This window comes from Paracoccus aminophilus JCM 7686, from assembly GCF_000444995.1.
Classification (GTDB): domain Bacteria; phylum Pseudomonadota; class Alphaproteobacteria; order Rhodobacterales; family Rhodobacteraceae; genus Paracoccus; species Paracoccus aminophilus.
Map to the genome: position 1 here is coordinate 1485835 of NC_022041.1, position 914042 is coordinate 2399876.

858 protein-coding genes, 11 tRNA genes, 2 other RNA genes and 7 pseudogenes (2 of these 878 only partly in view) are annotated in these 914042 nt (G+C 62.6%); 419 read left to right on the plus strand and 459 right to left on the minus strand.

What is annotated here, in order from left to right:
- Positions 1-1095, minus strand: the 5' portion of a protein-coding gene (locus JCM7686_RS07385; RefSeq protein ID WP_020950226.1) for a capsule polysaccharide export inner-membrane protein. Its footprint begins 639 nt before the window's first position; the window shows 1095 of its 1734 coding nt (coding positions 1-1095); it begins with the start codon at positions 1093-1095; its stop codon lies beyond the left edge, outside the window.
- A complete protein-coding gene (locus JCM7686_RS07390) occupies positions 1079-1732 on the minus strand; it encodes an ABC transporter ATP-binding protein (protein WP_020950227.1) in 654 nt (217 codons plus the stop codon). The genes JCM7686_RS07385 and JCM7686_RS07390 overlap by 17 nt, the downstream gene beginning before the upstream one ends.
- A gap of 214 nt (positions 1733-1946) precedes the next feature.
- Between JCM7686_RS07390 and JCM7686_RS07395 the strand changes: the two genes are divergently transcribed.
- On the plus strand, positions 1947-2519 hold the full coding sequence (locus tag JCM7686_RS07395; RefSeq protein WP_020950228.1) for a uracil-DNA glycosylase family protein: 573 nt from the start codon (positions 1947-1949) through the stop codon (positions 2517-2519).
- Positions 2519-3271 carry an SseB family protein gene (locus JCM7686_RS07400; RefSeq protein ID WP_041527694.1) on the plus strand — a complete coding sequence of 251 codons (753 nt, stop codon included), beginning with the start codon at positions 2519-2521 and terminating at the stop codon, positions 3269-3271. The genes JCM7686_RS07395 and JCM7686_RS07400 overlap by 1 nt, the downstream gene beginning before the upstream one ends.
- A gap of 81 nt (positions 3272-3352) precedes the next feature.
- Here the strand turns inward: JCM7686_RS07400 and JCM7686_RS07405 are convergent, their stop codons facing one another.
- Positions 3353-3913, minus strand: coding sequence for a YcbK family protein (locus JCM7686_RS07405; protein WP_020950230.1), 561 nt, complete (start codon positions 3911-3913; stop codon positions 3353-3355).
- 337 nt (positions 3914-4250) lie between these two features.
- On the opposite strand from JCM7686_RS07405, the gene JCM7686_RS07410 reads away from it, so the two are divergent.
- The 5 genes from JCM7686_RS07410 (at position 4251) to JCM7686_RS07430 (ending at position 9012) form a co-directional block, all read left to right on the plus strand.
- Positions 4251-5870 (plus strand): L,D-transpeptidase family protein, encoded by a 1620-nt coding sequence (locus tag JCM7686_RS07410; protein ID WP_020950231.1) that lies wholly within the window; start codon positions 4251-4253, stop codon positions 5868-5870.
- Positions 5871-5907: 37 nt separating this feature from the next.
- Positions 5908-6993: a UDP-3-O-(3-hydroxymyristoyl)glucosamine N-acyltransferase gene (locus JCM7686_RS07415; protein ID WP_020950232.1), complete on the plus strand. Its 1086-nt coding sequence runs from the start codon at positions 5908-5910 to the stop codon at positions 6991-6993.
- Positions 6994-7007: 14 nt separating this feature from the next.
- Positions 7008-7271, plus strand: a complete 264-nt coding sequence (locus JCM7686_RS07420) for an acyl carrier protein (protein WP_020950233.1) — start codon at positions 7008-7010, stop codon at positions 7269-7271.
- 74 nt (positions 7272-7345) lie between these two features.
- Entirely contained in the window at positions 7346-8593 is a 1248-nt protein-coding gene (locus JCM7686_RS07425; RefSeq protein WP_407946436.1) for a beta-ketoacyl-[acyl-carrier-protein] synthase family protein, read from the plus strand.
- A 95-nt stretch (positions 8594-8688) separates the two neighbouring features.
- Entirely contained in the window at positions 8689-9012 is a 324-nt protein-coding gene (locus tag JCM7686_RS07430) for a 2Fe-2S iron-sulfur cluster-binding protein (protein ID WP_020950235.1), read from the plus strand.
- Between the two features lie 71 nt (positions 9013-9083).
- Here the strand turns inward: JCM7686_RS07430 and JCM7686_RS07435 are convergent, their stop codons facing one another.
- The 7 genes from JCM7686_RS07435 to JCM7686_RS07465 form a co-directional block, all read right to left on the minus strand.
- Positions 9084-9674 (minus strand): TetR/AcrR family transcriptional regulator, encoded by a 591-nt coding sequence (locus tag JCM7686_RS07435; protein ID WP_148292587.1) that lies wholly within the window; start codon positions 9672-9674, stop codon positions 9084-9086.
- A 115-nt stretch (positions 9675-9789) separates the two neighbouring features.
- Positions 9790-11610, minus strand: a complete 1821-nt coding sequence (gene typA / locus JCM7686_RS07440; protein WP_020950237.1) for a translational GTPase TypA — start codon at positions 11608-11610, stop codon at positions 9790-9792.
- Between the two features lie 248 nt (positions 11611-11858).
- The gene (locus tag JCM7686_RS07445; RefSeq protein ID WP_020950238.1) at positions 11859-13667 is read right to left on the minus strand and encodes a SulP family inorganic anion transporter; all 1809 of its coding nucleotides are present in this window, start codon (positions 13665-13667) and stop codon (positions 11859-11861) included.
- A gap of 6 nt (positions 13668-13673) precedes the next feature.
- On the minus strand, positions 13674-14096 hold the full coding sequence (locus tag JCM7686_RS07450) for a TIGR01244 family sulfur transferase (RefSeq protein WP_020950239.1): 423 nt from the start codon (positions 14094-14096) through the stop codon (positions 13674-13676).
- A 79-nt stretch (positions 14097-14175) separates the two neighbouring features.
- A complete protein-coding gene (locus tag JCM7686_RS07455) occupies positions 14176-15042 on the minus strand; it encodes an MBL fold metallo-hydrolase (RefSeq protein WP_020950240.1) in 867 nt (288 codons plus the stop codon).
- Between the two features lie 96 nt (positions 15043-15138).
- Positions 15139-15816, minus strand: coding sequence for a phosphoglycolate phosphatase (gene gph, locus JCM7686_RS07460; protein WP_041527206.1), 678 nt, complete (start codon positions 15814-15816; stop codon positions 15139-15141).
- Entirely contained in the window at positions 15813-16367 is a 555-nt protein-coding gene (locus JCM7686_RS07465) for a thioredoxin family protein (protein WP_020950242.1), read from the minus strand. The genes gph and JCM7686_RS07465 overlap by 4 nt, the downstream gene beginning before the upstream one ends.
- 258 nt (positions 16368-16625) lie before the next feature.
- On the opposite strand from JCM7686_RS07465, the gene JCM7686_RS07470 reads away from it, so the two are divergent.
- Positions 16626-17063, plus strand: a complete 438-nt coding sequence (locus JCM7686_RS07470; protein WP_020950243.1) for an EamA family transporter — start codon at positions 16626-16628, stop codon at positions 17061-17063.
- A gap of 241 nt (positions 17064-17304) precedes the next feature.
- Here JCM7686_RS07470 and JCM7686_RS07475 read toward each other — a convergent pair whose 3' ends face one another.
- The gene (locus JCM7686_RS07475) at positions 17305-17712 is read right to left on the minus strand and encodes an ArsR/SmtB family transcription factor (RefSeq protein WP_020950244.1); all 408 of its coding nucleotides are present in this window, start codon (positions 17710-17712) and stop codon (positions 17305-17307) included.
- Positions 17713-17797: 85 nt separating this feature from the next.
- Here JCM7686_RS07475 and JCM7686_RS07480 point away from each other — a divergent pair, with 85 nt between their 5' ends.
- On the plus strand, positions 17798-18991 hold the full coding sequence (locus JCM7686_RS07480; protein ID WP_041527207.1) for an MFS transporter: 1194 nt from the start codon (positions 17798-17800) through the stop codon (positions 18989-18991).
- Positions 18992-19054: 63 nt separating this feature from the next.
- Here the strand turns inward: JCM7686_RS07480 and JCM7686_RS24670 are convergent, their stop codons facing one another.
- The gene (locus tag JCM7686_RS24670; protein WP_020950246.1) at positions 19055-19222 is read right to left on the minus strand and encodes a hypothetical protein; all 168 of its coding nucleotides are present in this window, start codon (positions 19220-19222) and stop codon (positions 19055-19057) included.
- Between the two features lie 592 nt (positions 19223-19814).
- Between JCM7686_RS24670 and JCM7686_RS07485 the strand changes: the two genes are divergently transcribed.
- The 10 genes from JCM7686_RS07485 to JCM7686_RS07530 all read left to right on the plus strand — a co-directional run bounded on the left by JCM7686_RS07485 (position 19815) and on the right by JCM7686_RS07530 (position 29248).
- Positions 19815-22028 (plus strand): TonB-dependent siderophore receptor, encoded by a 2214-nt coding sequence (locus tag JCM7686_RS07485; protein WP_020950247.1) that lies wholly within the window; start codon positions 19815-19817, stop codon positions 22026-22028.
- Between the two features lie 186 nt (positions 22029-22214).
- A complete protein-coding gene (locus JCM7686_RS07490) occupies positions 22215-23450 on the plus strand; it encodes a PepSY-associated TM helix domain-containing protein (protein ID WP_020950248.1) in 1236 nt (411 codons plus the stop codon).
- The gene (locus JCM7686_RS07495; protein WP_020950249.1) at positions 23447-23995 is read left to right on the plus strand and encodes a hypothetical protein; all 549 of its coding nucleotides are present in this window, start codon (positions 23447-23449) and stop codon (positions 23993-23995) included. The genes JCM7686_RS07490 and JCM7686_RS07495 overlap by 4 nt, the downstream gene beginning before the upstream one ends.
- Positions 23992-24312 carry a hypothetical protein gene (locus tag JCM7686_RS07500; RefSeq protein WP_020950250.1) on the plus strand — a complete coding sequence of 107 codons (321 nt, stop codon included), beginning with the start codon at positions 23992-23994 and terminating at the stop codon, positions 24310-24312. The genes JCM7686_RS07495 and JCM7686_RS07500 overlap by 4 nt, the downstream gene beginning before the upstream one ends.
- Positions 24309-24890: a DUF6162 family protein gene (locus JCM7686_RS07505; protein ID WP_020950251.1), complete on the plus strand. Its 582-nt coding sequence runs from the start codon at positions 24309-24311 to the stop codon at positions 24888-24890. Before JCM7686_RS07500 ends, JCM7686_RS07505 begins: the two co-directional genes overlap by 4 nt.
- Positions 24887-25831, plus strand: coding sequence for a metal ABC transporter solute-binding protein, Zn/Mn family (locus tag JCM7686_RS07510; RefSeq protein WP_020950252.1), 945 nt, complete (start codon positions 24887-24889; stop codon positions 25829-25831). Before JCM7686_RS07505 ends, JCM7686_RS07510 begins: the two co-directional genes overlap by 4 nt.
- Positions 25828-26559, plus strand: a complete 732-nt coding sequence (locus tag JCM7686_RS07515; RefSeq protein ID WP_020950253.1) for a metal ABC transporter ATP-binding protein — start codon at positions 25828-25830, stop codon at positions 26557-26559. Before JCM7686_RS07510 ends, JCM7686_RS07515 begins: the two co-directional genes overlap by 4 nt.
- Positions 26556-27455: a metal ABC transporter permease gene (locus JCM7686_RS07520; protein ID WP_020950254.1), complete on the plus strand. Its 900-nt coding sequence runs from the start codon at positions 26556-26558 to the stop codon at positions 27453-27455. Before JCM7686_RS07515 ends, JCM7686_RS07520 begins: the two co-directional genes overlap by 4 nt.
- Positions 27452-28351 carry a metal ABC transporter solute-binding protein, Zn/Mn family gene (locus JCM7686_RS07525; protein ID WP_020950255.1) on the plus strand — a complete coding sequence of 300 codons (900 nt, stop codon included), beginning with the start codon at positions 27452-27454 and terminating at the stop codon, positions 28349-28351. The genes JCM7686_RS07520 and JCM7686_RS07525 overlap by 4 nt, the downstream gene beginning before the upstream one ends.
- A 141-nt stretch (positions 28352-28492) precedes the next feature.
- On the plus strand, positions 28493-29248 hold the full coding sequence (locus JCM7686_RS07530; protein WP_041527702.1) for a sulfotransferase domain-containing protein: 756 nt from the start codon (positions 28493-28495) through the stop codon (positions 29246-29248).
- A 148-nt stretch (positions 29249-29396) separates the two neighbouring features.
- Here the strand turns inward: JCM7686_RS07530 and soxR are convergent, their stop codons facing one another.
- A complete protein-coding gene (gene soxR / locus JCM7686_RS07535; RefSeq protein WP_020950257.1) occupies positions 29397-29861 on the minus strand; it encodes a redox-sensitive transcriptional activator SoxR in 465 nt (154 codons plus the stop codon).
- Between the two features lie 329 nt (positions 29862-30190).
- On the opposite strand from soxR, the gene JCM7686_RS07540 reads away from it, so the two are divergent.
- Positions 30191-31384, plus strand: coding sequence for an MFS transporter (locus JCM7686_RS07540; RefSeq protein ID WP_020950258.1), 1194 nt, complete (start codon positions 30191-30193; stop codon positions 31382-31384).
- 63 nt (positions 31385-31447) lie between these two features.
- On the opposite strand, the gene JCM7686_RS07545 is transcribed toward JCM7686_RS07540, so the two are convergent.
- Complete coding sequence (locus JCM7686_RS07545; protein WP_236635878.1) at positions 31448-32344, minus strand: LysR family transcriptional regulator; 897 nt, start codon at positions 32342-32344, stop codon at positions 31448-31450.
- 118 nt (positions 32345-32462) lie between these two features.
- Here JCM7686_RS07545 and JCM7686_RS07550 point away from each other — a divergent pair, with 118 nt between their 5' ends.
- Complete coding sequence (locus tag JCM7686_RS07550; RefSeq protein ID WP_020950260.1) at positions 32463-33224, plus strand: SDR family NAD(P)-dependent oxidoreductase; 762 nt, start codon at positions 32463-32465, stop codon at positions 33222-33224.
- 1086 nt (positions 33225-34310) lie between these two features.
- Positions 34311-34589: an SH3 domain-containing protein gene (locus JCM7686_RS07555; protein ID WP_041527703.1), complete on the plus strand. Its 279-nt coding sequence runs from the start codon at positions 34311-34313 to the stop codon at positions 34587-34589.
- Positions 34590-34767: 178 nt separating this feature from the next.
- On the opposite strand, the gene JCM7686_RS07560 is transcribed toward JCM7686_RS07555, so the two are convergent.
- Complete coding sequence (locus JCM7686_RS07560) at positions 34768-35214, minus strand: GNAT family N-acetyltransferase (protein WP_020950263.1); 447 nt, start codon at positions 35212-35214, stop codon at positions 34768-34770.
- 168 nt (positions 35215-35382) lie between these two features.
- Here JCM7686_RS07560 and JCM7686_RS07565 point away from each other — a divergent pair, with 168 nt between their 5' ends.
- The 3 genes from JCM7686_RS07565 (at position 35383) to JCM7686_RS07570 (ending at position 36504) form a co-directional block, all read left to right on the plus strand.
- Positions 35383-35700 (plus strand): DUF2834 domain-containing protein, encoded by a 318-nt coding sequence (locus JCM7686_RS07565; protein WP_148292588.1) that lies wholly within the window; start codon positions 35383-35385, stop codon positions 35698-35700.
- Between the two features lie 11 nt (positions 35701-35711).
- Complete coding sequence (locus tag JCM7686_RS24330; protein WP_020950265.1) at positions 35712-35990, plus strand: hypothetical protein; 279 nt, start codon at positions 35712-35714, stop codon at positions 35988-35990.
- 175 nt (positions 35991-36165) lie between these two features.
- Positions 36166-36504 carry a zinc ribbon domain-containing protein YjdM gene (locus JCM7686_RS07570; RefSeq protein ID WP_020950266.1) on the plus strand — a complete coding sequence of 113 codons (339 nt, stop codon included), beginning with the start codon at positions 36166-36168 and terminating at the stop codon, positions 36502-36504.
- 76 nt (positions 36505-36580) lie between these two features.
- On the opposite strand, the gene JCM7686_RS25160 is transcribed toward JCM7686_RS07570, so the two are convergent.
- The 4 genes from JCM7686_RS25160 to JCM7686_RS07590 all read right to left on the minus strand — a co-directional run bounded on the left by JCM7686_RS25160 (position 36581) and on the right by JCM7686_RS07590 (position 39604).
- Positions 36581-37234 (minus strand): excalibur calcium-binding domain-containing protein, encoded by a 654-nt coding sequence (locus JCM7686_RS25160; RefSeq protein ID WP_084621045.1) that lies wholly within the window; start codon positions 37232-37234, stop codon positions 36581-36583.
- 249 nt (positions 37235-37483) lie between these two features.
- Positions 37484-37560 (minus strand) — tRNA-Arg (locus JCM7686_RS07580).
- Between the two features lie 50 nt (positions 37561-37610).
- A complete protein-coding gene (locus JCM7686_RS07585) occupies positions 37611-38093 on the minus strand; it encodes a GNAT family N-acetyltransferase (protein WP_020950268.1) in 483 nt (160 codons plus the stop codon).
- Complete coding sequence (locus JCM7686_RS07590) at positions 38090-39604, minus strand: hypothetical protein (RefSeq protein ID WP_020950269.1); 1515 nt, start codon at positions 39602-39604, stop codon at positions 38090-38092. The genes JCM7686_RS07585 and JCM7686_RS07590 overlap by 4 nt, the downstream gene beginning before the upstream one ends.
- 538 nt (positions 39605-40142) lie before the next feature.
- Between JCM7686_RS07590 and JCM7686_RS07595 the strand changes: the two genes are divergently transcribed.
- Positions 40143-40385 (plus strand): BolA/IbaG family iron-sulfur metabolism protein, encoded by a 243-nt coding sequence (locus tag JCM7686_RS07595; RefSeq protein WP_020950270.1) that lies wholly within the window; start codon positions 40143-40145, stop codon positions 40383-40385.
- Positions 40386-40407: 22 nt separating this feature from the next.
- Positions 40408-40770 carry a Grx4 family monothiol glutaredoxin gene (gene grxD, locus JCM7686_RS07600; RefSeq protein WP_020950271.1) on the plus strand — a complete coding sequence of 121 codons (363 nt, stop codon included), beginning with the start codon at positions 40408-40410 and terminating at the stop codon, positions 40768-40770.
- A 96-nt stretch (positions 40771-40866) separates the two neighbouring features.
- On the opposite strand, the gene JCM7686_RS07605 is transcribed toward grxD, so the two are convergent.
- The 4 genes from JCM7686_RS07605 to JCM7686_RS07620 form a co-directional block, all read right to left on the minus strand.
- Positions 40867-41616: a phage holin family protein gene (locus JCM7686_RS07605; RefSeq protein ID WP_020950272.1), complete on the minus strand. Its 750-nt coding sequence runs from the start codon at positions 41614-41616 to the stop codon at positions 40867-40869.
- An 8-nt stretch (positions 41617-41624) separates the two neighbouring features.
- On the minus strand, positions 41625-42026 hold the full coding sequence (locus JCM7686_RS07610) for a DUF883 family protein (RefSeq protein ID WP_051201533.1): 402 nt from the start codon (positions 42024-42026) through the stop codon (positions 41625-41627).
- 134 nt (positions 42027-42160) lie between these two features.
- On the minus strand, positions 42161-42964 hold the full coding sequence (locus tag JCM7686_RS07615; protein ID WP_158442345.1) for a GSCFA domain-containing protein: 804 nt from the start codon (positions 42962-42964) through the stop codon (positions 42161-42163).
- Positions 42965-43278: 314 nt separating this feature from the next.
- Positions 43279-43355: transfer RNA gene (locus JCM7686_RS07620), tRNA-His, on the minus strand.
- A gap of 103 nt (positions 43356-43458) precedes the next feature.
- On the opposite strand from JCM7686_RS07620, the gene JCM7686_RS07625 reads away from it, so the two are divergent.
- Positions 43459-43698 (plus strand): DUF6324 family protein, encoded by a 240-nt coding sequence (locus tag JCM7686_RS07625; RefSeq protein WP_020950275.1) that lies wholly within the window; start codon positions 43459-43461, stop codon positions 43696-43698.
- Here JCM7686_RS07625 and JCM7686_RS07630 read toward each other — a convergent pair.
- Complete coding sequence (locus tag JCM7686_RS07630) at positions 43679-44134, minus strand: MmcB family DNA repair protein (protein WP_020950276.1); 456 nt, start codon at positions 44132-44134, stop codon at positions 43679-43681. The genes JCM7686_RS07625 and JCM7686_RS07630 overlap by 20 nt on opposite strands.
- Before the next feature lie 99 nt (positions 44135-44233).
- Here JCM7686_RS07630 and ssrS point away from each other — a divergent pair.
- Positions 44234-44392, plus strand: a non-coding RNA gene (ssrS, locus tag JCM7686_RS25225) — 6S RNA.
- A gap of 17 nt (positions 44393-44409) precedes the next feature.
- Here the strand turns inward: ssrS and JCM7686_RS07635 are convergent.
- From JCM7686_RS07635 to JCM7686_RS07655, 5 genes are all read right to left on the minus strand, one after another.
- A complete protein-coding gene (locus JCM7686_RS07635; protein WP_020950277.1) occupies positions 44410-44715 on the minus strand; it encodes a hypothetical protein in 306 nt (101 codons plus the stop codon).
- Positions 44716-44765: 50 nt separating this feature from the next.
- Positions 44766-45257 carry a transcription antitermination factor NusB gene (gene nusB, locus JCM7686_RS07640; RefSeq protein WP_020950278.1) on the minus strand — a complete coding sequence of 164 codons (492 nt, stop codon included), beginning with the start codon at positions 45255-45257 and terminating at the stop codon, positions 44766-44768.
- Entirely contained in the window at positions 45254-45805 is a 552-nt protein-coding gene (locus JCM7686_RS07645) for a 6,7-dimethyl-8-ribityllumazine synthase (protein ID WP_020950279.1), read from the minus strand. Before JCM7686_RS07645 ends, nusB begins: the two co-directional genes overlap by 4 nt.
- Positions 45806-45808: 3 nt before the next feature.
- A complete protein-coding gene (gene ribB / locus JCM7686_RS07650) occupies positions 45809-46927 on the minus strand; it encodes a 3,4-dihydroxy-2-butanone-4-phosphate synthase (RefSeq protein WP_041527705.1) in 1119 nt (372 codons plus the stop codon).
- A 205-nt stretch (positions 46928-47132) separates the two neighbouring features.
- A complete protein-coding gene (locus JCM7686_RS07655) occupies positions 47133-47726 on the minus strand; it encodes a riboflavin synthase (protein ID WP_041527208.1) in 594 nt (197 codons plus the stop codon).
- Between the two features lie 214 nt (positions 47727-47940).
- On the opposite strand from JCM7686_RS07655, the gene JCM7686_RS07660 reads away from it, so the two are divergent.
- The 3 genes from JCM7686_RS07660 to JCM7686_RS07670 all read left to right on the plus strand — a co-directional run bounded on the left by JCM7686_RS07660 (position 47941) and on the right by JCM7686_RS07670 (position 52581).
- Positions 47941-49296, plus strand: a complete 1356-nt coding sequence (locus JCM7686_RS07660) for a capsule biosynthesis protein (RefSeq protein WP_084621046.1) — start codon at positions 47941-47943, stop codon at positions 49294-49296.
- 179 nt (positions 49297-49475) lie between these two features.
- On the plus strand, positions 49476-50582 hold the full coding sequence (locus JCM7686_RS07665; protein ID WP_236635891.1) for a polysaccharide biosynthesis/export family protein: 1107 nt from the start codon (positions 49476-49478) through the stop codon (positions 50580-50582).
- A gap of 4 nt (positions 50583-50586) precedes the next feature.
- Complete coding sequence (locus tag JCM7686_RS07670) at positions 50587-52581, plus strand: capsular polysaccharide biosynthesis protein (protein WP_041527209.1); 1995 nt, start codon at positions 50587-50589, stop codon at positions 52579-52581.
- 25 nt (positions 52582-52606) lie between these two features.
- Here the strand turns inward: JCM7686_RS07670 and ribD are convergent, their stop codons facing one another.
- Entirely contained in the window at positions 52607-53617 is a 1011-nt protein-coding gene (gene ribD, locus JCM7686_RS07675) for a bifunctional diaminohydroxyphosphoribosylaminopyrimidine deaminase/5-amino-6-(5-phosphoribosylamino)uracil reductase RibD (protein WP_268935166.1), read from the minus strand.
- Positions 53614-54078, minus strand: a complete 465-nt coding sequence (nrdR, locus tag JCM7686_RS07680) for a transcriptional regulator NrdR (protein ID WP_020950286.1) — start codon at positions 54076-54078, stop codon at positions 53614-53616. Before nrdR ends, ribD begins: the two co-directional genes overlap by 4 nt.
- Before the next feature lie 265 nt (positions 54079-54343).
- Here nrdR and JCM7686_RS07685 point away from each other — a divergent pair, with 265 nt between their 5' ends.
- Entirely contained in the window at positions 54344-55468 is a 1125-nt protein-coding gene (locus JCM7686_RS07685; protein WP_020950287.1) for a TRAP transporter substrate-binding protein DctP, read from the plus strand.
- A gap of 77 nt (positions 55469-55545) precedes the next feature.
- Here the strand turns inward: JCM7686_RS07685 and JCM7686_RS07690 are convergent, their stop codons facing one another.
- The 5 genes from JCM7686_RS07690 to cobU all read right to left on the minus strand — a co-directional run bounded on the left by JCM7686_RS07690 (position 55546) and on the right by cobU (position 60590).
- Positions 55546-57516 carry a TRAP transporter large permease gene (locus JCM7686_RS07690; protein ID WP_084621144.1) on the minus strand — a complete coding sequence of 657 codons (1971 nt, stop codon included), beginning with the start codon at positions 57514-57516 and terminating at the stop codon, positions 55546-55548.
- On the minus strand, positions 57516-58226 hold the full coding sequence (locus JCM7686_RS07695; RefSeq protein ID WP_020950289.1) for a TRAP transporter small permease subunit: 711 nt from the start codon (positions 58224-58226) through the stop codon (positions 57516-57518). Before JCM7686_RS07695 ends, JCM7686_RS07690 begins: the two co-directional genes overlap by 1 nt.
- Before the next feature lie 121 nt (positions 58227-58347).
- Entirely contained in the window at positions 58348-59124 is a 777-nt protein-coding gene (cobS, locus tag JCM7686_RS07700; RefSeq protein ID WP_020950290.1) for an adenosylcobinamide-GDP ribazoletransferase, read from the minus strand.
- Positions 59117-60076, minus strand: a complete 960-nt coding sequence (gene cobT, locus JCM7686_RS07705; protein ID WP_041527710.1) for a nicotinate-nucleotide--dimethylbenzimidazole phosphoribosyltransferase — start codon at positions 60074-60076, stop codon at positions 59117-59119. Before cobT ends, cobS begins: the two co-directional genes overlap by 8 nt.
- Positions 60063-60590 carry a bifunctional adenosylcobinamide kinase/adenosylcobinamide-phosphate guanylyltransferase gene (cobU, locus tag JCM7686_RS07710; protein ID WP_020950292.1) on the minus strand — a complete coding sequence of 176 codons (528 nt, stop codon included), beginning with the start codon at positions 60588-60590 and terminating at the stop codon, positions 60063-60065. The genes cobT and cobU overlap by 14 nt, the downstream gene beginning before the upstream one ends.
- 121 nt (positions 60591-60711) lie before the next feature.
- On the opposite strand from cobU, the gene JCM7686_RS07715 reads away from it, so the two are divergent.
- The 11 genes from JCM7686_RS07715 (at position 60712) to mnhG (ending at position 72503) form a co-directional block, all read left to right on the plus strand.
- Positions 60712-62316: a peptide ABC transporter substrate-binding protein gene (locus tag JCM7686_RS07715; protein WP_020950293.1), complete on the plus strand. Its 1605-nt coding sequence runs from the start codon at positions 60712-60714 to the stop codon at positions 62314-62316.
- A 72-nt stretch (positions 62317-62388) separates the two neighbouring features.
- Entirely contained in the window at positions 62389-63306 is a 918-nt protein-coding gene (gene oppB / locus JCM7686_RS07720) for an oligopeptide ABC transporter permease OppB (protein WP_020950294.1), read from the plus strand.
- A gap of 10 nt (positions 63307-63316) precedes the next feature.
- Positions 63317-64240 carry an ABC transporter permease subunit gene (locus JCM7686_RS07725; RefSeq protein WP_041527711.1) on the plus strand — a complete coding sequence of 308 codons (924 nt, stop codon included), beginning with the start codon at positions 63317-63319 and terminating at the stop codon, positions 64238-64240.
- Between the two features lies 1 nt (position 64241).
- Positions 64242-65267, plus strand: coding sequence for an oligopeptide/dipeptide ABC transporter ATP-binding protein (locus JCM7686_RS07730; RefSeq protein WP_020950296.1), 1026 nt, complete (start codon positions 64242-64244; stop codon positions 65265-65267).
- Positions 65257-66327: an oligopeptide/dipeptide ABC transporter ATP-binding protein gene (locus tag JCM7686_RS07735; RefSeq protein WP_020950297.1), complete on the plus strand. Its 1071-nt coding sequence runs from the start codon at positions 65257-65259 to the stop codon at positions 66325-66327. Before JCM7686_RS07730 ends, JCM7686_RS07735 begins: the two co-directional genes overlap by 11 nt.
- Positions 66328-66442: 115 nt before the next feature.
- Positions 66443-69355 (plus strand): monovalent cation/H+ antiporter subunit A, encoded by a 2913-nt coding sequence (locus JCM7686_RS07740; protein ID WP_020950298.1) that lies wholly within the window; start codon positions 66443-66445, stop codon positions 69353-69355.
- Positions 69355-69699 carry a Na+/H+ antiporter subunit C gene (locus tag JCM7686_RS07745; protein WP_020950299.1) on the plus strand — a complete coding sequence of 115 codons (345 nt, stop codon included), beginning with the start codon at positions 69355-69357 and terminating at the stop codon, positions 69697-69699. The genes JCM7686_RS07740 and JCM7686_RS07745 overlap by 1 nt, the downstream gene beginning before the upstream one ends.
- Complete coding sequence (locus JCM7686_RS07750) at positions 69696-71363, plus strand: monovalent cation/H+ antiporter subunit D (protein WP_020950300.1); 1668 nt, start codon at positions 69696-69698, stop codon at positions 71361-71363. Before JCM7686_RS07745 ends, JCM7686_RS07750 begins: the two co-directional genes overlap by 4 nt.
- Entirely contained in the window at positions 71363-71851 is a 489-nt protein-coding gene (locus tag JCM7686_RS07755; RefSeq protein ID WP_020950301.1) for a Na+/H+ antiporter subunit E, read from the plus strand. Before JCM7686_RS07750 ends, JCM7686_RS07755 begins: the two co-directional genes overlap by 1 nt.
- Positions 71848-72132, plus strand: a complete 285-nt coding sequence (locus JCM7686_RS07760) for a K+/H+ antiporter subunit F (protein ID WP_020950302.1) — start codon at positions 71848-71850, stop codon at positions 72130-72132. The genes JCM7686_RS07755 and JCM7686_RS07760 overlap by 4 nt, the downstream gene beginning before the upstream one ends.
- Complete coding sequence (gene mnhG, locus JCM7686_RS07765; RefSeq protein ID WP_020950303.1) at positions 72129-72503, plus strand: monovalent cation/H(+) antiporter subunit G; 375 nt, start codon at positions 72129-72131, stop codon at positions 72501-72503. Before JCM7686_RS07760 ends, mnhG begins: the two co-directional genes overlap by 4 nt.
- Before the next feature lie 70 nt (positions 72504-72573).
- Here mnhG and aroB read toward each other — a convergent pair whose 3' ends face one another.
- Together aroB and JCM7686_RS07775 are read right to left on the minus strand one after the other, a co-directional pair.
- Positions 72574-73725 carry a 3-dehydroquinate synthase gene (gene aroB, locus JCM7686_RS07770; RefSeq protein WP_020950304.1) on the minus strand — a complete coding sequence of 384 codons (1152 nt, stop codon included), beginning with the start codon at positions 73723-73725 and terminating at the stop codon, positions 72574-72576.
- On the minus strand, positions 73722-74258 hold the full coding sequence (locus JCM7686_RS07775; RefSeq protein ID WP_020950305.1) for a shikimate kinase: 537 nt from the start codon (positions 74256-74258) through the stop codon (positions 73722-73724). The genes aroB and JCM7686_RS07775 overlap by 4 nt, the downstream gene beginning before the upstream one ends.
- A 131-nt stretch (positions 74259-74389) precedes the next feature.
- Here JCM7686_RS07775 and JCM7686_RS07780 point away from each other — a divergent pair, with 131 nt between their 5' ends.
- From JCM7686_RS07780 to aat, 9 genes are all read left to right on the plus strand, one after another.
- Positions 74390-74650, plus strand: coding sequence for a hypothetical protein (locus JCM7686_RS07780; RefSeq protein ID WP_020950306.1), 261 nt, complete (start codon positions 74390-74392; stop codon positions 74648-74650).
- Complete coding sequence (locus tag JCM7686_RS07785) at positions 74637-76241, plus strand: coiled-coil domain-containing protein (RefSeq protein ID WP_051201634.1); 1605 nt, start codon at positions 74637-74639, stop codon at positions 76239-76241. Before JCM7686_RS07780 ends, JCM7686_RS07785 begins: the two co-directional genes overlap by 14 nt.
- Before the next feature lie 24 nt (positions 76242-76265).
- Positions 76266-77333: a tyrosine recombinase gene (locus JCM7686_RS07790; protein ID WP_020950308.1), complete on the plus strand. Its 1068-nt coding sequence runs from the start codon at positions 76266-76268 to the stop codon at positions 77331-77333.
- A 72-nt stretch (positions 77334-77405) separates the two neighbouring features.
- Positions 77406-79433 carry a transketolase gene (gene tkt, locus JCM7686_RS07795; RefSeq protein WP_020950309.1) on the plus strand — a complete coding sequence of 676 codons (2028 nt, stop codon included), beginning with the start codon at positions 77406-77408 and terminating at the stop codon, positions 79431-79433.
- 111 nt (positions 79434-79544) lie between these two features.
- On the plus strand, positions 79545-80471 hold the full coding sequence (locus tag JCM7686_RS07800) for a DMT family transporter (protein ID WP_020950310.1): 927 nt from the start codon (positions 79545-79547) through the stop codon (positions 80469-80471).
- Complete coding sequence (locus tag JCM7686_RS07805; protein WP_020950311.1) at positions 80468-81364, plus strand: lysophospholipid acyltransferase family protein; 897 nt, start codon at positions 80468-80470, stop codon at positions 81362-81364. The genes JCM7686_RS07800 and JCM7686_RS07805 overlap by 4 nt, the downstream gene beginning before the upstream one ends.
- Positions 81365-81459: 95 nt before the next feature.
- Entirely contained in the window at positions 81460-81975 is a 516-nt protein-coding gene (gene accB / locus JCM7686_RS07810) for an acetyl-CoA carboxylase biotin carboxyl carrier protein (protein WP_020950312.1), read from the plus strand.
- 6 nt (positions 81976-81981) lie between these two features.
- Positions 81982-83334 carry an acetyl-CoA carboxylase biotin carboxylase subunit gene (accC, locus tag JCM7686_RS07815; RefSeq protein ID WP_020950313.1) on the plus strand — a complete coding sequence of 451 codons (1353 nt, stop codon included), beginning with the start codon at positions 81982-81984 and terminating at the stop codon, positions 83332-83334.
- Between the two features lie 66 nt (positions 83335-83400).
- Positions 83401-84033, plus strand: coding sequence for a leucyl/phenylalanyl-tRNA--protein transferase (aat, locus tag JCM7686_RS07820; RefSeq protein WP_020950314.1), 633 nt, complete (start codon positions 83401-83403; stop codon positions 84031-84033).
- Here the strand turns inward: aat and JCM7686_RS07825 are convergent.
- The 5 genes from JCM7686_RS07825 to JCM7686_RS07845 all read right to left on the minus strand — a co-directional run bounded on the left by JCM7686_RS07825 (position 83997) and on the right by JCM7686_RS07845 (position 87604).
- Positions 83997-84482, minus strand: a complete 486-nt coding sequence (locus JCM7686_RS07825; RefSeq protein WP_020950315.1) for a DUF2155 domain-containing protein — start codon at positions 84480-84482, stop codon at positions 83997-83999. The genes aat and JCM7686_RS07825 overlap by 37 nt on opposite strands.
- Positions 84479-84982, minus strand: a complete 504-nt coding sequence (gene mlaD, locus JCM7686_RS07830; protein WP_020950316.1) for an outer membrane lipid asymmetry maintenance protein MlaD — start codon at positions 84980-84982, stop codon at positions 84479-84481. The genes JCM7686_RS07825 and mlaD overlap by 4 nt, the downstream gene beginning before the upstream one ends.
- 3 nt (positions 84983-84985) lie before the next feature.
- Positions 84986-85372 (minus strand): NADH:ubiquinone oxidoreductase subunit NDUFA12, encoded by a 387-nt coding sequence (locus tag JCM7686_RS07835; protein WP_020950317.1) that lies wholly within the window; start codon positions 85370-85372, stop codon positions 84986-84988.
- Between the two features lie 160 nt (positions 85373-85532).
- The gene (gene clpX / locus JCM7686_RS07840) at positions 85533-86801 is read right to left on the minus strand and encodes an ATP-dependent Clp protease ATP-binding subunit ClpX (protein ID WP_020950318.1); all 1269 of its coding nucleotides are present in this window, start codon (positions 86799-86801) and stop codon (positions 85533-85535) included.
- A 173-nt stretch (positions 86802-86974) separates the two neighbouring features.
- Entirely contained in the window at positions 86975-87604 is a 630-nt protein-coding gene (locus tag JCM7686_RS07845) for an ATP-dependent Clp protease proteolytic subunit (protein ID WP_020950319.1), read from the minus strand.
- A gap of 195 nt (positions 87605-87799) precedes the next feature.
- Here JCM7686_RS07845 and pth point away from each other — a divergent pair, with 195 nt between their 5' ends.
- From pth to JCM7686_RS23385, 3 genes are read left to right on the plus strand one after another with little or no spacing between them, the layout of a single operon-like run.
- Positions 87800-88540, plus strand: coding sequence for an aminoacyl-tRNA hydrolase (gene pth, locus JCM7686_RS07850; RefSeq protein WP_020950320.1), 741 nt, complete (start codon positions 87800-87802; stop codon positions 88538-88540).
- A gap of 48 nt (positions 88541-88588) precedes the next feature.
- Positions 88589-88963: a DUF2237 family protein gene (locus JCM7686_RS07855; protein WP_020950321.1), complete on the plus strand. Its 375-nt coding sequence runs from the start codon at positions 88589-88591 to the stop codon at positions 88961-88963.
- A gap of 19 nt (positions 88964-88982) precedes the next feature.
- On the plus strand, positions 88983-89639 hold the full coding sequence (locus JCM7686_RS23385) for a DUF4893 domain-containing protein (RefSeq protein ID WP_020950322.1): 657 nt from the start codon (positions 88983-88985) through the stop codon (positions 89637-89639).
- Between the two features lie 24 nt (positions 89640-89663).
- On the opposite strand, the gene JCM7686_RS07865 is transcribed toward JCM7686_RS23385, so the two are convergent.
- The gene (locus JCM7686_RS07865; protein WP_020950323.1) at positions 89664-90017 is read right to left on the minus strand and encodes a YigZ family protein; all 354 of its coding nucleotides are present in this window, start codon (positions 90015-90017) and stop codon (positions 89664-89666) included.
- On the minus strand, positions 90014-90436 hold the full coding sequence (locus JCM7686_RS07870; protein WP_020950324.1) for a Fur family transcriptional regulator: 423 nt from the start codon (positions 90434-90436) through the stop codon (positions 90014-90016). Before JCM7686_RS07870 ends, JCM7686_RS07865 begins: the two co-directional genes overlap by 4 nt.
- A gap of 100 nt (positions 90437-90536) precedes the next feature.
- On the opposite strand from JCM7686_RS07870, the gene JCM7686_RS07875 reads away from it, so the two are divergent.
- The 5 genes from JCM7686_RS07875 (at position 90537) to JCM7686_RS07895 (ending at position 94826) form a co-directional block, all read left to right on the plus strand.
- The gene (locus JCM7686_RS07875; protein ID WP_041527719.1) at positions 90537-91448 is read left to right on the plus strand and encodes a metal ABC transporter substrate-binding protein; all 912 of its coding nucleotides are present in this window, start codon (positions 90537-90539) and stop codon (positions 91446-91448) included.
- Entirely contained in the window at positions 91435-92346 is a 912-nt protein-coding gene (locus JCM7686_RS07880) for a manganese/iron ABC transporter ATP-binding protein (RefSeq protein WP_020950326.1), read from the plus strand. The genes JCM7686_RS07875 and JCM7686_RS07880 overlap by 14 nt, the downstream gene beginning before the upstream one ends.
- Positions 92339-93199: a metal ABC transporter permease gene (locus JCM7686_RS07885; RefSeq protein WP_041527211.1), complete on the plus strand. Its 861-nt coding sequence runs from the start codon at positions 92339-92341 to the stop codon at positions 93197-93199. The genes JCM7686_RS07880 and JCM7686_RS07885 overlap by 8 nt, the downstream gene beginning before the upstream one ends.
- Positions 93199-94026: a metal ABC transporter permease gene (locus tag JCM7686_RS07890; RefSeq protein WP_020950328.1), complete on the plus strand. Its 828-nt coding sequence runs from the start codon at positions 93199-93201 to the stop codon at positions 94024-94026. The genes JCM7686_RS07885 and JCM7686_RS07890 overlap by 1 nt, the downstream gene beginning before the upstream one ends.
- A gap of 77 nt (positions 94027-94103) precedes the next feature.
- A complete protein-coding gene (locus JCM7686_RS07895) occupies positions 94104-94826 on the plus strand; it encodes a VIT1/CCC1 transporter family protein (RefSeq protein ID WP_020950329.1) in 723 nt (240 codons plus the stop codon).
- Here JCM7686_RS07895 and JCM7686_RS07900 read toward each other — a convergent pair.
- The 6 genes from JCM7686_RS07900 to JCM7686_RS07925 form a co-directional block, all read right to left on the minus strand.
- Positions 94823-95578 (minus strand): ABC transporter ATP-binding protein, encoded by a 756-nt coding sequence (locus JCM7686_RS07900; RefSeq protein WP_020950330.1) that lies wholly within the window; start codon positions 95576-95578, stop codon positions 94823-94825. The two genes, JCM7686_RS07895 and JCM7686_RS07900, sit on opposite strands and share 4 nt — an antisense overlap.
- Entirely contained in the window at positions 95578-96447 is an 870-nt protein-coding gene (locus JCM7686_RS07905; RefSeq protein WP_020950331.1) for an ABC transporter ATP-binding protein, read from the minus strand. The genes JCM7686_RS07900 and JCM7686_RS07905 overlap by 1 nt, the downstream gene beginning before the upstream one ends.
- The gene (nikC, locus tag JCM7686_RS07910; RefSeq protein ID WP_020950332.1) at positions 96444-97352 is read right to left on the minus strand and encodes a nickel transporter permease; all 909 of its coding nucleotides are present in this window, start codon (positions 97350-97352) and stop codon (positions 96444-96446) included. The genes JCM7686_RS07905 and nikC overlap by 4 nt, the downstream gene beginning before the upstream one ends.
- Positions 97353-97379: 27 nt before the next feature.
- Positions 97380-98381, minus strand: a complete 1002-nt coding sequence (locus JCM7686_RS07915) for an ABC transporter permease (protein ID WP_051201635.1) — start codon at positions 98379-98381, stop codon at positions 97380-97382.
- 120 nt (positions 98382-98501) lie between these two features.
- On the minus strand, positions 98502-100097 hold the full coding sequence (locus JCM7686_RS07920) for an ABC transporter substrate-binding protein (protein ID WP_020950334.1): 1596 nt from the start codon (positions 100095-100097) through the stop codon (positions 98502-98504).
- A 158-nt stretch (positions 100098-100255) separates the two neighbouring features.
- Entirely contained in the window at positions 100256-100762 is a 507-nt protein-coding gene (locus JCM7686_RS07925) for an Lrp/AsnC family transcriptional regulator (RefSeq protein ID WP_020950335.1), read from the minus strand.
- Positions 100763-100834: 72 nt separating this feature from the next.
- On the opposite strand from JCM7686_RS07925, the gene putA reads away from it, so the two are divergent.
- The 5 genes from putA to JCM7686_RS07950 all read left to right on the plus strand — a co-directional run bounded on the left by putA (position 100835) and on the right by JCM7686_RS07950 (position 108195).
- Entirely contained in the window at positions 100835-104278 is a 3444-nt protein-coding gene (putA, locus tag JCM7686_RS07930) for a bifunctional proline dehydrogenase/L-glutamate gamma-semialdehyde dehydrogenase PutA (RefSeq protein WP_020950336.1), read from the plus strand.
- Positions 104279-104389: 111 nt separating this feature from the next.
- Positions 104390-105616 (plus strand): glutathionylspermidine synthase family protein, encoded by a 1227-nt coding sequence (locus JCM7686_RS07935; protein ID WP_020950337.1) that lies wholly within the window; start codon positions 104390-104392, stop codon positions 105614-105616.
- 2 nt (positions 105617-105618) lie between these two features.
- Complete coding sequence (locus tag JCM7686_RS07940) at positions 105619-106236, plus strand: DUF1190 domain-containing protein (protein ID WP_020950338.1); 618 nt, start codon at positions 105619-105621, stop codon at positions 106234-106236.
- A 74-nt stretch (positions 106237-106310) separates the two neighbouring features.
- Positions 106311-106955, plus strand: coding sequence for a bifunctional 4-hydroxy-2-oxoglutarate aldolase/2-dehydro-3-deoxy-phosphogluconate aldolase (gene eda, locus JCM7686_RS07945; RefSeq protein ID WP_041527724.1), 645 nt, complete (start codon positions 106311-106313; stop codon positions 106953-106955).
- Positions 106956-106965: 10 nt separating this feature from the next.
- Positions 106966-108195, plus strand: a complete 1230-nt coding sequence (locus tag JCM7686_RS07950; protein WP_407946437.1) for an MFS transporter — start codon at positions 106966-106968, stop codon at positions 108193-108195.
- Between the two features lie 64 nt (positions 108196-108259).
- On the opposite strand, the gene xseA is transcribed toward JCM7686_RS07950, so the two are convergent.
- Positions 108260-109840, minus strand: a complete 1581-nt coding sequence (gene xseA, locus JCM7686_RS07955) for an exodeoxyribonuclease VII large subunit (protein ID WP_020950342.1) — start codon at positions 109838-109840, stop codon at positions 108260-108262.
- A 73-nt stretch (positions 109841-109913) separates the two neighbouring features.
- On the opposite strand from xseA, the gene purD reads away from it, so the two are divergent.
- The 9 genes from purD (at position 109914) to JCM7686_RS08000 (ending at position 121071) form a co-directional block, all read left to right on the plus strand.
- Complete coding sequence (gene purD, locus JCM7686_RS07960; protein ID WP_041527212.1) at positions 109914-111176, plus strand: phosphoribosylamine--glycine ligase; 1263 nt, start codon at positions 109914-109916, stop codon at positions 111174-111176.
- Between the two features lie 213 nt (positions 111177-111389).
- Positions 111390-112952, plus strand: coding sequence for a 2-isopropylmalate synthase (locus JCM7686_RS07965; protein ID WP_041527213.1), 1563 nt, complete (start codon positions 111390-111392; stop codon positions 112950-112952).
- Between the two features lie 248 nt (positions 112953-113200).
- Positions 113201-114235: a rod shape-determining protein gene (locus JCM7686_RS07970; RefSeq protein WP_041527214.1), complete on the plus strand. Its 1035-nt coding sequence runs from the start codon at positions 113201-113203 to the stop codon at positions 114233-114235.
- Between the two features lie 9 nt (positions 114236-114244).
- Positions 114245-115171 carry a rod shape-determining protein MreC gene (gene mreC, locus JCM7686_RS07975; RefSeq protein WP_020950345.1) on the plus strand — a complete coding sequence of 309 codons (927 nt, stop codon included), beginning with the start codon at positions 114245-114247 and terminating at the stop codon, positions 115169-115171.
- On the plus strand, positions 115164-115700 hold the full coding sequence (locus JCM7686_RS07980; RefSeq protein ID WP_020950346.1) for a hypothetical protein: 537 nt from the start codon (positions 115164-115166) through the stop codon (positions 115698-115700). Before mreC ends, JCM7686_RS07980 begins: the two co-directional genes overlap by 8 nt.
- A gap of 3 nt (positions 115701-115703) precedes the next feature.
- Positions 115704-117647 (plus strand): penicillin-binding protein 2, encoded by a 1944-nt coding sequence (gene mrdA / locus JCM7686_RS07985; protein WP_020950347.1) that lies wholly within the window; start codon positions 115704-115706, stop codon positions 117645-117647.
- A 1-nt stretch (position 117648) separates the two neighbouring features.
- Positions 117649-118788 carry a rod shape-determining protein RodA gene (gene rodA, locus JCM7686_RS07990; protein ID WP_020950348.1) on the plus strand — a complete coding sequence of 380 codons (1140 nt, stop codon included), beginning with the start codon at positions 117649-117651 and terminating at the stop codon, positions 118786-118788.
- Positions 118789-118803: 15 nt separating this feature from the next.
- Complete coding sequence (locus tag JCM7686_RS07995; RefSeq protein WP_020950349.1) at positions 118804-119724, plus strand: 2-hydroxyacid dehydrogenase; 921 nt, start codon at positions 118804-118806, stop codon at positions 119722-119724.
- 150 nt (positions 119725-119874) lie between these two features.
- Positions 119875-121071, plus strand: a complete 1197-nt coding sequence (locus JCM7686_RS08000) for a multidrug effflux MFS transporter (protein ID WP_020950350.1) — start codon at positions 119875-119877, stop codon at positions 121069-121071.
- Positions 121072-121098: 27 nt separating this feature from the next.
- On the opposite strand, the gene JCM7686_RS08005 is transcribed toward JCM7686_RS08000, so the two are convergent.
- Both JCM7686_RS08005 and JCM7686_RS08010 read right to left on the minus strand, forming a co-directional pair.
- Positions 121099-123021, minus strand: a complete 1923-nt coding sequence (locus JCM7686_RS08005) for a potassium transporter Kup (RefSeq protein WP_041527215.1) — start codon at positions 123019-123021, stop codon at positions 121099-121101.
- Between the two features lie 187 nt (positions 123022-123208).
- Positions 123209-123823: a TetR family transcriptional regulator C-terminal domain-containing protein gene (locus JCM7686_RS08010; protein WP_020950352.1), complete on the minus strand. Its 615-nt coding sequence runs from the start codon at positions 123821-123823 to the stop codon at positions 123209-123211.
- A 353-nt stretch (positions 123824-124176) separates the two neighbouring features.
- Here JCM7686_RS08010 and JCM7686_RS08015 point away from each other — a divergent pair, with 353 nt between their 5' ends.
- From JCM7686_RS08015 to JCM7686_RS08045, 7 genes are all read left to right on the plus strand, one after another.
- A complete protein-coding gene (locus JCM7686_RS08015) occupies positions 124177-125475 on the plus strand; it encodes a Zn-dependent hydrolase (protein WP_020950353.1) in 1299 nt (432 codons plus the stop codon).
- Between the two features lie 74 nt (positions 125476-125549).
- Complete coding sequence (gene hydA, locus JCM7686_RS08020) at positions 125550-127001, plus strand: dihydropyrimidinase (RefSeq protein ID WP_020950354.1); 1452 nt, start codon at positions 125550-125552, stop codon at positions 126999-127001.
- Between the two features lie 117 nt (positions 127002-127118).
- Positions 127119-127901 carry an ABC transporter ATP-binding protein gene (locus tag JCM7686_RS08025; protein ID WP_020950355.1) on the plus strand — a complete coding sequence of 261 codons (783 nt, stop codon included), beginning with the start codon at positions 127119-127121 and terminating at the stop codon, positions 127899-127901.
- Entirely contained in the window at positions 127894-128820 is a 927-nt protein-coding gene (locus tag JCM7686_RS08030; protein ID WP_020950356.1) for an ABC transporter permease, read from the plus strand. Before JCM7686_RS08025 ends, JCM7686_RS08030 begins: the two co-directional genes overlap by 8 nt.
- 8 nt (positions 128821-128828) lie before the next feature.
- A complete protein-coding gene (locus tag JCM7686_RS08035) occupies positions 128829-129665 on the plus strand; it encodes an ABC transporter permease (protein WP_041527729.1) in 837 nt (278 codons plus the stop codon).
- A gap of 35 nt (positions 129666-129700) precedes the next feature.
- Entirely contained in the window at positions 129701-130690 is a 990-nt protein-coding gene (locus JCM7686_RS08040) for an ABC transporter substrate-binding protein (RefSeq protein WP_020950358.1), read from the plus strand.
- A gap of 100 nt (positions 130691-130790) precedes the next feature.
- Entirely contained in the window at positions 130791-131399 is a 609-nt protein-coding gene (locus JCM7686_RS08045; RefSeq protein ID WP_020950359.1) for a YitT family protein, read from the plus strand.
- Here the strand turns inward: JCM7686_RS08045 and JCM7686_RS08050 are convergent.
- On the minus strand, positions 131396-131740 hold the full coding sequence (locus JCM7686_RS08050) for an arsenate reductase family protein (protein WP_020950360.1): 345 nt from the start codon (positions 131738-131740) through the stop codon (positions 131396-131398). The genes JCM7686_RS08045 and JCM7686_RS08050 overlap by 4 nt on opposite strands.
- A 58-nt stretch (positions 131741-131798) precedes the next feature.
- Positions 131799-133109 (minus strand): DUF3422 family protein, encoded by a 1311-nt coding sequence (locus tag JCM7686_RS08055; RefSeq protein ID WP_020950361.1) that lies wholly within the window; start codon positions 133107-133109, stop codon positions 131799-131801.
- Positions 133110-133273: 164 nt separating this feature from the next.
- On the opposite strand from JCM7686_RS08055, the gene JCM7686_RS08060 reads away from it, so the two are divergent.
- Positions 133274-133786: a L,D-transpeptidase family protein gene (locus JCM7686_RS08060; protein ID WP_020950362.1), complete on the plus strand. Its 513-nt coding sequence runs from the start codon at positions 133274-133276 to the stop codon at positions 133784-133786.
- A gap of 80 nt (positions 133787-133866) precedes the next feature.
- Here the strand turns inward: JCM7686_RS08060 and JCM7686_RS08065 are convergent, their stop codons facing one another.
- The 5 genes from JCM7686_RS08065 to JCM7686_RS08085 all read right to left on the minus strand — a co-directional run bounded on the left by JCM7686_RS08065 (position 133867) and on the right by JCM7686_RS08085 (position 140268).
- Positions 133867-135399 (minus strand): NAD(P)(+) transhydrogenase (Re/Si-specific) subunit beta, encoded by a 1533-nt coding sequence (locus JCM7686_RS08065; protein WP_020950363.1) that lies wholly within the window; start codon positions 135397-135399, stop codon positions 133867-133869.
- A gap of 19 nt (positions 135400-135418) precedes the next feature.
- On the minus strand, positions 135419-136993 hold the full coding sequence (locus JCM7686_RS08070) for a Re/Si-specific NAD(P)(+) transhydrogenase subunit alpha (RefSeq protein ID WP_020950364.1): 1575 nt from the start codon (positions 136991-136993) through the stop codon (positions 135419-135421).
- A gap of 184 nt (positions 136994-137177) precedes the next feature.
- A complete protein-coding gene (locus JCM7686_RS08075; RefSeq protein ID WP_041527216.1) occupies positions 137178-137624 on the minus strand; it encodes a methyltransferase family protein in 447 nt (148 codons plus the stop codon).
- A complete protein-coding gene (locus tag JCM7686_RS08080; protein ID WP_020950366.1) occupies positions 137621-139762 on the minus strand; it encodes a malate synthase G in 2142 nt (713 codons plus the stop codon). Before JCM7686_RS08080 ends, JCM7686_RS08075 begins: the two co-directional genes overlap by 4 nt.
- A 152-nt stretch (positions 139763-139914) precedes the next feature.
- The gene (locus tag JCM7686_RS08085) at positions 139915-140268 is read right to left on the minus strand and encodes a hypothetical protein (protein WP_020950367.1); all 354 of its coding nucleotides are present in this window, start codon (positions 140266-140268) and stop codon (positions 139915-139917) included.
- A 236-nt stretch (positions 140269-140504) separates the two neighbouring features.
- Between JCM7686_RS08085 and pepN the strand changes: the two genes are divergently transcribed.
- Together pepN and JCM7686_RS08095 are read left to right on the plus strand one after the other, a co-directional pair.
- A complete protein-coding gene (pepN, locus tag JCM7686_RS08090) occupies positions 140505-143057 on the plus strand; it encodes an aminopeptidase N (RefSeq protein WP_020950368.1) in 2553 nt (850 codons plus the stop codon).
- Between the two features lie 71 nt (positions 143058-143128).
- On the plus strand, positions 143129-144004 hold the full coding sequence (locus JCM7686_RS08095; protein WP_020950369.1) for a 1-acyl-sn-glycerol-3-phosphate acyltransferase: 876 nt from the start codon (positions 143129-143131) through the stop codon (positions 144002-144004).
- Between the two features lie 48 nt (positions 144005-144052).
- On the opposite strand, the gene proB is transcribed toward JCM7686_RS08095, so the two are convergent.
- Complete coding sequence (gene proB, locus JCM7686_RS08100) at positions 144053-145165, minus strand: glutamate 5-kinase (protein WP_020950370.1); 1113 nt, start codon at positions 145163-145165, stop codon at positions 144053-144055.
- Complete coding sequence (gene obgE / locus JCM7686_RS08105) at positions 145153-146187, minus strand: GTPase ObgE (protein ID WP_020950371.1); 1035 nt, start codon at positions 146185-146187, stop codon at positions 145153-145155. The genes proB and obgE overlap by 13 nt, the downstream gene beginning before the upstream one ends.
- A 188-nt stretch (positions 146188-146375) precedes the next feature.
- Between obgE and JCM7686_RS08110 the strand changes: the two genes are divergently transcribed.
- The 4 genes from JCM7686_RS08110 (at position 146376) to eno (ending at position 150271) form a co-directional block, all read left to right on the plus strand.
- Positions 146376-146702: a DMT family transporter gene (locus JCM7686_RS08110; RefSeq protein ID WP_020950372.1), complete on the plus strand. Its 327-nt coding sequence runs from the start codon at positions 146376-146378 to the stop codon at positions 146700-146702.
- 54 nt (positions 146703-146756) lie between these two features.
- Entirely contained in the window at positions 146757-148175 is a 1419-nt protein-coding gene (locus tag JCM7686_RS08115) for a protein adenylyltransferase SelO (protein ID WP_020950373.1), read from the plus strand.
- Positions 148176-148185: 10 nt separating this feature from the next.
- Positions 148186-148887, plus strand: a complete 702-nt coding sequence (locus tag JCM7686_RS08120) for an endonuclease/exonuclease/phosphatase family protein (RefSeq protein WP_020950374.1) — start codon at positions 148186-148188, stop codon at positions 148885-148887.
- Between the two features lie 106 nt (positions 148888-148993).
- Positions 148994-150271, plus strand: a complete 1278-nt coding sequence (gene eno / locus JCM7686_RS08125; RefSeq protein WP_020950375.1) for a phosphopyruvate hydratase — start codon at positions 148994-148996, stop codon at positions 150269-150271.
- 84 nt (positions 150272-150355) lie between these two features.
- Here the strand turns inward: eno and JCM7686_RS08130 are convergent, their stop codons facing one another.
- From JCM7686_RS08130 to cysS, 4 genes are all read right to left on the minus strand, one after another.
- Entirely contained in the window at positions 150356-151402 is a 1047-nt protein-coding gene (locus tag JCM7686_RS08130) for a protein-glutamate methylesterase/protein-glutamine glutaminase (protein WP_020950376.1), read from the minus strand.
- Positions 151403-151513: 111 nt separating this feature from the next.
- Positions 151514-152272, minus strand: a complete 759-nt coding sequence (locus JCM7686_RS08135; RefSeq protein WP_020950377.1) for a squalene/phytoene synthase family protein — start codon at positions 152270-152272, stop codon at positions 151514-151516.
- Complete coding sequence (gene cimA, locus JCM7686_RS08140) at positions 152269-153885, minus strand: citramalate synthase (protein ID WP_020950378.1); 1617 nt, start codon at positions 153883-153885, stop codon at positions 152269-152271. Before cimA ends, JCM7686_RS08135 begins: the two co-directional genes overlap by 4 nt.
- Positions 153885-155297, minus strand: coding sequence for a cysteine--tRNA ligase (cysS, locus tag JCM7686_RS08145; protein WP_020950379.1), 1413 nt, complete (start codon positions 155295-155297; stop codon positions 153885-153887). Before cysS ends, cimA begins: the two co-directional genes overlap by 1 nt.
- 155 nt (positions 155298-155452) lie before the next feature.
- Between cysS and JCM7686_RS08150 the strand changes: the two genes are divergently transcribed.
- Positions 155453-155794, plus strand: a complete 342-nt coding sequence (locus JCM7686_RS08150; RefSeq protein WP_041527218.1) for an MmcQ/YjbR family DNA-binding protein — start codon at positions 155453-155455, stop codon at positions 155792-155794.
- Between the two features lie 39 nt (positions 155795-155833).
- Here JCM7686_RS08150 and JCM7686_RS08155 read toward each other — a convergent pair whose 3' ends face one another.
- From JCM7686_RS08155 to bhcR, 5 genes are all read right to left on the minus strand, one after another.
- Positions 155834-156238, minus strand: coding sequence for a pore-forming ESAT-6 family protein (locus JCM7686_RS08155; protein ID WP_020950381.1), 405 nt, complete (start codon positions 156236-156238; stop codon positions 155834-155836).
- 94 nt (positions 156239-156332) lie between these two features.
- A complete protein-coding gene (locus JCM7686_RS08160; protein ID WP_041527734.1) occupies positions 156333-157430 on the minus strand; it encodes an ABC transporter ATP-binding protein in 1098 nt (365 codons plus the stop codon).
- A 29-nt stretch (positions 157431-157459) separates the two neighbouring features.
- Positions 157460-158266 carry an ABC transporter permease gene (locus JCM7686_RS08165; protein ID WP_020950383.1) on the minus strand — a complete coding sequence of 269 codons (807 nt, stop codon included), beginning with the start codon at positions 158264-158266 and terminating at the stop codon, positions 157460-157462.
- Positions 158263-159132 carry an ABC transporter permease gene (locus tag JCM7686_RS08170; protein ID WP_020950384.1) on the minus strand — a complete coding sequence of 290 codons (870 nt, stop codon included), beginning with the start codon at positions 159130-159132 and terminating at the stop codon, positions 158263-158265. The genes JCM7686_RS08165 and JCM7686_RS08170 overlap by 4 nt, the downstream gene beginning before the upstream one ends.
- A 304-nt stretch (positions 159133-159436) precedes the next feature.
- Positions 159437-160273, minus strand: coding sequence for an HTH-type transcriptional regulator BhcR (gene bhcR, locus JCM7686_RS08175; protein ID WP_020950385.1), 837 nt, complete (start codon positions 160271-160273; stop codon positions 159437-159439).
- 170 nt (positions 160274-160443) lie between these two features.
- Here bhcR and bhcA point away from each other — a divergent pair, with 170 nt between their 5' ends.
- From bhcA to uraH, 7 genes are read left to right on the plus strand one after another with little or no spacing between them, the layout of a single operon-like run.
- Positions 160444-161634: an L-aspartate--glyoxylate aminotransferase BhcA gene (gene bhcA, locus JCM7686_RS08180; RefSeq protein ID WP_020950386.1), complete on the plus strand. Its 1191-nt coding sequence runs from the start codon at positions 160444-160446 to the stop codon at positions 161632-161634.
- Entirely contained in the window at positions 161634-162599 is a 966-nt protein-coding gene (bhcB, locus tag JCM7686_RS08185; RefSeq protein ID WP_020950387.1) for a beta-hydroxyaspartate dehydratase BhcB, read from the plus strand. The genes bhcA and bhcB overlap by 1 nt, the downstream gene beginning before the upstream one ends.
- A gap of 10 nt (positions 162600-162609) precedes the next feature.
- Positions 162610-163773, plus strand: coding sequence for a 3-hydroxy-D-aspartate aldolase BhcC (bhcC, locus tag JCM7686_RS08190; RefSeq protein WP_020950388.1), 1164 nt, complete (start codon positions 162610-162612; stop codon positions 163771-163773).
- The gene (gene bhcD, locus JCM7686_RS08195; RefSeq protein ID WP_041527219.1) at positions 163773-164735 is read left to right on the plus strand and encodes an iminosuccinate reductase BhcD; all 963 of its coding nucleotides are present in this window, start codon (positions 163773-163775) and stop codon (positions 164733-164735) included. The genes bhcC (JCM7686_RS08190) and bhcD overlap by 1 nt, the downstream gene beginning before the upstream one ends.
- Before the next feature lie 59 nt (positions 164736-164794).
- Entirely contained in the window at positions 164795-166276 is a 1482-nt protein-coding gene (locus JCM7686_RS08200; RefSeq protein ID WP_020950390.1) for a nucleobase:cation symporter-2 family protein, read from the plus strand.
- Positions 166277-166289: 13 nt separating this feature from the next.
- On the plus strand, positions 166290-167633 hold the full coding sequence (locus tag JCM7686_RS08205; RefSeq protein WP_020950391.1) for an 8-oxoguanine deaminase: 1344 nt from the start codon (positions 166290-166292) through the stop codon (positions 167631-167633).
- Between the two features lie 24 nt (positions 167634-167657).
- On the plus strand, positions 167658-168011 hold the full coding sequence (gene uraH, locus JCM7686_RS08210; RefSeq protein ID WP_020950392.1) for a hydroxyisourate hydrolase: 354 nt from the start codon (positions 167658-167660) through the stop codon (positions 168009-168011).
- Between the two features lie 75 nt (positions 168012-168086).
- On the opposite strand, the gene JCM7686_RS08215 is transcribed toward uraH, so the two are convergent.
- On the minus strand, positions 168087-168992 hold the full coding sequence (locus tag JCM7686_RS08215; protein WP_020950393.1) for a LysR family transcriptional regulator: 906 nt from the start codon (positions 168990-168992) through the stop codon (positions 168087-168089).
- Between the two features lie 114 nt (positions 168993-169106).
- On the opposite strand from JCM7686_RS08215, the gene xdhA reads away from it, so the two are divergent.
- From xdhA to guaD, 4 genes are read left to right on the plus strand one after another with little or no spacing between them, the layout of a single operon-like run.
- Positions 169107-170552: a xanthine dehydrogenase small subunit gene (gene xdhA, locus JCM7686_RS08220; RefSeq protein ID WP_020950394.1), complete on the plus strand. Its 1446-nt coding sequence runs from the start codon at positions 169107-169109 to the stop codon at positions 170550-170552.
- 10 nt (positions 170553-170562) lie between these two features.
- A complete protein-coding gene (gene xdhB, locus JCM7686_RS08225; protein WP_041527220.1) occupies positions 170563-172866 on the plus strand; it encodes a xanthine dehydrogenase molybdopterin binding subunit in 2304 nt (767 codons plus the stop codon).
- A complete protein-coding gene (gene xdhC / locus JCM7686_RS08230) occupies positions 172863-173600 on the plus strand; it encodes a xanthine dehydrogenase accessory protein XdhC (RefSeq protein ID WP_020950396.1) in 738 nt (245 codons plus the stop codon). Before xdhB ends, xdhC begins: the two co-directional genes overlap by 4 nt.
- Positions 173597-174880, plus strand: a complete 1284-nt coding sequence (gene guaD, locus JCM7686_RS08235) for a guanine deaminase (RefSeq protein WP_020950397.1) — start codon at positions 173597-173599, stop codon at positions 174878-174880. The genes xdhC and guaD overlap by 4 nt, the downstream gene beginning before the upstream one ends.
- A 91-nt stretch (positions 174881-174971) precedes the next feature.
- Here guaD and JCM7686_RS08240 read toward each other — a convergent pair whose 3' ends face one another.
- The 4 genes from JCM7686_RS08240 to JCM7686_RS08255 all read right to left on the minus strand — a co-directional run bounded on the left by JCM7686_RS08240 (position 174972) and on the right by JCM7686_RS08255 (position 179608).
- On the minus strand, positions 174972-175403 hold the full coding sequence (locus JCM7686_RS08240) for a hypothetical protein (RefSeq protein WP_041527221.1): 432 nt from the start codon (positions 175401-175403) through the stop codon (positions 174972-174974).
- A 111-nt stretch (positions 175404-175514) separates the two neighbouring features.
- The gene (locus JCM7686_RS08245; RefSeq protein WP_236635879.1) at positions 175515-176675 is read right to left on the minus strand and encodes a hydantoinase B/oxoprolinase family protein; all 1161 of its coding nucleotides are present in this window, start codon (positions 176673-176675) and stop codon (positions 175515-175517) included.
- 1 nt (position 176676) lies between these two features.
- Positions 176677-178755, minus strand: coding sequence for a hydantoinase/oxoprolinase family protein (locus JCM7686_RS08250; protein ID WP_020950399.1), 2079 nt, complete (start codon positions 178753-178755; stop codon positions 176677-176679).
- Between the two features lie 130 nt (positions 178756-178885).
- On the minus strand, positions 178886-179608 hold the full coding sequence (locus tag JCM7686_RS08255; RefSeq protein WP_041527736.1) for an isochorismatase family protein: 723 nt from the start codon (positions 179606-179608) through the stop codon (positions 178886-178888).
- A gap of 156 nt (positions 179609-179764) precedes the next feature.
- Here JCM7686_RS08255 and JCM7686_RS25015 point away from each other — a divergent pair, with 156 nt between their 5' ends.
- Entirely contained in the window at positions 179765-180340 is a 576-nt protein-coding gene (locus JCM7686_RS25015; protein ID WP_020950401.1) for a LysR family transcriptional regulator, read from the plus strand.
- A gap of 7 nt (positions 180341-180347) precedes the next feature.
- Entirely contained in the window at positions 180348-180671 is a 324-nt protein-coding gene (locus tag JCM7686_RS25020) for a LysR substrate-binding domain-containing protein (protein WP_020950402.1), read from the plus strand.
- A 757-nt stretch (positions 180672-181428) separates the two neighbouring features.
- On the opposite strand, the gene JCM7686_RS08265 is transcribed toward JCM7686_RS25020, so the two are convergent.
- Entirely contained in the window at positions 181429-181881 is a 453-nt protein-coding gene (locus JCM7686_RS08265) for a winged helix-turn-helix transcriptional regulator (RefSeq protein WP_020950403.1), read from the minus strand.
- A 107-nt stretch (positions 181882-181988) separates the two neighbouring features.
- Between JCM7686_RS08265 and JCM7686_RS08270 the strand changes: the two genes are divergently transcribed.
- Positions 181989-183230, plus strand: a complete 1242-nt coding sequence (locus JCM7686_RS08270) for an MFS transporter (RefSeq protein ID WP_020950404.1) — start codon at positions 181989-181991, stop codon at positions 183228-183230.
- A gap of 53 nt (positions 183231-183283) precedes the next feature.
- Here the strand turns inward: JCM7686_RS08270 and JCM7686_RS24925 are convergent, their stop codons facing one another.
- From JCM7686_RS24925 to JCM7686_RS08285, 4 genes and pseudogenes are all read right to left on the minus strand, one after another.
- A complete protein-coding gene (locus JCM7686_RS24925) occupies positions 183284-183505 on the minus strand; it encodes a hypothetical protein (RefSeq protein ID WP_236635893.1) in 222 nt (73 codons plus the stop codon).
- 68 nt (positions 183506-183573) lie between these two features.
- Positions 183574-184569 carry a serine hydroxymethyltransferase gene (locus JCM7686_RS08275; RefSeq protein ID WP_020950405.1) on the minus strand — a complete coding sequence of 332 codons (996 nt, stop codon included), beginning with the start codon at positions 184567-184569 and terminating at the stop codon, positions 183574-183576.
- An 18-nt stretch (positions 184570-184587) separates the two neighbouring features.
- Positions 184588-184998: pseudogene (locus JCM7686_RS08280) on the minus strand (amino acid ABC transporter ATP-binding protein); the annotation flags it as partial.
- A gap of 275 nt (positions 184999-185273) precedes the next feature.
- Positions 185274-186242: a GlxA family transcriptional regulator gene (locus tag JCM7686_RS08285; protein WP_020950407.1), complete on the minus strand. Its 969-nt coding sequence runs from the start codon at positions 186240-186242 to the stop codon at positions 185274-185276.
- A gap of 110 nt (positions 186243-186352) precedes the next feature.
- Between JCM7686_RS08285 and JCM7686_RS08290 the strand changes: the two genes are divergently transcribed.
- Positions 186353-186637: a hypothetical protein gene (locus tag JCM7686_RS08290; protein ID WP_041527740.1), complete on the plus strand. Its 285-nt coding sequence runs from the start codon at positions 186353-186355 to the stop codon at positions 186635-186637.
- Between the two features lie 70 nt (positions 186638-186707).
- Complete coding sequence (locus JCM7686_RS08295; RefSeq protein ID WP_020950409.1) at positions 186708-187397, plus strand: GNAT family N-acetyltransferase; 690 nt, start codon at positions 186708-186710, stop codon at positions 187395-187397.
- A gap of 155 nt (positions 187398-187552) precedes the next feature.
- Here the strand turns inward: JCM7686_RS08295 and JCM7686_RS08300 are convergent, their stop codons facing one another.
- The 3 genes from JCM7686_RS08300 to JCM7686_RS08310 all read right to left on the minus strand — a co-directional run bounded on the left by JCM7686_RS08300 (position 187553) and on the right by JCM7686_RS08310 (position 192466).
- On the minus strand, positions 187553-188929 hold the full coding sequence (locus JCM7686_RS08300; RefSeq protein ID WP_020950410.1) for a sulfotransferase family protein: 1377 nt from the start codon (positions 188927-188929) through the stop codon (positions 187553-187555).
- 114 nt (positions 188930-189043) lie between these two features.
- Positions 189044-189910 (minus strand): Stf0 family sulfotransferase, encoded by an 867-nt coding sequence (locus JCM7686_RS23925; protein ID WP_020950411.1) that lies wholly within the window; start codon positions 189908-189910, stop codon positions 189044-189046.
- Positions 189911-189925: 15 nt separating this feature from the next.
- Positions 189926-192466, minus strand: coding sequence for a glycosyltransferase (locus JCM7686_RS08310; RefSeq protein WP_020950412.1), 2541 nt, complete (start codon positions 192464-192466; stop codon positions 189926-189928).
- 268 nt (positions 192467-192734) lie between these two features.
- Here JCM7686_RS08310 and JCM7686_RS08315 point away from each other — a divergent pair, with 268 nt between their 5' ends.
- Together JCM7686_RS08315 and JCM7686_RS23390 are read left to right on the plus strand one after the other, a co-directional pair.
- On the plus strand, positions 192735-194264 hold the full coding sequence (locus JCM7686_RS08315) for a tetratricopeptide repeat protein (protein ID WP_148292591.1): 1530 nt from the start codon (positions 192735-192737) through the stop codon (positions 194262-194264).
- Position 194265: 1 nt separating this feature from the next.
- Positions 194266-195252 carry a radical SAM protein gene (locus JCM7686_RS23390; protein WP_020950414.1) on the plus strand — a complete coding sequence of 329 codons (987 nt, stop codon included), beginning with the start codon at positions 194266-194268 and terminating at the stop codon, positions 195250-195252.
- A 793-nt stretch (positions 195253-196045) separates the two neighbouring features.
- Here the strand turns inward: JCM7686_RS23390 and JCM7686_RS08325 are convergent.
- The 6 genes from JCM7686_RS08325 to JCM7686_RS08345 form a co-directional block, all read right to left on the minus strand.
- Positions 196046-197368 (minus strand): type II toxin-antitoxin system HipA family toxin, encoded by a 1323-nt coding sequence (locus tag JCM7686_RS08325; protein WP_020950415.1) that lies wholly within the window; start codon positions 197366-197368, stop codon positions 196046-196048.
- The gene (locus tag JCM7686_RS08330) at positions 197368-197634 is read right to left on the minus strand and encodes a helix-turn-helix domain-containing protein (RefSeq protein WP_041527225.1); all 267 of its coding nucleotides are present in this window, start codon (positions 197632-197634) and stop codon (positions 197368-197370) included. The genes JCM7686_RS08325 and JCM7686_RS08330 overlap by 1 nt, the downstream gene beginning before the upstream one ends.
- A gap of 140 nt (positions 197635-197774) precedes the next feature.
- Positions 197775-197987: a hypothetical protein gene (locus JCM7686_RS08335; RefSeq protein WP_148292592.1), complete on the minus strand. Its 213-nt coding sequence runs from the start codon at positions 197985-197987 to the stop codon at positions 197775-197777.
- The gene (locus tag JCM7686_RS24340; protein WP_148292593.1) at positions 197974-198321 is read right to left on the minus strand and encodes a hypothetical protein; all 348 of its coding nucleotides are present in this window, start codon (positions 198319-198321) and stop codon (positions 197974-197976) included. Before JCM7686_RS24340 ends, JCM7686_RS08335 begins: the two co-directional genes overlap by 14 nt.
- Positions 198322-198431: 110 nt before the next feature.
- Complete coding sequence (gene tnpB, locus JCM7686_RS08340) at positions 198432-198701, minus strand: IS66 family insertion sequence element accessory protein TnpB (protein ID WP_084621049.1); 270 nt, start codon at positions 198699-198701, stop codon at positions 198432-198434.
- An 84-nt stretch (positions 198702-198785) separates the two neighbouring features.
- Positions 198786-199766, minus strand: coding sequence for a GlxA family transcriptional regulator (locus JCM7686_RS08345; protein WP_041527226.1), 981 nt, complete (start codon positions 199764-199766; stop codon positions 198786-198788).
- A gap of 96 nt (positions 199767-199862) precedes the next feature.
- Here JCM7686_RS08345 and JCM7686_RS08350 point away from each other — a divergent pair, with 96 nt between their 5' ends.
- Positions 199863-200600 carry an SDR family NAD(P)-dependent oxidoreductase gene (locus tag JCM7686_RS08350; protein WP_020950420.1) on the plus strand — a complete coding sequence of 246 codons (738 nt, stop codon included), beginning with the start codon at positions 199863-199865 and terminating at the stop codon, positions 200598-200600.
- Between the two features lie 70 nt (positions 200601-200670).
- Positions 200671-201465 (plus strand): SDR family NAD(P)-dependent oxidoreductase, encoded by a 795-nt coding sequence (locus tag JCM7686_RS08355; protein ID WP_020950421.1) that lies wholly within the window; start codon positions 200671-200673, stop codon positions 201463-201465.
- A gap of 206 nt (positions 201466-201671) precedes the next feature.
- Here the strand turns inward: JCM7686_RS08355 and JCM7686_RS08360 are convergent, their stop codons facing one another.
- From JCM7686_RS08360 to JCM7686_RS08380, 5 genes are all read right to left on the minus strand, one after another.
- Positions 201672-202229: an alpha/beta hydrolase gene (locus JCM7686_RS08360; RefSeq protein WP_020950422.1), complete on the minus strand. Its 558-nt coding sequence runs from the start codon at positions 202227-202229 to the stop codon at positions 201672-201674.
- Between the two features lie 336 nt (positions 202230-202565).
- Entirely contained in the window at positions 202566-203333 is a 768-nt protein-coding gene (gene blaOXA / locus JCM7686_RS08365; RefSeq protein ID WP_020950423.1) for a class D beta-lactamase, read from the minus strand.
- A 344-nt stretch (positions 203334-203677) separates the two neighbouring features.
- Entirely contained in the window at positions 203678-204181 is a 504-nt protein-coding gene (locus JCM7686_RS08370) for an SRPBCC family protein (protein WP_020950424.1), read from the minus strand.
- A gap of 1 nt (position 204182) precedes the next feature.
- The gene (locus JCM7686_RS08375; protein ID WP_041527227.1) at positions 204183-204521 is read right to left on the minus strand and encodes an ArsR/SmtB family transcription factor; all 339 of its coding nucleotides are present in this window, start codon (positions 204519-204521) and stop codon (positions 204183-204185) included.
- A gap of 363 nt (positions 204522-204884) precedes the next feature.
- The gene (locus JCM7686_RS08380; RefSeq protein WP_020950426.1) at positions 204885-205775 is read right to left on the minus strand and encodes a LysR substrate-binding domain-containing protein; all 891 of its coding nucleotides are present in this window, start codon (positions 205773-205775) and stop codon (positions 204885-204887) included.
- Positions 205776-205873: 98 nt separating this feature from the next.
- Here JCM7686_RS08380 and JCM7686_RS08385 point away from each other — a divergent pair, with 98 nt between their 5' ends.
- Complete coding sequence (locus JCM7686_RS08385; RefSeq protein ID WP_020950427.1) at positions 205874-206194, plus strand: nuclear transport factor 2 family protein; 321 nt, start codon at positions 205874-205876, stop codon at positions 206192-206194.
- Positions 206195-206835: 641 nt separating this feature from the next.
- Here JCM7686_RS08385 and JCM7686_RS24350 read toward each other — a convergent pair.
- Positions 206836-208044, minus strand: a complete 1209-nt coding sequence (locus JCM7686_RS24350; RefSeq protein ID WP_158442346.1) for a glycosyl transferase family 90 — start codon at positions 208042-208044, stop codon at positions 206836-206838.
- A 270-nt stretch (positions 208045-208314) separates the two neighbouring features.
- Positions 208315-208719, minus strand: a complete 405-nt coding sequence (locus JCM7686_RS08395; protein ID WP_041527229.1) for a sulfotransferase — start codon at positions 208717-208719, stop codon at positions 208315-208317.
- A gap of 357 nt (positions 208720-209076) precedes the next feature.
- Here JCM7686_RS08395 and JCM7686_RS08400 point away from each other — a divergent pair, with 357 nt between their 5' ends.
- The 3 genes from JCM7686_RS08400 to JCM7686_RS08410 all read left to right on the plus strand — a co-directional run bounded on the left by JCM7686_RS08400 (position 209077) and on the right by JCM7686_RS08410 (position 213242).
- Positions 209077-209580, plus strand: coding sequence for an RNA polymerase sigma factor (locus JCM7686_RS08400; protein ID WP_020950429.1), 504 nt, complete (start codon positions 209077-209079; stop codon positions 209578-209580).
- Positions 209580-210527, plus strand: coding sequence for a FecR family protein (locus JCM7686_RS08405; protein WP_020950430.1), 948 nt, complete (start codon positions 209580-209582; stop codon positions 210525-210527). The genes JCM7686_RS08400 and JCM7686_RS08405 overlap by 1 nt, the downstream gene beginning before the upstream one ends.
- Positions 210528-210674: 147 nt before the next feature.
- The gene (locus JCM7686_RS08410) at positions 210675-213242 is read left to right on the plus strand and encodes a TonB-dependent receptor (RefSeq protein WP_158442347.1); all 2568 of its coding nucleotides are present in this window, start codon (positions 210675-210677) and stop codon (positions 213240-213242) included.
- A gap of 209 nt (positions 213243-213451) precedes the next feature.
- Here the strand turns inward: JCM7686_RS08410 and JCM7686_RS08415 are convergent, their stop codons facing one another.
- The 4 genes from JCM7686_RS08415 to JCM7686_RS08430 all read right to left on the minus strand — a co-directional run bounded on the left by JCM7686_RS08415 (position 213452) and on the right by JCM7686_RS08430 (position 216968).
- Complete coding sequence (locus JCM7686_RS08415) at positions 213452-214801, minus strand: esterase-like activity of phytase family protein (protein WP_020950432.1); 1350 nt, start codon at positions 214799-214801, stop codon at positions 213452-213454.
- A 110-nt stretch (positions 214802-214911) separates the two neighbouring features.
- On the minus strand, positions 214912-215556 hold the full coding sequence (locus tag JCM7686_RS08420) for a TetR/AcrR family transcriptional regulator (protein ID WP_020950433.1): 645 nt from the start codon (positions 215554-215556) through the stop codon (positions 214912-214914).
- Between the two features lie 17 nt (positions 215557-215573).
- The gene (locus tag JCM7686_RS08425) at positions 215574-215978 is read right to left on the minus strand and encodes a DoxX family protein (RefSeq protein WP_020950434.1); all 405 of its coding nucleotides are present in this window, start codon (positions 215976-215978) and stop codon (positions 215574-215576) included.
- 102 nt (positions 215979-216080) lie between these two features.
- The gene (locus JCM7686_RS08430; RefSeq protein ID WP_020950435.1) at positions 216081-216968 is read right to left on the minus strand and encodes a LysR substrate-binding domain-containing protein; all 888 of its coding nucleotides are present in this window, start codon (positions 216966-216968) and stop codon (positions 216081-216083) included.
- A gap of 93 nt (positions 216969-217061) precedes the next feature.
- Here JCM7686_RS08430 and JCM7686_RS08435 point away from each other — a divergent pair, with 93 nt between their 5' ends.
- From JCM7686_RS08435 to argE (JCM7686_RS08470), 8 genes are all read left to right on the plus strand, one after another.
- The gene (locus JCM7686_RS08435; protein ID WP_020950436.1) at positions 217062-217682 is read left to right on the plus strand and encodes a LysE family translocator; all 621 of its coding nucleotides are present in this window, start codon (positions 217062-217064) and stop codon (positions 217680-217682) included.
- Between the two features lie 148 nt (positions 217683-217830).
- Complete coding sequence (locus JCM7686_RS08440) at positions 217831-218241, plus strand: ester cyclase (protein ID WP_020950437.1); 411 nt, start codon at positions 217831-217833, stop codon at positions 218239-218241.
- Between the two features lie 373 nt (positions 218242-218614).
- Entirely contained in the window at positions 218615-219688 is a 1074-nt protein-coding gene (locus JCM7686_RS08445; RefSeq protein ID WP_020950438.1) for an Ldh family oxidoreductase, read from the plus strand.
- 47 nt (positions 219689-219735) lie between these two features.
- On the plus strand, positions 219736-221298 hold the full coding sequence (locus JCM7686_RS08450) for an ABC transporter substrate-binding protein (protein WP_020950439.1): 1563 nt from the start codon (positions 219736-219738) through the stop codon (positions 221296-221298).
- A 59-nt stretch (positions 221299-221357) separates the two neighbouring features.
- The gene (locus tag JCM7686_RS08455) at positions 221358-222299 is read left to right on the plus strand and encodes an ABC transporter permease (protein ID WP_020950440.1); all 942 of its coding nucleotides are present in this window, start codon (positions 221358-221360) and stop codon (positions 222297-222299) included.
- Complete coding sequence (locus tag JCM7686_RS08460) at positions 222299-223174, plus strand: ABC transporter permease (RefSeq protein WP_020950441.1); 876 nt, start codon at positions 222299-222301, stop codon at positions 223172-223174. The genes JCM7686_RS08455 and JCM7686_RS08460 overlap by 1 nt, the downstream gene beginning before the upstream one ends.
- A 3-nt stretch (positions 223175-223177) precedes the next feature.
- Complete coding sequence (locus JCM7686_RS08465; RefSeq protein ID WP_020950442.1) at positions 223178-224848, plus strand: ABC transporter ATP-binding protein; 1671 nt, start codon at positions 223178-223180, stop codon at positions 224846-224848.
- Complete coding sequence (gene argE / locus JCM7686_RS08470; protein ID WP_020950443.1) at positions 224838-225992, plus strand: acetylornithine deacetylase; 1155 nt, start codon at positions 224838-224840, stop codon at positions 225990-225992. Before JCM7686_RS08465 ends, argE (JCM7686_RS08470) begins: the two co-directional genes overlap by 11 nt.
- 266 nt (positions 225993-226258) lie before the next feature.
- Here argE (JCM7686_RS08470) and JCM7686_RS08475 read toward each other — a convergent pair whose 3' ends face one another.
- The gene (locus JCM7686_RS08475) at positions 226259-226681 is read right to left on the minus strand and encodes a cupin domain-containing protein (protein ID WP_041527232.1); all 423 of its coding nucleotides are present in this window, start codon (positions 226679-226681) and stop codon (positions 226259-226261) included.
- A gap of 170 nt (positions 226682-226851) precedes the next feature.
- Between JCM7686_RS08475 and JCM7686_RS23395 the strand changes: the two genes are divergently transcribed.
- Positions 226852-227742 carry an AraC family transcriptional regulator gene (locus JCM7686_RS23395; RefSeq protein WP_020950445.1) on the plus strand — a complete coding sequence of 297 codons (891 nt, stop codon included), beginning with the start codon at positions 226852-226854 and terminating at the stop codon, positions 227740-227742.
- Between the two features lie 174 nt (positions 227743-227916).
- Here JCM7686_RS23395 and JCM7686_RS08485 read toward each other — a convergent pair whose 3' ends face one another.
- The 3 genes from JCM7686_RS08485 to JCM7686_RS08495 all read right to left on the minus strand — a co-directional run bounded on the left by JCM7686_RS08485 (position 227917) and on the right by JCM7686_RS08495 (position 231637).
- Positions 227917-229323 carry an RtcB family protein gene (locus JCM7686_RS08485; protein WP_236635880.1) on the minus strand — a complete coding sequence of 469 codons (1407 nt, stop codon included), beginning with the start codon at positions 229321-229323 and terminating at the stop codon, positions 227917-227919.
- A gap of 461 nt (positions 229324-229784) precedes the next feature.
- Positions 229785-230012, minus strand: coding sequence for a hypothetical protein (locus JCM7686_RS08490; protein ID WP_020950447.1), 228 nt, complete (start codon positions 230010-230012; stop codon positions 229785-229787).
- Positions 230013-230080: 68 nt separating this feature from the next.
- Positions 230081-231637, minus strand: a complete 1557-nt coding sequence (locus JCM7686_RS08495; RefSeq protein WP_020950448.1) for a vWA domain-containing protein — start codon at positions 231635-231637, stop codon at positions 230081-230083.
- Positions 231638-231815: 178 nt separating this feature from the next.
- Between JCM7686_RS08495 and JCM7686_RS08500 the strand changes: the two genes are divergently transcribed.
- Together JCM7686_RS08500 and JCM7686_RS08505 are read left to right on the plus strand one after the other, a co-directional pair.
- Positions 231816-233393, plus strand: coding sequence for an RNA repair transcriptional activator RtcR family protein (locus tag JCM7686_RS08500; protein WP_020950449.1), 1578 nt, complete (start codon positions 231816-231818; stop codon positions 233391-233393).
- Between the two features lie 108 nt (positions 233394-233501).
- Positions 233502-234080 (plus strand): hypothetical protein, encoded by a 579-nt coding sequence (locus JCM7686_RS08505; RefSeq protein WP_148292595.1) that lies wholly within the window; start codon positions 233502-233504, stop codon positions 234078-234080.
- 878 nt (positions 234081-234958) lie between these two features.
- Here JCM7686_RS08505 and JCM7686_RS08510 read toward each other — a convergent pair.
- A complete protein-coding gene (locus tag JCM7686_RS08510; RefSeq protein WP_020950451.1) occupies positions 234959-235831 on the minus strand; it encodes a DUF2189 domain-containing protein in 873 nt (290 codons plus the stop codon).
- 149 nt (positions 235832-235980) lie between these two features.
- Positions 235981-236649, minus strand: coding sequence for a DsbA family protein (locus JCM7686_RS08515; RefSeq protein WP_020950452.1), 669 nt, complete (start codon positions 236647-236649; stop codon positions 235981-235983).
- Positions 236650-237373: 724 nt separating this feature from the next.
- Between JCM7686_RS08515 and JCM7686_RS24360 the strand changes: the two are divergent.
- A pseudogene (locus tag JCM7686_RS24360) lies at positions 237374-237511 on the plus strand (IS5/IS1182 family transposase); the annotation flags it as partial.
- A 366-nt stretch (positions 237512-237877) separates the two neighbouring features.
- Here the strand turns inward: JCM7686_RS24360 and JCM7686_RS08520 are convergent.
- From JCM7686_RS08520 to JCM7686_RS08535, 4 genes are read right to left on the minus strand one after another with little or no spacing between them, the layout of a single operon-like run.
- Positions 237878-238681, minus strand: a complete 804-nt coding sequence (locus JCM7686_RS08520) for an ABC transporter permease (protein ID WP_020950453.1) — start codon at positions 238679-238681, stop codon at positions 237878-237880.
- Complete coding sequence (locus tag JCM7686_RS08525; protein ID WP_020950454.1) at positions 238678-239556, minus strand: ABC transporter permease; 879 nt, start codon at positions 239554-239556, stop codon at positions 238678-238680. The genes JCM7686_RS08520 and JCM7686_RS08525 overlap by 4 nt, the downstream gene beginning before the upstream one ends.
- Complete coding sequence (locus tag JCM7686_RS08530) at positions 239553-240596, minus strand: ABC transporter ATP-binding protein (RefSeq protein WP_020950455.1); 1044 nt, start codon at positions 240594-240596, stop codon at positions 239553-239555. Before JCM7686_RS08530 ends, JCM7686_RS08525 begins: the two co-directional genes overlap by 4 nt.
- A gap of 35 nt (positions 240597-240631) precedes the next feature.
- A complete protein-coding gene (locus tag JCM7686_RS08535; protein WP_020950456.1) occupies positions 240632-241666 on the minus strand; it encodes an ABC transporter substrate-binding protein in 1035 nt (344 codons plus the stop codon).
- 196 nt (positions 241667-241862) lie between these two features.
- Here JCM7686_RS08535 and JCM7686_RS08540 point away from each other — a divergent pair, with 196 nt between their 5' ends.
- A complete protein-coding gene (locus JCM7686_RS08540; protein WP_236635881.1) occupies positions 241863-242582 on the plus strand; it encodes a FadR/GntR family transcriptional regulator in 720 nt (239 codons plus the stop codon).
- A 14-nt stretch (positions 242583-242596) separates the two neighbouring features.
- The gene (locus tag JCM7686_RS08545; RefSeq protein ID WP_020950458.1) at positions 242597-244240 is read left to right on the plus strand and encodes an AMP-binding protein; all 1644 of its coding nucleotides are present in this window, start codon (positions 242597-242599) and stop codon (positions 244238-244240) included.
- Positions 244241-244269: 29 nt separating this feature from the next.
- Here the strand turns inward: JCM7686_RS08545 and JCM7686_RS08550 are convergent, their stop codons facing one another.
- Complete coding sequence (locus JCM7686_RS08550; protein WP_084621051.1) at positions 244270-245079, minus strand: enoyl-CoA hydratase/isomerase family protein; 810 nt, start codon at positions 245077-245079, stop codon at positions 244270-244272.
- Positions 245080-245089: 10 nt separating this feature from the next.
- Positions 245090-246085: an MDR family oxidoreductase gene (locus tag JCM7686_RS08555; RefSeq protein ID WP_020950460.1), complete on the minus strand. Its 996-nt coding sequence runs from the start codon at positions 246083-246085 to the stop codon at positions 245090-245092.
- Positions 246086-246301: 216 nt separating this feature from the next.
- Here JCM7686_RS08555 and JCM7686_RS08560 point away from each other — a divergent pair, with 216 nt between their 5' ends.
- Positions 246302-249676 carry an indolepyruvate ferredoxin oxidoreductase family protein gene (locus tag JCM7686_RS08560; RefSeq protein ID WP_041527747.1) on the plus strand — a complete coding sequence of 1125 codons (3375 nt, stop codon included), beginning with the start codon at positions 246302-246304 and terminating at the stop codon, positions 249674-249676.
- A 197-nt stretch (positions 249677-249873) separates the two neighbouring features.
- Here JCM7686_RS08560 and JCM7686_RS08565 read toward each other — a convergent pair whose 3' ends face one another.
- The 5 genes from JCM7686_RS08565 to JCM7686_RS08590 form a co-directional block, all read right to left on the minus strand.
- Positions 249874-250617 carry an SDR family NAD(P)-dependent oxidoreductase gene (locus JCM7686_RS08565; protein WP_020950462.1) on the minus strand — a complete coding sequence of 248 codons (744 nt, stop codon included), beginning with the start codon at positions 250615-250617 and terminating at the stop codon, positions 249874-249876.
- Between the two features lie 14 nt (positions 250618-250631).
- Positions 250632-251399 (minus strand): SDR family NAD(P)-dependent oxidoreductase, encoded by a 768-nt coding sequence (locus JCM7686_RS08570; RefSeq protein WP_020950463.1) that lies wholly within the window; start codon positions 251397-251399, stop codon positions 250632-250634.
- Positions 251396-252592: an oxidoreductase gene (locus JCM7686_RS08575; protein ID WP_020950464.1), complete on the minus strand. Its 1197-nt coding sequence runs from the start codon at positions 252590-252592 to the stop codon at positions 251396-251398. Before JCM7686_RS08575 ends, JCM7686_RS08570 begins: the two co-directional genes overlap by 4 nt.
- Positions 252592-253782 carry an AfsA-related hotdog domain-containing protein gene (locus tag JCM7686_RS23400; RefSeq protein WP_020950465.1) on the minus strand — a complete coding sequence of 397 codons (1191 nt, stop codon included), beginning with the start codon at positions 253780-253782 and terminating at the stop codon, positions 252592-252594. The genes JCM7686_RS08575 and JCM7686_RS23400 overlap by 1 nt, the downstream gene beginning before the upstream one ends.
- 883 nt (positions 253783-254665) lie before the next feature.
- Positions 254666-255631: a LysR substrate-binding domain-containing protein gene (locus JCM7686_RS08590; protein WP_020950466.1), complete on the minus strand. Its 966-nt coding sequence runs from the start codon at positions 255629-255631 to the stop codon at positions 254666-254668.
- Between the two features lie 330 nt (positions 255632-255961).
- On the opposite strand from JCM7686_RS08590, the gene JCM7686_RS08595 reads away from it, so the two are divergent.
- From JCM7686_RS08595 to bhcC (JCM7686_RS08620), 6 genes are all read left to right on the plus strand, one after another.
- Positions 255962-257509, plus strand: coding sequence for a M81 family metallopeptidase (locus tag JCM7686_RS08595; RefSeq protein ID WP_020950467.1), 1548 nt, complete (start codon positions 255962-255964; stop codon positions 257507-257509).
- Positions 257510-257560: 51 nt separating this feature from the next.
- Entirely contained in the window at positions 257561-259156 is a 1596-nt protein-coding gene (locus JCM7686_RS08600; protein ID WP_020950468.1) for an ABC transporter substrate-binding protein, read from the plus strand.
- A gap of 20 nt (positions 259157-259176) precedes the next feature.
- Positions 259177-260115 carry an ABC transporter permease gene (locus JCM7686_RS08605; protein WP_020950469.1) on the plus strand — a complete coding sequence of 313 codons (939 nt, stop codon included), beginning with the start codon at positions 259177-259179 and terminating at the stop codon, positions 260113-260115.
- The gene (locus tag JCM7686_RS08610; RefSeq protein WP_020950470.1) at positions 260112-260957 is read left to right on the plus strand and encodes an ABC transporter permease; all 846 of its coding nucleotides are present in this window, start codon (positions 260112-260114) and stop codon (positions 260955-260957) included. Before JCM7686_RS08605 ends, JCM7686_RS08610 begins: the two co-directional genes overlap by 4 nt.
- Before the next feature lie 5 nt (positions 260958-260962).
- The gene (locus JCM7686_RS08615; RefSeq protein WP_041527751.1) at positions 260963-262576 is read left to right on the plus strand and encodes a dipeptide ABC transporter ATP-binding protein; all 1614 of its coding nucleotides are present in this window, start codon (positions 260963-260965) and stop codon (positions 262574-262576) included.
- A gap of 186 nt (positions 262577-262762) precedes the next feature.
- Positions 262763-263926 (plus strand): 3-hydroxy-D-aspartate aldolase BhcC, encoded by a 1164-nt coding sequence (gene bhcC, locus JCM7686_RS08620; RefSeq protein ID WP_020950472.1) that lies wholly within the window; start codon positions 262763-262765, stop codon positions 263924-263926.
- Positions 263927-263955: 29 nt separating this feature from the next.
- On the opposite strand, the gene JCM7686_RS08625 is transcribed toward bhcC (JCM7686_RS08620), so the two are convergent.
- Positions 263956-264864 (minus strand): LysR family transcriptional regulator, encoded by a 909-nt coding sequence (locus JCM7686_RS08625; RefSeq protein ID WP_020950473.1) that lies wholly within the window; start codon positions 264862-264864, stop codon positions 263956-263958.
- Positions 264865-265214: 350 nt separating this feature from the next.
- Between JCM7686_RS08625 and JCM7686_RS08630 the strand changes: the two genes are divergently transcribed.
- From JCM7686_RS08630 to JCM7686_RS08655, 6 genes are all read left to right on the plus strand, one after another.
- Complete coding sequence (locus tag JCM7686_RS08630) at positions 265215-266573, plus strand: MFS transporter (RefSeq protein ID WP_020950474.1); 1359 nt, start codon at positions 265215-265217, stop codon at positions 266571-266573.
- Positions 266574-266655: 82 nt separating this feature from the next.
- The gene (locus tag JCM7686_RS08635; protein WP_020950475.1) at positions 266656-267189 is read left to right on the plus strand and encodes a 4-vinyl reductase; all 534 of its coding nucleotides are present in this window, start codon (positions 266656-266658) and stop codon (positions 267187-267189) included.
- A gap of 102 nt (positions 267190-267291) precedes the next feature.
- Entirely contained in the window at positions 267292-268275 is a 984-nt protein-coding gene (locus JCM7686_RS08640; RefSeq protein WP_020950476.1) for a dipeptidase, read from the plus strand.
- Between the two features lie 422 nt (positions 268276-268697).
- On the plus strand, positions 268698-269957 hold the full coding sequence (locus JCM7686_RS08645; RefSeq protein ID WP_020950477.1) for a metallophosphoesterase family protein: 1260 nt from the start codon (positions 268698-268700) through the stop codon (positions 269955-269957).
- Positions 269957-273382 carry an ATP-binding protein gene (locus JCM7686_RS08650; RefSeq protein ID WP_020950478.1) on the plus strand — a complete coding sequence of 1142 codons (3426 nt, stop codon included), beginning with the start codon at positions 269957-269959 and terminating at the stop codon, positions 273380-273382. Before JCM7686_RS08645 ends, JCM7686_RS08650 begins: the two co-directional genes overlap by 1 nt.
- A gap of 13 nt (positions 273383-273395) precedes the next feature.
- A complete protein-coding gene (locus tag JCM7686_RS08655; RefSeq protein WP_020950479.1) occupies positions 273396-279368 on the plus strand; it encodes a DUF3320 domain-containing protein in 5973 nt (1990 codons plus the stop codon).
- A gap of 159 nt (positions 279369-279527) precedes the next feature.
- Here JCM7686_RS08655 and JCM7686_RS08660 read toward each other — a convergent pair whose 3' ends face one another.
- On the minus strand, positions 279528-280427 hold the full coding sequence (locus JCM7686_RS08660; protein WP_020950480.1) for a LysR family transcriptional regulator: 900 nt from the start codon (positions 280425-280427) through the stop codon (positions 279528-279530).
- 107 nt (positions 280428-280534) lie between these two features.
- Here JCM7686_RS08660 and JCM7686_RS08665 point away from each other — a divergent pair, with 107 nt between their 5' ends.
- The 6 genes from JCM7686_RS08665 to JCM7686_RS08690 are packed head-to-tail and all read left to right on the plus strand — an operon-like array spanning position 280535 to position 287912.
- Complete coding sequence (locus JCM7686_RS08665; RefSeq protein ID WP_328286681.1) at positions 280535-281530, plus strand: ABC transporter permease; 996 nt, start codon at positions 280535-280537, stop codon at positions 281528-281530.
- The gene (locus tag JCM7686_RS08670; RefSeq protein ID WP_020950482.1) at positions 281530-282435 is read left to right on the plus strand and encodes an ABC transporter permease; all 906 of its coding nucleotides are present in this window, start codon (positions 281530-281532) and stop codon (positions 282433-282435) included. The genes JCM7686_RS08665 and JCM7686_RS08670 overlap by 1 nt, the downstream gene beginning before the upstream one ends.
- Positions 282432-283406: an ABC transporter ATP-binding protein gene (locus JCM7686_RS08675; RefSeq protein WP_020950483.1), complete on the plus strand. Its 975-nt coding sequence runs from the start codon at positions 282432-282434 to the stop codon at positions 283404-283406. The genes JCM7686_RS08670 and JCM7686_RS08675 overlap by 4 nt, the downstream gene beginning before the upstream one ends.
- On the plus strand, positions 283403-284473 hold the full coding sequence (locus JCM7686_RS08680) for an ABC transporter ATP-binding protein (protein ID WP_020950484.1): 1071 nt from the start codon (positions 283403-283405) through the stop codon (positions 284471-284473). Before JCM7686_RS08675 ends, JCM7686_RS08680 begins: the two co-directional genes overlap by 4 nt.
- Positions 284470-286044: an ABC transporter substrate-binding protein gene (locus JCM7686_RS08685; RefSeq protein WP_020950485.1), complete on the plus strand. Its 1575-nt coding sequence runs from the start codon at positions 284470-284472 to the stop codon at positions 286042-286044. The genes JCM7686_RS08680 and JCM7686_RS08685 overlap by 4 nt, the downstream gene beginning before the upstream one ends.
- Entirely contained in the window at positions 286041-287912 is a 1872-nt protein-coding gene (locus JCM7686_RS08690) for a CocE/NonD family hydrolase (protein WP_020950486.1), read from the plus strand. Before JCM7686_RS08685 ends, JCM7686_RS08690 begins: the two co-directional genes overlap by 4 nt.
- Before the next feature lie 83 nt (positions 287913-287995).
- Here the strand turns inward: JCM7686_RS08690 and JCM7686_RS08695 are convergent, their stop codons facing one another.
- On the minus strand, positions 287996-288907 hold the full coding sequence (locus JCM7686_RS08695; protein WP_020950487.1) for a LysR family transcriptional regulator: 912 nt from the start codon (positions 288905-288907) through the stop codon (positions 287996-287998).
- A gap of 133 nt (positions 288908-289040) precedes the next feature.
- On the opposite strand from JCM7686_RS08695, the gene JCM7686_RS08700 reads away from it, so the two are divergent.
- The 5 genes from JCM7686_RS08700 to JCM7686_RS08720 all read left to right on the plus strand — a co-directional run bounded on the left by JCM7686_RS08700 (position 289041) and on the right by JCM7686_RS08720 (position 294261).
- Complete coding sequence (locus tag JCM7686_RS08700) at positions 289041-290246, plus strand: M24 family metallopeptidase (RefSeq protein WP_020950488.1); 1206 nt, start codon at positions 289041-289043, stop codon at positions 290244-290246.
- A gap of 96 nt (positions 290247-290342) precedes the next feature.
- Positions 290343-291257, plus strand: a complete 915-nt coding sequence (osmF, locus tag JCM7686_RS08705) for a glycine betaine ABC transporter substrate-binding protein OsmF (protein ID WP_020950489.1) — start codon at positions 290343-290345, stop codon at positions 291255-291257.
- Between the two features lie 84 nt (positions 291258-291341).
- Positions 291342-292562, plus strand: a complete 1221-nt coding sequence (locus tag JCM7686_RS08710; protein WP_020950490.1) for an ABC transporter permease — start codon at positions 291342-291344, stop codon at positions 292560-292562.
- Complete coding sequence (locus JCM7686_RS08715; protein WP_020950491.1) at positions 292559-293512, plus strand: ABC transporter ATP-binding protein; 954 nt, start codon at positions 292559-292561, stop codon at positions 293510-293512. The genes JCM7686_RS08710 and JCM7686_RS08715 overlap by 4 nt, the downstream gene beginning before the upstream one ends.
- Complete coding sequence (locus tag JCM7686_RS08720; RefSeq protein ID WP_020950492.1) at positions 293509-294261, plus strand: ABC transporter permease; 753 nt, start codon at positions 293509-293511, stop codon at positions 294259-294261. The genes JCM7686_RS08715 and JCM7686_RS08720 overlap by 4 nt, the downstream gene beginning before the upstream one ends.
- Before the next feature lie 67 nt (positions 294262-294328).
- On the opposite strand, the gene JCM7686_RS08725 is transcribed toward JCM7686_RS08720, so the two are convergent.
- Entirely contained in the window at positions 294329-295219 is an 891-nt protein-coding gene (locus JCM7686_RS08725) for a LysR family transcriptional regulator (protein WP_020950493.1), read from the minus strand.
- 111 nt (positions 295220-295330) lie between these two features.
- Here JCM7686_RS08725 and JCM7686_RS08730 point away from each other — a divergent pair, with 111 nt between their 5' ends.
- From JCM7686_RS08730 to JCM7686_RS08770, 9 genes are all read left to right on the plus strand, one after another.
- On the plus strand, positions 295331-296665 hold the full coding sequence (locus JCM7686_RS08730; RefSeq protein ID WP_020950494.1) for an acyclic terpene utilization AtuA family protein: 1335 nt from the start codon (positions 295331-295333) through the stop codon (positions 296663-296665).
- On the plus strand, positions 296665-297021 hold the full coding sequence (locus tag JCM7686_RS08735; RefSeq protein WP_020950495.1) for an AtuA-related protein: 357 nt from the start codon (positions 296665-296667) through the stop codon (positions 297019-297021). The genes JCM7686_RS08730 and JCM7686_RS08735 overlap by 1 nt, the downstream gene beginning before the upstream one ends.
- Positions 297018-298385 carry an aspartate aminotransferase family protein gene (locus tag JCM7686_RS08740; RefSeq protein WP_020950496.1) on the plus strand — a complete coding sequence of 456 codons (1368 nt, stop codon included), beginning with the start codon at positions 297018-297020 and terminating at the stop codon, positions 298383-298385. Before JCM7686_RS08735 ends, JCM7686_RS08740 begins: the two co-directional genes overlap by 4 nt.
- A 60-nt stretch (positions 298386-298445) precedes the next feature.
- The gene (locus tag JCM7686_RS08745; RefSeq protein ID WP_020950497.1) at positions 298446-299489 is read left to right on the plus strand and encodes an ABC transporter substrate-binding protein; all 1044 of its coding nucleotides are present in this window, start codon (positions 298446-298448) and stop codon (positions 299487-299489) included.
- A gap of 69 nt (positions 299490-299558) precedes the next feature.
- Positions 299559-300623, plus strand: coding sequence for an ABC transporter ATP-binding protein (locus JCM7686_RS08750; RefSeq protein ID WP_020950498.1), 1065 nt, complete (start codon positions 299559-299561; stop codon positions 300621-300623).
- The gene (locus tag JCM7686_RS08755; RefSeq protein ID WP_020950499.1) at positions 300620-301798 is read left to right on the plus strand and encodes an ABC transporter permease; all 1179 of its coding nucleotides are present in this window, start codon (positions 300620-300622) and stop codon (positions 301796-301798) included. Before JCM7686_RS08750 ends, JCM7686_RS08755 begins: the two co-directional genes overlap by 4 nt.
- A complete protein-coding gene (locus JCM7686_RS08760) occupies positions 301798-302583 on the plus strand; it encodes an ABC transporter permease (protein WP_020950500.1) in 786 nt (261 codons plus the stop codon). Before JCM7686_RS08755 ends, JCM7686_RS08760 begins: the two co-directional genes overlap by 1 nt.
- Before the next feature lie 3 nt (positions 302584-302586).
- Positions 302587-304077 carry an aldehyde dehydrogenase family protein gene (locus JCM7686_RS08765; RefSeq protein ID WP_020950501.1) on the plus strand — a complete coding sequence of 497 codons (1491 nt, stop codon included), beginning with the start codon at positions 302587-302589 and terminating at the stop codon, positions 304075-304077.
- A 155-nt stretch (positions 304078-304232) separates the two neighbouring features.
- A complete protein-coding gene (locus JCM7686_RS08770) occupies positions 304233-304973 on the plus strand; it encodes a hypothetical protein (RefSeq protein ID WP_020950502.1) in 741 nt (246 codons plus the stop codon).
- A gap of 64 nt (positions 304974-305037) precedes the next feature.
- Here JCM7686_RS08770 and JCM7686_RS08775 read toward each other — a convergent pair whose 3' ends face one another.
- The 8 genes from JCM7686_RS08775 to JCM7686_RS08805 all read right to left on the minus strand — a co-directional run bounded on the left by JCM7686_RS08775 (position 305038) and on the right by JCM7686_RS08805 (position 311145).
- Positions 305038-305460, minus strand: a complete 423-nt coding sequence (locus JCM7686_RS08775) for a hypothetical protein (protein ID WP_020950503.1) — start codon at positions 305458-305460, stop codon at positions 305038-305040.
- Positions 305457-306749 (minus strand): type II and III secretion system protein family protein, encoded by a 1293-nt coding sequence (locus JCM7686_RS08780; RefSeq protein ID WP_020950504.1) that lies wholly within the window; start codon positions 306747-306749, stop codon positions 305457-305459. The genes JCM7686_RS08775 and JCM7686_RS08780 overlap by 4 nt, the downstream gene beginning before the upstream one ends.
- Positions 306746-308803, minus strand: a complete 2058-nt coding sequence (sctV, locus tag JCM7686_RS08785) for a type III secretion system export apparatus subunit SctV (RefSeq protein WP_020950505.1) — start codon at positions 308801-308803, stop codon at positions 306746-306748. The genes JCM7686_RS08780 and sctV overlap by 4 nt, the downstream gene beginning before the upstream one ends.
- On the minus strand, positions 308800-309282 hold the full coding sequence (locus JCM7686_RS08790) for a tetratricopeptide repeat protein (RefSeq protein WP_020950506.1): 483 nt from the start codon (positions 309280-309282) through the stop codon (positions 308800-308802). Before JCM7686_RS08790 ends, sctV begins: the two co-directional genes overlap by 4 nt.
- A gap of 8 nt (positions 309283-309290) precedes the next feature.
- Positions 309291-309638 (minus strand): hypothetical protein, encoded by a 348-nt coding sequence (locus JCM7686_RS08795; RefSeq protein ID WP_020950507.1) that lies wholly within the window; start codon positions 309636-309638, stop codon positions 309291-309293.
- 3 nt (positions 309639-309641) lie between these two features.
- Positions 309642-310619 (minus strand): SctD/MshK family protein, encoded by a 978-nt coding sequence (locus JCM7686_RS08800; protein ID WP_020950508.1) that lies wholly within the window; start codon positions 310617-310619, stop codon positions 309642-309644.
- Positions 310620-310721: 102 nt separating this feature from the next.
- Positions 310722-310883, minus strand: a complete 162-nt coding sequence (locus JCM7686_RS24675) for a hypothetical protein (RefSeq protein ID WP_158442348.1) — start codon at positions 310881-310883, stop codon at positions 310722-310724.
- A 16-nt stretch (positions 310884-310899) separates the two neighbouring features.
- Positions 310900-311145, minus strand: a complete 246-nt coding sequence (locus JCM7686_RS08805) for an EscE/YscE/SsaE family type III secretion system needle protein co-chaperone (RefSeq protein WP_041527237.1) — start codon at positions 311143-311145, stop codon at positions 310900-310902.
- A gap of 276 nt (positions 311146-311421) precedes the next feature.
- Here JCM7686_RS08805 and JCM7686_RS08810 point away from each other — a divergent pair, with 276 nt between their 5' ends.
- Complete coding sequence (locus JCM7686_RS08810; protein WP_020950510.1) at positions 311422-312441, plus strand: VWD domain-containing protein; 1020 nt, start codon at positions 311422-311424, stop codon at positions 312439-312441.
- A gap of 51 nt (positions 312442-312492) precedes the next feature.
- On the opposite strand, the gene JCM7686_RS08815 is transcribed toward JCM7686_RS08810, so the two are convergent.
- From JCM7686_RS08815 to JCM7686_RS08880, 14 genes are all read right to left on the minus strand, one after another.
- Positions 312493-313518 (minus strand): EscU/YscU/HrcU family type III secretion system export apparatus switch protein, encoded by a 1026-nt coding sequence (locus JCM7686_RS08815; protein ID WP_020950511.1) that lies wholly within the window; start codon positions 313516-313518, stop codon positions 312493-312495.
- Complete coding sequence (locus JCM7686_RS08820; RefSeq protein WP_020950512.1) at positions 313515-314339, minus strand: EscT/YscT/HrcT family type III secretion system export apparatus protein; 825 nt, start codon at positions 314337-314339, stop codon at positions 313515-313517. The genes JCM7686_RS08815 and JCM7686_RS08820 overlap by 4 nt, the downstream gene beginning before the upstream one ends.
- Positions 314336-314590: a type III secretion system export apparatus subunit SctS gene (gene sctS, locus JCM7686_RS08825; RefSeq protein WP_020950513.1), complete on the minus strand. Its 255-nt coding sequence runs from the start codon at positions 314588-314590 to the stop codon at positions 314336-314338. Before sctS ends, JCM7686_RS08820 begins: the two co-directional genes overlap by 4 nt.
- Before the next feature lie 3 nt (positions 314591-314593).
- Positions 314594-315247 (minus strand): type III secretion system export apparatus subunit SctR, encoded by a 654-nt coding sequence (gene sctR, locus JCM7686_RS08830; protein WP_020950514.1) that lies wholly within the window; start codon positions 315245-315247, stop codon positions 314594-314596.
- Between the two features lie 6 nt (positions 315248-315253).
- A complete protein-coding gene (locus JCM7686_RS08835; RefSeq protein ID WP_020950515.1) occupies positions 315254-316465 on the minus strand; it encodes a FliM/FliN family flagellar motor switch protein in 1212 nt (403 codons plus the stop codon).
- Positions 316462-316971, minus strand: coding sequence for a type III secretion system stalk subunit SctO (sctO, locus tag JCM7686_RS08840; protein WP_020950516.1), 510 nt, complete (start codon positions 316969-316971; stop codon positions 316462-316464). The genes JCM7686_RS08835 and sctO overlap by 4 nt, the downstream gene beginning before the upstream one ends.
- On the minus strand, positions 316968-318296 hold the full coding sequence (locus JCM7686_RS08845) for a FliI/YscN family ATPase (protein WP_020950517.1): 1329 nt from the start codon (positions 318294-318296) through the stop codon (positions 316968-316970). Before JCM7686_RS08845 ends, sctO begins: the two co-directional genes overlap by 4 nt.
- On the minus strand, positions 318293-318862 hold the full coding sequence (locus JCM7686_RS08850; RefSeq protein WP_020950518.1) for a type III secretion system protein: 570 nt from the start codon (positions 318860-318862) through the stop codon (positions 318293-318295). The genes JCM7686_RS08845 and JCM7686_RS08850 overlap by 4 nt, the downstream gene beginning before the upstream one ends.
- Positions 318859-319476, minus strand: coding sequence for a hypothetical protein (locus tag JCM7686_RS08855; RefSeq protein ID WP_020950519.1), 618 nt, complete (start codon positions 319474-319476; stop codon positions 318859-318861). The genes JCM7686_RS08850 and JCM7686_RS08855 overlap by 4 nt, the downstream gene beginning before the upstream one ends.
- Positions 319473-320264, minus strand: coding sequence for a type III secretion system inner membrane ring lipoprotein SctJ (gene sctJ, locus JCM7686_RS08860; RefSeq protein WP_020950520.1), 792 nt, complete (start codon positions 320262-320264; stop codon positions 319473-319475). The genes JCM7686_RS08855 and sctJ overlap by 4 nt, the downstream gene beginning before the upstream one ends.
- 23 nt (positions 320265-320287) lie before the next feature.
- The gene (locus tag JCM7686_RS08865) at positions 320288-320617 is read right to left on the minus strand and encodes a BAR domain-containing protein (protein ID WP_020950521.1); all 330 of its coding nucleotides are present in this window, start codon (positions 320615-320617) and stop codon (positions 320288-320290) included.
- Between the two features lie 49 nt (positions 320618-320666).
- Positions 320667-320987, minus strand: a complete 321-nt coding sequence (locus JCM7686_RS08870; protein ID WP_020950522.1) for a hypothetical protein — start codon at positions 320985-320987, stop codon at positions 320667-320669.
- A 9-nt stretch (positions 320988-320996) separates the two neighbouring features.
- The gene (locus tag JCM7686_RS08875; RefSeq protein WP_020950523.1) at positions 320997-321302 is read right to left on the minus strand and encodes a hypothetical protein; all 306 of its coding nucleotides are present in this window, start codon (positions 321300-321302) and stop codon (positions 320997-320999) included.
- A gap of 73 nt (positions 321303-321375) precedes the next feature.
- The gene (locus JCM7686_RS08880; protein WP_020950524.1) at positions 321376-321996 is read right to left on the minus strand and encodes a hypothetical protein; all 621 of its coding nucleotides are present in this window, start codon (positions 321994-321996) and stop codon (positions 321376-321378) included.
- Between the two features lie 182 nt (positions 321997-322178).
- Between JCM7686_RS08880 and JCM7686_RS08885 the strand changes: the two genes are divergently transcribed.
- Entirely contained in the window at positions 322179-323183 is a 1005-nt protein-coding gene (locus JCM7686_RS08885) for a hypothetical protein (protein WP_148292597.1), read from the plus strand.
- Between the two features lie 173 nt (positions 323184-323356).
- Here JCM7686_RS08885 and JCM7686_RS08890 read toward each other — a convergent pair whose 3' ends face one another.
- Both JCM7686_RS08890 and JCM7686_RS23405 read right to left on the minus strand, forming a co-directional pair.
- Positions 323357-323842, minus strand: a complete 486-nt coding sequence (locus JCM7686_RS08890) for a hypothetical protein (RefSeq protein WP_020950526.1) — start codon at positions 323840-323842, stop codon at positions 323357-323359.
- A gap of 15 nt (positions 323843-323857) precedes the next feature.
- On the minus strand, positions 323858-327061 hold the full coding sequence (locus JCM7686_RS23405; protein ID WP_020950527.1) for a LysM peptidoglycan-binding domain-containing protein: 3204 nt from the start codon (positions 327059-327061) through the stop codon (positions 323858-323860).
- Here JCM7686_RS23405 and JCM7686_RS24680 point away from each other — a divergent pair.
- The 7 genes and pseudogenes from JCM7686_RS24680 (at position 327023) to JCM7686_RS08925 (ending at position 333946) form a co-directional block, all read left to right on the plus strand.
- Positions 327023-327364, plus strand: coding sequence for a hypothetical protein (locus JCM7686_RS24680; protein WP_158442349.1), 342 nt, complete (start codon positions 327023-327025; stop codon positions 327362-327364). The genes JCM7686_RS23405 and JCM7686_RS24680 overlap by 39 nt on opposite strands.
- 206 nt (positions 327365-327570) lie before the next feature.
- Complete coding sequence (locus JCM7686_RS08905) at positions 327571-330381, plus strand: hypothetical protein (protein WP_020950528.1); 2811 nt, start codon at positions 327571-327573, stop codon at positions 330379-330381.
- A gap of 32 nt (positions 330382-330413) precedes the next feature.
- Positions 330414-331019 (plus strand): proline racemase family protein, encoded by a 606-nt coding sequence (locus JCM7686_RS08910; RefSeq protein WP_268935169.1) that lies wholly within the window; start codon positions 330414-330416, stop codon positions 331017-331019.
- A pseudogene (locus tag JCM7686_RS25165) lies at positions 330986-331090 on the plus strand (hypothetical protein); the annotation flags it as partial. The gene JCM7686_RS08910 and the pseudogene JCM7686_RS25165, both read left to right, overlap by 34 nt.
- Before the next feature lie 55 nt (positions 331091-331145).
- Complete coding sequence (locus tag JCM7686_RS08915; protein ID WP_020950530.1) at positions 331146-332108, plus strand: aldehyde dehydrogenase family protein; 963 nt, start codon at positions 331146-331148, stop codon at positions 332106-332108.
- A 92-nt stretch (positions 332109-332200) separates the two neighbouring features.
- A complete protein-coding gene (locus JCM7686_RS08920) occupies positions 332201-333208 on the plus strand; it encodes a Gfo/Idh/MocA family protein (RefSeq protein ID WP_020950531.1) in 1008 nt (335 codons plus the stop codon).
- A 159-nt stretch (positions 333209-333367) separates the two neighbouring features.
- Positions 333368-333946 carry a DUF1349 domain-containing protein gene (locus JCM7686_RS08925; RefSeq protein WP_020950532.1) on the plus strand — a complete coding sequence of 193 codons (579 nt, stop codon included), beginning with the start codon at positions 333368-333370 and terminating at the stop codon, positions 333944-333946.
- Between the two features lie 159 nt (positions 333947-334105).
- Here JCM7686_RS08925 and JCM7686_RS08930 read toward each other — a convergent pair whose 3' ends face one another.
- From JCM7686_RS08930 to JCM7686_RS08995, 14 genes are all read right to left on the minus strand, one after another.
- Positions 334106-334708 carry a DUF1349 domain-containing protein gene (locus JCM7686_RS08930; protein WP_020950533.1) on the minus strand — a complete coding sequence of 201 codons (603 nt, stop codon included), beginning with the start codon at positions 334706-334708 and terminating at the stop codon, positions 334106-334108.
- Positions 334709-334884: 176 nt separating this feature from the next.
- A complete protein-coding gene (locus JCM7686_RS08935; protein WP_020950534.1) occupies positions 334885-335673 on the minus strand; it encodes an IclR family transcriptional regulator in 789 nt (262 codons plus the stop codon).
- Positions 335666-337336 carry an ABC transporter ATP-binding protein gene (locus JCM7686_RS08940; RefSeq protein ID WP_020950535.1) on the minus strand — a complete coding sequence of 557 codons (1671 nt, stop codon included), beginning with the start codon at positions 337334-337336 and terminating at the stop codon, positions 335666-335668. The genes JCM7686_RS08935 and JCM7686_RS08940 overlap by 8 nt, the downstream gene beginning before the upstream one ends.
- Positions 337337-337339: 3 nt before the next feature.
- The gene (locus tag JCM7686_RS08945; RefSeq protein ID WP_020950536.1) at positions 337340-338164 is read right to left on the minus strand and encodes an ABC transporter permease; all 825 of its coding nucleotides are present in this window, start codon (positions 338162-338164) and stop codon (positions 337340-337342) included.
- 18 nt (positions 338165-338182) lie between these two features.
- Positions 338183-339151, minus strand: coding sequence for an ABC transporter permease (locus JCM7686_RS08950; protein ID WP_020950537.1), 969 nt, complete (start codon positions 339149-339151; stop codon positions 338183-338185).
- Positions 339152-339241: 90 nt separating this feature from the next.
- Positions 339242-340840 carry an ABC transporter substrate-binding protein gene (locus JCM7686_RS08955; RefSeq protein ID WP_020950538.1) on the minus strand — a complete coding sequence of 533 codons (1599 nt, stop codon included), beginning with the start codon at positions 340838-340840 and terminating at the stop codon, positions 339242-339244.
- Between the two features lie 84 nt (positions 340841-340924).
- Positions 340925-341812: a dihydrodipicolinate synthase family protein gene (locus JCM7686_RS08960; protein ID WP_020950539.1), complete on the minus strand. Its 888-nt coding sequence runs from the start codon at positions 341810-341812 to the stop codon at positions 340925-340927.
- A 394-nt stretch (positions 341813-342206) separates the two neighbouring features.
- Positions 342207-343226 carry an aldo/keto reductase gene (locus JCM7686_RS08965; protein ID WP_020950540.1) on the minus strand — a complete coding sequence of 340 codons (1020 nt, stop codon included), beginning with the start codon at positions 343224-343226 and terminating at the stop codon, positions 342207-342209.
- A gap of 296 nt (positions 343227-343522) precedes the next feature.
- Positions 343523-344386 (minus strand): ABC transporter permease, encoded by an 864-nt coding sequence (locus tag JCM7686_RS08970; protein ID WP_020950541.1) that lies wholly within the window; start codon positions 344384-344386, stop codon positions 343523-343525.
- Positions 344387-344389: 3 nt separating this feature from the next.
- On the minus strand, positions 344390-345259 hold the full coding sequence (locus tag JCM7686_RS08975) for an ABC transporter permease (RefSeq protein ID WP_020950542.1): 870 nt from the start codon (positions 345257-345259) through the stop codon (positions 344390-344392).
- A gap of 5 nt (positions 345260-345264) precedes the next feature.
- Positions 345265-346341, minus strand: coding sequence for an ABC transporter ATP-binding protein (locus tag JCM7686_RS08980; RefSeq protein ID WP_020950543.1), 1077 nt, complete (start codon positions 346339-346341; stop codon positions 345265-345267).
- 99 nt (positions 346342-346440) lie between these two features.
- A complete protein-coding gene (locus JCM7686_RS08985; RefSeq protein WP_020950544.1) occupies positions 346441-347520 on the minus strand; it encodes an extracellular solute-binding protein in 1080 nt (359 codons plus the stop codon).
- A gap of 135 nt (positions 347521-347655) precedes the next feature.
- Entirely contained in the window at positions 347656-349110 is a 1455-nt protein-coding gene (locus JCM7686_RS08990) for an aldehyde dehydrogenase family protein (RefSeq protein ID WP_020950545.1), read from the minus strand.
- A 4-nt stretch (positions 349111-349114) separates the two neighbouring features.
- Entirely contained in the window at positions 349115-350218 is a 1104-nt protein-coding gene (locus JCM7686_RS08995; protein WP_041527241.1) for a mandelate racemase/muconate lactonizing enzyme family protein, read from the minus strand.
- Positions 350219-350400: 182 nt separating this feature from the next.
- Here JCM7686_RS08995 and pdxR point away from each other — a divergent pair, with 182 nt between their 5' ends.
- Positions 350401-351900 carry a MocR-like pyridoxine biosynthesis transcription factor PdxR gene (pdxR, locus tag JCM7686_RS09000; RefSeq protein ID WP_020950547.1) on the plus strand — a complete coding sequence of 500 codons (1500 nt, stop codon included), beginning with the start codon at positions 350401-350403 and terminating at the stop codon, positions 351898-351900.
- 30 nt (positions 351901-351930) lie between these two features.
- Here pdxR and JCM7686_RS09005 read toward each other — a convergent pair whose 3' ends face one another.
- Both JCM7686_RS09005 and JCM7686_RS09010 read right to left on the minus strand, forming a co-directional pair.
- Positions 351931-353547: a GMC family oxidoreductase gene (locus JCM7686_RS09005; protein WP_020950548.1), complete on the minus strand. Its 1617-nt coding sequence runs from the start codon at positions 353545-353547 to the stop codon at positions 351931-351933.
- Positions 353548-353696: 149 nt separating this feature from the next.
- Positions 353697-354113 carry a BLUF domain-containing protein gene (locus tag JCM7686_RS09010; protein ID WP_041527242.1) on the minus strand — a complete coding sequence of 139 codons (417 nt, stop codon included), beginning with the start codon at positions 354111-354113 and terminating at the stop codon, positions 353697-353699.
- 362 nt (positions 354114-354475) lie between these two features.
- Between JCM7686_RS09010 and JCM7686_RS09020 the strand changes: the two genes are divergently transcribed.
- The 4 genes from JCM7686_RS09020 to JCM7686_RS09035 all read left to right on the plus strand — a co-directional run bounded on the left by JCM7686_RS09020 (position 354476) and on the right by JCM7686_RS09035 (position 359412).
- Entirely contained in the window at positions 354476-354904 is a 429-nt protein-coding gene (locus JCM7686_RS09020) for a VOC family protein (RefSeq protein ID WP_020950550.1), read from the plus strand.
- Between the two features lie 155 nt (positions 354905-355059).
- The gene (locus JCM7686_RS09025; RefSeq protein WP_020950551.1) at positions 355060-355560 is read left to right on the plus strand and encodes an RNA polymerase sigma factor; all 501 of its coding nucleotides are present in this window, start codon (positions 355060-355062) and stop codon (positions 355558-355560) included.
- An 18-nt stretch (positions 355561-355578) separates the two neighbouring features.
- Positions 355579-356637 carry a FecR family protein gene (locus JCM7686_RS09030; protein WP_020950552.1) on the plus strand — a complete coding sequence of 353 codons (1059 nt, stop codon included), beginning with the start codon at positions 355579-355581 and terminating at the stop codon, positions 356635-356637.
- Positions 356638-356769: 132 nt separating this feature from the next.
- Entirely contained in the window at positions 356770-359412 is a 2643-nt protein-coding gene (locus JCM7686_RS09035) for a TonB-dependent receptor (RefSeq protein ID WP_041527245.1), read from the plus strand.
- 39 nt (positions 359413-359451) lie between these two features.
- Here JCM7686_RS09035 and JCM7686_RS09040 read toward each other — a convergent pair whose 3' ends face one another.
- Positions 359452-361221: an SLC13 family permease gene (locus JCM7686_RS09040; protein WP_020950554.1), complete on the minus strand. Its 1770-nt coding sequence runs from the start codon at positions 361219-361221 to the stop codon at positions 359452-359454.
- A 199-nt stretch (positions 361222-361420) separates the two neighbouring features.
- Positions 361421-362215: a COG4705 family protein gene (locus JCM7686_RS09045; protein WP_020950555.1), complete on the minus strand. Its 795-nt coding sequence runs from the start codon at positions 362213-362215 to the stop codon at positions 361421-361423.
- Between the two features lie 243 nt (positions 362216-362458).
- Between JCM7686_RS09045 and JCM7686_RS09050 the strand changes: the two genes are divergently transcribed.
- The 3 genes from JCM7686_RS09050 (at position 362459) to JCM7686_RS09060 (ending at position 365129) form a co-directional block, all read left to right on the plus strand.
- Entirely contained in the window at positions 362459-363040 is a 582-nt protein-coding gene (locus JCM7686_RS09050; RefSeq protein WP_041527246.1) for a PepSY domain-containing protein, read from the plus strand.
- A gap of 68 nt (positions 363041-363108) precedes the next feature.
- A complete protein-coding gene (locus tag JCM7686_RS09055; RefSeq protein ID WP_020950557.1) occupies positions 363109-363780 on the plus strand; it encodes a winged helix-turn-helix domain-containing protein in 672 nt (223 codons plus the stop codon).
- Entirely contained in the window at positions 363777-365129 is a 1353-nt protein-coding gene (locus tag JCM7686_RS09060) for a sensor histidine kinase (RefSeq protein WP_020950558.1), read from the plus strand. Before JCM7686_RS09055 ends, JCM7686_RS09060 begins: the two co-directional genes overlap by 4 nt.
- A gap of 73 nt (positions 365130-365202) precedes the next feature.
- Here JCM7686_RS09060 and JCM7686_RS09065 read toward each other — a convergent pair whose 3' ends face one another.
- Positions 365203-366042 (minus strand): helix-turn-helix domain-containing protein, encoded by an 840-nt coding sequence (locus JCM7686_RS09065; RefSeq protein ID WP_020950559.1) that lies wholly within the window; start codon positions 366040-366042, stop codon positions 365203-365205.
- A 355-nt stretch (positions 366043-366397) separates the two neighbouring features.
- Here JCM7686_RS09065 and JCM7686_RS09070 point away from each other — a divergent pair, with 355 nt between their 5' ends.
- The 8 genes from JCM7686_RS09070 to JCM7686_RS09105 all read left to right on the plus strand — a co-directional run bounded on the left by JCM7686_RS09070 (position 366398) and on the right by JCM7686_RS09105 (position 374963).
- The gene (locus tag JCM7686_RS09070; RefSeq protein ID WP_020950560.1) at positions 366398-367936 is read left to right on the plus strand and encodes an HAL/PAL/TAL family ammonia-lyase; all 1539 of its coding nucleotides are present in this window, start codon (positions 366398-366400) and stop codon (positions 367934-367936) included.
- A gap of 61 nt (positions 367937-367997) precedes the next feature.
- Positions 367998-369182 (plus strand): LysR family transcriptional regulator, encoded by a 1185-nt coding sequence (locus JCM7686_RS09075; protein WP_020950561.1) that lies wholly within the window; start codon positions 367998-368000, stop codon positions 369180-369182.
- A 622-nt stretch (positions 369183-369804) separates the two neighbouring features.
- Positions 369805-370692, plus strand: coding sequence for a glycine betaine ABC transporter substrate-binding protein (locus tag JCM7686_RS09080; RefSeq protein WP_020950562.1), 888 nt, complete (start codon positions 369805-369807; stop codon positions 370690-370692).
- 160 nt (positions 370693-370852) lie between these two features.
- Complete coding sequence (locus JCM7686_RS09085; protein ID WP_020950563.1) at positions 370853-371857, plus strand: ornithine cyclodeaminase family protein; 1005 nt, start codon at positions 370853-370855, stop codon at positions 371855-371857.
- A 4-nt stretch (positions 371858-371861) separates the two neighbouring features.
- The gene (locus tag JCM7686_RS09090; RefSeq protein WP_020950564.1) at positions 371862-372674 is read left to right on the plus strand and encodes a phosphate/phosphite/phosphonate ABC transporter substrate-binding protein; all 813 of its coding nucleotides are present in this window, start codon (positions 371862-371864) and stop codon (positions 372672-372674) included.
- A 61-nt stretch (positions 372675-372735) separates the two neighbouring features.
- A complete protein-coding gene (locus JCM7686_RS09095) occupies positions 372736-373365 on the plus strand; it encodes an ABC transporter permease (protein ID WP_020950565.1) in 630 nt (209 codons plus the stop codon).
- On the plus strand, positions 373365-374000 hold the full coding sequence (locus JCM7686_RS09100) for an ABC transporter permease (RefSeq protein WP_020950566.1): 636 nt from the start codon (positions 373365-373367) through the stop codon (positions 373998-374000). The genes JCM7686_RS09095 and JCM7686_RS09100 overlap by 1 nt, the downstream gene beginning before the upstream one ends.
- A 21-nt stretch (positions 374001-374021) precedes the next feature.
- Positions 374022-374963 (plus strand): ABC transporter ATP-binding protein, encoded by a 942-nt coding sequence (locus JCM7686_RS09105; protein ID WP_020950567.1) that lies wholly within the window; start codon positions 374022-374024, stop codon positions 374961-374963.
- 93 nt (positions 374964-375056) lie between these two features.
- Here the strand turns inward: JCM7686_RS09105 and JCM7686_RS09110 are convergent, their stop codons facing one another.
- From JCM7686_RS09110 to JCM7686_RS09145, 8 genes are all read right to left on the minus strand, one after another.
- Positions 375057-375977: a nucleoside hydrolase gene (locus JCM7686_RS09110; RefSeq protein WP_020950568.1), complete on the minus strand. Its 921-nt coding sequence runs from the start codon at positions 375975-375977 to the stop codon at positions 375057-375059.
- Between the two features lie 2 nt (positions 375978-375979).
- Positions 375980-377032 (minus strand): ABC transporter ATP-binding protein, encoded by a 1053-nt coding sequence (locus tag JCM7686_RS09115; RefSeq protein WP_020950569.1) that lies wholly within the window; start codon positions 377030-377032, stop codon positions 375980-375982.
- A 49-nt stretch (positions 377033-377081) separates the two neighbouring features.
- A complete protein-coding gene (locus tag JCM7686_RS09120) occupies positions 377082-378818 on the minus strand; it encodes an ABC transporter permease subunit (RefSeq protein ID WP_020950570.1) in 1737 nt (578 codons plus the stop codon).
- Between the two features lie 124 nt (positions 378819-378942).
- Positions 378943-380013 carry an ABC transporter substrate-binding protein gene (locus JCM7686_RS09125; RefSeq protein ID WP_020950571.1) on the minus strand — a complete coding sequence of 357 codons (1071 nt, stop codon included), beginning with the start codon at positions 380011-380013 and terminating at the stop codon, positions 378943-378945.
- Positions 380014-380131: 118 nt separating this feature from the next.
- On the minus strand, positions 380132-381298 hold the full coding sequence (argE, locus tag JCM7686_RS09130) for an acetylornithine deacetylase (RefSeq protein ID WP_020950572.1): 1167 nt from the start codon (positions 381296-381298) through the stop codon (positions 380132-380134).
- 90 nt (positions 381299-381388) lie between these two features.
- A complete protein-coding gene (locus JCM7686_RS09135) occupies positions 381389-382066 on the minus strand; it encodes a DUF1028 domain-containing protein (RefSeq protein WP_020950573.1) in 678 nt (225 codons plus the stop codon).
- 70 nt (positions 382067-382136) lie between these two features.
- Positions 382137-382550: a RidA family protein gene (locus JCM7686_RS09140; protein ID WP_020950574.1), complete on the minus strand. Its 414-nt coding sequence runs from the start codon at positions 382548-382550 to the stop codon at positions 382137-382139.
- 45 nt (positions 382551-382595) lie between these two features.
- Complete coding sequence (locus JCM7686_RS09145; protein ID WP_020950575.1) at positions 382596-383852, minus strand: flavin-containing monooxygenase; 1257 nt, start codon at positions 383850-383852, stop codon at positions 382596-382598.
- Between the two features lie 147 nt (positions 383853-383999).
- Between JCM7686_RS09145 and JCM7686_RS09150 the strand changes: the two genes are divergently transcribed.
- Positions 384000-384947 carry a LysR family transcriptional regulator gene (locus JCM7686_RS09150; RefSeq protein WP_020950576.1) on the plus strand — a complete coding sequence of 316 codons (948 nt, stop codon included), beginning with the start codon at positions 384000-384002 and terminating at the stop codon, positions 384945-384947.
- A gap of 12 nt (positions 384948-384959) precedes the next feature.
- Here JCM7686_RS09150 and JCM7686_RS09155 read toward each other — a convergent pair whose 3' ends face one another.
- The gene (locus tag JCM7686_RS09155) at positions 384960-385826 is read right to left on the minus strand and encodes a LysR substrate-binding domain-containing protein (protein WP_020950577.1); all 867 of its coding nucleotides are present in this window, start codon (positions 385824-385826) and stop codon (positions 384960-384962) included.
- 131 nt (positions 385827-385957) lie between these two features.
- On the opposite strand from JCM7686_RS09155, the gene JCM7686_RS09160 reads away from it, so the two are divergent.
- The 3 genes from JCM7686_RS09160 (at position 385958) to JCM7686_RS09170 (ending at position 388131) form a co-directional block, all read left to right on the plus strand.
- Positions 385958-386503: an amino acid synthesis family protein gene (locus tag JCM7686_RS09160; protein WP_041527767.1), complete on the plus strand. Its 546-nt coding sequence runs from the start codon at positions 385958-385960 to the stop codon at positions 386501-386503.
- A complete protein-coding gene (locus JCM7686_RS09165; RefSeq protein ID WP_020950579.1) occupies positions 386503-386805 on the plus strand; it encodes an EthD family reductase in 303 nt (100 codons plus the stop codon). Before JCM7686_RS09160 ends, JCM7686_RS09165 begins: the two co-directional genes overlap by 1 nt.
- Before the next feature lie 258 nt (positions 386806-387063).
- On the plus strand, positions 387064-388131 hold the full coding sequence (locus JCM7686_RS09170; protein WP_020950580.1) for a polyamine ABC transporter substrate-binding protein: 1068 nt from the start codon (positions 387064-387066) through the stop codon (positions 388129-388131).
- Positions 388132-388242: 111 nt separating this feature from the next.
- On the opposite strand, the gene JCM7686_RS09175 is transcribed toward JCM7686_RS09170, so the two are convergent.
- Positions 388243-389169 carry a sugar phosphate isomerase/epimerase family protein gene (locus JCM7686_RS09175; RefSeq protein WP_020950581.1) on the minus strand — a complete coding sequence of 309 codons (927 nt, stop codon included), beginning with the start codon at positions 389167-389169 and terminating at the stop codon, positions 388243-388245.
- A gap of 190 nt (positions 389170-389359) precedes the next feature.
- On the opposite strand from JCM7686_RS09175, the gene JCM7686_RS09180 reads away from it, so the two are divergent.
- Together JCM7686_RS09180 and JCM7686_RS09185 are read left to right on the plus strand one after the other, a co-directional pair.
- On the plus strand, positions 389360-390946 hold the full coding sequence (locus tag JCM7686_RS09180) for a GMC family oxidoreductase (RefSeq protein ID WP_020950582.1): 1587 nt from the start codon (positions 389360-389362) through the stop codon (positions 390944-390946).
- A gap of 121 nt (positions 390947-391067) precedes the next feature.
- On the plus strand, positions 391068-391946 hold the full coding sequence (locus JCM7686_RS09185; RefSeq protein ID WP_020950583.1) for an alpha/beta hydrolase family protein: 879 nt from the start codon (positions 391068-391070) through the stop codon (positions 391944-391946).
- A 40-nt stretch (positions 391947-391986) separates the two neighbouring features.
- Here the strand turns inward: JCM7686_RS09185 and JCM7686_RS09190 are convergent, their stop codons facing one another.
- The 4 genes from JCM7686_RS09190 to JCM7686_RS09205 form a co-directional block, all read right to left on the minus strand.
- A complete protein-coding gene (locus JCM7686_RS09190; RefSeq protein ID WP_020950584.1) occupies positions 391987-392979 on the minus strand; it encodes a glycoside hydrolase family 3 N-terminal domain-containing protein in 993 nt (330 codons plus the stop codon).
- Positions 392976-394355 carry an aspartate ammonia-lyase gene (locus JCM7686_RS09195; RefSeq protein WP_020950585.1) on the minus strand — a complete coding sequence of 460 codons (1380 nt, stop codon included), beginning with the start codon at positions 394353-394355 and terminating at the stop codon, positions 392976-392978. Before JCM7686_RS09195 ends, JCM7686_RS09190 begins: the two co-directional genes overlap by 4 nt.
- Before the next feature lie 6 nt (positions 394356-394361).
- Complete coding sequence (locus JCM7686_RS09200; protein WP_041527247.1) at positions 394362-395057, minus strand: hypothetical protein; 696 nt, start codon at positions 395055-395057, stop codon at positions 394362-394364.
- A 122-nt stretch (positions 395058-395179) separates the two neighbouring features.
- Positions 395180-396013, minus strand: a complete 834-nt coding sequence (locus JCM7686_RS09205) for a helix-turn-helix domain-containing protein (RefSeq protein WP_020950587.1) — start codon at positions 396011-396013, stop codon at positions 395180-395182.
- A 141-nt stretch (positions 396014-396154) separates the two neighbouring features.
- Here JCM7686_RS09205 and JCM7686_RS09210 point away from each other — a divergent pair, with 141 nt between their 5' ends.
- From JCM7686_RS09210 to JCM7686_RS09240, 7 genes are all read left to right on the plus strand, one after another.
- The gene (locus JCM7686_RS09210) at positions 396155-397957 is read left to right on the plus strand and encodes a thiamine pyrophosphate-binding protein (protein WP_020950588.1); all 1803 of its coding nucleotides are present in this window, start codon (positions 396155-396157) and stop codon (positions 397955-397957) included.
- A 100-nt stretch (positions 397958-398057) separates the two neighbouring features.
- Positions 398058-399374, plus strand: coding sequence for a histidinol dehydrogenase (gene hisD / locus JCM7686_RS09215; RefSeq protein WP_020950589.1), 1317 nt, complete (start codon positions 398058-398060; stop codon positions 399372-399374).
- Positions 399375-399441: 67 nt separating this feature from the next.
- Entirely contained in the window at positions 399442-400695 is a 1254-nt protein-coding gene (locus JCM7686_RS09220; RefSeq protein ID WP_020950590.1) for an ABC transporter substrate-binding protein, read from the plus strand.
- Positions 400696-400758: 63 nt separating this feature from the next.
- Positions 400759-401655 (plus strand): carbohydrate ABC transporter permease, encoded by an 897-nt coding sequence (locus JCM7686_RS09225; protein ID WP_020950591.1) that lies wholly within the window; start codon positions 400759-400761, stop codon positions 401653-401655.
- Positions 401645-402523, plus strand: a complete 879-nt coding sequence (locus JCM7686_RS09230; protein WP_020950592.1) for a carbohydrate ABC transporter permease — start codon at positions 401645-401647, stop codon at positions 402521-402523. The genes JCM7686_RS09225 and JCM7686_RS09230 overlap by 11 nt, the downstream gene beginning before the upstream one ends.
- A 6-nt stretch (positions 402524-402529) precedes the next feature.
- On the plus strand, positions 402530-403627 hold the full coding sequence (locus JCM7686_RS09235) for an ABC transporter ATP-binding protein (RefSeq protein WP_020950593.1): 1098 nt from the start codon (positions 402530-402532) through the stop codon (positions 403625-403627).
- 7 nt (positions 403628-403634) lie between these two features.
- Complete coding sequence (locus JCM7686_RS09240; protein WP_020950594.1) at positions 403635-405173, plus strand: FAD-dependent oxidoreductase; 1539 nt, start codon at positions 403635-403637, stop codon at positions 405171-405173.
- 913 nt (positions 405174-406086) lie between these two features.
- Here JCM7686_RS09240 and JCM7686_RS09245 read toward each other — a convergent pair.
- From JCM7686_RS09245 to JCM7686_RS09300, 12 genes are all read right to left on the minus strand, one after another.
- The gene (locus JCM7686_RS09245; RefSeq protein WP_020950595.1) at positions 406087-406614 is read right to left on the minus strand and encodes a thioredoxin-like domain-containing protein; all 528 of its coding nucleotides are present in this window, start codon (positions 406612-406614) and stop codon (positions 406087-406089) included.
- Positions 406615-406632: 18 nt separating this feature from the next.
- Positions 406633-407328, minus strand: coding sequence for a cytochrome c biogenesis CcdA family protein (locus JCM7686_RS09250; protein ID WP_020950596.1), 696 nt, complete (start codon positions 407326-407328; stop codon positions 406633-406635).
- Between the two features lie 33 nt (positions 407329-407361).
- Positions 407362-407961 (minus strand): hypothetical protein, encoded by a 600-nt coding sequence (locus JCM7686_RS09255; protein ID WP_020950597.1) that lies wholly within the window; start codon positions 407959-407961, stop codon positions 407362-407364.
- A gap of 140 nt (positions 407962-408101) precedes the next feature.
- On the minus strand, positions 408102-409832 hold the full coding sequence (locus JCM7686_RS09260; RefSeq protein WP_020950598.1) for an AMP-binding protein: 1731 nt from the start codon (positions 409830-409832) through the stop codon (positions 408102-408104).
- Positions 409825-411108, minus strand: coding sequence for a serine hydrolase domain-containing protein (locus JCM7686_RS09265; protein WP_020950599.1), 1284 nt, complete (start codon positions 411106-411108; stop codon positions 409825-409827). The genes JCM7686_RS09260 and JCM7686_RS09265 overlap by 8 nt, the downstream gene beginning before the upstream one ends.
- Positions 411105-411926, minus strand: a complete 822-nt coding sequence (locus tag JCM7686_RS09270) for an MBL fold metallo-hydrolase (RefSeq protein ID WP_020950600.1) — start codon at positions 411924-411926, stop codon at positions 411105-411107. Before JCM7686_RS09270 ends, JCM7686_RS09265 begins: the two co-directional genes overlap by 4 nt.
- Before the next feature lie 12 nt (positions 411927-411938).
- Positions 411939-412652: an outer membrane protein gene (locus JCM7686_RS09275; RefSeq protein WP_020950601.1), complete on the minus strand. Its 714-nt coding sequence runs from the start codon at positions 412650-412652 to the stop codon at positions 411939-411941.
- A 1-nt stretch (position 412653) separates the two neighbouring features.
- Positions 412654-413565, minus strand: coding sequence for an SGNH/GDSL hydrolase family protein (locus JCM7686_RS09280; protein ID WP_020950602.1), 912 nt, complete (start codon positions 413563-413565; stop codon positions 412654-412656).
- A 32-nt stretch (positions 413566-413597) separates the two neighbouring features.
- Positions 413598-417614, minus strand: coding sequence for a non-ribosomal peptide synthetase (locus JCM7686_RS09285; RefSeq protein ID WP_158442350.1), 4017 nt, complete (start codon positions 417612-417614; stop codon positions 413598-413600).
- Between the two features lie 85 nt (positions 417615-417699).
- Positions 417700-423759: a type I polyketide synthase gene (locus JCM7686_RS09290; protein ID WP_158442351.1), complete on the minus strand. Its 6060-nt coding sequence runs from the start codon at positions 423757-423759 to the stop codon at positions 417700-417702.
- Positions 423760-424005: 246 nt separating this feature from the next.
- On the minus strand, positions 424006-424641 hold the full coding sequence (locus JCM7686_RS09295) for a hypothetical protein (RefSeq protein ID WP_020950605.1): 636 nt from the start codon (positions 424639-424641) through the stop codon (positions 424006-424008).
- 50 nt (positions 424642-424691) lie between these two features.
- Positions 424692-425030 carry a PadR family transcriptional regulator gene (locus JCM7686_RS09300; RefSeq protein ID WP_020950606.1) on the minus strand — a complete coding sequence of 113 codons (339 nt, stop codon included), beginning with the start codon at positions 425028-425030 and terminating at the stop codon, positions 424692-424694.
- Between the two features lie 606 nt (positions 425031-425636).
- Between JCM7686_RS09300 and JCM7686_RS23930 the strand changes: the two are divergent.
- Together JCM7686_RS23930 and JCM7686_RS24790 are read left to right on the plus strand one after the other, a co-directional pair.
- Positions 425637-426803: pseudogene (locus tag JCM7686_RS23930) on the plus strand (IS3 family transposase).
- The gene (locus JCM7686_RS24790; RefSeq protein ID WP_162471791.1) at positions 426698-427210 is read left to right on the plus strand and encodes a hypothetical protein; all 513 of its coding nucleotides are present in this window, start codon (positions 426698-426700) and stop codon (positions 427208-427210) included. The pseudogene JCM7686_RS23930 and the gene JCM7686_RS24790 overlap by 106 nt, the downstream one beginning before the upstream one ends.
- 101 nt (positions 427211-427311) lie before the next feature.
- Here JCM7686_RS24790 and JCM7686_RS09320 read toward each other — a convergent pair.
- The 3 genes from JCM7686_RS09320 to JCM7686_RS09330 form a co-directional block, all read right to left on the minus strand.
- Positions 427312-427387, minus strand: a tRNA-Val gene (locus JCM7686_RS09320).
- Positions 427388-427517: 130 nt separating this feature from the next.
- Positions 427518-427937 carry a cupin domain-containing protein gene (locus JCM7686_RS09325; RefSeq protein ID WP_020950609.1) on the minus strand — a complete coding sequence of 140 codons (420 nt, stop codon included), beginning with the start codon at positions 427935-427937 and terminating at the stop codon, positions 427518-427520.
- Between the two features lies 1 nt (position 427938).
- Positions 427939-428805, minus strand: coding sequence for an NAD(P)-dependent oxidoreductase (locus tag JCM7686_RS09330; RefSeq protein WP_020950610.1), 867 nt, complete (start codon positions 428803-428805; stop codon positions 427939-427941).
- Positions 428806-428945: 140 nt separating this feature from the next.
- Here JCM7686_RS09330 and JCM7686_RS09335 point away from each other — a divergent pair, with 140 nt between their 5' ends.
- Positions 428946-431408 (plus strand): penicillin acylase family protein, encoded by a 2463-nt coding sequence (locus JCM7686_RS09335; RefSeq protein ID WP_020950611.1) that lies wholly within the window; start codon positions 428946-428948, stop codon positions 431406-431408.
- A 73-nt stretch (positions 431409-431481) separates the two neighbouring features.
- A complete protein-coding gene (locus JCM7686_RS09340) occupies positions 431482-432429 on the plus strand; it encodes a nucleoside hydrolase (protein WP_041527252.1) in 948 nt (315 codons plus the stop codon).
- A gap of 12 nt (positions 432430-432441) precedes the next feature.
- On the opposite strand, the gene JCM7686_RS09345 is transcribed toward JCM7686_RS09340, so the two are convergent.
- From JCM7686_RS09345 to pyrH, 8 genes are all read right to left on the minus strand, one after another.
- Positions 432442-433296 (minus strand): OmpH family outer membrane protein, encoded by an 855-nt coding sequence (locus JCM7686_RS09345; protein ID WP_020950613.1) that lies wholly within the window; start codon positions 433294-433296, stop codon positions 432442-432444.
- On the minus strand, positions 433296-435632 hold the full coding sequence (bamA, locus tag JCM7686_RS09350; protein WP_020950614.1) for an outer membrane protein assembly factor BamA: 2337 nt from the start codon (positions 435630-435632) through the stop codon (positions 433296-433298). The genes JCM7686_RS09345 and bamA overlap by 1 nt, the downstream gene beginning before the upstream one ends.
- A gap of 93 nt (positions 435633-435725) precedes the next feature.
- Positions 435726-437048 (minus strand): RIP metalloprotease RseP, encoded by a 1323-nt coding sequence (rseP, locus tag JCM7686_RS09355; RefSeq protein ID WP_020950615.1) that lies wholly within the window; start codon positions 437046-437048, stop codon positions 435726-435728.
- Positions 437049-437051: 3 nt separating this feature from the next.
- Positions 437052-438221 (minus strand): 1-deoxy-D-xylulose-5-phosphate reductoisomerase, encoded by a 1170-nt coding sequence (gene dxr, locus JCM7686_RS24860; RefSeq protein ID WP_020950616.1) that lies wholly within the window; start codon positions 438219-438221, stop codon positions 437052-437054.
- Positions 438222-438224: 3 nt separating this feature from the next.
- Entirely contained in the window at positions 438225-439097 is an 873-nt protein-coding gene (locus tag JCM7686_RS24865) for a phosphatidate cytidylyltransferase (RefSeq protein WP_020950617.1), read from the minus strand.
- Positions 439094-439804, minus strand: coding sequence for a polyprenyl diphosphate synthase (uppS, locus tag JCM7686_RS09370; protein ID WP_020950618.1), 711 nt, complete (start codon positions 439802-439804; stop codon positions 439094-439096). Before uppS ends, JCM7686_RS24865 begins: the two co-directional genes overlap by 4 nt.
- A gap of 27 nt (positions 439805-439831) precedes the next feature.
- Positions 439832-440395, minus strand: a complete 564-nt coding sequence (frr, locus tag JCM7686_RS09375) for a ribosome recycling factor (protein ID WP_020950619.1) — start codon at positions 440393-440395, stop codon at positions 439832-439834.
- 79 nt (positions 440396-440474) lie between these two features.
- A complete protein-coding gene (gene pyrH, locus JCM7686_RS09380; protein WP_020950620.1) occupies positions 440475-441209 on the minus strand; it encodes a UMP kinase in 735 nt (244 codons plus the stop codon).
- A 77-nt stretch (positions 441210-441286) separates the two neighbouring features.
- Between pyrH and miaA the strand changes: the two genes are divergently transcribed.
- Together miaA and JCM7686_RS09390 are read left to right on the plus strand one after the other, a co-directional pair.
- Entirely contained in the window at positions 441287-442171 is an 885-nt protein-coding gene (gene miaA, locus JCM7686_RS09385; protein WP_020950621.1) for a tRNA (adenosine(37)-N6)-dimethylallyltransferase MiaA, read from the plus strand.
- Positions 442172-442346: 175 nt separating this feature from the next.
- Positions 442347-443324, plus strand: coding sequence for a helix-turn-helix domain-containing protein (locus JCM7686_RS09390; RefSeq protein ID WP_020950622.1), 978 nt, complete (start codon positions 442347-442349; stop codon positions 443322-443324).
- A 46-nt stretch (positions 443325-443370) separates the two neighbouring features.
- Here the strand turns inward: JCM7686_RS09390 and JCM7686_RS09395 are convergent, their stop codons facing one another.
- Together JCM7686_RS09395 and JCM7686_RS09400 are read right to left on the minus strand one after the other, a co-directional pair.
- Entirely contained in the window at positions 443371-444210 is an 840-nt protein-coding gene (locus tag JCM7686_RS09395) for an RlmE family RNA methyltransferase (RefSeq protein ID WP_020950623.1), read from the minus strand.
- The gene (locus tag JCM7686_RS09400; protein ID WP_020950624.1) at positions 444210-445334 is read right to left on the minus strand and encodes a Ppx/GppA phosphatase family protein; all 1125 of its coding nucleotides are present in this window, start codon (positions 445332-445334) and stop codon (positions 444210-444212) included. The genes JCM7686_RS09395 and JCM7686_RS09400 overlap by 1 nt, the downstream gene beginning before the upstream one ends.
- A gap of 142 nt (positions 445335-445476) precedes the next feature.
- On the opposite strand from JCM7686_RS09400, the gene JCM7686_RS24815 reads away from it, so the two are divergent.
- The 5 genes from JCM7686_RS24815 (at position 445477) to JCM7686_RS09420 (ending at position 450265) form a co-directional block, all read left to right on the plus strand.
- Positions 445477-445641, plus strand: coding sequence for a hypothetical protein (locus JCM7686_RS24815; RefSeq protein WP_020950625.1), 165 nt, complete (start codon positions 445477-445479; stop codon positions 445639-445641).
- Positions 445641-446822 carry a vWA domain-containing protein gene (locus JCM7686_RS09405; RefSeq protein WP_020950626.1) on the plus strand — a complete coding sequence of 394 codons (1182 nt, stop codon included), beginning with the start codon at positions 445641-445643 and terminating at the stop codon, positions 446820-446822. The genes JCM7686_RS24815 and JCM7686_RS09405 overlap by 1 nt, the downstream gene beginning before the upstream one ends.
- A gap of 103 nt (positions 446823-446925) precedes the next feature.
- On the plus strand, positions 446926-447609 hold the full coding sequence (locus tag JCM7686_RS09410; protein WP_020950627.1) for a M48 family metallopeptidase: 684 nt from the start codon (positions 446926-446928) through the stop codon (positions 447607-447609).
- 59 nt (positions 447610-447668) lie between these two features.
- Positions 447669-448925 (plus strand): hypothetical protein, encoded by a 1257-nt coding sequence (locus tag JCM7686_RS09415; protein ID WP_020950628.1) that lies wholly within the window; start codon positions 447669-447671, stop codon positions 448923-448925.
- The gene (locus JCM7686_RS09420; RefSeq protein ID WP_020950629.1) at positions 448922-450265 is read left to right on the plus strand and encodes a cytochrome P450; all 1344 of its coding nucleotides are present in this window, start codon (positions 448922-448924) and stop codon (positions 450263-450265) included. The genes JCM7686_RS09415 and JCM7686_RS09420 overlap by 4 nt, the downstream gene beginning before the upstream one ends.
- On the opposite strand, the gene JCM7686_RS09425 is transcribed toward JCM7686_RS09420, so the two are convergent.
- From JCM7686_RS09425 to JCM7686_RS09435, 3 genes are read right to left on the minus strand one after another with little or no spacing between them, the layout of a single operon-like run.
- On the minus strand, positions 450262-451734 hold the full coding sequence (locus tag JCM7686_RS09425; RefSeq protein ID WP_020950630.1) for a carboxypeptidase M32: 1473 nt from the start codon (positions 451732-451734) through the stop codon (positions 450262-450264). The two genes, JCM7686_RS09420 and JCM7686_RS09425, sit on opposite strands and share 4 nt — an antisense overlap.
- Positions 451731-452879, minus strand: a complete 1149-nt coding sequence (gene ctaA / locus JCM7686_RS09430; protein ID WP_020950631.1) for a heme A synthase — start codon at positions 452877-452879, stop codon at positions 451731-451733. Before ctaA ends, JCM7686_RS09425 begins: the two co-directional genes overlap by 4 nt.
- Before the next feature lie 54 nt (positions 452880-452933).
- A complete protein-coding gene (locus tag JCM7686_RS09435; protein ID WP_041527255.1) occupies positions 452934-453674 on the minus strand; it encodes an RNA methyltransferase in 741 nt (246 codons plus the stop codon).
- A gap of 80 nt (positions 453675-453754) precedes the next feature.
- On the opposite strand from JCM7686_RS09435, the gene JCM7686_RS09440 reads away from it, so the two are divergent.
- From JCM7686_RS09440 to JCM7686_RS24685, 3 genes are all read left to right on the plus strand, one after another.
- Positions 453755-454366, plus strand: coding sequence for a thiamine phosphate synthase (locus tag JCM7686_RS09440; protein WP_020950633.1), 612 nt, complete (start codon positions 453755-453757; stop codon positions 454364-454366).
- Between the two features lie 100 nt (positions 454367-454466).
- The gene (gene guaA / locus JCM7686_RS09445) at positions 454467-456026 is read left to right on the plus strand and encodes a glutamine-hydrolyzing GMP synthase (RefSeq protein WP_020950634.1); all 1560 of its coding nucleotides are present in this window, start codon (positions 454467-454469) and stop codon (positions 456024-456026) included.
- Between the two features lie 257 nt (positions 456027-456283).
- Positions 456284-457072 (plus strand): GNAT family N-acetyltransferase, encoded by a 789-nt coding sequence (locus JCM7686_RS24685; RefSeq protein WP_020950635.1) that lies wholly within the window; start codon positions 456284-456286, stop codon positions 457070-457072.
- A gap of 42 nt (positions 457073-457114) precedes the next feature.
- Here the strand turns inward: JCM7686_RS24685 and JCM7686_RS23410 are convergent, their stop codons facing one another.
- The 8 genes from JCM7686_RS23410 to alr all read right to left on the minus strand — a co-directional run bounded on the left by JCM7686_RS23410 (position 457115) and on the right by alr (position 463715).
- Positions 457115-457963: an OmpA family protein gene (locus JCM7686_RS23410; protein ID WP_020950636.1), complete on the minus strand. Its 849-nt coding sequence runs from the start codon at positions 457961-457963 to the stop codon at positions 457115-457117.
- On the minus strand, positions 457960-458403 hold the full coding sequence (locus tag JCM7686_RS09465; protein WP_020950637.1) for a hypothetical protein: 444 nt from the start codon (positions 458401-458403) through the stop codon (positions 457960-457962). The genes JCM7686_RS23410 and JCM7686_RS09465 overlap by 4 nt, the downstream gene beginning before the upstream one ends.
- A 133-nt stretch (positions 458404-458536) precedes the next feature.
- Positions 458537-459466, minus strand: coding sequence for a transporter associated domain-containing protein (locus tag JCM7686_RS09470; RefSeq protein ID WP_020950638.1), 930 nt, complete (start codon positions 459464-459466; stop codon positions 458537-458539).
- A complete protein-coding gene (ybeY, locus tag JCM7686_RS09475) occupies positions 459463-459990 on the minus strand; it encodes an rRNA maturation RNase YbeY (protein WP_020950639.1) in 528 nt (175 codons plus the stop codon). The genes JCM7686_RS09470 and ybeY overlap by 4 nt, the downstream gene beginning before the upstream one ends.
- Positions 459990-461075 carry a PhoH family protein gene (locus tag JCM7686_RS09480; protein WP_020950640.1) on the minus strand — a complete coding sequence of 362 codons (1086 nt, stop codon included), beginning with the start codon at positions 461073-461075 and terminating at the stop codon, positions 459990-459992. Before JCM7686_RS09480 ends, ybeY begins: the two co-directional genes overlap by 1 nt.
- Positions 461076-461212: 137 nt before the next feature.
- Positions 461213-461941 carry an ABC transporter ATP-binding protein gene (locus JCM7686_RS09485; protein WP_020950641.1) on the minus strand — a complete coding sequence of 243 codons (729 nt, stop codon included), beginning with the start codon at positions 461939-461941 and terminating at the stop codon, positions 461213-461215.
- Positions 461941-462702 (minus strand): MlaE family ABC transporter permease, encoded by a 762-nt coding sequence (locus JCM7686_RS09490; RefSeq protein WP_020950642.1) that lies wholly within the window; start codon positions 462700-462702, stop codon positions 461941-461943. Before JCM7686_RS09490 ends, JCM7686_RS09485 begins: the two co-directional genes overlap by 1 nt.
- Complete coding sequence (alr, locus tag JCM7686_RS09495; protein WP_020950643.1) at positions 462699-463715, minus strand: alanine racemase; 1017 nt, start codon at positions 463713-463715, stop codon at positions 462699-462701. The genes JCM7686_RS09490 and alr overlap by 4 nt, the downstream gene beginning before the upstream one ends.
- 217 nt (positions 463716-463932) lie before the next feature.
- Here alr and JCM7686_RS09500 point away from each other — a divergent pair, with 217 nt between their 5' ends.
- The 7 genes from JCM7686_RS09500 to JCM7686_RS09525 all read left to right on the plus strand — a co-directional run bounded on the left by JCM7686_RS09500 (position 463933) and on the right by JCM7686_RS09525 (position 470377).
- Entirely contained in the window at positions 463933-465465 is a 1533-nt protein-coding gene (locus JCM7686_RS09500; protein WP_020950644.1) for an acyl-CoA carboxylase subunit beta, read from the plus strand.
- A gap of 10 nt (positions 465466-465475) precedes the next feature.
- Positions 465476-466189 (plus strand): DUF6497 family protein, encoded by a 714-nt coding sequence (locus tag JCM7686_RS09505; protein WP_020950645.1) that lies wholly within the window; start codon positions 465476-465478, stop codon positions 466187-466189.
- A 184-nt stretch (positions 466190-466373) separates the two neighbouring features.
- Entirely contained in the window at positions 466374-466508 is a 135-nt protein-coding gene (locus JCM7686_RS25025) for a hypothetical protein (RefSeq protein ID WP_268935160.1), read from the plus strand.
- A gap of 120 nt (positions 466509-466628) precedes the next feature.
- On the plus strand, positions 466629-467066 hold the full coding sequence (locus JCM7686_RS09510) for a hypothetical protein (protein WP_020950647.1): 438 nt from the start codon (positions 466629-466631) through the stop codon (positions 467064-467066).
- Between the two features lie 166 nt (positions 467067-467232).
- A complete protein-coding gene (locus JCM7686_RS09515) occupies positions 467233-467463 on the plus strand; it encodes a hypothetical protein (RefSeq protein WP_041527256.1) in 231 nt (76 codons plus the stop codon).
- A gap of 106 nt (positions 467464-467569) precedes the next feature.
- Positions 467570-469618 carry an acetyl-CoA carboxylase biotin carboxylase subunit gene (locus JCM7686_RS09520; RefSeq protein ID WP_020950648.1) on the plus strand — a complete coding sequence of 683 codons (2049 nt, stop codon included), beginning with the start codon at positions 467570-467572 and terminating at the stop codon, positions 469616-469618.
- Between the two features lie 93 nt (positions 469619-469711).
- Complete coding sequence (locus tag JCM7686_RS09525; RefSeq protein WP_020950649.1) at positions 469712-470377, plus strand: hypothetical protein; 666 nt, start codon at positions 469712-469714, stop codon at positions 470375-470377.
- Here the strand turns inward: JCM7686_RS09525 and JCM7686_RS09530 are convergent.
- Both JCM7686_RS09530 and JCM7686_RS09535 read right to left on the minus strand, forming a co-directional pair.
- A complete protein-coding gene (locus JCM7686_RS09530) occupies positions 470343-470555 on the minus strand; it encodes a hypothetical protein (protein ID WP_148292599.1) in 213 nt (70 codons plus the stop codon). The two genes, JCM7686_RS09525 and JCM7686_RS09530, sit on opposite strands and share 35 nt — an antisense overlap.
- Positions 470556-470663: 108 nt before the next feature.
- Positions 470664-471191, minus strand: a complete 528-nt coding sequence (locus tag JCM7686_RS09535) for a DUF4174 domain-containing protein (RefSeq protein ID WP_041527258.1) — start codon at positions 471189-471191, stop codon at positions 470664-470666.
- A 57-nt stretch (positions 471192-471248) separates the two neighbouring features.
- Here JCM7686_RS09535 and scpA point away from each other — a divergent pair, with 57 nt between their 5' ends.
- From scpA to JCM7686_RS09555, 4 genes are all read left to right on the plus strand, one after another.
- The gene (scpA, locus tag JCM7686_RS09540; protein WP_020950651.1) at positions 471249-473390 is read left to right on the plus strand and encodes a methylmalonyl-CoA mutase; all 2142 of its coding nucleotides are present in this window, start codon (positions 471249-471251) and stop codon (positions 473388-473390) included.
- A 167-nt stretch (positions 473391-473557) separates the two neighbouring features.
- Complete coding sequence (locus JCM7686_RS09545) at positions 473558-474406, plus strand: hypothetical protein (protein WP_020950652.1); 849 nt, start codon at positions 473558-473560, stop codon at positions 474404-474406.
- Positions 474403-474921, plus strand: a complete 519-nt coding sequence (locus JCM7686_RS09550; protein ID WP_236635804.1) for a hypothetical protein — start codon at positions 474403-474405, stop codon at positions 474919-474921. The genes JCM7686_RS09545 and JCM7686_RS09550 overlap by 4 nt, the downstream gene beginning before the upstream one ends.
- A gap of 109 nt (positions 474922-475030) precedes the next feature.
- The gene (locus tag JCM7686_RS09555; protein WP_020950654.1) at positions 475031-476356 is read left to right on the plus strand and encodes a homoserine dehydrogenase; all 1326 of its coding nucleotides are present in this window, start codon (positions 475031-475033) and stop codon (positions 476354-476356) included.
- 92 nt (positions 476357-476448) lie between these two features.
- Here the strand turns inward: JCM7686_RS09555 and JCM7686_RS09560 are convergent, their stop codons facing one another.
- Together JCM7686_RS09560 and JCM7686_RS09565 are read right to left on the minus strand one after the other, a co-directional pair.
- Positions 476449-477102, minus strand: coding sequence for a GntR family transcriptional regulator (locus JCM7686_RS09560; protein ID WP_041527259.1), 654 nt, complete (start codon positions 477100-477102; stop codon positions 476449-476451).
- Positions 477103-477133: 31 nt separating this feature from the next.
- Positions 477134-477844, minus strand: coding sequence for a M48 family metallopeptidase (locus JCM7686_RS09565; RefSeq protein ID WP_020950656.1), 711 nt, complete (start codon positions 477842-477844; stop codon positions 477134-477136).
- An 89-nt stretch (positions 477845-477933) separates the two neighbouring features.
- On the opposite strand from JCM7686_RS09565, the gene JCM7686_RS09570 reads away from it, so the two are divergent.
- The 3 genes from JCM7686_RS09570 (at position 477934) to JCM7686_RS09580 (ending at position 478634) form a co-directional block, all read left to right on the plus strand.
- Positions 477934-478257, plus strand: a complete 324-nt coding sequence (locus tag JCM7686_RS09570) for an FYDLN acid domain-containing protein (protein WP_020950657.1) — start codon at positions 477934-477936, stop codon at positions 478255-478257.
- Between the two features lie 188 nt (positions 478258-478445).
- Positions 478446-478521 (plus strand) — tRNA-Ala (locus JCM7686_RS09575).
- Between the two features lie 37 nt (positions 478522-478558).
- Positions 478559-478634: transfer RNA gene (locus JCM7686_RS09580), tRNA-Ala, on the plus strand.
- A gap of 92 nt (positions 478635-478726) precedes the next feature.
- Here JCM7686_RS09580 and JCM7686_RS09585 read toward each other — a convergent pair.
- Positions 478727-479614: a LysR family transcriptional regulator gene (locus tag JCM7686_RS09585; RefSeq protein WP_020950658.1), complete on the minus strand. Its 888-nt coding sequence runs from the start codon at positions 479612-479614 to the stop codon at positions 478727-478729.
- Positions 479615-479736: 122 nt separating this feature from the next.
- Between JCM7686_RS09585 and JCM7686_RS09590 the strand changes: the two genes are divergently transcribed.
- The 3 genes from JCM7686_RS09590 (at position 479737) to JCM7686_RS09600 (ending at position 484003) form a co-directional block, all read left to right on the plus strand.
- Entirely contained in the window at positions 479737-481179 is a 1443-nt protein-coding gene (locus JCM7686_RS09590) for an MFS transporter (RefSeq protein WP_020950659.1), read from the plus strand.
- 182 nt (positions 481180-481361) lie between these two features.
- Positions 481362-483410 (plus strand): DEAD/DEAH box helicase, encoded by a 2049-nt coding sequence (locus JCM7686_RS09595; protein WP_020950660.1) that lies wholly within the window; start codon positions 481362-481364, stop codon positions 483408-483410.
- 116 nt (positions 483411-483526) lie between these two features.
- Positions 483527-484003 (plus strand): aminoacyl-tRNA deacylase, encoded by a 477-nt coding sequence (locus tag JCM7686_RS09600; protein WP_020950661.1) that lies wholly within the window; start codon positions 483527-483529, stop codon positions 484001-484003.
- Here JCM7686_RS09600 and JCM7686_RS09605 read toward each other — a convergent pair.
- The 3 genes from JCM7686_RS09605 to JCM7686_RS09615 form a co-directional block, all read right to left on the minus strand.
- Positions 484000-485964, minus strand: a complete 1965-nt coding sequence (locus JCM7686_RS09605; protein WP_020950662.1) for a MacB family efflux pump subunit — start codon at positions 485962-485964, stop codon at positions 484000-484002. The two genes, JCM7686_RS09600 and JCM7686_RS09605, sit on opposite strands and share 4 nt — an antisense overlap.
- Before the next feature lies 1 nt (position 485965).
- Positions 485966-487222: an efflux RND transporter periplasmic adaptor subunit gene (locus JCM7686_RS09610; RefSeq protein ID WP_051201543.1), complete on the minus strand. Its 1257-nt coding sequence runs from the start codon at positions 487220-487222 to the stop codon at positions 485966-485968.
- Positions 487223-487385: 163 nt separating this feature from the next.
- Entirely contained in the window at positions 487386-487841 is a 456-nt protein-coding gene (locus tag JCM7686_RS09615; protein WP_020950664.1) for an RcnB family protein, read from the minus strand.
- A gap of 233 nt (positions 487842-488074) precedes the next feature.
- On the opposite strand from JCM7686_RS09615, the gene JCM7686_RS09620 reads away from it, so the two are divergent.
- The 4 genes from JCM7686_RS09620 (at position 488075) to JCM7686_RS09635 (ending at position 493729) form a co-directional block, all read left to right on the plus strand.
- On the plus strand, positions 488075-488803 hold the full coding sequence (locus JCM7686_RS09620; RefSeq protein WP_020950665.1) for a response regulator: 729 nt from the start codon (positions 488075-488077) through the stop codon (positions 488801-488803).
- A complete protein-coding gene (locus JCM7686_RS09625) occupies positions 488800-490050 on the plus strand; it encodes an ATP-binding protein (protein ID WP_020950666.1) in 1251 nt (416 codons plus the stop codon). The genes JCM7686_RS09620 and JCM7686_RS09625 overlap by 4 nt, the downstream gene beginning before the upstream one ends.
- Before the next feature lie 61 nt (positions 490051-490111).
- A complete protein-coding gene (locus tag JCM7686_RS09630; RefSeq protein WP_020950667.1) occupies positions 490112-491890 on the plus strand; it encodes a hypothetical protein in 1779 nt (592 codons plus the stop codon).
- A gap of 351 nt (positions 491891-492241) precedes the next feature.
- Positions 492242-493729 (plus strand): MATE family efflux transporter, encoded by a 1488-nt coding sequence (locus tag JCM7686_RS09635; RefSeq protein WP_020950668.1) that lies wholly within the window; start codon positions 492242-492244, stop codon positions 493727-493729.
- A 28-nt stretch (positions 493730-493757) separates the two neighbouring features.
- Here the strand turns inward: JCM7686_RS09635 and JCM7686_RS09640 are convergent, their stop codons facing one another.
- The 5 genes from JCM7686_RS09640 to JCM7686_RS09665 all read right to left on the minus strand — a co-directional run bounded on the left by JCM7686_RS09640 (position 493758) and on the right by JCM7686_RS09665 (position 498878).
- Entirely contained in the window at positions 493758-494627 is an 870-nt protein-coding gene (locus tag JCM7686_RS09640; protein WP_020950669.1) for a TIGR01459 family HAD-type hydrolase, read from the minus strand.
- Between the two features lie 19 nt (positions 494628-494646).
- On the minus strand, positions 494647-495567 hold the full coding sequence (locus tag JCM7686_RS09645; RefSeq protein WP_020950670.1) for a manganese-dependent inorganic pyrophosphatase: 921 nt from the start codon (positions 495565-495567) through the stop codon (positions 494647-494649).
- A 63-nt stretch (positions 495568-495630) separates the two neighbouring features.
- Positions 495631-496272, minus strand: a complete 642-nt coding sequence (locus tag JCM7686_RS09650) for a DUF1345 domain-containing protein (protein WP_020950671.1) — start codon at positions 496270-496272, stop codon at positions 495631-495633.
- 212 nt (positions 496273-496484) lie between these two features.
- Positions 496485-497513: a TraB/GumN family protein gene (locus JCM7686_RS09660; RefSeq protein ID WP_020950672.1), complete on the minus strand. Its 1029-nt coding sequence runs from the start codon at positions 497511-497513 to the stop codon at positions 496485-496487.
- A gap of 36 nt (positions 497514-497549) precedes the next feature.
- Positions 497550-498878: a glycosyltransferase family 4 protein gene (locus JCM7686_RS09665; RefSeq protein ID WP_020950673.1), complete on the minus strand. Its 1329-nt coding sequence runs from the start codon at positions 498876-498878 to the stop codon at positions 497550-497552.
- A 239-nt stretch (positions 498879-499117) separates the two neighbouring features.
- On the opposite strand from JCM7686_RS09665, the gene JCM7686_RS09670 reads away from it, so the two are divergent.
- The 3 genes from JCM7686_RS09670 to JCM7686_RS09680 all read left to right on the plus strand — a co-directional run bounded on the left by JCM7686_RS09670 (position 499118) and on the right by JCM7686_RS09680 (position 502634).
- Entirely contained in the window at positions 499118-499405 is a 288-nt protein-coding gene (locus tag JCM7686_RS09670; protein WP_020950674.1) for a co-chaperone GroES, read from the plus strand.
- A 45-nt stretch (positions 499406-499450) separates the two neighbouring features.
- Positions 499451-501085 (plus strand): chaperonin GroEL, encoded by a 1635-nt coding sequence (groL, locus tag JCM7686_RS09675; RefSeq protein WP_020950675.1) that lies wholly within the window; start codon positions 499451-499453, stop codon positions 501083-501085.
- 208 nt (positions 501086-501293) lie between these two features.
- Positions 501294-502634 carry a Hint domain-containing protein gene (locus tag JCM7686_RS09680; RefSeq protein ID WP_020950676.1) on the plus strand — a complete coding sequence of 447 codons (1341 nt, stop codon included), beginning with the start codon at positions 501294-501296 and terminating at the stop codon, positions 502632-502634.
- 69 nt (positions 502635-502703) lie between these two features.
- Here JCM7686_RS09680 and JCM7686_RS09685 read toward each other — a convergent pair whose 3' ends face one another.
- Positions 502704-504542 (minus strand): ABC-F family ATP-binding cassette domain-containing protein, encoded by a 1839-nt coding sequence (locus JCM7686_RS09685; protein ID WP_041527261.1) that lies wholly within the window; start codon positions 504540-504542, stop codon positions 502704-502706.
- 37 nt (positions 504543-504579) lie between these two features.
- Positions 504580-505587: a serine hydrolase domain-containing protein gene (locus tag JCM7686_RS09690; RefSeq protein WP_236635805.1), complete on the minus strand. Its 1008-nt coding sequence runs from the start codon at positions 505585-505587 to the stop codon at positions 504580-504582.
- Positions 505588-505725: 138 nt separating this feature from the next.
- Between JCM7686_RS09690 and JCM7686_RS09695 the strand changes: the two genes are divergently transcribed.
- The 4 genes from JCM7686_RS09695 (at position 505726) to JCM7686_RS23415 (ending at position 509387) form a co-directional block, all read left to right on the plus strand.
- On the plus strand, positions 505726-507507 hold the full coding sequence (locus JCM7686_RS09695) for a DNA polymerase III subunit gamma/tau (protein ID WP_020950679.1): 1782 nt from the start codon (positions 505726-505728) through the stop codon (positions 507505-507507).
- A 3-nt stretch (positions 507508-507510) separates the two neighbouring features.
- On the plus strand, positions 507511-507855 hold the full coding sequence (locus JCM7686_RS09700) for a YbaB/EbfC family nucleoid-associated protein (protein ID WP_020950680.1): 345 nt from the start codon (positions 507511-507513) through the stop codon (positions 507853-507855).
- Positions 507856-507870: 15 nt separating this feature from the next.
- Complete coding sequence (gene recR, locus JCM7686_RS09705; RefSeq protein ID WP_020950681.1) at positions 507871-508470, plus strand: recombination mediator RecR; 600 nt, start codon at positions 507871-507873, stop codon at positions 508468-508470.
- Positions 508471-508721: 251 nt separating this feature from the next.
- Complete coding sequence (locus JCM7686_RS23415; protein WP_051201544.1) at positions 508722-509387, plus strand: lipopolysaccharide kinase InaA family protein; 666 nt, start codon at positions 508722-508724, stop codon at positions 509385-509387.
- A gap of 78 nt (positions 509388-509465) precedes the next feature.
- Here JCM7686_RS23415 and JCM7686_RS09715 read toward each other — a convergent pair whose 3' ends face one another.
- The gene (locus tag JCM7686_RS09715; RefSeq protein ID WP_020950683.1) at positions 509466-510593 is read right to left on the minus strand and encodes an aminotransferase class V-fold PLP-dependent enzyme; all 1128 of its coding nucleotides are present in this window, start codon (positions 510591-510593) and stop codon (positions 509466-509468) included.
- 260 nt (positions 510594-510853) lie between these two features.
- On the opposite strand from JCM7686_RS09715, the gene JCM7686_RS09720 reads away from it, so the two are divergent.
- From JCM7686_RS09720 to JCM7686_RS09730, 3 genes are read left to right on the plus strand one after another with little or no spacing between them, the layout of a single operon-like run.
- Positions 510854-511561, plus strand: coding sequence for a type 1 glutamine amidotransferase (locus JCM7686_RS09720; protein WP_020950684.1), 708 nt, complete (start codon positions 510854-510856; stop codon positions 511559-511561).
- Complete coding sequence (locus tag JCM7686_RS09725; RefSeq protein ID WP_020950685.1) at positions 511558-512916, plus strand: glutamine synthetase family protein; 1359 nt, start codon at positions 511558-511560, stop codon at positions 512914-512916. The genes JCM7686_RS09720 and JCM7686_RS09725 overlap by 4 nt, the downstream gene beginning before the upstream one ends.
- Positions 512913-514223, plus strand: coding sequence for an NAD(P)/FAD-dependent oxidoreductase (locus JCM7686_RS09730; RefSeq protein WP_020950686.1), 1311 nt, complete (start codon positions 512913-512915; stop codon positions 514221-514223). Before JCM7686_RS09725 ends, JCM7686_RS09730 begins: the two co-directional genes overlap by 4 nt.
- Positions 514224-514290: 67 nt before the next feature.
- On the opposite strand, the gene JCM7686_RS09735 is transcribed toward JCM7686_RS09730, so the two are convergent.
- The 3 genes from JCM7686_RS09735 to folK form a co-directional block, all read right to left on the minus strand.
- Positions 514291-516417: a RelA/SpoT family protein gene (locus JCM7686_RS09735; RefSeq protein WP_020950687.1), complete on the minus strand. Its 2127-nt coding sequence runs from the start codon at positions 516415-516417 to the stop codon at positions 514291-514293.
- A gap of 22 nt (positions 516418-516439) precedes the next feature.
- Positions 516440-516796, minus strand: a complete 357-nt coding sequence (gene rpoZ, locus JCM7686_RS09740) for a DNA-directed RNA polymerase subunit omega (RefSeq protein ID WP_020950688.1) — start codon at positions 516794-516796, stop codon at positions 516440-516442.
- A 68-nt stretch (positions 516797-516864) separates the two neighbouring features.
- The gene (gene folK / locus JCM7686_RS09745; RefSeq protein ID WP_020950689.1) at positions 516865-517446 is read right to left on the minus strand and encodes a 2-amino-4-hydroxy-6-hydroxymethyldihydropteridine diphosphokinase; all 582 of its coding nucleotides are present in this window, start codon (positions 517444-517446) and stop codon (positions 516865-516867) included.
- 23 nt (positions 517447-517469) lie between these two features.
- Between folK and JCM7686_RS09750 the strand changes: the two genes are divergently transcribed.
- Entirely contained in the window at positions 517470-518027 is a 558-nt protein-coding gene (locus JCM7686_RS09750; RefSeq protein WP_020950690.1) for a LabA-like NYN domain-containing protein, read from the plus strand.
- A gap of 141 nt (positions 518028-518168) precedes the next feature.
- Here JCM7686_RS09750 and JCM7686_RS09755 read toward each other — a convergent pair whose 3' ends face one another.
- Together JCM7686_RS09755 and JCM7686_RS09760 are read right to left on the minus strand one after the other, a co-directional pair.
- Positions 518169-519272 carry an FAD-binding oxidoreductase gene (locus JCM7686_RS09755; protein ID WP_020950691.1) on the minus strand — a complete coding sequence of 368 codons (1104 nt, stop codon included), beginning with the start codon at positions 519270-519272 and terminating at the stop codon, positions 518169-518171.
- Positions 519273-519281: 9 nt separating this feature from the next.
- Positions 519282-520325 (minus strand): aromatic ring-hydroxylating dioxygenase subunit alpha, encoded by a 1044-nt coding sequence (locus tag JCM7686_RS09760; RefSeq protein ID WP_020950692.1) that lies wholly within the window; start codon positions 520323-520325, stop codon positions 519282-519284.
- A gap of 122 nt (positions 520326-520447) precedes the next feature.
- Between JCM7686_RS09760 and JCM7686_RS09765 the strand changes: the two genes are divergently transcribed.
- Entirely contained in the window at positions 520448-521371 is a 924-nt protein-coding gene (locus tag JCM7686_RS09765) for a LysR substrate-binding domain-containing protein (RefSeq protein ID WP_020950693.1), read from the plus strand.
- Here JCM7686_RS09765 and JCM7686_RS09770 read toward each other — a convergent pair.
- The 4 genes from JCM7686_RS09770 to JCM7686_RS25230 form a co-directional block, all read right to left on the minus strand.
- On the minus strand, positions 521368-522060 hold the full coding sequence (locus JCM7686_RS09770; RefSeq protein ID WP_020950694.1) for an ABC transporter permease: 693 nt from the start codon (positions 522058-522060) through the stop codon (positions 521368-521370). The two genes, JCM7686_RS09765 and JCM7686_RS09770, sit on opposite strands and share 4 nt — an antisense overlap.
- 1 nt (position 522061) lies before the next feature.
- Entirely contained in the window at positions 522062-522769 is a 708-nt protein-coding gene (locus JCM7686_RS09775; RefSeq protein WP_020950695.1) for an ABC transporter permease, read from the minus strand.
- 100 nt (positions 522770-522869) lie between these two features.
- Positions 522870-523667: a transporter substrate-binding domain-containing protein gene (locus JCM7686_RS09780; protein ID WP_020950696.1), complete on the minus strand. Its 798-nt coding sequence runs from the start codon at positions 523665-523667 to the stop codon at positions 522870-522872.
- 76 nt (positions 523668-523743) lie between these two features.
- On the minus strand, positions 523744-525699 hold the full coding sequence (locus JCM7686_RS25230) for a DUF2817 domain-containing protein (RefSeq protein ID WP_020950697.1): 1956 nt from the start codon (positions 525697-525699) through the stop codon (positions 523744-523746).
- Between the two features lie 707 nt (positions 525700-526406).
- On the opposite strand from JCM7686_RS25230, the gene JCM7686_RS09795 reads away from it, so the two are divergent.
- From JCM7686_RS09795 to JCM7686_RS09830, 8 genes are all read left to right on the plus strand, one after another.
- Positions 526407-528461 carry a type VI secretion system Vgr family protein gene (locus JCM7686_RS09795; protein WP_020950698.1) on the plus strand — a complete coding sequence of 685 codons (2055 nt, stop codon included), beginning with the start codon at positions 526407-526409 and terminating at the stop codon, positions 528459-528461.
- 5 nt (positions 528462-528466) lie between these two features.
- Positions 528467-529699 (plus strand): hypothetical protein, encoded by a 1233-nt coding sequence (locus JCM7686_RS09800; protein ID WP_020950699.1) that lies wholly within the window; start codon positions 528467-528469, stop codon positions 529697-529699.
- A gap of 110 nt (positions 529700-529809) precedes the next feature.
- Positions 529810-530919 (plus strand): hypothetical protein, encoded by a 1110-nt coding sequence (locus tag JCM7686_RS09805; protein ID WP_148292600.1) that lies wholly within the window; start codon positions 529810-529812, stop codon positions 530917-530919.
- Positions 530920-530974: 55 nt separating this feature from the next.
- On the plus strand, positions 530975-531217 hold the full coding sequence (locus tag JCM7686_RS09810) for a hypothetical protein (protein ID WP_020950701.1): 243 nt from the start codon (positions 530975-530977) through the stop codon (positions 531215-531217).
- Positions 531218-531268: 51 nt separating this feature from the next.
- The gene (locus JCM7686_RS09815; protein ID WP_158442352.1) at positions 531269-532249 is read left to right on the plus strand and encodes a DUF2169 family type VI secretion system accessory protein; all 981 of its coding nucleotides are present in this window, start codon (positions 531269-531271) and stop codon (positions 532247-532249) included.
- Positions 532246-533289, plus strand: a complete 1044-nt coding sequence (locus tag JCM7686_RS23420; protein ID WP_020950703.1) for a hypothetical protein — start codon at positions 532246-532248, stop codon at positions 533287-533289. Before JCM7686_RS09815 ends, JCM7686_RS23420 begins: the two co-directional genes overlap by 4 nt.
- Positions 533286-534413 carry a DUF4150 domain-containing protein gene (locus tag JCM7686_RS09825; RefSeq protein ID WP_020950704.1) on the plus strand — a complete coding sequence of 376 codons (1128 nt, stop codon included), beginning with the start codon at positions 533286-533288 and terminating at the stop codon, positions 534411-534413. The genes JCM7686_RS23420 and JCM7686_RS09825 overlap by 4 nt, the downstream gene beginning before the upstream one ends.
- An 18-nt stretch (positions 534414-534431) precedes the next feature.
- On the plus strand, positions 534432-535421 hold the full coding sequence (locus JCM7686_RS09830) for a type VI immunity family protein (protein WP_020950705.1): 990 nt from the start codon (positions 534432-534434) through the stop codon (positions 535419-535421).
- A 338-nt stretch (positions 535422-535759) separates the two neighbouring features.
- Here the strand turns inward: JCM7686_RS09830 and JCM7686_RS09835 are convergent, their stop codons facing one another.
- The 3 genes from JCM7686_RS09835 to JCM7686_RS23425 all read right to left on the minus strand — a co-directional run bounded on the left by JCM7686_RS09835 (position 535760) and on the right by JCM7686_RS23425 (position 538226).
- Positions 535760-536173, minus strand: a complete 414-nt coding sequence (locus JCM7686_RS09835) for a universal stress protein (RefSeq protein ID WP_020950706.1) — start codon at positions 536171-536173, stop codon at positions 535760-535762.
- Positions 536174-536431: 258 nt separating this feature from the next.
- Positions 536432-536521: transfer RNA gene (locus JCM7686_RS09840), tRNA-Ser, on the minus strand.
- A 490-nt stretch (positions 536522-537011) separates the two neighbouring features.
- Positions 537012-538226, minus strand: coding sequence for a hypothetical protein (locus JCM7686_RS23425; protein WP_051201545.1), 1215 nt, complete (start codon positions 538224-538226; stop codon positions 537012-537014).
- A gap of 561 nt (positions 538227-538787) precedes the next feature.
- On the opposite strand from JCM7686_RS23425, the gene JCM7686_RS09850 reads away from it, so the two are divergent.
- From JCM7686_RS09850 to JCM7686_RS09860, 3 genes are all read left to right on the plus strand, one after another.
- A complete protein-coding gene (locus JCM7686_RS09850) occupies positions 538788-539870 on the plus strand; it encodes a GSCFA domain-containing protein (protein WP_020950708.1) in 1083 nt (360 codons plus the stop codon).
- Positions 539854-540552, plus strand: a complete 699-nt coding sequence (locus JCM7686_RS09855) for a hypothetical protein (RefSeq protein WP_020950709.1) — start codon at positions 539854-539856, stop codon at positions 540550-540552. Before JCM7686_RS09850 ends, JCM7686_RS09855 begins: the two co-directional genes overlap by 17 nt.
- A gap of 80 nt (positions 540553-540632) precedes the next feature.
- Entirely contained in the window at positions 540633-542306 is a 1674-nt protein-coding gene (locus JCM7686_RS09860) for a glycosyltransferase family 61 protein (protein WP_020950710.1), read from the plus strand.
- Between the two features lie 15 nt (positions 542307-542321).
- Here the strand turns inward: JCM7686_RS09860 and JCM7686_RS09865 are convergent, their stop codons facing one another.
- From JCM7686_RS09865 to ychF, 5 genes are all read right to left on the minus strand, one after another.
- On the minus strand, positions 542322-545726 hold the full coding sequence (locus JCM7686_RS09865; RefSeq protein ID WP_020950711.1) for an error-prone DNA polymerase: 3405 nt from the start codon (positions 545724-545726) through the stop codon (positions 542322-542324).
- Positions 545723-547198, minus strand: a complete 1476-nt coding sequence (locus JCM7686_RS09870) for a Y-family DNA polymerase (RefSeq protein WP_020950712.1) — start codon at positions 547196-547198, stop codon at positions 545723-545725. The genes JCM7686_RS09865 and JCM7686_RS09870 overlap by 4 nt, the downstream gene beginning before the upstream one ends.
- Positions 547113-547706 (minus strand): ImuA family protein, encoded by a 594-nt coding sequence (locus tag JCM7686_RS09875; protein ID WP_041527263.1) that lies wholly within the window; start codon positions 547704-547706, stop codon positions 547113-547115. The genes JCM7686_RS09870 and JCM7686_RS09875 overlap by 86 nt, the downstream gene beginning before the upstream one ends.
- Before the next feature lie 145 nt (positions 547707-547851).
- Entirely contained in the window at positions 547852-548568 is a 717-nt protein-coding gene (locus JCM7686_RS23430; protein ID WP_158442353.1) for a phosphatase PAP2 family protein, read from the minus strand.
- Between the two features lie 189 nt (positions 548569-548757).
- Positions 548758-549855, minus strand: a complete 1098-nt coding sequence (gene ychF, locus JCM7686_RS09885) for a redox-regulated ATPase YchF (RefSeq protein ID WP_020950714.1) — start codon at positions 549853-549855, stop codon at positions 548758-548760.
- Between the two features lie 138 nt (positions 549856-549993).
- Here ychF and JCM7686_RS09890 point away from each other — a divergent pair, with 138 nt between their 5' ends.
- From JCM7686_RS09890 to JCM7686_RS23435, 6 genes are all read left to right on the plus strand, one after another.
- Complete coding sequence (locus JCM7686_RS09890; protein WP_020950715.1) at positions 549994-550425, plus strand: VOC family protein; 432 nt, start codon at positions 549994-549996, stop codon at positions 550423-550425.
- Positions 550426-550566: 141 nt separating this feature from the next.
- Positions 550567-551043 (plus strand): hypothetical protein, encoded by a 477-nt coding sequence (locus JCM7686_RS09895; RefSeq protein WP_020950716.1) that lies wholly within the window; start codon positions 550567-550569, stop codon positions 551041-551043.
- A gap of 187 nt (positions 551044-551230) precedes the next feature.
- The gene (gene trpA, locus JCM7686_RS09900; RefSeq protein ID WP_020950717.1) at positions 551231-552025 is read left to right on the plus strand and encodes a tryptophan synthase subunit alpha; all 795 of its coding nucleotides are present in this window, start codon (positions 551231-551233) and stop codon (positions 552023-552025) included.
- A gap of 21 nt (positions 552026-552046) precedes the next feature.
- Positions 552047-552649, plus strand: a complete 603-nt coding sequence (locus JCM7686_RS09905) for a VOC family protein (RefSeq protein WP_020950718.1) — start codon at positions 552047-552049, stop codon at positions 552647-552649.
- A 106-nt stretch (positions 552650-552755) separates the two neighbouring features.
- Positions 552756-553493 carry a molecular chaperone DjiA gene (locus JCM7686_RS09910; protein ID WP_020950719.1) on the plus strand — a complete coding sequence of 246 codons (738 nt, stop codon included), beginning with the start codon at positions 552756-552758 and terminating at the stop codon, positions 553491-553493.
- 93 nt (positions 553494-553586) lie between these two features.
- On the plus strand, positions 553587-554177 hold the full coding sequence (locus JCM7686_RS23435) for a hypothetical protein (RefSeq protein ID WP_020950720.1): 591 nt from the start codon (positions 553587-553589) through the stop codon (positions 554175-554177).
- 66 nt (positions 554178-554243) lie between these two features.
- On the opposite strand, the gene acs is transcribed toward JCM7686_RS23435, so the two are convergent.
- The gene (acs, locus tag JCM7686_RS09920; protein WP_020950721.1) at positions 554244-556199 is read right to left on the minus strand and encodes an acetate--CoA ligase; all 1956 of its coding nucleotides are present in this window, start codon (positions 556197-556199) and stop codon (positions 554244-554246) included.
- A gap of 268 nt (positions 556200-556467) precedes the next feature.
- Between acs and JCM7686_RS09925 the strand changes: the two genes are divergently transcribed.
- Entirely contained in the window at positions 556468-556956 is a 489-nt protein-coding gene (locus JCM7686_RS09925; RefSeq protein WP_020950722.1) for a HugZ family pyridoxamine 5'-phosphate oxidase, read from the plus strand.
- Between the two features lie 43 nt (positions 556957-556999).
- Here the strand turns inward: JCM7686_RS09925 and JCM7686_RS09930 are convergent, their stop codons facing one another.
- The gene (locus JCM7686_RS09930) at positions 557000-557950 is read right to left on the minus strand and encodes a hypothetical protein (RefSeq protein ID WP_020950723.1); all 951 of its coding nucleotides are present in this window, start codon (positions 557948-557950) and stop codon (positions 557000-557002) included.
- A 134-nt stretch (positions 557951-558084) separates the two neighbouring features.
- Here JCM7686_RS09930 and JCM7686_RS09935 point away from each other — a divergent pair, with 134 nt between their 5' ends.
- The 3 genes from JCM7686_RS09935 (at position 558085) to JCM7686_RS09945 (ending at position 559140) form a co-directional block, all read left to right on the plus strand.
- Complete coding sequence (locus JCM7686_RS09935; protein ID WP_148292601.1) at positions 558085-558291, plus strand: hypothetical protein; 207 nt, start codon at positions 558085-558087, stop codon at positions 558289-558291.
- Between the two features lie 166 nt (positions 558292-558457).
- Positions 558458-558766, plus strand: coding sequence for a hypothetical protein (locus JCM7686_RS09940; protein WP_020950725.1), 309 nt, complete (start codon positions 558458-558460; stop codon positions 558764-558766).
- Positions 558766-559140 carry a DUF4326 domain-containing protein gene (locus JCM7686_RS09945; protein ID WP_020950726.1) on the plus strand — a complete coding sequence of 125 codons (375 nt, stop codon included), beginning with the start codon at positions 558766-558768 and terminating at the stop codon, positions 559138-559140. Before JCM7686_RS09940 ends, JCM7686_RS09945 begins: the two co-directional genes overlap by 1 nt.
- A 233-nt stretch (positions 559141-559373) precedes the next feature.
- Here the strand turns inward: JCM7686_RS09945 and JCM7686_RS09950 are convergent, their stop codons facing one another.
- The 3 genes from JCM7686_RS09950 to JCM7686_RS09960 all read right to left on the minus strand — a co-directional run bounded on the left by JCM7686_RS09950 (position 559374) and on the right by JCM7686_RS09960 (position 561523).
- The gene (locus tag JCM7686_RS09950) at positions 559374-559883 is read right to left on the minus strand and encodes a hypothetical protein (protein WP_020950727.1); all 510 of its coding nucleotides are present in this window, start codon (positions 559881-559883) and stop codon (positions 559374-559376) included.
- 1 nt (position 559884) lies between these two features.
- On the minus strand, positions 559885-560715 hold the full coding sequence (locus JCM7686_RS09955) for a hypothetical protein (protein WP_148292602.1): 831 nt from the start codon (positions 560713-560715) through the stop codon (positions 559885-559887).
- 493 nt (positions 560716-561208) lie between these two features.
- Entirely contained in the window at positions 561209-561523 is a 315-nt protein-coding gene (locus JCM7686_RS09960) for a hypothetical protein (RefSeq protein ID WP_020952159.1), read from the minus strand.
- 71 nt (positions 561524-561594) lie between these two features.
- On the opposite strand from JCM7686_RS09960, the gene JCM7686_RS09965 reads away from it, so the two are divergent.
- Complete coding sequence (locus JCM7686_RS09965; protein ID WP_020950729.1) at positions 561595-562797, plus strand: DNA polymerase Y family protein; 1203 nt, start codon at positions 561595-561597, stop codon at positions 562795-562797.
- 463 nt (positions 562798-563260) lie between these two features.
- On the opposite strand, the gene JCM7686_RS24365 is transcribed toward JCM7686_RS09965, so the two are convergent.
- From JCM7686_RS24365 to JCM7686_RS10005, 9 genes are all read right to left on the minus strand, one after another.
- Positions 563261-563524 (minus strand): hypothetical protein, encoded by a 264-nt coding sequence (locus tag JCM7686_RS24365; RefSeq protein WP_041527329.1) that lies wholly within the window; start codon positions 563522-563524, stop codon positions 563261-563263.
- 110 nt (positions 563525-563634) lie between these two features.
- Positions 563635-564258, minus strand: a complete 624-nt coding sequence (locus JCM7686_RS09970) for an SOS response-associated peptidase (protein ID WP_020950730.1) — start codon at positions 564256-564258, stop codon at positions 563635-563637.
- 251 nt (positions 564259-564509) lie between these two features.
- Positions 564510-564719, minus strand: a complete 210-nt coding sequence (locus tag JCM7686_RS09975; protein ID WP_020949555.1) for a Pam3-gp28 family putative phage holin — start codon at positions 564717-564719, stop codon at positions 564510-564512.
- A gap of 20 nt (positions 564720-564739) precedes the next feature.
- Positions 564740-565372, minus strand: coding sequence for a peptidoglycan recognition protein family protein (locus JCM7686_RS09980; protein ID WP_020950731.1), 633 nt, complete (start codon positions 565370-565372; stop codon positions 564740-564742).
- 66 nt (positions 565373-565438) lie between these two features.
- The gene (locus JCM7686_RS09985) at positions 565439-565735 is read right to left on the minus strand and encodes a hypothetical protein (RefSeq protein ID WP_020952160.1); all 297 of its coding nucleotides are present in this window, start codon (positions 565733-565735) and stop codon (positions 565439-565441) included.
- Positions 565736-565775: 40 nt separating this feature from the next.
- Entirely contained in the window at positions 565776-568277 is a 2502-nt protein-coding gene (locus tag JCM7686_RS09990; protein WP_020950948.1) for a hypothetical protein, read from the minus strand.
- A gap of 15 nt (positions 568278-568292) precedes the next feature.
- Positions 568293-570344, minus strand: a complete 2052-nt coding sequence (locus JCM7686_RS09995; RefSeq protein ID WP_020949994.1) for a phage tail protein — start codon at positions 570342-570344, stop codon at positions 568293-568295.
- Positions 570345-570716 (minus strand): DUF6950 family protein, encoded by a 372-nt coding sequence (locus JCM7686_RS10000; RefSeq protein WP_020949993.1) that lies wholly within the window; start codon positions 570714-570716, stop codon positions 570345-570347.
- The gene (locus JCM7686_RS10005) at positions 570701-571267 is read right to left on the minus strand and encodes a hypothetical protein (protein ID WP_041527168.1); all 567 of its coding nucleotides are present in this window, start codon (positions 571265-571267) and stop codon (positions 570701-570703) included. Before JCM7686_RS10005 ends, JCM7686_RS10000 begins: the two co-directional genes overlap by 16 nt.
- A gap of 80 nt (positions 571268-571347) precedes the next feature.
- On the opposite strand from JCM7686_RS10005, the gene JCM7686_RS24370 reads away from it, so the two are divergent.
- On the plus strand, positions 571348-571533 hold the full coding sequence (locus JCM7686_RS24370; RefSeq protein ID WP_148292581.1) for a hypothetical protein: 186 nt from the start codon (positions 571348-571350) through the stop codon (positions 571531-571533).
- A gap of 9 nt (positions 571534-571542) precedes the next feature.
- On the opposite strand, the gene JCM7686_RS10010 is transcribed toward JCM7686_RS24370, so the two are convergent.
- Positions 571543-572223, minus strand: a complete 681-nt coding sequence (locus JCM7686_RS10010) for a hypothetical protein (protein WP_020950732.1) — start codon at positions 572221-572223, stop codon at positions 571543-571545.
- 48 nt (positions 572224-572271) lie between these two features.
- On the opposite strand from JCM7686_RS10010, the gene JCM7686_RS10015 reads away from it, so the two are divergent.
- On the plus strand, positions 572272-572544 hold the full coding sequence (locus JCM7686_RS10015) for a hypothetical protein (protein ID WP_041527267.1): 273 nt from the start codon (positions 572272-572274) through the stop codon (positions 572542-572544).
- A gap of 30 nt (positions 572545-572574) precedes the next feature.
- Here the strand turns inward: JCM7686_RS10015 and JCM7686_RS10020 are convergent, their stop codons facing one another.
- From JCM7686_RS10020 to JCM7686_RS10040, 6 genes are all read right to left on the minus strand, one after another.
- On the minus strand, positions 572575-575484 hold the full coding sequence (locus JCM7686_RS10020) for a glycoside hydrolase family protein (RefSeq protein ID WP_020950733.1): 2910 nt from the start codon (positions 575482-575484) through the stop codon (positions 572575-572577).
- The gene (locus JCM7686_RS24690) at positions 575484-575633 is read right to left on the minus strand and encodes a hypothetical protein (RefSeq protein ID WP_020952161.1); all 150 of its coding nucleotides are present in this window, start codon (positions 575631-575633) and stop codon (positions 575484-575486) included. The genes JCM7686_RS10020 and JCM7686_RS24690 overlap by 1 nt, the downstream gene beginning before the upstream one ends.
- The gene (locus JCM7686_RS23440) at positions 575630-576040 is read right to left on the minus strand and encodes a gene transfer agent family protein (protein ID WP_051201547.1); all 411 of its coding nucleotides are present in this window, start codon (positions 576038-576040) and stop codon (positions 575630-575632) included. Before JCM7686_RS23440 ends, JCM7686_RS24690 begins: the two co-directional genes overlap by 4 nt.
- Positions 576040-576489, minus strand: coding sequence for a phage tail tube protein (locus JCM7686_RS10030; protein ID WP_020952163.1), 450 nt, complete (start codon positions 576487-576489; stop codon positions 576040-576042). The genes JCM7686_RS23440 and JCM7686_RS10030 overlap by 1 nt, the downstream gene beginning before the upstream one ends.
- A gap of 63 nt (positions 576490-576552) precedes the next feature.
- Positions 576553-576759, minus strand: coding sequence for a hypothetical protein (locus JCM7686_RS10035; protein ID WP_020950734.1), 207 nt, complete (start codon positions 576757-576759; stop codon positions 576553-576555).
- Positions 576752-577198 (minus strand): HK97-gp10 family putative phage morphogenesis protein, encoded by a 447-nt coding sequence (locus tag JCM7686_RS10040; RefSeq protein ID WP_020950735.1) that lies wholly within the window; start codon positions 577196-577198, stop codon positions 576752-576754. The genes JCM7686_RS10035 and JCM7686_RS10040 overlap by 8 nt, the downstream gene beginning before the upstream one ends.
- A 300-nt stretch (positions 577199-577498) precedes the next feature.
- Here JCM7686_RS10040 and JCM7686_RS23945 point away from each other — a divergent pair, with 300 nt between their 5' ends.
- On the plus strand, positions 577499-577876 hold the full coding sequence (locus JCM7686_RS23945; RefSeq protein WP_084621060.1) for a hypothetical protein: 378 nt from the start codon (positions 577499-577501) through the stop codon (positions 577874-577876).
- Positions 577877-577911: 35 nt separating this feature from the next.
- Here JCM7686_RS23945 and JCM7686_RS10045 read toward each other — a convergent pair whose 3' ends face one another.
- From JCM7686_RS10045 to JCM7686_RS23950, 16 genes are all read right to left on the minus strand, one after another.
- Positions 577912-578298, minus strand: coding sequence for a DUF3168 domain-containing protein (locus JCM7686_RS10045; protein WP_020950736.1), 387 nt, complete (start codon positions 578296-578298; stop codon positions 577912-577914).
- Complete coding sequence (locus JCM7686_RS10050; RefSeq protein WP_020949984.1) at positions 578295-578627, minus strand: phage head closure protein; 333 nt, start codon at positions 578625-578627, stop codon at positions 578295-578297. The genes JCM7686_RS10045 and JCM7686_RS10050 overlap by 4 nt, the downstream gene beginning before the upstream one ends.
- On the minus strand, positions 578624-579130 hold the full coding sequence (locus JCM7686_RS10055) for a head-tail connector protein (RefSeq protein ID WP_020951333.1): 507 nt from the start codon (positions 579128-579130) through the stop codon (positions 578624-578626). Before JCM7686_RS10055 ends, JCM7686_RS10050 begins: the two co-directional genes overlap by 4 nt.
- Complete coding sequence (locus JCM7686_RS10060) at positions 579127-579615, minus strand: hypothetical protein (RefSeq protein ID WP_020949983.1); 489 nt, start codon at positions 579613-579615, stop codon at positions 579127-579129. Before JCM7686_RS10060 ends, JCM7686_RS10055 begins: the two co-directional genes overlap by 4 nt.
- Positions 579616-579684: 69 nt before the next feature.
- On the minus strand, positions 579685-580974 hold the full coding sequence (locus tag JCM7686_RS10065) for a phage major capsid protein (protein WP_020949982.1): 1290 nt from the start codon (positions 580972-580974) through the stop codon (positions 579685-579687).
- 12 nt (positions 580975-580986) lie between these two features.
- Positions 580987-581832 (minus strand): head maturation protease, ClpP-related, encoded by an 846-nt coding sequence (locus JCM7686_RS10070; protein ID WP_020949981.1) that lies wholly within the window; start codon positions 581830-581832, stop codon positions 580987-580989.
- The gene (locus JCM7686_RS10075) at positions 581810-583057 is read right to left on the minus strand and encodes a phage portal protein (RefSeq protein ID WP_020950737.1); all 1248 of its coding nucleotides are present in this window, start codon (positions 583055-583057) and stop codon (positions 581810-581812) included. Before JCM7686_RS10075 ends, JCM7686_RS10070 begins: the two co-directional genes overlap by 23 nt.
- Positions 583057-584871, minus strand: coding sequence for a terminase large subunit (locus JCM7686_RS10080; protein WP_020949980.1), 1815 nt, complete (start codon positions 584869-584871; stop codon positions 583057-583059). Before JCM7686_RS10080 ends, JCM7686_RS10075 begins: the two co-directional genes overlap by 1 nt.
- Positions 584858-585331, minus strand: a complete 474-nt coding sequence (locus tag JCM7686_RS10085; RefSeq protein ID WP_020949979.1) for a P27 family phage terminase small subunit — start codon at positions 585329-585331, stop codon at positions 584858-584860. Before JCM7686_RS10085 ends, JCM7686_RS10080 begins: the two co-directional genes overlap by 14 nt.
- Positions 585332-585486: 155 nt before the next feature.
- Complete coding sequence (locus tag JCM7686_RS10090) at positions 585487-585834, minus strand: HNH endonuclease (protein WP_041527164.1); 348 nt, start codon at positions 585832-585834, stop codon at positions 585487-585489.
- Positions 585835-585946: 112 nt separating this feature from the next.
- Positions 585947-586654, minus strand: a complete 708-nt coding sequence (locus JCM7686_RS10095) for a hypothetical protein (RefSeq protein WP_020949977.1) — start codon at positions 586652-586654, stop codon at positions 585947-585949.
- The gene (locus tag JCM7686_RS10100; protein WP_041527268.1) at positions 586651-587223 is read right to left on the minus strand and encodes a hypothetical protein; all 573 of its coding nucleotides are present in this window, start codon (positions 587221-587223) and stop codon (positions 586651-586653) included. The genes JCM7686_RS10095 and JCM7686_RS10100 overlap by 4 nt, the downstream gene beginning before the upstream one ends.
- Positions 587224-587462: 239 nt before the next feature.
- A complete protein-coding gene (locus JCM7686_RS10105; RefSeq protein WP_020950739.1) occupies positions 587463-588083 on the minus strand; it encodes a hypothetical protein in 621 nt (206 codons plus the stop codon).
- 958 nt (positions 588084-589041) lie between these two features.
- Positions 589042-589263, minus strand: coding sequence for a hypothetical protein (locus JCM7686_RS10115; protein WP_020950741.1), 222 nt, complete (start codon positions 589261-589263; stop codon positions 589042-589044).
- Between the two features lie 285 nt (positions 589264-589548).
- Positions 589549-589818 (minus strand): hypothetical protein, encoded by a 270-nt coding sequence (locus JCM7686_RS10120; protein ID WP_041527103.1) that lies wholly within the window; start codon positions 589816-589818, stop codon positions 589549-589551.
- Positions 589819-589898: 80 nt separating this feature from the next.
- Complete coding sequence (locus JCM7686_RS23950) at positions 589899-590126, minus strand: helix-turn-helix domain-containing protein (RefSeq protein ID WP_084621061.1); 228 nt, start codon at positions 590124-590126, stop codon at positions 589899-589901.
- Between JCM7686_RS23950 and JCM7686_RS10125 the strand changes: the two genes are divergently transcribed.
- Both JCM7686_RS10125 and JCM7686_RS10130 read left to right on the plus strand, forming a co-directional pair.
- On the plus strand, positions 590109-590837 hold the full coding sequence (locus tag JCM7686_RS10125; protein ID WP_020950743.1) for a LexA family transcriptional regulator: 729 nt from the start codon (positions 590109-590111) through the stop codon (positions 590835-590837). The genes JCM7686_RS23950 and JCM7686_RS10125 overlap by 18 nt on opposite strands.
- Complete coding sequence (locus tag JCM7686_RS10130; RefSeq protein ID WP_236635809.1) at positions 590837-591067, plus strand: hypothetical protein; 231 nt, start codon at positions 590837-590839, stop codon at positions 591065-591067. The genes JCM7686_RS10125 and JCM7686_RS10130 overlap by 1 nt, the downstream gene beginning before the upstream one ends.
- 239 nt (positions 591068-591306) lie before the next feature.
- Here JCM7686_RS10130 and JCM7686_RS24375 read toward each other — a convergent pair whose 3' ends face one another.
- Positions 591307-591534, minus strand: a complete 228-nt coding sequence (locus tag JCM7686_RS24375) for a hypothetical protein (protein WP_148292604.1) — start codon at positions 591532-591534, stop codon at positions 591307-591309.
- A gap of 153 nt (positions 591535-591687) precedes the next feature.
- Between JCM7686_RS24375 and JCM7686_RS24695 the strand changes: the two genes are divergently transcribed.
- The 6 genes from JCM7686_RS24695 (at position 591688) to JCM7686_RS10155 (ending at position 594235) form a co-directional block, all read left to right on the plus strand.
- The gene (locus JCM7686_RS24695) at positions 591688-591864 is read left to right on the plus strand and encodes a hypothetical protein (RefSeq protein WP_158442354.1); all 177 of its coding nucleotides are present in this window, start codon (positions 591688-591690) and stop codon (positions 591862-591864) included.
- Positions 591861-592109, plus strand: a complete 249-nt coding sequence (locus tag JCM7686_RS10140; RefSeq protein ID WP_020950744.1) for a hypothetical protein — start codon at positions 591861-591863, stop codon at positions 592107-592109. Before JCM7686_RS24695 ends, JCM7686_RS10140 begins: the two co-directional genes overlap by 4 nt.
- On the plus strand, positions 592109-592312 hold the full coding sequence (locus JCM7686_RS24380) for a hypothetical protein (protein ID WP_020950745.1): 204 nt from the start codon (positions 592109-592111) through the stop codon (positions 592310-592312). The genes JCM7686_RS10140 and JCM7686_RS24380 overlap by 1 nt, the downstream gene beginning before the upstream one ends.
- Positions 592312-592512 (plus strand): hypothetical protein, encoded by a 201-nt coding sequence (locus JCM7686_RS10145; protein WP_041527272.1) that lies wholly within the window; start codon positions 592312-592314, stop codon positions 592510-592512. Before JCM7686_RS24380 ends, JCM7686_RS10145 begins: the two co-directional genes overlap by 1 nt.
- Before the next feature lie 254 nt (positions 592513-592766).
- Complete coding sequence (locus JCM7686_RS10150; protein WP_051201646.1) at positions 592767-593081, plus strand: DUF2312 domain-containing protein; 315 nt, start codon at positions 592767-592769, stop codon at positions 593079-593081.
- Positions 593081-594235 (plus strand): DNA polymerase III subunit beta, encoded by a 1155-nt coding sequence (locus tag JCM7686_RS10155; RefSeq protein WP_041527273.1) that lies wholly within the window; start codon positions 593081-593083, stop codon positions 594233-594235. Before JCM7686_RS10150 ends, JCM7686_RS10155 begins: the two co-directional genes overlap by 1 nt.
- A 289-nt stretch (positions 594236-594524) precedes the next feature.
- Here the strand turns inward: JCM7686_RS10155 and JCM7686_RS24385 are convergent, their stop codons facing one another.
- Entirely contained in the window at positions 594525-594764 is a 240-nt protein-coding gene (locus JCM7686_RS24385; RefSeq protein ID WP_148292605.1) for a hypothetical protein, read from the minus strand.
- 151 nt (positions 594765-594915) lie between these two features.
- Here JCM7686_RS24385 and JCM7686_RS10165 point away from each other — a divergent pair, with 151 nt between their 5' ends.
- Together JCM7686_RS10165 and JCM7686_RS10170 are read left to right on the plus strand one after the other, a co-directional pair.
- Positions 594916-595146, plus strand: a complete 231-nt coding sequence (locus tag JCM7686_RS10165) for a hypothetical protein (protein WP_041527275.1) — start codon at positions 594916-594918, stop codon at positions 595144-595146.
- The gene (locus JCM7686_RS10170; RefSeq protein WP_020950748.1) at positions 595143-596246 is read left to right on the plus strand and encodes a tyrosine-type recombinase/integrase; all 1104 of its coding nucleotides are present in this window, start codon (positions 595143-595145) and stop codon (positions 596244-596246) included. Before JCM7686_RS10165 ends, JCM7686_RS10170 begins: the two co-directional genes overlap by 4 nt.
- Before the next feature lie 2 nt (positions 596247-596248).
- Here the strand turns inward: JCM7686_RS10170 and JCM7686_RS10175 are convergent.
- The 9 genes from JCM7686_RS10175 to coaBC all read right to left on the minus strand — a co-directional run bounded on the left by JCM7686_RS10175 (position 596249) and on the right by coaBC (position 604673).
- Positions 596249-596325 (minus strand) — tRNA-Arg (locus JCM7686_RS10175).
- Between the two features lie 46 nt (positions 596326-596371).
- Positions 596372-597583: a cysteine desulfurase gene (locus tag JCM7686_RS10180; RefSeq protein WP_020950749.1), complete on the minus strand. Its 1212-nt coding sequence runs from the start codon at positions 597581-597583 to the stop codon at positions 596372-596374.
- On the minus strand, positions 597573-598169 hold the full coding sequence (locus tag JCM7686_RS10185) for a YIP1 family protein (protein WP_020950750.1): 597 nt from the start codon (positions 598167-598169) through the stop codon (positions 597573-597575). The genes JCM7686_RS10180 and JCM7686_RS10185 overlap by 11 nt, the downstream gene beginning before the upstream one ends.
- The gene (locus JCM7686_RS10190) at positions 598166-598696 is read right to left on the minus strand and encodes a hypothetical protein (protein WP_236635811.1); all 531 of its coding nucleotides are present in this window, start codon (positions 598694-598696) and stop codon (positions 598166-598168) included. Before JCM7686_RS10190 ends, JCM7686_RS10185 begins: the two co-directional genes overlap by 4 nt.
- Positions 598666-600000: a SufB/SufD family protein gene (locus JCM7686_RS10195; RefSeq protein ID WP_020950752.1), complete on the minus strand. Its 1335-nt coding sequence runs from the start codon at positions 599998-600000 to the stop codon at positions 598666-598668. The genes JCM7686_RS10190 and JCM7686_RS10195 overlap by 31 nt, the downstream gene beginning before the upstream one ends.
- On the minus strand, positions 599997-600755 hold the full coding sequence (gene sufC / locus JCM7686_RS10200; RefSeq protein WP_020950753.1) for a Fe-S cluster assembly ATPase SufC: 759 nt from the start codon (positions 600753-600755) through the stop codon (positions 599997-599999). The genes JCM7686_RS10195 and sufC overlap by 4 nt, the downstream gene beginning before the upstream one ends.
- Before the next feature lie 72 nt (positions 600756-600827).
- Positions 600828-602357, minus strand: a complete 1530-nt coding sequence (sufB, locus tag JCM7686_RS10205) for a Fe-S cluster assembly protein SufB (protein ID WP_020950754.1) — start codon at positions 602355-602357, stop codon at positions 600828-600830.
- A complete protein-coding gene (locus tag JCM7686_RS10210; RefSeq protein WP_020950755.1) occupies positions 602350-603426 on the minus strand; it encodes a cysteine desulfurase family protein in 1077 nt (358 codons plus the stop codon). Before JCM7686_RS10210 ends, sufB begins: the two co-directional genes overlap by 8 nt.
- On the minus strand, positions 603426-604673 hold the full coding sequence (coaBC, locus tag JCM7686_RS10215) for a bifunctional phosphopantothenoylcysteine decarboxylase/phosphopantothenate--cysteine ligase CoaBC (protein WP_020950756.1): 1248 nt from the start codon (positions 604671-604673) through the stop codon (positions 603426-603428). The genes JCM7686_RS10210 and coaBC overlap by 1 nt, the downstream gene beginning before the upstream one ends.
- 142 nt (positions 604674-604815) lie before the next feature.
- On the opposite strand from coaBC, the gene JCM7686_RS10220 reads away from it, so the two are divergent.
- Positions 604816-606330 (plus strand): YifB family Mg chelatase-like AAA ATPase, encoded by a 1515-nt coding sequence (locus JCM7686_RS10220; RefSeq protein WP_020950757.1) that lies wholly within the window; start codon positions 604816-604818, stop codon positions 606328-606330.
- A gap of 8 nt (positions 606331-606338) precedes the next feature.
- Here the strand turns inward: JCM7686_RS10220 and gshB are convergent, their stop codons facing one another.
- From gshB to rsmI, 3 genes are all read right to left on the minus strand, one after another.
- A complete protein-coding gene (gene gshB / locus JCM7686_RS10225) occupies positions 606339-607289 on the minus strand; it encodes a glutathione synthase (protein WP_020950758.1) in 951 nt (316 codons plus the stop codon).
- A 61-nt stretch (positions 607290-607350) separates the two neighbouring features.
- Positions 607351-607755 carry a YraN family protein gene (locus tag JCM7686_RS10230; RefSeq protein WP_020950759.1) on the minus strand — a complete coding sequence of 135 codons (405 nt, stop codon included), beginning with the start codon at positions 607753-607755 and terminating at the stop codon, positions 607351-607353.
- A gap of 1 nt (position 607756) precedes the next feature.
- The gene (rsmI, locus tag JCM7686_RS10235) at positions 607757-608608 is read right to left on the minus strand and encodes a 16S rRNA (cytidine(1402)-2'-O)-methyltransferase (protein WP_041527809.1); all 852 of its coding nucleotides are present in this window, start codon (positions 608606-608608) and stop codon (positions 607757-607759) included.
- Between the two features lie 176 nt (positions 608609-608784).
- Between rsmI and JCM7686_RS10240 the strand changes: the two genes are divergently transcribed.
- The 3 genes from JCM7686_RS10240 (at position 608785) to murJ (ending at position 614321) form a co-directional block, all read left to right on the plus strand.
- A complete protein-coding gene (locus JCM7686_RS10240; protein WP_020950761.1) occupies positions 608785-609987 on the plus strand; it encodes a penicillin-binding protein activator in 1203 nt (400 codons plus the stop codon).
- Positions 609988-610049: 62 nt separating this feature from the next.
- The gene (locus tag JCM7686_RS10245) at positions 610050-612773 is read left to right on the plus strand and encodes a [protein-PII] uridylyltransferase (protein ID WP_236635817.1); all 2724 of its coding nucleotides are present in this window, start codon (positions 610050-610052) and stop codon (positions 612771-612773) included.
- A 3-nt stretch (positions 612774-612776) separates the two neighbouring features.
- Complete coding sequence (gene murJ / locus JCM7686_RS10250; protein WP_020950763.1) at positions 612777-614321, plus strand: murein biosynthesis integral membrane protein MurJ; 1545 nt, start codon at positions 612777-612779, stop codon at positions 614319-614321.
- Positions 614322-614387: 66 nt separating this feature from the next.
- Here murJ and JCM7686_RS10255 read toward each other — a convergent pair whose 3' ends face one another.
- Positions 614388-615107, minus strand: a complete 720-nt coding sequence (locus tag JCM7686_RS10255; protein WP_020950764.1) for a rhomboid family intramembrane serine protease — start codon at positions 615105-615107, stop codon at positions 614388-614390.
- A gap of 148 nt (positions 615108-615255) precedes the next feature.
- Here JCM7686_RS10255 and trpS point away from each other — a divergent pair, with 148 nt between their 5' ends.
- Together trpS and bmt are read left to right on the plus strand one after the other, a co-directional pair.
- Complete coding sequence (gene trpS / locus JCM7686_RS10260; protein WP_020950765.1) at positions 615256-616275, plus strand: tryptophan--tRNA ligase; 1020 nt, start codon at positions 615256-615258, stop codon at positions 616273-616275.
- Between the two features lie 80 nt (positions 616276-616355).
- Positions 616356-617333: a betaine--homocysteine S-methyltransferase gene (gene bmt, locus JCM7686_RS10265; RefSeq protein ID WP_020950766.1), complete on the plus strand. Its 978-nt coding sequence runs from the start codon at positions 616356-616358 to the stop codon at positions 617331-617333.
- On the opposite strand, the gene JCM7686_RS10270 is transcribed toward bmt, so the two are convergent.
- Positions 617320-618399, minus strand: coding sequence for a PA0069 family radical SAM protein (locus JCM7686_RS10270; RefSeq protein WP_041527276.1), 1080 nt, complete (start codon positions 618397-618399; stop codon positions 617320-617322). The two genes, bmt and JCM7686_RS10270, sit on opposite strands and share 14 nt — an antisense overlap.
- 190 nt (positions 618400-618589) lie before the next feature.
- On the opposite strand from JCM7686_RS10270, the gene JCM7686_RS10275 reads away from it, so the two are divergent.
- Entirely contained in the window at positions 618590-618778 is a 189-nt protein-coding gene (locus JCM7686_RS10275) for a hypothetical protein (RefSeq protein ID WP_020950768.1), read from the plus strand.
- Between the two features lie 142 nt (positions 618779-618920).
- Here the strand turns inward: JCM7686_RS10275 and JCM7686_RS10280 are convergent, their stop codons facing one another.
- From JCM7686_RS10280 to JCM7686_RS10290, 3 genes are all read right to left on the minus strand, one after another.
- Complete coding sequence (locus JCM7686_RS10280) at positions 618921-619379, minus strand: DUF2267 domain-containing protein (RefSeq protein WP_041527810.1); 459 nt, start codon at positions 619377-619379, stop codon at positions 618921-618923.
- 223 nt (positions 619380-619602) lie between these two features.
- The gene (locus JCM7686_RS10285; protein ID WP_020950770.1) at positions 619603-620199 is read right to left on the minus strand and encodes an HNH endonuclease; all 597 of its coding nucleotides are present in this window, start codon (positions 620197-620199) and stop codon (positions 619603-619605) included.
- Positions 620200-620371: 172 nt separating this feature from the next.
- Positions 620372-620692, minus strand: a complete 321-nt coding sequence (locus JCM7686_RS10290; protein WP_020950771.1) for a DMT family transporter — start codon at positions 620690-620692, stop codon at positions 620372-620374.
- Between the two features lie 95 nt (positions 620693-620787).
- Here JCM7686_RS10290 and JCM7686_RS10295 point away from each other — a divergent pair, with 95 nt between their 5' ends.
- The gene (locus tag JCM7686_RS10295) at positions 620788-621216 is read left to right on the plus strand and encodes a VOC family protein (RefSeq protein ID WP_020950772.1); all 429 of its coding nucleotides are present in this window, start codon (positions 620788-620790) and stop codon (positions 621214-621216) included.
- Between the two features lie 218 nt (positions 621217-621434).
- Here the strand turns inward: JCM7686_RS10295 and JCM7686_RS10300 are convergent, their stop codons facing one another.
- The 3 genes from JCM7686_RS10300 to JCM7686_RS10310 are packed head-to-tail and all read right to left on the minus strand — an operon-like array spanning position 621435 to position 623384.
- Positions 621435-622091, minus strand: a complete 657-nt coding sequence (locus JCM7686_RS10300; RefSeq protein WP_020950773.1) for an alpha/beta hydrolase — start codon at positions 622089-622091, stop codon at positions 621435-621437.
- Between the two features lie 12 nt (positions 622092-622103).
- Complete coding sequence (locus JCM7686_RS10305; protein WP_020950774.1) at positions 622104-622727, minus strand: DNA-3-methyladenine glycosylase family protein; 624 nt, start codon at positions 622725-622727, stop codon at positions 622104-622106.
- Entirely contained in the window at positions 622728-623384 is a 657-nt protein-coding gene (locus JCM7686_RS10310) for a GntR family transcriptional regulator (protein WP_041527277.1), read from the minus strand.
- A gap of 65 nt (positions 623385-623449) precedes the next feature.
- On the opposite strand from JCM7686_RS10310, the gene JCM7686_RS10315 reads away from it, so the two are divergent.
- From JCM7686_RS10315 to purF, 6 genes are all read left to right on the plus strand, one after another.
- Complete coding sequence (locus tag JCM7686_RS10315) at positions 623450-624115, plus strand: pyrimidine 5'-nucleotidase (RefSeq protein WP_020950776.1); 666 nt, start codon at positions 623450-623452, stop codon at positions 624113-624115.
- Between the two features lie 40 nt (positions 624116-624155).
- Positions 624156-624368, plus strand: coding sequence for a hypothetical protein (locus tag JCM7686_RS10320; protein WP_020950777.1), 213 nt, complete (start codon positions 624156-624158; stop codon positions 624366-624368).
- Between the two features lie 75 nt (positions 624369-624443).
- Positions 624444-625634, plus strand: coding sequence for a UbiH/UbiF family hydroxylase (locus JCM7686_RS10325; protein ID WP_020950778.1), 1191 nt, complete (start codon positions 624444-624446; stop codon positions 625632-625634).
- A gap of 54 nt (positions 625635-625688) precedes the next feature.
- Complete coding sequence (radA, locus tag JCM7686_RS10330; RefSeq protein WP_020950779.1) at positions 625689-627053, plus strand: DNA repair protein RadA; 1365 nt, start codon at positions 625689-625691, stop codon at positions 627051-627053.
- Positions 627054-627095: 42 nt separating this feature from the next.
- Positions 627096-627737 (plus strand): CvpA family protein, encoded by a 642-nt coding sequence (locus tag JCM7686_RS10335; protein ID WP_020950780.1) that lies wholly within the window; start codon positions 627096-627098, stop codon positions 627735-627737.
- A gap of 125 nt (positions 627738-627862) precedes the next feature.
- Positions 627863-629359, plus strand: a complete 1497-nt coding sequence (gene purF / locus JCM7686_RS10340) for an amidophosphoribosyltransferase (RefSeq protein ID WP_148292666.1) — start codon at positions 627863-627865, stop codon at positions 629357-629359.
- A 90-nt stretch (positions 629360-629449) separates the two neighbouring features.
- Here purF and JCM7686_RS10345 read toward each other — a convergent pair whose 3' ends face one another.
- From JCM7686_RS10345 to gmk, 3 genes are read right to left on the minus strand one after another with little or no spacing between them, the layout of a single operon-like run.
- On the minus strand, positions 629450-630502 hold the full coding sequence (locus JCM7686_RS10345; protein ID WP_020950782.1) for a sensor histidine kinase: 1053 nt from the start codon (positions 630500-630502) through the stop codon (positions 629450-629452).
- Positions 630499-631020 (minus strand): gamma carbonic anhydrase family protein, encoded by a 522-nt coding sequence (locus JCM7686_RS10350; RefSeq protein WP_020950783.1) that lies wholly within the window; start codon positions 631018-631020, stop codon positions 630499-630501. The genes JCM7686_RS10345 and JCM7686_RS10350 overlap by 4 nt, the downstream gene beginning before the upstream one ends.
- Complete coding sequence (gene gmk / locus JCM7686_RS10355) at positions 631017-631652, minus strand: guanylate kinase (RefSeq protein WP_041527278.1); 636 nt, start codon at positions 631650-631652, stop codon at positions 631017-631019. The genes JCM7686_RS10350 and gmk overlap by 4 nt, the downstream gene beginning before the upstream one ends.
- A gap of 228 nt (positions 631653-631880) precedes the next feature.
- On the opposite strand from gmk, the gene JCM7686_RS10360 reads away from it, so the two are divergent.
- Positions 631881-632621 carry a PAS domain-containing protein gene (locus JCM7686_RS10360; RefSeq protein WP_041527279.1) on the plus strand — a complete coding sequence of 247 codons (741 nt, stop codon included), beginning with the start codon at positions 631881-631883 and terminating at the stop codon, positions 632619-632621.
- Between the two features lie 59 nt (positions 632622-632680).
- Here the strand turns inward: JCM7686_RS10360 and JCM7686_RS10365 are convergent, their stop codons facing one another.
- Positions 632681-634087, minus strand: a complete 1407-nt coding sequence (locus tag JCM7686_RS10365) for a class II 3-deoxy-7-phosphoheptulonate synthase (protein WP_020950787.1) — start codon at positions 634085-634087, stop codon at positions 632681-632683.
- A gap of 115 nt (positions 634088-634202) precedes the next feature.
- Between JCM7686_RS10365 and JCM7686_RS10370 the strand changes: the two genes are divergently transcribed.
- From JCM7686_RS10370 to JCM7686_RS10395, 6 genes are all read left to right on the plus strand, one after another.
- The gene (locus JCM7686_RS10370) at positions 634203-635234 is read left to right on the plus strand and encodes a GlxA family transcriptional regulator (RefSeq protein ID WP_084621062.1); all 1032 of its coding nucleotides are present in this window, start codon (positions 634203-634205) and stop codon (positions 635232-635234) included.
- Between the two features lie 100 nt (positions 635235-635334).
- Positions 635335-636519, plus strand: coding sequence for an ABC transporter substrate-binding protein (locus tag JCM7686_RS10375; RefSeq protein ID WP_020950788.1), 1185 nt, complete (start codon positions 635335-635337; stop codon positions 636517-636519).
- A 96-nt stretch (positions 636520-636615) separates the two neighbouring features.
- On the plus strand, positions 636616-637485 hold the full coding sequence (locus tag JCM7686_RS10380; RefSeq protein ID WP_020950789.1) for an ABC transporter ATP-binding protein: 870 nt from the start codon (positions 636616-636618) through the stop codon (positions 637483-637485).
- Entirely contained in the window at positions 637482-638192 is a 711-nt protein-coding gene (locus JCM7686_RS10385; RefSeq protein ID WP_020950790.1) for an ABC transporter ATP-binding protein, read from the plus strand. The genes JCM7686_RS10380 and JCM7686_RS10385 overlap by 4 nt, the downstream gene beginning before the upstream one ends.
- 3 nt (positions 638193-638195) lie before the next feature.
- A complete protein-coding gene (locus JCM7686_RS10390) occupies positions 638196-639203 on the plus strand; it encodes a branched-chain amino acid ABC transporter permease (RefSeq protein ID WP_020950791.1) in 1008 nt (335 codons plus the stop codon).
- Between the two features lie 10 nt (positions 639204-639213).
- Positions 639214-640554: a branched-chain amino acid ABC transporter permease gene (locus JCM7686_RS10395; protein ID WP_020950792.1), complete on the plus strand. Its 1341-nt coding sequence runs from the start codon at positions 639214-639216 to the stop codon at positions 640552-640554.
- Between the two features lie 100 nt (positions 640555-640654).
- Here the strand turns inward: JCM7686_RS10395 and purN are convergent, their stop codons facing one another.
- Positions 640655-641251: a phosphoribosylglycinamide formyltransferase gene (gene purN / locus JCM7686_RS10400; protein ID WP_041527280.1), complete on the minus strand. Its 597-nt coding sequence runs from the start codon at positions 641249-641251 to the stop codon at positions 640655-640657.
- Complete coding sequence (gene purM / locus JCM7686_RS10405; RefSeq protein WP_020950794.1) at positions 641248-642294, minus strand: phosphoribosylformylglycinamidine cyclo-ligase; 1047 nt, start codon at positions 642292-642294, stop codon at positions 641248-641250. Before purM ends, purN begins: the two co-directional genes overlap by 4 nt.
- 193 nt (positions 642295-642487) lie before the next feature.
- Here purM and JCM7686_RS10410 point away from each other — a divergent pair.
- The 4 genes from JCM7686_RS10410 (at position 642488) to JCM7686_RS10425 (ending at position 644457) form a co-directional block, all read left to right on the plus strand.
- Positions 642488-642563 (plus strand) — tRNA-Ile (locus JCM7686_RS10410).
- A 264-nt stretch (positions 642564-642827) separates the two neighbouring features.
- The gene (locus JCM7686_RS23450; protein ID WP_148292607.1) at positions 642828-643367 is read left to right on the plus strand and encodes a hypothetical protein; all 540 of its coding nucleotides are present in this window, start codon (positions 642828-642830) and stop codon (positions 643365-643367) included.
- Positions 643364-643912: a DUF4352 domain-containing protein gene (locus JCM7686_RS23455; protein ID WP_020950796.1), complete on the plus strand. Its 549-nt coding sequence runs from the start codon at positions 643364-643366 to the stop codon at positions 643910-643912. Before JCM7686_RS23450 ends, JCM7686_RS23455 begins: the two co-directional genes overlap by 4 nt.
- Positions 643909-644457 carry a hypothetical protein gene (locus tag JCM7686_RS10425; RefSeq protein WP_020950797.1) on the plus strand — a complete coding sequence of 183 codons (549 nt, stop codon included), beginning with the start codon at positions 643909-643911 and terminating at the stop codon, positions 644455-644457. Before JCM7686_RS23455 ends, JCM7686_RS10425 begins: the two co-directional genes overlap by 4 nt.
- Here the strand turns inward: JCM7686_RS10425 and JCM7686_RS10430 are convergent.
- The 5 genes from JCM7686_RS10430 to JCM7686_RS10450 form a co-directional block, all read right to left on the minus strand.
- A complete protein-coding gene (locus JCM7686_RS10430) occupies positions 644429-645760 on the minus strand; it encodes a hypothetical protein (protein ID WP_020950798.1) in 1332 nt (443 codons plus the stop codon). The genes JCM7686_RS10425 and JCM7686_RS10430 overlap by 29 nt on opposite strands.
- 259 nt (positions 645761-646019) lie before the next feature.
- A complete protein-coding gene (locus JCM7686_RS10435) occupies positions 646020-648581 on the minus strand; it encodes a GcvT family protein (RefSeq protein WP_020950799.1) in 2562 nt (853 codons plus the stop codon).
- A gap of 215 nt (positions 648582-648796) precedes the next feature.
- Complete coding sequence (locus tag JCM7686_RS10440; RefSeq protein ID WP_020950800.1) at positions 648797-649921, minus strand: ABC transporter permease; 1125 nt, start codon at positions 649919-649921, stop codon at positions 648797-648799.
- Positions 649918-651153: an ABC transporter permease gene (locus tag JCM7686_RS10445; RefSeq protein ID WP_041527815.1), complete on the minus strand. Its 1236-nt coding sequence runs from the start codon at positions 651151-651153 to the stop codon at positions 649918-649920. Before JCM7686_RS10445 ends, JCM7686_RS10440 begins: the two co-directional genes overlap by 4 nt.
- Before the next feature lie 16 nt (positions 651154-651169).
- Positions 651170-652147: an HlyD family secretion protein gene (locus JCM7686_RS10450; RefSeq protein WP_020950802.1), complete on the minus strand. Its 978-nt coding sequence runs from the start codon at positions 652145-652147 to the stop codon at positions 651170-651172.
- Positions 652148-652338: 191 nt separating this feature from the next.
- On the opposite strand from JCM7686_RS10450, the gene JCM7686_RS10455 reads away from it, so the two are divergent.
- Positions 652339-652887, plus strand: coding sequence for a TetR/AcrR family transcriptional regulator (locus JCM7686_RS10455; protein WP_268935170.1), 549 nt, complete (start codon positions 652339-652341; stop codon positions 652885-652887).
- A gap of 15 nt (positions 652888-652902) precedes the next feature.
- Here JCM7686_RS10455 and JCM7686_RS10460 read toward each other — a convergent pair whose 3' ends face one another.
- Positions 652903-654126 carry a GTP-binding protein gene (locus tag JCM7686_RS10460; protein WP_020950804.1) on the minus strand — a complete coding sequence of 408 codons (1224 nt, stop codon included), beginning with the start codon at positions 654124-654126 and terminating at the stop codon, positions 652903-652905.
- A 165-nt stretch (positions 654127-654291) separates the two neighbouring features.
- On the opposite strand from JCM7686_RS10460, the gene JCM7686_RS10465 reads away from it, so the two are divergent.
- On the plus strand, positions 654292-654690 hold the full coding sequence (locus tag JCM7686_RS10465; protein WP_020950805.1) for a DoxX family protein: 399 nt from the start codon (positions 654292-654294) through the stop codon (positions 654688-654690).
- A 103-nt stretch (positions 654691-654793) separates the two neighbouring features.
- Here the strand turns inward: JCM7686_RS10465 and JCM7686_RS10470 are convergent, their stop codons facing one another.
- Positions 654794-655303 (minus strand): HPP family protein, encoded by a 510-nt coding sequence (locus JCM7686_RS10470; RefSeq protein WP_020950806.1) that lies wholly within the window; start codon positions 655301-655303, stop codon positions 654794-654796.
- 59 nt (positions 655304-655362) lie between these two features.
- Positions 655363-656565, minus strand: a complete 1203-nt coding sequence (locus JCM7686_RS10475; protein ID WP_020952762.1) for an NAD-dependent formate dehydrogenase — start codon at positions 656563-656565, stop codon at positions 655363-655365.
- A 359-nt stretch (positions 656566-656924) separates the two neighbouring features.
- Between JCM7686_RS10475 and JCM7686_RS10480 the strand changes: the two genes are divergently transcribed.
- A complete protein-coding gene (locus JCM7686_RS10480; protein ID WP_041527282.1) occupies positions 656925-657797 on the plus strand; it encodes a bestrophin family protein in 873 nt (290 codons plus the stop codon).
- Here JCM7686_RS10480 and JCM7686_RS10485 read toward each other — a convergent pair.
- From JCM7686_RS10485 to JCM7686_RS10505, 5 genes are all read right to left on the minus strand, one after another.
- On the minus strand, positions 657697-658722 hold the full coding sequence (locus tag JCM7686_RS10485) for a LysR family transcriptional regulator (protein ID WP_020950809.1): 1026 nt from the start codon (positions 658720-658722) through the stop codon (positions 657697-657699). The two genes, JCM7686_RS10480 and JCM7686_RS10485, sit on opposite strands and share 101 nt — an antisense overlap.
- 110 nt (positions 658723-658832) lie before the next feature.
- Complete coding sequence (locus tag JCM7686_RS10490) at positions 658833-660368, minus strand: Ppx/GppA family phosphatase (protein ID WP_020950810.1); 1536 nt, start codon at positions 660366-660368, stop codon at positions 658833-658835.
- Positions 660369-660414: 46 nt separating this feature from the next.
- Positions 660415-662580 carry an RNA degradosome polyphosphate kinase gene (locus JCM7686_RS10495; protein WP_041527818.1) on the minus strand — a complete coding sequence of 722 codons (2166 nt, stop codon included), beginning with the start codon at positions 662578-662580 and terminating at the stop codon, positions 660415-660417.
- Between the two features lie 35 nt (positions 662581-662615).
- On the minus strand, positions 662616-663305 hold the full coding sequence (locus JCM7686_RS10500; protein WP_020950812.1) for a P-loop NTPase family protein: 690 nt from the start codon (positions 663303-663305) through the stop codon (positions 662616-662618).
- On the minus strand, positions 663283-663471 hold the full coding sequence (locus JCM7686_RS10505; RefSeq protein WP_041527283.1) for a hypothetical protein: 189 nt from the start codon (positions 663469-663471) through the stop codon (positions 663283-663285). The genes JCM7686_RS10500 and JCM7686_RS10505 overlap by 23 nt, the downstream gene beginning before the upstream one ends.
- Before the next feature lie 117 nt (positions 663472-663588).
- On the opposite strand from JCM7686_RS10505, the gene proS reads away from it, so the two are divergent.
- Together proS and JCM7686_RS10515 are read left to right on the plus strand one after the other, a co-directional pair.
- Complete coding sequence (proS, locus tag JCM7686_RS10510; RefSeq protein ID WP_020950813.1) at positions 663589-664947, plus strand: proline--tRNA ligase; 1359 nt, start codon at positions 663589-663591, stop codon at positions 664945-664947.
- Positions 664944-665399, plus strand: coding sequence for a DUF2937 family protein (locus JCM7686_RS10515; protein ID WP_020950814.1), 456 nt, complete (start codon positions 664944-664946; stop codon positions 665397-665399). Before proS ends, JCM7686_RS10515 begins: the two co-directional genes overlap by 4 nt.
- Positions 665400-665476: 77 nt before the next feature.
- Here the strand turns inward: JCM7686_RS10515 and miaB are convergent, their stop codons facing one another.
- Entirely contained in the window at positions 665477-666802 is a 1326-nt protein-coding gene (gene miaB / locus JCM7686_RS10520; RefSeq protein ID WP_020950815.1) for a tRNA (N6-isopentenyl adenosine(37)-C2)-methylthiotransferase MiaB, read from the minus strand.
- A gap of 121 nt (positions 666803-666923) precedes the next feature.
- On the opposite strand from miaB, the gene JCM7686_RS10525 reads away from it, so the two are divergent.
- Both JCM7686_RS10525 and JCM7686_RS10530 read left to right on the plus strand, forming a co-directional pair.
- The gene (locus JCM7686_RS10525) at positions 666924-667271 is read left to right on the plus strand and encodes a TfoX/Sxy family DNA transformation protein (protein ID WP_041527284.1); all 348 of its coding nucleotides are present in this window, start codon (positions 666924-666926) and stop codon (positions 667269-667271) included.
- A 73-nt stretch (positions 667272-667344) separates the two neighbouring features.
- Complete coding sequence (locus tag JCM7686_RS10530) at positions 667345-668706, plus strand: aminotransferase (RefSeq protein WP_020950817.1); 1362 nt, start codon at positions 667345-667347, stop codon at positions 668704-668706.
- A 9-nt stretch (positions 668707-668715) separates the two neighbouring features.
- Here the strand turns inward: JCM7686_RS10530 and JCM7686_RS10535 are convergent, their stop codons facing one another.
- Entirely contained in the window at positions 668716-668985 is a 270-nt protein-coding gene (locus JCM7686_RS10535; RefSeq protein ID WP_020950818.1) for a DUF3572 domain-containing protein, read from the minus strand.
- Positions 668986-669100: 115 nt separating this feature from the next.
- Between JCM7686_RS10535 and JCM7686_RS10540 the strand changes: the two genes are divergently transcribed.
- The 3 genes from JCM7686_RS10540 (at position 669101) to JCM7686_RS10550 (ending at position 671727) form a co-directional block, all read left to right on the plus strand.
- Complete coding sequence (locus tag JCM7686_RS10540; protein ID WP_020950819.1) at positions 669101-670492, plus strand: diguanylate cyclase domain-containing protein; 1392 nt, start codon at positions 669101-669103, stop codon at positions 670490-670492.
- A 114-nt stretch (positions 670493-670606) separates the two neighbouring features.
- Positions 670607-671029: a DUF983 domain-containing protein gene (locus tag JCM7686_RS10545; protein WP_020950820.1), complete on the plus strand. Its 423-nt coding sequence runs from the start codon at positions 670607-670609 to the stop codon at positions 671027-671029.
- The gene (locus JCM7686_RS10550; protein WP_020950821.1) at positions 671026-671727 is read left to right on the plus strand and encodes an NUDIX hydrolase; all 702 of its coding nucleotides are present in this window, start codon (positions 671026-671028) and stop codon (positions 671725-671727) included. Before JCM7686_RS10545 ends, JCM7686_RS10550 begins: the two co-directional genes overlap by 4 nt.
- Here JCM7686_RS10550 and JCM7686_RS10555 read toward each other — a convergent pair.
- The 7 genes from JCM7686_RS10555 to JCM7686_RS10585 form a co-directional block, all read right to left on the minus strand.
- Positions 671724-672494: an enoyl-CoA hydratase-related protein gene (locus JCM7686_RS10555; protein ID WP_020950822.1), complete on the minus strand. Its 771-nt coding sequence runs from the start codon at positions 672492-672494 to the stop codon at positions 671724-671726. The two genes, JCM7686_RS10550 and JCM7686_RS10555, sit on opposite strands and share 4 nt — an antisense overlap.
- Positions 672495-672560: 66 nt before the next feature.
- Positions 672561-673013 carry a cytochrome c-type biogenesis protein gene (locus JCM7686_RS10560; RefSeq protein WP_041527820.1) on the minus strand — a complete coding sequence of 151 codons (453 nt, stop codon included), beginning with the start codon at positions 673011-673013 and terminating at the stop codon, positions 672561-672563.
- Between the two features lie 2 nt (positions 673014-673015).
- The gene (locus tag JCM7686_RS10565) at positions 673016-674986 is read right to left on the minus strand and encodes a heme lyase CcmF/NrfE family subunit (RefSeq protein WP_020950824.1); all 1971 of its coding nucleotides are present in this window, start codon (positions 674984-674986) and stop codon (positions 673016-673018) included.
- A gap of 125 nt (positions 674987-675111) precedes the next feature.
- Positions 675112-675615 (minus strand): holin family protein, encoded by a 504-nt coding sequence (locus JCM7686_RS10570; RefSeq protein WP_020950825.1) that lies wholly within the window; start codon positions 675613-675615, stop codon positions 675112-675114.
- On the minus strand, positions 675606-676217 hold the full coding sequence (locus tag JCM7686_RS10575; RefSeq protein ID WP_020950826.1) for a holin-associated N-acetylmuramidase: 612 nt from the start codon (positions 676215-676217) through the stop codon (positions 675606-675608). Before JCM7686_RS10575 ends, JCM7686_RS10570 begins: the two co-directional genes overlap by 10 nt.
- A gap of 96 nt (positions 676218-676313) precedes the next feature.
- Positions 676314-676757 (minus strand): cytochrome c maturation protein CcmE, encoded by a 444-nt coding sequence (gene ccmE / locus JCM7686_RS10580; protein WP_020950827.1) that lies wholly within the window; start codon positions 676755-676757, stop codon positions 676314-676316.
- A gap of 18 nt (positions 676758-676775) precedes the next feature.
- A complete protein-coding gene (locus tag JCM7686_RS10585) occupies positions 676776-677588 on the minus strand; it encodes a glutamate racemase (protein WP_020950828.1) in 813 nt (270 codons plus the stop codon).
- A 317-nt stretch (positions 677589-677905) separates the two neighbouring features.
- On the opposite strand from JCM7686_RS10585, the gene JCM7686_RS10590 reads away from it, so the two are divergent.
- Both JCM7686_RS10590 and purL read left to right on the plus strand, forming a co-directional pair.
- Positions 677906-678811 carry a LysR family transcriptional regulator gene (locus tag JCM7686_RS10590; RefSeq protein WP_020950829.1) on the plus strand — a complete coding sequence of 302 codons (906 nt, stop codon included), beginning with the start codon at positions 677906-677908 and terminating at the stop codon, positions 678809-678811.
- A 310-nt stretch (positions 678812-679121) separates the two neighbouring features.
- Positions 679122-681293 carry a phosphoribosylformylglycinamidine synthase subunit PurL gene (gene purL, locus JCM7686_RS10595; RefSeq protein ID WP_020950830.1) on the plus strand — a complete coding sequence of 724 codons (2172 nt, stop codon included), beginning with the start codon at positions 679122-679124 and terminating at the stop codon, positions 681291-681293.
- A 115-nt stretch (positions 681294-681408) separates the two neighbouring features.
- Here purL and JCM7686_RS10600 read toward each other — a convergent pair whose 3' ends face one another.
- From JCM7686_RS10600 to JCM7686_RS10660, 13 genes are all read right to left on the minus strand, one after another.
- The gene (locus tag JCM7686_RS10600; protein WP_020950831.1) at positions 681409-682161 is read right to left on the minus strand and encodes a 4'-phosphopantetheinyl transferase family protein; all 753 of its coding nucleotides are present in this window, start codon (positions 682159-682161) and stop codon (positions 681409-681411) included.
- Positions 682158-682631 carry an SRPBCC domain-containing protein gene (locus tag JCM7686_RS10605; RefSeq protein WP_020950832.1) on the minus strand — a complete coding sequence of 158 codons (474 nt, stop codon included), beginning with the start codon at positions 682629-682631 and terminating at the stop codon, positions 682158-682160. The genes JCM7686_RS10600 and JCM7686_RS10605 overlap by 4 nt, the downstream gene beginning before the upstream one ends.
- Positions 682631-683440, minus strand: coding sequence for a thioesterase II family protein (locus tag JCM7686_RS10610; protein ID WP_020950833.1), 810 nt, complete (start codon positions 683438-683440; stop codon positions 682631-682633). Before JCM7686_RS10610 ends, JCM7686_RS10605 begins: the two co-directional genes overlap by 1 nt.
- Complete coding sequence (locus tag JCM7686_RS10615; protein WP_020950834.1) at positions 683437-685812, minus strand: type I polyketide synthase; 2376 nt, start codon at positions 685810-685812, stop codon at positions 683437-683439. Before JCM7686_RS10615 ends, JCM7686_RS10610 begins: the two co-directional genes overlap by 4 nt.
- Positions 685809-694721 carry a type I polyketide synthase gene (locus JCM7686_RS10620; protein ID WP_020950835.1) on the minus strand — a complete coding sequence of 2971 codons (8913 nt, stop codon included), beginning with the start codon at positions 694719-694721 and terminating at the stop codon, positions 685809-685811. Before JCM7686_RS10620 ends, JCM7686_RS10615 begins: the two co-directional genes overlap by 4 nt.
- Before the next feature lie 54 nt (positions 694722-694775).
- The gene (locus JCM7686_RS10625; protein WP_020950836.1) at positions 694776-700970 is read right to left on the minus strand and encodes a type I polyketide synthase; all 6195 of its coding nucleotides are present in this window, start codon (positions 700968-700970) and stop codon (positions 694776-694778) included.
- A gap of 1 nt (position 700971) precedes the next feature.
- Positions 700972-702099 carry an alpha/beta fold hydrolase gene (locus JCM7686_RS10630; RefSeq protein WP_020950837.1) on the minus strand — a complete coding sequence of 376 codons (1128 nt, stop codon included), beginning with the start codon at positions 702097-702099 and terminating at the stop codon, positions 700972-700974.
- Positions 702089-703423, minus strand: a complete 1335-nt coding sequence (locus tag JCM7686_RS10635) for an FAD-dependent monooxygenase (protein ID WP_020950838.1) — start codon at positions 703421-703423, stop codon at positions 702089-702091. The genes JCM7686_RS10630 and JCM7686_RS10635 overlap by 11 nt, the downstream gene beginning before the upstream one ends.
- Position 703424: 1 nt before the next feature.
- Positions 703425-704177 carry a 2-oxo acid dehydrogenase subunit E2 gene (locus JCM7686_RS10640; protein ID WP_020950839.1) on the minus strand — a complete coding sequence of 251 codons (753 nt, stop codon included), beginning with the start codon at positions 704175-704177 and terminating at the stop codon, positions 703425-703427.
- Positions 704174-704419 carry an acyl carrier protein gene (locus JCM7686_RS10645; protein WP_020950840.1) on the minus strand — a complete coding sequence of 82 codons (246 nt, stop codon included), beginning with the start codon at positions 704417-704419 and terminating at the stop codon, positions 704174-704176. The genes JCM7686_RS10640 and JCM7686_RS10645 overlap by 4 nt, the downstream gene beginning before the upstream one ends.
- A gap of 5 nt (positions 704420-704424) precedes the next feature.
- Positions 704425-706293, minus strand: coding sequence for an HAD-IIIC family phosphatase (locus JCM7686_RS10650; protein ID WP_020950841.1), 1869 nt, complete (start codon positions 706291-706293; stop codon positions 704425-704427).
- A 12-nt stretch (positions 706294-706305) separates the two neighbouring features.
- Entirely contained in the window at positions 706306-707325 is a 1020-nt protein-coding gene (locus tag JCM7686_RS10655) for a 3-oxoacyl-ACP synthase III family protein (RefSeq protein ID WP_020950842.1), read from the minus strand.
- 261 nt (positions 707326-707586) lie between these two features.
- Entirely contained in the window at positions 707587-708450 is an 864-nt protein-coding gene (locus tag JCM7686_RS10660; protein WP_020950843.1) for an acyl-homoserine-lactone synthase, read from the minus strand.
- A 78-nt stretch (positions 708451-708528) separates the two neighbouring features.
- On the opposite strand from JCM7686_RS10660, the gene JCM7686_RS10665 reads away from it, so the two are divergent.
- Positions 708529-709767 (plus strand): esterase-like activity of phytase family protein, encoded by a 1239-nt coding sequence (locus tag JCM7686_RS10665; protein WP_020950844.1) that lies wholly within the window; start codon positions 708529-708531, stop codon positions 709765-709767.
- A 52-nt stretch (positions 709768-709819) separates the two neighbouring features.
- Here JCM7686_RS10665 and JCM7686_RS10670 read toward each other — a convergent pair whose 3' ends face one another.
- Positions 709820-710596, minus strand: coding sequence for a helix-turn-helix transcriptional regulator (locus JCM7686_RS10670; protein ID WP_020950845.1), 777 nt, complete (start codon positions 710594-710596; stop codon positions 709820-709822).
- 798 nt (positions 710597-711394) lie between these two features.
- Positions 711395-711470, minus strand: a tRNA-Thr gene (locus JCM7686_RS10675).
- Positions 711471-711750: 280 nt separating this feature from the next.
- Between JCM7686_RS10675 and JCM7686_RS10680 the strand changes: the two genes are divergently transcribed.
- Positions 711751-712626 carry a hypothetical protein gene (locus JCM7686_RS10680; RefSeq protein WP_020950846.1) on the plus strand — a complete coding sequence of 292 codons (876 nt, stop codon included), beginning with the start codon at positions 711751-711753 and terminating at the stop codon, positions 712624-712626.
- 91 nt (positions 712627-712717) lie between these two features.
- On the opposite strand, the gene JCM7686_RS10685 is transcribed toward JCM7686_RS10680, so the two are convergent.
- Positions 712718-712969, minus strand: a complete 252-nt coding sequence (locus JCM7686_RS10685) for a DUF2312 domain-containing protein (RefSeq protein WP_020950847.1) — start codon at positions 712967-712969, stop codon at positions 712718-712720.
- A gap of 93 nt (positions 712970-713062) precedes the next feature.
- On the opposite strand from JCM7686_RS10685, the gene JCM7686_RS10690 reads away from it, so the two are divergent.
- From JCM7686_RS10690 to JCM7686_RS10720, 7 genes are all read left to right on the plus strand, one after another.
- Positions 713063-713290, plus strand: coding sequence for a hypothetical protein (locus JCM7686_RS10690; protein WP_020950848.1), 228 nt, complete (start codon positions 713063-713065; stop codon positions 713288-713290).
- Positions 713291-713310: 20 nt separating this feature from the next.
- Positions 713311-713730: a YeeE/YedE family protein gene (locus tag JCM7686_RS10695; protein ID WP_020950849.1), complete on the plus strand. Its 420-nt coding sequence runs from the start codon at positions 713311-713313 to the stop codon at positions 713728-713730.
- A gap of 8 nt (positions 713731-713738) precedes the next feature.
- Positions 713739-714155, plus strand: coding sequence for a DUF6691 family protein (locus JCM7686_RS10700; RefSeq protein ID WP_020950850.1), 417 nt, complete (start codon positions 713739-713741; stop codon positions 714153-714155).
- The gene (dtd, locus tag JCM7686_RS10705; RefSeq protein ID WP_020950851.1) at positions 714155-714604 is read left to right on the plus strand and encodes a D-aminoacyl-tRNA deacylase; all 450 of its coding nucleotides are present in this window, start codon (positions 714155-714157) and stop codon (positions 714602-714604) included. The genes JCM7686_RS10700 and dtd overlap by 1 nt, the downstream gene beginning before the upstream one ends.
- A gap of 486 nt (positions 714605-715090) precedes the next feature.
- Positions 715091-716356, plus strand: coding sequence for a DEAD/DEAH box helicase (locus JCM7686_RS10710; protein WP_041527829.1), 1266 nt, complete (start codon positions 715091-715093; stop codon positions 716354-716356).
- Positions 716357-716465: 109 nt separating this feature from the next.
- On the plus strand, positions 716466-717041 hold the full coding sequence (locus JCM7686_RS10715; protein WP_020950853.1) for a thymidine kinase: 576 nt from the start codon (positions 716466-716468) through the stop codon (positions 717039-717041).
- A 9-nt stretch (positions 717042-717050) separates the two neighbouring features.
- Positions 717051-718430 carry a cytochrome b/b6 domain-containing protein gene (locus JCM7686_RS10720; RefSeq protein ID WP_020950854.1) on the plus strand — a complete coding sequence of 460 codons (1380 nt, stop codon included), beginning with the start codon at positions 717051-717053 and terminating at the stop codon, positions 718428-718430.
- Between the two features lie 88 nt (positions 718431-718518).
- On the opposite strand, the gene ndk is transcribed toward JCM7686_RS10720, so the two are convergent.
- Complete coding sequence (ndk, locus tag JCM7686_RS10725; RefSeq protein ID WP_041527286.1) at positions 718519-718941, minus strand: nucleoside-diphosphate kinase; 423 nt, start codon at positions 718939-718941, stop codon at positions 718519-718521.
- 292 nt (positions 718942-719233) lie between these two features.
- On the opposite strand from ndk, the gene JCM7686_RS10730 reads away from it, so the two are divergent.
- From JCM7686_RS10730 to JCM7686_RS10740, 3 genes are all read left to right on the plus strand, one after another.
- Positions 719234-721084 carry an ABC-F family ATP-binding cassette domain-containing protein gene (locus tag JCM7686_RS10730; RefSeq protein ID WP_041527287.1) on the plus strand — a complete coding sequence of 617 codons (1851 nt, stop codon included), beginning with the start codon at positions 719234-719236 and terminating at the stop codon, positions 721082-721084.
- A gap of 66 nt (positions 721085-721150) precedes the next feature.
- Complete coding sequence (locus JCM7686_RS10735; RefSeq protein ID WP_020950857.1) at positions 721151-721897, plus strand: MipA/OmpV family protein; 747 nt, start codon at positions 721151-721153, stop codon at positions 721895-721897.
- Positions 721898-721980: 83 nt separating this feature from the next.
- A complete protein-coding gene (locus JCM7686_RS10740) occupies positions 721981-722340 on the plus strand; it encodes an SUF system Fe-S cluster assembly protein (RefSeq protein WP_020950858.1) in 360 nt (119 codons plus the stop codon).
- A gap of 56 nt (positions 722341-722396) precedes the next feature.
- Here JCM7686_RS10740 and JCM7686_RS10745 read toward each other — a convergent pair whose 3' ends face one another.
- From JCM7686_RS10745 to JCM7686_RS10755, 3 genes are all read right to left on the minus strand, one after another.
- Entirely contained in the window at positions 722397-722969 is a 573-nt protein-coding gene (locus JCM7686_RS10745; protein ID WP_020950859.1) for a histidine phosphatase family protein, read from the minus strand.
- A 42-nt stretch (positions 722970-723011) separates the two neighbouring features.
- The gene (locus JCM7686_RS10750) at positions 723012-723197 is read right to left on the minus strand and encodes a hypothetical protein (protein ID WP_041527288.1); all 186 of its coding nucleotides are present in this window, start codon (positions 723195-723197) and stop codon (positions 723012-723014) included.
- A gap of 61 nt (positions 723198-723258) precedes the next feature.
- Positions 723259-723342, minus strand: a tRNA-Tyr gene (locus tag JCM7686_RS10755).
- A 118-nt stretch (positions 723343-723460) separates the two neighbouring features.
- Here JCM7686_RS10755 and rlmB point away from each other — a divergent pair.
- The 3 genes from rlmB (at position 723461) to JCM7686_RS10770 (ending at position 725403) form a co-directional block, all read left to right on the plus strand.
- Positions 723461-724258 carry a 23S rRNA (guanosine(2251)-2'-O)-methyltransferase RlmB gene (gene rlmB, locus JCM7686_RS10760; RefSeq protein WP_041527830.1) on the plus strand — a complete coding sequence of 266 codons (798 nt, stop codon included), beginning with the start codon at positions 723461-723463 and terminating at the stop codon, positions 724256-724258.
- 93 nt (positions 724259-724351) lie between these two features.
- Positions 724352-724774 (plus strand): YHS domain-containing (seleno)protein, encoded by a 423-nt coding sequence (locus JCM7686_RS10765; RefSeq protein ID WP_020950861.1) that lies wholly within the window; start codon positions 724352-724354, stop codon positions 724772-724774.
- Positions 724775-724968: 194 nt separating this feature from the next.
- Positions 724969-725403 carry a CoA-binding protein gene (locus tag JCM7686_RS10770; RefSeq protein ID WP_020950862.1) on the plus strand — a complete coding sequence of 145 codons (435 nt, stop codon included), beginning with the start codon at positions 724969-724971 and terminating at the stop codon, positions 725401-725403.
- Here the strand turns inward: JCM7686_RS10770 and JCM7686_RS10775 are convergent.
- Complete coding sequence (locus tag JCM7686_RS10775; RefSeq protein WP_020950863.1) at positions 725391-726410, minus strand: ribose-phosphate pyrophosphokinase; 1020 nt, start codon at positions 726408-726410, stop codon at positions 725391-725393. The two genes, JCM7686_RS10770 and JCM7686_RS10775, sit on opposite strands and share 13 nt — an antisense overlap.
- 80 nt (positions 726411-726490) lie before the next feature.
- Between JCM7686_RS10775 and JCM7686_RS10780 the strand changes: the two genes are divergently transcribed.
- Positions 726491-727093 carry a 2-hydroxychromene-2-carboxylate isomerase gene (locus JCM7686_RS10780; RefSeq protein WP_020950864.1) on the plus strand — a complete coding sequence of 201 codons (603 nt, stop codon included), beginning with the start codon at positions 726491-726493 and terminating at the stop codon, positions 727091-727093.
- Positions 727090-727860: an alpha/beta fold hydrolase gene (locus JCM7686_RS10785; protein ID WP_020950865.1), complete on the plus strand. Its 771-nt coding sequence runs from the start codon at positions 727090-727092 to the stop codon at positions 727858-727860. The genes JCM7686_RS10780 and JCM7686_RS10785 overlap by 4 nt, the downstream gene beginning before the upstream one ends.
- 35 nt (positions 727861-727895) lie before the next feature.
- Here JCM7686_RS10785 and JCM7686_RS10790 read toward each other — a convergent pair whose 3' ends face one another.
- From JCM7686_RS10790 to JCM7686_RS10820, 7 genes are all read right to left on the minus strand, one after another.
- Entirely contained in the window at positions 727896-728246 is a 351-nt protein-coding gene (locus JCM7686_RS10790) for an H-type lectin domain-containing protein (protein WP_041527832.1), read from the minus strand.
- A 107-nt stretch (positions 728247-728353) separates the two neighbouring features.
- Complete coding sequence (gene atpC / locus JCM7686_RS10795; RefSeq protein ID WP_020950867.1) at positions 728354-728803, minus strand: ATP synthase F1 subunit epsilon; 450 nt, start codon at positions 728801-728803, stop codon at positions 728354-728356.
- Positions 728804-728814: 11 nt separating this feature from the next.
- Positions 728815-730239: a F0F1 ATP synthase subunit beta gene (gene atpD, locus JCM7686_RS10800; RefSeq protein ID WP_020950868.1), complete on the minus strand. Its 1425-nt coding sequence runs from the start codon at positions 730237-730239 to the stop codon at positions 728815-728817.
- A gap of 17 nt (positions 730240-730256) precedes the next feature.
- Positions 730257-731135: a F0F1 ATP synthase subunit gamma gene (locus JCM7686_RS10805; RefSeq protein ID WP_020950869.1), complete on the minus strand. Its 879-nt coding sequence runs from the start codon at positions 731133-731135 to the stop codon at positions 730257-730259.
- Positions 731136-731146: 11 nt separating this feature from the next.
- Positions 731147-732682, minus strand: a complete 1536-nt coding sequence (gene atpA / locus JCM7686_RS10810) for a F0F1 ATP synthase subunit alpha (RefSeq protein ID WP_020950870.1) — start codon at positions 732680-732682, stop codon at positions 731147-731149.
- Complete coding sequence (locus JCM7686_RS10815) at positions 732682-733248, minus strand: F0F1 ATP synthase subunit delta (protein ID WP_041527289.1); 567 nt, start codon at positions 733246-733248, stop codon at positions 732682-732684. Before JCM7686_RS10815 ends, atpA begins: the two co-directional genes overlap by 1 nt.
- Before the next feature lie 203 nt (positions 733249-733451).
- Positions 733452-734234 (minus strand): methyltransferase domain-containing protein, encoded by a 783-nt coding sequence (locus JCM7686_RS10820; RefSeq protein ID WP_020950872.1) that lies wholly within the window; start codon positions 734232-734234, stop codon positions 733452-733454.
- A gap of 95 nt (positions 734235-734329) precedes the next feature.
- On the opposite strand from JCM7686_RS10820, the gene gloB reads away from it, so the two are divergent.
- A complete protein-coding gene (gloB, locus tag JCM7686_RS10825) occupies positions 734330-735076 on the plus strand; it encodes a hydroxyacylglutathione hydrolase (RefSeq protein ID WP_020950873.1) in 747 nt (248 codons plus the stop codon).
- Positions 735077-735280: 204 nt separating this feature from the next.
- A complete protein-coding gene (gene clpA / locus JCM7686_RS10830; protein WP_020950874.1) occupies positions 735281-737602 on the plus strand; it encodes an ATP-dependent Clp protease ATP-binding subunit ClpA in 2322 nt (773 codons plus the stop codon).
- A 66-nt stretch (positions 737603-737668) separates the two neighbouring features.
- On the opposite strand, the gene mfd is transcribed toward clpA, so the two are convergent.
- Positions 737669-741121 (minus strand): transcription-repair coupling factor, encoded by a 3453-nt coding sequence (mfd, locus tag JCM7686_RS10835; RefSeq protein ID WP_020950875.1) that lies wholly within the window; start codon positions 741119-741121, stop codon positions 737669-737671.
- A gap of 48 nt (positions 741122-741169) precedes the next feature.
- Positions 741170-741727: a hypothetical protein gene (locus JCM7686_RS10840; RefSeq protein ID WP_041527290.1), complete on the minus strand. Its 558-nt coding sequence runs from the start codon at positions 741725-741727 to the stop codon at positions 741170-741172.
- Between the two features lie 181 nt (positions 741728-741908).
- On the opposite strand from JCM7686_RS10840, the gene hemB reads away from it, so the two are divergent.
- Both hemB and JCM7686_RS10850 read left to right on the plus strand, forming a co-directional pair.
- Positions 741909-742916, plus strand: coding sequence for a porphobilinogen synthase (gene hemB, locus JCM7686_RS10845; RefSeq protein ID WP_020950877.1), 1008 nt, complete (start codon positions 741909-741911; stop codon positions 742914-742916).
- A gap of 57 nt (positions 742917-742973) precedes the next feature.
- A complete protein-coding gene (locus JCM7686_RS10850; protein WP_020950878.1) occupies positions 742974-743546 on the plus strand; it encodes a lipid-binding SYLF domain-containing protein in 573 nt (190 codons plus the stop codon).
- A gap of 72 nt (positions 743547-743618) precedes the next feature.
- Here JCM7686_RS10850 and JCM7686_RS10855 read toward each other — a convergent pair whose 3' ends face one another.
- A complete protein-coding gene (locus JCM7686_RS10855) occupies positions 743619-744242 on the minus strand; it encodes a lytic transglycosylase domain-containing protein (RefSeq protein ID WP_041527291.1) in 624 nt (207 codons plus the stop codon).
- 254 nt (positions 744243-744496) lie between these two features.
- Here JCM7686_RS10855 and ssb point away from each other — a divergent pair, with 254 nt between their 5' ends.
- Positions 744497-745030 carry a single-stranded DNA-binding protein gene (ssb, locus tag JCM7686_RS10860; protein ID WP_020950880.1) on the plus strand — a complete coding sequence of 178 codons (534 nt, stop codon included), beginning with the start codon at positions 744497-744499 and terminating at the stop codon, positions 745028-745030.
- Positions 745031-745630: 600 nt separating this feature from the next.
- Here ssb and JCM7686_RS10865 read toward each other — a convergent pair.
- From JCM7686_RS10865 to fliK, 3 genes are all read right to left on the minus strand, one after another.
- Positions 745631-746718 (minus strand): IS3 family transposase gene (locus JCM7686_RS10865; protein ID WP_148292561.1). Its coding sequence is split into 2 segments (ribosomal slippage): positions 745631-746457 and positions 746457-746718, totalling 1089 coding nucleotides; the frame shifts between segments, so codons are not numbered across the junction.
- A 260-nt stretch (positions 746719-746978) separates the two neighbouring features.
- Positions 746979-747644 (minus strand): flagellar hook capping FlgD N-terminal domain-containing protein, encoded by a 666-nt coding sequence (locus JCM7686_RS10875; RefSeq protein WP_020950881.1) that lies wholly within the window; start codon positions 747642-747644, stop codon positions 746979-746981.
- A gap of 14 nt (positions 747645-747658) precedes the next feature.
- Positions 747659-749644, minus strand: coding sequence for a flagellar hook-length control protein FliK (gene fliK, locus JCM7686_RS23955; protein WP_020950882.1), 1986 nt, complete (start codon positions 749642-749644; stop codon positions 747659-747661).
- 109 nt (positions 749645-749753) lie between these two features.
- Between fliK and JCM7686_RS24390 the strand changes: the two genes are divergently transcribed.
- From JCM7686_RS24390 to JCM7686_RS10890, 5 genes are all read left to right on the plus strand, one after another.
- Positions 749754-749984, plus strand: a complete 231-nt coding sequence (locus JCM7686_RS24390) for a hypothetical protein (RefSeq protein ID WP_148292609.1) — start codon at positions 749754-749756, stop codon at positions 749982-749984.
- Positions 749985-750452: 468 nt separating this feature from the next.
- Positions 750453-751661, plus strand: a complete 1209-nt coding sequence (locus tag JCM7686_RS10880; RefSeq protein ID WP_020950883.1) for a flagellin — start codon at positions 750453-750455, stop codon at positions 751659-751661.
- A 62-nt stretch (positions 751662-751723) separates the two neighbouring features.
- Positions 751724-752080, plus strand: a complete 357-nt coding sequence (locus JCM7686_RS23960) for a flagellar biosynthesis regulator FlaF (RefSeq protein ID WP_158442355.1) — start codon at positions 751724-751726, stop codon at positions 752078-752080.
- A gap of 5 nt (positions 752081-752085) precedes the next feature.
- Positions 752086-752475 carry a flagellar biosynthesis repressor FlbT gene (locus JCM7686_RS10885; RefSeq protein WP_020950885.1) on the plus strand — a complete coding sequence of 130 codons (390 nt, stop codon included), beginning with the start codon at positions 752086-752088 and terminating at the stop codon, positions 752473-752475.
- 10 nt (positions 752476-752485) lie between these two features.
- A complete protein-coding gene (locus tag JCM7686_RS10890) occupies positions 752486-753277 on the plus strand; it encodes a DUF1217 domain-containing protein (protein ID WP_020950886.1) in 792 nt (263 codons plus the stop codon).
- 561 nt (positions 753278-753838) lie between these two features.
- Here JCM7686_RS10890 and JCM7686_RS10895 read toward each other — a convergent pair.
- The 6 genes from JCM7686_RS10895 to JCM7686_RS10920 all read right to left on the minus strand — a co-directional run bounded on the left by JCM7686_RS10895 (position 753839) and on the right by JCM7686_RS10920 (position 761489).
- Positions 753839-755074 carry a glycosyltransferase gene (locus JCM7686_RS10895; RefSeq protein ID WP_020950887.1) on the minus strand — a complete coding sequence of 412 codons (1236 nt, stop codon included), beginning with the start codon at positions 755072-755074 and terminating at the stop codon, positions 753839-753841.
- The gene (locus JCM7686_RS10900; protein ID WP_020950888.1) at positions 755071-756666 is read right to left on the minus strand and encodes an ABC transporter ATP-binding protein; all 1596 of its coding nucleotides are present in this window, start codon (positions 756664-756666) and stop codon (positions 755071-755073) included. The genes JCM7686_RS10895 and JCM7686_RS10900 overlap by 4 nt, the downstream gene beginning before the upstream one ends.
- Positions 756663-757769, minus strand: a complete 1107-nt coding sequence (locus tag JCM7686_RS10905; protein WP_020950889.1) for an ABC transporter permease — start codon at positions 757767-757769, stop codon at positions 756663-756665. Before JCM7686_RS10905 ends, JCM7686_RS10900 begins: the two co-directional genes overlap by 4 nt.
- The gene (locus tag JCM7686_RS10910) at positions 757769-758917 is read right to left on the minus strand and encodes a microcin C ABC transporter permease YejB (protein ID WP_020950890.1); all 1149 of its coding nucleotides are present in this window, start codon (positions 758915-758917) and stop codon (positions 757769-757771) included. Before JCM7686_RS10910 ends, JCM7686_RS10905 begins: the two co-directional genes overlap by 1 nt.
- 38 nt (positions 758918-758955) lie before the next feature.
- Positions 758956-760800 (minus strand): extracellular solute-binding protein, encoded by a 1845-nt coding sequence (locus JCM7686_RS10915; protein ID WP_020950891.1) that lies wholly within the window; start codon positions 760798-760800, stop codon positions 758956-758958.
- A gap of 137 nt (positions 760801-760937) precedes the next feature.
- Entirely contained in the window at positions 760938-761489 is a 552-nt protein-coding gene (locus JCM7686_RS10920; RefSeq protein WP_020950892.1) for a c-type cytochrome, read from the minus strand.
- A gap of 145 nt (positions 761490-761634) precedes the next feature.
- On the opposite strand from JCM7686_RS10920, the gene JCM7686_RS10925 reads away from it, so the two are divergent.
- Complete coding sequence (locus JCM7686_RS10925; RefSeq protein ID WP_041527292.1) at positions 761635-762507, plus strand: prephenate dehydratase; 873 nt, start codon at positions 761635-761637, stop codon at positions 762505-762507.
- Positions 762508-762603: 96 nt separating this feature from the next.
- On the opposite strand, the gene JCM7686_RS10930 is transcribed toward JCM7686_RS10925, so the two are convergent.
- Positions 762604-763062 (minus strand): SRPBCC family protein, encoded by a 459-nt coding sequence (locus tag JCM7686_RS10930; RefSeq protein ID WP_020950894.1) that lies wholly within the window; start codon positions 763060-763062, stop codon positions 762604-762606.
- Positions 763063-763241: 179 nt separating this feature from the next.
- On the opposite strand from JCM7686_RS10930, the gene JCM7686_RS10935 reads away from it, so the two are divergent.
- The 25 genes from JCM7686_RS10935 to JCM7686_RS11040 all read left to right on the plus strand — a co-directional run bounded on the left by JCM7686_RS10935 (position 763242) and on the right by JCM7686_RS11040 (position 783566).
- Positions 763242-765092, plus strand: coding sequence for a bifunctional 2',3'-cyclic-nucleotide 2'-phosphodiesterase/3'-nucleotidase (locus JCM7686_RS10935; RefSeq protein WP_020950895.1), 1851 nt, complete (start codon positions 763242-763244; stop codon positions 765090-765092).
- 48 nt (positions 765093-765140) lie between these two features.
- Positions 765141-765237, plus strand: an RNA gene (ffs, locus tag JCM7686_RS23965) — signal recognition particle sRNA small type.
- A 101-nt stretch (positions 765238-765338) separates the two neighbouring features.
- On the plus strand, positions 765339-767018 hold the full coding sequence (locus JCM7686_RS10940; RefSeq protein ID WP_020950896.1) for a tyrosine-type recombinase/integrase: 1680 nt from the start codon (positions 765339-765341) through the stop codon (positions 767016-767018).
- 84 nt (positions 767019-767102) lie between these two features.
- Positions 767103-768314 carry a phage portal protein gene (locus JCM7686_RS10945; protein ID WP_020950897.1) on the plus strand — a complete coding sequence of 404 codons (1212 nt, stop codon included), beginning with the start codon at positions 767103-767105 and terminating at the stop codon, positions 768312-768314.
- The gene (locus JCM7686_RS24700) at positions 768304-768447 is read left to right on the plus strand and encodes a hypothetical protein (protein WP_158442356.1); all 144 of its coding nucleotides are present in this window, start codon (positions 768304-768306) and stop codon (positions 768445-768447) included. Before JCM7686_RS10945 ends, JCM7686_RS24700 begins: the two co-directional genes overlap by 11 nt.
- On the plus strand, positions 768444-768764 hold the full coding sequence (locus tag JCM7686_RS10950; RefSeq protein WP_020950898.1) for a gene transfer agent family protein: 321 nt from the start codon (positions 768444-768446) through the stop codon (positions 768762-768764). The genes JCM7686_RS24700 and JCM7686_RS10950 overlap by 4 nt, the downstream gene beginning before the upstream one ends.
- The gene (locus JCM7686_RS10955; protein ID WP_020950899.1) at positions 768754-769023 is read left to right on the plus strand and encodes a spike base protein, RCAP_Rcc01079 family; all 270 of its coding nucleotides are present in this window, start codon (positions 768754-768756) and stop codon (positions 769021-769023) included. Before JCM7686_RS10950 ends, JCM7686_RS10955 begins: the two co-directional genes overlap by 11 nt.
- Complete coding sequence (locus JCM7686_RS10960) at positions 769020-770552, plus strand: phage major capsid protein (protein WP_020950900.1); 1533 nt, start codon at positions 769020-769022, stop codon at positions 770550-770552. The genes JCM7686_RS10955 and JCM7686_RS10960 overlap by 4 nt, the downstream gene beginning before the upstream one ends.
- 3 nt (positions 770553-770555) lie before the next feature.
- Positions 770556-771152, plus strand: a complete 597-nt coding sequence (locus tag JCM7686_RS10965) for a hypothetical protein (protein ID WP_020950901.1) — start codon at positions 770556-770558, stop codon at positions 771150-771152.
- Positions 771152-771496, plus strand: a complete 345-nt coding sequence (locus JCM7686_RS23970) for an HNH endonuclease (RefSeq protein ID WP_020950902.1) — start codon at positions 771152-771154, stop codon at positions 771494-771496. Before JCM7686_RS10965 ends, JCM7686_RS23970 begins: the two co-directional genes overlap by 1 nt.
- The gene (locus JCM7686_RS10975) at positions 771489-772205 is read left to right on the plus strand and encodes a tail assembly protein (protein ID WP_020950903.1); all 717 of its coding nucleotides are present in this window, start codon (positions 771489-771491) and stop codon (positions 772203-772205) included. The genes JCM7686_RS23970 and JCM7686_RS10975 overlap by 8 nt, the downstream gene beginning before the upstream one ends.
- A gap of 186 nt (positions 772206-772391) precedes the next feature.
- Positions 772392-773489, plus strand: a complete 1098-nt coding sequence (locus JCM7686_RS10980) for a DUF262 domain-containing protein (protein WP_020950904.1) — start codon at positions 772392-772394, stop codon at positions 773487-773489.
- A 32-nt stretch (positions 773490-773521) separates the two neighbouring features.
- Positions 773522-774115, plus strand: a complete 594-nt coding sequence (locus JCM7686_RS24395; RefSeq protein ID WP_148292610.1) for an MAE_28990/MAE_18760 family HEPN-like nuclease — start codon at positions 773522-773524, stop codon at positions 774113-774115.
- Positions 774116-774254: 139 nt separating this feature from the next.
- The gene (locus tag JCM7686_RS23460; protein ID WP_020950906.1) at positions 774255-774563 is read left to right on the plus strand and encodes a head-tail connector protein; all 309 of its coding nucleotides are present in this window, start codon (positions 774255-774257) and stop codon (positions 774561-774563) included.
- Positions 774563-775021, plus strand: coding sequence for an HK97 gp10 family phage protein (locus JCM7686_RS10990; RefSeq protein ID WP_020950907.1), 459 nt, complete (start codon positions 774563-774565; stop codon positions 775019-775021). Before JCM7686_RS23460 ends, JCM7686_RS10990 begins: the two co-directional genes overlap by 1 nt.
- Positions 775014-775436 carry a tail completion protein gp17 gene (gene gp17 / locus JCM7686_RS10995; protein ID WP_020950908.1) on the plus strand — a complete coding sequence of 141 codons (423 nt, stop codon included), beginning with the start codon at positions 775014-775016 and terminating at the stop codon, positions 775434-775436. The genes JCM7686_RS10990 and gp17 overlap by 8 nt, the downstream gene beginning before the upstream one ends.
- Positions 775436-775747, plus strand: coding sequence for a phage head closure protein (locus tag JCM7686_RS11000; protein ID WP_041527294.1), 312 nt, complete (start codon positions 775436-775438; stop codon positions 775745-775747). The genes gp17 and JCM7686_RS11000 overlap by 1 nt, the downstream gene beginning before the upstream one ends.
- Complete coding sequence (locus JCM7686_RS11005) at positions 775744-776145, plus strand: P27 family phage terminase small subunit (RefSeq protein WP_020950910.1); 402 nt, start codon at positions 775744-775746, stop codon at positions 776143-776145. Before JCM7686_RS11000 ends, JCM7686_RS11005 begins: the two co-directional genes overlap by 4 nt.
- The gene (locus tag JCM7686_RS11010; RefSeq protein ID WP_020950911.1) at positions 776142-777794 is read left to right on the plus strand and encodes a terminase large subunit; all 1653 of its coding nucleotides are present in this window, start codon (positions 776142-776144) and stop codon (positions 777792-777794) included. The genes JCM7686_RS11005 and JCM7686_RS11010 overlap by 4 nt, the downstream gene beginning before the upstream one ends.
- A gap of 18 nt (positions 777795-777812) precedes the next feature.
- Positions 777813-780356, plus strand: a complete 2544-nt coding sequence (locus JCM7686_RS11015; protein ID WP_020950912.1) for a phage tail tape measure protein — start codon at positions 777813-777815, stop codon at positions 780354-780356.
- 446 nt (positions 780357-780802) lie between these two features.
- On the plus strand, positions 780803-781228 hold the full coding sequence (locus tag JCM7686_RS11020) for a hypothetical protein (RefSeq protein WP_020950913.1): 426 nt from the start codon (positions 780803-780805) through the stop codon (positions 781226-781228).
- 57 nt (positions 781229-781285) lie between these two features.
- The gene (locus JCM7686_RS24400) at positions 781286-781888 is read left to right on the plus strand and encodes a hypothetical protein (protein WP_020950914.1); all 603 of its coding nucleotides are present in this window, start codon (positions 781286-781288) and stop codon (positions 781886-781888) included.
- 157 nt (positions 781889-782045) lie between these two features.
- A complete protein-coding gene (locus JCM7686_RS11030) occupies positions 782046-782267 on the plus strand; it encodes a hypothetical protein (protein WP_041527296.1) in 222 nt (73 codons plus the stop codon).
- 488 nt (positions 782268-782755) lie between these two features.
- Positions 782756-783220: a DUF2380 domain-containing protein gene (locus JCM7686_RS11035; RefSeq protein ID WP_020950916.1), complete on the plus strand. Its 465-nt coding sequence runs from the start codon at positions 782756-782758 to the stop codon at positions 783218-783220.
- Between the two features lie 73 nt (positions 783221-783293).
- Entirely contained in the window at positions 783294-783566 is a 273-nt protein-coding gene (locus tag JCM7686_RS11040; RefSeq protein WP_020950917.1) for a hypothetical protein, read from the plus strand.
- A 21-nt stretch (positions 783567-783587) separates the two neighbouring features.
- Here JCM7686_RS11040 and JCM7686_RS11045 read toward each other — a convergent pair whose 3' ends face one another.
- Positions 783588-785108 (minus strand): DNA recombination protein RmuC, encoded by a 1521-nt coding sequence (locus JCM7686_RS11045; RefSeq protein WP_084621064.1) that lies wholly within the window; start codon positions 785106-785108, stop codon positions 783588-783590.
- Positions 785109-785263: 155 nt separating this feature from the next.
- Here JCM7686_RS11045 and JCM7686_RS11050 point away from each other — a divergent pair, with 155 nt between their 5' ends.
- Positions 785264-785812, plus strand: coding sequence for an NADPH-dependent FMN reductase (locus JCM7686_RS11050; RefSeq protein ID WP_020950919.1), 549 nt, complete (start codon positions 785264-785266; stop codon positions 785810-785812).
- 15 nt (positions 785813-785827) lie between these two features.
- Here JCM7686_RS11050 and JCM7686_RS11055 read toward each other — a convergent pair whose 3' ends face one another.
- From JCM7686_RS11055 to JCM7686_RS11070, 4 genes are all read right to left on the minus strand, one after another.
- Positions 785828-786682: a hypothetical protein gene (locus JCM7686_RS11055; RefSeq protein WP_020950920.1), complete on the minus strand. Its 855-nt coding sequence runs from the start codon at positions 786680-786682 to the stop codon at positions 785828-785830.
- A 195-nt stretch (positions 786683-786877) separates the two neighbouring features.
- Positions 786878-788866, minus strand: a complete 1989-nt coding sequence (gene rpoD, locus JCM7686_RS11060; RefSeq protein ID WP_020950921.1) for an RNA polymerase sigma factor RpoD — start codon at positions 788864-788866, stop codon at positions 786878-786880.
- Positions 788867-789003: 137 nt separating this feature from the next.
- Positions 789004-790956 (minus strand): DNA primase, encoded by a 1953-nt coding sequence (gene dnaG / locus JCM7686_RS11065; protein ID WP_020950922.1) that lies wholly within the window; start codon positions 790954-790956, stop codon positions 789004-789006.
- Positions 790957-790997: 41 nt separating this feature from the next.
- A complete protein-coding gene (locus tag JCM7686_RS11070; RefSeq protein ID WP_041527298.1) occupies positions 790998-791582 on the minus strand; it encodes a TetR/AcrR family transcriptional regulator in 585 nt (194 codons plus the stop codon).
- Between the two features lie 151 nt (positions 791583-791733).
- Here JCM7686_RS11070 and JCM7686_RS11075 point away from each other — a divergent pair, with 151 nt between their 5' ends.
- Together JCM7686_RS11075 and JCM7686_RS11080 are read left to right on the plus strand one after the other, a co-directional pair.
- Positions 791734-792129, plus strand: coding sequence for a hypothetical protein (locus tag JCM7686_RS11075; protein WP_020950924.1), 396 nt, complete (start codon positions 791734-791736; stop codon positions 792127-792129).
- A gap of 48 nt (positions 792130-792177) precedes the next feature.
- The gene (locus JCM7686_RS11080) at positions 792178-793347 is read left to right on the plus strand and encodes an alpha-hydroxy acid oxidase (RefSeq protein ID WP_020950925.1); all 1170 of its coding nucleotides are present in this window, start codon (positions 792178-792180) and stop codon (positions 793345-793347) included.
- A gap of 3 nt (positions 793348-793350) precedes the next feature.
- Here JCM7686_RS11080 and JCM7686_RS11085 read toward each other — a convergent pair whose 3' ends face one another.
- Positions 793351-794355, minus strand: a complete 1005-nt coding sequence (locus JCM7686_RS11085) for an acyltransferase family protein (protein WP_041527299.1) — start codon at positions 794353-794355, stop codon at positions 793351-793353.
- Between the two features lie 174 nt (positions 794356-794529).
- Here JCM7686_RS11085 and JCM7686_RS11090 point away from each other — a divergent pair, with 174 nt between their 5' ends.
- Complete coding sequence (locus tag JCM7686_RS11090) at positions 794530-795147, plus strand: 50S ribosomal protein L25/general stress protein Ctc (RefSeq protein ID WP_020950927.1); 618 nt, start codon at positions 794530-794532, stop codon at positions 795145-795147.
- Between the two features lie 119 nt (positions 795148-795266).
- Here the strand turns inward: JCM7686_RS11090 and JCM7686_RS11095 are convergent, their stop codons facing one another.
- Together JCM7686_RS11095 and JCM7686_RS11100 are read right to left on the minus strand one after the other, a co-directional pair.
- Positions 795267-795947, minus strand: coding sequence for an O-methyltransferase (locus tag JCM7686_RS11095; RefSeq protein WP_020950928.1), 681 nt, complete (start codon positions 795945-795947; stop codon positions 795267-795269).
- Between the two features lie 100 nt (positions 795948-796047).
- The gene (locus JCM7686_RS11100; protein WP_020950929.1) at positions 796048-796737 is read right to left on the minus strand and encodes an FkbM family methyltransferase; all 690 of its coding nucleotides are present in this window, start codon (positions 796735-796737) and stop codon (positions 796048-796050) included.
- A gap of 87 nt (positions 796738-796824) precedes the next feature.
- Here JCM7686_RS11100 and trmFO point away from each other — a divergent pair, with 87 nt between their 5' ends.
- Positions 796825-798165: a methylenetetrahydrofolate--tRNA-(uracil(54)-C(5))-methyltransferase (FADH(2)-oxidizing) TrmFO gene (gene trmFO / locus JCM7686_RS11105; protein WP_020950930.1), complete on the plus strand. Its 1341-nt coding sequence runs from the start codon at positions 796825-796827 to the stop codon at positions 798163-798165.
- A 1-nt stretch (position 798166) separates the two neighbouring features.
- Positions 798167-799012, plus strand: a complete 846-nt coding sequence (gene gluQRS, locus JCM7686_RS11110; protein WP_020950931.1) for a tRNA glutamyl-Q(34) synthetase GluQRS — start codon at positions 798167-798169, stop codon at positions 799010-799012.
- Here gluQRS and hisI read toward each other — a convergent pair whose 3' ends face one another.
- The gene (gene hisI, locus JCM7686_RS11115) at positions 799013-799372 is read right to left on the minus strand and encodes a phosphoribosyl-AMP cyclohydrolase (RefSeq protein ID WP_020950932.1); all 360 of its coding nucleotides are present in this window, start codon (positions 799370-799372) and stop codon (positions 799013-799015) included.
- A 59-nt stretch (positions 799373-799431) separates the two neighbouring features.
- On the opposite strand from hisI, the gene JCM7686_RS11120 reads away from it, so the two are divergent.
- Positions 799432-799863, plus strand: a complete 432-nt coding sequence (locus JCM7686_RS11120) for an iron-sulfur cluster assembly scaffold protein (protein WP_041527300.1) — start codon at positions 799432-799434, stop codon at positions 799861-799863.
- Between the two features lie 427 nt (positions 799864-800290).
- On the opposite strand, the gene recG is transcribed toward JCM7686_RS11120, so the two are convergent.
- From recG to JCM7686_RS11135, 3 genes and pseudogenes are all read right to left on the minus strand, one after another.
- The gene (gene recG / locus JCM7686_RS11125; RefSeq protein ID WP_020950934.1) at positions 800291-802390 is read right to left on the minus strand and encodes an ATP-dependent DNA helicase RecG; all 2100 of its coding nucleotides are present in this window, start codon (positions 802388-802390) and stop codon (positions 800291-800293) included.
- Positions 802387-804657 carry an NAD-dependent DNA ligase LigA gene (gene ligA, locus JCM7686_RS11130; RefSeq protein ID WP_020950935.1) on the minus strand — a complete coding sequence of 757 codons (2271 nt, stop codon included), beginning with the start codon at positions 804655-804657 and terminating at the stop codon, positions 802387-802389. Before ligA ends, recG begins: the two co-directional genes overlap by 4 nt.
- 193 nt (positions 804658-804850) lie before the next feature.
- Positions 804851-805042, minus strand: a pseudogene (locus JCM7686_RS11135) (winged helix-turn-helix domain-containing protein); the annotation flags it as partial.
- Positions 805043-805342: 300 nt separating this feature from the next.
- On the opposite strand from JCM7686_RS11135, the gene JCM7686_RS11140 reads away from it, so the two are divergent.
- The 6 genes and pseudogenes from JCM7686_RS11140 to JCM7686_RS11165 all read left to right on the plus strand — a co-directional run bounded on the left by JCM7686_RS11140 (position 805343) and on the right by JCM7686_RS11165 (position 811743).
- The gene (locus JCM7686_RS11140) at positions 805343-805606 is read left to right on the plus strand and encodes a hypothetical protein (RefSeq protein ID WP_041527301.1); all 264 of its coding nucleotides are present in this window, start codon (positions 805343-805345) and stop codon (positions 805604-805606) included.
- Positions 805607-805880: 274 nt separating this feature from the next.
- Positions 805881-805976 carry a DUF4326 domain-containing protein gene (locus JCM7686_RS25170; protein WP_201769407.1) on the plus strand — a complete coding sequence of 32 codons (96 nt, stop codon included), beginning with the start codon at positions 805881-805883 and terminating at the stop codon, positions 805974-805976.
- An 86-nt stretch (positions 805977-806062) separates the two neighbouring features.
- Positions 806063-806989 (plus strand): Hint domain-containing protein, encoded by a 927-nt coding sequence (locus JCM7686_RS11145; protein WP_041527302.1) that lies wholly within the window; start codon positions 806063-806065, stop codon positions 806987-806989.
- Positions 806990-807323: 334 nt separating this feature from the next.
- Complete coding sequence (locus JCM7686_RS11150) at positions 807324-808349, plus strand: Hint domain-containing protein (RefSeq protein WP_020950939.1); 1026 nt, start codon at positions 807324-807326, stop codon at positions 808347-808349.
- A gap of 446 nt (positions 808350-808795) precedes the next feature.
- On the plus strand, positions 808796-810004 hold the full coding sequence (locus JCM7686_RS23465) for a Hint domain-containing protein (RefSeq protein ID WP_020950940.1): 1209 nt from the start codon (positions 808796-808798) through the stop codon (positions 810002-810004).
- 645 nt (positions 810005-810649) lie between these two features.
- Positions 810650-811743, plus strand: a pseudogene (locus JCM7686_RS11165) (IS3 family transposase).
- A 136-nt stretch (positions 811744-811879) separates the two neighbouring features.
- Here JCM7686_RS11165 and JCM7686_RS11170 read toward each other — a convergent pair.
- A complete protein-coding gene (locus tag JCM7686_RS11170; RefSeq protein WP_020950943.1) occupies positions 811880-812575 on the minus strand; it encodes a YoaK family protein in 696 nt (231 codons plus the stop codon).
- Positions 812576-813290: 715 nt separating this feature from the next.
- On the opposite strand from JCM7686_RS11170, the gene JCM7686_RS23980 reads away from it, so the two are divergent.
- Positions 813291-814925, plus strand: coding sequence for a Hint domain-containing protein (locus tag JCM7686_RS23980; protein ID WP_236635819.1), 1635 nt, complete (start codon positions 813291-813293; stop codon positions 814923-814925).
- Between the two features lie 569 nt (positions 814926-815494).
- Positions 815495-815842: a helix-turn-helix domain-containing protein gene (locus JCM7686_RS23470; protein ID WP_020950945.1), complete on the plus strand. Its 348-nt coding sequence runs from the start codon at positions 815495-815497 to the stop codon at positions 815840-815842.
- A gap of 98 nt (positions 815843-815940) precedes the next feature.
- On the opposite strand, the gene JCM7686_RS11185 is transcribed toward JCM7686_RS23470, so the two are convergent.
- The 32 genes from JCM7686_RS11185 to JCM7686_RS24420 form a co-directional block, all read right to left on the minus strand.
- Complete coding sequence (locus tag JCM7686_RS11185; RefSeq protein ID WP_020952164.1) at positions 815941-816150, minus strand: Pam3-gp28 family putative phage holin; 210 nt, start codon at positions 816148-816150, stop codon at positions 815941-815943.
- Between the two features lie 20 nt (positions 816151-816170).
- A complete protein-coding gene (locus tag JCM7686_RS11190; protein WP_158442357.1) occupies positions 816171-816803 on the minus strand; it encodes a peptidoglycan recognition protein family protein in 633 nt (210 codons plus the stop codon).
- 553 nt (positions 816804-817356) lie between these two features.
- Positions 817357-817647 carry a hypothetical protein gene (locus JCM7686_RS11195; RefSeq protein ID WP_020950947.1) on the minus strand — a complete coding sequence of 97 codons (291 nt, stop codon included), beginning with the start codon at positions 817645-817647 and terminating at the stop codon, positions 817357-817359.
- A gap of 452 nt (positions 817648-818099) precedes the next feature.
- On the minus strand, positions 818100-820601 hold the full coding sequence (locus tag JCM7686_RS11200; protein ID WP_020950948.1) for a hypothetical protein: 2502 nt from the start codon (positions 820599-820601) through the stop codon (positions 818100-818102).
- Positions 820602-820616: 15 nt separating this feature from the next.
- Positions 820617-822668 (minus strand): phage tail protein, encoded by a 2052-nt coding sequence (locus JCM7686_RS11205; protein ID WP_020950949.1) that lies wholly within the window; start codon positions 822666-822668, stop codon positions 820617-820619.
- Entirely contained in the window at positions 822669-823040 is a 372-nt protein-coding gene (locus tag JCM7686_RS11210; RefSeq protein WP_020950950.1) for a DUF6950 family protein, read from the minus strand.
- Positions 823025-823591, minus strand: a complete 567-nt coding sequence (locus JCM7686_RS11215; RefSeq protein WP_020950951.1) for a hypothetical protein — start codon at positions 823589-823591, stop codon at positions 823025-823027. Before JCM7686_RS11215 ends, JCM7686_RS11210 begins: the two co-directional genes overlap by 16 nt.
- Positions 823591-824268, minus strand: coding sequence for a hypothetical protein (locus JCM7686_RS11220; RefSeq protein WP_020952165.1), 678 nt, complete (start codon positions 824266-824268; stop codon positions 823591-823593). The genes JCM7686_RS11215 and JCM7686_RS11220 overlap by 1 nt, the downstream gene beginning before the upstream one ends.
- Positions 824269-827139 carry a hypothetical protein gene (locus tag JCM7686_RS11225; protein WP_020950952.1) on the minus strand — a complete coding sequence of 957 codons (2871 nt, stop codon included), beginning with the start codon at positions 827137-827139 and terminating at the stop codon, positions 824269-824271.
- On the minus strand, positions 827139-827288 hold the full coding sequence (locus JCM7686_RS24705; RefSeq protein WP_020950953.1) for a hypothetical protein: 150 nt from the start codon (positions 827286-827288) through the stop codon (positions 827139-827141). Before JCM7686_RS24705 ends, JCM7686_RS11225 begins: the two co-directional genes overlap by 1 nt.
- Positions 827285-827695: a gene transfer agent family protein gene (locus tag JCM7686_RS23475; protein ID WP_051201551.1), complete on the minus strand. Its 411-nt coding sequence runs from the start codon at positions 827693-827695 to the stop codon at positions 827285-827287. Before JCM7686_RS23475 ends, JCM7686_RS24705 begins: the two co-directional genes overlap by 4 nt.
- Positions 827695-828183: a phage tail tube protein gene (locus tag JCM7686_RS11235; RefSeq protein WP_236635820.1), complete on the minus strand. Its 489-nt coding sequence runs from the start codon at positions 828181-828183 to the stop codon at positions 827695-827697. The genes JCM7686_RS23475 and JCM7686_RS11235 overlap by 1 nt, the downstream gene beginning before the upstream one ends.
- Positions 828184-828207: 24 nt before the next feature.
- Complete coding sequence (locus JCM7686_RS23985; protein WP_084621067.1) at positions 828208-828414, minus strand: hypothetical protein; 207 nt, start codon at positions 828412-828414, stop codon at positions 828208-828210.
- Positions 828407-828841: an HK97-gp10 family putative phage morphogenesis protein gene (locus JCM7686_RS11240; RefSeq protein ID WP_020950956.1), complete on the minus strand. Its 435-nt coding sequence runs from the start codon at positions 828839-828841 to the stop codon at positions 828407-828409. Before JCM7686_RS11240 ends, JCM7686_RS23985 begins: the two co-directional genes overlap by 8 nt.
- Positions 828842-828913: 72 nt before the next feature.
- Complete coding sequence (locus tag JCM7686_RS11245) at positions 828914-829267, minus strand: DUF3168 domain-containing protein (RefSeq protein WP_236635821.1); 354 nt, start codon at positions 829265-829267, stop codon at positions 828914-828916.
- 29 nt (positions 829268-829296) lie between these two features.
- Entirely contained in the window at positions 829297-829638 is a 342-nt protein-coding gene (locus JCM7686_RS23990) for a head-tail adaptor protein (protein ID WP_041527848.1), read from the minus strand.
- A complete protein-coding gene (locus JCM7686_RS11255; RefSeq protein WP_020952166.1) occupies positions 829635-830174 on the minus strand; it encodes a head-tail connector protein in 540 nt (179 codons plus the stop codon). The genes JCM7686_RS23990 and JCM7686_RS11255 overlap by 4 nt, the downstream gene beginning before the upstream one ends.
- A 2-nt stretch (positions 830175-830176) precedes the next feature.
- Positions 830177-830359, minus strand: coding sequence for a hypothetical protein (locus JCM7686_RS24415; RefSeq protein WP_041527303.1), 183 nt, complete (start codon positions 830357-830359; stop codon positions 830177-830179).
- 47 nt (positions 830360-830406) lie between these two features.
- On the minus strand, positions 830407-831672 hold the full coding sequence (locus tag JCM7686_RS11265; protein WP_020950959.1) for a phage major capsid protein: 1266 nt from the start codon (positions 831670-831672) through the stop codon (positions 830407-830409).
- Positions 831673-831764: 92 nt separating this feature from the next.
- Positions 831765-832370, minus strand: coding sequence for an HK97 family phage prohead protease (locus tag JCM7686_RS11270; RefSeq protein ID WP_041527304.1), 606 nt, complete (start codon positions 832368-832370; stop codon positions 831765-831767).
- Positions 832354-833577 carry a phage portal protein gene (locus JCM7686_RS11275; RefSeq protein ID WP_201769408.1) on the minus strand — a complete coding sequence of 408 codons (1224 nt, stop codon included), beginning with the start codon at positions 833575-833577 and terminating at the stop codon, positions 832354-832356. Before JCM7686_RS11275 ends, JCM7686_RS11270 begins: the two co-directional genes overlap by 17 nt.
- Positions 833578-833639: 62 nt before the next feature.
- A complete protein-coding gene (locus tag JCM7686_RS11280) occupies positions 833640-835151 on the minus strand; it encodes a terminase large subunit (protein WP_158442358.1) in 1512 nt (503 codons plus the stop codon).
- A 247-nt stretch (positions 835152-835398) separates the two neighbouring features.
- Positions 835399-835848 carry a hypothetical protein gene (locus tag JCM7686_RS11285; protein ID WP_020950961.1) on the minus strand — a complete coding sequence of 150 codons (450 nt, stop codon included), beginning with the start codon at positions 835846-835848 and terminating at the stop codon, positions 835399-835401.
- Between the two features lie 200 nt (positions 835849-836048).
- Positions 836049-836750: an HNH endonuclease gene (locus JCM7686_RS23995; protein ID WP_236635822.1), complete on the minus strand. Its 702-nt coding sequence runs from the start codon at positions 836748-836750 to the stop codon at positions 836049-836051.
- A gap of 302 nt (positions 836751-837052) precedes the next feature.
- Positions 837053-837760, minus strand: coding sequence for a hypothetical protein (locus JCM7686_RS11295; RefSeq protein WP_020950962.1), 708 nt, complete (start codon positions 837758-837760; stop codon positions 837053-837055).
- On the minus strand, positions 837757-838329 hold the full coding sequence (locus JCM7686_RS11300) for a hypothetical protein (RefSeq protein ID WP_020950963.1): 573 nt from the start codon (positions 838327-838329) through the stop codon (positions 837757-837759). The genes JCM7686_RS11295 and JCM7686_RS11300 overlap by 4 nt, the downstream gene beginning before the upstream one ends.
- A 250-nt stretch (positions 838330-838579) precedes the next feature.
- Positions 838580-839209, minus strand: coding sequence for a hypothetical protein (locus tag JCM7686_RS11305; protein ID WP_020950964.1), 630 nt, complete (start codon positions 839207-839209; stop codon positions 838580-838582).
- Complete coding sequence (locus JCM7686_RS11310) at positions 839206-839715, minus strand: helix-turn-helix domain-containing protein (protein ID WP_020950965.1); 510 nt, start codon at positions 839713-839715, stop codon at positions 839206-839208. The genes JCM7686_RS11305 and JCM7686_RS11310 overlap by 4 nt, the downstream gene beginning before the upstream one ends.
- A complete protein-coding gene (locus JCM7686_RS11315; protein ID WP_020952168.1) occupies positions 839712-840251 on the minus strand; it encodes a hypothetical protein in 540 nt (179 codons plus the stop codon). The genes JCM7686_RS11310 and JCM7686_RS11315 overlap by 4 nt, the downstream gene beginning before the upstream one ends.
- Positions 840244-840465, minus strand: coding sequence for a hypothetical protein (locus tag JCM7686_RS11320; protein ID WP_041527305.1), 222 nt, complete (start codon positions 840463-840465; stop codon positions 840244-840246). Before JCM7686_RS11320 ends, JCM7686_RS11315 begins: the two co-directional genes overlap by 8 nt.
- Before the next feature lie 284 nt (positions 840466-840749).
- Positions 840750-841019 carry a hypothetical protein gene (locus tag JCM7686_RS11325; RefSeq protein ID WP_041527103.1) on the minus strand — a complete coding sequence of 90 codons (270 nt, stop codon included), beginning with the start codon at positions 841017-841019 and terminating at the stop codon, positions 840750-840752.
- A gap of 80 nt (positions 841020-841099) precedes the next feature.
- Positions 841100-841315, minus strand: coding sequence for a hypothetical protein (locus JCM7686_RS24420; protein WP_236635823.1), 216 nt, complete (start codon positions 841313-841315; stop codon positions 841100-841102).
- An 80-nt stretch (positions 841316-841395) separates the two neighbouring features.
- On the opposite strand from JCM7686_RS24420, the gene JCM7686_RS24425 reads away from it, so the two are divergent.
- The 12 genes from JCM7686_RS24425 (at position 841396) to JCM7686_RS11375 (ending at position 848210) form a co-directional block, all read left to right on the plus strand.
- Positions 841396-841782, plus strand: a complete 387-nt coding sequence (locus JCM7686_RS24425; protein ID WP_020950967.1) for a helix-turn-helix domain-containing protein — start codon at positions 841396-841398, stop codon at positions 841780-841782.
- 170 nt (positions 841783-841952) lie between these two features.
- Complete coding sequence (locus JCM7686_RS24430; protein ID WP_020950968.1) at positions 841953-842504, plus strand: hypothetical protein; 552 nt, start codon at positions 841953-841955, stop codon at positions 842502-842504.
- A 327-nt stretch (positions 842505-842831) separates the two neighbouring features.
- Positions 842832-843149 carry a hypothetical protein gene (locus JCM7686_RS11330; RefSeq protein WP_020950969.1) on the plus strand — a complete coding sequence of 106 codons (318 nt, stop codon included), beginning with the start codon at positions 842832-842834 and terminating at the stop codon, positions 843147-843149.
- Positions 843146-843394 carry a hypothetical protein gene (locus JCM7686_RS11335; protein WP_020950970.1) on the plus strand — a complete coding sequence of 83 codons (249 nt, stop codon included), beginning with the start codon at positions 843146-843148 and terminating at the stop codon, positions 843392-843394. The genes JCM7686_RS11330 and JCM7686_RS11335 overlap by 4 nt, the downstream gene beginning before the upstream one ends.
- Positions 843394-843612 carry a hypothetical protein gene (locus JCM7686_RS24435; protein ID WP_148292613.1) on the plus strand — a complete coding sequence of 73 codons (219 nt, stop codon included), beginning with the start codon at positions 843394-843396 and terminating at the stop codon, positions 843610-843612. The genes JCM7686_RS11335 and JCM7686_RS24435 overlap by 1 nt, the downstream gene beginning before the upstream one ends.
- Positions 843613-843775: 163 nt before the next feature.
- Positions 843776-844201, plus strand: a complete 426-nt coding sequence (locus tag JCM7686_RS11345; protein WP_020950971.1) for a beta-sandwich lipoprotein — start codon at positions 843776-843778, stop codon at positions 844199-844201.
- 149 nt (positions 844202-844350) lie between these two features.
- A complete protein-coding gene (locus JCM7686_RS11350; RefSeq protein ID WP_051201646.1) occupies positions 844351-844665 on the plus strand; it encodes a DUF2312 domain-containing protein in 315 nt (104 codons plus the stop codon).
- Complete coding sequence (locus JCM7686_RS11355; RefSeq protein WP_020950973.1) at positions 844665-845819, plus strand: DNA polymerase III subunit beta; 1155 nt, start codon at positions 844665-844667, stop codon at positions 845817-845819. The genes JCM7686_RS11350 and JCM7686_RS11355 overlap by 1 nt, the downstream gene beginning before the upstream one ends.
- A gap of 2 nt (positions 845820-845821) precedes the next feature.
- The gene (locus JCM7686_RS11360) at positions 845822-846079 is read left to right on the plus strand and encodes a hypothetical protein (RefSeq protein ID WP_041527307.1); all 258 of its coding nucleotides are present in this window, start codon (positions 845822-845824) and stop codon (positions 846077-846079) included.
- Complete coding sequence (locus JCM7686_RS11365; protein ID WP_020950975.1) at positions 846076-846771, plus strand: hypothetical protein; 696 nt, start codon at positions 846076-846078, stop codon at positions 846769-846771. Before JCM7686_RS11360 ends, JCM7686_RS11365 begins: the two co-directional genes overlap by 4 nt.
- On the plus strand, positions 846771-847007 hold the full coding sequence (locus JCM7686_RS11370; RefSeq protein ID WP_041527308.1) for a helix-turn-helix transcriptional regulator: 237 nt from the start codon (positions 846771-846773) through the stop codon (positions 847005-847007). Before JCM7686_RS11365 ends, JCM7686_RS11370 begins: the two co-directional genes overlap by 1 nt.
- Positions 847008-847028: 21 nt before the next feature.
- On the plus strand, positions 847029-848210 hold the full coding sequence (locus JCM7686_RS11375; RefSeq protein WP_020950976.1) for a site-specific integrase: 1182 nt from the start codon (positions 847029-847031) through the stop codon (positions 848208-848210).
- A gap of 62 nt (positions 848211-848272) precedes the next feature.
- On the opposite strand, the gene JCM7686_RS11380 is transcribed toward JCM7686_RS11375, so the two are convergent.
- A complete protein-coding gene (locus tag JCM7686_RS11380) occupies positions 848273-849622 on the minus strand; it encodes a glycosyl hydrolase family 28-related protein (RefSeq protein ID WP_020950977.1) in 1350 nt (449 codons plus the stop codon).
- 123 nt (positions 849623-849745) lie between these two features.
- Positions 849746-851326: a lysine--tRNA ligase gene (locus JCM7686_RS11385; protein WP_020950978.1), complete on the minus strand. Its 1581-nt coding sequence runs from the start codon at positions 851324-851326 to the stop codon at positions 849746-849748.
- A gap of 88 nt (positions 851327-851414) precedes the next feature.
- On the opposite strand from JCM7686_RS11385, the gene JCM7686_RS11390 reads away from it, so the two are divergent.
- Positions 851415-851837, plus strand: a complete 423-nt coding sequence (locus JCM7686_RS11390; RefSeq protein WP_020950979.1) for a tellurite resistance TerB family protein — start codon at positions 851415-851417, stop codon at positions 851835-851837.
- Here the strand turns inward: JCM7686_RS11390 and dacB are convergent.
- The 6 genes from dacB to JCM7686_RS11420 form a co-directional block, all read right to left on the minus strand.
- Positions 851808-853328 (minus strand): D-alanyl-D-alanine carboxypeptidase/D-alanyl-D-alanine endopeptidase, encoded by a 1521-nt coding sequence (gene dacB / locus JCM7686_RS11395; protein ID WP_020950980.1) that lies wholly within the window; start codon positions 853326-853328, stop codon positions 851808-851810. The two genes, JCM7686_RS11390 and dacB, sit on opposite strands and share 30 nt — an antisense overlap.
- A 4-nt stretch (positions 853329-853332) precedes the next feature.
- Complete coding sequence (locus tag JCM7686_RS11400) at positions 853333-853944, minus strand: nicotinate-nucleotide adenylyltransferase (RefSeq protein ID WP_020950981.1); 612 nt, start codon at positions 853942-853944, stop codon at positions 853333-853335.
- Between the two features lie 29 nt (positions 853945-853973).
- Entirely contained in the window at positions 853974-855110 is a 1137-nt protein-coding gene (locus JCM7686_RS11405) for an OpgC domain-containing protein (RefSeq protein WP_020950982.1), read from the minus strand.
- On the minus strand, positions 855107-857275 hold the full coding sequence (gene mdoH / locus JCM7686_RS11410; protein ID WP_051201553.1) for a glucans biosynthesis glucosyltransferase MdoH: 2169 nt from the start codon (positions 857273-857275) through the stop codon (positions 855107-855109). The genes JCM7686_RS11405 and mdoH overlap by 4 nt, the downstream gene beginning before the upstream one ends.
- A 6-nt stretch (positions 857276-857281) precedes the next feature.
- The gene (locus JCM7686_RS11415; protein WP_020950984.1) at positions 857282-858871 is read right to left on the minus strand and encodes a glucan biosynthesis protein; all 1590 of its coding nucleotides are present in this window, start codon (positions 858869-858871) and stop codon (positions 857282-857284) included.
- A gap of 218 nt (positions 858872-859089) precedes the next feature.
- Complete coding sequence (locus tag JCM7686_RS11420; RefSeq protein ID WP_020950985.1) at positions 859090-859911, minus strand: hypothetical protein; 822 nt, start codon at positions 859909-859911, stop codon at positions 859090-859092.
- A 127-nt stretch (positions 859912-860038) separates the two neighbouring features.
- Here JCM7686_RS11420 and JCM7686_RS24000 point away from each other — a divergent pair, with 127 nt between their 5' ends.
- From JCM7686_RS24000 to JCM7686_RS11470, 9 genes are all read left to right on the plus strand, one after another.
- Positions 860039-860470 (plus strand): PepSY domain-containing protein, encoded by a 432-nt coding sequence (locus JCM7686_RS24000; protein WP_020950986.1) that lies wholly within the window; start codon positions 860039-860041, stop codon positions 860468-860470.
- Positions 860471-860473: 3 nt separating this feature from the next.
- Positions 860474-861148 carry a response regulator transcription factor gene (locus tag JCM7686_RS11430; RefSeq protein ID WP_020950987.1) on the plus strand — a complete coding sequence of 225 codons (675 nt, stop codon included), beginning with the start codon at positions 860474-860476 and terminating at the stop codon, positions 861146-861148.
- Entirely contained in the window at positions 861145-862497 is a 1353-nt protein-coding gene (locus JCM7686_RS11435; RefSeq protein ID WP_020950988.1) for an ATP-binding protein, read from the plus strand. Before JCM7686_RS11430 ends, JCM7686_RS11435 begins: the two co-directional genes overlap by 4 nt.
- Before the next feature lie 132 nt (positions 862498-862629).
- Complete coding sequence (locus JCM7686_RS11440) at positions 862630-863967, plus strand: NAD(P)-dependent oxidoreductase (RefSeq protein ID WP_020950989.1); 1338 nt, start codon at positions 862630-862632, stop codon at positions 863965-863967.
- Position 863968: 1 nt separating this feature from the next.
- Positions 863969-865267 carry an NAD-dependent dihydropyrimidine dehydrogenase subunit PreA gene (gene preA, locus JCM7686_RS11445; protein ID WP_020950990.1) on the plus strand — a complete coding sequence of 433 codons (1299 nt, stop codon included), beginning with the start codon at positions 863969-863971 and terminating at the stop codon, positions 865265-865267.
- A gap of 111 nt (positions 865268-865378) precedes the next feature.
- Positions 865379-865468: transfer RNA gene (locus tag JCM7686_RS11450), tRNA-Ser, on the plus strand.
- 360 nt (positions 865469-865828) lie between these two features.
- The gene (locus JCM7686_RS11455; RefSeq protein WP_020950991.1) at positions 865829-867043 is read left to right on the plus strand and encodes a hypothetical protein; all 1215 of its coding nucleotides are present in this window, start codon (positions 865829-865831) and stop codon (positions 867041-867043) included.
- A 69-nt stretch (positions 867044-867112) separates the two neighbouring features.
- Complete coding sequence (locus JCM7686_RS11460; RefSeq protein WP_148292614.1) at positions 867113-867430, plus strand: hypothetical protein; 318 nt, start codon at positions 867113-867115, stop codon at positions 867428-867430.
- 1170 nt (positions 867431-868600) lie between these two features.
- Complete coding sequence (locus JCM7686_RS11470; RefSeq protein WP_148292615.1) at positions 868601-868885, plus strand: hypothetical protein; 285 nt, start codon at positions 868601-868603, stop codon at positions 868883-868885.
- Between the two features lie 567 nt (positions 868886-869452).
- Here the strand turns inward: JCM7686_RS11470 and JCM7686_RS25120 are convergent.
- Complete coding sequence (locus JCM7686_RS25120) at positions 869453-869656, minus strand: HGGxSTG domain-containing protein (protein WP_328286682.1); 204 nt, start codon at positions 869654-869656, stop codon at positions 869453-869455.
- A gap of 87 nt (positions 869657-869743) precedes the next feature.
- Entirely contained in the window at positions 869744-870166 is a 423-nt protein-coding gene (locus JCM7686_RS11475) for an RrF2 family transcriptional regulator (protein WP_041527312.1), read from the minus strand.
- 165 nt (positions 870167-870331) lie between these two features.
- Between JCM7686_RS11475 and JCM7686_RS11480 the strand changes: the two genes are divergently transcribed.
- A complete protein-coding gene (locus tag JCM7686_RS11480; protein ID WP_041527313.1) occupies positions 870332-871312 on the plus strand; it encodes an alpha/beta fold hydrolase in 981 nt (326 codons plus the stop codon).
- A 33-nt stretch (positions 871313-871345) separates the two neighbouring features.
- Here the strand turns inward: JCM7686_RS11480 and JCM7686_RS11485 are convergent, their stop codons facing one another.
- Positions 871346-872278, minus strand: a complete 933-nt coding sequence (locus tag JCM7686_RS11485) for an MYG1 family protein (RefSeq protein WP_020950993.1) — start codon at positions 872276-872278, stop codon at positions 871346-871348.
- A gap of 634 nt (positions 872279-872912) precedes the next feature.
- On the opposite strand from JCM7686_RS11485, the gene JCM7686_RS11490 reads away from it, so the two are divergent.
- A complete protein-coding gene (locus JCM7686_RS11490; RefSeq protein ID WP_041527314.1) occupies positions 872913-873347 on the plus strand; it encodes a hypothetical protein in 435 nt (144 codons plus the stop codon).
- 237 nt (positions 873348-873584) lie between these two features.
- Here JCM7686_RS11490 and JCM7686_RS24710 read toward each other — a convergent pair whose 3' ends face one another.
- Positions 873585-873749: a hypothetical protein gene (locus JCM7686_RS24710; protein ID WP_158442359.1), complete on the minus strand. Its 165-nt coding sequence runs from the start codon at positions 873747-873749 to the stop codon at positions 873585-873587.
- Positions 873750-874113: 364 nt separating this feature from the next.
- The gene (locus JCM7686_RS24945; RefSeq protein ID WP_236635824.1) at positions 874114-874491 is read right to left on the minus strand and encodes a hypothetical protein; all 378 of its coding nucleotides are present in this window, start codon (positions 874489-874491) and stop codon (positions 874114-874116) included.
- A gap of 90 nt (positions 874492-874581) precedes the next feature.
- Here JCM7686_RS24945 and JCM7686_RS24440 point away from each other — a divergent pair, with 90 nt between their 5' ends.
- A complete protein-coding gene (locus JCM7686_RS24440) occupies positions 874582-875376 on the plus strand; it encodes a Hint domain-containing protein (protein ID WP_236635825.1) in 795 nt (264 codons plus the stop codon).
- Between the two features lie 328 nt (positions 875377-875704).
- The gene (locus JCM7686_RS11500; RefSeq protein WP_236635826.1) at positions 875705-876826 is read left to right on the plus strand and encodes a Hint domain-containing protein; all 1122 of its coding nucleotides are present in this window, start codon (positions 875705-875707) and stop codon (positions 876824-876826) included.
- Positions 876827-877334: 508 nt separating this feature from the next.
- On the opposite strand, the gene JCM7686_RS11510 is transcribed toward JCM7686_RS11500, so the two are convergent.
- The 9 genes from JCM7686_RS11510 to JCM7686_RS11550 all read right to left on the minus strand — a co-directional run bounded on the left by JCM7686_RS11510 (position 877335) and on the right by JCM7686_RS11550 (position 888511).
- Positions 877335-878828 (minus strand): TniQ family protein, encoded by a 1494-nt coding sequence (locus tag JCM7686_RS11510; RefSeq protein ID WP_158442360.1) that lies wholly within the window; start codon positions 878826-878828, stop codon positions 877335-877337.
- Complete coding sequence (locus JCM7686_RS11515; protein ID WP_020950998.1) at positions 878828-879817, minus strand: TniB family NTP-binding protein; 990 nt, start codon at positions 879815-879817, stop codon at positions 878828-878830. The genes JCM7686_RS11510 and JCM7686_RS11515 overlap by 1 nt, the downstream gene beginning before the upstream one ends.
- 4 nt (positions 879818-879821) lie before the next feature.
- Positions 879822-882017 (minus strand): DDE-type integrase/transposase/recombinase, encoded by a 2196-nt coding sequence (locus tag JCM7686_RS11520; protein WP_084621068.1) that lies wholly within the window; start codon positions 882015-882017, stop codon positions 879822-879824.
- Positions 882014-882712 carry a PDDEXK family nuclease gene (locus JCM7686_RS11525; protein ID WP_020951000.1) on the minus strand — a complete coding sequence of 233 codons (699 nt, stop codon included), beginning with the start codon at positions 882710-882712 and terminating at the stop codon, positions 882014-882016. The genes JCM7686_RS11520 and JCM7686_RS11525 overlap by 4 nt, the downstream gene beginning before the upstream one ends.
- A 425-nt stretch (positions 882713-883137) precedes the next feature.
- A complete protein-coding gene (locus tag JCM7686_RS11530; RefSeq protein ID WP_020951001.1) occupies positions 883138-884241 on the minus strand; it encodes an AAA family ATPase in 1104 nt (367 codons plus the stop codon).
- Between the two features lie 149 nt (positions 884242-884390).
- A complete protein-coding gene (locus tag JCM7686_RS23490; RefSeq protein WP_051201556.1) occupies positions 884391-884861 on the minus strand; it encodes a DUF6634 family protein in 471 nt (156 codons plus the stop codon).
- 752 nt (positions 884862-885613) lie between these two features.
- A complete protein-coding gene (locus JCM7686_RS11540; RefSeq protein ID WP_020951002.1) occupies positions 885614-886846 on the minus strand; it encodes an HlyD family secretion protein in 1233 nt (410 codons plus the stop codon).
- On the minus strand, positions 886839-887339 hold the full coding sequence (locus tag JCM7686_RS11545) for a hypothetical protein (protein ID WP_051201557.1): 501 nt from the start codon (positions 887337-887339) through the stop codon (positions 886839-886841). The genes JCM7686_RS11540 and JCM7686_RS11545 overlap by 8 nt, the downstream gene beginning before the upstream one ends.
- 30 nt (positions 887340-887369) lie before the next feature.
- A protein-coding gene (locus tag JCM7686_RS11550) for an IS3 family transposase (protein ID WP_148292617.1) occupies positions 887370-888511 on the minus strand; the annotation gives its coding sequence in 2 pieces (ribosomal slippage) (positions 887370-888271 and positions 888271-888511; 1143 coding nt in all).
- Positions 888512-888575: 64 nt separating this feature from the next.
- Between JCM7686_RS11550 and JCM7686_RS11560 the strand changes: the two are divergent.
- Positions 888576-889042: pseudogene (locus JCM7686_RS11560) on the plus strand (IS5 family transposase); the annotation flags it as partial.
- A gap of 175 nt (positions 889043-889217) precedes the next feature.
- Here JCM7686_RS11560 and JCM7686_RS11565 read toward each other — a convergent pair.
- Complete coding sequence (locus tag JCM7686_RS11565) at positions 889218-890330, minus strand: Hint domain-containing protein (RefSeq protein WP_236635827.1); 1113 nt, start codon at positions 890328-890330, stop codon at positions 889218-889220.
- Positions 890331-890929: 599 nt separating this feature from the next.
- Between JCM7686_RS11565 and JCM7686_RS11570 the strand changes: the two genes are divergently transcribed.
- The gene (locus JCM7686_RS11570; protein WP_268935161.1) at positions 890930-891307 is read left to right on the plus strand and encodes a helix-turn-helix domain-containing protein; all 378 of its coding nucleotides are present in this window, start codon (positions 890930-890932) and stop codon (positions 891305-891307) included.
- Positions 891308-892031: 724 nt separating this feature from the next.
- Here JCM7686_RS11570 and JCM7686_RS24005 read toward each other — a convergent pair.
- The 5 genes from JCM7686_RS24005 to JCM7686_RS11590 all read right to left on the minus strand — a co-directional run bounded on the left by JCM7686_RS24005 (position 892032) and on the right by JCM7686_RS11590 (position 897926).
- On the minus strand, positions 892032-892670 hold the full coding sequence (locus tag JCM7686_RS24005) for an OmpA family protein (protein ID WP_084621069.1): 639 nt from the start codon (positions 892668-892670) through the stop codon (positions 892032-892034).
- A gap of 61 nt (positions 892671-892731) precedes the next feature.
- On the minus strand, positions 892732-893346 hold the full coding sequence (locus JCM7686_RS11575) for an HdeD family acid-resistance protein (RefSeq protein ID WP_020951009.1): 615 nt from the start codon (positions 893344-893346) through the stop codon (positions 892732-892734).
- A gap of 4 nt (positions 893347-893350) precedes the next feature.
- Positions 893351-895030, minus strand: a complete 1680-nt coding sequence (locus JCM7686_RS11580; RefSeq protein WP_020951010.1) for an MFS transporter — start codon at positions 895028-895030, stop codon at positions 893351-893353.
- A 68-nt stretch (positions 895031-895098) separates the two neighbouring features.
- Positions 895099-896100, minus strand: a complete 1002-nt coding sequence (gene glsA, locus JCM7686_RS11585) for a glutaminase A (RefSeq protein WP_041527864.1) — start codon at positions 896098-896100, stop codon at positions 895099-895101.
- A 488-nt stretch (positions 896101-896588) separates the two neighbouring features.
- Positions 896589-897926, minus strand: coding sequence for a serine hydrolase domain-containing protein (locus JCM7686_RS11590; RefSeq protein WP_051201559.1), 1338 nt, complete (start codon positions 897924-897926; stop codon positions 896589-896591).
- Positions 897927-898355: 429 nt separating this feature from the next.
- On the opposite strand from JCM7686_RS11590, the gene JCM7686_RS11595 reads away from it, so the two are divergent.
- Positions 898356-900320 carry an oleate hydratase gene (locus JCM7686_RS11595; protein ID WP_020951013.1) on the plus strand — a complete coding sequence of 655 codons (1965 nt, stop codon included), beginning with the start codon at positions 898356-898358 and terminating at the stop codon, positions 900318-900320.
- Between the two features lie 267 nt (positions 900321-900587).
- Here the strand turns inward: JCM7686_RS11595 and JCM7686_RS11600 are convergent, their stop codons facing one another.
- The 4 genes from JCM7686_RS11600 to JCM7686_RS11615 form a co-directional block, all read right to left on the minus strand.
- Entirely contained in the window at positions 900588-900896 is a 309-nt protein-coding gene (locus JCM7686_RS11600) for an MFS transporter (RefSeq protein ID WP_020951014.1), read from the minus strand.
- Positions 900897-900971: 75 nt separating this feature from the next.
- Complete coding sequence (locus JCM7686_RS11605) at positions 900972-901544, minus strand: hypothetical protein (protein ID WP_020951015.1); 573 nt, start codon at positions 901542-901544, stop codon at positions 900972-900974.
- Between the two features lie 94 nt (positions 901545-901638).
- Positions 901639-902070, minus strand: a complete 432-nt coding sequence (locus JCM7686_RS11610) for a hypothetical protein (RefSeq protein ID WP_041527318.1) — start codon at positions 902068-902070, stop codon at positions 901639-901641.
- A 976-nt stretch (positions 902071-903046) separates the two neighbouring features.
- Entirely contained in the window at positions 903047-903358 is a 312-nt protein-coding gene (locus tag JCM7686_RS11615) for an ETC complex I subunit (RefSeq protein ID WP_020951016.1), read from the minus strand.
- A gap of 183 nt (positions 903359-903541) precedes the next feature.
- Here JCM7686_RS11615 and JCM7686_RS11620 point away from each other — a divergent pair, with 183 nt between their 5' ends.
- Entirely contained in the window at positions 903542-904759 is a 1218-nt protein-coding gene (locus JCM7686_RS11620; protein ID WP_020951017.1) for a lipocalin family protein, read from the plus strand.
- Positions 904760-904840: 81 nt separating this feature from the next.
- Positions 904841-907027 (plus strand): excinuclease ABC subunit UvrB, encoded by a 2187-nt coding sequence (gene uvrB, locus JCM7686_RS11625; RefSeq protein ID WP_020951018.1) that lies wholly within the window; start codon positions 904841-904843, stop codon positions 907025-907027.
- Positions 907028-907087: 60 nt separating this feature from the next.
- Here uvrB and parA read toward each other — a convergent pair whose 3' ends face one another.
- Together parA and JCM7686_RS11635 are read right to left on the minus strand one after the other, a co-directional pair.
- Entirely contained in the window at positions 907088-907723 is a 636-nt protein-coding gene (gene parA, locus JCM7686_RS11630) for a ParA family partition ATPase (protein ID WP_020951019.1), read from the minus strand.
- A gap of 101 nt (positions 907724-907824) precedes the next feature.
- Complete coding sequence (locus tag JCM7686_RS11635; protein WP_020951020.1) at positions 907825-908142, minus strand: antibiotic biosynthesis monooxygenase family protein; 318 nt, start codon at positions 908140-908142, stop codon at positions 907825-907827.
- A gap of 169 nt (positions 908143-908311) precedes the next feature.
- Here JCM7686_RS11635 and JCM7686_RS11640 point away from each other — a divergent pair, with 169 nt between their 5' ends.
- On the plus strand, positions 908312-909364 hold the full coding sequence (locus JCM7686_RS11640) for a dipeptidase (RefSeq protein WP_020951021.1): 1053 nt from the start codon (positions 908312-908314) through the stop codon (positions 909362-909364).
- 369 nt (positions 909365-909733) lie between these two features.
- Here JCM7686_RS11640 and JCM7686_RS11645 read toward each other — a convergent pair whose 3' ends face one another.
- Both JCM7686_RS11645 and JCM7686_RS11650 read right to left on the minus strand, forming a co-directional pair.
- Complete coding sequence (locus JCM7686_RS11645; RefSeq protein WP_020951022.1) at positions 909734-910903, minus strand: MFS transporter; 1170 nt, start codon at positions 910901-910903, stop codon at positions 909734-909736.
- A gap of 79 nt (positions 910904-910982) precedes the next feature.
- Entirely contained in the window at positions 910983-911915 is a 933-nt protein-coding gene (locus JCM7686_RS11650; protein WP_020951023.1) for a LysR family transcriptional regulator, read from the minus strand.
- Positions 911916-912035: 120 nt separating this feature from the next.
- On the opposite strand from JCM7686_RS11650, the gene JCM7686_RS11655 reads away from it, so the two are divergent.
- On the plus strand, positions 912036-912977 hold the full coding sequence (locus JCM7686_RS11655) for a ring-cleaving dioxygenase (RefSeq protein WP_020951024.1): 942 nt from the start codon (positions 912036-912038) through the stop codon (positions 912975-912977).
- A gap of 54 nt (positions 912978-913031) precedes the next feature.
- Here JCM7686_RS11655 and JCM7686_RS11660 read toward each other — a convergent pair whose 3' ends face one another.
- On the minus strand, positions 913032-914042 hold the 3' portion of the coding sequence (locus JCM7686_RS11660; protein WP_020951025.1) for a VOC family protein. It continues 546 nt past the right edge of the window; 1011 of the gene's 1557 nt are visible here — the last part of the coding sequence; the start codon falls outside the window, past its right edge — the gene reads right to left on this strand; the stop codon is at positions 913032-913034.

Below are 914042 nucleotides of genomic sequence, written 5' to 3' on the forward strand. Positions count from 1 at the left end.
GATCAGCGCCAAAGCAAAGTCCTGACTAAGCTTTGGATCGGGCGCGATCACTTCCATGTTCAAGACGCCCTCGGTCGGATCATAGCCGATTTTGACCGAGCGCTTGTAAAGCTTGAACGCCTCTTCATTCGAGGCCTCGGGCGACAGCCGCTGGATCGGGTCGATCGACGGATCCTGAAACGCCTTCTTGAAGCCGAGGTCGCTATCAAGCCGCAGCATGGCATCGCGCGAGGTCAGATAGCTTTGGACCGAGACCGAATCCGGGTTGATCATCGCGGCTGAGCCGCTGAGGATGCCGCCCCCACGCGAAGGTGATTGTTCGGCCTGTTGGATCAGGAACTGCGCTTCGGTCGCATAAAGCGGCGAGGCGACGAAGAAATAGTAATAAGCCGCCAAAATCGTCGGCAGCCCCACGAACGTCGCCAAGCGCAACGTCAGCATGAGCAGCCGGCGGCGGCGGCGGCGCGCCATATCCCGTTGGATTCGCGAGATTTCCGAGGCACGGCGCTCTTCCGTCAGCATCTCGCGCGAGGGGAGTTGCGGCGGCGGCATCCGTGCCGGAAGCTGCTCGGGCTTGACCGCAACCGGCGTGTTCGCGGCGGGCGTCATCTGGGTCTTCTGGCCCTCGGTCGACAAAATCTTGCCGACCTCCGTGCGGTGGAACGGGTCGATGCCACGCTCGCGGAGCAAAGCCACGGCCTCGATATCCGAATTCACCTCGATCTCATTCATCGCGGCGATGCGACGGGCCATGCGCAGCTGGCGATCGGTCAGATTCTCGGCCCGGATCGCGGCAAGCGTGGCGGCCATCCCGCCCGGACCGGCACCGGCCATCACGGTTTCGGCGGCTGCAGGCGCGCGCGCGGCATCGCCAAAGCGCATATCGCCAAAGCCGTCGTCCTCAATTTGCGGCGCGAAAGGCATGTCGGGCACGCCACCTGCCTCCGGCTTGGAGGCCTTGGCTGCGCCTTTATGCACCTCGACCCGGACCTTCCGTTCTTCAACCGCCCCGATTCCCGCCGAATCCCGCGCCATGGCGACGACGGATTCAGAGCGGCTCAGACGGAAGAGTCGGGCCTTAGGAGGTGTAGTCATAATATTGCTTCGCCTCGTCGAGGGTTTCGAACATATACAATTTACCGTCGCGCATCACCGCTGCGGAGCGGCAGAACTTTTCAATGGTGGCGGCTTGGTGCGAGACGATCACCACTGTCGAGGTTTTCAGTCGCTCGAACAGGACCGCACCCGCCTTCCGGTTGAATTCCACATCTGTAGATTGTGGCATCGCTTCGTCAATCAGATAGATGTCGAAATCCAGCGCAAGCATCAGCGCGAAGGTGAAGCGCGATCGCATCCCCGAGCTGTAAGTCCCGACAGGCATGTCGAAATATTCGCCGATATCGGTCAGCCAGCGGCAATAGGCCGCGACATAATCGGGGTCGAGCCCATAGATTCGCGCGATGAAACGGGAGTTTTCATTGGCGGAATGCTTTGAGACCACGCCGCCCATGAAACCAAGCGGAAACGAGACCCGGCATTGGCGGCGGATGATCCCCTCATCCGGTTTTTCCAGCCCGCACATCATATTAATCAGCGTGGTCTTGCCGGTGCCGTTTTGGGCGAGGATGCCGATTGATTGCCCGGGCTCCACCCGAAACGAGGCCTGATCAAGAATGATCTTGCGCTGGGATCCGGTCCAGAACGATTTCGAGACATTATCAAATTCGAGCATAATCTGGTCTTGTCTCCACCCGTAGGCCGCAACAGGCCAAGCGGCAGGAAGTCCAACAATATCCGCCCCGCTCGAAGAGGGGAAGGCTGAAGTTGCGGCGGAATTTATCGATCCGCGCGGTGTCTGTCCACAAAAACCCGGCTGCGTGGTCCGACGGCCCCGGCAAGGGCTTTGCCGCCAAGCCTCTGCTTCCTATCTATAACGCGTGAGCCTTATGGATGACATTTCTGGCTGCGCGCTTTGCGCTGCCCGTTTTGCGGTGACGAAGACCGCGCACCGGCCCCGCCCCGTGGTCTGGTTCCGGCCCGGCGCGCGTGTGCTGATTGTCGGGCAGGCGCCAGGGATGCAGGTCCACCAGATCGGACGGCCCTTTGCGGACCGCTCGGGCGAGCGCTTGCGCGACTGGATGGGGATTGATGCCGCGACCTTCTATGATCGCGATCGCATCGCCATTCTGCCCATGGCCTTTTGCTTTCCCGGCTATGACGCCAAGGGCAGCGATCTGCCGCCGCCACCGCTCTGCGCCGAGACTTGGCGAGCCCAGGCGCTTGCGCTGATCCAGCCCGAGCTGACACTGCTTGTCGGCGGCTATGCCCAGAGCTGGCATCTCGGCACCAAGAATGTCACGGCCACGGTTTCCGACTGGCGCCGCCACGCGCCGCGGAACTTTCCCTTGCCACATCCCTCGTGGCGCAATACCGGCTGGCTGCGCCGCCATCCCTGGTTCGAAGAAGAGCTTCTTCCCGAACTCAAGGCCGAGGTGGCCCGGATTTTGAGAGAACCATGATGACAGCGCTCGACGATCTTTGCCCGATCCCTTTCCATGAAGCCTCTGAAAACGCGCGCGCGCGGATTTTGTCGCGTCTGGCCGATACCGAGCTGTTCGTGGCGCTGACCCGCGAACCGGCGGATGACCGCGCCGAGATCCTGAGCTTTGATCTGTCGGGGACCAAAGCGGCGCTGGCTTGCGATTCCGAGGAAAGGCTCTCGGAGTTCATGGGGCGCGTCGTTGCCTATGCTGCCATGCCGGGCCGGGTGCTCGCGGCGCTTCTGGGCGAGGCGGGCTCTGCGCTTCTGGTCAATCCCGGCCGACCGTCCGAGCTGTTTCTTGATGCGAGTGCGCTCGATTGGCTGGGGCAGGTTCTCAGCGCCGCGCCGGAAGAAGGCGGCGAGCTGCGGCCCTCTTGGCTGACCGCGCCAACCCCAGAGGCGATCGAGATCTTTCTTGTACCGCTCGCCCAAAGGCTGGCCGATATGGTCGGGCTTGCGACCAGTGCGGCTTTGGTCGCGGCGGTGTGGCCCGATGGGCGGCGCGGGCATTTGCTGTTGCTGCGGGGCTGCGCCGACGACAGCCGCGCGGCACTGGCCAAGGCCTTTGCCGAATTCTTTTCCTTTCTGCCGATGGTCGAAGGTGGCGTCGATATTGGCTTTGCCGAGCTCGATCTGCCGCAGGGCGCGCTGCTTCTTGATGTGCCCGAGCGCAAGCCTGAGCCCGAGCCTGTCCGGCGCGACCCGAAAGCGCCGCCGCGTCTGCGCTGAGGGCAAAACAAAGCCCGCCGAAAGGGCGGGCTGACCAGTCAAACGAAACAGGGGTAAGTCTAGATCCAAGCCCGTTCGGGCTTAGGCACCCCAGTGGCGAATCGGGCCACAATCCATATGGACGAAGTTCGAGCGCGAATATTTGCCGACCCCGCCCGCATTGCAGGCCTGTGCGGCGCTGGTCATCTGCGCGACCGAGCGCGATTTCAGCCGCAGATCGGCAGCTTTGCCAACCATATGCAGCGAGTTCCGCGCCACACCCGACGAACGCGAGCGCAGCATGGCATTGGTCTGGGGCGAACGATAGCCCGAGAGCATCATATAGGGCTCGTTGGTTTGCAGCAGGCGGTGGGACGCCGCGGCAATATCGAGCGTGCGGGGGTCGAAGCCGATGACCTGCCCGGTGCGCCAGTCGCGCATGAAGATATTGATTTCATTGAGCGAGTCGCGGATGTATTTGCCCTCAACCCAATAAACGGTGTCGATGCTTTCGCCGGTCCGGCCGGAATACATCTTGATGCGGCGAATATCGCCTGCGCCTCGCAGAAGGCCGAAAGCATTGGCCATTACCGGCGCGGCGACAACCGTAGTCGCTGCAAATACACCCAGAACTCCGCGACGGGAGAGTGTGTCAAACGTCATGTCAGATCGCCTGTCCTACTTCGTTTGCATTTGCCACTCATTCTGGGCGGCAGTCCGGCTCTATCCGGAACTTGCTAACACTATGTCACTAACGCGCGATCCGGGGAACTCTGATCCTGCGAACGAGTCCAGTGCGGCGCCAATTTCGGCAGATTCTTGCCGAATTAGGTGCTCATTTTGTCTGCAACCTGTTGATAATTCACGAACGTTGCGGAATTGCATCGGTTGCGTGACGAAAATGCCCTCTAAGGCGGCTCGCTGGCCTGCTCTGCATGGCGAAACTGGGGTAATCATGGGTATATAAGGAAAAAACGACAGAACGTGAGGAACTGGGCACATGGCAGGACGGGTGATTCTGGCTTCAATCGCTTTGGCGGCATTCTGGCTGCCGATGGCGTCAGGGGCGCAGGGAATCGAGGCGGCTCCGGTGGCCGCGGCGCCCGCTCCGCGTCTGGTCTTTTCCGACAGCGAGATGGCTCTGGCGCAAGCCGTGGCGCGCCAGCCGGGCCTCGCCGCGTTCTATGGTACGAACGGGCTCACCCCGATTTTCACCGGAACCGAATCCGCTGCGCGCCGCGCCGCGCTGATCGAGGCGGTGTCGCGGGCCGCCGAAAACGGGCTGCCTGCCAGCCGCTATGAAGTCGAGCGCCTGCGTGCCCTGGATGCGGAGGGCGGCAATTCCCCCGAGGCCGAGCTGGTCTTTGCCCGCGTCTTTGCGCGCTGGACCCATGATATTAGTGGCGGCGTGCTCGAGCCGACCAAGGTCGATCCCAGCATCAAGCGCGTGGTCCTGCGCCGCAGCACCGACGAGCTGCTGCATGATTACGCACAAAGCCCCGATCCGACTGGGTTGCTGACGGGGATCGAGCCGCAAGACCCGCATTATCTCGCGCTGAAAAAGGCGCTCGGCGGCAAGAATGAGCTGGTTGCCCCGGCAAAGCTGAAAGAGGTCGAGCCGGGTCTGTGGAAGGTCGGCATGACCGGCGAGCCGGTCGTTGCTTTGCGCGCGCGCCTTGCCGCGATGGGCTTTGACGCCGGAAAGCCCGTGACCGCATCCTCGGTCTTTGATGCGCCTTTGGCGGCGGAGGTCGCGAAATTTCAAGACCGCGTCGGTCTGCCCTCGGACGGGGTTGCGGGACCCAAAACCGTTGCGCGCATCAACCGCAAAGCCGGGGGCGGGGATCACGGCATTCTGGTCGCGCTCGAGCGGATGCGCTGGATGAACGGCCATGATCTCAACGCCCGTATGGTCTGGGTCAACCTGCCCGAGTTCAATGCGCGCGTCATGGAAAACGGCGCCGAGGTCTTCGAGACCCGCACCGTCATCGGTCGCGCCTCTGAAGACCGCATGACCCCCGAGTTTTCTGACCGCCTGTCCTATCTGGTGGTCAATCCGCGTTGGAACGTGCCGCGCTCGATCACGGTCAAGGAATATCTGCCGCGGCTTCAGGCCAACCGCAATGCGGTGTCCCAGATCGATATCGTCGACGGCAACGGCAATATCATTTCGCGCGATCGGATTGATTTCTCGAAGTATACCGCTGCCAATTTCCCCTACCGGATGCGGCAGAAGGAAAGCGACGACAATGCTTTGGGACAGGTGAAGTTCATCTTCCCGAACCCCTGGAACATCTATCTGCATGACACGCCGACGAAGCATCTCTTCGGTCAGTCGGCGCGCGCCTATTCGCATGGCTGCATCCGGATCGGTCGGCCAGTCGATCTGGCGCATGAGCTGTTGAGCGGGCAGGTCAAGGACCCGGCCGCGACCTATCAAAAGGCGCTCGACACCAAGAAAGAGACCTGGCTCGCGCTCAAGCCGACGATCCCGGTCCATCTCGTCTATTTCACGACCTTCCCCGATGCCAATGGCCGCATCCAGCGCTTTACCGATGTCTATGGTCGCGACGGGGCGGTCTATGACGCGCTGATGCGCGCCGGGCTGGAAACTTTCTGACACTCCCGCTACATCCCCTCTAAACAGAGGGGATGCCATGACACGGACCATCGCAGAGCTTGCCGAAGCCCTTGGAGGACGCCTCTGGGGCGACGGCTCCATCACCGTCACCGGCGCCGCCGAACCGGGAGAGGCTGGGCCGAACCAGATCGCGCTGGCGACCGGCGCGGCCTATCTTGAGAAACTCACCGCCGGCGGGATCGCGCTTTTGGCCGAGGGCACCGATCCCGAAGCTTACGGCTTGCGCGCCGCCGTTCTGGTCGCACGTCCCCGCCTTGCCATGGCCGGGCTCACGAAAAGCTTCGATCCGGCACGTGGCCCGGCCTTGGGTATCCATCCAAGCGCGGTGGTTGCCGAAAGCGCCGTGATCGGCGCGGGCGCGGCCATCGGGCCTTTCGTCGTCATCGGCGAGGATGTGGTGATCGGGCGGAATGCCACGATTTACTCCCATGTCTCGATCGGCGAGAAAACCGTGATCGGCGATGATGTGCTCTTGCGCGAAGGCGCGCGCATTTGCCACCGCGTCACCATCGGTGACCGCTTCATCATGAACCCCAATGCCGTGGTCGGCGCCGACGGCTTTTCCTTTGTCACGCCCGAGAAATCCGGGGTCGAAGAGATCCGCGAAGGCCTGAGCCAGCGCGCCGAGATCCGCGAGCAGCACTGGACGCGCATCCATTCGCTTGGCGGCGTGGTCATCGGCCATGATGTCGAGATGGGCGCGGGCGCCTGCATCGACCGCGGCACCATCCGCGCGACCAAGATCGGCAATGGCTGCAAGATCGACAACCAGGTCCAGATCGGCCATAACTGCCAGGTTGGTGACGATTGCCTCTTTGCCGGACAGGCCGGGATCGCGGGCTCGACGCGCGTCGGCAACCGGGTCGTTCTGGGCGGCAAGGTCGGGGTGTCGGACAATATCTTCATCGGTGACGATGTCATTGCCGGAGGCGGCACGGACATTTATACCAACGTTCCGGCGGGGCGCGTCATTTTGGGCAGCCCGGCCGTGAAAATGGAGACCCATATCGAGGCGCAGAAAAATATCCGCAGGCTGCCGCGACTCTATGCGCAGGTGTCACAGCTTCAGGAAACTGTTAAAAAATTGCTCGATAAGGGCTGAATTTGGAGGCCGATATGACGGCAGAAATCCGTGACCGCATTGTTGCCATCATTGCCGAGCAGGCGATGCTGGACCCCGCCGAGATCAATCTCGAAACCTCGCCGCAGGATGCGGGCATCGACAGCCTCGGGCTGGTCGAATCGATTTTCGCAATCGAAGAGGCCTTCGACATCTCGATCCCGTTCAATGCCAATGAGCCCGAGAAATCCGAATTCGACATCTCGACGCTCGGCTCGATCATCGCCGCCGTCGAGAAACTGGTGGCCGAGAAAGTATGAACGCGAAGAAAGCCAAGCCGCGCAAAGAGCGCAAGGCCGGTAAGGTCAAGACCGCGACAAAATTCGCCCGGGTGATGATTGGCCGCGCAATCATGGGCAAGGCGGCCTCGGGCCGCCACCGGGTCGCGATCACCGGGGCAGGGACGATCAACGCGCTTGGCCTTGATGTGCCCGCGACCTTCGCCGCCATGCGCGAAGGCCGCTCGGGCATCGGTCCGCTTGATTTTCGCGATGTCGACCGGCTGACGATCCGCATTGGCGGGCAGGTGCGCAACTTCGTCCCCGAGGATCATTTCAACCGCCAGCAGATCGTCCTTTACGACAAATTCACCCAGTTCACCCTGCTGGCCGCGCGTCAGGCGGTCGAGCAATCCGGGCTGATCTTTGACGGCGAGCTGGGCCTGATGTCGGGCGTCGTGCTGGGCACAGCGGCAGGCGGGGTCAACACCTGGGACGAAAATTACCGCACGGTTTACGAAGAGGGCAAGAACCGGGTTCACCCCTTCGTCGTCCCGAAGCTGATGAACAATGCCGCCGCCTCGCATCTGAGCATGGAATTCGGCATTCTCGGCCCGAGCTTTACCGTGGCGACCGCCTGCGCGAGCTCGAACCATGCGATGGGGCTCGCCTTCAACATGATCCGCTCGGGCTCGTCCACGGTCGTGCTGACCGGCGGCTCGGAATCGATGCTGTGCTTTGGCGGTGTCAAGGCTTGGGAAGGGCTGCGCGTCATGACGAAAGACGCTTGCCGTCCCTTCTCGGCGACGCGCAACGGCATGGTGCAGGGCGAGGGCGCGGGCGTCTTTGTCTTCGAGGATTGGGATCACGCGGTGGCGCGTGGCGCGGATATTCTCGCGGAAGTTGTGGGCTTTGCCATGACCTCGGATGCGCAGGATATCGTCATGCCCTCGGCCATCGGCGCGCAGCGCGCGATCTCGGGGGCGATGCATGATGCGCGCATGAATCCCGAAGAGGTCGGCTATATCAACGCGCATGGCACCGGCACGGCGGCGAATGACAAGACCGAATGCGCGGCGGTGGCCAATGCTTTCGGGCCCCATGCCGACCGGCTGATGATCTCCTCGACGAAATCCATGCATGGCCATCTCATCGGCGGCACCGGCGCGGTCGAGCTGCTCGCCTGCCTGATGGCGCTGCGCGAGGGCGTGATCGCGCCGACCATCGGCTATGAAGAGCCCGACCCGGAATGCGCGCTCGATGTTGTCCCGAACGAGGCGCGCGAAGCCCGGGTCGATGCGGTCCTGTCGAATGCCTTCGCCTTCGGCGGGCTCAACGCGGTTCTGGCCCTGCGCCGCGTCTAACACCTGCGCCTGAGATTTGGGGGAGGCGCTCCAGATGGGTCTTTCCATTCGGAGCGCGATCCCCTATCTGCGGGTGGTCTTTGAAGGAAATGACCATGGCGAAGATCACCTATATCGAGCACAACGGCACCACCCACGAAGTCGATGTCAAACCCGGCATGACCGTGATGGAAGGCGCGCGCGACAACGGAATTCCCGGGATTGACGCAGATTGCGGCGGTGCCTGCGCCTGTTCGACCTGCCATGTCTATGTCGCCGAGGATTGGGTCGAGCGCCTGCCCGAGAAAGATCCGATGGAAGAGGATATGCTCGATTTCGCCTATCAGCCCGATGCGAAGCGCTCGCGGTTGACCTGCCAGATCAAGGTCACGCCCGAGCTTGACGGCCTTGTCGTCCAGCTGCCCGAGCGTCAGATCTGACACAAAAGCCCGCCTGAGAAGGGCGGGCTTTTTTCGACAGGCTTGTTAAAGGCCGGAGCCGGGCAACGTCTTTACGCGGATGCCGGGCCGAAGATCTGATCGAAATAGGCCTTCATCATCTCATCGGCGAGCTGCTGCAGGTCGGTGGCTTCGCCCTCATACCAGGCATCCCGACGATCATTGACCAAGGTCGAGCTGACGCCCAGAAGAATGCTATGGGTGTTGGCGAGGATGATCTGAAGATCCGCGTCCGACCGGATGAGGCCGCGACTTTGGCACTCGGCGAATTTCTTCATCACGAGATCGCGGATCGAATGGCGGTAACGCTCAAGCTCGGAGCCCTCGGCGACCGCTGGATCGAGCAGTGCCGTCGCGAGCAGCCGGAAAAGCGCGCGGTTATGGGCACCCCAAGCGAAATAGGCCTGGGACAAAGCGCGCAACTGGGCCGTCGGATCCTCCGGATCGGCCGAGACGACGCCCTCACGCAAAGCATCGGCCAGGCGCACAAGGCCATGGCCGATCAATGCGATTCGCAGCGCATCCGATGAGGTAAAGCTCTCCAGAACATCGACCGTGGTGACGCCCGAATTCTTGGCGAGCTCTTGCATGGATTGCGGCAGCTGCCCGGTGTCCTCTAGGGTCCGCAGGGCAGCTGCGATCATTTCCTGATACTTGTTGCCCCTGCCGACCATATCCACCTTCCCGAACGTCAAAGAGACTTTAGCAGTTTTCTTCAACTTTCGGAAAGCGGGATTTGACGCAAAGGTAACTCTTCCCTCAGTTTTCTCCGCGCGACTGGCGCTTACGCTCATGCGGATCGAGGTAGCGTTTGCGCAGACGGATGTTTTTGGGCGTCACTTCGACCAGTTCATCATCGTCGATATAGGAGATCGCTTCTTCCAGCGACATCCGAACCGGCGGCGTCAGACGAACCGCTTCATCCGTGCCAGAGGCGCGAACGTTGGTCAGCTGCTTGCCCTTGAGCGGGTTCACTTCAAGGTCATTGTCACGCGAATGCTCGCCAATGATCATGCCTTGATAGATCTGCTCTTGCGCACCGATGAAGAACTTGCCGCGATCTTCGAGCTTCCAAAGCGCATAGGAAACCGAGACGCCGTTCTCCATCGAGATCAGAACGCCCTGACGGCGGCCCTGAATCGCGCCCTTGTGCGGAGCCCAGCTGTGGAAAATGCGGTTCAGCACGCCGTTGCCGCGCGTGTCGGTCATGAACTCGCCCTGATAGCCGATCAGGCCCCGCGAGGGGACATGCGCGACGATCCGGGTTTTGCCAACCCCTGCCGGTTTCATCTCGATGAGATCACCTTTGCGCACGCCGGTCAGTTTCTCGACCACGACGCCGGTGTATTCATCATCAACGTCGATGATGGTCTCTTCGATCGGCTCAAGACGCTGACCATCTTCTTCGCGGAAAATGACGCGCGGGCGCGAGATCGACAGCTCGAAGCCTTCACGACGCATGTTCTCGATGAGAACGCCCATCTGAAGTTCGCCGCGGCCCGAGACGACAAAGGCGTCGCCGCCAGGCGTGTCTTCGACCTTGATCGCGACGTTGGTTTCGGCCTCTTTCAACAGACGCTCGCGGATGACGCGCGACTGAACCTTATTGCCATCGCGGCCAGCCAGCGGGCTGTCGTTGATGCCGAAGGTGACCGAGATGGTCGGCGGATCGATCGGCTGCGAGGGCAGGGCGGTCTCGACCTCAAGCGCGGCCAGAGTGTCGGCCACGGTTGCTTTCGACATGCCAGCGATCGAGACGATGTCACCGGCCACGGCTTCGTCGATCGGCTGCTGGGTCAGACCGCGGAAGGCCAGAACCTTGGAGATGCGGAATTGTTCGATCCGCTCGCCGTCGCGCGACAGCGCCTTGATCGTGTCGCCGGCCTTCGCGCGGCCCGATTCGACGCGACCCGTCAGGATGCGGCCGATGAAGGGGTCGGCACCAAGCGTGGTTGCGAGCATCTGGAAGGGCTCGTCGATCTTGGCGATCTGTTTCGGCGCAGGAACGTGCTTGATGATCAGATCAAACATTGCCGACAGATCCTTGCGCGGACCGTCAAGCTCGTTATCCGCCCAGCCGCCGATGCCCGAGGCATAGAGATGGGGGAAGTCGAGCTGTTCGTCATTCGCGCCAAGGTTGGCGAAAAGGTCGAAGACCTCGTCCAGCGCGCGGTCGGGTTCGGCTGCGGGCTTGTCAACCTTGTTCAGCACGACGATCGGGCGAAGCCCCAGCGCCAGTGCCTTCGAGGTCACGAATTTGGTTTGCGGCATCGGGCCTTCGGCCGCGTCGACCAGAAGGCAAACGCCATCAACCATCGACAGGATCCGCTCGACCTCGCCGCCGAAATCGGCGTGGCCGGGGGTATCCACGATATTGATACGCGTGCCCTTCCATTCGACGCTCGTCGCTTTGGCAAGGATCGTGATCCCGCGCTCGCGTTCGATGTCGTTGCTGTCCATGACCCGTTCGGCCACGGCTTGGTTCTCGCGGAAGGAACCGGATTGCTTCAGAAGCTGGTCAACCATGGTCGTCTTACCATGGTCAACGTGAGCGATGATCGCGATATTGCGAATGTCCATCAAAACTGGCCTTTCAGGATGTAGCGCCCCCCTACCGCAAGAGGCCCCGAAACGCCAGCAGAAACGGTAAGAGCGGTTTATCGCAGACCAAGCAGCCCCAGAATAAACAGGACGACAACGACGAGGCCGACAAGATAGATGATCGAGTTCATGGCTCTTTCTCCTTTAACGCGAGCGGGGGCGATGCAACTTCGGCACTGCTCGACGATATTGATATTCAACACTTTGTTGGCGCTTCGGTTCCCGCCTCAGCAAAGTCCTCGCTCATCGCGTGCCGTTTCGCAACGCGGTTCTGCTCGGGTTTTCGCCGTCAGATCAGGGGCAAGCGCGGCCATGGCATCGGCATGGGTTAGAAAAACCTTGCCGCCGAGATTGTCGAGCAGATGGCTGCGCCGCAAACGGTCCATGACCGGGCCCTTGACCTCTGAGAGATGCAGCCGCACGCCCGAGCTCAAAAGCTGGTCGTTCACCGCCTCGAGCGCCTCAAGCGCGCTGGCGTCGATGGCGTTCACGGCGGGGCACATCAGCACGACATCGCGGATTTCGGGATGTGATGAGACCTGCGCATAAAGCGTTTCCTCAAGGAAACGGGCGTTCGGGAAGTAAAGGCTCTCGTCGATGCGGATCGAGAGGACATCCGGCGCGGTCACCACGTGATGGCGGTCGACATTGCGAAAATGCTCGGTGCCCGGCACTTGCCCAACCACCGCGACATGGGGGCGCGAGGTGCGGTAGAGATGAGTCGCAAGCGACAGGATCACGCCGGTCGCAATGCCTTTCTCGACACCAAAGCCAAGCGTTATCAGCACCGTCACCGCCATGGTCAGCCCATCGGCGCGCGAATAGGTCCAGGTCCGGGGCAGGGCTGAAAGATCAACCAGTGACAGCACCGCGATGACAATGGTTGCGGCCAAAGTCGCCTGCGGCAGATGATAGAGGAGCCCAGTTAGCGCCAGCGTCGCCAAAGCCATGCCGATGGCAGTGAGGGCGCCCGCCGCAGGCGTGCGCGCGCCGGAATCGAAATTCACCACCGACCGCGCAAAGCCACCGGTGACGGGAAAGCCGCCGACCATCGCCGCGCCAAGGTTCGAGGCACCAAGCGCGACAAGCTCTTGATCGTGATCGATCCGCTCGCGGCGGCGCGCGGCCAGCGTCTGGGCGATCGAGACGGTTTCGACATAGCCGATGATCGAGATCATCAGCGCAGGCGTCGCAAGCTTCAGCCAAATCGCGGCGTCAAAGCCCGGAAGGCTCAACGCGGGGAGGCCAGCCGGGATCGTGCCGACCACCGCGAGCCCGCGCTCGGCCAGACCGAGGTGCCATGAGATGAAGGTGGTCAGCGCGATCGCCAGCACCGGCGCGGCGCGCACCAGCACCGCCGCAAGCCCAGGCGCCACACCGCGACGCTTCAAAAGCGGGCCGAGACCGCGCCGTGCCCAAAGCAGAAAGCCAAGCGTGCCAAAACCGATCAGCACCGCGTCAAGCCTTGTGCCGCTGAGATGGGTGGCCAAGGCTGTGGCCAGATCGGGCAGGGTCTGGCCGCCCGCCTTGATGCCCAAAAGGTTTTGCAGCTGCGAGCCCGCGATCAGGATCCCCGAAGCAGTGATGAAGCCCGAGATCACCGGATGCGACAGGAACGAGGCGAGAAAGCCCAGCCGCGCCAGCCCCATGGCGAGCAGCATCAGCCCCGAGAGCAGCGCAAGAATGGCGGCGGCAGCGACCGGAGAAACACCGGTCTCGCCCAGATTACCGACGGCGGCGGCGGTCATCAGGCTGACGACCGCAACCGGCCCGACGGCCAAGGTCCGCGACGTGCCAAAGAAGGTGTAGAGGAGCAGGGGCAGGGTCGAGGCGTAAAGCCCGGTTTCTGCCGGAAGCCCCGCCAGCAGGGCATAGGCCAAGGACTGCGGGATCAGCATGATCGTCACGATCACGGCGGCCAGCAGATCCGCCCCGAAAAGCGCGCGGTCATAGCGCCGTCCCCAATCGAGGATCGGCAGATACCGGCGCGGGCTGCGGCGAAAACGCCGCGACCCGTCAGGCCCGGTGAGGCTCACCGTCGCCTAGCCCCGCGCGAGCGAGGCGATCAATGGCGCCACCCCCGAAAGGTCATAGCCCGCCTTGGTCGCGGTGGCGAGAATCTCATCCAAAGGCAGATCGCGAGCCGAGGCCAAGGCCCAGAGCACGGTCGAGCGGTTGCCCGAGCGACAATAGGCGGCCTTCGGCCCCTCAGCTGCCAGCGCCGCCGCATAGGCCGAAACCATATCGGGCGTGATCGTGCCGGGCTGGAAGGGGATGAAGTGATATTCAAGTCCCGCCGCCTCGGCAGCCGCTTTCATCGCCTCGTTGTCCAAATCCGTGCCGATTTCCTCATCGGGGCGGTTGTTGATCAGGACGCGAAACCCCGCTTGGGCAAGGACGGCCACATCCTCGATGTCGATCTGGGGCGAAACGGCGAGATCGGGGGTGAGTTGGCGCAGGTCCATCGGGGTCTCCATCATGCAGCGGCCGAAAGCGATGGCGAGACGGTTCAACCTCTGAGGGGTGACTGTCAAGCCAGGATGTTCAAAGCTTGTTCAAGGGCACCTTGAGATAGCTGTTCCCGTCCTCTTCCGGGGGCGGCATATGGCCCGCGCGCATATTGATCTGCAGGGACGGGATGATCAGGCGTGGCGCGCCGAGCGTGGCATCGCGGGCCTCGCGCAGCTTGACGAAATCTTCCTGCGCGCGACCGCCACCGATATGGATATTGCCCGCACGCTCTGCCGCGACTGTGGTCTCCCAGCGGAACTCCTTGCGGCCCTCGGGCAGGTAATCATGACCGACGAAGATCCGGGTCTCATTGGGCAGAGCGAGGATCTTCTGGATCGAGCCGAACAGCAGATCAGCCGAGCCTCCGGGGAAATCACAGCGCGCGGTGCCATAATCGGGCATGAAAAGCGTGTCGCCCACGAAAGCGGCATCGCCGATGACATAGGTCAGGCAGGCCGGCGTATGGCCGGGCGTATGCAGGACCCGCCCCTCAAGCGCGCCGATCTCGAAGGTATCGCCCTCGGCAAACAGCCGGTCGAACTGGCTGCCGTCGCGCTGGAACTCCGAGCCCTCGTTGAAGATCTTGCCGAAGGTGTCCTGCACCACGGTGATGCGCTCACCGATGCCGATCTTGCCACCCAGCCGCTCTTGTAGATAGGGCGCGGCGGACAGGTGATCGGCATGGACATGGGTTTCGAGCACCCAATCGGTGATCCAGCCGTGCTCCTTGACGAAAGCCACGATCGCATCGGCGCTGCGCGTGTCGGTATGCCCCGAGGCATAGTCGAAATCGAGCACGGAATCGACGATCGCGACATGCGTGCTTGCAGGATCGCGCACGATATAGCTGACCGTATTGGTTGCCGGATCGAAGAACGCATGAACTTCGGGCTGGGCCATCTCCGCCACCTTTTTGTTCCGTTGAGACGGTTACGACTTAAGGATAGGGCCGGGAAGCTTCAACCGCAACTTTCGCGGCGGACCCGGCCCAAGGAGTTAATCACGCAGTTTCTCAACAAGCGACGGTAGATTTTTAAAATCACTGAAACTTGTGTGATGCGTCATCTCTTCGACAGGCAGGTGGCGATAGCCTTCGGTGAAGAGAAAAAACGGCACGCCCGCAGCAAGGGCCGCGCTTGCGTCATATTCGCTGTCCCCGATATAGATCCCATCAGGCCGCAAGGGATCCGCACCAAGCGCTGCAAGTGCGGCTTGGACCGGGGCAGGGTCGGGCTTTTTCACCGGCAGGGAATCGCCCCCGATGACCACCCGGAAAAAGCCATCGAGCCCGGTCTTGCGCAAAACCGCACGGGCAGGCTCGAGCGGCTTGTTGGTGCAGATCGCCAAGGCATGACCGCGCGTGGCAAGGGTTTCCAGAGCCTCGGTCACGCCGGGATAAAGCGCGCTCAACCCGGTTGCCGCCTCGTAGCGGGTCAGGAAGGCCGCGACATAGCGGGCATGATCTTCGGGAGAAAGCCCTTTGGCCGCGATGATCTTGCGCCAGAGCACCTCGACACCGCCACCGATAAAGCCGTGGACCTCGGCCAGCGTAAGCGCGGGCAGGCCATTCTCGGCCAGAACCTCATTCACCGCGGCGCGGATATCGGGCGCGCTGTCGATCAAGGTGCCGTCAAGGTCAAAGACAAGCGGGCAGGGATGCAGGCAGGTGTTCATGTCGTCTTCCATTTGATCGAGCAGCCCATCGACGGGATCTGATCCCTTGGGCCATGCCCGGTTTCGGCGATCTCTTTCATCGCCTCGAAGAGCTCGCGTCGCGCCGTTTCTGGCCCGGGCTTGCGTCCCGAGGCATCGAGCCGCCCGCGATATTGTAGCTTTCCCTCGGCATTGTAGCCAAAGAAATCGGGCGTACATTCTGCGGAATAATCGCGTGCAACGGATTGATCCTCATCGTAAAGATAAGGAAAAGTGAAGTGATGTCTCAAGGCTTCTTCGGCCATATGCGCGGGGCTGTCCTCGGGATAGCTGGCCACGTCATTCGACGAGATCGCCACCACGCCAATGCCCAAGGTTTGCAGCTCGCGCGCATCGCGCACGATCCGGTCGATCACGGCCTGAACATAGGGGCAGTGATTGCAGATGAACATCACAAGCGTGCCTTTGGCGCCGCGCAGATCCTCGAGCCGGTGAAGGCGGCCCCTTGGGTCCGGCAGCGCGAAATCGCGGATCGGCGCGCCGAAGTCGCAAACCGGAGTGCTGACAGCCATGGGTTATCCTTTGCCAAAGAGCGTGCGGTCACAAGCGGATGCGCGCAACTTCGCGCCGGAGCCCGGGAAACACAACCGACCGGTTGCAGTTGCGGCGCAGAAAGCTGCTTGGACGTCGAAAGCGTTTTCGCTGTGACGTGAATTCGCGGCCGAATCCATCTCAGTCGAATGAGGCGTGAGATTGGGGAGTTGCTCTAGACGGCGCGCGGCGCGAACATAGCGAACGTGTCGCATGCAAGCGGCAGGAATGAGGGCTTTATGAAATCTCTGATCGACAGCTGGCAATTCTGGGCGGTGCTCTCGGCCATTGCCGCCGCATCCACCGCGATCTTCGCCAAAATCGGGATCGCCAATATCGGCTCGGATTTTGCGACCATGGTCCGCACCGTGGTGGTGCTGGTGGCGCTCGTCCTCATCGTGGTCGTCACCGGCCAATGGCAACCGCTAAGCTCGGTCGCGCCGCGCACCTATCTTTTCCTGATCCTGTCCGGGCTTGGCACCGGCGCATCCTGGCTGTGCTATTTCCGCGCGCTGAAGATCGGAGAAGCCTCGCGCGTCGCTCCAATCGACAAGCTCAGCGTGGTCTTCGTGGCCATCCTCGCGGCATTGTTTCTGGGCGAGCGTCTGGCTTGGATCAATTGGCTGGGGGTCATGATGATCGCGGCAGGTGCGATCCTGGTCAGTCTCAAGCTGTAGGCTTTCGGATTTTTATGACATAATACGGATTACCATTATTCCATTTCATACGAGCCCGGCACTCTCTCTCGAGTTGGAATGACGCATGGTTTCGAGGTTCTGGTCGGGTTTCTCGTGCTGAGAAAGGCTTGCCGCATTCGAGATTCAGGCGCCTCGGCAGTATGAAAGCCGAGATGAATCTCCCGAAATATTTAGCAAATCATTGATTTTTTAAGGTAAAAATAGACCCGCAGAGCCCAAATCAGCCCAAGGCATCCTCGGAGCGCGCCGCTGGCAGGCTAGCCAGAACCGCGTCCAGAAGCCCGGGAAAGCGGCAATCGAGGTCGGCGCGGCGCAGGCTGAGCACGCGTCCCCGACCTTTCGGCTGATTTCGGATCACGCCCGCTTCGCGCAGGACCTTCATCAGATGCGATTTCGTCGATTTCGCAACGGATGGATCCTGCAAATGGCACCGCGCCATATCGATCGGCCCCGCCGCAAGCTGACGCAGGATGTCGAGGCGTGCCGGGTCGCTCAAGGCGAAAAGCACCTGCGACAAGACCAGTTCGTCACGGCTGGGATGCGGCAAATCCTCGACGATTGGCGCATCAGCGGCCAAGGCGGCTGTGGCGGTCGAGGGGTTGAGGCGGTCAGAAATCTCGGTGCTCATGGTTCGAATATACTTGAACCATCATGGCAAGGGTAGTAGCTGAATGGTTCGAAAAAAGTCGAACTCACCTTCAGCCGAGGACGCGATGCTGATCAATCCCCCCTACAGCGCCCGTCACTGGACCGGCTTTTCCATCGTTCTGGCTGGGCTGATGCTGATGATGGCAAGCGCAAGTGCGCCCTCGCCGTTTTACCCGGCTCTGCAGCAGGATATCGGCTTTTCCGACCTGGCGATGACCGGGATCTTTGCTGTTTATACGTTGTTCCTGCTGGCGGTCTTGCTGACGGCCGGCTCTAGTTCGGATCATCTTGGCCGCAGGCCGGTCCTGTCTGTCGGCTTCGCGCTGCTTGCGGCCGCATTGGTGCTTTTCGAAGAGGCCACGACCGTCGAGGGGCTGCTCTTTGCGCGGGCGTTGCAGGGCGTGGCCTGCGCTTTGCTGCTCTCGACCCTTTCGGCGACGCTGGTTGATCTGGAACCACCGTCGCGCCCCGGTCTGGCCGCGATTGCGAACTCGGTGATCCCTTTGGCCGGGCTTGCGCTTGGCGCTTTGGTCTCGGGATTTGTCATGGGGATCGCAGTCGCGCCGAAGCTTGATATTTTCGGAGGGCTCGCGCTTTTGTGCGTGGTTCTGACGGTGGCAGTCTGGGCGCTTCCCGAAACCTCGCCGCGCCACGAGGGTTTTCTGGCCGCCTTGCGCCCTCGGCTTGGGCTGCCCGAGCAAGCCCGCGCGGCCTTCTGGCGCGCCGCGCCCGCGATCATTGCCGGTTGGGCCACGGGCGGGCTTTATCTGTCGCTCGGTGCGCCGATCATGGCGCGGGTGTTCGGGCTGCACAGCACCTTCATTCAGGCCTTTGTCGTGACGCTTTTGGCCGGAACCGGCGCCCTCGCCTGCTTTTTCGCCCGCGCTTATAACCCGCGTCAGATCACTTTGGCGGGAACTGCGGCTTTGGCCTTCGGCATTCTGCTGACGCTGGTCGGCATGGGCCTCGTTTCGCTGCCGCTTTATCTTGTCGCGCTTGGCGTCGCGGGTATGGGCTTTGGCACCTGCTTTTATGGCTCGTTGCGCACTTTGATCCCGCTGAGCGCGCCTGATGAGCGTGGCGAGCTCTTCGCCTCGCTTCTGACGCTGAGCTATCTTGCCTTTGGCGCGCCGACGCTGCTCGCGGGGCTGCTGCTTCCGGTGCTGGGGCTGACGGTCACGGCGACAGGCTATGGTCTGCTGATCGTGCTGCTGGCGGCGGCGGCCTATGTCGCGCGCAAGGTCTCGGGGCAGAGCTGACGCGCCCTGCCCGCTTTCACGAGTCCGGCCGCGCTGCGCGGCCCGGATGCGTTCTCGGGTCGATCAGCTAAAGAGCCAATAGCTGCCGGTCATCAGTGCGGCCATGCCTGCAAAGAAGATGACCCAGTTCCGCGCCACTTCCTTGCCGGTGATCACATGATGCGGCACCCCGCCAGAGGCGGTCGTTTGCGCGGAGGTTGTGCCGTTCGGCTGTGCTTTGCCATCGCTCATGGTCGAATTCCTTTTTCCCAAGATTGCTTCTGGCAGCCGAGGCGCGCAGTGACAAGATGGAGCTGTCGCCCAAGCGGCAAAAGCGGCGAAGGACCGCAGCTCGTCCCGCCCCTGCCCGCGGCTATGCCCCATGCGGTCGATTTTTTGGGGTCCTAGGACCTCAAAAATCGCTCATGTAACAATCTGCAAAGAAAAATCCGGTCTGGCCCGCTTCGCAAGCAACCAAATCGCCGGTAGCGGCGTTGTCCATTTGTGTCAGAGGTAAAGCGGTTTACTGCAAGGTCGTGACGAGTTGATGTTCCCGTGATCCGGCAAGGACTTCCTGCCGGATCACCGGCATATCCTTGCAGCTAACTGCGGCTCAACCGACTGCGGTGGCCCGAGGTCAGAAACCGGCAACCCGGTCACCCAAGTTTCATTCCTGTCCAAAAGATCACCTCAAAGTTGCAAAAAAGCAACGCTAACCGCCTGACTGCACGGTTTCGTGAGCCCGGCGCAGGGAGGCGCTTGATCTCGTGGCCGCTCGCGCCTTAGCGCAGGCACGTAGCCAGCATGTCGCAAGCAATCCACCTCTTTCAGACAGGATTGTGACATGAGGATGACCCCCCTCTCTCTTCCCGCAGTGATGCGGTTGACGACAGCATTCGGCTCGGGGCTGCTGGTCATGGCGGTTGCAGCCGGTGCGCAGGACGCCAGCGATCAGACGATCGACAATGCCGTGACGCTGGATACGGTTGTCCTCACCGCCGCCCCCGCGACCACAACCGAAGACAGCGGAAGCTGGACGACGGAATGGATGCGCTCGGCGACCGGGCTGGTGCTCAGCCAGAAAGAAACCCCGCAATCGACCAGCGCGATCACCGCTGAGCAGATGAAAGACCGCAGCATCACCACCATTTCGGATGTGATGACGGCGGCAACCGGGATCACGGTTCAGGCGCTGGAAAGCGACCGGATCAGCTATTTCTCGCGTGGGTTCCGCGTCGATGCCTATCAATATGACGGCGTGCCGGTCCCAAGCTCGGGCGCCTCGGAATTTGGCCGCAACAATGCTGATATGGTGCTTTATGACCATGTCGAATTCGTGCGCGGCGCGACTGGCCTCATGCAAGGCGCGGGCGAGCCCGGCGCCTCGATCAACTTCATCCGCAAACGCCCGACCGAAGAGTTCCGCAGCGAAGCCGCCTTGTCCTTTGCTCATCCCAAAGGCGGCCGGATCGAGGGCGACATCTCTGGCGCGCTCAATGAAAACGGCACGGTGCGCGGCCGTTTGGTCGGCGCTTACGACAATCGCGACGGCTCGATCGACGGCTATAACAAGAAGAAATACGTCGTTTACGGCGCTTTGGATGTCGATCTGACCGACAATACGACCCTGAGCGCCGGCCTCACCTATCAAAAGACCAAAGCTACAGGCTCGACCTGGGGTGGGCTTGTTCCCTTCTATTCCGATGGGACGCTGATCGACTGGCCCAAAGGCGCGTCGAACGGCGCCGATTGGACCTATGCCGACACCAAGCGGACCGAAGCTTTCCTGTCGCTCGAACATATCTTCGACAACGGCTGGACCGGCCGCGTGGTCTATACCCATGTCAACAACGACTCGGACACGGCGGTTCTGTGGATCTCGGGGATCTGGGATCCGGTGACGGGCACGGTCGCGCGCCCCGATCGCGTAACTGGCGAGGGGCTTGAGGGCTATGGGCGACGCTTTTACGGCGGCAACAAGCAAGACAATCTCAACGCCATCCTGAACGGCGACTTCCAAGCCTTCGGACGCGACCACCATTTCGTGGTCGGGGCGATGGCCTCCTCTGGCAAGGGGGACTATTACGGCAACCCGCCCGGGCCGGACTTCCCGATCAATATCAACAATATGAATGGCCATTACCCGGCGCCGCCCGCGTCGAACGCCGTTGATTTCGCCTCGATCAGCAAAACCAAGGAATATGCGATCTATGGCACGACGCGTCTGAGCATCACCGATCAATTCGCGATCCTGGCGGGTTCGCGGATCAGCTGGTGGGATGGCGAGGAAGGCTCGGGCGGTACACCCACCGCCAAGTATAAAATTTCGGCCAAGGCGACGCCCTATCTCGGCTTCACCTATGACATCAACCCGACCTACACCGCTTATGGCAGCATCGCGAGCATCTACAAACCCACGCTCGAGCGCGATGTGAACAAGCAATATCTCAAGCCGACCGATGGTTGGAACTATGAGCTGGGCGTCAAAGCCGGGTTCCTGGACGACCGGCTGCTCGCGTCTGCGGCGATCTTCCAGACCAATCAGAAGAACGTGCCGAATTACGTCGACTGGATCGCCGAGGAAAACCGCGCAGTCTATGAGAGCATTGATGGCACCAAGACCCGGGGCTTCGAGCTTGAGGCTGCGGGTGCGATCAATGACCGTTGGAATGTCTCGGGCGGCTATACCTACCGCAGCTCGAAAGACAACAACGGCATTAAACGCTATGTCGACCAATCGGCGCATACACTGAAGCTCGCGACCGATTACCGCGTGGCGAACATCCTTGACGACAAGCTGACCCTTGGCGGTGCCGTCCGCTGGCAGAGCGCGACCGACAGCATGGTCTTCACGCAAACCTCGGGCCCCAATGTCCATCAGGGCTCTTATTCGGTTTGGGATCTGAATGCTGCTTACGACATCAATGACAAAGCGGAAGTCATCTTGTCGGTGAACAACCTCTTCGACAAGAAATACTACGCGACGACGGGCTTTTACAGCACCGTGGTCTATGGCGACCAACGCAGCGCCGAGATCACGCTGCGCGCAAAGTTCTGATGACCAGAAAGGCCCGCAGACACTCTGCGGGCCTTTTGCACCCGCACCTGCAGGACGCCGGGGCGCAGGATTTCAGCCGTCTCTATGCGCGAATATCTTGAGTAAAACACTATGATCAGCGTATTCCGACTTTTCCTGTCGGGAATTTTCTGCAATAGAAACCGGAACCTTTTCAGGAAGATGCCCATGTCACAGACAGCGCCTGCTCATCCTTCCGCTGCCAAACCCGCCAAACGCAAGAAGAGCGGCATGGCGCGGCTGTGGCTTTTGCTGCATGGCTGGCTGGCTTTGCCGATCTGGGCCTATGTCTTCTTCATCTGCGTGACCGGCACGATTGCGACGGTCAGCCACGAGATCCAATGGCTGCTCAACACCGAGGTCCGCGCCTCGCGGCCCTCTGGTGCCGAGGAGCGTCTGGGCGCGGATGCTTTGGCCCAAGCGGTGCTGGCGCAGAACCCCGGCGCGCAGCTCCAAAGCATTACCTGGCCGGTCGAGCGTCATTTCGCCCCCACCGTCCGCATCGGCGATCCAAGCGGCGAGGCGCGCACGCTTTACGTCAACCCCTATGACGGCCATGTCCAGGGCGAGCAGCCGACCGTCGATTTCCGCTACTTCACCCGCGCGCTGCATGGCTGGCTTTTCGCACCATGGACGAGCGGTTATTCTTGGGGCTGGTATGCGGTCTCGATCCTTGGCCTGCCGATGCTCGGCTCGCTAATTACCGGGATTCTCGTTTACAAGAAATTCTGGCGCGCCTATTTCAAGCCGCGCCTGCGCTTTGGCAAAGGCGCGCGGACCTTCTGGGGTGATTTTCACCGCCTTGCTGGGATCTGGTCGATCCCCTTCATCGCGATCATCGGTATCACCGCGACATGGTTCCTGATCGAGGCGATCTTGTCGGATTCGGGCGTCACGCTCTCGACGGCTGGCATCCCAACGGTGCTTGAGCGCAATCTCGTGCCCGATGTTGCGCTGAGAAGCGAGCTGCCGCCGCTGAGCCTTGATGCGACCATCGCCGCCGCCGAAGCCGCCAATCCGGGCCTGCGTGTCGACAGCATCTTTCTGCCCTCGAACGCCTTTTCCCCGATCGAGCTTTTCGGGCGCGGCGCTATTCCACTGTTCTATGAAAGTGCTGCGGTCAATCCTTATAACATCGAGGTCGTCAAGACCCGCGGCATGGCCGATCAAACGGCGGTCGAGCTGATCACCGCCTCGATGTATCCGCTGCATTTCGGCGATTTCATGGGGGTCTGGCTCAAGGTGCTCTACTTCCTCTTCGGCCTGATGCTCTCGATGATGGTGCTCTCGGGGATGCTGATCTGGACCAAGCGCACCGTCGGCAAGACCAAGGATATCGTCAAGGAACGCCGCGCGCCCCGTCTGGACCCGAATGCCACCCCGGTCATGGAGCCCGGCGAATGAGCGCGGGCGTCGCAAGGGGCAATGCCACCACCCGCCTCGGCCGGATCTGGCAGGATTGGCGCTTTCATCTCGGTGCGCTGATCGTCGTCGTGCCGGTTGCGTTTTTCCCGTCCTTCTTCAACCTCGCCATGATGGGCAGCGGCAAGGCGGGCTTGGGCGCGCGCGAACCGAGCGTGGTCGAGGTCGGACCCTTCCCGCTGCGCATCGCCGAATTCAACACCGACGCCCCGATTGCGCAGGGCGTGGCGGGCGACCGCAAGGTCTTTGGCGTGGCGCTTTGCACGGGCTGCGAGGACCGCATCCGCGCCGTCTATCTGCGCGTGGGTAAACCGCGCTCGGTCCGGGCGGCGGGGGCGATGTTCAGCGGCGCGCCCGCGCGTCTGATGGGCGATGTGCAAATCCCCGGCAGCGCGAAACTCGACGACGGGCTTTGGCTGACGGTCGAGGAATGGGACGGCTCTGTCCATATGGGCGGGATCTCGTTTGAGACCGCATCACCGGCGACGGCCAAATGGCTCGCCCGCAAAGAGGGAGGCCAGAAATGACCAACCGCATCCTGATCGCCACGGCTGTCCTTGCGCTTTCCGCGCTGCCTGCTGCCGCGCATTACCCCTTTTGCACCTGCGCGGCCAAAGCGGGCGAAATCATCTGCGAGGGCGGCTTTTCGGACGGCACCAGCGCAGAAGGCGTCAAGCTCGACGTGATTTCCTATGAGGAGGACGTGCTGGTTCCGGCGAAGTTCGACGCAAGCTCGAAGGTCAGCTTCCAAAAGCCCGAGGGCGAGTTTTACGTCCTCTTTGACGCGGGCCCCGGCCATATCGTCGAGGTCGATTATCAGGATATCGAGGGCCTCGCGCCTTGAACCCTGTTGATGTGACGACCCCGGTGCTTGCCCCGACCCAGAGCGCCGTTCTGCCCTCATCGGGGCGGCGCGAAAGCCTTGCCGTTCTGGCCTTGGTGGTGGCGATCCTTGCGGGATCGGCGGGCGTGATCGCGCTTCATCGGCAGGACAGCGACATCGTGGCCTTGCCCGAATGGCAGATTGATCTGCGCAGCGGGCTGAATGCGGCCGAGCAGGGCATCACCGCCGATCTTCTGACCGCCGCGCCGGAAATCCCCTTCCTGCCCGACAGCCGTGTCGAGACGCTTGCCGCCGAAGGCCTGCCGCCATTCACCACCGACGCCGCCTCGGCGGTGCGTGGCGGCCATCTCTGGCAAAAGATCGAGGCGGCGGATCGCCAAGCCTGGCTTGGGCTGCCCGCGCAAACCGATCTGGCGCGGCCGATGCTGCTGCGTCTTGAAGGCGATGCTCCGACCGTCTGGATCGCCGCAAGCCCCGCCGCGACGGGCGATCTGAGCGATGCCTCGCTGATCGCCTCGGGCTGGCAGATGGTCGCAACCCGCTATGATGCCAGCGTCACTCGGAGGGATGTGCATTGAGCCTGACACGACGCGGCCTGCTTGGCGCGGGGCTGGTCCTGCCCCTCTCGTCCCTGCCCTTTGCCCGCGACGCGCGAGCGGCTGGCTCCCAGCCGATCCGCATCGGCGTGACGCTGCACCCCTATTACTCATGGGTTGCCAATATCGCGGGCGAGGCCGGGGCCCCAGTCCCGCTGGTCCCCGTGGGCTTCAACCCCCATGCCTATGAACCGCGCGCCGAGGACATTCGCCGCATTGGCGCGCTGGATGCGGTGGTGGTGAACGGGATCGGCCATGACGATTTCGCGGGCCGGATGATCGCGGCTTCGGGGCGGCCCGATGTCCCGGTGATCGAGGCCAATCGTAACGTGCCGCTGCTGCCCGCCGTCGGCGCTTTCGCGCGCGGCTTGGGCAATACGATCGACGGGCGCGTGGTCAATTCGCATAGTTTCATCTCGATTGCCGGGGCGATTTCGCAGGTGCAGACCATCGCGACCGATCTGGGCGCGCTCTACAGCGATCATGCCGCGAGTTTTGCCGAAAACGCCCGGGCCTATAACCGCCGCCTGCGCCAGCTCCGCGCCGAGGCTCTGGCGCAGGTCGTCCAAGCCCCCTCGCCCGAGTTCAAGGTCGCGACCATTCACGGCGCTTACGACTACCTCTTGCGCGAATTCGGCCTCGAGGCCAGCGCGGTGGTCGAGCCCGCCCATGGCATCGAGCCCTCGCCCTCGCAGCTGGCCCAGACGATCAAGAAGATCCGGGGCATGAATGTCTCGGTGATTTTCTCGGAATCGAACTTCCCCTCGGCCTATGTCGAAACCATCGAGCGCGAAACCGGCGTCACCATGTATCCGCTCTCGCACATCATCCACGGCGAATATACCGCCGAGAAATTCGAGGTCGAAATGGCGCAAAACCTCGCCACCATCACCCGCGCCATCCGCGAGGCGGGTCAGGCATGAGCGCGACCCTTGCGCTCCCACGCGGGCCGGGCATCCGCTTCGAAGGTCTTGGCCTGACGCTCGGCCGCACCCGCGCGCTGGAGAGCGTCGATCTGACGATCACGCCGGGCACGATCCATGCGATCGTCGGCCCGAATGGCGGCGGGAAATCCTCGCTCATCCGCTGTCTTCTGGGCCAAATGCCCTTTCGCGGCACGATCACGCTCGATTGGCCGGGCGCGCCGGGCCGTATCGCCTATGTGCCGCAAACCCTGCAATTCGACGCGGGCCTGCCGATGACGGTGCTCGATTTTCTGAATGCGCTCGACAGCCCGCGCCCGGCCTTCCTGCGCCCCAAGGCCGCGACCCGCGCGCGGCTTTTGTCCCAGCTCGAGCGCGTCGGCATGGCGGGCAAGGCGGATCGGCGCATGGGCGCTTTGTCGGGGGGCGAGCGTCAGCGCGTCTTGATGGCCCAAGCCCTTGATCCCGCGCCGGATCTGCTGATCCTCGACGAGCCAATGGCTGCTCTCGACGAGGCCGGAGCCGCGCTTTTCGAGCGCCTCCTGACCGATCTGCGCGGCCAAGGCGTCACCATTCTCTGGATCGAACATGATCTCGATGCCGTGCGCCGCATTGCCTGCCGCGTGACCGCGCTGGCCCGCAAGGTCCGCTTTGACGGCCCCCCCGCGCGCGAACTGACGCCCGAACGCGCGCTTGACCTTTTCTCGCATCGAGGCCTTGCCGCATGACATTCGAGGCTTTTCGCCAATGGGTCCAGTCCTTGGCTGAGGCGGGCTGGCTGCCGGCCGCGCTGGGTTGGGGTTTTGCCGTCAATGCGCTGCTGGCCGGGCTGATCGTCGGGCCGATGCTCGGCTCTCTGGGCACGTTGGTCGTCGTCCGCCGCCACGCCTTTTTCGCCGAGGCCGTCGGCCATGCGGCGCTGACCGGCGTCGCGCTTGGCATTCTGGCGGGCGAGCCCTACACCAGCCCCTATGGCGCGCTTTTCGGTTATTGCCTGATCTTCGCGGTCGGGCTCGAATTTCTACGGGGCCGCACCGGGCTGTCTGCGGATACGCTGATCGGGGTGTTTTTGTCGATGTCGCTCGCGCTCGGGGCGTCGATCCTGCTGATCCTTGCCGGGCGGATCAATGTCCATATCCTTGAAAACGTGCTTTTCGGCTCGATCCTGACCGTGAATGGCACCGATCTTGCGGTGCTGGCCGTGGTGGGGGCGCTGGTCACGGGCGTCACCGCCTGGCTTTACAACCGCTTCATGGTCGCGAGCTTTCATCCCGCCTTGGCGCTGGTGCGCGGGGTCCGGGTTCGCACGCTTGATTATCTCTTCGTCATGCTGGTGACGCTGGTCACGGTTGCCTCGCTGAAAATCGTGGGGGCGGTGCTGGTCGGCGCGCTGCTGGTCATTCCGGCGGCGGCGGCGCGCACGGTTGCGCGCGGCATTCGCGGCTTTTGGTGGACCTCGGTCGGGATCGCCACTTTCTCGACCATCACGGGGATCTTGCTGCCGATGCAATATGATCTGCCGGTGCCCTCCGGCGCCGCGATCATCCTTGTCGCGGGCAGTTGCTTCCTGATCTGCGCGGCCCTGCGCGCTTTGGTCCCCGCCCTGAAAGGAGATTTCGCATGAAATGGCTCTTTGGCCTTGCCGTTTTGCTGGCACCTGCCGCCCATGCTGAAACCCTGCTCACCGCCCATCCCGCCGCCGAGGCCTTGGCGCGTCGTCTGACCGAGGGCACGGGGATTGAGGTCGTCGCGGTCCAGCCCGATAAGCTGCCCCCCTCGCGCGTGGCCTCTTATCTCGCGGGACGGGGGCACGCCGGTTTGGACGAGGCGGCTTTGGGGGCCGATGCAGTCCTGACCTTCCGTTCCTTCTGGGCCGAGGATCCGCTTTACCCCGCCGCGCGCCGCGCCAATATCCGCATCGTGGAAATCGACGCGGCCCAGCCCTTGGACGAGCGCATGCCCGGCATGGCCGTCCTTGATCCGGCAGCGACCGAGGCCCCGCTTTATGCCGCCTTGGGGCTAGAGCCGATGCCGCCCGAGGGCGAGGAAACCGCGCCCTGGCTCTCGCCCTCGCGTCTGGGCGAGATGGCCGAGGTTGTGACCGGCGATCTCTCGCGGCTCGCGCCCACGGATGCGGATCAGCTGGGGCAAAACCTTGCGGGCCTCAAGCGCGAGCTTTTGGAGATCAAGGCCCATGCCGATCAAGCTTTGGCGCAGCGCGACAATGTCGATGTCGTGGCGCTCTCGCCGCAATTTGGCTATTTCGCCGCCGATCTCGGGCTCGATCTACGCGCCCGCCTGATCGCCGCGCCCGATGAATGGACCGAGGCGCGGGCGGATAAACTTGCCGCTTGGCTCGCACGGGAGGGCATCACCACGGTTCTGACCGCGCGCGCCCTGCCCGCTTCCCTGAGCGACAGGCTGGCACGTCAGCAGGTTCAGGTTCTGCTGCTCGACAGCACCGATTCCGGGGATCCGGCGGCGCTGATTGCCCGCAATATCGCGACATTCGCGAAGTGAGCGACCCCGGGCGCGGGCGCTGAAGGGCGCCTCTGCGTGCGGGCATCGCCATGGGCTATTAGGCGGAGCATCTGGCGAAATCTGGTGACGTGGCGGTAGAACGCCCCTAACCTTCAGATTTTTCAGGAAAGAATCTGGATGATGTCTGAGCCTATCGCGACGCCTGTGCTCGATTTTGCCATTATCGGCATTCAGAAGGGCGGCACCACGGCGCTCCATCGCTTTCTGTCGAGCCATCCCCAGATCTTCCTGCCCGAACCCAAAGAGCTGCATTTCTTCAACTCCGACGGGGCGACCGACTGGGCCGTGCCGGATTATCGCAAGCTCGAGGCCCATTTCGCGAAGGTGCCGCGCGAGGCGCGCAAAGGCGAGGCCACCCCGGCCTATATTTTCCATCCGCATGCGCTCTCGCGATTGCGCGCCTATAACCCCGCCGCCAAGCTCATCACCGTCCTTCGCGACCCGGTCGAGCGCGCCTATTCGCATTGGCGGATGGAGCGGACGCGCCAAGCGGAGACGCTCGATTTCCCGGAGGCGATCCGGGCCGGACGCCTGCGTGTGGCGGAAAACCCGGCGCGGTTTTCCTATGTCGAGCGCGGTTTTTACGCGGCGCAGATCGAGCGGCTGCTCGCGCTTTTTCCCGCAGAGCAATGTCTGTTCCTGACGACCGATGATCTGAAAACCGATCACATTCCCACGCTGTCACGCGTCTGGCGTTTCCTTGGCTGCGACGAAACCGCAGCCGCGCCCGAGCCACAGATGATCCGACCGCTTCTGAGCGACGAGACCCTCGCGCCGCTCAGCGATTGCGATCGCGGCTATCTGCGCGCGCTCTATCGCGAGGACATCCACAGGGTCGCGGCACTGATCGGTCGCGATCTTGACGGTTGGGGTTAGGCCCCGGATTCGCGGGCCGCGATTGGCTTCTTGATGCGCGCACGGCTCTGGCGCACCTTCGCGCTGGTGTTTCGCCTCAAGGCTGACCCTCCAAGCGCCACGAACACGGGGGCATAGATGGCCGGCGCATCCTACGCGCCTAGTCTCGTCAATCCCTGCCTTCCAGAAGAACCGGCCCGGCATGCCCTTCACCAAGTGCGTCGTTGGGATTTCGCAGGGGGCAATCCTGTGTCGAGAGACAGCCGCAGCCGATGCAGGTCGTCAGCTGATCGCGCAATCGGGTCAGGCGATCGATCCGATCGGTCAATTGCTTTCGCCATCCCGCCGCGAGCCTCTCCCAGTCATCCTGCGTCGGCATGCGCTGATCGGGAAGCGTGGCGAGCGCCGTCTGGATTTCTTTCAACGGCACGCCCGCGCGCTGCGCGACCCGGACGATGGCGATGCGGCGAAGCACAGAGCGCTCATAGCGCCGGTGGTTCGCTGGTGTGCGCCAGCTTTGAAGCAGGCCCTCCTTCTCATAAAAGTGCACGGTCGAGATGGGAACACCCGCCCGCGCTGCCACTTCGCCGACCGAAAGATCGCGCTTCGGAATCGGTCTCGGCTGCTTCTCCATTTTCGCCCCTTGACCTCAACTATGGTTGAGGTTTTATCACAATATGGAACTGCCAGAAAGGACCGTTCCATGCTCTCCCGGCAAGCCAGGTTTCGTGCGATCCAAGGTGTTGTTTGCAAGTTGTCTTCCGGCAATGTCACGGGCGGCGGATCGCCGGGCCGGATATCGCGGACAGCGGATATTTCACTGGAGATACGTGATCTGCGGCAGTCGGATCACCCTGCGCGGCGCAAATCCAATGGCCTCCCTTTGCCGGGCCAGCCCTGCTTGCCGAGCGAACCGCCGCAATCTGTGCGAAATCCGCGCCCTTGTTCCGAGGCGGCCTGATCATGCCGCGAACTCTAGCCCACACCGAGCCGTCATGGCCGCTGAAAGCGACATTGCTGGCGGTCGCCGCGCTTACCATCATGTCGGGAACGGTGGTCTCTCCCTCGCTTCCCGCGATCCGTCAGGCCTTCGCGGGACAGAGCAATGTCGAGTTGATGAGCCGCATGGTCCTGACCTTGCCCGCGCTCTTCGTCGTCGTTTCGGCGCCGATCGCGGGGGCCATGGCCGATCGCTATGGCCGCAAACGCCTTTTGCTGGCGGCGATCCTTCTTTACGCGGCTGCGGGACTGTCGGGCCTTGTCGCGACCAGCCTGACCGGTGTCCTTTTGGGCCGCGCGATTTTCGGCCTCGCCGTCGGAGCGATCATGACGGTTGGAACCGCTCTGGTCGGAGATTATTTCGCCCCCGGGGCACGGGCGCGTTTCTTCGGGTTGCAACAGGCCTTCACTCAGATTGGCGGCGTCGTCTTTGTTGTCGGCGGCGGCTTTCTCGCCGATGTGAGCTGGCGCGCGCCGTTTATCCTCTACGGTCTCGCCTTCCTCATTTTTCCTGCCGCTGTGGTTTTCGTGCGCGAGCCGGTCCGAAACCAGCCTGATCCAACCACGCCACAGTCTTCAGGCGGGAAGCAAAATTGGCTGATCCTGGCGCTGCTGTGCCTGACGACCTTTGTGGCGAATGCGTTGTTTTATACCGTTCCGACCCAACTCGCCTTCCACCTCAAAGAGCTTGGCTATCCCAATGCCCGAACGGTTGGCATCCTCATCGGTGTCTTCAATCTGATCGCGGCAATCTCGGCGCTGTCCTATGGCAAGCTGCGCAACCGATGGACGATCCCCGAAATCTTCGCCGCGGCATTCACGCTGATGGCCGGGGGAGCGATGGCGCTGTCCTTTGTCGCGTCCTTTACCGGCTTGACCATAAGCCTATCCGTCATGGGGTTCGGGCTGGGCATGATGATGCCGAATATCATGGCATCTGCCCTTCAGATCGCCCAATTCGAGTTGCGCGCCAGAGTGACAGGTCTGGTCACCGCCTGTCTGTTTTTCGGATATTTCATGTCCCCGATCCTCAGCCAGCCCGTGATCGCCCAAGTCGGATATGACGGCCTCTATCGCACCGCCGGATCCGTCTATGCCGGTCTTGCGCTTGTTGCGGTGGGGATCATCCTGGGAAGCCCCCGCGCGGTTAAAGCGTGAGGCGGGGGTGGTAACCTCGCGCTGACAGGATAGGCCACAGTCCTTGCTCGCCCGCCCCCCTTCTCAGCGGATGTCACGTTCGCCCTTGATGAAGTCGATAAATGCGCGCAGCGGTGCGGGCACGAGGCGGCTTCCCGAAAAATAGAGAAATGGCCCGGAAAACTCCTGCCACCACGGTTCGAGAATGGGTTCCAGCGCACCGCTGTCGAGATGGGGGCGCAACCAATCCTCGAAAATGGAAATGACGCCCAGCCCGGCGATTGCCGCGTCAACGGCCAGATCAAAAGCCGCGCCGGAGCGCACGACAAGCGGCCCGGACGGGTCAATTTTGACGAGCTCGCCCTCACGTTCGAAGGTCCAGGCATGGGCGACGCCGTTGGCCGAGCCGCTGCCCAGGCAGGCATGATCAAGTAGCTCGCGCGGATGCCGGGGCCGTCCCATCCGGTCGAGATAGGCGGGGGCCGCCGCGGTGGCGAAGCGTTGGCGGCGCGGTCCGATCGGAATGGCGATCATGTCTTGCGCCAGCCTCTCTTCGTATCGGATGCCCGCATCGCAACCGGCCGCGACGATATCGACGAGATCGGTTTCGGCGGTCACCTCGAGCCGGATCCGGGGATGGAGCGCGAGAAAGGGTGTGACGATCCCGGGCAGGATCAGCCGCGCGACATTGACCGGAACATTGAGCCGCAACGTGCCGCTCGGGGCATCGCCAAGCGCGCTGACCGTGTCGAGCGAGGCGAAGACTTCGGTCAATGCGGGGGCGAGCCGGTCCAAAAGACGCGCGCCTGCCTCGGTCGGGGCTACGCTGCGCGTCGTGCGATGAAACAATCGGGTGCCGAGCCGGGTTTCAAGACGACGCACGGCCTCGCTCAGCGACGACGGGCTCATCCCGCTGGCGCGTGAGGCCTCGCGAAATCCCTTGGCCTGGGCGACAGCCACAAAGGCCGACAGATCGTTCATATCGATGCGCATTGTTCGTCACTCTGCACAGACTGTTTCTGGAATATGCAATTATCCTGATAGCAAACACAATCTATCTTGTCCCTCATCAGCTAGGTCACCAAACGGAGCACAGAGAATGTCATCGACAGCGAAAATTGCGATTGTGACCGGTGGAAGTCGCGGCATCGGGCGCAGCATCGTTCTCAATCTGGCCAAGCAAGGCGTGTGGCCGATCTTCACCTATCATACCCGCGCGGATGAGGCGCGCGCGCTCGTGTCCGAGATCGAGCAGAACGGCGGCAAGGCGGTTGCCCTGCAGCTTGATACCGGGAAGTCCTCGACCTTCGACGCTTTCGCCGACAGCGTCAAAGCGGCGCTGGCCATCTGGGGTGCACCCGGTTTGGATTATCTGGTCAACAACGCCGGGATCTCGAACCATACGCCGTTTGCCCAGATCACCGAAGAAGAGCTTGACCAGCAATATACGGTGAACTTCAAGGGCGTCTTCCTGCTTACGCAAAAGCTTTTACCGCTCATCCAGAACGGCGGCTCCATTGTGAATATCACCTCCGGCGTGACGCGGTTTGTCAATCCGAACAGCAGCGCCTATGCGACGTTCAAGGGCGCGGTTGAGGTCCTGACCCGGTATCTCGCCCACGATCTGGGTGCCCGCAACATCACCGTCAATTCGGTGGCTCCGGGCGCGACGGCGACGGATTTCAGCGGTGGGGTGGTGCGCGACAACCCCGAAATCAACCAGATGGTTTCAAGCAGCACTGCGCTTGGCCGTCCGGGCCTGCCCGAGGATATCGGCGGCGCGGTGGCCTCGCTTCTGACTGGCGAGACGCATTGGATCACGGGCCAGCGGATCGAGGCATCCGGCGGGCTGCGTCTTTGATCCAGCAGCCCGCATCGCCAACGGGGTGCCGCCTTTCCGAGCGCGACGATGGCGCGCGGTTGGCATCCTGCGAGCGATGCCAGAAGAGCATCCGCCGACGCGGCGCGTATCTGGTCATATCCTGACCGGGGAACTCACCGAGCCGGTGACTCCTCACCGTCAGATCACCAATCCTGGTCCAAGCTGAACTCTCGAAGCGCCCGCCGTGTTTCGCACCAGCCCGGCATGATCCGGTAAGCGGCGGATGCGGCCAGCACCACGGCTGCAGTCGTTTCCGGGCGGGACAGGGGAAATCGCTTTGATGGTCGAGGCCAATGATAGCATGTGGCCGCCGCGCTCCGCGTCAGTTCCGGGTTCCCGGTCGCCATGGCAAAGCGCGGGCCTATCGCCATGGCGTTAAGCTGATCCAGCGAGACGTTGAGCGGGGAAGCTGAAGACTGTCGACGGCCGTATCGCTGAGGCCTCGCGCGGCTACGACATGGGCTGCATGGACAATAACGCACCGGCCTGCACGGCCAGTCGGTCGCCGCTCGCGGAGCCGAGCACCGACGCGCTGCCCTCTGACGCTGCAACCTATCAGACCCCCACCGCTGTCGGAGAGATCACCTCCGAAAAGCCCTGTCGCAGCTTCGTCCTCTATCAGGCCTCTCCAAAGAGGCCGGAGGCGTGAGCAGAACGTGCTCTTTGGAGAGGCCTGATCGGATGGGGACCGCAGCGGGACCTAACTCCGGAACGACGTCTGGCAGTTCAACGAGATCAGGACGGATGATCCGTTGATCGACGTGCAGAGCCGCTGCTGGCAGAACCTGATGACGACCCGCAGTTTCCTCTTCACGACGGGAAGGTGACGGACGGGCATTGCGCACGTCCGCACGAAGCAGGCGCGCAGGCACGCGCTGGATGACTGGGCGGCACTCCCGAGACCAGCGCCCCCCAACGTTGCCACGGCAATACGTGGATATGACGCGCATGGCGAAGCCGCCCTTCAGCCCTTGATTTCGCCACGCCTCCGCCCTGCTCGCAACCTGCCGACTGTCATTTGCGGTGATCCTGTCGTATTGATGGCAAAACGATTCAGGTCACATGATGCGAACTCATTTTGCTGCTCTTCTCGTTCTCACCATCGCATCAGGCTGTGCGGTCGGTTCTGGCGCAGTGGTCAAGGGCGCCGGGCCGAACGACCTCCTGAAGCTGCGCGACGGCCCCGGCCTCAACCATAAAATCATCATCGGCCTGCCCGACGGAACGCGCCTGACCCGCCAGAACTGCGTGACGACCAAAGGGAAAGTCTGGTGTCGGGTGACGTTGACCGACAGGCCCAGTGTTTCGGGTTATGTTTCAGCCGATTATCTCGCCCATCGCTGACATGACGCACCCGGCGCGCGGGTTTCAACCGAGCGTCCGGCCAGTCAGGCTGCAAGGGCTTGCGGTGGGCGATGCGCCTGCGACAGCGCGGCGATTGACGGTCCTGCGCCCTGCCCCGATGAAAGAGCCTCTGGCGGGCGGGCTGATCTGACGTTGATCGACCAGCCTCCGACAGACCTCAATCGAGCGGCTTTTCGAAATAGACGCGATGAAAGCCGTCTTCGGATCTGCGCGCCACTTCGACATATCCAAGCTTAGGATAGATCGAGAGATTCTCCGTCATCTTCTCGTTCGTATAGAGATGGACCGCGCGCTTGCCGCGCACCCGTGCCTCGCGCTCGCAGAAAGCGACCAGCGCCTTGCCGACCCCGCGACCCGCAGCCTCGGGCAGGACGGCGACATTTTCGAGCAGAACATGATCGCCGTGAGCGTAAAACACGATGAAGCCAAGGAAAGCGCCGTTCTCGGCGGTGAAGACATGGACCTGCCCCGCCGCGATCTGAGCGGCGAAATCGGCGTCCATCGGCGCGGGCCTGCGTCCGATCACGGGCACATAGCGGGCATAGGCCAGCGCCGCGCATCTGCTGATCTCTGGTTCGTCGCTGGCGACAGCCTGCCGGATCATGCGCGCTCCTTTGCGAGTAATTGCGCCAGATTGCGCCGAAATTCCCCCCGCCGCAAGCGGGGCCTCGGGCCTTGATCCGCGCGCCTCGGGTGGCCCTCGGCCGCCGCCTCGGCTAAAGCCCGTGGAGAGATCATCGCGGGTGACAGCCCTCCTGAAAGGGGTATGACATTGACAATCCGATCTTTCTATCTCGCGGCGGCAATCCTCGGAACGCTGGTGCCCTGGTTCTTCTTCGGGTCCTTCTTCGCGCTGAACGGAGCTGCCCCTGCGCTCTTTGTGCAATCCCTCTTCGCGAATGGCCCGGCCGCCGGGTTCTCGGCGGATGTGCTGATTTCAATCGCGGTTTTCTGGGTCTGGTCGTGGCGCGATGCCCAACAGCACAGGGTCGCGCGCTGGTGGCTGGTTCTGCCGACGAGCTTCTGCGTCGGACTGTCCCTGTCGCTCCCGCTCTATCTCTATCTGCGCGAAGGTGAGCGCCCGCTTTGAGCCACGGTTGAGTGTGCATCCGGCTGCTCGCCCGGCCCGATCCGCCTCAGGATCGTGAACAGGCCGCGACCAGCCCGGGTCACACGACGACGCGCTTGATTGTCGAATTGCGCGTTATCAGCGCGGCCAATTGCATCAGTTCCTCTTCCAGACTGTCGCGATCCGGTGCCACGCCGCGTGAAATGCGCACAGATCTGGCATATCCCGGCGCGATCGCGAAGGCCGATGATGACACGATCGAGACCCCACCCTTCCCGGCCTATTCGGCAAAGACGTGGGCGTTCCAGTGATCGGGTAGAGCAGTGTTACGCCCAGTGCCCGCTCAGCGCCTCGCCGACTCTCCCGCCGTAGCGCGATCGCCTTCTAGCCTGCCGCCGATATCCGCGTCACGGTCTCGTCAGGATCGATGCACACGCTGCCGAGCGGTGACTGGCTTATCCTTATGCTGCCCGCTAAGATCTTCGCATGACAGAAATATTGCCGCCGTGCCCCGAATGCTCCTCCAGCTTCACCTATCAGGTGGATATGCTTTTCAACTGCCCTGAATGCGGCCATGAATGGTCGTCCGAGATAGCGGATGGCCAGTCCGAAGTTCGTGATGCGGTCGGCAACATCCTCGCCGATGGAGACACGGTGACGGTGATCAAGGACCTGAAGGTCAAGGGCTCGTCGCAGGTCGTGAAAGTTGGCACCAAAGTGCGCGGCATTCGGCTGGTAGACGGCGACCACGACATCGACTGCAAGGTGCCGGGGATCGGCCAGATGGGCCTGAAGTCCCAGTTCGTCAAGAAGGTGGCCGAATAGGAGTTCGCGATCTGAGGTCACGGCCTAGGCCAAGAACAGGCGCGCGCGAGATTCGAACAATCCTGGTTCCGGCTCTTCAGCAAGGGTCTTCGCACGGCACTCCATCGCCGTCTCGATCAAGTCGCCTGCCCCAAGGGCAGTTTTCGAGGTAACATCGCGCTTCCTCGCAACTTTTGATCTGCTTGCAATACCGACGCGGGCTGGACGAATAGGTCTGCCTGGCCAGCTCAATCAGCCGCAGGGCTGGCGAATCTGTCAGTTCAGATTGATCCTCAAGGGCGGCGGGTGCGTTGCTAGGTTGTGTTGACAAAAGGTATTCCGCTGGCCCGCGCCCTGCGCTCTGCGTTTCAAGCGCATGTCCACCTGGGAGACATGCTCGGCACGCAACGGATACGCGAGAAGAGCCGGCAGCACTCATAGACGCGGCAAGCGCACCACATATGGGCTTGTCATCATTCTGATGCTGACGACCGCTGGCCGTATCGGAGCATTTCTTGAACTGACGTGGGACCGTGTAGCCTTCCAACGCAGCCAAATCAAGTTGGCAACCAACGACCTGGGCCCGAAGAAAGAGCGAGCCATGAGCCCGATGAACGCCACGGCCCGCGCCGCTCTGCAAACCGCAAAAGGCGCCCCGCTCTGACCGTTCGTGATCGAGCGCGCGGGCAAGCAAGTAGGCAATAGCAAGACTGGCTTCAGGGCCGCCGTGACGCGCGCGGGGATCGACCATTGCACGCCTCACGATCTTAGGCGCTCTGCGGGGCGTTTCATGGTCGAATCTGGAACGCCCATCGAGGGGTTGCGCAGTATCTGGACCGCTCAAATCCGTCGATCACCCGCAGCACATATGCGCAGTTTAGCCCAACACACCTGCGCGGTGCGGCAAGCTCACTCGAGTTCATTCAGCCGCTTTCAGTTCGTTGGAGCAAAAAGCAAAGACTTGCAGATGTTTCAACGATTTGAAATCATTGGAGAAAACTGGCGACCCCAGGAGGAATCGAACCCCCAACCTTGGACTTAGAAGGTCCCTGCTCTATCCAGTTGAGCTATGGGGCCGCGTTTGCGTTGTCTTGGACCAGCTTTGCGGTTGAATCAACCGCTTGTTTTCAAGATGTCAGCTGAAGAGTCATGAAGACGCTGAACGGGTCGGCCTCATATCCTTCGAAGGGCCCGCATTCCGCAAAGCCCGCGCGATGGTAAAGACCGCGCGCGGCGGCGAAAATCGGCTGCGGCCCGGTCTCAAGGCTGATGCGTTGATAGCCTGCGGCGCGCGCATGTCCGATTACGGCATCGAGCAAACGCCGGGAGTGGCCGTGGCCGCGCTCTTCGGTCAGCACATGCATCGATTTGATCTCGGCATGGCTGTCGTCGATCCGCTTGATCGCGCCCATGGCCACGGGACGACCGTGATCGCGCAGAACGAAGAAATCGATCCCCGGCGCCACGAGCGCCTCGCGCGGCATCATATGGATCGATTCCGGGGGGGTATCGGCGTGCATATCCGCGGTATGGCGCTGAAAGAGCAGCACCAGATCGTCACCAAGGGGGGACTCGCGGTGAACCGCGAGCCCTGAATCTGTTGTCGTCACTGACCGGGGCCTCCGATGGGCATGTCGTTGACCTTTACCACACCCGGCGTGGTTGCATCAATCGCCCAGACCTGCTCGCCTTTGTCGATGCCGGGCTTGGCCAGAGCACGCGCCATGGTCAGCATCATCAGCGGCTGGCCGGCGAGCTCTTGCGGCGCGGCCTGAAGCGCGGCCTGGACATTGTCGAGGCCGGTTGCCGAGATCTTGGCGGTGCCGGTCGGGATATCGCCATCCTCAAAGCCGGTCTGCAGATCGGCGGAGTATTTGATGTTGTAATCCTTACCCGCAATATTGCTGTCGATCAGGCTGACTGCCAGCTTGCCATTGGGCAGGAACGCCTTCGAGACAGCATCCTTGTCGAGCTTGCCAAGCGGATCGTGCTTGTCATTGAGATCAAAGGCCGCGATCACCATTTTCGCCGGCGCGGCAAGGTCAAAGCCCTTGATATCGAACTCGAAATTGAGCTGCTCGGGCAAAAGCGGCACACCCCATTCCGGCAGCAGACCCTCGGGCACGGTCAGCTTGTCGAAGGACAGCTTTTCGCGCAGATGCCCATCGGGCGTAGCCCCGCTGACCGCCAGCTGAACGCCAAGGCGATCGACGCCGAAATTGCCATAGGGCGAGGTGATCGAGACGGTTTTGACGTCCGCATCGACCGCCAGCTCGTCCCAAAGCGGCAGGGCCGCGCTCAATTTCCCGCGCAGATCCTCTTGCTGGGCCTTGACCAGATCCTCATCGGGATGGGCGACGAACCACGAGGCAAGCGTCAGGATGCCCTTGCTTTGCAGGCCGTCGATCTTGACGTTGCCGGTGTAAGAGGGCGCCGCGAAGCCGATCTTGATCGGGTTGGCCGGATCGAGAACGCCAAGCTCGGATTGCTGGGCGACGTTCTGGACATCGAAGGTGCCGACGACATCGACGCCGCCATTGCTCGCGGCTTTGCCGGTGGTCTTGAAGCTGGCCCGTTCGATCGTCTGGTGGTCGCGCGACAGCACGGCGGGCGTTTCCGAGGGATCGGGCTCGACATATTGGCCCTGCTCATTATAGCGGCCGACCGGCGTCTGATACTGCACCGTATCCGAGACCATATTGGTCATTTCGCCGCTCATCTCGCGATAGGCCGCCAGCGATTCGTCCCAGATCCCTTCCGAGCGGCTATGCGCGGTCAGCTTTTGATCCTGCAGGCCCTTGACCTTGACGTTCCAGGAAACATCCTGATCTTCGGTCACCTTCCAGGTGCCGTCGCCATTGTCGGTGAGATGATAGGTCATCGGCAGGATGGTGACCGCGATCTCATCGCTCGGAATTTTGGCCAGAAGCGGCGCCGGATCGATGGTCAGGTCATAGACATCGCCTGCGGCCTTGACCGTCACGACGCCTTCGGTGGCGCTGAGATAGCTTTCGAAGACCCCTTTGAGGCGCGCCGCGCCATCATCGGTCGCAGGCGCGGCCCAGACGGCGGAGGCAGGAAGAAGAGCCAGAACGGCTGCAATCGCGTGGCGGCTATACATAGACCTGTCCTTATCAATCTGACGGAGAAAAGCGTGAAATCCCGCGCGCAAAGAGCGGATTGCGCTGGCTTGGGGTCGGGCCACGGCTGCGAACAGAATTCTCATCTCTGGGTCCGGGCGCTGGTTTCACACCTGAATTCGGGTCGGCGAAGGACCGGATCGCGCCGGTTGAACTCTGCCGTCTTCGCTATAACCTGCGTATTGGACTAAATGAAGTCACGGCGCCGCTTTTCTTAAGCGGGATTGTTTCAAAATGCCGGAGTTTTTCTTCTTTCCTCGTTTGGCGGCGCACGCATAGATTGATTGCCCAATAAACGCTCAGCCCCGACGTGCTCCTTCCTGCCCCAGAACGGAAATTCCTTTCGCGACCACTTGGTTATCGCCAACCGAACTGCCGGGTTCAGCGGTTGATTCGCGCCCTGCCCGACTTTGAAACCCGACGCTTGCGCGCAGAATTGCCTGCGCTCTCAGCCACCTCGGTGACTTGCAGCCCGCTATCCCATCGCCTACATCTTGCTGAACAGCGAGAGGTGACGCCATGGCTATGGAAGCCCATGACATCGAAGCCCTGATCCGGGCGACATTCCCCGAAGCCAAGATCACGATCACGGATCTGGCCGGAGACGGAAACCATTATGCCGCCGAAGTCATCGACGACAGCTTCCGCGGAATGAACCGGGTTCAACAGCAGCGCGCGGTCTATGCCGCGCTGCAGGGCAAGATGGACGGGCCGAATGGCGAGCTCCATGCCCTCGCGCTGACCACCAAGGCCCCCGAATAGGCCGTTTTCCGAGGAACCCAGAATGACTGATGTTCGCCAGAAGATTCAGGACACGATCGACAGCAATAATGTCGTTCTGTTCATGAAAGGCACCAAGGAAATGCCGCAATGCGGTTTTTCGAGCCGGGTTGCCGGTGTGCTCAACTATATGGGCGTGGATTATCGCGATGTGAACGTGCTCGCCGATGACGGTGTGCGTCAGGGCATCAAGGAATTCTCGGATTGGCCGACCATTCCCCAGCTCTATGTGAAGGGCGATTTCGTCGGCGGCTGTGATATCATCACCGAGATGACGCTTTCGGGCGAGCTCGATCAGCTTTTCGACAAGCTTGGCGTGACCTACGACAAGGAAGCCGCCAACAAGATCCGCGAAGCCAACGCCTGAGATTTCCGCTGGGAGTCACGAGTGTTGATTGAAAAAGCCCGCCAATCTGGCGGGCTTTTTGATTTGGGCTAGTCGACCGCCGCCAGAAGATGACGCTTAGAACGCATCATCATAGCCGTCTTCGTCGAAATAGGCCTCGTCCTGATCGTCATCCTCATCATCGTCGCCATGGCGCCAGCTTTGGAAGCGGTTGGCCAAGGTGATGCCGATGGCGAAGGCGCCGATCACCGGGGCGATCGTGCCAAGCTTCGAAGACCGCGCCTTGTCGATGCCCTCGGCCAGCTTTTCGCGCCGCTCGGCGGTCAGGCCGATGCGTTCGGCCATGTCATCGGCCCCCCGCACCAGCCCGCTGGCCTTGGCCTCGACATCATCGGCGACCCGGCTCGCACGGTATGAGACGGAATCGACCAGGGACTGCACCCGGTTTCCCGTCACATCCGCCAGATGCTGCGCCGTGCTTTGCGCCGCTTCCAGCGCATCGCCCGCCGTCTCGCGCACCTTGTCGATGGCACGCTCGGCCCGACCGCTGACGCGGTCGAGCACCACATCCGTGGCGATGCTCATGCGCTCCTCGACCTCGGCACGCAGATCCGCCGCAGTGGGCGCCTCGTGACGCTTAGAGGTGCCGAAGACCAGAAGCAGCAGGCCGAGAATGAGGAAAACTGCACCGATCACCAGCGAGGCGTTCAGCGGCCCCCATTCCAGCCGGACCGCCAGAAAGGTCCAGAGCGCGGCAAGCAGAAAGCCCAGCCCCGTCAGCGCAAGGATGCCCGCAGCAGCGACCACCCCAGCCCGCCGCGCAATATCGGAGGCGGCGAGCTTCATCCTTCTGGCATAGTCGAGCATGGTCGGCCTCAGCGACGCGAGGCGATGAGAAGACCGATCAGGAAGCCGACCCCGGCGGCAATGCCAAGCGATTGCGCGGGATTGCGGCGGATGATGCCCGAGACCTCATCGAACCGCTCTTCGGCATAGCCCGCGACCTCATCGGCATGATGGCGGCCGCGACGATAGAGATGACGCGCTTCCGAGCGGGCCCGGTCTGCGAATTCGCCACCGCGCTTGCGAGCATGGTCGGCGAGATCCGAGGCCTTGTCCTGCACATCGTCCAGAAGATCGGCGCCGCGCGATTTGATCCCTTCATAGGCATCTGCAACATCTTCCGCGGCCCGACGCCCATGGGAGCGCACATCATCTGCGGCCTCGCGAACACGGTCGCCCACATCGCGCGCCGCATCCTTTGCGTGATCAGCCACATCTCTCGCGTCGTTTTCAGGTTTACCCATAGAACTCTCTCCTGATTGGATTATTCACGTTCGCTGACCCAACGCCCTTGCGGCCCGAATGTTCCGACGCTTGAGAGCGACGTCAACCGCAAGACGATTTCCGCTCAGAGATAATTCGCAAAAAGATGGTCCATGACTTTGCCGATCACCTTGGGAAAGACATGGACATTGTCCTTGCCAAAGGCGCGAGTGCCGCCGGACATCACGATTTCGTAGCTCGGAAAATAATCAACCTTGCCGGGAAAGCGCGCGACGATTTCATCGGCCACCGCGCGCAGCACGGATTTCGAGCGCATATTTGCGGTATAGCAATCCTGCCCGGTGAAGGTGGTCTGCAACGGCACCGGCGAGACCGTGAGGATGACATGGCGCCCTCGGGGTGCTGTCACTTGCTCAAAGGCGCGGGTCAGCAGGTTGACGCAATCCTGAAAGCCCAGATTGACGAAGACATAGCGCCCTTTCTGGGCCCGCATGACATCTTCGGGCGGCATCCGGTTCAGAAAAGTCCCGGTGTGATCGTCATACCAGCATTCGGTCAGGCCAAGCGTGATGATGACGAAATCGCTGCCCGGCAGCTCGGCATAGAGCTGGTCAATCTCGCCCCGCCGCTCTCGCGCACGCTGAAGCGTCACGTCAGGAGATCTTGGCAGCAGAAGATCGGCGCAGCTTTCGGCCGGGCCGACGAGCGTTTCGGACATCCCGACGGTGCTCGCGCTCTGCGCGCTCCAGTTCAGCCTTTGAGCGATGGTGCCGGGGTTGTATTCGTTCAAGATCCCGTTCGGCCGGCTGGGCCATTCACTGGCATCGACCGCGAACCGCGTCGTCGGCACGTCGAAATCTTGCAGAAAATCCTCAATATTGCGCGCGAAACACGAGCCGATGGTAAAGACCTTGCGGCGTTTTTTCATGCGAAATGAGGGCTTGCAGCTTGGAAAGACCAAATGCTCATCAAGGCGCTTGTCGTCTTTTGGGGGAAAGCGACTCGCGGGCTTGGCCCTGACCGCTGTCATCAAAGCCTCAAGCGCATCGACCTTTTGCATCTGTCTCTCCCAACCATCGCCTGAACATCTGTGCAAAATCAGACGGGCATTTCAATGGTCAAGATTTCAATGGTCACGGCGGGCGCAGCGCCCCAAATCGGGAGCGAATGACGAAAGCGACGTGCTCGCAATCTCAAACTCAGCTTTAGCTAAGTTCCCGAGTTCTTTGCATTTTTGGAGGGTGGTACCGCCTCCCCGGCTTGAACGGGGGACCTCTAGATCCACAATCTAGCGCTCTAACCAACTGAGCTAAGGCGGCACATGGGGGCTGTTTAGTGCTGCCCGCCGGAGGATGCAAGCCCATCTTGCCGCTTTTCTGTCATCGCGTTAATCAGAATTTCAACTTTTCAGAAGGGCCTGCCATGAGCATCAACAGCGAGAGCGATATCGCCGCCAATATCCAGATCGGACCGACCGATCGCGGCATGGTACGGATCTATATAGAGGCCGATAATGTCGAGCTGCCGCTCGATTTCGATCCCGAGGAAGCCGAAGAGATCGCCGAGGAGCTGCTTGCCGCCGCCGAGGCCGCGCGCAGCATGGGCCAGTCGGGTGGTCAGGGCGGCAAAAAGGGCAAGCCGTCTAATACGCCGCGCCGCTGATCCCCATCGGGTCGGTCAGCGCCTGCAACCGGCCCGCCGCCACCCGCGCGATGTCTCGCAGGATTTTCGCGCGGCGTGCGGCAGCCAGCTTTGCCTCGGGCGCCATGCGCAGCAGCTCGGCGCCCCAGGCATCTGCGCGAATGAGACCGCTTTCCTCGGGCAAAAGCTCGTCAGGAAAGCCGGTGTCCACCGCCCAGAAGAATCGATCGCACCAATCGAGATAGCCCTGCCATTTCCGGTCGCTGGCGAAATCGGCGCGCGAGCTTTTGCATTCCACCACCCAAATCTCGCCCTTGGGCGAGACCGAGATCACATCGACCCGCAACCCGCCGGTCGGAACGAATTCAAGCAAAGGCGCATGGCCAAGCGTCGACAACAGGCGCGCGACGCCGCGTGCAAGCTTTTGTCCGGGTTTGGGCGGGAGGATCTCATCCATGACCGCACCTTGAACGAAAAGGGAACGCGCGACAAGTGGCGCGCGCCACTCTCACGGCCTCTTGCGGTCGCCAAGCGCCCGGCCTATCTCAGAGACGGCGGGTTTCTGCTCTTCTTGTGCGCGGCCACTTTTTCCACTGGCCTATAAGTTCACCGAGGGGGCTGGCTCTGGCAGGGCCCTGGTCCTGTTATCCGGCGCCCACCTGGAAATCCAGGCTTTCGGGGAAACTTGCGCCGACACGGTTGCAGCGGTTCCCGCCACCCCGCCCTTCGCCCCTAATCTCGTTTCCGCCCGACAGGCGTCACCGCCCAGTAGAGCAGCTGCCCCGCGGTCTGGCGCAAACCGGTGTTTGGATGATCGTCCTCGGCCATCGCCATGACGGCATAGGCGAATTGCACGCCGGAAAAGAGCAGGCTGTGGAAGGTGAAAAGCATGATGGCAGCGATAAAGCCGCCCTTGGTGCCAAAGACCAAAGCGCGCAGACCGGCGATGTCGAAACCGATCAGCAGCGCGGTGAAAGCCAGCGCCAGAGCAACCCCCAGCGCAATGCTTTTGAGATAAAGGCGGATCAGCTTGGGCATGTCGCGCTCCTTGCGGACGGGTTACGCCATGCCCAAACCTTCAGCGCGGATCAGGCCCCGAAGGCGTCGGGCCGGGCCTCGCGCGCCATATGGTCGAGCACGGCATTGACGAATTTTGACTCTTTGCCATCGTCAAAGAAAGCCTGCGCGATGCGCACATATTCCGTAATCGCGACTTTCGGCGGAGTCGCGGGCGTCATCAGCTCGGCACCGGCGGCACGGAACACCGCGCGCAGAACCGGGTCGATGCGGTCGATCGGCCATTTCGCCACCAAAGCGCGGTCGGTCATCTGGTCGATTTTCGACTGCCAGGTCACCGCATCTTCGACAATGCGCGAAAACAGCTTTTCGTCAGCCTCGGGCGTGTTCTCGCCCTCATATTCGACCGCAATACGCCAGTTCTGGAACTCGCTGCGGACCTTGTTCGAGCTTTGTCCAGCCGCTTCCATCTGGAAGAGCGCCTGAACCGCATACATCCGGGCCGCCGTGCTGAGCGCGCGGCGGTCGGGGCGTTTCGGGGTGTTTTCGGTCCCGGTGCTCATGCGTTTGTGCTTCCGCTGGTCGCGCCGGCAAGGAGGATCGAGCCCTCCGGCAGCGCCTTGTCCGCACGCGGCGAGAGGGCCGCGAATTTGCGGCGGATCGCGATCAGGTGAAGCGCGGCCGCGGCGGCGCCGCCGCCTTTGTTCTGGCCCTTGGCATCGGCGCGGACCTCGGCCTGTTCGGCGTTCTCAACCGTCAGGATGCCATTGCCGATGGCGTGGCCCTGAAGGCCGAGCAGCATCAGCCCGCGCGAGCTGTCATTGCAGACCGTATCATAATGCGTGGTCTCGCCGCGGATCACGCAGCCCAGACCGACATAGCCGTCGTAGTGACCGCCCGCTGCGGCGAGCGCGATGGCCGAGGGGATCTCAAGCGCGCCCGGCACCTCAAGCACATCGACGCTGGCGCCGGCTTCAAGGGCGACGGCGCGCGCGCCCTCGACGAGATTTTTCGCGATATTGCTGTAATAGGGCGAGACGACGATCAGCAGCCGGGTCGACCCTTCAAGCGCGGGCAGCGGCAGCTGGTAATGTTCGACGCTGGAAGCCATGTGTCATTCCTCTGGGATAGGCCGCGTGGAATGGATCGAAAGACCGTAGGCGTCAAGCCCGACAACCTTGGGGAGTGCCGAATTTGTCAGCAAAATGAGCTCCGACAGGCCCAATGTCGCCAAAATCTGCGCGCCGAGGCCATAAACCCGCAATTTATGGGTCGCGCCCTCTTCGGGAAGGGTGACCTGCTTTTCCAGATCGCGGATGAGAACGACGGCGCCCCTGCCCGCGCGCGCGATGACATCCATCGCCGCCGAAAGCTCGCCCGCGCCCTCGCGTCCGATGCCCAGCACATCATGAAGCGGGTCGAGCGCATGCATCCGCACCAGCACCGGCTCGGGTGTCGAAATATCGCCCTTGGTCAGCACGACATGTTCATTGCCATGGGTCTCATCGGCAAAGACGCGCATGTTCCAATCGCCGCCATGCACGGAATGCACCGGCTTTTGCGTGCGCTCGGCAATCAGGTTGTCGTAGCGGCGGCGGTAGGCGATCAAATCGCTGATCGTGCCGATCTTGAGCCCGTGTTTCTGCGCGAAAGCGATCAGATCGGGCAGACGGGCCATGGTGCCGTCCTCGTTCATGATCTCGCAGATCACGCCAGAAGGGTTCAGCCCGGCCAGACGCGAAACATCGACGGCGGCCTCGGTGTGACCGGCACGGACCAGGACGCCGCCTTCACGGGCGCGCAATGGAAAGACATGGCCCGGGGTCGCAATATCGGCAGCACCCTTCGAGGCGTCGATGGCGACCGCGATCGTATGGGCGCGGTCATGGGCCGAGATGCCGGTGGTCACCCCCTCGCGCGCCTCGATCGAGACGGTGAAGGCGGTTTCATGGCGGCTTGAGTTCTTGGGCGACATCAGGCCAAGGCCGAGCGCCTCGATCCGCTCATTCGGCATGGCAAGGCAGATCAGCCCGCGGCCATGCATCGCCATGAAGTTGATCGCATTGGGCGTCGCCATCTGGGCGGGAATGACGAGATCGCCCTCGTTCTCGCGATCCTCGTGATCGACAAGGATGAACATGCGCCCGTTGCGCGCATCCTCGATGATATCCTCGATCTTCGAGATCGCGTCTGACCAGTCGCGCTCGACCGGGCCGGGTTTGTCAAACTGCATCGCCAACTCCTGCATAGACCTGCCGAGCGCGCGCGCCAGTCGCCGCACCCTCCGCATCCATCACGTCACGGCCTTGCCCGGATCGGTCGATCCGAGGGGCCATCTTTCGGGAAAACCGCCAGCCGACCATCGCGCCCGGGTTCACAAACAAAAGCGCCGGATCCCGAGGTCGCACCACTGCAATCATCCCCGGGCGGCCCAAACTTCAGCCAGCCTCGGCCAGACGCGCGACATAGCGCGCGAGCATGTCGATCTCGAGATTGATGCTGTCGCCGACTTTCGCATCGCCCCAAGTCGTCACTTCTTGCGTATGCGGGATCAGGTTCACGCCGAACAGGTCATCCTCGACCTCGTTGACGGTCAGCGAGGTGCCATTGAGCGCGACCGAGCCCTTCGAGGCAATGAAGCGCTTGAGGTTTTCAGGCGCGCGGAAGGTGATACGGGTGCTGTCGCCCTCGTCGGTCAGCGATTCGATCACCGCGACCCCGTCAACATGGCCCGAGACGATATGGCCGCCAAGCTCGTCCCCGATCTTGAGCGCGCGCTCAAGGTTCAACCGCTTGCCGCTTTCCCAGCCATTGGCGCTGATGCTGGTCTTGGTGATGGTCTCGGCCGAGATATCGACATCGAACCAGTTTTCGCCCTTGGCGATCACCGTCAGACAGACCCCGTCGCAGGCGATCGAGGCCCCCAGATCGACGGTGCTCAGGTCATAGGAACATCCGATCCGCGCGCGCATATCGCCGCGCATTTCCACGCCGAGCACTCGGCCGATATCGGTAATGATCCCTGTGAACATGTCCTGCCCGTCCAATCTGCCTCGATGAATTCCACCTCTGTGAGTAGTCACTCGGCGCGTGATCTTCAAGCGATCCCGACCTTTCGGCACCAAAGATGGAGCGAAGGTTGGGGATATGCTCTGAATTGTCGAGATTTTAGGATTGAAGTTGCAGGCAGGGGCGGTAGTTAGGTCAAATCCCTTTTGCTTTCCCCTCCCCGTGCCAGAACAGCGGATGACCCTCATCAAGACGCCCCTCGCGGGACCCCATGCCGCCGAGCAGCGCCGGTCCGAAACAGCCTCTCTTCCGCCCGAAAAACGGGTCTTTTTGCTGTTGCAGGGACCGCATGGTCCGTTCTTCAATCGGCTGGGCCGCCTTTTGCGTGCCGCCGGAGCAGAGGTCTGGCGCGTCGGCTTCAACGCGGGCGATGCGTTTTTCTGGTCCGATCCCACGCATTTCATCGCCCATACCGACCCGGCCGAGGCCTGGCCCGCCCATCTCGACCGCATTATCGCCGAAAAAGGCATTACCGATATCGTGCTTTATGGCGATATCCGCCCGATCCATGCGGCCGCGCGTGCGGTCTCGGAGCGGACGGGGATCGTGCTGCATGTTTTCGAGGAGGGCTATCTGCGGCCCTTCTGGATTACCTATGAGCGCGGCGGCTCGAACGGGCATTCGCGGCTGATGGAGATCGGCCTGCCAGAAATGCGCACGGCCTTGCGCGACAGCCAGGGCGATGCGCGCCGCCCGCCCGCGCGCTGGGGCGATATGCGCCAGCACAAGTTTTATGGCGCACTCTACCATTTCCTCGTTCTGGTCGCGAATGGTCGCTACACCGGCTATCGCAGCCATCGTGACATTTCGGTCTGGCGCGAGTTCCGGCTGAACTTCCGCCGCCTGATCCTGTCGCCCTGGGATGCTTTGGCGCGAATGCGCGAGGCGGAAACCGTGCGGCGCGGCGGCTTTCCCTATGTGCTCGTGCTGATGCAGCTCGAACATGATGCCAGTTTTCAGGCCCATTCCGATTTCTCGCGCATGTCGGAATTCACCGATCAGGTGATGGAAGAATTCGCCCGCTCGGCGCCGCGCCACCATCGGCTGGTCTTCAAGGCCCATCCGCTCGAGGACGGGCGCGGCGGCATTCGCGCGGCGGTCGAGCGCAAGGCCCAGGCCTTGGGCATTGCCGAGCGCGTTCATTATGTGCGCGGTGGTAAGCTTGCCCGGCTGCTCGCGCAATCGCGCGCCGCGGTCACGGTCAATTCGACTTCGGCACAACAGGCGCTCTGGCGCGGGTTGCCTGTGCGCAATCTGGGCCGGGCGGTCTATGATAAGCCGGGGCTCGTCTCGAAACAGGATCTCGCCGATTTTTTGCGCGCTCCCGAGCGCCCGAACGGCCGCGCTTATGGCACCTATCGCGATTATCTGCTTGAAACCAGCCAGATCCCCGGTGGTTTCTATGCCACACATTCACGCGCCCATGCATTGCGGCTGGTGATTGATCTCATGCTGGCGCCCGATGACCCCTATGATGCACTGGCCAGCGGCCTCAGTCAGCATCGCCAGCAGATGAGCGATGTCCATGACTAGACACTGGCCAAAATTGCCGCGCAAAGCGGTGGAAAAGCCGGAAAAGCTCGGTTACTTTGCGACAAAAGAGGTTCCGGGCAAACGGAATCGCTCGAGTGGACAGGAGTATGAACTTGACTGATCTGAGTTTCACGTCGCAGGCGCCGAAAACGCGCGCCCGGCGCAGCCTCGCCGGAACCATCTGCCGTGTCGCCTTGATCGGCGCAGTTCTGACCGTTTCCGCCTGCGGCCTGCCCCGCTCGGGTCCGACCAAGAAAGAGATCCTTTCGGGATCGGTGGAAAAAGGGGGACGCACGCAGGTCATCACCGTGACCGATGGCGTCGTCCGCGCGGCGAACTTCCAGCCCGCCTATGGGTTCGGGGCCGATTTCCGCAATGCCGGTCAGGTCGGTGCCGATGTCATTCGCCCCGGCGATGTGCTTGGCCTTTCGATCTGGGAAAACGTCGATGACGGCCTTCTGACTTCGATGGGGCAAAGCTCGACCGAGCTGCAGCGCCTGCAGGTCGACAGCAACGGCTATATCTTCGTGCCCTATGCCGGTCGCGTGAAGGCTTCGGATCATACCCCCGACCAGCTGCGCCAGCTGATCACCGAAAAGCTCGCCTCGCAGACCCCGGATCCGCAGGTCACCGTGACCCGCGTCGCGGGTGACGGCGCGACCGTCTCGGTCATGGGCAAGGTCGGCGGTCAGGGCGTCTTCCCGATCGAGCGTCCGACCCGCACCCTCTCGGCCATGTTGGCCCGCGCCGGTGGCGTCAGCATCGACCCGGAAATCTCGGTCGTGACCGTGAAGCGTGGCGGATCGAGCGGCAAAGTCTGGCTGAAAGACCTCTACGCCAACAGCAAAAACGACATCGCTCTGCGTCCGGGCGACGTTATTCTGGTCGAGGAAGACCAGCGTAACTTCACCGCGCTTGGCGCGTTCGGCGGCCAGACCAAGGTCCCGCTCGGCAATGGTCAGGTCACCGCGATCGAGGCCATCGCCATGGTCGGCGGCCTGCAGACCCAGCTGGCCGACCCGACCGGCGTCTTCATCATGCGCGAAGAACCGCAGGCGGTGGCGCGGGCCGTGACCGGCAATGCGAGCCTCGTCGGCGATCAGCGCGTGGCCTATATCCTCGATCTGACCAAGCCCGATGGCATGTTCCTCGCGCGCGATTTCCTGATCCGCGACAATGACACGGTCTATGTCACCGAGGCACCCTTCGTGCAGTGGCAGAAATCTTTGCGCTCGATCACCGGCACTGCGGCCGAGATCGGCACCACCGAGCGGGCCTTCAACTAAGGCGATGTGCAGCTTGGAAACCAAATCCGCCGGGGAGTCTTCCCGGCGGATTTTCGCATTCAGCGGCGGCTTCTTCCGACACAATCGCGTCCGGCGCATCATGGAACTTGCGGGCTGCAAGCCGCGCTTCGGCCTGCCCGGTCCCGATGATGCGGTCGCCGTCTGGGGCGCGAGCCCACATGCATGGCGTGGCGAGATGATGGCGCGGCGCAGTGGTGCGGGTCTGATCAGGGTCGAGGATGCCTTCCTGCGCTCGGTCCTGCCCGGTCGCGCCAAAGGCTCGGTGGCGCGGCGCGGCGCGATCGGCCTGCTCATTGACCCATTTGGCATCCATTTCGACCCAAGCCAGCCTTCACTGATCGAAAACCTGGTACTCGACCCCGCGACTGCCCGATTTGAGGCTGCGGCGCGGCAAGGCATCGCCCGGCTGATCGCGGCGGATCTGTCGAAATACAACGCCCATCTGCCCGAGGCCGCCCTGCCAGAGCCCGGCTATGTGCTGGTCATTGACCAGACCCGGGGCGATGCCTCCTTGCGCGGTCAGGGCCGCGCGCTTTTTGCGCAGATGCTGGCGGTGGCGCGGGCGGAAAACCCCGGCGCTCCGATCCTTTTGCGCAGCCACCCCGAGACAGCGGCGGGCCTGCGTCCCGGCCATTTCACTCCGGGCGATCTCGCGCCCGGCGACATCTTTTGCGATGCACCGGTCTCGCCCTGGCGGCTGCTTCAGGGCGCGGCGCGGGTCTATGCGGTGTCGTCCCAGCTTGGCTATGAGGCCATTCTGGCCGGGCACCGCCCGCGCATTTTCGGCGCGCCCTTCTATGCGGGCTGGGGGCTGAGCGATGACGAACCCCCCGTGCCCCGGCGTCGCCCGGTGTCGGTCGAGCGGCTTTTCGCGGCGAGCCATCTGCGCGCGCCGGTCTGGTATGATCCCTGCCGCGACGCGCTGACCGATTTCGAAGGTGCGCTCCGCCAGATCGAGGCCGAGGCGCGGGCCTGGCGCGAGGATCATCGCGGACATCTCGCCTATGGGATGCGGCTCTGGAAGCGCCGCCCGCTCACTCGGTTCTTCGGCAGCGGCGCCCTGCGCTTCGCCGCCAAAGCGACGCCTGAGGTCACGCTTGTCTGGGCCAATCGCGGGGCCGAGGCGCCGCAAGCCGCGCGGGTCGAGGATGGTTTCCTGCGCTCGCGCGGGCTTGGCGCGGCTTTGGTGCCGCCGCTGTCGCTGGTCGTCGATGATCTCGGGATCTATTACGACCCGACGCGCCCGAGCCGCTTTGAAGCCTTGCTCGCCACCCGCCTGCCACCGGCAGGCCGCGCGCGGGCCGAAGCCTTGATCACGCGGATCCGTGACAGCCATGTAACGAAATACAATCTCGGCGGCAGTCTGCCCGATCTGCCGCGCGGCCACCGCATCCTCGTGCCGGGACAGGTCGAGGATGATGCCTCGATCCGGTTGGGCGCGGGGGCCGAGAACAGCAATCTCGCGCTCTTGCGCCGGGTGCGTGCGGAAAACCCGCAGGCGGTGATCATCTACAAGCCACATCCCGATGTCGAAGCCGGGCTACGTCCCGGAGGGCTTTCGGTCTCCGCGCTGGAAGGGCTTGCCGATCTTGTCGCCCGCGAGGCCAGCACAACCGCATTGCTCGACGCGGTCGACGAACTCTGGACCATGACCTCGACCATGGGCTTTGAGGCGTTGTTGCGCGATCTTCCGGTCACCACGCTCGGCGCGCCCTTCTATGCCGGTTGGGGGCTGACGCGTGATCTGGGTCCGGTGCCCGCGCGGCGGCAGACGCGGCCCGATCTCGCGGGTTTTGTTCATGCGGCGCTGATCGCCTATCCGCGCTATGTCGATCCGAAAAGCGGTCTGCCCTGCCCGGTCGAGGTCGCGCTTGATCGTCTGGCCGATCCCGGTTTTCAAAGCGCAAGCGCCAGCAATCGTCTGCTTGCGAAACTTCAGGGCGCTTTTGCCAGCCAAAGCTGGCTCTGGCGGCGCTAGGCGCCGTCGCCTTCGGAAGGGGCGCTTAGAACGGCCGCTGCCAGCGATGGAAGAGATCGGGACCAATGCGGCGGGTCTCGGTCAGGGCGAAGCGCTGCGCGCGGGCAAGCTCGGTCAGATCGAGCGCGCCGATCGCGGCCCGCGCATCGCCGCCCAGAACCACACCCGCCGTATAGCCGATCAGCTCATCGACCAGCCCGGCCTTCAGCAGCGAGGCCGCAAGCAAGCCGCCCCCTTCGCAAAAAACTCGGGTCAGCCCGCGCTGGCCCAGATCCGCCAGCACCGCATCGATCTCGCCCGCCACCTGCCAGAGCGGACCGTATTCGGGGCCTTCAGGCGGCAGGTCCGGGATCGCGCCGGAGGCAACGACGACCCGGACCGGCTGACGCACCGGGCCAAAGCCACGCACATTGAGACCGGGGCGATCGGCGCGCGCGGTGCCGCCGCCGACCATGATCGCGTCATGGCTGAGGCGCAAAACATGGACATGGCGGCGCGCTTCGGGGCCGGTGATCCACTGGCTTTCGCCATTGGCAAGTGCAATGCGCCCGTCAAAACTGGTCGCGAGCTTCAAGGTCACCATCGGCCGCCCGAGCGTCACCCGCGAGAGAAAGCCCTGTTGCAGCGCGCGAGCCTCGGCCTCGCGCACGCCTTCGGTGACCTCGATCCCGGCGGCGCGCAAAATCGCATGGCCACGACCGGCAACCCGCGCATCCGGATCGGTCAGCGCGGTCACAACGCGGGCGACGCCAGCACGCACCAAAGCCTCGGCGCAGGGCGGCGTCTTGCCGTGATGGGCGCAGGGCTCAAGCGTGACATAGGCGGTCGCGCCGCGCGCAGCCCCTCTGGCCTGAGCCAGCGCCACCGGCTCGGCATGGGGACGACCGCCCGGCTGGGTCCAGCCGCGGCCAAGCACCACGTCGTCTTTGACGATCACCGCGCCGACGGCGGGATTGGGCCAGACATTGCCGAGGCCCCGCCGCGCGAGGCGCAGGGCATGGGCCATATGACGGCGGTCGTCCTGTTGCTGGCTCACTCTTCCGCGACTGCGGGGCGCAGTTCCGAGACGAATTTGTCGAAATCATCCGCCGCTTGGAAGTTCTTGTAAACGCTGGCGAAACGGACATAGGCGACGGTGTCGATGCGCGACAGCGTTTCCATGACGATCTCGCCGATCACCTTCGAAGGCACATCGGATTCGCCCAGGCTTTCCAGCCGACGCACGATGCCAGAGATCATCTGATCAATCCGCTCGGGCTCGATCGGGCGTTTTTGCATGGCGATGCGGATCGAGCGCTCAAGCTTCATGCGGTCGAAATCTTCGCGCCGCCCCGAGGTTTTCACGACCACGAGATCGCGCAGCTGCACCCGCTCATAGGTGGTGAAGCGCCCGCCGCAGGCCGGGCAAAAGCGGCGGCGGCGGATGGCGACATTGTCCTCTGCGGGACGGGAGTCCTTGACTTGCGTATCGACATTTCCGCAGAACGGGCAGCGCATCCATAGTCCCCTGACATCCCTCGAACGCTTTCACTATAGGCGGTTGCGAAGCTCTTGGGTAGCGCACATCCGTAACCACAAGATAGGGGATGGTTTTTTGCGCCCGCATGTCGCGCCAAGAGCACAGGTTGACGCAACGACAAGTGGAATTCTGCGCGTGTCAACCGAGACTTCCGGCGCTTTCGCCTCGACACCCTGCGATGCGGGATGCAAATTGAGCGGGCCAATCGCCGCCCCCGGGGCGGATCGAGATATCGGAGGAACAATGACCAAATCCAAGGCTTTTGACCGGCGCAGCTTCCTGACGCGCGCTTCGGTCGGTGGTGTTGCCGCAGCAGCAGGCGCGACGCTGGCCGCGCCCGCGATCGCGCAGGAAAGCCCGACCATCAACTGGCGCATGACCTCGTCCTTCCCGAAGTCGACGGATACGCTTTACGGAACCGGCGAATATTTCTGCAAGCTGGTCGAGGAAGCGACCGACGGCAAGTTCAAGATCCAGTCCTTCTCGGCCGGTGAGATCGTGGGCGGCCTGCAGGCGGCCGATGCCGTGACCGAAGGCACCGTGGAAATGGCCCATACGGTCGGCTATTACTACTGGGGCAAGGATCCGGCCTGGGCGGTTGGCTCGGCTGTGCCCTTCTCGCTCAACTATCGCGGCATGAACGCCTGGAACTACAGCGGCGGCGGGATCGAGCTTTACAACCAGTTCCTCGAACAATACGGACTTTACGCTTTGCCCGGCGGCAATACCGGCGTGCAGATGGGTGGGTGGTTCCGCAAGGAAATCAACTCGCTCGAAGATCTCAAAGGGCTGAAATTCCGGGTCGGCGGTTTCGCGGGCTATGTGCTTGAGCGTCTGGGCGTCGTGCCCCAGCAGCTCGCTGGCGGCGACATCTATCCGGCGCTGGAAAAGGGCACGCTCGACGCGGTCGAATTCACCGGCCCTTATGATGACGAAAAGCTCGGCTTCGTGAAGGTCGCGCCCTATTACTATGCGCCCGGCTTCTGGGAAGGCGGCCCGACCGTGCATTTCTTCTTCAGCAAGGAAAAGCTTGAAGGTCTGCCCAAGCATTATCAGGCCATTGTCCGCGCCGCTGCCCGCGCCGCCGACAATTACATGATCGCGTCCTACGACTGGAACAACCCGAAGGCGCTGATGCGTCTCGTGCAAGCCGGGGCCAAGGTGCGCAGCTTCCCACCGGAGTTCATGTCCGCCGCCTTCGACGCCTCGAATACGGTTTACGACGAGATGTCGGCCAAGCACGAATGGTTCAAGAAGCTTTGGGATTCGATCAAGGCGTTCCGCTCGGAGCATTACACCTATACCCAGCTCGTTGATTTCCAATACGATTACTACATGATGCAGCTGAACGGTCAAAAGCGCCTCTGAGCCCCGCGACCACCCCAAAAAGGAAAGGCCCTCGCGATGCGAGGGCCTTTTTCATTGGGTGACTTCGGGGGACGCGCTCAGTTCAGCGCGCCGTCCATACCCGGAGGCGTGCCGAGGCCGGGAAGACTGTTCGCCCCCGAGACCGGCTTTTCGGCCCCCGCAGCGGGCTGGCCGAGGCTCTCTTCAAGGCCCGGCGGCGCGCCAAGGCCCGGCAGGCTGTTCGCGCCGGGGATCGCCGGGGTTGCCGGAGCCTCTGGCGCGGGGGCAAGCCCCGGAAGCGGGGCCAGCCCCGGCAAGCTCTCGGTTCCTGCGGGCGCGGGTGCGAGACCGGGCAGCGGGGCGAGGCCCGGCAGGCCGCCGACACCGCCACCGGTCTCCGACCCGGTCGGCGCGGGCGCAAGCGGCGCCACACCGCCAAGTGGCGGCAGTGAATTGCCGAGGTCCGGCAGCTCGAAGCTCACCTCGGCACCGGGGGTCGCATGGGCGGTCTTATTGCCGGTCACCAGCGTCGGGAACAGCACAACGATCACCGCCATCAGCAATTGCAGCAACATGAAGGGGATCGCGCCGAGATAGATCTGGCCCGAGGTCACGCCCTCGATGGTCTGGCCGGTCACCGGATCGCGATAGGCGCGCTTGGGCGCGACCGAGCGCAGGAAATGCAGCGAGAAGCCGAAGGGCGGATGCATGAACGAAGTCTGCATGACGATCCCAAGGATCACGCCGAACCAGACCAGATCTATCCCGATCGCCTTGGCCGGGGCCACGAGCAGCGGGATGACGATAAAGGCAAGCTCGAAGTAATCGAGGAAGAAGGCCAGGAAGAAGACCAGCGCCGCCACGAAGATGACAAAGCCCATCTCGCCGCCCGGCAGGCTGACCAGAAGATGCTCGATCCACAGATGCCCGTTCACGCCGTAGAAGGTCAGCGAGAACACGCGCGCGCCCATCATGATGAACATGACGAAGGCCGAAAGGCGCGTCGTGCTTTGCAGCGCCTGTCTCAGCAGATCAAGGTTGAGGCGTTTCTTGATGATGGCGAGGACCAAAGCCCCGGCTGCCCCCATCGCGCCGCCCTCGGTCGGCGTGGCGAGGCCGAAGAAGATCGTGCCGAGAACCAGAAAGATCAGCGTCAGCGGCGGGATCAGAACGATCACCACCTGCTGGGCCAGACGCGACATCAGCCCGATCTTCAGATGCTTGTCCAGAAGCGCGACGATATAGGCAAAGACCGCACCGGCGATCAGCCCGATCATATCGGCATTGGCGCCCCAGCTCGGCTCAAGCCAGCGATAGGTGCCATAGGTGACGCCTGCGGTCAGCAGGAAGACCACCAGAAGCGAGGTCACGCCATGGCCAAGCGTGCGCGCCTCTTTCGGCAAAGCCGGGACGAGCGAGGGCTTGAAGATCGAGAGCAGGAAGACAAAGAGGATATAGCTCGCGGTCAGCATCAGCGAGGGCAGAAGCGCGCCCTGATACATCGTGCCGACATCGACCTGAAGCTGGTCGGCCAGAACGATCAGCACGAGCGAGGGCGGCACGATCTGCGCCAAGGTCCCCGAGGCTGCGATGACGCCGGTCGCGACGCGCCGGTCATAGCCGTAGCGCAGCATGATCGGCAGCGAGATCAGCCCCATCGCGATCACCGAGGCCGCAACGACGCCGGTGGTGGCTGCAAGCAGCACGCCGACAAGGATCACCGCATAAGCAAGCCCGCCCCGGATCGGGCCGAAGAGCTGGCCGATCGTGTCGAGAAGATCCTCGGCCATCCCCGATTTTTCAAGGATGATGCCCATGAAGGTGAAGAAGGGGATCGCAAGGAAGGTCTCGTTCGAGAACTGCGTCCACATCCGGTTCGGCAGCGTGCCGAGGAAGTTCCAATCGAGCGAGATCGTCCCACCCGACAGCGGCGCGAGCTCGACCCCGATCAGGAAGAAGAAGAGCCCGTTTGCAGCCAGCGAGAAGGCGACGGGATAGCCCATCAGCAAAAAGGCGATGAGCGACAGGAACATGATCGGCGCCATGTTCTGCGCGATAAGCTCCATAATCATTCTTGGTCTCTCGTCTTTTCTTGGGAGGGCATCCGGCCCGCATCAGGCAAACTGGCATCTAGCAAATTGACATCAGGCAGGGGCACGAAGAGCTTCGTCTTCATGTCGCGCGCAATCGCTTCGGCTTCGGCGTCAAGCGCCTCGTGCTGCGAGAGCCCCGCGCCGATATCAGGCAGCTTGCCCGACAGCACCGCGATGCGCTTGATGATCTCGGAAATCGCCTGAGCCAGCAGCAGGGCAAAGCCCACAAGCAGCATGGCCTTGGCGGGCCAGATCACCAGACCGCCGGCATTGGTCGACATCTCATGCGAGCGGAACGAGCGCATGACCCACGGGTAAAGATACCAGACCATCAGCGTGACGAAAGGCAGCAGGAAGAAGATATGACCGAAGAGGTCGATCCAGTTCTGCGTACGCCGCGACCAACGCGAATAGATCAGGTCGATCCGGATATGCTCGTTTTGCAAAAACGTATAGGCGGCAGCCCCCATGAAGGCGGCGCCAAAGAGATACCATTGCATCTCAAGCCAGGCGTTGGTCTTGTAATATTGCGCAAACCCCGTATCGATCCACAGCCATGAAGCCTTGCGGATGATCGCATTGACGGCGCTGATCAGGATTGCAGCGAGAATGAACCAGCTGACCGCGCGACCGACGATGGTAGTCAGCCGGTCAATGGCGCGGGAAAGGGCCAAGAGCCCGTCCATCGGAACCCCCTTGTATATCGTTTGAATTCCGCGCCCCGGCTCACTTTGGGCAAAGCCGGGAGGGGAGCGGAATTGTTGCAAAAAATGGTGAACGTGCCATACGTTCGATCCAGTTGAGATTCTACAGCTTTTCGGCCATGGCGGCCACAAGCGCCAACAAGGCGCCGACCTCTCCGCTTTGCTGGATCGCGCCGAAAACATCCCCGGTCGCGCCGCCAAGTTTCTGATATGCCATGCGTTTGACATAAAGCTGTGCGAAGGCGCAGCCGAAAATCACCGCGAGAAATGGCCATAGACCCGGCCATGCCCCCGAAAGTGACGCGACGGCACAAAGCGCTAGCGCGCTTGTCTGGGCCAGAACAACCCCCATGGCGTTAGGCTGGCCGGCGGATTTGCCAAGCCCGTCGGTGCGTGCAGGTTTCATCAGCGCCATCGCCGTGACCATGCCCGCGCGCGATAGCGCCGGGATTACCAGAAGGGCTGCCACAGCGGCGACGGGAGCAAGGCTTGCCAAGGCCGCCACCCGCAAAGCCGTCACCAGCCCAAGCGTCAGCGCGCCATAAGAGCCGATGCGGGAATCGCGCATGATCTCGAGCCGTCGTGCGGGGTCGCGCCCGCCCAGACCGTCTGCCAGATCGGCCAACCCGTCCTCATGAAGCCCGCCCGTGAGCCAGATCTGCACCCCGACCGCCAGAAGCGCGGCCAACACCGGCGTCAGGCCAAGCCAGAGCGCCACGCCATAAACCAGCCCCGCCCCCGCGCCGATCACCAGACCGACCAGCGGAAACGCCCAGGCCGCGCGCGCAAGCGGCGGCGGATGGGCGGGCAAGAACCGCCCCAGCGGCAGCCGGGTCAGCCAGACCAGCGCCAGAACCGCCTCGGCCAAGGCGTTACGCACCAATTCCCGCCTCGGCGAAAGTGGCCATGCCGTTGTGGCATTCGAGCGCGGCGCGCAAAAGCATCAGCGCAACCGCCGCGCCGCTGCCCTCGCCCAGCCGCATATCGAGCGCCACGACCGGCTCTTTGCGCAAAGCGGCGACAAGGCGGTGATGCCCGGGCTCGGCGCTCAGATGGCCGATCAGGCAATGATCGAGCGCAGTCGCATCGTCACGCAGCAAGACGGCGGCCGCGGCCGAGCAGATGAAACCGTCGAGGATGACCGGAAGGCCAAGCGCGCGGGCGCGCTGCACCGCGCCGCAGATCGCCGCCTGTTCGCGCCCGCCGAAAGCGGCCAGCGTGTCGCGCGTCGTCCGCACGCCCCGGTGACGGGCAAGCCCCTCATCGACGACCCCGGCCTTCCGCGCGAGGCCGTCCGCATCCGAGCCGGTGCCCGGTCCGACCCAATCGCGCCCGGTGCCGCCAAACGTCGCGGCGGCCAGAGCGGCAGCGATGGTCGAATTGCCGATCCCCATTTCGCCCAAGACCAGCACGTCGGCCTTGCGATCAACTGCGGCGGCGCCGCGCGCCATCGCGGCCTCGACCTCGGCCAAGCTCATCGCAGGACCGGCGGTGAAATCGGAGGTCGGCTGGTCAAGATCCAGCGCCACGACCGAAAGCTCCGCCCCGGCAATCCGGCAGATCTGGTTGATCGCGGCCCCGCCCGCCTCGAAATTCCGCACCATCAGCGCGGTGACCTCTTGCGGGAAAGGATTGACGCCGCGCATGCAAATGCCGTGATTTCCGGCGAAAACCACCGCCTGCGCCCGCTCGATCCGAGGATCGGGCCGACCCTGCCAGCCCGCCATGAATTCGGCGAGGCTTTCGAAACGGCCAAGTGAGCCCGGCGGTTTGGTAAGCTGCATCTGGCGTGCGCGCGCCTCGCGGGCGGCGGTTTCGTTAAATTCGGCCAAAATCATGCTCCTGCGGTTTCAGCCGTAGCGGCAGACCGCTGACAGCCATCCAGACCTCATCCGCGATTTCGGCCACGGCTTGGTTCATCCAACCGTGTTCATCGCGAAAGCGTCTGGCGAGTTTGTTGTCGGGGACAATGCCCAGCCCAAGCTCATTGGTCACGAGCACCACCGGAGAGGCCTGCGCGGCGAGGACATGGCAGAGCGCCGCGACATCGGCGCGCCCTTCCAGATTGGCGAGCCACAGCGTCAGGCAATCGACCAGCCGCACCCCCTGCCCGTCGCTTCGCACCAAGGCGCCGGCAAGATCGCGCGGCTCTTCGATCGTCGTCCAGCCCGCGCCGCGACGGTCGCGATGCAGCCCGATACGCTGCGTCATTTCCTCGTCGAAAGGCTCGGCCGTGGCGATATAGATCGCCGGTCCCCCAAGCCGCGCAACCAGCTTTTCTGCAAGCACGGACTTACCCGAGCGCGCGCCGCCGGTCACAAGATGAATACGGTTCTTCTGTCCCATGGGGCGGTTTTCCCATGAACGCGGCGCAGTTGGAACCCCGCATGACGCTTGCCGGATTTGTCCGATTAGGTCAATTCTAAGAGAGTGCAATTCGTATCCCCACCGAAGTGGAGAAGACCTCATGCAAAAACTTTTCCTGACCACGGCGCTTTTCTGCGCGCTCGCCGCCCCGAGCTTCGCGGCAAAGCCCGCCGAGGGCGAAAAGCTGGCCGACAAGCAAGAGCTGAATTACTGGCTGCTTGACGCGCTGAAAACGCTCGACCCCGGCAAGAACACCGACCGTGAGGGCTCTGATGCCCTACGCCAGCTTTTTGAAGGTTTGATGAACGAGGACCTTCACGGCGCGGTGGTTCCGGGCGTTGCCGAGAGCTATGAGGTCAGCGACGACAAGAAGACCTACACCTTCCATCTGCGCGACGCGAAATGGTCGAATGGCGATCCGGTCACGGCCAATGACTTCGTCTATGCATGGCGCCGCGTCGCCGATCCGGCGACGGCCAGCGAATATGCCTGGTTTCTGGAGCTGATGAATGTCGAAAATGCCAGTGCCGTGGTCAAGGCCGAGAAAAAGCCCGATGAGCTTGGCGTCAAGGCGCTGGATGATAAGACGCTTGAGGTCAAGCTGACCGCCGCGACCCCCTACTTCCTTAAGACTCTGGCTCATCCCGCGACCTTCCCGGTGCCGCAAAAGGTGATCGAGGCCGAGGGCGACAAATGGACTCAGGCCGGAAAGCTCGTGAGCAACGGCGCTTATAAGCTCGACCGCCATGATCTGGGCGTGCAGGCGGTGATGAGCAAGAATGACAATTACTGGGATGCGGCGAATACCGTTCTGACCACCCTGCGCTTCGTCACGGTGAACGACCAGAACATCGGCCTGACGCGCTATCTGGCCGGAGAGCTCGACTGGATGGACCGCACCCCGGCGGGGCAGTTCCCGCGGCTTCAGAAGGAATATCCCGATCAGGCGGTCTCGGTGCCGGATGCCTGCTCTTACGCCTATCTCTTCAATCTGTCCGATAAGGGCCCGAAAGAGCTCAAGGATTTGCGCGTGCGTCAGGCTTTGTCCTATGCCGTCGATCGCGACATCATTGTCGACAAGGTGCTGCAGGGCGGCCAGAAACCGGCCTATTGGTGGACCCATTGGGCGGTCGAAGGCTTCCAGAAGCCCGATATCGAAATGGGGAAATGGACTCAGGCCGAGCGTGTCGAAAAGGCGAAGGCACTTCTCAAGGAAGCCGGATACGGTCCTGAAAATCCGTTGAAAATCACCATTCAGTATAACACCTCGGACGACCACAAGAAACTTGCCGTCGCCGTCCAGCAGTTCTGGAAACAGATCGGCGTTCAGGCCGAGCTTGCGAATTATGAATGGAAGGTTCACACCGACCGGCTGCAAAATCAGGACTTCCAGGTCGCTCGCTATGCCTGGTGCGCCGATTACAACGAGCCCTCGACCTTCCTCGATTATTTCCGCACCGGCGGCTATAACAACGGCAAATGGTCAAATGCCGAATATGACAAGCTGCTCGAAGAAGCAAAGACCGCCGCCGACACCGGCCCGATCTACAAAAAGGCCGAAGAGGTGCTGATCGGCGATATGGCTCTGGTCCCGGTCTATCACTATTCCAAACCGATGATGATCAAGCCCGATCTGCGCGGCTGGCCCAAGGACAATGTGATGAACGACTGGTACGCCAAGGATATGTATCGGGTCGCGCCCTAAGCCTGTTCACGGGCTGGCCCTTCGGGGCCGCCCTTTCCGGTTTGTCCGGCACCTTGCCTTGGGAACCTGTACATGTTCGGTTTCATTTTGCGGCGTCTTTCCATCGCCATTCCGACCCTGCTTTTATTGATCCTTGTTTCATTTCTTCTGATGCATGCCGCGCCCGGCGGGCCGTTCACGCAAGAGCGCCAGTTGCCGCAGCAGGTGCTCGACAATCTCAATGCGAAATATGGGCTGAATGATCCGCTCTGGATGCAGGTCGGCAGCTATATCTGGGGAATCGTTGCGCATTTCGACTTCGGGCCAAGCTTCGTCTATCCTGACCGCAGCGTGAACCAGATCATTGCCGCGGGTTTCCCGGTGACGCTGACCTATGGCGCGATTGCCTTTGTGCTGGCGGTGGTCGTGGGCGTCGCCTTGGGCACGGTCGCCGCGATCCGGCACAACAGCTGGCTCGATTACCTGGCGGTAGGCACCTCGATCACCGCGCAGGTTCTGCCGAATTTCGTCATGGCGCCGCTTCTCGTGCTGGTCTTCACGCTGTGGCTCGGCTGGCTGCCCGGAGGCGGCTGGGGCGGGCCGATTTACTGGATCATGCCGGTGATCGCCATGTCGACGAGCTTCATGGCCTCGATCGCGCGGATCACGCGGTCCTCGATGCTGGAAGTGCTCAGCTCGAACCACATCCGCACCGCCCGCGCCAAGGGGCTCTCGGAGCGCAAGGTCATCCTGCGCCATGCGCTCAAACCCGCGCTTTTGCCGGTGATTTCCTATCTCGGCCCGGCGTTTGTGTCGATGGTGACGGGCTCGGTGGTGATCGACATGTATTTCTCGACCGGAGGGATCGGGCGCAGCTTCGTCGATTCCGCGCTCAACCGCGATTACGCGGTGATGATGGGGATCACCATCCTTGTCGGGGCGCTGACCATTCTGTTTTCGCTGATTGTCGATGTGCTTTATGCATGGATCGACCCCAAGATCAGGTATTGATGCTATGACCATGATCGATCAACAGAAAATGAAGGGCTTCGCCGAGCGCATGGCGGGCGCCGAGGTCAAGGGCCGCAGCCCATGGGCCGATGCAAGGCGTCGCTTTCGCCGCAACAAGGCGGCCATGGTCGGGCTGGTCATCCTGATCCTCGTCGGGCTTTTTGCGATCTTCGGCAGCTATCTGGCGACCTGGTCGAATGAGGAAATGGATTTCTCGATCATGGGACAGGCGGCCGAGCTTGGCGCGCCCAGTTGGTCGAGCGGGCATTATTTCGGCACCGACAATCTCGGCCGCGATCTCTATTCACGCACGGTTCAGGGCACGCAGGTCTCGCTTCTGGTCGGGCTGATCGGCGCCGCGATCGCGGTCGTGGTCGGCACGCTTTACGGCGCAGTCGCGGGCTATGCCGGTGGGCGCGTCGACACGATCATGATGCGCCTTGTCGATGTGCTTCTGGCCATTCCTTACATGTTCGTCCTCATCCTGCTTTTGGTGATGTTCGGGCGGTCGATGTCGATGCTCTTTTTGGGCATCGGGCTGATCTCGTGGCTGGAAATGTCAAGAATCGTTCGAGGTCAGACGCTTACGCTGAAGAACCGAGAATTTATCGAGGCCGCGCGCGCCACGGGCGTGCCCGCTTGGAGGATCATCCTGCGCCATATCGTGCCGAACCTTCTGGGTGTCGTCGCGGTCTATGCCACGCTTTTGGTGCCGCTGATGATCCTGTCGGAAAGCTTCATCAGCTTTCTCGGCCTTGGCGTGCAGGAGCCTCTGACCTCATGGGGCGCGCTGATTTCTGAGGGCGCGGGGACGATGAATTACGGCACGCTCTGGCAGCTCCTCTTCCCGCTTTTCTTCTTCTGCATCACGCTTTTCGCCTTCTTCTTCGTTGGCGACGGGCTGCGCGATGCGCTTGATCCGAAGGACCGCTGACATGCTTTTAGAGGTCAAGGACCTGAATGTCCGCTTTCGCACCACCGATGGCGAGGTCAGCGCGGTCAATGGCATCGACCTGACGCTCGACCGGGGCGAGACGCTTGGCATCGTCGGCGAAAGCGGCTCTGGCAAAAGCCAGTTCGCATTTTCGATCATGGGGCTTTTGGCCAAGAACGGACGGGCGAGCGGTTCTGTCCGCTTTGACGGGCGCGAGATCCTGAATGCGCCGATCAAGGAGCTGAACAAGATCCGCGCCGAAAAGATCGCCATGGTCTTTCAAGACCCGATGACCAGCCTCAACCCCTATATGCGGGTCTCGGACCAGATGGCCGAGGTCTTGATGCTGCACAAGGGCATGGGCAAGGCACAGGCGGTCGCCGAAAGCGTGCAGATGCTCGATGCGGTCAAGATCCCCGATGCCAAGGGCCGGATCCGACTTTATCCGCATGAATTCTCGGGCGGGATGCGCCAGCGGGTGATGATCGCCATGTCGCTGCTCTGCCGGCCCGAGCTTTTGATCGCCGATGAGCCGACCACCGCGCTCGATGTGACGGTTCAAGCGCAGATTATGGAGCTTCTCGCCGATCTCCAGCGCGAATTCGGCATGGCGATGATCCTGATCACCCATGATCTCGGCGTGGTCGCGGGCTCGTGCGAGCGGGTTGTGGTGATGTATGGCGGCCGCATGATGGAGAAGGGTCCGACCGATCCGATCTTCGCCGCGCCGTCCCACCCCTATACGCAGGGGCTTTTGGCCGCGATCCCGCGCATCGACCAGAAGGGCGAAGAGCTCTCGGCGATCCCGGGCAGCCCGCCCAATATGACCGCGCCGCCGCCGGGCTGTCCCTTCGCGCCGCGCTGCGGTTTCGAGATGGAGATCTGCACGCGCGAGATGCCGCCGCTTCTGCCCTTCGGCACCGCGCGCGCCCGCGCCTGTCATTCCCCGATCGCCAATGTCTGGGCGGGACCGATCGTGAAGCCCGAGACGGCCGCGCTCGCAGAGGAGGCCGACCATGCCCATTGACCGGCCCCAGAGCGCCCCGCTGCTGTCGGTGCGCGATTTGCGTGTCACTTTCGCCGTCCGCCGCGATGGCGATCTGCCTTGGACGAAGCCGCATCTTCTGCAAGCGGTCGGCGGGGTCGATTTCGATCTGATGCCCGGGCAGACGCTTGGCATCGTCGGCGAAAGCGGCTCTGGCAAATCGACGCTGGCACGGGCGCTGATCGGCCTTGTTTCGGCAACCGGGACGGCAAGATGGGGTGACGGCACCAATCTGATCGGTCTCTCGCCCCGAAAAATGCTGAAATATCGTGGGGATATTCAGATGATCTTCCAAGATCCTCTGGCCAGTCTCAACCCGCGTATGACCGTGGGCCAGATCATCGCCGAGCCCCTGACCACGCATCACCCCGAGCTTGGCCGCGCCGAGGTCAAGTCGCGTGTCAAGGATATGATGGATCGGGTCGGGCTTTTGCCCAACCAGATCAATCGCTATCCGCATGAGTTCTCTGGCGGGCAATGCCAGCGCATCGGCATCGCCCGGGCGCTGATCGTGCGCCCGAAGCTCATTATCTGCGATGAGCCGGTTTCGGCGCTGGATGTCTCGATCCAGGCGCAGGTCATCAATCTTCTGGCCGAGCTCCAGCGCGATCTTGGCCTTGCCCTGATCTTCATCGCCCACGACCTCTCGGTGGTGAAGCATATCAGCAACCGGGTGCTGGTGATGTATCTCGGCCGGGTCATGGAGATCGCCGAGGCCGAGGCGCTTTATGACCGCCCCGAGCACCCCTATACGCAGGCGCTTTTGTCCGCCGTCCCGATCCCCGACCCGGTGCGCGAGCGCGCCAAGTTGGTCGTGCCCCTGCGCGGAGAGCTGCCCTCGCCAATGGCACCGCCCTCGGGCTGCGTCTTTCGCACCCGCTGCCCGCGCGCGCAGGAGCTTTGCGCCCGCGAGCGTCCCGCGCTTCATGGACCCGATCACCACCTGACCGCCTGCCATTTCCCCGGACCGCTCACGCCAGAGGAGATCGGGTTGCGTCCCATGGTCGCAGCCCCGGCCCCGGCCCTGACCGGATCCATGTAAAGTGGGCGTTATTTCGGCCCCTTTCGGTATGATTTTCCACCGTCCGAGGTTGTGACCCTGGGGGGAGTGCGACTATGATCGCGCCAACATATACAAAAATCTAAAAAGGACGCGGATGGTCGGGCAGAACCTGTTGATCATGCTTGTGGCCCTGCCGTTTCTTGCGGCGGGCGCAGCAGCCACCCTTCCCAGCACAGCACGCAATGCCGAGGCGTGGATCTCTGGCTTGACCATGCTGGCCATGCTGGGAATTCTTGCAGTGATCCGGCCCGAGGTCGCGGATGGTGGCAAGGTCATCTCCACGATCACCTGGGTCGATGCGCTTGGGTTGAACCTCAAGTTCCGCATCGACGGCTTTTCCTGGCTGATGATGGTTCTGGTCTCGGGGATCGGCCTTCTGGTCGTGCTCTATGCCCGCTACTACATGAGCCCCGAAGACCCGATCGCGCGCTTTTTCTCTAGCCTGATGGCCTTTGCCGGGGCGATGAGCGGCGTGATTTTGTCGGGCAATATCATCATGCTGGTCGTCTTCTGGGAGATGACGAGCCTGACCTCCTTCCTGCTGATCGGCTATTGGCACCACCGTCAGGACGCGCGCGACGGCGCGCGCATGGCACTGATCGTCACCGGCGCGGGCGGGATCTGCCTGCTTTTGTCGATGATCCTTCTGGGCCAGATCGTCGGGAGCTATGATCTCGAAACGGTTCTGAATTCGGGACCGGTGATTCGCGCCCATCCGCTTTATCTGCCGGTGCTTGGCCTCTTCCTGATGGGTGCCTTCACCAAATCGGCGCAGTTCCCCTTCCAGTTCTGGTTGCCGAATGCGATGGCCGCGCCAACGCCGGTGTCGTCCTATCTGCATTCCGCGACCATGGTGAAGGCCGGGGTCTTCCTGCTCGTCCGTTTCGAGCCCGCGCTTGGCGGCACCGATGTCTGGTTCCAGGTCGTCACCGGGATCGGGATGCTGACCCTGCTGATCGGCGCAGTGGCCGCCCTTTTCCAGCACGATCTCAAGGGCCTGCTGGCCTATTCGACGATCAGCCATCTTGGTCTGATCACGGCGCTGGCCGGGATCGGCAGCCCCGATGCGATTGTCGCCGCGATCTTCCACATCGTGAACCATGCGGTCTTCAAGGCCTCGCTCTTCATGACCGCCGGGATCATCGACCACGAGACCGGCACGCGCGACATGCGCAAGCTCTCGGGGATTGCGCGCTATATGCCGGTGACAGCGACGCTGGCGATCATCGCCTCGGGGGCAATGGCCGGGGTGCCGCTGCTCAACGGGTTCCTTTCGAAGGAGATGTTCTTCGAGGCGACCTCGATGTGGAACAACGGCAGCTTCCTCGACAATGCCCTGCCTTATGTCGCGACTTTGGCCGGGGCCTTCAGCGTCGCCTATTCGCTGCGCTTCATCGTCTCGGTCTTCTTTGGCCCTCCCGCCAAGGCACTGCCGAAGCTCCCGCACGAGCCGCCCGCGCTGATGCGCTGGCCGGTGATCGTGCTGGTGGTGATCTGCCTCGCCGTCGGCATCCTGCCGGCCGCGACCCTTGGCCCCGCGCTGCATGACGCGGCCTATGCGGTTCTTGGCGCGGATCTACCCTATTACAGCCTCAAGATCTGGCATGGCGTCAATGTCGCGCTGATCATGAGCATTATCGCCATGGCCGTGGGCGTCGTGATCTATCTGCTTGGCCGCAATCAGATCGAGCGCGGCCCTGAGGGCCCGCCGCTGATGCGTCATCTGCGCGGCGCCGAGATCTATGACAAGGTGCTCTCGGTTCTGACCATTCGTCTGCCGAAGCAACTTTTGCAGATCACCCGCGCCTCCGGGCTGCAAGCGCAGCTGCGGATCATGGTGCTTCTGACGCTGCTGGCGGGCTGGCTGGCGCTTCTGCCGCTGAGCTGGAACATCTCGATGCCCGAGATCGCGTTGCGCGAAACCATTTTCGGGCTTTTGTGGATCGTCGGCGCGATCTGCGCGATCGGCGCGGCCTGGCAGGCGCATTACTACCGCTTTGCCGCGCTGATCCTGCTTGGCGGCGCGGGTCTTGTGACCTGCGCGACCTTCGTCTGGCTGTCGGCACCTGATCTTGCGGTGACCCAGCTTCTGGTCGAGATCGTCACGACGGTGCTGCTTCTCCTTGGCATGCGCTGGCTGCCCAAACGCGACCCGAGCATTCCGCGCGATCAAAGCCTGCGCGCCAAGTTCCGGCGCCGCTCGGATCTGCTGATCGCGATTGCCTGCGGCGCAGGCATGACCGCGATTTCCTTCGCGATCCTGATGACGACGCCGCGCAGCTCGATTGGCGACTGGTTCCTGCGCCATTCCTATTCGGAAGGCGGCGGCACCAATGTCGTGAACGTCATTCTGGTCGATTTCCGCGCCTTCGACACATTCGGCGAGATCACGGTTCTGGCCGCGGTGGCGCTGACCTGTTTCGCGCTGCTGCGCCGCTTCCGGCCCTCGTTTGAAAGCGTCGAGCCGCCATCGCCGCAGCGCGAGCAAAATGCCTCGACGCTTTATAACTACCTCTATGTGCCGCAAATCCTGATGCAATGGCTCTTTGCGCCGATCATCCTGATGTCGGCCTATCTCTTCTTCCGCGGCCATGACCTGCCGGGCGGCGGTTTTGCCGCCGGGGTGACGCTGGCGATCGGGCTTTTGCTGCAATATCTTGCGGCGGATGTGCGTTGGGTCGAGGCGCGGCTGATCGTCCTGCCGGTGCGCTGGATCGCGGTCGGCCTGACCATCGCCACGCTGACCGGCGCTGGAGCCTGGATCTTTGGCTATCCGTTCCTCTCGGCCCATGCGCAATATATCGACGTGCCGGTCATCGGGAAGGTGCCCTTCTCGACGGCGATGGGCTTTGACCTCGGGGTCTTCTCGCTGGTGGTTGGAGCCATCGTGCTGATGCAGATCGCGATTGCTCACCAATCCATGCGGATCGGGCCTCGCAAACGGGAATCGGCGGAAACCGAAGAGCTCGAAAAGCTCGAAGAGAAGCTTGAAGAGGAGGCGCTCTGATGGAACTCATCCTGTCACTCGCCATTGGCGTTCTGGTCGGATCGGGGGTCTGGCTGATCCTGCGCCCCCGCACCTTCCAGCTGATCGTCGGGCTGTGCCTGCTGGCTTACGGCGTCAATCTCTTCATCTTCGCGATGGGCCGCCTTTACATCGGCGCCGCGCCGATCATGCCCAAAGGCGGCTTTGTCGACCCGACCACCTACGCCGATCCGCTGCCTCAGGCTCTGGTCCTGACGGCCATCGTCATCAGCTTCGCGACGACCGCGCTCTTTCTGGTCGTCATGATTGCCGCCCGCGGTGCCACCGGCACTGACCATGTCGACGGAAAAGAACGCGATCAATGACCCCGGAAACCTATGTCCCCAGCCATCTGCTGATCGCGCCGCTTCTGATCCCGATCGTCGCGGGCGCCTTGATGCTGTTTTACGACGACAAGCTGCGCAAGATTAAGCTCGGCATCGGCCTCGCGGCGATCGTGGCGCTGTTCTTCGTCTCGCTTGAGCTGATTTCCCGGGTCAAGGGTGATGCTCTGGGCGGCGGCGAGACCATCGTTGCGACCTATCTTCTCGGCGATTGGCCGGTGCCGATTGGCATCGTGCTGGTCGTTGACCGGCTCTCGGCCATGATGGTGATGCTGACGACCCTGATCGCGGCCCCGGCGCTGATCTATGCCGCCGCCGGTTGGCAGGGCAAAGGCCAGCATTTCCACACGCTTTTCCAGCTTTTGCTCGCCGGGGTGATTGGCGCTTTCCTGACCGGAGACCTCTTTAACCTCTTCGTCTTCTTCGAGGTGATGCTGGCGGCCTCTTACGGTCTGATGCTGCATGGATCGGGCCCCGAGCGGATCAAGCAGGGCCTTCATTACATCGCGATCAACCTGGCCGCTTCGCTGCTTTTCCTGATCGGCGCGGCTTTGGCCTATGGCACGACCGGCACGCTCAACATGGCGGATATGTCGCGCGTCGTGCCGCTTCTGGATCCGGCGCAGCGCATGATGTTCCATGCTGCGGCCGCCTTCCTCGGGCTGGCGTTCCTCACCAAAGCGGCGATCTGGCCGTTGTGCTTCTGGCTACCTTCGACCTATGCCGCAGCCTCGCCGCCTGCCGCCGCGAGCTTTGCGATTATGACCAAGGTCGGGCTTTATGTGCTCTTGCGGCTGGCGACGCTGCTCTTTGGCCATGATGCCGGGATCTCGGCAGGCTTTGGCGGGCCGGTGCTTATTCTGGGCGGGATGGCCACGATTGCTTACGGCATGTTCGGCGTGCTCGGCGCGCAAGGCGTCGCGATCAAGGGCGGCTATATCGCGCTGATTTCCTCGGGAACGGTGCTGAGTGCGGTCGGAATTTCGCTGATCGGCGGCGGCACCGAGATCCTCTCTGGTGCGCTGTTCTATCTCATCGGCTCGACCGTGGCGATCAGCGCCTACTTCCTTCTGGCCGAGCCGGTCGGGCGCGGCTGGGAGGGCAAAGGCGAGGATGACACCCAAGGCCCCGATCCCGTGGCCGAGCGGTGGGCGCCGATGATGGGCACGGTCGAGGACGAAACCGCGCCTGCGTCGGATCGCACCGCACCTTGGTCGGCGCTTGGCTTTTCCTTCGCGCTGATCGCGGCGATCCTTGCCGGCCTGCCACCCTTTCCGGGCTTCATCGGCAAGGTCGCGATGCTGTCGGGAGCCTTCCACGACAACACCAGCGCAAGCGGCGCAATCCCGACCATTCTCTGGGTCTATGCGGCTTTGCTGATCTTGTCGGGCTTTGCTGTCCTCGTCTCGCTCGTGCGGCTGGGGATCCGGCGGTTCTGGGCCTCTGGCAAACCGCCCGAGCGGATGCTGGCACTAGAGATCGTGCCGGTCTTCCTGATCCTCGCCATGTTGGTCTTGCAAACCGTCAAGGCCGGGCCGCTCTTGAACTATACCCATGCCACGGCGCTCGATCTGGCCGCGCCCGCGGTCTATCGCAATGCGGTGCTCTCTGCCCCGGTTGTCGCCGATAGCGGAGGGTCGCATTGATGAGCCGGTATCTTCCCCATCCGATCCTCTCCGTCGCGCTTGTCCTGATGTGGATGGTGTTGACGCGGTTTTCGCTTGGCAACCTGATCCTCGGCGGCGGTATCGCGACGCTGGCGGGCTGGGTGGTGAGCCGCCTGCGCCCGAAACGCGTCGTCGTCGGCAGCTGGAGCGCGATTTTCAAGCTCGCCGGGATCGTCGGCTATGACATCCTGAAATCGAATATCGAGGTTGCGAAGCTGATCATCGCGGGCACGCGCCGCTCGGATCGCATCGCGGGCTTTCTCCATATTCACCTGCGTCTGACCGATCGCAACGCGCTGGCGCTTTTGTCGATCATCATCACCTCGACCCCCGGCACAGCTTGGGTCGAATATGACCCGGAAGAGGGGCTGCTGCTGCTGCATATCCTTGACCTGCGCGAAAGCCAGGATTGGCAGGTCATTATCCGCGACCGCTACGAAAGCCTGCTGATGGAGATTTTCGAATGACCGCCGCAAGCTTTTTGCATTTTGCACTGACCTATGCCCAGCTTTGCCTGATCCTGGCTTTTGCCTTGGCCTCGTGGCGGATGCTCAAGGGCCCGCGCGCGCAGGATCGCGTGTTGGCGCTGGACACGATGTATGTCGATGCCATGCTGCTGTTTCTTGTGATCGGGATCGGCAATGGCAATCTCTTCTTCTTCGAGGCCGCCGCCGTCATCGCCATTGTCGGCTTTGTCGCGACTGCCTCTTTGGCGAAATTCCTGATGCGCGGCGAGGTCATCGAATGAACGGCCATATCGAGACCCTGCCCGGCTGGGCAGCCATCCTGATCGCAGTCCTGCTGATCATCGGCGCCAGTCTGACGCTGCTCGGGAATATCGGGCTGATCCGTTTTCGCAGCTTCTACGAGCGACTTCATGCGCCGACGCTCGGGGCGAGCTGGGGGACGGCGTCGATCATCCTCAGCTCGATGCTGATGTTTTCGGTGCTGAACGGGCGGCTGATCATCCACGAGATCATCATCGGGATCTTCCTGCTGGTCACGACCCCGGTCACGATGATGCTGCTGGGCCGCGCGGCCTTGCGCCGCGATCGCAGCCGGGGGCTGGTCATCACCAATGAAAGCCGCGACCCCGATCCCGATACCAAGCAGCCCTGAGGGGACCGCGATCCGCAGCGTATGAAAAAGGGGCCTCTCGGCCCCTTTTTTGTTTCTCTCTCTAAGCGGCTTAAGCCCGCGATTGCGCCAGAACCGCGCGCAGCTGGCTTGGATCGACCGCATCGGTGACAAAGGCCTGACCAATGCCATGGGCCAGAATGAAGCGCAGCTTGCCGGCCTCGACCTTCTTGTCCTGCGCCATCAGCGCGATCAGCCCCTCGTCATCGGGCAGAGCCCCGGCGATATCGGCAATCCGCGTCGGCAGGCCCATTTTCGCAAAATGCGCCGCAACCCGCGACGGCGCCTCTTGCGCGCAAAGCCCTTGCCGGGCCGAAAGATCAAAGGCCAGCACGCAGCCGATCGCCACACCTTCGCCATGCAGCAGCCGGTCGGAATAGCCCGTCGCCGCCTCAAGCGCGTGGCCGAACGTATGGCCGAGGTTCAAAAGCGCGCGCTCGCCCTGCTCGGTCTCATCACGCTGGACGATCCCCGCCTTCATCGCGACCGAATGCCGCACCGCCTCGGCGCGGCGCACCGGGTCTGCGGCCAGTTCAGTCGCATTGGCTTCGAGCCATTCGAAGAAACGCTCGTCGCCCAGAAGCCCGTATTTCGCGACCTCGCCATAGCCTGCGCGGAAATCGCGCGGGGTCAGCGTGTCGAGGACGTCGATATCGGCGAGCACCAGCGAGGGTTGGTGAAAGGCGCCGATCAGGTTCTTGCCCTGCGGGCTGTTGATCCCGGTCTTGCCGCCAACCGAGCTGTCGACCTGCGCGAGAAGCGTCGTCGGGATCTGCACGAAGCGCACACCGCGCCGCAGGATCGCCGCAGCAAAGCCCGCGAGATCGCCGATCACACCGCCGCCGAAGGCGATGACCAGATCCTTGCGCTCGATCTTTTGCGAGATCAGCCATTCGACGGTTTCGCCAAGTTTGTCCCAGCGTTTCGTGGCCTCGCCCGCGGGCAGGATCAGCGCCTCGGCCTCGATCCCCGAAGCGGCGAGCGCAGCCTGCAACCGGGCAAGATGAAGCCCGGCCACGGTTTCATCGGTGACGATGGCGGCGCGGCGGCGACCGAAAAGCGCGGTAATGCGCGTGCCAGCATCCCCGATCAACCCGCGTCCGATGGCGACATCATAGCTGCGATCGCCCAGATCGACGTTAACCTGATCGGCTTGAACCTGATCGCGATGAGCCTGATCGCCCTGAACCGTGGTGGCAGTCATTTTTTCTCCAGAACTTCGGGGAAGGCCGCGCGGATCGCCTCGATCACCCGCATCGAGGTCTGCTCGACGGTATCGGGGCGCTGCGCGGTCACAGTCAGATCGGCCTCGGCATAGACCGGGCGGCGCTCGGCCAGAAGGCGTTCGAGCGTGCCTTTGGGATCGGCAGTCAACAAAAGCGGACGCGTCGGGCGCAGCTTGACGCGGTGCCAGAGGGTTTCGAGGTCGCAGTCAAGCCAGATCGAAATTCCCTTGCCCCGGATCAACTCGCGGTTCTGCGGCTGGATGAAGGCGCCGCCGCCGGTCGAGATGATGCTGGGCCGTCCCGAGAGCATCCGCGACAGCACCTCCGATTCGCGCGCGCGAAAGAAGGCTTCGCCGTCGCGGGCGAAGATCTCGGTGATCGACATGGTCGCGGCGCGCTCGATCTCGGCATCGGTGTCGATGAAGGGAACCTGCAATCTTTTGGCCAGATCGGTTCCGACGGCGGTCTTGCCCGCTCCCATCATTCCGATCAGCACGATATTGCGGCGCATTTCCGGTCCTTTGCCTTTTCTGACGATGCTGCGACTGAATGGCGTGATCTTTACCGGAATGCCATATATATTCCACACCGACCGGCGTAGAACCGGACAAGAAAAACACGAAGTGAGGCGAAGGACCTGTGATGCGGCTGCTTGGATTGATCGTTGTGCTTGTGGTGCTGGCTGTGGCCGGGCTGACGGGCTACGCCTATGTCGGCGATATGAAGGCAGATCCCAAGGAGATGCGCGTCCCGGTCGAGCTTGATCTCGGCAGCCCCGCCACCGACACACCTGCGGCTGTCACTCCGGCTGCGGCACCCGCCCCTGAGGCAGAGACCCCGGCCCCCGCGCCCGCCGCTCCGGCCAGCGACAACACCCAACCGGATGCGCATGACCTCGATTGACCCGAAAGTCTGGCTGATCGCCACGACGCTGGCGCTTTTGCCGCTGGAGCTGGCCGCACGTCCGCCTTTGTCGGCGAGCGACTGGCTGTCTGGCACCGTGCAAGAGCCTCAGCGCCAATCGGGCTGGCGCCCGGGCGACGCCAAACCCAAGGATGCCGCGAAGAAATCGCGCTCGGATCTGGCGAAATCGGGCTCGGTTGAGCCGGTCGGCGTGACCCGGCTTGGCGAAGGCAACCCCGATATCCGGGGCACGGTTTCGGCGCGCGCGGCGGGCCTGCCGGCCGATCTTTGGGGCGAAACCGACGCGGGCACGCTCGCGCAATTGGTGCGGGCGCAAAATCCCCATTTGCCAGCCTTGCGCCGTCTGCTGCGTCGGGTTCTGGCGGCGCGGCTTGACCCGCCGATGCTGACCGACAAATCGCAAGAGGGTGCGCTTTACCTCGCCCGCGTCGACAAATTGCTCGATATGGGGGCGACCGGCGCGGCGCAGGAGCTGCTCAATGCGGCTGGCCCCGGCGATCCGCAGCGCTTTCGCAGGCTGTTCGACATCGCGCTTCTGTCGGGCGACGAAGGCCGCGCCTGCGATACGATGGATGCGACGCCCGGCATTGCGCCCAGCTTTCAGGCGCGGATCTTCTGCCTCGCGCTTGGCGGCGATTGGGCGGCGGCCTCGCTGGTCCATTACGGTGCGGTGACCTTGGGCGAGATGGACCCCGAGACCTCGCAGCTTCTGGCCTCTTATCTCGATGACGGCTTTTCCGACACCAATGAAATCTTGCAGGTGCCGAAGACGGTCACGCCGCTGACCTATCGGCTGTTTGAAGCCATCGGCCAACCCCTGCCCTCTGCCAGCCTGCCGCTGGCCTTTGCCCTCTCCGATCTCGACGACAATGGCGGCTGGAAGGCCCAGCTTGACGCAGCCGAGCGGCTGGCGCGGGCGGGCGCAATCCCTGCCTCGCAGCTGCGCGAGATCTATGTGCTGCAAAAACCCGCTGCCTCGGGCGGGGTCTGGGATCGGGCCAAGGCGGTTCAGGCGCTGGAGGCCGCGCTGGCCGAGCGCGACAGCGCCAAGCTTGCCACCGCTCTGCCGACCGCTTTCGAGGCGATGCGTCAGGCCGGGCTGTTCTATTCCTTGGCCGATATGGTCGGGGCCGAAACCGCCGTGCTCGCGCCCTCGGGTCAGGCGGGGGTGATTGCCGCCTGGCTCGCGCTTGGCGCCGATCAGGCCCAGACCATCGAGCATCTGCCCACCGAAGCCTCGGATTTCGACCGCTGGCTCGTCGATTTTGCCAAGGGCAAAGCCGCGCCCCTGCCCGCCGACAGCGACAGCCAAAGCCAGAACCTCGTCTCGGCCTTTACCGGCACGCCCGCTCAGGGCGAGGACGAGACCGCGGCGGGCCTGATTGCCGCGAACCGCAAGGGCGAGGCGCTGTTGGCCGCGATTGCCGATGTCGATGCGGGCGCCGAAGGCGACAGTGCGCGCGCCGCACGGGGATTGCGGGTGCTGCGCGTGCTCGGTCAGCCCGATATCGCGCGCCAAGCCGCAATCGAGCTGATGCTCGCGCCCCGGATCGCGCGTCCGACGCCATGAGCTTCAAGCCGTGAGTTTCGCATCATGAGCCCCGCTTCTGCCCCGGCGGCCTCCGATTTTCGCCAGATCTCGGCCTTTCTCGATGCGCAGGCCGCCGAAGCCGGAGCCGCGCGCAATACGCTTTTGGCCTATGGCCGCGATCTCAAGGATTTCGTTGGTTGGCTGGCTGGACATGACGCCAGCCTTGCCAGCGTTTCCCGCGACCAGATCGAGGATTATCTGGCCTTTTGCGATGCGCAGGGCCTGTCGCGCGCAACCCGGGCGCGGCGTCTTTCGGCGATCCGCCAGATCACCCGCTTTGCCCAATCCGAGGGCTGGCGCGAAGATGATCCGGCGGTGCGCATTGCGGGCCCGGGTCGCGCCAAACGCCTGCCGCGCACGGTTGATCGCGATGAGGTCGGGCGGATGCTCGATGCTGTCACTCGGGTCGGCCGCTCTCCGAGCGAGCGGCTGCGCAATCTCACCCTGTTCGAGATGCTTTACGCAACCGGAATGCGCGTCAGCGAGCTTGTCAGCCTGCCGGTCGCGGCCTGTCGCGGTAATCCCGAACTGCTTCTGATCCGCGGCAAGGGCGGCAAAGAGCGGATCGTGCCGCTAAGCCCACCTGCCCGGCGCGCTCTGGTCGATTGGCTGGCATTGCGCGATCACGCGCCCGCCGAAAGCCCGCTGGCCAAGCTGATTGATGGCAAGGGCGCGCGCTGGCTCTTTCCCGCGCCCACCGCCGAGGGCCATATGACGCGGCAAGCCTTTCACGCGCTGATCGGCCAGATCGCGCTCGAGGCCGGGATCGACCCGACCCGGGTGTCGCCCCATGTCATCCGCCACGCTTTCGCCACCCATCTGCTGGAAGGCGGCGCCGATCTGCGCGCGATCCAGACCCTGCTTGGACATGCCGATCTCGGCACGACCGAGATCTATACCCATGTTCTGGATGAGCGCATGAAGGATCTGGTGCTCAACCACCATCCTTTGGCCCAGCCGAGACCCGCAGCCGATGGCGTCCCGGAACCGCCTGCGCAAACAGACGTGGATGCCGTGGAAATCCCCCGGATTCCCCATCAAGATCCCCCGACCCGGCCCCCCGAAAGGTGATGCTTTGGGTTGCAACCGGCAAGCGCCCTGCCTATCAGGGGGGCGCCGCCACAACTTTCATGGAAGACCGTCATGGACATCGCCGAACGCCGCAAGGCTGACCCCCAGCACTGGCGCCTTGCTACTGCCATTCGCGCATTGGCTATGGATGCCGTCGAAGCCGCCAATTCCGGTCACCCGGGGATGCCGATGGGCATGGCGGATGTCGCGACGGTTCTGTTCCGCAATCACCTGAAATTCGATGCCTCGGCGCCGAACTGGTTCGACCGCGACCGCTTCGTGCTCTCGGCGGGCCATGGCTCGATGTTGATCTATGCCTTGCTGCATCTGACCGGCTACGAGCAGATGAGCATCGAGCAGATCAAGAATTTCCGCCAATGGGGCTCGATCACTGCGGGCCATCCGGAATACGGCCATGCGGAAGGCGTCGAGACGACGACCGGCCCGCTCGGTCAAGGCATTGCCACCTCGGTCGGCATGGCCATCGCGGAAGAAGCGATGCGCGCCCAGTTCGGCGAAGAGCTTTGCACCCACAAGACCTGGGTCATCGCCGGGGACGGCTGTCTGATGGAAGGCATCAGCCAGGAGGCGATTGCGCTTGCAGGCAACCTCAAGCTGAAGAACCTGATCGTTCTTTGGGACAACAACGACATCACCATCGACGGCCGCGTCTCGATCTCGGATTCGACCAATCAGCACGAGCGTTTCGAGGCCTCGGGCTGGCGCGTTCTGGCCTGTGACGGCCATAATGCCGCCGACATCGACCGCGCGCTGACCGATGCCGCCTCGGGCAAGGATGACCGTCCGGTGCTCGTCGATTGCAAAACCATCATCGGTTTTGGCGCGCCGAAGAAACAGGACACGTCGGGCGCGCATGGCTCGCCGCTCGGGGCCGAGGAAATTGCCGCAGCCCGCGCCGCTTTCGGCTGGGACTATGCGCCCTTCGTGATCCCGGAAGATGTTGCCGCCGACTGGCGCGCGATTGGCGCGCGTGGCGCCGAGGCCCGTGCGGCCTGGAATGCCCGCGTCGATGCGCTGAACGGCCCGGCCCGTGACGAATTCGCCCGCCGCATCTCGGGTGAGATCAGCGAGAAGCTCGCCCCGGCACTGAACGCGCTCAAGGCGCAGAGCAGCGAAGCCCAGCCCAAAGTCGCGACCCGCAAGGCCAGCGAAATGGTGCTTGAGATCATCAACACCGAACTGCCCGAGACCATCGGCGGCTCGGCCGATCTCACCGGCTCGAACAACACCAAGACCAAGGGGATGGAGGTCTTTTCGCCCGCCAACCGCAAGGGTCGCTATGTCAACTACGGCATCCGTGAACACGGCATGGCGGCGGCGATGAACGGCATCTACCTCCATGGCGGGCTGCGCCCCTATGGCGGCACCTTCATGTCCTTCACCGATTACGCGCGCGGTGCGATGCGTCTGTCGGCGCTGATGGGCATTCCGGTCATCTATGTCATGACTCATGATTCGATCGGCCTTGGCGAAGACGGCCCGACCCACCAGCCGGTCGAGCATCTGGCCATGTTGCGCGCGACGCCGAACACCTGGGTCTTCCGGCCCTGCGACGTGATCGAGACCGCCGAGGCCTGGGATCTGGCGCTCGATACCGAAGAGACCCCCTCGGTCCTCGCTCTGTCGCGCCAGAACCTGCCGACGTTGCGCACCACCCATACCGAGGAAAACCTGACCGCACGCGGCGCCTATGTGCTGCGCGAGGCCAGCGCAGAAGCCAAGGTCATCTTGATGGCCACCGGCTCGGAAGTCGAGATTGCGGTCAATGCCCGCGAAGCTCTGGAAGCCCAAGGCATCCCGACCCGTGTCGTCTCGGTCCCCTCGATGGAGCTTTTCCGCGACCAGCCCGAAAGCTATCGCGCCGAGGTTCTGCCGGGCAAGACCGTGCGCATCGCGATTGAAGCCGCGGTCCGCATGCCCTGGGATTGGCTGCTGCTCGGCGAGCGCGGCTCGGAGAAGACTTCGGCCTTCGTCGGCATGACCGGCTTTGGCGCCTCGGCCCCCGCGCCGACGCTCTACAAAGAGTTCGGCATCACGGCCGAAGCCGTCACCGAACGCGCGAAAGCGCTTCTGGCCTAAGCCTTGCAGTTGCCGCAGATTTCTGCTGCAATGATTTGAAATCAAAGAAGAGCGCCGGTGCCAACAATGGCCCGGCGCTCTTTGTAACAAATACAGTAAAGGGACGTTCTCATGTCTGCGGTCGCGCGCGCGAAGTCGCTCTTCGGTCTTGGCACTCTGACCGGAGCGGAGAATCGCCGATCGATGCAGACACAGGGGATCATCCTGCTGCTGATCTCGATCTTCACCTTCACCTTGATGGATGCGACGGCGAAATATCTCGCCTCGCGTTATGATCCGGTCCAGATCGTCTGGGCGCGCTTCATCACCAATTTCGCCATTGTCATGCTGTTCATCGGGCCGCGGTTCGGACAGGTCATGCGCTCGAATGTGCCCAAGGTGCAGGTGCTGCGCGCAATCACCCAGCTTGGCTCGGTCGGGTTCTTCTTCACCTCGCTGGCCTATATCGGGCTGGCCGAGGCGACCGCGATCATGGATTGCAACCCGGTGCTGATCACGCTTGGCGCGGCGCTTTTTCTGGGCGAGCGCATCGGCCCGCGCCGCATCGCCGGGATCATTGTCGCGCTGATCGGGGCGATGATCATCATCCGGCCGGGCTCGGGCGTCTTTCAGCCTGCCGCGATCCTGCCGCTTCTGGGCGCCTTCAGCTATGCGGCGGGCGCGATCCTGACGCGGCTTGCCCGGGCGGATTCGACCGCGACCTCGATTCTGTGGACCGCGACGCTTGGCACCGTCGTCACCTCGGCGGTGGTGCCGTTTTTCTGGCAACCGATCCAGAGCGCGGACATCTGGGCCTTCCTGCTTCTCGGCCTCTTCGGCACCGTGGCGCAGGCACTGCTGATTCGCGCCTTTTCCATGGCCGAGGCGGCTGCGGTTGCGCCCTTCGGCTATACCGGGCTCGTCTGGGCCGGGGTTTGGGGCTGGCTGTTCTGGGGTAATCTGCCGGATCTCTGGACGGTGATTGGCGCGACTGTCGTGGTCTCTGCCGGGATCTATGTCTGGACAAAGGAGGCAGAGGCCATGAAGAAGGGCGCATGAGCACCGATCAGACCGATCCCGAAGAGAAACCGCCGCTGGCCGATCGGCTGGCCAATGCCGCCTTTCTGGGGCTGATGAAGCTGGTCAGGCCGCTCCCCTATGAAAAGCGCATCCCGACCGTCGGCTGGATCTTTTCCCATGTGCTCGGCCCGCTGGCGGGCTGGCGCAAGCGGATCCGGGTCAATCTGGCCATGGCGCGCCCGGATCTTGACGCGAGCGAGGTCAAGCGCCTGACCCGCGCCGTGCCCAACAACGCCGGGCGCGCGATTGGCGAGATCTATTCCGGCAAGGAGTTCACCCGCCGGATTGAGCAATCGGACCCGCTCTACGGCCCCGGCCTGCCCGCGCTGGAAGAGGCCGCGCGCAGCGGCCGCCCGGTCATTCTCGCCTGCGCTCATTTCGCCAATTACGATGCTTTCCGCGCGGCGCTTCACGCCAAGGGCTGGCCGGTCGGGGCGCTCTATCGCCCGATGAACAACGAGGCCTTCAACGAGCATTACATCCCCGCGATGCAGGCGATTGCCGAGCCGCTTTTCCCGCGTGGGCGCTCGGGTCTTGCCGCAATGCTGCGCTTTCTCAAGGGCGGCGGCTGGCTCGCGCTGGGGTTTGACCAATATGACCGCCACGGCGTCGAACTGAGCTTTTTCGGCCTGCCCACGAAAACCGTCCAGACCCCGGCCGAGCTGGCGATCCGTTATGATGCCTTGATCGTCCCGATCTCGGCGATCCGCCAAGCCGACGGTCTGAGCTTTCGCGTTCTCGTCGGCGAGCCGGTTCCGCATGGCGAGCCCGGCCAGATGATGCAAAGCCTCAATGACGATCTTGAGGCGCTGATCCGCCTGCATATGGAACAATGGTTGTGGATTCACCGGCGTTGGAAACAACTCAAATAAGGTAATGCCTTTTCCTCAGTCCGTCTTAGGGTCTATAAGGCAGCAAACCGCCGCGCGCTCAGAACGCGGCTCTTTGGATATTGGCAGAGGATCGCATGAGCAAAGATCACGAACAAAACGACACCCGCGGCTCGCACGAGGGCGATGTGTCCTTCATCCAGTCTCTGGCCGAGCTTCTGAATCGCAGTGAGTTGACCGAGCTTTCGGTGAAGCGTGAATACGGCGAAAACGACCGCCTGACCGTGACCCTGTCGAAACAGGCCAAGCAGGTTCTGGTTCAGGCCGCCCCGGTATCGGCAGCCCCGCAATTTGCCCCGGCCGCCGCCAGCGCCGCCGCTCCGGCTGCCCCCGCGGCCAGCGCCGATCCGGCCTCGCTGCCGGGCGCCGTGCCTTCGCCGATGGTCGGGACCGTCTATCTTGCCGCCGAGCCCGGCGCGACGCCCTTCGTCGCCATCGGCCAGCAGGTCAAGGAAGGCGATACGCTGCTGATCATCGAGGCCATGAAGACGATGAACCACATTCCGGCGCCGAAATCGGGCACGGTCCGCCGCATTCTCGTCGATGATGGCACGCCGGTCGAATTCGGCACGCCCCTGATGGTGGTCGAGTGATCCCAGATGTTTGACAAGATCCTGATTGCCAACCGGGGTGAGATCGCGCTGCGCGTGATCCGAGCCTGCCGGGAAATGGGCATCGCCTCGGTCGCGGTCCATTCGACCGCCGATGCCGATGCCATGCATGTGCGTATGGCCGATGAATCCGTCTGCATCGGCCCGCCGCCCTCGCCGGACAGCTATCTCTCGATGCCCGCGATCATCTCGGCCTGCGAAATCACCGGCGCGCAGGCGGTTCACCCGGGCTATGGCTTCCTGTCCGAGAACGCCCATTTCGCGCAGATGCTCGAAGATCACGGCCTGACCTTCATCGGTCCGCGCTCTGAGCATATCCGCATCATGGGTGACAAGATCACCGCCAAAGAGACCATGAAGGCGCTTGGCGTGCCTTGCGTTCCGGGCTCGGAAGGCGGCGTCGATTCTGTCGAGGACGCGCTGCGCGTCGCGGCCGAAATCGGCTATCCGGTCATCATCAAAGCTACCGCTGGCGGCGGTGGCCGCGGCATGAAGGTCGCCGAAGGCCCCGAAGGGCTCGAGGTCGCCTTCCGCACGGCGCGGACCGAAGCCAAAGCGGCTTTCGGCAATCCCGATGTCTATATCGAGAAATACCTGCAAAAGCCGCGTCATATCGAGATCCAGGTCTTCGGCGACGGCAAGGGCCGCGCCGTCCATCTGGGCGAACGCGATTGCTCGCTGCAGCGTCGCCACCAGAAGGTGCTCGAAGAGGCGCCGGGTCCGGTCATCACCGCCGAAGAGCGGGCCCGGATCGGCAAGATCTGCGCCGATGCCTGCGCGGAGATCCAATATGCGGGCGCGGGCACGATCGAATTCCTCTTTGAAGACGGCGAATTCTATTTCATCGAAATGAACACCCGCCTTCAGGTCGAGCATCCGGTCACCGAAGCGATCTTCGATGTTGATCTCGTGCGTCAGCAGATCCTCGTCGCAGCGGGCTATCCGATGGAGTTTCAGCAAAACGAGCTCAAGATCGGCGGCCACGCGATCGAGGTGCGTCTGAATGCGGAAAAGCTGCCGAATTTTACGCCCTCGCCGGGCACGATCACCCAGTATCACGCACCGGGCGGTCTGGGCGTGCGCATCGATTCCGCGATCTATGACGGCTATCGAATCCCGCCCTATTACGACAGCCTGATCGGCAAGCTGATCGTGCATGGCCGTGACCGGCCCGAGGCGCTGGCCCGCCTGTCGCGCGCGCTTGGCGAGTTGATCATCGACGGCGTCGATACGACGGTTCCTCTGTTCACCGCTTTGGTCGAGGATCCCGATATCCGCGCCGGGAACTACTCGATCCATTGGCTCGAGAAATGGCTGGCGCGCCAGCAGAGCAATAGCTGATCCCCAAAGGCCCGGTCCGCTCACGCGGCCGGGCCTTCTTCTGCGCACCGGCCCGCCGGAGAGGCAATGCTGACGGCTTCTGACCTTTTGTCCGCCTATGCGCGGGGTGTTTTTCCTATGGCCGCCTCAAGTGGAGAGGACCGGCTCTATTGGTTCAACCCCGATCCGCGTGGAATCCTGCCGCTCGGCGAGGTCCATGCCGCGCGCTCGCTGCGCCGCGATCTGAGGACGGGAAACTGGTCTGCGCGCCACGCCCCCGATTTCGACGCCGTCATCGTGAACTGCGCCGCGCGCGAGGAAACCTGGATCAATGCGCCGCTGAAACGGCTCTACCGCGAGCTTTACGATCAGGGCCATGCCTATGCGCTGGAGGTTTTGCGCAACGGCGAGCTTGCTGGCGGCATCTATGGCGTGGTGCTGGGCGGGGCGTTTTTCGGCGAAAGCATGTTTTCCACCCAAACCAGCGGCTCACGGATGGCGCTGCTCTGGTCGGATTGGCTGCTGCGCCATGCGGGTTTCACGCTCTTTGATACGCAATATCTGACCCCGCATCTCGCCTCGATGGGCGGGCGTGAGGTTGCGCGAATGGTCTACCGACGAATGCTAGGTGCCGCGCTTCCGCGTCAGCCGTTGCCCTTGGAAAGCTGCGTTCTACCGACAGCTCAGCTGCTTTTGCACGACATCACCCAGACATCGTAACGCGCATCATCCAGCGCCGAAAGCGCCGGGGATGAGGCGATCATCCAGCCCGAAAACACCGTCTTATTGGTGTTCTCGTCCAAAATGGTCAGCTCGGCAAAGGCATCCGAGCTTGGGTCGGCCTGCGGGTTGCGGCATTCAGCGAGGCGAACCTGAAGTCGCCCGAGCTGGAAGGATTCGCCATTCGCAAGGTCGATATCCTGGGTCTTGCCGGTAATCTTGTCGAGACCACGCAGGCTGGCTCCCGCCGCGCGTTGCGTGCGCGCGCCACCGATCTGCGCCTTGGCCGCCGCTTCCCGTTCGGCTGCCGAAGGTTCGGCTGGAACCGGCAAAAGCGCGGGATCCTGATATTCCTCGTCCGGGGCAGGCACGTCATCCGCATTATCTTGCGCAAATGCGGGCAAGGAGAGCGTCAGCGCCAAAATGGGCGCGATCAGCCAACGAGTCACGGCTGCGCTCCTTTCTCGGTCGAGGTCTCATCGGACTTTTTGGGACCGGACTGGCTGTCGACAAATTTCATCATCAGAGAGATCAGGCTGACAGCGCCCTGCACATCCTCGATCTCATCGCCGGGCGCCAGGTTTTCGGTCGCTCCGCCCGGTTGCAGCTCAATATAAGCACCGCCGAGAAGGCCATTCGACTGGATCAGCGCCGCCGTATCAATCGGCAGCTTGAACTCGCTTGGCACCGAAAGCGTGGCTTCCGCCTGGAAGGTTGTCGGATTAAGCCGCACCGCGCTGACCCGACCAACCTTGACGCCGCCGATGCGGACATCCGTGCCGGTATCAATGCCGTCAACATTAGGAAAAGCCGCGCGAAGGTCATAGGTTGCGCCAAAATGCGTGCCAAAGAGCTTGCCGCCCGAAGCCGACCAGCCCAGAAAAGCCACCGCAACGGCAAGAACAGCCGCGCCCACCCAAAACTCGGCCCGTTCCGCCGTGCTGGTCATGGTCTATTCCGGCTGCCACGCATCGTAGTCACGCCGGGCCGCGGGCTCGGCATTATAGAGCGAGCCTGCCGGGCGATAAGCTTCTCCCGTGCCAGTCTCGTTCGGCTTATGCGGTTTTTCCCAGCTTTTCCGGCGCAGCGGATCGCGGGTCGGCGGCTGGTCAAAGGTGAAATGCAGCCAGCCGTGCCATTCGGTATCGACCCGGCTCGCTTCGGATTCGCCGTTATAAATGACCCACCGGCGCTTGCCGCCACCCGATTGGTAGAAGATGTTGCCCTGATCATCCTCGCCAACTTTTTCGCCATAAAGCGCAGTCCAGACGCGCGTGTTCAGCGTCTGGCCGTTCCACCACGTCAAGACCTGTGAAATCGAGCGGGAGATAAAGGACATGTTCGGGCCTTTCTCAGAAGTTGTCCCGGGTATGGCAAATCCCGGCGCGCAGGTCCAGAGGTCTTGTCAGCGCGGCGGAAAGCAGAGCGTTCGCCCGTGCGGGCTGAGACGCAAAAGCCGCAGCGCGGGAAGCGCTGCGGCCCTGAAAACCCCACCTGGCTTAGCTTGCCGACGCGGTTTGTTCTTTTTTCGGTTCAGCGTGGATCAGAAGCGGTTTGGCCGAAGCATTGTCGACCGCCTCTTCATTCACCACGACCTCGCTGACGCTGTCCATGCCCGGCAGGTCGAACATCGTGTCGAGCAGGATGTCCTCCATGATAGAGCGCAGACCGCGCGCGCCGGTCTTGCGCTTGATGGCGCGGCGGGCAATTGCGGTCAGAGCGTCATCGGTGAAGGTCAGCTTCACATTCTCGATGTCGAAGAGACGCTGATATTGCTTGACCAGCGCATTCTTGGGCTGGGTCAGGATGATGATCAGCGCTTCCTCATCGAGATCGCCAAGCGTCGCGATCACCGGCAGACGGCCGACGAATTCCGGGATCAGACCGAATTTGAGCAGATCTTCGGGCTCAAGCTGTTTGAAGAGCTCGCCCACACCGCGGTCGTCATTTTCCTTGACCGAAGCGCCGAAACCGATCGCCGTGCCCTTGTTGCGCTGCGCGATGATCCGGTCGAGCCCGGCAAAAGCGCCGCCGCAGATGAAGAGGATATTCGTCGTATCGACCTGCAGGAACTCTTGCTGCGGATGCTTGCGGCCCCCTTGCGGCGGAACGCTGGCAACCGTGCCCTCCATAATCTTCAAAAGCGCTTGCTGCACGCCTTCGCCCGACACGTCGCGGGTGATCGAGGGATTGTCCGATTTGCGCGTGATCTTGTCGACCTCGTCGATATAGACGATGCCGCGTTGCGCGCGCTCGACGTTATATTCCGACGCCTGCAGCAGCTTCAGGATGATGTTTTCGACATCCTCGCCGACATAGCCGGCTTCCGTCAGCGTGGTCGCATCGGCCATGGTGAAGGGCACGTCGAGGATTCTGGCCAAGGTCTGCGCGAGCAGCGTCTTGCCGGTCCCGGTCGGGCCAATCAGCAGGATGTTCGACTTCGCGAGCTCGATATCGTTTTTCGAGCTGTTGTTCAGGCGCTTGTAGTGGTTGTGCACCGCCACCGAGAGCACGCGTTTGGCATGTTCCTGGCCGATCACATAATCGTCAAGGACCGCACAGATCTCGCGCGGGGTGGGCACCCCATCTCCGGATTTCAGCGCGGAAGACTTGGTCTCCTCGCGGATGATATCCATGCAAAGCTCGACGCATTCGTCGCAGATGAACACCGTCGGGCCGGCGATGAGTTTGCGGACTTCGTGCTGGCTCTTGCCGCAAAAGCTGCAATAGAGCGTATTCTTGCTGTCGCCGCCGGGCTGGTTGGCCATCGTTCAGTTCCTTGCTCCTGGACCAAAGGCGCGGGCCTCTCCGCGCTTTCGGCTCGCGCCGTGCCAGAGCAGCTCACACTGCTCCGGTCCTTTTTTATCATGTTAGGGATCGCGACCAACCGTCACAATCCCCAAAAGCAAAACTCACCTAACCGTTCGATCTAAGTCGGGGGTCAGGTGTTCGGGTCGGCCTTGCCGCGCGGGCGCATGACCTCGTCGATCAGGCCCCATTCCTGCGCCTCTTCCGGCGACATGAAACGGTCGCGTTCAAGCGCTTCCTCAACCTCTGCCAAGGTGCGGCCGGTGTGTTCGACATAGATCTCGTTCAGGCGACGCTTGAGTTTCTGCGTTTCCTGCGCGTGGATCAGGATGTCGGTGGCCTGCCCCTGGAACCCGCCCGAGGGCTGGTGGACCATGACGCGGCTGTTGGGCAGCGAATAGCGCATGCCCTTTTGACCAGCGCAGAGCAGCAACGAGCCCATCGAGGCCGCCTGCCCCACCACCAGGGTCGAAACGCGCGGACGAATATATTGCATCGTGTCATAGATCGACAGGCCCGCGGTCACGACACCGCCGGGGCTGTTGATATACATGCTGATGTCCTTGGTCGGATTTTCCGCCTCAAGGAACAGAAGCTGTGCCGAGATCAGTGTCGCCATCCCGTCATGGACCGGGCCCGAGACGAAAATGATCCGCTCTTTCAGCAGGCGCGAGAAGATGTCATAGGCGCGTTCCCCGCGGCTGGTCTGTTCGACCACCATGGGAACAAGGTTATTCATATAAAACTCAGCCGGATCTTGCATGTATTTCCCTGCCTGTGGTCCCTGCCTGCTTCAGCCCAACTGCCATAAAAGCGCAGAAGAGCCTCCGAACCAAGCCTCTGTAAACGCGAAAGCTTGACAGAGTCTTAGTAATGCCCGGCGGCAAGGGCAAGAGACCGATAAAAATTGCCCCTTCCGGACTAGAGCGTTATCTAGTCATCACGAGGAAGGTGAACAATGCTACTCATCGCAGGTTTGGGCAATCCGGGCACGAAATATGCCGGAAACCGCCATAATATCGGCTTCATGGCGCTGGATCGGATCGCATCCGACCACGGTTTTTCGCCATGGCGCGCGCGTTTTCAGGGCGAGACCGCCGAGGGCCGGTTGGGGAGAGAGCGGGTTGTCTTGCTCAAACCCTCGACTTTTATGAATCTTTCGGGGCAATCCGTCGGCGAGGCGATGCGGTATCTCAAGCTTGAGCCCGCCGAGGTCATCATCTTGCACGACGAGCTTGATCTGCCGCCGGGCAAGGTGCGGCTGAAAACCGCCGGCGGTCATGCCGGGCATAATGGGCTGCGCTCGATCCATCAGCATATCGGTGAGACCTATCGCCGCGTCCGCATCGGAATCGGCCATCCCGGCCACAAGGACCGGGTGGCGGCCTATGTGCTTGCCGATTTTGCGAAGGCCGAAACCGAGATGGTCGAGGATATGCTGCGCGGGATCTCGGATGGGGCGCCTGATCTGGCCGATGGCGCCGATGCCCGCTTTTTGAACGCGATTGCCGGGCGCACCGCACCCGCCCGGAACTCTGGCACCGTGCCAGACTCAGCGGCAAAACCTGCGAAATCCCCGAAGGCCGCGCCTGAAACCGCAGGGGCACGTCCGGTCGAGACGCCGCCCGCTCCAGCCCCCGATGCCCCCCCTTCCGGCATTGCCGACAAGCTCAGGGCACTGGCGGATCGCTTCAAATAGCTTCATGCTACGTCCAATTCTTCGCCGGGCTGCGTGAAAGGACGGATCATGGATCAATCGCTCAATGTTCTCGGGGGCGCGCTATCGCCCTGCTCGAGCAATCCGCTGACCGGGTTTTACCGCGATGGCTGCTGCAACACCGGGCCCGAGGACCGCGGCAGCCATACGGTCTGCGTCGTGCTGACCGATGAGTTTCTGGCGATGTCGAAATATCTCGGCAATGATCTGTCGACCCCGCGCCCAGAATTCGGCTTTCCGGGCCTGCGCGCCGGGCAGCGCTGGTGCCTATGTGCCTCGCGGTTCCTGCAGGCCGCGCAGGAATTCGCCGCGCCGAAAGTTGTGCTCGAATCGACCCACTCACGCGCTCTTGAGATCGTGCCGCTGGAACTCCTGCAAGCGCATGCGCTAGGTCGCGAGGACTGACGACAAAAAAGGTATAATCATGTTTCGAGTATGGGTGGGCGGTATCATCCCCGCGGCCACAGTGGCGGTTTTGTCCCTGATTGATCCCGCACTGGCGACCGAGGCGCGCCAGAACGAAACCCTGCCCGATGGCACTGCGATCCGCGCCGAGGATGTCGCGCGGCTCTCAGAGGAAAATCTGCTCGAAGTTTATGGGTCGGCCCTGCGTCAGGTGCTGCAAAGCGCCGACAGTGCCACGCTTGGGGTGGTGACTTCGGCTTTGCGCGGCGCGCCGCTGCCCGCCGATGACGCGGCGCTGGCCGCGCTGGCCGGGGACTGGCAATGCAATATGACCAAGCTCGGCGGCATTGCCCCGGCTGTGGTCTATCCGCCCTTTCGCTGCCGGATCACGGCGGATGGCAATGCGCTTGCCTTTGAGAAGCTTTCGGGCTCGCAGCTGACGCGCGGCACGCTTCACCGCGACGGCGACCGCATCCTCTATCTCGGCGTCGATTATATCCGGGGCGACACGCCGCCAAGCTATGCCGAGATGCCCGCGACGATCCCCGATCCCGCGGCGCGCAGCAGCTTTCCCGATGTCGGTATCCTCGAGATCCTAAGCCCGAAACAGGCGCGGATCGTCTTGCCCCAGCCCTATCTCGAATCGACGATGAATGTGCTGAGCCTCAGTCGCTGAACGCGGCTCCGGTCAAAGCCCGGGTCAGAGCTGGGCAAGATAATGGCGCACCGCATCCGCAACATGGCGGAAGCGGTCGCCGCCCAGATGTTTGCCGCCATACCAACGCGTGACGATGATGACGTGATCGGCCAGACCGGCGCGCTCGATCATCTGCAAAATCAGCGCGCCTGCGCCGCTTTCGCCGTCATCATCCTTGACCTGTTCACCGCCAAGGATCGCCGCCCATGAGTGATGGGTGGCCTTGGCGAAACGCTTGTTGCTGCACAGCTCGCGCAGCAGCGCCTCGACCTCGGCGCGCGTCTTGGCCGGACCGCCCGAAACCGCATAGCGCGATCCCCGGTCCGAGATGATCTTGTCAAAGACCGTCAGGCTCACGAAAGCTTCCTGACATAGAGATCGAGCCGGTGGCGTACGATCTCATAGCCCATTTCCGCCGCGATCTCGGCCTGAAGCTTTTCGATGCGGTCGTTGAAGAATTCCATGACCTCGCCGGTATCGACATCAATCATATGGTCGTGGTGGCGCTGATCGGCGAGCTCGAACCGCGCGGGCTCGCCCTCGAATTCGACTTTGTTGATCATCCCCTGCGATTCGAGCTCGGAGAGCGTGCGGTAAACTGTCGCAAGCGAGACGCCTGCCCCGGCCTCGTTGGCGCGGGCATGCAGCATGGTCGCATCGGGATGGTCATGGGTGGCCGCCAGAACGCGCAAAAGCGCCGCCCGCTGGCGGGTGATGCGCACACCGGCACGGCGCAGCGCGGTTTCAAAAGCTAAGGCTCGGTCGTCAATCGTCATGGCTCGTCTTTGCCTCAGTTGAGAGGAGATTGCAACTGGCTTGACAGTTGAGAATCATTCGCAGATGCTTCCGGCAACTTTCGCCAAACCGAGATGGACCATGCCTGCCTTCAAGACTTCGCTGACCGCCCTCGTCCTTGCGCTGGGAGCCTGCCTCCCCCTGTCCGCCTTCGCCAAAGAGCTGAAAGTCGTGACCACCTTCACCGTGATCGCGGATATGGCGCAAAACGTCGGGGGGGATCATGCCGAGGTCGTCTCGATCACCAAACCCGGCGCCGAGATCCACACTTACGAGCCGACGCCGAGCGATCTGGTGCAGGCGCGCGGCGCGGATCTGATCTTGTGGAACGGGCTGGGGCTCGAGGCCTGGTTCGAGAAATTTCTCGCCAATCTGGGCGACGTGCCCTCGGCCACGCTGAGCGACGGGCTCGCGCCGATCCAGATTGGCGGCGGTGCCTATGATGGCAAACCGAACCCCCATGCCTGGATGTCGCTGGAAAGCGCGCTGCTCTATGTCGACAATATCGCCAAGGCGATGGCGGCGGCGGATCCCGAAAACGCCGAGGCCTATGCCGCGAATGCCCTCGCCTATAAGGCCAAGATCTCGGCCACGATCGATCCCTTGCGTGAGGCCGCCCGCGCCTTGCCTGAGGACGACCGCTGGCTCGTGACCTCGGAAGGCGCGTTCAGCTATCTGGCGCGGGATTTCGGCCTGAATGAGCTTTACCTCTGGCCGGTCAATGCCGATGCGCAGGGCACGCCCCAGCAAGTTCGCCGCGTCGTCGATCTGATGCGCGAGCACAAGATCCCGGTGATCTTCTCGGAAAGCACGATCTCGGACCGCCCGGCCAAGCAGATCGCCTCCGAGACCGGCGCGCAATACGGCGGCGTCCTTTACGTCGACAGCCTCTCCGAGCCCGATGGCCCGGTCCCGACCTATCTCGATCTGCTGCGCGTGACCTCAGAGACCATCGTCTCGGGGCTGAAAGGCGGCGATCATGACGCGAACTGATGATGCGGCTCAGGGCATCCTCGCCCGCGATCTGACCGTCACCTATCGCAACGGCCATACCGCACTTCGGGACGCGAGCTTCGAGGTGCCGCGCGGCTCGATCACCGCTTTGGTCGGTGTGAACGGGGCTGGGAAATCGACGCTTTTCAAGGCCTTGATGGGATTTGTTCCGGCGGCGCGCGGGAGCGTTTCCGTCCTTGGTATGTCGGTGCCCGAGGCGCAGAAGAAAAACCTCATCGCCTATGTCCCGCAATCCGAAGAGGTGGATTGGAGCTTTCCGGTCCTGGTCGAAGATGTGGTGATGATGGGCCGCTATGGCCAGATGGGCTTTTTCCGCCACCCCCGCCGCATCGACCATGAGGCGGTCAGCGATGCGCTCGCCCGCGTCGGTATGAGCGAGTTTCGCAAGCGCCAGATCGGCGAGCTCTCGGGCGGGCAGAAAAAGCGGGTCTTTCTGGCCCGTTCGCTCGCGCAGGGCGGTCAGGTCATCTTGCTCGATGAGCCCTTCACCGGCGTCGATGTGAAAACCGAAACCGCGATCATCGACCTGCTGCGCGAGATGCGCGACGAGGGCCGGGTGATGCTGGTTTCGACCCATGATCTCGGCTCTGTGCCAGAATTCTGCGACCGGGTTGTGCTGGTCAAGGGCACGGTTCTGGCCTCTGGCCCGACCTCCGAAGTCTTCACGCCCGACAATCTGCGCTTGGCCTTTGGCGGCGTCTTGCGCCATTTCGTCTTGGGCGGGCAGAACCTTCATGACGACGACGACCCGCGCAAGCTGACGGTTCTGTCCGATGATGAGCGCCCGCTGATCTTTTACGACGATGAGCACAAGCCCCAGACCGAGCTCGGCCCGGCAGCCAACACGACAAAGCGCGAGAGCCCGGATCATGCTTGAGACGCTGCTCATCCCCTTTGAATATCAATATATGACCAATGCGATCTGGGTCTCGGCCCTGGTCGGCGCGGTTTGTGCCTTTCTCTCGGCTTATCTGATGCTCAAGGGCTGGTCGCTGATCGGCGATGCGCTGAGCCATTCGATCGTGCCGGGCGTCGCGGGCGCCTATATGCTCGGCCTGCCCTTCGCGCTCGGCGCGTTTCTGTCGGGCGGGCTGGCGGCGCTCGCCATGCAGTTTCTGAACGCGCGCACCGGGCTTAAGGAAGATGCGGTGATCGGGCTGATTTTTACCGGCTTCTTCGGGCTCGGGTTGTTCATGATCTCGCTCAACCCGATGGCGGTCTCGATCCAGACGATCACCATGGGCAATATTCTTGCGATCTCGCCCGGAGATACCTTGCAGCTGGTCATCATCGGCGTCGTGTCGCTGGCGATCCTGACGGCGAAATGGCGCGATCTCATGGTGGTGTTCTTTGACGAGACCCATGCGCGCACCATCGGCCTGAACCCGACGGCTTTGCGCGTTCTCTTCTTCACCTTGCTGGCCGCCTGCACGGTTGCCGCCATGCAAACCGTCGGCGCCTTTCTGGTCATCGCGCTGGTCGTGACACCGGGAGCGACGGCCTATCTCCTTTGCGACCGCTTCCCTCGGCTGATCCTGACCTCGGTTGCGATTGGCGCGATCACCTCGGGGCTGGGCGCTTATATCTCCTTCTTCCTCGATGGCGCGACCGGAGGTGTGATTGTCGTCATGCAGACGGTTCTCTTCCTGCTGGCCTTCGTCTTTGCGCCCAAACACGGCATTCTCGCCGCACGCCGCCGCGCGCGCGCCGCTTTGCGGGAGGCGCTGTGATGGACTGGCTCACCCTTCCCTTCTCCTTCCCCTTCATGCGCGATGCGGCGCTGATCGGGATCACCATCTCGATCCCGGCGGGGCTGATGTCCTGTTATCTCGTCCTCAAGGGCTGGTCCTTGATGGGAGACGCGGTCAGCCATGCGATCCTGCCGGGCGTGGTCATCGCCTATATGATCGGCGCGCCGCTGCTTCTGGGCGCTTTCGTCGCGGGCATGATCTGTTCGCTGGCGACCGGGTTCTTGCAGACAAACAGCCGCGTCAAACAGGATACGGTGCTGGGCGTCGTCATGTCGGGCATGTTCGGTCTGGGGGTCGTGCTTTACACGCAGGTCCGCTCGTCGATCCATCTCGACCATATCCTCTTTGGCAATATGCTGGGGGTCGGGCCGCAGGATCTGGCGCTGTCGGCCGTGATTTCGGCGGTGGTCGTGCTGGCGCTTTTGGCGAAATGGCGGGACTTCGCGCTGTTGAGCTTTGATCCGGTGCAGGCGCGGGTTGCGGGGTTGCCGGTCACGCTGCTCCATTACAGGCTCTTGACCATGCTCTCGCTCACGGTCGTCTCGATGCTGAGCGCCGTCGGCATCATCCTCTCTGTCGCGCTGCTGATCGCCCCCGGCGCCATCGCCTTCCTGATCACGCGCAGCCTTGGCCGGATGCTGGTCATGGCGGTGGTGGTCGCGGTCTCGGCCTCGCTCATTGGGGTCTGGGCGAGCTTCTGGCTCGATTCCTCGCCTGCTGCGACAATTGTGCTGCTGCTCACGCTGATCTTCATCGCGGCCTTCGTCTATCGCCAGATCCAAACCCGCCGCCTCAGCGCGGCCTAGACGAAAAATCGGCTAACCCCCTGTTCTTTCTCAGGCAGAGGACTATTCTCCGCCGCGACGAAAGAAAGGGGGTTCCGATGAACCGACCACATCATCTGCCCGACCCGAGCGCCCATCCCGATGATCCCCATTATGTCGGCCGTCTGGGCTGGCTGCGCGCCGCGGTTCTGGGTGCGAATGACGGGATCGTCTCGACCGGCGCGATCATCATGGGCGTCGCCGCCGCAGAGCCGAGCCCCCGCGCCATTCTGATCGCCGGGGTGGCCGGTCTGACCGCAGGCGCGATGTCGATGGCGGCGGGGGAATATGTCTCTGTCCATTCGCAATCCGACACCGAGCGCGCCGATATCGAGCGCGAACGACAGGCTTTGCGCGACATGCCCGAGGATGAGCTGCACGAGCTCGCGGCGATCTACGAGGAACGCGGCATGACGCCCGCGACCGCGTTGCAAGCTGCGCGCGAAGTCAGCGAACATGACGCGCTTGGTGCCCATATCCGCGACGAGCTGGGCCTGACCGAAGCCTCGGCCGCAAATCCGCTGCAAGCCGCGCTGACCTCGGCCGTGACCTTCAGCACGGCGGGCGCGGTGCCGCTTCTGGCCGCGATCATCGCGCCGATCGAGCATGTGCTGATCGCGGTCCTGCTGGCGACCGTCGTGGCCCTTGGCATCCTTGGTGCGATCGGTGCAAAAGCCGGCGGCGCGCCGATGGGGCGCGCCGCGTTGCGGGTCATGGTCTGGGGCACGATCGCCCTTGGCATCACTGCCGCCGTGGGCAAGATCTTCGGCGTCGCCGCTTAAGAGGCGCGCTCATAGCCGAGGCTCGCCTGAATCAGGCCGCGCGAATATTCGCTTGCGGCCTGATGCGAGCGCAGGGTTGCGACATCCATGATCTCGACCATCTCGCCGCCGCGCATCACCGCCAGCCGGTCGCACATATGGCTGACGACCGAGAGGTCATGGCTGACCATGACATAGGTCAGGCCACGCTCGCGGCGCAGATCGGCCAAGAGGTTCAGGATCTCTGCCTGAACCGAGACATCCAGCGCCGAGGTCGGCTCGTCGAGCAGCAAGAGCTCGGGCTCTGCGGCCAAGGCGCGGGCAATCGCGACGCGCTGGCGCTGCCCGCCCGACAGCTGGTGCGGGTAACGGAAGCGGAAGCCCTTGCCCAAACCCACCGCGTCAAGCAGCTTGGTGATGCGCGCGTCGATATCGGTCATGCCCTGCAGGCGCAGGGTCTCCGACAGGACCGCATCGACCGAATGGCGCGGGTGCAGGCTGGCATAGGGGTCTTGAAAGACCATCTGCACCTTCTTGTAAAAGCCGCGGCTGCGGCGGCTGCCCTGCACCTTTTCGCCCTCGACCGAGACATCGCCCGACCAGGTCTCGATCAGCCCGGTAATCGCACGCAGGATCGTCGATTTGCCCGAGCCGCTTTCGCCGACCAGACCAAAGCTTTCGCCACGCGGGACGTTGAAGCTGACGCCTTTGACCGCGTTGACGCGGTTGTGGCTCTGGCCGAACCAGACATGGAGGTTCTGGACATCGAGCATCACAGCCCTCCCGGAAATTGGGTTTCGATTTCCTCGTCGCGCCAGCTCTCCTGACGCTCAAGGACGGCCAGCCGCTCGACCGGCTGATCGAGGCGCGGCAGGCTGTTCAGCAACCCGCGCGTATAGGGATGCTGGGCCTGATGCAGATCCTTCGCGGCCAAAGTCTCGACGACGCGGCCCGCATACATGATCAGCACGCGATCGCAGAATTGCGAGACGAGATTGAGATCATGGCTGATGAAGATCAGCCCCATGCCGCGGTCCCGGACCAGCCGGTCCATGATGTTCAGGACTTCCGCCCGGACCGAGACATCCAGCGCCGAGGTCGGCTCATCCGCGATCAGGATTTCGGGATCGGGCGCGAGCATCATTGCGATCATGATGCGCTGGCCCATGCCGCCCGAAACCTCATGCGGATAGGCGTTGAAAACCCGCTCGGGATCGCGGATCTGGACCGCCGCCAGCATATCGAGCGCCTTGCGTTTGGCTTCAGTGCGCCCGGCGCCGGTGCTCTGGCGATAGGCCTCGATGATCTGGGCGCCGATGGTCATCACCGGATTGAGGCTGAACTTCGGATCCTGCATGACCATCGAGATCTTGCGGCCCCGGATCTTGCGCATCTCGCGCGGGCTGAGGTTCAGGATCGACTGGCCGTCAAGCTCCATTTTGTCGGCGCTGACCTTGCCCGGCGGGCGGATGAGGCCGAGCACCGAGCGCCCGGTCATCGACTTGCCGGACCCGGATTCGCCGACAACGCCCAAACGCTCGCGCCCGAGATCAAAGCTGACCCCGCGCACGACATCGACAAGCCCGGTGCGGGTCGGGAAGGTCACTTTGAGATTGCGGACCTTGAGAAGCGGCTCGCTCATTCCTTCGCCCCTTTCGGATCGAGAACATCGCGCAGGCCATCACCGAGAAGGTTGAAAGCAAGGCTGACGATGAAGATCGCGAGGCCCGGCATGGCCGCGACCCACCAGTAATCCATGATGAAGCTGCGCCCGTCGGAAATCATCGCGCCCCATTCCGCCAGCGGCGGCTGCGCGCCAAGGCCAAGGAAGCCAAGCCCGGCCGCCGAGAGAATGATCCCCGCCATATCCAGCGCAACCCGCACGATCATCGAGCTCATGCACAGGGGCCAGATGTGGCGGATCAGCAGGCGGAAGGGCCCCGCGCCCTGCAGACGTGCGGCGGCGATGAAATCGGCGCGCCGGATCGTCAGGGTCTCGGCACGCGCCAGCCGCGCATAAGGTGGCCAGGAGGTCAGCGCGAGCGCGAGCACCGCATTGCCGATCCCCGGCCCCATCGCGGCGACAAAGGCCAGCGCGAGAATAAGCTTCGGGAAGGCGAGGAAAATATCGGTCACGCGCATCAGCACCTGATCGACCCAGCCCCCGGCAAAGCCTGCGACCGTGCCGATGAAGAGGCCAAGGATCGGCGCGATCAGCGCCACGGTGCCGACGATGAACAGCGTCGTGCGCGAGCCCCAGATCAGGCGCGAGAGAATGTCGCGCCCGAGCGAATCCGTGCCCAGCCAATGCGCCGCCGACGGCGGCTTCAACCGGTCGCCGAGGTTTTGCGCATAGGGGCTATAGGGCGACAGGAGCGGCGCGAAGATGGCCGTCAGCACGAGCAGGATCAGGATGATCAGCCCCAGCATCGCCAGCTTGTTGCGGCGAAACGTCAGCCAGCCCTGATAAAGCGCGCCAAGCCTTGCCTGCCGCCGCGTCTGCGGGGCATCGGACAAGAGCCATTCGCGCCTCGTCATCTCACTCATGGGAGTCCTTTCGAATGGTCGTCCAGCTCACTCGGACCGGGGGTCGAGGATGCGGTAGAGAATATCGCTCAGAAGGTTCAGACCGATGAAGCAGGTGCCAATGACGACCGTGCCGCCCAGAACCGCGTTCATGTCACCCGCGAGCATCGCTTTGGTCACATATTGCCCAATGCCGGGCCAGCTGAAGATGATCTCGGTCAGGACCGAGCCCTCCAGCAGCGAGGCAAAACTCAGCGCAATCACCGTGACCAGCGGCACCGCAATATTGCGGAAGGCATGGCGCCAGATCACCCGGGTCTCGGACAGGCCCTTCACGCGCGCGGTCAGGATATATTCCGACGACATTTGCTCCAGCATGAAGCTGCGGGTCATGCGGCTGATATAGGCGAGGCTAAAATAGCCCAAGAGCGTCGCGGGCAGGATGATATGGGAAAACGCATCGCGGAAGGCCGCCCAATCGCCCGCGATCAGGCTGTCGATCAGGATCATGCCGGTGCGCTCGGTCACCATGCCGTCAAAGAGAATGCCTTGGCGGCCCGGTCCACCGACCCAGCCGAGGATGCCGTAAAAGACCAAAAGCCCCATCAGCCCGAGCCAGAAGATCGGCATCGAATAGCCGACCAGCGCCACGACCCGCGCGATCTGGTCGATCCAGCCGCCACGGCGCGCGGCGGCAATGACGCCAAGTGGCACACCGACGCTCACGCCGATCAGCGTGCCAAGCGCGGCGAGCTCCAAGGTTGCCGGGAAGACGCGCTTGAGATCGGAGACCACCGGATGGCCAGTCGAGATCGACATGCCGAAATTGCCATGCAGCACATCCCAGACATAGATCGCGAATTGGCGCCACAGCGGCTGGTCGAGCCCCAGCGCGCGGTAGGCCGCATCATATTGCGCCTGCGTCGCCCGCTCGCCCACGATCTTGAGCACCGGGTCGATCGGCATGACGCGACCAATGATGAAGGTCACGACCAGAAGGCCGAGCAGCGTCAGGGCAAGCGACAGCAAAAGGCCGCCAAAAAGGCGCAGCCTGCGGCCAAGCGCCGATGAGCCAAAGGAAGGGGCTCCGTTCGGGGCCGGGGAATGCGGGGCCGGCGCGGCGGAGTTGTCTCCGCCCGCGCCTTTGACTGTATCGCTCACGTTCAAGGATTATTCGCCCTTGGTGACCTGACGATAGTAGACCGAAGCCACGGCGCCGCCGCTGTTCCAATGGTCCACATTCTTCTGCATCGCATCCTGACCGATCTTCTGGAAGAGCGGCACGATCGGCGCGATATCGCGATATTCCTGCTGGATATCGAGATATTCCTGCTTACGCTTGTCGGCATCGCCTTCGAGCGTCGCCGCCATTGCCTTCTTCTGCAGATCCTCCGGCACGGCCCAGGCGTTGCGCCATGCGAGCTCGGAATGCTTCACATCCGGCGAGTTGTTCGGGTTGATCGCGAAGGTCGAGACGTTGGTGTTCGGATCCGCGTAATCGGTGCCCCATTCGCCGATGAAGATCGGGACCTGACGCGCGCGGTAAGCATCGAGCACCTGCGCCCCGGTCATCTGCTGGATTTCCAGCGTCAGCCCGGCCTGCGCCATCGAGGCTTGCAGCGTCTGCGCGACGTTGACGTAATCGGCGATATCGCGGACGACAGTCTTGATCGTGCCCGAGGTGATCCCGGCATCGTTCAGGATCTTCTTGGCCTTTTCAACGTCATAGGTCCAAGGATTGTCGTCGCTCGCGCCCAGATAGCCGGTCGGAACGATGTTTTGGTGAACCTTCCACTGGCCTTTCAGGAAGCTGCCTTCCATCCCCTTGTAATCGACGAGATATTTCATCGCCTCGATCACCGCCGGGTTCGACAGCAGCTTGTCGTTCTGGTTCAGACCCATATAGAGCAGACGGCCGCGCGGTTCGGTCACGATCTTGACCGTGTCCTTGGTCTCGACGCCCTCGACATCGGTCGGGCTGAGGTTGCGCGCAACGTCGACATCGCCCTGTTCGAGCAGCAGACGCTGCGCCGAGCTTTCCTGAACATGGCGCACGATCACGCGCTTCATCGCGGGCTCGCCGTTCCAATAGCCCGCGAAGGAGGCGAGCTGAACCTGCTCATTCGGCTTCCAGGCCGCCAGCGTGAACGGACCCGAGCCCGCTTCGTTCTGACCGAGCCATTTGTTGCCGAAATCATCGCCCTCGACATGGGGAAGCACGGTTTCCTTGTCGATCACCGAAGCGACGCTGGCGGTCAGGCTGTTCAGCACCAGCGAGTAAGCATAGGGTTGGTCAAGCTTGATGATCAGCTTGTCGCCGTCTGCTTTCACGTTTTCATCGACATTGTCCGGCGTCAGGCCGAACTGGGTCAGAATGAACGAGAGCCCTTTGTCGAGCTTCACCGCGCGCTGCAGCGACCAGGCGGCATCCTCGGCCCGGACCGGATTGCCCGAGTGGAATTTCACGCCGTCGCGCATCTTGAAGGTGATGGTCTTGTGGTCATCGCTGACTTCCCAGCTTTCGGCCAGCGCCGGCTTGAAGCCCGCCTCCATATCCAGCGGGTCGAAATCGACCAGACGATCATAGAGGTTGTTGGTGATGTTGATCCCCGAGAACTCCGAGCTTTGCGCCGTGTCCATCGTGATGATGTCATCAATCTGATCGGCCACCACCAACACATCTTTCGGAGTGTCGGCGAAAGCTGCCGGCGCAAAGGCCATGACAGAAGCCAGAAGCCCTGCGCGCAGCGAAAAACTCTTGATCATGGAGAACTTCCCTGTTGTCCCGCTTCGATTCTACGAAGCAATTAAGGGACCTAGCATTGCCGGAAGCGCAGCCGGGGGCAAGACCTTCGTCGCACGCACCGGGAAAATGCCGCGCTTTCTCATTAAGTCACCTGATTTCAGTCTATTGCGCGGCGCTGTTAATCCTTCGGTAAGGTCACGATTGCATTGTCCTTGATCGCCTCCATCGCGACATAGGTCGAGCTCGAGGCGACATGAGGCAAGGTCGAGATCCGTTCGGCCAGCACCCGGCGGTAATCGGTGATATCGGTGGTCCGGACCTTGAGAAGATAGTCGAAACCGCCCGCAATCATATGACATTCCTCGATTTCCGGCACTGCACGCACTGCACGGTTGAAGGCCTGCAAAGCCGCCTCTCGGGTGTCCGACAGCTTCAGCTCGACAAAGGCCACATGCGCCAGATTCATCCGCACCGCTGAAATGATCGCGCGATAGCCCGCAATCACTCCGGCCGCTTCAAGCCGCTTCATCCGCGCCTGTACCGGGGTCTTGGAAAGCCCCACACGCCCCGCAAGTTCGGTTACACTGAGCCTGCCGTCCCGGGCGAGTTCCGCCAGAATCGCGCGGTCGGTGCGGTCAAGTTCAAATGGACCGTCACTTGGCTCTATTTTGGTCGTTTCGGCCATCTAACTGCTTCTCTTTAGTCGGAACGCTTTACCGATCAGCGATATATCCTCGTGAAAGTCAAGGAGTGCCGCATGTCCGCCTATACCCCCGCTCTTGCCGCCATCGACGCGGCGACGCTTGCCCCAGAGGCGCCACTCCTCACGGCCCTGATCGCCGAGGCCGCCCTCGACGCCGAGGCCCGCGCGCGCATCGCCCGCGCCGGGGCCGATCTGGTCAGCCGCATCCGCGCCCAGCTTCATCCCGGGTTGATGGAGGTCTTTCTGGCCGAATACGGCCTCTCGACCGAGGAAGGTCTGGCGCTGATGTCGCTGGCGGAGGCGCTTTTGCGCGTGCCCGATGCCGAGACCTCGGATGCGCTGATCGAGGACAAGATCGCGCCCGCCGACTGGAAGCGCCACAAGGGCCGCTCGAAATCCTCGCTGGTCAATATCTCGACGCGCGGTCTGATCCTGACCGGCGGCGTGCTGGATCGCCGTGACACCGGTGTGATCCGCTCGGCGGTGCGCCGCCTTGGCCAGCCGGTCATCCGCGCCGCCGTGACCCGTGCCATGCGCGAGATGGGCCGCCAGTTCGTGCTGGGCCAGACCATCGAAGAGGCGATGAAACGCGCCGCCGAAGATCCGAAATCGACCCAAAGCTACGACATGCTGGGCGAAGCGGCGATGACCGCAGGCGATGCCCGCAAATATGAAGCCGCCTATGCCAAAGCGATCACCGCGATCGCCTCGGCCTGCGTCAAGGGGCGGCTGCGCGACAACCCCGGGATTTCGGTCAAGCTCTCCGCGCTGCATCCGCGCTATGAGACCGCGCAGGAAGCGCGCGTGCTGGCGGAGCTTGTGCCGATCGTCACCCGGCTCGCGCGGGCGGCAGCGGCGGCGGATATGCCGCTGACCATCGATGCCGAGGAAAGCTATCGCCTGACGCTCTCGCTTCAAGTGATCGAAGCGGTGCTCGCCGATCCGGCGCTGGCCGGTTGGGAGGGCTTTGGCATCGTCGTTCAGGCTTACGGTCGCCGCGCTGGTCCGGCGATTGACTGGCTTTACGACATGGCCTCAAGACTTGATCGCAAGGTCATGATCCGGCTGGTAAAAGGTGCCTATTGGGACGCCGAGATCAAGCGCGCTCAAGTCACCGGCCTGCCCGATTTCCCGGTCTATACCCGCAAGGTCTCGACCGATGCGAGCTATATCGGACTTGCGCGGCGCCTGCTCGCCAAGACCGACCGGATCTATCCGCAATTCGCCACCCATAACGCCCATACGGTCTGCGCCATTCTCGACATGGCCAAGGGCCGCGATTTCGAATTCCAGCGCCTGCATGGTATGGGTGAAGGGCTGCACAAGCTGGTGCAGGACGACAACAACACCCGGCTGCGCATCTATGCCCCGGTCGGCGCGCATCGCGAGCTTCTGGCCTATCTCGTCCGCCGTCTGCTCGAAAACGGCGCGAATTCAAGCTTCGTGAACCAGATCGTCGATGAGGCGATCGCGCCCGAGGTTGTGGCCGCCTGCCCGCTGACCGCCGTCGAAAAGCTCGGCCAGATCGAGAATCCGGCAATTGCGCGCGGCACCGGCCTCTTCACCCCCGAGCGTGAGAATTCGCGCGGTCATGACATCGCCGACCGTCCGGCCCGCGACGGCCTGCTTGCCGCGCGCCTTGACGCGGGGGCCGCGCCCAAGGCCGTGCCGCTGATCGTCGCGGATCTGGAGAACGGCCCAGCCGAGCCGGTCGAAAACCCCGCGACGCTTGCCCCGGCGGGCAGCGTCCATCAGGCCAGCGCGGCTCAGGTCGAGGCAGCGATTGCGGCGGCCCAACCCTGGAGCCAACCGGCCTCGGCCCGCGCCGAAACCCTGCGCCGCGTGGCCGATCTTTACGAGGCCGATACGCCGGCGCTTCTGGCCCTTCTCGCCAGCGAATCCGGCAAGACCCTGGCCGATGCTGTGGCCGAGATCCGCGAAGCCGTTGACTTCCTGCGCTATTATGCCGCACAGATCACGACCCTGCGCCATCCGCCGCGCGGGATTTTCACCGCGATCAGCCCGTGGAACTTCCCGCTCGCGATCTTCACCGGCCAAATCGCCGCAGCTTTGGCCGCAGGCAATGGCGTGCTGGCGAAACCTGCCGAGCAAACGCCGCTGATCGCCCATCACGCGGTTGCGCTGATGCATCGCGCGGGCGTGCCGGTCGCGGCGCTGCAGCTCTTGCCCGGCGACGGGGCGAGCGTCGGTGCCGCGCTGACCTCGGATGCGCGGATTTCGGGCGTCGTCTTCACCGGCTCGACCGAGACCGCGAAGCTCATCCGCCGCGCCATGGCCGAGAAAATGGCCCCGACCGCGCCGCTGATTGCGGAAACCGGCGGGCTGAATGCCATGGTCGTCGATTCGACCGCTCTTCCCGAACAGGCGGTGCGCGACATCGTCACCAGCGCCTTCCAATCGGCAGGCCAGCGCTGTTCGGCTTTGCGCTGCCTCTATCTGCAAGAAGACATCGCGGGTCCGGTTCTGGAAATGCTGTCGGGCGCGATGGATGAGCTGGCGCTTGGCAATCCTGCCGAAATCGAGACCGATATCGGCCCGGTCATCGACCTTGAGGCGGCAGGTCCGATCCGCGCCCATATCGCGAAAGCGGCCTCAGAGGGGCGGCTCATCAAGCAATTGCCGACCCCGGAGGGCGGTCATTTCATCGGCCCGGCCATGCTGCGCGTCGGCTCGATTGCCGAGATGAAGCAGGAAATCTTCGGCCCGGTTCTGCATGTCGCGACCTTCCCGGCGGATGCGCTCGACAAGGTCGTGGCCGAGATCAATGCGACCGGCTATGGGCTGACCTTCGGCCTGCACTCGCGCATTGCCTCGCGTATTCAAAGCGTTGCGGGCAAGATCCACGCCGGGAACGCCTATGTGAACCGCAACCAGATCGGCGCGGTGGTCGGCAGCCAGCCCTTCGGCGGCGAAGGCCTGTCAGGCACCGGTCCCAAGGCGGGCGGCCCGGAATATGTCGCCCGTTTCACGGCGGCACCGGTCACGGAAACTCAGGCCGAAAGCAAGCCTTATTCCAGTTATTACAAAACGCTGGAGAAGGATATTGAGAAGGTTTCGATCTCTGGCGACGCGCAGCGGGTGCTTGACCTGCCCGGCCCGACCGGCGAGCTGAACCAGCTGAGCCTTTATAGCCGCGATCCGATCCTCTGCCTTGGCCCGGGCTATGATGTGGCGAAGGCGCAGGCCGCAGAGATTGCCCGACTGGGCGGTTACGGGATCGCGCTGGACGGCGTTCCTGATGCCGATTGGCTGGCACGGATCGAGGGGATTTCGGGCGCGGTCTGGTGGGGCGACGAGGCGCGCGGTCGCGGCTTTGCCCGTGCGCTCGCGACCCGGCCCGGCCCGATCCTGCCCTTGATCGGGGCGATCGACAAAGGCCATGTCGTGCTCGAGCGTCATCTGTGCATCGACACGACCGCATCGGGCGGCAATGCGGCACTGCTCGCGGGCGAGGCTTTGGCGATCCAACCGCGCTGATCGCCGGGCGCTCAGGCTCTTGCGACACAGCGCCCTGCGACACTGAGACCCGCGGCCGGGCTTGCATCCCGGCCCCGGCCTTGCCATCTGGGGTGAAACTCAGGAGGCCCCATGCAGAAGATCGCTTTGCCCGAACGCCCCGATTGGCGTGCCCGCGCCGAAGAGCTCGGTTTCACTTTCGCGGATATGGGGGGCGAGCCTTATTGGGACGAAACCTCGGCCTATAGCTTCACCCTTCAGGAGATCGAGCAGGATATCGAGATCCCCTCGACCGAGCTTCACGCCATGTGCCGCGAGGCGGTGGCGCGCGCGATCGACAGCGAGGATTGGCTGACCCGGCTGGCGATCCCGCGCGAGCATTGGGATTTCCTGCGCGACAGCTGGACCAATGGCGAGCCCGAGCTCTATGGCCGCTTTGATCTCGCCTATGACGGCTCCGGCCCGGCGAAGCTGCTAGAATATAATGCAGATACGCCGACTTCGCTTTACGAATCGGCCTCGTTCCAATGGCTCTGGCTCGAAGAGCAGCAGGGTCTGGGCGTGCTGTCGCCCGACACCGATCAGTTCAACCGCATCCACGAGGCTTTGGTCGAGCGTTGGGCCGAAATCGCCGATCAGGGCACCGAGATCCATTTCGCCTGCGACAAGGACAATCCCGAGGATTACGCCACAGTCGAGGCGCTCGGCTGGTCCGCGCGCGAGGCGGGCATGGGCGCGCATCTGACCGCGCTGGCCGGGATCGGGCTGACCGAGGACGATCAATTCGCCGATGACGAGGATCGCGTGATCGGCACGCTCTTCAAGCTTTACCCGTGGGAGGACATGCTGCGCGATGATTTCGCGCCCTTCCTCGCGGTTTCGCAGACCCGTTTCATCGAGCCGCCGTGGAAGGCGATCCTTTCAAACAAGGGGATCCTGCCGCTGCTGTGGGAGATGTTCCCGGGCCATCCGAACCTCCTGCCCGCCTTTTTCGCCGCCGATGTCGAGGCCGCTTTGCGCGGTGACGGGGCGGCGGCGCCGGCCGTGGCGGCTGCTTTCGCGGCGGCCGAAAGTCAGCTGCGCCGGGGCCATGTCACCAAGCCGATCTTTTCGCGCGAAGGCTCGGGCGTCACGCTTTACCAGCAGGGCGCGCGTCCCGAGACCAATGCCGATGACAGCTATTCTCACCACCCGATGATCGTGCAGGCCTTGGCGCCTTTGCCCGAATTCGACGGTTTCCGCCCGGTTCTCGGCGCCTGGATGGTCGGAGAATCTTGCGTTGGTCTTGGCATCCGCGAAGACCGCGCTAGGATCACCCATAACCTGTCCCGTTTCAAACCGCATTTCATCGAGGCTTAACCATGTCCCAACGCAAACGGTCCCGTCACGTCGCACTGGTCCTTGCGGGGACGGCTCTTCTCGGGCTTTCGGCCTGCCGCGAGGAACAGGTTGATGCGGAAAGCTTTCCCGATCTGCAAAGCTGTGTCGCGGCGGCGCAGAAAAACAGCCTTTGGTTCACCGAAGATGATTGCCGTGCCAATTTCGCAGCCGCCGAGAAGGAATATCTCGAAACCGCACCGCGCTACGAATCGAAAGAGCTCTGCGAGCAGGAACATGGCGTCGGCAAATGCGGCGGCGATCCGACCCAGCAGCAGCAGGCGCAAAATGGCGGTGGCGGCGGCTTTTCCTTCATGCCGCTGCTCGTCGGCTATATGATGGGCTCGATGCTGTCGCGCGGCGGCGGCATCTTCAGCCAGCCGATGGTCCAGACCGCGAATGGCCGCTATACGACGCCCTCGGGCAACCAGAGCTTTGCCTCGAACCGGGGCGCGGGCAAAGTGCCCTCGCAGGTCTTCACAAGCAAGGCCGCCCCGACGATCGGCAAGCCACCCCTGACCCAATCGGCGGTCCAGCAACGCGGCGGCTTTGGCGGCTCGTCAACCGCACGCTCCAGCGGCTCGCGGAGTTTTGGCGGCTGATCACGGCTTGCGACTTTGGTCAGAAAGGCGCAGGTTTGCGCCATATTCCCCCTGATGCCAAGGCGTTGAGCACGATGACCCCGCAAGACCAATCCGCCCTGAACCGCAAACTCTGTCAGATCGCGCCGGTCATTCCGGTTCTGGTGGTCAGCGATGCCGCGCGGGCCGAAGGGCTGGCGCAGGCGCTGGTCGCGGGCGGCCTGCCGGTTCTTGAGGTGACGCTGCGCACCCCCGCCGCGCTCGATGTCATCCGCGAGATGGCCAAGGTTGCGGGTGGGTATGTCGGCGCGGGCACGGTGATCACGCCCGATGATGTGAAGCGCGCGAAAGATGCCGGGGCAAGCTTTGCGGTTTCGCCCGGCGCGACCGAAAAGCTCATCCGCGCCTGCGAAGAGGTCGAGCTGCCGCTTCTGCCGGGCGCGGCCACCGCCTCTGAAGCGATGCTGCTGCTTGAGGCGGGCTACACCATGGGCAAATTCTTCCCGGCAGAAGCCGCGGGCGGGGTCAAGGCGCTGAAATCGCTTGGCGGTCCGCTGCCGCAGCTCAGCTTCTGCCCGACCGGAGGGATCACGCTGGAAAGCGCGCCCTCTTATCTCGCTCTGCCGAATGTCGTCTGCGTCGGCGGCAGCTGGATTGCGCCGGATGCCGATGTCGCGGATGCGAATTGGGAAGCGATCCGGGCGCGTGCCGCGACGGCGGCGGGGCTGGTTCGTGGCTGAGAAAGACCGCGTGGCTGGCGTGGATCCGGCCCTTGATCCGGGCGTGAACCTTGGCCGAGCCAAGCGTAATCTGGTGGTGCTGGGGCTGGCGCAGGCGATCCTCGGCTCGCAGATGTCGATGAATTTCGTGGTCAGCGGGCTGGCGGGACAGATGCTAAGCCCGAACCCTTGCATTGCCACCCTGCCCCTGTCGATGATCGTTCTGGGCTCGGCTTTGTCTGCGCGTCCGCTTGCGGGCTTCATGGCACGTCACGGACGGCGGGCGGGCTTTTTGCTGTCGTGCCTTGCCGGTGCGCTTGGTGCGGCTGTGGCCTTCCTTGGGCTGCAACTCGGCTCGTTCTGGCTCTTGACGGCAGGTGGGCTTCTGACCGGGATCTATATGTCGGCGCAGGGGTTTTACCGCTTTGCCGCGACCGATACCGCGCCGCCCGAGTTTCAGGGCAAGGCGATTTCCATGGTCATGGCGGCGGGCCTCGTCTCGGCCTTGCTCGGGCCCTATCTGGTGCGCCACACCACCGAGGCGCTGCCGGTGCCCTTCATGGCGACCTATGCCGCAATCGTCGTTCTGAACCTGATCGGGCCCTTCCTTTTCGCCTTTCTCGATATTCCGAAACAGCCGGGGGGCGGGAAAGCCGCGCGCGGCGGCCGTTCCCTCAAGGAGCTGATCCGCACCCCCGAGATTGCGGTTGCCATGATCTGCGCGACCGTCACTTATGCGCTGATGAACCTTGTGATGACCTCGACGCCTTTGGCGGTGGTCGGTTGCGGGTTTCAGACCTCGGATGCGGCGAATATCGTCTCGACCCATGTGCTGGCGATGTTCGTGCCCTCTTTCTTCACGGGCTTTCTGATCGCGCGTTTCGGCGCGACCCGGATCGTGACTTTGGGGCTGGTCATTCTGGCCGGAGCCGGCGCGGTGGCGCTTTCGGGCGTGGCGCTTGGGCAGTTCTACCTGACGCTGATCCTGCTCGGGCTCGGCTGGAACTTCGGCTATATCGGCGCGACCACAATGCTGACACGCGCACAGCGCCCCGAAGAGCGGGCGCGTCTGCAAGGGCTCAATGACAGCGTGGTCTTTGGCGGGGTGTTTCTGGCCTCGCTCTCCTCGGGCGGGCTGATGAACTGCCTGGGCGGCGATCCCCGCACTGGCTGGAATGCGGTCAATCTGGCGATGCTGCCGTTCCTGGTTCTGGCGGGCGGCGCGCTCATCTGGCTGATGCTGCGCCCGAAGGAGGATTGAGAAAAGGCTGGGGGCGCTGCCCCCGGCCCTGCGGGCCTCCCCCGGGATATTTTCGCATGAAAGATCAGAAGAGCGATTGTTGCCCGTCGCTTTTCTTTTTGCGCGGTTTGGCAGGTGCGGGCTCGGGCGGGCTTGCCGGTTGGGCAGGCAGACGGCCATCGTGGAATTCGATCTCGAAGGCGGGGGTTTGACGGGCGGTCTCGACGCTTGTGAGGAGGCCCTTCGGGCCGTGGACGACCGCAAAGCCGCGCTTGAGGGTTTCGCGGTAGCCGAGCGTTTGGCGGAGCCGGTCGAGCCGGTCGAGTCTTTCGCGTCTGGGCTGCAAGCTGCGCGTCATGGCAGCGTCAAGGCGGGTGGTGAGCTTTTCGAATGTGTCGCGGTTGCGGGTGAGGCCTCGGCTGGCTTCGCCGAGCAGGCGGGCGCGGCTGTTGGTCAGGCTTTGGCCGAGGCGCTGGATGCGTTCTTGCCGCAGTGTGAGGCCGCGTTTCGTCGCGGGGGCGAGCTTTTGGGTGAGAGCTGCGAGGCGTTGGGTGCCGCTGCGGGTGAAGCTGCGCAAGAGCGCCACCGGTAGGCCAAGTGCATTCAACCGCTCGCGCCGGGTGCGGGTGAATTGCCGCAAAGCCGGTTCCAGCCTTCCGGCAAAGAGGTCGAAGCGCTGGCGTGCGGGATCGGTCAGGCTTTGCGGGCGGCCAAGCGCACGAGAGAGATCGCGCAGACGCTGGCCGGGATGCTCGATTCGGGCACGGGCGGCGCGGCCCATGCGTGAGTGCATCTCGCCCAGACGCAAGGCCAGATCGGCGCGCACCGGCACGGCGATTTCGGCGGCGGCGGTCGGCGTTGGCGCGCGGCGATCGGAAGCGTAGTCAATCAACGTCGTGTCGGTTTCGTGGCCCACCGCTGAGATCAGCGGGATCTGGCTTTCGGCAGCGGCACGCACCACCGATTCCTCGTTGAAGCCCCAAAGGTCCTCCAAGCTGCCGCCCCCGCGCGCCACGATGATCAGATCGGGGCGCGGGATCGGACCGCCCTTTTCCAGCGCATTGAGCCCCCGGATCGCCGCCGTCACCTGCGGCGCGCAATCCTGCCCCTGCACCGCCACCGGCCAAAGCAGCACGCGGCTGGGGAAGCGGTCGCGCAGGCGGTGGAGGATGTCGCGGATCACCGCGCCCGAGGGCGAGGTCACGACCGCGATCACCTCGGGCAGATAGGGCAGCGGGCGCTTGCGGCTCTCGTCGAAAAGCCCTTCGGCGGCGAGCGCCTTCTTGCGCTTTTCGAGCATCATCATCAGCGCGCCCGCCCCTGCGGGTTCGATCTGATCGACGATCATCTGGTATTTGGACTGGCCCGGGAAGGTGGTGAGCTTGCCGGTCGCGATAACCTCGAGCCCTTCTTCGGGCCGGGTGATGAGCCGTGCCGCCTGCCCTTTCCAGGTCACGGCATTGAGGACCGAGCGGTCATCCTTGAGGTCGAAGTAAAGATGGCCCGAGGCGGGACGCGAGACGCGCCCGACCTCGCCCCGCACACGGACGCGGCCGAATTGATCCTCGATCGAGCGCTTCACCGCGCCCGAGATTTCCGAGACGGTGAACTCATGCGCATTCGAGGCGGTCTCGGTGTTTTCCGGCTCGTCGTCAAAGAGCTCCATCTTATCCTCGCAAGGCTTGTTCCGTCAGGGCGCTCAGACTAGAACGCGGGCGAGCAAGAAGGAAGGGCTGCGCATGAATATCCTGATCCTCGGCAGTGGCGGGCGCGAACATGCGCTGGCTTGGGCCATCCGCCAGAACCCGAAATGCGACCGTCTGTTCGTCGCGCCGGGCAATGCTGGGATCGAAGGCGTCGCGCGCTGCGTCAATCTGGACATTCTCTCGGGCGCGGATGTGATCCGCTTCTGCGAGGAAGCCGCGGTCGACTTCGTCGTGGTCGGCCCTGAGGCGCCTTTGGCGGCTGGCGTGGCCGATGCCTTGCGTGAGGCCGATATTCTGGTCTTTGGCCCCTCGCAGGCGGCGGCGCAGCTCGAAGCCTCGAAAGCCTTCACCAAAGAGGTCTGCGACGCTTGCGCCGCGCCGACCGCCGCTTGGGCACGCTTTGCCGAGGCAGAGCCTGCCCGCGCCTATATCCGCGAAAAGGGCGCGCCGATTGTCGTCAAGGCCGATGGGCTGGCGGCGGGCAAAGGCGTCACCGTCGCTCTGACCGAGGCCGAGGCGATTGCCGCGATTGATGACGCGTTCGGCGGGGCTTTTGGCGCGGCTGGGGCCGAGGTCGTGATCGAGGAGTTCATGGAGGGCGAAGAGGCCAGCTTCTTCGTTTTGTCCGATGGCACCGATTGCCTACCGATTGGCACGGCTCAGGACCATAAGCGCGTCGGCGACGGTGATACCGGGCCGAATACTGGCGGCATGGGCGCCTATTCGCCCGCGCCGGTGCTGACGCCTGCGCTGCAAGAGCAGGTCATGGCGCGGATCGTGCGCCCGACGGTTGCGGAAATGGCGCGGCGCGGCACACCCTTCCAAGGGGTGCTTTACGTCGGTCTGATGATCAAGGACGGCGAGGCGCGTCTGGTCGAATATAACGTCCGCTTCGGCGATCCCGAATGTCAGGTGCTGATGATGCGTCTGGGCGCGCAGGCGCTCGATCTGCTTCATGCCTGCGCCGAGGGCCGTCTGGCCGATGCCCGCGTCAACTGGGCCGACGATCATGCGTTGAGCGTGGTTCTGGCCGCGAACGGCTATCCCGGCGCTTACGAGAAAGGCACGGTCATTCGCGGGCTTGCGGGCCTTGCCGACGACAGCCACAACAAGGTCTTTCACGCAGGCACCGCAGAGAAGGATGGCCAGATCATCGCGACTGGCGGTCGGGTTCTGGCCGCGACCGCGCGCGGCGCGACCCTGCAAGAAGCCCATGACCTCGCCTATGCTCTGGCGCACTCGATCGACTGGCCGGAAGGATTTTATCGCCGCGATATCGGTTGGCGGGCGCTTTAGGCCTTTTCATCCCCCTCGCCCGGACATATTAATTCGCCCATGACACGGACACGCCCCATATTCCCGGCCCAGAACGCGCAAATCGGCGCGCGCTTCGCCGTGAGCCTCCGTGGTCTCCTTCTTCTTACGCTTCACTGAGCGGGTCTCCGGGCCACCGCTCAGGATGGGATGCGCCCGGTTCAAGACCACCCCAGCGTAAGAAAGAATGAGCAAATGTCCGACAAGAACCGTGTAGTTATTTTCGACACCACCCTGCGCGATGGCGAGCAATCGCCGGGCGCGACCATGACCTTCGCCGAGAAGATGGAAATCGCCCAGATGCTGGACGAGATGGGCGTCGATATCATCGAGGCCGGTTTCCCCATTGCCTCGGAAGGCGATTTTGCCGCCGTCTCGGAAATCGCGCGCAATGCCAAGACCTCGGTCATCTGCGGTCTGGCCCGTGCCCAGATCCCGGATATCGACCGTTGCTGGGAGGCGGTGAAACACGCTCGCCGCCCGCGCATCCACACCTTTATCGGCACCTCGCCTCTGCACCGCGCCATTCCCAATCTGGACATGGACCAGATGGCCGAGCGCATCGAGCAGACCGTGACCCATGCCCGCAATCTGTGCGACAACGTCCAATGGTCGGCGATGGATGCCACCCGGACCGAGCATGATTATCTCTGCCGTGTGGTCGAAATCGCAATCAAATGCGGCGCCTCGACCATCAATATCCCCGATACCGTCGGCTATACCGCGCCGCGCGAAAGCGCCGATCTGATCCGCATGTTGCTGGAACGGGTGCCGGGCGCCGATACCGTGACTTTCGCGACCCATTGCCACAACGATCTGGGCATGGCGACGGCGAACTCTCTGGCGGCGGTCGAGGCCGGTGCGCGCCAGATCGAATGCACGATCAACGGTCTGGGCGAGCGCGCGGGCAATACCGCTTTGGAGGAGGTCGTCATGGCGCTGAAAGTGCGTCACGACATCATGCCCTTCACGACCGGCATCGACACCACCAAGATCATGGGTCTGTCGCGGCGCGTGGCGCAGGCCTCGGGCTTCCCGGTCCAGTTCAACAAGGCGATCGTCGGCAAGAACGCTTTCTTGCATGAATCGGGCATCCATCAGGACGGCGTGCTGAAAAACGTCGAGACCTTCGAGATCATGCGCCCGGCAGATATCGGCCTCAACGAAGCCAATATCGCCATGGGCAAGCACTCGGGCCGCGCCGCCTTGCGCGCCAAGCTGAAAGATCTGGGCTATGAGGTCGGGGACAACCAGCTGAAGGACATCTTCGTCCGCTTCAAGACGCTGGCCGACCGCAAGAAAGAGATCTTCGACGAGGATCTGGTTGCCTTGATGCAGGACAGCGCCGCGAATACCGAGGCGGATCACCTGCAGGTCAAGCATCTGCGCGTGATCTGCGGCTCGGATGGGCAATCGGCCGATCTGGTGCTGGTCGTCGACGGCGTCGAGAAATCGGTTCATGCCGAGGGCGACGGTCCGGTTGATGCCTGCTTCAAAGCCGTGCAAGAGATCTTCCCGCATCAGGCGAAACTGCAGCTCTATCAGGTCCATGCCGTGACCGAGGGCACCGATGCGCAGGCCACCGTTTCCGTCCGGCTGGAGGAGGAAGGCCGCATCGTCAACGGTCAAGCCGCCGATACGGATACGATTTTGGCCAGCGTCAAAGCCTATGTCGGCGCGCTGAACCACCTGATCCAGCGCCGCGCCAAGACCGGCAAGGATGCGGATACCAAAGAAATCAGCATGTATTCGCATTAAGCGAAACATCTGACGCAAAATCGAGGCGCGCGGACCGGCTTTGCCGCGCGTCTTTCGCTTTCACCGGCACCGGGCAATATGTCGCAGCGGCGAAAGTCGCCGATGCTCTTGCCTTGGTGTTAAAAATAGGTTTCCGAGCGTCACTTGGGGCCTTATATGAAGCCTGCCGTAGCGCGACAGACGAATCTGCGTGCGGCAGGGGCGCAATGGGCAGACCGGCATCCACCGGCGCGAAAGGAATACAGGACATGGCATTCGGCGGTTTGTTTTCGACCGATATCGCAATCGACCTCGGCACTGCGAACACGCTGGTCTATGTCAAGGGCAAGGGCATCATCCTGAACGAGCCCTCGGTGGTCGCGTTCCACGTCAAGGACGGCAAGAAGCAAGTGCTGGCCGTCGGTGAAGACGCGAAGTTGATGCTTGGCCGCACCCCCGGCTCGATCGAGGCGATCCGCCCGATGCGCGAAGGCGTCATCGCGGATTTCGACTCCGCCGAGGAAATGATCAAGCATTTCATCAAGAAGGTCTTCAAACGCACGACCTTTTCGAAGCCGAAAGTCATCGTCTGCGTGCCGCATGGCGCGACCCCGGTTGAAAAGCGCGCGATCCGTCAGTCGGTTCTCTCGGCTGGCGCGCGCAAAGCGGGCCTGATCGCTGAACCGATTGCCGCCGCGATTGGCGCCGGCATGCCGATCACCGATCCCACCGGCTCGATGGTGGTCGATATCGGCGGCGGCACGACCGAGGTCGCGGTGCTCTCGCTTGGTGACGTGGTTTATGCGCGCTCTGTCCGCATCGGCGGCGACCGCATGGACGAGTCGATCATCAACTATCTGCGCCGCAGCCATAACCTTCTGATCGGCGAATCCACCGCCGAGCGCGTCAAGACCCAGATCGGCACGGCGCGGATGCCCGACGACGGACGCGGTGCCGCCATGATGGTGCGCGGTCGCGACCTGTTGAACGGCATCCCGAAAGAGATGGAAATCACCCAAGCGATGGTTGCTGAAGCCTTGGCCGAGCCGGTTCAGCAGATCTGCGAAGCGGTGATGGTCGCGCTGGAAGCGACGCCCCCCGATCTCGGCGCCGATATCGTTGACCGCGGCGTCATGCTGACCGGCGGCGGCGCGATGCTGGGCGATCTCGATCTGGCGCTCCGCGAGCAGACCGGGCTTTCGATCACCTTGGCCGATCAGGCCATGAGCTGCGTTGCCCTTGGCACCGGCAAGGCACTGGAGTTTGAAAAACAGCTCCGTCACGTCATCGACTACGACAGCTAAGGTGCCCCCGTGGCGCGCAAGGGCCCTGATTTTGCCACTCCGGTCCGGCGCGTCCTGATTTCGCTGCTGGTTCTCGTTCTGCTGAGCGCATTCCTGTTCTGGCGGATCGACGGTCCGCGGGCCGAGCGAATGCGCTCGGCTTTCGTTGATCGCTTCGTGCCGGGCTTCGACTGGGCCTTGGCGCCAATGACGAAGCTCTCGAATATGGTGTCGAGCTATCAATCTTACGCCCGGCTCTATGATCAGAACAAAGAGCTGCGCCGCGAGCTGCAGAAAATGTCCGCCTGGAAAGAGGCGGCGGTTCAGCTTGAGCAGGAAAATGCCAAGCTTCTTGCCCAGAACAACGTCCGGCTTGACCCTGCACTGACCTCGGTTTCGGGCGTGGTGATGACCGACAGCGGCTCGGCCTTCCGCCAGTCGGTGCTGCTCAATGTCGGGCTGCGCGACGGGATTGTCGATGGCTGGGCGACCATGGACGGGTTGGGCCTTGTCGGCCGCATCTCGGGCGTTGGCGAGACGACGAGCCGGGTCATCCTGCTCACCGATCCCTCCTCGCGCATTCCGGTGCTGATCCAGCCTTCGGGCCAGCACGCGCTGCTCAGCGGCGACAACACGCCCTTGCCCTATCTCGAATTCATCGAAAGCCCGGAGAATGTCCGGCCGGGAGACCGGGTGACCAGTTCGGGCGACGGCGGGGTCTTTCCGCCGGGCCTACTGGTCGGTCAGGTCGCCTTGGCCTCGGACGGGCGGTTGCGCGTGCGCATGGCCGCCGATTATGGCCGCCTCGAATTCCTGCGCGTGTTGCGCAGCCATTCCGCCGAGCAGCTTGCCGATTCGGGCCTCTTGATCCCGCCGCCGATCCCCGAATTCGTCGGGCCTCAGATGCCGCCGGGCTTCACTCCGCCGACCAAGCGCGGAAAAGCGCGCCATGATTGACCGGATGCGCCACCGCCGCTACGTCGGCATGGTGCTCTATGCGCTGGTGATGCTGGTCTTTCTGCTGCTCCGGCTGTTGCCGCTTGCGCCGGGCAAGGTGCCATGGCCGGGCGCGGATCTCTCGCTTTGCCTGACGCTGGTCTGGGTGCTGCGCCGTCCCGAACAGGTGCCGGTCCTGCTGATCGCCACGGTCTTTTTTATCGAGGATCTGCTGTTGCTGCGCCCGCTTGGCCTGTGGACCGCGATTGTCATTCTTGGCACCGAGGCTGCACGCATTCGTGAGCCCCGTTGGCGCGAATTGCCGTTTATGATTGAATGGTTGCGCGTCGCACTTCTGATTGCCCTGATGACCCTTGGCTATCGCATCGCATTGGCCATTTTCTTCGTTCCGATGCCCGCCTTGGGGCAGGTGATCCTGCAATATCTGGCGACGATCATCGCTTATCCGGTGCTTGTCGTGGCGGCGCGCTGGCTGCTCGGTCTTTCGCGTGTGGATTACATCGAGGCCGAAATCATGAGGCAACGTTAAGCGATGAGAAAATCGCCCAAAGATATCGTCGAGAGCACGCGCAGCATTTCGCGCCGTGCGCTTTTGCTGGGCTCGGTGCAGGTCGCGGCGGTGGCGGCCTTGGGGTTGCGGCTGCGCTCGATGCAGCTCGACCATGCCGATCAATACCGGATGCTCTCGGACGGCAACTCGATCAAGATGCGGCTTTTGCCGCCGACGCGCGGCCTGATCCTCGACCGCAATGGCATGGTCATCGCGGGCAATGAGCAGAATTACCGCGTCACGATCACGCGCGAGGAAGCCGGCGATGTCACCGCCGTCATGGGCAAGCTGCGCCAGATCATCCCGCTCTCGGACACCCAGACCGCGACGCTGATGACTGAGATCGACAAGCGCAGCGCCATCACCCCGGTCAGCGTGGCCGATCGCCTGAGCTGGGACGAATTCGCCTCGATCGCGGTCAATGCGCCCTCGCTGCCCGGCGTTTCGCCGGAATCCGGCCTGTCGCGGATTTATCCCCGCGCCGAAGATTTCGCCCATATTCTGGGCTATGTCGGCCCGGTTTCGGACTACGACCTCGCCAAGATCGAAAACCCCGATCCGGTGCTGCGCCTGCCCGAGTTCCAGCTTGGCAAGGTCGGGGTCGAGGCAAAGCTCGAGGATGATCTGCGCGGCAAGGCCGGGGCCCGGCGCATCGAGGTCAATTCCGCCGGGCGCGAGATGCGCGAGCTCTCGCGTCAGGAGGGCCAACAGGGCTCGACCGTCCAGCTGACCATCGACTCGGCGCTGCAAAACTTCGCGACCCAGCGCTTGGGGACGGAAAGTGCCGCCGCCGTGGTCATTGATGTCACCAATGGCGATCTGGTCGCCATGGCCTCGGCGCCGTCCTTCGACCCCAATATGTTCGTGCGCGGAATTTCCTCGGCCGATTACTCGGCGCTGATGAACCACGACCACCGCCCGCTTGCCGACAAGACCGTGCAAGGCGTCTATCCGCCCGGTTCGACCTATAAGATGGTCTCGCTTTTGGCCGGGCTTGAGGCCGGGGTCATCAACGGCGGCAGCCATTTCTATTGTCCGGGCTATATTCAGGTCGCGGGCCGCAAGTTTCACTGCTGGAGCCGCGGCGGACATGGTTCGGTCTCGCCGACCCAGAGCCTCGAGAAATCCTGCGACGTCTTCTATTACGAGCTGGCCCAGCAGCTTGGCATCGACCGCATGTCGGCGATGGCGCGCCGTCTGGGCGTCGGCATCCGCCACGATCTGCCGATGTCCGCGGTGGCCGAAGGCATTGCGCCCGACCGCGACTGGAAAAAGAAGCGCTACAAGCAGGAATGGCAGATCGGCGATTCGATCAACGCGAGCATCGGTCAGGGCTATGTTCTGGCCTCGCCGCTGCAATTGGCCGTGATGACCGCGCGCGTCGCCACCGGCAAGGTCGTCGAGCCGCGTCTGGTGCGCTCGCTCGACGGCGTCCAGATCCCGACGCCGGAATTCGAAAGCCTCGGCATCCCGGAACCGGCCCTGCGCATTGCCCGCGCGGGTATGGATGCGGTGGTCAATGGTGCCTCGGGGACCGGCGCGAAATCCAAGATCGTCGCGCCGCAATGGCGGATGGCGGGGAAATCGGGCACGTCTCAGGTCCGCAACATCACCGCGGCCGAGCGCGCCCGCGGCGTTATCCGCAACGAGCAACTGCCGTGGAACCGCCGCGACCATGCGCTCTTTGTCTGCTTCGCGCCCTTCGACAATCCGAAATATGCGGTCTCGGTCGTGGTCGAGCATGGGATGGGCGGCTCGACCGCTGCCGCGCCGATTGCCCGCGACATCCTGCTGTTTGCACTGGCGGGCGGCTTGCCGCCGCTGACGGCCTATCCCGAAAGCCAGCGCGGCAACATCGACGCAACCTTCAAATCGCTCAAGCTCGCGCCCACCGTGGTGGCACAGGCCGGGCGCGCGAGAGCGTGAGATGAGCTATCTCGACTATAAATCCGAGCAGACGCCGACCGGGCTGAAGAAGATCCTTTACCTGAATTGGCCGCTGGTCTTTCTGCTGACCGCGATTTCCTGCACCGGCTTTCTCATGCTCTATTCGGTCGCGGGCGGCCGGGTCGAGGTTTGGGCGCAGCCGCAGATGTATCGCTTCGCCGTCGGCATGGTGGCGATGATCGGGCTGGCTTTCGTGCCGATCTGGTTCTGGCGCTCGATCTCGGTCGTGGCCTATCTGATCTGCGTGCTGCTGCTCGTCGCGGTGGATTTCATCGGCTATGTCGGTATGGGCGCGCAGCGCTGGCTCGATCTTGGCCCGATCAAGCTGCAACCCTCGGAAATCACCAAGATCGCGCTCGTGCTGATGCTCGCGGCCTATTACGACTGGCTGCCGCTGGAAAAGGTCTCGCGCCCGCTTTGGGTGCTGATCCCGGTCGTGCTGATCCTCTTGCCGACGGGTCTTGTGCTTGAACAGCCCGATCTTGGCACCGGGCTCATGCTGATCATGGGTGGCGGCATCGTCATGCTGATCGCAGGCGTGAGCCTGTGGTATTTCGGGGCGGTCATCGCGATTGTCGCCGGGCTCGTCTTTGGCGTCCTGCACACGCGCGGCACCGAATGGCAGCCGTTGCACGACTATCAATATCGCCGCATCGACACCTTCCTTGACCCCGGGGCCGATCCTTTGGGCGCGGGCTATAACATCATGCAGGCGCAGATCGCGCTTGGCTCGGGCGGCTGGTCGGGACGCGGCTTCATGCAGGGCACGCAATCGCGGCTGAACTTCCTGCCCGAAAAGCACACCGACTTCATCTTCACCACGCTGGCCGAGGAATTCGGCTTTGTCGGGGCGATGTCGCTTCTCGTGCTTTATGCGTTGGTTCTGGGCTTTTGCACCTATTCGGCTTTGACCAATCGAGACCGGTTCGCCAGCCTGATGACCTTTGGCATCTCGGGCACATTTTTCCTTTATTTTCTGGTGAATATGGGCATGGTCATGGGGCTGATGCCGGTCGTGGGCGCGCCCTTGCCGATGGTGAGCTATGGCGGCACGCAGCTGATGATCCTTCTGATGGCCTTTGGCATGGTGCAATCCGCCCATGTCCACCGGCCGCGCTAGACCGGGACCTGCCGCATGAAAGTTCTCTTCGCCGCCCCGTCCAAGGATTGGGCCAGTTGGCAGCCCGCGCTTGAGGCCGCCTGCCCCGAGATCGAGCTTCACCGCGACGGCGATCCGGCAAGCTTTGATGCGCTGATCTATGCGCCGGGCTATCCCGAAAATGGCGAGATCCTCGACTTCACGCCCTTCACCCGGGCGCGCGTCGTGCAAAGCCTCTGGGCCGGGGTCGAGCGGATCGTGACCAATCCGACCCTGACCCAGCCGCTCTGCCGGATGGTCGATCCGGGGCTTGAACGCGGCATGACCGAATATTGTCTGGGCTGGGTCATGCGCGCCCATCTCGGCATGGATCTCTATGCGCAGGACGGGATTTGGCGCGGCAAGACCTGCCCGCCGCTCGCGACCAGCCGCCGGGTCACCATTCTCGGCATGGGCGAGCTTGGACGCGGCCTTGCCGCCGCCCTTCGCCCGCTTGGCTTTCGGGTGGCGGGCTGGTCGGTCTCTGGCCGCCCGGTCGAGGGGATCGAGACTTTCGCCGAGGCCGATCTGCCCGCGGCCTTGGCACGCGCGGAAATCCTTGTCGCGCTTTTGCCCGATACGCCGGGCACGCGCGGGCTTTTGAACCGCGAGACGTTGGCGCTGCTGCCCGAGGGCGCTTGGTTGGTGAATGCCGGGCGCGGCACGCTCTTCGACGAGGCCGATCTTCTGGCCGCGCTCGATGCGGGGCGTCCGGGCCATGCCGTGCTCGATGTCTTCTCGGCCGAGCCACTCGCCCCCGACCATCCGTTCTGGTCCCATCCGCGCGTCACCGTCACCCCGCATATCGCGGCGGCGACCCGGCCCGAGACGGCCGCGCTGATCGCCGCCGACAATCTGCGCCGCGCCATGCGGGGCGAGCCTTTGCGCTTTCTGGTCGATCGCACCCGCGGCTATTGAGGCCGCCCGTCAGCAATCCCGTTTGCCGCTTCAGGCGGTGGGTTGTGGTATTTGTCGATTTCTGCTAATCGTGCGCGCCAGCCGAACGCAAGCTCGGGTCCGCGCCTTTGTCGCGGTGCCTCCCATACAATTTGAAACCGGATCTTTCCGATGCAAGCCAGCATGTTCCGCATGGCCCTGCTTTTGGGCCTGCTCTCCGCCGTCGGTCCCTTTGCGATCGACATGTATCTGCCCGCCTTGCCCCAGATCGCCCATGATCTGGGCGCGAGCGACGCTCGGGCGCAACAAACTCTTTCGATCTATTTCCTCGTCTTCGGCGTCGCCCAGATGATCTATGGCCCGATGGCCGATGCCATTGGGCGCCGCAAACCGCTGCTGATCGGGGTCGGACTGTTTCTGGTCGCTTCGCTTGCGGCGACGCTTGCCCAGGACATGACCACGCTGATCATCGCCCGCGCCTTCCAGGCTTTGGGTGCTGCGACCCTGATGGTCGTGCCGCGTGCGATTGTGCGCGACAGCGCCACCGGCACCGATGCGACCCGAATGATGGCCGCGATCATGATCGTGATCTCGATCTCGCCGATGCTGGCGCCGATGTTCGGTTCGGGCGTCATGGCCTTCGCGGGCTGGCGCTCGATCTTCGGCTGCCTTGCCGCCGCCTCTGTTATCGCGCTTTTGCTGATCCTCTTCGTTCTGCCCGAAACGCAGGACCCGAAAGATCGCCAGCCGGTCCGGCTCGACGCGATGCTTGCGGGCATGAAGACACTTCTGCAATCGCGCCGCTTCATGGGGCTCTCGATGATCGGTGGCTTTGCCATGGCGAGCTTCTTCGTCTATCTCGCCGCCGCGCCCTTCGTCTACACCGGCCAATATGAGCTGAGCCCGACCGGCTTCTCCGTGGTCTTCGCGATCAATGCGATCGGCTTTTTCGCCGCCTCGCAATTCGCGGGCCGTCTGGGCGAGCTGCTGGGGATGGAGCGGCTGATCGCCTATGGCGTCACCGGCTTCCTGATCGCTACGGCCCTGCTCACGCTGGTCGTCTGGGCAGGCTTCCAATCGCTGCCGCTGATCGTGGCCGGGCTTTTCATCGCCAATGCCTTCCTTGGCGTGGTGATGCCGACCGCGATGGTGCTCTCGCTCGACCCCCATCCCCAGATCGCGGGGCTCGCCTCGTCGCTTGGCGGGACGCTGCAAATGCTGACCGGCTCGGCGATGATCGCGCTTTGCGGCGGGCTGTTCAGCAAGGGCGCGATTGGCATGGTCGGCGCCATTCTGATCTGCGCGGCACTGGCTTGGGTCTCGGCCGTGCTCGCCCTGCCACGTCTGCGCTTGGCCTTGCGCGCCTGACGCGCCCTGACCTCTTCGGCCAGCGGATCAGATATTGATCTGCTGGCCGAGCTCGATCACCCGGTTCGAGGGCAGGCGATAGAAGTTCGTGGCCTCGGAGGCCGAACGGTAAAGCCCCGCATAAAGCCGCGCCGCCCATTTCGGCATCAGATTGGCCTTGCCGACCTTGAGCGTCCTGCGGTTGAGGAAATAGCTCGTATTCATAATGTCGAACTTGAGCCCAAAGCGGCGCGCCTCGGCCAGAGCGCGCGGGACATTCGGCTGCTCCATATAGCCAAAGCGGCAGACCACACGCCAGAAGCCCTTGCCGATCTCGCGGATCTGCAACCGATCCTTGACTGGCACCCAAGGCGTCGTCGCGAACTCGACTTTGACGATGAAATTGCGCTCGTGAAGCACGCGGTTGTGCTTGAGGTTATGCATCAGCGCCGAGGGCGCGATATCGGGATCGGCCGTCAGAAAGACCGCCGTGCCCGGCACAATGGTCGGCGGCGATTTCGCCAGCTTGTCGACCAGGAAATCCAGCCCGATCGCCTCGGCCTTCAGCTTGCGTTCCAGCATGGCCGAGCCACGCACCCAGATCAGCATCAAGGTGATGACGATGACCGCGAAAGCCAGCGGGATATAGCCGCCATCGACGACTTTCATCAGGTTGGCATAAAGGAAAATCAGCTCGATCGAGAGGATCGGCAAGACGATCGCCAGCACCAGAAGCCAGCTCCATTTCCATGCATAGCGGAAGACGATGATCGCAAGGAACGAGGTGATGACCATATCGCCCGTGACCGCGATCCCGTAAGCCCCCGCCAGATTGGCCGAGCTGCCGAAGGTCAGCACGAGCGCGACGACGCCGACCATCAGGATCGAGTTCACCCGGGGCAGGAAGACCTGACCAAGCTGCTTGTCCGAGGTGTGCTGGATTTCGAGCCGGGGCGTCAGGCCAAGCTGGACCGCCTGCTGCGCCACCGAGAACGCCCCCGAGATCACCGCCTGCGAGGCGATCACCGTCGCCATGGTCGCAAGGATGATCAGCGGAAGCCGGAACCAATCAGGCGCCATCAGGAAGAACGGATTGGCGATATTCTCGGGATGCTGCAGGATCATCGCTCCCTGACCGAGATAGCTCAGGGTGAGTGCAGGCAGGACCAGAACCGTCCAAGCGACCCGGACCGGCTTTTTGCCGAAATGGCCCATATCGGCATAAAGCGCCTCTGCCCCGGTCACGGCGAGAAAGACCGAGCCCAGAACCGGCAGCGAGCCGAAGCCATTGTGAAAGAGAAAGCTCAGCGCGCGAAGCGGGTTCAGCGCGTAAAGGATGCGGGAATCATCGAAAATATGCGTGGCGCCGACAATGCCCATGGTCACAAACCAGATCAGCATGATCGGTCCGAACCAGCGCGCGACGACCTCGGTGCCCGAACGCTGGACCGAGAACAGCACCATGACGATGCCGCAGGTCAAGGGCACGACCCAAGGGGTAAAGCCCGGCGCGACCAGCTCTAGCCCCTCGACCGCCGACAACACGGAAATCGCGGGCGTGATCATCGAATCGCCAAAGAACAGCGACACGCCGACGATGCCGAGCAGATAGACCTTCCACGAGCGATGCCCCAGCGCGCCCTGCGCCTTGGCGACAAGCGACAGCGTGCCGCCCTCGCCCTTGTTGTCCGCCCGCATGATCAGAAGGACATATTTCACGAAAACGATGAGGATGACCGTCCAAAAGAGCAGCGAGACGATGCCGATCACGGCATTTTCGGGCAGGCCTTCCTCGCGCGCATGGACAAGCGACTCACGCAAAGCATAAAGCGGCGAGGTGCCGATATCACCGTAGACCACGCCCAGACAGGCGAGAACCAGTCCCGCCGTCAACTTCTGGTTGGTGTGATCATGGGCTTCAATCGCCCTATCCGGGTCCGGTAGCGCATCGGCAAGCTCTTCGGGCGTCATCTCGGGGTCTTGAGCCTGCCCCGATCCTTGCGCCTTTCTGTCCGTCGTCTTCCTCTTGCCGTTGTCGACTCCGCCCTGTTCGGACATGTCCTGCACCATCTTCATCCCGGCCCGGTGTCTCGAGCCATGAGCGCGCAGGCAATCACGAGAATGCGAGAACGGCAAGGCAGTTCCGTCTGCGCCGCGATCAATTGGCGAGAAGTCGGCAATAAAGTTCTTCAAGGAAGCTGTCGGCTTCGGAAAACGGATCGCGGCCCGCGCCCAGAACCGCGCGAATCTGGGTCTCGAAATCGGCATAATGCTGGGTCAGCGCCCAGATCGAGATGATAAGATGATGGGGATCGACCACCGCCAGCCGGCCTTGGGCAATCCAGCGCGAAATCATCTCGGCCTTGTCCGCGACCAGCTGGCGCAAAGCACCGCCAAGGATCGGGCCAAGCTGCGGGGCGCCTTGCAGGATCTCATTGGCGAAGAGCCTGCTCTCGCGCGGAAAATCTCGCGACAACTGAAGCTTAGCGCGCATATATGAGATAATTTCTTGCTTTGGATCGCCGCCCGCTTCCATCCGCTGCAGCGGCGCAAGCCAAAGATCGAGCAGCTCTTCGAGCAGCTGGCGATAGATCTCTTCCTTCGAGGCGAAGTAATACAGCACATTCGGCTTCGACAGCGCAGCCTGCTCGGCGATCTGGTCGATGGTGGTTCCTGCAAAGCCGCGCGCCGAGAATTCTTGCAGCGCCGCGCCAAGGATCACCTGACGGTTTTTCTGCTGGATGCGACTGCGCTGTTTGACTTGGCCTGTCATCGTGAACTCCGGGTCAACTTCCGTCCGGCACTCTTTCCCGAGCATCATCCGCAAGCAGGTGCTTGACTGACTTATCACCCGTGCTAGCCTGATCCTGACCAAATGGTCAATATTCTGACGGGAACATGAATGTCGGCACTGCTGAGGCTCTCTCCCAAAGATCACAAAGCCCGGGGCCTTTACGCCGGGCGAGATCTCGATTTGGCGCGAGACATCCTCCTGCCCCGGCTTTTCCCTCCCGTCTGACCGACCGGCGTGCCCCGCCCGGGGCGCGCGTGCACTGCTTGCATCAGAACGACCCATTCAACCGACCATCCACGAGAAGATGGCGGCCAGACAGGAAGGAAAGAAAGATGACCAGCGACAGCGGGGCGGGATCGGCTGTGCCGACGACAGCCAGCCATCTCACCAGCGCCAATATCCGCATCGACGGTGCGCGGCTCTGGGACAGCCTGATGGAGATGGCCAAGATCGGCCCCGGCATCGCAGGCGGCAACAACCGCCAGACGCTCACCGATGAAGATGGCGAGGGCCGCCGCCTGTTCCAGAGCTGGTGCGAGGCCGCTGGCATGGTGATGAGCGTCGATCAGATGGGCAATATGTTCCTGCGCCATGAGGGCGCCGAGCCTGATCTCGACCCGGTCTATATCGGCAGCCACCTTGATACCCAGCCGACCGGCGGGAAATATGACGGGGTTTTGGGCGTTCTGGCCGGGCTCGAGGTGGTGCGCTCGATCCGCGATCTCGGCATCAAGACCCGCCGTCCGATCGTCGTGACCAATTGGACGAATGAGGAAGGCACGCGTTTTGCCCCCGCGATGATGGCCTCGGGTGTCTTCGCCGGGGTGATCTCGCAAGAGGAGGCCTATGACAAGCGCGACGCCAAGGGCAAACGCTTTGGCGACGAGCTCGCGCGGATTGGCTGGAAGGGCGAGGAACGGCCTGGCGACCGCAAGATCCATGCGATGTTTGAATATCACATCGAACAAGGCCCGATCCTCGAGGCCGAGGGCAAGGATATCGGCATCGTCACCCATGGTCAGGGCCTGCGCTGGATCGAATGCACGGTGACCGGCAAGGGTCAGCACACCGGCTCGACCCCGATGCGAATGCGCCGCAATGCCGGGCGCGGCCTCGCGCAGTTGACCGAGCTTGTCCATGAGATCGCGATGAAGCACCAGCCCGATGCGGTCGGCGCGATCGGTCATATCGACATCTTCCCAAACAGCCGCAATATCATCGTGGAGAAGGCTGTTTTCACGGTGGATTTTCGCAGCCACCTGCTGCCGGTCTTGCTGTCGATGATCGAGGAATATCTCGCAAAGGCTCCGGCGATTTGCGAGGCTTTGGGCTGCAGTTTCGAGGCGAAGATCGTCGGCCAATTCGATCCCCCCGCCTTTGACGAGGTGCTTCTGAACCGGATCCGCGCGGCCGCGGATCGGCTCGGCTATTCGAAAATGGATATCGTCTCGGGCGCGGGTCATGACGCCTGCTGGATCAACAAGGTCGCACCGACGGTGATGATCATGTGTCCTTGCGTCGATGGGCTTTCGCATAACGAGGCCGAAGAGATCAGCCCGGATTGGGCGCAGATGGGCGCGGATGTGCTTTTGAACGCGGTGCTCGAGACGGCCGAGGTCGTCGAGGCCTGAGGTTTGGCGGACCACAGCCGGGGGCTCTGCCCCCGGACCCCCGAGGTATTTGGATCAAAGCGAAGGACCTGAGGATGAGCACGGTCATCAAAAACGGCACGATTGTTACCGCGGATCTGACTTATGCGGCGGATGTCCTGATCGAGGGCGGCAAGATCGCGGCAATCGGCAAGGGGCTGGTCGGGGACGAGGTTCTCGATGCGACGGGCTGCTATATCATGCCGGGCGGGATTGACCCGCATACCCATCTCGAGATGCCCTTCATGGGCACCTATTCGAGCGATGATTTCGAGAGCGGCACGCGCGCGGCTTTGGCGGGGGGCACCACGATGGTCGTCGATTTCGCTTTGCCCAATCCCGGGCAGAGCCTGCTTGATGCGCTGAAGGTCTGGGACAATAAATCGGGCCGAGCGCATTGCGATTACTCGTTTCATATGGCGGTGACCTGGTGGGGCGAGCAGGTCTTTGAGGAAATGGCCGAGGTTGTTGATCGCGGCATCACCAGCTTCAAGCATTTCATGGCCTATAAGGGCTCGCTCATGGTCAATGACGATGAGATGTTCTCGAGCTTCCGCCGGGTCGGCGATCTCGGTGGCGTCGCTTTGGTTCATGCCGAGAATGGCGATGTCGTGGCCGAGCTTTCCGCGCGGCTTCTGGCCGAGGGCAATACCGGGCCGGAGGGCCACGCCTATTCACGACCGCCTCAGGTCGAGGGGGAGGCCACCAATCGCGCGATCATGATCGCCGATATGGCGGGCGTGCCGCTTTATGTCGTTCATACCTCCTGCGAGGAGAGCCATGAGGCGATCCGGCGCGCGCGGCAGGCCGGAAAACGGGTCTGGGGCGAGCCCTTGATCCAGCATCTGACCTTGGATGAGAGCGAGTATTTCAACCCGGATTGGGACCATGCCGCCCGGCGCGTGATGTCGCCGCCGTTCCGCAACAAGGCTCATCAGGACAGCCTGTGGAACGGGCTCGCGGCCGGAAGCCTTTCTTGCGTGGCGACCGATCATTGCGCCTTCACCTCGGCGCAAAAGCGCACCGGGATCGGCGATTTCACCAAGATCCCGAATGGCACGGGCGGGCTTGAGGACCGGCTGCCGATGCTTTGGACCCATGGCGTCAACACCGGGCGGCTGACACCCAATGAATTCGTCGCGGTCACTTCGACCAATATCGCCAAGATCCTGAACATGTATCCGAAGAAGGGCGCGGTTCTGGTTGGCTCGGACGCCGATCTGGTGATCTGGGACCCCGAGGCCGAGAAGGTGATTTCGGCCAAGGGTCAGCAAAGCGCTATTGATTACAATGTCTTCGAGGGACAACATGTCAAAGGACTGCCGCGCTATACGCTGTCGCGCGGCGTCGTGGCCTGGCGGGACGGCAAGATCGAGAGCCCTGAGGGCCATGGCGAATTCGTCGCGCGTCCGGCCCGTCCGGCGGTCAACCGCGCACTCTCGGCCTGGAAAGAGCTGACCGCGCCGCGTCCCGTTCAGCGCGCGGGCATCCCCGTGAGTGGGGTGTGATGGCTGCACTTTGCCCCGGCTTTTTTGTGCGCGATCCCCTGGCCTTCGGCTGGGCTGCAGCCCGGCTGACCAGTGAGGCCCGCCCCCTGCGCCACCCCAAGGATATGGACCTCTGACATGCCCAGCTCTTCTGTGATCGACGCCCGCAATGTCAGCCTGACTTTCCGCACCAATGACGGTCCGGTCCATGCCCTGAAGGATGTCGATCTGACCATCGAAAAGGGCGATTTCGTCAGCTTCATCGGCCCTTCGGGCTGCGGCAAGACCACCTTCCTGCGCACGATTGCCGCGCTCGAGACCCCGACCGCCGGCATGGTCTATGTCAATGGCCAAGAGGCTGATGAGGCGCGCAAGGCCCGCGCCTATGGCTATGTCTTTCAGGCGCCGGGGCTCTATCCTTGGCGGACGATTGCGGGAAATATCTCGCTGCCCCTGGAGATCATGGGCTTTGACAAGCCCGAGCGGCAGGCGCGGATCGCCCGCGTGCTGGAACTGGTCGAGCTTGGCGGCTTTGCCGGGAAATTTCCCTGGCAGCTTTCAGGGGGGATGCAACAACGCGCCTCGATCGCGCGGGCCTTGGCCTTTGATGCCGATATCCTGCTGATGGACGAGCCCTTCGGCGCGCTCGATGAAATCGTGCGCGACCGGCTGAATGCGGCGGTGCTTGAGCTCTGGCGCAAGACCGGCAAGACCATTGGCTTTGTCACCCATTCCATCCCCGAGGCGGTCTATCTCTCGACCAAGATCGTGGTGATGTCGCCGCGTCCGGGGCGGATCACGCGGGTGATCGAAAGCACCCTGCCCGCCGAGCGCCCGCTCGAGATCCGCGACACGCCCGAATTCATCGAGATCGCCCAGCAGGTCCGCGAAGGTTTGCGCGAGGGCCACAGCTATGACTGATGCAGCCTTTGCCCGGCCAAGTGCACGCCCGCGCCTGAGCCTTGGCGCCGGGATCGCGCAGAAGGTCCTGCCGGTGCTGACCGTGCTCGGGGTCCTTCTGGTGATCTGGTATGGCGCGGCGGTGGCGCTGAATGCGCCCTGGGCGCGCGATCAAGCGGCGCGGGCGGGAGAAAGCCTGAGCTTTCCCGAGCTTGTCGCCGCGACCATGGTGCAGGAGCGCCCGGTTCTGCCCGCCCCCCATCAGGTCGCGAAGGGGCTCTGGGATGGGCTTGCTGGCCAGAAGATCACCTCGAAAAAAAGCCTTGTCTGGCATGGCTGGATCACACTCTCGGCGACGCTCGCGGGCTTTGCCATCGGCAGTCTGGCCGGGATCGCTTTGGCCGTCGGCATCCTGCACAACCGCGCCATGGACAAATCGGTCATGCCCTGGGCGGTCGCGAGCCAGACCATTCCGATCCTTGCCATTGCGCCAATGGTCATCGTGGTCTTTGCCAGCCTCGGCATCACCGGGATCCTGCCCAAAGCGATCATTGCGGCCTGGCTCTCGTTCTTTCCTGTCCTCGTGGGCATGGTCAAGGGCCTGCGCACCCCCGACCGGATGCAGCTTGACCTGATGCACAGCTGGAGCGCCAGCCCGGCGCAGGTCTTTTGGCGGCTGCGCCTGCCCTCCTCGATGCCCTATCTCTTCACGAGCCTGAAGGTCGCGGTCGCGGCGGCTCTGGTCGGCACCATTGTCGGAGAGCTTCCGGCGGGCGCCACCGCGGGTCTGGGCGCGCGGCTTTTGTCGGGCAGCTATTACGGCCAGACCATTCAGATATGGTCGGCGCTTTTCGTGGCGGCGGGCCTTGCAGGGGCACTGGTCGTCGTGATCGGCGCGATTGAAAAGCTCACCCTTCGCCGAATGGGGCTTGCACGATGACAGGAGCGATGACAGGCGCAATCTCGATCCTTGCGGTCTGGCTGGGCGCGATGGGCCTCAACGGCTGGCTCGCCCGGCGCGACGGGCCGCTGTTTGCCGGTCTGGTCGCGGCGATCTTTGGCATCACCTTGCTGATCCTGTGGGAAATGGCCGTGCGGATCTATCAGGTCCCGAATGTGATCCTGCCCGCGCCAAGCGCGATCTGGAGCGCCTTTATCGGCAATCTGCCGATCCTCTGGGGCGATTTTGTCCAGACCATCGTCAAGGGTGCGCTGAGCGGCTGGGTGATCGGCGCGCTTGCCGCCACCGTCACCGCAATCGCCATCGACCGCAGCAGCTTCTTGCAGCGCGGCCTTCTGCCCATCGGCAATTTCGTCGCCGCTTTGCCGATCGTCGGCATCGCGCCGATCCTCGTCATGTGGTTCGGTTTCGACTGGCAGTCCAAGGCGGCGGTGGTGGTCGTGATGGTCTTCTTCCCGATCCTCGTGAATATGGTTGCGGGGCTTGCCGCGACCGATCAGCTGCAGCGCGATCAGATGAAGACCTGGAATGCGGGCTATTGGCAGTCGCTCTGGAAGCTGCGCTTGCCTGCAGCTATGCCCTTTCTCTTCAACGGGTTGAAGATCACGACCACGCTGGCGCTGATCGGCGCGATCGTGGCCGAGTTCTTCGGCAGCCCGACCCGCGGCATGGGGTTTCGCATCTCGACTTCGGTCGGGCAGCTCAACCTGCCGATGGTCTGGGCCGAGATCCTTGTCGCGGCCATCGCCGGGACAGTGTTTTATGGAATTGTCGCGTGGGTCGAGAAAAGGGTGACCTTCTGGCACCCCTCGCAACGCCAATAGCGGGCAGAACCGCCCCTCAACAGTGGAGAGCAAGGATGAAGAAGCTTCTGATTGGCGCGACCCTCTCGGCAGTCTTTGCCGGGAGCGCCTGGGCCGCCGATGATCTGACGCTACAGCTCAAATGGGTGACCCAGGCCCAGTTCGCGGGCTATTATGTCGCCAAGGACAAGGGCTTTTACGAGGCCGAGAACCTTGATGTCACGATCAAGCCGGGCGGGCCGGATATCGCTCCGGTGCAGGTGCTGGCCGGGGGCGGTGCCGATGTCGCGGTCGAATGGATGCCCGCCGCCCTTGCTGCGCGTGAAAAGGGCCTGCCCATCGTCAATATCGCCCAGCCTTTCAAGAAATCGGGAATGATGCTGACCTGTCTGAAGGAAAGCGGCATCAAAGACCCCAAGACCGACTTCAAGGGCAAGACGCTCGGCGTCTGGTTCTCGGGCAATGAATATCCGTTCCTCAGCTGGATGAGCCATCTTGGCCTCAAGACCGATGGCGGGGCCGATGGCGTCACCGTGTTGAAACAGGGCTTCAACGTCGATCCTTTGCTGCAAAAGCAGGCCGCTTGTATCTCGACCATGACCTATAACGAATATGGTCAGGTGCTTGATGCCGGGATCAAGCCCGAGGATCTGGTGACCTTCAAATATGATGACCAAGGCGTCGCCACGCTGGAAGACGGGCTCTATGTCCTCGAGGACAAGCTCAAGGATCCGGCGATGGAGGATAAGCTCGCTCGCTTCGTACGCGCCTCGATGAAGGGCTGGAACTATGTGAAAGAGCATCCCGACGAGGCCGCGCAGATCGTCATCGACAATGACGAAACCGGCGCGCAGACGCTGGCGCACCAGCAATATATGGCGACCGAAGTCGCCAAGCTGCTGGATCCGGGCAGCGGCGAGCTGGATGAGGCTGATTACAAGCGCACGGTCGAGACCCTGCTTGCGGGCGGCTCGGATCCGGTGATCTCGAAAGAGCCCGTCGGCGCCTTCACCCATGCGGTGACCGATCTCGCCGAGAAGAAATAAGCGCCGCCAAGAAAGCCGCGTAACCGAGAGCCGCGTGACCTTGCAGCTCTCGGCCTCTGCCCCGCTTGCAGGCCCGCGCGGTTCGGCATAACCGGGCGGGATGAGCGATACCCCGACCCCACCCCGCCACAGTTTCATCGAAGATGCCCAAGGGCTGGCTTATGGCAGCTTCATGGCGGCGGTCGGCGTGTTGATCCTGACCCATCTTGGCTTTGTCACCGGCCAGACGGCGGGCCTTGCCGTGATGATTTCCTACTCGACCGGCTGGAGCTTCGCCCCGGTCTTTTTCGCGGTGAACCTGCCCTTTTATTGGCTGGGCTATCGCCGCTTCGGGCTGCGCTTCACCGTCAAGAGCTTCATCGCCGTGGCGCTTCTGTCCGTGCTCGTCGCGACGCTGCCCAGCCAGATCAGCTTTGCCCATCTCGATCCGCTGATCGGCGCGCTCCTGTTCGGGTTCCTGACCGGATCGGCGCTGCTGGCGCTCTTCCGGCACGGCGCCTCGCTTGGCGGGATCGGGATTGTCGGGCTCTATCTGCAGGACAAGACCGGCTTTCGCGCGGGCTGGACGCAGCTGATCTTTGACGCCTTCCTCTTTGCCTGGGCCTTCGCGATCCGCGACTGGCAAAGCGTCGCCTGGTCCTTCCTTGGCGCTTTGGTGGTCAATCTCGTCATCGCGATCAACCACCGCCGCGATCGCTACGTCGTTTAGGCCGCAACCCCAAGCGCACGCTTCACATTCGCGGTCCAGCCAAGGAAATGCTGGCCCTCGGCGGCAATCGCCGGGCGTTTGATGAGCGAGGGCTTCGCTTCGAGCATCTCGACCGGGGTCTTGGCGCGCTCGTCTTCCTTCATGCCGCGCCAGGTCAGGCTCGCACGGTTCACCAGCTTCTCGCCGAAATCGCCATAAAGCCCCGCCCATTCGGCGGCCGACAGCGGCGCGGTCTTCACATCACGGAAGGTGATGGTCCAACCCGCCGCCTCAAGCTCTGCCCGCGCCTTGACGCAGGTCGAGCAATGGTCGAGGCCCCACATATTCAGCTCTTTCGACATATCCGCTCCTTCGCAAAATCATGCCAGACTTGTGCCAAGGCGCGCGCGCGAAGTCGAGTCAATGCGTCCCGCCGCTTGCGTCGTCGTCATGGATGCGCGCCTTGATGCGGCGGATGCTGAACCAGACCGCGAGGATGACCAGAGGGGTCAGCGCCGCGATCAGCACCGCCTTTTCGATATGCAGCTCTTCGGCGAAGGGATAGAGCCCATAGCTCAAAAGCCCGACCGCGTAATAGCTGATCGCAAAGACCGAAAGCCCCTCGACCGTGTGCTGAAGCCGCAGCTGCAGATCGGCGCGCCGGTCCATCCGCCGCATGACCTCCTGATTTTGCGCCGAGCGTTCGACATCGACCCGGGTGCGCAGCAACTCGCCCGCGCGCTCGGTCCGGTCGAGCATGGCTTGCAGCCGCTCCTCGGCCGATTTCGCGGTGCGCATCGCCGGGTGATAGCGCCGCGCCATGAACTCGGTCAGCATCTGCCGCCCCATGAAGCGGCTTTCGCGCAGAACCCGGACACGATCCTCGACAATCGCCTGATAGGCGGCGGTGGCGCCGAAGCGGAAAGAATGATCAGCCGCCGCCGCCTCAAGCTTCGAGGCGACTTGCAGGAGCTCTTGCAGCGTGGTTTCCGCCGATTGCCCGTCGCTGGCCATGCCCTGCACGATCGCGTTGAGCTTGGGATCGAGCGCATTCAGCTCGGCCGTAAGCTCGCGCGCCCGGCCAAGGCCCAGCATCGACATGGCGCGATAGGTTTCGAGCTCCAGCAGTCGCTGAACGATGCGGCCGACGCGACCCGCGCCGATCTCGGGGCGCACAAAGATCGCGAAACGCATGAAGCCCGCCGGATCAATCCGGAAATCCCCCGCGACAATCGCGGATTCGTCGAGCACCCAGACCGTGGCCAGACTGTCGCGCGCAAACCATTGGTTGAGCTTCGGCAGGATCTGCTCGGGCGCTTCGGGCAAAGTATCGACCTGGATCATCACCGCCGTCAGCCGCTTGCCGGGCGCGGCGCGCTGCCAATCCTCCGGGAAGACCTCGGCGGCAGCGGGATCGAAGGGGCGCTGCGGCAGGCCCGAGGCGAAGGCCGCATAGGTCACGAATTCGGTATGGCTTTCCCAGCGCAGCTCATAGCGGCCAAGCTGCGCCGCGTAATGGCCCGCCGAAGTATCGGGCGCGGGCGCGCCGTGGCGGTGGCAGAGATCGGCGAGATGCGCGGTGTCCTCGCTCCGGTCACGGTTCGCGGCATGGCCCGGCTGTTTGAAGGCCAGAAAGACCGCCGTACAGGGCGCCACCAGCCGCGGCGAGGGCCGGGCATGCAGCTCATTGACAAGCGAATAGCGGAGCGGGTGTTCGTCAGCGGGTTCCATAACCCGAGGTTATGCCCAGCTTTTCGCGCGGTGAAAGCGAAATCGGCAGGCCTGCTCTGCGATTTCCCGCCCGTGCGCCGGATGCATCAGGCATTCGTGACCGCACCGCGATTGCACCTTGGGCGCGCACAAGGCAAATTGGCCAAAAGATGGACGGTGAACAGATGGCATTGACCCGCAGAACCCTTCTGGCCGGCGCCGCGCTGGCGGCTTTGAGCGCTTGCACGGGCCCGAGCAAATTCAAAAGCTACGATGGCCCGCCTGTCACGCAAATCGTCGTGCGCAAGGGCGAGCGCAAGATGTATCTGCTGTCAGGCAATCGCGCGATCAAGGTCTATGACATCGGGCTTGGCACGGTGCCCATCGGTCACAAGCAGTTCGAGGGCGACGGCAAGACGCCCGAGGGGCTTTATTACATCGACCGGCGCAATCCAAACAGCCGCTATCACCTCTCGCTCGGGGTCTCTTACCCGAATGCGGCGGATGCGGCGGCAGCGGCGGCGATTGGCCAGACCGCGGGCAGCGATATTTTCATCCATGGTCAGGGGCCCGAGGGACAGGTGCTCTCGAAGCAGAGGCGCGATTGGACCGTGGGCTGCATCGCGGTGACCGACAAGGAGGTCGAGGATATTTACTCGATGGTTCCCGATGGCGTGCCGATCATGATCACGCCCTGAGCCTCGGTCTCAACAAGAGGCGTCCATGCAAAAGGCCCCGCATCTGCGGGGCCTTTCTGATTTTCCGAAGCCTCGGCCGATCAGTCGATCATCGGCAGAAGTGCGTCGAGCGACTTCTTGGCATCGCCATAGAACATCCGGGTGTTCTCTTTGTAGAAGAGCGGGTTTTCGATGCCCGAATAGCCGGTGCCCTGACCGCGTTTCGACACGAAGACCTGCTTGGCTTTCCAGACTTCCAGCACCGGCATGCCGGCGATGGGCGAGTTCGGATCTTCCTGAGCCGCCGGGTTCACGATGTCGTTCGAGCCGATGACGATGACCACGTCGGTCGAGGGGAAGTCCTCGTTGATCTCGTCCATTTCCAGAACGATGTCATAGGGAACCTTCGCCTCGGCGAGCAGCACGTTCATATGGCCCGGCAGACGACCCGCGACCGGGTGGATCGCAAAGCGGACCTTCTTGCCGCGCGCGCGCAGCTTGCGGGTCAGCTCGCTGACCGACTGCTGCGCCTGCGCAACCGCCATGCCATAGCCCGGAACAATGATGACCTCATCGGCATCATTGAGCGCCGCCGCCACGCCTTCGGCGTCAATCGCGACCTGCTCGCCCTCGATCTCCATCGCGGGACCGGTGGTGCCGCCGAAGCCGCCCAGGATCACGCTGATGAAGGAGCGGTTCATCGCCTTACACATGATATAGCTCAGGATCGCACCCGACGAGCCGACGAGCGCACCGGTGACGATCAGCAGGTCGTTGCCAAGCGAGAAGCCGATGGCCGCCGCCGCCCAACCCGAATAGCTGTTCAGCATCGAGACCACGACCGGCATGTCGGCGCCGCCGATGCCCATGATCAGGTGGTAGCCGATGAAGAACGCCAGAAGCGTCATGATCCCAAGCGCCCAGAACGAGCCGGTCTTGAGATAGACGATGAGCAGGATCACCGAGAGGATCGCCGCGCCGGCGTTCAGCATGTGGCCGCCAGGCAGCTTCTTCGCCGCGCCATCGACCTTGCCCGCAAGCTTGCCGAAAGCGATGACCGAGCCGGTGAAGGTCACGGCACCGATGAAGACGCCAAGGAAGGTCTCGACCATGAGAATCGAGATCTCGGCCGAGGATTTCGTCAGAAGCGTCTGCACGAAGCCCGAGGACATCCGGTGCTCAAGTGCTGCCGCCGCTGTCTGATCGCCGCCCATGATCGCGCCCATGACCGCATCGGGATTGTTGGCCAGACCCAAGAGATAGGAGAGCTCGATATGGGTGTTGAAGCCGATGAAGACAGCCGCCAGACCGACGAAGCTGTGCAGCGCAGCGACAAGCTGGGGCATCTCGGTCATCTGGACGCGTTGCGCCAGAACGACCCCGATCCCTGCCCCGATGATCAGCATAAGCGCGATCACCCAATAGGCGCCGACGCCCGGCGTGAAGATCGCCGCAACCACCGCCAGCGCCATGCCGGCAATGCCATACCACACCGCGCGTTTCGCGCTTTCCTGTCCCGACAGACCGCCAAGGCAGAGAATGAACAGCACCGCCGCGACGATATAGGCCGCAATCACGATGCCGGGGATGCCGTGGCCTGCGCCTTTGGCACCCAGTTGGATCAATTCGTTCATCTGTTACTTTCCCCCGCCGTCACGACTTCTGGAACATCGCCAACATGCGGCGCGTCACCAGGAAGCCCCCCACGATGTTGATGCTGGCAATCAGCACCGAGATCCCGGCCAGCAGGATGACGATCCACGAGCCCGAGCCGATCTGGGCGATCGCGCCCAGGATGATGATGCCCGAGACCGCATTGGTCACAGCCATCAGCGGCGTGTGCAGCGAATGCGAGACGTTCCAGATCACCTGGAAGCCCACGAAACAGGCCAGCATGAAGACCACGAAATGGCTCATGAAGCTGACCGGAGCGACATAGCCGACCAGCAGCATCAGGATCGCGCCGACGCCGAGAAGCGTGATCTGCGATTTGGTCTGAGCCTTGAAGGTGGCGACTTCCTTGGCGCGTTTTTCCTCGGGCGTCAGCTCTTTGGCTTTTTCCTTCGGCTTTTGCGCGGCAATTGCGGCCACTTTCGGCGGCGGCGGCGGCCAGGTCACATCGCCATCATGGGCGACGGTCGAGCCGCGGATGACATCGTCTTCCATGTTCTGGACGATGACGCCGTCTTTGCCCGGGGTCAGATCCGAGAGCATGTGGCGGATGTTGTTGCCATAAAGCTCGGAGGCCTGAGCGCCCATGCGCGAGGGGAAATCGGTATAGCCGATGATGACGACGCCGTTTTCGGTGGTGAATTTCTCACCGGGAACCGTCAGCTCGCAGTTGCCGCCGCGCTCGGCGGCCAGATCGACGATGACCGAGCCGCGTTTCATGGCTTCGACCATGTCGCGCGTCCACAGGATCGGCGCATCGCGGTTCGGGATCAGCGCGGTCGAGATCACGATGTCCATTTCGGGCGCGAGCTCGCGGAACTTCTTGAGCTGGGCCTCGCGGAATTCGGGGCTCGAAGGGGCGGCATAGCCGCCGGTGGCCGCGCCATCGGTCTGGGTCTCGGCGAAATCGAGATAGACGAATTCAGCGCCCATCGATTCGATCTGCTCGGCCACTTCGGGACGCACGTCAAAGGCATAGACCTGCGCGCCAAGCGAGGTCGCAGCGCCAATCGCAGCAAGACCGGCAACGCCTGCCCCGATGATCAGCACCTTGGCCGGGGGCACCTTGCCCGCCGCCGTCACCTGACCGGTGAAGAAGCGGCCGAAATTATTCGCCGCCTCGATCACCGCGCGATAGCCCGCGATATTGGCCATGGACGACAGAGCATCCATTTTCTGCGCGCGCGAGATCCGCGGCACCATATCCATCGCGATCGCGGTGATGCCCTGTTGACGCGCCGTTTCGAGAAGCTCGGGATTGGCGGCTGGCAGGAAATACGAGATCAGCGTCTGACCGCGCCGCATCTCATGGATCTCGTCCTCGCTCGGCGGACGCACCTTGACGACGATATCCGTATCCCGGATCAGCTCAGCCGCGCTCGGCTCGACCGTGATCCCGGCTGCGCGATAAGCGTCATCCGTAAAGCCTGCGCGCGCCCCCGCACCGGTTTCGACGAAGACCTCATGTCCGAGTTTCTTCAGATGGCCAGCCGAGGAAGGCGTGATCGCGACCCGCGTCTCGCCATCCTGAAGCTCCTTTAACGCTCCGATTTTCATCGTGCCCCCCACTTAGAAAAGTCGAGGCAAGTTCTAGCATCGCTCCGTTAGCGTTCACAAGGCCGCGAGCCATGTCGCAGCGCAATAAAATTACCCATTTCGGCGGAAAACCTCTCGCTATTTAGTCGCAATCGGTAAGCGCAAGCCACAATTTTGCGCAAATTGCGCCAGCATTTCGCGCCGTCTACAGCCAACGCCTGACCCGCGCGCGGTAGCTGTCATACAGCGGACCGAAGCGGGCAGCGGCGGTTTCCTCCTCCTTCCGGATGAAGGCACGATCAAGGATCACACCCAAAATCGGCACCATCAGCAGACCCGCAGCACAGTCGAGCGCCAGCATGAGGCTGGCCAGAACCAGAAGGTCGCCTAGATAGATCGGGTTGCGCGAAAAGGCGAAGGGCCCGCGCGTCACCAGATGGTCGGGCGTCTGATCGGGCATGAAAGTGGTGCCAGCGCGGCGCATCGTGCCCGCCGCCCAAACCATCAACGCGGCCCCTGCCCCGAAGAGCAGAAAGCCCAGAACGCGCAGGATCGGCGGCAAGCTGAGCGGCAGGAGCTGGCCAAGCCCGATTCCCGCCGCGACACAAACCGCCAGCCAGACCTGCGGCAATCTGAGCACCCGGGCGATCACGCGCCCGCCTGCTCGGCCTTGGCCTGACGCCGCCGGGCGTGCAGCACCGGCTCGGTATAGCCCGAGGGCTGGACCCGGCCGAGAAAGATCAGGTCACAAGCGGCCTGAAAAGCGACCCCGTCAAAACCCGGCGCCATCGGCCGGTAAAGCGGATCGTCGGCGTTCTGGCGATCCACGACCACGGCCATCTTGCGCAGACCGTTCATCACCTGACCCTCGCTGATCACGCCATGGAGCAGCCAGTTGGCCAAAGCCTGACTGGAAATGCGCAAGGTCGCACGGTCTTCCATCAGGCCGATGTCGTGGATATCGGGCACTTTCGAGCAACCGATGCCCTGATCGACCCAGCGCACGACATAGCCGAGAATTCCCTGACAATTGTTCTCGATCTCGGCCTGAATCTCGGCCTCGCTGTAGTTGCGCCCCTTGGCCAGCGGCACGGTCAGCAGGTCGTCGAGCCCCTCGGGGCGCGGATTGGCCTTGATCTCGGCCTGACGCGCAAAGACATCGACCTCATGGTAATGGGTCGCATGAAGCGTCGCGGCGGTCGGGCTCGGCACCCAGGCGGTGTTCGCGCCCGCTTGCGGATGAGCGATCTTTTCGCGCAGCATATCGGCCATGTGATCGGGCACCGCCCACATACCCTTGCCGATCTGGGCCTTGCCCGACAAGCCGCAGGCCAGACCGATATCGACATTGCGGTTCTCGTAAGAGGTGATCCAGGGTTTGCCCTTCATCTCGCCCTTGGCGAGCATGGCCCCGGCCTCGATCGAGGTGTGATATTCATCGCCCGTGCGATCAAGGAAGCCCGTGTTGATGAAGGCCACCCGGTCCTTGGCGGCGCGGATGCATTCCTTGAGATTGGCCGAGGTCCGGCGCTCTTCATCCATGATGCCAAGCTTCACGGTATTCTTGGGCAGGCCAAGCATTTCCTCGACCCGGTCGAAGATCTCGACGGCGAAGGCCACTTCGGCAGGCCCGTGCATCTTGGGCTTCACGACATAGATCGAGCCCTGGGCCGAGTTCCGTGCCCCCTCGCGCGTCAGATCGCGCATGGCGCAAAGCGTGGTGACGGCGGCATCGAGAATACCCTCGAAGACCTCATTGCCTTCGCGGTCAAGGACGGCGGGCGTGGTCATCAGATGGCCGACATTGCGCACCAGCATCAGCGCGCGGCCCTTGAAGCTGATCGGGCTGCCATCGGGCGCGGTCGCGTCGATGTCTTGGGCGAGACGGCGGGTGATGGTGCGCTCGCCCTTCTGGACGCGCTCTTCCAGCGTGCCCTCCATCAGGCCAAGCCAGTTGGCATAGGCCTGCGTCTTGTCCTCGCCATCGACGGCGGCCACGCTGTCCTCGCAATCCATGATCGCCGAGATCGCGGATTCGATCACCAGATCAGAAATCCCGGCCCGATCCTGCGCGCCCACCGGCGTCGAGGCGTCAAAGCGGATGCGGATCAAGAGGTTGTTGTTGCGCAGGAAAACATCAGACGGGGCCGCGAGATCGCCGATCGAGGCTGCAAATTTCGCGGGATCGGCCAAAGCGGGCACCAGCGCGCCGTCCTTGACCGAAATCTGCGTGACATCGGCCCAGCTCCCGCTGGCGAGCGGCGCGGCCTTGTCGAGAAAAGCTCGGCCCCAAGCGATGACGCGCGCGCCCCGCGCGGCATCATAGCCCTTTTCCAGCGGCAGATCGCCAAGCGCATCGGTGCCGTAAAGCGCGTCATAAAGGCTGCCCCAGCGCGCATTGGCGGCATTGAGCGCATAGCGCGCATTGGCGATCGGCACGACCAGCTGCGGCCCGGCGATTGTGGCGAATTCGGGATCGGTGTTGGCGGTCTCGATCGCGAAATCGGCGCCGATGGGCTGAAGATAACCGATCTCGGTCAGGAACGCGCGATAGGCTGCGGGATCGGGCTCTTGCCCGATGTGGTGCAGATGCCATTCGTCGATCGAGGCCTGCATCCGCTCGCGCTGCTCAAGCAAAGCCCGGTTTTTCGGCCCAAGGTCATGGAGCAATGCCGACAGGCCCTCCCAAAAGGCGCGCGGGTCCACACCGCTGCCCGGAAGCGCCTTTTCATTGAGGAAATCGGCAAGAAGGGAGTCGACCCGCAGTCCGGCTTTCTCCACGCGACCCATGACATATCCTTTCCAAAGACAAATCTGGCGCCTAGTAAGCCAAGCCACGTCCGGTTGCAATGATCAGCGTGGACGATGGTATACAAAACGCGGCGACACCTCGCCCTCACGCCGGGAGTGGACCGGGATGCGAGCGGGATCGCCGCCTGGCCTTAGTTTGCGGCGGGCGCGCTGGTTGCCGGGGCTGCGGGCGTATCACCGCCGGTCGGGGCGGGCGTTGCCGGAGCCGCAGGCGTCGGGGCCACCGACGGGCTGGCCGATGGCGTGGCGCTGGAGGGCGTGGCGCTGGAGGGTGCCGGGCTGGTGACGACAGGCGGTTCGAGCGTGGTCGGCGCCACCACATCCTGCCGCATGAAATATTGCAGCACGAAATAGGCGACGGCCAGCGCCAGCAAAATGCCGACGATCAGGGGCAAGGGCGAAGAGCGCCGCTCGACCGGCTCGACATAGACCTCGGTCACCTTCGGCGGCACCTCGATCGGGCGGTTGGCATCGGGATCGGACATGACGGGCTCTCCTTGAGATTTCGGCGGGTCGGCAGGTTTCGGCCCGGAGGGGCCGGTCGTTTCGGATCGGCCCGCTGCGCCTTTGACCGCCATCAACCAATCAAGTCCGGCCGATGGCGACCAGACGGGCCGGAGCGGTTGCTGCGCCTTGCGAGCCGAGCCTCTACCGGGTAACACTCGGTTTCCGCACAAGTTCCCCCGGAGCGTGCCGAAAATAGTGAAAGCGGAGGTTCCCCGTGACCGCAACGCAATATCTCGCCGATTGGCAACCCTACCCCTTCAACATTCTGGAAACACGGCTGGAATTCGATCTTGCGCCCAAAGGGACCAAGGTCCGCTCCGAGATCCGGCTCCAAGGCGACAAGCCTGCCGATCTCGTGCTCGATGGCGCGGGGCTCCAGACGCTTTCCCTGCGAATCGACGGGGTCGAGATCGCCGAGACCGACCGGATTTTCGAGGGCGAGCGCCTGACGATCCCGGCTGCCGCTTTGCCCGAAGGCAGCTTCACCTTCTCGGCCGAGGTCGCGATTGATCCCGAGGCGAATACCACGCTCGAAGGGCTCTATCTGTCGGGCGGCATGTTCTGCACCCAATGCGAGGCCGAGGGTTTTCGCCACATCACCTGGTATCCCGACCGCCCCGATGTGATGGCGCCCTTCCATGTCACCATCCGCTCGGAAAAGCCCGTTCTTTTGTCGAACGGCAACCCGGTCCGGCGCGAGCCCGGTCTGGCCGAATGGCACGATCCCTGGCCGAAACCCTCCTACCTTTTCGCGCTGGTCGCGGGCAATCTCGTCTCGATCGACGACCATTTCACCACCGCCTCTGGTGCGCCGGTCGATCTGCATGTCTGGGTGCGCGAGGGCGATCAAGACCGTGCGGGCTATGCGATGGAGGCGCTCAAACGCTCGATGCGCTGGGATGAAGAGGTTTACGGGCGCGAATATGACCTTGAGGTCTTCAACCTCGTCGCGGTCGATGATTTCAACATGGGCGCGATGGAGAACAAGGGGCTGAACATCTTCAACTCGAAGCTTGTTCTGGCCAGCGCCGACACCGCGACCGATCTCGATTACGAGCGCATCGAAGGCGTGATTGGGCATGAATACTTCCACAACTGGACCGGCGACCGCATCACCTGCCGCGACTGGTTCCAGCTTTGCCTGAAGGAAGGGCTCACCGTCTTCCGCGACCAGCAGTTCACCAGCGACATGCGCTCGGCGGCGGTCAAGCGCATTCAGGACGTCCAGACGCTGCGCGCGCGCCAGTTCCGCGAGGATCAAGGCCCGCTCTCCCATCCGCCGCGCCCCGATCATTATCAGGAAATCAACAATTTCTACACCGCGACCGTCTATGAAAAGGGCGCCGAGGTCATCGGTATGCTCAAGCGGCTGATCGGGGATGCGGAGTATTACAAGGCGCTCGACCTCTACTTCACCCGCCACGACGGGCAGGCCTGCACGATCGAGGATTGGATCAAGGTCTTCGAGGATGCGACCGGCCGCGATCTGACCCAGTTCAAGCGCTGGTATACGGATGCGGGCACGCCCGAGCTGACCATGTCGGAAAGCTGGAACGACGGCACGCTGACCCTGACCTTCCGGCAGGACACCGCGCCGACGCCGGGCCAGACCCAAAAGCCGCCGCGTGTGATCCCGGTGGCGCTTGGCCTCATCAGCCCGAACGGTGACGAGGCGCTGCCGACGACCGTGCTCGAACTGACCGAGACCGAGCAAAATTTCAGCTTCCACCATCTCGGCGCGCGTCCGGTCGTCTCGCTCTTGCGCGGCTTTTCCGCCCCGGTCGTGCTGCGCCGCGAGATCTCGGCCGAGGCGCAGGCGCTGCTTCTGGCGCATGACACCGACAGCTTCACCCGCTGGGAGGCCGGGCATGATCTGGCGCTCGATGCGCTGATCGCGCGGGCACGCGGCGAGCATGGCGGGCGCGCCTATATCGACGCGATTGGCGCGCTCCTCGAGCATGGCGCCGAGGATCCGGCCTTCACCGCGCTCTGCTTGGCCCTGCCCGGCGAGGAGGAGATCGCGACCGCCTTGAGCGATCGCGGCCAGATCCCCGACCCCGACGCGATCCACCGCGCGCGGGACGGTTTTGCCGCCGAGATCGCTGCGACCCATCAAGATGCCCTCGCCCGGCTTTACGCCGAAATGGCGCCGAATGGGCCCTATCAGCCTGATGCCGAAGGAGCGGCGCGGCGCAGCCTGCGATTGGCGTCGCTGGTGCTCCTCAGCCATCTCGACGAGGGCGACCGGGCGCTGGTGCTCTTTGGCATTGCCGAGAACATGACCGAAAGGTTTGGCGCGCTTGGCCAGCTTGTCGCGGCGGGACGTGCCCGCGAGAGCCTCGAGCTCTTCCGGCAGGAATTCGCGAAAAACCGGCTGGTGATGGACAAATGGTTCATGGTCCAGACCCATCGCGCCAGTCCCGAGACCGCGGTCGAACGCGCGGCGGCACTGGCGGCGCGTGACGATTTCGATTGGAAGAACCCCAATCGGTTCCGCGCACTTCTGGGCGGTTTTGCGGCCAACCATGCCGGATTCCATCGCGCCGATGGGGCGGGTTACGATTTCTATGCCGATTGGCTGATCAAGCTCGATCCGCTGAACCCGCAGACCACGGCGCGGATGTGCACGGCCTTTGAAACCTGGCGCAGCTATGACGCCGGGCGGCAGGAAAAGGCACGCGCCGCGCTGACGCGGATTGCGGCCACGCCGGGGCTCTCGCGCAACACATCGGAAATGGTCACGCGTATCCTTGCCGGGAAGGGCTGATCCGCCCTCTTGCCCTCTTGCGGGCGCTCGTGCGGCACGGCAATACTTCGCCCATGAACGCCCGTGACGACATGAAAAGCCGTATAGATCCGCTGATTGTCGAGCGGGCACCCTGGCTCTTTTCCGGCAAATGGCACCATACGATGGTGCGTGAGCTGCTGATGCGGCTGTTGCGCTATCCCGAGACGCTCGACATCGGCGCGGAATACCGCGACTTGCCCACCGATGAGCTGATGCGCCGCCTCGCCATGCTGACCGTGCGCGATATGGTGGTGGATGGGCTCAAGAACCTGCCCAGCTCGGGCCCGGCGCTGATCGTCTCGAACCATCCAACCGGGATCGCCGATGGGGTCGTGCTGAACCACCTGATCTCGGCGCTGCGTGGCGATCTGTTCATCTATGCCAACCACGACATCCTGCGCGTGCTGCCGCAGATGGAATCGCTGATCGCGCCGGTCGAATGGCGGCAGGAAAAGCGCAGCCATGCCAAGACACGCCAGACGATGGATTACACCAAGCGCGCGCTGGAAGCCGGGCGGATCGGGCTAATCTTCCCCTCGGGGCGTCTGGCCAAGCGCCACGGGCTGACGCTGCATGAGCGCCCCTGGATGGCCAGCGCCGCGATGATCGCGCGCAAATATGGCGTGCCGGTGATCCCTTTGCGGATCCGCGCGCATAACTCGTTCCTCTTCTATGCGCTCGACGCGATCCATCCGACCGTGCGGGATGTGACGCTTTTCAACGAGATGCTGAACAAGGCGCGCCAGACCTATCGCATCACCATTGGCACACCGATTGATCCCTCGACGCTGCCGATCAAAAGCGAGGAAGGGATCGAGGTTCTGCGCGCCGCGGTTCTGGCCTTGCCCGAGCCCGGCCCCGAGGCCGTGCGGCTCTCGCATCTTCGCAGGCTCGAAAACCGCAGGCTTGCCGCGCGCCCGGCCTAAGCCGTGTAAATAAAGGCCAAGAAAAAACCGGCCCTTAGGCCGGTTTTCTTACATCACCATATCGTCACGGTGGATCAGCGCCGCCCGGCCGGGATAGCCGAGGATCTCTGTGATCTCATCGCTGCGATGTCCTGCGATCTCGCGCGCCTCGCCCGAGGCATAGCGCGTCAGCCCGCAGCCGAGCCGATTGCCGTTCAAATCGAGAATGACCACCGGTTCGCCGCGACCGAACTCGCCCTCAACCTGACGCACGCCGGCGGGCAGCAGGGATTTCCCGAGCGATAGTGCGCGCGCCGCGCCCTCGTCGATGCGGATCTCGCCCTTGGGCTTCATCGCCGCGATCCAACGCTTGCGCGCAGCCTGCGGGTCGGTGTCGGGCAGAAACCACGTCACTTGCGCGCCCGCCGCGACCGCAGCCAGCGGATTGAGCACGAAGCCCTCGGCAATCGCCATGGCGCAACCGCCCGCAACGGCGGTGCGCGCGGCCATCAGCTTGGTCTTCATCCCGCCCTTCGAGAGCCCCGAGACCGGATCGCCGCCCATCGCCTCGATCTCGGGCGTCAGCTGCTCGACCACCGGCAGATGCACGGCGGTCGGGTCGGTTTTGGGGTTCGCGGTATAAAGCCCGTCGACATCGGACAAGAGCAACAGCTGATCCGCGCCGCAGGTGACGGCGATCTGAGCGGCGAGACGGTCGTTGTCGCCATAGCGGATCTCGTCGGTCGCGACCGTGTCGTTTTCGTTCACGATCGGCACGACGCCCAGACCCAGAAGCGTCTGCATGGTGGCGCGGCTGTTGAGATAGCGGCGCCGGTCCATCGTATCGTCAAGCGTCAGCAAGAGCTGGGCGGTCTTGACGCCATGGGGCGCGAGCGCCTCTTCATAGGCGCGCGCGAGACGGATCTGACCCACGGCCGCTGCCGCCTGCGATTGCTCGAGGCTAAGCGCACCGGCAGGCAGGCCCAGCACCTTGCGGCCAAGCGCGATGGCGCCGGACGAGACCAGCACCACCGCCGTGCCGCGCTGACGCGCCTCGGCGATGTCGTCGCACAGCGCCTGCAGCCACTCACCGCGCAGCCCGTCCTCGCCGACCAGCAGCGCCGAGCCGACCTTGACGACGAGACGCCGCGCCTGGCCGAGATCAGGGGTCAGGGCCGCCATGTTTCCGCCTCATCTGCGTCTTTTGCCCCGCTGCGCGTCGGCTCGATCCGGGTCCAGAGCGCGCGCAGCACATCCGTGACGCCGATCTTGGCCACGCCCGACATCTCCATGACCGGGCCGCCGATCTCGGCCTCAAGCTCGGCACGGCGCTCGGCGCGGGTCTCGTCATCCAGCGCATCGACCTTATTCAGCACGGTGATGCGCGGCTTTTCGGCGAGCTTTGGCGAATAGGCTTCGAGCTCATCCAGAATGGTGCGCGCATCGCTCGCGACATCCTCGGAAGTGCCATCGACGAGATGCAAAAGCACCGCGCAACGCTCGACATGGCCGAGGAACTGATCGCCAAGCCCGCGGCCCTCCGAGGCGCCCTCGATCAGACCGGGAATGTCGGCGATGACGAATTCATGGGCATCGACGCCGACCACGCCCAGATTGGGGTGCAGTGTGGTGAAGGGATAATCCGCGATTTTCGGGCGCGCATTCGAGACCGCCGCGAGGAAGGTCGACTTCCCGGCATTCGGCAGACCGACGAGCCCGGCATCCGCGATCAGCTTGAGCCGCAGCCACAGCGTGCGCTCGATCCCCGGCAGGCCCGGATTGGCATTGCGCGGCGAGCGGTTGGTCGAGCTTTTGAAATGCAGGTTGCCAAAACCGCCATTGCCGCCCTTGGCCAGAAGCACGCGCTGCCCGGCATGGGTCAGGTCCGCGATCACGGTTTCCTGATCCTCGTCAAGGATCTCGGTCCCGGTCGGCACTTTCAGGATGATTTCGTCGCCGCTCGCGCCGGTGCGCTGCGAGCCCATGCCGTGCTGGCCGGATTTCGCGAAGAAATGCTGCTGATAGCGGAAGTCGATCAGCGTGTTCAGCCCGTCCACGGCCTCGGCCCAGACATCGCCGCCGCGCCCGCCGTCGCCGCCATCCGGCCCGCCGTATTCGATGAATTTCTCACGCCGGAACGAGACGCAGCCCGCGCCGCCGCCGCCCGAACGAATATATACTTTTGCGAGGTCAAGGAATTTCATGGTTTTCCCGTTAAATCTGCCGGGACGATGCCCAAAGCCCTTTTGTCCCTGCGATACGCGCAAGCCCGGTCGCGATCAAGCCCGCGATCGGGCAGAATTCCCGGCAAAACGCTTGACGGCACGACCGGAGCGCGCGATTTCGACAGAGGAACGGTCGGGAGAGCGCGATGAGACCACTGACATGAGCGGTGCTGTTGCTGGCGATCGCGCTTGAGGTCACCGGCACCTCGCTTCTTCATGCGACCGAGCAATTCTCGCGCCTCACGCCGACGCTCGCGATGGCGGGGTGCTACGGGCTGTCCTTCTACCTGCTGTCGCGCGTGCTCCGGCACATCCCCCTCGGCATTGCCTATGCGCTCTGGAGCGGGCTTGGCATGATCATGGTCGCGCTTGTCGGCACTTTTCTTCTGGGCCAGCCGCTCGACCTTGCGGCCATGGTCGGGCTTGCCTTCATCCTTGTCGGCGTGGTCATCGTCAACCTCTTCTCGAAATCCTCGAGCCACGAAACGCCATGAGCCCTTTCCTTTTGTCGCACCGCGCCTAGATAGAGGGGAAAGGAAGGAGACCGCATGATCCGCTTTGACAACAGTTATGCGCGCTTGCCCTCTGGCTTTTTCACCCGCACGGCGCCCACGCCCGTGCGCGACCCCAAGCTGATCGCGCTCAACCGCCCGCTTGCCGAAAGCCTCGGGCTTGATGCGGATTGGCTTTCGGGGGCCGAAGGTCTGCGAATGCTGTCAGGAAACGCCATGCCCGAAGGGGCCGAGCCGATCGCTCAGGCCTATGCCGGCCACCAGTTCGGCGGCTTCTCGCCCCAGCTTGGTGATGGCCGCGCGATCCTTTTGGGCGAGATCCGAGCGCCGGACGGCAAACGTTATGATCTCCAGCTCAAAGGCGCAGGCCCGACGCCCTTTTCGCGGCGCGGCGATGGCCGGGCTTGGCTTGGGCCGGTGCTGCGCGAATATCTGGTCAGCGAATTCATGGCGGCCTTTGGCCTGCCGACGACCCGCGCCTTGGCGGCGGTCTCGACCGGCGAGATCGTCGTGCGCGAAATGCCCTATCCCGGCGCCATTCTGACCCGCGTCGCCTCAAGCCATATCCGGGTCGGCACCTTCGAATTCTACGCCGCGCGCGGCGATCATGAGCGGCTGAAGCTTCTGGCCGATCACGTCATCGCCCGCCATTACCCCGAGGTCGGCTCGGCGCTTGGCCTCCTCGAAGCGGTCATTCGGGCACAGGCGGCGACCATCGCGCAATGGATGGCGCTCGGCTTCATTCACGGGGTGATGAACACCGACAATATGTCGGTTTCGGGCGAAACCATCGATTATGGGCCCTGCGCCTTCATGGACGGCTATCACCCGGATATGGTCTTTTCCTCGATCGACCAGACCGGCCGTTATGCCTGGAGCGAGCAGCCCAATATCGCGGTCTGGAACCTCGCGCAGCTCGCGAGCTGTCTTGTGCCGCTGATGGGCGAGGATGCTGACAAGGCAGTCGATGCGGCAACGCGCGCCGTTCATGACTTCCCTGCGATCTATCAAAAACAATGGCTTCTGCGCTTTGGCGCCAAGATCGGTCTGACCGAGGCGAGCGAAAAGGATCGCCCGCTGATCGAGCGCTTGCTCGATCTGATGGCCGCCTCGCGCGCCGATTTCACCCGCACCTTCGCGGGGCTTTCGGACGGCACCGCTGCGTCCGAATTCAAGGACCCCGCCGGGTTTCTCGCCTGGCAGCAGGACTGGCAGAAACGCCTTGCGTCCGAAGCGGATCCACAGGCCGTCATGGCGCGCGCCAATCCCCGGCGCATCCCGCGCAACCATCGCATCGAAGAGGTGATCTCTGCCGCGCGGGACGGGAACTTCGCCCCGTTCCACAAGTTGGACGAAGCCCTTCGCGCGCCGCGTGAGCCGCGCGCCGATTGGGATGAGTTTTCTCTGGCACCCACCTCGGAACAGGTGGTGCACCGGACCTTTTGCGGGACGTGACGAACGAAGCATGGTGACGACATCGGGGAAGCTGCGGCTGGCGAGCTACAATCTGCACAAATGCCGAGGGATGACCGGGCCACACGCCCCCGAGCGCAATCTCGAAGTCATTGCAGAGCTCGCCCCCGATATCATCGCGCTTCAGGAGGTGGACTTTCGCCTTGGCGCGCGCCCCGAAGCCCTGCCCCGCGCACTGATCGAGAAATGGACCGGGCTCGTCCCGGTGCCTTTCCTTGGCACCAGTGAAAGCTCGCTCGGCTGGCATGGCCAGACCATCCTGATCAAACCCGAATTTTCCGAGAAAGCCTCGATCCGGCGGCTGCCTTTGCCGGGGATTGAGCCGCGCGGCGCGCTTGCTTTGCGCCTGCCCGGGCTGACCGTGGTCGCGCTGCATCTCGGGCTGATGCGCAGCTCGCGCCGCCAGCAGCTGGCCCGGATCATTTCTCGTGCGGGCCTGATCGGCGGGGATGAGCTAATCCTCACCGGCGATTTCAACGAATGGCATGACACCCGCGGGCTCGAGGCACTCGATCCGCTGCATGTATTGGCGCCCGGACCGAGCTGGCCCGCGCCCTTCCCACGCCTGCGCTATGACCGCATTGCGGTCTCTCCGGGCATCACCGTCGAGCGCAGCGGCGTCCTAAACTCGCCGATCGCGCGAATTGCCTCAGACCATTTGCCGATTTGGGCCCATATAGCGCTTGACAGCTAGCCGCCGCGGCGCAGCATGTTTCCGCTACCAGCCCAGAAATCAGTCTTTTCCGGGGATGAGATCCCCGTTAAACACTTGCCAACCCGTAAACTGAAGGGAAGCGGACATGAGTGCCATCGTCGATATTTTCGCGCGTGAGATCTTGGACAGCCGTGGGAATCCGACCGTAGAGGTCGATGTTACCCTCGAGGACGGCACCATGGGCCGCGCCGCCGTGCCCTCGGGCGCCTCGACTGGTGCCCATGAGGCTGTCGAGAAACGCGATGGCGACAAGTCCCGCTATCTCGGCAAAGGCGTGCTTGACGCCGTCGCTTCGGTCAACGGCGAGATCGCCGAAAACTTGATCGGGGAAGACGCGACCGAGCAGCTCGCCATCGACCAGATGATGTGTGAGCTCGACGGCACCCCGAACAAGGCCCGTCTGGGCGCCAATGCGATCCTTGGTGTCTCGCTCGCCGTGGCCAAGGCAGCTGCCGAGGCGACCGCCCAACCGCTTTACCGCTATGTCGGCGGCACGAGCGCCCATGTTCTGCCGGTTCCGATGATGAACATCATCAACGGCGGCGAGCATGCGGACAACCCGATCGACATCCAGGAATTCATGATCATGCCGGTTGCCGCGGAAAACATCCGTGACGCCGTCCGTATGGGCTCGGAAGTCTTCCACACGCTGAAGAAAGAACTGTCCGCTGCAGGTCTTGCCACCGGCGTCGGCGACGAGGGCGGTTTCGCCCCCAATCTGAGCTCGACCCGCGATGCGCTCGATTTCATCCTGAAAGCGATCGAAAAAGCGGGCTACCGCCCGGGCGACGACATCATGGTGGCGCTGGATTGCGCTTCGACCGAATATTTCAAAAACGGCCGCTATGAGTTTGCTGGCGAAGGAAAATCCCTGACCGCCGCCGAGAATGTCGACTATCTTGCCGCACTGTGCGCCGACTATCCGATCCTGTCGATCGAAGACGGCTGCGCCGAGGATGACTGGGAAGGCTGGAAGCTGCTGACCGATCGTCTTGGCAAATCGGTCCAGCTCGTTGGCGACGATCTCTTCGTCACCAACCCGCGCCGCCTTGCCGAAGGGATCGCCAAAGGCTGCGCGAACAGCCTTCTGGTCAAGGTCAACCAGATCGGGACGCTGTCGGAAACGCTCGACGCGGTCCGCATGGCTGATCGTGCGGGCTATACCTCCGTCATGTCGCACCGTTCGGGTGAAACCGAGGATGCCACGATTGCCGATCTCGCGGTTGCCACGAACTGCGGCCAAATCAAGACCGGCTCGCTGGCGCGCTCGGACCGGTTGGCGAAATACAACCAACTGATCCGCATCGAGGAAATGCTCGGCGAAACCGCACAATATGCCGGTCGCTCGATCCTGCGCGGCTAAGTTATTGCTGACATAACCTTTTCGGGTCCGCCCTATGGCGGGCCCTTTTTCATGCCCGATCGTTCGTACCGCCACTGCCATGGCTCACCGCGCCGGCGTTTTGGTCTGTCGACCGCAAGCCTGCAGGATCGCATCGCTCATATAGTGGAGCGGGACCAGATTTTGCGTTGCACCGTTTTCATAGGCAGCGCGCGGCATCCCCCAGACCACGGAGCTGTCCTTGTCCTGCGCCAAAGTGTTGCTGCCGGTTTTTCGCATTCGGAGCATCCCGTCAGCGCCATCGCGGCCCATCCCGGTCAGAATGACTGCAACCGCATAATCCCCAAGAAAAACCGCTGAATCAAAGAGGTTGTCGATCGATGGCCGATGACCCGAACGTTTCTCTCCTTCGATGAGCTGACAGACCGGGCTACCGCGCTGACCGGCCAGAGTCAGATGGGTCTCTCCCCCTGGGGCGAGGTAGATGTTACCCGGCAGAAGCGGCGCGCCCGTACTTGCCAGCTGAACCGTCGGGGAAATTCGACCATTCAGCCGTTGGGCGAAATTGGCGAGGAAAGATTCTGGCATGTGCTGCACGATCACCGTCGGCGGGCAGTTTTTGGGGAAAGATTGCAGGATCTTTTCCAGTGCCTCTACCCCACCGGTCGATGAGCCGATCAGCACATACCGACCATTCCAGATAAACGACGCAGATGAGGGCGCACGCACCTGAAGGGCTTCGGGCGAGCGCTTGGTGACCTTGGCCTGAGAGGCCATCACCACGACGTCTGGAAGCGCCGAAAAGGCCTCCGCTCGGGTCGCATCGGTGGGTTTGCCCACACATTCTACCGCCCCGAGGGAAAGCGCCTCGATCGCGGCGGCACTGCCCCGATGCGTTTCGGTCGAGACCATGACCACCGGGATCGGCTGCGTCGTCATCAGCTCGGCCAAAAGATCGAGCCCCGAGACACCGGGCATCTCGACATCCAGCGTCATGACATCGGGTTTCAATTCGGCGAGCCGCTGCTTGGCCTGAGCCGCATCACGCGCCTCGCCAACGACCTCTATTCGGGAATCAGCCGAGAGCGCCAGTCGGATCAACCGGCGCATTGTCAGCGAATCATCCACCACCAGCACACGGACGGTCCGCACAGCCTAACCGCCCCTATACATCATCGTGGATTGTCCAATCGCAGCCATCTTTCCCCCGTTCGTGATTCGAAGGTCAGAATGGCCGAAGGCGCTGAAGAATGCTTTAACGGATTAGACCCACCAGCGCCCGGTGAGTGCCAGACGCCCTAAACCGAAGCGGCGACGGAACTCGGAAACCTCGGGAACCAGTGCCTCACCGTCCTGCCTGAGAAGCTTCAAAATCCGACCCGCTTGGGGCGGCGCGTAAAGCGCGGGGGCGGCAGATCTCGGCACTTTCTTCCGAGACTTTCTAGCCAATTCCAATAAATTGAGACCAATACCTGCCAATTCTTCGATCTGCTCGGAAGCGCGGGTTGCGAACCCCAGCCCAAGTGCGTTGAGCGCCGGGAGAGCCGCCAGCCAGTTTGCGAGTCCCAGCCCCAAAGCCTGCGCCTCAAGCACCGGCTTTGCCTCTGCCGGAAAGTTCAGAGCATTTGCTGCAAATTGCATCAGAGGCACGGAAGTGGCGCGAATATAGGCCACGACCTCGTCAGGGCCCGCAAAAGGCGCGCGCTCGCAGTCGCGGCGACGCGCCTCTGCCAGAGCCGCGAACTCGCCGGTGGCCGGCCCCCAAGCCTCGGCCAAAGCCTGCAAAAGATCATCCGCGCCTCGCATCCCGAGTGCGGATTTGTGCAGCTGGTCGATCCACCATTGCAGGCGCATTTCCGCAATCAGGGGCTCGTTCGACTGCAACGGCGCCCGGGCGAGCTCGATATTCAGCGCATAAAGCGTCCAGAGCTTGGCCCGCGCCACAGCGGGCGCCACGAGCACGGCGCCGAAGCGGTCGGGATCGGCCTCGCGCAGGCCCTCGGCGATCTCTGCAAGGCTCATAGCGGGGCCAATCCGTCGCGCAAAAGCTTCCAATGGATCGCGTCGATCAGCGCCTCGAAACTCGCGTCGACAAGGTTCGGCGAGACCCCCACCGTCGACCAATGCCGCCCCAGATCGTCGGCACTGTCGATGGTGACACGGGTCACGGCATCGACGCCCGCGCCGGTGATGCGTACGCGAAAATCGGTGAGGCGCATCCCGTCGACCGCCGCCTGATAGGGGCCGAGATCCTTGCCGAGCGCGTGCCAAAGCGCCGAGACCGGGCCGCGGTCGCCGCCGTGCTCATCCATGCTTTCGCTGGCGGAAATCACCCTTTCTCCGGCGATGCGCGCGACCACGACCGCCTCAGAGACCGAGATGCGGCGGCCAAGCGCGTTCATGCGCCGCTCGATGGTGACGCGGTAACGCTCGACCTCGAAGAAGCGCGGCATCAGGCCCAATTCGCTGCGGGCAAGCAGCTCGAAACTCGCCTGCGCAGCGTCATAGGCATAGCCCTGATCCTCGCGCGCCTTCACCAGATCAAGGATGCGCGGCAGCGCTGGATCCTCGCGCGAGACCTCGATCCCGGCCTCGGCGAGACGCGCGCGCAGGTTCGACTGGCCCGCCTGATTGGACATCGGAATGATGCGCTCATTGCCGACCGATTCCGGGGCGATATGTTCGTAAGTCGCGGGGTTCTTGATGATCGCACTGGCGTGGAGCCCGGCCTTATGCGCGAAAGCCGATGCGCCGACATAAGGCAGACCGCGCGCCGAGGGGCGGTTCAGGATCTCATCGAGACGGCGCGAGATGCGCACCATCCGACCAAGCGCCTCGGGCGCGATCCCGGTCGAGAGCGTCGAGCGATAGGGTTCCTTCAGCAGCAGCGTCGGGATCAGGCTAGTGAGGCTCGCATTGCCGCAGCGCTCGCCCAGACCGTTGAGCGTGCCCTGGATCTGGCGCGCGCCCGCGTCCACCGCGGCCAGAGTACAGGCGACCGCATTGCCGGTGTCGTCATGGGTGTGAATGCCGAGATGATTGCCGGGAATGCCCGCCGCGATCACCGCTGTCGTCACCGCATGGATCTGCGCGGGCAAGGTGCCCCCGTTGGTGTCGCACAGAACCACCCAGCGCGCGCCGGCCTCGAGCGCGGTGCGCAGGCAAAGCACCGCGTAATCCGGGTCATCGGCATAGCCGTCAAAGAAATGCTCGGCGTCAAACAAGGCCTCGCGGCCAAGCGCGGTGACATGGGCAATCGAGGCGCGGATATTGGCGAGGTTGTCGTCAAGCGAGATGCCAAGCGCCTCGCGGACGTGGAAGGGATGTGTCTTGCCGACCAGACAGACGGCGCGGGTTCCGGCATTCAGAACAGCGGCCAGCACATCGTCATTCTCGGCCGAGCGCCCTGCCCGTTTGGTCATGCCAAAGGCGGTCATCGTGGCAAAGGTCTGGGGGGCTGCGGCGAAGAAATCGCTGTCGGTCGGGTTCGCGCCCGGCCAACCACCCTCGATGTAATCGACGCCGAGATCGTCGAGCATCCGCGCAATCTCGGCCTTTTCGGCGGCCGAGAATTGCACGCCCTGCGTTTGTTGCCCGTCGCGTAGCGTGGTGTCGTAAAGGTAGAGGCGATCCATCAAAGCAGCGCCTTCAGCTTGCCCAGATCAAGGCGCGGACCAGCCACAAGATCGACGCCCTCCTTGGTCATGCGCACTTCGACGCCCGCCTCGGTGAGCGCGGATTTGTAGCCATCCAGAGCAGAGAAGTCTTTTGTTATCTTTGCATTGTCGCGAATATCTACGAATTTACTTGAGGCGGATTTCAGCAACGCGTCAAGGTCCGGCCCATCAGCATCCCCGCTGCTCGCAAACCATGCGCCCAGATCCTCGCCAAGCAGCCCGATCAGCTGCGCCGAAGCCAAGAGTGCCGCCGGATCGCCCTTGAGCCCATGCAGGACCGAGAGCGCACCTGCAGTGTTCAGATCATCGGCCAAGGCCTCGATCACGCGCGGATCGGCAGCCGAGGGCGCGACGCCTGCGGTCAGCTTGCGCCATTCCCACAGCGTGTCACGGGCCTGAGCAGCTTTCTCTGCCGTCCAATCCATCGGCTTGCGGTAATGGGTCGAGAGCAGCACGAAGCGGATCACCTCGCCCGGGACGCCCTCATCCAAGAGGTCGCGAACGGTGAAGAAATTGCCGAGGCTTTTCGACATCTTCTTGCCTTCGACCTGCAGCATCTCATTGTGCAGCCAGACGCGGGCAAACTCGCTATGGGGATGGGCGCAGCAGCTCTGCGCGATCTCGTTCTCATGATGGGGGAATTGCAGATCGATCCCGCCCGCATGGATGTCGAAATTCGTGCCCAGCAGCTTCTCCGACATGGCCGAGCATTCGATATGCCAGCCCGGACGCCCGCGCCCCCAGGGGCTGTCCCAACCTGGCAGATCTTCGGTCGAGGGCTTCCACAGCACGAAATCCATCGGATCGCGCTTGAAGGGAGAAACCTCGACCCGTGCGCCCGCGATCATGTCATCGACCGAGCGGCCCGAAAGGCGGCCATACTCCTCGAAAGTGCGGACCTCGAAGAGCACATGACCCTCGGCGGCATAGGCATGGCCGCGCGCGATCAGGGTTTCGATCATCGCAACCATCTCGGCGATATATTCAGTCGCGCGGGGCTCGTGATCGGGACGGGCCGCGCCAAGCGCGTCCATATCCTGATGATACCAGCCGATGGTTTTCTCGGTCCGCTCACGGATCAGCTCTTCGAGCGTGCCCGCCGCCCCCGCCTCTTTGCGCTGCAAGGCGGTCGCGTTGATCTTGTCGTCAACATCGGTGAAATTGCGCACATAGGTCACGGCATCCGCGCCATAGGCATGACGCAGCAGCCGGTCGAGCACATCGATCACCACCACCGGCCGGGCGTTGCCCAGATGCGCGCGGTCATAGACCGTCGGCCCACACAGATACATGCGGACGTTTTCCGGATCGATCGGCCGGAAATCTTCTTTCCTGCGGGTCTTGCTATTCGTCAGACGGATCTGGACCATGACTTCCCCTGTTGCGGGCGTCTACTGGTCACGCTGAGCCGCCCGCATGAAATTTTCAGCCGGTAATGCAGCAGATGATGGCGGTGCGTGCAAACATGACGCCTCCCTTAAAGCAAGATCTTGTCTCTGCCAAGAGAGACTGGCATTTTCACTCTATGTCGCGCGAACTGGTGAATGATCTCTGTGCCCGTCAACCTGGAGCCGCTTGGTCGGATCCTTGGGGCGAAGGCCATGATTGCTGGAAGGTCGGCGGCAAGATCTTCGCGCTGATCGGAGCTGCGAGCGAAACCGTCTCGGTCAAGACCGCGAGCCCAGAGATGGCGGAACTGCTGATCCAGACCGGCGTCGCCGAACGCGCGAAATATCTGCATCGAAGCTGGGTGGCGGTCCCCCTGGACAGCGCGCCGGACGAGCTTTTGCATCGCATCCGCGCGTCTTACAAGCTGATCCGCGACAAGCTGCCCAAACGCCTGCGCGACGGCCTCGAGCTCAGCTAGAGGCTGCGCGGCGCCCGTGACAGGCGCCGCGCGAAAGGCTTATTGCGGAAGCTGGGCGGCAAGCGCCTGGATCATCGTGTCCATCTGCTTGCACAGAGCTTCTTCCGAGCTGTTTTGCGCTTTGGAGGCCGCGTCAAGCGACTGCTCGACGCCCATGGCCGCAACCGTGCCCGACTTGCCCTTGGCTTCAGCCGCATCGCCCTTGGCCTTGTCGCCTTCCGGGATCAGGGTCAGAAGCTTGGTCTGGATCTCGACAGCTTTGCCGTCGATATGGCCTTTCTCGGTGCAATATTCGAGCACGCCGAGCTGGTTGCGGGCGCTTTCATAAGCAACCCCGGCATCCATTTGCATCGGCGCGGGAGCGGCCGGGGTCTCGGCAGCTTGCGCGAAAGCCGCACCGGCGGTCAGAGCCAGAACGGGAAGTGCATAAAAGGCGCGGATCATGGTGATCTCCGTAGTTGAACCGAAGCGGAGCCTGTCATGCGCGTTTTGCCTGCGCAACTCCCGGGAGCGGAATCTTGCCGAAATCACAGACATATTAGCGGAAAAGCACCAAAGACCCTTCGGACCAGCTGATCCGGGTACGGGTTCCGACATCGGGAACGTCGCGGCCGAAAACGTTGCGCATCGAAATCCGGACCGGGCGGCTGACGCCGTCGAATCGCGCCGAGCCGTCGAGGCGAACGTCGTAATAGGTCATGTCGCCGTAATAGACGACTTCGTCGATGACGCCGCCGGTCACGCGACCCGTCGCGGGCTGGTTTGCAGCGAGGAGCGACACCCCTTCCGGGCGAAACCCGATCATCGGGCCCGCATCACCGGGGTTCGAGCGGCTGACATTGCGCTGGGGGATGGTGACGACGCCGAAGCCCGGCGTTTCGACGCGCACGCCCTCCGCAGTTTCCTCGATGACATGGGCGGGCAGGAAGTTCATCACACCGATGAAATCGGCAACCCGGCGGCTTGCGGGGCGCGCATAAAGCGCCTCGGGGCCGTCGAGCTGGGCGATCTCGCCCTCGAACATCACCGCAATCCGGTCGGACATGACCAGAGCTTCCTCCTGATCATGGGTGACCAGAACGAAGGTGATGCCGACCTGACGCTGCAGCTTGATGAGCTCGACCTGCATCTGCTCGCGCATCTTGCGATCCAGCGCCGAAAGCGGCTCGTCGAGAAGCAGCACCTTGGGCTTGAGGATCAGCGCGCGCGCCAAAGCCACGCGCTGGCGCTGGCCACCCGAGAGCGCATGGGCGGCGCGCTTGCCATAGCCTTTGAGCCCGACCATCTCGAGCGCCTCTTCGACCGCCTTGGCCTTTTCCGCCGAGGAACGCGGATCGCGGCGCAGACCAAAGCCCACGTTTTCCGCAACCGTCAGATGCGGGAAAATCGCATAGGATTGAAAGACCATATTGGTCGGACGCCGGTTCGCGGGCACGCCCGCCATATCCTGCCCGTCGATCAGCACCACGCCCGAGGAAATATCCTCGAACCCGGCAATCGTGCGCAAGAGCGTGGTCTTGCCGCAGCCCGAGGGGCCGAGAAGCGAGAAGAATTCGCCCTCGCGGATGGTCAGGTCAATGCCGCGCAGCGCGTGATAATCGGCATAATATTTATGCACATCGCGGCATTCGATCATCGGCTTGCGGTCTTGGGTTGTGGTCACGCTCACAGGAAGCCTCCGGAATCTTTGCCGCCGGTCCGGGCAACGCCGCGGCGACGGAAATATTCAGCAATGGTCAGAAGGACGATCGACAGCACGACCAGCACCGTGCCGAGCGCCATGATCATCGGGATTTGTTTGGGGAAGCGCAGCTGCGAATAGATATAGGTCGGCAGCGTCACCTCTTTGCCCGCAAGGAAGAAGGCGATGATGAATTCGTCCAGACTGATGGTGAAGGACATCAGAAGCGAGGAGATCACCCCCGGCATCACCAAGGGCAGGATGACCAGCCGGAAGGCGCTCCATTTCGTTTCGCCGAGATCATAGGCGGCCTCTTCCAGCGAACGGTCGAGCGAGTTGAACGCGGTCGTCAGGATCACCGTCGCATAGGGAATGCAGATCAGCGTATGGCCCATGATGACGGTCAGGATCGAGAGTTCGACCCCCACGGACAAGAGCACGACCAGCAGCGACATCGAGACGATGATCTCGGGCAGGACCAGCGGCAGCATGATCAGCCCGACGATTGGCCCTTTGCCCGGGAACTCGAACCGGGTCGAGGCGCGCGCGGCAAAGATGCCAAGGCATGTCGCAAAGATCGATGAGCAGACCGCGATGATCAGCGAATTCGACAGCGCCCGGCGCAAAGTCAGGTTCTCGGCCGCCTGCACGAACCAGTCGGTGGTGAAGCCCTTGAGCGGGAAGGCGATGATCGTGCCCGAGTTGAAGGCAAAGATCGGCAAAAGCACGATCGGCGCGTAAAGGAAGATCAGATAAAGGATCGCATAGATCCGAAGGCCGCCACCCTTCATTGCTTCACCTTGAGAAAACGCCGGTTGAGGAAGAGGAAGATCACGCTCACCACGCCGACGATCAGCATGGCGGTGATCGCCAGCGCCGAGCCGAGCGGGCGGTTGTCGAGATCAAGCATCTGCGCCTGAATGAGGTTCGCGATCATCGGGATCTTGCCGCCGCCGATCAGGGCGGGCGTGACGTAATCGCCGATGGTCGGAATGAAGACGATCAGCGAGGCCGCAACCACACCCGGCATCGCCAAGGGCAGCGTCACGCGCCAGAAGGTCATCAGCCGGTTCTCGCCCAGATCGCGCCCGGCTTCGAGCAGCGAGCGGTCGATCTTTTCCAGCGCGACAAAGATCGGCAAGATCGCAAAAGGCGCATAGGCATGGGCAAGCGTGATCACCATGGAATTGACGTTATAGAGGATGAACGTCAGGGGTTCCTCAATGATTCCAAGGCTTTTTAGGCCAGAGTTGATAACGCCATTATAGCCGAGGATCACCTTCCACAGAAACACCCGGATCAGATAGCTGGTCCAGAAGGGAATGGTGATCAAAAAGATCCAAAGCGATTTCTTGCTCGGCGAGACCACGAAGGACAGAAAATAGGCGACCGGAAAGGCCAGAACCACCGTCGTCAGCGTGACCAAAGCGGCAACGATCAGCGAGCGGCTCATGATCTTGTAAAAGATCGGATCGCCCCAGACCGCGATATAGTTTTCGAAAGTAAACTCGCGAATGACTACGAGATAGCCGTCCTTGAGGAAGGAATAGGCCAGGATCGTGGCCAGCGGCACTGCGAGAACCAGAATAGAATAGATCAGAGGGGGCGAGATGAGGGCCAACCCCTGCCGAGCCTCTGATCGGTGACCTGCCGCCATTTTTCCCTCGCATGCCGGACCGACGTTCTTTTCCGGATAATTTTCACAACTTAGCCGGAAGGGAAAGCCTTTTTGGACCGGCAAACGGATCTGTCCGCGCGGCAAGGGCTAGAGCGGGCAGGTAACGACCCTATGACGCCCCCGTGACGCCCCGGAAACGACCCTGTGTGACCGGGAGAAGTCGGGAGAAAATACGGGTGGCCATCAAGGAGACGACCACCCGCGCGTGATGAAAAGAGTCAGTTGCAATAACGCCAGTCTGACACAGAAGCATTAAAGTTTCCTTTCATCCTTTCCCCCTACCCTAAAAATTATCTTCTGCCGGGCCCGAGAGCGATAGGGCACGCGCCGCCTCGACCACGGCACTGCCAATATCAGAGAGCCGCGCCTCGGTCATGCGATGCGACGGACCCGAAACGGAAATCCCGGCCACGGGCTCTCCGAACATGTCAAAGATCGGGGCGGCAATGCAGCGCATCCCGGGCGAGCGCTCTTCATTGTCGATCGAATAGCCGCGCGCGCGCGTTTCCGTCAGATCGGCGACCAGATCGGCCCGCTCTGTCAGCGTCGTCGGCGTGAAGCGATCCAGCACCGCCTCGTGGAAGAAGGTGCGCAAGACCTCGGGGCGCACGAAAGCCAGCAGCGCCTTGCCAATTCCCGAGGAATGGAGGGGCGAGCGCGTGCCCGGCGGAAAGAAGGCGCGGATCGTCTCATGGGTTTCAACCTGACCGATAAACAGAACCGCATTACCGTTGCGGATCCCAAGGTTGGCGGTTTCACCGGTCAGCTCCATCAGGCGGCGCATCACGGGACGCGAACGCTCGATCAACCCCGAGCGACGCATGAAGGCCGAGCCATAGCGAAACGCCGTCGGGCCAAGATGCCAGGCCTGCGTGAGCGGATCGCTTTCGACCACGGCGCGGGCATCAAGCGTCGTCAGGACGCGGTGCACGGTCGAGGGTGCAAGCCCCATGCGCTGCGCGATCTCGCTGAGCGTCATGCCCTGTTCGCTGGCCAAGATGTCCATGAGGTCCAGCGCCCGGTCCAGCGCGCGCACCCCACCCTTGTCTTCGGCCTGCGAATTTCCCGAGCCACGCGGCCTGCCCCTTTTGCGGGGTTGATTCTCTTTTCCATGAATCATTGAGGATCATTATGCCTTTCGTTGAAAATCATATTTGCGATCTGGAAAAGCCCAAGATTTTGATTTCTCAAGCTTATATCATATTTTTCCGTCATTGCGAAATATTTTTCAGAAAAATTGCAACATTCCCAGACCGCTCGTAACGTGGAATGAAGAGGAAAGGATATGCCATGATCAGCCAGAACCCCGTCTTCATTCCCGGCCCGACCAATATGCCCGAGGCCCTTCGCCGGGCGGTGGATATTCCGACCATCGACCACCGTTCAGCGGAATTCGGTCGCATCCTTCACCCCGCACTTGAGGGCGTGAAGAAGGTTCTCAAGACGAAAGACGCGCAGGTCTTCGTGTTTCCCTCGACCGGCACCGGTGGCTGGGAAACCGCGATCTCGAACACGCTTTCGGCCGGCGACAAGGTGCTGGCGGCGCGCAACGGCATGTTCAGCCATCGCTGGATCGACATGTGCCAACGCCACAATCTCGATGTCACCATCGTCGAGACGCCCTGGGGCGAAGGCATCCCGGCCGACCGCTTCGAGGAGATCCTGAGCGCCGACAAGGGTCACGAGATCCGCGTCGTTCTGGCCACGCATAACGAGACCGCGACCGGGGTCAAATCCGACATCGCCGCGGTCCGCCGTGCGCTGGATGCGGCGGGCCATCCGGCGCTTCTGTTCGTTGACGGCGTCAGCTCGATCGGCTCGATGGATTTCCGCATGGATGAATGGGGCGTCGATATTGCCGTCACCGGCAGCCAGAAGGGCTTCATGCTGCCGCCGGGTCTGGCGATCACCGCCTTCTCGCCGAAAGCAATGGCAGCGGTCGAAAGCGCCCGCCTGCCCCGCACCTTCTTCGACATCCGCGACATGGCCTCGGGCTATGCCCGCAACGGCTATCCCTATACCCCGCCGGTCGGGCTCATCAACGGGCTGAACGAAAGCTGCAAGCTGCTGCTCGCCGAGGGCATCGACAATGTCTTCGCCCGCCACCGCCGCATTGCCGAAGGCGTGCGCAAGGCGGTCCACGCCTGGGGGATGGAGCTTTGCGCCGCGCGCCCCGAGCTTTACTCGGACAGCGTCAGCGCGATCAAATTCCCAGCGGGCTTTGACGGCAACCGCTTCGTCAGCCATGCGATGGACCAATATCAGGTCGCCTTCGGCACCGGGCTGGGCGAGGTTGCGGGCAAGGTCTTCCGCATCGGCCATCTCGGCAGCCTGACCGATGCCATGGCGCTGCTCGCGATCTCGGTCGCCGAGATGTGTCTGGCCGATATGGACCTGCCGGTCCAGCTGGGTTCCGGGGTTGCGGCGGCGCAGGAGCATTACCGCCAGACCGCAGGCGCTGCCCTGAGAAAGGCCGCGTGATGAAGGACGCGGCGCCCTTTTATATCCCGACCCTGGGCGACATGTTTGCCGCCCGGGACCGGATCGCCCCCTATGTCCACCGCACGCCGGTGATGACCTCGCGGATGCTCAATGAGCTGACCGGGGCCGAGCTCTTCTTCAAATGCGAGAACCTGCAAAAGGCGGGCGCCTTCAAGGCACGGGGCGCGTCGAATGCGGTCTTTTTGCTGACCGAGGAGCAGGCGGCGCGCGGGGTCGCGACCCATTCGAGCGGCAACCACGGCAGCTGTCTGTCCTATGCTGCGGGCCGTCGGGGCATTCCCTGCACCGTGGTCATGCCGCGCACCGCGCCGCAGGCCAAGAAGGATGCCGTGCGCGGCTATGGCGCGCGGATCGTGGAATGCGAGCCTTCGACCTCCAGCCGCGAGGCGGTCTTTGCCGAAGTCGTGGCCGAGACCGGGGCCGAGTTCGTGCATCCCTATAATGACTGGCGCGTGATCGCTGGTCAGGCGACTTGCTCGGCCGAGCTGATCGAGCAGGTCGAAGGCCTTGATGCGGTGGTTGCGCCGATCGGCGGCGGCGGCATGATTTCGGGGACTTGTCTGACGCTCTCGAACCTCTCGCCGAAAACCCGGATCTATGCCGCCGAGCCGCTGAATGCCGACGATGCGGCGCGCAGTTTCCGCGCCGGTCGCATCATCGCCGATGACGCGCCCAACACCGTCGCCGACGGGCTGAAAGTGCCGCTGAAGGAGCTGACCTGGCACTTCGTCCGCAACCATGTGACCGACATCCTCACCGCCACCGAAGACGAAATCGTCGAGGCGATGAAGCTGATCTGGAAGCGCATGAAGATCGTGATGGAGCCCTCGAGCGCCGTGCCGCTCGCGACCATCATCAAGAACCGTGATCTCTTCGCCGGCAAACGCGTCGGCCTCATCATCACCGGCGGCAACGTCGATCTCGACCGCCTGCCGTGGAACTAAGGGGAACATCATGAACGCCAAAACGGATTTTGCGGGTTACGAGGTCGGTTTCGACATCCCCGCCCTGCCCGGCATGGACGAGAAGGACATCCAGACGCCCTGCCTGATCCTTGATCTCGACGCGCTCGAGCGCAACGTCAAGAAAATGGGCGATTACGCCAAGGCCCATGGGATGCGCCACCGCAGCCACGGCAAGATGCACAAATCGGTCGATGTTCAGAGACTTCAGGAACATCTCGGCGGGGCCGCTGGGGTTTGCTGCCAAAAGGTGTCAGAGGCCGAGGTCTTTGCTCGCGGCGGGATCAAGGACATTCTGGTCACGAACGAGGTCCGCGATCTGGCCAAGATCGACCGGCTGGCGCGGATGCCGAAACTGGGATCCACGGTGACGGTTTGCGTCGATGATGTGAAAAACATCGCCGATCTCTCTGCCGCGGCGCAGAAATACGGCACCGAGCTTGGCATTTTCGTCGAGATTGATTGCGGCGCGGGGCGTTGCGGCGTCAAGACCGCCGAGGCTGTCGTTGAAATCGCTCAGGCGGCAGCCGCCGCCCCGAACCTGACCTTCAAGGGCATTCAGGCCTATCAGGGCGCAATGCAGCATATGGATTCCTTTGAGGATCGCAAAGCCAAGCTCGACGCCGCGATTGCGCAGGTGAAAGAAGCGGTCGAGGCGCTGGATAAAGTCGGGCTGAAGCCGGAATTTGTCTCGGGCGGCGGCACGGGGTCTTATTACTTCGAAAGCAATTCGGGCGTCTTCAACGAGCTTCAATGCGGCTCTTACGCCTTTATGGATGCCGATTACGGCCGCATTCACGACGCGCAGGGCCAGCGTATCGACCATGGCGAATGGGAGAATGCGCTGTTTATTCTGACCTCGGTGATGAGCCATGCAAAACCCCATCTTGCGGTGGTCGATGCGGGTCTCAAAGCGCAATCGGTCGACAGCGGCCTGCCGGTCATCTATGGTCGTGAAGATGTCAAATATATCAAATGCTCGGACGAACATGGCGTCATTGACGATCCGAATGGCGTTCTGGCGATCAATGAAAAGCTGAAACTCGTTCCCGGCCATTGCGATCCGACCTGCAACGTCCATGATTGGTATGTCGGGGTTCGAAACGGCAAGGTGGAATCGGTTTGGCCGGTTTCAGCACGCGGAAAGGCCTATTGATGTATATTGTCGCAGAGAAAGAAATCGCGGGCCTGATGACTCCGGCCGCAGCCTTTGAGGCGATCGAGGCGGTTTTCGCCGCAATGGCCGCGCGCAAGGCCTATAACTTTCCGGTGGTGCGCGAAGCCATTGGCTATGAGGATGCGCTTTACGGCTTTAAAGGTGGGTTTGACGGGGCGGCCCTGACGCTTGGGCTGAAAGCGGGCGGCTATTGGCCCAATAACCAGAAGCACAATCTCATCAACCACCAATCGACGATCTTTCTCTTTGACGCCGATACCGGGCGCGCCAAAGCCGCAATCGGGGGCAATCTGCTGACCGCTTTGCGCACGGCGGCGGCCTCGGCGGTCTCGATCAAATATCTCGCGCCGAAAGGTGCGAAGGTTCTGGGCATGATCGGGGCGGGCCATCAATCCGCTTTCCAGATGAAGGCCGCCGCAGCCGTCCATTCCTTCGAGAAGGTGATTGGCTGGAACCCCCATCCCGAAATGCTGACCCGTCTGGCCGAGACCGCCGCCGGGCTTGGCCTGCCCTTCGAGGCGGTCGAGCTTGACCGTCTGGGCGCCGAAGCCGATGTCATCATCTCGATCACCTCGGCCTTTTCGCCCCTGCTGATGGACGCCCATGTCAAGGGCGAGACCCATATCGCGGCCATGGGCACCGACACCAAGGGCAAGCAAGAGCTTGACCCGGCGCTGGTCGCTCGTGCGCGCATCTTCACCGATGAGGTCGCGCAATCGATCTCGATCGGGGAAACCCAGCACGCCATCGCGGCTCATCTGATTGCGGAGGAGGCAGTCCATGAGCTTGGCGCGGTGGTGACTGGCGCGATCCCGGGGCGGGACGGTGCCGAGGTGACGCTCTTTGACGGCACCGGCGTTGGTTTGCAGGATCTCGCGGTCGCGGCCAAGGTGCTCGAACTCGCCATCGAGAAAGGACTAGCCCAGCAGGCCGAGCTTTGATGCCCGGCCACTGACGACAAAAAGAAGAAGAAGAAAACATCCGAACCAGGGAGGATAGGATGCAGACTGACTCAACCCCGAAGGGTTTCGACCCCGTCGAGGAGCGCTTACCCGCTCCTCGTCTTTTCGCACTTGGTTTCCAACACGTTCTGGTCATGTATGCCGGGGCGATTGCGGTGCCCCTGATCGTTGGCCGCGCCCTTCAGCTTGATGCGAAGGACGTGGCCTTTCTGATTTCCGCCGACCTCTTTGTCTGCGGCATCGTCACCATCATCCAGAGCTTCGGCGCCACGCAATGGTTCGGTATCAAGTTGCCGGTGATGATGGGCGTGACCTTTGCCGCCGTCGGCCCGATGGTCGCCATCGCAAGCTCGAACCCCGGCACCGAGGGGGCGCGCATGATGTTCGGCGCGATCATGGCGGCGGGGGTGATCTCGATCTTCTTCGCGCCGCTGGTCAGCCGGATGCTGCGGTTCTTCCCCAGCGTCGTCACCGGCACGGTGATCCTCGTGATCGGGGTCAGCCTGATGCCCGTCGGCATCAACTGGATCTTCGGCCTGCCGGTCGGACCGACGGCGCCGAAGATCGTCGATCCCGCTCAGGCCGAATGGCTGCAAACCGCCATCGCCGCCGGAGGCGTGCCCGATGGCGTGAAGCTTCTGCCGACCGTGCCGAACCCGGCCTATGCCTCGATGACCAGCATCCTGATCGGCGTCGTCGTGCTGGCCTCGATCCTCTTGATCGCGCGCTTTGCCAAGGGCTTTGTAGCCAATATCGCGGTGCTTTTGGGCATCATCATCGGCGGTCTTCTCGCCGCAGCTCTGGGCGTGATGCATTTCGGCGATATCGGCTCGGCCGCCTGGTTCGCACCGATCAAGCCGATGCATTTCGGCACGCCGATCTTTGATCCGATCATGATCCTGACCATGCTTCTGGTGATGTTCGTGACCATGATCGAATCCACCGGCATGTTCCTGGCGCTCTCCGATATCTGCGAGCGCAAGATGACGCCCAAAGCGCTCAGCGCAGGCCTGCGGGTCGATGGTCTTGGCACCGCGATTGGCGGGCTCTTCAACACCTTCCCCTATACGTCCTTCAGCCAGAACGTCGGCCTTGTCGGCGTGACCGGGGTGCGCTCGCGCTTTGTCTGCGTGGCGGGCGGCGCGATCATGATCCTGCTGGGGCTGATCCCGAAAATGGGCGCTTTGGTGGAATCGCTGCCGACCACGGTTCTGGGCGGCGCGGGCCTTGTCATGTTCGGCATGGTCGCAGCGACCGGCGTGCGCATTCTCTCGAACGTCGATTTCAAGGGCAACAAGCACAACCTCTTCATCGTCGCGGTCTCGCTTGGCCTCGGCATGATCCCGATGATCGCGCCCGATTTCAACCAGTGGCTGCCCCATTCGGTGCATACGCTGATCCATTCGGGTATCTTGCTGGCGGCACTGGCGGCCGTTGGCCTGAACTGGTTCTTCAACGGCGCACCTCATGCGAATGAGGACGATATCCGCGCCGCTGGCCATGCCGCAGAGGCGCATTAATGAGGCAGATTGAATGACCGCTCGTTTGCTGATCCGAAACGCCGAATGTGTCGTCACCATGGACGGCACCCGACGCGAGATTGCAGGCGGCGACATCCTGATCGACGGCGGAGTGATCTCTGCCGTCGGTTCAGGCCTTGTTGCCGAAGGGGCCGAGATCGTCGACGCGAAAGGCTGCGTCGTCACGCCGGGTCTCGTGAACACCCACCATCACCTCTTTCAAACCCTGACCCGCGCGGTGCCTGCCGCGCAGGATGCCGCGCTTTTTGGATGGCTCAGGACGCTCTATCCGATCTGGGGTCGGATGGGGCCGAAGGATATCCGCATCTCGACCCAGCTCGGTCTGGCCGAGCTCGCGCTGTCGGGCTGCACCTGCTCGTCCGATCACCTCTATCTTTTCCCGAATGGCGCGCGGCTTGATGACAGTATCGAGGCCGCGACCGAGGTCGGTATCCGCTTTCACGCCACACGCGGCGCCATGTCAATCGGCGAGAGCAAAGGCGGTCTGCCGCCTGATGCTTTGGTCGAGGAGGAGGCCGCGATCCTCAAGGACAGCGCCCGGCTGGTCGATGCCTATCACGACCCCAACCCCGGCGCGATGGTGCAGGTCGGCCTCGCGCCCTGCTCGCCCTTCTCGGTCAGCCGCGAGCTGATGCGCGACGCGGCCATTCTTGCCCGCGAAAAGGGCGTGCGGCTTCACACCCATCTGGCCGAAAATGACGAGGATATCGCCTATTCTCTGGAAAACTTCGGGATGCTGCCCGGCGATTATGCCGAAAGCCTCGGCTGGACCGGCGATGATGTCTGGCACGCGCATTGCGTGAAGCTCTCGCCCGGCGAGATCGACCTTTTCGCCCGCACCGGGACCGGGGTCGCGCATTGCCCCTGCTCGAATGCGCGACTGGCCTCGGGGATCGCGCCGGTGCGCGCGATGCGCGACGCGGGCGTGCCGGTGGGTCTGGGCGTCGATGGCTCGGCCTCGAATGACAGCAGCCATCTCGGGCTCGAGGCGCGTCAGGCCATGCTGGTGGCGCGGCTCAAAGACGGCCCCTCGGCCATGACCGCGCGCGAGGTGCTCGAGATCGCGACGCTTGGCGGCGCCCGCGTGCTCGGCCGCAGCGATCTCGGATCGATCGAGCCCGGCAAACGCGCCGATGTCGTGCTCTGGGACATCTCAGAGCTTCCCGGCGCGGGCAGCTGGGATCCGGTCGCCACGCTGATCTTCTGCGCGCCGGTGCGTCCCCGCGCCGTTTATGTCGAAGGTCGCGCGGTCGTCGATGACTTCCAGCTTCAGACGATCGACCCTATTGCTCTTAACACCGAGGCCCGCGCCGCCGTGATCCGGCTGGCGGGCTGACCGACCCTGAAAGAAGGAACGACCATGTCCGGCTATCTGACCACCCATGTCCTCGATACGGCCTCGGGCCAGCCCGCAAAAGGCATGCGGATCGAGCTTTATCGGCTGACCGGCGACACGCGCACCCGCCTCGCCGCCACGGTGACCAATGACGATGGCCGGACGGATGCGCCCATCCTGCCGAAAGAGAGCTTCCAGACCGGCGAATATGAGCTGGTCTTCCACGTCGGCGACTATCTGGATGCGCAAGGGGTCAAGGGCGAAAGCCCGCGTTTCCTCGATGTCGTGCCGCTGCGCTTCGGCATGGCGGCAGAAGATCATTACCACGTGCCGCTGCTGGTCTCGCCCTATAGCTTCTCGACCTATCGCGGCAGCTAAGGCCCAGCCTCCAGATCGGCCGCAAAATCAGGCCCGGACCTGCCCAACCGCAGGCCCGGGCTTTTGTTCAGAAGATCAGGCCCCGGTCTGAAAGATCCCGCGGGTTTCGCGCGCCGCGAAATCGGCAAAGAGGCGCAGCTTCGGATCCTGAAGGCGGCGATGCGGGGTCAACATGCCGAATTGCGCCGGGATCGGCGCGAATTGCGGCAAAAGCTCGACCAGCGCGCCCGAGGCGAGATGCTCAGCCACCTCATAGCGCGGCCGGTTGGCGATCCCCTGCCCGGCGAGCGCCCAATCCGTCAGCACATCGCCGTCATCGGCATCGAAACGCCCGTTCACCATCATCTTGATCGGGCCATCCTTGGATTGCAGCAGCCAGTAATATTCCGGGCTGCGCGGATAGCGCAGCAGCAAGCAGTTGTGCTGGGCAAGATCATGCGGCGCCTCGGGCGTGCCATGGGTCGCAAGATAGCTTGGCGCGGCAACCAGCGCGCGACGGCAATCGGCAATCCGGCGCCATTTGAGCGCGGAATCCTTGGGCTCGCCCAGGAAAAACGCCAGATCAATGCCATCGGCGACAATATCGACATTACGGTCCGAGAGCCGCAGCCGCACCTCGACCCCGGGATATTCGGCGCAGAACCGTGGCACCAGCGGCGCGATCAGGCGACGCCCTAGGCCAAGCGGCGCGGTCACCCGGATCGTGCCATGCGGCGTCCCCGAAAAACCCGAGACCACCGCCTCGGCCTCGTCGAGCAGCTCGATCACCCGCCGGGCGGAATCGTAGAACGCACGGCCAATTTCGGTCGGGACCAGCTTTCGCGTGGTGCGGTTGAGCAGCCGGACGCCAAAACGCGTCTCGAGATCCTTGATCCGGTTCGAGGCGACCGCGGGCGACATCCGCAGATCGCGCCCGCCTGCGGTGATCGAACCGAGGTCGACCACCCGCACAAAGACCCGGAGACTTTCAAGGTAAGGCACGCATTGCTCCGTCTCTTTCAATGTTTCGTGGAAAGTGTTACGCTTTTTCCGTGATTTCGCAAATCGAATTTCCGGTTACTCTCAGCTCACCCAGCTAGGCAGCGCGAGGATGGAATGGGATCCGAATTGAAATTCCTGCTCAATGACAGCGAGATCCGTCTGACCGAGGTCGGCGGGGCGGACACGCTGCTCGATTTCCTGCGGTTGCAAAAGCGCATGTTGGGCACCAAAGAAGGTTGCGCCGAGGGCGATTGCGGCGCCTGCACGGTTCTGGTCGGCAGGCTTCATCAGGGCGAGCTGCGCTATGAGCCAGTGAACGCCTGCATCCGCTTTTTGGCCTCCTGCCACGGCTGCCATATCGTCACGATCGAGCATCTGCGTGGCAGCGATGGCGGGCTGCATCCGGTCCAGCGCGCCTTCGTCGAGCATCACGCCAGCCAATGCGGCTTTTGCACGCCGGGCTTCATCATGTCGCTTTATGGGCTGTGGATGGCCAAGCCCAAGCCCTCGGTGGTCGAGATCGAGAATGCGCTGCAGGGCAACCTTTGCCGCTGCACCGGCTATGAACCGATCATCAAGGCCGCTTTGGCCGCATCCGAGGCGGGCGGCCAGGCGATGGACCAGCTCGCGCTCGAACGCGACCGCGTGACCGGCTGGCTAAGCGCCGTCGCGCCCGAACGGATCGAGACCGCACGCGGTCAGGACCGGGCCATTCTGCCGAAAGACGCCGCTGATCTCGCTCAGATCCTCGCCGAACATCCCCAAGCGACCATCGTCGCCGGTGCGACCGATGTCGGGCTTTGGGTCACGAAGATGCTGCGCCCGATTTCTCCGGCGGTCTTCATCGGCCATCTGACCGAATTGAAGGGTATTTCCGTGACGGAGAATGAGATTACCCTCGGCGCGGGCGTCACCTATTCCGAGTTTCAGCCCTTCATCGCCAGCTATTTCCCGCAGGCCGAGGATTACTGGAACCGCATTGCCGGCTGGCAGGTGCGCAATGTCGGCACGATTGGTGGCAATGTTGCGAATGGCTCGCCCATCGGCGAGACCCCGCCCCTGCTGATCGCGCTTGGCGCGGTGGTGGTGTTGCGCTCGACCAAAGGCCAGCGCCGGGTCGCGATCGAGGATTATTTCATCGCCTATGGCAAGCAGGACCGCGCGCCGGGCGAATTCGTCGAGGCGATTGTCATTCCCCGCGCAGGCGCCGACCGGATCGCGGCCTATAAGGTCTCGAAACGCGCGCATTCGGATATTACCGCGACGGCAGTGGCCTTCCGGATCGCGACCGATGGCAAGGTGATCCGCGACGCCCGCATCGCCTTTGGCGGCATGGCAGGCACGCCCAAACGCGCCGAGGGCGCTGAGGCTGCCTTGCGGGGCCAGCCCTTCTCGGCCGAAAGCTTCGAGGCGGCAGCCCGTGCGGTGGGCGATGATTTCCAGCCGCTCTCGGATTGGCGCGCCACTGCCGATTATCGCCGACTTGTCGCCGCCAATCTGATCCGCCGCTTCTGGCTGGAGCAGACCGGAGATGCCCAACGCCTGTCCCGCGTGGAATGAGAGGTTCGAGATGAAACAGGATGTTCAGGTCAACGGTGCCGCGCATCAGTCGATCCAGCACGACTCGGCCGAGAAACATGTCACGGGCCGGGCCGAATATACCGACGATCTGCTCGAGCCAACTGGCACGCTTCACGCCGCTTTGGGGCTCTCGAAGATCGCGCATGGCAAGATCCTGTCGATGGATCTGTCGGCGGTGCGCGCCGCACCCGGCGTGCGGATGGTGATGACGCCCGAGGATATTCCCGGCGAAAACGATGTGAGCCCGAACGGGCTGCATGACGATCCGATCTTTGCGCCGGGGCTGGTGCAGTTCTGGGGCCAGCCGGTCTTTGCCGTCGTGGCCGAGACCCGCGATCAGGCCCGCCGTGCGGCCGCCTTGGCGCGGATCGACTACGAGACCCTGCCCCACGCGCTCGATCCGATTGCGGCACGCGATGCGGGCATGGGTTATGTCTGCGAGCCGCTGACGCTGAAACGCGGCGAGGCGCGCGAGGGGTTGGATCAGGCACCGCGCAAGATCACGGGGCGTTTTACGGTCGGCGGTCAGGATCACTTCTATCTCGAGGGCCAGATCGCCATGGCGATCCCGGGCGAGGATGACGAGGTCACGATCCATGTCTCGACCCAGCACCCGTCCGAGGTCCAGCATATGGTCGCCCATGTGCTCAATGTGCCCTCAAGCGCGGTGGTGGTGAACGTGCGCCGGATGGGTGGCGGCTTTGGCGGCAAAGAGACCCAGATGAACCTTTTCGCCTGCGTTGCCGCGATTGCCGCGAAAAAGCTGGGCCGCGCGGTGAAGATCCGTCCCGACCGCGACGATGATATGGAGGCCACCGGCAAGCGCCATGATTTCGTGATCGATTACGAGGTCGGCTTTGATGACAACGGCAAGATCCATGCGGTCGAGGGCGACTTCTATGCGCGCTGCGGCTTTTCGGCGGATCTTTCGGGGCCGGTCACGGACCGTGCGCTCTTTCACGCCGACAATGCCTATTACTATCCCGATGTCGAATTGCGCTCGCATCCGATGAAGACGAATACCGTCTCGAACACTGCCTTCCGCGGCTTTGGCGGCCCGCAGGGCGTCATCCTCGCCGAGCGGCTGGTCGAGGAAATCGGCTATGCGCTTGGCCGCGATCCGCTCGAGATCCGCAAGGCCAATCTCTATCAGAACGGCCAGCTTACCCCCTATCATCAGGCGGTCGAGGATCAGATCCTGCCGCGCATCTTTGACGAGCTGGAGGCCGCGAGCGATTATCACGCGCGCCGTCAGGCGGTGCTCGACTGGAACGCCAAGGGCGGCGTGATCCGCAAGGGGATCGCGATCACCCCGGTGAAATTCGGGATCAGCTTTACGGCAACCTGGTTCAACCAGGCGGGCGCGCTCATCCATATCTATAATGACGGCTCGCTCCATCTCAACCACGGCGGCACCGAGATGGGTCAGGGTCTGAACACCAAGGTGGCGCAGGTCGTGGCCGAGGCGATGGGCGTCAATATCGAGCGCATTCGCATCACCAAGACCACGACCGAGAAAGTGCCGAATACCTCGGCGACGGCGGCCTCTTCGGGCTCGGATCTCAATGGCATGGCCGCGCTGGATGCCTGCACCCAGCTTCTCGACCGCCTGACCGCCTTTGCCGCTGAAAAATGGGGCGTGGCGCGTGAAACCGTCTCGATCGGCGAGATCTGCTATATCGGCGACGCGCAAATGTCCTTCGCCGAATTCATCCGCGAGGCCTATATGGCGCGGATCCAGCTCTCCGCGGCGGGCTTTTACAAAACCCCGAAAATCCATTGGAACCGCAAGACCGGACAGGGCCGCCCCTTCTATTACTATGCCTATGGCGCGGCCTGCGCCGAGGTTTCTGTCGATACGTTGACCGGCGAATATGTCGTCGAGCGCGTCGATGCGATCCATGATGTCGGCCGCAGCCTGAACCCGATCCTCGACAAGGGCCAGGTCGAAGGCGCCTTCATTCAGGGCATGGGCTGGCTCACGACCGAAGAGCTCTGGTGGGACGACAAGGGGCGGCTGCGCACCCATGCACCCTCGACCTACAAGATCCCGCTGGCCTCAGACCGGCCCAAGATCTTCAACGTCAGCCTCGCCGATTGGTCGGTGAACCGCGAAAAGACGATCAAACGCTCGAAAGCCGTGGGCGAGCCGCCCTTCATGCTCGGGATCTCGGTCTTCGAGGCGCTTGGCCATGCCGTCGCCTCGGTTGCCGATTACCGCGAATGCGCAAGGCTCGACGCGCCCGCAACGCCCGAGCGCGTGCTCATGGCGATCGAGCGGTTGCGGCGATGATCCGCGTCCGGGTCACCTCGGCCAAAGGCTCGACCCCGCGCGAGGCGGGCGCGGAAATGTTCGTGCTCGCCCATGCCACGCGCGGCACGATCGGCGGCGGTCAGCTCGAATATATGGCGATTGACCGCGCGCGCGCCATGCTGGCGCGGGGCGAGCACCACAGCGAGATGAACATCCCCCTCGGCCCCGAAATCGGCCAATGCTGCGGTGGTCGCGTTGCCCTCAGCCTCGACGAAATCGCAGAGCTTCCGGCCGAGCCCGAAAAGCCGCGTGTCTTCATCTTCGGGGCAGGCCATGTTGGCCGCGCACTCGGACGCGCGCTCAAGCTTCTGCCAATCGCGCCGCTTTTGATCGATCAACGCATCGAAGAACTCGCTCAGGCCTCGGACCTGCCGACCCGCCTCAGCGTGCTGCCCGAAGCAGATTTGCGCGACGCCCCCCAGGGAAGCTCTTATCTCATCCTGACCCATGACCACGCCCTCGATTTCCTGCTCGCCGCCGAGGCCCTCAAACGCCAGGATGCCCCCTATATCGGCATGATCGGCTCAGCCACCAAACGCGCCCAATTCCAGCGCTTCGCCCGCAGCCAAGGCGTCGACCCAAGCCGCCTCACCTGCCCGATCGGCGCAGGGGCTTGCCATGACAAGCGCCCCGAAATCATCGCCGCGCTGACCGCCGCCGAGCTGATCACAAGGCTCACCTCCCCGGTTTCTTCATCAGAAAAATACCCATGAAACATCTCATCCGAGGCCGGACTCTCAGCTTTCACGCGGATCCGGCAACCACCGAACATGCCTATCGCTACATCGAAGATGGCGCGATCGTGGTCGAAAACGGCAAGATCCTTGCGATCGGCGGCTATGAAGATCTTGCCGATGCGGCTCTGCCCGAAACCGATCACCGTCCGCATCTGATCCTGCCAGGCTTCATCGACACCCATCTGCATTTTCCGCAAGTGCAGGTGATCGCAAGCTGGGGCGCCCAGCTGTTGGATTGGCTCAACATCTATACTTTCCCCGAAGAGACCCGTTTCGCCGATCCCCGGCACGCGACGCGGATGGCGGGCAAGTTCCTCGACCTGCTGCTTTCCCATGGCACGACTTCGGCGGTCGCTTTCTGCTCAAGCCATAAAGCCAGTGCGACCGCCCTCTTCACCGCCGCCGAAGCTCGCAATATGGCGATGATCGCGGGCAAGGTGATGATGGACCGCAATGCGCCCGCGGGCGTGCTCGACACGCCGCAGACAAGCTATGACGACAGCCTCGCGCTCATCCGCGACTGGCATGGGCGCGGTCGCCAGCTTTACGCGATCTCTCCACGCTTCGCGATCACTTCGACCCCGGGCCAGCTCGAAGCGGCGGGCGCTTTGGCGCGAGAGTTCCCGGATTGCCATATCCAGACGCATCTGTCGGAAAACAAAGCGGAAATCGCCTATACGCTCGAGCTCTACCCGCAGGCGCGCGACTACCTCGATATCTATGAAACCTATGGCCTGCTCAGCCCCAAGACGCTTCTCGGCCATTCGATCCATCTTGAGCCGCGCGAGATAGCCCGCATGGCCGAGACCGGCAGCCGCGCGGTGTTCTGCCCGACCTCGAACCTCTTTCTGGGCTCGGGCCTCTTTGACGCCGAGGGTTTGCGTGACGCTGGCGTCGTCAGCGGCATCGCCACCGATATCGGCGGCGGCACCAGCTATTCGATGCTGCAAACCCTGAATGAGGGCTACAAGATCTTGCAGTTGCGCGGCCAGAAACTTCACCCCTTCGCCGCTTTCCATTGGGCCACGCGCGGCAACGCCTTGGCGCTCGGCCTCGAAAACCGCATCGGCACGCTTGATCCCGGCACCGACGCCGATTTCGTGATCCTCGACGCCCGAGCGACCCCCGCCATGGCACTGCGCATGGAGCGCGCCGAGACCCTCGCCGAAGAGCTTTTCGTGCTGCAAATCATGGGAGACGACCGCGCCGTGGCCCAGACCTATGTCGCTGGAAAGCCGATGCTGACGCGTGGGTAAGGAGATGCTGCCAAAAAAAGGGGAAGCATGCGCAAACGGAAGCAATAGCGTGCGCAAAGGCGTCGAGAGAAATTTGCGCGGGTCGCTTGATTTAGGTGGGCAGATGGGCGACGTCGGCGCGGGAGTAGATCCTCGCGCTGCCGCCTGTCGGGCATATCCCGCTGGCATCCAGCCGCGCTTGAAGCTCGCTCCACGCCAGACGCGCTGTAACGCCCAGAGTGCGAAAACTGATAAACTGATCATGGAATGCCGCGCGGTCGGCGGCGCTCATCCGCACCTGCGCTCCGCCTCGCAGCCCGCGCACCTGCCGGCAGGAAAGGCCATTCCGGCGAACAAAGGTCAGGAACTCGCTCGGCCGCAACCCTTGCGAATAGGCAAAGGCATCCAAAGAAATCGCCTCACCTTCCTGCCCGACATGCCCGAGATTCACCAAAACGGAAGCAAAGCCCGAGCGCTGCACATATTTGCCCACCCGCGCCAACCGGCCAGAGCGAATGCTTTCAATAATCTCGGGAAAGGTCATCTCCAATCTGGCCGATGCTTCGCTCAGACTGCACCAATCATGTATGGCCACGTAAATCGGTTCGGCACCGAGCAAAAGCTCGTCGATCAGATCCTGCGCTGCCCAAGAGTGTCAATCGGCACGCAAAACTGACCCCTTATCGGCGCGCAATATTGACCCCCTTGATGCGGTTTGCGGCGGGGCCAGCGCCCGGATAATCAGGTCAATCATGCGATTGCATTGCGTGAAACGCGCCTCGGCCGAGGCAGGCGCACGCGGGTTGAAGATCGACCCCAGCGGTGCCGTCACTTTGATCGGCCGAAATGAGCCTTCATTTGAGGGCGCGCGCATGTCTGAGGTCGCGGAATCCAGCAGCAATTTGCGGAACGCCGCGAAGGCAGCAACCTTGGTCGAGCCCTCGAAGGGAACGTTATAGGCCGTCGGGGTCTGATCGGCCGAGCCGGTCAGATCGACCTCGACCTCGTCGCCCCGCACGCGCAAAGTGACCATGACCTTCAGCCGCTTGTCGCGGTTGCGACCATCATCATCAAGCCAACCCTCGGCGCTGTAATCGCCATCGGGGATCTCCGAGATCCGATTTCGGGTCAGTCGTTCAGCATAATCCATTAGCTGATTGGCGGCGGAGAAGACCACATTCTCGCCGTATTTCTCGATCAGTTCGACGAAGCGCTTGGCGCCAAGCCGGGCCGAGGCGACCTGCGCCTCGATATCCATGACCAGCTGACCCGCCGCCCGCGAATTACGGCGAATATAGTTCCACATGGCATTGTTCGGCTCGCCCTTGCGGTAAAGCTTCGTGCCAGCAAACAACATCCCCTCGGCATAGACATCGGGAACATCGATAATCAGACCCGGCGTCGCCGCACCGATATCGACGTGATGCGCGGTATTTCCGGCAAATCCAATCAGGCGGTTGTGCAGAAAAATCGGAACCACGATCGCAAGATCCGGCGTGTGCGAAGAGCCATAATAGGGGTGGTTGTGGACGACCACATCGCCCTCGTACCACTCGCCATCCTCGAGCGTTTCGGCAATCCCGCGCAGATAGGCAGGGATAGAACCGATATGCATCGGCGTCGATTCAGATTCGCATAGCGTATTGAAGTTTATGTCAAAAAGACCCGCACCAAGATCCTGACTTTCGCGGATAATCGAGGAAAAGGACATTCTATAAAGAACATGGCCCATTTCCTCGGCGATGGTTTCAAAGGCACCACGGATCACTTGCAAGGTGATTGGATCGACTTCGGTGATTTTGCTCATGTCGTTCATGTCATGCTCCCAAAGTGCGGATGCGGGTGTTGCCATAGTCCAGCGTCTCGGCGACGTAGCCGGGCGGAACCAAGGTGGTCGAATTGTGCTGGATCAGGATCGCCGGGCCGGGCACCTTGTCGCCTGCGAAAAGCTTGGTGCGGTCATAGCGCGGCGTTTCCAGCGTCTGGCCGTCGTCGAAAGTCGTCGGACGCACAAACATCAGTGCGCGATCGATGCTGGTGCCGTCCGCCTGGGCGATCTTCGGGATCTCGATCCGACGGACCGAGGCCGATCCAATGACCCGCACGGTGATCAGCTCGACCTCGGCCTCGGGATAGGCATAGCCGTAGTCGCGCTTATGGGCCTCATGGAAGCTATCGGTGATCTGGCGCTTGTTGTCCTGCGTTACCTTGCCCTCTGGCATGTCGGCCCGCAGCTCGAACCCCTGCCCCTGATAGCGACATTCGGCGATGACCATCAGCTGCTGGTCAGCACGGGGAATATCGTCGGCGTCAAGTTCGGCCTGCACCCGCGTGCGAAGCGTGGTGACAACGGTGTTGATACGCTCGATCTCTTGGTCCGTCGCCTTGTTTAGCTCAACCAAACCCGCCTTTGTGTGTTCGTATTGCAAGTCGGTCTTCAGCAAACCGACCGCCGCTGTGATACCGGGCGCGACGGGAACGATCACGTCACGGGCAGATACCGCCTCGGCCAAAGCGACTCCATGCAGCGGGCCTGCCCCGCCAAAAGGCATGATCGAGAATTCGCGCGGGTCCAATCCGCGCGCGACGGAGTTAGATCGGATTGCCAGCGCCATATTGTTGTTGATGATCCGAATAATCCCAAGAGCCGCGTCTTTGACCGACATGCCCAAGGGCTTTGCGATCTTTTCTTCGACGGCCTCTCTTGCAAGCTGCGCATCAAGACCAAGATCGCCGCCAAGCGCCATATCCGGGTCAAGACGGCCCAGCACGATCTGCGCATCGGTGACGGTTGGCTCGACCCCGCCACGTCCGTAACACGCAGGCCCCGGCTCGGACCCGGCAGAGCGCGGCCCGACGTTGAATGCGCCCGCCTCATCGATAAACGCGACAGATCCTCCACCCGCGCCAATCGTCACCAAATCAATCATCGGCGTCAAAACTGGATGCCCGGAGACATAGGTATCGCGCGGGTTCATGATCTTGACCGCGCCACCGGGAATGGTCGAGATGTCGGCAGACGTGCCGCCAATATCGACAGTGATGATGTTCGGGACGCCGGCCATATCCCCCTCAGAGGCGCCACCAATCACGCCCCCCGCAGGCCCCGACATCAGAATGCGGACGGGACGGCGCGCACAGGCATCGACCGTCGAAACCCCACCATTTGACTGCATGATCCGCAGTTTCGAGGTAACGCCCGCCTCGCGCAGTTTCGCATCAAGATCGCGCAGATAATAGGCCGTCTTGGGGCCGACATAGCAATTCATGGCCGCCGTCGAGAAGCGCTCGTATTCGCGCATCACATTCGCCAGTTCGCTAGAGATGGTGACGTAGGCTTCGGGCATTTCCTCTAGGACGATCTCCTTGGCGCGCTGCTCATGGGCATCGTTGAGGAAGCTGAACATGAAGCCGATGACGATCGAATTGATCCCGCGCTTCCGGAAAAGCGTGCAGGCACGACGCACCGCGTCTTCATCCAGCGGGGTCTCGATCAGACCCGCAGGCGGAAGAATGCGTTCAGGGATCGAAATCCGGTTCCGACGCTTGACCAGGGGCTGGCTTTGCCACGGCACGTCAAAATGCAGCGAGAAATTATAGGGGCGTTTGTGACGACCGATATGCAGGATGTCGCGGAACCCCTCGGTGGTCAGCATCCCGCATTCGCTGCCGTTATGCTCGATCGTGATATTCGTTGCCGTGGTCGTGCCATGGACGATCAACTCGACCTCTGCGGCCTCGATCCCTGCCCGTTCGCAGATCCCGCGCACCCCGTCGACCACGCCAATCGATTGATTTTTCAAGGTCGTTGGGACTTTGTGATAAAAGACACCCTTCGAGCATTCCAGCACGAGATCCGTATTCGTGCCCCCCACATCGACGCCAATTCTGGCCATATTCCTCCTCCTTCATTCACCGGCACTTGGGCACGCCGAAGGGCGCGACGTTTCCGAACCGGGCGCATGGCCGGGCATTCTGCCCCGGATCAGTGATCCTCGCGCCCAAGGCTGGACGCGAGGTGGGCGCTCACTCTGCGGCGACGGCGGTCTGGGCGAGGCCATCGATATAGGCGACGCATTCATCGACGGTGTGGACGTCGCCGAATTTCGCGTCGATATCGAAAAGGTTCCAGGCAACCGCCCCCGGCACGCGATCTCCGATCGCTTCCTTGACCGCGATGGTGCGGAAGCCGTCGGCGATGCCATCGCAGATCGTCTGACGCACACAGGCGCAGGCGGTAACGCCGGTCACAAGGATCGTATCGACGCCATTCGCCCGCAGAATGCCCGCAAGTTCAGTGCCGTGGAAGGACGAGGCGCGTTTCTTCAGCAGCGTATATTCACCCGGCACCGGTGCGATGCGGCTGTCGATGGCCCAAAGCTCGGGTTTCGCCAGATCGACGACATCGACCGGGATCTTGTCGTGCCAAAGCCCCATATCTGTGAAAGGCGCATTGCGATCGGTGATCTCATAGGCGGTGGTGACATGGATCACCGGCAGGTTCTGCGCGCGGAACGCCTTCAAAAGCTTCTGCATGCCGGGAATGATTTCATTATCCATCTTCTCCTGATCGCAGGTGAAGGGATTGCCGGGACGGGTCCAGGCATTTGCCAGATCGACACTGACCAGCGCCGGACGCTTGCCGAAACCGACACGGCGCTGAAAGCCGCGATCCTGATAAAGTTTGCTTGCCGTGTCAAAAGCCTGCTGCAAAAGCCGGTCGAGTTCCTTGGCGTCAACGTCGCTCATCTTCTTCTCCTTGATATGAAGCATCGGCGGGATCTCACCCGCTTGCCGTCATAATCAGGTCATGATTGACGCGACGGAATTGGTATGTGAGCAATTATTATTGCAAAAAATGCATCAACGATACCGACCGCAATCGCATCCAGAAAGTTCCCGCCTATGCTCGACGCCGAGGGCCTTGACCTGATCAGATCCTTTCTGATCGTTGCCGAGGAATTGAACTTCCGCCGCGCCGCGGAGCGACTGAATCTTGATCAATCCGCTCTTACGCGCCGCATCCAGAAACTGGAGCAAAACCTGGGCTTTCGTCTGTTCGAGCGCACCACCCGCGAGGTCGCCCTGACCCAGGCGGGACGTTCTTTCTATACGGATAATAGCCTTCTGATCTCGCGCTACCGCGAGACGATTGATGCGGCCCGGCGCATCGCCGAGGGCAAGACCGGTCATCTGCGGCTTGCCTATATGGCCTTTGCTGCAACGGAATTGATGCCCTCGGCCATGGCCCGGTTTCGTCGCTCGCACCCTCATATCCAAGTGTCCCTGAGCTATATCCGCACGCAGGGACAAAAACTTGCGCTCGCCAATGACGAGATCGACGCAGGCTATCTGATCGGCCCCTTCGTTCACCCCGACTTTCAGACGATGACGCTGACAGAAGAGCGCCTGTACGTGGTAACCCCACGCAACCACGCGCTGCTGCGCAAATCGATCATCACGCCTGGCCGATCTTTCTGACCTGCCCATGATCTTGGGCGACATGAAGGAATGGGGAGAGTACCGCTGGCGTCTGGCCAACCTGTTCATTGAAGAGGGAATTGAGCTTGATGTCGTCCTCGAGGCATCCAACACTTTAGCGCTGATTGGCCTTGTCGCGGCGGGCCTGGGGATTACCATCTACCCCGAAAGCCTCATTGGCTTCATCGGTCGCAGCGTCGAGGTGCGGCCAATCATTCACCCGATGTTCAAATCCGAAACCGCACTGGCGTGGCGCCGCAGTAATCATAGCAAGCAATTGCGCGCCTTTCTTGATATTGCACGCAATCTTGTGCCGCGAGCAACGATATGAGCGTTCATCGGCAAAAAGCACCACAATCCAGCGGCCAGTCATTTGCCGTGGCTCGCGCCCCCGCGGCTCGCTTCATCTTCGCCCTGCGCGGATAGCGCCAATGGCCGTGACGCTATGATCTGATCTTAGGCCAAGGCACGAAGAGCGCGCGCGCCGCGGCGGACCAGTGCCAGTGGCCCGGGGGGTGCACGCGGGCACATACGCGGCAATCTTACGCCAGAACGGGCAGGCGATAGCGCCACCAAGGCTTGCTACCCAGCCCTGCCCCCAAAGCGGTGATTTCTTCCGCGTCGCGATGCGTCGGACAGAGGACTGATCATGAACCCCACGACCTCTCAACCTTTTAACGTCGAAGATGATGCCACCGCCGGATATTGGTCAAATCGGCCAGAGAACACCCTGCTTGCGCCTGATATGATGACTGCTCTGCCAGCCGAAGTGCAACATCATGATGCTCGAAACGGTCCTATCGCTGCCACAGAGGCTCGAGCCAATCCCCGTGGCGCGGACAGGTTCGGGCCAGTTCCAGTATCCAATCACCCCGGACGAAGCCTCGGCCGATCTGGGCCGAAATGCCTTCATCCCAGCAGATCGGCCCCCCGATCTCCGAGCTACAGAAGGCTTCTGCAGAAAAGCTCTCCGCGCAGCACCACTCCCCTTGTTCAACTTCATGCGGGGTCGCTATGCGCAACGCGTTGCAGTCAGCTCCAGATATCTCTGCCAGGCGCTCGCGTGCAGCTTCCCAACCGATTGCGCCTCACTTGCCGTCGGTCTTGCGCAGCTCGGTATCGGCCCACTCCAAGGGGCGACCGTCTTGGGCGCGAAGCTCAAGCCCGGCGACAGGGAGGGCGGTTTCGCGATCAATCAGCGCGGAATGCGGCTCGCCCTCGGGGTAGAGATGGCCTTCGCCCCATTGGCGCAGCGCGACGATAACCAGAAAGAGACCGCGCCCCTTGGGGGTCAGGACATATTCCTTATAGGCGCTGCCATCCGAGGCCGGGGCGGTTTCCAGAATACCGCGCTCGGTCAGGTCGCGCAGGCGCGTCGCCAACATCCCTTTGGCGATGCTGAGACCGGTTTGAAATTCGCTGAACCGGCGCACGCCGTCGAAGGCATCGCGAATGATCAGCAATGACCACCAGTCGCCAATGACATCAAGCGCCCGCGCGACCGGACAATCCGCCGTCTCGAACCTGATCCGCTTGACCATGGCATGTCCTCTTTTCGCGTCAAAACTGGTTCTAAAATAGAACTAGATTCGCATCGCCGCAAGTGGTCTCATTATGAAACCAGCTTCGATTTCGGAAAGAGAATACCATGTCGGACCAGACAAAGCGCAGATCGATGACCGAAGCGGGGGCGGGCCTGTCGAGAACAACGACACTGGTTTTCGCCCTTGCGGCGGGGCTGAGCGTGGCGAACATCTATTTCGCGCAGCCCCTGCTGGACTCCATGGCGCAGGATTTCGGGCTGCGGCCCGCCTCTATTGGCCTGATCGTCATGCTGACGCAGGTCGGATATGGGCTGGGGCTGATCTTCCTCGTGCCGCTTGGCGATCTGGTCGACCGCCGCCGCCTGATCCTCGCGCAGGGCCTGCTATCGGCGTTGGCGCTGCTGGCGGTTGCCACGGCGAGGACCGAGGCGATCCTCTTTGCCAGCATGGCGACAATGGGCGTGCTGGCGGTGAGTGTTCAGGTGCTGGTGTCCTATGCAGCGACGCTGGCCACCCCCGCGCAGCGCGGCAAGACGGTTGGCATGGTCACGAGCGGGGTCGTGATCGGCATCCTCGGCGCCCGCTTCGCGGCCGGAATCCTCGCCGATCTCGGGGGCTGGAGGTCGGTCTATCTGACCTCGGCCGCCCTCACGCTGGCAATGGTCGGCCTCTTGCTGCGGGTTCTGCCCCGGCAGGCGGCACCCGACAGCGCCGAGGGCTATCTTGCGACCTTGCGCTCTATCCCGATCCTCTTCCTGCACGACCGGATTCTGCGGTTGCGCGGCATCCTTGCCTTGCTGATTTTTGCGGCCTTCAGCACCTTTTGGACCGCGCTGGTCCTGCCGTTGAGCGCCGCGCCTTTCCATTACTCGCATAGCCAGATTGGGCTGTTCGGTCTCGTCGGCATGGCCGGAGCGATTGCTGCAGGCTCTGCGGGCAGGTTTGCCGATCGCGGGTTCGGCGCTTGGACAACCGGCATATCGCTTGTGCTTTTGCTCGCCTCTTGGGGGCTGATCGCGCTTCTGCCGGTGTCTTTGCCCGCGCTGCTGATCGGTGTCGTGCTGCTCGATCTGGCGGTGCAGGCGGTGCACGTGACCAATCAAAGCATCATTTTCGAGCGCCACCCCCAAGCGCGCAGTCGTCTGGTCGGCGGCTACATGGCGTTCTACTCGCTTGGCAGCGCGATCGGCGCCATTGGAGCGACGACCGCCTTTGCCCATTCGGGCTGGGCGGGCGTCTCGGCGCTCGGCGCGGCATTCAGCGCGCTGGCCCTGATTATCTGGACCGCTGCGGCATGGTCGGGCTCGCAGTCGCGGCAAGAAAATCTTCGCTGTAAAGCGGACTGATCGGCAACGATGGGGTATGCCACCTTGTAGCGTTCGTGCGTTGAGATCGTCCTTTAAAGGTCCAGCTTTGCCTGTCCGAGGGCAGGCCTGCCCGTCCTCTGCCAGTCCGGCCATTTTCTGACCCTCAGTAAGCCCCTCGAAGCCCGAAACCTGCATTCGGATATCTTGCGGCATCCTACCTTAGACCGTCGGCACTGTTCCCCATCAATCACATGTTCCTTCCCGGTAATGCTGCTGGCGTGGCCCGAGGCGAGGAAGGCGGTGAGGTTCGCGATCTCCTCCGGGTCGAGGGACGTCCGAGAGAGATACCGCCGAGGCTGCCCATGATCATCCGCTTTCTAGCCTATCGGTGCCCGCCGCATCCGCCAACCGCTCGGCTAGCCGCAGAATGGCTTCGGTGGCGATCCAGCCCGGCGCAACCCGGACGACGCGACCCGCACGACGCGGCCTCCTTTTGGCGCCACCTCTTCTGACAGGCTCTTGCGATAGGCCGAAAGCGCGGCCTTGGCACTTGCATATCCGGCTCGGCGGCTTCGCGCAGCGACATCAGCATCTGCGGCAGGCGGCCATTGTCGCCATTGGCCATGAAACGGCGGTCGATGAACTCGGCCAAACGCGCGCCGTCTTTGGGATCGCGCCCCATGACCAAGGCATGAGGGCGGCCCGGGAAGGTCTTGTAGGTCGAGCTCGTCATCAGATCGATGCCCGCCGCAAGCGGATTGGGGAAGGTGCCGCCCGCAATCAGCCCCAGCACATGCGAGGCGTCATAGATCGTCAGCGCCCCGATCTCGCGCGCGGCCTGAACCACCGGGGCGAGGTCATCGGGCCGCAAGATCACCGAGCGGCCCAGCATCACCATGGCCGGTTTCTGGGCCCGGATATCCTCAGCAGCCCGTGCGGCATCCATCCTCAGATTGGCCGCGTCGAAGGGCAGATCCCGGACCTCCAGCCCGGCGAGCTCGGGCGTGCCGCCGCGCCTTTGGCTGAGATGCCCCCCATGCGCCGCCGCCGGCGCCAGCAACAGCGCGCCGGGCGTGCCAAAACATTGGAAGACCGCGAGGTTTGCCATGGTGCAGGACGGCAGACGCGGCTCGGCCCAACTCGCCCCGAACATCGCACAAACCCGGTCGCTGATCTCCTCCTCCAAGGCCGAGATCAGCGCGGTGCCGGGTTGTTCCTTGAGATGGCTGGGACCCATTGCGGGAAAGGCCGAAAGCGCAGGCGAATAGGCCGCCAAAATCGCCGGAGACGGCAGGTTCGCGCCCGCATAAAGCACCGTCTTGCTCGACAACTCGGCCAGATCTGCTGCACTGCCATGCAGGTGGATTTGCGTGATCATCATGTCCTCAATCTGCCGTCAATGGCCAAGGATTTTCGAAAGGAAAAGCTGCGCGCGCTCGCTGCGGGGCGTGCCGAAGAAATCGGATTTATCGGCGTCCTCGATGATTTCACCGCGATCCATGAAGATCACGCGGTCGGCCACTTTGCGGGCAAAGCCCATCTCATGGGTCACGACCATCATGGTCATGCCCTCGCGGGCAAGCTCGACCATGACATCAAGCACCTCGTTGATCATCTCGGGGTCGAGCGCAGAGGTCGGCTCGGCAAAGAGCATCGCAATCGGGTCCATCGCCAAAGCGCGCGCAATCGCCACGCGCTGCTGTTGGCCGCCCGAGAGCTGACCCGGAAACTTCTCGGCATGGGCGCGCAGCCCGACCCGATCGAGCAGCGCAAGCCCCTTGGCATGGGCCTCGTCCTTGCTCCGGCCATCCTTTCGGTCGGCCCGGCGAAGAGATCTATGCCGACGTGACCCAAAACTTGGCGTTCGTCTTCGACAACGGCAGCCACGCTGGGGCAAACTGGATATCCGTAGCCGCACGCGGCGATCTCGGCCAGCGACAGGCGGAGAGTTCCCAGCGTGTAGCCATCGAGCTTCGCGGCCATGTCGGCCAGTTTCGCGTCGACGGCCTAAGGGGTCCGGCGCTCGTCTTCGGCCCGCGCGCGTTCCTCCATGAACTTCAGCCACACGGAGCTTGCCTTCCGTCACTGCAGTCCTGCCTGCCCGGCACGGATCGCCGTCACCCCATAGCCGAGCTTGCGACGCAGCAGATTGCGCAACGCCGTGGCATCGGCATATCCGACCTCTTCCGCGATCACCTCAAGCGGCACGCCCTGCAAAATCAGCCGGCGTGCCTGTTCGATCCGCAGGTCCTGAAAGAACGCAAGCGGTGACTTGCCCAGCACGGCCTCGGTGCGGCGCTGCAAGGTGCGGCTATGGACATGTAGCGCATCGGCCGCGGCCTGCAGATTGAACCCTTCGGCCAGATGAGCATGGCACCAGCGGTCGAAGCGCTCGATCAACGGATCGGCATGGGCGAGAAAGTCCGGGATGATGTAATCGGCCTGAGAGCTGCGCGTATCGATCAGCATGAAGCGCGCGACCCGCGCGGCAAGGTCCGGGCTGTTTTGCCGCACCAGCCAGAGCGCCAGATCGACATGCCCCAGCATCGCCCCCGCCGTCGCGATCTGGTTCGAATAGCGCACCAACCGCGTCTCATCGAGCTTCACCTTCGGGTAGCGCTGGCGAAAGAACGGGGAAAGCGACCAGGTCGTCGTGGCCTCGGCCCCATCGAGAAGCCCAGTCTCTGCGACGATGAAGGTGCCGGTACAGGCGGCGGCGATTTTCGCGCCGCCGTCGCGGCTCGCTTGAATGAAGGATTTGGCGGGGCCCAGATCTTCGCGCAGCAAGGCCGCCGTCAGCGGCTCGGGCTGCTTGGCCGCAAGCGCGGGGACGATCACCCAGTCGGCGGGTGCCATCGCGTCATAGGGCTGGGTCTCGATCGCAAAACCAAGGCCCGTGCGCACGGGCGCGCCATGCCCGGCCAGCGAGACCTCAAAGCGCGGGTGTGGGCCCTGTTCGTCATCGAGATCATTGGCCATCGACAAGATATCGAGCATCGCGGTCAGCCCGGTGTCAAAGACCTGATCGAGCACAAGGAGGGTCAGTTTCATCGCCAGCCTTTGTCGTAAACGGTTTCATTATTGTCATATGTGAACATATTCGAGCGTCGTCAATCGCCCTAGATTGCAGGCCTTCCAACCCGGATTTCAGGAGATCCATGATGAAGGTCCTTGCCATCGGCACGCTGCAACCGCTCTCGGACGAGCAATCCGCGCGCATTTTTCCCGATGAGGTTCCCGCGACGCTGAAGCTTTATCTCGGCGGCAAGCTCGAGCAATTTTGGCTGCGCTACGGGATGAAGGGCGCGGTTTTCCTGCTGAATGTCGCGGATCAAGAGGAGGCCGAGACGTTGATTGGCGCGCTGCCCCTGACGCAGGAGGGCCTGCACCGGTTCGAGTATTTCCCGATCGGCCCGCTCTCGCCGCTTGGTCTGCTGATCCAATAGGCTGCGACCCCACCAACGCCCGCCGCATGGATTGCGCGGCGGGCATCCCCAACAGAAGAAGAGAGCGCCCATGACCCGTTCAGACCCCCATCCGCTCGACAATCCCGCCTGGTCTGCGCTGACCGGTCGGCAGGCCTCTCTTGGCGAAGGCGGCGCATTCGCGCGTCGGTTTCACCCCGAGGTCTCACCCTTCGCTGCCATCGCCGCACCGACGCCGGATTGTCTGGACGCCTTGGCCGGGCTGCTGCGCGCAGATGAGACCGCCTTGCTGATCGCCGACGGTCCGCTGCCCGAGGTCTCCGGGGTGAAAAACACGCCGCTCTTTGAGGTCGTGCAGATGGTGGAGACTTCCCCAGCCGAGATCGCGCCTGACCGCGATATCCAAAGCCTCACCGCTGCGGATGTGCCCGAAATGATGGCGCTGGCCGAACGCACCAAGCCGGGGCCTTTCGGCCCGCGCACCGGCGAGATGGGGCGCTATCTCGGCATCCGCGACGAGGCCCGCTTGATCGCCATGGCCGGCGAGCGGCTGCAATTCGCCGGCCATCGCGAGATCAGTGCCGTTTGCGTCGATGAGGCATTCCGCGGCCGTCGCCTTGCCCAACATCTGATGACCGCGCTGCGCCGCGAAATCCGAGCCAAGGGCGAACTCCCCTTCCTGCATGTGCGCTCCGACGCCCCGCGCACCCAGCGGCTTTACGAACACATGGGCTTCGCCCCGCGCCGCAGCTTTACAGTGCATCAGATCGGTTTGGTGTGATCACTGGGCCTTCTGTACGCAACCTCGCGGGTTCAAACTGCAGGGCGACAAGCCCGCTCAGTCGTGAAGGATCCCGGCAGGCTGAGACTTCCGCGTCGTAGCCGGGCCCGATCATGCGGTTGGTCGAGGATTGAGATAGTTGGGACGTTTCGGCGTCAGCTCAATCTCTTGCGCTTGGCTCTCCGCAAGTGATCGGCAATTCGGCGCAACGGACCAGTAACTCGCCAACTTCTTGATTTCAGAAGAGCGTCACGATTTGCCTCTGCAACAATGACCCTCGTCAAAAGCAATTCCTGGTCTTGTTTGGCAACGTCCATAATCTCGGTTAGTCGGTCAAGGTCTTTCTCGCGGTCCTGCACTTTTCCTTGCGCCGCGACCAGCTCGAGCTTTGTTATCGCAAGCGCAGCGCGAATTGCCTCGAGTTTGGTTTGATCCTTTGCGCTGGCCGCAGAAACGGCGGCGGCGACCGCTTTGATCGCCACGGTTTTCTTGAGATTTTCTGCGATCTCTTTCTGGCAACTCTCGACCTCCTTCTTTGCCAGAGCAATCTCAAGAGACATCTTCCGATTGGCCTCTGCAGCCGATTGGGCATTTTTGACCAACCCCTCAAACATCGGTTCCGCATCATTAAGGGCAGTCCGGATGGCATCCAGCTTGAGGTAGTCCCGGGAATTCTCGCCCTCTGCCGCCCAGTTTTCCATGATGTCGAAAGTTTTCTGGACCCATGGCGAGATTTCTGGATCAGAAAGCCTTAGTTCCGTCGGCTCGGAGAAGTGCCGCAGCTCGGGACTGATGAACTCATTGAGCTCGCTATCAGCCACCTTAAATTCCTGCGACCAGAGGGAACCTAATCTCACTCGGACTTGTGAGACAAGGCGCGCCGGATTTTCGAGGAGTCCGGCATAGCTGACGAAATCTCGAGATTGGCCGCGCGTGGTCACCTCTGCATCCAGGACATGGCGAAGCCAAAGCAGAAGCCCTAACTCTTTGCTAAAGCCATTTCGCTTCGCAAGCGATGCAGCGACCTCCAACGGATTGCGATGAATATGCACGATATTTGGACAATAGTTTGCATCCCTTAGCACCTCTAACCAGAATGCCGCAAACCGGCATATTCGAGGATCCTTGAAAACGAAAAATGAGGATGTGCCGAACTCCTCCGATAGTGTATCCAAAGCCCGTGTCCGAAGCGTGCTTTCCTGCACCGCATCAAGGCGGCCGACTTTGAGCGCGGTCCAGTCATGCCAATTAGATCCGGCAGCCGCCAATAGCGCGTCATTGACCTCCACGATGAGGCTGCTCTCAAAAAAACTCTTCGGATTTTCATCGCCCGCAGGGATTGGCGTCTTTGGCGGTGTGCAGCCGGCCAAACAAAACAATCCACTAAGCGCCGAGGTCCCCGAACGATGCATTCCGAGAACCAGCAAGCAATTTCGAGGGCTGGCGCGCACCTCCTGGCAAGAGCGTTGCGCGAAATCTTCTTCTGTCGAATTTTGTGATGCGGCTGCATCCTCAGAAACGTTATTCGGCATTGGGATCAATTCCTGATACTCTCGGCGATGAAGATCAAAAAGATCCATCCGCTAAATTGATACTTCCCACCCTTGAAAGCCCCACTCGACAACACGATGATTGCCGCGTTGATGTCAACTTTGACGTAAACGCCATTCACCGCGAGCGGCGTTGATTTCATCAACGAACGCCGCATTTTCGGCATAAAATCGCTCCGCGAACTCATTGTTTTTGCGGGTTGCAATTTTTCGATGATCTGACAAAGTATCCTTGAGGATAAAATTCTCCAAGCCAAGCGTTTCGGCGATAAGGCTTGCGGTACCTCTTGCGCCTGTCGCGGTCATCTCTTCGTAAGACAGACGCATCACAGATAAGCCAAAGTCATGGATCATTTTCTCTGTGCCTGTTTCAGCGGCATGTATATGGCAGATCCAACCCTTTATACGTTCCGCATCATAGTTATAGATAGTGTCGCTGTTTTCAATTTGACGCGCGTCGCTCTGTGCCGCATGGTGGACGTTGGTCTGAACCATTTTGTCCAAGGATATCCCTTGAGCGACGATATCGTCTCGGGTTAGCCAGAAGAAGGTTGCATCTTGAAATCTCGCAATGAAATCTTGCGTTGACTTAAAGACCGCCATAAGTTGGTGATAGGTAATTTCGAATCCAAATATGTCACCATGGCATTGATGCCGACTGATCGCTTCGACAAACTGATCGAGATTTCGCGCCCCTTTATCTCGTGAGCTCCGCGGCATGAGTGAGGGATTGAACCACTCCTCTGGAGTTCCCAAGACTTGTGTCTTGGATAGGATGCTCGTCAGCCAGCTACTTCCACTTCGAGGTGTAAACAGGATGGCATACGTCTTGGACGGCGCCGCCACCTTTGTCCAATAGTTGTATTTTCCTTGATCAGCATTTGGATCAAAAATATTATCGCTCATTATTTCAACAGTTTCCAATCGCATTGCCGGTGTTCGATTGGTAGAAAAAGCGAACATCTTCTCTGACCTTTATCATGACACGCATAACTCTTGAACCTCCTCATTCAGAAGCATATCCAAGACCTCATCCGGATCTGCACCTGATTCAACCAGAGGAATCACGCCGCCCCGGCCCGAAACCGCAGCCGCAGCGCGGATTGCGTCGCCCTGCGCTCCCAGATCGAAACCAAAAACTGGCAAACCGGTCGCAAGCGCCTCATGGGTCGTATAAGAGAAAGTCTCTGGCCAAATCGATGGTATCAGCCAGCGAGTAATCCCGTAGCGAGCAACCAGAGCGGGGATATCCTGCACCCGGTAATCGCCATGGATATGCGCCGAGGCGGCCAAAGGATAGGCCGGCTCCGTATTACCCAGAACCACCAAGCGGGCACGTCGGTTTTTGACCAGTTCCTGAGACAGGTCACGCAGCACCGTAATGCCTTTTTGATAGCCGATATTTCCAAGCACGCCGATCACCGGAACGCCGTCTTTCGTCTTTCTGGGCGTGATCGGCGGGACGTCGTGCAGCAGGCGATGCGGTGTGACCGTCAGTTTGGCCGCCACGTCCGGATAGGCTAGACAGACGAGGTTACGGCTATTCTCGGAAAAGACCGTGATCAAGCTGGCGGCCTCGAGCAGCGTTCCCCATGCCTTGCGCCAATCGTTCAGGGTGACGATGGTTCCGTCATCACGAATGACAGTATGCGCGGGATCGCTGTTATGGGACGTGGGCACTCCGCGATAAATGCCATCGCTTTCCAATAGGGTATAGCTCGGGCTAAAGATCAGATAGTCGTGCACCAGAACCTCGATCCGGTCATCCGGCCCCCGCGCCAGAGAGATCAGGACTTCGGGCATACTGACCGCGTCTCGATCGCCGACCGCGCAAGAGTAGATGATCCTACGGGCCGGAAGCAGCCCCAGCAGGCGGCGGACGAAATCGGTGCTATCAGTCCCGCCGCGGGTAATGCCTTCGGCGCTGTGCAGCTCAATCTGCCAGCGCGAGAGGCCCCCCACACGTAAGATCACGGCACTTGCACCAGTCTTCAGGTCGGTTTTTAGACGGTCTTGCAAGTAGTGCTCGGCGCCGCCTCCCATATCATGGGCCAGATAGACTGGAACGGCGCCCTTCTGACGCTTCCCTGCCCAGGCCAAAGCGAGAGCGAGGCGTGCTGTGTTCAATGGATCCTGACGGATGAACTCCTGCACTTCAGCATCGTATCGGGGGTAGCGGAGGCTGACAATTTTACTGTTGTCCCGGACGAGCCGCAGTTTATCGGCTGAGCCGAAAGAGCTGCCGCCGCGATGCTCGACAAACAAACCACCATGCCCGAGATGACGCCCTCCCAGATGGCGGGCCCGCTGGCACCAATCGACCTCTTCGCCATAACCGCGGCCAAAGCCTGCATCCAATTCCGGCAATTTGCGCAGAAATTTGATATTGATCGCCATGCAGAACCCAACCCCTGTCGGAGCATCGGCCAGATCTGCGCCGGGAAAAAACCGCGCCGCGACCTCGTCGATGGCATCGGCCTCTCCGGCAAAGAGGTGCGCGCGCTTGCAGATGACGGGAACGTTGAAGATCTCGGCATCATTCGACATCGGCGTTACCGTGGCGACATTGTCGTGCTCTAGAAAGGGCCGGATCAATCGACTGGCCCAACGCGCAGGCACAAAGGCATCCGAGTTGAGCAAAACGACGTGGTTCCCAAACGGCAGCGCAGCCGCGAAAGCTTTGTTCACCGAACCGATAAAGCCGAGGTTCGTGTCATTTTCGAGCACAGTGACCCGTGCCGCCACATTCGAACTCAGCCCCGCCCGCCACGCCCGCAACCACGGCCGCACTTGAGGATCCGACGAGCTATCCTCGATGAGGATCAGTCGCCAGGGCAGATCGGTGTGGCTCACCACGCGCGCCAAGACCTCTGGCAGGAGGTCGAAGGCATTATACACCGGGATGACGATGGTTATCCCGGTCCGGAGAAGTTCGCCTGGCAAGCGGTCCTTGACCGCCACATCCTCCGCAAAGATCAAGTCGTTGAGCTGTCTGGACCGGGGAACGGTGTTTAGCTTCAGCGCGCTTTTTATCCGGGCGGCCGACTGAGGGTCGCGGTGCAAAAGCCAACGCACGCCCGCAGGAAAGACGCGTATTGTGTCCCGCAGGAAGGGGACAAACTGTTTTCGGCGCATCGTCTTTAGTTCGCGCGACGCGACCTGGGGCAAGGCCTGCATATAGCGGATATCGCCCACATCCGACCAGAAGACGGTATGATCCAGACTGAGCGGCATATCCAGCATGAAACCCGGTGTCTTGCCCCGGACATCGGCAAACTGTGTTTCAACGTCGTCGCGCGTCAGATTGGGCGCGCATTCGACGGTCTGAACGCTATTGGCGAGCCCAACCCGGTCGGACAGGGTCCATCCTTCGACCCAGAGGCGACCCTCGCGGATCGTGATGCGATCGATATGACCAACGCGCTTGCCGAGGTTGTCCAAGAGCGGAAAGCCCGATTTCTGCATCGTCGCGTGTCGGCTGGCATAAAGCCGAAACAGGCCGAGGATTCTGCTGATCACGGGTCTTATCCTTTGGGTGTGAGGAGAGCTCTCCGAGCTCTCCGCCGGGAGCGTCTATATTTATATTAATTAATTCAGATAGTTAATCGAACGCCACCAACGCACCACTGGCTTGCGCCCTTCGGAATCGATGGATCTGCCAGAGCGTCCCGAAGCTGAACAATCATTGCTGGTTGACAAAGAGCCATGCAGCTCATGTTAATCGCCTTAAAAGGTTTCTTAAGCTCATAAAAACCCGTATGAGCAGAGTCAAATTCAACATTGCACAGTGGGTAAAATTCTCATGCCATCATCGGAACACACCCCTGGCGCACAGCCGCTCGATCAGGCAGAAGCGCTCCTGCATGCAGGAAGACCACGTGAAGTGATCGACTTCTTGCTGGACCTACCGGCTCGCACGGTACTCGTGCCGCGCGCGCAAAACCTGCTCGCCTTGGCCTATCTCCGAAGCGGCGATACGATCTCCGCGCTGCGTGCCATAGATCTCGCGCGTCTATTTGGCGCCAGTGAGATTAGCCTGATGAAGCTGAACTGCACGGTATATCGGGCACTAAAGGACTGGCGGCGGCTTGATGAGACGCTTGAATTGATTGTCGCGCGTGCGCCTGCGGAAGCACAGATCCGCTATCAGCTAGCGATCCGCCTGCTTGCAACCCAAAAGCTGCCGCGCGCGAAGCATCATGCGATGATTCTGCTCCAATCCGGGGCGCGCTCCGATCTCGCCGAAGAGCTGCGTTACCGCATCGCCATGACCGAGGATGATACCGAAGCGGCACTCGATGCAGTAAAGACCATTGTCGCACAAGGAGAGATCTGGCCGGATCTGCCTAATCTTGTCGGCCTCTTCGTGCAGCTCCCTGCCTCCGAGCGCGCCAATCTAGCGCGTGATATTCTTGCCAAATGGCCCGAACAGCTTCCGAACCTTGGCACCTATCTTGAGGCAGGCGGTCTACAACCCAAGGTAATGCCCCCCGAGCAACAGGCACTGATCTTGGCTCTGGCGGGCCAACGCCAACCGGCACTTGAACTTCTGGATGAAATGAAAGGCAACGGGAATCCCGATTGGTCTGAGATCCACCAAATCGTGCAATCTTTGCCTGATGCCAATCAATATCAGCGCCCGTTGATCGAAGACGACGGCAGCAATGTCATCATCAGTCATACGGGAAACTCTAGGGTGACACTTCTGGTGTTTACGGGGCTTGCCGATCGCGCTGGCATGCCGATTCAAGTGCTGGATTCTTTTTGCGCTGCGCTCGGACATTCTGCGGTCTATTTGCGCGACAGCACGCGGACTCTGTTTACCTCTGGAGCGCCCGAGCTTGGAGCAAATCAAGAGGAAACTTTGACGGCGTTGAGCGGAATTCTGAATAAGCAAGGAACGCAACACTTGTTGTGCTTCGGAAGTTCCGCGGGAGGATTTGCGGCGGTTCGCTACGGTATAAAGTTGGGAGCAGCGCATATCCTTTGCGCTTCAGGAGCGACGAATATCAGTACCGATTTCATGACAGCGGTCGGAGACTCGCGCGGCAAACTCGTTGTAACGCGGCTGAATAAACTTGTGCCAGCCGAGGATCGCGACCTGTCGCAGGATATTCTTTCGGCGGGCGGTGAATGCCGAATAGATATGTGGTATGGCGCAAATTCCCCAAAGGACGTAGCGCATGCAGAGTTTATCCGAGATCTGCCGGGTGTTACGTGCTTCCCGATCCCCGATTTAGATCGGCATAACACGAGTCTTCCCATCGTCGCAGGCCGTATCTTTCAGGAATTCTTGGGCATAAGCTCCGTAGCGTGATATGACCTCTCCAGATCTGATCCAGCATCAACATATCGGGCGTCTTCGGACAAGCAATTACGACATCAGCAACACCTGCAATCTGACCTGTGAGGGTTGCCTCTACTTCTCGGGAGCCGGGCCAGAGATCGACCGCGCCGAATCCGATTTGGCGAAATGGCGAGATTTTTTCTCTGCCGAAGCGCTGCGTGGCATTAATTTCGCCTATCTTGGTGGCGCAGAACCATCACTTTACCCTGATCGCATCAGAGCATGCCAAGATTCGATTCCTTTTGGCGTAATTTTTACAAATGGAATCAAAAAGGTAGAATCAGATATCCGCTATCGCATTCACGTCTCCATCTGGGGTAACGAAAGTCGGTCGCAACTGTATCGCGGCGCCAGCTCGAACCGAAAGGCCATGCGCAATTATGCCGGAGACCCGCGCGCGCTTTTCGTGATGACGCTGAACTCGTTTAATCTTGCTGAGATCCCGGAGGTTGTTCAGGCATGCAAAGATCATGGCCTGGCGCTGACCTTCAGTCTATTTTCTTCGACCATCGAATATGAGAGAAACCTCAAATCCGGGCAGCAATCCAAAGGCAGTTATTTCCGCTTCAGCTCTCCGCAAGCTGATATGCGCCTTGATGATACAGGTCTGCAGACCGCCCGCACGGCTATTCTTCAGGCCTGCAAGGACTTCCCAGAGACCGCAAAAATCCCGCCTGAGTTTGTGGACTGGATGACACAGCCAGATAGTCTCTATCAGCTTGATCAAGATGGTATCGCAACCGACTGCGGCAATCGTCTGACGCGGCATCACGCCCATTACAATGCCGATCTAACGAAAAACTCTGGAAAATGTTGTGCTCCGAATATCGATTGCCGCTCCTGCCGGGCCTATGCGATGTCCTATGCAACCTATTTCAGCCGTCGAAAACAGATGCCCAAGGAATGGGAGCGGGTCTGGCATTTCTGGCGCGACCACTTTCTTCCTCTTACTGGTTAAACAGAGCAAGGCAGTCATTTAGGCTCACAACAAGGCCATTTTACGTCGATTCTCCCGGCACGATGTCGCACCAGCGCATCCCTGCGCATTCCTGCCATTAGAGTGTGACGCTCGTCGTAATCAGACGGGTAGTCCTTCGACTGATGAATGAAAGGGTAGACCAGCGCAACATGTAAGCTCAGCATTTTTTTTGGTTCTCAGGTTTTGGCTTTATGACTAGCAAGGTCGCGTCACTGATGAGGGTGATTTGGGGCTTGAAATCCCGTCGCGCGAGCAGCGAAGAGCATAATCTTCCGCTAGGCTGAGACTGATCTTTAAACCCATCTCGATGGTGGTGCCACCTTCCAAGTCGCTAGACCACTCTGAGCGGGGTCATATCCCAGCCGCCGCTCTCCCGTGACAATTTCCACCGGTCTCGACCTTTGCGGTTGTCGGCGGTGCCAGAATGCCGAAGCTCCCCGAACCGATCGAGACGTCAGGCCTGGAGGGACGGAGCCTTTTGGGCGAGGGCAGCGATGAGCGCTTGGTCGCGAGCGGGCCATGGCTACAGCGACTCGGTCAGGACAGCAGGTTTGTTCGTCGTTTTTTTTTCGAGAAACGCGAGCAGAGATCAAATCAGACGCTGCGAATGACCAATTGGACCGTCTTATGTAACGCGGTGGCTGGAGCGTCCTCCTTGATTGGGACCCCGGCGCGGTTCGGAGATCAACCGCCATATTTGCATTAGCGCGCCCCTCTGCTTCCTCGGTTGGAGGCGCCCTATGCAGAACCACCCTTTGTAACTCCGCCCGCGTCATGACTGCGATGCGGCAGCATAGTCCTCGATATGCTTCAGTTTATGGGTCGCAAATCCGATAATATCCTCGACGATCCGCTCGGGGAAGTCTTCGGGCAGATCGGCGCTGGCCCGCGACAATGCCCCCTGCCCCAATTCGGCAATCTCGGTAAAGACCGCCCGGCGAACCTCCTCAGGAACCTTCGCTCGAATGGCCGTCTGATCGAAATGCTTCGGCATAAGCTGATCAATGCGATAATGGTTTCTGTCACCGACGGACATCGCCAGCTGCAATTCCCGGTTTCTCAAGTGATCGCGGCGAATTGCAGGCGCCGCGCTCAGGATGTCGTAGTGCGGCGTCAGGCGGAAACCGTCCGGCTCGAGAAAGATCGAGAAGTTCTTGGCGTGACCATCCGTGGCTCCGATCATCCAGAAGATCACCTGCGCCTTCAGAAAGGTCTTGATGTCACCGAAGCGGTTCTTCGATCCCGAGAGAAGTTCTAGGTAGCTAAGGATGCCCGGGCCACCTTCGCTTTGATATTTCGCGGCCGAGAAAAGCCCCATTGCCTGCAGGAAATCCTCTTGCGGCAAGCGGATAAGCCGTCCGTCGGCGGTCTCCCGGCGGTCGAAGCGGGTCAGGATGAGGGCCTTTTCGTCCTCAAACCGCGCGATCTCGGCCTGATTGACCGGCAATCCCCGTTCACGGGCCAAGCGTAGACAGAAGAACTCATTCTCGACGCTATCCGTCAGGTCGATCTGACCGGCCAGCAGGCCCATCGGGCGCTTGAAAATATGGGTCGTCGGCGTCAGGCCACGCGGACGATACCAATGCGCACCTTGTTTGAGATAAGCGGTCTTCTCCTGTGCCCCGGCAAGCGAAATTCGGAACGGTTGCCCTGGTGCAATTCCCAGCGGCTCGCTGTCGAGACGACGCAGGGTATCGGCAATCTCGGCGTCGCTCTGCACCTCAGCATCGATGGAGAACGGGGCCTGTGGATCCAAGCCTTCGGGTACAAACTGCAGGGCGCCCACGCAATCATGACCGATTGCGGCCAGAAGGTCGAAAGGCCGCGCCGAGCGTGCCCCCGCCTTTTCGGCGATGGTGCTTCTGAGCGTTGCGCTATCCGGCAGAAGGTTCTCGAAAACCGCAGAAATCGCCTCACCGGATCTGCTTCCCCTGAGAAGCGGCAGTTGGCGGCTGATGGGGAAAGCATGCTCCCAGTCGAGCCATTCTTGGGCATATTCAAAGCTCGTCCCGCCATCCGCCGCCATGCGATAGAGCCCGACACGCCGACCGTTCAGCAAGACGTCGAGTGCCCGACGCAACGGACGACGCCCCATCAGAAGATATCCTCAATCGACGCCGCGACCTGAGATGACGAGCCCGTCTCGTCCCGCTCGCGAATGCCCAGCTCGATATCCAGCGCGGCGCAGAGCGCGAGGATTGAGTTGAGCCCGGGCACATTTGTTGCCGTTTCGATGCGCGAAATCTGCTTCGTCTCAAGCCCTGCGCGCTGCGCAAGCTCGGCCTGTGTCAGGCCAGCGAGTTGGCGACACCGCCGAATGAGGTCGCCGAAGTCTTTCGAACTGCGTATCGGCTGGTACATCTCACCGCTTCTCCCTGACAACGTCGAGGAGCAATTTACCATCGAGCGCACTAGTTTTCGATATACCCTATAGAGCACCTTTTGCGCTTATACTACTGGGCGCACCCACTGGTCGAGCGTCACCCAAGACAATCTGTGCATCAAAGCCAGTCGGCGAAAGCTGACGAAACTCTCATGACAGGTCGAGACTTGCGCAGGATCAGCATGACCCGATCCTTGCGCCCGGTTCCACGCTTGGAGATCTCAGCGGGCGGATGGCCCTTCCTGAAAAAGCTCAGCATCTCGCTGAACGACAGACCTTGAGAAAGGGCCAGCGTCTCGCCGGAAAATTCGCCCTCATCAAGGGCCAGCAACACTCAAACGATTGGCAGGACGGGCAAGGGAAGCGGTTACGCCGATCTTGAACTGGGCCTGTTCCGTTACCTTGGCAAGATCACCAATGACACCTTGATCGTGACTACGGTCCATTCCAGCATGGCAGTCGAGGATGTCCGAGCGAACGCAGCTGCCTTCTGGCGGCCGTGATGCCAACGTAAAACCACAGATGCCTATTGCAACTAGATCAATCACCGAACGTCGAGCTCGCTGGCCGAGGCCGCGCGGTTGGAGCTCGTACCTCTCCTCCGGCTCGGTTCTCGGTTCGAGGCAATCAAAAACGTGCGCTTCGAGAAACGGAGTTCTGGGCATGGTGAGATGCCTTTCGGACAATGCTTGATCATTAACCTCCCGGCAGGAGGCCCCCGAAGCGAGCGGCGTTTCAGGGTTCAGATCAAGACTGGCTTTAGTGCTTGCTGGACCTAGACCGGGGTCCAGTCGAGGCCTTCGTACAGAGCTTCATGCTGGACCTTGCTGAGAGCGACCGGCTCCATCTGACGTTCCAGCCATTTGATTTGGCCGCCGTTCAGGCACTTCGCCAGCATCACAGTTCCGGAGCCACCCGACACGAGTATTTTCAGCCGGTCCGCCCTTCGCGATCGAAACAGATAGATCGCGCCGCAAGAGAGATCGCGCCCGAAGCTGTGGGTGACCCAGGCCGCCAAACCATCAAGACCCTTCCGGAAATCGATGGGTTAGGCTTCCACCTGTGGCGGCGCGCGTGTTAACACCTCGCCAACTGAAATATCAATCCCGCGACGCAAAGCCCCGCTTTCTCAGGCCGTCAGACCGCCCATCACTCTGCTCTCCGACGGGACCCCATCATTGCGCGCGTTGCGACGCAGAACCTGCGGCGGTTGCCCGAAGGCGCGCAGGAAGGCGCGGCGCATGTGGTCTCGGTCGCTGAAACCGGTCTGGCGTGCGACGACGTCAATCGCGTGGCGGCTTTGCTCCATCAACGTGCGCGCGGCCTCGACGCGCAGGTTCTCGATGGCCTTGGCGGGCGACTGGCCTGTCTCTGCGTGGAAGGCGCGGCTGAACTGGCGGGGGCTGAGATGAGCGGCTTCGGCAAGCTGGGGGACCGTGAGCGGCTTGTGCAGATTGTCCCGAGCGAAGATCAAGGCCTTCTGGATTCGGTCGGATTTGGGCGAAAGCTCCAGAAGCGTCGAGAATTGGGACTGACCACCGGCGCGACGGTGATACATCACCAGCTTGCGGGCGACGGCCTTCGCGGCCTCGTCCCCGAGATCGCTTTCGACGAGCGCGAGCGCCAGATCGATGCCCGCCGTCATGCCCGCCGAGGTCCAGATCTGGCCGTCATTGATGAAGATACGATCCTCATCCAGTTTTATCTTGGGGAAGCGGCGCTGCATGTCGCGCGCGCAAAGCCAGTGCGTCGTCGCGCGGCGCCCGTCCAGCAAACCTGCCTCGGCAAGAATGAAGGCGCCCGTGCAGATTGCGGCAATCCGACGGTAACGCTCCGGCGCCTGCCGAACGAAGGCCAGCATGTCCGGCGAGGGCTCCACCGGCCCCGCACCGTTTCCGCCGATGATGAGCGTGTCTCCGACGCTGTTGTCGAAGGGCTCGCTGCTCAGCGAGAGCCCCGACGAGGTCCGCACGGGGCCACCGGTCTCGGAGATGAACCGCAAGTCATAAACCGGCGCGGCGGCGAGCCCATTGGCGGTCTCGAACACCGAGGCAACCGCGAGGGCGATGACCGAGTAACCCGGGTAGAGGGCGAACGTGATCTGTCTCATCCTGCGACCTGTCGTGAATGACCGAAACTGACGTTTATATGTCATTTGAGACATCGCCCTTCAAGCCTATATAGGCAGCAGAAAGGAAGGTGGCGGATGCAACAGGATGATCATCACAGCGTCCTCGTCGTCGGCGTTGGCGCGGCGCAGGGACTTGGTGCCGCGATTGCCAGGCGCTTCGCGGAAGGTGGCTTTTCCGTCGTCATTGCCGGTCGGAGCGAAGCCAAGCTCGTCAGCACCGTCGCGGCGCTGAAAACGCTCAGCCCGAATGTCTCCTATGTTCTGGGGGATGCTTCAGTGGCAGCCGATGCCAAGCGCTTTGTCCAGGCGGCACAGGCCATCGCGCCATTGGCGCTCGCAGTGCACAACGCAGGGCCAAACAATCCGGCGCCGTTCCTCGAGACCACGGCCGCGAGCTTTGAGGAGCATTGGCAGGCGCATACGCTGGCCGCCTTCCACCTCGCGCAAGCCGCTCTTCCGGCGATGCTGGAGCGCAAGAGGGGTAGCCTCTTTTTCACCGGAGCCAGCGCCTCCTTGCGGGGAAAGGCGAGGTTCTCGCCCTTCGCAGCCGCCAAGGCCGGGACGCGGATGCTCGCGCAAAGCCTTGCCCGCGAATTCGGGCCGCAGGGGATCCATGTTGCGAATGTCATTCTCGACGGGGTGATTGATGGCGACCGGGCGCTGAGCCTTTACCCGCAGCTCGCGGAAAAGCGTGCCGCAGCGGGGCTTCTGACCATCGATGCGATCGCGGACGCCTATTGGTTCCTGCACCACCAGCAGCGCACGGCCTGGACGCTCGAGCTCGACCTGCGCCCCTGGTCGGAAGAATTCTGACCGCCCATTCCAACGACAATCGCCGCGCGCCCCATCGTGACACGCGGCTCTCAACCACAAGGAAAACAACATGAACTCAACCTCCAAGGGCACGGCCCTCATCACTGGCGCCTCGGCGGGCATCGGTGCGATCTATGCCGATCGGCTGGCCAAACGCGGCTATGACCTGATCCTCGTGGCCCGCAGCGGCCAGCGTCTCGACGATCTTGCGGCCCGCTTGAGCGCCGAGACAGGCCGCTCGGTCAAGACCGTCGTCGCCGATCTCGCCAACACGGACGACCTGCGCCGCGTCGAAACGCTTCTGCGCGAGGATGCCACGATTACCCTGCTGGTGAACAACGCCGGGGTGGGTTCGGTCGCCTCCATCCTCGCCGCCGATGTTGATGAGATGGAGCAGATGATCGCGCTCAATATCACGGCCCTGACGCGGCTGACCTATGCCATCGTTCCGGCTTTCGTCGAGAAGAAGGCGGGCACCGTCATCAATATCTCGTCGATCGTCGGCATTGCCGCCGAGCTTCTGAACGGTGTCTACAGCGCGTCCAAAGCCTATGTTCTGGCTTTCGGCCACAAGCTGCAGGCGGAGTTGGCAGGTACCGGGGTGCGCGTTCAGACCGTGCTTCCCGCCGCGACCAGCACCGAGTTCTGGGATATCGCGGGCCATGCAGCGCAGAAAGCAAACCCGAGCACGATGAGCGCCGATGATCTGGTCGATGCCGCGCTTGTGGGGCTCGATCAGGGCGAGCTGGTGTCCATCCCGACGCTTCAGGACGGCGCGGCCTGGGAGAGCTGGGAAGCTGCGCGCCGTGCTCTGACCCCGAACTTCGCCAACGCCAAGCCCGCGCCGCGTTACAAACTGGCGTAAGCGTCGGAGGGGCGAACCGCGCCCGATATCCGAGGTCGCTTCCGGTTGAGGCCTTGCTGGATGTGAGGGTGATCTCGGACGGCAGGACCGCCCTCACCATCGGCATACGCGGGTTTGACGCGCGCAGAGACGCTGGTCTGGCGAGGCTGGCCCGCGCGCGTTCCATCGGCGATCCCGCCCCGTCTGGCGGGGTCGCCTCCCCCGTATCACTCCGGAAAAAGGCCGCTCATGTAGGGATCCACATGCGGCCTCCAAAGCGCGGGTTTGAACATCAGCGCGTGACCGGCCGGAGCCGAGACGAAATGCCCCTGACCGCCCGCCGCGCGGAATCGCTCGAAGTTTGCCCGGCAATGACCGATCCGATAATATTGGTCATGGCTTCCATGCAGCCAAAGCGTGGGAATGCCTGCGGTCGCGCCAAGCGCGAAGAGGCTGGGGTTCACGGTTTCATGGCTCGGGCAGGCACGACCGAGCCAGCCGCCGTTGAAGTTAATCGCGCCTCGAAAGAGGCCCGGCCTCATGCCCGCATAGGCGATCGCGAGGATGCCGCCCCGGGAAACGCCGCCGATGACGAGCCGCGTCTCATCGACATCCTCGAGATTTCGCAGGTTGCGAATAACGTCGTCCAGATCCTCCACCGCGCGCTCGAAACCGGCCAATGCAATCTCTGCATCGCAGGAATAGCCGGAGCCATCTGACGCCAGCCCTTCACCATAGACCCCGCCCGACTTCCCTCGGCCGCGTCGTTGCGGGAAGATCGTCATCCAGCCCCGATCTTCGAAATGGCTCGAAATGACGGCTGGGCTGATCGTCCGCTTGTAGACCGCCTTGTTTATCCCGCTCCCCGTCGAGCCGTAGTTGAAAATCAGCGTCGGAAATGGCCCCCCCGGGGTTTGGCGACGACAAGCTCCAAGCTCACCCCAGCCTCGCGGGAGGGCACGAAGATTTTTTCAAGCCTGATATTGCCTGTCACTCATCACTCCATGCTCCTCGTCCGCGCTCGAGCCTCTCACGCGTTGAGGCTGAACCGCGACGGACAAGTCAGGGTTCCGAGCGTCGACCTGTCCGCAACTCTGTCGCCCACCCTGTCGCGGCGGCGGTCAGTGAGCGCCGACAAGCTCGGGCCATTCCTTTAGGAACGCCTCTTCGGTCAGGACGCCGGGGGATGCCGCATTGCGCTTGCTTGCCTGGGTCAAACGCACAAAGACCAGCAGCCTGTCACCCTCCTCACGCTCGGCCCAGCCCACATACCAGCCCCATCCATGGGCATAATCGAAGCTGCGATCGGCCCGGCGCGGATAGGCACCCCCGGTCTTTCCGTGAAGGCGCCATGGCCCCGATTTGTGCACCACAGCGAGCGCGCGGGCCTGTGCCATGGCCTGCTGCTGGACTGGCAAGCCATTCCGAACCAGCGACCGCAGGAACGCGGCCTGTTCCCGAGGCGAAATCTGCAGGGACGAGGAAATCCAAGCTCTGTCCAGTCCGTTATCCAAGCCGGAATCGCCAGAGAAATCTGCATTTCCATAGCTGAACGCGCGCGCATAGCGCGTTAAGGCAGCACCCCCGAGGAGGTGGGTGATGCGTTGGGAATACCAAAGCACCGAATAGCGCATCCAGTCCGTTGGGTCGGTGTCACGCGTCCAGTTTGCGCCACCCCAATCCGGATCGCCGGCGCGGAAGGCCATCATGGGATCATGCGCGCTCTTTAATATTCCCGCATCATATCCCATCACCGCCAGCGGAATCTTGAAGGTCGACGCGGGCGTGATCCGCGAGGTGCAGTCGCCATCTTCCAGCAAGATCTCGGCGGATTTGGCATCCATCAACAGCGTGCAAATCGTCTCGGACCGAACCGGGGCCGCCGCCATCGTCAAACCTGCCAAGGCCAGAGCCGCAATCCAGACGCGCAAGATAGACCTCCCAACTTCTGGCCCGTCTTTAGCTCGGATCAACGCGCTGCGCAAACCGGGGACAGGCAGCTCTGGGCTCTGCGTCGAGCTCTTGGCCTGAGTTTGGCAACGGCGAGATTGCGGCTAGTTAACAAGGGATTTCAGTCCAGCGGCCTTTGTCTCTTGGGATCGATCTTCGGCAAAGGCCGCTGTCGTCTTTCCGCCCCTGCCCGCGCGCTATCTTACGGCGCTCAGAGCGCGAGGCAGCGGCGACCCGGACCCTGAAGCATGTGCCGTCACGACTGCCGTGGCGCCCGCCAGAACTAGTCGCCCAGCCAATTTCCGAGGCTCTCCAGCGTCTGCATCCCATATTCGACCGCGCCAAAACCGATAACCGCCTGCCGCCGCTTGGCGCTGGGGTGCAGCTGACGCAGGGTCAGAACCGTTTTGCCGTCGGCCTGCTCGTCGAAGGTCACGGTCATGCGGAACCGGTCGGGATCCTTGGGATCGGGCGTCCCATAATCCACGACGATCCTCTCATTGGGCACGATTTCGAGGAAGCGCATCAGGTTTGCAAAGCGCTGTTCCTTGCCCTCGAAGACGCCCACCATATCGAAACGCCAGATCCCGCCCTCGCGGATATCCGCCTCATGGCTCTCGATCCTGAGGCCGGTTGGACCATACCACTGGGCCAGCGCCTCGGCACTCATCCAGGCGGCGAAGACCTTCTGGCGGGAATGGTCAAGGACTTTAGCCAGCACGATTTCCCGATCCAGCGACCAGGTTTCCAGCGGGTTTTCCGACGGGTTTTCAAACAGGGTTGTCATGTCATCCCTCATCGTTTTGCGTGGTGTCCAAATACAGTTCCAGTCGATCAAGCCGTTCGGACCAGCGCTGCCGCTCTGCCGCCATCCAGTCCGCTGCCTCGTCAAACCGCGCCCTCTCCAGCCAACACCACCGGGTTCGGCCGCGCTTTTCGCTCGCGATCAGGCCCGAAGCTTCCAGCACTTTGAGATGCTGGGCGAAGGAGGGCAGCGCCATATTGAAGGGCTCGGCCAGCATCGTGACGGACGCCTCCCCCTCTGCGAGCCGCGAGATCACGGCGCGCCTCGTGGGATCACTGAGCGCATGAAAGGCTGAATCGAGGGGAGTAGAATAGTAAGCCATACACCTAACTAACAGACGGGGCGCCGCGTGTCAATAAAACTTAGGTGATTGACTTAATATCGTGAACTGATCCGAGGCCAGGCCCTTGGTTGGGCGGAGCGCGCAAGGAGGCGCCCCGATGCCCCCGCGATCGGGCAGATTTTGTGCCGACCCGGACATATGGAGGTGAGCCGACGTGCAACGACCGAGGCCACTCACGTCGAGGCAACCGCTCTGCCCCTGTCCACACCCTGCGAAGGGAGCAATCGCTCGTCGTGATGGCTCATTTGCCGCTCTCGACGAAACCGCCTCTCACGAGGAACTGCCCGGTCACCGATCGCTGAGTTCACGAATGCCTCATCAGCGCGGCCCCCCGAGGTGACGCTATGTCCTTGCTCGCTCCCGCGCCATAGCAAGGAACGCCGTGAACCCCGCTGAAGGATTGCGCCGACCGGAATAGTAGAGGCTGAACCCCGGTCGATCTGGCGTCCAGTCCATGAGCAGGCGGATCAGGCATCCTGCGGCAATGTCTTCGGCGACATCGGCCTCGATGAAATAGCCGATCCCGGCGCCCTCAAGAACCGCGACACGGGCAATGGCGGCCTCGTCGGCGGTCAGGCGGCCCGCGGCATCAAAGGGCTGCGACATGCCGTCTTTCTCGAAGGGCCAGCGCAGCAGAGCGCCGTTCGGCAGGCGCACACGGATGCATTGCTCGGGGTCAAGATCGGCGGGAGAGAGAGGCAAGGCGTGCTGATCGAGCCAATCCGGCGCGACCACCACAGCGTGGCGTTCCGGCGGCCCGAGCGGCAGCGCAATCATGTCGCGCGGAACCAGATCGGCGGGGCGAATGCCCAGATCGAAGCCCTCGGCCACAATATCGACCAACCGCCCTTCCGTCACCAGATCGACCTGCATTTCGGGATAACGCCGCAGGAACTCCAGCACCAGCGGGGCCACGGCCCGACCGCCCTGAACCGAAGCATTGATCCGCAACATGCCGAAGGGCGTCTCACGCTGCGATCGAGCCGTGTCGATCGCAGCGCGGATTTCGGCCAGCGCGGGGGCCACGCGGGTGACAAAGTCGCGCCCGGCCTCGGTCAGCGCCACGCTGCGGGTGGTGCGATTGTAAAGCCGGACGCCAAGGCCAGTCTCCAACCGCCCGATGCTATGCGAGAGCGCCGTGGTCGACATATCCAAATCGAGCGCCGCCGCGCGAAACGAGCCGCGTCGCGCGATCGCCTGAACCGCCTCTAGCCCCTTTAGCCCGATCTCCATCGCTATCCCGATTTTGTCATCACTACATGCCAAACTATCCCGATTATCGGGCGCATCGTCGAGGTCTATATCGCCCTTAGACCAGACAGGAGCAGACCATGACCCTCCCCGAGCCGATCCAGACCTATTTCACCGCCCAAGCCCCACAGGACCGCACAGCTTTCGCGGCGGCTTTCGCCCCGGACGCGATTGTCCATGACGAAGGCGGCAACCATCAGGGCCCTGCCGAGATCGAGGCCTGGTGGATGGCCGCCAAGGCGAAATATCGCCATACCGCCGAGCCGCTGGAGATGACCGAGATCGAGAGTAAAACCGTTGTCCGCGCGCGCGTTACTGGCGATTTCCCCGGCAGCCCCGCGATATTGTCCTTCACCTTCGGTCTCGCGGACGGCCTGATCCACGATCTGAGGGTCGGCTGACGGGCGCGTTTCTCAGGTTGCAGGGCAAGTCACCGGTGGCGCGCAGGGTGCAGCTGCGGCCACTATTGCGCTTTCCTGAGAGCGGGGCGCGCAAGTGCTGACCACCGCGCGGAGCCGCCTCGGTCATCGGTCCGAAAGCCTGTTGTTGCGGCTGAGCTAACGATGTTGGAGGGGCGAGAAACAGTGGCCGATGCAGTGCGCAACCGGCTGGGAGGAGTGGATATCTCCCCTTTCACTACAGTGAACGGCTGGCAATAGCCGGGATTGCGTGCTCGGTCAGAAGGCTTGCGACAGCTATGACAACGCCATGGCCGAACCGATCAGCGGTCTGTTTTAAGACAGAGGTTATTCACAGACGCAGAGCGTGGCAGAACGTAGAAGCCCTCGAACAAGCCATACCCGAATGGGTTGCCTGGGTTAACAACCTCCGCCTGCTCAAGTCAATCTGGCACATCCCGCGGCCGAGGCCAAGCTTTACGCCGATATGGAAAATCAACCTATGGCCGCGTAGCTAACGTTAATCAGCCTCGGATAAACTCGGCGTGGTTCAGAAAGACCAATTCGTCCGATCTGCGAAACGCAGAAAAGGCGTTGCGCCGATGAGCCATGCTCAACGAGGCATTTGCCACCCAAGTTCGGCGTCACTCGTCCTGAGGTTGCTCCAACCGCAGGGAAGACCGCAAAGCGCGTGCAAAGCCATCGTATCCATGCCGAACCGCCTCTGGGAGTATCAAAGCAGCTTGCATGGCCAATTCGTTACCATCTTTGTAAGCAACGGCGAGCTCATCGGTGTCCCTCTGGACTTGACCCGTCGCCTCAAGGTAACGTCTTGATACCTTTTTCAAATAAATTTCCCGCACAAGCCTATCTTTCAGGACACAGCAAGATGCTCTGGCGCGGCGGGAGATTTCCTCCACCTTCCACTCATTTTGGCGCGCCCAATTCAGCTTTTCAACGACATCATGGGCACCGGACACGAGCGGAATATAATGGACCCACGGCTTGAAGAGGTATGAATAGAACAATTCCCACCCATCCTCCTCTTTCATTACCGCTGAATTGGTATTTGCCATCTCCAGAAAATTTGACCCGGTATCGTTTCCCCTAAGCGATGCAATATACTTATAGCGGGTAAAAAACCCGTGCGCTCTTGCAGGGCTTGCAAAGTTCGAAAGGCCAATTTGGTTAAGGAACTTCTTGACTTTATCTGTTGGCACAAGGTTGATGTTGAAATCAGGGTGGTCGAGATACCTTTCGACGAGGCGAAAGCGGGTGTTCTTCCGAAGGAGTGCTAAGGCTTCGCTGGCATTTAAGTCACCAACTTCATGGCGCTCGATTACTTTGCGAGTCGGATCTTCAAAAACATCATGCTCGACATCACTACAGTGACCGGACAAGGCACCACGCCAGACGATCTGATCTGCTTTATTCTGAAATGAAACATTATCGCTGTAATTGAGCCCCGGATAATGCTCCGCGCCTATTGAATGATATTCCGGCAGGGGCCACAGAAAAACATTCTCAGCTCCTTTCCTCCGGCAATACGAAATTATCGGCCCGCCAATAGGTTTCCCTCCGGTTGCCCCTACACGCCGGCCGTCCTCCATATCGACGAGAAATTTACCAGTTTTGGCATAGAGCGAAAGTTCGTTGGCAACACCCGCTGTTCGATGGATCTTGTGCTCTGGACCTCCGACAACAAACGAGCCATCGCCCCTCCGTCGCACTGGCCGTAATTGACGGGCTCGGTTTCTGACTGTGCCCAGATCAAGGTCTACTTCAGTTAGCATCCCCGAACATGCCGCGAACCCACAGCCATTCACAGAAATATGAGCCGGGATAGAGTTCATAGCCATTTCGTCAGCGTGACTGGATGCTTCCGATGGATCGTAAGACCCGTCTTCGTAATGCAGGAGCGGCTCAATCCGCTCAAGTCTTGATTGCCGCTTCGCCCGAGTGGCCTCGTCAGGCAGGGTTGGGCAGATAGGAAGATCGAACCATTTCGCGAAGATCTTCTGATAATCTTCGGCAGAAGTTTCGTCGATGTTGATCTTTACAAACTCTTCTCGATCACTGAAGTAGTTTTCACAAGCAGCAATGTGCTCGTGCCAGTCCTTTTCCTAAACCTCAGCAAGCTCTCCGAGCGATGATCCAAGGTGAGCGGCATGCCATACGGGATATGATCTTCCCTGATGTGCGTATCTGCTGACGATCCAATCTTCGATATTCCTTGTATTCAGCACGAATATTGAGTTGGGGAAGGATTCGTCTAGATACTTGTACTCCTTGAACCCCTCGAGCATCGGCATTGTCATGCGATGCACACTTTCCATATCGGTAAATATAGTAGCCCATTTCCACCGCTGCAACGGCTCTCGTCCTACAGCCTTTGAATAGGCGATGTCCTCTGCCAGCGCCCCACCCGCCCAATGAGCTCCCCTGAATCCATTCAATTCGAAGAGTTCGGTGAGAAATTTCGTTCCGCACTTGTTAAAACCAATCTGGAAAACGCGTCTGTCAGGCATCACGTCGGCTCACCAGCTCCCTTGGGCAGTGAACATATTACAGACTCGGCATTAACCTTTGTCTACTGATTCTAGTCAAAATAGACATAACTGCTCCACGATGACCTGCGCCCAAGCCACAGAGACGTTAAGAATTTTCATGAGAGGAAAAATTACGCCTCTCGCCTGTGGCCAGCATCCGAGAAACGCATTGTGCCGACCTCCTCGGCCTTGACCGATTAGGCTTTCCGGCGTGACAGCGGGATTGACAGAGGAAGCCAAGCTTCGCTAGGGAAACCTTAGCCAGATCCAAGCCATGATGAACGTGATCCGTTTCCGTGTTCCCAAAGGAAGCGCGAAACGAGGCAGGAATGTGGCGTGAGCTGGGATTTTCATTCGCTTTTCAAGCATCATGCGCAGGGCATTTTGCGGGCGCTGATCCGGCGCGGCCATGATCCAGAGCTGGGCGCGGATCTGACGCAAGACGCCTTCCTGCGCGCGATTGCGCGCCAGCAGGCCGGAGCGCTGGCCGAGCCGCCTGCCCCGGCCTATCTCTACAAGATCGCGTGCAATCTGGGCATCAATCATCGCCGCCGCGAAGCCTTGGTCGGCATGACCGCGCTCGACACGCCCGAGGCCGAACGCGCCGCCCCCCGCGCCCTCGATACCGAACGGGTGGTTGCAGCGCGCCAAGAGCTCGCCCTGATCCGCGAGGCGCTTGCCGCGATGCCGCCGCGCCAGCGCCGCGCTTTCCTTTTGCACCGCATCGAGGGCTGGCCCATCGCCCGCATTGCCGAAGAGATCGGTCTCTCACCCAGCCGCACATGGGAGATCATCCGCGACGCTTATCGCCAGATCGTGCTTTGCGCGGGGGAGATCTGATGGCCGCATTCTCTCTGACCGCGCGGCTTCTCGACGAGGCGATTGACCTGATGATCCGCCGCCAGACCAGCCCGGACAGCGCCGTTTTGGCCCGCCAAATCGCGGCATGGTGCGCGCAAAGTCCCGATCATGCCCGCATCTGGGCGCGGGTGGCCGAGGCGCATGGTCGCAGCGGCGCGGCCTTGGGTTCTGCCTTTGGTGATGCCCCGCGCGCGCTCAGCCGGCGCAATTTCCTGATCGGCGGCGCGGGTTTGGGAGCGGCGAGCATGGGCGCGCTCGGCTGGCCCAAGCTGCGGCTCTATCTGCTCGCCGACCATCTGACGACGACGGCAGAGCTACTGCCGCTCGACCTGCCCGGCGCGGGGCAGATGACACTCGGCCCAGCCAGCGCGATTGCCTATCTTGATGGGGCCGATGCGCCGGGCGTCCGGCTTTTGCGCGGCATGGGCTGGTTCAATCTGGACGATCTGCCTGCCACTGCCCCGCCCTTCACTCTGCGCGCGGGCGAAGTCGCCATCCGGGGCCGCCGTGCCGCATTCGAGGCCTCTGAGGATGCCGGGCTCGTCAACCTCGCGGTCGCCTCGGGCGAGGTGCAGGTCTTGGCCCCCCGCCTGCCCGCGCCGATGAGCCTGACCTCGGGCGGTTGGCTGCGCCTTAACCCGCAGGGCGGCGCGATCGAGAGTGGGCAGCGCGATGCCTCGCTTGCGGGCGCTTGGCAAGACGGGCTGATCCTTGCCGAGGCCGCTCCCTTGAATGTGCTGGTCGCGCGGATTGCCCGCTGGCTGCCGGGCCGCGTGGTTCTGGCCGACAGCGCGATTGCGCGCATTCGCGTCAGCGGCGTCTTCGACATGAGCGACCCCGAGCGCGCCTTGGACGCCGCCGTGCGCCCGACCGGGGGCAAGTTGCGCCGCATGTCCAGCCTTTTGACGGTCATTTCCAGTGTCTGAGGCTTTTTCTCGAAATAATCGCGAATCCGACCGAATGAACCGCCGCCCCGATTGTCTATGAATCAGGGTCGAGCAATACCCATCCCGGTTCTCGGGATCCAAGGCACGGCACACCCTCTGTCCAGTTTGACCGAAGGAGCGGCTACCTTGGCCGAGAATGAAATGATTTCAAATGGATACAGCGCCCGCCCGCGTAGCGGGATCACGGCGGCGCTGATGATGTCGACGCTGATCCTCGCCGGAGCCGTCGTGGTGCCGGTCGGGATGGCCGCAGCGCAGGACGGCCAGACCACCGGCACGGCGGTCAACTTCTCCATCCCCGCAGGCCCGCTTGGCCCGGCGCTGATGGTCTGGGGGCGTCAGGCTGGCGTGCAGATTTCCTATCTGGATGCGGCGACCAGCGGCAAAACGACTGCGGGCCTGTCCGCCAGCCTTGCGCCAGAGCGCGCGCTGGCGCGGCTTCTCAGCGGCTCAGGGCTGCGCTATCGCTTCTCTGATCCCAGAAGCGTCACGATTTCGGGCGTGGTCCCGGGGGCCGCGAGCAGTGGGACGGCGCCCGATGGCGCGATCATGCTCGATACGGTGGTCATCCGCAGCTCTGCTGATGCGCCCTATGTGACGGCAGGCTCGGTCAGCGAGATTTCGGCCGAACAGATCGAGCGCGTGCCAAGCGCCACGGTCGCCGATGTCTTCAAATCGACGCCGGGTGTGATTTCGGCGGGCAGCCGCGTCGGGCCTTCGGTCGATGTCAACATTCGCGGGTTGCAGGGTCAGGGCCGGGTCAATGTGATGATTGACGGCACGCGCCAGACCGGCGGCAGCTATCGCGGTTATCGCGGCTCGCGCAGCGAGACCTATGTCGATGCCGATTTCCTGACCGGGGTCGATGTCGCCAAAGGGCCGGGGACCGGCGCGGGTGGGATCGGTGCGATGGGCGGCACGATCAATATGCGCACGATCACCGCCGACGACATTCTGAGCGAGGGTGCCACCAAAGGCTTCCGTTTGCGCAGCGGGCTTGGCTCTGACACGAAAAGCCCGCAAGCAACCGGCACCAAGACCATCCGCGACGGCCAGCCGGGCTTTGATGGCTCGTCTTGGTCGGGCAGTCTGGCCTATGCCGTCCGCCACGAGAATTTCGACTTCCTCGCCGGGTTCTCACGCCGCAAAACCGGGAATTACTTCGCCGGAAAGACCGGGCAGGATATGTATGACCTCTCGCTGCGCAGCCCGTGGCAGAGCGGCCCGTGGAAGATGTCGCCCTTTGGCAAAGAGCAAGAAGTCTTCAACACCTCGCAAGACATCACCAGCTTCCTGACGAAAGCCTCGTGGTATTTCGGCGATCACAGCCTGAAGCTTGGCTATACCCATTACCGCAACAGCTATGGCGAGCTGAACGAGACCACCCTAGGCTTCGCGCTCAGCCCGACGATCAACATTCCCGCTCAGCAAGACGCGTTGAGCAAGACCGTCACCAACACCGTCACGCTGAAATATGACTATGCGCCCTCGGGCAATGATCTGGTGCATCTGAGCGCCAATCTCTGGGTCAGCGATCTGAAAAGCACGAGCGGCGTCATCAAATCGCAGATGATGGGCGCGACCGGCAAAAGCGAGGTGCGCACCTTTGGCGGCGATGTCTCGAACCGCTCGGATATCGCGACACCGATCGGCGCGCTCAGCATGGTCAATGGCGCGGAATTCGTGCTCGAGCGCAGCCGCAGCGACCAGTTGGTCAACGAATATCCGTGGGGGACGTTCCTTTACAGCTTCAACCCCAATGCCGACCGCACGCTGAGCGGGGTCTTCCACCGCAGCACGCTCGAGGTCAACGATTGGCTGAGCCTCTCGGGCGGGATGCGCTATGACCATTACAAGATCGTGGGCAAAGGCAATGTCGCGGGCAAGGGCGATCAGAGCGGCAGCCATTTCAGCAAGAACTTCGGCGTGACCCTCACCCCCGCGACCGGCCTGCAGCTCTTTGCGACCTATGCCGAGGGTTGGCGTCCGCCGAGCCTGCGCGAACAGGGCTCTTTCGGCGCGGGCGGTCTGGTCATCAACCCCGATCTGAAACCCGAAACCTCACGCTCGGTCGAATTGGGAGTGAACTATCTGCGCGACAGCCTGTGGCGCGACGGCGATGCGTTGCGGCTGAAATTCGTGGCCTTTGACGGGAAATATCAGGATTACATCATCCGCAATCGCAACGCGAACTGGGAATATACTTGGGGCAACATCGACCGCGCCCGCTTCAAAGGCGCCGAGATTTCGGCCAATTATGACGCGGGCCTGGCCTTTGTCGAGGCGAGTGCCACCCATTACGACAAGATCGAGTTCTGCAACAACGGGGTCTGCGGCGCGGGCGCAGCCGCCACGGATTACGGCGTCATTACCGTGCCGCCGCGCTTTACCGGTACGCTGACCGGCGGCGTGCGCCTGCTTGAAGATCGGTCCCTCACCCTCGGCGGCCGCGCCTATATCTTTAGCGAGCGCTTTGGCGGCTATATGACGGCACCCGGCGCCGTGAACGGGCCGATCTATTACACCAAGAACAAGATCATCGATCTTTTCGGCTCGTATCGCCTGAACGAGGCGATGGTGCTCGATGTCAGCGTCGAGAACCTGACCAACAAATATTACCTCGACCCGATGGCAACGGCGATTGCGCCCTCTCCGGGGCGGACGGCGCGGATCAATCTGACCGCACGGTTCTGAGGGGCGAAATAAAGCGGCCGGGCGTGATGCCCGGCCTTTTTCATCTCGCGGCGCCATCGCGATGCCAAGCGGCCGACGGGTTTTGAAGGAGAAGGTTTTCGTTCCCCGGGAAGGAGCGCCCTCCCCCGTCGCGTGACCCGAGAACACGCCATCCCGCGGCCCTTTCGCGCCGCGGGATGCTGGTTTTGGCAAGCCGCAGCCCAATGCCCTTATTTCGCCGCGAGAAGCTCCGGCACGGACAGCAGGATGAATTCGTTATTCGCAGCCTTGCCGATCTCGCGACCGCCCGAGAAGGGCAGATTGTTGTCATTGGCGACAAGGATATGGGTGTCATCGACCCGCGCGACATCCTCGATCGTGAAGAAGGGGAAGGTGAACGCGCCGGAGGCCGGTTTCAGCCCCGCCAAAGCCTTGTTCTCGGGGTCCTGGATATTCATCAGATCGATATGGCCAATGCGGCGCAAAAACCCGTCGGCATCGACCGAGGCCGTGTCGATCAGCGTGATATATTTGACCTTGGCCGGACGCGGATAGCAGGCGCCTTGATCCTCGGCGCCTTCCGCGCAGGCCGAGGCGGCATCGCCCTCGCCATTGTCTCGCTCGATCACCAGAGCGCGGGTCTTGTCGATGAAGTTGAGATCGCCGATCGCCTTGGCACCCTCGGCCAGCTTGAACTTGTAGCTTTGCCCGGTCCAGTCGCGGGCCTTGGTGTCAAAGGTCATGACCCGCAGGAAATCGCCCTCGGTCTCGCCGCCTTCGACGAGCAGCGGCTTTTCCAGCATGGCCCAGAACAGGTTGGTCTCGGGTTGAAGCCCCATGCCCTCATAGCCGCCCGAGCGCTGGACCTGATAATCCTTGCCCGGAACCGCCGGAACCGCGATGCCGGGCGTGTCTGGGCCTGCCAGCACATTGCCGTCGAGCTTGGTGGCAAAGACATCCAGAATGCGCCCGTCGCGGGTTGCGTGAAGGAGATAGGGGCCGAATTCCTCGCCAATCCAGATCTCGCCATCAAGATACTGGATGCTCTCGGGGTCGAAATCCGCGCCGGTCAGATAGCGCGTGTCGGTGCCTTCATTGGCGATGCGGAAGGGCACCTTATGGTCGGGATCGCGAAGAAACACCGTCTCTTTGCGCGTGACCTTGCCGGTCTCGAAATCGGGCGCCATCAGATGGAAGGTCAGCATCGCATCGGGGCTGTTGATCTTGGTGCCAAAGCCATTGTCGGTCAGGGTGAACCAGCTGCCCGCCGCATCGCGCGTCATGGCAAAGCCCGAAAGCCCCTGCACGGGCTGGCCGATGAAGGGCAGCGAAATGCCGGTCTCATGCCCGCCGTAATCCTTGCCAACATTGCCCATCACCGACATCGGCTGTTCATTGCGGGTCTTGCCGGTGAACTTGCCCGAGACCCACAGATCGCGCGGCGCATCGGCGGGCGGCGTGACCAGCGTCAAGGCGGGCAGGACGGCATGGCCTGCAAGGGTCGCGGGGAAGCTCTCCTCGGCGGCGGCGGGGCCGGCGAGGAGCGCGCTGCTGGTCAGAAGAAGGGCGGCAAAACGCATCTGATGTCCTTTCGGATGACGGGATGCGCGCTAGTTAGGCGGGGCACATGACATGACCATGTCGCGGGAATTGCAGAACAAAGACAATGAGCGCGCGGGAGGCCGAGGCCCTAGCGCGGGGGCGGCGCCGCCTCGCCACAGGCTTTCAGAAAGAGGCCGGTGCCGCGCCGCACACGCGCGGCAATCTCGTCATCGCTGAAGGGAGGCCGCGCGCCCAGCCGGACCTCGAGATGGGCAAAGCCCAGCCAGAGACCGATCAGCTGATCGGCCGCCTCCTGCGGCGAGACCGTGGCAATCAGCCCCTCGGTCATGGCCTTGGCCAGCAATTCGCCCAAGAGCCGCTGACCCCGCCCGGGGCCAAGATCGAAGAAATGGCGCGGCAGATCGGGGCGGCTTGCCTCGAGGCTCGAGAGCGCGCGCTCCCAGCTCAGGATTTCGCGGTTGTTGACGAAGTTGAGATAGCGGATGCCGAATTCGACCAGACTGTCCGGCGAGACGCGCCGCCCCAGCAATCCCGAGAATTCGTCATCCGCCACGATCCGCTCCGCCTCGCGACGGATGATCTCTTCGATCAGGCTCTCCTTGTCCTGAAAGAGCGCATAAAGCGTCGATTTCGACACGCCCGCCGCCGCCGCAATCTCATCGGTCGAGATCTCGACGCCCTTGGCGAGAAGCAGCCTGCGCCCCGCGTCGAGCAATGCGGCGCGTTTGCCCGGATCCTTTGGCCGCCCGCGTGGTCGTTTCTCTGTCGACACCCCTGCTCCTTGCTCGGTCAGTAGAGCTGCGAAATGGCCGCAGCGAGGAAAAGCCCACCTACAACCGCAATATGCTCAAGGGCAATATGGAACTCCGCACTGCGCTTTGGCTCGGAGAATTTCCAGAACGGATGGCCAATCGGAATGCAAAGCAGGGTGAAGACGGCCAGCGCGCCCGCCCCCAGCCAGGCAAGCCCCGCGACATTGCTGATGAGCAGCGCCGAGCCGAGCAATTGGCAGGCAATCGTCGCCAGCGCGAAGAGCCGAGGCCGGGGCAGACCGACATCGACCATCTCCTGCACGATGGTCTTGAAGTTGAAGAGGCCAAAGAGGCCCGCCAGCCAGAAGAAGCTGGTCAAGAGCGCCTTGCCGGTCATCACTGCATGGGGATGGGTGATCAGGGGAAGCATCGTGTCGATCATCGCGATCTCTCATTATTTACCATACCGCAACGTATGATAAATAATATTCGAACTTGATAGTGCGATAATGTCGCAGGCGGTTTGCGCCCGCCCGACCGCCGCTCAGGGCATGCTGTCCTCTTGCGCAAGAGCCATCAGCCAATTGCGGAAAACGCCTTGGGCCGCCTTCCCCGGCGCCTTGCCCGCCGCCAAAAGCACATAGCTGCTGCCGTCTTGCCGAAAGCTCAAGGGCGCGGCCAGCAGGCCGTTGCGCAGATCGTCGCGCACGAGATGCCACGGGCCGATCGCCACGCCGAGACCGGCGATCGCGGCCTGAAGGCTGAAATAGAAATGCTCGAATTGCTGCTCGGGATGGGCCGCGAGCCCCTCGCGCGACAGACCTGACCAATCGCGCCAGGCCGAGGACCGGGTGCGGCTGTGCAGAAGCGGCGCATCGGAGCGCAACTGGCCTTGATCGAAAAACCGCGTTTGTAGATCCGGGCGGCAGACCGGCCCGATCCATTCGGCAAAGAGAAACTCCGCCGGATATGAGGCGGGCAGATCGAAATCGTCACGCCGGATCGCGAGATCAATGCCATCCCCAAGCGCCACGGGCCCACCGCCCGCGACCAGACGGATATCGCATTCGGGATGCCGGGCGTGAAACCCGGCCATGCGGGGAATGAGCCAGCGCATCATCAGCGTCGGCTCGCAAGAGACGGTCACCGGGGCCTGAATTCGGGCGGCTCGGATGCTCTGGATCGCGCCCTCGATATGGTCGAACCCATAGGCCACCGCCTGCGCGAGCTGTCGCCCGTCATCTGTCAGAAAAACCGCTCGATTCCGCCGAACGAAAAGCGCGGTCCCCAGATCCTCCTCAAGCAGCCTGACCGCCCGCGAGATCGCACCATGGGTCAAATTAAGCTGATCCGCGGCCTTGCTGAAGCTTTCCAGCTCGGCTGCGGCGCGAAAGCATTCAAGCGCGGGAAGAGAGGTGATCTGGCGTCTCATCTGTCAGATTTGATCACAGATCCTGTCAGAAGTCATCGTTTTTCCAAAGCCCGCCGCAAAGCTATCAGCAGGTCACCACCACAGGAGGGTTTCATGGCCGAATGGCTTGCTGTCATCACGATCACGGCGCTCGCCGTCATCAGTCCGGGGCCGGATTTTGCCATGGCCTCACGCAATGCGCTGACGCAATCGCATCGCGCAGGCATCCTCACGGCTCTGGGCATCGGCGCGGGCGTCCTTGTTCATGTCAGCTATACGCTGCTGGGCCTCGGCATTTTGCTTCACCAATCGCCGCAGTTGTTCGCAGTCATGAAGGTCATCGGCGCCGCCTATCTGATCTGGCTCGGCGCCAAGATGCTGCTGCGCCGCCCTGTCCCGGACGCCAGCACGACGCCGCCCGCGCCCCTTTCCGATGGAAGCGCCTTTCGCATGGGATTTTGGACCAATGCCCTGAACCCCAAGACCGCGATCTTCATCATCAGCCTCTTTAGCCAGATCGTCAGCGCGGCGACGCCGCTTGCGACCCGGCTGGCCTATGGAGGCTTTGTCTCGCTCGCCCATGTGCTGTGGTTTTCGGCGGTCGCGCTGTTCCTTGGCGCGGCGCAGCTGCGCCGCAAATTGCTCGGGACCGCCCATTGGATCGACCGGGCCTTCGGGCTGGCGTTGATCGGCTTTGGTCTGGGCCTGACGCTTTCCGATCTGGCGATTGCGTGACGGGCGCGCGCGGCACATAATCGACGCGGGTGGCCGATCATGGCGCCAGACCGGCCCACCCAGCGCCAAATCGTGAAGCCCTCCCCTTGGGCAAAGGTCGATCCGCCAGGACCGCCCGCCCCTTGACGCCTTGTGAGAAGGATCAATCATGTCAGCCGAGAACAAAGAGGTGGTTCGCCGCTTCAACATCGAGGTCATTCAAAATGGGAACGAGGCGATATTCCATGCCTTGATCGCGCCCGATTTCGTCAACCATTCAGCACCTGCGGGCATGCCGAACGGCCCGGAAAGCATGTGGAACACCTTCCAGAACATTCTTCGCCCGGCTCTCTCGAACCTGAGGGTGGCGATACATGATCAGATCGCCGAGGAAGACAAGGTCACAACCCGAAAGACCATTAGCGGCGTGCATACCGGAACCCTGCTGGGAATTCCCGCAACAGGTCGAGAGATTGCCATCAGCGTTATCGATATCGTGCGGGTGCAAAACGGCAAATATGCCGAGCATTGGGGCTTGAACACCCTGTCGAATGTTCTCGCGGCCCTTTCAAAGACTTGATGCGCATAGGGTGCATGTCGAAATGCATCAGGTGTTTTCTGGCATGGCTCAATCCGGGCGGTGACATCCGCCTCGCCGGGCCGGAGCAACGGATCGGCTCGGTCTGATGCGGTTGAAAAGCCCTTCGCCTGATTGGTGGCAGGCCTTCCGATGCGCTTGGACGATGGCGCGCGATCCTAGGAAGGCAAAACCCATCCCCGGCTGGTCTATCCATCCGATCTCGCGAGGCATGTTCCGCCCGATCACCTCACCCGGGCCGCGACCGCATCCGGCCCTCTCCCGCCGCAGGATCTGTCCATTTGTCGACAAATCTTGTCCTGTTCCTTGACCCTGCGCTCCGCCAGTTTTCCAAGGAGAGGGAGCGAAATCGTCAATGCAGCTTCCACGACTGTCACCCGGACCGAACTGGAAGGCCGATTTCATGGATGTCTCCGTCAAGGCCGACGCGCCGATCTGCACACTCACGCTCGAGGATATGGCCGCGCTCTGCTGCCGGGCCTTGCGAAAGGCCGGAGCCGCGCGCCCCGTTGCTGAAGCGGTCGCGCGCTCGATCACCAAGGCCGAGCGGGATGGCTCGGTGTCGCATGGCTTCTTCCGGCTGCAAGGCTTCATCGCCTCCTTGCAAAGCGGCAAGGTGAGCGGCGATGCCGCGCCGCTTCTCTCGCGCCCTGCCGCCTCTGTCCTGCTCTGCGATGCGCAGACCCTCCCCGCGCCCTATGCTCTGGAGCTCGCAATGCCCGAGCTCATCGCCATTGCGCGCGACAGCGGGATGGCCGCTTTGGTGATGCGCAACTCCGCCCATTTCGCCGCGCTCTGGCCCGAGGTCGAGATGCTGGCCGAGGCGGGTCTGGTCGGTCTGGCCTGCACGACCTATCTGCCAGCGGTCGCGCCATTCGGTGCCCGGGAAAAGCTCTTCGGCACCAATCCCCTGGCCTTTGCCTGGCCGCGTCCGGGCAAGGCGCCGATGGTCTTTGACATGGCGACCTCGGCGCGCGCGCTTGGCGATGTCCAGCTCGCGGCGCGCGCGGGACATCAGCTTGATCCGGGTGTCGGGCTGACGGCGGCGGGCGATCCGACCTGCGATCCGAACGAGGTGCTCGCGGGCAGCCTCCTGCCCTTCGGCGGCTACAAGGGTGCGGCGCTTTCCTTGATGATCGAGCTCGTGGCCGGGGCGCTGCTTGGGCAGAAAGGCAGCGCCTCGACGGCCGAGAGCGACAATCGCGATGGCGGGCCACCGCCGCGGGGCGAGCTGATCCTCGCATTCGACCCCGAGGCCCTCTCGGGCGGGCAGTGGCAGGAGGAGGCCGAGCGGCTGTTTGCGCGGCTCGAAGGACAGCCGGGCCTGCGCCTGCCCGGCGCGCGCCGCCACCAGAACCGCGCGACCACGACCGAGGTGAGGGTCGATCCCGCCTTGCTCGCCACGATCCGGGCCTTCTGCGAGAGCTGAAACCACCGCGCAATTCAGGGACAACAACCACATCAGGGAGGATGGGGATGAAAGGACTATTGTCTGTCGCGATCGCGGCAGGGCTTTGGGGGACGACCGCCTTGGCCGAGGTCACGGTCAATTCGGTCATGCAATCGGGCTTGCGCATTCTTGACCCGGTCATCACCACGACCTTCATCACGCGCTATCATGGCTTCATGATCTACGACACGCTGATCGCGCAGGATGCAGCACTCGAGCCGCGTCCGCAGATGGCCGATTGGACGGTGTCCGAGGACGGTCGCCGCTATACGTTCCGCCTGCGCGACGGGCTCAAGTTTCATGACGGGGCCGAGGTCACATCGGCCGATGTCGTGTCCTCAATCCGGCGATGGGGGCAGAAGGACGCAGGCGGGCAAGTGATCTTCGAGCGGACCGAGGCGCTCGAAACGCCCGATGCGCGCACCATCGTCTGGACCTTGCGCCGCCCCATGCCCTCGATGCTGGCGATCCTGTCCAAGCAATCCTCCTTGCCGCTGTTCATCATGCCCGCCCGGGTCGCCGCGACGCCCGCGGATCAAGCGATCACCGATTACACCGGCTCGGGGCCCTTCAAGCTGGTCACCTCGGAATTCCGGCCCGGCGTCAGCGTCACCTATGAGAAATTCGCCGACTACCAGCCCCGCCCAGAGCCCGCCGATGGTCTTGCAGGCGGCAAGGTCGTCAATGTCGACCGGGTCAAATGGATCAATATGCCCGATATCCAGACCGCGGTCGGTGCGATTTCGAGCGGTGAGATCGACTATATCGAGCAGATGCCCGTCGATCTCCTGCCGCTGGTCGAGGGCGATCCGAATGTCATCGTCGAGAACCGCGCCAATTCCGAGATGCAGATCATGGCGCGCATGAATTTCATCCACCCGCCCTTCGACAATCCCCTGATCCGACAGGCCGCGCTCGAGGCGGTCTCTCAGGCGCCGGTTCTGGCGGCCATCGTCGGCGATGAGCGGTATTATCGCACCTGCGGCGCGGTTCTTGGCTGCGACACGCCCTATGGCAGCGAGGCGGAAAGCGCGAGCCTCACCGAGGGCAGCGGCCTGAAAAAGGCCAAGGCCCTGCTGAAAGACGCGGGCTATGACGGCACGCCCGTGGTCTTTCTGGCTCCCACCGACAATGCCTCCCTTGCGACCCAGCCGGTGACGGTGGCGCAGATGCTGCGCAATGCGGGCTTCACGGTCGAGTTGCAGTCGATGGATTGGCAGACCCTGGTGTCGCGCCGCGCCAGTCAGGCCGCGCCGCGCGACGGGGGCTGGAACATGTTCGTCACCAATTGGATGGTCATCGACATTGCCAATCCGATCACCAATGCCATGCTGAACGGCAATGGCAGCGACGCCTGGTTCGGCTGGCCCAATGATGCGGTGATCGAGGCGCTCAAGGCGAATTTTACCGATACGGAAGCGCTTGAGGACCGGCGCAAGATCGGCGCGCAGATCCAAAGCCATGCCCTTGACAACGTTCTGGAAATTCCCCTGGGGCAATATACGCTTCCTCAGGCCCGCCGCGCCACGATCACCGAGATGATCGATGCCCCGACGCCGGTCTTCTGGAACCTGCACAAAGCAGAATAGCCGCAGAGCGACCGGGGAAGCTCGGCGCCCCCGGTCCGCCCGTCTTCGAGGAAAACCTGATGTTTGGATATATGTTGCGGCGCGCGCTGGCCGTGCTGCCAGTGATGATGCTTGTCGCGCTCTTTGTCTTCCTTCTGCTCCGCCTTTCTCCGGGTGATCCGGCCGCGATCATTGCGGGCGATATGGCAACGCCCGCCCAGCTTGCACAGATCCGCGAGCTCATGGGGCTCAATCAGCCGCTTTATCTGCAATTCTTCATCTGGCTTGGAGATCTGCTGCGCGGTGATCTCGGCGTCTCGCTGATCTCGCACACGCCCGTCGCGCAGATGATCGCTGACCGCATCGGGCCGACGCTCTCGATTGCGCTGCTGACCATGCTGATCTCGATCCTCCTCGCGATCCCGATGGGCATTCTTGCGGCATGGCGGCACCGCAAACTGGTCGATCATCTGGTCATGACCTTTTCCGTTCTCGGCTTTTCGGTCCCGGTTTTCGTCACGGGCTATGTCTTCGTGCTGGTCTTCTCGCTCAAGCTCGGCTGGTTTCCGGTGCAGGGCTTCACGCCGATCAGCGCGGGGCTCTGGCCCTTTCTCAAGACTGCGACCCTGCCCGCGCTGACGCTCACCACGATCTATGTCGCGCTGACCGCCAGAATGACGCGCGCCAATCTGCTTGACGTGCTGGGCGAGGATTATATCCGCACCGCCCGCGCCAAGGGCGGCTCGGAGATGCGGGTGCTGTTTCGCCATGCGCTGAAAAACGCAGCCGTGCCCATCCTGACCGTCATCGGCACGGGCTTTGCACTGCTCATCGGCGGGGTGGTCGTCACCGAGACGGTGTTCAACATCCCCGGCATCGGTCGCCTGACGGTCGATGCGATCCTGGCGCGCGACTATCCGGTCATTCAGGCGGTGATCCTGCTGACCAGCTTTCTCTATGTCCTGATCAACCTGATCATCGACCTGAGCTACAGCCTCTTTGATCCGAGGATACGTTACTGATGACAGAGATCTCGAAAATCGGGATGGAGGGCGCGCCGCTTGGCCGGGCCCCTCGCATCTCGCAGCTCGGCACAGCGGCGAAAGTCGCGCTGGCGATCCTCGTGGCGATCCTCTTGCTGACCGCGATCGCGCCCTGGATCGCGCCCCATGATCCGCTGTTGATGGACCCGCTTGCCCGGCTCAAGGGGCCAAGCCTCGCCCATCCTCTGGGGACCGACAATTTCGGGCGCGATCTTCTGAGCCGGATCATGATCGGCGGGCGTCTTTCGCTGATGATCGGGGTGGCGACCGCCTGTATCTCGGTCGGGCTGGGGCTGGTTCTTGGCCTGATCGCGGGCTTTTTCCGCCGGGCCGATGCGCTCATCATGCGGTTGATGGATGCGCTGATGGCGATCCCCTCGATCCTTCTGGCCATCGCGCTGGTGGCGCTGAATGGCGCCTCGGTCGGCTCGGTGATTGCGGCGATCACGCTGCCCGAGATCCCGCGCGTGGTGCGCGTTGTCCGGGCGGTGATCCTGAGCGCGCGCGAAGAGCCCTATGTCGAGGCGGCGATCTCGCTTGGTTCGCGCACGCCCCTGATCCTCTTTCGCCATCTCCTGCCCAATACGCTCGCCCCACTGATCGTGCAGGGCACCTATATCCTCGCCTCGGCGATCCTGGCCGAGGCGGTCCTGTCCTTTCTGGGCGCGGGCGTCAGCACCGAGACCCCGACCTGGGGCAATATCATGGCCGAGGGGCGGATGTTTTTCCGCATCAAGCCCGAGCTCATCCTGTTTCCGGGGCTGGTGCTCTCGCTCTGCATCCTGTCGGTCAATCTGCTCGGCGATGCCGCCCGCGACATGCTGGACCCCCGGCTGCGCAAATCCGCGAGGTAAATCATGCAGTTCAAATCACGCTCATTCGACGCGGCCGAGACCGCCGTCGAGATCAAGGGGCTCGAGATCGCGACGGTGGACGCGGGCGGGGCAAAGTCGGTCCTCCACGGCATTGATCTGCGGATCCGCAAGGGCGAGACGGTCTGCCTCGTCGGCGAATCCGGCTCGGGCAAATCCGTCACATCGCTTGCGGTGATGCAGCTGCTGCCCGCCTCGCTTGCGGTGGCCGCAGGCGCGATCAATCTGCAGGGACAAAACCTCCTCTCCCTCGGTCCCGGGCAATTGCGCGCGCTGCGCGCGGCGCATGTGGCGATGATCTTTCAAGAGCCGATGACCGCGCTCAATCCGGTTCTGCGCGTCGGCGATCAGATTGCCGAGGTGCTGGCGATCCACACCGCGCTCTCTCCCGGCGCGCGGCGCAAGCGGGTGCTGGCCATTCTCGATCAGGTCCATCTTCCCGATGTCGAGCGGGTCTATCGCAGCTATCCCCATCAGCTCTCGGGCGGCCAGCGTCAGCGCATCATGATCGCCATGGCCCTCGTTCTCGAGCCGGTCCTGCTGATCGCCGACGAGCCGACGACCGCGCTGGATGTCACGACGCAAAAGCAGATCCTGACCCTGATCGACGAGCTTCAGCAGAAATTCGGCACGGCCGTCCTGTTCATCACCCATGACATGGGCGTCGTCGCCGAGATCGCCGATACGGTCCATGTCATGCGCCACGGCCAGATGATCGAACACGGCGCCGTGCGCCCGCTGCTGAGCGCGCCGCGGCAGGACTATACCCGCCACCTGCTGGCCGCCGTCCCGAGCCTTGCGCCGCGCCCTGCCCGGCCTCCGAGCCATGACATCTTGCTGCGCGTCGCGGGGCTCGACAAGCGCTATGGCCCGACGGGCAGCAAGCTGGTCCATGCGGTCAAGGATGTGGGTTTCACCCTCTCTCGCGGCCGCACGCTGGGGATCGTCGGCGAATCCGGCTCGGGAAAATCGACGCTTGCGCGCTGCATCATGCGCCTGATCAGCCCGAGCGCGGGTCGGATCGAGCTGATGGGGACGGATATTGCGCCCCTCTCCCCCAGGGCGCTCCGGCCCCATCGCCGCAAGCTGCAGGTGGTGTTTCAAGATCCGATGCGCTCGCTCAACCCGCGTTGGACGATCGGGGATTGTCTGGTGGAGGGCCCGGTGAATTATGGCACGCCGCGCGCGGAAGCCTTAAAGGAGGCGGCCCGGATGATCGAGATCGTGGGCCTGCCGCGCGATGCGCTCCACCGTTATCCGCATATGTTCTCGGGCGGCCAGCGTCAGCGGATCGCGATTGCGCGCGCCGTGATGATGAAGCCCGATGTGCTGATCGCCGATGAGGCGGTTTCGGCGCTCGATGTCTCGGTTCAGGCGCAGGTGTTGCAACTTTTCGATGATCTGCAGGCCGAGCTCGGGCTTGGCATTCTCTTCATCACCCATGACCTGCGCGTCGCCGCCCAGATCTGCGACGATGTCCTGGTGATGAGGCATGGCGAGGCGCTCGAATATGGTGCAGCGGGTCAGGTTCTGGGCGCGCCCGAGCATGATTATACCCGCGCGCTGATCGAGGCCGCGCCGGGGCGGGGTTGGGATTTCCGCAATTTCAGGCCGCTTCCCCTGCGCCTACAAGCCGGGGGCCTTAATGAACGGTGACACCCTTGCCCTGCTCGAGCGGCTGATCGGCTTTCCCTCGATCTCGCGCGACAGCAATTTGCCGCTGATCGAGTTTCTCGAAAGCTATCTCGCCGGATTTGGCATTCCCGCGACGCGGGTTCCAAGCCCCTGCGGACAAAAGGCGAGCCTCTATGCGAGCATTGGCCCCAGGGTTGCGGGGGGCGTCATCCTCTCGGGCCATACCGATGTCGTGCCGGTCGAGGGGCAGGACTGGCATTCCGACCCATGGCGTCTGACCAGGCGTGAGGGGCGGCTGATCGGCCGCGGCACCTGCGACATGAAGGGCTTTCTGGCCGTGGTTCTTGGTCTTCTGCCCCGGATGATCGCCGCCGGGCTGAGGCGTCCGATCCACCTCGCCTTGTCTCATGACGAGGAGTTGGGCTGCGCCGGGGCGGATGCTCTGGTGCGCGAGATGATGCGCCATCTTCCCCCGGTCGCCGGGGTCATCGTGGGCGAGCCGACGATGATGCGCGTGGTCTCGGCCCATAAGGGCATGCTCGGGTTTCGCACCGTCCTGCGCGGCCATCCCACCCATTCCTCGCTGATCAATCAGGGTGTTTCTGCGGTGATGTGCGCGGCCGATCTGATCGCCTGGCACAACCGGCGAAACGAGGAGAATGCCTTTCGCCTTCCCCCCGCGCAGGCGGCGGGCGGCTTTGATGTGCCTTTCACCTCGCTCCATGTCGGGATGATCGAGGGCGGCAATGCGATCAACACCACTGCGCATCATTGCGCCTTCACCTCGGAAATTCGTCCCCTTCCGGGCGAGGATGCGTTCTGGAGGGCGGCCTATCTCGCCAAGGCCGCCGAGATCTCGGACCGCATGAGGCGCAGGCATCGCGATTGCGGCCTCGAGGTCACGCAGGTCATCGACGTGCCCTCGCTCGCGCCGGCGCCCCCCGCTCTGCCGGGCCTGTCCTTCGGTTTTCTCGACCTCTCGACGACCGAGGCGGTTTCCTACGCGTCCGAAGGCGGCTTCTTTCAGCGCGCGGGCCTTGCGACCATCGTTTGCGGTCCGGGATCGATCGCGCAAGCGCATCAGCCGGATGAGTTCATCACGCTCGATGAATTGCACCGGGGCGAGAGCTTCATCGCCGAGGTGATCCGCGCCTTGACCGTCTGAGCAAAGCCTGCCAGTTCCGCTCTGCCCTATGGGGCGCGGCGGAATTGGCGCGATAGAATTGGCATGGTGTTTTTGCAAGAATTGGACGTTCTGAAAGGCCTGCGGCCATGCGAGATCAAGTCATGGATCACAGCCCTTCCTTGGCCCCCGGCCCTCGCTCGCGCGGCATCGTCACCCAGACGGGTCCGGATGACGCGATTTTCCCTGAGTGCCGGGCGGGGCAAAAGGCAGGGGGCACCCGAAGGCGCCCCCTGATGTCGCGCGGTTCAATGCGCGGCGTCGATCACATTCGGGCCGGGGCCATCGACGGTTTCCACCGTCTCGCCCGCTCCCAGCCGGACCACCGCGAAATTGCAAAGGCCGTCACGCGACAAGGCCTGTGCGCGGTGAATGACGCCGCGCCGGAAAAAGGCGAAATCGCCGGGTTTGAGCGTGAAACTGCGCTCGCCCTCAACGCCCCAATCCACGCGGATTTCCCCGTTCAGCATATACATGATGCTGTCGTGATCCTTGTGGTGGTGCCACTGGCTCGGCGCCTCAACGGCGGTGATCGTCGTCACCCCGGTCCAGATCCCCTCGGCTTCATAGGCCGTCTGACGGGGTTGGCCGGGCGTATGGGGGCCGTCGATCATATCTTCCTTGCGGACATAGATAATGTCTTCGGTGAAGGTGAAAATGCTGTCGGACATTTCTCTCTCACGGTTCTGCAATGCGCTGCGATTTCGATAAGCCCAAGGAATCCTTGGAAGGAATGGGCCGCTCTTCCGCCGCGCGCTTTCGTTGAAAGAGAGCCGCCGCATGGCTGAGCGGGCCATGAAAAAAACCTACCGCCCCCCTCCCGGCATCAACAGGACAACTCATGTCGCCAGACGGACAGCGCACGATCGATCAGGTGGAAGCAACGCAAACGCCGCTTGCGGGATTTGCGCAATCGCTGGTCTCGGGGCACCGGACCGGGCGCCATGCCCATGCCCGCGCGCATCTGCTGCATGTGGTGGATGGTTTCATGCGCGTCGAGATCGGCGTAGACTCCTATTTCGTCCTGCCAAATACCGCGCTCTTCCTTCCGGCCGGATTGGACCATGACATCACCTTCAGCCGCGCCGCCCATCTGAACACGCTCTTCCTGCGCGAGAGCACGATGGCGGGAATGCCCGAAAGCCCGCGCGTGATCGGCCTTTCCCCCCTGATGCGGGAGCTGATTGCCGAATGCACGACCCTGCCGCTCGACGGCCAGAGAACGCCGCGCAGCGACTGGATCACGGCGCTGATCCTGCATGAATTTGCACATGCCGGGCAGAAGGATTTTTCGCTGCGGGTGCCGGTTGATACGCGGGTCGAGAGGCTGGTCCAGCAGGTGCTTTCGCAGCCCTCGGTCGATATGGAGCTCGAAAGCTGCGCCGAGATCGCCCATATCTCGAGCCGCACCCTGACGCGGATCTTTCAGCGCGAGACCGGGATGAGCTTCGCCCAATGGCGCCAACAGATCCGCCTGATCTGGTCGCTCAACGCGCTCGCCGAGGGTGTTTCGCCGAAAGTCGTCTCTGCGCTCAGTTGCTTTGCAAGCGTTTCCGCCTTCGGCGTCGCCTTCAAGCGCACCTTCGGCTTTACCCCCCGCGAGGCGCAGGAGAGGTTCCATTCCAGACAGGTGACCCGCTACCTCATCCCGACCGTCGGCACCGATGCCGGGCTTGACGAGAGCGAGGGCGAGGGCGGGAAGGACACGCTTTTGTCGGGCGGGAACCCGTGAAAGGTGAGGCGTCGCCGGAACCGGACTGCCCTTGTCAAAGATCACGCCAAGCCGCCCCGCCGCGATTGCCCGGCGGGGCGTGGATGCCTTTCAGAGGTGCGGGCCGCGCGACTGGCCGAGTGGATGTCGCGCCGGGGCCCATATGCACCGAGCGATCTGCCCCGATGAACCCGGCTAGCGCCGGGTTCGCTTCGCTTGCCAAGGCGGGGCGATCTCTCCGGCCATGATGCAGCCATAGGGATCGATATAATCGACCACATCCGCCAGGCCATAGTCGCGGATCTGGTCCGTTACCGCCTTGGCTCGCTTATAGCCCGACGGCAGTTCCGACGCATCCACGACCCCGGCGGAGAAGCGGATGTCGAGCCCCTGCGTCTCAGCCGCCAGCAGCTGCGCCGGAGTCGCGGCGCCCATCCGGCGACGGTGCTCGGTGCGCGAAAAGTTGCGACCGGCGCCGTGCGGCGAGAAGCCAAGGGCATGACCGGCATCGCGCCCCCGCACGACCAGAACCGGCTCGGCCATGTTCAGCGGGATCAGCGTCAGGCCGGTGGCATCCTCGGCATAGCCCGCCCAGGCCGGGGTTGCGCCCTTGCCATGCAAGAACAGATCACCCCGCTTGAAGACGAAATTGTGCTCGTTCCAGAAACGATCGCCGGGCTCCGCGCGCAGGCGCTCCACCACGGCCTGATGCAAGGCGTTGTGATTGGCCTTGGTCCAGCGTCGTAGAATTTGCAGCGCCTCCCAGTAAGCGCGGCCCTCCTCGGTATCGGCGGGAATCCAGGCATTTTGCTTCAGAGTGGTCGGGGAGAGGATCTTGCGGAACCGCTCGGCCACCTCCATCCCGCCCTTGTAAAGCAGACCGCCCGGCCCGCGAGAGCCGTGATGCGTCACCATCGCCACTCGCCCCGTCGCGCGCGAACGCCCGATGAAGAGGAAATGGTTTCCATCGCCCTGCGTGCCCATATGGGCCTGCGCGGCATGCAGCATCCGGTTGCCGTTCAGGAACGGATTGGCGCGAAACCGATCCAACAGATCGAGCGAGACGGTGAAGCGATGGCCCTGATCGCGTCCGCCGGGACCGAAATGGGTGATCTCCTGCGCGGCGTCGAGAGCGGCCTTCGGGGCAACCTCTCCCAGATCGGTGATCATCACCGAGCAGCAGATATCGGCCGAATGCATGCCGGGATGGATCGCATTGCGCGCCGCGACCACTCCGCCAACCGGGATCGTGCCCAAGGGACCCGCCGGGCAAGCATCGGGCATCACGGCGCCCGCCTCGACCGTAGGCGTTTTCAGCACCTCGACCATGCTGGCGAGAACCCGGTCGATATTCTCCTGCTCATCCGCGTTTTCAGCGCGGATATTGACATGGAGCGGCACCTCGCCCGCCTTCAAGAGCGCCAAGGGTTCAGGCGCGGGCGGCGGCAGGTCGGGTTCAAGCATCTGGCGGATGCCCTCAAGGCCGCAGCCCTCGGACCGGGCAAAGTTAGCCCGCGACAGCAGGTCTCGGAAAGCAGGTCCGGGGCGATGGCCCCAGGCGATCAGATCGGCCCCGGTTACGAGGGAAAATGCTTCATTCATCATCTCATTCACTTATATGTTGAGCCCCGGCGACAAGGGATCGGCGACACGTCGTGCTCTGTCCAACTGAGCTACGCGCCTGCGAATTTCGGGCGCGGCGGGACTCGAACCCGCGTCCACGAGGTTTATCAGCCTGGAGTGCCGCACGGCATTCGCCGGGGTGTTCAGGTCGGGGCGACAAGAGAGAAGAGACCATGGGAGCCCCGGCCGCACCGGTGGCCGCTCGCATTGGTGAGGGCTTGAACCTCACAGATCATCCCGTTTGGTGCGCTGTAGTCCCTTCGGCATTCGCCCCGATTTCAGGTTCCGGCGACAAGGTTTGGCGGGATCGTCATCTTGGCCACCCGCTTTCGCGGAGCAGGGGTCGAACCTGCGCTCTCCGATGGCCCTTCGCAGAGCCGTCGGTGCCTTACCATCTGTAATCCCGCCGGCATTCGCCGGATCACGTTCATTTCACGACATCAGACGCGGTATCCGGCTGCGTGAACCGCGCGGTCCTGCGTTATGAATGTCGCGAGGCCCTTCCCCGCCTCGGCGAGCCCCTTCATTTTGGCCAGCCGCTCGACGCCGATGACTGCCCGCTCATAACGATAGGTGCCGCCGCCTTTGAACTGAACATCGATACTCGCCTCGGCGAGCCGGTATTTCGCGACGGCAGAGTTTCTGCTCAGGTTTCCGTAGTCAAGCATTCTCATCTCCATCTCTCAAATGCTGGCGCATCACCCGACCGCCATGCTGGTGCCTTCTGCCGGGGGGCTCACAATTCGACCGACCGGATCTGTCCGACCCAATGGTTCGGCCCCATTCGCCCCGCTGCGAAATCGGCGATCTGGTCAAAAACCTGATCCGAGAAACCGCCGATATTCAGCACATCTGCTCGCTCGGCGGCCTGAGTGGTCCCGTAAGGCTGGATATCGATACAGACGAGCTTCGCGGCCTTGTTGCGAGCCTTGAGTTTCGTCCATTCCGCCATCATCGCGGTCGCCTGCCCACTCTGGCTTGCATCGACCCAAGACTGATTGTCCGAGACGAAGATCACCAGATCGGGCGCCATCCACGCCTTGTTCAGCGCGGCAAGCGGCGCCGAGCAATTGGTCCCGCCCCCGCCCAGAGCCGCGAGTTTCGTGGCATTGGTCAGGATCGTATCGCGCGCCTCAAGCCGGGCCTCGCGCACCTTCACCTCGAAAGGCAGAACGCGGGCCTGCCGGTTTTTGCGCAGCACCGCCGCCGCGACCAGGGCCGCCACGTCGATGCACCGCACCGTCGAGGTCGCCCCGGGCCGATATCCGGTCACCGGTGATAACATCGACCCTGACACATCCGGGCAGACCGCAACTGATCCAGCGAATTGGGGCACGTTGGAAACTGAGATCTCCATCGCGTCATGCAGCGCATCACGCAACCGGCTTTCGACCTCGGACGAAAGCGCGGTCAGCGTCGCCAGAAGCTGATAAGGCATCGCCTTCGCGGCCCTGATCCGCTGCGGATCGCGCAGCAACTCGGCCACATGATCGGTGACACCGGGAACCGTGAAGGCGCCCTTGCGCTCGAGCATATTCAGTCCCTGACGCAGCATCTGCCACGAACCATTCCGCGCCACTTCCGCCCATTGCGAGGGCGTCAGCGCCAGATCGGTCAGCATCTGGAACGGCACCTCCGGCACCTTGGCCGAGCCCCCTGCCCGAAAGGCCAGCAGGTCCTGCACAACCTGCGGCAGCGCCGCGAGTTCAGCAGGTTTGCCGATGAGCCAGGCATAAAAATCCGCCCGCGAAGCCGTCTCTGGCTTGGGATGCACCATGCGGATCACATCGGCCAGCGACGGCGCGTTCCCGACTGAAGCCGCCAGCAATTGCGCATCCGTGGTCGCGTTCAGCCAGTTCTGCACCATCGCCTTGGGTCGAGAGCCAAGCGATTTTCGACCCGCCTGCCCCGAGCGCAGGATTTGCACGAAGGTTCGCAGCATCTTGCCCGAAGTCACTACCCGTTCGAAAACCCGAGCAAAAAGCGCTGGATCCCGTGTCGAAAGCACCGCCAGCAACAGCGCTGGCGTGTCCTTCATGTGCCCCTTTTCGCGGACATGAACCGCAGCCTGCGCCAGAAACAACGGATCGACGACCATCGCCGCATCGACCAGAGCCGTGACTTCGACCTGCGCGTCCTGATAGAATCCGCCGCCAAAGGTGCCGGTCATTGCCAGTTGGGCCAGTCTATGTTCAGCGCCGTAAGCATAGGCTATCGCCCCTTCGGCATTGACAGCCTTTGCCCGCGGCAGGAGCCGCCCCGCCAGCGATGCAAACACGGATTTGTTTGCCATGATCGTCGTCCTTCTCTCTTTCGCTCCCTCTTTCTGCCCCGTCCAAAGCGAAAAGCGAAGGAAAACGATATTTCCGCATAATAATTTGATTTTAAATATATAAATTGAAAATTCCTGAACCCGCTGGAAGTTAATCCTATCCAATGATATCGTTATTTATCTATATGGATCATTCCCAATGCGTAACGTCGTCATCGGCTTCCTCGGCACCCAACTCGACATGGGAAAACGGCGCGAATGGCGCCCTTCGGTGCAACTTTGCGCACATCCTGATTTCCCGATCGACCGGCTCGAGCTGATCTACGACCAGCGCCATTATCACCTTGCCTGCACGGTGATGGCCGCCATCTCGAAGGTCTCACCGGATACCGAGGTGCGGCTGGTCCAGATCAACATGACCGACCCGTGGGATTTTCAGGAGGTCTACGGCAAACTTTACGATTTCGCCGCCGATTACGGCTTTGACGAAGACCGAGAGCGCTATCATATCCATCTGACCACAGGCACGCATGTGGCGCAGATCTGCTGGTTCCTCCTCTCGGAAAGCCGACATATTCCGGCGCGGCTGATCCAGACCGGGCCTCCGCGCGATGACAGCGAACCGAGCGGGAAGCTCGATGTCATCGACCTTGAGCTGGCGCGCTACAACGCCTTGCAGCGGCGCTTTGAGGCGGCTGCGCGCGAACATTCCGCGCTGCTTTTGGGCGGCGTCGAGACCGTCAGCCCCAAGATGCAGGCGCTGGCCGAACGGCTGGATCTGGTCACAAGCGCCTCGGATGCGCCAATCCTGTTGCTGGGCGAACCCGGAACCGGCAAATCCGCCCTCGCCGCCCGTATCCACGAGTTGAAGCTAGTCCGTCGCCGCATCAAGGGTCGACTCGTGCAGATCAATTGCGCGACGCTTGGCGGTGAAGGCGCGCTCGCGGTGCTTTTCGGGCAGCGCAGATCCGCGACGGGCCTCGCGGGAAGCGAGCGCGCAGGCCTTCTGCGCGAGGCGGATGGTGGCGTGCTCTTTCTGGATCAGATCGACGCGCTCGGGCCCGCGGAGCAGGCTGCGCTTTTGCAGGTGATTGAAACCGGGCGCTACTACCCTGTCGGCTCGGATTCCGAGGTGACGACGCGCTTTCACCTGATCGCCTCTGCCTCGGCCGATCCCGGAGCACTGGTTCGTTCCGGACAATTGCGCGCCGATCTGCACGCCCGCCTGTCGCAATGGATGTTCCGCCTGCCGCCCTTGCGCGAGCGGCGCGAGGATATTGCGGCTCATCTTCTGGACCTGCTCGACGAGAGCGAGCGGCAGCTCGGCCGCAAGACTGGCTTCAACGCCGATGCCTTGGCCCGCTATCTGCGGTTTGCCGAGGACCCATCCTCGCCTTGGACCGGAAATCTTCGTGATCTGCAGGCCTCGGCGCATCGGATGGCGGTTTTGGCAGAGCGGGGGCGCATCACTTTGCCGATGGTCGAGGCCGAGATTGCAACCCTGCGCAGCCAATGGGATGCCGCCACCTCCGACAGGGACGCGGCGTTGCTACGAGCGGTTTTGCCCGGAATCGAGTTGGATGAGTTCGACCGCGCGCAGCTCACCACTGTTCTCCGAGCGTGCCGCGAATGCCCCACGCTCTCGGCGGCAGGTCGCCGCCTTTTCGCCGTCTCGCGCGAGGGCAAGGCCAGCCAGAATGACGCCGACCGGCTGCGCAAATATCTGGCGCGATTTGATCTGGATTGGGCGGCGGTTACCGGGTTCCGCACGGATTGACCTGCCGCTCTTTGCGAGCGGCTGTTCCAGCCGACGGAAGACGAGCCTCCTTGACAACGCGAGCGCATGGGCCGGCCTGAGGAGCAGGGCTCGCCCTCCGGCGATCCCTTGGTCACGTCGATCCACACCTGTGCGAGATACTTCGAGCGCGATCCGATTTTGGCCAGAATCCGGGCGCGTCCGCCCTTTCCCGCAGGCCAAGAAGCGGACGCGGGATTTCTCTCCTTTGGCAGAACATTCATCACCCAAGACGCGAGACAGGATTACCGGCAAAAACCGCAAAGGGGCGAAAACCGCCCGCTGCAAGCCTTTGAACCGGTGTTTCAGCGCAGGGAGCCGCCTGAACGATCTTGCCCTTCCGGCAGCGGGCGGCGCGCCCCGGTCCTATCGCGGCTCCCGCACGGCGCGGAGGGACAGGTTGCGTCTGCTCGCTCTGATGCGGTTCAGAAGCTGGCTGAGTATCTCGGCGGAAGAGCGGGTTACGGGTTGATGGGCAAGCTCGTCCAGATCCCGAAATTAGGCCGGGACAACGACAATTATGTGGTCATAGCTGCCGCCCTCACCGTTGAAGGCGGCAATCGCCTCTTCCGCCGCTTTCCGGCGAACCGGGGCAGCGAGAAGTTTGAGATGAATGGCCGTGACCTCGACCGGCGCCCGGCGGTCGAGCGTTTGAAGGAGGGGATGTAGCGACATGAACAGCCTCTTCGCGATCTCGACGCGCGGTATTTCGAAACCGATGCGCGCTCATGGCAGATCGAACAGGACGCGGCTTGTCCGGTGCCGACACTGCGGGGCAGCCGGTGCCGCGCCGCCGCAGCGTGATACCGCGGGATCGGCCGGTTTATGCAGGACGCCGCGAAACTGCTACGACGGGACAAGAGGTTCAGCTGCCGCGGCTTCAACAAATCTGGAACACTGGCCGCCACCGGCTGGCATCTTCCGGAGAATGCCGCTCTCGTCGCCGCCTCCGAGCATGTCATATCCGCCTTGCACCCGCCAAATGAGTGCTGCTTTGGCGCCGCGACGATCAGAACACGACGGCACGGATCAGTGTTTCGCAGGATGGCGATGACGATACGCGAGGCCTGCCGATCCTCGGCTATGACTTTGTTCGTCCGAGCTGGGACTTGACCGTGCTGCGTATAATTCGTGCCGCCGCTGCTTCCTCCCCGCGACGCGGCGCTACCGGATTTTCTGGACCGCATAGGCGATCAGGGCAAGGAGGTCATTTGCACAGCCTTTGCCACCGCCGCGAGCTGCAATTACCCGAGGCCCGCAAGGGGTCAGCGGGCTTTGCCTAAAGCATCTAGATGCTCGTTTCTACAGCGACGACTGGATAAATCTGCATTCCGCCGTGCTCGCCGAAGGCGCCCTGCTCCGCGCGTTAAGCAAAGGTCAAGGCGGCTGGCAAAGCCCCGAGAAAACCCTCTCCGCCCGCAGCCCGCTGAGGCAGATCTGTGGGGCCACGACAAACAAAGCCAGCACCGCACAAAGCCGCCACGGTCCGGGATCCGAAACCGCGTCGGCTTTGCTCTGTGCGCGCCGTCAGGGACGGAAGCGCCGCTTCACCCCTGATCCGGCCAAGCGATAGCCCGACGGTAGAGGTGCCACGTCGCATGTCCGAGAACGGGCAGAACCACGATCAACCCGACGAAAAGCGGGATCGAGCCGAGCAGCAGCGCCCCGGCGACGATCAGCCCCCAGATCGCGGTTGTGCCGGGGTTCTTGCGCGCGACGGCCCAAGAGGTCGTCAAGGCCAGAGCCGCGCCCACCGGGCGGTCCACCAGCATCGGAAACGAGGTCAGGCTGATACAAAGCACCACGGCCGCGAAGACGAAGCCAACGGCAAGACCGATCCCGATCATCGCCCAGCCTTCGCTGGTGGTGACGGCATCGTGCAAGAAGGCCATGAGGTTTTCGTCCGGCAGCGCGCCCATGGTCAGCGACCAGATCAGATGCGCGGCATAGAGCCAGAGAAGGAAGATCGCCGCCAGCAAAGTGGCCAGCGCCAATACCGGGCCCAACTCGCCCCCACGCAAGGCACCGAGCGCCGCAGACCAGTTCGTCGCCTCGCCGCGCTCGCGCCGTCGGCTCATCTCGTAAAGCCCGACCGCCGCCACAGGTCCGACCAGCGGAAAGCCTGCGACCAGCGGGAAAAGCAGGTGCGATTGTCCGGCATTGAGCGCCCAAGCCGCAAGGACAAGGCCGATCACCGGATAAAGGATCACTGCAAAGATGACATCCGTGCGAAGCGCCGCAAAATCCTCGATCCCTTTTCGCAGCGCAATGCGAATATCGCTCAGGCCGATGGTCCTGACCTCGGGCCGGGCCATCTCCTGCCCGCCGATCCCTTCCACCGCATGTTCAAGACCATGGCCCGCGCCGGCAAGCCGTTTGGCGGTCCAACTTATCGGATTTCCAATCGTTTCTCGGGGCATCAGAATATCCTCCTTATCAGGAGGTCGGGACCGGAAAGGCATGGCCGGAACATCCGGCACGCACCCGATCGTCTCCGGGCCGAACCGTCCTATCCGCGAAGTATAGCAGAAAAACCGACAGAGATCGCGCGATTTGTCAGAGCTGGTGATCAGCTCAACGGGAGAAGCTCGTCAAGCGCGGCGCGTAGCCCGTCGGGGCCACGGTAAAGCACCTCGCCATTGAGCGCGGTCGGTTTGCCGCCGACCACGACGACAAGCTGCGGCACGCCGCGGATGCCGAGACGGGCCATGCGGGTCTGCGAGTCCGTGAGGCGCGCCTCGGTCCGTTCGCGCAGCGCGTCATCTGCCCGAAGGCGATGGGTCAGGGCTTCGGCCGTCAACGCTACGCCATGGTTTGCCGCCACGCGAACCGCGACCTCGGCCACCTCCTCATCCCGAGCCGTGTCGCGCGCATCGACATAGCGGGCAAGCTGCACGGCATGCAGGAACTCGGGCTCGAGGCGCGCATCGATCTCGCCAAGCGCCTGCAGGGCCCGCGTCGCGGGTGCGGAGGTGAAAACGCCATCCGGGGCGAGCAGGACGTTGCGGTGATACGCCTGCGAGAACCGCTGGCCGGTCAGTGCCTGGATCCGCTGGTCATTGTGCCAGGCGTGTTCCGCGATCGAGGACACCGGACGGGCGCCGAAAAAGAGGCCGGATGGCATCAGGCGGAGCTGGCCGGGGAAGCTTGCGGCCAGACCTTGAAGAGCCGGCGCGCTGGCATAGCACCAGCCGCAAAGCGGGTCGAAGAAATACTGAAGCTCAATCTCGGGGACCATGGCGATGTCCTTTCGTTGAGCCCTCTATATTGCTGCGAATGCCAGCGATAAACAGCCGTTCAATCGGCAGACTGTTGCAGGGATCGCATCACCGCCGCGCGCGTCCCGATCGAGACCGCGCACTAGCGCTACCGTCGTAGCCGAGGTGCTCGACATGTCGCGCAATGGCGTCGTGATCGCGGATTGGTTCAGGACGCCTCCTCTGCACCGCCCGACTCGAAGGCTAGACGAGACCACGGCCGGGGAACGCTCGAGCTCTGCCGCGACATGGTCCGCATATCCGACAACCTATCCGAAGTCGCGACGGATTCGGCGGAGCCACGCGGACGGCTGCGGGCGACGGTGCCCAGCACTCTCGCCGAAACCCTGCTCGTTTCGTTTCAAGCGGAGTTCGTGACGAGGCATCCGCACAGCACGGTCGAGCTGCCGATCTCCGACCGATCCGTCAATCTGGTGCAGGACGCGTTGATGTCGCCATCTGCATCTCGAACAGCCTCGAACCATCGCTGATCTTCCACCGCTCGGGGCGCTGCTTCGTCGAAGTTTATGCCGCGCCCGCCTAGCTTCCCGCCAAGGGCGTCATCGACCGGATCAGTTCCGCCGTGACCACCTTTGGGGAAGAGTTTCCGCGCTTATCGCAGGATGGGCGTTTCGACATCCGCGATGAGCCGGGTTGCACAGAGGAAGACTGCGCCCGAAGGTTGTTCGCGCGCCGGTTTCCTTTGCTGGGATCAGCCCTGTCCTGACGCATCTGCTGGACCAGATGCCTCCTGATGAACAGATCGGCACCGTGACTGGCGACGGCGCCTTTGACACAAGACGATGCCATAGCGCGATCTTCGAACGCGGTGGCACAGCGATCTGGGTCTCAATGCGATAGTCGGACAGCTGGTTGAGAGGGTTGGCGCCGTCGAAGCGAAGCAGAGCCAGAGTATCGGTACCACGAGCGGTCTTCAGGCGAGCGAGTCGGTCGATCGGACGTAACGAGGCGCTCACCAAACGGCTCCGAAAATCGAGTGCGGCAATTTATATTGCTAAATAATTCAGCTATATAACCGGGTGGAAAATCGCGGATACGCCCACAAATGGAGTTTGAGGAGACCGACCCTCCACGCAGGAGGCCACGTCGCGCGACGCGAGCGCGGTTCGGGCCCTCTCCGCGCCCTTCGGCAAGCAGTCGGCAGCGGGCTGATCTACCAGCCACGCGGCAGTGCAGATCTCATCCGCCTTAGAACCGCAGCGAGCGCAGGCCCACGGTCAGATCGACGATCAGCACCGCGACGAAGGTCACGAGAATGCTCAGAGTGGCCACCGCCGCCGCCGTCGGATCGAAGTTGAAGCGCAGATAGTCGAACAGCTCGAGCGGCAACGTATTCATGCCGACCGGCTTCAGAAGCAGCGAGATGTTGAAGATATCGAAGGAAATCACGAAGGCGAAGAGGCAGCCGGTGATGACGCCCGGCTTGATCGCGGGCAGGGTCACCCGGCGGAAGGTCATCCGGCCTCCAGCGCCAAGGCTGCGCGCGGCCTCCTCCTGCGAGCGGTCGAAGTTGAAGAGCGCCGAGCAGACGTTGAGGAAGACATAGGGAAAGGTCACGATGATATGGCCGGTCTGGATCGCGATGGAGTAGTTATTGCCGATGCCAAGCTCGAAGAAGAAGAAGAGAAGCGCAATCGCGGTCAGAATCTCGGGCACCAGCAACGGCGCACTCATCAAAAGCCGCAACGGGTTCGTGAGCCGCGCAGGCGCGTAGCGCACGACATAGATCGCGGCCAACGTCCCGATCACACCGTTCACCACCGCCGACACCGCTGCGAGTTGCAGCGAATGCAGGGTCGCCGACAGGAAGCGCGCATTGGAAAACAGCTCGCCAAACCAGCGCAGCGAAAAGCCCTCGGGCGGGAAGGCAAGGAACTCGCCCCCCGAGAAGGAAAGCACCACCACCAGCAGGATCGGCGCCATCAGGAAGATATAGATCAGTGTGACGAGGGCCAAGAAGACATAGTCCCAGATCGTCTTGCTTCCGGTCATGGCAGCCTCCGCATCGCCCGCGCGGTCAGGCGCAGATAGACAACGAGGATCGCAAGCGTGATCACCGCCATGAAAATCGCAAGCGCTGCGCCCGCCGGCCAGCGGAAGTTGTCGACAAGATATTGCACGACCAGCACCGCCATGGTCCGCCCCTGCGAGCCGCCAAGCATGGCCGGCGTGACATAGGCCGAGATCGAGAGGACGAAGACTAGGATCGACCCCGCCTGAATTCCCGGCATCGACAGAGGCAGCGTCACCTTGAAAAAGGTCCGCATCCGCGAGGCCCCCAGCGAGCGCCCGGCTAAAGCGATCTCGGGATTGATCGCTTGAAGGTTGCCCAGAAGCGGCAGGATCACGAAAGGCAAGAAGACATGGATCAGCGCAATCGTGACCCCAAGCGGCGTATTGAGCAGCTGGATCGGCCGGTCAATCAGATGAAGCGCCTTCATCCAGCTGTTCGCGATGCCGTTGTTTGACAGAATGATCATCCAGGCAAAGGTCCGCACCACCAGCCCCACGAGCAGCGGCGAGATCACGCAGATGTAAAGCAGGCTCGCGACCCGACTGCGGGTGCGAGCGAGATGATAGGCGACAGGATAGCCCAGCAGCAACGTCACCACGGTCACGATCAGCGCCGTGCGGACCGTGCGCCAGACGATGCCCCAGATGAAAGGATCGGCGATGACATCAGTATAATGGGCCAGCGTGAAGCCATCGCCGTAGACCGCCTTGGTCGAGGCCTCCCGAAAGCTCATAACGACGATGGAGATATAGGGCAGGATCAAGAAGCCCACGAGCAGGACAAGCGCGGGCAGGATCATCCACCAGACCGGCGCGCGGCGGTGCAGTCTCGGGGCGTCAGGTGTCACCGTCATGCCGCCAGCACCCAGCTCTTGCGCGCCGGAAAACCAAGCGTGACCGCATCGCCCTCGGACAGCGGATTGTCCGAACTGACCGTAGTCGTGACATTCGCCCCTGAGCCCAGGACGACATGCAGCAGACAATCCTCGCCCTGATAGATGGATTTGCGCACACGCCCGGTCAGGGTATTTTCCCCCGCAGCGGTGACGATATGTTCTGGGCGGATCATCACCCGGACATCGCCGGAAAGCCCAGCCACGCCGGTCGCCGAGAGCGCGCCGTCGGCCGTCTCGATCAGGTAATCCGCACCCCTGCCCTCGCGAATACGCCCGGGGATCGTGTTCGACTGGCCGATGAAATCGGCCACCATCAGCGAAGCCGGGCGCTCGTAGATCTCGCGGGGCGCGCCGCATTGCTCGATCACGCCCTTGTTCATCACGACGATCCGGTCGGACATGACCATCGCCTCGCTTTGATCATGGGTGACATAGATCGTGGTGATGCCGACGCGCTGCTGAAGATCGCGGATGAAGAAGCGCATGTCATCGCGCAAAGCCGCATCAAGGTTCGCAAGCGGCTCGTCGAGCAAAAGCACCTGCGGCTCGATCACCAGCGCCCGCGCCAGTGCCACACGTTGCTGCTGCCCGCCCGAGAGCTCGCGCGGGAAGCGTTTGCCGTAATCGGCAAGCTTGACCATCTCGAGCACCTGTGCGATCCGCGCCGCCCGCTCAGGCGCCGGGATCTTGCGGACCTCAAGCCCGAAGCTGAGGTTTTCGGCCACCGTCATATGCGGAAAGAGCGCGTAGCTTTGGAAGACCATGCCGAGATCGCGATGCTCTGGCATGACCCCGGTCATGTCGCGCGCGCCAAACAGGATGCGCCCGCTGCCGACCCCTTCGAATCCCGCGATACAGCGCAGCGTCGTGGTCTTGCCGCACCCCGAGGGACCGAGCAGCGAGATGAACTCGCCCTGCCCGATCGCCAGGTTGATATCCTTGAGGATATGCAGGCTGCCGTAGAACTTGTTGATCCCGTCCAGAGTCAGCGTCGTCATCTCGTCCCACTTCCAAAAAGTCAGCGCCCCGCGGCTCAGCCGATTTCGCGGTTCCAGCGATCAGCAACATCCGCGGCGATCTCGACATATTTGTCCCAGTCGAAGCGGATGATCTTGGACATGGCGTCGCCGGTGATCGGTATCCGTTTCGCCAAAGCGGCATCGACGGTCGAGGCCGTGTTGACCGGCGAGGTGTAGAAGGTCTTCGCCATATTCGACTGCACATCGGCGTCGATCAGATAGTTGATATAGGCATGGGCCTGATCCTTGGCCGCGCCGGTCTTGACGATGTTGAAGGATTGCTCATAGGCCAGAACACCCTCGGTCGGGACGACGATCTCGACCGGCGCGCCCTTGTCCTGAAGCGTCATGATCTCGGTCCAATCGACCGGCGCGATGGCGACATCGCCGCGCATCAAGGCGGTCGCGACCTCGCCGCTCCAGCTCGCCTGAGTGAAGGGCGCGAGCTCGGCGATCTTGGTGAAAGCCGTGTCGATATCCATATCGCCCGAACCGAAGAGCTTGCCCGCCAGCCGCAGGAACAAAAGCGCGCCGGTATTGCCGATCTGATAAAGCCCGATCCGGCCCTTGAATTCGGGATTGGTCCAAAGATCGGTCCAGGATTTCGGCGGCGTCTGGATCATATCGGTGCGATAGGCCAACCCGATCGGCGAGACGATGCCGCGCAAACCGTTGTTTTCAGGGTTCATCAGCCCCTCATGCAGCTTGGCCGCATTCGGCACTTTCGTCAGGTCAAGCGGCTCGAAAAAGCCCTCGGCGCGCAGCATGGCGGCGATGTTTTCATTGCCCATGAAGACCGAATAGGGCGAGGCCGCCCCGCCCGCGCGGATCTTCGAGACGAAATCCTTGCCGAGCCCGACATCAAGCTGGCCCTGAATGCCGGTGGCCTTGGTGAAGCCGGGAAGCAGCACCTCCTCCCAGAACTTGGCCCAGGTCCCGCCATAGGTCGGGATCACGAAAGGCGCCTGCGCAAAGGCGCGGCCGCCGAGGGAAAGCACACCAGCGGACGCCGTCAGCGCCGCCAGAAAGTGGCGTCGGTTCAATGTCATCGGATATCTCCCTGTGATGCCCTGCCTGCCCGGTTCCCGTGGCGGCAGCTGTTCGACTCGGCATTCCTTGAGGTCAGGTTTGCACCTTCATCGGAATCGGTCAATAATTTTTATATTTAAATAGGCCAATCTGGTGATAGATTGGCGAGGCACAGAAAAAAGTGATGATATGACGACGATTGACCGGAATCAGGGATTGGCACGACAGATTGCCGACAGCCTCCAGGACGACATTCTCCAGAACCGTTTGAGCGTGTCGGAACGGCTTCCCTCCGAGGCCGATCTGGCCGAGCGCTTCAAGGTCTCGCAGCCGACGGTGCGCGAGGCGATGAAGATCCTTGCAGCGAAGAAGCTGATCCGCTCGAAACGCGGCCCGAAAGGCGGGGTTTTCGTCAACACGCCCTCGCTCGATATGGCTGCCCAGACCCTGCATGAGACGACGAACTGGCTGGTCTCGCTTGGGGTGATCGAGCTTGCCGATATCGTCGAGACCCGCCGCAAGCTTGGCCGTATGGCCATCGAAATCGCCTGCGAAGCCGCCACGCGCGAGGATTACAAGCGGATCGAGGATGCGCTGCTCGAACTCGATCACACCAATATTTCGGACGAGGATTTCTGCCGCCTCGAGGTCGCGTTCCATCAGGCGGTCGCCGAGGCCAGCTCGAATGCGGTGCTGCGGCTGATGATGGTCGTGGTCAACCAATCGTTGATCCCGGCCGCGAATATGATCTCCTTCCAGTTCCGCGAGCGTGACAAGGTCATCGCCTATCAGCGCCAGATCTTCTCGGCGCTGCTCAGCCGCAAGACCGAAGAGGCCGTCAGCGCCTTTGACGCGCTCATCGACTATCAAAGCGGGGTCTATGACCTTGCGCTCCAGCGCCGCGAGGAACGGCAATCCGCCGAAGCCGCGCGCTGACAACCGGAGATGAGATGACGCGATCCCCGATCCTTGGCACCCGCGCGGATGGCGCGCTGACGCTGGCCAATCCGATCCCGCTTCCCGCGCAGCCGGACGTTCTGGACCGGCTGCGGCATTGGGCGAGGGTGGCGCCGGACCGGGTGCTGATCTCGGCGGAGGTCTTGGGATCGCGTCATTCCCTGAGCTATGCCGAGGCGCTCACCGCCGCAGAATCCCTGCATTGGCGCCTTGCCGCAGCCGGTTTGCGCCCCGGTGCGCGGATCGCGACCTTGCTGCCCGCGGGCCTCGCGGCGCTGAGCCTGCGCCTCGCTTGCCTGATGGGCGGATATACCCATCTTTCGCTGCCGCCCTACCCCTTCCGCGCCCTGCCCGCCTGCCCGCCGACCGAGGGCGACGCCGGGCGGCTCTGGCAGATCGTACAGCCCGCCCTGCTGATCGTCGGCGAGGATCACAGCCTGCGCGGCAGTGGCCCCGCCCTCGCTCTTGCCGATCTGCCTGCGGCCCGGCCTGTGTCCGCAGCCGCCGTCACAGCCACTGACTGGAGCGCGATTTTCTTCACCGCCGGCAGCACCGGCGCCTCGAAAGGCGTACCCATCACCCGCGGGATGATCTCGTCTTGTCAGGCCGCCTGCGCGGCGCAATGGCCCTTCCTGACCGCGCGCCCGCCGGTGCTGATCGACTGGATGCCCTGGAACCATGTCTTTGGTGGATTGGATAATCTTTTCAAGGTGATCTGGAATGGCGGCAGCCTTCACCTTGCGCCGCCGCCCTCGGCAGAGGGCATAGAGGCGATGCTGCGGCTGATGGCCGAGGTCCAGCCGACGCTGTCGATTGGCGTGCCGCTTGGGCTCACGCTGATCCTCGATGCCTTTGACACGACGCCCGAGCTTGTGTTGCCCGGGTTTGCGCGACTGACCCATCTCTTCTTCGCCGGAGCCGCGATGGCGCCTGCGCTCTGGGAGAGGCTGACACTGTTTCGCGCCGCGGTCGAGCACCGCTTCGGCCATGATCTTGCCATTCTTTCGGGCTATGGCGCGACCGAGGCCGCCTCGACCATGTGCCTCGCGCCCGGCCCGGTGACGAGCGCGGGCGTTCTCGGCTGGCCCCTGCCCGGCCATGAAATCGCCTTGGTCGAGACCGAGGGCCGTCGCGAGATCCGCTTTCGCGGCCCCAATCTCGCGCCCTGCTATCTGACCGAGACCGGAGAAAGCCCACTGCCGCTGGACGATTTCGGCTTTTACCGCACGGGGGACGCCGGGATCTGGGATGGGACGACCCTGCGCTTCGACGGTCGTCTGGCCGAGGATTTCAAGCTCGCGAGTGGGATCAAGGTCAGAGCGGGAGTGCTGCGCGCGCAGATTCTCAAGGCGCTGGCGCCTCTGGCCGAGGATCTGGTGCTTGGCGGCGAAGGGCGTGAGGGGCTGGTTGCGCTGGTCTTCGGCCAAGGCGACATGGCCGAGCGCCTGGCCGCTTGGAACCGCGCGAATCCCGGTTCTTCGACCGCGATTGCCCGTTTCATCATCGCTGATTTCGCCCCGGATGCGCAGGCGGGCGAGGTCTCGGCCAAGGGGCAGATCGTGCAAAGCCGGATGCTGCGCAACCGCGCGGCGCTGTTTGAGGCGCTGTCCGACGGCAAGATCGGCACCGTTCCCTAAGAAACGCCGCCCGGAGGCGGCGTTTTGGCTCAATCGAGATCCTTGAACGGGGCCTCGCGGATTTCGAGAAACTCCTTCAGCGATTTCTCCTTGAGAAGCCGCATCCACTTCCGCCCTTCTTCGGTCCCATGCAGGATCGCCGTGGTTTCGCGGTTGTAAGACCACGAGCTTTCAAGCCCCGCCGTCTGCTGCATATGGTTCAGCGCCGCCTTGGCATAACGGATCGCCGCACCGGGCATCCGCGCACATTTACGCGCCATCCGCTCGGCCTCCGCCATGACCTGATCGCGCGGCACCGCCTTATTGGCCAGATGAATGCGCACCGCTTCGGTCCCGTCGATCAGATCGCCCGTATACATCAGATGACGCGCATGGATCATCGGCACGGTCCAGGGCAGCATCAGCGTCGGGGGCGCCGAGACATGGCGCACCTCGGGCTCGCCCAGCAGCGCGTCCTCGGCGACAATCACCATGTCGCAGCACATCATCAGCTCAAGCCCGCCCGCCAGCGCATAGCCATTCACCGCCGCGATGATCGGGATCGGCACGTCATGGATGAACTTCAACCGCCGCATATTCTCGCCGATATCGCCGCGCCAGCCGTCGGCATCCATCTCGAAATCCTCGCCGCCGAGATCGAAGCCCGCGGTGAAGGCGCGGCCCGCCCCGGTCAGGATCACGGCGCGGATCTCGGGGTCGGCGACGGCGCGCTGAATTGCCGCCTCAATCGCGTCGCCAAGCTCTTGATTCATCGCGTTCATCTTGTCCGGGCGGTTCATCGTCAGCGTGACAAACGCATCCTCGGGGTCTTTGTGCCACAGCACCAACTCTTGCGTCACGTCGTCCCCCTTATGCGATTTCAATGACATAGCGGCCCCGGGTTTCCCCTTTGAGGATCGCCTCTGCCAGTTTCGGCACCTCCGAGAGCTTCGCGGTGGTGGTCAGCGCATGCAATGTCGCGCGGTCGAGATGCTTGTCGAGATAATCCCAGGCTCGCGCCCGTTTTTCCTGCGGCGCCATAACGGAATCGACCCCCAGCAGCGCCACGCTGCGCAAGATGAAGGGCATCACCGTCACCGGCAGATCCATGCCCTGCGCCAGACCGCAGGCCGCGACCGCGCCGCCGTATTTCGTCTGGGCCAGCACATTGGCCAGGGTATGGCTGCCGACCGCATCGACCGCGCCCGACCAGCGTTCGGCCTGCAAGGGACGCCCCGCCTCGTTCAACTCTTGGCGCGAGATGAAGCCGCTCGCGCCGAGGCTTTGCAAAAACTCATGCTGGCTGGCACGTCCGGTCGAGGCCACCACCTTGTAGCCGCGCTTGGCGAGAAGCGAGATCGCCACGGTGCCGACGCCACCCGCGGCGCCGGTGACCAGAACCTCGCCCTCGCCGGGGGTGATGTGGCCCCAATCCTCAAGCGCAATCGCGCAAAGCGCCGCCGTATAGCCAGCCGTACCGATGGCCATGGCCTCGGCGGCCGAAAAGCCCTTGGGCAGCCGCGTCAGATGGCCGGCCTTGATGCTTTGAAAGCGCGAATAGCCGCCCCATTCGGTCTCAGAGAGCCCCCAGCCATTGACCAGCACCTGATCACCCGGCCGCCATTGCGGCACTTTCGACTCGACCACGGTCCCGGCAAGATCGATGCCCCCGACCATCGGCAGGCGCCGCGCGATCGGGATCGATCCGGCAATCGCCAGCCCGTCCTTGTAGTTGAGGCTGGAATGGCTGATCTCGACCAGCACATCATTGTCCGGCAGATCGTCGCGCGTCAGCGCTTCGAAGCCAACTTTGCGCTTGCCGTCGACATCGCGAATGACCAGCGCCTGAAAGCCGTGATCCGTCATCTTCGATTCCTCCCCTGTTTCGAAAACCCCGCCGCGCGGGGTCTCTCCGCTGCTGACTGCCGGAAACCGCGGCACATCCGCGCGGTCTCCTCTATTGTGTTATTGAAATATATATTTGACATCTGTTGCAACAGAAATATCCTCGAAGCCGATCTTTCCGAACATTCGCGACCTGCCATCCCCAAATGGCACCGGATGTGAGCAGCGAGCATGAAGATGCAGCCAACCGACCTTCGCCCCCCTGCCGGTGCGCCCGAGGCCAAGCCTGCGGAGGGGCAGAAACCCGCGCTCAGCGACCGCTACAGTAAACCCGTGGGGCGGATTCTGGTCTCGGGCACGCAGGCGCTGATCCGGCTGATGATCGAACAGGCGGCGGCAGATAAAGCTGCGGGACTGCATACGGCGGGCTATGTCTCGGGCTATCGCGGCTCGCCTTTGGCGGGGTTCGATACAGAAATGGCCCGCGCCCGCCCATTTCTCGCCGGTGCGGAAGTGGTCTTTCAACCCGGCCTCAACGAGGATCTCGCCGCGACCGCCGTCTGGGGCAGCCAGCAGACCGATCTCTCGCCCGGGGCGCGCCACGACGGCGTTTTCGCGATGTGGTATGGCAAGGGGCCGGGCGTCGACCGCTCGATGGATGCGATCCGCCACGCCAATGCGGCGGGCACCCATCCGCGCGGCGGCGTCCTTCTGTTGATGGGCGACGATCATGGCGCGGTCTCCTCGACCCTGCCGCATCAATCCGAGCATAACCTGATCTCGGCCATGGTCCCGATCCTGTCGCCCGCCGGGGTCGAGGATTACATCCCCTTCGGCCTCGCGGGCTTTGCGATGAGCCGCTTTTCGGGCGCCTGGGTCGGCTTCAAATGCCAGACCGAAATCGTCGAATGCAGCGCCACCGTCGAGCTGCCCGCGCGACGCGACTTCACGCTGCCCGACATCGCGCTTCCCACTGACGGGGTCTCGATCCGCTGGCCCGACAACCAGCTCGCGCAGGAAAAACGGCTAGAGATCAAGCTTCGCGCCGCGCAGGGCTTTGCGGTTGCGAACAATCTGGATGTGATTTCGGGCGCCCGGAGCGGCGCGAAACGCGGCATCGTGGCGACCGGGAAAGGCTGGCGCGATCTGACCGGAGCTCTGGCCAGGCTTGGGGTCGATGCCCATGCCATTGGCCTGCGACTTTACAAGGTCGGCCTGATCTGGCCGCTGGTGCCCGAGACGCTAGAGGCTTTCGCCGAGGGCCTCGACGAGATTCTGATCGTCGAGGAAAAGCGCCCGGTGATCGAGGATCAGATCCGCGTGCAGTTCTATGGCCGCAGCACGGCGCCGCGCCTGTTCGGCAAATCCACTCCGAAAGGCGCCCCGCTGATCTCGGCGACAGCAGAGCTTGATCCGCTTGGTCTCGCCGAGGTGGTGGCGCGCTTTCTTGACCTGCCCGCACCCGAAACCGCCGCCTCCGAGCTCCCCGTCTCTGAACCAATGCCCTTTCGCGAGCCCTATTTCTGCTCGGGCTGTCCCCATTCCGTCTCGACCCGCCTACCCGAGGGCAGTCGCGCGACAGCTGGGATCGGCTGCTCGATGCTGGCGGTCGGCATGGACCGGCATGTCGAAACCTTCACCCAGATGGGTGGCGAGGGCGCGAACTGGATCGGCCATGCGCCCTTCACCGATGAGCGGCATCTGTTCGTTCATATGGGCGACGGCACCTATTTCCACTCGGGGCTTTTGGCGATCCGGGCAGCGGTCGCGGCCAAGGTGAACGCGACCTATAAGATCCTCTTCAACGATGCCGTGGCCATGACCGGCGGCCAAAAACATGACGGCGAGCTCTCGGTTCCGGCCATCGTCGATCAGCTGCGCGCCGAGGGTCTACGTGAGGTCGTGGTCATCTCGGAAACCCCCGAGGTCTGGACCTCGCTGCCGGTCAAGGTGCTGGGCCGCGACGCGCTGATGGGCGAGCAAGAGCGGCTTCGGCAGATGGATGGCATCACGGCGATCATCTACGACCAGGTCTGCGCGGCAGAAAAGCGCCGCCGCCGCAAGCGGGGCAGTTTTCCGCAGATGGACGAGCGTGTGGTCATCCATCCCGAGGTCTGTGAAGGCTGCGGCGATTGCTCGGTCCAGTCGAATTGCATCTCGGTCGAGCCTTTGGACACGCCTCTTGGCCTCAAGCGCCAGATCAACCAATCCGCCTGCAATGGCGACCGGAGCTGCCTCAAAGGGTTCTGCCCGAGCTTCATCACCCTGCCCGGCGCGGTCCCGCGCAAGACCTCGCGCCCACTGCCCGAGGCTTTGAAGGACGAGCTGCCCGAGCCCGCGATTACCCTCGACAGCCCCCGCGCCATCCTGATGACCGGCATCGGGGGCACGGGCGTCATCACGGTCTCTGCGATCCTGACACAGGCCGCGTACCTCGACGGTCTGGCAGTGCTGACGCTCGACCAAACCGGCCTTGCACAGAAGAACGGCGCGGTCATGTCGCATCTGCGGCTCGCGCGGCAGGCCTCCGATCTGCACGCGCCCCGGATCGGGACAGGCGAGGCCGATCTGCTGCTGGGTTTTGACAAGGTCGTCGCGGTGTCACCCAAGGCGATCCGGACGCTCGATGCGGCGCGCTCCCGCGCGGTTGTGGACAGCCATTTCACCCCGACCGCGAGCTTCGTGAAAAACCCCTCCGGCGACCTCAAGACGGCGCTGCCAATGGCGAATTTGCGCAAACAGCTTGCAGCGGGGTCGCTGTTCCCTCTGGATGCCACTGAATTGGCCGAGACCTATTTCGGCGATGCGATTGCCTCGAATATCCTGCTGACCGGATTTGCCTGGCAAAGCGGTCTGATCCCGATCTCGCGCGCGTCAATCGAGGCAGCGATTGCGTTGAACGGCGGCGGGGCAGCGCAAAATCTCCAAGCCTTCCAAATCGGGCGGCTCGCCGCAGTCAAACCAGATGCGGTTATTCGTAAGCCGGTGACCAAAGACCTCTCGGTCTCTGAATTGAAGGCAATGCTCGCCAGGCGACTGGAGCTTTATCAAAACCGGCGCTACGCGCGGCGCTTTTTGAAGCTGATCGAAAAGGCCGAGCGACGGGTTGCAGATTGGCCGGGAGCCGAGGCGTTTCTGGTCGCGCTCATGCGCGGCTGCCATCACGTCATGGCCTATAAAGACGAATATGAGGTCGCGCGACTTTTGTCGGATGAGAGCTTTTTGCAATCTCTCGGCGATCGATTCGAGGGCGACCTACGCCCGACATTTCACCTTGCGCCCCCGCTTCTTAGCAAAACTGATGCCCGCACGGGTCGCCCGATGAAGCGCCGGTTTGGCCCGAATACTCTACCCGCATTCCGCTTGCTCCGCCGCCTAAAAGGTCTGCGCGGAACTCCATTCGATCCTTTCGGATACCATCCGGAACGCAAAGCAGAGCGGGCTTTGCGAGAGGATTATCTTGGCACTATGTCGGCCTTGATCGAAAGCCTTCAGCAAGTTGATTTAAACGAGGCAACCCGGCGCGCAGGTTCGGTCCTTTTTGTTAAAGGTTACGGGCCGGTCAAAGCCCTTGGCTTGGAGCAAATGCGCGAAGCTTTTTCTCAAGGCTAGGTTATGCCGACAAATGACCGAACCATAAGCTGAAGCCGGCAAAATCAACAAAGCCGATAAACTGTCCGCGGGCCTTCGCCCATTCGGATGCCAAACCGCGTGAGTTATGCCTTCAAGGAAGGTTCACCCATGATCGGAATTCAAATTCCGCCCCAAACACAGGCGGAGATGGAACGCAATGCTTCGGCCAACTCAACCTAAGACACAAGGCTGCGCACCTCGACGAATTGACCTGAGGCCAGTCGCGGATCTGGACCCGGGACGAGTAGCGAGAGAAGCTGCGCGGCGCGCTGATCTGGGGTGGCGACATAACCCGGGGTTACCGCTCGGGCGCGCAATAGCGCCTGTGGGGTAAAGACCGGGTTATCCGGCAGCGAAAGCGTCGCGATCTTATTGCTGAGGAATGTGTCGACAGCACATAATCCGATCACCGCAAAGAACGTCTCGGGATGCTCCAAGGCGTAAAGTTCCATCATCATATTGAGCGTGGCTTTGGAAAGCGCATAACCGCCGTTGCCCGCCCGAGCCCGCTTCCCGGCAATTGATGCCGAGACCAGACACAGCGGCAAGGTCAGATCAGCACCGATCAGCGCATCCAAAATCAGCTTGGCCGAAAAGCAGTTCAGCGCCTGAAGCTGCAACAATTCCTGTACCGGAGTTTCGCTGATCCGTCGCATCGCCTCACAGAATTGCCCGGAGTTCAGGCAAACGAGATCGATTTGCTTCAATCCCGGACGATCGGCCAGAAAGCGCGCCATGGCTTTCGGCAGCTTTTCCAAGTCGGACAGATCACAGATGAAATGGCGGTAGTCGGGGTGGTTTTGCAAGCTTCCAGGAGAGCTGCGCCCGATGCCGTGAACCTGCCATCCTCGCGCAAGCAGCGCCGTCGCCAGCGCCAAACCGATGCCGGTCGAGGTGCCGGAGATCAGGGCGATTTTCATGTTCAGCCCCTCCTTCAGGATCGTCCAGCGGCGGCGCCGCCGTCGATGGGAAACACGGCGCCCGTAACGAACGAGGCCGCATCCGACAAAAGCCATGCCACGACCTCGGCCACCTCTTCGGGGCGCCCCATGCGCTTCATCGCGGTAACTGCAACCTTCTTTCGGGTGCGTTCTGGTTGGGCGGCCAGCGCCTCCTCAGAGTTCATTCCGCCCAAAATCGGGCCGGGCGCGATGGCATTTACACGAATGCAGGGATCCTGCGCATATTCGATCGCCGCCGCTTGGCTCAAACCGATCACTCCGAATTTCGAGGCGACATAAGCAGCTTGGCCGGGAATGGCGGTGATCCCTGCCAGAGAGCTGTTGTTCACAATCGCCCCCCCACCCGTCAGCGACATTGCCGCAAGCTGGGCGCGCAGGCACAGAAAGGTGCCCGTCAGATTAACCGCTATTGCGGATTGCCAGGCGGCAAGATCCGCCTCGCCAATTTTTGCATAAGGGACCGAACTGCCCGCATTGTTGAACGCACAATCGAGACGGCCGTGCCGCGCGACAATGTCATCGACCAAGGCGCTGGCGGCCCCCGGCTGCGACACGTCGCAAGGAACAAACTCTGCCTCAAGGCCCGCAGCGGTCAGGCCTCGCAACGCCTCGGCGCCGGCATCGGCTGTGCGACCGCAAAGAATGACCTTCGCGCCCTGTCGCGCCAAATGCGCCGCCGTCACCAGCCCCATGCCTTGGGTGCCGCCAGTCACCAAAGTGATCTTGCCCGTCAGGCTCATATCGCTCCCTCCAGTTGCTTGGCCCCATCAGAGGGCCGCTTGTATTTGGGGTTCACGCAGCAATGAACCCGTTGAAATTGTGGGTTATACTTGTCGCGAAAGCAGGCCCCGTCCCAGCGACACCGATGCACCTCGCTCTCGCGCCCGGCGAGCTCTTTGCGGATGAGATCGTTGTCGGCCAGAAGCGCACGCGCCAAGGCAACGTAATCGACCACTCCCGCTTCGATCAGATCGCAGCTTTCCTGCAGCGAGCCGATGAAGCCCGCAAAACCCACCGGAACGCTGGCCCATTCGCGAAACTGCCGCACTTGGGCTGCAAGCTCGGCGCGCAATTCGGGCGTATTCTGCGACAGTCGCGAAAAGGTATCAGCGACACAGAACGAGGCCTCGAAGAGATCAACTCCCGCGGCCTCCAGCCGTGGCACGACCGGCTCAAGATCGGCGAGCTCCAGCCCGCCCGCGCCGAGGTAGTCGTTCAAGCCGATGCGCAGGCCAAGAACCACCTCTGGCCCGATCGCGGCGCGGACCGCCTCGACCACCTCGATCACGAAACGCGCGCGGCGCAAGGGATCTCCGCCCCAATCATCCTCGCGCCGGTTGGTAAATTTCGACAAAAAGCTCGAGAGCAGATAGCCGTTCGAGGCTTGGAGCTGAACAAACCGGGCCCCTGCGGCAACGGCGAGGCGCGCCCCCTGCGCGAACTCGGCCTGCACGCGGTCGAAATCCTCTGCCTCCATCGCGCGGACCCGGTAGTTCGGATCCAGTTTGAGCGAAGACTGGCACCCAATGCCGCTTGGCGTCAGCAGCGGATGGCCAGAGGTCAGCGTCGTCGCGCCCTGCCCGCCATAATGCTGCAGCTGCACTCCCACCACGACATTCGCTTGGGCGGCCTCATCAAAAAAGGGCCGTAATGCGGCGGCGTGCCGGCTATCGTGCATCTTCAGCGCCCGGGGCAGCAGCGCGGACTCTCGCGAGACCGAGGCATTCGACAGCATCACCGCCCCGACCCCGCCCGCGATCACGCCGCGATAGAACTCGATCAGATCGGGCGACATGCATCCGTCGCTTTCCGCCATATCGAGCCCCATGGCCGACAAGAACACCCGGTTGCGAAAGCGGACTCCGCGCACCGTAAAAGGCGCGGTGACGGCGGCGTAGCGCTGCAACGCGTTGATTGTTGCTGTGGTCTGCATCAATGAGCCCCTAATCGCGGTGCAATATGGGAAAACGTCTTGATCGCCTCCAGCCAGCGACGTTCTGCCTCGGCCGTCAGGCTCTCGACCGAAAAGCGGCACAGCAGGTTTTTGCCCTCCTCGCGCAATTCATCGAGCCGGACCGAGCCATCGACATAGCCAATTCCATCAATCGCCAGAACGAAATTCAGGGGGGATTCAAGAGGCGGCACCCGATCAAAACTGATCTCCATCGCATTGCGCGCCACACGCTTGAGTTTCCCCTCAACGCGCTTCCCGTCGGGGCTGAAAAAGACTGCCGATGAGGCAAAGCCCTTCACCGGGACGAACCAATGCTCAGGATTTGGTCGAACCACCCGCAATCTGTTGAACAGTTTGAGCTTTATGGGTATCCCTGCGGCATCGATCACGGCGACGCGACGGCCATTTTGATAGAACCGAACCTGACGCCGCATTTGCCCACTGACGCGCGCCTCTCCGTCCTCAGCGATCGTTTCAACGCAAAGAGAAACAGGATAATTCGATTCGACATAGCTTTCGAATTTGCAATTCAATTCGCTCATCGTCAACGTGACTTCGCCGCGTTGGTGAATTCCGGTATTGTAATATTGTGCGTAGACCGCTTGACGTGCGGCTTCGACCAGCATCAAACCCGGCACATGCTCATGGTGCTTCCGGTAAAAGAAGTAGTTCCGCAGATCGTTAATCATATTGAAATAGTAACGATTTGGCTTTTCGTTGGATTGCACATGCGCCGTCAAGCGGGTCAGCGTGACACGCTCGGTATCCTCGAGCTGTAGCATCACCGGAAGGAAGTGCGCAGCAAGTTGCGCTTCCTGTTCTTCGGGAAGATATTTGCTGTGTAAAACCAGATGTTCTGGCGTGACTTTGTAATGATCGGTCACAAATTCAAAGTCTGGTTGCTCCGCCACATCCAGAGGCAAAATCTGAGGAACCGAGCGGCGCAGCAGATGTGCCCCGTGGCCGTAGTGGAGGCCGTCTGCCTCCGTCGCCCGGGTGTAATATTGCAGCAATAGGTCGCGATCATCCTTTGACAGGATATCCGCATCCAGATCTTCAATTGAAAGCCAGGTTGGCAGCTCGGTGCGCTGGTTGGAAATCAGGACATCATCCAGATTATCTTTATGGACCAGATTGGCATCGACTGGGAGATGGTGAAAAGCAATCATGGTGTCTTCTTCCTGTACAAACACGGATCAGGATTCAATATTCGACTTGAGGAAAGTGGCGCCAGAGGCGCATCAATCCGAACCTAAAAGCAGTCATCACGGGAGCGGCCATCGAGCATGAAAAGTGAGACATTCTTGTGGCGCTGCAAATTTCGCACTTTCCACATCCGAGCACGTCAAAGGTTTCTGCAACGATGCGGTGGCGAGAGTTGTTTCACCGCACCTGCTCCATGAAAGGTAGCCAAACCGAGTGATTGACCCAATCTGGATAATGCCCTTAGGGGATTTCACTTGGGTGAATTGACCGGCAGGGATAAAAAGCAGCCCAACTCCCCAGTCCGAAGGCCGGTGAATTATATCAAATTGGTTTAACTTTCAGGGCAATACAGAACTTTACCCGCTTTCACGAACTGGATCCTTCAGATCAACTCCAGCAGGCACACAATCTGAACCATACGATACAGTTTCAAGATCGGCTCGTGCCTGCACGGGCGCGCACCCTTTTCGGCAAGGTCAACTTCGTGGATGCCGCCCTTCAACTTACGGTAAGTCAGATGCCAAGCGAGCGGGTGGCGGCGATCTCCAGAGCGCAGAACACGCTCGCGGATACCAATCGTCAACACGACCCAATGGCGCGCCCAAGCGGATCGCAACGATGACGTTTGAGCCCCGCGAAACGCTGAGCGCCGCAAGAACGGGCGCCATTTCGCGGGCGCTGCAGCGCCTCGCATTGAACAGGTGACGCAGGACGATCAAGCTGATGCCATATATCGCTGGAATTCGAGCCGAGATGGCAACTCCGCCGAGCGTCGTAGCCAGCCCGATAGACGCAGCTCAAGGAGTGCCCGCCCACTTGCGCCACAAAGCTCCGACTGGCCCCGTCTCATCGAGGCAATGGATCGGCCCCGCCCCCCGCAGACCCAAGCGTCACCTTGTTTGATCGCTGATTGCGCATTGCGCCGAGCAGCCATTCCAGAAAGATCCCAGCGGCGGCAGATGGCGGATTGGCGTTGAGGCAGATGTAATATCTGAAATCTTCAAGAGGCGGCTGCTGACCGACGGGGACCAATTGTCCGCTCTCTAGATAGCGCGAGATGACCAGTTGCCGGCCCAACGCAATGCCGCCTCCATCCAGCGCCGAGCTATAGGCAAGCTGCGCCATATTGAAGAAATGGTCCGGGCGGTTCTGCCGCGACGGCGTGCCGCGTTGGTCAAGCCAATTATCCCATTCGGCGGTGTAGGTGGGCGCGCCCTCCCACGGAGTTGCGTCATGCAAAAGCGGGATCGTACCAAAATCATCGCCCTTGATCCGTTGTGCGAGCTGCGGCGAGGCGACCGGAAAAATCGGCTCGACGATCTCGGCCACGACCAAGGCGGCTTTGGGCGGCGCAGTGCCATATCGAATCGCAATATCGATGTTTTGTGCAATCAGGTGGCTTGGATGGGCATTGCTCATCTCGGCAAAGATCACGGTCTGGATGCCGGGGTGCTGTGCAGAAAAGCCGCTGAGAGCGGGCGTTAACCATTCGACAGCAAGAGACGGCGCACAACTGATCTTAACTGTCGCCGGGGTCGCAAGAATTTCCAACCCGGCCACCGCCCCTTGCAGGTCGTCAAAGCTGCGCGTCGAGACCTCGGCAAGCCGTCGCCCCTCGGGTGTCAGGCGCAGATGTCGGCCTTGACGGGCAAAGAGCTTCACGCTCAACCTGTCTTCAAGCCTATGAATACGTTGAGTTACTGCGCTTTGCGTCACGCCGAGGCGAACGGCTGCGGCTTCCAGGGTCTCGCTATTGGCTGCATTCACGAAACACCAGAGATCCGCGACGAGCCGCGCGTCAAACCGAGCCATTGCACCCTCCCCGGACCGCTTCTCGATACATTAGCACCACTTATATTTCTGTGCAGTATAAGTCATTTGTTATTGATGCCCCAAGCGTTTTAACTGGCTGGAATTTGGCAAACCAAAGCGATCAAACGGCCGCATCATCTTGTGCGGTGGGCTTTCTGTTGCTTGGGCGGAGGGGAAAATGAGACAGGTTCCGGGCAATGCGCCAGACGAGCGGAGGGTTGGGATCCTCCGTGTGTCCCTTCTGGAAGGGCGGCTTGCCGATACCTACTATCCGGCCAGCGTAGGGCCGTTCGCGACGGCCTTAACGGTCGGTCCGAAAGGGTTTCCCGCATGACCGATCCCATCGCGATCCCGCCGACAGACACACCGCGCATTGCACTTGGCGGTTTCAACCACGAGACCAACACCTTCTGCTCGACCGCCACCCGGCTTGAGGATTTCACCTTGCCCGGCCCCTATCCCGGCCTTTTGCGCGGGGCCGAGGTTCTGTCTGGCCTTGCAGGCAGCAACCTGCCCGCCACCGGCTTTTTTGACGAAATGGCGGCGGCCGAACCGGTGTGGCAGCTGATCCCGACGCTCTGGACCGCTGCGGCGCCGTCCGGGGTGGTCCCGGCAGATGTCTTCGAGACAATCTGCACCGAACTGATCGACCGCATCACCGAAGCCCTGCCGCTCGACGGGGTTTTTCTCGACCTGCATGGCGCGATGTTCAGCGCGGGCTTTCCCGATGCCGAGGGCGAGATTCTGCGCCGGGTGCGGGCTGCCATCGGGCCACAGGTGCCGGTCGTGGTGGCGCTTGATCCCCATGGCAATACCTCGGCGCTGATGGTCGAGATGGCCGATGCTTTGATCGCCTACCGGACCTATCCGCATATCGATATGGCCGAAACCGGGCGCCGCTCATTCGCGCTTTTGCGTAAGATGGTGCGCGAGAACTGGCGGCCTGCCAAAGCCTTCCGGCAGGTCGATTTCCTGATCCCGAGCGTCTTTCAGCCCTCAGTGATCGAGCCGGGCGCCTCGATCCTCTCGCAGATGCTAGAGCTGGAAGCCCCGATCGCCAGCATGAGCTTTTTCCCCTGTTTTCCCGCGACCGATTTCGTGGATTGCCGCCCCTCGATCCTTGCCTATGCCGATGAAGCGCGCGACGCCGACGCGGCAGCAGATGCGCTTTTGGCCGCAGTCAACGGCTTCGAGGCTGATTTTGCGGGCAAGCTTTATGCGCCCGACGAGGCGGTGCGCGAGGCCATGCAGATTGCGCGGAGCGCCGGGCGGCCGGTGGTCATCGCCGACAGTCAGGACAACCCCGGCGCGGGCGGCAGCTCGGACACCACCGGCCTCTTGCGGGCGCTGGTCGCAGCGGATGCGCAAAACGCGGCCATCGGCCTGATCCATGATCCCGAAACCGCCCGCTTGGCGCATCAGGCAGGCGTCGGCGCAGTTGTGCGGCTGGCGGTCGGCGGACGCTCGGGCCTTGAGGGTGACGCGCCCTTTGAGGCCGAGTTCACCGTCGAGGCTCTCTCTGACGGGAAGGTGCTGGCAACCGGGCCGGTGGTCGGCGGGTTGCAGATCAATCTCGGCCCCTCGGCCTGCCTGCGGATCGGCGGGGTGCGGATCGCGATTTCCTCCCGCCGGGCGCAGATGCTGGATCTCAGCTATTTCCGCGCCGTCGGGATCGAGCCCAGCACCGAGCAGATTCTCGTCGTCAAAAGCATCGCCCATTTCCGCGCTGATTTCGCGCCGATCTGCGCGGCGGTCCTGATCGCCATCGCCCCGGGCGCGATGATCGTCGATCCCGGCGCGATGGAGTGGAAGCACCTTGCGCCGGGATTGCGGCTGCGCCCGCTTGGCGAAGGCTTTGTGCCACAGAACGCGGCCTGACCTCGCGCCCCATCTCACAACAAAAGAAACAAACCCAACAGGATCAATCATATGAACTGCCGATCACTCTCGCGCCTTCTGGGCGGCACTGTGCTTGCTTTGACGCTGGCCACGCCCTTTACCCTGCCCGCTCAGGCTGACGAAGTCCTGCGCATCGTGCTGGATTCCGACCTGCCGTCGCTCGATCCCAGCCAGACGACCGCGACGGTCGTGACCGATTTCGGCCATATGGTCTTCGAGACCTTGTTTGCTATGGACGCTGCAGGCCAGCCCCAGCCGCAGATGGTCGGCGCGCATACGCTGAGCGAGGACGGGTTGGTCTATACCTTCACGCTGCGCCCAGATCTCGCCTTCCATGACGGCGCGCCGGTGACTTCGGCCGATGTGATCGCCTCGCTGGAACGCTTCTTTGCCAAGGATGCCATCGGCACGGTTTTGCAGCAGCGCCTTGCCAAGCTGGAAGCCGTGGGTGACACCACCTTCCGCATGACGCTGTCCGAGCCCTTTGGCCTGACGCTGGACGTGCTCGGGAAATATTCGCCGATCGTGCCCTATATCTATCCCGCCCGCATTATCGCCGGTGGCCCGGATGCCGTGATCACCGAGCCTGTCGGCAGCGGCCCCTATATCTATGACGCCGCCGAGACCCGTCCGGGTTCGGTCATCGTGCTCAAGCGCAACGAAGCCTATGTGCCGCGCGCCGAGCCTCAGGATGTGCTGGCAGGCTCTCATGCCGGATCGGTGGATCGGGTCGAACTGCTGACGATCCCGGACAGCCAGACCTCGGTCAATGCGCTGATGGCCGGAGAGATCGACATGATCAGCTCGATCAACCCCGATACGCTCGACCAGCTGGAAGAGGATGACGCGATCACCGTCGCGACCCGCTATCCCGCGGGCGAGACGATCCTTTTGCGCTTCAACAACCTGACCGCGCCCTTCAACGATCCGCGCGCGCGCCGCGCCTTTGCGATGGTGGTCGATCAGAACCAATATCTCGCGGTAGCGGCGGCGCGGCCGGAATATGGCAAGGTCTGCAAGTCGATCTTCACCTGCGACAGCCCCTATACCACGGATATCGGCAGCGAGGCGGTCGGCAGCCTCGATCTTGAAGCGGCCAAGGCCTTGTTGGCCGAAAGCGATTATGACGGCACGCCGATCGTCGTGCTTCAGCCGACCGACCGCCCCGGCTTGCAAGCCTATGCGCTGATCGCCGCCCAAGAGCTGCGCTCGATCGGGTTCAACGTCGAGCTTGCCGCTTCGGATTGGGCATCGCTTTTGCAGCGCCGCGCGCTCAAAGGGCCGCAGGCTGAAGGGGGCTGGAACCTCTTCGTGACGACGGCCTCGGCGGACAATATGGTCAACCCCTTCGTCAACCTGCCCGGCAATACCAATTGCGAAACCTCTTGGGCGGGCTGGCCCTGTGATGAGGCCGCGAACGCGATCCGCACCGCCTTCATGAACGCGACCACGCTGGAAGAGCGCAAGAAGCTGGCCGACGACTTCCAGGCCCGGATCTTCGAGATCATGCCCTTCGTGCCTGCCGGTCAATTCGTTCACCTTGGCGCGTGGAACAAGGACGTGGGCAATGTGATCCAAGGACCTGCCTCGCCGTTCTACGGGCTGACCAAGTCCCGCGGCGAGTGAGCGGATAAGGGGGCGCATTCATGGGGTTCATTCTCAAACGACTGATTTCGGCCTTACCGGTGGTGCCGATTGTCGCCGTCGTGATCTTCCTGCTGATCCACGCAGGCGGCAGCGATCCGGCCCGGATCCTTGCCGGTGACACCGCAACCGAGGCCTCGGTCGAAGCCTTGCGTCGCCATCTTGCCCTTGATCGCCCCCTTGGCGAACAGTTCCTTGCCTGGCTGGTGCAGCTCGGCAAGGGAGACCTCGGCACCTCGATCTTTTACCAACGCCCGGTAGCCGAGATCATTCTGGGTCGGACCGGGGCCACAGCGGCCTTGGCGCTGTCGGCGATCTTCCTGTCGGTCCTGATCGGCGTGCCCGCCGGGGCCTATGCCGCGATGCGGCTGGGCAAGCCCGTCGATAAAGCCGTGACCTTCTTTTCGGCCCTTGGCTTTTCGATGCCGATTTTCCTTGTCGCCTATTCGATGGTCTATCTGTTCTCGCTCAAACTCGGCTGGTTGCCCGCGCAAGGCTATGCGCCGCCAAGCAACGGGCTCTGGGCCTTTGTGCGCTCGCTGGCTTTGCCCGCGCTCACGCTCTCGATCTTCAATATCGCGCTTTTTGCCCGCGTCAGCCGCGCGACGGTCTCGGATATGCTCAAGCAGGACTTCATCCGCACCGCCGCCGCGAAGGGCGCCTCGCCCCGCCGCATCCTGTTCGTCCATGCGATGCGCGCCGCAGCCGTGCCCATCGTGACGCTGATCGGCACGACCTTCGCCGGGCTGATCGGAGGCGTGGTCGTGACCGAAAGCCTCTTCAATATCCCCGGCCTTGGCCGCCTTGTGACCGAGGCGATCCTGAAGCGCGACTTTCCCATCATACAAGGGCTCGTCCTGATGACGTCCGTTCTTTATGTGATGATCAACCTTTGCATTGATCTGATCTGCGCAGCCCTTGACCCGAGGCTGGCCCGATGAGCGCGCAAACCCGAAACTGGCCGCGCGCCATGGTCAGCGACCCCTTGACGGCGGCGGCGCTGTTGATCCTGACCACGCTGGTCCTGCTTGCCGCCGCCGCCCCGTGGATTTCCCCCGTCGATCCGACTTTCGTCGACGCCACCGCCCGGCTGCGTCCGCCCTCGGCCGAGCACTGGCTGGGGACGGATCGGGTGGGCCGCGACATCTTGTCCCGAGCACTTCATGGCGCGCGGATCTCGCTGTCGGTCGGTGCGCTGGTCACGGTCGTGGCCTTGTCGATCGGCGTGACGCTTGGCCTGCTCGCGGGCTATGTCCGGATGCTCGACGGCATCATCATGCGCGTCATGGACGGGCTGATGGCGATCCCCTCGGTCCTTCTGGGCGTCGCCGCACTGATGGCCTTTGGCAGCACCCCGCAGGCCTTGGTTCTAGCGATCACCCTGCCGACCCTGCCCGAGATCGCGCGATTGAGCCGCAGCCTTGCCCTGACCATCCGCACCGAGCCCTTCATCGAGGCAGCCGTCATGGCGGGCACGCGCACGCCCATGCTGCTCTGGCGCCACATCCTGCCCAATGCCGCAGCCCCGCTGATCGTTCTGGCAAGCTATGTCTGCGCCTCTGCCATCATCGTCGAGGCGGTGCTGAGCTTTCTCGGGATCGGCACGCCCTCGGAACAGGCAAGCTGGGGCAATATGATTGCGGAAGGCCGCAGCTCGTTTCAGCGCGCGCCTTGGGTGGTTTTCGTGCCGAGCATCCTGCTTGCGCTGACCGTTCTTTCCATCAATCTGATCGGCGACCGCCTGCGCGATGTGACCGATCCTCTGCGTCTGGGAGGCCGGTGATGACCATGGCACATGCACTTGCGTCGAACGCGGCCCCGCTTGCACCCGTCCTCAGCCTGCGCGGCGTCACCATCGCTCTGCCCGAGGGCGCGGACCGTCCCCATGCGGTCGAGGAAATCAGCTTCGATCTCGCGCCCGGCGAAATCCTCTGCGTCGTCGGCGAATCCGGTTCGGGCAAATCCGCGACCTCTTTTGCTGTGATGAACCTTCTGGCGCGGGGCATGAATGTCACCTCAGGGCAGATCCTGTTCAACGGTGACGATCTTTTGGCCTTGCCGACCGAGGCGCGCCGCAAGCTCTCGGGTCAGGCGCTTTCGATGATCTTTCAAGAGCCGATGACCGCGCTTAATCCGGTGCAAAGCGTCGGCCAGCAGATCGAGGAAGTGCTGGTCATCCACGAGCCTGGCCTCTCGCGCGCGGCGCGCCGGGCGCGGATGCTCGAGATGCTGGCCTCGGTGCATCTGCCCGACCCCGCCGCCATCGCCAAGGCGCGTCCGCATCAGATCTCGGGTGGGCAGCGGCAGCGGGTGATGATCGCGATGGCGCTGATCCTGAACCCCTCGGTGTTGATCGCCGACGAGCCGACGACCGCGCTTGATGTGACCACGCAAAAGCAGATCCTGAAGCTGATCGACAATCTGCGCCGCGCGAGCGGAGCGGGCGTTCTTTTCATCACCCATGACATCGGCGTGGTGCGCGAAATCGCGGATCGGGTCATCGTGATGCGCGGCGGCAAGATCGTCGAGGCAGGCCCCGCCGATCAGGTGCTGAACAACCCGCGCGAGGCCTATACTCAGCAGCTGATCGACGCCGTCCCGCCGCTGGAACCGCCTCCGCCCCGCGCCTTGCCCGAAGGTCCAACGCTTCTCGAGATCAACCGCCTTGGCAAAGCTTTTGGTGGCGGCTTTTGGTCCAGCCGCCGGGTCGATGCCGTTCGCGACATGGATCTGCGCCTCTCGCAAGGCGAGGTGCTCAGCATCGTGGGCGAATCCGGTTCGGGCAAAAGCACCTTGGCCCGGATCGTCGCGGGGCTGGTGCCGCCCACGTCGGGCAGCATTGCGCTGGCGCACAGCCCGCATGGCGCATCCAGCCGCAAGCAGCGCGTCCAGATGGTCTTTCAAGACCCGAACCGCTCGCTCAATCCGCGCATCCGCATCGGCGCCTCGCTGATCGAGGGGCCGATGAATGCGGGCGTGTCGCGGGCGAAGGCGCTTGATCGCAGCGCACAGTTGATCGCGCGGGTCGGCCTCGATCCTTCGGCGCTGCAACGCTATCCGCATCAGTTCAGCGGCGGCCAGCGCCAGCGCATCTGCATTGCACGGGCCTTGGCGATGGAGCCGGATCTGCTGATCGCCGACGAGGCGGTTTCGGCGCTGGATATGACGGTGCAGAAACAGGTCTTGGAGCTTTTGTCGGAACTTCAGCGCGAGCTCGGTTTGGGGATGATCTTCATCACCCATGATCTGCGCGTCGCAGCCCAGATCAGCGACAGGATTTGCGTGATGCAGAAGGGCCAGATTGTCGAACAGGGCCGCGCGGTCGATGTCTTTAACGCGCCCGCCTCGGCCTATACGCGCCAATTGCTCGACGCGATGCCCGGTCGCGGCACCGCCGCCTGAAGATGCGGTTGGGCGGGGTTGACCTGCCCAACCCTTGGCACAGCTTTCGTGATCCTCTGACCTCTGCCGGGCAACCGGCGGATCGCGCTTGGCCGCAGGTCAGGGCCTGAAAGCGGCGCCACCCCGAATATCCGCGGACGCCCCCAAGCGCCCACAACCAACACCCCAATCGCGGCGGAGACCCCTATGAACGCGCCCACAGATTTCGACCGGCTGGAGATCGGCTATGACATTCCCGCGCGTCCGGGCATGGCCGAGGCCGATATTCAGACGCCCTGTCTGGTGCTTGATCTTGATGCGCTCGAGCGCAACATCCGCAAGATGGGCGCTTATATTCGGGCCCATGGAATGCGCCACCGGGCGCATGGCAAGATGCACAAATCGGTCGATGTGCTGAAACTGCAAATCGAACTCGGCTGGGCCTGCGGGGTCTGCTGCCAGAAAGTCTCGGAAGCAGAGGCATTCGCGCGCGGCGGCATCACCGATATTCTGATCTCGAACCAAGTGCGCGATCCGCTTAAAATCGACCGGCTGGCGCGCCTGCCCCAAACGGGGGCGCAGGTGACGATCTGCATCGACGATCTGGCCAATGTCGCCGAGCTCTCCGCCGCAACCCAGCGGCATGGCACGGAGCTCGACTGTTTCGTTGAGCTCGATTGCGGCGCGGGGCGCTGCGGGGTCGGCACGCCCGCCGAGGTGGTCGAGATTGCCAAAGCAATCGCCGCCGCGCCGGGTTTGCGCTTTGCCGGGCTTCAGGCCTATCAGGGCTCGATGCAGCACATCGCAGACCATGCCGGGCGCAAGGTCCTGCTTGATGTGGCGATCGCGCAGGTCAAAGAGGTGGTTGCGGCGCTGACGTCCCAAGGTCTTGCGCCCGAAATCGTATCGGGGGGCGGCACGGGCTCTTATTCCTTCGAGACCAATTCGGGCGTTTATACCGAGCTGCAATGCGGCTCATATGCTTTCATGGATGCTGATTACGGTCGCATTCTCGATGCCTCTGGCCAGCGCATCGACGCCAGCGAATGGGAGAATGCGCTTTTCCTTCTGACCAGCGTCATGAGCCACGCCAAACCGCATCTGGCGGTTGTTGATGCGGGATTGAAGGTGCAATCGCTCGACAGCGGTCTGCCGGTCGTTTTTGGTCGGGACGATGTCAAATATATCCAATGCACCGACGAGCATGGCGTGATCGAGGACCCGCAGACCGTCCTGGCGATCAACGAAAAGCTGCGACTGGTTCCGGGGCATTGCGACCCGACCTGTAACCTGCACGATTGGTATGTCGGCGTTCGCAATGGCGTGGTCGAGACGCTTTGGCCGGTCTCGGCGCGCGGCAAGGCCTATTAGAGATCGGCGCGGCGCAGGCGGGCGCTTGCCTAGCTGCGCCCGGCCGTGCGCAGCGGGCGGCTCTGGCGCAGGAATTTCAGAAAGGTCAGAACCTCGGCTGAGGTATTGCCGCGCTCCCAAACCGCCGTGATCGGGAGCTTGTCCTGCATGTCCACCAGCTTTCGCGTTACAAGCCCCGGGCGCGGAATGTCCCCGATGCAGCTTGAATAGATCGCAACCCCCGCCCCGGCGAGCACGAGACCAAAGATCCCGTCGCTGCTGGTCGCCTCAAGCGAAATATCGGGAAAGAAGCCGCGCGCGCGGCATTCCGCGAACACCTGTTTGCGAAAGATGATCCAGCTGTCGCCGGTCCCGAAGACGAATTTCTCGGCCCGCAAATCGCGCAGGGTCAAGGCGTCACGCGCCGCAAGCGGATGTTTATCGGGCAAGATGACGACATATTCGTTTTCGTCGAAGGTCAGGCTGCTGGTTTGCGGCTGGTCCCAAACCCCGTAGAGAAAGCCCACGTCGATATGGCGCTGCAAGATCGCCTCATGCTGGTGAATCGTCGGCATGAAGGTCAGATCGAGATAAAGTTCGGGATGCACGACATTGAATTCCCTTAGGAAATGCGGCAACCCACCGTTGATCGCAAAATCGGTATAGGCGAGCCGCAACTCACCGCGCACCCCGCGCGCCGCCTTGCGCGCGCGCTCGACCGCGAGATCGATCTGAGCGGTTACCGAAGAGATCCCCTCAAGAAACACCCGCCCCGCCTCGGTCAGCTCGACCCGCCGGGTCGAGCGCACCAGAAGCGGCGCGCCGATATGCTCTTCGAGCTGCTGGATCGTCTTGGTGAGCGCGGGCTGTGCGATGCGCAGACTTTCCGACGCGCGCCGGTAATGCAGCTCTCGTCCCAGCGCGGCGAAGGCCCGCATATGGCGCAGATCAAGGCTCATGGCGGCACCTTCATTCATTCCCTTTGATTATCAATATTGCACAAACCAATATTTCACAACGCAAGCATTTGCGCGGATCATCAGAGACCACAGGCCGCAGAGCCTGACCACAGAAGACCAAAAACGTTTCAGGGAGGATTGGCATGACAGGCCATTATGGCTCGCGGTGCAAGGTGCACAGGCAATCGAGATATCGCGCATCACCATCCCGGACGGACTGAGACCGGCGCCCGAGAGCCCCTCTCTCGGCGCGACAGACAGCGACCGGCTGCGGCCAATCGGCACGCGGCAGCGGGTAGGCCCCGCCCGATCCGGATCGCTGGTCCCATCATCACTCGAAAGGATCAGACATGACTGCAAGTCCAGAGGATCAGACCTCTCCGACCACACTTCGCAAAGTCATCCGCGCAGCAGCCATGGGCAATTATGTCGAATGGTTCGATTTCGCCGTCTACGGCTTTCTTGCCACGACGATTGCCAATCAGTTTTTCCCCAGCGAGAGCGTCAGCCTTGGCCTCTTGAAGACCTTCGGCGTCTTTGCCGTGGCCTTTGCCATGCGCCCGCTCGGAGGCATGTTCTTTGGCGTCTTGGGCGACCGGATCGGGCGCAAGCAGATCCTGTCGCTCACCATCTTGCTGATGGCAGGCGCGACGACACTTATCGGGCTTTTGCCGACACACGCCAGCATCGGCATCGCCGCGCCGATCCTGCTGACCGTGCTGCGCTGCCTTCAGGGCTTTTCGGCGGGCGGCGAATATGCCGGCTCCATCGCTTATGTCATGGAGCATTCCCCGCGCGACAAGCGGGGCTGGTATGGCAGCTTCATCCCGGTTTCGACCTTCAGCGCCTTCGCTTCGGCAGCCGCTCTGGTCTTCTTGCTTGAACACAGCCTCTCGGCGGATGCGATGGCGAGCTGGGGCTGGCGTGTGCCCTTCCTGATCGCGGCACCGCTGGGGCTGATCGGGATCTATCTGCGCCTGCGCATGGAGGAGACCCCGGTCTTCAAGGCGCTGGCCGCCGAGGACAACACCCATGCCCATTCGCCCTTGCGTGAAACCCTGCAAAGCCAGAGCCGCCTGATCCTGCGCCTTGGCGCCTTCATCTCGCTGACCGCGCTGTCGTTTTACATGTTCACCACCTATTTCGCGACCTATCTGCAGGTCGTCGGCGGGCTCTCCCGTCCGAGCGCGCTGCTGGTCACCCTGACCGCTCTGGTCTTCGCCGCGGCCTTTTGCCCGCTGGCAGGCAAGCTTTCGGATCGCTTTGGTCGGCGCAAGACGATCATGTTCGTCTGTGGCTGGCTTCTGGTGATGGTGATCCCCGCCTTCGCGCTGGCCAGTTCCGGTCAATTGCTGCTGGCAATCCCGGGGGTGATCCTGCTCGCGATCGGCGCCTTGACCGCCAATGTCGTGACGGCAGCCCTGATGAGCGAGACCTTCCCGACCCGCACCCGCTACACGGCCTCGGCATTCACCTACAATATGTCCTACACGCTCTTTGGCGGTACCGCACCCCTGATGGCGACCTGGCTGATCAACGCGACCGACAACAACCTCTCTCCGGCGATCTATCTGATGGCGGTCGCGGTTCTGGCAGCGGCGGGCGGCCTGATGCTGCGCGAGACCTCGCGGATCTCGCTGGTCGATGAGGTCGAGGACAATTCGGCCAGCCAAACCGCGCCTTATTCCATGCAGCGCTCGGCACGCTAGCGCGCTGTTCTTCCCGGCCGGATCACGCGACCGAACTCCCGGCTGGGAAGGCTCCCCCTCCCCCAATCAGAAGGAAGATCCCATGCAACCCGCTGTTGAAATCGAGGTTGACGAGGCAAGCGGCATCTGGCGCACCGACGGTCTGCCCATGGTCTATGTGCCGCGCCATTTCATGGTGAATATGCACCGCGAAATCGAGACCACCCTTGGCCGCGAGACCTATGCGGCGGTGCTCGACCGCTCTGGCGCGAAATCGGCGCGGCATTGGTGCCAGCGTCAGGCCGATCTGCTCGGCACCGATGAGCGCGAGGTTTTCGAGCATTATCTGCGCCGCCTCTCGGAGCGCGGCTGGGGCCGCTTCACCATCGAGGCGCTGGATCTCGAGCGGCTGACGGCAGAGATCACCTTGCGAGACTCGATCTATGTCCTTGAAAGCGACGGCGCGGCCAAGGCGCCGGTCTGCTATATCTTCGAGGGTTTCCTCATCGGCGCGATGCAGTTCATCTGCGACGCGCAGGGCGTCACGCCCGGTGAAATCACCTGTCGCGAAACCCAATGCGCGGCCATGGGCGCAACCGAGTGCCGCTTCGAGCTGAGCTGCCATCCGGCGGCCTGAGCCGGGGCCTCAGGCCCTTCGCGTCCCATCCCTTCAGCACCCCTGACCACCCTGCCCGCCCTGTCGCGGCGCGGCCCCCTTTGTCACGAATTGGAAGACATCATGAAAGACAATGCCACCCGGCTTTATGAAAGCGCGATCGTCATCGACGGGCTCATCATCTCGAAATGGAGCGGCCCGCTTTTCGCCGAAATGCAAAAGGCCGGTCTGACGGCGGCGAATTGCACCTGCAGCGTCTGGGAAAACTTCAGCGAAACCGTCGCCAATATCGCGCAGTGGAACGGCTGGTTTCGCGAGCATGGCGATCACATCGTCAAAGCGACCAGCGTTGCCGACATCCGCAACGCCAAGGCGGCTGGCAAGACCGCGGTCATCCTTGGTATGCAAAACACCTCGGCCTTCGAGGACAAGATCAGCTATGTCGAGATCCTCAAGACCCTGGGCGTCGGCATTGCCCAGATGACCTATAACACCCAGAACTGGGTCGGCAGCGGCTGCTATGAAAGCCGCGACAGCGGTCTTTCGGATTTCGGCCATGATGTCGTGGCCGAGATGAACCGCGTCGGTATGCTCTGCGATCTCAGCCATGTCGGGCCGAAAACCTCGCGCGATGTAATCGACGCCTCAACCGCGCCCGTCGCCTATTCGCATTGCCTGCCCTCGGGGCTCAAGACCCATCCGCGCAACAAATCCGACGAGGAGCTGCGCTATATCGTTGAAAAGGGCGGCTTTGTCGGCGTCACCATGTTCCCGCCCTTCCTGGCCAAAGGGGTGAATGCGGATATCTCGGATTACGTCGCCGCGATGGATTATGTGATCAATCTTGTCGGCGAGGATGCCGTCGGCATCGGCACGGATTTCACCCAAGACTATGGCCCGGACTTCTTCGACTGGCTCAACCACGACAAGGGCTTTGGCCGCAAGCTGACCTCGTTCGGCGAGATCATCAACCCCGAGGGTTTCCGTCTGGTCCGCGATTTCCCCAATATCGCCGATGCGATGAGCCGGGCGGGCTGGGGTGATGCGAAAATCGAAAAGGTGCTCGGATTGAACTGGCTTGCGCTGCTCGATCGGGTCTGGCGCTAAAAGCGCAAGCTCAGCCCGTCAGCGCGGGTTACCCCCCGCCCGATCCCGTAAGGGACAGCGTGGCGGGACCCCAAAAACCGCGCCCGTTCCCGTGGCCGAAAGCGGGTACGGGCGCAATTCGGGCAGGTCAGCCGGTCCGATCCGGCGCCCGATACCCTCGGAAGCGCCGCTCTGACCAGCCGCGCGGCCCATGATGAACGAGCTCGCGCGCTGAGGATGCCAAAGCTCACGCAGCCCGGGGCTCACGCCATCACGGCGCGCTCGTCGTCCCGGTCAAAGCCGCTTCGCGATCTCCCCCAGCCCGCGCGCCCATCAACGGCCCCCACTGCTGCGCGGATAGGCCAAATGCTCAAGAAAATCCCCTTGCTCAGACTCCGCGAGACCCGCACTATACCGAGGATTGAGTAACCAGGTCTTTCCCATTGACATTCAAATTCTTGCACACCGCCGATTTGCACCTCGATTCCCCCCTGAAGGCTCTGGCGCTGCGAGACCCGGATCTGGCCGAGACGGTCGGGACGGCGACAAGAACAACCCTCACCCGGATCGTCGATCTCTGCCTTGAGGAAGAGGTCGATGCGCTGCTCATTGCAGGAGACCTGTGGGACGGGAAATACAGCTCGACCAAGACCCCGCGCTTTCTCAAGACCGAACTCAATCGGCTCGACGCGGCTGGGATTGCCTGCTTCATCATTCGCGGCAACCATGATGCGGAATCCAAGCTGAATGCCGAGCTCGACATGCCCGCGAATACCGTGGTCTTCACCGCGCGCGACCGCACCCGGACATTTCGCGCGGGCGATATGGACATCGCCGTCCACGGGCTGAGCATGCCGACGCCCCATGTCAGCGAAAGCCTGCTGCCGAAATATCCGCAACCTGTGCCCGGTGCGTTCAATATCGGCATGATGCATACAAGCCTGAACGGCAGCGCCGATCACAGCCCCTATGCGCCCTGCGCGCTCGCCGATCTCGACGCCTTTGGCTACGGGTATTGGGCGCTTGGCCATATCCACAAACGCGCGGAATATCACGGCGCGGCCACCGTGGTCATGCCCGGCACGCCGCAGGGCCGCGATATCGGCGAGGCGGGCGAGACCTCGGTTTCACTGGTCACGGTTCAGCCCGATGGGACCATCCGCGTGACGCCGCGCTCGGTCGCGGGGGTGCGCTTTGAGAAGATCGCGGTGCCCCTTGACGGGATTGACGAGTGGTCGGGGATCATCGCCGCCATGTCATCCGCGCTCAGGGGGCAGGCCGCGGAGCCCGTGACGGTCGATGCCGTGATCCTGCGTCCTGTCCTCTCCGGGCGCTCGCGCTTGGCCTGGCGCATCCGGCGCGACCTCGACAGTCTGACGGACGAGGCCCGGGTGATTGCCGAGGGGTTTCCCGCGCTTTGGATCGACAAGCTGGAACTTCAGCTCGATGAGACCGAGGATCCGGCGATCAGCCAATTGCCCGCCGATCTGGTCGCGCTGGTGCAGGGCGGCCTTGTCGGCGATCCGGCGCTGGCCCAAGCGATCGGAAACGCCACCGAGGAATTTCTCTCTGATCTGCCCGCCGATTTGCGCGCTCTGCTGGGAGAAACGCCAGATCAGATCACCGCGCAATCCGCGTGCCTGCTGCGCCGCGGCGCCGAGGATCTGCTGACACGTCTCTCGATTTCGGCGGAGAGCGAATAATGCGCCTTGACCATTTGAACCTGACCCGTTACGGGCGATTCACCGATTCGCAGATCAACTTCCCCGCACCTGCGGCAGAAGGGCCTGATTTGCATATTGTCTTCGGTCCGAATGAGGCAGGGAAATCGACATTGTTCTCGGCCTGGCTTGACCTTCTCTTCGGCATTCCCACCCAGACGCGCTACAGTTTCCTGCACGCTGGCCCCACGATGGAAATCGGCGCGAAGATCCGCCATGCAGGCGGCGCGGTTGAGGTCGTCCGCCGCAAGGGCCGGGGCACGACGCTTTCCGATCGCGCGGGCAATGCTTTGCCCGACAGCACGCTGACGGCCGCGCTTGGCGGGCTGACGCGCGACGGCTATTCGGCAATGTTCTCGCTCGACGACGAGACGATCGAACAGGGCGGCGAGTCGATCCTGTCGAGCGGGGGAGAGCTTGGGCAGCTTCTGTTTTCGGCGAGCGCCGGGCTCTCTGGGCTGACGCGTCAGCTCGACGATCTGCGCGACGGACTCGACGGGTTCCACCGCAAAGGCAAGCGCAGCGGCACGCTTTATGAGGGCAAGAAGCGGCTCGAAGAGCTGGCGAAAACCGCCCGCGCTCTGGAAACCACCGCCGCTGAGCAAAAGCGCCGCAGCCGCGAGCTCGACAGCGCCCAGAAGGACTGGCGCGCGGCCAAGGCGCGCGAAGGCGCGACCCGCCGCGCGCTCGAAGAGGTCCAGGCCGCGCTGAACGCCTTGCCGCTTGAGCGGATGCTGGCCGAGGCAAAGACCCGGCTGGCCGAGCTTGGCGCCCTGCCCGATGCGGGCAAGGCCGAGACCACGGAACTCGCCGGGCTCGAGCGCGACAAGGCCCGGCTTGATGAGCGCCGCGCGGCGCTGCTGCGCAATGCCGCCGATCTGGAAGAAAAGCTGCGCCATCTGACGGCCGATCCCGTGGCGCTGGCCGAGGCCGAGGCGATCCTCGCTGCCGAGGCCCTGCGCGCCGAACATGACAGCGCGCTGAAGGACCTGCCCCGCCGCAGGCAAGAGCTGGCAGAGCGCGCGCAGGCGATTGCCGCGCTGCTGGCCGATCTGGGCAAGCCCGGTGCGAACCCGGCCGATCTGATCTTGCCGCCCGGCCTGCCCGCGCAGATCCGCGGACTGTTGAACCAGCGCTCGGGCCTGATGCAAGCCGCCGCGAGCGCCGCCGACGAGGCGCGAAAGGCGGCAAAGCATCTGGAGACAGAGCGCGCGCGGCTGGGGGACATCGGCGCGATTGGTGAGGGCGAAACCGGCGCACGCCTCGCCGCCCTTCTGTCGCGGATCGAGGCCAGCGACCCGGCCCAGAAACGTAGGCTTGGTCTGCGCGAACGCGACGAGGCCGCAGTGAAACTGCAGGCGGCGCTCGACGGGCTCGCGCCCTGGCGCGGCGATGCCGATCAGCTCGCCGCGCTCCCCGTGCCTGCACAATGGCAGGTCGACAACTGGCGTGGCCTGCTGGAAAAAACCCGGCAAGACGAGGCCGATTCTTTGCGCGATCTGCGCCACCAGGAAGACGGCCTTGCCGCGCTGCGCAGCGCTTTGGATGGCGATGAGAACGCTCCTCTTGGCCTCAACCTCGCGGATGCGGCCGAGGCGCGCGCGCGCCGTGAGGCGCTGTGGGCCAGCCATCTCGCGACCTTGTCCCCGGCAAGTGCTCAGGCTTTTGAGGCCGCATTGCGCGCAGATGACCAGTTCACCGCGCTGATGGGGGACGCGATCGCACGACGGCAACGGATCGAAGAGGCTCAGGCAGAGCTTCGCGCCGGGACGCTTGCGCTAAGTCAGACAAAGGCGCGCCATGGCCACGCGGTCGCGGCGCGGCAAGAGCTCAAGACCACCATCGAGGCCAGCTGTGACAGCCTCGGCCTTGCCGGCGCGGGGTTCCCGGACCTCGAACGCTGGCTGAGCCTGCGAATCGAGGCGCTTCGCTTGCGCGACATCTTTCGCGCTGCGCAAGCGACGCTGTCGCGCGCAGAGGACGAGCTGGCGCAAGCGGCCTCCTCGCTCGCGCGCGCCTTGGACAAGACCCCGTCCGCCGCAGCCGATGCCTTCGATCTGCTTCTTGCCGAAGCACAAGCCCTTCACCGCAGCGCCGAGAAGCGTCAAGAGGCGCGCACTCACCTGAACCGCCTGCGCAGCGACGCCCAAGAGCGTGACGAAGACAACAGCCGCGCTCAGGACGAATTTGCAGCGTGGCAAGCCGCCTGGGATGGGGCCTGCGCGGGTTCGGTGCTCGCCGCCCTGCCCCGCGACAGCGCGCGGGCAGCCGATCTGCTCGATCTGCTGGACGATCTGGCGGGACAGGCGCGCGACGAGGCCGGTCTGGCGCATCGCGTGCGCGCGATGGAACAGAACCGAGATCAGTTCATCGCGGCAAAGGCGGCGATCCTTGCCGCGCTCGACCTGCCCGAGACGGCGCTTTGGACAGAGGCGCTCACCCGCCGCGACAGAGCTTTCGCGACCGAAATCGAGCGGCAAAAGCTTCAGGACCAGCGCACGGGCTTGCAAGAGGATCTGCGCCAGACCGACAGCGATCTCGCTGCCCAAAAGGCGACGCTGGACGGCTTGGCCGCGCGGATGGGCTGGTCTGAGGCCACCGGCGGGACACTGCTTGAACGGATCGAGGCTTGCATTGAGGCCACGCGGCTACGCGCCGAAATCGCGCGTCTCTCGGGTGAGTTGCAAAGCCGCCCGGCACCGGATGAGGCCACGCCGGATGAGCCCGCCCCCGACGAGGCGACCCTGCGCGGGCGTGCCAGCCAGCTTGCGATTTCGGTCGAGGAAGAGCGGCAGGAAACCGAGCGGTTGCAAGGGCTTGCCTCGGATGCACAGCACGCGCTTGACCAGATCGGCAGCGATGATGCCTTGGCGCGCAACTTAGCCGAGCGCGAGAACCTGGGGCTCTCGCTCAAAGAGCAGGCCCGGGACCACCTTTCCCGCCGCTTCGGCCTGATCGCGCTGGAGATCGCGCTGCGCCGCTACCGCGACAGCCACCAAAGCGCGATGTTGGCGCAGGCCTCCCATGCCTTCGAGCGGCTCAGCCGCGGCGCCTATCCCTCGCTTTCTGTCGTCACCCAAGGCAACAGTGACCGGCTGGTTGCGGCGGGACGACGAGGCGCGACGCGGATGGCGGCGGATATGTCGAAAGGCACGCGGTTCCAGCTTTATCTGGCGCTGCGGATCGCGGGCTATCACGAGCTGGCCAAGACCCGTGCGGCGGTGCCCTTTATCGCCGATGACATTATGGAAACCTTTGACGATGACCGGGCGGCGGCAGCTTTCTCGCTTTTGGGCGAGATGTCGCGCACCGGTCAGGTCATCTACCTGACCCATCACCGCCATTTGTGCGACATCGCACAGGCCGCCTGCCCCGGCGCGCGCGTGATCGACCTACAATCCCTTTGAAAGCGAACGACCTATGCAAGACCTCACGGTTGACACCGATTCTGTCCGGGACTCTGCTGTCCCGGCCTCGGACGCCGAAACCGATGCCGTAACCGGGGCCGCCACTGAGGCTGAAACGCCCGCGCGGCTGATGCTCGAGGTCAGCGCCGCCACCAAGGTCAACTTCGCGACCGCCCAGAATGATGTCGCGGTGGTGAAGGCGATCACGATCACGAACCCGCTCGATCACGCGGTCTCTGGCCTCAAGTTGACCCTGAGCGCCGCGCCCGCGATCCTGCGCGAGAAAAGCTGGACGATTGACCGGATCGCCGCAGGCGGCTCGGTCACGTTGCCGAACCTCGACACCACACTCGATCCGGTCATTCTCGGCGGTCTTGACGAGGCCGAGACCGGGCAGCTGCGTTTCCATCTTGAGGGCGACGGCCTTGAGGATGTCACCCTGACCCTGCCGGTCGAGATGCTGGCGCGGGACGAATGGGGCGGGCTTGCCGAGATGGATACCGTGCTTGCGGCCTTCGTCTCGCCGAACCAGCCCTATGTCGCCCGGATCCTCAAGGAAGCCGCGCGACTGCTCGAGGCGGCGGGGCATTCTGGCGCAATCGACGGCTATCAAAGCGATGATCCGGGTCGGGTCTGGATGCTTGCGGGCGCGATCTGGTCGGCGGTGACCGCGCATGGCCTCACCTATGCGGTGCCGCCCGCCTCCTTCGAGCAGGTCGGGCAGAAGGTCCGGATGCCCGAGCGGATCGCGGCCGAGGGGCTTGCGACCTGTCTCGACACCAGCCTGCTCCTTGCGGCGGCCTTCGAGGCGGCGGGGTTGAACACGGCGCTGCTCTTTTCGCAAGGTCATGCCTGGACCGGGGTCTGGCTGGTCAAGCGCGACTTCGGCCAGCTGGTTGAGCCCGATGTGATCGAACTGCGCAAGGCGGTCGTCGCGCGCGAATTCGTCCCGATCGAAACCACCCTGCTCACCCATCGCCCGAGCGCGGGCTTTGAGGACGCCGTCGCACTGGGTCGCGACCGTCTGGGCGAGGCCCATGAGACCGAGTTTCTTCAGGCCGTCGACATCAACCGCGCCCGCGCCGCCCGCATCCGCCCGCTTGCCAGCCATCAGACCGCGGGCGAGACCCCGGTGGATGAGGTTGCCGCCGTCGCCGCCGCCTTGCCGAAACCGCTCGATTTTGGCCTTTTGCCGGGCGAGCGGATCGAAGCGGAGCCGGATACCGCGCTTGGCCGGATCGAGCGGTGGCAGCGCAAGTTGCTCGACCTCTCGCTTGGCAACAAACTGCTGAACTTCAAGGATGCGCGCAGCACGATCCCCTTGATCTGCCCCGATCTCGCCGGGGTCGAGGATCAGCTCGCGGAGGGCACCGAGTTCCGCCTGCTCGCCCTGCGCGATGAACAGGCGACCGCCGGGCGCGATCTCAGCCCCGCCGAGGCGCGCCAGATCGAGCTTGGCGTCGCCGAAGAGGCTTTGGCACGCAAGCAGCTATCGGTTCCGCTGACCGCCACGGAAATGAGCGGGCGGCTTACGGATCTGTTCCGCAAGGCGCGCCTCGACATGGCCGAGGGCGGCACCAATACGCTGTTCCTTGCCATGGGGTTCTTGCGCTGGAAACGCACGGACCGCGACCCACGCAGCTATCGCGCGCCGGTCCTGCTGATCCCGGTCCGGCTTGATCGCCGCTCGGCCCAGTCCGAATTCCGCCTCTCGCTCTTTGAAGATGAGGTGCGGGTGAACTTCACGCTTCTCGAAATGCTCAAACGCGATTTCGAGCTGCGCCTGCCCGAGCTTGAGGGCGAGTTGCCGCGCGATCAAAGCGGGCTCGACATTCCCCGCATTCTCGACCTGCTGCGCCAGCGCGTGCGCGATGTCGCGGGCTTTGAGGTCGTCGAAGAGGCCGCGCTTTCGACCTTTTCCTTCGCCAAATATCTGATGTGGAAGGATCTGGTCGACCGCACTGACAGCCTGCGCGAAAACCCGATGGTCGCACATCTGGTCGATAATCCCGATCAGGCCTTTGCCGAAGCCGCCGAGCCGATGCCCGCGCCGCGCGACATCGACCAAAAGCACAGCCCGGGCGATTTTCTGGCGCCGCTGCCTGCAGACAGTTCGCAGCTTGCGGCGGTAGCCGCAGCCGCCGCGGGGCGGAATTTCGTGCTGATCGGGCCGCCGGGCACGGGCAAAAGCCAGACCATCACCAATATCATCGCCGATCAGCTCGGGCGCGGGCGCACGGTCCTGTTCGTTGCCGAGAAATCGGCGGCGCTCGATGTTGTCCATCGCCGCCTGTCGCAGCTTGGTCTCGGCGCGGCGGTGCTGGAACTGCATTCGAACAAGGCCGATCGCAAGAAGGTGCTGCAACAGCTCGACCGCTCTTGGGCGCGTGCGAGCAGTCAGGATGCGCAGGACTGGATCCGCGTCTCGGACGATCTCCACCTGACGCGCGATCAGCTTAATGCCTATGTCGAGGCGCTCCACCGCAAGGGCACGCAGGGGTTCAGCGTCTATGCGGCGGTTGGCCGCGCGATCCAGACCGCGCCGCCCTTCACGCTGAGCTTCGCGAACAAGGATTGCCATGACCCTCAGGCTTGGGCGGCCCTCGCCACCTTGGCCGAGAATCTGGGCGCGCTGCACAACCGGATCGCGGATCTTGACCCGAACGGGCCGATCTCGCTGCTCGACCGGGGCGAATGGTCCTTTGGCTGGCAGGACCGCTTCACGGCCGCCAGCGCGAAACTCGAAGCGACCACGCTTGGCCGCGCGCAAGCGCGTCAGACCGTCGCGACCGCGCTCGGGATGGCGGCAGAGCCCGTGACCGAGGCGATTGCGGCAGCCCTGACCCGGCTTGCCCGCGCACGGTCCGAGGGCGACGAGATCCCGCCCCTCGCGCTTGCCCAACTGACCAGTTTGCGCGAAGCTTTGCCCGCGCTAGAGGCCGCATTGGCCGAGGCGAAATCGGCGCGCGGCCAGCTCAAGGCGGATTATGCTGATGAGCTCCTCGCCGATATTCCCGTCGAGTCGCTTGATCTGCAATGGCGCGAGGCGCAGGGCAAAATCTGGCCCTTCGCCGGGATGGCCCAAAGCAAGCTGCGCAAGATGCTGCAGACCTATGCGCGCTCCGGTCAGGCCGATCCCGCCTCGGATCTCGCGGCGCTGAAACGGCTGATCCGGGCGCGCGCCGAGATCAAGGCCGCGCCATTTGTCGGTCTTCCCGGCTTTGACGGCGAGGCCTCGGACCTTGCCGCCATGCGCGCCCATCTGTCGAATGCCGCCGATTATCTGGCGCTCGAAAGCGATCTGATTGCGGCGGGCCTTCCCGCCTCCCTTTCCGCTGCACGCGACGAGCTGACCAAAGCGCACGCGGGTCGCCACGGGCCGGGGCTGCTCGCTCTTCTAGGCGCTGCGGCGAAAGAAGAAGAGGCCCGCGCCGAATTCGAGGCGCTTGGCGGTCGGGTCTCGCCCGAGGCCGCCGCATATTTGCCTGCGCTTGTGGCGCTCGCGCCCCGCTTCCCGGATTGGCTGAAATGGCGCAGCGCGCGCGAACATGCCCTTGCCTCCGGTCTCGCCCCGCTGGTCGAGGCCTTGGACCGTGGCGCGCGCGTTCCGAACACGCGGCAAGCTTTCGAGGACGCCTATCTGCGCTGGTGGCTGCCGCTCGCCATGGATGCCGCCCCGCCGCTGCGCGCCTTCGCGCAATGGCAGCATGAGGCACTGATCGCGAAGTTCCGAGAGCTCGACGCAGAGCAGGCCAAGCTCGCCGCGCAAGAAGCTTTGCGCCGTTTGGGCAATGACCTGCCCCAGAAGGACAGCGTGCCGCGCAAATCGGAACTTGGCGGTCTGCGCCATCAGATCGGGCTTGAGCGCCCGTCGAAGGCGCTTCGGGCGCTGATCTCGGAAATGCCCACGACCTTCGGGAAGCTTGCGCCTTGCGTGCTGATGTCGCCGCTCTCGGTCGCGCAATATCTGCCCGCAGGTCAGGCGCAGTTTGATCTGGTGATCTTTGACGAGGCCTCGCAAATCTCGACCTGGGACGCGATCGGCGCGATCGCGCGCGGCAAGCAGGCGATCATCGTCGGCGACCCCAAGCAGATGCCACCCTCGAATTTCTTCGGGCGCGCGGATCAAAGCGACGAGGCCGATGAGGATCTCGCGCTTTACGAAAAGGACATGCCCTCGATCCTCGACGAGGTCGCGGTCGCGGGCATTCCGACCCATCGGCTCAACTGGCATTACCGCAGCCGCGACGAGGCGCTGATCGCTTTCTCGAACCATTTCTATTACGATGGCGGGTTGGTGACCTTCCCCGCGCCCGGCGCCGAGGCGCAGGCCGTGCAGATGTATCCGGTCAAAGGCACCTATCTGCGTGGCAAAGGCCGCACCAACCCGGAAGAGGCCCGCGCCATCACCGCCTTCATCTGTGCCCGCCTGCGTGCCTGGCTGGAGCTTGATGTGGCAAAGCGTCCGACCCTTGGCGTCATCACCTTCAACCAGCCCCAGCAGGCGCTGATCCAGGATCTGCTCGACGCCGAATTGCAAAAGGACGAGCGGCTGGAATGGTTCTTCTCGGATGATCGAGACGAGCCGCTGATCGTCAAGAACCTTGAGAATATTCAAGGGGATGAGCGCGATATCATGCTGTTTTCCATCACCTATGGCCCCGACCATGCCGGCAAGATCCCGATGAGCTTTGGCGCGTTGAACGGTCAGGGCGGAGAAAAGCGGCTCAATGTCGCGGTGACGCGCGCGCGAGCGGAGCTGCATATTTTCAGCTCGATCGCTGCCGAGCAGATTGATCTCAGCCGCACCCGCTCGCGGGGCGTGGCCGATTTCAAGGCCTTTCTCGATTACGCCAAACGCGGCGCGGTCGCGCTTGGCGGGCAGGATCGCGGCTCGCTTGGAGGGGTGGATTCGCCCTTCGAAGAGGCCGTGATGGAGGCGCTGCGCATCAAGGGCTGGGACATTCGCACCCAGATCGGGGTGTCGGATTACCGGATCGATCTCGGCGTGCGTCACCCCGATCACGCCGGGGCCTGGCTTGCGGGGGTCGAATGCGACGGCGCGCGCTATCATGGCTCGGCCACGGCGCGTGACCGCGACCGCGTGCGGCAGGCGGTGCTCGAAGGGCTTGGCTGGAACATCTTGCGGATCTGGTCGACCGAATGGTTCCGCGCCCCGCAAGCGACGCTCGAGATCATCGACCAGTCCCTGCACAAGCTGCTCGACGCGGATCGCGCCCGCAGGCTGACTGAGGCCGCCAAACACGCGCAGGCATCGGCAGAGGCCAGTGAGCTGGAATCTGAGCCCGCCATGCAAGCTGAGCCGGAGGCCGCAGACCACGACGCAATGCCCGAAATCCACCTTGTGGAAGCCGCTGAGCCTGTGGACGCAGCGCCTGACGCGCCAGAGGAGGCTGCGACCGAGACCCCGGTCCCCCCTGTGCCCCATCCCCAATTTGCCGATGCGGCGCGCCCCGCGTCTGAGGGCGTTTCTGAGAGCGTTTCTGAGGCCGCGCCTACCCAAAGCAAGCCGCGGCCCGCGCTCGACCCCGATCGCTTTTTCGAGGAGAGCTATGGCCCGGTGCTTGTGCAATTGATGGCCGATCTTCTTGCCGAGCAGGCGCCCGTGACCGCCGACAATCTGGCAAAGCAGGTCACTCAGGCCCATGGCTGGCAGCGCACCGGCGGTCGGATCCGCGCCCGGATTGATCAGCTTTTGCCTGCCTTCGCGCAGAGCGATGAGGCGGGCACCGCTTTTGTCTGGCCGACATCGGGTCCGCAAGCGCGGGTGCCCTTCCGCGGCATGGCTGATCGGACGGCGCGCGACATCTCGCGTCACGAGATCGCCTCGCTTCTTGATCGGATTGGCGTTGAAGTCGCGCAAAGCGAGGATCCCGCGCTTGAGTTGGCGCGTCAGATGGGGATTGCGCGTCTGTCAAAGGACACGCGGCTTTATCTCGAGGCCTGCCTGAACTGGCACAGCTAGGGCGGGCACCCTTGGTCCCGCGACATGAGGCGATGCTGAGGGCACAAAATGCCCTCACGCCGTCCAACTTGCGGTGACCTCATGCCTTCCGGGCCCGCAGTGCCTCATTGACAGCGTAACGCCCCGCCTGCCCCGATCAGACCCCTGCCTGCGCGGAGCCTACACCGTCAGGATCTGCGCAAAGCGGCGTTCGGCAACCTCGATAAAGCGGCGCGCGGTTTCCGAGGGCGGGATGTTTTCGGGCATGGCGAAGGCGAAATGGTGGCGCAAGGGTTCCGTTAGCGGGCGGATCGCGATCGGCAGATGGGCATAATCGCGCGCCATCAACCCGTTGACCAAAGTGATGCCCAGACCATGCGCCGCGAGCGCGCAGGCGGACATGACCGAATGGGCCTCTATCCGGATCTTGGGGCGCAGGCCAAGCGACATGAACAGCAGGTCGATCTCGTGGCGGGGCTGGCGCATCTTGCCCAGAAGGATCAGCGGCTCATTCGACAGATCGCGGATCGAGATCGCCTCGCGCGCGGCCATGGGATGATCGGCGGGCATCACGCAGACCGTATCCACGGCAAAGAGCGGCGTTGAGGCAAGGCCAAGACGCTGGGTCGGCATCCGCAGAAAGCCGATCTCGGCGCGGTCGTCGAGCAGCATCCGCTCGATCGTGTCATAGGTGCCGGTATGGATTTCGACCTGCACGCGGTCGCTGATTGCGGTGAAATCGCGCATGACCTGCGGAATGATCGTCATGGTCAGGCTGGCCGGAACCGCGACGCGCAGCGTCACCATCGCCGAATTGCCCGAGCCGAGCTCGCGCGCCATGGTCGCGAGCCGCTCGTTCTGGGCCAGAACCGTCAGGATCTGCGCCCGCAAGGCGCGATTTTCCGGGGTCGGGATCAGCCGCCCGCGCTCGCGCACGAACATCGCGAGACCAAGTTCGGTCTCGATCTGGGTCAACCTCCGGCTGACCGCAGATTGCGAAATGCCCAAAACCTCCGCCGCGGCCAGCGTTGTGCCCTTGTCGCAGATGGCCTGAAAGGTCCGCAGAAGCTCTGAATCCACTATGCGTAATCCGCATTCCCTTAACCGATATTATCATAATATTGCATAGCCGCGGGTCGATTGGCAATGATCCTGCAAACAGGAAGGTAAAATCGAATGACCTACCCATGCCGGTCCGCGAAAGGGCCGTGGCGATGATCGTCTTTGTGCTGCGCCGACTGCTTCAGACAGTTCTGGTACTGCTGCTGACCTCGGTCATCGTCTTTCTTGGCGTCTATGCCATTGGCGATCCGCTGGAGATCTTGCTGCCTGCGGATGCCTCGCTGGCGGAAAAGGCGCAGGTTGCCGCCTCGCTCAAGCTCGACCAGCCGCTGCCGGTGCAATATCTGAGCTTTCTCTCTTCGGCGCTGCACGGCGATTTCGGCAATTCCTTCGTCTTCAACCGTCCCGCGCTTCAGGTGATTTTCGAGCGGCTTCCGGCCACGCTTGAGCTGACCATCACCGCGATGATCCTGTCGCTGCTGATCGGGATGCCGCTGGGGCTTTGGGCCGGGACGCGGCCGGGCTCGCGGGTCGATGAGACGGTGATGACCGGCTCGATCCTCGGCTTTTCGCTGCCGAATTTTTGGCAAGGCATGATGCTTGTGATGATCTTTTCCGTCTGGCTGGGCTGGCTGCCCTCGACCGGGCGCGGCGAGACCGGCACGATCTTCGGCATCACGACGAGCTATGCCACGCTTGACGGCATCCGCCACCTGATCCTGCCCGCGACCAATCTGGCGCTGGCACAGATCGCGCTGGTCATCCGCATGACCCGCACCGGCGTGCAGGAAACCATGCCGCTCGACTTCGTGAAATATGCCCGCGCCCGTGGCCTGTCCGAGCGGCGCATCCTGTTCGTCCATGTGTTGAAGACGATCCTCATCCCGATCATCACCATTCTCGGCGTCGAATTCGGCTCGCTGGTGGCCTTTGCTGTGGTGACCGAGACGATTTTCGCCTGGCCGGGCGTCGGCAAGCTGATCATCGATTCGATCAACGCTTTGGACCGGCCGATCATCGTGGCCTATATCCTCGTGATCGTCTGCCTCTTCAGCCTCATCAACTTCGTCGTCGACGTGCTTTATTCGGCGCTCGACCCGCGCATCCGGGGGCGTCAGTGATGGTGAGCCTTATTCCCGCCCGTCTCGCGAAAAGCGACACGATTTCCGCTCGTCTGGCACGCGGTATCCTGTCCAGCCCCAAGGCCACGATCGCGGCGATCCTCTGCGTGCTGCTGATCGCGGCCTCGCTGCTGGCGCCGTGGATTGCGCCGCAAAACCCCTATGATCTGGGCGCGATCGACTTTTTCGACAGCCGCCTGCCGCCGGGCAGCACCTCGATGGGGGGCATGACCTATTGGCTCGGCACCGATACGCAGGGCCGCGACATGCTCTCGGCGATGCTTTACGGGCTGCGCACCTCGCTTGGCGTCGGCGCGACCGCCGGGCTTTTGGCGATGCTCGTCGGCACGCTGCTCGGGCTGATCGCGGCCTATGCGCGCGGCTGGCTGGATGCGCTGATCATGCGCTTTGTCGATCTGATGCTGTCGCTGCCGACGATACTTGTCGCGCTAATGATCCTTGTGATCTTCGGTCAGGGCACGTGGAAGGTCATCCTCGCGCTGATCTTCGTGCAATGGGCCTATTTCGCCCGCGCCGTCCGCGCCGCCGCGCTGGTCGAGACCGGCAAGGATTACGTCGATGCCGCGCGCTGCCTTGGCCTTTCGCCCCTGCGCATCCTGATCTGGCATATCCTGCCCAACTGCCTGCCCCAGCTGATCGTCATCGCGACGATTCAGGTCGCAACCGCGATCGCCGCCGAGGCGACGCTGAGCTTTCTCGGCATCGGTCTGCCGATCACCGAGCCCTCGCTCGGGCTGCTGATAGCCAATGGCTATCAGGTGCTGATGGCCGGGCTTTACTGGATGAGCGTGTTCCCCGGGGTTCTGCTGCTCGTCCTCGTCTTTTCGATCAATGTCGTGGGCGACCGCCTGCGCGAGGTCCTGAACCCGAGGCTGGCGCAATGAGCGATGACACGATTCTCAAGGTCGAAGGCCTCAAAACCTGGTTCGAGACGCCCAAGGGCACGGTCAAATCCGTCGATGGCGTCGATCTCGAGCTCAAGCGCGGCGAGATCCTTGGCCTCGTCGGCGAAAGCGGATCGGGCAAATCGATCACCGGCTTCTCGATCCTCGGGCTGATCGACAAGCCCGGCCGCGTGGTCGAGGGCCGGATCGATTTTCGCGGCGAGGATCTGCGCAAGGCCTCGGCCAAGCGGCTGCGCGTCCTGCGCGGCGACCGTATCGCGATGATCTTCCAAGATCCGATGATGACGCTGAATCCGGTCCTCAAGATCGGCACCCAGATGATCGAGACGGTGCAGGCCCATCGCAAGGTCAGCCGCGCCGAGGCCCGCGCTTTGGCGCGCGATGCGCTTGGCAAGGTCGGCATCCCCCATCCCGAAGAGCGCATTGACGCCTATCCGCATGAGTTTTCAGGCGGGATGCGTCAGCGCGTGGCGATTGCCATCGCCCTGCTGCATGAGCCCGATCTGATCATCGCCGACGAGCCGACGACCGCGCTTGATGTGACGATCCAAAGCCAGATCCTCGCCGAGATGCAGAAACTCTCGAAAGAGATGGGGTTGGCGATGATCTGGATCAGCCACGATCTCGGCGTGGTTGCGGCGCTCGCCCAGAAGGTCGCGGTGATGTATGCGGGCCGCATCGTCGAGCGCGGTCTGACCGGCGAAGTGCTCGATCATCCGATGCATCCCTATACGCGCGGGCTGATCGATTCGACGCCCATGGCCAATGTGCGCGGCCGCCCGCTCAAGCAGATCCCGGGCGCGGCCCCGCCGCCGCTTGGCCGCCCCGAGGGCTGCCCCTTCCGCCCGCGCTGCGCCTTTGCCACCGATGCCTGCCTGACCGAGCCCGCCGAAACATCGGCCGGCAGCCATGGCTGGCGCTGTTTCCATCCCAGAGAGGTCCTCGCATGAGCGCGTCCGCACAGGTTCCCGTTGCCGAGGCGCGGGGCGTCAGCAAGCGTTTCCAGCGCAAGACCGACATGATCGAGCGGTTCGTCGGCCGTCTGACCGGCGCGGCTGAGCCGCCAACGGTCCATGCGCTCGACAATGTCAGCCTGACCGTGATGAAGGGCGAGGTCGTCGGGCTGGTCGGTGAATCGGGCTGCGGCAAATCCACGCTTGGCCGCGCCATTGCCGGAATGCTGCCGGTCTCGGACGGCGTGATCGCGCATGAGGGCCGCGACATCGCCAGCCTGCGCGGGCGCGCGCGCATGGCGATGCGGTTGGGCACCCAGATCATCTTTCAGGACCCGATGTCCTCGCTCAACCCGCGCAAGACAGTGCGCGAGATCATCGGCGAGGCGCCCCGCGTCCATGGGCTGGTCGCCGCGCGCGACATCGACCGGCTGGTCAGCGATCTGCTGGCCCGCGTCGGCCTTGATCCGGCAATGGCCAACCGCTACCCGCACCAGTTTTCCGGCGGCCAGCGCCAGCGCATCGGCATTGCCCGCGCCTTGGCGGTGAAGCCGGAGTTCCTGATCTGCGATGAAAGCATCGCCGCGCTCGATGTCTCGATCCAGGCGCAGGTCATCAATCTGTTCATGGATCTCAAGCGCGATCTCGGGCTGACGCTTCTCTTCATCAGCCATGATCTGTCGGTGGTCCAGCATATCTCGGACCGCGTCGTGGTGATGTATCTGGGAAGGGTCGTCGAAAGCGCGCCGACCGACGAGATCTTCGGGCCCGAGGGTCCGCGCCATCCCTATACCGCCGCCCTTCTGGCCGAGGTGCCCCGGATCGAGCGGCGCGAACACAGCTTCTCGACGGTCAAAGGCGAGATCCCCTCGCCGCTTCATCCGCCAAGCGGCTGCCATTTCCATCCCAGATGCCCCTTTGCCATGGACATCTGCAAAACCACCCGCCCCGAGCTGCGTGATTTCGCGGGCGGCCATGCGGCGGCCTGCCATCTCCATGACGGTCAAGGGCTGCGCGACCAGAATTCCACCAATCAAAACTCCAGCCTTCAGGGGGCAAAATGAAGAAGTTCATCAAATCCGTGGCCATGGCCGCGCTTCTGTGTGGGGCGGCCTTGCCCGTCTCGGCGCAGCAATTGAAAATGGGCCTTGCGAGCGAGCAATCCTCGATCGACCCGCAATTCTCGCGCACCGGCAACAACCAGAACACCTCGCAGATGATCTTCGAGCAACTGGTGAGCTTTGATCAGAATCTGCAAATCTCGCCCGGCCTTGCCACCGAATGGACGAACCTTGATCCGCTGACCTGGGAGATCAAGCTGCGCCCCGGTGTCACCTTCCAGAACGGCACGCCCTTCACCGCCGATGACGTGATCTTCTCGCTGGATCGCGCCGACAAGGTACCGAATTCGCCCGCGCCTTATACCGATATGGTCTCGAGCCTCGACAAGGTCGAAAAACTCGATGACCTGACGCTGAAGATCACCACCAAGACCCCGAACCCGCAGCTGATCGAGGATCTGGGCCGCGTCTTCATCATCAGCAAGGCGGCCTCCGAGGGCAAGGCGACCGAGGACTTCAACTCGGGCGCGGCCGCCATCGGAACCGGGCCTTACAAATTCGTGTCCTGGGTACCGGGGCAGGATCTGAAACTGCAGGCCTATGACGGCTATTGGGGCGAAAAGCCCGAGTTTCAGGACGTGGACATCAAGTTCATCTCGAATGACGCGGCGCGAGTCGCGGCGCTTTTGTCGGGCGCGGTCGATCTGATCGACACGCTGCCAGTGACCGATGCCAAACAGGTCGCGGCCAATGACAAATTCACCGTCCTCTCCGAGCCCTCGGGCCGGATCGTCTATCTGGCGCTGAGCATGCGCGACGACACCGCGCCGGGCGTGACCGATGCGCAAGGCAAGCCGCTGGCCGCGAACCCCTTCCGCGACGCGCGGGTGCGCAAGGCGATTTCGCTGATGATCGACCGCCAGCTGATCGTTGACCGTCTGCTCGGCGGCGCGGGTGTGCCCTCGGGCCAGCTCGTCCCGGAAGTTCTGGGCGGCTATGCCTCGGATCTGACGCCCCAGACGCCGGATGCGGCCGAGGCCAAGAAGCTCTTGGCAGAGGCAGGTTATCCCGAGGGCTTCGGCCTGACCGTCGTCTCCTCGAACGACCGTTTCCCGGGCGATGCCGATCTGGCGCAGGCGCTTGGCCAGATGCTGACGCGCGGCGGGCTCAAGGTGAATGGCGTGCAGGTCTATCCCTATAACGTCTATGCCAAGGATGCGACCGGCGGCAGCTACGGCGCTTTCGTCTTCTCGCTCGGAGCCTCGACCCCGACCTCGGCGCCAATGCTCGGCTCGCTGCTGCGCAGCTACGACAAAGAGGCCGGGACCGGCGCCTTCAACCGCATGCGCTTCTCTTCGCCCGAGTTCGATGCGGCGCTTGCCAAGGCGCTGGCGGAATTCGACCCCGCCAAGCGCAACGAGCTGCTCGCCGAAGCCACCCGGATCGCCTTTGCCCAGACCCCGATCGTGCCGCTTTACTGGCAGAAGATCGAATGGGGCATGAAGAAAGGCCTGAGCCTTGATGCGGGCCTTTCCGAATATACCCTTCCCCAGAATGTGAGGACCGTGAAGTGACGACCAAGGTCGCCCTGACGCCGGCCGAGCCGGTAGCGCAGGATGTTGTCGTTCATCGCAATGTGATGATCCCGATGCGGGACGGTGTCCATCTGGCCACCGACATCTATCGCCCCGCTCAGGGCGGCCTGCCGCTCGAAACACCCCTCCCGGTGATCTTCGAGCGCACCCCCTATGACAAGGCGGGCACGCCACGGACCGAATTGTCCGTGGCAGAGCCTGTCTCGAAATCACGCGAAGAGCTTGCCCTGCTTCTGGTGCGCGAGGGCTATGTCGTGATCTGGCAGGATTGCCGGGGCCGTTACGGCTCGGAAGGCCGCTTCACCAAATATGTGAATGAGGCCGAAGACGGCTATGATTCCATGGTGTGGATCGAGGCCCAGCCCTGGAACAATTCGCGCATCGGCACGATGGGGCTGAGCTATGACGCCCATGTGCAAATGGCGATGGCCTGTCTCAACCCGCCGGGGCTCGCCTGTATGGCGGTCGATTCCGGCGGCTTCTCGAATGCCTATCACTGCGGCATCCGCCAAGGCGGTGCCTTCGAGATGAAACAGGTGACCTGGGCCTATAACCGCGCCCTGGAAAGCCCGCTTGCCGCCGCCGACCCGCGTGTGTTGGGCGCAATCGAGGCCGAAAGCCTGCACGGCTGGATGGCGCGCACGCCCTGGACCAAGGGCCGCTCGCCGATCAAATGGGACCCCGATTACGAGGCCTATGTCCTCGAACAATGGCAGCACGGCACCTTCGACGAGTTCTGGAAGAAAAGCGGACTTTGGGCGGCGGGCTATTACCAGAGCTTCCCCAAGATCCCGATCATCTTCGTCTCGAGCTGGTATGACGTCTATGTCCCGACCACGCTGGAAAACCACGCGGGTCTCAAAGGCGACGCCGCGCGTCCGCTGGCGCTGATCATGGGGCCTTGGACCCATGGCAACCGCTCGCAGCGGGTCTTCGGCGATGTCGATTTCGGCCCGGCCGCCACCTTCGACGGACAGGTCGATCGCGACTGGCTGAGCTACCGGCTGCGCTTTTTCGCGCGCTGGCTGAAGGGCGAGGATCTGCCCGCACAGGAAGGCCGCGCCCATCTCTTCGTCATGGGCGGCGGCAGCGGCAGCCGGACCGAGGCCGGTCATCTCGATCACGGCGGCCATTGGATCGAAGCGCCCGACTGGCCGGTGCCGGGGGCAAAGCCGCTGGTGCTTTACCCGCGCCCGGACATGAGCCTGAGCGAAGCGCCCTCTCACGACGGCGCCGCGTTGAGCTATGATTTCGACCCGCGCGATCCGGTGCCCACCATCGGCGGCGCGCTGACCTCGGGCGAGCCGATCTTTACCGGTGGCGGCTTCGATCAGGTGGAATCCGAGGCCTTCTTCGGTTGCCGCAACCCCGGGATGCCGCTGACCGCGCGCCCCGATGTGCTGAGCTTCGAGACCGCGCCCCTGACCGAGGACCTGATTATCGCGGGCCCGGTCACGGTGCGTCTCACGGTCTCGACCGATGCGCCGGATACGGATTTCACCGCGAAACTGGTCGATGTCTATCCGCCAAGCGAGGATTATCCGCGCGGCTATGCACTGGGGCTCTCGGACGGGATTTTCCGGGTGCGCTACCGCAAGAGCTGGGAAACTCCCGCTCTGGTCGAGCCGGATGAAGGCGCTTTCGAGATCGAGATCCAGCCCTTTGCCACCGCGAACCTCTTTGCCAAGGGCCATCGGCTGCGGCTTGATATCTCGTCGTCGAACTTCCCGAAATTCGACATCAATCCGAACACCGGCGCGCCGGAAGGCACGTCGCGCACCTCAAGGATCGCGACAAATACGCTGCATCTCGGGGCTGGCACCCGGATCGAACTGTTGCAGCTTTAAGCCAGCCCGCCCCTCTGGCCCCCTCTCTGGCCCCGTCACGCGGGCCAGAGAAACCAAAGCCGGTCTGGCCCTCGTCCGAAGCGTCAGGCGCGGGCGAGGCCAAGCTCTTCGGCGGCGAGCGTCTCTTGCAGCCAGCCCAGAAACACCTGCCCCTGCCGCGCCGCGCCGCGGTTGAGCGTGCTTAGCCAGTAGGTCGGGCCCGTCACCTCAGAGCCGGGCAACTCCTTCAGGCGACCGTCGCGCAGAAAGCTGCTCACCAAGGACCGCGAGGTCAGCACCAGCCCATGGCCCTGCGCGGCCAGCGTGATCGCCATATGCGATTGGGTCACGCGAATGGTCATGCGCAGCGCCGAACCCGCCACGCCCCGGTCGCGGCACCAGTTGCCCCAGCTATAGGCCTCGGCGGTCAGCGGCTCGTCGGAATCGGTCTGGATCGCGGCAACCGACATCTGCCCGAGGCGAGAGACATCGCCGATCCGCTCGATCAGATCGGGCGCGCCCAAGACCAGCACGCGATCCTCGAAGAGCGGCAGCCAATCGCGCTGGTCCGGGCGCTGGGGCGCGTCCTGAATGATCATGTCAAAGCCGCTGGCCTCGGGGCTGCGCCACGGGCTATCGGTCGGTTGCAGCTTGATGCAGCTGCTTGGGTAATTGCGTTCAAACTCGGGCAGATGCGGCAAAAGCCACAGCGTCGCAAACGAGCTTGGCGCGAGGATGCGCGTGGTCTTGCGATCATCTTCTGGCACCAGCGCGCGCTGCGCGAGACGCAGCTGCGCGAAGGCCCCGCCAAGCTCACGCAGAACCTGTTGGCCACGCTCTGAGGGCAGGAACCGCCCCCCGACCCGCACAAGAAGCGCGGTCTTGGCCACCTGCTCGAGGTCGCGGATACGATGGGTGATCGCGCCCGGCGTCACCCCCAACTCCTGCGCCGCCGCATTGACGGTGCCCAACCTGACCACCGCCTCCAGCGCCTGCATGCCGCGAATGGACTGCATGGCTCCTCCCCTGCTTCCCGGCGGCAATCTTGGTTAAATTTGAGATTTCGTCAATTTCTTTCGCCGAGAACTCAGTAGGTCAACGGCGGCTCTGCTGTCAGATTGCCTTAACGTCAGCTACGGTGGAACCGAAATGAATAGCCAGCCCGACCAGTTTGATCTGGTCAAGAACCGCTTGACCCTGCATGCGACCCGCCTTGCTCGCATCCGCGAACATATGGTGCTGGCCGATATTCCGGCGCTGCTGATCGTCGAGCCGAACAGCATCCTTTACGCGACCGGGGCCTCGAATATGCAGGTCTGGTCGGCGCGCACGCCCGCGCGATATCTGCTGATCGTCACCGATCACCCGGCGGTGCTGTTCGATTTCAAAGGGGCCGAGCATCTCGCGCGCAATCTGCCGACCATCGGCCATATCGGCTCGGCCGAGGGGCTCGACATGGTCAGTTCGGGCGGCGATCCGCGCGGCGCGGCAGAGCGTTTCGCCATGCAGATCGAGGCCCATATCCGCGCGCTCGATCCGACCATCGACAAGATCGGCATCGACCGCTTCCCGCTTTACGCCACCGATGCGCTGCGCCGGCGCGGCTTCCATCTGGTCGATTCCGACGAGGTCTTCACTCCTGCGCGCAAGATCAAGCTGCCGATCGAGATCGCCTATCTGGAAGAGGCGATGCGGCGCGTCGATCTCGCGACAGAGCGGCTCGAAAATTTCGTGCGCCCCGGCATGACGGAATCCGAGGCTTGGGGTGAGTTTCACTACATCCTCATGGCCAAACAGGGCCAATATGTCAGCACGCGGCTGTTCCAGAGCGGGCCGAACACTTTCCCCTATTTTCAGGAATGCGGTGACCGGATCCTCGAGCCCGGCGATCTTCTGTGCCTCGACACCGATGCGGTGGGCTTTGAGGGTTATTGCGTTGATTATTCGCGCACTTTCGTTTGCGGCGATGTCAAGGCAACCGATGAGCAGCGCCGCCTTTATGCCAATGCCCGCGAGCAGCTGGAGACGAACGCGGCCCTGCTCGCGCCCGGGATCGAGTTCCGCGAGCTGGCCGAAAAGGCGTGGAAAATCCCCGAGGAGTTTCAGGCCAGTCGCTATTACTGCATCGGCCACGGCCTCGGCATGGCGGGCGAGTTCCCCAACATCCCCCATGCCGCGCCCGGCCAGCCCTATCCCCTGCCCGGCGTGATCGAGCCCGGCATGATCCTGTGCATGGAAAGCTATGTCGGCACGGCGAAAAGCGATCAGGGCGTCAAGCTCGAGGATCAATATCTCATCCTCGAAGACAGGGTCGAGCGTATGTCGAATTATCGCTTCGACGACCGGCTCGGCTGATCCCTGCCCTCTCTCCCTCTTCCCCCGCCTGCCGCTTTGGCGGCGCGGGCGGCGCATTTGATCACGATCCTCTCCTCCTCATCGAAAGGACTGGGAATGAAGAAGACCCTTCTGCGCGCGGCTGTGATATCGGCCCTTCTGGGCGTCACAGCTCAGGCGGCTTTGGCCGATGTCACCGTCGGTTCAAAGATCAACACCGAAGGCGGCGTCTTGGGATATATCATCCTCGAGGCACTTAAAGCGAATGATATCAAGGTCGTGGACAAGGTCCAGCTTGGCGCGACGCCGGCGCTCCGCGATGCGATCATGCAGGGCCAAGTCGATATCTACCCCGAATATACCGGCAATGGCGCGATCTTCTTCAGCCATGGCGATATCTCGACCTGGAAAGACCCCCAAGCCGCTTGGGAGCGCATCAAGGAGATGGATTACGCAGCCAATAAGATCGTCTGGCTGAAGCCCGCCGCCGCCAATAACACTTGGGGGATTGCCGTCCGCGAGGATCTGGCCGAGGCCAATCATCTCAAGACCCTGAGCGATCTTGGCGCCTTCATCAAGGGCGGCGGCAATGTGAAATTGGCGGCGGCGGCGGAGTTCGTGACCTCGCCCACCGGCCTGCCGACCTTCTATCAGGCCTATGATTTCACGCTGTCGCCGGATCAACTTTTCGCCCTCTCGGGCGGCGATACGGCGGCGACGATTGCGGCGGCGGCCCAGCTCACCTCGGGCGTCAATGCCGCGATGACCAACAGCACCGATGGCGGCATCACCCCCAGCGGCCTCGTCGTGATGGAGGACGACAAGCACGTTCAGCCGGTTTATCAGCCGACGCCGATCGTGCGCGAGGCGGTGCTGAAGGAATATCCCCAGATCGAGACCATTCTCGACCCGATTTTCGCCAAGCTCGATATGGCGACGTTGCAGGATCTGAATGGCCGCGTGCAGGTCGAAGGAGAGCCCGCAGCAAGCGTCGCCCGCGATTTCCTGATCCAGAACGGCTTTGCAAAATAGCCCTGCCCGGCCCCCGATGATCCATCGATCCAACGATCCTCGGGGGCCGCTTCATAAATCATAAAGAAAACACCGGGAGGAGCCATGGACATGGCCTTAAGCGAGGAAGCAGAGCTTCCCCGAGCGCGGGCGGCATTTCGCCCCCTCGACCGCATCGGCAGCCTCTTTGCCGTGCTGATTGTCGGGGCAGTGATCTGCCTGCCCTATCTGCTCACACGCCCCAGCCGAATTGCCGCCGCCGAGCCGGTTCAGATCGGCGCAGCCTTCGGGCCCGATGCGGCGCGCGGCTGGGCGCTGGCGGCGGCTTTGGTCGCGCTCGCCTTGGCTTTGGCGCTGAAAACTTCGGTCTGGCTGCGGCTCGCGGCCTCGGTCGCGGGCCTTGGGCTGGTCGCACTGACGCTTGGCGCCGCCGCCACGACCCTGCTGCCCGAGGGCAACCGCTTCGCGCGCGTCTCGGTCGGGGGCGGCGCTTGGGTGCTGGTCGCGGCTTTCGCCTTGTCCACGGGGGACGCTTTGGTGCGGCTGCGCCTTGGTCCGGGCGCGCGGGTGCTGGCGCTTCTGATCGCGCTTGGCGCGCTGGCCGCTTTGCTCGTCTCGGGCGCATGGGCGGATCTCTCGATCATGAAGGAATATGCGGGCCGCGCCGAGGCGGTCGGGCGCGAGTTCCAGACGCATCTTTTCCTTGCCCTCGGCTCGCTGATCGCGGCCTGCGTCATCGGCCTACCGCTCGGCATCCTTTGCGCGCGCAAACGCGGGTTGCGCGATGCGCTGCTGCCGGTCCTGAGCATCCTCCAGACCATTCCCTCCATCGCGCTCTTCGGCCTTTTGATCGCGCCTTTGGCCTGGATCGCGGCCAATATCCCCGGCGCGGCGGCCCTTGGCATCGCGGGCATCGGGCCCGCCCCCGCCTTCGTCGCGCTGCTCGCCTATTCGATTTTGCCGATCGTCTCGTCCACGCTTTCGGGCTTTGCGAGCCTGCCGCCCGATGTCGTCGATGCCGCCAAAGGCATGGGCATGTCGAGCAAGCGGCGGCTCTGGCAGGTCGAACTCCCCTTGGCGATGCCGGTCCTCTTGACCGGGGTGCGCGTGGTCATGGTCCAGAACATCGGGCTGACCGTCATTGCCGGATTGGTCGGCGGCGGCGGGCTTGGCATCTTCATCTTTCAAGGCATCAGCCAGACCGCCACCGACCTCGTTCTTCTGGGCGTGCTGCCCACGGTCGCCATGGCCTTCGCCGCCGCCATTCTGCTCGACGCATTGATCGAGCTTTCCCGGAAAAGCCGCAAAAAAGGCGCCACATCATGATCGAGATTACACATCTGTGCCGGGTTTACGGCAGTCTGGTCGCCGTCAATGACGTGTCCTTGACGATTGCAGATGGCGAGATCGTCGCGATTGTCGGGACCTCGGGCTCGGGCAAGACGACGCTCATGCGGATGATCAACCGGCTGGTCGAGCCGTCCTCGGGCTCGATCAAGATCGACGGGCGCGACAACCGCGAGATCCCGGCCGAGGAACTTCGCCGCGGCATCGGCTATGCCATTCAGGGCCACGGGCTCTTCCCGCACAAGACCGTGGGCGAGAATATCGCGACCGTCCCCAAGCTCTTGAAATGGGACGCAAATCGCATCAAGGCTCGGGTCGATGAGCTGCTCAAGATCTTCAACCTCGACCCCGCGATCTTTCGCGAGCGGATGCCGCATGAGCTTTCCGGCGGGCAGCAGCAGCGCGTCGGCGTTGCCCGCGCTTTGGCCGCGGAGCCGCCGATTTTGCTGATGGACGAGCCTTTTGGGGCGCTCGATCCGATCATCCGCGACAAGGCGCAGGCCGACCTTCTCGAGATCCAGCGCCGCTATGGCACGACCGTCGTCATCGTCACCCATGACATGGATGAGGCGATGCGGCTGGGCACCCGGATCGCGGTCATGGACAAGGGCCAATTGCAGCAATTTGCGACACCGGCCGAAATCATCGCCCATCCCGCGACGCCTTTCGTGCGCGAGCTTCTCGAATCCGGCGACCGCGCCTTGCGGCTTTTGTCGCTGCGCGATGTGGCCGAATTGATCGAGCCGGGCGACGCCGAAGGCAACCCGATTGACGCCGCGACCTCGCTGCGTTCCGCTTTGGCCGAATGCCTGTGGTCGGGCCGCGAGACCCTGCCGATCACCTCGGAGGGCCGCCTGATCGGCCGCATCCGCCGCTCGGAAATCGAGCGCGCCGCGCGGTTCGACAACTTTGAAGGGGCGCAGAGATGAGCCGAGGAGGCGCGCTTATCCGTTTGTCTTTGCTTGCTTTTCTTCTGGCGCTGCTTGCCGCGCCGGAACGCTTCGGCTGGCTGTTCAATTGGCTGACCAAAAACGGCCAGCCCGCGATCTATACGCAGACGCCGCTCTGGCAACTGACGCTGAACCATCTCGGGCTGGTGCTGATCGCGGTGACCTGCGCGGGCATCGCCGGGGTCGGTTTCGCGATCCTGACGACGCGGCCCTCGGGGCGCGAGTTCCTGCCGCTCTCGCGTTCGATCGCCAATCTCGGCCAAACCTTCCCGCCGGTCGCGGTGCTGGCGCTTGCGGTGCCGATCTTCGGCTTTGGCTCAAAACCGACATTGATCGCGCTGTTTCTTTATGCGCTGCTGCCGGTTTTCGAGACCGCGCTGACCGGCCTTTCGACCCTGCCCGCGCAGGTTCTGGACGCCGGACGCGGCACCGGCATGACGCGCGGCCAGCGGCTCTGGCAGATCGAATTGCCCCTGAGCCTGCCCGCGATCCTCTCGGGCCTCCGGCTTGCGACGATCATTTCGCTGGCGACCGCGACCATCGGCTCGACCGTCGCCGCGCAGACTTTGGGCGAGGTCATCATGGCGGGGCTCATGGCCAATAATACGGCGTTCGTTTTGCAAGGCGGCCTGATCGTCGGCCTGCTCGCGATCCTGATCAACGACGCCTTCCGCATCGCCGAACGCCGCGCTGCCCGCAAGGCCGGCTGGCGCGGGGCGGAGCTTTAGGCCACCCCGCCGCGACAAGCAAAAAGGCCCGGAGAAAGCTCCGGGCCTTGTGCGTTTTGGGGCCGCCTCAGATCCCGGCAATCGCCGCGCCAACCATGGCGGCAAATCGTTCCGTCGTCGGCGACAGCGTGAACCCACGGCGGCAGACGAAAAGGATCTGGCGCGAGAGCTCGGCATCGGCGATCGGGCGGCTGTCGACCTCGGGATCGATCACCACCTCGCGCGCCGCACCCGGCAGGATCGCCACGCCCAGCCCGGCGCGGACCATGGCGACGGCGGTGGCCATGAAGGCGACCTCGACGCTGATGCGCGGCTTGACCCCAAGCTTCGCCGCCGCCGCATCCAGCGTCGTGCGCACGCTGGTCGAGGCGTCCATCATCACAAGCGGCTGCTCGATCAACTCGCTCAGCGACAGCGCCTCCCGCGCGGCATAGGGGTGACCCAGCGGAAAGACCACATGGAGCTGCTGGACACCGCTTTGCAGCACCTCGAGATCGCCGGGCAGATGCGGCCCGCCGCTGACGCCCAGATCGCATTCCCCGCGCTGGACCAGCTCGAAAACCCGGCTCGCGACGACATCGCTCACATGGATATGGGCCTGCGGCTGGAGGCTGCGAAAGTCGAGGATCAGCCGCGGCAGCACCCCGGTCGCGAAGGATGGCAGCGAGGCGATGCGCGTCACGCCCCCGCCCTCGCGGATCTCCTGAATGTCCGAAAGCGTCGCATCCATTTCGCGCATCAGCCGTTGCAGCGAGGGCAGGATCGCGCGGCCAAAGCCGGTGAGCTGGACCGAGCGGTTGTCGCGGTCATAGATGCGCTGGCCGAGCATCTCTTCGAGATTTCGGATCTGCACCGTGAGGGCGGGCTGCGAGATATTCAGCTCATCCGCCGCCCGGGTGAAGCTGAGGGTGCGGGCAAGCGCTACGGCGGCATGGATCTGGCGGAGGCTTGGCGTCATAATCAAAACGTATCACTGCGATCAAATAGTTTCAATTTACTTATCAAGAGCACCGCTCCAATTTGCCCCCAATCCGCCCTTCCGGGGGCCAGACGAGGCAAGTGACACGATATGCGGACCATTCGACTCGGCGCGGGTGCCGGCTATTCCGGCGACAGGATCGACCCCGCCGTCGATCTGGTCCGGCGCGGTGCGCTGGATTATCTGATCTTTGAATGTCTGGCCGAACGCACCATCGCGCTGGCGCAGCTCGAGCGGCGCCGCGATCCCGAAAGCGGCTTTGATCCGCTGCTCGTGCGCCGCATGGAGGCGATCCTGCCCGAGGCCGCGCGCCGCGCAACCCGGATCATCACCAATATGGGCGCAGCCTCGCCGCGCAAGGCGGCCGAGCGGGTCGCAGAGGTCGCCCGCGATCTCGGGTTGAGCGGCCTCAAGATCGCCGCGGTCGATGGCGATGACGTGCTCGAGACCGTGCTTGGCGGCGATTGGCCGGTGCTGGAACATGAGGCGCGCGTCGCGGATTACCGCGCCCGGATAATCTCGGCCAATGCCTATCTGGGCGTCGGCGGCATCCTGAGCGCGCTTGCACAGGGCGCGGATGTCATCATCACCGGCCGCGTCGCCGATGCCGCGCTTTATCTCGCGCCGATGATTCATGAGTTCGGCTGGGCGCTTGGCGATTGGGACCGGCTGGCCCAGGGCACCCTGGTCGGGCATCTCCTGGAATGCGCGGGCCAAATCAGCGGCGGCTATTTCGCCGATCCTGGGGTCAAGGATGTGCCGGGGCTCGACCGGCTGGGCTTTCCCTTGGCCGAGGTCTCGGCAGATGGCACGGCGGTCATCACGAAGCTGCCCGAGACCGGCGGGCAGATCTCGCTTGCGACCTGCAAGGAGCAGCTTCTCTATGAGGTCCATGACCCCGAAAGCTATTTGCAGCCGGATCTGGTCGCGGATTTCTCGAGCGTCGAGATGGAAGAGCTTGGCCCCGACCGCATCCGCATCAGCGGCGCGCGTGGCAAGGCGGCGACCGGGCTGCTCAAGGTCTCGATCGGCTATGAGGACAGCTGGCTTGGCGAGGGGCAGATGTCTTATGGCGGCGTCTCGGCCGTCGGGCGCGCGCGGCTTGCGCAAGAGATCATCCGCCAGCGCCTCGCCCAACATGGCGCGGGCATTCAGGAGCTGAAGACCGATCTGATCGGGCTTGACGCGCTTGGCGCGCGCCCGAACCCGACCGAGCCCCCAGAAGTCCGGCTGCGCGTCATCGGCCGCACCGCCACCGAGGCCGAGGCGCGGCTGATCTGCGAAGAGGTTGAGGCGCTTTACACCAACGGCCCCGCAGGCGGCGGCGGCGCGCGCAAATCCGTCACCCATCTTATCGGCGTCATCTCGACCCTGATCCCCGAGGCAAGGGTGGTTCCCGCCGTCACCATGTTGGAGAGCCTGTGATGATCTTGCGAGAGATTGCTCATTCACGTGCGGGTGATAAGGGAAATACCTCGAATATTTCTGTCATCGCCTACCGCCCCGAGGATTACGCGCTGCTCTGTCAGGAGGTCACCGTCGCCCGCATCCGCGCGCAGCTGAGCCAGTTCCAGCCCGGCCTGATCCGGCGCTATGAGCTGCCGCGTCTGGGCGCGCTGAATTTCGTGCTCGAGGGCGTGTTGGGCGGCGGCGTGACCCGCTCGCTTGCGCTCGACACCCATGGCAAAAGCCTCTCGTCCTTTGTTCTCGAAATGGAAATCCCCGCACCCGCCGCGGCCCCCTGCGCCGCCGGTCCGAACTCTGAGGAAGTGATCCGATGACCCTGCCGAACTCCCCCGAGGCGCGCGATATCGCGGCCCATCTTCACCCCTATACCAATGCGAAAAAGCATCTCGAGATCGGGCCGATGATGATCGAGAGCGGTCAGGGCGTCTATGTCGAGGATCGCACGGGCAAGCGCTATCTGGAGGCCATGGCCGGACTGTGGAGCGTGAATGTCGGCTTCAACGAGCCGCGTCTGATCGAGGCGGCGACCGCGCAGATGCGCAAGCTGCCCTATTACCACACTTTCGGGCACAAATCGCACGGGCCTGCCGTTGATCTGGCCGAAAAACTGGTCGGCATGGCGCCGGTTCCGATGAGCAAGGCCTTCTTTACCAATTCCGGCTCGGAAGCCAATGACACGGCGATGAAGATGATCTGGTATCGCGCCAATGCGCTTGGCCAGCCTCAGCGCAAGAAGATCATCGCCCGCGATCGCGGCTATCACGGCGTCACCATCGCCTCGGCCAGCCTGACCGGCCTGCCCGCCAACCATGCCTCTTTCGATCTGCCGATTGCGGGCGTTCTGCACACCGGCAGCCCGCATTTCTGGCGCGACGCCCATCCCGGCGAAAGCGAGGAGGAGTTCTCGACCCGTCGCGCCGCAGAACTCGCCGCGCTGATTGAGGCCGAGGGCCCTGAAACCATCGCCGCCTTCTTTGCCGAGCCGATCATGGGCGCGGGCGGCGTGATCGTGCCGCCGCAAGGCTATTGGCCGAAAATTCAGGAGGTCCTGCGCCGCTATGACATCCTTTTCGTCGCCGATGAGGTCATTTGCGGCTTTGGTCGGACTGGCCATATGTTTGGCTCTCAAGCCTTTGATCTGACGCCGGATATGATGACTCTGTCGAAGGGACTCTCCTCGTCCTATCTGCCGATTTCGGCGCTGCTGGCCAATGACAAGGTGCTCGCGCCGATCATCGAGGAAAGCGACCGGATCGGCACCTTCGGTCATGGCTTTACTGCGGGCGGCCATCCGGTGGCGGCGGCGGTTGCGCTCGAATCCATCGCGGTTATCGAGGAGCGCGATCTCGTCGGCAATGCCGCGCGCACCGGCGCCTATCTGCATCAGCGCCTGAGCGCCCTCGCCGATCATCCGCTGATCGGCGAGACCCGGGGGCTCGGCCTGATCGGCGCGGTCGAACTCGTGGCCGACAAGGCGGCGCGCAAGGCGCTGGAGAAGCCCGGCCAGCTTGGCGCGGCGGTCAATGCGCGGCTTCTCGAGCGCGGCGTCATCACCCGCAATATGGGCGACGCTTTGGCCTTTTCGCCGCCGCTCATCATCACCGAGGCGCAGATCGACGAGCTGGTGGAGGCGCTGACCGGCGCGCTCGACGATACGCTGGCGGATCTGCCGCGCTGATCGCGCCCGGGATCCTTGGCCAACATAACCGGGGCAAAGCCCCCAATCAGGGAGAGAGACATGAAGACCGTGACAAGCACCGGCATTTTGCTGGCCTGCGCCGCATTGGCATCCGCCGCCCCCGCTTTCGCCGATGACGTGACCGTCGTCTCTTTCGGCGGCACCTATCAGGATGCACAGCGCGCGGTGATGTTCAAACCCTTCGAGGCCGCTTCCGGCATCAAGGTCACCGAGGAATCCTGGGATGGCGGTATCGGCGTGCTGAATGCCAAGGCCAAAAGCGGTACGCCCGATTGGGATGTCGTGCAGGTCGAGGCCGAGGATCTGGCGCTTGGCTGCGCCGACGGGCTCTTCGAAAAGCTCGATTGGGCGGCGCTTGGCGGCAAGGACAAGTTCCTGCCCATGGCGGTCAGCGATTGCGGTGTGGGCACGGCAGTCTGGTCGATGGCGATTGCCTATGACGGGGCCACGACCACGAAAGCGCCGCAGTCTTGGGCGGATTTCTGGAATGTCGCCGACTTCCCGGGCAAGCGCGCCCTGCGCAAGGGCCCGAAATACACGCTCGAATTCGCGCTTCTTGCCGATGGCGTGCCTGCGGATCAGCTTTACAAGGTGCTGGCCACGCCCGAAGGCGTTGACCGTGCCTTCGCCAAGCTCGACGCGCTGCGCCCGAACCTGATCTGGTGGGAGGCCGGTGCCCAGCCGCTTCAGTTCCTCGCCTCGGGCGAGGTCGCCATGACCTCGACCTTCAACGGTCGCATCACCGGGATCAACAAATCCGAGGGCAAGGATTTCCGGCTGGTCTGGCCGGGCAGCATGTATTCGGTCGACAGCTGGACGATCCTGCGCGGCTCGGCCCATCCCGAGGCGGCGCAGAAATTCCTGAGCTTCGCCACCGCCCCCGAGCAGCAAAGCAAGATGCCGGAATTCGTCGCTTACGGCATGACCAACCTCGCCGGGATCGAGAAAATCCCCGCCGATCTTCTGAAGGATCTGCCGACCGCGCCGGACAACATCCGCGACGCGATCGGGCTCGATACCGATTTCTGGGTCGACAACAACGAGGCTTTGACCGAGCGCTTCAACGCCTGGCTCGCCGAGTAAACCGAGACAAGACTGCCCGCGCCCGACCCGGCGCGGGCCAGATGCTGACAGACGCGGGAGGGGCGAAAGATGGCGGATCCATACATCAGCTTCATCAATGTCGAGAAAGCCTTTGGCGCGCATCGCGTCATCCACGGGCTTGATCTCGGCATCGGCAAGGGCGAATTCGTCAGCCTGCTCGGGCCCTCGGGCTCGGGCAAGACCACGCTTCTGATGATGCTCGCGGGTTTTGAAAGCGTGACCTCGGGCGAGATCCATGTCGGTGGCGCCCGCGTCGATCAGACCCCGCCCCATCAGCGCAATATGGGCGTGGTTTTCCAGAATTACGCGCTGTTTCCCCATCGCACGGTTGCCGAAAATCTGGGCTTTCCCTTGCGGATGCGCGGCGTTGCCCGCGCCGAGATCCGCGCCCGCGTCGCCCGCGCGCTCGAGATGGTCGAGCTCAGCGCCATGGCCGAGCGTCGCCCCCATCAGCTCTCGGGCGGCCAGCAACAGCGCGTGGCCTTGGCCCGCGCGCTCGTCTATGAGCCGAGCGTCATCTTGATGGACGAGCCGCTTGGCGCGCTCGACAAGCAGCTGCGCGAGAAGATGCAGCTCGACATCCGCGCGCTGCACGCGCGCCTTGGCCTCACGATCATTCTCGTGACCCATGACCAATCCGAGGCGCTGACCATGTCGGACCGGATCGCGGTCTTCAACGCGGGCCGGATCGCGCAAATCGGCAGCCCGGCCGAGATCTATGACCGACCCGCGACCCAATTCGTCGCCGAATTCATCGGCGAGACCAATATGCTGACGGGTCGGCTTGGTCCCGGCGCCGAGCTCGCGCTGGCAAGCGGTCTTCGCCTGCGCGCGGGCCAGCCGCCCGATGCCCCGACCGGGCAGGATGTCACGCTCTGCATCCGGCCCGAGCGGATTTCGCTCTGGCCGAAAGGCGGCGCGCCAGACCAACCGAACCTGATTCCGGCGACGGTCAAGGACGCGATCTATCAGGGCGATCACCTGCGCGTTCATCTCGACGCGCCGGTTGGGCCGCTGATCGTGCGCGTCGATCGCAAGGCGGGCGCGCCGGTCATCGGCGCGGAGGTTCTGGCCGGATTTGCCCCAGATGATTGCTGGGTGCTGGCGAAATGAAGAGCCGTCTCGCCAGATTGCGCGCGCTTTTGCTGGTGCTGCCGCTTGCCGGGTTCATGCTGGTTTTCTTCATCGGCCCGCTGGTCTCGATGCTGTCGCTTTCGGTCTCGGACGGCTCGGCGCGCCATGTCATCCCGACGGTTGCCGAAAGGATCGCGGATTGGGACGGCGAGGCTGCGGGTCTGGGTGATCTGCAACGCGCGCTCGTCACCGATCTTGCCGCCAGCCCCGACGATCAGGCGGTCGGAGAGGTCGTGCGCCGCCTCAACAGCTCGAAAAGCGGCTTTCGCTCGCTCTTTGGCAAGACGCTGACGGCGGTGGCGACGGCGCCCGCCGAGAGTGTCGATCTGGCCGCGCTCGACAAGCGCTGGAACGATCCCGCCTATTGGCTGGTCATTCAGGACGCGCTCAATCCGCTCACCGACCGCTATCTGCTGGCCGCGCTGGATCTGCAACGCGACGCGGGCGGCCAGATCGCCGAGAAACCGGCAGGAGAGGCCGCGAACCGTGCGATCCTGCTGCGCACGCTGGTCATTTCAGGAACCGTCACGCTGGCCACGGTCGCCATCGGCTTTCCCTTCGCCATGGCGATTGCGGCAAGTTCGGGCTGGCGGCGTGCCTTACTGCTGGGGCTGACGCTCTTGCCACTGTGGACCTCACTTCTGGTGCGCACGGCGGCCTGGTTCATCCTGTTGCAGGACAAGGGGCTGATCAACCAGACGCTCCAGTCGCTTGGCGTGATCTCCGAGCCGCTGGCGCTGATCTTCAACCGCAGTGGCGTCATCATCGCCATGACCTATGTCCTGCTGCCGCTGATGATCCTGCCGGTCTATAGCGCGCTGATCGCGATCCCGGCCAATCTGCGCCCGGCCGCCGCCTCGCTTGGTGCGGGCCCGCTTCGCGCCTTTTGCGAGGTCACGCTTCCCCTTGGCCTGCGCGGGGTGCTCTCGGGCGCGCTTCTCGTCTTCATGTCGGCGATCGGCTATTATATCACCCCCGCCCTGATCGGTGGGCCGCGCGATCAGATGATCAGTTCGGTCATCGCCTATTACGCGACCGGCGCGGCGAATTGGGGCATGGCCTCGGCTCTGGGTGTGCTGCTTCTGGCGATCACGCTGTGCATCTATGCGGTCTATCAATGGCTCTCGACCGAGCCCGCCAAGGGGAGATCGTGATGCGTGCCCTCCAGCTCTGCTTCACCCTGCTCGTCAGCCTGTTCCTGCTGGTGCCGCTTTTGATCGTGCTGCCGCTCGCCTTCACCTCGGGCGCGTTTCTGGCCTATCCGATCCCGGATCTGTCACTGCGCTGGTTCGACGAGCTCGTGACCAGCGAGATCTGGCGGCGCGCGCTGGTGAACAGCCTTGTCATCGGGGCCGCGACCGCCGCGCTTGCTACTCTGCTTGGCACGACAGCGGCGCTGGGGTTGCGCCGGTCGGGTGCCGTTAGCGCACGCGTGATCGGCACGGTCTTTCTCTTGCCGCTGGTCGTGCCTGCGGTCGTCCTTGGCGTCGGGCTGCAACGCCTGCTGGCCGAGCTCGGCCTTTCGGGCAGCTATCTCGCCGTCATCATCGCCCATACCGTCGTCGCCGTGCCTTTCGTGATGATCAGCGTCTCGGGCGCGCTGGCCAGCGTTCCCGCACAGGCCGAGCGCGCCGCCGCGAGCCTTGGCGCCTCGCCTTTGACCGTGCTGCGGGAGGTGACGCTGCCGCTTTCGCGTCACGGCATCCTGACCGGCGCGGCTTTGGCCTTTGCAACCTCGCTTGACGAGGTCGTGCTGACCATGTTCGTCGCCGGGCCGCGCCAACGCACCCTCTCGCGCCAGATGTTTTCCTCACTGCGTGAAAACATCAGCCCGACGATTGCGGCGGCGGCTTTCGTTTTCATCCTGCTGACTTTGGCGCTCGGGGGGCTCGTGCTGCTGGCCCGGCGCTCACGCAGCCTTCCTGCGGCTGAAAGGTAACCCATGACCCAGAACGATCCGACCGCGCTCGCGGCGCGCCTTGGCGCAAGCACCCAGCGCCATTTCATCGACGGCCAATGGCAGGCCGCTGCCAGCGGCGAGACCATCGAGACCCGCAACCCCGCCACCGGCGCCGTGCTGACCCGGCTGGCGCGCGGGAGTGCCGAGGATGTGGCGCGCGCCACCGCCGCCGCCCGGCGCGCCTTCACCGGCCCGTGGAGCCGCTGGCGCCCGGCCGAGCGTCAGGAGCTTTTGCACCGCATCCTTCAGCATGTGCTCGCCCATTTCGACGAGCTCGCGCTTTTGGAAACGCTCGATATGGGCGCGCCTTTGTCGCGCACGCGCAGCCTTTCGGGTTTCGTGCGGCAGGCGCTTCTGTTCTACGCAAGCCAGGTTCATGCCGGACAAGGCCAGACGCTGGCGAATTCGCTGCAGGGCGATATCCAGACCATGACATTGCGCGCCCCTGCGGGTGTCATCGGCGGGATCATCCCGTGGAATGCGCCGCTGGTCAGCCTGTGGTGGATCGTCGCCCCAGCGATTGCGAGCGGCTGCACCGTGGTGCTGAAACCGGCCGAGGATGCCTCGCTCACCGTCTTGCGCGTGGCCGAACTGATGGTCGAGGCGGGCCTGCCCGAAGGCGTCGTCAATGTCGTGACTGGCCTTGGCGCAGAGGCCGGGGCCGCCCTTGCCGCCTCGCCCGAGGTCGACCGACTGGCCTTTACCGGCTCGAACCAGACCGGACGCGCGGTGATCGAGGCCTCGGCTTCGAACTTCAAGCGGTTACAGCTGGAACTCGGGGGGAAGTCGCCCAATATCGTCTTCGCCGATGCCGATCTCGATCTTGCCGTGCCCGGCGCCGCCATGGCCGTCTTCAACAACAGCGGCCAGATCTGCTATGCGGGCAGCCGCCTTCTGGTCGAGCGCACGATCCTTGCGCCTTTCCTCGAGCGGCTGGCGGCCTTCACCGCTGGCCTGCGCGTGGGTGACGGGCTCGACGACAAGGTCCAGCTTGGCCCGGTGGTCTCAGCGCGCCAGCTCGATCAGATCATGGGCCATATCGCGGGTGCGCATCGCGAGGGCGCGCGGCTGATCGTGGGCGGCGAGCGGATCTTGGGCGCGCTGTCCTCGGGCTATTTCATCGAGCCGACGATCTTTTGCGATGTCTCCAACCATATGGCGATCGCCCGGCAAGAGATCTTCGGCCCGGTCATCTCGGTCATTCCCTTCGACACCCCAGAGGAAGCGCTCGCGATTGCCAATGACACGGAATACGGCCTTGGCGCCGCGGTCTGGACGCGCAATCACGGCCTCGCCAGCCGGTTTTCCCAGCTCTTGCAGGCCGGAACGGTCTGGGTGAATTGCTATGGGCTGATTGATCCGGCGGTAGGGTTCGGCGGTATCCGCCACAGCGGCTATGGCACCAAGGGCGGCCCGTCCCATGTCCTTGACATGTTCCATGTGACGAAAAGCGTCTATATTAATCGCGGCTAGCCCCCAAGGAGAGACTCGGCGCAGAACCGAGGCCTCGCGGCGGACGCGCGGTCCTCTGCCGGGGCCGTGGGAGCGTAATCAAACAGTCATAATTCTGTGCAAAAGAGGCATGTCGGGCGCAATGCCCCCTTTCAGACCTGGTGCCGGACCCCTCGATGACCTTCTTCACGCTTGCCGAACCGCGCCGCCTGCTGGTGGTGCTGATGTTGACGACCCTTGCCGGTTGCGCCGATTCCGAATTCGGGATGCAGCCGAGCCGCGCGACCTCGGGCGAGCAGCAGATGGCCGAATTGCGCTCGACCCTTAAGCGCAACCCGAATGATTCCAAGGCCTTGAAGCAAATCGGCGATATGCAGGCCAAATCCGGCAACTGGTCGCAGGCCATGGGTGCCTACCGCGAGGCGCTGCTCGTCAATCAGCGCGACAGCGAGGCGCGTCTGGGTTACGGCGAGGGCCAGCTTGCCCTTGGCGATTACACCGGCGCCTTGGCCACCGCGACCGAGGTCGGCGGCACCAGCATCCGGGTTCAGCAATTGCGCTCGGGCGCGCTTGCCGGGTTGAACCGGCTGGGCGAGGCGCGGCAGGTGCTCGAGGCCGCGAGTACCTCGGCGCCGCGCAATCTTGACCTGCGCTCGAACCTTGCGATCATCGCGGCGCTGTCGCGCGATCCGCAGGCCTATGCGATTGCCCGCGCCGCCGCCTTCGCGCCGGATTCAAGCTATGCCCACCGCCGCAACCTGATGCTTGTCGGCGGCATGAGCGGCAATGATGCGGTGGCCAAGCAAGACGGCGCGCAGCTTGGGCTCGACCCCGCAGAGATTGGCGATATCATCGCGGTCGGGCGGCGCGCCAAGACCCAAGGGATGCGCGCTTTCGGCGTGCTCGCGGGCGCCTGAGCACAGGGGGCCTAAGCGCGCGGGAACCCCGGGCGGAAGGGGCCAAGGCCCCTTCCAGGTTGGCTCAATTCACAACTTCTCCGTAAGGATCGCTCGGGATCGCCGATTGCGGCAGGGTCGAGATCCGGCGTGGCGTGGCCTGCTGGCGCGGCGTCGTGCCCGAATTGATCGGAAGTGCCGCCTGCGGGTCGATATAGCGATCCGCCGCGCGCCCGACCGGACCGGCAGGGCCCGGCCCCGGCACGCCCGGCTCGACCAGATCGCCCGGATTGACCGCCTGAGCGGCAAAGACCAGATCGCGCTGGCAGCCCGAGGGCGTGCCCGAATAGCGCGAGGCCCCGCCCCGGCACGAGCTCGGCACGACACCGCCGCCCTCGCCATAGCTGTAAGCGGGATCGCGTGCGGTGCGGATGACATCGGAATCGGCAATCATCGGCTCGGCACAGGCGGCGAGCGCCAGTGGCAGAAGAATCAGAAGCTGTCTCATCGCGTGATGAACCCCACGGTTGCCTGCGGTGCCGGGCGGCGGGCGCGCGGCTGGGCCGCGTCTTTCGCCCCGGCGATATAGGGGGTGATGAAGATGATCAGCTCGCGCTCGCGCCGGGTGCGGGAGTTCTTGCCGAAGACTTGGCTCAGCCCCGGCACACCATTCGACTGGTTTTCGGAAAACTGCTCATAAAGCCCGGCGATGGCGAAAGTCTGGCCGCTGCCGACCTCGACCGAGGTATCCGCACGCCGGATCGAGACGCCGGGCACCTGAAAGCCCTGCACCTGCACCGAGGCCGATGCGTCAAGAAAGCTCACCTCGGGCTGGACCTCGATGGCGATGCGGTTGCCGGGCAGCACGGTCGGCGTGAAGTCAATCGAGACGCCATATTGCTTGAAAGCGGCGGTGATGACGCCGTCGCCCTGATTGACCGGATAGGCGATCTCGCCGCCCGCGCGGAAGCTCGCCTTGCGCCCCGAAACCGTGGTCAGGGTCGGCTCGGACAGGATCTGGACCGCGCCGCGCTGTTCAAGCGCGTCGATCAGCCCGTCGATGGTAAAGCTGCCCGCCGTCGCCCGCGCCCCGATCGCCGGGCCCGAGGCAACGCCGCCGCCGAGAAAGCCGGTCGGATCGCCGAGCCCGGTCACCACGCGCATCGGCCCGCCCGATGAGGCACCAAGCGCCGAGAGGTTGACGCCCAGCCGTTGCAGATCGGTGCGCGAGGCCTCGACAAAGCGCACCCGCAGCGAAACCTGCGTGCCGCCGCCATAGCGCGTGCGATCCTGCACGGCGATGCCATCGGCCTCATAGGCGCGCTGCGCCGCCGAGACCGAACGCGCCTCATCGACATTGCGCGCATTGCCGGTGATGATGACGGTATTCTCGCGCCGATTGGCGGACAGCCCCGGTGCAAGCAGCCCCTCCGCGCCAAGCCCCGAGGGACGGACCTCGACCTGATAGGTTGCGATCTGTTTGTCGGCGGCATCGCTCAGGACGATATTCGTGCGCCCCGGCGCAATCCCGGTGACATAGATCGTCGAGGGCGAGATCGCCATGGCATCGGCAATCATCGGATCGGCGACGAAGACGGTCACGGTTTCCTCGGGCAGCTCGATCGGGCGGCCATCGCCTTCGGTCACGACAAGCCGGGTCGGCGCGGCGGCGGCAATCCCCGCAAGCACGAGAAGCAGTGCAAAAGCAGCAGCGATCCGGGCAGTCAGCCGCGAGATCAGGTGGCGCAGCGGACGGGTGGTCAGGCGGGTGGTCGGGGAGCGCAAAAACCGGCTCATCGGATCGTCAACATAGCGAGGGGTTGGACCTTGTAACTGGGCGCCACTTCCTTGTGAGAGATCACGGCGAAATTCATGTCGTGATTGGTCAGGAAGCGGCGCAGGAAACGGCGAATGTCCATCGAGGACAGGAAAACCGGCGGGCGGGCATGGCCCGTCGGATCGCCGATCGCGGATTTGAGCGCTTCAAGCAGCTTGCGCGATTGCTGCGCCTCAAGCGCCAGATAGACCCCGGAGGGGGCCTGACGGATCGCGCCGCGGATCGCCTCTTCGATATCGGTCTCGACGACGAACGCCGGGATGAAGCGCTCGCCATCGGCGAATTTGAAGCTGATCTGGCGCGCAAGTGCGGTGCGGACATATTCGGCGAGAAGCTCGGGGTCTTTCTCGCGCGGGGCCCAATCGACGATGGTTTCAAGCAGGATGCGCAGGTTGCGGACCGGGATCTCTTCCTCGACCAGACGCCGCATGACGGCGGCGATCTTTTGCAAGGGCAGCGCCTTTTGCGCCTCGGCAACAAGGCTCGCGTAACGCGCCTCGGTCGCGGACAGAAGCGCGCTGACCTCTTGGACGCCCAGAAATTCGGCGGCATGGCGCGGCAAACGGCCAGCCGCGACGCGGGCTAAGGCCTCTGCCGGGGTCTGGAAGGGGATGCCCGCATGGCGCAGCTCGGCTGCGGCCTCGGGCGGGCACCACCAGCCTTGGGCATCCGAGGGGCCGGTCTCGACCCGCTCGACCGAGATGCCCATGATGCGCGCGGCATCTGGCAGATCGGTCAGCCGCAGGCGGCCTGCGGGCAGATGGCCCTCGCCGACCGGGACATTCTCGACCCGCAACTGCCAGCGATCGCCCGGCATCAGGGGATCGGTCGAGAGCTGCAGGCGCGGGAAAGGCACGCCGAGCTCATCGAAAAGCCGCGTCCGCTCGCGCAGAGCCGCATCCTCGAAAGCGGCGCGGTCCAGCCCGGCAGCAAGATCGCGGCCCACGGTCAGCTGCACCGGCGTCATCGGCGTCATCATCAGATCTTGCCGACTGTCGCGGCGTGCGCTTGCACCCGGCTGATCCTCGGCCTCAGCGGCTTCGCGCGCGCGGCGCGTGGCCATCAGCCCCGCCCCGGCAAAGGCCAAGGCGAGCGCGATGAAGACCAGCTTCGGAAAGCCCGGCACCAGCGCGAAGCCCAAAAGCACAAGCGCCGCCACATATAGCGGGCGGGCATGGCCGCCGATCTGCGCGGCAATGTCGCGCCCCAGATCGGCCGAGCCTTCATGCGTAATGCGGGTGATGACGATGCCAGAGCTGATCGCGACGATCAGCGCCGGGATCTGGCTGACCATGCCATCGCCGACCGTCAGCACCGAATAAAGATGCAGCGCATCGCCAAAGGCCATGCCGTTCTGGCCGACGCCGACGCCAAGGCCGCCGAGAATATTGACCGCGATGATGATGAGACCGGCAATCGCATCGCCCTTCACGAATTTCATCGCCCCGTCCATCGAGCCGTAAAATTCGCTTTCCATTTGAAGCGCCTCGCGGCGGCGACGGGCCTCGGCAATGTCGATCTCGCCCGCGCGCATGTCGCTGTCGATCGACATCTGCCGCCCCGGCAGCGCATCAAGCGAGAAGCGCGCCGAGACCTCGGCCACCCGCTCCGAGCCCTTGGTGATGACGATGAACTGGACGATGGTGATGATCAGAAAGACCACGATGCCGACGACCAGCGAGCCGCCCAGCACAAATTTGCCGAAGGTCTCGACGATCTGGCCCGCATCGGCATGGAGCAGGATCATCCGCGTCGTCGAAATCCCGATGGCCAGCCGGAACAGCGTCGCGAACAGCAAGATCGCGGGCAAGGTGGTGAGCGAGGTCGGATTGCGCAGATAGACCGCGACGATCAGCACCAGCACCGACAGCGACAGGTTGAAGGCAATCGACAGGTCGATGAGCCAGGTCGGCAAGGGCAGCACGATCATGAAGATGATCAGGATCAGCAGCGTGATCAGCGCAAGGTCCTGCGAGGCGGCCAATCGGCGCAGCATCTGCTTGGCAAGGGTCATATCCGGGCCTCTGGGCGGGGCGATTGCATGAGTTCGCGCGCGCGGCCAAGCTCGGCCTGTGCGCGCGGGGCATCGCCGCGATGATGTAAGATCCGCGCGAGCAGATAGTGGCAGGCAGCGCGCTCGGTCGGGTTTGGCGCGATATCCAATCCGCCCGGACGCTCGAAGCGGCCAAGCACGGTCAGCGCCTGTTCAGGATCGCCCCCGACCAGCATCGCCTCGGCCACCATCAGCACGGTCGCGGCCGAGAGATCGCCCATGGTCATCGCGGCGAGCCCCAGCACCATCGCCCGCGCCGGATCATTGTGGCGCAGATAGACAAGGCCAAGCGCCGACAGAACCACGCCGTGATCACGCAGGGATTGCGCCGGGCGCGCGGTCTCGGGCGCGTCAAGCTCCCAGGGCGGCGGAGTGGTGTCGGATCCGGCCAACTGGTCGCGGGTCGCATCCGTGTCGAGGTGAAGGGGAAATTGCGTCACCGGCCGACCTAGAGCCCCTGCAAATCGAGATAGCGCGAGAGTTTGCGCGTTTCATCCTCGATCACCGCCGCGACCAGCCGCCCGAGCCCCGGCACCGCCTGATCGGCCATGCCCGCATGATCGCGCGCAGCCTCAAGCGCCGCGACCAGCTCGATCGCAGAGGGCAGACGGACCTGCCCGAGCCCGGCCTCAAGGATCGCGCCGAAACCTTCGCTCGGCGGCTCGCTGCGCAGCCTGCGGGCCCGGTTTTCGCCGCCCTGCGGCGGCGGGGTCGCGGGACGGGCGCGGTGCGGGCCGCTCGTCGGCAGTGCTGCGATCTGGCGGGCCCCGGGGAAGGGCGTGATCTCATTCACCATGGCTCAGAACCTCACCGCCAGCCGCTCATCGCCGCGCGCCAGAGCGATTTCCGAGCGGGAAATCGCCTCGATGCGCCAGCCGTCATTGGTCATGTCGCCGATGCGCAGGACCGTGCCCGATTTGGTGCGCAATTCGGGGCGCGCGCCCAGCCAGACCGAGGCCACCGCCAGAACCGGCGCGGGCTGGCCCTCGGCAATCTCGCTGATCAGCGGCAGGCTTTGGCCGTGATCGGATTCAAAGCGCGCCCGGATCTGGCGCCAGCTCTCGGCCTGATCGCGCGAGAGCGTGCCGCGCACGCGCAAGACGCCCGCCTCGCTCGTGAGATGCAGCCCGCTCAGCCCGGCCTCGCCGAGCCGCGCGGCAAGCGCCGCGGTGGCCTCGCTCACGCAGTCGGGCCCGCAGACCAGCCGGGGCGAGGTCGCGGCAAGCCGGGTCGGCAGCGCCGTTTTGGGCGCCTCGGGGGTCAGGGTCGCGGCTTCGGCCTGCGCCAGCGGCATAAGCGTGGGGCGCGCCGCCCCGCCGCCGAATTCCGCGCCGAGCCACAGCCCGGCGGCAAGCGTCAGCGCAAAGATCCCCACCCCCGCCTGTAGGCTGATGCCCGCGCGCGCGACCGCGCCGGGCTGGGTCAAAAGGATCGCGGTTTCGTCATTGAGCTGCAGCGTGACCGGCAAGGCGATTTCGACGGGGTGCTCGGGCGGAAGCTCGTGCAATTCGCCTAGCCCGCCCTCGTCAAGCCGCAGCCCCTCGACTTTGGCGACAAGGCGCAGATGCGCGGCGCTGGCGCGCAAGGCAAGGCAGCCCGGCGCGACCCCGGCCAGAATGATCTGATCGCCCGCACCGCCCCCGATCGAGAGCTTGCCGGGCGCAAAACGTGCCGAGGCCCCGGCATTCGGGCCAGAGAGCACAGTCAGCAGAAAGGGTTTCGTCTCGGCCATGGTCTTCGCCTGTTCATCCGCAAAAAGCGCGGTCTCAACGCCCATCGGCCAGCACCCGAAAGAGGCCGGCCCAAGGCTTGTGTGACGCGAATGTCCCTGAAAGTCGGGGCGCGACCGAAGCCGCGCCCACGGGCAATTGCGGGCCGATCAGCCGTGGACCTTGTCCCAGGCCTTCTTTTCGGCGTCTTTGGCAGCCATGGCGCTGTTGAACAGCATCGACTGCTTGTTGACTTCGGTCTGGAACGCCAGAGCTTCCTGCTGGCTGGATTTCATATCGGCGAGCATGCCGCCAAGGCCTTGGGTTTCCATGTCAATCTTCTCTCTGTTACTGGTTAGGGTCTTCGTTGATGGCAGCCCACAACTTCGGCAGCGCATCGATGCCAGCATCATATGCCTGAGCGAGAAGAGAGAGCCGGGCATAGTCTTCTGTGCTCACTCCCCGGCCCATTTCCTGGACCACACGCCCTTTACCTGCCGAAAGTCGTTCCGTCAGACGCTTCAACTCCGCCCCATTGGGGTCGGCGGCAAAGCGTCGATCAAGCTCGACGATCTCGATTGTACGTTCAGACAAATCTTTTCTCCGTTCGGACCGTCCGCACTGGCAGGATCTCTGCCGGTTGCGTCGAGGGCGAAATTGGGCGGCTTTTGTAACGCATGCGTGAAGGTTTTGGCGGTTCGGACACATCAGCGGACGCGACCGAGAAAGCGGCGAGATCTTGCCAGATATGCCCGTTATGTCGGCGAAAATTTGCGCGCGGCCGGGGCGTCGTCACATCACTGCCACGCGGCTGTGGCACGCAAGATCAGCTGGTAACCCCCGTTTCACCTTTTGCGTGCAGAGACAGAGATGACCACCATCACCACCACACAGACCCCGCTTCTCGGCGCCGCGAATCTCTTTGCGCTGCCCCCGAAGAAAGACCTCTCGGGCCTGCCGCCGAAAGGGCTGACCGAGTTGATCGCAGAGCTTTCGAAGGCCCTGCAGGCGATTGTCGATCAGCTTGAGGGCAAGGGCGGCAAAAGCGGCGGCGCAGATCTGCCCTTTGCTGGCGCGGCCCAGAGAAATGCGGCCAATGCTGCGGGTCCCGCGGCCCCGCCTCAGACGCCAAAGCCGATCGCGGGCACGGCCCGGATCTGGGGCGATCCCCATTTCATCGGCGCGGATGGCGACAAATTCGACATTCAGGGCGAGGCGGGCAAGACCTATAACCTGCTCTCGGACAAGGGGTTCCAGATGAATGGAACCTTCGAGAAATGGGGCAATGACGGCGCGACGGTGGTCGGCAAGGTCGGGATCACCGCAGGCTCGAACTATGTTCAGGTCGATAAAAGCGGCAATGCCACCGTCAATGGCAAAGAGCTGAAGGACGGTGAACGGGTCGAGCTGCGCGACGGCGGCTTTGCTCTGCGCAAAGGCAATGAGGTCACGGTCCAGCGCGGTGAATGGGAGGTCAAGTTCCAGACGCTCGGCGATCATATCGACATGGATATCAAGACCGAGAATGCGATTGCCGATGGCGTCCTGCCGCATGGGCTGATCGGCCAGACCTTCGACGGCGACGGTCAGGCGCGGCGCGGCGATGAGGGCTCGGGCGCGCAGGGCGGTGGCGCGATTGCGCGGGCGGATGGCTCGATGTCGCAGGCGGGCGACAAGGATGCGGTCAAATCCTATGAGGTCGCGGCGCTCTGGGACACCACCTTCCAGACCCACAACGTCGATCACGGCCAGCAGAGCGTCTATGTCGATCAGAGCCACCAATCGGCGCAGCAGGTCTTTGCGATGATGATGGGCTTTTCGAGCCTCTTGAACTCGATCTTCAGCGCCTCCGGCAACCTTTACGCGGGCACCAACCTGCGCTCTGCCTGATCGCGCCAACCGGCACAAAGGCCCCGCTCTGCGGGGCCTTTTTCGTTGCGCTCAGCCTTGGCGCAGGAAGGGCGCGATTGCCTGGATCTGGGCGTCCTCGATGACGTAATCACCGACCGCCACGCCCGAAATCGCCGCCACCGCCGCCGCATCCTGGCTGATCCGCGCCTTGCTGGCCGCGCGCAAGAGCCGCGAAACAGCCGTGCTGCCACGCGCGCGGATCACCACCAAGGGCGCCGGGGTCTCGCCCTCGACATAGCGCAGGCCGATGGCGAGATCGGGCGCGGCATGGATGATCGCCGTGGCCTGGGCGAGCCCGGTCGGGCGTTCGACCAGCGCGCGCTGATTGGCGCGCATCTGGCCCTTGAGCTGGGGATCGCCGTCCTGATCCTTCATCTCGCGCTTGAATTCCGAAATTGACATGCGCTGCTCGCGCATGAATTCGCTGCGCTGGACCATGTAATCAAGCAGCGCCGCCAGAACCAGCATCGCGAGAATCGCCGTCACGATCGGCTGCAACAGCGCCAAAGCCGCCGCCCCGGTGCAGGAGATCCCGCAGGGCGGCGCGGCGATCAACCCGCCGAGGCTGCCCCATAGCAGCAGCGCCGGAGCGGTCAGCAGGACCGAAAGCCGGATGAGATGCATGAGAAAGCCCATAAGCGCGCGGCGCCCGAAGATCTTCTTGAAGCCGCTCGCCGGGCTCAGCTTGGTGAAGTCGGGGGCCAGCGCCTGGGTCGAGAACAGCGGCCCGCCCGAGACCACCATCCCCGCCAGCACCGAAACCGCAATCGCCGCGATCATCACCGGCAGGACCACCCCTGCCCCGAGCCTCAGGCTGATGCGCGCTTTCTCGGCCAAGGCCCCGGCGAAGTTCGCGGTCTCGGGCGCCTCGACGGTGAAAAGTGCGCGCAGATCGGCGGCAATCGCGGCATGGCGGGCGTAAAGATAGATCAGAATCACCGCCATGCTGATCGAGGCGACCGCCTCGCGCGAGGTCACGACCTGCCCCTTTTCGCGCGCCTTTTTCAGCTTGCGCCGACTTGGCGGCAGGTTCTTTTCCTCGGACGAGCCGCTCATTTGACCATGCCCTTCAGAAAGGGTGCCAAAGCCTCGGCGCCAAAGGGACCGCTGCCGGTCTGGGCCATGGCATAGCGGGCGAGAATCGCCGCATAGAGCACCAACATCAGCGCCGTGACCGCCTGTTTCACCGCCATGGCGAGAAACATCGCATTGATCTGCTGGGTGTATTTCGTGGCGATGGCAATGACGATCTCGATGAAGAGCAGCGGGAGCACCACCGGCAGCGCGAGCACCAGCCCGGCGCGCAGGATCTGGTCGAGCAGCTCGAGCGCCAGCCGCCCCTGAGCCGGATCAGGCAAGGGCAGGCCCGCCATGACCGGAAAGAGCGCATAGCTTTTCATCAAAGGCCCGAAGACCGTCGGGAAAAGCACGCCACCCGCTGCCAGCACGAGAAGGCAGATCAGGAAAAGCAGCGTGCCGGTGACGGTGCTTTCGGTCGAGCTTTGCGGGTCAAAGAGGCTCGCCATCGACGCGCCGCGCTGGCTGTCGATGAAATCCCCCGCCGCCAGCGCCGCCCAGAAGGGCACGCCGGTCAAAAGCCCCAGAACCGCGCCGATGAAGAGCTCGCTCAGGACCAGAAGCGGGATCGCTGTGGGTGCAATCAGCGCCTTGTCCGCCGCGATCATCGCCGCCGCCGCAGGTAGGACAGGGGCGGCCATGGCGACAACGACCGCGCCGCGCAGAAAGCCGGTGGCGACGCCGAAGCGCGCGAAAACCGGATGGAGCATGACAAAGCCCATCGGCCGCGCGCCGACCACCGCCAGCAGGACAAGAAGGCTCGCAAGGTCCGGGGGCAGACCCTCTGCGAGCGGGCTCATCCGGCGGCGATCCGCGAAAAGACCTCGGAGGCGAAGGCCACAAGCCGCATGGCAAGCCCGCCGCCCAGCAAGATGATGACGCCCGCGACCGCCAAAAGCTTGACCGCATGGGGCAAGGTCTGGTCCTGAATTTGCGTCAGCGTCTGGACCAGCCCCACGACCAGACCGACCGCGGTTGCGACAATGATCACCGGCAACGAGAGTTGCAGCACAAGGATCAGCGCATGGTTCAGCGTCTCGTAAAGCCGCATCGCTCAGACCCCCGGCACATAGGACATGACCAGTCCATGGGTCAGCCGCGCCCAGCCATCGACCGCCACGAACAAAAGCAGCTTGAAGGGCAGCGAGATCACCGTGGGCGAGACCATCATCATGCCCATCGCGGTCAGGATATTGGTAATGACCAGATCGACGACGATGAAGGGCAGATAGAGCATGACGCCGATTTCAAAGGCACGGGTCAGCTCGGCGGTGACAAAGGCCGGGGCGAGGATGAAGAGATCCTGCTCGCTTGGCACCACGCCCGAGGTCTTGTGCATCTCTTCAGCGGCCGAGAGAAAAAACGCGCGATCGACCGGCGTGGTGAAGCGCATCAGGAACTCGCGCACGGGGCCAAGCCCTCGCTGGATCAGTCCCGGCCATTCCGAGGGCGGCGGCAGGGCATCCATCTGGCCACCGTTGGTCATCTCGGCAAACGAGGCCGCGAGCACCGGCGACATGACATAGCCGGTCAGCACGATGGTAACGCCGTAAAGCACGAGGTTTGGCGGCGTCTGCTGCACGCCAAGCGCGCTGCGCACCAGAAAAAGCACGACCGCGATTTTCACGAAAGCCGTCAGGCTGACCACGATGAAGGGCACGACCATCAGGCCCGCCGCAGCGATCAGAAGCGGAAAAGGACTGTCCATTCGGCCTCAGCTTTCGCCAAAGAGGCTGCGGATCTCGACCGCGCGCTGACCGGCAACCGCGATGACCTCGCCGGTGCCGATCAGCTGACCATTGGCCAGGATCTCGACCAGAGCGCCATCGGGCCGGTCCAGCGTGACGATGGTGCCGGGACCGGCCCGGCGCAGCTCGGCCAGCGTCATCAGCGTCTCGCCCAGCCGGAACGACAGGCGCATCTCCAGCGCATCGAGGCTTTCGCTTTCGCTCACCGTCGCGGGTGCCTGGGGCTCGGGGCGCTGAGTGTTTTCGGGGGTGGCTGGCGTATCAGAGGGGTGATCGGTCACGGAATTATCCTGAAGATGGCGAGCGGTGGAGCCCATGGCAGGGGCGCGGTAAGCGGGCGCGTCGGGAGCAAGCCGCGCCGCGCGCGGTGTCAGCCCGGCGGTCAGCGCCCAGATCGGCGGAAACGGCCCCTCGCCCACGGGCTGGACCGGGGCGGTCTGCTGGTTTTCGACCACGAGCCGCGCCGCCAGCGGCAGATCGGGCAAAACCAGCGCATCGCCGGGCCGCAGGCCGCGCAATTCAGCGAGCGAAAGCCGCATGGTCTCGACCTCAACCGCAACGCGCAGCATCAGCCCCAGCGGTTGCGCGTGGGCGCGTTGCTGTGGGCGCAAGGCCTCGGCCAGCGCGCGCCCTGCCCCGGCTGAGAGCAGCAAGGGCAGGTTCAGGCGCAGGGGAGTCGCGGGCCCGCTGACCTCGGCGCGCAGCTGAAGCGCCAGCAACGGCTCGGCCTCAGGCGCTTGCGCCAAAGTGGTGAAACGCAGGGCAAGTCCGGTCTGGTGTTCGAGATCGTCGAGCACGCCGGTCAGCGCCTCCTCCATCAGCAGCGCCGCCTCAGCGGGATCGGCGCTTTCGAGCGGCAGGCCGGTCAGGCGGCGGATCTGGCCCCAGTTGAGCCCGATCCGGGCGGGATGGCCGTCAATCGTCAGCGCCAGCCAGACCCCGCCGCGGCCTTCGATCCCGGGCATTTCCGAGGGCGGCGACAGCGCGGCCTGAAGGGCAAAGCCGCCCGCGCGGAGCGCCACAGGCGCGCGACGGGGGCAAAGCTCGTTTTGGACAAAGGCCAGTTCCGCGCTCAAGGTGCGCCGCGCCACGGGCCCCCGGCGGGGGTCGTCGTCTCTGCCCGGCGGGGCGTCGCCCGTCATGAATTCGACCAGCGCCGCAAGCTCGATCCCGCTCATCCTGCTCTCCTTCCGACTGCGCCCGCCAATGGCAGGGGCAGCTCTGCGGCCTCGGCCTCGTCGCGCGCTTCGGCGGCTTTGGCCAAGGCCTCGCTCAAGGGCTCGATCATGCGGCGGCGCTTTTCGACCAGCCGTCCGGCCGCCGAGAGCTTTGCGCGCGCCTGCGCCAATGCGGCTTCCGCGCCCGTGACCAGCTGATCGGCGGTCGCGACACGGCTGGCCGCCTCGGCCTCGCGCATACGGTCGGCCTCGAATGTCGTCAGAACGGCGGCCAGCGCACCGCGGAGCTGGGTCGAGCCGATCAGCGGGCTTCGCAACGCCTCGCGCCGCGCGGCCTGCGCCTCGATCAGATCCTGCCGCGCGGCCTCGGCCCCGGCCCGAGCCTGTCGCGCCTCGGCCAGCGCATGGGCGCTTGCGGCAAGGCCCCGACGCGCGAGATCTTCGCGCAGCTCTGCCAGATGCTGCAAACGGCGCAATTGCGCGCGCATCCCCGCGATCCTGCTCATGCGCCCGGCCCCAAAGCGGCCAGCGCGGCGAGCGTCGCCGCCTGATTGCTGTGATCGCCGGTCGATTGCTGCAAGAAAGCATCGGTCTGGGCGCGCAGCCGCAGAGCCTCGTCAGCGAGCGGGTCCGAGCCCGCGCGATATTCGCCGACCTGCACCAGAATCTCGATCTCGTCGAGCTTGGCCAGCCGCGCGGCAATGCGCTGGCTTTGCGCGATCTGCGCGGGTGCGGCAACCGCCGTCATCACCCGGCTTTTGCTGCGCAAAACGTCAATCGCCGGATAATGGCCACGCGCGGCAAGATCGCGTGAAAGGATGATATGGCCATCAAGCAGGCTGCGGACTTCATCGGCGACGGGGTCGGCGGCGTCATCATCGCCCTCGACCAGCACGGTATAGATCGCGGTGATGACGCCCTCGCGCGTGCGCCCCGGTCGCTCGACGAGACGGGGCAGCGCCGCAAAGACGGAAGGCGGAAAGCCGCGCCGGACCGGAGGCTCGCCCGCCGCAAGCCCGATTTCGCGCAAGGCGCGCGCGACGCGGGTCATGCTGTCGATGAGCAGCAGCACGCGCTTGCCCTGCGCGCGCAGCGCCTCGGCGCAGGCGGTGGCGGCGAGCGTCGCGCGCAGCCGCTCGGCAGCGGGGCGGTCCGAGGTCGCGACAAAGACGGCGGCGCGTTTGCGCCCCTCGGGGCCGAGATCGCGTTCGAGAAATTCCGCGACCTCACGCCCGCGTTCGCCGATCAGGCCAAGCACGATGGCATCGGCATCGGCGCCGCGAATGATCTGCGACAGCAACGTTGATTTGCCGACGCCCGCTGCGCCGAAAATCCCCATGCGTTGGCCCTCGCCCATCGCCAGCATCCCATCGATGACGCGCAGGCCGGTGATGAAGGGGCGATCGATGACCGGACGATCGAGCGGCAAGGGCGGCTCGGCATGCAGCGTCACGCGACCGGGCACCGGCGCGCCGCCGTCAAGCGCGCGTCCGAAGCCGTCGACGACGCGGCCCAGAAGCTCGGGACCCGCCGGGCCAAGCGGCTCGGTCCGGGTCGGAATGACCTCGGTTCGCGACGAAAGCCCGCGCACATCGCCTGCGGGCGCGAGCACCGCCTCTTCTCCGTCGAAGCCGATGATCTCGGCGGTGATCTCGACCCGGCTGACCGGATCGCGCAAGAGGCACTCCTCGCCGATGCGGCCGTCGGGCAATTGGGCGTAAAGCACGCAGCCGAGGATGCGGGTCACGCGGCCGTTGAGCTCGACCGCCTCGATCCGCCCGGCGCGGGCGCGCAGCTGTTCGACCAGCCGGTCGGCGGCATCAAAGGTCACGGCTCGCCCTCATCTTCCCAAGGCGCAAGCGCGCGGGCAGTGAGCGCGCCAAGGCCGATTTCGGTGCTGCCCGAGAAGCTCGTGAGCACCGCGCGGCCCGGCTCGAACGCGGGATCGGCGGTGATCGAGAGGATTTCGGGGCCGCTCTCGCCAAGCGCCTCAACCGCGCGGCGCACCGGGGCGAGCGTGTCCGCCGCCGCAAAAATCCGCCCGCGCCGCTGGTCGCGCAGCTGCGAGAGCGCATTCAGCGCGGCGAGATAGCTGGCCTCTTCCGGCTCGAAACTGCCCAGAATGCTGCGCACGGTCTGGGCGACCAGCCGGGCGAGCTCGGGTTCGATATTTTGCAGACGCGCCTCGGCGGCGGCCTCGGCCTTGGCGATCAGCCGCGCGGCGGTGCGGGTCGATTCTTTCAGCGCCTTGAGCCGCGCCTCATCGAGCATATCCTGCCCGACCCGCGCCGCCTCGGCCACGCTTTCAAGACGGCTGCGTTCAGCCCCCAGAAGGATGCGGTCGGCGTCGCGAAGGCGCGAAACCTCGTCGCGGCTCAGGATGCGCGAGAGCGTCATGGTGCCGCGTCCTCTGCGGCTGCGGGAAAGGCGGCCAAAGCGGCGTCCAAGGCCAGCCGATGCGGCGCGCCGGATGCGCGCGGGGCCAAGGGCAGCAGGATGGCTTTGTTTTTCGGGCGTGAAACAACCGGCAGGGGCGCAGGGGCCGCGTCCGGGATCGGCGGCAAGCTCTGCGTGGGGCGATACTCACCGCAAAGCGGCGCGGGCAGCGCATCGGCCCAAAGCGCCCGGATTTCGCCAGTCAGCCGCGCGAAATCATCCGCGCGCGCCCCCGGCAGGGCAAGCGCGCGGTGGCGTAGGCCAAAGGCGCGGGCGAGCGCAGGCACGGGCAAGGCCGCCAGAACCTCGGGTGTGATCGCCCGCGCCAGATCGCCCGCGATCAGCGCCGCCGCCGCTGCCTCGAAAACCAGCTTCGCGCGGGCGGGATCGGCGATCAGCGCGGTCTCTGGCGCGGTCCCGTCCAGCCCCTCGGGCAAGGGCGCGAGCCCTGCCCCAAGCCGTCCGGCCAGACGCCCGCCCGCAGCAAGGCCGGGTCGCGCGCGCAAGGCCCGGGCCGCCACAACCCGCGCACGGGCGCGCGCTGCCGCCACGCGGTCGGGATCGACTCGGCTCATGGCATCGCCTCGTCACCGGCGTCGTCGAGAAGCGCCGGAGGCCCGATGCCGCGTTTGGGCTTGCGCCCACGCCACAGGACAAAGCCAAGCGCCGCAAGCGGGATCAGCACCGCGCCAAGAAGCGCCGCCAAGGTCAGCCAGAGCCGCTGCACCGAGCCCGGATGAACCCAGATCCCCAGCACATTCACGATCTCGACCGGGGCGGCTTTGGCAACTTCAGCGGCGGCGGGCACCATGACGACGGTGATATTGTCGTAAAGCAGCCCCTCGATCGAATTCGCGACCAAAAGCTTGATCTGGGGCGCGTAGCTTTCGACATCCGTGCCCGGCGCGTAGCGCACGAAAACCGAGGCCGAGGAGGGTTTGACATCGCGCCCGAGCAGATCGGATTCGGGCAAGACGACATGAATGCGTGCCGACAAAACCCCGTCGATCTCGGCAATCGTGCGCGAGAGCTCTTCGCTCAAGGCATAGATCAGCCGCGCGCGCTCTTCGGTCGGAGAGGAAACAAGCCCCTCTTTCTTGAAGACATCGCCCATGCTTTCATATTTGCGCGCAGGCAGGCCGCGCTGGTTCAAAAGCTCCATCGCTTCGGGAAAGCGCGCCTCATCAACGGCGACGGTGATGCCGCCGGTGCCACTGGCTTTGGTGGCCGGAATCCCCGCGCTCATCAGCGCCGCAACCATGTCATTGGCCTCGCGCTCGGTCAGGCCAGAGTAAAGTTCGGCCTTGCAGGCAGCGAGGGCAAGCAGCGCGCAAAGCGCCAGAGAGAGCTGGATTTTCGGCATGAGGGTGATCGGCCTGCGCGGCCTCAAGCCCCTTTCAGAAAGCTGTTGAGATTGTTGCCGAGGCTTTGCGAAATCGAGGTGGCCATCGAAAACTGCACGATCTGGCTTTGCACCAGAGCCGCGGTGCGAAAAGCCTCGGAGAAGGATTGCAACTGGGTCGCAAGATCCTCGCCCGGTTTCGGCACCTCGGCGGATTGGGCCTTCAGCGCGGCGCTGTTTTGGGCAAAATCGGCATGCATCTCTCCCAGCCGGTCCAGCGTGGCCTGCGCCATATCGCTGAGCGCGGGCATCTGCTCGGTCGGGGTGGTGGTGGTTGCGGCGGAATTCGCCACTGCGGTCACGGCGGTTACCATCAAAACCTCTCTTTCCGGGCAAGGCCCCGGATCTTTGGGAAGGGGCAGATCATGCGGGTTCCACGGCCTGCGCGGGATCTTGCAGCGCCTTGAGGCTCTGGCAGACGCCCAGGATCGCCTGCGCCTCGTTGCAGCCGTCGCGCCCGGATCCGAGAACGGCCAGAAGTCGGGCCTCGGCCGCGCCAAGATCGCCGCCGCGCAGCTCTTGCAGCGCAAGCCCGATCTCTCCGGCGGCATAATCGGGCATCCACAGGCTGACCGCCGCGAAGATCGGGGTCAGATCGGCATCAATGCCGCGCAAGACGCCCGAATAGCCCGCCTCGATCAGCAGTTTCATCTCTGTGCGGTCAATCAGCGCCGGCAAGGTCATCGCAAGACCTCAGCGCGCGAGATCGGGCAGGTCCTGCGCCAGCGAGGCGAGGACATCGCGCGCCTGCTCGGCCCGCGTCGCCGACGAGCGCGCGGCCTCGGCAATCATCTCATAGCCCGAAGTCGCATTGCCGGTGCCGATCATATGCAGGCCACGCCCGATATTGGCCAAGGCATCCTGCGGATAGATCTGGGCCCAGCTGTCGAAGATCGGCATGAGATCGGTCTCGACCCCGCGCTGGCCGCACAGGATCGCGGCGGCCATCATCAGATGGAGGTCATCGGTCTGATCGTCGCTGATCGGCGTGGTGTTCATCGTCTTGTCCTCGTTTCAGTCGGGGCGGTTTCGGTAGGGCGTTTCGGTCTGGATGCCGCCGGTCTTCGGGAGTTCAGTGCCAGCCCCGCCCGCGGATCACATTGGGCAGGCCGCGCGTCTTTTTCGGCTCGTCGGATTTGCGGGCGGCGGCCATATGGGCGGCGAGCTCGGCCACGGCTTCGGCATAGCCGCGCGGCGCGACCACGCGGACCATTTCGGCGTCGCTTTCGGCGCGCAAAGGATATTGCGCATTGGCAAGCCCCACCGCGTCGAGCTGACGGCGCAGTGCCTCGACGCCGAATCCGTCAAGCCCGATCAGGCGGCTGACCATATTCGCGGGCGGCTCGACATGAAGCGCGCTGCCGTCGAACCACCAAAGCGCCTTGCCCTGCCCGGTGAGCTCGGCCAGGGCGTCACGCAGACGCCCCTCGGGATTGTCCAGCGTCACGCTGCCCCCGATCTTGTCGGAGAGGATCACCGGAACGCCCGTTTTCGCCGTCACATCCTGCAACATCGCCTCAATCCCCACCTCTTTCGCCTGATAGGGAAAGGGGCGGTCCAGAATTTCCTCGGCCAAACCGGCCGGCTCTTGCGCCTGCGCGCCAGCCAGCGGGGCCGCCATCATCAGGCCAAGCAGGATCGACCGGAAAACCGGCGCGAGTTTTGGAATATATGCGCCGATCTGTCGTGCCATTCTCTTCACCTGCCCAGAGGTAAAGCGGGCTTTCACGACGGCTCCGTGACAGATCTGTCATTTTGTTCGTTTTACCCAAAGCGCCGGTGATCGGGGCGGGAATTCGCCGATTGCCCCCGGCCCGCCCGCATCTCAACGCGCCCGGTCACATGGATGTCACGCGCCGCTTGCACCCTATGCCCATGACCGCGCATCTCCCCCTCCCTGCCCGCTTGCCGAAAATCCTGATCCGGGCGGCGGTTCTTTTGTCGCTCGCCTTGCCGCTTCGTGCCGACCCCGCCGCGCCCGAGATCTGGGCACCGCGCATGGCCGAGGCTTATCTGGCGTTGATGGACGCGCCGCAGTCTGAGCGCGCCGCGGTCGAGGATGGGATGCGCCGCCTGATCGCCAGTTATGGCCCGGTGCCCGCGCTGGCCGAAAACGCCCCCGCCGCTTTCGTTCAGGCCGCGCGGCTGGCGCGTGAGGCAGAGACCCCGGCGACGCGCGGTGTGATGTATGATCTGGCGCGCGACATCTTATTGACCGGGCCAATGCTCTCGGGAGCGCCCGCGCCGGATGTCGCGCCGCTGGCCGATTGGGCGCGGCGCGATCCGGTCCGGGCCGAGCTGGTGCCGGGGCTCGTGCTGGCCGAAAGCGATGTCGCGGGGCTGGCGCGGCTGCAGCAGCTCGAGGCGCAGGCCGGGCTTGCGGTCCTGCCCAAACGCCCGGCCGCCGAGATCATGCGCGCGGCGTGGGAGGCGCAGGCCGATCAGCCGCTGAACCGGCTTCTGCCGACCCGGTTTCAGGCTTGGGCCGCAGGTGTCGAGGCCGCTTGGCCCCGCCTTGACCGCGACGAGCGCGAGGCGGCGCTGGCGATCCTTCTTCGCCCTGAGGTGCCGCCGCCCGCGCTTTTTCAAAAGGTGATCGGGACCGAGGATATCCTTCTGTGGCTCGGCGGGATCGATGTGCCCCTGAGCGACGCCGAGCGCGCGGCCAGCCCTGAACTCATCAGTTTCATGGAAGACGGCGCCTTCGCCAATGCGCTCCGCCGCCCGCTGATCGCGCTGCGGCTGGCGCAGGCCGAGGCCGAAGGCGGGCCGGGCCTGACACCCGCGACCGAGGCGCTGATGCGGCTCAACGCATGGAGCGCGGCCAGCGGCGAGATGCATAGCTGGGACGCCCACCGCGCCCTGACTCAGGGGCGCTGACTCAGGGCCGCTGACTGAGGGGCGTTGGCCTGCAGCGCTGAGCGGCGGGCTCGCCCCTCCCCCCAAAACGCGATGACGCGCGACCCAAGCCTCGCTTCGGTCGCGCGTTCCCTGTCTCTCGGGCCCTGTCTCTCGGGCCCTGTCCCTCGGGCAGGGTTTCCCTCACTCGGCCCTCATTCGAGCTTCAGATGGGCATAAGGGCCGGGATCGGGCGTGGTCACGACCAGCGCCGCCTCGCGTCCGCGCACCACCGGCTCGACCCCGATCAGCCAGATCGGCGGCGAGATCACCGGCGCGGCCACCACCTGTCCATGATCGAGAAAGACCAGCATCACCGATTCGTCAGTCATCGCCTGCGCGCGCTCGGGCGTGAGCCAGTCGGTGCTGCCGAGAATGCGCTGATAGATCTCGCGCGGATAGGGTCCGTGAAAACCCACGACCTTGTCCCAGTCGAAATCGGTGAGCTTGGCCAGCTCCAGCCGTGCGCCTTTCGGCCCGGTGGCGGTGAAATCGGCGATCTTTGCCGCCAAGGGCGTATCGCGCTCGATGCCATAGCTCTCGCTCATCGTCGGCTCCTTTCCTGCTGTCTTGTCCTGCGCCAGTGCCGGGCCGCCGCAAAGTGCGGCGACCAGCAGGGTGGCGGTTGTCAGTGCTTTCATCGCGCGGTGCCTTCGTCAGTTCGAGCTATAATCGGGCGGGGTCAGCTCGCCCGGCAAGATCTCGGGGTTGGCGTCTCCGGTCTGGCCGACCTCGACCTGATCGGACCAGGCGAGATTGCCATTCGCGTCAATCACCACCATCTCGCCGTTGCGCACCGCCTCTTCGACCTTGTTGGCAAGCTCCTCGTCGCTTGCGCCCGGGTTTTCGCGGGCAATACGGCGGCCGACCTCGTTGTTGTAAAGGTCCATTGCCTCTTTCGCGGCCGGGTTCTCGGGCACGCCTTCATGGGCGGTGGACATGGCGGCGGCAAAATCCTCGCCGAAGCGATCGCTCATCAGCGCATTCCAATAGGCGTGGCGGAAGGCGTCATTATGACCGTCCTCAGCGCCCTTGATCGGCGCGCCATTGGCGTCGAAGCGCGGGAATTTCTCATCCGCCGTGCGATAGGCCAGCCCCGGATCACCCGAGTCGTTCGAGCTGATGCTCTTGAACTCGTCGAGCCCGGCGAGCCCATGCCTGCTGCCCAGCTTGTCGAGCAGATCGGCCTCGGTCTGGGTCATCTTCTTGCCGCCGACAAAGGGGATCCGGATCGGGAACGGACCGAATTGGGGGTGATATTCAGTCATCGTATCCTCCTTGACCTGATAGGTCTGAAGGATCTCGTTCAGATCGCGGCGCTCTGGCGCGGGGTTTTGCGGGACTTGGTCCTGCGGGCCGGGGATCGGCGGTCCAAGCACCGGGCCGGGCTGCACGGGCGTGCTTGAGCTCGGATCCGCGTCGGTTTTCGGGCCGTGTTCATTCGAGGCCTCGCGCCGGTCCTCCGGTGCAGCGGGTGTCGAGGAGGTTCCCGGTGCGCCGCCTGCGGGGGGCAGGCTCGGGGCGGGTTCCTGCTCGGCGCGCTTGCCTTCCGACCCCTTCTGATCGGGGTCTTTCTGATCTGGACCCGACTCCGTCCCGTCTCGTTCGCCCGAGGCCTCATCACCCGGCGGGCTGCGCGGGGCCTCGGGCTCTGCCGAGCTGCCGCCGCGTTCGGGCGTCGAGCCCGTGCCGCCACTGCCGGTCTCTGCGGGCGGGGCTTCGGGGGTCGGCGTTTCGGGCGCGGGCGTTTCGGGCGGCGCAGCCGGAGCAACCGCCTCTGGCTCGGGACCGCGCGCGGTGCCGGGCAGATAGACCGTATCGCCCTTGAAGATCAGCGAGGGGTTGAGCAGATGGTCGCGATTGAGCGCAATCAGTTCCTGCGGATCGATCCCGTGCTCGGTCGCGATATTCCACAGATTGTCGTCATCCTGCACCGTCACCGCATCATAGCGCTGATGCTCCAGCGTCGGATTGATCCGGCCCGAGCCGTCCATGGCCCCGGTCGCGCTGCTATGCGCGCCGGTCAGATCAGCCCGGACCCAGCCCTCGACCGGCTTATCGTCCAGATCGGTGGCGCTGACCTTGATCCAGTCCTGCCCCGAGGCATCGGTCTGGCGCTCGCCCTGATCGCGCAGGAACGTGCCGTTTTGCAAGATCGCGCGACTTTCACCCTCGGGCGCATCGCGCAACCGCACGCCTTCGGTCGGCAGAACCACCCGGGTCTTGCCGTCATCTTCGGGGTCCGGGGGCAGACGGGTCTGAGGCTCGTCCTGAGGCTCGCGCTCGGTCCGGGGCTCGCCCTCAAGGGGCGGCGGCGCAGGCTGATCGTCCGCGCCGAGATGAAGGCTTGCGGTGGTCGTGACATCATCGGTCCCCGCCTCATAGATCAGCGAGACCTCGGCTTCCGCCACCCCTCCCTTGACCTTGACGCCGGTCTGGGTGTTGACGCCGGTCCGGTCGATATCCTGCGCGGTGAGGTCGATCGTCACCCCTGCCGTGCGCGCCGCGCCGCGAAAATCGCCGTCGAGGAACTGCTCGGCCGCCGTTCCGATCCGATCGGGATGGGTGAAGGTCACCGTCGCGGTCTGGCGCTGCATATCGGCGCGCGAGGGATCGGCAAGGCTTTGATCGCGCCAGTCGAGCTGGCTTTTGAGCGAGATCGATTCCAGCTCCATTCCGCCCGTGCCTGAAAGCGCATCGAGCTCGGGAACCGGACGCCCGCCGCCCGAGGTGGTGACATCCTCACCCTTGGGCAAACGATAATGCAGGCTGATTTCGGCGGTGGTGCTGCCAAGATCGAGCCGGTTCTCGAATTTCGGCTCGATCGGCAGGCCGTTGATGTTGAAGCCCTTTTGCGCCTTTTCCTTGCCGCTCGCGCGCAGACCGCCTTGCAGCGTATAGGTCACGCTGCCGTCTTTCTCGGCCGTCGGCAGTTCGACCCGGCGGGTGATCCGTTGGGTCTCGTCCAACCGGCCCTCGCCCGCGATCTTCAGGAAGGACATATCGCCCTTGAGCTCGGCCGCAAGCCGCCCGCGCGTGCCGATCGTCGTCTCATAGGCGCTGACGTGATCGCGCAGAAACCCCATATCCTCGTCGCTGACGCCTGCCAGATCGCGCGAAAACTTGCCCGGCATCCCATCGGCATTGAGCGGATTGCCCAGAGGATTGGTGCCGCCGCCCGAGACCGCATCCTTGGCGATCTTCAGCGGCGCGCCGCCCGGTCCAAGCGCGGACAGCGCCAGATCGGTGCCGTCGCTCAGCGCATCGGCCAGATGCAGGCGCTGCAGGGCCTCGGCGGCGCGGGTGGCCTCGTCCTTGGTCGCGAAGGTCATCTCGACCGCGTCGAAGGTCTGGACGCCCGCCTCGGCCTTCAACCGCGCGTCGGGACCACCGCCCGCACCGGCACCAGCCTTGCCAGCCCCGCCCTTCCCAAGCGTATCGGTCCCCGCCTCGGCGGTGAGCGCGCCCAGAGCCTGCTTGTCATAGCGCACCGTATAGGTCGCGTCGGGGCCCTCGCCGTTCTGGGTGACGCGCAGGTCAGCCCCGAGTTGGGCCTTGCCGCCGACCATCAGCCCGCGCCAATTGCCCTGCGCCTTCAACTCGGGCGTGATGCGCAGATAGGTCGAATCGCCATCGCCATTCAGCCCGGCAATGCCGTCGCGCAGAAGCGTGCCGTTCTTCAGCCCAAGTGCGGCATCGCCAAGGCCCGAATTGACGCCGCCACCCTGATCGGGCGTGCTCCTCGCCGGACCCGCAGCGGAGCCCGAGCCGGAACTCGACCCCGGATTGGGCGCCGGCGGGTTGGGTTGAGGCGGAATGGCATGGCGGTTCTGATGCGTGCGGGGTCCGTCAAGAAGCATGAGGTCCTCTTCTGTCTTGGCGCGGCCGGATGGCGGCAGATCTCGATGAAAACGGCAAGATCGCGGGGCACCCGCAAACGGGGCGCATCCGGCGATCAGTCCAGACCAATCAAGCTTTTCATTGCGACAGTTTCTTGTCAGTCGGCGCGCAGCGCGGCATTCATCGGCCCTTCGCAGGCCAGTGCCGCGATCTCGGCGGATTGTCGCGAAAATCGAAGACATAACGGGCAAATTATCGCCGAACCGGTCGGTTTGGCGCAGATTTCACAAAACCGTCAAACCCACGAAACCTTCGCCCGCTAACAGGGGCTCAGCCGATCCCAAGCGGGCCGGATCTCCTTGCGAGCCCCTGCGCCCGCAAGGTGCAGTTTCGTGTCTGCTCACTGCTTAACCAAATGAAATCAATCAACTGGCGAAAAACCAGACATCCCGGTTCAGGGTCATATTGTCGCAATAATCTGCACCCAGTCTCTGCGCCAACCACGCCTGACAAAAAAGAAGGACCGACCATGGACAGCGTCGCCGTCGACAAGAAAGACCAGCAGCCGAACGTTCCCCAGCCCGCGCCGAGCGCCACCGACAAAGTGCCCGCTGCTGCCCCGGAAACCCCGATCCGCAAGGGCACGGACAACGAGACCTGGCCCGATCCGCTCAAGGGTGGCGTCGAGAAGGTTCCCGGTCAGCTCGACAAGGACGGCAAGCCGGTCTTGCAGTTCCACGACGAGCGCACCGGCGCAGATGTCCAGATCGACCGCGAGACCAACCCGCTGCTTTACGATTATCTCGGCCGGGTCGAGTCCTTCCAGTCGTGGTATCCGAACACCGAATACGCCAAGATCCAGCAGGATGAATTCGGCGCCGAAGTGCTCAAGCGCGACGACACGCCCCCGACGATTCCTGACCTCAAGGATGTCGATTTTGCCGAATCGCGCGGTGGCTCGATCACCATCGCCGACAAGGACGGCAAGCGCACGGTGGTGAATAAGGAGCTGACGCCCGAGACCTATAAGGCGGCGACAGAGCTCGCCAAGTCCGTCGAAGGCATCCGCATGAGCGAGCAGCATGGCTATAAGAACGAGACCGGCGGCACTTACAGCGACAAGCAGATCGACGGCGCCGTCATCGGCCCGGCGAATGAGGTCGGGCCGGGTCTGATCCGCGCCGAGATCCCGAATGACAGCGGCGAAAAGCAAAAGGTTGTCGTCTCGAAAGACGTCAACCCCGGGCTCTACGACCGCCTGGAGGCCGCCTATAAGGGCTTTTCCGGTGATGCCAAAAAGGTCGATGACACACGCGGTGGCCCGGGGCTGACTAAGCTTGACGAGCTCGATCCGCTGAACATGAAGACGAGCGAGTCGAAGTCGAAGGATGACGATACCAAGCTCACGGTCTCGGAGCTCGCCTGGCGCGACACGCTGAACAAATGGAAGGACGGGATCCAGGACGGCAGCATCGGCGCCGATGATGATCGCGCCAAGCTTTATAACGCCCTGCGCGGTCAGGCGGCGGCGGAAAGCGGGATGCCCTTTGTCTCGCTCGACGTGTCATTGGGGCAGAGCACGACCGATGTGACCGGTGCGGATATCTCGAAGATCGTCGATCGCGGCAAGCTCGACACCAAAGTGAACGAGCTCTTCGGCAAGGAATCGGTGCAGAAGGATTATCTTGCTGCCCAGACAGAGGCGCTCAAGAAGCTGCCCAATGCCGACGAAATCCACAAGAAGCTCAGCGAAACGGCCTTCAGCGAGGAATATGTCAAGCATATCGCCGATCTCAAGAACAAGGGTCAGGACGGCGTGGCCCAGGCCGATATCGCGCGCACCTATGCCGGACTTGCTGCCTTCAGCCCCGAAGAGGCCGGGAAATTCGCCCAGTCAACCTTCCTGAACGGCATGACCGTCGATCTCGACAAGATCATGTCGACGCCCGGCGCGGTCAGCGAAGAAAACGAGGCGCTTGCGACCAAGGACACGCTCGCCTCGGTTCTGGCGACGCTGAAGAAGGGCGGCGTCGATGTGCCCCGACGTCTGGTCGATACGCTCGATAAATTCGTGAACGAATTTATGGGCGACAAGCAGCAGGTCAAATCCTTCAACGCCGTCCTGCAGGAACTTGGCGATACGTTCAACAAGACCGGCACGCTGACCCAGGCCGATATCGAGAAAGTCGCGAATTCCAAGGGCAAAGAGATCTTCAAGGCGCTGAACGAGAAATCAGACGGCGCCGCTCTGAGCCTGCTGGGCGAGCTGAACAGCAATGGCACGCTTGGCTCGATCGGCGGCGCGATCTCGCTGGCCTCGGGGATCTATCAGGCAGCGGGCAAAGGCGGTTCGCTGGCCGATACCCCGGAAGAGCGGCTCGCGGTGGCCAAGGATTTCGTCAGCTTCCTTGGCGCGGGTCAGCATTTCGCCAACCTTGGCTCGAATATCATCGACAAGGTGAAGGGGACCAATGCCAACAAGATGCTGGGCCTCGACAAGACCCTGCCTCAGATCTTCAGCACCGATAAACCTTCGGGCGGCAAGCCGTTCACGACGGAAGCAAACGACAAGTTCATGGCCGCCTTCGACAAGGCCATTGACCAAGCGGCCGCCAATGGAACCTACAACCTCGAATCGCGGGCGAACCTGAGCGCCACCGACATGGAGCAGGTCAAGAAGGGCATGATCGACGGTTATGTCAAAAACCCCGAGCTGCCCGGCTCGTCGAATGTCTCGCGTTGGGCCTCGGCGGCGCTGCGGGTGATGGATGCGGGGGCGAATATGTTCGCGGGCGTCGCCGATATGGTGCTCGGCGGGCTGTCGCTCAAGAAAGGGGTCGACGGCAAGGATCCCGCCAAGATCTCGACCGGCGCCCTGCAGGTCGCGGGTGGCCTCTTCACCTTCGCGGGCGGCGGCGCCTCGGCGGCGGCGCTGGCGGGCAGCGCGGTCGGTCGTGCCCTTGCCGGGCCGTTCCTCGGCATCGGCGCGGTCATCGGCACGGTCGCCATGCTGCCGCAGATGATCATCGACGACATCAAGCACAACAACCAGATGAACGGCTACCGCGACAATGTGAAGGACCTCTTCGCCGATCTCGAAAAGCAGGGCCTTCTGACCGAGGACGGAAAGAAGCGCTTCGATTTCCTCAATGATTACATCTACAATTACGGCCAGCGCGATGCGCCTGATGATCAGAGCATCTTCGACTATCGCCGCGAGGAATATGACTTCTATGCCGGTAAGGGCCATCTGCCAGAAGCTGGCTTCGATCCGGTGAAGCACGAGGATTACAAGGGCGACGGCCCGAACCTCGACACGACACTGTCGAAAATCGGCTGATCCGAGCGGCTGTCGTCGGCCCTCACCAACCGCTGCCCCGGCCGAGCCTCTCGGCCGGGGCTTTTTGTCGGCTTTCGCGCCGAATGTGGCGGTGGCGCGATATGCTGCTGTTCGATCCGCGTGGCAGCGTCAATGCGGCGGTCAATCTGATCACCCCGGCGATCCGCCCCGATGCCGATCTGGGAATGATCGTCATGGAATCGGATTATTTCGTGCCGATGTCGGGCTCGAACCTGATCTGCACGGTGACGGTCGCGCTTGAAACCGGGATGGTGGCGATGCGCGAGCCCGAGACCGTGGTCCGCGTCGACACGCCCGCCGGTCTCGTCGAGGTCGTTGCGACCTGCAGCGACGGCAAATGCCGGGCGATCACCTTCCGCAATATCCCCTCTTTCGTCATGCATCGCGACAGCCTGATCGAGGTGCCCGAGATCGGTTCGCTGCGCGTCGATGTCGCCTATGGCGGGATGATCTATTGCATCGTCAACGCCGAGGATCTCGGCCTGACGCTCGCCCGCGATGCGGCGCGCCATCTGGTCGAGATCGGCGAGCGGGCAAAACGATCGGCGGCGGACGCGGTGAAACCCAATGGGCGGTCGAGCTGCTGCGCTATGCCGCCGCTTTGGCCTGGACCCTGAAAGGCAAGGCGTTTTCCGACAATGGCCCCGAGAGCATGGGCCTCGTTCTGCGCCATCCGCGCGGCGTGGTCGGCTTGATCACGCCGTGGAATTTCCCGATCGTCACGCTGATGCAAAAGCTGCCCTATGCGCTGGCGGCTGGCGGCGGGCTGCTCGGTCGTGATCAAACCTTCCGAGCTCACCTCTGGGTCGACGCTCGCGCTGATCCGTCTGGCCGAAGAGGCCGGCCTGCCCGCAGGCGTCGTCAATGTCGTTACCGGCGAGGGAAAAACCGTCGGCGAGGCCATGTCCGCCCATCCCGGCATTGATATGATGTCCTTCACCGGCTCGACCGCCGTCGGCCGCCAGATCGCCAGCCGCGCCGCAGAGCGCATCCGTCCGGTGACGCTGGAGCTTGGCGGCAAGGGCGCGAATATCGTCTTCGCCGATGCCGATCTTAATGCGGCGGTCGAGGGCGCGGTCGCCGGTTTCACCATCAACAAGGGCGAGGAATGCTGCGCTGGCAGCCGTCTGCTGGTCGAGGAAAGCATCGCCGAGGAGTTCGGCCGCCGCGTCGCCGAACGCGCCGCGCGCCTGCGCCTTGGCACCGGCGAGGACGACGAGGTCGGTCCCCTAATCAGCGAGCCGCAGATGGAGCGCGTGCTCGGCTATATCGCCAGCGGCCTCGCTGAAGGCGCGACCCTGCCTTGTGGCGGCGCGCGCGTCACCGAGGGCGCGCTCGGGAAGGGCAATTACGTCGCGCCGACGGTCTTCGCCGGGGGGCGGCCCGAGATGAGAATCGTCGCCGAAGAGATCTTCGGCCCGGTCACCACAATTCTCACCTTCAAGGACACGGCCGAGGCGATCCGCATTGCCAATGCCACCGGCTACGGGCTGGCAAACGGGGTCTGGACCTCGGATCTCGACCGGGCAATGGCCGTGATCCGCCAGCTTCGCAGCGGCACGACCTATGTGAACACCTATCTCGAAACCCTGCCGCAACTGCCCTTTGGCGGGGTCAAGGAAAGCGGGCTCGGCCGCGAAAACGGCAGCGAAGGGCTGGACGAGTTTCTCGAAACCCGCGCGGCCTTCATCAAGCTCAAGGCTTAAAAACAGGGCGGGGTCGCTTGCGATCAAGGCTGACGCCCCGCCTGCCCCTGAACCTCTGCTCGCATCAGGCGAGACCGCATGGAGACTGCAAGATGAAGCCCGTGACATTCGGTATTCTATCCACGGCAAAGATCGCCCAGAACTGGGTGATCCCGGCCATTCAGAAAGTTCCCTTGGCGGAGGTCACGGCGATCAGCTCGCGCGACCAAGCGCGCGCCGCAGCGGTCGCGAAATCCTTTGGCATTCCCCGCGTTTACGACTCGCTCGAAGAGATGCTGGCGGATCAGGAGATCGAGGCGATCTATATTCCGACCCCGAACAGCAGCCATGTGCGCGAGGCCATTCAAGCCGCCCGCGCAGGAAAGCATGTGCTTTGCGAAAAGCCCTTGGGCATCAGTGCACAGGAAGCCGAAGAACTGGCCGCCGTTCAACGCGAAACCGGCGTTCTGATCTCGGAAGCTTTCATGGTGCGCTATCATCCGCGCTGGCTTGCCGCGCGAGAGATTATTCGCAGCGGCAAGCTTGGCCGCGTGACCCAGATCCACGCAACCTATAGCGTGATGAATGATAACCCGGATGATATCCGGTTCCAAAAAGATCTTGGCGGCGGGGCACTTATGGATGTTGGGCTTTACCCGATCACCGCCGCTCGTTTCCTTTTCGAAGCAGAGCCCAAGGCCGTGACCGCAACCTTTGAGAAAGAGGATGCGGACGGGGTGGATATCGCGGTCGCCGGATTGATGGAGTTTCCCGACCACCGCAATCTTCTGTTCAGCGGCGCCTTGAAACAGGCGTGGGCACATTGGATCATGGTGACCGGAACAAAGGGATGGATGGAGATCCCGATTGCGGTTTGGCCCGACCCCGCGCTGGAAACAGAGATCCGGCTTCGCGGCACCGCCGACCTTTCGGATACTGCGGTTGAGATCATCAAGATCCCGCCCGCAAATCAATATGAACACGAGATTACAGCCTTCGCTAAAGCCATTCGCGGCGAAATCTCCCTGCCGTGGTCAATGCTCGATGCTGTCGCAAGCATGCGCGCGCTCGATGCGGTCAAAGCGTCGGCAGATAACAGTCAACGCATTGGAATAATATAATAAACTGGCGATCACTCTCTGTTGAGCCGTCATCGAGGCTATTTCGACCATCACCGTGCTCTCCTCCGGGCAAGGATCGCTTTGCCCCCCGCCAGAGCAGAGCAGGAATACCCAGATTTGACGGTTGCAAAGCAAACCGAACGACGCGAAAGGTAAGACATGGAATCCTTCAAAGAATTAAGCTGGTTCAACAAACCCACCGTGCTTGAGCAATCTGAGCACACGCTTAAAGTCAAAACCGGGCTGAAAACCGACTTCTGGCGCGGAACCTTTTATAATTTCTGGCGTGATAATGGGCATTTCCTTTACCGCCCGGTCGAAGGCGACTTTACGGCCGAGGTCGCGGTCAAGGCAGATTTCGAAACGCTTTACGATCAAGCCGGTTTGATGCTGGGCCTAAGCGAAAGCTCGTGGCTGAAATGCAGGATCGAATTCACAGGCGGCGAGACCCATTTATGCGTCGTCGCAACCAACGATAATTCGGATTGGTCGCAAATGTCCGTGATTGCCGAGAACGGAGAAATCAGGATCCGCCTAACCCGACATGCAGAAGCCATCCGCGTCCAGTATTTCGACACGCAGCTGAATGACTGGAGGTCCGTGCGTCTCGCTTTCCTGCCGAGCACCTCGAAAATTGATCTTGGCGTGATGTGTTGCTCACCAGAACGAGAAGAATTTCAAGTCACCTTTGAAAACTTCACTGTTTCCGAGCCGATTTCTCGCGATCTTCACGGTTGACATCAGAGCAATTTCTCCAGCTCGACCGTGGTAGATATCTGAAAACACCTTTGCCAATCTCGCACCAAAAGGCCGAGCTTTTCAAAAGCCCGGCCCGTCACTACTGAAAAGCGCGCGCTGATCAAATAAACCGTCTGCGCGTGTTCCACTCAATCCAACTCAAGAACCGTCCCGCAAATTCGTGATCTGGCCTGGCCGGAGTTCGATCCCCTCGAAGCTTGCGACACAACCGTCTCCGGTCGGGGATTGCGCGCCAAAACCGATGGTGAGGGGCCTCTTCGCAAGACCGGGCAGGCTAAACCAACGCTGGAAATTCCAGAACTTTCCGTCCTCGGAGAAGTGAAAAGCGATCGTTTCGCCGTCGCAGGAGAGACGCAGCCACACGCTCTCGCCCAGCCAGACCGGGCCGTCGCTGTCGTCCGAGATGCCGCGTGTGACGACGCTGACAATGGTCGGCTTGCCCGCGCCGGACAGCTCAAACGCGATCTTCGCCCAGTTTTCATCATCGCATTTGAGGAAAATCGCGCCGGCGTCATAGCTCGATTTGAAACCGACCGAGACCCGGGCGATCACCGAAAAAGCCGGAATCTCGATCGTGCGAGCGACCGAGATGACATTGGCCTTGCGAAACTCCTCTGCCGGATGATGAAACCAATCGGTGTCCGGTCCGGCCGAGAGCTCGATCCGGCTATCCGAGATCTGGGCCGATCCATTGGCCCCGCCGTTGATCGTCAGGCTGCTGAGGTCGAATTCAGTTGGCATTTTTCATGCTCCATTGAGGGCGCCGGGATATTCCCTGTGGCGCCGGGGGTGATGGGAAAGGACCGGCCAAGACCAACCGGGCGATGAATCGCCGGAGGGTCAGCTGTCGGAAGGAAGGTCGTCGCCGCGGCCGGTGCCTTCTCAGGTCATCCGGTCAGGGCGGGATCAGGTTTGGGTCAAGCCGGGCTTCGCGCGCTATAACCAAGGGCTGCGGAAACGCGCGCGGCAGCCTCTGCGACCGTGCGCCCGATCTCGGCAACAGCGGCCTCGGTCACCCGGCTGGTCGGCCCGCTGACGCTGATCGCCCCAGCAGGCGTGCCGTCCGCATCAAGGATCGCGGCCCCGATACAGCGCCCGCCCAGCACGGTTTCCTCGTCATCGACCGCATAGCCAGTTGTCCGCACCCGAGCCAGATCGGCGTGCAGCGCCGCGCCATCCTTAAGCGTATGCGCGGTATAGGCGAGATAGGGCGCCGCGCCGACCAGCGCATCGGTGCGCGCGGCCGGAAGATGGGCGAGAATGGACTTGCCGAGCGAGCTCGTGTGCCAGTCGTTCTTGGTCCCGACCGTGCCGCCCTGGCGCAAGGCATGGCTGGCCTCAAGGCAATCGACCACCACCAGCTCATTTTGCACAACCAGTGCCAAGCTGATGGTTTCGTTATATTTCTTATGCAGCGCCTCAAGCTGAGGCGCGGCGAAGCGGCGCAGATCGCGCTGCTCGATCGCCTTCTGCCCCAAGAGATAAAGGTGGATGCCCAGAAGATATCGGCCATCGCTATCCCGTTCGAGAAAGCCATGCGAGCACAGGCTGGCCAGATAGCGCGAGGTCGTCGGCTGGCCCAAGCCCGCCGCCTTGGCAATCGCCGTCAGCGGCACCGGCTTGCCACTATCAGCGATGACCTGCAGGATCTTGGCCGCGCGATCGACCGCGTCGAAACGAATGGATTTGGTTCCATCATCAGCCATCTGAGCGCCCTTCCCTCCAAGAAATCGCGGATGCCTCTGCCCCATCAGCCGCCGCTTGCCGAGACCGGACCCGAGGTGCGGCACTGAGCAACTCTTGCGTATAGCCGCATTCGGGTTGGCTGAGAACCCGCTGCGTCGGCCCCTGCTCGACGACATTCCCCTGCTGCATGATCAGGATTTTTTCCGCGATTTCAGCCACCAGCGGCAGGTTATGGGTGATGAAAAGCATGGCGAGCCCGTCCGCCTTCAGCTCCATCAACAGCTCGATCACCGAGGCCTGAACCGAGACATCGAGCGCCGAGGTGATCTCGTCGCAGATCAACAGCCGCGGGTTCAGAGCAAGGGCGCGGGCAATCGCCACGCGTTGCCGCTCGCCGCCCGAGAGATCGGAGGGATAAAGCGACAGTGCGCGCCGGTTCAGCCGGACCCGGTCGAGAAGCGCCAGCGCCTCAGTTTGCGCAAGCGCGGCCTGATAATCTCCGCGCAGTCGCAGGGCGCGATGCATCGCCACCTCGACGCTTTCGCGCGGATTGAGCGAGCGGTCCGGGTTTTGAAAGACGATCTGAAGCGCCGCCAAATCCTGCCGCACACGGTTGCGCAGCCCCGTGGCAAGCGGGCGGCCCTCGAACAGAAGCTCTCCCGAGGCCTGCGCATGAAGCCCCGCAATCGCGCGGCCGGTGGTGGTTTTGCCGCTGCCGCTGCCGCCGACCAAAGCCAGACAGGCCCCGCGTGCGATCTCGAAAGAGACGCCATGCACGACCTCTAGCCCGCCGTGGCTTGCACGCAGATCGGCGACTTTCAGGACCGGCGTGGGCGTTTCGGTGGCCACGGCTGCGACGGTCGCTGGCGCAGAGACCGGCGCGCCAAGCTCGGGCAGATCGGGAATGGTTGCGATCAATTGGCGGGTATAGTCGTGCCGGGGCGCCTCGAAAATCTGGCGCCGCTCGCCGACCTCGACGACCTTGCCGCCCAGCATGACCATGACCCGGTCCGCAATCGCATCGACCACGGCAAGATCATGGGTCACATAGATGAAGCACGCCCGACTTGCCGCGACGAGCTTGCGGATCAGCTCAAGGATCGTCTGCTGGGTCGAGACGTCAAGCCCGGTCGTCGGCTCGTCCATGACGATGACCTCGGGCGCGGTCATGAAGGCCATGCCGATCGCGATCCGCTGCAATTGCCCGCCGCTTAGCTCAAAGGGGTAGCGTTTGAGGAAGGCCGCGTCATTCGGCAGACTGACCTGCGCAAGCACCTCGCGGATACGCTCCTCGGCCTCATGCGCGGGGCGGCCATGCGCGATCAGCACCTCGCGCATCTGCCGCCCGATGGTCATGCGCGGGCTGAAGCTGGTCGTCGGGTTCTGCGGCACCAGCGTGATCCGATTGCCGCGGAAACGCTGCAACCCGGCGGCATCGAGCGCCAGCACATCGGTGCCGCCAACCGCGACCCGACCGCCAGAGATCACCATGCCCGGCCGGGAAAAGCCAAGAAGGCTCAGCGCGACAGAGGTCTTGCCCGATCCGGATTCCCCGATGATCGCCAGCACCTCTCCCGGTGCGACCGCCATGGCGACATCCTCGACAATCTGGCGGCCCTTGAGATCATGCAGCGACAGACCCTCAACGGTGAGCGAGGCGATTTCGGTAGCAAAGCTCGTCATGGTTTACCTCTTGGACGTGCCGATAGAACGGGCAAGGTGATCGGCCAGCACATTGACTGCGACCGACATCACCGCGATGGCAAGCGCCGGGGCAATCGCCAGCCAAGGCGCGATGGTGATGCCGATCCGGTTTTCGCTGATCATCATCCCCCAATCCGCAGCGGGCGGAGGCAGGCCAAGACCGAGATAGCTCAGCGAGGCGTAAAGGATGATCGAGCCGCAGAAGCGCACGCCGAAATCGGCAAAGATCGGCGGCAGGATATTGGGCAGGATGTCGCGAAAACAGACCGCGAGCCAGCTTTCGCCGCGCACGCGGGCGGCCTCGATGAATTCGTTGCGCGACATGTCGATGGTGACAAGGCGGACCATGCGCAAGACCCGCGGCACATGCAAAAAGACGATGCCGAAGATCACGGTGGTCAGGCTCGCCCCGGTCGAGGCGAGAAGCACCAGCAGGAAGATCGCGGGCGGCAGGGCATAGATCACATCCGAAACCGCGATCAGGCCAAGATCGACCCGGCCGCGGCGCAGACCGGTATAAATGCCCAACGGCACGGCGATCAGGAAGGCCAGCAGCGTCGCCAGACTGGCCACGACCAGAACCGTGCGCCCGCCATAAAGAAATCGGCTCAGCGCATCGCGGCCAAGAAAATCGGTCCCGAGCCAATTCGCGCCCGACATCGCGCCAAAGGGTCGCCCGACGACCTCGTCATAGCTATAGGGGCTGATCGCGGGGCCCAGAAGGGCAAGCCCCGCCACCAGAAGAAGCGCCGCGAGCGCCAGTTTCGCCGAAACCGGCTGGAGCGTGAGTTTCAGGGTTTTGTGCATTCTCGCCACTCCTCGGTCTCAGTTGGGGGCCGTTGCGACGCGCAGGCGCGGGTTCATCACCAAAATCAGCATCTCGGCGATCAGGTTGATGAGCACATAAGCGGTCGTGATAATCAGCGTGATGGCCAGAACCGTCGGCATGTCGCGGCTGATCACCGCCGAGGCCAGGGCGCTGCCGATCCCGGGAAGCTGGAACACCGCCTCGGTCACCACGACCCCACCCGCGAGCCAGGCCGCATTGAGCGCGATCGTCTGGATGGTCGGGCCGACGACATTGGGCAGGACATGGCGCAGCATGACCCGCGCGGGGCTAATGCCGCGCAGCCGCACCATATAGACGTATTCGGCCGAAAGAATATCGATCGCGACCGCGCGCACCATACGGACGACCTGTGCCAAGGTGGTGCACAGAAGCGTCACGATCGGCAGCAGGAAGACGGTCGATTGCGCGGCAAGGCTCAGGCGGTTGTCGATCAGCGAGACCGGCGGCAGCCAGCCCAGCCAGACCGCGAAAACAACGATCAGCAAGGTGCCGATGACGAATTCGGGCAAAGCGACCAGCACGATGCACGGGATTGAGATCGCGTGATCCGGCCAACGGTCACGCCAGACCGCTGCGACGATGCCCAGAAGGAACGACAGCGGGATCAGCAGCGCCAAGGCGCCAAGCGTCAGCACCGCCGTATTGGCAACCTTCGGCGCGATCATCTCCCAGACAGAGCGTCCCGAGGGCACCGATTTCCCGAAATCGCCCGTCAGAACGCCGCCCGCCCAAGAGACATATTGCGTGATGGCCGAGCGATCCATGCCGAATTCCTGCCGCAGGGCCTCGACCGCCGCGGGATCGGCGCGGGGGCCAAGGGCCGCGCGCGCCGGGTCTCCGGGCAGAAAGAGGGTTGCGGCGAAAACGACTGCCGAGACGGCGACTAATGTCGCTGCGGCAAGGCCGATCCGCCCGAAGATGAGCTTCAAGAGAGGGGATATCATCAAAAACGTGTCCGTCGTGAGAGATCAGGCGGGCAAAGGGCCGGGGCGACTTTGGCCGCGTCCCGGCCCGGGCCGTGAGGTCTTGCGCGCTCAGCCCTCGAGCGACACGCCTTCAAAGCGGTAATAGCCAAGATTGCGCTGGTTCGAGGGCGCAAGCCCCGCAACCTTGGCACTGGCCGCGTCCAACAGGTCGCGGAAGCCCCAGATCAGATAACCACCCTCGTTCCACAGGATCTTCTGCGCCTCGAAGAGATATTGCTTGCGCAGGGTCTCGTCGAAGGTCGTGCGCGATTTCGCAACCCAACCGTCGAAGGCGTCACTGGTCCAATCGGGCTCATTCCAATAGGCGCCGCGTGCATAAGCCTGACCGAAGACCGATTCCAGCGTGTGCTGGCCCCAGTCGGAACTTGCCATCGGCGCATTCTTGAACTGCGGGCCTGAATAATAGCTGTCGGGCGGCACGACCGTCAGGTCGATGGTCACGCCGATCTGCTTGGCCTGATTGGCGATCAGCGTCGAGGAGGCCAGCATCCCCGGCGCGGCATCGGCGGTATAAAGCTCGAGCCGCAGGTCACTGTCATAGCCCGCCGCCTTCAGCAAGGCCCGCCCCTGATCGGGATCATGGGCACGCTGCGGCAGCTCGGCGGCATAATCGGGGTCGGTGATGCTGTGGAGATCATTGCCGATCCGGCCATAGCCCGCCAGCGCATTGCTCACGAGCTGCGGACGGTCCACCATCAGCCGGAAGGCCTGCCGCACGCGCACATCCTGAAACGGCGCCTTGTTCACCATCATGAACTGATCGGTGGTCGCGCCGCTTTCCGAGCGGATGAGGTGCAGTGCCGGATTGGCCTCGACAATCGGGGCAAGGCTGCCGTCAAGCTGGGCGATGACATCGACCTGCCCCGCCATCAGCGCATTGACCCGCGACATCGCATCATTGATCGCTATGAATTCGAGCCCGTCGAGATAGGGCTGGCCGGGCGTGCGGAAGCTCTCGTTGCGCGCCAGCGAGACCCGCTCGCCTTGCGTCCAATGGGTGAATTTGAACGGCCCCGTCCCGATCGGCGCCGAGAAATCGCGCGTCCCGTCCTTGACCAGAAACATCACCTTGCTCGCCATAATCTGGGGCAAAAGCGCATAGGGCGCGTTCAGCTTGATCTCGACCGTGGTCGCATCCAGCGCGCGGACATCGTCCTTTTGCATGAAAGGCGACAGCGTCGCATAGGCGTCGGCCTTGTTTTCGGGGGTCAGGATATAGGCCAAAGAATAGGCGACATCCTGCGCCGTGAAGGGGCTGCCGTCATGCCAAAGCACGCCGTCGCGAATGCGGATGGTCCAGATCGAGCCGTCTTCATTATGGCTGAAATCCTCGGCGAGGCTGTTGTACAGCTTGCCCGTCGCGTCGAAATCGGTCAGCCGGTCGAAGAGCGATTGGGCGACCGCGAAATCCATCTCTCCGGTGGAAATAAACGGGTTGAGCGAAGATTTCGAGCCCGCAGCCCCCAAACCGATCCGCAAGACGCCGCCCCGGCTCGGCGCGGCGGCCTGCGCGCCAAAGGCCGCGCCCTGCGCCAGCAAAAGACCGGCACCAAGCGCGAGCCCGCCCTGAACAAACGACCGTCGCCCGATGGACAGTTCTCGGCCCGGATTTGCCGGGTTCTTTTGCGCGGAGATCTTCCTCAACATTCCCAATCCTCCCAGATATCTTTGTTTTTGTTCTGCCTTGGTTGGGCGAGTTGACGCCGCCCAACCCCTTTTCTCCGGTTCAGATCAGGCGATCAGACCGGCAAAGCGCAAAGCGGCCTTGATGTTCTCTTGATCTTGCTGGGCCAGATCTCCGCTCGGCTTGCGCGGCGCGCCAACTTCGCGGCCTTGCAGGTTGATCGCGTATTTGACGCGCGCCGGGAAATTCTCGGGCTTGATCATCTCGCGGGCGAGCGGCGCGATCTTTTCGGTCAGCTCGCGGCCAAGACGGTAATCGCCCGCCTCATGAGCGGCGTAGATCTCGCGGTATTGTTTCGGGATGACCGTGTTGATCCCCGAGATCGAAGCATGTGCGCCAAAGAGGAAGCTTGCGATATTCACGCAATCCGCCCCTGCGGCAATGGCGACGCGCTCGCCGACCGTCTGGAAAAGCTCGGCCACCGGCTCGAGCGCGACTTCCTTCAGGCAGATCACGCCCGGCACATCGGCAATCCGCTGCATCACCGACGGCGGGTTGAAGAAGTGGTTGTAGTAAATGATCGGCAGCCCGGTCGCCTCATAGACATCGCGGATGAACCCATCGAGCCCGTCGGCCGAAGGCGTCGTATAGATCGGCGGCCCAAGCATCAGCGCGCGCGCCCCGGCTTCCTTGGCCTTCTGGCCGCGCAGGATCGCATCGCGGGTCGTCGTGGTGATGATGCCCGCGATAATGTCGATCTTGCCCGAACGCGTTGCCTCACCAATCAGCGCCGCAAGCTCATCCGCCGACAGCTCGTCGCCCGAGCCGGTGCTGCCGCCAATGACAGCCAGCGTGACGCCTGCCGCTTCCATGAACGCCAGCTCACCGCGAAACAGCGCCAGATCGAGCGTGCCATCAGCCGCGAAAGTCGAGACGAGCGGAGGGATGACTCCCCGAATGTCTTCTTTGGTCAGGGGGGGCCTGAAAGTCGTCATGAAGTCCTCTCATTTCACTCAGTGAAAGTTATATTTCACGAAACGAAACTGACACGATGAAATCCATGCTGTCAATTTCTTTTCCTTAGGCCGGTTCAAGTTTGGCCTCTGGGAAGAAATCCGGGTTTGATTTTGAGATGATTCCGTGCTGGATGAAATATTTTTATTTATATATTTCAATTATATAAACTTAATATATGATCCAAATTCCAACAATGAAACCAAACTCTTTCACCAGTCGAAACACACCGAATCCGAACCTTTCGCCCCGAAAATTCCGCCGACCGAACATCCGCCCCCGCGCAGAGGTCTCGCCTGTGGGAATCATCCATGAGGGGACCTATGCGCCGCGCTTGCTCCCTTCCGGGGCAAGCGCGCACTTCGCGGATAGCTCTCAGGCGGCGGGCACGGGCGCGTCGTTGCGCAACAGCCCCCTCGCTTTCAGCTCGGCCCAGAAATCGGCGGGAATGGGCGCGGCGACCCAAGCGAGGTTCTGGCGCAGCTGCTCGACCGTCCGGGTGCCCGCGCAGAAGGAGGCGATCGCGGGATGAGCCAGAACGAATTGCAGCGCGGCGGCGGGCAAGGCGACGCCATGGGCCGCACAGAGCTTTTCGATTTCGGCCACTTTCGCCATCACATCCGGGGGCGCGGGCTGGTAGTTATACTTGGCCCCCGGCACGGCTCCGGTCGCCAGAATCCCCGAGTTGAAGCCGCCGCCGACCAGAACTGAGGCCCCGCGCGCCTCGCAGAGCGGCAGGAAGCTTTCGAGCGCGTCCTGCTCCAGCAAGGTATAGCGCCCGGCCAGCAGGAAGGCGTCGAAATCGCGCTCTTGCAGCGCCATATGGCAGACATCCCATTCATTGACCCCGACTCCGATCGAGGTGACCACGCCCTCGTCGCGCAGCCGCTCGAGCGCACGCCCGGCGCCGTCCATCGCCGCGCGAAAGACCTCGGGCATCGCGGTGCCATGGTTGTAGCGGTCGCAATCATGGATGAAAGCAATGTCGATCCGCTCAAGCCCCGTGCGTTGCAGCGAATCCTCGATCGAGCGCAGCGCCCCGTCATAGCTGTAGTCATAGCGCAGCCGGAACGGCGCGCCCTTGACCCAAGGGGCAAAGTCGATGCTGCCGCGCGGCGCGGGCTCGAGCAGGCGGCCAACCTTGGTCGCGAGCACGAACTCGTCGCGCGGACGATGGCGCAGAGCGTGGCCCAGACGCAGCTCCGAGAGGCCATGGCCATAAAGCGGCGAGGTGTCGAAGAGCCGCAGACCGGCGTCCCAGGCGCAATCGATCATCGCGGCGGAGGTCTCTTCGTCGATCTCGCGCAGGAAATTGCCAATCGGCGCGGCGCCGAACGAGACGGCGCTGACCTGGAGCCCGCCTTGACCAAAGGCGCGCATATCGGAGGGGTGCATAGATGTGTCCTTTCAGATCGCATGAAAGCCCCGGCCACAGCGCGGCCATGGAACAGCCGTGATCCGGCCATAATCTGGCCAGATCGCGCGGTTTCGCCGGGTCCTGAGGATGGGCTTGGCCAAAGGCTATCCGCTCGCACCGGCCCAGACGACTGCGCAGCCCGGCGATAGCTGACGCAAGGTGGCGCAGGTGATTGAATATTGTCGCGTCAGGGCATGGTCCGCGCCAAAAGGAAAAGGCCGCCGGAAGCGATCCGGCGGCCCTCTTTTATCGGCGTCCCAGAGAGACGCGGTGTTTACGCCTGCCCCTTGCCGCGCTGCGCAAAGATGCTCAGCAGCGCCAGCAGCCCCGAGCCGATCATCAGGAAGACCGAGACCGCATTCAGGACCGGGGTGGAGCCCACCTTGACCATGCGGTCATACATGGTGATCGTCAGCGGCGCGTCCGAGCCGACCAGCATCAGCGTCGTGTTGAAATTCTCAAACGACATCAGGAAGGACACGATGAAGGCCGCGAACAGCGCGGGCGTCAGATAGGGCAAGGTTACCGTCATCAGCACGCGGCTGCGGCTTGCGCCAAGGTTCAGCGCGGCCTCTTCGAGCGAGACATCGAATTTTCTGAGCCGCGCCGCGATCACCAGCGTCGCTATCGTCACCAAAAACGAGAACTGGCCGATGACGACAAGGAAGGTGCCCGGACGCAGGAAGTCCCATTCCCAGCCGAAGACCTCTTCGACGCCATTGGCGATCATGCTGGCGAAGACGAGGATCGAGATCCCGAGGATGACGCCCGGAATGACCAGAGGCACGATCATCAGCACGTAAAGCAGGCTCTTGCCCGGAAAGCTCCGCCGCTCGAAGAGGAAGGCGTTGCAGGTGCCGACCGCGACCGAGAGCGTCGAGACGATCAGCCCGATCACCACCGAGTTCTTGAGCCCCTCCATCAACCGGCGGTCGTGGAACAGTCCGAGCATTGGCTCGGTCGAGCCGAAGAACCAGTCAAGCGTGAAGCCCTTCCATGGCAGGGCCGGGAACAGGGAATCGTTGAAGGCAAAGATCGCGGCCGAGACCAGAGGCGCGGCGAGATAGAGGAAAAAGACCAGCATATAGGCCAGATAGATCCAGCGCATGGCGGTCGATTGGGGTGCTGCGACATTCATGGCTCAGTCCTTCGCAACGGTAGAGGCAAGGCTTTGCCCGGTCAGGCGCAGACCCAGCCAGACGACGAAAGAGGTGAAGACCAGCAAGAGCACGCCGAAGGTCGCACCGGATTCCCAGTTATAGCGGGTCACGAATTGCTCGTAGATCTGCTCGGTGAACCACATCGAGTTCTTGCCGCCCAGCAGGATCGGGGTCAGATAGCTGCCCGCCGTGAGCATGAAGACGATGATCGAGCCCGCAACGATCCCGGGCATGGCATAGGGCACGACGATCTTGCGAAAGACCGTGAAGCGGCTGCCGCCGAGGTTATAGCCCGCCTCCAGCAGCGAATTGTCCATCCCGTCGAGCGTCGAGACCAGCGGCACGATCATGAAGAGAACGACCGTATAGACCAGCCCGATGATGACGGTGATGTCGTTGTAAAGGAGTTCAATCGGCCCGCGGATCACGCCCAGATCCTGCAGCGCGCCCGAAATCAGCCCGGTCTCGCGCAACAGCACGATCCAGCCGAAAGCGCGCACCAGATCGCTGACCCACAGCGGCACAAGACACATCAGAAACAGCGCCGCGCGCGAGCGTTGATTGGCGACTTTGGCAATGTAATAGGCGACCGGAAAACCTGCGAAAAGCGCAAGGATCGTGACCAGAACCGACATCCATGCGGTGCGCAACAGCGTGTTCCAATAGACCGGCTCGCCCAGGAAATCGGCGTAATTGCCCAAGCCGAAAGTGTAATCGCCCGGCCCGACCTTTTCGCGTAGCGACAGATAACCGACCCCGATCTGCGGCAGGATGATCAGCAGAAGCATCCAGAGCACGAAGGGCGTAAAGAGCAGGAAAAGCGTGAGTTTGCTGGCATCAGAGCGCGACATCCTGCTCACCCCGCCACGGCGAAAGCGAGGCAATGCTCGTTGCGCCACGAAAGCTCGACCTCGTCGCCCTGCCGGACCGCGAGCGTCTTGTCCATGACGCCCTGCGCGACCTCGACCAGCTCATCGCCCCCGGTGCGGACCAGAAGGCGGCTGTTCGCGCCGTTGAAAAGCAGGCTGTCGACGCGGCCGCGCAGGCGGTTCGCACCAAGGCTGGGCGTCAACGAAATCGTCTCGGGACGCACGAAGATCTCGACCTTCGCGCCCTCGCGCAGGCCCGGATCACCAAGCTTGGCCACGACCTCATGGCCGCCCTCAAGCGCGACCCGCGCCTCGCCGCCATTCACCGCCGAGATCCGCCCCGGCCAGCGGTTGGTGTCGCCGACAAAGCCCGCGACGAAGCCGCTTTTCGGGTTGTTGTAAAGCTCCTGCGGGGCGCCGATCTGTTCGAACTGGCCCGCATTCATCACCGCGACATTGTCGGACATGATCAGCGCCTCGGACTGGTCATGGGTGATGTAAAGGAAGGTCGTGTTGAACTGGCTTTGTAGCAGTTTCAGCTCGACCTTCATCCGCTCGCGCAGTTTGAGATCAAGCGCGCCGAGCGGTTCATCGAGCAGCAGCACGTCGGGTTCAAGCACCATGCAACGCGCGATCGCGATGCGCTGGCGTTGACCGCCCGAGAGCTGCGAGACCTGCTTCTCCGCGACGCCGGGCAGGCCGATCCGCTCCAGCACCGATTTCACCTTGCGCGCGATATCGGTCTTGTTTTCCTTCTGGCAGCGCAGGCCATAGGCGATGTTTTCGCCAACATTCATCATCGGAAACAGCGCCAGATGCTGAAAGACCATCTTCACGCTGCGCTTGTTCGGCGGCGTGCCGATCACCGAGGCCCCCTTGATGCGGATATCGCCGCTGGTCGGGTTCTCAAAGCCCGCGATCATGCGCATCAGCGTGGTTTTGCCGCAGCCCGATGGCCCGAGGATCGAAAAGAACGAGCCGCGCGGCACGTCGAAAGACACGTTGTTGACGGCGTGATAGGCCCCGAACCGCTTTGTCAGGCTTTGGCACTCTAGATCGTACATGGAGGTCTCGTCGATTGGCGGCAGCTTGCCCAAAGACAGCAGTGCCCGGAGATAAACTGAGCCTGCGGAGGCGAGACCTCCGCAGGCGGCACGGCGCGATCAGTTGCTGGTCGCGGCCTTGATACGTTCGAGCGCCTTGCCCTCCATATCCTCAAGCCCAGCCGGGATATTGGCGAAGAAGCGCATATTGGCGATGGCGGCATCGTCGAAAGCCAGTTTCACCGCTGCTTTCTTATCCTCGGGCAGAAGCTCGATCCCGCCTTTGACTGCGCTGATCGCGCCGGTCGAATCCGACATCATGGTCACGATCTCGGGACGCATGACGAAGTTGATCCACTTGTAAGCGGCATCGTCCGCGCGGCCCTTGCGCGGGATGACGAAAGTGTCAATCCAGGTCAGCGCGCCAGTGCTCGGCGGCACATAGATGAAATTCTGGTTCTGGTCGTAAAGCTTGAAGGCGGTCGAATCCCAAGCCTCCGAGGCCACAACCTCGCCCGACAGAAGCAGCGTCGAGAGGTCATCCCCGCCGTTCCAATAGGTCTTCACGATGCTTTTGCACGAGATCATCTTCTCGGTCACCGCATCGAGCATCTTCTGATAGCCCGCCGGATCGGCGTAAAGCGCGAAGGGATCATAGCCGAGCGAATAGCCCATGCCGATCAGGATGGTGCGGCGCAGGCGCATCGAGGTGCGGCCCTTATATTCCTCTTTGCACAGATCGGCCCAATCTTTGACATCCCCGGCCTTGGTCTTGTCGACGACGATGCCCGAAGTGCCCCATTGATGGGGGACGGCATAAATATTCCCGTCGATCGTGGTGTTGGTCTTGACCGCGTCCAGCAGGTTTTCCTGCATCTTGTCGGTCTCGACCTTCGCCAGATCCAGCGGCTTGTAGATATTATATTCCTGCTGCGCCGCCATGATGCGATCATGGCTCGGCTGGGCCAGGTCATAGCCCGAGCCGCCCGTCGCGCGCAGCTTGGCGATGATTTCCTCGTTGTTTGACAGCGTCACCTCGACATTGATGTCGGGATATTCGGCCTCGAAAGCCTTGATGACAGTGTCGGGCGCATAGCCGCCCCAGGTGAGCAGGCGCAGCGTTTCCGCCTGCGCCATGCTCGCAATCGATGTCAGCGCCACCGCGCAAAGCGCCGCGGCAATCCGGTTTTTCCCAGTCATGTCTCTCTCCCTGTTGTCCCCGACCGAAGCGCGTGTCGCGCTCCGGCTCCCCTGCCCATCACTATGCTAAGGGCCTTTGCCCCCTTTAAGGTCCACTCTGGTTGAAAGAGCAGGCCGCTTTCAGGGGGCGACGGCTCAGATCCGGGCGGTGACGGTCTTGAGCTTGCAATAGCTCGCGACCGCAACCATGCCCTTCTCGCGACCAAGCCCCGAACGGCGGTTGCCGCCGAAGGGCGTCTCGATCCCGCCTGCGAAATACTCGTTGATGAAAACCTGACCCGCATCGACATCGCGCGCGATGCGATGGGCGCGGCTGATATCGCGCGTAAAAAGCCCGGCGACCAGAGCGAAATCGGTGCAATTCGCCGCCGCAATCGCTTCGTCCGCGCTGTCGACGACCTGCACCGCCAGAACCGGGCCGAAGATTTCCTCTTGCACGACCGGATCGTCCCAAGAGAGCCCGTCCAAAATGGTCGGCGGATAGAACCACCCCTTGCCGGTTTCGGGATCTGCGGTGATCTTGCCGCCGGTCACGACCTCGACGCCGCGCGCGCGGGCCTGATCGACATAGCCCGCAACCTTGGCCAGATGCTCGGCCGAGTTGATCGCGCCGTAATTCACCCCGTCCCTGAGCCCGTGGCCGATGGTGAAGCCCCCCGCCCGCTTGGCCAGCCGCTCGATGAACTCGGCATGGATGCTGCGCTCGATCACGAGGCGCGAGCCTGCCGAGCAAATCTGGCCCGAGTTTTCAAAGATCGCGCCGATGACCTGATCCAGCGCCAGATCCAGATCGGCATCGGCGAGCACGATATTCGGCGATTTCCCCCCCAATTCGAGCGTGACCGAGGCGATATTGCGCGCCGCCGCCTGCATGACGTTGATGCCCGTCGTGGTCGAGCCGGTGAAGGTCACATGGTGCACGTCGGGATGGGCGACCAAAGCCGCGCCTGCCGCAACCCCGGTGCCGGTGACGACATTGCACACGCCCGCCGGCAGGCCCGCCTGATGCAGAAGATCCGCCAGCATCAGTGCGGTCATCGGCGTCTGCTCGGCGGGTTTTGCCACCACCGAGCAGCCCGCCGCCAAGGCCGGGGCAAACGAGCGCGCGGCGGTCGAAAGCGGATAGTTCCAGGGAATGATATGGGCGGTGACGCCGACCGGCTCATTCACGGAATAGGACACATAATCCTGCCCCAAGGGGTAAGAGCGCCCCTCGAGCTTATCGCCCGCGCCCGCGTAATATTCAAAGGCGCGCGCGGCACCGCGCACATCGCCCAGAGCCTCGGCAAGGGTCTTGCCGGAATCGAGCACCTCGGCGCGGGCGAAGCGGTCAGCATGGGCACGCAAGGCTTCGGCTACGCGCATCAGGACGCGGCCCCGCTCGGCGGCCGAGGTCTTGGCCCAAAGCGCGCCCGCGCGCTTGGCAGCAGCCACCGCCAAAGCGATATCGTCGCTGTCGCCAGCCGCGAATTCCGCATGGGGCTCGGCAATGCCCGGATCAAAGCTTGCCATCATCCGACCCGAGACAGCCGCCTGCCAGCGCCCGTCGATGAAATGCTGGTTCGGCAGGTTCAATGCGTGATTAGCCATGATCTCACCCGATCTCGCTGACCTGATAGGCCGATTTCGCCAGCCATTCCGGATTGATCTCGACGCCCCAGCCCGGACGATCGCTGACCGTGACCTTGCCGCCCTCGACGCCGTAGGGGCAATCGACGAAGAGCCCCTGCTGCCAGGGGTAGTAATCCAGACCCTCGATCGAGAATTCGAGATATTTGCCCGCCCCTTCGATCGCACGCAAAAGGTGCATGGTGAAAAGCGTGACCATGCCGAGGTTCGCGGCATGGGGCGTGATCGGCAGGCCCGCCGCATGGGCCATCTTGCAGACCCGAAGCGTGCGGGAAATGCCGCCGAGATAGAGGATATCGGGCTGGACGATATCGACCGCACGCATCTCGATCATGTGGCGCCAGGTCGGGATCTCGCAATCCTGCTCGCCGCCCGTGACCGCGATATCAAGCGCATCGGTCACCTGCTTGGTCTGCTCGAACTCCCAGTAAAGGCAGGGCTCCTCAAAGTGCTCGATCCCGTTGTCTTTCAGGATGCCGCCGACCTCGATGGCGCGTTTGGGGGAAAAGCCGCTGTTGGCATCGACCAGAAGCGAAGCCTGATCGCCAAGCGCGCGGCGGATGGTCGGGATGATCTCCTCGGTCCGGCCCGGCCATTCATCGATGTCATGGCCATATTCAGCGGCCACGCGGAACTTGAACGCGTCAAAGCCCTGCTCGCCCTGCAACCGCTTGAAGCGCTCGGCCTCGGCGGCGGGGGTGATGTCGCGCCGCATCGAGGAGGCATAGGCGCGCAGGCTCCCCGGCGTGCCGCCGATGAGCGCCGTGACCGGCAGCCCCGCCGCCTTGCCGCGCAGATCCCAGATCGCGGTATCGAGCCCGCCGAAAGCGCGCTTCATGTAAGAGCCCGGGAATTTATGCTCGCGCTCGATCACCATATCGGTCAGCGCATCGATGTCGTCGAATTCAACACCCAGCACATAGGGCGCGACCTGACGGTGCAGAACCTGCGCGGTAATGTCCGAATTATAGGTCGAGACCTGCCCGATGCCCTGCTGGCCGTCCTCGGCGGTGATGCGGACAAAGCCGATGAACTGGGTCGAGAAGGTCTCGATGCGCTTGATCTTCACTGTCGTGTTCCTTGACATCAACGGATTGCTGGCTCGAAGACTAGGCCGCGCGCGCGCCGCTCAATAAGGTCCACTTTCGAAAAAGGCGGAAACCGCTTATGGGATGCGGCGGGAGAGGCTGGCGGCCCTTCGCGTGCGCGCGAGGATCACGTCGGCGCGGAGACGGCGGAAGGGAGGCCAGAATGGTCAAGCGTTCATCAGGAGAGCTGTTGTTCTCGATCACCGTGGACCGGACGCTGGAAACCTCGGTCACGACCCAGCTTTACAACGCGATCCGCAAGCTCATCACCTCGGGCGATCTGCCGGGCGGCAAGCGCCTGCCCTCCAGCCGGACGCTCTCGACCGAGCTCGGCCTCTCGCGCACCACCACGATGTCGGCCTTCGAGCGGTTGCAGGCCGAGGGGCTGATCTATTCGATATCGGGCTCGGGCTCGTATATTTCGGAAATCGCGCCCGCTGGAAAACCCGAGCAAACCTTGAGCGTTGAGGCCCCGGCGGCGACCGGCCCGACCCGAAGCTCGCTGTCCGCGACCTTGAACGCAGCCAGCTCGCGCTTTGTCGAGCGCCTGCCCCATCCGCGCGCGCCCCGTGCCTTCGTCACCGGCGTGCCCGATTACAACAGCTTTCCGCTGGCGATCTGGGCGCGGCTGACCGCCAAGCATCTGCGCGAGGAGCGCGAATATGTGCTGGGCTATTCCGACCCGGAGGGCGATCCGCGCCTGCGCCGCGCCATTGCCGAACATCTGCGCTCAAACCGTGGCATTTCCTGCGCGCCCGAGCAGATTTTCATCGTCAATGGCGCGCAGCAGGCCTTTGACCTGATCGGGCGGATGCTCATCAACCCCGGCGACAAGGTCTGGTTTGAAAACCCCGGCGCGATTGGCGCGCGCAACAGCCTGATCGCCTCGGGCGCCGAGCTGGTTCCGGTGCCCGTCGATGCCGAGGGCATGCAGGTCGCCGAAGGGCTGCGCCTCGCCCCCGATTTTCGGCTGGCCTTCGTCACCCCCTCGCATCAGCATCCGACCGGGGCCGAGATGAGCATGGCGCGCCGCGCGGCGCTGCTTCAGGCGGCTTATGACAGCGATGGCTGGATCATCGAGGATGATTACGACGGCGAGTTCCGCTATGACGGCCGCCCGCTGCCGACGCTGAAAAGCGGCGATACGGCGGATCGGGTGATCTATGTGGGCACGTTTTCGAAAAGCATGTTCCCCTCGCTGCGCTTGGGCTTTTACATCGCGCCGCAATCCTTGGTCCCGACCTTCCGCCATCTTTCCCGCGCCTTCCTGCAAGGGGTCTCGCTTGGCATGCAATCGGTGCTGGCGAGCTTTCTCGAAGAGGGCCATTTCGTCGCCCATATCCGCCGGATGCGCGAGATTTATGCCGAGCGTCACGCCAGTTTCTACGCCGCCGCGCAAGAGCATCTGGACGGGCTTCTCGACATCCGCCGCTCCTCTGCGGGCTTTCACACGGTCGGCCATTTCGCCTCGCCGCGCATGACCGAGACCGAGGTCGTCGCCGATGCCCGCGCCGCCGGGCTGGTGGTCTCGGCGCTTGAAAGTTTCGCGATCGGGCCAAGCCTGACGCCCAAGGGGCTGATCCTTGGCGTCACCGCGATCCCGCCCCGCGCGATCCGCGCGGGCGTCGAGACCTTGGCCCGCGTGCTCGAGCCCTATCGCTAGCGCCCCGCTATCTCGCGCCCCGGCCTCGCCTTAGCGCAGATCCTCCAGCATCATCGCCGCGCCCTTTTGCGCGACCATGATCGTCGGCGCATTGATATTGCCGGAGGTGACATTGGGGAAAACCGAGGCGTCAATGACGCGCAGCCCCTCGATCCCATGAACGCGCAGCCGTGCATCGACGACATCGCGCGCAGGATCGGGCCCCATCCGGCAGGTGCAGGAGGCATGGAAGACGCTGCCAGAGCGCGCGCGGATATCGGCGATCAGCGCCTCTTCGCTTTGCACCTCGCGACCGGGCTGCATCTCGGTCTCGATATATTTTGCAATCGCGGGCTGCTCGGAAATCCGGCGCACCAGCCGCACCCCGTCGAGCATCTGGTCGATGTCATTCTGGCTCGCCAGATAATTCGGCTCGATCAGCGGCGCGGCATGGGGATCGGCCGCACTGATCTCGATCCGGCCCCGGCTGTCGGGGCGGCAAGGCTGGACGCCGATGAAAAAGCCCGGGAAGGGATCGGGCATGGTCAGACGCCGCACGCCAGGTTTGGGCTTCGAATAGCTGACCGGCGAGAAGTAAAGCTGCTGATCCACCCGGTCGAGCCCCGGACGCGAGCGCACGAACCCGCCCGCCTGATTGACGCTGAGCGAGAGCGGCCCATTGCGAAACAGCACATAGCGCATCCCGAGCATGATCCGCCCCAGCCACGGGCGCAGCTGCGAGTTCAGCGTCGGCACCTTCGAGCGGAAAAGGTAATCAATGCCGAGATGGTCCTGCAAATTGCGCCCAACGCCCGGCATGTCCTTGACCACCGGCTTGCCGAAACGGCGCAAGACCTCGCCCGGACCGACGCCTGAATGCTGCAAGAGCATCGGCGTCTGAACCGCGCCCGCGCTGAGCACGACCTCGCGCCACGCCCGCGCGGTCTGGATCTGGCCGTTCGTCTCATATTCGACGCCAACCGCGCGATTGCCCTCGAAGAGCACGCGCCGCGCCAAAGCCCCCGTCACCACCGTCAGATTGGCCCGCCCCATTGCGGGACGCAGGAAAGCGGTCGCGGTCGAGGCGCGCACGCCCTTGCGCGCCGAGATCTGATAGACCGACGTGCCCTCCTCCGCCGCGCCATTGTAATCGCGGGTTCGCCGCATCCCGGCCTCTTCGGTCGCATCCAGCCAGTCATGGCAGAGCGGATGGACCGAGGGCGTCATATCGGTCACGGCAAGCTCGCCCGATCCGCCGCGATAGTCATCCGCACCACGCTCGAAGCTCTCGATCGCCTTGAAATGGGGCAGAACATCGTCCCAGCCCCAGCCGGGATTGCCCTCGGCCTTCCAATCGTCGAAATCCTCGCGCTGGCCCCGGACGAAGACCATGGCGTTGATCGAGGAAGACCCGCCCAACACCTTGCCGCGCGGCCAGTAGGAATTGCGCCCGCCCAAAGCCTCTTGCGGGCCGGTCTCGAAACGCCAGTTCACCTTGGGGTTATAGAAGCTGTGGCCATAGCCGATCGGCATCCGGATCATGAAGCGCCGGTCACTGCCGCCCGCCTCCAGCAGCAAGACACGCAGCTTGCCAGAGGCGCTCAATCGATTGGCCAGAACGCAGCCCGCCGAGCCCGCGCCCACGATGATAATGTCAAATTCGGCCATGTTCCCCCCAAAGCGCGCTGTGCTTTGGGTCTATTGGATGGCCCCCCCTGTTGGAAGGAGCCGTTCTGGCAAGATCGGGAAGCCACTTCCGCGCCTGCGGGCCTTCTGCTTGCGGAAAGCCCGCAGGCAAGGCGCCCGCGCCTGAGTGCTCAGCCCCTCTGGCCCGATGCGGTCTTGAGAAAATCGATCAGCGCGCTGCCGGAATTGGGATGAAGCGGCTTGCTGATCTCATTGGCCCAGTTGAACAGCGACACGCCGTTTGTGGTGGTCGAGCCATGCGACCAGGCCGAAAACACCCGCTGAGTTTGCAGCTTGTTGCCGTAGATCATCAGCCCGTGATGGCTGCCATGGCAGCGGATCAGGTCGAGCATCATCGAGACCGAGGCCTTCGGCCCTTCGAACCACTGAAACAAGACCTCGTCTTCGCGATGCAGATAGCCGGTGATGCCGCATCTTTTCACGAGATCCGAATAGTCGCGCAGGATCTGGATTTGTCGCGGCGAGTTTTCGGAAATGCTGGCATAGCTGCGGTAAAGCACGCTCCAGGTTTCACCGGCACCGATCACTTGACACCCCACAACCGCTGAAAACCGCGCCCTCCGCCTGATTGCGGCATATTGGAAAAACGCGTTTAAGTTGTGCATATTTTACAAAAACGCCTGACCGCTGGCAAGACAAACGCGCAGAAAAAGATCACCCGGCCGGAGCAAGGTCTCCGACGCCTTTGTCTCCCTGCTATCTGCGGCTCCTACCATGCCCATGCCGCCGCGCAGCAGGCTACCGATGGTGCCTATCCGCCGCCCGTGCATGTGGGCACGCAATCCGCCAGCCGCCCGGAACTTGTCCCGGCCCGCGGTGTTCTCATCATGTTCCAAAACCCGCCAGGCAACCTTTGCTTGCGTCCCCCTTGCGCCACGGAGGCAAATTTATGATTGACCACGTCTATATCTCGGTCACGGATATCGAGAAATCTCTCGCCTTCTATGCCGAGGCTTTGAAGCCGCTCGGTTGGAGCCTCTTTGGCAAATACGACTCGGCCTCCGGGCCTGCGGACGTGCCCGACCTTCATGGGCTCCGGGACAGCGCCTATGGCAGCGGCACAGAGATCGGATGCAGCATCTGGCTGCGCCAGCGCCAGCCGGGCGAAACCGGGCTCTATCTCGGGATTGTCTGCGACAGCAATGAGGCGGTCGATCAGGCCTATGCCGCCGCGCTCAAGGCAGGCGGCACCGACGAGGGCAAGCCCGCCGACCGGACCTATTTTGCGCCCGGCTATTACGCGGCCAATATCGCCGATTTCGACGGCAACCGGCTGGAATTCGTTCATAAGGCCTGGAACCCCAAGCGTCGGAAATAAAACGACATTGCCCCGGGCGCAGCCCTGCGCCCGCGCCTCCCATCGCCATTCGCCCGTTGCAACCGGCGGGTGATCTGCTAGAGCCTTCCGCGAAGTCGGCACAAGCCCCGTCACATCGCAGCCGGGCCGCTTCTTGATGGAAGAGCTTGTGAGCGATGGACAGCCTGCTGACCCGGATCTTTTTGCGCCGACGCAAGTCGCTGATCAGCCGCGCCTTCAGGATCGTGCGCGATCCGGGCGTGGCCGAAGATGTCGCGCAAGAGGCCTATCTGCGCACCGCGCTCGCGCTTCAATCGCGCCCGATTGCGCAATTGGACGCTTTTCTCAGCCGCACGACCAGCAATCTCGCCATCGACCATCTGCGCCGCGACCGCCTGCGCGCACCGGGCGCGGCGCAAGACCCCGATGAGATCGCGGCCCCCGCGCCTTCGGTCGATGAGCTGTTGATCCAGCGCGAAAGGCTGCGCCTGCTTGAAGCTGCGCTCGCCCGCCTGCCGCCGCGTGCGCAGCGGGTCTGGGTGCTCAGCCGGATCGAGAACTGGCCCTATCCGCGCATTGCCACCCATCTGGGGGTCTCGGCGAATACGGTCTATAACGACCTGAAACTGGCCATGGCGCAATGTCACGACGCCTTGGCGCGGCTGGATCGCGATTAGGCGGCGAGGAGAGTTATTGTGAGATTTCCGCGCCTGAACCGTGCCAGAAAAACGCCGTCCCGCCGCGCGCTCGAAAAGGAGCCGATGGGCTCTGTCGGCCCGAATTTCCGCCATCCCGATCCCGCAACAGATGCGGCACTCGACTGGTGCCTGCGGCTTGAGGCCGCCCCGCTCGACGATGAGGCTGCGCGTGCTTTGCGCGATTGGCTGGAGGCCGATCCCGCACATGGCGCGCGCCTCGACAGCCTCTTGCGGATGATGGCCAGCCCCGAACTCGCCACGGCCAGCGCGGGCCTTGCGCGCGCCTTGGCCGCGCCGCGCGCGGCGCGTGATCGTCGCGCGGGCGGTCTTCGGCTGGGTCGGGCGTGCAAGGCAGGGCTTGCATTGGCCGCGATTGCCGCTCTGGTCGTCGCGCTCAACGCCTTGCCCCATTGGCTGCTCCTCTGGCGGGCTGATCATCTGACCGGCCTTGCCGAACGCGCCGAGATCGCCCTGCCCGATGGCTCGACGCTGGTGCTCAACGCCCAATCGGCCGTGGCGCTCGATTTCGCCCAAGGCCGCCGCGAGGTCACTCTGCTGGCCGGGGAGGCCTTCTTTCGCGTCCGCCCCGACCCCGCGCATCCCTTTCTCGTCCATGCCCGCCATGCCGAGACCCGCGTGACCGGCACCGAATTCGCGGTCTCGCGCAGCGGGCCTCTGGACCGCGTGGTCTTGCGGGAGGGCCGCGTCGAAGTCTCGACGACCGCAGCCGCATCCCCCGCCCAGTCGCTGGCCCCCGGCGAGGCGATCACCGCCAGCGCCTCGGGCCTCTCGGCGGTGCGCCCGACCGATCCGGCTGCGGATCTGGCGTGGCTCGACGGCCGCATCAGCTTTTCGGATCGCCCGCTGTCCGAGGTGATCGACGCGCTGCAAAGCTATTCCCCCGAGCGCCTCTTCATCGCCTCGTCGCGGCTGCGGCGATTGCAGGTCAGCGGCAATTTCCGCCTCGATCAGCCCGAGGCCGCGATCGAGGCGCTTGCCCTTGCCGCCGGGGCCAATCTGCTGCGCCTGCCGGGCGGGATGTTTATTCTGAATTAAAGACTCAACTATTTTTGTGAGATCGCCCGTCCCCATCCGTCTGTCCTGAAGAAGAGCCGCCACAGCCGCAAAGGCGGGCGTCAGGACAGAGACGAGGATGAGATGATGGCACGGCAAAAGCCTGCAAAACCAATGACCAGAACCCGGACCAGCCGGGCAGTTGCACTCCTTTTGACCGGCAGCGTCAGTCTGACCGCGCTGGTCTGGCCCGAAGGCTCGGGCGTGGTCGCGCAAGAGGCGCAGGGGCTGTCCTTCGACATTCCGGCCCAATCCCTGCCCCGCGCGCTCAACGCTTTCGCGCAGGCGAGCGGTTGGAGTCTCGGCTATTCGAGCGCAACCGTCTCGGGCAGGCAATCCGCGCCGGTGCAGGGCCGGATGCGGCCCGAGGCGGCTTTGCGCGCGCTGCTGGCCGGAACCGGGCTCGAGCTGCGCGTAACCGGCCCCGCGACCGCCGCGATCCTGCCCGCCGCCAGCACGACTAGCGCAAACGAGCCCGGCCCAGACGGCGCGATCGTCCTGAACAAGGTCACCATCACCGCCGTCGGCGGGACACCGTCGCGCGAGGATCTGTTCCGCGTTCCCGGCTCGGTCGATTATGTCTCGGATGAGGATCTGAACCGGCGCGCGCTGACCTCGGTCGCCGATCTCTTTCGCACCACCCCCGGCGTGATGACCGGCGACGGGAGGAATTCGGCCGCGATTGATGCCAATATCCGTGGGGTTCAGGGGATGAACCGCAATCAGGTGCGGGTGGATGGGATGATTTCGTCGACCCCGAACTATCGCGGCTATTTCGGGGTGGCGAACCGCACCTATGTCGATCCCGATCTGTTGGCGGGCATGGAGATCACCAAGGGCCAGCCCAATGACGCGGCGGGCGCGGGTGTGATTGGTGGCGCGGTTCGGATGCGCACGATCAATGCCTCGGATATCTTGCTCGACGGGCGCGACCGCGGCTTTCGCCTGACGCTTGGCGCGGGCACGAATACGGCCTCTCCGCCTGCCATCGGCACCCGCGACAAGCGCCTCGACAAGCCCGGCACGCTCAATTTCGGCACGTTCAACGGCAGCCTCGCCTATGCCCAGCGCTTCGGCACAGTCGAGATGGTTGCCGCGCTGAGCCGACGCACGCAGGGCAATTACTTCACCGGCAAGCATGGCAAGAACGAGGTCAAGAGCTATCAGATATTCTCGAATGACTGGACGACCTCGGAAATGTCTCCGGTCCCGCGCGAAAGCGAGGCGCTCAACACCCAGCGCGAAACCGTCTCGGGCCTCTTCAAGCTGCGCGGGGAATGGGGCGACGGTCACAGCGCCGAGCTGGTCTATTCGCATTCCGACAGCAAGTTCGGCGAGGTCATGCCGTCGCAGATCACCCGCTTTGGCTGGAATACCGTCGAGCAGCAGGACCCAAACAAAGCCGTGCTGAATGGGCTTAACCTGACCTATCGCTGGCAGCCCGAGGGCAATGATCTGATCGATCTCAAGGCCTCGGTCTGGGCCACCCATATGAAGCAGCACACCCGGACCGGGCAGGCCTTGGTCTATGATCCGAACGATTATTTCCGGGCGCGCTTCCCGATCTCGTCGGATTATCTGGGGATCGAGCTGCAAAACACATCGCATCTCGAAACGGGCCTCGGCCCTGTGGATCTGCGCTACGGCGGCTCGTATCTGCGCGAAGAGACCACGCCCAAGCGCGACGATTCCTTCTATATCCCGCCCAATGGCATCCGCTGGGAGCGCAGCGCCTTCTTTCAGGCCGATTGGCAGGCAGCCGAGCGGCTCAAGCTGCGGGCGGGGCTGCGCTATACGAGCTTTGACACCCGAGACCGCGTGGGCACCGACACCTATCTTGCCCCGCAGATGCAGGTCTTCTGCGCCTATTACGGCAATTGTAACACCCGGCTGGGCGCAAGCGGCTGGAGCAAGAATTTCGGGCTTTCCTATGAGCTGAACGACCAGATTCTTGCCTATGCCAATTACGACGAAGGCTATCGCGGCCCGAGCCTGATGGAGGCCGCCGTGCGCTATGACTGGCTGCCCAATCCCTTCGTGACGCCAGAGCGCAGCAAGAATGTCGAGATCGGCATGAATTATCGCAAAGCTGGACTTCTGCGCGAAGGCGATCAGCTGCTTTTCAAGACCAGCTATTTCCGCAACCACATCAAGGACTATATCGTCCGCCAGACGATCAGCACCGACCCGCGCACCGGCCAGCCCTATCCCGGCGGCACCGGGAGCTTCATTCCCTGGAACATCGGCAAGGCAAAGTTCGAAGGTGTCGAGGCGGCGCTCGATTACGATGCCGGGCGCTGGTTCCTGCGCGCGGGCGCGACGCGCTATATCCGGGTGAATTACTGCGGGGTCTATCTGTCGAAGAACTTCGCGCCGCAGGTCTTCAACCCGGGCTGCATCGACTACACGCTGCCCGATGATTATGCGGCCAACCAGATCCCGCCTGCCTATTCGGGCAACCTGACCCTTGGCGCGCGGCTTCTTGACGACAAGCTCACCCTGGGCACGACGATCACCCGTGTCGGCGGACGGGCGGCTCCGGCGGGCGAAGGCACCAATGGCTTCCTGCTGCCGCTGCGCCAGTGGAACCCCTATACGACCGTCGATCTCTTCGCGAGCTACCGTATGAATGAACGGATGGTGATGAATTTCAGCGCTGAAAACGTCACCAACCGCTATTACGTCGATGCGCTGGGATTGGCGGCCCTGCCCGCTCCGGGCCGGACATTGCATCTGGGGCTGGAAGCGAAGTTCTAGGCCTCCGGGCGCCCGCGCCCTCCCTGAGCAATAGAGGCCTCAGTAATAGAAATAGATCCCGATACAGGTGGCGATGCCGATCACGATATTCATCGGCATCCCAACCTTGAGGAAATCGAGGAAGGTGTAATTGCCCGCCGCATAGACCAGCGTATTCGTCTGATAGCCAATCGGGGTCGCGAAGCTGGCGCTGCCCGCAAACATCACCGCCACGACCAGAGGCCGCGCGTCATAGCCGACATCATGGGCGAGCGCGATGGCGATGGGCGTCATGATGACCGCGACCGCGCTGCTTGAAATCAGCTCGGTCAGGGTCGAGGTCAGCAGATAGACGACGATCAGCAGCATCAAGGGCGAGAGCCCGGCGATATGGGGCGCAAGCCCGCCGACCACCATGTCGATCGCGCCCGACTTCTGTAACCCCACCCCGATGATCAACATGGCATAGATCAGCACGAGAATGCTCGCATCGATCGAGCCCCAAGCCTCCTCGGCATCAATGCAGCGCAAGATCAGGATCGCAGCGACGGCAACCATCGCCAGCACCCCGATATCCATCACGTCAAACGCCGCCAGAAGCACCACCGCCAACAGCGCGAGCACCGCAATCGGAGCTTTGGATTTGCGAAAGGCCCGCCCGCTCGTGCGCGTGGTCGAGACCAGAACCCCGCGCTGGTTGATCTCGTCAAGGCTCTCGGGCTTGCCGGCCAGCAGCAGCCGGTCGGCCGGGCGCAGCCGCGAGCTGCGCAGATCCTCGCCCGCGATATGGTTGTGGCGATGCACGCCCAAAAGCTGGACGCCGGGGATCAGAACCGAGCCGAGATCCTTGACCGCGCGTCCGACCACCGCGTGATTGGGCGCCAGCACCGCCTCGATCACCACATCCTTCTTGCCCGGCGCATCCTTGCCGAAAATGCCGATACGGACCTTGTGGTTCTCGGCAAAGGTCAAAAGCTCCGATGAGGTCGCATTGACGATCACCGCATCCCCCTTGCGCAAGGTCATCGCCTTGAGATCCTCGCGGTAGATCTTGCCCGAGCGGCGCAGCCCGAGAACCGCGATCCGCGACAGATCCGAAATCTCGCCGATGGGCCGATCCACGAAATCGCTGGTCTCCTGCACGATGATCTCCGACAGGAACGGCAGCGCCGACAGATTGGCCTCGCCCGCCTTGTCCTCGCGCCGGGGCAACAGATAGCGGCCAACCAGCGCGAGCATCAGGCAGCCCGAGACGCCCACGATCAGACCGATGGGCGTGATCTCGAAAATGCCGAAGGGCGCCATCCCGGCCTCCCGCGCGACGCCGTCAACGAGCAGGTTGGTCGAGGTTCCGATCAGCGTCATCGTGCCCGACATGACCGCGACATAAGAGGCCGGGATCAAGAGCAGCGTCGCCGGGATCTCGTAGGTTTTGGCGATCTTCAGGACGATCGGGATCAGGATCAGCACCAAGGGCGTGTTGTTGATGAACCCGCCTAGAAAAAGCACACCGGTGAAGAGCGCACCGATCGCGACCGCAGGCCTTGGTCCAGACAGGTCAAGGATCTTGTTCACGACCTTCTCGATCACCCCCGTACGCACCAAGGCGCCGGTCAGCACGAACATCGCGGCAATCGTCAGGGGCGCGGAGTTCGAAAAGACCGAATAGACCTCTTGCGGGGTGACAAGCTTGCAGGCCGCGAAAGCCGCAGCACCGGCGGCGGCGACGACCTCGGTCGGGTAGCGCTCGAACAGAAAACCCGCGAAGGTCAAGAGCATGATGGCGATGGCGACAGCGGCGGAATGGTCAGAGACGAACTGCTGAAACATGATGCGGATCTCTCGCGGGAAGAATGCCCCCTGTTTTTCGCAACGCCGCAAAAACTCAAAATGTTTCGTTCCCCTCCCCTCTTTTTAGACAAATCGGATAAAACCATCCAAGTGAACGGCCGCCCAAATGAAAGGCCGCCCTGTGAAAAGGGCGGCCCGGTTGATCAGCGTGAGGGAAGGCGTCTATAGACCCCGCGCCTCATTCGGCGCGCGCATTGTCCTCGCGGTCAACGCCCGAAAGCGTCAGATAGCCGACCAGCGCCAGAATGACCCCAAGGAAGACGAGGCTCGTCGTCGTCGTGCCAAGGCCAAGACCGCCGTTTGGCAGGGGCTGCGACAGGAAGTCGCCAAAGGAGGCGCCCAGCGGGCGGGTCAGGATATAGGCCAGCCAGAAGGCGGTCACCGCTCCGATGATCCCGGCGCGCCACAGGCCGATGACGACAAGGATCGCCGCGCCAAAGAGGAAGGTCGAGGGCAGATAGCCAAGCCCGAGCCGCTCGGCCAGCAGATCGCCCGCCGCCGTGCCCAAAGCGAAGGTGAAAAGCACCGCGAGCCAATAGAAGCCCTCCCGCGCGGGGGTGTCGATCGAATGGATCGACAGCGTGTGCTCGCGCAGATACCAGACGGCGAACGTCATGATCAAAGCCACGATGAAGACCGCGGTCGAGACCCCAAGCGGCACGCCGTAGCCATCGCTCAGACTGTCGGTGATCAGCGTGCCGACCACCGAAATCATCGTCACCGCAAGCCAATAGACCCAAGGCGTATAGCGGTCGGTGCGAAACTGCCAGATCAGGATGGCGACCAGAACCACCGCCATCAGGATCGAGGTCATCTGCAGGCCAAGACCCATCTTGAAGATCAGGTAATCGGCCCCGGTTTCCCCGACCGTGGTCGCCATGATCTTGATCGCCCAGAAATAGGGCGTGACCTCGGGCACCTTGTTGAAGCGGATTTGCGGCGTGTCGGCCGTCGCGGCTACGGGATAGGTCATCGCAAGCTCTCCTGCGGCGCGGGAATGCACCAGTCAGGGCCGAGTCTCGGACGCCAAGGTGATCGCCAGATCGGGCGGCGATTACATTTCCGTAATCTCGGCGGGTGGCGGGCGCTCTGGCGCCGGTCAGGAAGGGGCAAAGATTACACAGACGTAATCCTGCGGCGATTTTTCTGTCAGCCCGCCACCCCAGTTTTCGATCAGCGACGAGATTTCCATCGTCCGCCACATAGGAGAAACCAGATGAAACGCACTCTTTCCGTTCTCGGCCTGACCGCAATCGCAAGCCTCGGTGCCATGGTCGGCGGCCAGGTCTGGGCGGCGACAGACAATTCGGCCGAGGTGCAGCAATTCCTCAAGGCGCCGCAAACCCTCACCGCGGCCATCCACGCGGCGGAAAGCGCGACCGGCGGCAAGGCCTATGCGGCAGAGTTCGACGACCACAAGGGCACCGGGCGCTATGAGGTCAAGACGCTTGCCGGTGATAAGCTGGCCAAGGTCCGGGTCGATGCCACCACGGGCAAGGTGACCGACACCAAGGACAAGGGGCTGCTTTCGGCCAAGAAAGACAGCGATGCGCTGGATCCGGCCGCGCTCAAGGGCTCGCTTGCCGATCTCGTCGCCAAAGCCGAGACGCTGAGCGGCGGCAAGGTCATGTCGATCGACCATGAGCGCGAGAATGGCGCCACCACCGTCGAGGTCGAGGTTGCCGCCGCTGACGGCACAGCCAAGACCTTCGCCTTTGACGCCGCGGGCGACAAGCTCGTGCCGGTGGTCTCTGGCAAGGATGACGCCAAAGAACATGACGAGAAATCCGAAGGCTGAGGCCAAAGGCTCTTGACCGGCCCTTCGGGGCCGGTCCTGATGGGTCGAGCGGCGCCAAAGGGCAAAGAATGCGGATCCTGATCATCGAAGACGACCCGACCACCGGTGATTTCATCGCCCGGGGGCTGCGCGAAGAGGGCCATGTCGCTGATCTGTCTCGCAATGGCCGCGACGGACTTTTGGCAGCGCAAAGCGCCGATTTCGACGTGCTGGTCGTCGACCGGATGCTGCCGGGCCTTGATGGCCTTGCGCTGGTCCGCACCCTGCGCGCGGCGAAAAACCTGACGCCCGTGATCTTTCTGACCGCGATGGGCGGGATCGACGACCGCATCGAAGGGCTGAACGCGGGCGGCGACGACTATCTGGTCAAGCCCTTCGCGTTTGGCGAGCTATCGGCCCGCATTCAGGCCCTCGCCCGCCGCCCGCAGCTGCGCGACGAGGAAACCGTGCTCTCGGCGGGCGATCTGCGTATGGATCTGATCCGGCGCAAGGTGACGCGCGGCGCGGCGGAAATCGAGTTGCTGCCGCGGGAATTCGCGCTGCTCGAATGTCTCTTGCGCCGCAAAGGCCGGGTTCAGACCCGGACCATGCTGCTGGAGGCGGTGTGGGATCTGAACTTCGACCCCCAGACCAATGTCGTCGAAAGCCATGTCTCGCGGCTGCGCGCCAAGGTCGACAAGCCCTTCGAGACCGAGCTCATCCGCACCGTGCGCGGCGCAGGCTACCGGATCGAGCCGTGACCCGCTGGCGCGAGGCCCTGCGCGCGACGCCGATGCGGCTCACCCTGCGGTTGGTCGCGCTTTATATCCTGATCAGCGCGCTCTCGTTTCTGACGACTTGGTGGCTCGCCAGCGAAGCTCTGCTCGACGCCAGCGAAAGCGTGCTCGAACAAGAGCTCGAAGAGCTCGCGGCCTCGGGCGATCCCGCCGATATTGCGCTCGCGGTGGCCGAGGGGGCGCGCAAGGCTGATCCCGAACACCAAATTCTGCGCTTCGACGGGCCGCAGGGCACGGTCGGCAATTATCTCGGCCCCCTGCCCGCCGGAGATCTGCGGCAGGTCGATCTCTCGGATAAAGCGGCCGGGGTCGAAGGCAGCTATATCATGCGCAGCACCCGCATTGGCGAGGGCGTTTTGACCGTCGGTCAGGACACCGATGCCTTTGACGAGCTGCGCGAAGTCTTTGGCAAGGTGCTGTTTTTCACGCTGATCCCGACGGCCGTGCTGCTTTTGGCGGGCGGGATGGTGATTGCGCTCCGTTCGACCAGCCGGCTCGCGGCGATCGAGACCACGCTCGCCCGTCTCGCGGGCGGCGACCTGACTGCGCGCCTGCCGAAACTGCCCGGACCCCGCGACGATCTCAGCCGGGTCGGCGCAGGCATCGACCGGCTTGCCGCCGCGCAAGAGGCGTCCGTGGCCGCGCTGAAACAGGTCTCGACCGATATCGCCCATGACCTGCGCACCCCGATCCAGCGCCTTGCCGTGCTGCTCGATCAGGGCCTCGCGCGCCCCGAAGGTCCCGACCGCCGCGATTTCGAAAGCGCGAGCGACGAGGTCCAGAATATCGCCGCGACCTTCGACGCCCTGTTGCGGATCGCTCAGATCGAGGGGGGCGCGAGCCTGCCGGTGGCGCCGGTCGATCTGAGCGAGCTTTTGCGCGACATTGCCGAACTTTACGAGCCTTCCGCCGCCGAAACCGGCCATGAGCTGCGCCTCGACATCACGGCTCCGGTCGTGGTGCAGGGCGACCGGCGGCTGCTTGGGCAGGCGATCGTCAATCTTCTGGAAAACGCTTTGCATCATGCGCCGCCCGGTCCCGTGACTTTGGGCGCAGCGCGATCAGGGGTGGCGGGCGCAAGCCTTTGGGTGGCCGATCACGGACCGGGCATTCCCGGAAGCGAGCGCGACCGCGTGCTGCGGCGGCTCTACCGGCTCGACCGCAGCCGCCAGACCCCCGGCAATGGTCTGGGCCTCAGTCTGGTCGCCGCGATCCTGTCGCGCCACGGGGCCGAGCTTGAGCTGACCGACAATGCCCCCGGCCTGCGCGCCACCATCCACTTCGCCTCGCCCGAGAACAGCCACGCAAGCTAGGCCCGATCCGCCCTATAGCGGCGGTCGCGCGATACCTGCCGACCTTCCACGGCCCCCTGCGAACGGCAAACAGCTAGCCCAGCTCGCCCAGAAGATCGTCGATCACCTCGGCGATCTGATGGGGCTGGACCACGGCCAGACGGATCAGCTCGTCAAAGCGCCGCCCGAAGAAGCGGATGTAATCGAGATCATTCAGCACCAGATAATTCGTGCCCAGAAACAGCGTCACGCGCTTTTGTCCGAAGATGGTGAAGGGCGGGGTATAGGTCTCGCTCAGCGTATAGAAATAGATCCGCAGCTTGGGATAAAGCTCGGCGTAAAGCGTGCGGAAATGCGCAAGCTGGCGGCGCCGGACCGGAAGCGCCAGCCCCTCCCATTTGCCCTCCGCCTTGGCCAGGGTGGTCAGTGCCTGGATCGAGGTGCAGACGTCAAGCTCGCTGTCCGGGCGGCGCATCAGCGCCAGCCGCGCGCCGAAGGATTGGCTTGCGATATCGAAGGACGCGCCCTGATATTCGAAGCGCAGAACCTCATCGGTCTTGAGAAAATCCGGGATGCTGTCGGGAACGGTGCGGACGCGGTAGCCCTCGACCTCGGCCAGCCAATGGACGAAATGATCGTCCACCGGCGAGCGGGTGTGGCGCTGGATCTGCATCACCGATTCGATGATCTCGGTCCCGGTTTCCTTGCGCGTCGAGAGGCCAAGCAGCCAATCGGCCGAGACCTGACAGGAACTGGCGAGCGCAATCAGCGTCTCGGCCCGCGGCATCCGCGCGCCATCGGCCAGCAAAAGCTGCGAAAGCGTCGAGCGGTCGATCCCCGCCATGCGCGCAAACCCCGCTTGATTAAGCCCCGAGGCGTCGATCAGCGTCAGAATACGCTCGCGAAAGCCGGTGGCGGCGTCGGATGTGGTCATAATCGCCCCGAGATGCTCATTTTTATCTGCATTGGTGATTATTGTTTACATCGACTTTGCTTTACACACCATCGTTAACACATCGCACATGACGCGCCTTGGCCGGCGGCTTTGCCGCCAATTAGATTGGCCGCAGAGGGAAGCCGGAGCGGGGAGAAGACGAAGCGCCCAAGCCAAATCCGCCGTGCAGCGAGCGGCGGCACGAGGTCCGGGCAAGCCGAACGATCCGCAACGCGCCTGCCGAGCCGGGGCCTTGCCTCAGAGGGCAAGGACAGGCCCGCCCCTTCCCTCAAACCGATCCGATGCCGAGGTTTGAGCTCGCCGCATCCGCCACCCAAGACATAAGGAACATCCCGTGAAGACTGTAGAAATCGGATCAAAACCGCTCGATCTGGCGGCGCTTCTGGCGATCCTTGACGAGGGCCCGCAGATTGCGCTGGCCCCCGTCGCCCGCGCCCGCGTGCAGAATGCCCGCGCGGTTGTTGATCGCTATATGACCCGCGACGAGCCGATCTATGGTCTGAACACCGGCCTTGGCGGCAATGTCGGCTATCGCATTCCCCAAGACGAGATCGAGGCCTTTCAGGTCAAGATGGTGCGCGGGCGCTGCATTGGCGTCGGCGCGCCCTTCGGCGAGCGTGCGGGTCGCGCGATGCTGCTCAGCCGGATCACCGGCATGGCGCAGGGCGGATCGGGCGTCTCGCCCGCCGTGCTCGATCTGATGGTCGCGATGTTCAACGCGGGCATTTCGCCGGTCATTCCGGGCCGGGGCTCGATCGGCGCCGGCGATCTTGGGCTTTGCGCGCATCTGGGCGCGGCGCTGATCGGGCTGGGCGACGTCTATGTCCAGGGCGTGAAGACCCCTGCTGCCGAAGCTTTGCGCGCGGCGGGTCTCGCCCCTGCCCGGCTTGGCCCCAAGGACGGGCTGGCGATCCTGAACGCGAGCGCGGTGTCTTGCGGTTATGCCAGTCTCGTTCTGGCCGAACTCGCCGAGATCCTGATGTCCTCGGTCGCGATTGCCGCGCTTTCGGGCGAGGGCTATGCCGCCAATCCGCGCATTTTCGACGCAAGGCTGGCCGAGGCGCGCCCGGCAGGCGGTCAGGTTCAGGCGGCGGCGGCCTTCCGCGCAGCGCTGAAGGACAGCTATCTTTACGATCCGGGTGCGGCGCGCTCGATCCAGGATGCGCTGTGCTTCCGGGTGCTGTCGCAGATCTATGGCCCGGCCCAGACCAGTTTCGCCGCGACCGTCGCCAGCGTCGAAACCGAGCTCAATGCCGCCGCTGACAATCCACTGGTCATGGCCGAGGATGACTTGATCCTCTCGACCGCGAATTTCCACACGCCCGAGATCGCGCTGACCTTCGACACGCTGGCGATTGTGATCACGCAGCTTGCGACCGCCTCGGCCTATCGCACGATCAAGCTGATGAATGCGCAACTGTCTGGCCTGCCGAAATATCTCTCGCCGCTCGGCGGGGCGTCGAATGGTTACAATTCGATGCAGAAAACCGTCTCGGCCCTGCAAGGCGAGATCCGGTTGAAAGCCACGCCGGCGAGTCTCGATGCCGTCCCGGTTTCGGAAACCGTCGAGGATCACGCGCCCCAGACCCTGCTGACCATCCGCAAGCTCGATGAGCAGCTGATGCCGTTGCGGCTGCTCTTTGCCATCGAGGCGCTGGTCGCGGCGCAAGCGGTCGATCTGCGCGGCAAGCCCCGCCTGTCCGAGCCGACCCGGCTGATCTATGACGCGATCCGCGCCGAGGTGCCGATGCTGGAGGACGACCGTGAAAACGGGCCGGATGCCGACCGCGTCGCCGCGATCCTTGCGGATGGGGCACTGATGCGGCGTCTGCGCGACAGCCTTGGCGATGACGCGCTCTTTGGCCTGAGCTGAAACTTTCGGACCCCATCCTCGGCGAATGTGATACGCCATCGCCGAGGATGGACTTGAACGCATGGATACAGCGACGCTTCTGATCGCGCATCGGGTCATGACCGCGCGAAACATCCGGGGCACGGCGCGCGCGATGGGCCGCCCGGTCTCGTCGATCGCGGCCGCCATGAACCGGCTCGAAAGCCAGATCTCGGTCCCCCTTTTGCGCAAGGCGGGGACCGGGATCGTGCTGACTCTGGATGCCGAGCGGCTTTTGCCCCGGATCCAGCAGCTCGCCGCGATCTCGGAGGAAATCATGACGCTTGGCACCCCCGCCCGGCGCGATCTCGGCGTGACGCTGAATGCGCTCTCGCGCTTTGCCTTTGTCGCCGAGGCGGGCAGCATCCGAGGGGCGGCGAAATCCCTTGGGCTCGGACAGCCGCAGCTTGCCCGTCAGATGGGGCAGATCGAGACGATTCTCGGCTGCCAACTGCTGACACGCGGCGTCGGTGGCTCGCGCACGACCGATGCCGGAAAGCGCCTGCTGGTGTTGGCGCGCGCGCTTGAGGCAGGCTGGAATGAGCTCGCCCATGCCGCAGACGGACGCTCGCAGCGCAGCGCGGCGACGATTCGCCTCGGCTCGATCGTGCCGATGGGACATGAGAGCTTTGTTGCCAGCACGCTTGCGCAATTGGTGATGAACTGGACCAAAGACGCGCCGCGCCAGCCCCTTTTCGTGGCCAGCACCACCACCGAAGGGCTGATCGCGGGACTGAAACGCGGCATTTACGACATCGTCCTTTTGAACAGCATTTCGGTGCCAGATGAATTTTACGGCTTCCCGATTGCCAAAGCGCAGCTTTCTTTGGTTGGACGCAGCGATCTTTTGAAGGGCCAGACGGCACCAAATAATCTTGCGCCCATTTTCGAAAATGCAGTGCTCGCCTTGCCAAGCCCGCAAAGCGGATTGCGTCAGGTCATCAACAGATATCTGTCCGAGACTTTGAGTGAAACTGAAACAGACCAATTGAATGTGATCGAAGTCGATTCGATGCCTGTCATCATCAATATGGTTTTAAATCACAATGTGATTTCCATTCTCCCCTCGGAATCGGTTGCAAAAATCTCTCATGATTTAGGGCAGATCCCACTTCCACCAGAGATCGGGCTTCCCTATTGGCTGGTTTGCCAAAGAAATCCGCGAAGCCATCACATTGCCGAAGAGATCATCAAGGCTATCTCCAGATCTGGCCAACCGACCTCCTAACGAAAGCGCCGCATTCCGCCGCAAACCGGCACCCCGTCGTGATCCGAAGCGCCTCACCAACAGGTTTGGCGGGGGTCCGCCTTTTGCTCGGTTACACCAGCCGAGAGGACAGTTTTCCCCTCCCTGCCCCCGGAAGATCAAACGCGATCTGCGAGGGCTATGATCTGGAGAAATTTTTTCGAAAGCATGGCATATCCCAAAAGATGCACATCGGGATATTGGGGTATAGGGGCTTCTCAACACGCAGGTGCTGTGGTCTGTCTTGATGCGTGGAGGAGCTTCGGAGGACAGCATGCCTTGCAACTTTGCTCTCGTCGGCGCTCAAGACCGGGGTGACGAGCGAAAGGTGTCGCAGCCGCGGACTCAGGCGTGATTGGCGCCAAAGTCTCGGATTGCAGGACAAATCCAGATCTTGGATCGCGCCGTGTTTTCGCGCAAATCACGGCCTCGCATTTGAAACCTGCGCTATAAGATAAAAGCAAAAGCCCTGCGATCAAGAGATCGGGATTTTCCGACGAAACCCGCCTCTTTACCGCGCCGCAACCGACACTGGTTAAACGAGCCGTTTTAAAAGAGCTCGCGCCATTTGACCGAATAGTCATCAACAGAGGAAGCACAGACGATGAAAGCAAAGACAGCCAAGGCCCTGGCCCTTTCTGCCCTGCTCATGACGGGCGCGGCCCTGCCCGCCGCCGCCGAAACCATCAAGGTCGGCAGCAAAAGCTTTACCGAGCAATTCATCCTTGGCGAGATGTATGCCGCCGTTTTGGAAGACGCCGGTTTCACGGTTGATCGCAAGATCAATCTCGGCGGCACCTTGATTGCCCATCAGGCTTTGATCACCGGCCAGATCGACCTTTATCCTGAATATACCAGCACCGGATTGGCTGCGGTTAAAAAGGTCAAGGTCACGGGCGACGCGGATCAGGTCTATAACGAGGTCAAGGATTATTACGCCAAGGAATTCAATATCACCTGGCTGGCCCAATCGGGCGTCAACAACGGCTATGTGCTTTTGGTCCGCGCCGATACCGCAGACAAATATGGGCTGAAGAATGTCTCGGATCTGACCAAGGTCAACGGCCAGCTGGTCTTTGGCGGCGGGCCCGAGTTCCGTGACCGCGAGGACGGCCTGCCCGGCATCAAGCGCGTCTATGACGTGGACTTCAAGGATTTCAAACAGTTCGCCAAGCTTGGCCTGCGCTATGACGCGCTGGCTCAGGGCGATATCGACATCACCAACGGCTATACGACCGATTGGCAGGTCGGCACCGACAAGGTGGCGATGCTTGACGACGACAAGCATCTCTTCCCGCCGTCCTATGTCGCGCCGATCGTGCGCCAAGAGGTGCTCGACAAGAACCCCGAGATCGCCGGTCTTTTGGAAAAAGTCGGCAGCAATCTCGACAATGCGACCATGCGCGCCCTGAATGCCAAGGTCGAGGTTGACCGCGAAGAGCCCCATGACGTGGCCGTGGCCTTCCTGAAGGAAAAGGGCCTGATCAAGTAAGGCCCCTCTCTGCCCGCGCGCGGCCCGCGCGCCGCACACCATCCCCCGGATCGACCGACATCTGACCGCAGGCGCTTTTGCGCCGGCGCTCGGATGCCGGTTGCCGCCCGCAGGCCAGCCGCGCGACGCGGCCCCCCGCGTCCATCCAGAAAGAAGAGACATGCAGGAAATTTGGATCGATTACATCAATGCCTTGGACACCAAGGCGCTCGCGCTCGACAATGACGAGATCCTGGACGCCGTCACCGCCGCCCTTGTCGCCCAAGGACGCGGCGAGACCGTGATCGAGCCGCGCGTCCATCTGGTCCCGGAAAGCTCGGACAAGGGCCATTTCAACGTGCTGCGCGGCTATGTGAAGCCGCTCGATTACGCGGGCGTCAAGGTCGTCGGCGATTTCGTTGACAATTACAAAGTCGGCCTGCCCTCGGAGCTGGCGGTCCTGAACCTCTTTGATCCGCGCACCGGCGTGCCGAAAGCCATCGTCGATGCGACCGCGATCACCGATATGCGCACCGGCGCGATCACCGCGCTTGGCGCGAAATATCTGGCGCGCAAGGACAGCAAGATCCTTGGCCATGTCGGCGCGCGCGGCACCTCTTACTGGAACGTGCGCCTGCTCGACCATCTCTTTGATTTCGACGAGATCCGCGTCCACTCGCGCCGCCCCGAAAGCCGCGAGGGCTTTGCCGCGCGGCTGGAAAAGGACCTCGGCAAGAAGATCATCGTCACCGACAATTGGGAAGATTGCCTGAAAGACGCCGATATTCTGGTCGAGGCGAGCCGCCTGCCCGAGCCGACGCCGCTGTTGAAAACCAGCTGGGTCAAGAAGGGCGCTTTCGTCGTTCCTTACGGCACGATGAGCGCGCTCGAATTCGATCTGACCGACATTATGGACAAGGTCGTGGTTGATGATTGGGGCCAATGCGGTCCGGGCCGCCCCTATGGCGCGCTGCGTCGCCATGTCGATGAGGGCAAGGTCACGGCGGAAAACCTTCATGCCGAGCTGGGCCAGATCGTCTGCGGCGCAAAGCCCGGGCGCGAGAGCGACGCGGAGACCATCCTCTTCTGGCATCGCGGTCTGAGCAGCACCGATGTGGCGCTCGGCGCGGCGATCGTCGACAAGGCCAAGCGCATGAACATCGGCCAGAAGCTGCGCTTCGCCTGAGCCGATGGAGCGCCGCCCCCTCATCGCCTCGTCGCGCATGTATAACGTGTCAGAGGGGGTTCGCCCCCTCTGGGATGCGCTCTTTGACTGGCTCGGCGCGCAAGCGCGCGTGCCGCTGACGATCGTCGCCCATGCCGCCCCCGCACCCCTCTCGGATCTGTGGGAGCGGCCCGATCTGGGCGCGGTCTTCATCTGCGGCTATCCTTTGGCCAAATGGCAGGGCCCGGCCCGGCCGGAGATCCTGGCAGCCCCGGTCGCGGATGCGCCCTGGGCGATGGAGGGGCCGAATTACGCCAGCCATATCATTGTCGCGAAGGACGGGCCGATTTCCGATCCGGGCCAGCTTGCCAGCGCGATCTGGGGCTGGACGGTGCGCGATTCGCAATCGGGCTATCACGCCCCCCGCGCCTTTTACGCCGCGCATTGGCCCGATCACCCGACCCCTTGGACGGTCGGCCCGCTGCTCAATCCGACCGGCGTCATCGAGGCCCTGCGCCGCGGCCGGATCGAGGTCGGCGCGATTGACGCCTATGCCTATAAGCTTCTCGAACTTCATGAGCCCGAGATGCTGGCCGGGGTCGAGGTGATTGCGACCAGCGCGCCAACGCCCTGCCCGGTGCTCGCCTGTGCCGAGGCAATCCCCGCCCCGGTGTCGCAGGCCTTGCGAGAGGCGCTCTTGCATGTGCATGACACGCCCGAGGGCCGCGCGCTGCTGGCGCCGCTAGGCCTTCGCCGCTTTGCCCCTGCCGATCTGGCCGATTACGCCCTGCTGCCCCGGCGCGCCACTGAGACCGATCAGAGGCTCGCGATATGGTAAGGAAGCCCTGTCCCGATGCCCGCCTCTGGGCCGACCCACCGAAAACTGAAAGGAGCGTCTGTTGATTTGGGTTCCGAAAAACATTCCCAGACTGGTCGATGCCGCGCTCGAGCATTTGTATCTCGTCTTCACCTCGGTCGGACTGGCCCTGATCGTCTCGCTGATCATCGGCATCTGGGCGGCGCGGCGGCCCAAGGCCTTCACCCCGATCATCCTTGTGACCAGCATTCTCTTTGCCGTCCCGGCGCTGGCGCTGTTTGCCATGCTGATCCCGGTCATGGGCATCGGCTCGCCCCCCGCGATCTTCGGACTTGCGGCCTATTCGCTGATGATCCTGATCCGGGGCATCGGGCTCGGCTTTCAATCCGTGCCGAAGGATGTCCTCGAGGCCGCGCATGGCATGGGCTACGGCACCTTGCGCCGGATCTGGGAGGTCGAGCTGCCGCTCGCGCTGCCCTATATCGTCGGCGGCATCCGCATCGCAGTCGTGACCTGCATCGGCATTGCGACGGTCGCGGCCTATATCAATGCGGGCGGGATCGGCGTCATCATCTTTCAGGGCATCGACCAGCGTTTCCCCGAAAAGATCATCGCGGGCGGTCTTTTGACCTCGGCGCTCGCTCTGTCCGCCGATTTCATCCTGACAAGTTGTGAAAAGCTGCTGCGTCGGCGCAGCGGGAGGCAAGCCTGATGGATATTGTTGAAGCCTTCCGCTGGATCGTCGAGAACCACGACGCCTTCTTCACCGCCTTCAACCGGCACCTGCTCATGTGCCTGTTGTCGCTTGGCATTGCGATCCTGATCGCGATCCCTCTGGGCTTTCTCGTCGCCCGCTCGCCCCGCGCGGCTTTCGTGACCACGAATATCGCAGGCGCGGCACGCTCGATCCCGAGCCTCGCCATTCTCGCGGCGGCGATGACGATCATGGGGATCGGGCTCTGGCCCTCGGTCATTGCGCTGATCGTGCTGGCGATCCCGCCGCTTCTTCTCAACACGATCATCGGCATCCGCGAGGTCGATCCGGCGAGCCTCGATGCCGCCAAGGGAATGGGGCTTGGCCGGTTCGAGACGCTCTGGCAGGTCGAACTGCCGCTTGCGGTGCCCTCGATCCTTGCCGGCGTGCGCACGGCGGCCATTCAGGTCATCGGCGGCGCGGCTTTGGCCTCTTTCATCGGCGGCGGCGGATTGGGCGATTTCATCAATATGGGGATCGCGATCATGGATATGCCCCGGCTTCTGGTCGGCGCCGTCCCGATTGCCCTTCTCGCCATCGCCACCGAACTCGGCTTTGGCTGGCTTGAACGCCATGCCGCCTATCGTCGCTGACAACAGAACACGGGTATTGAGATGATACGACTTGAACATGTCACCAAGATCTTCTCTGGCGCGCCGCGTCCTGCGGTGAACCAGCTTGACCTCGATATCGAGGCGGGCATGAGCGTGGCGATGATCGGCCCTTCGGGCTGCGGCAAGACCACGACCATGCGCATGGTCAACTGCCTTGAGACGCCCACGAGCGGCCGGGTTCTGGTCAATGGCAGGAACGTGGCCGAGACCGATCCGCGCCAGCTGCGCCGCACCATCGGCTATGTGATCCAGCAGGTCGGGCTGTTTCCGCATATGACGATTGCGCGCAATATCGCGACCGTGCCGCGCCTCCTTGGCTGGGACAAGGCGCGGATCGACCGGCGCATCGACGAGCTGCTGGAGCTCGTGAGCCTCGATCCCGCGATCATGCGCGACCGGCTGCCCCATCAGCTCTCGGGCGGCCAGCGTCAGCGCGTGGGCTTTGCCCGCGCCTTGGCCGCCGATCCCGATATCATGCTGATGGACGAGCCCTTCGGCGCGATTGATCCGATCACCCGGATCAAGCTGCAAGACGAGTTCCGTCAGATCCTCAAGAAGGTCAGCAAGACCGTCGTCATCGTCACCCATGACATCGACGAGGCGATCAAGATGGGCGACCGCATCGCGATCATGAAGGACGGCGAGCTTCTGCGCTATGACGCGCCCGACGCGATCCTTGCCGATCCGGGCAGTGATTTCGTGCGCGACTTCCTTGGCCCCGACCGCGCGATCAAGCGCTTGAGCCTGATCAATGTCGCCCGCATCATGACCCCGCCGCGGGCCATGCCGCATGGCGCGTCGATCTCGTCCGAGGCCAATCTGCATCTGGCGCTGTCCTCGATGATCGAGCGCAATCTGACGGGGCTCGACGTGACCGCCCCCGATGGCGCGATCATCGGCCATCTTCACCGCGACGCCATTCTGGATTGCCAGACCGCCTGAGTTCACCGGCGGATTGAGCGGCTCACCAAATAAAAACGCCCGCCAAGCAAATGCTTGTCGGGCGTTTCTGATGTAGAATCTAAGGAGAGGCGCTCACGGATAGCGATGCAGCGCCTCGACAAAGAGATCCTCGAAAGCCTGCGCATCGACGCCGGTGACGACGGTGCAATTGGGCTGACGTCCGGCGAGATGACGTTCGCTGACCGCCGCGAGCACCTGTCCCGCAGCCGGACCGGCCTCGGTCAGGATCGAGACATGCGCCTCGACGCTGGTGAAGATGCTGCGGTCGAGCATCCAGGCAATCGCGCTCGGATCATGCAGGCAGGGATCTTTCGAGCCGTAGTTGATCAGCAGATGCGCGACCTCGTCCGCAATCGGCGTGCCGATCTCTTGAACGCGGCGGATCATCTCGGCGCTGACCAGAGCCTGACGGGTCACGTCAAGGCCAAGCATGGTGATCGGAATGTCCGCCTCGAAGACGATGGCGGCGGCATGGGGATCGACGACAAAGTTGAACTCGCCAAGCGGGGTCGTATTGCCGGGGCAGAAGGCCGCGCCGCCCATCAAGGTGATCGCCTCGATGAAATTCGGCAGCTCCGGGTCAAGGATCAGCGCCAACGCGAGGTTCGTGAGCGGCCCGGTCGCGCAGATATGCAGCTTGCCCTCGGCCCGCGCGATGCGCGAGATCTCGTTGGCGGCGTGACCGCCCGCGAGCTCCATCACTGGCGGCGGCAGCGTGCTGCCCGCCAGCCCGTCGCTGCCATGCATGATCGAGACCCGCCCGCGCGAGGCCATGATCGGACGCGCGGCCCCGGCGTAAACCGGGATGTCCTGACGCCCGACCAGTTCGAGAATGCGGCGCGCGTTGTTCAGGCAGGGCGCAAGCCCGACATTGCCCGCAACGCAGGTCACGCCGATCATCTCGATCGCATCGCGGCGCCCCAGCGCCAGCAGCATGGCCAGCGCGTCATCCGCACCCGGGTCGCAGTCGTAGAGGAAGCGCAAAGCGGCCATTGTCAGTCCTTCAAGAAACGGGCCGCCTCGGGCGCCCAGCCAAAACGCACGGTCTTGCCGACCAGAGGCTCGCCGTCCTGAGCCGGTGCGCGCAGGATGATCTCCTGCCCGCCCGCATTCAGGATGACGCGCAGTTCCGAGCCGCCATAGACGGTTTCGGTGACCTGCCCCTCATAGGCGCCCTCGCCCAGAGTAATCGCCTCGGGGCGGATGACAAGCGCGCCCTCGGTGCCGTCAGCAGGCGTCGCGCCATGGATCGGCAGCGCGCCGAAGGGACCGTGAAGCTGACCGCCGCGCACCGTGCCGCGAATGATCGACGAGACGCCGATGAAATCCGCGACAAAGAGGTTTTCGGGCGTTTCATACATCGCCTGCGGCGTGCCGAGCTGGGCAATGCGGCCGTCATTCATCAGGCAGACCCGGTCCGAAAGCGCAAGCGCCTCTTGCTGGTCATGGGTGACGAAGATGATGGTCGCACCGGTCTCGCGGTGGATGCGCTTGATCTCGATCTGCATGATCTCGCGCAGCTTGGCGTCAAGCGCGCTCAGCGGCTCGTCCATCAGGATGATCGCGGGATCATAGACAAGGCAGCGGGCCAGAGCGACGCGCTGCTGCTGGCCGCCCGAAAGCTGGGTCGGCAGACGGCCCGCCGCATGAGCAAGGCCCACGGTTTCGAGCGCACGGGCGACTTTGGCCGCGATCTCGCTACGCGAAACCTTGCGCATTTTCAGCGCAAAGCCGACGTTTTCGGCAACCGTCATATGCGGGAACAGCGCATAGTTCTGGAAAACGACGCCAATGTCGCGCTTGTTCACCGGAGCATGGGTCTGGTCCTTGCCGTCAATGATGACCGAGCCAGCGCTCGGGTCCTGCAGACCGCAGATCAGTTGCAAAAGCGTGGTCTTGCCAGAGCCCGAAGGCCCAAGCAGCGTCAAAAGCTCGCCCTTGCGCACGTCGAGATCGACGTGATCCAGCGCGGTGGTCTGGCCATAGACTTTGGCCAGACCCCGAACCTGAAGCTTGATTTCCGGCGAATGGGGAGAAGCGGCGGACATGGAGGCAGGATTTCCTTTGGTCGCGGGAGTGAGAACAGCCGTTTGCATCTCAGCGCGGCCGTGATTTTTCGGCGATGACGAAGAGAACGGTCACCACGACGATGATGAAGACCGAGGCCGCGGCCAGGGTCGGCGAAATGCTCAGGATGATGTCATCCCACATCTGCTTGGGCAGCGTCTGCTTGACGCCCGCACCGACGAAAAGCGCGATGGTCAGCTCCTCGAAGGAATGCAGCAAACCGAAGAGGAAGGCCGCAATCGCGCCGCCGCGCACCAGAGGCACCAGCACCAGACGGATCTGCTGCCACCGGCTTGCGCCAAGCGTCGCTGCCGCCTGAATGAGACGCCAGTCCACCGCGCGGAAGGTCGTGAGCAGGATGACGAAGACCACCGGGATCGCCGAAAGCGTATGGCCCAGCACGATGCCGGTATTGGTGGCAATCAGGCCCATTTTCGCGAAAACGTAGAACAAAGCCACGCCGATCACGATATTCGGCACCACCATCGGCAGCATGAACGACAGGAAAATCAGCCCGCTCGCCTTATGCTTCGAGCGCGCCAGCCCGTAGGCCGCAAAGCCCGCAAGCAGCGTCGCCAGCACCCCGGTCAGGATCGCGACAATGGCAGAGCGCAAGGTCGCGCCAGTCCATTGCGCCGAGCCGAGATAGGTCTCGAACCAGCGCAGCGAGAAGCTTTTCGGCGGGAACTCAAGGAAGCTCGAGCCTGAGAACGCCATCGGCGGGAAGGCAAGAACCGGGATGATCATGATGATGATCACCAGCCAGACGAAGACGGTGAAGGCGCCACGGCCCAGACGGACCGGCAGGACACGGGCAATCGCATCGCTGATCGCAGCGCCGAGCTCAATGAGGATACCGCCGAAGAAGCCGACGATGCGCCCGCGTTTGACCGCGCCGCCAGATCCCGAAACCGCCGACATGCCGAAGACCCGGTCATAAAGCGCGATGGTGATCAGCGTCACCGCCAGCAGCAGCGCGGCGAGGGCTCCGGCAAGGCGCAGGTTGAAGAGCTTCTGGACCTGCGTGATCATCATCTGCCCGATCACGGTTTCATTCGGAGAGCCGAGCAGCGAGGGCGTGATGAAGAAGCCAAGGCCCATCACGAAGATCAGCAGACCGGCAGCGGCAACGCCCGGCATCGAGAGCGGCAGGAAGACGCGCCAGAAGGCCTGCGGACGGGTCGCGCCAAGGCTCATGGCCGCCGGGACCAGACGGTTGTCGATGGTCAGCATGGTCGGCAGCATGGTCAGGATCGCGATCGGCAGCATGGCATGGGCCATGCCGAAAACCACCGCGCCGCGACCGTAGAGCAGATTAAGCTCGGTCTCGAACCCGATGCCGGTCAGCAATTGCGCGACGATCCCCTTGCGCGCCAAAAGCACGATCCAGGCAAAGTTCTTGAGAAGCGGGCTCAGCCAGAAGGGCAAGAGCACCAGCCACATCGCCATGCGACGGCGGCGCTCCTCCATCCCGGCAAGCCAAAGCGCGATCGGATAGCCGATGAGCAGGCAGACCAGCGTCACCTGCGCCGAGATGACGAATGTGTTGATCAGCACCTTCACGTAAACGCCCGCCGAGAAAAGCTGGCGATAGACCGAAAGGTCGAAGGCGCCCGTCTTGGGGTCGATGAAGGATTGCCAGATCAGCGCGCCTGCCGGAAGGATCAGCAGCAGCGCCATATAGACAAGGCCGGGAGAGGAAAGCCAAAGGCTGTCGAACCCGGAACGCTTCCTTACCGGGAAGTTATTGGCGGAAAGATCAGCCATGGAAGTCCTGTTCTTTGCAAAAGGTGCCCCGCCGCGCCTGCGCGGCCGGGCTCCATCTGTCAGCAACTCGGCCCCGCCGAGGCAGGGCCGAAGGGTCGAAGAGATCCGTGCTTGGGCCTAGGGCTTAGCTCAGGATCCATTGTTCAAAGCGCTGGGTCAGCTCGTCCTGATGCTCGGCCCAGAAAGGCGCGCCCAGCAGGGTCAGGCCCTTGATATTGTCCGGCGCGGTCGGCAGCAGCTTGGCTTTTTCCGGCGGAATGAAGTCATAGGCCTTCATATTGGTCGGACCGCAAGCGAGCGCCGGAGTATAGGCGGCCTGACGCTCGGCATCGAGGCACCATTCGATGAATTTGCGCGCGAGATCGGCCTTGTCGGTGTTGCCCGCAATGGTCCAGCCGTCGATGTTGTAAAGACCGCCGTTCCACAGGATGCTCGCCGGCGCGCCTTCGTCGATCGCGGCTTGCGCACGGGTCGACCAGCTCGACATCAGATCGAGCTCGCCGTCTTTGAGAAGCTGGGTCGCATGGGCGCCCGAGGTCCACCAGATGTCGATCTTCGACTTGATCTTGTCGAGGCTCGCGAAAGCGCGGTCCACGTCGAGCGGATAGAGCTTGTCGAGCTCGACGCCATCGGCCAGCAGCGCCATCTCCAGCGTGGTGACCGGGCTGCGCCACAACCCGCGGCGGCCCTTGAAGCCATCGGTGTTCCAGAAATCGGCCCAGCTCGTCGGGACCTCTTTCACGGTGTCGGTGCGATAGGCCATGGCGAGCGCATAAATCGCGACGCCGACGAAATCGGGCTCGAAGTTGTTCGGGGTGAAATCATCGGGGTTCTTCACCTCGATATTCACCGGCAGCATATACTGGTCGCCCATTTGGCGCAGACGCAGAACGTGCTCGGGCGTCATCAGCGCCACGTCGAACAGTTTCGTGTCGGTGTCGATCGCCATCTTATATTGCGGGATCGGATCGGGCTCGTTGGTGTTCACCTGGATCGAGACGCCGGTCGCCTCGGTGAAGCTGTCGTAGAAGCCGAGCTTGAAGCCTTCGTAGAAGGCCCCGCCCATGTCACGGACCGTCAGGACCTCGCCTGCGAAAACGCGCGAACCCTTCAGGATGACCGGCGCCGCAAGGGCAGCCGCGGCCAGCCCCGTGCTGTTTTTCAAAAACCTGCGGCGCGAAAATTCCGTGCTCATTCACATCCTCCAGCTGTTGTATGAAGCTTTGTCGGCGCACATTTCCCATCCGACTGGCTTCGGTAAATTACAATTTTCCGTTCATCTGCTTTGGCGCAAGCGAAGCAGATAGCGCCGATCACCGGCAAAAGCGATCCACTGCCGCGCTCAACATTGCGTCACAAGCGGCAAGCTGGCTCTCGGCGATGAATTCATCGGGGCGGTGGCCCTGCGCCATATCTCCGGGGCCGCAAACAACCACTGGTAGATCAAGCGCTTGCGCGAAGAGCCCGGCCTCGGTCCCGAAACTGACCCGACATTCGGGCGTGCCCTGCGGCAGGCAAGCGGCGAAAGCGCGCACGGCCGGGGCCTCGGGATCGGTGGCGAGACCGGGGTAGCTGCCGGTCTGGATGATCTCCAATCCCGCCTCGGGAAATGCCGCCAGATGGTGCGACAGCGCGTTTTCCCCGGCCTTTTCGATCCGCGCGGCAAGGGCGCGAGAATCATCTGCGGCCATCATCCGGCATTCCATCAGCATTTCGGCGCGGTCCGGCACCAGGTTGACCACAGTCCCGGCGGTGAGCTTGCCGACATGGACGGTGGCATATGGGACGGAATAGCCCGCTTCGCGGGGGCCGGTGGCGGCGATCTCGTCTTGCAGGTCGCGCAAAGCCACGATGAAGTCACTGGCAACATGCAGCGCGTTCAGCGCAAGCGGCGCCTCGGCGGAATGGCGCGGCGTGCCGCGCGCGGTGACGCTGAAGGCCATCTTGCCCTTATGGCCCAGACAAAGCCGCATCGAGGTCGGCTCTCCGACCACGATCAGCTCGGGACGGATGCCTTGCGCGGCGATCTCTGCGATCATCGGTCGCACACCGACGCAGCCGATTTCCTCGTCATAAGAGATCGCGAGCCAGAGCGGTTTGGTCAGCGTCGCCGGAGTGGTCCGCTCGACCAGCGCCATAACCGCGGCGATGAAGCCCTTCATATCGGTGGTGCCGCGCCCGTAAAGCAGGCCATCCGCGCGGGTCATCGCGAAAGCCGGGCGCGTCCAGTCCTGCCCCGCCACCGGGACGACATCGACATGGCCCGAGAGCATCAGCCCGCCCTCCACATCCGGCCCCGGTTCGGGTCCAAGCCGCGCCAGCAGCGAGGTCTTGGTGCCGGTCTGGTCGGGAAAGCGCTGGCAGATCCCGCCCCGCGCCTCAATCGCGGCCTCAAGCTGGGCGATCAGCGGCAGGTTGGTGTCGGCGCTGATCGTCGGATGGGCGATCAGCCGTTCAAGCCAGAGTTCGGTGGGGGTCATGGCGCTGGTGCTCCTGCGCGGGGAAGATGGGGCAAAGACGGGAAAAGGCCCGGATCGCTCCGGGCCTGAAAACTGTCGCGAAACAGCGGGTTATTCGTCGCCCGGCACGCCATAAGACGGCGCGGCAGAGGGGTCGAGCGCGCGGGTGACGTAATCGCGGGCCTGCGGGCTATAGACCTCCCATGCGCGGGCGACGGCGGCGACGGGACAACCCTCGTCCAGCCAGTCGATGCGCAATTCGGCATAGGGCCAGCTCTCGCGGTCGACGATCAACAGCCCGGCCGAGCGCACCGGCCCCGCCTCGCCGCCCGCCGCAATCGCGGCTTGCAGCGCGGCAATCAGGCGATCACCCAAAGCGCCGGAGGTTTTCTCGAAGGCCGAGACCATGGCAGCGGGCACGCCGTCATGGGCGAGAAGGTTGCCGCCTGCCGCGCAATCGCGCCCGGTGGCCGAGGTCCAGATGCCAAGCGCCTTAGCGCCGGAATGGACGGCAACGCCGCCTTGCGCATCGACGGCGAGCAATTGGCGATAATCGGGGAAAGCGTCCTCGGTCGCGGCTTTGGCCACGGCTGCCGCCGCATCCGCGCCCTCTGCCAGTGCCGAAAGCATCAACGGCCCCAGCGCCGGATTGGTGACATTCTGGGTCGAGACCGCGCCGATCCCGGCCTCGGCCCAAGCGCAGCGGGCGGCCACGGCGGGCGAGGAAGAGGAAATCGCGACGCCGAACTGGCCGGTTTCTGCGCAACGGGCGACGATGGAAAAGGTCATGCGGGTCTCTCCAGTCGAAAGGGAAAGGCCGACCGGAGGCACCGGTCAGCCGAGGTTTGAAGGCGGGCGATCAGTCCGGGATGACGGCGGTCGCGTCGATCTCGACCAGCCATTCGGGACGCGCCAAGGCGACGACGACCAGCCCGGTGCAGACCGGATGCACGCCGCGGATATAATCGCCCATGGTGCGATAAACCGCCTCGCGGTGGCGCACATCGGTCAGATAGACCACGAGCTTCGTGACATGCTCCATCTTGCCGCCGCATTCTTCGACCAGCTGGCGGATGTTTTGCATGACCTTATGGGTCTGCTCGACCGGATCATGGCTCTCGATGTTCTTGGCGGTGTCGAGATCTTGCGGGCACTGGCCGCGCAGGAAGATCGTGGTGCCGCGCGCAACGACGGCTTGCGCCAGATCGTTGTCGAGGTTCTGCTCGGGGTAGGTTTCTTTGGTGTTGAACTTACGAATGCGGGTATGTGCCATTCACTGTCTCCGTGGGGTCAGGCAAATTTGAAAGGGGCGGCGCGCTTAACCGGCCAGAGCGGGCGCGTAGGACTTGTAGTGATCCTGAATGACGATGTGGTCGGCGACATGGCGCGCGTCATACCAGACGCCCCAGATAAAGCTGGAGCCACGGCCCGACAGCCAAGGCAGGCCAAGGAAATAGACGCCCGGCTCGGTCGAGACGCCTTGCTTGTGGCAGGGACGGCCCGCCTCGTCGAAGGCATTGACGCGCAGCCAACTGTAATCCGAGGAAAAGCCCGTGGCCCAGATGATCGTCGTGATACCGGCCTCGGCGAGATCGAGATCCCGGAGCGGGTTGGTCACGCAATCGACAGCGGGGCCAAGTTCGCGCGCGCCGGGTTCCTCGGGCAGATTGAGCCCATTCGCGGCGATATAGGCATCGGCCTCATCGAGCAGCGACAGATAGTTCTCGTCGCCGCGATCGAGGTTCTCGACCAGATCACCCGCGAAGGTGAGCTTGCCATCCGCATAGGGGCCGGTCTGGCCGACCAGAACCATGCCCTGCGCGGCAAGGCGGCGGAAATCGATGGTCTCGCCCCCACGCGCGCCGCTGACCGCGATGGTCACATGCTGCGTGCCCGGCGCCTGCACCTGCGCGTCCCATTTGCCCAAAACGCCCAGCCACCAGACGAAATCGCGGCCACGATAAGCGCGCGGCGGGCGGTCATGGGCGCCGACCGAAAGATAGACCTTGCGGCCCGACCGCATCAGCTCTTCGGCGATCTGCACGCCCGACGAGCCCGCGCCGACGACCATGACCGCACCCTCGTCCAGCTGGGCCGGATTGCGGTAGTCGCTCGAATGGATCTGCGAGATGCCCTCAAGCGCAGGGACCAGCGGCGGGATATTCGGCTTTTGGAAGGGGCCGGTCGCGGTCACGACATTCAGCGCCTCGAAACTGCCTGCCGTGGTCTCGACGCGAAAGCCCGGACGGCCCTCCAGACGCTCGACCAAAGTCACCTCGACGCCGCAGCGCACGGGCGCCTTGAATTTGGCGGCATAGGCTTCGAAATAATCCGCGACCCCTTCTTTCGGGACGAAATCATCGGGGCAGCCCGGAAAGTCGAGGTTCGGGAAGCTGTCATGCCAAGCCGGGCCATTGGCCACCAGCGAATCCCACCGCATCGAGCGCCAGCGCTCGGCAATCCGCCCGCGCTCGAGCACGATATGCGCGACGCCGTTGCGGCTGAGATGTTCGCTGGCCGCGACACCGGCCTGCCCTGCCCCGATGACCAAAGTGTGGATCTTTTCGACTGACATTCTTCCGTCCTTTGCTGGCGCGTCGGAAATGGCCAGTCGCCGACGCTGTTCGCTTTCGCTGTAGCGAAGGACTTGCTTTTGGAAAATTACGATTTCCTGCAGCACTGATTAGGACTAATGGAAGCAGTCACGACCAGAGGGACGGATATGCGCTTCACGCTTCGACAGATCGAATATTTCATCGCCACTGCCGAATCCGGCTCGATCAAGCTGGCGTCGGAGCGGATTTCCGTGTCGCAGCCCTCGATCTCGACGGCGATTTCGCAGCTTGAGGTCGAATTGGGCGTCCAGCTTTTCCTGCGCCGCCATGCGCAAGGGCTGTCACTGACGCCCGCCGGGCAGAAGCTGCTGGCGCAGGCGAAATCGGTGATCGAGCAGGCGCAGAACCTCTATACCGCGGCCTCTGAGGCGACCGAGCAGATCCGCGGCACGCTCTCGCTTGGCTGCCTCCTGACCTTCGCGCCCATGGTTTTGCCAGAGATCAGCCAGGGCTTCATGGCCGCCTATCCCGGGGTAAAAATCCGCCCGACCGTCGCCGATCATTCGATCCTGATGACCAAGCTGGAACGCGCAGAGATCGACGCGGCCTTGTCTTACAACCTGACGATTCCCGACGGGTTCGAGTTCACGCCTTTGGCCGAATTGCCGCCCTATGCGCAGGTGGCCGAAACCGATCCCCTCGCGAGCCGCGCCGAGGTTGGGCTTGCCGAATTGGCCGAGCGCGATCTGATCCTGCTCGACCTGCCCCATTCGCGCGACTACTTCCTTGGGCTTTTCGCGGCGGCGGGGCTGACGCCCAATGTCGCGGCGCAGATCCAGCATCAAGAGGTGATCCGCACCATGGTCAGCAGCGCCTATGGCTATGCTTTGGCCAATGTCCGGCCACGCAACAAGGCGGCTCTGGACGGGCGCAAGCTGGTGTCGCTGCCCTTAGCCGGCGAACATAAGGCCATGCATATCGGCCTGATCCGCGTCGGTCAGGCCAGCCACACCCGGCTGACCGGCACCTTCGAGACCTATTGCCGCGCGCTCATCAGCGATGGCTATGTGCCGGGCATGGACGGCCCGATCACGCGCGGCTCGGGTCTGGCTTAAGCGCAATCGCACTCACCGTGCGGCCTCGGCCCTGCCTTGCACCAAAGGCTTGCGCGCCATGGCCGCCGAAAGCGCGGCCTGCCAATCCGCCGCAGCGCCCGGGGCGAATTGCAGCATGACGGTGATGTCATTCAGCGCGGGCAGCTCGGCGGTTTGGGTGCGAAATCCGGCGGGCAAATCCATATCGACGAAAGGCGCGACGGCCAGACCTTGAGCAACAATGCCGCGCAAGGCCTCGATATTCGAGCTGGTATAGGCGATCTCATAGCGCCGCCCGATCCGGTCCAAGGCCTCGAGCGCGCGCTTGCGCATGATGCAGCCATCGGGAAAGAGCGCGAGCGGCAGAGGATCGGCCCGGTCGATCGCCGCCTGCCCGGCCATGGCCCAGACCACATCGGCGCGACGGATGAAAAGCCCGGGCTCGTGCTCATCCGCGCACGAGAGAAGCGCGAGGTCGAGCTTTCCCGCCAGAAGCAGCGGGCGCAATTGCTGGCTGGGCAGGCAGTTGAGTTCAAGCCGCGTTGCGGGAAAGGTCTCGCGGATCATCGCAAGCAGGTCCTGAACCAGCGTCAGATAATCATCCGGCGCCCCGATCCGCAGGCAAGCGGGCACCTCCGCCTGCGTGGCGCGAATGCGGATATCCTCGCAGATCGTCAGGATCCGGCGGGCATCACTGACCACGCTCGCGCCAAACTCGGTCAACATGAGCCGCCGTCCGATCTTTGCGAAAAGCGCGCGACCGAGATCATCCTCGAGCTTGCGCAGCTGCACGCTGACCGCGGCCTCGCTGCGCGCGACGATCTGCGCCGCCCCCTTGCAGCTTCCGCTGTCGGCAAAGGCCACCAGAGCGCGCAGCTGATCGAAACGCGGCGGGTTCATCGCATCCTTTCGATTTCCTCAAGTGTTTCCCCAATTAAATTAGATTGTCCTGAAAATCAGCGTCCTACAAGCTTCGATGAGGGGCCATGCCAGATCATGGCAACCGGATCGAACCGCAAAAGGAGCGGAAATTGTCGTTGAAAATCAGAAAGACGATCGCCCATCTCGAAGAGGTCCACCGCGAGCTTGACCGACCGGTCGAAGGCCGCAAGCTGAAAGCCGCCGTGGGCATCATCCTGACCAATGAATTCGCCGGACGCTATGTCGAGGACCTGTCGCCCCTGATCGCCGCCGGGGCCGAGGTCGGCGAGGCGCTGGTCACAGAGCTCGCGGCGCTTCTGGGCGAGCGGATCGCGGAGGTCTCGGCCTATGGCAAGGGCGCGATCGTGGGCGGGCGGGGCGAGCTTGAACATGCCGCAGCGCTCATCCATCCGAAATTCGGCGCGCCGGTGCGCAAGCGCCTTGGCCGGGGGCCTGCGATCATCCCCTCGACCAAGAAATTCGGCGGGCCGGGCTCCTCGATCACCGTGCCGCTGACCAATTGCGACGACATCTGGCAATTCGACGAAATGGATGCGCTCGAGATCACCTGTCCCGACGGGCCGCGCGAGGATGAGCTGTTTCTGGTCCTCGCCGTCGGCATTGGCGGGCGTCCCCTCAAACGGGTGAAGGTCTGATGTTCAAGGCGATCATCCTGCTCAAGCGCCGCGACGACCTGCCCGAGGCCCAGTTTCGCGACTGGTGGCTGAGCGGCCATGCCCCTTTGGTGCGCCAGCTACCGGGCCTGCGCAAGGCCGTCTTCAACCTGCTGCACGAGGCGCCCTATGACGGGGTCTCCGAGCTCTGGTTCGACAGTCAGGCCGATTTCGAGGCGGCCTATGCCACGGAGGCAGGCAAGGCGGTTGCGGCCGATACGCTCGCCCATGTCTCGGCGCGCATCCGTATGCTGGCCGAAGAACATGTGATCGTCGGGGCCTGAGCCGCCGCGATCCAAACCTGCGGACTGGATCGGGCCGCGGCCCCTGATCCAGCCCGATCCGGCCGATGGTCCTGCCGTCCCGTTCAAGCGGCTTGATCCGGCCCCGGCGCAGCCCCGGCCCAAGACCGGGGACCGCCCAAGACCGGGGACCGCCCAAAGCCGCAGCGCTACGCTGTCGCGCATCACGACCATGAGGCCCAGCCTCATGCAGACTTCATATTGGCTTACTGAAAAATAATGAAAAACAGGGAGACTATGATGAAGAAGATACTTGCATTCACCACCGCTCTGGCCAGTTTCTCGCTGGCTGCGCAAGCGGAAGAGATCAACGTCGTCTCCTGGGGCGGTGCGATTGCCGCCGCCCAGATGGAGGCCTGGCACCGCCCCTACATGGCCGAGACCGGGGTCAAGATCAATTCGATCGACGCCGACAACCCGGCCACGCCGATCAAGGCGCAGGTGGAATCGGGCAATGTCACCACCGATATTGCCGATGTCGAGCCTTCGGATCTGACCCGGCTGTGCGACGAGGGGCTGATCGAACCCCTGCCGATCGACGAGCTTGCCGACGGGATCGACGGCTCGAAAGCCCGCGCCGATTTCATCGAGGGCGGGCTTTATGACTGCGGCGTCGGCGTGCTGGTCTATTCGACCATGATCGCCTATCGCACCGATAAAGTGCCCGCGATGGCCTCTTCGGCGGATTTCTTCGACCTCGAAAAGATCCCGGGCAAGCGCGGGCTGCGCAAAGGCGCGAAATTCGCGCTGGAACTGGCGCTGATGGCCGATGGCGTGCCGCCCGCCGAGGTCTATGCAAAGCTGGCGACCCCGGAAGGCGTCGACCGGGCATTTGCCAAGCTCGATACGATCAAGAAGGACGTGATCTGGTGGGAGGCCGGGGCCCAGCCGCCGCAGCTTCTGGCCGATGGCGAGGTCGTCATGTCAACCGCCTATAACGGGCGGATCTTCAATGCAGTGATGGCCGACAAGAGCCCCTTCGCGATCCTGTGGGACAATCAGATCCTCGACTTCAACCTTTACGTCATCCCGAAAGGCGCGCCGAACAAGGATGCGGCCTGGACATATATCAAATGGATGAGCACAAGCCAGCATCAGGCGGATCTGGCCAAATTCATCAGCTACGGCCCGCCGCGGAAATCCGCAGCCCCGCTGATCGGGCTTTACAAGGACGGCAAGACCGAAATGGCGGAAAACCTGCCGACCAATCCCGAATATCTCAAGACGGCGCTGACCTCGAATGTCGAATTCTGGGCCGATCACGACATCGAGCTGACCCAGCGTTTCAACACCTGGCTTTCAAACTGAGCGCTTAGACCGAAGTGAAAGGACCGATGCGCGACCCTCCCCTCGGGTCGCGCATCGGCAGCCCCGGGCGGCAAGGTGCGCGCGACGCAACCCTGATCGCCGCCCGAGGGATCACAAGATCAGCTTCTCCATCAGCCGCTTCATTTCGGCAGCGACCGTGAAGCTGTCATCCTGATGCTGGCGGCGCGCGAAGAGCTCGCCGCTCCACCAGCCGACATAGCCCGTCGCCTTGACCGCATCGACCCAGTCCTGCAGAGGCAACACGCCCTCTCCGGTCGCGACATTGCGCAGCGCGGCCTCATCGGGAAGCCCGCCCGCATGGGCCAGCGAGTCGCAGACATGGACGCCGTAGAGAATGTCCTTGTCGAGTTTCGCGATCCGCTCCGGCGTATCGCCCGAGACATAGGCATGCCAGAAATCGACCACCATGCGGATATTCGAGCGATCGGCGCGCGAAATCAGCTCGACCTGATCCGAAATCGTATTGAGCGGGCACCAACCCAAAGCCTCAAGATAGACCAGCAGCCCGCGCTCGGCAGCGAGATCGGCGAGCCGCGCCAGATTGCGCGCGGTGATCGCCATCTGCTCGGCGCGCAGGAGCCCCAAGACGCCCGTATAGCCCTCGACCGGCAGGCCTTGGCCGTGGCGCTGCACGGTGGCAAGACTGACCGGCCCGGTCAGGACCTGAACGCCCTTCGCCCCGGCAAGCTCGGCCAAGGCAAACAGCGCCTCGGCATCGGCGATCAGGCTCGCCTCATCGGTGCCATGGCGCTCGATATCGAGCAGAAAGCCGATGCCCGGGATGGTGAAGGGGCGCAGCCGCGCGGCAAGTTCGGCCTCGGACCAGCCCGCCGCCAGAAAGGCACGCATCTTGGCCCCCGAGAGCTCGATCCCGTCGTAACCGAGTTCTTGCGCAAGCCGCAGATCCAGCGCCATCGGCGCATCCTTGGCAATCAGCGAATGCAGCATGATCTGCTGGCGCCGAGCTTGCGGCTGGGAAGCATTGGGCTGGGGAGCATTGGGCTGGGGGGAATTCATCGGCCTCTCCTTCTGGATCCACCAATCATCCCAGCCTCGCGCCCGCGCGGCAATTGCGCATCCGCAAGCTTTCCCGCGCAGAGCGGCGCAGCCAGTGCGCCAATTTGCGTCAGGACTGTGAGGGTTGCGAAATTGTCAGCCGCCCCTCTCGCGGCCTTAATCCGGGGCGACAACAGGACGGGAATGCATCATGGAACTGGCGGATTATGTGATCGTGGGCGGCGGCTCGACCGGCTGTGTGCTGGCCTCGCGGCTCTCGGAAGACGGCGATGCGCAGGTCATCTTGCTGGAAGAAGGCCCGCGCGACCGCAATCCCTACATCCATATTCCCGGTGCCTATTACAAAACCGCGCAAGGCCCGCTCCTCAAGCGCTTCCCTTGGGAGCCGACGGATGCGCAAAACCGCGCCGAGGCCCCGACCATGGTTCAGGCCAGCGTGCTTGGCGGCGGCTCTTCGGTCAATGCGATGATCTATATTCGCGGCAATCCCGACGATTACGCCCAATGGGAGGCGCTTGGCGCGACCGGCTGGAGCTATCTCGATGTGTTGCCCTATTTCCGCAAGGCCGAGAACAACAACCGCTTTTGCAACGAGGTCCATGCGACGGGCGGGCCGCTTGGCGTCTCGGACATCGACCATATCCACCCGCTGACCCGCGCCTGGTTGCAGGCCTGCCAGCAAAAGGGGCTGCCGCTGAACCCGGATTTCAACTCGGGCGATCAGGCGGGCTGCGGGCTTTACCAGATCACCGCGCAAAACGGCCGCCGCAGCAGCGCGGCCGTGGCCTATCTCAACCCGGCGCGCAAACGCGAGAACCTCTCGATCCGCACCAAGGCGCGGGTCCTGCGCGTGCTGGTCGAGGGCGGCCGCGCCACCGGGGTCGAGGTCGTGCAGAACGGCAAGACCTCGATCATCCGCGCGCGGCGCGAGGTGATCCTCTCAGCCGGGGCGATCAATACGCCGAAACTGCTGATGCTCTCGGGCATCGGCCCCGCCGCCGAGCTGGAGCGTCACGGCATCAAGGTGGTCCAAGACCTGCCCGGCGTGGGGCAGAACCTTCAGGATCACATCGAGATTTCCTTGGTTTATCAGCTCAATGGGCCGCATAGCTACGACAAATACAAGAAGCTGCATTGGAAGGCTTTGGCCGGGCTCGACTATCTGCTGTTCAAGGGCGGACCGGCCTCGTCGAACCTGATCGAGGGCGGGGCTTTCTGGTGGGCCGATGCCGCCGAGACCCATCCCGATATCCAGTTCTTCATGGTCGTCGGCGCCGGGATCGAGGAAGGGGTCGAGGCCGTGCCGGGCGGCAATGGCTGCACGGTCAACCTTGGCCAAATCCGCCCGCGCTCGCGCGGAGAGGTCCGCCTGAACAGCGCCGATCCCGCCGATTTCCCGCGCGTGATCCCGAATTACTTCAAGGATCCCTATGATCTCGAGGCGATCACCGATGGCACGATGTTCGCGATGGAGGTGATGGAGCAGCCCGCGATTTCGCGCTACGTCGCGCGCCGCCACCTGCCCGAGGCCGGTCCTCTGACCCGCGATGCCGTGCGCCGCTTTTGCCAGACGACCGCCCATGCCGCGCTCCACCCTGCGGGAACCTGCCGCGCGGGCAGCGATGAGATGTCCGTGGTCGACCCCAAGCTGCGCCTGCACGGGATCGAGGGGCTGCGCGTCGCCGATGCCTCGATCATGCCGACGCTGATTTCCGGAAATCCCAATGCGGTTTGCATGGTGATCGGCGAAAAGCTGGCCGATCTGATGCGCGCCTGAGCGGGTTTCCGCGCCTTTGCGTCAGACTGCGTCAGGCGATAGAGAGGTGCGAAATCGCAGGACCTCCCCCTGCCCGCTAGCCTTTCCTTGCGCGGTCTTTCGCGTAAGGAGAGGAGAACATATGCAAAAGATATTTCTGTCGCTCGGGCTGATCGGCATCGCCGCCAGCGCGGCCTTTGCCGGCGAAGAGCCTTTGACCATCGAGCGCGGCGACAAAAGGATCGCCGCGATTTTGAACCTGCCCGACGGCGTTGAAAACCCGCCGGTCGTGCTGATGATGCACGGCTTTACCGGCAGCAAGAACGAATTCGACATGGCCGGGGGCAAGACCGGGCTCTTCACCTATATGGCGGGCCAATTGGCCGAGGCCGGGATCGCCTCACTTCGCATTGATTTCACCGGCTCGGGCGAAAGCTCGGGCGAATGGGCGAAGACCACCTTCACCGGCCAGATCGCGGATGCGGTCGATGCCTTCGATTTCCTTCAGACCCTGCCCAAGGTCGACGGCCATCGCGTCGGCATCCTTGGCTATAGTCAGGGCGGCATGGTTGGCGCCCATCTCGCGGGCGCCCGTCCCGAGGCCAATGCGGTCGTGCTCTGGGCGCCGGTGACCAATCCGATGGTGACCTATACGACGATCATGGGCGCGGAAAAGATCAAAGAAGGCCTTGCCGCCGCCGAGGATGCGCCGGTGACCGCCGATCTATCCTGGGGTGGGCAGACGACGCTCAATGGCGCGTTTTTCCATGAATTGCCGCTGGTTTCGGCGGCGGGCGCGATTGCGTCCTATCGCGGTCCCTTGCAGGTGATGGTCGGCGCGAAGGAAACCATCGTCGCGCCCCAGCCCACCGCCGGTAACCAGCTTCTGCGCTATCACGACGGGCCCGAGCGGCTGGTCTTGCTCGATTCCGATCACGATTTTGGCGCCGAGACCTCGCCCGATCTGGTCAAGACCGAGCTCGCGCCCAAAACCGTTGAATGGTTCAAGAGCAATCTCTGAGCGCGCGGTCAGGCCCTTTCGGGGGCCTGACCTCTTTCTCTCAGCCCGCCAACGCGCGCACGCGCGCGGCGGCCTCGGCCAGACGTGCCGCCGAAAGCGTGCCGTCCTCGACCGCCGCCACGATCCGGTCGCGAATGGCGGGCAGATGGTTCTCCGCCGACAAAAGCAGCAGATCCGCGCCCGCATTCAGCGCCTCGACCGCCGCTGTCGGCACGTCACGCTGACCGCGCAACGTCCCGATCGCGTCGAGATCGTCGCTGACGACCAGCCCGGTGAAGCCGAGATCGCGCAGGCTGGCGATGGTTTTCCCAGAGAGCGAGGAAGGCATGTCGGGATCGAGCGCCGGAACCAGCGCCGGGCCGGTCATCACCGCGCGTCCCCGCGCCTCGATTGCCGCACGGAAGGGCAAAAGTCCGCGCTCCAGCGCCGCTTTGTCATCGGTGACCGTCGCGATGTCGATGGCCGGATCGCCGTCAATGTCGTGATGGCCGGGATAGTGTTTCGCGACCGAAATGATCCCTGCCCCTTCGACGCCGCGGATATAGGCCGAGGTGATCCGCGCAACCTCGGCGGGATCGGCGCCAAGGTGACGGCCCTCGAGCCAGGGGTTCGCGCCGCTCACCACATCGAGGACCGGCGAGAGAAACATCGAGACCCCGATCTCGCGCGCGGCTTGGGCGACCTCAGCCGACAGCGCCTCGATCTCGGCGTCGGGCATGCGGTGAAGCGTCGCGCGATCGGGGAATTCCGGGACCAGAGCGTGCAGCCGCGCAATGCCCGCAGGCTCTTGATCGAGCGCGATCAGCGCGCGCCCGGCCCGGCGGCGGACCTCGCCGATCAGCGCCTTGAGATCATCGGCGGTTTCCGTGGCGCGGCGCGTGTCGGACATGCGGCGCGCAAGATATTCCTCGCGGGTTTCGCCGATCAATAGCGCGACCCCGCCCTCGTCGAGATAGCGCGCAAGCGGCTCGGTCAGCGTCAGATCGCCAATCGCGGGCAGCAAAACCGCATAGGCATCGGTTGAAATCGTCATGTGAGAGGTCCTTTGATGAGATTGGCGCCAAAGCCGCGCTCTTGCAAAAGCGTGGCCAGATCCTCGCCCTCGGCGACGGCTTTGGCGATTTCAGTGGCGGGCTCGGTGCCCAGAAGGGCGGCGAGCCCGGCAATCAGCGTCTCGGGCGCGTCCAGATTGGCCGCGCAAGCCGCAGGCGCGGCGGTGATCCCCGCGACGCAGCGGGTCGCAAAGAGGCGCGCGGCCTGTTCGATCATGCCAAAGCTCGTCAGCAGACAATGCGCAATCAGCGGCTCGAAGGCATTGCGCTGCAACTGCCCGGCCTCGGCGGCCATGCCGACCGAGACATCCGCCCCCGCGACATGAAAGGCGACCTGATTGACCATTTCGGGAATGACCGGATTGGATTTGCCCGGCACCAAAGGCGAGCCCGGCTGAACCGAAGGCAGCACGATCTCGCCAAAGCCGCCGCGCGGCCCGCTGGAGAGAAGCCGCAGGTCATTCGCAATCTTGGCCAAGGTCACGGCAATCCCCCGCAGCATCGAAGAAAACTGCACGAGTTCGGCAGGGTTCCACGCCGCCGAGACCAGATTATCGGCCCGGCGCAGCGGCAACTCGGTCAGCCGCTGCAATTCGGCGATCACGGCCTCGGCGAAATCGGGCTGAGCGGTCAGCCCGGTCCCGACCATTGTCCCGCCGAGATTGAGCCCGGAAAGCCCCTGCGAGATCGGCCAGATCCGCGCCGCCTCGGCCCGCAGCGCGGCGGCAAAAGCGCCGAATTCTTCGCCCAAGGTCATCGGCACGGCGTCTTGCAGATGGGTGCGCCCAAGCTTGAGGATGCCGCCGAACTCCTGCGCCTTGCCGGCAAAAGCCCCCGCAAGCTCCAAGAGCGCGCGCTCTAGCTGCGGCGCGCCCTGCATCAGCGCGATGCGCAGCGCGGTGCTGTGGACATCGGTCGTCGATTGCGAGCGGTTGACGTCGCGGATCGGGTGGAGATGCTGATACTGGCCGCAGGCATGGCCCATGAGCTCGAGGCCCCGGTTCGCGATCACCTCATTGAGGTTCATATGCCCCGAGGTGCCGCCGCCGCCCTGAAAGACATCGACCAGCAGATGGGCCGCGTGCTGGCCCGCCAAAAGCTCGTCGCAGACCCGCCCGATCACCTCGGCCTTGCGCGCAGACAGCTTGCCCAGCCGCTGATTGGCCTGCGCCGCCGCCTTCTTGATCAGCGCCATCGCGTGGATCAGGGGCGCCAAGGTGCTGATGCGCACCCCCGAGACCGGGAAGTTCTCGAGCGCGCGCAACGTGCTGATCCCGTAAAGCGCCTCGCCCGGCAATCTGCGACTGCCGAGTTCATCGGTTTCGGTGCGCGTCCAGGAGGAGCCAGCGGAACTCATCAGCGCTTACGCCTTGGGATGCAGCTCGACCGCAAGCCAGACCGCATCGGTCTGCGCATAATAGCGGTGCCAGGGATAGGTCCACTGGTTCACCCCGGTGACGCGGCAGAAGGGATCATGCGATGCGCCGATCGGCATCACGACATCCTCGTAAAGCGTCGTCGCATCGCGCTCGGTGAATTTCTGCATCCGTCCGGTGCCGTGGATCTGGGTATGGACCTCGAGGAAGGGATGCTCGTTGTGGATGAAGCAATCGGTATCGCCGGGCGACCACCACAGATTCAGCTTGAGCTCGAATTCCTGCTCGGCCTCGGGGATCTTGCGCTCATTCGTGAAGACGAAAGGATCGGTCGTGACCGTGCCGATGCTGTCTTGCGCCGAGATGAACAGCGGCGTGTCGCGCGGAAAGCTCTTGATGCGATTGCCGAGCCAATCCCAGCCCCGGAACATGCAGCCGCCGAGATTGGTGGGCTGCGTCACCTTGATCAGCGCCGCGCGCTGGCCTTCACGGATCACGCCGCCCTTGAGCCAGGTCGATTTCCATGCCGGAATGATCGCAGGATGATCGGCGCCGGTCAGCAGCGGCTCGGGGCTAAGATTGACGACCACCGCATCCTCGACCGAGAGGTCGCGGGGGTTTTCGACAAGCTGGGCAGTGATGAACTCATCGGCAAAGGCAAGATCGCGGATCTGGTTATACATGGCAGGCGGCCCGAGGCTGTTGGATTTCGCCCAAAGACACCATGGAACGCCTGCGCAAACCATTGCGCGATATGTGCAAAACTGACGCAGACTGACGCGGTTTTTGCCCCGCTGTGCAGGGCTCAGGCCGGTTTGATCATATCCGGGCTTTCGCCAAGATATTCGCGCGCCTCTCGGGGGATCGAGGGATCGTTCATGTCGAGCGTCGTCGTCGCCTGCAACTCGGCCCGGCTCAGAAGCCCCGGGCGGCGGTAATGCAGCACCGCCCGCGTCGAGAAGGGTTGGCGGAACATGGTCGCGGCAACCCCGCTGACGATGCCGAACATAAAGCGCTTCGAATTGCGCTGGACGCTGGAATAGATGCCGAAGGTGAATTCATTGCGCTGCACCGTCTCGAAGTCGATCGAGAAGACCCGATCATCAACCGGGAAGGTAAAGCCATGATATTTGAAGATATATTCGGTGCGCGACGGATCATCGTAGCTGGGAAAGCGCTCGATGTAATAATGGTTCAGGAAATCGCCGTTCTGGAAGATGCAAAAGGCCGAGCGAAGGATCTTGCGCGAATAGATCGAGGAATATTGGTAACGGTCATAGCAGCCGACATAATCCCCGATGTCGGTCTTGCCGGACACGGCGACCGTATCGAGAAAGCGCACGACCTGCGGCGCGCGGCGCAGATGGTCCAGCACATCGAAGAAATTGCCGTCGACCAAGGCGCGGAAATGATCGTGCTCGGCAAAAAGCACCTCGGGGCTCAGGCCAAAGTAATTGGCGATAATGCGGATATTGCCCGACGACGGCATATGCCGCCCCGAGAGATATTTGTTGAACTGCTGCCGGTTGATCCCGACCTTGCGGCAGATCTGCGAGATCGAGCCCCGCCTTTCGCACAAAAGGCGCAGGTTGGCCGCAAAAGCGGCGGTGCGGTCCGAGGGGTCGGTTGGCTGAGTCATTCCCAAAATACCTTCGCAGTAAGTGCGTCAGTGTGCGTCACGAATAGCATGGATGCGAAATTGCGACAATGCCGTCAAGTGAGCAGCATCCTGAGGACAGAACGCACCTCTCAAGCGGTGCCGAAACCAAGCGGGGAAATCATGAAACTTACGGGTGGACAAGTCGTAGCGAAGGCGCTCAAGGATTATGGCGTCGAATATGTCGCAGGCGTGCCGGGCCACGGGATCTGGGCGCTGTTCGACGCCTTTCTGCAAGACGGTTCGGAAATTCCCTTCATTCAGGTGATGCACGAGCAAAGCGCCGTTCATATGGCGGATGGCTATTTCCGCGCCAGCGGCAAGCCAATGGCCTGCTCGACCTCGGTCGGCCCGGGTGCCGCGAATACGATCATCGGTCTCGCCACCGCTTACTGCGATTCGACCGCTGTCTTCTACGTTTCGGGCTCGCCCCAGACCTATATGCAGGGCCACGGCACCATGCAGGAGCTCGAGCGTCAGCAGGACAATGCCTTCCCCCGCATCACCGAGCAGGTGACCAAACGCGCCTGGCAGGCCAGCTCGACTGCGGTTTTGCCGACGATCATGCACCGCGCCTTCAACGAGATGCTGACCGGCCGTCCGGGCCCGGTTCATGTCGAGGTGCCGATGGATGTGCAGGTTGACGCGGCCGAAGTCACCATCCATCCGCTGGAAAAGCGCCTGCCCGTCGGCGTGGCCTATCCCGATCCGAAGGCAATCCGCGCTGCGGCAGCCCTGCTCAAAGGCGCGAAACGCCCGGTCATCGTCGCCGGTGGTGGCGCGATCACCGCGAATGCCTCGAAAGAGCTGACCGCTTTGGCCGAGCGTCTGGGCGCGGCGGTCTCGATCACCTGGAACGGCAAGGGCGCGATTGCCGAGGACAATCCGCTGTTCATCGGCGCAGTCGGCCAGACCGGCACGACCTGCGGCAACCAGATCACCGCCTCGGCCGATGTCGTGATCTCGGTCGGTTGCCGCTTCACCGATTGGTCGGCCTCGTCCTATGCCAAAGGTGTGTCCTTCAGCTTCCCGCCCGCAAAACTCATCCATATCGACCTTGACCCGCGCGAGATCGGCAAGACCTATCCGACCGAGGTCGGCATCGTTTCGGATGCAAAGATCGCGCTGGAAGAGCTGCTCGCCGCGATTTCCGAGGCCGAGGGCGAGACCCTGCGCGCAGGCAATGCCGCCTTCCACGCCGATGTCGAAAAAGCGAAAGCCGAATGGCGCGCTTTGGTCGAGCCGCGCGAAACCAGCCGCGAGACCCCCTTCACCTCGCAGCGCCCGCTGGTCGCCTTGCGCAAGGTTCTGCCGCGCGACGGCATCGTCGTTGTCGGCTCGGGCAACACCCAAGGCGCGGTCAAGCAAAGCTTCCCGGTCTATGAGCCGCGCACGCATCTGACCTCGGGCTCTTACTCGCCGATGGGTTGGGCGGTTCCGGCAGCCATGGGCGCAAAGCTCGCCTGCCCCGAGAAGAAGGTCGTGGCGATCGTCGGCGACGGGGACTTCATGATGTCGCTGCCCGAAATGGGCACGGCGGTGATGAACGGGATCAATGTGGTCTTTCTGGTCCTGAACAACCAAGGCTATATGTCGATCCGCGGTGGGATGCGCAAATTCATGGGCCGCCACATCGCCTCGGAATTCAACAATCATGCAGGCAATGGCGAGCCCTATTCCGCCGATATTGCAGCCTCGGCCCGCGCCTTTGGCCTTGCCGCCTGGAAGGTCGAAAAGGACGAGGATCTCGAAGCCGCGCTTCAGGCCGCTTTGGACACCGATGGGCCGACGCTGGTCGAGGTCATCGTGTCGCGCGATGCGGCTGGCCCCTTTGCGACCGGCTGGTGGGATTTCCCCTCGCCCGCCTATTACGAAAAAGAACAGGCAGCCTATGCCGAGATGCGCGCGAAAGAGCAGATGCTCTGAGCCGCAAGGGGCGGCCTGGCCGCCCCTGACATCTCCCTTTCTCGATGCCCCAAAACAAATCGGGTGGCCCCTGCGGCGCACCCTTGTGAGGTGATTTGCCATGATCCGGCATGTGAAGACCCCGCGCCTTCAGCAAGGCGACCAAACCGATGCGACCGTCACCGACGCCGTCAAGAGCCTGCTCGCCCGAGTTGCCGAGGGCGGCGACAAAGCGGTGCGCGAACTCAGCATCCAGTTCGACGGGCTCGACCGCGAGAGCTACCGTCTGAGCGAGGCCGAAATCGCCGCCTGCATCAACGGTCTGAGCAAGCAAGAGCGCCACGACCTCGATTTCGCGCAAGAGCAGATCCGCAATTTCGCGCAAGCGCAGCGCGACACCATGCTTGACCTTGAAATCGAGACCCTGCCGGGCGTCATCCTTGGCCATAAGAATGTCCCGATCCAGAACGTCGGCTGCTATGTGCCGGGCGGGAAATATCCGCTGCTGGCCTCGGCTCATATGACGGTCTTGACCGCCAAGGTCGCGGGCTGCGAACGCGTCATCACCTGCGCGCCGCCCTTCAAGGGCAAGATCGCCGACAAGATCGTCGCGGCGCAGGCTTTGGCGGGCGCGGATGAGATCTATTGCCTTGGCGGCGTGCAGGCGATCGCGGCCATGGGCTATGGCACGGAAACGATTGCCCCGGTCGATATGCTGGCCGGTCCCGGCAATGCCTATGTCGCGGAAGCGAAACGGCTTCTCTTCGGCAAGATCGGCATCGACCTTTTCGCCGGTCCGACCGAGACGCTTGTCATCGCCGATGACAGCGTCGATGGCGAGATCTGCGCGACCGATCTGCTGGGTCAGGCCGAGCATGGCGTGAACTCGCCCGCCGTGATGATCACCAATTCGGAAAAGCTCGCGAAAGACACGCTCGCACAGATCGAGCGGCTGCTCGCGATCCTGCCCACCGCCGAAATCGCCCGCAAATCTTGGGAAGATTACGGCGAGATCATCCTGTGCGACACGCTCGAGGAAATGGTGGCCGAGGGCGACCGCGTCGCCTCGGAACATGTGCAGGTGATGACCGCCGATCCGGATTATTTCCTGACCAATCTGACGAATTACGGCGCGCTTTTCCTTGGTGCACGCACCAATGTCGCCTTTGGCGACAAGGTGATTGGCACCAACCACACCCTGCCGACGCTGAAAGCCGCGCGCTATACCGGCGGCCTCTGGGTCGGCAAGTTCTTGAAAACCTGCACCTATCAGAAGATTTTGACCGATGAGGCCTCGGCACTGATCGGCGGCTATGCCTCGCGGCTCTGCCATATGGAAGGCTTCGTCGGCCATGCCGAACAGGCCAATATCCGCGTCCGCCGCTACGGCCAGCGCAACATCGCCTATGGCGCCGCGGTCGATGCCGTCGATGCCTGACCCCCAAAGCCCGAGACGAGCGGAACGCCGCCGGGCCATCTCCCCCCAAACAGACAGGGAAAATCACATGAAAACGCATGTCTCCGCGCTGATCGTCAGCGCCCTCGCTTTGGCTGCGGCCTTGCCCGCGCAGGCCGAAACCAAGATCGAGGTTCTGCATCACTGGGTCTCGGAAAGCGAGGTTGCGGCCTTGAACACCGTGCGCGAGGCCTTGGCCGCCAAGGGCTATGGCTGGCAGGACAGCGCCGTCGGCGGCATGTCGGGTGGCAATATGCAGCAGGCGCTGCGCTCGCGGCTCGCCGCAGGCAATCCGCCCGGCGCGATGCAGTTTCTCGGCTGGGAAGGCATCGACTGGTCGGCCGAGGGCGTGATGCGCAACCTCGATGCGCTGGATAAGGCCAACAACTGGCAGGCAACCATTCCGCCGCAGGTCCTGCCCTTCGTCAAGAATGGCGATGATCTGATCGCGGTGCCGATCAACATGCACCGCCAGAACTGGGTCTGGGCCAATAAGGCCGCTTTCGACAAGGCCGGGATCGCGCCGCCGAAGACCTGGGCCGAGCTGATCGCGGATGGCGAAAAGCTGAAAGCCGCCGGGATCATCCCTCTGGCGACCGGCGACGAGCCTTGGCAGATTCAGGTGATTTTCGACGCCTTGGCCTCGGATGTCGGCGGGCCGGACTTCTACCGCAAAGCCGTCGTCGAGCTTGATCCCGAGGCGCTCTCTTCGGATAAGATGAAGCAGGTCTTCGACACGTTGCGTCAGGTGCGCGGGCTGGTCGATGACGGCTATAACGGCCGCGACTGGGCGGTGGCGACCGGCATGGTCATCGACGGTCAGGCCGCGATGCAGGTCATGGGCGATTGGGCCAAGGGCGAGTTTCTGGCCAAGGGTCTGAAGCCCGGCGTTGATTTCCTGTGCTTTGCCACGCCCTCCGAGACGCCCTCCTTCCAATTCGTGATCGACAGTTTCGGCATGTTCAAGGTCAAGGACCCCGAGATCGCGAAGGCGCAGGACGCTTTGGCCGAGGTCGTGATGGACCCCAAGGTTCAGCATGATTTCAACCTGATCAAGGGCTCGATCCCGGCGCGCACCGATCTGCCGGTCGACGATTTCGACGATTGCGCGAAACAGGGCTTCAAGGACCGCGCGGTTGCCATCGAGAACGGCGCCATGCTTGGCGGAAGCGCGCATGGCTTTGCCGCCCAGCCGCAATTCGCCGCCGTCTTTGCCGATGTCGCGAGCCAGTTCTTCGTCAGCAACATGTCCTCGGAGGACGCGGTCAAGATGCTGGTCGATGGCATCGACAACGCGCGCTGAGCCTCCTCTCACCTGCCGGGCATGGTCCCGGCAGGCCTTCCCCGCTTTCGAAGGTGTTTCGTCATGACCCGAAAGAAAACGCTCTCCGACCGGCTGGCCGATTGGCTGCCTCGGCTGGTTATGGCGCCAAGCCTCATCGCCATCCTTGTCGGGGTCTATCTTTTCATCGCTTGGACCGGCTGGATCTCGCTGTCCTCGTCGAAAATGGTCCCGCAATATGATTTCGTCGGGCTCGAGCAATATTACCGGCTTTGGGCCACCCCGCGCTGGCATACGGCCGTGGCCAACCTCTTTATCTTCTCGGCGCTTTTTCTGCTTGTCACCATCGCGGTCGGGCTGATCATGGCGATCCTGCTGGACCAGAACATCCGGGCCGAGGGGGCGCTGCGCGCGATCTATCTTTACCCGATGGCGCTCTCGTTCATCGTCACCGGCACCGCCTGGAAATGGATCTTGAACCCGAACCTCGGCATCCAGAAGGTCGTCAATGACCTCGGCTGGACGAGCTTCGTCTTCAACTGGATCACCCAGCCCGATTTCGCGATCTATACGATCGTGATCGCGGCGGTCTGGCAGAGCTCTGGTTTCGCCATGGCGATCTTTCTGGCCGGGCTGCGCGGCATCGACAATTCGGTGATCAAGGCCGCCCAGATCGAGGGCGCAGGCCTGCCGCGCATCTATCTCAGCATTATCGTGCCGATGCTGCGGCCTGCCTTCCTCTCGGTCATCGTTCTCTTGAGCTATATCTCGATCAAGAACTTCGACCTTGTTCTGGCCATGACCAATGGCGGTCCGGGCAGCGCGACCGAAGTGCCCTCGACCTTCATGTTCTCGTCGGTCTTCCGGCGCAACCAGATGGGTGTCGGCGCGGCCAGCGCGATGATGATGCTGATGACGGTCGCCGCGATCATCGTCCCCTATCTCTATTCCGAGCTGAAGGAGAGCCGCAATGGCCACTGAATATGGCTCTGCCGCACGGTCGCGCCGGATCGGTCGCTTCGTCATCTATGCCAGCCTGACCGGCCTTGCCGCCTTCTATCTGATGCCGCTTTGGGTGATGATCACCACCTCGCTGAAGCCGCTGGATGAAATCTATGGCGGCTCCTTCATCGGTATGCCCAAGGTCCTGACCTTCGAGGCCTGGACCAAGGCCTGGAGCCAGGCCTGCGTCGGTACCGCCTGCACCGGGTTGAAGCCCTATTTCATCAACTCGCTGATCATGGTCATTCCGGCGGTGCTGCTCTCGACCGCCATCGGCGCGCTGAATGGCTATGTACTGACGAAATGGCAATTCCGCGGCTCGAACCTCGTCTTCGGCCTGATCCTCTTTGGTTGCTTCCTGCCCTTCCAGGCGGTGATCCTGCCGATGGCGCAGGTGCTGGGCAAGCTCGGCCTTTCCGGCACGATCCCGGGGTTGGTGCTGGTCCATACCGTCTATGGCATCTGCTTCACGACGATGTTTTTCCGCAATTACTTCGTCACCATCCCGAGCGAGCTGACCAAGGCCGCCCAGATCGACGGCGCGGGCTTCTTCCGCATCTTCTTCTCGATCATGCTGCCCGCCGCTTTGCCGATCATGGTCGTGTCCTGCATCTGGCAATTCACCCAGATCTGGAACGACTTTCTCTTCGGGGTCTCGTTCACGGCAGGCAGCTCGTCGCCGGTGACGGTCGCGCTCAACAATGTGGTGAACGTCACCATGGGGCGCAAACAATATAACGTCGACATGGCCGCCGCCATGATCGCCGCCCTTCCCACCCTTGTCGTCTATGTCGTCGCGGGCCGGTATTTCGTCCGGGGTCTGACGGCTGGCGCAGTGAAAGGCTGACAGCTCATGGCTACTTTGGAAATCGACCGCGTCCGCAAGGCTTATGGCAGCATGGAGGTGCTCAAAGAGGTCAGCATCTCGATCGGCAGCGGGGACTTTCTCGTGCTGCTTGGCCCCTCGGGCTGCGGCAAGTCCACGCTTCTCAACATGATCGCGGGGCTCGAGGATATCTCGGGCGGAGAGATCCGCATCGACGGCGACACCGTCAATGATCTCTCGCCTAAGGATCGCGACATCGCGATGGTGTTCCAGTCCTATGCGCTTTACCCGACGATGACGGTGCGCCAGAACATCGAATTCGGCATGAAGATCCGCGGCGTGCCCCCGGCCGAGCGCAAGCGCGCCACCCAAGAAGCCGCCGAGCTCTTGCAGATGGCGCATCTTCTCGACCGCAAGCCCTCGCAGCTTTCGGGCGGGCAACGCCAGCGCGTGGCGATGGGGCGCGCTTTGGTGCGGCACCCGAAGCTCTTCCTCTTTGACGAGCCGCTTTCGAACCTCGACGCCAAGCTGCGCGTCGATATGCGCACGGAAATCAAGCGGCTGCATCAGCGCCTTGGCACGACGATCGTCTATGTCACCCATGACCAGATCGAGGCGATGACGCTCGCCACCCGGGTTGCGGTGATGAAGGACGGCATCGTCCAGCATCTCGACGAGCCGCAGGCGGTCTATGACCGCCCCGCCAATGTCTATGTCGCCCGCTTCGTCGGCTCGCCTGCGATGAACATCATCCCGGGTCGGCTGGAAGAGGGGCTCTCGGGTCCGGTTCTGGTGCTTGACCAGCCCGATGGCGGACGCTCGCGCATTGCGGGCGTCGCGATCAGCGAGGCGGCCCGCCAGACTTACGCCGGTCAGCCGGTCCTGGTCGGTATCCGTCCCGAGGGCTTTTCGGTCGAGGTCTCGAACCAGCCAAGCGTGCAGGCTGCGATCGAGGTGGTCGAGCCGACCGGCCCCGATACGCTGGCGAACTTCACCCTTGGCGGCGTCGAGGTCATCGCCCGCCTTGCCCCGCAGACCGTGCGCGCGGGGGAGGTCGTGCAATTGGGCGTTGAAACCGCGAAAGTGGTGCTCTTCGACCCGAAAACCGAACTCCGCATCGACTGAGGCCAATATGAACACCGACTGCGACGTCATCATCATCGGATCCGGGATCGGCGGAGCGACGCTTGCCGCAGCCCTTGCTCCCTCGGGCGCAAGCATCCTGATCCTTGAACGTGGCGCCTATTTGCCCGACAGCCCCGAGGCCCGCGACGATGTCGCGATCTTCGAGCGCGGCCACTATCGCTCCAGCGAGGAATGGCTGGGTGCGGATGGCAAGAGCTTCCTGCCGGGCAATTATTACTATGTCGGTGGCAATTCCAAATTCTTCGGCGCGGTGATGTATCGCTACCGCGCCGAGGACTTCCTGCCGCGGCAGCATCTGCGCGGCTCGTCTCCGGGCTGGGATCTCACCTATGCCGAGATGGAGCCCTGGTATGCCCGGGCAGAGGCGCTGTTTCGCGTGCGCGGAACGGCGTCCGAGGACCCGACCGAGCCTCCCCGGTCGGGTCCCTATCCTTTCCCGCCGGTCCCCGACGAGCCCGCCCTGCGTCAGGTCCGCGACAGGCTGCGCAAGGCCGGGGTCCATCCCTCGAGCCTGCCCTTGGCAATCGACATCGAGGCTTGGCTTCAACGCGGCCAGACTGGCTGGGACGGTTTTCCGAATACCGGCACCGGCAAGATCGACGCCGAGGTCGGTCCCTTGGCCGAGGCGCTCACATATCCCAATGTCCGCCTGATGACCGGCGCGCAGGTGATCCGTCTGGAAACCGATCCGGAGGGCCAGCGCGTCAGCGCCGCGATCATCCGCCAGAACGGGCGCGAGACGCGCCTCAGCGCGCGTCATTTCGCCGTGGCGGCGGGGGCGGTCCAATCGGCGGCTTTGCTGCTGCGTTCGGCCAATGCGGCCCATCCGAAGGGGCTCGCCAACCGCTCGGATCAGCTTGGCCGCAACTTCATGAATCACAACACCAGCGCAATGATTACGATCAACCCGCTGATCCGAAACGATTCCACCTATCAAAAGACGCTGTGCTTCAACGATTTCTACAATGATGACGCGACGGCCCGGGCACCTTTGGGCAATGTCCAGCTGCTGGGCCGCATCACCGGGAATATTCTGAAAGCGCAGGTCCCCGCCCTGCCCCGCGCGCTGGCTCGGGTGATTGCCAATCGCGCCTTTGGCTGGTTCCTGACCAGCGAGGACCTGCCCAACCCCGACAGCCGCGTGCTGGTGCGCGGTGACCAGATCGTGGTCGATTGGCAGCGCTCGAACATGGATGCACATCACGCTTTGATCGCGCGGACCAAGCAGGTCATGCGGCGCGCGGGCTTCCCGTTGGTTCTGGTGCGCACCTTCGGCAACAAGACGACCTCACATCAATGCGGCACCGCGCGGCTTGGCGCGTCGAGCAAGCATTCCGTGGTGACGCCCGATTGCCGCAGCCACGATCTGCCCAATCTCTGGATCACCGACGCCTCGGTTCTGCCAACCTCGGCGGCCGTGAACCCCGCCCTGACCATCGCGGCACTTGCCCTGAAGGCCGGAAAAGCCTTGAGCGAGGAGTTACAGCGCATGCCAGGACAGGCTGCGGCGGAAAGCGGCGCTTGATTTGCAAGGAGGATCTGCTGGGCGGCGAGGACTCGATCTTCCAATTAATCACATAAAATAAACATATTACGGGAAACTTTGTAGCGATCCAACGGTCCTAAAAGCGACCGATCTGCCACAGCCAAATTAGGCTTGCTGCAATTCAGGAATGGCGAGATCCCCCCTGTCCATTCTCGCAAAGCAATAGGTAAAGGTCCGGCACCGCGCTTCGAGAAGATGAAGCCGTGCCGCCTCGGCGGTTAACCCCCGCCGCAGCGCTCCAGCATGGTTCGGGTATTCCTTTCGCCGCTACGGATGACTCAGGTGGCAAGTTGTATGCCCACCCCTGAGGGTTTCGAGACGCACGATGAGAAAATACCGACTGGGGGCAAACCCAACGCAGCCTGCTGGCATTGTGACGAGCTGGCAGTAGCGACGCTGGCACATCCGGGATGTCCCTTCAGCGATGCATCAGGCATGTTCATGACGTCCCGGCGGCGATCTGCAATATTTGCGACAATGTGGCTGCGATCACTTCCTATGCCGCCCGTCCAAAAACCGTGTAAGGTGGATGTCCTGTGGCTGATTACCCAGTGCTGCCCGGCCGTGCAGAAACCCGTTGATCTGGACTGCGGTCACGAGAGGAACGACATGGACGTTCTGACTTGTCACGTGTCTTTCATGCAGTCGTGACCGAAGCCTTTCCGTTATTTGCGCTGACCGGCGCGGTTTGAACAATCGTCCGGCGCGCGGAGCTTTCACTTCGCGCGAGCCGGGTGGGGGAATTGCGGTGGTCTCGTGAAGGGTAACCCCCGTTGGGGTGGTCGCCGTCTGCGCTGTCCGATTGTCCGATTGTCCGAGATTAGCTGATTTCCGCAAGTTTCAGGCTGAAATCACACCAATTGTCGACATCCGCGTGCATGGAGGTAAGGGATCAGGTGTCGAGCATCTGGCGCAAATTCTGACCAAGCTCTTCCATCCCCTGATCGCCCTCGTGATATTTCACGACCTTGCCGTCACGTCCAACAATGACCGAAGTCGGCCAATAGCGCACGTTATAGGCCTGCCAGGTCTGATAGCGATTGTCCTGCGCCACCGGATATTCGATCCCGTGCAGCCTCACCGCCTGTTCTAACGCGCTCAGGTCACGCTCGAACGGGAATTCGGGGGTGTGGACGCCGACAATGACCAGCCCTTTTCCGGCGAGCTCCTTATGCCAGCTTGTCAGTGATGGAAGGGTTGAGACGCAGTTCGAACAGCCGAAGGTCCAGAAATCGACCAGCACCACCTTGCCCTGGAGATTGGCCATGGTCAGCGTATCGCTGTTCAGCCAATTCTCGAGCCCTGCGAATTCCGGGGCAGCTGCGTCCGGCCCCGCTGCTGAGGCCGGACGCAGAAGGGCGGGCATCGCGAGGCCCGCGACGGCACCTGCCAGAAAATGTCTACGTGATAGAAAAGTCATGGTCGCAAACTCCTTCGATCAAAGGCCAACGCGGCCCTTGGGATAAAATGCCGAGATCTTCGAGATGATTAGGGAGTCATAGCCAAGTGCGATCATCACCGCCGTGCAGACGACCAGCACCCCGAACACGCGCTGCATCTTATGCGTATGCTTGGACAGCGCGCGAACTCGCGACGAGACGAACTGACCGCCATAGGCAATGACCAGCATCGGCACCCCTGCCCCGATCGAATAGGCCAGAAGCAGCACGATCTTGCTGCCCCAATCCGGGCTGGTCGCGACAAAGATCAGGATCGAGGCGAGAACCGGCCCTGCGCAGGGGGCCCAGACCAGACCAAGGCTCGCGCCCAGCAGGATCGCGCCAAGATTACCCTCGCGTCCGGTGCCACTTTGCTCGGGCAGAAGGCCGGTCAAGCGACCCAGAGCTGCCTCGAACGGGCGCGGCCAAAGCAGCGCCAGCCCAAGGATGCCAATCGCGATGGCCGCGATAAAGCGCAGATTATAGGCGGTCAGGCCCGCGAGGCTGGTGATCGCGCTGAAGATCAGGGACACCGCCGAAAAGGTCAGCACGAAACCCAAGACGATCAGCAGGGGCCGCACCAGCGACCTCTGACCGAAAGATGCGCCCAAGAGGATCGGCAGCATGGGGAGGATGCAGGGCGCTGCAATCGTCAGCAGACCTGCGAGGAAGGCAAAACCGATATCAACTGGCATGGTTCATCCTTTCCGGTCAGAGGCCAGTGCCGCTCACATCGGGGGCTTTACGCCATTGGATTCGACGATGACCCGATCCGTCTTGAGGCTGCCGTCATCGCCTTTCAGAGCGACGATGAAGACTTCCTTGCCTTTGGCCAGAAGCGAGGCATCACCCGGACCGAAGGCCACAACGGGCGCGGTCTCGGGCACCTCCATCTTCACAGTCTTGTCCCCGAATTTCATGGTGATCTGGTTCTCACTGGCACCTTCGGCGACACCGCTGATGGTGGCATTGGTCATCACGCTGTCAGGCGCGGCATCCCAGGGGTGCTGGCCTTGGTTCGCACCCGCCGCAGCCGCCGGCAGGATCGAGACTTGCAGCGCGGTCAGGCCGCCCGCATCATTGGGAACAGCCGTGGTCGAAACGGCATCGCCGACTGCGATATCGGTGACTTTGCGTGGAATGATGCTGACAATCTGCAGATTGTCGGGGGTTTTGATATTCAGCGCCTCACCATTGCGCGAAAGCACGGTAAGCTCACCCGGCGCGAAGCTTTGCACTTCGCCGCGGACCGGCATGGGGCGCGGTTCGGCGAAAGCAGGAACGACAAGGGCAACAGAAAGAAGGGCGGAGGTCAAAAAGGTCTTCATTGATAATTCCTATCCTGAAGTGGGAGGGTGTGAATCACTCGCTCCGTATGTAGAAAAGCTATATATAGAAACGCTAACTATAAAGCCCTGACTGCTGACATCGGCGTGATGACGCATGATGTGCGGCGACATCTTGCCGATCACGCGGGAAGCCGGGCCAGAATCGCACGGAGACCAAGCTCGGCCAGAACCTGCATCACCTTCTCTGCCGAGGCTTCGTCAGCAGGCATGACACGCATCTGATTGTCGACAAAATCAAAGCTTGCCGTCAGACCATGCCCGCCAAGAGCGTCTTGCGCTGCCTTGGTCGCAGCCCACTGCCGCAGATGCAGACGAGAGACTTTGCCGACGCTGGTCAGGGGGAGTTTCTCGACGACAAGAATGCGGGTCGGTCGCGCCTGCGGGTCGCTGATCGCATTGCGCAAATGGGCCTCAAGCGCGTCGGTGGCGATGCGCTGACCCGCGCGAGCGGTGAGATACAGCACCGGCACTTCACCCGCATAGCGGTCGGGCATGGCGACGGCCGCGCTATCGGCAACCCCAGGAAAACTGTTCGCAGCGATCTCGATCTCGGCGGGATCGAGATTGTTGCCCGCACGGATGATGACATCCTTCGCGCGCCCCGAGATCGTCACGGTTCCGTCCGCCGCAATGTTCCCGATATCGCCGGTCTCGAACCAGCCTCCGGGCAGAAACCCCTCGGCCGCGTTTAGTCCGGCATAGCCGCGAAAGACCTGAGGCGCACGAATGCAGATCGTGCCAACTGCGTCGGGTGCGTTCGACACAACTTCCGAGCCAAATGGTCGCACCCCGGCCTCGACGCCCGAAGCAAGTTGCCCCGCCGTATCATAGTCAGGCGAGGTTCCAAGGCGGGCGGTCGCGATCAGGCCAGCGGCCTCGGTCATGCCGTAGATCGTGTGAACCTGCAGCCCGAACTGCTTTTCAAACGCAACCCCTGCCGTCGCGGGCATCGGTGCGCCGCCCGTGGCACAAAAGCGCACAGAGCTCAGGTCGGCGCCGTTCAAAGGCACGTCCAGCAGCGCCACGAGCGAGCTTGGGATGCCGCCGATGATGGTCGGGCGCAACGTCTGGACGATTTCCCAATGGCGAGACAGGACTGCGGGGTTGCGCAGGCCGGTTTCGCTCAGAAGCAGCACCTCTGCGCCCCGGATCAGGGGGCCGAGCGCCAGCAGGTTTGCGCCTGCGACGTGAAAGAAGGGCAGCGCGTTGACGATCCGCGTCGCCCCGTCCATCTGCCAAGCGTCGGCGATCCCATGAGCTGAGGCCAAGAGGTTCGCATGGGTCAGCGGCACAACCTTGGATTTGCCTGTCGTGCCCGCCGTATGAAACAGCGCCGCCAGATCGTCCGCCTGCGGGTGCCGCCCCTGCAACTGACCCGAGGGATGGGCCGCAATCAGAGCGCGCACCGCGTGCTCGCCGGCCCGCACGCGCCCGGTCGTGACGGTGGCACGCAGGGACGGCACCTGCACCTCGGCCAGTTTTTCGGCGATCTTCAGGCCGGACTGGTGGCCCGTCACCACGATTTCGGAGCCGACCGCGTTCATGCAATCGGCAATCCCGGCGGCATCGAGGAGGTAATTCACCGGATGCGCCACGCCTGCCACTTCGGCGGCCAGCAGCGCGATCAGCCCCTCAATGGTCGAGGGGGCCAGGATCGTCACCACGGGGCGGTCATGTCCCGCAATCGCACGGAAGGCGTTGGCCAGCGCAATGACCTGCGCCTGAAGTTCCGCATGGGTCACGAAGCTTGGCTGGACGTCGTCAAATTCCAGCTCGGCCAAGTCGAAAAAGCGGATCGCGCGTGAAGAAGGCGCCGCAACGGCGCGGAGCGCAGAGAGGATGTCAGCCATGATCCCCCTCCCCGGCCAGCGCGCCATAGGTCACGTTTCGGAACATGAAGCGCAGATGATTGCGCGCGCTTGGCGCGGCGGCCATGAAGATGGCGATCAACTTTTCCTCGGGGTCGATCGTGAAGGTGGTGCCGTTGAAGCCCGACCAGTTCACATCGCCTTTGCTGCCTTCGACATAGGCCTCGCCATTGCCAAGACGAACGGCAAAGCCAAGACCGAACCCATAGCCCGGGCCGGTGAAAGCATCGGGACCGCCGTCCAGCCGCTGTGAATGATCGGAGGTCATCAACCGCACGGTTGCGGGCGAGAGAATGCGTTGGCCGTTCAGCTCACCCTCATTCAGGATCATGCGACAAAATTGCAGGTAATCCGAAGCTGTCGAAACCAGCCCGCCGCCGCCGCTGAGATAACCGTCGCCGCGCGGCTTCTCGACTCGCATCCAGCCTTCGGTGAAGGGCTTCATCGGGTCGCCATCGGGCACCTGAGCCAGACGGTGAACATCATCGCCGGAAACCGCAAAGCTGGTTTGGGTCATCTGAAGCGGCGTAAAGACGCGGTCCTGCAACACCTGGGAGAGAGGGAGCCCGCTGACCCGTTCCAGAATGAACCCCAACAGGTCGATGCCGACACTGTATTCGAAGCGGCTGTTCGGCCGGAAGGCCAGCGGAATTTTCGCAAGCCGGGTCAGCATCTCGGACGCCGTCATGTCGGAACGGATCTGCTCGATATCCGCCTCGCCATATTGCTTGCGGATCGCCTCGCTCGCGGCGCCAAACATGGCATAGGTAAAACCGCCCGCATGGCGCAGCAGATCATAGACCGTCGGCTGCTGAGGGGCCGTGACGGGCAGACCGTCCCTGCCATGCACTTTCAGGTCGGCAAGCTCGGGCAGATAGGTCGCAATGGGCTCATCCAACCCGATCAGGCCTTGCTCGACATAGGTCATGATCGCAACGCTGGTCACCGGCTTGGTCATCGAGGCGATGCGGAACAAATCGTCGGTCGTGGCGGCGCGCGAACCTGCCGCATCACTATGGCCATAAGCCTGATGCAGAACGGTCTTTCCGTCCTTTTCGATCATCAGGACACCGCCCATCAGAGTGCCCGCGGCAATCTCGCGTGCCATGAAATCGGCCATGCGGGTCGTCAGCGTATCGCTCCTCATCTGATCCGCGAAGACGCGAATAGGCAGCGCCGCCATGGCAAGGCCTGCGCCGGTAAGGCGCAGCATGTCGCGGCGGGCAAGACCCGAACGGCGCGGGAGGGATTGGGTCATTGCAGATTTCTCCATTTGGCACCGTCACGAATGATGCGGCCACTGCGTTCAAGCTGCAGCAGCTGCGCCTCGATCGTGCGGAGGGCGACCGTGCGGGTGCTGTCGCCAAGATTGCTGTAAAGCGCGGTAACGATGTCTTCGGTCGTTGCCGGTCGCTCGGCGACCAGATCCCGGATATCGCGCTCGCGCTGATCCATTCGCTCGAGGAGGAAATCGAGGAAACGGCGCGTGTTGCGCACAGCCGGGCCATGGCCGGGCAGGAACTGGCGGGCGCGCAAGGTAGACAGGCGTTGCAGCCCCTCGCGATAGGCACCGGGGTCGCCTTCGGGGGCGAGGATCGAGGTCGGGGCCCAACCCATGACATGATCGCCCGAAAAGATCACCTCATCCATGCGAAAGCAGAGGTGATCGGGCGTATGGCCGGGGGTTGCGATGACAGTCAGGCCCGCAATCTCATCCCCGTCAGAAAGCTGGTGATCGACGTTGAAGCCGTGATGGGAGGCGCCTTCTGCGCGGGCCGAGGCCACTGGCGCGCCTGTCATCCGCACCAGATCGGCAACGCCCGCGCTGTGGTCACGATGGTCATGGGTCAACAAGATCATCGACACAACACCGCCCCCCGCATCAATCAGCGCGCGGGCATGGAGCGCATCGACTGGGCCGGGGTCGATCACGACCCGCGCCTGCCCGCTTTCGACGACATAGCTGTTTGTTCCGTGATAGGTCATGACGCCGCCATTAGGCGCCACGACCCGTTGGATCTTCGGGGTGACGCGCGTGGCGCCACCCCGAATGGGTTCGGGTTCACTGATGAACATGGTTCCTCCGCTTCAGAACCGGCGGCGCAGGCCGATATTGATCTCGGTCCTGCCCTTGTCCTTGACGTCGGTCTGGATCGGAAAGCTGCCGAAGCGGGATTCCAGCACACGCCCCTTGAAGCTCAGATCGCCCAGAAGGCGGGTGTGGCGCAGCTCGGTCGTGATCGACAGGCCTTCGGCCCCCGGCACATCGTAGGAAAAGCCCACCATGAGTTGCGCCGCAGCGGCATTGTCGCTGCTGTCATGGCCGACACGCTCAACCGCATTGAAGGTCTGAACCTTATCCCATCTGATATGAGCCCAGCCCACGCCGCCCCCGACATAGGGGGTGATGCCCGCGAAGATCCCGCCATCTACCGGCTGGAAGTCGTAATACAGGTTGGCAAAAACCGCCGTCTGTCGGAAGCTCCCATCTGTATCGGCATCCGTCAGCGCCCCCGCAGTCGCGCGCTTGTAGTTGGCGCGGCGATAGTTCAGCTCCAGCTCGGCGCGCCAGTTGCTGTCGAAGCCATAGCCAAGGCCCAGATTCACGCCATAGCCCGGATCAGCGGCGATATAGCCACCCGGCTGACGCCCGAAACTGGTGTCGATCCCGCGGATATCAGCATCGTCCAAATGGGCATAGGACAGGCTGGCGGCGAAATAGGGTCCGGTTTCGGCCGAGGCGGTCGTAACCGCCCCAAAGGTTGTCGCAGCGGCAAGCGCAAGGATCATCAGTCGCGCCATCTCAGTTCACCTTCGCTTCGCGGACATTGCCGTTCATGCGGTCGGTCAACGACAGCGCCATGGCCGAGCCCAGCATCTGGTGCACCCGTGCCGTCGGATATTCGCCGGTCAGGTAAATAAAGCGGTCGACATCACATTTATCGGCGACATCAAGGCAGGCCTCTGTCGCATTGGTCAGCCCAAGGCGCGAGCCGTTCGCCTCGATATCCTTGACGAAATCGTCAAAGCTCCAGCGGATCAGGGTAAAGGAACCGTCGTCGATCTTGTCCAACATGGCATCGAACTGGCGGTTGTATTCATCCGACAACATGGTCGCGCGGGCCGAGGCTTCGGGGCCATAGGCCAGCACCGCAGGCGATTTTCCGACATCGATGAAATCGGGCGCATAGATGGTCTTGGCACCGTTTTCGACCAGACGTTTGATCTGCAGCTCGATTCCGTCAACCGCGTCGCTCAGCGTCTTGCGCGAGGTCGCATCGTCCATTTCCTGAACGGCCTTGATCACATCATTGCCGCCGATGAAGACGAAATAGAGGGCGTTCGGGTCGGCCTTGCCGCCATTCCGCTCAAGGAAAGCATCCACCTGAGCGGGCAGATCATGAGGACCATGCCCCCCGGCCAGCGCATCAGCCACGGCAAAGTTGGTGCCGCCGGTCTTGGCGGTCAGATGCATCGACGGCTCTGCCGCCATACCCAGCCAGCGCGCCAGTTCTTCAACCGCGACCGGGCCATTGGTGGAACGGTTCTTGTAGAAGGGTGCCGGGCGATCCTTGCCAAGTTCGGCATTGTAGTTGCCGGTATCCGAAAGCGCGCCGCTGAAGGCGATCATCTGCGAGAACTCTTCCGCCGAGGCAAGATGAACGCCTGCGATGGTCGAAGCCAGAAGGGTCGAAGCAAAAATGGTCTTGAACATAGTAAATCTCCGTTGCTCTTTGAAAAGGGGGATCATTTCCGCCCGAGGATGGTGGCTAGCTCAGTGCTGACAGCACCGCTGTTCTTGGGGGAAAGCATGGTCAGGTGGTTGCCGGGGACCCAGGCCACCTCGCAGTCGGCATGGCTGAGGTTGCGCCAGCCAAGCGTCGAATGGGTCACGGGCACGCCCGCGTCATCCGCCACCGAGTAATCGTAATCGACGTGGAAATCCGCTGCGCGAATGACCGAGATCGGGGCCGCCACACGCTGATCTGTCTGGAATTGGACGCGGGAATTCGCTTTGAAGACATTGACAAAGCCCGTCAGCAGATCGCGCGCCGCCGCGGCCGGAAGCAGGCCCGCATCGGCGAGGCTCTGGGCGGCATGTCCCTCGGCATCTTTGGCGGTGCGGAGATCGGCGGCGGCCAGCGTCATGGAGACCTCGGCACTGTCGGCAAGGATCTCCGCGATCTTGGCCAGCCAATCCGCATTATCAGGCGCGCGTCCCTCGATCCGGTTCAGCTCGCTGCCTTTTGTCAGAGGCGCCGGGGCGTCCATGACGACGACGCGGGCAACAGTATGGCCCGAGGCCTCCAGCAAGCGTGCGGCCTCATAGGCCACCAGAGCACCGAAGCAATGACCAGCCAGAAGATAGGGGCCTTCGGGCTGGATCTGGCGGATGGAGGCGACCATTTCCTGCGCCGCATCTTCGACCGTTTCATGGGGCGGCAGCATCCCGTCGGTCCCCCGCAGTTGCAGGCCGATGAAACGCACCTGCCCGTCGAGATGCGAGGCAATGCCTTGATAATACAGCGTGCTCCCGCCACCACCCGCGATGCAGAAGAGTGCAGGCAATTCCACGCCGCCCGCATTCATCGGAACGACCGGCGACCATTGCGCCTCGCCCTGCCCCAATTGCTCGGCCAGTTGGGCGACGGTCGGGTTGCGAAACAGGGTCGCGGTCGGTAGCTTTTTCCCGAAGGCCGCGCCGATTTCCGACATCAGATGCACTGCCAGCAACGAATGCCCGCCAAGCCGGAAGAAATCGTCACGGATACCGACCGCCTCGGTCCCGAGCACCTCTTGCCAGATCGCGATGAGGCGGCGCTCGGTCTCGTTGCGGGCCGGGACCAGCTCTTCATCCTCGCGGACGATGACAGGCTCGGGCAGCAGAGCGTGGTTCACCTTGCCGTTCCCGTTCAGCGGCACCGCATCGATCTGCATGAAGGCCGAGGGCATCATGTAATCGGGCAGCGCCTGCGCCAGATGATGGCGCAGATCGGCCTCGGACATGGGCGAGCCGTTTTTCGTCACGACATAGGTGACAATCCGGCGGCCCAGCTGGGGGTGATCCTGAGTTACCGCCACGGCCGTCTGAACCGAGACATGACGGCACAGCGCGCCCTCGATCTCACCCAGTTCGATGCGGAAACCGCGAATTTTCACCTGTTTGTCGTTGCGGCCCAGATATTCGATGTCGCCGGTGGAGGTGTAGCGGGCAAGATCGCTGGATTTGTAATATTGCCTCCCATCCGTGCCGGTCACGAATTTCTCGGCGGTCAGGTCGGGGCGGCCCAGATAGCCAAGTGCGAGGCCCGGCCCGCTGACATGGATTTCCCCGGTGACGCCGATCGGCACGGGGCACAGACGGTGATCCAGCAGGTCCAGCCGGAGGTCAGGGATCGCAACACCGATCTGGCTGCGGCTACGCTCAAGGTCCGCGGCCTTGGTGATGCGATAGGACGCATGGACCGTGGTTTCGGTGATCCCATACATATTCACCAGCAGCGCTTTGTCGTCGCCATGCCGCGCGACCCAAGGCATCAGGCTTTTCAGATCCAGTGGTTCCCCCGCGAAGACGATGGCACGGATCGCGAAGCTTTCGGGCTGCGCGCGGGCGCCTTCCTCGGTCACGAACAGTTTGAAAGCCGAAGGGCTTTGGTTCAGGATCGTCACGCCCTGATCGCGGACCAGATCGACGAACAGCGCGGGCGAGCGAGAGACCAGATAAGGCACGATCACCAGCTTGCCGCCGTGGGTCAGCGCGCCCCACATCTCCCAGACTGAGACGTCGAAGGCAAACGAATGGAACAGGCACCAGACGTCATCCGCCGCGAAGCGATACCAATGGTCGGTGTTCAGAAACAACCGCGCGACGTTTTCATGCGTCAACTGCACGCCCTTCGGTCGCCCCGTCGTCCCCGAAGTATACATGACGTAGATGCGGCTCTTCAGATCGGCCAGCCCTTGCGGGTTCTGGTCCGGCCAGTCGCCTGCGACATCGGCATCGATCAGCTCGACACGTTCCGCACCCGCATTCTCGACCGTCGCGCGCTGTTCTGGCTGATGGACGATAATCGCGGCGGCGCTGTCGCCGATGATGTAGTTGACGCGATCCTCGGGCAGTGACGGGTCAAGCGGCAGATAGGCCGCCCCCGCTTTCAGGATGCCAAGGATACCGACCAGAATGTTGAAGTTGCGGTCCGAGCACAGGCCGACCAAATCTCCGGGCTTCACGCCCTTGGCGATGAGAAGATGCGCCAGCCGGTTCGCGCGACGGTTCAGATCAGCATAACTCATCATCTCGCCGTCACAGACCAGTGCAACGGCATCGGGGGTTGTCGCCGCCTGCGCTTCGAACGCCTCATGAACGCAGCGGGTCGCTTTTACCGCCGGGGCAACCGGAGCGCTGAACTGCGCGATCAGATCGAGCGAGCTTGGGCTGACGACCGGCAGATCGTCGATCGCGCGGTCCGCATCCGCTGCAAGCCCTTGCAACAGCGTCACAAAGTTCTCGGCCAGGCGCGTGATCGTGTCTGCTTCAAACAGTGCGGTGTCGTATTTTACAACGCCGCGGAAGGTCTCGCCAACCTCGAACATCTCAAGGTCCAGATCGAACTGGCCGACTTGCTGGGGGATGTCGACATACTCTGCTGATAGCCCAGCCCAATCGGCACGACCCGCCATCAGCTCCATGGCGCCACCGGAACGCTGCGCCTTTTGCAGAACGAACGAGGCCTGAAACAGCGGCGTGGTGCTCGGGTCACGCTTGACCTGCAGCTTCTCTACAATTGTCGGGAAGGGCAGATCATCATGGGCCAGAACCTCCAGAACCTCTGCATGGGTCGCCCGCAGGAAGTCGGCGGCTTTGACGTCGCGATCAACCTGACCGACGACAACGACCGGGTTCACGAAGTAACCGACGACACCCGCCGAGTGCCCGTCGCGGCGACCGGCCGAGCGTGTGCCGATCGGGATGGTCGTTTGTCCGGTATAGCGGGCAAGCAGGATCTGATAGGCACCCAGCAGCAAGGAAAAGCTGGTCGTCCCAAGATCACGCGCCAGTTTCCCCAGTGCCGCAGAGCTCGCCGCATCCAATGCGAAGCGATGCGCGGCCCCCCCGCCCGAGCGGATCGGCGGGCGCGGGTGATCCAAAGGCAGGTCCAGCGTCCCCTGTACTGCCGTCAGACGGCTTTCCCAGAACTCGGCCAGACGCGCGCCTTCGGAGCCGGAAATCAGCGCTTCTTGTGTCGTGATGTGGTCGATATAGCTCATCGGAAGGGCGTCCCAACCGATATCGGCGCGCGTGGTTTCGGCCTGATAGGCTTGGCGCAATTCGTCCATCACCAGCCAAAGTGACCAGCCGTCATGGACGATGTGATGGACAGACAGCAGCAAGACGTGATCCTCGGCGCCAAGCTGGAACAGCTCGGGACGGAAAAGCGGGCCTTGCGCCAGATCAAAGGGTTTCGCGACCGCCGCCAGCATCGTTGCTTCAAGGCCGGTCTCATCCGCCGCGGCCTCGGCCAGGACCACATCGCGATAGCCATGCGTGCGCTGCACCAGTCTTCCGTCATCCAGCATGTGGAAGGTCGTGCGCAGCTGTTGGTGACGATCGACCAGCTTCTGAAGGGCGCGTTGCAGCGCGGGCTTGTCCAGCGCGCCGCGGATGCGCAGGGCGAAAACGATGGTATAGGCGGAGCTTTCGGGGGCAGATTCGTGCAAAAACCATAACGCCTGCTGCCCGCGCGAGACCGGATGCTCTGTCATGCTCTGACGTCCTTGGGAGGCCAGAAGTTTCGCCAAAGCCACGCGACGGGCTTCAAGTTCGGGATTTTGAATATTCACATTCATCTTAATTGCTCCCTTCGAGGGTGCCGAATTCGGCTATGGCCTGTTCGATTTCCTCCGCGCTGAGGGTGTCGAGCCGCGACAGCAACTCGCCGATATCCTGCTTGCGAGGCGCCGGGGCCGGGGCCGCTGCGGGTTGGGGCGCATCGTCGGTCGGATCACCGGCCAGACGCTCGGCGATGGTGGTGCAAAGGGCGCGCAGGGCGATCCCCTTCATCAATTCCAGCGTCGGGATTTTCAGGCCAAGCTGACGGTCGATCCCAAGCTGCAACTCCATCGCCATCAGCGAGTCCACCCCCATCGCCAGAAGCGATTTCCCGGTATCGACACCATCGGCAGGCAGGCGAAGGATGGATGCGACGAGTTCGGTCAACGTCGCCGTCACCTTCTGACGCCGCTCGTCGGGCGACAGCGCCGCCAGCGAGAGACCTGCTCCGTCTCCGCCATCTTCGGCCCGTTCGGGCATCAAGTGGCGGTAGCGCGGCGACCCGGCCCATTTGGCGTAGGTATTGCCCCATAGCGCGTAATCCATCGAGGCAGCGGCCATGTTCACCGGGTTCTCGCGCAGGATATAGCCCAGCATCCCGATCGCTTCCTCGGGGCGCAGCGAGCCTACACCGACACGGGCGAAGTGCTTCTCGACCCCTTCGTGCTTGGCGGCCATGCCGACCTCGGCCAAAGCGCCAAGGTTGATCCCGATCCCCGGCAGACCCTGACGCCGACGGTGCTGGACCAGCGCGTCAAGGAAGCTGTTCGCGGCCACATAGGCCCCCTGTCCGGGGCTGCCGAGCAGCGCCGCGATGGACGAGATCACCACAAAGCAGTCAAGCGGGAGCTCTCTGGTCGCCTGATGCAGGTTCCATGCGCCAAGCGCTTTTGGCTTCATCACCCGATCAAGCTGCTCAGGCGTCAACAGATAGACCGGCGCATCGTCCAGCACGCCCGCCGCATGGAAGACCCCCCGCAGTGGCTGGTCCTGCCCTGCGATCAGGCGCATCCCCGTCGCGACCGACGCTTCATCGCCGACATCCATTGTCATCGCCATGGTGCTGGCACCCAAGCGGCGTAGCTCGGCAATCATGTCCAGCGCGCCTTCGGTGTCGATCCCCTTGCGACCGGCCAGGATGACGTGACCCGCGCCGTTCCGCGCCAGCCATTTCGCGATCTCGAAACCGAAGCCGCCGAACCCCCCGGTGACCAGATAGGCACCCGTCCCGTTGATCTGCGGAGCCGCGACCGAGGTCGAAACCGCTGCCGCCTTCGCAACCTCGCCCTGCCCTTCGGCAAATCGGCGCAGCTCGGGCTTGAGCCCGGCCGTCAACTCGCGGGCCTGAACGGCTGCGACGATTTCATCAAGGCTTTGGCACAGACGGGCCGGTGCGCGGTTGAGCAAATCGAGCGCCGCGATGAACAGGTCGCGCCGGTTCTTGGTCGGAGCCTGAAGCGGACCCAAGGGGCGACCGATATGAACCGCCGTCCCGAAATCGATCAGATGTTCCAGCAGCAGCTCGGTCAGTTCCGACATGGTGTCGACACAAATCATGTCGAAGCCCTCGACCGGGATGTCGTGGCGCGACGTGATCATAGCGACCCGTGCCCCGATCATCTCGCCGACCGAGGCCAAAGCCCCCGCCATGCGCGGATCAGTGACCAGCAAGCCCAGTTTCGTGCTTGGTTGGAGATCGGCCAGCTTCAGGATCGAATGGGCCAGCGACAGGGGCAGCAGGCCTAATTGAGCCTCGTCCTCCAACGCCAGCGTCGGCAGTTCCAGCAGTCCAGCCTGTGGCAGACGCACGAAGCGCTGCGGCGCGGTATCGGAAGGCAGGCGCGCCAGGATGCGCTTGCCCGACAGCTGCCCCGAGGTGACGAGCCCCAGCACATCAACCGGAGCTTCGCTGGTTGCGGCCAGAACCTCTATCTCGGCCTGTGCTTCGGGGATCGGGCCACCGGGACGGCGGGCAGATGCCTCTTGCCCAAGGGCTGCACTATCGACGCGGTTGAGGCGGCGGACAACGCGAGTGTCGTCGGTCAGAACGATATCATCTTCGTCGCTCTGAGCCATGATCTCGGCCAAAAGCGCAGGCAGCGCCTCGCCTCCGATCTGAATCATGCGCAGGTCAAGGTCGGCATATTCATTCGCCGCGACCCGCAGCAAACCGAATTGCGCAGCATTGCCAAGCGTTGCCGATTGCGGCGCCTCGGGATCATGGCGGGCAACCACGGTCAGGCAGCGCGTTACGCCATCCTGCGGGATCGCGTGCAGCAAGCCAAGGCTCGCCTCGGCTCGCCTCTGTCCTGTCGGGTCACTCGCAAGAGCTTCGAGCCCGCGGAGATCGACGATTTGACGAAAGCCGTCGGCGGCGAACGCATCATGGGCGATCAGGTGGACGTCGAGCCCCTTGGCCTCGAGTGCTTCGGACAATGACGCGCCAAGCGCGCTGCCGCCCGACAGAATGGCAATGGGCGACAGAGGTGCAGGGTTGCTGCGCACGGCTGCATCGGCCAGCAGCTGTTCGACGCATTCGAAACGCACCATCAAGGCATTCGCGTCGATGGAGGCCGGCAGGCCACGATCTTCGGCCCCAAGACGGCGGGCGGTGATGCCGCGCAATTCCGCAAGAACAGAGCCGTCGTCAGCCAGCAGCCAAAGGTCGGCGGTCATGGTGAGGCCTTCCCACGCCGTGACCTTGCCATAGCAAGTGAATGATGCGCCGGGCCGCTGATGGACCGTGAAGTCCTTGATGCGCGTCGGCACATAGGTGGCGGGTTTGCCATCGGTCGGCAGGGCCGAGATCAGCGCCTGGAAACAGCCGTCGAGCAGCGTCGGATAAAGGATCGCTTCAGACACATCGACACCTTGCGCGGTGATCTGCGCCAGAACCTCCCTCTCGCCCGAGGTCGCGATTCCTGTGACTGACTGGAAGGCAGGGCCATATTGCAGACCGCGCGCCGTCATCGCCTCGTAATGGGCGGCGGGGGACATCCGGCGGTCGCAACGCTTGGAAAGCGCGGCCAGATCGAACTTCACGGTCTCGGCCGGTTCGATCTGCGACATGCGGCCTTCGGCGTGACGCGTCCAGCTTTCCGCTTCAATCGTCGCGGTGCTGTGGATCGAGAAGATCCGCGTATCGGGATCGAACCGCGTCATCATCGCGATCTCATCGCCTTCAGCCACGATCAGGGCCTGATCGAAGCGCAGGTTGCTTAAGTGCAGGGCACGGCCATCGCCCAGCTCCTCGGCCAGTTGCAGTGCAATCTCGCAATAGGCCGCACCGGGCATGACCACGCTGTCTTCGACCTGATGCTCCAAGATATAGGCAAGGCGATTGCGGTTGAACTCGGACCGCCACAGAGGTTGAGGCACGGCCAAGCGGCGGCCCAGCAGGCGCGCTTCATCCGCGCGACCAAGACGGTCGTCGCGGGCAATGGCACTTTCATTCCACAGCTGACGGCGCTGCCACGGATAGCTGGGCAGAGCCACGAAACGGTGTGGGCGGTCGGCATTGAAGCGCTGCCAATCGATGCGCACGCCTTGCACATACAGATTCGCGATACCGCGCAGGATCTGGATCACCTCGGGTTGTTCACGGCGCAAGGTGGCAGCCAGAACGCCGTCAACATTGGCATCCGTCAGACATTCGCGCAACGCAGAGGACAGAACCGGATGCGGCCCGACCTCGAGGAAGCACTCGAACCCGTCATTGACCAGTTCCTGCACCGTTTCCGAGAAGCGCACGCTATCGCGGATATTGCGGCACCAGTAGGCGCTGCCATAATCATCCCCTTCGGCCGGAAGCGACGTGACGGTCGAATACAGCGGGATGACCGGCACTTGCGGCTGCAGGTCGCGCAGACCTTCGTCGAGCGGAGCCAGAAGCGGATCCATGATCGGGCTGTGATAGGCCGTCTCGACCTGCAGCTTGCGGTTGAATACGCCGTCGTCGGTCAGTTCATCCGCAATCTCGGCCAAGGCATCGACATCGCCTGCCAGCGTGATCGTGCGGGGGCCGTTATCGGCCCCGATCGAGACCAGATCCTCGCGCCCCGAAAGATAGGGCAATACGTCGAGCGCGCCCAGGCCTACGGCCAGCATGCCGCCCTCTCCCGCCTTGGTCGCCTGCAGCTTGCTGCGCAGCCAGGACACGCGAACCGCATCCTCAAGCCCAAGAACGCCCGCCGCATAGGCAGAGCTGACCTCGCCCACGCTATGGCCAACGAGTGCGCCCGGTTCGACGCCCCAGCTTTGCAGCAGATGGAAGAGACCGCCCTGCACGATGAAGTTTGCAGGCTGGGCGACATGGGTGCGGGTGACGATGGACTGGTCCTGCGGCTTCAGCATTTCCGCCAGCACCGACCAACCGGCAAGCTTGGTAAAGATGGCATCGACCCGGTCGGCGAAGTCGCGAAAGATCGGCTCTTGCTGGTAAAGCTCGCGGCCCATCGCCCACCATTGGGGGCCCATGCCGGTAAAGACGAAGGCCGGGGACGCGTCCTTGCGGCTGGTCTGCCCCTGGATCAGAGCGGGATCGCCACGGCCTTCAAGGAAGTTTCGCAGCGAGGTTTGAGCGGCTTCGGCGTTGTTCGCGACCACGGCCAGACGATGCTCATAGGCACTACGTCGCGCGGCGGCCGAGAAACAATAATCGGTGAAATCCTGCGCGCTCATCCCCTCCAGTCGGGCGATGCTGGCCTCGGCCAGCGCCTTCAGCGCATCTGCCGAACGGGCCGAGAGCGCCAGAATCTGTGCGCGATCATGGGTCGTGTCGTTCAGCGGTTCGGCTTCAGTGGCGCACTCGAGAATAAGATGCGCGTTGGTGCCGCCATAGCCGAAGGAGTTGATCGCAGCGCGGCCGGGTTGACCATCGGCGCGGGTCGGGAAAGGTTGCAGCTCGCGGGGCAGCGACAGGCCCCAATCGTCAAGCTGCAAAGCCGGGTTCACCTGATCGAGATTGGCGACCGGCGGCACCTGACCACGACGCAGGCACAAAGCGGTCTTGATGACCGCTGCGATCCCTGCCGCCGCCTCAAGATGCCCGATATTTGCCTTTACCGAGCCGACCAGACGCGGCTGATCCGGCATACCAAAAACCGAGGCCAAAGCCTTCAATTCGATCGGATCGCCAACGGCGGTGCCGGTGCCATGCGCCTCGACATAGGTGACCGTCTCAGGGGCGCAGTCGTTTCGCTCCAGCACCTGGCGGATCAGATCGGCCTGCGCTTCGCCATTCGGGACGGTGATACCATCGGTGCGGCCGTCCTGATTGACGCCGCTGCCTCGGATCACGGCATGAATGCGGTCGCCATCGGCCAACGCGGCGCTAAGCCGCTTGACCACGACCACGCCTGCGCCTTCGCCCCGGCCATAGCCGTCGGCGCGTGCATCAAAGCTTTTCGAACGACCATCGCGGGACAGGAAGCCGCCTTTGCACATCGCAATCAGCGTTTCCGGGCGGAAGATGACATTGACGCCGCCAATCAGCGCAAGGTCACATTCGCCGCTCCGGATCGCTTGACAGGCCTGATGCATCGCAACCAGCGAGGACGAGCAAGCCGTGTCCAGTGTGAAGCTGGGGCCATGCAAATCGAGCAGATATGAAAGGCGGTTCGACAGGATCGTCAGGGTCGAGCTCACTGCCGTGTGCTGCCCGATCTGGTGACGGCCAAGCGGGCTGAACTGGGTCAGCATGCCGTCAACCATGAAGCCGCCGATGAAGACGCCGGTATTGCTGCCGGCGATGGTCTCGGCGGGGATGCCCGCATCCTCCAGCGCCTCATGGGCCACCTCCAACAACAGGCGCTGCTGCGGGTCGAGATAGGCAGCCTCACGTGGCGACATGCCGAAATACTCGGCATCGAACGCATCAATCGGCTGGTTCAGAAAGCCACCGTGGCGAACGTAGATCTTGCCGGGCGCTTCGGGACGGACATCGTAGAATTTTTGCAGATCCAGACGATCGGCGGGGATTTCAACGATCCCGTCGCGGCCTTCGGCCATCAGCGTCCAGAAATCTTCGGGGCTCTCAACGCCGCCGGGGAAGCGGCAGCCCATGCCAACAATGGCCAAAGGTTCAGTTGCAGTAGATTTAGGGCGAGCGGTGTCCTCCCGCTCAATCGGGTTTTCTTCAAAATCACACATTTCAATCTCGCAAACTGGTTATGGGACGTGTGAGGTCATCCGGGGCAAGTCACTTGCCACGGCCAAAAAAGGTTCCTTCAAGGTGATTTCTATCGTGCGGAGAAAGCAAAGCCGCTCCGGCGCCGACATGGGGGCCCGCCGTCAAGGCAGGCCGATCTTAAGGGGTTGGAGGGGTCAGGCCCGCATGATCGGACGGCAAATCCGCATCAAAGTGACGAGATTCATCGTCAAGACCAGACAAAGCGCCAGCAGTGCGAACACCCCAAACGCCTCGACCCCGAGCAAATGGAACGAGCCCTTCATCAAGCTCGTCGACAGAAAGGCTCCGATCCCGGCAAGTGCGGACATCAGCACCATGATGGCGGGCATCGCCGACATGAACAGCACGCGCGAGGCGGTGCTTTTGGACACGCGCGGCGCGGAAATTCCCGGCAAACGACGCATCCGGTCCACAATCAGCCCGCCGAGAACCACAAGGACCGCAATCAGGAAAGCATAGCGGTCCACGAACAAAAGACCCTTGCCCCAAGTCGATGCGACCAGATCTTCGCGCCAGCCCGGCTCTAGGATCAGCGGGCGGAGCCGCATCGCAAGGAAGGTCAGGCCAATGCCGCCGACCACAGTCCAGCGCAAGTTGCGCCATTTGAACTCGGCAACGACCTCTCGGTAGTCACGGGCAAGCGCATCGGTCGCGCCGAATTCGGCGAGAACCTGCCGCAAGCAAAACTCGGGGTCGGCGCCTTCGTCAGCTGCCTCCTCGAGCGCTTCGCTCAGGTGGTCGATGATCTCGGCCCGCAGACGATCCGCCATCAGAGGGCCAGCGTAGCTACCTTCGATGATTTCGGAGGTATAGCGCTCGATCAGATCTTCGACTTCACCGGTTCGAACAGCAGCAGGTCGATAGCTGCCACGAAAGTCTTCCAATGATCGCATCTTTCCCTCAGCTGTGTTTTGCCTGCATCGGTCAACGCATAGATACGCCGCTTGCGTCCGCTCGGCGCCTGCTCCCAAGAGCTGGCGATAAGCCCGTTATTCTCAAGCCGATGCAAGGTCGGATAAATAGTGCCTCCAGGCAGATCGAGCATGTTCTGACTGCGACGGCTAATCTCTTTTATAATGGCGTAACCATAGCCTGCGCCGGTGTCGATCACCGACAGAACAATGGTGTCTAGATGTCCCTTGAGCATCTCGGGGTTCAAATCGCCATCTCCGGTTATTGGGCCAACTGGCCGTGAGAAGTTATAGGTAGTTATGCAACTGTTCTATGTAGGCTGCCTTCCTATGTATAGCCTCATTATGTATGGGAGATGTCAGACCAGTCGAGTGCATCGGCACTTGGAAGTTGTGACGATAACAGCGTAGCAGAAGAATTCCCCAAGGACTTCGCTCGGTTCGGCGTTCAGCGCGCACGTCATAGGTGAACTGGCCTTCCAAACCCGGGTGAAAAGCAAAACGCAAACTCGCCACGATATCGGCCAAGAAATGCCGAACGACTCGGTTCGACGCGCGGAATTTCGCTGAGGGCATCAAAAGAAGTCTGCTCTGCGGCATCTTGCGCCTGGGCGCAGGTACGAATCAGGCCCTCCTTGGCCCGATTGCCATCGCGCAAGGAAAGCTCCCCAAGTGGCTGGTGTCGCATCGGAATGAAGGCCGTTCGATGCCGTCCTTGGTAAGTGCGCCGCTGGAGATTTCGTGGGCAGCACGCATGAAAGCCGGACCGCGAAACCGCAAGAGCTTCGCAGAGCCAGTTGATCCTCCCCCCATGAAGTGGTCTGCCGTTATGATTAGGAAACGGAGGATAGAGAATGGCAAACAAGCGACCGAAGCCGGAAGAGATTGTGTCGAAACTGCGGCAGGTTGAGGTCCTGATGGGACAAGGCCTGTCGCGCCTTGATGCGATCGGGCGGATCGGTGTCGTCGAACAGACCTATTACCGCTGGCGGAAGCAGTGAGCCGTTGAAGGCGCCACTGGTCCGAGCCCGACGGCGAACGGTGGGATGGGTGTGGATCAGTTGAAGGAACTGAAGCGGCTCCAGCAGGAGAATGAGCGGCTCCGGCGTGCCGTGTCCGACATGACGCTGGACAAGCTGATCTTGACGGAGGCCGCCAGGGGAACCTTCTGAGCCCCGCTCGTCGCCGGGCCTGCATTGACCATGTTCGCAGTGAGCCCAAGCGTTTCCGAGCGTCGAGCCTGCCAAGTGCTGCGCCAACATCGTTCGACTCAACGCAAGTTGCCGCGAGGGCGGGTTGATGAAGATCGCCTAGTCGCCGACATGATCGCGCTGGCCCGGCAATATGGCAGCTCAGGTTATCGCCGGATTGCAGCTCTGTTGCGGAATGCAGGATGGCAGGTGAACGACAAGCGGGTCGAGCGGCTATGGCGGCGAGAGGGGCTGAAGGTGCCAATGAAGCAACCGAAGAAAGGGCGATTGTGGCTGAATGACGGATCCTGTGTTCGGCTGCGGCCCGAACATCAGGATCATGTCTGGTCTTACGATTTCGTTCATTGCCGCACCGATGACGGTAAGGTGTTCCGGACGCTGAACATCCTGGACGAGTTCAGCCGTGAATGCCTGACGATCAGGGTGCGGCGCAGGCTGAGCTCGACAGATGTGATCGATGCGCTGACCGACCTGTTCATCATTCGAGGAGTGCCAGCCTTCATCCGTTCCGACAACGGCCCGGAGTTCATTGCCGTGGCCGTTCGGGACTGGATCAGCGTCGTCGGGGCGAAAGCGGCTTATATCGAGCCCGGATCGCCTTGGGAGAATGGCTATTGCGAAAGCCTCAATGCCCGCTTTCGCGATGAAATGCTGAACGGGGAGATCTTCTACAGCCTCCGCGAGGCACAGATCCTGATCGAACAGTGAAGGAAGCATTACAACACGAAACGACCACACAGCGCATTGGGCTATCGCCCACCGGCCCCCGAAACCATCGTTCCAATGGACCAAACGCCAGTCATGCACTAACTTTCAAACTGGACCACTCAGGTGGGGCTGATCAGCAGGACAAAATTTTTGACCGTCGCCTTGAGTTGTATCGAGGCGTAATCTCAAAGGTCTACGAAGCGCTTGGGGACTTCCGCTCCGCAGACTTCTGGTTCGATATGGGCGGGCAGGAGGACACAGAGGGGAAGCGCTATGTGGGGCTCGCCACTCAAGCGATTGGCACCGCAACCAATCTTCTCGCCCAAGGCAGGCTCTTTGCATCCGACTCATTTGTTACGGCATTTGAAAAGCTCATGGATACGCAGAGTGAAGGATACGAACTCGGCGACTATTTCGGCGAAACGCTGGTCAGGGTGAAGACGATGCCAGACTTTCTCAAGGAACTTGAGCGCGTCGCAATCAAAGAGATCACATCGGAAGTTGCTTAGATTGTGGTTTGTTTAGCGATTCCGAGTGGTGGAAAAATTGGCACAACGCCCAACCATCGCTCGGCGTAACTATCTAATTTTATTGAACTTTACTGATGAAATGGTGGGCGGTGAGGGACTCGAACCCCCGACATCTTCGGTGTAAACGAAGCGCTCTACCAACTGAGCTAACCGCCCGCCTGCGACAGCACATAGACTGGCGTGGGGGGCTTTGGCAAGCGCACAAACGGACTTATCCGAGAGGCGGATCGCAGACAGGGGCCGACGCCCTGCCCCTCAGCGCGGTGATCTCAGCGCGGTGATCTCATCACGCGACGAAGCCGCGTCCCGGGCCGAGCACCGGATCCGCGCGCGGCCGCAGCGGTGCCGGAGCGGGGGCGCCGCCGCCGTAATGCAGATCCGGGCGCAGGCCGCCCGGCGTCGCGCCAATCGCCTCGAAGGGATCCGAGGCCGCGATCATCGCATGGGCGAGACCCGCCGCGATCACCACGACATCGCCCGCCCGGACGCGCAGAACCTGCCCGCCCGGGCCGCCAAATTGCAGATCAGCCTCGCCTTCGAAGATCCCCAGCACCTTGTGGCTGTTGAGATGATAATGCGGCGCCTCGTCGATCGGGCCGCGCCAGGCGCCGCTCCAGCCATTCACGGCGAATGTGGTGATAAACCATTGCGCGGCGGCCTCGCCGCGCATCGGGGTCACATTGCTGTAGAGAAGCGGCGCGCTCATCTTAGCGACGCAGGCGCGCGATCAGGGACGAGGTGTCCCAACGCCCGCCGCCCATTTTCTGCACCTCTTTGTAGAACTGATCGACCAGCGCCGTGACCGGCAGGCTCGCGCCATTGGCATCGGCGGCCTCGAGGCAGATGCCCAGATCCTTGCGCATCCAATCCACCGCGAAACCGAAATCAAAGCGATTCTCGTCCATGGTCTGGAAGCGGTTCGCCATCTGCCAGCTGCCCGCCGCGCCCTGAGAAATCACCTCGACGACCTCGGGGATCGACAGCCCCGCCTTTTCGGCAAAATGGAGCGATTCCGACAGGCCCTGCACCAGCCCGGCAATCGCGATCTGGTTGCACATCTTGGTGAGCTGGCCCGCGCCCGAGGGCCCGAGCAGGCGGCAGATGCGGGCGTAAGCGGCAATCACCGGCTCGGCCTTGGCATAATCATCACTCGCGCCGCCGCACATCACCGACAAGACGCCGTTTTCGGCCCCCGCCTGCCCGCCCGAGACCGGCGCATCGACAAAGCCGATCCCCTTTTCCGCGGCGATTTCCGAAAGTTCGCGCGTCACCTGCGCCGAAACCGTGGTGTGATCGACATAGATCGCCCCGGCCTTCATACCCGCAAAAGCGCCGTTTTCGCCCAGACAGACCTGACGCAGATCGTCGTCATTGCCGACGCAGCTCATCACGAAATCCGCGCCCTCGGCGGCTTCCCGGGCGGTTGCGGCGCTTTTGCCGCCGTGTTGCGCGACCCAAGCCTCGGCTTTGGCGGCGGTCCGGTTCCAGACCGTGACCTCATGTCCCTTGGCTGCGAGATGGCCCGCCATCGGAAAGCCCATCACGCCCAGTCCCAGAAATGCCACACGAGCCATATTGTCCTCGATTCCTTTACGCGTTCTTTATCTCTGGCGCGTTGATCTGTCGCGCGCCCTGTCCTATCAAGCGCGATGATTTCCATCGACGGGCGGCAGGGTCAACCTCTCGCGCCACAGAAGCAGGATGCCCCAGACCCATGCTGACCCTTTTCCGCTGGATGGTGCGCCTCACCGTGGGCCTGATGGTTGTCGGAATCGTGCTCGTGCTTCTGGCCTGGTATTTCGCGATCCGCTCGCTGCCCGATTACAACGGCAGCTATGAGGTCGCGGGAATCGCCCAGCCGGTCGAGATCGTGCGCACGACCGAAGATGTCCCCCATATCTTCGGGCAAAGCGATCATGATGTCTTCTTCGCGCTTGGGCTTGCCCATGCGCAGGATCGCCTGTTCCAGATGACGGTGCTGCGCCGCGCCGCGCAAGGCCGCCTCTCGGAGATCTATGGCGCGGGTGCCTTTGCCTCGGATGATCTGGCCCGGCGTCTGGGCCTTTACCGCAATGCGGTCGCCTCGGTCGCGGCGCAGGACCCCGCCACGAAAGAGGCGCTTGAGGCCTATGCCGCCGGGGTCAATGCCTGGATCGAGCAGGTCAACCTTGGCGCGCGCGGCCGGGGCGCGCCCGAGTTTTTCCTCTATCCCGATGACATCTCTTATTGGGAGCCCGCCGATTCTCTGGCGATCCTCAAGCTTCTGGCCGCGACCTCGACCGTGCAATTGCGCCGCGAGGTCATGCGCGCCCGGCTGTCCTTGACCGAGCCCAAGCGCGGCCAAGAGCTTCTCGCCGCGCCCTATGAGCCCGCCATACCGACCTATGCCTCGCTCTTTCCCGGCGCGAAGCTGATGCCGCCCGAGCGCGCCTTGCCGCCCTATGATTGGGTGACGGGGCTTGCGGGCTTCATGGCGCCTGCCTCGGGCGCCAGCGCGAATGGCTGGGCGGCCTCGAGCGCGCGCACGGCGGGCGCAGGCGCGTTGCTGGCAAATGACCCGCAATTCGCGCTGACCGCGCCGGGGCTGTGGTATCTCGCGCGGCTTGAGCTGCAGTCCGGCGGCGTGATCGGCGGCACCATCCCGGGGATCCCCGCGATCCTCTCGGGGCGCAATGGCGCGATGGCCTGGGGGCTGACGCCTGCCCAGATCGACGACCAGGACCTCTTCATCGAAGAGGTCCAGCCCGGCGAGGCGAGCCGCTATCGCGGTGACGCGGGCTGGACCGATTTCGCGACCCGCAACGAGGTCATCCGCGTCAAGGATCAGAAGGATCAGGTCATCACTCTGCGCGATACCGCCAATGGCCCGGTCATTCCCGGCGGCCATTTCGGCATTGCCTCGATCCTGCCGCCCGGCCATGTCGCGGCGCTGAGCTGGACCGGCGGACAGGTCGGCGACACGACGATGAGCGCGCTGGTCGGGCTGATGCATGCCAAGACCCGCAGCGAGGCCGCAGCGACCTTGCAGGGCGTTGTCGCCCCTGCCCTGACTTATACGCTCGCCGATCGCGACGGCATCGGCCAGACCCTCGCCGGCGCGATCCCGAAGCGGCCCGCGACCCATGCCACGCTTGGCCGGATGCCGACGCCGGGCTGGGATCTCGCCAACCGCTGGCAGGGCACAGAGCCCGCCCCCGCCGAGCTGACCGATCTCAACCCCGAAAAGGGCATTGTCGCCACCACTGGCGCGGGCCCGGTCATCGCTCATGGCCATCCGCTTGGCTATGACGGCATCGACGACCGGCGGCTCTCGCGGCTGAACCTGCTCATCGACAGCCGCGAGGTCCATTCCCGCGACAGTTTCATCGCCGCCCAGAATGACATGGTCAGCCCGCTGGCCCGCGATCTGCTGCCGCTCATCGCCGCCGATCTGTGGTATTCGGGCGAGCCCGCCGCGCCCGGCACGCCGGAGCGTCAGCGTCAGGATGCGCTCAGCCTGCTTGCCAATTGGGACGGGTCGATGAACGAATACCTGCCCGAGCCGCTGATCTATTCCGCTTGGATGCGCCAATTGCAGGACCGGCTGATCCGCGACGATCTGGGGCCGATGGCCGATGATTTCACCCATCTCTATCCCGATTTCATCGAGCGGGTCTTCCGCGACGTGAACGGCGCCTCGGCCTGGTGCGACATCCGTCAATCGACCGCAACGGTGACCTGCCCGACCATCGCGCGTCAGGCGCTCGATCAGGCGATCTTTGATCTGACCGCGCGCTTTGGCCCCGATGTGCGCAGCTGGCGCTGGGGCGATGTCCACCGCGCGCGCCATGTCCATCCGGCGCTCGGCGATCTGCGCGGGCTGTCCTATGTCGTCAACCTGATCCAGCCGACCTCGGGCGACGATTCGACGGTGGCGCGGGCCTCGATGCGCGGCACCGGCCCCAATCCGTGGATGAACGTGACCGGCGCGGCCTATCGCGGCGTCTATGATCTCGCCGATCCCGACAGCTCGGTCTTCGTGATCTCGACCGGGCAATCGGGCCATCCGCTCTCGCGCCATTACGACGATATGGCCGAGCTGTGGCGGCGGGGCGAATATGTCGGCATGTCGCTTGATCCGGCGCTCGCCCGCGCGGCGGCCGTCGGCGTCACCCGGCTGGAGCCCGCGCCGCGCTGAGTGGCGGCGGGCCGCGCTTGCCTCTGCGCGCCCTTCGCGTTTAGCTTTGCCCGAGATCACAAGGGAGAGCCGCATGGCGCGCAAGATCATCATCGACACCGATCCCGGCCAGGACGATGCCGTGGCCATCCTTCTGGCCCTTGCCAGCCCCGAGCTTGAGGTTCTGGGTCTGAGCATCGTCGCAGGCAATGTCCCCCTCGCCCTGACCGCCCGCAATGCGCTCAAGATCTGCGAGCTCGCCGGGCGTGCCGATCTGCCGGTCTATGCGGGCTGTGATCGCCCGCTCAAGCGCCCGCTTGTCACCGCCGAAGAGGTCCATGGCAAAAGCGGGCTCGACGGCGTCGAGCTGCCCGAGCCGCAGATGGCGCTTCAGCCCCAGCACGCTGTCGATTTCCTGATCGAGACCCTGCGCCGCGAAGCGCCGGGCACGGTCACGCTGGTGCCAATCGGCCCTTTGACGAATATCGCCACCGCCTTCGCGCGTGCGCCCGAGATCGTCGATCGCGTGCAGGAAATCGTCCTGATGGGCGGCGCCTATTTCGAGGTCGGCAATATAACCCCGACCGCCGAGTTCAACATCTATGTCGATCCCGAGGCCGCCGATCTCGTCTTCAAATCAGGCGCGCCGCTGACCGTGCTGCCGCTGGATGTCACCCATAAGGCGCTGACCAGCCGCGACTGGATCGAGGGCATGAGAAAACTCGGTCGGCTCGGACAGGCGGTCGCGAGCTGGACCGATTTCTTCGAGCGTTACGATAAAGAGAAATACGGCAGCAAAGGCGCGCCGCTGCATGATCCCTGCACCATCGGTTATCTGCTGCGTCCGGATTTCTTCGCGGGCCGCTTCATCAATGTCGTGATCGAGACGCAGGGCGAGTTCACCAGTGGCATGACGGTTGCCGATTGGTGGCGCGTCACCGGGCGTCCGGCCAATGCGAATTTCATCCGCGACATCGACCGGGACCGCTTCTACGAATTGCTGACCGATCGCCTGACGCTGCTGGATTCCGAAAACCCCTAGGCGGGGTGCCGATCAGGGGGCGGGCTGCGCGGGGACAGTTCCGGGCGCTTCGCTCGCACCCTGCCCATGCCCGGCACCGCCATGCGTGGCGCTGCCATTTTCAGCACCATCATGCGTAGCACCATCATGCGCGGAACTGTCACCAGTGCTTGGCACGGGCTTTGCGTCATCCGCGGAATGGTCGATTTTTGCGGGCTGCTCCTCGGGCACGCCCTCGAAGGGGCCTGCACCGGCCTCGGCATCGACCCGGGCGATCAGATCGGCGGTGACATCAATCGAATCGGCTGAGGCGAACAGCATCCGCTGATCGAGCACGGCAACCGCGCCACGCTCTTCCATCAGCTTGGCCAAGATGGGACGCGCGACCTGAAAGAACGCGCCGCGCTCGGTCTCGGCGCTATGCTGCAATTCACGGACCTTGGCATCCCGCTCGCGCCGGATCTGGACCACGCGCTTGTCGAATTCGTCAGCGCGCTTGCGGAATTCCTCGGCAGGCAGGGTCTTGCGCAGCTCGGCGAGCTCGCGCTCTTCGTTGGAAAACTGCTCGGCAAGCTCATCGTTTTCTCGCGCCAAAGTCTGGCCGCGGGTTTCGAGATCGGCCTGCGCGCGTCGGCCCCAGGCCGAATTGAGGAAGAGTTCATCCTGATCGATCGTCATGATCGGCAGATGCGCCATATCCTCGCCGCGCGGCACCACCATGGTCTGGAAGGGCGGCTGACCCACGCCAGACTGGTCCGCAGCCGGAGGCGCAATCACCTCGGAGCTGTCAGCGGGTGGCGGCAGCTGCGCCGGCGCCCCGGTCTCTTGCGCCGCGACAGAAGCCGCTGCGCCCAGAACCACCAGAAGCGCCGCCCCAAACCCGCGCATCAGAACTTCGTCGAGATCGTCAGGTCGAAGTTCTGCGCCTTGTCGTAATCCTCTTTCTTCACCGCTTTAGACAGGTTGAAGCGAAGCGGACCGATCGGGGTCGTCCAGAAGAGCGACGCGCCGACCGCAGCGCGCAGATGCATCTTGTCATCGACCCGGATGTTTTGCGCGCCAAGCGTGTTATCCAGCCCCCAGACCGAGCCCACATCGGCAAAGAGACCGCCGCTGATGCCATATTCTTCCGGCAGGCCAAGCGGGAATTGCGCTTCGGTGCGCAAAGCCCAGAAGAAGTTGCCGCCCAGAGCGTCCTGGTTCGGCGCGTTCAGATCGCGCGGGCCGATGCCATTCGGCTCGAAACCCCGGATCTTGCTGTTGCCCGAATAGCGGTCGAAGCGGCGGCTGCCCATATCGTTGAGCATATGGATCGCGCCCGCTTCGAATTCAGCACGCAGGGTGATTTCTTCGCGCCAGGCGTTGCTTTCGATCCCGCTATAAAGCGCGGTGGTCACCGATTTGATATCGCCGCCAAGCCCCGCGAAATCCTGGCTGAAGGCCAGTTTGTAGCGGGTGAGCGGGTCAAGTCCGACGATCCGGCTGTCATAGGTATAGGTATAGCCGACCGACGAGCTGAGATAGCCGCCCTGATCGAGATAGAGGATCGGCGACGAGCCGACGAGTTGGCCCGTCTCGGGATTGACATGGATCGGCTCGACGCCGGACAGCGTGTCCTTGCTGATCTTGTAGCGCAGTTCGAGCCGGCCGTTTTCCGAGACCGGGAACTCCAGACCGGCAAGCGCGCCGACGGTGCGGGTGTCGTAATCCGAGTTGAAGCGGTTGGTCGTGTTATACCAGACCTGGAAGCGGCCCTTGAGATCGCGCCCGAAGAGATAGGGCTCGACGAAGGTCAGGCCCGAGGAGCGCGTGCCCCGCCCGGTCGCGAAGGACAGGCTGACCTGCTGACCACGGCCGAGGAAGTTCTGCTCGGAGAGCGAGAAGTTGAAGCCCACGCCCGAGCTGACGCCATAGCTCGCGCCGAAGTTCAGGCTGCCGGTCGGCTGCTCTTCGACGTTGACGTCAACGATGACCTGATCGGGCGAGGTGCCCTGACGGCTCTCGACCTGTGCATCGGCGAAATAGCCCAAGGCGCGGATGCGCTCTGCGGCATTGCGAATCTCGCGCGGGTTGAAGGGGTCGCCTTCGACCGAGGTGAATTCGCGACGCACCACCTGATCGAGCGTTGTCGTGTTGCCCTCGATGTCGATGCGCTCGACGAAGACGCGCGGACCGCGGGTCAGGGCAAAGGTCAAATCCAGCGTCGAGCTGCGCGGATTGCGGGTGATGCGCGGCTCGATATTGACGAAATCGAGCCCTTTTCTCAGCGCAAGCGCCTCCATCCGGCGGATCGAGGTGTCGATGATCGTCGGGTTATAGACCTCGCCCGCCTTGACGCGATTCTGCGCAGCGAAATCGCTGGCATCGAGACCGGGGATCTCAGAGACGGTGTCAATGCGGTTGAAGGTGTAGCGCGGGCCTTCTTCGATATTGAAGGTGATGTAGAAGGCATCACGCTCGCGCGCGACCTCGGGCGAGATCGCCTGAACCTTGAAATCGGCATAGCCGCGCGAGCGATAGAAATCGGTCAGCAGCTTCTCATCGACGGCGGTGCGCTCAGGCGCGAAGGAATCGCGGGTGATGAAGCGGTGCAGGATGCCCGCCTGCTTGGTCTGCAGGACGTTGCGCAGACGCGAATCCGAAAAGGCGCGGTTGCCGACAAAGCCAATGCGCTGGATCTCGGTGACATCGCCTTCCTTGATCTCATAGACCAGATCGACGCGGTTGCCCTCGCGACGGATGATCTTGGCATCGACGCGCGCGGCCAGACGCCCTTGCGAGGCATACATCTGCGAAATCAGCTCGGCATCGGCCTCGGCTTGCGAGGGCGAATAGACGTGGCGCGACTGGCTTTTGACGACCTTGGCGAGCTGCTCGTCCTTGATGCGCTTGTTGCCTTCGAAGTTGATGATGTTGATCGTCGGGAATTCGCGCACCCGGATCACCAAGGTGCCGCCCTGCGGGACCAGCTCGACCGTCTCGAAGAGACCCGAGCCCTGCAGCCGCTGCAGCGCCGCATTCAGCTCGCCCGGCGAGACATTCTGCCCGCGCGGCAGCTTGGCATAGGACATGATCGTCGCGCTTTCGATGCGCTGCGATCCTTCGACCTTGATGCTGTTGAAGACAAAAGCATGGGCAGGAAAGGCAACCATGCTCACCGGCGTGGCGATCGCGAGCGCCGAGATCAGCGCCATCGCGCTCTTGCCGAGTCTGTTATCCGTCATGGCCGCCCTCATTCAGATTGTGCCGATTTCATCGGTCGGATTTGAGCCGATGGATACAGTTAATTGGTCCGGACTGTCAAAGAGAAGGCGCTCTCACCGGCAGAAAAGATCATTGGAGAGGCCAAAAATCATCAACGACAGCACCATGGCCAGCCCGATGAAGGTCAGCACATTGACCACGCGATCCGATGCCGGGCGTCCCGCAATCGCCTCATAGGTGAAAAACATCAGGTGTCCCCCATCCAGAACGGGAACCGGCAGCAGGTTAAGAAAGCCGATCGCCGTCGACAGAACCGCGATCCACCAGATGAAATTCGCGCCCCCCGCCGAAGCCGCCTGCCCCGTCGTCTCGGCAATCGAGATCGCGCCGCCGATATTGCAGCTACCGATCTGGCCGGTGACCGTGGCCCAAAGCCCCGAGACCGACGATGCGATGATCCCCCAGGTCTGGGTAGCGCCCAGACGGGCCGCCTCGAAAAGCCCGGCCGAACGGGTCGCGGGCTCGAAGAAACTGCCGCCGGTCACGCCGATCAGCCAGCGTTTCTCGTATCCGGTCGCCGTCGGCAGATCCTGCTCGCGTGCCGCAAGCGTGTAATCCGCGATCCCCGCGCCCTTGCGCCAGACCTGAAGCACCACGGGCTTGCCCTCTGCCGCGCCGACCTTGTCGCGCAGATCAGTGAAGCGGGTCACGGGCGTGCCGTCGACCGCAAGGATCACGTCGCCGGGCTTCAGCCCAGCCGTCGCCGCCGCACTGCGCGGCGCGATCCCCGAAACCACGGCGGGCATCGGATCGGGCCCTTTCACGACCTCTTCCTGGCCGTCGCGCAAAACCGTCCAATCCTGCACGGCGGCAATCGGCGCCGCCTCGGTCGCCGCGCCGAGATCTTTCCAGCTCGCGACCTTCTGCCCGTTCAGCGCCAGAATCTGATCGCCCGGCCGCAGTTCGTTGACCACAGCCTCGGGCAGATCGGCGATGCGGCCGACCTCGACGCGCTCGACCGGGATACCTTGCCACAGCGCCATCGCGCCGAAGACCACGATCGAGAGGATGAAGTTGAAGATCGGCCCGGCCGCGACCGTGGCAAAGCGCGCCCAAAGCGGCGCGCCAGAGAGCGAGTGCCGGCGATCATCGGGCCCAAGCTCGGTGCCGGCGCCCGCGCTGGCGGCATTGGCATCGCCAAGAAAGCGGACATAGCCGCCAAGCGGAATCGCCGCGACCTGCCAGAGCGTGCCATGCCGGTCGCGCCGCGAGATCAGCTTGGGCCCAAAGCCGAGCGAAAAGACCTCGGCCTTGATGCCCGAGATTCGGCCAATGATGTAATGGCCGTATTCATGGACGGCGACGATGATCGACAAAGCGGTCACGAAGGCCAGAATCGTCCAGGCAAAGCTGCCGAGATCCGTCAGAATTGCCATGTCTCAGCCTTCCCTTCCTGCTGCGGCCAGACGGCGCGCCTCGCCGTCCCAGCCCATCACCGCCTCGATATCGCGCGGGCTTTCGCCAAAGCCCGGCAGGGCGCTGGCGCGGGAGAGCGTCTCTTCGACCACCTCGGCCATGCCGGTGAAGCCGATATGTCCGGCCAGAAAATCGTCGAGCGCCTGCTCTTTCGCCGCGTTAAAGACCGCGCCCGCCGCGCCACCCGCCGCCATGACCTCGCGCGCAAGACGCAAAGCGGGCCAGCGGATTTCATCGGGCGCGCGAAAGCTCAACCCACCCAGCTCGGCCAGATCAAGCCGCGCGACCGGCAGATCCCGCCGCTCGGGCCAGTTCAGCGCATAGCCGATCGCATGGCGCATGTCGGGCATCCCAAGATGCGCGACCGAGCCGCCGTCACGGAAGGACACCATGGCATGGATGATCGACTGCGGATGGATCAGCACCTTGACCCGCTCTGGCGCGATCATGAAAAACTCGCGCGCTTCAATCACTTCCAGCGCCTTGTTGAACATGCTGGCGCTGTCGATGGTGATGCGTTGGCCCATCGACCAGTTCGGATGGCAAGAGGCCTCGGCGACGGAGGCAGAAGCGAGCTTTTCCAGAGGCCAATCGCGGAAGGCCCCACCAGAGGCTGTGATCGTAATCGCCTCGACAGATTCGAGCTTCTCACCATCAACCAATTGATAAATCGCAGAATGCTCGGAATCGACCGGCAGGATACGCGCCCCACTTGCCGCGGCACTATCCCGCACCAGCTGACCGGCAGCGACCAAAGTTTCCTTATTGGCCAGCGCAAGAAGTCCGCCGCGCTTGATGACCTCAAGCCCCGGCCGCAGCCCGGCCGCGCCGACAATTGCCGACAGCGCCCAGTCGCTTGGCCGCGCGCCCGCCTCGGCGATCGCCTCTGTCCCTGCGGCAGCCTCGACCCCGCTGCCCGCCAAAGCGGCGCGCAGCTCGGGCAAGAGCTCGGGATAGGCGGTCAGCGCGATCTCAGCGCGCAACGCGCGCGCCATTTCGGCCAGCCGGGCGATATTGCGGCCTCCGGTCAGCGCCACCGTGTGATAGGCCTCGGCGCCGCCAGCCCGCATGAGCAGATCAAACGCGCTTTCGCCGACCGAACCGGTCGCGCCGAAAATAGAAATCCGTCGCATGGATCAGCCCCCGATCTGCGGCAACAGCCCCAGCATCAACATGAGAAGCGCGACGATGAAGGCGCCGCACATCGCATCGAAACGGTCCATCAGACCGCCATGGCCGGGGATCAGATCCGAGCTGTCCTTGACGCCCACCCGCCGCTTCAGCCAGCTTTCGGCGATATCGCCCATCTGGCCGCAGAAAGCGAGCAGCGGCGCGACCAGCACAGCCGCCCAGCCGGTCTGGCCCAGCACGACCAGCACAACCGCAAGCACGATGGCGCCGATCCAACCGGCGACCGTGCCGCTCCAGGTCTTTTTCGGGCTGATCGCGGGCCAGAATTTCGGGCCGCCGAGACGGCGCCCGACGAAATAGCCCAGCACATCCGACAGCACCACGGTGCCGACGATCCACAGTGTCGTTTCGAGCCCCATGACCTCGCGCAGCACGACCAGCGAATAACCGGACAGCAGGATGCCGAGGGTGAAGACGAGATAGGCCGGACGCTCGTGGCGGTGGGTCCCGCTCCAGCCGAAGATAATCGGAATCACCGCAAGCAGCATCGGCCAATCGCCCGGCATGGTCAGCATGGCGAGCAGCGTCAGCCCGCCCAGAATGCCGATGAGCAAGGGATGGCGCGGGCTATGGAATTCGGGATGGCGCCAGCCGGTCAGCCGGGCCAATTCCCAGATCATGCCGCCGCACAGCAGTGAGACGCCGATGCAGAGCCAAATCCCAGTCGAGAAGATCAGCAGCGCGCCAAGCGCGATCAGCACCGCGCCCGAGGCAATCCTCGCGCCGAGATCGGACCAATTGGCGCTTGCGCCGCGCCGCCCCGGCTCCCCCGGTTGCGGCCCAAGGGGGGGATGGCGCTTCGGGGGCTCGTCACTCATGCTCCGCCGAACCTCCGGTCCCTCAGCCCGAATTTGTCGAGGATCGCGGCGAGATGATCCGGCGTGAAATCGGGCCAGAGCGTCTCGGTGAATTCATATTCCGAATAGGCGGTCTGAAAAGGCAAAAAGTTCGAGGTCCGGGCCTCGCCGCTGGTGCGAATGACCAGATCGGGATCGGGATGGCCAACGGTGTCGAGAAAATTGGCAAGATCGACCTGTTCATCCGGGCCGATTTCGCCACTGGCGATCTTTTCCGCCATCTTGCGCGCGGCCCGGTTCAGCTCGTCACGACCACCGTAATTGATCGCCACCGTCAGATTGAGCCCGGTATTTCCGGCCGTGCGCAGCTCGATCCCGTCCATCAGGCGGGCGAGCTTGCGGTTAAGCCGCTCGCGCGCGCCAATGAAGCGCATCCGCACCCCTTCGGCCGCCATGCTATCGGCCTCCCGCTCGATATAGCGGGCGAAAATCCCCATGAGACCAAGGACTTCCTCGGTCGACCGCTTCCAGTTCTCGGTCGAAAAGGCATAGATCGTCAGCCAGTTCACCCCGAGATCGGGACAGGCGCGGACCAATTGCTTGACCCGCTCTGCCCCGCGCCGGTGCCCGACAAGGCGAGGCCAGCCGCGATTGGCCGCCCAACGTCCGTTTCCATCCATGATGATGGCAACGTGACGCGGACGCGCCGTATCGCCGGATCCCTGCATCGCGCTGGCTGCTGATTTGCCCACGGATCAGACCTGCATGATTTCGGCTTGTTTGGCTTCAAGCGTCTTGTCGACCGTGCCGATCATCTTGTTGGTCAGCTCTTGAACCTCGGTTTCCCAGAACTTCTGGTCATCCTCGGCCATACCGGCGGATTTGGCTTTCTTGATCTGGTCCATGCCGTCGCGGCGGATGTTGCGCACGGCAACCCGCGCGCTTTCGGCATATTGGGCGGCGACCTTGGTCAGCTCGCGGCGACGCTCTTCGTTGAGCTCGGGGATCGGCAGCATGATGATCGTGCCATTGAGCTGGGGGTTGATGCCCAGACCCGATTCGCGGATCGCCTTCTCGGCCTTGCTGACCAGCCCCTTGTCCCAAATGTTGATCGTCACCATCCGCGGCTCGGGCACGTTGACGGTCCCGATCTGGTTGATCGGGGTCGGCGAGCCATAGGCATCGACCATAATCGGCTCGACCATGGTGGCCGAGGCCCGCCCGGTCCGCAGCGAGGCGAATTCCTGGCGAAGCGAATCCAAAGCGCCCTTCATACGGCGTTCGAGGTCGTCGGTGTCGATTTCAAAATCGTCGGACATGCGTAGTCATGGCCTCATGTAGTTGTTTCAAGCGTTTCTACCCGAGAGACGCCCGTTTAGCAAAGGATATGCGGGTATTTTAACCGTGAACGCGGGTATAGGTCCCGTCGCCGGCCAGAATGCCGCGGAAGCCGCCGGGCTCGTCCAGCGAGAAGACGATGATCGGCAGATCATTGTCCCGCGCCAGCGCAATCGCCGAGGCATCCATCACGCCGAGATGCTTCTGCAGGACCTCGTCATAGGTGACGGTGTCATAGCGTTTGGCATCGGCGTGTTTCTTCGGGTCCTTGTCATAGACGCCATCGACCTTGGTGCCTTTGAAGATCGCTTCGCAATTCATCTCATTGGCGCGCAGCGTCGCGGCGGTATCGGTGGTGAAATAGGGGTTCCCGGTGCCCGCGGCGAAGATGATGATCCGCTTTTTCTCAAGATGGCGCACGGCGCGGCGGCGGATGTAAGGCTCGGCGACCTCATCCATGCGGATGGCCGAGATCACGCGGCAATGCAGCCCCAGCTCTTCGAGCGCCGCCTGCATCCCAAGCGCGTTCATCACCGTCGCGAGCATCCCCATATAATCGGCGGTCGCGCGCTCCATCCCCTGAGCCGAGCCCTGCAGCCCGCGGAAGATATTGCCACCACCGATGACCATGCAGATCTCGACGCCGAGATCATGGACCGATTTCACCTCTTGCGCGATCCGCGCCACGGTCGGCGGATGCAGGCCGTAACCCTGATCCCCCATCAACGCCTCGCCCGAAATCTTGAGCAGAACGCGCTTATAGCTTGGCTTGTGGGTAGGAGATTGTTCTGACATCGCGCTCTTCCGTGGGCTGTTCCATTGCCGCGCAAAATGTCGCAAAGAGCCTCCATGTTCAACCGCAAGATAGGCAAATGCGCATGAGACCGCCGCAGGGGCTCTCTCCGGACCGCACGGTAATCATCGCCGGACCGACCGCCAGCGGGAAATCGGCGCTTGCGCTGGCCATTGCCGAAGCGCAGGGCGGCGTCATCGTCAATGCCGATGCGCTTCAGATCTGGTCGTGCTGGCGCGTGCTGACTGCGCGCCCCGGCCCCTCGGACGAGGCCCGCGCGCCCCATCGCCTTTATGGCCATGTCACGCCCGGGCGCAGCTATTCGGTCGGCGACTGGCTGGCCGAGGTCGCGGCTTTGCGCGATCAGGGCGCGCGGCTCATCATCGCCGGGGGCACCGGGCTTTATCTCTCGACGCTGACGCGCGGGCTTGCGGTGATCCCGCCGGTGCCCGCCGAGATCCGCGCAAAAGCCGATGCACTTTTGGCAGAGGGCGGGTTGGCGCAGATGGTGGCCGAGCTTGACGGCGACAGCCGCGCCCGCATCGACGTGCAAAACCCCGCCCGGGTCCAGCGCGCCTGGGAGGTCCTGCAAGCCACCGGGCGCGGCATCGCCGCCTGGCAGGCCGAGACTCCGCCGCCGCTGATCGCCCCCGAAAGCGCGCATTGCTTGGTCATGGAGGCCGATCGCGACTGGCTGGCCGACCGCATCGCCCTGCGCTTTCGCCAGATGATGGCGGCGGGTGCATTGGACGAGGTCCGCGCCGTGCTGCCCGCTTGGGATCCGCGCGCGCAATGGAGCAAAGCCATCGGCGCGCCCGAGTTGGTCGCCCATCTGCAAGGCAAGCTGTCGCTGGACGAGGCGGTCGAGCGCGCGATCATCTCGACCCGGCAATATGCCAAGTCCCAGCGGATCTGGTTTCGCGGCAGGATGCGTGACTGGCAGGCCATAACATCCGGAAGTTGAACGGTTTATCCACCAATTTGCACAATTGCCTCTTCCCTTGTGACACCCGGCGTCGCATCCTGAGCATCATCAGAATCGCCGCTTTTTTCACGCCATGCACGACGCATCTCGTCAGGATTATTGGCTGCCAGCCTGGGTGACCCGGGCCAGACAGGCCACGACCGAGGATCCGGTCATGTCGCGATTGCGTAAAGCTTCGGTGGCGGCTTCCGCGATTCAGGCGCCCGCGCGGCGCGACCCGCGCAAATTCGCGGCTCCCGACCCGGACGCGCCACTGCCCGCCAACCACGCGACGCCCCCCGTCGAAACCCGCCCCTTCAGCGCGAAACCGATTTCCAGCCTGCGCGGTATGGTGCTGCGGCGGCTGTCGGAATTCTCATGGGGCGGCGCAGCCAAGGGGATCGGAGGTTATGCGACACCAAAGGTTTGCGCGGATAGCTTCATATTCTGGTTGACCTCGGGCAGCATCCGGATCGAGCTGCCGCGTCAATATCGGATGCTGCGCGCGGGCCAGTTGATCTTCATCCCGGCGGGCACGGCGTTTTCGCTCTGGCATGGCCCGCTGGCCGAGGGCGTGGTGCTGAACCTGCCCGGCAATCTGCTGCGCCGCGCTGGTGTCATCCTGCCGCGCGACTTGACGCAAGGCGCGCCCCAGCGCCCCGATCTCGCGCCTTTGCGCGGCGCCCTGCCCCGACTTGGCCAGATCGGGCGCATCACTGACAGCGCCAGCCGCGAGGCCGCGCGCATCCAGTTCACGGTGATCGCCCGCGCCCTGACCCGGCTTGAGGATGAGGCGATTGAGAACCGCAATCCCAAGGATGATCCGCGACAGGCCAAGCCTCTGATGGACCGCTACCTTCAGCTGGTGCGCCGCGATATGGGCCGGGGGTTGACGCTGTCGGATTTCGCGCAGGATCTGGGGGTCAGTTCGGCGACGCTCGACCGGGCCTGTCGCTGCTGCCGCGGGCGCTCGGCGTTAGAGCTGCTTTATGAGCTGCGGCTTGAGCGTGCGGTATCGCTTTTGCGCAGCAGCCAGAAATCAGCGACCGCCATCGCCGCAGAGACCGGCTATGTCAGCCTGTCGCATATGGCGCGCGCCTTTGTCGCCGCCACCGGCCGGGGACCGGAGGCGTTTCGTCGCAGCGGGGAATGAAAGCCACCGCCCCGCGCCCATAGGCGCAAGGCGTCATGGCGCAACCTTATTCGGCGCGCGGATCTTCGGGCAGGTCGTGATCGGGCCAGCCGTCGAACGCGTCCAGATCAGACTCGCTGTCTTCGTCATCGAAGCCCGCCTCAGGGGAACGACCCCGGAAGCCCTGCGCAATCACGAATTTCTCTGACGAATCCGAGCGGCTTGCCGGTGGTTTGACATTGGCGACCTTGCGGAAATGGCGCTTGAGCAGCGTCTGCATCTCGTTTTCCGCGCCACCCGCCAGAACCTTGGCGACAAAAGTGCCGCCGGGCTCGAGCACGTCGAAGGCGAAATCGGCAGCCGCCTCGACCAGCGCGACGATGCGCAGGTGATCGGTGCCCTTATGGCCTGACGAGGCCGCCGCCATATCCGACATGACAACATCCGCGCGCCCGCCGAGCCAGGCCTTGACCTGTTCATCCGCGCCTTCGGCCAGAAAATCGAGTTGGTGGATTTCCGCCCCGGCAATCGGCTCGACCTCTTGCAGATCGACGCCGAGCACCGTGCCGACGCGCTTGCCCGATTTCTCGCCAAGCGCATTGACCCGGCCGACCGCGACCTGACACCAGCCGCCGGGCGCACAGCCCAGATCGACCACGCGCGCGCCAGGCACGAGGAAGCGGTATTTGTCGTCCAGCTCAAGGATCTTGAAGGCAGCGCGCCCACGATAGCCCTCGCGCTTGGCGCGGGCGACATAGGGGTCGTTCAACTGCCGCTCAAGCCAGAGCGTGCTCGACAGCTTGCGCCCGCGCGCCGTCTTGACGCGCACGCGCAGGTCGCGCTGGCCCCGTCCCGATGTCCCCTTGCCCGTGCGGCTGCCGCCACCGGGTTTCTTGCCTTCAGCCATCAGGCCACTCCGTTCACACTTTCGGGTGCAAGGACACCGTCCTTGACCATCTGGGCATATAGCAGCCCCTCGCGCAGACCGCGATCGGCAACCGACAGACGCGTCGTCGGCCAGATCCGCATCAGGGTCTGCAAAATTGCCGCGCCCGACATGATGAGCGCATGACGCTCGCGCCCGATGCGGGGATCGGTGCGCCGCCCCTCGGGGCCGAGCATCAGATAATCGCGGATGACCCGGTCGATCTGGGTCGAGGTCATGGTCAAGCCATCGACCTTGGTGCGGTCATAGCGCTTGAGGCCAAGATGGCTCGCCGCGACCGTGGTCACCGTGCCCGAGGTGCCGATGATCTGGAACCCCTCCTCGGGCGCGCCCGCATTCACATAGGGCGCAAAGCTTTGCAGCATTTCCTCGAAATGCCAGGACATCAGCGCGAAGCGGCCCTGATCGTCCTCGACATCCTCGAATTGATCGCGCAACGTCGCCACGCCAAGCGGAACCGAGATCCAGTCAACCACCCGCGCACCGCCGGGCACCGGATCGCGAAAGCCATCGGCCAGCCGCATGATCGCGCGCGGACGCTCGGCCAGTTCGACATCTTCAAGATCGATCCAGACAAGCTCGGTCGAGCCGCCGCCGATATCGACGACAAGCAATTGCTCGGTCCGCTGGCTGACCAGCGGCGCGCAAGAGATGACCGCCAGACGCGCCTCTTCCTCGGCGCCGATCACCTCGATCGGCAGCCCGGTTTCGCGCCGGATCATACGCATGAAGTCGCGGCTGTTGCGCGCACGACGACAGGCCTCGGTTGCGACAAGCCGCATCCGAGTGACCTTGTGGATGTCGAGCTTGCGCCGACAGACCTGCAAGGCATGGACCGTCCGCGCCATGGAAGAGCGCGACAAGCGGCCAGACGCCTCTAGCCCATGCCCGAGCTGAACGGGCTTGGAGAAGCTGTCGACCACCTGAAACTGATTGCCCCGGGGACGGGCAATCAGCATCCGGCAACTGTTGGTGCCGAGATCGAGCGCAGCATATAGCTCGCCCTCCTCGACCGGGCGGGTGACGAAAGGCTCAACCGGTGTGTTCGGGAACGCGTCCGCACCCGCGGGACGCTTGGGCGTCATGACACACGCCCTCCGATTTCAAGTTGTAATAAAGGTAACGCTCTGCGCGCGCAGCTTCAAGAGGTCAGCTTGCAGCTTGGCACACCAAAGCGCGTGACGCAGGGGCTTCCCCCTTGAAAGCGGATGGGCTAATCCCTCGACCATGATCGTGATCCTTTCCTCCCTCATTGGCGCCGCCCTTGGCTGGCTCCGCGCCACCAAGCTGGACGGCAACCGCGCCGACCACGTCCAATATGCCTTTGGCTTCGGTCTGGCCTTTTCCATCATCGGCCTGATCCTTACCGTCATCGTCAGCCGGTACATCTGATGTTCCGCCCCTTTCTCGACAGTCTGCGCCGGCATGGAGTGCCTGCCAGCCTGCGAGAATATCTCGATCTTCTTGCGGGGATCGAGGCGGGGCTGTCGGATTGGTCGGTCGAGGACTTCTATCACCTTGCCCGCGCCACTCTGGTCAAGGACGAGGCCCATATCGACCGCTTTGACCGCGCGTTTTCAGAAAGCTTCGCGGGGCTCGACGAGGTGCCGGTCGAGGCTTTGGTCAATGAGACCACGATTCCCAAAGACTGGCTGGAGAAGCTCGCCGAAAAGCTGCTGACCCCCGAGGAGCGCGCGGCCATCGAGGGCCCCGGCAGTTTCGAGGAGCTGATGAAGCGGCTGCGCGAGCGGCTGGCCGAGCAGAAGGGTCGCCATCAGGGCGGCAACAAATGGATCGGCACGGCGGGCACCTCGCCTTTCGGGGCCTATGGTTACAACCCGGAAGGCGTGCGCATCGGCCAGGACGAAAGCCGCCACCGCCGCGCCGTGAAGGTCTGGGACAAACGCGAGTTTCGCGATTTCGACGATCAGGTCGCGCTTGGCACGCGCAATATCAAGGTCGCGCTGAAGCGGCTGCGCGAATGGGCGCGCCATGGCGCGGCCGAAGAGCTCGACCTGCCCGGCACGATCCGCGCCAGTGCCGAACATGGCTATATCGACGTCCAGACCCGGCCCGAGCGGCGCAATGCCGTGAAGGTCTTGCTGTTTTTGGATGTCGGCGGCTCGATGGATGATCACGCCCGGCTGGTCGACGAGCTCTTCTCGGCGGCGAGGAGCGAGTTCAAGCATCTCGAGCATTTCTATTTTCACAACTGCCTTTACGAGGCGGTGTGGAAGGACAACCGCCGCCGCTGGAACGAGACCGTCCCGACCTGGGACGTGCTGAACCGCTTTGGCCGCGACTATAAAGCGATTTTCGTCGGCGATGCCTCGATGTCGCCCTATGAGATCGCGGTGCCCGGCGGCGCCTCGGAGCATTGGAACCCCGAGCCCGGCGCGCTTTGGCTGCGCCGCGCCCGCGAGACCTGGCCCGATCATGTCTGGCTGAACCCCGTACCAGAACAGCATTGGCGCTATACCCAGTCGATCGAGATGATCTCCGAGATCTTTGACGCGCGGATGCAGCCTCTGACGCTTGAGGGGCTGACGCAGGCGATGCGCCTTCTTGGCTAAGCGCCCGGCCCGCTGCGCGGTTTTTTGGGTATTTGGGTGATGAAGAAAGCGCGGGCGTTTTGCCGCAATTGACGCGGCCGGAGGCGCGGCGGATAATCCGGACATGCTGCGCTATCTGCCTTTCCTTTTGATCGGGCTTTATCTTGCCGCGATGTGGTTTTTCTCGGCCTGGCGGCTGAAGCAGGAGCTGCACCGGAACTCGACCCCGCTGACCCATCCCCGGCTGACGCCGATGCTGGAGCGTTTGGGGCGGGCGATGGATCTGCCGCCGGTGCGCGCCCATGTTTATGAGGTCGCGCAAGTCAATGGGCTCGCCGCGCCGGATGGGCGGATTTTCCTGACGCGGGGCTTTCTCGACAAGCTCGATCAGGGGCAGGTTGACGAGGCCGAGCTTGCCTCGGTCATTGCCCATGAGTTGGGTCACGTGGCCCATGGTCATGCCCGCAGGCGCATGGTCGATTTCGCCGGGCAAAATGCCATCCGCATGGTTTTGGGCACGATGCTCAACCGCTTCGTGCCGGGGCTTGGCGGTTGGGTCGCCAATCTGGTCACGGTCGCGATCATTGCTCGCCTTTCGCGCGAGGATGAATATGAGGCGGATGCCTTTGCCTCGGCGCTGATGATCAAGGCGGGGCTTGGGACCGGGCCGCAAAAGAGCCTCTTTCGCAAGCTCGATGCGCTGGCCGGGGGACGGGCGAGCCTGCCTGCCTGGCAGATGTCGCATCCGCCGACCCCGCGCCGGATTGCCGCGATCGAAAAACTTGAAGAAAAATGGCGAAGCCTTTGACTTGTCGCAGCCGGGCTTTCGCCTATTGTGACATCAAACCGCACTTCAGCTGAGCGCCGATGACCCGTCCCTTCCGCCGCAGGGTCTTCTACCTTCCCGGCTATGATCCGATCCCTGCCCGTCGCTACCGCGAGCTTTACCGGCGCGAGGGGATCTTGCAGGCGGAGATCTCGGGCTATGGGCTGAGTTTCGGGCCAAGGCAGGAGCGGACGGGCTTTGGCTGGGGCGTTCTCGGGGCCTTCGAGGAAGGTCTGACTGAAACCGAGGTCGAGGTTCTGGTCTGGGCCGATCTGGTCCAAGCCTCGATGGGCCAGTCGATTGCCGCGACCTATGGCCAGCTGTGGCGCACGGCCAAGGTCTATATCGGCTCGGGCGCGATCTTCCGGCTGATGCGGCTGCGCAAGGGGCCGGTGATTGCGGCGCTTTATCCGCTGGTCGTGCTGATCTTGCAGGCTCTGGTCGCGCTGACCTTGGCGCTGGTGCTTGGCGCGCTGGCAGGTGCGGCTGTGGTCTGGCTGATGCGCGGGCTCGCCCCGGCGCAGGGCTGGCTTCATCTGCCCCTTGCGGTTGCGCTTGGCGTGCCCTTGGCGATCCTGATCTTTCGGCAGGTGCTGCGCTTTTGGCAAAGGATCGATGGCCGACTTTTCGCCTATTACCTGATGCATGATTATGCCTTTACCGCCCATCTCGGCGGGGCCTATCCGCCGGCATTGGAAACGCGGCTGGCTTATTTCCGGGATCGGATTGCCCGCAGTCTTGCCGGGGATTGGGATGAGGTGCTGGTCGTCGGCCATTCCTCGGGTGCCTATCTCGCGGTCTCGGTTCTCGCCGATCTGCTGCGGGCGGAGCCGCGGCGCGAGGACGGGCCTGCGCTCGGGCTGTTGACGCTTGGCCATGTTGTGCCAATGGCGAGCTTCCTGCCCAAGGCCGCGCGGCTGCGCGCCGATCTGCACGATCTGGCCGCCGCGCCGGGGCTGACTTGGGTCGATGTGACCGCGCCGGGAGATCCCTGCTCGTTCGGGCTCTGCGATCCGGTGGCGGTTTCGGGCGTCGCGCCGCCCGACCCGCGCGGGCCGCTGGTTCTTTCGGCGGCCTTCACGCAAACCCTCTCGCCCGAGATGCGGCGCGCCTTGCGCGGTCATTGGTTCCGGCTGCATTTCCAATATCTGCACGCCTTCGACCGGCCCGGAGATTACGATTACTTCGCCATCACCGCCGGGCCCCTGACCTTGGCCGCGCGCTTTTCCGGGCGCGCGCCCTCGCCCGGGCGGATCGTCACGCCCGCGAATCGCTATACCTCAAGGGCCGTGCGATGATCCCGCCGAAGCCCCCTGCTCGCAGCGGCAAGCCCTCGCTCTGGCGCTTCATCCGCGATTTCCGCCGCGATATCCTGTCGGCGCAATCGGGCAAGCTTTACCGCGCCTGGATGGCCGAGTTCAAAAGCCCGCTCATCCACAGTTTCACCTGCAATGATCCGGCGCTGCTCGATCTGATCTTGAAAAAGCGCCCGCTGGATTTCCCGAAATCGGGGCGGATGGCGGCGGGGCTGACACCGCTTCTGGGCAATTCGAGCTTCATCTCGAATGGCGAGACCTGGCGGCATCAGCGCCGCATCATCGACCCGGCCTTCGAGGGTGGCCGCCTGCGCGAGGCCTTTCCGGCCATGCTGGCGGCCTCGGATGCAGCAGTGGCCCGGATCGCGCCTTTGGCCACGGGCCATGAGATCGACATCGAGCCCGAGACCGCCCATGTCGCCGCCGATGTGATTTTCCGCACGCTCTTTTCACTGCCGATCGAGGATGAGACCGCGAGCGGGGTGTTCACCGCCTTCCGCGCCCATCAGGACGCCCAGCCCATGGTCAATCTGGGTGGGCTGATGGCGCTGCCGCGCTGGCTGCATTTCCACTCGCGCCGGACCAAACGGACGGCCAAGCATATCCGGGGCCTGATCGAGCGGCTGGTGCGCGCGCGTGCCGGGCAGATTGCGGTGGGCACGGCCCCCGATGATCTCGCGACCAAGATCATGACCACGCCGGACCCGGAAACCGGCACGCGCTTCACCGAGGTCGAGATGGTGAACGAGGTCGCGACCTTCTTTCTCGCCGGGCATGAGACGGCGGCCTCGGCCTTGGCCTGGTCGCTTTACCTGCTCTCGCAAAGCCCCGAATGGCAGGACCGGGTCGCAGCCGAGCCTGAGGTGCGCGATTTCGGCGGCATCCGCAACCTTGGCGCGGCGCGCGCGGTCTTTCGCGAGGCCTTGCGGCTTTATCCGCCGGTCGCCATGACCGTGCGCGAATGCAAACATGCCGAGACTTTGCGCGACCGCCAAGCGCCCAAGGGCGCGCAGCTGGTGATCTCGCCCTTCCATATCCACCGCCACGAGCGGCTCTGGGACAACCCGGACGGTTTCGATCCGGCGCGCTGGGAGACGGAAAACGGCAAGGCCTGTCAGCGCGACGCCTTCCTGCCCTTCTCGGCCGGGCCGCGCGCCTGTCCGGGGGCGGGATTTGCGATGATCGAGGGGCCGCTTTTGCTCTCGGCCCTGGTGCGCGCCTATCACATCGCGCCGGGACAAGAGGTGCCGGTGCCGGTCATGCGGCTGACCTTGCGGGGCAAGGGCGGGATCAGGCTGAAGCTGATCCCGCGTCAGGCTTAAAGCCGGTAGATATCCGAGAATTTCGCCTCGAGATAATCCAGCAAGGGCTTTTCGCTGACCGAGGCGCCGGTGGCGCGTTCAATCAGCTCGCGCGGCTCGTAAAGGCCGCCATGTCGCTGCATGTTCTCGCGCAGCCATTCGATCCCCGGTGCGGCATCGCCGCGCGCCAGCGAGGCGTCGAGATCGGGCACTGCCTCGCGCATCGCGGTGTTCAGGCAGCCCGCATAGACATTGCCCAGAGCATAGGTCGGGAAATAGCCGAAAAGCCCGACCGCCCAATGGACATCCTGCAAGACGCCATGTGCCGGGCGATCGACCGCCACGCCGAAATCCTTGAGGAAGCGCGCGTTCCACGCCTCGACCAGATCCTCGACGCCCAGCCGGCCCGAGACCAGATCGCGCTCGAGATCAAAGCGCAGCATGATGTGGAGGTTATATTGCACCTCGTCGCTCTCGGTGCGGATATAGCCCGGGGTCACGCGGTTGACGGTGGCGTAGAAATCATCCGGATTGTCGATCTCGATCCCGTCGAAGGCATCGGTCATGCGCTGATGCAGCCAGCCGGTAAAGGCCCGGCCGCGGCCCATCTGGTTCTCGTAGATCCGGCTTTGGCTTTCATGCGCGCCCATCGAGACGCCGCGCCCCAGCGGCGTGAAGGCGTAATCCTCGTCGATGCCAAGCTCATAGCTCGAATGGCCGGTCTCGTGGATGGCCGAGTAGAGGCAGTTGAAGGGATCGGTTTCGACGACGCGGGTGGTGATGCGGCTGTCCTGCCAGCGCCCCGAGCTGAAGGGATGGACGGCCAGATCCATGCGGCCCCGGCTCCAGTCATAGCCAAAGGCGGTGGCGCAGGTGCGCGCGAGCCGCAGCTGGGTTTCTTGCGGGAAGTCGCCCGTCAGTCCCTTCGGCCGGAATTCGGTGCCAAGGATGTCCTCGCGCAGCGCGACCAGTCGCGGCCGCATCGCATCGAACAGCGCCGAGATTTCGGCCTGAGTCGCGCCCGGCTCGTAATCATTGAGCAGCGCGTCATAAAGATCGCCGCCCTCGGCCAGCGCCGCCGCCTCTTCGCGCTTGAGAGCAAGCACATCATGCAGCGTCGGCAGGAAGTCCTCGGGGGCTTCCTTGGCGCGCGCATCGGCCCAAATGCCCTGCGAGAGCGAGGTCACCCGCGCAAGTTCGGTCGCCAGACGCGCCGGGATCTTGCTGGCGCGGTGGAAGTCGCGTGCCACCAACTGGGTAATCCGCTCTTCGACCTCGTTTTGCGGACGTGCGGCGTCAAGCCATTCGCCCAGACGCGGATCGGTGCGGCGCTCATGCAGCACGGCCTCGATTGCGGCGAGCTCTTCGGCGCGCTGTTCGGTCGCGCCGCGCGGCATCACCGTTTCCTGATCCCATCCCAGCCGTTCGGCGACTGCGGACAGCGCCTCGGTCTGGCGCTGGAAGGCAAGCAGATCGTCGAAAGCGCTCATCGGATGGTCCCCCTCACGGATGTTTCATAAGGATAGCACGCATTGAAGCGCGCGCGAATGATCAGTGAGAGCAGCGCGATCGCGCCGACCTGATGGGTCAGGGCGAGATGAAGCGGCGAGGCATGCATGACATTGGCAATCCCGAGCGCGACCTGCAGCAGCACCATGGCGAGCATCAGGCTGAAGGCGCCGCGCGTCACCGGATGGGGCGATTTGCGCGAGCGCAGCCAGACGACGACGGCAAAGATGAAGACGAGATAGCCCGCCATGCGGTGGATGAACTGCACCAGAGCCGGGTTCTCGAAGAAGTTGCGCCAGCCAAGGCTCGCGTCCCAGATCGCCGAGGGGATCCACTCGCCGCCCATGGTCGGCCAGCCGGTATATTGGCGGCCCGCGTCAATCCCCGCGACCAGCGCGCCGATGAGGATTTGCAGGAAGGCCAGATGCATGAGCCCGGTCGACATGCGGAAGAGCTTGCCCTCTCCGGCGCGGCGCGCGCGCATCAGCTGCGCCTCGGGGCGCGACAGCAAAAGCGCGAACCAGACGATCAGGCCGAGGATCAGGAAGGCGATGCCCAGATGGGTCGCGAGCCGGTAGGAGGCCACGCGCAAAAGCGGCGAGCCGTCCAGCCCAGAATGGACCATCCACCAGCCAATCGCGCCCTGAAGCCCGCCAAGCGCCCCCAGCGACAACAGTCGCCCCGTCCAGCCGGTCGGAATGCGGCGGGTGGCGAGAAAGCCGAAAAAGCCCAAGGCCCAGACCAGACCGATGGCGCGGCCCAGCTGGCGGTGCGACCATTCCCACCAATAGATCTGCTTGAACTCGTCGACCGTCATCGTCGCGTTCACTTCCTTGAACTGCGCGGTCTGCTGGTATTTCTGGAATTCGTCCTGCCAGGCCGCCGGATCGCTTGGCGGCAGCGCGCCGGTGACCGGGCGCCATTCGGTGATCGACAGCCCCGAGCCGGTCAGCCGCGTCGCGCCGCCAAGCGCGATCATCGCCGCGACCATGACGAACATCACGATCAACCACGCCCGGATCGCCTTGCGCGCCCCTTTCGGCTGGGTATCGATCATGCCGCCCTGCGGCGCGGGCGCGCTTGGGCTTGCTTCAGAGACGTCCTGAAAGACGGGGCGTTTGGCCATGGCTGGTCCCTCGATGAAAACCGCGCGGGAGAGTGGGAGCTCGCGCGGGAAAGGTCAATTGCGACGAATGAGCTGGCGCAACATGCCGTGGAAGATCTGGGCATCGGCGCGCGTCAGCGGCAGGCGCGACCACAGATTTCGGAGCGTGAGCTTCATCACCGGCGCTTTTTCGGCGGGAAAGAAGAAACCGGCCTCGTCAAGGCGGCTTTCCCAATGATCGGCGAGCTTCTCGATCTCGAGCCGGGTCGCGGGGACCTCGGCATCGGGACGGCGGCCATGGGGGGCGGGCTCGGCCGGCAGGCGACCGCGCGACCATTCATAGCCGTTCAAAAGCACCGCTTGCCCCAGATTGAGCGAGGGGAAATCCGGATTGACCGGCACGGTAATGATCGCATTGGCGCGCGCGACATCGTCGTTTTCAAGACCAGCGCGCTCGGGGCCAAAAATGATCGCGATCTTTTCGCCGACCGCGGTCCGGGCATGGGCGTCAGCCATCGCGGTTTCGGGCGTCAGCACGGGCTTTGTCATCTCGCGACCGCGCGCAGTCGTGGCATAGCAATAATCCACGTCATGCATCGCCTCGGCGAGGGTCGGGAAAACCTGCGCCTGATCAAGCACCTTGCCCGCCGCCCCCGAGGCCATCGCAATGGCGCGCGCATTGGGCCAGCCGTCGCGCGGATCGACAAGGCGCATCCGGGTCAGGCCGAAATTCAGCATGGCGCGGGCCGCCGCGCCGATGTTTTCGCCCATCTGCGGGCGCACGAGAATAATGACGGGTTCCATATGCCGCGCCATACGCCTCAACAGCGGCACTGGCAAGCGGGCCGCGCCTGCGCTATCTGCATGTGACAAATCGACGACCGAGGGTGAAAGCCATGACCGAAGAAACCAACGCGCCGCAGCTTTACCTGACAACCCCGCTCGGGGCCTCGGCTGAGACGCTCGGGCCGCTGCTGGCCGATGTGCTGGACCGTTTTCCCGTGGCATGCCTGCGCATTCCCGGCAATGGCACCGAAGAAGATCTGGGCCGCATCGCCGATCTGGTGCGCGAGATCGCCCATGCCCGCGACGTGGCCGTGGTGATCGAGGACCATGTCCAGCTTGCGCTGCGCCACGGGCTCGACGGGGTCCATCTGACCAAGGGCGCCCGCAAATTGCGCGATGCCCGCAAAGATCTCGGCGCGGATGCGATCATCGGCGCCTTCTGCGGCAATTCGCGCCATGAGGGCATCAATGCCGCCGAAGCCGGAGCCGATTACGTCAGCTTCGGCCCGGTGGGCAAAACCGCGCTCGGTCAGGGCGAGACCGCCGAGATTGATCTCTTTTCCTGGTGGTCCGAGATGATCGAAGTTCCGGTCGTCGCCGAAGGCGCGCTGACGCCCGAGCTGATCGAAGCCTTCTCGCCGGTCTCGGATTTCATCGCGCTCGGGCCGGAAATCTGGTCGGCAGAGGATCCCGTCGCGGCTCTGGCCGCGCTCTGGCGCTGATCCGACTTTGCCCCGGACAGGCGGGCTGATCCAGCACAGGCTGGGCCCGCCCGCTCTCGCGCCACTTGCTCTTGTCCCCTCCCCGCCCTAAAGGCTTGCCATGACCCAGCATCAGCGCCTTCTCATCATCGACTTCGGCTCTCAGGTGACGCAGCTTATCGCGCGCCGCCTGCGTGAGCTGAACATTTACTGCGAAATCCACCCGTTCAACGCCGTGGACGACGCCTTCCTGCGGGACTTCGCCCCGCAGGCCGTGATCCTGTCCGGCGGCCCCGGCTCGGTTCCCGCCGAAGGCAGCCCGCGCGCCCCCGCGCTTGTGTGGTCGCTTGGCGTGCCGCTTCTGGGCATCTGCTACGGCCAACAGCTGATGATGGATGCGCTTGGCGGCAAGGTCGAAAGCGGCCTGCACGCCGAATATGGCCGCGCCTTCGTGCAACCGGCCACCGGGCACACTGCCGACGGCATCTTCGCGGGCCTCTTTGACGGCGGTCAGGAAGAAGTCTGGATGAGCCACGGCGACCGCGTCACCAAGATCGCGGACGGGTTCGAGGTCATCGGCATCTCGCCCAACGCCCCCTTCGCTATTGTTGCCGACGAAACGCGCAATTTCTACGGCGTCCAGTTCCACCCCGAGGTCCACCACACCCCGAACGGCAAGCGCCTGCTGGAAAACTTCACCCGCCTTGCAGGCTTCACCGGCGACTGGACCATGGCCAGCTATCGCGGCGAGGCGATCCGCAAGATCCGCGAACAGGTCGGCGACAAGCGCGTGATCTGCGGTCTTTCGGGCGGCGTTGACAGCTCGGTCGCGGCCGTGCTGATCCACGAAGCGATCGGCGACCAGCTCACCTGCGTCTTCGTCGATCACGGTCTTCTGCGGCTCAACGAGGCCGAGGAAGTCGTCACGATGTTCCGCGACAATTACAACATCCCGCTCATCCATGCCGATGAATCCGAGATGTTTCTGGGTGCGCTCGAAGGCGTCACCGACCCCGAGGTCAAACGCAAGACCATCGGCAAGCTCTTCATCGACGTGTTCCAGAAATACGCCAATGAGATCGAGGGCGCGGAATTCCTCGCCCAAGGCACGCTCTACCCTGATGTCATCGAAAGCGTCAGCTTTGCAGGCGGCCCCTCGGTCACGATCAAATCGCACCACAATGTCGGCGGCCTGCCCGAGAAAATGGGCCTGAAGCTGGTCGAGCCCTTGCGCGAGCTCTTCAAGGACGAGGTCCGCGCTTTGGGGACCGAGCTGGGCCTGCCCGCGAAATTCATCGGCCGCCACCCCTTCCCTGGCCCGGGTCTGGCGATCCGCTGCCCGGGAGAAGTGACGCGCGAAAAGCTCGACATCCTGCGCCAAGCCGATGCGGTCTTCATCGACCAGATCCGCAAACACGGGCTTTACGACGACATCTGGCAGGCCTTCGTGGCCATCCTGCCGGTCCGCACCGTCGGCGTGATGGGCGACGGGCGCACCTATGATTTCGCCTGCGCTTTGCGCGCGGTGACCTCGGTCGATGGGATGACGGCGGATTACTACCCCTTCACCCACCAGTTCCTCGGCGAGACCGCAACGCGGATCATCAACGAGGTCAAGGGCATCAACCGTTGCACCTATGACATCACCTCGAAGCCGCCGGGCACGATCGAGTGGGAGTGAGCCGAGGGGCATGATCGGCGCCCGCTGATCGTATGCGAGAGACCGACCGCCAGAGACCGAAAGGCTCTGGCGGTTGCATTTCGCCCCTACGTCATCTTGCAAAGCCGGTTGCCAATCGCAAAGCTTTGCGCGATCCGCAACGAAAGTCGCTCTTTCGCCTGCCGGGGCTGTCGCGCATCACCATGGAAAGGCTGCGCTTCGCGCCGGAAATGTGACAAGCTGCTTTATCCCAAGTTCATTCAGCCGATTAGAGAGTTATGCAGACCACCAGCTCCCCTGTCGTCGCAGACGGCGCGACCTCGCCCGGCCACGGCATGATCCGGCTGACCGGAACGCTCTCGGCCTCGAGCCTTTCTGAGGCCGAGACCATTCGCTCGCATCTGCCCAAACATATCAGCCTCAGCCGACACGAACCCGGCTGCCTACGCTTCGACGTTGTCCAAACCGACGACCCTTTCGTCTGGGCGCTGGACGAGCTGTTCATCGACGACGCGGCTTTCGCGGCGCATCAGGCGCGGACGAGCGCCAGCGAATGGGGCGACAAGACGCGTGGAATAGCGCGTGATTTCAAGAAGCTGGATGCGATTATTCAGATCCGGGAAGAACTTTCCACGGATATCCCCCAGACCCTGACCCTGCTTGCGGAAACCTTCGACGGCGTCGATGAGGCCCGCGTGGTGCAGATGCTGCGCGAGGATGGCGATCTTGAGGTCTCGCTGGTCGCGGAAGCCGGGGGCGCCATTCTCGGCCATACCGCGCTCTCGCCGCTGCAATCCGAGCGCCCGGCGCTGGCACTCGCGCCGCTGGCGGTTTTGCCGCGTGCGCAGGGCCATGGCATCGCCTCGGCGCTGGTGCGCGAAGCGATCCGCCGCGCCGGGGATCGCATCGTCGTCGTGCTGGGCGAGCCCGATTTCTATTGCCGCTTCGGCTTCCAGCCGGTGAATTGGGAATCGCGCTATGCCGGTCCCTTCCTGCAAGCGGTCGGCCCCGAACTGCCCGAGCGGATGCGCATTACTCATGCCCCGGCCTTTTCCTGCCTCGCCTGAGCGCCTGAAACCGCTCAGACGCTTGGAGCGAGCGGAGGGGATTTAGGGCGCGGGTTGCAGAATGGTGAACTCGACGCGGCGGTTCTTTTGCCGCCCCTCTGGATCATCGCTTCCGTCAGTATGTTCATTCGGGGCGACCGGCTCGGCCTCGCCATGGCCCTCGGTGGTCATGCGCCCAGCCGCGACCCCGTCCTCTGAAAGCCACGCCTTGACCGAGGCCGCGCGGCGATCCGACAGCGCGAGGTTATAGGCGTCCGAGCCCTTGGAATCGGTATGGCCCGCAATCACGACCGGGGCCGTGGAAAAGGCGTCGAGCAGTTCGGCCAGCCGGTCCAGCACCGGCTCGGCATCGCTGCGGATCTCGGCGCTGTCGAAATCGAAGAGCACATCTCCGGGCAGGCTGACGATGATCTTGCCGCCCTCCTCACGCGCCCCGAATTCCGTGAGCAAAGCATCGGCCTTGTCCCGCATCTCGCTGCGCACCTCAGAAAGCCGCATCCGCGAGCTCATCCCGCTTGGGGTCAGGCCGCTTTCCTGCGAAACGGCCGCGAGATGGGAGACGGGGCCGCCAGCCTGCCGCTTCATATGGCTCGCCTGCCCGCCCAAGGACGCGCTGCTGCGCAAGAGCAGGAAAAAGCCCGGACGCGCCGCTGTCAGCGGGCGTGTCTCGGGCGCGGGAGATGCCGAGACCAGCGGCGCAAGATCGCTTTGATCCCCGCCCTTGGTCAATGTGCTGCCGCCGGTTTGGCGCACCAGCTGCGACGCGCCCAAAGAGCGCGGGCTTAGATGTGAGGGCTGAGCGCCAATCGGCGTCCCGGTGAATTCGACGCTATAGGCAAGGGCCGCAACCGGCAGCAGCGCCGCCCCGAAGAGCGCGCCCCAGCGGATCATTGCGCCGCCTTGAGATCAAGCGTCAGCGTCAGGCCGGGGGCGGCGATGTCATCGCCCTTGCGGCCCTCGTTCATCACCAGCTTCACGCTGTCGGTGCCCTCGGGAATGACGCCGGGAAAGACGAGATCGCCTTCCAGCGTCTCGCCCTCGGCAATCGCCAGATTGGGATTGTCGGCAATCGCGCGCAGCATCAGGCGCTGACCGTCGGGCAGTTCGAGAAAGGTCGGATCATCCGTCATCTGGACCGAGCCCGAATCGCCGTCATAGGACAGGGTCACATTCAGCACGGTCGCATCGGTGCCGACGGTCACCTTCTTGACGCGGAGCAGAACGCCCTCGGGGACAGAGACCTGCCCGCCCTTGATCTCGAAGACCGTATCGGCCTGAGCGACAAGCGGAAAGGCGGCGGCGAAAAAGGCGGCAGCGATCAGGGCGCGCATCGAAAATCCTCGTGCAATGGGCCGAAAGGGCCTGGAACTGCGGCGAGTTTTCGCAGGCCCGGCGGCGCCTGCAAGGGCCGCCGCGCACCGATCAGGGCGCAGCGGCGGGGATTTGCCTAATTCGCGCGAAGGCTCATTCGCCGCTGGCGCCGAGGTCGTCTTCCGGCTGCGGCAGGCGCAAGCGAACACGTTTGACGCGACGTGGATCGGCTTCGACCACGTCGATCTCGGCCCCCGATTCCAGTCGAATCACCTCGCCCTTGACCGGCACGCGTCCGGTCAGCGTGAAGATCAGACCGCCGAGCGTGTCGACATCCTCTTCCTCTTCCTCGGGCGAGAGGCGCAAGCCGGTGACGCTTTCGACATCTTCGAGCGGCGCGCGCGCCTGAATGAGCCATTGCCCGGGCTTTTCGGCAATCCAGAGATCGCCCTCGACCTCGTCATGTTCGTCGTCGATCTCGCCCACGACCTGCTCGATCAGATCCTCGATCGTGACCAGCCCGTCAACGCCGCCATATTCGTCGATGACCAGAGCCATATGGATGCGCTTTTGCTGCATCTGCTGCAACAGCACCGCCAGTGGCATCGAGGGGGGCACATAAAGCAGCGGCCGCAGCATCGGACGAAGCGCGAATTGCGCCGGAGCCTGCGCGCCAAAGCCGTATTTCAGCGCGAGATCCTTGAGATGGATCAGCCCGAGCGGCGTGTCGAGCGTGCCGCGATAGACCGGGATCCGGGTAAAGCCCTGCTCGCGGAAATGCGCGACCAGTTCGGGCAGAGCGATATCGACCGGCACGGCCATGATCTCGGCCTTGGGGATGGCGACATCATCGACGCGCAACCGGCGCAGGTTCAGCAGGCCGGGCACGGCACTCGCCGAAGCCCCACCCGCAGCGGGCCGTTCGGCTGCATCATTGTCGGAATCGGCGCCCCCGAAGGCGCCGAAAATGCGGCCCAGAAAACCGCGCGACTGAGGCAGGTCGCGCCCGTCGCCTCCTTCACTCTCGGCCCATGTGGCCGGGTCTGCGGAAACGGGCGTGTCAGGACTTCGGTCGCTGCTCATCTTTCATACTCAAGATAGGGATCGGGGATATCGAGTTTGCGGAGAATTTCGCGCTCGGCGTTCTCCATCGTCTCGGCGTCGGAATCGTCGATATGGTCGTAACCCGCCAGATGCAGCGTCGCATGGACGAGCAGATGGGTGACGTGATCGGCGAAGGGTTTGCCCTGCTCGGCGGCTTCGCGCAGGCAGGTGTCATAAGAGATCGCGATATCGCCGAGCTCGGGCGACGGCGGGAACTCGGGCTTGTCGCCGGGCGCGTGATCGGCAAAGTCGCTCGAGGGCCAGGACAGCACATTGGTCGGCTTGGCCTTGCCACGAAACTCGGCATTGAGACCGGCGATGCGCGCGTCATCGCAGCCCAGAACCACGATTTGCAGATCGGGCAGCTGCATCCAGCTTCCGACCGCCTTGGCCGCGCGGGCCGAGAGGTCGAGAAGCTCGGCGTCGAGCCAGCGATCATCCTCGATCACCAGTTCGACCGCGTCAAAGGCCGCCTGCGAGCCCTCATAGGAATCGGAGGCCATCACGCCCGCTCCCTGTCGCTATGATCGCGGCGTGGCGTGCGATAGCCGCGCTCTTCGCGCGGCTCGCCACGTTCAAGTGCTGCGGCGCTGTCGGAATCATAGGCCTCGATGATGCGCGCGACGAGATGGTGGCGCACGACATCCTTGGCGGTGAAATAGGAAAAGCCGATGCCTTTGATATCCTTGAGCAAACGCTCGGCCTCGACCAGACCCGAGGTGACGCCGCGCGGCAAGTCGATCTGGGTGCGGTCGCCGGTGATGACCATGCGCGAGCCCTCGCCCAGACGGGTCAGGAACATCTTCATCTGCATGGTCGTGGCGTTTTGCGCCTCATCAAGCACGACGAAGGCATTCGACAGCGTGCGGCCGCGCATGAAGGCAAGCGGCGCGATCTCGATGCGCTTTTCCTCCATCAGCTTCTGCATCTGCTTGCCGGGCAGAAAGTCGTTCAGCGCGTCATAGAGCGGCTGCATATAGGGATCGACCTTCTCCTTCATGTCGCCGGGCAGGAAGCCCAGACGCTCGCCCGCCTCGACGGCGGGACGCGAAAGGATGATCTTGTCGACATGGCCGCCGATCAGCATGGTCACGCCTACGGCGACCGCCAGATAGGTCTTGCCGGTGCCTGCAGGCCCGATGCCGAAAGCCATTTCATTGGCGAAGAGCGAGCGGACATAGTCCTTTTGCGCATCCGTGCGCGGCTCGACCGTCTTTTTGCGGGTGCGCAGCTCGATATTGCCATGCTGGAACATCTCCAGCTGCTCGGCGGGCGTGCGATGGTCATCGGCCTGATCCGGCCCCATGCGCAGGGCGGAATCGACCTCGGCCAAGGTCACCGGACGGCCCTGTTCCAGCCGGGCATAGAGGCCGCGCAAGACATGCTCGGCCTCTTTCTGCGCCTCGGCCTCGCCGACGACAGCAAGCAGGTTGCCGCGCCGCAGGATATGGACCTTAAAGCCCTGCTCAATGCGGGCAATGTGGCGGTCGTGAGGACCGCACAGCTCGATCAGCAGGCGATTGTCGGGAAATTCGATCAGCGTTTCGCCAGTGGCGACGCTCGTGTCAGGCTGTGGGGACTGGCCCAAATTCTTCTCCGAAAGGAAGGGAGCATATAACAGATGGTGGCAACCCGATGGGATTCGCACAAGGGGGCGCAAGGCCAATTCCGCGCAAATCCTTCTCTGGACAGGAAAGTTTCATCTAACTGTCACACGGATTTCAGTCATTCCCGCCATTGGCCGAGAATAAAATCATGCAGATAGTCGTCCGGGGCGTCATCCATCTCATGCAAGGGGCCGTGCCAGCGGATGCGGCCTTTGTCAAGCAGGGCTACATGATCGGCGATCGAGCGCACGGAAGTCATGTCATGGGTGATGGTGATCGCGCTCGCCCCGCTTTCCTCGACAATGCCCCGGATGAGGGCATTGATCCGCGCCGCCCGGATCGGGTCGAGCCCGGTGGTCGGCTCGTCGAAAAAGATCACCGCCGGGTCGGCGGCAATGGCGCGGGCGAGCCCGGCCCGCTTGCGCATCCCCCCCGAGAGCGCCGCCGGCATCAGATCGGCAACCTCGGGCCCCAGACCGACGCGGGCGAGCTTTTCGAGCGCAATCCGGCGCGCCTCGGCGCGCGGCAGGGTCTTGAGCAGGCGAAAGGCCACGTTTTTCCAGACCGGCAGGCTGTCGAAGAGCGCGGCGTTTTGAAACAGCATCCCGAAGCTGTCGAGAAAGGCCGTGCGATGGGCGCCGACCAGCGGCGCGCCGCGAAACAGGATCTCGCCCGCCTCTGGCGTTTCGAGCCCGAGGATCGTGCGCATCAGCACAGATTTCCCGGTGCCCGAACCGCCGATGACGACCAAGCTGCCGCCCTCCTCAAGATCGAGGTCGATGCCATCGAGGACAGGTTTGCCACCGAAGCTTTTCTTCAACCCGCGAATGGTGAGAAGCGGCGCCATCAGAAAAAGAGCCCCGTCAGGATGAAGTTTGCGGCCAGAATGCCGATAGAGGCCGCGACGACTGCATTGGTCGTGGCCCGGCCAACGCCCGCCGCGCCCCCGGCGGCGCTCATCCCGAACCAGCAGCCCGAGGTTGCGACAATCAGCCCGAAGACCGCGCCCTTGAGCAGCCCCGAGACCACGTCCCAGCTTTGCAAAAAGGCGAAGCTGTTGTTGAGATAGGTGGCCGAGTTGAAGCCAAGCGCATTCACGCCGACCAGCCAGCCGCCCATGATGCCGATGATATCGCCAACCGCAACCAGCACCGGCACGGTCAGGATCGCGGCCCAAAGGCGCGGCGAGACCAGCCATTTCATCGGATCGCTCGACAGGGTGACGAGCGCGTCAATCTGCTCTGACACGCGCATCGTGCCAAGCTCGGCGGCAATCGCTGAAGCCACGCGGGCCGCGACCATAAGCCCGCCCAGAACCGGGCCAAGCTCGCGCGCCATGCCGATGGCAACCACGGCGGGCACCACGTCAGAGGCCTGAAAACGCTCGCCGCCGGAATAGATCTGCAAGGCCAAGGCCGCGCCAGTGAACAGCGCGGTCAGCCCGACCACCGGCAGCGAGAGCCAACCGATCTGAAGGATCTGCCGCCCCAAAAGCCCGGGCGCGAGCGGAAAGATCCCGGCCAGACCGCGCGCCAGAAAAAGCGAGACGCGCCCGGTGGCGCGGATCAGCCCCAGCGTGGCGCGTCCGGTCAGCCGGATCAGATTCACCGCCAGACCCGGGAGTAGCGCCGCCCGAGCGAGGTCAGGATTTCATAGCCGATCGTGCCCGCAAGCTTGGCCAGATCATCGACCCCCTGCTTGGCGTTCAAAAGCTCAAGCTCAGCCGGAACCACGGCGAGATCGGTGACATCGACGGTGATCAGATCCATCGAGACGCGCCCGATCATCGGCACCGCCGTCTCGCCCGCCCAGAAGTTGACGCCCTTGCCGGTCAGCGCGCGCGGCAGGCCATCGGCATAGCCCGCAGCCAAGGTTGCAATCTTGCTCGGGCGGGTCGCGGTCCAGCTATAGCCATAGCCAACCGACTCGCCCGGCTGCAGTTCGCGGGTCTGGATCACCGGGATCGAGAGCGTCACCACCGAGGCGGCGGTCAGGAAGGGCTCGGCGCCATACATGCCGACGCCGCAGCGCACGAGATCGAAATGGAACTCCGGCCCCAGCAGGATGCCGCCGGTCGCGGCCAGCGCGCGCGGCACGTCGAGCCCGTCGGTCATGGCACGGAAGGCGGCAAGCTGAGCGGCATTGGCCGCGTGATCGGGCTCATCGGCGCAGGCGAGATGCGACATCACGAGAACCGGACCTGCTGCCACGGCCTCAGCGCGGACGGCAGCCCATTCGCCGGGCTCGAAGCCAAGCCGGTTCATGCCGCTGTCAAGCTGGATGCCAAACGCGCCTTTTGGACGCAAAGCGCGGTCGCGGAAGAATTGCGCCGGGCTATTGAGCATCGGGATGAGGCCGGTCAGGTCCTCGCCCTCCATATGCCCCGAGAGCACCATGATGCGCGCGTCATCAGGCAAATGCGGCCGCAGCTCGCGCCCTTCCGAGGCGACCGCGACGAAGAAGTCGCGCGCCCCTGCCGCATAGAGTGCGGGGGCGACCTTCGCCGCGCCAAGCCCGTAGGCATCCGCTTTCACCACCGCTCCCGGACGCGCAGCAGGCGCGCGCGCGGCAAGCGCTTTCCAATTGGCCACGAGGGCCGAAAGATCAATCATCAGTCCCATGCCGCTCGCATGAACCCGGACCCGGCGGGCGTCAAGGGTTTTAAGCGGCGCGGGCTGTGAACCGCCCTGCCCCACGGCGTTCGGATGCGACTGAAGTCGTTTAACGTTTTTGCAAATTTGCAGGATCTCTGGCAGCTTTAATTTGCAAATTTTCTGCTTTGCGCTTCCGACTGCGAATTTTGCGGGTTACACAGGCAAAAGCCGAGTGGAGGGCCCGATGAAGGACATTCTGGACGAACTGGACAAGCGTCGCCGCGAGGCCCGTCTTGGCGGTGGGCAGCGTCGCATCGACGCGCAACATGCGCGCGGCAAGCTGACCGCCCGCGAGCGGATCGAGCTGCTTCTCGATGAAGGCAGCTTCGAGGAGTTCGACATGTTCGTCCGCCATCGCTCGACCGAATTCGGCATGGAGGCCGAGCGCCCCTATGGCGACGGTGTCGTGACCGGCTGGGGCACGATCAACGGCCGCATGGTCTATGTCTATTCGCAGGATTTCACCGTCTTCGGCGGCTCGCTGTCGGAAACCCATGCCCAGAAGATCTGCAAGATCATGGATATGGCGATGCAAAACGGCGCTCCGGTGATCGGGCTCAACGATTCGGGCGGTGCGCGCATTCAGGAAGGCGTGGCCTCGCTTGCGGGCTATGCCGATGTTTTCCAGCGCAACGTACTGGCCTCGGGCGTGATCCCGCAGATCTCGGTTATCATGGGCCCTTGCGCGGGTGGCGCGGTCTATTCGCCCGCCATGACCGACTTCATCTTCATGGTGAAGGACACGAGCTATATGTTCGTGACCGGCCCCGATGTCGTGAAAACCGTCACGAATGAGATCGTCACCGCCGAACAGCTTGGCGGGGCCTCGACCCATACCAAGAAATCCTCGGTCGCCGATGGCGCCTTTGAAAACGATGTCGAGGCTTTGTCGGAAATCCGCCGCCTCTTCGACTTCCTGCCGCTCAACAACCGCGAGAAGGCGCCAACCCGGCCCTTCTTCGACGATCCGAACCGCATCGAGGCAAGCCTCGACACGCTCATCCCCGATAACCCGAACCAGCCCTATGATATGAAAGAGCTGATCGCGAAAATCGCGGATGAGGGCGATTTCTACGAGATTCAGAAGGATTTCGCCGGCAATATTATCACCGGCTTCATCCGCCTTGAAGGCCAGACGGTCGGCATCGTTGCCAACCAGCCGATGGTGCTGGCGGGCTGTCTCGACATCGATTCCAGCCGCAAGGCCGCGCGTTTCGTGCGCTTCTGCGACGCGTTCGAGATCCCGATCCTGACGCTGGTCGATGTGCCCGGCTTCCTGCCCGGCACCGGTCAGGAATATGGCGGCGTCATCAAGCACGGCGCGAAGCTGCTCTTTGCCTATGGCGAGGCGACCGTGCCGAAAGTCACCGTCATCACCCGCAAAGCCTATGGCGGCGCCTATGACGTGATGTCCTCGAAACATCTGCGTGGCGATTTCAACTATGCTTGGCCCACTGCGGAAATCGCGGTGATGGGCGCGAAAGGCGCGGTCGAGATCCTCTATCGCAGCGAGCTTGGCGATGCCGAGAAGATCGCGGCGCGGACCAAGGATTACGAAGACCGCTTCGCCAATCCCTTCGTTGCCGCCGAAAAAGGCTTCATCGACGAGGTGATCCAGCCGCGCTCGACCCGGCGCCGGGTGGCCCGCGCTTTTGCTAGCCTGCGCGGCAAGAAGTTGACCAACCCGTGGAAAAAACACGACAATATCCCACTCTAAGAGGCCTGCCGTGACCCTTCGGTCTGCCGCCCTGCTGCCGCTTCTTTTCCTGCCGTTTCCGGTGGGGCTGTCAGCGGCGGCCGCTGGGTCCGACGCGCCTGCCATTTCGTTGCCCTCGGGCGTCAACATCCACCTTCAGGAAAAGCTCGAAGACGACCTCGGAGAAAATGGTTTGACCTATCGCTTCCGCTTCGTGATGCCCGATCTGGCCAAGCGCGTCCCCGCGACCTCTGGTTCGGCGACGGATTTCTTCGCGGATGGCGAAGGCGAAGGTGATGGTCCGCGCGCGCCCATTGATGTCGACACCGAGGCCGCGAATGACGAGGCGTCCGCGGACGGTGATTACATCGATGACGGCATGGTCAGCGAAGAGGATCTTCACCTCGCGCCGGTGATCTCGGTTCCCGGCGCGGAAGAAGAGGCCGATGCCGCCATCGACAGCTCGCTGTCAGGCAGCTCCCCCACCGGCAATGAGGGCGACGACCGCCTGCCACCTGCTCCAGATGTTCTGCTCAAAGATCCAGTTCATGATGATATTGTCTGGATCTGCGAAAACCTCGCTTTGCCCGAGGCGCTGAAATCGTCCAGAAGACCGCAGCAGATCGTCATCAGTCTGGCTGACCGAGAATCAGTTTTCGGCACCTATGACCCTGACGTTCTTCAGATATTTGAATCATTTACCCTGCCGAAAGACAGGGATAGCTGCGAATGGAGACCCTGGTGACCCCTATTTACCCCGCCACTGATGCATGCCGGCCACAGGCAGCAGCGGCAAACACGACTTCTCCGGTCGGGCTCTCGCTGGCCCCTGCGGCGGTCGCTATGATGATGCGCCGGTTGCATAATGCCTCCGGCAAGAAACTGAGCAGTCGGGGAGAATCGTCCCCGTGCCCCTGGAGTTTGACCTCATGTCGAAAAAGCTTGTCCTCGCCCTTTGCCTCGTTGGCTTCGCTGCTGCTTGCGCACCCAAAAAAGAAGAAGTCATCGTCCCGACCCCCGTCACCACGGAGCCGGTCTACAAAGGCAAGTTCGGCGCGAACTAATCTTGCCGAGCGCGGGCAGACCACCTGCCCGCGCCCATCCGCCCGTGCCAGCCTTCGCCAGCCGGGCAATCTTACGGCACTGATCCGCCCCGCGGCTCCCTCGATGATGGAGGCCGCAGCATGCTGAAGCATCGGGGCTTTCCGGGCCGTCTTCCCTCGACCGATTTTCAATTCGTGATCCGGCGCGCCAACAAGAAGGGCGCAACCAAGCTGATCGCGCGCGAACGTTTCCGCGACCGTTCGCCTGCCGACAAAAAGGCCGATGCCGGTTTTCTTGCGGCGCTCATCAACCATTTCAGCGACGAACCTTTCGAGCGCGGCAATCTCGATGCCGGGCGGATCTCGTGGCTTCTGGGCCGCGAGGTGGTTGCCGTCGGCAAGCTTGATCCCACGAGCTACGATCAACTGCTGCGTGTCGATCTGAAAAAGGCCGAGGCGAATTTCCCCGAGCTTTTCGCCGCCGACGCGCCCGAATTCGATTGGGATGAAGATTCCGACGACGATTGGGATGACGAGGAATTTGACGATGAAGACGACCACGGAGGCCGTGGTCGCTAATGGGCAAGTTGATGGGCATGTCTTCGCCGAAAGCGGGTTTTTCACAGCCAATTCAGTTGGCGGTCGTGGGAACTTATGCGAAGGAATGGACATTGAATCATCATCCCGTCGGTCCGGACGGTCTTCGGACCGGACCGGGCGGACATATAACCAGAGGCAGTCTATCATGCAGACCCGTACCTTCTTCCGTCTTTCGGCTCTCGCGCTTGTCGCGTCGACCCTCGCTGCGTGCCAGCCGGGCCAGCCGGTCAACCCCAACATGCGCAACGCCGCTGTCGGCGCGGCCGCTGGCGCCGTCGCTGCAAAAGCTTTTGACGGCAGCGCAACCAAAGGCGCTCTTGCCGGTGCCGCACTTGGCGCGCTCTGCAACGACGCAGGCGTCTGCTCGGGCTACTGATACCCGCCGCATCAACTGCGCAGGTTTTCACGCCGCTCCCGCATCATGCGGGGGCGGCGTTTTCTTTTTTCATTGCCGTTGAACCGGCCCAAACCACGAGTCGCTCATGTTCAAGAAGATCCTGATCGCAAACCGGGGCGAAATCGCCTGCCGTGTCATCAAGACCGCCCGAAAAATGGGCATCGCGACCGTGGCTGTTTACTCTGACGCCGACCGCAATGCGCTGCATGTGCGCATGGCCGATGAAGCCGTCTACATCGGCGCCTCGCCCGCCAACCAATCCTATATCGTGATCGACAAGATCATGGAGGCGATCCGCCAGACCGGCGCTGAAGCCGTCCATCCGGGCTATGGGTTCCTGTCGGAAAACAAGAAATTCGCCGAGGCGCTGGAAGCGGCGGGTGTCGCGTTCATCGGGCCGCCCTCGGGCGCGATCGAGTCGATGGGCGACAAGATCACCTCGAAGAAGATCGCCCAAGAGGCCGGGGTCTCGACGGTTCCGGGCTATATGGGTCTGATCGCCGATGCCGAAGATGCGGTGAAGATCTCGCAGCAGGTCGGCTATCCGGTGATGATCAAGGCCAGCGCGGGCGGTGGCGGCAAGGGCATGCGCATCGCCTGGAACGATCAGGAGGCGCGCGAAGGCTTTGAAAGCTCGAAGAACGAGGCTGCGAACAGCTTTGGCGACGACCGGATTTTCATCGAGAAATTCGTCACCCAGCCGCGCCATATCGAAATTCAGGTTCTGGCCGATAAACACGGCAATTGCGTCTATCTGCACGAGCGCGAATGCTCGATCCAGCGCCGCAACCAGAAGGTCATCGAAGAAGCGCCCTCGCCCTTCCTCGACGAAGCGACCCGCAAGGCCATGGGCGAGCAATCGGTCGCTCTGGCCAAGGCCGTGGGCTATGCCAGCGCGGGCACCGTCGAATTCATCGTCGATGGCAGCCGCAATTTCTACTTCCTCGAAATGAACACCCGCCTTCAGGTCGAGCATCCGGTGACCGAGCTCATCACCGGCGTCGATCTGGTCGAACAGATGATCCGCGTCGCTGACGGCGAGAAGCTGCCCTTCGCGCAATCCGACCTCAAGATCAACGGTTGGGCGATCGAAAGCCGCCTTTACGCCGAAGATCCCTATCGCAACTTCCTGCCCTCGATCGGGCGCCTGACCCGCTACCGCCCCCCGGCGGAAGTCGCGGCCGGTCCGCTCAAGACCTCGGGGAACTGGGTCAACGCGAGCGAGGGCGGCGATAGCCCGGTCGCGGTGCGCAATGACACCGGCGTCTATGAGGGCGGCGAGATCTCGATGTATTACGACCCGATGATCGCGAAACTCTGCACCTGGGCGCCCACCCGCGCCGAGGCGGTCGAGGCGATGCGTCATGCCTTGGACGAGTTCGAGGTCGAAGGGATCGGCCACAACCTGCCCTTCCTCTCGGCGGTGATGGATCATCCGAAATTCACCTCGGGCGATATTTCAACGGCCTTCATCGCCCAGGAATATCCCGATGGTTTCCTTGGTGCGACCCTGCCCACCGCTGAAATCGAGCGCGTGGCAGCGGCGGCGGCGGCGATGTATCGCGTGGCCGAGATCCGGCGCACCCGCATTTCGGGCCGTCTCGACAACCACCACCGCCATGTCGGCGAGCATTGGGTGGTCAGCCTTGGCGGCCATGACGTGCCGGTGCGCATCACCGCCGATAAGGACGGCTCGACCGTGCTGATCGGTGATCGCAGCCTGCGCGTCGAAAGCGACTGGTTGCCCGGTCAATCTTTGGCGCGGCTGACCGTCGATGGCAAACCCTTGGTGATGAAGGCCGATCGCGCGAGCTCTGGCTTCCGCCTGCGCCTGCGCGGCGCCGATCTGGTCACCCATGTGCGCCGTCCGCGTGCTGCCGAACTGGCCCGGCTGATGCCAGAGAAACTGCCGCCGGATACTTCGAAATACCTGCTCTGCCCGATGCCGGGGCTGATCGTGAAGATCAATGTCGCGGCGGGCGATGAGGTGCAGGAGGGTCAGGCTTTGGCAACCGTCGAGGCGATGAAGATGGAAAACATCCTGCGCGCCGAGAAGAAGGCCGTGGTCAAATCCGTCAATGCCAAACCCGGCGAAAGCCTCAAGGTCGATGACGTGATCATCGAATTCGAGTGAGGCCGGTTTGAGCACTCTCCCCCTTCCCTCCGCCATGTTCGGATCTGCCCCCATGGGCAGGCCGGGCGGGCGGCGTGGCGCAAGGGGGCACTGATGCCGTCGCCCGTCGATGACTGGATCAATCCCGCCGTGCAGGGCGCGCTGGTCGCGGCCTTTGTCGCGATGGGCGGCTGGATCTACAACGGGCGACAAAACCGGCGCATGGCGTCTCAGCTGCGCGCAGAGCGGGTCAATGACCTGCAACGCGCCATTCTGGCCGAGATCCGCGCCCATGTCGTCTCGCTGGAACACCAGCAGCTCAGCCTCAAGGAAAGCCATGCGCTGATCGAGCGGGTGCGGGCGGGCGGCTATATCCCCTCGATCCCGAGCGAGGCCAATGACCGGATCTTCCGCGCGGTGATCGCCGAGATCCACGTCTTGCCTGCATTGGTGATTGATCCGGTGGTGATCTATTACCGGCTGCTTGCCGTGATGGAGGCTTTGGCCGCCGATGTGCAAAACGCCGCGCGCAAGGATGCGCTGCGGGCGGCCGATATGCTGACCGATTACCTGCTGCTGAGCGAAGAGGCGCTTGAGGCCGGGCGTTATGCGATGGTGATCCTCTCGGCGCAGCTCAATGGCGGTGTCGCCGCGATCGAGGCCCTTCTGGATGAGGCGTCAGAAGCAGAGGCCGCGCGAATCACCGCGAGCCTGCCGGGAGAACTGGTTGAGCTGAGAGAGCGCCTTAATAAGCGATCTTCGGACCGGAGCGACCTTTGATGGGACGCAATCCGATGACACTGGTAATCTCATTGGCGGTGCGGGCTTTGGCCAGCCGTTCCACCAGTTTTTCCGTGGTTGTCGCAGGTTTGGCGCGCCATTCGGCACTGCGTCCGGCCTTCGGCGCGGCCGCATCGGCCCGCGCTTCCGTCTTGGGCGACATCATCGACTTGGGCATGATCGGCTCCTTCACACAGAGGGACGGCTTTGACTTCTCTCTCAAAGTAGTGAGCCTTGGCCCGTCGCGCAATATCCTTGGCGCAAAGAGCGTTAAGCGCAACAGCTTTCAGGGCAGCAAAACCCCTCCGGCGCGGCCGATTTCCTGGCGCCGCAGCGGGGTCTTGTCGATGGCACGGGTGATCTCGCGCACCGACCAGGGCGAGGGTCTGCGCTGCTTTGGCTGGCCGTCCTTGTCGACGAGCACCAGCGAAAAGCCCTCGGGGCGCAGACTGCGCCGCCAGACCGAATTGGCCGCCGGATCGGTGTCGGTGATGATGACGACATCGCGCGCGATCAGCGGCGCGGGATCGCGTTCAAGCTGGCGGATCTGGTCGAGAAAGATCGGATCCTGTGGCGTATCGGCAAAAACCACGATCGGCCGCGACTTCCACAGATATGCGGCGGGATCGACCGCACCGGCATCGAGCATTTCGAGCGCACCGAGACTGGTCGGGGCCTCGACCGGATCGGGACGGCTTTCCTCGCCGATCACGCCGCGCTCGAATCCCGTGCCGCGCCGGGCCTCGCCTGCCCCGTCGCCCATCGCTGCAACAAGCGGCACCGCACAAAAGAGAATCAATCGACTGAACTTCATCACCGCCTCGTTTTCCCTCTCATATAGGGCCGAGGCGGCATTGGGAAAGGACGCAAGATGACCGAGAAGGCAAATCCCTCGCTTGAGGAATGGCGCAAACTGGCCAGCAAGGAGCTCAAAGGCGCCGATCCCGAGACGCTCGACTGGCAGACGCTGGAAGGGATTACCGTCAAGCCGCTTTATACGGCCGAGGACACCAAGGGTCTGAGCCATATGGACGGGCTGCCGGGGATTGCACCCTTCACGCGCGGGCCGCGCGCGACGATGTATGCCGGCCGTCCCTGGACGATCCGGCAATATGCAGGCTTCTCGACCGCCGAGGAATCGAACGCCTTCTATCGCCGCAACCTTGCCGCAGGTCAGCAGGGCGTTTCCGTCGCCTTCGATCTGGCGACGCACCGCGGCTATGACAGCGACCATCCCCGCGTTGAAGGCGATGTCGGCAAGGCTGGCGTGGCGATCGACAGCGTCGAGGATATGAAGATCCTCTTCGACGGGATTCCTTTGGACAAGGTCTCGGTCTCGATGACCATGAATGGCGCGGTGATCCCGATCCTCGCCAGCTTCATCGTCGCGGGCGAGGAACAGGGCCATTCCCGCGCGGTGCTTTCGGGCACGATCCAGAACGACATTCTCAAGGAGTTCATGGTCCGCAATACCTATATCTATCCGCCCGAGCCCTCGATGCGGATCATCGCGGATATCATCGAATACACCTCGCGAGAGATGCCGAAATTCAACTCGATCTCGATTTCCGGCTATCACATGCAGGAAGCCGGGGCGAACCTCGTGCAAGAGCTCGCCTTCACCATGGCCGATGGGCGCGAATATGTCCGCGCCGCGCTGAAAACCGGGATGAATGTCGATGAATTCGCGGGCCGTCTGAGCTTCTTCTTCGCGATCGGCATGAACTTCTTCATGGAAGCGGCCAAGCTGCGCGCGGCTCGGTTCCTCTGGCACAAGATCATGCAGGAATTCGAGCCGAAGAAGCAGTCGAGCCTGATGCTGCGCACGCATTGCCAGACCTCGGGCGTCAGCTTGCAGGAACAGGACCCCTATAACAACGTCATCCGCACCGCATTCGAGGCGATGTCGGCGGCGCTTGGCGGCACGCAGTCGCTGCATACGAATGCGCTGGACGAGGCGATTGCCTTGCCGACCGATTTCTCGGCCCGGATCGCGCGCAACACCCAGCTGATCTTGCAAGAAGAGACCGGCATCACCCATGTCATCGACCCGCTGGCTGGGTCTTACTACGTCGAGAAGCTGACCGCCGATCTGATCGAAGAGGCCTGGAAGCTGATCGAGGAAGTCGAAGAGATGGGCGGCATGACCAAGGCGGTGGCCTCGGGGATGCCGAAACTGCGCATCGAGGAATCGGCCGCGCGGCGTCAGGCCATGGTCGACCGCGGCGAGGAAGTCGTCGTCGGCGTCAACAAATACCGCCTGACCAAGGAGGATGAACTCGACATCCTCGACATCGACAATATGGCGGTGCGCGACGCCCAGATCGCACGTCTGAACCAGATCCGCGCCAGCCGCGACGAGGCAAAGACCCAGGCCACGCTTGATGAGCTGGCCCGGCGCGCGCGGGAGGGTGGCAATCTTCTGGAGGCGGCGGTCGAGGCCGCTCGCGCCCGGGCATCGGTTGGGGAGATCAGCATGGCAATGGAAAAGGAATTCGGCCGTCACCGTGCCGAAGTGAAGACGCTCGCCGGGGTTTATGGCGCGGCCTATGAGGGCGATGCCGATTTCGCCCAGATCCAGCGCGATGTCGAGGCTTTCGCCGAAGACGAAGGTCGTCGCCCGCGGATGCTCGTCGTGAAGATGGGTCAGGACGGCCATGATCGCGGCGCGAAAGTCATCGCCACCGCCTTTGCCGATATCGGCTTTGACGTCGATGTCGGCCCGCTCTTCCAGACCCCGGCAGAAGCGGCTCAGGATGCGATCGACAACGATGTCCATGTCATCGGCATCTCGAGCCAGGCGGCTGGGCACAAGACACTGGCCCCGAAGCTGATCCAGGCGCTGAAGGATCAGGGCGCAGGCGAGATCATTGTGATCTGTGGCGGCGTCATTCCGCAGCAGGATTACGAATTCCTCAAAGGCGCCGGGGTCAAGGCGATCTTCGGGCCCGGCACCAATATTCCCGCCGCCGCGCGCGATATCTTGCAGCTGATCCGCGAAGCCCGCGCCTGATCGGTCGTTTCGGATTTGCCCAATTTTGTCCGGGCGTTGTGGCAGTTTGGGTATTTGGATGATGAAGAAAGACCCGTCCCGACAGGGGCGGGTTTCTTGTTGTCTCAGGGCGTCTTGTCTCGGACAGGGGGGTGTGAAAGACTCATGTCCAGACAGACGAGGACCTCATGCCAGAGAGCAGCACTCAGATGATCGCGGACGGCCGCAATGGCTCTGTCAAGCAGATCATCTGCATCAAATGGGGGACGCAGTTCGGCCCCGAATATGTCAATCGCCTCTATGGCATGATCTCGCGCAATATCACGCCGCCCTTCCGGCTGTATTGCTTCACCGACAATGCGACCGGGCTTAATCCCGAGATCGCGGTGCGGCCTCTGCCGGAGTTCAGCTACAAGGCGCCCGAGCGGACCAAGGGCAAATGGCCGAAGTCGCGGCTTTGGGGGGATCTGGGCGATGTGACCGGGGTCGTGCTGTTTCTTGATCTCGATGTGATCATCACCGCCAATCTCGATGATTTCTTCAGCTTTGGCGATCCCGATGACACTGTGCTCGGGCTCAATCTGAACACGCCTTTCGAGAAGATGGGGCAAACCTCGGTCTATCGGATGCGGGTCGGCAAGCTGAAGCCCTTGCAAGAGATCTTTCGCGCCGATCCGCAAGGCGCGGCCGACAAATACAAATATGAGCAGCGTTTCGTCACCCGCAATGCACCCGGCGGGGTGAAGTTCTGGCCGCGCGGCTGGCTGGCCCATTTCCGCCTGCAATGCGTGCCGATCTTTCCGCTGAACTATCTTCGCGAGGCGCGCATTCCCAAAGCCACGAAGATCGTGATCTTTCCGGGTAATCTCAACCCGCCCGATGCCATTCTCGGGCGTTGGAGCCCGAATGATCCGGTGCGCACGCCCGGCCAGCATCTGCGCGCGGCGCTCAGCGGCGATCGACGCGAGAGTTTCATCAAGCATCTGCGCCATTTCACGCGGCCGGTCAGCTGGGTTGAACGGCTGTGGCGCGAGTGAGCGATCCGCCCGAGACCCATTACACCTTGCCGCTCGATTTCGCGGCCGCTTTGGGTCAGGCGGTGGCGAGCTTTGGCTGGCTCGAAGAGGTGATGAAACGCGCGCTTTATTCGCTCGACCGGGCGCGACTGGCGGGCGATCTCTCGGAGGAGGAGTTGCAGCGCTGGCTGCGTCACATGGATGATCTCGCTGATGATTCCATGGGCACGCTGGTCGAGCAGCTTGATGCCGCTCTGCGCCGTCATCCCGGTCTTCCCGACCGCATCCCGCTGAATGACCGGCTGGTCGCGTTGAAGATCCAGCGCAATCTGCTTTGCCATGCCTCGTGGCGTCCTGCCGGCGCCGGGCGCTGGCATCCCGCCTTCGTCAACGCCAAGGGCGAGCCCTATGGCACGGATTTCTCGGTCGAGGATCTGCTGGCCACCCGGGACGAGACCGTCGCCCTTGGCCGCAAGATCGTCAGCATCATGCATGCGACCGGCATTCCCGGCCAATGGGCGGGGGATGACGTCTGATCTGGGGGCAAGACCGCCCCGCCCGAAGGTCGCGCCCGCCCCTTTCGCCGCGTTGCATGAGCCGTCCCCATGGGCTAACACCCAAATAAGCTGAACCAACGAGAGCCTCATGTCCTCCCACAGCACCACGACCGCGCCCGAGTCCTCACGCCCCGCATCGCTGCGCCTCGGCATTGCCGGACTTGGCACCGTCGGCACCGGTACCGTCAAGATCATCCAGAAAAACGCCGAGCTTCTGACCCGTCGCACCGGACGCAGCATTGCGATTTCGGCTGTCTCGGCGCGCGACCGGCACAAGAACCGCGACATTGACCTGTCCGATTACGCATGGGAGGAGGACGCGCGCGTCCTTGCCGCCCGCGACGATATCGACGTCTTTGTCGAGCTGATCGGCGGCGAAGAGGGCATTGCCCGCGAGGCGATCACCATTGCGCTGAATTCGGGCAAGGATGTCGTCACCGCCAACAAGGCGCTGCTGGCGATCCATGGCCAGGAACTGGCCGAGCTCGCCGAGGCCAATGGCCGCGTCATCCGCTTCGAGGCGGCCGTTGCGGGCGGCATTCCGGTCATCAAGACGATGACGGAATCGCTCGCTGGCAACCAGATCAAGCGCGTCATGGGCGTGATGAACGGCACCTGCAACTATATCCTCACCCGGATGGAAAACGCGGGCCTGCCCTATGACGAGGTCTTTGAAGAGGCCCGCAAGCTTGGCTATCTCGAGGCCGATCCGACGCTCGACGTGGGCGGGATCGATGCGAGCCATAAGCTCGCGATCCTGTCTTCGATTGCTTTTGGCACCAAACCGGCCTTTGACGCGGTCGAGATCGAGGGGATCGAGCGCGTCTCGATCGACGACATCCGCCGCGCTTCGGATATGGGCTATCGCATCAAGCTGCTCGGCGTCGCGCAAATGACCGCGCGCGGGCTTGAGCAGCGCATGTCCCCTTGCCTCGTCCCCGCTGACAGCCCGCTCGGGCAGTTGCAGGGCGGCACGAATATGGTGGTGATCGAGGGCGACAGCGTCGGGCAGATCGTGCTGCGCGGCGCAGGCGCGGGCGAAGGCCCGACCGCAAGCTCGGTCATGTCGGATGTGATCGAGATCGCGCGCGGCGTCCGCCTGCCGGTCTTTGGCCAGCCCGCGACCACACTCCGCGAGACCCAGCCCGCCCGCACGGCTGTTCCCGCCGCCTATTACCTGCGCCTTGAGCTCGCCGACAAACCCGGTGCTCTGGCCAAGGTGGCGAGCGTCTTGGGCGATGCCGGGATCTCGATCGACCGGATGCGCCAATATGGCCACCATCAGGGCGCGGCGCCGGTGCTGATCGTCACCCATAAGACGACGCCCGACGCAATCGATCACGCGATCGAGGTGCTGCCGAAAACCGGCGTCATCAATGGCGAGCCGGTCGAGCTGCGCATAGAAGAGGTCTGAGGCCGCCGAAGTCCCCTCACAAGCCTTACGTCAAAAGCCCCGCCTTGCGCGGGGCTTTTTCGTCTCAGCATGCGGCCTTCGGCCTGTCCCGGCTACATCGAGCCCGCGACGTGCAGATGGCGCAGCCCGTGGGTGACATCGGTGCGCACGGCAAGGCGCAGGCCCGGCTCGTCCCCGGCGCGCAGGCTGGCCAGGATCATGCGGTGGTGGCGCGGCGGCTCGTTGCGGCGCACCCGGTTATAGACCGCGCGCATGGTCGGCCCGAGCTGAAGCCAAACGGTTTCGAGGATCGCCAGCATCGCGGGCGCCTGGGCGCGCAGATAAAGCATCCGGTGAAACTCGAGGTTCGAGCGGATATAGCCGACCGCATCGTGATTCTCGGCGGCCTCGCCGATCGCGGTATTGATCGCGCTCAGGCGCTCGATCAGCGCGAAATGGGCGCGCGGCAGGGCGCGGGCAGCGAGTTCGGGCTCGATCAGCGCGCGCAAGGCGGCCAACTCTTCGATCCGCTCGACCGAGAGCGCGGGCGTGGTGATGCGCCCCGAGGTCGACAGGGTCAGCGCCCCTTCGGCGACCAGACGCCGCACGGCTTCGCGCGCGGGCGTCATCGACACCCGATGCTGCGCCGCAATCCCGCGCAGGGTCAGAGGCTGCCCGGGCGGCAATTGCCCGATCATGATCTGGGCGCGCATGCTCCGATAGAGCTTTTCATGCGCATGGGGTTCAGAGGCCTTGGTGGTGGTCATGCTCAATCTGTGATCACAAATTCCGCGCAGGTCAATCGAAACCCGCGTCTTCAACAAAGACCCAAGCCAGAAGTTCATGACCATGCTGTTTGAGCCAGCGCCGGTGAACCGAATGGCCGGGCATCAAGGCCTCGCAGCAGGCCCAGAATGCGGCGGAATGATCCATATGGCGCAGATGGGCGACCTCATGGGCCGCAACGTAATCGAGCACCTCCTCAGGGGCCATCGCCAGCCGCCAGGAAAACATCAGCCGCCCGTCATGGGTGCAACTGCCCCAGCGCGAGCGCGTGTCGCGCAGCGTCAGCGCGCGATAGGACAACCCCAGCCGCGCGGCATAGCGATCGGCGGCGCGGGCGAGTTTCTGGCGCGCGATATGCTTGAGCCAGGCCGCCGAAACCACGCCCGCAGGCCGATGCGCGGGCATGAGCAGCCGCTCGCCGTCCAGCCGGACAAGCTTGGTCTCGGCCGGGGTCAGCACGATCCGCTTGCCCGCATAGGGCAAAGCCGCGCCAAAGCGCGCGACCGTCCGTTGCGGCATGGTGGCGCGGGTCTTGCGCAGCCAATCTGCGCGCGATTGGGCGAAAGCGCGGCCCTCGGCCATGCTGACGGCGCGTGGCAGCGTCAGCACCACCGCCCCGCCCGCCCGAGCCACCCGCAGGGTCATCCGTCGCGCACGCGGCGAGCGGCGCACCGTCACGTCGATATCGCCGTCGATGGTGATCCTGTCCGGTTCCGCGCCCATTCCGCCTTCCGCCGAAAAGCCTTTGACACCCCCAACCACATGTGGCAGTGCAACTCGGATTTACCTAACCCCGGCTGAAAGAGATTGCCATGCCCAAAGAGGAATGGGGTACGAAACGCCTGTGCCCGCACTGCAACACGCGCTTCTATGACCTCCAGCACGATCCGATGACCTGCCCGGCATGCGGCTCCGTCTTTACCGTCGAGAGCCTTCTGTCCGGTCGCAGCCGCGCCTTGATTGCCGAGAAATCGACGATCCTCGATGACGATCAGAGCGATGTGGTCGATCACGACGATCTCGACGATGACACCGATGGCGGCGATCTCGACGACGATCTGCTCGACGACGATACCGATGATGGCGATGTCTCGCTCGACGAGATTGCCGATGTCGGCAGCGACGACGAAGAATAAGACCGAGAAGACAACGGCCGAGCGGTTCGCCGCGCGGAGTGCACAAGCCGCAAAGGGGTCCCGAACGGGGCCCTTTTTCTTTTGCGCTGCGGCGTGATTTTTGCTCTTGCGGGGTGTGACGCTGCCCCCTATACACCGCCTCACACGGACGACGGCACCGCAAGGCGCTGTGGTTCGAGACCTCCGGTGGGGCCATAGCTCAGTTGGTAGAGCGCTTGAATGGCATTCAAGAGGTCAGGGGTTCGACTCCCCTTGGCTCCACCAAAATTTCCTTCCCTGAAGGAGAGGTCTGACCTCCGGTGGGGCCATAGCTCAGTTGGTAGAGCGCTTGAATGGCATTCAAGAGGTCAGGGGTTCGACTCCCCTTGGCTCCACCATTTCACTCCCCTTTCGGCGATGATCTTTTCCTCTTGCTAGCGAAAGCTTGCGACGGATTTGCGACGTTGTTTTGCCTCGTCTCACGCAGGCGTCAGGCATGGGCGGATAGCGCCACGATCACTTCGGCCAAGGCCTCGCCCGGCGCGCCCGGCCCTCGCGTCGCGTGATGCAGCAAGACGATCCGGCGGCGCAGCTGCGGCGTGCCAAAGGGCATCAGCGTCAGATCGAGGCTCTTGCGGTGCTGCTCGGTCAGCGCCACCACTGCGACGCCCAAACCGCTGGCCACCATGCGCAAAATCACCTCGGGGCTGTCAAAGACCATCTCGTCGCGCAATTCGAGATTTTGCCGCCGCAGCTCTTGCGTGATCATCCGCCCCGCCCAGGCCGAGCCATCAAGCCGAATGAACGGATAGCGCGTCAGCAGATCGCGCGGCGTGTCCAAGGCGGGCCCAGCAGCGCTCGCGCGCGGTGCGACGATCCAGAACTGATCCTCATAAAGCGGCGTCCAGGCAAGATCGGCGGGATAGGGCCGCACCGGCTCGGTCGTGACGGCGGCGTCCAGCTCGCCCTGAACCACCTTCACCGCCATATCCGAGGACATCCCGCCCGAGACATGGACGCGCAGCCGAGGGTGGCGCGCGTGAAGTTCCGCCAAAGCATCGGGCAGGATCCCGCCCAGCACGCTTTCGATCGCGCCGAGCCGCAGCCGCCCGGCAAGCGAGGTCTCATCGCCAAGTGCCGCGCCGATTCCGTCATAGATCTCAAGGATCTCGCCCGCTTTCTGCAAGACGATGCGCCCAGCCTCGGTCAACACCGGCAGGCGGCGCGAGCGGTCGAAAAGCTGGGCGCCGAATTCGCGTTCAAGCGTGCGGATTTGCAGGCTCACCGCCGACTGCGTCAGCCCGACGACCTCGCCCGCCCGCGCGAAACTGCCGTAACGGGCAATGGCCAGAAGGGTGCGAAAGGCGCGGATGGACATGAGAGACCCCGAAGCGACAGGCGTTCACCAACAAGAATAACTTATCGTAACGGCGATATTTAAGAATTTTTCCTCGTTGTGAAGCCTTGATATGCCAAGGCCAGAGCAAAGCGGATCCTGCGATGAGCCTTTCCTTCCCGACCTCCCGCCCCCCTGCCCCCTCCCGTGTCCAGCCCCATCCCCCTGCCCGTTCCGGCGCGGACCAGCCGCTGAACATCACCGCGCTGCTGACGGTCATGCTCGGGGTCTCGGTGATTTCGCTCGATATTTCGATGACCAGCACCGCCTTGCCCGAGATTGCCAAAAACCTTGGCGTCGCGCCGGCCAAGACGATCTGGATCGTCAATATCTACTATCTCGCGGTGGTGGCGGCGCTGCTGCCGCTGGCGGCTCTGGGCGAGATCTACGGTCATCGTCGGGTGTTTTTCGCGGGGCTGCTGACCGTCGCGGCGGGCGCGCTCGCCTCGGGGCTTGCCGGAGGGCTGGGCCCCCTGATGGCGGGGCGTGCGCTTTTGGGGATCGGCTCTGCGGCGGTCTCGGCCACCACGCCCGCGCTGATCCGAGACATCTACCCGCCCGAAAAGCTGGCGCGCGGTCTTGGGTTTTACGCGATGATCGCCGGGGCCGCGCTGTCAGCCGGGCCGCCGGTAACCTCGGCCATCCTCGCGGTGGCGGACTGGCGCTGGCTTTATCTGCCAACCGCGCCGCTCGCGCTGCTGACGCTTATCCTCGCCGCCCGCCGCCTGCCCGAAACCGAGCGCAATATCCGCCGCTTTGATCCCCTCTCGGGGCTGCTTTGCTCGGCCATGTTCGCCTGCCTGCTCTTTGCGATCGCGGGGGCGGCCCATCTCGGCGCGACCATCGCCGCTGTGGCGCTGGCGGGTGCGGCCCTCACCGGCAGCGCGCTTTTGCGCCACGAGACCGGACAGGCGGCGCCGATCCTTGGCGCCGATCTCTTCCGCCTGCCGATCTTTGCGCTGTCCTCGGCCACCTCGATCATCGCTTACAGCGTGCAGGGCATGGTCTTCGTGCTGCTGCCGTTTCTTTTTCAATACCGCATGGGCTTCACCCAGATCGAGGCGGGTCTCTTGATCATCCCGTGGCCGCTGACGCTCATCGTAATGACGCTGGTTTCGCCGCGCCTGACGCGCTGGGTGGCACCGGGCTTTCTCGGCGGGCTGGGGCTGGCGTTGCTGGCGCTTGGGCTCGGCGCCTTGGCCGGGCTGCCCGAGAGCGCGGATACGGTCCAGATCGGCTGGCGGTTGGTGATCTGCGGCGTGGGTTTTGGGCTTTTCCAATCGCCGAATATGGTCGCGATCATGCAAAGCGCGCCGCGCGCGCGCAGTGGCAGCGCGGGCGGGATTTTGGCGATGTCACGACTGCTTGGCCAATCGATCGGAGCGGCGCTCTTTGCCTTTTGCCTCGCGCATTGGCACGAGGACGGCATCGGGATCGCCCTTCAGATCGGCACGGGTCTTGCGCTGGCGGGCGCGGCGATCAGCGCCTTGCGACTTTTGCCCGGCCTTCACCCTGCGGCCTTGCCCTCGGACAAGGGAAACGCATGATCTGCGAGGATCACGTCAGAGAAATGCGAGATCTTGTGGCTTTCCTTTTGACTTCCGCGCCAAAACCCGTTAGGGGCGCTACTTCGGCTCCGAATTCCGGGGCGGCGGGCTGAGCGCCCGGCCGTGAGGGGGAATGGGCGCCGCTCATCGGGTGTTTTTCACCCCCTTTTCTGGCGAAATATATGACTGATTTCGATATTGCCGCGCCTTTGGCTGCGGCGCTGGCGGCCAAAGGCTATGCCAGCCTGACCTCTGTTCAACAAGCCGTTCTGGCCCCCGAAGTCCGGGGCCGCGATGCGCTGGTCTCGGCGCAAACCGGCTCGGGCAAGACCGTGGCCTTTGGCCTTGCCATGGCACCTGAAGTCATGGCGGGCATCGACCGTCTGCTGCCGGCCGAGAAGCCGCTGGCGCTGGCAATTGCCCCCACGCGCGAATTGGCGCTGCAGGTCGCACGCGAACTGCAATGGCTTTACGGCGAGGCCGGTGCGCAGATCGCCACCTGCGTCGGCGGCATGGATTACCGCAACGAGCGCCGCGCACTTGATCGCGGCGCCCATATCGTCGTCGGCACCCCCGGCCGTCTGCGCGACCATATCGAGCGCGGCAGCCTCGATCTCTCGGGTCTGCGCGCCGCCGTGCTCGATGAGGCCGATGAGATGCTCGATCTCGGCTTCCGCGAGGATCTGGAGTATATCCTGTCCGCCGCGCCCGAAGACCGCCGCACGCTGATGTTCTCGGCCACCGTGCCCCCGGCGATCGAAAAGCTCGCCAAGGATTTCCAGGTCAATGCTTTGCGCATCTCGGCCGTGGGCGAGGCACGCCAGCATGGCGACATCCAGTATCGTGCCCTCAGCGTCACCCCGCGTGACCGCGAGAATGCGATCTTCAACCTGCTGCGCTTCTACGAGGCGCAAACCGCGATTGTCTTTTGCAAGACGCGGGCCAATGTGAACTACCTGCTCTCGCGCATGGGCAACCGCGGTTTCCGCGTTGTCGCTTTGTCGGGGGAACTCAGCCAGCAAGAGCGGATGCATGCGCTGCAAGCTCTGCGTGACGGGCGCGCGCGCATCTGTATCGCGACCGACGTCGCGGCGCGCGGCATCGACCTTCCCGGTCTGGAACTGGTGATCCACGCCGATCTGCCGACGAACTCGGAAACGCTGCTCCACCGCTCGGGCCGCACCGGTCGCGCCGGCGCCAAAGGCGTTTCGGCGCTGATCGTGCCCTCGTCGGAATACAAAAAAGCGCAGCGCCTGCTGCAAGGCGCGAAAGTCGTCGCCGAATGGGACAAAGCGCCCTCGGCCGATGATGTGCGCGCGAAAGACGACACGCGGATGCTCGAACATCCCGCGCTGAGCGAGCCGATGGAAGACGAGGCCGCCATGGCCGCGCATCTGGTCAAGCGCTTTGGCGCCGAACAGGTCGCCTCGGCCTTCATCAAGCTTTGGCGCGAAGGCCGTCCGGCCCCCGAAGAGCTCGCGGAATCACTGCCGCCTGCGGCGCCCTCGGCCCCGCGTGAGCGTGGTGCGTTTGGTGCGGCCGTCTGGTTCCTGCTGACCGTCGGCCATTCGGGCCGGGCCGAGGCGCGTTGGCTTTTGCCGAAGCTTTGCGAAGCGGGCGAGATCACCAAGGACGCCATCGGCGCAATCCGCGTCAAGACGAACGAAACCTTCGTGCAGATCGCCGCCGAAATGGCCGACCGTTTCCAGGACGGGATGCAGATCGAGGATGGCATCGTCATGCGTCGTCTCGCCGACGAGCCGGTCTTTGACCGCCCCGAGCGCGGCGAGCGTCCCGAGCGTCCGGCGCGTGCGCCCCGCAAATATGACGACCGCCCCGAGCGTGGCGAGCGCAGCGAACGCCCGGCCCGCAGCTATAGCGACGAGCGTCCCGCTTACGACAAGAAACCGCGCGCCGAGTTCAAGCCCAAGGGTGACAAGCCGGCCTATGCCCGCAAGCCCTCGCGTTTCGTCGAGGATGACGGCGCCGCGCAACCGGCTTTCGCCCCCGCCGAGCGCACGAGCTATGATCCCGACCGCAAGGAAAAGGTGAAAAAGCCGCGCTGGAACGCCGACGACCGCGCTCAGAAAACCGCACGCCCGGCGGCTGAAGGCGAGCGTTTCGCCAAGGCCCCGAAAGCGCCCCGCGCCGCCGCCAAATACGGCAAGCCCGCGAAACCGGACGGGTTCGCCACCCCCAAGCGCGGCGCGCCGAAAGGCCCGAAGCGCTGAGGCGGCCCTAAGGGCTCACAAGACGAAAAAGGACAAGCGCCGGACGGGAGACCGTTCCGGCGCTTGCCATTTCCGCCAGGATTTGCACCCTGTCCCGGTCCCTTGCGGAGAAGAGCATGAGCACAGCCACCCTCGCCACGCGCGCCCTGACAGCCGCCAAGGTCACCTTTCGGGTGATGGAATATGACTATGTCGCGGGTCAGGAGAAAATCGGCCTTCATGCCGCCGAGGCGATTGGCGTCGATCCCGCGCGGGTGCTGAAGACGCTGATGGTCGAGGTCGATGGCAAGCCCGCTTGTGCGGTCATCCCCTCGGACCGCTCACTCTCGATGAAGCGCGTGGCGCAGGCCTTCGGGGGCAAGTCGGCCGCGATGATGCCGCCCGACAAGGCCGAGCGTCTGACCGGCTTTCACACCGGCGGCATCAGCCCCTTCGGGCAAAAGCGCCGCGTGCCCGCCGCCTTCGAGGCGAGCGCGCTTGGCGCGGCAGAAATCGTGCTCAACGGCGGCAAGCGCGGGCTCATGGTCGCGCTGGCTCCGGGTGATGCTTTGGCGGTCTCGGGCGGGGCAGCCCATCCGCTGATTTCCGACTAGCCCTTCGAAAGCGCCACCACCGGATCAAGCCGCGCGGCATTGCGGGCGGGCAGAAAGCCGAAGGCCACGCCGATCAGCGTCGAGCTGAGGAAGGCCGCGATGATCGAAGTGCTGGAATAGATCATCGCGAAATCGCTGCTGAACCGGGCGAAAACCAGCCCGAAGGCCAAGGCCGTCGCAATGCCGAGGATGCCACCGATCAGGCAGACCAGAACCGCCTCGATCAGAAACTGCCCCATGATATCCGAGCGCCGCGCTCCGACCGCCATGCGCACGCCGATCTCGGAGACGCGCTCGGAGACCGAGACCAGCATGATGTTCATCACGCCAATGCCGCCGACGACCAGCGAGATCACCGCAATCGCCGCGATCAACAGGGTCAGCGTCGAGGTCGTCGCGGTGATGGTCTGGCGGATTTCATCGGTGTTGATGATGAAGAAATCGCGGGTGCCGTGGCGCAGGGTCAGAAGCTGGGTCACCGCCTGCTCGGCAATCGCGGTATCGACCTCATCGGCCACCTGCACGGTGATGCTGTTCAGGACCATCGTCCCCAGCATCCGCGCCTGCACCGTGGTATAGGGCGCGTAAAGCGTCAGGTTCTGGCCGCCGCCCGGGCCACTCGCATTGGTCGCGACCACGCCGATCACGCGAAACGGCACATTGCCCGCGATAATGACCTTGCCGATCGGGTCCTCACCGGGGGCAAAAAGCGCGCTGCGGGTGTTTTCGTCGATGACCACATCCTGCGACAGGCTCGCCACGCTCGCACGGTCAAAGAGGCTGCCCGCCGTCAGTTTGGTGCCGGTCGCCGCGAAGAAATCCTGACCGACGCCATTGATCTGCGCGCTCGCCTCTTGCGCGGCATAGCGCAAGGTGACGGAGCTTTGCACGCGCGGCGTCACCGCGGCGACATAGCTTTGCTGCGCGAGCGCCTCGGCATCAGAGACCACCAGCGTCGTGATCCGGCCCGAGCGCATGTCACCAAAGCTCGTCCCGGCATAGACTTGGAGCGTATTGGTCCCGAGGCTCGAAATATTGGCCAAAACCTTCTCGCGCGAGCCCGCGCCAAGCGCCACCACCGACACGACAGAGGCAATGCCGATGATGATCCCGAGCATGGTCAGGAAGGTGCGCAGCTTATGGGCCGAAAGTGCGAGCAGCGACATGCGCAGGATCTCGACAAAGCGCTTGGGCAGCGCGCTCAGCGCCCCGCCCAGCCGACGCGCGGCCTCGGGCAAGGCGGTGGCGCGCGGGGTATCCGGGACGCGGTGACGCGCCGTGCACCGGTCGGCCACGATCTCGCCATCCGAGATCTCGATCACGCGCTCGGCGCGCTCGGCAATCGCCAGATCATGGGTGACGATGATGACGGTGCGGCCCTCGGCATGCAGCTCGTCGAGAATCTTCAGCACCTCCTGCCCGGAATGGCTGTCGAGCGCGCCGGTCGGCTCGTCGGCGAGCAGAATGCCGGGATTGTTCATCAGCGCCCGCGCAATCGAGACGCGCTGTTGCTGCCCGCCCGAAAGCTGCCCCGGCCGGTGATCGGTGCGCGCGCCCATGCCGAGCCGCGCCAGCAGATCGCGCGCCCGGCCATGGCGCGCCCCCGGTGCCGCGCCTGCATAGATCGCGGGGATCTCGACATTGCCGAGCGCAGTGAACTCCGGCAGCAGGTGATAGCGCTGGAAGATGAAGCCGAAGCGCTCGCGCCGAAGCGCGGCCAAAGCATCGGGATCAAGCTGCGCGGCCTCTTGCCCCGCGATGCGGTAGCTGCCGCTGGTCGGGCGATCAAGGCAGCCGAGAATATTCATCAAGGTCGATTTGCCCGAGCCCGAGGCCCCGACAATCGCGACCATCTCGCCTTCATGGATGGTGAGGTTGATCTCTTTCAGGACGGCAATCGCGCCCTCGCCCGAGGGGTATTCCTTGCGCACCCCGGCAAGCTCTATCAGCGGCGTGGCCATGTCAGAACCCCATCGGTGACGGCCCGCCGCGACGGCCCCCGCCCCCACCCGGTCCGCCACCCGGCCCGCCACCGGAACCGGCGAAGGACGGCCGCCCGGCCCCGGCCTCGCCCGTCACCACGCGCTCACCCTCGGAGAGCCCCGAGATCACTTCCGCATTGATCTTATCGGTCAGCCCGATCGTCACCTTGCGCATCTCGATCTGCCCGTCCGGGTCCTGCACGCGCAAGCGGTAAGCGCCCGCGCTGTCGCGTCCGCCAAGCGCACTGAAGGGCACGGTCAAGACGTTGTCCGCGCGCCCCAGCACGATATAGACCTGCGCCGTCATATAGGTGCGCAGCTTTTCGTCGGGATTGGGCACGGTGAAGACGCCATTGTAATAGATCGCCGCGGTCGAGGTGCTGCTCGACGAGCTCGACGTCGTGTTGATCGTGCTGTCATTGCGGATCGAATCCGGTGCGGGCTCGACATAATCGAGCTTGGCCTCATAGCTCCGGTTGGGCTCGCCCAGAATATTGAAGCGCACCTCCTGCCCGGCCTTGATGTTCACCACATCGGCTTCCGAGATCTCGGCCCGCACTGTCATCTGGTCGAGTTGCCCCAGAATGACGATGGTCGGCGCGGCCTGATTGGCGTTGAGCGTCTGGCCCTCCTGGCTGATGACGGCCAGAACCGTGCCGTCGATGGGTGCAGTGATGCGGGTGTAATCGAGATTGGCCTGCGCAGTCTCAATGGCGACCTCGCCCTGTTCGATCTGAGCGTTCAGCGCCTCGATCTGGGCCTGCAGCACCTCGACCGCCGCCTCGGCGCTGTCCAGATCGGTGCGCGCGCTGGCGTTTTTCGCGACCATCGCCTTCTGGCGATCCAGCGTGCGCTCGGCGAGCGCGAGATTGGCCTCGCGCTCTTTCAACTGGGCCTTGGTCGCGGCCAGTTGAGCCTCGGCCGTGCGCAATTGGTTGCGCTGGGTGACCTGCTCGATCTGCGCGATGAGATCGCCCGCCTTGACTTTCTGGCCCAAGGCCACATCGACCGAGGTGATGCGACCCGAGACCTGCGCGCCAACCGCAACCAACCGCGCGGGTTTGAGCGTGCCGGTCGCAAGCACGGTCTGCTCGATCGTGGCCCGCGTAACCGGCGCAGTCAGGACGGCAGGGGTCGAGACGGTCGAGCGACCCAGACCGGAATACCACCCGCCCCCGGCCAAGGCTGCGGCCAGCAGAAGAAGGCCGGTAAGGCGCCAGGCGCGTCGTGTTGCCATCAATCCCATTCCCTTCCATCCCGCCCTTCCGGCATCTTCGTCAGAGCGGGCCCGTCATAAAAGCGGCGACCAATCCCGGGATGCGGGCTCGGTCGCCTTTGTGAAGCCATGTCCGGCCCAACTAAACCATCGGTTCAGAAATCTGAACCGACGGTCTTTCCCCTCAGCGCATGCGCGGCAGATGGGCGACGGCGGCGATCTTGCCGTTTTTTTGGTTAACCAAAAGGAAACGCTCGCCCGACTTCACCCAGATCTGGCCCTTGCCTGGCGGCGAGAGGTGATGTTTGCGGTAATCGACCCGTTCGCCCTGCCCGCCATAGCGCTCGCCCACCTTCCAGCCCTGCTTAGTGGGCGCCTGATGGCTGTGCTTGGAATGATGCTCGCCCTTGCTATGACCTGGGCCGTAGCTCGGGCCCTTGGTATGGCCCGGCGCGCATCTCACCTCGCGGTGATCGGCAGAGCGCTGCTCGACCTCTTTGCCACGGCGATCGACATAGACCGTGCGGCATTCCCCCGGCTGAAGGTGCGGGCCGTTCTCTCGCGCAAGCACCGGCGCGGCCATGATCGCCAGAAAGCTCGCTGAGATCACAGAGAGAGAGGCCAGTTTGCGTGTCACCATTGCGGTTCTCCTGTCGCTTGGATGGGGCCAAACTAAGCGCCTCCCTTGTCTCGATTGCGTCCCCCCGATGTCAAAAGATTTCCGCCGCGCGCCTTTTTGTAACGCAATGTTTCCGAGCGCGCTCTGGCAACATTTCGTTGCAAAATGCCAAAGAAACCCCAGCCGCGCCCGCTATACTGTCCCGATACGCCGACCGGAGCCTCCCTCGCCCATGACACGAATTTGATCCGCAGATGACCAGCCCGCCGCATATCCTCGTCGTCGATGACGATCCCGAAATCCGCTCGCTGCTTGCCCGTTATCTGGGCGCGCAGGGCTTTCGCGTCTCGGTCGCGGCGGATCGGCGCGAATGCGAGGCGCGCATTGCCGATAGTGCGCCCGATCTTCTGGTCCTTGACGTGATGCTGCCCGATGGCTCGGGGCTCGAGATCTGCCGCGGCCTTCAGGAACGGCGGCGGCTGCCGGTGATCTTGCTCACCGCGCTCAAGGAGGATGTCGACCGTATCATCGGGCTGGAAATCGGCGCCGATGATTATCTCGGCAAACCCTTCAACCCGCGCGAGCTGACCGCGCGCATCAAGGCGGTGCTGCGCCGCACCAGCGGGACCGAGGCCCCGGCCGAGGAACTCCGCCATTACGCTTTCGCGGGCTTCGATGTCATCCCCGAACAACGCCGGGTGACGCGCGCCGACGGGTCCGAGATCGACCTGACCGGCGCCGAATTCGATCTGCTCAAGGTCTTTCTTGAACGGCCCGGCAGGCTTTTGTCGCGCGACCAGCTGCTTGATCTGACCCAAGGGCGCGACCGCGATCCGCTCGACCGTTCCATCGACGTGCTGATGAGCCGTCTGCGTCGCAAACTCGGCGAGACCGAACCCGGCGCGATTTTCAAGACCGTGCGCAATGGCGGCTATCAGCTCGCGGTGCCGGTGCAGGCGCGCCAGCCGGGGGGCGCGCGGTGAATTCGCTGCGCAACCGCCTTGCCGCGATCCTGATCCTTGCCATTGTCTCGGTGGTGGCGCTGGCGACCTTGGCCGCAAGCCGCGCGCTGACCCCGCCCCAGCCCGAGCGCGCTTTGGGTCCGATCGCCGAGCAACTGACCATTCTCGCTCGCCTCGCCCGTGAAAACCGGGGCGCGGCCCTGTCGGCGGGGCTTGATCTGCGCGCCGAGCCCGCCGTGGGCGATCAGCGCTCGCGACTGTCGCAGCATCTGACCGAGCAACTGCGCGCCAAGGGGTTGGCCACCACGGCCATCGTCACCCGCACCGAAAACCCGCCCGCGCTCATCGCCTCGATTGATCTGGGCGCGCAGGGGTGGCTGGTCTCGGCATTCCCAGATCTGCGCCCGCCGCCCGGAGGCTGGAAGATCTTTGCGGGCTGGCTTGTGCTGATCACGTTGGGGGCGGGCGTCGTCTCGATCTATGCCGCGATGCGGGTGACCGGGCCCCTGCGCCTTCTCGAAGGGGCCGCGCAACGGATTGGCGCCGATGGCACGCTGCCGCTCCTGCCCGAAACTGGTCCCGCCGAGACCCGCGCCACCGCCCGTGCGCTCAATCAGCTCTCGGCGCGGCTGACATCGGCCATGGACAGCCGGATGCGGCTGGTTGCTGCCGCGGGCCATGATCTGCGCACGCCGATGACGCGGATGCGGCTGCGCGCCGAATTCATCGAGGATGATGAGGAACGTGCCAAATGGCTTTCCGATCTCGAAGAGCTCGACACGATTGCCGACAGCGCCATTCGGCTGGTGCGCGAAGAGGTCAACCGCGACCGCCAAGAGCCTGTGCGCCTCGACCATCTTCTGCGCGAGATCGCCGAAGAGCTCGCCAGCCTCTCGCAAAAGGTCAGCGTCACAAGCCTTGCCCCGGTCCGGGTCGAGGCCGGGCCTTTGGCGCTTAAGCGCGCACTCCGCAATCTGATCGCCAATGCCGCGACCCATGGCGGCGGCGCGACGATCTTGCTGGAGGACGCGGGCGGCGCCGCGCGGCTGGTCATCAGTGATGCCGGGCCCGGCATTCCCGAGGCGCTGATCGAGCAGGTTTTCGAGCCCTTCTTCCGCGTCGATATCGCAAGGCGCAAGACCGTGCCGGGCGCGGGGCTTGGTCTTGCCATCGCCAAGGAGATCATCGAGCGCTTTGGCGGCAGCATCGCGATTTCGAACCGCACGCCGCAGGGGCTTAACCAGATCGTGACACTTCCGCTGGCATAATCCCCGCCGATCCCCGCGCTTGGCCCTCGCCAAGCCCTCTCCCTGCCCCTAGGCTATCCGCATGTATGCAGCATCTCTGACCTTCGCCGCCGCGGTCATGGCCGCAAGCCTCGCCTTCGCCCAAGCGCCCGCCGAAAACGGCGCGCCCGCGCCTTTGACCAATCCCTCGCTGGCCTTCAACCTCGCCGGAGTGAACGATTGGTCGACCGAATATCCCTTCATCGACCTCTTCAAGATGTCGCGTGAATGGATCGGCCATCTGCCCGGCCAATGGGGCGGTGTCTCGCCCGAGGCCATGGCCGCCGCCACCGATGCCCATGGCTGGCTGACCCGGATGCCTGCGGGGGCCGAGCGGGTGAGCGCGCTGATCCTGACCAGCTTTCCCGAGGAAATGGTCTCGGCCAAGGGTCGCTTCCACCTGCTCTATCAGGGAAAGGGCAAGCTCGAGGTCCGCAATGTCCAGACCGTCTCGGACAAGCCGGGCGAGATCGTCTTCGACTACCGCCCGAATGGCAGCAATATGGTCGATATCTCGATCAGCGCCATTGACGAGAGCGATCCTCTGCGCGCGTTCCATGTCGTGCATGAGCGCGATCTAGATGCCTTCCGGCGCGGCGAGATCTTCAACCCGAAATGGCTGGGCCTCGTCCATGACCTGCGGCTTTTCCGCTTCATGGACTGGATGCGCACCAATGATTCCGCGCTGATGCATTGGAGCGAGCGCGCCCATCCCGAGGATGCGACCTGGACCACCGGCAAAGGCGTGCCGCTGGAGGTCATGGTCGAGCTCGCCAATCTGACCGGCACCGACCCCTGGTTCACCATCCCCCATCTCGCCGATGACGATTATACTGCGCAATTCGCCAGCTATGTCCGCGACCATCTCGACCCGAAGCTGAAGCCTTGGTTCGAATATTCGAACGAGGTCTGGAACTGGCAATTCGGTCAGGCACAATGGGCCAATCAGCAGGGCCGCGCGCTCTGGCCCGACAATGGCACGGCTTGGGTCGAATATTACGCGGGCAAGGCGACTGACATGGCCGATGTGCTCGACCGCGTCTATGGGCCCGAAGGCGAGCAGCGCATGGTCAAGGTGATCTCGACCCAAACCGGTTGGATCGGGCTTGAGGATGCGGTGCTGAATGCGCCCGCCTGGCAGAAGTCGGGCGCGGGCCGCAGCGCGCCCTCTGGCCATTTCAACGCCTATGCGATCACCGGCTATTTCGACGGCGGGCTGGGGCGCGACGGCAAGCCGAAAGTCGTCAAGGAATGGCTCGCCCAATCGCGCACCAAGGCCGAGGCAGATGCCGATGCCCAAGGGTTAAGCCGCATCGTCAAGGACCGTTATGTCGAGGCCCATCGCTACGATCAGGCGGGCGCGCTCGCCATCCGCGAATTGCGTGATGGTTCCGTCACCGGCAACGAGGACGGCTCGCTCAAGGCGCTTTTCAAGACCTTCGCCTATCACCGCGATATTGCTCAGAAATACGGGCTCGAGCTGGTGATGTATGAAGGCGGCAGCCATGTCGTCGGCGTCGGTCCCTGGCAGGACGACGAAGAGCTGACCGGCTTTTTCACCTGGCTGAACCGCTCGGTGGGGATGGGTGAGCTTTACGCCGAGCTGCTCGCGGGGTGGAAGGACAACGGCGGCACGCTTTTCAACGCTTTCGCCGATATCGCCATGCCGGGGAAATACGGCTCTTGGGGCAAGCTCAACCATATCGACGATGACACGCCACGCTGGGAGGTGCTGATGCGCTTCAACCGCGAGACCCCGGCTTGGTGGGAAAATCGCCCGGCGGACACCTTTCTCGGCACGCTGGAAACCGCCGCGCCCTGAGTGACGGTTCTGAGCAGATGGGCCTGTCAGAAGGACGAGACAGCGGCAAAGACGGAGACCGGATCAGGACAGGCGATCAACTCAGGAAAGCGGCGCGCTCAGGGAACGCCCGGCGCGCTGACCGGTTGACAGAAGGACGGCCCTTGGTGCGGGCTTGGGTCTGGCCCCGCTTCTGACGGGGGCCACCTCGCGCCCGGTGATGGAACGGCACAGCAAAGAGGCCGCACCCCCGGGCCGAGGACAAAGGGCGCTTCGCCAGAGGCCCCGCAACAAAGGCGCGACCCGAGCTCTCCGGATCGGCCAAAGACAGCTTCGGCAGCGCGAGATTGCGCGGATCAAGATGAGGCGCCCATGCAGACGACCACCTCCCTCACCACGGCGCCGATCGGACGGACGCTGCTTCTCTTTGCCTTGCCGACGCTGCTCTCGTCGATGCTGCAATCGGCGAATGGCTCGATCGACGCGGTCTGGGTCGGGCGGCTGTTGGGAGAGGGCGCGCTTGCGGCCACGACAAACGGCAATCTGGTGATGTTCCTGCTCACCGCCTTCATCTTCGGCTTCGGCATGGCCGCGACCATCCTGATCGGTCAAGCGGTCGGGCGGCGCGATATCCAAGGCGCGCGCGAAGTCGTGGGCACCGCGATTGGCGCCTTCATCCCGATCTCGATCCTGATCTCGGTGATCGGCTGGTTTCTCGCGCCGCGCGTGCTGCTTTTGCTGGGCACGCCCGCCGAGATCGTGCCGCTGGCCGATGCCTTCCTGCGCGTGACATTCCTGGCCATGCCCGCGATCTTGATGCTGACCATGTTGATGATGGCGCTGCGCGGCAGCGGCGATGCGATCACGCCGCTGATCTTCATGGGCCTTGCCGTGGTCCTTGACGTGGTGCTGAACCCGGTCTTCATCCTTGGTCTGGGGCCAGTGCCGCAGATGGGGATTGGCGGCTCGGCCTTTGCTACGGCAATTGCGAACTTTCTCGCGCTCTTTGCCATGCTCGGCTATATCTATGCCCGCGATTTGCCGCTGCGCCTTCGGGGCGCCGAGCTGCGCTATCTCATCCCTGCCCCGCATATCCTGGCGCTGCTCTTTTCCAAAGGGCTGCCGATGGGGATCCAGATGATCGTCGTCTCAAGCTCGATGCTGACGATGATGAATATGGTCAATGCGGAGGGCGTGGCGACGGCGGCGGCCTTTGGCGCGACGCAGCAGCTCTGGACCTATGTCCAGATGCCCGCCATGGCGCTGGGGGCTGCGGTCAGCACGATGGCCGCGCAAAATATCGGTGCGGGCCGCTGGGACCGGGTCAGCCAGATCACCCGCTCGGGCATTCTCTTCACGGTCGCGCTGACCGGCGCACTGGTCGTGGTCCTGCTCTTTGCCGACCGTCAGGCGATGGCGATCTTTCTGGGGGCGAACAGCCCCGCCATTCCGATCGGCCAGCATATCGGCATGCTTTCGACCTGGGGCTTCATCGCCTTCGGGATCACCATGGTTTTCTTCGGCACCGTGCGGGCGAATGGTCAGGTGATCTGGCCGGTGATCATCCTGTTCATCTCGCTCTATCCGATCCGCATCGGCTTTGCCTATGGGCTGCGCCCTTGGCTTGGGACCGATGCGCTTTGGCTGAGCTTTCCGGCGGCGATGATCGCGACGATGTTGATGGCAACTGCGCTCTATCGCCATGGCGGCTGGCGGAAGATGGCACCGATGACGATCACGGCGCCTGAAACCGCAGCGCCAAACCTTGCCACGCCGAGCCTTGCCGTCACGACCGAGGCCGCGCCTCCGGGCAGCGGATTGGCACCGCAGACCGCCCATCTCTCACGCGAGAGCCGCTGAGCGCGGCCTTCGCGCGGGCCTTTGGCCCTTAGCGCAGACGGCCGATCGCATATTCGGGATTGCGGCCCTCGATCTCGAGCCAATGGTCGAGCTTCGCGGGCTCGGGATGTTCGACATCCGGGCCGAACTCATCGGCGGCAAGCCCGCCAGTGACGAAAAGCGCGTCGATCCCTTCGGCGGCCGCACCCAGAATATCGGTGCCGATCCCGTCGCCCACCGCAAGAATGCGGGCATCCGCGCGCAGGTTCATCTTGCGCCGCGCGAGATCATAGATCGGCGGATGCGGCTTGCCGAAGTAGAGCGATTCCCCGCCCATCGCGCTGTAAAGCTCGGCGAGAGCCCCCGCGCAATAGATCCGGCGATCGCCCAGATCGACGACGATATCGGGATTGGCGCAAAGGAGCTTCAGCCCCTTGGTCTTGGCCAAAAGGAACTGTGGGCGGTAATCCTCGGGATGATCGGTCAGCTCGTCAAAGGGGCCAGTCACGACAATGCCCTCGGCCTGATCGAGCGGCACGCGCTCGATCGCCGGCCCGTCTTTCCACTCGCCCGGGATATCGGTGAAGAAACCGTCATCCTTTTCCGGTGCAATCGCCCAGACCTTATGGCCGACCGCGCCCGCAAACATCGCATCCTGCGCCGCATCGCCCGAGCTGACGATCAAGTCCCAAGCATCGCGCGGCACGCCCATGCGCCCAAGCTGCGCCTCGACGAATTGCGCCGGACGCGGCGCATTGGTCATCAAGATCACCTGCCCCCCCCCGGCGCGGAAGCGCTGAAGCGCGGCAACGGCGGCCGGATAGGGCGCCTTGCCGTTGTGCAGACAGCCCCAGAGGTCGCAAAACAGGTAGTCGTATTGCGTCGCGATCTCGTCCAGCGATTCAATGAGTCTGGTCATGGGGCTGCCTTCTTTCGTCTCAGACCGCGAGGGCCGGGATGATCTGTTTCTTGCGCGACATGATGCCGGGCAGGATCACGCTGTCGCCGCTGACGTTGGCGCCGAAGCTTTTCTCGGCCACGGTTTTCACGAAGTCGTTGGGCACGAGAAGCGTCGCCTCTTCGCGCAGAATGTCGACGACGAAGAGCAGCACCTCATCGGCGCCGTCTTCCTTGGCAACGCCCGGCATCGCTGCGATCAGCGCGGCCTTGCGGTCGAGCACGGTCTGGGGCGAGGTGGTTTCCAGAACCGAGACGCGCAGCTGCTTGCCGCCGAGCTCGTATTCCTTGCTGTCCATGCGCAGCAGTTCAGCTTCCGAGAAGGCCGAGACATCAGATTTCGCAGCAAACATCTCGGCGGCATAGGCCGGGATCGAGAGGCCAAGCTCTTTCGCGAGCTTCTCGGCGACGAAACGGTCATGCGGGGTCGTGGTCGGGCTGCGGAATTCCAGCGTATCCGAGAGAATGCAGGTCAGCATCGCCGCCTTGATCTCTTTGGGCGCGCGCGCCAGATCCTCCTCGCCGATCAGATCATGCATGATCGTCGCAGTGCAGGCGAGCGGACGGATGGTGATATTGATCGGCAGGCGCGTCTTGATGCCGCCCGCGAGCAGGTGGTGGTCGATGATCTCGATCACCTCGGCCTCATTGATCGAGGCGGGCAGCTCTGCCGGGTTGTTCGTATCGACGATCACGCATTGATCGCCCGCCGCGACATCCGAGAAAAGCTCGGGCTTTTCGATGTTCCAGCGCGACAGAAGCCAGGCCGCTTCGGTATTGGGTTCGCCCTGCAGCAAGGCCTTGGCCGGGGTCTTGCGGATCTCGCTGAGATACCAGGCCCAGATGATGGGCGAGCCGGTCGAGTCGGTGTCAGGCGCCTTGTGGCCGAAAACCTTGATCATGGGGTTACCTTCGGACTGCATGAGGAAAATCGCGCGACTTATAGGCCGGGGCGGCAGGGATGTCTATTGACCGAGGGAGACCGCCGCATTGACCGCGAGCGCGACGATGACCGTATTGTAGAAAAACGACAGCGCGCCATGCAGCACGGTGATGCGGCGCAGATGTGTGGTCTTCACCGCGATATCCGAGGTCTGCGCGGTCATGCCCAGAGTGAAGCTGTAATAGATAAAATCCCAGAATTGCGGCTCGGCCGGGCCGCCGGGAAATTCGAGCCCGCCCGCATCCTTGCCGTCATCGGTCTGGGCATACCAAAGCCCGGCGTAGTGGAATGCCAGCATGAGATGGACCATGGTCCATCCGAGCGGCACCGACAAAAGCCCAAGCACCGGCCGGATTGGCCCGAGATGACCGGCAGGTGCCTTCATCGCCATCAGGATCGCGGTGATGCTGACCACGACCGAACCCAGCGCGAGGCAGACGATCAGCACCATGCCCTCGTCTTGATCGTCGCCATGGCGGCGCCAGCCCTTGGTGCCAAGCCGCTGCCCCTTCTGATAGGCCGCGATCAGATAGGTTGCGAAAAAGACATCCGCCGCGATCAGCACCCGGTCATGCAAAGCCAAGCCAAAGGCCAGCCCGCCCGCGACCAGACCGAGCGCGAAGGTGATGAGAAAGACAAGGTGATGGCGCAGATCGGCAATCATGCGGAGGCGTCCTTGGACTGAGGGCAGGCAGGCGGGGAGCCAGAAAGGCAGAGAGCTCTCGAGAAAGGCTGAAAGCTATGAGAAAACGGAAACGGCTCTGACCGGGTTCCGCGCGCCGATGAAATCCACCGACCCATCGCCCTCGGCGGAAGGCCCCGCCCCCGCGCGCCCGCTCTGCATCGCTGCCCTGCTCACTGTCTACCGCTGATCCCTCAGGAATGCGGCGAGGGCAGCGCGGTCACCGTCCAGCCATCGCGCTCCAAAAGCCGCAGCACGCCCGCCTCTCCGGGCAGATGCAGCGCGCCGAAGGCCGCGACGACATAGCCGCCATTGCCCGCCGCCTCTTGCGCCGCCGCCTCAAGCGGGCCGATCCAGCTTTGGTTGCGCCGGTCCATCATCTTGTCCTGCGCGATCTTCATCTGCTCGTCGACATCGGCGCGGGTCATGCCCGAATTCGCATAGGCATCGAAGCGGCCGAATTCCCAGATCTCCCAGATATCGCCCTTGAAATAGGCGTCGATCAGGGTGGTCGCATAGTCATCGGCGTGTTCGGCGGCGGGAAGCGAGCTGCGCAGCATCTCGATCTCTTCGGTCGGGCTCATGCCCGCGAACATGCGAAAAACCGTGTCCCAAGGCTCGAGCGCCTCGATCGGGACGCCATGCGCTTCGGCGCGCCGCATCACCAGCTCGTCCAGCCCCTCGGGCAGCCCGGCCTTCTTGGCCTCGTCAATCATGCAGGGCGAAAGCCCCATCATCATCGCGACATACCAAGGCCGCATCCGGCTGGCGACGAACGAAGGAATGCCGCGTTCGGACATGGCTTTCGAGAGCTTGTCCCAATCGGCCTTTTCCATACGCTCGGGCAGGGTCGGGCCTTTGGCGTCGGTGATGAGGCTGGGATCGTCTTTCAGGCTGTTTTGAAGCTGCGCCTGCTCTTTCGGCCCGGCCTCGACCAGAAGCTTCTGCGCGCCGTCGATTTCGGGGGCGAAGGTGGTGATCGTCGTGGCATGGCGGTCATCGCCGAAATGATAGGTGCCCAAAAGCACGATCTTGGACGAGCCGCGCGTCGCCTGCCAGAAGGTGCCCTTGTGATAGGGCACGGGCGCGACGGCGGCATCCAGTTCCGCCCGGACCTCGGGCGAGAGCTGCGCGATGAGGTTTTGCCCGACGCATTCGGCGGCCGCGAGCGGCAGAGGCGCAAGAAACAGAAGCCCCGCGAGAAGGGCGGCAACAGGTCTCATCAATCTTTACTCCTCATTCGCGGGCGGGATCTGCGCTCAGTCGTAATCACCCCGGTCGCGCACCGGCTGTCCGGCCAGAAGATCACGATAATAGATCATCGTCTCCTGCGCTTTTACCGCCCAAGGGTAAAGATCCTGTGCATAGCGCTGCCCCGCAACCGCGAGAGCCGCCGCCGCTGCGGGATCCTCGACACAGGCGGTCAGCGCGGCGCGGTAGCCCTCGACATAATCGTCGAAGGGACGGATCGGCACGGTCACGCCCCTGCCCTTCCCCGCGAGATGGCCCGGCGCGCCGTAATCGGCGACGATCGCGGTCATGCCGCAGGCCATGGCCTCGATCACCACGCCCGCGCCAAGCTCGCGGATCGAGGGGAAGACGAAACCGTCAAAGTCGCGCATCATCTCGGCAAGCTCGGCTTGAGAGCGCCGCCCCTCGAAATGAACGACCTCCTCCAGCCCCTCGGCCGCGACAATCTCGCGCAGCCGCGCCATTTCGGGGCCGTCACCGACGATATGCAGGCGATGGCGCGCCAAAGCACCCTGCCCCGCGAAGGCGCGCACCGCGACCTCGGGCAGCTTGTAGGGCACAAGCCGGCCGGCAAAAAGGAAGCGATAAGGGCCGGGGCCGGAAAAAGCGGGGGCCGCGCGGTCGGCATGGAAGATCGCGGGATCATAGCCGATTTCAGGGAAGTTCACGACCCGACCCGGCGCGAGCGGGCGGAGTTCGGACATGGTATGCTCAAAGCCCGCCAGCACCAAAGCCGCATGGCGATAGGTGCCCTTGGCATAGGGCAGATGTTTGGCGGCATTGCGCAGACCGCGCAGCCGCTCGCGCTCGCGCTTTTGCTCGCCGCGGAACTCCTTCGGCCAAGGCAGATTGCCGTTGAGCGGACCGATCACGAAGGGGCAGCGCACCTTGCCCGCGATATAGCTGGGCAAGGTGGGCGTCATCGGCGTGATGCGGTGAACGATATCGAAACCGCCCGCCTTCAGCTCCTTGCGGAAATGCTTCCATGCCTCGCGCTCGAAGGCGAGATAGGGCAGATATTGCATGATCATATTGGTCGACCACGCCACCTCGGTGCCGCCGCGCAGCTTGGTTGCCAGCTTGTAAAGCGGCGCCGCGATATATTCATTGTCGAGATAGACGAACTCGATGCCCTGCGGCGCGGCTTTCTCGATATTCTCGCGGTTGCGCAGATGGGTCGCGACCACCACCCGCGCGAATTTGCTGAGCGCGAGTGCATATTTGTAGCCGACAATCGGCAGCGAGGGCCATTCGGGATTGCAGTCATCCGCCAGGATGAGGATCGAAAGCCGTTTCGCCGAGGCATCCGACGCATTCATGGCATTTGGCTCTGACATCCCGGCTCTCCACTTCCTGCGCCCCGATCGGCGCCGACTAGTCCCTGAAGTTTCAGCAAATTTTCTTCGCCTTAACCGCGGCGAAACTAGCACGCTGGAAAGCCCTCGGTAAAGTGAAGAGCCGCGCCCGGAAACGGTTGACAGCAAGCGGAGCCCTACCTAAGTCTTCTGCCATTGGCACTCACCACCATCGAGTGCCAACAACGCAACACTGCAACCTGAAACACCGGAGTGTTCCAATGGCATTCAAACCGCTGCACGACCGCGTTCTGGTCCGTCGCGTCCAGTCGGACGAGAAGACCAAGGGCGGGCTGATCATCCCCGATTCCGCGAAAGAAAAACCCGCTGAAGGCGAAATCGTCTCGGTTGGCGAAGGCGCACGCAAGGATTCGGGCGAGCTGATCGCACCGGCCGTCAAAGCTGGCGATCGCGTCCTCTTCGGCAAATGGTCGGGCACCGAAGTCACCGTCGACGGTGAAGAGCTGCTGATCATGAAGGAAAGCGACATCCTCGGCGTTCTCGCCTGAGCCGTTTGTCCATCCTTTTTCCACCCTATTTCAAGGAAGTGAAACATGGCTAAGGAAGTCAAGTTCAACACCGACGCCCGCGACCGTATGCTCAAAGGCGTGAACATCCTCGCGGATGCCGTGAAAGTCACGCTCGGCCCGAAAGGCCGCAACGTCGTCATCGACAAATCGTTCGGCGCGCCCCGCATCACCAAAGACGGTGTTTCGGTCGCCAAAGAGATCGAACTGTCGGACAAATTCGAAAACATGGGCGCCCAGCTCGTGAAAGAAGTCGCCTCGCGCACCAATGACGAGGCCGGCGACGGCACCACCACCGCGACCGTTCTGGCGCAGGCCATCATCAAAGAAGGCCTGAAGTCGGTTGCAGCGGGCCTGAACCCGATGGATCTGAAGCGCGGCATCGACAAGGCGACCACCGTTGTCGTCAACGCGATCAAAGCAGCGTCGCGTCCGGTTGCTGACAGCGACGAAGTCGCTCAAGTCGGCACGATCTCGGCCAATGGCGAAGAAACCATCGGCAACCAGATCGCAGAAGCCATGCAGCGTGTTGGCAACGAGGGTGTGATCACCGTCGAAGAAAACAAAGGCATGGATACCGAAGTCGAAGTCGTCGAAGGCATGCAGTTCGACCGCGGCTACCTCTCGCCCTACTTCGTCACCAATCCCGACAAGATGATCGCGGATCTGGAAGATGCGCTGATCCTGCTGCACGAGAAAAAACTCTCGTCGCTCCAGCCGATGGTCCCGCTGCTCGAAGCCGTGATCCAGTCAGGTAAACCGCTGCTGATCATCGCGGAAGACGTTGAAGGCGAGGCTCTGGCCACGCTGGTCGTCAACAAACTGCGCGGCGGCCTGAAAATCGCTGCTGTCAAAGCTCCGGGCTTCGGCGATCGCCGCAAAGCCATGCTGCAAGACATCGCGATCCTGACCGGCGGTCAGGTGATCTCGGAAGATCTGGGCATGAAGCTTGAGAATGTCACCATCGACATGCTCGGCCGCGCCAAGAAAGTTTCGATCAACAAGGACAACACCACCATCGTTGATGGCGCTGGTGAAAAAGCCGAGATCGAAGCCCGCGTTTCGCAGATCCGTCAGCAGATCGAAGAAACCACCTCGGACTACGACAAAGAGAAGCTGCAAGAGCGCGTGGCCAAACTGGCTGGCGGCGTTGCCGTGATCCGCGTCGGCGGTGCGACCGAAGTCGAAGTCAAAGAGCGCAAAGACCGCGTTGATGACGCCCTGAACGCGACCCGTGCGGCCGTGCAAGAAGGCATCGTCGTCGGCGGTGGCGTGGCTCTGGTTCAGGCCACCAAAGCGCTTGACGGTCTGAAAGGCGCAAACGCCGATCAGGACGTTGGCATCAACATCATCCGCCGTGCTCTGGAAGCTCCGCTGCGCCAGATCTCGGAAAACTCGGGTGTCGACGGTGCGGTCGTTGCTGGCAAGATCCGCGAGTCGGAATCGACCTCGTTCGGCTTCAACGCCCAGACCGAGGAATTCGGCGACATGTTCAAGTTCGGCGTCATCGACCCGGCCAAAGTCACCCGCACCGCGCTGGAAAACGCGGCATCGGTTGCTGGCCTGTTGATCACCACCGAAGCCATGATCGCTGAAAAGCCCGAGCCCAAAGCGGCTGGCGGCGGTATGCCCGACATGGGCGGCATGGGCGGCATGATGTAATCATCCCCCTGCCCTCTGGCAGAGAAAGCCGCTCCTTCGGGGGCGGCTTTTTTCATGGTTGCGTCGAGTTTTAATCATTATCTGCATGGTTTTGCGCCCAGGACGCCGCATGGATGGCGACCGAGAGATCGAAACTTAACCCCTCCTTGCTATCGATGACCCTGCGCTTGGCGCAAGGGGCCGGTCGCGGGAAGGAAAGTCGTTCCGAATGGCACGCAGCAGCGATTTCGAAAACAACTTCACCGACAACTCGCTGAACGGCGGCGCGTGGCAGCCGATGAGCGGCGTGACCGATGTCGGGCCAGCCAATAATATGCTGACCATCTTCAACAATGATAATCCGACCGGGGATTCCAACAATGTCTCGGGCGGCAAATACATCATCCCCTCAAGCCTGACCGGGAGCGAGCGGGTCGGCGACTTTCAATTCTCGATGAAAGTTTTCATGAGCCGGTCGCCCTATGCTCCGCATGGAAACAAATTGCCGGACGGGCTCTCGTTCAGCTTTGGCGATGCCGACAGCTATAGGGAAAACCCCTGGCGTCAGGATACGTTCGATTATGAGCAGGGCGTGACCAAGGGGCTTAGCATCGGCATTATCCCCTATGACAGTTCAAGCGCGCAGGGGCGGGGAAATCTGGTCGTATTCTGGAATGGTGTGGTGATCGGCACAATGCCTTTCGACGGCAAAGGCGACTACAATAGCTTCGGCGTCTCTGAGTTTGGCAGGGTCCTCTCCGTCGCCGTTACCGAGACCGGAGAGGTGACGGTGCTGCTCGATGCCCATGAGATCGTCACCACCATCCCAAACAACGAATGGCAGACCGTCGATCAATCGGGCTGGGACTTCGCGGTTGCCGGGCGGACCGGGGCGAATGGCGGCCATGCTTATGTCGATGACATCCGCATCAAATCCGAGATCCTGATCTGCTTCGCCGCCGGCACCTTGCTGGATTGCGAGGACGGTCCTCGTAAGGTCGAGAGCCTGAAGGTCGGGGATCTGGTGATGACCCGCGACGCGGGCTTGCAGCCCATCCGCTGGATCGGACGCCGCAAGCTCACCGCCGACTATCTCGCGCTAAAGCCCGCGCATCGCCCCATTCGCGTGCTGGCGGGCGCCTTGGGCAAGGGGCGGCCAAGCTGCGATCTTCTGGTGTCGCCGCAACATCGGATTTTGGTAAATTCGGCAATTGCCGAGCGCATGTTTGGCACGTCCGAGGTTCTGGTCGCGGCCAAGCAGCTTTGCATGATCGAGGGAATCTCCGTCGCCGAGGATGTGACCGAGGTCGAATATTTCCACATCATGCTCGACGGCCATCAGATCGTCACATCAAACGGCGCGCCCTCGGAAAGCCTTTACGCGGGCAAGCAGGTTCTGACCGGTCTAAGCACGTCGGCGATTGCCGAGATCCTGTCGCTCTTTCCCGAATTGTCGCAAACGGGGGCCGATGCGCCCCCGGCGCGCTATCTGCCCTCGGGTCGGGAAGCGCGCAATCTCGCCCGCCGCCATGCCGCGAACCACAAGCCGCTGCTGGCCGCCGAGAGATGAGCCGCGCTCACCCGCTCCGCGCGCTCAAAGGGGAAGCGGCCGATCTGCGCGAATGCAGCGCGCCGCCGTTCAAGCCGTCTGATCGCGCTCGGCCAGAGCCAGCCATTCCTCTTCGGCGCTCGCCAGCGCATCCTGACGCTCGACCAGACCGTCACTCGCCTTTTGGAATTTCGCAGGCGCTGAGGTGAAGAGATCCGGGTCAGACAGGAAATCCTGCAATTTGCCGATCTCGGCCTCCAGCCGTTCCATGATCCCCGGCAAAGCCTCAAGCCGCTTCTTCTCCGAAAAGGTCAGCCCGGATTTCGCAGCAGCCGCCTTCTCGACCGGAGTGGCCGGCGCGCTCGGCGTGGAGCTCGGTTTTGACGCAGCCGCCGGTTTGGCCACAGCGCTCGGCGTGGTCTCTTGCCGTTGCGCCTGATAATCTGACCAGCCGCCGGGATAGACCGTGGCCTTGCCATCGCCTTCAAGCGCGACGGTCGTCGTCGCCACCCGGTCGATGAAATCGCGGTCGTGGCTGACCAGCAGCACGGTGCCGTCATATTCGCCAAGGATGTCTTGCAAAAGATCCAGCGTCTCGACATCGAGATCGTTGGTCGGTTCGTCCAGCACCAGCAGGTTCGAGGGCTGGGCCATGATCCGCGCAAGCAAAAGCCGCGCCTTCTCGCCGCCCGAGAGGCTGCCGACCGGCGCGCGGGCCTGCGCATCGTCGAAGAGGAAGTCCTTGAGATAGGCCACGACATGGCGCGGATTGCCGCGCACCATGACCTGATCGGCCCGGCCCGAGACGCGCATCGACGGATCCGCCGTCAGCGCATCCCACAGCGACACGCTGTCATCAATGGCGCTGCGCGCCTGATCGAAAACCGCCATATCCAGATTGGTGCCGAGCTTGACCTCGCCGGTATCGGGGGCAATCTCGCCGGTCAGCATCTTGATGAGCGTGGTCTTGCCCGCGCCATTCGGCCCGACAAAGGCGACCCGGTCGCCGCGCAAAATCCGCAGATCGAAGGGCTGCAAGATGACGCGCTCGCCAAAGCTCTTGGAGATTTCCTTGGCGTCAATCACCCGCTTGCCCGATTGCTGGGCGCTGTCCAGCTCAAGCGCCGCCGTGCCCTGACGGCGGATCTGGCCCGCGCGTTCGGCGCGCAGATCAGCCAAAGCGCGCACGCGGCCCATATTGCGCTTGCGCCGCGCCGAAATGCCCTCAACCGCCCAACGCGCTTCCGCCTTGATCTTGCGGTCGAGCTTGTGGCGCGCCTCATCTTCGGCGGCCCAAGCGGTCTCGCGCCAGTCTTCGAAATGCTCGAACCCGCGTTCCTGACGACGGACCTCGCCCCGGTCGATCCAAAGCGTGGCGCGGGTCAGCGCGCGCAGGAAGGCGCGGTCGTGGCTGATCAGCACGAAGGCCGCGCGGGTCGTCGAAAGCTCGGCCTCAAGCCAGGCGATCGCCTCGATATCGAGGTGGTTCGTCGGCTCGTCGAGCAGCATCAGATCGGGCGCATGGGCCATAAGCTTGGCCAAAGCCGCGCGCCGCCGCTCGCCGCCCGAAGCGGTCGAGACCAGCCGGTCGGGGTCGAATTTCAGCCCTTCCGCGGCCATTTCAACCTTGTAGACCTCTTCGGGTGCCAGCCCCGAGGCCGCGAATTCGCCAAGCGTCTCGAAGCCCGACAAATCGGGGTCCTGCTCCATATAGCCGACGCTGGTGCCGGCGGGCGAGACAACGAGGCCGCTGTCGGGTTCGACGAAGCCCGCCATGACCTTCATCAGCGTCGATTTGCCCGAGCCATTGCGCCCGACCAGCGCGACGCGGTCGCCTTGCTGGACGGTCAGGCTCAGGTCCTGAAATACGGGGTTCCCGCCGAAAGTCAGCGAGATGTCGGTCAATTGGAGAAGGGGTGCTCTGGCCATGCCCGTCGCGTATCTTGCCCGGCGCGCAAGGTCAATCTCAGAGCATCTCGAGAAGCCGCGTCGCGATCTCATGCAGCTGGTCCCGGTAGCCGTTCGGCCCCGAGGGCAGGCTTGGATCCGAGGTCATCGCAAGCGCCACCGGCGCATGATCGGGCGTCGCGGGCGCGACATAGATCATCTGCCCGCCATAGCCCCAGCCGAAATTGACCGGGCGCCCCGCGAATTCGTCGAGAAACCAGCCATAGCCATAGCCCTTATGCGTCATGGGCGAGGTGCCGCGCCGGACCCAGCTTTGCTTGATCCAGTCGAGCGGCAGGACCTGACGCCCGCCCGCATAGCCTTGGGCCGCATAGATCGCGCCAAAGGCCATCAGCGAGCGCGTGCTCATCGCCATCTCATTGCCGCCGATATAGATCCCCTGCGGATCGCGCGCCCAAGAGGTGATGCGAAAGCCCGGCACGCCCCCCAGCCAGTCGCGGGCGAGCTGCATCATCGGCCGCCCGCTCGCCGCTGTCAGCATGGCCGAGGCGAGATGGGTCGAGGCGGTCGAATAGGCCATCCGCGCGCCCGGCCGCGCGATGAACGGCGCCGCCAGAGCCGCGCGGACCCAGTCGGGCGAGCTGACCCAAGCCGCATAATTCTTGCCCGATTGCGGGGTCAGCCCCGATTTCATCGACAGAAGATGCCCGAGCGTGATCTCGTAAAGCCGGGGATCGGGTTTCGCCGGAAAGCGGTCCTCAAGCAGCGTCGCGATCTTCTGGTCCGCGCTCTCGATCACGCCTTTCTCGATCGCGATCCCGGCCAGCGCCGAAAGCACGGATTTCGAGGCCGATTTGATATTGACCGGCGCCTCGGGGTCAAACTCGCCATAGCCGCGCGCGGCGACCTCTGCGCCGCCGCTCCAGATGGCAATCGCGCGCAACTGGCCGTGGCTGCCCGCTTCCTCCAGCGCGCGGCTGGGCAAAGCAAACGCCGCGCGCCCCGCCAGAAAAGGCGCGGCAAGGGCTGCGGCAATCAGATGGCGGCGGGTGATGGTCTGGCTCATGGCCGAACTATGACCGCCCCCGCCCGCCACGCCAAGCTTTCGCCCGCCCTCCCGGCGAAACTGTGATCGGCGGCGGTCCGGGTTGTTGCCCCGGCCGGTCCGGGCCGTTAAGGTGGCGCGGTTGCAAAAGGCGGACCCATGAGCGAGACCGGACAGACTTATCAGGTGCTGGCGCGGAAATACCGCCCCGAGACCTTTGCCGATCTCGTCGGTCAGGATGCGATGGTGCGCACCCTGAAAAACGCCTTCGCCGCCGACCGGATCGCGCAAGCCTTCATCATGACCGGCATTCGCGGCACCGGCAAAACCACGACCGCACGGATCATCGCCAAGGGGCTGAACTGCGTCGGACCTGATGGCACCGGCGGGCCCACGACCGAGCCCTGCGGGGTTTGCGAGCATTGCGTCGCGATTTCCGAAGGCCGCCATGTCGATGTGATGGAGATGGACGCGGCCTCGCGCACCGGGGTCGGCGACATCCGCGAAATCATTGAAAGCGTGCATTACCGGGCGGCCTCGGCGCGCTACAAGATCTATATCATCGACGAAGTCCACATGCTCTCGACCAGCGCCTTCAACGCGCTGTTGAAGACGCTGGAAGAGCCGCCGCCGCATGTGAAATTCATTTTTGCCACGACCGAGATCCGCAAGGTGCCGGTCACGGTGCTGTCGCGCTGCCAGCGCTTCGACCTGCGCCGGATCGAGCCCGAGGTGATGATCGCGCTTCTGCGCAAGATCGCCAGCCGCGAAGGCGCCGAGATCAGCGATGATGCGCTGGCGCTGATCACCCGCGCCGCCGAAGGCTCGGCCCGCGATGCGACCTCGCTTCTGGATCAGGCGATCAGCCATGGCGCGGGGGAAACCACCGCGCCGCAGGTCCGCGCCATGCTGGGCCTGGCCGACCGGGGCCGCGTGCTCGATCTCTTCGACATGGTTTTGCGCGGCGCGGCTGCCGAGGCTTTGGCCGAACTTCAGGCGCAATATGCCGATGGCGCCGATCCTTTGGCGGTGCTGCGCGATCTGGCCGAGATCACCCATTGGATCTCGATCATCAAGATCACGCCCGAGGCCGCCGAAGACCCGACCGTCGGTCCCGACGAGGCGCGGCGCGGTCAGGAATTTGCCGAAAAGGTGCCGATGCGGGCACTGACGCGGCTCTGGCAGATGCTGCTGAAATCGCTTGAAGAGGTCTCCGCCGCGCCCAATGCGATGATGGCGGCGGAAATGGCGATCATCCGGCTCACTCATGTCGCCGATCTGCCCGATCCCGATGCGCTGATCCGCAAGGTGCAGGCTTCGATCTCGGCGGGCGAATTCGCGCGTCCGGGCAGCATGGCACCTGCGGGCGGGCAGAATGCACCGCGTGCCGCGCGCCCGGCCCCCGTCGTCGCGCAGATCAACCGCGACGGCAGCGCGATGGCGCTGGCGGTCTCGCCCGATGCGCTCCATGCCTTCCCGGATTTCGAGGCGGTGATCGCGCTCATCCGGCGGATGCGTGACATGAAGCTGCTCCTTGAGGTCGAGGACCATCTTCGCCTCGTGCGCTATGCGCCGGGCCGGATCGAGTTCGAGCCGACCGACAAGGCCCCCCGCGACCTTGCGCCGCGGCTGGCCGAGCGGCTGCGCAGCTGGACCGGTGGCGCGCGCTGGGTGGTCTCGGTCGCGAATGAAGGCGGCGCGCCCACGATTTCAGAGGCTCGCGCCGCCGAACGCGCCGCGACCCAAGCCCGCGTGATGGAAACGCCTTTGGCGCAAGCGATCTTTTCCGCCTTCCCGGCCGCCCGGATCACCGCGATCAAGAAGGCTCCGGTCGAAGTTGCGGTTGAAAAGCCCGCGGGTGAGGATACATCTCCGCATGATCTGACCGAGGGCCCGGTGGCCGAGGTCGAAGAATGGGACCCTTTCGAGGACGAGGATTAAGCGATGATCGACGGTTTTGGCAATTTCGGCGACATTTCCAAAATGATGCAGGCCGCGCAGGATATGCAGGCCAAAATGGTCGAGATGCAGGAGGGGCTGACCCGCCTCACCGTCACCGGCCAATCGGGCGGTGGGCTGGTGAAGGCCACCGCGACTGCCAAGGGCGAGCTGACCGCGCTGGATATCGATCCCTCGATCTTCCGCGCCGAGGACAAGGAAGTGGTCGAGGATCTGATCCTCGCCGCGATCAAGGATGCTCAGAAGCGCGCCGAGGTCAAATCGGCCGAGGAAATGGCCAAGATGACCAGCGCCATGGGCATTCCCGCCGATTTCAAGATGCCCTTCTAAGGCCAACCGCCGCGCATGAGCGAGGATCGTGGCGATATTCAGGCGCTCATCGCGCAGATTGCGCGGCTGCCGGGACTTGGGCCGCGCTCGGCCCGGCGCATCGTGCTGCATCTGATCCGCAAACGCGCGGGCCAGATGTCCCAGCTTGCCAGCCTGATGGCCGAGGTCGCCGAAAACAGCCGCGAATGCGCGATCTGCGGCAATATTTCCGACCAGACCGTCTGCGCGATCTGTGAAGACGCCCGCCGCGCCACCGGAGAGATCTGCGTCGTCACCGATGTCGCCGATCTCTGGGCACTCGAGCGCGGTCGCGCCTTTCACGGGCGCTATCATGTGTTGGGCGGCAGCCTGTCTGCGCTCGATGAGATCGGCCCCGACGATCTGCGCATCCCTGCCCTGATCGCGCGCATCTCGGACGAGCATGTGACCGAGGTCATCCTTGCGCTCGCCGCCACCGTCGAGGGCCAGACCACCGCGCATTATATCGCCGAGGCGCTGGCGCCGACCGGGGTCACAGTCACCGGTCTGGCGCAGGGCGTGCCGATCGGGGGCGAGCTCGACTATCTCGACGATGGCACGATCACCGCGGCGCTCCGCGCGCGGCGCCGCCTCTAGTTCAGCCACCCGTTCAGCCTCTGGCGCGACGTCAGGCCCGGCAGCGGACCCAGTATGGGTTGAAACCCGACCCTTGCCGCTGTCATATACCGTCACATTTCAAAGCCCCAGATTCAGGACCGGCCCGCTCGGGGTCGGGGAATGCGATGCAGACGGCAAGCCTTTCTTCCAAAACGCCCCTTTCCGCGACACGAGATTGCGAAATCCACGCTTTACGCCACGCCCTTCGCCAAAGCCCCTCGGCCCGACGCGTGCGCCGCATTGAAAGCGGCGGGCGTCATTACTGGGTCAAGCAGCGCGAAGAGCTGTCCCTGCGCTGGCGGCTGCAAAAGGGCAATCCCGCACAGGCCTTTGAGCGCGAACGCGAGGGTCTGCGCCGCCTGCACGCGATGGGCCTGCCGGTGCCCGAAATCGTCGATGAAGGCCCCGATTATTTCGTGACCCGGGACGCGGGCGTGCCGTTGTCGCATGTCTATAAATCGCCCGATTATTCCGAGACCGAGCGCGGTCGCGCGCTAAAGGCAGCGGTCAAGGCGCTGCATCGCCTGCATGAGGCGGGGGTCGCCCATGGTCGGCCGAACCTCAAGGATATGATCTGGGACGGCAAACGCGTCACGCTGATCGACCTCGAACGGTTTGGCAGGGTGCGCAATGCTCATGCGGCGCAGGTGCTCGATTTCATCATCTTCGCCTTCAGCTGCTTTGCGGTGGCGAACAAATCCCTGCCCCAGATCGATCAGGCGCTTTACCTTTATCGGATGCTCGACATGCGGGGGATTTTCGTCGGAGCCAGCCGCTGGCTGAACTGCCTGCGCTGGCTTGATCCGGTGGCCCGCGCATTGTCTCGGGTGAAGAACTCGCGCGAGATCGCGGCCATCCCCCGGCTCTTCGCCTGGCTGCGCAGCAACCGCGGCTGAGGTCGTGGCCATGAAAGTCGTGCCATGAAAAAGGCCGACCCCGCAGGACCGGCCCTCTGAAGGCGAAACGCGTGGCGCTTACAAAACCGCGTCCACCGCCGTTTTCAGCCGCGCAACCGCCGCATCAACATCCTTGAGCTTGTCGAGCCCGAAGAGCCCCAGACGGAAGGTGCGGAAATCGGCGCCCTCGCCGACCTGCAAGGGTACGCCCGCGGCGATCTGATAGCCCTGCGCGTGGAACTTGCTGCCGTTCTGGACATCGGCATCGCCGGTATAGGCCACGACCACGCCCGGCGCGCCAAAGCCCTCGGCGGCCAGAATGCGGATGCCCTTGTCCCGCAAAAGCGCGCGGACCTCATTGCCCAGCCGGATCTGCGCGGCGCGGGCGTTTTCAAAGCCGAACTCGCGGGTCTCGTTCATCGCATCGCGCAGGCCGACCAGCGCATCGGTCGGAACGGTGGCGTGATAGGCATGGCCGCCATTCTCATAGGCCGCCATGATCGCGCGCCATTTCTTGAGATCGAGGAAGAAGCTGTCGCCGGTGGTTTCCTCAAGCTTGGCCGCGCCTTTGGCCGAGAGCATGACCATGCCTGCCGACGGCGAGGCCGACCAGCCTTTTTGCGGCGCCGAGATCAGCACATCGACCCCGGTCTTCTTCATATCGACCCAAGCCGCGCCCGAGGCGATGCAATCGAGCACCATCAGCGCGCCGACCTCATGGGCCGCCGCCGCGATCTGGGTGATATAGTCATCGGGCAGGATCAGACCGGCCGCGGTTTCGACATGAGGCGCGAAGACCGCATCGGGCTTGACCTCACGGATGCGCGCGACGACCTCTTCGACCGGCGGCGGCGAGAAGCTCGCTTGCGGCTCATTGCCGGTGGCGCGGGCCATGACGACGGTGGTCTCGCGGGCAAACCCGCCGGTCTCGAAAATCTGGCTCCAGCGATAGCTGAAAAAGCCGTTGCGGATGATCAGCGCATGGGCGCCGCGCGCGAACTGGCGCGCCACGGATTCCATAGCCGCCGAGCCGCCGCCGGGAACCAGAGCCACCGCTTCGGCCGAATAGACCTCGCGCAGGGTCTCGGAGATGTCGCGCATCGCCTTCTGGAAGCGTTTGGACATGTGGTTGAGCGAACGATCCGTGAAAACCACCGAATATTCGAGCAATCCGTCCGGATCGACCTCGGGACGAAGACCAGCCATGACTTTCTCCTTCATGCTTTCTATCTGATGTAACACGCGTTTGGCGACAGGCCAGCCCGCCTTAGGTCCGAGATTGCCGTGTTTCCACGCGCCTGCCCAGCCCTTTGCAAGAGCCTTTGCGGGGCTCTCTCGGACTGGCGCGCAAAGCCGGGCCGCGCCGCCCTGCGCGAATAGCCGGTTCCGTTACGGCGCATGGCTCCCCCCTTGCCGGATTTCGGCCCAAAGACTACTTTGTTGTCAGCACAACCACAGGCAAATCAATGCGTATCGGCATTCTGAAATGCGGTCAGTCGCCCGAAGTCATTCGGGACGAGCTGGGCGATTACGACACCATGTTCGAACGGCTTCTGGCCGGGCGGGGCTTCACCTTCCGCTCCTGGCATGTCGAGGCGATGGACTTCCCCGCTTCGGTCCATGAGGCGGATGGCTGGCTGCTGACCGGCTCGCGCCATGGCGTCTATGAGGATCATGCCTTCATTCCGCCGCTCGAAGCCTTTATTCGCGATGCCTATGCCAGCCATGTGCCGCTGGTCGGCATCTGCTTTGGCCATCAGATCATCGCGCAGGCGCTTGGCGGCACCGTCATCAAAAGCCCGAAAGGCTGGGCGGTCGGCGCCCAGGATTACGATTTCGGCGGCGAGAAGATCACGCTGAACGCCTGGCATCAGGATCAGGTCGTGGTCTTGCCGAAAGACGCCACCGTGCTCGGCCATAACGAATTTTGCGAGAATGCCGCGCTGGTCTATAACGACCGCGCCTTCACCGTGCAGGCCCATCCCGAGTTTCCCGACCGCTTCATTCAGGGGCTGATCGACCACCGCGCCAAGGGCGTCGTCCCGCCCGAGCTGGTTGCCGAGGCCGAGACCCATATGGGCGAGCCGCGTCAATCCGGCGTGCTGGCCGATCGCATCGAGGCGTTTTTCAAGGCGCCGCGTCAGGCCCTGACCTCCGAGAAAGGTGCTGCATGAAACCGCGCTGGCTCGACGACACGCCGCAGGCCGCTCAGAATTTCGTGGCCGGTCGCCGGCTCGATGAGGTCGAATGTATCGTCGCCGATATTGCGGGGGTCGCCCGAGGCAAGGCGATGCCAGCCTCGAAATTCGCGACACAGGAACGGTTCTTCCTGCCGAATTCGATCTTTCTGCAGACCATCACCGGGGAATGGGCCGACAATCCTTCGGGCGCCTTTACCGAGCCCGATATGATCCTGATCCCGGATTTCTCGACCACCGCGGCCGCGCCTTGGACCGCGGATGTGACCCTGATGGTCATCCATGATGTGCTCGACCAGCAGGGCCAGCCGGTTCCGGCGGCGCCGCGCAATGTGCTCAAACGCGTGGTCCAGCTTTACGAGGACAAGGGCTGGAGCCCGATCGTCGCGCCCGAGATGGAGTTCTTCCTTGTCGCGCGCAATACCGATCCGAACCAGCCGATCATCCCGCCGATGGGCCGGACCGGCCGCCGCGCGGCGGCCAAACAGGCCTATTCGATGTCGGCGGTCGATGAATACGGCAAGGTCATCGACGATATCTATGATTTCGCCGAGGCGCAGGGCTTCGAGATCGACGGCATCTTGCAGGAAGGCGGCGCCGGTCAGATCGAGATCAACCTCAACCACGGCGATCCGGTCCATCTCGCCGACCAGATCTTCTATTTCAAACGCCTGATCCGCGAAGCCGCGCTGCGTCACGATTGCTTTGCGACCTTCATGGCCAAGCCCATTCAGGACGAGCCCGGCTCGGCCATGCATATCCACCATTCAGTCGTGGATATCAAAACCGGCAAGAATATCTTTTCCGATGCCAAGGGCCGCGAAACCCCGGAGTTCCTGCATTTCATCGCCGGGATGCAGAAACACCTGCCCGCCGGGATCGCGCTGCTCGCGCCCTATGTGAACAGCTACCGCCGCTATGTCCCGGATTTCGCAGCACCGATCAACCTCGAATGGGGCCGCGACAACCGCACCACCGGGCTGCGCGTTCCGGTCTCGGGACCAGAGGCGCGGCGGCTGGAAAACCGGCTCGCCGGGATGGATTGCAACCCCTATCTCGGGCTCGCGGCCAGTCTCGCCTGCGGCTATCTCGGGCTGATCGAGCGCGAGACCCCGCGCGCGGAATGTCTGGGCGATGCCTATATGTCGGAAGACGAGCTGCCCTATAATCTGGGCGATGCCTTGGATCTTCTGCAGGAAAGCACCGCCATGCGTGAGGTTTTGGGCGGCGAGTTCACCGATGTCTACGTCGCGGTCAAACGCAATGAATTCAAAGAGTTCCTTCAGGTCATCAGCCCCTGGGAGCGTGAGCATCTGCTCCTGAACGTATGAACCTGCTCTTTGCCAATGACCAGCGCGGGCATTATCCGCCCTCGCTTTACGCCGAGACCCGCGACCCCCTGCCCGCTTTCGCCCCCCTGCGGGGCGAGACGCGGGCCGATGTCGCCATCGTCGGCGGCGGCTATACCGGGCTTTCGGCGGCGCTGCATCTGGCGCGGGCGGGCTATTCGGTGGCGCTGCTCGAGGCCCATCGTCTGGGCTTTGGCGCCTCGGGCCGCAACGGCGGTCAGGTCGGATCGGGCCAAAGGCTCGAGGTCGATGATCTGGAAAAGATGGCCGGGCGCGAGACCGCGAAACGGCTTTGGGATCTCGCCGAAGAGGCCAAGGCGCTGGTGCGCGCACTCGCCTCTGAGGCCGGCGTGCCCTTCCATCCCGGCGTCGCCCATGCCTTCCGCACCACGCGCGAATTCGCCCATGCCCGCAGCCATATCGAGAAGCTCGCAAGCCGCTATGGCTATGACCAGATCGAGGCGCTTGATCGCGAGGCCTTTCGCGCGCTGCTGCCCTCGCAGGCCTATGTCGCGGGCGAGCTCGACCACGGCGCGGGCCATCTTCATCCGCTGAACCTCGCGCTTGGCATAGCGCGGCTCGCAGATGCTGCGGGCGCCGGGCTTTACGAGCAAAGCGCGGTCACGCGCATCGCGCATGGCCAAAGCACAGGCGCGCCCTCGACGGTCTACACTGACGAGGGGCAGGTCCACGCCCAGTATGTGATCCTCGCCGCGAATGGCTATCTCGACCGGCTGGAACCCAAGGTCGCGGCGCGGGTCATGCCGATCAACAATTACATTGTCGCGACCGAGCCTCTGGGCGCGCGCGCAGCCGAGGTCCTGACCCGCGACATTGCCGTGCATGACACGAAATTCGTGGTGAATTACTGGCGGCTTTCCCCGGACAAGCGGCTGATCTTTGGCGGCGGCGAAACCATCACCTACCGCTTTCCCAAGGATATTTTCGCGAAGGTCCGCAAGCCCTTGCTCGAGATCTATCCCGGACTGGCCGATGTGAAGCTGACCCATGCCTGGGGCGGCACGCTGGCGATCACCCGCACGCGGATGCCCTGTGTGATGCGGCCCGCGCCGAATTGCCTGTCGATCAGTGGCTATTCCGGCCATGGCGTCGCGCTGGCGACGCTGGCGGGCAAGCTGATGGCCAGCGCCGTGCAGGGACAGGCGGAGAGCTTCGATGTCATGGCCAAGCTGACGCCCCCGCCGTTCCCCGGCGGCGCGATGCTGCGCCAGCCCTTGCTGGTCGCGGGGATGAGCTGGTTTGGCCTGCGCGACCGGTTGGGGATCTGAGCGCCCGCATTTCAGACAAGAAAAAAGGCGCCTCTCGGGGCGCCTTTTTTCTTGTCCAATTGCCGCCTTAGCGTTCCTGCAATCTCGCGTTCGGATCGCGGATCCGCGCGACTTGCGCGACATCGCTTTCGGCATCAAGTGCGGTCAGCAGCGCATGAAGATGCTCGCGGTCGCGCAGCTCAACCTCGACCTTGAGGCGGTAGAAATCGGGCTTGCGATCGACGAATTCGAGATCCGAGATATTCGCCCCCTGCTGCCCGATCAGCGTGCAAATGCGGCCGAGCACGCCTGCGTCATGGCGGATCGTCAGCGACAGCTCGGTCGAATAGGCCGCCGGATGCTGGCCCTGACGCCAATGCAGATCGACCCAGCGCTGCGGGCTATCCTCGAAATCGGCGAGCACCGGGCAGTCGATCGCATGGATGACAATGCCCTTGCCGCGATAGGTGATGCCGACGATGCGCTCACCCGGCAGCGGCGAACAGCAGGGCGCGCGGGTGAATTCCTGATCGGCCTCAAGCCCGGCGACGGCGCGCTTGGCGTCAATCTCGCTTGGCGGTGCGGTCGCGAGCTCGGGATAAAGCGTGGTCACGACCTCTTGCGCCGGGATCTCGGCACTGCCGATCCGCGCGAGCAGCTCATCCGTGTCGGGCAGCGCCATGGTCCGCGCCGCAGTGCGCAGCGCCTTGTCGGTGACCTTGCGCCCGACATGTTCAAAGGCCACGCGCACCAGCTCTGACCCCAGCCGGATGAAGCGGTCCCGGTCCTCGTCGCGCAGGGATTTGCGGATCGCGGCCTTGGCGCGACCGGTGACCACGATATCAAGCCAGGTCGCCTGCGGGCGCTGACCGGATGCCGCGATGATCTCGACCGACTGGCCATTTTTCAGCCGCGTCCAGAGCGGCACGCGAATGCCGTCAACCTTGGCGCCAACGCAGGAATGGCCAAGCCGCGTGTGGATCGCATAAGCGAAATCGATCGGCGTCGCGCCTTTGGGCAGCTGGATCACGTCACCATTCGGCGTGAAGCAGAAGACCTGATCGGAATACATTTCGAGCTTCACATGCTCGAGGAATTCGTCGTGATCCTCCTCACCAAACCGCTCGGTCAGGCTGGAGATCCACTCGCCCGGATCGACGGCAAAGGGGTTTTCGGTGCGCACGCCGTCGCGGTAGGCCCAATGGGCGGCGACGCCGGCCTCGTTGACCTCATGCATCTGGCGCGTGCGGATCTGGACCTCGACGCGCTTGCCGTCGCGGCCCGAGACCGTCGTATGGATCGAGCGGTAGCCGTTCGATTTCGGCTGACTGATGTAATCCTTGAACCGCCCCGGCACGGCGCGCCAGCGCTGGTGGATGCAGCCAAGCGCGCGGTAGCAATCCGATTCCGAGCGGGTGATCAGGCGGAAGCCGTAAATATCCGAGAGCCGCGAAAAGCTGAGCTGCTTTTCCTGCATCTTGCGCCAGACCGAGAAGGGTTTCTTGGCGCGGCCATAGACATCGGCCTCGATCCCCTCTGCCTCAAGCACGGTGCGGATATCGGCGGTGATCTTCGAGATCACATCGCCGGTTTCGCGCTGCAACGTGACAAAGCGGCGGATAATCGAATTACGCGCCTCGGGATTGATGACCTTGAAGGCGAGATCCTCAAGCTCTTCGCGCATCCATTGCATCCCCATGCGCCCAGCAAGGGGCGCGAAGATATCCATGGTTTCGCGGGCTTTTTGCAGCTGCTTGTCGGGGCGCATCGATTTGATCGTGCGCATATTGTGCAGCCGGTCGGCGAGCTTGACCAGAATGACGCGCAGGTCGCGCGACATCGCCATGAAGAGCTTGCGGAAGTTTTCGGCCTGTTTGGAATGGACGCCCGACAGCTGGAGATTGGTCAGCTTGGTGACGCCATCGACCAGCTCGGCGACCTCGCGCCCGAATTGGCCGGAAATATCGTTCCAGCTGGCGCGGGTATCCTCGATCGTATCGTGCAAAAGCGCGGTAATGATCGTCGCATCGTCGAGCTGCATCTCGGTCAGGATGGCAGCGACAGCGACGGGATGCGTGAAATAGGGCTCGCCCGAGTGGCGGAACTGCCCTTCATGCATGCGACGCCCATATTCATAGGCGTCGCGGATCAGATCGGCATTGGTCTTCGGGTTATAATTGCGGATGAGAGCAATCAGGTCTTCGACGTCAATCATTTTATGTCGAAGACTCCGTTTCTCAGTCGCGACCTTGGGCTTCCAGCATCATGCGAAGCATGCGCTCTTCCGATTCCTCGTCAACGGGCTTCGGACGGTCGATTTCGGCACCCAGAAGCAGCGCCATTGCGTCTTCTTCGGGCTCATCAACCTCAATCTGGGTCTGGGTCGTCTCGATCATGCGCTCGCGCAGATCATCCACGCCTTGCGTTTCATCAGCGATTTCACGCAAAGCGACGACGGGGTTTTTGTCGTTGTCGCGGTCGACCGTCAGCGGGCTGCCGGCCGTAATTTCGCGCGCACGATGGGCGGCGAGCAGGACAACGTCGAAACGGTTCGGAACTTTATCGACAACATCTTCGACTGTTACGCGGGCCATCGGTCACCTATATTTTCGAATCGGCTGGAGAGGCGAATGCAGATAAATGAGCGCCAGACCCCGGAAAGTCAAGAACCCATCACCCGCATTCCCTCAAAGGAGTCGGGCGGCAAAGCCGCAAGCATTTCGGCGACACTAGCACCAATTCTCGGATGCTGCCAGAGGGGGGCGATCTCGGCCAGCGGTGCCAGAACGAAGGCACGATCCTGCATCCGCGGATGGGGCAGGATCAGCTGATCCGGGGCCTCGACCATCTGCCGTTCGAGCGCCAGCCCGCGCCAGGCATCCTGCGTCCCGGCATCGGGCAGGACCAGATCGTCATAACCGATCAGGTCGATGTCGATGACACGTGCGCCCCAACGTCCGCCATCGCGCCGACGGCCCATCTCGGCCTCAATCTCATGGAGGTAATCGAGCAAAACGCGCGGGGTCAGACGGGTCTCGACCAGCGCCGCGCCATTGACGTAATCGGGTCCGCTCCCTGCAGGAAAAGCCGGGGTCTGCCAGAAACGGCTGACGGCGATCAGCCGGATTTCGGGACCGGGCAACCTGTCCAAAACGTCAATCAAGCTGTCTCTTGGGTTACCTAACGAAGTTGGCAGGTTTGCTCCAAGGGCAAGCAGTCCTAAACTCCAGTCTTGTTTTTGCATATCAGGTATTTCTCGGAGGAGATATGTTTTATAAGGACGACCGTCTGGCCTTGTTCATTGACGGTTCCAATCTCTATGCAGCTGCGAAAGCGCTAGGGTTCGATATTGATTACAAACTGCTTCGTCAGGAATTCGAGCGCCGAGGCAAGCTGATCCGAGCCTATTACTATACTGCTCTGCTTGAGAACGACGATTACTCTCCGATCCGACCTTTGGTCGACTGGCTGCATTACAACGGCTTCTCGATGGTCACGAAACCTGCGCGGGAATATACCGACGGGCTTGGTCGGCGCAAGATCAAGGGCAACATGGATATCGAGCTGACGGTTACCGCGCTTGAGCTGGCGCCGCGCATGGATCATGCCGTGCTCTTTTCGGGCGATGGCGATTTCCGCCCGCTGGTCGAGGCCTTGCAGCGGCAGGGGGTCCGGGTCTCGGTCGTCTCGACGACGCGCAGCCAGCCGCCGATGATCGCCGATGAGCTGCGCCGTCAGGCTGACAATTTCATCGAGCTTGAAGCCCTGCGCGACACGATCGGCCGCCCGCCGCGCGAACAAGCCGTGGCCGCGACCTCGGATTAAGCTGGCAAGGCTGGCCCGGCCCTCCGGCATCGCCGTGAGGGCCCCGCAGGACGGCCTACAGGCGACCAAAGCAGCACGACAGCACCAAAAACAAAGGCCGGGCGAAACCCGGCCTTTTTGCGTCGTCTCATGGCAGAAGGATTACAGATCCAGCACCACTGTCGAGGTCGGACGGCAGCAGCACAGCAGGACCTTGCCGGGCTCGGGCTCGTCGAGCGGTTCTTCGAAATACGTGACCTCGCCTGAAACGAGCGACTGCACGCAAGTGCCGCACACGCCCGCGCGACAGCTGAACTCTGGCTCAAGCCCCGCATCCTCCAGCAGCGACAGAAGCGACTCCGCCCCCTCGCGCCAAGGAATGCTGCACCCGGAGCGGTTCAGAACCACCTGCGGCCCCTCCTCCGCCCCGCCGACGGCAGGTGAGGCTTCCGGCGCGGCCACAGGGGCCGGGGCGGTCGAGGGCGCCTCGGTGAGCAGGCTTGCGGGGCCGAAGAACTCATAAGCGATGCGCTCTTTGCGCAGGCCAAGCCCGGTCAGCAGCGTATAGAGCGCCTGCATGAAGGGCGGCGGGCCGCAGAGATAGGCCTCATAGTCATCGAGCGGCAGCAGCGCCTGCAGCGTCTCGCGCGTGAGGAGCCCCTCCGAGTGATGCCGCCCCGCCGCGCGATCCGCCTCGGTCGGATTGCGGTAGCAATAATGCACGCGGATGCCACTGCGCCGGGCGGCCAAAGCCGCGACCTCGGCTTGCAGGGCATGGACCTCGTGGCTGTCGCAGGCATGGATGAACCAGACCGGACGGTCCGAGGTCTCGGCCAGAACCTTCAGCATCGAGACCATCGGCGTCAGCCCGACCCCGCCCGAGATCAGCAGCACCGGCCGCTGGCTTGCGCCATCGAGCTTGAAGGCGCCGCGCGGCCCTTGCACCTCGATCTCATCGCCCGGCTGGATGCGGTCATGCAGCCAGGTCGAGCTCAGCCCCTCGGCGACATCCGCCCGGGGCGCGCCCTCGCGTTTCACCGTGATGCGGTAACGCCCCGCATCTTGCGGCGCGGACGAGACCGTGTAATTGCGCAGAACATGGCCCGCCCCTTCGGGCACGCGCAGGATCAGGAACTGACCGGCCTCGAAAGGCATCCAATCCCCCGGATCGACCGGCTCGAGGTGGAACGAGGTGATCGTCGCGCTTTCGCGCAATTTCTCGACCACCCGGAACGGACGAAAGCGGGAGGATTGGCTGTCTTTCATGGCGGGTCCTTATTCGGCGGCGACCTTCGTGGCCGCAGCCTCTTCGGCGGCAATCATCTGAGCAAGCTTGCGGCGGAAGCGCAGCGGCCCGACGTCGATCTTGAGATCGAGGTTCGGCGTCGTCATCTCGTCGATGCCCTTCTGCACGGCCTCGAGCACAACGCGGTCTTCCTCGAAAGCGCCACGCACCGATTTCGCAAAGCTCGCCGAAACCTCGGGATCGTTCGGCGCGAAATTGCGCATCTGGAACCAATAGTATTTCGTCCGCTTGTCATCGACCGGGGTCATGAAGTTGTAGCTGTCCATGAGGAAAGTGTTCTCGGGCAGCTCTTTGCCCTCGCCGCCGGTATGGGCCGGGGCGAAGATCGCCTTGATGATCGCATTCGAGGGATAGCGCACCTCATAATGCTGCTTGCGGTCGGCATTGCCCTCGAATTGCAGGAAGGGCGCATAGAAGGGCGCGGGCTCGGAATCGATCATCCAGCGCCAGACGGTGACGCCATCCTCCTTGACCGTGGTTTCGAGCGGGGTTTCCTCGCAGGCCGAGCTGGCGAAAGACGATTGATGCACCCAGGCGACATGCGAAGGGTCCAGCAGGTTGTCGGTCATATAGAGATAGTTGCAATGCAGCGTCATCGACTCGCCGCGGTTGACGCCCCAGGCGGGATCGCCCCAGTTCTCGACCTGGAAGATCTTGGCGGGATCGGCCTCGGCGGCATCGCCCATCCAGACCCACAGAAGACCGTAGCGCTCCTCGATCGGGTAAGAGCGCACGCAGGCGACATGCGGGATTTTCTCGGCGCCGGGCACGCGGGTGCAGGTGCCGGTCGTGTCGAAGGTCAGGCCGTGATAGCCGCATTCGACCTCATCGCCCTTGATCCGCCCCATCGAGAGCGGAAGTTTGCGGTGCGGACAGGCATCCTCAAGCGCGGCCGCGCGGCCGTCTTGCGTGCGATAGAGCACCAGATTCTGGCCAAGCATGGTCACCGGCTTCAGCGTGCGGCCGACTTCGTGATCCCATGCGGCGACATACCAGGCATTCTTCAGAAACATTGGATACCTCTCGCGTTCTCTGCCCCGATTATCCGCCGCGCGGGCCCGGCTCGCAAGCAGGCGGGACTTGCGTTCTATTTTAGATCAGCTAAACAATTATCCTGAGTAAAACAGGTGAGATTATGCCCCCTCCCTCCCTTCGCGCGCTTCAGGCTTTCGAGGCGGTCGGTCGCACCGGCACGGTCACTGCGGCGGCGCGCGATCTGGGCGTCTCGCCCGGGGCGATCAGCCAACAGGTGCGCCACCTCGAGGATCACCTCGCGGTCACGCTTCTGGAACGGCGCGGGCGGCGGGTCGAGATGACGAGCTGGGGCCGGATCTATTACGCCGAAATCGCTAAGGGGTTCCGACAGTTCGAGCTGGCCGCCGACGCGCTGGAGCGCGCGCGCAACCGCTCGGCCATCGTGCTGAGCGCGCTGACATCGGTGGTGAACAAATGGATCACCCGGCGGATCTTTGACTGGCAGAGCCTGCATCCGCAGGCCAATGTCCGCATCATCGGCAAGGATGACGAGCCCGCTCTGGGCCAGGACGAGGTCGATTTCCGCATCACCTATGGCCGCGGCGTGCAGGCCCATCGCCATTATACCGAGCTCTTCCGCGACTGGATGGTGCCGGTCTGCTCGCCGATGCTGATCGCTGATCGCGCCCTTGCCGAGCCCGCCGATCTGCTGGAGTTCCCGCTGCTCAATGTCGAATGGGAGAAGCAATATCTGCCACCGCCGCAATGGTCGGATTGGGCGCGCCATGTCGGGGCGAGCCGCAGCCAGCGCCTCTCGACGCTCTCCTTCACCCTGTCGAGCAGCGCCATCGACGCCGCGATCAACAAACGCGGCTTTGCTTTAGCTCAGCTATCAATGATCGGTGAAGAGCTGGCGGCGGGCACGCTGGTCGTGCCCTTCGATATCCGCCTTGAACTGCCCGAGAGCTATTATCTCGCCTGGGATCGGGCCGCGATGGAAAAGCCGAATGGCCCGGCTTTTCACAATTGGCTTTTGCAGATCGGGCGGCGCCAGAGCCTGCTCTCGGCGCCCCATCCCGCTTAACGCGAGGCGGTTTGATAGCGCGTCAGGCGGGTCTCGATCCGGCGCACGACCAGCACGAGAAGGGTGTTGATGACCAGATAGAAGAGGCCCGCAATCGCGAAAATCTCGAAGATCGCATAGGTCTGGCTCATCAGGCGCTTGGCGTGGCCGGTGATCTCCATCACTGTGATGGTCGAGGCGAGCGACGTGCCCTTCACGACGAGGATCAGCTCGTTGCTATAGGCGGGCAAGGCCTGACGGATCGCCAGCGGGAACTCGATGCGGCGAAAGCGCAAGGCGCGCGACATGCCCGCGGCCTTCGCCGCCTCGATCAGCCCAACCGGGACCGACATCAGCCCGCCGCGCAAGATCTCGGACGTATAAGCGGCGGTGTTGAGCGACAGGGCCAGAATGGCGCAGTTGAGCCCGCCCCCGATCACCCACCACAGCACCGGATTGTTGCGCACGAATTCGAACTGGCCAAGGCCGTAGTAGAAGAGGAACAGCTGCACGAGCAGCGGTGTGCCGCGGAAAATGGCGCTGTAATATTCGGCGATCTTTTGCAGCAGGCGGCTCGACGAGACCCGCATCATCGCAAGGCAAAGCCCGAGGCAAAAGCCGATCGCGACCGAGATCCCGACCAGTGTCAGCGTGACGGTGACGCCTTTGGTGATCGTGGTGACGGCGCGTTGGGCGATTTCGAGATCCATCTCAGCCCCTCCCTTTCAGCACCAGCGCGCGCTCGGCCCGCTTGAAGAAGACCTGACTGACGAAGGTGATGATCAGATAGATGATCGCCGCGATCAGATAGAAGATGAACGGGTTGCGGGTCGAGCCCGCGCCGACAAAGGCCGCACGCATCAGCTCTTGCAGGCCCACGACCGAGACGAGCGCCGTGTCCTTCATCGTCGCCTGCCAGACGTTGTTCATCCCCGGCACGGCAATGCGCAGCATCTGCGGCAGGATGATCTTGCGAAAGATCCGTCGCCCCGGCATCCCCAGCGCGCGTGCCGCCTCGAGATGGCCTTTCGGGATCGAGGAGAGCGCGCCGCGCACCACTTCGGTCGAATAGGACCCCGAAATCGCGGCAATCGCGATCACGGCGATGATGAAGGCATAGCCGGTATCGGCCAGCCCCGCCCAGCCAAAGGCCGTGGCGACACGGGTCACGAACTCGACCGAGGAAAAGAAGAGCAGATAGATGACGAGCAGCTCGGGCACGCCCCGCACCACGGTGGTGTAGATGTCGACGAGCCAGTTCAGCGGCTTCACCCGGCCCCATTTGATCAGCCCGCAGATGATCCCGATCATCAGCCCGGCGCCCATCGCGCAAAGGCCGACCAGAACGGTGATGGTGGCGCCCCGCAGAAGCGCGCCGATCCAGCCGCCCTCCCAGAGCTGCAATAGCCCGAATTGCATTCGTGTAACCTACCAGTCTTCAGGTGGGGAGATTTGGCCGCGCTCGCCGCAGCCTCAGGTCAGAGGGGCGATCGCCGCCCCTCTGCCGGATGTCACGCGCTCACTTGCAGTTGCGCGAAATATCCATTTTGAACCATTTTTCCGATGAGGCTTTCAGCGTGCCATCGGCGCCAAGCTCGCACAGTGCCGCGTTGATCTTGTCCTTGAGCTCGGCCTCATCCTTGCGGATGCCGATGCCCAGACCGTCGCCAAGCGTCGCATCCGAAGCGGAATCGATCACATAAGGCACCAGCACGAAGTCGCCGCCCTCGGGCTTCGCCAGGAAGTCGTTTTGCGCCGAGGTGTCCGAGAAAGCGGTATCCAGACGCCCGCTCGACAGGTCGATCTGCATCTGGTCGAGCGTGTCATAGGTCATCAGCTGCGCGTCGGGCATGTTCTTCTCGACATAGGCCGCATGGGTGGTGCCGCCCTGCACGCCGACGCGAAGACCGTTCAGGTCCTTCTTCAGCGTGTCGAGATCATTCGCTTCGGCCAGAGGCGAGCCCTTCTTGGCCACAAACTGGTTCGGGAATTCCGCGTAGCTGTTTGAAAAGTCGATCTGTTTTTTGCGCTCATCGGTGATCGACATCCCCGAGATGATGATGTCGAAGCGCTTGGCGTTCAGCGCCGGGATCAGACCGTCAAAGGCCTGCACCACGAAGCGGCATTTCAGATTGAGCTTTTCGCAGACCGCATTGCCGACATCGGCGTCAAAGCCGGTGACATTGCCGCTGGCATCGGCCATCGAGAAGGGCGGATAGGCGCCCTCGGTGCCGATGACCAGCTCGCCCTCGGCGGCATGGGCGGCGTTCAGGCCAAGTGCCATCAGCGCGGCGAGCGACAGAAGTTTCAATTTCATTCGGTTTGTCTCCCTGGGTTGGTTTGCGTCACTTTTTTACCGAGTGATCATGCGGTTCCTGCCCGAAACTTGCCAGTCAATTGGTGCGCGACAGGAACTGGCGCAGGCGTTCAGAGCGGGGATTGGTGAAAAGCTGGGCAGGCGCGCCCTCTTCCTCGACGCGGCCCTGATGCAGGAATTTGATCTGATGCGAGACCTCGCGCGCAAACTGCATCTCGTGAGTCACGAGGATCATGGTATTGCCCTCTTCAGCAAGCTGGCGAATGACGCGCAGCACCTCGCCGACGAGCTCGGGGTCAAGCGCCGAGGTCGGCTCGTCCAGCAAGATCACCTTGGGCCGCATCGCCAGCGTGCGCGCAATCGCCGCGCGCTGCTGCTGGCCGCCCGAGAGCTGGCCGGGGAAGAAATCGGGCTTGTCCGACAGCCCGACCTTTTTCAAAAGCGCATGGGCCTGATCGATCGCGGCCGCGCGCTCTTCCTTCAGCACATGGATCGGTGCCTCGATGATATTGTCGAGAACCGACATATGCGGCCAGAGGTTGAAGTTCTGAAAGACCATGCCGACGCGAGCCCGGATGCGCTCGACCTGCTTGTGATCGCCCGCGACCGCATTGCCGTCCTTGCCGGGCTTGAGCTTGATTTCCTCGCCGTCGATGATGATCCGGCCCGATTTCGGCTGTTCGAGCAGGTTGATGCAGCGCAGAAAGGTCGATTTCCCCGAACCGGACGAGCCGATCATCGACACGACCTCGCCCGGCTGGGCCATCAGCCCGACCCCTCGGAGCACTTCGAGCGTGCCGTAATTCTTGTGCAGATCATGGACCTCGACCGCAGGCGTCGCGCTTTGCATATCCGAGATCGGCGCGGCCCCCGCGACTTCCGCCGCCCGGCTCACCGCGCGTTTGGGCTGATGTCCGTTTTGCGCCTCAAGATCATGAAGCGCGCGCTCGAAATAGCCAAGCGTCGTGCCCAGCACCTGCGCCTCCCAGCCGCGATCATCGGGAATGAAGGCGCGGCGCAGCTCTTCCTTGATCTCTTGCCCCTTGGCCGAGGCGACATCGCCATAAAGATGCAGCCAGTTGTCGGCGCGCACCGCGTCATTGACGACCTCGCCCGGCAGCGTGCCGCATTCGACGACCAAGGGCAGCACTCGCGCCCGTGGCATCGCGCGACGCACCGCATCCGAAACATAGCCGGTCGCGGTCGCGGCAATCCCGGTATCGGTGGTCCGCCCTGCCCCGGTCAGCACGACCGACAGCGCGGGACCAAAGAGCGCCCGGCCCCAGTCGAGCCCGTCATGGCCCTCGACCGCGACCGACAACAGCGCGGGATAGCCATAGGGACCGGCGCCGGTATGAAGATCGAAGACCACGACATCCTCGGCCTGCTGGGCGAAATCCGTCAGAATGCGGTTCAAGGTGACATTCGACCAAACCGGCCCGGTGCCGCCAAAGAAGAGCCCGTCGGCATGGGTATATTGACCGGCCTCGACCGTGGGGGCGATGGCCGCATAGCCGCCGCGCTCAGCCAGAAGCGCGTCATAGGCGGCCTGCGCGCGGGCGCGGTCCGGCCCGTTCAGATCGGAATAGGTGATCGCATCATGCACCGCGGCATAATCGCGGTTTTCGGGCGCGGGCTGCGACCAATCGATGAAATTGCGGTTGAGATCGACATTGTCCTCATTCACCCGGCGCGACCAGGCCGTGCCCCAAGGGTTGATGAGATGGATCATCAGAACCGCGACATCTTCGGGCAGATGCCAGGGCGACTGGGCCTTGAGCCATGCGACCTCGACCGCCGAGCCATAACCGCCCTCGACCCCATGGGTGCCGGCATTGAGGATCAGAAGCTTTTTCGCCTTGGGATTCCCGATCAACGCAACATCGGTCGCCAGCTCTTCGTGCAAAGGCCCCGCCAAAGGATGAGGATAATGCGCAATCTGTGCCCCGGCAGCCCGGGCAGCGTCCAAAAAGCGGGCCCGCATCGTCGCATAATCAGTTGCAACCGGCTCGGTGGTCGGCCTTTGCGCCATATCGTCTCTCTCCTTCATACGCGGCAAGAAATGTCGTTCTGATTCCGCGCGCTCTCCGAGGATGACCTTAGGCGACGGTCGGAATATGTATAGACTTTTTTTTCGCAATCCGCCCCAAGCGAGCCCGCTCGGCCGGGCTTTGACCCCGGCTATCCTCCCGGAACCTATCGGAAAACATGATGAATTCATGCGCAGGCGTCGGGCGGCTTTTTCACCCGGCGTCATACTATTGCCTCAACACCGACCGCAAGGTGCCTCAAGGTTGCAAAGGATTATGGCCTTTCGTCTCACGCGCAGACGAATCACACCAACGCCGCAGACGTAGCGAGGGCCGCAGAAAACGCGTCCGGAATTGATTCAAATCAGATCCAACCAACCATTTGAGAGATAACATTTTTTCAGACCAGACCGGTCCACCTTGTCCGGTCGCGGCCCCTGCTCAGCCTTCCTTAGGCGAGCAGCGGGCCGGTCGCTCTTTCCACCCTCTGATTCCGGACGCGCTGAGTGATTCGCCCACGGCATCCGAAGCATCTCTTGCGGCGAATGGCGCGCGGATCAACTCCCGGCTGACTTAACCCTAGGGCAACCTATCTCCGATCCCGACAAGTTTCTGGCCGGGGCAAATTTCAAGCCTCTTTGCCCTTGCTACAATTGCGCCATTTGCCTAGCAGTTTCTCATCTCTTGCATGCCTCCGGGAGCTTTCGCGATGAATGTGCAGCTGCGCCAAACTGACCGTCTCGGGCATCTGACGACGGTTTTAGGCCCGGATGTTCTGGTTCTCTTGCGCTTTGACGGGTCGGACCACCTGAGCGAGCTCTTCGAATACCGCGTCGAGGCCCTGTCCGCCGAGCGTGACCTCGATTTCGACAGCCTCATGGGCACCCATGCCAGCGTCACCATCGAGGGCCGCGAGGGCGCGCGCCATTTCGACGGCATCGTCACGCAAGCGCGCTGGATCGGCTCGGGCGAGAACGGGCATCGCTATGATCTGACGCTGCGCCCGTGGTTTTGGCTCGCGGGGCGTCGGCGCAACCAGCGGATTTTCCACAATAAAACCGTGACGCAAATCCTGCAGGAGCTTTTCGCCGATTATGCCTCGCTTGGCGATCCGGCTTTCGATTTCGCGTTAACCGGCGATTATCCGGTGCTGGAATATACTGTCCAGTATCGCGAATCCGACCTCGATTTCGCCCGGCGCCAGATGGAGCGGCACGGGATCTCCTTCTTCTTCCGCCATGCCGAGGGCAGCCATACCCTCGTTCTGACCGATGATGTCTCCAGCCATCCGAATGTCGGCGCGCGCGAATTCAAACCCTTCGATGCCCATCACCAGGCCGAGGGCGAACATTTCTGGGAATGGGCTCCGGAAAGGAACATCACCACCGGCGCGGTGCGCCTGACCGATTTCAACTTCAAGACCCCGCTTGCCGCGATGGAGGTCGACCGGCAGGGCGATGCCGCCCATGCACAGGGCAAGATCGAAAGCTTCGACTATCCCGGCGATTATCTCGATCGCGGGCGCGGCAAGACCGTGGTCGGGCTGCGCAATGACGGCGAACGCGGCGGCGACAAGCGCCACCGTGCGGCGGGCGATTGCATCTCGCTGGGATCGGGGATGCAGGTCTCGCTCTCGGGCGATCCGGTGCCGGGCACGGGCGAGACCTATCTCGTGCTCTCTTCGAGCTATCATTTCCTGAGCGAGGCCTATGGATCGGGCTCGCCGGCAAGCGACGGCTATGCCTTCAACGGCGCCTGGACGATGATGCCGGCCTCGGCGCCAATGACGCCGCCGCGCCGCACTGCCGTGCCCGTGGTTCAGGGCCCGCAGACCGCGATGGTGGTCGGCGATGGCGAGATCGATTGCGACGAATTCGGCCGCATCCTCGTGCGGTTCCACTGGGATCTGAAGGACGCCTATTCGATGCGCTGCCGCGTGTCGCAGAACTGGGCGGGCGCGGGCTGGGGCGGCATGGTCATCCCCCGCATCGGCATGGAGGTCGTGGTCGAATTCCTCGAAGGCGATCCCGACAAGCCGCTCGTCACTGGCTGCGTCTATAATGGCAAAAGCGCCGCGCCCTATGATCTGCCTGCGAACAAGACCCGTTCGACCTTCCGCACCAACACCCATCAGGGCAAGGGCTTCAACGAGCTGCGCTTCGAGGATCAGGCCGATAAGGAAGAGATCTTCGTCCATGCCCAGAAGGACATGAACCTCGAGATCCTGAATGACCGCGCCAAGCGCGTCCGCCATGACCAGCTCGAATTTGTCGGCCATGACAAATCCATTGAGGTGAAGGGCGATCATGACGAGGTCGTGGCGGGCAATATGTCGATCGCGGTGGGAGAAAACCCGCTGACCGAGCTGATCCGCAGCAAGGCCAAGATCCTTTTCGACAAGGTCGGCACGATCTTCGACAAGCTGAAGATCCCGGACCCGTTCAACTTCGGCAAGGGCAACTATCAGCTCTATGTCGAAAAGACAAAATCCGAGGTCGTCGGCATCGGCTCATCCGAGGTCGTCGGCGCGGGCAAGTCGATCTTCGTTGGCCATACTTTCCAGACCACAGTCGGCAAATACCACAGCCTGATCGTGCGCGGCTCGGACGAGACCGATATCGGCAAGAAAAAGGTCCTGCGCGTTGGCGAACAGCTGACGATCAAGGTCGGCAAACACGCGATGATCTCGATGTCGAAAGAGGGGGATATCGTCTTTGAGGGCAAGCATATCCACCTCAAAGCCGATAAGATCAGCAAGAACTAAGCGCCATGAGCGATAGCAAACCCGGCTCTGGCACGCCGCCCACCCCCGCCGCTTCAAAGCCCGGATTCTATTTTGCTCCGGATACGATGAAGAATATCCCGGAGAAGACGCCGCCGACCACCGCGCTCACGCAAAGCGATCTCGATCTTTTCCAAAAGTGGACGCAGTCCAAGAATGAGCCGTGGAAGGGCCCGCCCTTCAAGCCGCCAGCGCAGCAGCAAGGCGGCGCGATGACGCTGTTCAAGCCAGCCACAGGCCCTTTCGCAGCCCCAAGCAAGAAACCGGGCGAGCTTGACGCGGCAGACATTCAGGCCTTGCGCGACTATGTTCAGGGCCTCCCCGCCAACAAGGTCATCCCGCCCGAAGATAAATCCGGCGAGGAAAAACCCAAGGAGTCGAAAGGCGGGACTTGGAAATTCGGTCAGGCCGAGAAAGCCTCGAAAGACGGCGGCGTCAAAGACGAGGCGCTGCGCGGCATATCCTACGACGGCAGCACCGGCACGACCACGACCAACCCCAAAGGCACGCGCAATCAGGACAATGACTGGCGCGGCAAATGGAAAGATGCCGATATCAAATTCGTCGATTATTCGGCGAAATCGGACGAGAAGGTCTTTGGCGTCAAACAGGGCTCGTTCGGCGAATCGGATTCCCTGCTGTCCGGCAAGGGCGGGGTGCTCAGCGGTGCGGGCTCTGCCTCTGCCAAGGCCTCGTTCGGCAAGTCCGGCTTTGCGGCCGACGCCGGTATCAAGGGCGATGCCTATCTGCTCAAGGGCGAGGTGGCGACGCCCAAGGATCAGCTGTTGTCAGGCAAAGCCGAGGGCGCGGCAGCCCGCGCTCAGGCCGAAGCCAAGGGCGAGGCTGTGCTGAAAGCTGACCAAGCCACGCTCGGCGGCAAGCTCAGCGCCTCGGCCAACCTTGTCGAAGGTAAGCTGAGCGGCGAGATCGGCCTGACGCCCACCCGCGTGACCAAAGGTGTGGTGAGCCTGTCCAATTGGATCTTCAACACCAAATGGGAAGGGCTCGACGATTCCTGGGATATCGGCATCGTCCTGAGCGGCGAGGTCAGCGGGTCGGTCGGCGCTCAGGCCGAAGCTTCGGGCAAGGCTGGATATGAAAAGGGCAAAGCCACGGCCGAAGCTGGTGCGAAACTTGGCCTTGGCGTCGGAGCCGGGGTCAAGGTCGGCGGCGGGGTAACCGGGCTGGACAAGCTTTGGAACAAGATAAAATGGTGGTAGCGGCAGAGCGACCCCATTTCACCTCGCCTCTGCGCAAAAGGACCAGATCCGCGCTTTTTGCCGCCGTTCTGCTGGCGGCTTTGGGCGTGATCGGCGACAGGAAGGAAGCCATGGCTGAAGAAAACAACGGTATCGCGGCGCTGGCCCGCATCGAGGCTCCGGTCGCGGCGAAGGACTTCATTCTGCCCGGTGCGCCCGGCCTGACCTTCCGCTCGGCCTATCCCGAGGATTTCCGCTGGTTCGAGACCGATGAAAAGGTCGATGATTTCGACGCCTCCGAGATGTTCACCAGCTTTCGCAAGCTTTGGGTCGGCTATGAGCCGACGACGCGCGATCAGTTGGAAATCGGCGTCTATGCGGCGACCATCCCGCCCGAGCGCGTGGCCGTCGCCGCCGATTATGGGCGCCTGCTGGCCGGATCGGCCTGGGGGCCGGACAATTACGGCGTTGAAGCAAGCGAGCGCGATTTCGGCGAGGTTCTGACCGGCGAGTCGAAGACCGGCTTTGACTATCGCACCCGGATCTCGGTCTGGCGGCGCGGCACGGATCTGCTGATCCTGAGGCTGCAAACCAATGACGAGGATGCCGCCAAAGCCGTGCCGATCATGGCGCGCTTCGTCGGCTCGCTGAGCTTTACCCAGCCGCTGAAAGACAGCATCGCGGCAAGTTTCGTGTCCCATGACATCGCCCTGCCCTCGGGCGGCAAGTTCAGCTTCCATCTGCCGCCGCATTGGCAGCCCTTCAACTCGGGCTCGGAAAGCGCACGGCCGATTGCCGCCTCGATCTTTCTCGACAAGGCCGATCCGGATTCGAACAGCGCCCTTGGGGTCTTTGCCATCGAAGTGCCTGCAGGCGCAGTGGCGGCGAATGCGCCTTTGCCGGATATCGCCACCTCTGCCTCGGATCTGATGATGGAGAACCTGCTGCCACAGGTGACCTATGACCGCCAGCCGATCGACCGCCAGAAGGCCGCAGGCTTTGACGAGGTCACCCCGGCCCATGGGCTCTTCATCGGCAAGCTGATCACCCATGCCGAACCTCCGGCCGAGATTGCCGCGACCGAGCTTTTCGCCGTCGCGCCCAAGGATGTTCTGGGCATCGCCTCGCTTGGGGCCATGCCGGACAATCAAAAGAATATGGGGCTGATGATGCATCTGACCTTTGCCGAGCGGCTGGTGACCGACGATCTGCGCGCCTTCCTTGCCGCCCATCCCAAATAGCAGCGCGCGCGCCTGCCCTCTGCCGGCGCGCGCCTCGAACCGAAGGATCTAGCCCGTGACCTCTCATTTCTCCCGCGCGGCATCGCGCCCGCGCCTGACCGATGAAACCCTTGAAAAGCTGGCGAAACTTGCCGAGATGATCGAGATTTCCGGCCCCGAAGGCACCTTGGTGATCCGCAATGGCGCCTCGCAGATCCGGCTGTCGGCGGATGGCACGATCTCGGTCAAGGGCAAGCGCATACTGCAGGAGGCCGAGAAGAACGTCGCGCTGCGCGCCGCTTGGATCGATCTCAACTGAGCGATGTGGGAGCTGGCCAACCATAGCCCTTTCGAGGCGGCGGGAACGCTGATGCGCGACCGGCGCGGCGCCGAGGTCTGGTGCAGCGCGGTCGTCGGCCAATTCGCGGTCGAGCCGGATGGGCTGTGCCGGATGGTGCCGCCGACGCCGGTGAATCGCGTCCAGCTTTTCGCCGGTCCCGAAAGCCAGCGGCTGGATGCCGAGGCCGATTTCGCCCCCTTCCGACCCCGGACCGACATTATCGTGACCGGCGCGGCTCTGGCCCCCGAAGCCCGCCCGGCGCGCCGCATCGAGATTGGCATCCGGGTCGGCAAGCTGGCCCATCTCCTTGAAGCCCATGCGCCGAGCGTCTTGCGCCGACAGGCGCGCGGCTGGCAGCTCGATCAGGGCGATGCGGTGACCGAGGTCTGGACCGGCTGGGATCTCGCGCTAGGCGGCCATGATCCCTATGGTGCGCAGGACGGGCACGAGCGCCATCCGGCCAATCCGCTCGGCAAGGGCTGGCTGCGCGACTTCGCCACCCTGCCCTTGGATCAGAGCCTCGATTTGCCGCAAATCCTGCGTCCCGGCGAAAGCGTCCAACCCGATGCGCCTTTGCCCGCGCCCGCCGGGCTTGGCTATATCCACCCCGCCTGGCAGCCGCGCCAGCGCCATGCCGGCACCTATGACGAGACCTGGCGCACCCGTGTCGCGCCGCTGTTGCCTCAGGATTTCAACGAGGCCTTCCATCAGGCCGCCGCCCCCGAAATGATCTATCCCGGCGATCTTCAGGGCGGCGAGCCGGTCGAGATTTCGGGCATGGCGCCCTCCGGGCTTTGGCAATTGCGCCTGCCCCAGATCATTTTGGAACAGGATTGCCGCTTTGGCCGCACCAGCCGGACCAGCCGCTTCCGCTTGGTGAACCTGCATCTCGACCCGCCCTCGGGCCAGATCCGCATGGTCTGGAACGCGACCGAGCTGTGCACCGGCCATGAAGAGCAGTTGCGCCGCACCCAGATCCGCCTTCTGCAAATGAGCGGGGTGCGGACATGAGCGCGCAGCTGCCCGAGTTGTCGCTGCTGGCGGCGGGCTTGACGTGCGCGGCCGGCTCTAGCCGGGCCGAGGCGCTCGCGGCCTATCGCGGGCCGGACCATTTCATCGCGCGAAACCCGGCGCTGATCGGGCTTGATGGTGCGCCTTTGACCATTGCTGCCGTCATCGCTCCCGAGGAGGAACGCAACGAGCTTGCCCGGACCTATCTGCTGATCGAGACCGCCTTTCTCGATATGATGGGCCAGCTTGCCGCGCGCGGCATCCGAAAGGCCGCTCCCGTCACGCTGATGCTGCCCCCCGCTTTCAACCAGCCGCAGCCGCGCGATTGGCTCGCCGCAACCCTGCGCGAGCGGCTTGGCGAGAGGATCGGCACGCTCGGCTTCGTCCACGGCGGTGCCGCCGAGGCGATGCTGGCACTGGCGCGGCTGGCACAGACGCCGGAAGATGAGCTTGGCTATGTCATCGCCGCCGAAAGCCTGATCCCCTCGCGGGCAATCGACGATCTGATGTCGCGCAAACGGCTGTTTTCATCGGAAAATCCCTGGGGAACGATTCCGGGAGAGGCCGCCGTCGCGCTGGCCGTGCTGCCGGGCCGCCGCGAAAACCTGCCCGGCCTGCGTCTTGCTTTCGCCCAGGAACCCGAACGCGCCGACGATCGGGCGCGCGGCATTCGCGGACGCGGCTTGGCCGATGCGCTGGCGGCTTTGCGCGATCCGGCCCATCCGCCCGCCGCGATCTGGAGCGATCAAAACGGCGATCGCGGCGAGACCGAGGAATTCGGCTTTGCCGTCACCGCCTCTGGCCCCGAGCTGGCCGCTTTGGCTGACCGGGCCGAACTGCCGATGGCGCGGCTTGGCCATAGCGGCTGCGCGATGGCGCTGACGAGCCTCGCCCTCGCGCTTGATGGCCCACCCGCGCTGGTCACCGCATCCTCGCAAGGCCCGCTTCGCGCGGCAGCCCTGCTGCTTCCCGCCCCAAATACCGGCTCGACTTCCAACCCGACTTCCAGCCCCGCCGCCCCTCAGGAGATGCTTCCATGAAGGAAACCGTTCGCATCAATGGCTTGACGATGTGCCACAAGGGCTCTGACGGGCTGACCATGTCGACGCTTCCCGATATCTGCCGCTCGCCCGGCGCGCCCATCCCCTATATCAACATCGCCTTTGCCCGCGATCTGGTCGATGGCTCGATCTCGGTGACCTCGCATGGCGGCAAGATGTGCGCGGTGCGTGGCTCGCGTTTCGAGGTCTCGGAGGGCGATGAGCCGGGGCGCGGCAAGGGCGTGATCTCGCGGACCGTGCAGCATGAGGCAACCTGGCTGTCGTGGTCGCCCAATGTCTATATCGAGGGTCGTCCGGCCACGCGCCTGAGCGACCGGATGCTGATGAACAAGGGCAATACCGCCTCGCTCGGCGGCTATCAGACCGCGCCGCTCAACGGCAGCAGCGAGACCCGCGATCTTTTGTGCAAGATCGGCTGCGAATGCTACGCCAAGCTGCGCCCGCGTCGCTTGGCGACGGAACTTCTCGATAAGGCTGCAAGCGCGGTTTCCGACGATGATGAGAAATCGCCCGGCCGCTATCAGCGCTGCGTCGAGGCGACCCTGCGCGCAACCTATCCCAATGCGGTCATCGGCCCGACCATTGTCGGCGAGGATTACGTTGGCAATGGTTATCTGCCCGAGGTGGGTTTCTGGGATCCGCTCAACCCCAACAACCTTGCGGCGGACAAAGAGCCGGGAAAGGTCATTCTCGAAGGAGACGGCATCAACCCGCCCTTTATTCCGCGCCAAGCGCCTTGGGGCGGTGCAGGCTGGTTCAATGTCCGAGGCTCGCGCTGGCTCGATGTCGTCCGCGTCCAGAATGGACAGATGACCGAAATGTATGACATGAAATTTCCGGGTGACAAATTTCCCAATGTCCCGGACAAGGACGCCGCATATAAGGCCATCGCCCGCAAGCACCGCGCGACCTATGATGAATTCGTGGTTCTGGAACAATGCGATGACTGCAAACAGGCGATCGACGATTATGAATCCGAGCGGGAATACCAGCAAAACAAGAACCTGCGCGATATTGAGAATATGCTCAAAAAAGCCCCGCTGATCTTTCTTCCGCCCGGACGTGGCGGACGGATCCCCCGCCCCTCGCCCGTCTATCCTTAACGCCAAAGGCCCGCCCAGATGTCCGTCGATCTTTCTGAACTGATGCCGATTTTGGCCGCGCTCGAGGCCCGCGATCAACTGGGTGAGCTCGACGATGTGGCCTTTCCCGACACTGGCCCGGTGCGCTGGCTCTTCGGTCTGACCTCGGGCTTTCACTTCGCCAATGGGGCCTCGGCCTCGCGGCGCAAGGCGCTGATCGGGCTTGCGCAGGATTACTACGAGCTGACCGGCGCGCGCTGCAATACGCTGGCCTATGGCGAGAAAGTCATTGGCATTTCCTCGGCCGCAGATATCGAGGCGCGTCTGTCCAACACCGCCGAGACCGGCCGTTTCGCCGATCCCGGCCAGACCAGCAGCTTTTACATCCGCAACATGCCCGCTGCCGCAATCCGCTCGACCGATCCGGTCTATGAGAGTTTCGCGGCCTTCCTGCCCGCCGATGGCCTGCGCCTGAACGGCAATCTGACCTATTCGACCCGGCTTTCGACCGAGCGCGACGCGCCCGAGGCCTATCTGCGCTTTTTCCGCGCCTGTTGCGAAAAGCTGCAGGTGTTTTATGCGGTCAGCGGCTTTTCCCTGCTGTTTTATTCCTACTCCGCCCGCCCGCGCGACGCCTATCCTTTGCTGCGCCGCTTCCCGGGCCTGCTTTACGAAGATGCCAATGAATTCGGGCTTGAGACCGAGGGCGAGGCCGATGTCATCCGGGATGCAAACTGGCTGACGGCAATCAACCGTGAAATGCTCGACCAGCTGGGCGGTCAGGCCGAGGCGGAAAAGCTTGAGGGCGTCACGCTGCATCCCTATCCGGGTGGCGTCGTGCTGCAAGCTGGCCGCGCGCCCCGGATTGGCGATGTGAACGCGGGCCACATCCCCGAGGAATATCGCCGCGTCAGTGACTTCCTCAAGCCGCTGCGCTATGCCCCTTGGCAAGCGCCCTATCTGGCGGTGCCGCCCTCGGTTGATGCGATGGAGGCGACGCGGGACTGGATGGAGCGGTTCGACGGCTGAGCCTCGCCGTTGCACCGCCAGCCATGGCACCGCCAGAGAGGGGAACGCGCTCAAAGGCCCGTTAGAACCGGGGAAATCCTTGATTTTGCGCGCAATCACTTGGCCATTTGGATACCTAACTTTTTAGCCAAATGGTCATGACCTCTGCCGTCATGTAGATCTTACGTCGTTGTTACAGATTAGTTTGTCTTACTCAGTTATTGGTTCACGATCTCTCTTCTGACCGGCGTCGGGCAAGCCCGCGTCGGTCAGCAGCAAAACAGAGCCGGGCCTTGTTCTAGCCCTCCGGCGTCTCGATTTTGCCACTATCCGTTTGATTATCAAAACAGTTTTAGCTCTCAGCGTGCGACCGTCACGGTCCCATGTGCCCGCGCCACCACATCCGCTGCCACAGAGCCGATCATCAGACGGGACAGCCCCCTTTTGTCTCCGGTCCCGACGACGATCTGGTCATAGCCATTCTCTTCGGCATAAGCGACGATACCCGCCGCAGCCTCACGGCTGACCACGCTGACCTGCTTTGGTTGGGCAATGCCGCTGTTGCGCGCAATCTCGCTGGCGCGCTCAAGAAGATCGCTGATCTCCTGATCGCTCCAATGAAGAATGACCGGCGCGCGCGGCGTGCCATGCGCGATATTGACCACACAAATCGTCAGCGCCGCGCCCCATTTTGCCGCCAGTTCGGCGGCGTAGCGAATGGCGATATCGGAATGCTCGGTACCATCAGTCGGACATAATATCTTCTGAATCATCGGATTTCCTCTCCGCTGCAACCAGATCGCAAGAAGATTGACATGGCGCGCCGCGCCCTGTCACGGAAATTTCACCGAGCAGCGGTGCCAGAGGACCATGCGCTTTGGAATACACCCTGCCCTGATCATCCGCCCGCACCACGGATGGTGGGCAACTGGGCGGGCTCGAAATGATGTGGGATAAGGCAGGGAAAAGCGCGTTAAGCTGCCAAGTCTAGAGGCATCAACGCTTAGGTTATCATAACAATTTCAATGAAATGGCGGAGACGAAGGGATTCGAACCCTCGAGACCCTTTCGAGCCTGCACCCTTAGCAGGGGTGTGCCTTCGACCACTCGGCCACATCTCCGCTGACCCGTCTATCAGCCTAACGATAGGTAGAACAAGGGCAAAATGTGTCGATTTTTAGCCCAGTGAAAATTTTCTGCGATCCGGCCATCGCGCCAAAATGCACGTGGCCAAGCACGGCATTCCATGAGGATTGGGCGCACAGTCGCGCCCGGATCATCCTCCTCAGAACCGGCAGCCCGGAGACACCGGACACTGCTGCGATCTACGCGCGGACCGGAAGCGAGACGCTCGAGGTAGCCCTATCCCAGCCGAGGCACCCCTCTCCGATCCGCCAGCTTTCAAACGGGCCAGCACTCGAAAGACTGAGCCTGTGCCGGGCCGGAGCACGGCAGTTGCGCCGCAAGCTGGTTTTAAAAATCACACCACAGCAGATTGATTTCTGATGCCAGATCGAAGAAAATCGAAAGCCAAAAATCGTTCAATCCCAGCCACTGATGCGCATCGGGATCCCCCGTTCATCAATCCTCATCCTGAAACTCTCAGGAAACTTAGCATAGGCCAAACATCTGCCAGAACCCAATCTCTTTGGCAGAAAACTCTTTATTTCCAGTCCGTTCGGCGGTTAGATACTGATCCCCCTTTACAAACGCGACACCATGGCGATGAAGTACCACCCTGCAGCCGCCGTAAAAGTTATCGCCGCTCGCCTCTTTTGAAAAGTGAATCGGCCTGACTTCATCCGCGATGACATCGCTCACGGTTGCAGTGAACATTTTCCCATCTTCAGCGGCACAGAGAATCGTTCCATGATGCGACATCAGATAAAAAGAGTCTCCGCAATCGGAAAGCCCCAGCCGCGCGCGTAGACTGCGCACGATCAGGCGCTCGGCCCTACGCCACAGCCTGTCATTGCGCATCATCTGAGTATGAAAGAAGATCCGAAAAAGCTGCGTCCATTTCAAATCATATCGTCTGCGATCTATCGAGATTCTTTTTGCCAACCAATCAGGATGCCGCTCGATCAGCTTTCTAAGAAAAATTCGTACCGCGAGTGGATGATTCCGCCTCTTCTCACGAATAGCAATCGCTAGACTTTGCGCAGAAGCTTGCCCGGCAGCGACGTTCAGTATTCTTCTGAACATCTCGCTACCCGCCATGATTCCTGTCACCGAATGTTCGGCATTGCGAACTTTTATACGCTCCACGGGGCGCGCAACCTCTGTAACGATGCGCTCAATATGGCGCTCGTCTGGCAGAAATCCGGGATCACTGACCAAGACGACAGCACCGGAAACATCTTGGGGAGATATGGCCATATCAGCGTTCTCGGCTTGGTTAAAATGCCGAGAATAACGAGAATCATTTACATCGCGAGAATCAATGCTGAATTGAGGCATGTAGGCAACAACCCGATCAGCCCCTATTCGAGAGGAGTATTTCAGCGCGGCATAACCTCCCATTGACCCGCCGTAACAGATCCGCTCATCATATTGATGTAACGCTCGAGAAAGCAAATCCAATGCTTTCATCATCGATATCGCTGGGTACCAATTTCTGGAGCCGGCCATAAAGCTCAAAACGTCCATATCATGTTTAAGCCCGAGATCTTCCCCCCAGGCCCTATCACCCGAGGCCAATGCCATCATGTCCCCGAATGTGACAAGCAGCGTTCTTGACCGGGAACGACGATTCATAACTGCGGTCAGCCTCTGATCAAGGTAGGCGATTCCACGATCGCCTTGCTCAATATCCGTGAAGTGCATGCTGACTCTTGCCGTCTTACCGATCCCGCCGTCTGTGGCGACCAATCACCTATTAAGCTTTTACCCACCGAGCAAGTGCGAAGTTTGATACCTGTAAAAGGTGAGCATGCGATCTACGCCTTTGTTCAGCACCAATAAATTCACCGGATTGTCGCGCAGGAGGTGCGGCGATGAGGCGAAAACTCTTTCTATATGTATTGGAAATTGATTTGATGCCTCGCAGCTCCTACGCATGAATGGAACGTCATCCGCCCCCCGTTACGGTCATCTGGCGTGCAAACTCCGACCGAACCTCAAGGGAAGATGGCCGATCGTTCTCCAACTGTCAGCCCATCGGCCGGCCTCAACGAGCACAGGTTTCCATCACAACATGACGTCGTGCTGCGTCGCGTCGTCATGTTATATCAAGGATTTCAACCACGCTGCGGGGCCTACCGCACCGTGACGATCAGCAGGCTACGTCGCCCGAAAACGACGCGATCGACGCGATCGACGCGCTCGAGGATTGCAGAATCACGTGCGACGCGCGATGCAGAGTGACATTTCGCCCTGGAACACATCATGCCCCATCCCTATCAAGATCGTGCGCCGAAATTTTATTGGAAAACTGCTGTCTCGGACGTTGGTGGCTTTGGCCTGAATGAACTATGGAAATCCAAGTTCAGAATCACGAAGAGCACAAAGATTATAACTGCTGGATCATGCTTTGCTCAGCATATCAGCCGCCAGTTAGTCGACCGTGGATATACCTGGCTTGATGCGGAGCCGGGCCCAGATCTTATCGCACCGGAAGCGAAACGAAAATTCAACTATGGCATCTTCAGCTTTCGCACCGGAAATATTTATACCGCAAATATGCTACTTCAATGGTTGAAGTTCTCTTTCGGACTGGAGGAACCAAAACTACAGCCGCTGGAAAGTAAGGGCCGTTATTACGACCCATACCGCCAGCAGATCGAACCGGAAGGCTTTCCGAGCGTAGATGAACTTCTCGCAAGTCGGGAGGCAACTTTTCTGGCGATTAGGCAGGCATTTACTACCGCCGACATTTTTCTTTTCACCTTCGGTTTAACTGAATCCTGGCAGGATATCGAAACCGGGCAGGAGTACTCGATGTGCCCCGGCGTAGTTGCAGGGGTATTTGATCCCGGGCGCACCAAGCTGGTTAATCATAACTTTGGAAGCATTTTGCGCCAATTCCGCGACGCGCTACGTGTGATCAACCAGAATCGCGACAAAAATATTCGTGTCATCACGACGGTATCCCCTGTACCCTTGACCGCCACGGCGACGAGTAAACATGTTCTTGTTGCGACCACCTATTCAAAAAGCATATTGCGGGCGGTCGCCGGGCAGTTCATGGATGACAGCCCGAGTATAGATTACTTCCCCTCTTACGAAGTCGTGACGGCTCCAATCAGTCGCGGCATGCATTATGAGGGAAATGCGCGCACAGTGACGAGCGCCGGGGTCAGTGCCGTGCTCGCACATTTTTTCAAAGGCATAGAATCTACTCGCAAACCGAGAGCATCCTCCGAGCGCGATGAGAGTAATAGTTCAGAAGATCAAACTGATACGGACCTCGTAGAGACTGAAGACGATATCGTTTGTGATGAGGTTATCCTGAATGCATTCGCAAGATAAACGCCTGCTGGTCCTTGGCGACAGCAATGTTGGGATGATTAAAGATCTGATGAATGCCGACGGAAGCATTCTTGGCTATCAAGATGTTTCATTTTGGTTCCAAACCGGCTCGGCCTTCAATACGATCGGTTTTTCTGATGGCATCGTTTCCGGCAGATCCAAGGACTCTATGCCCCCCACCACACTGGCGGATTATGATCACATCCTATGGTCAGGTGGCCGATTCAGAACCTCTCAAGTCTTTGAAGCTATTATGTCAAAGCCTCTTTGGCATTATAGTATCGCCTTCGTCCGTCAGATCGTTCGTGAATACTTGGAAAATCTGCCGGCCGCACGCTCACTTCGCAGTTTGAGAAGCCAGTTCGCCGGTTCAGTCACGATCCTTCCAACACCGCTTCGGGGGATATGCCCGGGAATGGAGCCGAACCAGACGGCGTATGCCGGAACCGAGTCACTCTACCCTCTAATCTGGAGTATTTATAACGAGATCGCAGCGACACTTGATGCAACTTTGATCTCTACCCCTGACGAGATGATCGTGGACGGATTTCTGATTGATGCGCGTTACAATTTGACATCTGACGATGATCTTCACAAGAACGCGGCCTATGCGCGCCGCCTGTTGAACGGAGTGAGCCCTACGCGCACCGAACCTCATCCTGTCGCCAACATCATCCCGTAAATTACTGAAATATAACGAATAGTTTATTTTGCGCGCCATTATCTGCTAGTGCGCCACCTCAAGAAACGACGAGATCAGCAATGGTAGATCAAAATGTTGTCGACAAAATCTTCATTCCCGGCATCGACGAGGGGATTTGGCTTGCCGAGCCGCAGAATCTCCAACCTTGGCGCCGAGACGCGGCCGAAGTCGACTTCGTTTCCATCTGCTCGGACACGCCCCAGCGGCTGAACACCTATGACAATATACTGTCGAAGGAGAAATGGGCGAAATCTGTCGTTTTTCCGACGGCTCTGGTGGTCGCAAGTCATCTTTCGGTCGCGAAAGCAACATTAAGCGTCGGCAAGAAGGTCGTTTTGAACTCGACGAGCGGTACGAGATTTCGAAACAAAATCCTTCAAAAGGACAAGGAAACCGAGGCAGCCATTACCGAAAGGCTAAGGCAGGTCGCAAGCGAGAACAGGCTCGATATCCCGGTCTATCCGGAGGATTATCGTGATTTGCCGCTGGTGATTGAAGCAAAGAATTTCTTCAACTTCTATCATTTCGTCAAAGAATCTTTCCCGCTTTTGACACTTTATAAGAAGCATCAATTGCGCGGCAAAATCATTATTGCCGGTGGTGGTCCGATTTCTGGATTTATTCAGACGCTTATCGCGGCCTGGTTCCCGGATCTCGTCGATGCTGTCGAGATCAACAACGACGGCGGCGCTCTTCTTTTCGAAAAAGCTCTGTTTGGCCTAAGCACGACCCATCTCTATTTCCAAACCACCGCCAAGGTTATTCAGGAAATTACTGATGTCGGCGTCAATGTTCCCAGAAAGCCGAGTGCCGCGAATGTCATTTCAATGTCGCGCAATAGCATCGAGCAATCCCTGCTTGAGTTTCGCAACCATGCCGCAAAAATCACTTCCGATGGCAAGCCCGCACGACGCCGTCTTTATATCACGCGCAAGGCCGAACGAGTGCGCAATGTCGTTGGCGAAGAGCTTTTGATCGAGCGACTGAAGAAGTTCGGTTTCGAAGTCGCCAGCTTTGAAGATTACGACCAATTGGGTCAGGCCAAGTTGATGTGGCAAACCGAAGCCATGGTAACGTTGCATGGCGCTGGTCTGACGAATATGCTGTTCATGCAACCCGGTGCGCATGTCATTGAATTGTCCAATCTTCAGACCTTGCGAAAACGCTACGGTGATTTTACGCCGCTCGCGATTGCGGCGAAGGTTCATTATTGCCATGCCTTCGTCGATCATGACTTCGATCCTCCGTCCGAGATCCCGGTCATCAGCCAGCATGGCCTGCGCGGCGTACGGATTGATGAATTTCAGGCCGATGTTCTCAGCTCCTGGATCGGGAAGATGGTCGAGCCTGAGCGTGTGAAAAAGGCTGAGCGTGACGGGATCAGCCAGCTCTCCGACGACAGCGCACATCTGGCGGAATTCATTCTCGCGAACCGCTATCTTCTTTCCGACAACCCCGAATTCCATTTGATGGATTTCGAGCTGCAGATTGCGGCCGGAGACAAGAAGGCGGCGCTGGTCGCTTTGGAAAGGGCGATCACGCTGGATCCGTCGAATATCCAAATCCAGAAATCCTTGCTGTCTCTGGCAGCGGAGCTGAAAAACGAAGGCGCCTTCCAAGCTGGATCCGTCCATGCAAGGCGTTACGGCGGATCGGATATCCGTTCGTTTTACAACAGCAAGGGTTGGACCTTCAAAACCTCGTTCGCGGATGCGCCCGGAAAGCGCTCCTGATCCGACCTTCCGCGCTCAATGAAAATCCCGGCTTGGGAACAGGCGTTTGGCCTGCTCTCGGGGGTGATGCGCGCGCGAGGGGGTGCGGCGGGGCCGCCGGGGGCGGGGCGCGTCGTCGGCGGCGGCATGGGTGATGCCCACCCAATGGTCCAGAGGATGGCCGAGATCTGAGAGGCGATGGCTCAGATCCTCGATCCTTTCGGCGATCAGATGGACGACCTGGCCTTCGCGCTCGATCTTGCCGGTCACCTGCAACAGACGCCCGGCCATCACCGCGCGGCGGAAGCGTCCGAAGACCCGCTTCCAGATCACGACATTGGCGACACCACTTTCATCCTCAAGCGTCACGAAAATCACCCCTGAGGCCGTGCCGGGCTGCTGGCGGGTGATGACAAGCCCGCAGACCGAGACCCGGCCGGTCGCGCTCGTCAGCTCGGCATGGGGGATCACCCCCGGCAGCCCGGGGCGCAAAAGCTCCATCGGATGGGCGCGCAGGGTCAGGCGGGTCGAGACGTAATCCTCGACCACCTCTTCGCCCAGATGCATGACCGGCAAGGCAACCGCAGGCTCGGCGACGCTTTCGCCGTCGATCGGATCGGAAAAGAGCGGCAGCGGCGCCGGGGCGCGGATCGCGCGGACGGCCCAGAGCGCCGCGCGCCGGGTCAAGCCCATGACGGCAAAGGCATCGGCCTCGGCCAGATGTTCGAGCACCGCTGGCGCGAGACCCGCGCGCAGCCAGAGGCTTTCGGGATCGGGATAGCCATTGCCGCGCGCCGCAGCGATGCGCGCGGCATCCTCTTGCCGAAAGCCCTTGATCTGGCGAAAGCCCAGCCGCAGGGCCAACCGCCCGTCGGCGCGCCGCTCGAGCTGATTGTCCCAGCCGCTGTGGTTCACGCAGATCGGGCGCACCTCTTCGCCGTGATCGCGCAGATCGCGCACGATCTGGGCGGGCGCGTAAAAGCCCATCGGCTGACTGTTCAAAAGCCCGCAGGCAAAGATCGCCGGGTAATGGCATTTCAGCCAGGACGAGACATAGGTCAGCAAGGCAAAGGCCGCCGCATGGCTTTCGGGAAAGCCGTAATCGGCAAAGCCCTCGATCTGGGAAAAGCAGCGCGCGGCGATCTCGGGATCATAGCCGCGCGCGACCATGCCGTTAACGAATTTCGTCTTATGCGCGGCGATCGTGCCCATACGCCGGAACGAGGCGAGCGAGCGGCGCAGCTTGTCGGCCTCTTCCGGCGAATAGCCCGCGCCTTCAATCGCAATCAGGATGGCCTGCTCCTGAAACAGCGGCACGCCGAGCGTCCGCCGGGTGATCGGCTCGAGCCTGGGGCCGAAGGGCTCGGGATCCTCAAGCCTTTGGCGGCGCCGGATATAGGGCTTGACCATGCCGCCCTGAATCGGGCCGGGCCGGACGATCGCCACTTCGATCACCAGATCGTAGAACTCTCTGGGCTGCATCCGGGGCAGGAAGTTCATCTGCGCCCGGCTTTCGACCTGAAACACCCCGATGGCATCGGCGCGGCACAGCATCTCATAGGTCGCCCTATCCTCTTGCGGCACCGTGTCGATCGTCAGCGACATCCCCTCATGCTCGCGCAGCAGCGTGAAGGCCTTGCGGATGCAGGTGAGCATCCCGAGGCTCAGCACATCGACCTTGAGGATCTTCAGCGCGTCAATGTCATCCTTGTCCCATTCAATGCAGGTGCGGTCCTCCATCGCGGCATTGCTGATCGGGCACAGCTCGTCCAGCCGCCCGCACGTGATAACGAAGCCGCCGACATGCTGGCTGAGATGGCGGGGAAAACCGATGATCTGGGCGATGAGATCCGCGGTCTGGATCAGGCGCGGGTCTTCGAGATTGAGCCCGATCTTCTGCACCTCCTCGGGATCGACGCCCTCTCCCGAAATCCCCCAGATCATGCCCGCAAGGCTCGCGATCACATCCTGCGACAGGCCCATGACCTTGCCGACCTCGCGGATCGCCGCGCGTGAGCGGAAATGGATCACGGTTGCGCAAAGCCCGGCGCGGTCGCGGGTGTATTTCTCATAGATCCATTGGATGACCTCTTCGCGGCGCTCATGCTCGAAATCGACGTCGATATCGGGGGGCTCGCCGCGATGGCGCGAGACGAAGCGCTCGAAGACCATGCCGATCATATCGGGATTGACGTCGGTGATGCCAAGCGACCAGCAGATGATCGAATTCCCCGCCGAGCCGCGCCCCTGACACAGGATCCCCTGCCCGCGGGCATAGCTGATGATGTCATGGACGGTCAGGAAATAGGCCGCGTAATTCAGCTCGCCGATCACGCCCAGCTCTTTGTCCAGCAGTTCGAGATAGCGTTGCGGGATCTCGCCCTTGCAGCGTTCAGCCATGCCGCTGCGGGCCAGCCGCTCCAGCCGGGTCTGCGCATCCTCGCCCCCCTCGCCTTCATCGGGATAGACATGGCCTAGCTCGCGCAGATCGAAGGTGCAGCGCGCGGCGATTTCCAGAGTGCGCCGGACCGCCGCCGGATGGCGCTGAAAGAGCCGCGCCATATCCTCGGCCCCTTTCAGACGCCGCTCGGCATTGGCCAAAGCGCGATGGCCGATCTCGTCGATGGTGAGGTGATGGCGCAGGCAAGTCAGCACATCGGCCAAGGGGCGACGCGCGGCGCGGTGCATCAACACATCGCCCACCGCGACCATCGGCGCCGAGGCGCGCAAAGCCAGCGCGGCGCAAAGGTCGAACCAAGCCTGATCCGAGCCGTCATAGCGCGGCGCGGCCCCGAGAAAGACCTGCCCCGAATAGCGCCGCCGCAGGGCTTCGATCGTCGCAAGCGTTTCCTCCGCCGTGGCGAGATCGCGCAGGTCCGAGGGCGGCAGAGCGATCAGGATCATGCCCTGCCCGCCCGCGACCAGATCGGCCAGAAAGAGCGCGCAATCGCCCTTTTCCGCACGGCGCTTGCCCAAGGTCAGCAACCGGCAGAGCCGCTGCCAAGCCGCGAGATCGGTCGGCAAGGCGAGAAACGCGACCGAGCTGTCGCGCAAGACCAGCCGCGTTCCCGCGATCAGCTGCGGCAACCGCGTGCCGGGCGGAAGCGACAGCTTCTCCCCCCGTCCCCGGGTTTGGCGGCTGCTTGGATCGTGCTGTTGCTGCGAACGGATCGCGATGCCCTCGGCGCTGCTCTCTCCTGCCCCCTCCGCCTGCGCGCTTTCGATGGCCGCCTGGTCCTCGCGCAGCGCCCGCAAGGCGCGCCAGGCCCGCACCACCCCCGCGACCGAGTTGCAATCGGTGATCGCCAGCGCCTCGAGCCCCAGTTCAGCGGCGCGATGGACCAGCTCTTCGGGATGCGAGGCCCCGGTCAGGAAGGTGAAATTCGAGGTGACGCCCAGCTCGGCATAGCGCGGCACCCGCAGATCAAGAACGGGGCTCATGCGAATTCTCCCTCGATAAACCAGCCGGGTTTTTGCGGCGTGTAAAACATCCAGAGCCGTCGCCCCTGCAGGGTTTCGACCCGCCAGTAATCGCGCAGGCCGCTCTGCCAGCCCTCATGGCTTTGCCACCATTCCGGCGCGATCCGTTCCGGCCCGCTGGCGCGGCCGGTGCTCAGGCGCATCCCGCGCCAGCGAAAGCGCTCGGGCGGGGTCGCGCCGCTGGCTGCAATCGCCTCGGGCCGAAAGAGCCGCAAGGGACGCGGGCGCCCGGCAGCCCACCGGCTGCCCGGCCCGAAACCCGCCGCCGGGACCAGCCGAAAGCTGCGGTCGGGCAGATGGCTTTCCACCGGCGCGAAACACCGAAGATTGTCGAGCCCGATCCTTGTCCCAAGTCGGGTCAACAGATTGTCGAACTGCTCGGGCGCGGCCTCGCTGTCGCCGATCTGGGCCAAGGCGAGAGGTTCGACCAGAACCGCCTCAAGCCGTAGCTGATCAATGCCGAACCCGGCATCGACCTTTTCCAGCGCGGGCGCGAACAGCGGAAGGATGCGCGCGGGATCGCGCATGGGCGCGGCCAGCCGCAAAGGCACGATCTGGCTGTGCTGATCGACCCGGCGCAGCGTCAGACGCAGCACCCTTGTGCCCGCCTCTTGCGCCTTGAGCTTCGCGCAAAGCCCGTCGAGCAGCCGCTCCAGCCCCGCCATCACATCCGAGACCAGCCCGATCGGCTCGGGCAGCGTCAGGCGCATCGCGTAAGTCGGTGCCTCGGGCGCGGGCGCAATCGCCTCGGGCTGATCGCCCATCGCCTGATCGAGCCGCATCAGCAGCGCGGGGCCAAAGCGGCGGGCCAAAGGCGCGCGCGGCGCCTCGGCCAGCGCGCCAATGCTGCGCAGCCCGAAACGTTCCAGCGCCGCCGTGCTTTCGGGATCAAGCCGCAGCGCCGCCACTGGCAAAGCCGCGAGCCGTGCCGCCGTGTCGCCTGGCGCGGCCTGCCCCTCGTCGAAATGCGCCAAGGCCCAGGCCGCGCCGCGCGTATCGGCAAGCCCGAGCCGCAGCTCGACCCGCGACCGGCCGAGCCTTGCGCGCAGCTCCTCGAGAAGCGCGGCCTCGCCTCCGACCAGATGCGCCGCCCCAGAGATGTCGAGCACCAGCCCGTCCGTGCCTTCAAGCCCGACCCAAGGGCTATAGCGCAACGCCCAGCGCCGCAGCCCGGCCAGAAAGCGCGCATCCGCCGCCAGATCGGCCGGAGCGGTGCGCAGCCCCGGGCAAAAGGCGCGCGCCTCGGCCAAGGTCATCGCGCGCTCCAACCCCTGCGCTTCGGCCTGATGGTTCAGATCATGCAGCCGGTCGGTATTGCCCTGACGCGCGACCAGCGCGAAAGGGCCATCAACCGGGCGAAGCCGGAGCGCCCGGTCCGAGGCCAACCGGGGAAACCACATCGAGACGATGCGCCGTCGCATCCCATCGAACATGCCACACTCCAGTCGTTCCTGCTTTGTTCTTAGTAAGCTCCCATTGCATCAATGTCGAGTCGGTGCGGTGGCGATCAGGCTCGAAAACCGGGCGGCAGGACCAGCGGGTCTCGGCGGCATTGCTGCCCATGCCCTCGGGGATCAGGCACAGCCCCGTCGCGCCCCCTGCCTTGGCCGCAAGCTGCAACCGCCGTCCTTCACGCAAATCGAGCGGGCGGCTGATTTCAAGAACGACCAGCGCCACGGCGCCGTCCTTGAGAGCCTCTTCGGCGACAGCCAGCGTTTCAGTCTGATCCCGGCTGCACGCCATGACCAGACGCGCCGGATCGAAAAAGGGCATCACGCCGTGAGGATGCAGGCTTTCGGGCTGCCAGGCCTCGGCGATCCACAAAACCCGGCCCCCGCTTTGGGCGCAGGTGATTGCAGCAAAGCTGGCCGCGCCGGGGCCGAAGGCCTCATGCACCCGCGCGGGGCGCAATTGGGGAAGGGTCGGGACACGAGGGTTCATCTTTGCTGGATACTGCGATCTGATCGGGAAAGAAACTCTGCTTGCCGTCAGGGCCGTCACGACCTTGCGGCGTGAAACACTGCACAAGCGCAAGGGGCCGCATCTTGACGATGCAGCCCCCTGAAACGACTTGAACCCGTTGATCTCAGGCCGAAACGATCTGACCCCGAGGCGCGCCCTGAAGGCGATAGCCCGAAGCGCAAAGCTGGCGGAAGATCGGCACCAGCAGCTGAAGCGTGACGAAAGCCACCAACGCCCCGGCGAAAGTATCGCTGACCCAATGCACATCCAGCACCACCCGGCTCAGCCCCACCAGCGCCGCGACAGCGACCAGAACCGGGCGCGCGCGCGGAAACAGCATGGCCAGCGACAAGGCCAAAGCGACGCCGGTCGTGGTATGGCCCGAAGGAAAGCTCGCCCAATCCGAGGAATGGATGAAAGGATGGAAGCTCAGGCTTTCGCCCGGCCCCGCCACACCCGGACGCGCGCGCCCGATGATGCCTTTCAGCGCCACAGTCACCAGCCCCGAGACCGCGACATTCGTCAGGACAAAGAGGCTCGCATTGCGCCGCCGCCGCGCGAGACTTTGCGTGGCGCCCTCGGTGATGCGGGCGCGAAAGCCAAAGACCGCCACCAGCAGAAGGCTCAGCGGGATCGACCAGGACGAATCCCCGATCCGCGAGCAGTTGCGCATCACCACATGCAGCCATTGCGGCGTGCTTTGAAACAGCAGGCTGACGGGCACGTCAATCAGCGCGACCGAAGTCACGATGGCCGCCAGCAAGAGGCAGATCACGCCAATCGCCTTTTGCCGCTCGCTCTTCTCTGCGGGGGAGTTCTGGCTCATGCTCTTCTGGCTCATGCCCTGACCTTTCTTGCTCATTTTGTGCAGGTCTAAAGGAGAGAGCTTGCAGAAGACTGAACGTTTGCTGACAGTAAGCTGAACGTGGCAGATTTTCAGAGGTGGGGCTCAGACGGGACGAATGGCCTAGGGAGCATGAAAAAGGCGGACCCGAAGGCCCGCCCCAATCCGTTTCGCGAGATCCGAAGATCAGGCGTTGAAGAGGAAATGCAGCACGTCGCCGTCCTTGACCTCATAGGTCTTGCCCTCGACGCGGAACTTGCCCGCCTCGCGCGCACCGGCCTCGCCACTGCCGGCAACGTAATCGTCATAGCCCACGGTTTCGGCGCGAATGAAGCCGCGCTCGAAATCGCCATGGATGACGCCAGCCGCCTGCGGGGCCAGCGTGCCCTTCGAGATCGTCCAGGCGCGGGCCTCTTTCGGGCCGACGGTGAAATAAGTCTGCAGGCCCAGAAGGTCGTAGCCCGCACGGATCAGACGGTCGAGACCGGCCTCGTGCAGCCCGAGCTCTTCAAGGAACATCGTGGCTTCTTCGGCGTCGAGCTGGCTGATCTCTTCCTCGATCCGCGCCGAGATCACGACATGGCCCGCGCCCTGTTTCGCGGCCATTTCAGCTACGCGATCGGATTGGCTGTTGCCAACGGCGGCTTTGTCTTCCTCGACGTTGCAAACGTAGAGCACCGGTTTCGCGGTCAGAAGCTGCAGCATGTTCCAGGATTTCAGCTCATCCTCAGCGACTGCCACGGTGCGGGCGGGATGGCCTTCGCTGAGCGCAGCCGCGGCACGTTTGAGCAGCATCTCCTGCTCGACCGCTTCCTTGTCGCCACCTTTGACCTTGCGCGAGAGGTTCGCCAAGCGGCGCTCGATCGATTCGAGATCGGCGATCATCAACTCGGTCTCGATGGTCTCGGCATCGGCGACGGGATCAATCCGGCCCTCGACATGGGTGATGTCGCCATCTTCAAAGCAGCGCAGCACATGGGCGATGGCATCGACCTCGCGGATATTGGCGAGAAACTGGTTGCCCAGACCTTCGCCTTTCGACGCGCCTTTCACCAGACCGGCGATATCGACGAAGGTGATGCGGGTCGGGATGATCTGCTTCGAGCCGGCAATCGTGGCCAGCTTGTCGAGGCGCGGATCGGGCACGGCCACCTCGCCGACATTCGGCTCGATCGTGCAGAACGGAAAATTGGCGGCCTGAGCCGCCGCGGTGCGCGTCAGCGCATTGAACAGCGTCGATTTGCCCACATTCGGCAGACCGACGATCCCCATGCGAAAGCCCATGTTTCATTCCCTCAAATGGTGTTGGCCGCTATCTAGGGGGCGCGGGCCGACAAGTCCAGCATTGAGCCCCGCCCGCTTTCGCGCAACCATATCGACTCAGGGGAAGGGCCCCAAGAAAAACCCTCAGCGGAGCATGACATGCAATTTACTCCCTATCTGTCCTTTCAGGGCCAATGTGCCGAAGCGATGGCCTTCTATGGCGAGGTCTTTGGCGCCAAGCCCGAACTTCTCAGCTTCTCGTCGATGCCCGATGCGCCCGACATGCCGGGCCTGCCCGACGAGCAGAAAAACTGGATCATGCATGGCGAAATCCGCCTGCCGGATGGCGCGGCGCTGATGGGGGCGGATATGCCCCCGCAATATGGCGGGCAGAAACAGGCGGGCGTCTCGGTTGCAGTCAGCTTTGCCACGGCCGAAAAGGCGCAGGCGATCTTCGATCAGCTGGCGCGCGGCGGCGAGACCACGATGCCTTTCACCGCCACCTTCTTTTCGCCCGGTTTCGGCATGACGAAAGATCGCTTCGGCACGAGCTGGATGGTGATGACCGCCGAGGCCGCGGCCAAAGGCTGATCTCCGCCGGGCACCCGCAGCTTGCAGAACGCCGCCCGAACCTTTTGCGGTCGTGGCGCGTTCTGCCTTCACCTGCCCGCCCGTCCCGATCAAAAGCGCCGTCAGCTCCACCCAAAGCCGGGCTGCCCGAAAGAGAGACCCATGCTGCGACCGACTGCCCTTTTCCTCGCCGCCACCTTCGCGCTGGCCCTGTCCTCCGGCCTCAGTATCGCCCAGCAAAGCGACAGCCGTTATATCGACATTCCCGACAACAGCGGCGGCAATGTCATGGAGATGGTGCGCTACCGCGAAAGCCTTGAGCGGTCGGGCAAGATCGTGCGCATCCGCGGCTATTGCCGTTCGGCCTGCACCATGCTGACGACCCTGCCCAATGCCTGCCTTGGCCCCAAGGCCACGATCGGCTTTCACGCGCCCCGCCTGCCCGGCACCGAGATCATCCCGCCCTATGTCGATCAGATCATGGGCAATTATTACCGCAACGGCATTCGCGATCGTTGGTTTGGCGGCTGGAACCGCTCGATCGACATGCATGTGATCTCGGCGCAGGAATATGTCCGGCTCGATCCGCAGGCGAAGATCTGCGACAGCATCGGCAAGGTCCGTCCGAAAAAGCGGTGATCGGGCATCCTGCTCCCGCGCCAGAGGCGCCTCCCGATCCGCAGCCAAGCTGATCTCGTGCCAAACGGCGCGCCTGGGCCTGCCCTCGGTTGCCTGCTCCCCGTTGACTGCGCCCCGTTGACTGCGCCCCGTTGATCTGGCCCCCTCCCCGCGATAGACCATGAAGCAACGCACGGAAGGGCTTGAGATGACCAGAATCGACACTTGCTTCGCAGCGCTCAAAGAGCGGGGCCAGAAGGCTTTCGTGGCCTATATGATGGCTTCGGATCCCGATTTTGACACCTCGCTCGAAATCATGCGCGGTCTGCCCGGCGCGGGCGTCGATATCATCGAGCTCGGCATGCCCTTCACCGATCCGATGGCGGATGGCCCGACGATCCAGCTGGCCGGTCAGCGCGCGCTGGAAGCTGGCGGCAGCATCACCCGCACGCTCGAGATGGTGCGCGCCTTTCGCAAGGAAGATGCCACGACGCCGATCGTGCTCATGGGCTATTACAACCCGATCTATGCCCGCGAAGGCAGCGTCACCCGCTTTCTGACCGAGGCGGTCGAGGCCGGTGTCGACGGGCTCATCGTCGTCGATCTGCCGCCTGAAGAGGACGACGAGCTCTGCATTCCCGCCCAAAAGGCCGGGATCAACTTCATCCGTCTGGCAACCCCGACCACCGATGACCGCCGTCTGCCTGCGGTGCTCAACAACACGTCGGGCTTTGTCTATTACGTCTCGGTCACCGGCATCACCGGCGCGGCTGCGGCCAATGCCGATGATGTCGCCCCCGAGGTTGCCCGCATCCGCGCCTCGGCGCATTTGCCGGTCGTGGTCGGCTTTGGCATCTCGACGCCAGAGGCCGCCCGCGACGTCGCCGCCGTGGCCGATGGCTGCGTCGTGGGCTCGGCCATTGTCAAAAAGATCGGTGAAGGCCGCCCGGTGCCCGAAATCCTCGATTTCGTCGCCTCGCTGGCCCAAGGTGCGCATAGCTGAGAATTGAGAGAGGGTGGGCAGATGACCGAAGCTACCCCAAACTTCGAGCTGCCCGCCTTCGACCATCTGGCCATTGCCGCCCGCACGCTCGACGAGGGCGCGGCCTGGATCGAAGAGAGGCTCGGCATCGCGCCCGAGCCCGGCGGCGCCCATCCCCAGCTTGCGACCCATAACCGGCTGCTGTCCTTGGGACCGGGCGAATATCTTGAAATCATCGCGGCGGATCCTGCGGGTGGCACCCCGCTTTGGCCGCGCTGGTTCGGGCTTGATACCTTCACCGGCCCGCCGCGACTTGTGTCCTGGGTCGTGCGCAGCGCGGGCGCGCTCACCCAGTCCGGCACCACCGCCCGCGATCTGTCGCGCGGCGCCTTGCGCTGGCGGTTTTCGCTGCCCGATGACGGCCAGCCGCTGGCCCAAGGCGTGATCCCCGCGCTGATTGACTGGCAGGGCAGCCCCCATCCCTCGACGCGCCTGACCGACCATGGCTTGCGGCTGAACGCGCTTGAGTTGTCCTTCCCCGACCCTCTCGCGCTTCCCCTTGCCGACCCGCGCATCCGGCTGACCCAAGGCCCGGCCCGGTTGCAGGCGCGGCTTGCCACCCCGCGCGGCGAAGTCCTGCTTTAGCGAAAAAACCCAGCCCGGACATGGGGTTCTGGTTCCGTCGAATCCGTGATCACAGCCGGGCGTTTGTCGCCTAGCGGAGCGCCGCAATCCCGGCTAGGATTTGGTCATGGACGACCAAAGCGCCACCAGACCCTGCCCCGAACTGCCAAAGCCGCGCAGCTTTTGGCAGCGGATTGCAGATCGGCTTGCGGTTCTCGTCGGTGCGGTGCGTCCCGCCACACCGCCCGAACGCTCGGTTGCCTTTACCATTGCCGTGATTGCCCTTGGCGCGAAACTGGCGAAAGCCGATGGGCAGGTCGCGCGTTCCGAAGTCGCGGCCTTCCGTCGGGTTTTCGTCATTCCCCGCTCGGAGGAAAAGAATGCCGCCCGGGTGTTTGACCTCGCGCGGCAGGATGTCGCCGGTTTCGATGGCTGGGCGCGGCGGATTGCGCGGATGTTTCCGGCAGGCGATCCGGTGCTGCTCGATCTGATCGAGGGGCTCTTCATCATCGCGGTCGCCGATGGCGATCTGCATGAGGCCGAGATCATCTTCATCGACGAGGTCGCGCGCATTCTCGGGGTCTCGGCGGATCAGGTCGCGCGCATCCGGCTGCGCCATGACAAGAACCGAGGCTGTCCGCCCTGCGAGGTCTTGGGCATTTCCGCCGATACGCCGCTCGATGAGGCGCGCAGGCGCTGGCGCGAGCTGATCCTCGAAGCTCATCCCGATCGCGCTATCGCGCGCGGCCTGCCCCCTGAGGCGGTCCGGCTGGCCGAGACGCGCACCCGCGCGCTCAACGAGGCCTGGGATCTCTTCCGCGAGGCCCATCGCCCGCGCCATCTGGCCGAGCCGGTCGGGGCATAGATCCGCCACCGCGCGCGCCTGCTGGCGCCGCTGTCGGAACCCCGGACCATCCCGTCACGTTGACCCAGAAGCAAAGCCAAGAAAGGCCGCAGGATGAAACATGCCCTGATGTCGCTGATGCTGGCCCTGCCGCTGGCTGTGCCCCTGACGCTGAACCTGCCGCCCGCGGGCCATGCGCAGGGCTATACACCGCCAAGCGCCGCCGAGGGCGATCCGAGCCGGGCCACACCTGATCTCTCGCCGAATGCGCCTGCCCCGATGGACCGCAATCCGGGCAGAGACTTGGGAAGAAGTCTTGGCAAGGGCCTCAGCGGCGACGATTTCGGCAAGGCGCTGGACGATCAGCTCGGCTCGTTTCTGGACGGGCTGGCGAATGATTTGCAGCCGCATATGGAGGCGATCGGCCGCGATCTCGGCGCGCGGCTGAACACGCTTGCCCCGATTTTCGACGATCTCGGCAATATGGTCGATGACATCAAGAATTATCAGGCGCCCGAGCGGCTCGCCAATGGCGATATCCTGATCCGCCGCAAACCCGGCGCGCCGCCGCCTCCGCCAGTGAGCGAGCAGTTTCAGGACCTGACCCGACCCGCGCCCGAGATGGACCCGCGCCTGAACCCGCCAGCGGACCGGCCAGACCGTGCGGCGCCCGCTCTGCCCAAGGGCCCGCAGATCGATCTGTGATCCATGAATGCGAAAGCCCGCCAGAGGGCGGGCTTTGCAAGCACAGGCCGGATTGGCCCGGTCCGATCAGCCGTGGTTTTGGCGGTTCGCGATCAGTTCGTCGACCACCGCCGGATCCGAGAGCGTCGAGGTATCGCCAAGCGCGCCGAAGTCATTCTCGGCGATCTTGCGCAGAATGCGGCGCATGATCTTGCCCGAGCGGGTTTTCGGCAGGCCCGGCGCCCATTGGATCAGATCGGGCTTGGCAATCGGGCCGATCTCGGTGCGGACCCAAGCCTCGAGCTCCTTGCGCAGCTCATCGGTGGGTTCGATCCCGTTCATCAGCGTGACATAGGCATAGATGCCCTGCCCCTTGAGGTTATGGGGATAGCCGACGACGGCAGCTTCGGCGACCTTTTCATGGGCGACCAGCGCCGATTCCACCTCGGCGGTGCCCATGCGGTGGCCCGAGACGTTGATGACATCGTCAACGCGGCCGGTGATCCAGTAATAGCCATCCGCGTCGCGGCGGCAGCCGTCGCCGGTGAAGTAATTGCCGGGATATTGCTGGAAATAGGTCTCCATGAAGCGCGGGTGATCGCCCCAGATCGTGCGCATCTGGCCGGGCCAGCTGTCCGAGAAGCACAAAACGCCCTCGACGCCATTGCCCTCTTGCACCTCGGCGCTCGATGGGTCGAGCACGACGGGCTTGACCCCGAAGAAGGGCAAAGTGGCCGAGCCGGGCTTGGTCTCGATCGCGCCCGGCAGCGAGGTGATCATATGGCCGCCGGTCTCGGTCTGCCAGAAAGTGTCGACGATCGGGCAACGCCCCTTGCCGACATGGTGGTCATACCAGACCCAGGCCTCGGGGTTGATCGGCTCGCCCACCGTGCCAAGGACGCGCAGGCTCGAGAGGTCGTATTTCTCGACCCATTCCGGCCCCTGCCCCATCAGCGAGCGGATCGCAGTCGGCGCGGTATAGAACTGGTTGACCTTGTGCTTTTCGCACACCGCCCAGAAGCGCCCGGCATCGGGATAGCTCGGCACGCCTTCAAACATCAGCGTGGTCGCGCCATTGGCCAGCGGGCCATAGACGATATAGCTGTGCCCGGTGACCCAACCGACATCGGCCGTGCACCAATAGACATCGCCCTCGTGGTAGTCGAAGACCAGCTCATGCGTCATCGCCGCATAGCAGAGATAGCCACCGCTGGTGTGAACGACCCCCTTGGGCTTGCCGGTCGAGCCCGAGGTGTAAAGGATGAAAAGCGGATCTTCGGCATTCATCGGACGCGGCGGGCAATCGGGCGCGACCTCCTCCATTTGGGCCAAAACATCGACATCGCGGCCCTGAATCCAGGTGGTCTGATCGCCGGTATGTTTGACGACAAGGCAGCGCACCTTGTCCGAGCAATGCAGCAGCGCGGCATCGGTGTTCGACTTCAGTGGCGTGCGACGCCCGCCACGCGGCGCGGTATCGCAGGTAATCACCACCTTGGCGCCCGAGTCGTTGATGCGGTTGGCCAAAGCATCGGGCGAGAAGCCCGCGAAGACCACCGAATGGATCGCGCCAATCCGCGCGCAGGCCAGCATCGCATAAGCGGCCTCCGGGATCATCGGCAGATAGATCACCACCCGGTCGCCGCGCATCACCCCCTGCGACAACAGCACATTGGCGAAACGGTTCACCTTGTCGGACAGCTCGGCATAGCTGATGTGGCGCGCCGGCTGGTTCGGGTCATCGGGCTCGAAAATGATCGCGGTCTGATTGGCGCGCGTCGGCAGATGGCGGTCGATGCAGTTCACCGCGACGTTGAGCACGCCGTCCTCGAACCATTTGATCGAGACCTTGCCCATGGTGAAATCGGTATTTTTCACCTTGCTATAGGGAGTGATCCAGTCGAGCCGTTTGCCCTCACGCCCCCAAAATCCATCGGGATCGTTCATCGATTCCGCATAGAGGCGCGCATAATCCTCGGGTTTGACAAGTGCGTTCTCAAATCCGGCCGGGATCGGGTGTCGGGAAATGGCTTCAACGGACATTCATGGCTCCTCTCTACGCAATATCACAGGGGTAATATCACAGGGGCAATGGTCCGCTGCCCCTCACAGGGACCGCTGCCGGTGTCTTGTTTCTGCAAGAAGGTTAAGCCGTTTTCTGCGCCAGCGTAAACCGGATTTGGACTAAAGTCGGTGCCCGGCTTTGGCGCCGCGTTGGGCTTGGTGCGCGCAGGAGCACCTGCTCAATAACCACCTTTTTTAATCAACATTTTCACTTGCGAAAACAAGCCTCTCGCGGCAATCATGCGCCATGAGCAAAACCGACCCGATCCGCACCACCGATGAGGAGGCCCGCGCGCTTGCGCAGCGCCTGATCCTTGAGATGAAACACGCGACCCTCGGCACGATCGACCCCGAGACCGGCACGCCGCTGCTGACCCGCATCGCGATCCAGCGCGACCGCGACGGCTGCCCGATGGCGCTGCTCTCGGGTCTTGCCGCGCATAGCCGCGCGCTCAAGGCCGATTCGCGCGTCGGGCTGATGGTCGCCGACAGCGTGGCCAAGGGCGATCCGATGAACCAGGCCCGGCTGTCGATCCTCGCCCGCGCCACCCTGGCCGAGCCCGATGCAGAGCGTCGCGCGCGCTGGCTTGAAAACGATCCCAAGGCCACGGTCTATATCGACCTGCCCGATTTCAGCTTCTGGCGGATCGAGCCGGTCTCTGGCCTCCTGAACGCCGGTTTCGCCCGCGCCTATCGGTTGGATGCCGCGGATATGCTGAAAACCCCGGAGGAATAATCCCCCGGGGCGCGCGCGCTCAGATTGCCGTTTGCGGTCAGGCTCAGTTCGGACTGTCGACCCGAACGCGCAGCGAGACCGTTCCCTTGACCGCCGCGCTCCAGTTCAGCGCGATGGATTTGCGGTCGGCGCCGACCTGGGTCTGGATCCAGGGCATCTCGCCGACGCGCGCATTCCCCGCCGTGGTGATCGCGCTATCGGCGATCACCGATTCCACCTTCTGTGCCCAGCCGTTGAAGGGCAAAGCCGCGCTGACCGCCATCACCCAGCGCGCCGAGGCGGTGTTCTGGGTCAGGGTCAGGTCGACCGGATTGGCGACATAGGTGTTCACGCCGTTAAAGAGATTGCCCTGAAACTGGATATTGCGCATCCGGCTGTAGTTCAGATCCGCGAAGGTCGTGTCGACTTTGTCGATGCGGTCGATCTTGTTGTAAACGGATTTGAACACATTCCCCATCACCGCGAGCCCATGGATGAAATGGCCCGAGCCGTAGGGTTTGACCGTCAGCCATGAAAATCCCAGCGTCGTATTCGAGGCGAGGAAGGTGTTGCCGGTGATGGTCAGGCCGCCGAAGGAATATTCATCGCCCCCAAAACGCGGCACCGCAGCATGTTCATTGGTCCATTCGATCGTGCTGTTGTCGACATAATTGCCGGTGATCGTCGTCTGCACATTGGTCTGGGTCAGCACGAGCCCCGCGACCCGGACCCCAGCCTGCGCGGCATCGCCCTGAAACCAGTGATTGCCCTCGATGATATGGCCCGCGCCATTCGCGACCATGAAATGGCCGAAGCGGACAAAGCGGTTGTGGCGGATCTTGGTGTCATTGGCATTGACGTTGATCGCAATCGTGCTGCGGTCCTGCGCGAGATCGGACATCTCGTTTGACAGGAACTGGCAGCGGTCGATCAGCATGTCCTGACAGCCATTGCCGATCGAGGTGATGCCGCGATCCTTGGGCCGCGTGATATAGCAATCGCGCAGATGGAACATCTGCAAGCAGCCGTCGCGAATATTGTCAATATAGTTAGCAATAACAATGCTTTGCTCTGAACTTTTTTCGCGCAGGCATAGATGTTGAAACGGTGTTGAAACATCCTGTTTTCAACACGTTCTGTGAGATCAACATGCCAGCCCAAATCACCCCCACCCCGCCCCACGCCGAGACTGCGCCGCCCGCCGATCAGGCGGGGCGCGCAACCGCGCAGGACAAAGCCGCGACTCTGACGATGACGCTCAAAGCGGACAGCGGCTATGAATCCGTCGAAGTGCACCGCGTCAGCGCCGGGACTTGGGCGCGGATCGTCGCTCTGGCGTCAGGCGGTGCAACATGACGCAGATTTCCGAGCTGTTCAGCGTCCTTGTCGATTGGGTAGCTTCGCACGGCGGCGATATGCCCGGATCCATTCCGGGAGTCTGGCGCGGCGAAACCGAGGACTGGAATGTCGCCTGCAATGGCAGCGCGACGGAAACGCGCCGGTCTTGTCGGAGGTATAGCCCATGACCGCGAGCAACAGCCCTTCTCCAGATCACATGCACCTCCTTGCCCTAGCGCGGCGAGCGCTGGACGCAGAACCTGGCCCGATCTGGAAGACCGACCCCGAGGAAGCGGTTAAGCGGCATGGCGCGGTCTGCAACGCGGTATGGGACGAGCTGCGGCGGCAAATCGAAGCCCAAGACGGCAAGGTTCCCGTGCTGGAACACCCCAGCGTGAAGCAAAAGGCGCTGGCAAAGCGGATGCGCGCGAACATCCTGGCCGCCTGCAAAGGGGCGATTGATCAGGCCTTGGACGAAGTGGAGTTCTCATGATGACCGCGAGCAAGCAAGATCCGCAGCGGATCCAGCGCAAGCGCACCAAGGGCTGGCGGATGCCCGAGGGCGCGGTATCGGTCTGCCGCCCCTCGATCTGGGGAAACCCGTTCACGGTCGCAAACTTGCGCGCCATTGGAATAGAAGGCCCCGCTTCCGCGCTATCTCGGATATGCGTGGACGAATTCGAAGGGTGGCTGGCTGAACCGAGCTTGCTTCCAGAATGCGTCGGGCCCGTGAACAAAGCGTCGCGCCAGCGGATCCTCGACAACCTCCCGAGCCTGCGCGGCAAGGATCTGGCGTGCTGGTGTCGGCTAGATCAGCCGTGCCATGCCGATTTGCTGCTGCGGTTGGCGAATGAGGTGGTGGCATGACCAAGGGCGCGATATCGGTATGCCACCCTTCGATCTGGGGCGATCCGTTTGAATTAAATAATACTGGCGCCGTGCACGATACGAATACGTCAGCACGTTTCACTTAGGTTCAGATTCATCTGAGCTTTTGTCAAGTACGGCACTTGAATCAACAAGGCTTCCCGGCACGAGCGAAGGGTGTTTCCGGTAAATCTTATCTACAAGATAGTCCAAGCCGCGCGCCGTTTCAGAAATCAAGTGGGCCACCAAGAAAAGATACGGTGCAAGAAATAAAAAACGATCAGCCTTTGACTGCTAATCCCGCCGATCAATTCAACCTCGTCGAACACCGGCCCAACGGCAGCCGCACCTAAAGTGCCAGCGATTGAAACAATCGTTACAAAGAATGCCAATATAACAAGATGCCCAAACAGAGCCGTCACATACTCCCTTCTGTTTATGGAAACGCGCTCACCACGATCAAGCAAGTAGACCTTCCCAGAAGGCATCTCGCTTTCCATTTCCGGCCTGCCCTGCCCGAACGTCGTCACCGCTACAAGTGCCGCCACGTAGAAGCCGGTAAGGTTGGCAGTCAGACTCCCGATACGATCAACTAGACCGGACCCACCGAATATGTTCCAGCCGGAACAAAAAGAAAGAAGAGCAGAGATCAGAATTCCAATTGCTGCCGACGCCACAAATCTGCGTGCAACGAGGCTTCTCTCCTTCTCGTCTTCTAAAGATAAATATTTTGACAGCCTCATATTAGGTAACTTCCGACAGATACACTTTGGCCACATCGATAAGCGGCTTATGAAGCGATACATAACATAAATCCAAGTCATCACCGAAATCAAAATGCTTTGATCTAACAAATAAGATATTTGCGGCTGCATCCTCTCTATTAAGAGTCACAACTCTTGACCTCCTGTCATCATCAAAGTCGATCCTAACCCGCACATCATCAAACCCTTTATCTCGAGAAAGACTGAATATACTCAGAAATCTGTCTCTGTAATTATGCCGAGTGATAGGCTCATAGACCCTAAGAGAAACCTTTTGCCGCGACGGCGCATAAGCTCCATCCTGCTCAAGATCCTTATCTGGACCCTTCCACAGATCAATATAATTAATTCGCCCCTTAGTAAGGGCCTGCTCTAGCGACTCAGAAGAATATCCGTCGCAATTTATCACTGTGTATGTCTTCAGGACCTGCCTGCGATCATCCTCACACTCATATTCTATCGCGCTCGCAACATTCTTCAAAACACCGACAACAGAAGTAGCGCTAAGTCCAGGAACTTCCTCAAGGGTCATTCGATACACGCCAAGCCTTAACGGCTTAACATCTATGACCATATGCGCAGAATATGCCTGCTCTTCATCATCACCTTTATCCGACGCACGCAAATTCAATCCGCTGTGCGTGCGCCGTCTGTAAATTGGATCAGGAGCATCTGGGTTTGCTCGATGGAATAAGAGCGCAAGATGAGTTTTTTCCTCACACAATTCGACAGACACCAATTCTACGACGTCACCGTTTGACTGCGGGACGCTAGCAACACCTTTCCGTATAGCGTCTTGAAAAATGGACATCAGACTGTCGGCCCCAACAAGAGGCAGGGCTACACCACGCGGCTTCCTCGGAGTGCATGTGAAATCGTATAAACGAAAAAATCTTGATCTCTTCTCAACAATCATAGCTCGGCCTGCTCGAATCACATCAACAGCGTCAAGGTAGCACTGCTCAACGAGCTAATCACTGAAACTTGATGCTAAAATTAGGGAAATTCAGCTTTGCTGTGAAGGTCGTAAGGTTAGTCATCTTTCGTACCGTGCTGCCACGATCGCCAGTGAAGGGGCGCGAACCACTATCAAAAACCACCGCGCCCGCCGTTATCATGCCGAACCGCCTCGAGCGCCGCCTGCAGGCTATCCTCTTCGCCCGAACCCGCCGGATGTATCCAGCCCTCCCAAATCCAACGGCCATCCCCCTCATGCACTGCGCCGACCGGCTCACCATCGCGCAAAACGATCCGTCCCTCACGGCGCACCGAAGACGCGGGCCGTGATATGTGAGACCAGCCGGTCACCGCACCCGCCCCCGATGAGCTTCCTCAATCAGCCTGGCCACGCGGCGCAGCTCCTGCTGTCGCAGCCCCGCCACCGGGATCGCAGCGCCTTTGTCCCAAGCGATCCGGAGCATGTCCCCCTTGGGATGATCCTTGCAGGCGATCCAGAGGGCGACATTGACGCCTGCATCCACACGCACATCCAGCCCGGCCGTGCGCGCCGCAGCGGTGTGCAGGGTCTCGATCGCGCGTATCAGCTCCTCGCGCCCGGCGATCTGCTCTGACCAGGCACCGCCAAAGGCAACGTTTCGCAGCTGATCTTTCCTGTCCATTTCGTCCTCTTGCGATTCTTGAGAACAAAAATAGAACAGATGGGACAGAAATCCAGCCACTCCGTAGCGACATGACCCCTTTCCGCGTCCTCTACATTGATATGAATTCGTTTTTTGCCTCGGTCGAGCAGCAGCTCGAGCCCGCTCTGCGCGGCAAGCCGGTGGCGATCACGGCGGTCGATTCGGAGGCCGGAGCCTGCGTGGCCGCGAGCTACGAGGCCAAGGCCCTTGGCGTCCGCACCGGCACGCGCGTCGCCGAGGCGCGGCTGCTTTGTCCGGGCATCATCTTCCGCGCCTCGCGCCATCGCGTCTATGTCCGCTTCAACCTCGCGGTCGCCGATGTGCTCGATCGCCACGCCGAGCTGACCCATATTCGCAGCGTCGATGAGTTCCAGCTCGCGCTGTCGGGGGAGGCCCAAACGCTCGAGGGCGCGGCCGCGCTGGTCACCCGGCTCAAGGCGGCCGTGGCGGCCGAGGTGGGCCCTGCCCTGCGTTTCTCGGCAGGGATCGGCCCAAACCATCTGCTGGCGAAGATCGCGGGGAAATTGGAGAAGCCCGACGGCTTCCAGTGGCTCGCGCCCGAGAACATGCCCGAGCGCATCGCGCACCTTGTCCTGGACGATCTACCCGGGATCTCAAGCGCGTTGAAGGAGCGGCTCTATCGCGCGCGGGTCTTCGATGTGCCGACGCTCTGTCAGCTCGATCCGCGCCATGCCCGGCAGATCTGGAGATCGGTCGAGGGCGAGCGATTCGTCCGGATGCTGCAAGGCATGGACATCCCGATCATACCGACGGTTCGCGGCGGCTATGGCAATTCCAAAGTCCTCTCGCCAGAATTCAGGGATCCTCGCAAAGCCTATCAGGTCGGGCGCTGGTTGACCGAGAAAGCAGCCGCCCGCCTGCGCCGCGATGGCCGCGTGGCCGGGCGATTCTCGCTCACCGTGTCATTCCTGTCCGGGCATAGCTGGGTCCGAGGCGTGTCCTGCTTTCCGACGCAGGACACATCATTCTTCCTGCGGCTGCACCGGGCGCTCTGGCGCGCGCTGTGGCGCGGCGGGCGGCCCGGGCCGGTTCTGTCGATGGGGGTGAACCTGACCAATGTCGATTTGCTCACGGCGCGCCAAGGTGATCTGCTGACCCCGCTCGCGCCTGCCGAGCGCACCCGCGGCGAAGAGGTCTCAGTCGCGGTTGACCAGATCAACGCGCGATTCGGCGACGGCATGATTCGCTATGGTATCCACCTGCCGCATCCGGGATTCTTCGAGCGCGGATGATGGGGTGGTATGGAGTAGGTTTGCGGTAGCGATGCGGGACAAAGCTGCCAGTCACATTCTGGTCAAGAAACCGAATATGAAAACGAGGCCTATAGCGACGAGGCCGGGCAACCATGATCTCCAAGAGCAAGGGAAGGCATAGGATTCCAAGTGAGCGCGACAAATGCGCTTACACATTCTCCAAGCGCGCTCCACGAATCTGCGCAGCGATGTTCCGCCGTCATCTGGGTCAATCATAGGACGAGCTTAGCATAGCTGCGACTGACGGCTAAGGGGCTCAAAGCGTCGATGACCTGATCCCGGCCTCAGAGCCGATTGGGTAAGAAATCTGACGGAAAGCCATCAATACCTGACAGAACATACAGATGGTGTCAGGTTTCAGAGATTTTTGACTCACGGAGAGAGGCATTGCTGACCCAGTGTGCCGGAGGCACGGCATATGCTATGCGGACATTCCGGGCAGTCAGGGAAGCTTTTCGTCGGGGTCATAGTCCTCGGCGCGCAAGGCCAGCTTGGGCTTTGGCGACCCTCCGCCATCCTGCAGAAGCGCTTCGACTGCATGCAGCAGACCAACCATGGCTTTGGATACCTCGTAGCCCATTGCATCCTTCAAAGCGCTCTCGATTCCAGCGTCTAGCGCCCAATGAACGTAAGCCCAACGCACTGCCCTTGCGCTTTCAGCATAGGCATTTTCGACAGCTACGTAGAACTCGTCGCGAACTTCCACCGTTGCGGCCTCTTCATCGTATTCGCTGAATACTGGCCGACACTGGCAATGACCGCAATGGGCTCCAAATCTACATCACCCCGGATCTGCCGAGCCGATCCCAGCAAGCCTCAAGCCTCGATTGGCTCGATCAGCTCGGGACCGTCATCGCGGATCCCGAAGGGGCGCACGGGATAATGGGAAAGCCGGGCGCCCGCGCCGATTTCAAGGTCGTTGGATCCGCCAAGCCACGCGTCCCGTTCGTCTGAGTTCAGGATCACGGGCATGCGTGTGTGGATCTCTTGGACCGAAGCATTGGCGGCGCGGGTCATGACCGTGCATGTCAGCAGATCGCCCCACCGCGACGCCAAGCCCGCGACCCAGAGCGTATCCTCATTGCCCGCAGAGCGGATAAAATGCGGCTGCTTGTGGCCGGTTTCGCCCGTCCATTCGTAATAGCCCGCCACCGGGATCAGGCAGCGGCCATATTTCCAGACCCCGCGAAACGTCGGCTTGCTCTGCGCCTCCTCGATTCGGGCATTGAAGGTGGCAGCCTTCCAGTCCTTCAGCTCACCCTTGTGCCAGCTCGGCACCAGCCACCAGCGCGCGATCATCGGCTCGAGAGGCTGCTTGCCGAAGATCAAGATGTCCTGCGTCGGTTTGACGTTCCAGCGCCGAGGCAAGGGATCGACCCTGATCTCGGAAAACTCCTCGTCGGAGCCGCGGCGGTTAGGGTCTGCGAAGCGTCCACACATAGGGCGAGGCTACGCTCCAGCCGCCCGTCGGACAAGCACCTGCCGTTTTAGACAGGAAACCCGTTCTGCATCGCAGCGTTGTCTTTGCGTGATGAGTAACGCCTGTTGATTGTGTTTTTAGCGAGTGCATATTTTGGTGACCGCCCAGGATGTTTTCTGGCGGTTGCTCGCTGTTCAGGGGCGGTTTTTTCCGCCCCTTATCAGCCCCCAGAGCAGCGCAGCCAGTGCTGCGCTGACTAGCAGCACCGCGATCACGTCGCCCCGCCTTTCTTCTTGGCGACACGCGACCAGATCACGGTCGCCGCATAGATCACGAGCCCCGCGAGAACGACCGCAAGATCGTTCAGATAGACGGTGAGCGTGCCTGTGGCCTCGTCGAAGCTGACGAAGCCAAGCGCGGTCAGCGCACCGGCCAGCGGGTAGAGGATATAGCGGATAATCAGAGCAATTTGTCCGAGCATGAGAGCGGTTCCTTTCGGTTTCAGAGGGTGGAGAGTTCGCGGGAGACGAGATCGCGCAGGCGATCGCCCACGCTGATCGGATCAGCGGGACCGGCCATGCCGGGTAGCACCGTGATGTCCCATTTGTTTTTCTGGACCACGCCGAGGCTCGGCTGGATCTCGGCATGAGAAAGCGTGGACCAGCGCGACACCGGAATGTCGTAGAGCCGGCACAGCCGCGCGGTCTCGCGCGCGAGCGCCGACACCTGCACCGGCCGGATCGGGGCCCGGCCCCAGACGAACGGACGTTCATTGGCGCCGGCCATTGCACAGATGGAAAGGCCGATCGCGCCGCCATTGGCGCCTTGCGTATGCGCGCGCTGCGCCGCGGGATCGGCCAGCCAGCGCACCTCGCCATCGCCGAGGATCAAAGCGTGATAGGCGGCCGTGGCCTCGGTGCTGGCGGCATAGCCGCTCGCAGCCCAATGCCAGTGAACCCGGGTGACCCCGCTCGGATGCTGAAACAGCAGCCCCCGTGTCTTCTGGGCGGTCAGTGCTGCTGCATAGGCCGCGCGGGTCCGGTTGCCATCGATCCCGTCGATCGGGCCCGGCCAAAAGCCCAGGGCGGCGCAGCGCGCCTGCCGCGCGCGCACCGCGTTCATGACTGCGGTCATGTTCTCTCTCTCCTGAAATGAAAAAACCGCCCGGAGGGGCGGCAGCGTGTGGGACGGGCAAGGCGGTCAGCGCCGCCAGTGCTTCCAGAGATCGATGGCGTTTTTCGGATCATCCACAGCCAAGAGCAGCCAGCGCATGACGCCTTCTGCGGTGAGCGTGACAACGGCACCGGCGACCGGCACGGGAACGCCAAGGGTTTCTGCAGCCCAATCGGCCCCGACCCAGGCCGCGCCGACAGCAACAGCAATCGTGGTGATGACCTTAAGAGGGCCGAGCTGCGCCGTGGTCTTGATCTTGACGATCAGCGCGATGGCGATCGCGATCCAGAACTCGGGAGAGCGGAAGGAAGAAGGTTCAGTCATTGCGCCTCCTGCGCATGAAAAAGCCCGCGCGAGGCGGGCATCAGGCAATCGGCACCTCGAAGGAGTGCATCGGGCGATAGACCGGCAGGCCGGTGATCGGGCCGGTGCCCTGCCAGACCTCACGGATCGAACCCGCTGCGGTGACATAGCGCGTGTCGACCTCGCCCGCATTCGGGCGGCGATAGACATATTGCAGCCGGGCCGAGCTGTTCGGCGTGCCCGAGAGGCTCAGGGTGATCTCGCGATCCCCGGTTTGCTCAACCCCGGTGATTGTGGCGCTGTCGTTCGAGAGGCTGAAGCCGAGATGGGGATCGAGCGGCACCATGTCCCGGTCGATCATAATCGGCGTCAGGCTCTCGACCGCGAGGATCACCTTGTTGCCGAGCCCTGCCGCGCGCTCGCCTTTGGGAAAGGCACACCACCAGGGCAGGCCCGCAACGTGGTTGCGATAGGCAAAGGCATCCATCTCGCGCAAACGGACCTGCGACAGATAGGAGGTGTGGATATGATCGGGCGTCCCGCCGCGCGCCGTACCCATCGGCAGGTGATAACGCGGCCCGACATCGACCACCTTATGACCCGCCAGGCGCGCCTGTCGCATCAACTCGCGCAAAGCGTATTTGACCTGCCAGTCGCTGCCAAACGCGGACATGGCTGTGGTGCCGCCCGGAATATCGACCAGCCAGACCACCGGCAGGCCGGTGAACGCCAGATCGGCCTCGATATCGGCCATGTAGCCAAGCCCGTCAGCCGTATAGGTCGCCCACGGGTCGCGCCGATTGGTCTCGCCATGGGTGAAGGCGATCACGATTTCTGTTGGCGGAACAGCTGCATGCGTCATCACCGCCGTCACCCACTCGATCATGCGAATGCGCTGGGGCGCGGGCGCGCCGGAGGGAAGCACCTTCCAGATCGCAAAATTCGGATCGGTCGCCGTGAATCCCGCGCCGCCGCGCCCATGACTGCCTGCGTAGATCATCCCGGCCCCGCGCGGATCGAGCGCGTTCGACGCAGAGGCAAGAGCCTCGGCAGACGATTGGACGCCTGCGATCTGTGCGGGAACAAAGCCAGTGATCGGAACGGTAGGGACTTGCCCGTTGTGCCCCCGCAACCCGCCCAGCTCGCCGACGCCATCATTCGACATCAGCACGAAGTCGGGCGTTTTCGCCGGGATATAGAGCGGAGGGCCCTCCATCTCAGACACCGCCGCATTGGACTGCCCGAGCACCATGAAAATCGCGACCCGCGACGGCAGCCAGTGCCATGCCCCGTCGCCGCCGACCGTATAGCGTGCCGCAGCGCCGATCCCGGCATCGCCAACCAGCTGGGTTACGCCGCCAACGCGGCGCGGCAATAGGGTCGCCGAGGCGGGCAAGGGCTCGGGGGGCGTATAGCCGCCGCCCGAGCCGCTGCCCGAGACCGTGGCCAGCGCGGCCTGCATCTGGGCGAAGGTCGGATGATCGCGGGCGACCCATTCCGACGACCACCGCAGGATCCACCACTTTGCATCGAGGTCTTTTGCATATTCATCGGTTTCAGGCAGGTCGGGCAGCCTGCCAATCGTCGCCCAGATTGCCTCTCCCGGCGCGTTGCCCTTCGTAATGACAAGCACTTTCGCTCCTGCCGGGACGGTGATCCCAGACGGTCGCAGATTGTTTGCGACGACGCGCTTGACAGCGCCGTCGTACATGTCATCCCGCAGCACCTGGGAAGACGAGGCCCGCCGCCACCATTGGTTACCCGTGCCGTCGCGGCGCAGCGTGTCCGTTACCACGCCATCGCTCGGCGCAGAGGCTCGAACCCATTTCGCGGATTCCGTCCCGACTGATTTGGTGACGTCGATGCACTGCGTCCCGGTCGGGGGGATCGCGCCGTCGATCGTCAGGCTGTTGTTCGCATATTGCCAGACCCGGCCAGAGCGCAGTTCGGAGGTGTCAGCCTTGGCCGCGAGATCACTCTCGATCGACGTTGTCGAGAACGTGCGCCCCCACCATTGGCCGGTCGCATCCTGAACCAAAACATCCGTCGCGCCGCCGCTCGTCGGCGCCGATCGTCGAACCCAGTCGGCCTGGCCAGATCCGGTCGTCTTATGCACCGCGATCATTTGGGTGCCGGTCGGGGGCGTAGCGCCCACCGGCGTCAGGTCATTGCGGGCATAGCGCCAGACCCGGCCATTGGGCAGATCGGTCTCAACGGCCGAGACCCGCGCCTTGATCGCCGGCGTATCCTCGGAGAGATACCACCACGCGGCATCGGCGGTCTGGGCATGGATCGCCGGATTGACCGGGTTCGGAGCCGATCCAAGCCGACGCCAGTTAAAGGTCCCGGAGTTATTGGCGACGATGATCTGGTTCGTGCCGGGCGGCGGGGTTTGCGCAGAGAGATTGGTGCTCGAGCTGTGCCAGAGCCTGCCATTGCGCAGATCCGTGAGCTCAGCATTCGTGCCCGTCTGCATCTCCGTCATCCAGGTCCGGATATCGGCCTTGGGCACCGCGGAGCCATTCGGGTAAATCTCACCCGGCGTCTTGGTCGTCGTGACCATGGGGAACCTCAGTCTTTAAGGGAGATATTGGCCGACAAGCACCTCAGCCGAGGTCTTGCCGCTTTGATTTTCTGATCGGAGCCAGTAGCGCGCGCCCTCGGACGGGATGCTGGCCGTGATCGCGACCTCGGACGAGGTGTCGTAATTCCAGCGCTGGAAGACCGCCGCGCTGAACGGCGCGGCTGGCGCGGCGCGCCACAGTCCGGTGCGGTAGTAATTGGCGCCGAGATCCGGAGCCATGATCACCGTCAGCGTGCCGCCAGCCGTCCCGGACTTGCTGATGATCTGCGGCGCATCGGGAGGCGTGGTATTGGCGACAACCTCGATGCCCGTCACCGTCGTGATTTCTGAGGCCGCATCATTGCCGCCCGGCGCCGCGCCGCTATCTGGGCGCGCGCTATACCAGCCGATGCCAATCTCATATTCGCCGCGATCGGCATTGGGCAGGCTCCGCGCGACGAGCTTGCCGCCCACCCGGATGTCCTGCACCTCGAGCCCATAGCGAAAGCTCGAGCCCGCGCGCCGGTAATAGCCGCCGAGATAATACGGCCCGTCAATCGGATCGACCTCGATGCGGATATAGGGCGGCCCGTCATTGTTGGCGATTGTCAGGGAGGAGATCACCGGCGCCGCGAGAAGCTGCTGACCGGGCTCGACTTTCTCCGGGACCGAGGGTGGGTCGCCCTCCTCCGCGGCAGTCCAGCTAAAGCTCGCCGGATCTGCCGCGATCAGCTGGACCGTGACCACGCCGTCATCGCCCTCGGCGTCAAAGGCAAAGCCGTCGATCCAGGCGCTCGCATTAATCAGCCCAAGCTCGGGCAGATGCAGGCGCACGGTTTCTTCTTCGAGGAGCAACAGCCCCCAGAAGCGCAACCGCACCGTCGCCCGCCAACTCGGATTGAGCTTGGCCATCTTGATCTTGGCAAGCCGCCGCGCCTGCCCGTGGCTCTGCACCCAAGGGAAGTCGATCTCTTTCGCCGCGCTCTCGCCATAAAGCGCCAGCGCCGCAGCATCATCCCAAGGATCAGCGCTGGTCTGCTGCCAGCCGATTTCGGGCGCAACATATTTGGGCACCAGCGTGGTGACGCGCTCGAACTCGCCAGAGCCCGGCCCGATGTCGAGGCTGACGATATGCTCCTCCCGGATCGTGTAGTTCGGCGCGCGCCATTTGCCGACCCGAAAGCCGAGCTTGCCCTCGCTGGTGATGTAGAACCGGCCCGCAGAAGCATCCTCGAGGCGGCGCAGGACATCGACCACCGGCTCGGACAGAGCATAGCTGCCGCCGCCGATATAGCGCCGCGCGGTGCCCGGTGCCTTGCGCGGGATCGGATCCTCGCAATCGGCAATGGCCTGGGCGAAAGAGGCCGTGTCGAGATCGGCGAGCCGCAGCGGGCCATAGCTCGGATGGGTCAGCACATCCCGCGCCTGCACGGCGATATTGTCGGACCAGGTCGCGTCGCCGGTGATCGGGTTGTGGCAAGCATCGCCCTTGATCAGCGCCGATATCTGCGGATCGCCCCCGCTATAGATCTCCGAGATCTTGTCGCCCTTGACCGCATCGAAGGTGCCCAAGATCGTGCCGACCCCGCGCAGCCGGTGGTTCGGCGTCCAGCCCGGAAACGCTGCCTGCAGCGCAGCATAGGCCCCGCCCGATTGCAGGGCGCTCTGGCCAGAGCGCCAGTCGATGCTGACCACGCCGTCATAGGGTTTGCTGGTCACCGCAGTCCCTGAGAGTGTGACCTCCTTGTCATTGAGCCACACCGTCTCAACCGCCGAGATCCCGCCCTGCCCCATCGCCAAGAGCTTGAAGAGCCGTCGCTGACCGCCGACCTGCGCCCAATCCCAGAACATCGCGGCGCCCGAGGCGCGCACCCGGCCAAGATGGCGGATGCGCTGCGCGTTGCTGTCGCGCAATTCGGTCTGCAGATCGCGCGGCTTTGGCCCTTTCGGCTGGGTGACTTTGGCCACCGCCATATTCAACGCGATGGCGGCTGCCGTGCGCAGAGCAAAGCCCACGACCGTTTGGGCGCTCCATGTCGCCACCAGCCAAGCCCCAACTTGTGGCATTCATCTTCCCCAGATCTGGATTGCTTCGGCGCGGACCAGCCCGACACCACGCGGCTTACGAAAAGCCCATTTCTCGCCATGGCGGATCGCCGCGACCTCATGACCCGCGACCGCGATCACCGCGACATCGCCCTCACGCGCAGCCGCGCGTTGCGGCAGCGGGCATTCCTGCGCCAAAAACCCCGGCAGATCGCCGCCGGTGATCCTCCGCATCTCCACCTCGGTCGCATATCGCCCGCGCCAGCGCGCCGCCGGATCGAGGCCCCAATGCAAGAGGCACCAATCCGCGACCCAGAGCGTGCAATCGACCTCGCCCCAGCTCCAGGGTCGATGCCAGCTCTGGCGGATGTAATCGCCTACCCGCGCAGCCAACCGATGATGACCTTGCCGACGAGGCTCGGCGCAAATTCGCAGCCGCGATCCCCGGCTGAGCGCCGTTGCTGGTCGCGATCGGTATATTCGCCAAGCGGTGTCATATTGCGGATGTCGAGCGGGCTCTCGGCGCGGATCTCGAGATATTCGAGCTCGGCAGTCTGGACCTTTTTGACATCGCGGATCCTGCCCCGATGCATCGAGACCATCGGCCCGACCGGCACGCCGCCGGAATAGAGCTGCAGGTATTGCTGGATCGGACGCCCCCACCATTCGGCGCGGTTGTCGAGCGCCGCAAGCAGGAGCGGCAGAGGGTTCTTGCCGATGCGATAGATCGCGGGCACCGCCTCCAACGGACCACCGGATTCGATCGCCGCCGCTTGGACCCAGTCATGGGCGGGTTGCCAGGTGACCCCGCCGAGCGTGTCCGGCGTGCTACCCTCGATCAGCCGATAGCTCGCGCTGGCAAAGGCAACATGGAACAGGCGTCGACACTCGACCAGCTCGCGATTGGCGTCGAGAAGCGCGACCTGCGCAGGGGTGAAAGCCAAGACAAAATGTTCCTTTTTCTGGACTTCCTTGGAGTGGCGCGCGTAACTGGCGCACACATCAACAACGAATGGACAGGTTCATGGCGTCAAATGACGACAATATTCGCGCGGCAATTCATCAAGCCATTCTGCTGGTCGATGAGATTGCAAGGATCACGGTCGAGGATCACCCCTACCGGGCCAACACCCTTTCAGCGCTGCGGCAATCTTTGCGCACAGCTAAGGATGCAGCCTTTCCAGAGCTTTCTTGTGCGGTAATCCCATGATGCACGCACTCACGATCGATCAAACGCCTCGACAAAGTTGACGGTGACCTGCTGGCCCCATTTGAGGTTCTCGCGTACCCGCCGCCCCTCATCGTCCGAGGCAAAGCGGCCATAGAACCGCGGCGGATCTGTGACGAGCCGGACGCCAAGCGGCAGGTTCGCGCGCAGCGGCGGCTCGAACGAGACCTGACCGCCGGGCTGGCTGCCGGTCACGCGATAGAGAAATCCATCGCGCGAGAACATGTCGCCGGGGCGCAGGTTCGGGCGCGTCGGATTGCTGGTCTCGGTCACGAAAGAGGTCGCGCCGGCCGAGGCCGCCGCTTTGAGCAGGAGATCCTGCATGCCGCTGGTCGGATCCGCGAATCCCGTGCCGTCCGAGAACCAGACGTCATCGTCGAAGGGCCATTGCCGGGGCGCGACCCGCGGGCCGTAGCGAAACGGATCGCAGATGCAGAGGCTCGCGATATTGGTCCGCCCGCGCATCCGCGTCACCAGCACCTCGAAGGCGCGCAGCCGGTCAGCTTTGAAGGTCTGGGCAAAGGTCAGCGAGACCTCCCAAACCGCCGAGTTGACCCCGATAATCTGCTCTGATCCGGCAAGGTTGCGCCCGGCGCTGCGCGTGGTCCATTTCAGAAAGAAATCGGTATCGCGCAGCCCAAGGCCGCAAGGCCATTCGATTATTTCTGACATTCACGTTCTCGATGTTAGAATTAATTATTTGCGCGACAGGAGATGGCGATGAATGTTTTAGAGCTTGCAAGGAAGGACCCTGCGGCAGTTGCCGCATCGGCGTTTGAGCTTGCAAGAGCCAACTTTTATATTTCCTATGCAATCGCGGAAGCGATTAGCTCGTTGGGAAACACACAACGCACTGCTATTCTTCAGGGCCTTGAGTGGACTGTTGACTGTGCGGAGAGCGAAACAACAAGCAAGCATGTCAAAACTTTGATTGCTATGCTGAGCGGAGAGGAACCTGCGCCACCCGGGCCTCTCCTGTACGTGGTCAAGTAGTGCCTCTTTATTTAAAGCGCTCGAATATGGTCAGCTCATGCGCTGACCATATTCCCTGTTGAAACGCAGCCATTGCGAAAAGGCCTGCTGATCGCGCTTGTTGAGACGAGCTTCGAGTTCCGCGATGCGATCGCGATCAGAATTGCCGTTAATCACGATGCTGGTCTGAGGAGCATAGGAAGAACCGCCCTGTCCCCCGCGCAGCGCGGCCTGTGCTTGCGGCACGCTCAAGATCCGACCATTGACCGCCGGGACGAATGGCTCCGGCCCGCGCTCGCCCGTCATGTACATCTGACCAGCGGTGACGGGACCGCCATTGGCGCGGCCCGGAAGGACAGCAGGCGCACCCGCGCCGCGTAGCGCTCCGACCAACTTGTCGCCCCCGCCGAAGATGCTGCCGAACAGCCCGCCAAGCAGCCCTGAGCCGCCTCCGCCAGAGAATGGCCCAGACCCGAACAGCGCCGCTTCCAGCGCGGCTTTGGCCAGCATCTTGGCGACATTGCCGAGGACATCAGCAAAGCTGTTGCCCGCCACGATCGCGTCGAGCAGGCCGTCCTTGAGGGTGTCCTGGACGCTCGCCATGAACTGCTGGCGCTCGGCCACCTTGCCTTCCGCAACAGCACGCTCATTCGTTGCGATGATGTCAGCCTTTTTGGCCTCGCCCAGAGCCTCAATGGCCTGCTTATAGGTCAGGGTGCTACCGGTCATCAGCGTATCGAGATCGACATTGCGACGCTTGGCGTCCGCAACCAACATCATGATGGTCTTTTGCTTTTCGAACTCGCCGTTGATTTCTGCGATGGCGCGCGCCTGATCATCTGGTTTCAGCTGCTGAGCCTTCACTGCGGCGATTTGGTCAGCTTGCTGCGCAGCAAGTTTGGAACTCTCTTGCTCCGTCAGCAAGTTCTTCGCAAGCTGAGCTCCATATTCCTTAACCTGCTTTGCAAGGCGCTCCCGTTCCTCAATTTCAGCTGTCAGATCTTTGGCTTGGCCGAATGCGCTCGCCTCAGACTGGCGCCGCTTGGCATTGATCCCATTGTTGTCGGTCGAAAGCTGCGCAATCGCATTCGCAATATCCTGATTTGATCCAGATCGAACCGGCTCCAAGATCCTTTGGGGCAGGCTGCCGTAATTGTAGGCTATGCTCGTGAGCGCGGCCTGCTGGCCCGGATCGAATTGCTTCCAACGGACAGCGCCGATGCTATCGATGATTCCGGATTGAAACTCGCCAATTCGACGACTCAGATCTCGGTTTGCGTCCTCGATCGAGACGGCCATTCCCTTTGTGACCTTTGCGATCGTCCCGTCGGCCAAAGTGACAGTGTCAGAACCATAGCCCGCGCGGTAAGCGTTGACATCCCATTTCCCGGTTGGCTGATAGCCCTCATACCGCTTTATTACCTCGGAGGCAGAAGCCGTCGATTTGATCTTCTGTGCCCACTCGCCCCATTCTTTCGGCGTCGATCCCGTTGCCTGCGCAATGACATCACTGATCAGGCCATTCTGCATCTGGCCGCTAGAAATATTCCAGTGCGCGCCGATCTGCTGCTTGAGGCGGCGCTGCATCGCCTGAAACGCCTCATCGTTCGCGACTGCCAGCGACCGGACCTTCTTTTCCTCGTCATCGAGCAACTTAAGCCGCTCACGCGCAGCTTTCTCGGCCTCGGCAGAGCCAGACTTGATCGCTTCATCCAGCATCTTCTGCGCCGTGAGCCGGTCGTCAGACAGCTTTTTGAGCTTTTCGGTATCGGTTTGATATTGCTCGACCACGCGGGTCTGCGCGGAACGCAGCGCCTCCGACTGCGATGATGCCATGTCGAAATAGGCTTTTGCCTTTTCGGCGAGGCCATCCTTGCCGCCGAAGCGCTCCGCCACCTTATCGGCCCCACCGGCCACATCGATCAGGGCTTGCTGCAGCGCTTCTGCGGCCTGCTGCACCTTGACCGTGTCCCCGCCCGCTTCCGTCGTAAGCTTCATCGCGGCGGCGAGCTTTTGTGCCTGCGGCCAGCTGAGACGATAGGTGTCGGCGAGGTTTTTCACCTTCTTTTCGGTGTCGGTCATTTTTCGATCAACATCCGCACCGGAGATCCAGCCGAGACCGGATGCCAGCAAGCCCGCACTCTCTGCCTTGTCGCCAAAGCCACCGCCAATCGAGCCAATGGATTTGCCGAGGTCTGCCATAGCGGACGAGGCGATTGCCCGGGCAATCGCCGATTGCTGCTGGAAGAATGACTGTGCCGCACCCGCCGCTTCGCCATAGCGCGCCGCGAGCACGGTGATCGGAGTTTCGGCAGCTTCCACAGCCGCCTTCATCAGATCGGTCGATTCCTTGACCAGCTTGAGCTTGTCCCCAAACTGCGCGGACGTGTCACTGGCTTTAATCAATGCCGCACCGAGCGGAATGAGAATGGCCGCGGCGGCGCCCGCAAGCGCACCAACGGCGCCAAATGCCCCCAAAAGTTGAGGGAGCTGCTGGCCCAACGCTTGTGCGGCAGATGTTCCAGCACCAACTTGAACAGCAAAGTCACCGACCTGCCATCCAACTTGCTGAAGGGTATTGCCACCGCCGCCAACTCGGCGGCTAGCCTGCTCAGAAACCTCCCCTGCCTGCTTCATCTGACGCGCGGCACGTTCGGTTGCGGCAATATAGGTCTTCTGATCGATCGCACCGACCTTAAGCGCACGGCTCAGCTCTTCGACCTGCTTCTCGTAGGCCTTGGCAGCGCGATAGGCTGGGTCATAGGTCTTGGCGAGCTTGTCCATCTCGCGGGTGTGCGCACGCAAAGCCTCGGTATTTGTGACTTTTCCCTGGGCATCGACAAAGGCCTTTTGCGCCTCCTCCCCACGCTTCTTGTAGAAGGCGACGACCTTGTTCGCCTCTCTGACAAGCTGCGAATCGGAAAAGCCAGCCGATACGACAAGATCTGGTTCATCAGCCATCAGAAGCCCTCCACACCCATTGCTGCGAGATCGGAATCGGACAGCTCACCGCCCGCGCCGCGTGTTTTCCAGCCGTTGGCTTTGCCGTAACCGTCGACCCGGGCCGTGAACTCCCAGACGCTGAGTTGAGCCAAATCGGCGTGGGTCATGCCAATGGCGGCTGCGAGGCCGTGGATGGCGCTGAACTTCCACTGTCCGTTTTTTCGCTGTTCTCCGGTGTCGGCGTCACCGGCCCAGGCTCCCCCACAGGATCATCCGGCGGGCCGTAGAGCGCGTGTCCGAGAATGGCCTGTGCCGGGACCTTGAACTCGATCAAGGGATGCCGTTCGAATGCAGCGACGACCCGCGCCTGGGCCTCGACGGCGGAAAGTCCGCCGCCAATCAGCCCGGCACGAACCGTCTCGAACAGATCTGTTGCCGCCCATTGCCCAAGGTTGATCCGGTTCAGCAAGAACTCGGGACCTGCCTCGGTCTTCTGCTGAAGCAACTCCAACTGGGCGAGCGGCAGACGGAATGCATGTTCACCACCCGGCCAAATAAGGACCAGCGCTTCCATCACGGACCCGCTTTCACGAGACGAGCAGGAACGCCGTCAAATTGAAGCTCGATCGCACAGGTGACTTTCTGACCCTTGGTGCGCTGGTTAGTCAGCGTGGTCAGGAGCGCGGGCCCGACTTCATATTCGGTGTCACCGGGCGCTGCGTTCAAATGGCCGGCGCGGATCTGCTTCGGCGCCCCAGAATAGAACCAGTCCAGCATATCGCCGTGCGACTGCTGGGCCCAGGATCCATCCGCGGACACAGAAACATCGATGCTGCGAACCGCCTTTTCGACATCGAGCGGCAGGCTTTCATCATCGCAATCGCCCGGAACTTCCGAGGTGTCGACCTGCGCACTCCGCGTGATCGTGACGCCGATCAGGCCGCAAATCCGCGTCCAGGTCGTGCCGTTTTCTGAGGTTTCGAGCACCATCTGCTCGAACTTTTCGGTAATGGGCTTCGCCATTGGGTCTCTCTCCATGAAAAAGCCGCCCGAAGGCGGCACCGGATGACAATCTCTGTGAAAAGGCTATTCGGCCTTTTTCCTTCCTGTGCCCGCGCGGCTTGCCGAACTGTTGGCATTCGGCAAGACCTCGGTCGCACGGCCCGCCGCGACCGCCGCATCGATCAGCTCGCGCGGGAAATACTGCGGCTCCGGTGACGGATAGACCGACCACCCTGCGTTGCGGATCCGGCTCGAATAGTGAAACTCTCCTTGGAAGACCGCCTTAGCCATTGCGCCAAGCCTCCCTGATCGCCGATTTTACGCGAGCCCTGATCTTCTTCTTGAAGTCAGCTTTCTTCGCTTTCCACGCCGGGAAAAAGAACGGGCGAGCGGGCAGGCCCGACTTTGTCCCGAATTCGTGGAAACGGGCGTAAAACGCGGTCTTGATGCCCGCATAAATCTTGATCCGCAGGGTGGCATACTGATCGCCTTTGTTCTTCCCGTTGCGAATGTCGTCGATCATGAAACTGCCCGGAGGCACATCGCCCCATGTCCAGCCGACCGATTTAAGAAGATCACCGTCGCCCGGCTTGAAGTTGGATCGGATCAGATTACGCATGTACTCGCAGATCTCTTCAGCGCCCTCCTCCATTGCGATTTTAGCGGCGTCAACGGCAACTGCCGGAATCTGCTTGAGTTTCGCAACGATGCGCGGGTTAAGTTGGGCCATTAAGGAATCCGAGGTAAAGGTGAACTACCTAAAAAGACAGTTTTGTTAGGAAAACGGCTCGTTCACGAATCGGTTACTGCTTTGTATGGTAAAAATACATTTTGACCGAGGTGAACCTGAATGCGTGCTTTTTCCTTATTATTAACCGCGATAACAATGCTTCTCTTTAATTTCGGCGATGCGTCGGCCCATGGCGGCGGCTGCCGAAAGTCGTCTCCCCCTGGCCAATGCTGCCATGCGGACAAGAAAGATGGTGGCCGAGTGCACTGCCACTGATATATTTTAAATGGGAATTTCTAAATGAAATCGCTTTTCTTGGCATCTGTGACTGTATGCATTCTCTCCGGTTGCGCACAAAAACCTGAGGCTATCCAATCTGCATACGTATCGCCATCCACCTATCAAGGTTGGAGCTGTCAGCAGCTACAATCAGAAGCAATCCGTATCGATAATGCCCTTGCTCGTGCCTCCAACCAACAAGAAAAAGCACGCAGCAATGATACTGTCGGTGTTATATTTCTTGGGCTTCCAGTTTCATCGCTGTCCGGTGGCAACGTCGCTCCGCAGATTGCCGATCTAAAAGGGCGCAAAGAGGTGATCGAGCAGACCCAGATTTCGCAAAAATGCATCGTACTACGAAAAGCTGAGCCAAAGGTGGAAGATAAAAAATCCAAGTAGGAATAAGGAATGCGCCCTTATTGAGGGCGCTTTCGCTACTCCTCCGCCTCGACCTCGATCTGGACCACGCCATGGACCCAATCCGGATCGGGGTCATCCATGACGCGAACGAGCGCGATCTCGATCGGATGCATGGTGAGCGCGTCGGTATCGGCCCAGCCCTTGAGGCAAGCGGCGACATCATCGGTCAGATCCTCGAGCGCGCCCTTGCTCTCGGTTTTCTCCCAAACATCGATCTGGAGCGAGATCACGCGACCCGCGATGCACTCTGCATCGTCTGGCCGCCAATCGCTCGGTCCAAGCGCGGCATAGGGTGCGGCGGCTTTTTCGGTGGGGCGGTCATAGACCCGTCCCGCGAGCGCGGGCACAGCCGCCTCAATCCGGGCGATGACCATGACCCGCAGCTTGCGACCGGCCCTCACGGCGTGATCACCGCTTCGGCGAGGAACTCGAGATAGGCGCGATCCTCCGTCATGCGGGGCAGCTCCTTCACATGATAAACCTCGTTGTCAAAGAGACAGCGCCAGGCATTGGTGATCCGGGCCGCATCACTCGACCGGCGAATGATGATCAGGACGGGTGCCCGCGCGGCCAGCCGAGCCTGCATCACCGCCTCGCCGCCTTTGAGATAGCGAACCCCTGCCCAAAGCGTGAACTCATCGAACCATGCCTGCACGACCTTGCCGTCGGCATCCTTGCCCTCGATCGGCGACTGGAAGGCAATGCGGCGATCGAGTTTGCCCGCGGTCATGGCGCCCACCAACGGATCGGCGCGAGCAGTGCATCGACAGCCATTGGCAGCTCGTGCGGCGCCGTGGACGTGACCGCCTCACGATTCTCATACCAATGCCCGACCAGCAACAGCACCGCGACGCGCAGGCTCGGGCGCAGCTCTTCCGGCAGCGCCGCCGTAAAGCGCACCGTCGCCGCACCGGCGAGAATGACGCTGCTGCCCCGCGCATCTTGCACTAACTCGCAGGCGATCTCTTCGCCTTCGGCATCCACGGCGCTGGCCTCGATCACATCCGGCAGCGGCAGGCGATGGCGCCCGAGGCAGGGCAGATCGATCTCCCAAGTCTGGGTCATGATGCAACGGCCGAGAATGCCGCGATAGCCATCGAGATAGGCTATGGCGGCATCGATATAGCCCTGAACCAGAGCGTTGCTGTCACTGCCGTCGATCCGGCAATGTGCCTTGGCATCCTCTAGCGTGACCAGAAGCTCGGTCGGCGCGACCACGAGACGCGGGATCATGCCGACGGCTCGCCCGCTTCAGCTTTCCCAGCCCGGCCTTTCGGCTTCGCCGCCTCTCCCTTCGCGGCATCGATTTCATCCGCGGCTTGATGAGCCGCCTCATCGTCGCGCGACGGATGCGCCTCAATGGCAGCGAGACGTGCAGCCAGATCGGCCTCGCGCGCATCGAGATCTGCCTCGCGCAGGTCGAGCGCGCTCGACCGTGCCTCCAGCTCGGAGCTGCGCTCATCGACTTTCGCAAGCGCTTCATCCGCAGCCTCCTTCGCTTCGCGCATCATCTCGGCAAAGACCGCCTGAAACTCCGGGGATTCGAGAATGTCGGCGCGGAGCGTCAGGGGCATGTTGCCATCAGGCAGAGGATCGAACGCGCCCTCGCTTTGGGCATAGGTCACGAGCGAGGCGGGGCAGTCTTCCCCTGCCGGGATCACGCGCGGATAGATTTCACCATCGGGCACGCCGGTGATGGGCTTGGTCAGCTTCGCCATAATTGGCCTCCTTCTCCATAGAAAAAGGGGCGGTCGCGCCGCCCCTTCGATCAATGCAGACCCGCCCGATCAGGCAGCGACGCGGTGATAGCGCAGCCACTCCGGGTTCCAGAGCCCGCCGCCGACGCGCTTGCGGGTGTAGAACAGGATGTAGGGCTTGTTGGTGTAGGGATCGCGCAGCACCGACACGCCGACGCGATCGAAGATCCGATAGCCCTCGGCCATATTGCCGAAGACGATCGGCACGGCATTGGCTGCAACATCGGGCAGGCCCGAGAGCTCGCGGATCGGCTGGCCGAGGACCTGCGCCGGTTGGCCCGCTTGGAACGGCGGCGACCACAGGAAGTTGCCCTCGCCATCCTTCATCTTGCGGATGACAGCATGGCTCTTGCGGTTGGCATAGAGCGCCGCCCCGGTCGAGCGATCCTCGGGCAGATCATAGATCAGATCGATCAGCCCATCTGCGGTCAGCCCTGCTGCCGCGCCGGTGTTGACCTCGCCGATCGCGCCGAGCGGGTGGCGCTGCGCGACGGGCAGCGCGGCCTCGGTCGCCGCGTCATAGCGCAGCAGGCCCTTGGGCTTGTTGACGCCGTCGCCGTTGATGAAGGCAAGGCCCTCCTGCCGCGCGAACTCGATGTTGACCTCGCCTGCAAGCCAGCTCGCAATATCGATCTCGCTATCTTCGAGGATGCGCTCGGTCGCCGCCGGGTTGGCGTAAAGCTCACCGAAGGCAAAATCGTATTCGACCAGCGTCGAGCTTGCCGTCTGCGGGCGTGCGCCGGTTTCCCCGACCCAGGCCGCGCCCGTGCCGTGGACGTTGTAGAGCTTCTTGAACCCCTGCCCCGAGACCGATTGGACGCCCGCATATTGGCGCATGGGCGAGACCTCGACCCGCCTGTCGGTGATGGTGCGGTCCCATTCCACCGGCGCGGTATAGCCGCCATCCGGATCGGAGCCGACCGAGTAGGCCGCCTTGATCCCGCCGTTCTTGGCCAGCGCCTTCAGGTCGCGTTCGCCCTCGCCGGTGCGGAACCACGCATCGAAGCTGGCGGAGTATTCCCGCTCTTCCTGGCTGCGCTCATCCTGTCCGCCGGGCCCGTTCAGCGCCAGAGCCGCCAGCTTGGCGTTGGCTTCATCAAGCGCCCCGGTCAGCGCGCCGACCGAAGCCTCGATCTTGACCAGCTTGTCGGTCGTGACGACATCGTCGAAGCGGGCAGCGAGCTGCTTGTCCTTCTCGGCCTGCGCATCCTTATGCGCCTTCCAGTCCGAATTCAGCGCCCGGATCAGCGACAGCGCATCACCATCTGCACGCACGGAGACAATCCCGCGAGCTTTCGCGGGGGCAAAATGTTTGGTCATGGGATACCTCCGTTATGACCGGATTGTCAGGGATGCCGCAGCGAGGGCTGCGACCAGTGCGCCAGCGTCATGCGTAGCGGGCGGGGCAGCGTCGGGCGTGCCCCCTTTCAACTCGGCCAGAAGCGCGCGGCGTTCCGTCCGAGGCATGCCAGTCTTGGCGAGGCGTGCGTCGATGCGCCGGGTGGCATTCACCCCGCGCGCCGCCTCCGCCTTGGTCTTGTCTTCGGCGACGGCATCGGCCGCGAGAAAGGCATCGGCCAAACCCTCTTGCACCGCCTGCTCGCCGTTGAACCAGGTCTCGCCATCCATCCATTCGGTGACCTTGGCTTTCGTCGCCCCGGCCCGATCGCTGTAGACCGTGGCCATGGCATCGTCGAAGGGCTCCATCGTCCGCGCGGCATCGGCAAGATCGTGACGATTGCCGATCGCCATGACCCAGGAGTTGTGGATCATCAAAAATCCTGCCTTGCCGATCTGGATCTCATCGCCAGCCATGGCAATGATCGAGGCAGCCGAAGCGGCCAGTCCAATGACCCGCACCGTCACCTTGCGGGGATGGGCGCGCAGGGCGTTGTAAATCGCCACGCCCTCGAAGAAGTCGCCGCCGGGCGAGTTGATATCGACCACGACATCCTGATCGCCGATGGCACGCAGGGCAGCGGCGACCCGTTTCGAGGTCACGCCGCCACCGGTCCAGTAATCCTCGCCGATGACATCGAGGATGCTGATCGTCGTCTCGCCCGAAACCGCAGCCATCATGCCAGGGCTCCAACGCTCGACCGCATCGGCATCGGGCTCAAAGGCGCAGACCGTGGGCAGGCGCGCTGCAGCGATCTCAGGCAGTTTGCGAAGGCTCATTGCCCTTCTCCTTTCTCTGGCCCAGAGCGGGCGGCAGGTCTTTGGGATCGATCTCGGGAAGATCCTGCAGGTCGCGGATTTCCTTGACTGACATCCAGGGCTGATGCCCCCCGGCGCCAAGCGCCTTGGCGAAGAACTCCGACTGATCCTTCATCGAGCCGCGCAGCAGCGCCCCGTCATTGAACTTGGCGTAAAGCTCTTCCTTTTCCGCGCCGGTCAGGACCGACCGGCGGATGGCTTGCTCCCAAGCCGTGAACCACGGCGCGAGCCCGTAGCGCACGAAGAACTGGCCGAGCACGTCAATGCCCGATCCCCATGAAGTGTCGTCGAGCATCAGGAGCGGGCGCGGCACGCCGAAGACGCGGGCAATCTCTTCAATCTGCATGCCGCGCATCTCGAGATGCTGGCTGTCGCGACTGGTTGCGGACGGCACATCCCAGGACATGCCCTCTTCGAGGATCATCTCCTTATAGGCCCCATCTGCCCCGCGCCGATCCTCTAGGCTCGCCTTGAGCCGGGCGAAGGCCTCAGGGCTGATCTTGCCCGGATGCTTCAGGATGCCGCCGACGATCATGCCCTGTTTGAAGAGCCGCCCCGCCGCCTTCTGAGCTTGCGCGGCGAGGCCGATTGCTTCGGCGGCCTGTTTGACCAAGGACATGCCGCGCAGCCCATCCTCAGAGAGACCGCGCAGATGCAGGATCTCGTTCGCGCCAAAGATCTGCTTGCCGCCGCGCGCGGGCTGATAGTGATAATCCACGGCCCAATCGGCGCGCTGAACCACGGTCACCGTGCCGGGCTTCAGAGGCACCAGCCGGATCGGCCGCCCCATGCTGCGCACGATCAGCGCGAAGGCATCGCCGCGCACCAGCGCCTGCAACTGCATCCACGCCTTGAAGTCGAAGGCTGATTGCCAATCGTTCGGCTGAACCGCGAGCAGGGCATAAAGCGGATGCTCGCGCGCCTTGCTGCGGTCCTTGCTGTGGTGAAGCTGCAAGGGCAGCATCCCCATGGCAAAGCTGATCAGGCTGACGCAGCGAAACACCGTGGTGTTGCGCAAGGCGCTGGCGACCGAGACCTGTCCGCCGCTCTCGGTTTGGCTGAGCGCCGCCATCAACTCCACGATGCGCGGATCGCTCAGGTCATAGGAAGGCGGACCGTCGGAAACCGCGGCTTTCACCCCGCCTTGACCGAGCAGCGCCGCGCCAAGGCGGTTGAAGTATCCCATCAGATCACCAAAATTCCGCGTTCCTCGTAGATGGATGGCCCGGCACCGCGTGGCCTGCAGAGCGCCACACCGGTTGCCATGGCGAGAGAGACCATGCCGTCGATGCGGCCATAGGCATTGGGCTTGTCGAACATCCGATGCCCGGTGCGGTTCTCGGCATAGACGACGCTGGCCGCCATGCTGTCCATGAGCGGGTTGCGATCGATCAGGAAGCGCTGCTCATAGAGCCCCGCCTCCAGCTTGTTGATGCTGTCGGGCATCCACAAATAGATTTCCTGCTGGCCTTCGGGCTGCGAGGCGTCCTTTTCCAGGATCCGCTTCTGAAAGCCCTGCGGGTGGATCTCGGCCGGGATTGCCGCGCCGATATCCGTCAGGTTCTCCTGCAGCCGCTCGAGGCCGTACTGGTCGCAACCGATGGTGATCGGCGCGAACTTCGCGTTGAGCCGCGCCGCCGCATCGGCGAGCCAGGCATATTTGAGCCGGTCGCCCGGCACCGCCTCGAGATAGCCCTGCTGATGCCATTCATCATAGGGCGTCTGGTCCAGCGCCGCGCGATCGGCGAGCGTGTCCTTCGGGGTCCAGAACCAAGTCTTGGTCACGAAGCGCTCGGCGTCACGGGTCGCATCGATTAGCCAGAGCAACGTCAGCGCGGTAAAGTCCCGCGTCCGGCTGAGGTCGAGACCGCCATAGCAGGGATAGCCCGCACGCAGCATCTCCTCCTCATCGACCTCGCCTGTGCAGGCGAGCCAAGCTTCACGCTTGATCGCCGCCGTCTGCGCCTGCGTCCATTCGCAAAAGTGCAGCCGGGCGATGCCGTTGCGCTTGCCCGGCATCATCTTCGCCTGGTTGACTTGCTCGGCCAGCCATTCCTCGGTGATCGTCTCGCCCAGCAACGGATTGGCCTTGACCCAGCAGCTCGGATCATTGGCCCAGTCGTCGCCCTCATCGAGCGAGCAGACAAAGGCGAAGGTCCGATCATCCTCCTTGATCCCCGCGGCGACCTGCACCGCGTGCTGATGCTCCTCCCAGCAGATCGACTTGCGATCAGACCCGCTGTTCGTCGCCATGCAGAGCATCGGCTGCTTGCGGAACTTGAAGCCGCGCTCGAGCATGTCGATCGTATCCCGGCTCGGATGCTCATGGACCTCATCGCAGAGTGCCGCATGCGGACGCGGTCCGGATTGGCCGCGGGATTTGGTCTCATTGGCGATCGGCTTGAAGAACCGCTTGCCACCATCCTTGCCGCGATAGCTCAGCTGCCAGACCGGCTCGATCCCATGCTGCACGATCTTCGATGCCAGCCGCGGCGATTGATCGACCATGGCCACGGCGTCATTGAAGAGGATGCGCGCCTGATCCTTCTTGGCAGCCGCTGAATAGATCTCGGCGCGCGCCTCGCCATCGCCGACCAGCAGGAAGAGGCCAATGCCGCCGAGCATCGGGCTCTTGCCGTTGCCCTTGCCCTCTTCGTCATAGAAGCGGCGAAAGCGGCGCAGCCCCGTTGCCTTGATCTTCCAACCAAAGAGCGAGCCGACGCGAAACGCCTGGCTCGGATGGAGCACAAAGGGATTGCCTTCGAACTGCCCGCCATTGAGCCGCAGGTTACGGGCGAACCAGCCGATGACCCGCTTGGCCTCATCGACATCCCAGACGAGCCCGCGCCCCGGTCCTTCGGCCAGATCGCGGATGTGCCGCGCGGCGGCGTTACGCACATGCGGCCCGGCAGTGACCTTCCCGGCCGCCACATCCTCGGCCCAAGCGGTGACTGGATCGGCCGCATAGCGATCCGCCGGCGCGGCTTCAAGTGAAGTCATCGCCGTTGTCCGGGAAGGTGAAGCCAAGCTGGCCACCCCCGCCAAGCGAACGCTCTGCCGCCGGCGTCATACCGAAGTCGCCCCCAAGCGCACGGATCTGCCGCCAAGTCTCGTTGAGCTGGGCGATCTCGGGCCGGGATTTGATCTGGATGCCGTTGCGCGTCTGCGCGGTATAGGTCTCGCCCAACTCGGCCAGCAGCAGCTGGTAATCTTCGTAGCGCACAACCGACCGGCAAAGCTGAACGAACATGAAGATGTTGATCTCGTTCAGTCGGGCCTTGGTCGGATGGCAAAGGTGGGGCGCCAACCGGTCATAAACCCAGCGTTCTTTGTCGAGCAGCCCTTCGGGCCGAAGCTCGGCGGCGCGGGCGATAGCACGGGCCTGCAGATTGTGACCGGCGTCGCCGTCGTCCTTCATCGGCACGACGACAGACTCGGCAGGCTTGCGTCCCCTTGCCATTACCTCTTCCTAACCTTGGGCTTTTTCTATCCAATTTCGACTTTGCGCACAGAAAGGATGGACGCCGGTCCCTGGGCCCGACGCCCCTGAACTTTCGACCTCCCCCCTCCCATCTGTGACATTTTGGCAACGCGCTGACGGATCGCGCTGGGGCCCTACCGGTTCGCCGGATGCTGCGGGTCGAGCGGCCATCCGTCCGGGCCCCGCGCGTTCGAGAAGCCCCGCACCTCTTCGCGCTGCTTCACCACGTCATGATGATCGGGGCAGAGCGTCTGCCAATTCGACTGATCCCAGAAGAGAACCAGATCGCCGCGGTGCGGGATGACGTGATCGACCACTAGAAAGCGCCGCTTCGGGTTGCCCTGCGGCTCGCCCGACGCTGACCGAGATCCATCATTGAGGATGCCGCGCAGCTGGCACATCCGGCAAAGTGGTTCCTGTCGCAGATGCGCAAGCCGGGCAGACCGCCACCGCGCCGTCTTATAGAGAGCGTGACGCGACATCGCAGACCCTGAAACGCAGTGCGCCCGGCTTGGGATGATCCCGCCGGGCGCACTGATAGATGATAGAAAGATTGATAGGGCCGTGCGTCCTAAGCAGTCAAGAGGGTTTGACTTAGGCTGGCGCAAAATGTCCGCGCATGCGCTCGAGGACCGCAGTCAAAGACACGACAAGCATGTTGATATTTCGCGCGGTCCCAGTCCACCCATGCCGCTCCAGCACGTCGCGAAACGACCGTCCATGCAGGCAAATCTCATCAACCAGCACGCGGTCGTGAATGATCCGCGCGCCACCCTCACCCCGCGCCGAGGGCCGAACTCGACGCACCGCCATGGCGACACCGGCCCCGATGCGACGGCGCAAAAGATCGATCACCCTGCCCTCTTCGATGAAGGCATCAATGAACTCGCCACCCGAGCTTGAGCCACCGCGCCCAGCCTCAAGGCTTGAGCAGCGCATCCCGCCCGCATCATGGCGTTCGACCAGATCGCGATAGAGCCGCGCAACCTGAACCTGCCCCGGCGAGAAGGGCGGCGCCGCCTTTCTCCGAGCCGCTCGGCGGGCAAGATCGTCAAAGACATCTGCCGCGCGCACGGCGTTAAAGCCGCGCCAGCCCATTTCCTCGACCTTCCAACCGGTTCCGTCCTTCGGATCCGGCACCATGCGCAGCGGCGTCACCACCACCTGCGGCCCCCGCGCGGGCGCCACCGGGATCAGCGGACCGCAGCCCTCTACCGGTGTGGCGCGCGACAGAACCGCATCGAGGCGCGCCCGTTCTTCCGCCGCCCTCCCTTGGGCCATTTGCCGATAGTCCTTGGTCATGCTGCAACCCCTTCCCCGATTTCGCGGCAACGCTGCAACGCCGCGTTGCGCCGATCCCACCAGTCAAGGTCCACCGGGCCGAGCTCACCTTCTCGGGCCAGGCGGCCTTCGAGATCACGATAGCGGCGCAAGGTGCTCGCCGCGCCATCGCGAATGGTGCCGAGCGCCCAGGCAGACGGCCAGCGTCGGTTCTTTCGCAAGTCGAAAAGCAGTTCGGGCGCCCAGCCTTCTGCGATCGCGGTCTGGCCGCAGGCATGAGAAAAGACGGCGCGGATCAAGGGTGAAGCGCTGTCGCCCGGCGGCTGGATCTCGCCCGCCCATTGCAGGATCTGGTTCGAGATCGGGAAGCGATCGCGATCCTTGCCGCCGGGGCTTGCCGCGACCTGCTCCTCAAGCGCCATCAGGCTCCCAGCCGACATATAGGCGAGCCACGCGCACATATCTCTGACCATTTCCTCGAAGTCAGCAACGGTCAGCGAGGACGGCTTGGCCAGCCCGCGCCGCTTCAATGGCTCGACCAGAAGCTGCATCACCTTTTTTTCGCCCTGTGCCTGTTCTTCGCTGTTCATCTCACCCTCTTTCTCAGCACATCCCGACTTATCCACAGGCGCGCCCTTCCGATTGCGCGCGATCCGTCTGTGTCTTTTCGTTTCATTTCTTTTCGTTTCCTCTCCTTTCAGCGGTCACAGAAAACCGGCAAAAAAAGGGGAACGATCCGGAATATTCCGTGAAATTCCGTAATGATCTGTGATTGTTCCGTAATATTCTGTAACCGTCACAGAATGTGACAGATCGCGCGGTATGCGGGTCACGCCATCACCTCGACCTGAAATTCGCTCAGAGCAGCGCGGACAAATGCCTCGCGACGTTGCGCTTCGGGGTAGCGTTCTTCGAGCCAGTCATTGAAGCGATCTAGGAAACCCGGCGACCGCAGAAGCTGCGGAGCCTGAATGCGTTTCTCAATCATTTCGCCCAGATCCTTGATGCGCTTTGCGCGCTTGCGATCGTCTCGATCAGCTTTGTTCTTACGACTGGATTTCAGGGCTTCCAGCGCCACTTCCGTGACCACGGGGTGCGCGTAACGGATCTCGCCATTATCGCAAATCACCCGCGTCCAATTGTGAAGAGGGCTGACATCTCGTTTGCAAAGTAATTGCCAGCGCTCAACCGTGATCCCTAGCGCCCGCGCCAACAGGCGCTCGTCGGTCGGCAATGTTCCGACCGGCGTTTCGTCATGGGACTCGCAGAAAAGCAGAAAACCAAACCAACCGATTTCGGGCTCAACCAGATTTCGGAAGGTGCTCTTACGGAAGCGCTTGAGATTCCACTGAATGAAGAAATGGCTGTCCAGCCGATCTTCAGCAGAAATAGGATACTGAGGCAGGGCATCTACCCCCACAATTTGAAGCTTCCGGAAGGCGTCACTCATGGTTAGCCCTCCCGAGAACGGTCACCGAGAAGCCGACTATACCGGTGCGCGACCCGCGTCTGGCGGCTCCCCTTTCTTGCGGGCTGTTGTCCCCCTTTGTCGCAATTTGGCGTCCTTTACCGCGACCTCCAAAGCTTCCAAAAGCACTGGTTGCGTTAAACGTCGCTCGGCTCCGCACTGAACCTCGACCCATCCATAAAGGGGATTGATATCCCTCCGTAACAACCTCTCCCACTCGGCTTGAGTCAAATTGAGAAGACGTCCGCAAATACTGAGGTCCTGGGGAAGGGTCGCAGGCGGACTCTGACTCATGGATATCATCATTAAATTCAGCGCGGCTCCCTGCACGTCCATGTCCGCAAGGAGACCGAACGTACAATTCCGATAGCGCCGGAAAAACACAGGAAACCAGTGAATATGGTTCCACCTCAGATTCAATGGATATGGATACTGTAGAATATCGCCGTCCATTTTTTTGCCCTCGCTCGTAAAACCCTTCGCTTAGAGCAGTTAAAGTAATCGGCGGACGCGTGGCATAAAATATGAAGTCAAGCGCGGTCATGCGACACCTCTCTTCGCGGCTCTCGCATCCACCGACATCAGCTGAGACAGGATCCGGTCGTGTTCGCCACGCCGCAGCCATTTTGATGCCGTGCTGCGATGAACAGAGAGTGCAGCGGCGAAATCTTTAATCGACGGCCAGCTGTGACTGCCAACCGAGACCGGGCGTTTATGTGCGCCGGGCTTCCAGTTGCAGACAGGCCCACGGCCGAGGCGGTCAAGATTGCCGTGACGGTCAAGGTGGTGGACAACGGTCTGACAACTGACGCCAGCGGCTGCCGCAACTGCGCGCATGCCGTAATAGTCGCGCCCCTGCCACGGATAGACACCCGGCGAAGGTCCAGGGCGACGTTTAGGCACGGGTAATACGGTCGCGCTCTGCGGGAAATTCGATCGCTTACCCATGGAGGCGCGCCTTCGGATAGCCTGCGATCACGACGCTGGCCTCCTCGCCGCTCTCGCGCAGATCTGCATCCCGGATCCGCGCGACCAGCACGCGAGAGAAGGAGATGCCTTTGCCGTGATCGCGGCTGATTTCGGAATAGCTGTCACCGCTCACGGCGCGGCGCAGGATCACGAGGTCGCGCTCATCGGCTGTGCGAGAAGAAGCAATATACATCTGATCCGTCCCTCATGCGCATTCGCGTTTGTTTGAGAAAAGGCGGGGCGATCTGAGCAGAGACCGCCCCGTAGTTGGTCACCGGAGCCGGACAGGCTAGACGGTGACGTTACCGGGACCGGAGAACCTCGGCTTATTCGCGACTTGCGCCCTTGATCCGTTGGAAAAATCTTTCCGACTGCGATTTGAACCATTCGGCATCGGCGGCGGAGCGACCCGCCACCCGAAGCGCCCGACGATGCCGGGCGGCGTAATATCTCTGAGCCATGCGCCAAAGCACCCGCATCATTCCGCCTCCGGATCGATGATCTGAAACACCGCTTCGGCGCCGACCAAGGCGACAACCTTCAGCACATAGCGAAAATGCGGGGCATTCTCCCGGCGCAGCCAGTTGCGCACGGTGCGCGAGGTGACCGGGCGACGATCAGAGGTCAGGACCTCAGCTGCGCGTTCCGCCAGATCGTTCTCGGACTGCGCCTCTGGGAAGGCGCGCCAGAGCAAGCTGGCAAACCATGCCCGCTCGGCTTCCTCGCCGCTGCATTTTCGGAAAGACATTTCAGAAAGTCCTGTGCTGTTGTGTCCCCGTGCAGAAGGACGATCATCAGAACGGAGAGAGGATGCGGCAGGGCGAACGCTCATGTCGCATCCTCGGGAGGTTGGGTTGAGGTAAATAGATTCGCCAGATCTGGACGCACCACGCGAACAGACAGGCCAAGAGCCGCCGCAAACAACGCAGCCTTTTCCGCGCCAATGCGGCGCTTGCCTCGCTCAATTTGGCTCAACATGCCGCGCGAAATACCCGTAGCAGTGCAGATTTGCGCCCTCTTGAGTCCGGATCGGGAGATATGATCGGTCAGGTTCATGAGCGTATTTCACACATTGTAAATTTTACATCAAGTGAAATTTTACTCTGTGTTTCTGGCCCGGCAACCTCACCCGTGCAAAGTTCACGTATGAAATTTCGCCTAAAAGAACTCCGCGACCGCAAGGGCTTGACCCAAGAGCAGATGGCCGAGTTGCTCGACATCTCTGTTTCATTGTATAATGGGCTAGAGAACGGCAAGCGCCGCATGAATGCCGATTACATTGAAGGCGCCGCCGCAATCTTTGGGATTCCCGCACCTCTTTTGATCGATGTTCCGGCGACCCCAATTGCAGTTGCGGGATGCGTTGGTGCTGGAGCACAGGTCCCTCTGGTAGATGCCACGGAACACGGCGACGCACTGTTCCATATTGCCGCGCCCGAGCCCTTACTGCGCAACGGCCCACCAAAAGACATCGCTGCTGTCGAGATTAAGGGCGACAGCATGTCCCCGATGTATCAGCCGGGCGACGTTCTGTTTTACACGCGCCACACGCATGAGGGCATTCCCGAAGAAGACATTGGCCGACCCTGCATTGTCGAGGACGCCAACGGCATGGCGTGGGTGAAGCAAGTCAAGCGCGGTGACTCTCAGGGTCTCTGGAATCTTATCTCACTCAACCCGACCGCAGAGACCATGCACAACGTTAGGATTAAATGGGCTGCACGCGTGATGCTAGCGCTACCCGCGGAAATGGTCGAGCGGCTATGATGGCGCCCCTTTCCGAAACCGTAGACCAGTGGGCCGCGGCGACCCGCGTCATTCTTGGGCTATTGCAGCTGCAAACCGAGAAGCCAGGTACGTTCACCCTGAGCGATCTGCCAGGCCTTCTTCAGAAGGCAGCCAATGAACGTGATCGCCATGGCGATTTCGGGGCGGCCAGAATGTTGGAGACTTGGGCGTACAAGCTGACGAAGCCCGTGGAAGAGTGGGAAGTCTAAAGCCAGTCACCACGCCAGCCCGCCTTAACTGGCAGGCTCTGCATTTGAGGCTCAACCGCAAGTGACGTGACGTACATTCCTGCCATTCCGTGCGCTCGAGCACATACCTCAGCCAATGACGCGGGTACTGGATTGGCAGTTTTTAAAGAGTTCTTGTCGATGTTGAACGCGTCCTGCCGGAAGGTTGGGCGCGTTTGAGCATATTGAACCAGAAGGACTTAGATAGCTTGAAACCCATTTCAGAAGTGTTTTTGTGCGAAGACGTGTTCGGCGGCATCCATCATGTCAGGATGACGGTAAGCGCTGACGAGGTATGGTATTCCATCGACAGCAATGCAGTCGCCACTCCGATTGATGAGGCTGCTAAGGTTTTCCGGATAGAAGGAAGCGGCGTCATAATCCGCCGGATCAGCTAGCGGGCGCCTTCTAATCCGCCACTCAGCCCGCTCATTGGCGGGCTTTTTCATGCACCGCAGCTCGGCGCCGTGGAGGCGACAATGCGACCCACCCTGTCTGCAGAGCAGTAAGCGCATGTATTTCACAAAATGTAAAATATCAGATTGACCTAATTTTCACATTATGTGAATTAATATCCATCCTCAACCGGATGGAGTCCGCAGATGCACATTCCCACCGTCCTGTCTGTCCGAGATCTCGCCACGGCCGAGCCGGTCTCTGACCTTGAGCCGGAGGCGCTGACCGCCCGTGCGATCGCGATCCTGAAAGACACCAGCCGGAACCACGCCGGCCGCGTAAACGCTGCGCTGCGCTTGCTCCGGAAGGCAGGTGAAGCATGATCGCCTTCGCCCACCCGGTCAAAGCAGCCGCCCGCCCAGTCCCCCGCATCGGCGCCATGCTCTCCGGCGCGTTCCGCGCGGTGGCGCTGGTCGCTGCGACCGTTTCCGCGGTCATCCTCGCCGCAACGGTCTGGCATGTCGCGGGCAGCGCGATCAGCTGGACGGAGGTGCAAGCCTTCGTCGCGCCGACCTCACTGGAAACGCGCGGACGCTCGATCGAGCAGCTGGTCGAGGGGGTGCGCTGATGTCGAAATCCCCACCCACGCAGCTCATGGGCCCCGAGTTTGCCGCACAACTGCCGATGCTGGCAGTTCGGATGCTGATCACCGAGGACCTGCTGCGGCGCGCGCTGCATGAGGTCCCGGGGCTGCGCGACAGCGCTCTGGGCAGCGCCATCGTCACCGCGATCACCGCGCCGAACAGCCAGATCGCCGAGAGGGCGCTGTGATGGCGGCCCGGTTTCGCGCGGACCGGAACGGCTGGATCGTCGACAACCTGACCGGCCTCTACATCCTGCAGGTCGCCGTGCATGTGCTGGATGAAGACACCGTGCATCGGGTCACGGCATCAATCATCGTGGCGCTGCACGCCGAATTCGACCCCACCGGCCTTAATCCCAAGACCTGCCTCGCCCAGCCCACCGACTGAGCGCAGCAGAGCCGCCGAGATGGCAGTCCCGGTGGCGCCAAGAATTCCCGCTGCGCGCCTCCTCCCTGGCGCAGCAGGAAGCCCCCGAGGCCGTGCGGCCTTGGGGGCGATACCTCCAACCAGAACCGCGCCCGGCGGCACCGGGCATTCCCGAGCGTCAGCAGCGCAAGGATCGCGACATGGATATTCAGAACAGCTTCGACGGCATGCCGGATCGGCTTCCGCCTCCGACCGGCAACGGTGGCGCCGAGATCATGCGCAGCGCAGACCGCAAGCGCCGCAAGGCCCCGCCTGTGAAGGAGACCGCAGAGGACCGCCAGCAGAGCGACCAAACCTATGGCATCGCCGCCGACGAGCTTCGGCAGTTTGTCGAACAGTTCGAGCAGCTGGATGCGGAGAAGAAAGACCTGACCGAGCAGCAAAAGGAGCTGATGGCCGAGGCCAAAGCCCGCGGCTACGACACCAAGGTCATGCGCAAGGTCATCGCGCTGCGCAAGCGCGACAAGGACGATGTGGCCGAGGAAGAGGCCATTCTCGAAATGTACAAAGCAGCATTGGGAATGATGTGATGAACGCTTTTTCCGAAGTCATCGCCGAGGCCGCGCCGGCCGCATCCGCAACCACCATCCGCTGCACGGTTGCAGATCTGCGCCGCGCCGTTTCCCTGGCGGCTGGCGTGGTCGAACGCTGGAACCTCATCCCTGTCCTCGCCTGTCTCGCCTTTCACCCTGCCGCAGGCAAGCTCACGATCTGCGGCACCGACCTCGACCGGCTGCTCTCCATCGACTGTCCCGCCGAATGCTTCGCGGAATTCGGCAGCTTTACCCTCGACGCTCGCCAGGTCTCCGCTCTGTTGCGCGGCGCGGAAGCCAAGGAAATCGTCACCATCCAGCGCGAACCGGCAGACGCGGCCGGCGACGTTCTGTCCATCCAGCTCGGGCCGCTTACCATCAAGCGCCGCCAACTCATCCCGATCGAGGACTGGCCGGTCATGGCCGAGATGGACGGTGAACACGAGGCGATCACGCTCCCGGAGGGTGCATTGCGCAAGGTGCTCGATACCTGCCGTCATTGCATCTCCAGCGAGGAGACCCGCTATTACCTGAACGGGGTCTACATCCATGCGGTTGAGGGCCTGCTTGCGGGGGTCGCGACAGACGGGCATCGCCTCGCGCTTTGCTCTTCCGGCCATCAATGGCCGCTCGCGGCGCAAATCCTGCCGACGCGCGCGGTTGCAACCCTTGGAGCGCTGCTCACTGTCGGTGGCAGCAATCCGATCTCAGTCACCGGCTGGACCAAGCCGCGCATGAAGTTCGCGGGTGAAGGCTGGTCCCTGACAGTCAAGACGATCGACGGCACCTTCCCGGACTATGATCGGGTCATACCGAAGCCCAACAGCGACAACTACAAGGGCCGTGCGGTTCTCGCACCGGCATTGTTTCGACGGATTCCGCCCGGCATCACCAGCGAGCGCCACGCCGCCGCAAGGCTCGATCTCGCCGAGCGCAAACTGTCGATCAGCGCACCGAGTGACGGCTTGGACGCTTCCCTTCCGATCGAGGCGGAGGGCGAGGTAACCACTGGATTCAACATCCGTTACCTGCGCGATTTTACCATGCACCACGGCACCATCAGACTGCAGATCAACGGAAGCGGTGACGCCGCGCTGATCCACTCCGAGGATCCGGACTTCCTCGGCGCCATCATGCCCATGCGGGTGTGATCATGATGGCCCACAAACCCCTCGCCCACCGCGGCATTGAAATCGTCGCCCATGATGTCAGCTGGGCTTACTCATGGGCCGGTGAGGAGAACGGCCTCTCTGGGGCCTCTCAAACGCGAGCGGGAGCCATCCGCAAGATCTCGCGGCGCTTCGGGCCAGAGCCGAACTCCCGGCACTGCGCGGGAACCAGGCAATACGACCAGAAATGGCAGGCACTCGATGAGAGCTCACTTTACTTCCCGGAGGATCGGTTATGATTACAAATCAGCCCCGCCTACTCGGGTGCCGATCAGGCTGGTCGGGGGTAATCGTCCAAGACCGCCTGCTTGATCATGTTGATAGCAGCTTCTTCGGTCCATGCGCGACCGGAAGCGCCGGGAACATTGTCAGCAGACCATTTCCAAGGTTGGCTGCCAGGAGCGGGGCGTTTGTAGGAGAGATGTCCGACTGGGATGTTTCGCAGTTGGACAATCCAGCGGTCGATAGTGCCGATCTGATCGACACCCGTTGCTTTGACTTTTTTCCACATAGTGACACTGCTAGCGCAAACGTCCAAATATTACAACCTTTTGCAGCCTCGTCTGTGAAACTGCAGGGCGAATGCTCATACGCCCACTGCCCGCCGTCGTCGCCGCGGACAGTCAGCATCTGGTCATCGAGAAGAACAAGAGGGTCGGCTGATGAGAGCTGAAATCGCCTTCGCGCCGCGCTTATTGGCCGAGCCGGAAGCGGCGAGATACCTCGGCATGTCTGCGACCATGTTGCGCTCACTCGGGTTGCCTCGAAAGGAGGCGCGCTCCAAGCGCCTGTATGATCGGTTCGACCTGGACGATTATGCAAGCGCCCTCCCTTATGAAGGGCAGAACGACGCGGAAGAAGCAAAAAGAGCAGACGAGGCATTTGGGCTATGAGATTGAAGGGTGTCAGGCGGCAGAAGCGCGGCGATCGAGTGGTGAAATATCATCGCGCGACGGGTGTTCGCTTGCCAGACTTGCCAGAATTGCATCCTGACTTCATCGCAGCTTGGGCATTGGCTCAGTCTCAAATCGGATCCATTCAGGCCAAAGCTATACGCGGCGTGAACCTCGGTTCGATCGCGGCCGTGGTCAACAACTTCCTCGCGTCTCAGGACTATCTATCCGGGAGCCCTGTCTATCGCGCCATCCTCAAGCGCAATGCTGAGCAGATTAAAGAGGCCTACGCCGATGTGCCTTTCCGACTAATAGAAGCACGGCATATCGAGGCTGATCTATCTAAGTTGCCACCGAACCCCGCAAACGCTCGTCTGAAAACTTGGCGAAAACTCAGCAAGTTTGCCAAGCGTACGGGCAATGGCGACAAGGACGCTGCGGCCCTGGTCTCGAAGCGCAAGGAAACCATTGTCGGGCACAAAACGTGGACAACAGACGACATCGCCAGCTATCGCAACAAGTGGGCTGTCGGAACTGTGCAACGAGCTTGCTTCGAGCTCCTCTATTGGACGGCGGCGCGGACCATAGACGCCGTCAAGCTCTCCACTACAAACGTTGGTATGGATGGCATCCTAACGTTCATCCAGAGCAAGACCAAAGGCCCTGCATACGTCCCCTGGACAGCTCCCCTGCCGGATTTCGCGAGCTCGTGGCAGTGCGAGCGAGAAACCGTCCATCACGCAGTGGAACGCCTCAAGGGCGGCTTGACGTTCTTAGCGACCTCGAACGGAAAGATGCGGAGCCACAAAGGGCTGTCGAACGTGATAGCCGCCGCCGCAAACAGCGCAGGCCTGAACGACTGCACGGCCCACGGGCTCAGGAAAGCGCGTCTCACCGCCATCGCCGAAGCGGGCGGAACCGCGCATGCGATCATGGCATGGGGAGGTCACAAAACGCTGCAAGAGGTCGAGCAGTACACCCGCGCGGCTGAAATGAAGCGGCTGATCAGCGGTCCGGGAACAAATCGGAACACCGTATCACGAGCAGAACACGATACAGAAAAAGCGAAAACGCCTTTATTTTCAATGAGGGGAAAATGATATGGCGCACCCAAGAGGATTCGAACCTCTGGCCTCTGCCTTCGGAGGGCAGCGCTCTATCCAGCTGAGCTATGGGTGCGAGCTGCCCCGTGATTAGCCGGAAAATCACGGGGCTGCAATGGGGATCAGGCGAAAAGCTCGCGACAGAATTTCAAGCCGTCGATCAGCGCGTCGACCTCGGCCTTGGTGTTGTAGAGCCCGAAGCTCGCCCGCGCCGAGGCGGTGACACCGAAAAACTCCAGCAAAGGCATGGCGCAATGGGTGCCGGCCCGGACGGCGATGCCCTTTTTGTCGAGGATCGTCGAGATGTCATGGGCATGCGCGCCCTGCATCGTCATCGAGAAAATTGCGCCTTTGTCGGGCGAATCCCCCTGCACCTGGAGCCAGTTCAGCGCGCGCAGCTGATCGCGGGCATAGTCACGCAGCCCTTTCTCATGCGCAGCGACATTTTCCATGCCAAGCCCGGTCAGGTAATCGAGCGCAGCGCCCAGACCGATCTGGTTGACGATCCCGGGCGTGCCCGCCTCGAATTTCAGCGGCGGCGCGGCATAATCGACGCTGTCGCGGGTGACCGTGCGGATCATATCTCCGCCGCCGAGGAAGGGACGCATCTCGGCCTGACGCTCGCGCGAGATCCAGATCGCACCCGAGCCCGACGGCCCGTAAAGCTTGTGTCCGGTGATGACGTAGAAATCGACGCCCATCGACGACACATCAATCGGCATATGCACGGCCGCCTGGCTGCCATCGACCATGATCGGCACAGAGGTGCCCTTCCCGATCGCCGCGACATCGACCAGCGTGCCGGTCACGTTCGACATCTGGGTGATCGCGATCAGCTTGGTTTTCGGGGTGATCGCCGCCAGCACCTTTTCGGCAGGAAGACTGCCATCGGCCTCCGGCTCGACCCATTTCAGCACAACGCCCTGACGCTCGCGCAGGAAGTGCCAGGGCACGATATTGGCGTGATGCTCCAGCACCGAGACCAGAATCTCATCGCCCGCCTTCAAATGCGGCGCGGCCCAGCCATAGCTGACCAGATTGATCCCCTCGGTCGAGCCCGAGGTGAAGATGATCTCATCCTCATGCGCCGCGCCAAGGAAGCGCGCGATCTTGCCGCGCACCGCCTCATAATGCTCGGTCGCGAGGTTCGAGAGGTAATGCAGCCCGCGATGCACATTGGCATATTCCATCGAATAGGCCTGCGTGATCGCATCAATCACCACCTGCGGCTTTTGCGCGCTGGCGCCATTGTCGAGATAGACCAGCGGCTTGCCGTTGACCTCACGCGACAGGATCGGAAAATCGGCGCGGATTTTTGCGAGATCATAGCTCATGGGTCAAAACCTCGGGCGGAATGCCCATCGCGAGGGCAAGGAAAGTCAAAGCGAAGCCGACGACGAACAGCGTGCCGACCATCGTCAGAAGCACGAGAAAGCCGTTCTGAAACCCGTGCAACGCCTTGGTCAGCGTCACGATCAGGTAAAAGAAGAGCGCGAAAGCGACCAAGGAGAAGAGCCCCGCCAGCAACGGCAGGACCAGCATCAAAACGACCTGGACGGCCTGAACGGCGACGAGCAGAAGCTCGATCCATGCGGTGACGAGCAGCGCATCCTCAAACGAGCCCCTGCCCCCGAAGAGCCGACCGACAAAGGTGATCAGCAGCGCCGTGGCCGTCATCGCAACAAACTGGACTGCCGCGAGCAGCCAAGGCTGAGCGACCAGCTCGGTCAGCGGCGTGGTGATCGGCGTAGGAAAAAGCCAGTTCGCCACGCCTGCCAGCAAAGCCGAGAGTGCGATCGCCAGAACCAAAAGCATCCAGCGCGCGGCGATCGGCAGGCCCAGTCCCTGCAAGGCCCGAAACCCGCGCGCAGGTTCGCGCAACGTCAGGACGGCAAGCTCACCAATTTGAGTGAAAGTCATGATTTCCCTGCGACAGCGCGCAATCCGGCGCCCCAGATGAACAGAAAGGCAAAGCCCGCCAGCACCTGCACCAGCGTCAGCGCGGGGCCGGGTCCGACCAGCCCGGAGGTGAGCCCGGTCAGCAGCATCAACGGCGAAACCGCAAGCAAGGCCCAAAAGAGCGCAAGCCGCGAATTCTGCGCCGTGACTGGCCGCGCCGTCACCCGCGACAAAGCCGCCACGAGCGAGGCCAGCCCATAGGCAAGAACCGGCATGATGAACATCACCGCGAGCAGCGCCCCACCGATCCGCGCCTGCAGCGGGATCGAAGGGTCGAGCGCCGCGTCGCGGGCATGTTTCGGCAGCTGCGAGATGAAGGTGATCAGCATCGCCGCCATCAACACCACCAAAGCCACCCGGTCGGGCATCCCGCGCAGTTCAGAGACGACCTTGGCCGGGGCCCACCAGCTTCGAACGACGCGCGGCAAAATCCCTGACTGGCTCATCCCGGGCTGGCTCATCCCTGACTGGCCTGCGTCGTCAGCCACTCTTCGAGCCGTTCGCCGATGCGGTCGCGCAGGGCGTCATCCTCGACCTCTTCCAGCGCATCCGCGAGGAAAGAGAGCACCAGAAGCACTGTCGCCTGCTCTTTCGGAACCCCGCGCGAGCGCAGGTAAAAGAGCGCCGTCTCGTCGATCGCGCCAGTGGTCGAGCCATGGCTGCATTTCACGTCATCGGCATAGATTTCCAGCTCGGGCTTGCCGAGGAACTGGCTTTCGCCGTCCAGAAGCAGCGACTGGCTGATCTGATAGCCATCGGTTTTCTGCGCGCCCTGCTTGACCAGAATTTTGCCCTGGAAGACACCGACGGCACCGTTTTTCAGCACGTTCTTGAAGACCTGACGGCTTTCGCACCGCTCGGCCGCATGGGTGATGAAAACGGTACTGTCGTGATGGAACGGGCCTTCCTTGCCGTCGCCCAGAACTGCGGCGGCGACATGGGCCACAGCGTCGTCGCCAATGATGTCGATGACGCTTTCGTTGCGCATCATCCGGCCGCTGACCGCGAGCTCGAAGGATTTAAAGAGCGCCTTTTCCGCCACGCGGGCAAAAATATGGCCATTGCCGACCTTGGCATAGGCCGCGCGTTTGGCGGTGATGTGATGGAAGCGCGCCTCAGACGCGACATCGACCTCGAGCACATTGTTCGAGCGCGCGCCGATCATGCCGGTTTCCAGAAGCGTCAGCTCCGAGCCCGGCTCCATCTTCACGACATGATGGACCAGCACATCGGCCGCCGCATTTTCGCGCCGATAGATGATATGGACCGGGCGTGCGACTTTTCCCGTCACGCGGATCAGCGCGCCATCACCCGCCGCGAGCGTGTTCAGGATCGCGAAGGGACGCAGCACCGGCTTCTGGCCAGCGGCTTCCAGCGTGCCGAAGAGGCCCTTGGCCCAGTGATCAGCCGAGGCCTCGGCGGCGGCGAGACTGGCAATCTCCAGCCCCTCGCCCGCCAGATCATCCGAGGCAGATGCATCGAAACGACCGTCGACGAAAACCAGCTTCAGCCGGTCAAGATCGCCGAAAAGCGGCGAATCCGCCGCGCCCGGCAGAACCGGAACCGGCGCAGGTTCAACCGCATTGAAGGCGGTCGGATGGGTATAGCGCCAATATTCGTCGCGCGCCTTGGGCAGCCCGGCAGCGGTCAGCCGCGCCAAAGCATCGGCGCGGGCGGCGGCGGTGAAGCCGCCTTTCGGCAGGTCGAGCGCGGCCAGCCGTGCCGTCAGAGCATCCGTCTGCGCGGCAGGCTTCGCACCCGTCTCGGGAGAGCGAAGAGCGGCTTCGGTCATTCCGCAACCTCCGCCAGCAGGTCGGCGTAACCGTTCTTCTCGACCTCAAGCGCAAGCTCGGGCCCGCCGGTTTTGATGATGCGGCCGTTATACATGATATGGACGACATCGGGGCGGATGTGGTCGAGCAGGCGCTGGTAATGGGTGATCACTAGGAAGCTGCGATCCGGCGCGCGCAGAGCGTTCACGCCTTCGGACACCAGACGCATCGCATCGACATCGAGACCCGAGTCGGTCTCGTCGAGGATGCACATCTTGGGCTCCAGCATGGCCATCTGCAGGATTTCATTGCGCTTTTTCTCGCCGCCCGAGAAGCCGACATTGACCGGACGCTTCAGCATCTCGGCGTCGATGTTCAGCGTCTTTGCCTTTTCGCGCACCAGCTTCAGGAAATCGCCCGAGGAGAGCTCCTCTTCGCCCCGCGCCTTGCGCTGTGCGTTCACCGCCGTGCGCAGGAAGGTCAGGTTGCCGACGCCGGGGATCTCGACCGGATATTGGAAGGCCAGGAACAGCCCTGCCGCCGCGCGCTCTTCCGGCTCCATCGCCAGCAGGTCCTCGCCGTTGAGCGAGGCCGCGCCCTCGGTCACTTCATAGCCGTCGCGGCCCGAGAGCACATAGGAGAGCGTCGATTTGCCCGACCCGTTCGGCCCCATGATCGCGTGAACCTGCCCGGCCGGCACGGTCAGATCGACCCCTTTGAGGATCTGCTTGCTACCGTCTTCAAGTTCGGCGTGCAGGTTTTTGATTTCCAGCATATTTTTCCCTTACATCTCGTCTCGGCAACAAGCAGGCGTCACGCGCCCGGCACCGCTATTTCTTTCCGGCACTCAGCCGACCGAACCTTCCAGCGAAATCGCGACCAGAGACTGAGCCTCCATCGCAAATTCCATCGGCAGGGCTTGCAGCACCTCGCGGCAGAACCCGTTCACGACCAGCGCGACCGCCTCTTCTTCGTCCATGCCGCGGGCGCGGCAGTAGAAGAGCTGATCGTCATCGACCTTCGAGGTGGTGGCCTCGTGCTCGACCCGGCTCGAGTTGTTCTTGACCTCGATATAGGGAACCGTATGGGCCCCGCATTCCGAACCGATCAGCAGGCTGTCGCATTGCGTATAGTTCCGGCTGTTGGTGGCCTTCGGATGCATCGAGACCTGACCGCGGTAGGTATTCTGCGCTTTACCAGCAGAAATCCCTTTTGAAACAATGCGTGAGCGCGTGTTCTTGCCAAGATGGAGCATCTTGGTCCCGGTGTCGGCCTGCTGCATGTTATTGGCAATCGCGATCGAATAGAACTCGCCCTGGCTTTCGTCGCCGCGCAGGATGCAGGACGGATATTTCCAGGTGATCGCCGAGCCGGTCTCGACCTGCGTCCACATGATCTTCGCGCGATCGCCCCGGCAATCGGCGCGTTTCGTCACGAAGTTGTAGATGCCGCCCTTGCCCTCTTCATCGCCCGGGAACCAGTTCTGAACGGTCGAATATTTGACCTCGGCATCTTCGAGAATGACGATCTCGACCACCGCCGCATGAAGCTGGGCGGTGTCGCGCTTGGGCGCGGTGCAGCCTTCAAGGTAGCTCACATAAGCGCCCTTGTCGGCGATGATCAGGGTGCGCTCGAACTGGCCGGTGTTTTCCGCGTTGATGCGGAAATAGGTCGAAAGCTCCATCGGGCATTTCACGCCTGGCGGGATATAGACGAAAGACCCGTCCGAGAAGACCGCCGCATTCAGCGCCGAATAGAAGTTGTCGCCCGCCGGAACCACCGAACCGAGATACTGCTTCACCAGTTCCGGGTGTTCCTTGATCGCTTCCGAGATCGAGCAGAAGATCACGCCCGCTTTCGCCAGCTCATCCTTGAAGGTCGTCCCGATCGAGACCGAGTCAAAGACCGCATCAACCGCGACCTTACGCGCCTCGGCCGGGCTTTCGCCCGCACCTTCAACGCCAGCAAGGATCATCTGCTCTTTCAGCGGAATGCCCAGTTTCGAATAGGTCGCGAGCAGCTTCGGGTCGACCTCGTCCAAGGACTTCGGCTTCACCGCCATGCTTTTCGGGCGCGCGTAGTAATAGACGTCCTGAAAATCGATGTCCGGGATCGTCAGCATCGCCCATTCCGGCTGCTTCATATCCTGCCAGCGCCGGAATGCCTTGAGCCGCCAGTCGGTCATCCACTCCGGCTCTTCGTTCTTTTGCGAAATCAGACGGACAATGTCTTCATTGATGCCCTTGGGGGCATATTCCATCTCGATTTCGGTATCCCAGCCGTATTTGTAGCTGCCCATGTTCTGAACAGTTTCGACGGTCTCGCGGTCGACGCCTTCGCGGACCTCAAGCTCCGGAGCATTAGCCAGATCAGCCATGGTCATCCTTTCCGGCGGTAGACCGCCCATAATTCCGTTCACGCCAGCGCTGCCGAGCAGTCAACCAGGCGTCGGCAAAACGCGTAACATCCCGTTCATCCGTGCTCGGACCGAACGAGATGCGGATCGCGTCGCCCGCATGTTCCGGCGAGATCCCCATGGCTTGCAGAACGCCACTGGCCCGGACCTTGCCCGAGGAGCAGGCCGAGCCCGCCGAAACGGCAAAACCAGCCAGATCCATCTGCATCACCTGCGTCTCGCCTTTCCAGCCCGGTGTCAGAACCGACAAGGTATTTGGCAAGCGTCGGGAATCGCGCCCCAAGAATGTAACATCTTCGGCCCCGGATTCCAGTGTAGCGAGCAAGGAATCGCGGATTTCACCGACCCTCTCCCACTTTCCTTGATCCAGATCATTTTGCGCAGCCTTCGCAGCTGCGGCAAAACCCATGATTCCGATCAGGTTCTCGGTCCCAGCGCGCCGCCCTTGCTCTTGGCCGCCGCCCTTGATCCGCGCCTCGATCTCGGTGCCGCGCTTGACGATCAGGGCCCCGATCCCCTTGGGCCCGCCGATCTTATGGGCCGAAATGAAGCCTGCGGTGACGCCAAGCCAGTTGAAGGCAAAGGCGATCTTGCCGAACGCCTGCGTCAGATCGGTGACGCCAAGCCCATCGGGCAGGCTTTGGATCACCCCGGTCTCGGAATTCGCGAGCTGCAAGCTCGACCGCGCCGGATCGAGCACCGTCACGATCCCATTGGCATCGGTCGCGAGCGTTTCGCCGCACCAGGCGCGAACCGCGTCATGCTCGACCGGCGAGCAGGCAAAGCCGCGCCCCGCCAAAGCCAGAGCCGCCGCCTCGGTCGAGCCCGAGGTGAAGATGACATCCGCCCCCTCGGCGCCGACCGCCGCCGCAATCTCTTCGCGCGCCCGCTCCATCGCGGATTTCGCCGCGCGGCCCTCGGCATGGACCGAGGACGGATTGCCGACGATCTCGCAGGCCGCCAGCATCGCCGCCCGCGCCTCGGCGCAAAGCGGCGTGGTCGCGTTCCAGTCGAGATAGGCGCGCGCCATCACCGCCCCTCCAGCGCAAGCGAGATCCGCGCGGCAAGCCGCGCCGCAACCTCGTCCTTGGCCATGCGCGGCCAGCTTTCGACGCCCTGATCCGAAATCAGCGTCACCGCATTCTCGGTCCCGCCCATGATTTCGGTCCCCGGGCGCACATCATTGGCCAGGATCCAGTCACAGCCCTTGCGCAGGCGTTTTTCGGTGGCATGGGCGATCACATCGTCGGTTTCGGCGGCAAAGCCCACGACGAGCTTTGGCCGCCCCAGCGAAAGCCGGCTCAACCACGCCAGAATATCCGGGTTCTCGCTGAATTCGAGCACCGGCATCCGGCCGCAGCCGTCTTTCTTGATCTTCGAGGCGCTGGCGTTCTTGACCTTCCAATCGGCCACAGCCGCTGCCATCACCGCCGCATCGACCGGCAGCGCATGCTCGACCGCGACGCGCATTTCCTCGGCTGTCTCGACCCGGATGACCTCTACGCCCTCGGGCGGAGGCACGCTGGCCGGGCCGGTCACAAAAGTCACGCGCGCACCGAGATCGCGGAGCGCCGCGCCAATCGCCGTCCCCTGCGCCCCGGACGAGCGGTTGGCGAGATAGCGCACCGGATCAATCGGCTCATGCGTCGGGCCAGAGGTCACCAGAATATGCTTGCCCGCAAGGCTACCGCGCGGCGGAAGCCTCACCACCGCCTCAGGCGGCAGCCGCAGCGGGCGCTCGCCGAGATGACGCTGGATCGCCTCGAGGATTGCCTCGGGCTCGGCCATCCGGCCCTCGCCGAATTCACCGCAGGCCATAGAGCCCTCATCGGGACCAACAAAGAGAATGCCATCCTCGGCCAAAGTCGCGCGATTGCGCTGGGTTGCGGCATGTTCCCACATGCGCACATTCATCGCAGGCGCGATCAGCACCGGCTTATTCGTGGCCAAAAGCAGCGTCGAGGCCAGATCATTGGCAAGCCCCCCCGCCATCCGCGCCATGAGATCCGCCGTCGCCGGCGCAACCACCACCAGATCGGCGGCGCGCGACAGCTCGATATGGCCCATCTCGGATTCGCGCGTGAGGTCAAAGAGCTCCTGATGACAGGGCGCCTCGGCCAAAGCCGACAGGGTCAGCGGTGTCACGAATTGCGCACCCGCCTGCGTCAGAACCGGCGTCACCGCCATGCCCTGCTTGCGTAAAAGCCGGATGAGCTCGGGGATCTTGAAGGCGGCGATTCCGCCCCCGACCACCAGCAGGATTCTATTGCCTTGCATCGCGACCTCACTTTTTTTGCGCTGCACTCCGGGACATAGGGCCAAGCGGCCCGAGGAACAAGCAACGAGGGCGGATCCACGCCAGTTAACCAATTGTTAAGCGCGTCGCGCTATCCAATCCGTCAAAAGATCGGAGGCGGATATGGTCGCCATCGCCTATACGGTCGCTTTCGAGGGGATCGAGGGTCGGCTTGTCGAGGTGCAATGCTCAGTTGCGCCGGGACTGCCCTCGTTTACCATCGTCGGTCTGCCCGATAAAGCGGTGAATGAAGCCAAAGAGCGGCTGCGCTCGGCGTTTTCGGCCATGGCAATCGCCATGCCGTCGCGCCGCATCACCATCAACCTCTCCCCCGCCGATCTCCCGAAAGAGGGCTCTCATTTCGACCTGCCGATCGCGCTCGCAGTTCTGGCAGCCGTCGAGATCCTACCTGCCGAAGAGCTCGCCCATATCCTGTCGCTGGGTGAGCTGTCCCTCGACGGGCGCATCGTCGCCGTCGCGGGCGCGCTTCCTGCCGCCATGGCCGCCGCAGAGGAAGATCGCGCACTCCTCTGCCCAGCCCCCTGCGGTGGTGAGGCGGCGTGGATCGCCTCGGTCCCGGTGTTTGCCCCGGCGTCTTTGCGCGAGGCGGTCGATCACTTGACCGGCCGCGCGCCGCTGCGCCGCGCCGCGCCGGGCGAAGTCGCGCGCCATGCCGATGGCCCGGATCTTGCCGATGTACGGGGGCAGGAACGCGCCAGACGCGCGCTCGAAATCGCCGCGGCAGGGCGGCATCATCTGCTCATGTCCGGACCACCCGGTTCTGGAAAATCTATGCTTGCCAAAAGATTGCCAAGCATTCTTCCGCCACTTTCTCCGGAAGAGACGCTCGAGACCTCGATGATTTACTCCCTTGCCGGAAATCTCAAATCCGGCGCGATTTCACGTCAATCGCCCTTCTGCGAGCCGCATCATACCGCCTCGATGGCCGCGATTATCGGGGGTGGACGTGGCGCCCGCCCGGGGCAAGTCAGCCTTGCGCATAACGGCGTTCTCTTTCTCGATGAGCTGCCCGAATTCCCTCGCGCCGTGCTCGACACCCTGCGCCAACCAATCGAGACCGGCGAGGTCGTCGTCGCGCGCGCCAATGCTCATATCCGCTATCCCTGCCGCTTCCTGCTAGTCGCGGCGGCCAATCCCTGCCGCTGCGGTTATCTTGCAGATGCCTCCCGCGCCTGCGCCCGCGTCCCGCAATGCGGCGCGGATTATATGGGTAAGATTTCCGGGCCGTTGATGGACCGCTTCGATCTCAGGGTCGAGGTTCCGGCCGTCAGTCTCGCCGATCTCGATATTCGCACACCGGGAGAGGCCAGCGCGCCGGTCGCGGGTCGGGTTGCGGCCGCACGCCAGATCCAGCACGACCGGTTCGCGGCCCATCCGCAGATCCGGGTCAATGCTGATGCGGCAGGCAGTCTTTTGGAAGAGATTGCCACCCCGGACACCGAAGGCCGCGATCTGCTTTTGCGCGCAGCCGAGAAACTCGGGCTGACCGCGCGCGGCTATCATCGCGTGCTGCGCACCGCCCGGACAATCGCAGATCTCGCCGCGAGCCCGCAGGTCCGAAGCCCGCATATCGCCGAAGCGGTCAGCTACCGCCTGCCATTTATCGCAGGCGGTTAGCCTGAACCTCAGCCGCGCGCGGCAAGCCGCCGCTCGATGGCATCCCAGATCAGCGCCGCGGCATTGATCCCATCAAAGCGCTCAAGCTCTTGAATGCCGGTCGGCGAGGTCACATTGATCTCGGTCAGCCAGCCGTCAATGACATCGATCCCGGTAAAGATCAGGCCTTTCTCGCGCAAGATCGGACCGATCCGAGCGCAGATCTCACGCTCACGCTCGGTCAGTCCCACCGGCTCGGGACGACCGCCGACATGCATATTCGAGCGTGCCTCCCCCGCCGCCGGAACCCGGTTGATCGCGCCGACCGGCTCGCCATCGACCAAAATCACCCGCTTGTCGCCTTTGACCACGGCGGGCAGATATTTCTGCGCAATCACCGGCTCGCGGTTGATGGCCGTGAAGGTCTCCATCAGCGAGGACAGATTGGGATCCTCGGGACGCAGATGAAACACCCCGGCCCCGCCATTGCCGTAAAGAGGCTTGACGATAATATCGCCATGTTTGCGGCGAAATGCGCGGATATCCTCGATATTGCGGGTGATCAGCGTCGGCGGGGTGAGATCGGGGAAATCGAGGACAAGCAGTTTCTCGGGTGAGTTCCGGACCCAGAACGGGTCATTCACCACATAGGTTTCCGGATGAACCCGATCGAGCAGGTGGGTCGTCGTGATATAGGCCATGTCGAAAGGCGGGTCTTGCCGCAGCCAGACCACATCGAAATCCCGCAGATCGACCGTTTCCCAGTCGCCGAAAGTGACGTGATTGCCCTCCTCCCGGCGAAGCGTGATTTTCCGCCCGGTGGCGAGCACCCGGCCTTCGGAATAGCTCAGCCTATCGGCCGTATATTCAAACAGACGATGGCCCCGCGCTTCGGCCTCCAGCCCCAACCGGTAGCTGCTGTCCCCTTGGATCGAGACATTCTCGATCGGATCCATCTGCAAAGCGACGTAAAGACTCATCGACAATCTCCCAACGGTCATTCGTCGCGGTTGTCGCTTGCCGATCCCGGCAATGCAAGGATCAGTTCAATCCGAAGGCATTTTCCAAAACCTCAATCCGACCGAAATTATCAACCAGCGCCGCGTCAAAACGCATTTCTGTCAGCGAGCCGGTCGGCAAATCGCCGACATATTCGCAAGCCGCATGACAGATCCGGTCCATCTGGCGCCGAGACAGCCGTTCCGCGGCCTGCTGATGGTCTGCTGAGGCCTTCACCTCGACGAAGATATAGCCGCCATCCTTTTGCAAGATGAGGTCGATTTCCCCGGCTTTGCCGCGCCAGCGCGAAGCCGCGAGCGCATATCCCGCCTGTGCATAGTGATCGGCCACGGCCTCTTCGGCCATGCGCCCACTCACATATCCAATTTTGCCGCGGATGGAGCGCTGCGCGCGCCCACGCCCTTCCAGTAAGGCGCTGTCTAGCATGTCACTCTTTCTCCTTCATCAGCGCCAAAGCCAGCGCATAGACGTCACGTTTCGGCAAACCATATCGCGCCGCGACCAAGGCCGAAGCATCCTTCACCGAGCTTTCTGCCAGAGCGACGCCCAGATCCGCCCGGATCGTCGCCTCATCAACCTCTTGCGCTTCGGGCGGTCCGAACAGCACGACAACTTCGCCCCGCAAGCCTTCTTCCGGAATGGCTTCTGCCAACTCAGAGGCCTGTCCGCGCATGACCTCTTCGAATTTTTTCGTCAGCTCCCTACACACCACTGTAGACCTGCCCGGATCAATCTCGCAGAACTCTTTCAACAAGTCCTTAACGCGTCGCGGACTTTCGAAGAGAACGATGGTCGCATCGATCCCGAACCAGCTTCTGAGCCAGCGTTGACGCGCACCTTTGGCCGAGGGCGGAAAGCCCACGAACATGAAGCGATCGCTTGGCAGGCCAGAGACCGTGAGCCCGGCCAGCAGCGCCGAGGGACCGGGCAGCGCATGAACGGCAAAGCCCGCCTCTGCTGCATCACGCGCCAGCCGGAAGCCCGGATCGGCCACCAGGGGCGTGCCGGCATCCGACGCATAGGCTACGCTGCGCCCTTCGCCGAGCAGCTTCAGGATCAGCGGGCGTTGCCGGTCCGCATTATGGTCATGATAGGCGATTACCCGACGGCCGCGCAAAGGGACGCCATGGATCTCCATGAGGTGACGCAGCGTGCGGGTGTCTTCAGCGGCGAGCACATCGGCGCTGTTGAGCGTATCGAGCGCGCGCAGCGTGATATCCCGCGCGGTCCCGATCGGGGTTGCGACCAGATAGAGACCGGCGTCGGGCCGGGTCGCCATGATGCGCGCGGCGATCGTGCCGGGCGCATTTGTCGCCTGAGACGGGTCATCCCAACCATCGGCCGGTTCCTGCATGCTCTGCCCTTTCGGAGTTTCTGCGTAAGTTGCCTTCACGCCAATATGCCAATAACCTGCCGACGTTAAGTCTCCAGCACTGCCAACAGGGAATCACCGCTATGACCGTCTCCGAAACGATCCGTGGCGCGAGCAAACTGCGCCGTCCTCTGGCGCGGCTCGGCGCCGTCGTCTCGGCCATGTTTCTCGCCGCCTGCGAACCGACCGGAATGGGGGCCTCGGGGCCGCAGACCGGCCAGATGATCGACCCCAAACAGCCGGTTCCGGTGGCCCTTCTGGTTCCCTCGGGCAGCGGCAGCGCCGATCTCGACTGGCTCGCCCGATCGCTCACCAATTCGGCCAAGATGGCCGCGGGCGATGCCCAAGGCGCTACGATCGATCTGCGGATCTATCCGGCGGGCTCGGATCCTGCACAGGCGGTAGCTCAGGCCAACAAGGCCGTCGATGAGGGTGCAAAGATCATCCTCGGGCCGCTGTTCGCCGATTCGGCCAATGCCGTCGGCAATGCCGTGAAACCGCGCGGCGTCAATGTGCTGTCCTTCTCGAACAACCCCGATATTGCGGGCGGCAACCTCTTCATCCTTGGCAGCAGCTTTGACAATGTCGCGAACCGTCTGGTGCGCTACGGCGTCAAGAATGGCAAGAAGCGCATTCTCATGGTCGCCGAGGAAGATGCCGCCGGTCAGGTCGGCGCGCGTGCGATCCAAAAGGCGATCAGCCAGAATGGCGGCACTTTGGCAGGCGCGGTCAACCATCAGGTCTCGACCTCGGGGATTGACGCGGTCATCCCGAATATCGCCTCGGCCGCCAATTCCGGCAATGTCGATGCGATTTTCGTCACCGCCAACCAAGGCGCGGTCCTGCCCTATCTGCTCGACAAGCTGAACGCGGCCGGTGTGAATTCCTCGACCACCCAGATGATGGGCCTGACGCGTTGGGACCAGCCTGCCGCCCGGATGCAGATCCCCGGCGTGCAGGGCGGTTGGTTCGCCGTTCCCGACACCACCAAGAAGGCCCAGTTCGATCAGCGTTACCGTGCCGCCTACGGCGAGGCGCCCCATGAGCTCGGCTCGCTTGGCTATGACGGCGTTGCCGCGATCTCGGCACTGGTGCGCGCAGGCAAGGCCAATGCGCTGACGACGGCGGGCCTGACCCAGAGCTCGGGCTTTGCTGGCATCAACGGCACGTTCCGCCTGCGTCGCGACGGCACCAATGACCGCGCGCTCGCGGTTGGCACCATCCGCAACGGCCAGCTGGTCGTGCTTGATCCGGCGCCGAAAAGCTTTAGCGGCTTTGGGTTCTGATCTTGGTTCAGAGCTCCGGCCCATCTGATCCCACCGCCCCGGCTTTGTCCGGGGCGCATAATTTGATCGCCAGCGATGACTTCATCCCCCGTCTGACGGCAGCGTTGACCGGCTTGAGCGATCCGAAGACCGTGCGGGCGACCACCGTTGCGATCCTGACCGAGGCCCGGGCCGAGAGCATGGCCGGGATCGTCGCCAATTTCATGACCCATCCGCGCGCGGCACGCGAAACCGTCCGCGCTATTGCCGCGCTGACCGATGCGACGGTCTCGGCGATCTATCACGTCGCGACCAAAATCCTGCATGCCCAGTCCAATCTCACCGAGGCCGAGCGGCTCGCCGTGCTGGCGATCGGGGGCTATGGCCGCGCCGAAATGGCGCCGCAATCGGATGTGGACATCCTGTTTCTGACCCCCTGGAAGGTCTCGCCTTGGGGGGAAAGCGTGGTGGAAACCATGCTTTACATGCTGTGGGACCTGAAGCTGAAAGTCGGGCAATCGGTGCGTTCGATCGACGACTGTCTGCGGCTCAGCGCCGAGGATATGACGATCCGCACCAGCCTGCTTGAGCATCGGCTGATCTGCGGCCATGCCGCCACGGCCGAGCTGCTGCGTGAAAGGCTTTGGCCCGAGCTCTTTGACAATTCCGTCCCCGAATTCATCGAGGCCAAGCTCGCCGAGCGCTCGGCGCGCCACAAGAAGCAGGGCGGCCAGCGCTATGTGCTTGAGCCCAACGTCAAAGAGGGCAAGGGCGGTCTGCGCGATCTGCAAACGCTCTATTGGATGGCAAAATACATCCATAAGGTCGAGCGCGCCGCTCAGCTGGTCGATCTGGGCTTTTTCACCCGCGACGAGCATCTGACCTTCTGGCAGGCCGAGGATTTTCTCTGGGCCGTGCGCTGCCATCTCCATCTGATCGCCAAGCGCCCGATGGATCAGCTCACCTTCGACATGCAGGTCGAGGTCGCGCGCCGGATGGGCTATCGCGACAGCGGCGGCCGCCGCGCGGTCGAGATCTTCATGCAGGATTACTTCCTTCATGCCACCCGCGTCGGCGAGCTGACCCGGGTCTTTCTGGTCGCGCTGGAAAACCGCCATCTCTACAAGGCGCCGATCCTCAACCTGCTCTTTCGCAAGCGCCGCCGCATCCGGCCGGGCTTCACCGAAGAGCGCGGGCGGCTGAATATCGAGAATGAGGCGGAATTCCTCAAGGATCCGCTGAATATCCTGCGCCTCTTCGAAGAGGCTTTGCGCACCGGCATCCTGATCCATCCCGAGGCGATGCGGCTGGTCACCAGCCATCTCGATCTCATCGATGACGAGATGCGCGCCAATCCCGAAGCGGTACGGATCTTTCTTGATCTGCTGCTCAAACACGGCAACCCCGAGCGCAGCCTGCGCCGGATGAACGAGCTCGGCGTTCTGGGCGCTTTCATCCCGGAATTCGCACCGGTCGTGGCGATGATGCAGTTCAACGTCTACCACCATTACACGGTCGACGAGCATCTGATCCAATGCATCTCCTCGCTGGCCGCGATCGAGCGGGGCGAATTGTCCGAGGATCTGCCGCTCGCCTCCGAGATCATCAAGGGCGACATCAACCGCCGCGCCCTGACGCTGGCCGTGCTGTTTCACGACATCGGCAAGGGGCGCCCCGAGGATCATTCGATCCTTGGCGCGCGGCTGGTGCGCCGAATCGGCACCCGCTTCGGCCTGCCTGCCGATGAGGTCGAAACCATCGAATGGCTGGTCCGCAATCATCTGCTGATGTCGGATGTGGCGCAAAAGCGCGATATCTCGGACCCGCGCACCATCGGCGATTTCGCCAAGATGGTGAAAAGCCGCAAGCGGCTGGATCTGCTTTTGATCCTCACGGTTTGCGACATTCGCGGCGTGGGTCCGGGGACCTGGAACAACTGGAAGGCCATGCTGCTGCGCCGCCTGCACGAGCTGACCGCAACCGCGCTTGATGGCGGGCTCGAAGAGCTCAACCGCGAAAAGCGCACCGACGAGGCCAAGCGCTCGCTGCGTCACCTGCTGGTCGCGACCGGCTGGGACGCGCGCGAGATCCGCGAAGAGCTCGCCCGCCATTACGACAATTACTGGTCGGGCCTGCCCACGGAAACTCAGGCGGTCTTTGCGGGCATGTTGCGCCCGCCGCCGGATTCGGGCGAGGTCGGCATCGACCTGCATCCCGATACCGACCGCGACGCGACCCGCGCGGCCTTCGTGCTGGCCGACCATCCCGGCATTTTCTCGCGGCTCGCGGGCGCTCTGGCGCTTGTCGGTGCCAATGTCGTCGATGCGCGCACCTATACGACGCGGGACGGCTATGCGACGGCGGTCTTTTGGACGCAGGATGCCGAGGGGCGGCCCTATGACGCCGACCGCCTGCCCCGCCTGCGCCAGATGATCGAGCGCACGCTCAAGGGCGAGATCGTCGCGCGCACCGCGCTTGCCAGCAAGGACAAGCCCAAGAAACGCGAATCCGCCTTCCGCTTCCCGACCCATATCACCTTCGACAATGAAGGCAGCGATATTTACACCGTAATCGAGGTCGACACCCGCGACCGCCCGGGCCTGCTTTATGACCTGACGCGGACGCTGGCGGAAAACCACATCCAGATCGTCAGTGCCGTCATCGCGACCTTCGGCGCGCAGGTGGTCGATACATTTTATGTCAAGGATGCCTTCGGGTTGAAGCTTCATCAGGAGCTTCGGCGCGAGACGCTGGAAAAGCGGCTTCGTCAGGCCATCCGCGAAGGCGCCGAGCGCGCCGGGAGCTAATCTATGCAGCCTATCCGCCTGATCCGCGGCTTTCTTTCCGTTGGCGCCTGGACGCTGGTCTCTCGTGTCGTGGGCTTTGTCCGTGACATGATGATCGCGGCCTTTCTGGGCTCTGGCCCGGTGGCGCAAGCCTATCTCGTGGCCTTCACTTTGCCCAATATGTTCCGCCGCTTCTTTGCCGAAGGGGCGTTCAACACGGCTTTCGTGCCGATGTTTGCCAAGAAACTCGAAGATGGCTCCAATCCGCGCGATTTTGCCGAGGAGGCCTTCTCGGGTCTCGCGATGGTCGTGCTGATCGTCTCGGTCATCGCCAATTTCATCATGCCTTGGCTCGTCTTCATTCAGGCGGCGGGCTTTGCGGGCGATGAGCGTTTCGATCTGGCCGTCGTCTATGGCAAGATCTGCTTTCCCTATATCTTCTTCATCTCGCTGACGGCGCTGCTGTCGGGGCTGCTGAACGCGGGCGGCAAATTCATGGCCGCCGCCGCTGCCCCCGTCCTGATGAACCTGATCCTGATCGTCGCCATGGTGCTCGCCGACCATTTCGGCTGGGACATGGGGCTGGCCATGGCCTGGTCGACGCCGATCTCGGGGATCGCGCAATTTGCGATGGTCTGGATTGCGGCGAAGAAGATGGGATTTCCGCTCTACTTCCGCCGCCCGCGCCTGACCCCGGATATGAAGCGGCTTCTGGCGATTGCCGCGCCTGCGGTGCTCGCGGGCGGCGTCGTTCAGGTCAACCTGCTGGTCGGGCGTCAGGTCGGCTCCTTCTTCGAGGGCGCGATCGCTTGGCTGACCTATGCCGACCGGCTTTATCAGCTGCCGCTTGGCGTCGTGGGCATCGCCATTGGCATCGTGCTTTTGCCCGATATCTCGCGCCGCCTGAAGGCCGAGGACCATACCGGCGGCCGCCATGCCTATAACCGCGCCACGGAATTCGCGCTGTTTCTGACTGTGCCTTGCGGCGTCGCGCTGATTGTCGCGGCCTATCCGCTGATCTCGGTCCTGTTCGAGCGTGGCCAGTTCGACCATTCCGATGTCGGCCCGACCGCGCTCGCGCTGGCGATCTACGGCGTGGGCCTTCCGGCTTTCGTGCTGCAAAAGGTGCTGCAACCGCTCTATTTCGCCCGCGAGGACACCCGCACGCCCTTCCGCTTTGCCGTGGTCTCGATGGTGGTGAATGCTGCCTGCGCGCTTGGTCTTGCCCCCTTCATGGGCTTTTCCGCCGCGGCTTGGGGCACGACCATCGCGGGCTGGATCATGGCCTGGCAGCTCTGGCGCGGCACCCGCGCCATGGGCGAGGCCGCGAGCTTTGACGCAAGGCTCAAGCACCGCCTGCCCCGGATCATCGCCGCCTCGCTGGTCATGGGCGTTGTGGTCTTCGCGCTGATGCAGGTTCTGGGCGAGATGCTCTCGACCCACGGCGCGCGCTATCTGGGCCTTGCCCTTCTCGTTCTCGGCGGCATGGCAAGCTATTTCGTCGCGGCCGTGCTGCTGGGCGCGGTCAAACCCTCCGATCTCAAGGCCGATCTGCGCCGCAAACGCTGAGCCACTTTGGCGACGCCAGCAAAAAGGGGGCCAACTGGCCCCCTTTTTCATGTTCTGTGCCCGCGTTTACCGCTGCCGGATCTGGCCCATCAGCCGGGCAAACCCGCCGGGGATCAGCACGAAGGAGAGCAGGAAACCCGAGGCAAAGCCCGCAAGCTCGGCGATCCAGGTCAGGTTGCCGTCCTGGAAGATGATGCCGAAGACAAGCTGGAACAGCAGCAACATGCCGATCAGGCTGAAGGCGCGCATTTGATTGCCGTTCTCCTGACCGAGCTTCAGCCAGAGCAGATAGGTAAAGGCACCGACAAAGCCATAGACCGCCGGATAGCCGCCGATCAGCGCGGCAAAGCGGAACTGCGGCAAGAGCGCGGCGCAGAGCGTATAGATCAGCGCGCCGCCAATTGCCGAGCCGAAAAACAGCACCAGCACCGCCCAGGGCCGGAAGACCCGCGCCACCATATTGCCGAGCGCCAGCAGGAAGACGACGACGAAGAGCGCCTGCGTGAAGGTGTAATGAATGAAGGGATAAGTCACGAGCCGGGCCAATTGGCGCGGATCGGCAATGCCAAGCTGCCACATCCGGATCAGGATATCGGGGACGAAGGCGGATTTCTCGGCCGCGATCTGGCGCATGGCCAAAGCCGCCCCCTGCCCGCCGAGCCCGTTGTTGAGAAAGCCCGTCAGCGCCAGACCGAAGACCGCCTCGGAGGCGATCATCGGCAAAGCGAGGATCCAGACGATCGCCGGAACGGGATTGAGAGGGGATTGATCGTTGCCGGGGCGCATGTCTCGGTCCTTTTCTGGCTTAGTCTGTCAGCGGCTCAGTCTGTCTGCGGGTCTTGGGACGGTTCTTGCCCTCGTCCGGACTGGGCGGTTGCACCCGGTCCGGCCAAGGGGTAAGCCAGCGCCAGTGATTTTCCAAGCAGGTAACGCTATGACGATGAGCTTCAAACCGCGTATCTTCTCTGGAATCCAGCCGTCGGGTGGCCTGACTTTGGGCAACTATCTGGGCGCTCTGCGCCGTTTCGCTGGCTTTCAGGGCACTGGTCCCGAGACGATTTACTGTGTCGTCGATCTGCACGCGATCACCGTCTGGCAAGACCCTGCCGAATTGAGCCGCCGCACCCGCGAGATCGCGGCGGCCTATATGGCCTCTGGCGTCGATCCCGAACAGTCGATCCTCTTCAACCAAAGCCAGGTTGCTGCCCATGCCGAGCTTGCATGGCTCTTTAACTGCGTCGCGCGGTTGGGCTGGATGAACCGGATGACCCAGTTCAAGGATAAAGCCGGCAAGAACTCCGAGAATTCGAGCCTTGGCCTTTACGCCTATCCCTCGCTGATGGCCGCCGACATTCTGGCCTATCGTGCGACTGCCGTGCCGGTGGGCGACGACCAGAAGCAGCATGTCGAGCTCACGCGCGATATCGCGGCGAAGTTCAACCATGATTACGGCGTCGAATTCTTCCCCCAGCCCACGCCGCTGATCGAGGGCACCGCGACCCGCGTCATGTCTTTGCGCGACGGCTCGAAGAAAATGTCGAAATCCGATCCTTCGGATGCAAGCCGCATCAACCTGACCGATGATGCCGACACGATCACCGCAAAGATCCGCAAGGCGCGCACCGATGCCGAGCCGCTGCCGGGCAGTGCCGAGGGGCTGAAGGACCGCCCCGAGGCGAAGAACCTGCTCAATATCTACTCGGCCTTGACCGGCGAAAGCATTGACGAGATCCTCGGCAAGTTCGAAGGTCAGGGCTTTGGCACCTTCAAACCCGCCCTTGCCGAGATCGCCGTCGATGTTCTGGCGCCGATCACGTCGAAAATGTCGCAATTCATGGCCGATCCCGCCGAGATTGACCGTATCCTTGGCAAAGGCGCGACTCGGGCGGCAGAAATCGCCCAGCCGGTCGTTGAAGAAGCCAAGGGGATCATGGGCATGATCCGCTCGCGTTAAGCTTTGTGCCGCCGGACCAGCGCGGATCGGCGGCATCTTCTCCCTTGACCTCGGCTTATTTTCCGGCCGAAGGAGGCCTTATGGCTACCGATGCGCTGACCCTTTTGCTCGAGGAGCGCGACTGGCTTTTGGCCGATGGCGCCATGGGCACAAATCTTTACAATATGGGCCTCGCCCCGGGTGAGGCACCCGATCTGTGGTGCGAAAAGCATCCTGAAAAGGTGCTCGAACTGCATCGCGCGATGATCGCGGCGGGCTCGGATATTATCCTGACGAACAGCTTTGGCGCCAATGCCTGCCGCCTGCGTCTGTCGGGCGCGGCCGATCGTGTCGCCTCGATCAACCAGACCGCGGCGCGGCTGGCGCGGGAGGCGGCCGACGCCGCAGGACGCAAGGTTCTGGTCGCGGGCTCGATCGGCCCGACCGGCGAGATCATGGCACCGATGGGCCGTCTGACCGAGACCGAAGCCGCGCAGATCTTCACCGAACAGGCCGAGGCGCTCAAGGCGGGCGGCGCGGATCTCTTGTGGGTCGAAACCATCAGCGCCGTCGAAGAGCTGCGCGCGGCCTCGGTCGCCGCCAAGGCGACCGGCCTGCCCTGGGTCGGCATGATGAGCTTTGAACCCGGCGGCTGGACCATGATGGGCGTGACGCCCGCCCAGCTTGCCGCTCTGGTCGAGCGGCTCTCGCCGCGCCCGACCGCTTACGGCGCGAATTGCGGCACCGGCCCGAGCGAGCTGTTGCGCGCCATGACCGGCTTTGCCGCGGCAGGCAGCGAACGCGCGATGATCGCCAAGCCGAATGCGGGCGTGCCGCGCTATCAGGACGGCGGGCTGATCTATGATGCCACGCCCGAGGTCATGGCCGAATTCGCGATCCTCGCCCGCGACCTTGGCGTGCGCATCATCGGCGGCTGCTGCGGCACCACGCCCGCCCATCTCGGCGCGATGCGCGATGCGTTGCAGACCCATGCCCGCGGCCCCCGCCCGACGCCCGACATGATCGCGCGCCGCATGGGCGAGGCGATGAGCGAATCGGGCGGCGCTAAAACAGACTGAGCTGATCGCCCTGCCGTGGTGGCGGGGCGAAGCGGCTGCAATCGAGCACCTCGTTCTCGCGCCCGAGCCCCAGCCGCTTGCGCGCTAGCCGGAAACGCTGATGCATGAGATCGGCCTCGATCCCCTCGCCGCGAAAACGCGAGCCAAAACGCGGATCATTGTCGCGCCCGCCGCGCATCGCCTGCACCTTGGCCATGACATGCGCGGCCTTGCCCGGATGATGCCGCTCGAGCCAGTCGCGAAAGAGCGGCGCGACCTCAAGCGGCAGGCGCAACGGAATCATCGAGGCCGTGCGCGCCCCCGCCTCTGCAGCAGCCGTCAGCACGCGCTCGATCTCATGCTCGGTCAGATAAGGGATGACCGGCGCCACCATCACCCGCACCGCCAACCCGACCGCTGCCAGCTCGCGGATCATCCGAAGCCGGGTCGCGGGCGCGGGCGCGCGCGGCTCCATCTGGCGCGACAGATCGGCATCGAGCGTGGTGACCGAGACCCCGACGACGATCTGGCGCCGCGTCGCCATTTCCCCGATGAGGTCGAGATCGCGCAGGATCGTCGCCCCGCGCGTGACGATGGTCAGCGGATGGTTCCAATCATGAAGCACCTGCAGGCAGCTGCGCATGATCGCGAATTTGGCCTCGATCGGCTGATATGGATCGGTGTTGGTGCCAAAAGCAATCGGCGCGATCTTGTAGCTTTTGCGCCCGATTTCGGCAGCAAGCAGCTGGGCCGCATTGGGCTTGGCCGTGATCCGCGTTTCGAAATCGAGCCCCGGAGACAGGCCAAGATAGGCATGGCTTGGCCGCGCGAAGCAATAGATGCAGCCGTGTTCGCAGCCGCGATAGGGATTGACCGAGCGGTCGAAGGGAATGTCCGGCGACTGGTTGCGCGCAATGATCGAGCGCGCCAGTTCCGTCGTGACCTCGGTGCGCAACAGCCGCTCCTCCTCGGGAATGTCCCAGCCATCGGATTCGCGTTCGCGCTGATAGGGCTCGAACCTTGCGGCCGGACGGCTGTCCGCGCCACGCGCCTTGCGGATTTCATCGGGGTTGGACGGAGGAAGCATAGCGGACCAGAAAGAACATATAGGGAACATTTAGCCCGAAACCGTCCGAAACCGCAATCCTTCTAACAATTTTAACGGGAACCGGCGGCGGTGCTCCGCCATTGGTCGAAGATGACGCAACGATATCAACGCGGCTCTTTCCACGCCGCCCGCAAATCCCCATATTACAAGGGATAGAGGAGAGATCAGAATGCCGCTGCCGCATTTCCTTCTGATGCTAGCCGCCGTCATCATCGCCGCTGCGGTGACGATCTGGGTCGCCCTTTCCGCCGGGCTGCCGCCTGCTGTCCTGGGGTTGATCGCGCTTTTGATCGCCGCCGCCGTGCATTTCACCCGCCGCGACAGCGGAGAAGACCGTCACCACCGCAACGGCCATTGACGCGTCGCCGTTGGCTCAGGGCATCCGCACGACAAACCCGCGTCAACGGAGGGAGCTAGGTTTATTGGCCTCGCCTGAATGGTCCGTTGTTTCCGGGCCTTATTGGCGCGATCGCCCTTAGTGGACAGTTGATCTTGTTGGCCTAGAAAACTCTCTGCTCGATCTCGCGCGGATCGGCCACCTCTACATGCCAAAACTCCACTGCGCCTTCAGGCAGGGTCGTCAGAACGCGCTCCAGATCCGCTTTGTTCGTATAGCGACGCAAGGACCAAGCTGTCGCCTCGATGGCATTGTCAGGTGTGAGGTTGTGGTTCTGCCTGACCTTCTTGACCTCCTGCACCAAGCTCGCACGATTTGCAAAAGGAAGCGGCGGGAGGTGAACCTGCCAGCCCGCAACGAAAACTGCGCGAGGAATTGCGGGGAGAACGGAAACGAAATCCAATCCCTGTTGGGCCGTCAGCCGCTTTCGAAAGACCTGCAAGACGCCGTCCATCGCGGTATAGGCCATGTTATCCGACGTGAGGCCCATGCGGTCCCTGAGATCATCAAGGATGGCCCGCCATTCCTTGGAAGCATGGCGATAGGTCCATGGCATCGGCATGATCGGCCCTCGCTCTCTTAGCTTTGACAGGTCCTTGAACCTGACGATCAGCGGCCGCTTTGGCTGCATCCCGGCTGGTCGGAGCTCTGAGATTGACGTTTCGAGCCTGTATCCGTCATCTCGATGTTACGCTATGGGCCAGAAGCAGAACAGAAGAGCATTTGAAAATGCGCATGATCGTTCTATTGGTGTCAGCAATACACGCGCGGACCGACCAAAGCCGTCAGCTTTCCAGTTCGACATCCCAGTAAAGATAATCGATCCAGCTTTCATGCAGGTGATTCGGTGGGAAGCGTCGGCCGGAGGCATGCATGTCCTCCGAGCTTGGACGGCGCGGTTGGCGGGCCAGATGCAGGCCGGAATTCTTCAGCGAGCGGTTCGCCTTGCGCAGATTGCAGGGTGAACAGGCCGCGACCACGTTTTCCCAGCTCGTCACCCCCCCGCGCGAGCGCGGCACGACATGGTCAAAGGTCAGATCGCCCTTGGCGCCGCAATATTGGCAGCAGAATTCGTCCCTCAGAAAAAGATTGAAGCGCGTGAATGCCACGCGCTTCTGGGGTTTGACGTAATCTTTGAGAACCACCACCGAGGGGATGCGTATCGCCTCCCTTTGGCTGCGCACGACCTCGTCATATTCCGCGATGATCGAGACCCGGTCGAGGAACACGGCCTTGACCGCCTCCTGCCAGGGCCAGAGCGACAACGGGTAATAGGACAGAGGCCGGAAATCCGCATTCAGGACCAGAGCTGGAAAATGCTTGAGTGCCGCCGGTTCGCGAACGAACTGTGTCCGGAAGTCGATCTGATCGTGCTGCGGCATTCTCATTGCTCCGTATCCTTGGCCGGAACCTGCCCTCTTGTCGGCCCACTATAAGTCGTGGGAAGCGGCTGACAAGTTCCGAGATGTAGGGTCGTTAACTGATTACCTCTAGGCTGTGACAGCGCCGTGACGCGCAGCGTCAGAGCAATCCCACGGCAGTCTTACTGCGGTTTTAGTGCGGCGTCGCCACCTTCATCAGCACCAGCCCCGAAATGATCAGTGCCGCTGCCAGCAGGCGCATCGCCGTTGCGGGCTCATGCATCCACAAAATTCCGATCACAAAGGAGCCAATCGCGCCGATGCCGGTCCAGATCGTATAGGCGGTGCCAAGCGGCAAGGTGCGCATCGCGAGCGCCAGAAACCAGATGCTGATCGCCATGCCGACTGCGGTGACAACGGTCGGCCAGAGCTTTGAGAATCCATTCGATTCCTTCATCGCCACTGCCCAGATCACTTCACAGACCCCGGCTATCAGTAGGTAAATCCACGCCATTGTTTGCTCCCTATCGTGCATCGAACCCGCGCAGATTGATTGTTGAGACGGATCGGGTCAATCTCGGCTGTGCAGATAGATCTTTGGTGGCGCAGATGGTGACGGCTCCTTCCTTGATCGGCCCGCTCGAGATCGCGCTTTATGCCGAGGATCTCGAGGCGGCGGCGGCTTTCTGGACCGGGGTCATGGGACTTGCGGAAATCTCGCGGCAGCCCGGTCGTCACGTTTTCTTGAAGATCGGCGCGCAGGTTCTGCTGATTTTCAACCCGCTTGCGACCGCGCACCCGCCCTCTGCCGAATCCCGTCTGCCGGTTCCGGCCCATGGCGCAACCGGGTCGGGGCATTTCTGCTTGGCGGTCCGGCCCGAGGATCTGGACCCTTGGCGCCAGCATCTCGAAACATCTGGGGTCGAAATCGAGGCCGATTTCATCTGGCCTCAAGGCGGGCGGTCGATCTATTTCCGCGATCCTGCCGGAAATTCCATCGAATTGGCCGACCCCGCCATCTGGCCGCAACTGCGTTGACCAGAAACAAAAAAGGCAGCCACCAGAGGGGCTGCCTTCGGAAGAGGTCGTCAGCGACGGGCCTTCTGGGCGACGGCTTCGGCTTTCGCCGGCACCGGCCGGGCAGCTTTCGCAATCATCAGGCTCAGCGGGATCAATGCGAGCGCGGTCATCCAGATCAGGTCCATGAGGCATCCTCCGTCTATCTATCTGTCAAGGTAACCACCTGACCGGCGGGTTCAAGCCCCCAATTTGTCCTTAATGAAGCCAAGCGCCCGGCCAAGCCCATCCGGCGAGATCCCGTGCGGCGTGCCGCGCATGACATAGGTCTCGACCTCGAAGCCCGCCGCTTTGAGCGCCTCGGCCGCAAGCCCCATATCGGCGAAAGGCACCATCGGGTCCTGATCGCCGTGCAGCAGCAGAACCGGCGGCTTTACCCGTGCCTCGGCGGCCAAGGCCTCGGGCGCGAGCAGCCGCCCCGAGAAGCCGACGATCCCGGCCACCGCCGTGTCGCGGCGCGGCGCGACATGCAGCGACATCATCGTGCCTTGCGAAAACCCAAGCAGCACCAACCGGTCGGGCGTCACCCCCTCGTCGACCAGAACCTTGTCGAGAAAGGCGTTGATATCCGCGATCGAGAGCGCCATCGAGGCGCGCGCCTGCTCTTCGGACGAGCCGTCGAGCCAGGGGATCGGGAACCACTGATAGCCCATCGGATTGTTCACGCACCGCTCGGTCGCATCGGGCGCATAGAAGGCGGTTTGCGGCAGATGCGGCGCCAAAGGATCGGCAAGGCCCAGCAGATCGGCGCCATCCGCGCCATAGCCATGCAGGAAGACGACGACGGAGGTCGCCTGTTTGGGGCCCTTGCGGCCAGAGTTCAACGCACGCGCCATGTTTTCCTCACGTTAGCGGACGCCTTCGCGTCCCTTGATCTGTCTGTAATAGGACCAGAGCACCCGGGCGGCAACCGAACGCCAGGGCCGCCAGGGCGTGGCGAGCTCGGTCAAAGCCTTGGGCCCCGGACGCGCGGGCAGCTCGTAAAGCACCCGCGCAGCCTCAGCGAGCGCGAGATCGCCCGCCGCGAAAGCATCGGCGCGACCGAGCGCGAATTTCAGATAGATATCCGCAGTCCAGCGCCCGATCCCCGGCAAGGCGGTCAGTTGCGCAATGACCTCCTCATCGGGCAGATCGCGCAAAGCGCCCCAGTCGAGCCGCGCCTCGGCGATGCCGCGCAGATATTTCTGCTTTGGCCGCGACAGGCCGACCAAGCGAAGATCCTCATCGCTGGCCGCGCGCAAGGCGGCCTCAGTCTCGAGCCCCGCCGCAGCCATCCGCCCGGCAATCGCCGCCGCCGCCGCGGTCGAGATCTGCTGCGAGATCACCGCATCGAGGATCGCGGGAAAGCCATCGGCGCGCCGGCGCAACGGCAGCGGCCCGACCGCGGGGATGATCCGCGCCATGACCGGGCAGACCCCGGCCAGAAAGGCCGAGCCCTCGGCCAGATCCGCCTCTGTCTCGATCCGGCGCAATCAGACCTCGTTGTCGATGCCGGTCGCAGGACGTTCGGCCAGCAGACGGGCCTCCTCCTTCAACCGGGTTTCGAACGCATTCGAGATATGTTGGCGCAAGGCCGCTTCCGCCGCCTGCGCATCCCCGGTCGCAATCGCATCGACAAGGGCCTTGTGTTCTTCGAGCGCGCGCGCGCCCCGCCCTTCCGCGGCCAGCGTCGTCTTTGCCATCAGCGCCATGCTGCGGTGCACAAGATCGAGCTGCTGGACAAGATAGCGGTTGTGCGAGGCGAGATGGATCTGGTGATGGAACCGGCGGTTGGCGCGGGCCAAAGCCTGCGGATCGTTGATAATGGCGTGATCGTCCTCGACCATGGCCTTCAGCACCCGGATCTCTTCGGGCGTCGCATGGCGTGCCGCCAGCCGCGCGGCCAAAGCCTCGAGCTCGGAGCGCACGGTGTAAAGCTCGGCCAGCTGGTTGTGATCCAGCGTCGCCACGATCAGCGAGCGGCCGTCACGCTTGAGCATCGCCTGCGTTTCAAGCCGCTGCAACGCCTCGCGCACCGGGGTTCGCGAGACGCCGAACCGCTCGGCCAGCTCGGATTCGACCAGCCGGTCGCCGGGACGGAAGGAACCATTGTCAATGGCGGTGAGGATAAGGGAATATGCGTCTTTCATGGCCGCGACGATCTGTCTTTGACAGGAAGATTGCAAGCGGTCTGCCGCCAGTTTAGTCACAGGGGATGACCTTCTCTCATGTGACCACCTGGATCTTTGATCTCGACAATACGCTCTATGCGCCGGAAGTGCAGCTTTTTGCACAGATCGAGACGCGCATGGTCGAATATGTCATGCGCACTCTGGGCGTCGATGCCGCCGAGGCGGGCCGTCTGCGCCAGCACTATTGGCGCGAACATGGCACCACGCTGGCCGGGCTAATGGCCGAGCATGGCATCGACCCGCTGCCCTATCTGCGCGAGGTCCATGACATCGACTTTTCCGAGCTGCGCCCCGATCCCGAGCTCGCCGCCGCGATCACCGCTTTGCCCGGGCGCAAGATCATCCACACCAATGGCGATTCCCTTTACGCAAGCCGCGTCCTCGCCCATCGCGGGCTCGAGATCTTCGACGCGATCTTCGGCGTCGAGGAAGTCGGCTTCCATCCCAAACCGGATGCGGGCGCCTATCAGGCGGTGATTGCCGCGCAGGGCTTTGACCCGGCCACCGCCGCGATGTTTGAAGACGATCCGCGCAACCTTCTGGTGCCCGATCAGCTGGGGATGCGCACGGTTCTGGTCGGCTCGGGCCGTCATGGCCCCGATCTTTTGGGATTTGATCGAGATCATGGACGCCATGTCCAGTTCCAGACCATGGATCTGACGAGCTTCCTGCGAGATCTGCCCCGCTAAGGGCCGCTTTCGCTGCGATCTATAGGAAATGAGGACTGAGATGAGCCATACCGCCCAAACCACCGCAGAACAACGCGCCGAAGCCAAGGCCGAGAACCAGCTTGCCGCGCGCATCCTGATCGGGGTGGCGCTGCTCGTGGTCGCTCTGGCCGGGGCGATTGCAATCTGGGGCCTGCCCGCGCTCACCATGTTCGGTCTTTTCGCCACGGCGACGATCCTGCTCTTGCTTGTGGCCTATGCGGCGGGGTTCTAGACTGCCCGCCTGACCCTGCCGGATCGGGCGCCCAAGCGGAGCGCCCGGCTGGCACAGAGCGAGAAGGTTGCCGCAATGGTGGATGAAAGCGTCGATATCCTGATCTCGGGCGGCGGCATTGCCGGTCTGACGGCGGCGGCGGCCTTTGGCGCGGCGGGTCATTCGGTGCTTTGCATCGACCCCGCGCCCCCGGTAACGGAAGAGAGCGCGGCGGGATCAGATTTGCGCTCGACGGCCTTTTTGCAGCCCTCGATCCGCGTCCTTGAGGGCGCGGGGCTGTGGGAGCGGCTTGCCCCCCATGCGACGCCCCTGCAGATCATGCGCATCGTCGATGCGGGCGGCGCGCGCGCCGAAGCGCGGCTCGTGCGCGAGTTCGACGCGGCCGAAATTTCCGACAAGCCCTTCGGCTGGAACCTCCAGAACTGGCTTTTGAAGCGCGAGATCGCGGCACGGATCGAGACCTTGCAGAATGTCCGCTTCCAACCCGGTGTCGGCACGGCGGGGCTGGTTGTGCGCGAGGATGCGGCGATCGTCAGCCTGACCAATGGCCAGCGCCTGCGCGCGAAACTGGTCGTCGGCGCGGATGGCCGCAATTCGCCGGTGCGCGAGGCCTTGGGGATCGGGGTGCGCACCATCCGCTATGGCCAGAAAGCCCTGGCGTTCGCCGTGACCCATGACCGCCCGCATGAGAATATCTCGACCGAGGTGCATCGCTCGGGCGGGCCCTTCACGCTGGTTCCCCTGCCCGACCGCGAGGGCAAGCATTCCTCGGCGGTGGTCTGGCTGGAACGCGGCCCGGAAATCCAGCGCCTCGCCGCTTTGCCGCGCGAGGATTTCGCGGTCGAGATGAACCGCCGCTCGGCCGGCGTTCTGGGGCTTTTGACGCAGGCGACACGGGTGACCGTCTGGCCGATCATCAGCCAGATCGCCGATGCTTATACCGGCCCCCGCACCGCGCTGATTGCCGAGGCCGCCCATGTCGTGCCCCCAATCGGTGCGCAGGGGCTGAACATGAGCCTTGCCGATCTGACCGCGCTGGTCGAGCTCTCGCGCGACGATCCGGGCTCGCGCGAAAGCCTTGACGCCTATGCACAACGACGCCGCCCCGAGGCTTTGGCGCGGCTGATGGGAATTGACGCGCTGAACCGCGTCAGCATGGCCACACCCCGCCCGCTGCGTGACCTGCGCGCGGCGGTGCTGGGCTCGCTTTACGCCAGCGGTCCGGTGCGGCGTCTGATGATGAAGGCGGGGCTTGGCGCGCAGTAACCGCGCCCAGCACACCATCTTGCGAGACGCTCCCCAAGCTGCCATGAACCTCTGATGGCAAAATCAGTTACAGCTTTCACCTGCACCGCCTGTGGTGCCACCCATCGCAAATGGTCGGGCCGTTGCGAGGCCTGCGGCGAGTGGAACACGATCATCGAAGAGGCGCCCTTGAGCCAAGGCCCCGGGCGGGGGCTGGGCGCGGTGCGCGGCAAGCCGGTCCCGCTTTCAGGCCTCTCGACCCTTGAAGCGCCGCCGCCGCGCGCCTGTTCGGGCATGACGGAATTCGACCGAGTGCTCGGCGGCGGTGTTGTGCCGGGCTCGGCCATTCTGGTCGGCGGCGATCCCGGGATCGGGAAATCGACGCTTCTGCTGCAAGCCACTGCCGCCCTCGCCCGCAATGGTCAGAATGCGATCTATCTGTCGGGCGAAGAGGCGAGCGCGCAGGTGCGTCTGCGCGCGCAGCGCCTTGGCCTCTCGGATGCGCCGGTGCGGCTGGGCGCGGAAACCGCGCTTCGCAATATCCTGACGACACTCGACGCGGAAAAGCCCGATGTCGCGGTGATCGATTCAATCCAGACGCTGTGGTCGGACACGGTCGAGGCAGCGCCGGGTTCGGTCTCTCAGGTTCGCTCGGCGGCGCATGAACTGGTGACCTTCGCCAAACGCTCGGGCACGGCGATCATTCTGGTCGGCCATGTCACCAAGGAAGGCCAGATCGCGGGCCCGCGCGTCGTCGAACATATGGTCGATACCGTCATCTATTTCGAAGGCGAGCGCGGCCATCAGTTCCGCATCCTGCGCGCGGTCAAGAACCGCTTCGGCCCCGCCGACGAGATCGGCGTCTTCGAGATGACCGGCGGCGGTCTGGCCGAGGTCACAAACCCCTCGGCGCTGTTTTTGTCCGAGCGCGGCCAGCCCGTGCCCGGCAGCGCGGTTTTTGCCGGGATCGAGGGCACGCGCCCGGTCCTGACCGAAATTCAGGCGCTTGTTGCGCCATCGACACTGGCAAGTCCGCGCCGAACTGTGGTCGGGCTCGACTCGGGGCGGGTCTCGACCATCCTCGCCGTGCTTGAGGCGCGCTGCGCCATTCCCTTCGCCGGTCTTGACGTTTTTCTCAACGTGGCCGGGGGGATGCGCGTGAACGAGCCTGCCGCCGATCTCGCCATCGCCGCCGCCCTTCTAAGCGCACGCGAAGACATCGCGCTGCCTCCCGAAGCCGTGATTTTCGGCGAAATTTCCCTCTCGGGGGCGCTTCGTCCGGTCGCTCAGGCCGAAAACAGGTTGAAAGAAGCCCAAAAACTTGGTTTTTCACGGGCGATCTTGCCCGAGGCGCAAAAAGTCGAGGGCATGGCGGGGATGCGGATCGACCGGATCTCCGATCTGACAGGTTTTGTGGGCGAGACCTTCGGCGCCGGCTGAAGCTCACCACCAACGCAGGTCTATCCTGCAAAGGGCGGTAATATGGACGGATTCACGATTATCGACGGCGTCGTCGCTGCTGTCATCATCCTCTCGGCGATTCTGGCCTATGCCCGCGGCTTCGTGCGCGAATCGCTGGCCATTCTGGGATGGATCGCGGCGGCGGTGCTGGCCTTCATCTTTGCCCCGACCGTGCGCCCGATGGTCGCTCAGGTGCCGGGCCTGAACAAGTTTCTCGCCGATAGCTGCGAATTGGCCACGATTGCGGGCTTTGCCGTAGTCTTTGCCATTGCGCTGGTGATCTTCTCGGTGATCACGCCGCTGTTTTCCTCGGTCGTCCAGCGCTCGGCGCTTGGCGGGGTCGATCAGGGCGTGGGCTTTCTCTTCGGCGTGGCGCGCGGCGTCCTTTTGGTCGCGGTGGCCTTCATCGTCTATGACCGCGTCGCCACCCCGGTCGCCATGGTCGACAGCTCGCGCTCGGCACAGGTCTTCCACCGCGTGACCAGCCAGATGGATCAGCAGATCCCGCAAGACGCGCCCGGCTGGATCGTGAACCGCTACGAGCAGATGGTGCGGACCTGCGGCACGACCGGCACCACCGTGACGCCCTCGACCGCCACGCCCGCGTCGACGCAAACCCCGGCACAAACCCCGGCGGGCGAGACCGCTCCGGCGACCACCTGATCCTTCAAGACGATCAGGTGACAAATTATTCGCCCCGCCTGCTCGGCGGGGCGTGACTTTTTCAGGGGGAGCGCCTAAATAGGCCGCAGCCCCAAGCCCCAAGTTACAGGACCCAGACGGTGATGATGCAGCCATTCCTTGCCCATCCCTTTGATTCCGATCGCCTTCACGAGGAATGCGGAATCTTCGGTGTGATCGGGGTCGCCGATGCGGCCAATTTCGTGGCGCTTGGGCTTCATGCCTTGCAGCACCGCGGCCAGGAAGCGGGAGGGATCATCTCGCATGATCCGGGAACCGGCTTCAACTCTGCCCATCGCTTCGGCTATGTGCGCGACAATTTCACCAAGCAATCGACGATGGAGACCCTGCCGGGTCCCTTGGCCATCGGTCACGTCCGCTATTCGACCGCCGGCACCAAGGCCGCGCCGGCGATCCGCGACGTTCAGCCCTTCTTCGGCGAATTCGCCATGGGCGGCTGCGCGATTGCTCATAACGGCAATATCACCAATGCCGATGCGCTGCGCCGCGAGCTGATCGAGCGTGGCTCGATCTTCCAGTCCTCGTCGGATTCGGAATGCATCATCCATCTGATGGCGCGCTCGATCCAGCGCAATATCCCCGAACGGATGAAGGATGCTTTGCGCCGCATCGAAGGCGCCTTCTCGGTCATCGCCATGACCCGGACCAAGCTCATCGGCGTGCGCGATCCTCTGGGCGTGCGCCCGCTGGTCATGGGCCGTCTGTCGGACGGGGCCTATGTGCTGGCCTCGGAAACCTGTGCGCTTGACATCGTCGGCGCCGAGCTGGTGCGTGAGATCGAGCCCGGTGAAATGGTCGTCATTTCGAAGGGCGAGGTCGAAAGCTCGCGCCCCTTCGGTCCCTCGACCGGCCGCTTCTGCATCTTCGAACATGTCTATTTCTCGCGCCCGGATTCGATCATCGGCGGCCGTTCGGTCTATGAGACCCGCCGTCAGATCGGCGTCGAGCTCGCGCGCGAAGCCCCGGTCGAGGCCGATCTGGTTTGCCCGGTTCCCGACAGCGGCACGCCCGCGGCGATCGGCTATGCCCATGAAAGCGGCATCCCTTTCGGCATGGGCATCATCCGCAACCAATATGTCGGCCGGACCTTCATTGAGCCGACCGAGCAGATCCGCAATATGGGCGTGCGTCTGAAGCTCAACGTCAACCGCGCGCTGGTCAAGGGCAAGCGCGTCGTGCTGGTCGATGACTCGGTGGTGCGTGGCACGACCTCGCGCAAGATCAAGGACATGATCCTTGATGCAGGCGCGAAGGAGGTCCATTTCCGGATCGCCTCCCCGCCGACAGCATGGCCGTGCTTCTATGGCGTTGATACGCCCGAGCGCAGCAAGCTTCTGGCCGCGAATATGTCGACCGAGGAAATGCGCGACTGGATCGGCGTTGACAGCCTCTCCTTCGTGTCGCTGGACGGGCTTTACCGCGCGGCGGGCGAGGCTCAGGGCCGCAACAATTCGCGCCCGCAATATTGCGACGCCTGCTTCTCGGGCGATTATCCGGTCGCGCCTTTCGACCAATTGCAGCGCGGCTTCCATATGAAACCGGGCTCGGAAACCGCATCGGCGACCGATCACGCGGCGGAATAGGCCCTTCGGAGCCACGCCTGCCAAAGCAAAAGGCCGCCCCATTGGGCGGCCTTTGTCGTTCGGGCTGCGCGTCAGTCCGGGCCGCGCCCTTCAGCTTTTGCCGATCTGATCGGGCAGGATCACGATGAAACGGCTGCCCTTGCCCTTCTCGCTTTCGATCTTCAGCCGCCCGCGATGGCGGTTCACGATATGTTTAACGATCGCGAGGCCCAGCCCGGTGCCGCCCTGTTCGCGCGAGCGATGGGTGTCGACACGGTAGAAGCGTTCGGTCAAGCGCGGCAGATGTTCAGGAGCGATGCCCTCGCCCTGATCGGCGACGGTGATCGCCCAAGCCGGGCCGCGCAGCACCGGCTCATGTTCGAGATAGGCAAAGCCGAGATGGACCGAGGCGTCCCTGCCCCCGTATTTCACCGCATTCTCGATGAGATTGTCGAAAACCTGCACGAGCTGATCGGCATCGCCCGCAACCGTCACTGGCTCGTCGGGCGGCGCAAGTTCGATCGTGACGCCTGCCGCATCCGCCGTCGGGCGCAGCGCCGCGATGACATTGCGCAAGAGCCCGGTCAGCTCGACGCTTTGCACCGGGCGGCGACGCTCTTCGGCCTCGACCCGGCTCAGCGACAAAAGATCGCCGACCAGCCGGTTCATCCGGCCCGCCTCGCGCTCCATGATGCCGAGAAAACGGTCGCGCGCATTGGCGTCGTTCTTGGCCGGGCCGCGCAGGGTCTCGATAAAGCCCATGAGCGCGGTCAGCGGCGTGCGCAGCTCATGGCTGACATTGGCGACGAAATCGCGACGCATCTGCTCGGCGCGCTCAAGGCTCGAGCGATCCTCGAAGGCCAGAGCCGCGCCGCGCCCGCCCGCCACCGAAAGGGGCGTCACCCGCACCTCAACGGTCAGATCGCGGCCCTGCACCGTGAAGGTCGCGGTCAGGGATTGCTGAGACACGCCCAGCAGGACCCGTTCGAGCGCCTCGTTGATGCCGGGATGGCGCAGGACGGTCACGAAGGGCCGCCCGACGATGGCCTCGCCGAACAGGGCGCGCGCTTCGGCATTGGCCAGGACCAGACGGCTCTGGCGGTCGACGACCAGCATGGCCGCCGGAACCGCCTCGATCAGCATATCGCCATCCGGTCCGCTCATGCGACGGGCTTTGCCCCGGCGCGGAAGCGCGCGGCATTGGCGCGGTATTTCTCGGCCGATTTGATCAGCTTGGCACGGGCCTCGCCGTCAAGCTCGCGCACCACCTTGCCCGGAGCGCCCATGACGAGCGCGCCCGGCGAGATCTCCTTGCCCTCGGCGACCAGCGCGCCCGCGCCGATCAGCGCCCCCGCCCCGATCTTCGCGCCGTTGAGGATGATCGCGCCCATGCCGATCAGCGCGCCGTCGCCAATCGTGCAGCCATGCAGGATGGCGCGGTGGCCGACGGTGACATTCTCGCCCACGGTCAGCGGATAGCCCGGGTCGGTGTGGAGCACGCAAAGTTCCTGCACATTCGAGCTTTTGCCGATGCGGATCTCTTCATTGTCGCCGCGCAGAACCGCGCCATACCAGATATTCGCCCCCTCCTCGAGCACGACCTTGCCGATCACCTGCGCATCGGGCGCAACCCAGGCCTCTGCCGCGATTTCGGGCGCAATGCCCTCGAGTTCCCAGATCATCTGCCAATCTCCTCATCCATCAATCCGCGCACGAACCGGCCGAGCCCGGTCTGGCGTTCCCGGCGCAGTCTTTCAGCCGTGAGGATGGTCTTCAACTGCTCAGTGCTCTGGTCGAGATCTTCATTGACCAGCACATAGTCATATTCCGCCCAGTGGCTGATCTCGTTCAGGCTTTTCTGCATCCGCCCGCGAATGACCTCGGCAGAATCCTGCCCGCGCGAGACCAGACGGCGCTCGAGCTCGACGAGGCTCGGCGGCAGGATGAAGATCGAGATCACCTGAGCGCCAAGCGCCGAGGCGCGGATCTGCTGGCCCCCCTGCCAATCGACATCGAACAAGGTGTCGCGGCCCTCGCGCATCGCGGCCTCGATCGGGGTCTTGGGCGAGCCATAGTAATTGCCGAAGACCTCGGCATGTTCCAGCATCTCGCCCTGATCGACCATCGTGCGGAACTCTTCGATCGAGCGGAAATAATAATGCTCGCCATCGACCTCGCCCGGACGCGGGCTGCGCGTCGTCGCCGAGACCGAAAAGCGCAGCGCCGGGTCCCATTCCATCAACCGCCGCGCCAGCGTCGATTTGCCCGCGCCCGAAGGTGAGGACAGGATGATGAGAAGTCCGCTGCGTTCCATAAAAATCCCCTGTATCTTCCGCCCCTCAATGCGCATCCCCCGCTCCGGGGTCAAGCCTTGCGCCACGCCAAAGGCGCGGTTTGGCCTGCTGCTTAACCAATCCTGAAACAAAGCAATCGCTTGGGGGATCGAAATCCGGTATTGAACAGTTGTGACCTGTAGTTGTTCAGGTTTTCGAGTTCTCATATGTCAAAAGATCAAGATGATGATCACATCAGGCCGGTAACCATGGCACAGGAAACGACGCCCGCGTCGGCTCCGACGATGGGCGAGGTCGTGCAGCTTATCGACTTCGATCCCATTCGGCCGGGCCAGATTATCATTGAGCTCAGGGCCTATTGGGAAAGCCTGCGCAAGGGTCGCGCCATTCCAGAGCGCTCGGATGTCGAGCCGCGCGGCATCCGCAATGCGCTGGATTACGCCTTCATTCTCGAAAGGATCGCGCCGGGCGCGGCGCGGTTCCGGCTGGCCGGAAAGCATCTGATCGACCTCATGGGCATGGAAGTGCGCGGGATGCCGTTCTGCTCGCTGCTCGACCCAAGCTCGCGCGGGCGGCTGTCGGATGTGCTGGAAAGCGTGTTCAAGGCGCCGCAGGTTGCCGAGATCCGGCTGGATTCGCCGGGTGGCTACGGCCGTCCGCCGCTGACCGCGCGGATGCTGATCCTGCCGCTGCGCTCGGATCTGGGCGATGTGACGCGCGCGCTTGGCTGCATTATCTCCGAGGGCGAAATCGGCCGCACCCCGCGCCGTTTCGACATCGTCTCGGATGAGGTGGTGCCGGTCATTCCCGGCGCGCTGGCCCTTGACCCCTCGCCCTCGGCAGCCGGCTTCAATGAGCAGCCCTCGCCTTGGCGCGCTCCGCCTCTGGCCGCTCCCGCGCCCGTGCCGGTCGGGGCTGCACAAACCCCCGAGGCGCGGCGCGCACGGTTTCGCATCGTGCACGAAACCCCTGAACGTCCGAAGGATTAAGTCAATAAAAAACGCCGCAACCCAGAAGGTTACGGCGTTTTATTTAAGTTATTTCGAGCTCAGCTCGCTTTGGCTTGGCGGGCTTCTTCCAGACGACGGCCGCGCAGTTCCTCGGCGACGAGGAAGGCAAGCTCCAGCGACTGGCTGGCGTTCAGGCGCGGATCGCAAGCGGTGTGGTAACGCGAGGAGAGATCCTCATCGGTCACCGCACGCACGCCACCGGTGCATTCGGTCACATCCTGGCCGGTCATCTCGAAATGGACGCCGCCCGGGATCGTGCCCTCAGCCTGATGGACCGAGAAGAATTCGCGCACTTCACGCAGCACGGAATCGAACGGACGGGTCTTGTAGCCCGAGGCCGATTTGATCGTGTTGCCATGCATCGGGTCGCAAGACCAGACGACCTGCGCGCCCTCTTCCTGCACCGTCTTGATCAGACGCGGCAGGTGGTCGCCAACCGTGCCCGCGCCAAAGCGCGCGATCAGGGTCAGGCGGCCGGGCTCGTTGGCCGGGTTCAGTTTCGCCATCAGCACTTTCAGATCCTCGGCCGTGGTCGAGGGACCGCATTTCAGGCCGATCGGGTTCTGCACGCCACGGCAGAATTCGACATGCGCACCGTCGGGCTGACGGGTGCGATCGCCGATCCAGATCATATGGCCCGAGCCCGCAACCGGCAGGCCGGTGGTCGAGTCGATGCGCGCCAGCGCCTCTTCATATTCCAGAAGCAGCGCCTCGTGGCTGGTGTAGAACTCGACCTGTGCGAGTTCATGAGCGGTTTCTCCGGTGACGCCCGCCGCTGCCATGAACGCCATAGCGTCGGAAATGCGGTCGGCGATGTCGCGGTACCGCGCCGCATCGGTCGCATCGGTGAAGTCCGAGATCCAGCTTTGCACGCGATGGATATCGGCATAGCCGCCGGTCGAAAACGCGCGCAGCAAGTTCAGCGAGGCCGAGGCCTGCGTGTAAGCCGCCAGCATGCGCTGGGGATCGGGCACGCGGGCTGCGGCGGTGAAGTCGAAGCCGTTGATGATGTCGCCGCGGTAGCTCGGCAGCTCGACGCCACCGATCACTTCGGTCCCCGCCGAGCGCGGTTTCGCGAATTGGCCCGCCATCCGGCCGACCTTCACCACAGGAAGCTGCGCGCCCCAGGTCAGCACGACCGCCATCTGCAGCATCACCTTGAAGGTGTCGCGGATGTTGTCGGCCGAGAATTCGCTGAAGCTTTCGGCGCAATCGCCCCCTTGCAGAAGGAAGGCGCGCCCTTGCGCCACGTCAGCCAGATGTGCGCGAAGGCGACGCGCCTCGCCCGCAAAAACCAGGGGAGGATATTTCGCAAGCTGTGCCTCGACGGCCTCGAGCGCTTGCGCGTCGGGATAATCGGGCATCTGCACGCGCGGCCGGTAACGCCAGCCACGCTTGTCCCATGCCGAAGTTGCGGTCGTGGAACTGCGATTGATCTCTGCCATGGTCTCGTCCTTCATGTTCAGGCCTGTACATATAGAGGCAGCTGCGGCAAAGGGAAAGCCTTGCGCGGACCTCGATTGCCTGTTCATCTCGCGCAAAGAGAAACGCGCGATAGCCATGTCTGACACAGCCCCCTTTGCGCCCGAATCCGGGTCCCCCTCCTCCGTTCTGCCGACAGAGCGCCCCCGGCGCTATGTTTTCCTGTTGCTCGAACGCTTTACGATGATTTCCTTCGCCGCGGCGATCGAGCCTTTGCGGCTGGCAAACCAGCTGTCGCGCAAGACCCACTACAGCTGGAAATTGGTCGGCGAAGGCTTTCGTGACGGGCATGGGATTGCGCGTTGCTCGAATGGCACGGCGCTGGCGATCGACAGCGGGCTCGAGGAAGGCTCGCGCGAGGATACGATCCTCGTTTGCGGCGGGCTGCATGTCGCCCAGGCCACCACGCGCCCGATCCTCGCCTGGCTGCGCCGCGAGGCGCGGCGGGGCGCGCGGATCGGGGCGCTTTGCACCGGGACCTGGACATTGGCCGAGGCCGGGCTGCTTCATGGGCGGCGCGCGACGATCCATTGGGAAAACCAGGACGGTCTGGCCGAGAAATTCCCCGATATCGAAATGATCCGCTCGGTCTTTGTCGAGGATGGCAATATCCTGACGGCGGCGGGCGGCACGGCGGCCATCGACCTGATGCTGCGCCAGATCTCGCGCGATCAGGGCTCGGATCTGGCGGCGCGGGTCGCAGATCAAATGATCCACACCTCGATCCGGACCGAGGACGACCATCAGCGCCTCTCGATCCCGACCCGGATCGGCGTGCGCCACCCCCGGCTCGCCACCATCGTCGCGCGGATGGAGGGCAATCTCGAGGATCCGATCAGCCCGGCCCAACTGGCCGCCGATGCCGGGATCTCGCCGCGCCAGCTCGAACGGCTGTTTGCGCGCTATCTTGGGCGTTCGCCCAAGCGCTATTACATGGAAATCCGGTTGGAACGCGCGCGCAATCTGCTGCTGCAAACCGATATGAGCGTCATCGAGATTGCGCTCGCCTGCGGCTTTGCCAGCGCCGCGCATTTCTCGAAATGCTACCGCGCGAGCTATGGCACCACGCCCTATCGCCAGCGCGGCACCCAAGAGCCCGCCGCGCTTTAAGCCGTGAACGGAGCGGAACGTCACGCTTATCAGACTTTTCTTTTAGACGCACCGCTTATAGCCTGAACTCCGGATAACATTCCGAACAGGGAGTTCTGAAATGAGAAAATTGCTTCTGGCGACGGCGGCCTGCATCATGGCTGCGGGTGTCGCCTCGGCCGAGGATGTCAAAATCGGCGTGTCCTTCGGCTTCACCGGGCCGCTGGAATCGATGTCGCCGAACATGCTGAAATCGGTCGAAATGGCCGCGAAAGAGATCTCGGACAGCGGCAAGTTCCTCGACGGCTCGAAAATCTCGATCGTCAAGGCCGACAGCACCTGCACCGATGCGGCCGCAGCCGTCGCGGGCGTCGAGCGCCTTGTGACCTCGGATCACGTCAAGGGCATCGTCGGCGGCATGTGCTCGGGCGAAACCATTGCCTCGCTTGAGAAAGTCGGCGTGCCGAATGGCGTCGTGATGATCTCGCCTTCAGCGACCTCGCCCGCGCTCTCGACCATCGACAGCAAAGGCTATTTCTACCGCACCTCGCCGTCGGATGCGCGTCAGGGCGATGTCATGGCCGATATCACGCTGGAGCACGGCATCAAATCGGTCGCGGTGACCTATACCAACAACGACTACGGCAAGGGTCTCGCCGACAGCTTCGTCAAAGCCTATGAAGCCAAAGGCGGCAAGGTCACGATCAACACCGCTCATGACGACGGCAAAGCCGATTATTCGGCCGAAGTCGCGGCGCTGGCCGCAGCGGGCGGCGATGCGCTGGTCGTGGCAGGCTATGTCGATCAGGGCGGCTCGGGCATCGTGCAGGGCGCGCTCGACACCGGCGCCTTCAGCACCTTCGTCTTCCCCGATGGCATGATCTCGCAGGTTCTGGTCACCAAATTCGGCAAGAGCCTTGAAACGTCCTTCGGTCAAAACCCCTCCGCCGAAGGCGAAGGCCATGACAAATTCATGGAAATGGCCAAGGCTGATGGCTTTGACGGCAGCTCGGCTTTCGCGGGCGAGACCTATGATGCGACCGCGCTGATCGCTCTGGCGATGCAGGCGGCGAAATCCTCGGATCCGAAAGTCTACAAAGACAAGATCATGGATATCGCCAATGCGCCGGGCGAAAAGATCTATGCGGGTGAGCTCGCCAAAGGTCTGGAGCTGCTGGCCGAAGGCAAGGACATCGACTATGTCGGCGCGACCTCGGTCGAGCTGCTGCCCCCCGGTGAAACCGCTGGCGTCTACCGCGAAGTAGACTTCAAGGGCGGCACCATGAATGTCGTCAAATACCGCTGATCAATGACAGGAAGGCCCGGCCAACGCCGGGCTTTCTTACATTAGATCAACGGCCAACAATAAGATCTTGCGAAAAAGCAAGGACTGGGGAGCGTCATGATCCAGGTCCATGACCTGCATAAGCACTTCGGTGGATTCCGCGCGGTGGACGGGGCCAGTCTCACGATCGAGACCGGCTCAATCACGGGGCTGATCGGCCCGAATGGCGCGGGAAAATCTACCCTTTTCAACGTAATCGCCGGAGTTCTTAAACCAACTTCCGGCAAAGTTCTCATGGATGGCGAAGACATCAGCGGCCTGCCGCCGCATGAGCTGTTTCACAAGGGGCTGCTGCGCACCTTCCAGCTGGCGCATGAGTTTTCCTCGATGACCGTGCGCGAGAACCTGATGATGGTCCCCGCCCAGCAAAGCGGCGAGACGCTGTGGAACACCTGGTTCCAGCGCGGCCGCATCCGCGCCGAAGAGCGTGCGATCCGCGAGAAAGCCGATGAGGTGCTGGACTTCCTGACCATCTCGCATGTCGCCGACGAAAAGGCAGGCAACCTATCAGGCGGGCAGAAAAAGCTGCTCGAGCTTGGCCGCACCATGATGGTCGATGCCAAGATCGTCTTCCTCGACGAGGTCGGCGCGGGCGTGAACCGCACGCTTCTGGGCACGATCGGCGATGCGATCGTGCGGCTGAACCGCGAGCGCGGCTATACGTTCTGCGTGATCGAGCACGATATGGATTTCATCGGCCGCCTTTGCGACCCGGTCATCGTCATGGCCGAGGGCAAGGTGCTGGCCAAGGGCTCGGCCCAGAACATCATGGAGAATGAGGCGGTGATCGAGGCCTATCTCGGCACCGGGCTCAAAAACAAAGTCGCGGCAGAGATCGAGGCCGAGCGCGCTCAGGGCGGAGGCCATGGCGCCCAGCCCGGGCTCGGCAAAGGGACCGGCAACGGCCCGGCGGGGGTTCCGGCATGACCCAAGCCTATCTCTCGGCCAGCCAGATGCGTGGTGGCTATGGCAAGGCCGATATCCTCAACGATTGCACGATCACGGTCGAGCGCGGTCAGATCGCGGTCATCGTCGGCCCGAATGGCGCGGGGAAATCCACCGCGATGAAGGCGGTCTTCGGCATGCTGAACCTGCGCGAAGGCGCGGTGCTGCTCGATGGCGAGGACATCACCCGGCTCTCGCCGCAAGAGCGCGTGCGCAAGGGCATGGGCTTCGTGCCCCAGACCCATAACATTTTCCCCTCGATGACCGTCGAGGAGAATCTCGAAATGGGCGCCTTCATCCGCGACGACGATTATCGCGAGACCATCGCGCAGGTCTATGAGCTCTTCCCCGCCGTCGCCGACAAGCGGCGCCAGAATGCGGGCGAGCTCTCGGGCGGGCAGCGCCAGCAGGTCGCGGTCGGACGCGCACTGATGACGCGGCCCTCGCTTCTGATGCTCGACGAGCCGACTGCGGGCGTCTCGCCCATCGTCATGGACGAGCTTTTCGACCGCATTATCGAGATCGCCCGCACCGGCATCTCGATCCTGATGGTCGAGCAGAATGCCCGTCAGGCGCTTGAGATCGCCGATATCGGCTATGTGCTGGTGCAAGGCACCAATCGCTATACGGATACAGGCAAGGCGCTGATGGCCGATCCAGATGTCCGCCGGACCTTCCTCGGAGGATAAGACATGGACATTCTCAACGCCGGTGTCGCCCTGCTGAATTTCGTGGTCATTCCCGCCGCCGCCTACGGCGCGCAGCTTGCGCTCGGCGCGCTTGGGGTGACGCTGATCTATGGGATCCTGCGCTTTTCCAACTTCGCCCATGGCGACACCATGGCCTTTGGCACCGCGATTTGCATCAAGGTGACGGCGGTTCTGGTCGCGCTTGGCATCTCGATCTATCCGCTGCCGGTGGCGCTTTTGGCCCTGCCCATCGCCATTGTCGCGACAGCCGCGCTGATGGTCGGCACTGACCGGCTGGTCTATCGCTTCTATCGCCGCAAGAAATCCGATCCGATCATCATGGTCATGGCCTCTGTCGGGGTGATGTTCGTGATGAACGGGCTCACGCGCATGTTCATCGGCGTGGACGAGATCCGCTTCGATGACGGCGCGCGCTTTGTGATTGATGTCGCGAGCTTTCGCGCCGCGACCGGGCTGCAAGAGGGCCTGTCGCTGCGCACGAGCCAGCTCATCACGCTGGTCGTGACCGCGATTGCCTGCTGGTTGCTCTTCCGCTTCCTGAACCGCACCAAAGCGGGCAAGTCGATGCGTGCCTATTCCGACAACGAGGATCTCGCGCTTCTGTCCGGCATCGACCCCGAGCGCGTCGTGCGCCTGACCTGGATCATCGCGGCGGCTTTGGCCACCACGGCGGGCGTGCTCTACGGGCTTGATAAAAGCTTCAAGGCCTTCAATTACTTCCAGATCCTGCTGCCGATCTTTGCCGCCGCCATCGTCGGCGGGCTTGGCAATCCGGTCGGCGCGGTTGCGGGCGGCTTCATCGTCGCCTTTTCCGAGGTTGCGCTGACCTATCCCTGGAAAAAGGTCGCGGGCTATCTGTTCCCAAGCTGGCAGCCCGACAGCCTGCTTCAGCTTCTGTCCACCGAATATAAATTCGCGGTGAGCTTCATCATTCTGATCGTGGTGCTGCTCTTCAGGCCAACCGGCCTCTTCCGCGGCAAATCTTTCTGAGGGGGTGAGCATGTCACAAACTCGTCAGGCCGATGCCTCGAGCCGCTGGCGCGCGCCGCTGGTCTTTCTGGTCATCCTCGTGCTCTTCGTGCTCGAAGGGACGACCCGCAATGCGCTGTTTTCAGGCAGCTGGAACACGGCGCTCGGCATCCTGAACATGGGGCTCATCTCGGCGGTGATGGCGCTTGGGGTGAATATGCAATGGGGCTATGCCGGGCTCTTTAACGCGGGTGTCGTCGGCTTCATCGCCATTGGCGGCGTGGCCCCGGTGCTGATCTCGACCAAGCCCGTCCCCGGCGCCTGGGCGGCTGGCGGCCCCGGGCTGATCCTCGCTTTCGCCATCGCGATTGCGACGATCTGGGCCGCGATGCTCGCCTGGAAACATCTCGGCCAACGCTGGCGCGGGCTTGCGGTGGCGGCGCTGCTGGTCGTGGGCTTTGTCCTCTATCGCCGCTTCTTTGACCCGGCGGTGACCGCAATCGAGGCCAATAACTCGGCCTCGGCGGGCAATATCGGCGGGCTGGGCCTGCCGGTTCTGCTGTCCTGGCCGGTCGGCGCGCTCTTTGCCGCGATTGCCGCTTGGGCGGTGGGCAAGGTCGCGCTTGGCCTGCGCTCGGATTATCTGGCGATTGCGACGCTTGGCATCGGCGAGATCATCTCGGCGGTGATGCGCAATGAGGAATGGCTGGCGCGTGGGGTCAAGAACGTAAGCGGCATTCCCCGCCCCGTGCCCTATGAGGTCGATCTGCAGGCCGATCCCTCCTTCGTCGCCCGTGCCGCCGAATTCGGGCTGGACCCGACGACGGCTTCGGCGATCTGGGTGAAGCTGCTTTATGCGGGCCTCTTCACGGTGGTTCTGCTGCTCCTGATCCTCGCGGCCCAGCTGGCGCTGAACTCGCCTTGGGGCCGGATGATGCGCGCGATCCGTGACAATGAGACTGCGGCCGAAGCCATGGGCAAAAACGTCACCCGCCGTCATTTGCAGATCTTCGTTATCGGCTCGGCGGTTATCGGCTTGGGCGGCGCGATGATGATCACGCAAGACGGGCTGATGAGCCCCGGCGGCTATGCGCCCTTGCGCTATACCTTCCTGATCTGGGTGATGGTGATCGTCGGCGGCTCTGGCAACAATTGGGGCGCGGTTCTGGGCGCGATCCTGATCTGGTTTCTCTGGGTCAAAGCCGAGGTCTGGGGTCCGGAGTTGATGGCCGGTTTCACCTCGCTGCTGCCCGAGGGCAATCTGAGCCAGACCCTGATGGAACGCGCGCCGCATATGCGCTTCATCGCCATGGGACTGGTGCTGCTGCTGGTCCTGCGCTTTGCCCCACGCGGGCTGGTGCCGGAGAAATAGGGCGGATTTGACGCGGGAGTTCGACGCGGGGGCTCTGCCCCCGCACCCCCGGGATATTTCAGCATGAAAGACGAAGAAGGGGCCGCATCGGGCCCCTTTTTCATTCTGCTTCGAGGTCGAGGCGAGAGAGATTGCCGTCGAGGACGCGGCGTAGGACCGCGGGGTAGAGCCGGTGTTCCTGCTTGAGAACGCGCGCGGCGAGGGTTTCGGCGGTGTCCTCTGGCTGGATCCGGACGCGGGCCTGACCGAGGATCGGCCCGGCGTCGAGTTCGGGCGTGACCAGATGGACGGAGGCGCCGGCCTCGGCATCGCCCGCGTCGAGGGCGCGTTGATGGGTATGAAGGCCCGGATACTTCGGCAAAAGCGAGGGGTGGATATTGAGCATCCTGCCCTCGAAGCGGCTGACAAAGCCCGGCGTCAGGATGCGCATAAAGCCCGCAAGGCACAGCAGATCGGGCTGGGCGGCATCAAGGCGCGCGAAAAGCGCCTCTTCGAAGGCCGCGCGGTCGCCGTTGAAGGGACGGTGATCGACGGCGAAGCTCGGGACGCCCAGGGCTTCGGCGCGCGCGAGCCCTGTCGCGGTCGGGTCGTTCGAGCCGACCAGAACGGCGCGGGCGGGATGGTCGCCCACCATGCTTTCGACGAGGCGGATCATGTTCGATCCGCCTCCCGAGATCAGGATGGCAATGCGTTTCACCGCAGGCGTCCAGAGTAGCGCACGCCCTCGCCCGGAACGACCGCGCCAAGACGCGCGGTGGTTTCGCCTGCGGCTTGCAGCAGCGTCTCGATCTCTGCGGCGCGGGTCGCCTCTACCGCGAGGATCATGCCGATGCCGGAGTTGAAGGTCTTGAGCATCTCGGCCTCGGCGATATTGCCCGCCTCGGCCAGCCAATCGAAGACCGCAGGCAGGGTCCAGCTGTCGAGATCGACCTCGGCGCCGAGGCCCTTGGGCAGCACCCGCGGCAGGTTTTCGGTGATGCCGCCGCCGGTGATATGGGCAGCCGCGTGAACGCCGCCCGCGCGGATCGCTTCGAGCACCGGGCGGACGTAAAGCCGCGTCGGCGTGAGCAGCGCCTGTCCGAGCGTGCCGGGTGCGAAGGGCGCGGGATCTTTCCAGCCAAGCCCGGCCTTTTCGGCGACGCGGCGCACCAGCGAGAAGCCGTTCGAGTGGACGCCGTCCGAGAGAAGACCGATCAGCACATCGCCGTCGCGGACATCGCGCGGCAGCGCCGTGCCACGCTCGAGCGCGCCGACGGCAAAGCCCGCAAGGTCGAAATCGCCGGCGTGATACATGCCCGGCATCTCTGCCGTCTCACCGCCGATCAGTGCAGTGCCCGAGCGGCGGCAGCCCTCGGCGATGCCATTGATCACCCGCGCGGCCTCATCGACCGAGAGCTTGCCGGTCGCGAAATAGTCGAGGAAGAAAAGCGGCTCGCCGCCCTGACAGACGAGATCGTTGACGCACATGGCAACAAGGTCGATGCCGACGCCGTCAAGCTCGCCCGTGTCGATGGCGATGCGGAGCTTCGTGCCGACGCCATCGGTCGCAGCGACCAGCACCGGATCCTGATAGCCCGCAGCGCGCGGATCAAAGAGCGCGCCGAAACCGCCCAGGCCCTCCATCACGCCCGTGCGGCGGGTGGCCGCGGCGGCGGGTTTGATGCGCTCGACCAGCGCATTGCCTGCGTCAATATCGACCCCTGCTTCGGCATAGGACATGCCGGTTTTGACTTCGCTCATCATCGCCCCCTGATTTCGCCAGCGTCAGCTGATCCGATAGCGAAAGCCCCGCTCTGGCGCAATGGACCCGGCACGAAAGGCACGGTTTTGACGGCATCATCGCCGGTTTCGCGCGGAATTGGCTTTTATGCGCCATCTTTGCTTGACCGCGGCGAAAGAACACGCACATAACCTTATCGTGACCGAGATGCGGGGGCCTGTAGCTCAATGGTCAGAGCAGGGCGCTCATAACGCCTTGGTTGGGGGTTCAAGTCCCTCCGGGCCTACCATCCCTCCTGCTTCATCACATGAATTCAATCCATTAAGCACAATATGTCCCAAGCGTGAACCGCTGATGGGCCAGCTTTTGCGCCGAAAGCGAATCGGCTGCTGCGACCGTCCATAGGACCCGTGAGCCGGTGCCGCTTGGTCGGCCTCATGTCGCGACCGGCAACAGCTTTGTCGCGCCGCAGGTCGGGCCCCGGCCAGAATATTGCCAAAGATCCGGCCATCGCATACCAATCGCGCTTATGGAGAAGAAGCAAAATCCCCCCGTGCTCCGGACGATCCTGCTGCGGCTGATGGCGACGGCGGGGGTGAGTGCTGCGGTCCTGCTCAGCTGGTGGTGGAAGATCGAAGATGCGCGGGCCCCCAAGGTGCTGCCGACGGCGGCGCTCAACCAGCCGGTCGATCTTGGGCGGAGCCTCTTCACGCCCCAGCGCGTGACGCTCGAACGCGGTGCGACGGATCAGATCATGCTGACGGCCGTGATCGAGAACGTCACCGGCGCGAGCCAATCTTCGGTTTTTGGCCTGCCCGCAAAGCCGCCTGAGCTGATCCTTGATGGCAAAGGTGTGCCGCCCGCCGAGATCATTTTGCTGCGCGATCACGCTCCGCTGGCGCAGATCGAACCAAGGATGCCCGAGGAAATTGCGCTGATCTGGCCGCTGCCCGCGGGACAGGTCCCAAGCGAGATCCGGTTTGGCTTTTCGAAAGAACGCTTCAAACTCAGGGACAATCTCTACGGCCAATCGAGTTGGCTTGGCGCCGCACCCACTGCCATCCTGACGGCGACTCCCGAGATCCTGCCATGATCGGCGCGGGTCGGGTTCTGGCCTGCCTGTGCAGCGCCGCGCTTCTTGGCGGGATGATGCTGACCGAGCCCGATTACAACAGCGTCTTTCGTCCGTTCGTCACCCATGTGGCCGCGAGCGAGACCGGCGAGACCCGGCTGTTCGCGGCGCGCTTCACAGGCTGGCAAACCGCCGAAAGCATTGATGTCGCGAGTCTCGGCCAAGAGCTCCATCGCGACACAGAGGGCCGCTTCCTGATTGTCGATCTGGAGCTGACCGGCACCATCAGCTCGACCTCCCTCGCGGCAAGCTGGCAGGGTGCGAGCGGGCGGCGCTATGACACGACCAAACGGATCAGCTCTTTTGCGCGTGATCTCAGGGCGCTTACGATCCAGCCCGGTCTGCAAAACAAAGCGGTTGCTGTCTTCGAACTTCCCGCCGATGAAATCGCCGGGGGCCGGTTGATCCTTGAGGCGCGCTTTGATCCGCCGCTTGAGGGCACCCTGCATCTTGCGCCGCCCGGTCCGGTGCCTGCCGATGCAGCGGTGGTGAGGCTCGACGGATGAGGCGGATCGGCTGGCTCGTGGTCGCATTGATCTGCGCCGCATTAACCGTGGTCGTGATTGCCTGGCCTGCGCTGACCGAGCTGCGCCAGAGCAAGAACTGGCAGATAACGAGGGTCGAGGGCGACAGCGGCACGCTCGGCGGGGTCACGGTTCGGGTCGAGGCGGCGCGCGGGATGATCATGCCCGCCCGGCCCGATCGGGCGCTGCTGTTCTTGCGACTGAGCTTGCAGGGCAATCCCGATGAGCTTGCGAGCTGGCTCGGCTGCGACCTCGCCCTGAGCGATCCAAAGGGGCGCAGCTGGTTTCCGGTCAGTGGCGCCCTCGCCGATCAGATCCTCGACCGGCTGAGCGATGTGGGCACATCCGCGCCGCGCTGCTCGCAATCTCTGTTCCGGGCGCCCAAGGGTGGCGCGACCCTCTCGGAGCAGGTTTTCGTCGTGCCCGTCGATACGCTGACCACGCTGCGGGTCGAGCTTTCCAGCACGACGACCCGCCCAAAGGCGCTGTCCCTGCCCTTCACGCCGCGGCTGCGGCCTCCGGTCTAGCTTTGGCTGCGGCTTCCTGAGCCCGGCCCGCGAGCTCTAATCCGGCGGCAAGGATGCAGAATTGTAGCGGGCAGACCAGCAGGCCATTGGTTTGCGCGCCGGGCGTGCCAAAAAGCACATTGAGCGGCACGCCGAGAACCGCCCAGCTTTGCATATCCTGCGGCCCGATCAGCTCGGACGCCCCGACCCAGGCCCAGGCGCCCAGCCAATCAACCAGCCGCCACAGCACCAGAACCGAGCAGGTCAGCACGACGCCCGCCGAGGCCGCAAGCAGGACGCCATTGGTGACCGCATGCCAGCGCTTGATCACGCCCGCCCAGAAATGGCCGATGAAATCGGTGAGCGGTTTCGGCAAAGCGCGCCATTGATCGAGCGCATGACCCGCAAGCCGCCGGGTCGGCTCTTTCATGCTGGTCAGGTCATGGCCATAGACGATGGCACCGAGATTGAACCATACGAGCGGCAAGAGCGCGAACCAGAAGAGCGCGGTGAGAAAGGGCCAGAGCTGGAACGGCAGCGGCCAATCGACCGGCAGCCGGGCGGCATCGGTGATCGCGGCTTCGGCCGGGCCAAAGACCGATTCGAGCAGCATCTGCGGCGAGGGCAGTGTCGCGAGCCAAGCGGCAAATTCGCTTTTCCAGCCCGAGAGCACATAGAGACCCAAAAGCGCCCAAGTCGCCTCGCAGGTCACGATCAGCATCGGCCACAGCCCCGACGCACCCGCGCGCGCCGACATCGCCTTGGCGCCACGGCGGATGAGCCAGATCACCGCGACCGTCACCACGACCCATGATGTCTCGTCGATCTCGAGCGCCACCTGAAGCCGCCCGGGATTGCCGTAATCCATCCGCGCCAATTGGGTCGTGTAAAAGATCTGCGTATAGCTGCGCAGGGTATTCGCCAGAAAGCCCCAACCGGCATAATAGCCGTAAAACGGGATCAGAACCGCCAGAAGCGTCAGCGCGAAGCCCCGTGCCTGAACCTCACCTTGCGGCGCCCGATCCGAGAGGTCGGCGATCGGATCCGGGTGTTGCGTGACACGGCGGCGCAACCGCAGGCGCGGCAGGCCCCTGCGCAGGATCACGAACATGGCGACGAAGACCAGAAGCTGCAGCATCACGACAAGGGCCAGCGTGACCAGCCCGAACAGCCGATTCCACAGCCCGATCTCGACCGCGATGCGCAGCAGGATCTGGTTGAGCAGCATGCCCCCCGCCCAGACCGCCGTCAAAACCGCGCCATAGCGCCAAAACAGCGATCCGGTCAGCGCGAGATGCTGCCCAATGATGCCCGTGCGGCCCATTTTCGTCCTGCTCCATCAGCCTCTTTTGGCGTCATCCTGCGAATTCCGACGCGCGGCGCAAGTTCATTTGCGCATATTGAGCATATCGACGGGAGGAAACGGAAAGGGCACCGCGCGGATCGGCTGCGGACTTTGTCGCGACGACAGCCTGGCGGACCTAACGCCGTCCGTCATGGTCGAAGCGGCGCAAACCGCGCCGAGGCAAAACCGGTGCGGCCCTGCGAAAAGGGCGGCCCGATGGACCGCCCTTTCTGGTGTCTTACGACTTCGGCTTGGCGTTTTCGGGGTCATAAAGCGGGGCATAGCCCACGCCCGCAACCTCGACCGGATAGGTCTTGCCGAAATATTCGACCTCGAGTTTCTGGCCGAGCTTGGCGAATTCCTTGGGCAGATAGGCCAGAGCAATGTTCTTGCCGACCGTCGGCCCATAGGCGACCGAGCTCGTGTAAGAGCGACGGCCAAGCTCATCGACCAGCGTCTCGCCGGTCTCGGGGTGGAGCACCGGCATGATCCCGACCGGGTAACGCTTCACGCCCTCGTCGTCGGTATGCTCGGTCATCACCAGCGTGCACAGCGTCGCCGGCTGCTCGGCCCGGGCCTTGTATTCGAGGTGCTTGGCCTTGCCGCGGAAATCGGCTTCCTTGACTTTCGGACGCGCGAGATCGGCTTCGAAGAGGTTGTATTGCGTCAAGAGATCGGCGTTCTGCAAGCGCAGGCTCTTTTCCATGCGGCGGGAGTTGGCATAGGTCTCGACCCCGACAGCGGTGATGCCAAGGCCGCGCAGCGCGTCCCAGACGGCCAGAGCATCCTCGTAGCGCATATGCAGCTCGAAGCCCTGCTCGCCGACATAGGAAATCCGGAAGGCCATCACGTCCTGACCGGCAATGCGGATGTCCTTGAGCGTGCCGAAAGCGAAATTCTCGCGGTCGAGCTCTTCGGGCTTTTCGACGACCTTCTTCAGATTCTCGCGCGCATTCGGACCCCAGATGCCGATGGTGACGAATTTCTCGGTCACATCCTCGACCTGAGCGTCAAAGCCCTTATCGGCGGCGACGCGCTTGAGATAGGTGAAGTCGCGCGGCCCGGCATCGGCACCATCGACGACGCGGATGCGGTCGGCCATGCGGAAGAGCGTGAGGTCGGCCCGCACCATGCCCTCATCGTCAAGGAAATGGGTATAGATGCCCTTGCCGATGTTGTTGTCGCCCCCGACCTTCGCCGCCGAAACCCATTCGAGCAGCGCGACATGATCCGGCCCGGTCACATCATACATCGAGAAATGCGAGAGGTTGATGATGCCGACATCGTCGCTCATCTTCAGCTGCTCGGCATTCGAGACGCGCCAGAAATGGCGGTTGTCCCATTCGTTTTCACGAACCGGCACGCGGTCGCCATAGATCTCGAGCAGATGCTCGTTCGCGGCATAGCCATGCGACCGCTCCCAGCCGCCCAGCTCCATGAAGTGACCGCCGAGGTCCTTTTCGCGCGCATAGAAGGGCGAGCGGCGGACGTTGCGGGCGCTGGCATAGGGCTCACGCGGGTGGATCGCGGGCCAGTAGATCTTCTTCGCGGCCTCGGTGCAGCGCGCGTCGATGAAATCGCGCTCGAGCTGATAGGGGTAGAAGCGCGAGAAATCGATCGGCGAATGGTCGATCTCGGTGCGGCCATCGGTGAGCCAATCGGCGACGAGCTTGCCGTAAGCGGGCGCATCCTTGACCCAGATGCCGACGCAATACCACAGTCCGCGCACCTTCTGGCTTTCGCCGACCGAGGCACCGCCTGCCGCCGAAACCTGCAGCAGACCGTTGAAGGAATGGCTTTCGTTATAGCCGAGCTCGGCCAGAATCGGCGTGAGCTCCATGGCTTTTTCAAGGCCGGTCATGACCTGATCGAGCTCGAGATCGCGCTGCGAGGGCGACAGACGCGACTGCTCTTTTTCCAACAGCTCGCTCGGATGGCACATGCGCGGCTCGAAGGGCTCGTAATAGCCCCATTCGATCTGGCCGCCCTCGGCGGTTTTCGGGTCGCCGGTGTCGCGCATATAGGCCGAGTTGCCCTGATCGCGCAGCAGCGGATAGCCGATTTCCTTGCCGGTGCCAGCGAATTCATCATAGGGACCGAAGAAGGTCAGCGGGTGGTCGACCGGCATGACCGGCAGATCCTCGCCCGCCATTTCCGCGATCAGACGCCCCCAGAGGCCGGTGCAGACGATGACGTGATCGGCGGTGATCGTGCCGCGATGGGTGACGACGCCCTTGACGCGCCCGTCCTCGATCACCAGCGATTGCGCGGGCGTATTGGCAAACGCGCGCAGCTTGCCGGTTTTCTCGCCCTGATCGACCAGCTTGCCCGCAACCGTCTGCGAGCGCGGGATCACGAGGCCCGCATCCGGGTCCCAAAGCGCGGCCTCAACCATGTCCTCTTCAAGCAGCGGGAACTTCGCTTTCGCGGCGGCGCCCGAGATCAGCTCGGCGCGGCTGCCGAAGGCCTTGCCCGAGGTGACCTTGCGCTTGAGCTCTTCGAGCCATTCCGCATCACCGGTGCGCGCGACTTCAAGCCCGCCGACCCGGGCGTAATGGCCCATCTTGTCGAAGAAATCGATCGAGTATTTCGTCGTCCAGACCGACAGGAAATCGTGGCTGGTGACATAGCAGAAATCCGAGGCATGCGAGGTCGAACCGATATCGGTCGGGACCGCGGATTTGTCGATGCCGACAATGTCATCCCAACCGCGCTCGATCAGGTGATGGGCGACCGAGGCACCGACGATGCCGCCGACCCCGACAATGACGACTTTTGCGTGAGAAGGAAATTGCGACATGTGATCCCTGCGATATTCGACTTCCCAGATAGGTTATGTCGGCTGCGTGTCGCTGAATGGAGAATTTCCGACACCCTAGCGCGGGTTCGCGACAGGGTTTCTCTCCACCCCGCCCGACGTGGGATTTTGCCGCCTCGCAAAGCCCGGACTACGGCCTGACTGGCGATCCTTCCGGGGTCCGAAGGGCCCGGCGCAAGCGCGATGCGCGCGGCGCTTCAGCTCCCGCGCGCGGCCTGCGGACCGCGCCAGCCATGAAGCCCCAGCGCCAGCGCGCCATAGAAAAGCGCCAGCAGCAGTTGCAGCCGGATCGTGCCACTGACGGCCGCAAGGCCCGAGCCCATCTGATCGACCTGCACCACCGCCGGAATGGCCGTGGTCGAGGGGATTGCCATGGCGAGATGGCGCACCAGCGCGGGGGTGCTTTCGATCGGCCAGGACACGCCCGACAGGAAGAACAGGGGCAGCCCCATCACCACCAGCAGACCGATCATGCCCTCGGGCGCGCGAAAGACCTGCGCCAGCGCAAAGCCCAGTGCTGTGACCGCCATGAGGAACGGCACCGCGACGAGATAGAGATGCCACCACGGCCCCAGCCTCGGGATATTGTAGATCAGCGGCAACAGCATTTGCGTCACCCCGATCCACAGGCAATAGAACAGGATATAGGCGAGCGGGGTCGCGACAAGCGCCATGCCGGTTTCGGGTTTGCGTCCCGAATGCAGGATGGCGATGCCCATCATCAGCGTCTGTTGCAGGATCAGCACGAAGGCCGCGGGCAGAACATAGCTCGCATAGCCGCCCTGCGGATTGAAAAGCGAGACCGAGACCACGCCAAGCGCGCTCGTCAGGGTCGCAGCAGTGCCCGGATCCAACCCCTGCGCGGTCAGGCGGCCATATTGGATTTCAGAGCCAAGACTGCGCGCAGCCCCTCCGACCGCCGACATCATCGCATTATAGGTCATGAAGTAACCGGCATCGCCATAGGCCGCGATGGGGGCTGCGTCTCCGGCCAGAAGATCGCGCTGGAAATGCGCGGGGATGATGACGATCCCGACCAGATCACGCGCATAAAACCGCGCCTGCGCCTCGGCGAGCGTCGCGGGTCGGGCGATGACGGCGGCCGTATCGGCGGCGTCGATGCGCCGGGCGAGCTCGCGGCTCATGGGCGTGCCATCCTGATCGACCACCGCGACCGGCACATTCTGCACGACCTCGGCGGTATAGGGCTGGGGATAGAGCGCCGAATAGATGATGATCGACATCACCATGGTCGAGCGCGAGGCCTTTTCCCCCAACATCCTGCGCAGGGCCGCGCCCATCGCGCGAAGAAGACCGATCATGCGGTGACCTCTGCCCGTTCGGCGTCCAAGGGCGGCAGGGCGCGGGCGCGCTTGCCCGCCAAAAGCCAGGCGATCCCGCCATAGATCAGCGCCAGCGCCAGCATCCAGCCAAGCGCGGGCAGCGATTGCGCGACCGGCGTGCCGCGCACCACCTGATCGGTGCGCAGATGCAGATAGGGCGTCAGCGGCAGGATCGCCCCCCAAGCTTGGGCAAAGCCGTTCATCATGTCGCGCGGAAAGCTGATCCCGGCAAAACCAAAGGCGGGCGAGGCCAGAAGCCCGGCCATGCCAAGCCCCGCCACGGTCTCTTCGACCAAGAGCGCGAGCATGGTGCCAAGGCCAAGGCAGGTCACGACATAAAGCAGCGAATAGGTCAGATGCAGCGCCAGGCTGCCCCGGAAGGGCGCGCCGAAATAGCCAAAGATGATCGCATCGGCGAGCCAGAGGCAGCCGAGAAAGGCCGCAGCGTAAGGCAGCAACTTCCCCGCGAGCGCCCGAAGCGGCGAGCCGCCAAGCCGCACCAGCCGCGCCATCCCTGCCCGGCTATGCGCATCGCGACCGACCGCCATGACCGCAGTCGCGCAGATGAAGATCTGCAGCACCGTCGGCATCACCGCCGCCAGCAGAAACTCGGTATAGGCGAGCGCGGGATTGAAGAGCGCGCTTTGCTGGACCGGGATCGGATTGACCGCCGCCAGAGCCGCCTCGGCGCTCAGGCCATTCGCCTGATAAAGCTGAACCGAAACCCCGGCCGAGAACGTGCTTAAAGCACCCGCAGCGCCCCGCGCGACGATGCCGCCCACCGTCATCATCTGGCTGTTCGAGAAGACCGCAATCTCGGGATGCGCACCCGCCAGCAGATCGCGCTCGGCATGTTGGGGGATCAGCACGATGCCATAGACCCGGTTCGCGACGAGCTCTGCCTTGGCCTCGGTCAGATTGGGCAGGCGCGCCGCGATCTCGAGCTCGGGCGTCGCATCGAGCATCTGCACGATCTGGCGCGAGAGGGTCGAGCCGTCGAGATCGACCACCGCCACCGGCAGCCCGGTCGGCAGCCCGGCATGAAAGATCGAGGCAAGCAGCACGAAAAGGATCAGCGGATAGGGCCCGAGCATCATTACCAGCGCGGGCCGCCGCCGGATCTGACGGATCTCGCGGCGCAGCACCCGGAGAAATCCCGCAGGCAGCGCGCGCGTGGTGGCAGGAATGGGGGGCGGAGTGACAGCAGACATGGCAGAGGACATGGGCTCAGGGCCGCGCGAATTCGATCAGCGCGCTCATCCCCGGACGCAAAGCCGCATCGGGGGCCAGCGGCACGGCGCGCAAGGCGAAGGTGCGGCGGTCGAAATCGCCGGTGGCTTTGGTCGCGCGCCAATTGGCATAGCTCCCCTGCACATTGATCGCGCTCACCCGCGCGCGGATGCGCTTGTCACCAAGCGCGGGCAGACGGACCTCGATCTCGTCGCCGATCTTGAGCGCGCCGAGAAAATCCTCGCGCAGGTTGAAGGTGAACCAAGCGTGATCGACATCGACAATCGACAAAAGCGGCGAGCCCGCCGCGAAGTTCTTGCCCGGCTCGGCCATGCGCGCGGTCACCTGCCCGTCGATCGGCGCAACCACGGTCAGCTCGGCCAGATCGGCCTCGGTCTGACCCAAAGCGGCGGCGGCCTGCTCGGCCTGGGCCTGCGCGACGGCCCTCTGCTCGGGGCTATTTCCGTTCCTCGCCAGAGCCAGATTGGCGCTCGCCGCCTCGCGCGCGCGCAAAGCCGAGGCCAGCGCATTCGAGACCTCGTCAAGCGTCTGCGCCGATACCACCGCCGTGTCGCGCAGCTTGGCGATGCGGTCGTAATTCTTCTGCAGCAGCGCGACATCACCCTCGGCCTTGGCGAGCTCTGCCTCGCGCGCGGCAATGGTTTCGGGCCGGGTCGAAAAGGTCAGATCGCGGTTCGCCTCGGCCACGGCCAGCGCCGCCTGCGCCGTCACCTGCCCCGCCTGAAGCTGCGGGCTCGAGAGCAAAACCAAAGTTTCGCCCTTCTGGACCCGGTCGCCGAAATCGACCGCGACCTCGGCGACCCGGCCAGACACCCGCGAGGCGAGATCAATCCGCGTCGCCTCGACCTCGCCCTGCACCACCAGCGCGGCAGGACGCGTCATTGCCCAAAGCGCGGTGCCTCCGCCAAGGGCCGCGACAAGGACAAGGGTTGCAATCAGTTTGCGCGTCGACATCAATCAACCTCTCGGCCGCAATCACGATGCGGATTGCGAAAATAAGAAAATTGATATTTTCCTAATTGGAGATGAACAGGCCTGTCAATGGAATCCGATCCCTGCCCGCCCGCTGACGCGGCGGAAACCCCACCCCCCGCCGCGCCCCGGGGCGCCCGGCCACGCGCAGCGCCGCCGAGACGCGCCAGCTGCTGCTCAATGCGGCGGCGGCCGAATTCTTTACCGTGGGGGTCGGTCAGGCCAGCATGGCGCGCATCGCGCAACGTGCTGGAATCTCAACGAAAACCCTCTACAAGGTCGCGGCAGGCAAGGACGATCTGTTTCAGACCGTGGTCGAGCAGCGCATCTCTCAAGTGGTCGCCGGCTTCTCGCGCCGGGCGGCGGGCGATCTGCACGATCAGGTTGCAGGGCTCGCGATTGACTATGCGCGCTTTGTCCTGAGCCCCGAGGCGATTGCGACCATGCGCATCCTGCTGGAAGAGCAGGCGCGCTTTCCCGCGCTCGGAGCCCGATTCGTCGAAAGCACCGCGCAGGTCGCCGAGGCTTTCGACGGCGCGCTCACGGAGGTTCTGCCCCCCGAGGCGGTGCCCGGGGGGGATCTTGGCTTCTTCGCGCGCCTTTTTCGCCTGACCATCCTTGGCGAGCAGCGCGAGCAATTGGTCAAGCGCAGCCCCCCGATGGGCGAGACGGCGATCGCCGCTTTCGCGAGCCGGGTCGTCGCGGTGCTGCTGCCGCGCTAAATTGTCAGGCTTCGCTCAGGCCGCGCTTTGCGCGCCCCAGACCGGGAAGGGATCCGCAAGGGCGGCCCAGCCATCGGGATCGAAGGCGCTCGCCGAGACCAGCGCCCGGTCGAGCGCCTGCGTGATCGCCGCCTGATCCATCCCTGCCCCGATAAAGACCAGCTCTTGCCGCCGGTCGCCCCACGGCTCCTGCCAAAGCGCCGTCACCGCATCGAGGCTTTCGGTCACGGTCGGCCAATATTGCTTGGGCACGCCCGCCCACCACCGCCCGAGCGGGCTCACGGTCGAGATCGCCCCGGCAAGGCTGAATTCCGCGACCCAATCGGGCCGGGTCGCGATCCAGAAATGGCCCTTGGCGCGGATCACGCCCGCGAGCTCGCCATTGAGCACCGCATGGATGCGCGCGGGATCAAACGGGCGGCGCGCGCGATAGACAAAGGAGCTCACGCCATATTCCTCGGTCTCGGGGGTGTGATGGGCGAAGCCGTAAAGCTCTTTGGCCCACATCGGATGCTCATGCGCGCGCTCGAAATCGAACAGGCCGGTGCTGAAGATCCGCGCGGCCTCGACCTTGGAATAATCGGTCTCGATCACCTGCGCATCGGGATTGAGGGCACGCAGGATCTTGCGCGCCTGCGCCACGCGCGCGGGTCCGGCCGCGCCGATCTTGTTCAGCACGATCACATCGGCGAATTCGATCTGATCGGTCAGCAGATCGACCAAGGTGCGCTCATCCGCCTCGCCCAGACTTTCACCGCGATCGGCAAGGAAATCATGGCTCGAGAAATCCCGCGTCAGGTTCAGCGCATCGACTACGGTCACCATCGTGTCGAGCCGCGCGACATCCGAGAGGCTCTCGCCCGCCTCGTCGCGAAAATCGAAGGTCGCCGCAACCGGCAGAGGCTCGGCAATGCCGGTGCTCTCGATCAACAGGTAATCGAAGCGCCCCTCTGCCGCCAAGCGGCGCACCTCTTGCAGCAGATCGTCGCGCAGGGTGCAGCAGATGCAGCCATTGGTCATTTCCACGAGCTTTTCCTCAGAGCGCGACAGCTCGGTCCCGGCATGGATGAGATCGGCGTCGATATTGACCTCTGACATATCGTTGACGATCACCGCGACCCGGCGGCCTTCGCGATTGTTCAGGACATGATTGAGCAGCGTCGTCTTTCCAGCACCCAGAAAGCCCGACAGCACCGTCACCGGCAGGCGGGGATCAGGTTGTGCGGATGCGTGAGTCATGATGTTTTACCGTTATGTTATAATATAACGTTATCCTAAAAGAAGCCGGAGCGGAAAGGCAAGAGGCTTTGCGCGAGGACCCGACCGAGCCCGCCAAGCGCGCGGCGTCACGGCTTGCATCTTACGGAAATCTCGGCTGTTCTTCGGATCAGGATTCCAAAGAAAATGAGTCAACCAATCATGAACGGCACATTGAACCGACTTCAGCCCTATGCGATCGCGCTGTTGCGCGTCGTCGCCGGCCTGCTTTACCTCGAACACGGCACCCAGAAGCTCTTCAACTTCCCCATCGAGGGCCCGGGCAATCTGGCCGCGCTGACCCTGGCTTCGGGTCTCCTTGAACTGATCGGCGGCGCGCTGATCGTGCTCGGCTTCTTTACGCGCCCGGTCGCCTTCCTGCTGTCGGGACATATGGCTTTTGCCTATTTCATGGCCCATGCCCCGCGCAGCTTCTTCCCGGTGGCGAATGGCGGAGACGCGGCGATCCTCTTCAGCTTCGTCTTCCTGGCTCTGGTCACAACCGGACCCGGTGCCTTCTCGCTGGACGGCCGCCAAGGGCGCTGAAGCGCCCGCCGCGCCTCTCTCGCGCGGTCCGGGCCCGACATGACAAAAGCGCCCGCGACAATCTCGTCGCGGGCGCTTTGGCTTTCACGATGCTGCGGGCGCGTCAGCTGCCGGTCAGCTTGCTGACAGCCAGCCGGTAAAGTGTCGCCATCGCAAAGAGCAGCACCGCCCCGGCCAGGATCGGCGTCAGCAGGAATTGCCAGCTCGCCCCGGTCAGAATGACGATGATCGGATTGCCGCCCGCTGGCGGATGGACCGTATCGGTCAGCACCATCGCCGCAATCGCGAGCCCGACCCCAAGGCCGCAGCTCAGCGGGCTATTGCCCAGTAGCGTCAGGACGATCAGCCCCATCGTCGCAGAAATCACATGGCCGCCGATGACATTGCGCGCGCGGGCCAAAGGGCTTTTCGGCAGAGCGAAAAGCAGGACCGAGCTTGCGCCGAAAGGGGCAATCAGCAGCAGCTGGGTCACGTTGAGATCAAGTTCAGCGATCGCCCAGATCGCCAGCATCCCGCCGAAACCGGCGGTGAGGGCCGGTTGCAAGGCGCGGATCACGCGCAAACGCCACGAGGCCGTGAGCGGTGCAGAAGTGTCAGAGGGTGCAGAGGTCAAAATGCTTCTCCACGCAGGAAACCCCGCGCCCAGGGAAAAAGGCGCGGGCTCCGGCCTTGTCAGGCGCGTTCGTATTTCTCGGCTTCTTCCGAACCGCCGGTGGCATTGCCCTTGGAATAGGAATGCGCACCCACGCCCGCGAGGCTGCCGCCCTGCACGATCAGATATTCATCGCGGATCGGACGGTTCTCGAAATGGCACTCGAGGATCTCGCGCGTGCCCGCCGCATAGCGCGTCTGCGCCGAGAGCGAGGTGCCCGAGATATGCGGGGTCATGCCGTTATGCGGCATCGTCCGCCACGGATGGTCGTTCGGCGCAGGCTGCGGGAACCACACATCGCCCGCGTAACCAGCCAGACGGCCCGATTCCAGCGCACGCACGATCGCATCGCGGTCGCAGAGCTTGCCGCGCGCGGTGTTGACCAGATAGGCGCCGCGCTTGAACAGCTTCAGCGTCTCGTCATTGATCATATGCTCGGTTTCGGGATGCAGCGGGCAGTTCAGCGTGACCACGTCACAAACGCCATACATCTCTTCGCGCGTCGCATGCCAGGTCAGGTTCAGCTCTTTTTCAACAGCTTCCGGCAGGCGGTGACGGTCGTTGTAATGCAGATGCATGCCAAACGGCGCCAAGAGACGCAGCACGCGCAGACCGATGCGGCCAGCGGCGACGGTGCCGACATGCATGCCCTCGACGTCATAGGAACGTGCGACGCAATCGGCGATGTTCCAGCCGCCATTGCGAGCCCAGTCATGCGAGGGGATGTAGTTGCGCACGAGGCCCAGCACCATCATCACGACATGTTCGGCAACCGAGTTCGAGTTGCAATAGGTCACCTCGGCCACGGTCACGCCGTGATCGATCGCCGCTTGCAGATCGACATGGTCCGAGCCGATGCCCGCAGTCAGCGCCAGCTTCAGCTTGGGCGCCTTCGCAATGCGCTCGGCGGTCAGATAGGCCGGCCAGAACGGCTGCGAGATGATGACCTCGGCGTCATGCAGGTGCTTTTCCAGATCCGAATTCGGGCCGTCTTTCGACGAGGTCACCACGAATTCATGGCCGAGCGATTCCACATATTTGCGCAGACCCAGCTCGCCCGAGACCGAGCCCAGAAGGGTCCCCGGCTGGAAGTCGATCGCCTTCGGCGTCGGCAGCGACTGGCCATCGGGATATTGATCGATCTTCGGAAGATCGTCCCGTGCATAGGACGTCGGATAGCCGTCAACCGGATCATCATAGAGAACGCAGACCACCTTGGCCATGTCGGTTCCTTTCAGTTGTGAGGCGTCAGCCGTTCCCGACCGGCAACCGCAACGCGGCATGCCGGGACCATCTCCGCTCCTCCTCGAGCGGGCTTCCCGGCGGGGGCGCCGGGCGATGTCGGGGTTTCCTCTCTGATCGCCTCGGATGAAGCTCTGTGCCTGTTAAGACAGGTTAAGAGTGCACGTCTTGCCGGTGCCGATCCAATGGGATCTTTTCAAGAATCCATAGGCGTTTCCAATCAAGCCGCGCAGATCCGGGCTCGCGCTGACAATCGGCTCGGAGTATGTGCGGGAAAACCAACCGCGCCACCGCGAGCCGAGGGCTCGGAGCGCCAGCGCATGCAAGAGATGAGACTGCCATGATCGTCCGGGAACGCCCCTCTGCCTGGAAGCTTTTCTTCGTGCGGCGCGGCTCGATGATGCCGCGGATCTGGTCGCAACTGGTCGGGGTCGGCGTGGTCTCGCTGCTGATCGTCGCCGCGCATCGTCTGGCGCCCGGGCTGGTGCCGGGGATGAACCCCGCGCCTTTCGCCCTCATCGGCATTGCGCTCTCGATCTTTCTGAGCTTTCGCAACAGCTCTTGCTATGACCGCTGGTGGGAGGGCCGCAAGCTTTGGGGCGAGATCACGCAAGGCGCGCGCGATCTGGCGCGCCAATCGGTGATGTTGCCGCCCGCGCCACGCAAGCGCCTGCTCGACGGCGCGATTCTCTTTGCCCGCGCGACCGAGCACCATTTGCGCGGGACGCGCCCCACCAAGACGCCCGACGCAGCACCCGCAGAGACACCGGACGCCATTCTCGCCCGGCTGGCCGCACTGGTCGCAGAGGCGCTGCGCGGCAAAGAGATCGAGCCGATCGAGGCCCTGGCCCTCAACGACAGCCTGACCCGCCTCAGCCATGCGTTGACCGGCTGCGAGCGGCTGTCGAACACGCCCCTGCCCTTCGCCTATACGCTGCTCTTGCACCGCACGGCCTATCTCTTCTGCTTTCTTCTGCCCTTCGGTTTTGCCGACAGCCTTGGCTGGGCCGCGCCGCTGGCGACGATGCTGGTCGCCTATACCTTTCTGGGTCTCGACGCCTTGAGCGAAGAGCTGGAAGAGCCCTTCGGCCTTGCCCCGAACGACCTGCCGCTTACGAGCTATGCGACAATGATCGAGATCCACCTGCGGCAGGCACTGGGCGAAGACGATGTGCCGCCCGCCCCCGTGGCGCAGGATTATCTGCTTCACTAAGGTCCTCTTCCCCCAGCCCGAAGGTCAGCTCGAATTCGCGCGCGGTTTCCTTGCGGCGCGCCCAATCCTGCAGCGCCTGCGCCATGGGCGATTGCGGCGTGCGCTCGGGCAGCACCAGCCCCAGCGTCTGGCTGTGGGCCGGACCTTCCATCCGGCGCAGCACGATCTCGCGGTCGCCGAAGAGATAGCCGAATGTATGGGGAATGATCGCGCCCCAGCGCCCGGCGCGCAGATGCGAGGCAATGCCGAGGAAGGTGTTGCTAACGATGCGCGGCGTCAGCACGACGCCCGCCCGCGCAGCGATCTCGTCAAGGATGCGGCGGTTTTGCATCTCATCGGACAGCAGGCAGAGCGGCGCGGCATTGGCCTCGGCCCAACCCACGGTATCCGAGGCCGCCAGCGGATGATCGGGGCGGCAGGCAAAGACATAGCGCTCGTGGTAAAGCGGAAAGCCCCGGACATGGGCCAGCGGCTCATTGTCGAGATAGGTCATGCCGCCGTCGATCGAGAAGGTCTCGAGCGCCTTTTCAATCGCGCGCGAGGTCATCGAGCGCACCTCGATCCGCGCCTCGGGATGGAGCGTCGAGAAGCGTTCCGAGAGCAGCGAGATCACCGGCATCGCCGCAGGGATCACGCCAAGGCGCAGCGTGCCGGTCAGCCCGCCCGCCCGCGTGCCGTTCAGATCGCCGCGTAGATTGTCGTAATCGGCGAGGATCTGGCGGCCCCAGAGCAGCACCTTTTCGCCCTCGGGCGTCAGCGACAGGAAGCGGTGACCGCGCACGATCAGCACCAGATCCAGATCGCTTTCGAGCTTGCGGATCGCCTGCGACAGCGTCGGCTGCGTCACATTGCAGCGTTCGGCCGCCCGACCGAAATGCTGCTCTTCGGCAAGTCTGACGAAAAATCTCAGATGTCGGATCAGCATGGCACCGTCTTTCGCAAATTTCACGCAGGTTTCACGATTCGATATGAATCGTCAAACATATTGCTGGCGAAAAGCGGGCATGATGGGCGGCCCCGAAGGGCCGCCTTGGGTTATTTGGTGACCGGACGCGCGCCAAGCGCATCGGCCAGCGAGCGGAAGCGCGCCTGCGCCACCTCGCCGTAAAGCGCCTGTCCGGTCTTGGTGAGCTTCAGCTCCAACACCTTCTTTTGTGGGAAGAATTTGAGCTTGCCCGCCTCTTCGGGATCCCGCACCGAGAACATCGCGCCAAAGCGCATGGCCTTGCCCAGAACTTCGGCGTCTTTGAGCTCTTTCTCGCTCAAGAGCGAAAAGAGCGAGGCCATCGGCGAGGAGGCGCGGCTGTTGCGGTAGCGATGGAGCAGCGCGAGGCCAAGGAAGATCCGCTCGGGATGGGACAAAGCCGCCATATTCGCGCGGGTGACATTGTCGAAACAGGCGTCAGCACGGTAATCGGGATGGGCGCGCCAAGCGGTGTCATGCAGCAGACAGGCCGCGCGGATCAGCCGGTCACGCTCAGGTCCGACATTGCCAAAGAGCGGCTGGAGGAACTGATAAAGCTTCTTGCCGAAACCCGGCATCCGCGCCATCTGCCGCTCGGTGAAGCGCGCGGCCTCGATCAGCGGATCGCGTTGGCGCAGGGTGCGCGGCATCTGCTCGTAAAGCAGGCCCTCGCGGATCCCGTAGGAGGACACCGCCAGCGATTTCGGGCGGAAGGTCAGCACGAGCTGGCGCAAGACCTGCCCCGCCAAAGGCACGAGCTCGATCCGGCTTTGCGAAATCCCGGTGCGGGCGCGCAAGATGTTCAGGTCATTTTCGGCGATCCATTTGACGGTCTGGGTCACTGCCTGCGGGCTCATCCGGTATTCATGCAGCACCGTCATCGGATAGGCGCAGCGCTCCATATCCAGTCGGGCGATCGCGCGCCACGAGCCGCCGACCAGATAGATCTGTTCGTGTTCGGCGCCGATTTCGGCAACCAGCCCCTCCATCACCTCGCGGATATGGGCGCGCAGACCGGCCTTGCCACCCTCGACCTGCTGGAGCCGGAACGGTCCCAGCGGCGAGCTGACCCGGCGGCCAACCTTGCCATCCTCGATATAGGCGAGCTCCATCGAGTTGCCGCCAATGTCGCAAACGAGCCCCTTGGCATCGGGCCAGCCCAGCAGCACGCCCTGCGCAGACAGCCGCGCCTCTTCCTCGCCGTCGATGACCAGAAGCTTGAGCCCGGTCTCTTTCTCGACCGCCTTGCGGAAGGCCGGGCCGTTCGTAGCCTCGCGCACGGCGGCGGTGGCAACGCAGGTCAGCGGCTTGACGCCCATGCCCTCGGCCAGAACCGCGAAACGCTTGAGCGCCGACATCGCGCGTTCGACACCGCGCGGGTTCAGCTCTCCGGTGGTGACAAGACCCTGCCCGAGCCCGGCCATGATCTTTTCGTTGTAAAAATAAGCCGGGCTGCGCGCTGCCCCGTCAAAGACCACCATGCGGATCGAGTTCGAGCCAACATCGACCACGCCAACGCGGCTCAAGGCGCGCTCAGAGGCACGTTCGAACAACGAACGTCCAAAGGGATCGATGGTCTCGCCGGTTGTGGTTACCACGCCGTTCATTGGGGCCTCTCGATTCCTGTCTGAAACTCTTCTGCGGCTGGATGGTTCAATCCGAGGAATGCGTCAACGCCGGAACGTCCTTGGCCCCCGCAGTTCCTCGCCCGGACAAAGACGGATTTTCCATGAAGAATTTGTGACAGCTGAACAAATCCTCCCGCCCTGCGGGGAGATGACGCACGTAGCGCCCATCGGGTTGCAAGAGCCAGCTCTGCGCTTCATCGGCCAGATTGGCGGCCATGATCTGGCTGGTGATCTGCGCCTTGACCGTATCGTTCAGGCATTCGACCAGCGTCTCGACCCGGCGCGAGACGTTGCGTCCCATCCAGTCGGCCGAGCTGATAAAGACGCGCGCGCGCCGCGACGGCAAGCCCTGCCCGTTGCCGAAACAAACGATGCGCGAATGTTCGAGGAAACGCCCGACGATGGATTTCACCCGGATGTTTTCCGACAGCCCGGCAATGCCCGGACGCAGGCCGCAGATGCCACGGATCACCAGATTGATCTTCACACCCGCCTGGCTCGCGGCATAAAGCGCCTCGATAATATCCTTTTCGATCAGGCTGTTCATCTTGGCCCAGATCTCGGCCGGACGGCCTTGGCGGGCGAATTCCGCCTCGCGCGCGATCAGTTCAAGCAGCCGGTCCTTGAGGTTCAGGGGCGAGATCGCGAGGTTTTCCAGCTCGCTTGGCTGGACATAGCCGGTCAGATAATTGAACACCTTCGAGGCATCGCGCCCCAGCGCCGGATCGCAGGTGAAGAGCGAGAGATCGGTATAAATCCGCGCAGTGATCGGGTGATAGTTGCCGGTGCCGAAATGGGTATAGGTCACCAGTTGACCGCCCTCGCGCCGAACCACGGTAGAGATCTTGGCATGGGTCTTATACTGGGTGAAACCATAGACAACATGCGCGCCCGAACGCTCCAGCCGGCGCGATTGCCGGATATTCGCGGCCTCGTCAAAGCGCGCCTTCAGCTCGACCAACGCGGTCACCGATTTCCCGGCCTCGGCGGCTTCGCACAAAGCCTCGACGATCGTGCTGTCGCGCGAGGTGCGGTAAAGCGTCTGCTTGATCGCGAGCACGTTCGGATCGCGCGCCGCCTGCTGCAAGAAGCGCACCACCATGTCGAAGGTCTCGTAGGGATGGTGCAGCAGCATGTCCTTTTGCCGGATCGCCGCGAACATGTCGCCGTCGTGATCCTGCACGCGTTCAGGCACGCGCGGGGTAAAGCTTGGCCATTGCAGATCGCGGCGGCTGTCCAGAACCAGCGCGCCGAGATCGGCCATGCCGAGCAGGCCCTCGACCTGAACCACCTCTTCCGAGCGAACCTCGAGCTTTTCCATGATCAGGCGGCGCAGCCGATCCGGCGCGCCTGCGGTGATCTTGAGCCGAATGACCGAGCCGCGGCGGCGCCGCTTCAGCGCGGTTTCAAACTCGCGCACCAGATCCTCGGCCTCTTCCTCGACCTCAAGATCGCTGTCACGCAGCACGCGGAACGCGCAATGTCCGGTGTCACGATAACCCGGAAAGAGGCTGCGCAGGTGCATCAAGAGCAGGTCTTCGAGCTTGAGAAAGCGCGTGCCGCCCGGCAGCGGAATGAAGCGGTCGATCTGCTGGGGGATCGGCAAAAGCGCCTGCATCTGGCGTCCGTCGCTTTCGCGCGCCAGTTCCAGCGCCAGCGAAAAGCCGAGGTTCGGGATGAAGGGGAAAGGATGCGCCGGATCGATCGCCAGCGGCGAGAGCACCGGAAAGACATTCTCGACGAAATAGCGCCGCAGATAGGCCTCTTCGGCGCGGGTCACGCGTGAACGCGACAGGATGGTGATATCGGCCTGCTCCATCTCGCGGCGCACGCCGTTCCAGACCGCCTGCTGCGCGGCCATCAGGCGGCGCGCATCGGCATTGACCAGCGCAAGCTGCTCGGCCGGGGTCAGCCCATCTTCGGAGGGCATGGCACTGCCTTCGCGCACCAGCTCGCGCAGGCCCGCCACGCGGACGGTGTAGAATTCGTCGAGATTGGTTGCGGAAATCGACAGGAAGCGCAGCCGCTCCAGAAGCGGCACACGCGGATTGCGCGCCTCGTCGAGCACGCGCCAGTTGAAGCTCAGCCAGCTGATCTCACGATTGAAGAAGCGCGCCTGGCCTTCGGGCGGGCCATCGGGAAGTTCGCGCGGAGCGGGAAAGGGGAATTTCAGGAAATCAGCTTGGGTCATTTCAATCGGAACAGGTTCGGCGTTGCTACGCGCAATCATGCGTCCGGTTCAAAGAGCTTGTCCAGCCATTCCGCCGCCAGCCGCCGCGTGATTGCCTTGTGATCCGCCAAAGCCGCCATGTCGATCGCCGCGACCAGACGGCGGGCCAGATCGAGGTCGCGGTCCATGCGCAAGGCGAGGTAATCGACAATCTCGGGCGAGATCGCGATCTGGCGGTCGGCAAAAAGCTTGACCAGCACCGCAGGCAGCAGCGCCTCATCCGGGGCGGCCAGCTCGACCGTGGTCAGCGATTCCATGCGCGAGCGCAGATCGGGCAGGATAATGCCCCAGTCGCGCGGCGGGCGCAGCGCGGTCAGCAACAAGAGGCAGCTGCGCTCTTCAGCGAGATTGGCGAGATGAAACATCGCCTGCTCGGCGCCCGCAGCCGTGCCCAAACGATGCGCATTCTCGATCACCAGCGCGCCGTCTTGCGGCACCACCCCGTCAAGCGCCTCGATGCGCAGCCCCGAGGCCGCCTGACGCAAGGCGCCGTTCTCGGCCGCCCAAAAGCGCGCGATATGGGATTTACCGCTGCCCTTGGCGCCCAGAAGCAGCAGACGCCCGCGCGGCCAGATCTCGGGCCGGTCGAGCATCGCCAGCGTATCGCGATTGGCGGCAGTCACCAGAAAATCGGCCCGCGCCGAAGCAGGTGGCCCGGCCAGATCAAAGGTGAGCTGCCGCGCCATGGTTCAGCCGCCCCCGGCGCAGGCGCGCAGTGCCGAAAGACGCGGCGGGACCCCGTGCCTTGCACAAGGCCGGGCCGCGCTGGCCAAGCCGCAAAGCCCCGAAAGCGGGCGTGGCACAGCCCCGCCCCTGCACCAGTCCCGCCTTGAAAACGGCAATCTCATGCATTTCTCCCTCACGTCTTGCGTGAATGTGGCGGGAACCGCGCCCCAGTGCAAGCAACCCCGTTGCCGCGCCTGCCCTTGTGGAGTAACCCGAAGGCAAGAAACGAAGAGGTTCCCGCTTATGCGTCTGTCGCGCTACTTCCTGCCCGTTCTGAAAGAAGATCCGAAAGAGGCCCAGATCGTCAGCCACCGTCTGATGCTGCGTGCGGGCATGATCCGCCAGCAGGCGGCGGGGATCTATTCCTGGCTGCCACTCGGGTTCAAGGTGCTCAACCGGATCGAAGAGATCGTCCATGAAGAGCAGCAGCGCGCTGGCCATATCCCGCTTCTGATGCCGACGCTGCAAACGGCGGATCTGTGGCGCGAATCGGGCCGCTATGACGCTTATGGCGACGAGATGCTGCGCATCACCGACCGTCAGAAGCGTGATCTGCTTTACGGTCCGACCAACGAAGAGATGATCACCGACATCTTCCGCAGCTATGTGTCGAGCTACAAAGCACTGCCGCTGACGCTTTACCACATCCAGTGGAAGTTCCGCGACGAGATGCGTCCGCGCTTCGGCGTCATGCGCGGCCGCGAGTTCCTGATGAAGGACGGCTATAACTTCGACCTGACCAAGGAAGATGCGCTGCACGCCTATAACCGCCATCTTGTCAGCTATCTGCGCACCTATGAGCGCATGGGCCTGCAGGCGATCCCGATGCGCGCCGATTCTGGCCCGATTGGCGGCGATGATACCCATGAATTCCTCGTTCTCGCGGAGACCGGCGAATCCGAGGTCTTCTATGACAGCCAGATCACCGATCTGAAGTTCGGCGACCGCGAGATCGACTATACCAGCACCGAACAGTGCCGCAGCATTCTCGAGGAATTCACCTCGCGCTATGCCCGCACCGATGAGACCCATGACGAAGCGGTCTTCGCCGAGATCCCCGAAGAGCGCCGCCGCACCGCGCGCGGTATCGAGGTCGGCCAGATCTTCTATTTCGGCACGAAATATTCCGAGCCGATGGGCGCGACCGTCGTCAATGAAAAAGGCGAGCGCGTGCCGGTCCATATGGGCTCGCATGGGATCGGCGTTTCGCGTCTTCTGGGTGCGATCATCGAAGCCAGCCACGACGAGAAAGGCATCATCTGGCCGGAAGGCGTCACGCCGTTCCACGTGGGCATCGTCAATCTCAAACAGGGCGATGCCTCGACCGACAGCGCCAGCGAGGCGCTTTACCGCGAGCTCAAGGCCGCCGGTCTCGACCCGCTTTACGATGACCGCGACGAGCGTGCGGGCGCGAAATTCGCGACCATGGATCTGATCGGTCTGCCCTGGCGCATCACCATCGGGCCGCGCGGTCTGGCCGAGAACAAGGTCGAACTGACCAGCCGCCGCACTGGCATTTCCGAAGAAATGTCGCCTGCGGATGCGGTCGAGCGCCTCAAGTCGATCTACCAACCAGTGTTCGAGGCGACCTATAAAGGATGACCCCGTTTCGCGTCATACTGGCTTTGATCTGCGCCTCGCTCTTCTCGCAGTTCCCCGCTTTCAGCAATCAATACATCCTGTTGATGCAAGCGGAGATCTCGGTTCTGGAACGCTCGGTGCAAAAGGCAAGTCAGGCTGACGCGACAGCTCAACCTCAGGCAGAACCGGCCAGCCAAGCACTCCCCTCGCCTGCGGTAACGCGGGCGAAAGAGCGGCTGGCCGAACTGACCCCAGCTTTGGACGAGCTGCGCAAGACCGCGCCGGTCAAGCGGCTGCTGCATCCGCTTTACATGGATGATCCGACGCTGCTGCACGCAACCTGGTTCAAATTCCAGACCGCCATGCCGATCGGCCATAACGGCCTGATCGCCGCCGCGATCGGCTTTGCGCTTGGCTGGATCGTCGCCACGCTTCTGGGCTGGATCGCCCCACGTCGCAGCGCGACGGCCTGACCCATCCCACTGTCATTGCATGAAAAAGGGCCGGTCCAGCGACCGGCCCTTTTCCGATGCCTTTTGAAGCAAAGACCTTAGCCAATCAGCTCGCCCGCCAGCGAATTCGGCGCGGAATGGGTGATGCGCACGCGCACGAGATCGCCGACCTTGGCTTGGGGCGCCTCGACAAAGACCGCGTGCAGATAGTCCGATTTGCCGACCATCTGGCCCGGCAGGCGGCCCGGTTTTTCGAAAAGCACGCTCAGCTCGCGCCCGACCATGCTTTCCTGCGCGGCCTTTTGCTGTTTGGACAACAGCGCCTGCAATTCCTGCAAACGCGCATCGGCAACCGCACTCTCGACTTCGGGGCGGTCGTAAGCGGGCGTGCCGGGACGCGGCGAATATTTGAAGCTGAAGGCCGTGCCGAAATTCACCCGAGCGACCAGATCGAGCGTCGCCTGATGATCGGCATCGGTCTCGCCGGGGAAACCCACGATGAAATCCGAGGTCAGCAGAATATCGGGGCGCGCGTCCTTGATGCGGTCGATCAGGCGCAGATATTGCTCGGCCGTATGCTTGCGGTTCATCGCTTTCAGGATGCGGTCCGAGCCCGATTGCACCGGCAGATGCAGATAGGGCATTAGCTTCGGCTCGTGGCGATGGGCCTCGATCAGATCATCGGCCATGTCATTCGGATGGCTCGTGGTATAGCGGATGCGGTCAAGCCCATCGACTTCGGCCAAGAGCCGGATCAGGCGACCAAAACCCCATTCGGCGCCATCCGTACCAAGACCGTGCCAGCCATTGACGTTCTGGCCAAGCAGCGTGATCTCACGCACGCCGCGCGACACCAGATCCGTGGCCTCCGCGAGAATGCGGCTGACCGGTCGGCTGACCTCGGCGCCTCGGGTATAAGGCACGACGCAGAAGGCGCAGAACTTGTCGCAGCCCTCTTGCACGGTCAGGAAAGCCGCAGGCGCGCGCCGTGTCGCGGGGGATTTCGGCAGATGCTCGAATTTGTCCTCGGCCGGGAATTCGGTGTCGACACCGCGCCCTTTCTTCACCATCGCGGGCAGGCGGTGATAGGCTTGCGGCCCGACGACCAGATCGACGATCGGCATCCGGCGCTGAATTTCCTCGCCCTCGGCTTGCGCCACGCAGCCCGCCACGCCGATCTTGAGATCGGGGCGCTCGGCCTTCAACGGCTTCAGGCGGCCAAGATCAGAGTAAAGCTTTTCCGCAGCCTTCTCACGAATATGGCAGGTGTTGAGCAGCACCATATCGGCTTCGGACTGATCCTCGGTCAGGACATAGCCCTCGGCTCCCATGGCTTCGGCCATGCGCTGGCTGTCATAGACGTTCATCTGACAGCCATATGTCTTGATGAAGAGCTTTTTAGCTCCGGCTACCGTCTGGGTCATGTCACGATTTCCCTGGAAAGATCGGGACGGGTTACAGGATCGGGACCAAATTGGAAAGCACCACGCGTGATTTTGACCGATTGCCCGCGTGCCGTCTCTGGAATAAAAAGAGAACATGAGCATGACCGACCTGATCTCGATCACCAATATCGGCCCGGCGACGGCGAAATCGCTGACGGCCGCAGGCATCCCAGATGCGGAAACTTTGCGCGCCCTTGGCGCGGATGAGGCCTATCGCGCGTTGATCGGGAATGGCGAGCGACCGCATTTCATCGGCTATTACGTGCTTCATATGGCCTTGCAGGGCCGACCGTGGAACGATTGCCGGGGCAAGGAAAAGGTCGATCTGCGCCTGCGCTTTGACGCTTTGGTCGCGGATTGCCGCAAGAAACCGGGCGCGGGCGAGCTGCCCCATGCCCTTCTTGAGGCGCTTGATCTGATCGGCCTTGCGCCCGCGCCGCCGCGTTAGTGCCCTGCCCCATTGATCGCCAGAAATTGCCCGGCTAGCCTGTGCTCAAGGACACCCCAAAGGAGCACCGTCCATGACCAAGCCGCAAAGCTGGGAAGCACGCGCCGAGGAATTTTCGCTTTATGGTTTCACCGACATGCCCTCGGTTCACGAGCGCGGCACGGTGGTCGTCACCCATGGCGAGGGGCCCTATATCTTCGACACCAACGGCAAGCGTTATCTCGACGCGAATTCGGGCCTGTGGAACATGGTCGCGGGCTTTGACCATGCTGGCATGGCCGAGGCCGCCAAGGCGCAATATGACCGCCTGCCCGGCTATCACGCCTTCTTTGGCCGCATGTCCGATCAGACCGTGATGCTGTCGGAAAAGCTGGTCGAGGTCTCTCCTTACGACCGGGGACGGGTTTTTTACACGAACTCGGGCTCCGAGGCCAATGACACCATGGTCAAGATCCTGTGGTTTCTGCATGGCTCAGAGGGCAATCCGCAAAAGCGCAAGATCCTGACGCGCTGGAACGCCTATCACGGCGTGACCGCGGTTTCCGCCTCGATGACCGGCAAGCCCTATAACGAGGTCTTCGGCCTGCCGCTGCCGGGCTTCATCCATCTGACCTGCCCGCATTACTGGCGCTTTGGCAAGGATGGCGAGACCGAGGAAGAGTTCGTCGCCCGCTTGGCGCAAGAGCTTGACGACACGATCCAACGCGAAGGCGCCGACACCATCGCGGGCTTTTTCGCCGAGCCGGTCATGGGCGCAGGTGGCGTCATCCCCCCCGCCAAGGGCTATTTCCAAGCGGTGATCCCGGTCCTGAAAAAGCACGGCATTCCGGTAATCTCGGATGAGGTGATCTGCGGCTTTGGCCGCACCGGCAACACTTGGGGCTGCCAGACCTATGGCTTTACCCCCGATGCGATCATTTCGTCGAAGAACCTCACCGCCGGTTATTTCCCGATGGGCGCGATCATCCTTGGTCCCGAACTTGCCGACCGCGTCGAAGCCGCCGTCGAAAAGATCGAGGAATTCCCGCATGGTTTCACCGCCTCGGGCCATCCGGTCGGCTGCGCGATTGCGCTCAAAGCCATTGATGTCGTGATGAACGAAGGGCTGGCCGAGAACGTCAAACGCCTCGCCCCGCGCTTTGAGGCCGGGATGAAGCGTCTGGCCGAGAACCCGAATATCGGCGAATATCGCGGTGTCGGCTTCATGTGGGCGCTGGAAGCGGTCAAGGACAAGGCCACCAAAGAGCCCTTCCCCGCGAGCCTCTCCGTGTCCGAGCGCATCGCCAACAGCTGCACCGATCACGGGCTGATCTGTCGCCCGCTCGGTCAGTCCATCGTGCTCTGCCCGCCCTTCATCATGACCGAGGCGCAGATGGACGAGATGTTCGAAAAGCTCGAAGAGGCGCTCAAGAAGGTCTTCGCCGAAGTCGCTTGAGCTAGGCCGTCACCACGGGTCCGCGCCGCCCAGAACGGCGCGGGCTATCACCACACGCTCAGGCTTGATCGCGGCGGAACGCGCGAAATCAACAACCCGCTCATCGGCTTCGAGCAGGAAATCCAGCACGAAAACCGCGAATTCCGGGCGGCTCGCCATCGCGCGCAAATCCGAAGCCTCAGCGCCGGTCGCGGCCAGAAGCGCGCCGACCAGCTCGGGATCACCGGCCACGAAAGCGAATCCGGCATCGGCAATATCGCGGGCTTCAGACTGGTTCATGGCAGGTCCTGCTGATTTTTTGCACTGATCCGCCTCACCTAGCGAGCGCGCAACGGTTTGTTAAGTGTTTGCTGCCACAGTCCCAATGATCGGGAGAGAGAGAGCGGTGGCGCAGATGTCCGGGCGAATCATGATCGTGGATGGGGTTCCGACCAATCGGATCGTCATGAAGGTGCGGCTTGCCGCAGCCAGCCATGACGTGACGGCGGTCGGCTCGGGGCAAGAGGCTTTGGACCGACTGGCGGCTGACCTGCCGCGCATTGTCGTCATCGGCAGCGCGCTTCCGGATTATCCCGCAGCCGAACTCTGCCGCGCCCTGCGTCGCCGCCCCGGCGGGCAAAGCTTTGCGATCCTGGTGCAGGCCACCAATGGTCAGGGGGCCGAGGCGCTTCATGCCGGCGCGACCTGTCTCTTTGACCCGCAAGATGACGAACACACCCTGCTCGCCCGGATCCGCTCGCTGCTCCGCGAAATGCCCGACAGCGCCGAGGCAGAGACCTCGGGCGCGGGCTGGCAGATCACGGCCGAGCCGGTGCGTCAGACCCGGTTGCGCGCCGTCTTCATTGCCGATCAGATCGGTACCGGCCTCAGCTGGCGCTATGCGCTGCAAGATCATCTCGGCTGCGACATTGATCTGCGTGATCCGGAACGCGCGCTGTCCGAAGCGCAAAGCGGCCCGAGCGCGGATCTCTATCTGATCGCCGCCGATATCCAACGTCGCGGCGACGGTCTCCGCCTGATGGCCGAACTGCGCTCGCGTCCGCTGTCGCGCGAGGCGGCTTTCCTCGTCGTCGTGCGCCCTGATCGCAGCGATCTGACCGCAATGGCGCTTGACCTCGGTGCGGCTGATGTTCTGCCCCATGCGCTGATCGATCGCCCGACCGCGGCCGAGGCCGGGCTGCGCATTCAGGCGCAGATCTCGCAAAAGTTGCTCTCGGATCGCCGCCGTCGCGAGGCGCGGCGCAATCTGGTCTGGGCGATGACCGACCCGCTGACCGGGCTTTATAACCGACGTTTCGCCATGCCGCGACTGCAGGACATGATCGCGCGCTCTGCCGAAGACGGCAAAGGCGTGGCGGTACTCGCGCTCGATCTTGACCGGTTCAAGCGGGTGAATGACGGCTTTGGCCATGCCGCAGGGGATCAGACCCTCATCGCGGTCGCTGAACGGCTGCGCGACGCGCTGCCCCCCGACGCGCTGATTGCCCGCATTGGCGGCGAAGAGTTCATCGCCGCCGCCGTCATTCAAAGCCCAGACGAGGCACAGGCCTTGGCCGAAGCCCTACGCTGCGCCATTGGCGAAAGCCCGATCCATGTCGAAGGCGACGATGCCGCCATTGAACTGGTGATGACTGTCTCGGTCGGCGTGGCGGTGATGGTTGCTGGCAGCCCGACCAAAAGCCTGACGCCGGAGCTCTTGCTCGCCCGCGCGGATCGTGCTTTGCTGATCGCGAAGTCTCAGGGGCGCAATCGCATTGTCGTGGCGCCGCAGGGGCTTGCCGCGTGACACATCCGAAGGGCGCAAATTTACCTGCGACCTTTCGCCATCCTTCCGGCCTCCTCCTTCACTTCCCGGTCCGACAGGACTATGTTGGCACCAGATTGAAGAGGATCATGTGTGATGTCACAGACTCTAGCGAACGACGAAGTTAACGACCGCCCCCTCAAACCGGCTCTTCTGCGTGGCGCCCTTGGCCGCTGCCCGGCTTGTGGTGAGGGCAAGCTCTTTGACGGATTTCTGAAAGTCAGAGACACCTGTGCCCATTGCGGCGAAGATCTGCACCACCAGCGCGCCGATGACGGCCCGGCCTATCTGACCATCCTGTTGGTGTCGCATATCGGGGCGCCGCTGCTTCTGGCGATCTACATGATGTATCGCCCCTCGGCGATGATGATGCTCGTCACCTTCTCGATCGGCGCGATTGTCATGTCGATGCTTTTGCTTCCGCGCATCAAAGGCGCTTTCGTCGGCTTCCAATGGGCCCGGCGGATGCATGGCTTTGGCGACGAGCACCACGACGAAGCGGCCCTGACCGCCAGATGAACGAGACGGCCGCCGCGCAAGCTCCGATCCGCGATGCCGCGACGGTGGTCGTCCTTGATCGGACGGCACCGGGCGGGCCTTCGGTTCTGATGGGTCAGCGCGGCAAGGCTGCCGCCTTCATGCCGTCGAAATATGTCTTCCCCGGTGGCGCTGTCGATGCCGGGGACAGCAATGCCGCGCTTGAGGGCGCGATTTCCGAAGCCTCCGCCCGTCGGCTCGCGCTCGAACCCCGGGATGGATCCTCCGTCACCGCCCATGCCCTTGCCGCCGCCGCTTTGCGCGAATTGGCCGAGGAAACCGGCCTGATGATCGGCAAGTCCGGCGCCGCCCCCGCAGATTGGGAGCGCTACATTGAGGCCGGTCTCGGCCCCGATCCCTCGGGTCTGATCTTTTTCTTCCGCGCGATTACGCCGCCGATGCGTCCGCGCCGCTTCGATGCCCGCTTTCTGCTGCTTGATGCCGAAGCGATTCACGGCGATCGCCGCGATTTTTCGCAAGCCTGTGACGAGCTTTCTCACCTGCATTGGGTCCCGATTACGCAGGCGCGGCGGCTGGACCTGCCCTTCATCACGGAAGTCGTTCTGGCCGAGGTGGGCGCTCTGGTCGCAGAGGCAGGCGATGGCGCTTTGGCCGAACCTGCCTCTGTTCCGTTCTTCGACAATCGCAGCGCGGTGCCGCGTTTCATGCGGATCGCTTAACGACCCGTAAAAACCGGCGCGCGCTTTTCGAGAAAAGCATCGACGCCTTCAGTGAAATCAGCACTACACCCCAGACCGCCCTGTAGCCGTGCCTCGACACGCAGCTGCGCCTCAAGGTCATTGACCGCCGACGCCGCCAACGCTTCGCGCACCGCGAGAAAGGCCGTGGTCGGGCCATTGGCGAGATGGCGCGCGCGCGCCGCGACCCGGTCCGCAAATTCGCCATCGGGCGCGGTTTCCCAGATCATGCCCCAGTCAGCCGCCTGCCGTGCCGAGATCTTATCGGCGAAAAGCATCGCGCCCGCTGCCCGCGCCATGCCGATCGAGCGCGGCAGGATATAGGTCCCGCCCGCATCGGGCAGCAGGCCGATCTTGGTGAAAGCCTGAATGAAAGAGGCCGATTCCGCCGCGATCACCACGTCAGCGGCCAGCGCGAGATTGGCGCCTGCGCCCGCCGCCACGCCGTTCACCGCCGCGATCACCGGCACTGGCGCGTTGCGGATCGACCAGAGCATCGGCTCATATTCGTCGCGCAGCGTCGCCTCCAGATCAGCCGCCGAGGCCTTATCGCCCAGATCCTGCCCCGAGCAAAACGCGCGGCCCTTGCCCGTGATCACCGCGCAGCGCACGCCCTCGGGCAAAGCGCCCATCGCCGCCGCGATCTCGCGCCGCATGGTCGAGCTCAGCGCGTTCATCACCTCGGGCCGGTTCAGGCTGATCGTGGCGACGCCGTCCTGGACCTCGAATTCAATGCTTTGATAGGACATTATCCCTCCTCATCCATCGCGCCGAAGCTGGCCGCTTTTGGCACCGGGGGAAAGCGGAACTTTGCGTCAGTCCCGCATGATCTCTTTCAACCGCTCGCTTTCGGCGCGGCTGAGTGCCTCCGGCGTCGCCTCGGTCGCATTGCGCGAGCGCAGGAAGCGCCAACCGATCAGAAGCGCGAGCACCGCCATGACCGGCCCGGCGAGCCAGAGGATCCAGTTCAGCCCCTTGGCCGGTGGCTCGAACAGCACGAACTCGCCGAAGCGATCGGTAATCGCCGTCACCGCTTGCTGATCGGTATCGCCCGCCACCAGCCGCTCGCGCAGGTAAAGACGCAGATCGCGGCTGATCGGGGCATTCGAATCGTCTATGGTTTCGCCCTGACAGACCGGGCAGCGCAAGATCTTCGAGATCTCGCGCGCCCGCGCCTCAAGCGCGGGATCCGAGAGGATTTCATCGGGCTGGACCGCGAAAGCAGGCAGAGCGATAAGCAGCGACAGGCAAAGGAGAAGCGCGCGCATGATCATTCCGCCGGGGTTGCTTGCGGCCGGGGCTGCGCCTGACGCCGCGCGCCTGCCGCAACCCGGTAACGCCGATCCGACAGCGACAGGAACCCGCCAAGCGCCATCAGCGTCGCACCAAGCCAGATCCAGCTGGCAAACGGCTTGATATAGCTGCGCACCGCCCAGCCGCCATTGGTCTGCTTGTCGCCGATCACCAGATAGATGTCGCGGAAGACCCCGTTCTGGATCGCAGCCTCGGTCGTCGGCATGGCCTGAACCGGATAGAACCGCTTCTCGGGATACATCACGGCAATTCTCTTGCCGCCGCGATCGACATGCATGGTCGCCACGGTCGCGGTATAGTTCGGCCCCGGCACCTCGTTGACGGCATCGAGCGTGATCTCATAGCCATCGACCTCGAAGCTCTGACCAATCTGCGCCACGCGAATGTCCTCGACCTGCCAGGCCATAAGCAGGCTGACCCCGATGAAGGTCACGCCAAGCCCGGCATGGGCGACCGCTTTGCCCCAATCGGCACGCGGCAAGCGACCCAGACGAGCAAAGCCCGAGTTTCCGGTCCGCTGCCACAGATCGGCGGCAGCGCCCGCGATCAGCCAGCTGCCGAGCCCGGCGCCGATCACCGCCAGCGCGGATTTCCCGGTCGAGACCGCGAAGACCAGCGTGGCGACAGCCAGCGCGAACAGCAGCGCGCCGCGCAAGGGGGCGAGGGTCTTGGCGATCTTGCCGCGTTTCCACGGCAGGATCGCCCCAATCGGCAGGATGATTGCCAGAACCACCATGAAGGGCGTGAAGGCCTTCTCAAAGAAGGGCGTGCCGACCGAGAGAACCCGGCCCCAGACCAGCTCGGCGATCAAAGGCCAGACCGTGCCGATAAAGACGACGAAGGCCGAAACCGCGAGCAGAATATTGTTCAGGACCAGCGCGCCTTCGCGCGAAACCGGGGCAAACATGCCCTTGGCCTGCATGGCCGCTGCGCGGGCGGCATAAAGCGTCAGCGCACCCCCGACGAAAAACGCAAGGATCGCAAGAATAAAGACGCCGCGTTTCGGGTCATTGGCAAAGCTGTGGACCGAGGTGATCACGCCCGAGCGCACGATGAACGTGCCGATGAGCGAGAAGCCAAAGGCCATGATCGCGAGAAGGATCGTCCAACTTTTGAGCACCTCGCGCTTCTCGACAACGATGGCCGAATGCAGCAGCGCCGCCGCGAGCAGCCAAGGCATGAAGCTGGCGTTCTCGACCGGATCCCAGAACCAGAAGCCGCCCCAGCCAAGCTCATAATAGGCCCACCACGAGCCCATCGCGATGCCGATGGTCAGGAAGACCCAGGCGCTCAGCGTCCAAGGCCGAACCCAGCGGGCCCAAGCGGCATCGACCCGGCCCTCGATCATCGCGGCGACCGCGAAGCTGAAGGCCATGCTCAGCCCGACATAGCCGAGGTAAAGGAACGGCGGATGGAAGGCGAGCCCGGGATCTTGCAGCAGCGGGTTCAGGTCGCGGCCGTTGAAGGGCGCGGGCGACATCCGCCAGAACGGGTTCGAGGTGAACAGAATGAAGGCGTAAAACGCTACTCCGATCGAGGCCTGAACTGCCAGCGCGCGGGCGCGCAGCTTGGGCGGAAGGTTCGGGTCGAAGGTGGCGGCCGCGGCACCGAAGAGCGCAAGGATCAGCACCCAGAGCAGCATCGAGCCCTCGTGGTTCCCCCAGACGCCCGCGACTTTGTAGAGCATCGGTTTGGCGGTATGCGAGTTCTCATAGACTAGCAGAACCGAGAAATCCGAGACCACGAAGGAATAGGTCAGCGCGGCGAAAGAGATGGCAACAAGCCCGAATTGCGCGATCGCGGCCGGACGTGCGGCCTCGATCCAGGGGCTCCAGCCGCGTGAAGCGCCGATCAAGGGCACGATCATCTGAAAGATCGCGACGGCGAATGCGAGAATGAGGGCGAAATGGCCGATTTCGGCGATCATGGCTGTCTCCGGGAAGATTGAGCGGAAGATAGCCCGATGGCGGTCTCGGGACCAGACCCGGCGTGCAGTCAGGATGTCACAGCATCGTCACGGCTCTGGTCCGCATTTTCGCGATATTTAGCGGTTTACTGCTGCGCCCAATCGCGCAGCGCAGCATTATCAGAGAAATCTGATCCCGCCGTGACCGTGGCGACCTCAGCCTCCTGCGGCTTGGCCTTCGGCTGTGGGACGCTGCGGCTGCGGAAATAATGGGCCTCGCGCGCGCCAAAATAGAAGCTGATGATCGCGCCGAACAGCCACCAGAGCGGCTCGGGCACCAGGCCCAACCCCTCCATGCGCAGGCTGAAACCGGCCGGATCTGCCATCGCATAGACAAAGAGACTGAGCGTTCCCAAAGTCAGAACGGGCCGAGGAAGCCTGTTCAATCCATTGACAAGACGGTCAAAAAATCCATCTCGAAGCGCCGCGAACTCTGCGCCATGTTCGGTGATGGCGCGGGCATAGGCCTCTTCTTCCAGCTCCAGCCGCCGGGTCGCATTGACCTGAAAGACCTCGGCCAGATTGGTCGCCGCATTCGCCACTGCCGAGACCGGCCCGCCCATCCCGATAACCCGTTCGATCACGCCCATTTTGCAATCCTCATCCGGTGCTCTGCCGCTGTCAGGTGATATTTGGGCGAGATGAATTCTTCGGCGCGCCGGATCCAGCCGCCCTTCTCGCCGGTCGTGGTGCGCGCATATTTGCGCGAGGCGGGTCGGCTGTCGGCGAGCGCGTAATAGTAGTTTCGACGCGCGATCCCGTAAGCGTCCCCGAGATGTCCCGGCGCGGCCTTTGCTGCCGCGCGCGCCGCCGCCAGCGTCTTCGGGCCGATCAGCCCATCGTCCTTGGCCGCAAACCCCATGCGCGTAACCAGCCGTTGCAGCAACTTGACCGCCATCGAGCCGCTGTTGACATACATGTCGAAGACGCTCGCCCAAAGGGTCTCGGGCAGCTCGCCAAGACCCGGTTTGCGAAAATAATGCTCGATGAAAATCGCCTGTGCCTGAGCGGCGGACAGGGCTTTCACATCCGCAACGTCAATCTTGCCGTCGCGCGTCAGGTCCAGCCCAAGACGGCGCATCGTCGCCAGGCTGACGCCATATTTGGTCGCGCCGCCGGGATCGTTCGGATCATTGACGAAGCCCCCTTCGCGCGCGACGATCTCTGTCGCAATCTGCTCCACGCTTTTCATGCCGCCCCCTTGCTTTTGGCAAGTCGGCAGGGTGCAAGTCAGCGTTTAACCATTGCTTAACCGGGCGCGCGTTGCCAAGCGCCCGGACAGCTCGGCTCAGGAGTTCGGATCGACGTAGACGCCCTGTTTCTTCAGCGAGTCGACGACCTCTTTCGGCATATAGCTTTCGTCATGCTTGGCGAGAATCTCGGTCGCGACAAAGGTGTCGCCGACCATCTGCCCGGTGGCGATCATGCCCTCGCCCTCGCCGAAGAGATCGGGCAAAACGCCGGTGAAGCGAACCGGCACGCTCGCGCCGCCATCGGTGACGCGGAAGGTGATCGTCTCGCCCGCACCGCGCACCAGCGTGCCATCCTCGACCAGACCGCCCAGCCGGAAAACCTCGCCGTCATGGGGCGGCATTTCCGAAAGCTGCGCCGGAGAACGATAGAGATTGATGCCATCGCGAAAGCCGTAACCGATCAACCCGACCGCCAGCACAAGCGCGACAGCGGCGGCAATTAAGATCTGGATGCGACGTTTCTTTTTCAGGCTTTTCATATCGTTCTCGTATAAAGTTCAGGCGCTTTCGAACCTGATCCCATGGCGCAGGAATTGCGTGGCTTTGCCCGAAACGCGGTCAGGATCGCCGGTGGTCAGATAGGCCGAGCGGGTGCCGCTGCCGGTGAACTCGGGCCGCCGCTGCAAATAGTCGTCAAGGCTCTCGGCCACAAGATTGGCTTGCGAGTAAACTTTGACCTCCGCGCCCAAGGCCTTCTGGAAGGCTGCTTGCATCAGCGGGTAATGGGTGCAGCCGAGGATCGCCGCCTCGGGATGCGGCATGCGGCGCTTGAGCGCCTCGACATGGGACTGGACCAAAGCCTCGGCCAAGAGCTCATCGCCCTGCTCGATCGCATCGACGACGCCCGCGCAGGGTTGGGCCTCGACATCGACGCCGATGGCGCGAAAGGCGAGCTCGCGCTGGAAGGCGCGGCTGGCGACGGTCGCCGGGGTCGCGAAAAGCGCGACATGCTTGACCTCGACCTCACGCGGGGGGGTATTATCGCCCCATTGGCGCTCGGTCAGCGCCTCGATCAGCGGCACGAAGACGCCCAACACGCGCTTGTCCTTGGGCAGCCAGCTTTCCTGCATCCGCCGCAGAGCCGCCGCGCTCGCGGTATTGCAGGCCAAGATCACCAGATCACAACCCTCATCCCAGAGCCGCTCGACGCCTTTGCAGGTCAGATCGTAGATATCGTCGGAATCGCGCACGCCATAGGGCGCATGGGCATTGTCGCCATAATATACCAGCGGCAGATCGGGCAGACGGGCGGCAATGGCCTCGTGCACCGTCAGCCCACCAAGTCCCGAATCAAATACTCCGACCGCCATCCGCGCCTCCTCGCTTTGATGGCGTGTTTTAGGACCAATCAGCCGGAAGTGCCATGATTTCCGACGGCGGCGGTCACTTGGTCGCAATCAGGCCACCAGAGGACTTGCCGGTCAAAGCAGGACCAAGCCCATCAGAAACTGAATGATTGCGCTAACACAGAATCGCCACTTTGGTCTGATAAACTTGTCCAGAGTTTAGGTCAGTCACAATGCCGTATGGCGATAAAATCAGGTGATTTCCGCTGTATTGTTTCAACTGGTCTTCGTGCTAAGGGTTGCACAAGACGCATGGCTGATAAGACAAGAAAGCAAAAGACATGGATTGGGACAAGCTGCGAATTTTCCACGCGGTAGCGGATGCGGGCAGCCTGACCCACGCCGGAGAGACCCTGCATCTGTCGCAATCGGCCGTCAGCCGCCAGATCCGCGCGCTTGAAGATATGCTGGGCACGACGCTGTTTCACCGTCACGCCCGCGGCCTGATCCTGACCGAACAGGGCGAGCTGCTCTTTGATGCGACCTCGGCTATGGTGCGCAAGCTCGACACCACCGCCGCGCGGATCAAGGACAGCGAAGAGCATGTCTATGGTGAGCTGAAGCTGACCACGACCACCGGCTTCGGCACGCTGTGGCTGGTGCCGCGTCTGGCCAAGCTTTACGACCGCTATCCCGATCTCAAGATCGACCTGATCCTTGAAGAGCGCGTGCTTGACCTGCCGATGCGCGAGGCCGATGTCGCCATCCGCATGAAAGAGCCGAACCAGCAGGATCTGATCCGGCGCAGGCTTCTGAACATCAGGATGCGGCTTTATGCCACGCAGGAATATCTGTCGAAGAACGGCGTGCCGAAACGGCTCGAGGATCTCGCGCGCCATCGCATCATCTGCCAGAACCCGACGACGCCGCAAGTGACCTCGGGCGCGATCCTGTCGAAGATGCTGCTCAGCCAGAACTCGCCCTCGACGCTTCTGGTCAACAGCTATTTCGGCGTGTTGCAGGCGGTGCAAAGCAATGTCGGCATTGGGGTTTTGCCTGATTATGTGGCAACCGACGTGCCCGCGCTCATCCGCGTCCTCCCGGAAATCGAGTCGAGCGAGGTTCCTGTCTTCCTCGCTTTCCCCGAAGAGCTGCGCACCTCGCGCCGGGTTTCAGCCTTCCGCGACTTCGTCCTCGAAGAGATTCAGGCCATGAAAAAAGGCCAAAACGACAGCGAGACCAACTAATCTTAACCAGCCATTCGCCGGGCGCATATCCGTCATGCCGCTTTGCAGCAAGTTCGCCCTTGAATGGTTTACCTCCTGCCCATATCTCGGGCTGCGAAGGCGATGATCTGAGGAAACTCTTATCACCTTCAACCTCCCTGTTGGACTTAGGCCGGGCTTTATGCCCGGCTTTTTTTTGCCCTGCGGTCCCCGGTCGGGTCAGGTCCGGGCGAAAATGCGGTCAATCTGCGCCAAGCCCTCTCTCTGCCCTTTCCTAATCATCGGCCTGTGCGTAAAAGGCCGGTAATTTCCGGGCAAAAAGGGCATCACGATGACCGAACCACTGATCACCGAGGAACTGATCGCCGCGCATGGCCTCAAGCCCGATGAATATCAGCGCATCCTCGAGATCATCGGCCGCGAGCCGAGCTTCACCGAGCTTGGCATCTTCTCGGCCATGTGGAACGAGCATTGCTCGTATAAATCCTCGAAGAAATGGCTGCGCACCTTGCCCACCACCGGCCCGCAAGTGATCTGCGGCCCCGGCGAGAATGCGGGTGTGGTCGATATCGGCGATGGTCAGGCCGTGGTCTTCAAGATGGAAAGCCACAACCACCCCTCCTACATCGAGCCGCATCAGGGCGCCGCAACCGGCGTTGGCGGCATTCTGCGCGATGTCTTCACCATGGGTGCGCGCCCGGTCGCCGCGATGGACGCTTTGTCCTTTGGCCGCCCCGAGCACCCGAAGACCGCCCATCTCGTGAAGGGCGTGGTCGAGGGCATTGGCGCTTATGGCAATGCTTTTGGCGTGCCGAACGTCGGCGGCGAGGTCCGTTTCCATTCGAGCTATGACGGCAACTGCCTCGTGAACGCCTTTGCGGCGGGTCTCGCCGATGCCGACAAGATCTTCTATTCGGCGGCCTCGGGCGTCGGGATGCCGGTGGTTTACCTCGGCGCGAAGACCGGCCGTGACGGGGTTGGTGGCGCGACCATGGCTTCGGCTGAATTCGACGACACGATCGAGGAGAAGCGTCCGACCGTCCAAGTCGGCGACCCCTTCACCGAGAAATGCCTGCTCGAAGCCTGCCTCGAGTTGATGCAGACCGACAGCGTCATTTCCATTCAGGACATGGGCGCGGCGGGTCTGACCTGCTCGGCGGTCGAAATGGGCGACAAGGGCGGTCTCGGCATCAAGCTGGTGCTCGACAATGTGCCTCAGCGCGAAACCAATATGACCGCCTATGAGATGATGCTCTCCGAATCTCAGGAACGCATGCTCATGGTCCTCAAGCCCGAAAAAGAGGCCGAGGCCCGCGCGATCTTCGAGAAATGGGATCTCGACTTTGCCATCGTCGGCGAAACCATTGCCGAGGATCGTTTCCTGATCCAGCACGGCAACACGATCATGGCCGATCTGCCGCTCTCGAAACTGTCGTCGAGCGCGCCGGAATATGACCGCCCTTGGGTCGAGACCCCGGCGGCAGGCGCCCTGCCCGCTTTGCCCGCGATCACGCCGATTGATGCTCTCAAAGCCCTGATCGGCTCGCCCTCCTATGCCCATAAGGCTTGGGTCTGGGAGCAATATGACACCCAGGTCGGCGCCGACACGATCCGCCGTCCGGGCATCGGCGCGGGCGTCGTGCGCGTCCACGGCACCGAAAAGGCGCTCGCCTTCACCAGCGACGTGACGCCGCGTTATGTCAAGGCCAACCCCTTCGAGGGCGGCAAGCAGGCCGTCGCCGAAGCCTGGCGCAATCTGGTTGCCGCAGGCGCGACGCCCTTGGCCGCGACCGACAACCTCAACTTCGGCAATCCCGAGAAGCCCGAGATCATGGGCCAGCTCGTCGGCGCGATCAAAGGGATCGGTGAGGCCTGTCTGGCGCTCGACTTCCCGATCGTCTCGGGCAACGTCTCGCTTTACAACGAGACCGACGGCAAGGGCATCCTGCCGACCCCAACCATCGGCGGCGTTGGCCTGATCGCGAACCTCGACCAGATTATCGCGGGCCTTCCGGCTGCGGGCGATGTCGCGGTCGTGATCGGCGCGACCCATGGCCATCTCGGCCAATCGGCTTTTGCCGCCGAGGCCTTCGGGATCGAAGCGGGCGACGCGCCCCATGTCGATCTGACCGCCGAGCGCAAGAATGGCGAATTCATCCTCGCCCATCGCGCGCTTTTCTCGGCGGTTGCGGATCTTTCCGACGGTGGGCTGGCGCTTGGTGCCTTTGAAATGGCCGAGGCTGCCGGTTTCGGCGTGGCCTTGGACAGCGCCGAGATCGCCGCGCTTTATGGCGAAGATCAGGCCCGCTATCTCGTCACCGCCCCGGCAGACAAGGCCGAGGCCATTCTGGAGGCCGCCAAAGCCGCTGGCGTCCCAGCCGCCAAGGTCGGGACCTTTGGTGGCGCAAATGTCAGCTTCGGCACCGACAGCGCCGCGCTGGCAGGTCTGTCGCAGCTTTACCGCTCGGCCTTTGCCGAAAAGATCGGCATCGACCGCGCCTGAGGCGCTGACGCCCTGACGGGATCTTAAAAAAAGCGCCGGACCTCCGGCGCTTTTTTCGTTGCGGGACCCTGATCTCCTGCCCGCCCGCTGATCGGCACGGGCAGGGCAAAAACGGTCACGGCAGCGCAATCGCGCTCAGCACATAGCCCTCCTCGCAGCGAAGCCGGCCGCGGACCGTCCAACCTTTGGAGAAGGGCGGCAGGTCACAGGTCAGGGTCGCGCGAAATCCCAGCAAATTTCCCGAGAGATCACGCGAAATCACCACCGAGGCCGCGTCGAACCAGAACATCTGATTGACCAGCGGATAGAGGCATTTGAAAAGACTCTCCTTGGCCGAAAAGATTGCCGTGACATGCAGCGCGCGGATCGCGGGCACCCGTGGCAGGGCGTGAAGCTCTGTCGGACAGATCTCGGCCTCGATCTTGCGGGCTTGTTCCGGCTCCATGACGCGGTCGATATCGACCCCGATGCTGCGAAACTGGCTGGCCGAGGCGATCAGTGACACCGCCCTGCCCCGCGCATGTGAAATCGAGCCGACCAGCCCCCGCGGCCAATGCGGCGCCGCCTCGGCGGGACCGGGCGGCACCGCATAGGGACGCCCTGCCTCATCGCTAAAGCGCGACATCGCCACCCGGGCACAATAACGCCCCGCGGTATAGTCGGATTTGCGCGAGACCGCCGTCTGCCGCAACACGCTGGGAAGCGGCAGGTCCAGAGCCGAGGCCATGGCCTCGGAAAAGGCGCCGACATCATAGCGCACCAGCGCCGATGAGACCGAGGGGCCGAGCAGGGATTTCCCCGGCAGCTCCTCAAGGAAGGCGCGGGTGACGGGCGGGGCCGCTGTGAGTTGGCTTTCGAGTGATCTCATCTTGCGCCAACCACCGCAAGCGGTGCCTCCTGGTGTGCGTCGCCCTCGCACCGGCGCCGCAGCGCCTCGTTGAAGGCGAGAAAGGCCGGTTGCGTGCGGCGCACCAAGGTTTTCCACAGCAAGGGCACCAGAAGACCTCCGAACCTTTCGCTATGCGACAGACGGGTTCCGCCGCCCGGAAGCGGGGACAAGGTGAACCGATGCTCACCCGAGAAGATCCACGAGCCGCCGAGCATCCCGCGCCAGATCAGCTGGCGCGGTGCTTCGCGCGCAAGGATGCGCGGTTTCATGGTGACCTCGCCGCCGCCGTCGTTGAGCCGGACTTTCACGGTATTGCCCGGCGTCACATCGCCCTCGACGGCAAGAATGAAGGTGCTCCATTCCGAAAAGCGGTCGAAGTCGGTCAGCACCTGCCAGACCGCGGGGATCGGCGCGTCGATGTCGATTGAGGTTTCAATTGTTCTGGCCATCAGTCTACGAGCTCCACGGATTGTGTCACGGGTTGATCGTTGAGCGCCGTGCCCCGAAAACCGGGGTCGCCAAGCGCAGTGAGGTCGCGCGCGATCTGGCGACCAAGCCGCGCGCAACTGTCATCGGTGAAGTAGAAATGGCCGCCGTCGAAGCGGCTCAGATGGAAGGGGCCGCCGGTTTCAAGCGCCCAGTTCTCCATCAGCGCGGGCGGCGCCCAAGGGTCGTCCACCGCGGCATAGGCATGGATCGGACAGCCGAGGATCGTGCGGTCCGGCCGGGCGCCATAGCTGTCCACGGCGGTAAAATCCGCGCGCGCCAGACGCAGGAACATCCGAACGAACTCGGGCTCCTGCAGGACGCGCTCGGGCGTCCCGCCAAGCTCGAGCATCGTGTGCAGGAACTCGTCATCGGGCAGAAGGTGCAGGCGCGAGGCGCGGGGCGCGACTGTCGGCGCTTGCCGCCCCGACACCCCAAGCCACAGCGGAGGAGTGCCGTCGCGGGTCAGCTTGCGGGCAAGTTCCGAGGCGACAATCGCCCCGAGACTATGGCCAAAAAGCGCAAGCGGCAGCTCACCCGTCAGCTCGCCAAGATCGCGCGCAACCTGCGCGACCATCTCGCTCATCTGGTCGATTGGCGCCTGAGCATAGCGCCGCCCTCGGCCGGGAAGCTCATGCAGGACGACATCCACATCTTCTCCCATCTGCTTGACGATGTTGAAGAATGTGCTTCCCGACCCGCCCGCATGGTGAAACATCACCAAACGCAAACGCGGGTTTTCGACGGGGCGGGGGCGCAGCCAGGCGGTCATTCTGCCGCCTCCAGAACCGGAGCCGCGCGGACGTGCTGGCTGATGCGCGCGAACATCTCCGAGAGGGGGATGGTCGCATCGACGATCTCTGGCGGCACCTCGACCTGAAGCTTCTGCTCGACCGCCTTTTTCAGCAGCATCGCGATGAAACTATCGCCGCCCGCCGCAAGGAACGTGTCATCGAGATCAAGCGGATCCTCTGCCCGAAGCAACGAGACCAGCTCGGCATGGACGAAATCGGTGATCTCATCCGCGCCCGCATCAAGCGGCCTGTCGCCCGCGTGCCGCGCGGCCTCGGTCGCGGTTTGCGTGGCAAATCGCGGCTCGTCGATCCAGTAGCGGTCGGCGGCAAAAGGATAGGTGCCAAGTCCGCCGTCGAGCAGCACGCCTTGGGGCCGCAAAGCGTCGAACCGCAGATCCGCCCCCGATTGGAAGAGCGCGGCCAGTGCCTCAAGCAACTGATCCCGCAGCCCCTCGGCCTCGAGCGCGACCGAGGTGTCCCCCCATTGCAGGCTCACGCCCGGGGCGTCGCCGCGATGCAGGCGCAGACGCGGGATGAGCCGCGCCAGCGCCTGATGAAGCCGGGCCGCCGGATCCGCCTCATCGGCATGGAGCGCCAATGCCGGGAAGCTCGCGACGAGGGCGCCAAGCAGGGCCACCAGCGCGGGCGTCTCTGGCCCGACCGTCAGACGAAACCGCGTGGGCGCCGCCTCGGTCGGGACATGCTTGGCGGCTTCCAGCGCCGAAGCGATCGCCTCGGCAGAGTGGCCCACCACCGCGACGCGGCAGGCAAGCAGCGCACGGCCGCTGCGCGTCGTATGGGCGAGGCTTGCAAGCCCCGCTTGTCCCAGCACCCGCAGCCGCGCGGCGACCTGACGGGCCTGCTGCGTCAGCTCAGCGGGATCGCGGGCCGAGACCACGACCAGCTCGGCGCCAGTCTCTGTGGCACCAATCTCTGCGGCAGCGGGCAGATCCTGCTTGGGCGGCGCTTCAAAGATCGCATGGGCATTCGTGCCGCTCAGCCCGAAGGCCGAGATCCCTGCGCAGCGGCGGGCATAGGCCTCGGGCCAAGGCGCGGTCTGACGCGAGACCTCGATCTGGGTCGAGGCCCAGGGGATCGCGGCGGAAAGGGCGCCGTCGCTCTGACGCAATGCCGCCGGGATCAGGCCTTTGTGCAGGCACATCACTAGCTTGATGACACCGGCAATGCCCGCCGCAGCCTCAAGATGGCCGATCCGCGATTTCACATTGCCAAGCGCCAGCCGGGCGGGCCGCGGCCCGGCCCCATTGCCGAGCACGGCATCCAGCGCATTGACCTCGATCGGATCGCCCAGAGAGGTGCCGGTGCCATGGGCCTCGACATAGCCGATCTCGGCGGGGGCCACGCGCGCGTCCTGCAAGGCCGCCGCGATCACGTCGCGCTGTGCGCGCCCGTTCGGCACCGTCAGACCAGAGGAGGCCCCGTCGTGGTTGGTCGCGGTGCCGCGCAGCACCGCCAGCACCGGGCGACCCTCGGCCTGAGCGTCCGCCAACCGCATCAGCGCCAGACAAGCGACCCCCTCGCCCCGGCCATAGCCATCGGCATGGGCGGTGAAGGTCTTCGAGCGACCGTCCGGGGCCAGCGCCCCCGACTGGCAGAGCGACACCATCAGATCGCCCGAAAAGAGCAGGTTCGCCCCGCCGACCAGCGCATAGCGGCATTCCTCGCGCCGCAGGCTCTGGGCCGCGAGATGCAGCGCGACCAGCGACGACGAGCAGGCAGTATCTACGCTCAGCGCCGGGCCCGAGAAGCCCATGGCATAGGACACCCGCCCCGCGGCAAAGCAATGCCCGCCGCCGGTCCCGAAATAGGGGTCAATCGCCGTCTTATCGGCCTGCCCCGAGCGGCGCTCGCCATATTCCGAGGCCATGATCCCGACGAAGACCCCGACCGGCAGGCGGTCACTGCGCCGAACGGCAATGCCCGCGCGCTCCATCGCCTCCCATGCGGTTTCGAGAAGCAGGCGCTGCTGGGGATCCAAGGCCTCGGCCTCGCGTTTCGACATCCCGAAGAAGCGGGCATCGAAGCGATCGACATCGGCCAGAAAGCCCGCGCGATTGACATAGGATTTGCCGGGCGTCTCGCGGCGCGGGTCATAGACCCCGCGCAGACCGGGACGGTTGTCCGGGATCTCGGAGATCACATCGCGGTCGCTGGTCAGCAGATCCCAATAGGCCTCGGGGGTGGTGATCCCGCCGGGCAGGCGCAATCCGAGGCCGACCACCGCAAGCGGCGCGCTGGCTTTGTCCTCCAGCTGCTGGATATGGGCCTTGAGGCGACGGGACAAGGCAAGTTGCTGTTCAACGATGGGTCGCAGATCTTGGGCGCTCATTTGTGCTTTCCTTCTGTCCAGTTGAGCTCGTCCTGCACCGCAGCCAGCAGATCGCTCATGCTGCGGTCGGTCAGGTTTTCCGTGTCAGGTTGCGAGGGAGTTGGGGTTGCGGTCTGAGTCTTGATGGGCGTTGTCGTCTGGGCCAGAGCCGCGGCGGGCGCGGGTTCGATCTGGCCAAGACCGGTCTCGGCGATGAATTCCGCCAATTGGGCGACCGTGGGATATTCGATGGCCACAGTCGCGGGCAGATCGTGATCGAGCGCATGGTTCAGCTGGGCGCGCAGATCGATTGCCATGATCGAGTCGAGCCCCAATTCGACAAATCCGGTGTCGTGATCGATTGGGCTCTCGTCGCCGAGGTTTGCGCAGACCAGACGGGCCAGCGCCTCGCGCAGGCTGTCGATGCGGTCCTCGGCAGGCTCGGCCAAAGCCAGATCGCGCAGCCAGCCCCGCGCCGCTTCGGTGACCTCGGTCTTGCGCGGGGTCGTGACTTCGCCCGCATCCAAGGCCGAGAGGAAGGACGCGCGGCTTTGCGCGCCGAGCTCGGCCCGGTAGCGGGCGAAATCCGCCGCCACCGCCACCAGACGCCCGGATTGCCCCGAAGCTGCGATAGCCACCAGCTCTGCTGCTTCGGCATCGTTGAGCGGGCGGACGCCATAGCGCGCCGCAGACCGCAGGACGACATCCGAGGCCGCCATCCCGCCTTTGGCCTCTGGCACCCAGGGACCCCAGGCGACGGCGCAAGCTTGCTTGCCGCCCGCGCGAAGTGCTTCCGCGAGGCCTTCCAGATAGCCATTGGCTGCGGCGTAGCTGACCTGCCCCGCCGAACCGAGCACGCTCGACACCGACGAGAAGAAGACCAGCCGCACCTCGGCATCGTCGTGAAGCGCACGCGCCAGCACCTGCGCGCCCCGCGTCTTGGCGTGGAAGACCCGGGCGTAGGAGTCCCGGTCGATGCTGTCGAAGGCCATGTCGTCATTCGCACCGGCAAGGTGGAAGACGCTGCCGAGCTTGCCAAAGCTGCGCGCAGCTTCGATGGCGGCCTTCACGTCAAGTGCATTGGTCACGTCGCCCTGCACGATACGCAGCGGAATGCCCTGCGCGGCGATGCGGTTGATGACCTCTTGCGCAATCGCATCGGGTGCGCGCCGTGCCATCAGGACGATCCCCGCCGCACCGGCATTGGCCAGCATCTCGGCGGTGCTGAGACCCAGCGCGCCAAGCCCGCCCGTGATCAGCGCCGCGCCTTGCGGCAGGCCCTCGGGAAGGGTGACGGCGGCGGGCAGAAGACGCTCGACACGCAGCCCGTCAGAACCGACCGACAGGCGATTTTCCTGCGGCACGGCCAGAACGGTCTCTGCCAGGGTCTCGATGGCGGCATCTGCCCCGATCTTGACCCGCACCAAGCGGCGATCGCTCTGCTCGGCCTCAAGAGCAGAGAGCATCCCCCAAAGTGCGGCCCGCAGCGGGCTGGCTTCGGGGCTACCGTCGACCAGCAGGATATAGGGCACCGCATGGGGCACATTGCGCAAGGTCTCGGCCAGCAGCGCCACCGCGTGCTCGACATCTTCAGCCGCGACACCATCGACCGAAGCAAAGCGCGCGTCGACAATGCGCAGCCCCTCGGTCGCGGGATCACTCGCCTCTGGCAATTGGTCGAGCCGCGTGGTCACGCCCCGCGCCTCAAGCGCCGGGACCAGATCGTTGAGCAACGGCACGCCATCGGTCAGAAGGCGCAGCTCGCGCACGCTTTCGTCACGGGCCGGGCGGCTGTCCGGAGCCACGAAAACCGGCTCATAGGCATGTTTCGGCGGCTTGCGCAGCCCATGCTCCAGAACCGCGCGCGGGGCATGGCGGACGCGGAAGGTGTCCGCGCTGAAGACCGGCTGACCATCGGCATGGAACATCGCCAGATCGGCGGTCTCGACCCGCAGGCGGCCATTCGGCAGAGGATCGGCCGATTTGATCCGCACATGCCCCCACAGATCCGCCGCCCCACGCGGGCGCCCGGCAAAGGCCAGACGGCGCGCGGCAAAGGGAATGGCCAGCGAGGGCGCTTCCTCGGCATGATCATCGACCATGAAGCCCGCGATGCTTTGGAAGCAGCTGTCGATCAGGCCCGGATAGATCTCATAGGCTGCGGGATCGTCAGGCAGCTCGGGCTGGGCATAGCGGATCAGCGCCTCTTCGCCGTCGATCCAGACATCGGCAATCCAGCGGAAGGAGGACCCCAAAGTATAGCCGAGCGTGCGGAAGTAGGCGTAAAACTCCGCGCCGGAGATGTGACGCTCTGCCCCCGCGATGAAGGCCTCGCGGTCAAGCATCGGCGCAAAGGTCGCACCATTGTCGCTGAGGCGGCACATGGCATGGGTCTGCCAGGTTCCCGTCTCGGCATCGATCAGGCTTTGCACCGAAAGCTGCGGCTTTTCGCCCGCGCCGGTGATGATCTGCGCGTCATAGCGTTCCCCGTCGAGGATCACGAGCGCCCGCGGGCAGACCAGATCCTCGATGGCGACCGGCGTCCCGTCCCGACCGAGCGCCGAGAGGATGGTCGCCAGATGCGAGGCGACCGGGGTCACCACCGTGCCGTAAAGCCGGTGATCGCCGAGATAGGCCGGGAAGTTGCTGTCGCGCTCGAACTGGAAGACGCGGCCGGGCAGCGCCGGAGACAGCAGTTCCGCACCCCAATGGCGCCGCGTCTCGACCCCGCGCACGGCCAAGGCCGGTTGCGGCGTGATCTGGGTCCAGTATTCGGTCTTGGCAAAGGGATAGAGCGGACCATCCCCGCGCCGCGCCTGAAGCGCGCCCTGAACCTTGGCCCAATCGAAGCTCTGGCCCCGGTCATAGAGATGGGCCACAGCGCCGAGCAGGGTCGGGCGCTCGGCCAGACCGCGACGCAGCGAGTTGGTCATGCCGCCCTCGGGCATCAGCCCGGCCGCGCGCATCAGGCTGACCAGAGTGCGGTCGGGCCCGACTTCGAGGCAGATATCGACCTCCTCGGCCAGCATCGCCTGCGCGCCCTCATGGAACCGCACCGGCGCCAGCACATGGTCGCACCAGTATTGCGCGCTGTAGGTGGCGCTGTCGGCAAGCCGTCCGTGCAGATTGGCTATGATCGGGGTCCGGGCTTCGTGGAAGTCGAACTGATCGACCTGCTCGCGGAACTCGGCAATCATCGGCTGCATCATGCGCGAATGGAAGGCATGGCTGACGACCAGCGCGCGGGCCTCGATCCCCATCTTCTTGAGCGTCTCGGCAAAGGCATCGACGCGGTCTTGCGGACCTGCGACCACCACGGCCTCGGGGCCGTTGATCGCCGCGACATCAAGCCCGGTGCCCTCAAGAAGTCCCGTGACGGTTTCGGGGGTGGCGACCACGGCCAGCATCGCGCCGGGCTTCATGTCCTGCATCAGGCTGGCGCGGCGGGCGATGAGCTCAAGCCCGCTGCGCCGATCAATCACGCCAGCATGGATGGCCGCCGCCACCTCGCCGACGCTATGGCCCATGACGATGCAGGGCGAGACCCCCCAGCTTTCCCAAAGCGCGGCCAAAGCCAGCTCCAGCGCGACCAGCGCGGGTTGGGTGTAGCGGGTCTGGTTCAGCAGGGTCTTGTCCGCGCCATAGAGCATCACCTGCAAGAGGCTTTGCCCCAGAAGCGGGCTCAGGATCTTGTCGCAATCGTCGATGACGGCGCGGAACACCGGCTCGGTTTCATAGAGATCGAGGCCCATGCCGAAATACTGGCTGCCCTGCCCCGAGAAGAGGAAGGCAACACGCGGCGTACCCGACGCAGGCTTGCGCGCCGAGACCTTGCGCAGCGCCTCGACCAGAGCGGCACGGGTGTCGCCCAAGACGGCGCGGCGTGCGGGAAGATGCGCGCGCCCCGTCCCGGCGGTCAGCGCCAGACCGGCAAGATCGGCGTCCGAGGCCTGTTCGAGCCGCTCGGCCCAGACCGCCGCCACACGCGGCAGCGCCTCGGCCTGATCCGCCGAAACCGGCAGCAGATAGGGGCCGATGGCCTCTATCGTCGGCGCGGCAAGTTCGGGCGCCTCTTCGAGCAGCACATGCGCATTGGTGCCGCTGAAGCCAAAGCCCGACACACCGGCAATCAGGCGCTCGGCGGTCCAGTCGGTCAGCCGGTCAACCACCGCGACCGCCATGTCATCCCAGCGGATATGCGGATTGGGCGGCGTGCTGTTGAGATTGCCCGGCAGCTGGCGGTGACGCATGGCGAGCACCGTCTTGATGATCCCCGCCATACCGGCCGCAGATTCCGCATGGCCGATATTGCTCTTGACCGAGCCCAGAGCCAGTGGGCGATCCGCCGCGCGCCCGGTTTTCAGCACCGACCAGGCCGCCGCGATCTCGATCGGATCGCCAAGCGAGGTGCCGGTGCCATGGGCCTCGAGATAAGAGACCTCGGCGGGCGCGAGCTGCGCATTCTCGAGCGCGTCGCGGATCACCATCTCTTGCGCCTTGCCCGAGGGCACGGTCAGCCCTGACGACGCGCCGTCATGCCCGACGGCAGAGCCCCGGATCAGCGCCAGCACGCGGTCTCCGTCGGCTTGCGCATCCGAGAGACGCTTGAGCATCAACACGCCGCAGCCTTCCGCCCGCACAAAGCCGTCCGCCTCGGCCGAGAAGGCCTTGCAGCGCCCGACCGGCGACAGCATATGCGCGCGGCTGACCGCGACCGAGCAATCCGGCGCCGTGATGATGTTCACGCCACCCACCAGCGCCTGATCGCTTTCGCCATTGCGCAGCGAGTTCACGGCCAGATGCACGGCAACCAGCGAGGACGAGCAGGCCGTATCCACCGCGAGCGACGGGCCATGGGTGCCCAGCACATAGGCGATGCGTCCGGGCAAGGTGTTCAGCGAGGTGCCGGTGCCGTAATAGGCGTCCAAGCCGGGCAGCCCGCCTTTCTCCATGACGCGGGCGTAATCGACATTGGTCGCCCCGACAAAGACCCCGGTTTTGGTCCCGGCCAGAGCCTGCGCGCTGATCCCCGCATTCTCGATTGCATGCCAAGCGGTTTCCAGAAGCAGGCGCTGCTGGGGGTCCATGCTTTCGGCTTCCCGGCGCGGCAGATTGAAGAATTCGGCGTCAAAGGCGCGGATATTCTTCAGGAACCCGCCCTGATCGGAACTGATCGTGCCGGTGCTGCGCGGATCGGTGTTGAAGAGCGCACCAATGTCGAAACGATCCTCCGGCACCCGGCCAACCGCATCCTGTCCGGTGGCGAGCAAGGTCCAATAGGCGTCGAGATCATCGGCGCCGGGGAAGCGCCCAGCCATGCCGATGATCGCAATCGGCTCGGCATCGGGCACGGTCGTGTCCGAGACGGGACCGTCGTGGTCTTTGCTCGCCCGCGTCGTATCGGCATGGGGCTCGTCCGCCTGAACCCGCAGGGCGGGCACCGCCGCCGGGGCGGCGGGCGCCTGCGGCAAGGGCTGGCCTGCCATCTGCGCTTGCAGATGCGCGGCCAGAGACGAGATCGTCGGATTGTCGAAGATCTCCGAGACCTGCACCTTCAAGCCGAAGGTCTCGGCGAGAAGCGCCGACATGTCGACGGCCATGATCGAGTCGAGCCCGAGGTCAAAGAAGCCCTTGTCCTCGCGGATCGCGCTTGGGTCGGCATGACCAAGCGTCGCACCGACAATCTCACGCAGCTTCTGCGCAATTGCACGGGGTCGTGTGGCGGCAGGCCGCGCCGCAAGCTCTTCGAGGAAAGGTGCGGCATTGACCGCGACCACCTCCGGTTCGACCGAAGGCAGAGCCGTGTCTTGATCGGCCAGCAGCGCGTTGAAGAGGGCACGCGGGCGATGCGCGCCCATGACCTTCACGAAACGCTTGGCATCAAGCGCGCAGGCCACGACGCTGACGGCACCCTCAGGAAGCGCGGCATTGATCGCGGCCACACCCGGCGCGGCCTCGACCGCATGCACGCCCAGACGCGCAAACCCGGCGCGCGCGGCCTCATCCGCCATGCTGTCGTCAAGCGCCCAAGGCCCATAGGCCACGCAAGCGACCGGCAGACCCGCCGCGCGGCGCGCCACGCTGATGGTCTCAAGACCACCATTGGCCGCGCCGTAAGCGCCAAAACCCTCGGTGCCCCAGACGGCGGTGACCGACGACAGCGTGGCGAAATAGTCGAGATCCATGTCGCGCGTGGCCTGATGCAGCCACCAGGCGCCCGAGTATTTGCCACGCAGAGCGGCGGCAAAGCCATCGGCATCGAGACCGTCCAAAGCAGCCGGCGCCAGCGCGCCCGCTGCATGAACGATGCCCGCGATGCGCTGGCCGCTGGCGGCCAGACCGCCGATCAGCGCCGCCACTGCGGCCCCGTCATCGCAATCAAGCGCGGCATAGCGGATCTCGGCCCCGCTGGTGCGCAGATCGGCCAGCGCCTGAGCCGCACCCTTGGACAGAGCCGCCTCCGCCGTACGACCAAGCAGCAGCAGCGATTTCGCGCCACAGGCGAGAAGATCGGCGGCGACCGTGCGGCCAATGCTGCCAAGCCCCCCGGTCAGCACATGCACGCCGTCCGATACCGGCAGCGGGCTTTGCGCGATCTCTTCGGGGACCAGCCGGGCGCCATAGAGCTGCCCGTCGCGGATCGCGATGCGGTCCTCGTGTCCCGCCGAGGTCACAAATCGGGCCAACGCGAGATGGTCCGAGCCAAGCGCGTCTACGGCCAGATCAATGGTCCCGCCCCAGCCTGCCGGGCATTCCAGCCCCAGAACCGGCGCGAGTCCATTCACCAGCGCATGATGGCTCACGGCCTCGGGCTGCATCTGCGTGCCGCGCGTGACGGCAAAGACGCGAATGCCCGAGCGCGCCGCCGATTGGACCGCTGCGTTCAGCTTGGCGCAGAAGGCCGCGCCTGCGGCGGCGGGATCGCCCGTGTCAGCCGTTTCGGGCAGCGCCTCGGCGCGCAGGGCGAGCACGGCGGTCTTGACCCCGGCGGCGGCCTGCGCCTGCCAAAGCGCCTCCCAAGCCGGGGCCTCGTCCAGCGCGACCACGCTGACCGCCGCATCCCGCAGCCCCTCCAGCAGCGCCGTATCCTCGCCGACCACGGCGAAACCATCGCCAGACGCCTCGTCAGAGGCGGTCAGCTCAAGCGGCACCCAGCGGGTCGCCATCAACGGCATCTGAGCCACGCGCGCGTCCTTTGGCTGCGCGAATGCCGCAATCGCGGCCAGCGCATGATCCGGCGCGCAGGGGCTGCGCGAGAGCGGATAGCCCGGCAGATCGAAGACGCGGCGCGGGGCGGGATCCGCGTCGCGCAGATCCTCGGCCTCGGGTCCGGTAACGATGCGCGCATCCGCACGCCCCTCGGCCAGGGCCAGCAGGGCCGCGCGGGCCTCGGCGGGGGTGCTGGCCTTCACGAAGGCGCCGATCTCGTGGCGGGTCCGGCCATGGCTCGCGGTCCAGGCGAAGGCCGGATAATCCTCGGCGGCAACTTCGGCCAGCCGATCCGCGTAAAGCCGCGCGAGCTCGGCCAAAGCCGTCGCGCTGCGTGCCGACAGGAACAGCCCATCCGCACCCGCATCCGGCTGCACCTCACCCGCGTCATGCGCGCCGACCAGCACATGCGCATTGGTGCCGCTCATCCCGAAAGAGCTGATCCCGATCACCCGACGCCCGTCCGAGAAGGGCTCGACCGTGGTCGGGAAGGAGACCTGCGTGCCTTCCAGATCAATGCGCGGATTCAGCGTGCCGAATTGCGCAATCGGGGGCACCGCGCCGTGACGCAGGCAGGCCACGGCCTTCAAAATACCCGCGATCCCGGCCGCAGATTCCAGATGGCCGATATTGGCCTTGACCGCCCCGATGTGCAGCTGGCGGCCGTCATTGCCGCGCGCGATCGAATGGACGATCGCTTCAAGCTCGATCGGATCGCCAAGCGAGGTGCCGGTGCCATGGGCCTCGATCATGGCAAGATCGGCAGGCGTCAGGCCCGCATCCTCCATCGCGGCTTTCAAGAGCGCGATCTGCGACAGCACATTCGGCGCGGTAAAGCCCGAGCTGCGCCCGTCCTGATTCAGCGCCGAACCCGCGATCACCGCATGGATGCGGTCCTTGTCGCGCAAGGCCGCGTCGAGCGGTTTCAGCAAGATGATCCCTGCCCCTTCGCCACGGGTAAAGCCGTTCGCCCGCGCATCAAAGGCCTTGCAGAGCCCATCGGGCGACAGCGAGCGCGTCTCTTGCACAAGCTTGGTCGAGCGCGGCGAGAGGACGAGGTTCACGCCGCCCGCCAGCGCCATGTCGCATTCGCCGCGCCGGATCGCCTGCATCGCCTGATGCACCGCGACGAGCGAAGAGGAACATGCGGTGTCGACCGCAACCGCCTGCCCGGTCAGGCCAAGTGTATAGGACACCCGGCCCGCCGCGAAGCAATGGCCATTGCCCGTCGCCCAGACCGCATCCTTGTCCTCGCCCTGCCAGTCCCGGTAATCCTGCCCGGTGATCCCGACGAAGACGCCGACCTGCTGGCCCTCGGTCATCTCGGGCCGGATCCCGGCATCCTCGAAGGCGCGCAGCGAGGTTTCGAGCAGCAGCCGGTGTTGCGGATCAAGGGCGCGGGCCTCGCGCGGCGAGATCCCGAAATGCTCGGCATCGAAGGCCAGCACATCGTCGAGATAGCCGCCGCGCGCCGGCAGCCCCTCCCAGTCCTCGGCAAAGGGGGCCTTCCGGCTCGGGCTCATCTGCCCGACCAAAGTGGCGCCCGAGGCAAGGCTGTCCCACAGCGTGTCCAGAGTTTCGATATTGCCCGGCAGGCGCATGCCCACACCGACGATCGCAATCGGTTGGTGGCCGGTCTGGGTGTCGATCTGCGCCTTGAGTTTCTTGATGGTGTCGAGCGCACGCGTCAGCGGGGTCGACTCTGCTTTAGAGCTACTCATAAGAATGATCCTTTTCAGGCGGATATGAATTGGTTGGGAAGGTGGGGGCCGCGATCACGCGGCCACCTCGAAGACCCGTTCGACCAGCACCGGCGCGATGGCCTTGGTGTTGCCATAGGTCCACAGCAGCGTGGGCGAGAGCTTCAGGCCGAAGGCGACCTCCAGACGGTTGCGCAATTCGAGCCCCATGAGGCTGTCGAGCCCAAGCGCCTTGAAGGGCGTCTCGCGACCGATGGCCTGCGGATCCATCCGCAGCACGCGCCCGGCCAATTCGCGCACCTTGGCCTCGGCAAGCTCGTCGCGGCTCTCGGCGGGGGCGGCCTCAAGCTCGGCCCGGAAGGCCTGCGCGCCGTTTGAGGCCTGCGTATTGCCACGCGCGGCCTCAAGCAGAAGGCTCCAGCTCGGCAAAGCTGCCGTGTCGGGATAGGCATCGAACCACAGGCGCAGGTTGATCGGCACGAAGCCCGAAACGGTCTCGCCTTGCTGCAAGAGCCGCGTCAGCGCCAACCAGCCATCCTCGGCACTGAAGTTGCCCATGCCGCGCTCGTCCAGCCGGTCGCCCCGGATCGCATCCGCAGCGGCCAGACCGATGTCGGCGAAGGGCCCCCATTGCACGCTCAGCGCCGGTTTTCCGCGCGCGCGCCGCGCCTCGGCCAAAGCATCGAGACCGGCATTGCCCGCCGCATAGGCTGCCTGACCGGCATTGCCGAAGAGCGCCGCCGCCGAGGAGAAGAGCACGAAGAGATCGAGCGGGTCGTCCTCGGTCAGCGCATCCAGCGCCAGAGCGCCGTCGATCTTGGGCGCCAGCACGCGGGCAAGCTGGTCTTCGGTCATATTGTCGATAAGCGCGTCATCAAGAAGACCTGCGGCATGAACCACGCCGCGCAGACCGGGCATCTCGGCACGGATCTTGGCCAGAACCTCGGCCAAGGCCGCGCGATCCGAGACATCCACCGCGAAACTGCGCACCGCGACGCCCTGCGCGCGCAAGGCCTCGATCCGGGTCAGGGCCTCGCCTTTCGCGGCAGAGCGCCCAAGCAGCGCCAGCCCGCCTGCCCCGCGCGCCGCCATATGCTCGGCCAGCGACAGGCCAAGCGCGCCCAGACCGCCGGTGATCAGATAGGTGCCATCGCCGCGCAGCTCGCCTTCGGTGAAGGGCGCGGGCGCGATATTCGTCACGCTGGCCGGGTCGGTCAGGACAAACTTCCCGATGTGATCGCCCTTGCCCATGGTGCGCAAAGCCTCGCCCGCCGCCGCAAAGCTGTAGGGCAGGATCGGCAGCGGCGTCAGGTCACCATCCGCGACGGCAGCCCAGACATCGCCCAGCAGACGCCCAAAGCGGGCCACGCGCTTTTCCATCAACCCGGCGATATCGACCGAAGCGATCGACAGCCGCTTGCGGAAGGCCGACAGGTTGATCGTGCGACCGGCGTAGATGTCCTTCTTGCCGACCTCGATGAAGCGGCCATCTTCAGCCAAGGCTTCAAGCCCCAGCGGAATGGCCATCCCGGTCAGCGAGTTCAGGACCACGTCAACGCCGCGCCCCTTGGTGACCTCACGCACCTTTTCCGCCCAGGAGAGATCGCGCGAGTTGAAGACATGCTCGATACCCATGGCGCGCAGCATCTCGCGTTTTTCTTTGCTGCCAGCCGTCGCGATGATCTCGGCCCCGAGCATCCGCGCCACCTGAATTGCAGCAAGGCCAAGCCCGCCCGCCGCCGAATGGATGAGCACGGTTTCGCCCGTGCCGAGATCGGCCAGATCGACCAGCCCATACCATGCCGTCGTCATCACCAGCGGCAGAGCCGCCGCTTCGGCATCGCTCATCCCCTGCGGGATGGGACGGACATGGGCCGACGGCACGGTCGCATGAGAGGCAAAGGCGCCAAAGCCGCAGCCAACGACACGCTCGCCCGGGGTGAGCCCGGTCACGCCCTCGCCGACCGCGACGACAATGCCCGCGAACTCTCCGCCCAGCCGTGCGCTGCGTGCATCCAGCCCGGGATAGGTGCCCATGGCCTTCATCACATCGATGAAGTTGAGCGCAGCCGCCGAGATTTCGACCTCGACCTCGCCTTTCCCCGGCGCCGAGCGCTGAAGCGGGCGATATTCAAGCTCGTCGTAATAGCCCGCTGCACCGGAAACCAAGCGGAAGGGTTGCGCGGGCAATTGCCACGCGGTCTTGACCGTCTCGTCTTCCGACGCGCGATCTGGCGCGCCGCGTTTGAGGCGACCGACGAGACGGATTTCCCCGGCCAGCACGACCTGATCGTCACCGCTCCAGCCGTGCAGCTCGGCCGCGACCTCGGCTTCGCTGCCCGGGGCCATGTCGATGACGATGGGCTCAAGCTCGGGATGCTCGCGGCGCAGCACGCGGACGAACCCCCAGAAGAGCGCGGCGCCCGGATCGGCAATGCCGCTATAAAGCTGCGCCTGCGCCTGCGTCGTGATGACCGCCAGACGGGGCGCCTGGCTTTGGGCGGCGCAAGCGCGAACCAGCTGCGCCAAGGCCATGATGGCTGCCTTTTGCGCGTCGAGCCCGGCCTCGGCATCAGGGGCCACAAAGGCCACCGCCGTGTGATGCTCGCCGGGCGCGTCGCCCAGAGCCGCCGTGGCCCCGAGCCCGGTCAGCGCGCCCGCAAGCGCCTCTGCCCCCGTGCTCCCGGCAATCAGCCAAACGCGCGCGGCCTCGGTCTTTTCGCGGCGCGTCTCGGGGATGAAGGCCAGCCGGTGCAGCCGCTCATCCGCATCGGCGGAGGTGTCGAGCACCAGCGTTTCAAGCTGCAGCCCGATGATGGCGGCCAGCGGCTGCCCCTCGGCGGTGAAGAGATCGAGGTCGAAGCGCTTGTCCCCGTTGCGGCGCGCATGGACGCTCACGGCGGTGATCGGGGCTTCTGGGTCGATGAACAGCCGAATCTCGTCGATGGCGACCGGGACGACCGTGGCCTCGGCACTTTCCAGCGCCAGAGTGACTTGCAGCGCGCTGTCCAGAAGCGCCGGATGCAGGCCATGGGCGCGGGCACTGGCGGTGCAGGGTTGCGGCAGCGTGATCTGGCCCAGCGCCTCGTCGCTCGCAACCTGAAGCGCGGTGACGCCGCGGAAGGCATCGCCATAGCTCAGACCGCGCGCCGTGCAGGCGGCATAGAAGTCGTCCGGCGTGACCGCATCTGCCGCATCGAGCGCCTCGGGGCAGATCGGCGCCGCCGTCGGCGGCAGCATTTGCTCGACAATCGCGGTGGCATGGGTGACCCAATCGGTCGCACCCTCGGGCAGCGAGGCCAAAGCCACGTCCCCGCCCGCCGACAACGTGTCGCGCAGCATCAGCGCGGCGCGGCGCGGCTCTTCGCCCAGCGTCAGATCGGCCAGAAGCTGCACGCCCCGCAGACGGCGCGGCAGGGCGCCAAACCGCTGCCGGCCCGCCGCCAGCATCAGGGCCACCATACCCGCACCGGGGAAGACAGTCGCCTCATGCACCTTGTGATCGGCAAGCCAGGGATTGTCCTCGGCGCTGATATCGACCAGCCCTTCCCAAGCATCTTGTTCAGCCGGAGACGGGATCAGCGACACTTCAAGCCCTTTGCGTGCCGCACCCTGCGGACGCGCCTTCGCCGCCCAGAAGGATTGGCGCTGCCACGGATAGGCAGGCAGATCGACCAACGCGCCTTGAGGGCGCTGACCCATTGGCATCAGCCCCGCGACATAGGCGCGGGCGCACATGCCGAGCACGTCCTCTACCGTATCGCGGTCACGCTGCATCGTCGAAAGCGCGATGGCGGGATCGTCCCGCAGCGCCGCGATCTGCTGCAAAGAGGGCAGAAGCGCGCGATGCGGGCTGACCTCGATGACATGGGTCACACCATCGTCAAAGAGCGCCGACATCGCACCGAAGAACTGCACCGGCTCGCGCAGGTTGCGCACCCAATAGGTCGGGTCGAGATCGGTCCCGGCCTTGGCCTCAAGATCCACGGTCGAGAAGAAGGTGACTTCCCCCGCCTTGGGCTCGATGCCGACAAGAACCCCGTGCAGCTCCTCTTTGAACTCGTCCATATGATGGCTGTGCGAGGCGTAATCGACCTTCACCAGACGGTTGAAGACCTCATCGGCATCAAGCAGCGTCTGAAGCGTTTCCAAAGCCTCGATATCGCCCGAAAGGACGCAAGAGCTTGGCCCGTTGTTGACGGCAATCGAGATGCTGTCCTCAAAGCCTTCAAGCTGGGCGCGCGCTTCCTCGAGGCTCATATCGACCGAGAGCATGCCGCCCTTGCCCGCATTGCGGCGGATGATCTGCGAGCGCAGCGCGACGATGCGGGCGGCATCGTCCAGCGACAGGATGCCCGCCACGGTCGCCGCCGAAACCTCGCCCTGGCTATGGCCAACCACGACATCGGGGATGATGCCCTGCGCACGCCAGACCTCGGACAGAGCGACCTTCATCGCCCAGAGCGCCGGTTGCACCTGATCGACGCGCTCGACCCAATCCGAACCGAGATCGCCGCGGATCAGCGCCTCGAGATCCCAATCGACATAGGGGCGCAGTGCCGCGGCGCAATCCGCGATCCGCGCGGCAAAGACCGGCGATTGCTGGATCAGCTGCGCGCCCATGCCCGCCCATTGCGAGCCCTGACCGGGGAAGACGAAGGCCACGCGGCCCTTGGTCTTCGCGGTCTGCGGCTCGGCGTGCTGGTCCGAGAGACCGGCAAGCTCGCGGTCCTCAGCCAAGGCGGTCAGCGCCTCGGCCAGTGTCGCGCGGTCCGAGCCGACAAATCCGGCGCGTTCCGCGAAATGGCTGCGGTGATGGGCCAAGGTGGCCGCGATATCGTCAAGGCGAAGATCGCTTTCCGCCACCAGCGCGGCAAGATCGGCGGCGCGGGCGCGCAGACGATCGGCGTTTTGCGCCGAGAGCGGCAGGAACACCGGCCCTTGGGTGGTGTCGGCCTCTTCTGCGACCGGGCGCACCGCTTCGGGCGGCGGCGCCAGCACGGCATGGGCATTGGTGCCGCCCCAGCCAAAGGAATTGACCCCGATCAGGAAATCACTTCCCTCGGGCAGCGTCTTTGGTGCGCGCACGACCTCAAGCCCGAGACCGTCGAAATCAATGGCCGGGTTGAGGCTTTCGGAATGAAGGCTGGCCGGGATCTCGCGGTGGCGAATGGCCAAAACAGCCTTGGCCAGACCGGCAAGACCCGCCGTCGCTTCAAGATGGCCGATGTTGGTCTTGACCGAACCGATGGCGAGCGGCCCTTTCGACGGGTCGCGGCGCGCCGCAAGAGTGCGGCCAATCGCGCCGGTCTCGATCGGGTCGCCGACCTTGGTGCCGGTGCCATGGGCCTCGACATAGACCAGCTTGTCGGGGTTCAGGCCCGAACCCGTATAAATGGTCGTGAGCAGGTCTTCCTGACCTGCCGGGCTCGGCGTCACCAGGCTGTCGCCGCCGCCATCATTGTTCACCCCGGTTCCCGCGATCACCGCATGGATGCGGTCGCCATCGGCCTGCGCTTGATCGAGCCGCTTGAGGTAAAGCGCGACGACGCCTTCGCCGCGCACGAAACCGTCCGCTTCTTCGGAAAACGCACTGCACCGCCCCTTGGCCGAGAGCCCGCCAAACCGGGTCAGGCCGATCGAGACATCCGGCGCGAGGATCAGGTTCACGCCACCGACAAAGGCCGCGTCGATCTCGCCGGTCGCCAAGGCCTTCGCGGCCAGATGCAGCGCCACCATGGCCGAAGAGCAACCGGTTTCGACCGTCAGGCTCGGGCCGGTCAGCCCGTAGAAATAGGACAGGCGTGCCGCGATCACATCCAGCGCATTGCCGACAGCGGTGTGCTGCGAGGCATGAAGGCCGCGCTCCTTGCGCAGGATTTCATAATCATGCCAGGAGGCGCCGACATAGACGCCGGTGCGGCTGCCGCGCAGGGTCTCGGGACGGATGCCCGCATCCTCGAGCGCGGTCCAGCTCGCCTCGAGCATCAGGCGCTGCTGCGGGTCGATGTCCTCGGCCTCACGCGGCGAGATGCCGAAAAAGCCCGGATCGAACTGATCGACCCCTTCGATGAAGCCGCCGACGGCCTGAACATGCTTTTCGGGGTCGAGCTGCCGAGTGGCATCCCAGCGATCAGCCGGGATCGGGCCGATTGCAAAGCGGCCTTCGTTTAAGAGCGACCACAGACTGTCCATGTCCGGGGCGCCGGGAAAGCGGCCAGCGATGCCGACCAGAGCGAAAGCGGAGTTTTGGGGAGCGAGAAATGTCATGTCAAACCCTATCGAGGCCGTGAAAAAGGGACGGCTGCACGTCAAAGCGCAGGCGCAAGAACGATTGAACGAGGCGACTGGCGACCGAGCGCCCGCAATGTCGCAACACCATGGTGAGGATGATCAGGCGCAGGGCGGGCAGGCTGTTGGGCGCGCCATGCACATCGTCGAAGCCATGCACCCGGAGATTGGGAGCGTCTCGCGCGACCTCGGCCCATTCCGATACGGGAATGATCTCGTCGCGCTCGGCTGCAAGATAGAGAACCGGGGTCTTCAGCCGACGCATCTCGTCGGGCTGAATGGCCAGATCGGGAAGGCGATCCGGCAGGGTCTCTACCGGAATGCGCATGGCATGGGCCAAGGCCAGGCGCGTGATCAGCGGGATGTCGGTTGCATCCCCGCGCGCGGCCTCTTGGAAGCACGCCCGGATCGGCGCACCGACCGTGACGATCTGGCGAATGCGCGGATCGCGGATTGCCTGCAGCATGGCGAGATGGCCGCCAAAGCTCGGCGCGACGATCAGCGTGCGGCGAACATCGCATCTCTCCGCCACCGCATCCATGATCGCGCCATAGATCCCGGCAGCCGCGCGGTCATAGGGCACCTCATTGCAGCCGACCCCGGCAAAATCCGCGATGGCCACCGCGCAGCCAAGCTTGCGCCCGAGGTTCAGGAAAGCGCCCCATTGCTCCTTCAGAGAGACGATGCCCCCCATCAGGATCAAAAGCCCTGCCCGCCGGTTGCGCGGCTCGCGAAAGAGAACGGAGAGGCTCTTGCCGTCAAGCTCGACCTGGATGCGTTCGCCGCGATCGAGCCGTTCGACATGCTCACCGAAAACCTGAGCGGCGGCCTGCTGGGCATAGATCTTGGCCGGGGTATCAGCGACGGGAAAGCGCGCCAGATTGAAGAGATTGGCCGCCTCGACGGGCTTTTTGGCTGCATCCGCCGCAAGGGCTTCGCCGGTGAAGACCGACACCCAGGAGGATGCCCCCTCGCCCGAGAGCGTCGTGATCCGCTCAAAGAGCCGCGCGATGCGTCGGTCGTCAAAGCCCATGTGGCGCGCGTGAAGCGTGACGAAACCGCGCGCCTCCTGCAGCGCCTGATCCATATGGGGAAGGTCATGCCGCATTCGTTCTGACCTCTTCGCGAAAGTTCTGATGCGCGGGCGCGACCGGCGCAAAGCCGTCAGCGGCATCAACGGGCGCGCCGATCGGCGCCAGCCGCTCAAGCATTGCGCGGTATTCCGGCGCCTGACGCAGCGCGTGCGGCGCGTTCATCATCCGGTCCAGCACCTTGTATTTGACCGGAGAATGGTTCAGCAGCCGCATCTTCAGACGCCGCAAGAAGGTGCCGAAGCGGGTGCCCTGCGCCAGATTGCCTTCCTGCATCCGCTGGAATTTGGTGATCATGGCCTTGTGGCTGCGCCGCTTGGCGATCACCGCCTGAAGCGCCGAGGCGGGAATGACATCCGTGCTGTCAGCCAGGGCCTGATAGATCGCGGGCGCGAAGGAGACAGCATCCTGGATCGCCAGATTGACGCCCTGCCCCAGCACCGGCGTCACCGTATGGGCACTGTCGCCGATCAGCAAAAGCCCGTCGCGGCTCCATTGCTCCATCTCGGCGGTGAAGATGTCGAGCAGCGTGACATCGTCCCAGCCCCTGATATGGGTGCGGACCAGATCGGCCAGACGCGGATCGAGCGCCGCGACGCTGTCTTGGAACAGCGTGATCCCCTGTTCGCGCTGGTCTCGGAAGCCGCCCTTGGGCACATTGTAGCCCACGCGCAGCAGGTCGGGCCAGGTCGGCAAGATCACCAGATGACGATCACCGCGCGCCACGAGCTGCGAGGTGTGTTGCCAATTCTCGGGACGCGGCAACTTGAACCAAAGGAAATCGCGCTCCATCGGCGTGATCTTGGCCTCAAGCCCCGAGAGTTTGCGCATCCGCGAAAAGCGCCCATCACAGCCGACCGTCAGACGCGCGCGCAGCTCATAGGGCTCGCCGCCCGACCTGCGCAGCATCGCGCCTTTGACCACGCCGTCCTCTTCGATCAGCGACAGGAATTGCGTGCCGGACAGAAAGCTAAAGCTCGGCGCGCTGCGGGCCGCCTCGATCGCCACGCCCAGAAGCTGCGGCTGCGGCATGTCGATCGGCAGTTGGCCGATGGGGAAGCGGCTATAATCGGCCGACAACAGCGTCCGGCCATTTTCGCGAAATGCGATCCCCTCGAGCGGCAGATAGCCCGCCTGTTTCAGACGATCGCCATAGCCGAGATCCTCCATGATTTTCACGGAAAGCGCGGCGACGGTTTCGCCCCGGAACGAGCGTTCGGCGGTCGCGGCGCGTTCAGCCAGGGTCACACGGATGCCCTGACGCGCCAGGACATCGGACAGGATGGCACCCGCCGGCCCCGCGCCGACGACAAGAACGTCCGTATCAAAATGATCGGTCATCTCAGTTCTCCCAGGTTTCAAGTCGATGTTTGATGTCCGCCAGCAGATCCGCCGCCAGCGCGCCGTCGAGGACGCGGTGGTCGAAGGCCAGAGACAGCGTGAACTGCGGCGCGATGGTGATTTTGCCGTCGCGCACCACCGGGGTGGCGGCGATCCGGCCCATGCCAAGACCGATGGGCGTGGCGATCATCGGCAGGATCGAGCGCACATCGCGGTGCCCGACCGAGGTCACCGAGAATGTCCCTTGAAAGCGGGCGCGGCGTTTGGGGCTGGCCAGCAGCAGGTTGTAGATCAGCCGAACCGCCGGCAGCGGCAGGCGGCGCAGCTTCCACAGGGCCGCAAACGGCCCCTCAGCGGCAATCGGCGCGGCCTTGTAGTGATCGACCTGCGACTGGATGACGGCGACCGAGGCCTTGTCGGGCGCCTCGACCGTGCCCGAGGCGACACAGCGCGTGCCGTTGAAATCCTTGTCGAAAAGGACCTTGGCGGTCACGCCGTCCATCGTCACCATGCGCGGCCGCAGCCCGTCGCGCAGCGTGGTCCGGGCGGCGGAATGCTTCGCCAGCACCTCGGCCGCGGCCTTGACCACATAGGAAACATAGCTGATCTCGGCATTCGCCCGAGCGCGCGCGGCTTGCAGCGCCGTTGTATCGACATCCGCCGTCAGGAAGACATGTGCGGTGTTGCGCGCGTCGCGCAGGAAGGCATAGGTATGCGCCCGCTCTGCCGGAAAGGCCGCCGCCCGCGCGGTCATGACGCCACCTCGACCGGCTCGACCGTCAGCTGCGCCAGCTGGCCAAGCGTCTTGCAGGCCATATAGGCGTTGTAGTCGAGCTTGGCCCCGATCTCGCGCTCGAGAAACACCAGAAGGCGCAGGGCATTGACGGAATCCCACCCTTCGATTTCTTCGAAACGGGCTTCGGGGGTCAGGCTGGTTTCATCGAGGTCAAGCAGGTCGACAAGTGCTTCGTTCACGATGGTCTGAGTGATCATCATCGGTCTTACTCCTCTTCTGTCGCTGTGATTTGGTCGGGCACCGGCAGGATCTCGTGCAGGTCGTGGCACCAGCCCTCGCCTGCGGGCCGGAAGCCCATCTCGTCGTAAAACGTGGCGCAGCGTCCGTTCTTGGCGCTGGCGACATAGCGGCCCGTCACCGCAACCCGGCCGCGACGGCGGGCGCCGTTCAGGATCAGGGACATGACGGCTTCTTCGACCCCACGCGAAAAGGCGCGGCAGCTGAGGACGACATTCTCGATCTCGGAGGTGCCATCGGCGTGATCGATCATCGTGACCGCCGCGATCAGCCCGCTGTCGCCGAAACGATCGGTAAGACGCGCACCCCAGCTCCGGCGCGAGCCGTCACGCAGCTCGCTTTCGGCGTAACGCTTCTGGGTCAGGTTGAACTGGTTGGTCTTGCCGAAAAGCTGGGTGATCCGGGTGACGTTCAATTCCCCCAGCGGCTCAAGGACGAGATGCGAGTCGAGCTTGCGCAGGTACTCCTCAAGACTGATCCCGACGGCAGCTTCAGCGCGGTCGGTTTGCGCGCGATAAAGCGCGGTCCGCTGGCGGTCCTCGTCAGTCAGGCGCAGAAGATTGAAGGCACCCGACGCCGCCAGAGCACTGGCATAGCCCGAGGGCTCATCGGCGAGTTCGATGGTCTGAACCTCGGGCAGGAACTCGCGCATGGCGCCGCGTTCGACCGGGTGGTCATCCATGAAGACAAAGGCATCGGTCCCGATGTTCAGGCTCTTCGCCTGCGCCTTGAGGTTTTGCGCCTTCGGCTCCCAATTGGCGGTGATCAGCGACAGATCGCGCGCGCCGAGCACCATTTCGGGATGCTCCGTCAGCGCGCCGCGCGCCACGCCGTCGTCATTCTTGGAACAGACGGTCAGGATAACGCCCTGTGCGGCATAGGATTTCGCGAGGGTCTGGAGCTCGTGATGCGGCGTGCCCGGCCACATCCGGCCCAAAGCGAGCGCGCCGACTCCGACATCACCAACCACCCCGCCCCAAAGCGTATTGTCGAGATCAAGCGCCAGCGCCTTCCGCGCCATGCCGAGATCGGCCCGGGCGATCCGCGTCACCTCTTCGGCATAGGCTGCAAGGAATTCGGGTGCGAAAGCCATGCCTGCGGCCTGCCTCATACGGTCGGCGGCATGGCAGGTCCCGGCGCTTTCGGTCAGGATCGCTGCGTCCAGCACCGAGACGCCCTCGGCGCTTTCGGCCAGATCAAGGAGCGCCGCATTCATGCGCGCCCAGGCTGCCGAAAGCCGGGCCCGTCCAGCGTAATCGAGCAGATGGCCCGCGCGCCGCCGCGACAAAGGCACCGTCGCCAGCACCACGCGTCCGCCCGCCAGCGCGCGGCAACGCCGCACCCAATCGGCGACTTCGGCGGCGAAACCGGCGCAGCGCGCCTCAAGCGCATCGACATCATGCGGCACCGTCACGCCCGAAAAGACGGCCTCTTCGTCGAGCAGGCACAGCGTCAGGCGCGGCTGGAAGGGCGCCAAAGCGGGCGCGCCAGTCATGATCTCGATGCGCCATTGATCGAAATCGCTGGTCAGAAACCGGCCCAGAATGCCCTCGCGCAGCAGCATGGCCTGCAAGAGATTGGGCACCATATTGAGCGTCGAGCTGCCCAGCACCGCGATACGCTGTTCGCGCAGCCCGGTGATCGCAGCAAGCTGGTGTTGCAGCTTTTCCCCCGCGAGCAGGCTGCCAGCGGCGTCGAGGTCCAGAGGATCCGAGATCTGTGTCAGCAGCGCGCGCAGCGGCGCGAGATCGGGGCCAATCCCCGCGCGGCCCAGCTGGCGCAGGCGAGACAAGGGGCGGACCGGGCCGTCGGTCGCGATGGGCTGAATGTCATTCATGGCACGCGCTCCTCAGCCGTGAACCAGGGCCATGCCGGCCATGATCCATTTCGACGATTCGACATTGGCGACGAAGGCGCGGGTCGGCTGGCCGTCGCCCTCTTCGGCGAGGCGCTCGGCCAGGCGGTTCATCTGGACGAAAGGCAGCGCGTTTCCGTTGTTGCCGGTCACCGAAACGCAGGACACCGCCTGCTCTTCGGTGACGTTGAGGCCAACGCGCAGCTTCTCGGTCATCACCCCATTGAGCTGCGGCAGCAGGATGTGATCGACCTCATCAAGCGGCCAGCCCTGCTTGCTTTCCAGTTCGGCGAGAATGGCCTGGGTGATCTCGGGGACATGGCGCTCGATCGCCTTATAGTCCTCTTCGCCCATGGCCTCGCCCTCGGCGGCACCCTCGGCGCCGAACCATTTCACGACCTGCGCCGGTTTGCGGCCAAGCCCGATGCCGCGCAGGAACAGATGCTCGACCTTGAAGCCCGGCCCTTCGGTCCCGGCCTCACAAGCCGCGGCTCCGGCGCCGTCGCCGAACATCGCGAAGTTCACCATCTCGGCTGGCTTCATCGATTTCGCGTCGCGGTTGGAGGGCCACATCTTGATGCAGGTGTCCGCACCGATCACGAGGCCGCGGGTATGACCGCTTTCCAAAAGCGCGCGCGCCGCAAAGAGGCCCTGCAGCGCCCCGGCGCAGCCAGAGGTGATCTGCAAGGTCGGCACGCCGTTGATGCCCAGCCGGTCGGCGACGAGGTTCACCGTCGCGGGCATCAGATGATCCGGCGAGGCCGTCGTCAGGATCAGGAACTCGACCATCTCCGGCGTCCAGCCCGATTTGTCGAGCACGCGACGCCCCGCCTCGGTCGCCAGATCGCTGGTGCTGCGCGGCACGTCCGGCGCGCTGTCCTCGCGGCAGAAGAAGCGCTGACGATTGCCGGTCATCTGGTCGAGCCACTGCGCGTGCAGCCCAAACTTTTCAGCCAGATCGGCATTTGTGACCGGGGTGCCGGGAAGGACCTCGCTAAGAGCCAAAATCCGCATGTTCCACCTTTTCGCATTGATGTCTGTTGACGCCATCAGGCTTGGAAAAGGCCTTTCCCTCAATTTGGAGGTTCTCTTTACGGGGTTTCCCCGGGGGGTCGGGCCGCGGCATCCCCGAGACGGCGCAATCCAAAACCATCGCCGAACCATTTGATATGTTTCGGCTTTTACCGGTCCAATGGCGCAGGAAACGCAAAAAGGCCTCAAAGGGCGATCCCCTTGAGGCCTTTTCTGGTCGGATGGAAAGCGGCTGCGCCGAGATCAGGCAGCCATCAAGAGCGGGGCCGCCATCGGCTCTGCCAGTTCGAGCGATCTTCCGTTCATCAGCTTGGGGTCAATCAGCGCACGGCAGCGGTCGCGAATACCCGACATGATATCAAATTGCAGCGCCACCGATTTTCGCCCCGCGATCGGTTTCGGGGCGCTCAGACGCTGGAATTGGCAGCCCGATTGGCGCAGCAGCCGCTCCATTCCCAAATAGGACAGCGAGACATAGTTTTTCACCTTGTTCTGCAATCCATATTCCATGAGCCCCCAGATCAGCACGCGCAGATAGGCGCTGGCCCCATTGCACCGCGCCGCATCCGGGCAAACCGCCAGCCGCGTCACCTCAAAGACATTCGACTGCCGGGGCGCCGCTTCATCCAGCATCCAATCAAAACAATCGCCCAGCAGATAGGGCAGATTGGTCGGCAACAAACGCAGCCCCGCTACGATCTTTCCGTCGATGCCGCGATGCAGCATATAAATGGCGTTTTCGGTATCGAACTGATCAACCTCATGCGTGTCGCAGGGCGACAAACTCGGCATGTCCCACCCCAAACGCTCGCGAAAGATCTGATGGCGGAACTCAAAGAAATCATTGATATCTTCGTGGCTTGCGTGAGTTTTGGTGCAGTCGATCAGTTGGATCATCGGAACGCTCCCGTTTGCGCATTTGATGACCGGGATGATTGCTGCGATTGCACAATCGGAATATTCGGCGGTCCCCCACAAGGGTTTCCCCTGTATTGAGACAGCTCTGCGTCGCGGGCATTGACAGGATGTGATCCGCTCGCGGGAGCTTTGATCGAGAGCAGCCGAGCTGTCTTGATCAGAGAGGCCAATTGTCCAGCTGCGGACCATCTCGTCCGACCCTCCCCGCAGGCGGGGATCGCATCTTAAGCAAACGTAAAGCGTAATCTGTTACTCGGAGGAAAGCATATGCCTCGGCATTATCCCGGCCACCCGCCTCACCATGGCGGCCACGATCCGCATGAACCTGCTGTCAACGTGTCGAACGTCAACTTTCTGGGCTCCTTGACGCTGGGAACCGGGATCGACGTGTTCGGCACGACCTTGGGCGGTCTGTCTGGCCTTTACTACAATCCGCTGTCCGGTGCATTTGCCGCCATTTCGGACGATGTGTCTGACCCGCGCGCGCATGGCCTGCTGATCGACCTCTCGGACGGCAGCCTCGATCCCGGCGACATCCGGATTGCCGGGGTCGCGCAAATTCTGACGCCCGACGGCGGTCAGTTCGAAACCACTGGCGCAGAGCTTGAGGCCATCGCCTTCAATGGCAACACCGTCTATCTCGCCTCATCCGGGGATGCTGCGGGCAATCCGGCGATTTACGTCATGGAGGCGCATGGGCTGACCGTCACGCAAACTGGCGAGCTGCCGATCGACGACAAGTTTCTGCACAGTGAGGATGGAAGGTCGGGCGTTCAGGTCGGTCACGGCTTTGAAAGCATTGCCCTTTCACCCGACCGCGAGACCCTGTGGACGGCGACCGAGCGCGCCTTGATCCAGGACATGGGCGCGGGAGGGCGTCGCGGAGGCGAGATTGCGCGGATCGTGCAATATGATCTCCGCAGCGGCACCGAGACCGGCGAATTTGCCTATCAGCTCGACCGGGCCGCAAGGATGCCCAGACATTCCGAGGGGTCGAGCAGCGTTGGCTTGGTCGAGATGCTGGCGCTTGACGATCATGGCACGCTTTTGGCGCTGGAGCGCGGAGTCATCAACGGCCCGAGGGGGCTTGAATACACCGCGAAGCTTTATCTGGTCGATCTGAGCCATGCGACCGACGTGTCCGATCGGGACTCCCTCAGCGGCAGCCGCTTCCAAACGGCGGAAAAGACGCTTCTAGCCAACCTCGACGACTTCCATATCGACCTTGCCAATCTTGAGGGCATGGCGCTGGGTCAGAAGGTTCCGGTGACGCAAGCGGATGGATCTGTCCTTGAACAACAAAGCCTTATCATCATTTCCGACGATGATTTCGGCGCGACCGGTGCGCAGGGCACGCAGATCATTGCGCTGGGGCTGACGATTGATGACTCGGGGGCGCATCAGCGCGTCAATGTGGCCCAGCAGAGTTCATATGACCACAGTTCTGACCATTTCGACTTCGGTCACAACACCTCGGGCAGCTATGACAATGCCCTGATTTTCTAAAATCACGTCCAACTGCCCGTCTCGCGTCACCGGGACGGGCGGTTGAAGACGATCACTCGATCAGACCAAGCGCGACGGCCTTGACCACCGCATGGGTGCGGTTCGAGGCATCGAGTTTGCGTTTCGCCGAGTCGGCATAAAATTCCACGGATTTTTCGGCAATTCCAAGGATTTGCCCAATCTCCCACGAGGATTTCCCCTGGGCCGCCCAAGTCAGAACCTGAGTTTCGCGTGGTGAGAGGATCGAGCCCTTGCGCCGGAGTTTATGCTTATACTCCTCGCGCAGAACATGCTGGCGGATGTGACCATGAAGAAATTCCGCAAGGAGACATTCCAGCTCGATAAGCCTCTCGACATTGCCGTTTGGCGCTTCGCCGCGAACGAAGGTCAAACTCGCAACCTCGCCGTTGTGCGATTTCAACGGCACGGTCACGCCGTCAAAGATCCCCGCATCGCGGGCATCCGCCATCACTTCGGCCTGTCGCCGTTCAAACTCTGTATCGCGAAAGGCGCGGCTCCAGCGAAATGCTTGTTTGCCGGTCATGACCTGATTCACAACCGGGTCCTGATTGACGTAATTATAATCTCTATAATGACTTAGCCAATCGTCGGAATAATTCGTCAGCCCAAGCGACAGCCGCTTTTCTCCTGTTTCCAGCGCTGAAGAGCGAATCATGTGATAGGCGAAATGCGAATATCCCAATCGCTCAGCTGCGCCCTGAATGATCTCGCTAAAACGGGTCAGGGAATCCGCATCGAGGACTTGCCGCGTCAGCTCTCCAAAGAGGTTGCCAGGATTTTCGAAATAGTTTTCAGGGTTATATCCCAATGTGCGAAACCTCGCTCCAAAATATCGTTATCCGGCAGGTTGAAAAGGCTGGGGTGAACAACCGCCCCGCTTAACGCCAAAACCGCCTCAAGAATTCTTTGGTGCAATCGACTCATTATGCGCCTGCAGCATTGCGATCACGCTAGGTCAACGCAACCGCAAATGAGTTCCGGGACCTGAGCGGCCTTTGGCAGATGCTGCATAAGCAAAATCTCGCGCTTATCATCACCGCCTGACGCAGTGTCCGCCTATTGAAATCGAATGCAGCGGCAGATTATCCTTAATCGTATTGACAATGGGTAGAGTTTCAAATCGGCATTTCGAATCATCTTTCCTTCGCAGGAAGAGCATCGCTGGCCCGCCAAAGCGGCCCATCTTGATAATGCCGCCCGAGGGTAACGCTTTGATTAAATAAACTCATCGGCCATATAACCGTGCCATCCCCAAAACCGAAGCTATCGCAACGCGAACGATGTCAGCTTGGACGAGCCCCTCAGCGCTCATTTCGCACGCGATCTCGACCGGCAGCATTGGCGCGCCCCGCGTCGCCAACGGGCTGTGATCGGCGGGCGGGACGATAGGTCGCAGGCAGCAGGCCATTCCAGATGGACCGCTGTCTCGAACCGAGCTGAGCGACTGCGGTTCGAGACCGGGCTTTGACGCATCGGGAACGGGCAGCGATCAAAAGCCCTGCCCGATCCGCCGCAGCCTTGAGGTGCCCGAGCGGGGCTCCTCGACGCGAACCGACCTTCGTCGAAACCTCGGGGATTCGGTGCCGAACGCCAATGTTGGGAAAGATGGTGCCGGATGAGGGAGTCGAACCCCCGACCCTCGCTTTACAAAAGCGCAGCTCTGGCCTCTGAGCTAATCCGGCAGCGTGGATTTCATAGCCTGTCGGCATGAACGCTTCAACAGAAGAATGCGCGGCATTCTCAGGGTTCTGGGCCGGAGTTCTTGCCCCTAGGTTTTGGACAGGGTTTTGGGCCCGGGTTCTGGATCAGCAATCCGGCGGCCTGCGGCGCGGCTCTCAACGGTAGAGGCCGTGCCACGCGCGCCACCTGCGCCAAGCGTTTTTTCCCGAATGCCCGCAAAGCGGTTTCCCTGCCGCGGAATGCTGGCTAATTTGCCCCAAGTCATCGAGTCACGGGTCAATCATGCAGATCGTCTACCATTGCGGAGTTCACGGCACAGATCAGGACGGGCTCTTGAAGACCTTGTTTCAAAATCGCGATTGGCTGTCCAAGAACGGCATCGAAGCTGTGTCGCGCAGCCGCCATCGCGGGATTTTTGAAAAGGCGCTTGGCTCGCTGGCGGGTGGGCCTGCGACGCGCGAGATGGAAGAGATGATGCTCGACGCCATTCTCGAAAACGACAACACCCATCGGGTGATCTGCAGCCTGCCGGGCTTTTTGGGCCTGCCGCACCGCGTGATCTCCCCCAATGGCTTGCTGGAAACCTCGGGCGACAAGATGGCCGCGCTGGCCAATCTCTTCCCGAATGCCGAGGTTGAATTCTTTCTGGCGCTCAAGAATCCGGCGACTCTGGTTCCTTACGCGATCCAGAACATGCCCGAGAAGGACTATGTCCGCGCGATGAATGGCGTCCCGCCCGAGACCCTGCGCTGGGGTCCGGCGATCCAGCGGATGCTGCGGCGGATTGGCGACAAGCGTCTGGTGGTCTGGTGCCACGAGGATACGCCGCTGATCTGGCCCGAGGTCGTGCGCCGCATTGCGACCATGCCCGGCGATGTCGCGCTGAAGGCCGGGCTTCAGGTTCTGGGCGATCTGTTGCAGCCCGAGGGGATCCATATGATCCGCGACGAAATGAGCAAGCAAGAGCGGATGACCATTGCGACCCGGCGCGAGATCTTTGCCGCCGCTTTGCAGAAATACGCGATCACCGACAAGATCGAGGTCGAGATCGACCTGCCCGGTTGGACGCAGGATCTGATCGATCTGATGACCGAGCAATATGACGAGGATGTCGCAGAGATCGCGGCTTTGCCCGGCGTCGAATTCATCGCGCCCTGATCCCGCAGGGGTGCGGCGCCCTTACGACCTGCGCCATGAAAAAGGGCCTCTCCCTGCGGAAAGGCCCTGACATCTGGCGATGCGTGACGGCTCAGGCCATCCCGAGCGCCGCTTTATACATCTCGAGAATCGCCTCTTCTTCGGCGATGTCATCCTTGTCGCGTTTGCGCAAAGCAATGACCTTGCGCATGACCTTGGTGTCATAGCCGCGCGCCTTGGCTTCGGCCATCAGCTCTTTTTGCTGTTCGGCCAGATCCTTCTTCTCGGCTTCGAGCTGTTCGAATTGCTCGATGAACTGGCGGAGCTCTCCCGCCGCGATGCCGTAAGCGTTATCGTCCTGCATAACTGTCTCCTGCCTGCTGTGGGCAGGGAATTAGGCGGTCTTGCGGTAAGGTGCAATCGCCGCTAGGCCATTCGGGCCTAAAGAGGACGAAAGATGACGATCTGGCAAGTTTTGATCTGGGGCGGAACCGTCCTGACGGTGGTGGGGCTTGTGGCCCTCGTCTGGTGCATCCTGACGGTGCTGCGCGCCCGGCGCGGCAAGGCCGATGACGAGACCCTGCGCCGGACCATGCGCCGCGTCATGGTCGTCAATATGGCGGCGCTTGCGGCCTCAATTCTGGGGCTGATGACCGTCGTTCTCGGCATCATGCTCGGCAAATAAACCGGCAAGAGAGGCGGGTCATGGAGGCGGACTGGATCAGAGGGCTGATCGGCGGGCTGATGATCGGGGCTGCGGCCGCGCTTTATCTGCTGGTCAATGGCCGGATCATGGGCGCGAGCGGCATTCTCGGCGGCTTTCTCACCCGCAGCCCCGCCGGATCCGAATGGCGAGAGCGCGGGATCTTCCTCCTTGGCCTGATCGCGGCCCCAGCCCTTCTGGTCTGGGCGGGGTTCGGACATGGTTCGCGCCCGGTCGCCTCGACGCTTGGGCTTGTCGTCGCGGGCCTTCTGGTCGGGTTCGGAACGCGCATGGCCAATGGCTGCACCTCGGGCCACGGCGTCTGCGGGATCTCGCGGCTGGCTTGGCGTGGGATCGCGGCGACGCTGACCTATCTGGTCTTCGGTGTGCTCGGCGTGGTTCTGGCCCGCGCCTTGGGATGAGCGCTGTGATGGGGCGCTTGCTGGTCGCGCTTGCCTCGGGTGCGCTCTTTGGCGCGGGGCTGCTGGTCTCGGGCATGACCGATCCGGCCAAGGTCCGAGGCTGGCTTGATGTTTTCGGTGCTTGGGATCCGACGCTTGCCTTCGTCCTCGGCGGGGCGATCCTGCCGATGGCGCTGGCCTGGCGAATTGCGGCGCGGATGCCGCGCTCGCTTTCGGGGGCTCCCCTGCCCGGCCCGGCCTCGCGTCAGATCGATGCGCGACTGCTTGGCGGCTCGGCGCTCTTTGGCCTTGGCTGGGCGATTGCGGGCTATTGCCCCGGCCCGGCGCTCGCCTCGATCGGCTTTGGCGGCGCGGCCATCTGGATTTTCACGGCGGCCATGCTTCTGGGCATCGGCCTTCACACCCTTCTGAACAGGAGAAGCTGATGCGCGCTCTGATCCAACGCGTCACCGAGGCCGAGGTCAAAGTCGACGGGCGTTCGACCGGCCGGATCGGACAAGGGCTGCTCGTCCTCGTCTGCGCCATGCAGGGCGATCCCGATGACGCGCCCGCAAAACTCGCCGCGCGCGTGGCGAAGCTGCGGATCTTCCGCGATGCCGCCGAGAAGATGAACCTCTCGGTCAGCGACATTCAGGGCGCGGTGCTGGTCGTGAGCCAGTTCACCCTTGCCGCCGATACCCGCACCGGCAACCGTCCGGGCTTTTCAAGCGCCGCCCCGCCCGATCGCGGCAATGCGCTTTATCTCGCCTTTGCCGAGGAATTGCGCAAACTGGGCCTACCGGTCGAGACCGGCGAATTCGGCGCAGATATGAAAGTGTCGCTGGTGAACGACGGTCCGGTGACGATCTGGATGGATACCACCGACCGCGCTTGACATTTCTGCGCTGCGGCACCATCTGCATCCCTGTCGACGTTTGCTGCCGCGTGAGCAGCGCCGGGAGACGCCCCAATCGGGGCCGTCCCGATGTGACCCGACACCAGATTTCGCATCCCATGTCACGCGGGGGTTCGGCGGGTTCCGTATCTTGCCCGCACCTTTGCATCGCGGATTTTTCCGCCTCGGCCCTGCCTCCGATACGGGGGGAAGGGACAGAAAGACATGAAGATGAACGATTTTACTCAACGCACCCCTCGCGGTGGCGCAGCAAAGCCGCGTTTCAACCGCAGCTCGAAACCCCGTGACGCGCAAGTCGGCGTGCCCGGCGGCCCGATGGCGGGTGCTGCGGGCAAAGCTGGCGGCAACCCCTCGGGCGGCGGTCGCCGTCATTCCCAAGCGGGGATGAGCGAATATGACAAACATGCCGAACTGCGCCGCCGTGCGCCGGTTCGCGAACCCGATCCCACCGGCCCCTTCGCCGAGATGGGCATTGATGCACGCATCAACGCCAACCTCGTCGCCATGGGCCTGACCCAACCGACGCCGATTCAGGCGCAGGCGATCCCCGAGATCATCAAGGGCCGTGACCTTCTGGGTCTGGCTCAGACCGGGACCGGCAAGACGGCGGCCTTCGGCCTGCCGATGCTGACCCGCCTGATCAAATTCGGCAAGAAACCCGATCCCAAGACCTGCCGCGCGCTGATCCTTGCGCCGACGCGCGAACTTGCGACCCAGATCGCGACCAATATCGACGCCTATGCCGAAGGCACCTCGATCCGCAGCTACCGCATCGTCGGCGGCGCCTCGATCAACGTTCAGACCGAGCGGATGTCGCGCGGTGTCGATGTCCTGATCGCAACGCCCGGCCGTCTGATCGACCTGCTGGAGCGCAATGCCATCGACCTGCGTCAGACCAGCTATCTGGTGCTGGACGAGGCTGACCAGATGCTCGACATCGGCTTCATCCACGCTTTGCGCCGCATCGCGCGCCTGCTGCCGAAAGAGCGTCAGACGCTTCTGTTCTCGGCCACCATGCCGAAACTGATGTCGGAACTGGCTGACAGCTATCTGACCGATCCGGCCAAGGTTCAGGTGAACCCGCCGGGCAAAGCTGCCGAGAAAATCGAGCAGGGCGTCCATTTCGTCGGTCAGGGCGACAAGGCGACGCTGCTCGCTGAATATATGTCCAAGCACACCCAAGAGCTGGCCATTGTCTTCAACCGCACCAAGCACGGCTCGGAGAAACTGGCGAAACTGCTGGAGAAATGGGGCTATAAGGTCGCAGCGATCCACGGCAACAAAAGCCAGGGTCAACGCGAGCGGGCGCTGGCCTCGTTCCGGGCGGGCGAAACCAAGGTTCTGGTTGCAACCGACGTGGCGGCCCGCGGGCTGGATATCCCGGAAGTCGCGCATGTCTATAACTACGACCTGCCGAACGTGCCGGAAAACTACGTCCACCGCATTGGCCGCACCGCGCGCGCCGGTCGCGATGGTCGCGCCGTGGCCTTCTGTGCCCCGGCCGAGGTCGGCGAACTGCGCGCCATTGAAAAGGCGATGAAGGCGAAGATCCCGGTTGTCGGCGGCGAAGAGCCCTTCGACTTCACCAACCGTCCCGGCCCGAGCTACGCCGGACGCGGTGCGGCCAAAGGCCCGCGGTCCGAGGGTGCCGAAGGCAAGAAACGCCCGGCTCGCCGCCCCTCGCGCGCGCCGAAATCGCAAGGTGCCCCGCGCGCCCCGCGCAACGCCTGACACGCGCGCGCCCCGCAGCAACGGCTGACCTGACGCCCCGGCGTCTCTGATCTCGCGAAAGGACCGGCCTTGCCGGTCCTTTTTTTTTACGCCCTATCGCTGGGGCATCATGGCCAAGCTTTACTTCCATTACTCGACGATGAATGCCGGCAAGAGCACGCTCCTCTTGCAGGCTTCCTACAATTACCGCGAGCGCGGCATGGCGACCTTGTTGCTGACCGCCGCGATCGACGACCGCGCGGGCGATGCTGTCATCGCCAGCCGCATCGGCATTTCCGCCCCGGCGCTCACGTTTTCGCGCGACACCGATCTCTGCGAGTTGATCCGGCGTGAGGGCAAAGACGCCGCCTGCATCTTCCTTGATGAAGCGCAATTTCTTACCGAGGAGCAGGTCTGGCAGCTTGCCCGCGTCGCGGACGATCTGAGCCAGCCCGTCATGTGCTACGGTCTGAGGGTGGATTTTCAGGGCAAGCTGTTTCCGGGCTCGGCGGCGCTTCTTGCGCTCGCCGATGATCTGCGCGAGGTGCGCACGATCTGCTTTTGCGGCAAGAAGGCGACCATGGTCATCCGTCAGGACGATCAGGGCCAGCCCATCCGTGAAGGCGCGCAGGTCCAGATCGGCGGCAATGAAACCTATGTCTCGCTCTGCCGTTCTCATTGGCGAGAGGCCATGCAAGCGCCCTAGGAGGCCCTTATGAACGCAAAAAACAGTCCCGATGGCTATGGCTGGGTCGCGCGGGGATTTCACTGGATCATCGCGCTTTTGATCTTCACCGCGCTGGGATTGGGCCTTTACGGCAGCAGCCTGCGCGAAGGGGCCGCCAGCAATCTGCAAAAGATCTTTCAGGTCTTTTCGATCCACAAGACCGTCGGAATCGCGGTCCTGATCCTGGCCCTGCTGCGCATCCTGTGGATGCTCGGCCAGAAAAAGCCGCGCCCGCTTCACCCCGAGCGCAAGCTTGAAACCTGGCTTGGCGAATTCGTCCATTGGGGGCTTTATACCGGCATGGTGGTGATGCCGCTGTCGGGTTGGCTCATCCATTCGGCGGCACCCGGCGGCTTTGCCCGCATTCTCTGGCCCTTCGGCCAGCGCCTGCCCTTCATCCCCGAAAACGCCGAGCTGTCCGAGCGCTTCGCGACCTTCCACAATACCGGCTGGTGGCTGCTGGTCGGGCTGCTCGTGCTCCATGTCGCGGGCGCGCTCAAACATGCGCTGATCGACCGCGACGAGACGCTGGTGCGCATGACCCGCACCATGCCGCAGGTGAGCGTGGAAGCCGCTCAGCCGCGCTCGCATCTGTCGAACCTTCTTGTGGCTTTGGCCTTCTGGGCGGCGATTGCGGTCGTGGCCATGGTGGTGACGCCCGAGAAAGAGCCCCAGGGCGGCCCCGAGGGCATCGCGAGCACCAGCGCCCCCGCAGGCTCCGGGGCCGCTCTGGCCAGTGCCACGCCCGCCGAGGCAGCCCCTGCGGCAGCCCCAGAGACGGCGCCTGCGGCGGCCTCTGCCTCCGGGACGGCGCCGGATTATGCCACAACCTCCGACTCCGGCACCGCGTCGGGCTATGCGTCCGACCCGGATCCGAGCAAACCCGCGCCGCTCTGGCAGGTCGAAAGCGGCACGCTTGGGATTTCGGTGAAACAGGCGGGCGCCGAGGTCGCTGGCCAGTTCGCCAATTGGACGGCAAAGATCGCCTATGATCCCGCGAGCCAGACCGGCCATGTCAGCGTCACCATCGACACCGGCTCGCTCACGCTCGGCGCGGTCAGCGATACCGCCAAGGGGCCGGAATTCCTCAATACGACGCAATTCCCCAAAGCGACCTTCGAGGCCAATCTGCGCCCCGAAGACAGCGCGGGCTGGCCACATCTCGCCAAGGGCGATCTGACGATTGCCGGCAAGACCGTGATTGCGGAACTGCCCTTCGATGTTGTCGTCAAGGGGGATAAGGCCAATGCCTCGGGCTCCATGACCGTGGATCGCCGCGATTTCGAGCTCGGCAAGACCTATGGCGACGAAAGCACCGTGGCCTTCCCGGTCACCATCTCTTTCGATCTGGACGCCAAGCGCCAGTAGCCGCCCCGAAGGCCCCCGCGCAAAGAAACGTGCAAAGAAAAAGGGCCGCTCAATCGAGCGGCCCTTTCCATGTCCAAGGCGGAACCGATCAGCCGACCAGTTCGAGGCCCGAGAAGAAGAACGAGATCTCGCGCGCAGCCGCTTCCGGGCTGTCCGAACCATGGACCGAGTTTTCGCCGACCGAGAGAGCGAACTCTTTGCGGATGGTGCCCTCATCGGCATTGGCCGGGTTGGTTGCGCCCATGACTTCGCGGTTTTTCAGGATGGCGCCTTCGCCTTCCAGAACCTGCACGACGACCGGCTCGGAAACCATGAATTCGGTCAGTTCGCCGAAGAAGGGGCGCTCTTTGTGCTCGGCATAGAACTGGCCAGCCTGAGCCAGCGTCAGCTGGATGCGTTTCTGGGCGACGATGCGCAGGCCAGCGTCTTCGAATTTCGCATTGATCTTGCCGGTCAGGTTGCGCTTGGTGGCATCCGGTTTGATGATCGAAAGGGTGCGCTCGAGAGCCATGATGAATTCCTTTTGCGTTTCTCCGGACCCCATGGCCCAGAAATCCGCGCCCGATTAACACGCAGGCCGTTTTTTGAAAAGGTCGGCCACGACAGCGGCCCGCCGAATTCTTGCCAAATTCTCGATCAATCGCGGATGCCTGACTTCGGTGACGCAGGCGCTCGCCGTCGCGTTCCCATGGCGCTGCCGTGCCCCGCCCTGCCCGCATGTCGCCGCGACTTCCGGCCCAAACTCGGGCCGCCCCCGCAAGCGAGAGATTGACGCGGCGGGCTGGATGCGGCAAGCGGGCGGGATGCTGCGTCTTGATGATATCTCCTTCTCCATTGCGGGCCGCCCGCTTTTTGAACATGCCTCGGCAGTGATCCCGACCGGCCATAAGGTCGGTCTGGTCGGTCCCAACGGGGCAGGCAAAACCACGCTCTTCCGCATCCTGCGCGGCGAGCTTCATGCCGATGGCGGTGAGATCTCGTTGCCGTCGCGGGCGCGGATCGGGGGCGTCGCGCAAGAGGCGCCGGGAACCGAGCTGAGCGTGCTCGACACGGTTCTGGCCGCGGATACCGAACGCGCCAGCCTGATGGTCGAATCCGAGACCGCGACCGATCCCCATCGCATCGCGGACATCCATTCGCGCCTTGCTGATATTGACGCTTGGTCGGCCGAGGCCCGCGCGGCCACCATCCTGCGCGGCTTGGGCTTTTCGACCGAGGATCAGGCACGGCCGACCTCGGATTATTCGGGCGGCTGGCGGATGCGCGTGGCGCTGGCGGGCGTGCTCTTTTCGCAGCCCGATCTGCTTCTCCTCGACGAGCCGACCAACTATCTTGACCTCGAAGGCGCGCTCTGGCTGGAAAGCTATCTCGCGCGCTATCCCCATACCGTCATCGTCATCAGCCACGACCGCGATCTGCTGAACCGCGCGGTTGGCCATATCCTGCATCTCGAGAACAAGCAGCTGACGCTTTACACCGGCGGCTATGACACATTCGCGCGCACCCGCGCCGAAAAGCGCGCCCTGCAAGCGGCCGAGGCCAAGAAGCAAGACGCCCGCCGCGCCCATCTGCAAAGCTTCGTCGACCGTTTCCGCGCCAAAGCCTCAAAGGCCGTCCAAGCGCAGGCCCGCATCAAGATGCTGGCGAAGATGGAGCCGATCACCGCTCCCGAAGAGGCGAAGTTCCACAAATTCACCTTCCCGCAGCCCGAGCAACTGTCTCCGCCCATCGTCACGCTCGACAGCGTCAGCGTTGGCTATGACGACCGCACGGTTCTGCGCAAACTGACGCTCCGGATCGATCAGGACGACCGTATCGCGCTTTTGGGCCGCAACGGTCAGGGCAAATCGACGCTGTCGAAGCTTCTGGCCGAGCGGCTTGAGCCGATGGCAGGCAAGATCACCCGCTCGAACAAGCTGCGCATCGGCTATTTCGCCCAGCATCAGGTCGATGAGCTGGAACTGGACGAAACCCCGCTTGACCACGTCCGCCGCCTGCGCCCGAACGAAGGCCAGCCGAAACAACGGGCGCGGCTTGCGGGCTTTGGCCTGATGGCCGATCAGGCCGATACCAAGGTGCGCGCACTCTCGGGCGGTCAGAAGGCGCGGCTTTCGCTGTTGCTCGCAACCATCGACGCGCCGCATCTCTTGATCCTCGACGAGCCGACCAACCACCTCGACATTGAAAGCCGCGAGGCTTTGACCGAGGCGCTCAACGATTATACCGGCGCCGTGGTGCTGGTCAGCCACGACATGCATCTTCTGAACCTCGTGGCCGAGCGGCTGTGGCTGGTCGCGGATGGCGGGGTTGAGCCCTATCAGGGCGATCTCGACAGCTATCGCAAGCTGCTCTTGCAGGGCGAGAACCCCAAGGCCGAAGCCCCGAAGGCTGAAAAACCCGCGCCGAAACGCGCTTCGCGCGACGAGATCCTCGAGCTGCGCGGCGAAGTCCGCAAGGCGGAAGAGCGCGTCGGCAAGCTGACCACGATGCTTGAAAAGCTCGATACGATCATGGCCGATCCCGTCACCTATGGCGATCCGATCGAGACCGAAAAATGGGGTCGCAAGCACTCCGAGGCCAGCGAAGCGATGATTCGCGCCGAGACCCTGTGGCTAGAAGCACTCGATCGTCTGGAAAAGGCCGAGAGAGGCTGATTTTTTCTTGAGTTCGCGTCACGAAGGCTTCATGCAGCCCGTGAACGCGAACATAAGGAGCCAAAGATGCGCTACCTGCTTCCCCTGATGCTGATTGCCGCCCCCCTCGCCACCCCTGCCGTCGCGCAGGATCTCAGTGGTTACGGAATCGCTGGCGATGTCGGCCTTGGCGCGGAATACGGGCCTGGCTATCTCGGCTCGGATGACAACAAGACCTCGCCCTGGCTTATCCTGCGCAATGGCACGCTGATCCGTCCGGGTCAGACCGCCGACGACGCCGATGGCTTCTCGATCCTGCCCTCCTTCGGCTATCAGGGCCGCCGCGACGCAAAAGATTACGACGCGCTCGCCGGGATGAAAGATATCAAGCGGGCGGGCGAAGTTGGTCTGAAAGTCGGCTACGACATGGGCCCGACCTCCAGCTACCTGACCCTGCGCAAGGGCTTTGGCGGCCATTCTGGCCTCACCGGCGAATTCGGCGCGTCTTACCGCATCGACGCCTCTGACAAGCTGTCCTTCTGGGGCAATGTCGAGGCGCAATATGGCAACAAGAAGTTCAACGATACCTATTTCGGCGTCACGCCCGAGGAATCGCTGACCAGCCGTTATGGCACCTATTCCGCTGGCGGCGGCATCTATGGTGCTTCGATCGGGCTTGAGGCGCGCTATTCGCTGACGGAAAAAACCGCGATCGTCGGCGAGGTCGAATATCAGCGCCTGCTCGGTGATTCCGGGGATTCGCCGCTGGTTCAGGACAAGAACCAGCCTTCGGTGAAGCTCGGCATCGTGCGTCATTTCGATTTCCGCTTCTGAGCTTTTGGTCCTGCACTGGACCACAGCCGACGATAGACCTATATGTTCTGTCAGATTTGACATCTAGCCGGGACATTCAGGCCATGAGCGACCAAACCCTGATCGAGGGCGATCCCCTGATCGCCCCTTCGACGACCGACCATCCGCTCTATGAAGCCGTGGTCGAGGCGTGCAAAACTGTTTACGACCCCGAAATCCCGGTCAATATCTTCGATCTCGGCCTGATCTATACGATCGAGATCCAGGAAGATGCTGCCGTGCGCGTGGTGATGTCTCTGACCGCCCCGGGCTGCCCGGTCGCCGGAGAGATGCCGGGCTGGGTTGCCGATGCGGTCGAGGCTGTGCCGGGCGTGAAACAGGTCGATGTCGAGATGACCTTCCAGCCGCAATGGGGCATGGACATGATGTCCGACGAGGCGCGGCTCGAACTGGGCTTCATGTAAGCCTCAGCGCCGTTTCTTCGCTGGACCAGGTTGCGCCGCCCCTCGGGGCGGCGTTGTCATTCAAACATCTGGTGGCGGCCCTGACGCACGGCATGGACCGCGCCCTGCCGCACCGGCATCTCACCGATGCGCGAGATCGGCAGCTCCATCGCCACCGCCCGGATCATGCGCAAGGTGATGCCATGGGTGACGATGAGCGCGGGCCCGGTGAGCTCGTCCAGAAACGCACGCACCCGCGTCTCGAGCCCGGAAAAATGCTCGCCGCCCGGTGCGTGATCATACCAGTCCAGCCGCGCGCCGTGAAAGATCTGGGGATGGCTGACCACGAGATCCTGCATCCGCGCGCCGGTGAAATCTCCGATGTCGATCTCGACGAGGCGGTGATCCGTGGCAAAGCTTTCGCCCGCAAAAACGATCTCGGCGGTCTGGCGCGCCCTGCCCTGCGCGCTGGCATAGCGTGCGACCTCGCCAATCTGCGGATGGAGGTTGCGCACCAGCGCCGCCTGACGGCGCGCCTGCTTGCGCCCAAGCGCGGTCAGAGGCGAATCCAGACGCCCCTGCATCCGCTCAAGCGCATTCCACTCGGTCTGACCATGCCGCATCAGATAGAGATCGGGAAAGCGGGTCATGGCGGCTCCATCCGGACAGAGGCAAAGGCGGAAAGCCCCGGTCTAGCCCGGATCGGAAAAGGCGAAAAGAGCCGACGCACGCGCATCGCCAAAGGCCGCAATACGGGTCAAAATCAGCGACGATTTTCGCAAGGCCGCGTCCTCTAAGCCACAGGTGAAAACCGGCTTGCCGCGCGCAGAAAAAAACATGAAACTTTTGGAAAATTTTTTGGGGACGACAGCGATCAAAGCGGTATCACACCGCCCCGGCGAACCACCACCTTCCTGAAAACATTGCATTTTAGGAAAATGGTGGGCGACCCTGGAATCGAACCAGGCATGGGTCTCCCCGGCGGAGTTACAGTCCGCTGCCGCACCTTGCAGCACGTCGCCCGACGCTGTGGGGCGGTTACTATAGGCAGTATCAGGGGGGGTCAAGTGGCGAATTCGGATTTCGGTTGCGATCTTTTCGCGGTCGTCGCAGTTAGGGTGAAATCAGAAGGATGACGACCATGAGCCAACCGGACCGCAAGGCAAAGAAGCCGACTTGGGTGATCGACAAAGAGCGCGCGAAACGGGCGGCGGCGGCGGAAACCGTCTGGCTTTTCGGCCTTCACGCGGTGCGCGACGCGCTGGTGAACCCCAATCGCGAGAAGCTGCGATTGGTCGTGACGCAAAACGCGCTCGACCGGCTGGGCGAGCTGCCCGAGGGCGTCACGCCCGAAATCGTCGACGCTCGGGTCTTTGACAAAAACGTCCCCCTGCCCCCCGAAAGCGTCCATCAGGGCGCCGCGCTGGAGGTCAAGCCGCTCAAATGGGGCCGGCTCGAGGATCTTGCGCTTGAGGGCGCCGGACGGCCGCTGCTGGTCGCGCTCGACCGCGTGACCGATCCCCATAACATCGGCGCAATCCTGCGCTCTGCCGAAGTCTTTGGCGCGCGGGCCGTGATCGCGCCCCAGCGTCACTCTGCCCCGGAAACCGGCGCGCTGGCCAAGACCGCTTCGGGCGCCCTGGAACGCCAACCCTATCTGCGCATCGGCAATCTCGCGGATGCGCTGATCGAGCTGCAGGCGATGGGCTATATCGTCATCGGCCTCGACGGCACCGCGACCGAGGATCTGCCGGATGTGCTCGACGGGCTCAAGGGCCGCCCGCTCTGCATCGTGCTGGGCGCCGAGGGGCCGGGCCTGCGCGAGCGCACGCTGGAGACCTGCAACAAGCTGGCGCGAATCCCCTTCGCGGCGGATTTCGGCTCGCTCAACGTGTCGAATGCGGCGGCGATTGCGCTTTATGCAGCCTCACGGATCTGAGCGCGGATTTCACATCCCCGCCAGAAAGATTGAGAATCGGTCGCCAAAGTGACACATGCTAGGAAGCTGCCTGTTTCTGATGCCTGAAAGATTATGATTCGTCGTCTCACTGCCAGAGCCGCCGCCTTGTGCGCTTGCGCCCTTCCGGTCACGGCCCAGTCGCAAGACTGGGCCCTCGATGGGATGGATCCGGTTGCCTATCTCGCCGATGATGCCGCCCTGCCCGGACGCAATGATCTGGTCACGATCTGGCACGGTCAGGCGTGGCATTTCGCCAATGAAGAGAATCGCTCGCTGTTCGAATCCAATCCGCGCGAATATGCGCCGGGGTTGGATGGCCTGTGCGTGGTTGCTTTGGCCGAAGGCCGCTCCGAGCCGGGCAATCCGCGCTATTTCGTCGTAATCAACAATCGCGCCTATTTCGTGCGCTCGGCGGCTGCGCGCGACAAGCTTGCGGGCGATCCAGAGCGGCTGTTGAGCGAGGCTAAGGAAAGCTGGAAAGAGCTTTACCCCTAAAATTTTCACCTTTTCGTGAGAATGCTGGAACTAATCTGCAACAAACCTATTTTATTAGTGAGCTTGACCACGGAACGGTCTTGCTCTGATCACTGTCCCTCGTTCCGCGACTTGCGCCCGGCGATTCATTCGACCGGGCGCTTTTTCTACCAGACAGGGGTTCGGCGTCAGACCGAATGTGCAGGAGGTATCCCATGACCGAAAGCGACATCGCCGCTGCTTTGACCGAGGCGCGCACCATCGCGGTCGTCGGCTTGTCCCCGCGAGAGGATCGCCCAAGCTGGGGCGTGGCACGCTATCTGAAATCTCAGGGCTATCGGATTATCCCGGTCAATCCGGGACAGGCGGGCAAGCTTTTGCTCGATGAGCTGGTCTATCCGAACCTTGCCGCAATCCCGCGCGAGGCAGAGGTCGATATGGTGGACATCTTCCGCCGGTCAGAGGCGGTGCCTGCCCTTGTGGACGAGGCGTTGGCCGCCTTGCCCGCACTTCGCACCATCTGGATGCAGCTTGGCATCACCAGCCCGGTGGCGGCTGAAAAGGCCCGTGCGGCCGGGGTGCGGGTCATTGAAGACCGCTGCCCGAAAATCGAGCTTCCCCGGCTGCAAAGCGGGCTTCACTCGGTGTGATACAGCCCTTCATAGATCGGCCCGAGGGTCTCGAGCTCGAACAGCGAGCTGACCGAAGTACCGTTCCAGATGTTGAGGATCGCCTGCGCAAACATCGGCGCGGTCGGCACGATGCGGATATTGCGGGCGCTGCGCACCAGATCCGAGGGCTCGATCGAATCGGTGATGACCAGCGATTTCATCACTGAGCTTTCGACGCGGTCAATTGCCGGCCCCGACAGAACGCCATGGGTGATATAGGCGTGAACCTCGGTCGCGCCATTGTCGACCAGCGTCTGCGCAGCTTTGCACAAGGTGCCAGCAGTGTCGCAGATGTCGTCGACGATAATGCAGGTCTTGCCCGACACATCGCCGATCACCGTCATCTCGGCGATCTCACCGGGCTTTTCGCGGCGTTTGTCGACGATGGCGAGCGGCGCCTTGATGCGCTGTGCGATCTCGCGGGCACGGGCCACGCCGCCAACGTCAGGCGACACGACCATGAGCTCGCCCAGCTTGTCGCGGAAATGATGCATGATATCGAGCGAGAAGATCGGCGCGGCGTAGAGGTTGTCCACCGGAATGTCGAAAAAGCCCTGAATCTGCGCGGCATGAAGATCGAGCGTCAGCACGCGGTCGACACCGGCTTCGGTCAGCAGGTTCGCGACCAGCTTGGCCGAAATCGGCGTGCGTGCCTTGGCGCGGCGATCCTGACGGGCATAGCCGAAATAGGGAATGACCGCCGTGATCCGGTCAGCCGACGAGCGCTTGAGCGCATCGGTGATGATCAAGAGCTCCATCAGGTTGTCGTTCGCCGGATTGGACGTCGACTGGATGATATACATATCCTCGCCGCGCACGTTCTCGTAAACTTCGACGAAGATTTCCTGATCGTTGAAACGCTCGACGCGCGCTTTGATCGGCTCGACATTCATACCACGATGCATGGACATGCGACGCGAGATCGCATGGGCAAGTGGTCTGTTCGCATTGCCCGCGATCAGCTTGGGTTCAGTCATGGCCGGCATGGCAGACTCCATTCGGATTGGTCAGATTGCGCTCCGCTTATCACCGGGCTAGCTTTCCCGCAAACCCTGGAGATGCCACAATGCCGCATATCGACTATTACTTCGGTGTCCTGAGCCCCTGGAGCTACCTTGCGGGGCTCCGAATGGAGGAAATCGCCGCCCGTCATGGCGCGAGCGTCACCTATAAGCCGGTCGACATGCCCCAATTGTTCGACCGGACCGGGGGGATCCGTCGCGAAAACCGTGCGCCGCAGCGACTCGCCTATACCGCGCAAGATCTGCCGCGATGGGCCGCCAAGTTGCAGATGCCGCTCCATTCCGCCCCGCGCTTTCGTGGCGCCAATGCCGCGCCCGCGGCCTATGCGATCATTGCCGCGCAGGTTGCCGGTGGCGGCGATGTCGGCGGGCTTGTCCATGGGCTGATGTCCGCGGTCTGGGTCGAGGATCGCGATATTTCCGACGATACCGTCATCGAGGAAAAGCTCTCCGCCCATGGCTTTGACCCCAAGATCGCCTTTTCCGCTTTGCTGACCGGGGCCGAGATCTACAGCCGCAATCTTCAGCAGGCCGTCGATGCCGGAGCCTTTGGCTCGCCCTTCTATATCGTGACCGACAGCGATCAGCGATTCTGGGGGCAAGATCACCTCGGTTTCCTCGATGAGCATCTTGCGACGCTGGCATGAGCGCGCTCCATCTTCGCCATTTCGCGGGCGACCCGAACCGCCCGGCGCTTGGTCTGCATTGCATGATGGGCAGCGGCGCCTCGTGGCGTCCGATTGCGGGCGCGCTTGGCGTCAGCCTTGATCTCGTCGCGCCCGATTTCTTTGGCCACGGCCGTAGCCCCGACTGGCAACCGGGCGAGGTCGATTATCACACCGCCGTCACCCGCGCGGTCGCGGCAGAAATCACCCGCCCGCTCGATCTGATCGGCCACAGCTTTGGCGCGACCGTCGCCTTGCGCATTGCCGTGGCCTATCCCGAGGCGGTGCGCAGCCTCACGCTGATCGAGCCGGTTCTGTTCGCCGCCGCTCCTGATGCGGCGCAGGACGCGCTATTTTCCCGCATGGGCGAGGCTTTCGCCGAAGATGATCCGGCGCGCGCTCTGGCCGATTTCCTGCAGGTTTGGGGGCTTCAACGCGACGGCGATGACCCTGCCCCGCCGTCAGAGATCCAGCTGCGTCAGATCGAATTGGTGCGCGACACCAATGATGTGCTGATCCACGACAAGGCCCGCATTCTGCGCGAGGGCGGGTTAGAGGCGATTGACGCTCCGGTGATGCTGATCATGGGCGAGAACTCACCGCCGGTGATCGGCAAGATCACCGATGCACTCGCCGCGCGTCTGCCCGATGTTGGACGCGCGACCGTGCCCGGCGCCGGTCATATGGCGCCACTGACCCATGCCGCTGAGGTCGCAGGATTGATCACGGCCAATCTGGAGCGCGCCTGACGCGCTTTAGATCGCCCGCTCACCGCAATCAGGCGTCAGATGACATCCCAATTGTCGCGATAGGCGACAGAGCCGATGGCAAGCCAGCTGACCCGGACGCGGGCCACGCGGGTGTCGCCCCAGGTCCGGAAAATAATGTCGAAGCCGCTCGCGGTGACCCGTTCGGCCTGAAGATCGAAGCGATGGTTCGCGCCACTGTCCATGTCGAGCATGGCCACCGACACATGGACCGTCGGCGCATCCAGAAAGGTCTGATCGAATCGCACGGGAGATCGAATGACGCGCGGTCCCTCGCCCGCCCACATCTCGCCATTGTCCTCGAAAGCCGAAAAAAGCAACTTCTGCCCGTTTTCCAGACCGACTTCCGCGTTGCTGATTCGTCTCATCGCCATCCACTCAAATTAGGCAAATCACTATGCCTCTGTTTAGCTGAAATAAAACGGCCCCGGAAGTCCGGGGCCGCAAATTCGTAAACAGATCGGATCAGTCCGGATCAATCCGGGATGCTGGCCTGATTGGGATCAAGACCGATATGGGTGCCAAGAGCCTCCATATCGCCAAGAAGCTTGACGGCAGCGGTGACGATTTCTTCGCCCACGGTGCCACGTTTGCCCTCGGCCACCTTCACCTTGCGCTGCGCCGAAACCATCATGTCGTTGTAGATCTCCTGCGTCATTTCCGCGCGCGGATGTCCGCGCTCGGCCAGCAGGGTGACCCCATCGTTGTTGATCTCGACGAAACCGCCGGTGACGGCGAATTCGGTCTCTTTGCCATCGGCCGCGATCACGGTCACAAGGCCGGGACGAAGGTTGACGATGGCCGGCGCATGGCCGGGCATCGCCGTCAGATCGCCTTCGCTGCCCGGCAGGCGAACCTCGCGCACGGCAACGGACACGAGGTTCCGTTCCGGCGAGACGAGGTCGAACTGCATCGTGTCAGCCATCCGCGCTCTCCTTATGCCGCTTCAGCGGCGAGACGCTGAGCTTTGGCTTTCACATCCTCGATACCGCCAACCATGTAGAAGGCAGCTTCCGGCAGGTGGTCGTATTCGCCGTTAACAACGGCTTTGAACGACTTGATCGTGTCTTCCAGCGGAACCTGAACGCCGTCCGAGCCGGTGAAGACTTTTGCGACGTCGAAGGGCTGCGACAGGAAGCGCTGGATCTTACGCGCGCGGGTCACGGTCAGTTTGTCTTCTTCCGACAGTTCGTCCATGCCGAGAATGGCGATGATGTCCTGAAGCGACTTATACTTCTGCAGGATGCCCTGCACCGAACGCGCGACGCTGTAGTGCTCTTCGCCGACAACAGCCGGGTCGAGAATACGCGAGTTCGAGTCGAGCGGGTCAACGGCCGGGTAGATCCCGAGTTCCGAAATCGCGCGCGACAGAACCGTGGTTGCGTCGAGGTGGGCGAAGGTGGTTGCCGGAGCCGGGTCGGTAAGGTCATCGGCCGGAACGTAGACGGCTTGGATCGAGGTGATCGAGCCGTTTTTCGTCGAGGTGATGCGCTCCTGCATCGCGCCCATGTCGGTGGCCAGCGTCGGCTGGTAACCCACGGCGGACGGGATACGGCCGAGAAGTGCGGACACTTCCGAACCAGCCTGCGTGAAGCGGAAGATGTTGTCGACGAAGAACAGAACGTCCGTGCCGGTGGCGTCGCGGAACTGCTCGGCCAGGGTCAGACCGGTCAGGGCGACGCGCATCCGCGCTCCCGGAGGCTCGTTCATCTGACCGTAAACCAGAGCCACTTTCGAGGCTTCAAGGTTGTCCGGCGTGATAACGCCCGATTCAATCATCTCGTGGTAAAGGTCGTTCCCTTCACGGGTCCGCTCGCCAACACCCGCGAACACCGAGTAACCAGCGTGCACTTTTGCGATGTTGTTGATCAGTTCCATGATCAGAACGGTCTTGCCGACGCCTGCACCACCGAAGAGACCGATCTTGCCGCCCTTCGAGTAAGGAGCCAGCAGGTCGATGACCTTGATGCCGGTGACGAGGATGTCCGAGCTGGTCGCCTGTTGGGCGAAGTCCGGCGCGGGCTGGTGGATCGCACGACGCTCGGTCGAAGCGACCGGGCCACGCTCGTCGACGGGCTCGCCGACGACGTTCAGGATGCGGCCGAGGGTCGCATCGCCAACCGGCACCGAGATCGGTGCGCCGGAATCGGACACGGGCGTGCCACGAACCAGACCTTCGGTCGCGTCCATCGCAATCGCGCGGACAGTGTTTTCGCCGAGGTGCTGAGCAACTTCCAGCACCAGGTGCTTGCCGTTGTTTTCAGTCTCGAGCGCGTTCAGAATCGCAGGAAGCTGGCCGTCGAACTGGACGTCGACAACCGCACCGATTACCTGCGTAATTTTACCTTTGGCCTCTGCCATGTGATTACCCCTAGGTATCAGAGCGCCTCGGCGCCCGAGATAATTTCAATCAGTTCTTTGGTGATCGCAGCCTGACGCGAGCGGTTATACTCGGTGGTCAGCCTATCAATCATATCTCCGGCGTTGCGCGTCGCATTGTCCATCGCGCTCATCCGTGCGCCCTGCTCCGAAGCTGCGTTTTCAAGCAGCGCCGCGAAGACCTGGGTCGAGATCGAACGCGGCAGAAGTTCGGCAAGAATGCCGGATTCATCCGGTTCGTAATCGTAAAGAGCAGAGGCGCCATTGGCGTCACCGGCCTCTTCGACCACAGCGGGAATGATCTGGCGCGCGGTCGGGATCTGGCTGATCACCGACTCGAACCGGTTGTAGAACAGCGTTGCGACATCGAAGCTACCGTCTTCGAAGCGGTCGAGAATCTCATCCGCAATCGAACGGGCGTTTTCATAGCCGATCCGTTTCACTTCGCTCAGATCAACGTGATGGACGAACAGATTGCCGTAATCACGCTTGAGCTGCTCGCGACCTTTCTTGCCGACGGTCAGGATGGTGACATCCTTCCCCTGGGCGCGAAGGTCGGCCACATGCTGGCGCGCCAGCTTGACGATGGAGGAGTTGAAGCCCCCTGCAAGCCCGCGTTCCGAGGTCAAGACGACCAGCAGGTGACGACGATCCTCGCCGGTGCCGGCGAGCAGCAACGGGGCGTCATTCGACCCCGCCGCTGCTGCCGTCAGCCCGGACATGACCGCCGCCATGCGGTCGGCGTAAGGCCGCGCGGCCTCCGCTGCCTCTTGCGCACGGCGCAATTTGGCAGCGGCAACCATCTGCATGGCCTTGGTGATCTTCCGCGTGTTCTTAACGCTTCCGATCCTGTTTTTTAGGTCCTTGAGGCTGGGCATGTGTCCCTCCCTCAGGCGTAGGTCTTGGCGTAACCGTCCAGCGCCGCCTTGATCGCCGCTTCCAGATCACCAGAGACCTTGCGGTCGTTCTTGGTCATATCGTCCAGAAGTTCAGCCTTCTGGCTGCGGAGATACTGAAGCAGGCCCTGTTCCCATTTGGTCACGTCGTTTACCGGGACGTTGTCCAGATAGCCTTTGGTGCCCGCATAGATGACGATCACGATTTCGGCGTTGGTCAGCGGCGAATATTGCGGCTGTTTCATCAGCTCGGTCAGACGCGCACCACGGTTCAGCAGACGCTGGGTTGCGGCGTCGAGATCCGAACCGAACTGAGCGAAGGCCGCCATTTCGCGGTACTGAGCGAGTTCCAGTTTGACCGGACCCGCGACCGATTTCATCGCTTTGGTCTGAGCAGCCGAACCCACGCGCGACACCGACAGACCGGTGTTCACGGCCGGGCGGATGCCTTGGAAGAAGAGTTCGGTTTCGAGGAAGATCTGACCGTCGGTGATCGAGATCACGTTGGTCGGAATATAGGCCGACACGTCGCCTGCCTGGGTTTCGATGATCGGCAGAGCGGTCAGCGAGCCCGAACCATTGTCAGCATTCAGCTTGGCCGAACGCTCGAGCAGGCGGGAGTGCAGGTAGAACACGTCGCCCGGGTAAGCTTCACGTCCCGGCGGACGGCGCAGCAAGAGCGACATCTGACGGTAAGCAACGGCCTGTTTGGACAGGTCGTCATAGATCATCAGGCCGTCCATGCCGTTGTCACGGAAGTATTCGCCCATCGCGGTCGCCGAGTAAGGCGCCAGATACTGCATCGGAGCCGGGTCCGAAGCGGTTGCGGCGACGACGATCGAGTAAGCCATGGCGCCGGTCTCTTCCAGCTTCTTCACGAGCTGGGCGACGGTCGAGCGTTTCTGGCCGACAGCGACATAGATGCAGTAGAGCGTCTTCATGCCGTCCGCTTCGCGGCCGTTGTAGTTCTTCTGGTTCAGAATGGTGTCGAGCGCGATTGCGGTCTTGCCGGTCTGACGGTCGCCAATGATCAGCTCGCGCTGGCCACGGCCAACCGGGATCATGGCGTCAACCGATTTCAGGCCGGTTGCCATCGGTTCGTGAACCGACTGGCGCGGCATGATGCCGGGAGCTTTCACGTCGGCGACGCGCTTTTCGGTGAACTCGATCGGGCCTTTGCCGTCGATCGGGTTGCCGAGAGCGTCAACGACGCGGCCCAGAAGGCCTTTGCCGACCGGAACTTCCACGATCGAGCGCGTGCGCTTGACGGTGTCACCTTCCTTGATCGAACGGTCGTCGCCGAAAATAACGATACCGACGTTGTCGGTTTCGAGGTTCAGCGCCATCCCGCGGACACCGCCGGGGAATTCGACCATCTCGCCGGCCTGGACTTTGTCGAGGCCGTAGACGCGGGCGATGCCGTCACCAACGGACAGCACCTGGCCAACTTCGGCCACCTCGGCGTCTTGGCCGAAGTTCTTGATCTGATCCTTGAGGATCGCCGAAATTTCGGCAGCCTGGATTCCCATTATCCGACCTCTTTCATGGAATTCTGAAGGGATGCGAGCTTGGAACGGATCGAGCTGTCGATCATTTCTGATCCCAGCTTGACGATCATCCCGCCGATGAGCCCTTCATCGACGCGCGTATTGAGTTTGACCGTTTTTCCCGATTTCTGGGCAAGCGTCTCGGTCAGACGCTTTTTCTGATCGGCCGACAGCTCTTGCGCGCTGACGACGTCTGCGGTGACTTCACCGCGCGCATCCGCGATCAGTGCCTGCAGACGAGCTGCAAGCTGCGGAAGCGTGAACAGACGACGGTTCTGCGCCATCAGACGCAGGGTATTGCCAAAGGCCGGCGCGAGACCAAGCTTGTCGGCCAGCGCACCAATTGCGGCGCCTTGCTGTTCGCGGGTGTAGATCGGCGATGCGATCAGGTCACGCAGCTCGTCGCTCTCCTTGAGCGCGGTCGCGAGACCATCGACCTGAGACGACAATGCATCAATCCCGCCCGACTCCTTAACGAGATCGAACAGTGCCTGGGCATAGCGTCCGGCGATATCTGCGGAAATCGAAGCGGAATTTGCCACGGTCATCCTTCCGGTTTGCGCATGCTCCGCGACGGGCCGTCCATAGGGCGGTCTGTGCGGAGCGGGTCCACGGGGTCGGCGGTTCCTTCCCCTAAAATCACGCGCGGGTCTAGCAGTTGAACGGTTCTGCTGCAACCGACTCGCGCACAGAAAGTTGAGGTTTCCCACCCTAAGTTGGGTCTGATCTGCGCCATATCAGGGAGGTGGCGCTAACGGGGCGAGACATGATGCCGCAGTGCCCCTTCCCGCGCCGGTTTGGGCCGGGCAATCCCTTCGAGCACCTGCATCGGCGAACGCATCCTGACTCGCGCGCTGCGGTCGATCGGCGCGGCGACCTGCTTGGAGAATTCGGCCATGACCACACCCGCAACCAGCATCCGAGAGATGCGCGCCCCGGTGCGCTCCCACATCTGGGCGCTGCGCAACCAGAAGCGACGATCCGAGGGCGGGACATAAAGTGCCGCGGCATTGCGCTCGGGGACGAAGCCCGCTTCGCGCGCCTGGCTCTCCAACTGGCGCAGGCTGTAGCTGCGGCCATAGCCGAAGGGCGTCGCCTCCGAGCGCGCCCAAAGCCCGGTGCGGTTCGGCACCATCAGCAAAAGCCGCCCGCCGGGGCCGAGCACGCGCCAGGCCTCTTCCATGATCGCAGTGGGATAATCCGCAGTTTCAAGCGCATGGAGCATCACCACCCGGTCGGCACTGCCGGTATCGAGCGGCCAGGCGGTTTCGTCGCAAAGCACGGAATGATTCGGCAAACCGGCTGGCCAGGCCATCACGCCCTGCGGCCCCGGCATCAGCGCGGTCACGCGCCGCGCGCGCGACAGATAGGGTCGCAACAAAGGCGCGGCGAAGCCATAGCCGACCATGGTCATCCCGCCCAGTTTCTCGGCCGGCCAGAAGTCGAGCAGTCGGTCGCGCAAGATCCGCTGCACCACGCGCCCAAGCGCACGGTTATAGTAGAACGCTTTCAGATCGACGACGTCGTGATGCATCGCGCCCCTTGCAACCTGCGGCAATCCCTCCGAACCTGACAACAGACTGCACGAAGATGCCAGAACGATTTCTGCGCCAGGAAGGGAATTTGCCAATGACACTCGAACTCATACCGGTCCGCTGCCTGACTGACAATTTCGCATGGCTGCTGCACGGCAATGGCAAGACCGCGCTGATCGACGCCCCCGAGGCGACCCCTATCCTTGCCGAGCTTGAGGCGCGGGGCTGGTCGCTGGATCTGATCGTGCTGACCCATCACCACGACGACCATATCCAGGCCACGGCCGAGCTCGTCGCCAAGACCGGCGCCAAGGTTGCGGGCAATGGCGCGGACGCCCATCGCCTGCCCCCGCTCGACATCACGCTTGCCCCCGGCGGCACCCTTGAAATCTGCGACGAGACTGCCGACATACTCGACGTCTCCGGCCATACGATCGGCCACATTGCCGTGCATTTGCCGCAATCGCACTATGCCTTTACTGCCGACAGCCTGATGGCGATCGGCTGCGGGCGTCTTTTCGAGGGCAATGCACCGATGATGTGGGAAAGCCTCACGCGGCTGAACGCCCTGCCCGGCGAAACGCTGATCTGCTCGGGACATGATTATTGCCGCGGCAATGGCGCCTTCGCGCTGTCGGTCGAGCCCGGCAATGAAGCGTTGAAACAGCGTCTGGCCGACGTCGCCGCAGGTCGCAAGATCTGCGCTTTGGCCAGTCTCGACGAAGAGCGCGCCACGAACCCCTTCCTTCGGGTTCATGCTTTGCGCGCGTCGCTCGGGCTGGAAAATGCCCCGGACGCCGAGGTCTTCGCGCGGCTGAGGAAAATGAAGGATGAGTTTTGAAGGGCCTGACCGAGCGGGGTCGTCTCAGGCCGAGTGCGCTCAGAGGATCACAACTTGAGCAACATTCACAAAATCACAACCCTTCTACCGGTTCTCACTTGAATCCCCAGAAATTCCACTAATTCTTAACATAAGAATGACAGTCTGGACAGGTGGGCCAAGAATAGGTCCATACCCGCCAGCCGACTGACAGGAGCCAATGTCGTGCCTTCTTTTTCGACCTCCCTTGAGCAGGCCATTCACGCCGCGCTCGCGCTGGCGAATGATCATCATCACGAGCTGGCAACCCTTGAACACCTCCTTATGGCGCTGACCGACGAACCCGATGCGGTCAAGGTCATGCAGGCCTGCAACGTCGATCTGAACGAGCTTCGCCGGATGCTCGTCGAATTCATCGAAGATGATCTTTCGACGCTGGTCACCGATGTTGAGGGCTCGGAAGCCGTGCCGACCGCTGCGTTCCAGCGGGTGATCCAGCGCGCGGCGATCCATGTCCAAAGCTCGGGTCGGACCGAGGTGACGGGTGCCAATGTGCTTGTCGCGATCTTTGCCGAACGTGAATCAAACGCCGCCTTCTTCCTGCAAGAACTTGATATGACGCGCTATGATGCGGTGAATTTCATCGCTCACGGCGTCGCCAAAAACCCCTCTTTCTCGGAAAACCGCTCGGTTCAGGGCTCGGAGCCGCAGGTTGAGCAAGAGCATGTCGAATCCGCGCCGCCCAAAGAGGAAACGGCGCTTGCGAAATATTGCGTCGATCTGAACCGCAAGGCGAGCAAGGGCGATGTCGATCCGCTGATCGGTCGCGCCGATGAGGTCGAGCGTTGCATTCAGGTTCTGTGCCGCCGCCGCAAGAACAACCCGCTTCTGGTGGGCGATCCCGGTGTGGGCAAGACCGCGATTGCCGAAGGGCTCGCGCTCAAGATCATCCGCGGCGAAATCCCCGAAGTTCTGGCCAAATCGACGATTTTCTCGCTCGATATGGGCGCGCTTCTGGCGGGCACCCGCTATCGTGGTGATTTCGAAGAGCGTCTGAAAGCCGTGGTGAAAGAGCTGGAAGAGCATCCCGATGCGATCCTCTTCATCGACGAGATCCATACGGTGATCGGCGCGGGCGCAACCTCGGGCGGCGCGATGGATGCCTCGAACCTGCTCAAACCGGCGCTCGCCGGCGGCAAGCTGCGCTGCATGGGCTCGACCACCTATAAAGAGTTCCGCCAGCATTTCGAGAAAGACCGCGCTTTGTCGCGTCGTTTCCAGAAGATCGACGTGAACGAGCCAACGGTTCCCGATGCGATCAAGATCCTGATGGGGCTGAAGCCGAGCTTCGAGAAACACCATGATCTGCGCTATACCAATGACGCGATCAAATCGGCGGTCGAGCTTGCTGCGCGCTATATCAATGACCGCAAACTGCCCGACAGCGCCATCGACGTGATCGACGAGGCCGGTGCTGCCCAGCATCTGGTCGCCGAAAGCAAACGCCGCAAAACCATCGGCCCGAAAGAGATCGAGGCGGTCGTCGCCAAGATCGCCCGGATCCCGCCGAAAAACGTCTCCAAGGACGATGCGGTGGTGCTGAAGGATCTCGAGAAGAACCTTAAGCGCGTGGTCTTCGGTCAGGATGCGGCCATCGACGCGCTCTCCTCGGCGATCAAGCTGGCGCGGGCCGGTCTGCGCGAACCCGAAAAGCCGATTGGCAACTATCTCTTTGCTGGCCCGACGGGCGTCGGCAAGACCGAGGTCGCCAAACAGCTTGCGGATTCGCTCGGGGTTGAGCTCCTGCGCTTCGACATGTCGGAATATATGGAGAAACATGCGGTCAGCCGTCTGATCGGTGCGCCTCCGGGCTATGTCGGTTTCGATCAGGGCGGCATGCTCACCGATGGGGTCGATCAGCATCCCCATTGCGTGCTCTTGCTCGATGAGATCGAAAAGGCGCATCCGGATGTCTTCAACATCCTGCTGCAGGTGATGGACCACGGGAAACTGACCGACCACAATGGGCGTCAGGTCGATTTCCGCAATGTGATCCTGATCATGACCTCGAACGCCGGGGCCTCGGACATGCAACGTGCCGCGATCGGCTTTGGCCGTGACAAACGCGAGGGCGAGGATACGGCCGCGATCGAGCGGACCTTTACGCCCGAGTTCCGCAACCGTCTGGATGCGATCATCTCGTTTGCGGCGCTGTCGCGTGATGTCATCATCAAGGTGGTGGACAAGTTCATCCTCCAGCTCGAGGCGCAGCTCATCGACCGCAATGTCCATATCGACCTCACGCCCGAGGCCGCGAACTGGCTGGCGGAAAAAGGTTACGACGACAAGATGGGCGCCCGCCCGCTTGGCCGCGTGATCCAGGAGCACATCAAGAAACCGCTGGCGGAAGAGCTGCTCTTTGGCCGGTTGCAGAAAGGCGGCTTCGTGCGCATCCGGATCGAAGAGGACAAGCCCGTCCTCGACATCACCGGACCGGAAGCGCCGAAGATCACCAAGAACAAGCCTCCGCTTCTGATCGCGGATTGACGAAAAAGGGCGGCCCTCGGGCCGCCCTTTCCTTTTGCAGATTCCCTTTCCGACCGCGCGCACCGCTTAGGCGCGCGCCTTGCCTTCCTTGATCTTCGCCGCCAGATCGCGGGCGATCCCGAAGGCGCCCTTGATCTTCTCGGCATCATTGGCCCAGTCGCGACGGATAACGATCTTGTTGTCGGTGACCTTAGCCTGCCCACGCTGATCGTTAAGGAATTCAACCAACCCTGCGGGGTTCGGGAATTTGTCCTGATAGAACTGCACCGTCGCGCCCTTCGGCCCGGCATCGAGCTTGGCGATATTGGCCCGCTTGGCCATCGCCTTGATGCGAATGACCAGCAAAAGCGTATTCACTTCGCGTGGGAGCGCGCCGAACCGGTCAATGAGTTCGGCGGCAAAGCCCTCGAGCTCGACCTTGGTCGTCAGCTCCGACAGGCGGCGATACAGCCCCAGCCGCACGTCGAGATCGGGGATATAGCTCTCCGGGATCGTGACCGGCACGCCAAGGTTCAATTGCGGCGCCCAACCGTCATCCGGCGTGCCCTCGATCTCACCCGATTTCAGCTTGGCAATCGTTTCCTCGAGCATCTGTTGATAAAGCTCGAAGCCAACCTCCTTGATATGACCGGATTGTTCTTCGCCCAGAAGGTTCCCCGCCCCGCGCAGATCGAGATCTTGCGAGGCCAGATTGAAGCCCGCACCAAGGCTGTCGATCGAGCCCAGAAACTTCAGCCGCCGCATCGCCTGCGGCGTCAGCGCAACTCGCGGCTTCGTGGTCAGATAGCAATAGGCGCGCGTCTTCGAGCGCCCGACCCGGCCCCGGATCTGATAAAGTTGCGACAGTCCGAACATATCCGCGCGCCAGACCACCATCGTATTCGCGGTCGGAATATCGAGCCCGCTTTCGACAATGGTCGTCGCCAGCAGCACATCATGGCTGCCGTCGTAAAATGCGTTCATCCGCTCATCGAGATCACCGGCGGCAAGCTGGCCATGAGCGACGATATAGCTGACCTCCGGCACATTCTGCTTCAGCCAATCCTCGATCTCGGGTAGATCCGACAGCCGCGGCACGACGAAGAAGCTTTGCCCGCCGCGATATTTCTCGCGCAGAAGCGCCTCGCGCGTGGTGACCGTGTCGAATTCGCTGACATAGGTACGGATCGAAAGGCGGTCGACGGGCGGCGTGCCGATGACCGAGAGATCGCGCACGCCAGTCAGCGACAGCTGCAAGGTGCGCGGGATCGGCGTCGCGGTCAGCGTCAGGACGTGAATATCGCTGCGCAATTCCTTCAGCCGCTCTTTATGGCTGACACCGAAATGCTGTTCTTCGTCAACGATCAAGAGACCGAGGTTCTTGAACTTCACCTGTTTGGCCAGCACGGCATGGGTGCCGATGACGATATCGACGGTGCCCTCGGCCAGCCCCTTACGCGTTTCGGTCGCGTGCTTGGCGCTCACGAAACGCGAGAGCGGGCGGACATTGATCGGCGTGCCGCGGAACCGCTCGGCGAAATTCTTGAAATGCTGGCGCGCGAGCAGCGTCGTTGGCGCGATCACCGCGACCTGCATCCCCTCCGAGGCGGCAATAAAGGCCGCGCGCATCGCGACTTCGGTTTTGCCGAAGCCGACATCGCCGACGATCAACCGGTCCATCGGCCGCCCGGCGGCCAGATCGGCGGCAACATCGGCGATGGCCGAGGCCTGATCCTCGGTCTCGGTATAGGGAAAGCGCGCGGCGAAGCTTTCGATCTCGTGAAACTGCGGTTCGAGCACCGGCGCCGTGCGCAAGATCCGCTCCGCCGCAATCCGCATGAGCTTGTCGGCAATCTGCTTGATGCGCTCTTTCAGGCGCGCTTTGCGCGCTTGCCACGCCCCGCCGCCAAGCTTGTCGAGCATGCCCTCTTCATGGCCATAGCGGCTAAGGAGCTCGATATTTTCAACCGGCAGAAACAGCCGATCGCCGCCCGCATATTCAAGCGCGACACAATCATGGGGCACGCCAAGCGCCTTGACCGTTTCAAGCCCGGTATAGCGCCCGATGCCGTGCTCGACATGGACGACCAGATCGCCCGGAGTCAGGCTTTGGGTATCCTTGAGGAAGTTCTCGGCCTTGCGCCGCTTCTTCGCCCCGCGCACCAACCGGTCGCCCAGCACATCCTGCTCGGAGATCACGGCAAGATCGCCGGTCGCCGCGCCGTCCGAGACGAAGCCTTCCTCCAGTGGCCAGACCACCAGTCCAAGCGCGCCCTTGCCCTCGGGCAGATCGCGAATATCCGAGATCAGCGTGGCGCCTTCGACGCCTTCATCGGCGATGAGCCCGGCCAGACGGTCACGCGCCCCCTCCGAGAAACTGGCGAGAACCACTCGACCAGATGTACGGAGCTTGCGGATATGTTCGGACAACGCCTTGAAGATATTCTTGTTTTCGTCCTGACGTTCGGGCGCAAAATTCCGCCCCGGACGCCCGCCCGCGTCAAGCACGCCCGGCCCCGGCGGCTGGTGCAACACGGACAGCTTCAGATGACGGCGCGCACCAAGCCAGCGATGCCATTCGGCCGGGTCGGGGAACATCTCGCCCGGCGGCACCGGGCGATAGGGGCTGTCGGAGCCCTTGCGGTTCAGCGCTTCGCTGCGCGCGTCATATTGTTCGGAAATCGTATGCCAACGCGCGTCGAGCACCTGATCGAGATGGTCATCGCTGACCAGGCTCGCGCCCGGCAGATAGTCAAAGAGGCTTTCCATCCGCGCGTGGAACCACGGCAGCCATTGCTCCATCCCGGCCATTTTGCGCCCGGCGCTGACCCCTTCGTAAAGCGGGTCATTGGTGCCGCCGCCATAAGTCGAGCGATAGCTTTGGCGAAAGCGCGTGATCGCGGGCTCGTCGAGAATGACTTCGGACATCGGCGCGAGCTCAACGCCCGAGAGCTTGTCGGTGGTGCGCTGGGTTTCCGGATCAAAGCGGCGCGCGCCGTCCAGAACATCGCCAAAGAGATCAAGCCGGATCGGCCCCCCCTCGCCCGGCGGATAGATGTCGATGATCCCGCCCCGGACCGCATAATCGCCGGGCTCGGTCACGGTTGGCGCCTGCGTAAAGCCCATGCGGATCAGAAAGGCGCGGAGCGCGTTCTCATCCATCCGGTCGCCGACCGCCGCCGAAAAGCCCGAAGCCTTCACCACCTCGCGCGCGGGCACGCGCTGCAACGCGGCATTGAGCGTCGTCAGCAGGATGAACGGCCCCTTGATCGCACCCTGCGCCAGAGCGGTGAGCACCGCCATCCGCGAGGCCATGATCCCCGCCGCCGGAGAGATCCGGTCGTAGGGCGTCGTATCCCAGGCCGGGAAATCGAGCACCACGGCCTTGGGCGCGAAGAACTCGAGCGCCGCGCGCATGGCCGCCATGCGGCGATCGTCGCGGGCGATATGGATGACGGGCGCGCCTCGGGCCAGCTCGCGTGCGATGAGGGCCGCATCGAAGCCCTCGGGGGCACCGGAAAGGATCAGTTGGTCGGACATATCGGCTGACCTAAACGCGTGAGGATGGATGTCAAGTTCGCGCCTGCGTCAGAAGCCATAAGGATGGGCCAGAAGCCAAAGCGCGCCCCACCACGCCGCCACCGCAATCACCACGATCGACAGACCGTTGACCACGAAGCGATGGATGCGCAATTGCCGCGCGGCATCGGTCGCGGCGCTGGCGGCGCTGATCTCTCCGGCATGGGCGGCGCTCAGAAGCAGCCGCAGGCGCGCGGCTAGGCGAAAGCGCGCCAAAACGACAAGCCCAAGCGGCAACAAGAGCAAGACCAAAGCCTGCGCCATTTCAAGCCGGTAGCCGAAACCAAGCACCGCAAGCGCCACCAAAACGAAAACCGAGAGGCCGAAAAGCACCGCCCCTTCACTCGGCCGCGCCCGCCAACGCGGCAGCATCAGCGACAGCCAATCGAGCAGCACGACGCTGGCCTCTCCCTCACGCTCGCGATAGGCGCGCGCCACCACATCGGGCGGCACGCCAAGCGCGGTGCGCCCAGCCGCGGTCCAAGCCCCGGCCAACAGGACCCAAAACCAGATCGAGCTAAAGGACCGACTGGCCAGCAGGCTCAGGAGTTCGTGGAAAAACGACACGGAATCTCTCTTGTCTTGTCTCTTGACATCGCACCCTAGAGGGCCGCGCGGTCAAGAAAAACCCGCAATCGCCGTGGCGCGCGAGATGGTGCCCGCCGGGGTTGCACCTGCGCCGCGCAGGGTGCACATTCGTCGCGCCTCCCCGCGCCCCCATTGCCGGGCAAGCCAGGAAAGAACAGATATGGCCGTCAGCACCTCCCTTCCCGCTTTTCCCGCCACCCGCCTGCGCCGTCTGCGCCGCACCAAGGCGATCCGTGCTTTGGTGGCCGAAACGACCCTGTCGCCGGCCAATCTGATCTGGCCGATCTTCGTCACCGAGCTTGACAGCGGCGTGGGCGAAATCCCGTCGATGCCCGGGGTCGAGCGGCTGACGCTGGACGGGGCCAAACGGGCGGCGGAAACCGCGTTGCGCCTTGGCATTCCCGCGATCTGCATTTTCCCCCATTCCGACCCCGATCTGAAAACCGAGGGCTGCGAGCGCGCCTGGGACCCCGAAAACATCGGCAACCGCGCCATTCGCGCCATCAAGGAGGTCGCGCCCGAGCTGGCAGTGATGACCGATATTGCGCTCGATCCCTATAATATCAACGGCCATGACGGGCTGGTGAAAGACGGCGTCATCCTCAACGATGAAACCGTCGAGGCGCTGGTGCGCATGGCTTTGGCACAGGCCGATGCGGGGGCCGATATTCTGGGCCCCTCGGATATGATGGACGGCCGGATTGCCGCGCTGCGCGCCGGGCTTGAGGCGAACGGCTATGCCGATGTCTCGATCCTGTCCTATGCCGCGAAATTCGCCAGCGGCTTTTATGGCCCGTTCCGCGATGCGGTCGGCGCCTCGGGGCGGCTCGTCGGCGACAAGAAGACCTATCAGGTCAATCCCGGCAATCGCGAAGAGGCGCTGCGTTGCGTCGCCCGCGATATCGCCGAGGGCGCCGATATGGTCATGGTCAAGCCGGGGATGCCCTATCTCGACCTTTGCCGCGAGGTGCGCGACCGCTTCGAGGTCCCGACCTTCGCCTATCAGGTCTCGGGCGAATATGCGATGATCGAGGGCGCGATCCGCAACGGCTGGCTCTCGCGCGATGTCGTCATCGAAAGCCTGATCGGCTTCCGGCGCGCGGGCTGTGACGGGATTTTGACCTATTACGCCCCGGAAGTGGCTGAAAAGCTGGCGCATCTGGGCTAAAGCCCCTATCATCCCGTGGCAAAGGCGGGGAAACCGCCATCAAGGGACGAGGCGAATATGCTTAACGATTTCAGGATTTCACGCCGCGCTCTATTCGTCGGCGGTGCTGCCGCCTTGCTGGCTGGCTGCTCGAATGCGGTCGGACAGAATGCAGCGGCGCGGCTTGATGCCCGCGTGAATGAGACCAAGAATTTCCTGCTCCAGAACTATCCGGATGCGGGCGGGATGATCCAAAGCGCCAAGGGCGTGCTCTATATGCCGCTGATGACCGAGGCCGCCTTTGGCATTGGCGGCGCCTATGGACAGGGCGCTCTGCGTATCAACGACGCCACCGTCGACTATTACTCGGCCACGCAAGCCAGCGTCGGCCTTGCGATTGGCGCCCAGCAATATGCGCATGTGCTGATCTTCCAGACCGACGAGGCACTGTCGAATTTCCGTGCCGCACCCGGCTGGGTTGCCGAAGCCGGTGCCTATTATGCCCTGCCCGCGCGCGGCGTCTCGCTTGGCGCCGATACGATCAGTGCACAGCAACCGGTCGTCGCGATGATTTTCGGCCAATCAGGCCTTATGGCTGGCGCGACCATCGCCGGGACAAAATACACGCGCATCATCCCGTCGAGCTTCTGAGGGCACAGGCCCCACAGAATGAAAAAAGGCGAGCCCGAGGGCTCGCCTTTTCTGTCCCTCGTTTTTCTTTAATCAGCGCCCGTTGATGGCGATGACGTAATTCTTGGTTTCCTGATAAGGCGGGATGCCGCCGTATTTCGCGACCGCAGCCGGGCCCGCATTATAGGCGGCCAAAGCCAGCGGCCAGCTGCCGAAGGTGTTATACATCATGCGCAGATAGCGCGCGCCGCCTTCGAGATTCTGATAGGGATCGGCCGGATCCACGCCAAGCTTCGCCGCCGTGCCGGGCATCAACTGCGCCAAGCCATGGGCGCCCTTGACCGAGCGCGCGCCGGGATTCCAGCCAGATTCCTGCTGGACGAGGCGCAAAAACAGATCCTCGGGAATGCCATGCTTCTTGGCCATCGCCTTGGCATGGGGCAAATATTGGCTGCGCTTGTTGCCGGTATAGCGGGGAACCGCGGCCGCAAACTCCAGCGCATCGCCGGATTTCGTAGAGACGCTTTCAGGCTTGAGCCGGTCCGATTTCGCATATTGGCCCGCAAGCCGCGAATCCATCAGCTGAGTCTGACGCGCGAACTGAGCAGCGCGCGACTTGCCCATCTTGCCCGAGCCCATCAGGCCCTCAGCAGAGGCCGGGACTGCAAGCCCCAGAAAAACCACGGCAAACATGCCGGGGCGCATCAACCGCGCCATCTTACCCGTCTTGCTGGGATGCATTCGACTGCCCCTCTTCGCCGCGCTCTTTTTTGGTACAGACTATACCGATTTATTCCGGCGGCGCTACGCTAGCGCCAGCGGGGGCCCTCCGCAATCGGCGAAAAGTCGCCGGGTTCCCTTTGCCCTGTGGTAACGCGGCGCCCGGCATGAAGCGCGCATTCTCCTTGCTCCAATGCCGCGGGGCAGGCTAAACCGTTGCGACGAAATCGACGGATCAAAGGACCGACAGAATGGCAGGCAGTGTAAACAAGGTAATTCTGGTCGGGAATCTTGGTCAGGACCCCGAAATCCGGAACTTCCCGAACGGCGGCAAGGTCGCGAACCTGCGGATCGCGACCAGCGAAAGCTGGAAGGATCGCAACTCAGGCGAACGTCGCGAGCGTACGGAATGGCACACGGTCGCAATCTACTCCGAGCCGCTCGTCCGCGTGGCCGAGCAATTCCTGCGCAAAGGCTCGAAGGTCTATGTCGAGGGCCAGCTCGAAACGCGTAAATGGCAGGATCAACAAGGCAATGACCGCTATTCGACCGAGGTCGCGCTGCGCCCCTTCCGGTCCGAACTGCATATGCTCGACGGTCGCGGTGGTTCGGGCGGCGGTCAGGGCGGTGGCTCTTACGGCGGCGGCCGCGATGACTACAATGACGGCGGCTACGGCGGTGGTTCGTCCGGCGGTCCGTCGTCGGGTGGCCAATCTTCCGGAGGCCAGTCCTCGGGTGGCTATTCCTCGAACCGCCCGGACTTCGACGACGACATCCCGTTCTGAGCCCAACCACGCCTAATCAGCGGCGCCCGTCGGTCTTTGCTTGGCCGACGAGCGCTCTCCTCTCCGAGTCCTGCCCGCTGCAATTCTCAGTGTGACAGGCTCGTAGACCTGCTCGGGATGATCTCGGTAAGCGCAGTGCGTAAGGATAGCCGTACCGGTCGCAGCAATCTCTGGACTCTCCCGAGCGAAGTCCAAGTTGCCACGGGCCCACAAGCCAACCTTTTCCTAAGCGGCAACGCCCCGGCACGCAAAAATTACCATCCCTACCACATCGGCCAGTAGCCTAGGACGCGGATCAGAAGGCGCCCTGCGGACTGCCTCATCCATGATCGATTGCTCTACCGACCACAAAAGACCAACCCGAACGAGCGACATCTGTCCGAGGGGTGCTTGTCGGAAAGGAGCACCCGCCCAGAACAGCGAAATCCCTGTGTGTGGGTCGGCACACCAAGAAGCACCTGTCGTCCGACCTGCTCCACCGTCTTCACTTATCTATCATGAGTATATTGGGATCTAGCAGCCATCGGTATGAGGTTGGGCAATCGCCACCTCCGCGGAGCCGGTAATCCTCCCCGTTTTAACGGGGTGCAGAAGTAGACTTCAGGCAGCCATCTTCAGTTTCTGGGCGGGTGTGATGCCGCCGATGCCCATGTTGGGGCGCTCATTGTTGTAAGTCCATAGCCAGTCGGTTGCGATCTCCTGCGCCTCCTCGATGGTTTCAAAGATGTATAGGTCCAGCCATTCATTGCGGACTGTCCTGTTGTAACGCTCGACGTAGGCGTTCTGCTGTGGTTTCCCAGGCTGGATGTGGTTGTGGGCAATGCCCTGCTTCTCGGCCCAGATCATCAGCGTGGAGCTGATGTATTCAGGGCCATTGTCTACCCTGATGGCCAGGGGCTTTCCGCGCCACTCGATGATCTGATTGAGGGACCGGACCACCCGCTCGGCCGGGAGCGAGAAGTCGACCTCAATGCCGAGGCCCTCACGGTTGAAGTCGTCCAGCACGTTCAAGAGGCGGAATTGACGGCCATCGGCCAATCGATCAGCCATGAAGTCCATTGACCAGACCGTGTTCGGCGCGTCAGGGACGCTAAGCTCTTCAGGCTTGTCACGCTTGATCCGCCGCCGCGGCTTGATCCGCAGGTTCAGTTCCAACTCGCAATAGATCCGATGGACGCGCTTGTGGTTCCAAGGATGCCCTTGGACGTTGCGCATGTGCAGGAAACATAGCCCAAAGCCCCAGGTCCGGTGCACCTTGGTCAGCCCTTCCAACAGGTCCGCGATAAACTCGTTCTCGGCATCGCGCTTCGGGCTGTAGCGAAAGCAGGTCTCGCTCACGCCAAAGGCCCGGCAGGCCAGCGCGATGCTGACCCCCTTCGTCGCCACAGCCTTCTCGGCCAGCTCCCGGCGTTGAACTGGCCGTGTCATTTTTTTCCTAGTGCTTCCTTGAGCAGTTCGGCCTGCATGCTCAGGTCCGCAAACATGCGCTTCAACCGCCGGTTCTCGTCCTCAAGCGTCTTCATCTGGCTCATCATGGACGCGTCCATGCCGCCATACTTCGAGCGCCATTTGTAAAAGCTCGCTGTGCTGATCCCATGCTCGCGGCAAAGTTCAGGCACGGCCACGCCGCTCTCGGCCTGACGAAGCACGGCCATGATCTGCGGCTCGGTGAAACGGCTCTTTCTCATTCGAATCTCCTCAGCTCACGCTACGAGAAAATTCTACTTATGCAGCCCCTTAACCATGGGGAGGATTACCCCCCCCACCTATCTGCCCAACAGCCCGGCGCGCCCTCGCAAGCGTCAGCATTGCCGGGCGATAAGTATGGCGCGACGTGGCTGGCGGCCACGGTCCCGCTCATCGCTACGTTTTTCCTTTTAGAAAGAGAAAAATTTTCCTGGATCAATGCACCGCTCAACTCGAACGAGCTATTCGGTGCCCATTTCCATCAATCCTTCGCCTCACGAATAGCCAGAACCTCATCAGCATATGCGATTGCACCGCCTTGAAGAAGAAGCCGAGAACCATCGCGCGCCATTTCGGCGCCTATGACTTTGGTGTAAACGCTAACTGGCAAAGCCGATAGTTTCTCACCCTTCTTAAAAGATTCGACCTTAAACGTATATAGGCCCGACGAAAGAGTCGTACCATTTGTAGTCGTACCAAGCCATTGAACCTCCCCGACACCTGGACCTATGGAGTCTCGAGTGACTTCCTTTCCTGAACTGTTGTAAGCAACGAGGTAGACCTCATCGGCAGATACATGCGGCTCGACATGCAAATTCAACGCCCTTTGAGAAAAGTTGACCGGCGCAGTTGTGCGCACCTCTTTACCAATCCAGTTTGCGAAAATGGACAGTCCACCTCCGCCCATACTTGAGACCAGTTCCGCAAGAAGGTTGTTGGTCTTGACTTGCTGCTCGACACCCGAAAAAGTTGCCAATTGCGTAGCAAAATCAGTGCTTTCCATAGGATTCAAAGGGTCTTGATTCTTGATTTGAGTGGTTAGCATCTTTAAAAAAGTAGAATAATCTCCACCTGAAAATCCTCCCGCAGAAGGAGGATTGCTACCGTTGCTGGGGTTCGTGGTTGACCCGCCGACTGAATTCACCATCATATTTCCTTATATTAAAAGCGAATATCGAGGCGATCCACTGGCTTTGGAGTAGCTTTCATTACTTCCTCGCCCGCAATTGCTTCGTCCCATATCTCGACAGCTTCACTAAGAGAATCGCCCTGAAAACCAGAATATTGTGACTGGCCACGACCTCGATCGCCTCCATATTCGAATGTAACGCTCGCATCGCCCAAGCCGCTGTCGCGAAGCTCCCGGTGAAGAATATCGGAATGCTTTCGCAAAAAATCCAAGACCTCGGGCCTCTCTGCAACCAAATGAATAGACAATCGATCAGTAGTTGCTACGAACATCCTAACCTTACCAAACTCCACCGGGGAGAGTGAAACCTCAACCGCGCCATCGCGCAAGGGTTTAAGGTGGAGTGCGAGCTGCGCAGAGATTCGATGCGCCGCTGTCGCCGAATAGTTTAACAGAGAGCTATACTGCGCCAATTGCTTCGGCTCCTGCGAATGAACTAGCTCTATTGAGCCAGATACTGACCCATGAATCGGATCAAGAGAGTCCTTCGAGTCTCGATACAAGGCCGGGGGAAACGCGCTAAGTTCGGGCTTGCCATGAAGCTCACCAGAAAGCTCTGATACTTCATAACCAACCGAATCGATAGTCGCGTAAAGGGTAGCTCGATTACCCGACGAAAGCACTGGCTTAGCAGACAAGGGATTTAGTAGCTTAGTATCACTTTCGAAACGAAGAAAGTTACTCGCCATTTCCGTTTTTCGTGACGGGTTGACCATGGACTGAATATCCTGCCGCCTCTCCGAGGAAGCCGATGCGTCACCGTTATTTTCAAAAGAACCCGAATCCATTGCCCGGACCAATATGCTGCTGCCTTCTGCAGCAGCACTCTCATGCGAGAATGGGAGTTTAACATCCTTTACAATCAGAGGATACCCTCCCGCGGTTCCTCGGCCTGGAAGTTCATAAGCGTTTGGTTGCTGCGTAAACTGTGGCAGGCGATCCCCAAAATGGGGTTCCGCCATAGTGGCTCCAATCAGGTTTGTCGACATTTGGTCAACATTATCGTATAATTCAAATCTTCTACTCTCGGAGGTCGCATTATCAATGTTTGGGAAATCAGACGCCGAAAAATCTCGTTTACGTAATTGAGCACCTCGATCCTCGTCAGAGGGATTAATGATATCACGTCGACCAGTATGAGGTTGGAGACCGACGATCGAAGCGCTAGCGGGTCTGAAGCTTGAGCCCCACTGACGGGGTGTAGCTAAATCGGTCTCTTCGCCAGCTGCATCCATGCGCGGCAGCTCACCAGGGACCGCCAGTTCAGTCACGCCATGACTATCCGAACTGTTAGCAAGATCGACGCGTGCCTCTCCTAAGTTAAACTCAGTACTTTGAATCCGAGCTAAATAGGTAACGCCATTATCTACTCTGTGCGATGACAATTTTTCAGAGAAGAGAGGTGTCGTGACCGAAGCTGTGGTGCGAAAAGCCTCCGCCTGATCATTCGTCAACTCAGCAAAAACTGACCTGACATCAGAGGTCTCAACTGATTCGATGGGAGGTGAGGTGTGATGCGGAACCTGCATGCTAAACTCTGGCGTGATGGATATAGGTAGCGTCGTTTTGGCGTAAAGATCTGCCCTGTTGATTGACATTTCTTCGCCCGACGCGCTACGCTGTTCCCTCTCATCGCCCAAATCCTCAAGGTCACCGCCCACTACTAGAGCCCTATCCTCTTCACTCAGAATAGGAGGCTCGGTAGCTTCGTAAGGCTGATCGCGAGTATTCAATGTCACATTGGCCAGTCTACTGCAGCAATCCCCATCATCAAGGTTGAGAGATTCTGGACAGACGCTCACATTTTGAAAGAATGCGCTATCGCGTCCGCCCGGCACCTGAGTTTCGAGAAAGCAGACCTCGAACTCACTAGAAGCGCTCCTCTGCTCAGGGACTCTGGCCGCGATCGGAGTTAATCCGTCAGAAACCAGACTGGGTAAGGCTTGAGATCGGATCATGTGAGCCAGTTCCTTCCATCTAGGATCTCGCACGATAGACTATAGAGGTTACCAAATATTTACCGTTGTCTGACAAGTTGAAGCTTCCAACCTCGCCGAAGGAAGTCAAATGAAAGTTGAAGAAACGCTTAACGTCGGACTGCACCAGAGGAAGGCAACTCCCCCTACAGACCTAGGGCGAGTACTCGGCAGCACTCTTGCGAATACCCTACTAAAGGAGGTCAGCGCGCTCAACACTGTAGGTGGCGTCCGCCAAAGCGAATTCGCAAGCTTCCTGAATGACGCCTATTCCGATCTGATCTCGCAATCTCTTTCACTTCCCATCCATAAGGCTAAGTGATGTGTTAACCGCTCTCGAGAAAGCGAAAGCCGCCATAAAGCGCTTCGATCTAAGTGAAGCACATGCAACGCTCCTAGAGGTGGAGCGCCAACTATCCATGTCGGGCGTGCCGCACCATGAGGTCGAAGAATTTCAACGTAGCTTGAAACAGCTCACTTCCCTGATAGAGTCAGGCATAAGCGGCATTCAGACAGCCAAAGAACATGTCGCCTCTCTAACTGATCAAGTCGGGCGACTCGACATCTATGATCGTCATGGCCGGCTAAATCGAGCGAAACCCGGGAATCCGATAAGTAAGAAATTTTGATTAAAAGCGTCTCGACTATAATCTTGCGAAGTAGATCGGGATCATATTTCAATCTCCATGCCGGAAATCGGCAGATCAGCAGAACGCGACGGTGGAATCACCGATTGGTCAGAAGACCTATTTGACAACGCGGCCAAAGTCCGCTCGATAGGAGACACGAGATGTCCAGTATTCTTACCAACAATGGCGCAATGGTGGCACTTCAGACCTTGAAGTCGATCAATGCCAATTTGAATAAGACTCAAGATGAGATTTCGACTGGCAAGTCGGTTTCTACCGCAAAAGATAACGCCGCAGTTTGGGCGATTTCTAAAGTCATGGAAGCCGAGGTTAGCGGCTTTAAGGCAATTTCGAGCGGCCTCTCTCTCGGCGCATCTGCGGTTGCCACTGCTCGGAATGGCGCAGAGGCCATCACCGATCTCTTGACGCAAATGCGCGACAAGATTGTCACTGCTCAAGGTGTTGCCACTGATCGCGATAAACTTCAGAATGACGTCATCGCTCTTCGGGATCAAATTACAACCGTCATCAAGGGCGCTCAGTTCAAAGGGTTGAACCTTCTGGATGGCTCTGCCGGCGCATCCATCGACGTCCTGTCGTCACTCGATCGGTCGGCAAACGGCGTGACAGCGAGCAGCATTACTGTCAATTCTCAAAACCTGTCGATTGGGCAGTACACAGCGAACGCCGTATTCGGCGCATCTACTGGTGGAGTTTCTGCTGCTGGTGATACCGCTGGTTTCTTCCTTGATGCAGGCGCATCCAATACCATCGAGATCGATGCGGGCGCAATTTTTGCAGCCGGGGATAGCATTTCCGTTACTATTGGTGGAAAAACAGCAAGCTATACCTTTAGTGCCACCGATGTCGCGGCTACTACTCCCTCCGATTTAGGCGCGGTCGGTTTGAAGAATGCGATCGAAAAACTCGGCATCGCGGGCTTGGAAATCGACTTTGACAGCGGAACGCCTGGCACACTGACCCTTACAAACAACGGAACCGACGATCTGAGCGTTACCGCCCAGTATCGAAACGCCGGTGCGGGCGCGCTCGGTCAACTCGCAAACATCAACGTGAGTACTGCGGCGGGAGCTACGACTGCTCTTAATGACATCGAAGCAATGCTTCAGGCCTCTATTTCAGCGGCCGCCGATTTTGGCTCTGCAGGTAAGAGACTTGAGACTCAATCAAACTTCCTGTCGAAACTGACCGATTCACTTACCTCAGGGATCGGTGCAATGGTGGACGCGGATATGGAAGCAACCTCTGCGCGGCTCCAAGCGCTGCAGACTCAGCAACAGCTTGGTATTCAGTCTCTTTCGATTGCGAACCAAGCACCTCAAGCCATCCTATCCCTGTTCCGGGGCTAAGCAGCTAGGGCCGAGCGCATTTTTGCGCTCGGCCATCCACCACTCCTATTAGGATAAGCATGTTGAGTGCGATAGCTAATTTCGGAAAACTTTCATACTTCCGCTCTGCTCCAACAAGAACCACGAGGAACATCGAGCACGACCTCTTTGCCGAGATAACACGAGAACTACTACATGCGAGAGGCGCTAATAACTTCAAAGCATCGATTTCTCCTATTGAGAGAAACTCCTCGCTCTGGGCCCTACTGATAGATGACCTTCTCCTTCCCACGAACAACCTTCCAGCTGAAATCAAAGCAGGAATTCTTTCTCTTGGGATCTTTTCCATAAAATCTGGAACAAAATATCTGTCTGGAGAGGGAACTCTCGACGATATTATTGATATCAATATACGTATAATGAAAGGGCTAAGGAGTTAAGCACTATGGGCGGCCTCATTCTCAGACTAGCTCCGATGGAGAGATTTTTGATAAACGGGGCGGTCATCGAAAACGGTGCAAAACGAACCCAGATCTCGATACGCTCTCCCGATGCTCGAATTTTGCGACTTCGCGACGCGATCCATCCGCGCGACGTCCGCGGCGTGCTGTCAGAAGCTTGCTACACGGTGCAGCTAGTCCTCACCGGAGACTACGAGTACCTGGCCGCCTTTGAGAAGATTATGAACGCCATTATTTACGCGCAAACCCTGGTTAAAGACCAAAATTCAGATATGAAACTCCAAAAAATGCAACTCGCATGGGTCACCAAGGACGTATACCCCGTTCTAAAGGGACTAAAATACTTCCTTGAGCTAGAAAAAACAATCAACTGAGGTCGCGACGATGAGCTTCTCTCCATTCATAGGCAGCGGCGCGTATTTAGGTTGGTCGATTTTAAATCGCAACCTCTCGGCTCAGAAAGGCCGGCTATCGAACAGTCCGGACACCTTACGGGAGCAACTTTACTTTTCCGAGAAATCGAAGAAGACAAACAACATCGACGATCTCCTTTCTGACTACCGAATGCTTCGCTTCGCGCTCACGTCCTTTGGGCTCGAGGGGGACATTTCTAACAAGGCCTTCATAAAGAAGGTGATGACCTCTGATCTAAACGACAATCGAAGCTTCGCCAACAGGTTGGGCGACAAGCGATACGCCGAACTCGCTAAGGAGCTTTCCGGGCTCTCCCGCAACGAGGGCATTTCGCTAGAGGTCAGGAACCAAATTTCAAATAGATATGTAGACAAAAAGTTCGAGACGTTAGTCGGAGAGCAGGACAACAATTTACGCCTCGCACTAAGCGGACGAGCTGAGATTTCACTTATCGCGTCCTCAACCTCTAGCGAATCTACAAAATGGTATCTGACGCTAGCTTCGAAACCACTGAAAGAGATCCTTCTGGGAGCCTTCGGCTTCGACAAGTCCTTCGGCAAACTGCCGCTGGATCGTCAAATCTCCGACCTAAAGGTGAAGATGCAGAAGACTTTCGGCTGCTCTAACATCGAGATTTTTAAGGACGGAGATAATATCGAAAAGCTGATGAAGAACTTCCTTCTTCGCCGACAGTTAGAAGAAGTCAAGAGCGGAATCTCTGATCCCTACGCAACCGCATTAAGTATTCTAAGTCGGCGATAGTGAATCCCTGGCCTCGCCTCGCACCGGAGCGCCTCTCATTTCAAAGGCGGGAGTTCTATCCACCTCTGGCGTTGGGGTATGTTTTGATTTACGTGAGATCAGGTAGATGCGCCGGAACCGGACTGCCGCCACTTCTCTTCGGGCGTGACCTGCTCTCGATCTCGTTCGCGCAGCTACGCTCATTTACGCTCTTTTGAGGTCAGACTGGTTTTTAGATACACCCTGTCGGCCACCGTCGGCTCTTAGGCAATCCAAGTTCTATCGCTTGCCCCGTCGGAAGTACCCTTGCACGCCAGCTGCTAACTACATTGCTCTCCGCAGTACCTTTCGTATAAAGCTATATGTTAACCGAGCGCCAACTTAGCCGACAGATCGATGTCGGTTTCTGCAACGCCTGTTACCAAACATAGCGTTCGGAGATTAGCGCGCCCCCACTGAACGCCCATCCGAGGTTTCCTGATAGAGAGTGTCGAAAACCCAGAACCCGAGGCGGTGGACAGCAGCGAATATACCTATGCAATATGTGCCGACCGCGATGCCAAAGCCTGCTTTTCCGGCTTCTTACGCTAGCTCCGCCCTTTCAGCCGGCCCGAAGCTTTCGACCCACTCCACCAACCGTGGCAATGTGTTTCCTTTGAAATCATAGCCGTCTATGATTTTACGGCGGGCCGCAGCACGGAGACGATCCTCGTTTGGATCTCCGGAGAGCGCTTGAATCAATGCCTGCTCAAGCGCCGGTTGATCGAAATACCCGACAAGACGCCCATTCACGCCGTCGGTGATCAACTCACGCACCGGCGCGGTGTCCGACGCGACAATGTAACAGCCTGCCGACATGGCCTCGGTTAGGGACCAGCTGAGAACGAAGGGCATGGTCAGGTAACAATGAACGCGGGTCACCTGGATCAAGCTCAAATAGGTTTGATAGGCGACGCGCCCCAGAAAATGGATGCGCGAGAGGTCAAGCTGACCGTCGAGCTCGGCCAGAAGCTTTGCTTTCCAGCTGTCCGCATCCGAGGGTTTTCCGCCATAGCTGACTCCATCCCCACCGATCAGAACCACCTGCGCTTCAGGACGGGCGCGCATGACCTCGGGCAGAGCGCGCATGAAGCGATGAAATCCGCGATAAGGCTCAAGCGAGCGCGAGACATAGGAGATCACCTCGTCTCCGGCCCGCAGCACCTGTCCGTTTGGCAGGGTCAGGCTCGCTTCTGGATCTGGCCGCACCAGCGTGGTGTCGATCCCGTCATGGATCACGGTGATCTTCTGGCGCAATTCAGGCGGGAAGGTGCTGGCCTGATATTCCGTAGGCGACAGCCCAGCATCGGCCTGCAGCAAACCCTGGATGAGATGGGCCGAGCGCGCCACCGTCGTCACCCGGCTCTCAAGCGTCGCAGCACTGATTTCCCGATCAAAGCCGACATCATGTCCGCTTGTGTTGTAAAGAAGCTCTGCATAGACGAGCAGTTTCGCTTCCGGCCAAACCTCACGCAGAAACAAGGTCTCGCCCCAGCCGGAATGACCGAAGATCACGTCGGGAATATAGCCGTGCCGCTCGCGCAGCGCACGCGCGCCGCGCGCCGCCAGCCACCCACGCTCGGCATATTCAGAATAGGTTCGGCCCAGCCCTTTTATCTCGACCGGCGCCGGCGACTTGTAGCGCATCACCTGCACCCGCGAGCTGCGCTGGTTCTTCTCATCCGTCAGCCCGATGACATCATGCCCGCGCTCGGCCAAGGCCGGGGCGAGATGAAGAAACTGGCCGGGAAAATTCTGATGGACGAAAAGTATCTTCACCTGTCGTGATCCCGGAAAGCCGCAGCGAGGAGGTTGCGGGTGTAATCTTGCACGGGAGCGTTAAAAATCTGTTCAGTCGTCCCCTGCTCAATGACCTCGCCGATGCGCATAACCATGATCTGATGAGCCATGGCGCGCACGACCCGCAGATCGTGGCTGATGAAGAGGAAGGTCAGCCCATGCTTTTCCTGCAGACCGCGCAAGAGCTCGACGATCTGGACCTGCACCGTCACATCCAGCGCCGAGGTCGGCTCGTCGAGCACCACCACCTTCGGGCGCAGGATCATCGCGCGGGCGATCGCAATCCTCTGGCGCTGCCCGCCCGAGAACTCATGCGGGTAGCGATGCATCGCCTCGGGGCTCAGGCCGACCTCCTGCATGATCTCGGCCACCATTTCACGCCGGTCGCGGCCCGGCTCGACCCCGTGTACGCCCAAGCCTTCGGCGATGATCTGCTCGACGGTCATGCGCGGCGACAGGCTGCCATAGGGGTCCTGAAAGACGATCTGCATGTCCCGGCGCAGGCGGCGCAGCTGGCGCGCAGGCCAATGGCTGATGTCCTGGCCCATGTAAAGGATCGGCCCCTCGCTTTCGATCAGCCGCATGATCGCCAGCGCGAGCGTGGTCTTGCCCGAGCCGGATTCGCCGACGATGCCAAGCGTCTCGCCCGCCCGCACCGAAAGCGTCGCGCCGTTGACCGCCTTGATATGGCCGGTGACCCGGCGCAGAAAGCCGCGCTTGATCGGGAACCAGACCTTGAGATCGCGGGTCTCGACGGTGACCGGGGCATCCGGCGCAAGCGGGCGCGCGCGCCCCTGCGGCTGGGCCGCGAGCAGCTTTTTCGTATAGGGATGCTGGGGCGCGGCGAAGACCTCGGCGGCCGGACCCTGTTCGACAATCTCGCCATCCTTCATCACGCAAACGCGGTCGGCGATCCGACGCACCAGCGCGAGATCATGGCTGATGAAGAGCATCGACAGCCCTTCGCTGCGCTTGAGCTCGGCCAGCAGATCTATGATCTGCGCCTGAATCGTGACGTCGAGCGCCGTCGTCGGCTCATCCGCGATCAGAAGCTCGGGCTGATTGGCCAAAGCCATGGCGATCATAATGCGCTGGCGCTGCCCGCCCGAGAATTGGTGGGGAAAGTCATTCAGCCGCTCGGCCGCATCACGGATCCCGACCTTGTCGAGCAGCTCGACGATCCGCGCCTTGGCCGCCTCGCCGCGCAGACCCTGATGAAGCTGCAGACTTTCCTCGAGCTGCTTTTGCAAGGTGTGGAGCGGATTGAGCGAGGTCATCGGCTCTTGGAAGATGAAGCTGATGTCATTGCCGCGCACGCCACGCAGCACCGCATCCGGCGCGCCGATCAGCTCGCGCCCGTCATAGCGGACCGAGCCCTCTACCTGTGCCGCCTCGCCCAGCAGACGGACGGTGCTCAGCGCCGTCACCGATTTGCCCGAACCGGATTCACCGACCAGCGCGACCGTCTCGCCCTTGCCGACCTCAAAGCTCACGCCTTTGACCGCAGGCAGGGTCTGTCCGTCCTGACGGAAGCTGATCCGCAGGTTCTCGACGCGCAGCACCGAAGTCATTTGAAGGTCTTTCTGGGATCGAAGGCGTCACGGATGCCTTCGAAGACGAAGACCAGAAGCGACAGCATGATGGCGAAGGTGAAGAAGGCGGTGAAGGCCAACCAGGGCGCCTGAAGGTTCTGCTTGGCCTGTAGCGCAAGCTCGCCAAGCGAGGGCGCCGAGGCGGGCAGACCATAGCCAAGATAGTCAAGCGCGGCGAGGCCCGAGATCGTCCCGGTCACCACGAAAGGCAGCATGGTCAGCGTCGCGACCATGGCATTGGGCAGGATATGGCGGAACATGATGACGCGGTCGCTGACGCCAAGCGCGCGCGCCGCGCGGACATATTCAAAGTTCCGCGCGCGCAGGAACTCGGCGCGCACCACGCCAACCAAAGCGGGCCAGCCAAAGAGGATGGTCACGAAAACCAGCAACCAGAAGCTACGCCCAAGGATCGCGAAAAGGATGATAATGACGTAAAGTGAAGGAGTTGACGACCATATCTCAAGCAATCTCTGAAAGATGAGATCGGTGCGTCCGCCGAAATAGCCCTGCACCGCCCCCGCCGCGATCCCGAGGACCGAGCTCACCAGTGTTACGATCAGCGTGAACATGATCGAGAGGCGGAAGCCATAGATGACGCGGGCCAGAACATCGCGGGTGGTGTCATCCGTGCCCAGCCAATGGGTCGCATCGGGCGCACTGGGCGCCGTGCCGACATTGTTGATCGTCTGATAGCTGAAGGGGATCGGCGGCCAGATCATCCAGCCCTTCTCAACCGGCTCTCCGGCGACCTTGCCGGTCTCGGCGGCCTCTTTCATCACGCCTGCGGGATCGTCCCAGCACTCCTCGCGCCCGCCGGTGTTGATCAGGCATTGCACGCCGGGATCGGTATAGATTGCCTCGGTTCCGACATCTCCACCAAAGGCGGTTTCGGGATAGAAGCGATAGATCGGGAAATGCAGCGTGCCCTTGTAGCTCAGGACGATCGGGCGATCATTGGCCACGAGCTCGGCGAAAAGCGAGACCGCAAAGAGGATGGAGAAGAGAATCAGCGACCAATAGGCGCGGCGATTGCGGCGGAAGTTGCGCAGCCGGCGGCGGTTGAGCTCGGAAAGCGCCATCAGCCCGCCCTCTTCTCGAAATCAATGCGCGGATCGACCAACACATACATCAGATCCGACAGGATGCCGACGATCAGCCCGAGCAGGCCAAAGACGTAAAGCGTGCCGAAGATCACCGGGTAATCGCGCTGCACCGCCGCCTCAAAGCCCAGACGCCCCAACCCATCGAGCGAGAAGATCGTTTCAATCAGGATCGAGGCGCCGAAGAAGACGCCGAGAAACAGCGCGGGAAAGCCTGCGATCACGATCAGCATCGCATTGCGGAAGACATGGCCGTAGAGCACGCGCCGCTCGGTCAGGCCCTTGGCGCGGGCGGTCATCACATATTGCTTGTTGATCTCGTCAAGGAAGCTGTTCTTGGTCAGCAGCGTCAGCGTCGCGAAGCTCGAAATCGTGGTCGCGATCACCGGCAAGGTAATATGCCACAGATAGTCGCCGATTTTGCCGAGCGTCGAGAGATCGCTGAAGTTGTCGCTGGTCAGCCCGCGCAGCGGGAAGATTTTCCAGTAGGACCCGCCCGCGAACAGCACCATCAGGACCACGCCGAAGAGGAAGGCCGGGATCGCATAGGCAATGATGATCGCGCCCGAGGTCCAGGTGTCGAAGGCCGTGCCCGCCTTGACCGCCTTGCGGATGCCAAGCGGGATCGAGATCACATAGGCCAGCAGCGTCGACCACAGGCCAAGCGAGATCGACACCGGCATTTTCTCGATCACCAGATCGGTGACCGAGATCGAGCGGAAGAAGCTCGTCCCGAAATCGAAGCGCAGATAATTGCCCAACATGATGAAGAAGCGATGAAAGGCGCTGATCTTCTCTTTGTGGCAATCGGGTGATTTCAGGCTTGGCTCGCCCTGATGGCTTGGCGTGCAGACGAGTTTCGAAAAGCCCATCTGGACTTCCAACTGGTCGAGCAGCTCGGGCGGGATGCCGCGCGCGCCCGCATATTCGGTCGATTGCGCGGATTGCCCGGCATCTCCGCCGCCGCCCGAGAGATTGCGCAACGCATCCCCCTCGCCCTGGATCTTGGCGATGATCTGTTCGATCGGGCCGCCGGGCACGAATTGGGTCAGCGCGAAATTGACCAACATGATTCCGAAAAGGGTCGGAATGATCAGCAGCAGACGCCGCGACAGATAGGCCAGCATTCCTGCTTACGTCCTCGCCCTGTTTTTGCGAAAACCTCTCAGCGCAGCGCGCCGGAGGCCTTCAACTTTTGCGCTTTATCGGCGTCGAACCACCAGAAATCAAGCTCGCCCAGAGCATAGGGCGGCAGGGTCTCTGGGTGGGCATATTGATCGTAATAGGCCAGATTGTAATTCGGCGAATAATATTGCGGCACCCAGAAGCGCAGGCTGCGCAAAGCGCGATCAAGCGCACGGGTGCGGTCGGTCATCTCTTGCTGAGTGGAGGCCGCAATCACCTGATCGACCAGACTGTCAATCGCGGGATTGGCCAGCCCCATCGGGTTGAACTCGCCCTGCGCCGAGTCGGATTTGAACATCTGCTCCAGATCGGCGCCGGGCATGAGATCGGTGGAAATCACATCGGTGATGATGTCGAAATCAAAGCTGCGCTCGCGCGTGGTCATCTGCGCATCATCGACATTGGTCAGGACCGCATCAATGCCCGCCGCGCGCAGGTTCTGGACATAGGGGTTGATGATGCGCTCGAACTGTTTGTTGTCGTTGAGGAATTCGACCTTCAGCGTCTCGCCCTTGTCATTGCGCCGCATCCCGTCCGAGCCGGTTTTCCAGCCTGCCGCATCCAGCAGCGCATTGGCTTGACGCAGGTTCTTGCGGTCAAGCTGGCGCTCTCCGCTGATCGGCGCGGTCACGGCATCCTCGGTCAGCACGCCCTCGGGCAGATCCTTGGCCAGAGGCGTCAGAAGCGCCAGCTCAGCCGGGCTTGCCACCCCGGTCGCGGCAAGATCGCTGTTGTCCCAGAAGGAGTTGACGCGCTTGTAGAGCCCGTAGAACAGCGTCTGGTTGGCCCATTCGAAGTTGAAGAGCAGCGAGATCGCCTCGCGCACGCGGATGTCTTGGAACTTCTCGCGCCGCAGGTTGAAGACAAAGCCCTGCGTTTGAGCCTTGTTGCCTTTGGCGAGCGTGTCCTTGATCACCGACCCGTTCTTGAGGCCGGGAAAATCATAGCCCGTCGCCCAGCTCAGAGCCGAGTTTTCATTGCGGAACGTATATTCGCCGGATTTGAACGCCTCGAAGGCGCTGTCGGAATCGCCGAAATATTCGATGCGGATGCGATCAAAGTTCGAGCGGCCCTTGTTGATCGCCAGATCCTGGCCCCAGTAATCCGGGTTGCGCTTATAGATGATCGTGCGGCCAATATCGGCGCGGTCGAACATATAGGGCCCCGAGCCGAGATAGGGCACCGAGCTGCTCGCCGAAAAATCGCGCTTGTTCTTCTCGAAATCGGCGCGCGAAAAGATCGGCAGCGAGCCGACCGATTGAATGAGGTCGCGGCGCGGGTAGTTCGGCAGGAAGGTGAATTTGATGTGGTGATCGTCGATGACCTCGGCCTTTTCGACCTGCTGGGCGATCACGGTGCGGAAGGAGGACAGGCCCTGATCGCGCAAGGTCTCAAAGGAGAACAGCACATCCTGCGCGGTGAGCGGTGTGCCATCCGAGAATTTCGCCTCGGGCCGCATCGAGAAGATCACCCAGTCGCGGCTTGCGGGATATTCGATCTTGTCGCAGATCAGGCAATAGGCGGTCCCGACCTCATCGGCGACGCCGGTCATCAGGCTTTCGAGCATACTGCTCGACAAAAGCGCGGCGCGGCCCTTGATCGAAAACGGGTTGTAGCTGTCGAACGAACCCAGCCACCACTCCGAGATCTCGCCACCTTTCGGCGCATCGGGATTGACGTAATCGAGATGGGCGAAATCGGCGGGCAGCTTCAGCGGCTCGTTGAAGACCGAAATGCCGTGCGAGGTGATGGTCGCGTCCTCTGCCAATGCCGGGCCAATCAGAACAAGGGTGGCAAGCGGGGCAAGCAGAGAAGCATAGCGCATCGGCGAAGGGTCCTGTCTGGTTCGGTTCGGCTACGGTAACGATCAGGCCCGCTGGTTCAAGATGCATTTGCGTGAACGAAAAAGCGCGGAGGTTTCCCTCCGCGCTGCATTCCCGTTCTGACCTGGCCGGATGTGGCTTACTGCAGGGTCGAAAGGTATTTGATCAGGTTGGCGCGATCCTCGACCTTCGGCAGACCGGCGAAGGACATCTTGGTGCCCGGGACGGCTTTCTTGGGGTTGTTGAGGAAATGCGACAGCGCCTCGGGCGTCCAATCGGGCGCTTCATCGGCGTGTTTCTTCATCGCGTCATCGTAGTTGAACCCGGCAACGCTGGCGACCGCGCGGCCGACAACGCCGTCGAGATGCGGGCCGGTGCCGTTCGAGCCGTCGATCTTGTGGCAGGCCTTGCACTTGCCGAAGACTTTCTCGCCGGCAGCCGCATCGGCCGAGGCATAGGCTGCGTCGAAAGCTGCGGCTTCTGCGGCGGCATCATCCCCGGCGGAAGCTTTGTCGCCACCCGCGCTCTCGGTCACGGCGACGGTATAGGCCTGAGCATGTTCGCCCTCACCGCCATGCTCTGACGAACCGACATGGTAAAGGCCCGAGGCCCCCCATGCGACCAGCAAAAGAAACAGAAGCGGAGCGATGATTGCCCCAGCCGCTTTGGTGATGGTCATCGTATTGAACATGTCTGCGGGTTCCCTCTGCGGTCTGTCCGTGGAATTGCGCTGTATCTATCCGCTTTTGTTTCGACTGATCAAGGTATAGATCACGGGGCCGCGACGTATTGGGGGCGCGATGTTGCCCTCTCGGCACGCGACATCGGAGGATCGGATGACCAAGAACGTGATTGCCTTTCAGGGCGAACTGGGCGCTTACAGCCACCAAGCCTGCCGGATCTCGCGTCCGGACATGGATGTGTTGCCCTGTCGGACCTTTGAGGATGTCATCGAGGCCGTCCGCAGCCATCAGGCCGAACTCGCCATGCTTCCGGTCGAAAACTCGACCTATGGCCGGGTCGCCGACATCCATCACCTGCTTCCGGCGAGCGGCCTTCACATCATCGACGAAGCCTTCGTGCGCGTCCATATCAGCCTTCTCGGCGTGCCCGGCGCAACGCTTGGCGATATCCGCGAGGCGATGAGCCATACGGTTTTGCTGGGCCAATGCCGGAAATTCCTGCGCGCCCATTCGATCCTGCCGCTGACCGGCACCGATACCGCAGGCTCTGCGATGGAGGTCGCGCAGCGGGGTGAGCCTGCGCTGGCCGCGCTCGCCTCTCCGATCGCGGGCGAGATCTATGGCCTCGACGAGCTGGCCCATGAGATCGAGGACTTCAAGAACAACACCACCCGTTTTCTGGTCATGTCGCGCGAGCCGGTCCGGGCGCGCCGCCTCAATGCCGAGGGTGGCGGGCTGATGATGACGAGCTTCGTCTTCCGCGTCCGCAACATCCCGGCGGCGCTTTACAAGGCGATGGGCGGCTTTGCGACCAATGGCGTCAACATGACCAAGCTGGAAAGCTATATGGTCGACGGCCAGTTCATTGCCACGCAGTTTTATGCCGATATCGAGGGCCATCCCGAAGATCCAAACGTCGCCCGCGCCTTGGAAGAGCTCGATTATTTCACCTCGAGCATGGATATTCTTGGCGTCTATCCCGCCGATCCGTTGCGCCTGCGCCAGAAGGCCGAACAAACCGACTGAGGCTTTGCCGCCGCTCGGAAAATGCGCCCGAAACGAAAGGGGCGGCGGATCAACCCGCCGCCCCTTTTCATCTGCCCACCCCGGCTTAGGCGCCGTTCAGGCCGCCGCCCGGGTCACATCGCCCAGAAGCTCGGCAATCCGCAGATCGAATTTCCGGTCGAGCTGACCTTTGCCAAGCTTGGCGGTCTGCAAGAGCAGCCGCGCCCGCATCGAGCGTGGCCGCACGTCGATCTGCATGTTCAGACGCGACTTGGTCGGCGTCAGCGCGACGATCGCCATATCAATCGAGATTTCGAACAGCTCGGACTGGCCCTCGATCGCAATCAGCTCGGGCCGGTCGAAGCGCACGACATCAAGGCGCATGTTGCGGCGCTTGCCACGCCAATCGAAAGACAGCTCCCAGCCGCGACCCACGCCCGGTTCGCTGCGCGGATCAATCCTGCGCACGACCACACCTCGACGCGTCATCAGTCGTTCAAGTCGGTCGAAATCTGCAAGAAAATCGAACAACTGCTCTGAAGCGAGATCAGTGTCCTGACGGGTCGAAAATTTCATTCTCGGTAGCCTTGAGTATGTCGCTTGTAGTGAAAAACCTTCGGTAGCGGGCCTGTCGCGAATCGGCCTCTTCTCCCGTCAGCCTTGATTTGAAAAGCAGCGTTAAAAGAAACAAAGAGCGCTTGAACAGACCTCAAGCTCGTTGCACCTTACAGCCACAAGTTGAATGGGCCAAGAGGATGCCTCAAACCGAGCCGAAATTCCCGGTCGATCTGCGGATTCTGACAACGACCGATCTGCATATGAAACTCTGCGCCCCCGGGGGTGTTGAAGGCGCGAATCTCGGGGAAACCGGACTTGCCGCCGTGGCGGGACTTATCGAGGAAGAGCGTTCAACCTGCTGGAACAGCCTTCTTTTCGACAATGGTGACTTTCTTCAGGGCACCCCCACCGGCGACTATCTGGCGAATCTGCCTGCGACCCGGGCAGAGGGTGCTCATCCGATGATCGCGGCGATGAATGCGCTTGGCTTTGATGCCTGCACCCTTGGCAATCACGACTTCGCGTTCGGCAGCGCTTTTTTGCGCAAAAGTCTGCGTCATGCACGTTTCGGCGTCGTGTCGAGCAACCTTAGATTGAAGTTCCCAGAACGGATTCAGCGTAGCCTGATTTTGACGCGCGCGTTTCGCGACCGTTCGGGGGTAAGCCACCAGCTGCGGATCGGCGTGGTCGGCGTCTTGCCGACCCAGACCACCGACTGGGACGCAGCTTTGCGCAGCACGATCAGCGTCAGCGATATGGCCGAGGCCCTGCGCATCGAAATCGCCGCTTTGCGCGCGCGTCAGGCCGATCTCATCGTGCTTCTCGCCCATAGCGGCATCGGTGCGGCCGACTACCGTCCGGGCATGGAGAACGCGGCCACCGCGCTTGCCGCAGTTGATGGCATTGATGTCGTCATCGCGGGCCACACCCATCTGGTTTTCCCCTCGCCTGATTTCGCCGGGTGTAGCCCCGACACCGCGATTGATTCCGAACAGGGCACGCTCTTTGGCAAACCCGCCGTCATGGCCGGGTTCTGGGGCTCGCATCTTGGCGTGATCGCGCTCGAGCTGCATCATGACGGTGCGCGTTGGCGCATTGCCCGACATACGAGCACCGCCCGCCCGACGCAAAATGCGCCCCCCCATGAGCGGCTGCGCCAGATCGCGGCTCCGACCCAGCTTGCCAGCGCGCGCCATTTCTCGCGCAAGCTGGCGCGGCTTGAACACCCCACCCACAGCTATTTCGCGCTTCTCGGCCAAGATGCCGGGCTGCGTCTGATCGCGCAGGCACAGCGCTGGCACGCCAAACGTCAGTTGCGGGGCACGCGCTACAGCAGCCTGCCGATTCTCTCGGTGGTTTCGCCCGCGCGGGCGGGTGGCCGGGCGGGTCCGGGCCATTATACGGCGATCGCGCCGGGGCCTTTGAGCCTGCACCATCTGGCTGATCTCTATCCTTTCGCGAACCGGCTTCAGGCGATAGAGATGACGGGCGCCGAGCTCGCCGACTGGCTTGAGCGGGCGGCGACCAAGTTTCTCCAGCTCCGCCCCGGAGCGGCCGATCAGCCGCTCATCGACCCGCGTTTCCCGACCTATAATTTCGACGTAATCGACGGGCTGTCCTGGGAGATCGACCTGAGCCAACCCGCCCGCTACAGCCCCGCGGGCGCGCTTTTCCACCCCGAGGCCGCGCGGATCCGCGAGATTTCGCATTTTGGCCGGATCATCGAACCGAACGACCCATTCTTGCTGGTCACCAACAGCTACCGGCTGTCGCGGGCCGGTCCCTATGCCGGGCTGACGCTCGACAAGCCGGTGCTGCTCGACGACGGGCGACGCACCCGCGATATCTTGCGCCGCTATGTCACCGCGGAACGCAAACTGGCGCCCGCGGCCGAGAATGGCTGGCGCTTTCGCGCCATGCCGGGCACCACGGTTCTCTTCGACACCGCGACCGAGGCCGCCAGCCATCTTGCTGAAATCGCCGCCTTCCGCCCTGAGGATCTGGGCGTGACCGAGAGCGGGCTTCTGCGGCTGCGACTTTCGCTCTGACGCGTCACGGGGGTTGCATCTGTCACGCCGCCGTCTTATCTAAGCGGCGAGAGGTTGGCGCGGGTGAGCGCCTCGCCAACCCGGTCAGGTCCGGAAGGAAGCAGCCGTAACGAGACCCGCTTGGGTCGTTGTCCAGCCTCTCACCTCGTTTTCACCCAAACCATTGGCACTAAAGAAAACCCTTGCTTTGCTGGGGTTAGTGCCGTTTTTGGTTCCAGTTTTGGTGCCAGAATTGGGGGTTGGCGGATGGCTGGTAACGACCGACATTGGAAGGAAAAGGGTGGCCGATTCTACGCCCGCATGGCGGTCCCTGTCGCGCTACAACCGATCCTAGGCAAGACCGAGCTAACCGCCCCTCTTGGTGCCGACCGACGCGAGGCGAAACGGGCGCTGGCCTCTGCCGTCGCGGCGCTACAAGCACAGATCAGCCACGCTAAAGGCATCGCTACCCTTCGCGAGCCTCTACCCCATCGCCCTACGATCACGACGCAGGATTATGGTATTGCGGTCTGGCGTCGTTACATGGCGATGCTGGCCGAGGATGAGGCAAAGCGTGATCGCCTGCCGACCCCTGCCGCTATCGAGGCGGAAAAGGCCAAGCTGGTGCGACGTTTCCAGCGAAACGGCATCCCCGATGACCCTCTGGCCGTGGTTGAGCAATCGCTTGACCTGCTGGTAATGCGGAATGCTAAAGCGTTCGACAAAAACGCCCGCGAAGCCCGGCTCGACGCTCTACGCCGAGAACTGGCCGAGAACAAAACCCATCAGGTTGAGCATGAGATTGATGAATACCTGAATCAGCACGGGCTTGCCGCTCCGGCTGGATCAGCCGAGCGCGTCACGCTCGCGAAACATCTCATGCGCGCCGAGATCGAAGCCTTGAACCGCACGCTTGAGCGCGACAAAGGCGATTATACAGGAAGGCCGAGCGATCCAATCGTTAAAGCGCCGGCAGCAAAAACAGAGGCTCTGCCGCCTGTTGATATCGAATTCCTCTGGCGGGACTATGTGACGTATCGCAAGACTCTCGGTTATATGAAGGACGGCGGGCGCAGACAGTTTCTGCCGATCCAAAGCCTATTGGATCACCTAAGCTATCGGGATGCCCGCCGAACCACGAAGGCAGATCTCAGGAAATGGCAAGAGGCCGCGAGCCAAAAGTTCTCAGCCGGAACCATGCGCAAGGTCTATGTGCCGACAGTCAAGGCGCTCTTCCGATGGGCGCATGATACAGATCGCATTGAACAGAACCCCGCTGCTTCCCTCCGGGTGGACGCCCAGAAGGTTGTGAGGTTGCGCGAGAAGGGTTTCAAGGACGAAGAGGCCGAGACGCTGCTTCAGTTCGTCCGAGCTTATGAACCGCTGGTTCCGTTTCATGGCAAGGTGCTTGAGGGGCCGAGGATGAGCGCTGCTAAGCGTTGGGCCTCTTTGATCGCCGCGCATACCGGGGCGCGCATTGGCGAAATCACTCAGCTACGGCGCGAGGACTTCCGCGAAGAGCTTGGCTCTGTCGTCATTCGCATCAGTCCCGAGTCAGGCACGACCAAGACGGGCGACTTCCGTGACGTTCCGCTTCACCCTCAACTGATTGAGCTTGGCCTGATGCAGTATGTCGAAACCATCGCCTCCGGCCCGATCTTCACCAACGAGACGAAACCGGAGAAATACCGTTACGCTGCCTCGAAGGTTGCGAACCGCATTAGTGACTGGTTACAGCGCGAGAAGCTTGTTCCTGATGGCGTTTGGCCGTCGCACGGCTTCCGGCACGCCTTCAAGACCCGAGGGCGCGAAGCTGGTATACAGGATCGGATTTTAGATGCCCTCCAAGGCCATGCCGCCAAAAGCGTTGGCGATGCCTACGGTGATGTAACGTTGCGGACAAAGATCGCCGCAATAGCCAAGATGCCGAGTTACAAGCTTACCTAGCTAAGTCTACTAAACTAAGCCGTTGACGGACTCGCCTTGCTGTGGCAATATTGCAACAGTAAGACTGTAGCGAGTTTCGTGTTTATGAGTTCGATCACTGCCCGCCTTGCCCGCGAGATCGGGCAAGGCGTCACTGAGTCCAAGGCGTTCACCCTCAATTCGCCAGAGGCGCTGGCGCTCTTCGGTGGTCTGCCGGTCCGCTCTGGCGTCACTGTCAACAGCGCCACGGCCCTGCGCGTCCCTGCTGTCACCTGTGCTGTCGGGCTGATCGCGGAAGCCTGCGGGAACCTGCCGTTTAAGCTTCACGACCGCGACACGCGCGAGGCGCAGAAGGATCACCCAGCTTATAGCCTGATCCACGGCGAGGCGAACGAATGGACCTCTGCCGAGGAACTGCGCGAGCAACTGACCCGTGATGCCCTGCTAACCGGCCACGGTTTCGCCGTGGTTACGCGCAACACTCAGGGCCTGCCGGTTTGGCTTCACCGGATCGAGCCGAGCGCGGTTGCAATCGAAGCCGATGATTACGGTGAACCGCGCTACAAGGCCCGGCTCAAGGACGGCGGCGACACGGTGCTGCCCTTCGCCGAGGTTCTGCATATCTCGACGCTCGACGGTGTTTCTCCGATCCAACACGCAAAAGAGGCAATCGGTCTCGCCCTTGCCGCTGAACAGCACCTTGCCGACTGGTTCGGTCAAGCTGGCCGTCCTTCGGGCTACCTCTCCACCGAGCAGGATTTGAAGCCCGAAGCTTCGGCCAAGATCATCTCCGGCTGGTCACAGGTTAAATCGGGCGGCTCCGCGATCCTCGACGGTGGCATGAAGTATTTTCCGCTCGCGACGACAAACACCGATGCCGAGTTCTACACAAACCGGGTTGAGCAAATCCGCGAGGTCGCCCGTGCCTTCCGCATCCCGCCGACCATGCTCTTTGAACTGTCGCGCGGCACATGGTCGAACACCGAACAAATGGGCCAGCAATTCCTGACCATGACGCTCCGGCCTTGGCTGAAGCGCTGGCAGGCTGCTTATGCCCGCGTCCTGCTGACCGTCGAAGAGCGCAAGGCGCTCTATGTCGAAGCGGAAACCAAAGACCTCTTGGCCGTCGATTTTGCGGCGCAGGCCACCGCCTATAGCCAATTCGTCGCCATGCGCGCCCTGACCCCGAACGAGGTTCGGGCCGGTCTGAACCTGCCGCCGATGGACGGCGGCGACGAGCTTTCCAATCCCTTCACAACCTCGGGCGGTGGCGTTGCCTCGGCCCCCTCCAAGCAGGAAACGACCAATGACGCCTAAGCAAAAGGCGGCGATACTCGCCGCCCTGACCGATCACCGCGAGAGCTTTGACCGTATCATGACGCTGGTCAAAGCCAAGATCATTGACCCCCGCGAGGCGCGCGCCTTGCTCAATCTGGACGCTGACGCATGATCTCGGTGACTGGCTTCTTTGGCGATCAGGAACGCGCCTTCACCCTGACCGATGACATGCTGCTTGAGCTTGAGGCCAAGACCGGCGCAGGCGTTGGCACCATCTTCCAGCGGCTCACAGCGCAGGCGTTCGGCCTCGCCGATCTGGTCGAGGTGATCCGCCTTGGCCTGATCGGCGGCGGCTGCAATCCCCAAGAGGCCGAGCGCCTTGTGAACGCCTACGCCCGTAATCGCCCCATTTCCGAAATCTTGCCGCTCGCCACAACGATCTTGGCGGCGCGCTGGCTTGGCACCGAAGAGGTTCAACATGCCGATTAAAGACCGTTTCGAGGGCTACGCCGATAGCTTGGCCTCGCCCTATGTTGAGGATGCTTTCGCAATCATGCCCTCGGATAGCTCCGATCTGGCCCAAGTCACCAAAGGTCTGAACGTCAATACGGGCGGCACCATCCGCGTGCGGATGAAGAGCGGCGCGGACGTGACGCTGACCGTCCCGGACGCCTGCATCCTGCCCTTTCGCATCTCGCGCGTCTTCGCCACCGGCACGACCGCAACGGGTATCGTGGGGCTGGCATGAGCGACCGTATCGAGATTAAGGCGCAGATCACGGCAAGCGAGTCCGGCGAGATCACCGGGCTTGCTTGGCCCTTCGGCACGCCCGACCGCGTGGGCGACGTGATCCAGAAAGGTGCCTTCGACCGGCCCGAGGCGCTGCCTATGCTCTTCGCCCATGACCAAGGCCAAGTCGTCGGGGTCTGGGATGAGATCGCGGAAACGCCCGAGGGTCTGGCTGTCAAAGGTCGCCTTCTGATCGATGAGGTCGAGCGCGCCCGCGAGGTTCGCGCCATGATCCGGGCCGGTGCGGTTTCTGGCCTCTCGATTGGCTTTGTCACCAAGTCCGCCCAACGCCATGCGAAGGGGCGCACCATCAGCGCCCTTGCACTTCACGAAATCAGCATTGTTGCGGTCCCGGCGCATCCGGGGGCGCAGATCACCTCTGTCAAATCTGTAATGAGTGAAAGTTCCGAGATGGAAAACGAAAACCTGAATGACGACAAATCGAAAACCTCGGCGAATGATGCCTCGGGCTTCGACCAGAAGAAGTTCGACGCGGTTCTGTCGCGTCTGGACAAGATTGAAGCCAAGGGCAATCGCCCTGCTGTCGTGGATGAGAAATCAACTGACGCCAGCGAAAAGAAGGCATTCGTCAACTTTCTGCAAACCGGCCTGATCGACCAGAAGGCGCTAACCATTGCTGCCGACGCCCCGGCCTATGTGCTGGCACCGGAAGAGACCTCGGGCGAGTTCATCCGCAATCTGGTCGAGTTCAGCCCGATCCGCTCGATTGCCGATGTGCGCGCAACCGGCTCGCATACGATCCTTTTGCCGAAGCGCACCGGCATCACGAACGCCGTTTGGGTTGGCGAGACTGAAGACCGCACCGCCTCGGAACCGAGCTTCGACCAGATGGATATTTCCATCAAGGAACTTGCGACCTTTGTTGATCTGTCGCTTCGGATGCTCGAAGATTCCGCCAACGTCGAAGCAGAGATCCGCCTCGCACTGGCCGAAGACTTCGGCAAGAAAGAGGCCGTCGCTTTCGTCAATGGCGGCGCTGGTGCTACTGCTGCCGTTCAGCCGCAAGGCTTCATGACCGCCACCGGCATCGCCGAAGTGAACAACGGTCACGCAACCAATCTTTCGGCAGATGCCCTGATCCGGCAATTCTATGCCATGCCTGCGACCTATCGGAACCGTGCAACTTGGGTGATGAACGGCACCACGCTGGCCGTGATCCGCACCTTGAAAGACGGCAACGGCAACTACCTCTGGCAACCGAGCTATCAGGCAGGCCAGCCTGAAACCATTCTCGGGCGTCCGGTCGTCGAAGCTCTGGATATGCCGAACATCGCGAGTGGCGCGACTCCGATCATGCTTGGCGACTTCAAGGCGGGGTATCGCATCTATGACCGCGTGGAATTGGATGTTCTGCCCGACCTGCTGACACAGCGCACCAAGGGCCTTGCCCGCTTCCATGCCCGCCGTCGCGTTGGTGCTGGCGTGATCCGCGCGGACGTGTTCTCCAAATTGAAGATGGCCGTATAAGCCATGCTCCAGCCCGCACATGAGGTTCAATTGCGTCTTGGCGATCATGCCGTGACACTGCGCGCCGATCTGCGGGCCGCTGCTGCTCTTGAGGCTCTGCCGGGTGGCATCTCTGCCACCTTCACCGGCATCCTGCGCGGGCGCTTCACGGAAATCCGTCGCGTGATCCTCGCAACCGCGACGGATGAGGCAGGGGCGCACAGTCTTCTTCTGTCCCTGTCACACAAGCCGCTTGCGCCCGTCCTGCCCGAAGCGCAGGCGGCTTGTCTTGATCTCATGGCGAACCTGCTGCCTGCCCCATCGGACGGCCCGAGCGACGGACCCGGCATGACATGGGAATCTGTCATTGCCGAGTTCTACGGCTTCGCGACTGCCTATCTCGATTGGCCCCCATCCGAGACTTGGAACGCCAGCCTGCAAGAGATCGAGGCCGCGCTGATCGCCAAGGGCGAACGTGCAAAGGTCGAAAACGCCACGCCGGAAGAACGCGAAACGAAACGCCAGCCGCTCACTCCGGAACAGCGCCGCCAGATGGAAGAGCAAGGTCTTGATCCAGACTTCGACCGCATGGGCCTGCGCGAACTACAGGCAATGTTCTGATGCCACGCCCGCCCCGTCTTTGCTCATGTGGTGCCATTGTTCCGGCTGATCAGCTTTGCGCATGTCAGGTCGAACGCCAACGCGAGCGCAAGCGCCGCCACGACCAGAACCGGCCTTCATCCTCGCAGCGCGGCTATGGCACCGAATGGCGCAAGCTCCGGGCCGAGTTCCTGCGCGTGCATCCTTGCTGTGCCTTCTGTGGGGCCGAGGCGCAGGTTGTCGACCATATCAAGCCACATAGGGGCGTGCCTAAGCTACTCTTTGATTGGCGCAATCTACAATCACTCTGCAAGCCCTGTCACGACCGGGTGAAACAGCGAATGGAACGTGCTTCAAATGAATGACCTCTATCTTCACGGCGCTCTTGGGAAAGAGTTTGGCCGTCATTTCCGTTTCGATATTGAAACGATTCAAGACGCCCTTATGGCTCTTCGCGCCAATTTCCCGACCTTCGCCAATGCGATCCGAAACGGGTTCTATGAGATCGTCGTTGGTAAAACCCGCACCAATGGCCTCAGCCTCGAAGAAGCGCAGCTTGCCGGATTCCGCCTAGGCCAGAACGCGCTACATATCGTCCCAGTTGCTGCGGGGCGCAAGCGGGGCGGTCTCGGCAAGATCATCGCGGGCATTGCGCTCATTGGCCTGTCTGCTGCTACGGCTGGCGGTGGTGGCCTGCTTGGTGGCGCTCTCTGGGCAGGTTCGAACGTCACAGGCTCGCAGATCGTCGGGCAGATAGGGACGGGGATGCTGCTGACGGGCGCCTCTTCTCTGATCGCCCCACAGCAGAAAGCTGAAGATACCACCCAGAGCTTCACCATGTCCGGCCCAACCTCGAATCTGCGCGAAGGCGCCATTGTTCCTATCGCCTACGGTGAGGTGGTCACGGGCGGCTACATGATCTCGGGCGGCATCTCCATCGAGCGCAATAGCGGAGACAAAAACGACGACGCTAGCGCTGCGAGCTCCACCTCGATCACCATTGACACCCAAGGCGGCTCGCTGCGCGAGCGCGTCACTACGCCGGGCGGCGCATCTCCGACAGAAGATGACTAAGCCGCGCGAAAACATACCTCAATACACTGGCGATAAGGCATTGTTCTGAGACTGGAACAGCCTGCAAACGCTCTGCAAGCCCTGCCACGACAGGGACGTGCATAGGTTTGAGCGAGAAACACATATCTCGACAAGCGAAAGAATCACTGGATAAGATAGCACAGCCGCCTACTAGGAGTGCATTTGTTGTCTAAAAATTCTGTCAACCTTGAAGACGTTCTTGATAACGCAAGGCAAACGGTAAAAACCGACTCTTATCCAATGTCGATTGGCGAGCTCGCAAGTATGTATGAGGCGGGAGAAATCATCCTCCGACCAGAATATCAAAGATACTTCCGCTGGAGCTCGGAGCAGAAGTCAAAGCTAATAGAATCTATTCTCATTGGGTTACCGCTTCCTTCGGTTTTTGTCGCTCAAGACGAAAAAGGGAACTGGGAAGTCGTCGATGGGATGCAGAGGCTGTCGACAATATTCGACTTCATGGGAATTGTTGATGATGAGACAAAGCGTAATGCATATTACACTGCGTTCGAAACTCTGTCTGATGATCTGTATTATATCGAGGAGTTCACTGGAAAGGGTTGGGCAGACTTTGGGCGCAGAATTCAACTCGATTTCCGAAGAACCAAGATACAGCTAACAATCCTGCTCCGCGAAACGGATCTTGACGCAAAATTCGAACTGTTCCAAAGGCTGAACTCGGGCGGAACATCAATTTCCGGACAGGAACTGCGTAATGCTATTATTGCCGGGAAGAATCCTGAAGCTCTAAAGTGGTTTGAAAGCCTTGCTCAATACGAACCGTTCGTAAAAGTGTGCGGCATGTCTGATCGCGATCTATCGGTCCGTATGGATGTGGAGCTTGTTCTAAGGTTTATCGTCTTTCTCTCTGACGAGATACAAAGCCTGCCAAAAGCTAAAAGTGTTGATGTATTCTTAACTAAAGCCCTTAGGAATATACTTTCTGATGATAGCTTTGACTATGCAGGGCATGAGGTGACCTTTAAGAAAACCTTCGATGCCATTCTCGCGGCATGGGGTGAAAATGCTCTGCGCTACAAGAGTAGCCCCGGAACAGGTAAATTCTCCATTTCATTTTTTGAAGCTGTAGCTCTTGGTGTGGCACAGAACATTGAGAAGCTACCATCGAAAAAAGTTCTCAAGGAGAAAATTGACAGTGTCGGGTCCAATAGAGCATTTAGAACTGCTTCTGGAAGCGGAAAGAACGCTCAAAGGCGCATCCCCGAATTGGTCAAGCTGGGTGCTAAGTATTTCAAGATTTAGTCGCGATCGACATGAATATAGATGAACTCCAGTTGGAAATTGACCGTATCAGGTCATGGCGAAAGCTTGAGCTTTCTCAGGCGCGCGCTATTGCTGAAAGTCGTGCGGGACGAGCTGAGGAGGCCTACCTGTGCCGATCTTGGGCGGTGATGATATATGCGCATTGCGATCAAGCAATTAAGGCAGTCTCCAGAGCATATTTGGACTATCTAAAAGTTCATCCAAGAGAAGGATATGACTATCGAACCGCTTGGCTCTCCTTTCATGGAAAGGAGGCCATAAGGCACTCCTCTGATGCTCGATACTTACTCTGCCGACCTGATGTTGCAGAGTTCAGGACGGATCTAATAGGCGGTATAAATCAAAAAGCAGTTATCGATACTTCAAACTTCAGCTATCCGATGCTTCGCTTTCTGTCTGATTGGGTTGTCCAATGCACTTTTGACCACAGCCTTTACAGAGCGTTTTGCTCGACGTTAAAGGAGAAGAGAGACGCAATTGCTCATGGCGAGGAGATATTCTTGCGATCAGTAGATGACTGCATTAGTTGGCATGATCCTGCAATTTCATTGCTTGATGGTTTTTCAGAGTCCGCGTTGGAAACTGCTCTTCTGCATCCAGCATAAGGAGGGGGTATCTCTGAACTTCCGCGCCATCTCGGGAACCGGCGGGGGGAGGCACGCGCAAGATAGGCCGAATTTAACTTTTCAGCCGAATCGGCATGTGGTATTTATGCAACAGTGATGTTTTCGCGAGTTGCTTGTTATGCCCCTGCCGACTGCCCTTGTCCGGGCGCACCTGAATATCCTTCCCGGTGAGCGGGAAGACGAAGCCGAAATCCTGACCCATTATGCCAACGTGGCCGAGGCGTGGGTTTCCTCCTATACCGGCCTACCGTTCGACCCTGCCAACGCTCTGATGGTTCAGGCCGCGCTCTTGCTGGTCTCGCATTCCTATGAGAGCCGCGAGGCTGTCACCTTCGCCAGCCCGTATCAGCTTCCCTATGGCGTCCATGACCTGCTGTCCGGGCTCAAGCGCCACGTCATCAGCTATACGCCCGACGAGGCCGCGTAATGGGCGAGTTCGTTCAAGGAAGCGAAGAGCTTCAACGCAAGCTCATGGCGCTGCGCGACAAGATGCCCGAGGCTATCCGTCCGACGCTGATGAGGGCGGGCGAGGAAGTCGCCAAGGACGCCCGCGCTCTGGCCGAGGCATCGCGGCGCACGGGCGATCTGATCGAGAGCATTCACGTCACCGGCCCCGGTGAGACCACGCCCGCCCATAGCACAGACGGCGGTGCGCGCACGGCTGGACCGCTCGAAGTGCTGGTGACGGCGGGCGACACTGACGCCCGTCATGCCCATCTGGTCGAAGGCGGCACGGTCGAACGCCAGCACAAGGACGGCACCAGCACTGGCGCCATGCCCGCGAAGCCGTTCTTCAACCCGGCATGGCGCTTGAACCGTCGCAAGCAGGAACAGCGCATTAACCGCGCCCTTCGCAAAGCATGGCGCGAGGCTGTCAATGCTTGAGCCTTCCCTTGCCCTTCAAACTGCTGTCGGTGACGCGCTTGCGGCCTCGCCTGCTGTCACTGCCCATGTCGCGCCCGAGCGTATCCGGGCAGGTAGCATCCGCCCCGAATTCATGCCTGCAATCCTGCTGCCTGCGGGCAATGTCGAAATCCTCGGGCGTGCTGCCAGTGGTCAGACGGTGGCAGAGGTGAGCCTGATCCTTCACCTTTGGGCAGTGCAAGATTCCTCGGACGTGGCGCAAGAGATCGCAGGCGCGGTGCTGGCTGTGCTGATGGACGCCCCGCCTGCCGCTGGTTTCTGGTTCGATGAATGGGACCGGCCTTCGCTGGCATGGGTTCCTGATCCTGACCCGGCGCAGTCGCACAGTCACGCTGCGATCAAGCTGCGGGCCGTGATCCGGTGGAGGGCTATCTGATGCAGGCGGGCAAGCTTCAACACCGCATCGAATTGCAACGCCTGACCGAGACCTTGACCGCCAGCCGGAAGGTTCAGGAGGTTTGGACGACCTACGCCACGGGCCGGGCCGAGCTTCGGCAAGCTGGTCTTTCCGAGTTCCTGCGCAATGACGTGGAAGGCACGACCTCGAACGCGGTCTTTCTGATCCGCTGGATTCCGGGCGTCTCGGTCGCGGATCGGATCACCCATGACGGCAAGGTCTGGAATATCGTCGCCATTGCCGAGATCGGGCGGCGGCGCGGGCTTGAGCTACGGGCGGTGGCGGCATGAGCGTTCATCATCGCGGCATAAAGCCTGCCGTCTCCAAGGACGCCGAGGCGCTGACCAAAGCCCCGCCCGCACCGGCCTACCTGTCGAAATGGGCAAAAGCCGAATGGCGGCGGATCATGCCGCAACTGATCGCGCGCCAGATCATCACCCGCGCCGATCTGGCAGGCGTCGAAAACTATTGCGGCGCTGTCGGTGCTGCCTGCCAGATCGCCGAGATTATCAACGTGATGCCGGTCCCGGACCTCAAGCTAGGCGGTTTGCAAATCCGCTACATGCAAACGGCACGCCAGCTTGCCGCCGAATATGGCCTGACCCCGACCAGCCGCGCCCGCATCGGTGGCGGTGCTGACCAGCCCGATCCGAACGCACGCCCCAACCCTTTAAGTTTCCGTCGATGAGCAAAAGCACCTATCCGCATTGGATTTTTGACGGCTCCGAAATTCCCGATCCGTTCGGCTATGGCGAACAGGCGGTGCAGTTTTTGCGCTCGCTGTCGCATCCGCAAAGCGCACTTCCGGGGAACGCCTTTCAGCTTGACGAATGGCAAGAGCGGATTGTCCGGCGCATCTATGGGCCGCGCCACCCGGACGGCTCACGAATTGTCAAAGACGTTTGGCTTGAAGTTCCGCGTGGCAATCGTAAGACCTCGCTTGCTGCTGCGTTCTCACTGCTTCACCTTCTCGGCCCGGAAGCGGTCCCGCAAGGTCAGGCTTACTTTTGTGCCAGCGACCGCAAACAGGCGGAAATTGGCTTTCTGGAGGCGATGGGGATCATTCGCGCCGATAGCAACCTTGCGCAAGCGGTTCGGATCAATAACCCCCAGATCGGCACCAAATCAGCCAAGAGCCTGATTGACGGAACGAAGTTGGAAACCACGACCGCCGATGGCGACAGTTACCAAGGCCGGACGCCAACGTTCGTTATGTGTGATGAGGTCCATGTCTGGAAAAACCGGAAACTCTGGGACTCAATGTGGCAAGGTCGTCGTAAGCGTGGGGCGTTGTTTATCACGACAACCACCGCTGGACGTGGACGGCATGGCTTTGCCTATGATCGCTATTCGCTCTTTCGTGATATTGCATTAGGTAAGATTAATAACCCAACCAAGCTGCCAATCATATTCGAGCCGGAAGAGGGTGACGATTGGTTAGACGAAAAGGTTTGGCATAAGGTCAATCCCGGAATGCGATATGGATATCCTATTTTGGATGAAATGCGCGACGACGCCATTACAGCGCAACATGATCCGATTGAGGGATATGAATTTCGCCAAATGGCCTTGAACGAATGGCTTGGTAACTCCACTTCGCCACTCTTCAACTTCGATGAATACGACGCGGGCGCGTTCACTGCCGAGATCGGCAAGGACGGTAAGCCTGTCGATTACGAAACCGACCTCGAAGACTGCCCCTGCTATCTGGGTGTGGACTACGCCCAGACAGGCGACCTTGCTTGTATCGTCGCAGCATGGCGGCACGAGGGCGGCGTGCATGATGGAAAGATCACGATCAAGCCTTGGTTTTTTGTGCAGTCGGAAAGGCTAGAAGATCGCGAACGGCTTGAACAGGTTCCTTATCGTCAATGGGTGAAGGACGGGCAACTAATTGTTGTTCCCGGCCCCATGGTGACGCAGCAGGCAGTTGCCGAGGTTGTTCGCGAGATAAGCGCCCGGCATGATGTTCGGCGGGTTGGCTATGATCCCTACGGATTTAGGGCAATGGCTACCGAACTTCTATCCGAGGGTATCCATATGGTCGAAATGAAACAAAGTATTGCGATTATGGGGCCAGCGAACGGCGAACTTATCCGAGCAGTCAATGGGCGACTAATTCGGCACACTAATCACCCGATCTTGCGGCATCATTTCGACGGTGTGGCGGCTGTGGTGAATGATACCGGCGTGGTTTGGATGAGTAAGGCGGATAAGAAGCGCGGGCATATCGACGGGGCAGTTGCCGCCAGCATGGCTGTATCCGGCGCGGTTACTGATAAAGATCAAGGCAGCTATTACAGCCGGGATGATGTTCTCGGTCTTCTTGTCGCGTAATGAGTAGGAAGCTTTAATATGGCACTCGATGAAACCGGCCTTCTGATCAAGCTTGAGGCGAATGTCTCTAAATGGGAGAAGGACTTCAATCGCGCAATCTCGCAGCAAAACCGTGCTTCACAGCGGATGGAACAGCTTGCCAAGCGCAACGCCCAGAAGATCGCCCAGCAATATGAGGGCCTCGGGCCGAAAATTGGCAAAGCGTTTGAAGGCATCCCCTCGGCATTGAAAGGGCTTGGCAGCGCGTTCTTGGGCGGGCTTGCCGGTGGTCTTGCTGTCGGTGGCATCACCGAGTTCACCCGTTCTCTTGGCGAGGCCACGCGCGGGATTGCAGAGATCAAGAACGAGGCGGCACGGGCTGGCGTCACCACGACCGTGTTTCAGGAATGGAAATACCTCGCCGATGAAAACCGGATCAGCGTGGACGCCCTCGCGGACGGGTTCAAAGAACTTGGAATGCGCGCCGACGAGTTCATTGTTACGGGCGTCGGTCCTGCCGCCGAAGCCTTCACCCGTCTTGGCTATTCCGCCGACCAGTTGAAGGCCAAGCTCAAAGACCCCTCGGCCCTGATGCTTGAGGTTCTTGGACGGGCCAGCAAGTTCGACAAATCCGCACAGAACCGCATCCTTGATGAGACCTTCGGCGGCACGGGCGCGGAACAGCTTGCCGTCCTACTCGGGCAAGGCGAAGACGCCATGCGCGCCACGATTGAACGCGCCCATGAAGTCGGCGCGGTCCTTGATAGCGACGTGATCGACCGCGCCGCCGAGGTCGACCGTAAGTTTACCGCGCTACAGGCCAGCGTCTCGAACTTCGGCAAGCGTGTTGTGATCTCGGTGGCCGAGGGCGTGGTCGCGCTCACTGACTTCCGCGACCACCTTGATGCGCTCTTTCCGAATGAGGCTGTCGGGCGTCAGGTTCTTGGCGATGCCTTTTATGATGACCTCGCCCAAAGCGAGCAGGCCGCACAGGAGAACGCCGCCACGCTTCGGGGGTTGACCGAACAGTATAACCAGCTTGCGGATAGCGCCTCTAGCGCAGCCCCTGCTTTGCTGGACGCTGCCGCCACGCTTCGCCTGATGGGCAATGATGATGCTGCCGACGCGCTGCAAGCTGCTGCCGATCGGATGCAGGCGCTTGCCGGTTCCTTCCAAGACGGCACCATGACCGGCGAAGAGTTCGCGGCCCAACTGACCGAGGTTAAGCGCGAGGCGGATAACACCTTCGCCAGCCTGTCGGACGTGGACCGCGCCAGCTTCGGCACGGTGATTGGTGAGCTTGGCGTTCTCGGTGGTGCGATTGCGGGCGTCCTGTCGCTTGCACAGTCGCTATCCAGCGCGATGGCTTCACTTGCGGACGGCAAGGCAGTGAAGGCGCTGCGGGATCGCAATGAGGCCGAAGCGGCCAGCATGGCGAGCCTAGACGCGATGACCAAGGCGAACGAGAACTTCGCCCAGTCCGAGGCTGAACGGAACGCTGCGACAACCGCGAGCATGAAACTTGAGGAAGCCCGCGCCGACGCGCGCAAACGTGCCGCTGCTGCCGGTGCCGTGCTGACCGAAGCCGAGATCACCACTGCCGCCGAGGCCGCGCTGGCGGGTGATGCCGCTCGTGCAGCTGCCGACAAGGCCGCGCGCGGTGGTGGCAAGCCCAAAGGCGGCGGCGGTGCCAAAGCCGAGAAGCTGGACGATTACGCCCGCGAGGTCGCGAGCATTAAGGAAAAGACGACCGCCCTAGAAACAGAGGCATCGGTTTTGCTGGCCGTTGCCGCCTCGGGCGAGAAGATGGCGGGCGCGATGGATTTTGCCCAGACGAAGGCCAGCCTTCTCACTGCCGCCCTGTCAGCCGGGAAGAGCCAGACGCCCGAGCTTATCGCCCAGGTGGATGCCTTGGCCCGCGCCTATGTCACGGCAGGCCAGAAGGCCGAGCAGGCAGGCGACCAGATGAAAAGCGTTGAAGATAACACTAAGCAGGGCGCACAGGCGTTCACCGATCTGGTGATGAGTGCCACCGAGGGAAGCGAAGCCTTTGCCGGTGCGCTGCGCAATCTCGGGATGCAAATCCTTCAAAACTCGCTCTTGAAGCTGATCCTTGGCTTTGCTGGTCAGGGTGGCCCGTTCGGCTCTGCGATGGGCTGGCTTGGTTCGGCCCTGACCCCGCCCGCTGGTTTTGCAGCCGGTGGCTATACCGGCGACGGCGGCAAGCATCAGGTCGCGGGCCTTGTTCATCGCGGCGAATTTGTCCTGTCGAAAGCCGCGACCGAACGCATTGGCGTGGGCAATCTCGAAAGGCTTCATCAGCGCGCGCTACAGGGCTATTCACGCGGTGGCCTTGTCGGTGCTGCCAAGAAGGCCGCAACGCCCGCCAGTGACTCGCTCCGGGGCGCCGTGCAGCACATCAACGTGACAGGTGGACCGATCACGGTGAACGCCTCGGGCGGCACACCGGAACAGAATGGCGACCTTGCCCGCCAGATAGCGAAAGAGACCGAACGCGGTATGCGTGATCTTGTCCGGGATGAACTTGTTCGCCAGCGACGCAGCGGGGGAATCTTGAGGTAACGCCGGGGTAACTTTCGGCGCAGCAATGGCGATTGTCCACATTTTCTCCTTTAGAGGGCAAGCAACCACCAAAACCCTGAGGACAACCGCGGATGTCCACATTTTCTCCTTTAGAGAGGGGAAAACCTGACCGGAACAGGTTTGTCCACATTTTCGTCGTATATTAAGATATATCTAAGAGAAGAAGACTATTAAATGACGGAGAAAATGTGGACAAACTTTATGGATACCCCTCCGGCCATACTCGGGCGCTGCGCGCCCTCGCACGACCCCTCTTCACTTGACCACCTCTCCGACCCGATAGCTCGCCAGCCTCAAAGGCCAATATCATCCGGCTCACTCACGCGCCCCTATCGACTGTATCTATTTTGCAACCAATCATAAATTTATGTTGCTTTTTTGCAACCACCGTGCTACCAGTAAACCAATATCATTGGAGCACCCACATGGCGACCACTTCCGGTTACATCAAAATCCCTGCCTCACGGCTCGAACAAATCAAGAAAGTCGCTGAGGCTCGCGGCCTGAGCGTTGCCGACACGCTTATTCACTGGATCGAGCGGGAGGTTGAGGCGGGCACAATCTCGGGCGACCTTCCCGGCGTGCGCGTCGAAGTGAAAGCCGTCAATCAGGTCGGGATTACCCTGGACGACATTAAGCTTGATCCGACGCGGGCCGAGGCCGTGGACTTCGCTAAGCGCCTTCGCGAAATCGCTGCCGGTCACCGGCTCGATATCGAAGAGCGCTTTGCGCAGGTCAAACGGCGCGGCATCGGCTTTCTTTTAACCTCGACCCTTACGGGCAAGCGCTTCCCCATGTCGTCCGCGACGGCTGGTGCTATCGCGAACCAAATCGACCGTGCGTTGGCGTAAATAGAAAGCCGGGTGTCTGGCAACACCCGGCTTGAACATAGGTAATTCGGAACGTCTATGCATAATCAAACTACTCTGATTGGCGGCATCAGTCAATCTCAAAACACCAATTCAATTTCCGAATCTGAACCACTCGCGCCATTCGCGGGGCAGTCAGATACAGGTATATTGAACTGGATATTAAGAAACGGATTTACCAAGCTCGATAAAGTTTCACTCGGGAGCTACTGCCACCACTTGTATAAGAGCAAGTCTGGCGGCGGCAATTTTGAACCCCATGTTAGAGCTTGGTTCGATGCCCTTACCGCAAAGCAACGCGATATTTTAAAGGTGCGCCGCAACGACCCGGCGAAGGTCGCCGAGCGGCAAAAGAAGAATGCTCAACGCCTCGAAAAACAGCGCGCCGACCCGGAATATCAACTGAGCCTTGCCAATAAGCGCTCCAACTACCGCGCCAAAGTCGAGCAAGAGGAAAATCGGGACGTTCGCGATTATACCAAGCTTGCGGGATTGACGCCCGAGCAGAAGAAAGAGCGCCACAAGCAACAGCAATACGAGGCGAAGAAGAAGAAGCGCGCCCTCGCGAAGGCCGCAAGCATGACGGAAGCAGAGAGGCAGGATGCCGTCATGCGCGCCGATCCGAACTTCGGCATGTTCTGACTTCCTGCACCACCCCAAGCTTCCGGACGGGAACCAAGTCAGCATTGCTGCCGTATGTATTCGGATACAGACTATCTTATTGTTTTTATTATATTTTAGTTCTTGACGCAGATTCGTCAGGCATGTCAGATTCGTCCCATCAACACAGGGGACAGTGATGAAGCGAAATATCTACCTGCTCGAACTTGAATGGGATCGCCTGCACCGCCTGCTGGCGCTTCGGTCCCTACCAATCGAAGACCAGAACGACCGGGATGCCGCCGAGATCGCGCTTGCTGATGCAGGCTGGCGACTGGCGCAAGCTGGTATCATGCCGGTGACCCTGGTGGCGGATGTTGAAGAGGTGGCGGTGAAGATGGGTCTGCCGGTCCCTCACTAGAGATGATGGAAAATCTTCGCCCGTGCGACTGCCAGCTAGAGGCGCTGTATATTCAAACTAGGCTGACCACCTAGCGCACTCAGCAACAGCGCGAACGGTTGCGATCAGTCGGTGAGTGCGCGCAAGGCATTTGCAAAACCCCGACGCGGCACGGCTAGCCTCTCCGCTGGCGCGGTGCCGATACTTACTGTGTGGAATAAAACTAGATCGGGCGGGGGAAACCTCGCCCTTTCTGCATCAGGTTAACGCAATGTAATCTGTGCCAGAAATTTTCCTAAATTTCGTGCCAGAAATTTCATAACTATCTGTTTTATATTGCTATTTACAAGGTCCAGCCTCTCACCCTCTCCCCCACATGGTCATTTCCGCAGCCGTCCTATTGCGGTGGATCAGCCTCGCGTCGCGCGCCAAGGCATCTTGCCTCGCAGATCTGGTGTTTTCTGGCGCAAAGCCGCGCGCTCTGCTAGGCTCGTGGCGGAGGTACTTCCATGCGCTGGCTCATTCTCTTGCTTGCTCTTGCCCTGCCCCACCCTTCGCGCGCCGAGGGAATCGTGGTGATGCCGGTGAAGTTTCTGGACACGTCGAAAGAAGCCACCGACCAAAGCGCGGCGCATCTTGATCGCATCGCCATTCTGACGCAGGTGCTGACCGAAGACATCGGAGCGACCGCGCTGTCCTCCCAAGACATTGCCACCGCCTGCCCCAAGGAAACGCCGGAATGCCTGCTTGCGGCTGCGAAAGCGGCCGGGGCGCAGACCGCGATCTTCATCGTTGTCCACAAAAGCAGCAGCCTCATCATGCAGGCCTTCGTGCAGGTCCTTGATGTCGATCAGCAGCATGTGCTCTTCAAACGCGATCTCAACTTTCGCGGCGACAATGACGAGGCCTGGCGCCGCGCTGGGATCTTCATGGCGCATCAATTCACCAAGACCCCGACAACACCGGCAAAATAGGGGCTTTCACCCTTGCCCCTGCAAAGCGGACATGGTGAACAGACCCCAGACAAAACAAACAATCGAGGGTCAGATGTCTTTCACGGTAAGACTGGTCATCTCTGCTTTGGTGGCCGTCGTCGTCGGCTGCGGGATGATGTATTACGACAAGAAGAACGGCGCGGAATGGGTGGTTTCGCCCGATCAGCTCGCGGCGGCCAATGGTGCGCTGGAAAGCCGCCCCGGCACGGTCACCGTGCGCCCGATCCGCAGCGAAACCGCCGATATGCTGCCCTTTAAATGGGCAGGCGCAGGGATTGCTGCGGGCATTCTGGCCTTCGTGGCGACCCGCCGCAAAACCGCCTAAAACTTTGTCAGGGGGAAGGCCTCAGCCCTCCTCCTGATCCTCAAGCGGCAGCGAGACCGGCGCGTCCTCTTGCATCGCGCTTAAGCCGTCATGGTCGAGCCCCAGACGCTTTTGCGTCCGCGCGCCGAGTTCGCGCAGCATTTCCGCCTGACGAATGACATTGCCCGGCCCGCGCGTCAGCCGGTCGATGGCGAGCGCATGGCTTTTCTGGGCGCGTTCCAGCTGGGTCCCGACATCCTCGACGGCGGCGACAAACCCGTGCAGCTTGTCGTAAAGCTGGCCCGCGCGCGCTGCGATCTGCATGGCATTGCTTTCGCGCCGCTCGACCGTCCAGATGTGATCGACGGTGCGCAACGTCAGCATCAAGGTGGTCGGCGTGGTCAGCCCGATGCGGCGCTCCATCGCGAAGCGGGCAAGATCGGGATCGGCGCGCAGAGCCTCGGAGAACGCGCCCTCGATCGGGATAAACATCAGCACATAATCGACCGCGCCCTGATCGAGCCCCTGATAGCCCTTGTCCGACAGTCCCGTGATATGGGCGCGGATCGCGGCGACATGGCGCTTCATCGCCGCCGCACTGACCAAAGCATCCTCGGCATTGACCGCCTCTTCATAGGCCGAAAGCGAGACCTTGCTGTCGATCACCAGAACCTTCTTCTGAGGCAGGCGCACCACCACATCCGGGCGCCAGCGCCGCCCCTCCTCGTCCTGTCGCGTGTCTTGCGTGAGGTAATGGATCCCCTTTTCCAGCCCCGATTCCTCAAGCAACCGCTCAAGGATCATCTCGCCCCAAGCGCCCTGCTTCTGGCGGTCGCCCTTGAGCGCGCGGGTGAGCGCCACCGCCTCGCGAGAGATCTCCTCCGAGCGCTTGTGCAGCCCCTCGATCTGCTCGCGCAGGCGCGCGCGCTCTTCGTCAGTCTGCTTGTTGCGGGTCTGCAATTCGGTCTGAAAGCGGTGGACCTGATCGCGGAAGGGCGTAAGCAGCGAGGTCAGGTTCTCGCTTTGGCGCTTGTGCATATCCTCGCCCTGAACGCGCAGGGTTTCGTCAGCCATCAGCTTGAAATTCTTGCTCATCTCCTCGCGCACCTCGCGCAGGGTGGCAATGTCGCGTTCAGCACTTTCGCGATCTTTGTCCGCCGCAAGCCGCGTCTCGGCGAGCTGGCGTTGCAGGCCAGCCTCAAGCTTTTGCGCGGCATGAAGCGCATCGCGCAGCTCGTCACGCTCTTCGACCAGCTCGGCCAGCCGCGCGCCCTGCCCGGCATGTGCGCTTTCCATCCGCCCAAGCCTCAGCTCGCTTTGGTGACGGGCCTGACGCAGCTCTTCAGCCTCGGCCGCGCGCGCCGCAAGCTGCGCGGCAACCGCCGCCGCGCCCGCCGCTTGCTCGGAGAGCTGCGTCTGAAGAAGCTCGGCCCGGATCGCGCTTTCCCGCAAACCCGCGACCGCACGCCGCCACAGCGAGAAGCATAAAAGCGCCAGAAAAAGCCCAGCTGCCAGAAGAAGCTGAAGCCGCCCGGGGTCCGAGAACCACGCGGAAATCGTCATGGAAGGGGTCGCAGTCATATGATATCGCCAAGTCAGGTTGCGGCAGTGTTCCCTTTTTGTGCCTGCCGTTCAAGCCCGTATCCAAGGGGTTAGCCGATCCCGTCCCGGATCCTCTGCCTATGGATGCCAAAAGACTGCGATTGAAAGGAAATGCAATGACGAAATCCATTGCGGTGCTGGTCGGTTCGCTGCGCAAAGGGGCAATCAACCTGAGCCTCGCCCATGCACTGGAAAAGCTGGCCGAGGGCAAGCTCAAGTTCCACTACGTCGAGCTGGGCGACCTGCCGCTTTACAATGAAGACCTCTGGGCCAATCCGCCGGCGGCGGTGCTGCGCATGAAAAAAGAGGTCTCCGAGGCCGATGGCATCCTGATGCTGACCCCGGAATACAACCGCAGCTATGCGGGCGTCTTGAAAAACGCGATGGATTGGGGCTCGCGTCCCTATGGCCAGAGCTGCTGGAAAAACAAACCGACCGCAGTGACCGGAGCGTCTCCGGGTGCGATCGGTGCTGCGGTGGGTCAGGCCCGCCTGCGCAATGATCTGGCGAGCCTGTCCACGATCCTGATGCCCGGGCCGGAAGCCTATATCCAGTGGAAACCGGAGGCCTACGGTGCGGACGGCAGCGTGACCGACGAAAACACCCGCGCTTTCCTGCAGAGTTTCGTCGATCACTTCGCCAGCTTCGTCGAAAAGCTGAGCTGATCACCTTGCCTCAGGTCAGATCTTTTCGGTTTTGACCTGAACCGCCTGTTTCGGCCCCCAGCTGGCATGGACCTTCACGGTCTCATTGGCTTTGTCGCGGGCGAAATAGGTCACGCGCTCGATGTTGTTCTCGCGAATGATTTCGGGCGCGTAAATGCCGGGGCCGGTGGTGACGAGATTGTAGCCGCCAAGCTCGGGATAGAAGCCATCCACCACCTGAGCGAAGGTCGAAGCCGGCGTGCTTTCCGCGGTGCAATTGGTCAGCACCTGCTCGATCGCATGTTTCGATCCGGCAATCACCTCTTTGCCATCAATCCAGACCCCGACCTTTTCGGCGCCAGTGACCCGGTCGGTCACAACATGATAGTGGCATTCGCCAAAGTCGGCGAGCGGCACGGTCTCGACCACGGTCTCGGTGGGTTGCCAGCCAAAGACCGAGGCAATCGCCGCGTCCTCAAGCACAACCGCCGGGCCAACCGGCCAGAACGGCCCGAAGCCCTCGTCGATCACGGTGCGGTCGACAATCACCGTCTCACCCGGTTTGCGCGGATGGGTCGGCGCCTTGACATGGGTGGGTTGCGGCACTGGACCGGTGCTGTGGCCCTTGCCCGGATGGGTCGGGGCGCGTTCGGTGTGATCTTGTCTCGCATCGGCGGCGCGCCGAACTTCGACACGTTCCTGGCGCGGGCTCTCGGTGGTTTCGCGACGCATCGCCTCAGCACGCATCACCGGGCGCGCTTCGCCCCGGCTTTGCTCTGCGGCGGGACGGCGATGCCCCTCTTCGGCGCTGGCCGACAGGACGGGAAGCATCACCCCTGAAAGCGCGGTGCTGATCGCAACGGCGCCCAAAAGTATTGATTTGATTGACATTTCTTTACCCTCAAACCTCTAACCCCGGACCCTCGCGGGCCCTGCCCGGATGCCTTTTGCATCTGGCAGGAAAACGTTTGGGACGATGGATCGTTTCTCAGAAATCGCATGGGTCCAGCACGCCAAAACGAAAAACGCCGATGATTCAAGACCATCGGCGTTTCTCACTTTTTCGGTGTTCGCTGCGACCGGCTGTTACTGGTCGAGGAAGCTGCGCAGCTTGCGCGAGCGCGAGGGATGCTTGAGCTTGCGCAGAGCTTTCGCCTCGATCTGACGGATCCGTTCGCGGGTGACCGAGAACTGCTGACCGACCTCTTCCAGCGTATGATCGGTGTTCATACCGATGCCGAAACGCATCCGCAGAACCCGCTCTTCGCGCGGGGTAAGCGAGGCAAGGACCCGCGTCGTCGTCTCTTTCAGGTTTTCCTGAATGGCCGATTCCAGCGGCAGGACGGCGTTCTTGTCCTCGATGAAATCGCCGAGCTGGCTGTCTTCCTCGTCCCCGATCGGGGTTTCGAGCGAGATCGGCTCCTTGGCGATTTTCATCACCTTGCGCACTTTCTCGAGCGGCATTTGCAGCTTTTCGGCCAATTCTTCCGGCGTCGGCTCGCGGCCGATTTCGTGAAGCATCTGACGACCGGTGCGCACCAGCTTGTTGATCGTCTCGATCATATGGACCGGGATCCGGATCGTCCGGGCCTGATCCGCGATCGAGCGCGTGATCGCTTGACGGATCCACCAGGTCGCATAGGTCGAGAATTTATAGCCGCGCCGATATTCGAATTTATCGACGGCCTTCATCAGACCGATGTTGCCTTCCTGAATAAGATCAAGGAATTGCAGACCGCGGTTGGTGTATTTCTTGGCAATCGAGATCACCAGACGCAGGTTGGCCTCGACCATTTCCTTCTTGGCCTGCCGCGCCTCTTTCTCGCCGCGCTGAACCTGGTTCACGATGCGGCGGAATTCTTCGATATCGACGCCGACATATTGCCCGACATCGGCCATATCGCCACGCAGGCGATCAACCTGATCGCGCGATTTGTCGAAGAGCGTCTGCCAGCCGCGGCTCGTCCCCGAGGACATCCGATCAACCCAGGTCGGGTCAAGCTCGCAACCGCGATAGGCCTTGATGAACTCCTGCCGGTTGATGCGCGCGGCATCCGCCAGCTTCACCATGCCAGAGTCGATCGTCAGGATGCGGCGGTTGATGCCATAGATCTGGTCAACCAGCGCCTCGATGCGGTTGTTGTGCAGGTGCAGCTCGTTCACCAGCAAAACGATTTCCGAGCGCTTGCGCTGATAGGCCAGCTCGTCCGAGGCCGAGAAGGTGCTGTCTTCGTTCAGCGTTGCCGACATCCGGCTGTCTTGCATATGCGCAAGCTCTTCATAGCCATGCGCAATCTGCTCGAGCGTTTCGAGAACCTTCGGCTTGAGGCTGGCCTCCATCGCGGCAAGCGACAGGCTCTGGCCGTCCTCGTCATCCTCTTCGTCTTCGCGGCGCATCGGGTTGCCGTCGGCGTCGAATTCCTCGTCGCCGGTGCGCGCTTGGGCCGGAGCCGCGCCGACCACCGGCTCGGCGGTTTCAAGCTCGGTGTCCTCGCCCTCTTCGTCCAGCACGCGGCCGAAGGTCGCCTCAAGGTCGATCACATCGCGCAGAAGGATGTCTTCGTCGAGAAGCTCCTCGCGCCACATGGTGATGGCCTTGAAGGTCAGCGGGCTTTCGCACAGGCCCGCGATCATCGTGTTGCGACCGGCCTCGATCCGCTTGGCGATGGCGATTTCGCCCTCGCGCGACAGCAGTTCGACCGAGCCCATCTCGCGCAGATACATCCGCACCGGATCGTCCGTGCGGTCGAGCTTTTCGGTCTCGGTCGTGGCCAGAGCGACCTCGCGCGAGCCCGAACCGGTGGTGGCGAGCTGCCCCCCGGTTTCGCTGTCGTCGCTGTCCTCGTCGCTTTCGACGACCCGGATGTCCATTTCCGAGAGCATCGACATGACGTCCTCGATCTGGTCAGACGAGACCTGATCGGGCGGCAATACGGCGTTCAGCTGGTCATAGGTGATAAAGCCCCGCTCACGGCCTTCGGCGATCATCCGTTTGACCGCCGTTTGGCTCATGTCCAGCGAATGCTCATCGTCCTTGGTGTCGGGCTTGTTATCGTCGTCGTCCTTCGAGGCCATGCTCGCTCCTTGCAGGCGGTGATTCGCGAATCACGCGAATCGTGTCGGCATCCGCCGGTTCTAAACAAAGACGGAGCGGATTCAAAGACCCGCACCCGGCATTGGACCGGCTGTGATTCGGCGGATGATTCGGCGCCTCAGCGGCGCGGCTTCCGCCAGATTTCATTCTCCAAAGCGGACTTCAGGAAAGCCCGCTGCGCGTCGCTGTTCTCACCAAGGTCGCCCAGATCGCTCATCGCCGGGTGATCGGCCTTCTGGCGCAGGCGAGCCGACTGGCTCACGCGCCAGGTCAGTCCCTCATCCGCCAGACCCTCTATTTCGGTTTCCGCCCGCGCGGTTTCAAGCCGGGCGGCGCGTCGGGCCTCGATCCGATCCAGCGCATTTGCAAGAACATCAGCGGCAGAATCGCCGTCCTGAGGCCGGGTGATCAGGGGAGCGGCCTTGACATGGGCCTCGGCGAGAATGCTTTCAAGAGCTTGCCGCCCGCTGTTTGACTGGGTCCCGGCCAGCAGATCATGGACAAGCTGCGCCCGGCCCGGATCTTCGGGCGTCAGCCGCTCGAGCCGGGCCTCGACGGTTGGAACCAGCTTCGGATGGGTGGCGCAGATCGCCAGCACCATCGATTCGATCATCTGCTCGGCGACTTTCTCGGCCGCTTCAGGTGAGGACAGCCGCGAGGCGCGCGTCGCAGCGACCGAAGGCGCATCAAAGCTGCGCCCCTGCCCTTGCCCACGACCCTGCCCGCGGCCCTTGTTCTCGCGGAACTCGCGCGGTTGACGCCCGCTGGCCCCATCGCCCGAGCGGCGGGGCGAGAAAAGCTCCCATTTCATCTGTTTGAAAATGGCGTTGTAGTAATCGCGCGTCGTCGGATCGGGGATCTTCGCGACCGATTCGCCAAGCGAGCGATCCAGAGCCGCGCGCCGTTCGGGGCTGTCGAAGACCTTGCCCTCGGTTTCACGCTGCCACAGCAGATCGACCAGAGGCCGCGCCGCCTCAAGCTGCTCGGCCATCGCGGGGGCTCCAAGCTTGCGGATCAGATCGTCGGGGTCCTGCCCTTCCGGCAGGATCGCGAAGCGCAAGGCCTGGCCGGGGCCGGTCATCGGCAGCGACAGATCGATCAGCCGCAAGGCCGCGCGCACGCCCGCCGTATCGCCGTCGAGCGCGATCACCGGCTCGGGCGAGACGCGCCACATGAGCTGAAGCTGCTCGGGCGTGATCGCGGTGCCGAGGGGTGCGACCGCGCCCTCAAAACCCGCCTTCACGAGCGCGATCACATCCATATAGCCCTCGGCCACGATCAGCGGCTGACCCTTGCCGACCGCCGAGCGCGCGGGCCCCAGGTTGTAAAGATTGCGGCCCTTGTCGAACAGGGGCGTCTCGGGCGAGTTCAGATATTTCGCCCGCGCATTCGGATCCATCGCCCGGCCGCCAAAGGCGATGCAGCGCCCACGCGCATCGCGGATCGGGAACATGATCCGGCCGCGAAAGCGATCAAAGGGCGCACCGCCGTCATCGGGCTTGGCGCAAAGCCCGGCCTCGACGATCAGCCTCTCGTCGATCCCCTTGGCCTTGAGCGCCTGAAACAACCCCTGCCGCTGATCGGGCGCATAGCCGATGCCGAAGCGCTCGCGGTCGGGATCGCTGAGGCCGCGCCGGGTCAGGTAATCGCGCGCCTCTTGCGCCATGCCGGTCTGAAGTTGCAGCCGGAACCAGCGCACCGCCTCTTCCATGACCTCGACGAGCTTGGCGCGCCGGTCGGTCTTTTGCACCTGACCGGGATCGCGCGCAGGCATGGGCAGACCCGCCTCGCCCGCCAGAACCTCGACCGCTTCGAGAAAGCCCATCCCGTCGGCTTCTTGCATGAAGCGCAGGGCATCGCCTTTGGCATGGCAGCCGAAGCAGTAATAAAACCCTTTTTGATCATCGACATGGAACGAGGCCGATTTTTCCTGATGGAAGGGGCACGGCGCCCACCAATCGCCCTTGGCCTGATTGGAGCGGCGCAGGTCCCATTGCACCTTTCGCCCGATAATGCGCGACAAAGGCACACGGGCGCGGATTTCATCAAGGAATTGCGGAGACAGGCTCATGGGTTGAATATCGTCACGGAAAGGGCAGTTGAAAAGAGGGATCAGGCCCCGACAGCGCCGCGCGCGAGACCTTGGTAGATGGCAATCAGCCGCTCGCGGTCAAGTCGTCCGCCCGCGCGATACCAATTGGTCACCCCGGTCAGCATACCGATAAGTGCGAGCATAGCCAGACGCGGATCGTCGAGCCGCATCCGCCCCTCGCGCTGACCGTCGATCAGGATGATCTCAAGCGCATCCTCATAGCGGCGACGCAGGCCCGCGATCATCGCATGATTTTCGGGCGAGAGGTTACGCAGTTCCATATAGGCCAGAAAGACCTCCTCGAGGTGATCGAGGCTCATCGCGATATGGGTCGCGACGAAATGATCGAGCCGGGTCAGCGCATCGGTGTCAGGGCGGTCGTGCCATTCGGCCAGCACCGCCTCCATATGGGTTTTCAGCAGATCGGCGAGAAGCGTCTGCTTGTCGGGCGTATAGGCGTAAAGCGTGCCGACCTGCACACCGACCGCCGCCGCGATCTGACGCATCGAGACCGCCGCATAGCCGTGCCGGGCAAAAAGCCGCAAAGCCGCCTCGCGGATGAGGGGGCCGGTAATCTCGGATCGGGAACCTTGTGTGCGCGCCATGGCGCCTTCTATGCCGTGATCCCCGCTGGCGAAAGCCCGAACCGCGGCCCCGCGCCACCGCCCTCGCCGAGATTGCCACCGCGCGCGGCACACCCTTGTGAAACCGCACGCCCGCACTCTATCCTGCACGCCAACCAATCAGGAGAGCCCGATGGCGCATTCCCCGATTTCCCGCCATCTCGGCCCCTGCCTTGCCCTTGCGCTGAGCCTGCCGCTGCTGGCTTGCGGCGATACGGTCACGGATTACCCGAAGCTCGCGCCGACCGATCAGCTGCTCGCACCTCCGGCGATTCCCGCCCATGCCCAAGAGGCTGCCGCCGCGCCGGAACGCGTGCGCGACGGGCTTGAAGCCGAGGGGCGTGGCCTCAAGGGGCGGGCCGCAGCGACCGGGTCGCGTCCGGTCGACAATCGTGATCTGACCGCCCGCGCCGCCGCCCTTCGCGCCCGCGCCGAGGCGCTCAAACAGGCCGATGTCCCCTCGGGCGGGGCCAGCATGACCAACTGCCCCGAGGGTCAGACCGATTGCGCCGCGCCGGCGAAAGAATAACAGGCAAAGAACAACAGCTGCCGCAAAGGCTCCAAGAAAGGACAGGACGTGCCGGTCATTACCTGCATCGACGATCTCAAGTCACTTCACCGTCGCCGTGCCCCGCGCATGTTTTACGATTACGCCGAAAGCGGCAGTTACACCGAGCAGACCTTCCGCGAGAACTCCGAGGACTTTCAGAAGGTCCGTTTCCGCCAGAAAGTCGCCGTCGATATGGCCGATCGCTCGACCGAAAGCACGATGATCGGCGAGCGGGTGACCATGCCCGTGGGCCTTGCGCCGGTCGGCTCGACCGGGATGCAATGTGCCGATGGTGAGATCAAGGCGGCGCGCGCCGCGCAGAAATTCGGCGTGCCCTTCACGCTCTCGACCATGTCGATCTGCTCTATCGAAGACGTGGCGGCCAATACCGAAAAGCCCTTCTGGTTTCAGCTTTACGTCATGCGCGACGAGGATTTCGTCGATGGCATGATCGAGCGCGCCAAGAAGGCGAAATGCTCGGCACTGGTCCTGACGCTGGATCTGCAAATCCTCGGCCAGCGCCACAAGGATCTGAAAAACGGGCTGTCGGCGCCGCCGCGGTTCACGCTGCCGGTCATCATGGATCTGGCCCGGCGCTGGCGCTGGTGCATGGGCATGGCGGGGACCAAACGGCGCACCTTCGGCAATATCGTCGGCCATGTGAAAAACGTCGATGATCTCTCGAGCCTGTCGAGCTGGACGAGCGAGCAGTTCGACCCCCAGCTTGACTGGTCGAAAATCGCGCGCATCCGCGAGCAATGGGGCGGCAAGCTGATCCTCAAGGGCATTCTGGACGAAGAGGATGCCCGCATCGCCGCCGATTTCGGCGCGGATGCGATCGTGGTCTCGAACCATGGCGGGCGTCAGCTCGACGGCGCGCTCAGCGCGATCCGGATGCTGCCCCATATCGTCAAGGCGGTGGGCGACCGGGTCGAGGTTCATATGGACAGCGGCATCCGCTCGGGTCAGGACGTGCTGCGTGCGCTGGCGCTCGGGGCCCATGCGACCTATATCGGCCGCGCCTTTATCTATGGTCTTGGCGCGATGGGTGAGGAAGGCGTGCGCACCGCGCTCGAGATCATCCACAAAGAGCTCGACACCACGATGGCGCTTTGCGGCGAGCGTGATGTCCGCAACTTCGGGCCGCAGAACATCCTGCTGCCGCGCGATTTCCTTGACGAATACAGCAGCCTCTGACCCTTACGAACCAGCAGGCTGGCGGATGTCTCCGCCAGTCTCGTCCTGCCGTTTGCGGCCGGGCCGGAGCACGGCCATCAGCCGCAGATAGGCAAGGCCGACAATGATCGGCCCGACGATCCCAGCCAGCAGCACCAGCCATTCATTGCTGACCCCGCTCCAGCCCGCGACCAGCTCGAAAAAGACATGCAGGAAATAGATCGAGCCCGAGAGATAGCCCAGATCCAGCACGGGTTTGGGCAGTTTCAGCCGCAGGGTCAGCACGAATAAGAGCCCCGCCCCGAGATAGGAAAAGAACGGCACTTCGAGATAGCTGCGCTCGCTAAGCCCGTAATTCAGCGCGACCCAGCTTGCCTCGGCGACCATGGCCAACAGCGCGAGCAGCGACAGCGGCAAGATCAGCCGCGGCCCGGGCAAGGCCTCAAGCCCGCGGTTCTTGACCACACCAGCCAGCACATAACCCATCACCATGAAGGGGAAGATGATGAAAGGCCCGTTGCGATAACGGTGCATCGGCATATCCGCGAGCCCGGTAATGTTGACATATTGCAGCACAACCCCGGCAATCGCGCAGAGGACCGCCACCAGAACCAGCAGCCGCGTCGCACCGCCAAGCCGCTTGCCAAGCCAGAGCAGCCCCGCAAACATCACCCCGGCCACGACCATCCCCGCCAGAAACCACAGCTGCATATAGCCCCAGATGAAGGGGGCCAGCAGATCGCGTGGCTTCGTGACATAGTTCAGCCAGATCGGCGCATAAAAGACGGTCCAGAGCACGTGCAGCATGAGCACGCGCCGCATCCACAGCCCGAGCTTGCGTTTGGCGACGACATGGAACAGGAAAAATCCCGAGGCGATGGCGAAGCTCGGCACGATCAGCCGCAGCAGGCTGTTTGCGAAAACGAAGACTTCCAGCCCGAGATGATTCTGCAGCAACCCCGAATGTCCGAGCGCCACCAGAAGAGCCATGACGAATTTCAGGTAATCAATCGAATAGATCCGGACCAAAGCAATTTCTTCCCAGCCAGAGGCGCTTATGGGGGTGAAACTATGTAAATCGCCTCGGCGAAGCGAGGGCAAAAGCATCTTTCCTTTACACCAAATCCACGCTATAGGCCCGTCTTTAGCCGCCATGCACCCTTGGAGGATGGCGGTTTTGTCTTAAACTGAAGGATCAAAGACATGGCCAAAGAGATTCCGAATCTGGTGGCCGAGGCACGCACGGGGACAGGCAAGGGGGCCGCCCGTCAAGCTCGCCGCGAAGGCAAGGTGCCCGGCATCGTTTATGGCGACGGCAAAGAGCCGCAGCCGATTGCGATCGAATTCAACTCGCTGCTGACCAAGCTGCGCGCAGGTCGTTTCCTGTCGACGCTGTGGAACCTGAAGGTTGATGGTCAGGAAGACGTGCGCGTCGTTTGCCGCGGCGTTCAGCGCGATGTGGTCAAGGACCTGCCGACCCACATCGACTTCATGCGCCTGCATCGCAACACCCGCGTGAACCTGTTCATTCACGTGACGTTCGAAAACCACGACGCAGCCCCCGGCCTGAAGCGCGGCGGTACGCTGACCGTGGTTCGCCCGGAAGTCGAGCTGGTTGTGACCGCCTCGGACATCCCGGATCACATCACGGTCGACCTGACCGGCAAGAACATCGGCGATGTCATCCACATCGAAGATATCGTGCTGCCGAAGGGCGTGAAGCCGACCATCGACCGCAACTTCGTGATCGCCAACATCACTGCACCGGCCGGTCTGGTCGCGGGTGATGACGCCGCCGAAGGCGAAGCCGCCGAAGCCTGATCGCTTCCGCAGCAGAATTGAAAGGGCGGCCCTCGATCAGAGGCCGCCCTTTTTCATTGCCGCGTTCTTGTTGCCGCATTCTTGGCGACTGTCCGGGCCGGGCGTCTGGCCGAACGCGCTCAGCCCCGGACCACGGCCATGACAAATCCGTCCCAGCCCTTTTCGCCAACTGTCTGAAGCGCCGTCGCCTCAAGGCGAGGATCGGCAGCGATCATCTCGAGAAAACGGCGCACGCCCTGCACATTGGCATCGGCGCTGTCGCCTTGCGTGACCGCGCCACCCCGGACGACATTGTCTCCGATGAGGAGCGTGCCGGGGCGAGAGAGCGTCATCGCCCATTCGAGATAGGCCGGATTGTTCGGTTTGTCGGCATCGATGAAAATCAGATCGAAATGCCCCTCAAGCTCGGGCAGCACCTCAAGCGCCGGACCCTCACGCAGATCGACCCGCGCCCTAAGCCCCGCCCGCGCCAGATTGGCCCGCGCGATCTCGGCATGATGGGCATTCGCCTCGATCGTGGTAATCGCGCCGCCCTCGGGCAGCGCCCGCGCCATCCAGATTGTGCTGTAGCCGCCCAAAGTCCCGATTTCGAGCACGCGCCGCGCGCCCGTCAGCGGGACCAGCAGCGCCAGCATCTTGCCCTGCATCGCCGAGACATCATGCGCGGGCAGCCCCGCCGCAGCATTGGTCGCTAAGACCTCAGCGAGCACCGGATCCGCCGGGGCGAGCAGGTCTGAAAAGTAACCATCGACCCGCGCCCAATCCTCTGAATCCCGTCCCGGATAATCTGGTTGACGCATTTTCTTCTCCGCTCGCTCAGCCCATGGTAATCCGTCACCGGAATGACGCAAAATTGCGACATCCCGGCGACAGGTGCGGGGCTTGGCGTCGGAAAGGGCGCTAGTCGCCGCGCCCGAAGGCATAGACCTCTTCCGTGCGCCGCGCCTCAAGATCGCGAAAGCCTTGCGCGGTCAGCGAGGCCAGAATCTTGTCGCGCGTGTCTTCACCATAAAGGTTCGGATGCAGCTCGACGATGACCAGCCGGATGCTGGCAGGCAAAGGCGCCAGCAAAAGCGCGGCCTCGGCGCCCTCGATATCCATGGTCAGCACCGTCGCCTCGCGCTTCGCGAGCAAGCGCCCAAAGCGCTTGGCCGCGACCTCGACCGGGCGCATCCCCTTGCCCTTGGTCTCGCCGAGAGAGGCCGCCCAGAAGGCGCCGCGCAGGTTCAGCGTCACGCTGTCGCCCGCATAATCATCGGGCACGACCGCGCCCTTGATCAGCCGAAGCCCCTCGCCTGCATTGCGGCGCAGATTGCGGCGCAGCGCGTCGTGCATTTCGGGATTGGCCTCGACCGTGGTGACATTCTCGGCCCCGACGATCCGCGCCGCGACAATCGCGACCAGCCCCGCGCCCGAGCCGCAATCGAGCACCCGATCTCCCGGCCGCAGATGAGCGCGCGCCAGATCGCGCTCAAAATGCTCATAGCCCTGATCCTTCAGCCGCCCACGCAGACGGTCGTTCAACTGACCCGAGGGGATGCGCAATTCCGCCCCGTCGATCTCGAATGTCTCGAACTCACCATCCGCCATGACCTGCACTCCCTTGCCGCAATCCCACTTCGTTGCTACCTACACGCCCTGCCCCCGCCAAGGGGGCCAATGCGGAAAGGAATGACGATGCAGCCCATCCATATCATCGGCGCGGGTCTGGCCGGCTCGGAGGCCGCCTGGCAAATCGCCGAGGCAGGCGTGCCCGTCGTCCTTCACGAGATGCGCCCCAAGGTCGAGACCTTCGCCCATCGCACCGGCGATTGCGCGGAAATGGTCTGCTCGAACTCCTTCCGTTCGGATGATGACCAGATGAACGCCGTCGGCCAGCTCCATTGGGAAATGCGCGCGGCCAATGGCCTCATCATGCGCATGGCCGACCAGCATCGCCTGCCCGCGGGCGGCGCGCTGGCCGTGGACCGCGACGCCTTCTCGAACGCCGTCAGCGAGGTTCTGCGCGCTCATCCCCTGATCGAGATCCGGGGCGAGGAAATCACCGACCTGCCGAGCGAAGGCAATTGGATCGTCGCGACCGGGCCCTTGACCTCGGCGGCGCTTGGCCAATCGATCCAATCTCTGACCGGCGCGGATTCCTTGGCCTTCTTCGACGCAATTGCCCCGATCGTTCACGCCGACAGCATCGATATGTCGATCTGCTGGCTGCAAAGCCGCTATGACAAAGGCGAGACCGAGGAAGAGCGCACCGCCTATATCAACTGCCCGATGACGCGCGAGGATTACGAGGCCTTCATCGACGCGCTTCTCGCCGCCGACAAGGCCGAGTTCCGCGAGGGCGAAACCGCGGGCTATTTCGACGGCTGCCTGCCGATCGAGGTCATGGCAGAGCGTGGCCGCGAGACCCTGCGCCACGGGCCGATGAAGCCGGTCGGGCTGACCAATGCCCATAAGCCCTCCGAAAAAGCCTATGCGGTGGTGCAGCTGCGCCGCGATAACGCTCTGGGGACGCTCTATAATATCGTGGGCTTTCAAACCAAGATGAAATATGGCGCGCAAACCGAGGTTTTCAAACGAATTCCCGGCCTCCAGAATGCCAGCTTCGCGCGCCTTGGCGGTATCCATCGCAACACCTTCCTGAACTCGCCCACCCTGATCGACGACCGTTTGCGGCTGCGACTGCGCCCCAATCTGCGCTTTGCCGGGCAGGTCACCGGCGTCGAAGGCTATGTCGAAAGCGCCGCGATGGGGCTTTTGGCGGGCCGGATGGCGGCGGCCGAAGCTCTGGGCCACGACCTGCCGCCGCCGCCCCTGACGACCTCGATGGGCGCTTTGGTCAACCACATCACTGGCGGCGCCGAGGCCAAGACCTTCCAGCCGATGAACGTGAATTTCGGCCTCTACCCGCCGCTTGAGGACATCAAGGGCGGGCGTCGTGGCCGCAAGAACCGCTATCCGGCCTATACCGACCGCGCGAAGGCCGATTTCAACAGCTGGCTGGCCGCGCAGGGCTAAGATGACCCGCACCCGCTTCGCCCCCTCGCCGACCGGACCGCTGCATTTGGGCCATGCCTTTGCAGCCCTGACGGCGGCGCGGTTGGCGGATGCGGGCCAGTTTTTGCTGCGGATCGAGGATATCGACCAAAGCCGCTGCCGCCCGGCCTATGAGGCCGCGATTTTCGAGGATCTGGCTTGGCTGGGCCTCGATTGGCCAAAGCCGGTCTGGCGTCAGTCCGAGCGGCTCGGCGCTTATCAGCAGGCGCTCGACCGGCTGGCAGCACTTGGGCTGATCTATCCCTGCTCCTGCCGCCGCGCCGATATTCTCGCCGCGCTCGACGCGCCGCAAGAGGGCCAGAAGCCGCTGATTGGCCCCGATGGTCCGATCTATCCCGGCACCTGCCGCCACCGCGCGATGTCGGATGCGCGCCCCGAGGATGCGATCCGGCTGAATGCGGCCAAGGCCTTCGCGCTTCTCGATCTAAGCGAGGTCGCGTTTCTGGATGAAAACATCGCGCCGGGCGTGTCCCACCGCCTTGCCGCGACCGAGTTCCTGACCGGCGTCGGCGATGTCGTGCTCGCGCGGCGCGGCATGGGCACCTCCTATCATCTGGCCGTGGTGGTCGATGATGCGGCGCAGGGGATCACGCTGGTCACGCGCGGCAAGGATCTGCTGGATTCGACCTGGATCCATGTCCTGTTGCAGCGCCTGCTCGACCTGCCGAGCCCGCGCTATCACCATCACCGCCTGATCCGCGACGACAGCGGCAAGCGCCTTGCCAAGCGCGACGACGCCCGCGCCATCAGCCTCTACCGGGCCGAAGGCGCGCGCCCCGAGGATATTCGCCGGATGATCGGGCTTTAATTAACCTGCCTCGGGCGCCATCAGCTCGACCTCGTCGCCGTCGCGAACCGAGGTGTAAAAGCACGAGCGGCGATTGGTGTGGCAGGCAGGCCCGGTCTGCTCGACCAGAACCAGCAGGCAATCGCGGTCGCAATCGAGGCGGAAATCGACCAGCTTCTGGACATGGCCCGAGCTTTCGCCCTTCACCCAGAAATTCTGACGCGAGCGCGACCAATAGGTGACCTTGCCCGTCGCGAGAGTCTTTGCGACCGCCTCGGCATTCATCCAGGCCATCATCAAGACCTCGCCCGTCGCATGATCCTGCGCAATCGCGGGCACGAGGCCATGGGCATCGTATTTCAGGCTGGCCGGATCGAACATGGGCTTTCCTTTCACAGGTCCGGCCCCTATCTAATCGGGAAGCCATGCTAGGAAAAGCCATGTCCGACAGCGAACTGATGCAGCTTTATTCGCGCCGCATTCTGGCCTTGGCGGCGGATATTCCCCATCTCGGGCGCTTGCCGCAGGCCTCGGGCAGCGGTCACAAACGCTCGCCGCAATGCGGCTCGTCGGTGACGGTCGATGTCAACCTCGTCGATGGCCGCATTGCCGAATTCGCCCAAGAAGTGCGGGCCTGCGCCTTGGGCCAAGCCTCGGCGGGCGTGCTGGGCCAGCATGTGCTCGGGCGGTCTCGCGACGAGATCGCGGCGGCCCGCGCCGCGCTGATCGCCATGTTGAAAGAGAACGGCCCAGCTCCCGAGGGGATTTTCACCGAGCTCGAAACCCTGCTGCCCGCCCGCGATTTCCCCAATCGCCATGCCTCGATCCTGCTGGCCTGGGACGCGACCCTGGCCGCGATCGACGCCGCCTGACCGGCCCCATTTTTCCCGATCCGCGCAAAGAAAAGCCGGCCCCGGCGAACGGGAACCGGCAGTTGCGCGCAAACGAAGCCTGGGGAAAAGGCCGCGGTGACAGGCGATGTGACCGCATCGATACGCGGGGCAGAAAGGAGCAGGAATGGGGATCAGCCGGAGATCAGCGCCGGGATCCAAAGTACGGTGATCGTGGTCGCGGTCAGGGCGGCGACGCCGATCAGGTCAGAGATGAATTCGCGGGTCATGTGAGCCTCCGTCATCAACGTTGCTCATTTGTTCTCACGAATCGCAGGAACGAGTCAAGAACATATTAAGAACTATTAACGGAACATTGCCGGATAATGAGAACATCTGGCCGCTGGCCACCCGAAGCGGCCACGCCAGCTTCTCGTGATTTTCAAGAAAAACAATGGCCTCGCGGCGCTCAACCCGCCGAGATCAGCCGGATCGCCTTGTCCTGTTCCATTAACCACAAGAGCAGGCGCACAGCCTCGCCGCGCGGGCTCTCCATGGTGGGATCGCGCTCGAGATAGGCCTGCGCATCGCTGCGCGCCAAAGCCATCAGCCCGGCCTGACGTTCAAGATCGGCGATTCGAAAGCGCGGCAGACCCGATTGCGCGGTGCCGATGACATCGCCCGCCCCGCGCATCGCCAGATCTTCCTCGGCGATTCGGAAACCGTCCTCGGTCTCGCGCAGGATCTGAAGCCGCCGACGCCCGGTCTCAGAGAGCGGCTCGTGATAAACCAGCAGGCAGCTCGACGCGCCCGAGCCGCGCCCGACCCGTCCCCGCAGCTGGTGCAGCTGGGCCAGACCGAAGGTCTCGGCCCTCTCGATCACCATGATCGTGGCTTCGGGCACATCGACACCGACCTCGATCACCGTGGTCGCGACCAGAAGCTGTGCGCGTCCGGCAGCGAAATCGGCCATCGCCTGATCGCGCTCGCCCGCGGGCATCTGGCCATGGATCAGCCGGACCTTGTCGCCAAACCGCGCGCGAAGCGCCTGAAAGCGCGCCTCGGCGGCAGTGAGATCGACCAGCTCGCTTTCCTCGACCAGAGGGCAGACCCAATAGGCGCGCGCGCCGCCCGCCATCGCGCTGTCGAGGCGCTGAACGATCTGCTCGATCCGCTGATCCGAGATCACCGTCGTGGTGATCGGCTGGCGGCCTGCGGGCTTTTCGTCGAGCACCGACAGCTCCATATCGCCATATTGCGCCAGAGCGAGCGAGCGCGGGATCGGCGTCGCGGTCATCACCAGCATATCGACCGGCAAGCCGTCGCCCTTGTTTGACAACTCCATCCTTTGGGTCACGCCAAAGCGGTGCTGCTCGTCGATGATCGCAAGGCGAAGGTCTTGAAACTCCACCGTTTTCTGGATCACCGCATGGGTGCCGACCAGAATATGGATGCGACCCTCGGCCAGATCGGTCAGGATATTGGCACGAGCATCGCCCTTGTCGCGCCCGGTCAGGACCTCGATGCGCACGCCCGCAAGCTGGGCCAAAGGCTCGAGCGCGCGGTAATGCTGGCGCGCGAGGATCTCGGTCGGGGCCATCATCACGCCCTGCCCGCCCGCCTCGACGGCATTGAGAAGCGCGAGGAAAGCGACCAGCGTCTTGCCCGCGCCGACATCACCCTGAAGCAGACGGTTCATGCGATGCGGCTCGGCCATATCGGCGGCGATTTCGTGGGTCGCGCGCAGCTGCGCGCCCGTCGGCGGCCAAGGTAGCCCCGCCAGCACCTTCGCCCGCAGCTTGCCGGTGCCCTGATTGACCCGCCCGGCCCGCTTGCGCCGATCGCGCCGCACAAGGGCCAGCGTCAGCTGATGGGCGAAGAGCTCGTCATAAGCGAGCCGCGCCCGCGCCGGATCGGCCGGAAACAGCCCCTCCGGCCCTTGCGGCTCATGGGCCGCGCTCAGGGCGGCGTTGAAGCCGGGCCAGCCCTCGCGCAAAAGCAGCGCCGGATCGGCCCATTCGGCGACCTCAGGCACGCGGGCCAACGCGCCCTGCACCGCCTTTTGCACCACTTTCTGCGTCAGCCGCCCCGAGAGCGGATAAACCGGCTCGAAATCCGGCGGCAGATCCTCGGCCCCAACCCCGAGGTGATCGGGATGCACCATCTGGGCCTGACCGTCGAAGAGCTCAATCTTGCCCGAGACCACGCGGCGCGCGCCAAGCGGCAACTGCCCCTCGATCCAGTCTTTGCGTGGATGGAAGAAGACCAGCGTCAGATCGGCCTTGCCGTCCGAACAGATCACCCGCCACGGACGCCCCTTGCCGGTCGGTTGGATATGGCGCTCGACCGTGACCGCAACCGTCACGATTTCCGGCGGATGGGCCTCGGACAGATGCATGATCCGGCGGCGGCGGATGCCGGAATGGGGCAGCGTGAAAATCAGATCGCGCGGGCGCGTCACCCCCATCTGGGCGAAGCTTTCGGCCACTTTGGGGCCGACGCCCGGAAGGGTCTCGATTCCCGCGAAGAGCGGAAATAGCGAAGGAGGACGTCCCTTGGTCGCCGTCATTGCCCCGCAATCACCATCCATTGATCCTCGTCGATGACGCGAACGCCAAGTGCGGCGGCCTTGGTGGCCTTCGAGCCCGCCCCCGGCCCCGCGACCAGAATATCGGTCTTGGCGGAAACCGAGCCCGCCACCTTCGCCCCCAGAGCCTCGGCCCGCGCCTTGGCCTCGGCCCGCGTCATCCGCTCGAGCGTGCCGGTGAAAACAATCGTCAGCCCAGCAATCGCGCTGTCGGTCGCACGCGCCTCGGGCGGTTGGATCGTGGTGAGCTCAGAGACCAGCCGGTCAATCGCCGCGCGCTCACGCGGATTGGCCAAAGCATCCGAGAGCGACATCGCCATGACCGGCCCGATGCCATCGGCCGAAATCAGATCGTCCCAAGCGGCCTGCGCCGCAGGCTCGACCTTGAGCGCGGCAATCGCCTGAGCGCGCGCCTCGGAAATCCGGGCGCGACGGTTGCGGCGCGCGGCGATCTCGCGCTCTTCAAGGGCCGCCTCATCTGCGGCGCGATGGGCCAGAACGGCGGGACGGGCCAGATCCAGCGCCGCCACGATCCCCGTCCAGCTCAGATAATGCCGCGCCAGATCCTGAGCTCCGACCTCGCCGACATGGCGGATGCCGAGCGCGAACAAGAGGCGCGCCAGCGTGATCTCGCGGCGGCGGTTGATCGCCTCGAAAAGCTTGGCCGCGCTGGTCTCGCCCCAGCCTTCGCGGTTCTTGAGCTGCTGGATCTGCCCCGGGCCGAAGCGGGTTTCCAGCGTGAAGATATCCGCGGGCTCGGCGATCCAGCCGTCGTTAAAGAGCTCCTCAACCACTTTCGCGCCAAGGCCCTCGATGTCAAAGGCCGCACGGCTGACGAAATGGCGCAGCTTCTCGACCGCCTGAGCCGGGCAGATCAGACCGCCGGTGCAGCGACGCACCGAATCGCCCTCTTCGCGCACGGCGGGGGATTGGCAAATCGGGCAGGTTTGCGGAAAAGCGAAAGGCTCGGACCCTTCGGGGCGGCGCGTCAGATCGACATCGGCGATTTTCGGGATCACATCGCCCGCGCGATAGACCATGACCCAATCGCCCTTGCGGATGTCGCGACCACCCCGGATCTCTTCGCCCGAGGAATCGCGCCCGGCGATGTAATCCTCATTGTGCAGCGTTGCATTCGAGACGACGACCCCGCCCACGGTAATCGGCGCAAGACGTGCCACCGGCGACAGCGCCCCGGTGCGACCGACCTGAATGTCGATGTCCTCCAACAGCGTCCAGGCGGTTTCGGCCGGGAATTTATGCGCCAAAGCCCAACGCGGCGTGGTCGAGCGCATCCCGAGGCGGGTCTGAAGGGCAAGGTCGTTGACCTTATAGACGACGCCGTCGATGTCATAACCAAGCGCGGCGCGCTGTTGTTCGATCCCGCGCCAGACCGCGATCATCTCGTCGACGCTGTCGCACAGGCGCATGAGCGGGTTGGTCTGGAAACCAAAGGCCCGCATCTGCGCGACCGCTTCCATCTGGGTCGCGGCGAAGGGTGCAGAGACCTCGCCCCAAGCATAGGCAAAGAAGCGCAGCGGACGGGCGGCCGTGATCGTCGGGTCGAGTTGGCGCAGCGAGCCCGCCGCCGCATTTCGCGGATTGGCAAAGGTGCGCCCCGCCTCGTTTTCGTTCAACCGCACGAATTCCGTATGGGTCATATAGACCTCGCCCCGGATCTCGAGCACCTCGGGCCAGCCCGACCCCGCAAGCTCGTGCGGGATATCCGCGATCGTGCGCGCATTGGCGGTCACATTTTCGCCGACAGCACCATCGCCCCGGGTCGCGGCCTGAACCAGCACGCCATTTTCATAGCGCAGCGACAGCGAGAGGCCGTCGATCTTGGGTTCGGCGGTGAAAGCCAGTGGCGCGCGGGCCGGAAGATTAAGGAAAGAGCGGATGCGTTGGGCGAAATCCTGCACCTCCCCTTCCGAGAAGGCGTTTTCAAGCGACAACATGCGCTGGCGATGCGGCACTTTGGCAAAACGCCCATCCGGAGCGGCGCCGACCTGCTCGCTCGGGCTGTCGCTGGAGCGCAGATCGGGAAAGCGCGCCTCGATCTCGGCCAGACGTCGCTTGTCCGCATCATATTCGGCGTCACTGATGACTGGCGCGTCATCGCGGTGATAGGCGATGTTTGCCTTGCCGATCGCGTCAATCAGCCCGGCCAGCTCATGCGCGGCCTCGGCCTTGGTGAGATTTTCGACGGGCAGACGGGCCGCCCTTTCCGCGCTTACGTGCTCGGCCATTCGGATGCCCCATCTTCTCGGTCTTCAGCGGAGAGGGCCCCGGGGGCGCCTCTGACCTTGGGGTGATAGCCGTGAGAGCGCCGCCTTGTCCAGCCAAGCCTTTTCCATAAGGCTGATCGACAGTCTTGATCGGCTGCCCGATCTGCCGCCCGGAACAGGCGATCGCGCCAACCGCTCGATCCCTATGATCGCATCAGCCGGTCGCGAGCCGCCCCTGTTCGGCCCCGGGCTGTACCGGATCGCGCAGGACATAGCCGCGCCCCCAGACGGTCTCGATATAATTGTCGCCGTCGAGCACCGCCGAAAGCTTCTTGCGCAATTTGCAGATGAACACATCGATGATTTTCAGCTCGGGTTCATCCATGCCCCCGTAAAGATGGTTCAGGATCTAAATAAAAACCCTATAGAATCAAATGCAATCGCTGTACCAGATGCAGAGACAAATGGTGACCAAAACGGAAATCTTGTTCCACCCACCCCGCCCCACGCCGATATTACGCCGCCCTCCGCGCCCTCGGGGTGGGAGGCCGTGAGTGAGCCATGCACGCACCAGCACGGCGACTTCGTCAAAGGCTACTGGCTCTGCGGTCAATGCTTTCGGAAACTGCCGGAGCGGCCCGGCGAGATCTATTGGGAGCGCGGCATATGGGAACCGGGCTCAAGCGTCAGTCAGGCGGGGCGCCAAATGATCCGCCACGCCCCCAACCGCACAGCCGAGAGCGGGCTGACCCTCTCCGACCTCATCGCAGCGATGGCGAGGCGTCTGGTCGCGACTTGCGCGTTCAACATGATCGATGCAGCGGCCTACGTTATCGACCTTATGCAAAGCCTCAGCGAAGAGTTCGGTTCACCACACTATGACTGGTCGCTCGAAGGAGCGTGGGAGATGATTCGTGAAGATCGGGGGAGCTGGGATCGCGATGACTGCGAAGACGAGGCCAACCCGTGACCGCGAGCAGACAGGCCCCGGAGCGGATACAGCGCAAACGAACCAAGGGTTGGCGGATGCCCGTGGGCGCGGTATCCGTCTGCCGACCGTCAATCTGGGACAATCCGTTCATCCATGAGATCTCGCCGACGCGGGGCGCACATATGAGAGGCGTGTCAGCAGCGGCACGCAGACTTTTCTTATTGGGCCGGGCGCACTGCAATTCGCCAAGGACACGCATCCGAAGACGCTACACCCGGCGTTCGCCAGCTATTTCCACGAGCATATCCACCAGTTGCGCGGCAAGAATCTAACCTGCTGGTGCCCGCTGGATCAGCCCTGCCACGCCGATGTGCTGTGGCGACGGGCCAACGCAAAAGTCCGCTCATGAATGCAAGCTCCACGCCACCTAGCGTTGTGCATATAACCCATAAGTTGTAACGGACCGTTATGTCTGCTAACCATGGAGGGAATGAAATGGTTGACATAACGATAGATGCTAATGGCTTTGGTTCGTTCTACGAAAACGTAGGAAATAACGGAACTGACGACACCGTCACCGTAAACATCGGCCCTAACTTCAGCGGGACTGTCACGGTAGATTCTCAACCATCCGACGGTGAATACGATGATACGATCGTCAACCTTCCCCCTGGATGGAAGCTAGTCGTCATTAACTTAAGCGAGGACGGCAGCACTGAAGACCCTTCATTTAAAGATTTCTCCTATGAGGTTTTCGATGCTGACGGAAATTCAGTCGGCACGTTGAGCATCCGAAGCAACAATATTCAAGGAGCGCCGTGCTTTACCTCTGGTACGCTTATTTTAGCTGAAAACGGTGATATTCCAGTAGAAGACCTCTCAGTGGGTGACTTAATTTTCACAAGAGACAATGGACTTCAGACAGTTCGCTGGAAAGGTCACCGCTCCATTGACCTAAGTGCTCAGCCTCATTTGAGACCAATCCGTATCACAGCTGGAGCACTTGGCTCAGGGGTTCCATCCTCAGATCTAATGGTTTCCCCACAACATCGGATATTCGTTAGCTCTGGTATTGCGCAGCGGATGTTTGGAGCGCGAGAGATCCTTGTCGCCGCGAAGCAGCTTATTGCAATCGATGGCATCGAACTCGCCTCAGAAATGAACGCCGTGACCTACTTCCACATCTTGTTGGATCGCCATGAAATTGTCCTATCAAATGGCGCAGAAACCGAGTCCCTCTACGTTGGCATCGAGGCATTACGGTCTCTCGGGACTAATGCCCGTAAGGAAATTCTGGAGATTTTCCCTGAGCTTTCTGACAGACTGGCACAGCCCGATTTTGCCCGTCCAGTCGCCACCGGTCGCTTAGGACGAAAACTCGCTGCTCGCCATGCTCAGAATGGCCGTGCTTTGGTAAGCTGAGCGATCTAGGAGTAATGAGGTCGACGCCCTTCGCCGCGTCATTGCGGCCGAGGGCACACATGCGATGGAAGTCGCATAGGATCAGGTCGAGGCGCACATCGACTTTGCCTATAAGGGGGAGGCAGCTCACTCGGCGATGACGACGCGCCGGTACTGTCAGACCGGTACTGTCAGAGGTGTAGGTTATGATCGCGAGCAGCGCGCTGGAGCGGTTGGTGAGCCGCCGAGTCCCGAAGATGTAGGGCCCAGATCAAGCGAATCTGCAGCTCATCGAGTTGACAGGGACAATGCCGCTAGTCATTGATTGGCGGTACACTCTTATGGCGAGGCAACAGTGCCTGAACGCACCTTAGACGCGTGGAACTTGGAACTAACCGAGCTTGGCTACCTCATTCCGGGCTGGACGTTCGATGACAGTTCATATGGCTCCAGCGGGCCCCCATATGATCTGACGCCTTACCTAATGCAGGTCGAGGTCAGCGACGTCAACGGAGACGGCACGATCTCGGTCAATACAGGCGACACTATTGCGATCAATGGCGTCCCACAAAAAATCGGCCTAATCTACTATGGCGACACCGCCGTAATAAATGGCCTCACCATTCAGACAGTCAGTTTCTATGTTGGTCCGGGCAACGCCATCCCGATCGTTTTCCCTATAGTTAACGGCAAAGTTTCCAGTGCCTTCGCTGGCAACATCACATCTTCTGAAGGGACTGGCAGCTTTGGTACGCCTATTAGTTATGACCAATTTACTTGCTTCGCCAAAGGGACGCTGATTGCCTCTGGACAAGGTGTTGTCGCCATAGAGATGATCGACGTGGGCGATGAGATTTTGACCAAGGACAACGGCCTTCAAACCGTCCGCTGGATCGGGTCGCGCAAGATTGATCTAATCGCGGCCCCACATCTCGCGCCGATCCGCATTGCCGCGGGAGCACTTGGCCCTCGTATTCCCAGCACTGACCTCGTTGTCTCACCACAGCACCGTGTGCTTGTTCGCTCGAAGATCGCGCAACGCATGTTCGGCACCACCGAGATGTTAGTGGCCGTCAAACAGCTGCTCCAGATCGACGGCGTCGAGATCGCCGAAGAGATGACAGAGGTTCATTACTTCCACATTCTTTGCGATCGCCATGAAATCGTGCTTTCCAATGGTGCAGAAACCGAAACGCTCTATACTGGTGCGGAGGCGATCAAGGCTGTGGGCGCAGCAGCGCGCGAGGAAATCTTAGCGATCTTCCCAGAGCTGCAAGATCGCGCATTCACCCCCGAACCTGCCCGCGTCTTGGCGTCTGGTCGCATGGGACGCAAGCTTGCGGTTCGCCACGCCCAGCACGAGCGTGCACTGGTGAGCTGAGCTTTCTAGGCGCAATGAGATCAACGCCCTTAGCTGTGACATTGCGGCCGAGGGCACGCCAGCGATCCAAGCCGCATGGAATCAGGTCGAGGAGCCTATCAACTTTGGGTATAAGAGGGCATGTTCCGGCTTGAAAACTCCAGGCCGGCAGCACTTGAGTGAGCGCCGAAAGACTATCCTTTTTGCCATCTTGAACTGCCTCAGACCGTTCAGCATACCTTCTTTTCAGCAGTAGCGGCCACTGACTGCCCGACGCAGTCGCGATCTGTGAGTGCCGTGTAACTTGCCTAACCTTGACCTTTCAACGGGACGGGAAGATTTTGCGAGGAGTCTTAAACGAAGGCAAAATCTCGTGAATCTTATCCACATCCGCATTTTTAAATGCGTAGACGATTGCTTCGGACGTTATTGACGCAAACGACAGCTAATAGAAAGTATTTTCATAAATGCCATCTATTGATATTATCAGGCTAGCCGAGAACCCGCATGAAACCGTTCACGGCTTTCGCGCCGATACCGTCTCACGTGGTGTCGATCTGGACGGCGCCAAGGTCACAGCCACATATGCTGATGGTTCCACTGAAACCCTCACCTGGCACGCTTATGATCAATATACGAATGGCGGGGCTAGCGGCGAAAACATTGAAATGTCGTTTGGCTTCGAATGGCACAACCTGACGACAACCAAGCTTTTAGCTTCACTTAAAATCGATTTGCAGCCCGCGAGCTCAGTGTTCGACACAACCACCGCTTCTGATACGTCTCCTGAGGGGGGCTCCACACCTGGATCCAAGGAGGGCTTTCCCTTTCACGTAGAACCAGCTTACACGAATATGGGCGGGAGCATAGCCGTGACATATTCAGGTATCGTCAATATTGCAGGAAGCGCGGCCGTAGGCGATGTCTATACCACGATGGTTATTGATTTCTCCCATCTTCCCGTGGGCGGCCTTCTGGGCGACTTAGAATGGAACTCTGACATTGATACCCTAGAGGTAGCTGGCGACTTGGTTCCGACCGGTGCAACCTGCCTCGTCCGGGGAACCTTGGTCACGACCGATCACGGCGATATACCTGTGGAGAAGCTGAAGCCCGGCTTCAAAGTGCTGACACAGGACAACGGATTTCAAGAGCTTATCATGACGATGCACCGAGTTGTCGAGGCAGATGAGCTGCAGCGGAATGCGAAGCTTTATCCGGTTCGGATCACTGCTCAGGCATTGGGCTCGGGATTACCTACGAGGGATCTGCTTGTATCCCGCCAGCATCGGATGGCCATAAGATCCAATATCGTTCAGCGCATGTTTGGGACAGAAACAGCCCTCGTTGCAGCGATAAGATTGACAGAACTTCCGGGTGTTTACGTTGACGACACGGTTGATCATGTCGAGTATTTCCACCTCACCTTTAGGAATCATGAAGTAATATTCGCCGAAGGCGCGCCAACCGAGAGTTTCTTGCTTAACCTCGAAACGCAAAAGACGCTCAACAAGGCGCAACGGGAGGAGTTCGCGACGCTCTTTCCGGAGATTGGCCTTGGCGTTCCGGCGCATATGATTCCTTCGAACTCTCTGCAAAAGGAACTGGTTCGTCGTCATTTGAAGAATGCCAAAGATCTTCTTGCTTGTAGCAAAGAACATGTTGCCACGCAGTGAGATCATCGGCGATCTAAATTGAAATTACTGAGGCCCGAGAGTTTTTCGCAGCCCATACCAAGGAGTTGACGCGACCTCGGCCGGCTTTGAGACGTTTAACGCGCCGCGTGAAGAGGCTACGTGACTTCTGGTTATTGTGATTCCTCTTGAGGGGCATCGTTATCGTTTCTCGGTATCCGCCGCGTCAACCCGCGGCCGGGATCCGCGTCACGGCCCCGTCAGGATCAATACGGACGCCCCGCCGTCGACTAAATGCGGCTAACAAATCGCACCTATCCAAATAGCTAGATGGCACAAACCTATACTTATACAGTATAGGTGGTTTCGTTGTTACATGTTGCGATTTTGCTGCCGAATATAGCCTTTAACTATCTGCGCTCCTGACCGGGTAAGGACTGTTTCCAGTGCCCGGTCAGCCAATCACTCTCCCCGGTCGCTGCCATTCAACAAGCGCAAAGAGGCGTGATGCGTCACCTGCGCTGTGGCTGTGCTGGCCATTCGTCAGACGCTCCGGCACGCACCTGCTCCAGGGCCTCGCCCCGCGCTTCGACATGTCCCCCTTGGGATGATCCTTGGGTAATCCTCCCCATGGTTAAGGGTCTGCATAAGTAGAATTTTCTCGTAGCGTGAGCTGAGGAGATTCGAATGAGAAAGAGCCGTTTCACCGAGCCGCAGATGATGGCTGTGCTTCGTCAGGCGGAGAGCGGCGTGGCCGTCCCTGAACTTTGCCGGGAGCATGGGATCAGCACGGCGAGCTTCTACAAATGGCGCTCAAAGTATGGCGGCATGGATGCGTCGATGATGAGCCAGATGAAGTCCCTTGAGGACGAGAACCGGCGGCTGAAGCGCATGTTTGCGGTCCTGAGCATGCAGGCCGAACTGCTCAAGGAAGCGCTTGGAAAAAAATGTCGCGGCCAGTTCAACGCCGCGAGCTGGCTGAGAAGGCAGTGGCGACGAAGCGGGTCAGCATCGCGCTGGCCTGTCGGGCATTTTGTATCAGCGAGACCTGCTTTCGCTACAGCCCAAAGCGCGATGCCGAGAACGAGTTCATCGCGGACCTGCTGGAAGGGCTGACAAAGCTGCACCGGACCTGGGGCTTCGGATTGTGTTTCCTGCACATGCGCAATGACCAGGGGCACCCATGAAACCATAAGCGCGTCCATAGGATCTATTGCGAGCTGGAGCTGAAGCTGAACCTGCGGATCAAGCCCAGACAACGGATCAAGCGCGACAAGCCCGATGAACTCAGCGTTCCCGAGGCCCCGAACACGGTCTGGTCAATGGACTTCATGGCTGATCGATTGGTCGACGGCCGCCAGTTCCGGTTTCTGAACGTGTTGGACGACTTCAATCGCGAAGGTCTGGGGATCGAAGTCGACTTCTCGCTCCCGGCTGAGCGGGTGGTTCGTTCCCTCAATCAAATCATTGAGTGGCGCGGGAAGCCCCTGGCAATAAGGGTCGACAATGGCCCGGAATGCATCAGTTCCACGCTGATGATCTGGGCCGAGAAGCAGGGCATTGCCCTCAACTACATCCAGCCCGGAAAGCCCCAGCAGAACGCTTATGTCGAACGATACAACAGAACGGTCCGGCAGGAATGGCTGGACCTCTACATCTTTGAAACTATCGAGGAGGCGCAAGAGATCGCAACCGACTGGCTATGGACTTACAACAATGAGCGCCCCAACATGGGCATCGGCGGCATCACACCCGCCCAGAAACTGAAGATGGCTGCCTGAAGTCTACTTCTGCGCCCCGTTAAAACGGGGAAGATTGCCGTTTTTGCCTCGGTCGAGCAAGAGCTCGAGCCCGCCCTGCGCGGCAGGCCGCTAGCGATCACGGCGGTCGATACGGAGGCAGGTCGCCTAATCTCCGTCAAAATTGATAAGCGCGGATCAGTTCAGGCAACGCGATCAGCAAGAGCAATACGGCGGTTAGCAGAAATAGTCCCTGACCAATCAGCCCAAACAGGATGGCACCGAGAACTCCGCCCCCCGCGAAGCAAAACAGTGTCAAGCTGTGAAGTTTGAGTTTGGGCCGGGCCTCTTTCTGGATTGCAGGATCATCGATCAATGCGGCAAGTTCGATCCCGATATCCGTCGCCATCCCCGAAACATGGGTGGTGCGCACGCGTGCCCGCGAGATCAATGTGGTGGTCGCATTCTGCAGGCCCATAATGAAGCTCAGGCCAAAGACGAGTGCGACCTCCTGCGCGGCATAGGGGCGGGGTGGGATGGTGAGGGCAATCGTCACTAACAGCACAGCCTCAATGGAGACGAGAAGGGCGTAGATGGAGCGCAGGCGGCGTTTTTCCGCAAGCTGCACAGCTAGCCCAGCCAGAAATGCGCCCGAGATGAACGCGCCGAGCAGTCCCAAAAACGAGAGGGCCAATGTCAGCTGGCCATTGGCGAGATGGTCGGCAAATGCCGAGACATTTCCAGTCATGTTAGCTGTGAAGGATCCGGCGGCAAGAAAACCCACGGCATTCAGCGCCCCGGCAACCGATGACATGATGCCCGCTAACGCCAAATCTATCGTCTTGGTGCGTTCGTCGCCCACCCGGATCAACATCGCGCCGCCTTCCTGATCGTTTCGTAGCCATGCTAGGTCACGCCTGAGAGGAACGTAAAGACAGTGGAGGCGAAACTAGCTATCCGTCGAGAATAGCATCGATGATCGGGCGCTCTGGCGCCGCCAATGGGGCGACGCGACGTTGCGAAGATTGCTCAGACCGCTGTCCCGGCCCGAGGCGGGCAGATGGCGCGGCGGCGTCGGTAGACCTCAGCGAGCCGTTGCAATCGCCAGATCCTCGCTATCGTGCCGGATGATCGGGCCAACCAGTCCGATAGAGATCTGAAGGCAACGGCTTATTGCCGGTCAGATCCCGCAGCAGGCGGCTCGGGAACATCTGCGCGACGAGATCGGCGGATTATGCGATCTGGTAGAGGCTACACATCGGCCGAGACTAGGCGGATCGCGAGATTCGATCAATCTTCTGGCGAGCTCGACCTCTGCGGTAAGAGTTGCCAGAGTTGAGACAACTACAGCACAGGTAAGAGAATTTTCCATATGCTCATTATGCACCATTGATCTAATTTTCAACTTACATTACCCGGCGCTCTGTTCATGAGTTCCATGTTTCGCGTAGTTTTTTATACTTCGACTCATGGCATCGTCTGACGAGCATTTCGCCCGATTGACTGATGCTTTCCTGCTTCAATCGCCACCCTCTTCAACCTTCGCTGAAAAGTGTGAGGGTTTGTAAAGTATAAGCTCAGAGGAAATGATGGTCCAAGCTACCCCACTCCCAGTCGATACGTCCGCAAATGCAATGCAACTCGCCGAAACTATCTTCGGCAAAGGCATTAAAATTGTCTCCGCGACCTATCAAGGAGACCCACTCTCAAGTGCTATCTATACAAACGGTGACACTGTTTCCCCAGGCGTAATGCCGGCCGATTCTGGTATCATTCTTTCAACCGGACATGCATCCAGCTTCACCAATACATCAGGTGAAGCAAACCAAGAGGATGGACGATCCACAGACACGAGCGGCGTCGACGGCAACGCGCGACTGGACGAAACTGCAGGCGTTCCCACGCAGGATGGCGCCATTCTCGAGGCAACCTTTATTCCTGAAGGAAGCACCCTCACGATGCAGTTGGTATTCTCGTCGGAAGAGTACCCAGAGTATGTGAACGGCGGCTATAATGATGCTGTAGTTGTATATGTAAATGGGGTGAAAGCGACGCTAACAATCGGGTCTGGCGACATATCAATTGACAATATAACGGACGGAGGAACGAACGGAGGATCACCTCGCAACGAGAATTTGTATGTCAGCAACTCAGACGGTTCCTATAATACAGAAATGGATGGGTTCACTGTAACCTTGACTTTGAAAGCGCCGGTTAACCCAGGCGTGCCGAATACGATTTGGTTCGGCATCGCGGATGCAGGCGATGCCCAATACGATTCGAATCTAATCATCGCCGCCCATAGCGTGCAAACGGAGGTGATTGCATATGATGATACAATTACTCTAGGACGAGGGAAAACGGAAAACCTTAGCATCTTAGAAAATGACACAACCGGTCAGGGAACGACTTTGACCGTAACACAAATAAATGGCCAAAATGTCACTGCTGGTGACAGCGTCACACTTACCTCTGGCACGACTGTCACTCTCAATGCCGATGGCACTTTGACAGTCGTTTCTGCCTCCGTTCTGGGTGAAGAAACAATCACCTACCAAATAAGCGATGGTGACGGCACCACGGATGTAGGTTTTGTAAAAATAAATGTCACTTGTTTTACTAGTGGCACCCTAATCGAGACCGAACAAGGTCCTGTTGAAATCCAAAATATTCTCGATGGTACGCGCGTTTGGACCAAAGACAACGGCCTTCAGATTGTTCGTTGGATTGGCTCAGTCCATCTATCTTCTAGTGATCTCCAGGTCAACACAAGCTTACGGCCAATCCGGATACGTAAGGGTGCCCTCGGTTCCGCCACCCCGTCACGTGACCTGATGGTATCGCCACAACATCGTGTTTTGGTGCGTTCAAAAATCGCTCGGCGCATGTTTGGAACAAATGAAGTTTTGGTTGCGGCAAAACAGTTGCTGCAAATTGACGGTATTGAGATCGCAGCAGACGTAGCTGAGGTTAGCTACTTCCACATGCTTTTCGATCGCCACGAAATTGTGTGCTCGAACGGTGCGGAAACTGAATCTTTCCACCCCGGCGCTGAAGCGATTAATTCAGTTGGACCTGCAGCACGCGAGGAAATATTCGCGATCTTCCCAGAACTGCAAGACAGCACGTTCGCTCCTGAACCTGCCCGCGTCTTGGCGTCTGGTCGCATGGGACGCAAGCTTGCGGTTCGTCACGCCCAAAAAGAACGCGCTTTGGTCAGCTAGCTCGCTGGTTCGTGAGCGGCGTTTGCCGCTCACGATCTGCTTATTTCCCGCCATATGACCAAGGTTGAATCGCTCGGTGAAATGCCAAGTGGCGGCAGGCCAGCTGAAACCACATCGCTAAAATCTACCGCGCTCGCAATTCTCCCGCCTCACCGCCCCAAGCGCCGCTTGCAGGGTATCCTCTTCGAGAGAACTCGCCAGGTGGATCTATTCCTCCCAAATCCAACGGACATCCGTCTCCTCCACGGCGTCGACAGGCTCGCCATCGCGCAAATTGATCCGTCCGTCACTGCGCATCGAAGACGCGGGCCGTGATAAGTGTGACCAGCTGGCCACCACATCCTCCCCTGATGCGCTTCCTCAATCAACCTGACCACGCGGCGCAGCTCCTGCTGCCGCAGCCCTTTAACTAGGGCGAGGATTACCCTGCGATTCCGGCACCTCAACATCCCCAACTGAGTGATGGGCGACATTCTGCCTTAGCGTGCGTCGCATGGTATGATGCTCTTGCGCGCTCAGCAGAAGGTCATCATCTTATTTTACCTAGATGGAGATTTTCATGGAAGCTCATGTCACACGAGATCGACAAACATATAGGGCGAAAAATTAGAATCTATCGGCAGTTTTGCAATATCAGCCAGATTGAACTGGCCGCCCATTTAAATCTCACCCGCCAAACCTTACAACAGTACGAAACCGGATTAACACGTGTCAACGTATCGACACTATTCATTATTTCGGAGTTCCTCAATATCAACATCGGCGACTTCTTCCCAAATAACATAAAAAGAAGTGAAAGCTTAGATAGCTTTCCCAGCTCGGAGGCGAGAGAGTTTATCCATTTTTATCAGGAAATTCCTGAAAAATTCAAGCCAGCCTTTATAGCTATGGTCAATTCGATAATCCCGCGGCGCTAATTATATCGAGGGAGATCAACTCCCTCGACGACCTCCTTTCACGATCGCCCAGAGCAGCAAGAGCAATATCCCGCTAGCTGTGAGCCCCAAGGCAACAATCACGTCGCCCCGCCTTTCTTTTTGACGACACGCGACCAGATCACGGTCGCCGCATAGATCACGAGCCCCGCGAGAACGACAGCGAGGTCGTTCAGATAGACGGTGAGCGTGCCTGTGGCCTCGTCGAAGCTGACGAAGCCAAGCGCGGTCAGCGCACCGGCCAGCGGGTAGAGGATATAGCGGATAATCAGAGCAATTTGTCCGAGCATGAGAGCGGTTCCTTTCGGTTTCAGAGGGTGGAGAGTTCGCGGGAGACGAGATCGCGCAGGCGATCGCCCACGCTGATCGGATCAGCGGGACCGGCCATGCCTGGTAGCACCGTGATGTCCCATTTGTTTTTCTGGACCACGCCGAGGCTCGGTTGGATCTCGGCATGGGAGAGCGTGGACCAGCGCGACACCGGGATGTCGTAGATCCGGCACAGCCGCGCAGTTTCGCGCGCGAGAGCTGAGACCTGCACCGGCAGGAGCGGGGCCCGGCCCCAGACGAACGGACGCTCATTGGCGCCGGCCATGGCGCAGATCGAAAGACCGACCGCGCCGCCATTGGCATTGAGCGTATGCGAGCGCGGCGTCGCGGGATCAGCCAGCCAGCGCACCTCACCATCACCGAGGATCAGGGCGTGATAGGCGGCGATGGCCTCGGTGCTGGCGGCATAGCCGCTCACGGCCCAATGCCAGTGAATCCGGGTGACCCCGCTCGAATGCTGAAACGGCTGCCCCCGCGCCTTCTGCGCGGCCAGTGCCGCCGCATAGGCCGCGCGCGTCCGACTGCCGTCGATCCCGTCGATCGGGCCCGGCCAAAAGCCCAGGGCGGCGCAGCGCGCCTGCCGCGCGCGCACCGCGTTCATGACTGCGGTCATGTTCTCTCTCTCCTGAAATGAAAAAACCGCCCGGAGGGGCGGCAGCGTGTGGTAAAGTGGGCGGGTGCTTCGCGTCTGCTGGCGTTGTGCGCGAGGCATGGCCCTGATGATGGCATCCATCAGGGCCAACTCTTTCGTATCGACGGCCATGTGGTGTGGTATAGAATTGGCTAATCTCATGTTTCTGGGAGGGTGCATGAGATATGACCCCAGTCGAGGTCCACCGACTGGGGTCAATTTCGTTGGACGCCCCCGCCTTCATCCTTTAGTGGTAATTGCGTTCCGCACTTCTTCTCTAGGTCTAGCTGCGGACAGCCGCTCGTTCAGTTCAACCTGCGAGGGCAAAGCCTCCCGCGCGTAGCAGACGCCTATCGCGGGAGGCGTTTTACGTGGAGCAGCAGCCGGCCACTGTGATGTTGGCTACTGCCAAATGCTCCCTTAGTACGAAAGGCCTCCCGATCACCGCGCAATGTGGTAAAGGGAGCCCGGTTCTCGCGCACGCGCGTGATCGAGCCCCGGCCCCTTCCTATCGCGCGAACTAGGCGGGGGCCGGTTACCTTGTCTGCGCTCGGTTCTGGTCAGACACCTGCGCATAGATGCGGTCGAGCGTCAGCTTCATACTGGAGATGTTTTCTTCCATCCGGGCCTGCCGCACATCCCACTTCTGCTGTGCCGTCTCGGAGGCGGTCAGGCGCGCTTCATGACGATCAAGGCGGGCGGCATGATCCTTGTTTCGAAGGTCAATCATCCTCGCCCACCAGATGATTGCAAAATTCCCGACAAGCTGAGGATAGCCGGATTGAATGGCCTTGAGGATATCAAGGACAGCTTGTTGTTCGGTCATTGCGCCTCCTGCGCATCAGAGAAAGGTCGAATGGCGGCGCGATCACTGCGCGATATGGTTGGGTTGCCGTCTCCGATCGTCCGACGGCATGGCCTCACGCTCCCTATGTTCTCAGCTCGTGAGCAGCCATCACTGCGCGGGGTCGATATCTTCACGATCATCGACTCCGCGGCCTTCTTACGGTTCAGTCCGACCCGAAGTATGAGGTGCCTGAAACGCCCTTGAAACTGCAATAGCGCGGAATAATCTGAACTGGCCGTTTCATCTGTCGGGGGTGACGGTATGGCCTCAGCCTCCCAGGCTTCTCGTTCGGAAGAGGTCATCAACTGCGCAGGATTGATGACGCTGGAGTCGTCGATCCTGCGCCTTTAATCACCTCGGTTCCGTCTGTGCCGACTTGCTGTTCAGTCATTGCGCCTCCTGCGCATGAAAAAGCCCGCGCGAGGCGGGCATCAGGCAATCGGCACCTCAAAGCTGTGCATTGGCCGATAGACCGGCAGACCGGTGATCGGCCCGGTGCCCTGCCAGACCTCACGGATCGAACCCGCTGCGGTGACATAGCGCGTGTCGACCTCGCCCGCATTCGGGCGGCGATAGACATATTGCAGCCGGGCCGAGCTGTTCGGCGTGCCCGAGAGGCTCAGGGTGATCTCGCGATCCCCGGTTTGCTCAACCCCGGTGATTGTGGCGCTGTCGTTCGAGAGGCTGAAGCCGAGATGGGGATCGAGCGGCACCATGTCCCGGTCGATCATAATCGGCGTCAGGCTCTCGACCGCGAGGATCACCTTGTTGCCGAGCCCTGCCGCGCGCTCGCCTTTGGGAAAGGCACACCACCAGGGCAGGCCCGCAACGTGGTTGCGATAGGCAAAGGCATCCATCTCGCGCAAACGGACCTGCGACAGATAGGAGGTGTGGATATGATCGGGCGTCCCGCCGCGCGCCGTACCCATCGGCAGGTGATAACGCGGCCCGACATCGACCACCTTATGACCCGCCAGGCGCGCCTGTCGCATCAACTCGCGCAAAGCGTATTTGACCTGCCAGTCGCTGCCAAACGCGGACATGGCTGTGGTGCCGCCCGGAATATCGACCAGCCAGACCACCGGCAGGCCGGTGAACGCCAGATCGGCCTCGATATCGGCCATGTAGCCAAGCCCGTCAGCCGTATAGGTCGCCCACGGGTCGCGCCGATTGGTCTCGCCATGGGTGAAGGCGATCACGATTTCTGTTGGCGGAACAGCTGCATGCGTCATCACCGCCGTCACCCACTCGATCATGCGAATGCGCTGGGGCGCGGGCGCGCCGGAGGGAAGCACCTTCCAGATCGCAAAATTCGGATCGGTCGCCGTGAATCCCGCGCCGCCGCGCCCATGACTGCCTGCGTAGATCATCCCGGCCCCGCGCGGATCGAGCGCGTTCGACGCAGAGGCAAGAGCCTCGGCAGACGATTGGACGCCTGCGATCTGTGCGGGAACAAAGCCAGTGATCGGAACGGTAGGGACTTGCCCGTTGTGCCCCCGCAACCCGCCCAGCTCGCCGACGCCATCATTCGACATCAGCACGAAGTCGGGCGTTTTCGCCGGGATATAGAGCGGAGGGCCCTCCATCTCAGACACCGCCGCATTGGACTGCCCGAGCACCATGAAAATCGCGACCCGCGACGGCAGCCAGTGCCATGCCCCGTCGCCGCCGACCGTATAGCGTGCCGCAGCGCCGATCCCGGCATCGCCAACCAGCTGGGTTACGCCGCCAACGCGGCGCGGCAATAGGGTCGCCGAGGCGGGCAAGGGCTCGGGGGGCGTATAGCCGCCGCCCGAGCCGCTGCCCGAGACCGTGGCCAGCGCGGCCTGCATCTGGGCGAAGGTCGGATGATCGCGGGCGACCCATTCCGACGACCACCGCAGGATCCACCACTTTGCATCGAGGTCTTTTGCATATTCATCGGTTTCAGGCAGGTCGGGCAGCCTGCCAATCGTCGCCCAGATTGCCTCTCCCGGCGCGTTGCCCTTCGTAATGACAAGCACTTTCGCTCCTGCCGGGACGGTGATCCCAGACGGTCGCAGATTGTTTGCGACGACGCGCTTGACAGCGCCGTCGTACATGTCATCCCGCAGCACCTGGGAAGACGAGGCCCGCCGCCACCATTGGTTACCCGTGCCGTCGCGGCGCAGCGTGTCCGTTACCACGCCATCGCTCGGCGCAGAGGCTCGAACCCATTTCGCGGATTCCGTCCCGACTGATTTGGTGACGTCGATGCACTGCGTCCCGGTCGGGGGGATCGCGCCGTCGATCGTCAGGCTGTTGTTCGCATATTGCCAGACCCGGCCAGAGCGCAGTTCGGAGGTGTCAGCCTTGGCCGCGAGATCACTCTCGATCGACGTTGTCGAGAACGTGCGCCCCCACCATTGGCCGGTCGCATCCTGAACCAAAACATCCGTCGCGCCGCCGCTCGTCGGCGCCGATCGTCGAACCCAGTCGGCCTGGCCAGATCCGGTCGTCTTATGCACCGCGATCATTTGGGTGCCGGTCGGGGGCGTAGCGCCCACCGGCGTCAGGTCATTGCGGGCATAGCGCCAGACCCGGCCATTGGGCAGATCGGTCTCAACGGCCGAGACCCGCGCCTTGATCGCCGGCGTATCCTCGGAGAGATACCACCACGCGGCATCGGCGGTCTGGGCATGGATCGCCGGATTGACCGGGTTCGGAGCCGATCCAAGCCGACGCCAGTTAAAGGTCCCGGAGTTATTGGCGACGATGATCTGGTTCGTGCCGGGCGGCGGGGTCTGCGCGGAGAGATTGGTGCTCGAGCTGTGCCAGAGCCTGCCATTGCGCAGATCCGTGAGCTCAGCATTCGTGCCCGTCTGCATCTCCGTCATCCAGGTCCGGATATCGGCCTTGGGCACAGCGGAGCCATTCGGGTAAATCTCACCCGGCGTCTTGGTCGTCGTGACCATGGGGAACCTCAGTCTTTAAGGGAGATATTGGCCGACAAGCACCTCAGCCGAGGTCTTGCCGCTTTGATTTTCTGATCGGAGCCAGTAGCGCGCACCCTCGGACGGGATGCTGGCCGTGATCGCGACCTCGGACGAGGTGTCGTAATTCCAGCGCTGAAAGACCGCCGCGCTGAACGGCGCGCCCGGCGCGGCGCGCCACAGTCCGGTGCGGTAGTAATTGGCGCCGAGATCCGGAGCCATGATCACCGTCAGCGTGCCGCCAGCCGTCCCGGACTTGCTGATGATCTGCGGCGCATCGGGGGGCGTGGTATTGGCGACAACTTCGATGCCCGTCACCGTCGTAATTTCCGACGCCGCATCATTGCCGCCCGGCGCCGCGCCGCTGTCCGGGCGCGCGCTATACCAGCCGATCCCGATCTCATATTCGCCGCGATCGGCATTGGGCAGGCTCCGCGCGACGAGCTTGCCGCCCACCCGAATGTCCTGCACCTCGAGCCCATAGCGAAAGCTCGAGCCCGCGCGCCGGTAATAGCCGCCGAGATAATACGGCCCGTCAATCGGATCGACCTCGATGCGGATATAGGGCGGCCCGTCATTGTTGACGATGGTCAGGGAGGAGATCACCGGCGCCGCGAGAAGCTGCGGACCGGGCTCGGTCTTGTCCGGGACCGAGGGCGGGTCGCCCTCCTCCGCGGCAGTCCAGCTAAAGCTCGCCGGATCTGCCGCGATCAGCTGGACCGTGACCACGCCCTCATCGCCCTCGGCGTCAAAGGCAAAGCCGTCGATCCAGGCGCTCGCATTAATCAGCCCAAGCTCGGGCAGATGCAGGCGCACGGTTTCTTCTTCGAGGAGCAACAGCCCCCAGAAGCGCAGCCGCACCGTCGCCCGCCATGCAGGGTTGAGCTTGGCCATCTTGATCTTGGCGAGCCGCCGCGCCTGCCCGTGGCTCTGCACCCAAGGCAGGTCAATCTCTTTCGCGGCGCTCTCGCCATAAAGCGCCAGCGCCGCCGCATCATCCCATGGGTCCGCGCTGGTCTGCTGCCAGCCGATCTCAGGCGCGACATATTTGGGGACCAGCGTGGTGACGCGCTCGAACTCGCCCGAGCCCGGCCCGATGTCGAGGCTGACGATATGCTCCTCCCGGATCGTGTAGTTCGGCGCGCGCCATTTGCCGACCCGAAAGCCGAGCTTGCCCTCGCTGGTGATGTAGAACCGCCCCGCAGAAGCATCCTCGAGGCGGCGCAGGACATCGACCACCGGCTCGGACAGGGTATAGCTGCCGCCGCCGATATAGCGCCGCGCGGTGCCCGGTGCCTTGCGCGGGATCGGATCCTCGCAATCGGCAATGGCCTGGGCGAAAGAGGCCGTGTCGAGATCGGCGAGCCGCAGCGGGCCATAGCTCGGATGGGTCAGCACATCCCGCGCCTGCACGGCGATATTGTCGGACCAGGTCGCGTCGCCGGTGATCGGGTTGTGGCAGGCATCGCCCTTGATCAGCGCCGATATCTGCGGATCGCCCCCGCTATAGACCTCCGAGATCTTGTCGCCTTTGACCGCATCGAAGGTGCCCAGGATCGTGCCGACCCCGCGCAACCGATGGTTCGGCGTCCAGCCCGGGAAAGCCGCCTGCAGCGAGGCATAGGCCCCGCCCGATTGCAGGGCGCTCTGCCCTGAGCGCCAGTCGATGCTGACCACGCCGGCATAGGGTTTGCTGGTCACGGCAGTTCCTGAGAGCGTGATCTCTTTGTCATTGAGCCAGACCGTCTCAACCGCCGAGATCCCGCCCTGCCCCATCGCCAAGAGCTTGAAGAGCCGCCGCTGGCCGCCGACCTGCGCCCAATCCCAAAACATCGCGGCGCCCGAGGCACGCACCCGGCCAAGATGGCGGATGCGCTGCGCGTTGCTGTCGCGCAATTCGGTCTGCAGATCGCGCGGCTTCGGCCCTTTCGGCTGGGTGACCTTGGCCACCGCCATATTCAACGCGATGGCGGCTGCCGTGCGCAGGGCAAAGCCCACGACCGTTTGGGCGCTCCAAGTCGCCGCCAGCCAAGGACCAACTTGTGGCATTCATCTTCCCCAGATCTGGATTGCTTCGGCGCGGACCAGCCCGACACCATGCGGCTTGCGAAAAGCCCATTTCTCGCCATGGCGGATCGCCGCGACCTCATGGCCCGCGACCGCGATCACCGCGACATCGCCCTCGCGCGCAGCCGCGCGTTGCGGCAGCGGGCATTCCCGCGCCAGAAACCCCGGAAGATTGCCGCCGGTGATCCTCCGCATCTCCACCTCGGTCGCATAGCGCCCGCGCCAGCGCGCCGCCGGATCGAGGTCCCAATGCAGGCGGCACCAATCCGCGACCCAGATCGTGCAATCGACCTCGCCCCAGCTCCAGGGCCGGTGCCAGCTCTGGCGGATGTAATCGCCTACCCGCGCAGCCAACCGGTGATGACCTTGCCGACGAGGGTCGGGGCAAATTCGCAGCCGCGATCCCCGGCCGAGCGCCGTTGCTGGTCGCGGTCGGTATATTCGCCAAGCGGTGTCATATTGCGGATGTCGAGCGGGCTCTCGGCGCGGATCTCGAGATATTCGAGTTCAGCGGTCTGGACCTTTTTGACATCGCGGATCTTACCCCGATGCATCGAGACCATCGGCCCAACCGGCACGCCGCCGGAATAGAGCTGCAGGTATTGCTGGATCGGACGCCCCCACCATTCGGCGCGGTTGTCGAGCGCGGCGAGCAGGAGCGGCAGAGGGTTCTTGCCGATGCGATAGATCGCGGGCACCGCCTCCAGCGGACCACCGGATTCGATCGCCGCCGCCTGGACCCAATCATGGGCGGGTTGCCAGGTGACCCCGCCGAGCGTGTCCGGCGTGCTGCCCTCGATCAGCCGATAGCTCGCGCTGGCAAATGCGACATGGAACAGGCGCCGACACTCGACCAGCTCGCGATTGGCGTCGAGAAGCGCGACCTGCGCAGGGGTGAAAGCCATTATCGATCAAACGCCTCGACAAAGTTGACGGTGACCTGCTGGCCCCATTTGAGGTTCTCGCGTACCCGCCGCCCCTCATCGTCCGAGGCAAAGCGGCCATAGAACCGCGGCGGATCTGTGACGAGCCGGACGCCAAGCGGCAGGTTCGCGCGCAGCGGTGGCTCGAACGAGACCTGACCGCCGGGCTGGCTGTCGGTGACCCGATAGAGAAATCCATCGCGCGAGAACATGTCGCCGGGGCGCAGGTTCGGGCGCGTCGGATTGCTGGTCTCGGTCACGAAAGAGGTCGCGCCGGCCGAGGCCGCCGCTTTGAGCAGGAGATCCTGCATGCCGCTGGTCGGATCCGCGAGTCCGGTGCCGTCCGAGAACCAGACGTCATCGTCGAAGGGCCATTGCCGGGACGCGACCCGCGGGCCGTAGCGAAACGGATCGCAGATGCAGAGGCTCGCGATATTGGTCCGCCCCCGCATCCGCGTCACCAGCACCTCGAAGGCGCGCAGCCGGTCAGCTTTGAAGGTCTGGGCAAAGGTCAGCGAGACCTCCCAAACCGCCGAGTTGACCCCGATAACCTGCTCTGACCCGGCAAGGTTGCGCCCGGCGCTGCGCGTGGTCCATTTCAGAAAGAAATCGGTATCGCGCAACCCAAGGCCGCAGGGCCATTCGATGATCTCTGGCATTCATGTTCTCTCGCCGAGTAATTTTTGGGCAGCCCGGTAGCGGGAGATGAACTTGTCATTCTCGCGCGCCAACGCCGCGTTGATGAGCGTCACGGTCTTCTCGCTAGCATCGCCCGCGATATGGATCTGCGGCGCAAAGGTTGCGCTGCCGCCGCCCTGCCCCCCGCGCAGCGCGGCCTGTGCTTGCGGCACGCTCAAGATCCGACCATTGACTGCGGGGACGAATGGCTCCGGCCCGCGCTCGCCCGTCATGTACATCTGACCGGCTGTGACCGGGCCGCCGTTGGCGCGTCCAGGGAGGACTGCAGGCGCGCCCGCAATACGCAGCGCCCCGGTCAGCTTGTCGCCCCCGCCGAAGATGCTGCCAAACAGCCCGCCAAGAAGGCCCGATCCGCCACCGCCAGAGAATGGCCCAGACCCGAACAGTGCCGCTTCCAGCGCGGCTTTGGCCAGCATCTTGGCGACATTGCCGAGGACATCAGCAAAGCTGTTGCCCGCCACGATCGCGTCGAGCAGGCCGTCCTTGAGGGTGTCCTGGACGCTCGCCATGAACTGCTGGCGCTCGGCCACCTTGCCTTCCGCAACAGCACGCTCATTCGTTGCGATGATGTCAGCCTTTTTGGCCTCGCCCAGAGCCTCGATGGCCTGCTTGTAGGTCAGGGTGCTACCGGTCATCAGCGTATCGAGATCGACATTGCGGCGCTTGGCGTCGGCAACCAACATCATGATGGTCTTTTGCTTTTCGAACTCGCCGTTGATTTCTGCGATGGCACGTGCCTGATCCTGCGCGCCCATGCCGGAGGCTTTGACCGCCGCAATCTGGTCAGATTGCTGGCGGGCCATCTCGACAGTCTGCTGCTGGGTCAAAAGGTTTTCAGAAAGCGTCTTTCCGTATTCCTTGGCTTGCTTGGCAAGACGCTCGCGCTCTTTGATCTCCTCATCCAGCTTCTTCTGGATCTCGGGATCAGCAAGCGGAATGGACTGCTGGCCCCATGCCGCGTTTATCACGGAGCGATTGACACCCTGCGTTGACGTCCAGACCCGACCCAGATGATCAACGTCTCCGGGTTTAATCTCGCGCAGCAACTGCTGCGCAAGACGGTCCTGAAGCTCGGCGGTAAACAGCGTGTCCAAAGAGAGATTGAGGGTCTTAATCAACCCGCCGCTGCCATCGAGACCTTTGCCGCCGAGCGTCGACCCGACAATCTGATATGCACCAACAGCAGAACTGTTCTTGGTGTTCTCCGGATGCGACAGCATCTGCTTTTGCAGTGCAAGCACTTCACGGAGGGTCATATTGACAAGGTTGACGGAGCCTCCGGTATACTTCCCATGATCCAGGGTCACATTGTAGTCGCCACCGCTCTCTCGGCGCTTGATGAGTTCGAGGATGCCTTTTTGCGCCGCCGCTCCATCCCGCCCCCATTCGGTCGCGGTATTGCCAGTCACGCTCTGAACCAAGCCGTCAATGAAGCTGCCGGCACCGGCCTTTAGACGCTGTTGCATGGCCTTGAACAAATCGTCATTGGCAAGGGCCAGTGCCCTGGTCTTATCCGCCTCTTGGTCGATGAGATTAATCCGCTCCCGAGCCATCCTGATTGCCTCGGCATTTCCGGATTTGATCGCCTCATCCAGCATCTTCTGCGCCGTGAGCCGGTCGTCAGACAGCTTTTTGAGCTTTTCGGTATCGGTTTGATATTGCTCGACCACGCGGGTCTGCGCGGAACGCAGCGCCTCCGACTGCGATGATGCCATGTCGAAATAGGCTTTTGCCTTTTCGGCGAGGCCATCCTTGCCGCCGAAGCGCTCCGCCACCTTATCGGCCCCACCGGCCACATCGATCAGGGCTTGCTGCAGCGCTTCTGCGGCCTGCTGCACCTTGACCGTGTCCCCGCCCGCTTCCGTCGTAAGCTTCATCGCGGCGGCGAGCTTTTGTGCCTGCGGCCAGCTGAGACGATAGGTGTCGGCGAGGTTTTTCACCTTCTTTTCGGTGTCGGTCATTTTTCGATCAACATCCGCACCGGAGATCCAGCCGAGACCGGATGCCAGCAAGCCCGCACTCTCTGCCTTGTCGCCAAAGCCACCGCCAATCGAGCCAATGGATTTGCCGAGGTCTGCCATAGCGGACGAGGCGATTGCCCGGGCAATCGCCGATTGCTGCTGGAAGAACGACTGTGCCGCACCCGCCGCTTCGCCATAGCGCGCCGCGAGCACGGTGATCGGAGTTTCGGCAGCTTCCACAGCCGCCTTCATCAGATCGGTCGATTCCTTGACCAGCTTGAGCTTGTCCCCAAACTGCGCGGACGTGTCACTGGCTTTAATCAATGCCGCCCCGAGCGGAATGAGAATCGCCGCTGCGGCGCCCGCAAGCGCGCCAAAGGTTCCAAATCCACCCAGCAACTGAGGAAGCTGCTGCCCCATTGCCTGGGCAGCCGAAGTGCCCGCGCCGACCTGAGTGGCAAAGTCGCCAACCTGGAAACCGATATTGCCCCATTGATTACCGAGCTTTCGGCCGGTCTGTTCCGTCGCTTCGCTTGCCTGCTTCACCTGACGTGCGGCACGTTCGGTTGCGGCAATGTAGGCCTTCTGATCGATCGCACCGTCCTTAAGCGCACGGCTCAGCTCTTCGACCTGCTTCTCGTAGGTCTTGGCAGCGCGATAGGCTGGGTCATAGGTCTTGGCGAGCTTGTCCATCTCGCGCGTATGCGCACGCAAAGCCTCGGTATTCGTCACTTTTCCCTGGGCATCGACAAAGGCCTTTTGCGCCTCCTCCCCACGCTTCTTGTAGAAGGCGACGACCTTGTTCGCCTCTTTGACAAGCTGCGAATCGGAGAAGCCAGCCGATACGACAAGATCTGGTTCATCAGCCATCAGAAGCCCTCAACACCCATTGCTGCGAGATCGGCATCGGACAGTTCACCGCCCGCGCCGCGTGTTTTCCAGCCATTGGCCTTGCCGTAACCATCGACCCGGGCCGTGAACTCCCAGACGCTGAGCTGAGCCAAATCGGCGTGCGTCATGCCAATGGCGGCTGCGAGGCCGTGGATGGCGCTGAACTTCCACTGTCCGTTTTTTCGCTGTTCTCCGGTGTCGGCGTCACCGGCCCAGGCTCCCCCACAGGATCATCCGGCGGGCCATAGAGCGCGTGTCCGAGAATGGCCTGCGCCGGGACCTTGAACTCGATCAAGGGATGCCGGTCGAATGCAGCCATGACGCGCGCCTGGGCCTCGACGGCGGAAAGTCCGCCGCCAATCAACCCGGCACGAACCGTCTCGAACAGATCGGTTGCCGCCCATTGCCCAAGGTTGATCCGGTTCAGCAAGAACTCTGGACCCGCCTCGGTCTTCTGCTGAAGCAACTCCAACTGGGCGAGCGGCAGACGGAATGCATGTTCACCACCCGGCCAAATAAGGACCAGCGCTTCCATCACGGCCCCGCTTTCACGAGACGAGCAGGAACGCCGTCAAATTGAAGCTCGATCGCACAGGTGACTTTCTGACCCTTGGTGCGCTGATTGGTCAGTGTGGTCAGCAGTGCCGGCCCGACTTCATATTCGGTGTCACCGGGCGCTGCGTTCAAATGGCCGACGCGGATCTGTTTCGGCGCCCCAGAATAGAACCAGTCCAGCATATCGCCGTGCGACTGCTGGGCCCAGGATCCATCAGCGGACACAGAGACATCGATGCTGCGAACCGCCTTTTCGACATCGAGCGGCAGGCTTTCATCATTGCAGTCGCCCGGAACCTCCGAGGTGTCGACCTGCGCGCTCCGCGTGATCGTGACGCCGATCAGGCCGCAAATCCGCGTCCAGGCCGTGCCGTTTTCTGAGGTTTCGAGCACCATCTGCTCGAACTTTTCTGTAATGGGCTTCGCCATTGGGTCTCTCTCCATGAAAAAGCCGCCCGAAGGCGGCACCGGATGACAATCTCTGTAAAAGGGCTATTCGGCCTTTTTATTTCCTGTGCTCGAGCGGCTTGCCGAACTGCTAGCATTCGGCAGGACCTCGGTCGCACGACCCGCCGCGACCGCCGCATCAATCAGCTCGCGTGGGAAATACTGCGGCTCCGGTGACGGATAGACCGACCACCCTGCGTTGCGGATCCGGCTCGAATAGTGAAACTCACCATGGAAGATCGCCTTAGCCATTGCGCCAAGCCTCCTTGATCGCTGCGCGTACTTCCTTGCGGATTCGCTTGCGAAACTCCGCTTTCCTGGCCTTCCAAACCGGAAAGAAAAATGGCTGCGCCGGAACGCCTGTACTGGTTCCGAACTCATGGAAGCGGGCATAAAAGGCATCGGCATTGCCGGCGTAGATCTTGATACGCAGGGTGGCATATTGATCGCCCTTGTTCTTCCCGCTGCGAATCTCATCGATCATGAACGTACCGGCGGGAACTTCGCCCCAGGTCCAGCCAATGGAATCACGCAGATCGCCTTGATCATGCGGGGCCGCTGCTTTCATGGCCGCAACGATTTCCGCCGCGCCCTCTTCCATGGCTTTTTGTGCAGCCTCTACAGCAACCGCTGGGATGTTCTTGAGCTTTGCAACAATGCGAGGGTTGAGTCTGGCCATTTTCTCTCCTGTAGTTGGCAGCGCTCTGCCTTCCGCTCGCGCGGCGATGGGCACGCGAACCTCAAGCAGCCCCTAGGCTTCAATCTCAACCTCGATCTGCAGAACGCCGTGCACGTAATCAGGATCGGGATCACCCATGACACGAACCATGCTGACCGTGACGGGATGCATGGTGACCGCGTCAATATCGGACCAACCCTGCAGGCATGCTGCAATATCATCTGTGAGGTCCTCCATCGCCCCTTTCGTGGTTCCATGCCCCCAAACGTCGATCTGCAAGGTGAGCACGCGGCCATCGATGCAATCCGCATCGTCCGACGCCCAGTGGCTTGGCCCGAGCGTCACATATGGCGAGGGCGTTACCCGCCCTGCCTGATCAAACACCCGCCCGCCCAAGTCTGGCACCGCAGCGATCATCCGGTCCATGACGATCTGACGAAGTATGCGCCCTGCCCTCAACCCCCTGCCTCCACCAACATCTCCAGAAAGCGCGGACGATTCGTCCGCCGCGGCAATTCCTTGAGATCAAAGATCCGGCCTTCCACCACCGCGCGCCAATCGGCCATGATGCGCAAGGTTTGCGCCGAGAGCCTAACGGACAAGATTGCGGGCGCTCTAGCCGAAACCCGCGCCTGCATCACCGCCTCGCTGCCGCGCAGTGGCTTGACGTGAGCACTGACTGTGAACTGGTCTTCCCAGCCCTGAACCAATTTACCGTCGCGATCCCGACTTTCGACGGGCGACTGGAAAACGACCGTGTCGCGTCGACGCCCCGACCTGAGATGATCCTCGCTCACCACGCCCCCCGCCGATGATTGCTCAAGAGACCGTCGACCACCGTCCAAGCGGGGCGAGCCTCGTTTTCACGATCCCAATCCGCATTGCCGACGAGGAGCAGGATCGCGTGCTTAACGTCATCGGGAGTCGCGTCGCCAAAGGTGCCCGTAATGCTAATACGCGAGCCTTGCTGGATATGCGGCCATACCGCCCCATGATTCAGCACAATCTTCGGATCAAGCCCATCGGCACGAATGGCAAATACACCTTGATCCAAGACCTGAGCCTCACCGGCGGGATCGACGAAGGCAATTTCCGTAATGGACAGCAAAGGGGCGGCCGGAACGCGTGCAAAATCCGCAAAGCTGTCGCATCCCCATGTCATGAGATGCGCGGCAAAGGACCTGTTGCAATAGGCCTCGACATGCGCCCGTGCCGCAGACACAAGAAAGCCGATCTCGGAGGTCAACTCATCCTCGTTGACACCGAGATAGTCTGCGACGATCTCTCGTGCCACGGCCTCCGCCGTCACCTCATCGGAAACCGGATACCACATGATCAGGCTTTCGCGCGCTTTTCTGACGCAGGCTTCTTGGTCGCGGTCTCGACCGCCGGATCCATCGCAACGGCAAAGCCGGCCGCAATCAACCGCAAACCCTCAGCTTTGGGAAAGTCGTGCTCATCTCCCGGCGCAAGATTGTATTCTGGCCCGCTCAGTCCGGTCAGCATTTTGACTCTCATCATGCCCTCCAATGAAAATGGCGGGGCCCGAACCCCGCCAGATTGACTTATGCCGCCGTGATCAGGTGCTTGACCGCAGCGGTGTCGCCGAGCTCGCCATCAAACCGGATCAGACCAGCCATGCCGAGATCGGGCCAGAAGCGCTCGCGCAGAACGCCGATCACCGGCTGCCCGACCTTGCGCACGAAATACTTGCCGAAATCGCCGAAGATCATCGGCTTCGACGCAGCCTCCAGCCCGGCCATCGCCTGGTTGATGCTGTAACGGTAGCCGAGCAAAGTACCGGGGATGCCGTTCTGGATATCGCCACTGCTCCAGATGTAGCGCCCCTCGCCATCCTTCAGCTTGCGGATCGCCGCCAGCGTCAGGTCGTTGAACATGAAACGCACCTTCGGCGACTGGCGATAAGCCGGATTGACCGAATGGATGAGGTCGATGATTTCATCCACCGTGATGGCGGCTGCCGCGGCGGCCGTCTTGCCGAGGGACGAGGCGGTGACGATGCCGTTCGGATCGCCCACCCCGTCGCCGACAGTGAGCTCGCGGTTGGCAATGCGGCCGAGGCGCTCACCGAGCAGCTCGCCCAAAAGGCTCTCGAAATTGAAGATGCTGTCCTGTCCCAGCTCCATGGACCAGCGCACGAATTCGGTATCATAGACATAGGCGTCCAGCGACTTCTGCCCGAAGGTGACATCCTTGCCGCCGTCATCGGTCAGGGCCGCGCCTTCGGTGTGCTTTTCGGCTGTTACCGCCGTATCGTCCACCGTCGGGATCTTCACGGGATTGCCCGAGGCCGTGACCATCGTGGTGGTGATATCCTCGTCATACATCGGCCCCCATGCCGCCATCGATTTGATGATCTGGTTTGCCAGCTCGGTCGGAACGGTAAAACCACCCGCAGTGGTCGTGCCGGTGTTTTGCGCGCGCATTTCCTGGGCGCCCGCCTTCAGAACCGCGCGCTCTTCCGCATTGAGTTCGCCCAGATCGGCACCATGGGTGACGAACTTGTGGAAGACCTCGCGGTATTCCAGCTTGTCGCCACCGTCCTGACCTCGGCCTTCACCACCGGAAATCGGACGCTGGCGCGAGCGCTGTTCGTCTTCAGCATCCGCCGCGCGCTTTTCCGCATCGACCATACGCTGCTCGCGCTGGATCTGGCCTTCGACCTTGTCGAAGTCGGCCATGATCGTGTCGTGGCGCTGATCCAGTTCAGCGGCACGGCTCTCATCGGTGTTCTTGGTGATTTCATCCAGCGCGGCGCGGGCGTCGGTCACAAGCTTATTGCGCTTTTCGATCAGGTCTTTGAGGGCCATCTTGGCTTCCTTCTATGTGAGAACGCACAAAATCCGCCTGAAGCGGGTCAAAGGCAGGTACGCGCTGCCGACTCCGGAAAGACCGGGTGATTTCAGAGGATGCCGCGGAAACGCGCCTCGGCATTGGCGCGCCGCGCCGAAACTCGGCGCTCGGCGGCGGTGAAGTTCTGGGCCCGACGCTCTTTGCGGGCCGCGTCCAGCGAACGCATAGCGATCGAGGTGCCGTCATAGGCGGGCTCGGAGACGATGCTGACCTCGCGCAGCTCGACCTCATGGATCGTGCGCTTGGGCGTCTCGCCGGTTTCATCCCACTCTTCGCGCGTCACGCGGAAGCCGAAGGACATGCCGCGGATGTCGCCGCGTTCGATCAGGGTGCGCACGTCGCGACCGTCCGACGTGTCGGGCAGATCGATCTCGACCGCGAGGCCTTTGGCATCTTCGCTCAGGCGCAGCGTTCCGCTGGTCGAGCGGCCGAGAATGCGGCCACGGTCATGGTCAAAATAGGCCAGAACATCCGCCACCTGAAGCGTCTTGGTGAAGGCTCCGCGCGCCAGAACCTCGTCGAAATACCCGCCAATGCTGGTCACCTCGCCGAAGACGGCAGCGTAGCCGCCGACCGTCATCTTGCCGTCGGCATCCGCGCGGCGCTCGACCGGCAGGATGACGGAGCGCTTTTCGTCGTCAGGTTTTGTCGGCATCGACCTCTCCATCATCGGCTTGGGATTCGCTCGGCGCTTCTGGCGGCGGCACGCCAGCGCCATTGGCGGCACTCCCTAAAACCACGGTTGCGCCCTGCACCAACAATTCGTCAGCCGCCGGATTGCTGTGGCGGGGCCGGTTTTCCAGCTCGCGCGCTTCGTTCGGGGTCAGCTGACCGGTCTGGATGCCGCGGGCAATGCCCTCGATCCGGGTTTTGAAATCGCCGCGCATCAGGCCGGCGAGATTATGCTCGACATAGCGACCGCCAACCTCGTGCCTCGACTTGCGCCCGAACAGCTTCAGATTGGCCTCGCCCTCGAAGGCCTTCACCCATTGGCTCAGCAAGTGTTTGATCAGGCTGAGGTCTTGCTGTTCGACATTTGCGCGGATGCCGTGGCTGAGATCATGCAAGAATACCGGCGGCAATTGCCACACTCGCGAGAACTCCTGGATCTGGAACAGGCGCGCCTCGGTCATCTGGCCTTTGGCCGGATCGAAACCGACCTGCTTCAGCTCATGGCCGGGCGGGATCGGGAACACGGGCTTTTGCGAGGACTTCGCCGCGTCAATGGCGCGCGTCATGTCGGCCATGGCCCGCTTGAGCCCATCAGCGCCCTGCGGCAACGGCCCCGACAGAGCCAAAGGCGGCACCCCGCCACCGGCGAAGAAATTGCTACCGTAATCGCCCATGGCCAACGCGAGCTGGATTGCCTTGCGTGCCTTGTTGATCGGGCCGTCATGGCCGATCATGTCTTCCTTGAGCATGAAAGGCACGTCAATCACATCGGCCGCCGGATACCGCTTGCCGTCGAAGGTATAGACCAGCCGCATGTTGACGCGCTTGACGCTGACCTTGCGCGGATCCATCGGCCAGATCCCGACGACCTCGTCGCCCTTACGCTCAATCCAAGCCAGCCCACGGCCGCCGGTGAATACCTGCTGCCAGAAATACTGGCGCATCTTGAACCCGTCCATTTCCTCGTTCGGAAACTCGCTGATGGTCAGCGCGGTATCGCCGCTCAGGCGCTCGGCACCCTCTGCCGTGCGGCGGAAGGCATGGAGCGGAATCGCCGCCAAGGTGCGCGACAGAAAGGCCACGGCGCAGAAAACGGCTGGCACGGTCAAGGCGTTGCTGATCGTCACATGGGGCAGCGCCACCTTCTCGATCCCGAAGAACGAAAGGATATTGTCGGAACTGAGCGCCACGCTCGGGCTCTCTACCGTGGCGGAACGCGTCTCCGCGCGCCGCACTTCCAAGCCAAGAATGTTCATGGTCCCACCAAACTGAATTCGGGATCGTCCCAAGGGGAGACGACCGTCTCTTCCTCATCGGGATATTCGATTGCCCAGAGCGCGTTGATCAAAGCGACGACGCCATCGATCTTGTCTTCGGGGTTAGCCCTGGTCGGGAAAATGTAATCACCGCCCAGAACCCGCTTTTGCAGGACGTTGCCTGCCATCCATTCCAGCACCGGATCTCCATCCGTTACCAACCGGCCATCATCGACGGCGGAGATGAGCCGGTTGAACGGCTCATGCATGTTCTTGGCCTTAGTTTGGAGCTCGATGCAGGTCAGACCCTTCGCCTCGAATGTCGCCACCATCTGGTGAGCGAACTGCGGGTCGTAGATGACTTGTTGGACATTGAGATTGAGCAGCGGAAAGTCGAACTCATCCGAGGCCACTCCTATCAGCGCTAAAACATAGGCTTGCACCATATTCAGATCCAGCTCGCCCGCTTCCGGCGTGGTCAGGATCCTACCTTCTTCGGCCCAAGCCAGAAGTTGCTCGTTGCCGGGGGCTTCGATCACGGCCCGATTGAGGAAATGGCGCGCGAAAGCATAGAGCTTACGGCCTCGCAAAAACACGACGACGACATCTGCGAAGTCCTGCCGCGTCGCGAGATCGATGCCGACAAAGCAAGGCTCACCGGCGAAATCCGCGATCGAGAGCGCGGGATCGAACGCGGCCCGCCACCTGGTAAGATCCAGCGCCGATGCGCCGACGCTCGTCCAGATGTCGAGGTGCTTGCGCAGGAACTCTCCCATCGCGACGGGAGATGCGCTGGCCTTGGTCCATTGCCGCTGCATGTACTCCAGACTTTTCGCACGGCCTAGGCCCGGATTCGCTTTCGCCCAGGTCAGAGGATCGCCCGGATCGTCGCCCTCGTCGGCCTCGTAAATCAGCCCGAAATACTCCTCGTCCACCTGTGTGCGGTTGAGAATTCGCGTCAGATAGGTCCGCTGCTCGTAACAGACGCCGGCGGTGTTGCTGCCCGCCGTGGTGATTGCGATCAGCAAAGGCTGTTCGCGCGCGCCAAGCGCCGAATCCATCGAATCCCAGACATCGCGGTTTTGATGCTCGTGCAGCTCGTCGACGATCGCGCAATGCGGGTTCTTGCCGTCCTGCGATTTGGTCTGCGCCGCGACAGGCCGAAAGACCGCGGCCTCATCCGTCGTTTTGATCCGGTGTTGTTCAACCGTGAGGCCGAGCGCCTCGACGGCGGGCTTTCCTTCCACCTCGGCACGCAAAATCATGTTGCGCGCCGATTCGAAGACGATGCGGGCCTGATCGCTCGAGCTCGCTGCGGAATAGACCTCTGCCCCCGGCTCGCCGTCCACGATCAGAAAATAGAGCCCCATTGCCGACAGCAGGGTCGATTTACCCTGCTTGCGCGGAACCTCGACATATGCCGTCTTGAAGCGGCGCATCCCCGTTGTGGCATGAACCCAGCCCGCAATATTGGCGATGAGAAAGCACTGCCAATCGTCGAGCCGCACCAACTCGCGCCGCGCTGCCCATCGCCCTTTGATATGCGGCATGGCCTCGATGAAGGCCGCCATGTGCTCGGCCGCGTCCGGATCGAAGACATAGGGAAAGTCCGATGTGCATTGCCGATCGAGATCATCAAGGAAGCGCTGGCATGCCTGTATCACCTTGCGACACGACGGCAGATCCCCGGAAACGACCAGATCGGCATAGGCAACCGCGCGATCCGTGCAGGACCATGCGATCGACGCAGCACCGTCAGCCACCCACCGGCCTCCGGCGCGGACGGAACGGCGTCACCGCCCCAACCGGATCGACAGGCGCCGATGTCGCCTTCTCGGCGCCGGTCAGGAGGCTCATGAAGGAGGCCTGCTCCGAGCCGAGGCCCTCCTTGCGCGACGCCGGCGTGAAGAAAAGCTCGCGCTCAAGTGGCGTGAGCACCTTGTCCAGATAGGCGAGGCGCTGGACCTTCGGCGAACCGAAACCCTTCTCATCCTCTCCGTCATCGGTTTCCAGATCGAAGTTGATATCGTCCCATTTGAGACGGTGCACGGCATATCGCTGGACCTGCAACCATACCGCCTCGTCGAACGTTCCGTCGCGCAGCAGGACCGAAGCGAGAGAGCGGACAATCTCCATATGGCGTTCGGTGAAATAGTCCGGCACCGGCGGAAGCCGAGCAAGGATGTAATCCAGCTTGATTGTCATGACTAACTCTTGTTACCCCCCCCCTCAAAAATTGGCGCGCGAAAGAATTTACCTACTGCCGCCGGTCCTCCTGTGTTTCGGCCAGGTTTCCGCCCCTCCCCCTCCCTTTTGGCCCCAAAACGCCAATTTTGCCTGTTTTTTGGGCATTTTTTGGCGAAATCGGCCAAAATCGAGCCATCCGTGGCTACAATCGTGAAGGATTATCGCTCCCAGCGCCGAACCGCGGCGATGAGTGCAGCCGCAACCTCCGCCCGTTCGGCATCGGCGCGGATCCGTTCGATGCAGGACGCTTCCGGCGCATCGATAACCATCAACTCGGATCGCGGCCCCATCGCCTCGACCCACATCAGACGCTCAGCTTTGGTTGGCGCGGTGACGATCAGCCACGCCTTGCCTGAAACATCATCCGCTAACGAGCGGATCATCATATCGCGATAGGCCATTGCCTTGCGGAAGATGCCGGTACGCTGGTCATACCGTACACCTCCGACCCGAACCTTGATCTCATCGAGATCTATCACCTTGTCGCCAGAACCAGCACGCTCCTGCACCCATGTCGTTTTTCCGGAGGCCGGAGGGCCACAGACAATGGTGAGCGGTATTGCCGAAGGCCGGACACCCCGCGGTATACTGAAGCCCCAGTCTCGCGGAATGATCAGTCGGCCATCCGGCCCGATTGACGGCTGCGCCTCTGCCTTGAGCGCTCCCTGCGCCGCAGAACCCTCGCGCGCCGTCTTTGCTGCATGGCAGGGTCGACACAAGGATTGCAGGTTATCGAGATCATCCGTGCCGCCCTTCGACTTTGGCACGATATGATCGACGCTATGCGCCACAACCGGCCTGCCAGATCGAATGCATAGAACGCAGAGGCGCTTGTCGCGCTCGAGGATCGCGATACGCAAACGGTCCCAAGCGGCACCATAACCACGCTCATGACGATTGCCCGCCTGGCCATGCCAACCACCTGATGGCAGCCCTCTCTTCCCAGGCACATCGGAAACCGATCGATGTCTTTTGCACCGCACCGTCCCCACCTCGACAACGGTCCGACAACCAGGCACCGCGCAGGGCTTGCTGGGCATGACATCACCGAACGATAGGGAAAACGCAGTGCGCCCGGCTCGGGAGGATCCCGCCGGGCGCACTGATAGATGATAGAAAGATTGATAGGGCCGTGCGTCCTAAGCAGTCAAGAGGGTTTGACTTAGGCTGGCGCAAAATGTCCGCGCATGCGCTCGAGGACCGCAGTCAAAGACACGACAAGCATGTTGATATTTCGCGCGGTCCCAGTCCACCCATGCCGCTCCAGCACGTCGCGAAACGACCGTCCATGCAGGCAAATCTCATCAACCAGCACGCGGTCGTGAATGATCCGCGCGCCACCCTCACCCCGCGCCGAGGGCCGAACTCGACGCACCGCCATGGCGACACCGGCCCCGATGCGACGGCGCAAAAGATCGATCACCCTGCCCTCTTCGATGAAGGCATCAATGAACTCGCCACCCGAGCTTGAGCCACCGCGCCCAGTCTCAAGGCTTGAGCAGCGCATCCCGCCCGCATCATGGCGTTCGACCAGATCGCGATAGAGCCGCGCAACCTGAACCTGCCCCGGCGAGAAGGGCGGCGCCGCCTTCCTCCGAGCCGCTCGGCGGGCAAGATCGTCAAAGACATCTGCCGCGCGCACGGCGTTGAAGCCGCGCCAGCCCATCTCTTCGACCTTCCAGCCGGTGCTGTCCTTGGGATCCGGCACCATGCGCAGCGGCGTCACCACCACCTGCGGCCCCCGCGCGGGCGCCACCGGGATCAGCGGACCGCAGCCCTCGACCGGTGTGGCGCGCGACAGAACCGCATCGAGGCGCGCCCGTTCTTCCGCCGCCCTGCCTTGGGCCATCCGCCGATATTCCTTGGTCATGCTGCAGCCCCTTCCCCGATTTCGCGGCAACGCTGCAACGCCGCGTTGCGCCGATCCCACCAATCACAGTCCACCGGGCCGAGCTCGCCTTCTCTGGCCAAGCGGCCTTGCAGATCGCGATAGCGCCGCAAGGCACCGTCCGCGCCATCGCGGATCTTGCCGAGCGTCCAGTTGTTCGGCCAGTTCCTGTTCTTGCGCAGGTGATCCAGAAGCTCAGGGGCCCAACCCTCTGTGATGGCAGACTGACCGACGCCATGCGCGAAGACAGCCTGGATCAGCGGCGACGCCCCTCCATCCGGGGGCTGGATGACCGCAGCCCATTGCAGGATCAGGTTCGCGATCGGGAAGCGGTCACGATCCTTGCCGCTCGGATTGGCAGCAGCCTGCTCTTCGAGCGCCATCAGCGACGCATCCGACATATAGGCCAGCTTCTGGCACATGCCCTCGATCATCTCATCGAACTGCGCGACGGTCAGCGTCGAGGTCTTCGTAAGCCCGCGCCGCTTCAATGGCTCGACCAGAAGCCGCAAAACCCGCTTTTCGCCCTGTGCCTGTTCTTCGCTGTTCATGGCTATCCCCGTTTCTCAGCACGTCTCGACTTATCCACAGGCGCGCCCTTTCGATTGCGCGCTTAAGTTTCCTTTCCTTATCTTTTCATTTCTTCTCTTCTCTTCTCTGTCCGGAAGAATTCGGAGGAAATCAGGCCGGAACTCGGCGCAAACCTTCCCATTTCCTCCTGATTTCTTCCGAATTCCTTCCGCGTTCTTTCCGGTTCCTTCCGAATTTCTTCCGGCGGAAGAAATGGAAAGAATGGGATGTTCAGCCGCTGGCCCGGATTTCAGCCAGTTCCATTTGCTCCATCGCGTCGAGGACGATATTTGGGCGGCGTTGCTTCTTGGGGTGGTTCTCAAGAAGATACTGGTCGAGGCGCAGCACATAGATGTGATCTTCGGCCATGGCTTTCGTGCCGCCCGCCCGCACGATCTGATCAGGCAGCTGGGCGAGACGCTTCCGCTCCCGCTCAGACTCTAGCTTGTCATTATAGCTGACCGTCGCTTTGGCCGCGTCCTGCACCCATTTGTGCATTTCGAGATGGTAAAGGCGAACAGTGCCGTCTTCGCAAAGACACCGCCGCCACTCCCAGAGGGGGCCATACTCCCTTTCGCAGATCCGAATGAACTCATCGACCGGGGTATTAACCAGACCCGCAAGGATGCGGGGATCTTCCGGCAGCGTCCCAACCGGCTGCTGGTTTTGCGCGGCAAAGATCAGCTCAAGCGCCAGACAGCGCGAATCTCGGTCCGCCAACTGACGAAAATCGCAATTGCCCCAATACTGATGATGGAACTGCATGAAGTAGTGGCTCTTGAGCTCGATCCCTGCCGGAATTGGGCACTCCGGCAGAGCATCGACGGCAACCGGATGCAGGTTGCGGCGGGGCACGGTCATGCGGCACCTCTCTTCGCGGCTCGAGCATCGACTGCCATCAGCTGCGCTTGCAGGCGCTCGATGTTGCGATCAGCGATCCAGAGCCTCACCGTGCGTCGCGTAACCCCCAGATCTCGCGCCAAGGCGCAGATCGACGGCCACTCGCGCGCCCCGATCCGCACCGTCCGGCCGCGTCCGCGTCGGCCCGTCTGCGCATTGCCAGCGCCGATACCAAGGGTCTTGAGATGGCCGTGCCGGTTCAGGCAGGTAGAGACCGCTGATTTGACCACACCGGCGGCGGCTGCAACCTCCGCCTGGGTGCGGTAGAACTGCCCTTGCCACTCATACCGGACGGTATCTTTGGTAAGGAGGCCATCGAGGTTGCCATGGGTGCGTAAGCGCCAGAACACCGCGTTCAGCGATACGCCAGCCGCTGCCGCGACAGCCTTGGCCCCGTGATAGACCTGCCCCTGCCAATGATAGCAGCCGCGCCCGCGTCCGGGCTGACCGAGAGCGGAATCGCTCATGCCGCGGCCCTCCCGATAAATTCCGTCGCGCCGTTGGAAGGACGGGCATCGAACAGATACCAGCTGCAATTATCCTTGCCGGTCATCTTGCTGTCTGGGATCCACTTGACCCGCCCGATCGAGACAATCTTGCGCAGGAGCTGCTTGAACTCAGCCGACTGCCGCGTGTACGCCCAATCGCTGTCAAAAAGCAGCCAGGTCGGGCGCATGGCCGCGAAATGCCGGATCATCGGATGCAGGATCGAGCGGGTCCAGGGCGGGTTGGTGATGATGTAATCAACATCCTCGGCCCAGATGGCCAGATCGTCGGAGAGGGCATCACAGCACCGGACATCCTCATGACGCGGCGCGATATCGCCCGCCCATTGGCAAGACATGCCAGCAGCCTCGAGCGTACTGACCAGTGCCATGTCTCCCGCACAGGGTTCGACAAAGCTGTCGCCCCATGTCAAATGCGGCAAAAGCGGCGCAACCGCTGCCGACGGCGTCGCGTACCAATCACGCTCCCGCCGCGGGAAATTCGATCGCTTACCCATGGAGGCGCGCCTTCGGATAGCCCGCCAATACGACGCTGGCCGCCTCGCCGCTTTCGCGCAGATCTGCGTCCCGGATCCGCGCGACCAGCACGCGAGAGAAGGAGACGCCTTTGCCGTAATCGCGGCTGATCTCGGAATAGCTATCACCGCTCACGGCGCGGCGCAGGATCGCGAGGTCGCGCTCATCGGCTGTGCGAGAAGAAGCAATATACATTTTGTCCCTCATGCGCATTCGCGTTTGTTTGAGAAAAGGCGGGGCGATCTGAGCAGAGACCGCCCCGCAGTTGGTCACCGGAGCCGGACAGGCTGGACGGTGACGAAACCGGAGGGCCGCAAAATCTCCGGGTTATTCGCGGCTTGCGCCCTTGATCCGTTGGAAAAATCTTTCCGACTGCGATTTGAACCATTCGGCATCGGCAGCGGAGCGCGCCGCTGCCCGAAGCGCCCGGCGATGCCGGGCCGCGTAATATCTCTGAGCCATGCGCCAAAGCACCCGCATCATTCCGCCTCCGGATCGATGATCTGAAACACCGCTTCGGCACCGACCAAGGCGACGACCTTCAGCACATAGCGAAAATGCGGGGCATTCTCCCGGCGGAGCCAGTTGCGCACCGTGCGCGAGGTGACCGGGCGACGATCCGAGGTCAGGACCTCAGCTGCACGTTCCGCCAGATCGTTCTCGGACTGCGCCTCTGGGAAGGCGCGCCAGAGCAAGCTGGCAAACCATGCCCGCTCGGCTTCCTCGCCGCTGCATTTTCGGAAAGACATTTCAGAAAGTCCTGTGCTGTTGTGTCCCCGTGCAGAACGACGATCATCAGAACGAAGAGAGGATGCGGCAGGGCGAAGGCTCATGCTGCGTCCTCGGGAGGTTGAGCGGCCGAATTATCGGCAATGTAATTCAGCAATCTCTCAGCGACATCCACCGTGCAGCCGCCGCCCGCCATCATCCGGCTGTAAAGCCTGCTATTTCCAACAGCACGGCCAGTCACCGTAGCCGGAGAAACGCCTGCCGTAGCGGCGTGATGCTCAATTGCGGCGATGATTTCAGCTTTAGTCATGGCCACAAAGTGGACAATTGTCCTTCACATGTCAATGGACAATTGTCTTGTGGCTGCAAGCCCTCTCAAAAGACTAGATTGCTGCCATGAGCAGACGGTTTTACGACGCACTTAGAGACGCACTCGAAGCCACGGGCTGGTCGATCCCCACGCTATGCCGTGAGGCCGGTGTCCCAACAACTCAAATCACTAAGTTCATGCAGCGTGGAGCAAAGGGAGAACGCACATCAACCAACGTTGATGACGCCGCTAAAATCGCCAATGCGCTTGGCCTCACTCTCGACGAAATGCTTGGCGACGACACAGCAAGCCTTCGGTCTGAAGCCGTAGACTTGTGGCGACAATTGACCGATGGAGAGCGTCAGATTCTGCTAGCTGCTGCACGAGGTCAGCGCGCGCGAGAGGACACTTCTCCGACACAATCAAACGCAAGCGATCCACCAGAAATTCAAGACGATCTCGATCGCGCATAAGGTACCCCACTCAGAACAATACTAGAACAGTAGGCAACTGCTCACTGAGCTGACAACCGATTGACTGGGCACTTCTGCAACAAACCTGAGGGCGAATCTGTGGATAAGATTACAGCAAAGCGGTCCGCGCGCGTGATGCTAGCGCTGCCTGCGGAAATGGTGGAGCGGATATGACCCTTCCCGACTGGATCACAGAGGCGCGTGTAGCTCTCATCATTTCGATTGCCAGTGCATCATTTACGTTCTGGCAAGGCTGGAGCGCTCACGTTTCTGCTAGGGTGGCAAAGAGCGCGCAAATGCGCAAACTCCCGACATTCGAAAAAACTGAAGTCAAGGAATCTGCGGACCTGGACGATTGGAGAGTGATCACCATTACGGCCCGCAACCATGCAGAGGTCAGTCTGCAAATAAATGCAGTTCGCGTAACAAACCAAAACGGAACCATTGCTCACTATCAAGACGCACACGAACCAATCGAGGATCCCCGCCCCATAAACTTCATCGACAGAGCTCGCAACCGCGCACCCCAAGCACGCCGCCTTCGCAATCCATTGCCCGAACATAAAGGTCTTAACTGGGCGCAAAGGTTAGAACCATCGGGCAGTAAGAGTGGATCAGGGCGGCCTCGCGACGTTGCAAAAATCTGGATCCTTGCGAAGAATGTTGATTCGCATAAAGATTTCGCTTTCGATTGGATATGGCTAGATGGCCACGAACGTTAGCGACAGACCTCAACCGCAACCGAAAAACCGAGCGCAAAAGAAGAAAACGCGATGGAAAGCATCGTGCGAATAAACTGCCTATCCGTCGCATCCATCCCAATCCACCACCTGAACATATATCCCCCCAGCCCGCCCTAACCGGCGGGCTTTTTCATGCGCTGAAGCCCGGCGCGAGCGAGGCGAGCAACGCGGCCCACCCTGACCGCAGGATAGCAGGTGCGAATCGGGCTGCAAATCCAAAACGTGGACAATTGTCCTTTTATTGTGTTGACATGGACAAATGTCCACGGTTAGCTATATCCATCCCCAACCGGATGGAGCCCGCACATGCACATTCCCACTGTCCTGTCCGCAGAAGACGCCGAGCCCGCTCATGCCGCGCTCGCACAGCGCATCCTTGATGGGGTGACGGGCGACGGTTTTCTTCGCGTGACCTATAGCTCTGGCGTCATCGAGAAGATTCACCACATCCCGGCTGCGTTGGGCGGAGATGTCGCTCGCGCGTGCCGCTCGAATGAGGATTTTCTCGTCATTCGGCACGGCAGGCGGCTGGATCGGGTCGTGTATCTCAACCTCGGCCATGTCGCCAGCATCGCCCATGAATACTACCGCGAGGATCAACGCCAAGAAGACGGTGACGCATGACCGTCCTCGCACATCAGGCCGAACCAGTCTCCGGCCCCGCCCGGCGCATTGGAGAGCTCCTCTCTGGCGCGTTTCGCGCGGTGGCGCTGGTCGCCGCAACCATTTCCGCCGTCATCCTTGCCGCCACGATCTGGCATGTCGCAGCCAGCGCGATCAGCTGGGCGGACGTGCAGGCTTTCCTCGCACCGACCTCGCTGGAAACGCAGGGCCGGAGCATCGAGCAGCTGGTCGAGGGGATGCGGTGATGTCCGATCGCTTCACGCTCATCATCCCGCCGGGCTCGCACCGGGCGCTAATGCTGACCGGACCTGAGTTTGCGCGGCTCTTCGACAATCGAGATCCGCGGGGCTGGTCGAAGCCAGTCACGCTTTTCACATCTGATCAGCCAGAGCCACTGAGCCCCGAAGTTCTGGCCATGCTCGGCCATCCTGATCGCACCTGCCCCGCCCAGCCCGCCGACTGAGCTCAGCAGAGCCGCCGGGATGGCAGTCCCGGCGGCGCCAATTCCAGCCGCGCCTCCTCCTCCCTGACGCGGATGGAAGCCCCCGAGGTAGCTAGGACACCCCGGGGGCAACATTCCCAACAGAACCGCGCCCGCGGCTCCGGGCATTCACAAGGACAGATCCATGAAGCGCCTGCTTTTGATACCAGCCCTTTGCCTGCCCCTCATGGCCGGTTCCTGCGACGACGCTGCTGTCGCCACTCATAACTTGAAGAAAGCCGCCGACAACTTCGAGATCAATCGACGCGTCGTGTTCTTCAACGGCATCACCGACAAGTACATCCTGACGGTAGAGGGGTTCTGCTCGATGGATCTGAACTCTGCCGCCACGGCCTTCAACGTGATCTGCAAGACCGGCCCGAGCGAATACAAGCGCCACACGCTGGTTCTGTCTGACAACGTGAGCGCCTTTGTCGAGCAGCTCGATGCCGCCAAGGTCAGCGCCTATCACTACCGCGTCACCTTCAAACCGCAGGCCATTATCCCCGACGTCGATTTCCGTGGCGATCTTGGCGAGCTGACGACCAACAGCAGCGAATTGATGCAGTGAACCGTGCCTGACCCTCCGGTGACCGGTCCCGCGCGGACCGGCATCCCGAGCGTCAGCAACGCAAGGATCGCGACATGGATATTCAGAACAGCTTCGACGGCATGCCGGATCGGCTTCCGCCTCCGACCGGCAACGGTGGCGCCGAGATCATGCGCAGCGCAGACCGCAAGCGCCGCAAGGCCCCGCCTGTGAAGGAGACCGCAGAGGACCGCCAGCAGAGCGACCAAACCTATGGCATCGCCGCCGACGAGCTTCGGCAGTTTGTCGAACAGTTCGAGCAGCTGGATGCGGAGAAGAAAGACCTGACCGAGCAGCAAAAGGAGCTGATGGCCGAGGCCAAAGCCCGCGGCTACGACACCAAGGTCATGCGCAAGGTCATCGCGCTGCGCAAGCGCGACAAGGACGATGTGGCCGAGGAAGAGGCCATTCTCGAAATGTACAAAGCAGCATTGGGAATGATGTGATGAACGCTTTTTCCGAAGTCATCGCCGAGGCCGCGCCGGCCGCATCCGCAACCACCATCCGCTGCACGGTTGCAGATCTGCGCCGCGCCGTTTCCCTGGCTGCGAGCGCGACCGAACGCTGGAATCACATCCCTGCCCTCGCGTGTCTCGCCTTTCACCCTGCGGCAGGCAAGCTCACGATCTGCGGCACCGACCTCGACCGGCTGCTCTCCATCGACTGTCCCGCCGAATGCCTCGCGGAATTCGGCAGCTTTACCCTCGACGCTCGCCAGGTCTCCGCTCTGTTGCGCGGCGCGGAAGCCAAGGAAATCGTCACCATCCAGCGCGAACCGGCAGACGCGGCCGGCGACGTTCTGTCCATCCAGCTCGGGCCGCTTACCATCAAGCGCCGCCAACTCATCCCGATCGAGGACTGGCCGGTCATGGCCGAGATGGACGGTGAACACGAGGCGATCACGCTCCCGGAGGGTGCATTGCGCAAGGTGCTCGATACCTGCCGTCATTGCATCTCCAGCGAGGAGACCCGCTATTACCTGAACGGGGTCTACATCCATGCGGTTGAGGGCCTGCTTGCGGGGGTCGCGACAGACGGGCATCGCCTCGCGCTTTGCTCTTCCGGCCATCAATGGCCGCTCGCGGCGCAAATCCTGCCGACGCGCGCGGTTGCAACCCTTGGAGCGCTGCTCACTGTCGGTGGCAGCAATCCGATCTCAGTCACCGGCTGGACCAAGCCGCGCATGAAGTTCGCGGGTGAAGGCTGGTCCCTGACAGTCAAGACGATCGACGGCACCTTTCCAGACTACGATCGGGTCATACCGAAGCCCAACGGCGACAACTACAAGGGCCGTGCGGTTCTCGCACCGGCATTGTTTCGACGGATTCCGCCCGGCATCACCAGCGAGCGCCACGCCGCCGCAAGGCTCGATCTCGCCGAGCGCAAACTGTCGATCAGCGCACCGAGTGACGGCTTGGACGCTTCCCTTCCGATCGAAGCGGAGGGAGATATCGCGATTGGCTTCAACATGCGCTACTTGCGCGAATTCGCCCAGAACCACGGCACCATCCGTCTGCAGATCAACGGCAGCGGTGATGCCGCACTGATCCATTCCGAGGATCCCGAGTTTCTTGGCGTCATCATGCCAATGCGGGTGTGATCATGACCGCCCACAAAGCCATCACCCATCGCGGTATCGAGATCGTGCTGCCCGAGGTCCCCGGCGCGCCGGTGACCTGGACGCATGATGAGAGCAACACGCATGGATTTGCCCGGAAAGTGGAGCACGCGATCTGTCAGATTAGCCACTTTCTGGGGCCAGACCCGGAGTGCAGGGTTTGCCTCGGCACCGGAGCAGATGACTACACCGCGCTGGTCTATGTGCCGTGCCGTGTTTGCTATCCGGAGGCCAGGGAATGACGGGCACTCTCCGAATCCTGATCGGCTGCGAGACGTCTGGCATCGCTCGACGCGCCTTTGCGGCGCTTGGTCATGACGTCTGGTCCTGCGACATCGAGGCGGCAGAGGACGGCAGCAACAGGCATGTCCGCTGCGACATTCGCAACGGCATCCTGACCGAAGGATGGGATCTGCTTGCGGTCATGCACCCGCCTTGCACACGGCTGTGCCGTTCTGGGCGGCGCTGGATGAGCGGCCCCGGCAAATGGTCCCCGCCCAAGCGCCTCCCGAAAGGGCGCAGCTGGAGCGACATGCGCCTCGAGTTCGAGGAAGGCGTTAGGATTTTCACCGCCTGCTGGACCGCGCCAATCAATCGGGTCGCGATCGAGAACCCGGAAATGAACGATCTCGCGCGCGACCGGATGCCTGCCGATCTGCCCGCGCCGCACATCGTACAGCCGCATTGGTTCGGACACCCAGAATATAAGGGCACAGGCTGGTATTTTCGTGGACTGCCAGAACTAGTCGCGACTGCGCCCCTGCCCGAGCCGGTGCGCGGATCGGATGAATGGAGGGCATGGAATCGGGTGCATCGGATGCCGCCGGGGCCGGAGCGCGCCCGCCTGCGCAGCCGATCCTATCCGGGGATGATGGAAGCCGCGGCGCACCAGTGGTGCCTCGGGGCCGTGGAAGAGATCAGGAGGACTGGGTGATGGGAGTCTACCTTCGCTATTCAGCTGTAGCCTCTCGGCTTGGGATCAGCACGACCATGTTTTACTCCCGCCGCTCGGCAATGGAAGCAGAGGGGTTTCCGAAGCCTGACCCCATTTTTCGTCGCTACCACGGCGATGACGTTGAGGCATGGATCAAGGCTCGCAGAAAGGTGGCTGACTCTGATAATTTAGCTGCCAGCGTCGAAGATGCTGAAATCAACTTCTCGGCGCTGTAACCGCAATCATTGGAGGGTGAAATGCTTTTCAAAGACGCATTGAGGGACGGGAGCGATCCACACTATGCGCCATGCACCGGCGTGTCTCGTGGCATCCTGTATTGGAAATGTCCGAAGAAATACCGCGACCAGGGCTACCAGCCCACGAGCATCAAGCTTGGTCGCGTTGGCGAATCCGACGGGCTCAACATGGCTCGAGAGGCCCGCCGACTCACCGTCGCTATGCTTGAAAGCCTAGAGCGGCCAACCCACGCCACCGGCACATGGAGTTGGCTCATTCATCGTTATGAGACTGACGAGTTCTCCCCGTTCCATCGGCTTAAGGCAAACTCTCGGAAATCCTACCAGGAGCAGCTCGATCGATGGAAGCCGGTGATCGGTAAAGTCCGGATTGGCGCTCTGACCTATGAAAAGATCTCGGCAATCGAAACCGGGATGCGTGGGAAAGGTAGATCAACCAGCTACATCCATCGGATGATGTCGATGCTTCGGATACTTGCTGGCTATGGGAAAGCCCTGCGCGTTGGCGAGGCGAGAGACGTCGCCGATACGCTGTCAGAAATGCGCTTCAGCTCGCCACCGCGCCGAACGGCGAAAGTAACCAGAGACCAGATCGAAGCGATCATCGCGGCCGCTGATAGCCGAGGTTTGTACTCCTTCTCGCTCGGCATCTTGATCCAGTGGACGTACATGCTCCGAGCAGTCGATGTCCGAGGTCAATGGCTACCTGATGACGGAAGCGAAGGAGGCATCATCCGCGACGGCAAACGCTGGCAGGACGGCCTGACATGGGACATGTTTGCCCCCGATCTTTCTCACTTCGAGAAGGTGATCAGCAAAACCCGCAAGTCCATGCCAGAGCCATTCCGGTTTGACATCACACCGGAAGTTGCCGCGCGCCTCAGCCGCATCGATCCGACCAAGCGCATTGGTCCAGTTGTCGTCTCAAACCTCGGCCTGCCCTACATGGAAGAGACATGGCGCACGACCTTTGCTCGGATTCGGGATCGGCTTGATCTGCCGAAAAACCTCTGGGCGATGGACATTCGATCAGGCGCGATCTCTGAGGCCCGTGACCTTGGTGCGGATCCGTTCAGTATCCGCGATGCAGCCCAACACGCCAACCTCAAGACGACCGATCGCTATATGAGAGGCAAATCCGAGAGCGCAGCCAAGATAGTAAAACTGCGGACCCGGCAATAAAATCACGTTTCAACGCCGTCTATCAACATACTGACTATAAAAGATAATTCTTTCGCGTCGCCTTAATGGAACATCTGGCCGTCCGGCGGCAGCATGATCGCGCTCGCGATCCCATCGAGCTGGAATTCGATATCGCTGATATTCAGCCGGTCGATGCGCTGAAGCCCCGAGAAATCAAGCGCATAGGCATAGCGGTGAAAGGCAAAGTTCCGGGTCGCCGCGCCGCCGAACATGCCTTGCGACAGTGTCAAGGTGCCCGCGCCGACGTTTTTGGCGCGGACATAGACCTCGCGGCCGACGCCCGCTCCGACCACGCGCGCGCCGACCTCGATATTGGCGACATTGGCGACATTCGACAGGATATTGCTGCGCACCGGATCATAGGTCCCGGTCGAGGTCACCACCCGCGTGTCCCAGGCCGAACTCGCGACCACGCCGATCTGGCCATTGGTGATCAGGCGACGGTTCGAGAAACTGCCGAGACCCGGCGCGATCTCGGCAACATTGATCGGCTCGACCAGATCGACGCGGCGCCCGCAAAGGTCCAGCGTGGTGTGGTCGGTATAGCCGAAAAGCGCCTGAAGCGCGCGCTTGAACCCCTCGGTCTCATCGCCGAAGGCGCTGGCATAGGTTGGGAAATCGAAACGCCCCTGCAAGGCCAGCCGGGCCGTGCGCGGCATCGAGAGCCTGCCCTTGAAGCGCACCGGCGCGTTGAGCGACAGCGACGAGGCGATGCGATAGACCCCTTCCGGGACGACGATCTCGCCGCCCGCCGCCGCCTGATCGGCCGCGACGAAGGCCGCGCGGTCATCGGTCACCCCGTCACCAACCGCGCCGAAATCGCGCACATCGACCCAATCGAGCATCTGCGGCAGGAAAGCCGAGGTGACATCCTCGATCAGGAAATTCTCGATCCGGACCGAGCCATTGTTGTCACCGATCAGGTCCAGCCCGAAATGGCCGAAAACCGCGCTCCGCCCCCACACCAGATCGACGCCGTCGCGCTTGCCGCTGCCGACAATCGCCGAGACCTCGATCACATCGCCATAGCCCACCGGCGTCTCGACCGGGCCGGTCAGCGGCAGCCCGCCAAGCGCCGCGCCATTCGAGCCAAGCGCCGTGCCCGCAATCCGCACCTTGGGCAGATTGCCCGCGATCACCTTGATCCGGGTCGAGATGCGCAGATAGGTGCCGGGCTGCAATGGTGTGCGCCGCATATAGCGCAGCGAGGTTGGCTCAGCTTGCTTGAGGATTTCGAGGCAGGTGCCGAAATCTTCATCCGCCGGAACCACAGCCGCATTGGCCTGTCCCGCCCAGCTCGGTGTGCCGGGCAGGCCGGTGGTGCGTGACCACAGCCCCAAACCCTTGTTGAAAGCCTGCGGTATCAGTGCCGAATTGCCCGAAATGGCCATGCCGTTCTCCCCTTGCTTGGCCACCCCGCGGGGGCCGATGCGATGGGGGAAAACTGGCAAGGCCAAATTAACCGGCTGTTAACTATGCGCGCGCCGCAACAGCCGCGCGCGCAACGTAAAGGCTCAGGCGGCGAGCTCGCCCGCGAGCGCCCGCTCGATCAGCGCGCGGGTTTCCGCGACGCCGTAAAGCGCAATGAAACCGCCGAAACGCGGCCCCTGATCGGCGCCCAGCAGCACCTGATAAAGCGCCTGGAACCAGTCTTTCATCGGCTCGAACTGATGCTCGCGCCCAATGGCAAAGACCATGGTTTGCAGCTCTTCGGCGTCGTTTCCGCCTTCCCAAGCCGCCAGACGACCGGCGAGATCCTCCATCGCGCGCCGCTCTTGCTCGGTCGGCAGACGGAAGCTGCGGGTCGGCGCCACGAAATCGGTGAAATAGCGCACCGCGAATTCGGCAGCCGCGTCGAGGCTCGGGTTCTTTTCCGGGCTCGCCTCGGGCGCATAGCGGTTGATAAAGCCCCAAAGCCCGGTCTTGTCCTTGGCGCCAGCGACCGAAGCGAGGTTCAGCAGCATCTGGAACGGCACCACCAGATCGGATTCCGGCACATTGCCGCCATGGATATGCCAGACCGGATTCGCCAGCTGTTGCTCGGGCGTCTGGGTCGGATAGGCGCGCAGCTGCTGGTGATATTCGTCCACCGCTTTCGGGATCACATCGAAATGCATCCGCTTGGCGGTTTTGGGCTTTTGATACATGAAATAGCTGAGGCTTTCGGTCGCCGCATAGGTCAGCCATTCGTCGATCGAGAGCCCGTTGCCCTTGGATTTCGAGATCTTCTGACCGTCTTGATCCAGGAACAGCTCATAGGTGAAATGGTCGGGCTTCTTGCCGCCCAGGATCTCGCAGATCGCGTCATAGATCGGCGTATTGGTCGAGTGATCCTTGCCATACATCTCGAAATCGACGTCGAGCGCGGCCCAACGCGCGCCGAAATCGGGCTTCCACTGCAGCTTCACATTGCCGCCGGTGACCGAGAGCGTGGTCTCGGTGCCGTCCTCGTCGTCAAAGGTGATCGTGCCATTTTTGGCATCGACCTGTTTGATCGGCACATAGAGCACGCGGCCCGAAATCGGGCTGATCGGCAGGAAGCAGGAATAGCTCTGCTGGCGCTCTTCGCGCAAGGACGCGAGCATGACTTCCATGATCGCGTCATATTTCTCGGCGGCCTTCAGCAGGGTCGCGTCGAAACGGCCCGATTTGTAGAAATCGGTGGCCGAGATGAATTCATATTCAAAGCCGAACGTGTCCAGAAAGCGGCGCAGCATGGCGTTGTTGTGGTCGCCAAAGCTCGGATATTCCTCGAACGGATCGGGGACCGAGGTCAGCGGCTTCTGGATATTGGCTTTGAGCAGCTCTTGATTCGGCACGTTCTCGGGAACTTTGCGCATCCCGTCGAGATCGTCCGAGAACACGAAGAGCCGCGTCGGAATGTCCGAGATCAGTTCAAAGGCGCGGCGCACCATCGTCGTGCGCGCAACTTCGCCGAAGGTGCCGATATGGGGCAGACCCGAGGGACCATAGCCGGTCTCGAAGAGGACATAGCCCTTTTCGGGGTCCTTCTTCTCATAGCGTTTCAGCACGCGGCGGGCCTCTTCAAACGGCCAGGCCTTGGAATTCATCGCGGCATCACGCAGAGCGGTCATGTTGAGTCTCCATCACTAACCTGTCTCCCGTATTGAAACCCGCCGTTATCGTCAATAATTGCAGTGAAACCCAATAAGGAAACATGACATGACGTTGGATCTGCCCTCTTTCTCGGCCTGCGACGCGCTCGTGGCAGTGATGGTGGCAGTCTCGGCCTCCGATGAGAACATCCGCACGGCCGAGCTGATTGCAATCGAACGCATGGTCAATCATACGCCGGTCTTCGCCCGCTATGACATCGACCGGATGCGCGCGATCTCACAGACCGTCCTCACGCTCTTCGAGGAAGAAGACGGGCTGGATGCGCTGTTCGGCCTGATCCGCGACGCTTTGCCGGAACATCTGTTCGACACCGCCTATGTGTTGGCCTGCGATGTCGCGGCCTCGGACGGGCGCTCGGGCGAGGTCGAGGCGCAGATGCTGGCCGAGATCCGGCTGCAACTGAGCATCGACCGCCTTCATGCCGCGGCGATCGAAATGTCAGCCCGCGCCCGCCACCGCCTGCTCTGAGATCGGCGCAGAGCCCGGCGCGGTGCGTCCCGCACCCGCCAGCCAATGCTCGATCAGCCCCTGTTGCAGCGCCTTCGAGCGCCGCGTCCAGTTGAGCACGCCCTCGGGCCGCTCGCGGCCTTCCGTGGCCGCCCGGCGGCTTTCGTCGCCGGTCAGGATGGCGAAACAGATCTGCGGCCCGGCGCCCTGCTGGGCATAGCCCGCAAGGTTCGAGACGAAGTTCAGCGTGCCGGTCTTGGCATCGACGCGCACCGGGCTCGCCTTGACCGGTTTGCCCTCGGCATCGCGCAAGGCGATATGCTTCATCAAGACCTGCAAGCCCTGCGCCCGGCCCGGCCCGGCGGCCATTTCCGCCATCATCCGCGCAGTGACGCGGTTGTCGGGCGCCAGCCCCGAATGGTCGCGGAACGAAAAGGGCCCGGAAATCCCCTGCCCGCGCAGCCAGCTTTCCATCTCGGCGGCAGAGGTGCGCAGGCTGGGCTGGCGGCTCGCGCTTAGCCCGACGATCTCGGCGGTCAGATTGTTCGAATATTCCATCATCCGCACCAGAAGCTCCTGCAGCGGCGCCGAGCTGCGGCTGGCGATTTCCTCGCCCGGCGGCAGATCGGTGATGATCTCGGCGGCAGGCAGGTTCAGCCCCTCGGCGCGGCAGAGCGTCTGGAAGACATCGGCGGCATAAAGCTCGGGGTTGCGCACCGGCAACCAGCGGCTGCCATCCTTGCCCATCGCCGATTTGGCCACGGTCCAGTTTTCGCGGCCCTCGGCGGCGCTATAGGTGAAAATCGGCTGGGCGCGGTCGGCCACCGTCGCCGAAATCGTGTAAGAGGGTGGCGAGAGCCGCGAGCCCCGCGCCTCCATCGCCAAAGTATAGCCCTTGTCGCTGCGCTTCCAGCCCAGATGGACCCGGTTGAAGTTCAGGATGATCCCCGAAATCGTCGGATTATAGGCCAGATGCACGGCCTGACCGGGCGAGATCTCGGAGACATGGGGCAGCGCGCCGCCCCAGACCGCAAAGCGGCGCGGCGCCGGTCGTCCCGCGGCTTTCTCGGCCGCAGCCGCCGCTTTGGCCAGCGTGCCCAAGCCATCGGTGTCGAGTTCTGGATCGCCGCCACCGGCAAGGATCAGCAGATCGCCCGCGCGGATGACGCGGGTGCGGTAGCGGTGATCCGGCCCCAGCCGGGCCAGCGCATAAAGCGCGGTCACCGCCTTCAGCGTGCTCGCGGGCGCAAGCGGCAGATCGGGCTCGCGCGCGTCGATCAACCGCCCGGTCGCCGGGTCAAGTGCCGCATAGGCCACGACCGCGCCCAGCTTGGCCTTCGCGATCAGCGCCTCGGGGTCCAGCGGGGTCGCCGCACGCGCAGGCGCCGCAGCGGCGGTCCCGCCGTCTGTGGCGGGGCGCGCCTTGGGGCGGGGATTGGCCAGCGCAAGCGCCGGAAGCGAGCCCGCAGCCAGCAGTCCCAGCAGCAGCGAACGACGCGAGAGATCGGACATGTCTCTACCTTTTGCTATCAGCGCAACGACGCTCGGCCCTGATGGCAGTTGAGGAAAGCGAATTGAGCGGCACGTTGATCAACACCCAAGCCGGGGGATTGGCAAGAGGCAGAAGCTGCGCTTCGCTCTCGGGCAGCCGGTTGCGCCAGAGCTTGCGCGCCGCCACCGAAAAGCGGGCGGGCATCCGCCAATCAGGCCGGGCGATGACGCCGATCGGCACGCGCGCGGCGATCTCTTGCCAGCGGCCCCAGCTGTGAAACTGCACGAGATTGTCGGCCCCCATCAGCCAGACGAAATGCACGCCGGGATAGATCTTCTGCAAACCCGCGATCGTGTCGGCGGTCACCCTTGTGCCCAGCTGCGCCTCAAGGCCGGTGACGATGACGCGCGGATCCTCCATGATGCGACGCGCCTCGGTGATCCGGGTGTCCAAAGGGGCAGGCCCGCGCGTTTTCAGGGGGTTGCCCGGGCTGACCAGCCACCAGATCCGATCGAGACCGAAGCGGCGCAGCGCCATTTCAGTGATATGGACATGGCCGGCATGAGCGGGATCGAACGAGCCTCCCAGCAGACCGATCCGCATCCCGGGAACCGCGATGGGAAAGCCCTCTCTCATCCCCGCCCCTTTCCGCTCGTCCTTGGCATCTAGCGGGCCGGGTGATGATGGCCGCTCCATGCGGCCCAAAGCTGTTTGCGCCGCATCCACAGCGCCGCCACTACCCAGAGGGTGAGAATGCACCAGATGTCGATCACGATCCTGAAGCCAAGGCCATCAGGCCCCGCAGGCGCGGTCAGATGCATCGCATCACCAAAGATTGAAAGCAGGACGCAGGCCACGAAGGACAATAGCCCGCCCTGCCCGATCTCGGCAAGCGCCCGCCCGCCGATCGTATCGGCCAGCCAATTGAAATACCGCGCCAAAGGCATGGCGACGAGCCAGCTTGCCGCCAGCACCCCCAAGAGCCGGACGCCGTCCATCGACCATTTGTCGATATCGCCGTGGATCAGGAACAGGGCGTCATGCAGCGGCTTGCCGCGCTCGCCGAGCTGCCAGCTCAGCACGATCGCCATGCTGAACAGCATCATGCCCCAAGCCGCGGCGGTGACCCAACCGGCATAGGGCTTGAGCGTCGCGGTAATGCGGTCGCGGAAAGCCCCCATGCCAACGCCGCAGAAGAACAGCAACTGCCAGCCGAACGGGTTGAACAACAGCCCCGGCCCCGGTCTCTGGTTCGGGATCAGCGCATTCAGCGGCACCGCCACCATCCAAAGCGCGACCGAAGCGACCATGAACAGCACCGGCCAGCGCAGCAGGATCGGCACGGTTACCGGCACGGTCGCGATCAGCAGGACGTAGAGCGCCAACACATCCAGCAGGTTGGGCTGCATCCACATCAGCGCGACGGTTGCGACATAGCCAAGCGGGTTGTCGATGATCATATTCGAATATTCGAACCAGACCGCCGTGTGCTTGAGCTTGAAGTAAAAGAGCAGCCGCGACAGCAACGCGAGCAGGATCGCGCCGAGGATCAAGGCGCGCCAGACCTGAAAGGCCCGCCGCCAGAACCGCTTGCGCGCCGCCGCTCGGCCTTCGCGGGCCTCGACCTTGATCCAGACCAGCCCGACCAGAAAGCCCGACAACAGGACAAACAGCTCGGCCGCGTCGAAGGTCACGAAATTCGTCAGCGTCAGCGCGCGCAGGCTGCCGACCGGCATATGGTCCAGCATGATGCAGACCAGCGCGTAACCGCGCAGCATATCGAGCGAGGCAATCCGCTTCATGCGGGCAGCCGGGACCAGATGTCGAGCAGCTCGGGCTCTTCGATCATCGCGAGCACCTCGCCTTGCGTGAGGAAGCCAAGCGCCTCGCGCCGGTTGAGCGCCGCGCCGATCTTGGCCCCGGCCGAGATCGCATTCAGCCGCTCGGAATTGCGCCGCGTCGGATCGAAGACGGGCGTCATCGCCGCATGGCGGACGCGCTCGGCGGCATCTTCACCGAGATGAGCCAGACTCGTCTCGCTCAGCGCCGCGATGCGGTTGCCCAGCACATTGGCCGCAGTCAGAAGCTCGGGCGGATCGCGCTCTTCGGGGGTCACCAACAGGCCGCGCAACCGCGCCCACCGTCCGAAGACCGGGCTTGACGACCAGCGCGAGGTAAAGGGCGCAAGGATCAGACCGGCGAGGATCGGCGACAGCCAGACCAGCTGACCCGGCGACAAATAAGCCAGCACGATCAGCGTGCCGAGACCAAGGACGACATGCAGCGCGTGACGGCGCAGCACCAGCGACCACGGCGGGGTTTGTCCGGCGCGCACCTGCGCCTCCCAGCCGCTGTCCTTGCCCTGCAAGATCTCGATGATCTGGCGGGTCTGGAACAGCATCTGCACCGGCGCGATCAGCGCAGACAGCACGATCTCGAACAGAGCCGAAGCGACAATTCGCCCCTTGCCGCCCGAATTATGCGCCAGAGGCCGCATCCAGGCCCGAAAGAGCGCGATGAATTTGGGCACCAAAAGGAAGCCCATCGCCACCGCGAAGAGCCAGAGCATCCGCACCGGATCGAAGACCGGCCATTCCGGGAAAAGCTGATAGGTCGAGGGGAAGTAATCGGGCCGCGACAAGAGCACATTGGCCGACAGAGCCAGACCGACAAGGATCATGGCAAGCCAGATCGGCGACATCACAAAGCCCAGCACGCCGATCATGAAATGGACCCGGCTGACGGTGGTAAAGCCGCGCGACAGGAAGATGCGCAGATGCTGAAGATTGCCCTGCGCCCACCGCCGCTCGCGCACGGCCATGTCGAGAAGCGTCGGCGGCGTGCCCTCGAAGCTTTGACGCAGATCGTGGTCGAGCCGGACCTTCCAGCCCGCCCGCCGCAAAAGCGCGGCCTCGACGAAATCGTGGCTGAGGATCGTGCCGCCGAAAGGCGCCTTCCCGGGCAGGGTTGGCAATCCGCAGCAAGCCGCGAAAGCGCGGACACGGATGATCGCGTTATGGCCCCAGAAATTGCCATTGTCGCCCGACCAGGCAGCAACGCCCCGCGCCACCGCAGGCCCATAGACCCGCCCGGCGAATTGGGTCAGCCGCGCGAAAATCGTCTGGCCACCGACCAGCATCGGCATGGTCTGGATCAGGCCGAGATCCGGGTCCGCATTCATGCGCGCCGAAAGCGCCTTGATCGTCGCCGCGCCAACGACGCTGTCGGCATCGAGCACCAGCATCTGGTCGTAACGCCCGCCCCAGCGGCGGACGAAATCGGCGACGTTCCCGGCCTTGCGGCCCTCGTTGCTGCGCCGCCGCCGATACCAGACTGGCACCGGAGACATCTCGCGCAACCGGCTGATCGCTGCCATTTCCTCGACCACGGATTCGGGCTTGCGGCTGTCCGAGATCACGAAAATCTCTGCACGGTCGCTCAAACCCTCGCGGGCGAGGTCACGCGCCAAAGCGGCGAGCAGCCCGCTCGTGGTGGCGGCGTCCTCGTGATAGACCGGCATGACCACGGCGATCCGGGCCGCATTCGGGCCCTCGGGCGTCTTAGGCGCAGGCGCGAAAAAGCCCGCGACCATCGAGCAAAAGGAAAAGCCGACCCAGCCGAAGGTCAGAACGAAGAGGACCAGCAGCACGCCCTGAAGAAAGGTGATGTGGTCACCGAAGACAAGCACCATCTCGCGGTAGCCCGCCACCGCAATCGCCGCCGTGCCGCCAAAGGCAATCAACCGCGCCAGCGTGACCCGCCAGCTCGCCCAGCCCGGACGGGGTCCATGGGGCGGCGCGCCGCGCAGATCCTGCACCGGCATGCTGAGAGGCTCTTCCGGCGGGGTTGCCCGGACGAGCCCATTCAGTGCTGGCTTGAACGATACATCCGCCTCGGGACCGAGTAGACCACCGGGAAAACTGCGGCTGGTCCCGGCAGAAAGCGGTGCGGAATCGAACTGGCTCACCTTGACTTACTCGCGTGCCCAACGGGCGATCCAGGTCTCGCTGAGCGGCCCTTCCGGCCCGTTCAGTACCGCCGAAAGATCCGCCACCTTGGCGTTTTCAGGGAAATATTCGAAGGACAGTCGCAACCGGCCCTCCTGCGGCATTCGGATCAGATAATTATGCCCGATGCGCCCGGCCGAGGCACGGATCTGCGCGGCAGGATCCTCCGAGCCAAAGACCGAGAGATCGAAATCGACGATATAGGTCCGGGCATCGGCATTGTTGATCGCCCTGCCCGACATCGTTTCCAAAACCCGAGAAATCGGTGCACTATCAGGGATTTGCGGCGCGAAGGTGAGAACGTAGGAATAGTCCTTGCGCTGCCCCTTCAGAAGCTTGTCCGAGGATTGCCAGAAGGTCACGATATTGTCGTTGAACTCGTTCTCGACCGGGATCTCGATCAGCGTGACCGAGCCCTTGCCCCAACGCCCCTGCGGCGCAATCCAGGCCGAGGGCCGCAGATCATAGCGCGCCTCGGCATCCTGATAATCCTCGAAACTCCGCGACCTTTGCGCCAGCCCGAAGCCAAGCGGGTCATTGTCCATGAAGGCCGAAGCCTGCAAGGTCGGCGGCCCCGAGAGCACGCGCCAGAGCCGGGTTTCCGCGCCTGTCAGCATCTGAAGCCCGTCATTGTCGTGAACGGCGGGGCGATAATCGTCGATGCGACGCCGGTCGGCGGGGCCGAACCAATACATCGAGGTCAGCGGCGCAATGCCGACATTGGTCATATCCCGGCGCGGGAACAGGGCCACGCGCGTGGTGATGACCGTCTCGGCCCCCGGAGCGAGGATGAATTCGAAAGCGCCGGTGATGGATTTGCTGTCGAGCAGCGCGTTGATCTTGACTGTGCGGTCCTGCGGGCCGGGCTCGTGGATCCAGAAGGCGCGGAAGAGCGGGAATTCCTCGCCCTCGGGGCTGCCGGTGCCGATTGCCAGACCGCGCGCCGAAAGGCCGTAAAGCGTCCCGCGCGAGACGGCGCGGAAGTAGCTCGCGCCCTGAAAGACCGCGAATTCGTCCATGACATCGGGGCGGTTCAACGGCGTGCGCAGCCGGAAGCCCGAAAAGCCCATATTGCCGACGGTCTCCATATCGCCGCCGTCGGGGAACTGCGACGGATCGAACTCAAAGAGCCGCGGCGTGAAGGCCACCTTGGTCGCGACCCCATCGACGACCATATTGATCTCGATCGGCTCGTAGAAAATCGAGCCCGGCGGCAGCAGATCCAGCGAGAACAGCCGGTTCGCATGCCAGGGATCACGGTCCCGGCGAAAACGGATCGCGCGATACTGATCATAGTTCAGATTGCCAAAGCTGCCGGTCAGCTGCGAAATCGGCTGGGTGTAATCGCGGCTCGCGTAATCTTTGGCGATGTCGGCGACATCTTCGAAATCGAAGGGCTTGGGCGCGGGTTCAGGCTGGGCCTCGTCCGGGGTCTCAGGGGCCGGTTGATCCGGAGCGGCCGGGGCGCCCGGCTCTTGCGCGAAGGCAAATCCCGCCAGAGCGCCGGTCGAGCCCAAGGCAGCGGCGGAAGAAAACAAAAAGTTGCGACGATACATCCCCCGGACCTTTCACATCGGCCATCCCCATAAAAGCGGCCAGCAGGACGGGATTTGGCACCGCGTTAAGCAACTCGCAAGCAGTTTTCCCAGCGAGAGCAAGAGACTGCCGACAAGCGACATCAAATCATCATAATTCGCGCATCCCGGACGCATTGTGGGCGCGAAGCACAAGACTTCGCACCCGGTTCTCTTGCCTGATTCGGTCCTAAAGCCTCTTAACGGGCGGTTTCGCGCAGGACCTCGCCCTTGGCGCCGATCTCGACGCGCACGGTCTCGCCCTGCGGGTTTTTGGCATCAAGGTAAATCGCGCGCCCTTCACGCGTGAGATTGCCGGTCTCGGTATAGCCCGCATCGCTTGCAGCCTTCAGCGCCGCCTCATCGCTCAGCGCGGCTTGCCCCGGCCCGCCCTTGCCGGAATGGCGCTCGCCTTTGCCGGACCAATCGCCCTTGCCGTGGCCGCCCTTGTCGCGACCGCCTTTGTCATGGTCACCTTTGCCGTGGCGACGGTCATGCTCTCCGCCCTTCCGATCCGGGCCGCGATCATCGCCGCGCCCAAAGCGCATCAGCGTGCCGTCCTGCGTAAAGCCCGCGCGCAAACCCTGCCCGCTGCTGTCCGCGCCGACGACCATCACGCCGCGCTCATCCGAGAAAACGCCACCAACACGCGAGAATTGCTTGTAAATATCCTGATTGCGCACGGCCTCGGGCACAAGTTGGGCGACCAGCGTCTCGGGCAAAGCCGTGCCGTCCTTATCGGCAAAGGCACCGCGCAAAGCGCCGTTGTCGTCCAGCATCGCCTTGATCTCGGCCCCATCCGCGGTCTTGCCGCTCACCCGCTGACCGCCGCGCTTGCCTGCGCTGACCTTCAGATCAGAGAGGTTGAGATCCTTCAGCACCTGCGGCAGCTCCGGGCTTTGGGTCGATGCGGTGGCCGGCGCCGGAGCGGGCGTGCTCTCTTGCGCCAGTGTTGCGATCGGCAGGCCCAGCATGGCCGCAAGAGCAATCACCGCGACCGAACCTTTAACCATTCTGCTCATTCTGACTTCCTTCCTCTGGGCGGGACGATATGCGTCCCATGCGAATCAGATCTAGCGCAGAGAAGATCAACGAACCGCCAACAGCCTGTTTGGCATTCGTTTGGAATTCGCGCCATAATCAGGCGATATGAGCCGCCGCCTCTCTCTTCTTCTGCTCGCCCTCGCGGCGCTGCTGCTTCTCGCCCTCGGGCTGGGGCTGGGATCGGGGATGCTCGGACGCGGGCGCGAGGCGGCGCCGGGTGAGCTCACCCATCATCGCTGGAGCGGCCCGGTGGATTTCGACGACAGCGAGCTTGACGCTCCGCCAAGCTTCGACGTCCTGCCGCTGAGCACCGCCGCGCGGCTGGTCGAAAGCCGCTTCAGCGGCAAGCTGATCGCGGCGCGGCTGATCCCGCCCACCCCCGCGGAATTCGAGCAAGGCGTCGAGCTTGTCCACGAGCTGCGCCTGCTCACCCCAAAGCGCGATGTCCTGTTCATCCGGCTCGATGCGAAGACCGGCCGCTTTCTTGAGGTTGCGGGCGCGGGACTGACCAAGGCGCGCAAGCGCAAAGGAGACTGAACCATGAAAGCCCTGATCATCGAGGACGATCCCCTGCTCGCCTCGCAATTGGCGGATGCCATGCAGGCCGGGGGCTTTGCCTGCGACATCGCCCATGACGGTGAAAAGGGCGAGTTTCTCGGCGCGACCGAAAGCTATGATGTCGCGATCCTTGACCTTGGCCTGCCGGGGATGCCGGGGATCGAGGTGCTGACCCATTGGCGCAGCGGCGGCACCACCATTCCGGTGCTGATCCTGACCGCGCGCGGCGACTGGACCGACAAGGTCGCGGGCTTTCGCGCAGGCGCCGATGATTACGCGGTCAAGCCCTTCCGGCTCGAAGAGGTAGTCATCCGCGCGCAAACGCTGGTGCGCCGTGCCGCTGGCCATGTGCAGGCGGTGATTGCGGCGGGCCCGCTCAAGCTCGACAGCCAGCTTGGCGTGATCTCGCAAAACGGGCTCGCACTGAAGCTGACCGGCTTCGAGACCCGGATTCTCTCCTATCTCATCCACCATCAGAACCGGGTCATCACCCGCTCGGAGCTCTCGGACCATCTCTACGATTCGGCAGCTGATCGCGATTACAAATCGCTGGAGGTCGTGATCGGGCGGCTGCGGCGCAAGATCGGCGAGGGCCTGATCGAGACCCGGCGCGGCGAGGGCTATGTCCTGCGCACCCCGGTTGATCGCGCATCATGAAGCTGAAACTGCCCGCCGATTCGATCCGCTTCCGCCTGCTCGGGCTCGCCGCTTTGCTGGTCGGCGCGGCGCTGATCGCCGCCTATCTGACCATTGCCGCGATCCTTGAAGATTTCATCACCGGCCGCTTCGATGCGGAAACCCGCGCCATTGCCGAGGGGCTGATGGCGGGGGCCACGATCTCGGACAGCGGACGGCTGGTGGCGGGCGTGCCGCCAAGCGATGCGCGCTTCGATCTGCCGCTCTCGGGCTGGTATTGGCAGCTCATGCAGAATGGTCAGGTCACCGCGAAATCGCCCTCGCTCTTTGACAATCTGCTGTCGGTGCCGGTCGAGGATGTGCAGGGCGGTCATCTCTTTGGACCGGACGGCCAGAGGCTGCGCCTGATCCACAGCGACTTCACCCTTCCCGGCAGCGAGGCGCGCCTCTCGGTCGCGGTGACCGCGCCGCAAGCCGAGATCGTCGAGAGCCTTGCCCAAGTCCGCCGCCCGCTGGCGATCTCGCTTCTGGTCTTGGGGCTTGGGCTCGGTCTGACCAGCCTTTTGCAGGTCACCGCAGGCCTCAAAAGCCTTGACCGGCTGGGCCATGACATTCGCCGCATCCGCGCCGGAGAGGCGGAAAGCCTATCCCTGCCCGCCGTATCAGAGCTTCGGCCAATTTCTTCTGAAATCAATGCTCTGCTCGAACAAAATCGAATTGTTCTGACCCGATCGCGCGACTATGTCGGCAACCTTGCCCATTCGCTGAAAACCCCGCTGGCCGCGCTGGCCAACAGCCTTGGCCCCGATCATCCCGGACAGGCGCTGATCGCGCGAATGGATCGCCAGATCGGCTGGCATCTGCGCCGCGCGCGCAGCTCTGCCGCGCCGCGCCTTCTGGGTCACCGCACCCCCGTCGCCGCCGTGGTCGAGGATATTCTGCTGGTGCTCCGCCGCCCGCTTGAGGATCGGGCGATCGCGATCACAACCGCCTGCCCGCCCGAGCTGGCCTTTGCCGGAGAGCGGCAGGACCTTGAGGAGATGATCGGCAATCTGACCGAGAACGCCTCGAAATGGGCCGATCACCAGATCCGGATTTCGGCGCGTCTGCTGCCCGAGAACAAGGCCAGTGAGAACAAGGCGGGCGAGCGCGAGATCGCGATCCGCATCGAGGATGACGGCCCCGGCATGTCGCAAGAGGATCACGCCCATGCCCTGACGCGCGGCCGCAGGCTCGATGAATTCGGCCCGCCCGGCGCGGGTCTCGGGCTCGCGATTGTGCATGATCTGTGCGCCTTACACGGCGGCAGTCTGACCCTTGGCCATTCGGATCTGGGCGGGCTGCGAGCAGAGCTGATCCTGCCTGCCTGATGCATTTGCAGCGTAAAAATGCTGCGCCGCGAAATTTTCGGAAAATCAAATTCGAGAAATTTTACCATTTGATAAAAAATTTGACCTGTGACAGCCTGATTCTCAGATAGCAGCCAGCCTGGGGTCCAAGCGATGTCCAATAGCCAGCTGACGCCCGGTGTTGTGCCGGGCCGTCTCACAACTGAAGTCTACGCCGTCAATTTCTCCGATGTTGCCCCGCCCCTCGATGATCACGAGGCGAGGGTTGCGGCTGATCGGTGCTACTTCTGCTATGACGCGCCCTGCGTCACAGCCTGCCCGACCTCGATCGACATCCCGCTCTTCATCCGTCAGATCTCGACGGGCACGCCGGATGCCGCCGCCAAGACGATCTTTCACCAGAACATTCTGGGCGGGATCTGCGCCCGCGTCTGCCCGACCGAGAACCTCTGCGAAGGCTCTTGCGTGCGTGAAACCGCCGAGGGCAAGCCGGTTCAGATCGGCGCGCTTCAACGCTATGCCACCGATCACCTCATGGATGAGGGCGAGCATCCCTTCCGGCGCGGCGAGGCGACCGGCAAGCGCATCGCCGTGGTCGGCGCGGGCCCCGCAGGTCTTTCGGCCGCGCATCGTCTGGCCGCTAAAGGCCACGAGGTCACGCTGTTTGACGCCCGTGAAAAGGCCGGCGGGCTCAACGAATACGGCATTGCCACCTATAAAGCGGTCGATGGTTTCGCGGGTCGCGAGGTCGATTGGCTGCTCGGGATCGGCGGGATCTCGGTTGAGACCGGCAAGGCGCTGGGGCGCGATCTGTCGCTCGACAAGCTGCGCGCCGATTATGACGCGGTCTTTCTTGGCCTTGGCCTGCAAGGTGTGAATGCCCTGCGCGCGCCGGGCGAAGATCGTGGCGAAGTCCATGACGCGGTCGATTTCATCCGCGAGCTGCGCCAGTCCCGCGATCTCTCGGCCCTGCCGATTGGCCGCGATATCGTGGTGATCGGTGGCGGTATGACCGCGGTCGATGCCGCCGTGCAGGCCCGTCACCTTGGCGCGCAGAACGTCACCATTGTCTATCGGCGCGGCCAGGAGCGGATGAGCGCCTCGGCCCATGAGCAGGAACATGCGACCTCCTCGGGCGTGCGCATCATCTGCAATGCCATGCCGATTGCGGTCCACGGCAATGGCACGGTGCGCGAGGTCGAGTTTGCCCATACCCGCGACGGCGCAAACGGGCTTGAAGAGACCGGCGAGCGCTTTCGTCTTGCCGCCGACCAGCTCTTCCGCGCGATTGGCCAGACGCTTCATGGCCATCCCGAGGGGCTCACGCTTTCGGGCGGCAAGATCGCGGTTGACGCCACGGGCCGGACCTCGCTTTCGGGCGTCTGGGCAGGCGGAGATTGCGCGACGGGCGGCGATGATCTGACCGTCACCGCCGTCGCCGAGGGCCGCGATGCGGCCGAAGACATCCATACGCAACTGATGGGGGCCTGACATGGCGGACCTGCGTTCGAATTTCATCGGCATCAAATCCCCGAACCCGTTCTGGCTCGCCTCGGCGCCTCCGACCGACAAAGAGGTCAACGTTCGCCGCGCCTTTCAGGCCGGTTGGGGCGGGGTCGTGTGGAAGACGCTCGGGCTTGAAGGGCCGCCGGTCGTCAACGTCAACGGCCCGCGCTACGGCGTGGTCTATGGCGCGGATCGCCGCGTTCTCGGCATCAACAATATCGAGCTGATCACCGACCGCCCGCTCGAGGTGAACCTGCGCGAAATCAAATCGGTCAAGCGCGACTACCCTGACCGCGCGCTCATCATCAGCCTGATGGTGCCTTGCGACGAGCCAAGCTGGATCTCGATCCTGCGCGCGATCGAAGACACCGAGGCAGATGGGGTCGAGTTGAACTTCGGCTGTCCCCATGGCATGGCCGAGCGCGGCATGGGCGCCGCCGTGGGGCAAGTCCCGGAATATATCGAGATGGTGACGCGCTGGGTGAAGCAGCATTCGCGCATGCCCTGCATCGTCAAGCTGACGCCGAATATCACCGATGTGAAAAAGCCCGCCGAGGCAGCCCTGCGCGGAGGCGCGGATGCCGTCAGCCTGATCAATACGGTGAATTCGATCACCTCGGTCGATCTCGACCTCTTCGCGCCCCAGCCGACGATTGACGGCAAGGGCAGCCACGGCGGCTATTGCGGCCCGGCGGTCAAGCCCATCGCGCTGAATATGGTGGCCGAAATCGCGCGCAATCCTGCGACGGCGAACCTGCCGATCTCGGGCATCGGCGGGGTCACGACCTGGCGCGATGCCGCCGAATTCATGGCGCTTGGCGCGGGCAATGTGCAGGTCTGCACGGCGGCCATGACCTATGGCTTCAAGGTCGTGCAAGAGATGATCACCGGCCTTCACGACTATCTCGACAGCCATGAGATGGAGATGTCCGATCTGATCCGTCGCGCGGTGCCGAATGTCACCGATTGGCAGCATCTCAACCTGAACTACACCACCAAAGCGGTGATCAATCAGGATGATTGCATCAAATGCGGCCGCTGCTATGCCGCCTGCGAAGACACCAGCCACCAGGCGATCAACATCGAGCCCGGCCGCGTCTTCAAGGTCAATGAGGCCGAATGCGTGGCCTGCAATCTCTGCGTCGATGTCTGCCCGGTCGAGAATTGCATCACCATGCGCGAACTCGAGGTTGGCGAGATGGATTTGCGCACCGGCCGCCCCGTCCAGCCCTACAGCAACTGGACCGAGCATCCGAACAACCCGATGGCGCGGGCCGCCGAATAGCAGGCAAGCCCTTGGAATGCGGCGAAATCAACGCATTGTCTGAAAATCGCAAGAGGCGGATCATCACCGCCTCTTGCTCTGCCCGCGCAGTCAGGCTAATCCTGCGCCGTCGGAGGAGTGGCAGAGCGGTTTAATGCACCGGTCTTGAAAACCGACGTGGGGGTAACTCCACCGTGGGTTCGAATCCCACCTCCTCCGCCATATATCACTGAAATCGTTAGTTAATTTCGTAATTGGCGAGCTTTCCCCGCCTAAGCGCCCGCCTTCTTGTTGCGCTTGATTGCGACGGGTTGCGTTGCGTCACTGCTTCACCTTGTTAACATCTCGTGCAGGCAGCGTTTCCCGCGCCCTCCCCTGCTACGCCGCTATACTGTCCGCGACATTCAGGACACGCAGGGCGGATCACCTCACCTCGTGCGCGCCGATCATGCTGCGCGAAGCCAACCCTCAAGGTGACGTCGTTGGGTGCCCGATATTGTCGCCCAGTGTTTAGGGCACCTTAAAAAAGCGCTGGAACCGGGTTTCTGGTCGAGGCTAGGTTGCGCGTCAAAAAGGATGCTCATGCGCAAACTCAAATGCTCAAGCTGCGGTGGAACGCTGGCCATAGCGAATACGCCTGATGGACATGTCATCGGCAGCTGTGGAAGTTGCGGGTCGCAATATGTGATCGAAGCGCGAGGCCGCCAGCATATCGTGCTTGAGCATCGTTTTCCTGACGGAAAACCCGGTGTCCCGGCCCCTTCGACGGCCAGCCTATCACGGCGACAGGCTCTGGGCACCGGGCTGGGCGTTGTCGCAGTTGGCGGAGCCATGCTGGGGCTGTCTCAGATCCTGGGAATTGGCCGTCGCTCGACACCAGCGGCCAAGAGTGGAGTGGAAGCTGTCTTCAATGTCGGTGGAAAGGGTGCAAGCGCTGGGCTCTTTCGCGACAATCTCAATGCGATCGGTATTGATAGCCTCTCTCGGGCGGTGGTTACCGATCAACAGCAACGGTTTTACGTATTTGGTCCGGATGGGGCGCCCCTGACCCAGTTTTCCGCGCCGGAAGACAGCCGCGGCCAAATGCTCGGCGTTCTGCCGGGCGGCGATATCGTGCTCAACGGATATAACATTCTGGTGCGGCTGGATCCGCTCTCTGGCGCGGTAAAAGACCGCGTGCCAATGCCCGAAAACGACGGCTATTGGACCAACGGTGAGGGAAGCTGCGTTACCGCGGATGGCGGCCTTGCGCTTTACTTCGTCGCACCGCCAACCAAGGGGCAGCCCGCAAGCCTACCGGGACCAGATACGCTGGTTCTTCTCGACCGGGATTTGAGGGAGCGGCGGCGGCTGACCGGGCTGATGGCACAGGCCTTGGCCGCAGATCCGATGGTGTCACGCCCTCCCTCGGCGACAAGCATTGCCGTCAATGCGGCGGGCAGCATCTTCATCGCCCTCAAACGCGGAGAGGATACCGACGGCCGCGACGGCATCTTCGAGTTCAACGCCGATGGACGCTTTCAGCGCCGGATCGAGACTGGCCCGAAGTTCTCGCCGCAGATCATTTCGGATCCCGGGAGCGCGCTTTGGCTTTCTGATCCATGGGAAAGTGAGCTGGGGCAAGTCACGTCAGGGGGGATCCGGTCAGTTGATCTCGCGCCCATTGGGCGGGACCGCGGCGAGAGTATTGGGAATATCAGAGCAATTTCCGCATATCCTAACGGGGACTTGGCCGTCATTGGTGTCGGCAGTGCTCGCTTTGCGAGAGTGCACGTTTTGTCCCGAGATATGACGTAAGCTAAATTGTGGCACGCGACGCGCGAAGCATGGGCGTCGCCTGTCGCGCGGCTGCTTCACAGATGCTGATTGGCGAAGTATTTGAGAAGTCTGGCGCTCATGCGGCTTCATCCTCGCGCCACGCTCCACACTTTGTCTCGCGAGCTAGTCCTTCAACGCCATCGGACCGATGTCCATCAGACACTCGGCAATCTCCAGAGCGTCGGCGACATAGGCTTCGCGGTGTTGAAAATCGCCGCTGGCCTCGTTCTCAAGCGCCAGCCGAGAAACCCGGATAATCGCATGGACGTGACGGGCGATGCCGTCGGCTGCCTCGCGGGCGTCTCCCTTGAACCGCAGGATTTCGGAGGCTCTCGTCGCTGGACCTCCACCAGCTTGAGGGTCTGACGCAGCGCGGCGCGCACATAGCCCCGGGCCTCTGCCTCAGTATAGCCCCGGTCATGCTCGCTGGCATCGAGCGCCAGAGCAAGGCGATCGTGGACTTCGTGAAGCGGAAAAGCTCACATGCCGGTATCGGTCGCGGTTCTCGCGCTCATGTGGGTTCGCCATTGTCGCAAATTTCGCGAGGGTCGCGGTGTCGCGCCCGCCTCAGTCAGTTCCCCCGACGCGCCATTTCACGCCGGATTTGGTCAAGCTGGTCATAGTCGGCAGAGGTCAGGCCAGACGCGCCCGCATCGGCTCGCCGTTCCCTTTGAACCGTCATGCAATGATCCACGCTTCCGACGTGATCGAGGAAAGATTGTAGATCATCGAACCATCTCGCTGTGCGGCCAGTTCGCAAACAGTGTTATAGTTACGATACAGGGTAGACGAATGACCCCTGCCCAACTTCGAATGGCCCGAAGCGCGCTTCAGCTTGGCGTGCGATAACTCGTTGAACTCGCGGGAATTTTCTTCGCTACGGTGAGCCGTTTTGAGACCGGGAAGAGTGGGTTGCAGCATTCCACGGCGGAGACATTGCGCAAAGCCTTGGAGGCAAGGGGCATCCAGTTCCTCGAGGGCGGCCAAGTGGCGGAGGGAGTGGGAATTTCACTGAGGCCGGAAGCTTCTTCACAAGCTCAGATTTAGACGGCAGGTCCGGGCTGCACAACTAGCGGGAGACGATTTGCACTGCTCAGAAGCGAGATTATCAATGACGCAAAGCGAGATCTCCGCGCCGCGCAAAGGAGAGCGGGGTTTTAGCATCCCCGTGGTCCTCGCCGCCGTTGTGCTCTTGGATTGGTCCGTGTCGTCGCAGCCTCTCGACTATGACATGCCGATCACCACAGCCATTGTCGTCTGTTGCCTCATGTCAATTCGGGCTGTCATTCACGCCTGCGCCTTACGGAGCCTCATGGCATCGACTGCGCCGGGGTGATGATGGCGCAATCAGCTATTCGGAAGGTTCGATGCCTCGGGCATCTCACCAGCCGGGCGAGGCATTTCGCTGACCTGGGCCGGGGGCGCCGTAGACCCAACCGGCACTATTCCGCCCGCCACGCTCTGCCAGTCTCGCAAACGATACCATCGCCGCGTAAGCTCCCGGCCTCTTGAATGATGGATCGGAGCTTGAGCCCTATGGCTAAGAAGAACGACGGCAGCGCACCGCTCCTGGATGACGAGACCCTGAAACTCCTGGCCCGACAACTGCGCGGAATGACCCATGCGAAGCTTCGTTTCATCGGTGGCGATCCCGCTCAAGAGCGAGCAATATCCGATGCACTCCTCGCGCTCGGCATATCCTCGGAAAGCGAGCACATCCCCGATTTCGCGCCATCACCGCAACGGCGCTACAGCTTCCGTTTCGAGGGAACCACTGCTGTCCTGACGGTAGCGCTGGCCGTTCAGCCCGACCACTACTGACGCCGCCGAGGCTTGCTGGCCGCCTCTTCATGGCCTGACCTAATCAAGCCCAGCGATCTCTGCTCATGTCGCTTGATTTCGGCTGATTAAAATCAAGACGCTCAGATTGACCGCTAGCGCCCTCGCCTGCAGCGCTATTGACGAAGAATTGGTTTGCACCCAACCCCTTCCGGTTGTCTGATGGTATCTTGGCATAGGGGTGGAAAGCATGAGAGCGTCTATCATCGGAGTTTGCCTTGCTCTCATGCCTGTTTCTGGCTCTGCGGATCAGCAGGCCTTTACTTGCATTCCTGTTCGGGGAATGGAGGGAAGAACCAGACTTATTGTAGATCTGGCCTCACGCGCCATGGGCACCGAAAGCGGGAAAACGCTACCAATCCACTCAGAGAATAAGGACTTTCTGCTCGCGGCGCAGATTGACGGCGCCAGCAGCACTGCGCTGCTCTTCGATCGCAAGTCTGGGTCGCTCTATGGTAGCGGGGTCTCTCGATGGTGTGATGCTTCGCAATGCAACTCGCGCTCATTTGCATCCGAATTTGCCTGCAAACCGGAGTAAGACGGCGGTGCTTATGAGGCCTCAGGATAGCGAGGCGAACACAGTGCTGCGACACCCAGCTTTGCCCAGCGCCGCCGCTGCGCTTCCCTGATCCGCGCGATTCCCTCAGGTGTCTTGGCGCCGGTGGACTTGCCGCCGTGGAACTTGCAGCGCTTCCTGCCGGGCTCGCTCTTGTTCCGACAGTTCGTGTTTTTTCGTGTTTTGGCCCCGCAGATGACGCGGGCTGTCTTGGCGCGCCGGGGCTCTCTCGCTTGCCAAGCCGCGGGCGGCGATGTTCTCTACCTCGGCGCGCCAGCCCCACCTCACCCCTCGGCGGCAAAGGCGCTGGCCGCGATCTGCGCCAGCGTGACCGCCCCATAACTCGCGACCAGCTGCGCTTCGGCCTTGGCGAAAGCCGCCTCTAGAACCGCATTGGCGGCGCGCTCGACCGGGCAGGTCGGATGATCGCGCGAGAGCGGCGCGGTCAGGATCGCGCCGGAGGTCAGCGCGCGCTGCACCTCGAGCACCGTGATCTGATCAAGCGCCCGGGTCAGTTTCCACCCCCCACCCCGCCCGCCTTCCGAGGCGACGATGCCATGATCGCGCAAGGCGCCGAGCGTGCGGCGCACCACCACCGGATTGGTGTTGAGCATCTGCCCAATGCGCTCAGAGGTCTCGCGCCCCCCGAGCAGGCCCATATGCACCAGCACATGCAGCATTCTGGCAAGCCGGCCATCGGTCTTCATCGCATCCCTTTCCGCAACAATTCATGTTACGCAATCTTGACAGATCCGCATATGTGTAACATTTACTGTTACACAATAAAGGAACTCCGCTGCACCGCCCTTGGTTATCCGATCTGGCGCGGCACCGCACTGCCTCCTCTGTTCAGACATCCCGAGAAGAGCCCGATGAAAGAAACGATCCTTCAGACCCGCACGATCAAGATGAGCCTCCTCGAGGCTGGGCACGGCCCTTTGGTTGTGCTCTGCCACGGCTTTCCCGAAACCAAACGCGCCTGGCGCCATCAGATCGCGGCGCTGGCGCAAGCAGGCTACCGCGCGGTCGCGCCGGATCTGCGCGGCTATGGCCAAAGCGAGGCGCCCGAGGGGGCGGAGCACTACAGCGTCATTCATGCGGTCGGCGATCTGGTGGCGCTGCTTGATGCGCTCGGCGAGCAACAGGCGGTGATTGTCGGTCATGATTGGGGCGCGACGATCGCTTGGCAGGCCGCGCTCATGCGCCCGGATCGCTTTCGCGCAGTTGTGGCGCTGTCCGTGCCGATGATGGGCCAGCCGCCGGTGCCGCCCTCGCGGATCTTTCCGCAAAACGAGAACGCGCTGTTTTATACACTCTATTTTCAAAACCCCGAGGGTGCCGAGGCCGAATTCGGCCGAGATCCCCGCCAAACGCTGCGCAAGCTGATCTTCGCGGCCAGCGGCGAGGCAGGTCCCCGCCTGCCCGGCGACGCCACACCGAACCCCTTCGGCATGGTCTCGCGCAGCTCTGGCCTGCTCGCGACCCTGCCCGATCCGGCGCGCCTGCCCGACTGGCTGCCTGGCGCAGAGTTTGACGCGCTGGCTCAGGCTTTCGAGGCGTCGGGCTTCACGGGCGGGCTGAACTATTACCGCAATCTCGACCGGAATTGGGAGCTCCAGCAAGCCTATGCCGGTGCGACGGTCACGCCGCCCGCGCTCTTTTTGATCGGCACGCGCGACAGCGGCTTGGCCATGCCCGGCATGGATCAGATCATTGCCGCGATGCCCGCACTCGTCCCCGATTTGCGCGGCAGCCATCTCGTCGAGGGCGCGGGCCACTGGCTGCAACAAGAGCGGCCCGCCGAGGTTTCGGCGCTGATCCTCGATTTCCTGCGGCAATTGCCGGATCGCTGAGGCGCGCGCAAACGATCCGGTCAGGCGAACCGGTCAGGCGCGGTTGGCTTCCGCCTCGCGCACCGCGATCTCGGCCATCGCCACGGCGGCCTCGCGCGTGGCGGCTGCCGCGATGAAGCGGCCATTGTGGCAGAAAAGCGCGCCGGGAACGCCCGAGGCGGCTTCCAGAGCCTCGCCCGAAAGACCCGCCCAAGATGCGGGAAGATCGGCGCGCAGCTCGAACCCGTCTTCGGATTTGCGGATGCCGCCGATGCCCCAATCCTTGCCGCGCGGGTTGATGACGAACCAGAGGTGATCGGCCCCGGCCTTCACCACCGTCGGACGGAAGGGCATGCCCATGGGCAGCTCGAGAATGCGGCTCTCGCCCGCGCGGGCGATCGCGTCGAACACCATGCCCTCGGCGCGGAGTTTCGCCGCGCTGCGGGCAATGCGGGCCTCGACAAAGGCGCGGGCAATGGTCAGCGCCGTCTGAAACGCGCGATCCTCGGATCCCGGATCGGTGTCGTCAAAAACCGGCTTCAGCGTTTCCATCAGGCTCGGGAGCACCATGCCGGTCAGCAAGGGCCCCGCGCTGGCCGGGCTGAGCGCGCCGTTGTCGACGAGGTCAATCGGCAGCACGAAACCCGCATCAAACGAGGCATGAACCGTTTCGATATGATCCGCCGGAACGCCAGAGGCCGCCAGATAATCGCGGCCAAAGTGGCGCCAGATCAGCCCGAAGGAGCTGAGCGGCTGGCCGTCATCGCGCAAAGGCGCGCCGCGCTGGTGGTGATCGAAGATCCCGGCCTCGGCATCATAGGCGCCGCCGACATCATAGATGACGCGATCCGCGGCGGGCGTGATCCATTCCGGCGACCGGCTGCGGACCAGCTGAGCATCCGGGAAAAGCCGGGTCAGGATCACGCTGGAAAAGAGCTCATCCGCGTGAAAGCCGCCGTTATGGGTGACGAGATAGGCAGGAGACATGGTGGACGGTCCTTGATGGTGATGGACCGGCCCTGCCCGTCCTCGGAAACGAAAAACGCCGGGATCGATCTCCGATCCCAGCAAATACAGTCACTTGCGAAAATTCGCCCCGGGTTCGGGCGAGACTCCCCCGATTGGTGTTGAACTTTCGCGCAATTTACGAAGCTCTGTAAATCGGGTGAAGGTTGATGCCAAGGGGACATTTTTTCTCAATAAAATCAGCGAAAGCCAAAACCATTTGAGGGGGGATATGGTGCAGTTTGGGGCAAGGTTCTCGTCAGCCAGTGCGGTCGGTCAGAATCAAAAACGCCCGCGAGGCCGTGGGCCTGCTTCTCTTTCGTCTGATCACCTTACTGCAGGTAGCCAGTACCTCAGAAGCCATCTTCGCCCTTCGAACATCACCCAATGCGGAGATTGGGAACCAAGCCATTCTTCGCCAACATCGCCCTATGGCGCATCGCGTTGCCAAAATCCCGGTTGCCCGTAACGAGGTGCGGTCGCCTGCCGCTTGTCGAGCGGCGATGTTTCGGTCTGCGCCCATGTCGAGGAGCGATGGCAAGGGACAAGCAGGTCACAGGCCACGCATGATTAGGGCCTTTGGCCGAATCCCGATGCTGGGACCGAGACGCGTCAAATGGTGGCCCAACTCGTCGCCCAGTTCGATCAGAGCTGGACCCCTAGTCGCGCCAACACAGCGGTCGGGGGCCTGTCGGAGCAGAACTTCTCCACCGGTGCCGGGCCGAAATTCGCATTTATCGAGCAATGGCGGCAATGCGGGAGCGGTCCGGCCTTGGTTGAGATCACGGTCGAGCATTATAATTCGTCATCCAGCGACAGCTCCACGCCGCCCGCCGCTGTGAGCGCGCCCCTGCCTGAAGATACCCCAGACCGGTTCCTGATTTATGCAGGCGTCGGGCCAGCGACCTCGGAGCTTGCCGATAAGCTCGGCGAGATTGTCGCGTCGCGACGACGGGCGGAAGAGCTGGATCCGACCTACCCAGCGGCTACCGGCGCGGATATGGCTGAACGATCCGGGCTGGCGGCCTGCGGGATGGAATGGCGGCTTTAGGCAGTCGCCCGGCACTGCCGCAGTCGTCTCGAGTCCGCGCGGCTCCCCGAAGCGGAACCGGAACTACAGCCGCTTTGGTCCTGCGCGGGTGAAGCAGCGGAAATGGCGCCAGATCTCCTCAAAAGAGGCGTGCGATCATTCAGAGATGCCCGGCTCGCTTTACCACAATCCGCCGCTCCTTTCGGTGCCCGTGAACTGTAAGCGGGTCAGGCGGCGGTCTTCGGTCGGCCCGATCCGCTACGGCGCTGGCTCGCCCAGCTCCTCGGCAACCTGCCCTTGAGCAGCCAGCGATGTTTCCAGCCCGCCGATATCGAGCCGCTCGGGCAGATGCGCGATCTTGGCAGCGTCGCGGATCGTATAGGTCTGCAAGCTGGGCAGCTTCGTGCGATCGCCGTCTGCCACCTCGATCTCGGACGGAAGCGGATCGGGTGACCGAGAGGAACGTCTGGATCGTCGGTCATCCGCACCCCTCACCGCTCTGATCTGAGCATCCAGCCCGCCGATCGGTCGCAGTTTAAGACGAATTCGCGCGCGCAAAGAGAGGTGGCCTCGCAGTGGCGCGGACCCTCGCCCTACGGGTCGAACGGCGCCGCCGGGCGCGGCTTTGCTTGCCCGAACGGCGTGGGATAGCGCGCCGCCGGAAGGCAAAACCCTCGACGAGATCAACAGGCCGCTTCAGCCGTCTTTTTTTTTCGCAGAAAGCAGAATCCGACACGGCACGGCGGATTTTGATTGGACAAAACACAACTTTAGGAAGAAATTAACCTTAAATGATACCGGTTTGGTACCCGTTTGATTCGGCTTTTTCGCTACTTTCAGCTGATAGACGCGCCATGGCCCATCTGCGGGCCAGCGCCTCTGTCCGCGCGCTTTTTATCTCGTTCCTCCCACTGCTGAGTACATCATGCCCATCCTGAACGACCTGACGCGCCTTTTCGATGAAACGCCCGGACCCTCCGGTGTGCCACAACAAGGACAAACCTACATGCCCCGAAACGGGGTCAACACCGGCACAACCTTTGGCAAGATGCGGGACGGAACACAGATCGACCTTGCAGATCCAACCAAGATCACAGCCGGGGACACGCTTCATTGGGGTGGGAAAGCTTATGAAGTCACCCAGCTTTTCCAAGCGAATATTCATTGGGAATCAGTGAATACCGGCCTTTCGGCAACAAGCTCCCAACACTTCATTATTCAAGTGGCGGATCCCGCAGATCCTTCAAAGACGATGATGTTCTGGCTTCCGCAAGACAACACCCTCCCAACCAATGTCGACCTCGATTTTCTGCCACCACAGGTCAGAATGCAGGGCACGGCCGCCTCGATCCATTTCAATTCGTTAACGCCGATCACCGAGATCAACTGGATCGACGTTGATGGCAACGACAATATCGACGCGATTTGCTTCTCGGCGGATGCGCTGATCGAGACGCAATCGGGGCTGGTCGCGGCGGGCGATCTGACTTTGGGCGATCTGGTCTGGACGAGGGATGCCGGGTGCCAGCCGATCCGCTGGATCGGGAAGCGCGCGCTTTCCGCCGAGGAGCTCGCCCATGCCCCCCATCTCTGCCCGATCCGCATTCGCGCCGGTGCCTTGGGGGCGAACACCCCGCAAACCGATCTCGTCGTCTCGCCGCAGCACCGGATGCTCATCCGCTCGAAGATCGCGCTGCGCATGTTCGGCGCGCAAGAGGTTCTGATCGCCGCGCAGCAATTGCTGGGTATCGAGGGGGTCGAAGAAGCCACCGATCTCGCGGGCGTGACCTATGTCCATATCCTGCTCGACAGCCATCAGATCATCCATGCCAATGGCGCCGAGGCGGAATCGCTGTTCACCGGCGAACAGGCTTTGCGCAGCGTTGGCCCGGCGGCAATGGACGAGATCCTGGCGCTCTTCCCCGAGCTCGCCGAAACCGGCTTCCTGCCCGCGCCGGCGCGCCCGCTGATCCCAGGACGCGCCGCCCGCCATCTGGCAGAGCGCCACGCCCAGAACCTCAAACCGCTGTTCGAGGCCATCGCGTCTTAAGGCGACCCGCCCAAGAGGCGGGGGCCCGGCTTTCTCCGCCGGAAGGGTGCTGGACAACGCCGCCTAAAGGCAGAAATCCCAACGAGATCAAAGGGCAGCTTCGGCTGCCCTTTTTCGTGCCGAAAGCAAAATCCGACACGGCATGGCGGATTTATGTTGGACAAAAAACAACTTTAAGGAGAAATTAACCTCGAATGATGCCGCGTTGGTGACCATTTGATTCGGCTTTTTTGCCACTTTCGGCTGATAGATGCGCCACGCCCCCTCTGCGAGCCAACGCCTCTGTCCGCGCGCTTTTTATCTCGTTCCTCCGACTACTGAGTGCACCATGCCCATCCTGAACGACCTGACGCGCCTTTTCGATCACACGCCCGGAGCAACCGGCCTGCCGCAACCGGGGCAAACCTATCTGCCCGGCAACGGCCCCAACTCTGGCACCACCTTTGGCCAGATGCGGGACGGAACCCAGATCGACCTTGCCGATCCCAACCAGATCGCAGCCGGAGACACCCTACATTGGGGCGGAAAAGAATATGAGGTGACCCAGCTGTTCCAAGCCGAACTGACTTGGATAGGGGTGAACGGTGGCGTCGAAGTTAGGTTTAATCAAAACTTCATCATCCAAGTGGCTGATCCGGCTGATCCATCAAAGACCATGATGTTCTGGATCCCTCAAGATTACACCTTGCCGCAGAACGCCGTCGTCCCAGGCATCCCGCAAGCCGCCCTGCAAGGCACCGCTGGCTCTCTCGAGTTCATCAGCCTGACCCCCATCACTCAAATTGAATGGGTGCGGGTCCAATACAACGACGTTATCGACGCGGTCTGCTTCTCGACAGATGCGCTGATCGAGACGCAATCGGGGCTGGTCGCGGCAGGTGATCTGGCCGTTGGCGATCTGGTCTGGACCCGGGACGCCGGATGCCAACCGATCCGCTGGATCGGGAAACGCGCGCTTTCCGCCGAAGAGCTCGCGCATGCCCCCCATCTCTGCCCGATCCGCATTCGCGCCGGTGCTTTGGGGGCGAACACCCCGCAAACCGATCTCGTCGTCTCGCCGCAGCACCGGATGCTCATCCGCTCGAAAATCGCGCTGCGCATGTTTGGCGCGCAAGAGGTGCTGATCGCCGCGCAGCAATTGCTGGGTATCGAGGGGGTTGAAGAGGCCACCGATCTGGCCAGCGTGACCTATGTCCACATCTTGCTCGACAGCCATCAGATCATCCATGCCAATGGCGCCGAGGCGGAATCGCTGTTCACCGGCGAACAGGCCTTGCGCAGCGTTGGCCCGGCGGCAATGGACGAGATCTTGGCGCTCTTTCCCGAGCTCGCCGAAACCGGCTTCCTGCCCGCTCCGGCCCGCCCGCTGATCCCAGGACGCGCCGCCCGCCATCTGGCAGAGCGCCACGCCCAGAACCTCAAACCGCTGTTCGAGGCCACCGCGTCTTAAGGCGACCCGCCCATGATCCGCAGGATAGCCCCCTGAAGATCATGGGCGACCCGCATCTGAACGCGAATGACGCGCTGGACGCGGCTTTGTTTGCTTGTCCGGCGGCGGCAAAGCCGCCTAAAGGCAGAAATCACAACGAGATTAAAGGGCAGCTTCGGCTGTCTTTTTTCGTGCCGAAAGCGATCGCGTCGCGCCTCAAAAAGAAAAACGCTGGGATCGTTTCCCGACCCCAGCGAATTCAATTACTTGCAAAAACTATGCCCCGAATTCGGACAAAACGACCCCGATTGGGGACTAACTTTCGCCCGATTTACATACAGGCTGTAATTCGGGCGAAAGTTAGTGCCAAACGACGTATTTTATTCAATGAAATCAATGCCCACAAAAACTCTCAGAGGAAAGATAGGATCGAGTTCGGGGCAAAGTTGTTCCCGTCCTTGGCGGTTTGCCAGAATCAAAAAGCCCGCGATATCGCGGGCTTGATCGGTTTTTCTTTGGTTTTCGTGTCTCAGGCGGCCCGAATTTCCGTTGCCGCCTTCAAGCTTCGGACATCATCCAGACGCACCTTCAACGCGGCCAATCCTGAGAGTGACGGATCGCGCCATCCCTGGATCCGCCCTGTGAAAACTGCATCGACCAGGTCCGGGGTCATCATGCCGATGCGCTGACAGGCGACGGCAATCGAGACGAAATCGTCGCCAACATCCCCATCCAGGACATCAGCCCTCGAGACCTGATTCAGGAAGGCGTCGAGATGCCTTCTGGCAAAGACCAGCCGCCGAACGCTTCCTGCGCCAGCGGGTGGAAATAGCGGCATGATCATCCCTGCCCCGTAGAGCATCTGGACCTGCCGTATGCTTGCGCCAAGATGATTGGCGACCTCCTCATAAGGGATCGCATGCGCGACATCCTTCTGCAGCTCTTCAACCTCGCCGACAGGAAAGGTCAGCAGGCCGGTCTCGGCATCGCTCGCCCCTTCCGGAGCAAGGCCCAGTTTTGCCAAAAGCCGTGTCAAGCGCTTACGATGGATGCCAAGGGTTTCGCCAAGGCTGACAACCGAATGCAGGCGGCGCTCCGTGACCTCTTCGCCAAGCAGGCGCTCGCCCTTTGCCATCGGGATGTGGGAAAGGATACGGTCACGCAGCAGCGGTCGGATTGGCCCCGGATCGATCAGCTTCGCGCCCCCCTCGAGCCAGTCGTAAAGGCGGCCATAGACGGCAAGAGGGCCGGCCTGAACTGCCCGGGCCGAGGACCGGGCCTGGATTTCGTCAAGGGCTGCCATGACGCCGCCCTGCCCTTCGCGATAATAGGAAAACCCCCGCTCGACGGCATCCGACCTTTCCTGACGGGAGAGGCTTCGCAGACGGATCTGCTGGCCATGGCCAAGAACAGCGCCGATCATCTCCGAAGCTGCAACGACCTGTTCGATCGTGTGATCGGCCAGCCACGGATCATCCGCCGCACCCTCAAGCCGCGCCGAAAGCCAGGTCTGCCAATCCGGTGCAGAAAACGGCTCGGTCGTGTTCAGGGCCTCAAGGGCCGTTCTGCCTTCGATCACCTCGCGAAGGTCACAGACCTTCTCGCTGCCGGCAAGCTCCGCCAGCCGAACCCCATGAACTGCACATCCATCGACATGTTGAAAGCACCAGAGCAACCGATGCTTCCATGCCTCACGGGCGCCATCCTCCATAAGACATTGAGGGCAGAATTTGCGGACTTTGGTGGAGATGAAACCCGTGCTGATGTCCTCGCCCCTGAACCGGCCATATCGCGACAGAAGTTCTACGGTGCCACGAGACAGTTGCAACGGATCGGCGCCGACATCCGCGGCGAAGCTCTCGATGGCCTCGGGCTTGCCGGTCAGGAACCGGTCGCGGCCAAGATCAAGATCTTCGAGCAGGCGCCGGATCGTCATGCCAGTATGAACGAACGAGAGCCGGGCCGCATAGGACAGTGCCGTTTCGGAGGCTTCATAGGGCGAATTTGGCGAGATAACGGCCATCATGCCCAACCTGCGTCGACCAGAGACTTCTTGAGATCTGGCCAATGGATGTCGGCGAAAGGCCCGAGCCCATCATGCTCAGGGTGCTGCAGCTCCCATGTGCGGCGGGCGTGGTCCAGGGTCAGTTGGCTATCCTTGACGGTGAGCGCCCGTCGCAGGCTGTCCTTGATCAGGGCAAGGCTCAGGCCCAAGCCGTCGTGAGATGCAAAGATCAAGCGTTCCGCAAAATGCGGATCGCCAGGCGGCAGAAGCCCGATATTCTTGCAGCATGCGGTCACGAACCTTGCGATATTGACCGCATCTTCGCTGGCCGTCCCGACTGGCCGCAACCACTGCCATTTGAAGCGACGGTTGGTCTCCGGATCGGTCAGCAAACCCTCGCGCAGCTTAGGAATGCCCGAGACAATGACCGCAACGCCGCTTTCTTCCTGCATGAGATTTTTCAGGGTCTGAAGCGCACCAACCAGATCCCGGCCAGCGCCCCCACGCAAGAGGTGATGGGCTTCGTCGATCCAGAGCAACGAGATTTTGCAAAGGATCAAACGGTGGCGGACCATCTTCCAGAGCTCATGTGCTTTGGCCGAGCTCGCCACCTTTCCATATCCCGTTTTGGCCAGGATATCTGTGGCCAAGCTTTTGATCGTCGCCTCGGGCGGCACGTTAACCGCCAGGTAATTGCCGTCACTCTGAGGCGTTTGCTCGCGGAACCCCACCAGCTTTGCCAGGTTACGCCGGATCATCGCCGACTTTCCATCGCCGGAACTGCCGATCACTGCAAAACCATTGGTCTCGCCTGTCAGGGGATCACGGATGGGCTCAGGGACAATCTTGCCCTCCGCATCAACTTTCATGATCTCACGCAGGCCTTCCTCGAAAGCCTCGTCACGGGCGTTTCGCAGGTAGCGATCATCGAGCCAGGCCAAACGTGAGGGGAGGTCCGTGAGGTCGGCCGAGGTCAACGCGGAAGAGGTTCGTTCTTTCAAAAGCATGGGATCAATCCATCAAATCATCAGTGTCGTCATCGCCCGGAACTTCCGGGTGACGGGGCGCGGAATTGTCAGCGTTGGGCTGAGAAACCGGCGGCGTCGATGATATCTCGCCTTGTGGCGGAATCTCTGTCTCAACCTCATCGGCGAAGAGATCACGAGGCTCGGCGCTGTTCATCCGCCGTGACGCCGTGTCCAGGTAGCGACGATGCCGCTCCTCTTCGAGGCGCAACTCATGCGCCGTCATGATGGTTGGCAGCAGGTTTGAGAGTTGCTTTCGCCGATAGGACTCGACATCCAGCGCATATTTGGCCCGGTTCGCAATCGCTTCATGCTCTCGATTGCGCTCGCGGCGGCTCATCAGCCATGCCGTGTGGTCAATATGCGTTTTGCCAATCCATTTGGGATCGGTGACCGGGACCGTCAGCCAACGATCCGGGCCGACTTTCACCTCAATGGCGCTGATATCACCCGGCCACCACGCGATTTCCGCTTCGCGCAGATTCAGCGCATGCAGTTCGTCGGACATGTAGTCGAGATGGAAAACCCGGAAGCCAGATTTCTGGTACTTCCGCTTGTCCTTGATTCCGAAGACGTGGCGCATCTCGCGACGCGACATCTCTGCGGGCCGCAAGTTGGCCGTCGCCTCCATCCAGGCCTCATAAGGGGACATGCCATTCAGTCCGCGATGCGGCTCCAAATGATAGATGTCGACGATCCAGCGCGTGAGAAACCCGAGAAGATCTTCCAGCGTGACGGATGCGCGGTCGATGTGATTATTTTCACCGCGTTGCACCACGTCGGAAAAGGTGCGTCCGGAAAATCGCTGCAGCAGTTTGGAATGAATGGTGCGAAACAGCCGCTCAATGAAGCCCCGGAGCCAGGGTTTACCCGCAGGCGCACCGAAATTGGTGATCCCTGCCGCCGCCAATAGATCATAGGTCTCGTCGGCGACATAGGCCGCTCCCCGATCCATCGCGATCAGCCCCGGCCGCCCATACATCGGCCAGTCCATCTCGGCGATGCCATCGGTGATCGGCGTTTTCTCGGTGTAAATCATCTCCACGGTGTCGCGCATCAATCGCGCTGAGGCCTCTTTGCCGAGCTTGATCCCGACGATGCAGCGAGTGTGGACATCAATGGCCGCGGACAGCACGACCCGCTTCGCCGATCCATCCAGACCGAGGGCGCGTACGATGTCGTCGCTCAAAAGCTCGAGGATACCGGTTTTCCGAAACAGCACCATCAGATCCATGGTATATTCGTCAATCTCGACCCTCTCCAGGGCGCGGGTGGTCTCGATACCGATTCCAACCCCATGCATGTCGCGATAAGCGATTTTGAGACCACGGGTGCGGATCGCGTGATCGAGCGGGGCAATTTCGTTGATCGCGCTCCAAATCGCGTCATAGCCGGGAACTTCGAGGATGCGATCATCCCCGGTTCCAGGGACGACTCCTTGATTATGGACATCGAATGCCGTCTGGACGCTGTCGACAATGCTGCTGATGCTCGGACGCTCCAGATCAAGTCGCATCTCGATGACCGACCACATGAAAGCGCGCTCTTCGTCGAGCATCCGCGTGCCGCGGCGGCCCGAGGCCCGAAGATTGTCGAAAAGCGCGTCATCGCCGCCCCGCTTCCAGGCAAGGTACCAGCGCCGAATGATGGCCGCCGACTTCGGCGATGCCTTCAGGCGCACCCATTCGACCGATGCGCCGCCCCGCTTTGCCGCGTAACCGTTTTTCTGCATCTGCGTGTGAAGATCGCGCGTTTCACCGGCGGCGAGGATCTCGTCCGCACAGCGTTCGAACTCGGTCCGGCTCGGGCGCATCGCACCGGATGAAACCAGAGCATCTGAAGCCAGCACATAGGACTTTCGCCATTCCATCCGTCGGATTTCCTCGGGGGAGCGATCAAACCGGCTCGGACGACCAACAGCATTCGCACTTCCCGGACGGCGTGTCACCGCCAGCCGCCCTTCCCGATCGGCTCGGGCGGCATCCTCATGGGTCAGTGCAGAAGAACGCGCCGCGTGGACCTCGCCAGTTTCCAAGTCGAAGAACTCTTTCCAGGCGATGAGAGATGCCTCCGGCCTCACCTCGAAAACGGTACCGCAGCGGCCATTGAAAATGAGCTCGGCCTCGCATTCCAACAAATGGTGCGTCGCCCGGGGCATGGGCATGCGTTCGAACATGGTCATTGCACCTGCCCCCGTTCCGCTGGCCAAACGACCGTGTCAAAGGTGATGCGTTGGCGGCGGTCGAATTGCAGAGCTTGTTGGGTGAGAGCGCGGAGCACCGCCGCGAAACCGCGATCGCCGAGACCGGTCTGCCGGACGATGTCGGAAATCCGGCATGCCTCCATCATCGTTGGCAGAAAGCTCGCGAGGACGGCATCGCTCTCGGGATCCGGAAACCGCACCTCATGCATGAATTCGGCATTCGCGAGTTCAATCCGGTTGATGTTTTCTTCGGTGACGAGGCAAACACTGTCGACCAGTTTTCCTCTGGCGGCGACCGCCACTGCTCTCACCTGGGCGCGGAATTCTGGAGTTACGCGACACGACGGCTTTACGATAAGGCCAACACGATGACCCCCACGTTTGGTCACTCGAAAGTCGATGTAGTGCAGTGGATTCTGCTTGCCGACCGGCAGACTCGGCAGAAAATATCTGACGCCTTCCAGCTGCTCTTCAACGTCGATCACATCAGGTCGGTAGATCGCGCAGATCGCGACCTTGTATTCGAGATGGCTTGCATAGCCGAGGCATTGGCCGTTGCCGGGGCCGAAGACGAGCTGTCCGACTGCATGGCGATCGGCCTTGCGCGGTATGGCCCGCTTGGCACGGCTTCGCGCCGGCGCCGCCCATTGATAGGTGTTCATTCCTTCAAGCATGTGAAGGCTCCTTCAGACATGAGAATTGCGGTCCCAGAAGCGGCGATCTGGGGTGATTTTTCTGATGAGCCGGAGGAATCTCTTGCGCTTTTTCGGATTGCGCGTAACTTGAGCTATGCAAATGGGTTGAGATTCATCTCGACTCGACCTTTGCCCGGTCCCTGTGGATCGGGCTTTTCTTTGGACGGCTGCATTTTACGTCATCATGCGAGGCTCCTTCTTCAGTTGCCTCATTGTGACTCGGGCGAGAGAAACTGCAGATAGCCTAAATTTGGTTATCCACATAAATGCGATGGCCGCATATTTTTTATTTTAAATCAGATGCTTGTGAAGTCATGCAGACCCCGCCGGGGGACTTTCTGGATCGTTGCGCGAAAAGTTCGATCAAAGAGTGTTGGGTTCGGAGCCCGCCTCCGGTCTGCTCGTCAGTTAAGCATCGGGGCCGTTTCGAGGATTTCGGCCAGGTCGAGCATCCTGTTGATCATGCGCAGATTGACGGACTGACGAGCTCTTTCGCGCTCAATGATCACCTCGAGGATAGCTTCGATCGAAGGCGCTGAAAGGCTGCGTCGTTTACCCTGACGACGCGCGAAGCTGTGGAGGTCATCGCGCATCACCTGACCGACGGTCACCACCCTGCACCGGCTCAGGAAGGGCTCCGGCAGCGACGTCACTGTATTCGTGGTAAAAATCCAGCTGATCCAGCTCATATCAAACACCAGCTGGTAATATGGGCAACTCCATTGGGCAGCCGATAGAGGCTCGAGTAGCGGAAGAAGTGCATCGGTGATGCTCGGAACCGTGTCGCGCATCGAACTCGCACGTCCGGCTTTTTCAACTTCGTCGATGATGATAAAAGGATTGGCGATCCGCTCTTGCAGGATGAGGCTCAGGGGTCGCCCCGGTGTGGCGCTGCCCCATCCCTTCTGGACACCGCCGACGCTAAATCCCGCGGACTCTCCGGTGGCATCGATCGCGATGGAAGGCGCGCCAAGCAGTTCTGCAAGCCTGCGTGCCCAAAAAGATTTTCCGACGCCGGGCGGGCCATTCAGGATGACGGGCCGACAGCGAAACCCGATCTCCTTTCGCTTTTGCGAAAGCAGCATATCGCGCATGATCAATGTGCTCGCTGCTGACATCCAGGGCATTTCCGCATGAAGGGCAGCCCCGATCCGATGTGCCTCCTCCTCCCGCGGAGGCGGGATGACCTCGGCCCCCTCCCGCAGACGTAACAGAATGTCGCGGTCCGCATCCTTCATGCGGTAAAAAGGCGATGACTGCTCATGCCATCTGGCGATGCGCGTGGCCCGCCGGTGGATCTCGTGGGTCTGATCATAGGACAGCCGAAGATCAGGGTAGAATTTGTCAAAGCTGCGCTGATCAATGCTGCCGTCGATCGACCGTGGTATGGCCATGTCCGAGCGACGCGCCAGTCGGATCTTGGCGTTCCGGAGAAAACGGTCGGCGATTGCCTCCTGCGATCGCATTGGGTCGGGAAGCTGGCTTTGAATGAAGCGGATGGAAGGCATGGTTTCACCCTTCTCAATGCTGTAAAAACAAGAGGCGTCGTTGGCCCTCGCGCCGCCGCCTCATCGACTGTGACGCCTGGAGGGGCGCTGCCGAAGATCTGGTGCAAATGTCAGGAACTGATGAACGTTTTTGCTCAGTCCGGCCGCGATCAGCGATCTGCTGATCCGCAACCGTCCTGTTGACCGCAGGTCTGTTCGCGAACGAGAGCGACAAAATCCGCAATCAGCCGCTGAGCGATGTCCAGATCTCCGATCGGATAGGCGCCGGGAAACTCGAACATAAGGTCTAAATTCGCCGGGTGCATTTCGCTCAATTCCGCGGCGATGGCATCCCGCAGTCGAAAAAAGGGGCGTCCCAGCCGGTACCAACGGCTGCAACTCCTGGCCCAGCCTTCCTCGATATTCAGCGCCACCACCGGCGACGTAATGATATCGTCGCCGCCGAGAATGGGATGATCCCGGACCTGCCCCCACAGGCACGGCGCACCAAGATGATGCAAGACCGGCAGCCACAAATCGATCTCGGGCGCTCGTGCCAGTTCTTGGGCGGTTGGGCCGATTTCGACAGCCTTAATTGCCGCCCGCGCTTTCTGAAGATGCGAAAAGAAATCTTGAGACATCGATATTCTCCATCGCGAACCGGCACGATGGCAAAACCATCAGAGACCGGTAGGGTAAAAATTCAGCCTGTCGGATTGTTTTAGGGCTCCAACATATCTCAAACAGGACGGTGAGTCAAATTACCGTATATAATCAGATATTTAAGCGTTTTCGCACCTGTCATTATGGGCAGAGTCCAAGTATTGACGAGAACCATTTTCATTTGAATACAAGAGAGATACTGAGAGTTGCCTTACAGGCAGTCGGCTCGCAAGCGACCGGATTCTAAGGTTTTTCTCGAGCGGATGCCTTGTCGCTGAAATGGACACATAGAATACAAAAGCGCCCTAGATGAAGCGATGATTCGAAGGCGAACGAGCCGGACGAAAAGGGCAGCACTCGACGTAATCAGGCAAGGAGATGTCCACTATGCGGGACGAAGCGGCCATTCGCTGCACTTGCATCCTGACTGCTTCGATCCACCCGATGCGCAGTAAGCCGCTTTTGGCAGGCGGCCGAAGCGAGGTACTTCAAGCTGTCGCTGCAGCAGCACGCGCCGAGCTCGACGAGCACAACGGCACTGCCGTTTCCATTGACAAGCCTAAAGCGGCATCAGGCAGTGGGGTATAGGATCATGCAGTGCGCCGATCATGCCCCTGCAGCAGCCACCTTTACCGAAAACAACCCAATTACGGCGATGGCGGCCCGCTTGAACCGGCTTGCGCTGGTAGCGGCCAGAAAGATCACGATCCGCTTCAGCGCCGACGCTTCCTCAATGACCGCTGAGCACCAGCGTCTTGACCGGCAGGGCCACAGCTTGGATCCGCAGAAGCATTGCATGAACCATAGCTGTCGCATCGACCGCGTGAAGGAAAATCGCTTGGCCGGGGCCTGTGTTCGGGTCGCTTAGACGATCATGGTTATTAGTATAGGCATTGGCAATGCAACTGCTGCCGCGCGGAATATCGGCGATCTGACCGGCATAAAGTGGCTCGAGCGTGGCCGTGATCGTTCCCGGCTTTGCCAATTGCTGGGCATCCACCAGCTGATCTGATGCGCGCACTTGCCCCGAGGCAATGACATCTTGCACCTCGGTCAAGACCATCGGGATGATTTGATAGGGTTTAGAGGCACATGTGACCTCAGCAATCATACCAGGTTTCAGGACTTGCGCCTCGACTTGATTGAAGCCCACCACCAGCGTCTCATCGCCCGCATCGTCGGGAACAAGGATCCCGGCAGGACGCATCAATGGGTTGATCACCTCGCCCGGGCGCAACGTGAATTGCTGCAGAGTCCCCGCGACACCTGCATATACCGTGGTGCGATCCACCGCGACCTGCGCTTCGCGGATCTTGGCCTTTGCGCTTTCCAGTTCGGCGGGTAGAAGCGATCCAAGCTTTGTTTGCAATGTGCGCTTACTGGCCAGCGCGGCATCCAACTCGCCCACCCGGGCATCTACGACCGCTTGCAGCCGGTTCAGTTCGGTGCGCGTAGTGGTCGAGGCGTTACGGTTGCGCAGTTCCTGATAGGTCTGCAAATCGTCCCACGCCAGATCATGTGCGGCCCGCGCCTGTGCGATACGCCCGTCGATCCCTTCAAGTTCGGTTTGCGACACCTTGGCCGAAGCCTCTAATTCGGCAAGGCTTTTTTCAGCCGTATCCAGAGCCGCAGCCTGCCGCGAGTCCTCCATCCTAAACAGCGCCTGCCCGGCTTCCACATGTTGAAAGCGCGTCACATAGACCTCTTCCACGCGACCGATCATCTCGGGTTGGATGGTGATGGTGCGAAACGCCTTGGTCACATTGGTCGTCGAGGGGTGATAATAAAAGATCATCGTGATCAAGCTGACGGTCAACAAGATGCAGGCCGTAATGCCCCACCTCAGCTCATACCAGACCGAGTAAAGATTAATCTCGTTGCCAAGGCGCTTGCCCTGAAAAAAGCGCCGAAAAAGATAGTCCGGAAAAATCGTGACCATCAAGCATAGAAGAAACTCAAGCATCGGCCTTCCTCTCGGTCTGATGATGGCTTGCTGCGACGGTGTCTCCCGCATCCTCGGGCAGATCATCGGTCATCTCGTCGGTTGTGTCGGCCGCCGGATCACCTGCAGCGGCACGCCGCGAGCGGCGGCGCTCGCGCCGGGCAGGTTGCACCGACAGTCGATGAAGCGATCTGGCCATGGAAGCTAGCGGCGAAAACAGGCTTGGCAAATCGATCATGGCCAATAATAGCGCCGCGATCCAAAATATCTGGTTATGCGTCAAAAGCGAGATTAGCCCCATAACTGCGACGATTTGGAACTGTGCAGGATGACGGCCATGCATCATCCTTTCGGGGAGCGAATGCAGCTTAAGGTAGAAAGCCCCGGTAAGTAGCACCGCCACCAGAAGAAAGATGATGACAAAATTGAACATCAGATCGGTCTGCCCCGGCGGGGTAATAAAGCTTGGTAGATGTTCAATCGCAACGGGATGTCTGGCAGGAAGATCTTCCATGGCTCTGCGATCTGAATAGCCCCGAGTTTCTTAGACGCCTTCGCGTCTCATCTTCTGCTGCCGTTCGAACTCGGCGGGCGACAGCATCCCGTTCCTCGCATGCTTGCGCTTTGGATTGTAGAACATCTCGATGTAATCGAACACGTCCTGCCTTGCGTCTTCGCGGGTCCGGTAGGTCCTGCGCCTGATCCGCTCGCGCTTGAGGAGGTTGAAGAAACTCTCGGCGACGGCGTTGTCGTGGCAGTTGCCGCGGCGGCTCATCGAATGCTCAAGATTGTGGGCGCTCAGGAACGCAGCCCAATCCATGCTGGTGAATTGGCTGCCCTGATCTGAATGAATCAGCACCTTTCCCTTCGGCTTGCGCCGCCAGACAGCCATGAGCAGGGCTTGCAAGACGACATCCGTTGTTTGCCTGCTTTGCATCGACCAACCAATCACGCGCCGGGAATAGAGGTCGATGACCACCGCGAGGTAGGCAAAGCCCTCCTGCGTCCGGATGTAGGTGATGTCGATCACCCACACCCTGTCTGGCGCATCGACGTCGAACTGCCGGTCGAGAGTATTGTCGACCACGACCGATGGCTTGCCACCATAGCTGCCAGGGCGGCGCTTATAGCCGATCTCCGCCTTGATCCCCGCAAGCTGGGCCAATCTGGCCACCCGGTTCGGACAGATGCTTTCGCCCTGCTCAACCAGATCGTCATGCAGCTTGCGGTATCCGTAGACTTTCCCACTCTCCGTCCAGGCGCTCCGCGGCAGTTCAGTCTGGCGCCTGTCTTCGTGAGCTCGCGCACTCATCGGAGCCTGTAGCCAGGCATAGAACCCGCTCGGCTGGATGCGCAGACACCGGCACATGGCCCGGACAGAAAACTGACCCCGATGCTCGGCCACGAACGCGTATCTCACTTTGCATCCCGAGCGAAATACGCGGTGGCTTTTTTTAGGATGTCGCGCTCCTCGGAAACCCGTGCCAGCTCCCGCTTCAACAGGCGGATCTCGGCATCCTTCTCGGTCTCACCTGATGCCGTCTTCGCGAACTTGCGCTTCCAGGCATAGAGCGAGTGCTTGCTCACCCCGAGCCGTTCAGAAACCTCGCTGACCGGGTAGCCCCGCTCCGTGATCTGAGCGACCGCATCGCGCTTGAAGTCGTCGCTGAAAATGGCTGTGCCCATCATGGCCTCCTTGCCTCAAAATTAGCAAAGAAGGCGTCCACGAAACATGGGGCTATTCAGAAGGAAAGCCCATCGCACGGCCTCCAGCCTGCAGGTGAAAAAGGGGGGCGTGGAAGGCTGATCGGGCGCACGAAAGGCGGCATGAATACAAAACTTCATGCCGTAGCCGATGCGCATGGCCGCCCGATCCACATGTTCGTCACCGCTGGTCCCGTCAGCGACTACACCGGAGCGCCTGCCATGCTGAGCAGCCTGCCGAAGGCGGAATGGATGCTGGCTGACCGCGGCTATGATGCTGACTGGTTCATAAATGCCTTGAAAGACAATGGGATAAAGGCATGCATCCCCGGCCGGAAGGGCAGGAAGAAAGCTATCAGGCACGACAAACGCCGCTACAAGCGCCGCAACCGTATCGAGATCATATTCGGCAGGCTCAGAGATTGGCGGCGGATTGCGACCAGATACGACAGGTGCCCTATCACCTTCCTCTCGGCCATCGCCCTTGCCGCAACCGTCCTCTTCTGGCTCTAAAGTTAATGAAGCTGGAGGCTCTGGCGGCTTCGCCCTCTAGCCAACCAAAACCGTGATTGGCGGTCAGAGCCGAGACTATATGAAAACGCAGTCAAGCATCACCATATCCCACAGTAGCGATTCAAAGGCTGGCCACCTCTCGGTAGTGGCCAGCGACACTTATTGATCTCGCATGTTAATTTCTGAGTGCGGGCAACAGGGCCTGCCCTTGCGAGATATGCTTTGTAGCGATTTCACGTCCTTGCTTTCCGGTTACGAAAGTTCTTGCTGGAACACCCTCGCCGGGATGAAGATCCGGAAACAGCGTCAAAATCTCGTCCATACAGCTGGTGGGTAGCATCTTCGCTGCCTGTTTACCCAAATATAAGGATTCAGTCGGAGCGCCTTCTGCAAACACCACCTCATGCTGATCCAGCATGAAGTGAAAATACTCCACCTGATTACAGTCATTCAATCTTTGAATGCCTGCTGACCCCACCAGATGAATAGCTGCAACAAGCACTTCATCCTGCGCGAATAAGCGCTGTACGATGCGGGACTTCACAAGCACCCGATGCTGCGGGGACACGACCAAATCGCGCAGTGGCAGGCCAGGACCAAGCGCACCAGCCTTAATTTCAATGGGCCGAAGCTTTGGACGGGCAGCAAGATCGACGCGATCAAGGGATCTCGATCCGATCCACACAATTGGTTTAAACCCGTGATCTGCCGTTCTTACCAAATCACCAACCTTTAAGCTTTCCACCGGAATCAGCCCTTGATCGGTTTCGATCAGCGTCCCTCGCGTAAAGCAGGGAAATTCGACATCGAAAATAGAAGGAGCAAAGCTTGTTGTATGATTGAAGGCAGAGAAAGAGGTCCCTATCGACACCGAAATAACCTGAATCGAGTGAACTTGGGTAATGCCAGCCCAGTTCGGAAGCTGAGCATTCAAGGGTCTAAAGAACATATCGCCGTTCGACATTTGAACAAGCAAAGCTCCTTGATCCTGAAATACATCAGGATTTATAGCGGTTTGAATCCGCATCGTGACGGCGATGGCACTCACGGCCGTCAAGTTGGTATGAGACATACCGTCAGCGGTATAGGAAAAATGTGAGGGTATGTGGGGAGGGTTGGCACTCGCTGCCCAGCTCGGGCTAAATCCATTCTGTGTTTGACCAGGAGAGAACTCATAAGCCCCTGTGATCGCCACGGCCTCCAATTGGCTGCTGCCACTGGCGGTATAGCCAACGACGGCCGTTTGCTGGGCTGGCGTACTGTCGGTAAGCGGGGTGTCGTCGATCATCGGGGCATTCCCCATCCAGATCCAGTTCACGGTCGATGTTGGCATGATTTGATTCTCACAGAGGTCGAAGCGCCCGAACTCATGGTTGTCAAAAATGCAGGAAAGCGCTAGTGCTCGTTCAGATTTACAACTTTTAGTTGCTAGTTTTCGCGCGTGAAAAAGATTCAGAATACAACTCTCGATTGATTCAGTTCCACGTCACATTTCGTGAACCTCTCGCTCTACCACCGCATTCACAACGCCTGCCCTTGCGTCGATCTCCGACGTCCCAGCGGTCACCGGGAGACGATCACCTTTGGACTTCATGTTGATTTTAAATAATAATAATAAGATCATCGACTGAGAGAGATCTGCCTAAGTCCCGCCATTGCATGACTGAAACCTCACAGAAAGCGAAATTTCAGCCCAGAATCTTCCCCGCCAAATCGAGCAAGGCAACTCTTAACCTGTCATTTTTGGCAAACAAAAAACGTAAGCGAAACTTCGCCTAGATCGTCACCCTCACAATGAACAAAATTGCGGAATATTTTTCCACACATTAGCGAATTAAGAGAGCAAAATATGTGTGAGAAGCATTGGTCCATAATATAGATCTCATAGTGGGCCGTAATATTCGCCGCTTTAGGCATGAATCGCTCATGACCCAGAAAGACCTAGGCGTCCTAGTCGGAGTTACGACTCAACAAATACAGAAATACGAAATGGGGCATGATCGCGTTTCAGCTTCACGGCTATGGGACATTTCCACAATTCTTAATATAAAAATTGAACTGTTCTTTGCTGAAAGCGATGCTTCGGAAACGACAGAAACTCACAATCAAGCAACGGACAGAGTCATCGAACTCGTCAAGCTATACCAAGCGATGCCAAAACATGTCGCCGCGACATTTCTTAAGATATTGAGGAATACCGCCGAGGCCGATGCTAGCGGGATTGAGGCACTGTCAAAAGCCATCGTTCCTCGCCTCCCAAGCTGAGGGCGCCCCCGAGATTACGAGGCGTGCCATCACTTGAGACAGCAATGTGCCCGTGCTCTGCACTGCATTAAATGTTTTAACCGCCAAATATCATTAAGAGAGCGGAATTGGCAACGCATCACTCATTACTTAATCTGCTAGTCTCAAAGACAAACATCAACCCCATCAAAGAGCTGACGATATAGATCGTTACTCTTTCAGCAGGTCGTGAGATAGCTGTACCGGATTTATTAACTTTCGACGAACCTCACATAAAAATGTCACATCCGCCTCATATCTCCGAGTGTCAGGCGTTCTGGAATTAATGAAATGCGCCTGGACTACGGAGCCGCTCCAACCTCCAATCTATAAAGAAAGGCTGGATCCCCGAACGACTAGCCAGCACGACGGACCTTGCCCACCGAGATTTCGCACTTCGGGTTAAATCTGGCTTAACTGAGCCCTCAATGAGGCCAGCCGCCTGGCCCGATAATCTCCGCCTTCGCAGCCTTCCTAAGGAGGGCCAGAAACGGGGGTTACCGCTTAGAACCTCCCCTCCTCTGGATCTGTTAAGAAAATTACCGATATCGACGTTGGGCTAGAACAGTGCGAATCCTCGCCAGTGACCTCCCTTTTTTAAACGCCTCCTGAGCCGTGAGTGAACCCACTCTCTCCGGGGATTTGATAAAGCGCTACGAGCCAAGGATCGAGGCAGAGCTAGATCCGACCTGCCAGCGGGCCCTGTTCACCCAGCAGGAAGGATAACAATTTCAACCCGCCGATTTTCTGCGCGGCCAGCCGGATTTGCGTTCGAAGCAATGGGACGCGCCGGCCCCTGACCAAGCGTTGTGATTCTGTGAGCGCTCACGCCGCCTGCAATCAGCGTGTTTGCGACACCCGCTGCGCGCCGCTCTGACAGGGTTTGATTATACGACAGAGAGCCCGTGCTATCGGTGTGCCCGATCACACGCACAACGCTTTGCGGAAAGCGCTGCAGATGGGCAGCAAGCCCGAAAAGATCCCGCTTCCCGTTGGGAGAGATGGTGAATGACGATGTGTCAAACAGGACAGAATCTGCGAAAACAACCGTCAGATTGGTGCCATCATTCGAAATCTGCACATTCGGATCATTGATGGATTGTCGCAGGGCTCGTTGCTGATCGGCAAGACTACCAACCACACTGCCAGCGGTGGCGCCGATGAGAGCTCCACGCGCCGCAACCCGGCTTGAGCCGCTTTTTGTGCCGCCGATTAGAGCCCCGGCAACACCACCTGCGATTGTGCCTTGAGTGGTGTGATTCGGTGCGGTCCGATCGAGCGGCGCACAAGCTGCAAGTGAGATTATCACTGTACTGATCGTCAATAAAGGAAGTGGTCTGGCCATTGCGGTTCCTTTCATCAAAGACGCGAGCCCATTCTCATCACACCAAGATTTGGCGTTGACCCTAGACTGGAAGATCGGCGGTGTTTGGATCGGCTTTCTCGCTCCGGCGTTTACGGATTTGCCACGCCAGCAATGCGATCGCAAAGCCCTCACTTATCAAGCTGATCCCGAGCAGCGTCCCAATCAGCCAGATCCCGGTCACCGGCATCCGGGACCAAAGATAGAGCGATAGCATCACGCCAACGATGCCGCTGAACAGAACCCAGATCCAGTTTGGAAGAGGCCGGATCGTGAGGGCGAAGACAATCTTTGAAATACCCTCGACCATGAAAAGAACGATCAGCAACAGCGACAAGGTCAGCATGCTTTCGACCGGGCTTCGCAAGAACATCAGGCCGACCATCACAAAGAGCGCGCCAGAGATCAGTTGCAGCAGGAAGTTCGGCGCCGACCGTGATCCGATCACGCCGAAGGCCTGCACGATCCCCGTGCCGATCAGGAGCCAGCCTAAAAAACGCACCATCGCAAAGGATGAGAGTGCTGGAAAAAGGATGGCAAAAATACCTGCAACAACCATCAGGCACCCCTGCAGCAAATACCAGAACGAGTATTTCTGGATCGTCTCGCGCATGGACTGCCGTAAGATCTGCGAGGCAGTTTCGACGGAATAGGACATGAAATCAAACCCCTGTTTGTTGGATTCTTGCGGTGTTGGAGCGCCCGTCGCGCGCCCCTCCGAAGGGCTCGGCGGGAATATCTTCACCCTTGCGGAGGCCGGGCAGGCGGGCCGCGGGCAGAAGGGCGATAAGCGACAGTGCGGCCATGATCATCAGTCCAAACTTCAAGGCGCGCAGCCGACCGTCGGTGTTGATCTCAAGAGCTGCCGCCACTTGATCCGCAGGCGCGCCTGTAGAGATCAGAAAGTCCTGCAACCGATCATTCCCGACGAAATTGATGCTGCTCAGATCGAGCTGTGGCAAAGCGTCCGGGGGTAGGATTGGATGGGCTGCAAGATTGCCGAGGACCAACACGCTGAGCAGCCCAACCATCATAGCCCCGGCAACCGAGGTTCCGACCGCCGCAGCGAGGTTGTTTGTCGTTCCGCGCAAGGATCCGACATCGCCCGCCAACTCTTTCGGAGAGGAGGTGACCAGCACATTGAACAGCAAGGTGACCAACGCGCCCTGCCCGATCCCGAAGACCACCAACCCAAACAGGACGGGAACCGCGCTCCAATCATTGCGCACAACCCACGACAACCACATCAACGCGACGGCGCACAGAACAAAGCTGCCCTGCCCGATTTGGCGCGGCGTAAATCGGTCGTAAAACCGGATGATGAGCATCGCGGCGAAGAAGACGGTCAGGTTGAACGGCATCATGGCAATCGCCGTCGCCAGTGGCGTGTTACCCTGCACAATCTGAATGTAGAGCGGCACGGAAAAGTTTAGCGCGGCCTCCAACGCCACGACAACGAACATGCAGTAAACGGCAGCGCGTTCTTGTGGCGAGGCAATTATCTCGAGCGGAAGAAGCGGAGTGCCGCCATTTCGGGTAATCCGCGCCGTCCAGGTGAAGAATGCTTTTCCTAATCCTGCTCCGAAGATCAACATCACCAGCGCAGGCGACATGCCCAGCAGGCTGAAAGGAGCGTTACTCGTCGCAAGAATGAGCCCCCATGCATTGAGATTGTTAAAACCAAAGCTGAGAAGAATAATCGAGCCGGCGGCTAAGATAACACTCGGAATATCGATTTTGACCTCGGCCCGCCCGGGAACGGATTTCAGCTTGAAGCTCAGAAAATAGACCGCCGCCGAGGCGACGACCAAAATGCCAAATGCCGGGCGCCAGCCGATATAGGTTCCAAGAACACCGCCTATGACAAAGGCCAAAACACCCGCGGCAGCCCGCGCAGATCCCAAAGCGCCAATCGCCGTCGCCTGCTGCTTTCCGTGGTAGTTTTCCGCAATAAGTGCGACCAGCGAGGGCACGATCACGGCGGCAGAGGCACCGCACAAGAACTGCGCCGTTATCATGATCGTTGCATTGGGACTAAAGGTCATCAAAGTTTGTGAAATGCAAAAACCAATGATCGCCAAGCGGAAGATTTTAACGACGCCGAAACGCTGTATCAGTTTTGCGCCTAGCATAACGAACCCAGCAACCAACATCGAATAGGCGACGATTCCCGTGGCGATTGTCGTCGGAGGAACATTGAAGCTTTTGATCATCCCTCCCATTGCGACTGGCAAAGAAGCGACGTTGAACGACATGATCATTTGACCAAGTCCGATCGCGGTCATCGGCAGCCAAGATTGTCTTTCGTGAGGCACGAGATCCGCTTCGAGGCGTTGGCTCATCTGCTGTTTCCTGTCTGGTCTATGTCACAATCTGCAAGGAGAACGCTTCGCGCCGGAAACGCTGACGATTACTGCTCTGGCCGCGATGCAAAAAGACCCATACCAAGCTTCTGCGAAAGATACTTCACAGCAAGCTGGCCTTTGACGCTGTTTCCCGCCGCATCCAATCGCGGCCCAAAAGTCCCAATCGCGCCTTTACCCGGCGCCACAGCGACAATTCCACCACCAATTCCACTTTTTCCAGGAAGACCAACCTCATAGAGCCAATCTCCAGAGGTCTCATACATTCCGGCCGTCGCCATTACGGCGAGAGTATAGTGACATATGCTTGCCGGAATCACGCGCGCTCTGGTGATCGGATTAACGCCACCATCCGCGAGAGTTGCTCCCATGACAGCCAAATCGAAAGCAGAGACATCCAGAGCGCACTGCCGTGTATAAAGGTCGACGGCGTCGATAGGGTCGCAATAAATGCAATCTCGAGACCTCAACATATTTGCGATCGCGCGGTTGCGATAGTTCGTTTCCTGCGCCGAACGATAAATCGCAGAATTCACCTGAAGATCGCGCCCTGCAAACCGCGACATTCCCTCGTGAATAAAGCTCCATTTCCGAGCTGGGTTGTCCCCGGGGACGAGGCTCGTTGTGGCAATAGCTCCAGAATTTACCATCGGGTTCGTTCGGCCATCGCGACTCGCCTCAACTCCGGTGAGCGAGTTGAACGGCAAACCGGTGCTATTGGCTCCAATGAGATTCAGGGCTTGTCTGTGCCCCAGATGCGCGCAGACAAGCGCAAAGAGAAAAGGCTTCGAAACGCTCATGATCGAAAAATGATCATCCGCGTTACCGCATTTTATTGAATCACCGTTTACGCCGCAAACCGAAATTCCGAAAAGATCGGGATCTACTGCCGCGAGAGCGGGATAGACGTTTGAGATGTCTCCATCGCGATCGCTCGCGAAACGTAAATAGGCATCCTTTACCAAATCATGAATCTGATCCTTGAAAGGAAGATGTCCAGTTGAAATAAAAGAGTGATCATCTGAGAGTGTCAGGTCTTCAAGCTTCATCAGCGTCACCCATGTAAGGTGCCAAGAGCTATAGAAACCAATCAACAACAGGAGAAGCGACGGCGATCGCGCCATCAACGGCGCCACACCTCCGGCGAGTGTCGCCAGAGTCGGCTAGTGCGTTAGGCGCAAAAGTGGAAATACAACGCTCGCCCACAATCCACAGTAATATATGAAATTTTGAAAAGCAAACTTGATTTTGATGCGGGCTGCGAGCCTGAAATTTCGGAAGAATCCGTAAGATTGACGGAGTAAAGACAAATTGCTCTGAAATCGGGCAGGCCTTCTTGCGCAGGTGATGCCGAGACCATCAATCCTGCCTTCGGCTTCCCAGTCTTGCGCCGTCAATAAGAGGATCGTGGCCGCGGCCTGCGCGATCACGTCCACGGAGTCGCGCGAATGGGTTTTGCTATCGCTCGGCTGCCCAGGATGGCATGACTGACGAGCTCTTTCTTTCCGTCGAGAAAGATAGAACTCGCATGATCATACTAATCGTGCTGGATCAAGTAGTTGGCCACCGCCATGTACGCGGGCAGAGATGTCGGATCGATCTCACCATTCGACGCGGTCGGGAATGAGGCGAAGCGCACGAGGACCATCCCGGCGACCGGATCGATATAGATCGTCTGCCCATGCACGCCACGCGCCGCGTAAGCGCCATGCGCGTTGTTGAAACTCCACCATTGGCTCTTATAGCTGCCGTTCGGGATCGTCGGGTAACCGCCGAACTTGCTCTGATCGCCACCCGCAGCAATCTTTTCGACCACCTCGCTGGGAAACAAGCGCCGGCCATTCAGCTCGCCCTTGTCGAGCATGAGCTGTCCAAGCCGCGCCAAATCTCGCAAGCCAAGGCTAAGCCCGCCGCCCGCGAAGGGCACCCCTTTGCCGTCCACAGTCTGATAGGCGTCCTGTTCGGCCCCCATCGGCTGCCAGAGACGCTCGGAGGCAAGTGCGGCGACAGACTTTTGCGAAACCCGGCTGATGATCCAGCCGAGCATGTCAGAGTTTACCGTTTTATAATGGAAGGCTTCGCCATGGCTGCCCTCGGGTTGAACCTGTGCGAGATATTCCCAATACCCGTCTGGGCCAAGGTAGCCTTCAGGCTTCGGGAGCGGACTGGCAGCGGCCGAATATGTCCAGATGTCTGCGTTCGGACTTGCATAATCCTCGGAGAACTTGATCCCTGTGGTCATATCCATGACCTGCCTGACGGTCGCGCTTCCGAAAGCGCCCGCTTTGACCTCTGGAATGATTTCGGCGACGTGCACCCTATCGTCCAGCTTCCCCTCGGCGACGAGGATCTCGGCCAGAAGTCCGGTAACCGATTTGGTCATCGACATGGCCGCATGCTGCCCGGTCTCATCAAGGCATCCGAAATAGCGTTCGTAGACGACTTTGCCTTTGTGCAGGATCAAAATACCGTCCGTATAATTGGCGTAGAGCGACGCCTCCCAGCTCATTTCGGCTCCGCCGCCCAGAGGTGTGAAGGTCAGAGAATCGATCTCGTTGCGCAGATCCGCGAAAGTTGCCGGTTCGGGATATGAGAGCGGGATTGGCGCACCGAGGCCTCGGCTGATCTGCTTTGTCGGCAGGAATTCTCGCAGATGGCAAACCGACCACCGCAGCTTTGGAAAGCTGAAGTAAACCGAGTCGGGTTGCGTTATGATCTTGTCTGGCGCGGGCGGAAAGCCCTGCATCCAACCCATGACACGCGGGTCGGAAGCCTGCGCCGAGAGCGGGGTTGTGTCAGCCAAAGCGGGACCTCCGATCAATGCCAGAAGCAAGCTTGCGGTCAGAAACTTTGCGCGAACCGATGGTGTCGCCAAGCTGGATCCTTCCCAACGGGTGAAGCACAGGTCATCACCCTGACTGTGGGCGAAATGGACCCGATGCGTCAATGGCGGCAATCGAGGCGAGACCACCCGCCGACAAGGCCGATCTTGCCCGCGAGGTTCTGCGCTGCGGTTGACCGAAGCCAGAAGCGCCTGTGTCCGCGTGGCGAGGCTAAAGCGGCGGGCAGTGCGGCGGGTCATCAGCTTTTATGGGGCGGCCCAGAAACAATCTCTCTCTGAACAGCTCCTACCGGATCGCCCGCCAGACTGCGCGCGTCCGGTCTATTCGCCCAAGGGTTGCGTGTCGGACAGAGTCGCTGCAAGCTTGCGGCAGAGCGGGGAATCCAATTGCGCCATCAAGCGTCCATCGCCCGACAGCCGTGACCTCTTCCGCGTCGAGATGCCTCAGACAGGAGACTGAACATGAGCCCCAAGACCTCCAAACCCTTCCACGTCGAGAACGACACGACCGCCGGATATTGGTCAAATCGACCAGAAAATACCCTGCCTGTGCCCGATATGATGGGCGCTTATATGCGCAACCACCCCTATCCCGGCAACCAGGTCGAGGGTCGCAAGGCCTGGATCATTGGCAGCGGTATCGCCGGGCTGGCAGCGGCGTTCTACCTGATCCGTGATGGCGGGATGAAAGGGCAAGACATCACCATTCTGGATGCGCTGGATGTCACGGGCGGCTCGCTCGACGGGGCTGGCAATCCCGAGGATGGCTATATCATCCGCGGCGGCCGCGAGATGAACTTTAATTACGACAACCTTTGGGACATGTTCCAGGACGTGCAGGCGCTGGAGCTGCCCGAGGGCTACAGCGTGCTCGACGAGTATCGCCAACTGAACGATGCCGATCCCAACTGGTCAAAGTCTCGGCTGATGCACAATCAGGGCGAGATTCGCGATTTCTCAACCTTCGGCCTGACCAAGCCGCAGCAATGGGAGCTGATCCGCCTGCTCTTGAAGCGCAAAGAGGATCTCGATGATCTGACCATCGAGGATTATTTCAGCCCCGGCTTCCTGCAGTCGAACTTTTGGTTCCTGTGGCGCTCGATGTTCGCCTTTGAGAACTGGCAGAGCTTGCTGGAGATGAAGCTTTATACCCACCGCTTTCTCGATTCCATCGACGGGTTTGCGGATATGTCCTGCCTCGTTTTCCCGAAGTATAATCAGCATGATACCTTCGTTAAGCCGCTGGTCGACCACCTAAAGAAGCTCGGCGTTCAGGTCCAGTTCGCGACCCGTGTCTCTGATTTGGAAATGACCGAAGACGCAGGCAAGCGCAGTGTGACGGGCATTCTGGCCAGCGTGAACGGTCAGGAACACCGCATCCCAGTCGATGAAAAGGATGTGGTCTTTGCGCTGACCGGCTCGATGACCGAGGGCACCGCCTATGGCGATATGGATCATGCCCCCGTGATGGAGCGCGGGCGCTCGGATCCGGGACCAGACAGTGATTGGGCTTTGTGGCAAAACCTCGCCGCGAAATCGCCGATCTTTGGCAATCCCAAGAAGTTCTATGGCGATATCGACAAGTCGATGTGGGAATCCGGCACGCTGACGTGCAAGCCCTCGCCCCTGACTGACCGGCTGACAGAGCTGTCGGTCAACGACCCCTATTCCGGCAAGACCGTGACCGGCGGCATCATTACCTTCACCGACTCGAATTGGGTGATGAGCGTGACCTGTAACCGCCAGCCGCATTTCCTCGGCCAGCCCAAGGATGTTCTGGTGCTCTGGGTCTATGCGCTGCTGATGGACAAGGATGGCAACAAGGTCAAAAAGCCCATGCCCGCCTGCACCGGGCGCGAGATTTTGGCCGAGCTGTGCCATCATTTGGGCATTCCCGACGATCAATTCGAGGCCGTCGCCGCGAAGACCAAGGTACGGTTGGCGTTGATGCCCTATATTACCTCGATGTTCATGCCGCGTGCCAAAGGTGACCGTCCCCATGTCGTGCCCGAGGGCTGCACGAACCTCGCGCTGATGGGCCAGTTCGTCGAGACGGCGAATGATATCGTCTTCACCATGGATAGCTCGATCCGCACGGCGCGCATTGGCGTCTATACGCTGTTGGGGCTGCGCAAGCAGGTGCCCGATATCAGCCCGGTGCAATATGATATCCGCACCTTGATCAAGGCCGCCCGCACGGTGAACAACAACCAGCCCTTCCCGGGTGAACGCCTGCTGCATCGTCTCTTGGGAAAGACCTACTATGCCCATATCCTGCCGCCGCTGCCCGATCGCACCCAAACCACCCGCGACGCTGCCGAGACCGAACTGAAGGCGTTTCTCGGTACTGGCGGCACTGCTCTGGCGGCCGTGGGCGGTTGGCTGCAAAGGGTTCGCGAGGACCTCAAAGAGAGGACCCGCAAGTGAAACGACGGCACAGATATTAGCGTTCTCCCACCCGCCCTGCATCTGTTGTCGGGAGACAGTTTGACCGCAGGCGGCGTCGCTGTAGATAGGCGCTGCCCCTCTCCCCGTCTATTTGGGCATCATCGCTGACCGGATTGGGGCCAGTCCTTCGATCTGTTGATGATCGGCGGCACCGCGCGCCATGCCGGTCAATCCACCGATGACGGGCGGCAGCACCGGCTCAGGCCGGGAGGCAACCGAGCGCAGGTCTTAGTCACATTGCTCCTCTCACGAGCCCGACCACGCCGCGGCGGCCCAGATGATCAGGGCCAGCGCGCTGAATGCCGCGCCGAGCGCCGAGACGCCCGCCCAGCCCGCATGGGCAAAGGCGGTCGTCGCTCCGATGGCGCCGATCGCGCTGCCAAGCGAATAGAACGCCATGTAGCCGCCGACCAGACGACTGCGCGCTTGGGGGTGGCGCTCGAAAATGATGCTTTGATTGGTGACGTGAACCGCTTGCACCGCCAGATCAAGCAGCACGACGCCGATCAGCAGCGCGGGCATGATCTGCTGTTCCGTGAAACGGCTCTTTCTCATTCGAATCTTCTCAGCTGCCGGCTCACGAGAAAACTCTGCTTATGCAGCCCCTTAACCTTGGGGAGGATTACCCTTTTATGACCCGTAACGCACTGTTATAATAAAAAACTCTGCTGCGAACGGCGAGCAACAAAACTCATTTGCAAGGCTCTCGATGATGCTCTGAAACTGATCGTTGAATTTCGCCGCATTCACGTCGATAGACAGTAGTTTCAAGAAATCCTTAAGCTCCGCGTCGCTGACGCCAAGCTCTTCATGCTTTTTGACCGTCCCATCTTTTGATGCAGTTGTGAGAAAATTGGTCTTTAGGAAGTCGATATCGAACGGGATATCTAACTTATCCTGCCCCGACGAAAAATGACCGCTGAGCTGGTACTGGATCGCTGGCCGGCCAGCCGTGAGGCCCTCTTTATAATGCGCAAGCATGAACATGATGGCGGGCTTGATAACCGAATGATTATATTCGGACTTCTCATAATATTTGCACTGGACGGCAGTCGTTTCGGTAGCGGTGCGGACGTCGATATCCTCAATGCATTCGATTGCCACCGAGTCATTTCCATCGGATAGCCCCAGGATGCTGAGGATTGAGCGATCGAATTGATAGAAATAGCCAGCAATTGTTGAAACTGCGCTCCGATCAACCACCACTACCCCCTACGGTGATCTGCCACGCGGGCAGCGCGTCCACATTCGTTTGTCATCGGAACCCCATTTTCCAGTTCTCCAGTTTCTACAATGGTCAGGCGTTCGCGCGGGCCGGCCAAGCAAGGGCTGCCTGCAGCACAGCGTGGGCTTCCTTTATAAGCGTCACGTCACGCTCCCACTGGCCATCCGGCCCACCGCGGAACTTCTCTCCATGCAGGTAGCTATTGCGCACTCGGCAAACGCCTTGGATAATTAGCTCGTGCACGTTCGTTAAGGGCGTGGGTATTCTAGGCGCCCATACAAGGTCGTTCATCAGCCGACGCGGCGGCTCGCCAATCAGCGTCTTAGCGATGCTGTTATCGACGACTGCAGCGAAGAACTCTGGCCCGAGATCGCGGGCGAACGCATCCCAATCGGCCTCAGCAGTCTCCCTGTTTCCCCGTATCAAGCCGGATCGCTTCAAAGCGTATTCTGCATTGCCGAACTCGTTCGCGAAGGCCTGTGCGGCGTCGTGGGGGTTTTGCACCGAATTCCTCCAATCCTGATCCGTCACCCAACTAAAAGTTGTGTGACGTTATACGCTTTAACGACATTCTGGGTGACTTCCTTGGGGCGCACAGCCGTCGGCGTGCCGAATTGTGTGCGAATGCACCTGATTGATGTAAAGGGAGCTGTCACCCGTTCTCGATCTGAAGAGATTGATTTGGCGGGGGATAGGGCGGCAACTTGGATTTCTCACCGGAACGAAAGGCAGTGGTTCTGACGAAGATGCTGCCGCCGAACAACATGCCGCTTGGGCAACTCGCAAGGGATTAAGGTATTTCCTACGCTAGGCTGGAAAAATGGTGGGCGGATAGCGTGGGCGAAGGTGAAGCGCTGCCTGATGCCCATTTTACACCGGAAGGCTGAACTTTCTCGGGCAAGGCTGCCTGCGGTGATCGCGATCGCATAGGCACCGCCAACGCCACTCGCCTTTAGATTCCCCGCCTGCTGGACCTGAGCCATTCAGGTTTCGCTGCGCTAGGGACGAATGTCCGCTAACCCGAATTGCCGCGGCTGCCATGCCACGCCGCCGTCAGGCGGCTCTCCACCCTTCACGACGATCACCCGTCTAGCAGAGCGGCTATGGCTCTTCCCAGAAAACCTGATCATCATGCCGTTATCTCAGCCCCACGCGCAGCAATCTCCGTCATTGCCATGCGATCAGAGCCGAGTGTGATCCATCCAGACGCGCGACTGCAGATCAATCGGGCATCCGGGACACGCCGGGTCAGGATGACGCTTGAGAAAAGTCATCCGCATGAAACCGCCGTTATGGGTACCGAGATCACCGAGCGGCATGATCGAAGTCACTAGATGCTTGGTCCGCGTCGCGCCTCAAAAAGAAAAACGCTGGGATCGTTTCCCGATCCCAGCGAATTCAACTACTTGCAAAAACTATGCCCCGAAATCGGACAAAACGACCCCGATTGGGGACTAACTTTCGCCCGATTTACACAGGCTCAATGCGTCCAGGGAGCGCGGCGGTCGGGGGCGAAGTTTTCGCCGTAGCCGCGGGCGCGGATGTTGGGCTGGCGCGGTTGCGGCTCGATCACCTCGTAATCGAGGCCCTTTTCGCGGGCATATTCCTCGGCCTGCTTCAGCGTGTCGAAACGCAGGCGGACTTGGCTTTGGGTGTCGTCAGAGCTGGTCCAACCCATCAGCGGATCGATCTCGCGCGCATCGGCCTGCGGAAAGACCAGCACCCAGCCTTTGGTCTTGGCCATGCCCGATTGCATCGCATTGCGGGCGGGCTGGTAGATACGGACGCGCATGGCGAAAACCTCTGTTCTTGCTCGCCCCGTGTTATCCACCATGCGCCCTTGCGGATCAAGCCCAGATCAAGATCGCAATCTCAGCAATCGCAACGTTTTTTGCATGTCGTAGGACCATCAGCGGGACTTGCCATGCCCCAAGCCGCAAGCGAAGCTGGAGAGAGTTTCTGAGGAGGTTGAGCCATGGTCAGGCTGAAATGTCTCGCGATTGCTGCGCTCTTTGCCCTGCCCGGCTCGCTCGCAAGCGCGGAACGCTATCAATACAGCAACAGCATTTACGAGCTGCCGAAAGGCTGGGGCGTCTATCGCGCGACCGAAGCCTATCAACTGCTCGGCAGGTCCGGGGCAACCTCTTGCGAGCAATGCGATTTCCTGATCGCGCGCTCGGCCCCGGCAAAGGGCGAGCTCACCGATTTTCTCGCGCAGAACGCCCCCCATCTGCTCGACCCCGGCAAGGACGAGACCCTGACCCTGCTCGAACCGCCAAAGCTGATCAAGGACGGGGGCTGGACCTATGCCTTTGCCATGGCGCGCGTGAGCGATGACGATTTCCTTTTTCTCCTCGCGACCAAGGCCGGGGACCGCTACGAGATGATCGCGCTGCGCGCACCTTCGGGAAATCAGGCCACGGTGAAGGAAGCGGCCGAGATCTTCCAGAGCACGGGGCTCGGGCTTGCCTCGTCGATGCGCTACGTCTCGGAGGGGGCGGTGCCGCTGATGCCGCCAGCCACGCCCGGAAGACTGGATGGCCTTTGGTCGGGCACCAGCATGAATTCGGTTCTGGGGCTCGACGGGATGCTTCGGATGGAGGCCTCGACCCGTCACTTGGTCTTTTGGGGGAACGGCTATTTCTATGATGGCACGCCCCCGGATGGGCTGGCCCTGCCCGCCCCCGCCACTTTGCGCGAGCCGATCGACACGCGGATTGGCACCTATCGCATCAGCGGCGATAAGCTCGATCTGACCTTTGCCGATGGCACGACAGGCCAGCTGACCCTGAACCAGAACACGATGGCCGACGGGTCTCGGACGCTTTACCCGATGAAGCTTCTGCCGGATGGCTCGACCATCAGCGGCTCGATTTCCGACTTCTACTTCATGGGCTTCACGCCCGGCACCATTGGCGGCGGCGTGTCGAGCTCGTCCTTTTTCGCCTATAAGAAGGACGGCACCTATTCGGGCTCCAGCTCGGGCGGGGCGAGCGCCACCTTCACTAATGGCTCGGGTGATACGACCGGAGGCTTTGCCTCTGGCAGCCAGGCCAAGCGCGGCGGCACCTATGAGATCCGCGACGGGTTGTTGATCTCGCATCCCGCGGATGGCTCGGCCGCGATAAAAGCGCTGATCTACAAGAACGGCGATTCCATCTACATCGGCGACAGCGCCCTTTCCACGGACTGAGTTACGGCAGGGACCTGTCAGCTTGCCCTTGCATCGCGCGGCAAAAAGACCAGATTGGAAGCCAAGAACAAAGGTGCAACGATGGGTCACAACAACACCAACGCTCCGGTCTCCCGCTTTGCCGAGGTCACGCGTCCAAAGCTCGAAGGCGGGCGGCGTCTGGTCATGCAAAGCCAGTTCCAGCCGGCGGGCGACCAGCCGACCGCGATTGCCGAACTCAGCGGCGGGCTCAATCAGGGCGAGCGCGATCAGGTGCTGCTGGGCGCCACCGGCACCGGCAAGACCTATACGATGGCCAAGGTGATCGAGGAGACCCAGCGCCCCGCGATCATTCTGGCGCCGAACAAGACGCTTGCGGCCCAGCTTTACGGCGAGTTCAAGGGCTTCTTCCCCGACAATGCCGTCGAATATTTCGTCAGCTATTACGACTATTACCAGCCCGAGGCCTATGTCGCTCGGTCCGACACCTATATCGAGAAGGAATCCCAGATCAACGAGGCGATCGACCGGATGCGCCACTCGGCGACGCGGGCGCTTCTGGAACGCGACGATGTCATCATCGTGGCCTCGGTGTCGTGCATCTACGGCATCGGCTCGGTCGAGACCTATTCGGCGATGACGCAGGATATGGTCGTGGGCCAGATGTATGACCAGCGCGAATTCCTCGGAGAGCTGGTCGCCCAGCAATATCGCCGCCTCGATGCCTCGTTCCAGCGCGGCGGCTTTCGGGTGCGCGGCGATGTCGTCGAGGTCTGGCCCGCCCACCTCGATGATCGCGCCTGGCGCTTTGATTTCTTCGGCAATGAGCTCGAAAGCATCACCGAATTCGATCCGCTGACCGGCACCAAAACCGACAGTTTCAAGCAGATCCGGATTTACGCCAACAGCCACTATGTCACGCCGCGCCCGACGCTGCAGCAAGCCATCAAGGGGATCCGGGCCGAGCTGAATGAAAGGCTCAAGCAGTTTCAGGCCGAGGGCAAACTGCTTGAAGCGCAGCGGCTGGAACAGCGCACGAATTTCGATCTCGAGATGCTTGAGGCGACCGGCGTCTGCAATGGCATCGAAAACTATTCGCGCTATCTGACCGGCCGCGCGCCGGGCGAGCCGCCGCCGACGCTTTTTGAATTCATTCCCGACAATGCCATTGTTTTCGCGGATGAATCTCACGTCTCGGTGCCCCAGATCGGCGGCATGTATCGCGGCGACTTCCGGCGCAAATTCACCTTGGCCGAACACGGCTTCCGCCTGCCGTCCTGCATGGACAACCGCCCGCTGAAATTCGAGGAATGGGACGCAATGCGCCCGCAATCGGTCTTCGTCAGCGCGACCCCGGCAGGTTGGGAGATGGACCAGACCGGCGGCGTCTTCACCGAACAGATCATCCGCCCGACCGGCCTGCTCGATCCGCCGGTCGAGATCCGGCCCGTCGACATGCAGGTCGATGATCTGCTGGACGAGGTGCGCAAAGTCTCAGCCGCCGGAATGCGGACGCTGGTCACGGTGCTGACCAAGCGCATGGCCGAGGATCTGACCGAATATATGCATGAGCAGGGCATTCGCATCCGCTACATGCACTCCGATATCGACACGATCGAGCGGATCGAAATCCTGCGCGACCTGCGTCTGGGTGCCTTCGACGTTCTGGTCGGCATCAACCTTCTGCGCGAGGGGCTCGACATTCCCGAATGCGGTCTGGTCGCCATTCTCGACGCCGATAAAGAAGGCTTCCTGCGCTCGGAAACCTCACTGATCCAGACGATTGGTCGCGCCGCGCGCAACGCCGATGGCCGGGTGATCATGTATGCCGACCGCGTCACCGGCAGTATGGAGCGCGCGCTCGCGGAAACCAACCGCCGCCGCGAGCGGCAGATGGCCTATAACGTCGAGCACGAGATCACGCCCCAAACCGTGCGCAAGAACGTCGAGGATGTGCTGGCCGGGCTGTGGCAGGGCGATACCGATGAATCGCGGGTCACGGCGCGGATCGACAAGCCGTTGGTGGGCTCGAACCTTTCGGCCCATCTCGATGCCCTGCGCGTCCAGATGCGCAAAGCCGCCGAGAACCTCGAATTCGAAGAGGCCGCGCGTCTGCGCGACGAGGTCAAACGTCTTGAGGCGGTCGAGCTGGCCGTCGCCGACGATCCGCTTGCGCGGCAGTCGGTGATCGAGGATGCGGCGGAAAAGGCGGCGAAATCCTCGGGCCGCTCGACGGCGGGCCGGGCCGGGCAGCGCGGCGGCAACAAACGCTCGCGGCGGCACAGCTAAGATCAAGGTACTCCGCGGAACCGATAGATTTCGCGGAGCCTTTGGGTCAGGACCTTCAGATCAATCCCAATGCGACAGGATCTCGGTGGTCAGTGCGGCGACTTCCGCGCGCGCCGTCGCATTGCGGCCGCTCTCGCCCGCGCCAAGGCCCTGCCCCAAAGTTTCGGCATAGGCGACGCGGTTCGCGATCTGGGTCGCGGCGATGCCCGCGCCAAGCGCACCGGCTTTTTCGGCGATCTCGGCGGTCAGCCGGGTGTTCGGGCGGGTGCGATTAAGCACGATCAGCGCCTCGGACTTTTCGCGTCGCGCCAGATCGAGAACGCCCTCGGTCGCCCAAAGATCGACATGGCTGGTCGCGACCGGCACCAGCACAAGATCGGCGACGCGCAGCGCCGGGCGCAGATCGCTGTCGATCTTGGGCGGCGTGTCGATGATGACGAAATCGAAGCGTTTCTTCAGCTTCTCGGATTCGTAGCTCGCCCCCCAAGCCGAGGAGGTCGAGAACTCCAGCCCGTCCTGCTCGCCGATGCGGTCGAGCCGTTCGAGAAACCAGCGCCCGAGGCTGCCCTGCGGATCGGTGTCGATCAGCGCGACGCTATGGCCGCGCCTCAGAAGATCCGCCGCGAGATTGACGGCAAGCGTGGTCTTGCCGGACCCGCCCTTTTGCTGCGCCACGGTAATGATACGTCCCGCCATCCTGCCTCCGCCATCAAGCCCGAGCGCCTCGGCCCGAGCGCGAGTCTAGAGGCCCCCTGTCGGCGATGCACGTCTTTTTCGCAGGTGCAGCATTGAAAGCATCAATAGGTCGAGATCACCTCATACATGACCGGCTCGAAGCTGCGGCACATGCCGTTGATCTGACGATTGCGCTCGCGCATTTCGGGGGTGCGCAACATCGCCTGATAATCGCCGCGCGCCTGCCATTGCGAATAGCTGGCGATCCGGGTCTGGGCGTCGTTCAGATGAAGCGCGCCGGAAATATAGCCCGGCTGGCGGCTGATGACGCCGTCATAGGCGGCTTGCAGGGCTTCCAGAACGTCATGCGCGGTGCCCGGCGTCACATCGAAGGTGCAGATGACAGTCTGGCCGCTGAAGCCGGTGGTGATCTCGGTCATGGCTCGCTCTCCTTGGCTGGCTCTTCTTGGCTGGCCCCCTGATCTTACGTCCGTTTTGCCCGCCCACAAAGCGCCTTGATCGCGCGGCAGAGCACATCCCCCGCACACCATTGCGAGTGCCGGGCATTCGGCGCATGTTCCCGCCAATCCACCTTAAAGGAGCAGGACCATGATCCCGGTTTTCGACGGGCATAACGATTTTCTCCAGCGCATGGTCGAAGCAGGCCCGGCGCGCGACGCGCTGTGGCTCTCGGGCGATGGCACCGGCCATCTCGACCTGCCGCGCGCCCGCGCAGGCGGTTTTGCTGGCGGCTTTTTCGCGATCTGGACCCCTTCGCCCGAGGAAGGCCCGAATGACGATATCGCGGTCCAGCTGATGGAGAACCCACCCTTCGCCATGGATCTGCCGGCCGAAGTGCCCGCCGCCCACGCCCTGCCCCATGCTTTGGCGCAGGCCGCCAATCTGCTGGCGATGGAGCGCAGCGGCACGGTCGAGATCTGCCACAGCGCCGCTGCCATCCGCCGCGCCATCGCCGAAGGTCGCATTGCCGCGATCATGCATATCGAAGGCGCCGAGCCGGTTGCCGATCTCGATATGCTTCATGTCTGGCACCGGCTTGGCCTGCGCTCGATCGGACCGGTCTGGTCGCGCCCGACGCGCTATGGCCATGGCGTGCCCTTCGCCTTCCCCTCTTCGCCCGATACCGGAGACGGGCTGACCGAAGCGGGCAAGGGGCTGGTGCGCGAGTGCAATCAGCTGAAAATCATGCTCGATCTGTCGCATCTGAACGAAAAGGGCTTCAACGACGTCGCGCGGCTCTCTGATGCGCCCTTGGTCGCGAGCCATTCCTGCGCCCATGCGATCTCGCCCAGCTCGCGCAATCTGACCGATCGTCAGCTCAAGGTCATGGCCGAAAGCAAGGGGCTGGTCGGGCTGAACTATGCGACCGGCTTCCTGCGGCCGGACGGCAAACGCCTGACCTTCGCGGGCTTCGAGATCATGCTAAGCCATCTCGACCACCTGCTCGCGATCCTGGGCGAAGACGGGGTCGCGCTTGGCTCTGACTTCGACGGGGCGCTGATGCCGCAGGATCTGGCCGATGTCGGGGCGCAGCAAAATCTCGTCGATGCTATGCTGCAGCATGGCTATGGGCAGGAGCTGACAGAGAAGATCGCGTGGAAGAACTGGGTCGGTCTGCTTGAGCGGACCTGGGGCGCCTGAGGCAGAATGTGAGAGCGGCGACGCGGCAGAATTATTAACCGGTCACCTGCTAAAGATTGGCTTGCATTGGCGCCGCTCTCTCCGCAGCAGTAATCACATTGTCCAAGGCAATTAAATGAAATCATTTCAAAAGTTGTCATTTTTTTTGATGTGCAACTTTCGCGAGACAGCCGACTGTCACAAAAGGCCACCCACCGGTCGGTTTAGTTTAAAAAATCAACGTTTCCTTATAGATGAGTAACAATTCTCTAGCAGAATCTCAGCCCTTGGTCGGAAATATCCGCTGATTGTTCTAGCCGAATATTCTCCCGTTATACGGGAAATCGGCAAGAATGCTAAAATGCTTAACATTGCTGCCGACCCGAAACATCAGCCCTGTTCGGTCTCCCGGGGCGACAGAAGCAGGAAGATCGAACTGACCAGAATCAGTCCGCCAGCGATCGCGGGAATCGGTGCGAAGCCGCTTTGGCGGAAAACGAAGGACATCAGATAGGGGCCAAGGAAGACTGCCAGATAGGTCACGGTGCTGTGCAGCCCCATCACCGCGCCGCCTGCTGCAGGTGCAGCACGATTAAGCAAGACGATGATCGCGTTCAGGCCGAACTGGTTCAGAAAGCCCCAGACCCCGACCGACAGCGCCATTACCAGCCCATGTCCAAGGCTGAAGCTCATCGCGACATAGTTCAGCGCGATGCAGAGCAAGAGCACGATCATCGCGCGCCGCGCGCGCACCGATCCCAGCTTGCCGATGAGCGCACCACTGAGGCCAAAGCCGATGCCATAATACATGACGTAAAGCCCGGCGGTCGCAGCGCCTCCGCCGAAGGCCGCGCGGATACCCTCGCCGAAATAGGAAAAGCTGCCGTAAAAGGCGGTCATGAAGAGCAGGCAGACAAAGAGGATGCGCTTGACGCCGGGCAGGCGCAAAGCCTGAAGCGGGTTGAGGCGCGGCCCTGCCTCGAGGCCCTCTGCCGCAGGTCTTGCGAGCGCGGGCATCCGCAGCGCAAAGCCCAAAGCCACGGCCAAGGACAGCGCCGCCAAAAGGCCGTAGATCGCGCGCCAGCCGAAATGGGCGGTGATAAAGGCCGACAGCGGCACCGCCGCGACCAGAGACACCGCCCAGCCGGTGAGCACTTTGCCAAGCTGCGCGGTCTCTTGCCCCGGCGCCGCCGTGCGGGTCGCGGTCGAATAGGTCGCGGGCAGCATGACCCCGACCGCAAGCCCCGCCAGAAGCTGCGAGGCGGCAAGCACCTGCCAGCTCTGGCTGGCCGCGCCGATGATCTGCGCGACGGCCACGAGCAGCGCGCCAAGGCTCAGGACCCGGCGCGGCCCCCAGCGATCAACCATGCCGGCAAAGCTGAAGGCGGAAAAGGCGGTGGCGACCCCGAAGGCCGAGATTGCGCGGGCGACGCGCGTCGGATCGGTGTCGAGATCGCGGGCGACATCGCCGAGGATCGGGCTGAGCACGAAGGCATTGGCCCCAACAAGGATGACCCCCGCGACGAGAAGCAGAAGGGAAAGGCGGCTGAGATTTTGCATGATGGGATTTTCAAAGGCAGTCTTTTGCCTCGGATGAACGCCCAAAATCCGCGATTTGCAAGAGCCCGCTTGCGCGGCGTCAGTCCTCGCGCTCGGGGCACAGCGCCCAAGGCGGGCCGTCATGCAAAGCGGCGGCGATGAAGTCGATGAAGGCGCGCAGCTTGGCGGGCATCGGCTCGACCGGCGGCCAGACGAGCGAAATCGGCACGCGCCGCGGCGCATAGCCGGGCAGGATGCGTACCAGCCGCCCCTTGGCGATCTCAGGCGAGACGATGAAGCCCGGCAGCATCCCAAGCCCAAGCCCGGCAATGACGAAATCGCGGATCGCCTCGCCATTGTTCATCGAGAGCCGGCTTTTCACCGGCGCCGAGACCGCGCGGCCATTGCAGTGAAACTCCCAAAGCCGGGTGTCCGAGCGGTGGCTGTAGCTGATCACCGGATGCTGGCTGAGTTCCTGCAGATCGCGCGGTGCGCCATGGGTGGCGATGTAATCGGGGCTCGCGCAGGGGATCTGCTGATCCTCGCATAGCTTGCGCGCCTTAAGCGCGGTATCGCGCAGCTCGCCCACGCGCAGCGCGACATCGAAGCCCTCGCTCAGCAGATCGCGGGCGCGGTCGTCGTAATCGAGCCGGATTTCCAGCTCGGGATGGAGCGCCGCGAATTCGGCGATCAGCGGGCTCAGATAGATCGTGCCAAAGCTCATCGGCGCGGAAATCGTCAGCCGACCCCGCAGGACGCTGACCCCGTCCATGCCCCAGGCGGCGCTTTCCGCCGCAGCCGAAAGCTCGGTCAGCGCGGGCCGCAGCCGTTCGGCCAGACGCAACGCCGCCTCGGTCGGGGTGATGCGCCCGGCATTGCGGCGAAACAAGGCCGCGCCGAGCGTGGTCTCGAAATCCGAAATGCGTTTGCTGACCACCGATTTCGAGAGGTTGAGCCGGTCCGAGGCGGCGGTGACGGTGCCAAGCTCCATCACCGTCAGGAAGGTTTCCATCTCATCAAGGGAATAGCGCATGGCGCCATCATAGCGCGGGCGCAGCCGTTCGCAATTCCCGAACGCCGGTTTTGATCGCATCGCCGTGGCGGCAGCGCGCGGAAGGGCCATATCAACACCAACAAGATGCAGGAGAACGCCATGCAACTCACCGGAATTCACCACCTCACCGCGATCACCGCCGATGCCCGCGCCAACAAGCGCTTTTATACCGAGACGCTCGGGCTGCGGCTGGTCAAGAAAACCGTCAACCAGGACGACACCAGCGCCTATCACCTCTTTTACGCCGATGGGCTGGCCACACCGGGCACCGATCTGACCTTCTTTGACTGGCCGGTCGCCCGCGAGCGGCGTGGCACCCGTTCGATCAGCCGCACCGGGCTGCGCGTGGACGAAAACAGCTTTGATTTCTGGGCGGATCGTCTGCGCACAGCCGGGCTCACGACCGAAGGGCCGGTCACGCTGGATGCCCGCGCCAGCCTCGATTTCGAGGACCCCGAGGGCCAGCGCTTCCGCCTGATCGCCGATCAACCCGGCCCCGCCCATCCCTGGGAGAAAAGCCCGGTTGACGCCGCGCATCAGATCCGTGGTCTCGGCCCGATCACCATCTCGGTGCCGGAACTTGCGCCGACCGATCTCGTGCTTCGGGAGGTCCTGAACATGCATGCGGCCCGTGATTACTCCAGCCCCGACGGCGAGGGTCGGGTCCATGTCTATGAGATGGGCGAGGCCGGTCCCGCAGCCGAGCTGCACGTCGCGGTCCAGCCCGGCCTGCCGGTGGCGCGTCAGGGCGCGGGCGCGGTCCATCACGTCGCTTTCCGCACCCCGGATGTCGCGGCGATCCATGACTGGGCCCGCCGTTTGACGGAACTGGGCATCCCCTCTTCGGGCGAGGTCGAGCGCTATTACTTCCGCTCGCTCTACTTCCGCGAGCCGGGTGGCAACCTCTTCGAGATCGCGACCGACGGTCCCGGTTTTGCGGTGGACGAGCCCTTGGCCACGCTTGGCGAAAGCCTGTCGCTGCCGCCCTTCCTTGAATCGCGGCGCGCGACGATCGAGGCCAAGCTGAAGCCGCTCGATTAAGCGACTGCCAACCGATCACGAAAAGGCCCGGTCAATCGCCGGGCCTTTTCTTTATCAGCTGAAGACCAGCGGCGCTTCGACTTCAGGTGGGTGCCGCTCAAGCCAGTCTCGCGCATGCTGCTCGTCCAGCGCGCCAAGGCCGTGACCGGTCGCGAGGTTTTCCGCCTCAAGCGCCGCGCCCGAGGCGGTCAGCCAATCGGCAAGCCGGGGCGCACCCTCGCTGAAAGCATCCTCGGTTCCGGTCAGCATCAGCACCTCGGCTCCCGCCAAAGAAACCTCGGGCAGATCGTCGAGCGGCGCGATGCTGCGCATCAGGATCGCGCGCCGGATCAAGCCGGGATGCAGCGCCATGACCGCATTGGCGAAATTCGCGCCATTCGAATAGCCAAGCACGGTGAGCTGGCTCAGATCGATCCCATAAGACCGGGCCGCCCCCTCCAGAAAAGCTGCGAAAGCCTCGGCCTCGGCGCGGATATCGTCCTGATCGTAGCCGCCCGTATCAAGGCGGCGGAACCAGCGCGGATGGCCCTCTTCGACCGAGCGCCCGCGCAGACCCAAAAGCGTCGCATGGGGCGCGATGCGATGGGCCATCGCCAGAAGATCGGTCTCATTGCCACCGCTGCCGTGCAACAAAAGCAGGACCGAGCCATCCGGTGCCTCGGGCTCGTAGAACCGGTGCACGAATGGCAGATCACGCGCAGGCCGGCGCGGCGCGCCCGGTCGGGCGAATTGCGGCATGAGGACGCGCAGATCGGCCTCACGCTTCCAGCTGTCGGGCGGCAGGAACAGGGTCTCGCCCAGATGCTCGGCCGCTTCGTCCACGGTGAAACCCGGCCCATCGGTCGCATATTCGATCAGCGTGCCGCCGGGCTCGCGCACATAGAGCGAGAGGAAATATTTGCGATCATGGACCGGGGTGACGGTCGGGTGGTTCTTGAAGGAGAGCCGCATCTGCCGCACCGCCTCGACATCCGGGGCGCGGAAGGCGACGTGATCGAAAATCCCGGTGCCGGGGATCGAGGGAAAGTAGCCCTTCACATTGCGGATATCGAGCACATCGCTGTC

Excerpts from the sequence above, each read along its gene's own strand:
- JCM7686_RS08490 (WP_020950447.1), bottom strand. The coding sequence starts at position 230,012 with ATGCTTGACTACGGAAACCTGAGCAGAAACTCTGCCGTCGCGAAATAC.
- JCM7686_RS11565 (WP_236635827.1), bottom strand. The coding sequence starts at position 890,330 with ATGATCGACGACACCCCGCTTACCGACAGTACGCCAGCCCAGCAAACG.
- JCM7686_RS09995 (WP_020949994.1), bottom strand. The coding sequence starts at position 570,344 with ATGCCACAAGTTGGGGCTTGGCTGGTGGCGACATGGAGCGCCCAAACG.
- JCM7686_RS10820 (WP_020950872.1), bottom strand. The coding sequence starts at position 734,234 with ATGCATCACGACGTCGTCGATCTGAAAGCGTTCTACTATAACCGTGCG.
- JCM7686_RS09535 (WP_041527258.1), bottom strand. The coding sequence starts at position 471,191 with ATGAAGTTCAGTCGATTGATTCTCTTTTGTGCGGTGCCGCTTGTTGCA.
- JCM7686_RS07980 (WP_020950346.1), top strand. The coding sequence starts at position 115,164 with ATGATTGACCGGATGCGCCACCGCCGCTACGTCGGCATGGTGCTCTAT.
- JCM7686_RS09940 (WP_020950725.1), top strand. The coding sequence starts at position 558,458 with ATGACCGCGAGCAACAGCCCTTCTCCAGATCACATGCACCTCCTTGCC.
- JCM7686_RS08460 (WP_020950441.1), top strand. The coding sequence starts at position 222,299 with ATGACAGAGATCTCGAAAATCGGGATGGAGGGCGCGCCGCTTGGCCGG.
- JCM7686_RS10640 (WP_020950839.1), bottom strand. The coding sequence starts at position 704,177 with ATGACCGCGCGGGCGGCGGCCTTTCCGGCAGAGCGGGCGCATACCTAT.
- JCM7686_RS11655 (WP_020951024.1), top strand. The coding sequence starts at position 912,036 with ATGCAACTCACCGGAATTCACCACCTCACCGCGATCACCGCCGATGCC.
- JCM7686_RS08795 (WP_020950507.1), bottom strand. The coding sequence starts at position 309,638 with ATGGTGAATGAGATCACGCCCTTCCCCGGGGCCCGCCAGATCGCAGCA.
- JCM7686_RS11185 (WP_020952164.1), bottom strand. The coding sequence starts at position 816,150 with ATGCTCGGACAAATTGCTCTGATTATCCGCTATATCCTCTACCCGCTG.
- JCM7686_RS10390 (WP_020950791.1), top strand. The coding sequence starts at position 638,196 with ATGGACATTCTCAACGCCGGTGTCGCCCTGCTGAATTTCGTGGTCATT.
- JCM7686_RS08640 (WP_020950476.1), top strand. The coding sequence starts at position 267,292 with ATGAAAGACAATGCCACCCGGCTTTATGAAAGCGCGATCGTCATCGAC.
- JCM7686_RS07875 (WP_041527719.1), top strand. The coding sequence starts at position 90,537 with ATGCCTGCCTTCAAGACTTCGCTGACCGCCCTCGTCCTTGCGCTGGGA.
- JCM7686_RS10345 (WP_020950782.1), bottom strand. The coding sequence starts at position 630,502 with ATGAGCGGACCGGATGGCGATATGCTGATCGAGGCGGTTCCGGCGGCC.
- JCM7686_RS09150 (WP_020950576.1), top strand. The coding sequence starts at position 384,000 with ATGCGCTTCACGCTTCGACAGATCGAATATTTCATCGCCACTGCCGAA.
- JCM7686_RS09135 (WP_020950573.1), bottom strand. The coding sequence starts at position 382,066 with ATGACCTTTTCCATCGTCGCCCGTTGCGCAGAAACCGGCCAGTTCGGC.
- gph (WP_041527206.1), bottom strand. The coding sequence starts at position 15,816 with ATGAACACCTGCCTGCATCCCTGCCCGCTTGTCTTTGACCTTGACGGC.
- JCM7686_RS11315 (WP_020952168.1), bottom strand. The coding sequence starts at position 840,251 with ATGGGTAAGCGATCGAATTTCCCGCGGCGGGAGCGTGATTGGTACGCG.
- JCM7686_RS07395 (WP_020950228.1), top strand. The coding sequence starts at position 1,947 with ATGGATGACATTTCTGGCTGCGCGCTTTGCGCTGCCCGTTTTGCGGTG.
- JCM7686_RS09855 (WP_020950709.1), top strand. The coding sequence starts at position 539,854 with ATGCATTCGCAAGATAAACGCCTGCTGGTCCTTGGCGACAGCAATGTT.
- hydA (WP_020950354.1), top strand. The coding sequence starts at position 125,550 with ATGAGCACGGTCATCAAAAACGGCACGATTGTTACCGCGGATCTGACT.
- JCM7686_RS10460 (WP_020950804.1), bottom strand. The coding sequence starts at position 654,126 with ATGACTCACGCATCCGCACAACCTGATCCCCGCCTGCCGGTGACGGTG.
- JCM7686_RS11500 (WP_236635826.1), top strand. The coding sequence starts at position 875,705 with ATGCCCATCCTGAACGACCTGACGCGCCTTTTCGATCACACGCCCGGA.
- JCM7686_RS10715 (WP_020950853.1), top strand. The coding sequence starts at position 716,466 with ATGGCCAAGCTTTACTTCCATTACTCGACGATGAATGCCGGCAAGAGC.
- eno (WP_020950375.1), top strand. The coding sequence starts at position 148,994 with ATGAGTGCCATCGTCGATATTTTCGCGCGTGAGATCTTGGACAGCCGT.
- JCM7686_RS08750 (WP_020950498.1), top strand. The coding sequence starts at position 299,559 with ATGGCGGATCCATACATCAGCTTCATCAATGTCGAGAAAGCCTTTGGC.
- JCM7686_RS10380 (WP_020950789.1), top strand. The coding sequence starts at position 636,616 with ATGATCCAGGTCCATGACCTGCATAAGCACTTCGGTGGATTCCGCGCG.
- JCM7686_RS08920 (WP_020950531.1), top strand. The coding sequence starts at position 332,201 with ATGAAGCCCGTGACATTCGGTATTCTATCCACGGCAAAGATCGCCCAG.
- JCM7686_RS24390 (WP_148292609.1), top strand. The coding sequence starts at position 749,754 with ATGAAAGTTGAAGAAACGCTTAACGTCGGACTGCACCAGAGGAAGGCA.
- JCM7686_RS10395 (WP_020950792.1), top strand. The coding sequence starts at position 639,214 with ATGTCACAAACTCGTCAGGCCGATGCCTCGAGCCGCTGGCGCGCGCCG.
- JCM7686_RS08275 (WP_020950405.1), bottom strand. The coding sequence starts at position 184,569 with ATGATCACGCAAATCCACCTGCATGGCAGTGCAGCAGATCTGGCCGAG.
- JCM7686_RS11240 (WP_020950956.1), bottom strand. The coding sequence starts at position 828,841 with ATGGCCAGACTCAACCCTCGCATTGTTGCAAAGCTCAAGAACATCCCA.
- JCM7686_RS10590 (WP_020950829.1), top strand. The coding sequence starts at position 677,906 with ATGGATTGGGACAAGCTGCGAATTTTCCACGCGGTAGCGGATGCGGGC.
- JCM7686_RS11525 (WP_020951000.1), bottom strand. The coding sequence starts at position 882,712 with ATGCTTGAAGGAATGAACACCTATCAATGGGCGGCGCCGGCGCGAAGC.
- JCM7686_RS09775 (WP_020950695.1), bottom strand. The coding sequence starts at position 522,769 with ATGCAATTCGGGCTATTGCAGCTCTGGGAGGGCGGCTGGATCGGCGCG.
- JCM7686_RS10975 (WP_020950903.1), top strand. The coding sequence starts at position 771,489 with ATGAATGACCTCTATCTTCACGGCGCTCTTGGGAAAGAGTTTGGCCGT.
- JCM7686_RS10055 (WP_020951333.1), bottom strand. The coding sequence starts at position 579,130 with ATGATCCCGCGTCTCGTGGTCGCGCCGACCGAGCTTCTGGTCACGCTA.
- bhcC (WP_020950388.1), top strand. The coding sequence starts at position 162,610 with ATGAACGCCAAAACGGATTTTGCGGGTTACGAGGTCGGTTTCGACATC.
- JCM7686_RS11200 (WP_020950948.1), bottom strand. The coding sequence starts at position 820,601 with ATGGTCACGACGACCAAGACGCCGGGTGAGATTTACCCGAATGGCTCC.
- JCM7686_RS09650 (WP_020950671.1), bottom strand. The coding sequence starts at position 496,272 with ATGATTGCCGATCTGCGCCATCACCTTGTCTTTCTCATCACCTTCGCG.
- JCM7686_RS09735 (WP_020950687.1), bottom strand. The coding sequence starts at position 516,417 with ATGATTGACGTCGAAGACCTGATTGCTCTCATCCGCAATTATAACCCG.
- ychF (WP_020950714.1), bottom strand. The coding sequence starts at position 549,855 with ATGGGCTTTCGCATGGGGATCGTCGGTCTGCCGAATGTGGGCAAATCG.
- JCM7686_RS08855 (WP_020950519.1), bottom strand. The coding sequence starts at position 319,476 with ATGAGCCGAGTCGATCCCGACCGCGTGGCGGCAGCGCGCGCCCGTGCG.
- JCM7686_RS09970 (WP_020950730.1), bottom strand. The coding sequence starts at position 564,258 with ATGTGTGGACGCTTCGCAGACCCTAACCGCCGCGGCTCCGACGAGGAG.
- JCM7686_RS07425 (WP_407946436.1), top strand. The coding sequence starts at position 7,346 with ATGATTGGCCGCGCAATCATGGGCAAGGCGGCCTCGGGCCGCCACCGG.
- JCM7686_RS10035 (WP_020950734.1), bottom strand. The coding sequence starts at position 576,759 with ATGGCTAAGGCGGTCTTCCAAGGAGAGTTTCACTATTCGAGCCGGATC.
- JCM7686_RS08745 (WP_020950497.1), top strand. The coding sequence starts at position 298,446 with ATGAAGACCGTGACAAGCACCGGCATTTTGCTGGCCTGCGCCGCATTG.
- JCM7686_RS07800 (WP_020950310.1), top strand. The coding sequence starts at position 79,545 with ATGTCTGCGGTCGCGCGCGCGAAGTCGCTCTTCGGTCTTGGCACTCTG.
- JCM7686_RS07530 (WP_041527702.1), top strand. The coding sequence starts at position 28,493 with ATGTCTGAGCCTATCGCGACGCCTGTGCTCGATTTTGCCATTATCGGC.
- JCM7686_RS10930 (WP_020950894.1), bottom strand. The coding sequence starts at position 763,062 with ATGAAATTTTCGACCCGTCAGGACACTGATCTCGCTTCAGAGCAGTTG.
- putA (WP_020950336.1), top strand. The coding sequence starts at position 100,835 with ATGTCCGCCTATACCCCCGCTCTTGCCGCCATCGACGCGGCGACGCTT.
- eda (WP_041527724.1), top strand. The coding sequence starts at position 106,311 with ATGACCCCGCAAGACCAATCCGCCCTGAACCGCAAACTCTGTCAGATC.
- recG (WP_020950934.1), bottom strand. The coding sequence starts at position 802,390 with ATGACGGCGACCAAGGGACGTCCTCCTTCGCTATTTCCGCTCTTCGCG.
- rseP (WP_020950615.1), bottom strand. The coding sequence starts at position 437,048 with ATGGCAATTCTGACGGATCTCGGCAGCTTTGCCTGGACGATTCTGGCC.
- JCM7686_RS23410 (WP_020950636.1), bottom strand. The coding sequence starts at position 457,963 with ATGATCCGCTGGGGCGCGCTCTTCGGGGCGGCGCTGCTGCCGGTTGCG.
- atpD (WP_020950868.1), bottom strand. The coding sequence starts at position 730,239 with ATGGCAGAGGCCAAAGGTAAAATTACGCAGGTAATCGGTGCGGTTGTC.
- JCM7686_RS09750 (WP_020950690.1), top strand. The coding sequence starts at position 517,470 with ATGTTTTATAAGGACGACCGTCTGGCCTTGTTCATTGACGGTTCCAAT.
- JCM7686_RS09765 (WP_020950693.1), top strand. The coding sequence starts at position 520,448 with ATGCCCCCTCCCTCCCTTCGCGCGCTTCAGGCTTTCGAGGCGGTCGGT.
- JCM7686_RS09465 (WP_020950637.1), bottom strand. The coding sequence starts at position 458,403 with ATGCGCGCCCTGATCGCTGCCGCCTTTTTCGCCGCCGCCTTTCCGCTT.
- JCM7686_RS11420 (WP_020950985.1), bottom strand. The coding sequence starts at position 859,911 with ATGAGCAGAATGGTTAAAGGTTCGGTCGCGGTGATTGCTCTTGCGGCC.
- JCM7686_RS11245 (WP_236635821.1), bottom strand. The coding sequence starts at position 829,267 with ATGGACCGGATGATCGCTGCGGTGCCAGACTTGGGCGGGCGGGTGTTT.
- JCM7686_RS10945 (WP_020950897.1), top strand. The coding sequence starts at position 767,103 with ATGAGTTCGATCACTGCCCGCCTTGCCCGCGAGATCGGGCAAGGCGTC.
- JCM7686_RS07615 (WP_158442345.1), bottom strand. The coding sequence starts at position 42,964 with ATGAAAAAACGCCGCAAGGTCTTTACCATCGGCTCGTGTTTCGCGCGC.
- JCM7686_RS10905 (WP_020950889.1), bottom strand. The coding sequence starts at position 757,769 with ATGGCGCTTTCCGAGCTCAACCGCCGCCGGCTGCGCAACTTCCGCCGC.
- osmF (WP_020950489.1), top strand. The coding sequence starts at position 290,343 with ATGAAGAAGACCCTTCTGCGCGCGGCTGTGATATCGGCCCTTCTGGGC.
- dxr (WP_020950616.1), bottom strand. The coding sequence starts at position 438,221 with ATGCGACGGATTTCTATTTTCGGCGCGACCGGTTCGGTCGGCGAAAGC.
- JCM7686_RS08675 (WP_020950483.1), top strand. The coding sequence starts at position 282,432 with ATGAGCGATGACACGATTCTCAAGGTCGAAGGCCTCAAAACCTGGTTC.
- pyrH (WP_020950620.1), bottom strand. The coding sequence starts at position 441,209 with ATGTCAGAACAATCTCCTACCCACAAGCCAAGCTATAAGCGCGTTCTG.
- JCM7686_RS23465 (WP_020950940.1), top strand. The coding sequence starts at position 808,796 with ATGCCATCTATTGATATTATCAGGCTAGCCGAGAACCCGCATGAAACC.
- JCM7686_RS08965 (WP_020950540.1), bottom strand. The coding sequence starts at position 343,226 with ATGCACCCCTCCGATATGCGCGCCTTTGGTCAAGGCGGGCTCCAGGTC.
- JCM7686_RS07410 (WP_020950231.1), top strand. The coding sequence starts at position 4,251 with ATGGCAGGACGGGTGATTCTGGCTTCAATCGCTTTGGCGGCATTCTGG.
- JCM7686_RS07920 (WP_020950334.1), bottom strand. The coding sequence starts at position 100,097 with ATGATCAAGAGTTTTTCGCTGCGCGCAGGGCTTCTGGCTTCTGTCATG.
- JCM7686_RS24385 (WP_148292605.1), bottom strand. The coding sequence starts at position 594,764 with ATGTGGAAAAAAGTCAAAGCAACGGGTGTCGATCAGATCGGCACTATC.
- JCM7686_RS10120 (WP_041527103.1), bottom strand. The coding sequence starts at position 589,818 with ATGTCTTTCCGAAAATGCAGCGGCGAGGAAGCCGAGCGGGCATGGTTT.
- JCM7686_RS10665 (WP_020950844.1), top strand. The coding sequence starts at position 708,529 with ATGCCTCGGCATTATCCCGGCCACCCGCCTCACCATGGCGGCCACGAT.
- JCM7686_RS07405 (WP_020950230.1), bottom strand. The coding sequence starts at position 3,913 with ATGACGTTTGACACACTCTCCCGTCGCGGAGTTCTGGGTGTATTTGCA.
- JCM7686_RS24945 (WP_236635824.1), bottom strand. The coding sequence starts at position 874,491 with ATGAATATTCGCTTGGAAAAGCTGGGTGACTTCATAAGCTTTCCCACC.
- JCM7686_RS09400 (WP_020950624.1), bottom strand. The coding sequence starts at position 445,334 with ATGACGCCCAAGCGTCCCGCGGGTGCGGACGCGTTCCCGAACACACCG.
- JCM7686_RS11615 (WP_020951016.1), bottom strand. The coding sequence starts at position 903,358 with ATGCGCGTCCGTATCTACCAGCCCGCCCGCAATGCGATGCAATCGGGC.
- JCM7686_RS10550 (WP_020950821.1), top strand. The coding sequence starts at position 671,026 with ATGAACGAGACGGCCGCCGCGCAAGCTCCGATCCGCGATGCCGCGACG.
- JCM7686_RS24680 (WP_158442349.1), top strand. The coding sequence starts at position 327,023 with ATGGCGGTTCTGATGCGTGCGGGGTCCGTCAAGAAGCATGAGGTCCTC.
- JCM7686_RS07465 (WP_020950242.1), bottom strand. The coding sequence starts at position 16,367 with ATGGCTGTCAGCACTCCGGTTTGCGACTTCGGCGCGCCGATCCGCGAT.
- JCM7686_RS11380 (WP_020950977.1), bottom strand. The coding sequence starts at position 849,622 with ATGGCCATTTCGGGCAATTCGGCACTGATACCGCAGGCTTTCAACAAG.
- JCM7686_RS09530 (WP_148292599.1), bottom strand. The coding sequence starts at position 470,555 with ATGCCCAAGTCGATGATGTCGCCCAAGACGGAAGCGCGGGCCGATGCG.
- JCM7686_RS08700 (WP_020950488.1), top strand. The coding sequence starts at position 289,041 with ATGAATAGCCAGCCCGACCAGTTTGATCTGGTCAAGAACCGCTTGACC.
- JCM7686_RS09635 (WP_020950668.1), top strand. The coding sequence starts at position 492,242 with ATGCAGACGACCACCTCCCTCACCACGGCGCCGATCGGACGGACGCTG.
- JCM7686_RS09065 (WP_020950559.1), bottom strand. The coding sequence starts at position 366,042 with ATGACCACATCCGACGCCGCCACCGGCTTTCGCGAGCGTATTCTGACG.
- JCM7686_RS11055 (WP_020950920.1), bottom strand. The coding sequence starts at position 786,682 with ATGTCAATCAAATCAATACTTTTGGGCGCCGTTGCGATCAGCACCGCG.
- JCM7686_RS08495 (WP_020950448.1), bottom strand. The coding sequence starts at position 231,637 with ATGGCAAACAAATCCGTGTTTGCATCGCTGGCGGGGCGGCTCCTGCCG.
- trpA (WP_020950717.1), top strand. The coding sequence starts at position 551,231 with ATGACCAGAATCGACACTTGCTTCGCAGCGCTCAAAGAGCGGGGCCAG.
- JCM7686_RS08115 (WP_020950373.1), top strand. The coding sequence starts at position 146,757 with ATGATCCGCTTTGACAACAGTTATGCGCGCTTGCCCTCTGGCTTTTTC.
- JCM7686_RS11470 (WP_148292615.1), top strand. The coding sequence starts at position 868,601 with ATGGCTAAGAAGAACGACGGCAGCGCACCGCTCCTGGATGACGAGACC.
- JCM7686_RS11595 (WP_020951013.1), top strand. The coding sequence starts at position 898,356 with ATGAGCCCCAAGACCTCCAAACCCTTCCACGTCGAGAACGACACGACC.
- JCM7686_RS08665 (WP_328286681.1), top strand. The coding sequence starts at position 280,535 with ATGCCGGTCCGCGAAAGGGCCGTGGCGATGATCGTCTTTGTGCTGCGC.
- cysS (WP_020950379.1), bottom strand. The coding sequence starts at position 155,297 with ATGGTCCAGATCCGTCTGACGAATAGCAAGACCCGCAGGAAAGAAGAT.
- JCM7686_RS09935 (WP_148292601.1), top strand. The coding sequence starts at position 558,085 with ATGCCAGCCCAAATCACCCCCACCCCGCCCCACGCCGAGACTGCGCCG.
- JCM7686_RS07455 (WP_020950240.1), bottom strand. The coding sequence starts at position 15,042 with ATGGCCCAGCCCGAAGTTCATGCGTTCTTCGATCCGGCAACCAATACG.
- clpX (WP_020950318.1), bottom strand. The coding sequence starts at position 86,801 with ATGGCCAACCAGCCCGGCGGCGACAGCAAGAATACGCTCTATTGCAGC.
- JCM7686_RS07400 (WP_041527694.1), top strand. The coding sequence starts at position 2,519 with ATGACAGCGCTCGACGATCTTTGCCCGATCCCTTTCCATGAAGCCTCT.
- JCM7686_RS07490 (WP_020950248.1), top strand. The coding sequence starts at position 22,215 with ATGTCACAGACAGCGCCTGCTCATCCTTCCGCTGCCAAACCCGCCAAA.
- JCM7686_RS09755 (WP_020950691.1), bottom strand. The coding sequence starts at position 519,272 with ATGAAAGACAGCCAATCCTCCCGCTTTCGTCCGTTCCGGGTGGTCGAG.
- JCM7686_RS10230 (WP_020950759.1), bottom strand. The coding sequence starts at position 607,755 with ATGCTAGACAGCGCCTTACTGGAAGGGCGTGGGCGCGCGCAGCGCTCC.
- JCM7686_RS07805 (WP_020950311.1), top strand. The coding sequence starts at position 80,468 with ATGAGCACCGATCAGACCGATCCCGAAGAGAAACCGCCGCTGGCCGAT.
- JCM7686_RS10280 (WP_041527810.1), bottom strand. The coding sequence starts at position 619,379 with ATGCCGATGCCATGGACCTATCGCCATGCTTCCAAGGAATGGCGGGCC.
- JCM7686_RS10375 (WP_020950788.1), top strand. The coding sequence starts at position 635,335 with ATGAGAAAATTGCTTCTGGCGACGGCGGCCTGCATCATGGCTGCGGGT.
- JCM7686_RS10570 (WP_020950825.1), bottom strand. The coding sequence starts at position 675,615 with ATGGGCGTGATCGAACGGGTTATCGGGATGGGCGGGCCGGTCTCGGCA.
- JCM7686_RS09865 (WP_020950711.1), bottom strand. The coding sequence starts at position 545,726 with ATGAGCCCCGTTCTTGATCTGCGGGTGCCGCGCTATGCCGAGCTGGGC.
- JCM7686_RS10165 (WP_041527275.1), top strand. The coding sequence starts at position 594,916 with ATGAGAGCTGAAATCGCCTTCGCGCCGCGCTTATTGGCCGAGCCGGAA.
- JCM7686_RS24695 (WP_158442354.1), top strand. The coding sequence starts at position 591,688 with ATGCACATTCCCACCGTCCTGTCTGTCCGAGATCTCGCCACGGCCGAG.
- JCM7686_RS07870 (WP_020950324.1), bottom strand. The coding sequence starts at position 90,436 with ATGACGATTGACGACCGAGCCTTAGCTTTTGAAACCGCGCTGCGCCGT.
- JCM7686_RS10900 (WP_020950888.1), bottom strand. The coding sequence starts at position 756,666 with ATGACTTCGGTGCTGCGCGTCGAGAACCTGCGGATCAGCTTCCGTCAG.
- JCM7686_RS07970 (WP_041527214.1), top strand. The coding sequence starts at position 113,201 with ATGGCATTCGGCGGTTTGTTTTCGACCGATATCGCAATCGACCTCGGC.
- aroB (WP_020950304.1), bottom strand. The coding sequence starts at position 73,725 with ATGACTGCCACCACGGTTCAGGGCGATCAGGCTCATCGCGATCAGGTT.
- JCM7686_RS09005 (WP_020950548.1), bottom strand. The coding sequence starts at position 353,547 with ATGGCCGAATTTGACATTATCATCGTGGGCGCGGGCTCGGCGGGCTGC.
- JCM7686_RS09140 (WP_020950574.1), bottom strand. The coding sequence starts at position 382,550 with ATGGCACATACCCGCATTCGTAAGTTCAACACCAAAGAAACCTACCCC.
- JCM7686_RS08720 (WP_020950492.1), top strand. The coding sequence starts at position 293,509 with ATGAGCCGAGGAGGCGCGCTTATCCGTTTGTCTTTGCTTGCTTTTCTT.
- rpoZ (WP_020950688.1), bottom strand. The coding sequence starts at position 516,796 with ATGGCCCGCGTAACAGTCGAAGATGTTGTCGATAAAGTTCCGAACCGT.
- JCM7686_RS10325 (WP_020950778.1), top strand. The coding sequence starts at position 624,444 with ATGGTGGATGAAAGCGTCGATATCCTGATCTCGGGCGGCGGCATTGCC.
- JCM7686_RS10150 (WP_051201646.1), top strand. The coding sequence starts at position 592,767 with ATGCGCAGCGCAGACCGCAAGCGCCGCAAGGCCCCGCCTGTGAAGGAG.
- parA (WP_020951019.1), bottom strand. The coding sequence starts at position 907,723 with ATGGCGGGACGTATCATTACCGTGGCGCAGCAAAAGGGCGGGTCCGGC.
- JCM7686_RS10605 (WP_020950832.1), bottom strand. The coding sequence starts at position 682,631 with ATGGCCAGAACAATTGAAACCTCAATCGACATCGACGCGCCGATCCCC.
- JCM7686_RS07780 (WP_020950306.1), top strand. The coding sequence starts at position 74,390 with ATGCGGCTGCTTGGATTGATCGTTGTGCTTGTGGTGCTGGCTGTGGCC.
- JCM7686_RS23390 (WP_020950414.1), top strand. The coding sequence starts at position 194,266 with ATGACCTCTCCAGATCTGATCCAGCATCAACATATCGGGCGTCTTCGG.
- xdhC (WP_020950396.1), top strand. The coding sequence starts at position 172,863 with ATGATCCGCGTCCGGGTCACCTCGGCCAAAGGCTCGACCCCGCGCGAG.
- JCM7686_RS11045 (WP_084621064.1), bottom strand. The coding sequence starts at position 785,108 with ATGACGATTTCCGCGTGGTTCTCGGACCCCGGGCGGCTTCAGCTTCTT.
- JCM7686_RS07725 (WP_041527711.1), top strand. The coding sequence starts at position 63,317 with ATGATCGATCAACAGAAAATGAAGGGCTTCGCCGAGCGCATGGCGGGC.
- nrdR (WP_020950286.1), bottom strand. The coding sequence starts at position 54,078 with ATGCGCTGCCCGTTCTGCGGAAATGTCGATACGCAAGTCAAGGACTCC.
- JCM7686_RS07760 (WP_020950302.1), top strand. The coding sequence starts at position 71,848 with ATGACCGCCGCAAGCTTTTTGCATTTTGCACTGACCTATGCCCAGCTT.
- JCM7686_RS09190 (WP_020950584.1), bottom strand. The coding sequence starts at position 392,979 with ATGACGATTTCAACCGATGCCTATGCGGTTTTGCTGCCCGCGATTGGC.
- JCM7686_RS25025 (WP_268935160.1), top strand. The coding sequence starts at position 466,374 with ATGTCGAAAAAGCTTGTCCTCGCCCTTTGCCTCGTTGGCTTCGCTGCT.
- JCM7686_RS09890 (WP_020950715.1), top strand. The coding sequence starts at position 549,994 with ATGCAATTTACTCCCTATCTGTCCTTTCAGGGCCAATGTGCCGAAGCG.
- JCM7686_RS09985 (WP_020952160.1), bottom strand. The coding sequence starts at position 565,735 with ATGACTGAACCTTCTTCCTTCCGCTCTCCCGAGTTCTGGATCGCGATC.
- hisI (WP_020950932.1), bottom strand. The coding sequence starts at position 799,372 with ATGTTCGATCCGGCCAGCCTGAAATACGATGCCCATGGCCTCGTGCCC.
- JCM7686_RS08615 (WP_041527751.1), top strand. The coding sequence starts at position 260,963 with ATGGCACATGCACTTGCGTCGAACGCGGCCCCGCTTGCACCCGTCCTC.
- JCM7686_RS24370 (WP_148292581.1), top strand. The coding sequence starts at position 571,348 with ATGGCGTCAAATGACGACAATATTCGCGCGGCAATTCATCAAGCCATT.
- JCM7686_RS09895 (WP_020950716.1), top strand. The coding sequence starts at position 550,567 with ATGCTGCGACCGACTGCCCTTTTCCTCGCCGCCACCTTCGCGCTGGCC.
- JCM7686_RS09955 (WP_148292602.1), bottom strand. The coding sequence starts at position 560,715 with ATGTCCATTTTTCAAGACGCTATACGGAAAGGTGTTGCTAGCGTCCCG.
- JCM7686_RS25020 (WP_020950402.1), top strand. The coding sequence starts at position 180,348 with ATGATCTTGGGCGACATGAAGGAATGGGGAGAGTACCGCTGGCGTCTG.
- JCM7686_RS08120 (WP_020950374.1), top strand. The coding sequence starts at position 148,186 with ATGGTGACGACATCGGGGAAGCTGCGGCTGGCGAGCTACAATCTGCAC.
- JCM7686_RS07415 (WP_020950232.1), top strand. The coding sequence starts at position 5,908 with ATGACACGGACCATCGCAGAGCTTGCCGAAGCCCTTGGAGGACGCCTC.
- JCM7686_RS10440 (WP_020950800.1), bottom strand. The coding sequence starts at position 649,921 with ATGATCGGTCTTCTTCGCGCGATGGGCGCGGCCCTGCGCAGGATGTTG.
- JCM7686_RS23405 (WP_020950527.1), bottom strand. The coding sequence starts at position 327,061 with ATGCTTCTTGACGGACCCCGCACGCATCAGAACCGCCATGCCATTCCG.
- JCM7686_RS10270 (WP_041527276.1), bottom strand. The coding sequence starts at position 618,399 with ATGCTTCCTCCGTCCAACCCCGATGAAATCCGCAAGGCGCGTGGCGCG.
- mrdA (WP_020950347.1), top strand. The coding sequence starts at position 115,704 with ATGAGAAAATCGCCCAAAGATATCGTCGAGAGCACGCGCAGCATTTCG.
- JCM7686_RS08605 (WP_020950469.1), top strand. The coding sequence starts at position 259,177 with ATGGGGTTCATTCTCAAACGACTGATTTCGGCCTTACCGGTGGTGCCG.
- JCM7686_RS08285 (WP_020950407.1), bottom strand. The coding sequence starts at position 186,242 with ATGAAACTGACCCTCCTTGTGCTCGATCAGGTCTTTGACACCGGGCTG.
- JCM7686_RS08530 (WP_020950455.1), bottom strand. The coding sequence starts at position 240,596 with ATGACGACGCTGACTCTGGACGGGATCAACAAGTTCTACGGCAGCCTG.
- gluQRS (WP_020950931.1), top strand. The coding sequence starts at position 798,167 with ATGACCCGCACCCGCTTCGCCCCCTCGCCGACCGGACCGCTGCATTTG.
- JCM7686_RS09115 (WP_020950569.1), bottom strand. The coding sequence starts at position 377,032 with ATGTCCGCCGCTTCTCCCCATTCGCCGGAAATCAAGCTTCAGGTTCGG.
- JCM7686_RS09980 (WP_020950731.1), bottom strand. The coding sequence starts at position 565,372 with ATGACCGCAGTCATGAACGCGGTGCGCGCGCGGCAGGCGCGCTGCGCC.
- JCM7686_RS09770 (WP_020950694.1), bottom strand. The coding sequence starts at position 522,060 with ATGGATCTCGAAATCGCCCAACGCGCCGTCACCACGATCACCAAAGGC.
- JCM7686_RS11510 (WP_158442360.1), bottom strand. The coding sequence starts at position 878,828 with ATGGCCGTTATCTCGCCAAATTCGCCCTATGAAGCCTCCGAAACGGCA.
- JCM7686_RS07855 (WP_020950321.1), top strand. The coding sequence starts at position 88,589 with ATGGATCAATCGCTCAATGTTCTCGGGGGCGCGCTATCGCCCTGCTCG.
- JCM7686_RS08555 (WP_020950460.1), bottom strand. The coding sequence starts at position 246,085 with ATGACGGATCACGGCTTTCAGGCGCTGGTCATTCGCGATGTCGACGGC.
- JCM7686_RS10085 (WP_020949979.1), bottom strand. The coding sequence starts at position 585,331 with ATGGCAAGGGGACGCAAGCCTGCCGAGTCTGTCGTCGTGCCGATGAAG.
- JCM7686_RS10115 (WP_020950741.1), bottom strand. The coding sequence starts at position 589,263 with ATGTATATTGCTTCTTCTCGCACAGCCGATGAGCGCGACCTCGTGATC.
- JCM7686_RS08760 (WP_020950500.1), top strand. The coding sequence starts at position 301,798 with ATGCGTGCCCTCCAGCTCTGCTTCACCCTGCTCGTCAGCCTGTTCCTG.
- JCM7686_RS09680 (WP_020950676.1), top strand. The coding sequence starts at position 501,294 with ATGGCACGCAGCAGCGATTTCGAAAACAACTTCACCGACAACTCGCTG.
- JCM7686_RS08290 (WP_041527740.1), top strand. The coding sequence starts at position 186,353 with ATGAAGGTCCTTGCCATCGGCACGCTGCAACCGCTCTCGGACGAGCAA.
- JCM7686_RS11400 (WP_020950981.1), bottom strand. The coding sequence starts at position 853,944 with ATGAGAGAGGGCTTTCCCATCGCGGTTCCCGGGATGCGGATCGGTCTG.
- JCM7686_RS08485 (WP_236635880.1), bottom strand. The coding sequence starts at position 229,323 with ATGAATGAAGCATTTTCCCTCGTAACCGGGGCCGATCTGATCGCCTGG.
- JCM7686_RS11455 (WP_020950991.1), top strand. The coding sequence starts at position 865,829 with ATGCGCAAACTCAAATGCTCAAGCTGCGGTGGAACGCTGGCCATAGCG.
- JCM7686_RS10015 (WP_041527267.1), top strand. The coding sequence starts at position 572,272 with ATGAATGTTTTAGAGCTTGCAAGGAAGGACCCTGCGGCAGTTGCCGCA.
- JCM7686_RS08930 (WP_020950533.1), bottom strand. The coding sequence starts at position 334,708 with ATGCCAACTGAATTCGACCTCAGCAGCCTGACGATCAACGGCGGGGCC.
- JCM7686_RS07685 (WP_020950287.1), top strand. The coding sequence starts at position 54,344 with ATGACCAAATCCAAGGCTTTTGACCGGCGCAGCTTCCTGACGCGCGCT.
- JCM7686_RS08740 (WP_020950496.1), top strand. The coding sequence starts at position 297,018 with ATGACCCTGCCGAACTCCCCCGAGGCGCGCGATATCGCGGCCCATCTT.
- JCM7686_RS07390 (WP_020950227.1), bottom strand. The coding sequence starts at position 1,732 with ATGCTCGAATTTGATAATGTCTCGAAATCGTTCTGGACCGGATCCCAG.
- JCM7686_RS08070 (WP_020950364.1), bottom strand. The coding sequence starts at position 136,993 with ATGAAAATCGGAGCGTTAAAGGAGCTTCAGGATGGCGAGACGCGGGTC.
- JCM7686_RS09155 (WP_020950577.1), bottom strand. The coding sequence starts at position 385,826 with ATGAACCCGCCGCGTTTCGATCAGCTGCGCGCTCTGGTGGCCTTTGCC.
- bamA (WP_020950614.1), bottom strand. The coding sequence starts at position 435,632 with ATGACGGATAACAGACTCGGCAAGAGCGCGATGGCGCTGATCTCGGCG.
- JCM7686_RS08030 (WP_020950356.1), top strand. The coding sequence starts at position 127,894 with ATGACTGATGCAGCCTTTGCCCGGCCAAGTGCACGCCCGCGCCTGAGC.
- JCM7686_RS07625 (WP_020950275.1), top strand. The coding sequence starts at position 43,459 with ATGAGCATCAACAGCGAGAGCGATATCGCCGCCAATATCCAGATCGGA.
- JCM7686_RS08905 (WP_020950528.1), top strand. The coding sequence starts at position 327,571 with ATGGACAGCGTCGCCGTCGACAAGAAAGACCAGCAGCCGAACGTTCCC.
- JCM7686_RS08045 (WP_020950359.1), top strand. The coding sequence starts at position 130,791 with ATGAGCGATACCCCGACCCCACCCCGCCACAGTTTCATCGAAGATGCC.
- JCM7686_RS09120 (WP_020950570.1), bottom strand. The coding sequence starts at position 378,818 with ATGGCTGATCTTTCCGCCAATAACTTCCCGGTAAGGAAGCGTTCCGGG.
- JCM7686_RS09665 (WP_020950673.1), bottom strand. The coding sequence starts at position 498,878 with ATGTCAGAGCCAAATGCCATGAATGCGTCGGATGCCTCGGCGAAACGG.
- JCM7686_RS24350 (WP_158442346.1), bottom strand. The coding sequence starts at position 208,044 with ATGAACTCTATCCCGGCTCATATTTCTGTGAATGGCTGTGGGTTCGCG.
- JCM7686_RS09925 (WP_020950722.1), top strand. The coding sequence starts at position 556,468 with ATGAGCAAAACCGACCCGATCCGCACCACCGATGAGGAGGCCCGCGCG.
- JCM7686_RS09795 (WP_020950698.1), top strand. The coding sequence starts at position 526,407 with ATGAATGTGCAGCTGCGCCAAACTGACCGTCTCGGGCATCTGACGACG.
- purL (WP_020950830.1), top strand. The coding sequence starts at position 679,122 with ATGACCGAACCACTGATCACCGAGGAACTGATCGCCGCGCATGGCCTC.
- JCM7686_RS08730 (WP_020950494.1), top strand. The coding sequence starts at position 295,331 with ATGCGGACCATTCGACTCGGCGCGGGTGCCGGCTATTCCGGCGACAGG.
- argE (WP_020950572.1), bottom strand. The coding sequence starts at position 381,298 with ATGACCCCCACCGAACTCTGGCTTGAACGGCTGATCGCCCATCCGACG.
- JCM7686_RS23395 (WP_020950445.1), top strand. The coding sequence starts at position 226,852 with ATGTCGCCAGACGGACAGCGCACGATCGATCAGGTGGAAGCAACGCAA.
- JCM7686_RS08155 (WP_020950381.1), bottom strand. The coding sequence starts at position 156,238 with ATGATCCGCGCCTTTTATGCACTTCCCGTTCTGGCTCTGACCGCCGGT.
- JCM7686_RS24865 (WP_020950617.1), bottom strand. The coding sequence starts at position 439,097 with ATGAGTGACGAGCCCCCGAAGCGCCATCCCCCCCTTGGGCCGCAACCG.
- JCM7686_RS11120 (WP_041527300.1), top strand. The coding sequence starts at position 799,432 with ATGTCCGACAGCGAACTGATGCAGCTTTATTCGCGCCGCATTCTGGCC.
- JCM7686_RS09730 (WP_020950686.1), top strand. The coding sequence starts at position 512,913 with ATGAACCTGCTCTTTGCCAATGACCAGCGCGGGCATTATCCGCCCTCG.
- JCM7686_RS09725 (WP_020950685.1), top strand. The coding sequence starts at position 511,558 with ATGAAACCGCGCTGGCTCGACGACACGCCGCAGGCCGCTCAGAATTTC.
- JCM7686_RS11255 (WP_020952166.1), bottom strand. The coding sequence starts at position 830,174 with ATGTGGTATCCGGTTTCCGATGAGGTGACGGCGGAGGCCGTGGCACGA.
- JCM7686_RS10240 (WP_020950761.1), top strand. The coding sequence starts at position 608,785 with ATGACCGTCTCCGAAACGATCCGTGGCGCGAGCAAACTGCGCCGTCCT.
- JCM7686_RS10125 (WP_020950743.1), top strand. The coding sequence starts at position 590,109 with ATGATCGGTCAGGTTCATGAGCGTATTTCACACATTGTAAATTTTACA.
- radA (WP_020950779.1), top strand. The coding sequence starts at position 625,689 with ATGGCAAAATCAGTTACAGCTTTCACCTGCACCGCCTGTGGTGCCACC.
- JCM7686_RS09035 (WP_041527245.1), top strand. The coding sequence starts at position 356,770 with ATGACCAGAACCCGGACCAGCCGGGCAGTTGCACTCCTTTTGACCGGC.
- JCM7686_RS10515 (WP_020950814.1), top strand. The coding sequence starts at position 664,944 with ATGACCCCGTTTCGCGTCATACTGGCTTTGATCTGCGCCTCGCTCTTC.
- JCM7686_RS08000 (WP_020950350.1), top strand. The coding sequence starts at position 119,875 with ATGCAAGCCAGCATGTTCCGCATGGCCCTGCTTTTGGGCCTGCTCTCC.
- JCM7686_RS11545 (WP_051201557.1), bottom strand. The coding sequence starts at position 887,339 with ATGGAAGATCTTCCTGCCAGACATCCCGTTGCGATTGAACATCTACCA.
- JCM7686_RS11515 (WP_020950998.1), bottom strand. The coding sequence starts at position 879,817 with ATGCTTTTGAAAGAACGAACCTCTTCCGCGTTGACCTCGGCCGACCTC.
- JCM7686_RS08595 (WP_020950467.1), top strand. The coding sequence starts at position 255,962 with ATGACCGATCCCATCGCGATCCCGCCGACAGACACACCGCGCATTGCA.
- JCM7686_RS08535 (WP_020950456.1), bottom strand. The coding sequence starts at position 241,666 with ATGACATTGAACCGACGCCACTTTCTGGCGGCGCTGACGGCGTCCGCT.
- JCM7686_RS09180 (WP_020950582.1), top strand. The coding sequence starts at position 389,360 with ATGGAACTGGCGGATTATGTGATCGTGGGCGGCGGCTCGACCGGCTGT.
- JCM7686_RS09105 (WP_020950567.1), top strand. The coding sequence starts at position 374,022 with ATGATACGACTTGAACATGTCACCAAGATCTTCTCTGGCGCGCCGCGT.
- JCM7686_RS10020 (WP_020950733.1), bottom strand. The coding sequence starts at position 575,484 with ATGGCTGATGAACCAGATCTTGTCGTATCGGCTGGCTTTTCCGATTCG.
- pth (WP_020950320.1), top strand. The coding sequence starts at position 87,800 with ATGCTACTCATCGCAGGTTTGGGCAATCCGGGCACGAAATATGCCGGA.
- JCM7686_RS08005 (WP_041527215.1), bottom strand. The coding sequence starts at position 123,021 with ATGACGCCCGAAGAGCTTGCCGATGCGCTACCGGACCCGGATAGGGCG.
- JCM7686_RS08160 (WP_041527734.1), bottom strand. The coding sequence starts at position 157,430 with ATGATCGAATGCCGCGATGTGCATAAATATTATGCCGATTATCACGCG.
- JCM7686_RS09230 (WP_020950592.1), top strand. The coding sequence starts at position 401,645 with ATGGCCACTGAATATGGCTCTGCCGCACGGTCGCGCCGGATCGGTCGC.
- glsA (WP_041527864.1), bottom strand. The coding sequence starts at position 896,100 with ATGAAGCTTGAAGACCTGACACTCTCAGATGATCACTCTTTTATTTCA.
- JCM7686_RS10295 (WP_020950772.1), top strand. The coding sequence starts at position 620,788 with ATGGTGACGGCTCCTTCCTTGATCGGCCCGCTCGAGATCGCGCTTTAT.
- JCM7686_RS09345 (WP_020950613.1), bottom strand. The coding sequence starts at position 433,296 with ATGCGCGGGTTTGGGGCGGCGCTTCTGGTGGTTCTGGGCGCAGCGGCT.
- JCM7686_RS10285 (WP_020950770.1), bottom strand. The coding sequence starts at position 620,199 with ATGCCGCAGCACGATCAGATCGACTTCCGGACACAGTTCGTTCGCGAA.
- JCM7686_RS09715 (WP_020950683.1), bottom strand. The coding sequence starts at position 510,593 with ATGGCTGGTCTTCGTCCCGAGGTCGATCCGGACGGATTGCTCGAATAT.
- JCM7686_RS09615 (WP_020950664.1), bottom strand. The coding sequence starts at position 487,841 with ATGGTGACACGCAAACTGGCCTCTCTCTCTGTGATCTCAGCGAGCTTT.
- JCM7686_RS09270 (WP_020950600.1), bottom strand. The coding sequence starts at position 411,926 with ATGTTCATCAGTGAACCCGAACCCATTCGGGGTGGCGCCACGCGCGTC.
- JCM7686_RS11600 (WP_020951014.1), bottom strand. The coding sequence starts at position 900,896 with ATGAGAAAGAGCCGTTTCACGGAACAGCAGATCATGCCCGCGCTGCTG.
- JCM7686_RS10300 (WP_020950773.1), bottom strand. The coding sequence starts at position 622,091 with ATGGCGCGTGCGTTGAACTCTGGCCGCAAGGGCCCCAAACAGGCGACC.
- JCM7686_RS08810 (WP_020950510.1), top strand. The coding sequence starts at position 311,422 with ATGACCACCATCACCACCACACAGACCCCGCTTCTCGGCGCCGCGAAT.
- JCM7686_RS11490 (WP_041527314.1), top strand. The coding sequence starts at position 872,913 with ATGGTGGCCCAACTCGTCGCCCAGTTCGATCAGAGCTGGACCCCTAGT.
- JCM7686_RS07775 (WP_020950305.1), bottom strand. The coding sequence starts at position 74,258 with ATGCGCCGCAATATCGTGCTGATCGGAATGATGGGAGCGGGCAAGACC.
- JCM7686_RS08590 (WP_020950466.1), bottom strand. The coding sequence starts at position 255,631 with ATGGCTCGGTTTGACGCGCGGCTCGTCGCGGATCTCTGGTGTTTCGTG.
- JCM7686_RS11220 (WP_020952165.1), bottom strand. The coding sequence starts at position 824,268 with ATGCCAGAGATCATCGAATGGCCCTGCGGCCTTGGGTTGCGCGATACC.
- JCM7686_RS08890 (WP_020950526.1), bottom strand. The coding sequence starts at position 323,842 with ATGAAAGCACTGACAACCGCCACCCTGCTGGTCGCCGCACTTTGCGGC.
- JCM7686_RS10530 (WP_020950817.1), top strand. The coding sequence starts at position 667,345 with ATGACCAAGCCGCAAAGCTGGGAAGCACGCGCCGAGGAATTTTCGCTT.
- JCM7686_RS10635 (WP_020950838.1), bottom strand. The coding sequence starts at position 703,423 with ATGACCGATCATTTTGATACGGACGTTCTTGTCGTCGGCGCGGGGCCG.
- frr (WP_020950619.1), bottom strand. The coding sequence starts at position 440,395 with ATGTCCGACGATTTTGAAATCGACACCGACGACCTCGAACGCCGTATG.
- JCM7686_RS07480 (WP_041527207.1), top strand. The coding sequence starts at position 17,798 with ATGCTGATCAATCCCCCCTACAGCGCCCGTCACTGGACCGGCTTTTCC.
- JCM7686_RS23475 (WP_051201551.1), bottom strand. The coding sequence starts at position 827,695 with ATGGAAGCGCTGGTCCTTATTTGGCCGGGTGGTGAACATGCATTCCGT.
- JCM7686_RS09595 (WP_020950660.1), top strand. The coding sequence starts at position 481,362 with ATGACTGATTTCGATATTGCCGCGCCTTTGGCTGCGGCGCTGGCGGCC.
- sctV (WP_020950505.1), bottom strand. The coding sequence starts at position 308,803 with ATGACCCTTGCCAAGCAGATGCTGCGCCGATTGGCCGCCTCGCAGGAC.
- JCM7686_RS11405 (WP_020950982.1), bottom strand. The coding sequence starts at position 855,110 with ATGAAGCGGATTGCCTCGCTCGATATGCTGCGCGGTTACGCGCTGGTC.
- JCM7686_RS09235 (WP_020950593.1), top strand. The coding sequence starts at position 402,530 with ATGGCTACTTTGGAAATCGACCGCGTCCGCAAGGCTTATGGCAGCATG.
- JCM7686_RS10180 (WP_020950749.1), bottom strand. The coding sequence starts at position 597,583 with ATGAGCTATGATCTCGCAAAAATCCGCGCCGATTTTCCGATCCTGTCG.
- JCM7686_RS09945 (WP_020950726.1), top strand. The coding sequence starts at position 558,766 with ATGACCGCGAGCAAGCAAGATCCGCAGCGGATCCAGCGCAAGCGCACC.
- JCM7686_RS09405 (WP_020950626.1), top strand. The coding sequence starts at position 445,641 with ATGTTCCGCCCCTTTCTCGACAGTCTGCGCCGGCATGGAGTGCCTGCC.
- JCM7686_RS08630 (WP_020950474.1), top strand. The coding sequence starts at position 265,215 with ATGACTGCAAGTCCAGAGGATCAGACCTCTCCGACCACACTTCGCAAA.
- JCM7686_RS08270 (WP_020950404.1), top strand. The coding sequence starts at position 181,989 with ATGTCGGACCAGACAAAGCGCAGATCGATGACCGAAGCGGGGGCGGGC.
- JCM7686_RS09835 (WP_020950706.1), bottom strand. The coding sequence starts at position 536,173 with ATGATTCAGAAGATATTATGTCCGACTGATGGTACCGAGCATTCCGAT.
- JCM7686_RS09780 (WP_020950696.1), bottom strand. The coding sequence starts at position 523,667 with ATGAAATTGAAACTTCTGTCGCTCGCCGCGCTGATGGCACTTGGCCTG.
- JCM7686_RS10940 (WP_020950896.1), top strand. The coding sequence starts at position 765,339 with ATGGCTGGTAACGACCGACATTGGAAGGAAAAGGGTGGCCGATTCTAC.
- JCM7686_RS10775 (WP_020950863.1), bottom strand. The coding sequence starts at position 726,410 with ATGCCGGCCATGACTGAACCCAAGCTGATCGCGGGCAATGCGAACAGA.
- JCM7686_RS24690 (WP_020952161.1), bottom strand. The coding sequence starts at position 575,633 with ATGACCCACGCCGATTTGGCTCAACTCAGCGTCTGGGAGTTCACGGCC.
- JCM7686_RS24005 (WP_084621069.1), bottom strand. The coding sequence starts at position 892,670 with ATGGCCAGACCACTTCCTTTATTGACGATCAGTACAGTGATAATCTCA.
- JCM7686_RS07670 (WP_041527209.1), top strand. The coding sequence starts at position 50,587 with ATGTGCAGCTTGGAAACCAAATCCGCCGGGGAGTCTTCCCGGCGGATT.
- JCM7686_RS08430 (WP_020950435.1), bottom strand. The coding sequence starts at position 216,968 with ATGAGACGCCAGATCACCTCTCTTCCCGCGCTTGAATGCTTTCGCGCC.
- JCM7686_RS10645 (WP_020950840.1), bottom strand. The coding sequence starts at position 704,419 with ATGATGATCACTCAGACCATCGTGAACGAAGCACTTGTCGACCTGCTT.
- JCM7686_RS11095 (WP_020950928.1), bottom strand. The coding sequence starts at position 795,947 with ATGCGTCAACCAGATTATCCGGGACGGGATTCAGAGGATTGGGCGCGG.
- JCM7686_RS07595 (WP_020950270.1), top strand. The coding sequence starts at position 40,143 with ATGGCTATGGAAGCCCATGACATCGAAGCCCTGATCCGGGCGACATTC.
- JCM7686_RS09045 (WP_020950555.1), bottom strand. The coding sequence starts at position 362,215 with ATGACCTATCCCGTAGCCGCGACGGCCGACACGCCGCAAATCCGCTTC.
- JCM7686_RS08445 (WP_020950438.1), top strand. The coding sequence starts at position 218,615 with ATGCAGCTTCCACGACTGTCACCCGGACCGAACTGGAAGGCCGATTTC.
- JCM7686_RS10170 (WP_020950748.1), top strand. The coding sequence starts at position 595,143 with ATGAGATTGAAGGGTGTCAGGCGGCAGAAGCGCGGCGATCGAGTGGTG.
- JCM7686_RS09570 (WP_020950657.1), top strand. The coding sequence starts at position 477,934 with ATGCCCAAAGAGGAATGGGGTACGAAACGCCTGTGCCCGCACTGCAAC.
- bhcB (WP_020950387.1), top strand. The coding sequence starts at position 161,634 with ATGAAGGACGCGGCGCCCTTTTATATCCCGACCCTGGGCGACATGTTT.
- JCM7686_RS10690 (WP_020950848.1), top strand. The coding sequence starts at position 713,063 with ATGACGATCTGGCAAGTTTTGATCTGGGGCGGAACCGTCCTGACGGTG.
- JCM7686_RS10745 (WP_020950859.1), bottom strand. The coding sequence starts at position 722,969 with ATGACCCGCTTTCCCGATCTCTATCTGATGCGGCATGGTCAGACCGAG.
- dtd (WP_020950851.1), top strand. The coding sequence starts at position 714,155 with ATGCGCGCTCTGATCCAACGCGTCACCGAGGCCGAGGTCAAAGTCGAC.
- JCM7686_RS09100 (WP_020950566.1), top strand. The coding sequence starts at position 373,365 with ATGGATATTGTTGAAGCCTTCCGCTGGATCGTCGAGAACCACGACGCC.
- JCM7686_RS08815 (WP_020950511.1), bottom strand. The coding sequence starts at position 313,518 with ATGAGCGGCTCGTCCGAGGAAAAGAACCTGCCGCCAAGTCGGCGCAAG.
- JCM7686_RS07420 (WP_020950233.1), top strand. The coding sequence starts at position 7,008 with ATGACGGCAGAAATCCGTGACCGCATTGTTGCCATCATTGCCGAGCAG.
- JCM7686_RS11640 (WP_020951021.1), top strand. The coding sequence starts at position 908,312 with ATGATCCCGGTTTTCGACGGGCATAACGATTTTCTCCAGCGCATGGTC.
- gmk (WP_041527278.1), bottom strand. The coding sequence starts at position 631,652 with ATGGAACGCAGCGGACTTCTCATCATCCTGTCCTCACCTTCGGGCGCG.
- JCM7686_RS25230 (WP_020950697.1), bottom strand. The coding sequence starts at position 525,699 with ATGGCGCAAAGGCCGACCACCGAGCCGGTTGCAACTGATTATGCGACG.
- JCM7686_RS07735 (WP_020950297.1), top strand. The coding sequence starts at position 65,257 with ATGCCCATTGACCGGCCCCAGAGCGCCCCGCTGCTGTCGGTGCGCGAT.
- JCM7686_RS09850 (WP_020950708.1), top strand. The coding sequence starts at position 538,788 with ATGCCCCATCCCTATCAAGATCGTGCGCCGAAATTTTATTGGAAAACT.
- JCM7686_RS07900 (WP_020950330.1), bottom strand. The coding sequence starts at position 95,578 with ATGCTCGATGTCCAGAACCTCCATGTCTGGTTCGGCCAGAGCCACAAC.
- hemB (WP_020950877.1), top strand. The coding sequence starts at position 741,909 with ATGGCCGTCAGCACCTCCCTTCCCGCTTTTCCCGCCACCCGCCTGCGC.
- JCM7686_RS10065 (WP_020949982.1), bottom strand. The coding sequence starts at position 580,974 with ATGACCAAACATTTTGCCCCCGCGAAAGCTCGCGGGATTGTCTCCGTG.
- JCM7686_RS08350 (WP_020950420.1), top strand. The coding sequence starts at position 199,863 with ATGCAACAGGATGATCATCACAGCGTCCTCGTCGTCGGCGTTGGCGCG.
- atpC (WP_020950867.1), bottom strand. The coding sequence starts at position 728,803 with ATGGCTGACACGATGCAGTTCGACCTCGTCTCGCCGGAACGGAACCTC.
- JCM7686_RS09660 (WP_020950672.1), bottom strand. The coding sequence starts at position 497,513 with ATGAGACCTGTTGCCGCCCTTCTCGCGGGGCTTCTGTTTCTTGCGCCT.
- JCM7686_RS08635 (WP_020950475.1), top strand. The coding sequence starts at position 266,656 with ATGCAACCCGCTGTTGAAATCGAGGTTGACGAGGCAAGCGGCATCTGG.
- JCM7686_RS10620 (WP_020950835.1), bottom strand. The coding sequence starts at position 694,721 with ATGAGTAGCTCTAAAGCAGAGTCGACCCCGCTGACGCGTGCGCTCGAC.
- JCM7686_RS24000 (WP_020950986.1), top strand. The coding sequence starts at position 860,039 with ATGAGCCGCCGCCTCTCTCTTCTTCTGCTCGCCCTCGCGGCGCTGCTG.
- mfd (WP_020950875.1), bottom strand. The coding sequence starts at position 741,121 with ATGTCCGACCAACTGATCCTTTCCGGTGCCCCCGAGGGCTTCGATGCG.
- coaBC (WP_020950756.1), bottom strand. The coding sequence starts at position 604,673 with ATGCAAGGCAATAGAATCCTGCTGGTGGTCGGGGGCGGAATCGCCGCC.
- JCM7686_RS10875 (WP_020950881.1), bottom strand. The coding sequence starts at position 747,644 with ATGGTGAATTCAGTCGGCGGGTCAACCACGAACCCCAGCAACGGTAGC.
- JCM7686_RS08695 (WP_020950487.1), bottom strand. The coding sequence starts at position 288,907 with ATGCAGTCCATTCGCGGCATGCAGGCGCTGGAGGCGGTGGTCAGGTTG.
- JCM7686_RS11300 (WP_020950963.1), bottom strand. The coding sequence starts at position 838,329 with ATGAACAGCGAAGAACAGGCACAGGGCGAAAAGCGGGTTTTGCGGCTT.
- JCM7686_RS11205 (WP_020950949.1), bottom strand. The coding sequence starts at position 822,668 with ATGCCACAAGTTGGTCCTTGGCTGGCGGCGACTTGGAGCGCCCAAACG.
- JCM7686_RS08370 (WP_020950424.1), bottom strand. The coding sequence starts at position 204,181 with ATGACAACCCTGTTTGAAAACCCGTCGGAAAACCCGCTGGAAACCTGG.
- JCM7686_RS07525 (WP_020950255.1), top strand. The coding sequence starts at position 27,452 with ATGAAATGGCTCTTTGGCCTTGCCGTTTTGCTGGCACCTGCCGCCCAT.
- JCM7686_RS10450 (WP_020950802.1), bottom strand. The coding sequence starts at position 652,147 with ATGTCGACGCGCAAACTGATTGCAACCCTTGTCCTTGTCGCGGCCCTT.
- JCM7686_RS07880 (WP_020950326.1), top strand. The coding sequence starts at position 91,435 with ATGACGCGAACTGATGATGCGGCTCAGGGCATCCTCGCCCGCGATCTG.
- ctaA (WP_020950631.1), bottom strand. The coding sequence starts at position 452,879 with ATGGCCAAACGCCCCGTCTTTCAGGACGTCTCTGAAGCAAGCCCAAGC.
- uvrB (WP_020951018.1), top strand. The coding sequence starts at position 904,841 with ATGGGTCACAACAACACCAACGCTCCGGTCTCCCGCTTTGCCGAGGTC.
- JCM7686_RS09510 (WP_020950647.1), top strand. The coding sequence starts at position 466,629 with ATGCTGAAGCATCGGGGCTTTCCGGGCCGTCTTCCCTCGACCGATTTT.
- JCM7686_RS11370 (WP_041527308.1), top strand. The coding sequence starts at position 846,771 with ATGGGAGTCTACCTTCGCTATTCAGCTGTAGCCTCTCGGCTTGGGATC.
- JCM7686_RS10370 (WP_084621062.1), top strand. The coding sequence starts at position 634,203 with ATGTCTGACACAGCCCCCTTTGCGCCCGAATCCGGGTCCCCCTCCTCC.
- JCM7686_RS08170 (WP_020950384.1), bottom strand. The coding sequence starts at position 159,132 with ATGGCGGCAGGTCACCGATCAGAGGCTCGGCAGGGGTTGGCCCTCATC.
- JCM7686_RS09275 (WP_020950601.1), bottom strand. The coding sequence starts at position 412,652 with ATGGCGCGACTGATGATCCTTGCGCTTGCCGCTGCGACAACCTTTGGG.
- JCM7686_RS10445 (WP_041527815.1), bottom strand. The coding sequence starts at position 651,153 with ATGTCTGCTGTCACTCCGCCCCCCATTCCTGCCACCACGCGCGCGCTG.
- JCM7686_RS10465 (WP_020950805.1), top strand. The coding sequence starts at position 654,292 with ATGAGTCAACCAATCATGAACGGCACATTGAACCGACTTCAGCCCTAT.
- JCM7686_RS07570 (WP_020950266.1), top strand. The coding sequence starts at position 36,166 with ATGACAGAAATATTGCCGCCGTGCCCCGAATGCTCCTCCAGCTTCACC.
- JCM7686_RS08095 (WP_020950369.1), top strand. The coding sequence starts at position 143,129 with ATGAAAAGCCGTATAGATCCGCTGATTGTCGAGCGGGCACCCTGGCTC.
- ybeY (WP_020950639.1), bottom strand. The coding sequence starts at position 459,990 with ATGGCCTCCGATTCCTATGAGGGCTCGCAGGCGGCCTTTGACGCGGTC.
- JCM7686_RS11265 (WP_020950959.1), bottom strand. The coding sequence starts at position 831,672 with ATGGCCCTCAAAGACCTGATCGAAAAGCGCAATAAGCTTGTGACCGAC.
- JCM7686_RS11360 (WP_041527307.1), top strand. The coding sequence starts at position 845,822 with ATGACCGCCCACAAAGCCATCACCCATCGCGGTATCGAGATCGTGCTG.
- miaB (WP_020950815.1), bottom strand. The coding sequence starts at position 666,802 with ATGACCCAGACGGTAGCCGGAGCTAAAAAGCTCTTCATCAAGACATAT.
- JCM7686_RS10660 (WP_020950843.1), bottom strand. The coding sequence starts at position 708,450 with ATGGTCCGCAGCTGGACAATTGGCCTCTCTGATCAAGACAGCTCGGCT.
- JCM7686_RS09525 (WP_020950649.1), top strand. The coding sequence starts at position 469,712 with ATGCCGTCGCCCGTCGATGACTGGATCAATCCCGCCGTGCAGGGCGCG.
- JCM7686_RS08360 (WP_020950422.1), bottom strand. The coding sequence starts at position 202,229 with ATGACGATCTTCCCGCAACGACGCGGCCGAGGGAAGTCGGGCGGGGTC.
- argE (WP_020950443.1), top strand. The coding sequence starts at position 224,838 with ATGAACGGTGACACCCTTGCCCTGCTCGAGCGGCTGATCGGCTTTCCC.
- JCM7686_RS25160 (WP_084621045.1), bottom strand. The coding sequence starts at position 37,234 with ATGGTCGATCCCCGCGCGCGTCACGGCGGCCCTGAAGCCAGTCTTGCT.
- JCM7686_RS10565 (WP_020950824.1), bottom strand. The coding sequence starts at position 674,986 with ATGATCGCCGAAATCGGCCATTTCGCCCTCATTCTCGCATTCGCCGTC.
- JCM7686_RS09500 (WP_020950644.1), top strand. The coding sequence starts at position 463,933 with ATGAAGGACATTCTGGACGAACTGGACAAGCGTCGCCGCGAGGCCCGT.
- miaA (WP_020950621.1), top strand. The coding sequence starts at position 441,287 with ATGCGCATGAGACCGCCGCAGGGGCTCTCTCCGGACCGCACGGTAATC.
- JCM7686_RS11140 (WP_041527301.1), top strand. The coding sequence starts at position 805,343 with ATGATCCGCCACGCCCCCAACCGCACAGCCGAGAGCGGGCTGACCCTC.
- scpA (WP_020950651.1), top strand. The coding sequence starts at position 471,249 with ATGACCGAGAAGGCAAATCCCTCGCTTGAGGAATGGCGCAAACTGGCC.
- JCM7686_RS08010 (WP_020950352.1), bottom strand. The coding sequence starts at position 123,823 with ATGACAGGCCAAGTCAAACAGCGCAGTCGCATCCAGCAGAAAAACCGT.
- JCM7686_RS09410 (WP_020950627.1), top strand. The coding sequence starts at position 446,926 with ATGCTGCGCTATCTGCCTTTCCTTTTGATCGGGCTTTATCTTGCCGCG.
- purD (WP_041527212.1), top strand. The coding sequence starts at position 109,914 with ATGAATATCCTGATCCTCGGCAGTGGCGGGCGCGAACATGCGCTGGCT.
- JCM7686_RS24440 (WP_236635825.1), top strand. The coding sequence starts at position 874,582 with ATGTTCTGGCTTCCGCAAGACAACACCCTCCCAACCAATGTCGACCTC.
- JCM7686_RS10960 (WP_020950900.1), top strand. The coding sequence starts at position 769,020 with ATGAGCGACCGTATCGAGATTAAGGCGCAGATCACGGCAAGCGAGTCC.
- JCM7686_RS07695 (WP_020950289.1), bottom strand. The coding sequence starts at position 58,226 with ATGGACGGGCTCTTGGCCCTTTCCCGCGCCATTGACCGGCTGACTACC.
- purM (WP_020950794.1), bottom strand. The coding sequence starts at position 642,294 with ATGAGCGAAGTCAAAACCGGCATGTCCTATGCCGAAGCAGGGGTCGAT.
- JCM7686_RS08670 (WP_020950482.1), top strand. The coding sequence starts at position 281,530 with ATGGTGAGCCTTATTCCCGCCCGTCTCGCGAAAAGCGACACGATTTCC.
- JCM7686_RS11310 (WP_020950965.1), bottom strand. The coding sequence starts at position 839,715 with ATGAGCGATTCCGCTCTCGGTCAGCCCGGACGCGGGCGCGGCTGCTAT.
- JCM7686_RS08955 (WP_020950538.1), bottom strand. The coding sequence starts at position 340,840 with ATGTTGAGGAAGATCTCCGCGCAAAAGAACCCGGCAAATCCGGGCCGA.
- JCM7686_RS08610 (WP_020950470.1), top strand. The coding sequence starts at position 260,112 with ATGAGCGCGCAAACCCGAAACTGGCCGCGCGCCATGGTCAGCGACCCC.
- JCM7686_RS07730 (WP_020950296.1), top strand. The coding sequence starts at position 64,242 with ATGCTTTTAGAGGTCAAGGACCTGAATGTCCGCTTTCGCACCACCGAT.
- JCM7686_RS24400 (WP_020950914.1), top strand. The coding sequence starts at position 781,286 with ATGCATAATCAAACTACTCTGATTGGCGGCATCAGTCAATCTCAAAAC.
- JCM7686_RS07835 (WP_020950317.1), bottom strand. The coding sequence starts at position 85,372 with ATGTCCTTTATCTCCCGCTCGATTTCACAGGTCTTGACGTGGTGGAAC.
- JCM7686_RS09830 (WP_020950705.1), top strand. The coding sequence starts at position 534,432 with ATGTCCGTCGATCTTTCTGAACTGATGCCGATTTTGGCCGCGCTCGAG.
- JCM7686_RS08240 (WP_041527221.1), bottom strand. The coding sequence starts at position 175,403 with ATGACCTTTCCCGAGATTATTGAAAGCATTCGCTCTGGCCGGTTGGCG.
- JCM7686_RS10950 (WP_020950898.1), top strand. The coding sequence starts at position 768,444 with ATGATCTCGGTGACTGGCTTCTTTGGCGATCAGGAACGCGCCTTCACC.
- JCM7686_RS07895 (WP_020950329.1), top strand. The coding sequence starts at position 94,104 with ATGAACCGACCACATCATCTGCCCGACCCGAGCGCCCATCCCGATGAT.
- JCM7686_RS24675 (WP_158442348.1), bottom strand. The coding sequence starts at position 310,883 with ATGGAAACCCAAGGCCTTGGCGGCATGCTCGCCGATATGAAATCCAGC.
- JCM7686_RS07755 (WP_020950301.1), top strand. The coding sequence starts at position 71,363 with ATGAGCCGGTATCTTCCCCATCCGATCCTCTCCGTCGCGCTTGTCCTG.
- JCM7686_RS11195 (WP_020950947.1), bottom strand. The coding sequence starts at position 817,647 with ATGACCGAACAACAAGCTGTCCTTGATATCCTCAAGGCCATTCAATCC.
- JCM7686_RS09260 (WP_020950598.1), bottom strand. The coding sequence starts at position 409,832 with ATGGCTGACATCCTCTCTGCGCTCCGCGCCGTTGCGGCGCCTTCTTCA.
- JCM7686_RS11355 (WP_020950973.1), top strand. The coding sequence starts at position 844,665 with ATGAACGCTTTTTCCGAAGTCATCGCCGAGGCCGCGCCGGCCGCATCC.
- JCM7686_RS07965 (WP_041527213.1), top strand. The coding sequence starts at position 111,390 with ATGTCCGACAAGAACCGTGTAGTTATTTTCGACACCACCCTGCGCGAT.
- JCM7686_RS08055 (WP_020950361.1), bottom strand. The coding sequence starts at position 133,109 with ATGGAACCCGCTGACGAACACCCGCTCCGCTATTCGCTTGTCAATGAG.
- JCM7686_RS24815 (WP_020950625.1), top strand. The coding sequence starts at position 445,477 with ATGATCGTGATCCTTTCCTCCCTCATTGGCGCCGCCCTTGGCTGGCTC.
- JCM7686_RS11430 (WP_020950987.1), top strand. The coding sequence starts at position 860,474 with ATGAAAGCCCTGATCATCGAGGACGATCCCCTGCTCGCCTCGCAATTG.
- JCM7686_RS08205 (WP_020950391.1), top strand. The coding sequence starts at position 166,290 with ATGACCGCTCGTTTGCTGATCCGAAACGCCGAATGTGTCGTCACCATG.
- JCM7686_RS09585 (WP_020950658.1), bottom strand. The coding sequence starts at position 479,614 with ATGTCCATCCGCGCCTTTCGCACCCTTCTGGCCATTGCCCGTTACGGC.
- JCM7686_RS09110 (WP_020950568.1), bottom strand. The coding sequence starts at position 375,977 with ATGGCCGCTTTGCGCTTCCTCTACGACTGCGACCCGGGTGCGGATGAC.
- JCM7686_RS08625 (WP_020950473.1), bottom strand. The coding sequence starts at position 264,864 with ATGAGCCTTGATCTGCGCCATATGCGGGCCTTCGCCGCGCTGGGACGA.
- JCM7686_RS10615 (WP_020950834.1), bottom strand. The coding sequence starts at position 685,812 with ATGAGCGCCCAAGATCTGCGACCCATCGTTGAACAGCAACTTGCCTTG.
- JCM7686_RS11540 (WP_020951002.1), bottom strand. The coding sequence starts at position 886,846 with ATGCTTGAGTTTCTTCTATGCTTGATGGTCACGATTTTTCCGGACTAT.
- JCM7686_RS10475 (WP_020952762.1), bottom strand. The coding sequence starts at position 656,565 with ATGGCCAAGGTGGTCTGCGTTCTCTATGATGATCCGGTTGACGGCTAT.
- JCM7686_RS09960 (WP_020952159.1), bottom strand. The coding sequence starts at position 561,523 with ATGGACAGGAAAGATCAGCTGCGAAACGTTGCCTTTGGCGGTGCCTGG.
- hisD (WP_020950589.1), top strand. The coding sequence starts at position 398,058 with ATGATCCGGCATGTGAAGACCCCGCGCCTTCAGCAAGGCGACCAAACC.
- JCM7686_RS07430 (WP_020950235.1), top strand. The coding sequence starts at position 8,689 with ATGGCGAAGATCACCTATATCGAGCACAACGGCACCACCCACGAAGTC.
- JCM7686_RS09695 (WP_020950679.1), top strand. The coding sequence starts at position 505,726 with ATGAGCGAGACCGGACAGACTTATCAGGTGCTGGCGCGGAAATACCGC.
- JCM7686_RS11375 (WP_020950976.1), top strand. The coding sequence starts at position 847,029 with ATGCTTTTCAAAGACGCATTGAGGGACGGGAGCGATCCACACTATGCG.
- JCM7686_RS11005 (WP_020950910.1), top strand. The coding sequence starts at position 775,744 with ATGAGCGTTCATCATCGCGGCATAAAGCCTGCCGTCTCCAAGGACGCC.
- JCM7686_RS07940 (WP_020950338.1), top strand. The coding sequence starts at position 105,619 with ATGTCCCAACGCAAACGGTCCCGTCACGTCGCACTGGTCCTTGCGGGG.
- JCM7686_RS08525 (WP_020950454.1), bottom strand. The coding sequence starts at position 239,556 with ATGACGGTGACACCTGACGCCCCGAGACTGCACCGCCGCGCGCCGGTC.
- JCM7686_RS08710 (WP_020950490.1), top strand. The coding sequence starts at position 291,342 with ATGGACATGGCCTTAAGCGAGGAAGCAGAGCTTCCCCGAGCGCGGGCG.
- JCM7686_RS10255 (WP_020950764.1), bottom strand. The coding sequence starts at position 615,107 with ATGCGCCCCGGCAACGATCAATCCCCTCTCAATCCCGTTCCGGCGATC.
- JCM7686_RS08945 (WP_020950536.1), bottom strand. The coding sequence starts at position 338,164 with ATGCACAAAACCCTGAAACTCACGCTCCAGCCGGTTTCGGCGAAACTG.
- JCM7686_RS11415 (WP_020950984.1), bottom strand. The coding sequence starts at position 858,871 with ATGTATCGTCGCAACTTTTTGTTTTCTTCCGCCGCTGCCTTGGGCTCG.
- JCM7686_RS24685 (WP_020950635.1), top strand. The coding sequence starts at position 456,284 with ATGCAGACCACCAGCTCCCCTGTCGTCGCAGACGGCGCGACCTCGCCC.
- JCM7686_RS10555 (WP_020950822.1), bottom strand. The coding sequence starts at position 672,494 with ATGTCCTATCAAAGCATTGAATTCGAGGTCCAGGACGGCGTCGCCACG.
- JCM7686_RS11645 (WP_020951022.1), bottom strand. The coding sequence starts at position 910,903 with ATGCAAAATCTCAGCCGCCTTTCCCTTCTGCTTCTCGTCGCGGGGGTC.
- JCM7686_RS23460 (WP_020950906.1), top strand. The coding sequence starts at position 774,255 with ATGCCCCTGCCGACTGCCCTTGTCCGGGCGCACCTGAATATCCTTCCC.
- rlmB (WP_041527830.1), top strand. The coding sequence starts at position 723,461 with ATGAGCCAACCGGACCGCAAGGCAAAGAAGCCGACTTGGGTGATCGAC.
- JCM7686_RS11435 (WP_020950988.1), top strand. The coding sequence starts at position 861,145 with ATGAAGCTGAAACTGCCCGCCGATTCGATCCGCTTCCGCCTGCTCGGG.
- JCM7686_RS09470 (WP_020950638.1), bottom strand. The coding sequence starts at position 459,466 with ATGAGCAGCGACCGAAGTCCTGACACGCCCGTTTCCGCAGACCCGGCC.
- JCM7686_RS08050 (WP_020950360.1), bottom strand. The coding sequence starts at position 131,740 with ATGTCGAAAGAGCTGAATATGTGGGGCCTCGACCATTGCTCGACCTGC.
- JCM7686_RS09295 (WP_020950605.1), bottom strand. The coding sequence starts at position 424,641 with ATGGCGGATCGTCTGCGGGCCGAGATCATCGACCACCTGAGCGAAGCG.
- JCM7686_RS07995 (WP_020950349.1), top strand. The coding sequence starts at position 118,804 with ATGAAAGTTCTCTTCGCCGCCCCGTCCAAGGATTGGGCCAGTTGGCAG.
- JCM7686_RS10600 (WP_020950831.1), bottom strand. The coding sequence starts at position 682,161 with ATGAGATCACTCGAAAGCCAACTCACAGCGGCCCCGCCCGTCACCCGC.
- sctO (WP_020950516.1), bottom strand. The coding sequence starts at position 316,971 with ATGAGCAGGATCGCGGGGATGCGCGCGCAATTGCGCCGTTTGCAGCAT.
- JCM7686_RS07885 (WP_041527211.1), top strand. The coding sequence starts at position 92,339 with ATGCTTGAGACGCTGCTCATCCCCTTTGAATATCAATATATGACCAAT.
- JCM7686_RS11305 (WP_020950964.1), bottom strand. The coding sequence starts at position 839,209 with ATGACCGTGCCCCGCCGCAACCTGCATCCGGTTGCCGTCGATGCTCTG.
- xdhB (WP_041527220.1), top strand. The coding sequence starts at position 170,563 with ATGAAACAGGATGTTCAGGTCAACGGTGCCGCGCATCAGTCGATCCAG.
- JCM7686_RS08850 (WP_020950518.1), bottom strand. The coding sequence starts at position 318,862 with ATGACGCTCTCGCGCATCCTGAGCCGCGACGAGGTTTCGCGCCTTCGC.
- gshB (WP_020950758.1), bottom strand. The coding sequence starts at position 607,289 with ATGAGTCTTTACGTCGCTTTGCAGATGGATCCGATCGAGAATGTCTCG.
- JCM7686_RS08440 (WP_020950437.1), top strand. The coding sequence starts at position 217,831 with ATGTCAGCCGAGAACAAAGAGGTGGTTCGCCGCTTCAACATCGAGGTC.
- JCM7686_RS10685 (WP_020950847.1), bottom strand. The coding sequence starts at position 712,969 with ATGCAGGACGATAACGCTTACGGCATCGCGGCGGGAGAGCTCCGCCAG.
- JCM7686_RS24705 (WP_020950953.1), bottom strand. The coding sequence starts at position 827,288 with ATGACGCACGCCGATTTGGCTCAGCTCAGCGTCTGGGAGTTCACGGCC.
- JCM7686_RS10655 (WP_020950842.1), bottom strand. The coding sequence starts at position 707,325 with ATGCGGATTTTGGCTCTTAGCGAGGTCCTTCCCGGCACCCCGGTCACA.
- JCM7686_RS09515 (WP_041527256.1), top strand. The coding sequence starts at position 467,233 with ATGCAGACCCGTACCTTCTTCCGTCTTTCGGCTCTCGCGCTTGTCGCG.
- JCM7686_RS08875 (WP_020950523.1), bottom strand. The coding sequence starts at position 321,302 with ATGAACACCACGCCGATCAGCGACGATCAGACCGATGACCTCCATCTG.
- proB (WP_020950370.1), bottom strand. The coding sequence starts at position 145,165 with ATGGCGGCCCTGACCCCTGATCTCGGCCAGGCGCGGCGTCTCGTCGTC.
- JCM7686_RS08415 (WP_020950432.1), bottom strand. The coding sequence starts at position 214,801 with ATGCGTTTTGCCGCCCTTCTTCTGACCAGCAGCGCGCTCCTCGCCGGC.
- JCM7686_RS10185 (WP_020950750.1), bottom strand. The coding sequence starts at position 598,169 with ATGACTTTCACTCAAATTGGTGAGCTTGCCGTCCTGACGTTGCGCGAA.
- JCM7686_RS10700 (WP_020950850.1), top strand. The coding sequence starts at position 713,739 with ATGGGGCGCTTGCTGGTCGCGCTTGCCTCGGGTGCGCTCTTTGGCGCG.
- soxR (WP_020950257.1), bottom strand. The coding sequence starts at position 29,861 with ATGGAGAAGCAGCCGAGACCGATTCCGAAGCGCGATCTTTCGGTCGGC.
- JCM7686_RS08765 (WP_020950501.1), top strand. The coding sequence starts at position 302,587 with ATGACCCAGAACGATCCGACCGCGCTCGCGGCGCGCCTTGGCGCAAGC.
- JCM7686_RS07485 (WP_020950247.1), top strand. The coding sequence starts at position 19,815 with ATGAGGATGACCCCCCTCTCTCTTCCCGCAGTGATGCGGTTGACGACA.
- JCM7686_RS08865 (WP_020950521.1), bottom strand. The coding sequence starts at position 320,617 with ATGGTAACCGCCGTGACCGCAGTGGCGAATTCCGCCGCAACCACCACC.
- JCM7686_RS11145 (WP_041527302.1), top strand. The coding sequence starts at position 806,063 with ATGGTTGACATAACGATAGATGCTAATGGCTTTGGTTCGTTCTACGAA.
- JCM7686_RS08500 (WP_020950449.1), top strand. The coding sequence starts at position 231,816 with ATGCGTAACGTCGTCATCGGCTTCCTCGGCACCCAACTCGACATGGGA.
- JCM7686_RS08725 (WP_020950493.1), bottom strand. The coding sequence starts at position 295,219 with ATGACGCCAAGCCTCCGCCAGATCCATGCCGCCGTAGCGCTTGCCCGC.
- JCM7686_RS11485 (WP_020950993.1), bottom strand. The coding sequence starts at position 872,278 with ATGTCTCCTGCCTATCTCGTCACCCATAACGGCGGCTTTCACGCGGAT.
- JCM7686_RS08985 (WP_020950544.1), bottom strand. The coding sequence starts at position 347,520 with ATGACTGGGAAAAACCGGATTGCCGCGGCGCTTTGCGCGGTGGCGCTG.
- bmt (WP_020950766.1), top strand. The coding sequence starts at position 616,356 with ATGGCTACCGATGCGCTGACCCTTTTGCTCGAGGAGCGCGACTGGCTT.
- JCM7686_RS09440 (WP_020950633.1), top strand. The coding sequence starts at position 453,755 with ATGACCGAAGAAACCAACGCGCCGCAGCTTTACCTGACAACCCCGCTC.
- accC (WP_020950313.1), top strand. The coding sequence starts at position 81,982 with ATGTTTGACAAGATCCTGATTGCCAACCGGGGTGAGATCGCGCTGCGC.
- JCM7686_RS07635 (WP_020950277.1), bottom strand. The coding sequence starts at position 44,715 with ATGCCCAAGCTGATCCGCCTTTATCTCAAAAGCATTGCGCTGGGGGTT.
- JCM7686_RS08355 (WP_020950421.1), top strand. The coding sequence starts at position 200,671 with ATGAACTCAACCTCCAAGGGCACGGCCCTCATCACTGGCGCCTCGGCG.
- JCM7686_RS10770 (WP_020950862.1), top strand. The coding sequence starts at position 724,969 with ATGACCGAAAGCGACATCGCCGCTGCTTTGACCGAGGCGCGCACCATC.
- JCM7686_RS24700 (WP_158442356.1), top strand. The coding sequence starts at position 768,304 with ATGACGCCTAAGCAAAAGGCGGCGATACTCGCCGCCCTGACCGATCAC.
- JCM7686_RS10855 (WP_041527291.1), bottom strand. The coding sequence starts at position 744,242 with ATGGCGCGGTTGATGCGCCCCGGCATGTTTGCCGTGGTTTTTCTGGGG.
- tkt (WP_020950309.1), top strand. The coding sequence starts at position 77,406 with ATGGACATCGCCGAACGCCGCAAGGCTGACCCCCAGCACTGGCGCCTT.
- JCM7686_RS11100 (WP_020950929.1), bottom strand. The coding sequence starts at position 796,737 with ATGGCGGATGGTGAGTTCGAGACATTCGAGATCGACGGGGCGGAATTG.
- JCM7686_RS09950 (WP_020950727.1), bottom strand. The coding sequence starts at position 559,883 with ATGAGGCTGTCAAAATATTTATCTTTAGAAGACGAGAAGGAGAGAAGC.
- JCM7686_RS09175 (WP_020950581.1), bottom strand. The coding sequence starts at position 389,169 with ATGAATTCCCCCCAGCCCAATGCTCCCCAGCCCAATGCTTCCCAGCCG.
- JCM7686_RS08425 (WP_020950434.1), bottom strand. The coding sequence starts at position 215,978 with ATGATCGACACGATGCTTCCCCTGATCACCCATCCCCATGCAGTGATG.
- JCM7686_RS11390 (WP_020950979.1), top strand. The coding sequence starts at position 851,415 with ATGACGTTGGATCTGCCCTCTTTCTCGGCCTGCGACGCGCTCGTGGCA.
- JCM7686_RS23400 (WP_020950465.1), bottom strand. The coding sequence starts at position 253,782 with ATGATTGCTTTTCACCATCTCCCAGTCGATGCCAATCTGGTCCATAAA.
- dnaG (WP_020950922.1), bottom strand. The coding sequence starts at position 790,956 with ATGAGCCTGTCTCCGCAATTCCTTGATGAAATCCGCGCCCGTGTGCCT.
- ssb (WP_020950880.1), top strand. The coding sequence starts at position 744,497 with ATGGCAGGCAGTGTAAACAAGGTAATTCTGGTCGGGAATCTTGGTCAG.
- JCM7686_RS08600 (WP_020950468.1), top strand. The coding sequence starts at position 257,561 with ATGAACTGCCGATCACTCTCGCGCCTTCTGGGCGGCACTGTGCTTGCT.
- JCM7686_RS10480 (WP_041527282.1), top strand. The coding sequence starts at position 656,925 with ATGATCGTCCGGGAACGCCCCTCTGCCTGGAAGCTTTTCTTCGTGCGG.
- JCM7686_RS11170 (WP_020950943.1), bottom strand. The coding sequence starts at position 812,575 with ATGTTGATCCGGGTGGGCGACGAACGCACCAAGACGATAGATTTGGCG.
- JCM7686_RS08990 (WP_020950545.1), bottom strand. The coding sequence starts at position 349,110 with ATGGCTAATCACGCATTGAACCTGCCGAACCAGCATTTCATCGACGGG.
- ccmE (WP_020950827.1), bottom strand. The coding sequence starts at position 676,757 with ATGAAAAGCCTGAAAAAGAAACGTCGCATCCAGATCTTAATTGCCGCC.
- JCM7686_RS08345 (WP_041527226.1), bottom strand. The coding sequence starts at position 199,766 with ATGAGACAGATCACGTTCGCCCTCTACCCGGGTTACTCGGTCATCGCC.
- JCM7686_RS23985 (WP_084621067.1), bottom strand. The coding sequence starts at position 828,414 with ATGGCTAAGGCGATCTTCCATGGTGAGTTTCACTATTCGAGCCGGATC.
- JCM7686_RS09910 (WP_020950719.1), top strand. The coding sequence starts at position 552,756 with ATGGACGACCAAAGCGCCACCAGACCCTGCCCCGAACTGCCAAAGCCG.
- JCM7686_RS11480 (WP_041527313.1), top strand. The coding sequence starts at position 870,332 with ATGAAAGAAACGATCCTTCAGACCCGCACGATCAAGATGAGCCTCCTC.
- JCM7686_RS09645 (WP_020950670.1), bottom strand. The coding sequence starts at position 495,567 with ATGATCAAGGTTTTCGGCCACAAGGCGCCTGACACCGACTCGACCGGC.
- JCM7686_RS08385 (WP_020950427.1), top strand. The coding sequence starts at position 205,874 with ATGACCCTCCCCGAGCCGATCCAGACCTATTTCACCGCCCAAGCCCCA.
- JCM7686_RS10275 (WP_020950768.1), top strand. The coding sequence starts at position 618,590 with ATGCCGCTGCCGCATTTCCTTCTGATGCTAGCCGCCGTCATCATCGCC.
- JCM7686_RS09640 (WP_020950669.1), bottom strand. The coding sequence starts at position 494,627 with ATGACCAGACTCATTGAATCGCTGGACGAGATCGCGACGCAATACGAC.
- JCM7686_RS11650 (WP_020951023.1), bottom strand. The coding sequence starts at position 911,915 with ATGCGCTATTCCCTTGATGAGATGGAAACCTTCCTGACGGTGATGGAG.
- JCM7686_RS08245 (WP_236635879.1), bottom strand. The coding sequence starts at position 176,675 with ATGAACGACATGAGCAAAATCACCGAAGTCGATCCAATCACCTTGCAA.
- JCM7686_RS07545 (WP_236635878.1), bottom strand. The coding sequence starts at position 32,344 with ATGAACGATCTGTCGGCCTTTGTGGCTGTCGCCCAGGCCAAGGGATTT.
- JCM7686_RS09330 (WP_020950610.1), bottom strand. The coding sequence starts at position 428,805 with ATGGCTCGTGTGGCATTTCTGGGACTGGGCGTGATGGGCTTTCCGATG.
- JCM7686_RS09965 (WP_020950729.1), top strand. The coding sequence starts at position 561,595 with ATGACCCCTTTCCGCGTCCTCTACATTGATATGAATTCGTTTTTTGCC.
- JCM7686_RS11295 (WP_020950962.1), bottom strand. The coding sequence starts at position 837,760 with ATGACCAAGGAATATCGGCGGATGGCCCAAGGCAGGGCGGCGGAAGAA.
- JCM7686_RS10070 (WP_020949981.1), bottom strand. The coding sequence starts at position 581,832 with ATGAGCCTTCGCAAACTGCCTGAGATCGCTGCAGCGCGCCTGCCCACG.
- JCM7686_RS08735 (WP_020950495.1), top strand. The coding sequence starts at position 296,665 with ATGATCTTGCGAGAGATTGCTCATTCACGTGCGGGTGATAAGGGAAAT.
- JCM7686_RS10310 (WP_041527277.1), bottom strand. The coding sequence starts at position 623,384 with ATGAAAGACGCATATTCCCTTATCCTCACCGCCATTGACAATGGTTCC.
- cimA (WP_020950378.1), bottom strand. The coding sequence starts at position 153,885 with ATGGATCGCCTCTACCTTTACGACACCACGCTACGCGACGGGCAACAA.
- alr (WP_020950643.1), bottom strand. The coding sequence starts at position 463,715 with ATGGGACTGATGATTGATCTTTCGGCCCTCGTGGCCAATTGGAAAGCG.
- JCM7686_RS10880 (WP_020950883.1), top strand. The coding sequence starts at position 750,453 with ATGTCCAGTATTCTTACCAACAATGGCGCAATGGTGGCACTTCAGACC.
- JCM7686_RS23470 (WP_020950945.1), top strand. The coding sequence starts at position 815,495 with ATGTCACACGAGATCGACAAACATATAGGGCGAAAAATTAGAATCTAT.
- JCM7686_RS11190 (WP_158442357.1), bottom strand. The coding sequence starts at position 816,803 with ATGACCGCAGTCATGAACGCGGTGCGCGCGCGGCAGGCGCGCTGCGCC.
- JCM7686_RS09520 (WP_020950648.1), top strand. The coding sequence starts at position 467,570 with ATGTTCAAGAAGATCCTGATCGCAAACCGGGGCGAAATCGCCTGCCGT.
- JCM7686_RS08330 (WP_041527225.1), bottom strand. The coding sequence starts at position 197,634 with ATGTACCAGCCGATACGCAGTTCGAAAGACTTCGGCGACCTCATTCGG.
- JCM7686_RS10105 (WP_020950739.1), bottom strand. The coding sequence starts at position 588,083 with ATGAGTGACGCCTTCCGGAAGCTTCAAATTGTGGGGGTAGATGCCCTG.
- JCM7686_RS07500 (WP_020950250.1), top strand. The coding sequence starts at position 23,992 with ATGACCAACCGCATCCTGATCGCCACGGCTGTCCTTGCGCTTTCCGCG.
- JCM7686_RS08950 (WP_020950537.1), bottom strand. The coding sequence starts at position 339,151 with ATGATATCCCCTCTCTTGAAGCTCATCTTCGGGCGGATCGGCCTTGCC.
- JCM7686_RS11530 (WP_020951001.1), bottom strand. The coding sequence starts at position 884,241 with ATGCCTTCCATCCGCTTCATTCAAAGCCAGCTTCCCGACCCAATGCGA.
- JCM7686_RS07660 (WP_084621046.1), top strand. The coding sequence starts at position 47,941 with ATGACCCTCATCAAGACGCCCCTCGCGGGACCCCATGCCGCCGAGCAG.
- JCM7686_RS10915 (WP_020950891.1), bottom strand. The coding sequence starts at position 760,800 with ATGCGCTATGCTTCTCTGCTTGCCCCGCTTGCCACCCTTGTTCTGATT.
- JCM7686_RS07555 (WP_041527703.1), top strand. The coding sequence starts at position 34,311 with ATGCGAACTCATTTTGCTGCTCTTCTCGTTCTCACCATCGCATCAGGC.
- mnhG (WP_020950303.1), top strand. The coding sequence starts at position 72,129 with ATGAACGGCCATATCGAGACCCTGCCCGGCTGGGCAGCCATCCTGATC.
- JCM7686_RS07740 (WP_020950298.1), top strand. The coding sequence starts at position 66,443 with ATGGTCGGGCAGAACCTGTTGATCATGCTTGTGGCCCTGCCGTTTCTT.
- sctS (WP_020950513.1), bottom strand. The coding sequence starts at position 314,590 with ATGCGGCTTTACGAGACGCTGAACCATGCGCTGATCCTTGTGCTGCAA.
- JCM7686_RS10145 (WP_041527272.1), top strand. The coding sequence starts at position 592,312 with ATGGCGGCCCGGTTTCGCGCGGACCGGAACGGCTGGATCGTCGACAAC.
- guaA (WP_020950634.1), top strand. The coding sequence starts at position 454,467 with ATGACCCAGCATCAGCGCCTTCTCATCATCGACTTCGGCTCTCAGGTG.
- JCM7686_RS09930 (WP_020950723.1), bottom strand. The coding sequence starts at position 557,950 with ATGTTCCATCTGCGCGATTGCTATATCACGCGGCCCAAGGATCGCGGC.
- JCM7686_RS10060 (WP_020949983.1), bottom strand. The coding sequence starts at position 579,615 with ATGGCGAAGCTGACCAAGCCCATCACCGGCGTGCCCGATGGTGAAATC.
- JCM7686_RS09205 (WP_020950587.1), bottom strand. The coding sequence starts at position 396,013 with ATGACTCAGCCAACCGACCCCTCGGACCGCACCGCCGCTTTTGCGGCC.
- JCM7686_RS08715 (WP_020950491.1), top strand. The coding sequence starts at position 292,559 with ATGATCGAGATTACACATCTGTGCCGGGTTTACGGCAGTCTGGTCGCC.
- JCM7686_RS09200 (WP_041527247.1), bottom strand. The coding sequence starts at position 395,057 with ATGTATAACCAGATCCGCGATCTTGCCTTTGCCGATGAGTTCATCACT.
- JCM7686_RS10010 (WP_020950732.1), bottom strand. The coding sequence starts at position 572,223 with ATGTCAGAAATAATCGAATGGCCTTGCGGCCTTGGGCTGCGCGATACC.
- JCM7686_RS09590 (WP_020950659.1), top strand. The coding sequence starts at position 479,737 with ATGAGCCTTTCCTTCCCGACCTCCCGCCCCCCTGCCCCCTCCCGTGTC.
- JCM7686_RS09435 (WP_041527255.1), bottom strand. The coding sequence starts at position 453,674 with ATGGCGCGGCATATGGAACCCGTCATTATTCTCGTGCGCCCGCAGATG.
- JCM7686_RS11215 (WP_020950951.1), bottom strand. The coding sequence starts at position 823,591 with ATGGCTTTCACCCCTGCGCAGGTCGCGCTTCTCGACGCCAATCGCGAG.
- cobU (WP_020950292.1), bottom strand. The coding sequence starts at position 60,590 with ATGGGACAGAAGAACCGTATTCATCTTGTGACCGGCGGCGCGCGCTCG.
- JCM7686_RS09245 (WP_020950595.1), bottom strand. The coding sequence starts at position 406,614 with ATGACTTTTCTATCACGTAGACATTTTCTGGCAGGTGCCGTCGCGGGC.
- JCM7686_RS08960 (WP_020950539.1), bottom strand. The coding sequence starts at position 341,812 with ATGACGACTTTCAGGCCCCCCCTGACCAAAGAAGACATTCGGGGAGTC.
- JCM7686_RS09685 (WP_041527261.1), bottom strand. The coding sequence starts at position 504,542 with ATGGCCAGAGCACCCCTTCTCCAATTGACCGACATCTCGCTGACTTTC.
- oppB (WP_020950294.1), top strand. The coding sequence starts at position 62,389 with ATGTTCGGTTTCATTTTGCGGCGTCTTTCCATCGCCATTCCGACCCTG.
- JCM7686_RS07515 (WP_020950253.1), top strand. The coding sequence starts at position 25,828 with ATGAGCGCGACCCTTGCGCTCCCACGCGGGCCGGGCATCCGCTTCGAA.
- JCM7686_RS09700 (WP_020950680.1), top strand. The coding sequence starts at position 507,511 with ATGATCGACGGTTTTGGCAATTTCGGCGACATTTCCAAAATGATGCAG.
- JCM7686_RS08970 (WP_020950541.1), bottom strand. The coding sequence starts at position 344,386 with ATGAATGTCGCAGCACCCCAATCGACCGCCATGCGCTGGATCTATCTG.
- JCM7686_RS09170 (WP_020950580.1), top strand. The coding sequence starts at position 387,064 with ATGAAGAAGATACTTGCATTCACCACCGCTCTGGCCAGTTTCTCGCTG.
- preA (WP_020950990.1), top strand. The coding sequence starts at position 863,969 with ATGGCGGACCTGCGTTCGAATTTCATCGGCATCAAATCCCCGAACCCG.
- JCM7686_RS08395 (WP_041527229.1), bottom strand. The coding sequence starts at position 208,719 with ATGCCTGACAGACGCGTTTTCCAGATTGGTTTTAACAAGTGCGGAACG.
- JCM7686_RS09485 (WP_020950641.1), bottom strand. The coding sequence starts at position 461,941 with ATGGCGCCGCTTCTCACCATTCGCGGGTTGAAGAAAAGCTTCGGTGGC.
- JCM7686_RS09285 (WP_158442350.1), bottom strand. The coding sequence starts at position 417,614 with ATGACAGAGCATCCGGTCTCGCGCGGGCAGCAGGCGTTATGGTTTTTG.
- JCM7686_RS08025 (WP_020950355.1), top strand. The coding sequence starts at position 127,119 with ATGCCCAGCTCTTCTGTGATCGACGCCCGCAATGTCAGCCTGACTTTC.
- JCM7686_RS10525 (WP_041527284.1), top strand. The coding sequence starts at position 666,924 with ATGACCGACCTGATCTCGATCACCAATATCGGCCCGGCGACGGCGAAA.
- JCM7686_RS10910 (WP_020950890.1), bottom strand. The coding sequence starts at position 758,917 with ATGCTGGCCTATCTGTCGCGGCGTCTGCTGCTGATCATTCCGACCCTT.
- JCM7686_RS10610 (WP_020950833.1), bottom strand. The coding sequence starts at position 683,440 with ATGACCGCCTGGCTGCGCCCCCGCCCCGTCGAAAACCCGCGTTTGCGT.
- grxD (WP_020950271.1), top strand. The coding sequence starts at position 40,408 with ATGACTGATGTTCGCCAGAAGATTCAGGACACGATCGACAGCAATAAT.
- fliK (WP_020950882.1), bottom strand. The coding sequence starts at position 749,644 with ATGATCCGATCTCAAGCCTTACCCAGTCTGGTTTCTGACGGATTAACT.
- bhcD (WP_041527219.1), top strand. The coding sequence starts at position 163,773 with ATGTATATTGTCGCAGAGAAAGAAATCGCGGGCCTGATGACTCCGGCC.
- JCM7686_RS09415 (WP_020950628.1), top strand. The coding sequence starts at position 447,669 with ATGACCCGTCCCTTCCGCCGCAGGGTCTTCTACCTTCCCGGCTATGAT.
- JCM7686_RS07750 (WP_020950300.1), top strand. The coding sequence starts at position 69,696 with ATGACCCCGGAAACCTATGTCCCCAGCCATCTGCTGATCGCGCCGCTT.
- JCM7686_RS08465 (WP_020950442.1), top strand. The coding sequence starts at position 223,178 with ATGCAGTTCAAATCACGCTCATTCGACGCGGCCGAGACCGCCGTCGAG.
- JCM7686_RS11345 (WP_020950971.1), top strand. The coding sequence starts at position 843,776 with ATGAAGCGCCTGCTTTTGATACCAGCCCTTTGCCTGCCCCTCATGGCC.
- JCM7686_RS10360 (WP_041527279.1), top strand. The coding sequence starts at position 631,881 with ATGGCACAGGAAACGACGCCCGCGTCGGCTCCGACGATGGGCGAGGTC.
- JCM7686_RS09670 (WP_020950674.1), top strand. The coding sequence starts at position 499,118 with ATGGCATTCAAACCGCTGCACGACCGCGTTCTGGTCCGTCGCGTCCAG.
- JCM7686_RS10815 (WP_041527289.1), bottom strand. The coding sequence starts at position 733,248 with ATGACCGTGGCAAATTCCGCTTCGATTTCCGCAGATATCGCCGGACGC.
- JCM7686_RS10850 (WP_020950878.1), top strand. The coding sequence starts at position 742,974 with ATGCTTAACGATTTCAGGATTTCACGCCGCGCTCTATTCGTCGGCGGT.
- JCM7686_RS09040 (WP_020950554.1), bottom strand. The coding sequence starts at position 361,221 with ATGTTTCAGCAGTTCGTCTCTGACCATTCCGCCGCTGTCGCCATCGCC.
- JCM7686_RS24375 (WP_148292604.1), bottom strand. The coding sequence starts at position 591,534 with ATGAAAAAGCCCGCCAATGAGCGGGCTGAGTGGCGGATTAGAAGGCGC.
- JCM7686_RS08545 (WP_020950458.1), top strand. The coding sequence starts at position 242,597 with ATGACGCGATCCCCGATCCTTGGCACCCGCGCGGATGGCGCGCTGACG.
- JCM7686_RS09240 (WP_020950594.1), top strand. The coding sequence starts at position 403,635 with ATGAACACCGACTGCGACGTCATCATCATCGGATCCGGGATCGGCGGA.
- JCM7686_RS07470 (WP_020950243.1), top strand. The coding sequence starts at position 16,626 with ATGAAATCTCTGATCGACAGCTGGCAATTCTGGGCGGTGCTCTCGGCC.
- JCM7686_RS10140 (WP_020950744.1), top strand. The coding sequence starts at position 591,861 with ATGATCGCCTTCGCCCACCCGGTCAAAGCAGCCGCCCGCCCAGTCCCC.
- JCM7686_RS07435 (WP_148292587.1), bottom strand. The coding sequence starts at position 9,674 with ATGATCGCAGCTGCCCTGCGGACCCTAGAGGACACCGGGCAGCTGCCG.
- JCM7686_RS09055 (WP_020950557.1), top strand. The coding sequence starts at position 363,109 with ATGCGGATCCTGATCATCGAAGACGACCCGACCACCGGTGATTTCATC.
- JCM7686_RS07655 (WP_041527208.1), bottom strand. The coding sequence starts at position 47,726 with ATGTTCACAGGGATCATTACCGATATCGGCCGAGTGCTCGGCGTGGAA.
- JCM7686_RS08975 (WP_020950542.1), bottom strand. The coding sequence starts at position 345,259 with ATGTCGCGCTCTGATGCCAGCAAACTCACGCTTTTCCTGCTCTTTACG.
- JCM7686_RS10490 (WP_020950810.1), bottom strand. The coding sequence starts at position 660,368 with ATGAACGGCGTGGTAACCACAACCGGCGAGACCATCGATCCCTTTGGA.
- JCM7686_RS10505 (WP_041527283.1), bottom strand. The coding sequence starts at position 663,471 with ATGCATGAGATTGCCGTTTTCAAGGCGGGACTGGTGCAGGGGCGGGGC.
- JCM7686_RS10485 (WP_020950809.1), bottom strand. The coding sequence starts at position 658,722 with ATGCTGATCCGACATCTGAGATTTTTCGTCAGACTTGCCGAAGAGCAG.
- JCM7686_RS11040 (WP_020950917.1), top strand. The coding sequence starts at position 783,294 with ATGTCTTTCACGGTAAGACTGGTCATCTCTGCTTTGGTGGCCGTCGTC.
- dacB (WP_020950980.1), bottom strand. The coding sequence starts at position 853,328 with ATGTCCGATCTCTCGCGTCGTTCGCTGCTGCTGGGACTGCTGGCTGCG.
- JCM7686_RS08780 (WP_020950504.1), bottom strand. The coding sequence starts at position 306,749 with ATGAGCCGGTTTTTGCGCTCCCCGACCACCCGCCTGACCACCCGTCCG.
- JCM7686_RS07630 (WP_020950276.1), bottom strand. The coding sequence starts at position 44,134 with ATGGATGAGATCCTCCCGCCCAAACCCGGACAAAAGCTTGCACGCGGC.
- gloB (WP_020950873.1), top strand. The coding sequence starts at position 734,330 with ATGACACTCGAACTCATACCGGTCCGCTGCCTGACTGACAATTTCGCA.
- JCM7686_RS09390 (WP_020950622.1), top strand. The coding sequence starts at position 442,347 with ATGTCGCGATTGCGTAAAGCTTCGGTGGCGGCTTCCGCGATTCAGGCG.
- JCM7686_RS08405 (WP_020950430.1), top strand. The coding sequence starts at position 209,580 with ATGGCCGCATTCTCTCTGACCGCGCGGCTTCTCGACGAGGCGATTGAC.
- JCM7686_RS10385 (WP_020950790.1), top strand. The coding sequence starts at position 637,482 with ATGACCCAAGCCTATCTCTCGGCCAGCCAGATGCGTGGTGGCTATGGC.
- JCM7686_RS09690 (WP_236635805.1), bottom strand. The coding sequence starts at position 505,587 with ATGAGCCAGACCATCACCCGCCGCCATCTGATTGCCGCAGCCCTTGCC.
- JCM7686_RS07550 (WP_020950260.1), top strand. The coding sequence starts at position 32,463 with ATGTCATCGACAGCGAAAATTGCGATTGTGACCGGTGGAAGTCGCGGC.
- rpoD (WP_020950921.1), bottom strand. The coding sequence starts at position 788,866 with ATGGCCTCGAAGGACGACGACGATAACAAGCCCGACACCAAGGACGAT.
- JCM7686_RS10710 (WP_041527829.1), top strand. The coding sequence starts at position 715,091 with ATGGGCATTGATGCACGCATCAACGCCAACCTCGTCGCCATGGGCCTG.
- JCM7686_RS08770 (WP_020950502.1), top strand. The coding sequence starts at position 304,233 with ATGACCTTCTTCACGCTTGCCGAACCGCGCCGCCTGCTGGTGGTGCTG.
- JCM7686_RS10540 (WP_020950819.1), top strand. The coding sequence starts at position 669,101 with ATGTCCGGGCGAATCATGATCGTGGATGGGGTTCCGACCAATCGGATC.
- JCM7686_RS11350 (WP_051201646.1), top strand. The coding sequence starts at position 844,351 with ATGCGCAGCGCAGACCGCAAGCGCCGCAAGGCCCCGCCTGTGAAGGAG.
- JCM7686_RS11320 (WP_041527305.1), bottom strand. The coding sequence starts at position 840,465 with ATGTATATTGCTTCTTCTCGCACAGCCGATGAGCGCGACCTCGCGATC.
- JCM7686_RS10050 (WP_020949984.1), bottom strand. The coding sequence starts at position 578,627 with ATGACCGCGGGCAAACTCGATCGCCGCATTGCCTTCCAGTCGCCGATC.
- JCM7686_RS09420 (WP_020950629.1), top strand. The coding sequence starts at position 448,922 with ATGATCCCGCCGAAGCCCCCTGCTCGCAGCGGCAAGCCCTCGCTCTGG.
- JCM7686_RS09630 (WP_020950667.1), top strand. The coding sequence starts at position 490,112 with ATGTATGCAGCATCTCTGACCTTCGCCGCCGCGGTCATGGCCGCAAGC.
- JCM7686_RS09805 (WP_148292600.1), top strand. The coding sequence starts at position 529,810 with ATGGCTGAAGAAAACAACGGTATCGCGGCGCTGGCCCGCATCGAGGCT.
- aat (WP_020950314.1), top strand. The coding sequence starts at position 83,401 with ATGCTGACGGCTTCTGACCTTTTGTCCGCCTATGCGCGGGGTGTTTTT.
- JCM7686_RS24425 (WP_020950967.1), top strand. The coding sequence starts at position 841,396 with ATGAGCAGACGGTTTTACGACGCACTTAGAGACGCACTCGAAGCCACG.
- JCM7686_RS10680 (WP_020950846.1), top strand. The coding sequence starts at position 711,751 with ATGCAGATCGTCTACCATTGCGGAGTTCACGGCACAGATCAGGACGGG.
- JCM7686_RS10575 (WP_020950826.1), bottom strand. The coding sequence starts at position 676,217 with ATGAAAAGCGTGGAGCAGATTGCGACAGAGATCGTCGCGCGCGAAGGG.
- JCM7686_RS10155 (WP_041527273.1), top strand. The coding sequence starts at position 593,081 with ATGAACGCTTTTTCCGAAGTCATCGCCGAGGCCGCGCCGGCCGCATCC.
- JCM7686_RS09090 (WP_020950564.1), top strand. The coding sequence starts at position 371,862 with ATGGAGCGCCGCCCCCTCATCGCCTCGTCGCGCATGTATAACGTGTCA.
- JCM7686_RS10030 (WP_020952163.1), bottom strand. The coding sequence starts at position 576,489 with ATGGCGAAGCCCATTACCGAAAAGTTCGAGCAGATGGTGCTCGAAACC.
- JCM7686_RS11225 (WP_020950952.1), bottom strand. The coding sequence starts at position 827,139 with ATGGCTGATGAACCAGATCTTGTCGTATCGGCTGGCTTCTCCGATTCG.
- JCM7686_RS09165 (WP_020950579.1), top strand. The coding sequence starts at position 386,503 with ATGTTCAAGGCGATCATCCTGCTCAAGCGCCGCGACGACCTGCCCGAG.
- JCM7686_RS10585 (WP_020950828.1), bottom strand. The coding sequence starts at position 677,588 with ATGGCGGTCGGAGTATTTGATTCGGGACTTGGTGGGCTGACGGTGCAC.
- JCM7686_RS08565 (WP_020950462.1), bottom strand. The coding sequence starts at position 250,617 with ATGAAAATCGCCCTGATCTCCGGCACCTCGACCGGCATCGGTTTGGCG.
- JCM7686_RS23945 (WP_084621060.1), top strand. The coding sequence starts at position 577,499 with ATGAAATCGCTTTTCTTGGCATCTGTGACTGTATGCATTCTCTCCGGT.
- pdxR (WP_020950547.1), top strand. The coding sequence starts at position 350,401 with ATGGTCAAGCGTTCATCAGGAGAGCTGTTGTTCTCGATCACCGTGGAC.
- JCM7686_RS10650 (WP_020950841.1), bottom strand. The coding sequence starts at position 706,293 with ATGAATGACATTCAGCCCATCGCGACCGACGGCCCGGTCCGCCCCTTG.
- xseA (WP_020950342.1), bottom strand. The coding sequence starts at position 109,840 with ATGGAGCTCTTTGACGACGAGCCGGAAAACACCGAGACCGCCTCGAAT.
- JCM7686_RS09050 (WP_041527246.1), top strand. The coding sequence starts at position 362,459 with ATGAAACGCACTCTTTCCGTTCTCGGCCTGACCGCAATCGCAAGCCTC.
- recR (WP_020950681.1), top strand. The coding sequence starts at position 507,871 with ATGAGCGAGGATCGTGGCGATATTCAGGCGCTCATCGCGCAGATTGCG.
- JCM7686_RS11475 (WP_041527312.1), bottom strand. The coding sequence starts at position 870,166 with ATGAAGACCGATGGCCGGCTTGCCAGAATGCTGCATGTGCTGGTGCAT.
- JCM7686_RS11520 (WP_084621068.1), bottom strand. The coding sequence starts at position 882,017 with ATGACCATGTTCGAACGCATGCCCATGCCCCGGGCGACGCACCATTTG.
- JCM7686_RS11440 (WP_020950989.1), top strand. The coding sequence starts at position 862,630 with ATGTCCAATAGCCAGCTGACGCCCGGTGTTGTGCCGGGCCGTCTCACA.
- JCM7686_RS10100 (WP_041527268.1), bottom strand. The coding sequence starts at position 587,223 with ATGAACAGCGAAGAACAGGCACAGGGCGAAAAAAAGGTGATGCAGCTT.
- JCM7686_RS10560 (WP_041527820.1), bottom strand. The coding sequence starts at position 673,013 with ATGCGCGCGCTTCTCCTTTGCCTGTCGCTGCTTATCGCTCTGCCTGCT.
- JCM7686_RS11035 (WP_020950916.1), top strand. The coding sequence starts at position 782,756 with ATGCGCTGGCTCATTCTCTTGCTTGCTCTTGCCCTGCCCCACCCTTCG.
- JCM7686_RS08250 (WP_020950399.1), bottom strand. The coding sequence starts at position 178,755 with ATGGCCAGAATTGGCGTCGATGTGGGGGGCACGAATACGGATCTCGTG.
- ligA (WP_020950935.1), bottom strand. The coding sequence starts at position 804,657 with ATGGCCGAGCACGTAAGCGCGGAAAGGGCGGCCCGTCTGCCCGTCGAA.
- JCM7686_RS23490 (WP_051201556.1), bottom strand. The coding sequence starts at position 884,861 with ATGTCTCAAGATTTCTTTTCGCATCTTCAGAAAGCGCGGGCGGCAATT.
- JCM7686_RS10210 (WP_020950755.1), bottom strand. The coding sequence starts at position 603,426 with ATGGCGCGCGCCTATCTCGACTGGAACGCGACCACGCCGCTTTGCGCC.
- sufC (WP_020950753.1), bottom strand. The coding sequence starts at position 600,755 with ATGCTGGAAATCAAAAACCTGCACGCCGAACTTGAAGACGGTAGCAAG.
- mlaD (WP_020950316.1), bottom strand. The coding sequence starts at position 84,982 with ATGACCAGCACGGCGGAACGGGCCGAGTTTTGGGTGGGCGCGGCTGTT.
- murJ (WP_020950763.1), top strand. The coding sequence starts at position 612,777 with ATGCAGCCTATCCGCCTGATCCGCGGCTTTCTTTCCGTTGGCGCCTGG.
- JCM7686_RS10625 (WP_020950836.1), bottom strand. The coding sequence starts at position 700,970 with ATGACATTTCTCGCTCCCCAAAACTCCGCTTTCGCTCTGGTCGGCATC.
- xdhA (WP_020950394.1), top strand. The coding sequence starts at position 169,107 with ATGGGATCCGAATTGAAATTCCTGCTCAATGACAGCGAGATCCGTCTG.
- JCM7686_RS07905 (WP_020950331.1), bottom strand. The coding sequence starts at position 96,447 with ATGAGCGAGCCGCTTCTCAAGGTCCGCAATCTCAAAGTGACCTTCCCG.
- JCM7686_RS08800 (WP_020950508.1), bottom strand. The coding sequence starts at position 310,619 with ATGGGCGTTGAGACCGCGCTTTTTGCGGATGAACAGGCGAAGACCATG.
- JCM7686_RS07645 (WP_020950279.1), bottom strand. The coding sequence starts at position 45,805 with ATGGCTTCCAGCGTCGAACATTACCAGCTGCCGCTGCCCGCGCTTGAA.
- JCM7686_RS11575 (WP_020951009.1), bottom strand. The coding sequence starts at position 893,346 with ATGTCCTATTCCGTCGAAACTGCCTCGCAGATCTTACGGCAGTCCATG.
- JCM7686_RS10920 (WP_020950892.1), bottom strand. The coding sequence starts at position 761,489 with ATGTTCAATACGATGACCATCACCAAAGCGGCTGGGGCAATCATCGCT.
- JCM7686_RS10890 (WP_020950886.1), top strand. The coding sequence starts at position 752,486 with ATGAGCTTCTCTCCATTCATAGGCAGCGGCGCGTATTTAGGTTGGTCG.
- JCM7686_RS23980 (WP_236635819.1), top strand. The coding sequence starts at position 813,291 with ATGGTCCAAGCTACCCCACTCCCAGTCGATACGTCCGCAAATGCAATG.
- JCM7686_RS10040 (WP_020950735.1), bottom strand. The coding sequence starts at position 577,198 with ATGGCCCAACTTAACCCGCGCATCGTTGCGAAACTCAAGCAGATTCCG.
- rodA (WP_020950348.1), top strand. The coding sequence starts at position 117,649 with ATGAGCTATCTCGACTATAAATCCGAGCAGACGCCGACCGGGCTGAAG.
- JCM7686_RS10075 (WP_020950737.1), bottom strand. The coding sequence starts at position 583,057 with ATGGGATACTTCAACCGCCTTGGCGCGGCGCTGCTCGGTCAAGGCGGG.
- JCM7686_RS11335 (WP_020950970.1), top strand. The coding sequence starts at position 843,146 with ATGACCGTCCTCGCACATCAGGCCGAACCAGTCTCCGGCCCCGCCCGG.
- JCM7686_RS08935 (WP_020950534.1), bottom strand. The coding sequence starts at position 335,673 with ATGGCTGATGATGGAACCAAATCCATTCGTTTCGACGCGGTCGATCGC.
- JCM7686_RS07890 (WP_020950328.1), top strand. The coding sequence starts at position 93,199 with ATGGACTGGCTCACCCTTCCCTTCTCCTTCCCCTTCATGCGCGATGCG.
- JCM7686_RS09875 (WP_041527263.1), bottom strand. The coding sequence starts at position 547,706 with ATGAACCCTCGTGTCCCGACCCTTCCCCAATTGCGCCCCGCGCGGGTG.
- gp17 (WP_020950908.1), top strand. The coding sequence starts at position 775,014 with ATGCTTGAGCCTTCCCTTGCCCTTCAAACTGCTGTCGGTGACGCGCTT.
- JCM7686_RS11330 (WP_020950969.1), top strand. The coding sequence starts at position 842,832 with ATGCACATTCCCACTGTCCTGTCCGCAGAAGACGCCGAGCCCGCTCAT.
- JCM7686_RS24435 (WP_148292613.1), top strand. The coding sequence starts at position 843,394 with ATGTCCGATCGCTTCACGCTCATCATCCCGCCGGGCTCGCACCGGGCG.
- JCM7686_RS25015 (WP_020950401.1), top strand. The coding sequence starts at position 179,765 with ATGCTCGACGCCGAGGGCCTTGACCTGATCAGATCCTTTCTGATCGTT.
- JCM7686_RS09220 (WP_020950590.1), top strand. The coding sequence starts at position 399,442 with ATGAAAACGCATGTCTCCGCGCTGATCGTCAGCGCCCTCGCTTTGGCT.
- JCM7686_RS08060 (WP_020950362.1), top strand. The coding sequence starts at position 133,274 with ATGGCATTGACCCGCAGAACCCTTCTGGCCGGCGCCGCGCTGGCGGCT.
- JCM7686_RS07845 (WP_020950319.1), bottom strand. The coding sequence starts at position 87,604 with ATGCAAGATCCGGCTGAGTTTTATATGAATAACCTTGTTCCCATGGTG.
- JCM7686_RS11325 (WP_041527103.1), bottom strand. The coding sequence starts at position 841,019 with ATGTCTTTCCGAAAATGCAGCGGCGAGGAAGCCGAGCGGGCATGGTTT.
- JCM7686_RS08080 (WP_020950366.1), bottom strand. The coding sequence starts at position 139,762 with ATGGGTCGCGTGGAGAAAGCCGGACTGCGGGTCGACTCCCTTCTTGCC.
- JCM7686_RS10430 (WP_020950798.1), bottom strand. The coding sequence starts at position 645,760 with ATGGGCCGCACGGGCATCATTGGGCAGCATCTCGCGCTGACCGGATCG.
- JCM7686_RS23430 (WP_158442353.1), bottom strand. The coding sequence starts at position 548,568 with ATGAGCCAGAAGAGCATGAGCCAGAACTCCCCCGCAGAGAAGAGCGAG.
- JCM7686_RS24340 (WP_148292593.1), bottom strand. The coding sequence starts at position 198,321 with ATGCCCAGAACTCCGTTTCTCGAAGCGCACGTTTTTGATTGCCTCGAA.
- JCM7686_RS10785 (WP_020950865.1), top strand. The coding sequence starts at position 727,090 with ATGAGCGCGCTCCATCTTCGCCATTTCGCGGGCGACCCGAACCGCCCG.
- JCM7686_RS08980 (WP_020950543.1), bottom strand. The coding sequence starts at position 346,341 with ATGTACGATCTAGAGTGCCAAAGCCTGACAAAGCGGTTCGGGGCCTAT.
- JCM7686_RS11635 (WP_020951020.1), bottom strand. The coding sequence starts at position 908,142 with ATGACCGAGATCACCACCGGCTTCAGCGGCCAGACTGTCATCTGCACC.
- JCM7686_RS09990 (WP_020950948.1), bottom strand. The coding sequence starts at position 568,277 with ATGGTCACGACGACCAAGACGCCGGGTGAGATTTACCCGAATGGCTCC.
- JCM7686_RS10435 (WP_020950799.1), bottom strand. The coding sequence starts at position 648,581 with ATGTCGCAATTTCCTTCTCACGCAAAAGTCGTCATTGTCGGGGTCGGC.
- JCM7686_RS10780 (WP_020950864.1), top strand. The coding sequence starts at position 726,491 with ATGCCGCATATCGACTATTACTTCGGTGTCCTGAGCCCCTGGAGCTAC.
- JCM7686_RS09560 (WP_041527259.1), bottom strand. The coding sequence starts at position 477,102 with ATGACCACCACCAAGGCCTCTGAACCCCATGCGCATGAAAAGCTCTAT.
- JCM7686_RS08925 (WP_020950532.1), top strand. The coding sequence starts at position 333,368 with ATGGAATCCTTCAAAGAATTAAGCTGGTTCAACAAACCCACCGTGCTT.
- JCM7686_RS24430 (WP_020950968.1), top strand. The coding sequence starts at position 841,953 with ATGACCCTTCCCGACTGGATCACAGAGGCGCGTGTAGCTCTCATCATT.
- JCM7686_RS10740 (WP_020950858.1), top strand. The coding sequence starts at position 721,981 with ATGAGCGACCAAACCCTGATCGAGGGCGATCCCCTGATCGCCCCTTCG.
- JCM7686_RS07520 (WP_020950254.1), top strand. The coding sequence starts at position 26,556 with ATGACATTCGAGGCTTTTCGCCAATGGGTCCAGTCCTTGGCTGAGGCG.
- JCM7686_RS09620 (WP_020950665.1), top strand. The coding sequence starts at position 488,075 with ATGACCAGCCCGCCGCATATCCTCGTCGTCGATGACGATCCCGAAATC.
- JCM7686_RS10320 (WP_020950777.1), top strand. The coding sequence starts at position 624,156 with ATGAGCCATACCGCCCAAACCACCGCAGAACAACGCGCCGAAGCCAAG.
- JCM7686_RS07715 (WP_020950293.1), top strand. The coding sequence starts at position 60,712 with ATGCAAAAACTTTTCCTGACCACGGCGCTTTTCTGCGCGCTCGCCGCC.
- folK (WP_020950689.1), bottom strand. The coding sequence starts at position 517,446 with ATGCAAAAACAAGACTGGAGTTTAGGACTGCTTGCCCTTGGAGCAAAC.
- JCM7686_RS10955 (WP_020950899.1), top strand. The coding sequence starts at position 768,754 with ATGCCGATTAAAGACCGTTTCGAGGGCTACGCCGATAGCTTGGCCTCG.
- JCM7686_RS09815 (WP_158442352.1), top strand. The coding sequence starts at position 531,269 with ATGCGCGACCGGCGCGGCGCCGAGGTCTGGTGCAGCGCGGTCGTCGGC.
- JCM7686_RS10965 (WP_020950901.1), top strand. The coding sequence starts at position 770,556 with ATGCTCCAGCCCGCACATGAGGTTCAATTGCGTCTTGGCGATCATGCC.
- JCM7686_RS10365 (WP_020950787.1), bottom strand. The coding sequence starts at position 634,087 with ATGGCAGAGATCAATCGCAGTTCCACGACCGCAACTTCGGCATGGGAC.
- JCM7686_RS07925 (WP_020950335.1), bottom strand. The coding sequence starts at position 100,762 with ATGGCCGAAACGACCAAAATAGAGCCAAGTGACGGTCCATTTGAACTT.
- JCM7686_RS10630 (WP_020950837.1), bottom strand. The coding sequence starts at position 702,099 with ATGCGGCATGACCTTCCCCATATGGATCAGGCGCTGCAGGAGGCGCGC.
- JCM7686_RS08455 (WP_020950440.1), top strand. The coding sequence starts at position 221,358 with ATGTTTGGATATATGTTGCGGCGCGCGCTGGCCGTGCTGCCAGTGATG.
- JCM7686_RS10805 (WP_020950869.1), bottom strand. The coding sequence starts at position 731,135 with ATGCCCAGCCTCAAGGACCTAAAAAACAGGATCGGAAGCGTTAAGAAC.
- JCM7686_RS10220 (WP_020950757.1), top strand. The coding sequence starts at position 604,816 with ATGGTCGCCATCGCCTATACGGTCGCTTTCGAGGGGATCGAGGGTCGG.
- JCM7686_RS09335 (WP_020950611.1), top strand. The coding sequence starts at position 428,946 with ATGCTGACCCTTTTCCGCTGGATGGTGCGCCTCACCGTGGGCCTGATG.
- JCM7686_RS09395 (WP_020950623.1), bottom strand. The coding sequence starts at position 444,210 with ATGGCTGAAGGCAAGAAACCCGGTGGCGGCAGCCGCACGGGCAAGGGG.
- JCM7686_RS10080 (WP_020949980.1), bottom strand. The coding sequence starts at position 584,871 with ATGACTTCACTTGAAGCCGCGCCGGCGGATCGCTATGCGGCCGATCCA.
- typA (WP_020950237.1), bottom strand. The coding sequence starts at position 11,610 with ATGGACATTCGCAATATCGCGATCATCGCTCACGTTGACCATGGTAAG.
- JCM7686_RS23950 (WP_084621061.1), bottom strand. The coding sequence starts at position 590,126 with ATGAACCTGACCGATCATATCTCCCGATCCGGACTCAAGAGGGCGCAA.
- JCM7686_RS09325 (WP_020950609.1), bottom strand. The coding sequence starts at position 427,937 with ATGAGCGCGCCGCTTCTCTACAGCAATGTGACCCCGATGCGCGGCGAG.
- JCM7686_RS10735 (WP_020950857.1), top strand. The coding sequence starts at position 721,151 with ATGCGCTACCTGCTTCCCCTGATGCTGATTGCCGCCCCCCTCGCCACC.
- JCM7686_RS09075 (WP_020950561.1), top strand. The coding sequence starts at position 367,998 with ATGGATACAGCGACGCTTCTGATCGCGCATCGGGTCATGACCGCGCGA.
- JCM7686_RS08375 (WP_041527227.1), bottom strand. The coding sequence starts at position 204,521 with ATGGCTTACTATTCTACTCCCCTCGATTCAGCCTTTCATGCGCTCAGT.
- JCM7686_RS10765 (WP_020950861.1), top strand. The coding sequence starts at position 724,352 with ATGATTCGTCGTCTCACTGCCAGAGCCGCCGCCTTGTGCGCTTGCGCC.
- JCM7686_RS10545 (WP_020950820.1), top strand. The coding sequence starts at position 670,607 with ATGTCACAGACTCTAGCGAACGACGAAGTTAACGACCGCCCCCTCAAA.
- JCM7686_RS08255 (WP_041527736.1), bottom strand. The coding sequence starts at position 179,608 with ATGAGCGACGTTGACGCCAAGGAACTCGACCGGCTTTTGCAGCAGGCT.
- JCM7686_RS23925 (WP_020950411.1), bottom strand. The coding sequence starts at position 189,910 with ATGTTCGCTTTTTCTACCAATCGAACACCGGCAATGCGATTGGAAACT.
- JCM7686_RS08295 (WP_020950409.1), top strand. The coding sequence starts at position 186,708 with ATGACCCGTTCAGACCCCCATCCGCTCGACAATCCCGCCTGGTCTGCG.
- JCM7686_RS09340 (WP_041527252.1), top strand. The coding sequence starts at position 431,482 with ATGGCGCGCAAGATCATCATCGACACCGATCCCGGCCAGGACGATGCC.
- JCM7686_RS10425 (WP_020950797.1), top strand. The coding sequence starts at position 643,909 with ATGAGGCGGATCGGCTGGCTCGTGGTCGCATTGATCTGCGCCGCATTA.
- JCM7686_RS11090 (WP_020950927.1), top strand. The coding sequence starts at position 794,530 with ATGGCCAAAGAGATTCCGAATCTGGTGGCCGAGGCACGCACGGGGACA.
- JCM7686_RS10535 (WP_020950818.1), bottom strand. The coding sequence starts at position 668,985 with ATGAACCAGTCTGAAGCCCGCGATATTGCCGATGCCGGATTCGCTTTC.
- JCM7686_RS11580 (WP_020951010.1), bottom strand. The coding sequence starts at position 895,030 with ATGAGCCAACGCCTCGAAGCGGATCTCGTGCCTCACGAAAGACAATCT.
- JCM7686_RS07935 (WP_020950337.1), top strand. The coding sequence starts at position 104,390 with ATGCAGAAGATCGCTTTGCCCGAACGCCCCGATTGGCGTGCCCGCGCC.
- JCM7686_RS08885 (WP_148292597.1), top strand. The coding sequence starts at position 322,179 with ATGACCGCGCATCTCCCCCTCCCTGCCCGCTTGCCGAAAATCCTGATC.
- JCM7686_RS11285 (WP_020950961.1), bottom strand. The coding sequence starts at position 835,848 with ATGACAATCAAGCTGGATTACATCCTTGCTCGGCTTCCGCCGGTGCCG.
- JCM7686_RS08575 (WP_020950464.1), bottom strand. The coding sequence starts at position 252,592 with ATGCAGACCACAGCAACAATCAACGCGTTGCAGCGCTACGCCGCCGTC.
- uraH (WP_020950392.1), top strand. The coding sequence starts at position 167,658 with ATGTCCGGCTATCTGACCACCCATGTCCTCGATACGGCCTCGGGCCAG.
- ndk (WP_041527286.1), bottom strand. The coding sequence starts at position 718,941 with ATGGCTCTCGAGCGCACCCTTTCGATCATCAAACCGGATGCCACCAAG.
- sctJ (WP_020950520.1), bottom strand. The coding sequence starts at position 320,264 with ATGCCGAAAATCCAGCTCTCTCTGGCGCTTTGCGCGCTGCTTGCCCTC.
- acs (WP_020950721.1), bottom strand. The coding sequence starts at position 556,199 with ATGTCCGTTGAAGCCATTTCCCGACACCCGATCCCGGCCGGATTTGAG.
- JCM7686_RS09080 (WP_020950562.1), top strand. The coding sequence starts at position 369,805 with ATGAAAGCAAAGACAGCCAAGGCCCTGGCCCTTTCTGCCCTGCTCATG.
- JCM7686_RS07450 (WP_020950239.1), bottom strand. The coding sequence starts at position 14,096 with ATGGACCTGCGCCAACTCACCCCCGATCTCGCCGTTTCGCCCCAGATC.
- JCM7686_RS09800 (WP_020950699.1), top strand. The coding sequence starts at position 528,467 with ATGAGCGATAGCAAACCCGGCTCTGGCACGCCGCCCACCCCCGCCGCT.
- JCM7686_RS08515 (WP_020950452.1), bottom strand. The coding sequence starts at position 236,649 with ATGGTCCCCGAGATTGAGCTTCAGTATTTCTTCGACCCGCTTTGCGGC.
- JCM7686_RS09265 (WP_020950599.1), bottom strand. The coding sequence starts at position 411,108 with ATGACCCAATCCCTCCCGCGCCGTTCGGGTCTTGCCCGCCGCGACATG.
- JCM7686_RS09555 (WP_020950654.1), top strand. The coding sequence starts at position 475,031 with ATGTCCTCCCACAGCACCACGACCGCGCCCGAGTCCTCACGCCCCGCA.
- JCM7686_RS09145 (WP_020950575.1), bottom strand. The coding sequence starts at position 383,852 with ATGTCAGTCGAAAAGATCCACACTTTGGTCATCGGGGCAGGGCAGGCC.
- JCM7686_RS10495 (WP_041527818.1), bottom strand. The coding sequence starts at position 662,580 with ATGACCCAAGCTGATTTCCTGAAATTCCCCTTTCCCGCTCCGCGCGAA.
- groL (WP_020950675.1), top strand. The coding sequence starts at position 499,451 with ATGGCTAAGGAAGTCAAGTTCAACACCGACGCCCGCGACCGTATGCTC.
- JCM7686_RS10720 (WP_020950854.1), top strand. The coding sequence starts at position 717,051 with ATGAACGCAAAAAACAGTCCCGATGGCTATGGCTGGGTCGCGCGGGGA.
- JCM7686_RS10195 (WP_020950752.1), bottom strand. The coding sequence starts at position 600,000 with ATGACCGAAGCCGCTCTTCGCTCTCCCGAGACGGGTGCGAAGCCTGCC.
- JCM7686_RS11015 (WP_020950912.1), top strand. The coding sequence starts at position 777,813 with ATGGCACTCGATGAAACCGGCCTTCTGATCAAGCTTGAGGCGAATGTC.
- JCM7686_RS07590 (WP_020950269.1), bottom strand. The coding sequence starts at position 39,604 with ATGTATAGCCGCCACGCGATTGCAGCCGTTCTGGCTCTTCTTCCTGCC.
- JCM7686_RS09905 (WP_020950718.1), top strand. The coding sequence starts at position 552,047 with ATGACCGAAGCTACCCCAAACTTCGAGCTGCCCGCCTTCGACCATCTG.
- JCM7686_RS08835 (WP_020950515.1), bottom strand. The coding sequence starts at position 316,465 with ATGAGCGGGATCGAGCTTGCGGCGCTGGTCGAATTCATGACGGGCGAC.
- JCM7686_RS07605 (WP_020950272.1), bottom strand. The coding sequence starts at position 41,616 with ATGCTCGACTATGCCAGAAGGATGAAGCTCGCCGCCTCCGATATTGCG.
- JCM7686_RS10730 (WP_041527287.1), top strand. The coding sequence starts at position 719,234 with ATGCTGCGTCTTGATGATATCTCCTTCTCCATTGCGGGCCGCCCGCTT.
- JCM7686_RS09860 (WP_020950710.1), top strand. The coding sequence starts at position 540,633 with ATGGTAGATCAAAATGTTGTCGACAAAATCTTCATTCCCGGCATCGAC.
- JCM7686_RS10695 (WP_020950849.1), top strand. The coding sequence starts at position 713,311 with ATGGAGGCGGACTGGATCAGAGGGCTGATCGGCGGGCTGATGATCGGG.
- JCM7686_RS11050 (WP_020950919.1), top strand. The coding sequence starts at position 785,264 with ATGACGAAATCCATTGCGGTGCTGGTCGGTTCGCTGCGCAAAGGGGCA.
- ribB (WP_041527705.1), bottom strand. The coding sequence starts at position 46,927 with ATGCAGTTTGACAAACCCGGCCCGGTCGAGCGCGACTGGTCAGACGCG.
- JCM7686_RS08265 (WP_020950403.1), bottom strand. The coding sequence starts at position 181,881 with ATGGTCAAGCGGATCAGGTTCGAGACGGCGGATTGTCCGGTCGCGCGG.
- bhcC (WP_020950472.1), top strand. The coding sequence starts at position 262,763 with ATGAACGCGCCCACAGATTTCGACCGGCTGGAGATCGGCTATGACATT.
- JCM7686_RS08200 (WP_020950390.1), top strand. The coding sequence starts at position 164,795 with ATGCAGACTGACTCAACCCCGAAGGGTTTCGACCCCGTCGAGGAGCGC.
- JCM7686_RS10990 (WP_020950907.1), top strand. The coding sequence starts at position 774,563 with ATGGGCGAGTTCGTTCAAGGAAGCGAAGAGCTTCAACGCAAGCTCATG.
- JCM7686_RS08915 (WP_020950530.1), top strand. The coding sequence starts at position 331,146 with ATGCGCTGGCGGCTGGCGGCGGGCTGCTCGGTCGTGATCAAACCTTCC.
- JCM7686_RS08510 (WP_020950451.1), bottom strand. The coding sequence starts at position 235,831 with ATGCCCCGAGAAACGATTGGAAATCCGATAAGTTGGACCGCCAAACGG.
- JCM7686_RS23435 (WP_020950720.1), top strand. The coding sequence starts at position 553,587 with ATGAAACATGCCCTGATGTCGCTGATGCTGGCCCTGCCGCTGGCTGTG.
- JCM7686_RS08435 (WP_020950436.1), top strand. The coding sequence starts at position 217,062 with ATGGCCGAATGGCTTGCTGTCATCACGATCACGGCGCTCGCCGTCATC.
- JCM7686_RS24415 (WP_041527303.1), bottom strand. The coding sequence starts at position 830,359 with ATGAGAGTCAAAATGCTGACCGGACTGAGCGGGCCAGAATACAATCTT.
- JCM7686_RS09760 (WP_020950692.1), bottom strand. The coding sequence starts at position 520,325 with ATGTTTCTGAAGAATGCCTGGTATGTCGCCGCATGGGATCACGAAGTC.
- JCM7686_RS07540 (WP_020950258.1), top strand. The coding sequence starts at position 30,191 with ATGCCGCGAACTCTAGCCCACACCGAGCCGTCATGGCCGCTGAAAGCG.
- JCM7686_RS08775 (WP_020950503.1), bottom strand. The coding sequence starts at position 305,460 with ATGAGACAGCTTCTGATTCTTCTGCCACTGGCGCTCGCCGCCTGTGCC.
- JCM7686_RS11020 (WP_020950913.1), top strand. The coding sequence starts at position 780,803 with ATGGCGACCACTTCCGGTTACATCAAAATCCCTGCCTCACGGCTCGAA.
- JCM7686_RS08135 (WP_020950377.1), bottom strand. The coding sequence starts at position 152,272 with ATGAGCCTTGCAGAGATCGCCGAGGGCCTGCGCGAGGCCGATCCCGAC.
- JCM7686_RS11365 (WP_020950975.1), top strand. The coding sequence starts at position 846,076 with ATGACGGGCACTCTCCGAATCCTGATCGGCTGCGAGACGTCTGGCATC.
- JCM7686_RS08570 (WP_020950463.1), bottom strand. The coding sequence starts at position 251,399 with ATGAGCCTGACGGGCAAGATCACTTTGGTGACTGGCGGCACCCAAGGC.
- sufB (WP_020950754.1), bottom strand. The coding sequence starts at position 602,357 with ATGGCTGATCTGGCTAATGCTCCGGAGCTTGAGGTCCGCGAAGGCGTC.
- JCM7686_RS09545 (WP_020950652.1), top strand. The coding sequence starts at position 473,558 with ATGCCAGAGAGCAGCACTCAGATGATCGCGGACGGCCGCAATGGCTCT.
- JCM7686_RS08520 (WP_020950453.1), bottom strand. The coding sequence starts at position 238,681 with ATGACCGGAAGCAAGACGATCTGGGACTATGTCTTCTTGGCCCTCGTC.
- JCM7686_RS08325 (WP_020950415.1), bottom strand. The coding sequence starts at position 197,368 with ATGGGGCGTCGTCCGTTGCGTCGGGCACTCGACGTCTTGCTGAACGGT.
- JCM7686_RS07785 (WP_051201634.1), top strand. The coding sequence starts at position 74,637 with ATGACCTCGATTGACCCGAAAGTCTGGCTGATCGCCACGACGCTGGCG.
- JCM7686_RS10925 (WP_041527292.1), top strand. The coding sequence starts at position 761,635 with ATGACCAAGAACGTGATTGCCTTTCAGGGCGAACTGGGCGCTTACAGC.
- JCM7686_RS23420 (WP_020950703.1), top strand. The coding sequence starts at position 532,246 with ATGAGCGCGCAGCTGCCCGAGTTGTCGCTGCTGGCGGCGGGCTTGACG.
- JCM7686_RS09720 (WP_020950684.1), top strand. The coding sequence starts at position 510,854 with ATGCGTATCGGCATTCTGAAATGCGGTCAGTCGCCCGAAGTCATTCGG.
- JCM7686_RS09425 (WP_020950630.1), bottom strand. The coding sequence starts at position 451,734 with ATGAGCGCTTTCGACGATCTGCTTGCCTTCCAGCGCCAGACCGAGGCG.
- JCM7686_RS11385 (WP_020950978.1), bottom strand. The coding sequence starts at position 851,326 with ATGACCGCTCTGCGTGATGCCGCGATGAATTCCAAGGCCTGGCCGTTT.
- JCM7686_RS11000 (WP_041527294.1), top strand. The coding sequence starts at position 775,436 with ATGCAGGCGGGCAAGCTTCAACACCGCATCGAATTGCAACGCCTGACC.
- JCM7686_RS24380 (WP_020950745.1), top strand. The coding sequence starts at position 592,109 with ATGTCGAAATCCCCACCCACGCAGCTCATGGGCCCCGAGTTTGCCGCA.
- JCM7686_RS08820 (WP_020950512.1), bottom strand. The coding sequence starts at position 314,339 with ATGAGCCCGCTCGCAGAGGGTCTGCCCCCGGACCTTGCGAGCCTTCTT.
- obgE (WP_020950371.1), bottom strand. The coding sequence starts at position 146,187 with ATGAAATTCCTTGACCTCGCAAAAGTATATATTCGTTCGGGCGGCGGC.
- JCM7686_RS08300 (WP_020950410.1), bottom strand. The coding sequence starts at position 188,929 with ATGCCGAATAACGTTTCTGAGGATGCAGCCGCATCACAAAATTCGACA.
- JCM7686_RS23425 (WP_051201545.1), bottom strand. The coding sequence starts at position 538,226 with ATGCACTTCACGGATATTGAGCAAGGCGATCGTGGAATCGCCTACCTT.
- JCM7686_RS11075 (WP_020950924.1), top strand. The coding sequence starts at position 791,734 with ATGGCGCATTCCCCGATTTCCCGCCATCTCGGCCCCTGCCTTGCCCTT.
- JCM7686_RS08015 (WP_020950353.1), top strand. The coding sequence starts at position 124,177 with ATGACCAGCGACAGCGGGGCGGGATCGGCTGTGCCGACGACAGCCAGC.
- JCM7686_RS08755 (WP_020950499.1), top strand. The coding sequence starts at position 300,620 with ATGAAGAGCCGTCTCGCCAGATTGCGCGCGCTTTTGCTGGTGCTGCCG.
- JCM7686_RS08940 (WP_020950535.1), bottom strand. The coding sequence starts at position 337,336 with ATGACGAGCTTTGCTACCGAAATCGCCTCGCTCACCGTTGAGGGTCTG.
- bhcR (WP_020950385.1), bottom strand. The coding sequence starts at position 160,273 with ATGATTCATGGAAAAGAGAATCAACCCCGCAAAAGGGGCAGGCCGCGT.
- JCM7686_RS08165 (WP_020950383.1), bottom strand. The coding sequence starts at position 158,266 with ATGAAGGGTGGCGGCCTTCGGATCTATGCGATCCTTTATCTGATCTTC.
- JCM7686_RS08560 (WP_041527747.1), top strand. The coding sequence starts at position 246,302 with ATGCAGCCAACCGACCTTCGCCCCCCTGCCGGTGCGCCCGAGGCCAAG.
- JCM7686_RS08150 (WP_041527218.1), top strand. The coding sequence starts at position 155,453 with ATGTCGCGCGAACTGGTGAATGATCTCTGTGCCCGTCAACCTGGAGCC.
- JCM7686_RS08880 (WP_020950524.1), bottom strand. The coding sequence starts at position 321,996 with ATGGCACGACAGATCGGCGCATATATTCCAAAACTCGCGCCGGTTTTC.
- JCM7686_RS09870 (WP_020950712.1), bottom strand. The coding sequence starts at position 547,198 with ATGTTCGATGGGATGCGACGGCGCATCGTCTCGATGTGGTTTCCCCGG.
- JCM7686_RS24670 (WP_020950246.1), bottom strand. The coding sequence starts at position 19,222 with ATGAGCGATGGCAAAGCACAGCCGAACGGCACAACCTCCGCGCAAACG.
- JCM7686_RS10335 (WP_020950780.1), top strand. The coding sequence starts at position 627,096 with ATGGACGGATTCACGATTATCGACGGCGTCGTCGCTGCTGTCATCATC.
- blaOXA (WP_020950423.1), bottom strand. The coding sequence starts at position 203,333 with ATGGCGGCGGCCCCGGTTCGGTCCGAGACGATTTGCACGCTGTTGATG.
- JCM7686_RS10935 (WP_020950895.1), top strand. The coding sequence starts at position 763,242 with ATGCCTCAAACCGAGCCGAAATTCCCGGTCGATCTGCGGATTCTGACA.
- JCM7686_RS07790 (WP_020950308.1), top strand. The coding sequence starts at position 76,266 with ATGAGCCCCGCTTCTGCCCCGGCGGCCTCCGATTTTCGCCAGATCTCG.
- JCM7686_RS09825 (WP_020950704.1), top strand. The coding sequence starts at position 533,286 with ATGAAGGAAACCGTTCGCATCAATGGCTTGACGATGTGCCACAAGGGC.
- nusB (WP_020950278.1), bottom strand. The coding sequence starts at position 45,257 with ATGAGCACCGGGACCGAAAACACCCCGAAACGCCCCGACCGCCGCGCG.
- JCM7686_RS10885 (WP_020950885.1), top strand. The coding sequence starts at position 752,086 with ATGGGCGGCCTCATTCTCAGACTAGCTCCGATGGAGAGATTTTTGATA.
- JCM7686_RS08085 (WP_020950367.1), bottom strand. The coding sequence starts at position 140,268 with ATGTCCGATCCCGATGCCAACCGCCCGATCGAGGTGCCGCCGAAGGTG.
- JCM7686_RS08065 (WP_020950363.1), bottom strand. The coding sequence starts at position 135,399 with ATGAACGAATTGATCCAACTGGGTGCCAAAGGCGCAGGCCACGGCATC.
- JCM7686_RS23385 (WP_020950322.1), top strand. The coding sequence starts at position 88,983 with ATGTTTCGAGTATGGGTGGGCGGTATCATCCCCGCGGCCACAGTGGCG.
- JCM7686_RS08475 (WP_041527232.1), bottom strand. The coding sequence starts at position 226,681 with ATGTCCGACAGCATTTTCACCTTCACCGAAGACATTATCTATGTCCGC.
- JCM7686_RS08685 (WP_020950485.1), top strand. The coding sequence starts at position 284,470 with ATGAAGAAGTTCATCAAATCCGTGGCCATGGCCGCGCTTCTGTGTGGG.
- trpS (WP_020950765.1), top strand. The coding sequence starts at position 615,256 with ATGACGATGAGCTTCAAACCGCGTATCTTCTCTGGAATCCAGCCGTCG.
- JCM7686_RS09975 (WP_020949555.1), bottom strand. The coding sequence starts at position 564,719 with ATGCTCGGACAAATTGCTCTGATTATCCGCTATATCCTCTACCCGCTG.
- JCM7686_RS09210 (WP_020950588.1), top strand. The coding sequence starts at position 396,155 with ATGAAACTTACGGGTGGACAAGTCGTAGCGAAGGCGCTCAAGGATTAT.
- atpA (WP_020950870.1), bottom strand. The coding sequence starts at position 732,682 with ATGGGAATCCAGGCTGCCGAAATTTCGGCGATCCTCAAGGATCAGATC.
- JCM7686_RS09020 (WP_020950550.1), top strand. The coding sequence starts at position 354,476 with ATGATTGACCACGTCTATATCTCGGTCACGGATATCGAGAAATCTCTC.
- JCM7686_RS10790 (WP_041527832.1), bottom strand. The coding sequence starts at position 728,246 with ATGAGACGAATCAGCAACGCGGAAGTCGGTCTGGAAAACGGGCAGAAG.
- JCM7686_RS11010 (WP_020950911.1), top strand. The coding sequence starts at position 776,142 with ATGAGCAAAAGCACCTATCCGCATTGGATTTTTGACGGCTCCGAAATT.
- JCM7686_RS08450 (WP_020950439.1), top strand. The coding sequence starts at position 219,736 with ATGAAAGGACTATTGTCTGTCGCGATCGCGGCAGGGCTTTGGGGGACG.
- JCM7686_RS09250 (WP_020950596.1), bottom strand. The coding sequence starts at position 407,328 with ATGCCAGTTGATATCGGTTTTGCCTTCCTCGCAGGTCTGCTGACGATT.
- nikC (WP_020950332.1), bottom strand. The coding sequence starts at position 97,352 with ATGAGTGAGATGACGAGGCGCGAATGGCTCTTGTCCGATGCCCCGCAG.
- JCM7686_RS10095 (WP_020949977.1), bottom strand. The coding sequence starts at position 586,654 with ATGACCAAGGACTATCGGCAAATGGCCCAAGGGAGGGCGGCGGAAGAA.
- JCM7686_RS10130 (WP_236635809.1), top strand. The coding sequence starts at position 590,837 with ATGGCGCCCCTTTCCGAAACCGTAGACCAGTGGGCCGCGGCGACCCGC.
- trmFO (WP_020950930.1), top strand. The coding sequence starts at position 796,825 with ATGCAGCCCATCCATATCATCGGCGCGGGTCTGGCCGGCTCGGAGGCC.
- JCM7686_RS23440 (WP_051201547.1), bottom strand. The coding sequence starts at position 576,040 with ATGGAAGCGCTGGTCCTTATTTGGCCGGGTGGTGAACATGCATTCCGT.
- JCM7686_RS09255 (WP_020950597.1), bottom strand. The coding sequence starts at position 407,961 with ATGAAGACCTTTTTGACCTCCGCCCTTCTTTCTGTTGCCCTTGTCGTT.
- JCM7686_RS09565 (WP_020950656.1), bottom strand. The coding sequence starts at position 477,844 with ATGGGCGCGGAACCGGACAGGATCACCATCGACGGCGATATCGACGTG.
- JCM7686_RS09125 (WP_020950571.1), bottom strand. The coding sequence starts at position 380,013 with ATGAGCACGGAATTTTCGCGCCGCAGGTTTTTGAAAAACAGCACGGGG.
- JCM7686_RS09195 (WP_020950585.1), bottom strand. The coding sequence starts at position 394,355 with ATGAGTTCCGCTGGCTCCTCCTGGACGCGCACCGAAACCGATGAACTC.
- JCM7686_RS11270 (WP_041527304.1), bottom strand. The coding sequence starts at position 832,370 with ATGCCGACAAAACCTGACGACGAAAAGCGCTCCGTCATCCTGCCGGTC.
- JCM7686_RS09025 (WP_020950551.1), top strand. The coding sequence starts at position 355,060 with ATGGACAGCCTGCTGACCCGGATCTTTTTGCGCCGACGCAAGTCGCTG.
- JCM7686_RS08870 (WP_020950522.1), bottom strand. The coding sequence starts at position 320,987 with ATGACCTTGCCGGCGCTGATTGACCGCACAGAGATGAAACTGCTGATC.
- guaD (WP_020950397.1), top strand. The coding sequence starts at position 173,597 with ATGAAACATCTCATCCGAGGCCGGACTCTCAGCTTTCACGCGGATCCG.
- JCM7686_RS10315 (WP_020950776.1), top strand. The coding sequence starts at position 623,450 with ATGACCTTCTCTCATGTGACCACCTGGATCTTTGATCTCGACAATACG.
- JCM7686_RS08680 (WP_020950484.1), top strand. The coding sequence starts at position 283,403 with ATGAGCGCGTCCGCACAGGTTCCCGTTGCCGAGGCGCGGGGCGTCAGC.
- bhcA (WP_020950386.1), top strand. The coding sequence starts at position 160,444 with ATGATCAGCCAGAACCCCGTCTTCATTCCCGGCCCGACCAATATGCCC.
- uppS (WP_020950618.1), bottom strand. The coding sequence starts at position 439,804 with ATGCAGGGATCCGGCGATACGGCGCGTCCGCGTCACGTTGCCATCATC.
- JCM7686_RS08035 (WP_041527729.1), top strand. The coding sequence starts at position 128,829 with ATGACAGGCGCAATCTCGATCCTTGCGGTCTGGCTGGGCGCGATGGGC.
- JCM7686_RS11070 (WP_041527298.1), bottom strand. The coding sequence starts at position 791,582 with ATGGCGCGCACACAAGGTTCCCGATCCGAGATTACCGGCCCCCTCATC.
- JCM7686_RS09600 (WP_020950661.1), top strand. The coding sequence starts at position 483,527 with ATGAGCACAGCCACCCTCGCCACGCGCGCCCTGACAGCCGCCAAGGTC.
- JCM7686_RS10290 (WP_020950771.1), bottom strand. The coding sequence starts at position 620,692 with ATGGCGTGGATTTACCTACTGATAGCCGGGGTCTGTGAAGTGATCTGG.
- sctR (WP_020950514.1), bottom strand. The coding sequence starts at position 315,247 with ATGGACAGTCCTTTTCCGCTTCTGATCGCTGCGGCGGGCCTGATGGTC.
- JCM7686_RS23455 (WP_020950796.1), top strand. The coding sequence starts at position 643,364 with ATGATCGGCGCGGGTCGGGTTCTGGCCTGCCTGTGCAGCGCCGCGCTT.
- JCM7686_RS08040 (WP_020950358.1), top strand. The coding sequence starts at position 129,701 with ATGAAGAAGCTTCTGATTGGCGCGACCCTCTCGGCAGTCTTTGCCGGG.
- JCM7686_RS07745 (WP_020950299.1), top strand. The coding sequence starts at position 69,355 with ATGGAACTCATCCTGTCACTCGCCATTGGCGTTCTGGTCGGATCGGGG.
- JCM7686_RS10090 (WP_041527164.1), bottom strand. The coding sequence starts at position 585,834 with ATGTCGCGTCACGCTCTCTATAAGACGGCGCGGTGGCGGTCTGCCCGG.
- JCM7686_RS11620 (WP_020951017.1), top strand. The coding sequence starts at position 903,542 with ATGGTCAGGCTGAAATGTCTCGCGATTGCTGCGCTCTTTGCCCTGCCC.
- proS (WP_020950813.1), top strand. The coding sequence starts at position 663,589 with ATGCGTCTGTCGCGCTACTTCCTGCCCGTTCTGAAAGAAGATCCGAAA.
- JCM7686_RS08655 (WP_020950479.1), top strand. The coding sequence starts at position 273,396 with ATGCAAGACCTCACGGTTGACACCGATTCTGTCCGGGACTCTGCTGTC.
- JCM7686_RS10500 (WP_020950812.1), bottom strand. The coding sequence starts at position 663,305 with ATGGCGCGGCAGCTCACCTTTGATCTGGCCGGGCCACCTGCTTCGGCG.
- JCM7686_RS09225 (WP_020950591.1), top strand. The coding sequence starts at position 400,759 with ATGACCCGAAAGAAAACGCTCTCCGACCGGCTGGCCGATTGGCTGCCT.
- purF (WP_148292666.1), top strand. The coding sequence starts at position 627,863 with ATGCAGCCATTCCTTGCCCATCCCTTTGATTCCGATCGCCTTCACGAG.
- JCM7686_RS07475 (WP_020950244.1), bottom strand. The coding sequence starts at position 17,712 with ATGAGCACCGAGATTTCTGACCGCCTCAACCCCTCGACCGCCACAGCC.
- JCM7686_RS07560 (WP_020950263.1), bottom strand. The coding sequence starts at position 35,214 with ATGATCCGGCAGGCTGTCGCCAGCGACGAACCAGAGATCAGCAGATGC.
- accB (WP_020950312.1), top strand. The coding sequence starts at position 81,460 with ATGAGCAAAGATCACGAACAAAACGACACCCGCGGCTCGCACGAGGGC.
- JCM7686_RS09085 (WP_020950563.1), top strand. The coding sequence starts at position 370,853 with ATGCAGGAAATTTGGATCGATTACATCAATGCCTTGGACACCAAGGCG.
- JCM7686_RS09280 (WP_020950602.1), bottom strand. The coding sequence starts at position 413,565 with ATGTTCAAGACCATTTTTGCTTCGACCCTTCTGGCTTCGACCATCGCA.
- JCM7686_RS08380 (WP_020950426.1), bottom strand. The coding sequence starts at position 205,775 with ATGGAGATCGGGCTAAAGGGGCTAGAGGCGGTTCAGGCGATCGCGCGA.
- JCM7686_RS10350 (WP_020950783.1), bottom strand. The coding sequence starts at position 631,020 with ATGATCTGGGAACTCGAGGGCATTGCGCCCGAAATCGCGGCAGAGGCC.
- JCM7686_RS08650 (WP_020950478.1), top strand. The coding sequence starts at position 269,957 with ATGCGCCTTGACCATTTGAACCTGACCCGTTACGGGCGATTCACCGAT.
- rsmI (WP_041527809.1), bottom strand. The coding sequence starts at position 608,608 with ATGGCGACCCGGCCCGACGCCGGTCTCTATCTGGTCGCAACCCCGATC.
- JCM7686_RS07495 (WP_020950249.1), top strand. The coding sequence starts at position 23,447 with ATGAGCGCGGGCGTCGCAAGGGGCAATGCCACCACCCGCCTCGGCCGG.
- JCM7686_RS09605 (WP_020950662.1), bottom strand. The coding sequence starts at position 485,964 with ATGGCCACGCCGCTGATAGAGCTTGCCGGGGTGCGCAAGGAATACCCC.
- JCM7686_RS11030 (WP_041527296.1), top strand. The coding sequence starts at position 782,046 with ATGAAGCGAAATATCTACCTGCTCGAACTTGAATGGGATCGCCTGCAC.
- JCM7686_RS09185 (WP_020950583.1), top strand. The coding sequence starts at position 391,068 with ATGCAAAAGATATTTCTGTCGCTCGGGCTGATCGGCATCGCCGCCAGC.
- JCM7686_RS23970 (WP_020950902.1), top strand. The coding sequence starts at position 771,152 with ATGCCACGCCCGCCCCGTCTTTGCTCATGTGGTGCCATTGTTCCGGCT.
- JCM7686_RS09610 (WP_051201543.1), bottom strand. The coding sequence starts at position 487,222 with ATGGCAACACGACGCGCCTGGCGCCTTACCGGCCTTCTTCTGCTGGCC.